The sequence below is a fragment of the Saccharolobus solfataricus genome (assembly GCF_900079115.1).
GTDB classification, from domain to species: domain Archaea; phylum Thermoproteota; class Thermoprotei_A; order Sulfolobales; family Sulfolobaceae; genus Saccharolobus; species Saccharolobus solfataricus.
Map to the genome: position 1 here is coordinate 1,989,695 of NZ_LT549890.1, position 922,746 is coordinate 2,912,440.

The window sequence follows — 922,746 nt, forward strand, 5'->3', positions numbered from 1 at the left end:
TAACTCTCTCTATTCTACTAAAATCCTTGTTTATAACCTTCTCACTACCGTCCTTACCTAAGATTACCAATTTGTCCTCATCGTTTACTCCTATCACGTCACCATTAGGCAAAACTTGAATCTGCCTATATTTTACACCTTGTTTCTTACCCAATTGAACTGAAGGACCATCCCATGGTCTCATTAAAAATACCTTGCCCCTACTTACTAATGCTATATAGTTACCATTTACAACAGCTTCGTTCATGTACTCCATTACATTAACGAATTTTGGTTGCTTCTTCTTCCTATCGGTAGGTAAGTTAATATCCAGTTTAGTTAAGCTGTCCTTTTCTGGATCGTACAAATATATGTCTCCAGCGTTTTGAAAAACAATTCTCTTACCATCACTACTGGCATTCCTACAATAATAATCAGTGAAATTAGTATGTCTCCTTAAATCCTTACCTTTTAAATCAACTGAATAAAGATTACCAACTCCCTCGTGATCAGATAAAAAGTAAACCCTTTCTCTAACTATCATAGGCCAGCTAACGTTACCATCTAAACTAACAAACTTCTCAAAGGTTTTACCACCATCGCTGGAAATCCATAATTCACCCTTAGTTCCACCCTTATACCCTTTCCAGTTTGGTAAGTCTTGATAACCCCTTGCAATTACTATTATATCATCCTTTATTACAATATTGGATAACATGCCGAAAGGCAATTTCTCTGTCTTTCCGTTATTTACATTTACCTTATACGCCTCAGTCCATTGAATAAAAGGAGTGTGAAAGTCAGTTATTACAATAATCTCGTCCTCAGAAATCCAACCAGCAACCCTACTATTCCTACTACCAAAATAGGTAACCCTCCTAGCTTGCCCGTCTTCAACAACGTAGATATCTCCACCTTGCTTACCGCTCTTAAGCCAAATAACAGAAAACGCCACTTTTCTACCACTTGGACTTATTTTAGGCCTAGTGGAAACTCCTAAACCACTTGTTATCCTAAGCGGTTTCATATCTTTTAAAGAAAGAAGCCAAACGTCATCATCTGAAGTAAATGATATTAAATCTCCCCTAATATCAGGGTACATATAGTATGCTTTCATATGATAATGTATAATTTTGAGTATATAGTGTTTTCCACAAAACTCTTTTACTCCAATTAGATCCTTATGGTTATGAAACCCTATGTAATAATATTTAGCACAGTATCGATAGATGGTAGACTCGCAACGAAAACTGGTTATAGCGAATTGAGTTGCCCTTATGATAAGCAAAGACAACATGAGATAAGAAGTGAGGTTGATGCAGTAATGGTGGGAGCTAATACGGTAAGAGTAGACAACCCATCATTAACTGTAAAGTATGGTAAAAATAGGAGAAACCCCATTAGAGTAGTGGTGACTAGAAGTTTCAATCTAGACCCTTCATACAAGATATTCACCACACCACCATCAACAGTAATCTATACTTCTAATTACGAAAGTGAAAAAGTTGAGGAGTTTATTAGAAAAGGAGTTATCGTTAGGAAATTCCTTCATTTAGATGATCTTTTAGAGGACTTATACGACAACTTCAACGTTAGAAGACTAATGGTTGAAGGAGGTGGACATTTAATATGGTGGTTTATAAAAGACAATCTTTATGACGAAATTAGGATAACAATTTCTCCTAGAATTTTTGGAAATGGAGTCAGTTTTACACAAGGAGAAGGATTTATTGGTGAGGATTCGCCTAGGCTCGAGTTAATTGATGCCAAAATTTGTGAATGTGGGAACGAAGTCCATCTTACGTACAAGAAATATATGACATAAAAAATATTTAGATCATATTATTAGCGATTATTCGAAACTTTTCTCCAATTCAGTTGCATGTTGGATACTCAATAGAACGTAAATATTTTTGCGAAAAATATTGTAAAGTCTTCATCTTAGAATTAGTATCTGTTATTCTACAAGGAATATAGGTTGTTTTTATTCAATATCAGTACTAAAAAATTTAATAGATGAGAGTAATATTCATACGTCCAAAAAATCTAAAGCTCAACGTGTATGATAATGTGATATCTAAACGGTTTTAAGGAGAGCGTCAACTAAACTGAAACTGTATTTGTTCCTAGGATATTCATATTCATCTCTGTAGTTAGGTAGATGATCTAATCTAGGAAGAATTTCAGTGCCGCGAAGGCTTGAACCCAGACAAACAGATCTCTAAAACGTTAATTTAACTCATTTGTGTTGAAGGGTTACTTGTCATTCTAAACAATTGTTTTTCTTAATTTTGTATTAATCTATAAATAACCCAATAGCTGTATTAAAATGGAGACTGGATTGTATATTATTGGGACCGCAAGAGTAGTGGGAATAATTATGAGTAACTTGCTTGAAGGGATTATTGCTATATTTAATCTGGTGAGGTACAAGCTAAGTACTCTGAATATAAAATCTTAAGATATAATATTTATTTATCTAGATTTTGTATAATAATTCTCTCTCGATCTCTTTTAACCTGTTATCTAAAGAAAGTAGCTTAAGGTTGTCGGCCTTTGCAGTGTACGGTACTCCCAAAATCATTTTACAAATGTAAATTCAATAAAGATTATCATATTATTTCCTAAAATATAAGAAAATTTATCCTATTACACCTATTATTGATTACCTAAAATTCAATTATATGTATCCAATAATATAAATAAAATGAAATTTCTTCGAATCTAATGCTATTTTTGATATATTAATATTAATTAATACTTTTTATGTTAACTATTATAAAAAGACATTGTTGTGATACTAAGATTTTCCATAAATTTTTATAGAATTGAGTAAGATAACCGTATAATGCGCTATAATTAGTTATTAACGGAAAACTATTATTTTTAATAATACGATTTTGGATCTACCGAGAAGGGGCGAGGCTTTCAACATTTTGTAAATCTTTGAGTATAAACTTATTCTTGAGAACGGTATATTTTGGGATATTTACCCATTTACCCAACATCTCCCTAAAATAGATAATGTGATTACCAAAAGGATAAAGATATTTTAAGTCTTTCAGATAGTGATTGCCCCGTCATACTCAAGATGAAAGCTGATATGAAATGGTAGAAGGGTGCATGGCTCATAAGCTCTAGAATCCTATCGTCCTTAACATTAGCGTAAGCTATTCCCAGGGCCGCAGAGATTTTATCTATATAAAATAGGCAATCGCCTTCTGCGAGAACTTCATTTATTATATTAAATAGAATATCTGGCTTGTCCGCTAACCTATGAAAGAGATCCCAATTTCAATTTTCACGTGAGAGTGTCCGGAATGTAAAAAATTGAATTTTTATTGGCAAGAATAAATTGGTTTCTAGTATTATCTTGGATTAAATTGGAGTAACACTTAAGTTATGGGAGTAGAGGGTAGTACCATGGCAAGAACATTAAGACACATACCAAACCTGATGTACTACCCTCTTCCCCCAATAGAGGATATGCCGTGGAGGGAAAAATGGTTAACGGAGATCAAGCCCGTGCTGGACGCCATGGATTTGGAGAGGGTCCTTGGCGAGGGCGCGCTGGTTTACCTGAAGTTGTTAATCGTCATGGTGCTCTATTCCTGCTCCTATAGGGACGCGGTGAAAATGGTCAACGTGAACGTGGTCGTGGCCTGGTTCGTGGGGAGGAAGGTGGGGAAGAGCACGCTGCACGACTTCGTGGGCAGGTTGTACGGGGTGAGGAAGAAGTTGTTGGAGATTTCCTTCAAGCTTGAGGAGAAGTGCCTACCCAGTTACCTCCCTGCGAGCGCGCATCTCGTGGACTTCATGGCGTGGCTAGTGGACTCCTTCCTACTGGACTTACCTCCTGGGAAGAGGAGCGTGGAGACCTTTCGGGAGAAGGCGGAGCTGGAGAGGAGGGAAGGTAACTTGGAGAGGGCCGGGAAGCTGCTCTCCCTGGGGAGAACCAAGAGGAGGTTCGAGGGAAGGTGGACCAAGAAGAGAGGGGTCTCGCACTACGGGCTCAAGGCAGTGGCCGTGATCTCCGTCTCCCTCTTCGTGAGGTCCATCACGTTGAAGCCAGCCAACTTCTCGGACAAGAGGTTCAAGTCACCGCTCAAGGGGATTAAGATCGCGGACAGGGGATTCTCTCCCTCCCCGACACAGCTCATAGCGCGGGAGAAGCCCTTCACTACCCTGAGGGCCCACGTGGAGTTCTTCGGCACCTACCTGAACGCGTTCTGGAGGCCCTACGGGACTACGACTTGGAGGAACGACGTCTTCCTTCACGTCCTGGGAGTGATCTACAACATCAAGATATTCCTCGCGATCCAACGGAGGACTCCTCCAGAACGTAGAGCCGTTCAGCTCTGAGACGCACCTCCTCGCGATCAGACAACGCTATGCGCGATAGGTAAATCCTCTCGTCTTGATATTTTTCCATTATAAAGTTTTTCTCGGTGATCCAGGTCCTATCCTTCTGGCAATATTAATATTTATCATTCTGTTTATCTATTCGTTCAGATAATTACATTCCGGACACTCTCTCGTTACCTTTTGACTTCTGAAAGGCTTCCAAAGCAATGTCTAAGTATCTTTCCTTTTTAGTGTATGCATAAGCTGTATTAGCGGAAAGTGCGTATAGCATAATATTCGTACCTTTATCTCCATGTTTAATCCTCTCTATACTATCAATTAACTTGTCAACCTCGTCAATTTCATTGAAGATGGAGTGATAGCTCACTAACGAGTGAGCGGAGAAATAGAATTCATAGTCATATTTCTTTAAGCCTTCCCTTAAACTCTCCACGAACTTCTCGCTTTCTTTAATTCTTCCTAGACCTCTTAATGCCACTGCCAAAGTATAATTATTTAGAATTTTCTCCGTTTTTTCTCTTTTATACGTTAAATAATAAGATTTTAATACATAAGGCTTTGTATAGTTTTATACACATTATTTTTTTAAATAAAAAGACAAAATAGGGTCTATTATCTTGTATTCATCATTTATCTTATCTACAAGTCCTCGATTTTTTAGTATTTTTATTACTCTATATATATTTGATACTTTGATTTCGCTTAATTTATTACCTTTTGCTAGGCCTTTCAATACCTTAATTTCGTTCTTTGTAAGCCCCTCTAGATCTTTTTTCAACTCTATCTCTACATTAGGATCTTCAAGAATGGCTTCAATGTTACATTCCCTCTCAAATATCAATCCGGCTAAATTCAACCACGCGGGGATACCTTCGGTTAATTCATAGACTTTTTCGTAATATTCTTTACATTTTCCTTTAAGCCCTTCATTTAAGAACCTTATTGACGTTTCTTTGTCAAATGATTTAAGTCTCTCTATTTTGAAATAGTTGTAAAATGGTTCTTTAGCCTCAGTTATCATTTCCTCTATTATACCTGTTTCAGATCCAGAAACTATTATTTCAACGTTTTTACTTTCTTGTAATCTTTTCCTAGTTAACTCTAAGATCTTTGGAAATGGTTGTTTAAGAACTCTAATCTTTTGAAACTCATCTATCATGATTACTACGTTCTTCCCAGTATCTTCAGCGATTCTTTGAGGTAAAAGTAACACATCATCTAAGATTTCACTGGGTTTTAATTTATTCTCTTTAAATAGAGAATAACGATCAATATATAACTCTAAATTCTGCATTCTAATGCTTAAGCTTTTGATTGAGCCAAGGAACTGATTTAATGACGCCACTAGAGATGATATCGTATTTTTAGCTCTCATTTTAAGCGACTTAGATAATGCCTCCAACACTAGCTTGCTAGTGAGCTCATCAGCAAATTCTTCTATTGATGTTATTCCTTCTAAACTTATCTTTGCTACTATATATTCATTACCTAATTTAATTTTAATATAATTTAGGAGTGAAGATTTACCCATTCTTCTGGGAGCTAATATTGCTACGGGCTGTCTTCTATTTATATAGCTAAGTAAAACGTTAACGTAATCCTCTCTATCAAAGAATTCATCTTCTTCAGTTAACTCTCTACCGAATATGAATTTGACCATACGGTACCGATATTATATCGGTACCGTAGTTTAAATTATTTACTGCGTTCAGTACACATTCTACCTAATAACTGCTTTAGCTAGGAAGTTGCCCAAGTATAGATGGAGTGTTTGGTATAATAATAAGCCTTATGAGGTGAAGTGACCCTCCCCTAATCACGCGGATTGAAAGAGTCCGCGTGGCAATAGTAGCTGATACTATGCTCAAAATTGGACCGAAAGATTTATTACTGAACGCCCTTTTGGAGAACATGAAATAACTTATAGGATAAATTACGGTGAAGATAGTATACTAAGAACTTTTAAAGTTAGGTATTTAGGAAAGGAAGGGGATAAGCATAGGGCCTTAATAAAAGAAGGCGTAACTGGTTGTGGAATAAGAACTAGAAGAATAGAGAACAAGGAGATATTAATACCAGATAAACTGTATCAGCCTTTACCCTTTACAACAAAGGAGTGAAAGTGAAGAAGATAAAGATCCAAATCCGATAGAATGCGAAATATGTAAAGCAATAGTTTCAGTATTATGTGGACTATTAGCTGAAGGAGTAGCTAAAAGTGTGGCATGTGACGAAGCTTGTGGAACAGTTTGCTTAATATTTGTTGAGGATCCCATTATTTATGATATTTGTGTGGTAATATGTATACCTTCTTGTGATGAACTACTTCAACTAATTATCTCAATAGGAGTAGCGACTGCATGTGGACTAGGTGGTGAGTATCTATGTCAAAAGGCTGGTCTGTGTTGCTAATAGATTTTTTTTAGATATGTGGTTATAAATAGCTAAGGAGGGAGGGATAGAAATGGAAAGAAAGGGGACAGAAATAGAAAGAAATAAGATATCTTTTTTAAAGTGGCTTGAGCTAACATTATTATTTGTGATTTTGCCTTCAGTAGTGGCAGTCATACTATCATTCTCAATCCCTTACTATTTATTGCATAACATAACACTAGCAAACACTCTTAGTACAATAATTCCAATAATAGTATTTGGCATCTCAGTGGCTTATTTTGGCAAGTACCGCAAAAGTCATGGCATTATAACTCCCTTTATGAAAAGAACATCTATTCCAATTTTACCAGATAGTGGACAACCAATTGACGAAAAGTATATTAAGAGTTTCGAAGCTGGGCTAAAATTTGTTAAAGGTGAAGAGTATATTAAACGTTTAGCTATGATTGGTATGATGTATTTGCAAAATGCCGTTGCTTATGATAATAAAGACCTCTATTTGAAGGCTAAGGAATACTTATCAAAGGCTGAGGAGGCTATGAAGGGAAAGGATGTGAGATTTGAGACTAGATTGTTGGTTGATAATTTGAGGAGTAAGATTGAAACGTATAAGTACCGTTTCGGAGAAAGATAAGCAATATCTGGCTAAACTGAGGAGTTATCTAAATAAAAAGAAAATTCTGAGTATAGTACACCACACGCTTTATGAGAAATTGAGAGAAGAGATCTCATTACCATCAAATATGGTTGAAAACCGTTATAGAGACGCTGTCTCAATATACAAGGTATGGCATAATAATCCTGACACAGAAAAGACAAGCCTCGCCCCTTCCAGCGATAGACCCAAAATCATCTTACAAAAATAATTCTGATTGAACAATATTAAATTTGTTAAACATAACCAAGTTTATAACAACATTAAGAATTCAAGAAATTGGAAAAAAGGTTTAAAGCGAGAAAATCGGTATTACCATAAGGGTTTACGGTATGCCAATTCCCTCATTAAACATTCAACAAATAGTGTATAAATTACTTTCCATGATTAACTTCCACGGGAGGAAGGGAGAGGAAGCTACAAAAACCTCGGTCTCAGCATCATTACACAACGATTCAGTGGAAAAACGTTTCCAAAGCTTACAACGTATCACCACAAACAGTGAGGAATTACGTTGAAGAACAAGGATTACAAGTAGTGGAAAAATACTGGAATAAGTGAAACAAATCTCACTCGAAACGCTTAAGGACGTGAAGGAGATAGATCTATCATTAGATTGGACAACTTGGTACGGAAAACTTGTAGAAGGTTTGGGAAGCTCAGAAAAGGGATACTCGTGGAACTACACAACAACGACGAAATACGAGGGAAAAATCCTCATACTCGCCTTCATACCGCAAGTTAATGACAAAGGATGAGATTGTCAAGATCTTGATTGAACAAGTGGTTGCAATGGGATTTAGGATTAAACTGATAGCACTTGATGCAGGATTTTACACGGTTGAGGTGATAAAATTCATATCCCAGTTCAACTACATTATTGGAGTTCCCGTTAGTGATGTCAAGATCTACGAGGAGTTTGATGGTGAATATGTTACGAATAGTAAGAGGCGTAGTAAGGGTGAGCAGGTTAAATTTAGGCTGATCGTGTATAGGGAGAAGATCAAGAGGAAAAAGAAGGAGGTTGTTTACTTCGCCAGGGGTACAAATCTCGATTTACCCAAGAATAAGGTCTTGGAGTAACAAGGTGAGGAATCCGATAGAAACGTCTTATAAGAGTGTTAAATCGTTCCTCCCCTTTACGTGTTCAACAAAGTTCATTTTCCGCATGTTAATCTTCTTACTTGACGTGCTCGTTTACTCCTTGTACACTATCCTCAAGGATAACGTGAAAATGAGGACTTTCAAATCACTAATTTCAAAAAATATTGAAAATATATCTGAGATAGAGATTTATTTAAGTAAATTGGAGGAAACGCTTACTAATACTACAGGTTTATTTTTAAGGAGGTGATTTTTGGGAGTACCGGTTAGGGCGGGGTAGCTCACAGATATATAAACCCTATGAAAGTCTGATCCCTATTTCGAATGCAGATATTCCTAAAATAAGTCCATAATAATATATGGCCAATAAGTGCTATTATGAAAACATCAGGTAATATGCTGCTGCCATTGATCCCAGAAAATGTATCATTACTGGTGCAAACATAGTCATGGCAACTGGAATGAAAACTACTACATAAACAATTAAACCCGTGGCTAAACCAAGTCCTAATGCCTTTAAACTGAATGTAAGATTTAATTGTCTTACATATAATACAATCACACCAAATATTACACCTATTACTATGCTGACCACAAAATGCGCAATCATGCCCACAGCTACAGCGTTACTCATTGATGCACCTAGAGCCATACCCATTACCATAGGAAAACCCTGCTGGAGGACGACCTAAGCTCATTGCCCCTATCATTAGCACTATGACCATTGCTATACCACCCAGGATTCCACCTATTATAGAGGAAATTATAATATTTTTGCTCTGAGATTTTCTTTCTTATTATCCATTTATCTTCACATACTCTAAACTTAATAATTGAACATACACAATAATTTCTTCATTGGATTATCCTAATTCATACTAGAAATTTTCACAATTAGTCGTTTTAATCGAGATGTAGCTAAGGAATTAGAACGTGAAAAAACGGCCTCTGAAAAAGGTTTATGTGAGAAGGTTATGAAATCTTTTTGTGGTAGTACTAGAATGAACCTCGTAAGCCCTTTCACATAAGCTTTTCTAAAATAATGTCTTTGTTAAAATTTCTATATCTTAAACGTTAAACGAGCGTTTTTCCATACTACTCCAATATTTTTACAAACGTTTTTTGAATTTCATGACTGTTTGAGAACACTCCCAAAAAACAAGCTTAATATATTTATGTTACATTAGTACTAACCGTGTCATACGACATTGCTGAGGAATTTTTGAGGAAGGGGTCGGACTTTCATTGAGGTTTCATGAATTTGTATTCAACCCCTCGTCCTCATACCCCTTATTTTCCTCCCCATGCCGTCTACGGGACTAACTCCCTTCAAGGACATGGGGAGTTTCATTGGGTGCCTTCCTCCCCCTCACATTGCTCACAGAGTTCATTGTGGCACCCTCTAACTTAATGTTAGCATGAAAGTTTATAAATTTTAATGCTTCTAACATTCTTATGGAGCAAATAGTTTTCAGATCAACGGTCTCAAGTTATGGTACAGATAAGTATGGGAATAAAAGATATGGCATAACAATACCTTCAAAACTAAGGGATAAGGGTGAGAAATTATACGGCAAGGAGGTGATTGTAATTGTTATCCTACCAGATGATGAGGAGTAAATTAATAGGGTCTAAGGAAGCACTTGATAACTTTCAATTCGTCACAATAAACGGTAAAGTGATTTTCAACGAGAAAGACAAGGTTGTTAGGATTGCTAGGGTTTACTCACAAGTTGTTAAGAGTGCTATTAAACCGTTGTTTGATGGGAAGAGTGTTGATGAGTTAACTAAGGAGTTTTATAATGTTTTACCTAACTATGTTTATCTTGAAACTGCTTTAAAGCAAGCTAAGACAATTGTTGAGGGTTTGTTAGAAAGGGAGGAAGAGAGGGGTGAGATAATTCATGCAAGGATTAGAAAGTTCTGGTTTGGGAGTAGGGGTAATAAAAGTGATAGGGGTAATAGGAATATGAAGTTCCGCGTTTTAGAAGACCGCGTGTTAATTAAGGTTAGAGACCCGTGGAATAAGGAGTGGATTTTTGGGAAAGCTTATTTCGGTAAGGAGTACTTACCACTGCTTAAGGAGTTGGAGGATTTAGCTCAAAGGAAGGAGGAGGGTTACGGTGCTTTAGTAAGTTTTAAGGAAAAGTCGATGATTCACCTTCAAATCCCACTCTGGTTGTACTTGAAACACTTCTCTTTACCGAAGCCTACGGGTTACGGTTTGATTGCTGGTTTTGATTTAAATAGTGACAGACTGAACGTTGTTGTGATTAACAAAGATGGTAAAGTTATTACTACTAGAACTTTTTGGTATTCAGATGTTACTAGGCCAGGTTTTCCGAAAGTGAAAGCTAGGGCTTTACGGTTAAACGCTTTATCTAACTCCCTGGAGTTCCTATCAAGGATTGGTGTTGATTACGTCGTTTTTGAGGATTTATTCCTAGTTAAGAGGAGGAAGTTTATCAAGAGTAAAAGTGGTAATAGGAAGATTAGCAAATTTGCTAAGAAGCAGTTACTAATTCACGGTGTTATTAAATCTTTAAGGTTTGGTTTTAACGTCGTGTTGGTCAATCCTAAGGGTACTACTAACTCTGGGGAGCATGATAGGGTAATGAGGGAAAAAGGGTTTGACAAGCATACGGCATCAGCTTACTTAATAGCATTAAAAGGGTTAGGAATGTTGAATGATATTAAATGACATGAACTTCACGACTTATCGGAAACTGTTGACAACGGCAAAGGATTACTTAAAAGCTTCCGAACTGTCATTTGAGCACAACCTTTATGAAGCCTCAGCATTAAACAGTGAAATTTCAGCCCAACTCTCCTTAATTTTCAAGTTAGGAATAGAGCCTCCCCGAACTCACGGGATTAGAGAGTTACTTTCATTAATATACGCGAAACTTGGAGATAAAAGGATAAGTGACTTTACGAAGGAGAATAGAGAAAAACTCATTATTCTAGAGAACGTGAGAGGAAAGTCACAGTACGGTTTACCTCCAGTGTCTAGGGACGAGGCTGAAATAGCTTTAAGTACTGCGCAGGAAATACTAAAACTTGTAGAATCATTATGGAACCTATAGAGAAGATAAAGTTATTACGAAACTGGAGGGAAGCACTTAGAAAGCTTAACCTTGAAAGATTTGAAGAAGTATATGTGTTCGGCTCTGTAGTAAGCGACAAGATAACTGGGGCAAGTGATATTGACTTAATCTTGGTTATTAAACGGGGTGAAGATAGGAATAAAGCGCTAATAGGCTTCTTCGATGAGGTCGAGAGCAAACTAGGGGAGAAAGCATCATATCTGTTTGACGTTAAAGTAATTTATGAAGATGAGAAAGAATTACCGCCATACAAGTTCTTTCTCAGAGATGCAGTGAGAGTAAAATGACTTTGTCTGTAATATATTTACGTAACTTTTAGTCATTTCTAATTAACTTCTAATCCTCTTAAAGCTATTAGGTAAGTTGATGACATATGCCTATCAAGTTACCTCACGTTCATAACCCAAAGCTTAAAATCTTTATAGTTAATTACTCAGAGAGTATCACTATGAACTCTATGAGCAGTTGAGAGGGGGAGGAAAGTACTCAATGAAACTCCTCATGTCGTGATTGGGAGGTAGGCTCCCTAACCTAGGCACGGGGAGGGAGAAGAAGTGATGAGACTGAGTAACTAGTAGTAATTAAAAATAACTATTAGTTACGATGAAAGCCGAACTCTGTTGTACTTCCTAAGATTTTAAAAGATAAGATAGTTCATCTTAATACACAGAAGATTTTTGCGTGCTTTTTTAGGGTATTATTGCCGTTGCCAACAGTTTTCGATAAACCGTAAAGTTTATATTATTTTGCATATATATTTATAAAAGTTGAAACAATCCACAAACCATCACTTTTCTCTACTTTTTAAGATATCTCCTCACTAAGATATCAGGAGGGATATTGTTAGAGAATGCTATTCGATAAATTGTTGATTAGTATATAATGAACATCTTAAACAAGATCCCACCCACTATTATTGCTAAAGTTATCATAAAGAGTATTTTGTAGTTCTTCAAAGAATCCCTACTTGTCATTATAGATAAGCCTAAAAGTAACGGGCGACGGATCTATTAAATAAGCTGCTGAAAAATTTACTAGTGCCTCAAATATAATCAAGATTCCCATAAAATCGTCATCAACCTTACATTATAGTTAATAAACTTAGGTAATATGCCAAAATAATATATCAACGTAGGTATTAGCTCGTAAATATAATAATGAAAAGTAACGGATGATGTTACAATTAAGTAAGCTGGCAAAACTAAATAGAGTAAAATATGCCCGTTAAGGTAGAATGCATAGGGGAAAATTATTGATAAGAATAACATCGCGTTCTCTAAACCCTTAGCTTCTTGCGCGTAAAGTAAAAATGAAGAAGCTAGTAATGCTATTATCGAAATAGAATAAACATTGTAGATATTCACTCCATGAGCCAAAAACCTCCAGAGATAAATAGAAAAATGAGAGAGACAATAGCTAGAAATTGAGGCAAGTATCTACTGTATTCAGTCTCCCTTCTTATCATTACTTAAGCTCAGCATTATTTCCACTAATTGCTTTCCCTTTTCATTGAGGTTATAATATTCTTCTTCTTTTAATATTAATGGCTCAAGAATTTTTAGATGATAATTTAATCATATTATTGAGCAACGTAGCATAAGGCTCCCTAATCATATGATATGTAAATCCTAAAAATCTAATAAACGTGTCGTTTTATACTGCTTAGTTGATCTGTTGAATATTTTTAAATTAAATCACCAATATCTTCCTTTCAATTAATCTCATGATGTTCAATTTCTGTTTATGAATCCTCTTAACTCTTGGCGAAAATTCAATAAATCCATAAAGCAGTTTTATACTTAAAGCGCAATCACAGTAGAACTATAGTTATAAGTTCGCTATTGCTTTGTCGAACTCTCAAACTTTCTTAAGTATAAGATTCAATTTTTCTTAAAGCCAAACGCCGAATTAGGAGTAAGTAAACGGAAGTCAGAAAGAGTTATACTTGCTTATAGTCTGAAGGACAACAACATTTCTGAAACTATACAAGACCTTTCCGTATGATAGGAATAGAGTCTTGCCCTTTAAAGTCTCAGAAAGTATAAAAGTGTGTTTTATAATGTTTATTAATAATGAGTATAAGTACTAGTGCAGAAGTATATTACGAGGAGGCTGAGGAGTTTTTATCTAAGGGTGATCTTGTTCAAGCTTGCGAGAAGTATTATAAGGCTGCTGAGGAAGCTATAAAACTTCTCGTTATAGAAAATAACCTAAAAGAAATAACAAATAACGTTAAGAACAAAGGAAGATGGAAAAGCGAAAACTTGTTTAAAGCTTCCAAATTGTTACGAAGTAATAACACTGAAATACCAATTCTATGGAAAAGTGCATGGACTCTTCATGTGGAAGGATTCCACGAGCTTAGTTTAAACGAGAAGGAAGTTAAAAAACTTAAGGAAGATGTTAGAAAACTGGTCATATTTGCAGTTAATAGTTAAGGATTTTACTCTCAATTAAAGAGACCATTGAAGTTTAATTAGCGTTCCATATAATTTATAGTAAATTAATAATATTACTATCACCATTTGAAAGATGAAGTATGAGTTTCTAAGGGCCATTCAAGTTTTCATTGCAAATTCATTATATTTCAAAAACTATGACGAATTTAATTGGGTGATAACGGTTTATAAAGGGAATACAAGCTTAATCGTGTTAATACTTTTATATTTATATTATTCATAAATTGAAATCGTAATGGATCCGTGAATCACCTCAGCATTTTGTAACATCAGATTAATACCACGTTAGTATTTTTAGTTTATCTCAAGATAAAAGAAATTCCCGTACTGAAGTGGACTAAGCTTAAACTAAGTTACAATGGAAAGGTTGGGAATTGCCTTGTTAAGAACGTCACTCGCATAATCCGTTATGTCTCTAAACACACATTATATAATGTAATTATATAAAGGATAAAGATATTTTAAGTCTGTTGGATACAGATTGACCCGCCATACTCAAGATAAACTCAAAGATGAAACGATAAAAGGGAGCATTGTTCATAAGCTCTAGAATTCTATTGTCCTTAATATTGGCGTAAGCTATTCCTAGTGAACTAGAGATTTCATCTAAATAGAATAAGTAGTTACTTTCTGCGGTAATTTCATTTATTATATTAAATAGAATATCCGGTTTGTCTACTGACTCCAAGAAAATGATCCCGACGTTAATTTTCACGTCACCTTTTAACTTCTGAAAGGCTTCCAAAGCAATGTCTAAGTATCTTTCCTTGTTAGTGTAGATATAAGCTGTATTAGCGGAAAGAGCGCGCATCATACTATTTGTGGTCTTATCTCCATGTTTAATCCTCTCTATACTATCAATTAACTTGTCAACCTCGTCAATTTCATTGAAGATGGAGTGATAGCTCACTAACGAGTGAGCGGAGAAATAGAATTCATAGTCATATTTCTTTAAGCCTTCCCTTAAACTCTCCACGAACTTCTCGCTTTCTTTAATTCTTCCTAGACCTCTTAATGCCACTGCCAAAGTATAATTATTTAGAATTTTCTCCGTTTTTTCTCTTTTTACTCTTTCATTAAGCATAAGAGCGTCTTCAACCAATTCTGACCTGGCCGGTTCCTTATCAAACCTAATTGCTATACTCCTTAGAAATTCAGAAATATTGGATTCAGTATTATAAGATGGATTATCTCTTAACAATCTCATGAAATACTCCATAGGATCATAATCCTCTAATAGGTGAGAACATTCTGCGATTACCCCCATTAAAGCTAACTTGGAATACGTAGGCTTCCTTCCACTGAGGCATTCGAGAAGAATAAGCGTATTAGAAACTAAAACCTTATCCTCAACAATTCTCTTATTTTTCTGAAGTATTATAGACATAGTATCCTTGTCTCCCATTATTAGGTAAACTTCAGCTAGTTTAACTAAGTGATCAGCAGAATGATCTCTCCTCTTTAAGATCTTATAGTACTCGTCCAGCTCATCTTTAGTTAGAATATTTTCCGAAGCTCTGTATAGATAATAATAAATCTCGGCAAATCTCCTTTCATAGGCACTTAGACCCCTTGTGAGTTCCTCAACTTCTTTGAAGTCCATTAATATTCAGTAAGTCCATTAGGAAAAATAGTTTACAGTATATTTTAGACAAATCTTAACTAATTAGATCTTGGAAAACTCTTTACAATAGTCTGAGTATTTTTCTTAATAGTCTTTTCCTTAGTAAACATGAAGTCGATTAGAAGTGGACTAAGGGTGATTCAAGCTTCCTTTGCAGATTGTAATATCTTGTCTAAATATGGCTGACTCCTTATGTGAACTACCCTGCCCTAACCGGTAGACCCAAAATCGTATTATTAAAAACAATTGCTTTCTGTTTATAACTAATGATCATGCATTATACGATTATTTTATTTAATTATATCAAAATTTATGGGAAAAATCCAGCTCTATAGTAATATTTTTTATGATTGTTTACCTAAAAAGTGTAAAATTGGTGAAATGCCCCTGGTTATTGGGTATGAACATGTATCAAAAATAACATTAGATTCAAAGAAATTTCATTTTATTTATATTGTTAGATGGGTATAATTGTATTTTAGGTTATTAATGATAAGTACAATGGGATATGTTTTCTTATATTTGAAGAAACAATATGATAATCTTAGCTGAATTTATATTTGTAAGACTATTTTGGGTCTACCGTAACGGACAAGGCTTCCTGCTTCACAACCCCACCTTGCCAGCGGTAGAGGGCGGAGCTCCACACTAAGGGTCGTTCCGACCCCGAACGAAACTCATTAACCATGACACTGTTACCGCCTTTGGGGCTACTGTCTGGAGCAGAGGCGTACCTCATTGACCCTCGCTTTAACCAAGGCGTCTCGGTGACGCTCACTCCATTGGTAACTATCATTAAGAAATTTATGATTAGATTAGTTAAAAAACTTTTATATAAGGGGCTATCCATCCCTCACAGAAGGGGACTTTCGCCCCCTTAACCCCCGTTAAGATAAAACATATTAGTCAGATCTATGCGATATAGATCTGACTGGGGTTGAGACCGTTGACTCCTTTGGGCTTAGAGCTCGAGAGAGTGTCTAAGCGCAAATAATTGAATAAATATATGTTCAGTTTTATAAATAATTATTCAGAAGAGAAGATAAAACAGTGCAAAGTGTTAAATTTTCTCTTGAAGTAAAACTAGGAAGTAATACTTAAGGGAGACCGGGACGATATAATACCGAGACACATGAAACCATGGATAAAGTACTACACCGGCCCGTCCCCTATGAAAACTTAGCTTCAAGACATAAAACTCTTGTGAAAATAAACTACCTACTAATCACGCCAACTATCCTCTTACGCCTCCCCAATCTCTACGTACTAAAAGCGTTAATAGTAATGGTAGTATGGACTTGTTCATACAGGGACGTGGGAGCTATTATCAGACAGACGTAGTAGTAAGGTGGTTTCTAGGAGAACGCAAGTCAAAGTCCGAAATTCATAGGAAGGCAAAGAAACTTAAGGGAGAGTTCCTGTTCAAGGAGTACGCAAAGGAACTGGAGAAGAAGATGAGCACACTAACTGATTACTTACCAGGTAGCGCATTGTATGGTAAGGTGGGGAAGCTGTGGACTGTTGACTCTTTACTGAATCAGGGGTTAATAAGGATAGTGTAGGGTATACCAAAAATTCTGTTTTTCTCCATACTTGAATATTTTCTATTATAATATAAAATTAATCTTTCGTTGTATTGAAAAATATAATTATATTTCTCTTCTATTATTATTATTCAATTATTTCCGTCTGAGACACCATCTTAAGTATTTTTATCTAGCTTTTTAGAAAAAATGACAATAAACCAGCTATGAGCTCAATTATAACCACTATTATGACTCCCTCAATTATAGTCGAATTATTACTAAATAATACCCCAACTGTTTCTGGAATTACTGAGACTCCAACATTTGTTATTACACTATACATGGAAGTGGCGAAACCAGCCTTTGCAGGATCATTAACGTATAGAGTTGTTGAAGCCATAGCCATTGACCAATAGGCATTTCCAAAGAACCCAAATAGGAAATACCCTATCGCTATTAGGGGGAAATTAATAGTAAAGGAAAGGGATAATACTGTTATAACCGCTGAGAGAGATGTAAGCAAACCAACCGATATCAGACCTAACCTTAACCTATTTTCCAGTAGGGATGGCAATATTATAGCACCAAGCCCAGAACCTAGGAAACTAAGCCCAGTTAAGAACCCTCCCATACTCACTGCTAATAAAGTAATTATACCATGAATTTGCAAAACTATTGATGCAATACTGCCAAGAGTTACTGAGATCGATGCAACAGCCAATCCGACGTACCAATTCTTTACCATTCCTAGATTGAAACTACCTTTAAGAGATCTTTCATAATGAGCAGGATAGCTCCTCAAAGATGGGATAATTAAAATCATAGCGATTAAAGCTAAAATCGCATTAAGCATTAATGTTCCTCTTAAGCCTATAAAGGAAAGTATTGACGGACTGATAAACGAGCCTAGAGCCATTCCAATAAATAAAATGCCAACGCTTATACCGACAACAGTATTAGCATTTCCTTTGAAAACTGATTTAGCAATACTGCCAACTGGAGCTACTGCTAAGGGATAAGCTAATGATGCGATTATGGCGAAAAGAAAGAAGGTTCCAAAGCCATTGGACACTGCCCTACCTAAAAGTCCTATAAACGATAGGAGAGATGAGAGTAATAAAACACTTCTAGTGGTGAACTTGGCTGATAGAAAACCCGCTAACAAACCTAAAATAGCCATACTATACCCGTAAGCTGATATGATAAAAAGGATTGAACTTAAGGGTACATTAAAGGTGTACTCTAGAACAGGTACCAAGGGTGCTAAAGAAAACCATCCAAAGCCTATGGTGAATATAAGTAACCAATACGGTAAAATCCTTGTTTCCATCACCTCAAATATTAGGAGTAAGTAAAAAAGCCTTACTATTATTATGTAGTGATCATATGATTTTGACGTAGTTTAAAGATTTTCATCAGTCCCACTATCCCTCCTAAACGCCTTTCAGTGGTGTTTCACCAATTTTACTCAAAATGATACAATTTCTATGGAAGAGAAAAATATCAGAGCGGAGTTAGAAAAATCGGCTTATTTCAACACAAGAAGCAAAAAATTTTCATATTTGTTGAAGAAACTAACAGAAAACGAGTTTATATATAAAGAGTAATACCATTTGTCTAGTATTATCAATAGAGGAAAGTAGGTGGAAGGACGAGATGAACAAGAAAAGGTTAAAGCGAGGGACTCCATAACTCCGTTATGCAAACCATACAAGTATCCAAAACGGAGCTGAAGTCCCTCGCTATAAATTTAGCAACAAACAATATTAACGTTATCTCTCAAGATCTAGACCCGGAAATAGTGAAAGCAGCACCATCCTTGCTAACCGGAAACAGAGGAAAATACTACTTGAAGGTAGTAAGACGAGGCGAGAAAGTAATTAGTAAAGGTCAGAGAACCTTCAAGTTCTACCCAATCTACAGAGAAGTAAAGGGAGAGATCAACGTAGTCGCTGTAGATGAGACCGGATTAACCGTGGGAGAAAAGGAACAAGAAAAAGCAGAGGGCTTTCTACTCTACAACTGGAAGAGAAAAGGAGTAAAGATGAGATCCTTGGACCTCGTATATCCCTTAAGGTTACCCCTCCTAGTGGAGGTAGCAGATTTGAGAAGCGACAGTCCATCACAGTTCCTACTCAGGAGCGTGAGGGAAGTAAGCCAATACATGGAAATAGATTACGTTGTAGCTGACGCCGGATTCTTGAACCTAGGGGTCATCAAGGAAATGCCCGTGAAGACCATTGTGAGAGGAAAGTCGAACTTGAAGGGATTCAAGGAACTATCTAACGTTCCATTAGTTGAGAAGAGATACGAGGTTAAGGACAAGGTTTACGTTGCGTATAGGGTCTTGGAATTTGAAGGGCTTTATTATTACGATGTGGTTTACGTTAAGGGAAAGCCGAGGCACTTCATGTTCGTAACGAACTTCGAGGGAGATCCCTATGAACTGGCTGAACTCTATAGGTTGAGGTGGCAGGTTGAGGAGGGTTTTAAGGTTAGGAAGGCAAGGATAAGGTATGTTAGGAAGTTGAGTAATAAGATCTTCTTGTTCCTCTATTATACGGTTCTGGATTCTGCGTGGAATCTAGTGAATCATCTTCTCTTTAACTTCAAGTCCACGTGTAAGAAGGTTTTGTCCTTCGATTCATTCGTCAAGCTTCTCTAACTTTCTCGGTGTTCAGAGGAGACTATGCACGTCGTTTTCACCACGTGAGAAAAATTCAGAATTCTCCTCTTATTATTAGAATTGTACGCTATATTTTTTGCAAATTATTTTAACATGTTATGTTTCATAATAATTTTATTGTTTTTCTCTATATCAATCTCTTTTTGAAAGTGCTAATATTATATCTTTCAAATGAAATAATTTGGTGAAACACCACTGAACGCCTTTCAACAAACCTCAATAGCTCCCTGACGTTACTTAGATTAAGGAAGACCAATAGCTATCTCACTACATTGATGAGCACGATGAAGAAGAGTAAATGACCTACTATATTATGTAGCCGTAGAACTGTGCTCTTAAAAAATTAAGTATAAGTTAAAGGGAATGGAGATCTTAACTAATTTCACTACTTAGGTTATATAGAGTGAGGGATTTTTGGACATAAAAGCACTGACAGTTTACTACTGTGTAAGTATTTGTGGTAGATATTCTGCTGAATTCACGTAAAATATTTAATGGTTTCTCGCTAATATTTAGTAATGATAGATTTTCATTTTCATGCTCCAGTTAAAGAGTTTTTAGATTTTTTGGGAGAATTTGGTGAACCTGCAATTAAATACTTTAATGCAAAGGTGGAAGTTAAAGGCTTAAAGGAGACCTTAGACTATTACGAGTCTTTTGGAATAAAAAGATTTGTCGTATTACCAATAGATTCCACAACGTTTTTAGGTAGAAGGATTCCAAACCAAGTTATTAACTTGGATGATCGTATCGTGAAATTTATTTCCGTAGACCCATCAAAACCGAACGCTGATGAGGAACTAAAGAGGTCAATAAAGGAATTTGAGCCAGTAGGTGTTAAGCTACATCCCCAATTGCAAGGTTTTCATCCATTAGATGAAAGAGCGTTAAAAATTTACGAGATAATTGATAACCACGGACTAATAGTTGTCTTTCATACCGGTACATCTGGTATTGGGGCTGGTGTAAAATCCAGTATTAGATTAGACTATGGTAGGCCAATATATTTTGATGAAATAGCAGTGAGGTTTCAAAACATGAAAATCATATTAGCTCATTTCGGGTGGCCGTGGACTGAAGAGGCAATTGCGATAGCTTTACACAAACCTAACGTTTATTTAGATCTATCAGGCTGGGCTCCAAGATATATTCCACAAGTAATTTGGAGTAATGCGAAAAGACTTAGCGATAAATTATTGTTTGGCTCAGATTTTCCTCTAATTAGGCCGGAACGTTGGTTAGAAGAGTTTAAGAGTGTAAATTTAAGTCAAGATATCAAGGATAAGATACTGAAACATAACGCCGAAAAACTTGTCAAGAAGAGTTGATTTTCATTTATCTCAAAATAAAAATTACTAAAAATGATTTGAGATAAAAAAAAGTAATAACTTAAGCTATTTCTTCTGCTCTTATGTTACTTACTGGTCTCCAGCCAGCGCCATAAGCTATTGCGGTCCCAATTAGTCCTATGGCTAAATTAATTAGAGTTGATAGTACTCCTATGTACATTGGTCCTAACGGTGTTATGAAGGATGAGGTTTTTAATGGTCCGAAGTGATTAGCCAATAACGTTAGATATATCCCGCTGAACATACCTCCCGCCCAACCTCCTACTAACGCATAACCGTTGAGTTTGCTAGTGTAAAGTCCTAGGAATACTGAAGGCAAGGTTTGTAGAATGATTATACCTCCCAATAATTGCAGCTGTATGGCGTATGTTGAGGGTGTGGCAAATACTAGAGCTAAAGCCAAAAATTTAAACGCGGTAGATATCCATTTAGCTAAGGCTGATTCAGTACTAGGAGACATATTAGGTTTAAACTCCTTTATTATGTTCCTTGTGAGTAAATTAGCTGCTCCAATTGCCATTATAGCTGCGGGGACTAATCCCCCTATGAAAATTCCTAACAATGCTATCCCAACAAACCAATCTGGCATTGAATAGCCTATTAGAGCAGGGACAGCTACTGCACCGGAGTGTGTTTTAGCAATAAAATTAACCACTTTAGAATTAGCGTAGACTAGAATTCCAAACAAGGCTATAACAGCTAATATGATAGAATAGAAGGGTTGTAATGCTAGTGATAATTTAAGGGATTTCTTAGAATCTGAACTCACGCTTGCATTAACCGCGTGGGGATATAGATAGAGGGCAAATGCGCTCCCGATAGCTAAAGAAATATAAGCAGTTCGCGCAGCTAGGGTGTTAGGTAAATAGTTGTAGAAAATTGGCTTATTAACGTTATTTAACGCTAAGTTAATCTGGGAGCTTAACGTTTGGGCATTATGAAATGCACCAGAAAATCCTCCAAAGGCCAGTGGAACGTAGATCGCAATACTTATTATTGTACCTAAAATTATGATGTCCTTATATACTGCAGTTAGCGCAGCTCCCCTTAGTCCACTTGTGAATACGAATGCAGCTAAGATTATGAAGGCTACTAAAAGACTTAAATCACTTGCCAATGTAATGTTACTAACTCCCAATCCTAGCAATAATATGAGTAATGCTACTTGCATACCTACTATTTGTAATGCTATGTAAGGCAATTCAGCTACTACCCCTGTTATAGCTACAAGCCCTGCTAGAATCCTACTGTTAAATCTATCCTTAATGAAATCCGCTGCTGTAACATACCCTCTGTTCTTAGCAATTGTCCACAGTCTAGGCATGAAGAGTAGGGCTATGAAGGGCGTGACCGCAGAGTAGAAGGCTGCAAAAAATCCAACTGGACCGCTGGCTAAGACTAGAGAAGGTACTGCAATAAATGTATATGCAGTATATAGGTCTGCAGTGAGAAGAAACCACATTAAATATGGTCCTAATCTTCTCCCCGCTAAAGCCCATTCGTGAAGTTTCGATAGATCTCCTCTTCTCCATCTGCTTCCATAAAAGCCTAAAAACACAAAAATTACAAATAAAATTATAAACAGAGCAACTGAAACGATAGAAACGTGTAAACCATCCATGTTCTCAATCCCTTATAACCATTACAATTGCTGTGAATACGAGAGCACCTATTGGCATTAGAATTATTTGATACCAGTAAAATAGTGGCAGTCCCAGTAACGTTGGATCGTTTTTTGAATAGAGTGGTAGTAGAGAGTATAATAGTATGAAGATTAAAGCAAAAATCCCAACTATTACATAAAACTTTCCTGCCATTTATGTAATAATGTTAATATCACCTTTTAAACTTTACTTTATTAAATAGTTAAAATGTTAATTTTAAACTTCTAATGTAATATCTAGAATATAGTAGATTAATTCATAACATATACGGGTAGGATTAAAACACGTCACCGATGATTTTAAAGTACTCCTTCACGGTCTCCTTTCCTTTATCAGTTATTCTCACGAAAGTCCTTACGCCATTTACTGTAAAGCCCTTTTTAGACACTGCTAAACCCTCTTCTTCTAAGATTTGCAAATGCATTGTTAAGGAGCTTTTAGGAATTCGAGAGTACTCCAATAACTCAGAGAACGTCATTTGACCGAAGGTATATAAGGCTATTAAGATAGCTAACCTAACTGAATTATTCAACGCTCTATTGTTTAGGAATTGAATTAGCTCCTTGATCCTCTCCTCTTCGTTACTCAATAGTAGACACCTCTAATAAAGAATTAATAGAAGCGTAGAACCAAGCTATTATGAAAATTAAGTAAAATACTTGCGATATAACCTCTAATGGGGCTACTAAAATAGAAAAAACCGCTATAATATCGTAGTATCTAGGATCCACAAACCTATATTTAGAATAAAGGAAACGATATAATGAATATGCGAGAAATATTGCGTATATATAAAATGATAATACAAAATATACTATACTTAGACCAAATTGTGAAACCAAAATAAACGATATGAATAACGCCAATGTAATCAGAATCCATATTACGTAATTAAATTTCGTGATGATATAACCTCTACTGCCAATAAGCCTTAAGTAGTCAGTTCTGATGTCTCTAAAGAGCTTTACTGTAAAATAGACAAAAGGTATTAATATAATAAAGGGTATAAGCCCGTATAGAAAAGCTATATTGATTTTTAAAGAATCTAAAACTGTATAGATAGAAGCTAAAATCAGACCATAAAATCCCCAAACCGCGTAATATATACCTAGTACCTTTCTAGACTTCCTCTTAATTAAGACTCTAGCAAAGTCATTAGCGTCTTTGATTAAGTCCTTGTAACTCATTTACATTACACCATAAATTCGATCTATGCTACCTAAATTGGTCAATCTAGCCCCAATTTGAGCATTTTTAACAAATGATAACGTCTTTCCTTCTTGAATCTCTATGGTAAGTATAGAGTTTTCCACATCACCCTCTACTACACTAGCTTCAATAAGGTCTGTAACCGGTATAGGACCATAAATTTTTCCATTTATCAATATATAAGAGTCCCAATCCTTAAATTCCTTTAGTAGATCTAACTCATGCGTAGTCACAAAACCTTCTTCGAAATACTCCTTTAACCATCTTGCTATGATTAGCCTTCTCGCGGGATCTAGATTTTCAAATGGCTCATCTATTAATGCAACCTTTGGATTTGTAGATAATGCTAAAGCTAGTCTCACTATCGACGATTGACCAGCTGAAAGCTTGTATAAAGGTTTGTTTATGACTTGATCGAAAAGTCTAGCCTCCTCCAGCAATCTCCTAAACATATCACCGTCTAAATTCTTTATCTCTTCAAATATATATACAATATCTTTAACCTTTCTACCTATGCTATAAACTTCTACTAGGTTAGTGGAGAGACCTAAATAATTCCTTATTTTTCTCACTTCCATTCCATTAACGTAAATGTAGCCTTTGTAAGGCATTAATCCGCATGTAGCCTTTATGATAGTAGTTTTCCCTGAACCATTGGGTCCTAATACAATTCCCTTTCTATTAATAGTCATATTAATCCCTTGGAATACTACGCTCTCAAACTTTACCGTGAAATCTCTATATTCTAGCATTATTCTATTTTTACATCTGGATATTAAAAGTCCTCAAGGTAGTTCAGAAATTGAACTATCATTTGAATTTATAGTATCTTCTTTACTAATTAGAAGTCATGAAAAGACTCTTTACATATATCGTAAAGCAAACCCTTTCAAATCCTAACTTAATAGGCTGGGGAGTTCTCTTTGTATTGTTCTGGGGTCTATTAGGAGCTTTCATAATGGCACCAGGATTCATAAAGCAAATAGAGCCTACTTATATAAAAACAATATATCCAAATTACGTTGCAGCCTGGTATTCTGATTTAGTAATACTATCGTTAAGCTCACTTGCAGTGTCTGTGTCATACGCAATTTTTTACCAGACGGGAACTTTACCATATTTATTGAGATATAGTAAATTAAGAGCGGATACCTATATAATATCTCTTTATTTGGGATTTTTAGTAGTTGGATTAGTAATAGTACTTCTAATGACCGCCGTGATCCCATTCATGTTTTCCAACAACGGGATAGGAATAATTACATATCCTTCACAAATTCACATTTTAATTCCGATTTCCGTCCTCGGAAGCCTATTCTTTATATCGCTCTCTACGCTTCTAACGCTAATTACGATTAAACTTAAAGGAATGAGAATGCAAAATCTAATTAGCTTCATACCCTTAATATTGGGCTATATATTCTATTCACTATTTACATTTTCAGAGTATCCAAGTATTTTGGATTATACATCACCTTACTTAACAATAGTGCTATTACTATATTACGGATACACTGGAAATGTACCGCCAATAAGCGTGCAAAGTCAACAAACGGTATCACTTGAAGGTGTTATTATATCTTCTGTATTATGGACTTTGATTCTAACTATAATAGACATTATTCTAATGAAGAGAATATACTACACTAACATAGAAGAGAGTAGATTTCTATAAACGCACATGTTGTTCTTTACTTTTTGATACCCAACAAGCTTACTCTATATGATGATCCTTAGTATAGGTCGGGCAGGGTAAAATCTTCAAGTAGTTAATTTTTGACAAATTTATTAGCAAATGGGTATTAAATAGCAAGAATCCTTTCATATATGCTTTATTATCACACAAAAACTATGGGTGGATTAATTCCTGATAATAACTGCATTAACATTATAAATTTCGTTAGTCTAAGGTTGGTATGTGACACTAATGTTTAATGTTTGTCCATTTGATAACATCAGTTGCACAACGTAGATGTTACCTGCAATAAATGTGAAAGATGCCTTGAAATCGATCTTGATATTATTGTAACCTACAGAAAGCTGATTAGGTACAATGTTACTTGTGGAATAGCTAGTACCTAATATTGTAGCAGTTAAAATTCCCAATTGAAATTGGGAATATATAGTAGCTTCAGCTATACCATTACTATAAAGCTTCCCAACACCAACTTGCTCTATTGGCAAAGAAGGTTGGAACATAGTAGGTAATTGTTGTTGCTGACTAGGTAAGTTACCAATTATATTACCTAATCCCGAATATATCTTATAGAAGCCGATTATTGTTATTATTAAACCTATTATGGAGATGATTATGGATAGGATAAAGCCTATTAGAGCTATCAGTCCGCCGTCTTTTATATCCTTATTATTATAAATTTCTCCAGTCTTCATGAAGGCTAGGAAAAGGAGTATATATCCTACTAGACCTAATACGCCACCGATTAAGGCGAAAGCAACAGCTCCTACGGCCGAAGAGAGAATTGTCCCAACAGCTACAGAGGGATTCAATGCTTGTGCAGAAAATAATACTGGTAAAAGAAATATGAAGGCTATGATCGTTATTGCGGTTCCAGCAACTATTAGTATGATACTTGTAATGCCTCTTCCCAAATCCCTCCCTAATGAAGTTAATATTTGAAAACCACTTTTAATATTTACATACGTTAGATACAGGAGAAGAATTTGTATTACTAATCCAAATATTCCAACACTTAAACCAATATCTAAATTATTAATTGCAAATAATGTTGCAATAACAATTATTTCAAAAATGATTCCAAAAATTTCTGATATTAGGAGGTATTTCACCCCATTTCTTACCTCTTGTAATCCTAAAATCTCCCTATTTTGTTGAGACATATGGTATACTTAATCTTTAGTCAAATAATATTTTCCCTAAGGGTCTAACATTAGCGGAAATTCCAGTCGAAAGAGAAGTCAAAACTTACGGGTTTACTATACCAAATTTTACTCCTAACATCGTTATCATCTCTCCCTATAGCCCACTTTAAGTATTGCATACCTTTAATTCCATTAGTGGGATCAACGGGAAACCATACATCACCAATCTTAACTTCAATCCATGCATGAGCTTCCTTAGTGGAAAATGGGATCAAACCAATAACGTATCTAGCTGGAATTCCTAATGCTCTAAGAATTCCTATGGCAACATGACTGTAATTTACACAAACCCCAGAACCCATAATTAAGGAACCAAAAGCTGATTTAACACTTTTATTATTTTTATCATACCTAATACTATCCCTAACCATACTAATCACTTCATCTATGAGATCATCAAATGAGAAATACCTTACGTTAATCATCTTAAACTTATCAACATTAACGTATTTGCTTGAAGAGAGAAAAACCTCTTCTTCGTTCTCAGATTTCGAGAATGAGTTCACTTCTACCTCATAACTGATAATAATTGAAAAATCATCCGAAGGGTTGCACTTAAAATCTAGATGTTCGTTTCTAAACCTATCTTGATTTATGCTAACCTTACAAAATGATGGGTGGTCGATATTAAAATGTAGGACCTTTTGAGCATTATCTCTATAAGGAAGGATGTAAAGTCTGCCCATTATTTCGCTTGGCTTAGAAAAGGAAACCTCAGCCGATAGTTTATATCTAGTCATTATGCTTTACAATAAGAAAGAAAAAAGAAAAGCTTTAACAAAATGACGACGACCCTTCCGTATAGAAACTCCGAGCTAATAAAATATTAAGAGAAGAGTAACTTTACCATAATAGATATTCTAAGATTAAGATCGATATTCACCTAATTGTCCTTTTAACTAAATTGATTGCAATAGAGCGATAGTTAGGAAATTTAAATAAGAACTGTATATTGATAGAGTCTTCGTAAGCTTGATGATACTCTTCTTAGAATGACGTGAAAAAAGGCTTTCTAGGAAGAGAAATCTGTAGAAAATAGTTTAAAGTTATTATATTCACACCTCATGAATATCTTATCTTTGATACCTTATTTAATAATAAAAATGTCCAAACTATTCCAAATCGGTCTAACGTTATCTCTCTCAATAATAGCATAGCCATTATTGCTGCAAACGATCTAAGGAATTTGGAGCTACTTTAATTTAAAAGTTACATTTTAATGAGAATGAGTTAATTTTAAATAGGAGTCACTCCAAATTAAATACTAGGTGAAAAAATGAGTGAGGAAAGAATTCCATTAATAGGAGAAAGATTCCCAGAAATGGAAGTTATAACTACGCAAGGCAGGATAAAACTACCTGATGACTATAAAGGGAGATGGTTTGTATTATTTAGCCATCCTGGAGATTTCACACCGGTGTGCACTACGGAGTTCTACTCATTTGCAAAGAAATACGAGGAGTTCAAGAAGTTGAATACTGAACTAATAGGACTTTCAGTAGATAGTAACATTTCACACATCGAATGGATAATGTGGATAGAGAAAAACCTAAAGGTTGAAATTCCGTTTCCAATAATCGCTGATCCAATGGGCAATGTTGCTAAAAGACTAGGTATGATCCATGCGCAGTCCTCTACAGCTACAGTTAGAGCAGTATTCGTAGTTGACGATAAGGGGGTAGTGAGATTAATTCTGTACTATCCGATGGAGATAGGAAGAAATATTGATGAAATTCTTAGAGCTATTAGAGCACTACAATTAGTTGACAAAGCAGGAGTAGTAACTCCAGCTAACTGGCCTAATAATGAACTAATAGGAGATAAGGTCATTAATCCAGCTCCTAGAACGATAAAAGATGCAAAGATGAGATTAGGTCAGCCCTTTGATTGGTGGTTCACTTATAAAGAAGTTAAAACAACATAACATGAATGGGTAAAATTAAATTTATTTTTTGATTCTCTCAAATACATTAGCTAATTTTAGAACCTTGTCTTCTTCAAAATGCCTTCCTATTATCATCAGACCGACTGGTAAACCATTCGAATATCCCACTGGTATATTCATAGCAGGGTGTCCAGTAACGTCAAAAGGAGCTGTATTATTTATCATTCCGAGCGCCATTATAAAATATTCATCAAAGCCTGGTTCACTCTTATACCTCATTGCTTTCATAGGAGTTGTTGGCATTATTAGAGCGTCGTATTTCCTTAACGCACTGTCGTAAGCTTCCTTTAACACAATCGATAAATTTCTTGCCTTTGCGTAGTATCTATTGTTATACATCTTTATCATTAAGTAGCCTAACATTAGTACACCTTTTACCGTGTTTGGTAAATCTCTAGCTCTGGATTTTAAGGAGTTCCCAAAGAAATCTGCAATTTGAGTCTCAAATAAGCCCTTCCTTCCCCATCCTACACCACTTCCTAATATCATGGTTGCTGTGGCACCCTCAATAGCTATTGGAGTCCATATATCCAATCCCATCCTATGAAGAGGTATGGAGGTATCCTCTACTTTTATTCCATAATCTTCTAGTTTCTTGGCAGAATCTAATACTAACTCATCAACATCCTTTTCAGAATTGGACCAATTAAATCCTTCCTTAACTATGCCAACTTTCATATCTTTTACGTCGCCATCAATAAGTTTAGAATAGGGTTTGACTGGAGGTGGAGGTAGGCTATCTGGCTGTCTTGAATCCAATTCATCCCTCCCTGCTATTACCTCTAAAAGTAATGCTACATCCTTTACCGTATTAGCCATAGGTCCTAGATGATCTAATGTAGGCTCTATGGAAAAAGCGCCGGTATATGGAACTAGTCCATGAGTTGGTTTTAGTCCGTATATGCCAACCCACGAACTGGGAATTCTAATTGAACCTCCTTGATCTCCTCCAACAGCCATATCACAATAGCCAGAAGCTACTGCTACAGCACTACCGCTTGATGATCCTCCTGCCATATACTCTGGATTTCTCGGATTTAGTACTGGCCAAGGATAAGATGTATGACTACCTCCTGAGAAGCATAGGTCCTCACACGTAGTCTTAGCTACGATTTCTCCAGCCTCATCCAGAATCCTTGAAACTACAGTAGCATCCATATGCGGGACAAAACCTTCTAACATTTTAGATCCATTAAGCATAGGTATACCCGCTATCATCACATTGTCCTTAATGCAAATCCTTTTTCCCTTTAACTTACCCTCTTCCTTACCCTTTATCGAAGTTATCCACACTAAAGCACCATAAGGATTCTCCTCTTTCATAGGTGGTCGACCTAATGTTCTCTGATACTTAACTCTTGGAGTATAATCTGGCAAGGAGTCTAACCTCTCATAGGATTCCAACTGCAGTTTTAGTAATTGCAAAAAGGATTTTAACTCCTCATCCTCTAGATCTAAATTAAATTGCTTAGAAATCTCTCTTAAATCCTCCAATGTGGGTAACTTAATTCCCATAAAATATTTTAGTAAGGCAATCTTATAAACAAAAGTTTTAAAAGAAGCATTACATGCTTCGTATCTAACAGATCTGAGTTTGTAACCGTAGGATGGAGAATAGCTTTATAACAGACGGGGGTTCAAAGGGGGCGGAAAACTTCTCTTTGAGATGAATCCCTTTGTAGAAAAGTTAAAAATAGGAAAATAACGAAATACACATCAATGCCCACCTTAGGGTTTCGCTTCCGTGCTTACGCTGACGAACAAACCCTTAGGGCGTTAAAAGCCCAGTTGAAGTTAGCGTGCAAAATCTACAACACCTTAAGGTGGGCAGACATCTATTTCTATCAGAGGGATGGGAAAGGACTAACACAAACTGAGTTAAGACAGTTGGCTCTAGATCTGAGAAAACAAGATGATGAGTATAAGCAACTCTACTCGCAAGTAGTTCAACAAATAGCTGACCGTTATTACGAAGCTAAGAAGAGGTTTTTCGAAGGTTTAGCACGTTTCCCAAAAGAAAAGAAACCTCACAAGCACTACTCCCTTGTCTATACGCAAAGCGGTTGGAAAATACTTCACGTTAGAGAAATAAGAAAAGGCAAGAAGAAACTAATAACGCTTAAACTATCAAATCTTGGTACATTCAAGGTAATTATACACAGGGACTTTCCCCTTGACAAAGTAAAGAGGGTGATAGTGAAGCTAACAAGATCTGAGAGGATATACATCACTTTCGTAGTTGATCACGAATTCCCCAAGTTACCTAACACTGGTAAGGAAGTGGCGATAGATGTTGGTGTAGAAAAGTTGTTAGTAACGTCAGATGGTGAATATTTCCCCAATCTGAGACCTCTTGAAAAGGCGTTATGGAAAGTGAAGCATCTACACAGAGAACTTTCAAGGAAGAAGTTCCTCTCTCATAATTGGTTTAAGGCTAAGGTTAAGCTTGCTAGGGCTTATGAGCATTTGAAGAATCTAAGAACGGATCTTTACATGAAGTTGGGTAAGTGGTTTGCTGAGCATTATGACGTTGTGGTGATGGAGGGTATTCACGCTAAACAACTTGTGGGTAAGTCCTTGAGGTCTCTGAGGAGGAGGCTGAGTGACGTGGGATTTGGTGAGTTGAGGGATGTGCTGAAGTATCAGCTGGAAAAATACGGAAAGAAACTCATCCTAGTTAATCCTGCATACACTTCCAAAACTTGTGCTAGGTGCGGGTATGTGAAAAATGACTTGTCTCTATCTGATCGTGTTTTCGTTTGTCCCAACTGTGGTTGGATTGCAGATCGTGACTATAATGCTTCTCTTAACATTTTGAAGAGTGCGGGGTCGGAGCGATCCTTAGTGCCTGTGGAGCTCCGCCCTCTACCAGTACTCTGGCATGGCAGAGCTGTGAAGCAGGAAGCTCCCTCATTTATGAGGGGGTAGCTCACTTCCGCACTTAATCATCCTTATAGAGGGTTACTCCTCATATACCTATGAGAATAACTTTTGTTAGCTAATATGTATCATCATCATCTTCGGCTCTACGAATAGGATTTATCGGAAAATCGTTACACTTTTACGTTACGTTAAAAATATATAATAAATCTTTCCTGATTAGATGAGAAATGTTTATTGATGAGCTATAATATTAAGAAGTACAATGAAAGATATTTATAAATACATGGATAAATATTTTGACTTTTTATGATAAGGGAATTTCCTAAAACTACTATACGAAATCTACAATATCCTATATTATTCGTCCATCTCTTGTCCTAAGTGTGGTAGTAATATGGTTGAGGTTTTATATCGTTGGTTTAAATGCTCTTGCGGTTATGAGAATGACCGCGACGTTATTGCTATAGTTAATTAGAATGGGAGGGGTCTCTGACCCTCTCGACTGCCCCTCAAATGAGAGATGTAGTTCCGAATCGATGAGGGGAACCGTCATTTATGGCTGTGTGAAAGTCAGATGACTATATTCTCGTGGCACGAAACTCTCATAAGCTTAAGGGAAGTCGTTATATAACATTGGACGTTTCTTTTCAATAATCAAACTTAAGTGATAAAAGTTTTCAAGTAAAGATTTAAGTGGCTATGATTTAATTTAAATGTATGATAGATGAGGAAGCATTGAAGGAATGGATAGAGAGGTTTAAAGAGGCCAGGGAGATTAGAAGAAAGTATGCTGACTGGGACTTCATAAAATCACAACCAGTAAAACTAAGAATTGCATTAGAATACTACATAGAAACCGGAGATCTATACAACGCCTCTAGATTAGCTGGGATGATGATGGAAGACTTTAACGAGCTAAGAATAAAGGCGAGGATACCTAGCGTATGATTGCAGTTGCTGATACTTCTTTTTTAATAGATTGGGTTAGATATTCGAAACGTGATCTAATCTTCCAACTTTTTAATCTCATCTATCTTCCTGATTCCGTATTTAATGAAGTGAGAAGCGAAAGAACTCTTTTATGGATAGCTCAAGGCTTAGAAAATAATAAGCTTGCAATATTTCCTGAGTTACCACAAATTAGGGAGGAGGCACTAAGGCTAGTTTATGAGACCAGAAGGCTTCCCGTAAGGCCAGTTGATTATCCAGAGGCTTATTGCGTAGTTGTAGGTAAGGTCGAAGGTTATACAGTGCTTACGGAAAACGGCGGTGCTGTTGCTCTCATAAATTACTATAAGGAATATAGGGACGTTAAGATAATGAGGGCATTAGAGGTGCTAATTCAACTTCATAATAGGGGTCTAATTACAGATATAAGAAATGAAATTGAGGAGTATAATAAGCAGACTGGGCATAGGTTTTCAAGTAAAGATTTAAGTGGCTATGATTTAATTTAAATGTATGATAGATGAGGAAGCATTGAAGGAATGGATAGAGAGGTTTAAAGAGGCCAGGGAGATTAGAAGAAAGTATGCTGACTGGGACTTCATAAAATCACAACCAGTAAAACTAAGAATTGCATTAGAATACTACATAGAAACCGGAGATTATAGAGGGGCTTCACAAATGGCAGGAATGGCCGTAGATGAGTTTGTGGACTTTGCTAAAGATAAGGCAAAAATACCAACAATTTATTGAACTTACAAAATGCTGAAAAAGCCTTTTACAGTATATTTAGAATCGTCCTTCAGAAATAAATCTATAGTGTTAACAAACATATTGTATTTTAATTGTATACAGTAGATCCAAGATCGTATTATTAAAAATAATGGCCTTCTGTTAGTAACTGATTATCGTACATTATATGATTATTTTACTCAATTATATCAAAATTTATGGAAAATCTTAGCAGAGAGATTCAGTTATCCATTGCGAATTCACTTTATTTCGAATATTGTTACGAAATTAACTAAATGAAGACGGCTAATTAGCAGAGATACACGATTATCAATATTAACATTTTTACAACGTATTATTTACAAATTACAATTCGCAATGGATCCATGAATCGCCCTAATAAGTTAATATTTAAGCATTATTCGTCAACTTTCCCAGTCTTTTTCAAATCTTTCCATAAAGGGATGACGAGATGTAAGAAATTTTGTAATTATTTTTAAGAATTTTCAATCATTTATCAAAAGTAAGCTTATAAAGTTAGAGATATATTCCAATTAGAGAAGTATGTATATACAACCCTTAAACCCAACTGGTAATGTAGGGTTAACTATTTTAGCATCCTTAACACCAATAATTGCACTATTAATATTGTTGGCTGGGCTAAGAATAACTGCATGGCTAGCTACGCTCATAGGTTCGATAATAACGATTTTAGTTGCAACATTTGTATGGGGAACTCCAATAATACAAGTTAGTTATGCATGGCTTATAGGAGCATTAGTAGGAACTTGGGCAATATCTTGGATAGTATTCTGGGGGTTAACAATTTATAATACGTTAGTGTTAACTGGGAAATTTGACGCATTTAGAGACTGGATAGTGAGAAATTCTACTAATGACGCTAGAGTTCAAGCTATAGTATTAGCGTGGTCTTTAGGAGCCTTATTTGAAGGACTGGTGGGATTTGGATATCCGTGGGCGTTTATCGCCCCACTCCTAATATATTTAGGTTTTGATGATCTAAAAGCTCTTCAAGTGTCCGCATTAGCTAATAACGCCCCAGTATCTTTTGGTGCATTAGGAACTCCAATAATTATTCTAGCGTCAGTTACTGGATTACCCTTATTATTCATATCATCTTCAGTTGCGAAAGTAGTGGCAATTTTGGCTCTATTACCACCTTGGATATTATTATATCTAGTTGATAAATGGAGGGGGATAAGAGAAGCATGGCCAATAGCTATACTTGGTTCACTATCCTATATTTTAGGTCAATATCCAGTAGCGAGTTTTATTGGTCCTTATTTACCGGACATTACAGGATCTTTAATATCTTTCGTCATATTACTTTTATTCTTAAGAGTGTGGAGACCTAAGAGAGTGCTGAGTCTAAGAAGCGTTCAGCCTAATGGTGGGGAGAGCAAGAAATACTCAACAAAAGACGTTATTGAGGCCTTATCAGCCTTCATAGTGTTAATTATAGTAGTAACTCTATGGACTGGTCCTTGGTCACCACTAACTAAGTTTTCATTAGTAACCTTATCTCAAACAGCATACTCCTCTCTTCTCCATAAAAATGTAGGAGTAAGTTTTGCATTCAATCCTTTCGTAGCGGGTACGTCAATTTTAGTATCATGGATAATTATTTCTCTAGTTTTAAGGGCTTCGCCAAGAATTATGGGAGAAGCTATAAAGAGGTCTTTTCATCAATACTGGGGAGGGATATTAACTGGTATTTTTGTGGTTGGGCTTGCATATGTATTTAATTTCAGCGGAATGGCTTACTCATTAGCTTGGAAAACTAGTGACCTAGGTATAGCATTTATAATAGTTTCACCCTTATTTGGTTGGATTGGATGCGCATTATCAGGGAGTAATACGTCGACCAACGCCCTTTTTGGGGCGTTTCAAGTTACAACTGCACGTTTAACTGGTTTGCCCGTAGGATTACCACCAGCGTTAAATTCTGTGGGTGCTGAGTTAGCTAAACCAGTTGCTCCACAGACTGCTAGTGCAGGAGTATCCACAACAAAATACGTTCGAAAAGAGGGTATAGTGATTAGGAAAAATCTACCTTGGGCTATAGGCATTTTGATATATCTAATACTTATAGGAGTACTATACGCATTCTTAGCTCCATCTCTATTTGTACATTAGTGTTAGATATATGAATTAACTTCCTTTTTTCTATTAAGTTAACTCCTAATGTTTTTACATCTCTAGGATTGTTTAACTTAAATTATTCTTCTCAAAGTTTCAAGTAAGAACTAAAGGTAAAATTATCATTAGCTTTTAGGATCTGCTTAAATATTATTCACAGATTTTCGGTTATGTATTGAAAATTTAGCTATTAAATATACTGATCCACTGAGCTATAAACATTAATAATAATAATTTTTTAACTTTAATTTCTAAACATAGTACTACTATCTAAGCTAAAGAATTATATTTTTAACATACCTACTTGCATTTTATGCAAGGAATTTTGATGAGCAATAGTTATATTTCTAATAAATATAGGCTAATTTTAGAAACAAAAGTTAAAACCATTTTTTACGTATAGAATGAATGATGAGTAGTAAGTGGTTTGAAAAAGGATGGTTTAGGTGGATGCTAGTAGTAGGTGCAACTATTTCTATGGCACTTGTTAGTGTGTATGAATATTCATGGACATTATATACTGTACCTCTAGGTAGAGTATTTCACGTAGCTCCAGGATCACCAGCCCTAGGACTTACATATACAATATATATTATCGTCCAAGCATTATCGATGTTCGTTGCAGGTAGGATTGCGGATAGGTATGGTCCTAGACTAATTTCCATGTTAGGTGGGATAATTACTGGCATTGGATATATTAGCTCTGCCTTTGCTAAATCCTTGCCTATACTATATCTTACCTATGGTTTCGGAAGTATAGGAGTGGGCATAATATACGGTACTGCCATAAGTACTGCTGTCAAATGGTTCCCTGATAAAAGAGGTCTAGCCACTGGAATTATAGAAATAGGTTTCGGTGGAGGATCATTCGCATTATCCCCTTTGATACAATATATTATCACCTCAATTAGTTACACAGCTGCATTCACTTACATGGGAATTGTGCAACTAATAGTTATAACTCTGCTGGCGTTCTTCTTTGCTTATCCTCCTCCCCAATGGTTACCTAAGGGCTTTAATGCTGAGGAGTACGAGAAAAAACGTAAGATGATAAAGAGAAGCAAAAATGATTATACTGTATCGCAAATGGTAAAGACATGGCAATGGTGGGTAATTTATATAGCGTTTTTCCTTATTGCTGGATCCGGCTTATCCATTATTGGACATTTAATACCATACGGTAGATCACTAGGATTTAGTATAGCTGCTGTAATTGCGGTATTTTTATTTCCCTTTGCCAATGGGTTAGGAAGATTTGTTATGGGTACTGTATCTGACTATTTAGGAAGACCTTATACTATGACGCTGTCATTTGGAATTAGTGGGATTTCCATGCTCTCAATAGCATTCATACCGAAGATTGCATCACTATACCTTGCTTTGATTTTCCTAACAGCATTCACGTGGGGACCATTATTCTCTTTGTTCCCACCACTGGTGGGTGACTATTATGGACCTAAACACTCTGGAGCTAATTATGGATTAACTTACACTGCAAAGGCGTTAGCAGGCATATTTGCCGGTTATGGTGCATCAATATTGTTTACCTCATATGGCATAAAGGAGACATTAATTATAACTGGTTCAATGGCTATAATGTCTGCTATCCTAGCCTTAACTCTAAGACCACCGAAAATACCTACTGCGCAGATTGCCGGTGCTGAAAGCCAGAAAGGTAGTATAGAGTCCAAAACTAAGTAATTTTTCTATAAAGGGTTTTTATCATAATTCCTATTATTTTTTATTTTTCCAGAAAATTTCTTAATAATCAAGTTAAACTTTCTTCCCCATATCTTGCACATTTTGCCAAAGATTCCAGAAACGATCTAATAAATTGCAAAAACTTCTATACGTAAGTTAACATAGTTACAAATCAATCTATATATAATAGATTACGAAATATTCTCATATGGGAGTAAAAGATGAAGTGAAGTATGTAGAGATAGTGTATAGAGGTATCTTCCAGAAAAGATTAGCAAAGTACATTGCAGAAGGAATCGTTTACACTGCCAGGGAAATGGGGAGACCAGCCTTGTCTTTTGGCAGATATGGGGACTCCCCAGAAAGAAACGGAGTACCAGCAAAATACTATGTTGGAATAGGAGATGGTGTAAATGAAGAAGACCTAATAGGTTACTCTACAAGAGTAGAACCAGATCTAGTGGATGTGATTATAGTACTAGACGATACCCTATTAAAGGGTGTAGAATCGTGGGCATGGCAAGGAGTTCAACCCATAAACCTCAAACTAAAGAGTAACGGGACAATGTTGGTAACTTCTACCAAGAGAATTAACGAGTTATTAAAAATGATACCTAAAAAGGACTTTAATTGGACTCTAGGAGTAATAAAAACTGAACCATCATTTTCGGGACTATGGGCATTTAAGGATGACTTAACCATGGAGAAAGTCTGGGGAGGATTAGCAAAGCTAAGACCTGATATCATAGATTTAGACCATTTACTTAAATATGTAACCAAAAAACAAGATGCTAACAAGAGAGTATCTGCAGTAAGAGAAGCATATTCCTCAGTAGATTATAGAACTGTGATGAAAGGTGAGGGAATAGATTTCGTATATAATCCACCTAGGTTACTAACATGGCAGGAAATGTTAGAGGGTACAGTAATTCCAGCAGTTCCGAGGGGAAAGAGGAATGAACTCTTTAAGAGAGGAACTACAAAATTTGAAAGACCTACAGTAGATTTCGATACTTGTATCAAATGTAAACTATGTTGGGTGTACTGTCCAGATGAATGTTTCGATGAAACTCCAGATGGATATTATGATATAGCTTACGACTACTGTGTAGGATGCGGAATATGCGCTGAAGTGTGCCCAGTTAAGGATTGCATAGTAATGGTAGACGAATCGATGTTCACGGATTACAGAAGGCCATATGAGATGTGGAAAGAGGATAAAGCAAAGTATAAGGAATGGTTAAAAACTGTAAGGCAAGCTAGGAAGGAAAGAGTTTACGTTCCGGGGTTGGGAAGATGACTGAGGTTAAGAAATTAGTAGAAAGAGAGGTATTAATGAATGGAACACAAGCAGTAGCTCATGCAGCAATGTACGCCGATGTAGACGTTGTTGCTGCATATCCAATTAGACCATATACTGAAGTTATGGATACGATTTCCAAATTAATAGCCGATGGAGAATTAGATGCGGAGTTCATAGTTGCTGAGGGAGAACATGGACAGTTTGAGACCGTGAAGCACGCATCATTAGCGGGGGCAAGGACTCTAGTGGGGAGTAGTGGAGTGGGTTGGCTTTACGCAATGGAAGCAATAGTAGTTACTGCTACAGATCGTGCTCCAGTAGTCGCAATAATAGGAAATAGAGCTTTAGATGATCCTGGAGCCTATGGAGTTGAACATAATGACGCATTAATGGTGAGAGACGTGGGTTGGCTATTGGTTTGGGTAGATACTGCTCAAGAGGCTTTCGATACTGCATTACTAGCTTATAGGATAGCTGAGGATCAAAGGGTATTACTACCATTAGGTATCTCTATGGATGGTGGATTTCTAACACACTCGGAACAGATAGTAAGATTGCCTCCTAGAGAACTAGTTAAGAACTTCTTACCACCATATAATAGAGGTAAGTACTTGGTTCACCCTGATAATCCGATTACGGTAGCTCCTCAAGTTAATGAGGATTGGGTTATGGAAATAAGAAGACAACACGAAGAGGCCATGGAGAGGGCTAGAAGTGTAATAGTTGAGGCTTATGAAGAATTTAAAAAGGTATTTGGAAGATATCCCGGCTCAACTAGCGATTTACAGATGCCAGAAAACCCATTTGTAGAACCGTATATGATTGATGACGCAGAGGTAGTGCTAATTGGAATGGGAACAGTATCTAAACCGATGAAGGTCGCAATAAAGAATATGAGACGGCAAGGCTATAAGGTGGGAATGTTAAGGATAAGATGGTTCAGGCCATTCCCAACACAAGATGTTATTAGGTATTTAGCTAATTCTAGAGTAGTGTGTGTTATTGATAGGGATTACTCAATGGGATCTCCAAATAGAGGAGGCGTGATTTACCACGAAGTTAGATCTTCGTTATACGATCTAGATCAGAGGCCTAGAGTTATGAATTTCATAGGAGGATTAGGTGGGAGGGAAATAACTATCCAAGATGTGGAAAAGATAATTAAGATAGGTTATGAACATAGAGATACTCCCATAACGAAACCCGTTTATTGGGTTGGGGTAAGAGGAGACCCTTGGTAAAAGTGGAGGTGATATGAAATGGTTGAAAAGGAATTGGAAGAAAAAGTGTATAAGTCTATAATTAAGACAATAAAAGACACACCGTTAGAGGAGTTCTATACATCTGGTCATAGGACTTGCCAAGGATGCGAGTCGGCACTAGTGATGAGATTTTTAGCTAAAGCTGCTGGACCAAGAACAATAGTTATAGGAGCTACTGGATGCATGTATGTAGCAAATACTACATATTATACTACGTCATGGATAGTTCCATGGGTTCACACACAACTGGGAGGAACAGGTGCAGCTGCATTAGGTACTGCCGCTGCACTTAGGGCATTAATGAGGAAAGGAAAAATAAAGCAAGAACCTATAAACGTGATAGCCTTCTGTGGAGACCTAGGATGCGCGGATATGGGTTTATCTGGAGTTTCAAATGCAATGACTTATGATTATAACTTACTCATAATACTTTATGATAATGAGTCCTCAGCAAATACTGATATTCAGGAGACTAGTATGACACCATTTGGAGCGCAAACATCATTTAGTAGACCCGGTAAACAAAGAAGAATAATGAAGAAAAGGTGGAAAAAGAGCGTAGTCCCAATGATAATAGCTGGACATAGGAACGTTAGATATGCAGCCACTATGACTCCTGCCTATCCACTGGACTCCATGAATAAGATCAGAAAGGCATTAACGATAGGGGGACCAACGTTCATTCATTCGTTAGACCCGTGCCCGAAGGGATGGGATTACGATCCGAAATTCTCTCACGAACTGGGAGTATTGGCAGTAGAGACAGGATTATGGCCACTATATGAATATATAGATGGAGAGATAGTGTACAATGAGCCTACCAAGAGCATAGTAGAGGGTAGAATGAAGAGAAAACCAGTAAAAGAGTACTTAGAAAAGCAAGGAAGATTTTCACATTTTACTGAAGAAGACATTGAATACGTCCAAAGAATGGTTGACGAGATGTATGAAGAATGGGAAATACCTGGGGTAATGCCAATAAAGTCAATAAATGCGAAGATAAGTGATAAATAAAGAAAAATATCTTTTCTTTTTTCCTATTTTTGGAAATTTATATTGATGTACTCATAACAGTACTGAAGGATCTATCTTATATCTCTCAATTATCCTTGAAATCGAAACAGTCTTGATTCCCTTAATATTGTACAATTTATTGGCTATAAATTGATGTGCGCTTGCATCATCTTTAAAGATCATATGTACATGTAATCTAGGCCCATTATCTAAACCGTATATCCTCACTACTTCCGGTATTTCACCTAGGTCTTGGGCTACCTTCTTTATGGAGTATGGTACTGTCTCTATTTCCATTACTAATGAGACATTCAAACCTAAATTTACTCTGTCTATTAAGGCGACATACCCTCTTATTATTTGCGCATCTTCCAATCTCTTAATCCTATACCTTACTGTACTTATTGGTATTCCGAGCTCATCGGATAGCTCCTTTAAACTCTTTTTAGCATTATAGCGCAAAATGTTAAGAATTTTCTCATCAGTATCATCAAGTCTTATTATATTTACTCCCATCATTATACATTATACATTATCAAACATAAAAGGATTATTGTAAAAATTACAAGATAATGCCTTTTTATATTGCATAAAATGAAGTTTTATATCGCTTTGTTTGATAATTTTGCAACCCTAGATAGGTAAAGAATTATTAAAGTTTTAAATATTTATCATTTTTCAGCTGATAATTAAAACCATTAGATTATATAGAATAATTTGTATAAAAGTTTGTTAATAAATTTTTAAATTTTTTTAAGGGTGATATATGACTCTGATGTTTAACGTTCGCCCATTTTACAACGTTAATCGTATAATTTAGATGTTACCGGAAACAAAGATAAAGGAGGTTCTGGAATCGATTTTGATACTATTATAACTACAGAGGGCTCATTATCTGTAATGTCATCCATGACCTTGTCTAATTTGAGCGGAATTGGAAAAATTATCATTATTTAATATCAGTACGATTATAAACTAGGTCTACTATAAAAATGAAACATGTTAATAGGGTATTACGGAAATAATTGACCACTTCTAAGATAAAATTTACAAAAGTTAAAATTAACTAAGCAAACAAGTTTCCTCTTCATCTTAATCTTATAGTTAAACCTTAGGGAAGGAAAACATTCACAGTAAATAAGCGGAATGGTTAAAAGCATTCTTGACTCTACCCAGTCATTTCAGCAATAATATTGTTAGCTACATTTATTTTTTATATATTAGTTACACAGATAGCTTATTATGCCCGGTGGCTTCATCTTAGCAATAGATGAGGGAACAACAAGTGCTAGAGCAATTATATATAATCAAGATTTAGAAGTATTAGGAATAGGTCAGTACGATTTTCCTCAACATTACCCAAGTCCAGGATATGTAGAGCACAATCCCGATGAGATATGGAATGCACAAATGTTAGCAATAAAAGAAGCTATGAAAAAGGCGAAGATAGAGTCTAGGCAAGTAGCTGGAATCGGAGTGACTAATCAGAGGGAGACTACCATATTATGGGATGCGATAAGTGGGAAACCAATTTACAATGCAATTGTTTGGCAAGATAGAAGAACTTCTAATATAACTGATTGGCTAAAGGAGAATTACTTTGGTATGATAAAGGATAAAACCGGGCTTATTCCTGACCCTTACTTTAGTGGATCTAAAATAAAGTGGATATTGGATAATCTCCCTAATGTGAGGAGTAAGGCAGAAAAGGGCGAAATAAAGTTTGGAACTATAGATACTTATCTTATATGGAAGTTAACTAATGGTAAGATTCACGTAACTGATTATTCAAACGCGTCAAGAACCATGCTATTCAACATAAATAAGCTAGAATGGGATAGAGAAATCTTGGAATTATTGAAAATTCCAGAGAGTATATTACCTGAAGTGAGACCATCTAGCGATATTTACGGGTATACTGAAGTTTTGGGATCCTCTATTCCAATCTCTGGTGATGCCGGAGATCAACAAGCTGCCTTGTTTGGTCAAGTAGCCTATGACATGGGCGAAGTAAAATCAACCTATGGGACTGGAAGTTTCATTCTGATGAATATAGGTAGCAATCCGATTTTTTCAGAAAATTTACTAACCACTATAGCTTGGGGTTTAGAGAGTAAAAGGGTTACATATGCTTTAGAAGGAAGTATATTCATAACTGGTGCGGCAGTACAGTGGTTTAGAGATGGTTTAAGAGCAATAGATGCATCGGATGACATCGAGCCATTAGCCGCAAGTGTACCGGATACTGGTGGTGTCTATTTCGTACCAGCATTTGTCGGGTTAGGTGCACCATACTGGGATCCATACGCGAGGGGATTGATAATAGGTATTACGAGGGGGACTACAAAGGCTCATATAGCTAGAGCAATACTCGAATCAATAGCATACCAAAATAGAGACGTAATAGAAATAATGGAGAAAGAGTCTGGGACTAAGATAAACATACTAAAGGTTGATGGTGGTGGGGCTAAGGACAATTTACTGATGCAATTTCAAGCAGATATTTTGGGAATTAGGGTAGTAAGGCCGAAGGTAATGGAGACTGCATCTATGGGCGTTGCAATGTTAGCAGGTTTAGCAATAAATTATTGGAATTCACTTAACGAATTGAAACAAAAATGGACTGTCGACAAAGAGTTCATTCCCTCAATCAATAAAGAAGAAAGGGAAAGACGCTATAATGCGTGGAAAGAGGCAGTGAAGAGGTCGCTGGGTTGGGAAAAATCGTTAGGTAGTAAATAACTATGGTCATTCAGTCTTTGACCAGAACCCGTTTATGACATTTTTCATATAGAGGTTCCATAGGGGAAATTTTCTGGAATTTCACTACTGAAACCATATATAGAATGAGGAGGAGACTAGAAATTACGACCTGTTCGTCTCGCCCTTTTGACAGTTCATATGTTTACAGTTTACCTTTTTCATCTTCATCACTTCATAACTAGTGGAGTTAACTAACACCGTTCCATTGACTCAGCACAAGACCAGGCTTGGGTTTTTCGCTCAATTAGCCCTCCTCGGAGTTCGTGAATATATAGATATGGTGCGGGGACACTTAACCTATACCCATCGTCTTGAGCTTTCCCCCATCCGCAGTGTTTTAAAGAATGTAACATTAAAAACTTCACACCATTATGGATGGTAATGCTTGTCGTTCTTTTGCCACTAATAATTAGATCTAGATAACCACTTATTATAAATAAAGAATTACAAGAAAAACGCATTAATTACATTTTAAAGAAATTATTTAACTCCCTCGGAGGTTACTTCTAATGGTTTTTTAGCTGTTTCTTTGCTTAAGAGTATTGAAATTATAAATGCTATTAAACATACTGAACCAAACATTATTAAGGAGTTGAAAAACCCCATCTGTTTAGTTAATATTGGAAAGTAGAATACACCAAGAACAGAGCCAACTCTGCTAATTGCAGTAGCAAACCCTTGTCCAATCGCTCTAACTGGTGTTGGATATAGTTCTGTTGGATAGAATAGGGTTACTGCACCAGCCCACTGCTCTAACGCAACAAATGACATAAAATATGGCACCAATATTCCTCCAGTAAATTTGTAAATCCCACCTAAGTACAGTAACAACGTCATAAAACCTAGTCCAACTAGTAATACTACTCTTCTTCCTAAAGAGTCGACAAGAAGCTCTGCAATAATGTACCCTAAAACAGAAGCTGCAGCTATGGCCAAAGTTCCAAGTACTACTTCGTACTTTGACGGAAATGCAAATTCCTCAAGTAAAGCTGGATAATATAATCCAATTCCGTAAGCTGCGACGTCAAATAAAAACCAGACACTAGTTACAAAAAATGTAATTTTTAGTAATTTCCCTTTAAATAAATCAACCACGCCTCTAACTCCCTTATTCTCTATTTCCCTATTTATTTCCTTAATATTGGCCTTTCCAGTAGAAACGAGCCATCTTGGAGACTCAATTAATCTAAGCCTCAGGAGAATTATTGGTACCGATATTAAGGCACCTATAAGGAATACGTACCTCCAGAAGTAACTCCCAGTAGGTAATAAAAATAGCGTCGCAATCCCTGATATTGCAACACCAACCCAATACATAGCTACTGATCCAGTCAAATATCTTCCCCTAGATCTAGAAGGTGAGAGCTCAGACATTAATGTGCTGCTTATTGGATAGTCTCCCCCTATTCCTATTCCCAATAATAACCTTGAGATGAAAAGTTCGACAAAATTTTGGGAAATTGCAGTTAAAATACCAAAAACTAAAAAGAAGAAAAGATCAAGTCCCATTATTTTACTTCTACCCATCTTATCTGATAACCATCCAAACACTATTGATCCAGGTATCATACCGATTAGTGACGCTGCTAGTAGTAAGCCGTACTTAACTGTTGTTAAGGAAAACTCCTTCAATATTATTGTGGCTGCAAATGATATTGAGTTTAGATCATAACCATCTAGTAAAAACCCCGCAGAAGTTACTATGAATGTCCTAATTCTTACTGATAGCGGTATGTTGTCGAAGTAGCTCATTAATATTATTTCGTTATTTTATAAAATAAAAGTGTTTCTATGAGAAAAAGATTTTACTTCGAGAGGTATTTCCAAGACAGTACTATACCTATTGTAGATAATATTATGGCAAATAATCCTAGATAGAGAAAGTCTATAGCAAGATTAGTACTTATTCCCAGTAACATCCCTCTCGCAACCCCATTAGAATACGTTAATGGATTAATGTAGGCTACTGGCTTTAACCAATACGGCATTGATTTTACTGGATAGAATGCGTTGCTGGTAAAGAGTAATGGTAGGTTTAGTAAATTCATTATAGCCATTTGTGATTCCCAACTAGTAGCTCTCAGAGCTAGCATTAGAAATAATGAAGATAAGCCGAAGGACATTAGGAACAATGCAGCGTAGACTCCTAGGAAGTCAAGAGGGTTAATTTCTGGTGCAAAAGTCATTCCGAGCAGTACTGCAACTACAAGGACAATTGTAGCTTGCACTAATGATCTTATTACCGCAGAAAGTACCTTACCTATTATTATGTTTCCTCTAGGAACTGGGGTAGTTAGAATTCTATCAAGTACTCCTAATCTTCTATCCCAAACTATTGACATACCACTCTGCATTGATGTAAATAACACTATGAAAGATAGCATCCCTGCAGCTAGGAAGGAGAAGTAATCAGTAGTTCCGAAGGTCTGTTTAAGTATCTCTAAACCTATTTGGTCTAATACTTGCTTTGGTATTGTTAAACCAGGTATATTAAAGGTGGTTTCTGTGAAGATACTGCCTAAATTCATTGCCTTACCGAATATTCCTATCCAGAATATTGGCTGTATTAATGAAAGGAGGAGTATTACGGGTGCCTTATACCACTTCTTCAGTTCCCTAGATGCTAAAGTCCACAAACCGTGGAAAACAGAATAGTTATTTCTTTCTTCCTCTATCATGTTCTGGCCCTCCTCATAGTTCTTCTAAACGCAAACATTTCTTGAGCACTTGCCTCTTCATCTCTTAGGCTCTTTCCAGTAAACTCCATGTACACTTCATCCATAGTGGGTTCAGTTATTGACATTCTACTGACCTTAATTCCATTCTTAACCAGAGATTCCAATATCTCGGGGGCTTTCTCCTCACCATTTCTAACCTTAATTCTAATACCATCACTAGCTTTTCTCACATCCAAGATGCCATCCTTTGATGAAGATATTATCTTAATGGCTAGTTCATCATTACTGGTTTGAAGCGAAACCACATCTCCACCAACCTTTTCCTTCAATTCCTTAGGGCTTCCTATTGCCAAGATCTTTCCTTTATCAATGATCGCAATTCTATCTCCGTACATATCCGCCTCTTCTAAATAATGTGTTGTCACGAAAATTGTCATTTTGTATTCCTCCTTGAGTTTCATTATGTATTGCCATATTGCGGCCCTTGTTTGTGCATCTAAACCTAACGTTGGTTCGTCTAAGAACAATATTCTAGGCCTACTTATTAGCGACATTGCAATTTCTAATCTCCTCCTCATTCCACCAGAGTATGTCTCCACTTTTCTCTTAGCTGCATAGGTTAACTCAACCATCTCAAGTAACTCCTTAGCTCTCTCCTCTGCTATTCTTTTCGGAATTCCATAAAGTCCTGCCATCATCATCATGTTTTCCCAACCGGTTAAGTCTTCATCTGCTGTGTATTCTTGCGGAACTACACCAATTGATTGTCTAACTAATGCAGGCTGTTTTATTACATCATATCCACTAACCGTCGCAGTACCCTCAGATGGTTTCAATACTGTAGTTAACATTTTAATTGTAGTTGACTTTCCAGCACCGTTGGGACCTAGAAAACCAAATATTTCTCCCTCATATACTTCGAAGTTAATGTGATCGACTGCGACAAATTTCCCAAATCTCTTAGTCAGATTTATAGCCTTTATTGCAACATTACGCATTTTTAACAACCTCCTCAATTTCCTTTATTGCACTAATGATCCGGTGCTTGTATTCGATTAGTTTATTCCTTTCAACTTCTTTAAAGAATTGCGCTAATCCCTCAAGTTCTTGTACAGAATCCTCAATACTATTAATCTGTTTGATAGGTAAAAATTCCTTAATCTCTTCAGATCCCTTAGCGGTAATCTTGTATTTACCATCTGAAGTTTTCTCTATGACTCCTTCTTCTTCCATTTTATTAAGGAGTGGATATATGGAACCAGGTGAAGGTTTCCAAAATCCCCACGTCATCTTATTAATATCATCAATTATTTCAATACCTCTTCTAGGGGATTGCCACAGCAACCAAAGCGTCATTAATCTTAATCTCCCTTTCTGTCTAGCTATTAACTCGCTCATACTATCAGTTTCGATAGTAATAAATTTAAATTTGCCGGATTATCAGTTTCGATAGTAATAGTTATAGACGTTTACGTTTGTCCTAACAATAATTTAAAATATATTATAAATATATTATAATTTATTATTTCTTTATTATTTTATTTTCTGATTTTAATGTCGTCTTATTCTCATACTAAATAGGAGGAAAGAAATTTCGATCTATAATGTATAGATAATTATGATTTAATTATAGAACTATCATCGTTAAAAGAGTATAAGTATTACTTTACGTAAATTTATCTCAAATCCCTTAAACCTTAAATACCAAGATAGATTCTCCTCAAGGAGATTTAAGTAATCGTAAATAGTTAGAGCGTAAATAGTATAAATACACCTTATTTTATAATTGGAAAGATTAAACATTATATATCATACATCATTTCCAAGAGACTACTATATGAGGTTAGTACTTAACTACCCCGATAATGGGGCGGACAAGGATAAATGGAGAAAAGTTCAGTGACTTCGGTGAAGCCCAAGGTCTGAGGATTAATATTAAATATTATGAAATCCCATGAAGCCAAAACCCTTTTACCACTTTAATTAGTTAAAAATAAAAACTTATCATGAGCCCAGTGACTCATCCTTGAAGTGTGCGTTCCATATACTAATTCAAAAACTTTTGTAATCGAGTTATTTCTTGAATAAAAGTATAATCTAAATCTAATAAAGATAAACTTTAATAGTATGGGTACCCATATTTCACGGGTACCCATGAAATTCATCTTCGGTAAACCAGTTGACGAACCTTTTGATAGGGAGAATGAGATAAAACAGTTAGTTGAAATGATGAATAGAAGACAACCAGTTGCAATCATTGGCGTTAGAAGGATAGGAAAGACTTCCGTAATTTTAAAAAGTTTAAAAATTATTGAGACTCCGAAAGTCTATCTCTCTGTAGAGGACTTTATAGAAGGTAAAAGTTTTGACCTAGTCTCATTTCTATCATTATATTCATCACTTCTAATAACCAATACCTTGAATTACGTGGACCCAAAAAGGAAAATATCTCAAATAGTTAAGCAGAAGGGTAAGGAATTACTTGATAAGTTAAGAGAACTAATAGGGTATGTTAAGCTCTCGTTTAATATTAATCTTGTAGAAGTAGAAGTATTTCTTAATAGCGTAAAAAGAGGGGGTGTTAAGGAGTCAATTCCACAAGTTTTAGAATTACCGGAAAGGCTTGCTGAAGAGTTTGGGTTAAATACTATCGTAGTTGCCATTGATGAGTTCCAGTACTTAAAACTAGCGTCTCAAAATTATCCTGGGATTTTCCACTTATTAAGGAGTAAGTGGCAATTTCATAATAAAGTATCATATGTGATTTCCGGTTCCTCAGTAGGTCTTTTAGAAAAAATATTCTACGATAAAAAGGAACCATTTTACCAATTTTTCTTTCCAATTTATGTAAAACAGTTTGATAAGAATACCTCGTTTAATTTCTTAAAGCAAGGCTTTAGAGACGAGGGAAAGGACTATGAGGATAACGCTCTATTACTTGCTATAGAAGAGCTGGATGGTATTCCTGCTTGGCTTAACTATTTCGGATTAAAGAGTTTGCAGTGTAATGAGGTTACATCAGAATGTGCTAAGAAAGTAATTGAAGATATAACATTTAACGACCCTATTGTAAGGGGAATAATTCAAGAGGAGTACAACAAATTAGGAAAGAATGCTAGAATCATATTGAAATACCTAGCAGAGAAAGGTGGTAAAGGTGATCTAAAGGGTTTGGAGTTAAGTAGGGCGAGTATAAATGAAGGATTGAAGAGCTTATTAGGTAGTGGTTACATCGTTAAAGAAGAAAGAGGTAAGTATGCTATTATTGATCCGGTAATTGTTAAGGTTTTAAAAAGCTCTACGCAAATTATTTAAGACAATTTGCGTTTAAATTCTACTTGTCATGGAGGACCCCATTAAAGCAATTGAAGAAATTTTTAAGAAGGCTGATCAAATTTTTAAATTTCTAGATGTAAAGGTGATTAATTTGGAAAAAGGTAGAGCAGTTGTGGAGATACCATATAAAGAAGAATTTACCAGAAGAGGCGGTGTTCTACATGGTGGTATTATTATGTCCGCAATTGATATTACTGGAGGTCTCGCTGCACTTACGGTAAATGATGCCATGGATCAAGTGACCCAGGAACTTAAGATCAACTTTTTAGAACCAATGTACAAGGGACCGTTCACAATTGAAGGTAAGGTTCTTAGAAAAGGTAGTACAGTAATAGTCGTCGAAATAGAGTTTAAGGACGCAGACGGGAAATTGGGTGCTAAGGCTATAGGTTCATGGTATATTTTGAGAACCAAGGTACAAGCAAAGTAGCACACTTTTATTGTTCCTCTAGTTTCTTAAGGAATATTAAGGCCGGAAGTAATATATCTATTGCGTCACTTACCTTATATATAGCGTGGCCGAGGTTCGGTATCACATGAAATTCGTAAGTCTTGCCGTTTCTTTGCAATTCTTGTATATATCTCATTACTGGATTTAATGGAGTTCTAGTATCGTTTTGAGAGTGAATTATGCATAGGGGTACTTTGACGTTCCTAACATAGGTGATAGGAGACCTTTCCTTCATTAAATCAATATTCTTACCATTAAATAGTATCTCCATGAACCCCCTAAACAAGGAATCAGAGAGATCATACATCTCAACCCAATCCGCTACAGCCGCACCAGCAATACCGAAATCCCACTTATCTGGTTCTTTTCCTACTGCCAATAAAGTCATATATCCACCATAACTATAACCCATTATTCCTACTTTATTTGTAATTCCAGTCTCTATTGCGTAATCCCTTACCTTTACCACGTCTCTTAAATCACCGCCTCCAGCATCTCCAATATTCATGAACATGAATTTACTCCCATATCCCGTCGATCCCCTATAGTTAGGTGCAATTACATTATATCCAGCTAATACTAGAGGTGCAATTAGTAAATTCCAGCTATTATCAACCTCAGACCAAGGGCCTCCATGAATATAAATTATTGTATTACCCGGAATTTTCCTCTTTATAACCCAAGTAGGTACTTCAACATCCGTCTTTACCTTAACATACTCTACCTCACCCACATCAACCTTCCTATTATCTACAACCACCTCAATCTTCCCATATCTACTTACCTTGTATATCTTATGTGGCGACACTAAGGAGGAATGGGAAAAGTATATTTCGTCGCCAATTCTGGTAGCGCCACTAATTGTACCTTTAGGGGTGTTAATTTCTTTACCGTTGTCAAATAGTCTGGATTCACCATCCTTCTTTGCTATTATTAACAAATCCTCAGGGTCATAATATATTTCTATTGCCTTAAATTCGAATCCAGGGATCTCAACTCTATCGTACTTCTTACTCTCTATATCATATATGTAAATCCAGTAAGATTCCCCTGGTGTTTCGTAATCGCTTATTAAGTAAACTTTATTTCCCATTAGATAGTAAGCGTTGGTTACACTTCCTTCCTTTGGTGTTAATATCTCAATATTCCCACTAAAATCTGCTATGAAGAACTCCTGTGATCTTGGATTTCCCTTCAATACCCCTGAACCTATAATATATTTTTCATTGACATCGGTAACAAATGAGAAGGGTGGTATGGTAGTCAGTTTACTTAATTTCCCATTTTCAATAACATATAATGAGGTTTCATTTTGTGAAGAGCCAGTGAATACTATTCGCTTATCATCGTAGGTCAGTGATGAAATTCTAACCCTTGGCGATTCAATCTGAAATTCCTCTCCTTTCAAATTTGCTATATGTATTGCATGAATTTCTTTCCCCTTTTCAACGTCTCTTGCAAAGGGTATAAAGTCTAGGCTTGATTTTGGTCTAGTTGAAATTGCTATTGGCGATTTTGTTAACTTTACATTCTTTCCACCTATTAGAGCATAGATGCTTATTTCTCCCTCAGATGTTGCCAAATATATTAAATTATTCTTTAACTTACCTAATATGGCATAAAATGGAATTCTTACCGTTTCCTCTAACAGCTTTATTAGTTCTGAGTACTCCATATAGTGGAATTGTATTTGCAATATATATATTAATATCTTTTTATAACACTAATGCTTTCAGAAAGTTTATAGCTTTAGGCAAAGGATATACCACTAGATCATAGTCTAAGAACTTTTCCAAAATACCAACGGTTTGTGAACTTGTTGAATTTTCCAGAAGAGTTAGAAGGATCACAAAGCTAAATTGAACATCTCAACATTAGTTGAAATAAAGGTAATGAGTTTGGACAACGATTTTGTTAATTGACGATAAACTATAAATAAAAGACTTGAAATAAAAAGAGAATTATTATTTGACAAAATGAAGACAAGTCTCGAATGAGAGTGTTTGGATCCTTTTATAAGGCCTAAAAAGTTATTTCTTCAACTTATCTTCTATATATTCTATAATTTCCGCTATATTCTGGGTTGATTCATCGTTATTGAAGGTCTTATTTAAATCACTACTCTTTATTATAATATGTCGTAATTTTTCATCGCAGTAGAAAAGTTCTATTTTTAAGTCCTTATAGATGTATTCATCTACTTTAATTATTCCCTCGTAGACATAACTCCTAACCTTAAATATGTTAGTTTTTGCCCTTAAGAAGTCTTCAACTTCTTTTAGGGTATTTTTATTTTCCATAATTACTATACTATGGAGTGAGGATTTTATATCTATTATTTTTGATAGAAACCTCATCACTATCGTACTTATTATAGACGTGGTGAGCTACCCCCTCATAAATGAGGGAGCTTCCTGCTTCACAGCTCTGCCATGCCAGTACCGAAGTGCTGGTACTGGTAGAGGGCGGAGCTCCACAGGCACTAAGGGTCGCTCCTACCCCGATCCACGTAAGATGTTAAGAGAAGCATTATAGTCACGATCTGCAATCCAACCACAGTTGGGACAAACGAAAACACGATCAGAAAGTGATAGATCTTCTTTTACGTACCCGCACTTAGCACAAGTTTTGGAAGTGTATGCTGGGTTGACCAGGATGAGTTTCTTACCGTATTTCTCCAACTGATACTTAATCAAATCTCTAAGCTCGCTGAACGCGACGTCACTCAATCTCCTCCTCAGAGACCTTAATGACTTACCTATCAACTGCTTAACATGAATACCCTCCATGACTGCAACATCGTAATGCTCAGCAAACCATTTACCCAACTTCATGTAAAGATCCCTCCTCAAGTTCTTCAAATGCTCATAAGCCCTAGCAAGCTTAACCTTAGCCTTAAACCAATTATTAGAGAGGAACTTCTTTCTTGAAAGTTCTCTGTGTAGATGCTTCACTTTCCATAACGCCTTTTCAAGAGGTCTCAGATTGGGGAAATATTCACCATCCGACGTTACGATCAGCTTCTCTATGCCAACATCTATCGCCACTTCCTTACCAGTGTTAGGTAACTTGGGGAATTCGTGATCAACTACGAAAGTGATGTAAATCCTCTCAGATCTTGTTAGCTTCACTACCATTCTCTTTACTTTGTCAAGGGGAAAGTCTCGGTGAACTATTACCTTGAACGTACCAAGATTTGATAGTTTAAGCGTTATTAGTTTCTTCTTATTCTTCTTGCTTCCTTTTTCTTATTTCTCTAACTTGAAGTATTTTCCAACCGTACTGGGGATAGACAAGGGAGTAGTATTTGTGAGGTTTCTTTTCTTTCGGGAAACGTGCTAAACCTTCGAAAAACCTCTGTCTAGCTTCGTAGTAACGGTCGGCTATTTGTTGAACTACTTGAGAATAGAGTTGCTTATACTCATCATCTTGTTTTCTCAGATCTAGAGCCAACTGTCTTAACTCAGTCTGCGTTAGTCCTTTCCCATCCCTCTGATAAAAGTATATGTCTGCCCACCTTAAGGTGTTGTAGATTTTGCACGCTAACTTCAACTGGGCTTTTAACGCCCTAAGGGTTTGTTCGTCAGCGTAAGCACGAAAGCGAAACCCTAAGGTGGGCATTGATGTGTATTTCGTTATTTTCCTATTTTAACTTTTCTACAAAGGGATCCATCTCAAAGAGAAGTTTTCCGCCCCCTTTGAACCCCCGTCTGTTATAATTAGTGTAATTGTTAATGACAGTCCTCACGGTTGTAGGAGTAGTGATACTATTAATGTCCCAAACCCCTTCCTACAGTGGTGTTTCACCAATTTTACTCAAAATGATACAATTTCTATGGAAGAGAAAAATATCAGAGCGGAGTTAGAAAAATCGGCTTATTTCAACACAAGAAGCAAAAAATTTTCATATTTGTTGAAGAAACTAACAGAAAACGAGTTTATATATAAAGAGTAATACCATTTGTCTAGTATTATCAATAGAGGAAAGTAGGTGGAAGGACGAGATGAACAAGAAAAGGTTAAAGCGAGGGACTCCATAACTCCGTTATGCAAACCATACAAGTATCCAAAACGGAGCTGAAGTCCCTCGCTATAAATTTAGCAACAAACAATATTAACGTTATCTCTCAAGATCTAGACCCGGAAATAGTGAAAGCAGCACCATCCTTGCTAACCGGAAACAGAGGAAAATACTACTTGAAGGTAGTAAGACGAGGCGAGAAAGTAATTAGTAAAGGTCAGAGAACCTTCAAGTTCTACCCAATCTACAGAGAAGTAAAGGGAGAGATCAACGTAGTCGCTGTAGATGAGACCGGATTAACCGTGGGAGAAAAGGAACAAGAAAAAGCAGAGGGCTTTCTACTCTACAACTGGAAGAGAAAAGGAGTAAAGATGAGATCCTTGGACCTCGTATATCCCTTAAGGTTACCCCTCCTAGTGGAGGTAGCAGATTTGAGAAGCGACAGTCCATCACAGTTCCTACTCAGGAGCGTGAGGGAAGTAAGCCAATACATGGAAATAGATTACGTTGTAGCTGACGCCGGATTCTTGAACCTAGGGGTCATCAAGGAAATGCCCGTGAAGACCATTGTGAGAGGAAAGTCGAACTTGAAGGGATTCAAGGAACTATCTAACGTTCCATTAGTTGAGAAGAGATACGAGGTTAAGGACAAGGTTTACGTTGCGTATAGGGTCTTGGAATTTGAAGGGCTTTATTATTACGATGTGGTTTACGTTAAGGGAAAGCCGAGGCACTTCATGTTCGTAACGAACTTCGAGGGAGATCCCTATGAACTGGCTGAACTCTATAGGTTGAGGTGGCAGGTTGAGGAGGGTTTTAAGGTTAGGAAGGCAAGGATAAGGTATGTTAGGAAGTTGAGTAATAAGATCTTCTTGTTCCTCTATTATACGGTTCTGGATTCTGCGTGGAATCTAGTGAATCATCTTCTCTTTAACTTCAAGTCCACGTGTAAGAAGGTTTTGTCCTTCGATTCATTCGTCAAGCTTCTCTAACTTTCTCGGTGTTCAGAGGAGACTATGCACGTCGTTTTCACCACGTGAGAAAAATTCAGAATTCTCCTCTTATTATTAGAATTGTACGCTATATTTTTTGCAAATTATTTTAACATGTTATGTTTCATAATAATTTTATTGTTTTTCTCTATATCAATCTCTTTTTGAAAGTGCTAATATTATATCTTTCAAATGAAATAATTTGGTGAAACACCACTGGAGGTTGCCTTCTTGCTTGAATGTGAAATTAGCAAATTATAACCTAGGGAGGCATTCTGACCTGTAAGGGATTAGGAGAATCACTCAATAAGAATATTAGCTGAAAATATAAGTAGTCTCCATGTTATTTGATGTTGTATTAGGTCACCATGAGAAGACACTATCAAGATACAGATACTGTTATAAAGAAAGATTTATATAGAACTATAATGTAGAGTGTATTAGGTATGGATATGGCTAGTAGAAGAAAGAATGCAAGAGGATTGTCAGGTGCTGTAACTGCATTAATATTAGTAATAGCATCAGTGATAATAGCTTTAGTGGTTGTAGGATTTGCTTTTGGGCTATTCGGAGCATTTACAGGGCAAGGAACAGTGACACAAGTAGGAACAGCAACATTAAGCGCTAGCACCTTGACTCTAACGGTTACTTTAAAGAATACTGGTGCATCCACACAAGTTACTGGGGTACTTATAAACGGAAACTCAGGTAGTGTATCAGGAATGACCACCATAAGTGCTGGTGTAAATACATATACAATTACAATTTCAATAGGCAGCATTAGTACTACATTAAGGGGTCTAGTTGGTTCTACTATTTCACTAACATTAATACTTTCTAATGGAGAAACAGTAACAGTAAGTGCAATAGTCACAAGCTGAAAAAGAGGAGAAAAAAGGTGAAATTTTTTTAATACAATCTTTCTAACTTTAGAGAAATTTTTAACCCTAATCCATATAAACATTATTATTTAAGCCTTTGCGAATACTAATATTTGTGGAATATCCATATTTTGACCTTGAAACCGCTAGAGAGTTATTACCATGGCTTAGAGATCGTTTAATACAATTGAGAAAGATAAAAAACGAAATTGAGCTTCTTTTGGTTAATGGTGATAAATATGCTTTACAACAATACGCAAGTGAGACTAAAAAAATTATTGACGAAATTATCTCTAAAGGTATTATACTACGAGATATCGATATAGGCTTAGTGGATTTTCCAGCTATTATAAATAATAAGCCTGCATTCTTTTGCTGGAAAATAGACGAGAATGACATAGCGTATTGGCATTACATGGACGAGGGATTTAGAGGGAGAAAGAGGTTAACTGGCTATGAGGATATTCTAAGTTTACGTTAAATTTATTTATTTAATTCTCTTAACAATTCCCTATGTACGTTGGTCAAAGAGTAAAAAGGAAAGAGGATTTAAAGTTGATTACTGGTTCTGGGAGATATATTGACGATATTGAGTACCCCGGAACTTTGTACCTTTACATCGTTAGGAGTAACGTGGCCCACGCTAAAATTAAATATATTGACGTTAGGGATGCGTTAAAAGTTAATGGTGTTGTCGGAGTTATAACTGGCTTGACAATTCCTTTTGAGAACAGACCTAATAATTGGCCGATGGCTAAGGACGAGATTTTATATGTTGGTCATCCTATTGCGGCAATTTTAGCTACTGATAAGTATGTTGCTGCTGATGCGGCTGATTTGATTCAAGTGGATTATGAAGAGTTACCTGCAGTTATTAACCCAGAGAAGGCTTTAAAGGATGATGTTAAGGCTATTGAGGGTAGGAGTAATATTGCTTATAAGAAGACTTACAGTTCAGGTGACCCAGAGAAGGCTCTTTCAAATTCGGATATTGTATTAGAGGAGAAGTTTGAAATTTCAAGAGTTTATCCTTCACCGATGGAAACTAGAGGTTTACTTTCGGTATATCAAGAGGATAGTTTGCTAGTTTACGCCTCTACGCAATCCGCTCATTACATGAGGAGGTATTTATTGTCAGCCTTTGGTAACAAGGTAAAGGATATAAGGGTTATTCAGGCTGATGTAGGAGGTGCTTTCGGAGCTAAGTTATTCCCATATTCTGAGGATTTCATAACTGTTTACGCTAGTTTGCAATATAGGAGACCAGTAAAATGGGTTGCATTAAGGAGTGAAGATATAAGGGGTATGTATCATGGTAGAGGACAGATTCATAAGGTTAAGTTTGGAGCTAAAAGGGATGGTACTTTAACTGCAATAATAGATGATGCTATTATTGACTTAGGTGCTGCTTCTCATGGAACTTACTTAGTGGATATAGCAGCTACAATGTTACCTGGACCGTATAAAGTTAGGGATCTAAGGGTTAATGCTTATGGTGTTTACACTAATAAGACTCCTTTAGACCAGTATAGGGGAGCTGGTAGACCAGAGGCTGCTTTCGTTTATGAGAGGATAATGGATATTATCGCTGATGAGTTGAAATTGGACCCAATTTACGTTAGAAAAAGGAATTTAATCACTGAATTACCTTATGTTAATCCTTTTGGGCTAAAATACGATTCCGGAAATTACCTAAAATTGTTAGAAAATGCTGAGAAGGTTTATAGGGAATTTGAGAAGAGGGCTAATGAGTTGAGGAAGCAAGGTAGGAGAGTTAGCGCTGGATTATCATTCTATTTGGAACAAAATAACTTTGGTCCTTGGGAGAGCGCTTCAGTTAGAATTAAGGCTGATGGCAAGGTTCAAGTTATAATAGGTGCTAGTCCACATGGTCAAGGTGCAGAAACTGGTATTGCTCAAATTGTTGCTGATGAGTTAGGGATAAGTGTAGACGACGTTGAAGTGATCTGGGGTGATACTGCTCTCATAGGTGAGGGTTTTGGTACTTACGGCAGTAGAAGTTTAACTTTAGCTGGTAATGCTGCGTTGTTAGCAGCTAGAAGAGTTAAGGATAAGGTTCTAAGGTTAGCTGCGCAATTCATGAAGTCCGATGTTCAAGAGTTACAGTATAAGGATGGTAAGGTAATTAATCCTAAGACTGGTAAGACAATGAGCCTAAAAGAAGTTGCCTCACGTAATATGGCTAGTCTAGGTGGTATTTGGGAATATAAGGAGGAACCTGGGTTAGAGGCCACGGGTTATTTCGGATTTGATAATTTAACTTATCCCTATGGTTCACATGTTGTTTTAGCTGAGGTTGATAATTCCGGTAAGGTTAAGATTTTAGATTATTACGCTATCGATGATATAGGTACTGTTGTTAATCCAATGCTAGCTGAGGCTCAAGTTATAGGAGGAGTGATTCAAGGCTTTGGTGAGAGTGTTTTGGAAGAAATTGTGTACGATGAAAATGGCAATTTACTAACTGGAAATCTATTCGATTACGCAATACCTACTGCTGTTGAGGCATTTAATATTAAATGGGAGTACATGGAAGAGGGGAAATCCAATGCTCCTTTACCAGCTAAGGGAATTGGGGAGGGTGCAACTATTGGTACTCCACCAGCGTTGATAAGGGCAATAGAAAAGGCAATAGGTAAGAGGTTGACCAGATTGCCGAGTAGGTTAGAGGATTTGCTATGAATTTTTTATTTATATACTCTGAAAATAAAACTCTAGATTAAACTTAGACACATCTTATTATATTTATCCTTGATCTATCTCATTACTTAACTTTGGCTTTTAAAAGGTAACAATCACAAACTAAAGCAAGATCTCACACTTATTGCTATTCCTATGAAATTTCCCTTTTTTGTAAAATAATTTAAAATTCTTTTAACAGTAGTATAGATAGAAAACTATTTAAGTAAAAATAAACACTGTTAAAGTAGCATGACTCAAGTAATAGAATCCTATTCCTCACCCTTTTATAAGAACATAATCGACTTACCTCCATCAATGGTAAGGAAATTATGGAAAAGCGGAAAGATAATGATACTCGATATTAGAACACCACAAGAATATGAGGAACATCACATACCGGGGGCAATCTTAGCACCCCTAGATTATTTAGAGCATTTAACTGAACTTTTCGAAGATAAGGAAGTCGCTGTTGTATGCGAGCACGGAAATAGGGCTAGGTACGCCACATACGGTATGCCTCATCTTTATAAGAAAAGAGCTTACTACATGATTGGTGGAATGGCATTGTGGATGTGTTTACCCGTGGCGTAACTTCTGCTTACTTTTAACCACTTCTAATTCCGCCACGGGCACCCCTCTTGAGGGCTCATACACACTCACCCTCAACTCATTGGGGCTAGTCGAGGGAAACACCACTACCCTCCCATCCGTATTTGTCGCCCCAATACCTCGTGAGCATAGCCCGTCATCAGTATGGAGTTCATCAATTTATAATGTAGAGGAAATAATATATAAACATAATCATAATAAAGATCATATTGTGAAATGATTAAAAGTATTTAAAAGTTATGCAAATGTGTTACAGTCTTTGGGTTACGAAGTTGAAAGTGGAATGGATGAAAATGAATTACTATGGCAAAAGATTCTAGAAAGGAAATTCAACTATTAACAAGCTGAGCTTCCACAGGAATGTAAATAGTGTCTTGATTGGTCACTACTACTAGGGTCAAAGTGACCGTTTGGATCCCATTAGGAAAGGTAAATCCAGTGTTAATGGTATATTTATTTAGACCTACTGATATTGTATAGGTAACTTTATGTAAAGTTGCATTGTAGATTACCCCTACTATCTTGGCGTTACTAAAGGAATTCTCCAAGGTGATGTTGAGTTCACCGTTTTGCGTTATGAGAGCTGTACCTATTTGTTTCACGTATCCATAGTTGCTTCCAAAATATCCTAGATATGTGAATAATATGGAAACTACTGTTATTGCTAAGATTACTGAGGCTAGTAACACTATCATCATTGTAACGGAATCGCTTAAACCTTTTCTCATATATATGTTTAGCATTTATCGGAAAATCCTGGCAGTTCAAGAGGCCCATAAAAACTTTTTAAAATTAGAACCTTTAATTTTGGTATGACCAAAGAATTGACGAGGGAGGAGTACTATAAGGCATTGGAAAAGGCAGTTAACGAGGTCATACTATCCATGACTGGAACGAGGAAGGACGTTGCCAAGAGGCTACTCTTGGGGGCGGTTGTGGGAAGAAATGCTACCGAGATAGCTCAAGAGGCCGAGATGGACTACGAGACCGTACTGAATAACTTGGACAAGGCAGCTCAAGCCAAACTAATCGAGGTCGTGAAGAAGTTAGTCGGGGATCATCCTGTCCTTCTCATAGTGGACGACACCCACGACCACAAGCTCTACGCTAGGGCCATGCCGGTCTCCAGAAACGGGGCGCAGATCTTCTACTGTAGGGCGCACAAGAGGTTCGAACCCGCGATCCAACTCCTTGTGATTGGCGTCAAGGATCTGGTGAACAACCAGATCTACGTGATCCACATAATTGCCTACATACCCCGAAAGGTGGAAGAGGAGCTCAAGCGTAGGGGTGAGGAGGTGAAGTTCAAGACCAAGATAGATGCCCTCTTGGAGTTTCTCTCCTCCCTCTCAGGTTTGAATGTAAAAGCTAGGGTCTTCGACTCATGGTACGTGAACTCGAGGACTCTCCAAGGGAATACTGTGGGGGAACTCAAGTCCAGCGCGCGAGTCGTCGAGGGTGGCAGATCCGTGCCCGTTAGCGAGTTCCCCCAAGGGGAGTACCTGGTAGAGTACTTGGGGACTCCCATAAAGTTACTTGTTATAGATGACTATAAGGGTTACGGGAGGAGGTATTTCTTCTCCACCGACCTTAACGACACGGCTGAAGATATCATAACGACCTGGGAGAACCGTTGGGACATAGAGGTCTTGATCAGGGAGCTCAAGGCCTTGGGACTCGAGGGTGGGTCCTTCTTGACCTGGGTTAGGAACTCAGGCTTCGTGGCCTTGAAGGCTCTCTCCCTCCTCGTTGTTCAATACTTCAAGTACTCCACGGGTCTGATGCTCGGGGCCAAAAGGTTGGCCAGATTGATAAAAAGTATTTACCGTGAGGCGGGTGGGATCAAAAAACTGTTCAAGAGGAGGAGAAAACCGTAAAGTGCTATATGTTATTCAGTCTTGGCTGAATATAAATTAGACTGTTTTATATAGATTTTTTATACTTATTTTTATATATGGTTATACGAGTATAGTAAAAAAGATTTATATAGAATAGAAACATTTGATATTCTTTTCCTATGATGAAGGAGACGAATTACCCGACCCTTTAGGATATGCCAAATACTTTTAGTAGTTTTAGGAAATTCCCTTATCATAAAAAGTCAAAATATTTATCCATGTATTTATAAATATCTTTCATTGCACTTCTTAATATTATAGCTTATCAATAAACATTTCTCATCTAACGAGGAAAGATTCGTTATATATTTTTAATGTAACGTAAAAGTGTAACGATTTTCCTATAAACGCTATACTTTTTTACCAAAACTAAGAGGTTCGTATATATGTCCTTTGAACCCCCTAAAATCCACCCTTGATAACGATATTTCGAGTTAATAGAAAACACTTTAAACCTTATTATATCATAAAAACACATGATTAAGGTTAATAGATACGAGATTTTTCTTGATTTTAGCTTTCAAACTGGAGATTATAAGGGATATGAGAAAATCGAAATGGAAAGCGATGAAGAAACAGTAGTACTGGACGCTGTAGGTTTGAAGATAGTAAAGGCCAAGGTAAACGGAAAAGAGATTGAATTCTCTCAAGATGAGAGTAGAGTCAACGTGAAGAGCGGATCCTTTTCCGGTATTTTAGAAGTGGAATTTGAGGGAAAGGTTACTGAAAGGAAGTTGGTGGGTATTTATAAGGCCTCTTATAAAGACGGATACGTTATTAGTACGCAGTTTGAGGCTACACATGCTAGGGACTTTATACCTTGTTTCGATCATCCTGCAATGAAGGCCAGGTTTAAGTTAACTGTTAGAGTTGATAAAGGACTTAAGGTAATATCCAATATGCCAGTAGTGAGAGAAAAGGAAGAGAATGGGAAAGTAGTATATGAATTTGATGAAACGCCTAAAATGTCTACCTATTTACTATACCTAGGAATTGGAAACTTTGAAGAAATTAGGGATGAAGGTAAAATCCCGACAATTATAGTAGCCACAATACCGGGCAAAGTACAAAAGGGAAGATTCTCTATGCAGATCTCAAGAAATTCTATAGAGTTCTATGAAAAGTATTTTGAAATTCCCTACCAATTGCCTAAGGTTCATTTAATCGCAATACCGGAATTCGCATATGGTGCAATGGAGAATTGGGGTGCTATTACATTTAGGGAGACTGCTTTATTGGCTGACGATTCTTCATCTGTTTATCAGAAGTTTAGAGTTGCTGAGGTTGTTGCTCATGAGTTGGCTCATCAGTGGTTTGGTAATTTGGTTACTTTGAAGTGGTGGGATGATTTATGGTTAAACGAGAGTTTCGCAACATTCATGAGCCATAAGGCTATTTCACAATTATTCCCTTCATGGAACTTCTGGGACTATTTCGTTTTGAACCAGACTTCTAGAGCCTTAGAAAAGGACTCTGTATCGACTACACACCCAATAGAGGCACACGTAAGGGACCCCAATGAAGTAGAGCAGATGTTTGACGATATTAGTTATGGTAAGGGGGCTAGTATTTTGAGGATGATTGAGGCTTATGTTGGTGAGGAGAATTTTAGGAGAGGGGTTGTTAATTACTTAAAGAAGTTCTCGTATTCAAACGCTCAAGGTTCTGATTTATGGAATTCAATTTCTGAAGTTTACGGTTCCGATATTTCTCCAATAATGGCTGATTGGATAACTAAACCTGGTTATCCAATGGTTAGAGTTAGCGTCTCTGGAAAACGCGTGAGCTTAGAACAGGAGAGATTTTCGTTGATAGGAAATGTCGAGAACCTACTTTATAAGATTCCTCTTACCATGGAGGTTAACGGCAAGGTTGTAACTCATTTATTAGACAAGGAGAGAGATACTATGGTATTTGAGGAAGATGTAAAGAGCTTAAAGGTTAATGTAAATAGGACTGGGTTTTACAGAGTATTTTATTATAATAACTCCGATCTAGTGTTTAACAGTAATTTATCAGAACTTGACAAGTGGGGTATTATAAACGATTATTGGGCTTTCCTATTGGCTGGTAAAATAGGTTTCAAGGAATATGAAAGGGTAATATCTAAATTCTTTAACGATAAGGATTTCTTACCGGTTAATGAGCTTTCTAATGAATTATTTACACTTCATGCAATAAATCCAGATAAATATCAAGGTATTGCAAAGGAATTTCATAGAATTCAGCTAAAGAATTGGAGAAATTCAAAGGATGAATTAGGAAGATTAACGTACTCAAATATTCTCTATAGACTTGCTGCAATAGATGATGAGTTCTCTTTAGGCCTTTCAGAGCTATTCAGATTCTATGGCTCTCTAGATTCTGATACTAGACAAGGAGTAGCTGTAGCATATGCTATAACCTATGAAGACAATTCCGTTGACGAGTTGTTAGAGAGGTTTAGGAAGGAAACCTTTGATGAAGAGAAGCTTAGATATTTAACTGCTATGTTATTCTTCAGGAAGCCTTACCTCGTGGGTAACACTTTAAGCTTAATACTGAGTGGTGAGATTAAGAAGCAAGATATTCCTTTAACTTTAAGCACAGCTGCTTACAATCCTTACGCTAAGAGTGCAGTACTAAACTGGATTAAGATGCATATTAACTTCATGAGAGAGGCCTATAAGGGTACTGGAATACTTGGGAGAAGACTTGCGGAGGTTATTCCGTTAATAGGAATAGGGGCGGAAAGAGAAACTGAGCAGTTCTTTAGTAATCTTAATATGCCAGAAGCGGAGAGGGGAATAGGGACAGGGTTAGAGTTACTTAAAGCGTATTCAAGGTTAAAGTAATAAAGGTTTTTTAACATCTACCTTTTAACTTTTAACGGTATTATACATTATGGATAAGTATAAACTAGCTCTATTAGGCGAAGCTGGTGCAGCCGGATTAGATAGGGGATTTTCAATTAGATATAAGATATTTCGTGAGTCCTACTCAAATGAGATGTATCACTGGAAGTATTTTCAGAAGTATAGGAGGTCTTTCCTAGAGAAACCAGTATATTATGTTTTTTCAATATTGGGTTTTATAATCTCGCTATTTGGAATAGAGGCAGTTAAGAAGGTTAATGAAATTGTGGAAAGAAACGCTATTGATTTTTACAAGAATAACTTCAATGAGGACGACGAGGATATAATGAGAATTTTAGAGGACGAGAAAAAACACTTCGCAATGTCAGTTGATGCTTAAATACGTTTTTGTATAACAAGTTTAAATTGATGGCAAAGATTTATTTAGGTCCCGCTGGGGTTCCTCATTCGGCTAAAAAGAAGAATACTGTGGAGGGTATAAGGACTGTTAAAGAGTTGGGCTTAAACGCTATGGAAGTTGAGTTTGTTCAAGGTGTAAGGATGAGTAAGGAAACCGCAGAGGAAACTGGACAAGTTGCAAGGGAATTGGGAGTTAGGTTATCGGTCCACGCTCCATATTTTATAAACCTATGTTCTGAGGAAAAGGAGAAAATTGAGGCTTCGAAGCAGAGAATTTTAGATACTGCTGATAGAGCTGAGTTAATGGGGGCTGACGCTATAGCTATTCATATTGCATTCTATGGGAAAATGACTCCAGAGGAATGTTATCAAAACGTTAAAGAAGGATTAGAAGAGGTAATAGATAAGGCTAGGGAAATGGGGATAAGGAACGTTAAGTTTGGTGTTGAAACTATGGCTAAAGAAACTGCCTTTGGGACTTTGGATGAGGTTATTTCAATATCTAAGGAATTAAAGGGTGTGATACCCTATATAGATTGGGCTCATACTTTTGCTAGGCAGGGTGGAGAAATAGATTACGGGAAGATTATAGATAGGCTAATTAAGGAGCTAGGTTTAACTCATATAAATTCCCACTTTGAATCTCTAGTTTATAGAAGAGGAAAATATGTAGATGAGCACATTCCCATAGACGCTAACGCTCCGCCATTTGAACCATTAGCGAAGGAGTTGCTTAAAAGGGATATTTCAATAACATTAATATGTGAAAGTCCAGAATTAGAAAGAGATGCGTTAAAAATGAAGGAGGTATTAGAGAGGCTTGGATATAGGCTCGAATGAAATATTAGTAGCTTCAGATTATGATAGGACGTTAGCCAGTGAAGAGAATAATTTTGTAATATCACCGATTGTTTCACAAAAAGTAAATGAATTTTCAAAAAAATATAAATTTGTAGTGGTAACTGGTAGGGAGAAGAAATTTATTGATAAATTGGCTGTTGGTTTGAAACCCACTGCATGGATACTGGAGAATGGTTCCCTAATACTTTTCAACGATAGAGAATTTGTGCTTTGTGAAAAAAGTTGGTTTGAAAGAGATAGGAAGAAGATTATTGAAATATTAGATAACCTTAAGGTTAGGTATTCCATAGGTAGGATTATATTGTATGTGGATGGCTATGGATCTAAATTAGATATGTTAAGTGAAATAGAAAAGTATGGGAGAATAGAGGTAAATAGAAACGATGCTATGATACTACCTAAAGGTGTGGATAAGGGTGTAGGAGTTTTGAAGTTTAAGGAATTAACTGGGTTTAAGGGAAAGATAATAGCCTTAGGAGACAGTGAAAATGATTATGCGTTGTTTAGAGTTGCCGACATTAAAGTAGCAGTTGCAAATGCAATACCTCAAATAAAGGAAATTGCTGACATAGTTACCGAAAATCCTAATGGTTTAGGAGTCGTGGAGATTTTAGATAAGATACTATCTGGAAATTTTGGAAAAGAAGTAGATATCTACTAAGAACTCGTGAACTCTTCTCATATGCCATGGGTAATAAGGTTTTAATCTAAACCTCTCAGACAATATTTCAGTAGAAAACCCATAGTCTTTAGCCATTGTAATAATGATTTCTCTTGATCTCTCGTTGGACTTATGTATTGAGTATACCACATCAGAGATACTAAACGCTGTTTGTAAAAACTTGATATCTATTCCTCTATTTACTACTCCAAATGGTGGATTCTGAATTACAGTATCAAATTTAGAATAAAATTGAGTTGCATCAGCATTAATTAGCTCTATATCTAAATCCAATTCACTTTTCATATTCTTTACAGTGTCTAGTGATTCCATATCAATTTCCACACAAGTACAATAAGCACCTAAAAGTGATGCCGCTAAACAGAAGACGCCAGTCCCACAGCCTAAATCAACTACCTTTTTACTACTTAGATGTCCAGATATATAAGCATGCCAAATTATTTGAGCTACTATTGGTGAAGGCGTTACGTACTGTTCTAGTTCGTATTTGGGATTTGGATGGGGTCTTGAGTACTTCTCTAGGAATTTCTCAATTTCTCTTTTACTAATTCTAGTGCCTCCAATAAATTACTCACCTTATTTTCCCTGATTTCGGGGTAAAACCCTAATCTATCTAAAAGTATTGCTTCAAGACCTGCTCTTTTCGCCCCAATTACGTCTATTTCATAAATATCACCTATATGAATCCCATCACTTTTAGCGATTTCCATTGCATAGGAAAATATCTTCGGGTGAGGTTTCATAATGTTTAAGTCACACGAAGCAACTATACCGTCAAAGTATTTCTTAATCCCCAGATCTTCAACTATTTTATAGATACTTCTAGTTGCGTTACTGACTAAGACCAATTTAAATCCAAGTCCTTTGGCTTCCTCCAAAAACGTAATAGAATCGTCATAGAGTTCGTACTCCCCAGATAATAGGTTCTTACTATTTAATCTTGTTATTAATTGCTCATCTGGATATATATTAAGCTCATAAAACAGTTCCCTAAAATCAAAAGCTGAAAGACCTCCATATTCTTGACTAGGATAATGATGTTTTCCTAGAATCTTCGCAACTGCCTTGAAGACCCTCCTTTCATCTACATTATATCCAATTTCCTTAAGAGCATAAGCAATATTTTCATGATATCTAGGCTTGAAGTGCACTAGAGTTTCTCCTAAGTCTACGAATATTGTCTTCATATATATTCGCTTTACTTGTTCCTAATTAAAAATTTTGGCATTTCAATTTTCTCAGATTTGCAAATAGGACATCTACTAGGCTTTTTTATTTTGTCAGAATTAAATACGTAACCACAGCTCTTGCACTTTGCTGGTATTATTATAAGCATATAACCTTTCCTTTTGCTTGACCTCGCCAAATGCTCTAAATGATCGTAAACTTCTTTCTCTTTCCTAACGTCCAATCTTCTCATTATCTCCCTAGCACTCAAAGGTTCATCTGAATAAAATAACAACAAGAATATTTTTTCCCTAGTTGTTAAGAAGTCTGTACTCAATTAAGCTCAATATACTCTCTTTTGCGTCGATTTTAATATTATATGCTCTTAAAAGCCAATCATCTAGCGAAAAATCCCTCTGTCGATTATCAATTTCAATAACTTCATTTCCAAAGATATCTGAAAGGTAACTACATATGTCAAAAAGAGATACTCTATTGCTCCCTACGTTTATTACTCCTCTTGCTTCCTTATCAATAAGTAATTTAATTACCTTAGCTAATGTATTTAAATCGATAATTGAGATATAAAAGTTTTTATTACACTTTAGGACTTTCCCCATTGTGGAGGCTTTAATGAATGGAAATAGAAAACCCCTATATGATAATGAAAATAATGCGCCAACTCTTAAAACTAAGTAATTACCCAAAGAGATAATACTACTCTCCCCCACTAGTTTAGTTAATCCGTAATAATTTAGTGGATGAGGAGTATTATGTTCTTTGTAAAAACCTCTCTTCCCATCGTAAATTAAAAAAGAGGAAAGAAATACATTTACGCTCCCCGCCTTAGACCCAGCTCTAGCTATGTTAATTGCGTACCACGTGTTAAATGACCAGGCTAAAGGAGGATTTGCGTTACTTTCAAAAATTGGTATTTCAAATGTATGTATTATCACATCTGGTTTTTCCCTTATAACCTTGGAGGGATTATCCACAACTATAATTTCATTGCCTTTACCACCAAGAAATTTGGCAATTGCTTTAGCAACTTCTCCTTCATCAGTAACTGCAATTTTCAATATCTATAATTCTTACTACCTAGAATTAAAAAGTTTCGATTACTATATATCATTATACGAGTACGTTAAAAAATTGCTCTAGCTCAAGATTTTGCTTATCTCAGTTGTAATAACAGTTTTCAGTCGATCAATGTTATCCCTTAATAGCTGTATGACAGCAGAGATCACTACATTCTCATCATATTCCTCTGTTACCTTACTTTTCAGTAATGAGGCAAACGGCTGTATAATCTTATCTAATTCAATTGCTGACAAAGTATTGGATATTTCTTTTATATACTCAGCCAGTATAATGGCCTTATCTATTGAAGACTCTGAAGATTTTTGCCTTATATTACCAGATAATTTAGATGCAATTATCTTACCTATATTGTCCACTACTTGAACTATAATGGGTTCAATAATCTTCTTATACTCGTCAACACCTGAAGTGGAAAATGCTGCTGTATCAGCTATTAAATTAACTTGGGAATTAAGAGAAGATAATATACTGGAAATTAGTTCTTTCCTTATATATTCCTTACTATTCTCATCTAGTTGGAAAGATGCTACTTGATATTGCACGCTTTGTATCCCTAATTTCTCTGCCAGGAATTCTATTAACGTCACGGCATTTATCCCAACACTTCTGAACTTAGCAGCAGCCAATGGACATAGTGTAACTACTTTTCCATATCTCTCTCCTATAGCTCTAGCCATTAAGTCAGCTCTCTTTCCTAAACTCTTTTCTAGGATTGCACCTGAACAACCCTCAACCTTTTTAACCCTGAATCCTTTCTCGCTTAACCTTCTAATTACCTCATCTGAATATTCCGAGGAGAAACAAGCTACATGTAAATTTACATTTTCATTACTTCCATCAATGACTATAGACTTTAGCAGTCTAAGTTCTAACGGTACTACTTCGAAAATTACCTCTGTTCCAGCCAATTTAGAGTAGTCCTTATACGCTGTGGAGAATGTTCTATAATCCTCAGGAGTAATAGTAATTATTTCTAACGCATTATTAACTGCATCTAAATTATATTTCATTTTCTCTAAGAATTTATTCCCATTTCCACTTATATAATCCAGAAATCCGCTGTCTGCTGATGTACCTATCACTTTAACCTTTAATCCCATCTTTTTAAGTATCTTTAACGCTGTGATCGCCACTGCGGGGTTACTAACTGCATTCTTCCCAACCCACAATATGAATTGGCTATTTGGATCATTAACCGAAGCTAACTCTGGATCAGAAAAGAGAGATAACTCTACTCCCGGTTCCTCTGGTAATTTCTTAGCTACTAGACTATTTAATTTGATTAATAGTGTTGAGATTGGAATTCGCGCTGGACATACACCATCACAAAGACCGCACTTATGACAACCAGAAATCTCGGCTATCACGCTATCTGGTATATCGATGGAACCGTTTAATTCATAATAAGCCACTGCACCTCTGACGAAATCAAACATACCTTTTGGGGCATAAGGCCATTGAGGAATTAGTCTATATTGAGGACACACGGTAACGCACATTGAACAGTCTATACACATGAGGCTGTAATCTGCAAAATCCTCCAAATACCTTCTTACATGCTTAAAACCCTCAACCTCACCACCTGGAGATAGCCTTTTAACAAAGCCAATCGCAAACCTAAAGTTTAAAGCTTCTTGCTGCCTTCTTGGAATTTCCAGAACAGCTTTAGCTCTAATCTTCGGATCAAAGAGCTTTCCCGGATTGAAAATTTCTTCTGGATCAGTTTCTTCCTTGTACTTCCTTATTACCTCGTATCTATCAACTCCTAACTCAGTAAATGTTTTGCCCATACTGCTTAATCTATTTTTAGCATACTTGTGAGCAAAAATACCTACTGATAATAGGGAACCATCAACTTTTACGAACTCATCCATCATTAGTGTGTTCTTAGCTAAATCATACAGTATTTTCTTATCGACAGGGCTTACTGAAATCTGAGTAAACGCGTTAACTAAAAGGACTTCCCTCCTCTCTAAAGCTATATCTACATCAAACCCACCATCTGAAGACAGCTCACCTAATTTACCTAAAGCCTTTTCTAGATTCCTTAATAAGTCTAAAAGCCTCGTATAGTGTATTAAACCGTGTTGATGTATTAATAAACCTTGTGTCCTTAATGCTGCCGCAACACCATGATTAAATGACCACCAACCAGTCCATTCTCCTTCAAAAACTTTACCACCATAAGACTGGGCAATCTTATAAATTTTTGGTTCCACTAGAGGTGACCTAGGAGAAGGGTATAGTATTACCATATTCCACTTTTGAGGTTCAAATGGCGCCTTATATTTCTCAGCCATATATGTAGAAATGTATGGACCTCTAACTTGAACGTGCCAAGCTGGAATCACTTCTCTATAGAATTCTCCTACTGCATGCATCATTTGATCTAAATTATCAAAGGAAATGACCATAGCTTCAGTTGGAGAGAAATTCCTAAGCTTTAACCCAGCTTTAGCTATTATCCCGGTAGTACCTTCCGCTCCACATACTAACGCTAAATCCTTGCCCTCTAGTCTAACTAAGTCCCCTTTTGGATTTACCATTTCAACGAAGCTTACATTGTCTGAAATAAAACCATATTCATATGAACCTATTCCTAAAGCGTCTCCAGCTATCCCTCCTCCCACAGTGGAATCGTATGAAGATGGGAAGGTCCTTAATTGCAGTCCCTTCTGCTGAGCATAGATATCAACAAGCTTCCAGGTAGCACCGGGCTCAACTATTGCCATCTTATTCGATTCATCTATAGTTACGTTGGTCATCTTTGAAAAGTCAAGTAATATTCCACCATCTGCTGGTATTGCGTTACCATATCTATTTGTACCTCTGCCATAAGGGACTATTGGTATTTTATATTTGAGTCCTAATCTAACTACGTTAATAATATCTTCCACCGACCTAGGATAAGCAACGTAGTCTGGGACAATGTTAATCTTTATTCCAGACCACACTAGTTCTGGAACGAAACCGAAATCCACTGAATGAGATAGTCTCTCTACTAATTCATCATGAAAACTATCCCCTAGTAAACTTTTCAACTCCTCTTCCAAACCCATATTACTACCCTTAAATGTTATATATTATTCTAGCATTTATATATTCTTTAAAGTTTCTATTATTGCTTTTTGTACGTACTCGTAATATTCCCTTGACTGTTCTTTTCTTGGTACGAAATCTTTCATTATATCTGGATCTTGGGACCATGTTGGAACTATATGAAAATGAGAGTGAAATACCACTTGCCCTGCACTCTTTCCAATATTGGTTAATATTCTTATACCATCAGCCTTCAAAGCTTTCTTTACTGCAATTGAAATCTTTCTTACAGCTGTACATAAATATGGTATGACGTCTTCAGAAATCTCTAAAAAATTCTCATAATGTGTTCTAGGTACTACCAAAGTATGTCCAGGTGTAATAGGAAATTTATCCAGAAATGCGACTACTCTATCGTTACTATACACGATATACCCATGATCCCTTCCTTCAACAATGTTGCAAAAGATACACATCTGTATTGACCCTCATTACTACAAAATTATAAGTTTAGTTACAAAAAATCCCTTTGCTATTCAACTGGATTTCTTCATTCATGAAGATTCCATTTTTAATATTAAGTTTTGTGTAGGGAAGTCAAATTATGAAACATCACTGCTTTTAAGCTTATTATCAAGGGTCTTCTATGCAGACTTCTTTTCCTTTCTTAAACTCTATGTGTAATATTTTTTGTAATTCTCTTCCTAAAAGCGAAATTTCCCTACCAAGAATAGGACTTTCAATAAGAGTGTCAAGTTTAATTTTACCAATCTTTATAATAGCCTTAGCAACTCTAGTTTTAACAATTCCGTTAAGCGTTGCGTAAACTCTTGGATTCTCTAGCTCAAGGGAATTTACTTTATTGTAAACAGAAGGAGGGATTAAAAGATAACCGGAAAATCCAGTGTCAATTAATGCTCTAACTTCCATGAAATCCCCATTATAAGGATCTATTACGGTAACCGGTAAAGTAGGTTTATCATTTATTCTAAAGCAATCGAAGACCATCCCCAATCTCCTATCTCTTGCTTATCGTAATTCTTACTACCTATCATACATTTCTTGTGCCCCTTCCCCTTTTCAACTGCCTCCTTTTCACTATCAAATGCACCTATATATTCTCCGTCACAAGCTAAAACATACTTTCCTTCATTATATGCATTTATTGCTTCAGGATTAGTCTTAAGTACGATGTAATTATAATCACCTATTCCTTCGGTAACGTTGAGCCACAAAGAAATAGCCTGCTGTATTGCTTCAGAGACACTTATCCCTAATAGTGCAGCTCTAGCTTTTAACATCCTATAAAGCTGCTCGTCCATATTCTTTATCAGCACCTTTGTTGCCATATGTTTAACTTGGTAAGAAATATAATAAAGTTTATCTTTAATACATGAGTCTGACAAAAAGAACGATAAGCCTCGTCCCTTCTCGATAGATTAAAACTCACTATCTATATAATAACTTGACATAAGGATAAACGGAATTATAAAAGTAAATAAGAATATATCTATATTAAGGTAATTATTCAACTCAGACTCCAAGGAGAGGGAGAACTCACTTCCACGGGGAATCAACGCGAAACTAGAGAACGAATAAAACCAAGTATTATAAGAGAAAAGGAAATAAGCAAATAAGAGAAATATTAACATAAGCCCAGGCACTCCGAGGGGATAAAACCCCATTCAAGAGGCTAGCTGTAAAACCTCTAGAAAACAAGAGAGGATCAAACACCGAGTAGGAGGTTGTACCCAAACTACTCTAGGGGCTGAACATAGTTAATATTATGCAAGAAAAACAAGGTGTTATGACCACAAGGAATATATAGGGGTACATGATTGACACCCATAGATTCTCAATTCCCCCAGCTCTGTTAGAGGTGAAGCTTGTAGGGCCTCTTGATACATCAAGTAGACTTCAAAGCGTTAAAAAAGCAAATAGATATATTTCGAATTTATCTTGAGGCTTTTTGTAAAATTAAAACTAGTCAGATACTAAACTTGGCTTTAATATAATCGCCTTTTTCAGTTATCAATTCTATTATATGATCACCCTTTATAGGGGTAAAATCGTTTATTTCTATTGTTATATTTTTAACTCCATAGGGTATGTATTCTGGATTATATCTATACGTCATCTTACCATCGATTCTAATTGCTACGATCTTACCTGAAACCTTATCAGTTTGCAACCAAACTTTCATATTTACAAACTTCCTTGCATAATGTTTAAAAGTAATAACGCTATCCTATAGAGTAATGTTAACGGCCCAAGAACTAATAGTAATATTCGTTATCTCGTTCATAACAAATGCAACTCCATTCTTTGGAGCTCCTTACACCCTGATAACTACGTCAATATTAATAAAGAGTGGAGTATCACCTTTGTCGCTAATCTTGGCTGTAGTATTAAGCGGGCTTGGTGCATCCTTATCTAAGTTAGTAATGTACGCATTGGGAATAGCCATAAGAAAACCTCTAAAAGACAATAAGAATATTCTGCTTATAGAGAAGATTAGCAAGAGTTACGGATTTTATGCAGCTCTATTCATATTGACCATATTACCATTTTTACCATTAGACGACTACATATTTCTCGCGGGAGGAGTAGCTAGGCTTTCAGTTTTTAGAATGATACTGATTTCAATAATAGGTAAGACACTAAAAAGTGGAATTGAGATAAGTATAGAACTTACTGGAATTTCTTTAATAGCCTCAATATTTAGCATAAACGAATTTGAACTTTCTATAATTTCTATTATAGTATTCATTTTACTTGGAATTCTGTTATTCAAATTAGATTGGGAAGAAATTCTGAAGAGGGGAGAAAAATTCTTAAGAGAAAAATTAAAAATTAATTTATGAAGATTTTTAGTGGTAAAAAATTTGAAGTGCACATAGATAAGGTGAAATTGCCTAACGGATATGAAAGGGAATTAGAGTTCGTGAAGCATAGGGGTTCTGTCGTAATAATACCTAAGATAAACAATGAAATTATATTGATAAGGCAATTTAGGCCTGTAATAGATAAATGGATATATGAGTTACCAGCAGGAACGATTGAGGAAGGAGAAGATCCATTAAATACTGCAAATAGAGAATTAATTGAGGAAATAGGATATGAAGCTGGGAAAATGAAAGAAATAATAAGTTTCTACGCTTCCCCTGGCATAACTACAGAGTATATGAGATTATACTTGGCTGAAGATCTTAGATACGTCGGAGCTAAACCGGAACCATATGAAATCATAGAACCCATTAGACTAAGTATAGAGGAGGCAATAAAAATGATAAGAGAAAGGAAAATAGAAGACGCAAAAACGATAATAGGAATATTTACATTAAAGGAGCTCTTAGAATAAAAAGAGAAGCGTAGAAAAATCTAAAATTGTGTAATATTACAGAATGTTATGACAAGGTTCCCAATCGATGTGAGATCTCAGTATGAATTGAACGTAAATACTGCAATTAACGTGGCAAATGGATTAAAGATGAATGAGGCAGAGGATGTGAAAATCGTATTTTTAGTCTCAAGTATAACTATACTCGATATTGAAAATAGGTTGTCGGAGATAGTTAAAAAGAGTGCCGAGCCTCTTAAGAAAAACTCAGTTAAAGTTTTCAAATGTTAAATGGCTATGGAAAAATTATAATGTGAGCAAGGATAGTCTAGTATATGTAGACGAGATAAGTAGAGGTGTGAATGTTTAGTAAGAATGGCTAACGAAGGATACGAGATACTAACATTTTAAATTAAAAATAGATCTAAGCCCCTTAGCTCTCCAACTAGTATTGGTTCTTCTTTTGTTATCCATTTTCTTGCCTTGACTTCTCTAAGAGCCTCTACCACTTCAACCCAATTCTCTATTTCTGGAATCTCATAAACTACGACGAACTCATAATCACCTACTCCAAAAGAGTAAGTAGTATATGATCTAATTCCCTTGTTCTTTGGATGAGTTCGAGCAGTTTCAATATGTTCTTTCATGATTTTTTCCCTTTCTTCAAAAGGTAGAAGATACCATTCTACGTCTTTTTTCATGGGATATGCTACAAAATACCTTAAAGGCTCTAATGAGAGGACCTTATTAATGTCAAAATTTCCTCTTGTATATGGAGACGACCTATATACGGAAAACAAGGATAGTGATTCATAACCTAAATCCCTTATTTTAGAAAGTAAAGTATATTTAAATTCTAACAATTTCGATGTATCGGAGGAAGTTACCCAATAAATAATATCACTATCATTCCTAAGAGATATGTATCTTTTTAGTGAAATTAGATTATTCCTAAACTGTGATTCTACAGATTCTATCTCATTTATTGCGCTTCTTCTTTCCTCTCTACTACTACTCCACCATCTATTTGTAAGCTTTATCGAGGAAATATAAAAGTATGCTAAACTATTTTGGCTCATTATCCTCTAAGTCTTGAATAATGTCATTATACAATATTAATACTTCTTCCAAATTTGCCAAATAAGCTATGAAGTTGTTGGATAAATTCTGTCTAACATATTCGTCAAGTAAATCTAATCCATCCGCTGTAGGACCATTTATTATTCTTTCAACATACTCTTCAAATTTTTTCTTTGAATCAGCAAGTATTATAAAAGCAATAGGTATGATACTTAATATATCCTTGGATGTGAAATTGACGTCCTTTACTACATCAGAGCTAACTCCGCTATAGTGAATAGAACTTAATCCATGTTTCTTAGTTACTTTACTTTCGACCTTATTTTTTAACTTATCTATAGATAAAGGTAGGTAAGAAATAGGAGACGGATTGCCAATAATAACATCTACTCCAATATTATTGGAAATTCTATCCAAGTACATTATTGCCCTAAGCAATCTGGCTAATTTGTGTTTTTTAACCGAGCTAGGCTTCTTTCCTACGTTAAACCCTATAAGGTATTTGAAGATACATCCCGCGTAAATAGTTTTACCATTTTGTATAGGATTTTCAGCTGGTAATAGATTATATTCTACAAACTCCCTATAAATCAAAGTATATTCCTCCTCGTTTATCAAAGACTTTAAGTAGTCTTCGAAGTTCTCTATGTTTTCTCTCCTCGATTCAACAACTTGGCCCAACTCGTTGTATTTCTTAATTATCGGAGGATTATACGACATGTCAATAAATATTTGAAGAATAGGAAAGGAATCTTCACTCCTTAATACAGTGGCTGCGTAAGCATTGTTAGGAAATCTAACAACACCCACTATTACTCTAGAATTGACATCGCTAGATAACGCTACATGTTTTGAAGAAGCTAAGGCTAATCTTTCCATATCAAACCATTCTTTACTTAATCGTAGAGTCTCTGAATTAGTATCAATATTTCCGTAATTGTAAACTATTGAATCTACCTTTAATTCCTCCGCTACTTCCTCTATTACGTCCTTAATGAGAGAATCTATTTGGGGAATTGGTGGTAAAATATAGTGCTCCTCAGTCTTATATATATGGACGCCATTATCTTGTAGTTTTATTAACATTATCTCCTTTCTATTACCCTTGTCGTCAATTAGAGAGCATAGAATCTCTGGTTTTTCAGGGTTTGAGTATACTTCTAATAGTCCCACTATCCCATCCTACTTAAATTTGTTAATACAGATACTTTTATTAGGATTATGGTAGAAAAACCTTTTCCATGTCTAATAACAATAGTTCATCCACCACCAGCTAATTCTCCTTATTCCTTAGGTAAGTTTTACTCCAAACCTCATTATAATAACGTTATCATTCGAAAACAGTTCTCCCATCATATAGAGATATGTTTAGTTCAAAACTTCTCCATACCTTAAAAGGTCTCCTGCATAAGTTCTATGTGATAGGATTAAGAGTGTCATATATATCCGTTTAAATCTAAATTTAAGGCATTAGCCAGCTATAACTTGATCTGGATTACGAATATCTAAAATAAGTGATAAATAAAGATAAATCAGTAGAGTCATTGATATAATCGATGTTAGAAGAGTCGAAGAATGCTTTAAGGGTATTTATAACTGGTAACCCCGGTGTTGGGAAAACTACAATATTACTCTTTTTAATTAATAAATTAAGTGAGAATAATTACAAAGTTGCTGGATTTTATTGCCCAGAGGTGAGAGAGAATGGAAGAAGAATAGGTTTTAGAATAGTAGATATAACTACCAATGAAGGAGACTGGTTGGCTAAAGAAAACGCGCCTGGAAGAGTGAAAATAGGGAAATATACAGTTTTAGAAGATAGTGCTAAAAGAATAACTGAGATTACATTGTCTAACATTAATAAGGCAGATGTTTTAGCAATAGACGAAATTGGGCCAATGGAGTTAAAAATACCTACAATAAAGAAATTAATTGAGACTATTCTAAATAATCAAAAACCTTTGATTGCAGTGTTACATAGGACACAAAAACCCATGGGAGGAAGAATCTACGTAATTACCGTTGAAAATAGGGATTCGATAAAGTACGAGATTTTGAATTACATATTAAGTAGCCTAGATTAACTTCTTCTATGGCCTTTTCTAAATTCTCTTCATTCAGATGGTATTATACGTTAAATATTTGCTCAACAAATATTCTCATAATGGTAATGCATGAATATATCAGAAAATCACTCACAATAGATTGTGAAGCTGTTACTAACTATATTGTGGAAAGGATAAGGGAGTATCTTGAATTTAGCAATAAGAAAGGAGGAGTAATAGGGGTAAGCGGGGGAGTGGATTCAGCGGTAACTGCAACGCTTCTTGCTAAAGCTACTGATAATTTCTTCATACTTCTCATGCCTTCCTCTTCAACGCCAAAGATAGATTTGGATGATTCATTCGAAATGATAAAATTCCTTAATGCACAAAATAAATACAAATTAATTAATATAGATGAAATTGTGAAGTCATTTTCAAATAAAATAGAAACAGAAAATAAATATATAATAGGCAACATAAAAGCTAGAGTTAGAATGATAATACTTTACGCTTATGCGCAAATGTTAGATTACTTGGTGGTAGGAACTGGAGACAAGAGTGAGCTACTATTAGGATACTTCACAAAGTATGGGGATGGAGGTGTTGATGTTTTACCAATAGGTGATTTGTACAAGACACAGGTTAGAATGCTAGGAAAATGTTTAGGGTTACCGGAAAGAATAGTCACAAAACCAAGTTCCCCAGCCTTATGGGAAGGACAAACAGCAGAAGGAGAATTAGGAATTGACTATGAAACAATAGATTCAATACTATATTTAAGATTCGATGAAATGAGAAGCGAAGACGAGATAGTGAAAATGTTGGGAATTCCTATAGATATTGTTAAAAAAGTTGATAGACTAGTTAAAATCTCTCAACACAAGAGGCTACCCCCAGAGATCTTTAGGTTAAGTGGAAGGGCAATAAACTCAGACTGGAGGTTCCCTAGAAGATGGGCATAAAAGTGGAATTAGCCCAAATAAGATCTTATCCCGGGGACGTCTATAGGAACTACAAGAAACATTTAGAAATAATAGAGAGCAGTAGCGCAGATTGTGTAATCTTTCCAGAACTGTCCTTAACTGGTTACATTATAAAGGACTTAACATATGAAATATACAAAGACGCAGAGGAGGCTACACAGAAAATAGCAGAGAAAGTTAACAAGTGTGTGGTGTTTGGAACAATAAGGCAAGTTAGGAAAGGAATATTAAGAAACTCAGCAGCAGTTATCATTAACGGGAAATTGGATTACATATATAAGTTTTATCTTCCAACATATGGATTATTTGAGGAGAGGAGATATTTCCAAAGAGGAGATCCACTGAAAGATCTGAAAATTTTTGAGTACAAAGACTTAAAATTTGGAGTAGTAATTTGTGAGGATGCTTGGCATCCGGAACCAATAGAGGCGTTATCGCTTATGGGAGCTGACGCAATTTTCATACCCTCAGCCTCACCAATGCGAAAACTAAGAGAAAACTTGGCAATAGAAGAGAGTTGGGACTCGCTTTTGAAAGCTCATTCATTAATGAATACTGTATGGACTGTTTTCACAAATGTTGTAGGTAGTCAAGAGGAGGAGTACTTTTGGGGAGGATCTAGAGTAGTTTCGCCATTAGGAGATGTAAAACTTAAACTAAAACTATTTTATGAGGATAGGGGAACTATAGAGATCACTGAAAATGAATTGCTTAGAGCTCGGTTCTTTAGTAGTTATAGGGATCATATAAGGGAGTTCCATTCAATTCTTGATAAACTATAACTTTTATAACTCTACATACGATATACATAATTGAATATGATTTCTCAAAGGTTTAATCTCAATCTCTTACTTTTACTTATAATTATAATTCTGCTCATCATAGCCATTTTCTATCCAGTGGCTCTTATTCCTGCAGCCCTAGTGGGCGCGTTTATAGACGGCTATCCTTTTGCAAGAATTTTTATACCGATACCATTATTAATATTATTTCTTTTAGGTCTTCATAACGATTTTTACCCATTTGGCACACTAGCAATGATATTATTATTACTTCTTTTATTTATTAGAAGTATTACCAAGAATGGAAACTTTAAATTTTAAATTTATAAACTACTTCTGCACTATTTTATATATGGACAATTTAATAAAGGCGCTACTGATACTAAATCTAATCTTATCACTCACCCTGTCAGAACTATTTGTAATTCCTCTCGTTCTACTCACAGCTAAATTCATTTTATCTAGTGCAAAAAGAGATTAGAACACTTGTTCTAAGGCGTAGGGTTTTATCACCTTCTACAATTTTTAATATATGCTACTAAGATTAGATGAGATCTTCCAAAATAAGGGATGGGATACGAGAAAAAAGATATTAAATGAATTGGAAGAGAAACCACAAACTGCTTATGAATTATCGAAAAAATTGGGATTAAATTACTCTACTGTAAAATACCATTTAGAAATTTTAGAGAAATTCGGATTAGTAAATATTAATAGAGATAAAAATAAATGTTTCTATACTGTGACAAAGAATTATAAAATAGTTGAAAAGTATTTAGAGGAGGAAATAAGAAAAAGATAACTGAGAAAAGTTTGAACGGCAGTTCAATATTTTTCATAGTATTATATCTAATATTTTTAATTATAGGCAAGATAAAATATGTAAAAGAAGCCGAGAGAATCGTAGACATCGTAGTTATACTTCTAATATTGACAATCTCATATTGGGCAGGAGAAGAGATCACGAGCAATCAAGTCTTTAGCCTAGTTATAAGTTCACTAATACTGAGCATATTTTCAATAATTATCACATATTTTTCTGGAGTCGCAATAAGATCTTTTAATAATAGCACAAAACTCCTAGTAAAAACTAATAAAGAAAAAGTACCTAATAGAAGCAATAGACAGACGATAATAAAGTATATGTTACCTTTCATATCAGGATGGATCTTTGGATTATTGTTTCATATAAATGATAATATTGTCATAAACTTAGTAGATTACGAATTGTATGCTTTGGCCTCAGTGCTAGGCTATACGATGGGAAAGGACGTTAATCGTAAGGTAATTCTAAATAGTAGTAAGGATTCTTTAATCTCATTATTCATAACAATTCTTGGAGATATCATACTAGCACTAGTTATTTACATGTTACACATAGCTAACCTTACCATTTCATTTGCTATTGCGTTGGCCAGTGGATGGTATAGTTACGTTGGACCGTTAGTAGCAGTAAGCTCTAATCCCTATTTGGGTACTCTAGCCTTTCTAATAAATTTCCTTAGAGAACAACTAACTTATGTTTTAGTACCTTTTCTTCTTAGAGTGAAATTTGAACCTAGATCTGCAGTAGCTGTAGGAGGTGCGACAGCAATGGATACTACACTTCCACTCTATGTAGAAGTTTTGGGAAAAGAGTATGCTCTATCCGCAATGATTACAGGTGTAATATTAACGCTTATAATACCAATTATTTTACCTCTAATAATCTAAATCTTACCTATTTTTATCAGCAAAATTACTGCAACAATTATTACAATAAGGAGAACAATCAACGGTAAATAACTATATATTGTTGGGGATGGTGATTCATTTTCAGAATTTATCTGGAATATATATATATGTACGTTTTTACTAGTACCGTTTGCTTGATAAAGTATATTGTTGTGATAAATTAGGTTTAATACTATTTCACTCCTATTTAATTTTAAAAATCCCTTATATACAGATATATTTGTGTTATTTTCCATTTTACTTAGGATAAGAGTATAATTTCCAATAAGGCTCGCATTTATAAGTAATGCTGGTGGAAATAGGGAATAGTTAGAGATTGTGAAGACCTTATTATAAATTATACTTCCATTAGAATTATAGATTGTAAAATTATAGGTTAAAGGAGATATTGATAATATAGTATAATTATATACATATAGATATAAAGTATTATTATAAATTATCTGAACGTTATAGGAAAAAGATTGGTGAGGAGAAAGAGGTATTGAAATTAATAATATAAGAAATATAAATGCTAATTGATAAACCATACATTAATAACTCTCTTTTAACTTTATAAAATCTATGAGCGACGAGTGGATTAAAATCTTTGAATCTGATTTTTACGTTCGTGAGATGATAAAAGTATGGGATGAGGGAGAAAAGTGGGCTAATTGGATAGATGAAGTTGTGAGTAAATACAAGTTAGAAAAGAAGGTTCTAGATATACCTTGTGGAATTGGTAGAGTTTCGTATTTTCTTGCAAATAGGGGTTATAAGGTTACTGGAATAGATATTTCTGAAAGAATGATATCAATGGCAAGATCCAATATTCAAAACGGAAAATTTATAGTAGGCGATATGAGAAAAATAAAGGAAATAATTGGTAATGAAAAGTACGACCTTGTGATAAATATTTACAACAGTTTAGGGTACTATTCCGAAGAAGATGATCTAAAGATCTTAGAATCCTTACGAGATAGTACAAGGAAAATAGTGGTTATTAATTTAGATAATAGAGACTATATAATATATAATAGACCTAATGAATATTATACTTATATACCGCCGTATTTAGTATACTCTAAAGTCGAATTTGAACAAGAAACTTCAAGGTTGAAAATTTATAGAAAATATTACCTAAATGATAAAGAAGTAGGAGAGATGATTTACGAGCAAAGACTATATAGCATCCACGAAATCTTAGCTCTACTCAAAAAGGCGGGACTACAACCAATAGAAGTCCTATCAGGATATTCTTGGAAGAAATTCAGCATAATGGATCCAGAAATGACGATAATAGCTACACCAGCTTAACCGCTTAGCTTCCTCGGCAAAATAACAGCACTATATTTTTAAAAACGGTTCTCATGTAATTTAACTTCCCTATGACAATTCGTAGTATATTCTGTCCTAGAATATATAATCCTATTATGATAGATTTTTAGTTATGCCTAGTTAATCTATTGAATATTTTTCCACGAAACTACTATTATCTTTATTTCGATAATTCCAAAGTGTACAATTTAGGTTTGTGATGCCGTTTTCTTTGTGGTTGAGATTAGACTCTCCTATATGCTCACTTAGTCAGCGTATCCAAATGACTTTACGTTTTCGTTTAAATTCAGTACGGAAGTTATTAATTGTTTTATATTCTCACTCATTTTTTTATATAATAGACTCTAAAATACTATAACTTATACTTTTAAAATAAGCTTATATCCCAGTAACTCTATATATTATGTGAGTAAAAATGAGGAGAACACTTAAAGCAGCTATCTTGGGATCCACAGGATTAGTTGGAATAGAATATGTCAGAATGTTAGCTAATCATCCATACATTAAAGTAGGGTATCTAGCTGGAAAAGGTTCAGTAGGTAAACCTTATGGAGAAGTCGTGAGATGGCAAACTATAGGTCAAGTTCCAACTGAAATAGCCGACATGGAAGTTAAACCGACTGATCCGAAATTAATGGATGATGTAGATATTGTATTTTCACCCTTACCTCAAGGTGCTGCAGGTCCAGTAGAGGAGGAATTCGCTAAACATGGATTCCCGGTAATCAGCAATTCTCCAGATCATAGATTTGATCCCGACGTACCCTTGCTAATTCCGGAAGTAAATCCACATACAATATCACTTATTGATAAGCAGAGAGAAAGACGTGACTGGAGGGGTTTTATAGTTACAACACCATTATGCACTGCCCAAGGGGCTGCAATTCCATTAGCACCAATATATATGAACTTTAAAATAGATAGTAGCTTGATAACAACTATTCAATCGTTATCTGGTGCCGGTTATCCTGGAATACCTTCGCTTGATGTGATAGATAATGTATTGCCTTTAGGTGACAATTACGATAATAAGACTGTTAAGGAGATTAGCAGGATTTTAAGCGAGACGAAAAGGATGGTTGATGATGATGATAATAACCTATCATTAGGTGCAACAACTCATAGGGTAGCAACTATTCATGGCCACTATGAGGTAATTTATATCACATTTAAAGAAGATGTCACTGTAGAAAAGATTGGAGAGACTTTAGATTCGTTTAGAGGAGAACCACAAAACCTAAAACTACCTACGGCACCAGACAAACCTATACTTTTGATTAATCAAGATGCGAGACCTCAAGTATATTTTGACAGATGGGCAGGGAATCCACCCGGTATGAGCGTAGTAGTTGGGAGATTAGGCCAAATAAATAGGAGAACTATTAGGTTAGTATCAGTGATCCATAACACTGTAAGAGGAGCTGCTGGAGGAGGGATATTAGCAACTGAACTGTTAATTGAGAAAGGATATATTGATAAAAGGTAACTCTTTTTTACTATCCTTTCTTATTCTACACTATGAATTTTATTACATTTGCTGAGAAGTTAGGAATTGATCGGGAAGCTGCGATAAAAGTTTATAGATTGTTTAATGGTGGTTACTTTGAAAGTTTATACTATTCTAAACCTCCTATTCTCCATAAACTTAGGGAATGGCCTAGGAAATATTTGACAAAAAAACTGATATTAATAAAAAATTTTCAATTAAATCAAGCATTTGAAGCCCTAATATGGGCAGATATCATAGCAATCTATGGAATGTCTTCAAAATTAATCGATAGGCCTCTTAAATATGGCATTTTGGAGAAAAATATAGAGTACATATATGAGGAAATCAAAAAGTATTCTCTTTCCAATAATTTTACTGACTATCCTACAACCTTAAGTCTGGATTTTATTAAGGTGGATTTTTCACCATTCATAAAGGACTTAACTAATAAAAGAATGGAGGAGATGAAAGCTAACGATTCAGAAATAATAAATGATATTGCATATGATAGCAAATTGATGGAAGAAATAAAAATTAAATATCCTTGGGCAAAGAACGTCAAAAGGGAGAACGCTGTAAGGGCTTTTCAATTATCTGAAAGAGTAAACGAATTCGTAGAGTATATTATACCATTCATTTACTATTTGGCAGCATCGAAGACCCTTCATTTTGATTACACTCTTCTAAGTAATACTATTTCAGATACAATAAAACTTGTCGAAGAAGAAGGAAGTAGAGCAATAAAAGAGCAAGAAATGAGTAGTGAATACCAAAGAAAAGTTAGAGAACTTTACCAACTTATTATTACTACTCTTAACTACTTTTAGGTTTATATACTATTTCGGCATAAAGATAACACGTGACAACAAGAGGAAAAGAACAGCAGAAAAAAAAGAAAAGATATACTGAAAGTATTGCTGCATTTAAAAAAGAATTAAAAGCACTAAGCTTTGAACCAATTTATGGGGAGTCCATAAAGGATATAATAGCGAGATTAACGGTGAAAATAGAAGATATTGCAAACCAGTACAAGTATACAGTGGAATTTCCTGAGAAAGCTGAAATTGAGGCTGAAGGAGACATTTACTATTTCATATATCCTATAACTCTGAAGACAAAGACTGGAAGAAAAAAAATCTATCTTCATGTCCAATACCTTATGTATGATCAGAACCAATGGGCCGGAATGATAACTGGAGTTAAATAAACTTCTTTCTTCTCTTTATCAAGATCAATGCAATAATAGTTATAATATCTAGTACGATTCCTATAGTCAAAATTGAACCACTGTCTAAACTCGGGTAACTAGACTTAGCATGATTATTACCAATCGTTGTGATGTAGTTTACATTATTGCCTACAGTACTATTTATTTTTATTATTTCTGAATTGACTAGACTTACATTTTGCACCTTAGAATTGATTAAGGTAACTGTACCGTTTTCAACAATCAAGTTACGTATTATACTATTAATAAAAGTAGCATTATGCCCAACTACTATAGCTTTATCTATGAACTCATTAAAGGCTATAGTGCCATTGAATACGCTCACATATACATAAGGTAAGACAACAAATTGACTAGAAGGTGATATAGGATTTATGGATAAAGTATTAACGTCAAGAGTGGCAGGGAAATTCGTAGGAATTCCATCCGCAGATATACCCTCCACATAAACATCCCAATAGCCAGATATACCATAGGTAGAATAGCCTAAGGAATTAGTAGAAGATCCGCTTGGAATTTCCAATTGACCAATCCAACTTCCGTTGATGTACGTTAAGGGAACACTGTATTGCAACTGTAAGTTATCGAACTGGCTGGAGAGATAGGAGGGAACAATAATAGCGGAAAATGAACCGTATTTAACCTCAGTGCCATTAGGATAAGTAATATTTGCTATAACGTATATTTGTTGATTTTGATACACAATACTATTATTAGGTATTATTCTAACCTTAACGTTAAGTGAGTATGGAGACACGTAAATTTGAGTTAAACCTACGCCCTCTGCAGTAAAGTTAGAAGCGTTGTAAATTGCCTTAGTAACAACATAGTAGTATCCTGGCTTCAATTTTGGCAAGGTAATTTGAGTTATATATAATAAAGTATTCTGATAAGTAATTGCATTAACGGGTATAGAGTAAACCTTATTTCCCGAGATATTATAGAAAGTTACAGTAACGTTAGGAGATCCTATTGCTAAGGCTTCAGCGAGTATTGTAACGTTTTGACCAGGGGATAGTACCACTGGGTTTGTAAAGACTGGAGGATAGACCGCATCAAGAATATATATGCCACTAACGAATTCGTCAAAGCCAAACACGTTCGGTATTTTAATAAAATAGACTCCACTTATGATATTGCTTGGCAACTGATAGACCCCGGTGAGGTAGCTAGATTCAATTTGGATACCTAAAATGGAAAGGTTTATTAATGAGGTTCTTTGCAATTGAACGCTAGAAATAATTGACATTTTATTATTCATCTGATCATATTTATATATCAAAGCTGTAAGATTTGAAGGATTCCTCACTAGAGAACCATTGGGATAAATAAGTTGAACAACTATAGGAACGGGTTCAGGCTCTGGGAATAATGCAATAGGCGGAAAAATGAATTGAGCTTGATAACCAATAGTAACGTAAGTAGAACCTTCTAAATTACCCGCTTTTACTATTACTTCCTCTATACCGCTTCCTTCTGCAACAAATTCACCAACCCAATAAGTTCCATTAAACGACAATGAGAACTGCTGAACAACAGAGCTACCATTATACACGATTCCAATTACACTTGAAGGTCTTATTCCGGTAATATTAGCGACTACTTTTACGACTTGCCCATCTAAATATGTAATATTATTAACCCCCACAGAAATACTTGAAGAGTGTATTACTTTAGGTAATAGTTGATATAAATATCCGGCATTTATTGATCCTAAACCAGTTACAGGATTCAATTCTGACGAATTAACGTAATAAGGTGTATTATATCCGAAACCTATGGGAGATAATGCACTTGTGTTTCTTAGCTCATAAAGAAAAGGATTTACAAATCCTAGCTTACCGTAGCTTTGAGTCATTAGGTCAATAATCCCACTAACTATTGGTGTAGCTAATGATGTGCCGCCCACTAAGTAAGTTTGATTGTAGTAATACAAGATAAAAGCACCAGTATATGGATTAGCGTCAGCTACAACATCTGGGACCACTCTAAAACCATTACTATCTTGATACCAAGGAGCGGGAAATAATGTACTATATCCACCGGTAGACGCTCCTAGCACGCTTTCACCGCTCCACGCTGTTTCCATAGTCTTATTCCCACCTATGTAGACAGATGAACCGCCTACTGCTAAGACGTAAGGTATAGAAGCTGGAAATATTACGGAACCTTGAGGAGCTAAGAAGTAATTGTATCCATTTCCGCCTGCGTCACCAGAAGCAGCAGCGAAACTAATCCCCTCAACCTCACCTAGCCAATATTCATACATTAGCGAATTGACATATGAAAGAGGAATTAGACCTAAATCTACATATAGTTCGGGGATACCAAAACTTTGCGATACTACGTTTACTTCATCTTGTTGAACTATATATGCTATAATTGCAGGAAGAGGGATATTTGGATTGGCTACGTATAAAACAATTCCAGCATCAGGAGCTATAACATGAGCATACTCAACATCTAAAGAGATTTCCATTGCCCAACCTGTTGAAATACCATTATTAGGATTGTAAGCTCCTATGGGGACAATTTTAAAGAATGGAGGATTTGGAATATTATACTGTTTGTCAAATTCTTGTAATTGTTGCTGTATGTAGGGATTACCGTAGAAATCCAATATGCCTATAGCGGTGCCTTTTCCAGTTATGTTATGGGCGTGTAACCAGCTAATATTATAAGCATAGAGTAATTGACTAGGCTTTAATGCATTATATGCGACAGCTTGTGTAACGTTATAGAGTGTTGTGGGCTTATTTAGAATTAGTGAAGTAATATTAGTACCTATTACGATGGCGTTAGGAATTACTGGAGAACCAAAAAATTCAAAGAACCTCTTTCCGTTGAGTTCATAAACGTAGAACTTCCCATTTAATGCTTTCTCTAGCTGTGAAACAGTTCCACTAGCCAATATTACATTCATATAACTGGTTGCGGATATATTTGATTGCCTTAACTGAGATAACGTTTTTGATATTTCCTCTGTTGGAATGAAAAGCTTTTCCACTTGAGTCTGATTTAATATTACATGTTCTTGAACATATTGTTGTAAAAGAGTTAGATTACTCGGTGGAAAAACTATAGCCACCGTTAAGTAATAGTTTGGAGATAATGTTGTGATTGACTGGTTGTTTATATTCGTAATAGTCAATGGTAATACAATGTCACTTAAAGCTAAAATCAGCAAGAATATACTCCATGTCATTAAACCAAAAATAGTTTCTGAGAGTATATAGTTTTTCCCAATATCTGAGCTTCCAATGCTATTTAACTCCCCAGTTAAATAAGGAGAGCGATCACGCGAAAATGGTTTTTAAGGAAGCTTGAAAACTTTTAATTAGAGAACATAATAATCACTAGACTTTAGTGCTAAAAAGGTTAGCAATGATTTTAAATTTATACATAGTAGAGTTAGAGTTTGATGCAAAAGATACCAGAAGATGGAGAAGTAATTAAATTTGAAAATGGGAAATGGATTGTACCAAAAAAGCCAATAATTCTGTATGTTGAAGGGGATGGAATAGGGCATGAAATAACACATGCTGCTATGAAGGTTATAAACAAAGCAGTGGAAAAAGCTTATGGATCTGATAGAGAAATTAAGTGGGTAGAAGTTCTAGCAGGAGATAAGGCAGAAAAGCTAACCGGAAATAGATTTCCTAAAGAGTCAGAGGAATTGATAGAGAAGTATAGAGTCTTATTAAAAGGTCCCCTAGAAACACCAATAGGCAAAGGCTGGAAATCCATCAATGTAGCAATTAGATTAATGTTGGATCTTTATGCAAATATAAGACCAGTAAAATACATTCCAGGTATAGAAAGTCCAATTAAGAACGCAGATAAGATTGACCTTATAATATTTAGGGAAAATACTGATGATTTGTACAGAGGAATAGAGTATCCTTATGACAGTGAACAAGCAAAGAAAATTAGAGATTTTCTAAGAAAGGAGCTAGGAGTGGAAGTGGAAGATGATACTGGAATTGGTATAAAACTTATCAGTAGATTTAAGACGCAAAGGATTGCGAGAATGGCTATAAAATACGCTATAGACCATAAACGAAAGAAAGTTACAATAATGCATAAAGGTAATGTGATGAAATATACCGAAGGAGCATTTAGAGAATGGTCATATGAAGTTGCAACAAAAGAATTTAGAGATTATATAGTTACTGAGGAAGAGGTAACAAAGAATTATAATGGAGTACCTCCTTCTGGGAAGGTCATAATAAATGATAGGATAGCTGATAACATGTTCCAACAGATAATTATCAGACCAGACGAGTACGATATAATATTAGCACCTAACGTAAATGGGGATTACATATCGGATGCTGCGGGCGCACTGGTAGGAAATATTGGTATGTTAGGCGGTGCAAATATAGGAGATACTGGAGGTATGTTCGAGGCAATACATGGTACCGCACCTAAGTATGCTGGTAAGAATGTTGCAAACCCCACTGGAATAATAAAAGGTGGTGAGTTAATGTTAAGATTTATGGGATGGGATAAGGCTGCTGAGTTAATAGATTCTGCAATCATGGAATCTATAAGACAGAAGAAGGTTACTCAGGATTTAGCTAGATTTATGGGTGTAAGAGCCTTATCAACTACTGAATATACTGACGAGCTAATTGCGATAATCGATACACTATCATAAATTTTACAGTAAATTTCCTACGTTTCTATAACACTTTCGTACCCTAATCTCTCAATACAATTGTCTCTGTGTAAATTTCCTACGTTTCATCTGAAAATCTAGCTATTAGAGCTTGGTTTAATTATACAAACTCAATATTTTTCTTTTTTCCTTCCTTTAATGTTTCAGATGAAATTAAGAGAGTGTCTCTTTAAAAACGATAATACTTTATACAAACGTACTACTTTTGGCGGTATATAGGGTATTTTTAAGGATGAAATCACAGGAAATTTACTGCATAACTGGGGAGTTAAATTTTTCCGATAATTATAATATTTCAGAAAAAAGAATTTAAAGTCCAATATTTGCTTCACTATGGTTACATTACCTTGTAATAAGGAAAAACTATTTTTAGATTCTAGACTTTTAAGTTTCTAACAATTATGAAAAGATTAATAAGTTAATTCTTGAAGGTAGGTTTGTGGCAATGGTTATTAGACGTACGTTTATAAAGTCTACCTTAGCAGTGTCCTTTTCAATATCGTATTTACTATACCTTATTGCTAGGGCATCTTTTGGATCGGGTAAACTAGCCTTTGTTATAGCATTGTTACAATTGTATCCTTACTTTCTAATTGAGTACTTGCCTACAGGGCAAGTTATTTCATTGTTCTTCCAATCTCTTTTATTGCTTCTTTTTGCGATTTTCGTTTTATTGATTACATATATCTTATTTTCATTCTATAAATTATACAAAATGATTAAAACCTCAGTTTTGAAGTAATATTGATTTAACCTGTGGTCTAGATATTACCAACAAAGTCATAGGAAACAGGTTTAACAGCAGAAACATTAGAAGTGCATGTGATAAGGGAAACATTGAAAGGTGGTAAGGGTGAAGTTATAAAAAACCCTAAGGTCTTTATCGATCCGTTATCTGTATTTAAGGAGATTCCGTTTAGAGAGGATATATTAAGGGATGCCGCAATTGCTATTAGGTATTTCGTTAAGAATGAGGTCAAGTTTTCGAACTTATTCCTTGGATTAACCGGTACCGGAAAAACTTTCGTGAGCAAATATATCTTTAATGAAATTGAGGAGGTGAAGAAAGAGGACGAGGAATATAAGGATGTAAAACAAGCTTATGTTAATTGCAGAGAGGTTGGTGGAACACCACAAGCTGTATTATCCTCTTTAGCTGGGAAACTAACTGGTTTTTCAGTACCAAAGCATGGTATTAATTTAGGTGAGTATATTGATAAGATAAAGAATGGCACAAGGAATATAAGAGCAATTATATATCTTGACGAGGTTGACACGTTAGTGAAGAGAAGAGGGGGAGATATAGTTCTTTATCAGCTGCTTAGATCAGATGCAAATATATCTGTTATAATGATTAGTAATGACATTAATGTTCGTGATTATATGGAGCCCAGAGTTTTATCATCTTTAGGGCCTTCGGTAATCTTTAAACCTTACGATGCAGAGCAACTGAAATTTATTCTTTCGAAGTATGCTGAATATGGCCTAATAAAAGGTACCTATGATGACGAAATATTGAGCTATATTGCAGCTATTTCTGCTAAAGAGCACGGTGATGCAAGGAAAGCAGTAAATTTGCTTTTCAGGGCAGCTCAGCTAGCTTCAGGTGGGGGTATTATTAGGAAGGAGCACGTAGATAAGGCCATTGTGGATTATGAACAAGAGAGGCTTATAGAGGCCGTCAAAGCTCTTCCTTTTCACTATAAATTGGCTTTAAGAAGTCTGATAGAGTCAGAAGATGTAATGTCTGCTCATAAAATGTATACAGATCTTTGTAATAAATTCAAGCAAAAACCCTTATCGTATAGGAGGTTTTCAGATATCATATCAGAATTGGACATGTTTGGGATAGTCAAGATAAGGATAATTAATAGGGGTAGAGCCGGTGGAGTTAAGAAATATGCATTGGTGGAAGATAAGGAGAAGGTATTAAGAGCGCTTAATGAGACTTTTGAAGATAGTATTAGTATTGGTGATTTTGATGATGTGGGAGAAAATTAAGAGGTTAGAAGAGAGATTGTATGAACTAAGAAAGGAAATTGAGGAAGTCGAAAAAGAGTTAGAAGGATATCCAAGTGGACATCTAGAAGTTAAGACAATTAATGGAAATGTCTACTACTACTTAAGGTATTGGGAAGATGGTAAATTAAGAAGCAAATATGTTGGCAAGTTTGCTAATGAGATCAAGGAAAAACTTTCTAAGGGTGAGCAGTTAAGGAGGAGACTAACTCAGTTAAAAGAGGAAGAAAAAAAGTTATCCATTATTATAAACAAAATAGAAAAAATTATTACCGATTACTAAACTTATCTTCATATTTACGTTTGATCATAAGATAGTCTTAAATAAACACTATTCTCTATGAATATACAGAGGATATCCGTGATAATAGTATCAGCTCAAACATCGATTTCGCAAGCCTTATCTGGGATAGCTACTAGTATTATTGATGCAATACCTTCTATAATACTATTTGTAATAATACTATTAGTAGGTTATATAATAGGTAATATCGTAGCGTATTCCATAAGGACATTTTTAGGTAGGATTTTTAGAGAGGAACACGTTAGAGCAAGTGTTGATATAATAGCAGGTACAGTGAAGGCGTTAATCATCCTAATCGCATTGTCAATTGCTCTTTCTTTTTTACAGCTAGGAGCAGCTTCTGGATATATTCAACAGATAGCTAATTATTTGCCCAAATTAGCTGGAGCAATAGTTCTTCTTACCATTGGCTTAACTCTAGTTAATATTTTAGTTGATTACATGCAGAGGCAAATAGGAGCTAGATCGCAAGATGACTTAATAACTGCGATATTCAATGTCTTAAGGTTCGGTTTATATGCAGCCATCATAACTGTTGCTGCGGCCTTAGCGATTTTTAGTGTTATACCATATGTGGATCCTTATGTATTTTATGCTGTAATATTAGGTGCGGTAATACTATATGCTGCCTATGCTTTAATTGATAAGGTGTTAGTTCCCTTTGCTAACTCTAATCCAGATCTAGCCTACGTAGCAAATTATGGTAGATTTATACTATATATAATTGTACTATTGATCGCAATTGCCATAATAGTTGAACCCTTTGGAAACGTTACATCAATAATATATGCTTTATCATGGGGTCTAGCGATAGCTTTTGCCATAGCGTTAATTCCTCTTGTTATAGCTTTAGTAAAGAAATTCTTAGCAGAAATTAAGTGATTCTTTTTAAGAAGCTATTTTTAAACTCTAGTTTCTTTTTATTTCTTATGAGTGGGATTTCCTCGAAGGAATTAGAGGAACTTAAAATTAACGGATGGATAGTATTAGAGAATGGAAAGAAGATTAAGAAGGAATTTAGATTCAAGGATTTTAAGCAATCGGTAGATTTCTTGAAAGATATACAACCTTCAGCTGACGCTTTAGATCACCACCCTGATGTGTGTGTTTATTATAATAGAGTCGTAGTAGAGTTAACAACTCATGATGTAGGAGGGTTAACAGATCTCGACTATAAATTAGCTATAAAACTTGACGAGCTTTACAAAATGAAAACTAGTTAATATATAGTGGACTTGTGTCTTAGATAATAATTTTGTTTTTGTAAATTAGCTATACTTCTCAAAGTTTCAAGAAGTTAGAAAGAACTCAATACGTTCTCTTCCACCAACCTTAATTCCTTTGTTTACTTTGATTTTCAAGAAGTTTTCTAATATACTGACTTGTCCTTTCATTTTAACGTTTAATATTTTCCCTGGGAATCTCCATATTGCCTCATAAGGATATTCCGTGATCTCCTCTTCATAGAAGTTTTCATAGACATTTAATCCTTCCTTTAATGTTCCCTTGAATGTTATTATAAACTCAATAACGGGGTGGGTTGTATCTAAAAGGAAAATATCTGTACTAACTACTTTAGCTCTTGTTACCCTATCGTTTATTATTATTTTTTCCTCATCTAAAAAACTTTGCATGTTCTCCTTAACTAATTCCATTTCTTTATCCAACATTTCCCTTGGTAAACTTACGTAGTAGTTTTCTGGATCATAATAATAGAAAAAAGTGTATTGAGTTACGTTGCCTAACTTATCCATCACGAAATTTCCCAAGCCAAAAATTGGAGTTACGTTTTCACTCATTTTTCTTCCTTTTCCTCCCTGTCTTCACTTGCAAATAGGGTTGTAATACATCTCTAAGAGTGGGACATTCATTTAACTTTCTCTTTAGCTCTGTTAGGAAACAGCACAGAGCTCCTAGCCTCTCCATACTAGTAAACTTTATCGAGTTTTGTGGTCTTTCAGTGGATATTGTTAAAAATTTGGCTTGGCCAGATAACGCTTTTAAGTATAGCCTGCTCGTTGAAGCCAATTCTGTAGTTGTCCATTTTCCCTCGGTTGATTCTGGTAATTTTATTTCGTTCCAAGATACGTTATCACATTCAATTTGGCATTCAAATTCCTCATCTGTACTAATTAGGTCTACAACTTCTGCCTCTGCAATCTGTGCTGTAGGTGACAAGAAGTTTGATGTGGTATTTTTTAATTCCTCTTTCTGATATGCACAGCATGCTAAGGTTTGCAATTCATCTAGCATTTCAAAATCTCTCAGATTTATGTTATTCGTCCCTCTTACAGTAGATATTGTGAGTAATGTAAGTGAGTTAGGAAGCATAAGAACTTCAAATTTAAAGTAGTTTGAGTCAGCTATTCTTATTATATAAGTCTTATTTTCTTCATTTGATAATTTTCTAAAGCTTTCAAATTTTTCTCGAAGAAGAGTTGAATCACAATTAGGTACGAGAAATGAGAAACCTCTTATTTCCCTTATTGACTTTGTGGAACATTTCATCGAATATATTATGCATTATCTAGGTATTTAACTTTAAGAGCTATTTAGTTCGTTAGCTTTTCGAATATCCGCATAAGCCTCCTCTTCTCTCCCCAATTTCATCAACGATTTCGCTCTTCTTACGTAAGCATTTCTATACAATGGATTGATATTGATACTTTTCGAATACATATCTACAGCTTCTTCTAACAATCCCCTACTTTCCTTTAATTCTCCTAAACTGAAGTAAACTTCTGCATAGTATGGGTTTAGATTAATTGCGATTTCTAAATCATTTTCAGCCTCCTTATAGTTTCCTAATTCTCTTTGAGCTAAAGCTCTATAGAAGTACAATTCTGCATCAGTAGGATATTTTTCAATAGCTAAACTCAAGTCAATTATAGCATCATTGTATTTACCTAATTTAAGTTCGGAAATTCCCCGTATCTTATACACTAAAGGATCTTCGTCTTCTACTACCTTGATCTCATCTAGGGCTTTCTCATAGTTTTCTAATTTTAAATAGATAAGTCCCCTTAGTTTTCTAGAATCTTTTGAATTGTCATTTAGATATATTAGCGCGTCTCTATAAAGTCCTTGAGCTATAAGTACTTTTGCCATTCCAATTTTATCTTCAGCCTTCTGAAAATTCTCATAAGCCTCTTGTAGTTTTCCTAGTTCAAAGAGTATCTTTCCTTTTAAGGAGTAGGCCTCCTTTAGATCTGGGTTCTGGGTAATTAACTCGTCTAATAATTTCAATGCATAATTTAAGTTCTTATTCTTATATTGGGTATAGGCTTCTTTTAGGCTCAAACTCTCACTTAATATATCAATTAATCTTTTTGATAAAATAAGCATTTTATATGACCTTGTACACTTTCTCGTAATTAGTCAGCTACAAAAATGCTGGTAGAAAGCCTTAGGCAAGGTTTAATACACCTTAACTTAAAACTGAATTAACTCTGGGTTACATCATAAAGAGAATAAAAAGTATTAAGAATATTTACTCTTTAGCCTTATATTATACTTAGGTAAGCGAATAATATAACAATAATAAGTATGGTTTAACTTATGGCGGTAGATCCAAAATCGTATTATTAAAAATAACAGTTATTTGTTAATAATGAATCATTGCGAACTAGGTGGCTATTTTGTTTAACTCTATGGGAAATTCTTAGAAAAATCTCTATACTATAGTATATTTTTTACAATATTTTAGTATAAAAAGTGCTAATTGAGTACGAGAATTAATAGAAATAGAATTAAATTCGAAGAAATTCCATTTTATTTATATTGTAAGATACACATAATTATATTTAAGATTATCAATAACAAGTATAATGAAAAATTTTCTTGTTATAGAGAAAAAATGATAATCTCAGTTAAATCTATATTTGTAAAAGGATTTTGGATCTACCGCTGTGGGAGATTGAGTTTGCTCAGAGAAGCAGGGAATCCTCATCCTGAAGTGAGGATGCCCCGTCGTGAGGACGTGGTAGTTTACATATCTAAATACTTCGAATAGTAGTTTTAGGAAATTCCCTTATCATAAAAAGTCAAAATATTTATCCATGTATTTATAAATATCTTTCATTGTACTTCTTAATATTATAGCTTATCAATAAACATTTTTCATCTAACTAGGAAAGATTCATTATATATTTTTAACGTAACGTAAAAGTGTAACGATTTTCCTATAAATGCTATTCGAACTATTGTTCACGGTGGAGAAGTGGTCAGAGTTAGTAGTAGTCAGAACCGAGTTCGTTCTTCATCAATCAAGATATGCCAGGTTCATCATATAAGCCAGTGCTTACGCATTCATTTCCCCATCCTCTCATTAGCCCTTCTCTAATTATTTTTACGTATTCTTCACTTGGTTTCTTCCTATTCTCTTTATAGCTCGAGACGTAGGCATATGCAAAATACTCCTTCCCATTTCTATCGTAAACTTTTACAACTTCTCTAATATACTTTATTAGATGTTGTTCAGCCTTATCTAGAGAGTTTAAAGTATGAAGGAACACCTTTTGCAAATATCCACATATTATACCACTTTCGTCCTCTATCAAGTTTGCGCAATAACCGTATTTGCAAGGTATGTTGAATATCAGTCTATAACCTTTTGTATAGGCCGGAGTTTCACTTAATATCATGTCAACCCCACGCTGATGTAAAATTCTCTCATTAGTATTTTCAGCATATGCAAAATAGTTTACAATTATGGGCATTCCGCTCCACGCTGAGTAATCACCATCTTCTATTTTCTCCATATTTTTTACTATTTCTTTGTTATATCTGTAAAAATAGACATTATCTAAGTAATATTTTCTTTTCTGATCAAAATATACCCTAGTTTTTTCCCTTACATAAAGGTCATCTGGCGATCCCTTATAATCCTCCACCTCATCAAGTAATTTAATTAGATTTTCATCTATTTCATAAACTTCTCCCCAAACTATACCATCACCTTTAATTACACCTGGATAATTGCCTAAATCGTACATCTCATAACCCTCTATATAGCCTAAGCCTACGAACCTTGACTTAGCTACTAAGTGATTTAGCTCGAAGCCATATCTTAGACTCCCATATACTAAAAGATACATAACTATTCACCTAATAATGACTCTAACCAAGGTTGAACTTCTTCCATTTTTAAAATTTTTATGGGCTTATCGTTTTCCATGAGTGTTGTAGAATCGTAATACGCTAATCCATTTATTATCTTAAACTTTATAACATAGTATCTTTGGTTTAGCATCTCTCCTTCTCCCCCTGCTTCTTCTATTGTTGGAGGGTAAAATATTGCTAACAATTCCTCTCCGTTTTCTCTAACGTCAAATCCTCTTTTAGTAAGCATATCTACCAGTTTTTCATACTCTACTGGTTTCAATATCACTCACCTTCTTTCTTACCATTAGTTTCATTCCCTCTCTTTTCACTACTACTATATCTTCGTTTTTCTTTATATCCTCTAGAGCTAAGGCTCGCCAATATTCACCCTCTACTATTACATAGCCTTCTTGTCCAGACTTTATATCATCAACTGCTTTTCCAATTTTTCCCTCATAGGAGTATAAGTTTCTTCCTCTTGTTTTTATAACAACATTAATAACCCGATATGTCAGGAAACCTAGTAGGGCCAGTGTTGGAATATCTATTATAGGGTCAGATATGTAACCAGTAATGACTAAAATTGCGATTAAAATTGCGATAATTATCAAGGTGATTGCTACTGGGTGTGCCACAGATTTTTTATTAGCTTGATTGGTATATATTTGTGATGTATAAGGTTCTGCTCATAATAATTCTATTATTGCCATTATCAATGCCCTTGAGTATACCCACTACTTCACAACCTTCAGCTTTAGCTTTTCCCTCAGGAGTGACTAGTTATCCTTTGAATACAATAATCTATACAGATTTCGTTATGGGTAGGATCAATATTTCATATTTAAATATAGGTAGCTCGTACTTACCAGGAGGAGAATATTTCACTACTGGAAACGCATCGCTTCAGTTAAACGCTATGGTATTAGGAGAGTATTGGGCACAAAATGTGATTCTATTTCATCAAATATCAAATAATACCTTTTATGCTACACTGATAGTAAATCTTTGGAATCTTTCTGGCCCCTTTAGTAATACAACAAGTAATTCGTTAGTATATCAAGGTCTAGGTGTAATTTGCTATCAAGGTCCAACGTTCAAGGTAACCTTACCCCTTTCCATTAGCCTATTTATGGAAATAGTTAATTCTACATTAAACTTTGGATATAATATAAATGGGCAGAAGGGAATCTATTTCAGATACCCTATAATAGGTTTATTCCAGTTAGGTGGTCTTTCACTATTAGGGTTGCCAAATGATCTAGAGTTAGTTTGGGGAGGACCAGGTGGTGGAAGTGTGGTATTTATGAATGTGAGTAGTATAGCCAATTTGTACTATTTCAATGGGAATACTTTAACTATTGTACCCAACGCTTACTCTATAGGATTTGATACTGCAGAATCGGCTTACGGGGTAAAGGTATACTCCACTTTTCCTAGTGTATTTTCACCTATAGTGATTGAGACAAGTGGGGTTAACGTACCTTCAGTATTATGGCCAATTCCTCCCCACGTTTTAGTTAATCAGACTAGTAATAAAATAACTGTGAAGTTGTCCATAAGTAATAAGTCCTTATCAGGGCAAGCGGTCTATTTGGAAACCGGATTTCCTCCTTCGGTCATATCTTCTGCAGTGACAAATTCCTCTGGAATTGCGGTATTTCCTAATAACAATTATTCGTTTTATGTAGTTTATTTTCCAGGCAATTTCACTCTATCTTCGACCTACTACTTCTCCTCACCAATCCTTAATTCACTTTCTAGTAAGTTTCGATCTTATTACCAAGATTTATTGAATTTTCTAAACTCGGCCCAGAATTCCTTTAAGAAAGGTATAAAGTCTGTACTATCTAAGCAAGAAACTTCCATAACTACTACCACGTTAACTTCTACTACTTCAAGTTCTTCCCAATTTGGGGTTAACTTGTATATCGTACTTTATATCTTAGCTTTTGTAATAGGTATGGTAATTTCAGCAATATTAATAAGGTTCAAATTATAGTTATATATTTGGAGGTAGTAAGATTTGGCTATAAGCATAGGAGATATAGTAGGTATAGTATTTCTTATCATTATAATAATCATCTTTATCGCCATGTCATTTAGGGTAGTTAGAGAATGGGAGAGAGCCGTTGTATTAAGATTGGGGAGATTTTTGAGAGTTAAAGGCCCTGGAATCATATTCCTTATACCCTTTGTTGATAGGCCATTAGTAGTGGATCTAAGAGTGAATACTGTTGAGGTTCCACCTCAAACTATCTTAACTAAAGATAACGTTACTGTAAGTGTAGACGCGGTTGTATACTATAAGGTTGTTGATCCACAGAAAGCAGTATTAAGTGTTTTCAATTATAATGTGGCAGTACTAAATTTAGCTCAGACCTCATTAAGGGATATTGTTGGACAAATGGAATTGGATGAGTTACTAAGTAAAAGGGAAGAAATCAATAAGAGGATACAAGAAATATTAGACGTCACAACTGAAGGATGGGGAATCAAAGTTACTGCTGTAACTATAAGAGATATTAGATTATCTCAAGATCTGTTATCTGCTATGGCAAAGCAAGCTGAGGCAGAGAGATTGAGAAGAGCAAAGGTAATACTAAGTGAAGGTGAAAGGCAAGCTGCAAGTATTTTAGCTGATGCATCAGCTTACTACAAGAATAATCCATCAGCATTACAGTTGAGATTTTTAGAAACATTATCAGACATCTCACAAAGAGGAGGTTTAATAATAGTAGTTCCTGCAGGGAATGAAATATACCCTACTCTAGGTACAAGCGCCGCATTATCAACTCTCTCAAAAAAGTTTCAAACTGAAACCAAGTAATCAGCTGGACTAGGAGTATTCATCCATCATTTACGTCTTCCTCATCATTAGCTCTGCTAGCTTATCGTTTATATCTAAATAGTTTTCTCTAGCTAAGTTAAATAATAATGCGTATTTCTTTGCATCTTGTGAATTTATCTCCGAAAGTTCATCAGCTAGTTTGTTCAATAACGTAACTTCTCTAATACTTTGCATAGCCCAAATATTCAAATATTTAATTGGTGTGAAGTCAGGTTCCCTTTCAGCCAGCACATCTATTCTAACTATTGGTGACGTTGTATTATATTGGTAATACAGAGAGTATATTGAGAGTGAGTCATTAAACACCTTTTTATATCGATTATAAGCCTTCGAGATTCCCTTAAGATCATCCAATATTATCTGATTATTTATTAACGAATCCCAACTTATCCACCCTAGATATACTGGTTTATTAAACTCAGATTTTTCGAGCCTATATTTATACATAATACTAAATATAATATAGTTCTCTCTTGCCTTCATCAGTGCGGGATAATTATTTAAAAACTCCTTGATCAATATTCTATGAGAGAAGTTCTTTACTATTCCCACGATTAATTTATTCTTACCCTTTAATCTTCTAAGTACTGTAGAACGATATAGTGCTAACTTATCCAGAGATAAGATATTTTCTATCTCAACATCCTCTTCATAATATGTTGGTGGATCCACAATAGGTCCATCGATAAATATCACGTCACACTCCTCACACTTCTCTATTAGACTCGTTTCTAAAGTAAGCATAAATAAAATGGATTTGTTGGATATCACGTTCTTATCGTAGTAATTCTCTATTATCTTGAAATCCTCAGCTATCTCAGATGGGACACTCTTTTTGTCCTTCTTTTTGCCTAAAATCTTCACAGCTCTAGCTAGGATAAGGGTTACATCACTTAACTCTATTTCATATTTGCTTCCGTCTACTGCACATGCAATGTGCTCAGAATCTATAATCTCATCAAGTATTCCTATTTTTAAATCAATGCTATTTGATATTATATCGTCAAAAATTAAGTTAACTGCCATATTTATCTTTCCTCTCTCATTAACATCTTTGCTAGCTAACTCATTTACCTTTTTAATAATCTCATTTGTATTCAAACTTTCACCTTTATAGAAATATTTTTCTCAACAAGCATTTTTATAACCTTTATAGACTCTTCTAGGTTGTCTCTACTAATCTTGATTTCACCTTTGTCTATTAGTAATATCAATATGCTAATTTCTTTCTCATTTAGATTTATTTTTCTCAATTCATCCACGATAATCCCATACAACTCATTAAGGTGTTGTTTAGCTTGTATTTCAACTTCATTTAGCTTAGAGAGTGATCTTTCCTTGGGTATACTAAAAGTTTTTGCGTCTTTCTGAATTTTAAGGAAGTGATACAGTATTTTAGCATATAATATTAGTCTATTATTTATTTCCTCAATGCTCTTGATTTTCTCTTCTATTATCTTATTTAGGTCTTGTTCTATATCTTTCTCCAGGCTATCTACTTTACTTTTTATTTTATCTATATATCTGATTATCTCTTCAGCCGAGTTGAGCTTGGTTAGTTTCTCTATATCCGCTTTAACTTCCTCCAGCTTGTCTTCATATTTATTTAATTCGTTTATCTTTTTCTCTAAGGTCCTTAATTTCTTTAGAGACTCCTTTAGACTTTGTTTAGATTTTTCTAATTCCTCTATTGTCTCGGTAATTTTTCTATCCTCTTCTCTTAGTCTTTCTACATCCAGATTCTGTTTATATTGGGTTAGTCTTTCCATAAATTCAGCTAAATCCATACTCTTCTAGAACCTCCTTTATTTCTTGAATTAATTGTGTTATTTTTTGTGTATTTCTCTCAACGTTTTCTCTCAACTTAGGTAATTCTGGACTTATCTTTTCTAGATCATTTACAATCATCTCAATATTATTTAATTGGATACCGACTTTACCTAATGATGCGATTTCCTCAATTATCGTATCTTTTAACTCATCTCCAGATATTGATACGCCATTTAGTATCTCTTTCAGCAATTTGAATAATATGAAATAAAGGTTTGAGTTATCTTCAACGTGTATAGTAGCAAGTAAGTAATCGAGATATCGTTTAAACGACTCTGTTTGTCCCCTCTCATTTATCTCTTGAATTTTCCTCACTAACTTGTCCATTTGCATTTTGAAGTTGTCTTTAAGTTCATGAATTATCTCATATACCTTCTCTATTTCCTCAATTTTCTCGTTTATCTTTACATGCCTCTTGGCTTTCTCTACAACCTCCAATTTTTTGTAGATTTCCTCAACGATCTTGTCTGTCTCAATCACTGATTCTTCGGTCTTTCTTAATAATTCCAAATATATATTCGATAAATATAGATAATCATAACATAGCCTTATGTCTTTATTTTCAGTGCAAGATTTCTCATAAGCTTCTATGACCTCTCTCATTTCCTCAAGGCTTCTTATTGCAGCTCCCCTCTTTTTAGCTGTTATGAAGTACCCATAGGTCGAGTATGGATTATCTAGTTTTTCCTTTATTTTTCTTATTTGCTCGTCTATTTTCAGATAAATTACATCTTTATTTAAATATTTAGCAATTTCGCCACTAACTATTGACGAGTAAACTAAGAAGTCTAAGGTGGGATTTTGTCCAATTTTTTTATCGGGGCTAAAAATTTGATACGCAAAGACTAAGGGATTATTTTTATTATCTTTTCTTTTGTTATCTTGTGGACTTACATAATACATTATATAATTAAATACAACCTCCTCTGCTTCTTGCTTGTATTTTTGCCTAATAAGACCCGCAAACAGCTTAGCGAATGAGGATAACGATTCTCCCGCTAGGTCTTCGAAATCTATGTAATTGGATCTAATCTTTATTATACGATTACCATAGAAGTAAGTAATAATGTCATCAACAAACGTGTTGGATGTTTCTATATCTTCTAAATGGAACTGCTTACTTCCATACATTCTAAATTTCTCATTAATTATCTCATTTACTTTCTCGAATAACTCATTAGCATTTACCATTTTTATTGATGGGTAAAATATTATCCAATTGAATGATTGTATTAATCTCTTATTTCTAGGTATGGGAAGTTGGTTCAAGTTAAGATTATCTCTTATTTTTAGCAGTAGGGAGGATATCGAATTTTTCAGATCTCCTAGTCTTAGTTCTATGGAATCAAGCCTAATTCTACTTTGTCCGTAGATTTTAGAGAATAGTAGATATAGCAACTGTCTTTTCTTTGGTGTGGTCATTTTTAGTTCGATCAACGGTATTGATAGTCCGTCTAGAGTTTTGGATAGTTCTTCCTTCCTTATTTGAGGCTCTATTAGAATAAGACCGTGAATTAGCTCGTCACTTTCGTTGATCTCTTTTATTAAGTTCTTAATTTCATCCTCGTTAGCTGGATTTGCCAAAATAATAGTAATTTTCTTATTATCCATTATAAGTTTTAAAAACCTTATGTAGTCTTTGCTTCTATTTACACTATCTACCTTTATTCCTAGTACTTCCATTAAATATTCTAATGATTCAAGTTCCTTCTCTCTATCTGTAATATACGTATTCACGAACTGTAAGGCTTTATCTCTAATTTCTCTTGACTTAAACTCTACTATTAATCCTCCTATATTAGTATTCGCTATGCTCTCAAAAAAGCTCCAGGATATTGCATATGCATCAGTTTTACCGAATAGTGATAGTTTTTTTACATTCTCCTTTATTTTACTTATATCTATGCTTTCATGGAGTATAGTTTCTATATTGTCGGATATAAATACATGAAAATCGTCTTGATAATATGTTAAAAGAAAGTCCTCAACGTATTCTTGACCTTTAGGGAACATCTCAATCCATTTTAGATATGGTATCAGTACCCCTTTTATTACATGACCTTCTAATTTCTTTATGACTAGTTTTTCGTCAGTAAATATTCTGCTCATTAAGACTTTGTATAATTTACTTAACTCTTGGGAGTCCATTTCGTTCTCTAATTTTGTTAACATATCTAGTCTAACGGTCTCTCCTTCTGAGTTTAGATTAATTCCCTTATCCGATCTAGCCAGTTCGTTGAAAATTCTATCTACGTTAGGAAGATTATCGCATACTATATCGTTGAAGAACTTTACGTATTTTCTTCTTTCTTGATCTATTACCCAGTAAGGCAAATCCATGTACTGTAGTATCTTTAAGTCATTTATGTTAGCCATATTTAGCATACACTTTAACATTAATAGAAACTCTAATTTAGATGGATTTTCTATACTAACTTTTCTTATTCTTTCTAGAAGTGAAGGGTAAGTTTCTGAAAATAAGTTATAAATTATGCCTCCAGTTCCAAATATTTTAGAATATGCGCTTGGGGTCATGGAAAGGTATATTATTGAATTTCCAGTTGAATTAGCTAATTCCTTTACCTTGCTCCAAAAGTCCTTTATCTCGTTTTGATACTCTGCGAAGTAATCTACAGAACTTTCCACTTCATCAATAAGGTACACATTATTTTTGAACGTTAACAAATCTTCGGTTCGGCTTAAAAGTTCTACAAAGGGTATCTTTATTACATTAATATTTCTATTTTTTGCATATTCCTCAATGATGTCAAGGAACGTACTTTTTCCTTGTCCCCAATCGCCGACAAGCGATATTATTTCTGGGGATTGTTTAATCTTAGATATCCTGTCTATCTCATCCTTAACTTGCTTGAAAAATCTTAATCTATTTATGTATAATGAGTTCTCTGTAATGCAAGAGAAAATTTGATAGATATAAGAGGAGTCAGATGCTGTTTCGCTTATTCTCTTAGAACAACTCACATTTTCACCCTTCGCTTAAAATTAAATCAATTCTTTCCACGTTTCCAGCGTATGATCCTAACCTAGGATCCCATGGGATTCTTACCAATGCCGGACTTTTCATTATTGACATAAGTCCACTTACTATTACGTATCCAGTATCTAATGATGTCAAATTCTTAGTTAATGATTCGGGTAAACCACCTGAAGCGGACATAACATATCTTACGTCTTCATGATATATTCTATGAAAGAAAAAGGTGTTAATCATGGATAATACGTATTTATCTATAAATGCTGGTCTTTGACTTACCAGAATTAGAGATGCCCCAAATTTTCTTCCTTGAGTAGCTAGTGTTACCAATACGTCTTTTGTCAAGTTAGCGTTTACTGGATAATCAATAGAAGGTATGTAGTTCTGTGCCTCTTCTATCACAAATCCCAAAAACCTTTGATTACCGTTGTATTTGGATCTCGTAAGATAATTAAATATTAATCTAGTTATGTAGCTTACGATGAGTTGTTTCGTAAGGACATCTACTCCTGGTGAACCATCAGCCGAGAAGTCTATTATTGCTAAACCTCTATTCCTCCAAATCACTTCTAATGTGTTCTCAGTCAAAGATGCAGAAGAGTTGACAAGTTGTAGTCTGCTAATTACTTTGTTTTTGAATATTTCTAATGCGCTAGCAATTCCCCTAGCAGTACCCGTTGTGATTCCTATATCCTTATTTTGAGCCATCGTAAGAATCTCATTCCTTAGGGTCTCAATTCCTATTGCACTACCTAAAAGGGTATTATATTCCTTGCTCTCATGGTTTGCTAAAACTTGCTCTAGGAAATTTAGTTGCAGTGTGTTATATGAAGCCTCACCGTATTTTAGAGACATAATAAATTCTGATAATTCTCTAGGCGTGAATATGGACAAATCTATTGTAAGCTTAATGTCGTTTTGCTCCTTAGGATCCTTCAATATATACCTCTTTATCCAGCCTCTTCCTTTAGATACTATGTCTAGATTTGTCGAAGCTAAATCTATGTAATCCCCATTCGCATCAATTACAATCATCGGTAAGGCCGTGATCTTGTCTCCTATTTTTATGTTAGATAAAAGCTTAATTAAGTATCTCATGTTGTAGCTTTTTCCACTTCCAGTCTCTCCAAAAACTCCCATGTGCATTGTTATTGCATTAAGGTCTAACAATAATGGTATTTCAGAACCTGCTAAGGCTCCGTACTCAATTAATCCTTTTTTGTTTTTTATTCCATAAAAGGAAAGTAGCTCTTTTTCACTCTTTATTTCTGGTAATCTTCTTACGAAAGAGCCAGGTTTAGGGGTTGTATTATGGTCATATTTTTTTATTAAGTGCAAAGTTGCTTTTATTATTGTATTCATATCGAGAATTTCATATATCGAAGGTTCTTTTAATATTGACTTAGCTATCTCCCCCTTTTCGTCAAAGAACTCATTCAGAAATTCGTAATTTTCAACCCTGACTAGTGAAAGCTTCTCGGAATCATCAACTAATAACAATTGTCCTACGCTTATTTCCTCATCAGCTCTAATTAGTCCTTGCATTTCATTTGCTTCGCTCTTCTGCAGTACTATTCCTATAATCTCTCCCCTTTCCATCACCATTTAACATTACCTAAGAACGTTTTTAAACGATTAAGCTTCTGGGATTAGATAATGAAAGGTTTCTTATTACATTGGCTATAGTTTTGAAGGCCAATCTACCATATGGGTAAATTGTTATTTTTAAATGTGAGATTTCAGCTGCACCTTTCACTATTTCATAGTGATGCCTAGGGAGTATACCTATTAATCTCTCGTGTAATTTACTAATTTTTATAAGGGGCTTCGTTAATAACTCAACGAACTCTTCTTTTTCCTCTTTGCTCATAAGCGCTGGGGGGTAATCGTAATTGTTAAAAGGATAGCATTCCTCTAACTCTCTAGGCACTAATAGCATTGGTTCGGATACTGAATATACTTGTACTTTCTCCTCTAAATTATATTTCTGTAATATGGCGTAGGCTATTTTGTGTGTTGGTGATGACGAGTAAGGTTTAACTACAGTACAAGGTAACAACAACGCAATCTCCTTATTTGAACTCCAGTTCTCTAGAAAGTAGCGATGCCATCTCATCACCACTGGGTGTCTGAACAGATCGTCAGTATTATCTCTTTTCGATATTCTAGTAAAGTCAGGCTTAAGGTATTCATATAGTTGTTCACATGCAGAGCTCATTTACCTCCTCCTCTATCTCATCTTCCGCGAAAGTATCTAGTTTTTTAGAATATCTTATCAAAGGATTGTTGCTTTCATATTCTGAATTCAAGAGCACCCAAGCGTTGATTAGACTTCTGTCTATCCAATTGTCGAATCTAATTTGAAATGGGTAGTGAGTTTTATCTAAAAATGATAATAAAATCTCTAGTTCCTCTTCGCTCGCTCTTTTAGTGCCCCACACTATTTTCCTATTTCCTACGTATCTTTCTCCTTTACCGGGTATAATAACCATACCATGTATGCCCTTAACTCTGTAGGTCGAAGTATCCACGCTGTCGGCGTTGAAGTAGACTTTTCTCATGAAAGGTGATCCTGCACCTAAGACGTGTATTTTCCCCTTCCATAATTTCCTAACTAAATAATATATTGCAACCGCAAGTTTTTTGTTACCGCTCTTGTTTAGGGTAGGAGGGACGATCCCACCAAAAGCTACTAGGTCCGTATATTGGGAGTAGAAGTCTATGGATTTCTTTATTGACTCAGGATCATAAGCGTGTATGACTGGTACTATTTTCTTATCGAAAACTGTGTATAAGTACTCGAAGTATTTGTAATTCAATTCTGATGGCTTATGGCAAGGAATTGATGGTATATCAAGGCTCATATATTGTGTGGCATCTAGTATTTTATACTTCTCAACTACTTTTTCTATTTCAACTTTTATTCCTCTAACCATTATTTGGTATCCTCCAGAGTCTACCCATGTCTCATTTTCCCAAGATGGTCTATCCCAGTTTAATTGGTTAATCATTAATGGTTGTTTAAACGTCCAAACTGGGATTTTCAGATCAGGTATGCCTAGTATTATCTTCATTTTTCCTGATATTGGTATTACTATTGGGTTAAATCTTGATTATATAATAATACTACTTGTTTTCTTACGTTCTCGCTAATGGAAAATGCAATTTCGTATATTACATCAGTGAAACAACCCTTCATCACGCTTCAGTTAAGGTTGGTTTCCTCATATATTGTAATCATTGTTTTCAGTTGCTATTATCACTTACGCTCCCCTGCCTGTTAGATATTAAGCATCTAGTTATTGTGTCCAAAGGAGCAGTAATCCTTATATTGATTACATTATTTGTATATACTCTGAATATTATTAGTAATGCGTACTTAGTTAATGTAAAGATTTTAAGTCCTTTTCCGATCACGTTAATGTTTTCTGACTCACAAGGTGTTAAACTGGTTTCTTCCAATCAAACGTTAAATGTCAGCAGCTCAAATTTAAGGATTCAAGTGTTTGTTCTATCCCCCTACTCCTACTGTATATTTATCAACGGAAATAAGACCGACGAATTTAACGTTACTTTGTCTAATTACTCTCAATTTAACCTTACGGTAACAGTTATTCCTAAGTATGCTTTTTTGAAAGTTAACGTTGTTGGTAAGGGTACAGCTTATATTGAATTAGATAATGGTAGCATAATTGCAGTAAGGAACTCTTCTGTAATTAGAGTGTATAATGGTTCCAGTGTTCTTCTTGAGGCTAACGGTGATCTTATTAATTGGTCAAATGGGGCTAATACTATGACGCTTTGGTATACAGTTGGTGGCAACTCGACAATTACGGCATTTTTTGGTAATTCTAGTATTCTTCCAAAGTCTGGTACTGTTAAACCTACAGTAAACTACACTGAAGTTGGGCTTAGTTTATTTGCGGTAGGATTTTTCATATTATATAAAATATATTCTAGAAAAGACCAAGATACTAATGTTTGATAACAACTTTTAAATGTGTACTCGTTACTAAAAATATTAGAATGAATGAGAGATTAATGAATTCTCAAAGTGGATATTTAAGGAAGGCAGTAAATCATCCAATAAATTGGTACACTTGGTCTAATGATGTATTTGAAATTGCGAAGAAGGAGAATAAGCCAATACTTATTGATGTAGGCGCTGCTTGGTGCCATTGGTGCAATGTTATGGATGAGGATACCTATTCAAATCCAGAAATAGCTAAGATAGTTAACGAGAATTTTATTCCCGTAAAGGTTGATCGTGATGAAATGCCCGATTTGGACAGGTTACTTCAAAACGCAGCTATGGCAATAACAGGTGAATCTGGATGGCCTTTAACTATATTTATGACACCAGAGGGAAAGGTCTTCTTTGGTGGCACTTACTTTCCTCCAGAGGATAGATATGGACGAATAGGCTTCAAGAGATTACTATTGGAGATTTTGAGAATATGGAGAGAAGATAGAAACCAAATACTATTATCTTCAATAGACCCCAATATGTTGATTCCTAAAAATACTGGTGGAGTTCTAAATTCAAGCGTTTTAGATGATGCGTTTTCCTTTATAACATCCTATTTTGATATCGAGTATGGTGGATTAGGGTTTGGTGCCAAATTTCCCCATCCTTTTGTCGACTTGTTATTCCTTAACTACAGTGCTACTAGAGGAGATGATTTAGGTAAGAAACTAGGTCTATTCACTTTAAGGAAAATGTACTATGGTGGTATTTTTGATCAAGTTGGTGGAGGATTTCATAGATATACCGTTGATAGAGAGTGGAAGTTACCTCATTTTGAGAAACTACTTATAGATAATGCTGAATTAATCTACGATTACTTTACTTATTATATAGCGACTAATGATATAGAAATTCTTGACGCCTTACGAAATTCAGTAGATTTCGTTTTAAGAGAATTATACATAGATGGGAAAGGCTTTGCTAATAGTTTAGATGCAGATAGTGAAGGTATGGAAGGTAAGTATTACACGTGGACTGAGGATGAGCTAAAAGATTCGTTAGGAAATGATTACGGTATCGCTATAAGGGTATTTGACTTGAAGAATACAGTGGAGGTTGAAGGTAGGAAAGTTCTATTGAGAACTATTGAACTTAGGGAGCTGTGTAAAGCAACTGGTTTACAAGTGAATGATATGATAAAGAAGATAAGTGAGATAAGAACTAAACTATTGGCATATAGAAAGCAAAATAGAAAAATGCCATATAGAGATGATAATACGTACACTTATTCTAACGCAAAGCTGGCAGAATCCATGTTGTATTCCTCATTAATTTTAAACAAGAGCATTGAGGAGGCTAAGCTTGTTCTGAGTAAGTTAGGAAAAACTGTTAGTAGAAGATTAGATGGCGGAAAGGCGGGATTACCAGAAGACTATGCTGCAGCACTTTTAGCAACTATTTCCGCATACGAGGTATTAGGCGAAGAAAGGTATTATGATTTGGCAATTGAACTCGGTAGAAATATTGGAGTCATTAAGCCTAATAATTTCACTGACATGCCTAATGAGTCTGCAAATTCAATGTACATTAGGGCGTTATTCAAGTTGTCGCTATTATCTGATGAGTTTAAAGTTGATGAGGAGAAAATAAAACCTTTAATTCCCTCTTTAACTGCAGAAAACTCTCAATTTATTGCTGGCATAGTAAATTCTATCTCTAGTTACATTAGTGGAATGGCTCATGTTGTGGTGGTTGATGAAAAGGATGGATTAGCTGAGAGGTTACATAAAGTTGCGTTACTTACCTATTATCCCTTTAAACTAGTTGAAAAGGTGGATGATAGCAGAACTGACTATGTTAGCTCAGTAATAAGGGCTATGATTAAATATAATGTGGGAAGGAGTAGAGCATATGTGTGTATAGGCAATACGTGCAGTATGCCAGTAAGTGAAGAGGAAAAGATTAAACAATTACTTAAAACTAAGCTTTGACATTTTTTATTTATGGGAAGGTTAGATAATAAGAAAGTAGCTATTATAGGTGTAAGCGAAGGTTTAGGTTATGCTGTAGCTTATTTTGCATTAAAAGAGGGTGCGCAAGTTTGTATAAATGCGAGGAATGAGAACAAGCTAAAGAAAATGAAGGAGACTCTAAGTAAGTATGGTAATATCCAGTATGTAGTTGGTGATGTCTCTAATATTGAAGGTGCTAGGAATGTATTAGATAAGTGTGCATCTTTTCTTAACGGAATAGATCATTTAGTTGTTACTGTTGGAGGATATATTGAGGACACAATAGATCATTTTAGTGGATTAGAAGAGATGTTGACTAATCACATAAAGATTCCTCTTTATGTAATCAATTCATCTCTAAGGTTTCTTAGGGAAGGTTCCAGTGTAGTTTTAGTATCATCAATGAGTGGTATTGGTAAAGCATCCCCTGACCAATTATCTTATGCAGTAGCTAAAGCGGGTCTAGCTAAGGAGGTCGAAATTATAGCCTCTGAATTATTAGGTAAGGGTATCAGAGTTAACGGTATTGCTCCAACTACTATAGGTGGAGAATTTGAACCTGAAAGAAATTGGAAGAAGCTTAGAAAATTAGGTGATGATATGGCTCCTCCAGAGGATTTCGCTAAGGTTATTATTTGGCTTTTAACTGACGAATCGGAATGGGTAGATGGAGTTGTAATACCAGTTCATGGTGGCGCAAGGCTAAAATAGGTGTCCATAGTGGGTAATGTTGAAAACTTGATCAATGGTGTAGGAGAATTATGGAATAAATACGTTAAACACGAATTCATACTTAAGATGAGGGATGGATCTCTTCCATTAGATATTTTTAGATATTACCTTATACAAGATGGAAAATATGTAGAGGATATGTTAAGAGCATTGCTAATCGCATCCAGCAAAGGTCCTATTGATAAAGTTACTAAGATACTTAATTTAGTTTTTTCTAGTCGGGATAAAGGGTTAGAGACTCATGGTAAACTTTATTCTAAATTGGATATTTCTAGAGATGTAATAGTTAAAACTGGATATAATCTAATAAATTATGCTTATACGAGACATCTATACTACTATGCTAATCTAGATTGGAATAAATTTTTAGTTGCATGGACTCCGTGTATGTTTGGATATAGTATAGTTGGGGATTACGTAATTGATTCTCCTAATGAAGTCTACAAAACGTGGGCCTCATTTTATGCCTCAACTGAATATAAGAAGAGAATTGAAGCTATTCTTTATGCCTTAGATGAGGTTAGTATTACTGAAGATCTTCTAAATATATTTATAAATTCTGTAAGGTTTGAAATAGGTTTCTGGGATGCCTCCTTAAGGAAGGATCCTACGGTGTATTGAAAATGAGCTGGATAAGAGATACTAGTTTTCTTATGGAGTGTGTTAAGAATGAGAACATAAAGATTGAAATCAATAGTTCTAATTATTTCATGTCCTTTAATCTCCTTAACGGAAAATATAATTTGTCGTTATTTTCATCGCATGATATTAGAATATCATATGATGGTAATAGGCTAATCGATATGCATAACTTGAGAGTTTTGAAGGATAATGAGGCTAGGGTACACATTTCTAATATGATTCGTAATATCAAGGTAAATATGTCAAATGAAATAAACAACCTCGCTATAATGTATAACATTCCAGTGAAAATTCTATATGAGAATCTAGAAGCTATATTCAATCTTGATTTCTCGCTATTAAGCTGTTTAGATTACGGCCTAGATTATTTTCTACTTCATTTGACCAATAACTTTGCAAAGCAATCGTCTCAATTTGAGGTAGTAAAGAAGTTGAAATTCATACTAGGAAATGAAAGGGGTTGTATTAAGGCTATTCTAAGCTTATCTAACACTTATGAATCGGATTCTTTTTTATTTTCGAGTGATTGTATAAATTTTCAGACTGACGTTAATGCATTCTCTAAATTCTTGAGAGATTATAGAACACTCAATGTGAAATATATAGAAGTTATAGATTATCTCAAACAAAGATTGCCTCATTAACTAGAGTAGTTCTTTATGTCATATCTGATAAACTCAAGACCTAATTTTTGTAATAATTCTCTAGCATGGATAGTTAAATCCGGAGCTACGAGTATTCCTCTTATCTTATCTCCTTTTATTTCTCTCATGTGTAAGTAGTATCTATACAATTGTGATATTGCGTTTAGTTGAGCTTTGCTTCTCTTTACTTCAATTATTACAAAATTACCTTTTTTATCTAATCCTATTAGATCTATTTTCCCGTATGGGGTATTATACTCTCTAGTTAATGGGACAAATCCTTCTTCGATCATACTGGGATTTTGGATAATAGTATTTACGATGTCGATCTCTCTTCCTTTAATCGTGAAATCTCCTTCCTTTACTTCAGCTGAAGTTATGTAAAATACCTCTTTCAAATCTATCTCTATTACCTCTTTTGGTCTATTTCTTTGAGCCACTATCTTTAATGGATAATCGTTCATTATTTCTATTTTAGTACCTGGTGGTTGCCAGTTTAAGGGTTCCCTTTTAACGCTTTCGTGTATTATCACTGTACCATCTGGTTTCAATATTATCAACCTAGGTGATTCTGATGCAACTGATTCGGCTCTTCCCTTATAATTAACCTTACATGTAGCAAAGATTACTATAAGTTCTCTATAAATTCGGTCGGTTAAGAAGGAATAGATTTCCGTGTTGCTAGGATTTAGTAGTACTGAATACACAGTATTACCTATTCCTAATGCTTAAATACCTTACTGTATCACTCGATACTAATGGAATATTATAATTTGATACTTTATCTCCTTGTATTTGGAGCTGATATGTTAATAATTCTGCAGACCTATAATGAAATCAAAATGTGGAAAACAGTGAAAGGAAACTTTGTAGGTAAAGTATCGATAATAGTGCCAATAAAGGGCATAGACACTAGATTAGAAAGGAACATAGAGTCTTTGCTCTCTCAAGATTATCCATACCCTTATGAGGTAATTTACGTGGTAGAAAAGGGAGACGAAGTGGAGAATATTTTAAAAAAGTACAACGTCAAGATCGTTTATTCAGATTTTAATTGTGATTCATGTAGCGGGAAAATTAGGGCCCAAATTTCGGGTCTTTTAAGAGCATCTAATGATATCATAGTTTTTGCAGATTCGGATACATGGTATCCTAGATATTGGCTTAGAAATTTAATTTCGCCGTTAGATAAATATGATACAACTACTACGTTTTCTTGGCCTTTCCCTTCTAGAATAACCTTAAGTAATCTCATAAGAGCAGGGTTTTGGACCTTAGGTTTTGAATCTCAATCACTTCAGAGCTCTAGATTTTTATGGGGAGGTTCAATGGCGCTAAGAAGGGAATTCTTTGATAACGAAGTTTTAGACGAACTTTCTAAAGAATGGTGTGATGATTGTACATTGACTAGGATAATTAAGAGAAGAGGTGGTAAGATAGGTTTCGTTATGAGTGCAATTCCCCTTAATGTTTATGACGAGAATAGTCTCATAAGCTGGTCATCTCGACAGATTATTACTATTCTAGCTTATTCGCCTAGAGGAGCAAGGGCGTATTTGGTAGCAGGTACGTTTTTCGCTTTAATTCTGATTTATTCTCTAGTTTATCTCAATATAGTTACGTTCACCCCCTATATACTATGGATAGTTAAGAATGTAATTAGAGGAGTGAAATATCCTAAACAAGCTCTGATTGCATCACTTATGACTATACTGGCAATACCCTATGCGTTATTTCTTTTGGTGTTTAACTGGAATAGGAGAGAGGTCTATTGGAGGGGTAAAAGATATATAGTAAAACCTTTAAGGGAAAAGTGAAAGATAGAAAGGTGATGCTGATGTTCTACCCCTAAAGATTGATGATTGGAGGTGTGACGCTGAGATGATGAGGTCGAGTGCTATAGATAGATGATATAAGGACCACTTCTGATAATATAATATATGCAAACTACTTCAGTGGAAATTTACCTAAACATTTATTCATTTAGACGTGAGCTAGAACACTTTACCATAGAAGAGGAAAGGGACGAATGGTTAATTGTAAAAGATAAAGCCAATGAAAAGTATATTGTAAAAGAGTTTGCTGATTACGGGATTTTAATATATCCTATTTACGATTTGAAAGATGATATATTATCTTCATTTTCCTTCCAGCTATCCTCAGTTAGCAAACTTAAAGAAGTTCTCTACACACCGGAAAAGTGGATTGATAGGCTGGATTTAAGAATAAACGATAATAGTATAGAAGTCACTTCGTTAATATTAGATTATTTAACAGGAATAGATATTATAAACTCCTTAATATCTAGCTTTGGCTTCGAATATGCTCAACTGGATGATAACTCCTTGATTATTAAAATACGCATATCTAGACCCTTGAATCACACTTTATTGGATTCCTATATTAAAGCGATTTGGCATATGCTAGAATTGTACTATAGTGTAAAAAAAGCACAAGAGGATATTGCGTCTAAGATTACTCTAAATTATATAAAAAGCATATAAAAACGTCCCCGCTTTTGGTATACTATGTTATGGCTTCTAATGACAACCGGGAAATGCAACCTTAAGTGTGATTACTGTGGAGGGTCTTTTCCAGATAATGTTGTACCTTACGGTATTAAATATGATATTAATTCAGTCAAAAAGCTCATAGAGAAAGATAAGGATTCCACAATAATATTCTACGGTGGTGAACCATTGCTTAATTATAAATTTGTAATGGCCGTTTTAGATAATGTAAGAGCGAAGAGATATGGGATACAAACTAATGGTATTGCAGTAAGGCTCCTTCCGGAAAGATATTGGAGGAAAATAAATGTAGCCTTATTATCTATAGATGGTAGAGAGGAAATTACTAACAAGCATAGGGGTAAAGGTATCTATAAGGCGGTTCTGCGATCGGCGAAATATCTTAAGGATCTAGGTGTTGAAACGATAGCTAGGATGACAGTTACGCAGGATACTGATATCTTTACCGATGTTATGCATCTAATAGATTTAGGACTATTTGATAAAGTGCATTGGCAATTAGATGTAATATGGAGTGAAGAATGGGATTTCAAAAGTTGGTCTTTTTCATACTTGAATGGGATAAAAAGACTAACTGACTACTTCCTTTCAGAACTAAGAAAGGGAAGAGTAGTAAAAATAATACCCATATTAGGTGTAATTAGCGCTCATTTCTTTGAGGGATATAAGGGTTCTCCATGCGGTGCTGGATATTCCTCAGTTACCGTTACTCCCGATGGGAGAATACTTTCTTGTCCGATAGCGGTAAGAGAAAAATGGGCTGAGTTAGGCAACGTAAATTTAGGGTATAGGCTCTTAGAAGATCCATTACCGGATGATTGTAAGAGATGCGAGTTCAAACGATACTGTGGTGGAAGATGTTTATATGCACAAAAGGAGAGATACTGGGGGGAGGAGGGGTTTAAGGCTGTGGATGAGGTTAATAAGGAATATCTTCGTACGGTACTCTCAATAATACCCGAAATTGAAAGACTTATCAGAGATGGCTACATAAGACTTAGTGATTTGTACTACAATCCAATACTTGATTCAACTGAGATCATACCTTAAAAACTCTTTGTGTACAATATATTATATGAGTGTTAAATTCGAGGAAAGTAGTAGATTATTAGAGGCTATAAAAAGTATGTTAGCCTCGGCTACTTCTTCCATTTTAATAGTTACATACGGTATTGATCAAGAAGCCGCTTCTGAAATACTGACTAAAGCTGCAAGTGGAGTTAACACAGTCCTAGTCACAGCTGATAAGGATTGGGCAAGATGGTTGAAAAACCAAGCTGAGGCTTATAAAAAAGATGAAGAGAAAAGGTTGTATAGAGAGCTGAGAAGAAATGAGACCATTTACACGCAGATAATCTATTTTACTCTAATTATTTCTATAGCAATCGCCATAATAGATATTATCCTTTATTTCATGATGGGTACTCTCGTCTATTATGATGTTCCTTTATCAATAATTGCTATTGGGTTCCTAATCTACTATGGAATAAGAAGGAGGAAGGAAGCCTTATCTCAAATAAGCATATTGAGGGAGAGTGCTCAGAACTTCGTACAAGAGGTAGGTCAAATCAGGCAGAAGATTAAAGAGAAGTTGAAAATTATAGAAATCGATAATCAAGTTTCCTTTTCAATTGTTTCTTGTGACGATAAAACTATTCTATTTAGTGCACCTCTTAAGTTTTCAATGGAGAAATCCTCAGTTCATGTGGTTATGGAAATATCTAAACAACTCGCCGATCAGTTAGTTAATCTTATACTAAAAATAAGCTAGGAAGTCTTTAGAACAGCTTAATGTCTGGCACATAATAAAGATATTGTAATAAGTAGTAGAGCATTGTTTAATAAATTCTTCTACTATTGATATTTTTTAGAAGTATATGGAGTAAAATGTAAATTCCGTCTAGGTATTTAAATTATTACTTCCTACTAGTTCACTATATAACTCGTCAATTTTTCTCACTAACGTACTATTACTAACTCCTCTGATGAAAGCCATTATCGTTGATCCTCCAGCTCCTACCCCCTCCTTAACATAGCCTTTTTCGTACGTTCTTATTCCTTCATGAATAGAAATTGAAAGATCTAACATACTCGCCAGTACCTTAACTCCTACTTGTTTTGCTAAACTTAACATGTCCGCAGATTTATCTTCCACTATCCACTTTGTGGTACCAATTATAATATCTTTTAACTTACTCTTATCGAATTCATTAACTATGGCAGCAGCAGCTGTCATTTGAGTCCCTCCAGCTAATAAAATCTTTCCTCTAAATCCTAAAGATATTCCAGCTACGCCCAATAGGACGGGATCAGAAACTTTAGCTAATCTTTGCAAAGGATCTGTTGGCAAATTCCTCAACGCTTCTTCCACAACTTTTCTTTTTAATTCCTTCGGATTATCAGGAGATGCTGAACTCACTTTATCCATAGCGTCATAACCTAATGCCAAAAGAGTAGCCATTGCAGTGGTTGTACCAGCTGGTATTGATTCTCCAATCATAATAAGTTCGTATTCATTAGATAGCTCTTCGCCTAATTTGATGCCATTTTCAATTATAATATTCACTTTTTCTATGGAGAGTGCTTGTTTTCTAATATCTTTTCCAGGCTCACCTTGAAGATCTATATATGGAATCTTAGGTGTTATTCTACTTCCTGCATTTACTACAATTTTTAAGGACTTTGTGAAAGATAGTGATGCTCTTGTTAATAAAGCAGGTGTTGGTATTCCAGTAGGACTAACTGGAATAGTATTTATGCTTTTACATTTACCTAGAATCACGTATTCAGCGTCAGCAGCAGGTGTAAAGTGAGTTAATTCTGGAGTTGCCCCAGCTATGGTTAACCCTGGAATTAGGCTGACGTCAGTAGTTCCTATTACTAATATATAGGCGAAATCTTTATTTAGGGTAAAAGTTTCAGCTCCAAAATATGCCTTAATCATTTTCGGTGCATATAAATAATTTCACGTATATAAAAATTTGTGAGTTTTTGGGAGTATTATAGAATGGTTGAAAAGGGAACTTTAGTAAGTATTGAGGAGTTCAAAAGTAATCGTAAATTAAAGGAAAGTGTTAAGAACGGGATAAAAGGTTTAGTGAAGTTACTTTTTCAAGAGGCTGATAAGATAATTAAATTTGACTCTAACGAGGATTTGATATTTCAATTGATGAAATTAGGATTAATTTCACCTACTTTGGCTCAAGAACTTCTTGACATTCTTAAAATTGCTGATAATCTAGATAATGTTGATGACGAAATCTTATACAGTATGCTCGTAAGAATTATGGAAGATGTTGAAGAGGCCATAAATAATATAGGGAAATATATGGTTAAAAATTCTAGTTGAATTTTCTTTCGAGTTCTGAGATTTTCTCAATAGTCTTTTGAACTTCCTCCTCTGTATTGTAGAAGTGCGTTGATATCCTTATCCCTTCTCCTCTTGGCGACACAACTATGTTTTCCTTTAATAGTTCCTTCGCTATCTCTTTAGGTTTTTTAACCTTTACTATGACAATTCCAGCTCTCTTATCCTCTGGAGTGATTACCTCCATGCTATGGTCCTTTGCTAATCTTATTGCAAATTGGGAAAGATTCGTCACTGAACTCTCAATTAATTCCATATTTTCGCCTATTATTTCGCAAGACTTTGCAAGTGATAAGTTTGCAGCTAAATCTACTGTACCTATTTCAAATCTTCTAGGACCCTTCTCTAATGTAAACTTATTTGGATTAAAATCCAAGTAATCAGCACTAGTTTTCCATCCATAAAACGGTGGATCTTCTATCAATCCTCTTTTAACATAGATAAATCCGGATCCTTGTGGACTCATTAACCATTTATATCCTCCAGCAATAGCGAAATCTATACCAAGTTCCTTTACATTTATTTTGACTGCACCAGCACTCTGTATGATATCTAATAGAACTAGAGTATTGTTCTCCCTTGCGGCTTTTACAATTTTTCTAACATCTACTTTCAGACCAGTATTAAAGCTAACATGGCTTATTGCAACTAATCTAGTATTTTTATCAATATGTGATATTATATCTTCCTCAAAGGTATAGGGATTAGTCTCTACTATATTTATCTTGACTCCTTTTTTCGTTAATTTCAAAAATGGGTACACTACAGTTGGGAACTCAAGGTTATCTGTTACTATATTATCATCTCCCTTCCATTCTAGCCCATGTGCAACTAAGTTTACCCCATAACTAGTATTTGGAATTAGCGAAATCTCATCTGAGTATGCTCCTACCAAATTGGATATTTTAGACCTTATGTGATACAGTTCATCCTCTTCCTCTTCATTAACAGCTATGCTTCCCCTATTTGCAACTTCATATAAATATCTGTAAGCCTCAAATAACGACGGTAAAGGTGTGGGTGACACTGATGCATGATTTAAATATACGTATTTTCTGGTAACGGGTACGTTTTCCCTAAATTCTCTCGGATCTCTTAATCTCATTTTTGATCTCCTTTAATATTTCTGGGTCTTCCAATATAGTTTCATCTATTTCTTTTCCCAATAATAAATCTCTCAAAACTCTTCTAACTATTTTACCACTTCGAGACTTCGGTAGTCTTTCAACCTTATATATTTTGTCAATGACATATATAGGCCCCAACATTTCCCTAACCTTTGTTGCTACTATTCTTTCGTCTACGTTTCCCACATAAAATACTACTAATTTTTCACCCTTTATCTCATCCGGTATTCCTACAGCAGCTGATTCAATTATTCCTTGCAAGGAATTTATTACACTTTCTACTTCTCCACTAGTTATTCTATGTCCAGCTATCTTTATCATATCGTCATCTCTACCAACTATTTTAACATAACCTTTCTCATCAATTATGGCTAGATCCCCAGTATCGTGGCTGTTGAATTTTTCAAAATAGCTTAAAAATTTGTCTTCATCTTTCCAAATTCCAATAAATTGGGTAGGAAATGGTTCTCTTGCGACTAGATGACCAATATGTCCTCTTAAACTTTTCCCATTTTCGTCTACTGTGTCTATAACTGCAGCTGGAAATGGCAATCCAGCATATCCTATTTTTGGTTCTACACCATCTAACGCATAAGGATAGCCTATTACATAACCTAACTCAGTTTGCCCATATACATCTGCAACTCTATCAGAAAACCTTAATGCGTATTTCCATGCAGTTTCATCCATTATCTCTCCTGCTGTGGCTATAAACTCCACTCTTGGAAGTTTCACATCTAACTTTTGTAAAGTTCTAAGGAGTGTAGGGGATGTAAATAATACTTTAGGCTGTAACTCGTCAATAATTTTTGGCAATCTATCCGATGGATAGTCTGGCGCTCCTTCCATAAATGCCAACGTGGAGCCATGCATTAGAGTTCCATACATTATTCTTGAGAACGTTATCCATCCCACATCTGCAGTTGTTAGAACTATATCGTCACTCTTTAATGAAAACATTAAGTCAAATACTGTATAATCTCCTACCATCCAAGCTCCATGTGGTAAGATTACACCTTTAGGTTTACCCGTTGTTCCAGAAGTATACATTATTTTCAATGGTTCATTACTTTCTATTTTCTCAAATTCTTTATATTCTCTTGTATAGTCAAATTGCGAGGAGTCCCTCGGAAATACTATATTGGCTAAGTTAGTATATAGTTTTATTTCCTTTCCCCTTCTGAATGTCTTATCTATGGAGATTACTAATTTAGGTTCCAGATTTGAAATCCTACTTACTATAGCATTTATTCCTAATCCTGCAAAAATGAGCGTATAAATTGCTCCTAGTCTAGCCGCAGCTAGTATCGTAGCTATCGTACATATTGAGTTAGGCATATAAATCGCAATTCTATCTCCTCTTCTTACCCCTTTATCTAGTAATAATCCAGCAATCATTGAACTCATATTATTTAACTCATCGAATGTAATTTCATCTCCTTTATGTTTATTCTCTTGGTAAAATATAAGGGCCTTACCACCGTGATTAAGGGCGTTATATGCAATATTTGTAGTACCGTTAATGAACCATTTAGCTATGGGTAATTGTTTATTTTTTTCTATGACTTTTTCCCATTTCTTAAAGAATGATAACCTATTAGCAAACGTTTCCCAGTAGGTTTCTGGTTTTTCTAAGGAAAGGTCGTAAAGTGTGTAGTAGTCCATATCTTTTACTTCTTATAACTTTTTAATTTGTTTTTATGATTAGAAGAAGCATTGCAATCACTCCATTATTCTTCTCTTTACTACTTTTCCACCACAATATGGGCACTCTCCATGGTCTATGTTAAATTCTCTTTTACAGTTGACGCAGACATATTTGAATTTGAAGGATTTTTCCACTTTTTTATTGATTTTGACTGACGAGAATTGTATTCCAAGTTGTTTAAGTATATTTTGTACGGACAAGTCATCAGTAAATACAATTGACGGTTGTAGATCTAGGGCAAGTGCAATCACTGATATATCTGTATTAGATAGTTTTCTCTCTTTGGTAAGATTTAATACTTTAGTTACTTTTTCTACACTTCTTGTAGAAGGCTTCATTATTATTACCTTTCCAGACGATATAGCAATTTCCAGGTTAAATCTGGAGTATTTATCCTTTATTTCATTTATGACCTCCTGCGTAGTATAGACTCTATCTAAAGAGAGTTGCAGTCCAGATAAAAACCCTGAGGTATCAAATATGATATGCATGTAATACTTCTCCTATTAAGTCTAGTTTGAAAAATCTTAAGATTTTTGCCTTGTGTTGAGAGACTCTTACCGTAATTTCTTGATTAGTTTTTATTAAGGTAACTACTTCACCATCTACCACTACTCTGGCTGTTTGAGGATACCCCTTATCTTCTAATCTTAGGATTAGAGACTTTGGTGGTATTACAACCGATCTTAGATAGTAGAAAATTGGATTAACGAATATTATCTCTATCGCGTTTAGGTCTTTATATAGCAAGGAGTTGGTTGCAGACATGCCCCAACCACTACTTCCTTGTGGTGTTGATACTAAAACTCCGTCTCCTTCCACTGAGACTCTTTCAGTATCGAAGCTTATTCCAACTTTTATAGCCTCTGGTCTATCGTATAAGATTCCTATCTCGTTAAATCCTAATTCTACCTTATCATTATGTACCATTTCCAATAGCATGTATTCTTCCTCGTTATAATCTCCCTTTTTTAGCCTCAGAAGAGCGTCCTCAATCTTATCCACAGGTACATCCATTAGTAGTCCTCTCCTTCCAGCTTTTATCGCAATCACTGGCTTACCTAGCTTAACTGCTCTTAATAACGTTCCATCTCCACCTACTGCAATGACATAATCGAAATCAATATCTACCACTTCAAAACCTAATTTATTAGAAATATTCTTAATTTTTTCTACAGTGTAATTAAGTTGTGAAGTAGGCTTACTTACAATCTTAACTCTCATTTTGTTCTCATATTCATCGGAAATACTAATATTCTTTTCCTCTTACATCTGATGCATAGGAAAATTTAATAGCGTAATTTTTGATTCATCCAATGCAACAATGAAAGGCATAAAAATCATAGTCGCGAGGGTCATCTACGCTATACATTGGTTTTATCTTGCTCCCCTAATACCTTTTCTAGCAGGTAAACTTAATTTATCGTTGCAAATCGTTGGTTTAATTCCTCTTTCTTTCTTTTTAGGCTCTGGTATTATGCAAATACCTTCTGCCTTTTTATCAACTAGAATAGGATTAAGGAACACTTTACTCCTAGGTCTTTTTATAATGAGTATATCACCACTATTGATACCGTTATCATCCAATTTTATTGAACTACTGATATTTTACCTAATGGACGGTGTTGGTGCTTCAATGTTCTTTTCCACCGGAGGTGGGATTTTAGCTTCATTGAATAGGGACTCTCCTAGTTTAGCCTTAGGTTTATATAATGCATCTTTTGCAGTTGGAGGACTTATAGGTTTAAATTGGTATATTGTGTTTGGAAACTATTTATCATTTTACATCTTATCAATTTTAACTTTTCTTTCACTTATTATTAATGTAAATAACTCAAACCTAAAACCGTGTTGGAGAATAATAAGGGATAATAGGATAGTAATTCTAGGGATTTCGATAGCTGGAATATGGGGAGTTTATTACGTTATAGGAGAATTATATCCCACATTTGCATATTATTACTTGCATCTAAACTTAATCGATTCAAGCTTGTTCACTTCACTGCTACTTGTTTCCTCAGTTATAGGTGGAAGTTTAACATTTTTAGCAGATAGAAAGATCAAGAAGTTTAACCTCCTTATAATTTCCTCGCTTCTAGGTTCAGTCCCTTCTCTTCTTCTCTATACGAAGGTCTATTTGCTAGGTATTGTAATAACTGGTATTTTTAATGAACTAGCAATATCGGTACTGTACTCGATAATAGCTAGTTTGCAAAGGGATGCAAATGCAACCATGGGGTTAGCATTGGTTAATTCACTAAATATTTTAATTGGAATGAATTTTGAGCTACTTGCTTCATATTCGGGTTATTATATGTGGATTGCGGTTAATATTATAGGACTACTATTATTTTCACTTATAGTGTTGGTTAGACAGAATATCTCAATTTGACTCGTACTTGAAATACTTTACTCTCGTTTATTAACTCTAGATTTCCGCTTTCGTTCAATAGGCGTATTTTAAAGATTTTCTGCTTCGGTCCACTATTCACTCTTATTGTTATCCAAGGGTTAACTCCATATACTAAGACAGATACTTTTCCATCTATTTTGACAGTTCTAGTACTAGAAGGCAATAACAATACCTCCTCTTCTCTATATTTCTCACCGACGTATTTTGTTCCCTCAGTTATAATGATATTATAATATTTGAACCACAAATAAGTCAGAATAGGCAAAGGTACAGCTAAAATTACTATATTAAGTTGTGTGTAATCAGTCATATATATATCTTTACGTTATTTGGTAATAAAAATTTGCACTAAGGTTTAAATAGTATAAATACTACAACCTAATAGGTGGTGTATAAGTGGATGAATACGATATAGTTGTAATTGGAGGTGGCCCAGTAGGTCTATTCGGTACTTTTTATGCAGGATTAAGAGATATGAAAACATTATTGATAGATGCTCAAGATGAGCTAGGCGGTCAACTAGTATCATTATATCCAGAGAAAATTGTATATGATGTAGGTGGTTTGGCAGGAATCCAAGCTTATGAATTAGCTCAAAGGCTTATTGAGCAAGCTAAAATGTTTGGCCCAGATATAAAAGTTAATGAATTAGCTGACATGATAGAGAAAACTAACGATAACATGTGGATAGTTAAGACTGATAAAGCCACATACAAAACTAAGACTATTTTCATTGCAGCAGGTATAGGGAAGATAGTTCCTTCAAGGTTAGGGGCTAAAGGAGAGATCGAGTACGAGAATAGAGGGGTCTATTATACCGTAAGAAGGAAGAAAGACTTTGAGGGTAAGAGGGTATTAATAGTAGGTGGTGGAGATTCAGCAGTAGATTGGGCATTAACTTTAGCTCCAGTAGCTAAATCTGTGACATTAATACATAGAAGAGATCAATTTAGAGCTCATGAGAGAAGTGTAAAGGAGCTCTTTAGGGTAGCTAACGTTTATGTTTGGCATGAATTAAAAGAAGTTAAAGGGGATGGTAATAAGGTAACCCAAGCAATAATATTCGATAATAGGACAAAGGAGGAGAAAGTGTTAGATGTAGATAGTGTAATTATAAGTATAGGATACAAAGGTGATCTTGGTAATATTCCTAAATGGGGAGTAACCATGAAAGGTAGGGATATAGTCGTTAACGGTAGGATGGAAACTAACTTACCTGGTGTTTATGCTGGAGGGGATATTGTACAGATGGAAGGTTCTCCCAAGTTAGCGCTAATAGCTGTAGGTTTTGCTCATGCTGCCATCGCTATAAGTGTAGCCAAGAAGTATGTGGAGCCTAATGCATCCTTATTTGCCGGCCACAGTTCGGAAATGGACAAATTTAAACCTAAGTAATCATTCTTTTTCTCTAAATACAATGAAGACTAAAAGGCTTAGTGAGTTTTTCCCTGGTGTAAGAAGTTATTATATCGTAGGCGAGATAGCCATAATAACTCCTAAGCGAGTTAACGTGGATTATAATTTAGTTGCAGAAAAGATAATGCAAGCTCATCCTAAGATAAAGGCTGTATATCTTAAGAAGAAGGTGAAAGGTGAATTAAGAACAAACGAGTTAGAATTTTTGTCCGGAGAAAGAATATCTAGCACAATTTATAAGGAGAATGGAGTGTTGTTTTATGTAGATATAAATAAGGTTTACGTTAATCCTTCTCTTTCTGGAGATAGATTAAAAAACTTGGAACTTGTAGAAGAAGGAAGCACTGTATTAGACGCCTTTACTGGTTATGGCGCGATTGCGCTAAATATAGCTCATAAAAAAAGGGTTTATGTCGTTGCCGGGGATATTAATATTGATGGATTGTATATGCTCAAGAAGTCTTTAAGTCTGAATAAGATAAAAGGTATGATAGATATCGTACAATACGATGCACATCATCTGCCATTTAGAGATAAGGTCTTTAAGTTATCTTTCGGTGATAATCCTACATTAATAATTGATTTCAAAGAAGAGTTGTGCAGGGTTTCTGAAAATGTTGTATTTTACATTTTATGTGAATCCGAAGATAAGGCAAATTCGAGTTTAGGTCGAACTTCTTGGATTAAGATTAACGACTATTCTAAGAATCTCTTTATCTTCAAGGGGTTGGTCAGATGCTAAAATAATAATTTCTCCTTCAATTTCAGTTTTAAGTAAATCAATTATTTCCCTATTTATGTCTCTTGCAGCTTTATCTGAATTTATCATCACTGTTGATCCTTCTATAAAAGTAGACTTCCTAAATATAATTTTATTTTGGTTTTCAAAAGTAAATTTAGATGACCCTCTACCATGAACTACGTCTAAGAACTCTTTCACTCTAATTACTCCATAAATAAAACTTTTATCATTTCTAGCAATTTTTTTTAAGTCCTCGCTTAGATCTCTGGCTCCTTTATTAGCTAATATTCCTATTATACAATCTCCCCTACTCGTTAGATAGTCATCCTTAGTTATTTCCAATGTAGTTTTGTGAAATGCTCTAACATTATGATGTCCTTTTATCTTTACTTTATCTATCGCTATCAATTTTAGCTAATATAAAAGTATATCCTCTAACCTCTATAAGTTTAGCCCCAACCATTTCTGCAACTCTTTTTGCGAATTCTTTTCGGTCATCAATTTCTTTAATCCCTATTTTTACCTTTACAACCTTATGTTCATTTAATCTTCTTTTTATTTCGTTTATCATACCTTCTGTTACACCATATTTTCCTATTCTTATATCTGCTCTTTCAGCTCTCGTTTTCTTTATCAGATCTTTTATTTCCTGAGAGTACATATCTCCTTTGCCAATTACAAATTAGGCATGTTCTAATTAAAATCTTTGACCTCATTCTCCTTCTCTCAGTTACTCCAATAATTAATGGTGTGTAGCACTTCCTACAAAACATTCGTTTGTACTTTAAAGGAATTTCGACCTTACCTTTTCTAGAATACATCTCAGCTAATTTTACATACTCTCTAGCTAACTCCAGATTACCACTCTTTGCAGTATTGTAAGCTAGCTCTATAAGCTCGATAATCCTCTTCTTAATCTGGTTTTTTCTTCTCACAATAACTAATAAATCCTCTTTATGTTAAAATATTCTATGCATTTAAACATCATCTTATTGGAAGCCAGTTTAGAACTAGTTCCTAAAGAAATAGTTAATCATCCGGCAGTTATTAAAAACGCCAAGAGGAGGAATAAAAAGCCGGAAGACACATTACTAGACATTTCCTTACACTATCATGCAATGAAGTATTTAGAAAATAGCCATAAAAGAGGTAGACCGGATATTTTACATCAAGCCTTGCTTGTAATTTTAACAGATCCAGTAATTAAAGGTGATATATTTATACATACAATACAATCTAAGATAATTAAGGTAAATCCCAATATGAGGCCACCTAAAAATTATTTGAGATTTATAGGTTTAATGGAGCAATTATTGAAATACGGTAAAATACCTATTAATGGAGATGAGACTCTAATGGAGGTTACAAATCTTACATTAGACAACATTGTGAATAGATATGATTTAATACTATTATCAGAAAAGGGAGAGAAAATTAATCCAGAAGAAATATGTAAATTAGATGAAAAATGGCTATTAGGAATAGGGGCTTTTCCTCATGGAGATTTTTCTGACAAAATTTTGAATTTGGCTAAGAAAATTTATTCTATAAGTGGATTTCCTCTGGAAACACAACAGGTTTTATGTAGAATCTTTTCTGCTTGTAATTCTATTTTAGGTTGGCCTTAGCCTTGATAGTAACTATTCCACCTGGTACCACATCCACATCTTGTATCGATAAATCGTACGCCTCTGCGATTTTTGAGAAAATTTTTCCAGCACATAAGGTAGAGATTAAACTAAATCCAGTTCCAGTTATTCTAAATTCTATCATATCTCCAGTATTTTTAATCGAGACATTTCTAATAGGTAGTGCAATCTTTATTGCATTATAAAAATCAAATAGCTCATCTAACGTTGAGGCTTTTGATCTCAAGAACGATCCTATTTGTTCTCCTACTTCTTCACACATATTTTCATATTGCTTATTGTCTTTTTCATAAGCCAATTTAGTTAAGTTCTCAAGAAACCAACTAGTTACCGGAACTATATCTAAGGCCTTTGATATTGTATAATAATCTACCAAACTTTCTAGCGTATTTGCATCCTCACCCTCCTTGAGTAGTTTCAACAAGGCTTTAAGGGCAGCGTTAGTTAAAGAATAGATAGTATAACCTCTCTTTTTCGCCTCATTTTCTAATTGCTCTATTAGGTCAGCTTCAGCTGCTATATTAACTCTTGGCATATCTGTCTATAGAGAGTTTGTAAAAAAGGCTATTTATATTTAGTCATGCTACCGCTTAAAGTTATTTTAAAAGGGTTATGAATGAGGTATGAAAGCAATTAAATCGAAAATTATGAACAGTATTAATAATACTATGAAGCCCCCTAAATACCAATTGTCATTAACAAATAATGCTCTAATTAAATCAGTCCAACTCCTTATCTCATTCTTCTTTTGACTCAAGTAAGTCCACCATATTTATATTTAGGTTTTCCCATTTATAACTTTTGCTATAATTTATATGCGAAAGTTTATTTATAAAATAAACCATATTTACTAGGGAATAAGATATAAATCCACTAATTTTATAGCAAGTCTCAGTCTACATATGTAGGCTGACAATTAACGCACTTTCATGAAGATTCAACTGAAACCCAAATCCCCTTAAATATTTACAAAATGTAATTCCGAAAAGATAAGATAATCTTTGAAGGGAAAATTTAACTAGACATGTAGCTAATTGAAGCAAATTGTTTAGCCCGATAAACTATAAATACCTACATTATCTAATAAATACTGTATAGGCTACTCTGTTCTCCTATAAGTTATGGTGTGGTGATGAGAGTTGATTTCAGGTAAAGTCCTAAGGAGAGTATCAATAATTTTTCTTTTCAGTAGTATTTCTTTAATTCCAATATTTCTGTCAGAATTAATTGCTGGAATACTATTTAAATCATATGTGTTAATGGCAGATTCTTATCATACATTAATAGACTTTTTAATGTCATTTATTTTTTATTTCACATTAATAAAGATAAATACTAGATCTAAAAGATTTCCTTGGGGACTCTATAATCTTGAAAGTCTTGTAGTCTTGACCGCGTCCATATTTATCGTATATTTATCAACAAATCTAATACTCAGTATGTTTGACAATGCTATAACTTTATCTATTTCCCCTTGGTATTCAATTATATTATTCGTAAGCAGTATTTATTCGCTAACGCTATTCTTAATAGAGAGGAGATACGTAGAGATTCAGATAGTAAAAAACGATATGATTCACTCCTTATTGGATGGTGTAACTGAAGTAGTCTCAGGTGTAACTTTAATCTTACAAAATACAGTTTTAATGGACACAGTAACACTACTAATACTTGCATTTACCTTAAGCGACGTAGTTAGGGAAATTAAGGATTCAATTGTCTCGATACTAGGTGCCTCAATTGACTCTCCGATGAAGTTTCAATTAATTAATGAACTTAGGTCAAAGAATATACCTATAATTAACCTTTATTTAAAAAAATGTGGATCTTTCTACGCAGTATATACTTATATAGGTCTACCTAAAGATATAAGTTTAGAAAAAGCGTACAAGATTAAGAGAAAAACGAAAAGGATAATTAAGAAATATGATAATATAGCTTACGTTGACGTAATACTCGTACCTCTAACTGAGATTAAGAAAAAGAAAATATTAGAGCAAGTCAATGTTCTTTACTCTAGGTAATATTCCTTTTTCCTCAGTTATCTTAAAGAAGAACTCTAGTCCTCTCCTTATCTCATCTACTGGAACATTGTACTCTTGTATATCAGCCCAGATCGTCTTTCTTACTATCTCTTCATCAAGGTCCGCCTTTTGTGCCTCTCTCATTATTTGTACATCCTTTGGTATTATTTCATCTAAATGTTTTTCCGCGTACTTTTTACTTTTCTCATAAGTCTCTTTAAATCTGAGTGCCAGGTCTTTTCCAACTTCTTTAGAAATTACTACCATACCCATGGGCATTGGCGTATTGTTGGAAATAGTTTTCCACATATCCCACATACTGCCTATTCTAACTACAGAAATTCCCATTTTCCTTAAAGCATACATCATTTTTATCTCATGAACTGCCACTAGCACATCTCCCTCTTTTCCTAAGGCTTTAATTTCATCCAATACTCTTCTAACTATAATTAGTCTTCCGTATTTTCCAATAAGTAGCCTATATAATGTAAACGCAGTAGTGTTCGGTCCGTGAACAATTAACCTACTTCTCTTTATCTCGTCTTCACTCATTTCCTTTATCGCCAAAATTGGCATACCGGTTATACCATCTACTGCAGTCGCTACAGCATTACTTAGAATGTAATAGTCATCTTGTATATATGGGTACATTGCGACAGATGGAACTGAAACATCTACTTCTTTTTTCAATACTGCTTCATTAATGTCTTGAACAGTAGGTATTACTTCAAATTCTAGGTTAAACCCTTCTGGCTTAACTTTTCCCTCCATTAATGGTATAAAAGGATAGAGATCTCCAGAATCCGCTAGTGCACCGACTCTTATTGTTACCATAGACTATATTTTAACATAACGATATATAAGTGTAATTTAACATACGTCCATAATGCTTTCCATTAATAACTTATTAAAATGCTTGCAAATATTAACTTTACGAAATGGTAACCATTGCCTTAGGTAGTAAAAACCCTGTAAAAATCAGTGCTACTAAGGAGGCATTGGAGATTTTAAGGTTGAATTGGGACTTAATAGCAACTGATATCGATAGTGGGGTAGATAAACAACCTTTTTGTGATCAAACGTATGTTGGTGCTAGAAATAGGGCATTGAACGCGATAAAGGCTACCAATGCAGATATAGGATTAGGGATAGAGGGAGGGGTTTGCAACGTCTACGGTAAGTTTATAGCAAATGCTGTTGTATATGTTATCACTAAAGAAGGTGTAGAGAACTTTGCAATTTCATCATCTTTTACCTTACCTAGTTCTATTGTTTCTTTAATACTTCAAGGAAAGGAATTGGGCGAAGCGTCAGATATTATTTTTAAAACTATTAATAGTAAGACTAAGGAAGGAGCTGTGGGACTATTAACTAATAATATAATTGATAGAAAAACACTTTATGTCCAACCTATTATTCTCGCATTATATCCAATTTATAATACAATTATCAATAATACTCTTTTTTAACTAGTTTTATAAACAATTCACCTATCTCATGCAGTTTTACGGTCTCATGTTCTGAAGGTCTTGGAATTGTTGCTAGAAATACTCCATAATCCTCGTGGTTTCCATCTTCATTATCACTCTTTGGTTCGCCATATATAGAAAATATTATAAAATCATCAACATTATTTAAAATTTTTCGTACTGCTGCATCTACTAATGAATAGATTTTACACTTTTCTGTAGCATCTTTGTGCAGAAGTCTATCTATAGCAGTTATAGAGGCCACAACTGGAGTTTCTTTCACTGACTCCAAAACTATTTGTGTTACTTTATTAATTTCCTCTTCTGCATTCACTGAAGTGTCGTATGGAAGACTAAGTTTACCATAAGTCGGATTAGTTATAGGCAAATTTATAGCTACTGCATTAGTTTCTCTAAGTAGTCTAGGTACTTCGCTATTCAAATTAACTTGTGACAGATCTTTTATATCCTTAAGCTCTAATACTGACATCCATGAAGTTTGTGGAAATTGTGGTTTTTTATTTAAAACCACTCCCCTATAAGTACTACTAAATAGTGTAAATAATGTCCTCGGGTTACATTTCATGAAACTAGTATAGCTTAACCCATCTATTCCTAGTAACAAAGGATTCATTTCTCTCACTTGTTACTCTAATAGGGACTTTAGTCTTACCTCTATTTCTTCTCTAGGTACTGCTCCTAATATTTGGTCTACAAGCTCTCCATTTTTAAAGAACATAATTGTCGGAAGACTCATTATTCCATATCTCATCGCAATATCTTGGCTCTCTTCAGTGTTTAATTTTCCAAATGCTACTTGAGGGTAGTCATTTGCAAGTTCTTCTATTACCGGAGCCAGTATTAAGCATGGCGCACACCATTCTGCCCAAAAGTCGACAACCACTATTTTGTTTTTAGTTATGAATTCATCAAAGTTTTTTGAATTGAGATGTTTTACTGGCTCTTTAACTTTCTCTTTTAAATTATTGAGTATTTGAGTTGTTTTTTTAGAGAGGATTTTTTGTAATTCTGGGTCATTTAGTTCGTCATTCATAAGAGATTATATATAGTATTCATTTAAAAAGTTTTTATCATATAAAGAGATTAGACATGACAAAACTTGTAATTGTAGGCAGTGGAATAACAGGTTTAATTACTGCATTGAAATATGGTGGAGATGTGATAATTTTAGAGAAGAACAAAATTGTTGCACATAATTCAAAAGCCAGTTTATGGTCAATTATTCCACCATTATGCGGTAACCACAGAGAAGATTGTGAAAAAGGTATAAGATTTTATGAAGAGATTTGCGAAAAATACGGTATCTATTGTAAAAAGACCCACGTTATTAGGGTCTCCAGTAAAAAGCTAGGTGGTAAGATAATAGACAGAAAGGAAATAAGAAGTATAGAACCTCAATTGGATATAGAGGAAGCAGAACTTTTTGATGCTGGTCTCTTTGTGGAGGGGGATGAGCTATTTAATACACTTGGAACTGAATTTAACGTAGAGTCGAATTCCGAGGTTACGGATATAATAGTTAGAGATAATGAAATTAAATCTCTTATAACATCTAAGGGTGAGATAAAAGGAGAGTTTTATATTTTTGCTACCGGTTACCTAACTCCTAAATTATTCTCCAAATTAGGAATAGAGGTAAATCTATTTAAAGGACATTTAGTAATTACCAAAAAAACAAGTTTAAATGGAATATTGATCGTAAATGATAGAATTGCAGTTGAGGGCAAGAACTTATACTTAAATGGCGACTCTAAGCCAAATTCCTCTTCAGCAGTAGATTATGATGAAATTTCTAAGACTATTAATGAAATCGCCAATGTACTAAAGATAGATACAAACAATCTAGAGATTAGGGTAGGATTCAGAAGTGTAAGTAAAGATGGGGAACCAATTGTAAAGAAGATTTATTCAAATGGCATATTAATTACAGGTCATAGGTTTGGTTTTGCGTTAGCTCCAATTCTTGCTGAGAAAGCTATACAGATGATCAAATATGGACATTAAGCTAGTTTATTCTACTTTGGATCCCGTAGGTGTGACGATAAAGAAATTGGGATATCGATTCGAGGAAATAAATGAGGATGTAACTGATTTTCACTATGAGAATGGAGAAGCCATAGTAATCTTTTCCAGACATGAAAGTAAAGCAGGTATTCCCTCACTTACCGTACATTATCCCGGAAATCCATCTGAAGAAATTATGGGTGGAGAACCTAAAAAGCTTGGAATAGCGTATCCTAGGCTACTTACCTCAATTTTAAGGGAAATTAAAAAGATCGATCTGAATATAGAGAAAACCATGGAAGCTACTCATCATGGCCCCACCTATCAAAATGTTCCAGTTATATTTGTGGAAGTAGGAAGTAATGAGACGTATTGGACTAACGACACAATAGTTAAAGCGCTAGTTGATTCAACTATAAGAAGTATTGATAAGGTAGATGAGATAGATTGTGAATATTATATTTCAGGTTTTGGTGGACCTCACTATTCTAGGCTTTTTACTAAGCTAGCTGACGAGAGTTGCATAGGCCATGTGATTTCTAAGCACTATATTGATAAGTTAGATGATAAAGTTATAATTCAAACTATAACCAACTCAGTGAATACCATTAATAAAGTCGTAATCGATAGCTTAAACTCTAAGCAGAAAGAACGAATTATAGCTTCACTAAAAAAATTAAATAATATTAATATCGAGTTTCGATAGTATTTGTTGAGTTAATAATGGTGAACCTATACTAATGATTCTACAACTATCAATGTTATTATCACATCTTAAAATAGTAAAACTAGCATTTGGTATTCTAATTCCCCATCCACTGATATCATCCATGTCCAATAGGTATGTTATTATCGCTCTTATAGGATCAGAATGCGATACAGCAGTTATTATTCTGTTATCTTTGTTTATAACTGATTCGAGGAAACTTTTCATTCTCTTGGTAATATCTTCCCAACTTTCTATTCCTTTAATCTCTATTTGTTTTTTGAAAACCTTTAGCTTCCAGTGGTCGTTTGGATCGAAAGAGGTATTGTTCAGTTCCCCTAGAAACCTTTCTCTTAATCTTTGATCCACTATTGGTAAAGTTCCTAAGACTTCACCTATAATTAGTGCAGTCTGATATGCTCTCAGAACTGGACTTGTGTAGATTTTTTCAACTTTCAATTTAGTGAGCTCTTTTCCAGCTTCTTTTGCCTGGTTTATACCCTCTTCTGTGAGAGGATAAGTGTTAGTATCATGACTAAGTATTTTACTAACGTTAGAGGTGCTTTGTCCGTGTCTAATGAAAATTATTATAGTCATCACATAGTTGTTATATTTCTCCACTTATTAGTTTAAACTTAAATATCATCATGAGAATAGGAGTAATGTGGTTTCATTATTCAAAAGGAACAAACATTCACTAAATTCCAGTACAAATTTAAGACTACTCTTTACCTCAGATCTTCATGCATCTTATACAGTCTTCAAAAAGTTCATAAATGCTGGAAAAATCTACAAGGTCAATGCTTTGATAATAGGGGGAGATATAGCTGGTAAGGTACTATTGCCTATTATTGATCTTGGAAATAATAGTTATAATGTTCAAGAAAAGATTGTAACATCAAGCGAATTAAATAGTCTAATAGAAAGGTTTAAAAGCGAAGGGACTTATTATGCCATATTAAGCAAAGGTGAATATGAGGAGGCCTCTCAAAATAAAAAAGCTCAAGACGAATTATTTAAGAAGGCAATTATAGAGACTCTTCATGAATGGATTAAAATTGCAGAGGAGAGATTGAAGGATTATAAAATACCCATTTTTATAAACCTTGGGAACGATGATCCAGAATATCTCTTTGATGTATTAAAGGAAAGCGAGATATTTAAAGTTGGAGAAGGTGAGGTTTTTGATCTTAATGGTTACGAAATTGTATCGTACGGTTACGTTAATCCAACACCTTGGAATACGTTTAGGGAGAAGAAGGAAGAGGATATTTATAGTGACTTAAGTAAGATAGTGTCAAAAATAAATAATTACTCAAAAGCTATTTATAACTTTCATGCTCCTCCTTACAATACTAATTTGGATAATGCTCCGCTTTTAGATGAGAACCTAAAGCCCATAATCAGAGGAGGTGAGATCGTATACACACATGTCGGTTCTAAATCAATAAGGAAAATCATTGAGGAAACTAAGCCATTATTAGGATTACACGGACATATTCATGAATCGAGAGGTTTTGATAAAATTAACAATACGATAGTTATTAATCCAGGTAGTGAGTATAGTAGTGGTCTTCTTCATGCTGCTCTAGTAGTATTAGAAGGAGAATTTATTAAGGCTCATCAATTTATCTTAGGTTAGTTCATGTAGGGGCTACTTAGTCTCTTTAATGCCTTTTCAAATTCTAACTCCATGGGTAGCCTTTATGAATTAGGAAAAGTTAGGCAATTTCGGGTCTAAGTGATGACCAATACTTTTTTTAAGGTTCGCACTTTCTTCTATTTATGATTATATTTTATGCAATTGGTGAAAGGGAAAGAGCAAAAGAATTGGTTAGAATAATAACAAAAACTAGGTGGAAGACAATATCAAAGCACGCAATAAAGATAGCTAGTTCCTCAATTGGTCCTTCTGTAGTCATATTTAAGCCAACTATGGCAGGTTTGGCTGTAGCACTATGGTTAAAACAAAGAGCGGAAGAATTGGGCATGACTTCCGCAGTTGGATGGTTCCAGCCTATAAATCAGATACCTCCACAAGTTGAAGATGCTATAAGAACAGATTTAAACAAGATACTTATGAAAAAACTGGAAATTCCATGGTCCCCATAATTTAGCTAGAGAGTTCTATTTGCTTGGGTGGCAATGTCTTTATCTCAGTGTTCTCACTGCTTCTAGTCACAATTACGTAGTCCGCAATTTCGGTTAGATATTCTAGTAGCCTGTTAAATCTTTTCTGGTCAAATGTCATTGCAGACTCGTCAATTATGAAGTATGGAGTCTTGAAATATGCTCTTAATGCGCTTAACACCAATATTAAAGCTAATGTAGTTCTCTCTGATGATGACAACTTCTTTATATCAATTATGGCTCCTTTCCTTTTTACAATTAATCTGTAATTACCGTCAATTTCAGCATCCATATCAAATTCGAATCTCTTTAGTAATTGATTAGCTATTCTGTTAAATTCTTCTCTGGCCTTTGTTAGCCTCCTTATGTATTCTACTTGTAATTCATCTACTTTCTTCTGTAATTGTTCTATATGCTCCTCTTTTTCTTTCAACTCCTCTAGGATAGAGGATGGTATTCCCAATAGTTGAAGTTCGTATTCGTACTCTTCTCTTTTCTTTCTTAGCTCCTCTATTCTCTTTAAAATACTTGCACTATCATCATTAGTGGCTATTGCACCTGACAAGGATTCAGATTTACTAAACCTCTCTTCAGTTTCTCTTCTCTGTCTCTCTAAATCGTCTATTTGGAACTTAACAGAACCTATCCTATTAATTAACTCTTCCTTTTTAGCCTTTAATTTTGCAATTTCATTCTCTAGAGTCTGTAACTCCTTTAATCTAAGGTCGATTTCTTCTTTCCTTTTCTGTAATCCTATTATATCATTACGCAAACTGTCCAAGAGCGAGGTTTTATCTCTTAATTCCCTTGATATTATTTCAGCTCTTTCTTTCCATATACTCGGATCTACTTTGCTTCCACAGACATTGCATGTATCTAAATGATGTCTATCACTTTCGTTTACTTCTTCTAATACACGTTCAAGTACTTTGAGTTCTATTTCTAATTCAGATCTATCATTAGTTTTCAGTTTAAGCTTCTCATTTATTTCTTCCATCTCTTTTTCGAGTTGAGTCTTTATGTCGGGAGATACTTTACTCTCCTTATTTTGTATCTCTTCCTCTATTTTCTTTAATGCAAATTCCAAATTCGCTAATTCATCTTTCTTAACTTTTATCTTGTTCAAGATTTCATTTATTTTATTCTGTCTAGTTAGTGTTATTGTGTATGTAGTTTTAGCTACTATATTACTACTGCTTTCCCTTTCCTTCTCTAGCTTGTCTATCTCTTCGTCTATTGCCCTTATTTTAGCTTGTATTTCTCTAATGTTATTATATTTCTTTTGTAACTCATCTCTAGCATTTATCTCAGCTGTTAAGAGTTTCTGTAATTCTTCTTTTTTAGCTTTTATTTCATTTATTTTTGATGTTGTAGATATAAACCACTCTACGTTACCATCTCCAGACAATATTTGAGTTACCAATCTATTCTCTGGAGAGAAATATGTTAGTAGTAAAGCTCTATCGTCATCCATTATTAGATTTTTCTCTTCGCCTAATCCGTTCCTTATCCTTTTTATCCTCCTATAGTATAGTTTATTATCTAATTCTGCTTCTACGTAACCACTATCTGCAAATACGTTAAGTAGATCTTCTGCCTTAATACTAGATGTTAATAGAGATATCAAAGATCTTACTAGCGATGTCTTACCATATGCGTTTGGTGCTTCGTAAGATGTTACTCCTTTCTCTAGCTCAAGACTATATTCTTGTGTTATACCACCTATATTAAATACTCTAACCTTCATCTAGTGGTATTAAAGATAAACTAGTATAAAAATTCTCTCCTACTGTCTAGTTAAGTGTGGACAACAATTTTCTTAATTTAAAATAAATTGTGTAAATTGTTTTTGCGCGTGGAATAAGTCCTTTTGTTTAGCGTAATATCTTTTTGGGTGAGCAGAGGATTTTTCTTGGTGAGCAAATCATGGACAAATGAAGTAGCCGCGCTCACTCAAGTTATTTTAACCTTAATGGAGTATATTAACCTTAAGCCTAGGTTTCACGTTAGGGAGGAGATTGCTTTAAGCTTAGCGAGTTATCTAGCTGACTTATCCTCTTGGAGGACTACGTTGTTCCACTTCACCTTACTTTATGAGAGGCTTGGTAGCCTCAGATATGCCGTATCCTTGAGTTACGCCATTGACGAGACTAAGGTTACTTGCGTTAGGGGTAATTACTACGTTTGGGTTATTAGGGAGGTTGTAGCTAAAGCTATTTCCTTCTTCATGGTAACAAGCTTGAGGAGTGGTTTTCACGTAGTTATCATGAGGGGATTGCGAGTAAGTACTTTAGAATAGGGTAGTTTACTTGCACGATGGTTTATCAGTTTACAATGCCTTTGATTGGTTTAATGTTGGGCACAAGAGGGTTACGTTAGGCGATTACACTGAAGAAGGGTCTAGGAAATTAAAGCATAGAGTCTCTTCAATGGACTTCGCTTGTAATTCCAATAAGTTAATGAGTTGGTTCTCGACCTTCTTCTTAATCTACAACCTCCTTTACATTCAAGTGTATTTAGTGGATAAGGGAGTGATGATAAATGCAAACATTTCAACTACATGAAATTGTTGTCCACACTCAGATATGATGGGCGATTCATGTTTCCTTTGCGATTTCAATTTGTTTCTCTAAAAATAGATAATAATAATTGATTCTACATTTAGGGTAATGCTAATAATTTGAAGTAACATTAGCTGGGGACGAGCTTGAGGTAATATTATGAACCAGATCACACTAAGCATGAAAGACCTCTACACCCACTCTCCGAGCGAGGATGTAGAGGAGCTCAAGAAGTGGTTTAAGCCCAGCAACCTGGCCGAGTCGTTCAACTCCCTCATCGAACGTAGGAGATTCGGCAAGTTCCACTCTCCTTGGATATTCCAGATCGTGCGGACCATAGCCAATAACTACAATCTATCAACCTATTTTCTCATAATTGCAATATTATTGCATTTTACCTTATTCTTCTCATCATAACTGAAATGTATACAATAATTTCTACATTGAATTATCTTTATACATACGAAATATTACAATTTGCAAAGGAAACTTGAATCACCCAGTTCGAGCCATAGTGTAAAAATAATTAAATCCATATAAATATTCTTTCTCAATAATTTGGCATAAATCATAAAAGTATTCGTTTATTTTCAATTAAATATGGAAATAAGCCATTATCAAAAAGAAGATGTCGGAATTTTTAACCTTTTTCCACAAAATTTTGTTATCTAATTAAAGTAATTAACGAAATGGTATTAAAGGAATTTAAACATCGCTTAAATTTGATCTGCTACCCAAATTTTCATGATTTATTAAAGTGCCAGAGGCAACTTTAGATACTTACTGTATAATTATATTGTCAAGGTGACATAGCTTTATGAGGAAAGTTATAGTGGATTCAGATACTGCCACTGATGATACTATAGCGATATTACTTGCATCCAGATTTTTTCAATTATTAGGTGTAACCATAGTTGCTGGAAATGTAAATTATAATCAAGAGGTTAAGAATGCCCTTTTTACTTTAGAGTATATTGGTAAGCAGGATGTACCAGTTTATTTAGGCTCACAAAGACCTATCTTAGGAAATTGGAGAACTGTTGAAGAGGTTCATGGAAGTAATGGAATGAGTAATTGGAACTACCCTGAACCTAATAAAAGGCCAGAGAAAGAGCATGCTATAGATGCCATACTCAGATTATCAAAAGAACATGAAGGTGAGTTGGAAATACTTGCAATTTCCCCTTTAACAAATATTGCATTAGCCTATCTTAAGGATCCATCAGTTGTTAAACGAGTGAAAAAGATTTGGATAATGGGTGGTGCATTTTCAAAGGGTAACACTACCCCCATAGCAGAGTTCAATTTTTGGGTAGATCCTGAGGCTGCTAAAATAGTTTTAGATGCAGGATTTGACATCACCATAGTTCCTTGGGAAGTTGCCGAAATAAGTGGTTCTTTGAATGAGAGAGACTGGGAATATATCTCTAAGCTTAATACTAAGCTTTCAAACTTTTTTATTAACGTTAATAAGACGCTAAAGGAATATACCACTAAGAATCAAGGCATATCTGGCAGTATCCATCCAGATTCCTTAACAGTTTCGATAGCTCATGACAACTCTATTATCTTAGATTCTTCTCTAAAGTATGTTGATGTTGAATTATGTTCAAAATCTAGAGGAGCAATGTTAATAGACTGGTACAGTTTACATAAAAACAAGCCTAATGCTGAAATTGTACTAAAGGCAGATGGTGGTAAGTTTAAAAATCTTCTATTCAACTCTCTTTCCCAGCTTTGAGCAATCAGCATATACTATAATATTAACGTTTTTTATATCTAAGCCATTTTTGGTTAGATTTTCCATAAAGTTATCCATTTCAATATCTAGATCAATTATTCTGTTAGAATCGATACAAAAAACATTAACGTGAGGCTTTCTATTAATCTCAAACCAAGTTATGCCGTTTGCCTCAAAAGAATTTAATATTCCAGATTCCTTTAATGTCTCTAACGTATTATAAACTGTGGATAAGCTAATGCTAGGTTCTGTTTTTTTAAGTTCTTCGTAAATTTGTTCCCCGCTATAATGGCCCCCTCTCATTATTAGCTTTAGTATAGCGATTCTTTGTGGTGTCACTTTTAGGTTTCTTTGCCTCAACAAGTTTGCGAGATCAACTTCCATACTGTACTCATTTCTATCTTGGAGTAATTTAAAATTTCTCCTATCTGCAACTCTCTTATACCTTAAATTTAGGTTTATAAAGTTAAGTGGGTATTATATAATAATGCAGAACTTTAGGGAGCTGTCAATTGATATTGTTCTTTCGCATAAAATACGGAACTATGACCAAGTAGTTCTTGATGGTACTAAGAAACGTGATTCATGTGCGTTTTTCATTTATGGCTATTGTAAAAAAATTTCGCCAAGAAGTAAAGTTCTTGCTAGCTGGATATCCAATGGAAAGATTATTCCACATCCCCTATTTTGTTATCTATGCCCATTTTACTCATTAAGAGATGATGACAAGACTGTAACCGTTGATCTTTTCGATATTTACTTAACATATAAGAATTTAAAGACACAAATTGAAAAAGAATTAGAATTTATAGAGAGTAGGCTCTCAGAATTTTCATTTTCCACTTCCATAGCATTGAGAAGAAGAAGAGAGGACTTGATAGCTTTTCTTGATGATATTTCAACTAAGAGTAAAATACTTTTAGAAATAATAAGGATGAGTGAGAGAACATGAGGGCAGAAGACTTATTTAATGATCCAAAAAGTTATAAGAGATGGTACGAACTCCACTCTAAGCTATACGAGAATGAGAGAAATGTAGTTAGAAGTTTTAACCTTAAAGATTGTTTAGATGTAGGATCGGGACCAGATATTTTTCATGAAGAAATTGGAGGAAGAATTGTAGCTCTGGATATATCGTTACTTATGCTAAAAGAAAGTAAAAGTGACGAGAAAGTGCTAGCTGATGCTTTACATTTACCCTTCAGAGATAACTCATTTAAATGTGTCTTCAGTTCTGTCACCGTCTGCTTTATAGAAGACGTAAAGGGATTTATAAGGGAGATGGCTAGAATAACTAAAGAAAGAGCAATTATTTGTTTTATAGCCAGGGATTCTCCGTGGGGTGAATATTATGAGAATCTAGGCAAAAGCGGCCATAAGTATTATTCGCATGCTCGCTTTATATCAAGAAGAGAGTTTTACGTAATTATAAACGATTTCATGAAAATTTCTAGAATTAGATCCACGCTAAAAAAGATGAGCGAAACAGAAATCGATGGAGTTTATAACGATGATAGTGGGTCATTTATATGTGTGGAAGCTATTCCTATGAAACCGGAGCCCCTTTCATTGAGTCTTAACAGACACTCGGGGGCTGATCCTGCTGACCCTATTTCTTAACTCTAAACCTCAAGTTTATATTTTTTCCTAACAACGTGCTTCGCGCACTTTTTTGAATTTTTACAAAGAGTTAAGAGGTATCACAAACAGAAATTGTACACTTTAAGATTAATTGAAAGGGAAATAATGGCAGTTTAGTGTAAAGATATTCAATAGATCAACTAAGCGTTAACAACATACCTTTCTTCCCACGCAAGGGGCAATATTAGTTTAGATTATAAAAACTTAATTGAAAGGTCTAACTACTGAATATTCAAGTCTTATTGACGGTTTCTCAGTCAGTTCCTTATCACTTTTTAAAACTAACTCTCGTATTATTATTGATTAATCTAGCAAGACGATCTATATTAGTTCTTAGTTCCTCCATTTCTCTTTTTAGAAAAGGTAGAGGAACACTAGAAACGCTTGAATTCTTTTTTTATCTTATATTTCTTTTTAGCGTACCTATTCTCCTTAGCGAGTTTCATTAGTGTCCGATAACGTAGAAGGGGAACACCAGCTTGTATCTAGTGATCACGTTTTCGTCGCACTTGCTCTAATCCGTTAGTACTTCTCTTTCTCAAATGTAATATTTGACGTAATTAATTACAAACTTTTGTATAAGTCTGGAGCGATCACAGCGTAACCGCTTAGGGTAAACCTTAAAAAGGCTTATTTATAATGTTTTTCCATATCTTTACTCATGTTAAGAACTTTTGTACTGATGTTTTTCACATCCCTTAGTTTTATTGTAGCTTATTATATTACCTTTAGTCCATTAATTTTAGCAGAATTCTCCCACGCTTTGATTGACTTCTTAACAATTGCATTTTCTATTATTGCTATAAAATTCATAGGGGAGAATGAAGTAGCTGAGGGGAGATTTTCTTATGGATTACATAGACTAGAAGTTGTTGTTGCTATGATTAATCTCATTATAATTATTCTGCTTTCACTTGCCGTGGCATACACTTCTGTAACATCACTGTTTAAGGAAACTACAAATGATTCTTTTACCTTAATCGTATCGTCAGCTTTGGCGTCATTTTTAACTTATTTCGCATCCCCTAAAGAAAGGAATGACTTAGGCAAGAAGGGACTATATATGCACATCTTATCAGACTTTCTAGGATATATAATGGGTTTTATCATAGGTATTCTTATCTTTATCTCGGGAATACGTGAATTAGACCCAGTAGGGGCAATTATACTAGTAATACTGAACTTTGCACTTTCTATTCCGTTATTGAAGGAAGCTTTTTTAATATTTATGGAAGGCTCATCAGTGAAAATCGACCATATTATGGAAGAACTCACTAAAATTTCCCCTAGCGTTCATCACTTGCATGTGTGGTCAATTTGCGATCACGTTAAGGTTGCGACACTTCACGTTAAAGTATCTCCAAACTTGACTATAGCCGAGGCTGATAAAATTAGGGGCTCAATTTGCGATTTTCTTAAAGAAAAATATGGTATCTCTCATGTAACAGTTCAATTTGAGACTAACGTTGACGATTAATAAAACTGGCTTGGCCACCATTCGATATCTTTGTGAAGTTTACTTCCTACTAGCTTTATTATTTTCTCTCTATCCATTGCTGAAAACCTAACATCCATGTGAGCTTTTAAGAGTGGAAATGGATAGCCCTTAATACTTACTCCACTCAGACGATCCATTATTTCCTTCACTATTTTCTCATCAACTCTCCCAACTATATCTACTCTAATGACTCTCTTGCCATTATCCAATCTAGTATAGAAAGTCGTATATTCCATTTTTCTTAATACCTCAATCTCAGGTATCTCAGAAATTTTTTCTATGTCTATATTTTTTATTATAAGTTTGGAAAATCCTCTTTTTTCAGTAAATAATTCTAAAACAGTAATGTCGGGATAATCTGTACCAAATAGATCTCTCCCTCTACTAACTTTAGATATCCACAAAACGTTGCCATCATATTCCTCTATTATTTTACTAACAAGAAATTGATTTAGTAGCATTAACAAATCTCGCATTTTTCTTTCATCTTTTATACTAATAATACCATTTAAATCGACATTCCTAATTAACTTTAACTCTTCATCAGAAAACTGTTGAATATCAACTTTATTACCAATCTTTTTGCTTAAGCTCCCATCCATAAGAATGTAATCTCCCTTACTACCATCCCTTAAAGCTAGCGATAGTTCTAATGCCTCCATTAATAGTGATATTCTTTCTTGTGCATCGTTCCCTGGCTTAAATATACCTATTTGGCCATCTTCGCTTAATGTCTTTACTCCTTTATTATCTCCAATTACAGATTCAGCTCCAACTGCGTAAACTATTCCTATTCTCATAGGTCTACCAAAAGATCCACCGTCAATAGCTACAAATTTACAAGTTTCGCTCTGTTCATGGTTTATAACGTATTCATTCCAATACTCATTTACTTTATCTTGTATCTCTTGCTTAAGATAATTGGCAATATTGTAAATCTGATTTTTTATCTCATTATGGCTTTCTACTAACTTATCATATATTTTTCTTATCAAGTCTCCTCCCTCACAAAACTTTTATTTCCTCTCTTTTCAACACGAATAACATAATCTGCTGCTTGGACTACCTCCTCGTCGTGAGTCACCACTATTATCTGAGGCACACTCTCCTTTGCAGCCCTAATTATCTCTATTAAATACGCTTTTCTTTGATCATCTAAGTGGATTGTTGGCTCGTCAAGAATGAAGAAGTTAGTATTGCTCATTAGTGCTTTTGCTATCGCTAACCTTAAAGCTATAGATAAGGCAATTCTCTCTCCGCCGCTAAGTGATACTATGGGTAAGGTATCGCCACTATTCGTATATACTAGTATATCCCCACTACTACTCCTTCCTCTGCCAGTTTTCGGCATGATCTCCATCTCAACGTTTTTAATGGATAGATCAAATTTTGATATTATATCGTTTAGATTATTTTCGATTAATTGTTTTGTTGTCATGATTATATAACTCTGTAATTTGCGTTCTCCTAATGCTGATCTAATTTTCTCTAACTTATTAATAGCATTGATTATCTTTTCTCTATCCTTTAGCTGTAATTCATAATTCGCAATTCTATTACTTATCTCCTCTATATCTTTCTCTAAACTTTCCAATTCGCCTTCGATTCTACTCTTTCTATTTTCCTTTTCCTTAAGACTAAGATTATAAGCATCTAAACTGGTTTTAAGTTCATTATATCTATTTTCATCAAATTGTATAATATTTACTTCCTCCCTTAAATTCTTAACCTCTTCTTGTAATAGTTTAACTTGACGTATATAGTCTTCTAGTATTCCTTTTTTCTTTTTCATTTCATCTAACTTTACTCTTTTGTTCTCTAAATCTAGAATTTTACTCTCTAGAGCTTTTCTGTCTAATCCTTTTAATTCGCTTTCTAGTCCTCTCATTTCTTTTTCAATCTCTTCTTTTTTCTTTTTCATTTCATCTAACTTTACTCTTTTCTTATCAAGTTCCTCCTTGGTATACTTAGATAGCCTCATGAATTCTTCATAATACAGTTTTAGTTCTTTTACCTCTTCATTTATTTTCTTAATTTCCTCGTCGATATTCTTTAAAGATTCGATCTCACTATGAAGATTTTCTATTTCCTCATTTAGCTTTTTAAGCTGTCTCATTACATTATCGTAACTTGCCTTATTATTTGAAAGTCTTCTATATTCCCTTTCTATTTTATTTAATTCGTTAGTAATCTTCTTCAGTTCTTCTTCTAGTTCATTCTTATTTAATTCTAATTGTAAAATGTAACTTTTTGCTTCTTTTATTATTTTTTGTTTGTGCTCCTCATCTAGGGGTCTTCCACATACAGGACAAGTTTCCCCCTCAACTTGGCTAATATTATTTATTATCTCATTTTTCTCAGATATTAAGCTTTCAACTTTGGCTAATTGAGCTCTAAGATTAAGTTGTTTTTTCCTAGTCTCCTCTACCTTTTGTTCTAGACTATTAACCTTGTCTATATCATTAGAAAGCTCACTTGCATCTTTCTCTAAACGTTCTTTTAAATTTAGTTTAGAATCCAAATCGGATTTCAATTTGAGGTACTGTTGATATTTTGGCTGTAATTCTTCCAGTTTCCTTTCTAATTCCTTGTATTTTAAGTATTTTGGCTCAAGTTCTTCCTTTCTTCTAATAGCTTTTTCGTATTCCTCAATTTCTTTTTCTAAATTAATTACATTGGCTGACATTTCTGTATGACTTTTCGCTAAAACTTCATATTTCTCGAATTTTAGCTTGATGTTCCTTAGATTCTCAAGTTCGTTTATCTCCTTTTCGAGTTGATCCATGTTCTCTGTTTGTTTCCTCAATTCTTCTATACTCCTATTTAACTCATTTAATTCGCCTTCTTTTATCTTTAAGGTAGTTGTCAACTTTAAGTACTGGTTTCTTTTTTTCTCATACTCATCGAATTGATCCTTTATGTCTTTTATCCGTTTTTCTAGGTTCTTTATCTCATCTTCCAGCTTTTCCTTATCTTTTTTTAACTCCAATACTCTAGCTCTTTTTTCCTCCACGGTCTTCTTAAAATTGTTATAGTCTTGTTCTATTCTATCTAGTTCCCTTAATTTATTCTCCAAGTTTTTCCTAAATTCTACTATTGGTCCTCTACTATCAATGAGTTTCTCAATTAGTTCCAATTTAAGAATTTTGCCCATAATTTCTTGGAAATTCTCCAAAATTTTATCCAGTTCTCCTTGCCTAACTATTATTGTTGATAGGGCAATATCTTTATCAATACCTAGAATTTTTTCTATTTCATTAGAGACTACTGTTGCGCTACGTGCGATTGGGAATTGATTCCTTATTAACCTATCTTCTGTAGTGCTCCTTATATCCCTTATTATTTCTATTTTATCTTTTTCATTGGAAAGGTATAAGGTAACACTACCTCTATTTGAACCTTTTCTTATTAAGTTGTCGTTATTTCCCCTACTATGGGTTCTAAACAAGCTGAATACTATACCGTCTATTATAGAGCTTTTACCTGCTCCATTTTGGCCTACTATTACATTTATTTCACCCATGAACTGGATTTCGCTGTGTTCATGACTTAAGAAATTAGTTAAAGTAATTTTATCAATTCTCATAAGTTAACACCTGTTAACTTTTTTAATATCTCATTTACTATCTCGTCAGACTCAACGTTCTTTATCATTTGTAAGATCAAATTTGCTTCATCCTCGCTAAACTTCTCATATTTAGTAAGATATTCAATTATTATCTTATCTAATCCCTTATCTCGTGGCAAGGTGTAGGATAAGTTATCTACTGTTTGAGTAGTTTCATCCTTATATATTCTATAATAAAGCGCAACATCGTTCAAAGGAAGTAACTCCTTGTAAAGTAGGTCCTTTCTCATCCTTTCACCCTCTACGATAATATGCAATATTGGTTTGTTGTTTTCACTTTTATTATGTTCAATTAGATCATCTCTTATCGTTAATATATCCTTCTTTATGTTCTTTGTATTTATAGTTACAACCTTTTGTGGCCTTACTGTAATATTTATCGTGCTAAGTATAGGTAAGTCTTTTGAAAAGTCTATTAGGTATGCTCCCTTTCCAAATTTTTCATATCCTTCTATCTCCTCTTCTCTCATTATATCCGGTGAGCCAGCTATTGCAATTACTGAACCGTCATCCTGAGTAAGTCTCCACCTAGTATGTATATGGCCTAAAGCGTAATATCCAAAACCTTTAGGTAAACTTCCTAATTCCATTTGCCATGAACCATCATATGGCAATATCTGTTTTACTCCTTGATGTAGTAGTAGTATACTCCTACTAGACTTTGGCCTTAAAGCGGATAACGCGCTAACTAAGATACTTTTTGAAACTGTTGGAATATGAGGGATTCCATACACTTCAATGCCTTTTATTATGTATGGCTTCTCATAATTCAATATCTTAATTAAATCCAATTCACTTAAAATATTATGAGGAATGAGATAACCTTTCCTCTTTGGAGTGTCGTGGTCCCCCGGTATAGATAAGAATGGTATATTGACGTCTTTCAGCCTTTTTAGTATTTTAATAGCCATAACTAATGCATTTGTAGTAGGACTCGAAACGTCAAAAAGATCTCCAGAATGTATTATAACGTCAACGTGTTCCTTTATAGCAATATCAACTAGTTGTGAGAAAATATCGTAGATATCCTTCTCTCTTTCAACTAGAGAGTACTGCCTTTTTCCTAAATGAGTATCAGAAATATGTAAAATTTGTACCATTTTTAATCACCAATTTCTGTTCCAAAGTCAGCAAAACCTTTAGCTATTTTTTCACTTTCCTCGACTTTCTTCCATTCCCCTATCATGTCAGGGTCTGATCCAAGTAATTTTCCTTCAAACATATCTATCTTTACAACAGCAGGTAATTTTACTATTTTACCTATAATTATAGCCTCACCAACGTCTAAGGAGGACAATTGCTCAGCCAAATCTTCACTTAAATTATCACTTGACTCTAAGATGTATTTTTTATCAGTTGGTTCAATTATCTTTAAAATGATCTTATTGGTCATTTGACTTAATATATTTTCGTCCAAACCTTTAGGCCTTTGGCTTACTATTGTTAATCCAACTCCAAATTTTCTGCCCTCTCTTGCTATCCTGGACGCCCAGTACTTGGTTAATGTATTCTCGTTTTTAGACAAGAAAACGTGAGCTTCTTCTATTACAGCTATTATTGGGAATTTAAGGCCACTATTTTTGCTTCTTTTAAAATCTTTCCTAGAATCAAGGATTCTTCTTAAATAATGTGAGACTACTGCATCCATTGAGTCTTCATCTAATTGTGTTAGGCTTACAACGTTTACCTTACCTCTCTTTACTTTCTCAATTATATCTGAAGATGTAAGATCAATGACGTTTGAATACCTATCCATAAATTCTTCAAACTTATTCAGTACCTCATCCTTTGCACTACTCTTTTTATCACTATTTCCTTGAGTTTCCAATTCGTCTTTCATTAGTTCGTAAAATTGGCTATTTAGAGTAGAAAATGGTATTTGCCCTTCTTTTAGCTTTTCTCTTATACCATTTGTTACCTTTATGAAAGCTCTTCTTAAAATTCTGTACTGTATAATTGCATTCTCTCTTATTTCTAGTAACGTAGAAAATTCCCTTGGGGTCATATAAAGAGGGTTAAGTTTAGGTTCAATACGATTTAGATTCTTTATATCGCTATCATAGTACTCTCCATGATAATCGAATATAAGAACAGATCCACCAAGTTCAGAAATTCTTTGAGAAAGAACTGCTACTGTATTTGACTTCCCAGAACCAGTAGCTGCTAAAATAGCTAAATGCCTTGCAAAGGAATTTATATTTAATTTAACCTCCACATTTTTACCTATTAAGCTTCCTATTCTAATTTGGCCATCTTGAGAATAAATACTTTTTAACTCCTCATCTTCAGCCTCTCTAGCTGGGGTTCCAGCGAACGGGGGTATATCGGGCATTAAAAAGTGATTATTCATATCACATAACATTTTTACTTTAGCCTTTGTATAAACGGGTATGCTATTGTTGAATTGTTTTAATCTTTGAACGATTTCTATATCATTCATATTATCATCTAGCATAGGGCTACCTCTAGTCACGTTTGTTATTAGTCCAAGGGCCTTAACGTTATCATATTCTAGAACAACATAAGTTCCTAATCTAACAGGCCTTTCAGCTAGTATTAAAGCCTCTTGTGTTGTAGCTTGACCAATTACATAACCAATTATCATGTATAGATAAAATACTGCTGGCTTCCTAAAATGGCTTACTCATCGTAGAAGAGTAATACCTAGAAATGGAAAATTAAAAAGCAAAAATAGCTTTACAAGGCTTTGGCAACAGATTTAATTGTTTCTGAGATTTTTGCTTCTTGTTCGGCGAATGCGCATAGCATTTTTTCAATGTCTTCGTGTCCTTCTTGTTTTGCTGTCATTGCAACCTTATTATACTCACTCACGTGTTGTTCTTGCTCTTCTTTAGCCATTTCATTTAAGACTTTAGAAACCTTTGCTATCGTTTCTGCAATCTTAGCCTCTTGATCCGCAAAACTGCATAGCATTTTTTCAATGTCTTCGTGTCCTTCTTGTTTTGCTGTCATTGCAACCTTATTATACTCACTCACGTGTTGTTCTTGCTCTTCTTTAGCCATCTCCCCTACTATTCCTCTTAATTCTTGGTTCTTTAATAAGGTCTCGAAGATTGCCTTAGCATGCCCTAATTCTACTAATGCCTTCTCTCTTAATGCCTTAGCTTCTTCTTTCTTTCCTAATTGCTCTAATTTCTCAGCTACTAGCATTAATGACATAAAATCTTCTGCATTTGCTTTAAATAACTCCTTTAGACCCATTTCGGTTTCCTTTCCGAGAGCCATAACAAACACCTACATTAATATACTAATCCAAGGTTTATAAACTTTAATTATACTCTAACTTAATATTGTTATCATTCCATCACACATAATAATACTGTTCCAAGTTACTAGAAAGCTTACATAAAGAAGTACTAATTAAAATTATTAGTATATTCCTCCTATTTAAGCTTAACGTGATGAATAACTCCAATCCTGATCAATGATGTAGTAACTCGCGACTGAATTGCATTTATACCCATTTTTTAATATTCAAGTATATGATTTCGGTAAAAGAAATGAGGGCTTTGGAAATAAATAGTTCTGCTTTAGGCGTATCTACATTATTACTCATGGAGAATGCAGGTAGATCCGTTAAAGACGAAATAGTAAAGAGATTTAACGTAAAGGATAAGGTAGCATATGTTTATGTAGGACATGGTGGAAAAGGTGGTGACGGGTTAGTAGCGGCAAGACATTTAGCCGATGAAGGTGCTAAGGTAACCGTAATTTTATTGGGAGAAAATAAACACGAGGATGCAATCCTTAATCTTAATGTCATAGAAGAGATGGACTATTCAATAACGTTAGTTGAGATAAAGGATATGGATGAACTAAAGCCAATCTCTGCTGATATTTTAATCGATGCCATGTTAGGTACGGGATTCTCTGGAAAGCCAAGAGAACCGTTTAGAAGTGCGATAAAAGCGTTCAACAATAGTAAAGGGTTCAAGGTCTCTATAGACGTTCCCTCCGGGATAAATGCTGATACTGGTGAAGCATATGAAGACGAGTATGTTAAACCGGATCTGGTTGTCACCTTTCACGATATCAAACCTGGCTTATTAAAGTATAATTTCAATACTGTGGTTACGAAAATAGGTATTCCAGTAGAAGCCGAAATATATGTTGGGCCAGGGGATTTAATAGTTAACGCGCGTAGTAGACCTTATTACTCTAAGAAGGGTGATAGCGGAAGAGTACTAGTAATTGGAGGAAGTTACACTTTTAGTGGTGCTCCAACTCTAGCCGCTTTGGGTGCTTTGAGAGCTGGAGCTGACCTAGTTTATGTAGCATCACCAGAGGATACGGCTAGAATTATAGCGGGATACTCTCCAGACTTAATTACAATAAAATTAAGGGGAAAGAACATTTCTCCAGACAATTTTGAAGAATTGAAATTATGGATAGATAGAGCTGATGTGGTAGTTATAGGTCCGGGAATGGGTCTAGCTGAGGAGACTATTGAGGCTTCTAAACTAATTGTGAATTATCTTAAAGAGAAGAATAAGCTAGCTGTTATTGATGCTGATGCACTTAAGGCAATAAGTGGGTTCGATTTGTATGAGAATGCTGTAATAACACCTCATGCAGGCGAATTCAAAATATTCTTTGGAGAAGAACCAGATAAGAACATAAGAGATAGAATAAGCCAAGTAATTACTTATGCTAAGAAATGTAAATGTACAGTTCTACTTAAGGGTTATGTTGATATAATAAGTGATGGTAAAAGGTTTAAATTAAATAAAACTGGTAACCCAGGTATGACTGTAGGTGGGAGCGGGGATACGTTGACTGGTATAACAGCAACATTAATGGCTCAAAAAATCGAACCATTTATAGCCGCATATTTAGGGGTTTTCATAAATAGCCTAGCTGGAACTTTAGCATATAATAGGCTCGGAGCTCATTTGACACCTACTGACATAATAAATGAAATTCCAAATGTGATAAATAATCCCTTGGATTCTTTCAAAAGAAAATTGTATAAAAGAGTTTTAAGTTGAGTTTTGTCTCTTTATTATCTCTAATGATTTGTCAGCGTGTTCCTCTGCCTTCTTCAGATTTTTCAAGATATTTACTATTTTGCCATTCTCGTCTATTATGAAAGTCACTCTTTGGGCACTAGTCCCCCTTTCGTTTAACACACTATAAAGTTTCGATATTGTTTTCTGATCATCGGCAACTATTGGGAATTTAGCTCCATATTTCTCTGCGAATTTTTTCTGAGTATCAATTTTATCTACACTAACGCCTATTACCTCAGCATTCAATTTTTTGAATTCGTCATAGAGTTCAGTAAATCTTTGTAGTTCCCTTGTACAACCACTGGTAAAGGATTTTGGGTAGAAGTATAATATTACTTTTTTTCCTCTAAAATCTGATAACTTAATTTTTCCGAGAGTGGATTCAGCCTCGAAATCTGGTGCTTCTTCTCCTACGTTCATACTAATTTAACTCTTGCGTAATTCGGATATAAGAATTTAGACAAAATATTTTTACTTCTTACTCATAGTCAGTTAGTAAAATGAGAATCATACCACGCACTATGTCAACACAACATCCCGATAATGCAAAAGTACCAGAGTGGGCAAAAAGCGAAGTTATTGAAGGAGAAGACGAAGTTAAAGAAGCCTTCCTAGCTTATAGTATGTATGGAGTTCATGAGGTAATGTGGGATGCTGAGGGAAAAGATGTAGATACTCATGTGGTAAGAAAGTTATTGTCAAATTATCCAGACTACTTTAGAGAACATATTTTAGGTAAAGATCTGTTTCTAACTTATAGGTTACCTAACCCAAAGGTGGAAGGTGCTGATAGAAAAGTTTTTGCCGAAACCATGGAGAGTATTCCAATAACTTATGATTTGGCAGAGAAATTTTACGGTAATGGGATTACGATACCAGTTTTTGAAGTAATTTTACCAATGACAACTAGTAGTTTAGAGATAATAAGTGTGGCTAGGTATTACGAAAAGGCAGTTGCAAATGAAGATGAACTAGAACTTTACGATGGTGTAAAAGTAAAGGATTTAGTTGGAGAAATATATCCTAAAGTAATAGAAGTTATACCACTAGTCGAAGATAGGGACTCTCTTCAAAATATTAACAATATAGTGGAGGGGTATTATAAGGTAATTAAACCTAAGTATATGAGAGTCTTTTTAGCCAGATCGGATCCAGCAATGAATTATGGAATGATAACAGCTGTTCTGTCAGTAAAGATTGCCTTAAGCGAGTTATACAAACTTTCAGAATCGTTAAACTTTGAAATATATCCAATAATTGGTGTTGGTTCACTTCCATTTAGAGGTCATTTATCTCCTGAAAACTATGAAAAAGTATTGGAAGAGTATAAGGGAGTTTATACATATACGATTCAATCAGCGTTTAAGTATGACTATGATTACGACAAAGTAAAAAGTGCTATTTCTTCAATAAATAACTCAAGGATTAGCCCAGCTAGAATATTGGAAAAGTATGAGGAGGATGTTCTAAGAAAGATAACGATCTTATATACTGAACGTTACCAGCCAATTATAGAAAGTCTTGCAAACGCTATAAATGACGTCTCCGTGTTACTTCCTAGAAGAAGGGCCAGAAAACTTCATATTGGTCTTTTTGGATATTCTAGAAGCGCAGGCAAGGTTAGCTTACCTAGGGCAATCTCTTTCGTGGGTTCATTATATTCAATAGGAATACCACCAGAACTAATAGGAATTTCGTCTTTAAGCAATTTAGATGAGAAAGAATGGGATATATTCAAACAGAATTACGTTAATTTTAAACATGATCTACAAACTGCTGCGAGATTCCTTAATTGGGAGTCGTTCAAATTAATTAAGGATATATGGAAAATTAGTGAGGATACTATAGCAAAGATCAAGGAAGATATCGATTACGCTGAGAGCGTGATAGGCATAAAATTAGGCGGCATAGATTACGATAGTAGAAAACACATCCTAATGTCTTCGCTATTTTTACTATCATTTAAAGAGAAAATACTTCAAGAATCTAAGAAGTATTTATATGAGATGGCATTAATTAGAAGATCCTTGGGATGAGAATACTAGTAAACGGTCTACTACCACTGGATTCGGGTAAGACAACGTTTTCATTATCCATAATTAGACTATTTAATCAAGTAGGAATCAGATTGTTTCCATTCAAGCCAATTGCCGGGCATAATGCTTGGTATAGCTTTAACACTCTCATAAGGAGTGAAGAGTTAGGAATATTGGTTGGGAATGATGCTTTAAAGTATTATGATGAAACAAAATATGATATTAGGAGAATTAATCCATTTGCTGTCCTTTTCGTTCCTATAGATTTGGAAAAGATAAGCTACAACGTATCTCTATATAATATGATAATGGAGTATGGATTTCCATATTTAATAAGGTTAAGTGACTGCATTAATGGGACAGATCAGTATTTTGTAAACAGTAGTGCAGATATATATGTGCCGAAATCAATGCTGAAATTTACTAGAAACCTAGCCCTAAAATTTAACGCAAAATTATATGATAAAATGAGAGAGATAATAGACGCTTCTCCACAACTAGTAGACAATTGTACTATAGATGTATTTAGAAACTATGAAAACGTGATAATAGAGTCCTATAATGACTCGGCTTCTCCTACTTATAATTCGACTAACGTAGATTACGTATTTACAGTCTCCCCTACAAAAGCGTTTCTCATAAAAGGTCAGGAATTTAAGAAGGCCTTATCGTTATTTTCAATCCCGCCATGGAATGTTAGAGTCTCCACTCTTATGAAGTATCTAAAAATAGGGAAAAGTTTTGAAATAGATGTAGGAGAAAGAGTTGCTAAAGACGAGATTCTAGATATATTACTTAAGTCTTAGAGTTTTTTCTCTACCTCAAAAGCTAATCCCTTGTCGGGTACGTACAATTTTCCAATGCGTTTTAGTACAGATGCAGCTACTCCCAATCCTCTTTGAATATCTGGATCCTTTAACAACTTGTAAATTTCCCAAATACTGGTTATGGGTTTTACATTTTCGGTTTTTAAGGCTTCTCCAGTTGCAGAAACCAATAAAGTATAATATTTGAAGTTAGTTAGATCTATTCTTGACAGATCATTAATGATCTCCTCCCAATGGTTAATTAGGTTTAATGTGAAATCATTTATTAGAGCATTTATTATCTTTCCTAAGCTTTCTTCATCTTCTAATAGTCCAATTATGGGGTCTAAAATTCCTTTGCTCCTAACTTTATCTATAAGATTTATTAAAAATTGTATATTGTATATATTGTCCTCATTAATAAATAACTTAGTGGTCTTTATGACTTTATCCCAATTCACTAATAATTCTAAAACATCATCACTAGTAAGTGACCCTATTATCTTTCCTATTGTGTTTTCATCTTCTAATATTCCTTTAATTACGTCAAGTATGCCAAGTCTATCAGTAGTGTTAATTACGTCTAGGATTTTGTTAAGACTGTTAAGTTTTTCATCTTTCAGTAAATTGTCTAAAGCATAGAATTCTCCATTAGTCACTTTAATTCACCAGCTCGCTAGGAACTTTTCTAACGCCATATCTCCTTTAGTCCAAATGAAATACTTATGGAATAATTCCTTCTTTATATGATTTATTGGTGAAGGAGCAGCTATTGAAGTAGTTCCTCCATACCATGTATCATCTTTTACAGCTATTCCAAATCCTTCAAAGGGATTATCCGCAACACATATTATAGTAGGATAATATTGATCAACTTTTACTTGTACTCCTAATCTCGTAGCTAAATGTTGTGCTGCAATATTTCCAGTCTTTACTGCTAAATAACCTAATTTAGGCACTGTAAGAGAATTTGCATCACCTACTGCGTAAACGTTATCATAATTTATTGAGACCATATTGAGATCTGTTGGAACAAATCCACCATCATCAATTAAGTCTGGTGTAGAGTTCTTTAAGGCTGGATTCCCAGTATACGGTGGAATTAATATGGTTAGGTCAGCTTTAATTGTCTTCCCAGCCTCATCTGCTATCTCATTCTCTCTAATTTCTTTTATCCTAAAGTTGTCAACTAGTTCAATCCCCATTTGCTTATACATTTCTCTAACTATCTTTCTTGACATTGTAGATAGATCTGACAAATATTCACCGGGTGAGAATACGACAAACTTTACCTTATTTAACATTCCTTTCTTCTTAAAGTACCCTGATAACATTAATGACATTTCGAATATTGGTCCTTCACAAGCTGCATCTGCAACTGGTACATAATTCTCTGGGACTTTAGGCTTTGGACTCTTCCCTTGATAAAATAATCCAGATCCTATTGCAATTGTTCCACCTTTGAAATCCTTTAATTTTTCTCTCAACTTCAGAGCATAATCCAGTTCACAAACGCTATAACCATACTTGTCCCATCCCTTAACGAGTTCGGTACCTAGATGAGCTCCCAGGGCTATAATTAGATAGTCATAGTCTTCTTCTGCCTTGTCCCCATCTGGTTTAGTGTAATATACAAGACCACCGCTAGCATCTATTTTCTCTACTGTACCTTGCTGAAAGTTTATTCTTTTTTCGGGTAGCGCTTTAGTTAGATCTACCATTACGTCATTCTCATTAATTACTCCAGTAGCGACATGAGGTAATGCTGGTCTGAAGTAAGAAAATCTGGTATTGTTAATGACTTTAATTTCGGCTTTGTTGCCAGCTAATCTTTTTAGAGCATATGCAGCACTTAATCCACCAAACCTAGCTCCTAAAACAAGAACTTTCGTCATACTTCTCAATCTCATTAATTTAATTTAAAGTTAATAAATGTTTGTTTCTATAAACTTTAATCTCTCCCTTTTTATAAAGTCATCATTAACTATTTCATTTTGTTAAAAATGTAAAAAAGCTTATAACTTTTTGAACCAGTAATTAGTTATGCAGCAGTTAATAGATAAGTTCATAAATGTAAAAGGACGTAAAATTCATTACATCGAGAGTGGAGACGGTTCTCTTGTTCTTTTATTTCATGGTGCGAGGTTCAACGCAAGAACGTGGGTAGAGACTAATACAGTTGACTCAATTTCGAGTATAGGGTACAAGGCAATTTCGGTGGACCTTCCGGGATTTGGATCTTCCGAAAAGATTGAAGGCATTAGTCTCTCAGAGTTCATAAATCTCTTCATGAATTCTCTAGGTATCGATAAGGCAATATTGCTGGGTGCCTCAATGGGTGGGAAGGCAGTACTAGAATTTAGTCTTAAATATACTGAATCTGTTTCTGGGCTAGTACTAGTAGGTGCTGTGGGTGTAGAGGAGTTTGAGGTTCAATTATCAAAACTAAATAAGATTCCCTTACTATTAATTTGGGGTTCTCGTGATACCGTTTCTCCTAAAAGAAATTATAAGTTAATATTAGATAAAGTCAAAAATGCGAAACTAGAAATTGTAGGTAAAAATCACGCTTGTTATTTAGATGATCCAAACACGTTTAATGAAAAAATTGTTAATTTTCTCAAGGGGATGAAATGAGTGATAGAGAGGAATTAAGCGCTAAACTTAGGATAATATTGAGGGATATAAGATATCTTACTGTTCTAAAACACTTGAAAATTGCTAATGTAGACTATGGTAAGTCGATAATGCTAAACACTAAGATTCCATTGACTGAGATAGTTGAGATATTGGATGACCTTGAAAAATTAGGTTTAATAGAGAGAGTTCACGGTGCAACCCTAAAGAATACTGAAGCCAAATTTAAGCTTAGTTCTGAGGTACACAAGCATCACACGTATTATAGACTCACCAGAGAAGGAGATCATCTATTAAGGCATTTAGATGATAGAATGTTAATCGATGTCTATATGGATATCGTCAAGAATGATAATCTAGCGTTAAATATTCTTAGACTAGCAGATGAACTTAACGCAGATCATGCCCTAACGTATGCAAAATTGACTCATAAGAGACTAGAAGAGATTACACCAAAGATTGAGGAGTTAGTTAAGATGGGATTATTAGAAGAAAAGAATTCGAAGATAATTAAATTTGCCGATAGAAAAGCTAAGCCGAAAAAGGAAACAAGGACTCACCATAAATATTACGGTCTGTCAAGGATTGGAGAATTAGTGGTTAGGGAGATGAAAAGAAGGGGGATTTTACCTAAGTAATTCTTTTACATTATGTATGACTTTTGGTATAGCTTCTGTAATATCTTCATTTATAATTGTGTTGTAATTCTTTTTAACTATTTCACTTATTATTTCATCTATTTTTCTTCTCGCTATTAACTCAACTATTTTAGCTCTTCTGTCTATTATTCTCTTTTTAAATAACTCTTTTTGTTTCAAATAATTAAGATGATCCTCTATTTTGTTCACTAATTCAATAATTCCCTCATTTTTTATTGCTACAGTCTTAACAATAAGTGGTTTCCATCCATTTCTGTAGGAAATCTCTGCACTATCAATAGCGAATTTTAGTGTATTAAATGCCAATTCAGCATCTTGTCTGTCAGCCTTATTTAAAACGTATATATCTCCAATTTCCATTATTCCAGCCTTCAACGCTTGTATATCATCTCCCGCACCGGGTATTGATACTACTAAAATTGTGTGAACACTCTGCTCTACTTCCGTATCTGTTTGTCCAGCCCCTACGGTCTCTATTATTATTTTATCATATCCTAATCCATCTAGAGCTTCAGTAAGCATTAGTGCTTCTGCTGAAATTCCACCAAGATATCCTCTAGATCCTATACTTCTCACGAAAACGTTTTTGAGCATTGTCTTATCTTGAAATCTTAACCTATTTCCCATAAAGGAACCCATAGTGTATGGACTAGATGGGTCTATTACTATCACTCCAACTCGATGCCCTCTAGATACGTATTCTTGGATTAATCCGCCTATTATGGTACTCTTCCCTGACCCGGGGATTCCGGTTATGCCAATAACATGTGCATTTCCCGATCTTTTTGAGAGAGTTCCTAATGCACTTATTCCTTCATCGGTCATGTACTCAATCTTTGTTAATAACCTAGCTATTGCTAATTCATTTCCATTTAATGCTTCTTCTATTAATTTTGATAAATTGTTATTCAACACTTATACCTCTTTTTTCCCTTGCTACCTTTTTAACCTTCTCTACTATTTCTTTAAGACTACTACCAGGCAGAAAGACTTCATCAACTCCCATTTCTTTTAACTTTTTAATATCCTCTGGCGGTATTACTCCTCCAACTATTAATCCTACATCATTTAATCCATTTTGTTTCATTATCTCTACTACTTTTGGTATCAACTCCAAATGAGCTCCGCTTAATATGCTAATTCCTATAACGTCTGCGTCTTCCTGCAATGCAGCTCTTACTATCTGTTCTGGAGTTTGTCTTAATCCAGTATACACTACCTCCATTCCCGCATCTTTTAGTGCTCTTGCAACTACTTTTGCCCCTCTATCGTGCCCATCTAAACCTAATTTTGCCACAATAACCTTAATTCTTTTTGTTGTAATCATCATTATTACTAATACTTAAAACGTTTAAACTTTTTGCTAATCGTTTTGTTTACCCTTAAGGTCGATAAATATGGGTAAAAGTTTAATAATCACGCTTATTAAACACTCATCATATGTTTAAGATGTGGTATCTTCATATCTCTATTGCAATAATTGCACTGATTCTATCTAGCTTAGTAGTGTTGGAATTCGTTAGAATGAGAAAAGAATTTAGAGGGAAGTTAACTACAGTCCTAGTATTGCTTGGTAGCTTTTTAATTGCTCAATTTGGATCCTTTCTCTTAGACTTTATCATGTGGTCAAATGATAAGAATCCTTTATATATTTATCCATCTTTGTTGACTATTTCCCTTTCATTCATTACTATACTTTTATTCTACTATTATGTTACAAAGATTTAAGTTTTTTATATTTTCTACCCACATCATAAACTGATATCATAGTAATTATGAAAATTATTATTAATGAAAATATGTCAGCTGAAAAGGGATGGCTTATAATAAGATATATTAGGATTATAAGTGAGGAGGCTAGAAAAGAAGTAAGAAACACGGATCTAGGAATAAGTGCACTTCTAAACCTTACGTAATCTTCTAATATTACTTTAGTAACTATATACCCTTCATCAACTTCCTTAACTAGCCCATCTTCGATCAGTTTCTTAATATGATAACTTACGATGGATGGAGAACTCAAATTAAGATCCTTTTGTATTTTCCTAATTCCAACTGGCCTTCTCTGCCTAAGAAGGTATAGGTATATTCTCTTAGCAGTCCCTGTCAACTCCTCTTCCATTAACTACATATAGTTTTACGTTACAAATAAGGTTTTCTATCTAAAAATCTAGTTTCCCCTAATTCCAAATATCTTCTGTTCACATAAATAAGCAAATTGGAAAATTCTCATAACTTGATAAACTCAAAAAAGATTGCTAGGGTAGGGCAGTTTCTTACAATCGTAAATAGTAGATAGCTGTAGTGAATAGATATATATACCATGTGGATATCGTAGTTAATGTGAAGCAGTACTTAATGGTTATCGCTGGCGTGTTAGTTAGCTTAGCCATTGCGTCTTTAGTAGTTTATATCTCTCATATGTTTATAATATATAATATAAAGAAGCCTAACATAGTGGAGCGACAATCTGGTTATTTTCCGGAAATGTATGAGTTAACTGTAAATATAACACCAGCAAAGGCAAGCTATGCGAATTCCTATCTTATCTGGTCCCCTCTCCAATCTTCTTTAGTAGTTAACAAAGATCCGATATTTCACGTTTATCCGAGTATAATTGATTTGAATTCATTTAATAATTCTGTTATAATAACTCTTTATTACTCGGTTCAAGATAGAGTAAATATAGCTATAACTCAGCAAATTTTTAATGTTAGCGTAGTTAATACTACTGTAATTAACGATGAGATTGTAGCTACTCAACTAAAAGTTACATTCTATAACGCGTCTCCAAATACGATATATTTAATTCCGATATGGAACCAGTATAATGTTACGTACTATGTTCTAGTCTACTATGAGTAGGTCAGTCCATCGACCTTTCTTCACTAATCAAGATGATGTTGGCATCATCATGTGCCCCGTTCGGCTGTGAGCCTTTCACTCGTTTTATAATTTCTCGTCAGGCCCAGATAGGGAACGGGGCTTTCTCAACCTTTTATATAATCTATACAAGAATATAACAATTACTATCTGACCTATATCCAACTGTAATGTAGCAGCATGGTTATAAACTATTTCAATGAGAAAAGGTAGCATTTGCATCTGCGGTCTCCATACGTACCATATGAGGTAATAATTAAGGTAATTTAGAAATACAAAACTTATAGCAGATGTGTCTATGATCATGTTGTAATAATCATTTTTAAAAGTAGAGATTAATAGAATAGATATTATAAATATAATTAGCGCTATAAATGCAGAAAATGAGACTCCTACCGGAATCGTAAGATTATATGTTACTCCACTACTTGCTCTATATACAAGCGGTTCATCTATTGGAACTAAAGGAGCCATTGAAAGTAGTATAATCGTCAATATTATTGAACCCACTAACACCCAAATATAATATTCAGAATTTTTCATAAGCGATATGGGTATATAATAAATTATAACTTTATTCCTCATCATCTGCTTTGTGGACTTATTGAATTTTCACATAGGGTTAATATTTATTGCAAACCTAAATTGTATATCTTCAGATTAATTGAAAGGGCACTAATAGTGGTTTAGTGTAAAAATATTCAACAGATTAACTAAGCATCTCAGCATTAAGTATATCTATATATAAAATCCTTTAGCAAGTTATTTCATGTTATGTCTACCACAAAAAAATTCTATGAACTTCAAGATTTAATTTTAGCCAAGGTGTCCTTAGAAAAGGTAAAGTTGCATATCGAAGAAAGGAAAGATAGAACAATTTTCAAATGGGTTAGAAAAGAGTTAACAGGGTTTTTCAGAAAATTTTCTAACGTAGAAGAATTTAGAGAATTGGTGAATAATATTAATAAAGGGCTAGAAGAGGAAAACTATGAAGTAGTTCTTGAAAATATCAAAAGATCATTGGATATTATATCAGAGGAAATCGAAAAATTCTATCAAGATTTACAGAAAATGCAATAATTCTACTACTCCTACTCTATTTATGTACATCGTATATATAGCAACTACTATAATAATTATTGCAAATAGTTTCCTTAAAGTTTGTCTTGGCATTCTTGACGCAATTGTGGATCCAGTATATCCACCAACTACTCCTCCTAATAGGTATAGTAAGCTTATCACTATATCAACATACCCATACACCGCGTATGTAATTGCTGCCGTAACACCAAACGTACCTACTGCAATTAGTGATGTACCGACAGCCCTAAGCATATCTAAACCAGTGCTGAACAATAAACCTGGAACTACCAGAAACCCTCCTCCTATTCCGAAGTATCCAGAGGCAAACCCTACTAAAAACCCTGCTGGGATTACTTTAGTTACTTTTATTCTTTCACGTAGACTCAATTTATGAGAGTTATTGTATAATACGCTTCTATTAGGATTGCATTTAGATCTCCACATTCTAATTGCTACTGCGATCATCAGAAAGCCGAAGAGAAATAGGATTAACGCCCCCGACATTAAATGGCTCAGATAAGCCCCTATTACATCCCCTATTACTCCTGGAATTGTGAATATTATTCCTTCTGGTACTCTAACATTACCTCTCCTAAAATGCATATAAGAGTTGATGTAGGAATTTAGACCGACCGCAAGTGCTGTAGTTCCTAAGGTAAGATGTGTTATATAGGTATATTCTGGTGATCCAGGTGGAATTCCATTTGCTAAACCTACAAAGTATAATAGAAGGGGAATTGCGAGAATCGAACCTCCTCCTCCAATAAGACCGAGGCTGAATCCTACCAATATTCCAGAAATGATAGAAAGCAAGTATTGTAATTGAGTTACGGTGATTTGAAATGTTGGATCTTGAAACATAATAACTAAATCTTGTTTTAACTTTAAAAAGTTTATGATTATGTAAAACTTTGTAAGTCCTTTTAAAGCTAACTTTATTAAATTTGTTAGACTTTTCTTTAATAAATGATTTTTAAGCCAAGTTATAATATCATTATGTAGAGATGAGAGTGTTGATAGTAATTTTATTAATTTAAAATAAATTGTGTAAATTGTTTTTGCGTGTGGAATAAGTCCTTTTGCTTAGCGTAATATCTTTTTGGGTGAACGTAGTTATCATGAGGGGATTGCGAGTAAGTACTTTAGAATAGGGTAGTTTACTTGCACGATGGTTTATCAGTTTACAATGCCTTTGATTGGTTTAATGTTGGGCACAAGAGGGTTACGTTAGGCGATTACACTGAAGAAGGGTTTAGGAAATTAAAGTATAGAGTCTCTTCAATGGACTTCGCTTGTAATTCCAATAAGTTAATGAGTTGGTTCTCGACCTTCTTCTTAATCTACAACCTCCTTTACATTCAAGTGTATTTAGTGGATAAGGGAGTGATGATAAATGCAAACATTTCAACTACATGAAATTGTTGTCCACACTCAGATATGATGGGCAATTCAGGTATCCATTATGAATTCACTTTATTTCAAAGAAGCTACGAAATTAACTAAATGAAGGCGACTAACTAGCAGAGATACACGATTACCAGTATTAACATTTTTATAACTGCATTATTCGCAAATTGCAATTCGCAAAGAAGAGCTGAATCGCCCGAAATGATAAATTAACGCTTTAGATCCAAGGTTTATGATTAAAAACTCTTGCATGAATTCGCCAAATTAGAGCGGTATCTCTAACCCGTGTGGACAGTAAGAAGGCTTTCCTAAGTAATTATACAATTTATCGATAATCTCCTCGGGTATAAGATAGTCAAACTGTTTGGAATATTCACAAGCTGTTTGTTTATCTATTCCAATATTAACAAGTAGTATCTCTATCACTCTATGAGCTTTTATTAGGTAATTTATACTTCTCGTTCCATTATTGGTAATCCACACGCCATCTTCTTTCTTTTTCACTAATCCTTTCTCTTCTAAATGGGATACTTCCTCAAAAACGCTTGACGGAGCTATTTTTAGATCCTTTGCAATTCTATTTATCTTTGCACCTTCCCCACTGTCATTGTATCTTTTTATGGTAAGCAGATATGAGAATTCTCTTCGTGATAAGTTAGACATCTGTGAATCAACTCTCAATAAAAATAAATAAAGTTTTGTTCTAAAACATACAATCGTGAAAGAGAATATTTCCGCTCTTGTTACACCCTATGACGATAAGGAAAATATAAATACTGAAGCGTTACAACAGCTATTGGACTTTTTAATTAAAAAAGGAATTAAGGACTTTTGGGTTCTTGGCACTAGTGGAGAGTTTAATATGCTTTCTCAAGATGAGAGAATATTAGTAGTTAGTAAAATACGTGAGATGGTTAAAGGTAAAATATATGTAGGTGTCAATGAGAACTCAACCAGAAATAGTCTAATATTAGCTAAAAAATACTATGATCTAGGTGTTGATTATATTTTTTCAGTTCCACCTATTTATCATAAACCTTCAGAAAAAGGACTAATATCGTATTTTAGCGAGTTGCGTAATGCTATAGATTTACCATTATTCATATATAATATACCCTCCTTTACAGGATATAATGTTCCTCTTCATATAATTGAGAAGCTAGCGAGAGAGTACGTATTAGATGGTATGAAGTACTCAACTACAGATTTTGTCTCTTTTCTAAAGTATTTAAAGGCACTAAAAGGAGTAAATAAGAACTTCAAAGTATTCATTGGCGAGGATAGGATGATCCTTTCCGCTCTTATTTTAGATACTGATGGTGCAGTTTCTGGTATTTCCAATTTAGTTCCTGAATTAGTCACCAATTTATTCTTGGAATTTGATAGAGGTAACATTCAGAGGGCTATAGAGATTCAGAGAATTTTGAACAAATTGGTAGACGTGGTAAGTTTAGGCGATTATCCCAGTGGTATTAAGATAGGTTTAAGGTATAGGGGAATTAATGTCGGTAGTGTTAGGAAACCTTTATTAGAGGATAGTAGAGCCGAAGGTGAAATATATAATGTACTGAAAGAATTAGGTATATAGGAATGATGAAGGTCGATGGGAATTACTGGATAATGAGGAAAATTATCCCCGGCTGAGGAATTATGGATAACTTGGATCTTATTGCAGATGAGGTAAGAAAATGCCAAAAGTGTAAGTTATGGAAATTTAGGAAAAATGCTGTACCCGGAGAGGGTAATAGCAAAGCCGAAATTATGTTTATAGGAGAAGCACCTGGAGAGAATGAGGATATTGAGGGCAAACCTTTTGTTGGGGTAGCCGGTAAACTTCTAACTAGACTTATAAATGAGATCTTAGGTCTCAGTAGAGAAGACGTGTTTATAACGAATTTAGTCAAATGCAGGCCTCCAAATAATAGGGATCCGGAAGAAGATGAAATACTTGCTTGCTCTCCATATTTAACTAGACAAATTGAATCTATAAGACCTCATATTATAATAACTTTAGGTAGGCATTCTACGTCTTATCTATTTAAGAAAATGAACATGAAAATGGAATCCATCGGGAAAGTTAGGGGAAAATTTTATACGTGGAATATATACGGATATAAGATTCTAGTATTTCCCACATATCATCCAGCTGCAGCTCTTTATAATCCCCCTATTAGAAAAGTACTAGAAGAAGACTTCAGAAAAGTTAAAGAAGCATTAAGTTCAAAACCTATTACTCTGGATAATTTCTTGTATGGATCTGGGGATAAAGGGGAAAAAGGTAATAGTAACAGCGGCAAGTAAAGGTATAGGTTTGGCCATAGCTAAGCGTTTTTTAGAGGAGGGTGCTAAAGTCATCATTTCATCTAATGACGAATCAAACTTAATGAAAGCATACAATAAACTAAAGGAGATTCATAGTGAAAATGTAAGTTACATAAAAGCAGATTTGATGAATCCACACGAAGTTAAGTCTCTAGTTCATGAGGGCTATAGAAAACTTGGAGGTTTAGATGTTTTAGCTTACGTTACTGGTAGTCCAAAACCTGGAAATTTATTTTCCTTATCAGATAAGGACTGGATGGATGCGTTCAATCTACTCTTGTTAAGTGCAGTTGTTGCAGTTAGAGAAGCTGGTCAGCTAATGCAAAGTGGTGGTAGGATAATACTATCCACGTCAACCACATTAAGGCAACCTATAGATAACCTCGATTTGTCAAATGTTGTAAGGCTTTCATTAGCAGGGCTAATAAAGGTTGCGTCGAGGGAACTAGGACCTAAGGGTATTTTAGTAAATGGAGTAATGCCTGGTTGGACAAAGACAGAAAGATTGCTTCAGATTATAAGGGATAGAGCAATAAGGGAGGGTAAGAGTGAAGATGAAGTTCTTAAGTCAATTGTCGCGGATGTGCCTCTAGGTAGAGCAGGGGAGCCTGAAGAAATTGCTAATGTTGTATTATTTTTAGCGTCAAATCTTTCTACTTATGTTACCGGTGCCCTAATACCGGTAGATGGTGGGAGTATAAAAGGAGTCTTTTAAGTGTTTTTGCAGATAATACTCCGTTTTTTCTCTATTTATAGACTAACGTGGAAAAAAGCTTGCTAACGATTATATTTTATTCTGCTAAGTATTACCGTAGAGTGATCTGTAGTGAGGATTACTGAATTTTACGTTTCCAACTTTAGGAGTCTCAGTGAGGTGAATTTAAAGGATCTGGGTGGTTTTAACATAGTCGTTGGTTATAATGGATATGGAAAGACTAATTTGCTTTCATCCATCTTCTTATTTGTCAAAAATTTATCAGCTGGAATAGAAAAAAGGTCAATAGAGGATAGAAATCAAGAGTTTATATTATTATGGCAAGGTTATGATGTTTCAAAACCTATTATGATAGGAGGAAAAGTAGAATTCTCTCCTGAAGAATCAAATAAAATTGTAGGTAAAAATCAAAAGATAACACTAGAGATAATAAATAAAATGAGGTATAATAATAAGTTTGTCGAATGGAATTTGGACACCCTTTATATAAACGGCTCTCCTCCTGGAGAAGATGATTTAAAGGTCGCGAAGAAATTAGCTGAGTATGCATCTCAAGCTATTGAATACGTACCAATTTTTGACCAGACTTATTTCGATGAAACGTTAAAGAGAATGACTGAAATGAACAAGTCACCAATTAACTTAAGAAAGTATTGGTACGATTTCGTCAATTTAGTAGCAGCTACAATACCTGAAGTTAAGGGTATGGAATTTTGGGACGGGAGAAGACTAGTACTTAATGTGTATAATTTACCAATATATATTGACTTAGCAGCAAGTGGCTTCCAGAGAGTCATACTCATGTTATTTATAATCTGGCTAAGCGGAAATAAGATACTATTAATTGAAGAACCAGAGGTGAATATGCATCCAACTCTTCAAGCTAAAATTATGAAATTAATTAAGAATTGGACAGATAATAACATATTACAGTCTTTCCTTACTACACACTCCCCATATATTGTGGAAATGGCAGCAGATAGCTATGTTGTTATGAGAAGAGTTAATGGAAATTCAACTGCGATAACAGTAAAACCTACACCAGACTTAAGGGGTACCATAAGTTTGTTAAATGCTAGTTTAAGTAATATTTTGTTTAGTAGGATCATAATACTCACAAGTGAGTTAGCAGAACCTTCAGTTATAGTGAATTGGTTGAAGAGACTTAATATAAATGTAGAAGATAATGGGATATCTATTTATAAAGTGTCCTCAGACTTAGAATTACAGCACTGGCTTAAATTGAAGAACATGTTGAACTTGGACGTAATATTCCTTGGGTTATGCGATAAGTTAGATATGAGCTTAAAGGATTACTGTGTTCCTTTAAGTCGCGAGGTAGAGAATTTCTATAGTAAACAAGCCCTATTAGAGGTCTTAAGAAGACTTGGCATATATCCAGATGAAAAAGAAATAAGAGATTTAGGCAAAGAGGAAAACTTACGATGGATTATAAATGTTTTGAGGAAAAGAGGCATAGAATACGAGAAACTTAGGATGTCAATAGGAGAACTTATAACTGATGTTGACAGTATCGAAATACCTAAAGAAATAGAGATATTAGCGAATAAAATTAAATCCCTCCAAGCTACATTATAAATTATGGAGCTTAATGTTTTATTTGATATAGGTTTTCTCCTCATATTTATAGGAATTATACTGCTTTTTGTAGGTATGATACGGGAAGCGAATAAGTCATCTGATAATGATCAAAAAGCACAAGTTGGTGGCGTAATTTTCATTGGCCCAATACCTATAGTGTTCGGCTCGTCAAAGGGTATAGCTAAATGGATGATTATAGTTGCAGTGATATTGTTCGTTCTAATTGTAATATTTTACTTCTTAGTATAGAATAGTTAGAATGAAAAAATCTTAATCTCTTTTATGCAATACTACGAGTATTGCCACGATTATTATAGTAATTACTATTGAGATTGTAAATGAAAGATTAGGAGCGATTACTTTATATGGTAATGATGTATTAGTATAGTTAAACACGTTAGGATAGGTCTCGAATGGACTTATATAAGTGTTGCCAGCAAAACTTAAGCTAAAAGATGGGAGTGTGGTGGAATTAATAATCTCAACTACTTCCTCCTTTATTAATGTTCCATTAGGCGTAAAATATAGAACTTGTTGTGCTTGGTTTTGTGAAATGTTATGAACATATTGATACGCAATGAAGGTTCCTATTGGAGTTGAAACTTTACTTTCTCCAACTAATGTGAATACATTACTGTTCCACGTAATGTTTTTTGCTCCTACATTCACTATGAAGCTAGTTGGTATGTTTTGAGGTTGATTAATGTATAATACGAAGTTTACTGGCTCTCCTAATAATGAAGCAGGTAATGCTAACTGTTTTCCTGCCCTTAACTGTATTTGGGTTATCTGTGCAGTTATAGTATTATTGCCAATAACAACTGGATAACTTATTTGTAAATAACCTTCGGGGATAAGAGAGTTTGACAATGGTGAGTAGTTATACACTGCGTACAAGTATGATCTATTTAAGAAGTTCATATATTGACTGTTTGTTACAGTGGTAAGTGGAATGGTAGAAAGATTTGAGAATGATTCTAAGATTAGCTCTAAAGATCCATTCTCTAGTTTGGATATTATGCCATTTTGGAGTATATTTACACTAATCTGTTGACCATTTACATTCCCTGAGTAATTGTAGGAAGTATAATTAACTCCATTAATCATATTAAACGTCTTACCTTTATAGACTAGCGCTATCGTCTCATTCGGAGATATTATCCCATATGAGGTATTAAAAATTATACTAGGTTCTATGAAAGGGTAATAAATTGATAAGGGTTGATACAATAAATTTACTTCGTATACTCCTTTTTTAATATAAACAGTGTTTCCAAGTTTTAAAGTACCGTTAGTGAAGTTGCCACTTATATTGACGTAAACCGTATTTTGAACAAACTTAGTTACTTGATAATATAGCGTATAATTGTAAACATGGGTTATTGTCTTATTTGCGACGGTGGTACTATTTATTAGTTTTACAGTATACGTTATGGAAGTAGGTATAGTTGTAGTATTAACGATAGTAGTATTGGCTTGAGTAATTATCAATGAACCTAAAATTCCCCATGTAATTATTAGGGCCAAGATTGATATTGTTACTGATCTCATACACAATACACCATAAATCACTTAATATTAACTTTTATCATTATTTTATGGATAGGCCTTTAGTAGCTGTAGGTTGCCTTATTGTTGAAGAAAACAAGGTTCTTCTAGTCCAAAGGAAGAACCCTCCAAATGCTGGGTTATGGGCGATACCAGGCGGTAAAGTAGAGTACGGGGAAACGTTAGAAGAGGCGTTGAAGAGAGAGATGAGGGAGGAAACTGGACTTGAAGTAGCTGTGGGTAACATTATATCTATTGTACAAGTAATAAATGAAGGTTTTCACTACGTGATTCTAGACTTTGAATGCAAACCAATAGGCGGGAATCTTCGTGCCTCCACTGATGCCGTAAAAGTAGAATATGTACCTTTTGACAAATTAAATATTATACAAACTACAAAAACTACCTACGACATGCTGAGTATGTACTTTAGAGGAGAAAAGCCACCATATTTCATCATTCAAATCTCCAAGTAGATTTATCCTTACTGTCTAATATCCTTACTCCAGCCTTTAGTAATTCTTCCCTTATCTTATCTGAAATTTCGTATAATTTCATCTGTCTCAATTGATTTCTTATATCTACAACTGCATCTATTATTTTATACATCTTATCATATGTGGGATAGAATTCTTCATCCATTACTCCAAATACTTCATTGAATTGTTTAAGGGTTTCGAAGGCTAACATAGCCCCAAGGAAATCTCTACTATATTGTAATGTGGAGAATACTAATCTTACTATCTCGTGTATATATGATAAGGCTGTAGATGTGTCGAAATCATTACTCATGGCTGTATGGAAGTTATTTAGATTATTAAGTATCTCTCTATATACTTTGATATCATCATCTTTAACATAGAACTTAGGTCCCTCAGATATTACATCTCTAATTATTGCCATTGAATCTTTTATTCTCTGTAAAGCGGATTTTGCTTGCTCTAAGGCTTCCTCAGAAAAGTCTATTGGTGATCTATAATGAGAGGTCAAATACCAATATCTCAAAACCGAGGGTCCCCATTTCTTTATAGCCTCATTTAATGGTATTATATTACCCAAGGATTTACTCATCTTTTCTTTTCTTATGGTTACAAAAGCGCTATGAACCCAGTATGTAACCCATTTCTCCCCAATTAATGCCTCAGTCTGAGCTCTTTCATTTTCATGATGCGGAAATATCAAATCAGCTCCTCCTCCATGAATATCAAATCTTTCACCTAGATACCTAGTTGACATAGTTGAACATTCGATGTGCCATCCAGGTCTTCCCTTACCCCAAGGTGATTCCCAATAAGGTTCACCCGGCTTCCACGCTTTCCATAATGCGAAGTCGTAGGAATGCTTCTTCTCCTTGACGAATTCTTCTCCTTGATTCCATTCTTCTTTTTTAGTGTTTGAAAGTTCCCCATAATTAGGATAAGTATCAACATCAAAGTACACACTACCACTAGGCGCTACATATGCATGTCCCTTATCTATCAGTCTCTGTACGAAATCAATGATTTCCCTTATATGCTGTGTTACACGTGGGTGTATATCTATTTTGACTTTAAGTTGAGACAGCATATCTAAGTAATCCTTTGTGAAATAATCAACGATTTCATTCCAATCTTTTCCAATCTCTTGTGATTTTTTAATTATTTTGTCATCAATGTCTGTAATATTCTGAACTCTAATTACGGTATAGCCTCTTAACCTTAAATATCTTGAAATGGCGTCAAATACCACGAAAGTTCTTCCATGACCTATATGAACATAGTCATAAACTGTAGGGCCGCAGACGTACATTTTCACTAGATTCGGCTCTACTGTACCAAATTCCTCTAGCTTTCTCCCAAGCGAATTGTATACCCTAATTCTAAAATCCATTATCTGTTCACACTAGTTTATTTTAAATAAATTTGAAGTTAGTTGCCTAGCTTTGGGTATGTTATACAGCTTATCTGGTTTCTCGTTAAGTTTTTTAGCCATTTCAAGTGATGTAACTCCGGCTAGTGCAAGTAGACTAGAAATGTTTTTCTCATCACTATTAAAATATGGTTTTATGACTATTGAGTTTAATACATCTTCAGTAATTTTGTCGATTTCTGAGCTTTCAACGATGACTGATACTAGAGAAGGTCCATGAACATAGCTTTCTATTTCATTATGATTTATTTCTGGTATTTCGCCATAAAACGCAGGATGCTTAGCGTTCTCATTTATCTCTTGTTTGAATCTTTTTGCGATTGCTAAGTATTTTGACGAGTAAATTACAGGTATTCTGTTTATTAGTAATTCAGCTAATCGTGTAGCATCGGCCTTTATTTGTTCTTTGGCCTCTATTACTCCTTCTTTTAATTCCATCTCGTTTATTTTGATACCTCTTCTTTTAGTAGTCATTTTTATTAAGGGTGTGAAAAGATATGGGAAAGCGTATCTAGTCTGAAAACCCGAAGGTATCTTGATAAGTTTTAAACTCTTCTCTTTAGCTAACTTTTCAAGTATTCCACCAGATGTTATTATTATAACTTCAGATCCAGCTTTTACTGCATTTTCTACATCATTTATCGTCTCTGAAGTAGTCCCAGAATAACTTACGGCTATTAGTGACTCTTTTCCCGTGAACTTTCTCTTAAAGGATAGTTCAACCCCTAAGATGTTTGCTATTTCTCCAACGATTCCACTCCCGCCAATTCCAGAGAACACTATGTTATCGTTCTTAATTTCATGAATGGGAATTCTAAATGCTTCATCAAACATTTTATCCCAATTAAGGTAAATTTCATCCACCTTTTATCACCACAGATATGGACATGGACGGAGGATTTGAGGACATATTAATAGTTATCGTATCTATACCCAGCGATTTATTGTTTTGTTTTAGTACTATGATCATTTCTGAAATCGAGAACGCTAATGAATCTATTATATTCTCTATATTTTCTGAAAGTTTACTTTTAGAGATTATGGAGAAGACAGCTGGTTGTACTAGGTAACCGAAGATTGAGTTGACTCGCTGTGATATTTGAAAAGTGTAAGAGAGCACATCGTCCCATCTCTTTTCATCGATACTTTTAGAGAAGGATTCGAACAGAGATTTGGATTTTGATAGCTGGTTTTTTAAGAATCTTAAAAGATCTAACTCATTTATTCCTAGTTCACTTTCATTTATTTTATTTAGTTCGACCATAGTATTATCTAATCTTTCAACAGCTTTCATGTGTTATATTTTGACCGTAAATATAATAAGGTTTCTGTGGATTTAATCAGTTATGGAAAGGCTTATTATTATAGGTGGTGGAGCTGCTGGAATGACAGCCGCCTCATGGGTTAGGAGGCTTAAGCCAAACATGCATGTAACAGTGTTCGAATCCACTAAGATGGTGAGTCATGCACCTTGTGGTATTCCCTATTTTACTGAAGGTCTCTTCGATGACGAAAACCTATTCATGACCTACACTCCAGAATATTTTATTGAAAAGAGAAAGATAAATGTTAAGACAAATTCTAAAGTGGAAGAGGTAGATTTAAGGTCGAGAATTGTCGTGGTAAGAGAAAATCAAGAGAAAAGGAAATACGAATTCGACTATCTATTATTTTCCACAGGTGCTAGACCTAAGAAGATAAATGCAGAGGGAGATAGAATTTTCTATGTTCATCATCCTGCAGAAGCCTCTTATATAAGGCAAAAATTATGGAGTTTTAATAGGATTGCAATAATTGGTGGGGGTATATTAGGCATAGAAATGGCTGAAGCATTAAGAGCTAGAGGAAAGAAAATAGTTTTGATTCATAGAGGGAGATATTTGCTCAATAAAATGCTAGATGAAGATATGGGTAAGATCGTAACAGATAAGGTTGAAAGCGAAATAGAGCTAAAGTTGAATGAGAGTCTCGTAAGTGTAATAGAGGAAGGAAGAGTCGTAATAACAGATAAAGGAAAATATGATGTAGACGCCACTGTAGTTGCTATTGGAGTTGAGCCAAATATTGATCTAGTTAAAGATCAATTAAAAATAGGGCAGACTGGTGCCATATGGGCTGATAACCATATGAGAACTAGTGTCGAAAATGTTTATGCAGCTGGGGATTCTACAGAATCGATAAATATCATTACTAAAAAACCCGATTGGGTTCCTTTTGCACCAGTTGCGAATAAAATGGGTTTCGTCGCTGGAAATAACATAGGTGGTAAAGACGTGACTTTCCCTGGGGTAGTAGGAACAATGATAACTAAATTTGAAGAATTTATAATTGGTAAAACTGGTGTTACTGAGAACGAGGCTAAACGATATAACATTAAAACAGTTTCAGCAATAGTTCATCATAAGACTAGGGCTAGATACTACCCTGGATCTAAAGACATTATAGTGAAGTTAATAGCTGAGGCTGACACTATGCGAATAATCGGCGCTCAGATTGTAGGAGAAGAAGAGGTTCTAGGAAGGCTAAACATGATGGCTGCTGTTATCCAAAAAGGTTTTACGGCAGAAGATCTATTCTTCGTAGAAACTGGGTATGTTCCACCCGTAAATAGGGTATGGGACGTGGTTACTTTAGCAGCGAGAAAATTATTTTCCGGTATTAGTGGAGAATAGATCTAGGTTTTATGAATGTTCTTTCAGTATTACCTCATATTTAAATATTACTATAATAAAATATGATATGAAAGATGCCTAAAAAGTTAGAGCTTCAAGTATTACTAAAGGACATAATCTCAAAGTATATTGTGAATTATTTAAGTTCCTCCAGTAATATAAGTCCTAATATCGAGAATCTAGTAGGAGAGGACGATAATAGGGGGATTTTGATTTCTCCTTTAAATGAATTTATCAGAACTGTAAGCTTCGAGAAACATAGCCAATCTTTGATTTATTCCTTAGACGGCAGTAGTAGAAGTTTTATCTCGTCTAAAGGTATTGTTAGTCTTGCATCTGTAGTAGTATCATCAACCATTTCTCCTATTTTAGGCGTCTATCCTCCCATTTCAGGTTTTCCAGAACTAGATCTGAAAAAGCCCTTTTTAGCTTTGGCCTCTTCAGCTCATCAGAGCCCCCTAATCCCTTTCTTTTATAGCTCCGAATATGTTACAACTTTATCTTTAGATGGTTCTTTCTTTACTTCAGTGAATTCTCCAGAGGAGATAGAAACTGAAATAAGAACAATACTTGAAACTGAAGCTCTTAAAAAAATACCAAATGATGGTTCTATTATATTAGATGGCCCCTTAATACCTCCGTTGATTTTCTTAAGAAGTAAGCCTAGAGATGATATATTAAGTTTACGATTACAAGCCATCAAGGGGAGAAACGTAATTGGTATTGTTAAGAGGTTAGACAAAAGCCGATTATTAATCTCTAGCCTTTATAAATTATCCTCTAAATTTATGGAAAAATTTAGGGTTGATCCTAGTAGATATTTTAGTGATGAATCGTTTATACTTGATTTGCTCAAAGCTAATTTATCTCCTCCTTATTCTCCTATATCTTTAGGTCCCATATTAAGAAATATAGGTAACACGCCAGTCTATGTTAACTATTTGATTTATCCTCTTCATCCCTACGTTTTCAAATTTGCCATATTGAGAGTAGAGAGTCTTAATAACGATTCCGGAGTAGTAGACCAGATATCTTCCTTAAAGTTTACTAAAGACGGTATTCCATTTATCCTTGCAATTGCTGATAGAACTGCAAAGGAGATAACAAATGCCATATTAAAGATTATTATGACCTCATTGGAGAGCATGGGGGTGCAAGCTAGTTTTTACAGTAAACTTGAGCAGGTGAGAATTTGAGCTCAGATGTTCCGTTATATAATGATATAAAGGATAGGATATCTAGGGCAAGAGCATTAGCCTTAACGTTGGGTGATTTGGTAGGAAAGGTTTCTAGATATATTCCTAACAAACTTGATGAGGAAAATAATGTCGTAAACGTAACTGTAGATCCGAATACTTACTATAAATATCCCTTTCTGGGTAAGATAGGTATCTTTTTGGGTGCTATAGATATAAAGACATTATATTTTGTTTTACTGAGAGTTATAGGTTATGAAAGAAATGACGCATCATCTCTCTTTATGGGAGATTCTAATGTATTAAATAATATAGGATTAAGTGATGATGAACCGGGATCATTAATAACTAATGTTACCCTAAGATGTGAAATGTTAACTAAGGTAGACTTTCTTTCCTCTTCTGAACCCGATGGTGCAGACATTATATTAGAGCCGCAATCACCGGTGATAATCCCTAAGGCGGAAGTTATAGAGAGATCTCTAGGTACTACTAGAGGATTATTAAGATTAGGTTTTTTAGATGTTGCATATAGTAAAGTTAGAGTAAGTACAAGCCTTGATGATCTGAATTTCCATATGCTAATATTAGGGACTACTGGAGCAGGTAAAACTTCATTTATAAAAGACTTAATAGCTGGTCTTAATGTAACTAATGAGGAAGGTAGTAAGATCTTTATCCTTGATGCTACCGGTGATTATTATCATATTTTCCTGCCTCCAGATAAATCCGATAAGGTAGTTATGAAAGGCGTAGAGGAATTTACTCAATTGTATGGGGCAATAGTTAAGGGCATCAATGTAGATATCATCTATCCTATCAGCAAATCCTGGGTAAAAAAGTATTTAGATGGTGCCAAATCTGCTGGGTCTATAACTAAAATGTACTTCGATATGTTTGTAAAACCAATACTTAACCATTTAAATAATAAGGGTATTTCCATTTACGCTTCCATAATAAATAATAAGATTATTATTTCCAATGCAGATTGGTCATCTCAAGTTACAGTTTATCCATTTTATTTTAGATTTAAAGATGTAAAGACAATTTTACATAAGCTTAATCCTTATTTTACTGAGCAGGCGTCACATTTTATAAAAATAATGATAAGAAAAAAGGGTAAAGATATAGCAAATCTAGACGATTTGATAGATCAATTTAATGAGAATAGTTTAGAAGGTGTCGAAATTCATAAAAGCACAAGAGAAAATATCGTTAGAGGCTTGTATTTGCTAAAGGAGACCCAACTTTTCGATGTCGGTGTAGAGAGGTTTCCATTAGGTAAGATTCTTAAAGATTCTTCTTCATCTACACTAATTTTTGATCTATACAATAGTGAGCTTGATGATTTCTCTCAGAAAATTTTAACATATTATTTCCTAGACCGCTTATTTGAATTTAGGGAGAGGCAAATGCGTAGTGGAAATGTGAAAGGAAGAAATGTGATAATTATTGATGAGGCGCATAGGTTCTTTCCATCATCTAAAGGAGGTGAAGAGGATACCAACTATATTAGAAGGGTTGCGGGTAAAATAGCTACCATGATGAGATTGGGTAGGAGGAGGAAGATTGGTTTTGTGTTTGCCACTCATAATCCTAATGACTTAAGTGATATAATTATACAGTTAGCAAATACTAAGATTATATTTAGAATTAAGTCAGAAGTTGCTGAAGCTTTAGGTCTGTCTAAGACTGAGGCTAAGATATTAAACTGGGAGAGAAATGGTGTAGCCTATTTGCTGACACCTTGGCTTAGAGAAGGTAAAATTAAGATAAAAGCTCCGGTGCCTCCTCCATTAGGTCATTACGATTTGTCTAAAACATAAATACTATTGTACTAATTTAGACTAGTGGAGTCTAACTTAGGAAATGTTATAAATACATTAAAGAGAAAGAAAGATAAGGAAGTTGTTATAGAGTTTTTGAAAACTATTAGGAAATACTTGCCACCCTCAGACGACTTTTCCATAACATTATGGAAATCGGGAATTTACGAGTATATTCTAGATAGGAATGGTATAGCAATTATGAGAATAGCTGAAGACGAGTATCTGCCATATATGACAGCATATGAGAAAAGAATGGATTACTCACAACTTCCCGATAATCTTGTAAATAACCTTGATTGGAAAGGAATTTTAAGGCAACTAAGGGATATTGCCTTGGAGTACGCAAAAAGAGATAAAAGTTTTGACAAGATAGCTGATATGGTTAATAATGTCATACTTGAAAATCTCTGATACTATTGTTGAAACATTTAGATTTATCCATTATGAACAGTCTAATTTTTTAAATAGGCTACATGGAGGTGATATGCTATTCTTCCTAGTGGAGACTGGTATGATATCTGCTTCAAAAGTTGCCATGGGTACTACGCTCTTAGCCTCGTTAGACGATGTTGTATTTAAGAAACCAGTTAGATTAGGTGATATAGTTAAAGTAAGGGCTAAGACGGTGTATATAGGTAATACATCCTTGGAAGTTGAAGTTAGAGCGTTTGTTAGAGATGAAGAAGTAGTTTCAGCTTATGCTACGTATGTTAAAGTTGATGATCTATTAAGGCCCACTCCAGTTAACGTGAAGATTATGGCAGAGAGTGAAGATGATAAGAGGAAAATAGATGAGGCAAAGAAGAGAAGAGAAAATAGATTATCTAAAATAGTAAATAGACAGAAGATGAGATTTTATGTTGATGATATTACTGATGGATTAAGATATAGGATAAGTAATGTGATTCATGTATCTCCCGAGCTGACATATGATGGAAGAATAATGTCTGCTGGTAAATTACTGAAACTTATGGATGATCTTGGAGGAATAATCTGCTTACGCTATTTAGATCATAACAGTAGTAATCTTTATGACAATTCTTTTAACGCCGTAGTTACAGTAGCAGTTAAGGGACTAGCATTTTACTCTCCAATAAGGCTTAATGATATAATCCTAATTAGAGCCGGACTGGTTTATGTAGGTAATACCTCTGCTGATATTTTAATAAACGTGGTTAGGGAAGATCTGAACGGTGCAAAGGAACATGTAGCTACTGCGTACTTTACATATGTTAGAGTGGATAAGGATGGTAAACCTATAAAAATACCAGAATATACGCCCGTTACAGAAAGAGAAAAAAGGCTTTATGAGGAGGCACTAACTCGTCGAGGTCTGCGTAAATAGAAATACAATAGGAATAACGAAAGCGCGAAAGAATAGAAGGAAATTTGGTAGCTTGACACTATATTATTGGTAGAACCTGATAAGAATCCTCCAACAACATTAGCTATATCTTCACTTACATTGAATATTCCAATAATTGTTGCCTTATTTCTTTTTAATCCCTTTATTAATAGTGAGAAGAAAGAGATATTGTATATTGGAAAAAGTGGACCGAAAACTAGGAACAACAACATCGTACCTTCATATATTTTTAATCCCATAAGAATGATGTAAACTATTGACATGACTATCAACGATCTAGCAAACGTCACTAGTAACATAAAATATTCTTCTTTTCCTTTAACTATGTTAATTCCCTTACTGTATATTAATTCTTCTATAATATAGAGAAAAGTATAACTAATAAATATTATATAAGATGGATTTAACATTAGATAGTTTAAAGGCACATATAAGGTATAGAATATTTCAGCTGCCATATTAAACCAGAAATAAGAGATAATTGGAATGAATAAAATTCTAAGTATTTTGTTTCTGTCAGCAACATCGTAATTAATCCCACCGTCATATTTAGGAATATGAATCATATTGAATGCAAGAGAAATTGAGAAGAATATGAGTATAAGGTAATCATTATGATAGAAAGCTGAAAGTAAACTACCTGTAACATTCCCAGCCAAAGATATTTGTGATAGTCTAGTATTTCCCAAAACCAACTTTTCTTGGGGAGTCGTTTCAAGTAGTATTGCTGAATATATAGGACCATCTAATGCTGAAACAAAACCGCTTAACTCGTAAGCGATTAATTTATTATAATGATATGTTAGGCCAATAATTATACCAAATAATGATAGTAATACAGCATACTCTTTTCTTAACCTTGTCTTATCAATAAGATACCCCCATATGTAAGATCCTAACGCATTTAACGCGTTATAAATCCCAGTAATTACACCTAATAAAATCAATGATTTGGTCTCGCTATAGAACTCTACGGGAAATAATAGACCTATCATTGTGAAGCTTGTTATGATAAAATACTGTCCAATATACTTTCTAATCACAATATTTCAACTAGTAAAGCAAAACGTTAATAAGAGATATGGTAGTGTCTTATCATATGAGGTTTAAAGATAAAGTTATTCTAATAACAGGAGGTACTAGAGGGATAGGAAGAGCAATCACGGAAGCATTTTTAAGGGAGGGAGGATTACCAATAGTTCTTTATAATTCTGCAGAAGATGAAGCTAAAAAACTGAGAGAGAAAGGAGTTTTTACAATAAAATGTGATGTAGGAAACAGAGAAGATGTAAAAAAATCTAAGGAAATTGTGGAGAAGGAATTTAGAAGAGTTAATGTAGTAGTCAATAACGCAGGAATAATGCTCACAATGCCATTTGAGGAATTTGATGAGGAGAAGTACAATAAGATGATAAGAATCAATTTAAACGGTACAATATATACTACCTACGAGTTCCTTCCATTATTAAAGGCATCAGAGAACGGTGCAATAGTTAATATAGCCTCCAATGCTGGTATTGGGACTGCTGCCGAAGGTACTACATTTTACGCAATAACCAAAGCAAGCATTATAATTCTCACAAAAAGATTAGCCTTTGAGTTAGGAAAATATGGAATAAGAGTTAACGCTGTAGCACCGGGCTGGGTAGAGACTGACATGACCTTATCCGGAAAAAGCAAGGAAGAAGTTGAGAGGTTGAGGGATTTATTTAGGAATAAAACAGTTCTAAAAACTACTGGAAAGCCAGAGGATATAGCAAATATCGTATTATTCTTGGCAAGTAATGAAGCGAGATATATTACTGGACAAGTCATAGTTGCGGATGGTGGTAGAATAGACAATTTAACTCATTCATTATAATCTTCTACATGTGAAGATAGTAAGTTGGAACATTAATGGTTTACGTTCAGCTTTAAAGAAGAATCTAGTAAACTTCCTAGAAAGTAATACGTTCGATATTGTAATGTTTCAAGAGACTAGAGGTGATATAGTTCCGCTTGATTTCATTATGATGGGCTATGAAGTAATTTCATTTCCAGCAAGGAGAAAAGGTTACAGCGGGGTAATGACATTAACCAAAATAAAACCCATAAAAGTGATTAAAGGTCTTCAAATCAAGGAGTTTGACGATGAAGGGAGAACAGTTAGCTTAGAACTGAAAGACTTCTACCTTATTAACGCGTATTTTCCTAGAGCTGGAGATAACTTGGAAAGATTGGATTTTAAGCTAAAATTTAATAACGGGATCGAGAACTTCCTTCTTAAATTAAGAGAAGTTAAACCAGTAATACTTTGCGGAGATTTCAATATTGCACATCAAAGCATTGATGCGGCTTTTTCTGATCCAAAAATCCCAGGGCTCACACCACAAGAGAGAGCGTGGTTTACTCATCTTCTCTCTTTAGGTTTCATAGACACTTTTAGATATTTACACCCAAATGTTAGAAAATATAGCTGGTGGAGCTATATGGGAAATGCTAGAGAGAAGAATTTAGGACTAAGATTAGATTATTGTATTGTGTCAGAAGAGTTAAAAGATAGTATAAAAATGGCTGACATTCTGACAGATGTACAAGGCTCTGATCATGCACCAATTATCTTGGAATTAACATAAGTTATATTCTATAGTAGTATAGATTGCTCTAGCGTTAGTTCTTTGTAATAACATATCATACAAAAGGTTATTTAACCATGATGGTATAGTATTTATTTTAGGTAATACAGCGTACTGCCTAGCCATTTTTAAATAATTCAGATAACTCCCTCTACCCATTTGAAAGTCTTCTATTGCCCTTTCAACTATTTCATAATACTCTTTAGGATATACATAACTATCGAATAGAAGCTTATAAGCTGTAGCGCCTAAAGCAAATATATCCATACTAGGTAATGCTCCTTTATTCTTTAGCATGGCTGCTTCTATTTGATCTATAGGGCAGTAAAATTCTGTAAATTCCCTAACATCTTCGCCAATTTTTCTAGCCGATCCTAAATCTCCTAATTTTACTGTTACTTTACCACTGGTTAAATTACTAAGAATTTCTTTCTCTTCATTGCCTGGGGATCTGTTGAAATAGATATTTTGTGGTTTTACATCTAAATGAACATAGCCAGAGGAGTGAATGACATCTAAAGCCTTTGCTACATCCCTAATTAGTACTCCTACAATTCTATACCAATTTTTACTTCTCTTAGCGTTTAAAAGTTGTAGAGCATTACCACCCTCCATTAGTTCCATTACTATATAAGGTGGTTTAGCGAGGTAGAGATAACTCTCTCCCTTCTCAATTTTTATTATATTATTAATATCTATCTCACTTATTGCAAATAATTGTACAACATTTTTAGTCTTGCTTCCGACCTCTTGTAAATTAATAAATTCCTTACTAAGATCCAGTATTATATTATTAGTACTAATCCTAGTCTGTCCTGGTGCGCTCTTATTAATCTTCGGTATCTTCATCGCATAGAACATATTTCCCTTTCGAACTTTTAGAATATAAGAGCTCCCACCTATAGCTATTAAATCAACAACTTCGTAGTCACCTATTTTATTTCCTATCCATAACTTTGGATCCCAATTATTGATATCTGGTAATCTGCTACTTTTCGTGAAGTAAATTTCTAGTAAATTACTACTTATAATCCCATAAGTCGGTTTTGGTAGATATATATTATATCCCTCTAAAACATTACCAACATAAAAGCTAGGATTTTTCTTCCGAACTTTTACTTTTACTTGAGAACTAGTGAAAGTGTAATTTTTCCCATCAATATTTATGTTCCACTTCAAGTTATCCGGTAAGCCATAGATTTTTATCCTTATCGTTCTTGAACCCGTTCTCCACGCTAATAATTGTACTATATTACCTATTTCGTAAAATCCTATTAAAATCCAAATCATTATAGATTCTTGGATTAATTCGGCTATGAAGAAATTATATGTATATAATACGACGTAAGATATTGATAATAGAACAGTTATAATCCCGTATTTCCTTACCGTCTTGCATTTGAAAGCCTTATAAAGAAATATTGAAGCCAATAAATAGGATATTGCGGAAAGTGATAATAAAGGGGGTAATAAGAAAGGCGAGTATAAAGTAAATGTATAAAGTATCCCAGCTAATGTGGAATATCCAATTGAGGAGAGTGAGCCTAAGGCTATTCCATACATTACATAACCAATAAAAGGAATTACTGTTGACACAAATACGCTATTTCTAGCAAGGGCTATCCTCACTTTATCATCTTTTATGCCTCGTCCCATTGCTATCGTATACGAATTACAATTTAAAAATTTCTATTATGAACTTTGAGTAGATTATCATTAACCATTTATTCAGTTAAAATATGCTAGTATATACTAGTACTAGCACATCGTTGTTACTATGATCGATAGGTTAGATTTATTTAACTAAGTAAAAACATGTCGGAGATCTCTCCTTTAAATTTTTGTGTCTAAGTAAATTTTATTAATCTAAAGTTTAGAGTGTCAATATGGAAAGAAAGCAAGTATTTGTTAGGGAAACTTCTGGTCTTATAAAGCACGTGTCCCTTACAGATGCAGTTATGCTCAATATAGCTAATATGTCAATAGGTATAGCACTATTTCAATCTATATCACCTTACATAACGCGAGGAGGAGTACTATGGATAGCGTCATTAATAGGACTGTTCTTAGCTTTACCTCAAGCATTAGTTTATACAATATTCAATAGAAAGATTGGTAGAACTGGTGGAGATTATGTTTGGATTTCAAGGAATTTGGATGGGGCAATTGGTACTATTTTCGCAGTAGCATATCTCTTGGAGTCCACAGCGTTTTATGCTATTATCTCATTCTTCTCAGCATCATCAGTCAATTCTGTCTTACTGACTATTGGTTATCTTAATCATCAAAATTCGTTAATTTACATTGCAGAAAATGTAATCGTCAATCCTTATGCTACTCCAACATTTCAACAAAGACTAATATTTTACGGAATCTCAGCGTTTGCTTTTGCAATAATAGTACTTATAAATATTCTACATTCTAAATGGGGATATAAGTTAGTGACAGGTTTAGGAATGTTCTCAATGCTTACCGTAATACTAGCTATGATAGTAATGGCGATCAACGCTAAGCGTTTTGATTCCTTAGTCTTGCCTTTACTGAAAGACTTTAATGTGACCGTATCTTCAAATCTACCTAAAACGATTTTACCCTATTCAATATCAATTCCAGCTACACTCTTTCTTTTACCATTATTTGCTCTTTATACGTATCCTTGGATGAATGCCGGTCCTGCTGTATCTTCAGAGTATAGGGGAGATCGCGTATCAAAACTCAATGTGTTTCTCTCACTCCTAATTACCGGAATTTTCGTAACAATAGGATTCTTAGAGATGGATCTTATTGCTGGGTATTACTTTAATCTAAACGCCTTTCCATCCGCAATTTACAACTTCTGGACAGTAGCTATGGCGTTATCCTTAAATCCGATAATAGAATGGATATTGGGGCTGGGGCTGATAATGTGGAATTACTACGTCTTATCATATGGCGTTTTAGTATTTTCAAGATACGTATTTGCCTTATCATTTGATAGAGTGTTCCCAGAGAAATTCTCACAACTGAACGCAAATGGATCGCCAGTTTACGCTCACGTTTTCGATTTGACCTTAACGTTATTATTCCTCTTAATTCCAGTATTTTCAATAGATGCGGCTGTATCATTGTATGGCGCTTCAATAGTTGGGATGCTATATTTCTTAGCAGTGGGTATTTCAGCAATCATATTCGGACGAAAAATCAGAAGCGGGCTGATGAAGATTGCGGGGATTTTAATGACAGTCTATTTCGTGTATCTGACCTATGAAGCTGCAAGAAATCCTCTATTTGGTTTTTCAACAACATCTGGCGTAAACGTTACAACTTTATCATTTGTTCTAGGTTCTTTTATTGCAGGTATAGTAATATGGAATATCACAAGGTATGTGAATTCAAAGAAAGGAATAGATCTATCTTTAACTTTTAAGGAGATCCCCCCAGAGTAAGTCGAAGATCCTTTCAGCAAATTTTATCAATTTCTCAGTGTCCTTTTCATTAAGCTCTAAGGGTATTGAATATCCTAATCTAATTTTAATGTCATCTAACAAGCTTATGATATCCCTCTCCTTAATTCTAATTTCGGCAATTCTATCATCATTTGAGTATCTTGATATTACTCTAAAAAGCCCATCAAAATCAAGGTACCAAGGTATGTCGGCCCCTATTCTTATTAATGTTGCATTCAATAGTAAGTATAGGGACTCTACGGCAGCTATTGCCGCGATTTCATAAAAACCAGAATTAAAATTGAATTTTGAGGCACGTAAAAGTTCATTAGCCCTTTGGAATAATGGTTCTAAGTTCACAATTCTAATGATAAAATTACTCTTTTTAATTTTCTTTACACTCACTAGTGCTTTCAGAAAGTTTATAGCTTTAGGCAAAGGATATACCACTAGATCATAGTCTAAGAACTTTTCCAAAATACTAACGTTGTGGGTCGGTCCAAGAGCGTTGAGGTCAAGGGTTAGGGTAATAAACGTAAGAAAATATTTATTCTCTATTACTTTATGATATAATTCTATTGAAAATTATTGAAGTGACCCACAAAGCATTACACTCAATCCCTACTTTATTGACAGCTTATCCATAATTTCCTTGGGCATCTCAGTGGATTTCCATATTTTTGGGTTAATTGCTATCTGTATTACATACCCTTCAGTAGTTAGTTCTCCATCTTTTAAAACCTTGAACTCGAACTTAATCGTCTTATTGGACAAGATTTTTGGGTTTAATAAAACTGTAAGCTTATCACCTAACTTGACTGGTCTATGGTATATAGCGTGTGACTCCGCTATGACAAACCACAAGTTCTCATTAACTATAGGATATGGAATTCCGACCTTTTCCTTAATAAATTTTTCTATAGTATTAGTGAAGAATCTATAATATGCAGCGTAGTGTGCAATGCCTTGAGCGTCAGTATCGTATATTCTAACTACATCTTCAAAAACGTACTCTATGTTCTCCATAATTTATGCGTTAGCTATCATTGATTTTATCTTTTTTCCTTTTAACGTAGATTGTTTGCCTAGAATTTAGGAAATATTACCATCATTGTGAGATCACTGAAGTCATTTTTCTCATTCATTAACGATACTAAGTTATCATAGACTCTTCTTTTTTCATCATCGTAACTAAGTTTCTCAAAGACAACTATCCTACAGTTTAAGTTATTATCATAAAGGAATTTAGCTACCTTTTGTGGCCCATCTTTATGAGGTTCTGGTATTACTATAGCCACACGGCCCATCCTCAATATGTTAAGAATATCATTCAGAAATTTCGATATATCTCCCCTTACATGTAGCGTTACAAAGCCGATAAAATTTATGTCAAGACCTAATCTAGAAAGTGCAATATTTAGGGAGGATACTCCAGAGATTATATTTACCTTAACACCTTTACTTGCAGCAATGTTCTTTATTTTTTCCACGAATTGCCAGTCGGATACTGAAGGATCCCCATGATCAAGTATTGCCACATTTTCAGTTTTCCCGATTTCAATAACCTCTTCTAGCGTTTCACTCTCATTTTTATAGGTTAATACTACTGTTCTTTTACCTTCCAATATTGGTGAAAATCTTTCTAAGACTGATTTCCATCCAGCTACTACTACACTATCCCTTATTGCCTTATATCCCTTTAATGTAAGATATTCCGGGTCTCCAGGACCTACCCCGACAATGTAAACTGTAATTTTACTCACCCTCATAAGTTGCTACTGCAATAGTAGAATTCCTACTTATAGCTATTTTTCTCAATATTAATTTTGAATTTCTTCCACCAGCTATTAATGCGGAAATTTCAGCAACCCCTTTCAAACCAACTTCGATTAGGGTTTTACTTGGAGGTGTAAGACAAGGATTCATAAAGTTGTTTATCTCTTCCTCATTTACTAATCTAAATCTAACATTAAATTCGTCAGCGATTTTCTTAACCTCTTCTCGAATAGACGCAATTATCCCAATCCTTTCTCTTTTAAGGTTGAGCCTTTCTAAAACCTTGTATATTCCATCTCTTATCTCTTCCATTTTTACATCTTTTTTAGAGCCTATCCCTATCGATATCTTCAGCGGCTTTAGCCATACTACGATCTTATCCTTATACTCTTTATCACCTCTTAACGATATAATGTAACTACATTCCTCACTATTTACCTTTATATTTTCAGGGAAATTAACGTTAACATCGATACCATCTATACAAATACTCTCATCTCTTAATAGGGCTGCATTTATCTTTACAATATTTTCAGGATTTATTATTTTAGCTATTAGGATATTGGCTATTCTCTCGATACTTAACTTGCCTTTTATCTCAGCAGCTGTAGTTATTATTGGTGTAGAGTTTAAAATTACAGATAATTCTCTTGCAATATCATTGGCACCCCAATGACCACCTAGAAGGGGTATAACGTAGTTTATCTTATCGTCTATGCATACTATTGCAGGATCCTCAGTCTTAGACTTCGCATATTTGCAAACAATCCTCGTAGCTCCTTCTAGGGCCATTACAAATACGATTGCATCATAACATTTCCATATTGTTTCAATTTCTGCATCTTTATACCTGTAATGGACTACGGGTATTTCGAAACTTTTCAACTTCTCCTTAATAGTTTCGCCTGCGCTAAAAGCGTCTTCAGAGGCAGATATTATGCAAATTCCTCGCCATAAGTTTTCTATCATTGTTAGTCTTCCTCCACTTTCCAAGGCCTATACGAGTGATTATGTTTGGGATCGTATACACTAGATCTTACCATATTCTTGATCTGTTGGGGATCTGCTGAAAGTCCTACTATTATTACTGAATCCCTATATATCTTAGCTTCTCTAACCTTACTTACGATATCAGCCAAAGTTCCTTTGATTATCTTTTGCTCCGGCCAAGTAGCACGATAGACCACTATTACTGGAGTATCGTCAGTCAATCCTCCCTCCTTTAGATCATTAACAACTCTGTCAATGATATGTATTCCAGTATATATTACCATAGTAGCTCCAATCTTTACCATTTTGGCGAAATCCTTTATGGAACCTTGCATTGGGACTCTTAGTGAAGCCCTTGTTATAATGACAGTTTGGGAAAGCTTAGGGACTGTTAACTCAATCGGTATTACAGAAGCTGCGGCAATAGCTGCAGTGATACCCGGTATAACTTCAAATGGAATCCCCGCAGCCTCCAATGCCCACATCTCTTCAAATAATGCTCCGTATATTGATGAATCTCCAGATTTGAGCCTAGCAACCAGTTTTCCTTCACTTGCCTTCTTCACCATTATTTCCACTATCTCATTTAAAGTAAGTGATGAACTATTGTATACTTCAGCGTCCTTACGAGACCACTTTAATATTTCTGGATTTACAAGGGAACCCGCATAGACTATTACGTCAGCTGTTTCTATATACTTCTTCGCTTTTATCGTAATTAGCTCTGGATCTCCTGGACCAGACCCTATGAAAACCACTTTTCCTATCATTTATAATCACCTTTTCTTTCTCAAAGCTATTATCATCGAAAAGTAATCCTTATCATTAATAATCTCCCTTTCCATATTAACTAATTTTTCATCACTCATGAAACATCTTCTAGCATAAATTAAGTCGTATTTTTTGGAAAGTATGTCAGCTATTTCCTTAATGTTCTCATTAGCCTTAAGTACTATTATAGTCTCAAACACTTCGCTAGCTTTGGCAATAGTGTCCAGTCTTGAAGCTGGTATTATACTTATAGAATCCTCAGAATTCGCTAAAGATATCATGGCTTTTGAAGCACAAGCTGTTATGGAAGAAACGCCTGGGACTATTTCCACGTCAATACTACACGGTAATTTATTCTTTATTCTGAAAAAGGTGCTATATAATGTTGGATCGCCTAATGTGACGAACGCAGAATCGCCTTCACTTTCACTACAGATCTTCTCTCCTAGCTTTTTTAACTCATTCTCACTAACGTCCTTTGCCATAGGGAAACCTAATAGGACTAGCTTTGAATTGTTGTCAGCGTATTTCTTAACTATGTTCTCCGCTAAACTTCTATTGGTTCCAGTAGAATAAGGGATGAAAATAGTTCTAACCTCCTTAAGAATTTTCGCTCCTCTTAAAGTTATTAACTCGTCATCTCCTGGTCCTAAACCAACCACGTAAAGTTTCATGGCTTTTCACCAGAAATTATAAATATCGGATTTCTCGCCATCATTGCGGTGCCCACTTTGGTTTTCATACCTTTTGCGATTATCACCTCGGTTATTTCTAAATTCACGAATCCAATTTTTTCCATCGCTGATAAGGCATTATTCACAGTTTCCAATAGTATAGCATCAATAACTATTCTTCCACCCTTATTTATTATTTCCCAAGAGGCTGATATTATTTCCTTAATTTTTTCCGATCCGCCTCCAATGAAAATCCTATCAAATTTCTCATTAATCGTGGACAATATCGCTGGTGCCTCACCCTTAATGAGCACTATATTGTTTAAAACTCCAAACTTTTCAGCATTTCTTCTTGTCAAGTTAATAGCCTTTTCCTCCTTATCTATACCGTAAACTCTACCACTGTTTCCAACCAATAATGAAGCCTCTACAGTAATGCTACCTGTACCACATCCAATATCTAATACCTTATCACCTTTTTTTATCCTTAATTTGGATAAAGCCAAAGCCCTTATCTCCTCTTTAGTCATTGGTATTTCTTCATCTCTTTCAAAGAGGTTATCTGGAATTCCAGGTATAACGTAATTCCATTCCATTTAACATCCCACCCTACTCAAAGACTCACCGTCATAATCGAAGATAATTACGCAGAAGTTTATATTGTCATTAAAACTTTTTATCCTACTCAATATTTTCTCCGCTACAATGTTCATAACTTTTCTCCTTTGTTCTTTTGTCATATACGTAAAAGCTTCCTCAACTGACAAAGCATTTGATATTTTAGTTAGAGTACCGTAAGGAAGTCCTGCTAAAACTGAGGCATGAGTTAGCGATTCCAGTCTAGCATCACCTTGTGAATAATGAGTATTAAAAATCCCCGCATACACTTTAAGAAGCTTTGCAGGCAATCCAGCCAATATTACCTTCTTAAAAAGATTACTCGCTAACTTTATTGAATCCCCTATCCTATCTCCTACTTTTATGATACAGTTACTATCAAATAGCTCTGCTGCATACTTCGCAGCAGAATTCCCAGGCGCAATTACTACATAGTCGTAAGACTGCCTAATTACGTTAAGCTCACATCTAATGTGTTCTAAGTAATCATCATCACTAACTGGTGTCTCAATACCAGTCGTACCGAGTATGGAAATCCCACCGACTATTCCGACCATTTTGTTTAATGTCTTTTCAGCAATGGTCTCTCCATTTGGCACTTCGATCGTTATTTGTATTCCCTTATCTGTAACTTCCCTTATTGCGTTGATTATCATTTCTCTTACAGTAGGACTTATTGCCATCTCACCCATAGTTGCTTTTAACCCACTTCTAGTAACTTTACCAACTCCCCTTTCTCCAATTATTACAATTTCATTATTCTCATTCAATTTAGCACAGCACCTTATTACTAATCCATCTAATATATCCGGATTATCTCCGGAAAATTTCTTAACCTCAGCGCACGATATTTCACTATCTATCTCAACTTTTTCCACGGGAATTTCCAGTCTCAATCCTATGGGTGTTGGTATTACTACTGTACTTCTTTTCTCCTTATTAAGTAGACCTATAACTGCTGCCTTTGCGGCTGCAGAGGCTGCCGCTCCAGTGGTTATTCCAAATCTCTTCAAAGAGTTTATTATCATAGCTCATATTTCCTCTCGTAACCTCTTGGTGTTATCATGTAATTTTTATATCTATATGTCAATGAGTTTCCTATTATCATTGTAGTACTCATACTTATTTCATTCATATATTCTTTCCATGACGATAAAGTCGTAATTATTATGTTCTCATTATTCCTATACGCGCTCTTGACTAGTCCCACTGGGGTATTTGGCTTTCTATGTTTTGAAATTATATCCATAACCTCTATTAGTAAATTCTCATTAATTAAATTATAAAATACTATTACAAAGTCAGCTTCAGCAGCCTTAGTTACTTTATGTAAAATCTCCTCTCGTGGGATTAGTAAATCGCTTAAGCTTATTACTACAAAGTCAAGAGAAAGGGGACTTCCTAATCTCGCAGCGGCTGCTAATGCAGCAGTTACACCTGGTACCACTTCGACGTCTAAATCTAAATTTCTCCTTGCAATCAAGTCGTAAACTAAACCCGCCATTCCGTAGACCTGGGGGTCACCACTAGATACTAAGGCTACTGTATTATTGGACTCTAAGGCCTTTTCTATTGCAGTATTTGCCCTAAATATTTCCTCTTTCATTCTAGCCCCTATTACTTCCTTTTTGCCATCTAGGACATCCGATATTAACCTTAAGTATGTATTATATCCAATTATTACATTGGACTTTTCCAGAACTTCTTGCGCCTTAATTGTCCTTTGTTCTTTTGATCCTGGTCCGATTCCAACAATATATAACCTCCCCATTTTCATCCCTCCATTGCCATTTTGATAATCTCATTAATAATCGCCACTGCTATTCCACTCCCACCATAAGTTCCAGTTAATACTACAGATGGAATTTTAGTCTCTATTAACGCCTCCTTTGACTCTTTAGCGTTAGTGAAACCAGGGGGTGTTGCTACTATAAACGGTATATCAATTCCTTCTTTAACTAATTTAATCGTTTCCATAAGTGCAGTAGGAGCGTTTCCTATAACTACTACCTTACCACCTTGTCCAATTGATAATCTCATAGCGGCTGCTGCTCTGGTTATTCCTAATTCCTTTGATAACTCCTTCGTTCTCTCATTATCTATCATACAAGTAACCTTTCTCCATCTTATACCTACAGAAACCATTTTCACATCAGCCACGATTTCACTTCCAGCTTTTATTGCCTCAATCCCTGCATCTAAATTAGTTAGCTTTAAATATCTGGCTAATTCCGGATTTCCAGACGCAAAAATGGCCTTACCAATTATTCTTTTCTCCCTTTCGTCCTTAACGTCCAGATTCGATAGAATTAAGTTCATACTACTCTCTTCGATTTCGTAAGGATCCTCAGTGTATTCAAGAGTTGGAAGTGCATTCAAGGCTCTGGCTAATCTGTAATATAATGCTAATCCAATCAAGGGAGACGAGGAGAGTGGTTCAGTAACGTACAGTTCTACCTCCTTTCCACTTATCTTACTTACAACCCAACTGTTTAATCGTTGGATTCCTAACTCTCCCATTATATCTCTAAAGACGTGATTCCCTCTTCCTAGAAATACTAAGCCTATGACTATTCTCCTATATCCCTCTCTTACGACATTGTTTAGTAATGATCTCCAATCAGGCTTAGCGAATTCATTGTAAGTTAAATATATTGGAGATGAGATCTTTTCCTTTAAGTAATTTATCATATTTTCTATATCACTATTATACGTTTCTCTCCTCGAACCATGACCTATTAATATTACTGCAGTATTGGATTGTCTATCCACATATTCTCTTTCACCATCTAGTATTTAAGGATTGTTAATGTACACCTACGTAGCTCATTTATGAGTCCTAATATAAGTTTAGCATTTATCACTGAATCTAATATAGTGGTCGACGCCACTAACTCTATCTTCAGTATGTGTCATAATAAATATGAACAACGACGGATTACCATTCAAAATAAAGCGATATACTGGACAAAGAGATTAAATCTTTTCAGAAAGACTCGATGAGGTTAGGCTTCATAAAATTTCACTATATTTAATATTAAGTCCTCTGCACTTGTCTTCACTGAAGTCACAGTAAATCCTTTCATCTTTCTAAACTCCATTAGCTTGGTAACCCCTGCTAAGATAAACTGAAATCTATAAAGCTATATTCAGAAAAATAATAAATTAGTAATGCAAGTATTGTATTAGTAATTACATTAATCAATACCAGTATTTGCTCTTATTTAATATACGAATTTAGTTAATGAATGGTTTTATTATCGCGCAAGTATATCTAAGTATCTTGATGAGGGTATATTATTCCTAATTCAGATGAAATATAGTGTCAAGAATAGTTCTGATAAAATATGAATAGTACTTCGAGGAAGCTTATCTTAGTTAGTGCATTGTTTCCATCCAAATCTCTCCTCATACTCTTTTACTTTACTCATGGAAGTAGACTGATTTTTATCTAATGGTATTAACCCAATTATCTTATCTCCGTCGTAAACATACATGAAATATTTATCGTCTACTAATATCAACTTGTAGCAGAACATTTTTTAATAATATATTATGTTCATCTTGATAATAAAAATTTGATTGGGCTAGCGTTGTAAACATAACTCGCCATGTTATCTATTATTTTCTCTTTCACCATTTTTCCATTCGACCAACTGAATAGTGAAGGCTCTAGATAACAAGCAAGAGCACATGCATTACAGCTCTCATATTTTTCCCATGGATAACTGTTCCATAATTTTACTATATCGACCTCCCATACTTTATCAGTTCCACTATATTCATTTAATACATAACAAGGAAGTACTATTCTACCCTGTGGGTCGATATTTATCGTTAACCAAGGTTTGCATCTCCATGGTATTCCATTATACCAGGATTTAATTATTGCCTCAAAGTAGTCCGATGACTCGATTATTTGATAACCCCTCTTTTTAAGCTCAATAATTAGCCTTAATGCGTCATATAGTCTCCTTTTATCTGGACTTAATTTCTCTGCAGTGGAATAGTCATACTCAACTTGTATACTAATATTAACATTAAGTTTCCGTGCAAGCTCTATTACATCCTTAACTTGATCCATGTTTTCTTTAGTTATTGTAAAACTGATTGCTACTGGTAAATATTTCCTAGCCTCCTTTATACCTTCCACAGCCCTTTCAAATGCACCCGAAATTCCTCTTATTTTATCATGAACTTCCCCTATTCCATCTATCGAGACGAATAGGTAATCTAGATAATTGCTTATACTTTTAGCCCTATCTTTGAGTAACCAACCATTTGTCACTAATGAAGTATAAAATCTCTTATAAGATTCCTCCAATATATCCTCTAAATCTCTTCTCAGCAACGGTTCTCCACCCTCAAATCCCATGAAGAGGACTCCCGCTTTTTCTAAGGACTTCAACATCAAAACCTCTTCTTCCAAAGACAGTAATTTTTCATCCTTTCTTCTCCAAAAGGGGCACATTCTACATCTTAAGTTACATGTATACAGCAACTTATGTCCCGCAATTAGAGGTAACTTTCTAACTCCAAGTCCCAGAAGTGCCCTTTTCACGTTGCCAAATATCATAGGTTTTAAAGTTGACATAATTATTTAATATACAAAAGCATGTATTAATCTTTTGCTAAAAGCTGATTTATTGATCTAGGACATTTTTACACCAAACTGCTATTATCTTCACTTCAATTAATGTATTAATACGTAACTTAAGGCTTCTAATTTTCCTTAACTCTTTGTGAAAGTTCAATAAGTCAACAAAGAAGCGAAAAGTTAAATAGTTAAATTTTTGGTAGTCAAGATATGCCAACTGTAAAACTCACAAAGAACATTACGATTATGACAGGTAGTCCAAATACGTTAATTTATGATAATAGAGTCGTAATAGATCTAGGAGGAAAGAACTCATCAGTAGATATAAATGCTGAAGTTCAATTAGCTACGCATGGTCATGCTGATCATATAGCCGGTTTACTAAAGAAGGACGCTAAAATAAGGTATCTTCCGAAGGAGGATTATTGGTCATTAACCTTGATGGGGAGAAGAGCGATGATTTATGGGTGCAGCTCAAAGGATTCCGATATCTTTACCTTTGATTACGTGAAAGAGAATATCGAATCTATTGACATTGAGGTTCGAACTTCAGAGATTGAGGTGATAAAACTACCTGGTCATACGCCAGGTCATAGCGGTTACATAGTTGACAATGTCCTTTATGCAGGTGATGCGTTTTTTGGTGAAAAAGTACTAGAAGGTTTCTCAGTTCCCTTTTACACCGATTTCTGGACTGCTTTAGAATCACTGAATAAGGTTAAAGAATTAGCAAAGAGTGTTAATAATATAGTGATAAGTCATGGTCCAGTTTACACTAATAAAAATAAGATGGTCTCGATTTTAGAGAGCAATATAATTTACGCTCAGAACTTAATAGGAAAAATCTTGGACATGCTGTCAAACAATGAGCTTACAGTGGAGGAGATTGTGGTCAAGTTAAAGCAAGATTTAACACCAAGTAATGTATTGTTAAATTCAGTAGTTGTGAGGTCAATACTATTTGGGTTAGAAAATATTGAGTATAATGTATCTCAAAAAGGTTTAGTTTTTAGAAGAAGAGTTCATTAAGAGATATTAAAAAATAAATATAGTGTTATAGTTCATATTTTTACTATCGTTAAATTCGTGTTATAACTAAAAAAGATGGAGTGTTCTCATGTAGTCATCTTATTCGATATTATATAGTAAAATTAAATCAGGCTAGAAATTTTCACAATTAGTCGTTTCGATCGAGATTTAGCTAAGGAATTAGAACGTGAAAACAGCCTCTGAAATAGCTTATGTGGGAGGGTTATGAAATCTTTTTGTGGTAGTACTAGAATGAACCTCGTAAACCCTTGCACATAAGCTTTTCTAAAATAATGGAGTCTGGGACAAATTAGTCTAATGGGTTTCTAAATTTATATAGCATTTCGGGATTTTTAATCTAACGCTTTAGACCACAGCAGATCGTGAATCGCGACCCTCGCTAAGACCTTTAAGTGGATCCTCTCTTCCTTGACCTTATTTATGATCCACCCTGTCCTCCTTTTAATGAAGATCAGAGCCTCTCACGCTTAAAATACTCCTCCAAATACTCCAGTGGGTTCTTCATGAACTTCAATATCATCTCCCTCCACCTTTTCCCTCCCTTGATCGTAGCGTTAGGGTATCAAGTAGATCTCAGAATCAGGGAAGTCATCCAGTATAGACTTGCTATAGTACTTGTCAGCCCTCAAGGAGTCAACCTTTACACCAAGATCCCTCAGGACCTCGAGGGCCATCTCATAAGCCTCCCTCTCACTCTTAAGCGAATAACCGTAAGCGACAATCAAGTTACTACCCAAGTCAAAGATGAAGAAGGAGTACACGAACTCCTTCCTTCACATCTTCCCCAGACTTCTCCCTTTTACTCCTGTAATGCTTGGTTACTACTAGGGAATAGCCTGTCCCGTCCATGACCACCTTGAGGCCACTAACGGTCTTTGAGAGTAGGTTGTAGAGGATGACGAAGACGTCAGGTGGGAGTATAGTCTCTCTACTGTCTTGTAGCTTATCTCCTTATATAAAACATATTAGTCAGATCTGCGTATTACAGATCTGACTGGGGTTGAGGCCGTTGATCTCCTTGGGCTTAGAGCTCGACGGAGAGCTTGGCCTCCTCCAATTCGGACCGGAAGTTGGGCTTGAAGCCCGAATAAAACATAAGGGTGAGTATACATGGAGGCCCCAGTCGCCGGAATAGATGTTTCAAAAGATAAATTAGTAGTGTACTTCCAAGGTAAATACTATGAATTTCAAAATAATAAGCAAGGTTTTGAAGGAGTAAAGCAAGTCTTGCCAAAGGGTTGCAAAGTTGCTATAGAAAGTACGGGAGTTTACCACATCAACTTGGCTAAGTACTTGGGTAAGGAGTACGACGTGAGGATTATTAATCCCCTCGTACTCAAGAAGTTCAAGAACATTAGGGGTAAGAAGAGTGATAAGAATGACGCTAAAAAGCTCGCTGAACTAGTTATAAGTATGGGCAGTGAGTTTACAACGAGTGAGGCTAAGGAGTTAACAAGCCAATGGGATTTTATCACAAGGAGCATTGTTAGGGTTAAGAATAGGCTAAGGAGGGATTTAATACTTCTAGGCTATAAGGACAGTTTGTCCAAGAAGAACTTGAATGAGGTATTGAGGGGGGAGGATAATATAGTATTATCTGAGGTTAGGTTCCTCTTGGACGAGTTGGAGAGGCTTGAGGTTAGGAAGAGGGAGATTGAGGAAGAGCTTGAGGATCTTGTTCCTAAGGATAGTTTGATCTTCACGATTCCGGGTATTGGTAGAACGTTGGGTTGTATAATTTTAGCAAGAGTTGGTGATGTTAAGCGTTTTGGTGACAAGAAGAGGTTTGTCGCTTACTGTGGTCTCGATCCTCTTGTTGAATCCAGTGGGAAGAGTGTTGTATCGAGAGGCATATCTAGGAGGGGTGATGCTGTTTTGAGGAGGGCTTTCTATCTTGCAGCTTTAACTGCTATCAAGGTTAATCCTATTATTAAGCGTTTTTATGAGGAGCACAAGGAGAATTTGAAGGGTAAAAAGTTGATTACTGCTTGTGCCAGGAAGCTTGCTGTTATTACTTGGGCTGTGCTGTATTATAATAAGCCCTTTGATGCTAGCGAGTAAAGCAGGTGACATCAATTGAATAAGTAGTGTGTACTATGCTCGATTTTCACGGAAAGGTTTTTATACCGGAAGCTCCTTCGTTAGGTTCAGTAGTGATGCTAGTTCTGCGGTTTCCCTGTTGGATAAGCCTAGATATTCCTTGATTATCAGTATGTATGCTTTCTCTTGTGGGGTTAGCTTGCTCTTTCTCCCTTGTTCTTTCTTGATCTTGACGAACTTTGCCTCCTCTAAGTCTTGCCTTAACTCTCGACCGAATCTTCTTAATCTGGCTAACCTCTCTTCTTCGCTCTCCTTATTGTTCTCTATCTTACTGAGCCTACTTTCCTTGTACAACTTGATCAAGTCCTCTATTGACTCCTTGAAATTGTCGAAGTCTTTCTGAGTTAACTTCTTATTCATGTGTTCATGATACAAAATAAGGGGTATCTAAAGTTTTTGTCCCAGAGTCTAAAATAATGTCTTTGTTCAAATTTCTATATCTTAAACGTTAAACGAGCGTTTTTCCATACTACTCCAATATTTTTATAAACGTTTTTTGAATTTCATGACTGTTTGAGAACACTCCCCCAAGGAGTAGATAATGCTAGTGCAATATCCTTTAGCTCGTACTTTCTCGGCTTAAGATTTAAATTTCTTAGTCTTAGGATGTTTCTTCATCAGGTATTTACCTGAAATAAGCTAACTTTCCTTATCAAATATATAACTCTCTGAATGTAATGTAGCTATTATACTTGGCACTTATTATAAAGTATAACTGGCGTAATATTCGGTATCATTAAAGTAATTTTACGTAAATATATGATATGGTTAATACCGATCCGTCAAGTTGTTTGTAATAAACCCGATGGTGATGCCAACTCCTTAAATATGTTTCCAGTTAGTATGAGAACTATATGATAGCTTATTGAGCTTAATATTATCAGTATTCCTATAAAATATAGACTAACATATAGAGATTTACCATATGCTAATGTTATCGCTATTCCATTAGCGAAGCTTAATATTAATAGTATAATTAGGAATATTCGTGATATTATGTCTATATTAACTTCGGAGAAACTAAATACTGTAGATACGTTCTGAGTTGAAAATATATTATTTAGCATACCTACTATCGATATTAGTGCAGCAGATACCCCCGCCGAGGCTGTTTGCAGTGCATATATTGACGTTTCAAAAGCTCTTCCATTTTGCTCTTTTCTAGACCTTATGTTCAAAACTGAATCACCTATCTTACTTAGAATCTCTCCAATTATCATGGCATTTCCTCCCATACTTATCGTTTCATATAATACTTTGCTTAACATACTTACCAGTATACTTCCGCTTTCATCTCCAATCAATCTAAATATCTTTTCCTTATCAATGCCGAAGTTTAATCTATTTAGCGATCTTCTGATTAAAGGCCTTACGTCTCCTAGATCCCCTCTTAATACTGCCATCAAAGATTCTTTTAAGTTGCTTACTATTGCATAATTTCTCGAAAAGTACCTAATAAAAAGTAAGAAATGTCTCTCTATTCTATTAATTTTATTTTCATACAATCTATACCTAAGACCGATTCCTAATAGAACTATACCAGTTCCCATTAAAACTATATATGAAGTGTATATTACTGAAAATATTATTGAAAGAGATATTGTGAATGTCAAAACAAATTTATCTATAACGTTGTACCTAATGTAATTTTCTGGTCTATATAAGAGATACATTACTAATGTTAAATTTCCTAGAAGTGCTAAGGATAAGATAGTAAGCTGTATTATTAGAGTAGTTCCCCCACTATAAATTAAGGATAAAATCGTAATGTCAGCTACTAGAAAGGTAAGGGAGCTATTTAATGTAGCATAGATTGTAAGGAAATTATTCATTGATTCTATTAACCTAGCAGAATAAGCATTATATTCAGATAATGTAAAATCGATTTCTCTTGACAAGAACTCTATCATATCATCACCAAAAGTTACTGCTTGTGATAATCTTATTAAGAATTCTTTCAAGAATCTAATGTTGAGGTTCTTTATACTATAGGTTATTGCAGATGAGAATTTATATCTATACCCAGAAACTAAATTTCTTATTTTTTTGAAAACTTTGGTATACGGTTCAAACGAGTCTTCCCTACTTAAATGTAATATAACGATTTCCGGTGGAACTCCAGAGGAAAATAACGCAAGCATAAAAGCTAGCATGAAAATATATTTGGAGTCTACTTCATTTTTTGCACTAAATATTCTTAGCATATCTTATCTCCTCCTCTATACCAAATTGTCTCGCCCTTAATATTTGATTCCATACTTCAAAATAATTAAAAATTTTTTTACTTAGGAGTATTTTTAGAAATTCAGCTCTTAAGTTTAATTCGTCGTAAAGAATCCCTATATTTCTACGTTCGATTCCTCTCCTGATTGCGACCTTATTTTCTATAAGGTAAGAAGATCCTCTTCCGGCAAAGATTATCTTATCTTCTGTAGGATCATATGTGAATGCTGGTATATAAACTACGTCATTAGTAACAGGATCTATATCAATTATTTCGTCAACTTCAACCACTCTTCTTATTAAATTGCCTTTTTTATCGTATAGTGCGGTCTGAAATAGTGCTATATTAAGGTTATTAATATAACTTTTAGGCACCTCTATAGGATAACCAGTAAGCCTTTGTACAAGCGTTCTTATATTTGCTGCATGAAAGGTTGCCATAACTGAATGACCAGTCTGCATTGCTTGGAATGCTACGTTCCCTTCCTTATCTCTTATCTCGCCTACTAAAATATAATTAGGTCTTTGCCTTAAAGCAGCTTTAAGTAAGTCGAATAATTTTACACTTCCCTCACCACCTGTTTCTCTAGTAACTTCTGCTACCCAATTAGAGTGCGGTACTGTAAGTTCTGGAGTATCTTCTATTGTTACTATTTTTAAATTTGGAGGGATGAAAGCAGTAATTGCGTTGAGGGTAGTTGTCTTTCCGGAGGCAGTTTCTCCGCATACGAACAAGTTCATTCCCTCGTCTAACATCATCCATATATATGCTGCAAGAAGTGGAGACAATGTACCGAAGGAGATTAACTGAGTTACACTGATTGGTATTTTACTGAATTTTCTTACAGTTAAATTAGAACCTCTTCTACTTATATCAATTCCATAAACGAAGTTAACTCTTGATCCATCTGGCAAGCTTGCATCAATTATTGGCCTGTTATGAGATACTGGTCTATATGTTTTCTCGCTTAAAGAAATTATTAGATTGTCTAGCTCCTCTTCATTCTCAATTAATAATGATGTCCTCATAGGGCCGAATACCTTGTGCACAATGTAAATGTGACCTAAGCCTGGAATCGATATATCCTCGATAAATGGATCCCTAATTAATGGCTCTAATATGCCTGAATATAATTTATCTCTTACGAAATGATAAATTGCGTATTCCTTTGGTACAGATATTCTTATCTTAGTTAGTATTTTATCTAAAACTCTCCTCATAAGTATCTCCTTTTCTTCGACAGTAGGTGGTGGCTCTGTATTACCAATGGTTTTTGCGAATTTCTCCTCTATTTCTTCTATTTCTTTAGGTTTCGGTCTCGGAGGTTCTATCACCGTATATTGGTTATAACCATCCTCTGCCTTTGTACTCTGAACATGAATGTAAATGTATTTATCTACTTTATAAATTGCATTATAATTCTTACTACCTTTCAGTTTATTCGGGTCATCAATCATTACTGGTTTTTCCGGAAATCTAGATAAGTAATCTTCAATAAAGCTCATGGTTAAGCCCTCGATAGGGATAGTGGTACGACCTTTATTCCTAAAGCTGGGTCTATATCGAATGAAATAGCATCAGCTCCTTGTATACCACCTATTGTTTTAATTCTCTCTAGGACCTTTATTCTTCTTCCTCCTATGCTTGTTGCAGAAAGTTTAAAATAAACGTCGACTATGCTTGTGATTCTACTCTTTAGTTCCTCATTAAACACATCTGGGTGGACGGTAAATAATATAAGCTTTCCTAGATCAACTAACACTCTAGCATCTTTCATGAATTGCAAAATTTGCTTTATTTCTGCGAACGTGGCAACTATTGACAAACTATCGATAATGATGAAGTCCATATTCTTCCTCCTTTTTATGAAGTCTATGATTATCTCAAGTATTTTATTTGCTAATCTTGAATTCCAATTAAATTTATTCGTGTTTAACGGAGCAATTCCTAAGACGCCTTTTAAGAAAAACGGTATTAGATCAATTTTTACATCTTTCATCTTTTTCAAATAGTCTTTACTAGTTTGTTCTGTCGTTATTATATAACCCTTTTTCCCACCTATTAGTAGTCCATAACAAAATTGTGCAGATAAAACACTTTTACCAGTTCCATGATCTCCCTCAATCATGATTAGTGCGGGAAACGGCAATCCAGATAATCTTCTATCTAAATCCTCATTTCCGGTTTTTATTATCACAGTATACCCCTCCATATTGCTTCTGGTCCATAATTAGAGGCAACTACTACAGTAGCCATAGTATTAGGGTATGGAGGATATGGTAAATCAGCTATAAATGTACCTACCATGTTTGGATTAATTAAAACGGTATTTGAGACCCATTTATATGGGCCTAAGTTTGTGGAGTAATTATAGTTAGAAATTATAAGAGTAGATATGTTACTTATATTTGCATAATATTTAATAATTATTGCGAAATCCCTAAAATCAAATAATGCAGTAGATCCATTATTGGTTATTGTTATATATAATAAGTTACCATTTATCGCTATACTCTTTATGAATATTCTAGTGTTAAGTTGATTTAGTTCCATGTTTTGCCTTAAATTCTCTGCATGCAATAAGAGTTGCTGACTTTTGATATACGCTTCTAAAGCAATTAATCCCAGCGAAATTGTAATGAAAAATATTAGCACATATGCTACTACTTGCGAGACTCCCATATCTAACTCGCCTCAAATGTATAGCTGACTGAGTATCCATTAGGGGTAACCAACTGAACTGTATAATATTGCGTAGTGGATAATGGTGAGGATAAATATATGATAATTTTAGCTACAGATCCAGGATATAATGTATTAGTATTAACAACCCAATAGGGTAATGTACTAGAGTTATATCCGGGAGTGTTCTCATGCAGTCATCTTATTCGATATCATATAGTAAAATTAAATCAGGCTAGAAATTTTCACAATTAGTCGTTTCGATCGAGATGCAGCCAATGAATTAGAACATGAAAACAGCCTCTGAAAAAGCTTATGTGCGAGGGTTGCGAGATTTTTTGTGAGGGTTACCAGGATGAACCTCGTAACCCTCGCACAATTAATACTTATGATTCTAAGAAATTTAAATCTTAAGCCGAGAAAGTACGAGCTAAAGGATATTGCATTAGCATTAGCAGCCTACTCCTTGGGAGTTCAAATCACGAAAACGGGAATCCCACCATCAACCCTATACTACTATTTGAGGAAAGTAGGGATAAGGAGGAGAAGAGAAAGCAGACCAACATGCCCATCATGTAACTCTAACAGAGTAGTGAAGAACGGCTCATCTAGAGGGAAAGCAAAATACAAGTGTAAAGCATGTGGAAAGACGTTTTACGACGTCACAAGTCATAGAATGGATAGGGAACAGAGGGAGAGAATCTTAAAGGAGTACTTGAACAGGATGAGCATGAGGGCAATATCAAGAGTTGAAGGTAAACCATTGACTACTGTTTACAGCCTAGTGAGGAGGATTGGGATAAGGGCCTTTACGAATCTAACGATCTTGAAGGGTGAGCTCAAGAATTTCACAGCTAAGTCTACGGTGTTTGACGAGTTCTGGACTTATTTCCGTGTTAGGCATGGGGTGATGAGGGAGGATTTGTGGATTTGGACTGCTCTTGCTGATGGTGTGCCTTTCTATGAGTTTGGGGATAGGAGTTATGGGACTTTTCGTTATCTCTTGGGTTGGTTACCTAGGAGTGAGGTAAACTATACTGACTACTATTGTGTTTATCAAGTTCTCGATAATCGTGTAGCGGGTAAGAAGTATACTTATCTTGTGGAGAGCCATAATTCTTGGTGTAGGTCTCATTTGGCGAGGCTGGCTAGGGATACTAAAGCTGTTACTAGGAGTGGGAGGATGACGGAGTACAGTTTGGCCTTGTTGAATGTAATGTACCCTCACGTATTCTCAAGGGAGAGAACTCCCTTAAATGAGGCATACTTGAAGGGAGTACAGTATATTAGAGAAAACTTGATATAATTTTACTATATGATATCGAATAAGATGACTGCATGAGAACACTCCCTTATATCCTATCTGCTGTAGATTTCCTTGCGGGCCAAAGTATAATACACTATTTTTTAAGTTAAAAATTATCGATTCTCCTATATTATGTAGGTATACTATTACAGTTGTAGAACTGGAATTCGTAACATAATCTATTTGAAGATCAGTAACCAATCTTTGGGATTGTAACATACTATATGATACCATATTAGTAGAAATTGACGATACTACGGAAAAAACCGAACCTGCAAGCACTCCTACCAATGTAACTGCTACGATTAGCATTATTGTCTCGCTAATCACTTCACTAGCCATTCTTCCCAACCTCCAATACCAATAGATACTTTTTCATTTCTGCAGTCACGGAGGAGTAACTTTCGGCAACACTCATTGCAATATTTGCTAAATCTTTTGCTCTTATCTTTCCATTATTAGTCCTAATATAAGATTGTATCTTGTTAACAATGAACATATCATCTGCAGAGATATAACCTAGTTCATATAAAGCTGTCAACTTAGAATCCTCATAGTCTAAGATTTCTAGCAATACACAATTTCTAATGAAAACGCTCAAATCTATATTCGATGTTCCAACAATTTCCGCTACAGCCTTTAATTCTTTACTACCTTCTGGCCTCTGTTCGCCTTTAGACTGCTCTGATATGATATTGAAAGGTGATGATGAATCAGCTTGAGCAGATTTTAGAGATAAAACGGCATCTTCAATAGAAGAATTTAATTTCTGTAAAGTCTGCTTTAAATCTTCTATAGATGTATTTAGAACATTTACTAGATCATTTTGATATTTATCCATTCTACCTATTAGGTTCTTAAGAAGTTCTTCAATCTCCTTGGTAGAATTACTCGTAACTCCTTGTTGTTGCTGATTTTGTGTAGTAGAAGCAGTTTGAGTTGTTTGTATATTTTTAGGCCTAGTTATTCTTGGCAATACTATCTTAAAAAAGGATATAAAGAATGCTGCCAAGGGTATGCTTATGCTAATCAGTAAAATAAATAGTGGAGACTCCACTAGTTGTTGCAATTCAGGTAAGTTTATGTTTATCATCCCTCACCTCACGAATGCTATAAATGGAAAAAAAGATGAAATACCTTTTTCTTACCTTTTTTAGCACTTTAATCTCACCCTATTACTGATACGCTACCCTCTGGCTGGTATATATATTCAGATATTGTGAGAGGAGATCCTATATTTGGTGTAATTTGTATTGTTATTGTCTGATATTGAAATACATGACTTCCTAGATCTGGTCCAAACAAAAGTATTACTCCTATTACTGATCCGGCGGGGGCGATAGCACTCCCTATTAACGGATCTCCTGCCACTGGATATGTAAATGCAAATGTCTGATTAACAAACACATAGTAAGTAACTAGTTTGCCGCTTATATTGAGAGTGAAAGTAAAACTATTGTCATTCTTCAACCATGATGGAAGGCTAGATAGAGATAGAATGCTACTATTAATAAATATTGGTGATGGTGTTTTTGTACTAAGATAATAATTATATAGTGTGTAATTAAGTGCTAGTAACGCATAGTAAGGATTAGGATAATATACATATGTTTGACCTGCACTTGTCTGCTGATTTACGAGATCTAAGTACTGTCCATTCGCGTATACGACATTCGCTAGTTCAGATGGGGATACTGTTAATAAGGTGTATTTATATATATTTGAGTACGTCACTCCTTCTGCAGATGCAGTAAACGAGATGGCTGTAGTAGTGGGCGACAATTCCACGCTAGAAACTCCAGAACTTGGAGATACTGTAAAGTATATCCAGTAGCTTCTAGTATTTAATGGATAGTTAACAGCATATAGGACAGAGCCGGATAGTGTTAGTGCTGTTGACGCTGTCTCCTCTCCTTTATTTATAGTGGATTTGGCTTTCTGTGTCACAAATAATCCCATATTTATAGCCACGTAAGCTAATACTGATGCAGTTATTATAAATGCTATTAATATTATTGCAGTGTCTAATCCCGCTAATCCTTTCCTTTTCACTTTTTTGTTGTATTCCTTTAACATCTTTTTGGAGTTCATTTTTTGGTCACTTGCTGAAATCCGTTTCTCAGAACACTTTTAAAAATCTCTCTCTGATTTTCGACTACAGGTCGACATAACTTTAGGCTATTTTTTAAGTAACTGTTAGCAAGTAATATTTAATGGCTCCTATCTTTCTAGAATACAAGGTTGTACATGATAATATTACATATTATATTATTTATGTTTTTATATATAATTTATCATTAAAGTTAGTAACAATGTATACAATAAATCCAAGTTCTCATACAATTCTTAACTATAATGTATCTTTAGAGCCCGAACAAATTTTTTCAAATATCACTGGAGTATCTACATATTATAGCTTAGATGGAAAAAAGATTCTTGCTTACGAAGACAACAACGGTAGTATAATCGTAGCATATAACGGGTTAATTCTGAAAAAGGCTAGCAATAACTCTGTTCGTTATCTCATAGCTGCTAACTATCCTGGAATTGATAACAGTAAATTTCCTAGTCTTTATAAGCTAGCTGAAATCTCCATTTTTGATTCTAATATAAGGGTCCTAGTTTTAGGGGTTTTACTAACTATTTTGTCATCCTTCATCCTAAAGGTTATGGTGGGACGATATGATAAGGTTAGATAAACGTAACTTCATTCCTTGGATTTCTATAGTTCTTTTATTATGTGCCTACTCCATAGGGACTGGCCTGTATATAACTATACAGCGTGTTACGTATTATCCTATATTTGAATCTAAAATTGTTTCAGTATTTCTTACAATATTCTCATCATCCTTGATTACTTTTTACAATTATAAGAAATATGTCTTTCTACTTCCGTTATCTCTATTGTCTTTCTTCTCTGTGTCGTTAACTCCCCTTATAATATCTATATTTATTTTATATGAGTTAAAGAAAGTTGACCGAACAGTTAGTATTATATTGCTAATAATAAATGCTTCCATGATATCATGGCTTATTCTACGTTTACTATTAGGCATTAATACTTACTTTTCTATTCCTCTAATGATTTTAGAAGCGGGAGCACCTACGGTAATTCCATTTATATGGTTTGTTGGAATAATATTATCTGCTTATAAAAGAAATTTAAGTAGTAAAAGCCAACTATTTATCAATCCCTTAATTCCATTCATTGTGGTACTACTTATTTCTCTAATCCCTTACCTTCCTTTTATAAATCCTTACAAGTTTCCAGAAACTGTTGATTTCAAATATTACTATTCATGGCTTTTGGCACCCACTTTCAGTGGATGGTTCTTCGACTCCAGGCCTGTGTATTTGATGCTTTTATATGCGTTGTCACTCATTTTTAAACCGTATACAGTAGCGTACTATGAATTTATATTTCTCTCACTTCTTTATACATATTCTGCATATAAACTAGCCTCAGCAATAGATAAATCTATAGCTTCCTTATCTGCCTTATTAGCTTCGGTATCTCCTATGCTAATGACCTTCCTCTATTCTGGTTTGGAAGCCAATTTATTTTCAATATCATTGATGTTTATCTCAATGTCGTATCTTTTCAAAAAAGAGAAATTAAGTTTAGCGATACTATTTTCTTTATTATCAATGTTCTCTCACATATACGCTTGGGCTCAATTATCAACTGGAATAACTCTATATTATCTTCTTAAATCAATTATACATAGATCCAGACCAGACAACTATACATTAACGTATTTGTCCTTCTCAATTCCTTTTATAGCAATTGGACTCTTTCTTATATTAAGTGGCGTTTTTCCTCTACCTATGGAATTATTAAATTATACTCAACTTATATACCAGATAGCGGTAGTGAGTTGGGGATCCAACAACGCCTTGCTTTACTTTTTGTTATCGTCTTTTGGAAATAGGTATGTTAAGGAAGGAGTTCTAAATTTCGTTTATTCAATTTCGGTATTTGGTATTATCTTTGTATCATCAGCAACCAATTTAATTATCGACTTACCTCTTTTCATTCCAGCTGCATATACCATAAGAAACGTTAATAGGCGAAGTACTTCTATACTATTGGTCTTAAGTTTAATATTGTGGGGTATCTATATGAGCATTAACAGCGTTCCTATGCTATAACTATGCTTAACATTATCTCGTTGCTTACATAAAAATTTTGTAAGACGATGCTTTGTTAGCTTGTCAAGAGTGTTCTCAGGGAGTGTTCTCATGCAGTCATCTTAATTAGATAAATGATAGTAAATTTATATTCAGATTGGAGGTGCTCATAATTAGTCATTTTGATCTATGGGTAGCCGTGGAATTAGAACTTGCAAGGCATTTCTTGAAATATGGTTTATGTTTGAGGATTACGAAATTTTTGTGAGGATATAGCTAAGATAAACCTCCTAACTTGTATAACTTATTACGACTACGTAAATAAAATTGTTGATTACATCCCATAAACTATAATAGTAAGATTTTTATTTTTCCTTAAGAAGAGATTAATTAATGATAAGAGAGATATACAAGTTACTATTAGTCGGTGTTATCTCCTTCTTAATAATTGTAACTGTAATATCTAGGCTTTACATTGTTCTCGTTCCTATTGTGTTGTTTTCGATATACTTAATTAATGAGTCTAGAATACCAGAAATAAAAGATTTAAAATCATTTCATAAATACGTGGAAAAAGTTTATGGAAGAGATTTTGCAGCCATAATTAAGAAGAGATATAACATTATTCAAGGTGATTTAACGTTAGCTTATTTCCCATCGTCAATCGAAGATAATACCGTAGTTATAGCCAATACTCATCTAATCTTGAAGATAAATTCCAGAGTATTTGTATTGAGTAAATATGAGGGTGTTGATTACCTAGTAGATATAATTAAAGGGAATGTTGCGAGCTAAGGATGTATTCTTTATATAGATAATATAGTTTGGCTAATTATAATCAATATTTAAATAGATCATATCGTAAATAATTAATAGAATGTCTTATAATGTGTTCGATGTATTAAGGGAGCTAGATTCCATTGTAGATTTTGCTAGAGCTAAATTACAGTGGGATATTTTATTTTTCATAAATTCTAGGGGGCCTTCATCCATTTCAGAAATAGCTGAAGGTACCAATAACAGCAAAAAAGCGGTAATAGATGCTATAAGGAAACTAGTAGAAAAGGAACTGATTATTAAGGTTAAGTATGACGTCTATGATTTATCCGAGAAGGGAAAGCAAGTATTAAATAAACTCAATTACTTTACATCTCATACAGTATCTACCCAAAAAAGTGTTGATGGCGATAATAATGTATTATCAAATAATGCAGATAACCCTTCACAGAATTACTATTTGTTAGAACTAATAAAGATGTCTTTGCTTAATAACGGTACCTTACCTATTGACAAAGTGAGTAGAGAATTGGGGATATCTAAACAGACAGTCAAGTACTATCTAGAATTATTCATGAGGAAGAAGATTTTTAAGAAGGTAAACAAGAAGAGCTTGTTAGGGAAGAGTGTTCAAACTGTTGTACTTACTAGTGAGGGTAGAAAAATAGCTTACAAGGTACCTAGTCTAATTAAAATAAGGAATAACTTATTTCTAAGACTACTATTAAAAATAACTTTTAGTATAAGTTATGAATCAGCTTTGATGAAGCTTATGGTTTTCTTCGCATTATCTTCACCCATAATAATATATTATGATGGCGATCCACCCGTTCGTATACTTGGCATTGTATGGTTATATATGCTGGTCTTCACCTCACTATTGAGTATATTCGCCTATTTAACAATGAGATAGGTGATGGTCACATATGGAGTTAATTAATGTCAGTCTTCTATATTTGGTAACGGGAAATTATACTCATTATCTTATGTTGATTACTATACTTAATGTAAGCAAAAATTTTGCAATTATAAACATGACTGAGATAAGTCATAACATTACATTATCATATGTGGTAGCCTATCCAATTTTCCTTCTTTACATACCAAACGTAACGCAACAAAGTATAGTCACTCAGTTCGAGGGAATCAGCACTACCATTGTTAACATACTTAACTTTACGATTTATGTTGATGTATACAATAGCATAGTTGTCCATTACATAGGAAACGGAATTAATGTAACTCTAATTGGAGCTACAATTCCCCTAGGGCCAGGAGTCTACAAACCAATCCCTTCCTATATATTAGGTCACCAAAGAACTGGTAGTACCGTAGAAGAATACGAGATATTTCTTCTTACAATTGTGCTAGTAGTTTCGTTCTACGTTATATTCGAGAGGATGAATAAAAAATGAAAATATATAATCTCGGAAGAGCTTTAGTTTTGACTGGTATAATAGAGTTAATATTGGCTTCTCTTTTTTATTCTGATAAGAAAGTTATTTTATCAGTATTATTGGGGGATTATTCGTATTTTTGTCTACTTATCGGTGTTATAGTTATAGCCGTATATGGAGCTATAACTAAGAATTAATGTTTTTGAATTATGGAAACTATTTTATTCTCCAATCTTCTACATGTTTTGGGAGTTTGTCGTAATCTTTTATGAGTGTGAGCACAAATTTCATTCATTTGAGACTTAGTTTAAGTTCCCCTAATATCACTTTTCCTCAAATGCTTTAATTGCGTAACAAAACTTTTTGAAAAAGTTAAAAATGGGAGATTCAGAGATCCATTGGGAATTCACTTTATTTTAAAGATTACTACGAAATTAACTAAATGAAGACGATTAACTAGCAGAGATGCATGACTACTAATGTTAACATCTTTACAACCGCATTATTTACAAATTACAATTCGCAAAGGAGAACTGAATCATCCTTAAAAATTGTTACATCTTCTCTTTTTCAGCATTCAAATCCTATGTTAAATTGAAAATAAACTAATACTTTATAAGGAATTATACTAAATTAACAAAATTATTGCCCACTCTCTCTTTTATCGTAGATCTGTTAAAATTACGGGTATAATTGATGATATTAATATATGTTTCTAGTTGTAGATTAGCTATATTTAATTATTATTTAATATATTCTTGAGATAGCGTTTTATAAGTAATAATGAAGACTTATAACCTATAACTAGTAATATCTATAGGGGATAATTTGTGGAAAAGATAGTGAAAGTTAATGATACCACTTATATACTAGAAAATGAACGATCGGTTGTTATAACATTCAAACTAGAAGAAAATAATTTGAGTACTGTCGATGAAATTGTGAAGAAATTAGGTTATGAGCATAGGAGCGATTTCATTAGAGATGCCATAGAGAAATATATAAGCTATCTTAAGTCAAGCAGTAATAACAGTAAAAAGGATTATTAATGAATAATTAAGTTAAATTAATATAATTTAGTTTAATGAGGTATATATTAAAGAAACATAGACAAGGGAAATTAAAAAGCTCCACATAGCTAAGGTATGATTCTGAAAATATAAGAATGGCGCTGCTTTGTGGATTGCTTCAGAATTGTACAAAAAGTTTATAGATTATTCGTTAAGTATTACCTATGGGAAAGAGTAAGTACAAGAGGGACTGGAGCAAGTACGACGAGAACGTCATAACTAGATATAAGTTGATGTTCCCCTTCTACGTATTCGAACATTGGTGGGACTTATTAGCAGAGGAGAACAGGAACGCTAGGACAAAGTATAAAGCCTAAAGGAGTTCAACGAATTCCTAGCATTCTTACACATCTTCCTACCTTGCAATAGAAGGAGTATTAAGAGCCTTAGAACAATTGAAGATCATCCCCACAAGCCTCGAACAATATGGGAGAGAGTGAGGAACATGAACATAACCTTCCCCGAGACAAGTGATGAACTTGAAGTAATTGCAGACGCTACCGGCATTAGCACAAACACGGGAGGACAATACATTGTTGCCAAGTGGGGTAAGACTAGGGATTCAAAATTCCTCAAGATCGAGATAGTAATGGACAATAACGAATTCAACGTGGTAAACGCTGAGGTCACTAGCAACGAGGTTGAAAGTGTAAAAACAGTTAAGGATCTTCAAGATAAGGGAAAGAAGTTTTATGGAGATAAGACATATGACGTCAATGAGGTTTACAAGACCGGAGTTGAGGTTGTAGTTCCTCCCAAGAAGAACGCTTCTACTAAACGCCATCTTGCTAGACGTAAGGCTGTGCGGGAGTTTAGGAAGTTGGGTTATGATCGTTGGAGGGAGGAGAAGGGTTATGGCGTTAGGTGGAGGGTCGAGTCCTTGTTCTCTGCGGTGAGGCGTACTTTTGGGGAATCGGTTAGGCAAGTTTTGCTGGGCAAGTAGTTGAGGCTAAGCTCAAGTTCTGGGCTTACGCGTGGATGGTTCACTTGGCGAATTCTGTAGTCGGTAGGACTCAAGCATTAGGGTGTAAGCTTGAGAAGAACGTTGAAATAAATATTAATTACTGAAAAAATTAGTGTTATACAATATCGTTTTAATGAGACAAATTGAACGAATCAACAAAGTAGAATAACGCATAAAATTTTTATTTTGCAATGGAGAAGAGTTTTGAGGTTTGTAAATATGGAAGTCGTTTATGTACTTGGAGTGAAAGGCGGTATAGGTAAAACAACCTTCTCTCTTTATTTTGCTAATCAGCTATCTTTAACGGGTAAAAAAGTATTGTATATCGATCATGATTATTTTTCCTTTGGATCCTTAATATTGGGGCATAATGATCTTGGACTACTTGAGGAGATCGAAAATAATTTACCAATATTTTCAAGAAGTTTGAAAAACATCAATAATCTCTACATTTTAAAACTTTTTTCAAACCCTTTAGATGCTAACAAGGATTATTCTTTATTAAGCAACAGTATTCCTCAAGTTGTAAATAGCATTGCTAAGATGGGATTGGATTATGTTATTTTAGATTCTTCAGTAGGTATACTTCCAGATAATGATATTGTGATCGGATTACTAGAAGAGTTAGATGTAGAGAAAAAAGGAGTATTCTTAAGTGATATGTTATCTGTAAATTCTACTATAAAATATGCTAAACTGTGGGAAAATGCGATAAAATATAAGATATTAGTTATAAATATGGTTCCGCCAATACCAGAGGACTTATCTGAAGCTATGAAAATTGCAAATAAAGTCTATGATGATAATAATAGCAAGTTATTCAATACTGTTGTAGTTGTTCCATTTGACGAGAAAATGTATAACTATAAACCATTAGGCAATGAATATGAAAATGAGAGACTCAATACTATATTATCATGTATTGTTAATAGATGTAATACTCTTATAATAAACTAGATATTGCTAAATTATATGTGTTAAATATCTATAGGAAAATTTTATTTATGAGAAATGGAATTTATAAGATTATATGCAAAAATATTTGTTCTTTACCACTTAAGGGCGATTCAGTTCTCCTTTGCGAATTGTAATTTGTAAATAATGCGGTTGTAAAAATGTTAACATTGGTAATCATGTGTCCTCTATTACTCGGTCATCTTCATTCAGTTAAATTCGTAGCAATCTTTAAAATAAAGTGGATATACAATGGGTAATTGAATCTCTCCCACTTAAATGTCGAGTTAGATTACGTTTAGCGATTATATAAAATTAAACTTGGTCTCCAAATATATATATAATATACTATAAACAAAAAAAAAAAAGAGAGAGATTTTTCTAGAGTAGATTTATAAGGTTGTTTACGTTAATAGAAATAGATGATAAGGATAAATGTTGTCGGTTTTAAAGGTGGTTCTGGAAAATCTACTATATCATATCATTTAGCCAGACAGCTAAGTGAGTATTATAATGTAGTACTTGTTGATAAGACATATTCTGGAACTATAAGCCGGATATATAACATAAACAATAATATCTTTTCCTTTCTGAAAGGAAGGAACGAGTTGTTCTATATTAATAAGAATAACCTTTCAGTTATAAATATGTCCTTTTTGAATGAGGATGATCTAAATGGTATTGACTTTAACGCATTCAAATACTTATATAGCAAATTAACAAAGGATAGCGATATAGTCATTGTAGATCATTCATCTATCCCTCATGATTTCGCAACTGAGATAGAATTGAAGGCATTTATGGAAAATTTTAGAAACTTCGCATATAATACAGTACTTGTTCTTAGTGGAGATGAGATTCCAATAAAAAAATATTTAAACTATACCGTACTGTTAAACGATTTTGTAAAGAATTATGCTGAGAAAATCTTAGGTATTTCTTTACCAACTGATGTAAAATTTCTAAAAATCGTAGCAGTGATTATAAACAAAATTCTTAAAGGTCAAGAAAGTAAGTTGGAGGAGTTCATAAGAGGAGATGAGATACTGCAAAGATCTGCCAGATTCATAATTCCCTATTATCTTTCTCTCACACAAAGACATTTCAAGGATATTGATCCTCCTAAAGAGATAAGTGATATTACAAGATATATATTAGACTTCTTAAGAGAGCCAACCTCAATTTTATGATACTTGTAGCATTATTCTCCCTTCTCTATTTTCGTTCATAATCTCTTTTACCGCCTCTACACCTTCATCTAACTTGTAAGTTTTGTGGACTTTTACCTTGCAATCCTTACACAGATTTATTAATTCCATTAGTTCCTTCCTAGATCCCCCCGTGGTTCCAACTACCTTTATATGCCTTCCGTATAGGGAGCTTAGATTTACCTTCACTTCACTTCCAGTTAAAGTTCCAAAGAACGCCAATTGACCATCTAAACCTAGAACCTGTAAGCTATTTTCCCACATTGAGGAGCCTAAGGAGTTTATTACTACATCGGCCATTTTCCCATTGGTTATTTCTTTAACCTTTTGCACTACATCATCATATCCTACTATGTAATCTGCACCAAACTCTTTTAACCAGTTCTTTCTTGAAACCGCTATAACTGTTGCCCCGAACTTTTTAGCTAGTTGTACTGCGAAAAGTCCGGTATTGCCACTCGCACCAAATATTACTATAATATCGTTAGGGCCTACTTCTAATTCTTTTAGAGAATGGTATGAAGTTAGAGCTGCTACGGGTAAGCTAGCGGCGACATCCCAACTCATACTTTCCGGAATTTTGAAAATGTTTTTATCTGGAACCGAAAAGTATTCTGACCATCCGCCGTTAGTTATGACACTCATTATCCCGCCGTTTCTACATAACATTTCCCTTCCAGATAGGCATAAATCACAAGTACCATCAAATACTCTATTGTACACTACTACCTTATCCCCCTTATTTAATCCTTTTACATGATCCCCCACTTTTTCAACTACTCCAGCTAGTTCTGCTCCGGGGATATGGGGCATTGGAGTAACTGGAATTGCGTTAATAACAAAGTAATCTATGGGGTTTAAACCAGATTTAACTACTCTTATCAAAACGTCATGCGGACCTAATTGTGGTTCTTGAACTTCTTTTACCTTGAGATTTTCTAAACCACTCTTGTCGAAAACTAGGGCTTTCATAAGAGTTAGTCTTATCTGCAATATAAATCGGTTACTTAACTTTAGGTAACTACTATCCTCTTATTCCTATCTTAGCCTTATTCTTAAAGCTAATATACTCATACGCTAGGCTTACGAAATCTTCATCAGCCTCTTCGCACTTCTTCTTTATTGTAATGTATCTCAAGGTCTCTAATTCTACAGATGTTAAGTTAGTTATGTATAAAAATATATTTGTTGGCTTGTGTAATAAAATGGCTTCAGCTCCTTTAAGTACAAATAGGTGGAGTTTTTCTCCATCCTCCTCTTCAATAACCTGTAGATTAATTGGAAAATTAGTTATCTTTTTTATCCATAGGTTCTCTAGCATTATTACTTCTTCATTGTCGTTTAACTTTTCAATGTTTTTAACAAATTTCTCAATCACACTCATGAGCGTTATACAATACGTTTTATATACTTTTAAGTTTGAAGCGGAAAAATTATTAAACGAGATATAGAGTATTACATAGAGAGAATTATTGATAACGAATATCATCAGACTTTTGAGTATTAAAGGAGGTGTTGGTAAAAGCTCTATAGCTTATGCGTTAGCGAGAATTATCTCTGCTTCTGGGTACAAGGTATTATTTTTAGATATGGACAACCTTCACACTATTTCAAGAGTATTGGGAGTTAAGGATTGTGAGCTAACATATACAAGAGATTTTTTCGTATTTGCATGTGATGATTTTAGTAAGATTTCGTTTAATAGCTATGAATATGTGATAATTGATACTTATTCTGGGATCTCTAGTGAAACGCTTTCAGCTATTAGCGGGGATCATGTTTACAATATTTTTATTTCAGACTTTTCTTCTATTGATAATACTTTAAATTATATAAAGGAGTGGAATGGTAAGAAAACTACTAATTTTTTAGTTGTAAATATGGTCATAAGGGAAGATAATGAGAATGATATTTTATTAAGAAGGTTTTTCGATTCTTTACTCCTTAAAATTAATGTGGCGATAAATAAGATATTTTTATTTTTCTTTGATGAAAATTATTATGGATCTTATAAAGTTGATCTAAATCATATAGAACTCTTAGCTAGTTATGTACTAGGTGAAATGAGTGAATCTGATCTAAACTTAGGATAAGTAATACCATTTTTTAGTATTACTACCAAGGAATCTTTGCCGTCTACTTTCAATTCAACATATTTTTTGACAACTATCAAGGCTTTTAAAAGAACGCAGTGATAATTAGGATATGGGTAATAAAGTTTTCACATTTGGTGATATCAGAATTAGGGAAGTTAAGGGAAAGTATTATGTTTACTTAATAGAGAAGGACTCAGAAGGTAAGAGAAGGGATAATTATGTAGGTCCTTTAGATGAAATCGTTAAAGGGTATATGCGGGGGACGGGATTTGAACCCGTGCAGGCCTTCGCCAGCGGAGCCTCAGTCCGCCCCCTTTGCCCTAGCTCGGGCACCCCCGCATATCAATACTTTATATTAACTAGGTATAAAGTTTTACCATAGAATAAGACAGAAGGACTTCAGGAAGTAGATGAATGTTTCAAACTTTAAGACTATAATTCAAGGAAGGAACGGAGTTAAGAAGCTCTTTTTTGGGTTATTCAAGTATTTGTTGATAATTCACTTTATTTCAAAGACGCTATGGATTTAACTAAATTAAAACGACTGAATAGCAGAGATACATAGTTACTAATATTAACATTTTTTATATCTACATTATTCGCAAATTATAATTCACAAAGAGACTTGAATCACCCTTCTTTTGAAGTGAGAATAACTTAGGTTAATAGGAAGAGATACTCTATGGATCTCATTTCATTTGATAACTAGGTGGATATAGAAAGATTTGTTCAAGATAGCTATTTGAGCATTAGAGAAATTCTATAAATAAAGAGTTTAAACAAATAGTTATTATTACTCATGATATTAGTATGTGATTCAATGACGTAGAGATTGATAGGGAAACTTCTATTATTCGAATTTATGGTATCTAATTATCTCTCTACTGCTGCTTAAATTTACAATTGATAGGATGCGGGAACTCCCTCATTGGAAAAAATTAATCCGAGTACGATGTAAAAAGTTTTAGCGTGGTCTCTCGCTTAGTTGTTCTTTAAAAGTAAGTTGAAGGTGTAAGGTCTTTGGTAGGCAATAAAGTAAAATCCTTTATGTTACCGATTATTTCGTATGCTGTTCCTACATTTGTGTTAGTTTATCCATCGTTCTTTGTAAGCTGGCTCAGTGAGTCTATGCATTTAGCGTATTGGGAGGTGTTCGCAATAGTTGCTTTACCATTTCTAGGCAGAATAATTGGCTCTTTCATATACCAAGTATTCAAAAATAGTGTAATTTCTTACTGCTTTCCATTTCTTGGCTTTTTGGTTATTCTTCAAAATTTTTTAGGAGCTTTAATTTTTGTGAGATTTCTAGTAGGGGTAATATTTGGTCTGTTAACGAGCTATGCTGTTGAGAGTGCAGTTAAAAGTGGTAGAAATGTGTTAGTAGGTTTTACCACCGCAGGTTGGCCTATAGGTTGGGTAATTAGTTATGTTGCATATGTTTTACTTAAAAATTGGAATGTAATTAATATAAGTGGAATTTTGATAATGTTATTAGCGCTATTTGAATTAAATGGGAAGGAGTTTGGAGAGAGAAGTAAGATTTCTGTATCCTTTCCTAGGCTTACCTCAATATTGATTTATGTATCAGCATTAACACCAGCTTTCATTTTGCAAGTCATGCCGAGCTTTTTGGAGGTGATAAAACTTACTTGGTTAATCCTTCCATCCTATTTATTATCAATTCCAACTTATGTGCTTTTACCTATAATTAGCGAAAAGGTAGGAATTAGAAAGGTTTTGGTTATTAGTTCCATTATTGTAATACTTAGTTGCGTTATTACCTTTCTTCTATTACCCATGATGGTAATTGTTTTCACTAGTATCGGTCTTGGTATTTTAGGGATAACACCGAAATATCTTGCAATTAGAGGTGAAGATCCAAAGAGGATGGGTTTGGCCTTGAACATTGGTTCAGTAATGGGTCTTATATTACCAGTAGTGTATGGGCTAATGCCATTTTCATCAGAGTTTTTATTATCCATTTTAATGGTTTTAATGATATTAATATGAAACGAGATCGGCAGATTTTTAAGGTACAAGATCTTAAAGACATAATGATTAGGGATGAGTCTTTGACGAATATGCTTTAAATAAGCAGGAATTGAAGGCACTAATTAAGGAATTGAAGAAATGGAAAGCGCCAGCCACTGTACTTCTGTCTTTATATATACCACCCGGTAGGCCTATTCCCGACGTAGTTAATCTTCTTAGACAAGAGTACTCCATAGCTCAGAACATAAAGCTCAAGAGAACTAGAGATGCTGTACTTTCCGCAATAGGTGCAGCAATAGACAGGCTTAATAAGATACCGAAGATAGATGGTAATGGTTTGGTATTGTTTTGTGGCGAAAATTTTGATACTGAGGACTTTAAGTGTTTTATGTTTTCTCCACCTGATAAAGTTCCATTATTCTTTTATAGAACAGATAAGGAATTTCATCTAGAATTTTTAGAGGATATGGTGGAGGATACTGCAGTATATGGCCTTATAATTGTGGAGAGGGATGAAGCTACTATAGGTTTGCTTAAGGGGGCTAGGATAGAAATTTTGGAGGAGATTGAAGGTTTTGTACCAGGTAAACATATGATGGGAGGGCAGTCTCAGAGAAGAATCGATAGAATAATTGACGAGATGTATCATAATTTCTTAAAGGAGGTTGGTGAGAAAGTGAATGCGTATTTTATGCCTTTTGTTCAGAATGGTAAGATGAAAGGTGTATTATTAGGAGGTCCAGGATATGCTAAGGAGGATTTCTATAAAGAAGACTATGTTGACTATAGAATAAAGAATTTAATTTTACAACCTTTAATTGACGTTTCTGACCAAGGTGAGGTTGGGTTAAGGGAAATGATAATGAAGGCTGAGGATTTGTTAAAGAATCAGCAGTACATTGAGGTAGAGAAATTACTAGAGGAATTAAAGTATCATTTGGCTAAGGATGATGGATTGATAATTTACGGGAAGGAACAGATTAAGAAAGCTATGGAAATAGGGGCTATAGAGGCTATAGTAATTCATGAGGACTCTACTGATAAAGAATTGGAGAAATTAGCACAAGATGCAGAAAATTACGGTGTTAAAGTTTTTGTTGTTGGTGATGAAGTGCCAGAGGCTGAATGGGTTAAAAAAACATTTAATGGTATAGTAGGTAAGTTAAGGTATAGGCTATATTAGTCAGACTATTTTTCTTCTTTTCATTTCTGTAAGTATTTTATCTAATGAGATGGGTGGATTCTCTATGCCATAACTCTCAACAAAATTCCTTTTAAGTTCATTTATATCGATATCTTTAGTTTTCCTTTCTATCAAGATTTTATTCACTAAGTTGATTTCGTCCTCCCAATAATTCCAAGGATACATAAACCATGCCCAGCTTACTATTTCTTCAGCATAGTAATCTGGTATTATTTTTGCAGCAGGCTTTATGTATTGTAAGGTCGCTGTTTTTACTTCTGTTGGTCTAAAATTTTCCATTACATATTTCCGGGCTAATTCTATACTATCTCCGGTATCTGTTATATCATCTATTATAAGTACGTTCTTATCTGATAGATCAACCTTAAACGGATACTTCACTTTAGCCTCTGGAGTGTGTGATGCTGTTTCTATCCAATGTTCTATCTTTATTGATAATATATCAAAAACACCTAAGACGTCAGCCACTAACCTAGCTGGAACCAAACCTCCTCTTGCTATTGCAACTATTACATTGACGTTATACTCATCAGCTTTAATTTTCTCAGCCAATTTGGTAGAGAGACTTACTATTTCATCCCATGTTACCACTTTCACTGGTATTTTTTGCAAAATTAACTCCCCAAAAAATCTCTGTTAAAACTTTATCAATTTTTTGGTTTATACTTTATAAGGTATGTTAGTGTATTTCATCTTATGATTGAGCAAAATGAAAAAGCCTCGATTGGGATTATTGGCGGATCTGGACTATACGATCCGGGTATCTTTTCGGAGAGTAAGGAGATAAAGGTGTATACACCTTATGGGCAACCGAGTGATTTTATAACTATAGGTAAAATAGGGAATAAATCTGTAGCCTTTTTACCTAGACACGGAAGGGGACATAGAATTCCTCCTCATAAAATAAACTATAGGGCCAATATTTGGGCATTAAAAGAACTTGGTGTTAGGTGGGTGATTTCAGTTTCTGCAGTAGGTAGTTTAAGAATGGATTATAAACTTGGAGATTTTGTTATACCAGATCAATTTATAGATATGACTAAGAATAGAGAATACAGCTTCTTTGATGGTCCTGTAGTAGCTCATGTCTCAATGGCTGATCCATTTTGTAATAGCTTAAGGAAATTGGCAATAGAGACCGCAAAAGAATTAAACATAAAGACGCATGAAAGTGGTACCTATATATGTATTGAGGGTCCTAGGTTTTCTACAAGGGCTGAGAGTAGAACGTGGAGAGAAGTTTATAAGGCTGATATAATTGGTATGACGCTAGTCCCAGAGGTTAATCTTGCGTGTGAGGCACAAATGTGTTATGCCACTATTGCTATGGTAACTGATTACGATGTTTTCGCTGAGATCCCTGTGACAGCAGAGGAGGTTACTAGAGTTATGGCAGAGAATACGGAAAAAGCTAAGAAACTTTTATATGCGTTAATTCAAAAACTACCGGAAAAACCAGAAGAGGGGTCGTGTTCCTGTTGCAACAGTCTGAAGACAGCACTAGTATAAAGAAATTAGTGAGGTTTTTTAACATTAATTTTCCTCAAATGGATTTAATAGTATACGGTCGTGGTTTGGAGCTTCCTGCATTTACTCTTGGAAGAGCTCTTTCTTCCTTGAAGAATAAGATGATCAACGTATTAAATATTTACGATTTTCTTTTTATCTGCAACCCCTACATTGAGGTTTCAAACGTTGTGGCATTTACGGGGGACGAAAACGAACTACGTGATCTTTTGGATGGTTTGGAAAGTCTAAGGGTAAATGGGCGTATTTATTTTTGCGGCATAACAAATATTAAACCTAGATATAACTTTGTTTCAATTACGAGTTTTGATAAAAGTTTCTGCGAGATTAATCTATCATTATCTATCTTGAAGATATTGAGTAATGATAATATAAAACGAGAAAAAATGATTTTGGATCAATTAAATGATATTTCGGACTTAGATGATTACGTGAAGAACTACGCTAATGTTTTTAGTTTGGATCAGCCTATCCTCTTGTCTCCAATCATGCTCCCGGCCAAGTCTTTCCTAGAGAGTCTCGGAGTAAATGTTTCAAGTTATTTTGACACTAAAATATTAGATAGCGTGCAGATAGTGTATACTGGTGTCGATATGCATATTATTAAGAGAGTGATTTTTTCCTTGAGATCTAAGGGGAAGAAGGTTACTGATATTTTGATAGATGCAGACCCGCTATTAGCACCCATATATTTAAGTATGATTATGTTTTACTTAAAAAAGAAATAAAGGAGGTTCAGCTAATTTGAGTATTATAGAGTTCTGGTTAGAGGCTAAAGCTACTATTGACCGTTTAATAGAGCAGTTTCTAAACTCAAATAGGGATTGGGATCTAGTTGATATAAGTAGTTATATTCTTAAAGATGGTAAACGATTTAGGGGAACTTTAAACATGTTCTTCACTGTCGCTTTAGGAGGAGACATTAAAGATTCTTATGGAGGGGCTTTAGCTATTGAAATTCTCCATTCTGCTTCCTTAGCTTTGGATGATATAGTTGATCTCGACGCGACTAGGAGAGGTGATAAGGCTGCATGGGTTGTATATGGAAATAGAAAAGTAATTTTTATAACGAATTATCTTATTCCTACAGCTCTAAGGATAATTCAGACTTCTTATGGTGACGATGCTTTAAATACTAGTATTGAGTTATGGAAAGACACCTCAGTGGGTGCTCTAAGGGATATGTATGATAATAGTGATTATATACGAACAATTGAATTAAAAACCGGTAGTTTATTTAAGCTCTCTACGGTACTATCAGCCTACGCTTCTAAACACTATAATACGAAACAACAGATGCTGGATGTAGGCAAGTATTTAGGGATAATCTATCAAGTAATAGACGATTTTGTTGACTATAAAACTAAGAAAGTAGAGGAGATAGATGGTAGTGCAAAGCAATTGTTTAAATATTATCGAGAAGGAAAGTTAGAAGAATATGTTAGGTCAGTATATTTAGAATATAAGCAAAAATATGATGAGTTAATAAGTAATATTCCCTTCCAATCTAAATATCTTAGTGAGATAAGGTCACTCCCAGAGTTCTTAGCTAACGGGCTTCTAAAGGAGGCTAACATAGATAAGATTTAAGAAATTTAAATTCAAGGTCTTTTTGGTGAATTATTATTAGACTTGCAGTAATCCATGAATCTGAGAAGGTTACTAAGGCTTCTAAGCAACTTTTACTTGAGGTAAAAAGTAGAAATCATAGTGCGTATTATATAAGAATTTCCAAACTAAATGCAGAAATAACCGAGCATGGCATAGAATTTACATATAGTGGAAGGAAGGTTGATATAGATGGAGGACTAATAAGGAACTTGGGCTTCATCTCTACTACTGAGCAGTTCATAAAGAGGTTCGATGTATTAAGGGAGCTAGAAAGAAATGGAGTAGTACTAATGAATAGGCCAGATTCGATGTTGCTAGCCAGGGATAAGTTTGCAAGTTTAATGAGAATGAGAAGGGCAGGTATTCCAGTTCCAAACACTGCACTAGTAGAAGATCCCTTCGAAGTTATGAGATTAGCAGAAAGATGGGGCGAAGTTGTGATAAAACCTGTAGTGGGAAGTCTAGGTTTAGGATCCGTTAAGGTTTCAGATCCAGATATAGCGTTTAGAGTAGCTAAGGCTATTTTATCGGTAAATCAGCCAGTTTACGTTCAAAAATATGTAAAGAAACCAGATAGAGATATTAGAGTGATTGTAATTGGGGATAAAGTTCTAGGAAGCATATATAGAATATCGAAGAGTGGATGGAAAACTAATATAGCCCAAGGCGCTACAGCACAAGTTTTAATTCCAGATGCAGAATTAGAAGAAATAAGCTTAAAGAGTGTTAGAGTCCTCGGTTTGGATTATGCTGGGATAGATATTATAGAAGATGTGGAGAACGGTGGTTATAAGATAATTGAAGTTAATGCAGCACCTTTGTGGGACGGATTTGAGGCAGCTACAAATATTAATCCAGCTAAATATATTGTCACGCATTTAATAGAAAAGATTAGGAGATGAGGAATAGAAAACCGTCTGAAATGTGATGAAGAGCTCTCGCTCCTGATTTAAAGATCGAGCTCTTTCTTGTCCTTTATTGATCTAAGTACAAGCATTGTATACGTCGAGGTGACTCCATCCATATTTCCTATCTTATCTAAAACTTTTGCTAAATCTTCTCTAGTCGGTACTCTCACTTTCAGTACCGCATAATATTCTCCAGTTACATCATAAATTTCGTAGATTTCTTTCATTTCCACTAATTGTTTTAGTATATTATCGTATTTCTTAGGATCAGCTTTTATTAATATGAAAGCTACAACACTGAGCCCTATCTTATCGAAATCTATTTCAGTATAAAAACCCTTAATCACACCATTTTCTTTTAATCTCTTTATTCTGACATATATTGTAGCCTCGCTTAAATTAAGCATCTTGGCTAGCCTTGAGAAAGGTATTCGTGAATCTTGTTGTAGTATATTAAGTATCTTTTTATCAATATCGTCAAGATAGTAAAATGAGGAATTCAAATAAGAGACCTCCCAAAGATCTTTATTAAATCAACTCTATTAAATTCGCCTATAGCAAATTTTAAAATTAGTTGAGGATCATTGTTAAGAAGAGCCTTCGAAAGTCTTGCCGTGCCTGGATCGTTCTCTTTTGTCATTTTTATAATTTTAGCGTGCCAGTTTAATGACCAATATAACTTACTCTTTTTAAATTCTTTTTTGAAATCTTTTCTATTTAATATAGAATCGGCTAAAATTTTTGAAGAAATAATTGATGGTCTTATTCCCTCCCCAGTTATTGCATATACTGTACCCAAAGCCTCACCAGTATAATTACCGTCTAATCTGTCTTCTATTACCCCGTAATCAGTAACCCTAGCCCCATGAAACGTTCTAATTCTACCCTTGAGGATTTGTTTCAATCTTTCCTTTAGCTCCGGTACCTCAGCATATCCTCCAATTCCGATTTTAGATCCCTCCCTATCTGGAAATACCCAAGCGTAACCCAAAAAGCCAGAGTAAAAATAGAATTCCACAACTTCTTTATCTATTTCGTAGTCAGTAATGTATTGAATAGCTGGTATTGACATAGACTTACTTACACTATAATGGCCTGTTGCAAATATCACTTTATCGTGATCTAGTGATTTATCGTTTATGTAGTACTTATCATCTTTTTTTACGACTTTAGAATTAAATTCAACATTTACTTCTTGTGAAAGTCTTTTCAAGAAAAGAGGCTTATCAATTATGTATCCTAACTTATTATCTGTCCTTATATCAAATACAAGTTTATTATCAAGATATATTCTAAAACCCCTTATCTCACTAATTATAGTTTCATTGGGTATTGGTATTATATTTTCTATCCCAGTTATTAAGCCCCATGCACAAGGCTTAAGTCCAGGCTCCGGCATGCTCTCGTAAACAGTTGCCTCAACTTTCCTACTTCCTTTTAAAAAGTAAGCTAAAGATAATCCTGCAGGACCAGCTCCTACTATTGCTATTCTCGTCATATGTTATTCACTTTTTTCTGAAGTAAAATAAAGCTATAATAGCCAATATTAAAAATCCAGTATATAAGGGCAAGAGTGCGTAAAAGTTTGTTATGAATACTCTGCCTATTATTGCTCCGACAATTAAAACTAATATAAATGCAAAGAAACCGTTTCCTATATCTAGTATATCTGCCTTTATTAAATTAGGTAATATCGATTTTAGGACCAGAAATAAGTTATATATGAACGGAATAGATAAGGCTAACGTAACTATTGCAAATTTATACTCATCTTGATATGCCATTGCGAAGAAAATACCCGCTACATCTGCGAATGTTGATAGTGTTGTAAAGTAGAGGGTGCTAATTGCGGTTTTTATATCGTTGGACCAAGGTTTTTCAGAAATTAAAATATACACTGCAATAACGAAGTCTATTATAGCTCCTACTAAAAATCCTATAAATGAATCTATTAACCCTGGAATTACTGGTAAAATAATCATCAATATGGAAAGGGGTAACGTGTAACTGGCTTTCATCCTATTCTTAAAGACTATTAATTAGAAAATAAAAATATCTATTCCCAATAGAAGAGTGTGAGATATAATTTACCAGTACTCGTAGTACACGGCGGGGCAGGAAGTTGGCAAATAGCTGATCAAGATAAGGCAAAATTGACAATAAGCGAAGCGTTAGAAAGAGGGTACTATGAATTTAGGAAAGGTTCTGCAATAGAAGCTGTAGTAGAGGCAATATATTATATGGAGGAGTCTGGGGTTTTCGATGCTGGAAAGGGTAGTGTGAGAAACTCAGCCGGCTATATCGAAATGGATGCTGGAATAATGGTAGGTAATACACTTCAAGTGGGAGGTATAATGGGGTTAAGAGAGGGCAGTGCGATAAAAAAGGCATTGGAAATCCTATTCCAAAATAGGCATGTATTGATGATAGGTTCTAATTATAATAGTTCGAATTCTAATAATAGTGCAATTTACGAAAGTAAGGTTTCTGGAGATACTGTAGGTGCAGTAGCATTAGATCAGCATGGTAATCTAGTTGCAGGAACTAGCACTGGAGGTATAAAAGGAAAATTACCAGGTAGAGTTGGTGATTCCCCTATTCCGGGTGCTGGCTATTACGCTACGTCTAATGTGGCAGTTTCTAGTACTGGAATTGGTGAGATAATTTTAAGGATATTACCCGCTAAAGAAGTTGATATTTTGGTCTCATTGGGTTTCACTATTGATGATGCACTAAGGGCGGTAGTAAATAAGGTGACTAAGACTTTCGGAAAAGATAATATAGGAATGATTGGATTAGATAAGTATGGAAACGCCTCAGCTTACTATAATACAAAAGGCATGGCTAGAGGTGTTATCTCCTCTGATGGAGTCAAGAAAGTATATGTCTTCGAGGGTGACATCTAAATGAAAATCTTAGTAATGAGCAACATTAGATTCCCCGAGCCTCATGTTGAAAGTACTTTATCAAGTATAATAAAGAAGGAAGAGCCTGAGGTTATTGTATTGAATGGCGATACTACCCAATGTTATTGGGATTATGAGTGCCCCAGAGTTATTGATGTACTTTATGTTATCAGAAGTATAGCACCTTGGGCTCAGATAATTTACGTTCAAGGAGATATGGATCCGCATGCGATAAAATGCATAACTGCAGAACCCAGATATAGGGAGGAGATAATTGGTACAACTATGTATATTGCAGAAGCAGCTTCTGTCAAATATCACATTATTCATGGGCATCAAGGAGAAATAGATCAGTTAAGGAAAAGTATTGGAGCAGGCCCATGGGATTGGTTAGTAATAGGTCAATATAAGAGATTAGAAATAGATAAACTAGCAAGGGTATTATATAGCGGTGGTATAACTAGAGAATTCCCACCTGAGGCAAGGGGTTACGTAGTTATAACAGACTCCAATTTTTATATTAGAAATCTTAGAACTTAACCACATATTGGGAAATACAATCTTCTGGAAAGTTCTATAATTTTCACATCATATACTTCCTCTATAGGATTTAAATCAGACCCTTCTTCCCAAATCATGTAGCCGTTTGCAAATATGCTATTCTTCTCTCCACTATAAAACAGTATTTCCTTTATAAACGGTATTTTTCTTAGAGAGTTGATTATTCCTCTTATGTTTTTATCTATTATCCTATACTTGACTACAACAATCACATATTATAATTGTCCCTATATTCTCTTAAGATAATTGATAATAATAGATGGTATTTTCATAAACCATTTAAATTTGAGTCTTACTAATAGCTTATGCAACTTGAAAATAAGCCCATTATTGTGATCTCTTCAACCAACAGCGAGGAAATACCGAATTTTGTAAGGGCGATGTTTAAGGATTGTAGATTAAACGGGAGTAAGAAGTTAGTAATAAATTTCGTTTCATCAATCTCATATCCAGAGTTTGTACAAAACGCTAGGGAAGCTCTTTTAGATAATATAGATTTGGGTGTGTACATCTATATATGGAAGCCGGAAGAGGTTGACCAAATGATGAGAAGGATTATGGAAAATCATAAGGATATGAAAGGGATGATAATATATTGCGATGACAATAATAAACATATGATCGAAAAAATACTTCCTAAGATTCCTAATTCGATAAAGGCTAATATTATAAAGGATTATTGTAAATAATTTTTTATTCTAACGAGAGGAGTAGATAGTGGTGCTAAATTGAAAAGAGCCGAATATGATGTTTTGATTATTGGTTTAGGAATAGCTGGCGCGTCACTTGCTTGGAAATTGTCCCAATCTAATCTCAAGGTCTTAGCAATAGACAGTAAACCTTGGAATAGATTTGGGGATAAACCTTGTGGAGATGCTATAAGTAAAGAACATTTTGATAACTTGGGTATGCCTTATCCTCAAGGTAAAGAGTTAGAGGAAAAAGTAGAGGGTATAAGGCTATACAGCCCCGATATGAAAACTATTTGGACTGTAAAAGGAGAAGGTTTTGAAATTGATTCTCCTAGTTACGTACAGAGATTAGCCAAGGAGGCTAGAGATAGGGGAGTTGAAATTTTGGATCTAACAACAGCAATGAAACCTATAGTAATAGGCAATAAGGTTGAAGGTGCAGTTTTATTTAACAGAAGAACTAACGAAACTATCGAGGCTAAGGCTAAAATTACCGTTGACGCCACTGGATATTCAACTAGTTTCAGAAATAAGTTGCCGTTTGAATTTCCGGTGACTGAAACATTAGATGACAAAGATGCAGATATCGCTTATAGAGAAGTACTAAATACTAAAGACGAAATTGAGGAATACCCATATTTAAGGATATTCATAACACAGAAAGCCTCACCAGGGGGATATTGGTGGTACTTCCCTAAGGGACCGAACAAGGTCAATGTTGGTCTAGGTATACAAGGAGGTATGGGTTATCCCAGTATTCATGAGTTTTACAATAAATATGTTGACTATTATGCTCCGGATATAGATAAGAATAGACTCTTAGTTAAAGGCGGGGCGTTAGTACCGACGAGAAGACCATTAGCGACTATCGTATGGGATGGTGTAGCAGTAATAGGTGACTCAGCATTTACAGTGAATCCAGTACATGGAGGAGGCAAAGGTTCTGCAATGATTTCAGCTTACTGTGTTGGTAAAGCTATACTTAATGCCTTTGAGGTTAATGATTTCTCGGCAAAAGGACTATGGGATGCTAACGAATGTTATATAGAGAGATATGGTGCTAAGCAAGCTAGCCTTGACTTGTTTAGGAGATTTTTACAAAGGTTAAGCGACGATGAGATCAATTATGGAATGAATAGAAAAGTCATAAGAGAGGAGGACTTATTAGAGGCGAGTGCAAATGGTGATCTCCAACTTTCCACAGCAGAAAAAGCGATGAGAGTTATAATGGCTCTAGGGAAACCATCACTACTTTTTAAGCTAAAGACTGTTGCTGAGTATATGAAGAAAGTTAAGGACGTTTACAAACACTTCCCAGCAGAACCTAAAGACTTAATGAAGTGGAAACATAGCGTGGACTCGATAATTTTAGAATTTAATAAAGCTTTGGAAAAGTAGTATAACTATAAGTAAAACATACGGTGTTATCAAGGGGATCCAGAACGTTTTTGAAGTGTAATTTCCTACGTCTTCCAGTGCCTTAAGCATAATAGATATTATTTTTCCGAGTATCTTTACACCTTTTATTTTAACTACTTTATATTCTACTCTATTTATTTCCTTCATATTCTCTGTAGACCTTTTAATTAGTTCAGATGCAATATTCACAAGATCTTCACAAAAAGTAGCCGGAGAATATGTGATCCCTAAACTTACTCCAGTACAAGAATGGTCATCTGGCGTGACTAAAATTACCTTGTCCACAATCTGTCTTACTGCATTAGATATAGCGTAATTAAGTTCTTTAGTTGAGTTATTAGCGTAAATGTAAACGATGGACACTCTCTTTACTCCATCATCAAATGTGAAGACACGTATACGGTTGTCGCATAATCCATCACATGCTTTACCTAACTTTCCCTCCGAATATCCTACCATAAGTCTCCTTGTGCTTTTAATCCCTCTTTGATCCGCGATGAAGTCCTTTAGACTATTTATTTCATGACTATCATATTCTCTTTCTAAGAAAGAGTTATGGCAATCAATAAGGTAATTGTTTGAAGACAACATATATTTCCACAGGGAAGATGGTAAATCGTCTATCCCAAACTCTGGTCTCTCCATAAACGATACTCTAAACTTATCGAATTCTAATGATGTAATATCAAAAGTAGAGCGTCTCTCGATTGAAATGCCATAAAAAGTCGCTTTATTCCAATCATTACGTTCTATAGTGCTTTTTGAGATAGCTTCTATTACTTTATTTACTTCTGCTGATGAGGGTAAATCTAATTCGTGACTACCTGGTCCATGGAATACTGTTACTATGTTATTTCGTAAGGCTTTTTCAATATCGTAGACAAATCTAGAACTACCAACGTTATCGAAAACTCCGAAATGTATTTGGGGTATCATAAACAAAAAATCGTCCAATTTGTACATAAATACGTTCAGAGTAGTTTTTACAGAGATAAGATTTAGAAAATTTTCCAAAGGGACCTTATTCTTTTCTGTTATAGCAGTTATGAAGGGAACAGCTACTTGCGTTGATTTTAGCCCAAGTATTTTTACGCCCTTTCGATTAACAGTATATATATAGAAATGAAATATTAACCCTATAATAAGTATATATAGTAAAAAAATAATCGAATATTTAAAGTAAAATATTATAGGAACATATGATGTAATTCCAGATAACACTATTGAAGGAATTTCTTTATAACTACCTAAGAGAATATACGCCATTAAAGGCATGAAAAATCCAAACGCGTAAAATGGAGTTATAGGTAACAGAGAAAGTAGAAGATAAGGTATCGCAGTTAGATTCATCATAAACAAGGCTATTTTTATTTTATTCTTAAAAATTATTATCAAGAGAATTGAATAGAGCACAAACGAAAATAGATAATCGAAAGTGAGTTGGAAACTCCTTAACAGTATAAGCAATGATTCTACTGAAAAAGTTGTTGCAAATATTTTTATACTAGGCAGAGTTTTAAGATAACCATAGTATTTCCTTGTCAAATTTTCAGTATCCATGTCCATGATAAGTTGATGGGGTGAAATAAAATAGTTTTGTCAATTAATAAGGAAAAACTAGGTGCAGACAAGGTAATAAAAAATTCGTTAGACTATTGCGATTTATATATCATACAAAAAGGTGATAAAGTGTTTCTTCTATACCTATTTGAGAGACGAGGATACTATTATTTCAAAATAATGCCGGAAATTGTCGGAAAATGGGAAGATTGTGAAAACGTAGTCTATACTGCATTTGGGCTTTTTGGTTTTGTAAGTAACCAAGAAGAATTAGAGCAAAAAATTAAAGAGAAGATTGAGGTGTTAATGCGAAATGTCAGTACTTAACGGCTATCAATTAATAATAAGTGATGTAGATGGGGTAATAGTAAGAGAAGGAGATCCAATATGGGAGAATATTCAAGCGCTAAGGAATATACAAAATAACGGAGTTAAGATCATATTTGTAACAAACAACTCTGGTTTTAGTAGGATCTTATTATCTAGGCAGTTATCATACTTAGGCCTTAAAGTTACCCCAGATATGATAATTACAAGTGGTTTAGCTGCAGCAATTTATATGAAAGAAAAACTCAATGTCAAATCAGTATTCGCAGTAGGCGAAGAGGGCCTTATTGAAGAATTGAAAAATCACGGTTTTTTAGTATTCTCAAGCGCAGAATCAGAGAGAATTTTACCAGACGCGGTCGTAATGGGATTAGATAGGTTAAGTACCTATGATAAACTGTCGTTAGCCATGAGGTGCATAAGCAAAGGATCGAAATTTATAGTAACAAATATGGACAGGCTTTGGCCAGCTAAGGATGGATTAAAATTGGGTGCCGGTGCGTTAGCTAGTTCTATAATTTACGCGTTAAGAAGGGATCCGGACTTCATAGCTGGGAAACCTAATACTTGGATAGTAGAAATAGCCATGCGGATTTCTAATGTTAAGAAGTTAGATAAGATTCTAGTTATAGGAGATCAAATAGAGACTGATATCCAGATGGGGTACAATATAGGTGCCGACACTGCATTAGTCTTAACTGGAATATCAAACGTAGATGATGTTGATAGGAGTAATGTTAAGCCGAAATATGTAGTAAATACTTTATTAGACCTTTTGTGAAATTGTAGAAAGAATACTTAAAAACTATTACGCAAATATAAACATGTATGGAAAAGATCGAATACGACGCTGTTGTAATTGGAGGAGGACTAGCAGGATTAATGAGTGCACATGAGATAGCCTCTGCTGGTTTTAAAGTTGCTGTTATTTCAAAGGTATTTCCCACGAGATCGCATTCTGCAGCAGCAGAAGGTGGAATAGCAGCCTATATTCCTGGGAATTCAGATCCAAATGATAACCCAGATTATATGACATACGATACAGTTAAAGGCGGAGATTATTTAGTTGATCAAGATGCAGCGGAATTACTTTCCAACAAATCTGGAGAAATAGTAATGTTACTAGAAAGATGGGGTGCACTATTCAATAGGCAACCGGATGGCAGAGTTGCAGTCAGGTATTTTGGAGGACAGACCTATCCGAGAACTAGATTTGTTGGAGACAAAACTGGAATGGCACTGTTACATACACTTTTCGAAAGGACTTCTGGTTTAAATGTAGATTTTTACAACGAGTGGTTCTCTTTAGACTTAGTTACTGATGATAAGAAGGTAGCTGGTATAGTGGCAATGCAAATGAAGACATTAACTCCATTCTTCTTTAAGACTAAGGCTGTCGTATTAGCGACTGGAGGAATGGGAATGTTATATAGACATACAACAAATAGCTACATCAATACTGGCGATGGCTTTGGCATAGCATTAAGAGCTGGAGCTGCATTAAAAGATCCAGAATTTGTACAATTTCATCCAACAGCACTCTACCCATCAGACGTTTTAATTAGTGAGGCTGCTAGAGGTGAAGGAGCTATATTGAAAAATATAAAAGGAGAAAGATTTATGACGAGATATGCTCCTAAAAAGCTAGATCTAGCACCTAGGGATATAGTTTCAAGAGCAATAATTACTGAAATAAAAGAGGGAAGAGGATTCCCTGGTGGGTATGTTGGTCTGGATTTGACTCATTTAGGTGAAGAATACATCAAAGAGAGATTAGCTTTAGCTGTGGAAGCGGCAAAAAGCTTTGCAGGTGTTGATGCGTTTACTGAACCTATTCCAGTAAGACCTGCTCAACATTATTATATGGGAGGAATAGACGTGGATATAGAGGGTAGGAACCCTGATATTGTGGGGCTATTCTCTGCAGGTGAAGCAGCTTGTGTATCAGTACATGGTGCTAATAGATTAGGTTCTAATTCACTTCTGGATACTTTAGTATTCGGTCAAGTTACGGGTAGGGCTGTGGTTCAATTTCTCAAGTCTAATTCAAGTAATCCCACATCAAATTATGAGAAAGAAGCTGAGAAAGTTGTTGATGATGCTTATAAGTTAGTAAAAAGTGAGAGTGGCGTGCATTTTGGTCAAATACTAGAAAAACTAAGAGACACGATGTGGGATTATGTGGGAATATATAGAGATGAGGGTGGACTACTTAATGCGATGTCTGAGATAAACAAATTAAGAGGTATGATTAGCAATATGTATGTGACAGATAAGAGTAAAGTCTATAACACAGAATTCTTTAACGCCCTAGAATTGAGGAATATGTTAGATTTAGCATTCGTAATAGCTAAATCAGCTTTAGAAAGAAAAGAGTCAAGAGGAGCGCATTATAGAACGGATTATCCGGATAGGGATGATAATAATTGGTTAAAACACACAATTGCGTATTTAAGGGGTAATACGGTTGAGGTTACATTCAAACCAGTTAAGATAACCAGATGGAAACCAGAACCTAGGGTGTATTAAAATGACTCAGTCTCAAGAGGAAGAAGTTATATTAAAGGTAAAAAGATTTAACCCAGAAAAGGGATATTGGTGGGCGGAATATAAGCTGAAGGTTGATAGATTTACGCAATTCACAGAGGCACTAAGGAGAATAAAAAGTGAACAAGATCCTACGTTATCCTATAGGGCATCATGTCATATGGCAGTATGTGGAAGTTGTGGGATGAAAATCAATGGTGAACCTAGATTAGCTTGTAAAACCTTAGTTTTGGATGTAGTCAAAAAATACAATAATAATGTAATAACAATTGAGCCAATGGATTATTTCAAACCAATTAAGGACTTAATAGTTGACTGGGATGAGTTTTACGAAAGGATGTTTAAGATAAAACCCAGACTATATCAAGCTAAGGAGGTATTAGAGGGTAAAGCTGAGCATAGACTTAAACCAGAGGATCAGAGAGAGTTATGGAAATTTGCTCAGTGCATATGGTGCGGGTTGTGTGTCTCAGCTTGTCCAGCGGTTGTAATAGATCAGCAATTTTTAGGTCCAGCTGCTCATGCTAAGGGTTATAGATTCTTAGCAGATCCAAGGGATACGATAACTGAAGAGAGAATGAAAATACTAATTGATAGTTCATGGCGTTGTACTTATTGTTATCAATGCTTTAATGTGTGTCCCAGAGATATAGAGCCAGTAACTGCAATAAAGAAAACGAGAAGTTTCACTAAAACATACAAAGACAAATCGGAAATAGCGGAAAGAGGTGAAAAGCATGTTGAAGCCATTCATGAATCTATATTAAAAACCGGGAAGCTCGCAGAGGCACCAGTATATTTAAAGACCTATGGGGTACTGCAATCGCTTGTCGATCTAGTGTACATGTCAAAGACAGGGAAGCTTAAATACGCATTAGTTCAAGAGAGACCTGTACAAAATATAAACGAAATCAAAAAGATTATAGGTGAGTGATAGGAATGAAAATAGCTTATTATCCTGGATGTGCAACCCATGGTCTATCTAAGGATGTAGATATAGCCACAAAAAAGGTAGCAGAAGTACTTGGGGTTGAGCTAGTTGAAGTACCAGATTGGAACTGTTGTGGTGGTGGATTTTATGATGAGTATGACGAAGTTGGTCATGTAGCCCTTAACTTAAGGAATTTATCGCAAGTAGAAAAGATGGGTCTTACGAAAATGGTAACACCATGTAGCGTGTGCCTTCATAGTCATAGATTAGCTACATATAAATATAAAGAGGATAAAGATATAAAAAGGAAGACTGATAAAAGACTAGAGGGCACTTCAGTTAAATATGAGGGAAAAGTCGATGCAGAACACATAGTTTGGGTTCTGTTAAGAGATGTAGGATTAGAAAATATTAAGAAACACGTTAAGAAACCTCTGACTGCACTTAAAGTAGGCACTTATTACGGATGCCAAATGTTAAGACCAGAGCAAATAATGGGATTTGAGAAGGCTTATAATCCCAGTAGTTTATCTGAACTAGTTGCAGTTACTGGGGCTACACCGGTTCCTTTTCCTGCCATGACCTCATGTTGTGGATTTCCACTAGTTGGAAGTAATCCTAAAGGCGCTTTGAAGTTGGCATTTAACGTTCTTAATAGCGCTAAACAGTCTGGAGCTGATTTAGTAATACATCCATGCAGCCTATGTCACCTTCAGTTGGACTCCTTACAGTTAAAGGTTAAGGCTGAATTTAACATAGGTTGGACTATGCCTGCAATATATGTGACGCAGCTATTGGGTTTATCCTTCGGTTTCAGTCCTGAGGAACTAGGAATAGGAAAGCTTGCGATTGAGGTACTACGAAGTAAGGGAGTGATATGAATGAGTGAGGAAATCAAAAAAGTTATTCAAGATATTGGGGGAAAGCCAGATGAATGGGTTAATGTTTCCGAAAGGCCAGGAAAGGAACCATTTGCGAAGGAACTCAATTATAGTCTCGAGGATTATTTCTGGGGTAAGGTTCATGTGAGGAACGAAGGGGATATTTATGTTTTAGTGATCTCAAAGGACGTATTCAATTGGAAAGAAAGGATAAAGGATTTGAAACTTAATGGAAATGTTATTGATGCGGCTGGAGGTCTGATGTGGATTCAAGAGTTTAATATCCAAGGGTTAAAAAGAGATTTCGAGTTCTTAAAGACTTTCATAGAAGATATAAGGAAGCAAAAACAACAGAAAACTTCATAATTTTTTATTATATACTTATATGGCCATACTCAGCAGACACCCGCGTGTCCCGTGGGAGAGTGAAGTTGAGGCCTCCTCTTTTTCTTTTTAACTTTCCACTACTTTCAACAAGTCTTCGTGGTCTAATTTATAGGTTATTAAATACTCATCGGATACTCTTCTAAGATCAGCATTATCTCCCCTAATCATGACACTTATTAGTTGAGAGTTGGCCTCTTTTAATGATCTTCTCACAGTAGTTTCTGCAATTTTATCTTCTCCATCTGTTAATAATATTATTTCACTTACCCCTTTAACATGACCTTCCTTTATGTCTTCGCAAGCAGATATTATTGATCTGCTTATATCTGTACCACCTCCTCCTCTAATTTTCCCTATATACTCTATCATTTTTATGACGTCTTTGCTCTTGGCATTCTTCTGAACTTTAATTAATGGATACGGAATATTGTCGAAGAATCTGAGGTAGAAATCTCTATTTTCTCTTTTTGCTCTACTGTATAATGCTAGTGCTACAGCTTTGGCCCATAATATTTTCTCTCCATCCATACTTCCCGATTTATCAAGTAATAGATATATGGGGCCTAATGTTTCTTTAATCTGTTTTTGATATAATAACAACTGGCCTTCTGCTAGTTTCAAGTAAAAGAGCATATCTGGTAGGGCCAATTCGGAGTAGACTATCCTTTCAATATCACTTCCCTCTTCATATCCGTATAATTCACCTTTCGAGAATCTAGTTGTCCTCCTCTTTGTAATACTACCTAATTTTGGAATACCACTTAAAAACTCCAAGATCTTCTTAATTTCAGTATTCCTTGCGAGTCTTAACACTTCATGAATCTCTCCTTCAAACGTTAGGACGCTTCCAGTGCCTGCTCCATTCCCTCCAACGATCTTTTGCATGTTTCTCACTGAATTGGCATCCTCTATGGCCTTAGACATTGCCTTCTCATGGGCTTGCCTGAGGACCTTTTCCATAGATTGTTGATTGGAATTCTTTTGTTCTTTCCCTTCTTTTGAAGAGCTTCCTTTCATTAAACCGTTTAGTATCTCTTCAGCCGCTTCCCTCTCCTCCATAGATTGGGAGGTCTTCTTTATTCTTTCTAACTCCTCAATAAGATTTTGGACGTAACTCACGGTTAAAGCTAAGCTCACAGCAGAGTTCACAATTGAGTATTCCCTGTTTTTTAGAACTATGTCAGAAGATAGAGTGGAATTTACTAATGAATAAGCTATCTCTTGGTTCTTTTCTATTTCACTTTTTCCTTTGGTTATTGGCAATGGTAAATAGTGCACGTAATAGGTGTCAACTAAAAACGTTTCATTTAATTGTACATCTCTTCCTAGTAATTTTTTCAAAGTATATGATATTCTTTCTCCTCTATATTTAACTAGAGGATCTCTATAGTCTATTCCTCTTAATACACCTTCCTCTTCACTCATGGATAAATCCCTAATTTTCTAGCCACTTTTTCTATTAATTTGTCTATCTCACTTAAAACTTCTTTGGAAAACTCTTCAACTTTCTCATCTCCACTTTCTTTGCCTAAAGCTACTATTCTATCTCTAGTTGCCCTTAGACTTCTAATCAATTCAATTAGTCTAGGATCAGACTCATTCGCTGCTTCGACATATTTCGCAGCTTCCTTAATGTTATTATATATCTCATTCAATTCTTTCATATATTTAATTGGTGTCTTTAACTCTTCAGATAATAATGCAGCTACTTTTTCAAAGTCATCTATTTCCCTTGGAGCTATATATTTTAAAACTATTAGATCTTCCTCAGTAGCCTTCAGTCTACTATTCAATATTGCATGCGCAGAAACCACTTTTAGAACTTTACCCTTTCTTCTATCTGATAAGTGGATTCCCTTTTCCTCAAGCATTGCATATAGTTTCAATAATTTGTTCTTAACTCCAGACAAATCAACTTGGGATAAGTATGAATATAGCTTATCTAAATGCTCTATGTTCATTATTGGTTCCTTGACAGCCCATCTATTGGTAAATTCTATTTCCCATGTCGCATCTAACAGCTGTTTCCATAGCTCCTCTCCTACTGGTCTAGCGTAATGCCTTAAAAGTAATCTATCGTATAGTGCCTCCAACTCTGGTTCATCTGGTACTCTATTGCTTGCTGATATTAGTGTCCTTAAAGGTACCTTTATCACGTTATAACCATCATAAATTACTCTCTCGTTTAACAATGATAATAAAGCGTTAAGGATTGCAGAGTTTGCATTGAATATCTCATCTAGAAATGCTATTTGGCTCTCTGGTAGTCTATCTTTTGTAATTCTTTTATATTGTCCATCTTTTAGGGCATTTATATCAAGTGCTCCAAATAATTCTGCAGGTTCAGTGTATTTCGTTAATAGGTACATGAAGAATTTAGCGTTTAACAATTCTGCAGCTCTTCTCGCTAGAGCCGATTTCGCGGTACCAGGTTCTCCTATTAGTATTACATGCTCTTTACTAAGTAAGGCTAATGTAATCACTTTTGCTTCTTCTTCCCTTCCTATAAACGGTGCCATTAAAGCTTCCATGAATTTCTTGGGTAATTCAAGTAATGTCTTTTCACTCAATTTTATCCCATTCTTAACTTCTCAATTTTAGCTTATAAACAAAAATTAAGAACGGTCTTATACGAAGAAGGGGAAGAACTCTTATCCTTTAAGGTGGAAAAACCAGATCTAACCCAATTTCTTTGACATTCCTTATGTGGCTCTAATACTTTTATTTCCTGATTTTAAGTAATATTGAGAATCCTTATTCAACTGTTAACATATAATAAATAGTATAATATAATGAAAAATATCTATTGGCTATAGTCACTCTGCACATTCCTTTAATTCAAGATTTATCTTGTACACAATTTAAAATTCTTAGGATCATATATCAACTTACTTCTCTTTCCTTTTCCCCTTCATGTTTAATACTTTTTAACATCCTTTCATTAACACATAGATTTATAAATGGATAAAATGATATTTGAAATAACAAATCTGTGAGTCGAGTCGAATGGAAGAAAAAGTAGGTAATCTAAAACCAAATATGGAAAGCGTAAATGTAACCGTAAGAGTTTTGGAAGCAAGCGAAGCAAGACAAATACAGACAAAGAACGGTGTTAGAACAATCAGTGAGGCTATTGTTGGAGATGAAACGGGAAGAGTAAAGTTAACATTATGGGGAAAACATGCAGGTAGTATAAAAGAAGGTCAAGTGGTAAAGATAGAAAACGCGTGGACCACCGCTTTTAAGGGTCAAGTACAGTTAAATGCTGGAAGCAAAACTAAGATAGCTGAAGCTTCAGAAGATGGATTTCCAGAATCATCTCAAATACCAGAAAATACACCAACAGCTCCTCAGCAAATGCGTGGAGGAGGAAGAGGATTCCGCGGTGGGGGAAGAAGGTATGGAAGAAGAGGTGGTAGAAGACAAGAAAACGAAGAAGGTGAAGAGGAGTGAATTTTGAAGATGTGAAAGATAAAAAACCAAAGAAGATAGGCGAGTTGATTGATAGGAGCGAAGAGAGTGATAATTACATAGTAAAAGTGGCTGAAGACAAAGTATACGAGCTTGCTCCTATAGCTTATTATATTTGGGCTATGTGTGATGGTAATAGAAGTGTGGATGAAATAGTTAATGAATTAAGTAAAGAGGCAAATTTAGATATATCACAAGTACGTGACCCCGTAGTAATGGTATTAGACGAGTTAGAAAAGGCGTCACTCATAACTTTTTAATCCGTATAAGATATTGTTTTTTTATATGAGAGTATTTGTTAAGGATGAATTGTTATACTCAATAGAGGAAGCGATAAGAGTCTATTTATCATCACTAAATTTCATCCCTAAAACTGTAGAAGTAGAAGTAAAGGACTCTTTTGGATACGTGTCAGCAGAAGATCTGAACTCGCCAATTGACTATCCTCCATTTTCAAGGTCTAACGTAGATGGTTATGCCTTAAAGTCCTCATGCACTCCCGGAGAACTGAAGGTGATAGATAGAATAGAAATTGGTGAATTTAAAGAAGTTCACATAAATGAGTGCGTAGCTGTTGAAGTAGATACTGGAGCAATCATCCCAATGGGTGCGGATGCCGTAATAAAAGTTGAAGATGTCAAAATAATAAGTGGTAATCTCATAAAAGTAGACAAAAAAATGACTTTTGGCCAAAATATTGGGTGGATAGGAAGTGATATTCCTAAAAATTCAATTATATTGAGAAAAGGTGAAGTGATTTCCCATGAGAAGATTGGCTTGTTAGCGTCATTAGGAATAAGTAAGGTAAAGGTATATGAAAAGTTAAAGGTATATCTAATTGCAACGGGAGATGAACTTGTTGAACCTGGTAACTCCTTGTCCCCAGGCAAAATTTATGAGTCTAATCTACATTACCTATATTCTAAGCTTAAACAAAATTATCAAATAGTTGGTCTTTCATTACTTAGAGATGATATAGAGAGCATTAAAAATGAGATAAAGAGAGCTATTTCGCTTGCTGATGTTTTGATACTAACCGGTGGCACTAGCGCTGGAGAAAAGGATTTCGTCCACAGAGCTATAAAAGAGTTAGGTAGTATAATAGTTCATGGTATAAAGATAAAGCCTGGAAAGCCGACCATTTTAGGAGTAGTAGATAACAAGCCGGTAATTGGATTGCCTGGGAATATAGTATCTTCAGTTGTAGTTTTTGATACGGTTATCTCAGAAATTCTGAGAAATCTCTATCCTTCCCGCAAAGAAATTGTTGAATTAGGCAAAATTAAAGCTAAGTTAGCACTGGGGACTAAGGCTGATAAATATAGAAATACTCTAATTCCAGTCTATTTGTTTAAAAGTGTTGATAGTTCCTATTACGCACTTCCAGTAAAGTTCGAGAGTTATATGATAGGTACTTTTTCCTTAACTGAGGGTTATATAATGCTTAATCCAAACGAAGAAATCGAAGAAGGTAAGGAAGTTGAGGTTAACGTGAAGAAGTTTGATGATTCGATATCTATTATAGGAGAAGAGGATAAGAGGATTCTAAATTCAGATACGAAAAATGTATTGCTGGGTTCCTTGCCTGCAAAAAAAGCTATAGAATACAAATTTGGAGATGTTGCAGTTATTAGTTCGTTGTATTCTTCATCAGTAGATAATTATGATAGGGTTTTCTGTAGGCAAATTTTAGTTAATGGTGAGGGAGAGGAAATAGGTTATGACGATTGGATTGGGATGTCCAAAATCGTAAAGAACCCGGTAGTGAAGTTAAGATCTCCTTCCACAATTTACTCGTTATTAGGAAAGGCTAAGGTTTATGCTCCAGAAGGCTATATTATTGGTAAAAAGGTATTCGAGGAATGTCTATACATGATAGGAATTAGTGAAAGAGGCAAGAGGTATCTAAGCACGATAAAAGTATAAATAATAATAGGCTTAATTTGGAGTAATGCTCTAAAGTATTAAATTAAAGATATAACTAGCTCTCTATCAAAGTTAGGTTATATGATCGATAGCTGTTACCGACAGTATCCGATAAACTATGAACCTTTCATCTAATATTATCCATTATTGCTATATCTCTCTTCGCTATTGGATAAGCGGATGTTATATGCCTCCACAAGATAATAAGAAATTTATAAGTACTATTATTATTTAAGTTGTGGAGTGTAAAAGGGCTAGGGCGTATTCCAGTTCGGCTAATTTAGGTTCGGGCTTCGACATATTATCAATAGCACATACTGCGTTTTTTGACACTGTGGAAATATGTGTTGAGAATAAGAATTTAAATAACATTATAGTTGAAAGTAATTCAAAAATCCCACTAGAACCAAATAAGAACTCTGCTACTTATCCAATAGTTAAGATTATGGAGGAAATAGGGATAAAGGCTAGCCTTAAAGTTAGAGTAATAAAGGGTATTCCAGAGGGTTTAGGATTAGGGAGTAGTGGAGCATCGGCTGCTGCTGCTGTCATGGCGTTCAATAATCTATTTAACCTAAACTTGTCTAAGGAGGATCTTGTCAGATATGCAATGTATGGAGAGATCGCCTCTTCTGGGTCTCCTCATCCAGATAATGTCGCCGCTAGTGTTTTTGGCGGAGTTGTGTCTGTAGTTTCCGTTAGTCCGGTTAAAGTTGTTGAAATACCTATAAATTACTCATTTGATATTTTGCTTTTCACCCCATTAAATGTGCATATTGAAGAGAAAACTAAGAAAGCTAGGGAAATGGTACCTAAAACAGTTACACTTTCTGATTATATAAATAATTCGAGATATATATCGTCATTACTTCTTGGTTTCATTAAAGGGGAGAGGGAGTTGATAAGATTAGGTTTAAACGATAAAATTGTAGAAAAGGCAAGACTTCCCTTATTCCCTTACTATCCTAAAATTAAAGAGGTTGCGATAAAATATGACGCAATAGGCGCTTGCGTAAGTGGTGCAGGTCCTTCAATCCTAGTTTTGACCGATAAGATGACCGATGAAAATAAAATTGTAGAAGAGGGAACTAAAACTTGTAATGAATTCAATGTTGAATGTAAAGTTATTAAAGCCAAGATTGCTGGAGGTGTAGGGATTGAAGGACGCGACTAGAGCAGTAAGGGAAGACATAGATGACTTAACTGGTGCTATAACTACTCCTATATATCAGACTTCTGCCTATCATTATCCCGAGGGAGAAAAATATAGATATTCTAGGGAATCAAATCCTACTGTTCTAGAGCTAGCTAAGAAAATAGTAGAACTTGAGAACGCTGAGATGGGTATTGCGTTTTCTTCTGGGATGGGAGCTATCTCCACTACTGCCCTAGCACTGCTAAAGCCTGGAAATAGTGTTTTGGTTCATCGTGACATGTTCGGGAGGTCCTATCGTTTCTTTACAGACTACCTTAAAAACTGGGGTGTTAATGTAGAGGCATCATATCCTGGGAACAATAATATTATAGAGAAAGCAAAGTCTAAGAGGTATGATGTAATATTTGTGGAGAATATCACAAATCCACTATTAAGGGTTATAGATGTCGCTGAATTATCCAAGGTAGCAAAGGAGCAAGGAAGCATATTGATTGTAGATGCGACTTTTTCTACCCCAATAAATCAAAAGCCATTGGAGTTAGGAGCTGACATAGTAGTGCACAGTGCGTCGAAGTTTTTGGCTGGACATAATGACGTAATAGCGGGATTAGCTGCTGGTTACAGTAAGTACTTAAATGTTATAGATCAAATGAGAAGGACTTTAGGAACTTCTTTAGATCCTCATGCAGCATATCTAACTTTGAGGGGTATTAAGACTCTTAAAATAAGGATGGATGTTATCAATAGGAATGCGGAGCAAATCGCTGAATTTTTAGAAGGACATCCTAAAGTCGTAAAAGTATATTATCCTGGTCTTAAGTCTCATGTGGATTACGATATAGCGAGAAAGGTTCTTAAAGGATTCGGAGGCGTTTTAAGTTTTGAAGTAAATGGAGGTCAAGAAAGTGCGTTAAAAGTAATGAAATCACTTAAGTTGATAATCCCTGCACAAACGCTTGGTGGGGTTAATTCTGTTATATCACATCCGGCCACTATGTCACATAGGACACTTAGTTTAGAAGAAAGAAAGATAGTTGGGATAACTGATAGCCTCCTCAGACTTTCCGTTGGAATAGAAGATGTAAATGACTTGATAGAGGATCTAGATAGGGCATTGAGCACTTTATACTAGATTATTGTTCTTATTTCATGTCTTAATTCTTCCTCTAACATTTCTCTTATCTCTCTTCTGTGTACTCTGCTTAAATGTAAATAAAGTCCTTTTTTTGTGAAGGGTCCTCTATTACATAATTTACAATATAATAAATTATTATTCTCATAAACTAGCCAAAAAGATACTTTATCTATAACGTTCAAAGCCAATTTCTTTGAGGAAATTCCAACCAACTTAATTATCTCATCGTCCTTGACCATCATTTTACAAGCTTTCTTAACGCTAGGATCAATCAATTTTTCTGCAATTATTGTAATTCCACTGTCCATTTTTCATCCCATACTGAAGCAATGCCTATTGAAACTGTGGCTAATGCTATTAGTCTGTTGGCTCTTTTCTCCAAGTTAGTGAAGTCAAAGAATTGTTTCACATCATTTATGTCTATTCCCAATACCCTTAGAATCCTTTCCACTTTAACTTCCAATTCTAATATTTCAGTTTCTAATGTTCCTATATCTAGTTTTCTCTTAACATCTATGATGAAATCTAATATATCCCCTAATTCATTTTCACTTATTTCATTAAAGACACTCGTTATCTTCCTTCTAACCTTTGAGCCTATAACTTCTGCCATCCCTGGAGAATAGTCGATTGGTGATAATTTAGAAATCCACAGATCAATATATTTCATTATGGTATTCCTCACTTCCTCACTCTCCCCTTCCAATTCAAGCACTATGGATGCAGCAGCCAGTATGTGAGCTAATGCCTCACCTACTCTTAGCTCCTCCTCGTAAGTAGTAAACATGTCGATTGACGAATTTTTACTATCAATTTCCGTGCTCAAGATCTATTCCCTACCTATTGTGCTTTGCGGATGAAAATATGAGAGAGAGATCAGATAATACTAAATCGCCGGATGGTATGATGTGATAGTGGTATTATTAGGATAACTTAAAGTATAAAGTAGGAAAAGATTTAAATATGAAAGCATTTGTTTTCGGGATTGGCGGTGGAGGTGACGTAGTATCTGCAATAGTTGCATATAATTACTTAAGGAAGTTAGGTTACGACGTTTTGCTTGGTTCAGTAGTTTGGGAAAGATATGTAGAGGATCCTATACCAGGACCCATATGTTTTGATAACATAAGAAACGGTGTTTTAGTAAATCAAGGTCTATACAAGGTTAATAGGGATACCTATGCGATTAGAGGCAATAGGCGAGTAGTACCTCAATTAGTAAGAGCTGTTAGAGCATTAAATTTAGGTGAGGCTTATGGAATTTGTAATAAAGATGGGGTAATAGGTCTTTATTCATCATTAAAAGAGTTTGTAAATAAGGAAAAAATTGACCTAATAGTAGGAGTAGATGCAGGAGGTGATGTACTGGCCAAGGGTTGTGAGGAAACTTTAGGTAGTCCACTCATTGACTTTATCTCTTTAGCATCGCTTGTCAAGTTAGAGGAAGATGGCTATAATGTTATGCTAGGAGTTATAGGAAGTGGCAGTGATGGAGAGTTACAATATGATTACTTTCTTAAACGGATCAGTGAAATAGCTTCGTTAAATGGTTTGCTAGATATTAAAGGTTATGATAGGGAAACAGCGAATCTAGTGGGGAGGATTTTGAATGAAGTTACTACTGAGGCATCAAAGATTCCTTTTGATGCATTCAAAGGATTATACGGAGAGATAACCATTAGAAACGGTACAAGAAAGGTTCTAGTTACTCCAATATCTGCTGTTATGTTCTTTCTTGACCCCATTAAGATAGCCGAGACTAGTCCCCTTTACAGCCTTGTTAAAGATTCTATTTCAATTGATGATGCTAAAAAGAATCTTAATGAAGTTGGTATATATACTGAATATAATTTTGAAGAGGATTTATATAACGAATTTGGTTTAAACGCTTCTCATGCTTCTGCATATGATGTGGATAGGATTAGAGTAGAAGGTAAGAGGAAATTGGGAGGCGTTAAAATAAAGTGCTAGATTTTTATTATTGCATATTTATATTGCTATGTGGATCTGATTCATGAACTAAAGTCAGAGTATGGCTTTGACGAAGATGAGATAAGTTACGCATTATCTAGGGCTAGGGGTATTATATTTGGGTTTGCCATGGAGTATAGGGCTAGGCGAATATTACAAGAAATGAATTTTGAAAACATAAGATCAGTTGATATGCCAACTCACGATATAGAAGCGGAAAAAGATGGTGTAAAGTATTATGTGGAAGTAAAAGCTAGCAAGAAATCTCCTACGAGGGAATACAGTGCCTATAAGGTAGCGATGATAGCATTATTAGATGGGGTACACTTAACCTTATCTATGATACCTAAGCCAAATCTTCTTTTAACTGAAGAAATCCTTAGTGAACCAAAAAGAATATTATATAGATTTTTCAAACTGGCCTATTTGAAACAATTGGAAGAGCTGAAAGTATTTTTAGAGAATGAAAAAAATAAAGAAGTTTTAGACTCGTATTCTAATGTGATAAGGACTATTAGTAATAGGTATCACTTATCCATTATCCTTGATCTCGCTAATCCCTTTTCTTCTTAATTTAGAAGTTTTATATATTATCAGATCCTTTTCTGCCTTATCTAGGAACTTGTAAACTGAGGAATGCTCTTTCCCATCAATCAGAAGCTCTATCGCCTTTTTAGCTATTTGAACTTGATCGTAAGGTCCCAATACTCCTATGTAGTGGCCGTAAATGGAAATATCTACTCCAGTATACTCTTGTATTATTCTCTTAGTTTTTCCATTTTCTCCTATTATTCTTCCCTTTACTCTTCTTATCGTATCTGGATTACTTCCTATAAGAGCTTTCAAATCGATTACATCTAAAGTATACTCATCGCTAAGCAATCTGAAGGCCGATTGCTCATCGAATCCTAAACCTATTGCTCTTATTACAGAGACAGCCTTAAGAGTTTCGTACTGATTCTGTCCCTTAGGTAGTATATTAAAAGTTTTTGTTCTTTCATCATATATAATTTTAGTATCAGTAAATTGTTCTAGTTTCCCAATCACTTTTTTAACTACTTCTAATTTTTCATCTTCTACCGTGATGAACAAGATTATCAATCCCCAGTAACTCCGTATTTTATCAATAACTCTTCTGTAGGCCTTATATTTATTCCTTTATTCTCAAAAAATCTATTTATGTTATCTAGGTCCCTTTTCAGTAATGTGATTGCATCTTCGTAATCTATTGGAACTGCTTGACCTACATCGATTATATAACATTTATTATCATAAACTATTACGTTATATTCACTTAAGTCTCCGTGAATCAATTTAGCTCCTTTTACCATAATTTCCACTTGTTGAATTAAGTCCTCATACAATCCTTGTGTAATCTCCTCGTCACTTAGCTCCTTCAAAAGGGGAGCTCTTATACCATTTTCCCCAATAAATTCCATCACGAGAACGTTCTCGAAAACCAGAATAGGTTTTGGTACTCTGGTTCCAGCCTCATATAGTCTACTAAGATTTTTGAATTCCTTTTTTGCCCAAGTATTAATAAGTTGTTTAGTGTTAGTTACTTTTATGTCTTCGAACCTTATATCACCAATAGTATACTTCTTAATAGCTCTTTTACTTTGAGCTGTAGATGTATAGTATATCTTTACTGCATAATACGTATCATCAAAAGTCCTAGCAGGATATATCCTAGCTTCTTTCCCAGACGATATTGCACCTAAATACTCCTTAATGTTTAATCGTCTAGCTATTTGAATCAAATTTAGATATGTCCTATAATCTATTGTAGAATCTACTACTTTAAAAAGATCTTCATCTTTGCGTCTTTTTTCATCTTTAGTTTTCTTCGGTAATTCTGTCAAATTTATCCTCTTAACTGGTCAATTACTTCTCTACTTATGATATTCTCGTTTACAAGTCTTTTTATTTCATCGTTTCCATACTTATACAATATATCACAACGATTAGGTTGAAAATCCCAAATACCTACAAGTACTACGTCTCCTTCTCTCATCCACATCTTCTTCCTTATTTTACCAGGTATTCTCGCTAATCTCTCCTTCCCATCCATACATAATACTATTAAGTGATCCCCACCTAACATCTTCTTAACTACACATATTGTCTGTCCCTCTTCGGGTCTTGGCACATCTCTACTAGGTGCTTCCTGCGCTCTATCTTTCTTAGGCAACTTATTTATTCACCTGCAATAGTCTATTCTCATATATGCATAAAAAATTACTTCATCTCTTTCAAGAGTTCGATCGCAATCGCAGTTGATCCTCCAATTCCATGACATATACTGGCTATTCCTCTTGTTCCATGCATTTTAGATAACACGTTCAAGAGAGTTACTATAATTCTAGCACCACTTGCACCTATTGGGTGACCTAACGCTATAGCCCCTCCAAATACGTTAAGTCTATCATAAGGTATTCCTAGGTATCTATTTATTAGAACATTATTTACGGCAAATGCTTCATTATTCTCAAAATAATCGAAATGGTTTATATCGGTATCTAATTTGCTTAATAATTTTTTAATAGCAAAAATTGGTGCTTCAGTAAACCTCCAACTTTCTATACCAACCCAACTATATCCTAGAATTCGGGCTATAGGTTCTATTTTAAGTTCCTTAGCAGCTTTTTCGCTCACTAGTACCAACGCTGCGGCACCATCAGATATTTGAGACGAATTTCCAGCAGTGTGTAGACCATCATCAGTAAATGCTGGAGGTAAACTAGAGAGCTTATCTAAACTGGTATCGGCTCTTATTCCCTCATCAGTATTAATTACCTTTCCATCAGCTTTAATTTCGACAATTTCTGACTTAAAGTATCCATTAACCGTAGCCTTATGAGCTCTTAGATGACTTTGATAAGCAACTTCATCCAACTCCTTCCTTGAAATGTTATGAGATTTTGCTACCATATCAGCCTCTTGTCCCATTACTTTATACTGGAAGGGATCTGTTAATCCATCGTATAACATAGTATCAATGAGCTCAATATTTCTATTCATTAGCATTTTCACACCCCATCTAATATCAGATTTTATGGCAAACATTGCTTGGCTCATATTTTCCGTTCCACCCGCAACTATTATATCAGCATCTCCAGATTTGATCATCTGTGAAGCAGTAATTACGCTTATCATCCCTGAAGAGCAAACCATATCCACAGAAAATCCGTCTATCTCAAATGGAATCCCAGCACTAATTGCGCACTGTCTGGCTATATCTTGGCCATGCCCAGCTCTTAGGACGTTCCCCATAATTGCCATATCTATCTTCCCAGGTTCCACATTAGCTCTTCTTAACGCTTCTCTAATTACTATTGAACCTAAATCTACTGGTGAGAGGTTTCTTAAAGCACCGCCAAACTTTCCAATAGGCGTTCTAACAGCCGATGCAATATATACACTTTCGGGCATACTGAATATACATTCCTCTATAGGGTTTAAATTTTTTAAGCAAGAATCCCACGCAAATCATAGAATGATGCTTCAGTTATTTTAACATCATACCATTTTCCTAATTCTACATTTTCAGATCTAATCACAACTGGGATGTAATTCATTAATCTTCCTATCACTGATCCCTTACGACCTAATTCTGTTGTAATAACTCTACTAGTACTTCCTACATAATCTAAATGAATAGATAATGCAAGATCCTCATATAGTTTATTAGCTATTTGAATTCTCTTTTTCTTTATACTATCTGGAACTTGAGGCATTGACGCACTTCTAGTATTTGGCCTTATGGAGTACATTGCTAGGTGTATTCTTTCAAATCTTAATTCCTTCATAAGCAATAACGTGTTATTAAATGCCTCTTCATCTTCTCCGGGGTGGCCTACAATTATATCCGTGGTTATGTTAACAAATGGTATTTTATGTCTTATTTCACTTATCAACTCTTTATATTCATCTACAGTATATTTTCTGTTCATTAGTTTTAATACTCTATCATCTCCACTTTGGACGGGTAAATGTATGAACTTATATACCTTTGGGTTTCTTATAGCTTCTATTAGATCATCCATTATCCTCATAGCTTGTTCTGGTGTCATCATGCCTATCCTTATCATGAAGTCTCCATCTATATCCGCTACTTTATTTACTACATCAACTAAACTTATAGATCCCCCTAAATCTAATCCATAGGCTGCAGTATCTTGACCAGTCAATTCTATTTCTCTAGCACCAGATTGTATAGCATCTCTTGCAGCGTTAACTATTTCTCTCAATGGATAGCTTCTCAACTTCCTCCGAGCTAATTTAGTTATGCAGAAGCTGCAGTTGCCCGCACATCCATCAGCTACTGGGATTATGGCAATTTTTCCATCAAAGGTCCTAGGGGTTATAAGTGCTCTATCACCCTCAATAACTATTTTACGTTCTTCTGATTTTACTATATCAACTATTCTTTCAACGGATTGGGGACCTATTAATGATGCATTTGGGGCTATGGAAAGAACTGTAGCTGGTTCTGCACTACTCATACACCCCGCTACTACTAATTTTTTAGATAACGTGTTTAACTCCTTAATTCTTTGTTTCATTCTCTCTTCAGTTTCTAGTCTTACTGCACAAGTATTCAGTATAATTATATCGGCATTCTCTGGGTTTTCTACAAAATTATAACCCTCACTTTTAAGCAAAGTCATCATTACGTAAGTATCTGCCCTATTTAGTGCACATCCATATGTCTCAACGTAAATGTTTTTCATTATTCTTCAATAGTATTTTAAACCCTATTTGCTTATAGGTTTAATGTGAGTTCAGAAAAAGAATACGTAGAAATGCTTGATAGGCTATACTCGAAATTACCAGAAAAAGGACGTAAGGAAGGTACACAATCATTGCCTAATATGATAATACTCAATATAGGAAATACTACTATAATTAGAAACTTTGCGGAGTATTGTGATAGAATTAGAAGAGAGGATAAAATATGTATGAAATACTTGCTAAAGGAACTAGCTGCACCCGGTAACGTAGACGATAAGGGCGAACTCGTAATTCAAGGAAAATTCTCCTCGCAAGTAATAAATACCTTAATGGAAAGATTTTTGAAAGCATATGTTGAATGTAGTACTTGTAAAAGCCTAGACACTATTCTAAAGAAGGAGAAGAAGAGCTGGTATATAGTTTGTCTAGCATGTGGCGCTCAAACACCAGTGAAACCACTATGAAAGTGCTTTTAAATATAATTAGAGCACAAGGCATGACACTAATAAATATATGTCAAGAGGAATTATTAGGAAAAGTATTCAGAGAAGGAGAGATAATACTTGATATTAGTGAGAAATTTTATGGGGGAGAGTCTGTGGAATTAGATTACGCTCTTTCACTAATTGATGAAGCTACAGTCATGAGTATTGTAGGGAATTATGCGGTAGAAGAGGCAATAAGGAGAGGGTTAGTACATAAGGACTCAGTGATCAATGTGGCTGGTATAAAATTTGCTCAAGTTTATAATGTGTGAAATTTATGTCAGGAAAATTCTGTGTATTATGCGGAAAGCAAAATGTTGACCTAATAGATTCGCTATGTGTAGATTGCTATGTAAAGTCTAAAAAATTGATAGAGACGCCTAAAAGGGTAACCGGAAAGTATTGTAAGATCTGCGGTGCCCAGTGGATTAGAGGTAAGTGGATAAGAACATCAGCAACATCATTAGCTTCCGTAGTGGAGGATATTATAGCAAGAGAATTAGGGAGTAAGATGAGGATTGACAAAAACGTGGATGAGTTCGCATTTGATATAAAGAGCATATGGAAGGATCCAAGTGGTAATTCTTTTGCGACTATTGAGTTTAGAGGTAAGGTAAGAGGTAAATCATTTTCCCAAGAAGCTGTAATAAGCTTAGAAATGGAAAGGGAGCTGTGTGACTCATGTTTTAGGAAGAAGACACGATATTATGAGGCTATAGTTCAACTTAGGAGTAAAGGTAAGATTGGAGTCGATGATAAAAAGAGAGCGTTCTTCGAATCCTTTTTCTCTACAAGTATTGTAGATAATATTTCCGATGTTATTGAAGGTAGAGAGGGTGTTGATTATTATTTTATGAGTAAAAGTGTTGCAAGAAAGCTTGTATCGATGATATCTTCTATTGTGGACGTTGAAGTTAATGAGAGTTATCAGAATGAAAAGATGAAAAACGGTAAAAGGGAGGCAAAACTAGTTATTTCATTGAGGATATGAGAGTAGGCATAGATGAAGCAGGTCGTGGAGCGTTAATAGGTCCAATGATAGTTGCAGGTGTAGTTATAAGTGATACGAAACTAAAGTTCCTTAAAGGTATTGGAGTAAAGGATAGTAAACAATTAACGAGAGAAAGAAGGGAGAAATTGTTCGATATCATTGCGAATACCGTAGAGGCTTTCACAGTAGTTAAAGTCTTTCCTTACGAAATAGATAATTATAACTTGAACGATCTAACATATGACGCAGTATCTAAGATAATACTATCACTTTCATCTTTCAATCCTGAGATAGTAACAGTTGATAAAGTGGGAGATGAGAAGCCCGTTATAGAACTTATCAATAAGCTGGGTTATAAGTCAAATGTAGTTCACAAGGCGGATGTCCTATTTGTTGAAGCAAGTGCAGCAAGTATTATAGCTAAAGTAATAAGGGATAACTATATTGATGAGTTGAAACAAGTTTACGGTGATTTTGGGAGTGGATACCCTGCTGACCCTAGAACAATAAAGTGGCTTAAGTCCTTTTATGAGAAGAACCCAAATCCACCCCCTATTATCAGAAGATCATGGAAAATTTTACGTTCTACTGCTCCATTATATTATATAAGTAAAGAGGGTAGAAGGTTATGGTAACGAATTTACCTGCCGAAGCTAAGGCTAAGTGGCTAAAGGTAATGGACGCAAAGACTCCAGAGGAGAAGTTCCAAGCCCTACAAGAATTTCTTAAGGAAGTTCCTAAGCACAAGGGGACTGAAAATTTAGTGTACTGGGCAAAAAGGCGAATGGCCGAGTTAAGAGAAGAAATGGAGGTAAGAAAGAGCAAGAAAAGTGGAGGTTTTTCGTTATTTGTTGAGAAAGAGGGTGCAGGCCAAGCGATTTTGATAGGAGATATGCTTCTTAGATCATTTATAATGAGAAAACTTACTAATGTAAAACAGGAATTTAATGAGTTACCAGTGCCTGGTATGGTTAAATATGAGGACGTACAGATTCAGTTAGTTAATCCACCTAAGAGCCTACCACTCTCTAAGACAATAGGTCTAATAAGAAATGCAGATGAGGTTATCATAGCTATAAATAATAAGGAGGATCTATCTCTTATAAAGAGTCTCCTAGAAGATAATAATATTCTATTAAGAAAACCTAAGGGAAGGGTTGTAATAGAGAGAACTAGATATGGAATTTCTGGTATTAGAGTAGTAAATTTAGGTAAACTGATAGGTATTGATGAGAAAGTAGTTAGGGATTATATAGAGAGTTTCGGAATTAAATCAGCAATAGTAAAGATAATAGGCGAGGTCACCTTAGATGATATAGAAAAATCAATGTTCGAAGCTGTTAGCTACAAGCCTACAGTAGTGATCTCTAAGGATAGGTTCGACACTGGCGAGTTACCAATGTTAACTATCGACCAGATAGATAAGTTGCCTAAGCATTTGTTCGATATGTTAGAAGTGATCAGAGTTTACACTAAAGAGCCTGGTGAAGAGCCAACTAAGGATCCTTTAATACTCAAAAAGGGGTCTACAGTTCTAGACGTGGCAAGGAAACTGCATTCGTCATTGGCTGAAAATTTTAGGTATGCTAGAGTCTGGGGAAAATCGGTAAAGTTTCAAGGACAGAAAGTGGGTCCGTCACATATTCTAGAAGATAGAGATATTGTTGAGATACATGTAAAATAGGATTTTCTATATAAATTTAAGTATAGGTTTATGAGAAAGTAACACTAGAATGAGTATATTTAATAGACGTAATAGCAGGCAATATGTTAACAAGCAAGGTCCATCAAAAATCGAATTACTATTTTACAATTCCAGTATAATCGATAGTTTAGCTAAAAGCATAGGCGTAAAAATGAAAAAAGCGGGCATAAATCAAGATCCACGTTTATTTGCATCTAGGCTATTTCTTACTCTTATACTTTCAATTGTAATTTCCGTAATGTTAGTAGTGTTTGCTGTAAGGTTCTTTGAGCTATATAGATTAACGTTGCTTACAAAATATTTGGCAGGGTTTTTAACTATGATGATATTTGGCATAATAATACCACCTATTGCTTATTTGATACAAATTCTCCAGTTATCACAATCAACTGAAAATAGAAGAATAGGTTTAGATAGTGAAGCTCCAGCATTCGCTGCAGTATTTAATGTTTTCTTAAGGTCTGGGTTAAGTGCAAGATATGTTTTCGATTACTTATCTAAATCTACAGCAATGCAATACGCTAGCCAAATTGCCTCATATGTTAATAAGAGAGTTAAATACCTAGGAGAAAGTGTAGAAAGTGCAATAGTTGAATCACTAAACTACTCGCCTTCGAAGATATTCAATGAATTTTTAACGACTTATGTTACTGCAGTCAGAACAGGTGCACCAGTTCTAGAAACAATGGAAGCTAAGACTAAAGATATCCTCAAGAATATAGAAACTTTAGCGTCTACTGCTGCGGAGAACTTGTCCGGCATAGCTGAAGGTTTCGTAATTTGGCTATCATCAGGTTTCATCACATTCTTTCTCGTTTTACTATTACAAGCAATATTTCCATCTCTCTTCGGTTCAGTCCCATTCCCAGTAATGGCTATTTTCGCAATGATAATGATACCATTAATAAATCTATTGTTCATATGGGTTGTTGACCAAACTCAATTTAGATTCCCTGAGAGATCCTTAAAAGCATACAAAGTATTTTATGTTACATTTCCTATAGGGTTGATTATCTCTTTTATCATACTGTATTTGATAAAGGAACCAATACCTCTTCTTTTTATACCTCCTTTTCCTAAATGCTGGTGTACAGCAAATACCATTCTCTGTATTAGCATTTACAATAGGTCTATTAATAGCTGCGATACCTCCAGCAGTAATTGCCATGAGAGAACTAAAGGAAGGAACGGGATATGATGTTTATGTTGTATCTTTTCTTAGGGCGGTTGCTGAGGGATTAAGAGCTGGACTAAATCCAGCTACAGTAGTTAAAAACCTAAAGGATTCTCCAGAAATGGGGAAGTTTAGAGACATACTAAATACTATATACGCTTATTCTCTATTAGGAGTGCCTATAAAGGATGCCTTTAAGATAGCTTCAGAGAGAATATTGGACTTTTCTAGCAAGGTTTCTTTAATTTCACTAGCAGATATGATAGAAATTGGTAGTTTAACTCCGGAAACAGTCGAATCATTAGCCGAGCAAGTTGACGCTCAAATAAGGATAAGGAGAAACTACAATGCGAAAATAAGAGTGTTATTATACGCTCCTTATATTGGTATTATTTTGGCATTGGTGGCATCTATTCTATTAGGTAACGCTATGTTTACTCTAATATCTCATCAGTCCTATTCCTTTGCTTATGGACCATTATCTAGCGCTACTGTGGTCTTACCTAAGTCCCTTTACGTAATTTCCATTTCAGCGCTCTTTAATTCATTTTTAGCTGGATTATTAGTGGGAAAGATAGGATATGGTAAAACAGCAGCAGGATTTACTCATGCGGCAGTTTTAGTAGTTATTACCGCAGTGCTGGTAATCATTTCATTACATATATCACTAATACCTTCTATATCTCCTTCCTCGACATCTTTATAACCTAGATGGGGGAGTGGTATATAATGAGTAAAATTTTCAAGTTCCCCTTACAGATCGGTAGAGGTAGCGTTAAGCAATTACCTATCACAGATCTTCCTATAACGCTTTACCCAGTTACACCTTTGCCCGAAGAGGTTACAACGATTGTCGCGGATTATGAGGTTAATATCCTAAATTTAGTCCCGGAGGATATTAAGTCAAACCTAACTCGAAATAATATTGAACTGATATTACCAAATCCTCATGTCTTCATTACTTTTGATGAGAGAAAAGGTATCTACAAATATGTTTTATTAGAACCACCGGTTAATGAAATGATCTATAATATCTACAATATATTTATAGAGGAAGTGGAGAGAGAACTGCTTTCTAAGAATCCCTCTTTAGATCTTGCAAAAATTATATTCGAACTGGATAAGAAAAGGTCAGGTCTTAAAATTATCCAAGAGAAGAGAGGAGATATCTACGTTTTGAGTACAAATGCTAGAGTTACTTTGTACTATTTATTAAGAAACATGTTCGGATACAACGTATTAACCCCACTTGTAGCTGATAAAAATATAGAAGATATTTCGGTTCCTGGTCTAAATAATCCAGTCTATGTATATCATAGAAGTTATGAATATATTCCAACTAATATTATATTTACTAAGAACATGCAAGTATCTCCACAACTTAATATAATGATAGATGGTGAGGAACTGCTAGATCAATTGGTTCTAAGAATGCTTTCTACTACAGGTAAGTCAATTTCTGTTGCTGAACCAATACAAGACGGTATGTTACCAAATGGTGATAGGGTTGCCGCAACATTTAGGCGCGAGGTATCAGCCAGTGGTTCTTCAGTAGTAATAAGAAGATTTAGCGAAAGGCCTATCACAATACTAGATTTAATTAATTCTGGTACCCTATCTCCAGAACTAGCAGCATATCTATGGTATGGAATGGATCTGAGAATGAGTGTCATGTCAATAGGAGTTACCGGGGCCGGAAAGACCACTTTACTTAATGCAGTTCTAAATCTAGTAAAAGAAAGCATGAAGATCGTCTCCATAGAAGATATTCCAGAAATTAGATTAGCCCATACTAATTGGGTTCAGCTATACGCTAGGCCAGCATATGCAGGAGTAGGTAAAGAGATTTCATTAATGGATCTGCTAAAATTATCCCTCAGATACAGGCCAGATATAATAGTTGTAGGTGAGATAAGAGGGCAAGAGGCTTACGTATTATTCCAAGCGATATCAACTGGACATGGAGGTGCTACGACATTCCACGCGTATAATACCGACTCTGCAATAAAGAGGCTCATGAATGAGCCCCTAAATATTCCACAAGAATGGATACCTATGATGAACATAATAATGACAATTAGGAGGTTACCAGTATATATAGGAGAAAAGATAGTCCTAAGAAGACGTGTTGTAGCAGTTGATGAAATAGTTAGTTGGAACGACTATAGAAGGGTCTCGAGCTGGGATCCAAAAAGTGATGCGTTTACAATTAATCTAGATGCTGCCAGAGTGTTAAAAAATAGAATAGAGGAAGCTGGTCTTAATCTAGATGACGTGAAAAGAGAAATGGAGAGAAGAGCATTATTCCTAAAGTTGTTAGCGTCTTCCAGAGAGATAATACAAAATGAGGAGAGTTATAAGCTTGTGAAGAGCTATATAATAAAATACAGCTTAAAACCCGAAGAAGCTCTAAAAGAGGCTCAAGCAATGGCTAGGACAAAAACTATAGAGTTAAAAGAATAAGTGAAAACAAAATTATTAATAAAGATGAAATTGTGTTATTGAAAAGACTATTAATATATGCCATTATCGCAAGAATAATCCCTAATATTTTTATACTCAAGATTTCTTCTTCTTTCCCAACTAGGCTTTTGGGTGTAACTTTCCATTTAAACCTGACTTTGAATATTCCTTGAATGTAGCCGATAAGAGAAGCAATTAGGGTTACAATGCCACTTTTATAATCTCCCTTAGGTTTTATCAGAGCTATGTAAATTCCATTCGAGACTAGTATTGGGATTAGTGAGGTAAAGACATAAAAGTAGTTTATATTTAATATAAACTGTATTGAGATAATAATAAGAAATAGTAGTAGGTATAGGGGGTAAATTCCCCACTGTTGTGAGTATATAAATCCCTCAATTCCCCTTATTCCTAATTTAAACAATCTCATGCTGTAAGAGATCAATTCTCCAGAACCATAAGCCCATCTTTTAATTTGGTTATATAAATCAGTATGGGTATAGGGAGCTAAGGTATAAACTGTGATGTCATCAACGTATTTTACTTTAATATTACTCAGAGCAAGTCTAATACCTAGCTCTAAGTCTTCTGCTACGCTATTTTCTTTCCATCCACCTATCTTCCTTAAAATATCTCTCTTTATTCCGAATGCTGAACCATTTGCAAATATTATTAGACCTAACTTGTCTCTAGCCTTGAATAATGCGTTCATTACAAATTCATTGGTATATGAGTATATCTTTTGAACTTGTGTATTAACATCTCTAACTTTTAATCTAAACGCAACCGCATCGTAGTCAAGTTGAGAAATTTTACGTAAAAAGTCCTTTTCGACCCTGGCTTCTGCATCCAGATACACTAACATTTCAGCATCAGAAATATTAGTGGCGAAGTTTAGTGCTCCAGCTTTTCTTCCCTTGTTTTCTGGTCTCCTTATAATTACGAAATTGTCCGGAAGTTTATCTAGTGATTCTATAATTTTTTTAAAAGTCTCCTCTGTATCATCAGATACTATAATAACTTTGTAAAATCTATAGTCCAATCCCGATAGGTTATTAATTAGTTCTTTAATCGTCTTTTCATCTTCGTCTTTTATTGCAACGATTATGTCTATTCTTTTGTTAGAATTTTTATCATTTTTAGTAGAAAATTGTATAATGTTTTGATTAGAAACTTTATAGTAGAATGCTTGAAGGAGTATCCATAAAGATGTAAAAAATGATGATATAAAAAGCAAAATTTCAAAAATTTCCCTTATCATCCTTGTTTCTTTCTCTCAATCGCTTTTTTAATTCTTTCCTTAGCCTCAGCTACGCTTCCCCATCCGCTAATCTTTACCCATTTATTTGGCTCTAGTTCTTTATAGTGCTCAAAGAAATGTACGATCTTATTTCTAATAGCCTCCGGAAGATCTTTAACATCGTTAATATTAGAAAATGACGGATCCGTCTTATTTCTTGGCACTGCTATTACCTTGGCGTCTTCACCTTCCTCATCCCTCATGTAAATCATTCCTATAGGTCTTGCTTCTATCACTGTACCTGGCATTAGTGAGTAATTTCCTAGGACTAATACGTCTAATGGATCCCCATCTTCTTCTAAAGTCTCTGGAATAAAACCATAATTAAATGGATATACCATTGATGTATATAAAACCCTATCTACTTTAATAATGTCCTCTTCTTCATCGTATTCGTATTTAATATTTGAACCCATAGGTATTTCTATGAATACATTTATTTCATCTGGGGCCTTTTTCCCAGGGCCTAATTTCATATCTTTTCACCGCCTATTATTTTGGATTCAGCTTATTTAAACTATTCATTATTCTAGTGACCAGTTCTCTTATCTGATTTAATGGCTCTATCGAAAGTAACTTATCTATTTCCTCGGCGTAGCTTGAGATTATCTCATCGACATTAAATCCAATTCTCTTGTATCTTAATCCTTGCAAGTATGTTGATAATCTATCCGATAACTTAGCTACTTTAGCTTCATTAGTATTTAGGTCCTTAAGTTCGAGGAAGAGTTCCTTTCCAATTCCTAATTCATCAAATGCCTCTACTTCTGCATCCCTTTTATTGATTCTACTGGTAGCCCACTTTGGTAAGTCTCCTAGTAAAGTCTCTCCTGCATCATGAAATAGGGCAATAAGTGCACTATGTTCAGGGTTTATCTCTATTCCTTTTCTTTTAAGCTCCGTCGCGAGTACGTAAGCCAAGATTGACGCTTCAAAACTATGAGAAGCTACTGTTTCTCCCATCGCTGAGGGAATTCCGTTTTGCATCCAACCGGTTCTAACTAAGTTTTTGGCGCCCTCTAACAATCTCTCTAGTTTCATTTCAAATTAAAATGAAGTTACAGCATTTTTAATAAATTATCTAAAGCTTCTATCATCTCTTCCATGTTTTTTGTCCAAAACCTAATCATTGCCTCCTTTCCCTTAGTTCCCTTATCATAAATTACATTCGGTATGCCACCATATTCGCTACTTACATACTCAATAATCCATTGCATTGTCTTTCCTTCTCCATGGGCAGGTTCTAGTTCCCTATTAATCTCAATTGTTTCATACCCAATTCTCTTAAAACTCTCAACTATCTTATCGTCATATCTAATATTCATTAAGCAAGTACTATCCTTTCCCTTGAGAATGAGCGACAACAGCATTCGAGCTGTATGGGTAGGGTTTCCAAACACCACTGGATGTCCAACAATTACCTTTTTATCCCATCTCCTTATTATTCTACCCCTAAATGTAGCAATATCATTTAGATCCCTAACGTATTCTGGTTTTATACTATGTGCTAGATTTGATTGTACTTCAGGGATTAAAATCCAGAATCTATCGTTATTTTCGGCAAAATCCGCAAATCTCCTCATTTCCTCAACTGCTTCATATTTCATAGACTTCTTCATAATTTCAACACTTACGTTAACTGGTCCTATACCTTTTCCTATGTTAAGTCCATATTCTATTGAGGTTTGAACGAAATCTCTAGCCTTCCTAAAGGCCAATTTTAAATCCCTTATCTTTATGTATTCTGCAGTAAGTGCAGTTGCAAATACGCTTCCAGTACCATGCGTATCCTTTGCCTGCAACCTTTTATATCCTATCTTGTATAGTCCTTCATCATTACACATATAATCGAAACTATAATCTCCTTTACTATGGCCTCCCTTGATTATCACGTAGGGAATATTATAACTATCCCTTAATTTCTTACATACAATTACTACATCGCTCTCCTTTTCTATTTTGACACCGCTAATTGCAGATGCTTCTATTATATTTGGCGTTATTACTTTAACTTTTGGCAAAATTATCTTCTTATATTCTTCAATGTCTCTAATCAGCGGAGTTCCATCTTTCGCATAAAGTACCGGATCTGCTACTAAAAAGTAATCATTTAATAATTCATTTACAACCTGAAACTGTTCTTTAGTATATATCATTCCTATCTTTACAGCTTCCACTTTGAAATCCTCGAGTAAAGTTTCTATCTGCTTTTTAAGAAACTCAGGATTAACAACAGTGATATCTTTTATGCCTTTTGTACTTTGAGCTGTTATCGCAGTGATAGCAAAAACTCCGTGGATTCCTAATACTTCAAAAACTCTTAAGTCAGTCTCTCCACCAGCCCCATTTCCAGTATCCAATCCAGCTATGCTCATACCAACAGGTTTAATCATTGTTTTTTCACTCTCGTATTCCCTGCTACTACCCAATATTCTCCGTCATCTCTTATTTCCAACTTCCAAATTCCAGTGCTATGTTTAACTAATTCCAATGTTTCTTTTACCGCGTCGATAGCGTCCTTCCTTCCCTTACCTATAGCCATTATAAGTAAGACATTCTCTCCGGGTTTCATTGAATCTATTACATGTATTATCTCGATTTCGATCAGATCATTATATTTCTTCTTTATTTCATCTTTTATTTCTAGAAATCTTTTTCTAGTGTACTCTTCGTAGGCTTCGTATTTCAGTTCAAAGACTCTATGATTGTCTACTATACCTTTAACAAAACCTACATAAACTACTAAAGAACCCGCTTCCGGGGGTGCTTTTTCTCTAAATTTTCTAATTTCCTCAAGTAAGTCAAATTTTTTCCCTATTATTAAATCTCCGCCCGAAGGTGGTGGTAACAACGCTACCTCATCTCCATCTTTAATATTCTTGGTTGAAGCTGAACCGTTAACCAAAATTGAAACCTTTATCCCATTTATTCCACTCTTCAAGAAATTTACTAATTCGCTTCCGTAAATTTTACCCAGTTGTTCAATAAAGCAGTCTACAGTTTCGCATTCTGTTTCTAATACTTCATTTGACTTATGGGTTATGTCTTTAATGAATGCAAAATAAAGAACTTTCACTTTTTTCATGGACTCACCATTATTAATTTCTTAATCCTTAGATAGTATGAGTGAAGACGAGATAATAGATTTACTATTTAATACTCAGCGTGATATAAGGCAAGGTATCACAATAAAAAAGGAAAATAATGAGGTTTTAAACAAATTAAATGAGATAGAGAAGCTTCTTCAGTATTTAATTAAGAATAAAGAGAGAGCAAGTCAACAAAACGGGAGTTTATGTGAACAAGTTCTTTCATCAACTTATGTTATTCTTGATGAAAATATGGGAGATATACCTAGAAAGTACTTTATAATTGATCTGAATAGTTCTAGAAAATTAGTTACATTTAAGGATACAATAGACCTTCTTAACCTCTACTTCTCTCAAACCATAAATGAGCAAGATTTAGACGATAAGCTTCCTAAACGGCTAGTCCCATTATTCAGATTCATGAGAAGAAATGGTTTAATATACTTCGATTACGACAAGAAAAGATATTTTATTGTAGACTATAAGTAAATAATATTGTTTATGGCATTTCCTATTAAGTTTTCGTTTATAGACCTTCTTAAGGCCTCCTTCAGTACGTTCAAGAATTCACTAGTCTTAACTAAGTCTCTTACAGAATAATCTAGTTTATTTGATTTTGCTATTTCATCCCGGAGAGTATTTATTTCATTGCTAAAGTTATAATACGAAAGATAATCCTTATATGTGGAAATTTTTTGGTTTAGTAGAGGCGTATCTTGCGATAGTTTAGATAAAAATTCCTTTACTCTGGAGTCAGAGGATAATTTTCGTATAAGCTCACTGCTTATATATTTAGAGAAAATCGGAATAGTCAGCAACAAGAAGTATTGGCTACCTCCTAAACTCCACATGACTACTTTCTCAGCGATTTCATCCTTAGAAGCTATTAAACCATCTGCAACTGCCCTTACTAACAAATCGAATATTATATTCTCGTTTATCATGACTTTTTCTTCCTCAAGATACTTTACCTCTTTCTTTTCTAGGAATAAGCTATATGCCGATATTGTTCCAAACTTCCACGTAGAAAATGGACATACAGTTAAGAAACCTTTTTTGGTAGCTCTAATTGGGCTACCTTTATAAGATGTTAAGAATAAGCCTGCACATTCATTATATTGTGAAGAATATCCAAGCTTCTTAGCCCAGCATCCTAAATGTACTTCTTTATCCTTTAGTTCATGTTTGATAACTTCGTACGCAAATATTCCCTTCTGTTCGCTAAATTTATTATAAATATACAATCCCTCAGGGCATAGGAAATAGATGCCAGCAGCATTTTGTTCAATCCTTAAGCGATTTATCTTCTCAACACTATTTCTCGCACCTTCTAGATTCCCCGCTAGATAATCATTAAAACCACAACAAATTCCAGTGACTAATCTAACTCTGGGAGATAGCTCTTGAGGTAATTTATCTCCATTGATTAGGAGGTAATTTAGAAATCCCTCTAGTCCTAATGGATCGTACTTTGCTGCGCATCCTACGAATAGTAGGAAGACTGGTCTATTCCTGTACCTACTGCCTAAATTTTTTTCCAATTCGTAGATAGTCCTTGGTACATCGATTGTTTCTAATTCTATTGTTTCCTTTTTTTCATTAAATTGTGGTAATATTTCCATTAGATTTGAAATATTTATTCCTACTGGACAAGCTTCTTGACAAGAAGCGCATCCAAAACAGAATTCAAAATTTCCTTCACCCGTTAGTAATCTGTTAAATCTACCTAAAGGTGAATAAAGGATATTATTGGTAGTGTTGTAAGCAAGGCAGCTATCTAAACATAATGAACAATTTATACACTTTGACGCCTCGACTATCGTGTTTTTATTTATTCTCTTAGATCTTATTTTTATCTCATATTTTTTAAAGTTTCTTATGATATCCTTATGAAATTCTTCATACTCTTTCAAATAGGGAAACGGTAATATATCTGGATTCTTTCTCAGAAACTCAAAGAGTTCTGGTAATCTGGTTTCCTCTAAGCTTCCAATCATAACTTTATATTTTCTCGGCGAGTTGTAATTGATTATATATCCCATTTTAAAATCGAAATTAAATTCCACGTTTTTGTCATAATTGGTCATCAGTATTATTGGCACGTAATTTCTCTTGAATATACTAGATATCTCCATATTTATACTTTTTATCAAATTATTTATAGATACTGATTTAAAATTTCCCTTAATTACTTTATTGTAGAACGAGGGTATATAATATCTTGTAGTATCCTTATATATTAGGGCTGACCAAGCAAATCTATTTTCACCTTCAGTTTCTAACAGCTCTGGATATTTTACCGCAAGAACTCTTACTACCTTATAGTCAATTAGCTCATTTATAGTCTTTTTACCTTTTGCAAATCCGAACTTATAACTACCGAATCCTGAACCATTTGATGCAGTAAATCCTCCAATAGTGCCTTTTAAATATAGTGGGAAGATAGCAGGGTAGTAATTAATCTTGGAGAGTTCATCTATCAATTTATCGAAAGTTACTCCGGCAGGTACTTCAAATATTTTATATATATTCTTTCCTTCAACTTCCCTAAATACACTTCCGTCATCAAATCTATCCGGAGCACGAATTATTTTCAAATTAGTATATTTTAATACGTCGCCATATAAACCTGTTAACCTACCAACTACTAATTCGTTTTTATCATTACTTTCGATCTTTTTTACATCATAGCCCCCTATCACAGCTCTGCTGAAAATTGATGCGTCTAAAATCACAACTACTCTTAGTAAAAATTATTAATAACAGTTTTATAGTTTTAGGCGTGGAGATAAAAGTACCAATTTCTATTTCTGGTATATGGTATCCAGTAATAGAGAAAGAGAACTTGATAAAATCAGGATCTATAGGACTTACCTTAACGTTAGAACCATATATTACAGCTGAAATCAGAAACGGTAGTGGAATAGAATTTAATGGGATAGAAATACAACTTCCTAATTACGAGATATTAAAGAAAAAATTAGGAGAATACAAGTTATCTGTATATTCTGAAGTACCATTAGGTTATGGTTACGGTCTAAGCGGAGCTATAAGCTTGGCTTACGCCCTTGGGGTTAAGGAACTAACCCCAATAAGTGAGGAAGACGCGGTGAATACAGCCCACTTAAGTGATGTGTTATCTGGAAATGGATTAGGGGATGTAATAGCGCAATATTATGGCGGAGGTTTAGTTTATAGGAAGAAGGCAGGAGGTTTAGGGTATGGTGAGGTTGAGGTGATAAATATGGATTGGTCATATTACCCAATTTTCTCTCAGCCCATTAGCCAACTTCCAACCAAGAGTATTATAAAGAGGTCGGAAATAGCACTTAAGCTTATAGACGATTTTCTCAAAAATCCGTCTCCATTGAAATTTATTGAGGTTGCACAACAATTTACAAGTAGTTTGGGTTTTAGTTCTGAATATCCTTATTCCTACAGAAAGAAGGGGATAATTGTTAAAATCTTTGAACCAGAGTATGGAGTATGGATAAAGCACAAGATAGCAAGCCGTGGAGCATACGTGATTTAATACCAGAAAATCACCCTAGAAGGGAATCCCTATTAATCAGGGAAAAGTTGATTGAAGCAATGGAGAAAAGTATTCTAGTTCCTCAAGGGTTAATAGCACATGGAAGGGGGGAATGTTTCGACTACTTAATAGGAGAGAAAACTCAAGATTTCGCTGAAAAAGCAATAGAAGCCGCAGCTGCTACCTTACTCTTAGCAAAAACGCCTACTATTTCTGTAAATGGAAATATGGCCGCATTAGTTCCAGAAGGTCTAATAAGATTGGCAGAGGAGAGTAATGCTAAGCTAGAGATTAATTTATTCTATAGGGATGAAAGAAGAGAAAAAGCAATAGCTGAAGTACTATATAAGGGAGGTGCGAAGGAAGTTTTAGGAGTTGGTGAGGACGCATCAGAGGTAATACCAGAACTATTTAGTCAGAGGAGAAGAGTAAGTCCAAAAGGTATTTACAAAGCTGATGTGGTATTGTTGGGTTTAGAAGATGGAGATAGAACAGAGGCACTTGTGAAAATGGGTAAAAAAGTAATAGCAATAGACATTAATCCACTATCGAGGACTTCAAGAACTGCTACAATAACTATTGTTGATAATATAATTAGGGCGGTTCCCAGACTGGTAGAGAAGGTGAAAGAGTTGAAGTCTAAGAGTAAAGAAGAGCTAGAACAAATAGTCTTTAACTATGATAACAAAACTATCTTAGCTGAATCACTAAAATTTATAGCTAACAGATTAACTCAACTTTCTCTTTCCTTATAATGTTGTTTTTCAGGAAACTTATTAGTTTTCACGTCAATTATATACTGATTAATAGCGCTGGAGATGATTTCTTTCAAATTAACGTATGACTTAGCGAAGTAAGGGGTAACCTCAGATAACCCTAGTAAATCGTGTATTACTAACACTTGTCCATCACAATATGGGCCTGCTCCTATACAGATTGTAGGCACGTTTAGTTTTTCCGTAATCCTTTTAGCTATATCCACGTATGTATTTTCTATAACTATTGAAAATACCCCTGCATCTTCTAGTTCTAAACTATCCTTTATTAATTGCTCCTCTTCCTGCTTAGTTTTTCCGATAGTTCTAAATCCCCCTAGCCTCAAGAACCTTTGAGGGGTTAAACCAATATGCCCCATTACGGGTATTCCAGCCTTTACGATTGCTCTAATAATGTCTTTAATTTCCTCTCCACCCTCTAGTTTTACCGCGTCACTACCAGCCTTAACTAAAAGACCTGCATTCTTCACTGCACTTTTCACGTCTATCTCATAACTTAGGAACGGCATATCTGAAACTATTAACTGAGGAGGATTAGCTCTTGCTACTGCTCTAGTATGGGAGATCATGTCTCTCATGGTTACGTTAAGCGTATTTGTATATCCTAGAACAACCATTCCTAAGGAATCTCCTACTAGTATGGAATCTAGCGTAGTATTAGATATTATTTTCGCTGTGGGGTAATCGTAAGCTGTTAACATCGTAATTTTCTCCTTCATTGATTTCTTCTTTATGAAATCCCTTATTGTCACCTTTTTCATTGTTTATTCTTGAGCTTATTCTCTTAGCTAAATTTATAATTTTTTTCAATTTTTCAGCAATCTCAAAGGTTTCCTCATGCTGGGAAGCCTTATAATACAATTTTACTATTAAAGGTAAAATCTCAAATGAAAATTTCATAAAATTTTTCTTGTCCAAGTCAAGTAGTTTAGGTTTCTTCAACAAGAATAATAATTTTTTTTCTACCTCCTTAGGGTTTAAGCTATTATATTGAATAATTATAAGCGAAATTTCAGCATCCTCCTCGCCATTCTCAATTTCTCCACTAATTGCTAGCTTAGTCTGTTCAATATCTATTAATTTCCACCAATGTTGATTAGCTGACTTGTACGTGGTTTCTATTATACCGAAATCCTTCTCTAAGGCTCTTAATATCATTCTAGGGTCGTAGTTAATTCCCCATTCCTCTAGTTTTTCAACCAATCGCTTGTAGTTAAAGTCTCCTAGTTCTCTATTTTCATTCTCTTCTGTAATTTCTATTATTGCTTTCAAGATATATTTAGCCTTATCACCATATCTCAGAATAGCCTCTAGCGTTCTGTCCTTTACTGTGCCAATCATTTTATATTATCTCGAAAGCATATAATAAGTTCCTTAGCCATAATAGCATGAGTATGACAGAAAAACAATTTGCTGTCAGTGTTACCAATTTACGAAAGAGAATCGGAAATAAGGAAATACTTAAGGGGTTATCATTTGATGTAGAGAGCGGTGAGGTTTTCGGAATAGTGGGACCTAACGGAGCTGGAAAGACGACAACTCTAAGAATATTAGCCGGTATTATCAAAAATTTTAACGGAGATGCAAAAGTCTTTGGTCTAAGACCAATTGAGGCAAAACAAAATGGATATATCTCTTATATGCCAGAAGACGCCTTTCCTTATGAAAAGCTAACTGGCTATGAAAATTTAGATTTTTATGCAGAATTATACGCTAAAGGTGACAAGGAGTTAAAGGAGAAATACCTGAAATTAGGCATTGAAATCGCTAATTTAGGTGAGAGGATTTACGATAAAACTGCTGAGTATAGTAGGGGCATGAAAAGAAGGCTTATTATAGCGAGGACCTTAATGGTAATGCCAAAACTTTCAGTTCTTGACGAACCCACTTCAGCCCTAGATGTAGAGTCCGCAGTAAGGATAAGGAATATAATTTTAGAAATGGCAAGAAGATACAATATGACAATAATACTCTCTTCACACAATATGCTAGAGGTAGAATATTTGTGTGATAGAATAACGCTAATTAACGACGGAAGAATAGTTGCGAATGGAAAGCCTAAGGAGATCATTAAAAGTACTAACTCTAAGAATTTGGAAGAAGCGTTCATAAAACTAGTATTTGGTGATCAATGATGCTAAGGACAATGATAAAGAAAGAGATATTGGATTTAAAAAGAGACAGAAAGTTATTACTCGGGACTATAGTACTTCCTTTCGTATTATTACCATTAATTGGTATAATACTTTACGCTTCCATAGCTGTATCCCCACCCGTGATCGAAATAATTAACTATAATCAATCCAACTTACCTTATATTCAAATCATTTCGAACTATATTACTCGAAATGGAGGCACAGTGATTTACAATAATACGAATACAAGCATAGTACCTGATGCTGTGATAATATTCCCTAATGACTTCAATATAAACGCCAGCAATATCTCAAGACAAACGTTTGTATATGAAAAGATTTTAATTTCCTCCAATCAAGAAGCTTCTAATTTGGTTAATAACGCAATAGGTTATCTGTCTTATACTCTAGTATATAATAGGATTGAACGGTTGATAAATTCTTCTAATTTACAGCATGTTGTTAATCCTGATGATGTCATAAATCCTTTATTAGTTAAAAACTTCGTTGTGACCATAACCGGTCGTAACGCTTCACAGTCTCAAGCTAACCTAAGTGAAATGGCCAGGATAATCACATTAGTGCTTTTCCCCAGTGCTACTCCGGTAATATTTTACGTTACAGATGGGATAGTTGGCGAAAAGGAAAGAAAAACTTTGGAGTCCTTATTGGCTTCCCCTATATCAATAAACTCCTTTATATTCTCTAAGGTAATTATAGCTGTGATCTTAGGAGTTCTCTCTTCATTAGGTGATATTCTAGGTATAGTAATATTTTCCTCATTAATGTCATTTACATTTGGTTTACCGCTATCTCTCAGTACACCATTTATCCTAATTGTTATTCTAACCTATCTGTTAGCTGTACTATTGACTGCAGCGCTAAGTGTGATTTTACTTCTAGCCTTAGGAGGATCAATGCGTAATATGCAAGTGATAAACTTTCTCATTCTATCTTTTGGTTTGATAGCGTCCTTCTCTGCACTATTTATAAATGTTGCTAATTTGCAGTCTCCCCTAAATCTAGTACTCCTAATACCGTACGAACAATTAAGTCTATCATTACTTTACTTCGTTTCCGGCTCTACTTTTGTTTCGTTATCTCTCCTCTTAGGCGTATTTGCGGTCTGTGTAATAATTTTAATAGTATCATCAAGACTATTTAATTCGGAAAGACTACTGCTAAAGTAAACCTTTAAATATTGAGTCGTAATTAATATTTTATGGCAGAAGTTGTAAGAGCCTATATTCTCGTCTCTACTACTGTTGGTAAAGAAATGGAAGTAGCAGATATGGCTAAAAAGGTCTCAGGTGTAATAAGAGCAGATCCAGTTTATGGTGAATATGACGTAGTAGTAGAAGTAGAGGCCAAGTCTTCTGACGATTTGAAGAAAGTAATATATGAGATAAGAAGGAATCCGAACATAATAAGAACCGTAACTTTAATAGTAATGTAATTTTTTCTTACCTATTAATTCTCGGCGTGTATTTCCATTCTATTAGAAATATACGTTAGGTCAGTCTTTATACTCTTTCCACATTAGCTTCAGTACGTCCCTGCTACATCACTTGATAATCGTAAAATCCGGGGGTGACCCTCCTGCGATCATCTTACCCCGGTACACGGGGATTAATGTAAAATCACGCAGGCCAATATGATTTAGCTTAACATAGGTTAAATTTTTACCTTTGATTACTATCAACGACCTCTACTTGTTCCTCTTCCTCATCTTTTTCTTCTAACATCTCCAACTTCTTTAATACCTCTACCAGTAATGCATCTAACTGTGCTACTTTTGCCTCTAAAAAGGCTATACTCTCATCATACTTAGCGTTCGTCCTTTTTTCTTCATTTTCCTCCTCTCTCTCAAAGTCTCCTTCTAGTCCCTTCTTTATAAACAGTTTGACTAAGTCAGTCATTTGAATACCTAACTCATCAGCTTTCTGCTTAAGTTCGTCATACATCCACTCTGGCAATGAAAGGTGTATAGTGGGCATCTCTGTCTGCTCCTCTAAATATTAATATTGAAGTAGAAGTATATTAATCTTTATTTTCTATTATGTATTCCTCTTCATGGAAGAATCCGGGAATACCGATCCAGAGAATACTTAAACCTTACTGATGACAAGTATATATATGATAAAAGATGAGAGTTGTAACATTTAAAGTGGAAGAGGATTTGTTAGAACTATTAGATAGATATGCTATAAAATACGGTTTAAATAGATCTGAAGCCATACGTAAAGCCATAGAAAAAATGGTAAGAGATGAGTTATCAAAGGAGAGAGTCCCAGTGGCAAGAGTGGAAAAGATAAAGCTTTAATAAGATAAAGCGTAAACCACTTTCTTGCTCTCCTCTACGTTTTCATCTATGAGATTGTTTTTCAGATCTATTCTTCTTATCTCATATTTTAGGTTGGCTAAGAACTCTTCTGGGGGATCTAAAGGCATATAGTGCCCTTTTATCCAATAGTGAATCGGGATTATTATTTTGGGTGAAATCTTATTAATTATCTCTAGGGCTTCTTTGAAATTTATGGTAATTACACCACCTATAGGTATCAATAGGACATCTGCCCCATATAACTCCTTATAAGTATTCTCTTCAAGGAGATGGCCTAGATCCCCAAGGTGTACGATTTTTTTACCATCACTCCTTTGTAGGACGTATATGCTATTTTCCCCTCTTAGTTTACCGTTATACTTATCATGATAACTCTTTATTCCCTTTATTGTATAGTTAGAATAGGTTAAGGATCCATAAAAATTAATTTTAACATCTTTGTATTCAAAGATTTGATACGCGTTATGGTCGTAATGATCATGAGTTACTAAAATTAGGTCTACCTTTTTTATATCCGGTTTAGGTAAACCAATACTTCCTCCATCGTGCGGATCAATTAATATTCTATCATCAATTAAAACACAAGAATGTCCGAAATATTTTAGTACCATACAATCGTTTAAGAATTCATTAATTTAAGTGCAATGTTTTTCGCATCCTCTACTGTTACCTTATTACCTGATTCTGCCAGTTTCTTAATCTCAGCTAGGACTATCTTTAATTTATCGTCTGATAGATATATTCCTTGTTCTTCTAATAATTTTCTTAACCCATGTATTCCGCTATGTTTACCTAGTGCTAGTCTTCTGAAATTACCTACTTCTTCTGGTGAAATTGGTTCGTATGTGAATGGGTTTTCTATTACTCCATGAACGTGTATCCCAGATTCGTGTCCAAATGCATTATCACCGACAATTGCCTTGAAATAGGGAACTGGTACGCCGGTCATTTCAGCTACAAACCTACTTACCTCATATAATTTCCACGTTTTCACATTTGTCTCATAATTTAGTAATTTCTTTATACCCATTACTACTTCCTCTAATGACGCGTTTCCTGCTCTCTCACCTATACCATTTACAGTAACATGAGCTTGTCTGGCACCTGCATACACGCCAGCTAAAGAATTTGCTGTTGCTAGTCCGAAATCATTATGGCAATGAACACTTACTATTATTCTCTCACCTACGAAGTTTACAATTTTCTTTATCATATCATAGTACTTAAAAGGATGCATTGTCCCTACAGTATCCGGTATATTGATCCTATCGGCTCCTGCTTCTATTGCAGTTCTAATTGCAGTAAATAGGAAGTCTTCTTCAGTTCTCGTTGCATCCTCTGGACTAAACTCTACTATCATACCGTGATCTTTTGCGTATTTTACACTTTCATAAATCTTATTTAATACCTCCTCCTTTGTCATCTTTAATTTATATTTCATATGCAATTCGGAAGTCGCTATGAACAAGTGTATACTCGAGATCCCAGTACTTATTGTCTTATCTATATCGTTCTTATTAGATCTAGATAATCCAATTACTTCTACTTGATCTCCTATCTCTTCAAAAATCTTTCTGGTAGCTATGAATTCTCCTTCTGAAGAAGCAGGGAAACCTGCTTCTATTACATCAACACCTAAATCGGCTAACTTTCTCGCTATCATTATCTTTTGTTCTGTTGTTAAATCTATACCGGGAGCTTGTTCGCCGTCTCTTAACGTGGTATCGAATATTCTAATTTTCTTAGACGTAGAGAATACTCATACCTCGTACGCACCATGATAACTACCGTATAATGCTATTTAAAACTTACTATTCATTATAATTTAAAACTTGTTCAATTATCATTCTGGCTATTTCTAACTTTTTTCTTTTTATCATTGATGCCGGTACGTTTCTCTGATAGTATGGTTTAGAGAATTTTCCAACAATTCCAGATTGAAAATCCATCGCGTATAATCTTATTTTACTAGCCTTCATATACTTCGCTAAAACTACAGCTCTATCTCCGTCAGTGAACCCACCATATAATCTTAAACGACCAAAAGGCATTACTTGTGAATTTGGAATTACTTTATCCATTTCCTTGACCTTATGTAGTAGATTGATATTATCACCATGAGCCAATACTACGTATATTGGATTTTTAGGAAAAGTTTGAAGCCCATCTAAGTCAGTTACTATAATGTCAGGGACAATCCCTATATCTACTAGATAATTAGCTGCACCATCTGCTGCTATTATTACGTCTTCTTTAAGCTTATTTATTTTATCTAGCTGAGGACCCGCTCCCACTATCGCAATTTCTCTCCCTTTAATTAACTCTTTCAATTCAGCCTCATCATATTCCTTAGTTATAAGATAGTTCAGTATTGATGCAGAGATATAGTCGTCTCTTTCTTTGAATCCAAACCAACTCCTTATCATTTTATAAAAATTTATCCACCATAACGTATTATAAAGTAAATTGTATCACCTTCTTGTTTAATTATGTTAATCGTATATCTATCTTTTATTATCTCGAAATATGGATTTGCTGATTTTATCTTGAAGATCACATTGTTGTTATTGAACAAATACTCTATAGCCTCTAATGGGTCACTTGAGCATGTATAAGAGTCTAGGTCAATCGTGAAATTCGTCATATATTTTCTCAACCTCCTCTAGAATTTTAGATATCTCATCAACTAACATTTCCGCCTCTTTATTCCTTATTACTACAGTTGGAGTTTTCAGAGAGGATTCGTTAATTAAAGTAATTGGAATCAACCTATATTCCAGATCTCTCAATTTCTTCTCCAACATACTTCCATCATTAAGGAATAGCGCGGTATTCCAAAATAAATCGTACTTAAATACGTCTCTCAGAGATAGTAATACCTTAGCTAAATTTTCTACAGTGTCTAAGGTCCTTATTACAGTATAATAGAGGTCTCCGTCCTCAAAGGCTATTTGCGCCTCTTTTAATGTCCTCCTAGCCCTGAGTAAATATTCGGCGGCTACTAAACTTTTATCCATTTTTCTCTTCCTCTACCGAATATATTACTCTACCGTGAGTATTAAGATATTCTAATAATGGTATTTCGTATTCTAACTCTTTAGGGGATAGTAATAATCCGTAAATTTTAGGTAAAATTCCGTAATTTAAGATAAAATCTTTTGTTGTCTCCTTATTTCTAACTTTATTGTAAAAGAACGAAAATATCTCGCCTCTTGCATAAAGTGATATTTTAGAGACCTTATCCAAGGTTATTAGAAAAATTGTCTCCTCAGTCTCATCATTTTTCTCAAAAGATTTCCCACCAACTATGATCTTTTTAACGTAATCCCCATACCATTCTATAAAAAGAGAGGATAGGTCCTCAATTACACGCAGAAGTAACTTCATGTTTAATAGTTAGTTACTCAATATAAAAAATTATGAATGGAGATGCTCAAAGTTACTTGATGGAGCGAATTAGTATTGCATTACCTATCCTGGAAATATCTGTACCTTGTAATACTACTTGTGTTATGATGACTAAGTATAAACACCTTCTATCAATAGAGAATTTCAAAGCTCAGTTAGAAATATTAGACAGTTTAATTAATCTAATTGAAGATAAAATATACACGCTAAGACATGAGATTGAAGATAAGTTCTCTCAGTATAAGGCTAACGTTAATATAGATAATTTAGTATATGCCATTTACAAGATGATTGAGGAGGGTGGAAATATGATTCTAGGCGAAAAGGTATATTTTGGGAATAAGGAAGTAGCTTACGGTGAGTATACAGTTTTAATCGGATTCCACAACCTTGTTGAAAAGATTGTGAAGAGTGATTCCAATATCAGATCATTATGTGATGAGATAAGATATTTAAGTGAATCTACATGGGAACATTTTGACAAAAACATAAGGAGGTCTTTAAATGAAAGTTAGAGTTGGTATCGAAGGAATCACGATGGATTCAGCCCACTACACCTTGTCGTCTTATGCTGATAGCCAAATCCATGGACATACGTATATTGTTAATGTGGAAGTAGAGGGTGAAGTCAATGAGAAATCTGGGTTTGTAGTGGATTTTAACTTACTCAAAAAGATAATTAAAGAGACAATACAAGAATGGGATCACAAACTCATCATACCTAAAGTTGATTTAGATAAGTCGAGGTTTGAAGGCCCATTTAGGGTAGATTATAAGGTAATAGATGCTCCATTTCCTACTGCTGAGTATATAGGTATTGAAATAGCCAAGGATATATACCTAAAACTCAATAAAAAATATAGAATACTTTTGAAGATATATGAGGGAAAGGATTCATATGCAATTATAGAGTATCCATAATATAAATAAATAAAAATGATAAATAGGATTTAGATCTTTCACCTTATGTAGAGAGGATTAGGAAACGTAGACCTATATTGTCTATCCATTTACATTCTTTAGACTCTTTTGTCGTTTTATAACAAAGTATGGAATTATCGTTAAATTTAAAACACCAATCCTTACCCTCTTCAAGTCGTTTAAATAACTGATTTACATTTTTTACAGTTTCCTCTTTACCATTGCACAAATACCCTGTAATCTCATATCTCTTTATAATCACGTCATGATTAAAAACAAATATCCCACCGAATATTGCAGGATAGCATAACTTCTTATCCCTATTTTCACACGCTATATCTATCCTAAAAGATTTAGACAATTGTAAGAGAAATTCCTTTACGTCTTCATCTGCATTCTTTAGCGTAATTATCGGCGGAATTACACTGAAGACAAACGTAAAATCGTTAACCTCTTTTCTTATCGTGCTCGGTATGGAGATTATCATTAATTATCTTTTTGAACAATGGCTTGTCTTGAATATAATTTTTATCAAGTTGATACGCAATCTCAGCCTTGGCCAACTCATATCCTATATACACGGCATGCTCTTTGCTAATATCCTTAACTCTCCTAATCAGCTCTCTGCCAATGCTTAGCCCATCTTTTCCTTTTATTGTTATCTTGTTTTTCCCAATCCATTCTACTCCAAATCCATCTTCACTCACGAAAATTTTTGCAAATCCGGTATTATCCATTTCAGGCTCTATACGCCTATTAACAATCACGTCAGCGTTAAAACTCTCCCTAAATCTTCTCTTATCCTTAAGTACTAACAAATCTATTCCTATATCTTTGGGAAGTCTATTTTCCTTCAAAGCTACACTTATCATTTTTGTAGCTTGTGATACTTCCCAACTACTCCACCTCGTTTTCCCCTTTTCCATAATTAATAAGTTAGAAATTCCCAACTCTCCAGCAATTGCGGTTAGTAGTGCATTCATTCCTATACTATCTGCATCAATGAGTTCAGTCACGTTAAGAATTCCCATTAGAATAGGTATATCTTGCAACGTCTCTCTGACGTACTTATACCCAATTATACTGCTTACTAACCCTCTTAGGGGAGGCGATAATACGGGATCTGCTATTAATTTATCGAATCCTTTTTGTTTGGCTTTTTTTACGAGATCAATAGTTATTTCTCCTCTATTTTCAGTGTTAAACGGGGCTACAACAAATGCTGCTTCTTTCCTAATTTCCTCAAGTTCCTCAAAGTTATTTTCATTTAGGTTAAATACGAATGAAGCTCCAGCTCTTACACCTTCTTTTAATTCTCTGGGCGATTCAGCATCTATTCCAACAACGTAACCGTAGTCCACTAATTGTTTAACCTTATTTTTAACCTCGTCCAAATCGTAGTGACCCACTGGAAAACCTAATACTACTACGTCAACGTTTTTTCTTATTCTATCCAATTTCTCGAATTCTTGCTTATTGTCTATTTCCAAGAAAATTCTAAATGGCGGTGGATAAGTTGTAATCTTAATTCCATTTATTTCAAACGAAATCTTAGCTTCTTCCTCCATTTTTCTTAGCTTCTCTTCAATATTATCCATTTTACCTATGATCTTATCAGCAGATTCCGTTGTGGAGAGTTGTATCCCATTTTTCAATGCCTCAATTACTCTAGGGAGATCCCATGCTTCCTCTGTCCCTTTAAAAGTTCTCACTCCCGTAACTTCCTCAACAATTTTGGCGTCGCCATAGACTAAACCTGGTAAAAGGATGTAATCTGCATCAAATTTGGTCTGCTTCAAGTTTTCTGCTATAAACTTTGTACTCATTAATGAGGCAACAGGGTAATTAAGTACCTTAATCTCAACTTTAGTATCTTTAATGTTTTTAGCAACTTCAGAAAGTATTGGTGCAGCTAAAGTTCCAGTTACTACTAATACTTTCACACATTTATTCTAGTTTTTACGGTATTTAATTTCACGTTTTTAGAATCGTTGAACAAAACTCTTAAAAATTATTTAGTAATATAGTATAGTTGTGAGTCTTCTACCAAGAACTACAAGTGTAAAACCTGGAGAGAAGTTTGATGTTATAATTGTTGGATTAGGTCCAGCTGCATATGGCGCTGCGTTATACAGTGCTAGGTATATGCTAAAGACTTTGGTTATAGGAGAAACTCCAGGTGGGCAGTTAACCGAAGCTGGTATTGTTGATGACTATCTTGGCTTAATAGAAATTCAAGCAAGTGATATGATAAAAGTGTTTAATAAGCACATAGAGAAATATGAGGTACCTGTCTTATTGGACATTGTGGAAAAAATTGAAAATAGGGGAGATGAATTTGTAGTAAAAACTAAGAGAAAGGGTGAGTTTAAAGCTGATAGCGTTATCTTAGGAATAGGAGTAAAGAGAAGAAAGTTAGGTGTACCTGGAGAACAAGAATTTGCAGGAAGAGGGATATCATACTGCTCAGTCTGTGATGCACCTCTATTTAAGAACAGAGTCGTTGCGGTTATTGGAGGAGGAGATTCTGCCTTAGAAGGAGCTGAGATATTATCTAGTTACTCTACTAAAGTCTATTTAATACATAGGAGGGACACTTTTAAAGCGCAACCAATCTATGTTGAAACTGTTAAGAAAAAACCAAATGTTGAATTTGTTCTTAATTCAGTAGTGAAGGAAATTAAGGGAGATAAGGTCGTTAAACAAGTAGTAGTAGAGAATTTGAAAACTGGTGAAATTAAGGAATTGAACGTAAATGGTGTTTTTATAGAAATAGGATTCGATCCTCCGACAGATTTCGCTAAGAGCAATGGGATAGAAACTGACACAAATGGATATATTAAAGTTGATGAGTGGATGAGAACTAGTGTACCGGGAGTGTTTGCTGCAGGAGATTGTACATCAGCGTGGCTGGGATTTAGGCAAGTCATTACTGCGGTAGCACAAGGTGCAGTAGCTGCGACTTCAGCTTATAGATACGTGACAGAGAAGAAGGGTAAGAAATGATTAATTTATTAAATAAAGTTGCTATAGATGCAACACGATATTTAAATGAAATAAAGAACGAGAAAGATCTAGATAAGGTAATTGGGTTTCACGCGGGAGATACTACACGAGTAATTGATAAGAAGTCCGAGGAATACATCTTTCAGTTATTAAATGATACTGGTCTAAAATTTAAGTTCGTATCTGAGGAATCAGGTGTTAGAGTACCATCAAACAGTTATGATTATGTTGCGTTAATCGACCCGTTAGATGGTAGCAATAATTTTGTACTCGGCGTCCCATGGTATTCTATATCAGTGGCTATTTATGGTAAAAGTTCAAATAGTTTGTTGGACTCGCTAGGAGGATTTGTATCGCATATTTCAATTGATAAGATATATTCGTATGATACTTCTTCTGCATATTTAAATGGAAATCCATTAAAGGCTGAAATTATTGGTAATTCACCTTCAAATGTGGTAATTACGTATTTTGATGAGAGAGGTATAGATAAGATATTAAAGGTTCTTTCAGCTCTAAAAGGATATAAGATTAGGAGCTTTGGTAGTGCGTCATTGGATATGATTCTAACCTGCATGGGTAAAGCGAAATTATATTTTGACATTAGAGGAAAGTTAAGAAACGTAGATATTGCCGCATCAGCCAATTTTTGCAAGAGATTGAACTCTATTCCGTCTACATTGAATGGTAAAGAAATAAGTAGTGGGATAGACGATATATATAAAATAGATGAAATTATCGTGTCTCGTGATCAGAGTTTGATGAAGAACCTTTACTCAATCTTTTCTTAACTGAGGGATGTATTTTATTAAGTGCATCTATTAAGTCTTCTCTAGTTAACGTTCTATTGCTTTCTCCCCTTAAAATACTCTTTAACACTTTCATCTTAGCCTCTCTTGCCAATGCTGCTAAGTCAGCCCCTGAATAGCCTTCCGTCTGGTCCGCTAAAATTCCACAATCTACTTTTTCACATTCCTCTTTTCCAATATATTTCATTAGTATATCTAACCTTTCTTCCCTATTTGGAAGTGGCATATGAATAATTTTATCAAATCTACCAGGTCTCAATAGGGCTGGATCTATGGCTTTTAACCTATTTGTAGTTCCTATTACAACTACTTCCTTTAGGCTTCTTATTCCATCCATCTCTGTTAACAATTGATTAACAATTTTTGAGGAATCCCCATAGCTCTTATAGCTTCTTTTAGACGCAATGGCATCTAGTTCATCTAATAAAATTATTGCAGGCTTATTTTCTCTCGCTCTATTAAATACTTCCTTAATTGCAGCTATTGCACCCTCATACCCTTTGTACATAATCTCAGCCCCGCTTAACGCGATTAACTTAACGTTAAGTGTTTTAGCCAATGCCTTAGCCATCATGGTCTTACCTACACCTGGTGGACCGTAGAGTAATATTCCTCTAATTGGCGGTACTCTTAATTGTTCCAGTAGTTTATAATGATACAATTGTAACTCTAATAATTCTTTTAATTCAGTCTTTATTTCGTTGTATCCTCCTATATCATTTAAAGTTAATTTCTCTTCTAGTTCATTTTCCTCTTCTCCTTTACGTACTCTTCTTTCGAAATCTAGTCTGAATTTCTCATAATCTTCTATCATTTGTAGCGTTATACTAGGTTTATACTTTTTGATCAACTCGATGAAATCCGCCATAGTTATTTTCCTATCTGCGCCTTTTTCTATTGCTTCAGAAGCAACTTTTCTCGCGGCTTCTTGACATAAATTAGCTAAGTCCGCTCCACTATACCTCTCCGTAATTTCGGCTAGTTTATCAAAGTCTACATCCTCAGCCAACGGTTTCCCTCTACAATGTATTTGTAAAATTTGTTTCCTAGCCTCTTTATTTGGTGGACCAATGTAAATTAATTTATCAAATCTACCAGCTCTGAGTAATGCCTTATCTAACATTTGAGGAACGTTCGTAGACCCTACTACTATTACGCCGTCCTCACTATGTAATCCATCAATTTCCGATAACATTAGAGACAACAATCTGGGTGTTACTGAGTCGCCAGTATGTGACTCTCTTTTAACGCCTATTGTGTCTATTTCATCAAAGAAAAGGATACAAGGGGCGTTCTTTCTAGCATTATTAAATAACTCTCTCAGTCTAGCCTCACTTTCTCCATACCATTTACTCATAATATCGCTTATGTTAACGTAGAGGAAATTCAACTTAGATTCATTAGCTAATGCTCTCATCATCATAGTTTTTCCGCAACCTGGAGGGCCAAATAACAACATACCTTTAGGCGGCTTTAAGCCATATTTCGTTGCTACATCCTTATTTTTCAAGGGTAATTCTATGTACTCCCTTATTTCTTTTTTAGCATCCTCATATCCCCCTATATCGTCCCATGTTATCTTTTTGTCTTCTATCTCGACTTTTTTCTTCTGTGATTTATTCTGTAATTGCAAAGCTTTATCGGAATAGGCAAACTTGGCAGTTGATTTTCCAAAAATCTTCATGAGTATGATTACTAGTACTGCTAAGCTAATAAATATGATTGCTAAGTTAAGTACGGGTTCTATCAACTTAAATCAAGAAAAATATCTGCCTTTATGATTATAAGCTTATTTCAAAACTTTTTATCTAGAAAAGCACCCAATTAGTATCTATTTGTAAATGCCTTTTCTCAAATCTTCTAGAATTTTGACGTGAGCATTATATCCTGGAGCTCCGGTAACACCGCCACCTGGATGTGTTCCAGATCCACACAAGTAAAGTCCCCTTATAGGTGTAGTATAATCACTATAACCTATTAATGGTCGGAAAAAGTATAGTTGATCTGGAGTCATATCTAAATGGAAAATATTTCCGCCGTTGATTCCAAATCTCCTCTCAATGTCCAATGGAGTTAAAACTTCATACTTAATGGGTTTGAAATTTGGTGCAAACTCCTTTATTTTCTCAAAAGTTATTTCAGCAATTTTTTCTTTCATTTCATCATTTCTCTTACTGTCGTAAACTAAGTACTGCCCAAATATGGAAAAGGAGAACTTCCCTGGTGGAGCTACTGTAGGATCGACGGAGGATTGAATGTTAATGGAAAGCCAAGGTTCCCTAGAGTACCCTAATGCTCTAGCATCATCGTACGCTTTCTCTATGTATTCCATGTTAGGCATAATCAATTCAGATGCTATATGTTCTGGTGATAAACTCTTGCCATTCCCGAAATCTGGTAGCTCCTCCAGATATCCAACTATTTTAAAAGAGACGCCAACGTTCTTCAAAGCTCTCACTCTTCTAAGGAAGTCTTCTTCTAGCTCTGCATTTCTTAAAAGTTTAAAGAACGTAGTTTTAGGATCGGCATTTGAAACGATAATTTTAGCGTTTATTGTTTTACCATTTTTCAGTTTTATACCTTCTACCCTTCCATTCTTTACTAATACCTCATCAACTTCTGCATTAGTGTAAATCTCTACCCCAAGGTGCTCAGCTGATCTCTTAAGAGCTTGAGTAACCTCTCCCATTCCTCCCTCTACGTAACCCCAAGCTCCTTTCACGCCGTTCACTTCACCTATAACATGATGAGCTAACACATATGCTGTCCCTGGAGTCGAAGGTGAGGCAAATGTTCCTACTACGGAATCTTCAGCCAATGCTGATTTAACTTCATCTGTTTCGAAATACTCATCTAATAATGATTTTGCATCTTGCATGAAAGTTCTCAAGAAGCTTAATGCCAATTCTTCATTAACGTTTCCCCTAAATATATTGATTAGATTGCTAGCTTCATCTATATGTGGTGGGGGATTTAGCATGAAAAAATCAGCCATTTCGGCGAATAGGTCCCAAAACTTAACCCATTTTTTGTAATTTTTAGCATCATTTTTTGAAAATTTCTCTATCTCTTTCTTAGTTTTCTCTAGACTTGACCAAATATATAATTTTTTGCCATTTTCAAATGGTAAAAATAATCCCGGATCTTTTAAATAAACCTTTAATCCAAACTCCCTTAGTTTTAATTCTTCTATTATTTTAGGTCTTAATAGACTGAGTACGTAAGCACCAGTTGAGACTTTAATACTAGGCCATAACTCCTCAGTAACCGATGCTCCACCTACTATTTCCCTTCTCTCAAACACAGCTACTTTTAATCCAGCCTTAGCTAGGTATGCTGCTGTAACTAGCCCATTATGGCCTCCACCAATAATTGCTACATCTATCATTTAGCTCGCCTGTTAGTTAGCCATACTAAAAATCCTATTAGAACTCCTAAAGCCCCGATTCCTATAGAGATGTATGTGAATGTCTCAATCGTTTGAACAAGTGGTGTTATAGTATTACTGGCCGTGGCCAACACTGTTATAGATAACATTGACATAAACTTAAAAATAAATACTTATAACCTTATTGCAAATATGGACCTTATATTACCAGACTATTCTGGGGAGAATATTTATACACTATCTTGTTTTGTAGCTGAGTATCTTGGAGTCAAAAGACAATGTTTGAATAAGATGAATTTGAACGTGAATAATAGATTAGTTTTAGCCTTATTTGACGGACTAGGTTGGAATGTATTTAGTCAAGCTGGTGTAAATTTGAAAGCGAAGAAGATAACAACTGTTTTCCCATCTACAACATCCACTGTATTAACAACACTATTTACCGCATTAACGCCAGCTGAGCATAGTGTTTTAGGCTATAACACTTTCTCAAAGAGGTTAGGTGGAGTAGTAAATACTCTACGCTATACTTATCCTACCGTGAGCGATAGGGACTCAATAAAGGATTCCGTACCTTTTTCCTCCTCATTTCCTCATGTTAAAAGCTATTTAAAAGAAGTCCAAGATAAGAAGACTATATCAATAGTGCCTAAAGGAATAGAAAATACTGAATTTAGTAATGCTACGCACGGAGCTTCCGGTGAATCGAAAACTTATGTTAACTTTTGGGACGCATTTTACCAACTCTCACAAGTTTTACAACAAGACACATATGACTTTATCTACTTTTACATTCCAGATGTGGATACTTTATCTCATAGGTATGGGCCTTATGCAGAACCTACTATTAAATCTGCAAGGGATATTCTAACTAGCATCTTAGAAATCTCACAAAAACATAAGAAATATAGTTTCCTAATAACCGCAGATCATGGCCATGTTCCCGTTACTGAAACTATTATCTTCAACAATGACCAAGAGCTACTTAACATGCTGGATGTTCCCCCATATGGAGATTCTAGGGCAATATTTTTAAGAACCAGATACGATGTGTCAACCTATCTTAATAGAAAGTATGTGAGTCTTAAAATATTTGGGAAAAGTGATTTTGAAAGGCTATTAGGTAAGATTAATGATATAACTGCTTTACCAGACTATATTGCAGTTCCTACCGATTATCGAGCATTCATATTCAATTTTAAGGATAAGGACGAGTATGATAAACTTAAAGGGCATCATGGGGGACTATTGCAAGAGGAATTTGAGATACCTTTGGTGATCTTGAATGGTTGAATATCATATTCCTTCATGGGATGAAATAGAAGATGCGGTTTTTTCGATAGGCGAGGCTCTAGTTAAGAGTAATTATATTCCAGACGTTTTGATTGCAGTACTAACTGGTGGAATTATACCCGCTAAACTTCTTTCCGACTTGCTAGATTTGAAAGTAATTAGGTACATAGATATAAAATTTTATCGTAGCGTTGGAAAAACTGAAAGTAAACCAGTCATTAGATCTGTATATACTGATTCCTTAGAGGGGAAGAAAGTCCTAGTAGTTGATGATGTTGCAGATACTGGTGAAACCTTAGAGGCTGTTAGTAATGTTATAACCATGTTTAACCCAGCTAAAGTGATGACTGCGGCTTTATACTTAAAACCGTGGTCTAAGAGGATCCCGGATTTTTATTATAAACAAATTGACAAGTGGATAATTTTCCCGTGGGATAAGTGGGATGTTGTTAGGGAAAATAGTAATGTTCCAGTTGACAAAAAGGAGAGATTCTTAAACTTGTATAATCAATTATTAAAGATCAGAAAATAGAAGGTTCTTTATACTCTCCCCAAATATCTCTTAAAACGCCACTGGTCTCCCCTACTGTTGCCCCTGCCCTTATGGCATCAATCATGTATGGGAATAAATTCTCATTCTCCTTCTCAGCAATTTTCCGGAGATTATTGAGACTCTCCCTAAGTTTCATCTCATCTCTCTCTTGTTTATACTTCTTTAACCTTGAAATTACCCTTTCCCTAACCTCCGGATTGACTCTAAATATTTCAGTTGTTCCAATCCATTCTGGTTCATAATACATATTAACGCCAACTTTTCCTAGGTCACCTTCCTCTATTCTTTTCTGTATCTTATAGGCGCTTTCAGCTATCTGCGCTTGGGGATACCCGTTTTCTATGGCTTTTATCATACCACCCATCTTTTCTACTTGGTCTATAATTTTCCATGCCCTCTCCTCTATTTCATCTGTTAGCCACTCTATGTAATATGAACCTCCTAATGGATCTACTACATCAGCCGCTCCACTCTCGTTCGCTATTATCTGCTGGACCCTTATAGCTATTTTAGCAGCCTTTTCAGTAGGTAATGCTAACGCTTCATCATAAGAATTAACGTGTAAACTCTGGGTTCCGCCCAATACGGCCGCTAAAGCTTGTAATGTAGTTCTTATGATGTTTATCTCTGGCTGTTGCGCGGTCAATTCAGCGCCACCTGTTTGAGTATGGAACCTTAACATCATTGACTCTGGTTTCTTAGCGTTGAATACTTCTTTCATTATTTTCGCCCACATTCTCCTAGCAGCTCTAAATTTAGCAACTTCCTCGAATATATCTGAGTAAGCTGCAAAGAAGAAGGATAAGTGTGGTGCAAATTCATCTACGTTAATTCCTCTCTCCATTGTTTTTCTGACATACTCCATACCGTCAGCTAACGTAAATGCCACTTCTAATACTGCGTCCGCTCCAGCTTCCCTTATGTGATAGCCACTTATACTTATTGGGTGCCATTTCGGTAAATACTTTGCGGAGTATTCTATAATGTCGATAGCATATCTCATCGAGGGCGAAGGAGGATATATGAAGTTCTTCCTAGCTATATACTCCTTTAAGATATCGTTCTGAACTGTCCCATCCAAAACGCTCTTGTTAATATTTCTACTTTCGGAAGTGGCAATCAGCATTGAGAGTAATTCCATAGCGGTGGCATTTATAGTCATTGAAGTGGTAACTTTATCGAGCGGTATTCCGGACATTACAATATCCATTTCCTTCCAATGGAACATCGATACTCCAACAACTCCAATCTCTGTATAAGCTAATTCATGATCTGGATCTAATCCCAATTGAGTAGGCAAATCAAAGGCCATACTTAAGCCAGTTTGCCCAGCTTCCAATAATTTCCTAAATCTAGAATTCGTCTCTTCTGCAGATCCAAATCCTGCATATTGTCTAATTGTCCAAATTCTTCCTCTATACATATTAGGATAGATTCCCCTTGTAAATGGATACTCACCTGGTAATCCTAATTTTTCCATATAATTGCCCTTGACATCCAATGGTGTATAAACTGGTTTAATATGTATTCCAGAAAACGTTTTGAATTCTTTTTTCCTCTCTCCCCTCTTCTTTACCCAACTTGAATAGACCTTTTCTTCCCATTCCTTAATTCTATCTTCAACATCCATAATATGTTTAAATCTTATAAACACTATAAAACTTTTTCTTCAGGGCAAAACTTTTAAGATTAAACAATACGATCATTTAATGCAGATAGAAAATCTAGATCATATTGGGATAGTAGTTGGGAATCTAGACGAGGCAATTAAATTTTATCAAAATACTTTTGGAATGAAATTAGTACATTACGAGTTAATTCCAGAGAGAGGTATAAAGGTAGCGTTTTTAGTTAGTAATGAAAAAAATGAAACCTCAATAGAATTGTTAGAACCAATCGATCATAACGACATGAGTAACACTGTGGCCAAGTTTCTGAAAAATAGAGGCCAAGGTTTACATCATTTGGCTATAAAAGTTAGTGATATTAATAGGGCGTTAGAAGAATTAACAGCTAAAGGCCTTCAATTAGTAGATACTTCCCCAAGAAAGGGCGCAAGAGGACACCTAGTAGCTTTCTTACATCCCAAAAGCGTTATGGGAGTACTACTTGAATTGGTACAAGCAAAGGAATTATAAATATCAAGATGCATTGGATAATGGATGTAAGAAACTTTAAAATTATATTTTCATTAATATATAACGATAGTCTATGCCCAAGAGGGAAGAAAAGGATATTTTTGATTTAATGGATGAATGGATAAGGGAGATGGAAGAAGAATTCGAGAGAATTGAAAGGGAGTTTATGAGAGGTTTTAGAGGTAAAGGAGAAGGGATTAGGCAATTTGGGCCATATGTTTATGGATTTAGAATAACTGTAGGGCCAGACGGTGTGCCGAAAATAGAGGAATTCGGTAACGTTAGGAAAATCAGAGGCAAGCCAATGATATCTGAAGAACGCGAACCATTAGCTGATGTTATTGAGAAAGGTGACGAAATTAAGGTTGTGGCTGAAGTGCCCGGAGTTAACAAAGAGGATATTAAAGTTAAAGTGACGAATGGAGGGAAGAAATTGGTAATTACAGCCAAATCAGAGGATAGGCAATATTATAAGGAGATTGATTTACCAGCAGAAGTAGACGAGAAGGCGGCTAAGGCTAACTTTAAGAATGGTGTTTTAGAGATAACCTTAAAGAAGAAAGCTTCTTCGTCAGATTCTGGTGTTGACATAAAAGTTGAGTAATTTTTTCCTAATTTAATCAGAATTAGTCAAAATAAGTGGTCTTGTTGATGCTTTTTCAGATTTTATAAAGCTTAATCCGGATTCATCTTCGATTATTAACGTAAATTTAATTTTACCTTCCATTGCAGATCTTATCCTATCTTCACATTCCTTATCACAGAAGTTTCCCACTTGATCTAATAATATTTCTAGAATTCCCTCAATTGTAGAGATATAACCTTGAGACATACCAGCAGGTTCTATTTCTATCCCTAATTCTGGGATTACTATTTTAGCAAAAGCAGACCTATATACTAATGCACTTAAATCGTCCTCATTTTCTATCTTCATCTCAACTAACTTAGGTTCTCTAGTTTCGTATGGTTTAACATCTCTAAATTTATACCCACAATTCTCACAATACCAATTGGATAAAACTAACTTTCCAGTATGTGGCGTATTATATAGGTAATCCACCGCCTTTAACGTCTTAGATTTACATACTGGACATATAAGTGTCTCTTCAAATATTACTTTAGGTTCTTCAGACACTGTCATCCCCTATTAAAATTTATTTAGTTGTTCACAAATTTAATACTTGTTAAAGTGATTTGATGTAATGAAATTACCCCGAGAGAATGATGAAGGAAAAGTAGAATATAAGCTTATTCTTTCAAGTGTAACCCCGGATCGTCTTCAAGAATTAGCTACTCAAATGAAGTATAGGTTAGAGGAAGGTGATGGTGAAGCATTTTACGTTATAGGTGTAAGTGATGAAGGCGAAATAATAGGGTTATCTAAGGGTCAGCTAGAAGAGAGCATAGCTACGCTGAATATGATCACAAGGTTAGTAAATGCTAAAATTGTATATAGAAGGGATGTCGAAGTAAGGAGGGATAAATACGTAGCTGAACTTCTAGTTAGGAGATATAAGGAGAACCTCCCAGTGGAAGTTAATGTTGCGGTAATGGGTCATGTAAATGCGGGGAAAAGTACTGTTACAGGTGCGTTGGTTCTAGGAAGACTAGATGATGGAAATGGAGGATTAAGAACAGCTATTGCAAGGCATCTTCATGAAGTCCTATCAGGGAGGACATCTTCCATTACTTTGAGAGTAATTGGATTTGATGATAGTGGTAAGATAGTAAATTGGCAATTAAAGGATCCACTTGACGAGGCAGAGACAACGATTAAGAGTACTAAGATAGTGAGGCTTATTGACCTAGGGGGTCACGAAAGATATCTCAGAACCACTCTAAAAGGGCTATTAGGTTATGAGGTGAATTACGTTATGTTAGTTGTTGGGGCTGATGATGGGTTAAGTATAATGGGCAAAGAGCATTTAGCCTTAGCTTCAGTATTAAAATTTCCTATATTTGTAGTTATTACTAAAGTAGATAAATATCCGGAAGATAGAATAAAAGGCATAGTTAATGATATTAAAAGTGTTCTAAAGATTCCCGGAATTAATAGATTGGCTCTAGAAGTTGAGGATGAGGACGATGTAGTAAATTCAATTTTGGCTATAAAGACTAGGCGTGTAGTTCCTATTTTTAAAATATCAAATGTAAGTGGAAAAGGTTTAGATTTACTTATAAAATTCCTAAACCTATTACCTCCGGAGGCTAAGAATTTAGACGATAGAGGCGCGCCCCTAGTGTATATCGATGAGATATATAATGTCACAGGGGTTGGCACGGTTGTACTAGGTTCGGTTGTAAGAGGTAAGCTTAACAACAATGAGTCCGTTTTAATTGGGCCTAATAAGTTAGGAGAGTTTAAGGAGGTTAAAATAAAAAGCATACAAGTAAATAAGGTATTTGTAGATTCCGTTTTAGCTGGGAATATAGCCACGTTTGCTATTCAAGGTATTGAAAAGGAAAGTCTCAGAAAAGGAATGGTCATGGTAAAGGGGATACCTAAGGTGGTCAGAAGATTTAAGGCAAGAGTGTTCATACTGCATCATCCAACTACTATTAGGGAAGGTTATGTTGCGACCCTCCATTCTTATACAATAAGGCAAGCGGTGAAGTTTGAGAAGATCCAGACAGGGTTTTTAAGAACTGGAGACACCAGTGAAATAGTATTGTATTTCCTATACAGACCAGAATATTTGGAGAAGGGGCAGATTTTCGTATTTAGAGAAGGTAGAACTAGAGGTGTGGGTATCGTATTGGAACCTATTGGTTAATTTTCCCTACGCTACACTCTATAATCTGCTTTGAGATTTCCTCAGCTTGTGAGCCTATATGCTTCTTTAAACTATTAGCTAATGGTCCCCCTACTTCATAATCACTGCTCCACTTGATTTTATTTCCAATAATTGTGAGTAATGTGCTTATATTTGCTATTATACCTGGTCCCTCAATAGTAATTAACGTATCTATATTATCTCCATTAATTTCGTGTTTTTTTGACAGTTCCATTAATTTCAATGGTCAAAAAGGAGAATTTTACATAAGCTTTAAAATTATTTCCATTAATTTCTTTAACGCCTGGGATACAACCTAATAAATTCTTGTAATCTGAAAAAAACTGTTTAGCCTTATTTAAATCCTTTATGGTAATTTCTCCTTCGGTTTTTGTCATTTTATCACCCTTTCCTTTATACAATTAAATAAGTCATTGATTATCTTCTCCACCGCACTTCCCATTAACCTTGCGCCTACTGAGGCTAAAACTCCAGCTACTTTCACATCTGCTGAATAGTTTATCTTACCATCTAGGGCCTCGGCTATTGCATCTATATCTACATTACTATTCATTCCTGTACCCTTAGCGATGATTTTTCTTTTATTATCATCTATCTTCTCAAATCTCACATTCGCCCTATATTCTCCTTTTATGAATCCAATCCCAGTTACTCCTACTACCTTATACTCTTCACCTTCCTTACTGAAACTCTTTATCCCCGGAAAACATTGTGCAACTTGATCTGGATTATCCAATAGTTTCAGAATTTGATCCTTAGTTGCGTTTATGCTAATTGAACCCTCATATTTCATAAGTAACAGTTAGAATAGTAGTATATATGAATATAGGAGTCATTATTTTGGCGGCAGGGGAGGGAAAGAGGTTTGGAGGAGATAAATTACTAGCAAAAATCGATAATACGCCTATAATTATGAGAACTATTAGAATTTATGGAGATTTAGAAAAGATCATTATTGTAGGTAAATATGTTAATGAAATGCTTCCCTTACTTATGGATCAAATAGTCATATATAATCCATTTTGGAATGAAGGGATAAGCACGTCACTAAAGCTTGGGTTGAGATTTTTCAAGGACTATGACGCTGTACTGGTAGCACTGGGTGATATGCCATTTGTAACTAAAGAGGATGTTAATAAGATAATTAACACGTTTAAGCCAAATTGTAAGGCAGTAATTCCAACACATAAAGGAGAAAGGGGAAACCCAGTATTAATTTCCAAAAGTTTATTTAACGAGATTGAAAAACTAAGAGGAGATGTTGGGGCTAGGGTTATATTAAATAAAATAAAGATAGAAGAATTGTGTTTCATAGAATGCAGTGAAGGTGTTTTAATAGATATAGATAAAAAAGAGGACTTAATGCGCCTTAGGGATTTCCATCCTTAATTTTTCGGATGCTAATTTCACTGCTTCAATGATGTTTTGGTATCCCGTGCATCTACACAAATTACCAGAGATTCCTTCTCTAATCTCTTCCTCTGTGGGATTCGGATTCTCTTTGAGTAGCCAATAGGCTTCCATTATCATACCCGGGGTGCAATATCCACACTGTAAACCATGTTTCTCCCAAAATGCCTCTTGAATTGGGTGTAGTTTACCATCTTTCGCTAATCCCTCTATAGTTGTTATTTCTGCTCCATCTGCCTCTACAGCCAATATTGTACACGATTTAACACTTCTTCCGTCCATAATTACAGTGCATGCCCCACAATTGCTTGTATCACAACCAATGTGAACACCAGTAAATCCTAATTCTCTAAGCACATGAACTAGTAGCCTTCTAGGCTCTGTTTCAACTTCATAATCTTGTCCATTTACCTTTAGGTGAACTTTTACTTTTTGATCTTTCTCAAACACTTTCATGTATATCACCTATTTAGAGCAGCCAAAATTGCTCTCTTAGTCATAACTTTTACCATTTTCTTTTTATATTCTGCTGATCCCCTTATATCGGAAGTAGGATTGGCGTAGTCCATCGCCTTTGTAGCAGCTTCTTCTATTAATTTTTCTGATATCTTGCCAGATAATAGTATTTTCTCAGCTTCACTTGCTCTTACTGCAGTTTTGTTTACAGCCGTTAAACCTATTCTTGCATCTTCTATTACGTCACCATTTACCTTCAGTGCAACAGCAACTCCTACAATTGCAAAGTCTCCAGCTCTCCTCTCTAATTTCTGATAGGAGAACTTATAATCCTTAAGTAGGGGAACTTCTATCTCTGTAACTAATTCACCTGGATTCAAATCTGGTGTAAACATATCCTTGGCGAATGAGGAAAAGTTCTCCACTCTTTCTCCTTTGGTACTTCTAATCCTTACCTTTGCATTCATGGCAATCAATGCAGCTGGATAATCCGCTGAAGGATCTAAATGCGATATACTACCACCTATGGTTCCCATGTTTCTGACTTGTGGATCTGCTATTTTAGATGCAGTTTCACTTAGTAATGGGATGTTAGCCTTTATTATATCGTAATGAGTAACTATAGGTCCTATTTTTACTACATTTCCTTCCATTTTAATATATTTCAACTCTGGCAATCTCCTTATCTCAACTAAATATGATGGTCTGAATATTCTCAACTTCAACATTGGTATCAAACTATGACCTCCAGCTAATGGTTTAGCGTCATCGTGAGTCTCTAGAAACTCTAGAGCCTCTTTTACATTATCTGGAATTACGTAACTAAACTTTGGTGGATACACATCCTAAATATTTGTTAGACCTTTATATACTTAGCTCTTATACTTTTAATACCTAAACAAAAACATATACCAGACTTATTAGATTTATACTATTTTTTAACATATTTTTCTGGTCTTTTTTTGAATTCTGCCATACACATGGGGCTACAGAAATAGTATACATTTCCTTTATAATTGAATGAGTAAGGCTTCCGTCTTATCTCATCTCCACACACAGTGCATTTCATCTTTATCACTTAAATTTCCATAAGTATTCCCTAAATTTAACTACTTCGCCAATTACAATAACCGCTGGAGACGTTACATTATTACTTCTGACAATGTTAACTAGGTCCTTTAACTCCCCAGTAAAAACTCTCTGGTTTTCTGTAGTTCCATTTTCAATTACAGCGACTGGTTCTCTTTCATTTCTTAATTTTATTAGAATATTAACCATATTTTCTATCTTCCTAAGACCCATAAGTATTACCAGCGTACCTTTTCTTGGTATGTAATCTTCATCTATCAATTTATCTTCTGCTTTTGTTCCAGATATTATAGTAAATCCACTTGCTGAGTAAATTCTACTGGTCACAGGGATTCCTGCATAAGCGGGAACAGCAATTGCACTAGTTATCCCGGGAATTACCTCACACTCTATACCTTTGGATATAACGTATAAACATTCCTCTTCTCCCCTACCTAAAACATATGGGTCTCCTCCTTTTAATCTAACAACTACTTTATTTTCCATCGCCTTCTTTACTAGTAACTCATTTATCTCATCTTGTATTACGTAATCCCCTATATTCTTCCCAACGTATATTTTTTCAGCCTCAATCTTACAAAAATTTAGAAGCTCTTTAGAGATTAGCCTATCGTAAACCACAACATCAGCCCTCTGTAGGATCTTTAAGCCTTTAACAGTAATTAATTCAGGGTCTCCCGGACCAGCTCCTACTAAATAAACTTTGCCACTCATTAAATCCCCCCTATCTTTCTCATAATATAAATAGCGAATACTATACCTTCTGGAAATTTTATACCATACACAAGTATTATTACTGAGTTTAGTAGCAATTGGTACGGGATGTTAAATATATCAGAGGCTAAGTATAATAATAACAAGTATATTGTATCTCCAGCGAATCCTAGACTAAATAGGAGAAGTTTTTCAGTGAATTTTAGAGATGGTATTATATAGCCTATAACAAAACCCCCTAGAAATTCGCAGAGGAAAGATATGACAAATAGCCATTGTATCTTTAATACTACTGGATATATCTGAGGCATTAACCATGGAATTATTAATACTAAGCCTAGTGTTACGAATATTATCGCTCTTTTTCTCATTAATAAGGAAACAACAGGTATTTTTTCCCCATCATTTTCTATAAATTTTTCTCTCGGTGTATTAGAGATTAATGTATACCATCCTAATAGTCCGCCAGAGAGTATTGGCCCTTGATACGAGAGTAATCTATCTACTGGGTCGACAAAAACGTAAACTATGATAGAAATTATAAGCAGTGAAAAACCTATATACTTGGCAATTTGAACTACGTCCATTATGGTAAAAATATTGTATATACTATTTTATCTTTTTCATCCTTTTTCTGTATTAGCTTAACTCCTTTCTCACTCATTACGTCTATCCACATATTTACCTGCTCTTCTTGAGTCCCCTTTAGTGCAATAACCTTTATCTCTTTATTACCTCCTACTTCTAACCAGAACCTTAATAGTCTTATACTCGCCGAGTTTGCGCCACATCCACTTTCAGCTTTTGTTAAATCTAATTCCTCCATCTCAATATATCATCTTAGAGCTTATGTTTAATATTTTTTTGTTCTCTAGAAAGTAAATCTTATCCCATTTTTCCTTCCTCATTTTATTGACTATTGATTTTATTAGTATGATAGAGTTACAGAAAGCTCCACTACAGTCGGTAGCTTGAGTATCAGTATAATCTATACTATTAATCAGTTCTTTTTCTCTCTCGTTATCACTTCTAAACAATACTATCTGTCTATTCGCTGTCATGAAAATTGGGGAGTGGCAAAATTGTTCAAATCTCTCACTATTTGTGGCATAACCAAAGATTTCAGCAAACTTCAGCATGGCGTAATACGCAATACCGTAATTTTCCTTATGTCCTACGAAAAACGGATTATTTGCCAAATTAAGTAACCTACCGGATTCTTTAATTTCATCTGCTTGCTCTCCTGCAAGTGAATATACTGCACTTAAACTCATTAAGAAAGATAAAGTACCAGGTAAGGGAATAATTGGCTTATAGGGAATAAGTATAAGATAGTCAGCTAATCTTGCCAATTGTGAATCCTCATTAGCTGTTATCACATATAGTCTAGTCTTCCCTTTAAATTTTGTTGCAAGCAATATATTCGACTTTGGCCTTCCGGAAACCGACACTATAACCAAAGGTCTATCTAAATTTTCATAGTGTAATCCTTCAAATGGATCTAAAGCCTTAAATCTACCGTTAGTTTTACCCTCTATTGTAAGGGCAACTGCATAAGAGTCTCCAGCTCCTGCAATATATGCATTATCTAACTTTAAGTCTAAATTTACTTTGTAATCTTGTGTTATCTCACGCTCAATCAGATCTGCATACATTAAATAACTTTAATTAACATTCTGCTTAATAGTGTTTTAAGAAAAATGAAGGTTTTAATAAAAACTGATTTAGTTTTAGGAGCACCTAAGACGCTCAGAGACGTATATATAGGAATTGATGAGGGTCAAATAAAGGTTATATCGAAAGAAAAGCCGGAAGATTATGATTATGCAGAATACGTGATCGGCGGGAAGAATAGGGTAGTAGCACCAGGTTTTGTAACTACGCATTCCTTTCTTTATTTATATCCGTTTAGGTATAGGGTATTTTCAGGTAAAGCGAATGCCTTTCAACTGATGTCAACACTCACACCTAATGATATTTATTACTTTTCCTTAATGGGTGCGTACCATTTATTGAAAACTGGAGTTACAACAGTAGTCACTTCAGGCCCTAATTTGGATATGATAGCTAGAGCGATTTCGGAAGTTGGATTAAGACCAGTACTAGCTGTGGGTGTAGATTGTCCAGATTCTAAAGAGGATTGGGAGAGAGAGTTTACAACGCTATATAATAGATGGTCTAGTAAGAATGAGAATAGGGTGATTTTACGCCTTTGTAGTAATGAGTACTCTAAAGAGGTCTTTGAGCTCTCGCAACAATATGACTTTCCTGTTCTCTTAGAGAGATTCGTGAGCTTGGAAAATATTAGTGGTAACCCAATTAACGTAATAGGATTAGGCGGAGGGGCTAGGAAAGATCTAGATATTATAAAACAGAAGGGATTTCATTTAGCGTCAACTCCATCATATGAGGTTTCACAATTTCCATTAAGCCAATATAAGCCATCAATATCCTTAGATCTATCTCCTACTTTTGATATTAGACATGAAGTCTCCACATCAATAACCAGGTTAATTTTAACGCCAGAAGAAGCTCTTAACGCCATGACAATTTGGGGGCTATTACAACTAAAATATAATGATAGGGGTGTTCTGGAGAACGGAAAAGTGGCAGATTTAGTTATCTTTGAAGTTAAGGAGCCACCTACTTTCCCCTTGGATTATGAAAGCCCCTATGAGTCAATAGTGTTTAATCTCTCTACTCCCGAGACAGTGCTAGTAAGTGGTGAGGCAATATTAGATGGTGGAGTTCCTTTAAATATTGGAATAAAACATATTGAGAAAGCCATAGAGAGGCTTGAAGACATTGATAAAAAGGTTACAAGACCAGCAAGATATATGGAAAAGGATTGAGATTGTAGGAGATATAGTAATAATTGGAGTCCCGTTTAATAAAAAACCAGAAGACCTTGTAGAAATAGCAAATGAGATACTTTCCACTTTCCCCTATGTTAAATCGGTATGGGGAAGACACAGAGACGTCAATGGTACATATAGGCTATCAACCTATGTACATTTAGCCGGAGAGAAAAGAAGCGAGACCGTATATAAAGAGCATAAATGTAAATATTTTCTAGATTTTACCAAGGTATTCTTTTCTGAAAAACTATCCTACGAACATCTAAGGGTAGCAACGCAGGTTAAGAGAGACGAGATTATTATAAACATGTTTTCAGGTTTTGGGCCATTTTCAATTCTTTCCGCAGTTCTTGGCAGACCAAAAATAGTATACTCAATAGATTTGAATCCTTATGCGTATTATTATATGATGGTAAACGTAGAACTGAACAAGGCTTACGAAGTTCTTCCAATATATGGGGACGCTTTCAAAAGAATATACGAATTAGAAGATGCGGATAGAATAATTGCGCCTTTGCCAGAACTTGCTGATAAGGCATATGAAGTGGCGTTACAGAAGGTAAAAAAAGGTGGTATAATTCATCTTTATACTGAGGTGGAGACGAACAAGGGTGAGGATCCCGTGAGAATTGCTATGAACAAATATAGGGGATCTTATTTTGGTAGGATCGTGAGAAGCGTTAATCCGCATAAATATCATGTGGTAGTTGATATCAAGGCTAATTAGTGGAATACTTTACCAACGATTCCTAAATCTGTTAACGAGTGTTGTTTTAGCTATCCATTGGATGGAGAAAGATCATTATGGATTTGGTGAAGCCAAAGGGCTGAGGGTTAATATTAAATACGTGAAATCCTATGATGCCCAGAACTATTTGTGTTAACATTTATTAAATTATTCTACAAATAGTTGATGAGATAAAAGTGTCTAAAGAGAATATATTTGATGCTTTAAAATCTGGAAAAATAGATTATGTGAGAGTAGAATTTGTAGATATATTAGGGAATACTAAGGGTAGGTCTCTTAGAAGGGCAGAATTCGAAAATGTAATAAATGACAATAAGGGAGTTGATTATCCAGAATCCTTAGCATTAATGGATTACAAAGATAGACCGATAAAATCAAGGTATGAGGATATTATTGCTATACCCGATCTGAACACCTTTGTTGCAATACCGTATTTAGAAAGAACTGCTAGGGTACTCTCATTTTTGGCTCAACCTGATGGTTTACCGTATCCATATTGTAGTAGATCTATACTAAATAAGGCAATAGAGAAGTTAAAAGAAGCTGGTTATACGCTACAAGTTTCATTTGAACCGACATTTTATCTCTTGAATTCTGCTCTTAATCCAGCAGACTATTCTAAAGCTTTCTCGTTAGAAGGATTATTGGAACAGCAGAACTTCCTTAAATTGCTTATAAAATATTTAGAAGAAATCGATATAAAAGTTGAAACTATTAATAAACACTATGGTCCGGGTCAATACGAGGTTAAGCTTTCGCAAAAACCCGTTTTAGAGGCTGCAGATTCCCTAATTTCCAGTAGGGAAGTGATTAGGGATACTGCCAAAATGAATAATGTGATTGCTACTTTTATGCCTAAACCATTTAAAGATTACCCAAGTAGCAGTATGGATATCACATTAAGTCTGCAAACAGTAGACGGAAAGGACATCATGTACGATCCTAATGACTCTAAGGGAATTGGGCTTAGTAAGATTGCATATAATTTCATTTCTGGAATATTAGAGCACCTTCCTTCAATATTATCTATCGCTGCACCAACTGTTAATTCATATAAGAGATTTAAGGAAGTAGTAACTCCAAACATGCCGGGAATAGGCTCTGAAAGGCACTACATAGTGAGATTACCAAGTTATTATAAGGATACTCATCAAGTAGAGTTCAGATTAGCAGATCCACTGGCGAATCCGTACATTCTGTTAGCCAGTATGATATATGCAGGTTTAGATGGTATAGAAAGAAATCTTATGGCTAATGTAAATGAGTATTATGGCACATTGCCACAAACCCTTAAGGAATCTTTAAGTAGATTGGAAAATGATACATATATGAAGTATAATTTAGGTCAAGATTTGATTTCCATCTACATTAATATTAAAAATATAGAGATAGAAGAATACGAATCACAAATAACTGAATGGGAAAGAGACTACTATCTAAAGGCAGGATGGTAAATGCTAGGTGCTATTCTGAAAAATTTCGGTGAGGAGCTAAGTCTTGAAGACGTAAGAGAACCTTCTAACGGAATTGTTCTAAAAGTTCTAGCCACTGGACTTTGTCATGGAGACTTACATGTCATAAATGGCGATTGGAGATACGAAATTAAGGTGGAATTGCCGAAGATATTAGGGCATGAGATAGTTGGTGAAGTCGTCAAAGGTAATGGTACATTTAAAGAGGGAGATAAGGTATTAGTTTATAATAGTATTGGTTGCGGAAAATGTAAGTATTGTGCATCAAAAAAGTATCAATACTGCGAAAAAGTGAAAATTATTGGGCTTAATATTAACGGTGGTTTCGCGGAATATGTAAGTGTTCCTTCTGATAATATCCTCTTAAGAGTAGATGGTGAGCCCGTTAAACTGGCACCTCTAGCAGACGCTGGAATCACAGCTTATAGTTCAGCCAAGGGTATAACCAATGAAGATAGTGTATTGATTATAGGAACTGGGGCTGTCGCATTATTAGCACTACAAATTTTGAAACTAAAAGGAGCTAGAGTTACTGTTATTGGGCATAATAAAAATAAGCTTGAAAAAGCTAAAGAACTAGGAGCTGATGAGGTGATTAATATAAAGTATGATAGTACGATAGCGAGTGAGGTTAAAGAATCCAAGTTTGATTACATTATAGATTATGTGGGCAGCGATTATACACTGTCTGATTCCATGTGGTTGCTAAATAGGGAAGGGGAGTTAAGAATTATTGGGGAATTTGGTGGTACTATAACTGTACCGGAACAATTACTAGTGTTAAAGGGGTTAAAAGTAAGGGGTATATTATACGGTAGCTTTGATGATTTGATAAGTGTTTACAAACTATATAATGAGGGAAAAATTAGACCTATAGTAAATACGTATAAATTAAGGGATATTAACAAGGCGATTAGGGATTTAAGAGATGGTAGAGTGATAGGTCGTGCAGTAATAGTACCTCCTTAAGGTTTTTGGTTTGAAAGCTGTTCTGAAAACTTCTTAAGCGTTTCCACATTTTCTTCATGAACTGACTTCCTTCTTATATCCACGAATATTCCTAGCTTCCTTGCCTTATTTATATTTAATCCAGCTTTTTCTAGTTCTCCTACACTAAATCCCCTTCCTATTCTCTTGTATTTTCTCTTGTGCGGGTATTCGAAATGATAATTAGGTCTTTTTATTACAGCTTTAGGGAACTCCATAGGAGTCCCCCCATAATCAAGTAACGTAGTTCCTTTAAAAGATTTTAGCTTTAAATCTAAATGGTCTCTTACCGCTAATCTCAATTTTAACATCTAAAAACTTTCTTATTATTTCCATATTCGTATATGCGTGGGACGTTAGTTCAGCACCGATGTACTCCCCACCAAAGAGCGATGTGAATATCATGAGCATATCGCTCATATGCACATCCACAGCAGCTTTGGTATTGAGATTGTCGATAAGTTTCCTTGCAGCCTCTTCTCCAACTATCTCAGCTCTTTTACCTCTTTCACCCAGCGAATCAGCGCCTATAATACTCTTCTCCCCTATGGCTGCCAATGCAATACCGCTACCTTTACTTACTTCACCTTGTCTTACGTCAGTTTCTATTTCTATCTGCACCCCAAGTTTAGAAAGGATCGCTTTTGCTGAGTCCTTTTGTCTTTCGGCAATATGTGAAGGTAAGGATGAGACATGTGAAATTCCCTTGATCATTATCAATTTACCTAGCTCTAGTAAACTAAAGTCGGATGGGTTTCCATTTACATTTTCAATTATCACCTCTCCTCCACCTTCTGGATAGTGACCTCTTTTTATCAAATTTACCTTCGACTCAATCCCTATTTTCCTTAAGATTTCCAGATACACTAGTCTAATGTAATCTATGGTGGGGGATTTTGGAACGTCAGTACCACCTTTTATTTTAATTCTCATATTCTTGTTAATTATGGCTGGTATCATAGTTTGCATTATTAGAGTTACACTGCCCGCTGTTCCAATGTCTATGTCTATAATAGAATTTCCCTTGATTTCATGGGGGATAAATGTTAGTTCTTTAGATCCTACTTCATCTCCTTTAGTTTCCGCATTCGATATCATTTTCATCGCCCTTACTGCCCACAGATGTTGCCTCTGTAATCCAGGATTAGGTCTATTAGCCCTTATATTAAATATTCTAAAGGGTTTACCGGTTATGACAGAGAGCGTTAGAGACGTTCTCAGAATTTGTCCTCCACCTTCGCCAAATGAACCATCTATTTCAATCATTAGGTGAATTATCTTGAAGATCAAATTAAAGTCTCTTGTAAGAGTTATTGGAGAAGAGGAGCTAGCGGTAATTCCTCTAGCAGAGAACGAGTATTATGTGGAGTGCCTAAATTTTTATGAAGACGTAGAAGGAGGAAGACAAGCTAGGTTGGTTGTGGTAGTGGATAAGTATGGAATAATAAGACAAGATCAAGTAAATTTTATAAAAGGTAAAAAGACATTTGTGGATGCTATAGGTGTAGAGGATGATTTCAGAAAAATAAATAGTGTATTGAAGCTAGATAGAGTAGCTAGAATGTTTAAGGTTCCATTATATTTTGATATCGAAATAGTTGAAAAACCCGACGTTTCTAAAAGGGGAATAAGGGGACTTTACAACTATTTATCAGTTCATAAGGAAATAGATATAGGAAAGTTGAGGGGTTTAGTAAATTTAAGTATCGAAGAACTTGTCTAATCCTATTGCTTCAATAAATTTACTGAACCTTACTCCGATTCTTCTTATCTTTCTCTCATCCTCTTCCAATATCTTCTGTAATAATTTTACTGATTCACTATATGCAGTTTCCTTACTTATTCCATGAGGGAACGTTCTTCCTCTACTTACGATATCTAAATCCTCCGTTACTGCGACTACGTGAATAGCTTTAGGAATCCTCTTATCTAACTTATAATATGATTCTTCTATTGCTCTAAATAAATACGGTTTTATTTCCTCCAGATTCCTGCTATTTCTCTTCATCGTTACAATTCTCCCAATACTCTTTCGTACTCTAGTTCTTATAGGCTCGTTATACTCGTCTCTAGCTAGAGAGATCAAATATTTAGCCTTAGCTTCGCCTATCATTCCCTTTAGTTTATCAAATTCAATGCTTAACGTATCAACTAGCTTGTTAATACCTAACTTCTTTAGTTTCTCCGCAGTTATATTACCTATTCCGGGTACATCCGCTATATCTAGCTCTCTTATTAATCTTTTAACTTCTTCATCATCAATAACTTTTATTCCATTTGGCTTTGCCATATCAGCAGCAATTTTCGCAAATACCTTATTCTTGGAAATCCCTACAGTAACTGTAATTTTCTCTTTTTCAAGTATTTTGTTCTTAATCTCCAAACCTAGATTATATGCCTCTCTATAATCTCTGACTTTGTCTGAGATATCAAGATAAGCCTCATCTATACTTGCAATCTCGATCTTCTCGGAGTATTCTCTTAGTAAGTTCATTATTCTACTGGAAACTTGCTGATATACTTCCTTTCTCATGGGTAAGTAAACTGCATTAGGTAATATTTTCTTAGCCTCAACGATTGGTATTCCAGCTTTTACTCCAAATTTTCTAGCTTCATAGTTTGCAGTAGCCACAGCACCGCTATCCTCAAATCTCCCTGAAAATACACAAACAACAACTGGTTTTCCTTTCAAAGACGGATTTAAAACTTCTTCAACTTGAGCGTAAAAGTAGTCAAAATCAACGAAAAGAACAATCATTTACATATAACATTTGGTTTCTTCTTCCTTAAATACTCTCTTACCTCTTCTAATGTTGGTGAAGAAATTCCTCCTATTCTTGAGACCTTAAGACCTGATGCAACACTAGCAACTTGTAGACTTTTCACAATATCCTTATCTTCAGAGTATGTCACATTAAATGCAGCATCAAAGGTATCTCCAGCTCCGGTAGTATCAACTATCTTCTCTACTTGTATTGGTTCAACCGAACATTCTTCAGTCTCGGTAATTATCTTTGCCCCTTTCTTGCCCATTTTAATCACTATAAATCTGGCTCTTATGTTCTTATCTTCGATCATTTCATATTCTTTTTCATTAACATATAGGATATCTACGTCAACTGACTCTATATTTTTAGCCTGCGGACCAGGATCGTAACTTACTAGTTTTGCATAAGGGTCTCTCACAACGACGTTTGGCGATACTGAGGCGAAGTGAATAACGTCAAACAGTCCAAAACGCCTTTTAACATCCTCTCTTGTTAGTAATATTGATGCACCAAGTCTTCTTACCATAGATAGCGTTCCATCATTTCTTAAGAAGATTAATGTGGCGCTAGGTTTCTCATTTAGTTCTTCTACGTACTCTAATCCTACTCCTAATTCTACTACCTTCTCCATTAAACTTCTAACTACTTCACTTTTCCCAACCTTTGCTAATAGTTTGGCCGAGTGACCTAATTTGGTCACTGCTACTGCGTAGTTTGTTGCAGCTCCTCCAGGCATGATTTCAAGAACATCGGTCATATGGCTAGAGTCTATGGGTGGAATAGAATCCAATTTTACTATGATATCAATGTTAAATCTTCCCACTGCCAGATGTATCAATTAAAATCACCCATGTCAGACAGCCGCCACTCAATCACTTTATCAGTCCCAAAGGTCTTCATCACATGTTATCTTTACATAATGTTATATTAATAAAGCTTACATTATTCTGGTGATTTAACGTGCAATCAAAACTCTTGTTCTCTCACAGACAAGTTGTGTCATAATATAAAACCTCACAGATTTAGAGTTAATCTCAAAAACTTTATTATATATTATTACTGTGAGATGTCGGAGATACGTGAGTTAAAGAAACCTATACGTGAAAAAGCGAGTATTCATAGCCATATTAAAGGTTTAGGCTTGGATAGTAATGGGAAAGCGAAATTTATTGCAGATGGGCTGGTTGGCCAAGCTGAGGCCAGAGAGGCAGCAGGGGTTGTTGTACAACTAATAAAACAAGGAAAGATGTCCGGAAAAGGGATACTATTTGTTGGCCCTCCGGGAACCGGAAAAACCGCATTAGCTGTAGCAATTGCCAGGGAATTAGGTGAGGATACTCCATTTACTGCAATTAATGCTTCTGAAATATACTCTACAGAACTTAAGAAAACTGAAATATTAACTCAATTAATAAGGAAATCAATCGGTGTGAGAATTAGAGAAAAAAGGCTAGTGTACGAAGGTGTCGTGAAAGATAGGAAGATTAAGGTTGCCAGAAGTAGACTAAATCCCTATTCTCAGGCTCCAGTTGAGGCTCAAATAACTTTGACTACTAAAGATGATGAAAGGACATTATCAGTAGGTGAGGAAATAGCTCAACAACTAGTATCCTTAGGCGTTAAGAAGGGCGATGTTATCATGATTGATGCTCAAACTGGACAGGTCATAGTTGAAGGAAAGGCTAAAGGTTTTGAGGGTGCCAAAACCTATGATATAGAGACCACGAAAGTGCTAGAGATGCCTACTGGACCTGTGCGAAAAGAAAAGGAAATAACCACTACGCTAACCTTAAACGATTTAGATTTGAATTTAGCAGCTAGAAATCTAGCTGTTACGGCTATTTTCTCGTTCTTTACTGAAAGAGAAATAAACGAGGACGTCAGAAAAGAAGTTGATAGACTAGTTAAGGATTGGATTAATCAAGGTAGGGCGGAATTGGTAGTTGGAGTCCTATTTATTGACGACGCTCATACGCTCGATTTAGAAGCGTTCTCATTCCTAACTAGGGCTCTAGAGTCTGAACTAGCTCCAATACTAATCTTAGCAACCAATAGGGGCATAACTAAAATTAGAGGTACTGATATAGAATCGCCTCATGGGATTCCTCTTGACCTATTAGACAGATTATTGATAATACCGACTAGACCTTATAATGCTGATGAAATTAAAGAGATAATTAAGATTAGAGCCGATGAATTAGAAATTGAATTAGATCCTCAAGCTTTAGAGGAATTAACTAAAATAGGTGTAGAAAATAGTCTGAGATACTCTGTTCAACTACTAGAACCATCTCTTGTAATTGCCCAAAGAAATAATAGGAGCGTTATAAAGGTTGAAGATGTATTAGAGGCTTCAAAACTATTCTCGGATGTTAAGAGGAGTGTAAAGTTTGTAAAGGAGTATGAGAATCTATTATTGAAATGATGTCTGGTGACGGCTCTGAGACGTGATGTCACCAAAAGTCTGATCAATATTTTTTAAATATCCCAAAACTTAGATTTTAGTGTGAAAGTAGGTTTAGTGTATTATGGTGGACAATACAATCACCTAATTCTTAAAAATGTAAAGTATTTAGGAGCAGAGATTGAGGTAGTTCCACCACATAAGCCAGTAGAGGAGCTAAGGAAATTTGACTGTGTTATATTTAGTGGGGGTCCATATTCTGTATCAGAGGAAATTCACAAAATGGGAAATTCTCCTCTTTATATAAGGGAACTGAAAGTTCCAATGTTAGGTATATGTTTAGGTCATCAGCTAATTGCCTATGTATTGGGTGGAATCGTAAGAAGGGCCCTAAATCCAGAATACGGGCTTACCAGAATAAATATATTTGATGAGGATACTATTCTAAAAGGTTTCTCACAGCAATTAAACGTTTGGGAAAGTCACAATGATGAGGTAGTGGAACCGCCTAGCGGATTTAGAGTACTAGCGAGTAGTGCAAATGCTAGAGTTCAAGCAATGGTGAACTCAAGCAATTCAATATTTGGTGTTCAATTTCACCCTGAAGTTAAACATACGGAAAGGGGAATAGAAGTCTTCAAGAACTTCTTAGGAGTATGTAGAAAATAGATTCACTTTAACTCTTCTTCAGCCTTCTTACCACTCTCAACTATCTGTCTCTTTACCTTTTCTGGTAGAGTGTAATCTTCTCTTCTTTCCTCTAATCTTCCCTTCAGAACTATTCCCTTACCATTAACGATATCTATTTCCCACACGTGCTTATCATGGTCAGTTTGTCTCATCTTTTCAATTAATATATACCTATGAAGTTCTCCATTCTTTACCATTCTTCTAAATCTGATAATTCCATCTGCAACATGCTCAACCCCAAATCCAAATGCTTGGGATGTGGTTATTGCGTACTGTGAAGTTGCATATATTGTGAAATTCCATTTGTTTAGGACCCTCTTAAGATAATAACTTATTTTCCTCGCCATTGCAGGTTTGTCCAAAAATAACGCACTTACGGAATCAATTACTAATCTAGACTTACCATAACCTAACTTCTGCTTAGCCTCAATTACCTTATTTATTAGCTCCTCTGGAGTTAAGTTCACTAAGGCCCACTGATCCTCTTTTTCCCTCATTAACGCATCTATTATTATCAATTTCTTCTCTATATACTCCTCAAAATCCCAATTAAACTGTTTGGCTTGCCTTATTATTGAATCTCTACTTTCCTCAGTTGTAACGTATATACAAGGGTCTCCCTCCTTTAATCCCTTAGCAATGAAGTGAAGTGAAAATATAGTCTTTCCGGTCCCTGGTTCTCCAGTTAACGCTATGAAAAATCCTTGAGGGATTCCGCCTTGTACTAACTTATCAAATTCTGGTATTCCAGTAGATAGTCGGCTTACCATAATTTTAAATATCGATTTTGAGAATTTTAAAATGATCTGTGACGCTCAGCGGATCTTCTGATATGGAAGTGATGAGTTGTGTATTGGGTTAGAAAGAGAATTATAGGGGGTTCTGGACTACCTTATATCGAGAACGAAATTTTAGAATGGAGGAAAGAAGGAGTAAAAAGAGTACTGGTCTTACCAGAGGATTGGGAAATTGAAGAGGGTTGGGGTGATAAGGAATATTATCTAACCGTTCTCAAGAAAAATGAACTCCAACCTTTGCACGTCCCGATTCCAGATGGTGGAGTTCCCTCAGATTCTCAATTTCTTACCATAATGAGATGGCTATTAAGTGTAAAAGAAGGTAATTTAGTTCATTGCGTTGGTGGGATAGGAAGAACTGGTACAATTTTAGCTAGTTATCTAATTTTAACCGAAGGCTTAGATGCAGAGTCCGCTATTAATGAAGTTAGACTGGTGAGACCTGGTGCTGTGCAAACGTATGAGCAAGAGATGTTCTTATTACGTGTAGAGGGGAGGAGAAAATATTGGTTGAAAAGCATTTTCTCGAATTCTTAGAGAAATTCCAATACCTTATATCTAAAAACGTTAAAATAACTCATTATGGCGTTGAAAATGTTAAGAAGATTTGTGCAGTAGATGTCGCATATAAGGGTAATCTAGGATTCTCAGTCGGTGTAAGTATGGATATTAGAAGTGAGGAGTATAATTATAAATCTTATGTTGGCGAAGTGAACTTTCCATATATTCCAGGTTTCCTTTTCATGAGAGAAGCTCCGTTAATGATAAAAGCAATAGAAGGATTAGAATGTCAACTTCTTTTGGTTGATGGTCACGGAATAGCTCATCCTAGGAAAAGTGGAATTGCTGCAGTTATAGGTGTTCTTCTAGATTTCCCAACAATTGGGGTAGCAAAATCTAGACTTACTGGGGAGCTAGTTAATGAGAACGAAATTACTTATGTTTATCTTAATGGGGAGAAAGTTGGGGTTAAATTTGGGAGATATTTTTATAGTCCGGGCAATGGGGTGGATTTGCAAGATTGCATAGAATTAGGTAAGAGAGGATATCCTAAAGTTCTGAAAATAGCCGACATGCTAACTAAGAAGATAAAAAAGGAATAAAAGTGTGTATATGGTAAATTTAATTATGAAAATTGAAGTACCAACTATCCCAGAACATAAAGAGATAGTATTAGATCCCACCAATACCGCATTGATAATTGTAGATATGCAAAATGATTTCGTAAGAAAAAACGGTAAACTGTCAGTCCCTACTGCGGAGGCTACTATACCATATATAAAGAGATTAATTGAAAAGGCTAGAAGTTCTAATGCTTTGGTAATATACACACAAGATTGGCATATGAAAGATGACCCAGAATTCAAAATATGGGGGGAACACGCATTAGCGGGAACCTGGGGTGCAGAAATAATTAACGAACTAGCTCCAGAAAAGGAAGATTTCATAATAAAGAAGTATAGATATGATGCATTCTTCGAATCTTCATTAGATTATATTCTTAGAGTCAAAAATATTAAAAATACAGTAATTACGGGCACTGTAGCGAATATTTGTGTATTACATACTGCGGGTAGTGCTGCTTTAAGGTGGTATAATGTAATTATGCCAAAGGATTCAATATCAGCAATAACTGAGTTTGATTATTATGCTGCATTAAGGCAAGTAGACTTTTTATACAAGGGAATAATAACTACTGCAGACGGTATTAAATTTGAGAGGTAGGTAATAAATTGGAATACTATGCCATAGTACATAACGATTTTGATGGAACAGCGTCTGCAGCCGTTTATGCTAGGGCAGTTAAGGCGTTACCTAAAAACGTGTTTTTCACAGAGCCAAACAAATTACACTCACTTCTAGCCTCATTGGAGCTTAGAGGAGTATATAATATCATGATCGCAGACTTGGGAATAAACGCTAGTACGTTCAATGAAATTGTAAAGAATTTAAAAAAACTGATCGATCAAGGTGCCAACGTAGAGTGGTTCGATCATCACGTTTGGAAGGATGAATGGAAAGAGGAATTAAGAAAAATAGGCGTTTCAGTATATCATGATACCTCGACATGCGGTGCAGGGGTTATATATAAGTATAAAAACCCTAACGACGAGTTTTCCAGAAAGTTATCTTCAGCGGATTGTTCAGTTGATATATGGCTTCACGACGATCCTATGGGGGAGAAACTCAGAAGAATAGTTGAGAATAACAAGGACTACTCATGGAAAAATGAACTGATAAAAATGTTTTATAATGGAATATTGTGGAACAACACTTTTGATAAGACGCTAGAGGATGTTGTGTCTAAGGAGTTAGAGGGATATAAAAAAGTAATGAAGAGTTACAAGTTAATACAAATTAATGGTCATAAGGTTGTCGTGGCAGTAAGGTGGAAAGGGCCTCCTGATATAAGTTATGCTTCCCAGTTTTTGATGACTAGAACTAACGCTTCTGTCTTCGCATCAGCAAATGGAAAAAGTATTTCCTTTAGAAGTAAGGAAATTGATGTTAGGCAATTTGCTGTCAAGTTAGGTGGAGGAGGGCATCCCTTAGCCGCCGGGGCACAGCTAAAAGTTCCCATAATATATAGGTTTTTAAATAGGATTGGGATAAAAGGTCCTATGCTAAATTGGGTTACTAAAGTAGTTCAGAATACTATAGCAGAAGTCGGTTTTGTGGGGTATCAAGAGAGTAAGAAGAGTAGCACTCCTTCGCCATATTAAAGAGTATGTATGGTTATAATTTTCCTATTAGCTGGTAATGCGACATTATATACCCTAACGTTTTTCACTACTGATAGTGTCCTTTTTGCGTAATGCGCATGACCATGGATCGCTATATTAGGTAAACAATCTTTTCCCTTTGTTGATAACTCCTCTAATACTCTATATCCCAAATGTGGATATACACTCTTTCTTTCACCAAATACTGTTTGAAAGGTAGTAGCGTAATGAGTTAAAAGGATTTTAATATCTGCTTTAGAGTTGCAAGTCATCTCGGTAATTTTCTCTAACCTCTTCATGTAAAAGTCCTCAGTTATTCCGTTACTCACTTGCCACACTGTTGGCTTTTCTAGAACTCCCTCACTACCAATTATTATAATTTTTTTATTGTCAATCTCAGTTTCAACCTTACTATCTTCTAACCAGATTATATCGCCATAATTTTCTCTATAATATCTCCTATTTTCTATAAAATCTTCATTACCAAAAATTGAGACTATTTGCCTCACCCTATTTTTTAAGGCGTTATATACTGGAGTAAAATGCACATATTCACCTCTCTCAACTAGATCCCCGGCTAATAGTGCTAAATCAGCTTTAATGTTCCCAAGCTCTCGTACAGCTAAGAAAAATTCGGTTAAATACCTAGGTGAGTGTATGTCAGAGGTTGATATGATAAGCACATATATACTTTCTGTTCAAAACTTATAAAATGTGGAAGTAGAGGGAATTGCGGATTTACCACTTCACACTGGACACGTTCCTCCATGGTTAGTTCCCATTATGAAAAGATTGTCTAAGGCTATAGTGGAAATTATGGTTCTTGAATTAGGCCCTCAAAAAGTGGTAGAGAGGTTTTCAAATCCCTTGTGGTTTCAAGCTTTCAATAACATAATTGGAATGGATTGGGATTCTTCTGGCTCCACCACAGTAACGCTAGGTATTTTGAAGGATATTGTAAACCCTAAGGCTCATGGCTTTGCTGTGCTGGGAGGTAAGGGTAAAAACGCTCTAAAAGTTCCGGAAGAAGTTGACGCATTAGTCTTTGATATTGATAGGAATAAGATTAAAAATATAAGTAAAATAGTAGCAAAAGTCGATTCTACCTTGGTTCAAGATGGCCATCAACTCTACCACCACTCAATGCTTGTAACTGAAGACGGAAGGTGGAGTATAATCCAGCAAGGTATGAATTTAGAAACGAAGTTCGCTAGGAGATACCATTGGAAAGAAACTGAAAATTTTATAGTAGAACCTCATTCTGCTATATCCGGTATTAAGACTGATATTGCAGTTAACGTAATAGATAAAGAAAAGGATAAGACAAGGAAGTTAATATTAGATTTGTTAAGAGAGAATCCTAACAAGATAGTCTCTTTATATACTCAAGCAATGGCTATGCTTAAGGGTCAAACAACTTTAGATTTGTGGATAAAAGGTGGATCAATAGCATTTGTATCTAAAGGGGCAAGATTAATTTATATGAAACCTGTGGATGTTAATAGAATCAAGCAAGTACTTAGGGAAATATATGAGGTTAACCCACTTACATTTGAGGAAGCACTAGTTAGCGGTTTAGGTCCCTCCACAGCCAGAGCACTGTACTTAGTAGCAGATCTAATATATAATGAGCCACCATCCTATAAAGACCCTGTGAATTATCCTTACGATCCATTTAAGTATGCATTTGCTATTGGCGGTAAAGACGGAATACCGTATCCAGTTAATAGGAAAGTAGCTTGGGAGGTGATATTTACTTTAGAAGATTTTATAACTAGGGCTAAACTTGAGGAGAGTGATAAAAGACTAGCTTTAAGGAGGTTAATGGAACTTTCTAAAGGTATTAAGAAATAGCTATGGAAGGAATATGAAACGAGCATAAGAATGTCCTTAAAGTTAAATGGGCAACTGTATAAGTAGAAAAGTACTTAAATATAGTTGCTTACAATATTCTCTTAGAATGTTTAAATTAAAGCTAAATAATAAGGAGGAAGAGATATTCGAGAGAATTACCTTTACTGCTGAACTAATTGGTGAGGCAGTCAAGATTTTGCAAAATGAAGTTGATCATGTAAGAAAGGGGGAATATGACCAAGTTCCTGCAGATTTAATTAAAATTAAATCTATTCACGAAAGGGCTGGAATGCTACGTGAGGAGATACTTTCAACTCTTTATGGAGAAGCATTTTTACCTGATTTTAAGGAATCAATGGTAATGTTGGCTCAAGCTCTTTTTAACACTTTAAGCTCTGTAAAGGATGCTGCTAGGGCTCTGGGGTCTAGGAAAGTCGATGCTAAATGTATAACAATCCTCTCAGATATGCTAATTACGTATCTAGCATTAGTAAATGAGGCCTCGTTCAAGATTCATGAATTAACTAGACATCTAGGATCAGATGTTGAAGTTTCATTGAAACTAAGTAGGGAAATACAAGCAATGGAGAGAGAAGGAGATGATATCAAAGACACTCTTCTGCAGAGACTTTATGAGATAGAGAAGCAGATAGACATTATAAGTATATTACAAATGAAAGACGTAATCATATTCATAGACGATATATTAGACTCATTAGAAGATGCTACATTAAGTGTTGAGATATTTTACGCTACCTTAAAGTCCTAATATACTCTTTATTACTCCGAAGATTGCTAATGAGAGTACTATGGCAAAAATTGGGGATGTAGACCAACTTCTGAATATTTGCATCACTTGTTTTTTAACATCTGATGTAAAGCTTCTAAAACTAAGCCCTATTATACCACCCACTATAGTTTGGGTAATTGATAGTGGTATTCCTAGAATCGTGAAAATTTCATTTATAACATTACTTCCTATTAACGCTGAGGATGCACCCAAATATCCCAATTTAGTTATACGAAATCCTACCCTTATTGCTATTCGTTGACTAGTTAAAACTCCTAACGCTGCAGCTAATCCGTAAAGGGGTATTACAAAATATGCTGGGGCTGTTACTAACGAGGCAGATACTATTATGCCTATCGCATTGGCTCCCACGATAAATGAGGTGAAGGCTGATGAGAATAGTATAAGATTTCTGTATATAGCGATCTGTTTTATAATACGAATTTCACCACTTACAACCTTATTTAGCATTAAATAAAATAGAAGGGAAAATCCAATCGCAATTATTGGTGAGATGATCCACGAGCTTACTATCACCCATAATTTTACCCAATCTAACTTTACAAACCCATGTGATATTAAGGTTAGTATAGCAATTGAAGGATAGAACGTTTGACTTAAAGAGGAAGGAATACCGGATTTATTTAAATAATAAAAGGTTATTATCGATGATGATAGTGAAGTTAAAATAGCTATTATGACGTACAAACTATTTCCATAAACTACCCCATAAACACTATGTAACATGGTTAAACTGCCTAACACTACACCCACAAAGATAGAAATCATATTCAAAATGTAAGCATATCTTTTCTTTACGGCATTAGTAGCAAACAATATACCTAGTGATGTCGCGTTATTGTTGGCTCCTATCACGTAACATGATACTAGTCCGACAATAAACAATATGTATTCAATAACGGTCTGTGTCGAAATTATTATTGTTATTGCCATTTCTTTTCAGATACCCTAAATAATAGATTATGGCATCTCTTATAAAATCGCTTCTGTTGGCATACCCTAAGTTCCTTGCAATATTATCTACTTTTCTTATAAATTCGTCCTCCAATTTAAAAGATATCGTCACGGTCCCAGTAATTTCTAGCTCAAATGTCTGTTCGTCCACCTTTTTCAAAGTCGTCATGTGAATCATAAATAATATATGATATAAGTACATAAACATTTTGTTTTGTTTTACAATACCATACTTATATAACTGCAACTGCTACACTGAAAAATTTTCAACGTATTTGTTTACGGAAAGCAGAGTGATAGTGCTTAAAAACCTTTTACTATAAATTAAATGAGCTTATGAGTTTAGAATTAGAGTGGATGCCGATAGAGGACTTAAAATTACCTAGTAATGTTATTGAGATAATAAAAAAGAGAGGTATAAAAAAGCTTAACCCCCCTCAAACTGAAGCAGTAAAAAAAGGACTATTAGAGGGTAATAGACTATTACTAACTTCACCCACCGGCTCCGGGAAGACACTAATAGCCGAGATGGGAATAATTTCGTTTCTTCTAAAAAACGGAGGAAAGGCAATATATGTGACCCCACTTAGGGCGCTCACAAATGAAAAGTATTTAACATTTAAGGATTGGGAATTAATAGGTTTCAAAGTAGCTATGACCTCGGGTGACTATGATACAGACGATGCTTGGCTGAAGAATTATGATATTATAATTACCACTTACGAGAAGTTAGATTCCCTATGGCGTCATAGGCCAGAGTGGCTTAATGAGGTTAATTATTTCGTATTGGATGAACTGCATTATCTAAATGACCCCGAAAGGGGTCCAGTGGTTGAGAGCGTAACAATAAGGGCTAAAAGGAGGAATCTATTAGCGCTAAGTGCTACAATAAGTAACTATAAGCAAATAGCCAAATGGTTAGGAGCAGAGCCAGTTGCAACGAATTGGAGACCGGTTCCACTCATAGAGGGCGTCATATATCCTGAAAGGAAGAAGAAAGAATATAACGTAATTTTCAAAGACAATACTACCAAGAAAGTTCATGGAGATGATGCCATAATAGCATATACTCTGGATAGTCTAAGCAAAAATGGCCAAGTTTTAGTTTTTAGGAATTCTAGGAAAATGGCTGAGAGTACAGCTTTGAAGATAGCGAATTACATGAACTTTGTAAGTTTAGATGAGAATGCCTTATCTGAAATTTTAAAGCAATTAGATGATATTGAGGAAGGTGGGAGTGATGAAAAAGAGCTACTAAAATCTCTAATAAGTAAAGGAGTAGCGTATCATCATGCTGGATTATCAAAGGCATTAAGGGATTTAATAGAGGAAGGATTTAGGCAGAGAAAGATAAAGGTTATTGTAGCAACTCCAACCTTGGCTGCTGGTGTAAATTTGCCAGCTAGAACAGTAATAATAGGAGATATTTACAGGTTTAATAAGAAGATAGCTGGGTATTATGACGAGATTCCAATAATGGAATACAAGCAAATGAGCGGGAGAGCTGGTAGACCCGGCTTTGATCAGATCGGAGAATCAATAGTTGTAGTGAGAGATAAAGAAGATGTAGATAGAGTATTTAAGAAATATGTACTATCTGATGTTGAACCTATCGAATCTAAATTAGGTAGCGAAAGAGCATTTTATACATTCTTACTTGGCATCCTTTCTGCTGAAGGTAATTTAAGTGAAAAACAGTTGGAGAATTTCGCATACGAATCTTTGCTTGCAAAGCAATTGGTTGACGTTTATTTTGATAGAGCTATAAGGTGGTTATTAGAGCATTCCTTTATTAAAGAGGAAGGTAATACATTTGCCTTAACTAATTTCGGAAAGAGAGTAGCTGATCTATATATAAATCCGTTTACTGCAGATATTATAAGAAAAGGTCTAGAGGGACATAAGGCTTCATGTGAATTAGCTTATCTCCATTTATTGGCATTTACTCCAGATGGCCCATTAGTATCAGTAGGTAGGAATGAGGAAGAAGAACTAATTGAATTACTAGAAGACTTAGACTGCGAATTACTAATAGAGGAACCTTATGAAGAAGATGAATACTCACTTTACATAAACGCATTAAAAGTAGCGTTAATAATGAAGGATTGGATGGATGAAGTTGACGAAGATACAATCTTGAGTAAATATAACATAGGTTCTGGCGACTTGAGAAATATGGTCGAAACAATGGACTGGTTAACTTATAGTGCGTATCATCTGTCTAGAGAGTTGAAGTTAAATGAGCACGCTGATAAACTAAGGATTTTAAACCTAAGAGTGAGAGATGGTATAAAGGAAGAGCTATTGGAATTAGTTCAAATAAGTGGTGTGGGTAGGAAGAGGGCTAGACTATTATATAATAATGGAATTAAAGAATTGGGCGATGTCGTAATGAATCCAGATAAGGTAAAGAACTTGTTAGGTCAAAAATTGGGTGAAAAAGTTGTCCAAGAAGCTGCAAGATTACTTAATAGATTTCATTAATCTGCAAAATGGGGAGACATTTATTGTGAGAGACGAATGTGAAAAATTAAAAAAGCTTAAATTAATTCTTTTAGCCTTAGGCCAAGAGGTACAACTTAAAGATTGTGAAGAGTTAATATGTACAAAAAGGGTTTGAGCTATAGAGGTATATTTCCATGTTTCTTAGGATATCTGAATTCTCTTTTATTTCTTAGTATTTCTAATCCTCTAGATATTACTTTTCTAGTGTCTTTAGGCTCAATAACATCGTCTATAAGACCCTTCTCGGCTGCCCAGTAAGGATTCGCGAATAATTTCTTGTACTCGGCTATTTTTTGTTTTAAGAATTCTTCCGGATTTTGCGCATTTTGTATTTCCCTCCTATATAATATTCTAACTGCACCTTCTGGGCCAGTTACGGCTATTTCTGCAGATGGCCAAGCATAAACTAGGTCAGCACCTAAGCTTTTAATACTCATTGCGATGTGAGCACCACCATAAGACCTTCTTACAATAACTGTTATCTTTGGTACTGTAGCCTCAGCAAACGCGTATAACATTTTAGCACCATGTCTTATTATCCCTTTATATTCTTGATCTGTTCCGGGTACATAACCAGGCGTATCTACAAGACTTATTAACGGTATGTTGAACGCATCACAGAATCTGATAAATCTGGCAGCTTTATCCGCTGCATCAATATCTATTGCTCCTCCATAGTATGCTGAATTATTAGCAATAATGCCCACAACGTTTCCATTTATCCTTCCAAACCCTACAGTAATATTTTGTGCCCATAATTTGTGAACTTCCAAGAATTCGCTATTGTCAACTATATTATATATTAGGTCTCTTATGTCGAATGGTTTTACTGAGTCAGTAGGCACTATTGACTCTGCACCTTGTACTTCTCTATCAGCGGGATCACCAGTATCAATATATGGGGGCTCTTCCATATTATTTGAAGGCAAATAGGAGAGTAACCTCTTAGCTATATTTATCGCATCTTGTTCGTTTTCAGCTACAAAATGAACTACTCCAGACTTGGTTGCGTGAACTATTGCACCACCTAGATCTTGGTAACTAACTTCTTCCCCTATTGACACTTTAGTAATCTCTGGGCCGGTTACAAACATGTAATACGCGTCTCCTTTTATCATTATTAAGAAGTCGGTTAGAGCAGGCGAGTAGACAGCCCCTCCAGCTGCCGGTCCTGCCATAATGGTAATTTGGGGAATTACTCCAGACGCCATTACGTTCATCTTAAACACTGCACCATATCCTTCTAGAGATAATGCGCCTTCTTGTATTCTGGCACCTCCGGAATCGTTTATTCCTATTACCGGAGCGCCAACCTTTAGGGCTAGCTCATAAGCTCTAACTATCTTGTTTGCATGTGTTTCTCCTAGACTTCCTCCGAGAACCGTAAAGTCTTGAGCGTAAGCGAAAACTTGTCTGCCATCTACTTTTCCCCATCCAGCTATCACTCCATCTCCGTAAAACTTATTCCTATCTAACCCGAATTCTGTTGCTCTAGTAGTGGCAAATGTTAATATTTCATTGAATGTTCCTTCGTCGAATAATAGATTTAACCTCTCCCTCGCTGTTAGTTTCCCTTTGCTATGCTGAAAGTTTACTCTCTCCTCTCCTCCGCCTTTATATGCTTTTTCCTTCAATATTTTCAGATCTTCTATTAATTTATCCATTGGAGGTTTTTCATATAGAGACATTTATCTCACCTCATAACTGTAAGGTTATTTTATAACGACTAAAATATCTCCCTTTTTTACACCTTGCCCTTCTTTGACAAGAATTTTTTGCACGATCCCACCTATTGGCGATGAGAGAACTGTTTCTGCCTTCATTGCCTCGATTGATAACAAAGGTTGACCCTTATTTACTGCATCTCCTTCTTTTACTCTTATTTTAACTACCCTTCCAAATAATGGCGATACTATTTCTCCTTCTTTTCCCCTTATAATCTCTTCAACCCTTTCTTCTCCTTTTACCGGGATTTCAGTTACCTTATCTAACCTTAAGAAATCTTGATTGTTGAATATTAAAGTGCCATCTTGTTCCATGTAGACATAGTATTTTTTACCATTAACTTCGAATAAATATTCGTTTTCCCTATTGCCGGGCCCTAGATATTTTACCTCGTAAATATTATCTCCTATTTTTATTTTATCGACATTATTACCGATTTGATCATAAGATACTAGAAACGTATCTCCTAATTCACTATAAATTCTAAATAACCTCATCACCATAACACCTTGGGAGAGGATTGGGATATAATACCATAAGTTTTCCAATTACTTTTACTAGTTAACACCTTTTGTTCAGTTTTCTTTCTCTTGATTAATCCCCTATTGAAAATGGAAATAGCCATTGCGATTTGCATCTCTTGTTCTTCTTTTAATTTGGTCGTAAAGTACTCCATTTTCTCGGATATGTAGGCAGTAGTAAAGTTACCTTCCCAAAAGTCAGGATCTTGCAAGATCAACTTATACAATGGAATCGTAGTTTTAACTCCTCCTATTTTATAATCGTTTAAAGCCCTCAATCCGACTTGAATTGCATAGTCTCTATTTTGTCCATAAACAATCAGCTTAGAAACAAGGGGATCATAATAAGGAGGAACCCATGAGCCAGATTCTATACCACTATCTACTCTCACACCAGGGCCAGTTGGTTCTCTATAATAGGTTATGTATCCAGATTGGGGTGTGAAATTGTTTAAAGGATCCTCAGCGTTAATTCTAAACTGTATTGCATGTCCCCTTATTTTCAAATCCTCTTGAGAGAAAGGTAAATATTCTCCAGATGCCAATCTTATCTGTAATTTAACTAAGTCTATTCCAGTTATGAATTCAGTGACTGTATGCTCTACTTGAACTCTTTTATTTAATTCTAAGAAATAAAATTCACGGGTAACTGGCGAGAACACAAACTCCATGGTACCTAAAGTAAAGTAGTTAATTTCTTTCCCAAATCTAATCGATGCCTCAATAATCTCTTTTCTTTCCTCTTCTTTAATGGATGGGGAAGGGGCTTCTTCAATTAACTTTTGATTTCTTCTTTGAATCGTGCACTCTCTTTCAAAAGCTACCACATAATTTCCATACTTATCTCCTATCAATTGCGTTTCAATATGTTTTGGTTTTATAGCAGCTTTTTCTATGTAGATTTCGGCCCTGCCGAAGGCTGAGTAAGCTAGTCTTTTGCTTCTTTCAAAGGCCTCAGCTAGTTCGCTAGGATTATCAACCTTTATAATACCTACCCCCGCTCCGCCTCCTGCAGCCTTTAGCATTATGGGATATCCTATCTCCTCAGCGATCTTTAACGCTTCATTCACGTTGTCGACTGGTGTCAAAGGTCCAGGCGATATGGGAACGCCAGCCTTTTTGGCTATCATCTTTCCCTCTAACTTATCCTTTATTTTATTCATTACACTAGCAGAAGGCCCTATGAACGTTATTCCAGCTTTTTCAACTGCTTCTACAAAAGACGCATTTTCAGAAAGGAATCCGTAACCTGGATGTATAGCATCTACGTGAGCTTTTTCTGCTGCATCAATTATTCTCTCGATATTCAAATAGCTTTCTAAAGCTGGTGGAGGTCCTATCCAATAGGCTTCATCTGCATATTTCACGTGTAGGGCATATTTATCAGCATCGGAGTATACACCAACTGCCTTCATTCCCATTTCCTTTACAGCTTTCATGACTCTTATAGCAATTTCCCCTCTATTGGCTACGAGCACTTTATTAAAGGGTGGCATGTTATATTAATATGGTTAGACTGGTTTAAAAGTTTTTAACATTAGGAATTTGAACTTAGTGGATTTTTTAAAAATTTTTCATTATAAAACCCTTTATACGTGTAAGAGTTAGATTTTTTAAATTAATTTTCATATGGTATGTAATTTATGCTATCTGTAAAGGAGATTTGTTCAGCAAAATTTTTAATGTAATCTCTTTTATAATTAGTGAGGATGACGAATCCGGGAACTGATCAGTGAGGACATGCGCGAACGCTGATTTAAGCTAAGTAAATTCCTTCCTCCGCTACATATTTCTCTCTTGCTAAATCCATCATCTTTCTTGTGAAGAATATTGAGTAAATTATTACGACTATTCCAAAGATTAATGAATCCCAAGCGGCGAGAGGTACATTTCCATTTGCAGTAGCAACTGCAATGTTTTTCATTATACCATGACTGACTTGCAATGTATAACCATTAACGATATTTGTCCAATACTCCCCTATTGCCAATCCTCCCCACGCGCTATTAATCGTGCTGGAAAGTCCAGCAATTATATATGGGAATGTTGAAGGTACGATTACATATCTTAGCTTCTGCCAGAAGGAGAAATTATAATTTTTCATAATCTCCCAGTATTGGTTAGGCATATTCTTTATTCCAAGCCAATAGCTATAGAAAACGTAATAGAAAGTTGATATGAAACCTAAAAGTATTACGTAAAACTCGTTTGTCCAACTTCCAAATACACTATGAATAAAACTTATAGTAGCCATAAGAAGCAATGGAAAGTAAGCTGGAGCTGGAAAAGATGCATAGGCTTGTATTATAGGTATCAACATTCCTTCTACCCTCTCATGAGTTGCGATGAAATATCCTAGAAATATTGAGAATACTAGACTAACAATTGCAATAAAAAGTACTCTTACGTAATCTATTAGAAGATTAAAAAGAACATTAGGAGTATTTGAGATTAAGTAAAGCAAAACTGATTTAGGCACAGAGGAGATTGTAGAGAAGGCACCATAGACCAATAATCCCAATAAAAATACAGAGATTCCAATACCCAAATATCTCCAAGGCAAATTCCTCCTAGTCTCTTCTTCACTGATTGTAGTTCTACTTCCAATCCTAGTTACATATTTAGATAATTTAACAAAAGGGGCTATTGTGTTTGACATTCTGGTAGTATATCTTATTCGCATTCTACCTCTTTTCGCCACTTTTATTTCAGTATCTAATCCGTATTTAGACACTGTATAGTTGGCAAATCTTCTCAATAAATATGTAAATATAGTTATAAGAATTGCAAGAACTCCTAATCCCTCTAAGGCTAGATTGTACTCTTGAGACGCAGTAAACGCTGCAATTATTGTGCCTATACCAAATACATGGTAACTAGAACTGCCTATGGAGAAAACCTCACTAACAGTAATATAGAAGAATGCGTCAGCGAAACTTGGTATAAGATTTGCAGCTATCCTAGGCCACGAATAAGGGATATATAACTTAGCCATTTTACCTAAAAAGCCTAATCTATAGTTTTCGCTTACTTCTAAAAGATCACTTGGAACAGTCTTAAAAGCTTGATATATTCCTATCCATATATTCCATACTACAGCAGTGAAGACTAGAAAATCTACAGCCAATTCTATACCAAGATATCCACCAATCCTATATACAAAGAATATTAAAACAACTGGAAAGAACGAAATTACTGGAACTGACTCGAAAACTTCTAAAACTGAAATGTAAATGTTCTCAAACGCCTTATTTTTTATCGCTATATATCCTAGAAACCACCCAGTAATTATTGATAAACCTATTGTAAGAAAAACTCTACCTAATGATGCTAGGGAAGCCAAAAGAATTATCACTATCTCATTCATTACTATTCCCTCCCTTCTTTACTGGAGTTAAGAGCGCATAGAGTATATCTAAATACTCTTGAAAGCTTTCATCCTTTGGATTCCTTGGCCTTTCCAGTTTTATTTCTACTTCTCCAATAACTGTAGCTGGTCTTCCGTTTAGAACGTAAACTCTATCAGCCAATTCAACTACTTCACTCAAATTATGGGATACTAAGACTACACTATGAAGTGTAGTAGACTCGTTGAATAGCATTGAATGTACTTCTTGCCTTAAACCTTCTGCAGTTAACTCATCCAAGTGTGAAAACGGTTCGTCCATTAAAAGCACTAATGGATTAGCAGCTAAAGCCCTAGCTATAGCTATTCTTTGTCTCATTCCTCCGCTCATTTGCTTTGGATAGAAATCCTCGAAACCCTGAAGCCCAACTACTTCTAGCATATGTTTAGCTAGTCTGTCTTCTTCTTCTTTGGGTAATTTTCTATATTTCAATCCTAGCTTAACATTCTCCAATGCTGTAAGCCAGGGAAACGTTGCTATTGATTGATGTATTAGTGCAATTTTTGGCGTTGGATTAATTATCTTTTTTCCTAATAGCCTAATTTCCCCCTTAAGTGGTTTCACAAACCCTCCCAATACTCTTAGAAGTGTTGATTTACCAATCCCAGACGGACCTACTATAGCTATAAGCTCCTTATCTTTAGTATACATGTTAATGTTTTCGAATACTAAATATCCATTTGGATAAGCATATGCTATATCAATGGCCTCTAGGATTCTTCCAACAGATTCACCGTTTTCTCTCTTCTTGTAAATTCTTAAAAGCTTTTCGATAGTTTTCCCTATTATAACCTAAGTTGGGGATTTATCCCTACGGCGAAAAATATTGAATATCCTCCTTATTTTTATAAAGGAGTTTAGTATTAATAACTCTGTTAAAAAGATCAAACAAAGATATATGATATTAAAAGGAATTGTAGTTAAAAGATGATATACTGTATATCCGTAAACGACTCTAACACTCTCCATTCCAATCTTATAATCAACGAATGTAAGCATTAGAGAGACCAAACCGATAATAATCCACTTCACATTAATAGTATTAAAAAACTAAAAAATAAACTTTTTAGTTTCGATTAACCGTCTGTATCTTCTTTAGATATTCCATTATTCCTCCAGCTTGTAGAATTTCTAGTGCCATTCCAGTTATGCCCTTCCCCTTAAGTACCTTATTACCAACTAGGATCTCGCCAGTCTCTACGTTAATTCTAACGTACTCATTTTCATTAATCTCCCTCGTTGAATTAGGTAACGTTATAACTGGTAATCCATTATTTATTGCATTTCTATAGAATATTCTAGCAAAAGACTCTGCAATTACTGCCTTAACTCCAGCAGCCTTTAGCGCTATGGCAGCTTGCTCTCTTGATGATCCCATTCCAAATACCTTACCAGCAACTATCACAACACCTTTTGATGCCTTCTTGTAAAACTCTGGATCTAAAGGTTCCATGGCATGTTGTGCTAAATATTGTGGATCAGTGTACTTTAGGTACCTAGCTGGAATTATTATATCAGTATCTATCTTATCGCCAAACTTAATTACTGGACCCTCTATTATCACTTAGACCACCCTAGGATCTGCAATTTTACCTTCCAATGCACTAATAGCTGCAACGGCTGGACCAGATAGGTAAATTTTCGCCTCGTTGCTTCCCATTCTTCCTTTGAAGTTCCTAGAGCTTGTGGATACAATATTTTCACCTGGGCCAGCTATACCGAAGTGACCACCCAAACAAGGTCCACAAGTTCCATACGTTACAATACATCCCGCATCAACTAATGTCTGTATATAACCTCTTTCTAAAGCCTCTTTAAACATTCTATAAGATGCAGGAATTGCGATACATCTACTCTTAACTTTCTTCCCCTTCATTATTTTGGCAGCTATCTCGAAATCACTTAGCCTGCCATTAGTACAAGAACCTATGTAAACTTGATCTACTGGAGTACCCTCTAATTCATTTACGACCTTAACGTTATCTACACTATGAGGAGCTGCAACTAGAGGTTCCATTTTGTCTAGTTGAATAGTGTACTCATCAACATATTTAGCTCCGTTATCTGGTGTAACTAATTCTGGTTCGTATCCTCTCATCTCTTTTATGTATCTCTTAGTTTCTTGATCTGGTACGAACATTAGGGCATCTGCATTCATTTCAATTCCCATATTTGATACTGTTGCCCTATAATCCATTGGAAAACTTAACGGATCCTTGACAAATATCTCTAACGTCATTCCATTAAAGTAATCTGCCTTGAAGTCTCCCAGTAACTTTAATGCGACATCCTTACCAGTTATCCATTTAGCGGGTTTACCTTCTAAAACTACTTTAAATGGTTGTGGTACTACTAACCAAGTTTTACCAGTTATTACAGCAGCTGCAATATCACTAGCTCCCATACCCTGAGCGAATGCTCCAACAGCACCGGAAGTAGTTGTATGACTATCCGCTGCTAAAATAACTTGTCCAGGATTCGCGTACTGCTCTATCATAACCTCATGTAAAATTCCGTAATTTATGTCATAAAAATTAGGAATACCTTCCGATTTCACGAATTTCCTTATATAGCCTTGAATTTCGGCACTCCTTACATCTGGAGGTGGAGCTAGATGGTCGAACGCTATTACTAACTTGCTTTTATCGAAAACTTTAATCATGTTAGCCTTTTCCATTACCTCAATTACATGATAACCAGTTAGGTCGTGAAATGCTACTAGGTCAACTTTAGCTTCTATAACGTCTCCCGGCGAAACGTCCTTTCCAGAAGCTCTACTTAAAATTTTCTCGGTTAACGTTTTTGCTGACATCAATAAGAAGTTAAAATTATTAATAAATAAGCATTTCTTACGAAGGAATTATATTTACATCGTAACAAATTCGAAAAAGAAACTCATTTTATTTTTGATCCTTGCATCTCTCGTAAAGTCTCTTTGCCAAATTTATCCTTATTCTCCAATCTACTATGGGATTAGGATAGTTTTTAAGAGTGTACTTATACGCATTATGTATAATCTTTGCATCATAGTCTTCCAACTCCTTTACCCACCTTTTTATATATTTAGCCTCAGGGTCATAGGTGATCTGTTGCTTCCAAGGATCGAAAACTCTAAATATATAATCAGTGCCTACTGATGCTATCCATTGCCAGTTTCCATTATTTACTGAAGGATCATAATCGATTAATTTACTTGCGAAGTACCTCTCACCAATTTTCCAATCAATTAGAAGAACCTTAACTAAGAAAAATGCTGTAAGCATCCTAACTCTATTTGGCATATCACCAGTTTGATTTAATTGTCTCATTCCAGCATCTATTATGGGATATCCAGTTTTTCCATGAACCCATGCTTGAAGTAATTTTTCATTGTTTCCCCATTCGATGCAACTATATTCCCTTCTTAACGGCTCGTAGAATACCCTCTCATTATAGTAGGCCAATAAGGTATAGAAATCCCTCCAATACAATTGCCTGATTATCGCTTGATTGTCTACTAGAGAATAATAAACTTCTCTTACGGATAAGGTTCCAAATTTCAGATGAGGTGAAAGGAAGGTCCTATTGTCCTCCGCCACGAAATCTCTCCTACTGTAATCGATTTGCTTCGCTCTATCTATTAGTTTTAAGCCCTCCTTTCTTCCTCCTCTTTCCCCTTGGCTAGGTGGTAATTCGTATTCATCTCCTAAAGAATTTTTATAGTAGTTAGTATAATTATTTTGAATGGGCTTCCTAACTTGTTTATTCTTTACTGCATTATAGAATGTTGTGAAATTCTTATAGTTCTTAAAATCATTTTTCGATGTAAGTAAGTAATCCTCAAAAGACTTCATAACTTTTCCTCTTTCTTCGCAGTATTTGCGAATCCTTTCGTCCCTCATTTTACTAAAGGGCGTATAATCCTCATTTAGATATACTGCATCAACATCTTTAAGTAAGCTCTTTATTACTTCCTCAGCTAGTCCGAAATAGACATAAAGTCTTGATCCTCTCTTTCCTAACTCGTCATTTAGCTCATTCAAGGAATTAATCATGAAATTTATGGCAAACTCTGATTTGTACTGGTTTTCATCACCGACTTGCCTGGGATCTAATATAAAAGTTGGAATAACTTTCTCGCAGTTTCCTAAAGCCTTAATTAATCCAGTATTATCATCTAATCTCAAATCCCTTCTAAATATAAATAGACAGAGCACGTTTCTTTTTAATTCTGGAGTTATTAGATTTATGTTAAAAGGAGTTAGAATAAAAGGGAATTTAACATTATGTATTATATGACTAGATATTTGATTTTGGGAAACGGTTCATTAACAGTTCTCTACGACAATAATTTTACAGTTAGAGAGATATACTGGCCATTAACAACTACAAATAATTTACATAGAGGTAGGTTTGGTGTTTTTGTTAATGGTAAGTTCTCATGGTTAGATAATTTAAATCCAAAGATCGGATATTCGGATGATACTTTAGCGGTATATTCATCTTTTTCCTTTGAGGGAATCGATTTTAATTTAGAAGATGTAATAGATATGGCTTATGATATTTGGATAAGGAAAGTTTCAGCAAAAAACGTAGAGGATAAGGATGTCAGAGTTTTTACCGCATTTGATTTTCATGTTGGAGGAACACCAGACGGTAATACTGCACTTTTTGATCCTTACTCTGAGTCCATGATACAATATAAAGGTTCTAGGTGGTTTTTGCTTTCATCTTCTATTCCCTTTTACCAGTATGCTACGGGAATTAAGGAATATAAGGGACTTTTAGGGACATGGAAAGATTGTGAAGATGGTGAACTTTCAGGTAATCCAATTGCTCAAGGTTCAGTTGATTTTGCTAGTAGTTTCAAATTGTATGGAGAGGATTTCTATATATGGCTGGTAGCCGGTAAAAATTATAACGAAGTTAGAGGATTGAACGATTACGTGAGGAAGAGAACACCCCAGATATTATTCAAAAGGGTTAAGGATTATTGGAGAGCATGGCTAAGTAAAGTAAGTGATTACGGTGAGTACAATTCGATTTTAAAGAGAAGCTTACTGATTTTGCAATCACATATACAGAACAATGGTGCCATAGTAGCTTCACTAGATACTGATATTATGAAGTTTAATAGGGATACATACAATTATGTATGGCATAGGGATGCGGTATTCTGTATTTTAGCCCTTGAACTAATGGGCTATTTTGATAGATCTAGACAATTCTTTGAATTTACTAGAAGGCTTTTCACCATAAACGGAGCTCTATTTCATAAATATACTGTTGATGGACATTTTGGTTCCACATGGCATCCTTGGACTTTAGACTATTTGCCTATTCAAGAAGATGAGACTGCATTAGTACTTTATGCCTTATGGTTTCATTTCTCAAGGTGGAAAGATGTTGATTTTATAAAGACGTACTATAGGCCTATGGTGAAGGGAATAGCTGATTTCTTAGTAAATTACAGGGAAAAGGTAACTGGTCTTCCACTTCTCTCATTCGATCTATGGGAAGAGAGGATTGGTATTCACTTTTATACTACAATAACTGTAATTGCAGGATTAAGAGCTGCAGCGAATTTTGCAAGATATTTTGGAGAAGATGATTTAGCACAGAAATATGAAAGCGTTGCAGATCAGATGCGTAGCGCGTTAGATTTATTTTGGGTTAGTGATCATTATGCAAGAACAATATACATAAGGGAAAGTCAAGTTTATAAGATAGATAAGACTGTTGACTCGAGTACGTTATTGGCGCCAATATTCAATGTAATTCCAATTGATAATTCTCGTTTTGTAAAAAATTTAGAGACTGTTGTAGAGACGTTAGGTATTAGAGGGGGATTAGCTAGATATGAGGGTGATCAATATTTGAGAGGAGGTAATAATCCAAATATTTGGTTTATATCTACATTATGGTTATCTGAAGTTTATTCGCTAATTGGCGATAAAGAAAAAGCTAAGGAGAAGATAGATTGGGTTTTGTCAAAATCTTTATCTACGGGTGTTATACCAGAGCAAATCGACGAGAATAATAATTATCCATCAGTTTCACCTTTAGCGTGGAGTCATGCCGAGCTAATAAGGGCAATTTATGCATTAAGAAATAATATATTGGATCAGAGATAAATGGCAATTTTATCTATTCTCTTTTATCATTATAAATTAAGTTTACAAGTTACCAAAAGATTTTTAAGAGTTTTATGAAATCCTCTAATTATGCAAGGTAAATCCGAAATAAGCATGCCGGATGGAAGAGTAGCTGATGTATTCAATGTAGTAAAATTCCTTTATGGGCTTAGTGATAGAGATATAGAAATTTTGAAACTACTAATTAAATCCCAGAGTTCTCTTACCATGGAAGAAATATCTAGCGAATTAAACATTACAAAATCTGTTGTAAATAAATCCATATTAAATCTTGAGAAGAAGAATATAGTGATTAAAGAAAAAGTGGAGTCTTCTAAAAAAGGGAGAAGGGCATATACATACAGAGTGGATGTAAATTATTTAACTAGAAAACTAGTTACTGATCTAGATCAATTAATAAAAGATTTGAAGGTAAAGATAGCTGATGTTATAGGGATTCAGATAGAAAAAACTGCTAGTGTATGAAGTAAAAATATTGTCTTATTGTCTTATAGATAATACGCTATTGATTTTCTCTTTTAATTGATCCATATTCTTTCTCATTTCATTAAATTTCCTTATATCTTCAAGTAGTTCCTCTCCCTTTTTAGTTAACATATATTGTTTTCCTTCTTGTCTTATGATTTCCAAATCCATTAACATTTTTATATATCTTCCAGTTAGAGCATAGCTCAGATTTGCACCATACATTATTCTGGTCTTTGGAGAACCAGATTTACATGCCTCAAGTATTGCTTGTATAATTTCTAGCTTGCTTCTTTTCTTAGCCATGGTAAACTTTCTATATATTGAAGTTTATAAACTTTTGCTTTACATCCGATGTATTACTAGTCTTTTTAGCCACTAGTTGTCTCTACTTTCTCATATCACTGGAAAGTGCTAATTTATTTAAGCTGTAATTATTAAATGATTCTTGTAATGGAAAGAATTGATATAGCTAGTGTTAAAGGTGGTGTAGGAAAATCATTTATAGCTTATTTTCTGACTAGAGAACTAGCTAAAAGTCGTAGAATATTACTGATAGATAAAGATTTGACGTCTACAATTAGTAGGGTTTACAATATAAAAGGAAACTTATTATCTTACTTGGTGGGAGGTATATTACCTTCAATGTATTTCAGAGAAGTTGAAAATGGACTTACAGTAGTTAACGTAGGCTGCAGTAGAAAGATAAAAAATGTAGAACCCAGAAAAATAGCAGAGATTTATAGTGGGTTTTCGGATTACGATTTGATGATAGTTGATAACCCATCAATACCTTCAGATGTTTGTCTGGATACTGAGCTTCAAGCTTACTATACCTTTTTAAACGAGAAGAGATTAGATTATAATTTAATCGTGGTATTACCTTCTAATCAGTTTCTATTAGACGAAAGTCTAGCATTCATGCAATTATTTGCGGATTATATTAAGAATGAGTTAAGTACGTCTCTGGGAAACGATTCAGTAAACTTTGATATAGTATCTTCAGTAATAAACATGTATAACCCTAGGGAGAAAATAGATATCACCAAGGTTGAGAATCTAACTAATAGAATAGTTAAAATTCCATTCAAAAAGGAAGCCATTTACACACCTCTTAATCAACTAAATATGCCGAAGGAGATTAATGAATTAGCGAAATACGTACTGGAATATCTAGAGAGTAAGTGAAATGAAACTCTTCTTGGTTTCTGTTTATAAAGTAAATACCATACTATAGGTACTTTGATGTTTCAAACGATATAATGAAAGAAAGAATTATATATATGAATTTCGAGGCGTTTGATAGAGGGTAAAAAATGGTAAGTGGAAAAAATATAATAGCCGGAATATTACTTATAATACCATTTATTGCATATTTCGCAATACCAACATATAATAAAGTAGAACCAGACTTAGGGGGGTTACCATTTTTCTATTGGTACCAAACATTATGGTTAGCACTATCGACTATACTTTTCTCAATAGCTGCACTTATTCTCACAAGAAGGTGAGGTAGATGCTAGGATTAGCTGGAATAATAGCCTTTATAGCACTATTTGTAGTATTTATATTCCTTGGATTTTATGGTGCCTATTGGAGAAGAGGAAATCTGGATTTACTTCACGAATGGGGATTGGCGGGAAGGAGACTGGGCACAATTCTAGTGTGGTTCTTAATGGGTGCGGATTTATATACAGCATATACATTTATTGCGGTGCCATCGAGCCTTTATGCTAAGGGTGCTATATATTTCTTCGCAGTACCCTATGTTTCTCTAACCTTTGCAATAGCCATGTTAACAATGCCTAAACTATGGATTGTCTCGAGAAATAGAGGCTACGTGACTGCTGCTGATTTTGTGAAAGATAGGTTTAACAGTAGTATTTTAGCAGCTTTGATAGCACTAACTGGGGTAGTTGCTGAATTACCTTATATAGCGTTACAGATAGTAGGTATGAAATCAGTCTTACAGATTATGTTATTAGGAATTGGTAACGCGGGCTTAGTATCTGAGATTTCCTTAATAATCTCCTTCATAATTTTAGCGGCATTTACATACACTTCAGGTCTAAGGGGTGCTGCATTAACTGGCGTTTTTAAAGATATTTTGATTTGGATAACGGTGATATCAGTAATTGTAATTGTCCCACTACAATACGGGGGTTTCATCCATGCCTTTAATTCTATAAATTTAGCAAAGCTCTCAGCTAGATATGATACACTACCGGATAATCTCCAAATGGCATATTGGAGTCTATTCTTCGGTAGTGCATTAGCTCTATACCTTTATCCACATTCAATAAATGGCTCATTAAGCGCTGATGATAAGAATAGGTTAATGTATAGTACAGCATTATTACCAATTTATGGCATTGGTCTAGCAATAATAGCAATGTTTGGCATTTTAATTTACGCGGTACCAAATGCATTAGGTATTGTATCTAAATACGGTGGTGCTCTCACGGTTCCCGCGTTAATAACATCGACCATGCCAGATTGGGCTGCTGGTATAATGCTACTTGGCATATTTGTTGGTGGTTTAGTCCCAGCTGCAATAATGGCAATAGCAGCAGCTAATTTACTGGTGAGAAATGTAATAAAAGAGGCAAAACCTAGCATTACACCAAAAGGGGAAACCACGCTAGCTAAGTGGATTTCGGCTGTTATAAAGTTCTTAGCTTTAGCTTTCGTTTTCCTAGTCCCGTCCACGTACGCAATCAACCTCCAATTATTGGGTGGAATAATTATAACACAGACATTACCGGCAGTGTTCCTAGGTTTATACACTAAATGGTTTAATCCATGGGCATTAACTGCGGGATGGGCTACTGGAATTATAAGCGGAACTTATATGTTTTTCACATTTGGGTTGCCTCGTGCAACATCTCTATATCCGACACCTTTCGGTTTAATGTATGCTGCAGTGATAGCGCTAGTGTTGAATTTGGTAGTTTCAGTGATAGGTACACTTATAGCTTCTGCCCTCGGATTTAAGACTAGAAGTAATATATCTGCGGAGGATCTAAAGGGATAAAAGTTAAAACTCAAACTCTTTTTTATTTTAAAATCTTATTTACCTTCTAGTGGTATATTCTAATTATGGAATACGAGAAAATAGCTGAAGAACTTATTTCCTCTTCTTACGCGATAGCCTTTACCGGAGCCGGAATTAGTACGGCTTCCGGCATCCCTGATTTTAGAGGTCCACAAGGATTATGGAAAAAATACTCACCGGAACTAGCTACTGTAGAATATTTTGAAAAAGATCCAAAAAAATTTTGGGAATTCTATTCATTAAGGATGAGAGGATTATTTAAAGCTCAACCGAACAAAGCACACTACTCTTTAGCTGCATTAGAAAAGATGGGACTTATAAAGGTCATAATAACGCAAAATATTGATGGCTTACATCAGAAAGCTGGATCTAAGAACGTTATTGAACTTCACGGAACTATGAGGAGATCGTATTGTGTTTCATGCTTAAAGACTTATGACTCTTTAGACGTCTTAGATATGATAGAAAAAGGTGTTCTTCCACCTAAATGTGGTTGTGGCGGTACAATAAGGCCAGATGTTGTACTTTTTGGAGAACCAGTGAAGAATATTTATGAGGCTTTAAGTATTGCTTATCAGTCTGATCTTGTAATCTCGATTGGTTCTTCGTTAACTGTATATCCAGCTAATATGATTCCACAAACCGTTAAAGAAAGAGGTGGTAAGTTAATAATTTTAAACATGGAGGAGACTCCATTGGATAGTGTTGCGGATTACGTTATCAGGGAACCCATAGAAATTTCATTGCCTAAGATAGAGGAGGCGGTGAGGCAGAAAATACTTTCATGAGTCCCAGTGGTGTTTTTAAATGACGAATAATAACATGATTGAAGAAGAAGAGGAATTGAAATTGATAAAGCAAATATTTTTAGTAATCAAGGAGAATGTTCCAGACGACTGTAGGGATCTGGTAATAAATAGATTAGTGGACAAGTTAATGAATGATATTAAGGATCTCGGTGTTAAGGAGACGATGAAAAAATGGTTAGGAGAGGAAGAGGATGAACTTATCTTAGTTCATTAGATCAGTCGCGGATTTGCTCTTCACCTTTCAGTGCTTAGCCCGTTCTTCATCTTTATTAAATCTTGAGACGCCTCTTCTATATCTTTTATTGTATCTATTGATCTCCAATATGCATCATAATACTTGACTCCTATTAATAATGATTCTTTAGCGAGTTTCGGAAAAGTAAGTTTTTCCATGTCTCCCTTTTCTGGTAAGTATTTGAATATTTCATTTTTCATTAAATACACTCCTGCATTTATCCAGTAGTTTTCTAAGATTGGCTTCTCTTTAAAATCTACAATCTTATCATCTTTGGTTTCAACTATTCCGTATGGACTCTTTAGGGGAACTAGTGACATTGCCATTATGTTTTCGCTAGGTACTCTTAACTTACTTATGTCCAAATTAGTTATTATATCACCATTGATGACAATAAATGCGTTTTCTGTACTTAATAATCTTTCGACCTTCCTAAGTGCCCCTCCAGTACCTAAAGGTTCCTCTTCTATTGAAAAATAGGTTGAAATTCCCAATCTCTTTTCATTTTCACTTAGCCACTTTATAAGAACCTCCCATTTATAGCCTGTTAGTATTACAAAAGATGTTATACCAAATTGCTTAAGCCATGAGATCTGCCATTCAATAATTGGTTTTCCAGCAACTTCAATTAATGGCTTAGGTTTATCATCTGTAAGTGGTCTTAATCTCTTACCATAACCGCCAGCTAGTATAACGGCATGCATAACATATGTATAATTTCCAATTTAATAAACATTTTCCAATATGACCACAAATCTATATGTTCTGAGAAAGATAGTTTCAATTATATGTTTTTATCTAAAAGCTTCTTCGTTAAATTTAATTTTATGTGCATAATATACTTATAGCCAGCTCGTGTTAGTGAACTACTCCGCCCTTACGGACAAGGCATCTCCACCTCGCGATTTCCTGCTTCTCGGAGAAACCTCGAATCCCTCTTCACCCACAGCGGAGGTTCCATCGAACCGTTCTGTAATGCCCTGTGTGGAAGAGAGGTTACGGGGGGTTTTCTGTTCACAGGCTTAAGTTCCCCCAGTCCCGCGACCAAGCTCTTTCAGCCAAGGTCAGATTCGTTTTTATTACTTCTTGGTAATAAACTTTTCTATAAGGGGCTATCTATCCTTACAGAAGGGGGACTTTCACCCCCTTAACTCCCATCAAGGTTAAAATCTCAATTCATCCTTTGTGAGACTGTAACACATTTGCATAACTTTTAAATACTTTTAATCATTTCACAATATGATCTTTATTATGATTATGTTTATATATTATTTCCTCTACATTATAAATTGATGAACTCCATACTGATGACGGGCTATGCTCACGAGGTATTGGGGGCGACAAATACGGATGGGAGGGTAGTGGTGTTTCCCTCGACTAGCCCCAATGAGTTGAGGGTGAGTGTGTATGAGCCCTCAAGAGGGGTGCCCGTGGCGGAATTAGAAGTGGTTAAAAGTAAGCAGAAGTTACGCCACGGGTAAACACTTTCTACCTCAATCAGGTAATTTGACTCCCTCTAATTCCAATAAAGCTCTCTTTAACTTAACTCCTCTTGAATATCCTCCAATGCCATTTTCAGCTATTACTCGGTGGCACGGTATGATAAGAAGAATTGGATTTTTGGATAATGCCATGCCGATAGCTCTTGGGGAAGTTCCGAGTGAATCTGCAATCTGTTTATACGTGTTAACTTTTCCCCAAGGAATCTTCATTACCTCTTTAAATACTGACAATCTAAAGGGATAGGTCTTTAAGCTAACTGGCTCTTTTAAGTCTACTGGCTTACCCTCGAAGTAAAGATCTAACTTATGGAAGAAGTCAGTGAAACTGGTATCATCTCTTGAATTGTATTCCACACAATCACAAAAATCCAACATAATAAATCCCTTATTGTCCTTAGCTACAGTTATATTGCCAAAAGGACTTTTATATAAACCGTATACTACCACAAGAGTTAATATACTATATTTTATTATAAAAAATTCACTATTTTAACGCTTTTGCTGTAGTTTGCTCTACATCTCTTTGCGTAATCTCGGTAATCATCAAATCTAGGAACTTTTCAAACTTAACGTTTCTCACTTCAATGTTACCTCTAGCTCTAACAGTTACTGTACCTTGACTAGCTTCCTTCTTACCTACTATCAATATGTATGGAACTCCTTGATCATATGCGTTCTTAATCCTCCTACTTAAAGTCTCACCCGCATAATCAATCTCTGCTCTTATTCTCCTCTTTCTCATATCGTTTAGCACTTTTTCAGCGTATTCATTTACTTCGTCAGTTATTGGCAAAACCTTAACTTGGACTGGGCTTAACCACGTTGGTAGCTTACCTTTAAAGTGCTCCAGTAGTATTGCAACGAATCTATCTATGGATCCGTATATTGCCCTATGGACCATTACCGGCCTCTTCTTTGTCCCATCCTTATCAATATACTCTAACTTAAACCTCTCTGGTAAGTTGAAGTCAACTTGTATTGTAGATAATTGCCACCATCTACCTAGACTATCTCTTATCTCGAAGTCAATTTTAGGCCCATAAAACGCACCTTCTTTTTCCTTAATACCGAATTTTAAGCCCGATTCTTGCAACGCGGAAATAAGCGCGTTAGTAGCTTTTTCCCACAGTTCATCAGATCCAATACTCTCATCCGGCCTGGTGCTCAGATAAGGTTTAATATCGTCATCCTTAAAGCCAAACTTATGCCAAACTTCCACTGTCTTAGAGATGAGCATCTTAATCTCTTCCTTTAGTTGATCCTCTTTAAGGAAGATGTGACCATCGTCTTGGACGAAACCTCTAACTCTCAGTAACCCATATAATTCTCCTTTCTTTTCCCACCTATATACATGACCAAATTCTGAAAATCTTATTGGAAGATCACGATAGGTTCTAGGTTTAGATTTGTAAATTAAAATGTGAGCTGGGCAGTTCATTGGTTTTACTCCGTACTCGTCACCTTCCATGTTAAAGACAATTAGTTTATCCCTATACAAGGTGTAATGACCGGATATTTTCCATATATCAGTCTTAAGAACGTGACTAGTGTAAACTTCTTGATACCCCATGCTATCATTTATCTCTCTCATAAATGTAATGAGTTCGTTTCTTAGGGTTTGCCCCTTAGGATGAAATAATACTAAACCTGATCCAGCTTCCTCGTGAAAACTAAACAAGTCTAACTTCTCTCCAATTAACCTATGGTCAGTCTCTTCAGCCTTTTCCAACCAAGTAAGGTAGTCCTTTAACTGTTCTTCAGTCTCAAAAGCCACACCTCTAATTCTAACATATTGCTCATTGGGATTTGGATGATGGGTTGAGATATTCAAAATTTCAAAATACTTAGGATTCAGATTTGTCGGAATTGAAACCTTATCCTCTACTATTGAAACCTTATTTCCTTTATACACTACTTGATTATTCTCAATGGGTACATTAGCTAGAACGTTCTTACTAATTGCCTTCTTAACCTCATCTAAGGTAATGCTAGTGTCTGATTTGATATCAATGTAGAAATCCCTTTCGCCTAGTCCAACTGCAACTGGCTTATATCCCCTCTCCATTAGGTTTATGGCTAAAATTATTGCACCCTTTAGCCACATTGGCTTATAACTTTCCATAAATATCGCTATGTCATTTAACTTAAATCTTTAGCTGTTACAAAGAGTATTGTGACAAGAATCTTAATAATAGCTAGTGGTGGTGGTCATACAGGCTTCGCCAGAGCTATTGCCCAATACATAACCGAAAAAATAGATTTCGTAATACCCACAAATGATTCTTATAGTAGGCAAATGATATCGCAATACGCAAATAAAATCTACGAGATACCTAAAGGAAGAGAACCAGACGAAAGTAGTCTAGTATTATTTAAGAGGTTATTCTCTATAATAGTAAAGAGCGCCAATATTAAGAAGTATGATTTAATCATAGCCACCGGAAGCAATCACTCTATATTTCCTTCGTTTTTCCAATACTTAAAAGGTGGGAAGGTTTACGGTATCGAAAGCCAAGATAGGCTCATCACCAAGGGAAAGGCAATAAGTATAATATCAAATTATGCCAAGGGTATATTTCTTCATTGGCAAGAGCAGAAGAAGCTTTATGAAAAAAAGGGTATTGTTGTGGGACCAATCGTTGAAAAACCTAAGTACGAGAGTAAAGATGAAGGCTATATATTAGTTACAACTGGTAGCATGGGTTTTAAGAGGTTATTTGACGTAATTGTAAAATACGTTATAGGGAAGAGGATTGTAATACAAACGGGAAAAATAGATCCGTCAATTTATCGTAATCAAAATATTACTACGTTTAGTTTTGATCCAGATTTAGAAAAGTGGATAGCCAACGCATCTTTGGTGATAACACATCAAGGCAAGACTGCAATGGAAGCAGTAGTAATGTATAGGAAACCTGTAATAATAGTTTATAATAATGATTGGAAGAGTGCAACATCGATAAGCGATACCGAGAAATATGCCGAGATATTGGGAGCTACATTTTTGAGAGATCCTATAACGTGGAATGACTATAATGTTTTACTGGATGCCATAGAAAACGTTAAGAAACCTAATGTTTTTGATATAGGAACTCCAAATCTAGTCAAGCACATACTAAGTGAGTTGTAATGTTACGTCAGCTTCTTGAAATTCTCTTAGAAATATTTGAAAACAATAAAACTATATTAAAGGAGAAAGGTTGGATAGTTTCATCTAAAACTTCTTATGAATGGTGGGATGGACTAAAAAGTGAAGAAGAGATAATCATTTCAGCAATACTGGTTCAAATGTCAAGATGGGAAATTGTGAAGAATAAAGTGGAGGAAATGAGGAATAAAGGTTTAACTGACTTTTATAAATTATACAATACGAGTGAGGAAGAATTATATAGCGTGTTGAAAGGAATTAATTTCTATAAGACCAAAGTAAAGAGATTGATTAATATATCTAAGATCGTAGTAGATCTAGGTACTATTGAGAAATTTTATGACAGAAATCTACTTTTAAGTATTGATGGTATAGGGCAAGAAACAGCTGATTCAATCTTGCTTTTCGCAGGGCACAAACCAAACTTTCCACCATCCGAGTACGGTAAGAGAGTATTATCTCGAGTATTAGGAACTAGTATAAAGAAAAAAGATGAAGTAAAAAGAATGGTAGAAGAAAATTTAGAACCAGATGTCTATAAATACAAATTACTTCATGCTGGAATAGTCACTGTAGGTAGGGCATTCTGTTTCACTAAAAAGCCTAAATGTGAGGATTGTATTTTGAAGAAAGTATGTAAATATTACGGAGAAAATTCTCTGTGATACAAAATATACCTCTTTAAATACTTTTACTAAATTTAAGTAACGAGTAGTAATGTTTAAATTTTTATTCGATAAGTATGTGGTATGAAGTTGTACGAATACGAGGGAAAGAGTCTTTTTAAACGAGTAGGAATTCCAGTGCCTAATGGTATCGTAACTACAGAACCGATAAAATGGGGAGGAAAGGCTGTAGTGAAATCTCAACTTTTGGAAGGTGCAAGAGGCAAGAGAGGACTAGTAAGAGTAACTGACGATGTTTATAATACCATTTTAGAGTTGAAAAAACTAGGAGTAGAGAAATTCTTAGTGGAGGAGTTCGTTCCTCACGAGAAGGAGTTTTACGCTTCAGTATTATTAGATAGGGAATCTGCAGAACCAATGCTGGTTTTATCCAGAGAAGGAGGTATTGATGTTGAGCAAGCTAAGGACGTTAAGAAGATGATAATACCATTAGAAAGGGGAGTTAGGAGTTATGATATTATTGAGGCTGAGAAGTATCTAGGAGTTAAGGGATTAGGGCAAATAATACAAGGTTTATATAAATTATTTGTAGAATATGACGCTGAACTAGTTGAAATAAACCCATTAGCATTGACTAGTGATGGCAGATTATTGGCATTGGACTCTAAGGTGATTTTAGAGGACAACGCGTTATTTAGACATGAGGATTTGTTAAAGGAATTAGGAAGGCAAGAAATTCATGATAGTTATGTGGAACTAGATGGAGATATAGGAATAATAGGTAATGGAGCTGGATTAACCATGGCTTCAATGGATTTAGTTAAATTAAATGGTGGGAATCCAGCTAATTTCTTGGATGTCGGTGGAGGAGCAAGTAGGGAACACGTTAAGGAAAGCGTACTCAAAGTAGGTAGTAATCCTAAAGTTAAGAAAGTTGTTATAAATATTTACGGCGGGATTACCAGATGTGATGAGGTAGCGTTAGGTATAGTTGATGCATTAAAGGAGATAAAGAAGCCAATATTTGTTAGATTGCTAGGTACAAATGAGGAGTTAGGGAAGAAAATATTAAGAGAGAACGGAGTAAACGTATATGATGATGTATTAAAAATGATAGGTGATGCAGTACGCTCATAAATAAGAACACTAGGGTAATAGTTCAAGGAATCACGGGAAGAGAAGGAAGCTTTCATACACAGCAAATGCTGAAATATGGTACAAAAATAGTTGCTGGCGTCACTCCGGGTAAAGGTGGAACTCAAGTTAACAGCGTACCCGTATATGATACGGTAAAAGATGCAATGAAAGAGCACGAGGCTGATGCCTCTATAATTTTCGTTCCAGCTAAATACGCAGTAGATGCCATATACGAAGCAGTTGATGCAGGGATAAAATTGATTGTAACAATAACAGAGCATATACCCGTTTTAGATATGGCTAAAGCTATAAAATATGCCAGAGCTAGGGGATCTAGAATAATAGGACCAAATTGTCCCGGGATAATAGCCCCAGAGGAAAGTCTAGTTGGAATACTCCCAGCTAGAGCATTTAAGAAGGGTAAAATAGGAATAGTATCTAGATCTGGTACACTAACATATGAAGTTTCAGAGCTACTTAAGAATCACGGTATGGGCCAATCTACTGTAATAGGAATAGGCGGAGATCCAATAATAGGAACAAGTATTTTAGAAGTGACAAAGATGTTTGATCAGGATCCAGAAACGGAAAAAATAGTCGTAATTGGAGAGATAGGAGGTACAATGGAGGAGAGGTTAGCAGAGGCATATAAGAGGAGAGAAATTAAAAAGCCAGTTATAGCTTACATAGCTGGAATGACTGCACCAAGAGAAAAAAGAATGGGGCATGCTGGAGCTGTAGTGTATATGGGCATGGGAACCTTTGAGAGTAAGATTAAGGCATTTAAAGAGGCTGGAATCCCTGTTGCTAATACTCCTTATGATATTCCGAAGCTACTTCTTTCTTAATCTATACGTGACTAAAGCCACAACTGCAACTAATATGATTGCAAATACGATATAAATGATGGAAGGTCCATTGCCAATCCCATTATTTTTTATATTAAAACTTCCATCAACGTAATTTGAGTAGTGATTACCAAATATAATTATTAGATTTCCCGAATACGGTATAGATATCATGTAGTAGTTTGTTCCTGGAATATAGCTTCCGATTATCGGTACAGATGTGTTGTAATAATACGCATTTCCCGTCGATGTTAATACAATGACATATGGGCTTTCATTATATATGAACTTGGATACTCCAAGTAAGTCGTTGAATGTAGTTATGGGAACTAGCAGACTTATGAACTTTGAACCGGTTATATTAAATGCCACGTGATTTGAGTAATTTAAGAGGTTAATCTCAGCACTTGAAGACGCTACAATAAAGAACAGATTTACGGTGTAGTTTTGGTATACGTAATTGAATGAAACGTTATATAAGTTGTATGGTCCAGTGTAAAAGTTTAAGTCACCTTCTGTCAACGTCGTGGTAGCGCTGTATGTTAGGTTTGAGGCCGGATTTATATTTATACTATAGTATGACTTTAGTGGTATCATGTATTGTAGGGAAATGTAAGTGTAGTTGTTGTAGTCTAGGAATTCCACAGCAGGAATTCCATTATAGTTAGTGAATTCTTTACCGGTTTCTAGAAATCCACTGGGAGTACCAGCGGCTGCAGTGTTAATCCACACACTTAGAGGATATGGATATGAACCACTTATGTTCTCTATGGTCAAATTGTTTGTATTTATTGCTGGAAATACTTTGTTTATTGATTTTCCATTTATTACAAAAGCGGTTCCATTCCAAACTAGATTCATACTTATATTAAAGGTTAAGTAGGTTCCAAGTCTAGATGATGTTTCGTAAATGTTGTAACTAATTGTATTTCCAATGTTTAGAAAACTAAATTGGTTAGAAGAGTAAGTTGTTGGTACAAATATTATACTTGACAAAACTAAAAATAATATGAGATACCTTTTCATCTCGAATAGTACTGTACTTTTTATTAATATTTATTATTTATCCGGATCCTCAAACAACTATCGATTAAATATCTCCTTTATCGAATTAATACTGTGAAAAAGAAGGCATTAGGGCTAAGCAATGATGGTTACTATGTAATCTTTTTCATTTCGGAGAGTGAGATAGGGTATAAAAGGACTCGAATTAATGAGATGTATTATATATCATTCATTATTACCTTACTAGTTTCCATTTTATATGTAGTTTTTAGATATATTTTCATTTTGGTACTCTTTATAATACCCATTTTAATATATCTACTCACGATTGCAATATCTTTACATATATACAAGCCTGAGATTTATGAAAAAATAATCAGAGTTGAGATGAAAGAGAAGATCGTTAAAATTCACACTGCTAGCAAAACGTTTATAATACGTAGGGGAAAAATCCTTGGTTTCACTGACTAGATTTAGGTTTTATCGTTATTGTCCCACTATCCTCATCAACTTGAAGCATATACTTTGTTCCAAATTTTTCTACCATCGACTTAGGCAAGTACAGATTCAATGGCAATGTGAAATATTCATACTCATATATTTTTCCTCTAACATTCTTCTTTCCAACTAATCTTTTAGCTTCTACTTCTCTTTCTTTCATAAGATAATGTCCGTACTCTCTCTTTTTAAAACTTTTCCATAATGTATTTTAACACCTTTTAGTAATATACGAGATCCCCTTACAACTCTTTAACCTTACCGAATATGTTCTTAATATAACTTCCCCCATATATAACTTACCATCTGCTTAATTTTATTTGGAAAGAGTAATTCAGAGAGCCTTTGACTTCTTAACTCTATTAAGAGAAGTGTCTATAACGCTCTTCCGTAAGTAGTTGATAATTCTTGACTCTAAAGCGAATAATATCTATAATAATTTGACCTTAATGTTGGTCTCACTACTATCTTAAGTTTCACGTTAGCGAAATTATTATATTTCGAGCTACTTCAATTGAAGATCACGCAGGTAAACTTTAACTATGGAAATTTGTAATTCCATCTAGTCAAACGAATATATCAGATTTAATAAAGGTCATTCCTCAGTTAAACTTGGGTTGATTTGGAATTCTATATTATTTTAATAATAGGGTTAATTACTATATTTGGGAAAAGATTTAAATAGGATCCCAAGGAAGAAGGCACCCATGAACTCGTCCATAATTATAGCTATCATAGTAATAGTAATAATTATAGCAGGAGTAGCTGCTTATCTAACACTAGGTCATCATCCTGCCACAACATCTTCTACAACAAGTTCGGCTACGACAACTTTCTTAACATCTTCTACCTCAAATTCAGTGCCTCCCACTTCGTCCTCAACATCTTCTACAACATCTTCATCCACAACTACTACGACACAGACGGCAACTCAGACGGTAACCCTACCCCCTGGGGCTAACGTTTTGCCTTACAACCCCAACAACAAGACTGTGTTCATTTATTTAACTGTAACAGTTACTGGTCCATCATTTAATTATAATGGTACTGCGTATGGGCAAATGAAACTTTATGTTCCTGCAGGATGGAATGTAATGATAATTTTGACTAATGATCAGTCCATTCCCCATAACGCGAATATAGTATTAAACGAGACCCCAATACCAAATAACTCCAATATTTCCGCGGATGGCAAAATTTTACTGTATGTTGGCGACTCACCATCGAACTTTATGAGTAATGGAGTTCAACCTGGCCAGACTGTAATTGGAATGTTAGATAATATTTCAGCTGGTTACTATTGGATTGCTTGTGGAATATACGGTCATGCTGAAAGCGGAATGTGGGCTGATTTAATAGTCTCAAGCTCTGTCTCAGTCCCATACTCCATAATTTCATCTTCAACCTCCTCAACTTCATCAACTCACAGCTGGGGCTAAGGGAAAATTTTTTATTTAATATTTTTCTTAAATATCAATATGTTTAAAAGACTAGCAATATCCCCTATTTTTCTGATACTCTCATTAATAGCTTATTATCTTAGTAAAACTGACATACTTCTCTACTCGACAATATCCACAATATTTTTTTGGACATTCATAATCTTAATCTTACCGACTCCTTTCTATAATTACATTAGGAGTGGTATTGCAAAATATTGGAAAAGGAAAATATTTTGGCTCATAGTAGGATTATATATGGCATATCATGTGATTCTCTATTCATTCTTCTTCTATTTGTTACTCCCTGGATCTATCAAGAATATAAGTTTTAATTTCTCATTTAATGCAGGAATAGGATATTCTATACCACCCCCAATTACCTACTTTCTTGAATGGGTATCAAATAGTCCTGCAATTTGGTTTTTCGTAGGTCCTTACGAGGGAGATATTATACCCTTCTCTACTTTTATGGGAATAGTTCTCGCATTATTGATAGGGTTAAATGTTATGGAAATATTGGAATTGTGGGGGATTTCAAATAAACTTAGTAAATCAATAGTTTTAATCCCATCTTTGGGAGTCGTATCTGGGTCATCATGCTGTGTATTCTTACCGAGTATAGTAATGTACTCTATTGCTCTTTCAATAAGCTCAATTACTGCAACAATACTTTCCATTTTGTCCTCATTTGCATATTTCATATTAGCCTATTATGCCCTACCAATAGTTTCAGCTCTTGTTCTATTTCACAATCTCGCCATGCTTAATAAACTGATCAAGAAATTATCATTTACCATGTAGAGTTTAGTAAGTTTATTAATTTATTTGCTATACATTAATACATATGTTCAAAGTAGAGTACCCTACTACACAAGTTATTTATGGACTTAACGCACTAGATTGGTTAGAAAACGTTAAGGGCAAAAGAATAGCTTTAGTTACTACTAGAAGTTTACTCAAAAGTAAAATTCTTGAACAAATATTAAGTCATATAAAAGCTGAGGTAATTGAGGGACCAAGACAACACACTCCAGTAGATGACGTAAATAATTTAACGGAGAGACTTAAGGGATATGACATTGTAATAGGCTTAGGAGGAGGAAGTATAATAGACGGTATAAAGCTTTCATTTAACGGTTACTATATAGTAATACCTACTACTTTTTCTGGAGCAGAGCATACTAGATCTGGAGGAGCAACAGTTAATGGAATAAAGAAAAGTAGAATTGGAAAAGAGGCAGATGTCGTAATATTAGATCCAAGAGCTACACTTGAAACACCTAAATGGTTACTTATAGCAAGTGGAGTGAGGGCAATAGACCACGCAGTGGAAGCATTATACTCTAAGGATTCTACGCCATTTACTGATTCCTTAGCCATAGAAGGGTATAAGAAGCTAGTTAAATGCTTGAGAAATTTAGATTCCCTTGAAGATAGGGGATTATGTCAAATAGGCACATGGTTATCATCCTTGACAATGAGATATGCCAAAATGGGGATAAGTCATAATTTCGGTTACGTTTATGGTCCTAGATTTAACATACCTCATGGTGTAACATCTTGTATATCACTACCATCAGCAATCAGGTTAAACTACAATGTTGCAAGAAATAAATTGAAGGAAATAGAGAATGAAGGAGAACCATTATATGAATTTATGGATAAATTCCTAAAGGAGATAGGAGCTAGGCGAAGATTATCTGAATTTACCACATTAAATGAGGCATTAAAATATGTAAATACTTTTGTTGAGATTGTGAATAATAGTGGAAACCCGGTTAAAATTGACGTAGAAACTGCTAGAAAGTTCGTGGAAGAGGTCTTTTAAAATGATAGCGTGGAAGGGATTTGGCAAAAGATGGGGTAAGTGTGAAGAGTGTTGGTTAGCCTATGAAAGAGGAGTCCAACACGAAAATTCTTTAAAATGTTACAAGCTGGGAATTCCGATAGATAACCTAAAAATTCCCTTAGACCAATTCTTAAGTATAACTAGAGATATGCCGGGAAAATATGCACTTTTTAGATTTCCCCTAAACCTCTTAAGTAAAGGGGTCATAATTCTTTATTTCGATACAAAAATAGAGATGGAAAACTTTATTGAAAACATAAGGGATTATATTAAGGATGAAGTATCCCTTAGGGAAAAGAAGTTTTATGATATTTTTGGGAATGTAGAATGGGTCGGAGGTATGAATTGGAGAAGAGGGTGTCCAGAATACGATAAGAAGTTTGGCGATTGGAGAGTATGGAGAAATGCGACAAGCAAGACTAATAGTACCTAGAGACAATAAATAATAAAACAAATAGTTCTGTGATTAGGGAATAATATCCATATCAACTTTTAGATAACAAATGGTAAAAAGATCGAAGATAGTTAGAATCTTTCTAACTAATCTTTATTAAGGGAAATACTTACCTAAAATAGATATGTCTATTTCAATTTTTATCCTAAGCCTAAAGGGGGGAATAGGGAAAAGCAGACTATCTTACGAGTTATCTAAATATATCTCTAAAAAGAAATTTAAGAAGGTTCTCCTTATTGATAATGATTCTCTATCTACTTTATCAAATCTACTAGGTCACTATGGTGATGGATTATTGGATGGTTTCGATTTAGGATCCTCGCTAAAGGAAATAGATGGTATCTTCATACTTAAACTGCGGAATAAAATATGGTTTTTAGAGAAATTTTATGACGAGGAAAGATTAGAACAACTTAAATTCGTCTTATCGAGAAACTGGGATTATATTATAGTAGATAATTATGTTGGGATAAATGAGCAAAATCCAATAGTCAGAACTGTTTATGATTTCTCCCCTATTAAAATAGGTATTTTCCTAACTGATGAGTTATCGCTAGATTCTACAGTAGAGTATTCCAATTGTTGGAACCATCTAGACTCTAAACACGTACTACTAATTAATAAGAGCTTTGACGTAAATAATGTTATAGATAGAACTATCATTGACAATATATTAAACCAAGATATCCCGAAGAAGAATGAACAATTTACTATAGAAAGAACTAATAAGATAAAAGTATTTTAAGTATCAACTGGAATTTTTACCGTAAGATACTGATCTAGAACTGAAAGGTACTAATTTAGAAACAGAATATGTGATATGTAAAAAGATTTTATATCTCCAATTTTAATATAATATATGCCCCTAGATCCTAGAATTAAAAAGTTACTAGAATCAGCTCTTACTATACCAATTGGTAAAGCCCCAGTAGAAGAGGTAAGAAAGATATTTAGGCAATTAGCGTCGGCAGCTCCCAAAGTCGAAGTTGGAAAAGTAGAAGATATAAAAATACCAGGCAGTGAAACCGTTATAAACGCTAGAGTGTATTTTCCGAAGAGTAGCGGTCCTTATGGTGTTCTAGTGTATCTTCATGGAGGCGGTTTTGTAATAGGCGATGTGGAATCTTATGACCCATTATGTAGAGCAATTACAAATGCGTGCAATTGCGTTGTAGTATCAGTGGACTATAGGTTAGCTCCAGAATACAAGTTTCCTTCTGCAGTTATCGATTCATTTGACGCTACTAATTGGGTTTATAACAATTTAGATAAATTTGATGGAAAGATGGGAGTTGCTATTGCGGGAGATAGTGCTGGAGGAAATTTGGCAGCGGTTGTAGCTCTTCTTTCAAAGGGTAAAATTAATTTGAAGTATCAAATACTGGTTTACCCAGCGGTAAGTTTAGATAACGTTTCAAGATCCATGATAGAGTACTCTGATGGGTTCTTCCTTACCAGAGGGGAGTGTTCTCATGCAGTCATCTTATTCGATATCATATAGTAAAATTAAATTAGGTTAGAAATTTTCATAATTAGTCGTTTCGATCTAGATGTAGCTAAGGAATTAGAACGTGAAAAACAGCCTCTGAAAAGGGTTTATGTGGGAGGGTTATGAAATCTTTTTGTGGTAGTACTAGAATGAACCTCGTAAACTCTTGCACATAAGCTTTTCTAAAATAATGTCTCTGTTCAAATTTCTATATCTTAAACGTTAAATGAGCGTTTTCCCATATTACTCCAATATTTTTACAAACATTTTTTGAATTTCATGACTGTTTGAGAACACTGCCTACCAGAGAGCATATAGAGTGGTTCGGTTCTCAATACTTACGAAGCCCTGCAGATTTGCTAGACTTTAGGTTCTCTCCAATTCTGGCGCAAGATTTCAACGGATTACCTCCAGCCTTGATAATAACAGCAGAATACGATCCACTAAGGGATCAAGGAGAAGCGTATGCAAATAAACTACTACAAGCTGGAGTCTCAGTTACTAGTGTGAGATTTAACAACGTTATACACGGATTCCTCTCATTCTTTCCGTTGATGGAGCAAGGAAGAGATGCTATAGGTCTGATAGGGTCTGTGTTAAGACGAGTATTTTATGATAAAATTTAATAATCATCATCTTTATCTTTTTTTTTTCTAAATTATTGTTTTAAGGCTTTATTAAAAACATTTAAAAAGAGTCAGTAACAAGATAGTATTATGAAAGCCGTTGTTCTCCCAGCTCATAACCAAGGTTATAGAATAGAAGAGATAGCAGATCCTAAACCTTATAAGGGAGAAGTCGTAATCAAGGTTAATAAAGCAGCCTTATGTTATAGGGACTTATTACAGATAAAAGGGTTCTATCCCAGATCTAAATACCCGCTAATTTTAGGTCATGAGGTAGTGGGAACAGTTGAGGAAGTTGGAGAAAACGTTAATGATTATAGGGAAGGAGATCGGGTAACCTCAATGCTTTTTGTGCCCGATTGGTCGTGTGAATATTGTAAGAGCGGAGAAGAAGTTTACTGTAAGAATAGGGTTCTATATGCTCAAGAACTAGATGGGTTTTTCGCAGAAAAGGCTAGGGTTAAGGCAAGCAGTTTAGTCAAAATACCTGAAAACGTTTCTGATGAAGGGGCTGTTATAGTTCCATGTGTTGCAGCAATGGTTTATAGGGGTTTGAAAAAGGCTGGAATAAAAGAAGGGGAAAATGTATTAGTTACTGGAGCGAGTGGTGGTGTAGGTATTCACGCAATTCAAGTAGCTAAGGCTCTAGGGGCTAAGGTGATAGGCGTTACTAGTAGTGAGAGTAAGGCAAGGATTGTTTCCAAATTCGCTGACTACGTAATTGTAGGTGATAAGTTCTCAGAAGAGGCTAAAAAGATAGGCGATATTTCCATCGTTATTGAAAATGTTGGTCCCTACACTTTAGAGGAAAGTATGAGGAGTCTGAGGAGTGGTGGCAAGATTATTCAGATCGGGAATCTAGATCCTTCTATAACATTTAATCTAAGGCTAGGCTATGTGATTCTTAAAGACCTAAGTTTAATTGGACATATAGGTGCGAATAAGAAAGACATAGTAGAAACTTTAAACCTAGTTAAGGAAGGTAAAATAAAGCCTGTTATTGGGAGTGAGTTTAGGTTAGAGGATTTTGGAAAAGCTCTTGATTTACTTAAGGAAAATAAAAATAGGTATGGAAAAATATTGATTTCAAACTCTTTCTAGAACTATTGCCCCACCTTGTCCTCCGCCTACACACAGTGTTGCAACACCATAATCTTTTCCTTCCATTATTAATTGTCTAGCCAATGTACCTACTAATCTAGCTCCAGTAGCTCCTAGGGGATGCCCTATGGCAATAGCACCTCCCTTCTTGTTTACTGTGTTCTCATCCAATTCCAATTGTTTTATAGCATATAATACTACAACAGCAAATGCCTCATTTATTTCCCATAAGTCTATTCTTCTAGTACTTAAATTAGCCTTTTCTAAGGCTTTCTTGGAAGCGGGTACCGGTCCCTTTCCCATCACCGCCGGAGGTACCCCTGCAAATCCAAAACTCTTTATCTTTGCCATTGGAGTTAAGCCGTACTTCTTCAACGCATTTTTTGACATTAAGAGTACATAAGAAGCTCCAGAATTCAAGGGTGCGGAATTTCCAGCAGTTATTGTACCATTGGGTTTAAAGGCTGGAGGTAATTGAGCTAATTTTTCCATACTGGTGTCTGGTCTAACTGATTGATCTAAGTTAACTACAGTTTTCTTCCCTTCGACTTCTACCTCAATGGGTAAGATCTCGTCTTTAAAATACCCCTCCTGTATAGCTTTCCATGCTAATTGATGGCTCCTCAAAGACCACCTATCCATTTCTTCTCTTGTTATTTTAGCTTCTTCAGCTAATTTCTCAGCAGTTAATCCCATAACATATCCTGTAGTTAAATCGTATTCGATATATTTGCTATCGGTTAGAAACTTAGTGTTAATTTCAATGTGAGGATTATCAAACATTGGTGTTCTGGACAGCTTTTCAACCCCACCTGCTAGTACTATATCAGCCATGCCGGTTGATATTTCCATGGCTCCTATGGAAACTGTAGTTAGTGATGAAGCGCATTGTCTATCAACAGCCATAGTTGGTATATTATAAGGCAATCTAGCAGCGAAAACTTCATGCCTACCTCCAAAAGCCCATTGTTCGCCTACTTGAAGTGCACATCCAGTGATTATTTCATCTATTTCTTCTGCCTTAATCCCATTTTTCTCTATTAATCTATTTATTACCATTCCAGCTAATTCCTCTGGTCTTATATTGTAAAACGGATCTTTTTGATAGTCCTTGCGTGAAAATCTCGTAAAAGCCGTCCTTACGTAATCGACTAGATATACATCCTCTAGCATCTTATCATCTACCCATTATATTATTTAACTTGATAGCTTATATAGGTTGTAGGAACTCGGAGATGTTAACTTTACTATTGTATAACTTACTTAATGTGAGCGCTCTCCTTAAGTGAAGGTGAATATCGAGATCATCGGTAAATCCTATTCCTCCATGAACTTGTATACCACTTAATATAACCTTAGGTATCTTTTTGTTTACTAAATCCTTAGCTACCCATGCGTACTTTATGTTTTCAGCAGCTTCCAGTACTAAAGATCTAGCTAATTCTACATCAATTGCGTCATTAACTACCCTATGCTTTATTGCTTGATACGAACCTATAGGTTTTCCGAAAGCAACTCTCTCTTTACTATATTTAATCGACATACTAACTACTTCTTCACCACTTCCGACCATCTGAGAGGCTAATGAAAGTGCAATTTCAGCGTTGTTAACTTCTATGTCTTCATGATTTCCAACGTGTTTGACTTTACTGATTTTCATGGAATTATCAAGAGAATTGAAAGTGTGAATTGTGCAATTGTCTCTCTTAATCAACTTGTTTCCTATTACTATATAATCAGCATCATCAGCTGAAGGCACAAAATTTGAATCAGACATAGCTATTTTTATTTCTCCAGAATACAGTCTATTTAAAACGTCTTTAGTCTTAATACCCCTAGATGCGACTACGCTACTTATTACAATTCCCGGCAGTAATTTTCTACCAATAACCTCATTTATTATCACGTTATCTCTTAATGATAGTGTGGAAAGATAAGGCAAGATGTCAAGCTTAATTATTTCCCTCCATAGTTCCTCGGTATATTCCTTATTTCCCTCCATAATTGACCTTAACTTCTTCGTAGACCACCTTGAGTCCAGTAATTCATTTAAACTGTTTAGAATCAGTTTAAGATCCTCACTAATTTCGAAGTTTAAATCTAGGATCATTTAAATCACCACGATTCGATCACATCTAAATCCCTTGGTAATAGTACATCTAATCTCATCTGCCTAGCTCTATTTATTGCGTCAATCCTAGTATTCAAAAGCTTTTTAGCGTAGTCTACCAGCTCCATATTGGTCAGATCAAAGGGTAGATTTGTAACTTGGGGCATCGTAGGTTCAGAGAATATTCCTATAGCATAGGGTGCAAGATAATTAATGTGATCCATAGCAACCTTATATATTCCCTCTCCATGTTCCTTCACTAGTCTCGCGATTAAGTATACTCCAAACGCTATATGTCTAGACTCATCAGTGGCTATGAGGTTTATCATCTTGGCTAAACCAGGTAAGATCTTTCTCGTATTTGTTATCCGCCTAAAAATGTTATATCCTCCTTCAGCTGCAATACCTTCAACTACTAGATTGTAAGTTACCACGGCTTTAACTTGATTTTCCGGTGAAGGATCTTTAGATAAATTCCACATAGCTTTTGGTAATTCTTCATAGAATATCTTCCTATAATTAGGGGAGAGGTCTTTAGTGTATGCGCTCAGATCTTCTATAACATTAACAGCGTCAAAAAACCTCCTAAAGGCTTCTACGTGCTTGGATTCCTCATAGACGAATTGCTCTAAATACATCACCTCTTCCACCTTTCCCTCCTTAACTAATGTAACGATTAGCGGGTGAAGATCCAATGCTACAGCTTCCTCTCCAGCGGCGAACTTTGAACCAACGTTTATTATAAACATTTTCTCTAAATCATTTAGCTTCTTCCAGTCTTCCGCATCTTTACTTAGATCTATATTAGCTGGATCCCAGAAAAGTCTTTTTCCAAGTTGATATAATTTCATTGGGAAAAGTGACCAATTTAAACCTCCATGTCTTATCGACTTAAAATACTCATGTTTATATTCTTCAAAACTCATACCCATAATTAACTATAGATGATTCGTTTATATTTAAATTTTGCCTTAGATACGATAAAATAAAGTTTTAAGCTAAACTTTCAAACAAAAAGGTTATCCTATTTTATTCCACCTTTTATACTCTCTCCAGAATCTAACACAAACACTTGCCCAGTTAGAGACTCTATTTTAAGAATTGCAGCAGTGAACTCTGCTACCTCCTCTGGATCAAGAATTCTACCCATTAACGTGAATTTTTCACTAAACTCCTTTTCACTCATTCCTAATACCTGGAACATACTTTCACCTAGCTTAGTCTTCACAAATCCTGGGGCTATTGCATTAACCCTTATTTTAGGAGCTAGTTCTAAAGCTAAGTATTTAGTTAATGCAATTACAGCAGCCTTCATTGCACCGTATATTGATAAGCCATAGGCTGGCGATACTCCAGCAACTGATGCAACATTAACAATGGCTCCTCCATCTCTCATTTCTTTTGCGAAGATTTGAGAACAATAAACTACAGATTTAAAGTCAGTCGAGATATGCTTGTCTAAAAGTTTATCATCTACGTTCAAAAAGGGAGAGAATAATCCTAAACCAGCATTATTTATCAATATATCAACTACTCTGTACCTATCTAGGGTTTCTTTAGCTAAAGTTTCGCATCCCTCCCTTGTTGAGACATCAGCTAAAACTCCACTAGCTTCTCCTCCATTCTCTTTTATAATCTTTATTGTTTCGTTCATCTCCTCAGCTCTCTTTTTCGCATTTACTACAACTAAACTACCTTCTTTAGCTAATCTCACAGCTATGGCTCTACCAATACCCCTACCAGAACCCGTTACTACAACAACCTTATCCTTTAGAGAGTACATGAATAATGTTAATTTTTTATCAATAAAAAACTTTTCTAATTCCACCTAATTATTGCTCTTATATGTAATCCTTTCTTCAAATTCTCGTAAGCATCATTTATCTTGTCTGGAGTATAAATATGTGAAACTAACTTCTTAATATCTATCTTACCAGAAGATGCTAGACTAACTAGCTCAGGTAGATCAATTCTAGGTCTATAACCTAAACTTCCTATTAAAGTTATACCTCTAGAGACAAATAGTGTTACGGGAATCTGTGCTAATGTAGAGAATCCCCCCAGTCCAGTAACAACTATAGTCCCTCCACTTTTGACAATTTCTAAAGGCAGTTTGAGATCTGGGTATGGTTTTGTCTCATATACTATATCAGCTCCATCTTCCAAAACTTCTAGAACTTTAGACCTAGCATCGTTTTCAGTAGCGTTAATAGTGTAAGTTGCACCTAATTCCTTGGCTTTCTTTAGTTTGTTCTCATCTATATCTACTGCAATAATTGGATTTAACCCCATGGCATTAGCCAACTGTATTGCAGCAGAACCTACACCACCGGAACCCACTATAACAACACTCTTCCCAGAAGTAGTATTAGCACTTTTTAATGCGTTATAAGCAGTACCGTATGCACACGCAATCGGTGAAGAGTAGTACGGATCGAGGTTTTTGGCCAAGGGAATTACTGCTATCTCTGGGACAATTATATATTCAGCGTGGCCTCCATTAATCCCAATTAGACCTACTAATCTTTTCGCATTCTCTTTACAATAATTCTCTTTACCACTTGCACAATAACTACATATACCACATGGCACAATCCAAGATACTAGAACCGGATCTCCCTCCTTTAATCCATATGGATTCCTAACATTCTTACCTATCTTCTCGACCCATCCAGCAATCTCATGGCCAATTATAAATCCGTTAGGAAGTGGCCCAACTAATTCACCACTTAACAGATGTAGATCACTATGACATATTCCGGTTGAAGCTACTTTCACTAAGATTTCCCCTTCTTTTGGAGTAGGATTAGGAACTTCTTCTATTTCTAATTGCAATCCATGTCCCTTATATATGGCTGCCTTCATAGTTTCCTTCTATTCTTTAATACAATTAATTTCTTACTTTATAATACTCGACTTTTTATTTAATACCTCTCTAATCAAATATAAACTTCTCTACTAATATGAGGAACAATTTTAATGTAAAAATACACATTGTATAAAGTGTATATAACATAAAATACAAGCATAACAGTCAACTTTTAATGGTAGTGGCAGTGGTGTTTCACCAATTTTACTCAAAATGATACAATTTCTATGGAAGAGAAAAATATCAGAGCGGAGTTAGAAAAATCGGCTTATTTCAACACAAGAAGCAAAAAATTTTCATATTTGTTGAAGAAACTAACAGAAAACGAGTTTATATATAAAGAGTAATACCATTTGTCTAGTATTATCAATAGAGGAAAGTAGGTGGAAGGACGAGATGAACAAGAAAAGGTTAAAGCGAGGGACTCCATAACTCCGTTATGCAAACCATGATATTACCCAAAACGGAGCTGAAGTCCCTCGCTATAACTTTAGCAACAAACAATATTAACGTTATCTCTCAAGATCTAGACCCGGAAATAGTGAAAGCAGCACCATCCTTGCTAACCGGAAACAGAGGAAAATACTACTTGAAGGTAGTAAGACGAGGCGAGAAAGTAATTAGTAAAGGTCAGAGAACCTTCAAGTTCTACCCAATCTACAGAGAAGTAAAGGGAGAGATCAACGTAGTCGCTGTAGATGAGACCGGATTAACCGTGGGAGAAAAGGAACAAGAAAAAGCAGAGGGCTTTCTACTCTACAACTGGAAGAGAAAAGGAGTAAAGATGAGATCCTTGGACCTCGTATATCCCTTAAGGTTACCCCTCCTAGTGGAGGTAGCAGATTTGAGAAGCGACAGTCCATCACAGTTCCTACTCAGGAGCGTGAGGGAAGTAAGCCAATACATGGAAATAGATTACGTTGTAGCTGACGCCGGATTCTTGAACCTAGGGGTCATCAAGGAAATGCCCGTGAAGACCATTGTGAGAGGAAAGTCGAACTTGAAGGGATTCAAGGAACTATCTAACGTTCCATTAGTTGAGAAGAGATATGAGGTTAAGGACAAGGTTTACGTTGCGTATAGGGTCTTGGAATTTGAAGGGCTTTATTATTACGATGTGGTTTACGTTAAGGGGAAGCCGAGGCACTTCATGTTCGTAACGAACTTCGAGGGAGATCCCTATGAACTGGCTGAACTCTATAGGTTGAGGTGGCAAGTTGAGGAGGGTTTTAAGGTTAGGAAGGCAAGGATAAGGTATGTTAGGAAGTTGAGTAATAAGATCTTCTTGTTCCTCTATTACACGGTTCTGGATTCTGCGTGGAATCTAGTGAATCATCTTCTCTTTAACTTCAAGTCCACGTGTAAGAAGGTTTTGTCCTTCGATTCATTCGTCAAGCTTCTCTAACTTTCTCGGTGTTCAGAGGAGACTATGCACGTCGTTTTCACCACGTGAGAAAAATTCAGAATTCTCCTCTTATTATTAGAATTGTACGCTATATTTTTTGCAAATTATTTTAACATGTTATGTTTCATAATAATTTTATTGTTTTTCTCTATATCAATCTCTTTTTGAAAGGACTAATATTATATCTTTCAAATGAAATAATTTGGTGAAACACCACTGTGGTAGTGGCCTCTACTATTTTCAAACAATTTAGCTAAATTGATAATAGAGTCAGAATTCAATTTTCCTTATTGAGAGAAGTAGCTTTTTAATAAAGTTTATTCAGATCTTTCTCTTAATTCTTTCCACTCTAACTTCCTCATCTAGCCTTTTCATATTTTTCTCGATCCTTCTCCTCAACGAGAACCTAATGATGGAGCCAAATCTCCCTTCATAGTCCAAAACTAACTTAAGCTCACCCTCTTTGAATAATCCAAATTCTAAAATTCCGCCTTCTCCTTTTTCTGTCCCTACACTGTAAAACTTATAGGATATCTTGTTGCTCCCTACATAAACTGTACCGTGTAGAATCACTGATGTAACTCCCATCGATATTAAGGCATCGAATTCGTTACCCTTTACTGTAACTGTTTCTGCTCCTAGTATCTTGTGTAACGTAAAAACTGGGTCAGACAGAATTTTCACTAAAGCTTGTATATCGTGCTGTGTAGGGAAAGTGAGTTCCACAGAATAATTTTCCTATTTATTCTTTTTATGTTTTTCTATTATCAAATCAAAAAGAAAGATCAGCTTAAGATCCTTTTAACTAAGCTCTCCGCTTCCTTGTAATTATAGCTTCTGAATAGTTCTATTTTGCTAGCTTCCATTGAACCTTCTGCGTGAATCATACCAGTTAACAAGTATCCAGTAAACGTGCTTGCTCCCAATTCCTTAGCTAGTTTTAATACCTTGGCTCTCTCCTCTCCATCAACTGAGCCCCTCAAGTATTTAACTATATTCTTACCCTCATTACTTTCCAAATCTTCTTGAGATGGCATAGTAGCTATTATGCCTCCAGCAATATCAATTAGATCTCTAACAACATCATGGAAATGCATATTGGAATATAATTTGCCGACATTAGTGAAAAGTGGGTTGGGCACAGCTATACCCTCCATGTTTACTGGATATACAGCTGCGGCTATTGCGCTACTTCTCATAATTTCCTTGTAAAGTATTATGTCAACAATGTCGTCTCTTACATGCTTCTCGTTTTCAATACCATTTACTTGAGATGCTACTTTAGATGCTCCCAAATACAGATTCATAGTTGCTGATCTATATGATAATGCAGTAAACCTATGGAAAGTCGCAAATAACATTGCCAAAGTTCCCGCGTAATCGTATTCTCTAAATAAAAACACCCTATCCCAAGGAACGAAAACGTCATCGAATACAGTTAATGTTTCCAACTCATAATCTTTTCTGCTAAGAACTGAGGAGGAATTACCTTCAATTTCATCAATTGGTCTAATATACATCTTCAAACCTTTAGTATTAGCCGGAATCGCGAAAGCTACCGCGTAATCTTTATCGCTGTCTCTCATTGCTCTAGTTGGTATAACAATAATCTCATCAGATACTGCAGATTGGGTAGTATGAGCCTTCGCTCCTCTGACTACTATTCCATCGCTTTTCACATCAACTATTCTAACATACATATCAGGGTCAACTTGTTCAGAGGGCCTTTTACTCCTATCTCCCTTAACGTCAGTCTGGGCAGTAGCTAGCGTTAAATCTTCTTTAGCAACCCTTTCAAAATATTTTTCAACACGTTTGGAGTAATCAGTTCCGTATTTTCTGTCAACTTGTTTTGCCGTGATCATAAGGGCAAAGATCGCATCGCTCCCTATAGCTTGCGAAATGTTAAATATACCGTTGCAGTACATCGTTAAATCGTAAATTAGTTTATGTCTATCCAATAAATCCTGAGATGTTAACGGTATTTTAAAGAACTTGCTGATCTTTCCCATCTTATTATCCTCATAAACTCTATCAGCGTAGTCATATAACTTAGCTGCATGTAATGCAGCTGTCTTTAAAATATGATGTGCTGTTATGTCTTCCACTAATTTCCCCCTATAATACAAACTTCTTCCATCCTTCAAGGAATTTAGGAAATCATCTCTCGATCTCATAAATAATATTACTCATGTTTAGTCTATTAACTTTTTCTTTGCCTAAAAGAAATCGTATTTTTTTTAAAAAAGTTTTCCTTCAGAAGTTATCCTTATTTCCTTAAGATATGCTTACTTCTCACTTTTTATAATTCCTCCTTGAGGTTGCTGTGGAGTTAGGTGGATTTCGTTTATCTCCTCTAACCTTACTCCCACAGTTCTAGGAACAGTAAACCATAAGATCACTGCAGCTATAACCACAGGGAATGCCTCAATAGCCCATGCGTTTATTGGTCCAGTAGCTACTACTAACGGGAAGAGTAATAATGGGCCTATAGCTCCTCCAATATGCCCTATTCCATCGGTAATAGCAAATCCGGTAGATCTGGCTGCAGTTGGGAACGACTCACTACTCATTAAATATCCAGCTAAGTATGACATCCCACCTCCAATAGCATTTGTAATAAGCCCTAAAGTTAATGTCATACCTAGCAAGTTAAAGTGTATAGCAAAATACGATGCAACTATCATACCTACTAACCAACCTATAGAGCCTATTTGTGTAATCATTCTTCTATCCGTTCTCTCTATAAAGGTTAATAGCAGAAATGCCATAAGAGTATCTCCCAATGCTGCAAATCCTGTAAAGAGAACATACTGATTAAACATTGCCCCAGAGTAACCTATGAACTTTCCGTAGTAATCCCATAACGTCGAAAATGTATACTGCACAAAGTATATGAAAAACCAGAACAATATGAGCCCTATTAAACGTTTTGCAAATACTCTTTTGGCTAATATTGAAAATGGGTTTGTAGTTTGATACGAATAATTAATTATTTTAGGTTCTGGTAACGACTGAACTCTAGCTCTCTTCATGGCAGTCTCTTCCATTATTCTAACGATACTCTCAGCTTCGTTTATCCTGCCCTTTTTAACTAAGAATCTTACAGTCTCTGGAGCCCTAATTCTAAATACTAATGCAGCAACAGCCATTATGGCTGCTATTCCAAAGGCTAATCTCCATCCTACAGAGGGTAAACCAGTAACAAGTAATGCGGCAATTGTTGCACCGACACCAACTGCTATCCATCCAGCTAAGTAAATCCAGTTCGCATATTTACCTCTCTTAGCACTTGGGGCAAATTCAGATACATAAACCATAGCTAAATTTAAGTCTCCGCCTATTCCAGCTCCTTCAATGAATCTGAATATTGCGAGCATGGGGAAGTTGATTGATAATGCCATTCCTAAACTGCCTATTGCAGTTAGTAAGACGGTGATTATTAGCACAGTCCTTCTGCCTATTCTATCAGCTAAATAACCTAATCCTAGTGAACCTGGAATATACCCAAAGAGACCTAGGGATGCTATTAGCGAAGCTTGAGATGCGTTGATAAAAGGTATATATGGTAGTGCTGCCCCTATATTTCCCACAGCGTCATAGAGTGTTATGAAGTAGCTAAATCCTATAGCCCATAGTAGCGCATATGATAATCCCCATGTTGGTAGTCTATCTATTCTAGCCAGATACTCATCTAACTTACTACTCATGAAGTTTCTTAGGTCAGTTAATTCATAAAAATATCTTATGAAAGTCAATTTTTTAGATTTAAATTTCGGCTATATAATAAGAGATTTTTCGAATCTATCTTATATCATGCTACATTATTTATATATCCATAAAATCGATCTATCTTATATTCATAAAAAAGAGGTAGACGCTACATTGACTGAGATTTGCTGGTTTTTATGAACAATGGCTCTTTATACATTTAAAAAGTATTATTGTAATGTCAATTTCCTTTAGAGTAAGGTTTATATAAGATGAAAATAAATTATAAATTGACTCAGTAATCAAAAAAGGTGGTCCAAATGTATAGGTACCCAAAAACTGAAAAGGGGAAGGAGTCATTAAATAAAATCATAAATGCATCGCTAGACTTAATTTCAGAAAAGGGCTTTTTGAATACTAGTATAAGTGATATAACCAATAAGGCTGGTGTTGCTTACGGTTTGTTCTATTTCTATTTCAAGAGTAAACATGACATATTAGATGAGTTAATTAGAAAATTTAACACCGATATGAGGTATTATTTAAAGGTAAATACGATGGGGATTCGAAATAGAATAGAAATGGAAAAGGAAGGTTTAGCCAAATTTTTGGAATGGATGAGCCAGAATAAGAAATACTATAAGGTATTCGTAGAAGCTCAAGTGCATAGGCCAGAAATGTATATATGGCATTTCACTAAATTGGCAGAGAGATATAAGATTGGACTAAAAGAGGCTATGGATAGGGGAGAAATAGTAAAAGTAGATCCAGAATTACTAGCTTACGTATTAATAGGAATTGGTGAAATGATAGGTAGAAGATATATCCTATGGACGAATCAAGGGTTAACCAAAAAACAATATAATGACTTGGCCATTCTTATAGAAAATATGCTGAGACCTAAGTAGTCTAAACAAGGAATTTCGTATTTATTTTATTTGAGACGTTAGCCATAACCACTGAAGCAGTAGTATATCTTGCCAGATCGAAGAGACTACCTTTCTTAAGCTTTATTGTACCAGATAATAAGGCTGAGACTACTTGCAGTTTACCGCTTATTATATCTTTCCAAGAATTATAACTTGCCTCAAGTACATATGGTGCATCGGCCTTGGTAACATCTGTGAAAAATTCAATACCTTGACATTTTCCATTATTTAGATATAGCTTCATTGCTAAGGTGTTAGTACCTTTTACTCCTAAATGCTCTAACACTTGGGTAGGAATGTCGGTTACCACGAATAAAATTGGCGATACCCATCCTTTCCCTGCATCATTATATTCCTTGCTTTCATTTAGTAATTTACACCATTCTTCTGCCCATTCCCTGCTAGGATATAAAAATTCAGCCATAATAAGAGTTAATCTGAACTTCTTAATAAGTATTATTAGAAGGAGAAATTTGATGCTTAGTCGGTTTATTGAATATTTTGAAATTAAACCATTATTGTTTTATTTCTGTTATTATTAAGGTGTAGAATCTAGGTTTGTAATGGGGAGACTCAGGTTTCCTTTGTGAATTGCAATTTGTAAATAATGCGGTCGTAAAAATGTTAGTATTGGTAATCGTGTTTCTCTGCTAACTAGTCGCTTTCATTTAGTTAATTTCATAGTAATCTTTAAAATAAAGTGAATTTGCAATGGATATCCGAATCGCCCTCTTAATTCTTTGTAAAATTCAACTACCTTACAAAACAGAAATTTGAACAAGGTTTTTTAATAGGTAGTAAATTATGATTAACGATGATTGTAGGATTTGCCGGAAAACTATATAAAAACTATGAGAAAGATGGTATAGAGTTATTGAAAGAGGTCACTGATGAGGCACTAGATATTGCTGGATTGAATTACGCTGACGTCGATGGGATAATGGCTAACATCGGAAGAGGCTCATTTCACGGTAATAGGACATATCTTAATCCTCCTGCCCAAATAAGTGAATATTTTGGAATAAAGCCGAAAATTATAGAACATGTCCAATACGGAGGACCTTCAGTATTGTCAATGATATATAGGGCTTACAAGGCAATCAAGGCGGGGGATGCGGAGACAATACTTTGCATACAAGGAGGGAAAATATCTCATTTAAGAGACAATCATTTCCAAAAAACAGATATAATTGATAGTCCCTTTGATGAGTACATTAAGATTTATGACCAGATGTCTCCAATATCTGATTACGCAATGGTTGCTTATAGACATTCTAAACTCTTCGGTACAACTGACGAACAAAGGGCACGTATTGCAGTGATCCAGAGATATAATGCAAGTTATAATCCTAAAGCTCTGTTCAGAAATCCTATTACAGTCGAAGATGTTTTGAAATCTAGGATAGTTTCTTATCCTTTACATCTTCTTGAAATAGTTTACCCTATAGACGGTTTTCACGTTTTTGTGGTAAGTAAAAGGAGTAGTAAGTCAGCCCTTAGAAATATTGACATTTTAGCGTATGGAGAGGCCCATTGGCCAAATCCACCAGCTGAATGGGATGATATAATTTATACTCCAACAACTGAAAGCGCAAAAAGGGCTTCATTTGACCTAAACCGGGTAGATGCCTTTCAACTCTACGACTCATTCACCATAACTGTGATGCTACAAATGGAGGACATAGGGTTAGTTGAGAAAGGTAAGGTTGGACAGTTCGTAGAATCTCATGATTTATCATTTAAGGGCGATGTTCCAATTAATACTGGGGGAGGTAGTTTAAATACTGGTCAGCCCGCATACATGAGTGGTGGTGTTATTTTAGAGGAGGCATTACTTCAATTAAACGATATGGCTAATGGTCATCAAGTTAAAGGTGCAAATGTTATATTTTTAAATGGAATTGGGTGGTGGAGTAGAAGGCACAGTGTAACTTTAGTATTGGGTGAGCGAAAATGAGGGAAGAAGAAATAAGAGAATTATATTTTAAGTATTTCGATGAGAATAAGTTACCGTTTATTCAGTGCAATAAATGTGGCCATAAGTTTTACTATCCAAGAGTACTTTGTCCTAAATGTGGTTCTTCAGATATTGAAGTTAGGTTTAGTAAAGGTTTAGGTAAAATATTTGCAATGACTAAAGTTTATAGAAAGGATGGTAGTTACGTTATTTATGGGATAGTTGAGCTTGAGGAAGGGTTTAGAATGTATTCCAATATAATTGAGGAAAGTCAAGCTGATATTAATAGGAAAGTTGAAGTAATATTTAAGGAGATTAACGGCAAGAAATATCCCCTGTTTAAGACTGTAACACATTTGCATAACTTTTAAATACTTTTAATCATTTCACAATATGATCTTTATTATGATTATGTTTATATATTATTTCCTCTACATTATAAATTGATGAACTCCATACTGATGACGGGCTATGCTCACGAGGTATTGGGGGCGACAAATACGGATGGGAGGGTAGTGGTGTTTCCCTCGACTAGCCCCAATGAGTTGAGGGTGAGTGTGTATGAGCCCTCAAGAGGGGTGCCCGTGGCGGAATTAGAAGTGGTTAAAAGTAAGCAGAAGTTACGCCACGGGTAAACACTCTCTAAACCTGAGTTTCATTTTTTATCCATAGAGGTAAAAAAGCTTAAATATAGAAAAGATTACATCTTACATGTGGAGATAATAAAAGGTTTTCCTTCAACTATGATGGATGACTATCAACTAAACGTCACACAAATATTAGAACATGCAGGGAAATGGATTGGGGAGCAAGAAATAATCTCTAGGAAAAAGGATGGTACAATCTTTAGATACAATTATGGGGAAGCGTTTAGAAGAGTTAAGAAACTCGCAAGTTCTCTTAAATCTTTAGGTGTTAAAGTAGGTGATAGAGTAGGAGTACTAGAATGGAACACGCATAGGTTTTACGAATTATACTTCGCAATCCCTGCTACTGGTGCTGTAATGTTAGAGTTGAATCCTAGACTTCACCCACTTCAATTGGCAAAGATAATTAACCACTCTAAAGTATCATTTCTTTTCTTAAATGAGGACTTCATTCCTCTAGTTGAGAGTATATCAAACAATATACCATTAGTTAAGAAATTCATATTGATTTCCGATATCGAGAAAACACCCCAAACTAATTATTATAATTATGAGAGTCTAGTGGAGGAGGGCAATGAGGAATATGAGATACCAATGTTTGATGAGAGGACATCGTGCTACGCAGCATATACTACTGGTACAACTGGAGACCCTAAAGGCATATACTATTCACACAGGTCAATTGTATTAAATACATTGGTAATTTCACGTAATATTACAATAGATGATACTTTTATGCAGTTAGTACCCATGTTCCACGTAAATGGTTGGTTAGGATTTATGGCTGCTACGTTAGTGGGGGCGAAGTTAGTGTTACCGGGTAGATATACTGTTGATAATCCGAAACCTTTAGTTGACTTAATGATTAATGAGAAGGTTACCGTTACGGCTGGTGTTCCAGAGGTGTTTAGCTCTATCTTAAACTATTTAAGGAGTATGGAAAACAAACCACTATTTGTGAATTCTAGAATACTTATAGGAGGAAGTGAGCCTCCTCTGAGTCTGGTAATAGGTCTAATGGAGTTTGGATTTCAAGTTGGACAAGGATATGGCGCTACAGAAACCACTCCATCAGTTGCGGGTAGTGTTGTTAAACCCAGGATAAGAGAAAAATATTCTGACAAGGACATGTTGGATTTGCTGAGAAAACAAGGTATACCAACTTTTGGAGTTGACATAAGGGTTATTGATCCCTCAACCGGTAAAGACGTACCCCATGATGGTAAAACTATAGGAGAGTTATGGATCAGAGGACCATGGATTGCTTCCGCATACTATAATGATCCCAGAACTGTGGAATCTTTTGTTGGTGATGGTGTAGATAGGTGGTGGAGAAGTGGTGATCTAGCTGTAGTAGATGAACTAGGTTATATTAAAATAGTAGATAGAATAAAGGATGTTATAAAAAGCGGAGGAGAATGGATAAGTACAGTAGATTTAGAGAATCATTTAATGGCCCATCCCGCTGTGGCAGAGGCTACAGTTATAGGCGTTCCTCATCCCAAGTGGGGGGAGAGACCATTAGCTTTTGTTGTGTTAAGGCAAGGATTTGAAAATAAGGTTAGCAAGGAGGAACTATTGGGGCATTTAGGTCAGAGGTTTGCTAGATGGCAATTACCTGACGATATAATATTCGTTAAGGAGATTCCTAAGACTAGTGTAGGGAAATTCGATAAGAAGGTTTTAAGGGAAAAATATAGAGATTTCTTTATTAGCAGTAGATAAGAAAATATTTAAAGTAATAAGGAGGTATTAAAAGTATGAGTAAAAATGAGGATGAATTAGAAGAGTACAGAATAAAGGTGAGGGAGTGGATAAGGAATAATGTACCGGAGGAGATAAGGGCTAAAGGAGACATGGCCCCTCCAGATGTCTTAAGAGAGTGGCAGAGAAGAATATATGAGGCTGGATATTTGGGGGTATCTTGGCCAAAGGAATATGGGGGGTGGGGAGAGAATCCAATTAAGGAGATAATAGTTAGGGAAGAGTTCGCTAAAGCGGGAGTGCCTTATGCCACAGTTGGTTTAGGGGTATCGGTAGTCGGTCCTGCAATTATTCTTAACGGTACTGAAGAGCAGAAGAAGAAACATATAAGGAGAATATTAACAGCTGAGGACGTGTGGTGTCAAGGTTTCTCAGAACCACAAGCTGGATCAGATTTAGCGGGAATAAAGACAAAGGCCGAAGATAAGGGGGAGTACTTTCTAGTTAATGGACAGAAAATATGGAGCAGTTATGCACATTTGGCAAACTATTGCCTTCTCCTGACTAGAACCGGCGATGTATCGGAGAGACATAAGGGGCTTACCATGCTTATAGTTGATATGAAAAGCGAGGGAATAAGGGTAAGTCCAATCAAGCAAATTACTGGGAGATCAGAATTTAACACAGTGTATTTTAATAACGTAAAGGTTCCCAAGGAGAATGTGGTGGGTAAGATCGGTGAAGGTTGGAAAGTAGCGATGTCCACATTAAATTATGAGAGGCTTAACATAGGAACAATATTGTTTACAGTAGAGAGGCTCATTAGGGAATTATCTATCAATAACGATCAACTATTCAATACTGCAGAGGAAATTGTAGCGTTAAAGTCATTTTATAAGAGGATATTGGAAAGACTCAAGAAGGGGTATATTGCGGGTCCAGAAGCTGCAGTAATAAAGTTGGTAGCTTCAGAAGCCATACAGAGAGTTTACGAAAACGCAATGGCTAATATGGGGATAGAAGGACTAGTTATGGAGCGAGAACCTGGATTTAGGCCAGAAATAGCATATGGTTTCTTAGCCTCTAGGTCCATAACAATAGCTGGCGGTACTTCAGAGATATTAAGGAATTTATTGGGAGAGGTTGTTCTAGGATTGCCAAAAGGCTAAATAAAAGGGAAAAAACTTTATTCTCCTTTAAATTGGGGTTTTCTTTTTTCTAAGAAAGCTTTCACTCCTTCTTCTACATCTTTAGTTGTGAATAAAAGCCCAAATAATGTTGACTCTAGAGTTTGTCCAGTCCAGATATTAGATTCGTATCCTAACTCTATTGCTAATTTAGCTGCCAATAGTGATATTGGTGATTTTTCAGCTATTTTCAATGCTACTCTTCTTACTTCTTCCTCAAATCTATTACTTGGAACTACTAAATCCACTAATCCCATCTTATACGCATCCTCAGCGGAAACCATATCACCGGTATATATCATTAACTTAGCCTTTCCTTTTCCAACTAGTCTGGGTAGCCTCTGCGTTCCCCCAGCTCCGGGTATTATACCTATATTGATTTCCGGTTGTCCTAGTTGTGCAACCTCAGAAGCTATCCTTATATCACAAGCCATGGCCAACTCAAGTCCACCACCTAATGCAAACCCATTTATTCCCGCAATTATCGGCTTAGTGTAGAGAGCAATTTTGTTCACAACATTTCTTAAAGTCCTCAACCTTATCACGTCTATTGGTCTTAGCGTAATGAACGAGCTAACGTCTGCCCCAGCTGAGAAAGCCCTACCGTTACCAGTAATTATGACTACCCTTACATCACTTCTACTTTCTAATTCATCTAGACTCTTGTCAAGTTCACTTACTAACTCTGGATTTAGTGCGTTCAATCGTTCTGGTCTATTTAGTATGATCCACGCTAGCGGTGGTTCAATACGTATGATAAGGGTGTTCATTTTCTTTTCCTCGACCTTCCCATACTGGTAGAATCCACTTCCCGTCTTTATTCCTAACTTATTCTCTCTTATCATTTGAGTTATCATGGGATCTGGATTGAAGGTGTTATAACCAGATAACGCTTTTAGATCTTCCAAAGCCTTAAGTACTGTATCAACTCCTAACTCATCCGCATATTGGAATATTCCCTTTGGAAGCCCTAATCCCAATCTCACACCTAAATCTATATCATCCCTACTTGCTATTCCTTCTCTCAATAGTCTAGTAGCCTCATTTACGCCTCCAGCTAAAATTAATGCTGGGTTTAATTTATCAGCTAATTCCTTAGGCAATTCCGGTTTAACATATTTGCCTGGAGCTGGATAAGTGTAGAAACCTTTACCAGTTTTCACACCTAGTTCGTTATTCTTAAACTTTTGCTCTATCAGACTGCATATCGGTATATCATCTCTTATTCCTAGTTCTTCTCTAGACTTCGAAACGTAGTACGCAACATCTACCCCTGTATAGTCTATTAATTCAAATACCCCCATTGGAAACCCTAGTTTGTATCTAGCTACTGCATCAACTTCTCTGTAGTCTGCTACTTTCTTCTCCACTAATATGCATGAGGCGATATTTATTTGACCTAATATTCTATTTACGACATAACCTGGCACATCCTTATTTATCATTATTGGTTGTTTGCCAAACTTCTTGGCTAAATCATAAGTTATTTTTGCAGTCTCATCACTAGTTTTATCTCCTTTCATTACTTCTACAAGTTGCATTAGTACTGGCGGGTTGAAGAAGTGCATTCCCACAACTTTATCTTGTCTTTTAGTAGCTTCAGCTATTTTAGATATTGGTAGACTACTCGTATTTGTAGCTAATATTGCATGGGGTGGTAATAATTCGTCAAGTTTTGAGAAAACTTGCCTTTTTATATCCATTCTTTCAGTCGAAGCCTCTATAGAGAAGTCAGCATCACTTACTGTCTTATCTAATCCCACTATAGTGGTTATTCTAGACATTATGGTATCAACACTTTCTTTTATCTGCCCTCTCTCTTGTAACTTACTTAAACTCCATCTTATTCTTTCCAAAGCATTGTTTAATATATCTTGAGATATATCACTTAAGTACACCTTATACCCAGAAATTGCAGCAATTTCAGCTATTCCGTGTCCCATTGTTCCTGCTCCTACTACGAGAATCTTTTTAATATCTTCTACTTTCATCGGATAAAGATAAGCAAAATAAGGTTAAAAAGTAATCTCAATTCAATCTTCCTACAATTTTAAATATTTACTCATTTTATATCAACTACTCATAGTATAATAAATACTACCACTAGCGTTTACCTCTCTTATAAAGCCCTCCTCGACTAGATATTTAATATGTGCCAATGTTTCCCCCATTGCTAATTGTTTATCAAAAGCGGAAAGTTCATCCCACTTCTTGTACCAAGAAATTCTGGACGCAATATTAAATCCACTAGTTTTTCCTAAAGTCCTTATAATGTTCATTATTTCCTCTAGCCGTCTTTTATGGTGCTCCTTTATTTCCTCTACCCTTTTACTCACATCTTTGAGTACTTCTCCATGTGCGGGATAAAGCAGTTCAATATCCAGTTTTTGTACCTTATCAAGGCTTTCTAAATAAGCCTTTAACGGATTATCCTCTAATCTAAGTAACGATATATTTGGCGTTATATCTTGCAATATATGATCTCCACAGAATACTACCTTTTCGTAAACTAGGCAAATGTGTCCCATAGTATGGCCTGGAGTCAATAATACCCTCATTTGTTCTTGGCCTAATTTTATCACATCTCCATCCTTAACGGTATTGAAATTTACGCCGTCAATGATTTCACTAAATCTACTTCTATTTCTAAACATTCTCTGAATAAACTCTTCTGGAAAACCATTAGCGAGAAGATATTTCCTCATTTCCTTTTCATACTCCTCACTTAGTAGATAGGTTACATATTCTAACTCCCTATCAGATATCAATATAATACTCTTATCCTTAAACAATCTAACTAAGCCCATATGATCTGGATGGTAATGAGTGATTACTACGAAGTTCGGATAACCATAAGCTTTCAAATAATTTGATAAAGTAGTCACATCTTCTTGAGTAGGTAGTCCAGTATCAATCAGTACGCTCTCTTCATTGCCTTTTACTAAATATGAGTTTATGTACTTCAAGGGGCCTTGCATTGGTAACTTTAAAGTAAATATCGTCACAAACTCATTCTCTCTTGACTAGCTTTAAAATTTATCTCCTTAATCCAATAAACTCATTTTACTCTTTTTACTATTAAAAATTAAATAAATAGCTAACTAAAAGTTAGGTCTTTATTCATAACTAAGGAAAGTAAAAATATTCAAAATTCTTTTCTAACTTCTGTATGGTATATATTATCCATAGCTAGTATCTAATTATACAATTTATGTATAAAGCTAGAAAATTGACTTTCATAAGATATTTTTATGAATTAACTGGTGTAAGCACATCTATGAGTAGTAAATTAGATGAATACCTAGCTAGGATAGATAGACTACCAACTTGGGGGCTATCATATGCAGTACTATGGGCACTAGGAATAGGTTATTTTGCCACCTTATATGACGCAGTATCGAATTTAGGTTACGCTTTGCCATTCATCCCTTTCATAAACGCAACTCAAGCTTCAATTATCGTATCTGTGGGATTAGCAGGTTACATAGCTGGTTCGATAGGTTTTGGTGTTGCTTCAGATAGGATTGGTAGGAGACCAATACTGATTACCACTTTTGCGCTTTTAGGAATTGGTAGTTTGGGTATGGGTTTAGCTACTAACTATTTCATGTTGTTTATTTTTAGATTGCTAGAAGGTATAGGTATTGGAGCGGCTCTCAATTTAGCTATGGTCTATGTCGCAGAGTTTTCACCCAGTATGAAAAGAGGAAAATACGCAAATTGGATTTTCATCTCGGGGTGGACTGCGGTGGGAGTTGGTACGGTCGCCGCAGCGTTCATCGTTACTATTAACCCTACAGTAGGCTGGAGAATAATTTTCCTTTTGCCTGCAGTTTTATCCCTTATGACTACCGTCGTTTTAACTATTTTATCTCCAGAAAGTGTTAGAATATTGGTAAAGAAAGGAAAAGTACAAGAGGTCGAGAAGATTGTGAATAAGATGGAGGAGATAAGTATGAGGAGGGCTAGAATGGAATCACTTCCACAGCCTAAGATAATTCATTACGAAGAGACTCCATCCTCTAGCCAATTGAAAATACTAAGAGAGTCGAAATATCTTAAGCGTCTAATTTCGCTCACGGTCTTCTGGTTTTTCATCTACTTCATACAATACACATCTACAGGACTTGGTCCTACGTTCGTAAAAGTAGTGATTGGGTTTTCTACAGCTCAATATGCAGAATACATTAGATTGTCAGGATTCGCAGCTATAGGAGCCACCATAGTTTCATTTATTTTATTAAGCGTAGTTGAAAAGACAGATAGAAGGTTGCTGACCCAAATTGGAGGAATAGGGTTCCTAGTTAGCTCTTTTGTGTCCACATATTTATTGCTTAACAAGGAACTGATAGTCTGGTTTATAGCCTATTTTCTTCTTGAATTCGTTGTTAACCCGCCATACTTAGCTGGGTATTTAATGAGTAGTGAAGCCTTCCCTACTGCAGCTAGATCAACAGCCTTTGCCATAACTGATGGTATAGGGCATTTAGGTGGAGTCATTGGGCCTCTACTTTTATTTCCTTTAATAAGGATAATAGGTCCGTTACCAGCATGGGTAGTTTTAGGCCTTCCAGTTCCATTTGCCGCAGCATTGTTATGGTTTACCATTCCGAAAACAGTAAAGGTTAGACTTGAGGAGGTTAATGAAGCATATAGAGAGGGTACTGCGCAAACATAGCTAAATCCCTCCTCAAATTCAGTTAATTAAGACTTTAGAGAACTAATAGTGAAAGTTTCGTAAGATTAAATAGTAAAGTATATAGTGAGTCAAAAATATAATGTAAATTAGGTGGAAAAATTCCCCTAGATCCAGAGGTAAGAAAGTTTTTAGATTATTTCTATAAGGCTAACATTTTAGATTTCACCAAATATTCATTACAAGAAGTTAGAGAAAAACTAAACAAACTCTTAGCAGAAGCTACACCAAAGGACTCTGTATATAAAATTGAGGATAGGAAGATTAAAGGGTTGGAAACTGAAATACCTATAAGAATATATTATCCAGATAATAAACGAGATCATCCTATAATTCTTCATTTTCATGGTGGCGCATGGATTTTAGGCAGTATCGAGACTGAGGATAGTGTTTCTAGAATATTGGCTAATTCTTGTAACTGTATAGTGATTTCAGTTAATTATAGACTAGCACCAGAACATAAGTTCCCTGCGGCCGTAACGGACTGCTTTGACTCTATTAAATGGACATATGAGAACGCTGAAAGTATAGGTGGTCATCCGAATCGAATCGCAGTTTTCGGAATTAGCGCTGGAGGTAACTTAGCTGCAGCTACGTCTATTCTTTCCAGAGATCAAGGGATAAAATTAAGGGCTCAAGCACTTGTGGTTCCCTTCGTATATCTAGACTTAGCCTCTACATCAATGACTGAATATAGAAAAGGCTATTTCTTGGACATTAACGTACCCATAGATTACGGAATAATGATGTACATAAGAGACGAGAAGGATCTTCTTAATCCCATGTTCGTTCCTTTAATTGCAGAAGATCTCTCCAACTTACCACAAGCCATTATTGTCACAGCCGAATATGATCCCTTAAGAGACCAAGGGGAGGCTTATGCAAAGAGACTAATGGAGGCTGGGGTTTTAACCTTAAGTTTTAGAGTTAACGGTATGGTTCACGGCTTTTTAGGTTCTCCTAATATTAGTAGGCTAGTTAGTGTAATGGTAGGTTCTGCGCTAAAGGACATCTTAATGAGGGGTTAACACTCATGTATGAAGAATGGAAAATCGTCAAAAGGGAAGCACCAATCTTGGGTAATGATCAGCTTATAGAGAACATATGGAAAATGAAGAGAGAAGATTCACCATATGATATTATATCTCTTCATAAGGTTAATTTAATAGGTGGAGGTAATGATGCTGTCCTTATCCTTCCCGGTACATGGTCCAGCGGGGAACAATTGGTAACCATAAGTTGGAATGGTGTGCACTATACAATACCAGACTATAGAAAATCTATCGTACTTTACCTAGCAAGAAACGGATTTAACGTTTATACAATTGACTATAGAACTCACTATGTTCCCCCATTTCTTAAGGATAGGCAACTTTCCTTTACGGCTAATTGGGGATGGAGTACATGGATTAGTGATATTAAAGAGGTTGTTAGTTTTATCAAACGGGATTCCGGACAAGAAAGAATATACTTAGCGGGGGAGAGCTTTGGAGGCATTGCGGCTCTAAACTACTCCTCGCTATATTGGAAGAATGATATTAAGGGGCTAATCCTGTTAGATGGTGGTCCTACTAAACACGGGATTAGACCAAAGTTTTATACTCCAGAAGTGAACAGTATTGAAGAAATGGAGGCTAAAGGTATCTACGTTATACCTAGCAGAGGCGGTCCAAATAATCCTATATGGTCCTATGCATTAGCTAATCCAGATATGCCAAGTCCAGACCCAAAATATAAGAGTATTAGCGATTTCTTAATGGATAGCTTATATGTAACCGGCTCAGCGAATCCATATGATTATCCCTACTCTAAAAAGGAAGACATGTTCCCAATTTTAGCTTCCTTTGATCCGTACTGGCCATATAGGTTAAGTTTAGAAAGAGATCTAAAATTTGATTACGAAGGGATACTTGTACCCACTATAGCATTTGTTAGTGAAAGGTTCGGTATTCAGATCTTTGATAGTAAGATATTACCTTCAAATAGCGAGATTATCTTATTGAAGGGATATGGGCATTTAGATGTGTATACTGGAGAAAACAGTGAAAAAGATGTTAATTCAGTAGTGTTAAAGTGGTTGTCGCAACAACGTTAGAAACAATCTATTTTTTCCCACCACCTTTCTTTTCTCTATATCTAATCATCTCTAAAAGTACTTTATCAATATTTTCTAACTTCGATGCTGGGGGATTTCCCTTTAACTCACTGTAAGCCCTAACTAAATTTCCAACAATCCTCTCCTTACTTATCCACTCATCGTATTTGCCTAAATTTATCTCATAGGCAGCTCTAATAGGGTCACTGATTGTCCTCATTATTTTTCTAGCCTCATCCCTAACAAATATTAAGTAGTCCCTCGATTCATATAAAGCATTTCTACCATAACTTACCTCACCATGACCCGGTATAAAGATTTCAGCATCTAAATTTGCCAGATTCTCTAGAGCATTTATATATCCTTGAATGTAGCCCATTAACGCAAATGGAGTACAAGGTGGAGAAAAAAGGAGATCTCCAGTAAATACGACTTTTTGGTCAGGAATATATACGTAGATGTCGCTAGTTGTATGTGCATAACCGACGTATGCTATTTTAATTTCCTCATCGTTATCAATAAATATTCTCATTTCATCTTTAATTACCACTTCTTGGGGCGTATATTGATAGCCGGAAAAATCTATTGCATTAAATAAATTTTCATATGGATTAATCCTTCGTTTTGCACCCTCCACTACTTTCTCCCTGCAGTTCTTATGGCAAATAGTTATTGCATTAGGGAATAAGTGATTAGTCCATAGGTGATCTTCATGTTCATGGGTATTTATCAAATACTTTATTGGTTTGTCAGTTATTTTCTTAATCTCGGAAATAAACTGCCTAGCCATTTTCTCGTTAGTTAACGAATCTACTACTACTGCGTAATTTTTACCTATTATTACACCGGCATTACTTAAGAACCAGTCACCATTAGGTTGAATGAAGGCATATACATTATCACTAATTCTTTCGAACTTATATTGAACTTCCATAATAACATATATTACCTATTGATTAAATAGTTTATAGAGATCATGAAACTAATAAGTTTCATTAGGGATAATAGGATAAGAAGTGGTGTTTTAGTTAATGACGAGTTTATAGCAGATCTAAACACCTCTTGCTACCTAATGCTAATTGAGAAAGGGGAAGAAGAACAATTTGCCGAGAGGTATTGTAATGCAATAGTACCTCCAGATATGCTAGGGGTACTTCAAGCTGGAGATAAGGGATTTGAAGTGGTTAAAGAAATTCTGGAATGGTCTAAGAAGAGAAATGATATCCTTTATAATATTAATCAAGTTAAGTTAAAGGCACCCTTAGTAAGGGCTAATATGTTGAGAGATTTCCTAGCATTTAGGGGACATGTTGAGGCAACTTATAAGAGGAGAGGACAACCTATACCCGAAGAATGGTTTAGGATTCCCATTTATTATAAGGGAGATCCGGCGATATTTTATGGACATTTAGAGGAAGTACCTTGGCCAAAGTATTCTAAGCTCGTCGACATAGAGCTAGAAATAGCTGCTATAATATATAAGAGAGGTAAGGACATTGATAAGATAAGAGCGAGGGATTACATATTAGGTTTCACTATCTTTAATGATTTTAGTGCGAGGGATATACAAATGGCTGAGATGAAAGGTTTACTAGGCCCAGCAAAGGGTAAAGATTTCGCAAATGGATTGGGACCTTGGATAGTAACAAAGGACGAGTTATCGGATATTAAGGGGTTAAGAGTCTACGCTAAGGTTAATAATGAAATCTGGTGTGATACTAAGGCAGAGGATATGCAATGGAGTTTTGAGGATATGATAGCGTATGTCTCTCAAGACGAGTACATTAGACCGGGCGATGTTTTCGGTAGTGGTACTGTAAGTGGATGTACTGGGTTAGATATAGGCAAATCGTTAAAGCCAAATAGTAGTATAGAATTATATGTGGAGAAGATAGGGATTCTGAAAAATATTATAGTAAAAAATCATCAATAGAAAACGTTAAACATTTTTCTAATTGATGATGCAATATGATGTATTGCTTCTTTTCCCGTATCTAAATACTCATAAAAACTCACGAAGCCGTGGATCATGCCGTTATATCTCAAGCTTATTGTCTTCACTCCACTTACCTTCAGTTTATGAGCGTACATTTCACCTTGATCTCTTAGGGGATCATATTCGGCGGTAATTATTAACGCGGGAGGAAGGTTATGTGATTCAGCCAATATTGGAGAGGCTAAGGGGTTGTAATAATCACTGTCTTCTTTAACATACTGCTTGTTGTACCATAAAATTCTCTCATAGGTTAGGAAGTAGCCATCCCCGTAATTATACATTGAGGGAGAGGAGTCTAACATGTTAACTACTGGGTATATCATTATTTGGTATTTCACAACGTTTTCTCCATTATCTCTATCAAGGATACTAACTACCGTGGATAAATTTCCCCCCGCACTATCTCCAGCAACTGCAATTTTTGACGTATCTATGGATAGCTTTCCTCCATTATTAGCTAACCACTTAACCACATCGTATGCGTCATAAACTTGTGTGGGGAATTTGTGTTCTGGAGCTAACCTATAATCCACTGAAACTATTATTGTATTTGACAACTTTGATATTAATCTACACACGCTATCATGAGTATCTAAATTTCCGTAAACGAAACCTCCTCCATGATAATACACTACAGCGGGAAGGTTTTCCCTTTGGTTTGGAAAATAGACCCTAACTTTTATATCACCATTCCTAACTGGGATAGTCATATCACGAATATTATATAGCCCAACCTTTTCGTTATTAAACATCTTTATAAAGAGCTCATTTCTAACCTTTCTGAACTCTTGAGGTGTTAAAGGAGTTGTAGGTAATAGCAAATTTATTTTAGTTAAGAGCTCCTTAACTTGTGGATCTAGTGGCATATTATAATAAAAGTGTTAAGTTAAAAATAAATATTTAGCTGAAGAACTTTTTCGGATTTTCCTTAAATATTGTAGCTATAACCTCTTCATTCACTCCATTTCTCTTTAAGAACGGTATCGTATCCTCAAATATTAGAGTTATACTCCATCTTGGAGCAAGCTTAGGTTTATATTCTGGTTTTGCAGTTCCCCAGTCGATTGTGCAACAATAATCGTGAGAGATCATTATCTTATCTGAATAACCATCTTTGATTAGTCTTAAGGTCGTTTCATTTCTCTTATCAACAGGTAGGAATAAATCTAAACCATATCTATCTAATCCAATAAAGGATCCCTTATCTGCTATCTTCTTTATGTAATCTATATTATCTGTATCACCTAAATGACCTATTAATATTTTCCCTGGATCAACACCTTCTTCAGTCAATATTCTTTGCTGTTCTAATCCGGTGTTATTGTGAGCGTTAGAGTGGGTAATTATTGGTACTTTAGTCTCTTTGTTTGCTATGGCAGCAGCCCTTATTACCTTCTCCACATCCTTTGTGATCCCAGGTTCATCTGCAGCTATCTTTACGAAGCCAGCTTTATTGAGAGTACCTTGTATTCCCTCTTTTATATCATGAATAAACAAGTCAGCTATCTCATCAATTGACCTATTTAAGAAATAGAAAGGTAAGTCGATATATATGTAAATCCCCGTCCCCGCAACTAAATTTATCCCGGTAGCCTTAACCACTTTTTCCATAAATCTGATGTCCCTACCCAATCCCATTACAGTGGGATCTACTATAGTCTTTACTCCAAATTGCATTGCCCTTTTAACCTCATTTACAGCGTTTCTGAACTCCTCATCTTCGTTATATAGATGGGGCCATTGTTGTCTGACCGCTTCGCTAAAAACTCTTAAATGTTCATGAATTAGCGTAAATCCTATGTCCTTAGATTCTATTGAATCTTTCCCAACTAATGGTATTCTCATATACTAGTCTATTTTATCCATAGTAGATAAGCTTTTCTGTGAATAAAGGTTTATTAGTGCATATATCTAAATTTTCCTATGAATCAAAGTATATTATATGATAGACCCTGGTTTAAATACTGGCCACCTAGATTACCAAAGACCTTAGATTACCCAAAAGTTCCCCTATTCAATATTGTTGAGGTCTCTTCACAGAGATATCCTAATAAAACTGCCATAATATATTATGGTAATAGAATAACGTATAAGGAGTTATGGGAAAGTATAATCAAGTTTTCAGCATTTCTAAGTAATAAGCTTGGAGTAAGAAAAGGAGATAGAATAGCATTATTTATGCCGAATTCGATACAGTGGATCATAGCCTATTTTGGAATCCTAAGGGCTAATGCAATATTGGTTCCAATAAATCCATTATTAGCAGAAGATGAGCTCAACTACATCCTTAAGGACTCTGGATCGGTTGGAGTGGTGACCTTATCCTCATATCTTAGCAAGGTAATGAAAGCCAAAGAGAATACTCAAGTTAAATGGGTTATTGCGGGTAGGTTTAAGGACTATCTTCCAGATAACCCAGAAATAAAGGTTCATCCACTGATGCTTAGGGAACCAGAGTTAAGTAATGACGTAATCCCTTGGAAGGAAACTTTAAGAAACAATTATACCCCTCCATCAGTTGAAGTAGATGCAGAAGATATTGCAGTGATTCCATACACTTCAGGTACAACGGGAGTTCCAAAGGGTTGTATTCACACCCATTCAACCATATGGCCTACGATTTTAGGTTCAGTTATCTGGAACACATTGGCACCTTCCGCAGTAGTCCTAACGTCCTTACCCGTATTTCATGTGACTGGTTTTATTCATAGCTTGAACGCTCCATTATATGTTGGGAGTACAATGGTTTTACTGTCTATTTGGGATAGGGAGGCAGCCTTAGATGCGATAGCGAAGTACAGAGTTACCCATTGGACTAACATATCCACAATGGTCGTAGACTTGTTAGCGACACCAGGCATAGAAAAGAGAGATCTGAGTTCCCTAATGTTAGTAGGAGGAGGAGGTGCTCCAATGCCTGAGGCTGTTGCTAGAAAGTTAAAGGAGTTAACTGGATTAGATTATATAGAGGGTTATGGATTAACCGAAACTATGTCTCAAACTCACGTTAATCCTCCACAGAGGCCTAAGTTACAGTGTCTAGGGATTCCACATTTTGGAGTTGACGCTTTAATAATAGATCCATCAACTGGCGAAGTGCTTCCACCTAATAGAGAGGGGGAAATAGTAGTTAGATGTCCCAGTTTATTTAAGGGTTATTGGAATAAGGAGGAGGAAACTAGGAAGTCGTTTATAACTATAAATGGTTTAGAGTATTTCAGAACTGGAGATCTCGGATATATGGACGATGAGGGGTATTTCTTTATCCTTGATAGGGTAAAGAGAATGATAAATAGGGCAGGTTACAAGGTATGGCCGACCAAAGTAGAAAATAAGTTATACCAGCATCCGGCAGTTTTAGAAGCGTGCGTAGTTGCAACACCAGATCCAAGGGTCAATGAGGAAGTTAAGGCATATATAGTACTAAAGCCAGAATATAAGGGAAAAATAACTGCTGATGAAATAAGGGAGTGGTGTAAACAACATATGAGTGCTTATGAATACCCCAGAATTATAGAATTCGTTGATTCATTGCCGAAAAGTGGATCTGGGAAAATATTATGGAGAGTGCTTCAAGAGAAAGAAAAAGGAGCTAATAAGTAAATGAATAAAATATTATCATTTTGTTTCTTTATTGGTATCAATACTAACTATATTAATAGGATAATTTCGAAGAAATACAATTTATTATATGATTTATGTTAGGCTCAGCTATTCTTCTAATATTCTCCTCCCCTAAAAGTCTAGATAACATCCCGAGATTTATCTTGGCAAACCAATTCACTCTAGTTATCCCTTCATCTTTCTTCAATCCCAAGATAATGTTAAATTTTATTCCCACCCCTGCTGATCTACCGTCACCGTTTATCTCTACACTATTCTCTTTTTCAATGATATTGGCATTTATGGAAGCGGTTAATGTAGTCATATGAGGTATTTTCATTTGTGACACATCTAGTTTAAAAATTGCCTTAAATACATTATTATTTGTCTCATAGCTCTGCAATCCAGTTAGGCATTCAGCGAACTGTTTTGGATTAATTAAAAATCCCTTGACGGCCTCTATAGTTCTCTTTACATCAAAAGTTCCCTTAAACTCCATTTCTACATCGTCCCTCTAGAAATTAGCGATAGGAGGATATATAGCGAACTTAAATACCTTTCTTCATCTAAGGATCCTTTACGATCCAGAATGCTCCTTACTATTACTTTAGGTAGCCTAATTTTTTCAGCGTAATTTAATAAGTTAATATCATTAGGGCTGAGCAACTTAGTAGTAGCTGTCTTGCTTGCACTCTTAATCCCTAGTTTTGAGGAAACTAAATCAGCCACTCTTTCTCCAGCTAGTCTTCCCGTAGTGAACTTACCGCCTATTACGGATACTAGTCCACTTAGTCCATTCTCCTTCTCATGATCTATTATTCTAAAGTCTCTTGAAGCCTCCCTAGCCGAGACTTCGCTCTTAATTAATGGCCTTACAGAAGCGTATGACCTAACTACCCTCATATTCTTTAATTTTGGTATTAGATATGCTCCCTCATTTACTAGCATGGCAATATCCTCATCCGATATGGTGAAATTGTCTGGATCCTCAATAATAGTAGCAGTAGTTCCTAAAATTGATGAGTCAGCGTATGGGACAATTATATCTCCATCAGAGGGTGGTCTCAGCCTATTGATTACCATATTATTAACCCTTTTATCAAACACGACTATAATTCCCGCAGTTGGCATTATAGGTATTTCCTCTAAACCAGCCATCTTTATTATATTGAATGACCAAGGTCCAGCTGTGTTAACTATGATGTCAGATTTTATCACGTTAGTATTGTTATTTATTTTATCTAAAACCTTAACTCCCTTAACGTTATTATTTTCTCTTATGATTTCAACTACCTCATTGTACGTTAAAATTTTCGCTCCATTTAACGATGCAGTAATTGCAACGCTTGCCAATAAGTCATAACCGTAAACCACCTTATCGGGAACCCATATAGCCATCTTTGTGTCCCTATTAATGAATGGCTCTTTTTGTAATACCTCCTTAACGTCTATGACTTTGCTCTCAATCCCCACTTTATTTAACGCTTTTATGAAAGTTTCAGAGAACTGTAAGTCGTCATCAGTGATGCCAAGAAATACTCCACCAGTATCTTTCACTGTATGAGGAGCTATCTTTGAAATTATTTTATTTTCTTGAATGCACTCCCTAGCCGAATCTGGATCAGTTACAGCATATCTAGCCCCACTATGAAGAAGACCGTGAAATTTCCCAGAAGTCCCATATCCTATATCACCTCTATCCACTAGCGTTACATCAATTCCTCTCAGTGCTAAGTCTAAGGCGGTAAATAAACCACTAACTCCTCCACCAATTACAGTTACCGTGGATTTAATCTCCATAATAATGTGTAGTGGATTTAACATTAAAAATGTTGACATAGTTTAACTTGCATGAGAGCAACAGTTGACAAATTTTACTACATAACTCTCTCCATTTAGGGCGTTGAGAAAGTCAGAATAAGCCATGCTGTGATATGTATCGTTAACAGCTTCCGCTTTGAGGTTCTAAATGATTCCTACCCGTCATAACCAAGAATGGGATAGCATTTATAGGAAAATCGTTACACTTTTACGTTACATTAAAAATATATAATAAATCTTTCCTGGTTAGATGAAAAATGTTTATTAATAAGCTATAATATTAAGAAGTACAATGAAAGATATTTATAAATACATGGATAAATATTTTGACTTTTTATGATAAGGGAATTTCCTAAAACTACTAATGGGATTTCTACATAGAATTGGATAACATTGGATTTCCTAGAAGTTTTAAAAATGATTAAATTAAAAAATTACAAGAACTTACCATCTTCTACAGTTAACTTACCGTTTTTAACTACTCTTCTAACTTTAGATAGATCCCTTATGTTTTCAGTTGGATCTCCATCTATTACTATGATATCGGCATCCTTCCCCACTTCTATGGCTCCAGCGTTAATTCCAATGGCAAACGCCGAATTATAGGTTGAGGCTCTTAATGAACTAATTGTAGATAAACCTCCTCTTTCTACCAAGAGCACACTTTCCATCCAATTTTTACCTATATCTATTTCCTCTAATCCAGTTTCAAAACCCAAATCCGTTCCAGTTATTATCATGACTCCATACTCCTCTGCCTTTTTAACTACATTTACAACGCTCTCTCTTACTTCGTTGATCTTTTGTAGCCCCCACTCATCAACTCCTATTTGCTTACCATATTTATATATTAATTCTTGGATTGTAAGCGTGGGTGTTAAGGTTACATTTCTCTCTCTCATAAGCTTTAATGTCTCGTCCCTAAGTAGAGTTCCATGCTCTAATGTCTTTATCCCAGCCTCAACAGCGATTCTGGCTCCTTTATCCCCATGAGCGTGAGCAGCAACATAAGTATTTATTTTTTCAGCTTCATTAACTATTGCACTAATCTCCTCGTAGCTCAGCTGTGGGTGTTCCGGCCTATCTCTTTGTGATAATACTCCTCCAGTAGCAAATATTTTAATAAAGTCAGCTCCATCTCTTAAAACTTTCCTTGATGCGCGAATACATGATTCTACTCCGTCACAAAATTCTGAAAAACTTAATGCCATCGAAAACTCTAAGGGAACATCATGACTTAGTTCGCCATGTCCGAAAGTTTGACTTATAGGCTTTCCCGCTGCAATAATTCTGGGTCCATTTATTATCCCTTCACTCACGCCTCTCTTTAGAGCTAATGATATTGTTTCGCCACAATCTCTAACAGTAGTGAACCCAGCTAACAGCAATTTCTCTAGCCACTTAGAAGCCCTTAACACTCTATACTCTGGTTTCTCAAACATTGTTTTTAACAAACTCCCTCCTTTAATACCAGTAAGGTGAATATGCGCATCTATTAGCCCGGGCATTACAAACATATCTTTGGCATCGATCTCAATTTTAGCTTGCTTATTCTCTTTAGATATCTCTACAATTTTACCATCCTTTACGTAAATATTAACCTTTCCCACAACTCCTTTACCATTAAATACGTTACCATTCTTTATTCCTAAATCCAATATTCTATCACCTTACTCTTTCCTGCCCTTCAAATATTGTCCCCTTAGTCTCCTTATATAACAAATAGGCTATTAATGTTATTACCATCCCTGCTATACCCCAATATACCGGAGCTAGCTTATAACCTGTAGCGTATATTAAATAACTTGCAATAAATGGTGTTGTACCTCCAAAAACTGCAACTCCTACATGATAGTCGAAGGATAATGCCGTATATCTAACTTTAGTTGGAAACAGTTCAGTTAAGGCAGCAGCATAAGCTGCAGTTGAAAATGAGCCTATTGTTGAGTATAAAATTTGAGCTAATAATATTAATGAGAACTGACCGGTAGAAATTAAGTAGAAGTACGGATACACAAGAATTAATAGACCGACTGCGGTAGTTATCATCATTGGTTTCCTCCCTATCTTATCAGCCAGTAGTGAAAATGCAAGTATACATATAGCTTCCACAATATATCCTATTGTTAACGCTAATGAAACAGTCTTCGCTGGTACTCCTATTACAGTTTCTAAATAAGAAGCCGCGAAAACACTAGTAGCATAAGTTAACGTAGTTCCACCTATAATAAATCCTAAACCTAATAATATTCTCTTCCAGTAGAGTCTGAATGCTTCAGCAAGGGGGAATTTTGATATCTGGCCCATTTCCCTAACGTTCTTGAAAACTGGTGATTCTGAAATTTTTAATCTAATAATTACTCCAATTACAGCAATAAATGCTCCAATTATGAAAAGTATTCTCCAACCAGTAGAGGCAAAAGCAGGAGGAGACATAATACTACTAAAAATGAATATTAATCCAGTAGCCATTAAGGGTCCTACTCCTTGAGCCATCTGAGCAATTCCTATATAAAAAGCTCTATTAGTGGGTTTAGCAAACTCGGCAGATAATGTTATACCACCACCGAATTCGCCTCCTAAAGAAAAACCTTGGAGAAGCCTTAAAACTGTTAATAACGTAGGAGCTAAGATTCCCAATACTGCATAGCTTGGCAATAAACCAGTAAACAAGGATGATAACCCCATTAACGACATAGTTACAATTAGGGTATATTTCCTTCCTATCTTGTCACCAAGGTGGCCGAATACTATAGCGCCCAACGGTCTACCTGCAAATCCCGTAGCGAAAACTGCTAATGTATCTAACAAAGATACTATCTTGTTGGTTGATGGAAAGAACAAGCTAGCCAGAATACTCGATACGAAACCAAATATTAAAAAATCATAAAACTCGAAGGCGATACCTATCATGGCAGCTATGGAAACTTTAGTTTCATCTTTCATAACTTTTCATCATCTTTAACTCTCTTAAATTTTTTTCTCATTTTAAGTTAGATGGCAACATGAGCAAAATACTTAATAAATTAAAATTTACTCACAATTATCCTAGGAACGCAATGCAAGAGATTAATCTTTATTTAATAATGTTAAATTAAACTTTACATAGCCGGAACAAGACTCAAATTACGTTTCTAGATTCATGCGACATGATGTCCAAGATCAATTACGAACACATATTGAAGAAGCTAGGAAAAGTTTCAAGGATAGATCTTCCCAAGATAGTTAGTGCTTTCAGAAAGTTTATAGCTTTAGGCAAAGGATATACCACTAGATCATAGTCTAAGAACTTTTCCAAAATACTAGTGAAGAAAGTGATATGGGGTTGCATAATACGACTCAACATAATCAACTTCTTAGACGAAAAATACTACGATTTATAAACCTGAGTCTCTGACCACTTGGCCTAATTCTTCCATTCTAGATACTTTATCACACTTTTCGTGCTCTTAATTTTCTTTAATAATTTCCAAATTTTTCATTATTTAATCTCGGCATAATCATAATAAAAAGTTTTTAAGGTGTTTAGAGTTACTGTCGCTTTTTAGAAATCCCTAATTATTTAAAAAAGACAACCCAATTTCTTTTGCTAGATCCTCTAGTCTCTTAGCTTCTTTTTTCATTTCTTTAATCAAAAGAGATTTAGGCTCCTTCCATTCTTCGGGTGTAAAAGCAAAGAATTCTACGCGTGCTCTCAAGTGCTTTCCAAGTTTTTCAAGCCTATCAATATACCTTAAGCCTTCAAAGTCTCGTGATATTATGACTAAATCTATGTCACTCGTCTCTAAGTAATCTCCTCTGGCCCTAGAACCCACTACGTACACATCTTCAATTCTAATTTCATTACTTATATCATTAATAAATTCTATTGCAACCTTTACCAATTCAACTTGACTTTTTAATGCAGATTTCGCCTTACCCATTCTATCACTTTTTCCGCTTTTTTTACTAACTCCTCAGCATCTTCCTTAGTGTACAACGAGTAAGGTATTGTATTCGCCGCATCTGGATACCTAGAGATAGTGTAATGCAAAGTAAGTTTGTTTACTTCGCTCCTTATCTCCTCTACTGGCAATCCTATCTCCTCCTTTATTACATATAATAATTGGTTTAAATCGTGTGTCCTCTCGATCTTTCCATTCTCTATCAAGAGGGCCTTTAGAGCTTTCTCAGCAGCTTGCTCTGCCCAAAAGGCTGAAGCATAATAGTGACCAGTCGTAATGGTGTCTTTAGCCGTTGCCAAATCCTCTAAGGCTTGTCTAAACCATTTTTGTGCCTCTTCTCTCATCAATTTAGATTAGCATCTAACTCTTTTAATCATAACTATTCTGACGAGAAGTGTGGAGGTAACAGTTGAATTCTGTTCCATGTTAGCAGAACTCTTTTTCTATCATTTATTGTCAGATAAAATGTGGAAAGAATACTGAGACCTAAGGAAGCTTGTCAATTACTAGGAGTTTCCTATTTATCGCTAATATTGAATCAGATATCTAATTAGGTTTTACTCTGGACCAATTTAACGTTACCTTTCTCTATTACAACGTAACCCCTATCATTGTATAAATTTTCTACATTAGACAAAGTACCCGCATTTACGCAATTAATACTCTTAAAATACCTTAATGCGTGAGAGTGACCTAATATTATCGTAGCATTGAAATTCATGAGCATAATTCTAAAAAATATACAGAAGAGAAAGGGTGGAATATTATCATTTATTTTCTTTAAGATTTTGGCTATACTATATTCATCACTTTCATTAAAGTATTGATGACCATGAAGGAGAATAAAACGTCTACCATTATTCTTAATCTTGACTAAATCAAAATCTCCTCTAAACTTATCTTCATCACCTCTAACATAGATTATATTCTTTCTGATTTTTAGGCTATTGATAAAATTTCTATAATCCTCGCTTTTAGAGACAACTATATCCCCTAAGAGAACAGTAAGGGAGGGTTTCTCAGATAGCATTATTTTATTTATCTCTTCCGTATTGCAGTAGGGGTAATGAATGTCAGATAGAATCAATATCTTACCGTCCCATTCAATGGAAATCTCTCTCAAACTTTTTATCCCTATGGTATAATTTTAATCGGTGGTAAAAAATGAAGGTGTACTTCGATGATATATACGTCTCTACAGCGAGGCAGTTTGAGTTAGTTGACATTACTGACCAAGTTGAGCAGATTGTGGAAAAGAGTGGTATAAAAAATGGGATTTGTCTAATATTCGTAGCCCACTCAACTGCGGCAATAGTTGCTAACGAACACGAAAGAGGTTTGATGGAGGACATTTTAACTAAGATAAAGGAGTTTACAGAACCTTCAAGAAGTTGGAAACATAATCTAATTGACGACAACGCACACGCCCACTTAGGGGCGACTTTTCTAGGAGCAGAAAGAGTATTCCCTGTTAGAGAAGGTAAATTAGTTAGAGGAACATGGCAGAATATATTTTTAGTGGAATTAGATGGTCCTAGAAGCGAGAGACATATCACAGTTGAGATTTTAGGAGAGTAACCAAATTTGCCACGAATACAAGTAATAGCCCATTATTGCAGTACCTTGGTTGTCACTAAACTCCATGCCAACTTGTATTGCATCTAGATAGTACGTGTTTACATTATATATATTTACCCCAGCTTTTTCTATATAAGAACCCATATTCTTTAATATATAACCTATGGGCACCCCGAATTCTGCCTTAGGTTCTTTTAAGGGTGATAGAAAGTAAACTCCCGTCCAGCCGTTAGCTGAGCCAGTTCTAGGCAAGACGTAGACTTCCCAACTCAAGTTCTCAATTTTACCATTAATAAGTGTTGGAATGCTCATGTTGCCAACATATATGAAATATGGCGTATGCGACAAGTTCTCATTCCAATACATCCAAATCATTATTTCGAAATCGCCATATTGTAAAGAAGTTATGTTTGGATTTTGTGAAAGCCAAATATCATAGGAGAAGTCGTCGATACTTCCGTTAATAAGATAAACGGAGTAATTGAGAATCGAATAGAAGTTTGGTAAGCGTAAAACAATCATTGGTAAGGATAGGAATTGAAGTTGTGTGGTTCTGTACATAAATGGCCACCATAATTCTTGACCATACATTAAACCCGGATAGCCATCAACTACATTTGATGATATCTTACTTATTTGAGATAGGTTTATGGCTACGTGTAAATAGTTGATATTTATGGTCATATTGACGTTTCCTAGAGCGTATCCTATATTCCACAAGAACGGCGAGACCATCAAAGTGGCATTTGTTGATGAATTCAGTATAGCTAAAGCATCTGCAGAATTACTAGAATAGTTACCAAGTACACTGAAAGGACGATTATGAGCGGGGAAAAGAGTGAACCTTTCGGTACTTCTTGTCAAGCTAGCATTTTGATGGAACTTTCCAAATTCTATAGACACAATTATGCCTAGTACAATTATTACCACGACAAATATAGGAATCAGCTTATTCATAAGATACTATTTACTCTAACATTATTTAAAAATTAGTTTAGACTCGGTCTAGTTTATCTATTGACTATTCTTTTTCAATAAACTACTATATTATCTTACTTTCAATTAATCTCAAAGTGTGCAGTTTAGGTTTGTAATACCTCTTAAACGTTTGTGAAAATTCAACAAAACCCCCAAGACATTAGTGCAAAAAGTTAACATACCCAAGACACTTGATCCAACTCATAAAATAACTAAACGATAATTGGAAATTCTGTATCGCTAAATATAAATTACAAAACTACGATAATTTTTTTATCTTAAATTTTGGGACTTTATCATGATTAATTTATAAGACCAACAATGCTTAAGATATCCCTTGAAATATTAGATTTATGACAAAAATCCTTTTGGAGAAGAGAAAAGACGTTTGTTGGATAACATTGAATAGACCTGAAAAGTTAAATGCGTTAGATAAGGAAAGCTGGAGTCTTTTAGCGAATCATTTAGGAGAATGTAACAATGATCAGTCAATTTCAGCGATAGTCTTAACAGGTAATGGAAGAGCTTTCTCTGCGGGAGATGACATAAACGCGATGTTAGAACTAAAAGATCAAAAGGATGCTCTAGATTTCTTCAACACATTATATAGCGCAGTGGAAAGCTTAGTGGATTTGAAAAAGCCACTAGTTTGTGCTGTTAACGGACTAGCTTATGGTGGTGGATGCGAGATACTCCTTTTCTGTGATATCGTAATTGCAGTTAAAGATGCTACTTTTTCCATTCCAGAGGGAAGGTTAGGATTAATTCCTCCAATCGCAATATCCTTGGGTTATTTAATTTTGGGTAGGTCAATTGCCAGGTTAGCATTGACTGGAGATTCTATAACTGCTGAAGAGGCTAAGATGATTGGACTGGTGGATATTGTTGTTGCAAATGAAGACCTCCTCACAGAAGTTGAGAGACAATTGGAAAAAATTAAAAGTATTGATAGGAGTTCTATTCTAACAATAAAAAATTGGTTAAGAGATGATAAGGAGAAGATAAGGAAGGCGGTTATGGAATTAGCGTTGATGGCGTTGGGTAATTCCGCAAAAGAGAAAATGAAGGAATTCATGAACAGAAAACGATCATAATAGTGGTTGCCATTGCCTTTGTCTATATAAATCTTAATATCATAATACTCTAGACAATTGTCAGTAATGCTATTACGTTATATAACATTATAATATTTAATAATACGAAAAACCTATTTATATTTTATGAAGTAGCATGAGAGCAGTTAGATTAGTAGAAATAGGAAAACCCCTTAGCTTACAAGAGATAGGTGTGCCTAAACCCAAAGGACCTCAAGTCTTAATAAAAGTAGAGGCAGCGGGAGTTTGTCATTCTGATGTGCACATGAGACAAGGAAGGTTTGGGAATTTAAGAATAGTGGAGGATTTGGGTGTAAAATTGCCCGTAACTTTAGGTCATGAGATTGCAGGAAAAATAGAGGAAGTTGGAGATGAAGTAGTTGGATATTCTAAGGGGGATCTAGTTGCAGTTAATCCTTGGCAGGGAGAAGGAAATTGCTACTATTGTAGAATAGGAGAGGAGCATCTGTGTGACTCTCCTAGATGGTTGGGGATTAATTTTGATGGAGCTTATGCAGAGTATGTAATAGTTCCTCATTATAAATATATGTATAAGCTGAGAAGACTTAACGCTGTAGAAGCAGCACCGTTAACTTGTTCTGGAATAACTACATATAGGGCAGTAAGAAAGGCATCTTTAGATCCAACTAAGACACTACTAGTAGTGGGTGCTGGAGGAGGCTTAGGCACAATGGCAGTGCAGATAGCCAAAGCTGTTAGTGGTGCAACGATAATAGGTGTGGATGTGAGGGAAGAGGCAGTGGAGGCTGCTAAGAGAGCTGGAGCTGACTACGTAATAAACGCATCAATGCAAGACCCCTTAGCGGAGATAAGAAGGATAACTGAAAGTAAGGGAGTGGATGCCGTAATAGACCTGAATAACTCTGAGAAAACGCTTTCAGTTTACCCTAAAGCTTTGGCAAAACAAGGTAAATACGTAATGGTGGGATTGTTTGGTGCAGATTTGCATTATCATGCACCTCTAATAACTTTATCAGAAATACAATTTGTAGGCAGTTTAGTTGGGAATCAATCAGACTTCTTGGGGATAATGAGATTAGCAGAGGCTGGTAAAGTCAAACCTATGATAACTAAAACTATGAAACTAGAAGAGGCAAATGAGGCTATTGATAATTTAGAGAATTTTAAGGCTATTGGAAGACAAGTACTCATACCATAAAAAGGAAAAACTTAAGTTATTTTTTTACAAAATATTTATTCTCAATAGAGTTAGAAGATATAAGATATTTCAATCTTTTTCTAATCTAAATGGCGATACTGAATCACCGTATTTATTGATGTAATCGACAATTCTCTCTTTTTGCATCTTCAACTCGTTGATTACTTCAGATGGTATATCTTCAAATTTAAGGTAAATTTCAATTATACGTTCGGTTTTCTCTAAGTATTTCCTCAATTTTATTGTGAATTGCTTTTCATACTCTTCCTTACCGTATTCCTTTCCTAAAACTCGTTTGAAAAGGGCTTTAAGATCTTCATAAAATGGGATAAGACCAATAGGTGTATAGATCGCATTAGCAGTTTCCTCCACTCTTTTTACTGCCCAGCTAACCCATACTTTCTTATCTTCCTTTGAGTTCAAGAACTTATTATCATCTTTTAGAAAATAGTTGAAACCAAATATTTTAGGACTTTTCCTTAATCTCTTGCCGAAATTCAAATAATTTCTTAAATATCTACTAAGTGAAATTGGCATGAAGTCTAAAATTGCCATTGGATTAAATTCTAGCTCATCAGACTTCCCAATTACTGCTGAAGTTCTAGCGGACTCCATTGAAGCTCCAATGGTTATAACTCCATGTGACCATGAAAAGGCCTCAACAACCGGAACAAGAGTACTATAATCTCTTACACCAAATATTATGCCATCAATGATGACGCCATTCGGATTATCCCAATTCTTGTCTAAATTACTAAATGAAGTTAAAGGAACAGTAAATCTAGCGTTCGGATGAGAGGCTGGTTTACCACTTTCCCTATCCCACCTTCCCTCATGGTTATATCCCCTTTCTGGTTTTGGTAATTCACTTCCCTCCCAGTATACATCACCATCTTCAGTCATTAATACATTAGAGAATATCACTTCTCCAGGTTTATGGAGAACTTCCCATATTATTGGGTCATCCCTAGCGTTTATGCCTTGTATAATCCCGAAAACTCCGATTTCCGGATTTACTGCCTTAGGAAGGCCTTCAAATTCCCTTATAAATGCTAAATCATCGCTTATTAGATTCCCGATCATTGACGTAGAGGTCTTCCCACTTCCAGAGGGAAATGACGCTGTAAAATAGTGTATACCTTTATCTCCATTGAATCCAACTATAGCCATATGCTCAGAAAGCCAACCTTCCTCTACAGCTTTCATTATAGTTAACCTTAAAGCTAACTTCTTCAAACCAACACTGTTACCAGCGTAAGTTGTGTTAACGCTATACACCGTATTGTTCGCTAGGTCAATCATTATCCTTCTTTTCTTTATATCTGGCTCTCCTTTTGAGTGGACGAACCTTAAAAATTTAGTGTTGTTACTGAAATCCTCAAATGCGATTCTATATAATATGTTTTCACTATGAATGACGTATGGAGAATCAGTCACTTGAACTGCTAAAATCTGGAAAGGGGAATTTCTGGGCCCTAGAGAATAAAATCCCACATACATTTCCCTCCCTCTCATTGAACCCTTAAGCAAAGTCAGCATTTCACTTAAACCCTCATTTCTAGGTTTAGTATTAACATAAGGGATCTTAGTATCACTGAGTATGAATGTATCTTCCCTAGCTCTAGCTTGATCTAAAGGATGATCGAAATGTATAGTATGCCCACTAGTCTGTAATCTTATCTCTTCCTTGCTTTCTAGAGCTTTCTTCCTAATATATTCCTTCTCCTCATCACTCCCAGTTATAAGATATACGCTATCTGGTTCGCACAACTTAACAACACTGTTTAAAAATTCAATTAAAGGATAATTATTAATGGATTCTAATTTTTTAACTGCATCTCTTTGAATGAAATTGTTTAAGAAATCTAAACTAGATTTCATGTTATATGTATAGTATTTAAGAGCATAAATGTTTTCCTTTTAACTAATAATAATACTTTACGATGGGCTCTAAACATCACTGTATTGAAAATAAATTTAATATATAAAGAATCATTTCTCTCTACTTTGATTAAATAATCTTAAATAGCCGATATGAGTGGGGACAACAATTTCATTCATTTGAAACTTAGTTTAAATTACTCTAATACCACTTTCGGTAAATGCTTTTATATTGTATAGCAAACTTTCTGAAAAAGGATTAAAAATTATAATATTTTATCCTTATTAACATCTAAATTACGCGTTGAATCGAGGATAGACTAAGGATTTATATGATTTATACTACATTAACGAAATTGTTATCTGCACTCTCCGATATATCAGAGAAAAAAGCAAAAGTCTAAAATCCTCTCTTTGCCTCATCGTTGAATATAGTTATAGAAAGTAGATAATCAAGCCAACAAGAAGATTAATATGCGGAACATTAACTTAGTCGAGTCAGTGAATAAGAAGTCAAAGTTAAAAATTATTTATTAATAATATCCATACTCTTTCATAAGTCTGTCTATAGAACAGAAAGCCGGGAACGTCTTATAAGCGTTGTAACCCACCTCGTAATACTTATTTAACGCTACTTTGATCTTATTTATAAACTCTTCATACTCCTTATTATCATCATAAACGTTAAATGGAAGTAGAATATCCCTATCTTCGCCATAGAGCCATCCGTTATAGCCATCATTAATTATCTCTGTAACAGCTCCGTCTCTAGAGGCTACTGATGGAATACCATTTATCCCTGCTTTCATAAAACTAGTACCACTAGCTTCCCAGCCGGAGTATGGAGTAAAAGTCCATATATCACTGGCCCATATTGCAAGTTTCATAAAATTAGCGTCAGCACCTCTTATGTAAATTACGTTATTTCTCTTATCGGAAATTTCCTTAAACTTTCGTTCGATTTCCACGGCGGAATAATCCTTAGGATGAGCTAATCCTCCTATTATGAAAAAAACATCATCCTTCAAATCATCGATTAGTCTTAAAATGAAATCCGGTCTCTTATATCCTGTAATTCTCCTTAGCCAAGCAATAGTAGGTTTATCAGTGTCTTTTCCTAGTTTCTTAATACTATCTCTTTTCACTTCTATTCTCTTTTTCATAAAATCATCCAAGTCTTTAACCATGTTAAGAGATGGGTTTCTCCATCTTGAAATTTCAATCCCATTGGTGACTGCTCTTATTTTATGCATGTGTTGAGGAAAAGTTCTACTTACATGTTTTAACATCTTTTTCGATACTACAATACCTTCTATTGAAGCGGAAAGACCAATATCTGTCATCACTACGTGATCAAGTGGGAACTCGAAACTAAATTCCTTTTTGAACAAATGAGATGGAAAAGTTGGATGACCCCAAGGTGCAGGAGTGTGAACTACAATTCTGTACCTAGGGAAATACCTTAAAAGTGGAAGGAAGGCTGGACAAGCCTCTTGCATATCAACGAATTTTACCTTATCCCATCCTATCCTTTCGCTAATGTAATTCTCTGCGACCTTTGCTAATAAAAGGCATTTATAAAACCTCTCATCATTGCTATTCTCCACATAAAGCTGGTCATTAAGATTAGTGTTTAATGGGTTAGCAAAGATAACTTTTGCAGTATTTAGAGTGTAAGCTAAATATTCAACCATTATTCTTTGATCTCCAACTGTAATCTCGTTTTCCCATTCCTTATTTAAATGGGATAATAACTCCCTTTGTTTTCCTTCTCCATCAGCGTAACCTCTTCTGTAGAGTAACGTAATTACCGTGTAGTTAATCCCCAATCTAGCTGCAGCGTAAAACTTATCTCCTTCAAGAATACCTAGGCCTCCAGCGAAATTTTGACCAATATCTAAACCAATCTCAGCTGTGACGCTTACTATCATGTCTGTTTGCTAAACTGATGAATCACTTAAAAAATTATTTCCAAATCATATTAGACTTACGCTTATACTTTTCTTTCCCTCCACTCTTATTTTATCTCTTCTCTTAACGCTAATAGGTCCAATAAATACTCCTAATGATACATAACCTTCCATGTACTCTCTAACCTTTTCTTCTGGCTTATATTTAGGCTCGCCATCTCCTATAAATCTATCATTTATGTAAAGCTTAAACGAACCGAAAGGAGGGTCAATCTCTGGACCTACATGTAATCTAGCCGCGAAAATATCGTCAGCGATAATGTAATGTTGAGGAAGATCCCATGTAGTAAATCTCGGAGCTGGTATTTCCAATCCTAAGAATGTCCTTTTAACCTCACCGTTTTTAACTAATGCAACTATTTCGACTTCTAATTTGTGATTCCTAAACCACAACTCTACTATATTTTCCCTGGTTATCATTGGCTTTGTCAATACTCCTTCACCGAAGGCAGATAATTTATATCCGCCTAAACCCTCGCTATTTATTAGCATTTCAACAAATTCATCCTTAACCTTCTTAGCCTCATCCTCAGCTAATGGGAAAGGTTCAATCTCTTTCCTACTCTTATATGCGTCGAATAATAACTCAGCCTTTTTCATTACTGTTTAGCAAGAAAATTAGATATTAAATATTTTCCTAGTTGTTGTTAGGTTAATACCAGCAGATGTTAGAGGCACTGTATCAAACTTCTCACTCTTTACTAGTAGTAGGAAGGGCAGTGGTGTTTCACCAAATTATTTCATTTGAAAGATATAATATTAGCACTTTCAAAAAGAGATTGATATAGAGAAAAACAATAAAATTATTATGAAACATAACATGTTAAAATAATTTGCAAAAAATATAGCGTACAATTCTAATAATAAGAGGAGAATTCTGAATTTTTCTCACGTGGTGAAAACGACGTGCATAGTCTCCTCTGAACACCGAGAAAGTTAGAGAAGCTTGACGAATGAATCGAAGGACAAAACCTTCTTACACGTGGACTTGAAGTTAAAGAGAAGATGATTCACTAGATTCCACGCAGAATCCAGAACCGTATAATAGAGGAACAAGAAGATCTTATTACTCAACTTCCTAACATACCTTATCCTTGCCTTCCTAACCTTAAAACCCTCCTCAACCTGCCACCTCAACCTATAGAGTTCAGCCAGTTCATAGGGATCTCCCTCGAAGTTCGTTACGAACATGAAGTGCCTCGGCTTTCCCTTAACGTAAACCACATCGTAATAATAAAGCCCTTCAAATTCCAAGACCCTATACGCAACGTAAACCTTGTCCTTAACCTCGTATCTCTTCTCAACTAATGGAACGTTAGATAGTTCCTTGAATCCCTTCAAGTTCGACTTTCCTCTCACAATGGTCTTCACGGGCATTTCCTTGATGACCCCTAGGTTCAAGAATCCGGCGTCAGCTACAACGTAATCTATTTCCATGTATTGGCTTACTTCCCTCACGCTCCTGAGTAGGAACTGTGATGGACTGTCGCTTCTCAAATCTGCTACCTCCACTAGGAGGGGTAACCTTAAGGGATATACGAGGTCCAAGGATCTCATCTTTACTCCTTTTCTCTTCCAGTTGTAGAGTAGAAAGCCCTCTGCTTTTTCTTGTTCCTTTTCTCCCACGGTTAATCCGGTCTCATCTACAGCGACTACGTTGATCTCTCCCTTTACTTCTCTGTAGATTGGGTAGAACTTGAAGGTTCTCTGACCTTTACTAATTACTTTCTCGCCTCGTCTTACTACCTTCAAGTAGTATTTTCCTCTGTTTCCGGTTAGCAAGGATGGCGCTGCTTTCACTATTTCCGGGTCTAGATCTTGAGAGATAACGTTAATATTGATTGTTGCTAAATTTATAGCGAGGGACTTCAGCTCCGTTTTGGATACTTGTATGGTTTGCATAACGGAGTTATGGAGTCCCTCGCTTTAACCTTTTCTTGTTCATCTCGTCCTTCCACCTACTTTCCTCTATTGATAATACTAGACAAATGGTATTACTCTTTATATATAAACTCGTTTTCTGTTAGTTTCTTCAACAAATATGAAAATTTTTTGCTTCTTGTGTTGAAATAAGCCGATTTTTCTAACTCCGCTCTGATATTTTTCTCTTCCATAGAAATTGTATCATTTTGAGTAAAATTGGTGAAACACCACTGGGCAACCTCTTTAATTTATACGCGGGCTAAATTACTTTATTACTAACCAATACTAATTTTGCCCTTGATTTATTAAGTATTTCCTTTAGAATTTCTTTAAACTCCTCTAGATGAACTTCATGTTCTTCTATAACTATGATATCATTCTCGCTTGAATTCTTAATGAAATAGACTATAGGAAATAAGCTTAATACAGTAGGGTCCGCATTATATAGTATATTATCATCACAGTACACTTCATCATCTTTAATGTAGATTTTATGTCCTAGAACCTCTTCAGAATACCCTTGTGGCAAGACCATTGAGTTTATGAAATCAGAAATTATGCCAAGCGTCTTTGGGATACCTGGAGCTCCCTCGAACTTAATGGGAAGAAATTTATAGAATGATGCTATTAATCCTGCCCTGATTGCAGGTATAATATGTGGTCTCTTCTTATTAATATCTGAAAAGTAAAAGGAGTCTATCCTAACTAAACTCCTAATCTTATCTTCTTGTTGCTTTATCTCCGGTAAAGTCTTCAACTCTACTTTAGCTTCAACCTTACCGTTTTGAATACTCCCTGTGATAGACATTTTAAGTGAGGTTATTCTAAAGTATAATTCTAATGTTAATAACTTAGCTAAAGTTAGTTCATTTGTTAAAATGTGAGTGAATTGTCTTTCAAACTCGTTTTTCCAATCTACGAGTGGATCTTTAGCTATTATTCCATAAAGTCTAGGAATAAGAAATATTGTCTTAGTTAGATAATAGTAAATTCTCCCTATCACAATCCTATCCTTTCCGTTAATTATTTCACTTTGTTTATTATCATTATTAATTCTAACACTAGCAAAAGGAGTTTTTATCTCTATTTCCATATGTGCTATTTGAATCTTAAAAATAAAAAGAGTTTTAGAAACTCCTCGTTGTACGGTAGACTAAAAAATCATTTTAGGAAAAATAATTCTAATTTTCCAATATAAGATCGCAGAGTAACGATAAAACCAATTGCAGTTAGCATTTATAGGAAAATCGTTACACTTTTACGTTACGTTAAAAATCTATAATAAATCTTTCCTGGTTAGATGAAAAATGTTTATTGATAAGCTATAATATTAAGAAGTACAATGAGAAAGATATTTATAAATACATGGATAAATATTTTGACTTTTTATGATAATGGAATTTCCTAAAACTACTATTGCAGTATATGGAAACTAATTAACTGAAAAAGATTTAAAGCGAGAAATCCTATATAGAAAGCCTCTATTAGCTACCTTGTAATCGCTGAGTGAGAAGCTAACCTTGTTGTCAAGTTGACCACTTGAATTGCGTGAAGTAACATTGTGGGATGAGAGTGAAGACCTTAAAGCTGAAGTAGCTTCTGTTCCTCTGCTTGGTGAACTCTCCCTTGAACCTCCTCCTTATCTTGTACTTCATGTAGTAGTTGATTAGTTTAGCTGCACTCTTTTGATCTCCCTTATATAAAACATATTAGTCAGATCTGCGTATTACAGATCTGACTGGGGTTGAGGCCGTTGATCTCCTTGGGCTTAGAGCTCGAGAGGGAGCTTGGCCTCCTCCAATTCCAGTATGGGAATCTCATTTTTTGCGTAAAAAACGAGATGAATGGAATACAGAAAAAGTTGAGAGGATGAGAATTTCTGGAGAAAAGTTTGTATATACGAGGGCGAACCTGAATATATGAAACATGAGAATACAACTAAACCGGCGAAGTTCAACCGGGACTTCGCCAGGTCCGCCCTCAAGATAATTTACTCGGTCCTCACTAAAATACTTTTCCCTGAGGAACTCCTCAGTGCCTTGCTTAAGGCGAGTGGGAGCTACTTGAGCAGGTTGGGGAAAGATGGGAGAAGAGCGTTGAGAAAGTTGAACGCGGTTCAAGTTGAGGACGTGAGGGATGCGTTGAGGAAGATGGGAAGGATGACGTTAAGGGGAGTCAGGGACAGGAGGGTAGCAGTGGACTTCCATGCCATACCTCAATATCACGCTGACAAGAGTTTCTTGAGTAGGATAAAGCCAACTAAGGGGACGTCGTGGGGACTGGTTCAAGCTGCGATCTTCCTCCTGGGGAGGACGAGGAGCTTCTTGGACGTGATCCCAGTGACCGTGAAGAACGTAGCTGAAGGTTTCAAGGCGGTGATGGAGGTAATCGTGAAGGAGTTGGAGGAGGACAAGCTGAGGCTCGTCATGGTCTTCGCGGACAGGGAGTTCGCGGTGAACGAAGTGATTAGGTTCCTCTTGGAGTTGGGCTTGGACTTCGTCATATCTGCCAAGGCCCAGATGTACAAGAAGTACAAGGGGATGTTGCAAGATGTGGATGTGAGTTTTGGCGGAGTTAGATATACTGGATTTCTCTGCGTGAGACATGGGAGTGGAGCTTATCTCATTATTCTGAGGAAGGAAGACGGCAAGATTATTGCCTTCCTCGTGAGGAAGGAGATGGATCTTTATGATGCCATAGTCCTTGCCGAGATGTATAGGGAGAGGTGGGGGATAGAGAACGCCTTCCGCTCTCTTGAGGAGTTCAGGATCAGGACTAGGACTTGTGACGTGAGGAAGGAATTGGTTCTCGTTCTGCTTTCCTATCTTCTCTTGAATGTCTGGTTCTTGATCCGCTCTTGGAGGAAGGTAAAGTTGTGGGAGTTCTCGGTCTCCCTCTCGAATCTCCTCGATCGGGAGGTAAGAGTGGAACAAGAACGCGCGTTCCGTGAAGTGAAGACGTCATTCCCCCAGACTCCAGCTAACCCTATGCACCTCCTTCCAGCTACGTGAAATTAATTCTATATATTTATATTCTGCTATTGAAAACTGACTTATTAACTGTCATTTTCATAAAATATATGCAGTTATATTTGAATAAAACTGGTGCGGTTCAATCTTACATATATTATCATTTATATCAGAAAAATGAGATTCCCATACTGATTCGGACCGGAAGTTGGGCTTGAAGCCCGAATAAAACATAAGGGTGAGTATACATGGAGGCCCCAGTCGCCGGAATAGATGTTTCAAAAGATAAATTAGTAGTGTACTTCCAAGGTAAATACTATGAATTTCAAAATAATAAGCAAGGTTTTGAAGGAGTAAAGCAAGTCTTGCCAAAGGGTTGTAAAGTTGCTATAGAAAGTACGGGAGTTTACCACATCAACTTGGCTAAGTACTTGGGTAAGGAGTACGACGTGAGGATTATTAATCCCCTCGTACTCAAGAAGTTCAAGAACATTAGGGGTAAGAAGAGTGATAAGAATGACGCTAAAAAGCTCGCTGAACTAGTTATAAGTATGGGCAGTGAGTTTACAACGAGTGAGGCTAAGGAGTTAACAAGCCAATGGGATTTTATCACAAGGAGCATTGTTAGGGTTAAGAATAGGCTAAGGAGAGATTTAATACTTCTAGGCTATAAGGACAGTTTGTCCAAGAAGAACTTGAATGAGGTATTGAGGGGGGAGGATAATATAGTATTGTCTGAGGTTAGGTTCCTCTTGGACGAGTTGGAGAGGCTTGAGGTTAGGAAGAGGGAGATTGAGGAAGAGCTTGAGGATCTTGTTCCTAAGGATAGTTTGATCTTCACGATTCCGGGTATTGGCAGAACGCTGGGTTGTATAATTTTAGCAAGGGTTGGTGATGTTAAGCGTTTTGGTGACAAGAAGAGGTTTGTCGCTTACTGTGGTCTCGATCCTCTTGTTGAATCCAGTGGGAAGAGTGTTGTATCGAGAGGCATATCTAGGAGGGGTGATGCTGTTTTGAGGAGGGCTTTCTATCTTGCAGCTTTAACTGCTATCAAGGTTAATCCTATTATTAAGCGGTTTTATGAGGAGCACAAGGAGAATTTGAAGGGTAAGAAGTTGATTACTGCTTGTGCCAGGAAGCTTGCTGTTATTACTTGGGCTGTGCTGTATTATAATAAGCCCTTTGATGCTAACGAGTAAAGCAGGTGATATCACTTGAATAAGTAGTGTGTACTATGCTTGATTTTCACGGAAAGGTTCTTATACCGGAAGCTTCCTTAGCTCGAGTTCTATCTTCTTCCACAAGGTTTCCTTGTTCCTCTTCCCGAATGGGACTTCAATTAGGAAAGAGTCCACAGCTCCCCGACCTTACCGTACAACGCGCTGCTTGGTAAGTAATCAGCTAGTGTAATCATCTTTTTCTCCAACTTCTTTCCGTACTCTCTGAATAGAATCTTTATCTCTTCCTTGAGCTTCTTGGCTCTCCTATGGGTTTCTGACTTGCATTGCCTAAGGAACCACCTTACTACTATGTCTAATGGTAGCTCCAAACTTCCCTATAAGAGCACGTCCATACTACCATTACTATTAACACTCTTAGCACGTAGAGGTCTGAGAAGCGCGATAGCACTGTTGACGTGATTAGTAAGTGGTTTATTTTCACAAGAGTTTTATGTCTTGAAGCTAAGTTTTCATAGGGGACGGGCCGTTGTAGTACTTTAGCCATGGTTTCATAAGAATCAATACTACATTCTGCCGGTCCCTTTAAGTATTACTTCCCTTTTAGCTTCAAGAGAAAATTCAAAATTTCTCAATAACTCATCTCATTTTCTGAATAATTATCTATAAATCGTTACATAGATTTATTCAATTATTTGCGCTTTGGACACTCTCTTGAGTAATCGAGGCTTGTGGGGATGATCTTCAATTGTTCTAAGGCTCTTAATACTCCTTCTATTGCTCTGTAAGGTAGGAAGATGTGGAGGAAGGCTAGGAAGTCGTTGAACTCCTTCGGAGCTTTATACTTTGTCCTAGCGTTCCTGTTCTCCTCTGCTAATAAGTCCCACCAATGTTCGAATACGTAGAAGGGGAACATCAACTTATATCTAGTAATGACGTTCTCGTCGTACTTGCTCCAGTCCCTCTTGTACTTACTCTTTCCCATAGGTAATACTTAAACGAATAATTTATAAACTTTTTGTACAATTCTGAAGCAATCCACAAAGCATGGTGTAAAGAAAGATTTATATAGAACTATAATGTAGAGTGTATTAGGTATGGATATGGCTAGTAGAAGAAAGAATGCAAGAGGATTGTCAGATGCTGTAACTGCATTAATATTAGTAATAGCATCAGTGATAATAGCTTTAGTGGTTGTAGGATTTGCTTTTGGGCTATTCGGAGCATTTACAGGGCAAGGAACAGTGACACAAGTAGGAACAGCAACATTAAGCGCTAGCACCTTGACTCTAACGGTTACTTTAAAGAATACTGGTGCATCCACACAAGTTACTGGGGTACTTATAAACGGAAACTCAGGTAGTGTATCAGGAATGACCACCATAAGTGCTGGTGTAAATACATATACAATTACAATTTCAATAGGCAGCATTAGTACTACATTAAGGGGTCTAGTTGGTTCTACTATTTCACTAACATTAATACTTTCTAATGGAGAAACAGTAACAGTAAGTGCAATAGTCACAAGCTGAAAAAGAGGAGAAAAAAGGTGAAATTTTTGTATTCTTCTTGTTTATTTTTCTTTTTCAATTAGCCCTTTCATTAACTTTAGTAGCGATGTCTGAATCTTCTTTAATTTCTGGTACATTTGTAATCTATAACGGTACCTCAACTTATTATCTCCAGAATGGGTCTATATTATTTCAAAAATTTTCTATAATTCAAGTTATAAACAAGACCTTTAACAACGGAACAGTTTTAGTTGGTATAAGTATAATATCATGGAACACATCAATGCAAAGTAAGTTTTTGTATTCAGTAATGAACTCTACTCTCCCATTACCATTTTATTACGTCTCACCCTATTTACTAGGAGAAGAAAACATTAGTGTGAATGAGGTAGAACTCTTTTACGTTAATCATACTAACTCTTATTACGTTTATCTTGGAAAAGGTAATATAGATGGTGTAATTATAAAAACCTATTTTTATTTTAAGCCTGATGGTCTGGCGGATAAGGTAATTAACTTACAGCTAGGTGCAAATGGTAAGATAGTAAGTGAGACTACATTAGCTTTATGGATAACGAATTTCAATAATACGAGTATTGGGATACCTCACTTTAAGGGAATTACAACTGCAAGTGCAAGTAATGAAATATCTGTTAGTCTTTTTCCGGTATATGCTAAAATCATGGAATATATTATAATGGCTGGGGCCATTCTTGTTATGATAATCCTTTTATTTAGGGGTACTAAGCGGGTAAGATAGTTATGTCTTCTCCTCTTTGGTTTCTCTTCGTGATAGTCTTATTTCCTCACGCCTTTGTAGAGTATTCGCTTCATATCCAAGTAGATTATAATAACCAAGTCTACCATTTATCAGAACTTCTTTTTGAAAACGTTACAAAAGTCTACTATAGTAATTCAACCTTTGTTTATAATCTGACTGTTTATGTTCTCAATTTCTCTCAGATTCTAACCTCTTCTGCAATTCTAGATAATTTTTCTCTACCAAAAACTTTTTTCTACATTCCTAACCCTGGCGAACCAGTAGTTGAAAGAAGTGTTATCTTATCTTTACTATCCTCAAATGATTCTAACTATATATACTATGGGAAGACTTTTATAGGTTATGTTGAGCTTGAGTATTTTTATTATGTTAATTCAACTGGAGTCCCATATAAGATCATTATCCTTCAAATAGGGGAGAGTGGGCAGTTAGTCAGCAATACTACATATATTTTAGTGAAATCAAATCTTGTAAATCCTAACGAGCAACCAATACTCCCAGAAGGCTTTAAAATTGCAAATGGTAGCGAAGTCGTTAATGTACCTATTTCTTTAGGTCTAAACTCAGCCTTAGATCAGCTGGTTGGCAAATATATAAGTTTTGTAACTCTTTTACTCGTTTTTGTATTTTTGACGGTGAGATTTTATGCATCGAGAAAGAAGACTTCAAGTAATTGAGATAGTTATTGTAATAATCCTTTCAATATTGACACCCATGATAGCCTTATGGAAGGTTTTCTTCCATGTTGGGTATATTTATCAAAGAGATTCTTACCCAGCTTTTTATTTAGACTCTAGGCAAGCTTCACTATCTTATCTTAATTTCCCCATGATCATGGATAATGTCTGGATGCCGGTAGTGGTTATACTGTATTTTAATCTTATCTCACCAGTGATAGCAGACTGGATAACGTACCTTTTATTTCCCTGTGCTATCTCAGTTCCATCTATGTATTTCTCCTCTAGATACTTTTTAAACAGATACGCAAAAGAAGCCGGAGCATGGGTTAAAATTTCAGTATCTTCTATTATTGCTTTCCTTTATGCTATAACGCCTACAGCTTACTATTACAGTCATTGGTTCAATTATGCGACATTTTACGCACTTTTACCGGCCTTGATTGCCGGTACCTTCTACTCTCTAGAGAAAGGAGGGTTTTTAGGTGCTACACTTCTTTCAATTTTCGCCTCTCTAACTACAACTGACCCTAGGGGTTTTATTTACACGTTATTTATAGTACTTTCAATTCTTCTTTTTAGGCATAAGTTAGGTGACTTGAAGGTTTTCCTCTACTCAATCCCCTTTTATATCTTACTAAATTCCAGACTGTTCTTAATTTTATTCTATGAATTCCATTCCTATTCATCAATAAGTTTTACTATTTCTAATGAACAGTTATGGTTGAATTACTGGACATTTCCACTTTTAGATTCATTAAGGGGCTTATCGTTGTTTAGACCCTTAGTGTCTTATTTATCATTCGGAAATCCGCTTTTAATATATGTAATGTCCTTCGCATTTGTTGAAACTGGAATTTTGGGTTATATCTTTCTGAGGAAAAAGGGTTCAGTGGCTAATTATCTCTTAGGGATTTACTTATTTTTAGCATTACTAGTATCTTCAAGTGTAAACGTACTAGGGTATAATATTACATTAAACTTAACTTATCCCTTGTTAGATTTCTTAGCCCAAACCTTTGTATACAATTATCTATGGATTTTCTTACCAACCTATTTAACTGAAATGATATTAGCACCGCTATTTCTTCTCGTATCTCTCGTAATGGCTAAGATGTTGTCTAAATACTACCTTATTCCATTGGTTGTTCTCATAGTGTTATCTCAATTTGCTTTTTCGTCTTCTATGGTGCTTAGTGGAAATTATTTAGGAAGTTATAATCCCGTGAGTCCTCCTCCCTTAATAGTAAATTTAGGCAGATTTTTAGAGAATCATACTATAGGTAATGTTCTCGTAGATGCTGTAGTTCCCTCGAATTGGAGTACATTTATTGGAGTATTACCTAATACAACCTCTGTTCCCTTAGTCAATACTTCTGACGTGGGGGTTATTCTGAATGAGTATGGTGTACAATATGTTGTTACTACTGTTAATGATAATTATACCTTGAGTGTAATTGATTCTCACAAAAACGTCTTCACTCTAGTTTATAATGATTCTTACTTTTTAGTATACAAAAATAATGACTTCACATACAATATTAATTCCCCAATTTTTGTGAATTTTGAATACCCAAAGGTTCCTGATACTAATAACTCTGTTAACGTGATTCCCTCATATTTGATGTTTAATATTCCTCCAAGGTACATAGGTGGTTTTGTTGGAAATGCCACATATGCTGAGCTTTTAGCATTGTCCGCATATAAACAAGGTATCTTGCCGGTTAAACTAAATGTTAAGCACTTACCATATCCTACTAATTTTACAGATACAATAAACGTAAATGTATATGATGAAGAAATTTTATCAGACTTCCTAAGCATTTCATTTATTTCTGTTAGTGATACTTCATCTCTTAATTTAGGTGTGGAACCAGGTTTTTATAAGGTTGTGATAGCTTATGTCTCTGTACCTGGAGGAGGTGTTTTTGGCGTTACCAACGGTTCTTATTCGCTTTCTGTCTCAACTTCCTCTCCAAACATTTCTATTGTGTTTTCCTATTTAGGTAATATGTTCGTCTCTAGTAGCGTAAAGTTGTTCTTTATTGGACATTCTCTATCCTATCTAATAGGTATAATGTTTATCCCCTACAACATGTCTATACAGCACGAATTTATTAGTGATAACATTTCCTCTTATCCCTATCAACAATTGGGTAGAGCTTTTGGGTATCCCTATAATGATAATGGTGTTATCTCTTTTTCAATAGTGATCAATTTAATTACTCTTTCGATTGCCGTAATTTTATTTATATCTATACAATATGGCCGAACATATTTTCGTAAGATAAATTTAAAAATATTTGGTCGGAATTAGGATTATGACTAAGCTGTTTGTTAGGGAAACTTCTGGTCTTACTAAAAACGTCTCTTTGCTAGATGTTACAATGTTAAATGTAGCTAACATGGGTGCTGGGTTAGCAATTTTTATCGGGATAAGTCCTTACATAGTCGAGGGTGCGGTATTATGGATAGCTTCGTTGTTGACTTTCCTATTTACTTTACCTCTTGTATTCCTTTATACATACTTTATTTCTAGGATTCCTAGGACAGGAGGCGACTATATTTGGCTATCTAGAAAACTTAATGGTCCTTTAGGTGCTATAATGGGTGTTGCGTTAGCGTTTAATATGCCTCCGTTCTTTGCATTGTCAGCTTTCTTTTCTGTTTCAGCAATAAACAGCGTACTGTTAACTATTGGTACTTTGAATTCCCAGCCCTATCTGGTTAATCTAGCTAATAATGTGTTTACAACTAGTAATGCCGTTCTAGCTTATGGTTTAGCAGCAGTTGCATTTCTAATAATAATTCTTATTAACATCCTCAGACCAAGATGGGGTTATACTTTAACGTCAGCACTAGGAATGTTTTCACTTTTAGGCACTTTAGTTGCAATTCTTGTATTAACACTTAATATTTCGGATTTTCATACTGTAATCCAACCTTTTATAAAGGACTTTAATTTAACTGTTCAACTCTATAAGGGACCAACATTCAGTTTATCTTCAACGTTTTATATGATTCCTTACTTTGCATCATTTGCTTATATTTGGTTATATGCAGGGCCAGCTGTTGCTTCTGAGATAAAGAATAAGAGCGGGATAAGATATAATTTAATTTTAGGTAGTTTGTTAACGCTTATCTTTATAACTGTCCCATTCTTGCTAATGGATGTTGCGGCAGGATATGGGTTTAATTACTCTTTATATCTATCAGGCACCTATAATTTCTGGACTGTCGCTATTGCCTTATCTCGTAATTATGCTTTAGAGTGGTTTATAGGGATTAGTTTGATAGCCTGGGAGTTCTTTGTTATGGCTTTCGGTGTTGTTGTTTTCGCCAGGTACGTTTTCGCCTTTTCCTTTGATAGGTTATTCCCAGAGGTATTTTCGAGGTTAAATAAGCAAGGTTCGCCTGCTTATGCCCATCTCTTAGATTTTGTGGTAACTTTAGTGTTCTTAGCAGTACCAATAATAAGTCCTAACGGATACGAGGCCTTATACAGTTATACTCCTTTAGCTATTGCCTACTTAGTTTTAGTATCAATAGCTGGTATTAGGCAGGCTTTAAGTGAGAGAAATTTGGGTATGTTAATATCAGCTTTACTTTCTATTGGGTTTTTAGGTTTTATGGGCTATGAGGCTTTTACTAATCCTTACTTCGGTGTTATATCTGATAACGGTGTACCTTACTGGCCGGGAATAGCCTATATAACTAGCTTAATAGGATTAGGCGTTATTACTTTTGTATCATCATACTATTATAGGAAGAAGAGTGGTATAGATTTAAGGTTAGTGTATAAGGAGATACCACCAGATTAATTCCTTATACTTAATTTATGCTCTCTGAAAACGTGAGTGTAAAAGTCATATGCTGACGGGAATGTTCTTCCACATACGCAATAGTATTTATCCTTAGCGTACTTTAGTAAGTATTTTTTGCTTTCACTATACAACTTGTCTAGGTAATAGTTTAATTCCCTTTTTCTCTTTAACATTATGTCTAGTTCTGGTACATTGTCCTTCACTGCCAATAGGAAGGGATAATAGGATAGTTTTAAAGTGGTTGTCCTGTTTTTCATGATTTTGTTTAGCGCTTCAGCCATTGTCATAGTTTTCACTAGCTAAAAAGTTTTTCTTATGACTTATATTTTTTTCTACAAAATGACACGTAATGTTTTTCTTATAACCTAATGTTTTAATTATAGGTAATATAAATGCTATCAATATAAAACAATAAGCAAATATATTATGTTCATGTAATGTACGTTTAACGTTATAGATAGCTCTGTTTTTATTGCGGACTAAGGTAATAACTTTAGATTACGCTAAGGATTTCCTTTAAGTTGTACTATTGTTAATAGCGTAAAGTTTATTTATGTGAAACCTTTAAGAATAGCTTGGAGATATCAATGGCAACAGTAAAGTTCAAGTACAAGGGAGAAGAGAAGGAAGTAGATATAAGTAAGATAAAGAAGGTATGGAGAGTAGGCAAAATGATAAGTTTCACCTATGATGAGGGTGGAGGAAAGACTGGTAGAGGAGCTGTAAGCGAGAAAGACGCTCCAAAAGAACTACTACAAATGTTAGAAAAGCAAAAGAAATAAACGAACAAGATTAAAATACAAAGTGAGAAGCTTTTTATTTTTTGTCTTTCTCTCAATAAAGTAATCTGTTTTTTATAAAAGAATCTTGCGATGATTTGATTTTAAAGTAATCCTTTTATACACGTGAAAGTTTATTAATTATATGGAAAGTAGAATAATACAAGTCGTAGTTATATCCACTTTTTTAGTATTATCTGTTCTGTTTCCCCTATTATCTCTAGCATATTCCACAACTTCTATAAATCCCAGCTATCCACAGTCTAACGTAATCTCAGCTTTACCCTCGAATACTAATATTATTCTTTATTTCTTTATTCCACCAAAGAATCTTAATGAACTTTATCTGATAGCACAAGAAGTAGCTAATCATCAAATTAAGCCACTAAGTAACGCTCAGCTTGTCTCAATGTTTAGTAATCAAGACAAGGTTAACGAGAGTATAAAATATCTTGAGAGTAAAGGTTTTACAATAATATATAGAAGCCCATTCGAAATTATGGCTGAAGCCCCAGTTTCCTTGGTTTCGTCAGTTTTTGAGACTAGTTTTGTATTAGCCAAATCAACTAATGGTGAGATATACTACAAGCCAGCTGGTAACGTTAAAATACCGTCTACTCTTAATAACTTGCTAATAGGTGGTTTAACAAACTTCACTAACGTATCATTGCCTTTAATACAGTTAGGTAAATTGGAAAATGGTAATTTAATACCTAATAAACAAGCTTATTCCTCATTTGTCTATACTTTCCAATTCTCAGCAACTTGGTATACTCCTAAAGTTATTGAAGGGGCATACAATATAACTCCACTACTGAACTCTACTGCCGATAAAAAGGTTACAATTGCAATAATAGATGCCTATGGCGACCCAGAGATATATCAAGATGTAAATCTGTTTGATGCCAGGTTTGGCTTACCTCCGATAAACTTGACAGTATTACCAGTTGGTCCTTATCATCCAGAAAATGGATTGTTTACTGGTTGGTTTGAAGAGGTTGCATTAGATGTTGAGGCAGCTCACGCAGCTGCTCCATATTCTAATATTTTATTAGTTGTAGCCCCATCAGCGACCTTAGAAGGATTATTTTCAGCAATTGATGTTGTTGTAAGCGAGGATCTAGCACAAGTAGTTTCCATGAGCTGGGGTCTTCCCGGGATACTATTTGGTGCTTCAGGGTTTTATGCTGTATTCAATGGAATAATATTTCCTAATTATCCCTATTATGATTACTACTTTGAGCTTGGTTCTGCTGAGGGTATTACGTTTTTAGCGTCATCTGGGGATTTAGGTGCCTATAATGATTTACCAACTGTTTATGGCTCAGCTAACTATCCTGCATCATCTCCTTTCGTTACAGCTGTAGGTGGTACTTCCCTATTTGCTAACATTACTAGCGGCTATATTTCCACTTATAATTCTACAGGCAATTTTGGTGCCGAGATTGCGTGGAGTGTTAATCCGTTGTATTTTGGTGTTATCCAAGGTGGTGTGAGTTCTGGGGGTGGGTATAGTCAATTGTTCCCAGCTCCTTGGTATCAGCGTTATGTTACTCATTCGAATTATAGGGCTATTCCAGACGTTGCAGCAGACGCTAATCCATATACTGGGTTTACAATTTATGCTTTGGGCCAAGAGGTGGTAATTGGTGGAACAAGTTTATCCGCTCCATTGTGGGCTGGAATCATTGCTGATATAGATGGAATTATTGGCCATCCGTTAGGTTTGGTAAATCCGATACTTTATGAGATTTATCAAAATACTACTTTATATCATCAAGCTTTCCATCAAATAAGTTTGGGATATAATGGTTATTATTATGCTAACTCCTCTTACAATTTGGTTACTGGCTTAGGAAGTCCTAATGCTGGAATGTTAGGAGTCATCATCAAACATTCATTATCCAAGAGTTTAGCGATATCTGTAAGTACTTTCGAGACTGGGGTTTTTCAACCTTGGTATTTCTATGGTTCTACCTTTACAATAGCCGCGTACATAACTTATCCCAACAATACTATTGTCAGCCAAGGTAGTTTTAACGCTTATATATATACTAGTGAGGGATATTTAGCCACAGTCCCCTTATCCTTTAACGGTAGTTATTGGGTTGGCAACTATACTATAACTCCTAATAATCCACCAAATCTTTGGGAAATAGTAGTTAATGGTAGTTCTGATCAGTTTACCGGAGTTGGGACTGTAGAAGTTGATGTTGGTGAATCAATCAATATTGTATCCCCAATTCCTTATCCATATAGCTTTCCAATTCCATACAACTCACCATTTGGCATTGAAGCTTGGATTTACTACCCTAATGGTACACCAGTTGTTAATCAAAGCGTTACAGCTTATTTAGTTAGTAATGATGGCAAGTTATTAGCTTCTATACCCTTAACCATGATGGCTCCAGGATTATATGAGGGTAGTTACGCTTTACTTCCTCCATTACCACAAGGTACTTATTTACTAATAGTAAATGACTCATATGGTAGTGCTTTCTCTTATGTATATTTTGGTGAGTATAATTTTGGCGCAATTTTAACCCCAATAAATGATGGTTTTCCAGCTGCGTCCCCTGGACAAAATATAACTATAATTGATGAGGTGCTAACACCAGAGCTTACCGGTTTATTTACTTCTAACGTCACTGCATATATTTATAACCAACACGGTAACCTTATAGATCAAGTTAAACTTACTCCAGCTCCAGACGAAATTCAATTCGGTGTTTACTTGCTCTTCTTCCTATATTATGCTAATTTCACAATACCTTTCGATGCTTCTCCAGGGTTCTACAATGTTGTAATACAATCTATAAGCAATACTTCTACTGGGTTAGTCAAGGCGGACTTTATCACATCATTTTACGTTTCTCCAGCTAATTTGACATTAAATGTAAAGGTGAATAATGTCGTATATGAGGGTGAACTTCTGAAAATTTTCGCTAACATAACTTATCCCAATGGTACTCCAGTTAAATATGGAATGTTTACTGCTACGATCTTGCCGACTTCTCTAAATTACGAGCAATTAATTATAGGATTTGAGGCTGGAATACCCTTACAATACAATTCTACTTTAGGAGAATGGGTAGGTATTTATAGTATTCCATCCATATTTTATGGTTCAATATTTCAAGGCTCCTCTGTGTATTCGTTAGCTGGACCTTGGAATGTTATAGTATCTGGCGTTTCTTGGAATGGTTATAATCTATATTCTACTCCAAGCTCCTTTAACTTCGTTAATGTTATGCCATATACTTTCATTAACAACATTGTAGTGAGCAGTAAATCCCTAGATTCACCCCTATTATCCAAAATTAACTCTACAACATATATGTTATCTAATGTCAAATCAAATAATATAACAATTAACGGAATGAACGTTATTTTAAGTAACGTTATAGCTAATACGGTAACCGTTAAGAACTCTAATATAATGATAACTTCATCCACAATTAACCAGTTAGTGTTAGACAATTCTTCAGTCTCAATTATAGGGTCTAAAATAGGAGGGGATAATATTGCTGTAGTCGCTAATGATTCTAATGTAACAATAGTCTCGTCAGTAATTCAAGACTCAAAGTACGCGTTTCTACAACCCAATTCAGTAATTAGTCTAAGCGGTGTTAATATGTATAACGTTACTAGTTTGTCTTCAATACCAGCACCTAGGATTACGTACCTTTCAACAACTAATGTTACCACATCTAAGGAATCAATAATTGTTAATATCACCGGTGAATACCTAAGACTTTTAGGAGTTTCAATGAACAACAAACCAGTAGGTTATAGTGTAATTTCATCTTCACCTTCATCAATAAGTTTAAGTATACCTTTTAATGCTTCTCAACTTTCTGATGGTCAATACATATTTACAGTAAGCATATCCGATGGATTGCCATACAATTTAACATTTAACCTCTTAAATAATTATCATCTCATAATTGTACAAGACCATCTTAAAGCACTACAAGGATCAGTGAATTTATTAACAGTAATCGCAATAATTTCCTTAATAATAGCAATAATAGCAGTAGCTCTACTATTCGTATTTACGAGAAGGAGGTGAAATTATGAGGAAGAATATTGCTCTTATTTTATTATTTTCAATCTTAGCTGGAATTATTGTAGTGCCTATATCTAGTTCACAGACTAGCTCTAGTATCTCGCATCCACTGATATTAGGGAACATTTCTGTCTTAAACAGTGGAAAGATACCGTATGATCCTACATATTATTCCTTCGAAGCTTATCAAATTCATCCTCCCAATGTTACTCCAGTTGTAATAAGGATAGCTACTAATGCTGTTTTTAACAACAGTGGCCTAACCCCTTATATTGTTCACGTGAATATACCAAAGGGTAATTATAGTATGGAAATTCTAAATGTTAGCATAGCTGAGTCTAATGGGGCTCAATATGATAGGCCGGTCTATATATTTGCAAATGGTGTGCCAATATTTTGGGGCTCAACACAAGAATTCTTTAATTCTACAGCAGAAACCGATGTCACAATGTTTGAAAACTTGTTAAGCGGTAATGTGACTTTTCAGTTAGTTTTAGAGAATTTCTATGACGCTAAAATTGGAATAACTGGAATATATAAGATGAATGTTACACTTTACTTATATCCTGGTAATCCGCCTAAAGGATTACCTAATTACTTTATACCGCTATTCTTAAACAATCATAATTATTCGTACATCATATTAAACCCCTTAAATGACTATATATCGCAAAATGTAACTATACCCAATGGTACCTATAGAATGACTTTACTACTATATGAAGAAGGTGGAGGGTTAGATGAATTCTGGTATGCCAATGAGCCTGCGACTAGGGAGATTCAAGTGTTTTACGATAATAGACTAGTCGGTGTTGTTAATCCTTATCAGACAATATATACTGGTGGGATAGACTTATTTTGGTGGAAGCCAGTAACGTCGATAAACACCTTGTCTTTTCACAGTCCTTACATTATAGACCTAACACCACTATTGGCAATAAGTTTACCAAATAACACCATAGCAGTTACGGTTACTAATCTAGAAACAGCTTTACAATTGACTGGCACCGCAGCTTATGACTGGGATATAGCTGGAGTATTAATGTTATGGGTTAATGAGTCAAATCCACTAGTTTCGGCTAAATTATTAACGGCTTATAATAGATTTATAGATTCTTCACCTATCTTTAATTCAGGTCTTGTAGGTGAGTATTATCAAGAAGGAGGAGCGTATTTACTTAATTACTCTGCAATTTTGCAATTTAAAGATGGAATTGAATATTCTGATGTAGTACAGCAAGGAAGATTTTACGCTTATCAGACGTTTAATGCGCTATACGAAAAGGCATATTTAGGAGAGAAATTCATGGAATACGCAAGTGAAAGGGGCTCACTATATAACGCCACGCTATATTATAACATATATTATCCTATATTTATGCAATTCTCTGTATTTGAGGCTCCTATATCTAATCCTCACGTTATACCTTTCAACTTATCTTATGCCCAGAATGGTACTTTAGATTTATGGTTATACTATAACTATACTAACATATTTGATAAACAGAATTTGACTATTAGGACTATGGAAAACGTTAGTGCAGTTGGTGGGTTTAGTGGGATCATAGAGGTTATAAATCGTTATGGTGGTGCAGTTCTCGTCTCAATAACTTCTAACAATGCTGTAACTGCTAAGAACTTAATTAATTATATACTACTTAATGGGAATGGTTACAAGGAGATATTCTCTGCTAAGGGTCTGCAGAATTCCACTTCTCATTTTGCAGGATATTATATATATTACAAAGTCCAATTTATTCCAATCACCAATGGTGATCCTCCTAATGCCCACAGTGAGTTTTTAATCGAACCCATACATTTCCTTAGAATTATAGTATAAGAATCTCTCAACCATTTCTTTAGCGTGTTTTTCATCTAATATATTTTTTTCAATCATTAGTTCTGTGGTTTTCTGAATAGCTTTTTTAGCTAACTTAGCTGCAAGCCAACTAATCTCTGGAATATGAAACGCGTCGGAGCCATGCATTACCTTATTTAGTGGTGCTACCTCAAAAATCTCATTTAATATATTATATGCCGCTAGGGGTGCAAATGGTATTACCTGTGAGGTATCTAGGTAAACTGAGGGAAAAAGATAAGACATCCAAGCTGTTTCCCTATGATAAGGATATCCAGCGTGTACGAAAATTACCTTTCCCTCATACTTCCTAACTATATTAGTTAAATATGAAGGTCTAGATAACTCCAGCTTAATATCCCTATCCCCGGCCCCAGTGTGAATTTGTACCGGAACTCTTAACTCCTTAGCTATTCTTAAGGTTTCACAAAGCAAATAATCTCTAAATCCTTTTGCAACCTTACCAAACCAATCTTTCTCGTTACTATGAAAATCCCTTCTAGCCTCCTCTATGTTACAATTTACCTTTAATCCAGTCCTATAAGCTATTATGCTCTTAAAACCAGCATAGCCCTCTTTAGTTATTTTTCGTCTTAGGGTCTCCTCAAAGTACTCTAATGCCTTATCAAATGACATTTGAAAAATGTCATCGTTAATAATGCTCTCTATTCTGAATAGTAACTTTAATTTTGCAGGTATTTCCATTTCCTTCTTTCCAAATCCAGTATCTATTACAAATCCATCTATTCCTGCATCGTCGAACAGTAAACGCATATAATTTACTGGATCATTTTTAATTAATTTGTTTCTTTCTTCTATAAAATTTACACCTAATAGTAACTTAAGTTCATTCCTTAGATATAAATAGAATGGTCTTAGACTATTCATTGTAAAAGTGTCAGTACTTATTTCGTTTTCGAGCCAAGATTCAGCTGAAGCCATTATAAATTCCTTTTCGCTCATTACCCTTGCCGAGAACCAATGTGCATGGGAATCTATTATAATCGTCTATACACCTCGTACTCCCAATCAGTTACTAAGCTTTCATATTCCTCTACTTCAGCTAACTTAACCTTTATGAATTCACCAATTATTTCTTTACCTATCCTCTCCACCAATTTAGTGTCCTTTCTCAATTCATTTAGAGCTTCTCTGAGATTTCTCGGAATATCATCAATATCTTTTCTATAGTACGCGTTTTCATTTACAGCTTCTGGGGGCTTTAATCCTCTTTCTATTCCATCCAATCCAGCTTCTATTACTGCAGTTAAGAGAAGATATGGATTTGTGGAGGGATCGGGGACTCTATATTCTATTCTCCTGTCTAACTGTGACATTCCGGGATATGGTGTCGGTATTCTTATCATGGCGGACTTGTTGTTATATCCATAGGTTATTTTAGTTGGTGCCCAAGAACCAGGAACAAGTCTTTTATAGGAGTTAATCGTTGGTGAGGCTATTGCGGTTAATGCTTTAGCGTGTTCCAACAAACCAGCTATGAAATTGTAGGCTAAGTCGCTAAGTCCATACTTATCATTATGGCTATAGAATAAATTCTGATTATCTTTCCATAAGCTGATGTTTAAATGGAGTCCAGATCCAGCCAATTTATTAAATGGTTTTGGCATAAAGTTCGCTTCTACACCATGTTTACTTGCTACTTGTCTTGCGACTTCCTTAAATATAACAACTTCATCCGCACTCCTTAGCGCGTCTTTATGCATTATATCAAACTCATACTGTCCTGGTCCATATTCCTTTATTATTCTTATTGGTTCTATGTTAATTTGCCTTAACGTTTTAGCAATTTCTGGGATTATTTGATTGTTATAAAATGCAGAAGGATCGAAACACCTAGCATCATCCAATGGTTTTTTATCCTTTGTTAAATAGAACTCTATTTCGAAAGCTGATTTGAAGTCGAAATCGTATTGTTCTTTTGCCTTTTCTATTGTTTTAATTAATATACTTCTAGGATCATAATTCCATGGATTTCCATGCTTATATAGGTTGCATATTACTATGGCTGATGGTGGAAAGACTGAGAGTGTATTAAGGTCTGGAGTAAGGAATACATCTTCATCTTGTGGTCCAAATGTGCCATAGGGACTTATGTAATCCATTGGAGTAAAGCTCATCATTGCCATTGTTAAGCCTATACCCGTTTTCAATAATTCATCTACATGGTCAATATAAGCTCCCTTTGATCTAATATACCCATCTAACCCTACCCAAGTGAATCTTAGAATTTCCACGCCCTTTTCTCTAAGTTCTTTCTCTACATTCATTAATAATAAAATAAACTTGCTAGTTTATTAACAATTATCATTGCTGAGTAAAGTTAGTATTTACTTCTTCTGGTTCTTCATACCACTTTACTTTTTCCCCAATCTTCGCCCTCATTTTCCATTTAATACTCTTGGGATGTTTCTCTATTATTTCCCTTAATTTTACTAGTTTAGGTTCTATTATTTCCCTGTTTTTATCGTTTTTCATGAATTCTAATACTCTATCATGATTTATTGTATAAGTCTTATAAAATCCCCAGTCTTCGGATAAGATTTTAGCTATATAATTATAGTTCATGGTCTTCTCGTCGTCTCTTTCCCCTAATTCCACATCGTAAAGCAGTGCAGCTATATCTTTCTTATCATTTTCAGTAAGTTGTATTATTTGCATTTTTGTCAGAAATAAATCCGAAGTTGGGATGGTATATTTCATTATTCTTAATCTATCCTTTAACACAAGTTTATGACACATTACGAATTCATCTAAAAAAACATCAACTGTTGAGTTAATTATAGGATCAAAGAACATTAATCTAATATGTCCATGCAATGCGTTAAACCTCTTATTTGGAATCAATCCTATACCTTCTAAGAATCTAGATATCTTAGTACTTTGAGATGAAAGTCCAAAATAATCTATATCCTTGTATACTCGTGGATACAATTCTGATCCCTTTTTAGCTATTAGAGCTATTGCTGCTCCTCCAATCACTCTTAGAGTTATTCCCTCATTCTCAGCCTTATCTATTACTTCTATCCCTCTATTCAGCAATTGTTCCTTAGTTAATGTCATAATAATTATTTAGAGTTACCTCAATATAAATTATGGCATTATGGATATTTTAAAACTTCTTGACAGAATGATTAAAAGGTCGTTAGAGCGATTAGGCAAAAAGTTTATAAGCATAGTTAGAAGTGTGTGACTATGGAACCTCTGATAGCCATAGATCTAAATTCCAATATGAGTATTTCTCAATTAGAGAGTTCAGTTAAGAAACTTTTTGAGACATTCGGAGCTTTGGATGTAGTTTTCATTATAGATGACGATAGTATAGTGGAACTAGATGGAAATTTGGTTTTGACATTTTATAGTGTGAAGGAGTTGGTAGAGACATATAAGGTATTGAAGAAACTCTCAGAAGTTAAATCCAATAGGTTAAGGGTTACTAGTGTGATAAGGTTAGAAAGAGATCTAAAAAGGTTCCCATTAGTTGTAATAACGGACAGGAAGATCGTTGGCTTAAATAAGAACTTAATTTTTGTGTATGACGGAGATAAAGTGAAAGCAAGATATTAAGTCTTTTATATATTTATAATAGCATAAAAATTGTCATATCTTCTTAAAGAGTTTTTACGAAAAAATTTAAGGTAGGAGGCACCCGACTAATGTTCTCTGAAAAATCACTGTGAAAAATTCAATAAAAATCTTTCTTGGAACACCGTTTATGTTTAGCTGTTTGTATTTTTAGAAGATAATTTTTTAGTATAATTTTATGAGATAGAGTCCATGAAAGCTGAAAATTGGAGTAATGTAGTTGGTGGCTACATCTCGTGAGAGTGTCCGGAATGTAAAAAATTGAATTTTTATTGGCAAGAATAAATTGGTTTCTAGTATTATCTTGGATTAAATTGGAGTAACACTTAAGTTATGGGAGTAGAGGGTAGTACCATGGCAAGAACATTAAGACACATACCAAACCTGATGTACTACCCTCTTCCCCCAATAGAGGATATGCCGTGGAGGGAAAAATGGTTAACGGAGATCAAGCCCGTGCTGGACGCCATGGATTTGGAGAGGGTCCTTGGCGAGGGCGCGCTGGTTTACCTGAAGTTGTTAATCGTCATGGTGCTCTATTCCTGCTCCTATAGGGACGCGGTGAAAATGGTCAACGTGAACGTGGTCGTGGCCTGGTTCGTGGGGAGGAAGGTGGGGAAGAGCACGCTGCACGACTTCGTGGGCAGGTTGTACGGGGTGAGGAAGAAGTTGTTGGAGATTTCCTTCAAGCTTGAGGAGAAGTGCCTACCCAGTTACCTCCCTGCGAGCGCGCATCTCGTGGACTTCATGGCGTGGCTAGTGGACTCCTTCCTACTGGACTTACCTCCTGGGAAGAGGAGCGTGGAGACCTTTCGGGAGAAGGCGGAGCTGGAGAGGAGGGAAGGTAACTTGGAGAGGGCCAGGAAGCTGCTCTCCCTGGGGAGAACCAAGAGGAGGTTCGAGGGAAGGTGGACCAAGAAGAGAGGGGTCTCGCACTACGGGCTCAAGGCAGTGGCCGTGATCTCCGTCTCCCTCTTCGTGAGGTCCATCACGTTGAAGCCAGCCAACTTCTCGGACAAGAGGTTCAAGTCACCGCTCAAGGGGATTAAGATCGCGGACAGGGGATTCTCTCCCTCCCCGACACAGCTCATAGCGCGGGAGAAGCCCTTCACTACCCTGAGGGCCCACGTGGAGTTCTTCGGCACCTACCTGAACGCGTTCTGGAGGCCCTACGGGACTACGACTTGGAGGAACGACGTCTTCCTTCACGTCCTGGGAGTGATCTACAACATCAAGATATTCCTCGCGATCCAACGGAGGACTCCTCCAGAACGTAGAGCCGTTCAGCTCTGAGACGCACCTCCTCGCGATCAGACAACGCTATGCGCGATAGGTAAATCCTCTCGTCTTGATATTTTTCCATTATAAAGTTTTTCTCGGTGATCCAGGTCCTATCCTTCTGGCAATATTAATATTTATCATTCTGTTTATCTATTCGTTCAGATAATTACATTCCGGACACTCTCTCGTGGGTAATGGATGGGTACGATTTAGGTGCTGTTGTTATTACAGCAACGATATTAGGTAAATTGTTCTATCCCGGGATAGGTTTGCTAAGTGCAGTTTTGCCCATAGTGTTTACTGTAATCTCTAGGCCATTAGGTGGATTTGTTTTTGGTTATGTTGGAGATAAATACGGCAGAAGAGTTAGCTTACTAATTTCGGTATTAGGTTACTCTTTATCTATAGGCTTAACTTCTATATTACCTACTTATGCCCAAATAGGGATTTTAGCTGCCGTTATAATTTCAATTCTAAGATTTATACAAGGTATATTTATAGGAGGAGACGTTGCGGGTAGTTTCACTATAGTAATGGAAAGCCTTAACAATTATAGAGGTCTATTTTCCGGTATAATGCAATCTGGAGTTTTGGTTGGTTTTGTTGGAGTTGACTTCTTATTTACTTATTTAGCGTCTGTTACTGGAGCACAGTTTATATCGACTTATTGGAGGTTAATTTTCGCCATTGGAGTAATACCAGCAATATTGGCTGCCTTAATTAGATTCAGGATGACAGAACCTAGTGTCTGGCTTAAGATAAAACATTCTGCAAATCCCTTAAAAGGCCTAAGAGAACTTCCGCAACCGTTTCTAGTTATGGTAGGCTTCTGGTTGGCAATTTACGCTGGACCTCAATTAGTACCTACATTGTTTGGGCAAGTGATGAAGTTGCCTCCTTCGTATTACGGTCCTTTAGTTCTCTATATGAATTTAATAGGGATACCATCCATGTTGGTTGCAGGAGTTCTCTCGGATTATATAGGGAGAAGAATGATGGGTATAATAGGTTCGATATTTGCTGCAATAGGTTCATTAACTTTTTATTACTTTATTCAAATTCACAACATTAACCTATTATATCTTATATTACTTTTCGGTTTTCTGGTAAACTTGCCCTCTTCTATAACTCCTGCATTTTTATCAGAGAGATTTAAGACGTTTACAAGAGCTTTGGGAGTTGGCACCGCGTACAATGGAGCATATATAATAGCGGGTTTCGCTCCGATTTACGTTTCCATTCTTTCGAACTTTATGAATCCATTTAATGCAGCTACAACAGTAGCAGTTATCGGCTTCATTATAGCCATAACTGGACTTATTGCGGGACCGGAAACTTATAAGACAAGTCTAGAAGAGTGATTTGTTTTTTAATGTTAAGTCAAATATTTTCTTATGAAGATAGCAGTTATAGGTTCAGGTCCAGCTGGAGTATCAGCTTCATTAGAATTAGCCAAAAACAATAAGGTAGTATTAGTGGAAAAAGAGGAAAGACTTGGAGGAACGTGCGTATTATATGGCTGTATTCCATCTAAGGCTATGCTACATCCCATACACTTGGCTTCTGAACTCGAAAAGTTAGGCAAAAATATAACTTTCGATTTGGGAGAGCTGAGAAAATTAGGACAAGATGCGTCATATAGGCTATCTAAGGGAGTCGAATATATGCTAGAAGATAATGGTGTAGAAGTTATTCATGGAATCGCATCTCTTAGATCTGGGCAATTAATAGTAAACAATGAGACTATCCAAGTGGATTACGTTGTTTTAGCTACTGGTACTTATAGAGAAGTTGTTAAGGGTATAATATATTCAGAGGATTTGCCTTATTTGAACAAGGACTTTAAGAGCGTTATAATTGTTGGCGGAGATGTAGGAGGTGTTGAATTTGGATGGATGTTAAGGAAACTTGGAAAGGAGGTAGTTCTAGTTGATAAGCAATCCTCGTTATTACCATATCTAGATAAGGAGGTTAGTAATGCTATAACTAACTACTTCTCTAAGATTGGTGTGAGATTGTATTTGAATCGTTCAGTTAAGGAGATGAAAGAAAAAGAGGTGATATTAGAGAATGGAGAGAAGTTAACTGCGGACGTCGTATATATGACTTTTGGTAGGAAGCCATCTATCCAAGGATTTGAGGAGATCAACCATAATCCTTTCGTCATCGTTGACGAATATTTAAGGACTAGTCTAAGTAATGTTTTTGCTGCAGGTGATATAATTGGTACTCACACTGCCCATGAAGCAATGTACGCTGGGAAAATAGCTGCAACTAACATTATGGGTGGTAAAAAAGTATTTAATAAACAAGGCATACCTAAGGTCGTATATACTCACCCTACAATAGCTTATGTTGGAAGTATGGAAGGAAAATGCGTTAAAATAAATTTAGTTGAGTTAGGTCGTGCGATTACGGAAAAAGAGATTGATGGATTTCTTAAGCTATGTATTAAAGATGATAAGATTGTGGGAGCTCAAGCTTTTATGAAGGATGCTGAAGAAGTGATATCACTAATTTCATTCTTAATTAGGTATAATATTAAGGTTAATGAGATTAAGGATTATGTAGCTCCTCATCCTTCCTATATCGAAGCTTTAACTGAACTTCTAAATAGACTCTGAGATAGATTCATTCAAATTTCATTGCACAGCACAGTAAATAAGCATATATAGCTGGATAGCCTATCCATAAATATGGATGTATACGAAGCAATACGAAAGAGGAGGGATATAAGAAGTTATTACAAACCCGACCCAATCCCTGATGAAGTGTTAGCTAAAATTCTTTCTGCAGCCCATATGGCTCCTTCAGTAGGTTATTCTCAGCCTTGGAATTTCATTATAATCAGAGATGATGAAATTAGGAAGAAGATTAAGCAGGTAGTAGAGGAGGAGAGAAAGAGATTTGAAAGCGTTTTAGATGAAGAACGCAAACTAATATTTTCTAAAATAAAGGTCGAAGCAATACTAGATACTCCTGTTAATATGGCGGTAACCTATGATCCTAATCGCTTTGGTCCTAATATTTTGGGCAGATCTACTATGCCTGAGACCTCATTATACAGTACCGTATTAGCAATAGGGAACTTATGGTTAGCGGCTACCGCAGAAGGTATAGGGGTTGGATTTGTGTCTTTCTTCAATAAAGAGAAAGTTAAAGAGATATTAAATATTCCCAAGGAGATAGAGTTAGTAAGTTACCTAACCTTAGGATATGTTAGAGAGTTTCCTAAAATACCGGAGTTAGAGGAGAAGGGATGGAATAGAAGGTTAATGTTATCGGATCTCGTGTTTGAAGATATTTTTGGCAAGAAAACTAATAATAATTTCAGACTGTTATTAGATAGAACATTTGAGGAAATATTTAATAATTTCTGAGGTTTTCAAATTTAGCCTTAACTCTTAAGGCTCTACCCATTTTTATTACTTCATAATTTATTTGTAAATTATTGCACGATCGTGTAATCTCTATTTGATCCTCTGATATAAACCTTATATTTGGCTTGCTACAAAGGCTTACGTCAAGATATTGGGATAGTATTTCGTCTATTTCATTCATACTATTTACTGTAAATTCTAATTCTATAGTATTTCTCATCATTCTTGCGAACGTACCGTGTCGGCTTGACATATATGCCGTTGCTATGCATGTTATGCTTCCAATTAAATTGAATACCAATACTAAATAATAAAATGGATATCCCAAAATAGTAATTCTCACTATATAAAATATATATGTTGTTAATACAGAGAGAAAAACTGAATATGCTACGGAAGACACTATTGAAAGCCTATAGTTTGTTTTGAAACGATAACTTAGTAACAACCCAGTAAAAAATGGTCCTATTATTGGAACCCACCATAATAAAAACGGAAGTAAAAATACTGCCCTACTTAAAGTGAAATTTTTCAATGCGAATTAATTTCTCACTTTATACTTTATTAAGTTTTATCTTAATGGGGGTTAAGGGGGCGGAAGACCCCATCCCCAAGGGGATGGATAGTCCCCTTATATTTTAAATATAAGAACTACAGATATACAATTAATGCCTGAAGTAGGGTTCCGCTTCCGCGCTTACACAGACGAACAAGCACTGAGGGCGTCAAAAGCCCAGTTGAGGCTAGCATGTGAGGTATATAACACCCTACGTTGGACAGATACGTATTCTACCAAAGGGATGGGAAAGGTCTTACACAGACGGAGTTAAGACAGATGGCCCTTGACTTAAGAAAGCAGGATGAGGAGTACAAACAACTTCACTCACAAGTTGTTCAACAGATAGCAGATCGTTTTTACGAGGCTAAGAAGAGGTTTATGGACGGGCTAGCACGCTTTCCAAGACAGTATGGGAATCTCTTTTTTCTCGTAAAAAACGAGATGTATGAAATACAGAAAAAGTTGAGAGGATGAGAATTTCTGGAGAAAAGTTCGTATATGCGAGGGCGAACCTGAATGTATGAAGCATGAGAATACAACTAAACCGGCGAAGTTCAACCGAGACTTCGCCAGGTCCGCCCTCAAGATAATTTACTCGGTCCTCACTAAAATACTTTTCCCTGAGGAACTCCTCAGTGCCTTGCTTAAGGCGAGTGGGAGCTACTTGAGCAGGTTGGGAAAAGATGGGAGAAGAGCGTTGAGAAAGTTGAACGTGGTTCAAGTTGAGGACGTGAGGGATGCGTTGAGGAAGATGGGGAGGATGACGTTAAGGGGAGTCAGGGACAGGAGGGTAGCAGTGGACTTCCATGTCATACCTCAATACCACGCTAACAAGAGTTTCTTGAGTAGGATAAAGCCAACTAAGGGGACGTCGTGGGGATTGGTTCAAGCTGCGATCTTCCTCCTGGGGAGGAAGAGGCGCTTCCTGGACGTGATCCCAGTGACCGTGAAGAACGTAGCTGAAGGTTTCAAGGCGGTGATGGAGGTAATCGTGAAGGAGTTAGAGGAGGATAAGCTGAGGCTCGTCATGGTCTTCGCGGACAAGGAGTTCGCGGTGAACGAAGTGATTAGGTTCCTCTTGGAGTTGGGCTTGGACTTCGTCATATCTGCCAAGGCCCAGATGTACAAGAAGTACGAGGGGATGTTGCAGAGTGTGGACGTGAGTTTCGGCGGAGTCAGATACACGGGCTTCCTCTGCGTGAGACATGGGACCGGAGCTTATCTCATTATCCTGAGGAAGGAAGACGGCAAGATTATTGCCTTCCTCGTGAGGAGGGAGATCGACCTTCACGATGCCATAGTCCTTGCCGAGATGTACAGGGAGAGGTGGGGGATAGAGAACGCCTTCCGCTCCCTTGAGGAGTTCAGGATCAGGTAGCACTTTACGGTTTTCTCCTCCTCTTGAACAGTTTTTTGATCCCACCCGCCTCACGGTAAATACTTTTTATCAATCTGGCCAACCTTTTGGCCCCGAGCATCAGACCCGTGGAGTACTTGAAGTATTGAACAACGAGGAGGGAGAGAGCCTTCAAGGCCACGAAGCCTGAGTTCCTAACCCAGGTCAAGAAGGACCCACCCTCGAGTCCCAAGGCCTTGAGCTCCCTGATCAAGACCTCTATGTCCCAACGGTTCTCCCAGGTCGTTATGATATCTTCAGCCGTGTCGTTAAGGTCGGTGGAGAAGAAATACCTCCTCCCGTAACCCTTATAGTCATCTATAACAAGTAACTTTATGGGAGTCCCCAAGTACTCTACCAGGTACTCCCCTTGGGGGAACTCGCTAACGGGCACGGATCTGCCACCCTCGACGACTCGCGCGCTGGACTTGAGTTCCCCCACAGTATTCCCTTGGAGAGTCCTCGAGTTCACGTACCACGAGTCGAAGACCTTGGATTTCACATTCAAACCTGAGAGGGAGGAGAGAAACTCCAAGAGGGCATCTATCTTGGTCTTGAACTTCACCTCCTCACCCCTACGCTTGAGCTCCTCTTCCACCTTTCGGGGTATGTAGGCAATTATGTGGATCACGTAGATCTGGTTGTTCACCAGATCCTTGACGCCAATCACAAGGAGTTGGATCGCGGGTTCGAACCTCTTGTGCGCCCTACAGTAGAAGATCTGCGCCCCGTTTCTGGAGACCGGCATGGCCCTAGCGTAGAGCTTGTGGTCGTGGGTGTCGTCCACTATGAGAAGGACAGGATGATCCCCGACTAACTTCTTCACGACCTCGATTAGTTTGGCTTGAGCTGCCTTGTCCAAGTTATTCAGTACGGTCTCGTAGTCCATCTCGGCCTCTTGAGCTATCTCGGTAGCATTTCTTCCCACAACCGCCCCCAAGAGTAGCCTCTTGGCAACGTCCTTCCTCGTTCCAGTCATGGATAGTATGACCTCGTTAACTGCCTTTTCCAATGCCTTATAGTACTCCTCCCTCGTCAATTCTTTGGTCATACCAAAATTAAAGGTTCTAATTTTAAAAAGTTTTTATGGGCCTCTTGAACTGCCAGGATTTTCCGATAAATGCTAATCAGGATTAGGACTTGTGACGTGAGAGTGTCCGGAATGTAAAAAATTGAATTTTTATTGGCAAGAATAAATTGGTTTTTAGCATTATCTTGGATTAAATTGGAGTAACACTTAAGTTATGGGAGTAGAGGGTAGTACCATGGCAAGAACATTAAGACACATACCAAACCTGATGTACTACCCTCTTCCCCCAATAGAGGATATGCCGTGGAGGGAAAAATGGTTAACGGAGATCAAGCCCGTGCTGGACGCCATGGATTTGGAGAGGGTTCTGGGCGAGGGCGCGCTGGTTTACTTGAAGTTGTTAATCGTCATGGTGCTCTACTCTTGCTCCTATAGGGACGCGGTGAAAATGGTTAACGTGAACGTGGTCGTGGCCTGGTTCGTGGGGAGGAAGGTGGGGAAGAGCACGCTGCACGACTTCGTGGGCAGGTTGTACGGGGTGAGGAAGAAGTTGTTGGAGATTTCCTTCAAGCTTGAGGAGAAGTGCCTACCCAGTTACCTCCCTGCGAGCGCGCATCTCGTGGACTTCATGGCGTGGCTAGTGGACTCCTTCCTACTGGACTTACCTCCTGGGAAGAGGAGTGTGGAGACCTTTCGGGAGAAGGCGGAGCTGGAGAGGAGGGAAGGTAACCTGGAGAGGGCCAGGAAGCTGCTCTCCCTGGGGAGAACCAAGAGGAGGTTCGAGGGAAGGTGGACCAAGAAGAGAGGGGTCTCGCACTACGGGCTCAAGGCCATAGCCGTGATCTCCGTCTCCCTCTTCGTGAGGTCCATCACGGTGAAGCCGGCCAACTTCTCGGACAAGAGGTTCAAGTCACCGCTCAAGGGGATTAAGATCGCGGACAGGGGATTCTCTCCCTCCCCGACACAGCTCATAGCGCGGGAGAAGCCCTTCACTACCCTGAGGGCCCACGTGGAGTTCTTCGGCACCTACCTGAACGCGTTCTGGAGGCCCTACGGGACCACGACCTGGAGGAACGACGTCTTCCTTCACGTCCTGGGAGTGATCTACAACATCAAGATGTTCCTCGCGATCCAACGGAGGACTCCTCCAGGACGTAGAGCCGTTCAGCTCTGAGACGCGCCTCCTCGCGATCAAGCAACGCTATGCGCGATAGGTAAATCCTCTCGTCTTGATATTTTTCCATTATAAAGTTTTTCTCGGTGATCCAGGTCCTACCCTTCTGGCAATATTAATATTTATCATTCTGTTTATCTATTCGTTCAGATAATTACATTCCGGACACTCTCACGTGAGGAAGGAACTGGTCCTCGTCCTGCTCTCCTATCTTCTCTTGAACGTCTGGTTCTTGATCCGTTCTTGGAGGAAGGTCAAGTTGTGGGAGTTCTCGGTCTCCCTCTCGAACCTCCTCGATCGGGAGGTAAGAGTGGAACAGGGACGCGCGTTCCGTGAAGTGAAGACGTCATTCCCTAAACTCCAGCTAACCCTATGCACCTCCTTCCAGCTACGTGAAATTAATTCTTAATATTTAACTTCTATGGTGTAAAACTGATTTATTAACGATTATTTTCACAAAATATATATCATGCTATTTGAATAATACCGATCAAATTCAATTTAAGTAATATCCTCATTTATCTCAGAAGAAGGAGATCTCCATACTGACGTAAAGAACTTGAGGAAAGATATTTGCATGAAGCTCGGTAAGTATTTTGCAGAGCACTACGATATCGTGGTAATGGAGGATATTAGCGTTAAGAAGCTGGTTGGTAAGTCTCTCAAGGCGAGGAGGAGGCTTCACGATGTTGGTTTTTACGAGTTTAGGACGATACTGTAGTATCAATTAACAAAAACGGTAAGAAGCTCACTCTCGTCGATCCAGCATACACGTCGATGACTTGTGCTAGATGCGGATACGTTAGGGAAGATTTAACTCTCTCCGACCGCGTGTTTGTTTGTCCTAAATGCGGTTGGATAGTAGACCGTGACTATAATGCTTCTCTCAACATCTTACGTAGATCGGGGTCGGAACGACCCTTAGTGTGGAGCTCTGCCTTCTACCGCTGGCAAGGTGAGGGTGTGAAGCAAGAAGCCCTGTCCGTTAGGGCAAGGTAGTTCACTTAAGCTCAATAACGTTTCCTTCTGTGTCCTCAAAGTACAGTATTCCATCTTCTCCAATTACTACATATCCAACCCTTCCTCTACATTTATATGGAAATGCGAGTAGCCCCTTTGTCTTTAATCCGGAAACTGCGTACACTGGCAATAAAGAGTCATCTAAGTTTAAGGCTAGGCAGTCTGGTATTAACTTAAATAGGTCGTTAAGTAGGCTATTAAGCAATTTTTCATATTCGTCTCCTAAACCTTTCAGCTTTCTCGCCTTTTCAAATATGTCCATGTTTAATATTCTCCTTTCGTAAGCTAAAAATTTCCCCTTTTATTTAGAATGAATATTATTTTGGAATTACTATAAGTTAACCTTAAATTCTACCCTATATAGAATATTATAAAGAGTGAGAAAGTTGGAGAATATTATACTTAAGAATTACGAAGAAGAACTATTTGACCATGAAGTTTACAGTAAGTTAGCAGAAGTAGAGAGAGATCCAGAGTTGAAGAAGACACTCTTTAAGTTAGCAGAAATGGAGAAAAAACATTCGGAATTTTGGAGAGAGATTGCAGAGAAGAGAGGACTTAAAGTTAAAGGAAAATTATCCACATTAAATAAAATCAAGGTGGACTTTTACAGTTTGTTACGAAAAATTTTGGGTTTAGATATTACTATTAAAGTCCTAGAGAGTAGTGAGGAAGATGATATAGAGAAGTATAGAAAATTGTCAGAAATGGAAATGTTCTCGTCTGAGGAGAAACAAAGGTTAAAGGATATCATGGTAGACGAGGCAGTACACGAAAAAGTTTTAGGGAATGTTGAAGCCAAGAGCGTAGGTGATTTTGTATATGGTATAAGTGACGGTCTAGTAGAGGTTCTGGCTGCAGTGTCGGGATTATCTGGGGCTATATCTTCACCGCTGTTTGTTGCCGTAGGAGGATTGATAGTAGGAGTATCTGGAACGCTTTCAATGGCAATAGGTGCGTACCTATCTACTAAGTCAGAAAAAGATGTAAAGATCCAAGAAAGAAAAAGATTAGAGTTAGAGAAGAATGTTGATCAGCACTCAGTTCAATTAAGGCTAGTTAATTTCTTCACAGAACTTGGAGTAAATCTAAATCTAGCTAAGAAGGTTTCGTTAAGTTTAGTAAACGTTGCTGAAGATATTCTATACCCGGAAGTTAAAGAAAATCCAGTTAAGAGCGCCTTGATTACCGGTTTGTCATATATTACTGGAGCCATAATACCCATATTGCCATATTTAATTGGTCTATCTGGGCTTACTGGTCTGATTACATCATATATAGTTGCAGGATTATCTACGTTTATAGTGGGTTCTATTATAGGAATATTAAGTGGAATAAGTCCATTTAAGAAAGGTATCCAAATGGCTTCTTTAGCACTGCTAGCAGCTTTAGGTACTCATGGTTTAGGATATTTAGCGTCAAGGTTTCTAAATGTTAGCATCTGATATGAAAGCCTTTAAATTTTATTATTTCTATTATTAGACGTGCCTAGCTTATTTGGAAAAAAAGTTAAGGTAATACACCACATAGATCAATTACATTCAACAATGAAATTAGCAATAAAGACTATATTAGATTCTTATTTGCCAGATGTTGTAAGAGGTTATGGTTTTAAGTACGCGGATCCAATATGGGGAGAACCCATTTTTATACCCTATGGATATCTAGATGGGGAATTTAAGGATACTATTGATGCATTTAAAAAAATCATGGAGGAGATTAATGAAAGAAAAGAAGATGGTTTAGCGAAATTTAAGGAATGGTATCCAGATGCAAAGTTCTTTGATATTTACAGATTTATTCAATATTCGATCCCTGGGACTGAGGAAGGTTACACTCCCGGTATTGCAGTAGACCCCTTAATGCCATATAATTATTTCAAGGATGGCTTAAATGAGGTCAAGGATGAGGTTAAAGGAGAAGTTGTTGTTGCATCTCCATCACTTTCATCCTTTACCGAGTTTAAGTTTTACGACCCAATAATAGGGAGAAGAAATGAAATAGTTGATGCATATATTTGGATTAATAAGTTATTCCATGAACAATATGATAAGGATAAGATGTATGATGAGAAATTAGGAAGACATTATATGAATACTATACTTGACTTTTTAGAAGGATATAGTAAAAAAGGAAGAGTTAATGAGATAGAGGGGGGCGATGTTTTATTGATTCCAATGTTTATATGGGGTAAGGACAAGCTTTTCAATGATAATAGTAACATAGTTTCAGCGTGGCAGAATTCTAAGTTGTTAACTAGTTCAATGTTCCACGAGATTGAAGCATTACCAGTTATACTTAATAAACAATATTTCGACTCCATAGTGAATAGATGTTCCCAGACTTTTACTAAAATCATTCTATTAAGTAATAAGAAACTCCCTCAAATTGATAAATGTAATGAATGTCCATCCTCCTTAAGACTACTAAAACTACAAAAAGAGGGTAATTTCTCAAAAGTATTTATAACGAAATGATTTTTTAGGCTAAAGCCTCGTTTATAGCGTTTGTTATTTGGCTTGAAGCATTAAGAATTTCATTGTAAGCTTGTAAGTACTGTCCAGAAGGCGTAGCTTTGTTTAGTATTATATTGTATAGTAATGTGGAATTTAACGTTGCTAATGTGGATGGACTGATTGAATTCGGATATCCCAAATCGACCCAAGTACCACCAGGTCCAGTTATTATTAATACTGTAATTATGTGGGGGTAATTACCAAAATATGCTGGGGCTACATTATTTAGTTGGGTGTATGTCTGATTTACTTCGTAATATACCACCAGATTATATGCCCAACTGGGTAATTCGCTTTTTAACTCTTTTAATCCAAAAGTTACATCATCAGTATTTATTAGCGTACCATTAGTTGTTTCATTTAAATATTGCCCATAAATGTAAATTGGGTGGAAATATACTCGAGAGTTTGGAAATGGCGTGTAGTTTAGGAATAGTAACCCTGGGATTTCCCCTCCAAAGTTACTCTCGTACACTGAAGAGTGTGGAACTACGCTTAGATTTCCATATTTAGAAAGTGCTAAATATAGGGGCCAAGATGTTGTAGCACCGTTTGGACAACCATACCAGCTTACGAAGTAGATTTCTACTGAATTGTTAGATGCGTAATTGGTATTACTGATTTTATATAAATTAAAGAGAGGAGTGTTTGCATTGGCTGTAATTAGTGAAGAGGAATGGCTAAAGTATGGAAACGCTACTAAGAATACAATTACCACAGCTAACACAACAAAAGGTATGTAAATCAACTTATTCTCATTTTGTTGTGATTTTTTCCTTTTAGCCATCATATATACAACTGAGCATTAAGTTAAATTTGTTTTGCATAGTGGAATATCTCCGACATAGACTATCTTATTTCCGATTAAGCTAAAAGTCTTTATGTAGACTTTTAATCCTTCCTTTATTGAATCCCAAAACTCAACAGAAAATTTGGGATCGGTTTTCTCATTAGGTAAGAAGCATTTAGCGTCGTTCCTCATTACTAGAATCAATAGTATTGCGTTAAATCCCTTTCTCATTAATTCTCTCAACTCTTTTAGGTGCTTTCTGCCTCTTTCGGTTGGAGCGTCTGGGAAATAAGCTATCTCGTTTTCCACCAATGTACAGCCTTTTACTTCCAAGTATGTATTATCATACTTGAAGTCAATTCTACTATTTCCTACCTTAACCTCCTTTTCGTAGATTTTTGGTATAAATTTAGAGGCTATAATGTTATGTAATCTACTATCTAATACTATAAATCTTGAGTTAGCGTAAGCTGCAGTTATTGAAAATTTTGTCTTATTACCTTTTGTTTCCCTTATTAGAACTAAGTTTCCAGGGTAAATTAATTCTTTTAATCTGCCAGGATCGTGTAAATGTACAAGGATTTCTTCCCCGTCAAGGGTTACTTTAACTAAGAATCTATTTATTCGTTCTATAACATATGCCTCAAATAATTTTTCAGTAAACTCGTATACGCTAAACCCCTCTTTAATATAAAAGGGCGAGACTCTAGTTAGATCTTGGGAGTTGCTTTCATTCATAAAATCTAATCAACAACAGTATATTGTATTTTAATAATATATAGGTTATACTGCTAATGGGGTTAATAGGGATGAACGGGGCAAAGATTCGCGACTTCGGTAAAGTCTAAGGGCTGAGTGTTGAGCACAAATTTATGAAATCCTATGAAGCCCAAACCTCTAAATTGGCAAGAAGGAAAAGCTTACATGTTGAAAGGTAGAGAATTATCACTAAAATATTACTAATAAAGAATACGCTTCTCATTTTTCCCTTAACGTATTTAAGTTTTTTAACCATTATATCTGTTAATCAACTGATGATGAATTTGCCGAGTGTTGATAATGTGAAATAAACTTAGTTTCTGACTAAGAAGGATTAACACATATTCTGGTGTTATACTCTTCTTGTATTTCATTACACTCCATTCTATCTGAACTTACGAGCAATTTTTCTAATTTCTTTAATTGTGAATCCACAAATGTTACCTTATATCCTGTAACTATGTACCAAATATTATTCTTATTTTGGATAACCACTAGTCTAGGAGAGAGTTCTAGTAACATTTTTTTGACATGTTCAGTATTGCTACCAGTTCCGCTGACTCTGAATTCCTTAACCACAACATCTCCTTGACTTCCCTCTATCTCATATCCATCTACGTAAATAGTTAATAGAGCCCCTAATCTCAGTATTGTTGAGAATTCTTTAGGTTCTAGTTCCATTTTATATTTTGAAATATATCTCAACCACCTTTCCCTTTTCCTTCCCCTAGTTTTCATTTTTATTAAGCCTTGTAAGCTCATAGAACTTAGTATATCATTTACTGTAAAAGTGATGAAGTCTGGATCCCTAAAGATTTCCATACCTTTGCATTTCATATCAGTGATGATTCCATTGCATAAGTAGGAGTATTCTTGCAATGGTGGGATAAACAAATCTTCAATACTAGTAATTTTAAGTCTCACATAACTCCTCTATACACACTATCGGATTTAAGTATTTAATATCAAAACATATCAGATAGCATTAGATCTTCTAATAACATCATATTTATAAGCGACATTGTAATAAGTAAGGGAATAATATCAACGTATTCTTCAGGTAACTTGGAAGGATCTAGTCTACCGCTCTGAAGTAATTCTTGTAATTTTATTGATTTTTCTTTTAAAGTTTCGTAAATCCTCTTCGCCTCCTCTAAACCAGCAGCGGTGAGATCATAAATAGTCTTTTTGAATATAATTCCTTTACTTCTCTTTATTACTAGACCGTCTCGTTCCAAGTATCTTAATGTCGCCTCAACTTCATATTTATCTTCCTTTAGTCCCTCTGATATCTTTTCCAGTGTGGAGTCTCTATTCTGATATAAATAAGCAAGGATCTTTTCTCTAAGGTTCATATAGATATTTTTATCTTTCCCTAGGATTTAAGTATTTTGGCCAGTCTAATTTGTCTTATTATATAGTCTTTATTATTTATTTATCTAAAAAAAGCGACATATAAAACTGATAGGTAAATTATGTAAAAAGGATTCCCGAACTAGTTAGGGATTATTTTAATTAATGATGTGGGTAATTTAAGTTCTTGGTGGAAAAATGGGTATAGATCCAAACTATAGGACGAATTTCCCAGTTTCGGGAGAGCATTCTGGGCATAAGGTATATGGCACAGTAGAACCACCAGGAAAGCTAGGCATCCATGGTACTATTGTTGGTGTGGATTTCGATCTATGTATTGCAGATGGTTCATGTATAAATGCGTGTCCAGTTAATGTCTTTCAGTGGTACGATACACCTGGTCATCCTGCATCAGAAAAGAAGGCAGATCCAGTGAATGAACAAGCTTGTATATTCTGTATGGCATGTGTTAATGTCTGTCCAGTAGCTGCAATAGATGTAAAACCGCCATAAATTTTTTATTAACATTTCCACTTCCTTTCTAGAATGAGATTTTATATAAATCCTAGGAACAAGTATATAGAGGTTTATGGAGAGGGAAGAGAGGGCATAATTATTTTTCCAACATGGGTTCCCGGTTCTTATGTTATTAGAGATACTGAGAGATATGTTGTAGAAATAGATGGGATTAGAATAGGGAAGAACAGATTCTTCGTTAAGGATAAGTTCAGATATTTAATTCAAGCTCTTAGTAAAGATCAAAGGGAAGCAATCTCAACGAGCGACTATTTATTTATAAATCCAGCATCAGTATTCCCATTTCAGACAATTGAAGAGGAGTACTGTGTTAAAATTAACGTTAGGTGGCCCATTCATACTACGCTAAAAAAAGTCGGAGATTGGTTTTGTGCTGATAATTACAATGAATTTGCGGACTCACCGATTCAAGCTTCACCTAAATTAAAGTTGATCGAAATTGATAGAAATCATAAAATTTCTACTATTGATGAGCTTGATAAACCCATAGTAGAATCTCTAGGTAAATGTACATTTGAAATAGATCAGAATATATTTTCCGATTCCTCAACAAATGAGTACATATTCTTTTTTAGAAGATCCGATACCGATTTCGGCGGAATAGAGCATGAGAGATCTTCCTCCATTGTAATCTCATGGAACTATAAAGATCTTATTCGTTTGTTTATTCATGAGTATTTCCATAGATATAATGTAAAGAAGATTAGACCAAAAGATTTAAAGATAAATTACGAAAGTGAGACTTATACTGAATTACTGTGGGTTGCAGAGGGTCTTACAGAATATATTGCAGTAATAGTCCCTTTGAGAACAAAAGTAGTAAAAGTTGACGATACCTTAAATTACATTGCTAATACACTAGCATGGCTTACCTTCCCCGGAATAAGGAGAATGAGCTTAGCAGAGTCTTCCTATACTACATGGATAAAGTATTATCGCCGTGATAATAATTTCTTAAATGTAGGTATTTCTTATTATCAGCTAGGTCTTATAGTTGGTCTTATAATGGATCTAGAGATGATTGACAGCGGTAACTCAATATATAATTTCTTTAGAGAATTATATAAGATAAGGGAATATACGTATGGAAACGTTAGAGATATAGCAGAGGGGTTAGGAGTTCAAAATATAGACGAATTGGTGTTTTCAAGAAATCCACCTATATTTAACAGATTGTCGAAATTTTTTAAACTGAGTTTCGTGGACAAAGGTTTTCCATACTGTGGTTTAATGCTAGATAATAAGAAGGTAACTTTTGTTGAAGATGACTCACCAGCAGATAAAGCAGGGATTATTCCGGGAGATGAAATAGTTGGGATAAACGGAATATCTTCTAGTAATTTAAATTTAGAATGTAAGGATAAACTGGAGTTAGTTATTAATCGAGAAGGGAGGCTTATAGAGTTTACGATTATACCAGATGGAAATCCCGGACACAATTTGGTTATAAAAGGAAATGGAGAGATCTTCAAGAAATGGTCTGGTGGTATAGAATATGGAGAAGGAAAGTCAAATATAAGAATTATCTAGTAGGTGCTTTGTGGATTGCTTCAGAATTGTACAAAAAGTTTATAGATTATTCGTTAAGTATTACCTATGGGAAAGAGTAAGTACAAGAGGGACTGGAGCAAGTACGACGAGAACGTCATAACTAGATATAAGTTGATGTTCCCTTCTACGTATTCGAACATTGGTGGGACTTATTAGCAGAGGAGAACAGGAACGCTAGGACAAAGTATAAAGCTCCGAAGGAGTTCAACGAATTCCTAGCATTCTTACACATCTTCCTACCTTGCAATAGAAGGAGTATTAAGAGCCTTAGAACAATTGAAGATCATCCCCACAAGCCTCGAACAATATGGGAGAGAGTGAGGAACATGAACATAACCTTCCCCGAGACAAGTGATGAACTTGAAGTAATTGTAGACGCTACCGGCATTAGCACAAACACGGGAGGACAATACATTGTTGCCAAGTGGGGTAAGACTATGGATTCAAAATTCCTCAAGATCGAGATAGTAATGGACAATAACGAATTCAACGTGGTAAACGCTGAGGTCACTAGCAACGAGGTTGAAAGTGCTGTAAAAACAGTTAAGGATCTTCAAGATAAGGGAAAGAAGGTCAAGAAGTTTTATGGAGATAAGGCATATGACGTCAATGAGGTTTACAAGACCGGAGTTGAGGTTGTAGTTCCTCCCAAGAAGAACGCTTCTACTAAACGCCATCCTGCTAGACGTAAGGCTGTGAGTGAGTTTAGGAAGTTGGGTTATGATCGTTGGAGGGAGGAGAAGGGTTATGGCGTTAGGTGGCGGGTCGAGTCCTTGTTCTCTGCGGTGAAGCGTACTTTTGGGGAATCGGTTAGACAAGTTTTGCTGGGCAAGTAGTTGAGGCTAAGCTCAAGTTCTGGGCTTACGCGTGGATGGTTAACTTGGCGAATTCTGTAGTCGGTAGGGCTCCGGGCATTAGGGTGTAAGCTTGAGAAGAACGTTGAAATAAATATTAATTACTGAAAAAATTAGTGTTATACAATATCGTTTTAATGAGACAAATTAAACGAATCAACAAAGTATATTGCACCAAAATCCTTATAAACTCTTTCTAAGGAAGCCTATACTACATGGAGCCATTCTATTTCAAGTCCTATAATAGAACAGTAGGAATAGCTCATGATATAAATGAATTAGAGAAGGAGATAGAGAGACTAGGAAGGGATGATCCTGGTTGTGTTGAGTGGCATCTTAGGGAGGGGCATATTGTGGTTTGGTTGAACTATATTGGTGAGAGGGGTTTGGCTGAGATGTTGAGGGGGGTTGGTAACGTGAAGGAGGCGTTGGCTAGGATTAGGGAGTTTAAGGCATTGAAGAGTAGGCAGAGGAAGAGGACAAGATACTATAGCAAATAATCCATTTTTTACGGTTAACTAAACTTCCAACTTTTTCTCAAGTTAGTATTTATAGGAAAATCGTTACACTTTTACGTTACGTTAAAAATATATAATGAATCTTTCCTGGTTAGATGAAAAATGTTTATTGATAAGCTATAATATTAAGAAGTACAATGGAAGATATTTATAAATACATGGATAAATATTTTGACTTTTTATGATAAGGGAATTTCCTAAAACTACTATCAAGTCTGGTCTATCGGACATGTGCGATTCAAGTGTCTTTTGCGAATTGTAATTTGTAAATGATGCAGTTGTAAAAATGTTAACATTTGGTAATCATGTTTCTCTACTAATTAGTCGCCTTCATTTAGTTAATTTCATAGCAATCTTTAAAATAAAGTGAATTCGCAATGGATGTCTGAATCTCCCGGTCTATCGGACATAATTAAAAATCTGAAGTCTAAATTTTAAAAATCTTGAAAATTCGTCTTTGCCTTTAAAGGCTAGACTCTCAGTAGTGAGGAATTAAGACTATGAAAAGATTATCGAGTGAAGATTATCATTAAATTCTTCTAGGATTGATTAAAAATACAAGCTATGAGATTCTCTGTTCTGATATTAAGAAGTTAAACTTTATACCTATTGAGTTAAACTATTATTTATGATGGTCACAAAGGTACACAAAAAGGGAATAGTAGTTATCCCAAAGGAAATAAGGGAAAAGTTTAACATCAAGGAGAGGGATGAAGTAATTATTTACAGTGACGAATATGGGATTCACATATTACCAAAGAAGTCGCCAGAGGAATTATTTGGAATAGATAGAGGAAAAAGTTTGGAAGAGCTGGCTAAGGAACATATTAAAGAAAGGGAAACTGAACGTGCGAAAGTACATCCTTGATGCTAATATTATATTTCAATTCTTCTCTGGTTCACCTAATGTTAAGAAGTATCTATTAAATAATGACGAGAAGTTTGTTAACGCTGTAAATCTTTCAGAATTCGCATATCATTACGCAAGGAAATTCGGCCTTAGGGCCTCGAGCGTCAAATTGAACTACCTCTTGACCTTCATAAATCTTGTGGAAATCGATAAGACACTTGCGGAAATAGCTTCGAAAATAAGATTAAAATACAATCTATCCCTAGATGATTCCTTTCTCATCGCCACAGCAGAGGTAATTGAGGGAATAGTTGTCGCATCTGATCACGAGTTAGCAGAAAGAACGGCAAAAGATTATAATGTGGAATTTATACTCTAGAATAATTTTAATAAAATGAAGATACAACTTTATCCGCATAAAAAATCTTACAGTACTGCTTCAAATTTTAAATCTTAATTTTTCCCAATCAAGGTGTTTTTCGGTGTTATACACTTTTTCTTCAAGCTTCTGAGTGGGAAACGCATCGGGCTAATCTATTATAGCCCTATTGTAATAATAGGAAGGGATGATCCTGGTTGTGTTGAGTGGCATCTTAGGGAGGGGCATATTGTGGTTTGGTTGAACTATATTGGTGAGAGGGGTTTGGCTGAGATGTTGAGGGGGGTTGGTAACGTGAAGGAGGCGTTGGCTAGGATTAGGGAGTTTAAGGCATTGAAGAGTAGGCAGAGGAAGAGGACAAGATACTATAGCAAATACACTTTTTATAAAAATTCATATTTTGTTGTTATCATTATTTCTGCGTCCTTATCGTATTCTCTCTTAAACTTTAATGCTAAGTCCCTAGCTTCATCCATACTATCAACCACATTTACAAATATTCCAGCTTTATCATCTTCTATTTCAGTGAAAGCGTACTTAGCAAAGAAATTTTTCCCGTCTTCTACTTTAGATGTAAATACTGCAAATATAGATATTTCTGCCTTATTTAAATCTATAATAGGGATCAATCGGATGAATTTCTTGCTATATAAATATCTTAGATGCCTTCTGATCGTTTTAGACGATACACCCAATTCTTCGGCAAGCTCAATTGGTTTTATTAGAGGTTTCTCTTTGAGGATACTCACTACTTTCAAGTCGAACTTAGATGGGCTATAAGGCATCTGATTTGGTATATAAATCATTCTTGGTTCTCCTAACTTCTCGCTCATTTTTCGTATTTTTTCATCAAGTTCAACTCTACTCTTTGAATCGATTTCATAAACGTTAATTTCTTCTAAACACTCAATTTTAGCTATGTAATCTCCATCCCAATCGTATAAATTGTTAAAGGCCACGTAGCCATGGTATCTGCCTAGGAAATTCGGATTTACATAAACTGTAAATCTTTTGATTATATCCCCAAATAACTTTTCCATTCTGTAGCTTACTGCTGGTGGAGATATGCCTAACATGATTGCTATTTTTCTTTGTGGTGTTCTAGCGTCCTTTAGAAGTATCTTCAAAATTCCCTTATCTATTGAGTCCATAATTACCTATCCCATTTATGTTTTATATCCTTTTCTTACAATACTGTTTTAAAAGTTTTCACAATATTTCTTCTTTTTCACTTATCTTTTTGAGACCTTCGAATAAGGAGTTTGTATTTCTTTCATTAAAGGGTAGTTTTATTATAGTATACTCTCCAGAATATATCCCATACATAAAAAGTATTACATCTCTCTCGTACAAAAAAGTGTAAATAAGTGCTTGCATTAGGTCGACCTTCTTAAGTTCAGGTTTGCTCTTTATTTCTATCACAAGATCGTCAGAGCAAATATCGGCCTGCCCAACCAACTTGATATTTCCTATTCTCTCTATCCTCTTATCACAATAGTATAATTTCCTCTCATTAACTACCTCGTAAAGAAGCTCTAGAGCTTTATTCAAATTATAGTAAAATGGTAAATATTTCTCATTAATTCTGATAATGCCATTTATTAGATATTCTTGCAAATACTCATGAAGTAATTGACCTAGCTTTCCGTTACTGGGCATTCTCAACTCTAGTATATAATATTGGGAAAGTACTTCGTACTCTATATCCTTGTAGTTAATGAAATAGCCTAATTTCTTTTTTAGACTATTTTCCACCATTCTGCTTTTCTGATCGGAGTTTAAATAGATTTTTCCAAAAAACCAAGACATATCTAGTATGAATTTAGCTTGAATATTACCATAATTATAAACGTTTTAGGATCGATAGTGATTTAAGTTCTTCCTCTTCTCCAATCTGTCTTAGGTAGTATTACGTGTTTAAATGATTCTAGTCTATTCTTATAAGGAATCAAATCCTCTATTATGTTTCTTATCTCATTCTTCAAGTTCTTTTTAGGACTGAATCCCAAGGATGGCAATATTTTAGTTTCAACGTTATAATAGTGCTCTTCTTTCTCTACTCTAGGATTATTTACATTTTGTATCTTTACCGTTAACCCCATGGACTCGCCAACTTCTTTAACCATGTTTGCAATTTGACCAACACTATAGACTTCATGAATCTGATTAACGACTCTATATTCTCCTTGGCTAGGAGGATGTTCAAGTAAAATTGTTAATGCTTGCATACTATCTTCAAGTGAGATAAATCCTCTGGTTTGTCCTCCTTTTCCATAAGGTGTTAACGGAAGACCTAATACTGCTTCCACACAATACCTATTAACAACTGTTCCCCAAACTTCATCAAAATCAAACCTTGTCCTTAACTTCTCATCTATAATTTCCTCAGTTCTAGTACCATATACAGGACCTTGCATAATATCAGTGATAGTTAAGTTCCATACTTTATTTGCCCACATTAAGTTATAGCTGTCATAAACTTTACTCCAATGATACCAACTGCTCGCCCATTTAGGAAATGGAATCTTATCCTTTTTACCATTTATCTCGACTTCTACGAATGGTGACTCCAGTATATCGTAATTTGGAGTTCCGTACTCTCCCATTGTCCCCATCTTTAAGATATGAATACTAGGATCTACTTTAATGATCGAATAGATTAGATTTATTGTACTGGTCAGATTGTTTATTAGTGTATAATTAGCGTGGTTCACATCAATCATCGAGTAAGGAGCAGATCTTTGTTCGGCAAAATGTACTATTGCTTCCGGTTTATGCCTCTGAATAATTTCATGTAATTTATCGAAATCCTTAACATCAGCCCTATAAAAAGTTATATCAACGTCAAGTAATTTTCTTGCTGCTGAAATCCTTTCCTCAGGATCTGGTAATGGAAATGCGGAATCTGATCCTACTTCCCTTACCGCATCCCTGGTATATAAGTTATCTACTCCAATGACTTCATGTCCTCTTTTAGCTAATCGTAAGGCTAGAGCCCATCCTAAGTAACCATCAGCACCTAAAATAATTACTTTCATCAATAATGTGAAGGTTGTGGAAATAAAAAAGCTTATGGTAAGGGTAAGGCTAACTAACGAGAAAAGTTAAATCCGCATCCGTTAAATCGGAAATTATTGCTTAACAGTCTGTAATAGATGATCTAAATTCTCCTTATAAACTCTATAGAAGTCCTCAACAGACTTATTTAACCTTTGCCTATCACTCTCTGGTAATACACCCTCCAAACTCGGTCCTATTTCAGCTCCTACAACTATTGGAACACTTATGTGGATTATTTCACCTTGATAAGTTCTAGGGGTTGCGATACTCATTACTCTTCCCTCATTAAAGACTACTGATCTCACGATATCCTTTATTATAGTTGCAGGTCCCCATGTTGTTCCTCCCATTACCCTTATTATTTCCCCTGGTATTGACTTGACGTAATTTTCAACTTCCTCTTTAGTTAATCCCTTAGCTACTTCCTCAAAAGGTTTTCCATTAACCTTAACTGTGCTCCATAATACCACTGCATCTTCTCCATGCTCTCCTGCTACGTATCCAGTTACTTTGTTCGCTGGGACCTTGAGTTTCTTGGCTATGTATGATCTAAGTCTCATTGTCTCCACTGCATCGCCAGTACTTATTGTAAATTGTTTAGAGAATCTCATAAATACTGATGCCATCATGTCCACGGGATTTGCAACCATTATATATAGTGCCCCTGGATTTTTAGGTGGAAGCTGTTTTGCAAGGTCTATTTGTATTTTCGCATTGTCAATAAACAAGTCCCTTCTGCTCATTCCAGGTTTCCTGGGCTTACCTGCCATAATTAGTATGATATCAGCATTGGTCACATCATCAAGAGAGTTAGTACCAATAACTTCAGTGGAAAGACCTCGCGTAGCTATTGCGTGTCTTAACTCGTGTTCAAACTTTTCTGGTAATTCCGGTACAATATCATATAGTATAGCTTCACTAGCCAAGCCGTCAAAAATTACAGAATAAGCTATTGTCTGGCCTATTTTTCCTACTCCTATAAAAGCTATTTTTACCATATTATCACGAGTATAAATATGCATTCTAAAGTATATTAAGCTTTTTTCAATGTTCATTATAGTTCGACTTTTATACTCCCTTTAATTTTACTCTATTATGGAAATAGCTGAAAAGATTGCTGAATTTGTGAGTTCAGTAAATTATCAAAATTTAAGTGAAAAGGTTATACATGAGGCAAAAAGAAGAATAATTGATGCAATAGCAGTAGCTCGTGGAGCATTAAATTCCCCACCTCATTTAGTTAACAAAAACGTGGTAACATACTTTCTGGGTTCTGTACCTCTACTTTTTGGAGGAAATGCAACTCCAGATTTCGCAGCATTTTACAATACTTTCTTAATTAGATATCTCGATTTTAATGATACTTACCTTTCAAAGGAGCCCCTACATCCTAGTGACATGATAGGGGCTTTCTTATCCTTAGGTTCCCTATTTAATTTAGAAGGGAAGGATGTAATAGAAGCTGTTGCTATAGGATATGAGGTCGGTGTAAAGTTATGCGACGCAACATCATTGAGAAAGAAAGGTTTTGATCACGTGACTTTCCTTCAAGTTGGAGCTGCAGCAGGTTTAGCTAAGATGTTAAAATTGGACGAAAAATCTACTGTTAACGCTATTTCATTAACATTAGTACCAAATATTGCACTTAGAGAGACTAGATCTGGGGAATTATCGATGTGGAAGGCTGGTGCAGCAGCAGATGCCTCAAGGAAAGCGGTTTTTGGAGCGCTATTAGCTAAATTTGGAATGACGAGCCCTTCAAAGCCTTTCTCAGGTAGATTAGGTTTTGTAAACGTTGTGGCAAAAGATTTTGACTCTACGGTGTTTAATCGCCTAGAGGACGATGGTATACTTAAAACCAGCTTAAAGAAATATCCAGTGGAGTATCATGCTGAGGCAGTGGTAGAAGCTGGGAAGAGTTTTAACGTTAACGTTGATGATATAATTAAGATAGAAGTCGAAACCTATGAAGCAGCTAAGACAATAATAGCAGATGAGGAGAAATGGAATCCTACCAATAAGGAGACAGCAGATCATAGTCTGCCCTACATCCTGGCTTATACCTTAATTAAGAAGGATTTCTGGCTTGACGCATACGATAAAGAGATGATATTTAATGAAAAAATAAGAAATTTAATGAAAAAGATTACTGTTATTGAGGATGAAAAATATACTAGTATATATCCGAAGGAGCTACCCGTTAAGGTCACAATCTATACCACTAAGGGTAAAGATACGATCGAAGTTAGGAACCCTAGAGGATATTATAATAATCCAATGACTGATGCTGAAGTTGAAGAAAAATACTTAAGGCTGAAAGGTAGAAAGGAAGAGTTAAATATTTTGTGGAATATGGAAGAATTAAAGGTGAAGGAGATTGTCTCAAGTATTAAGGGAAGCTGATTTCTTAATGGTTCCGGGAGTTTTTAATCCTTTTACTGCAATTCTGGCAAAAAAGGTAGGTTTTAAGGCTGTATACTTATCAGGTGCTGCTCTTACATCATCTTACGGCTTACCAGACATAGGTTTAATAACATTAGATGAAGTTGCTGAGATGATAAGAAGAATTAAAGAAGTTGTTGATATCCCGATAATAGTTGATTCAGATACCGGGTTTGGTGAGGCAATGAACGTTTATAGAACTGTAAGAGTCCTAGAAAAAGCAGGTGCTGATGCTATTCAAATAGAGGATCAAAGAATGCCAAAGAAATGTGGGCACTTAGAGGGTAAAGAGGTCGTGGAGCCTTTAGAAATGGTTCAAAAGATAAAGGCTGCTTTAAAGGCTAGAAGAGATGCTTTAATAATAGCAAGAGTAGATTCTCGTGGTGTAATTGGTCTTGACGATGCAATAGAGAGGGCTAAGATTTATTTAGAGGCAGGAGCTGATATAATATTTCCAGAGGCTTTAACCAGTAAGGAGGAATTCACTAAGTTCGCTAAAGAGGTAAAAGCCCCGTTATTAGCTAATATGACTGAATTTGGTAAAACCCCTTACATTAAAGCTCAAGAGTTTAAGGAGATGGGTTACAAATATGTAATATTCCCTGTTACTATATTTAGGGTAGCAGCTAAGGCGATGAAGGATGCCTTAGAGGTTTTATTAAGAGAGGGAACACAAATCAACTTATTAGATAAAATGATTAATAGGCAACAGCAATATGAGATAATTGATTACTTCTTCTACGAGAGATTAGACAAGGAATTAGGTAGTATAAAACTCGTTAGAAAGCTTTAAATTTTTATATATGAAATTTAAATTATGGCAATAACTTCTAGAAGCTTAATTAAGAGATCTCCCGTGGTTGTTAAGGTAGGTACTAAGGCTATTGATGCTTGTAAGATTATGTATCAAAATAATATAGGATCTGTGGTAATTGTTAATGAAAAAGATTATCCAGTAGGAATATTTACAGAGAGAGATGTATTACGTGCAGTAGCGTGTGGAAAAGATTTGAATGATAAAGTGGAGAACCTAGGAACTTTTGGGAAGTTAGTAACAGTTAAATCTAACTCTTCAATTGGGGAGATAGCAGAGAAGATGGTTAAAAATAACATAAGACATATAGTTGTAGTAGATGATGAAGGTAAGCTTATTGGTGTTGTGTCTATAAAAGACATAGTAAATGAGAAACACGTTCTAGATTTTTTAGTTAGGTCTGAGTTAAATTGGGAAGGAGGGACTGATTAATGAGTGTCGTAAGTAAAGGTTTGGAGAATGTTATTATAAAGGTTACAAATTTAACATTCATAGATGGGGAGAAAGGAATACTGAGGTATAGAGGATATAATATTGAAGATCTAGTTAACTATGGCAGTTACGAAGAGACTATCTACTTAATGCTTTATGGAAAATTACCTACAAAGAAAGAATTAAACGATTTAAAGGCTAAACTTAATGAGGAATACGAGGTACCTCAGGAAGTTTTAGACACAATATACCTTATGCCGAAAGAAGCAGACGCAATAGGTCTTTTAGAAGTAGGAACAGCAGCATTAGCCTCTATTGATAAGAACTTTAAATGGAAGGAAAACGATAAAGAAAAAGCAATTAGCATTATTGCTAAAATGGCTACTCTAGTAGCAAATGTATATAGAAGAAAGGAGGGTAATAAGCCAAGAATTCCAGAGCCCTCAGATAGTTTTGCAAAAAGCTTTCTTTTAGCGAGTTTCGCTAGGGAACCTACTACAGATGAGATAAACGCAATGGATAAGGCGTTAATACTTTATACTGATCATGAAGTGCCAGCATCGACAACGGCAGCACTTGTTGCAGCATCCACTTTGTCGGATATGTATTCTTCCCTTACTGCAGCCTTAGCTGCGTTAAAAGGTCCATTACATGGTGGAGCAGCTGAAGAGGCTTTTAAGCAATTCATTGAAATAGGTGATCCAAATAGAGTACAAAACTGGTTTAATGATAAGGTAGTGAATCAGAAGAATAGACTAATGGGATTTGGTCATAGAGTTTACAAGACTTATGATCCCAGGGCAAAGATATTTAAGAAACTAGCCTTAACGCTAATTGAAAGGAATGCTGATGCAAGGAGATATTTTGAGATAGCTCAAAAACTTGAGGAGTTGGGAATTAAGCAATTTTCTAGCAAGGGAATCTATCCTAACACTGATTTCTATTCTGGAATAGTCTTCTACGCTTTAGGATTTCCAGTATACATGTTTACTGCCTTATTTGCCTTATCGAGAACTTTAGGTTGGTTAGCACATATAATAGAATATGTAGAGGAACAGCACAGACTTATTAGACCAAGAGCCTTATATGTTGGACCAGAATATCAAGAGTATGTTTCTATAGATAAACGATAAGTCTTTTTTATTCTTTTCTCTAAAATATACATAGATGCCTTTAATAGTAGGTCTAATAGGTTCTGTTATAGCCTTTATAGTAGCGTGGATAGTGGTTTCAATACCCACGTGGATAGCTGGAAAAATAGTTACACCAAGAACTGCCACGTTTGGTAGAGCAATGTTGGCAACGTTAATTGGAGTAATAGTTTATGCAATTTTCACTGCATTATTCTCACTTATATCTCCAATAATTGGAGTAATAATAGGATTTATAGCATTTCTAGGAGTATACAAGGTAGTCTTTAACACTGGCTGGTTACAAGCGTTAGGTATAGCAATTTTAGCAATAATAGTTGCATTCATAATACTATTTATCCTAGGGCTAATAGGGATTGCATTGCCTCATTTAGGTCCTTTCAAGTAGAACTCAAAGTAATTTTTTCTTTTTAGTTCAAAAGGAAATCTTTTAGATACCAGGTAAATAATCCCATCATCAGCTCTTATTTCCTCTGCGTATCCTAAATCGTAAGCCATAGCAGCCATTGCACACAATGCAGCATCCACATAATCCTTAATTTCATGTAAGTCTTTCCAATTCAAACCTACAATCTTCATGGAAGATGTTGGATGAGTCTCAATTACATTATATAATTTTTCCTTCAATTGGATAGCCCTTTGCACGAGGGTTTTCATGAAGGATGGAGGCAATACCCTCAGTTTTCTTTTTATCATTTCCTTATCTACATTTCTAAAACCGTTGTGATAAGAAAGAGGAGAATCTATGGCAGTAATTTTCGCTACCTTACAACTTTCAATAATTTCCTCGTTTGTTACTAGTTCGATGATTTTTATCTCGTTGTCTATGAGTATTGCTACTGCAGTCTTTCTTCTTACTGCCAGATCGATTCCACAATACATATTTATTTCCCTTATTATCTTCTTATTGTGAAACCTCCTATTATTATAATAAACTTTAAGGCATACGAGAACTCGTTTGGTGATAAAGCAGTAAATTTAGGTAAAAAAATAGAAAAAATAAGTAAAGAGTACTCAGTTGAAATCATATTGTCAACACCAGCCACCATGATATATAGAATGTCTCAGGAAGTAGATTTACCAATTTATGCTGAACATGTAGACCCAGTACCTTTAGGAGCATTTACTGGAGCGATATTACCAGAAATGGTAAAAGATGCAGGTGCTAAGGGTACTTTAATAAATCACAGTGAGAGACGTCTAAGAGCTGATGAAATAGATGATGTGCTAAAAAGGACCAAAAAATTAGGTTTAAAGAGTATATTATGTGTTGACAGATATGAATTGGTATATCCCTTTAGTTTGCTGAAACCTGACGCAATTTTAATAGAGCCCCCAGAATTGATAGGAACTGGTGTCTCAGTTTCGAAGGCTAAACCTGAGGTAATAACTAGAGCTGTAGATGAGATAAGAAAGTCCGAGGGAATATATCTAATAGCAGGGGCTGGAATTACTACTGGTGAGGATGTTTATAAGGCGTTGAAGCTTGGAGCTCATGGAATAGGTGTAGCAAGTGCTGTTATGAAGGCTAAAGAGCCTGAAAAGGTTGTTGAGGACTTTATTACAAGTGCATTGAGGGCGATCTCTTCGTAGCTATTTTCAATAGGTATATGTAAAGTTCTGGAAAATTATTTTTACAAATGTCCTTTATTTCATTGTTCTCAAATCTAATTAACGAGAAATATACGTAAAGATATATTGCTGCAGAAAACAGAGCGCAGTCTTTTATTTCCATGCACAATCCTTCCAATCTTATTACGTTTATTAGCAAGCTCTTATCAATTAGTTTCATCAATCTACTTCCGTCAAAGTCCGAATAGTATCTAACATCCAACTCCAATTCTTTATCATAGTTTTCTTTTACAAATTGCCTAATTTTATTTAAATAATATCTCATAGAGTTTATATATTGGTGATTCTTTTCCATACTCATTTCTAATTATTTCCTCCATTCTTTTTGTTCCAACTAAGCTGTATAAGGATGACAAAAGAAGAAATGCTGACACTATTTCACTTTGACCTGAAGCCTCATTTGCTATTTCATCATACTTTAACACATTTATGATTACTTTATTATCTTTATAAGTTGCGAGTCCATCTATATTTTCCAATACTATTTCTGTAATATTTTTTCCTATACCATATCTATTAAGGAGCGCATTTAACGTATCTTTAACACAAGACGTATCTTTACAACCTATCATTATTCTTAACCAACTTGTGATATCACTCTCTATGTTTATAACTTTTCCTTTCAAACTAGACTAATGGCTCCTCATTGCCATAATTATCGCTATAATACTTAAAATAATACCTAAAATCGATAAGGAGATTGCAATATAAGATATAAGTTGAACCTTATTCACTACATAAAAATTAGGTACTTTACTTAAAAATGCTTTCCTTTAGTATTATTGTTTAGTAAAGAGGAGGGTTTAGACTTCATAGGATTTCACGATATTTAATATCAATCCTCAGCTCTTGGACTTCACTGAAGTCATGGACAAACCTATATAGAACACCGCACATCTTTAGCATTTTCAGCACTAGCTCGTCGGGGTATTTGCCCCATTGGCTAGCGCTTCACTGTGAGAAGCTATCATGAAAAGCATATAAACTTTACAGTTTGTCTGAACTGATGACAGAAGAAAGGCAAGCCTCGCCCCTTCTAGAGGCAGGGAGGGGTCAGAATGGCGTTGAGTAAGATAATGCCCTTAACTAAGGGGTTTAGTAAATTTTATATTCTTAAAATACTATTGCATTCTGTGACCTACTGGTTAGTACCAATACAAGAGGACATGTGGGACGTAATTAGAGATAAAGGAATATATGGATACAAAGAAAACCTAGAGGAGTTCATAAAAGAAGGTGACTACATTATTATATACGTTAGTAAGTACTATGCGAAACGATATGGAGGAAAGATTGTCGGTATCGTAAAAGTGCTTTCAAACTGGTATGAGGATCAGACGCCAATATATCCAGAGGAGACAGTGAGAAATAAAGGAATATACATTTATAGGGTTAAAGTTGAGCCTGTGGTAATTGGAGAGTGTGATATGAAAAAAATTTTAGATAAGATTAGATTTATTGAAGATAAGGGACAAATAGCTAAATACCTTAGAAATGCTCCAGCAAACCTCAAGAGACCTATCCCAGAAAGTGATGCTAAAATAGTAGAAGAGTGTCTTAAGGAATCACTGCTCAATATCTAACATGGTTGCTTACTTCTTCTAATAACGTCTTTATAGATTCATAAAGTCTAGATACTAAAGTGTTAACTAGTATTTTGTAGATGAAGAATATTGCGTACCTTATGTTTATAATTAAGAGCAATCTTTTAGCTAATTTCTGTTGGTATTGAATCGCTCTTCTCAATCTCTTATCTAATATATTATTCTTTATATCTCTTACGAAGTTCAATAGTTCTTTTAATCCTTCTTTTAATGTTTTTAAATTTCTAGAGTTAAGTTTAGTTATAATATTTTGATAAGTTCTTTTAATAATCTCGTATTGTAGTATGTCATTAAATGTAATATTGTTACCACTTACATCAGTCATATTTATAATATTTAGTGGTATTATCTTAAAAACTGGGAGTGATGATATTTTCGGGGATTTAGATTGATGATATACTTTCAGCGGGCTGAGAATAGAACCTCTTCAACTGCCTTTACTCCTTCACCAAACCTTATAGGTTCACCTAATTTCCTTAGGGTTCTCTCAATGACACTTATTGCAATTATCGCATCGTTGGGCGTTACCCAGCCCATATGACCTATTCTGAAATATTTAAATGCAGGATGGACTCCAGGTGCAAATTCTACCCCCTCATTAACGGTCCCCGCGAGAACCTTTTGTGGGTCCGCAACCTTTAGGATTACTCCAGTTACAGTATTACTATAAGACTCTGGTCTTCTGGCTACTATCTCTAATCCTAAAGCTTCTAAGCCAGCCCTAATTGCGCTAGCTACCATTGTGTGTCTTTTTATTCTATTTTCTATACCTTCTTTCTCTATCAGTCTAAAGGCTTCGGCTAATTGTAAAATTACATGAACTGGAGGAGTAGCAAAATAAGCAGCCTTACCTTCTTCAGCCCCTCTCATAACTGGTAGCCAATTTCTTAAATCCAGATAATACCCGGCGATTGAATTTTGGGAATCCAATATTGATAAAGCCTTAGGAGAAAGTAATAGCAAGCCTAAACCAGCTGCCGAACCCAATGCCTTTTGACTGGCTGTCAGATAAACGTCGACATTCCATTCTTCAGCCTTAACTTCCTCAGCCCCAACGCTTGAAACACCGTCTACCACTATCAGCTCTACGTATTTTCTTATTTTATTTATCACATCCTTTACTGGCTCTCTAACTCCGGTGCTAGTCTCTACGTGAGTCAAGGCAACTAACTTATACTCACTCTTCCTAACTTCTTCCTCAACCTCCCCTGGTTTAACGTAATCGCCAGGAGAAGGTCTTAATACCTTTACATTAACTGGATATCTCTTGAATATTTGCTCCCATCTATCACCAAAAACTCCATTCGAAACTACTAGTATTTTATCATTAGGTTTGAGCAATGATGTAACACTTTCCATAGCAGATGTTCCACCTCCAGGGATTATTAATGGCTGATAGTTCTTACTTGCACCCATTACATATCTTAATCCCTTTAGCGAATATGCCAGTGCTTCTACGAATTCTTTAGAAGTAAAGCCAACGTTATTTTCAAGCCCCGCAACTAAAACATCTTCCTTGATAGTAGTAGGGCCTACATGAAGTAGCAGTTTATCCATAAAAGGTAAGTTAGTTACACTCCTTTATTTTTTTCTGTAGGAAAAGGAAACCTCTCTAATCTATACGCAGAGTCCCAAAACATGTATTCATATATAGATGCAGTTCTAAAATGAATCTTCATCTTGTTAAATTCCTCTTCACTAACTTTCAAGCTATTCACAATATCTAATACTGCTCTAACTCCCTTTTCATATTCTTCTCCACCGTACGTTTCTATCCACTTTTGATAATATTTATCTTTAGATCCTTGTTTAAGCAATTCCTTTCCTACCTTCATATATATCCAATAGCAAGGCAATACTGCAGATATTACCTCATTAAAAGGTCTTGAATAAGCTACTGCAAGCAAGTAAGATGTATAGGCTAGATTAGTTGGGCTCATCTCATAATCTTCTATATCTAAATTAAATTCCTTTATGTAAAATTTATGTAACGCCTTTTCTACCTTAATGGCATCTTGTATGTGCGTCGTAAACAACAATGTTTGTTCCTCATCTTCTGCCTTTGCCGCTAATAAAGCCAATGCCTTAGAGAATTCCCTTAAATACAGATAATCCTGGATTATATAGTACTTGAATTTATCTCTGCTTAGAATTCCTTCAACCAATTCAAGAATAAATGGGTGTCTAAGGATTGAAGAATAAATATCCGAAATAAAATTCCATAACTTTTCACTGTTTTCCATCATATAAGGAAATGAAACATGCCTGTTATTTAAATTTTAAGGCTTACAAGGTATTCTCAGTTAAGTTGAGGAGTTATCAACATATTTATTAAAAATCATCTTTAAATAGTTAATAAGTATGAGTGCAAAAGACGACATATTAAGGTCCATAAAGAATTCAAAATTAGCAAATGCGTTTATAAAGGTTAATAGGGAGGATTTTTTGCCACAATTACTGAAAAAATATGCATATGATCCTAATTATGTAGACAAGCCCTTTTACATAACGCCTAATGTGACGACAACTGCATTAAGTTTAGGCATGTATATGCTCGATATTCTTAATTTGGGAGAAACTCAGAAAGTTTTAGAGATAGGTACGGGCATAGGTTATTATACTGCGTTAATGGCTGAAGTTGTTGGCGATAATAACGTTATCTCATTAGAAATTGATGATACGATATTTGAATACGCTAAAAATATTCTTCTGCCGAAATATCCGCGAATCAAATTAATTAAGACTGATGGAAGTCTAGGATATGATAAGGAGGCTCCTTATGATAGGATCATAATATGGGCAGCTGCGCCAACAGTCCCTTGTAAACTGTACGATCAACTTAGGGAGAACGGTATTATGGTAGTACCGATAGGTAGTGAAAAAGCGCAAGGTCTCTATAGAATTACTAAAATTGGATATGAACCTAAGATAGAAAGACTTGGAGATGTAATATTTATGAAAATGAGAGGATTATTTGGATTTTATGAGGATGACGATCCGAATGAGAGGAGAATAAAGAAAATAGAGGAGAAGGTTAATAGATTACTGTCAAAATTTATGAGCCAGAGCTAGCTTGCAAGGTTAGATTAAAGGTTAATAATAAGGTGGTAAATTTATATTACATAATGCTCTTGAATGTTAGAAACCTTACAGTGAGATATGGTTCTTTTATCGCAGTTAATTCATTAAACTTCTCCGTTAACTCAGAAGTTTATTGCCTTTTAGGACCTAATGGTGCTGGGAAAAGTAGCACTTTAAAGGCTATAATGGATATGGTTCCTTTTGAGGGAAACATAGAAATCTTAGGGAAAAGTAATAAGGAGAAATTTGTGAAAAATTATGTTGGTTATGTACCCGAACAGCCGGCTCTCTATGAATACATGACACCGTCTGAGATAATAAGTTTCGTCGCAAGTTTAAGAGGTATCAACGATCTAAACAGAATAAATGCGTTAGTTAAGGCATTTTCGTTAGAGATGTTTATGAATACACCTATAGCTTCCTTATCTATGGGTAATAGACAAAAGGTTTCCATACTATTGTCTTTAATTCACGAGCCCAAATTACTAATTCTTGACGAACCTTTTAACGCATTAGATGTCCTATCAGTTAAAGTTCTTAAAGAGCTAATCCAGAGTCACGTTAAGAATGGAGGTGGAGTACTGTTCTCTACCCACATAATGGAGGTTGCAGAAAAAATATGTAATAGAATAGGTATAATGAATAAAGGAATTATGGTAATGGAAACTTCCTCAGATAACATTAGAGAAGCTGGAAGATCGCTTGAAGATGTTTTCCTCTCCGTTACTGGATTAGACGAGACTATAAAGGATATACTAAAGGGATTGGAATGAGCAACGTCAAGATTCACGATGTAGTTTATAAGCAAATAATCTATTTAATGTACACAAGTAGATCTTTCGGCTTATCACCAAAGCCTGATGCAATAAGTAAAATCAGAAGGAATGCAGTTACAATTAAGATAAGTAATATTATTGCATATACTATAGCCACAATAGTTTCGGCATCTATTTCACTAATAAATAAAGATGCCCCTTTTTCCTTTATATTTCTAGATTTAATTATACTTGCCAATATTTTCACTACTGGATTAAATGTAATTTTCTTTGTTACAAACTATGATTTAAAAACTTTCTTATTATCGCTTCCTCTATCTGAAAGAGATGTGAATAGAGCCGTATTTAGGGGTATATTTGAATTTTTCTACTACGGCTTTCTAGCATCAATAGTAATCGCTCCTATTTCCACTTACATGATAACGTCATCTGTTTTACAAGCCCTCATGGCTGAACTTGAAATAATATTTTTCTTTTCACTATCATTCGCGTTAGTAATGCTATTGGGAAAGAGAATAAGATTAGGAATAACTTCTGCACTATTTAGAATAGGAACATCACTGATTTGGATAGTATTTATAATGCTACCTTATGGTCTTACCTTCAAATATGTCACCATCCCCACTTATATCCTACCAATCTTTCCCTTTGGTTTCTTGAATATTGAAGGTCTTTTGATCTCCTTACTATACACGGGTCTTTCCGTATTCTTTGCCTATAAACAATCCTTAAAATTCTTATCGTTTAGACTTAATTCTCAATATTCAACAAAATATAGTATAAAGTTACGATCTCCACTAATAACATATCTTTATAAAGATATTAGGGGTCTTCTTAGGGTTCCTCAAGCCAGCTTCCTACTAACAATACCTGTATTTGCTCTTATTTTCTCATTTTTTGCACCCGTTTATGCCATCTTTTATACAATCTTTATGATAACGACATCCTCTATAATGCTGATATTACTTGAGGCTTCTGGAATGCAACTATTACTATCTCTACCAGCAGGGTTAAGGAGTTCCTATATTTCAAAACTATTAATTATTTTGATAATCTATCTGATAGATGTGCTAATCTTCTCATTTTTTAATCGAGCCTCGTTGAGCCTAATTATGTTACCATCAACAATTACCAGTGTTGAACTAAGTCTTTTCATATCTTACAATAACGTTATTAAGGGAAAAGGAATGAGGCTTGCGGATCCCCTATCGTTTATAATAAGGGAAATAGAAATAAACTCAATCATAGGTATTGCTTCCATTCTAACATTCTTTGCTAATATATACTATTCTCTACTTTTCTCAGTTCTTTCACTAATCATGATAAATATAGTGGTATATAAAAAAATAAAGTAGCTTAAAACTTTGGTCTGGACCTTCTTATCGTTAAGAACAATATTGCTATGATTATAATTGCTATTAGTATTATGACACTCCCTACAAAACTCCCATTTATGTTCTTTACGAAAGTTTCAGTTATTGGTTGATTTACGGTTATTGCTACACCATTACTAACGTTATAGGAGCCCTCCCACTTGCCTTGTTCATATATGGGCACGGATTGGGTTAACGTTATTACGCTTCCTCTTGGTAACCATTCTGAATTTCCATCTATTGTTACTAAATATTCTATTATTGGTTTAACATTAATACTAGTTGGTTGGGTTATATTTATTAAATACGAAGAAGTATTATAGAATATTCTTTCATTATTGCTTATATTTACGTATTTAGGTATTAATAAAGTTTGCCCAGCTGGTACCCAAATTTCACTAGTATTTAGGGTCCTATTTGCTATTGTAATCAGTATTGGCTCATTCACAGTAACCAGATACTCCTTTAACGTCGTTACTTTCACAGTTAAGCTTCTATTTACTGTAAAGTTAAATGGTAATATGGATAATATTATATATCTTGTATTGTTGGAGATATAATACGTCATGTTTATGAACGAAATAGGAGTTACCGCATTATACCATCCTGGACTAAAAGTAACTAAGGTTGAATTGATTAAGGCTTTTATTGGTATGTTGGAAATTAAGTTTATATAGTATTGTAGGACATAGTGCAGTTTTAACGAGACTGGCCCATTAACTATTATAACATTATTGGAAGTTGGCTTTCCATTTAGACTGATATTGACTAAGTTTTGTCTTTCAGTTTGATTAATATACCAAATTGTATATAATTCAATTTCAGTATCATTATTATACCATCCGTTACTTAAGGTGGTGTTTTTACCGTTGAAGAGTACATAGACTGGGTAGTTACTACTAACGTTTAAGAAATATTGAGGTAGTGTAATTATAGTTATATTAATTGGTTGGAGTAATGTAAAGTTTGAATATGGTAAAACTTTTTCCATGAGAAATCTTGCAGTACTATTTATATAGTATGTGATGTTCTCTATCTGTATTCTACTTCCAGCGTTGAACCAAGAGTATTTTTGTAACGTCTCGTTAGTACCATTGACTAGTGCGTAAACTGGTATCTTGGAATAGACAATCAGAGGGTATTGCTTTACCGTTATGATTGATATTGTGATTGGATTTTCAACCGTAATGTTTCTGGAAGGTAAAATATTAGATATTACATACCTATATTCGTTATTTTGTCCATAATATGTTATGTTTTCTATATTAATATTCGTACCTATATTATACCAATTACTGGTTAATGTACTATTAGTTCCATTAATAAGTGCATAAATGGGTATCTGTGATTTTACAATAATATAATATTGTATTAACTCATTTGCAGTTATTGTATAAGACATATTTACGAGGATTTTATTTGCGGGTAAGATCTTAGTAATTACCGCTCTAGTTTCATTGCTTTGATAAAACGTTATATTATAAATTTGTATAACCGTGTTCTTATTGTACCACCCAGAGGAAATTGATGCGTTTGTCCCATTTATTGATCCGAAAAGTGGAATTAATGAGTTAACGTGCACGTAGTATTGTAAAATATAAGTTATTGTGAGGTTAGTGGGGGTAATTAATGTAAATTCATTAGTTGGGTATGAAAATACCATTATTCTTGAATCATTGGGATAATATGTAAACGGGCTAATTACCACTTTTATAGAGGCGTTATACCATCCACTACTCAGAGTTGTATAAATTCCATTGATACTTGCGTTTACTGGAATGTTTATATTAATGAAATACTGAAGTTGATAATATACTGTTATGTTTCCACTCCTGTTTGCTAAAATTGGAGTAGAATTTAAGCTAACAATCCTGCTTAACCCGTTTAAGACAATAGATGGTAAACTTATATTAGAATTAGCATTCACGAAAATCAAGGAAGGCAATCTTGCGATCTCTTTAAGACCGTCGGAAAAATATGAAACGTTTATAGGTATATTAAAGCTTCCTCCAATTACCTTATAATTTAAGAATATTGGATATAAATTACCAGTTATAAAGTAATATCCATTTGAGGCTGTAAATGCTCCTATATAGGACAAATTATAGAAGGTGTAGTTATTTGAAACCGAATATGCAATCTCGTCAGTCGCTATACCTTGTGGAGGGGAGGTTAAATATATTTCATTAATACCTAAAGTGAAGCTAGTTGTTAAATATTGTAATCTATATATAACTCCCAGTTCTCCTCCAAAATATGCCTTAAGATGATACCATTCTGTCATTAATCCAGTTATGAAACCATGTAAAAAGTTAAGATCCGTAACGATACTGGATGCACCGTTAGCGTTAACAATTGCAATTGCTTTGGCACCAGTGCTATTATCATAAGCGGAAAGTATTATATTGCCATTTGATATTTCGATTTCTAGCATCATCTCATCCCCGCTATTCACAATTCCATTGAAGTTTAGCAGAACTGGTCCTATTACCGGATCCCCGCTACTATTCCAGACCATGTAGATCATATGAAATCCTGGGTCAAATGAACCATTTGTATAAGGCCAATTATAGGCTACACCAACTTGATACCACCAGTCATTATTGGTTATTGCATTTAACAAATACGCTGGACCGTAACCAGAATCACTAGTTTGTGCAATTACTTTTACATAAATTACTAAATTTGTACTAACTGGATATGCATTTAACGCCATGAATAGCTGCTCGTCGTAGAAAGTTATCCCTGGGTCATTAGAATTTAACGTGGATAATGGTAGTGGTTTAGTATTACTATGAGATACTGGGGTTAATGGAATAAGAGATATAATTAAAAGGATTGTTATAATAATTACTTTCCACTCCATATTTTTTGTCTTTATACAAAACCTTTTAAGCATTTTTCCAACTGAACTTTCTTCAGTAGTACTATATATTAAAATCATAATATTAGTCAATCATTTCCATTATCATAAGATATATATATTCCGCTTGAGAATAAAGAATGTGGTGTTGAATGATTTCACCAATAATATTTGTTAAGATTTCCTTCTTGGTTATAGCCTTAGTTATGGCGATCTTTGGGGTTACCTATGTTGGCTTGGCTTACTTTAATCTCTTTCCACGAGTTAGAAACGATTTATATATTATTGGTTCCACATTAGTTGCGATAGCTACAGCTTTTGTAATACTCACGATAATTTTACTCTGATGCTGAGAAGGGCTCGGCTTGATCTGTGATGAACCCGAGCCATGCTAACTGAGTTTAATAGAGTTACTTAATGTAATGCTTTTTTGGAGTCGTTGAATTTTGGGGCATTTTAGAGCCATTGTAAATCTGATTGTGATCCTGATAATAATTGAAATGCAAGATAATAGTAGTTTATGCTAAAAATATCCAATAGACCAACTAAGCATTAATGTAAGTAATATTTATATCACAATCCCACTAACATATATTATGAGAAGAATTCTAAGATGGTATCTAATATACAGATTGCTCAGAGCTCTATGGAGGATAAGAAGGTGATAAGTTATGATGAATGTGATAATGAGAGAAATAGGTAAAAAATTAGATGAACTGTCTAGAGAATTTTATGAATCAGTTATTCCGCCCATAGATATGTATGAAGAAGGGGGAGAGTTAGTAGTGGTAGCAGATCTAGCGGGTTTTAATAAAGATAAGATAAGTGTAAGGTTATCTGCACAGAACGAACTGATAATTAACGCTGAAAGGGAAATACAGTATATTGGTACTAAATACGCTACTCAGAGACCTCTTAAGATACATAAGGTAATTCGTTTACCGGTAAAGGTTAAGAGGGATTCTCAAGTTACAGCGAAATATGAAAATGGTGTATTGACTATAAGGATACCAGTGGAGGGTTCAGTCTCAATCAGAATAGAATAATTTTTTTTAAGTTATGTATTTTTTCTTCCACTTAGTGATATTGAGAATGCTAGAATAACCATAAGGAGGGTAATGATAATATCTTTTGTTATAGCATAAAATATTATGGTTATAACCAATATCATTTGAGGAATATAATTAGTTATTGCACTACCTTTCCTACTGCTTTGTATGTTTATCAGCTCTTGCTGTTGTGAATATGATAATAGAAAGCTCCTAAATCTATTCCAAATTCCATTAACTAGTTCTCTTACTTGTTCTATAACAACTTTCGTTGTATACCCTTCTTCTTCTAAAAAAGTTATAGATGATTTGACAAAGTCAAAATCTTTATCTATTTCTCTACATGTCCCATCTAAAACGTTAACCATTCTAAAAGGCAGAACAAGTTTAGATGGCATTCTAAGTGGAAACTTAAAGAATACTTGATCAGCCAGTTTCATAAAATCTTCCAGCTCTAATTCACTAACTTCTATTCCTTGCATTGCTTGCATGAAAAGCCTCAATCCCTTCGCTAATACCCTCCTATCCGCGAAAGGCTGTATTGCCCCTAACTCGTCTAGTACCCTTACTAGTGAATCTGCATCCATTCTAATCATTGCCACATATGCCCTAATCAATAGATTTCTAGTCTTTTCATCTATTTTTCCAGACATTCCAAAGTCGTAGAGTACCAAATTCCCTTGCTCGTCAACCGCTATATTACCAGGGTGAGGATCTGCATGAAAATAGTCCTTATTAAGCAACATATACATGAACAATCTAAATACTCTATATGCCAATATTCTGTTATCAACTATCTTTTTTGCCTCTTCGCTTGTAACTTTATACCCTTTAATATACTCCATCACTAAAACTCTTTTAGTAGCCTTTATTATTGAAGGTATTCTTAAGGACGGATAATCTGACAATTCCTCTTTGATCTTATTTAAATAAAAGGCTTCCTTAGTATAATCCATTTCTTCAAATATTCTTCTGGAAAATTCTTCTAGGAATACTTTTATTATTTCGATGAATGATTCATCAAATACAAATCTAAGGAGTGGCAACAATTTCTTTACTACTTGAATATCTTCATTTACAGTTTCCTTTATTCCAGGTCTATTTACCTTAATAGCAACGATCTTTCCATTATATTCTCCTAGATAGACTTGACCTAAAGACGCTGAAGACAGTTCTTTTAAAATTTTTACACTATTGCCGAGTTCCTCATCGATAATTTTACTTACTTGGCTAAATGGAGCAGGTGGGACTTCATCTTGTAATCTGGCTAATTCTTTAATATACGTTTCCGGCATAATGTCAGGTCTAACTGAAAGAATTTGTCCGAACTTGATGAATGTGGGACCTAGTTCAATTAGCGTGTCAACAAATTTCTTAGCCTCTTCTGCCATCTCTTTTTCATCGATTGGAATTTCCTTTAGGATTTTATTTCTAAACTCTCTATACGCTAGTACTCTAGGGGCCAATTTGAAAAACACTTCCAGTAATCTTCTAATCACAACTATAATATAGTAAAAAGGAAGTATTTGTACCTATTCTAAGTTGTTAGAGTGCAGTAATAAAGTTCTAAATAAATTTTTCTTAATAGTATTAAAGATTAGTTAGCTGTAAATAATGTAAGAATGTTGAACTTAGAGGGGCAGATAAAATCTTATTATCGTTCATTTTTACCGTCTATTTTAGGAAGAATTTAATAGTTTTGTTAGTTATAGATATACATGAAAATACTAATAATTGCCCCCTTAACTGAGGTATCGGAAGAAGAAAATGAGATCAGACCGATAGAAGTTACAAATTGGTCAAATTCACCAGTAGGAATTAGCTCCAAGTATTCTTTTTTAGCCGAAAAGAAGTTCCTTGAAGAAGAAAGGCATGAGGTTAAAATTTTAACTCTAGTCCCGACCGAAATAAGAAAGAATCTTAACGTTAAATTCAGTAACTATAATGAGCTAGTCAGTAATATTTTGGAGGCTCTAAAGTTCGGTAATGATAATATCGCAGTTGAGGTGATACCCTTTGAGGATTCAGTAAGTTTGGGTACTTCCCTATTCTTCTCTTATTTGAAAATTTATTATGCTATAAAGACTTTCTTACCTAGTTTAATAATTTTAGATGTATCACACTCTAGTTCTTCCTTTTCCACATTAGTTTTAACAGCGTTAGATATAGCGATAACTGATTCACTTCTCACCCAACAAGTTGAAAATTATATTTACGCAAAAGTAAGTAAAAGGAACGATTCTATACAATTAATTAGTCATATGTTTAAGAATATGTATAGTATTAAATTATCTGAATATTTCTTAAGGGAGATGAAGATAATGAAATCGGAAAACCAGGCTAATTTACCTCAGTTTGTAGGAAGGGCTGAATTTAGAAGGCTTGGTTTTTGTATAGAAAATTGTTACCCTCTAGTTGTTCTTCATGTTCTGGATGGAATGGACTTAGAGAAACTGGTTAGTGAGGAAAAGATTATGGAGATAGTTGTTAACAATTTAGAGATCAAGGATGGTAAATTAATACAGAATGTCGAGTTATTAGAGGGCGCGACGTATTATGTCCTTGCTACACACTTGGTAAAGAGGTATAAGGTTAAAAAACCATTTAGTGTTGATAATGTGAGGAATATTCTAAATTTAACTTCCCCAACTTGCAGGCGAATTTCCAATCAGATCATAGACGAAATGATGATAGAGTTGAACTACCTCCTAAGACATTTAGGATTGAGAGAAGGTGAGTATAGCTTAGAGCAAATATCTAATTTATTAAAACAACCTTTAACTGAGATTATACGAAAAGAAGAGAGCATTGGTGATATATTAAGTAGATATAAGCGTGAATGTGGAAGTATTAATTTAAGCGGAATTGGTTTAGACCCTGGTGCGACTATTATAAAGATAGATAGTGACAAGATTTACGTATATTACGCTGATGAATGTGAAGATAGTGTGTTAAGTAAAGTCAAAGATCAGATGGGCGATTAGCAGAAGTCCAATTTTACGCAAATTCTATCATTATCGCAACTTTCATCTAATTCGATTATTTGAAAGTTTTCCTTAAGAGTTTCCGTTATTATGCGAAGGAATTTAATTATATTTGGGTTAGTTGAGACATTGATCATCTCAAATTTTGTTTTTCCGTCTGCAACTAGTTTTATGTTATCCCCTAGAATATACGCTAGTCCTCTAAGGACATTCTCTAAAATTGATCTCTCTTTACAATTGCTTTCAAAACTCTCTAAAAGTAGTAAGCCTGTATCTTGCGCCTCATTAGTTATTATTGATAGCAACGAATTAGCTATTTCCTTGTAAATTTTTTCATCGTGGATACTTGAGATAAGATTATAGAATAGATTAGATGCTATAAGGTATTTAATTCCAAGTACTGCATTTCTCGTACTAGGATTAGTTATATCAATATCTTCCATTATGAGTTCAGATGCGCTCTGTATTATTTTGTCTGTGCAATTGTATGATTTCTTATTGTCTAGCTTTATACAAATCTCATCCAATTTCTCCCAAATATCACTTCTAATTCTCCAAGGTCGAGATTGTAAAGTCATGTGTTTAAATATGATATATAGAGTAATTATGGGTTTTGCATATCAGTTATGAGAATATTCTCTTAGTCATTCTTATTTTAAAGTAAAAACGATTATTTTTTTCTATTTCTGGTTCATCTAAAACATGTCTTATAAAACTAGAGAGGTTTTCATCGAAATCAGTTAAACCAGAAATAATAAATTCTTGATTATTTATCTTTATCAGCTTAATTCTAGGATCAATAAGAAGGGTAAAGATGTCAAGGTTCTTATTAATTATTTCCTTATCTATCAGTCTATAATTAATGTATTCAATTCCTCTTATATAAGGGTATAAAATATGGCCTGTTTTTCTAAGTTCCAGGAATAAGGTGTAGATATCATTTAATCTATCTAAAATATTATATAGGGGTAAATTATTTTTGAATAGAGTATCATATATTGTAAGCAGTTGATACATAGACCAATCGTTTATGAGTTTATCATATTTATCATTATTTTTGAGATTGTTATGAGTGAACTTGGTTATTATTTGGTTTCTCTTACTAATTACGCTACTTTCAACTCTTACTAAATGATGGTTTCGGTTTCCAAAATCTATAAGAGATTGATATGGTGCGATTATCTCTATATTATCTTTAGAACTATTTATCTTTCCTATGCCTAATACCGTAACAATATTTTCCAAAAAATTCTGGACATAATCTCTTAATTTTTTATTTATATTATTTAAACTGATTTTATAAATTAAAGTATTTCTATTCGTAACTACCAAGGGGGTATATGGAGATGGAATTAAATACTCCAGAAGATGTTTTAGATGTATTGGATTCATGAAGTTGAAGTACTTCTTAAATAGATATCCTATAATTTCATCACCAGAATACACATCAACTTTATCCTCTATATATGAAGAATGTATAAACGAGAAATTCTCATGAATTAGAATATAGGGTATAAGAAAGCAGAGATCGATTCCCAATAAGGAGTCATCCTTTTCCATCATGTTCATCATAGTCATGAGAGCATTGGTGTAGAAGTCTTTCTCATCCTCTATTCCATACATCCTCATAATGACCTCTGCTCTTTCTCTGAGACTTTCACTAATTGGCGTTAGTCTAATGTCGGCAGATCTTGGCACTATATAAAGTAAGAATAGAGGTTTATAAGGTTTCTAAGACCTTTCATATAATATTACGATACACTCGAGGAAACGTTTAATCATTAGAGTAAAATAAGGCGTTCTGAATTATGCAGTTGTCAGCTGTCTTCGATGAACTACCCCACCCTCATGACGGGGCATCCTCACCTCATGATTCTCCGCTTCTTAGAACAATCTCGATCCCCATAGCGGAGGTTCCATCAAACCATTCTGCAATGCCCCGTATGGAAGAGGGGTTATGGAGGGTTTGCTCTACATAGGCATTAAGGGGAGTCCCACGAACCCAGCACTTCCAGCCAAGGTCGGATTCATTTTATCACCTTTTTGATAATAAACTTTTCCGGGGTTATCCATCTCCTATCTGACGGAAGGAGGACTTTCGCTCCCTCAACCACGATAAGTTAAACTGTGAAATTTGTAAACCTAATAATACGTGGATTGTATAGTATATGCATCGAATGCGGACACTTACCCATAAATAAAGTGGTACTAAAAATAAGTAGGTGATTTTTCAGCACCAACGAGTAAGTGTTAATTGGTTTTTATTCATAGACGAAGAATGAACGGGTGTTCAGTAATAAATCTTATTATATAGGGTTGCCCGTAAAATCGATGAAACTTAAGTGCTAATGATTAGATATAGATTCATGAGAATTCAATGAAGCCAAACCCCTATTAGCTACATAGACTATTGTCATTAGGTAGTCCCTGAGTTCTCTAGTTATGAGGAAATTTCTCCTTATGTGTTCTCTGGCATTAGTACCAAGTCTCCTCCTTATCTCCTCATTCCTAATTAAGTATATTATGTAATGCGATGCGCCTTGTGGGCTATTAACTAAGAATCCAGTAATTCCATTTATCACTTGTAAGGGAATTCCTCCAGTGTTTCCACCTATTACTGGTTTTCTCTTCCACATGGCCTCACTAACAGTAAGTCCAAAGCCTTCCTTTATAGACTTCTGCATAACTACCGTTGATGCTGTTTGAAATACATTTATTTCCAAATCACTATAAGGCGGTAACATTAGTAAATGTATATCCTTATCTCCTTCAGAGGCCTTAACTACTTCACTATAAACCTTCTCACCTTCTGGATCATCGGTGGCTGGGCTTCCTACATATAATAATTGTATGTCAACATGCCTTTTCGCTAACTTATAAGCCTGTATGACACCTAAAGGATCTTTAGCGTAATCAAATCTGGACACTTGAGTTATTAATGGCTTTTCAAGATTAATACCAAACTTATATAATATTCTCAATATAGTAGTCTCAGACATATCCCTATTCTTTATACTTAATGGATCTATTGATGGTGGTATTACGAATTGCGGAATTTCGATATCATCTCTCCCAAACGAGGGAACAGAGATTATCATACTATCATATTTGGAGATATACTTCCGTAAGAAGTTCCACACTGGTGGATATGGATTTGAAATGTCAATGTGACATCGCCAAATCCACTTATTACTATTACCTTTTTTGAATTTTATAAGCCCCGCCGGTTGGGGATCATGTATAAACATTATATCGTAATCTAACGGAATTTCAGACAAGTTTATCTCTTGCCATTTATCATATATTTTAAAGTATTCATCTGGTATATTTCCAGTTCCATTTTGTAATGAATTGTGAAAGGATTTGGTTACGTTAAAGAACTCATTATCTCCTTTTATAACCTTCCAATCAACATTAAGACCTAACTCTTTCATTAATGGTAGCATTCTATTTAATATCTCAGCTACTCCACCTCCAGCCTTAGTAGAGTTTACATGAAGTATTGATAAATCCTTAATTTTCTCCGCTATCTTAAAGATAGCGTCAAGCTCATGCTCTCCTATAAATTCCACGTATTTCTCAATCATCTTAACAACCACCTTTCTAGTATTCTAATTATGTCCCTCCTAAGTACTTCCTCATAAACATAGGTTTGTGGATCAATTTTGCTTAAGTTCTCAGCTAATTCTGAGAGTCCAAAATTAGATTCTAACCATTCTGAAAAATCATTTCTCTTTGAAATTCCGAGTATTCTTTTGCTTACGAAATGCCACACCAATGCCCTATCGGGTATTATCTGTATTAAATCTAAGAACTCTGCGAGTGTGTTCGCAACATAATTTGTCTTGTATACTATTGGTGTACATGAGACAAACACAAACTCTCTTATTCCTCTTCTCTCATTTATTCTAGGTTCTAAGATTTCTATCAGATCATTTCTAATATCTTCTATGGTTCTAGGTTCAGCACCAGGTATGTCCGATACCAATTCTGCTAACTCTTTATCTCCTAGACTTTCAGCTATCCAATGAGCAAAATCATTAGAATATTCTTCAGGTATTAAATGGGAGCTAAAAATTGGGTGGAAAACGTGGTAAAATAACGTATACTTATCCGCTTTCCTAATACCTTCTACTAGTTCTCTCAAAGATATGGCTTTAAGTTTAGAATAGAGCGGTGGATAGTAAGCAGCGTAAAAGATAAAAGGTATTCCTTTACCTTTAGAGTCTAGATCCATCATTAAATATAATTACGTATCAAAAGCATATTAACTTATCCACAACATAATATTGTAATTTAACTAATGACCTCAGCAGTTATTGAAGGACTTATTATTATTTGCCCATTGGCGTAAGTTATGTGAGGAAAACTTATTAGTAGGGATTGTGAAGAACCCCCTTTTAGATCCATACCATTTATTATATGTATTTTGAATACTCCGCTAGGTATTTTTGCTGAAATATTAACGTTTCCAAGTTGAACTTGTGCGAAAGATATCTCAAGAAATACCTCGTTGTATTGCCCAGAAGGTATTCTAGAAGAAGCTAGAAATGTCATATTGGAAGTTAGTAGTATAGTAATTGTCTTATTGGAAATCGTTATCCAAGAGTCATTGCTAGCATTAACTTTATGTATCATTATGGAAGATATAGTTAAGTATATTTTAACTCCTTGACTAGTTGGAGGGTCCTGAATATACACATTTACAACTCCAGTAGTTAAGTAATAGAAACCATAATATACCCCACCAGCTAGTACTAATACCACTATGACGATGCCTAATATTGCCTTATTCATGTAGTTAATGTCGTTTAAATACCTTAAAAGGATTTTTGAGTTTATTTTCGTTCCACTTAGTGGTATTTCAGAATCTACAAGAGTAATCAGGAAAGTCTACGATAAGTTCTTCTTAATTTAGATGTTTTTAATGATCTTTTTTCAATTTCACCTTAAGGTGAAAGAATATAAATAATTAGGCAGACTTAATATGTACCATGTACGAGGATTTAGTAGAAAGGGTAACTCCATCAGTAGTCACTATAATAACGAAGCAGATAGCTTTAGACCAGTTTTTTATGCCACAAGTTGCTGAAGGCATAGGATCTGGTTACTCTATAGGGAAAAATATCCTAATAACATCTTATCATGTTATATCAAATGCTGAAGAGATACTGGTAATATCTGAAGATGGATTTAGAGAAGAAGCGCAAGTAATTGCAATAAATCCCTTTCATGATTTAGCAATGTTAAGAAGTACCATAGAATTGCCTAGTCTGAAACTAGCTAAAGAGTGCAAAACCGGAGAGGTAGTTTTAGCAGTAGGAAATCCTCTAGGTCTATATAGTGTAAGTATGGGTATAATTAGCAGTGAGGAAAGGGCCATAATGACACCTAATGGTCTTCCCATTTATGTGGTCCAGACAGATGCAGCTGTTAACCCCGGTAATAGTGGAGGGCCTCTTATAAATACCAGAGGTGAGGTTGTGGGTACTGTTACTGCGATGATAAGAGAAGCTCAGAATATAGGTTTTGCAATCCCTTCTAAACTTGTTGATAGTTTCGTAAAAAACGTCATGAAGTTTGGTAGATACATAAGACCGTATGTGGGAATTGGTGTAATAAAGTTAAACAAAGCTTTAGCGACATACTTGGGAGTGAGGAAACAAAATGGCTTGCTTGTTACGAACATAGATCCAAATGGAAGCGCTTACAAGTATGGAATAAGGAGAGGTGATATCATACTAAAGGTTAATAATCAAGAAGTTAAATCTCCTATAGATTTGCTAGCTGTATTAGAAGAGATGGTTGGTTCACAGATTAATGTAAAGATGTTAAGGGATTCTAAGGAGATAGAACTTTCGATACCAGTCCCTGGTTTATCTACTTAAATTTTTTAAAAGTCCTTTAGTGTTAAGCTTTTTACCTCTCTTTGCAAAATCTTTTGTATGGTAGAAATAGGGGAAAAAGCTCCAGAAATAGAGTTAGTAGATACAGATTTGAAAAAAGTTAAAATACCATCTGATTTCAAAGGTAAGGTAGTTGTTCTAGCGTTTTACCCTGCTGCGTTCACTTCAGTTTGTACTAAAGAGATGTGCACTTTTAGGGACTCCATGGCAAAATTTAACGAAGTTAATGCAGTAGTTATAGGAATCAGTGTAGATCCACCATTCAGTAATAAAGCGTTTAAAGAGCAGAATAAAATAAATTTCACTATTGTTAGTGACTTTAATAGGGAAGCTGTAAAGGCTTATGGGGTAGCTGGAGAGTTACCAATCTTAAAGGGATATGTACTAGCTAAGAGATCAGTATTTGTAATTGATAAAAATGGCATAGTAAGATATAAATGGGTTTCTGAAGATCCGACAAAGGAACCAAACTACGATGAGATAAAGGATGTCGTAACCAAATTATCTTAAATGATGTTATGGCTAGGCACTGATAATATGATGACTTAAGGGCGGGAACTCTGAATTTTTTCAAGAAATGTTTCTGGGTTTTTTATATCGTATAAGACTGTAATTTTACCGTTTTTTAAAATAATGTAAATTGAGCCACACTTTAATTTTTTTGCTATAGGCCCTTGTGAGATAAAAGTATCCTTAAAATTTTCCGCTTTAACTACTTTTTTACCTAATAATGATTTTATTATTATCCCACTCTCAGAGATGCAGTAAGTATAACTCTTGAACCACGCAATTATAAAAAGTAATATAGCATACCATATGCCAACGAAAATAAGATAATTAATTACGCTAGTTATCTCCAAGAATAAGGAAAAAATGGTAAGTATAATAGTCCCTTCAACGAGAAGCCTTCTTCCAGTTGGTTTCGTACAACCAACAAGCGACTTTTCTCCCATTTATTTCCACCAATGGTGGTTCCTTTTCCTTACATACTGACATAGCAAAAGGACATCTGGGATTGAATCTGCATCCGCTAGGCGGATTTATTAAGCTGGGCACTTCCCCGCTTGGTGGCTTAAGCTCCTTCTTTCCCAATTCTGGTACTGAGCTAAGCAGTGATTGAGTATATGGATGCATTGGTTCCGAAATAACTTCTTTTGTATTTCCTTCTTCAACAATTTTTCCCGCATACATAATTATGACTCTATCAGATATGTATCTAGCTACCGCGATGTTGTGGGTAATGAAGAGGTATGTAAGTTTTCTTTCCTTTTGTAGGTCTACAAGTAGATTAAGAATTTGTGCTTGTACTGATGCATCTAAAGCTGAAGTCGGTTCATCTAAAATTAAAAAATCCGGCTCTTTTGCAAGCGCTCTTGCTATTGCAACTCTCTGCGTTTGCCCTCCAGACAATTCTCTAGGATACTTATCTTTTACGTAATTATAATCAAGACCAACTTCCTCTAATAACTTCTTGACTCTTTCTTCCCTTTTCTCCTTCATGGCTTCTCTAACAATATCCTTGACTTTCATTCTTGGATTTATGGATGTCATAGGATTTTGGAAAACCATATGTATATGTTTTCTAACATGATTTATATTGCGATCATTTACCTCCATTCCCATAAAGATTAAATTTCCACCAGTAGGCTTTTCCAATGTAGCTAGTACCTTGCCTAATGTGGTTTTACCAGAACCACTTTCACCCACAACACCTAAAACTTCGCCTTTCCTTATCTCCACGGATACGTTATCTAATGCTCTAACATAAATTGGGGGCTCTCTCGCTAATGATTCCAGTATTCCCCTCTTCTTTGCAAGGTAGTATTTATTTATATTAATTGCCTTGTAAAGTATACTATCACTCATATAACCAACACCTTATTTTTCTTCCATTTTTCTCAATAATGCTTGGCTCTTTCTTTCTACAAATATCGAAAACTTTACTACATCTATTACTAAACTTACATCCAGTAGGTAATGCAAAAAACGATGGTGGATTACCTGGAATAGCAGTTAACTTTTGATTTTTATCCCCAGATGGTATACTCGCTACTAACCCTTGGGTGTATGGATGCATTGGTGATTTTAAAACTTCTTCAACTTTTCCGTCCTCCATAATTCTTCCTGCGTACATTACTACTATTCTATCTGATACTACGTAAGCTAAGGAAATATCATGGGTTATAAAAAGAATGCTTGTATTTATTTCCTTATTTAATTGTTTAAACAGATTAACCACTTGCGCTTGTATTGTAACGTCCAATGCAGATGTTGGTTCATCCGCTATGAGCAATTTGGGCTTTAATAATAAAGCCATAGAAATAACTATTCTTTGAACTTGTCCACCTGAAAGTTGGTGAGGGTAACGATCAATAATGGAATAAGGATCTGGAAGTCTTAAATCTTTTAGAACTTCAATAACATCTCTCATTAAACTTTCTTCTTCAGCCTTCTTTCCTTCTCTTTGATATCTTATTTTAACAGCTTCTAAGAGCTGAGAGCCTACCTTCTTTACTGGATTTAAGCTATTTAATGGATTTTGAAATATCATGAAAACCCATGTTCCTCTATATTTCTGCAGTTCGCTATCTTTTAACTTAGCTAAATTAACTCCATCTACTATGATATCGCCTTGAATTCTCGCATTCGGAGGTAAAATTCTGGATATTGCGTGGCCTAATGTAGATTTTCCAGAACCGCTTTCTCCAACAACTCCTACTATTTCCCCTTTTTCTACATCTAGGTTTACATCACTTAATACTTTAACCCAGCTAATTAGTGTATTATAGTAAACGTTCAAATTTCTAATCTGAAGCACTACCATATTATTCACCTAATAGACTATTCTTCCAGCTACTACATCTTGTAATCTGTCACCTAATAGTACAAAACCTACGACAATAATTAGAATAGTCAACCCTGGAAATAAGGCCCACCACCAGTATTGCGGTAAACCAGTAACACCATTTGCTGCCATTTCTCCTAATTCTGGGATTGGAGGCGTTATTCCTATTCCTAGAAACGCTAAGGTCGAATAAGTTAGTATTACGTTACCAAAATCCAATGCTGCATAGGCTAATACAGGGTCTATGGCGTTTAGAAAAATATATCTGTAGAACAGTGATATTCTAGATACGTTACTTAATTTTGCGGCAGAGATGTAGTCCATGTTCTTTATCCTTAACGTTTGTGCCCTATAGAATCTAGCATAGGTTGGCCACCACACTACCGCTAAGCCTAGTATAGTGGCGAAGAAGGTAGCCTTTAATGGTACAGTTATTGCGATAACTAATATTAATGCGGGCAAGGATAGAAAGGCGTCAGTAACTCTCATTAGGATTTCATCTACAATACCGCCTAGATAACCCGCAAGTATTCCTAATATTCCTCCTATGATTATAGCTGAAAACACTACCACTATTGCTACGAATGCATCTCTAGGTAATGCGTATAAAATTCTTGAAAGAATATCTTCCCCTTCTGCATTAGTACCTAAAAGGAAAGTAGATGAAGGAGGATGAAAAGCCAACTGTAAATTATATTGGAAGGGATTATGTGGAAGGAGTATATAACCTAAATATTGTTTTCTAAGATAACTTGACAATATCTCTAATATTCCTTGTATGAGAGACCATATTAGGAAAAGGCTTACTATAATTAATCCCAATAATCCAGCCTTATCTCTAATTAGCGCCTTTAACATAAATCTAATTCCGGAACTTTCACTCAACTATCCTCACCCTTGGATCTAGAACCCCGTAAAGTATATCTGCTATAAGATTCGCTATTATTATTGCAATTCCAACAATTATTGTTGTCCCCAAAATTGATGTGTAATCTAGACTTTCTATTGCTTGAGTAATGAAATACCCCATTCCATGATATTGGAATATATCCTCAATCACGACTGCCCCAGCTACTGAGTATCCGAAAAGCAAAGCAATCAATGTTACTAATGGTATCGATGCATTTCTTAAAACCACACCATATACAACTCTTCTTCTACTAAGCCCCTTCATGAGACTAAGTTTAGCGAAGTCAGATTCCATATAATCCAGCATTGAAGCTCTGGCTATTCTAGTCACTATTCCAAAACTGACCAACGCAATCGCTATAACAGGCAAGACCATATGGTGGACTAAACTAGAAAAATAAGGCCAATCCCCTGCTAACATCGCGTTAAGCAAAGGAAAAGGTGTTATAGACTTTGGCGGAGTAAGAACTGGGTTGACAGTACCGGTAGGGGGTAATAATCTGAGATAGTATGCTATAACTAGCTGTAATATAACAGCAATTAAAAATGGCGGAGATGCCCAAGTAACTAAGTAAACGCCACGGACCAGATAATCCAGCGGTTTATTTCTGTTTGATGCAGCTATGGCGCCAGTAAACAAACCAATAACTACGGAAAGTATTGTTGCTGGTATTACCAACTCTAGGGTTCTTGGTAAATATTTTCCAATCAGCGTAATCACCGGTACCTTATATGTTGGATCTATACCGAAATTTCCATGTAGTACATTAATTATGTAGTTAATTATTTGGATGTAAAGGGGTTGGTCAAGTCCATATTGTTTGGCTACCTGTTCTAACTCTGTGTAGGTCGCATGTGGCCCAGTGTATAGCCTTGCTAAGGCTAAGGGATTTGGTGCTATTATATGTATCATAATAAAAACCAATATAATTAGTAATATTAGGGTAATGAAAGCATTAATGATTCTTCTTATGATAAAGAAAACTATATTTATGGACATACCATGTCCATTTAAATAAAGTTTGAGGGTACTAATATATTTATTCTCACAAAGTAAACGAGGAAAGAAAAAGAAAAATAAAGATGACTTTAGAACCCTGGACCTCCTCTACCTCTTCCTCTTAAGAGGACTACTGCTACTACTATTATAATTATCACGATGACTATTCCTATTACTGCATAAATTAGTGTAGATGAGGAAGATGAAGTAGTTGTCGTCATACTGGTTACTGACGTAGTAATATTCGTAGCACCACCAAATACAATACTTGTTGTCGTAGTTTGAAGCGTAGTAGTTGTTGTAGAGGAGGTCGTGCTGGTTGAAGTTGATATAGTTATAGTGTATGGTTGATAATACATTAGGTTATAGTAATAGCCTATGAATGGGTTATATACAAATCCTTTCACATAGGGCTGGACAAAGTAATATACTACAGGGTTTGGTAACCAAGCGTATGGTGCTTGTTGATACAATATCTGATATACTTTAGCCACCTCTAAAGTTTGTTGTGTTTGATTTGTTAAGAAGGGTAAATTCTCGTATATTTGCTGTAATGTTGAAATATTAACCCACGCTAAATCTCCAGATATTCCACCGTATAATACATCAGTTTGTGCCATTAATTCTTGGAAAATCGGATCTGGCCAATCAGGGAACCAGCCTAAATCTATCAGAGCAGGTGTGCCACTTGGTGTTATCCAGTTGTCGGTTACGGAAGGTAGGACATACTGTATTGATGTTGAAATCCCTATCTTTTGTAAGCTTTCTTGAATTATTGTTAGTTGTTCTTGCTCTAACTCATTCACAGGTGCTAAAGCGTATATAGTTAATGTGCCTAATTGCTTACCATTAGTATCACCTATCGTAGTTCCGTTAGGCAATACAACATAGAAGTGCCCTTCATATCCAGCTTCATTCAAGTAGTGTAAGGCTAAGGATAGGTTGTAGGTGTAGGGGTGTAACTTATCTAATTGCATAACTTCGTTATAGAGTGGGAATACCGGAGATATTGGACCTAAATACTCTATTGCTAGCGTTTGATTTTGGAATTTGAATATATCTAATTCTGCGGTATAGTTTATAGCGTGAACTATTGCTTGCCTAAATGCAGTAATGTTAGTAGGGAAGATTTGCGTATTCATTGCAATGTAGAATACTGCTGCCTCATAACCTAAATTTGCAAATATTTGGTTAAAACTTACATATTTATTATACTGATATGCAGAGTACATTTGCTGTAAGAATGGTAAGCTAACGTATGAAATTTGTGCTTGATTCGTAGCAAAATCCTCAACTCTATTATTGTGGCTTAATCCGTATTTTATGTCAATAACTGGTATATGTCCCGGTTGAGCTACAAGTGGTATGTTAGATAAATTGGCAGCCCAATAATGTGGATTCTTCACTAATACGATCTCAGATAAACTAGGTCCCACACTCTTAATCACATAAGGACCAGTTCCTTCCATACCATTGTCATTAATATATGAGTTAGGAGTATTTGGCTGAACTCCACCATGTTCATCAATAAAGACTGGATTAACTATTGCTCCCCACCAGCTAGCTATATCTAATAGGAAGTACCTATAGGGTTCAAGTGTATTTATCTCGACCTCATAAGGACCCTTAACTACTACCGCTTGGTATGGGTATTCCATGATTTTCTGTATTGTAGTATTCGCAGCGTTGAAATGAGATAGTATTGATGCAAGTACATTCGCAGCTAGTGTTGCGTTCTTAGTAGTCGGTAATCCAGTAACGTTTTGTATTGCTGCTGCTACACCCCACGGTAAGGCATATCCAGTCTGTCCATATTGAGTTGAATTGAATAGTAGTTCAATATAGTTAGCTACACCAGGGCCTTGTCCCATTAGTATGGTCCTATAGAACGAGAACCAAACAGTACTAGCGTTTACTTGTACTCCATCTGGGAAGTATACTCCATGTCTTATGAAGAATGTCCAGTTCTCATAGTTTGTGGTTGACCAGTTCTGGGCTATAACTGGAACAACTTGTAAATAATTCGAACCGTTAAATTCCACTAGTTCTTGAAATATTGCTTGATATAACGGTCCATCTTGAACGTAAAATCCAGTAGCTGGGTCAAGTGCATCAGGAGGTGCTGTTTGGGAAACGTCAATAAGTATAGATGAGTTTGGCGGAGATATTGTTAGTGATGTTTGTGCTGAAGTTTGCAATAAAAATAGTGATGGTAGAATTATGCCTATTAACATTATTGATAAAAGCGCTAAACCCTTGAGGCTAGACATTTATAATCCCGAAAATGCTTATCACTTTACGTTTAAAAAATTTATGGAAATATACATCGATCATATGTAGACTTTTTTAAAATAGTAATGGCAAAATTTTACAAATTAAAATTTAGCCTATCTTCTAATGGAGAAATATCTGGACTATATCTTAACACTTTTATGTACTCCATCATCCATTAAGGCTACACAGTAACTTGCTATTCTAGCCAATTCCCTTGCCAGTTCTCTGCATTCTATCTTGCTTCCATACACTATCTTGTTTATTTCTTTCATACTTTCCCTTATACTCCTTACGTGATCTATATTTTCGTCGAAAAATACTTCTCGAGATTTCTCAAACATATTTACAATGATTTTAATTATGGAATTCAGTTCTTTATCGTTGGATGTGTTTCCACATTCTGTTATGGCTAGGGATGCGGTTTTTATATGAGATAGCATTCTTCCCATGTCACGCATTGCTATTGCATAGAGTATTAGATCTCTAGTTGGCAAGCCTTTTACTACAAATTCCTCCTCTTTCTGTGAGACTAGTGCTATTTCCCTTATTACTGAATTGTATAATTTGTTTAACTCTTCAGCACGGTTTTTCAAATCTATAGCCATCTCCTTACTAGGATTTTCAATTATCTTTTCCAGATCCTTTAGTAGTACTAGTAATTTACTAGAGAAAGTTTTCATTCTTTCGACCACGTTAGTATTAACATCATCTTGAACTTTGAACGTAATATAGTTAAAGCTTTCACTCTCAATTGTTAAACCTGGTAAATATAATTGCAAATTTTTTAGCTCATCCTTTATAGGTGCTGATATTACGGACTTCGATTTTATCTCTATTTCTGAAATCCCTTGCATATAGTATACCGTTATCAAGTATTTGGTAGTTTCTAGATCAATAAGATCAAGGTCAATTATCTTTCTAGTAATATAATCCCTTATAGGTTTTATTAATAGCTCTCCATTCTTTTCTATAACAAAAACCTCACTTTTAGCATCTAAGTTATTTCTCCTAACCCATTCTGGAGGTAATGTTATTATGTAACTGCCACCTTTAATTTTCTGAATTCTTCTCCTTAGATTCTTCTCCATTAATATATAAAAATTAAAGACCTAATAAAAAGGTTTGTGAATTCAGAATATTGAAGCTACTAAATCATCTTCCTTTAGTTCTATATCTTCATCCCCATTTATCCCAATCTCCGGCATTGAGGGAACCTTAACGTTAAATCTCTTAACATTACTAGCCACTCTGGCAACAGCTTCTCTCCAAATCCTCTCTCTTTCCTCAATCGTTGGCAATCCTAAACCAGCGTCAATTGCTAGCTCCTCCATTTTCTCGTGTACCTCTTTGTACCATGGAGGCAATTTCCAGAACTCCTTAGGGGGTTTATAGGTTATTAAAGATAGGAAGACAAAACCAGCTCTTATCTGTTTAGTTACAAACATCTTCTTCTCTTCATTCATTTTATTTAAGTTATCAGTTAATATTAAGTGTGTAAAAGCATAATGTCTAGTCTCATCTACAGTTAAATTTCTAAACGCGTCCTTAAATGTGGGTATTTTAGTCTTATCCTTCATTCCACTAAATACTGTTGTAGCCGCAGCTTCACCCATCATAAAAGATGTAAATAGAATATCCAGAGTGTATTTATTATAAGCTTCAATATAACCTTTCCAATACCTAGAACCGTTCCACCAAACCCACTCAACGTTTAGCTTAGCCTTCCTTTCCAAATCATCTTGTGGTTTAAAATTAAAGGGAAATCCTTTCATTGCCTTATCTATTGCAAATCCACACAGCACATTATGTCTATTCTCATCAAATGTTATCGTCGTTAGGAGGGCTTTTATGGTTACTGGTAATCTTTTTTCACTAGCTTTTACTAATGCGTAAGCGAAAACCGGTGTCGCGTTATCGAAGTTAGATAACAGAGCCCACCAATAGGCCAACGCTAATCTCTGTTTTCTATCAAGGCCAGATATTATTTCCTCGTATTTTTTCCAGTCTAAATCTTCCTCATCCCATTGCTCCTTTTTGGCCCTCCTATAAAGTCTCATAGCTTTCTCGTTATCAAACTCCCATGCGGGTGGATAGACATTATCCTCAGGATATATTGGATCATCATTATAATTTATATCCATGTATCCACCATATATATGTTATTGATTCAAATATATAAGCTTTTCCAGACACTTAAAAAAAATGAAGATTAAGTAAACTATAAGATAAGAATAGAAATTAGGTTCTCCTCTAATTATCCAGATGGTATACTAAAGCAGTAACGTAAGCCACGAGCTTTCCATCTTCATTTTTTACAATTATCCTATAAAGGGAAGTAGTTTTTCCGCTGCTTTCCTCAAATGCTTCTGCTATTACTTTCTCTCCTTCTTTTACCGGCCTTCTAAAATCGATATCCATATGTAAGGCTACTGAATCACGAGAGAAGTTACTAATGTATTCGAAAGCTGCATCAGCGATGGCGAAAATAAAAGAACCATGGGCGGTGTTATGTAAGTTTAAGAAATCTTTAGCCACAACTCCAGAAACCCTAGCGTAACCTTCCCTTATCTCCTCCAATTCTATGTTAAGAAATTTAAGAAAAGGACTCTCTTTCATTATTTAAACTCCCTTAAATTTAGGCTCTCTTTTCTCTTTGAATGATGATATACCTTCCTTAAAGTCCTCAGTTTTTCCTAAATAACCTTGTATGGCGGATTCGTACTCTAAAAACCTTTCTAGATCATTATACAATACTAAATTAGCCATTCTCTTTCCAGCAATATAAGACTGGAATGGACCATTTAGGATTTTATTAGCCATTTCCTCAGCGTCGTAAAGTGGATTTTCCGATATCTTCAACAATCCCCATCTCTCGGCATCCTCTGCAGTAAATTCCCCTCCTAGGACAGCAATCTCATAGGCTCTTTGATCTCTAGTCAGCTTCAAAAGGAAGTACGCTACTCCAGTGTCTGAAGCTAATCCAAGTCTTTGAAATGCAGTAACGAATTTGACTTCACGCTTAGCGAATTTGAAATCTGTAGATAAGCTTATCCCTATACAAGCTCCAGCTGTAACACCATTTATTGCAGCTATGTAAATTTTATCTGAAAAACGTATCTCCCTAATTATTGGATAAAACGTCTCCCGTAAGTCTATCGTAAAATCTGGGGCGAACTCATTTACGTCAGCCCCTACGCAGAATGCCCTTCCTTCACCAGTCAGTATTACAGTTCTAATTTTCGGATTAGCGTTAATTTCTTTAAGTTTTGATATCAGTTCATTTCTCATTTCCAAGTTCAACGCGTTTAATTTATCAGCTCTACTTATTGTAACTACTACGTACCCATCTTTATTATCTACTTTTATCATTCTCCCACCTAGGTTTTCTCTTCTCTAAAAACGCTCTCATACCTTCTTTAGCCTCTTTTGTATTTAAAGCCAAATAGAAATTCCTTCTTTCGAAGTCTAATCCTTGCTGTAGTAAAGTATCCCAGGCTCTAGCAACTGCCTCTTTAGCTAAAATTATAGATATTATTGGCTTTTCAGCTATTTCCCTCGCTAGTCTAATTGCCTCATCAATTAGTGAGTTATCTGGTACTACCTTATTTACTAGTCCATATCTTTCAGCTTCTTTAGAGTCTATTAATTTCCCAGTAAGCACTAGTTCCATTGCCTTATACTTTCCTAATACTCTAGTTAATCTCTGAGTACCTCCTGCTCCTGGCATAATACCTAAATTTATTTCTGGTTGACCCAGTTTTGCGGATTCTGAGGCAATTATAATATCACATGCCATTGCTAATTCTAGCCCTCCTCCGGCTGTGATACCGTTTAACGCAGCTATAACTGGTTTTTTAAACGTTCTCAACTTTTCCCATAAAGGCATATGACCCTTTTTCATTATTTCCTCAAGGGGCGTTTCTAGCATCTCTTTAACGTCTGCCCCTGCCGAAAACGCTTTTCCATTCCCAGTTATTATTACGACTTTAATCTTGTCATCATTATCTAACTTGTTCAAGACATCAACTAATTCATCAACCATTTGGAAGTTGATTGCATTTAACTTATCTGGTCTGTTAAGTTTTATAATTCCTATATTATCTATAACTTCTATTTGTATTGTACTATACATATATATGTAATTCACCTGCATATAGTACTATTCGCAAAAGTTTATATAGTTTAGTATTGTAAGAAATCATGGTTAATCCAATATGACAAGAAGGGTAGCTGTAATAGGAGTAGGTAATTCGAAGTTCGGGAGAAGAGATGACGTTTCTATTCAAGAGTTAGCCTGGGAATCTATTAAAGAAGCGTTGAATGATAGTGGTGTATCTCAAAGTGATATAGGACTAGTGGTTATAGGTAGCACTGCCTATAGAGGTATTGAATTATACCCTGCTCCAATCGTTGCTGAGTATTCTGGACTAACAGGCAAAGTTCCTCTACGCGTTGAGGCAATGTGCGCTACAGGATTAGCTGCAGCCTTATCCGCATATACTGCAGTAGCTTCAGGTTTAGTTGATATTGCTATGGCAGTAGGAGTTGATAAGATGACTGAAGTTGACACCTCAACATCGTTAGCAATAGGCGGAAGAGGGGGTAATTATCAGTGGGAATATCATTTCTATGGGACCACATTCCCAACTTATTACGCACTTTATGCAACAAGACATATGGCAGTTTTTGGCACAACTGAGGAGCAAATGGCTCTAGTTTCGGTAAAGGCGCATAAGTATGGTTCAATGAACCCTAAAGCTCACTTTCAAAAACCGGTTACCGTAGAAGAAGTTCTCAAGTCCAGAGTAATCTCTTGGCCAATAAAGTTACTTGACTCTTGTCCAATAAGTGATGGTTCCGCCACTGCAGTATTTGCATCGGAGGAGAAAGTGAAGGAGTTGAAGATTGATTCTCCAGTTTGGATAACTGGAATTGGTTATGCGAATGATTACGCTTATGTTGCAAGAAGAGGAGAATGGGTGGGATTTAAGGCAACTCAGTTAGCTGCAAGGCAAGCTTATGAGATGGCTAAGGTAACTCCTAATGATATAGAAGTAGCTACGGTACATGACGCGTTTACAATAGCTGAGATAATGGGATATGAGGATTTAGGTTTTACCGAAAAGGGAAAAGGAGGCAAGTTTATAGAAGAGGGGCAAAGCGAGAAAGGTGGAAAAGTAGGAGTAAATCTATTTGGTGGTCTAAAAGCTAAGGGGCATCCATTAGGAGCTACTGGACTTTCTATGATTTATGAGATAACTAAACAATTGAGAGATGAAGCTGACAAATTACAACAACCCCTTAAGAAGTATATTGGGCTTGTTCACAATGTAGGTGGCACAGGTCACTTTGCATATGTTATGATTCTAAGAAGGTGACCTTAGATGCAAATAGATGCAATACCGTTATCAATAAAATATAAGATCAAATACCCGGACGAATTTATTGAAGCAGTTAAGAGGGGAGAAATTGTAGCTACCAAATGTAAAAATTGTGGTTCCGTTTACTTTCCCCCTCAAAAGGATTGTTATAACTGTGGTAAGAATGAGATGGAGTGGATTAAAGTATCTAATGAGGGTGAAATAATGACTTATAGTGTAGTATCTCAGAAACCTCAAGGTTTCGAAAATTATGAAGACTACGTTATAGGGATAGTCAAGACAAAGGATGGGATAAATATAATGGCATGGATTAAAGGCCAACCTAAGGTCGGTAATAAAGTAAGACTGACTACAGATGGTATGAGGATAATTGGCGAGGTGATAAGATGAGCGTTAAGTTAACTTATAATGAGATAGATCCCAAGGCATTAACTAAGGAAGAGATTAAAGAGATCCAGCGATTTAGACTTAGGGGTTTAATTAAAAGAGTTTATGAGAGCTCACCCTACTATCATAAGGTGTTTAAAGAAAGGGGATTAACGCCAGATGATATAAGAACTCTAGAGGATTTAGTTAAACTTCCTTTCACCACTAAGGAAGATTTAAGGAGATACGCTTATCCACATGGTGGCGATTTCTTAGCAGTTCCCTTTGGAAATTTAGTAGGATGGCATATGACATCAGGAACGACAGGAGTTCCCACAGTAAACGCTTATACTTGGAGCGATATTGAAATATGGACAAGCCTCGTAGCAAGAAGTCTAGTCACTGCTGGAGTTACAAAGAATGATATTGTTATGAACATTTATGGGTACGGGTTATTCACTGGTGGGATTGGCTTACATCAAGGTATCCAGAGAATAGGGGCTAAGGTGATACCGTGGAGTACTGGCAGAACTGAAGCTTTAGCTCGGGCACTAAAGGACTTTAAAGCTACTGTAATAACTGGTACTCCATCTTACGAATTGCTAATAGCTGAAACTTTACGCAAACTAAACATAGATGCTGAGAAGGAATTGCAACTTAGATTAGCAATCCCCGGTGCTGAAGCAATGTCAAAAGAGATGTTGGAGAGAATTGAGCACGAATTAGGACTAAAGGCTAGAGAAGGAAGGGCATTAGAAATTTATGGTTTAACCGAGGCTTTAGGGCCAGGAGTTGCACAAGAGTGTCCAGACGATAATCACGAATGGCTACATATATGGACTGATCATTATTTGGTTGAGATTATTGATCCAGAGACCGGTGAGAGAATTTCTGAAGATGAAGAAGGGGAAATGGTTATAACTACTCTCAGTAAGGAAGGGATGCCGTTAATTAGATATAGAACGAGAGATATTACTAGACTTATTGAAAGTGATGATGAAATACCGTTTCCTAAAATAGGAATGTTAAAAGGGAGAGTAGATGATGTGATATTCTATAAAGGTGTGAAAGTATTCCCAACTGCTATATCGAATGTTTTAATGTCTTGCGAGGAGGTAAAAGAGTTTCAAATAGTAGTAGATAAGACTAATAGGGAGCATAGATTAATAGTTAGAGTAGAAACTGAAAAACCGTCAGAAAAATTAGCTGAAAAACTGATAGAAGAAATTAGAACAGTAGCATTTGTAACGCCTGAGGTGGAGTTTGTGAGTTTAGGCACACTGCCTAGATTTGAGGGTAAGTCTAAGAGGGTAGTTATTAAAGAGTAAATTTATAGTAAACAAGAATAGTTAATTTTTAAAACTAGTTAAGAGAAATAAGAAACATGGCTAAGCTTCTTTTCGTGATAATGGACGATCCAAACAATTTGTCTGAATCCATAAGAGCTGCTCACGCCTTACACTACGCAGTAGAGCTTAAGAAGGAAGGGCACGAGGTTTACGTTTATTTTGACGGGCTAGGTACCAAAATACCAATATCCGAAAGTCCTTATAAGGGATTACGACCAGCCTATGAGAGAGCATTAAAAGAGGAAATCATATTAGGTGCATGTGGTTATTGTGCATCTCCACCTCATTTGAATATTAGAGATAAACTAATTAATTCAATAAAACTAATTGGAGATGAGGAGCATCATTACGCTTTTATTGATTTAATTAACGGAGGTTTCCAGATTATAATTTCATGATGTAGTTTTGTGTATAATTATATACAGTATAGACATACTTTAATTTTAAAACATTTGTAATTTTAGGTATAACTAAATTAAGTAATAACATTCTTGAAAAAATATATTGTTGAAATAAACGTAATATTTATAAAGTATGAATGTAACATAGAATATAGGTGAGTAAAAAGTGAGTAGTCTTAAGATATATAAGGAATTGGATTTGACTAGTTCTTCGTGTGCTGGGCCTATTGGTGAGTTGTCCAGTGTTATTGATGAGTTGAGGGATGGCGAGGCTGTTAAGGTCATTTTGGGTGATGAGGCCACTAAGAAGGACATTACTTTGTGGAGTAAGAAGAAGGGCTTGAAAATAGTACAAGAGTCGCAAGAGGGAAGCAAGTACGTATTATTAATAAGCAAATAGGAGATGAGGTAAATGGCTAAAAGGGTTATAATAGCAGGAGGAAATATTGCGGGCACAATTGTAGCAAACAGGTTAGTTCAAAAGTTAGAACATGAGGTTAATAAAGGAGATGTTGAAATAGTAGCATTAAATAAGTCAGATGAACACATCTATCTACCGGGGCAGTTATTAGTTGGTTTTGGTCTTGAAACTCCAGGAGAATTAGTGAGGAAAGAAAGCGAACTGCTGGATCCTAGAATCAAATTCCTACATGGGCAGAAGGGTACGATTAGCAAAATAGATGTTGCTAATCACTCAGTTCAAACCGCGGATGGAGTTTCACATAGTTATGACTATCTAGTAATAACTACGGGTGTAGATTACACATGGGACGAAATACCCGGCTATAGGTCTGCTGCACATACAGTATACGAGTATGATGATGCTATTAAAATGAGGGAAGCTTTAGAGAAATTTGATGGCGGTACAATTGTCGTTAATACGGCTAAATTGCCTCATAGATGTCCAGTTGCTCCATTAGAAGTTACATTAATTCTAGACGATTATTTAAGAAAGAGAGGGATTAGGGATAAGACTAAGATAATTTACACCTATCCCGTTCAAGGAGTATTTGGAAGACCAATAACCAATAAGTTCATGCTGAGATTATTTGAACAAAGAGGAATAGAAGTTCACTCTCCATTTACGGTAACTAGTGTTGATCCCAACAATAAGGTTATAGAATCGCAAGAAGGTGAAAAGTTAAAGTTCGATATGTTAATTGGCATACCACCTAATATGGGCGCTAAGGTTATTGAGGATTCTGGAATAGGAGATAGAAGGAGATGGGTTCCAACAGACAAATTTACACTTAGAATGAAGGATCACTCTAATGTTTACGTAATGGGTGATGCTACTGACTTACCAGTCTCTAAGGCGGGCTCAACAGCTGATTTCGAATCTTATACTGTTGCCCACAATATCGCAAATGACATAAAGGGAAATCTTGGAGTTAAACATTATGGAGGAGACGTTCTATGCTATATAGCTACTGGTACTGATCAAGCTACTTATATAAGATTTAGCTATACTATGAACGAGAGTCCACCACCACCTTCATATGTACACTGGTGGGGCAAGATAATGTATAACAAGATGTACTGGACTGTTACAGCCAAAGCTGTGGTTTAACATGAAAACAGGGATTATAGTGGGTTCAAATGAGCGTTCAAGATTAACATATGCTGCGATGACTTCCGTTATAATATCATCTATGGGCGATGAAGTTTACGTTTTTTTGACAATGGACGCAGTTAAGGGATTTACTAAAAATCCAGAGGTAAAGAGTGAAGATATCTCCTCTAAAATTATGGTTGAGAAGAAGGAAGAAGATTATATGAGTTTATTCAGAAAAGCTAAAAAGAGTGGGAAGGTTAAGATATATGCTTGCTCTTATGCCAGTAAGTTATTTGGCTATGCCAAGGATGACTATAATGACATAGTTGATGAAATAGCTGGGATAACTACATTTAGTATGGATGTTGAAGGTGGGCAAATAATTTCGGTGTGGTAAACATGCAGACTATTAATCTTGAGAAGCTAGCTTCAAAAATCGATGAGAAGAAGATAGATGAATTAGCAGAATTAATGGACTTAACTCCAGCTCTTAATGAGGCTTTGAAAAAGGTTAATGAGCTTAAGGAATCAGGCGCATTAGATGCCATAGTGAATTCTGCTTATGTTGTTAAGACTTTTCGTGATATGTTGAACGATGAGGCCATACAAAGCCTAGGGAACATAGTTTCCTCACTTTTAGAGTTTGGCAAGGCTATCTCTAAGCCAAAAATCTTTGAAAATACTATGGCGATTATGGACAACTCAGATGTGTTGGCGGACTTCGTTAATAAACTGAAGATGTTAAAAGAAGATGGTACCTTAGACGTTTTAATTAACATGGCATATACAGCAAGAACGCTTCGTGATATGTTAAACGATGAGGCTATCCAGAACCTTGCCTCTACAGTTTCTTCTTCATTGGAGGTAATGAAACTTATAACCCAAAAGGCTGAGCCAGTAAAAGCGTTATTAGATAAATCAAGCGTTATTAACGATCTTTTAGTTAGATTGGAAGATATGAAAAACGATGGTACTTTAGATATTTTAATGAATTCTGCTTATGTTGTTAAGACTTTTCGTGATATGTTGAACGATGAGGCCATACAAAGCCTAGGTAGGTATATATCCAATTCTTTAGAGATAATGAGGGAAATTGATGATGAGACTTTAAAATCCATAAAGTCAACTATGAAGAAAATGAGGCTTATAGAAAACGTCTTAACTAAAGTAGAGGAACTAGATAAAAATGGTGCACTGGATGTAGCCTTTGATATGGCCTATGTAGCAAAGACCTTACGCGATATGTTGAACGATGAGGCCATTACTCATCTATCGAGTTATGTATCGCAGTTTTTGGAGGTTTATCCAAAGGCATTGGATTTCTTTGAAATAGCATTTAGTAATGTACCATATAGAATGATGAGAGCTATTGCTTCTGAAGAAGTAAAGAAGACTTTAGAATCACCACCAAAAGTCTCATTGGGAGGTATTGTTAGGCTATTATCTGATCCAGAAATTCAGAGAGGCCTAGGAGTTATCTTTACTGTGATTAGAGCTATAGGAAAGGAATTTAGTACTAAGTAGGTTTTTTTCCTAATTTTTCTAACTCTATTGATCACAAAATATTTAAGAAATGTTTTGAAATAGAGGCTTATGAGAATAGCTTTAACATATGATAAGTCCCAAGAATTAAAACCTTTAGATCAAGCGGAAATTATAGGGATAATTGATGAGGAGAAAAGGGAAGTTGAACAATATGAGAACCCTGGAATAGGTAGTAAGGAAGCTACGATGTCAGTAATTCTGGATTTAAATGCAGATGCAATAGTGGTAGGTCCAAAGTTCTTGTGTCCAGGTTCTTATATGATGTCATATGGTAGACTAAGATACATTCCTACAAAGTATGGGAATCTCAAGGATGTATTAGAGCATTTAGAGGAGATAAAGAAGAACATGAAGGAAGAATTGGAAGAAGAAATGTATGCAGAAGAAATGGAAGAGTTTTAATCGTTAAATAATTTGTAGCATTCGTCTATCTCATATACGGAGTATATTCTTTCTCGTGCATCATCTAAACAAGGTAATGTTTTTATTAGACCTTTTTCCCTAAGTATTCTTAGCGCGTATCTTAACGTGCGTGTTGGTAATTTAGTTTGATCTTGTAATTCTTTGAATCTAATCACCTTCTTTTCCAATATAACCTTCAATACAAGTTTTGCTGAGGGCGGGAGTTTTTCCACATTTTATCTTTTTACTCATATTTCTTAAGACTTTCGCTATGTGCAAATAAGTAGTTTTATCCCAAATTTTTGGTTAGTAACTTATACCACAATGTACCATTATCATCCATTCCTTTTTCAATTTCATAACCCATTATCATCCATAATTCTATTCCACCTAACATATTGTAGACTTTTACTTCTTTAAATAAAGAAGGTTCAGTATAAACAAGCCATGTGGATCTATTGGCGTGTTCGCATATAATTGCTACACCATTTTTAACTAAATTATTTTTGCTTAATACCAACGGAAATAACTCTTTAAAGTAGTCTAAAGGTAGTAATATTGACCCTGGTATATGATGGTCTTCGTATTCCCAAGGTTGCCTGACATCAATTAGCGTAATTGCCTTATTCTTGACTAGTTTCCTAATTACTGATGGTGGTACGTTTTGTATGTTTGGATAAAAAGGAGACCTTCTCTCGGTTATTAACATCATAATCTAAACCTTTTATTGAGAATTTAAATTTGTTGAAATTTTAGATCTTCAAAACTACTTTTATTTAAAATGAAATTTACAAAAAATGCATAAACATTATGATAGCTAACTTTTTATTTTCTTAGGAGAATATGCTAACTTGATGGCTATTGATAAGCTGATTGATAAATTTAGAGTTAATTTAGATAAGTACAAAAAAATGGGATTGAATCCGCTATCGCTTGCTACAGGATGTGCAGTAAAAGTAGATTTAATAGACACAGTTTACCCAGCTATACGGAAGATAAGAGACGAATTGGTGAAAAGAAATATAGAAATATTACCTAGAGAAGATGCTGACATTTTCGTAAGTAGAGAGAAGATTTACATAAAGAGAGTGATTAACGGCGGAGAGTTTGACGCAGATAGAGCCGTTAGCCTTATTCAGGTTAACCAAGAGACATCAGGGAATCCTGATAAGTTTGCTGAGTTCCTATTGAAAGTTTACACTTCGATAAAAACTACTAGAAAGCTCACAATAGGTAAAGGTCATTCAATAGTTACCTCAAATCCTAAGGGTGAAGTGGCAGTATTAGATCTATTCAGACTAGAAGGAGGAAAGGAGAGATCTTACACTGTTGCAAATAACGACACTATTCAAATAGTAGATCCTTTGGATGACCCTGGATCTCAGATGCAAGTTGATGTGGCTATTTCCAATTCTTTAAATGACCTTTTTACTAAGGGTGTTTTTCAAGATTTAAGGATGATTCCGGTCGTTGATGCTCCAATGGATGATCTAAAGGAACAATTGCTGAAAAACGCTGAAAATTATTCTAGGGAATATTCAATTGAATTATTAAGCGATGTTCAACCTAATTCCAAAACATTAATGATAGGAGCTACTGTAATAGGTAAGTCCGATCATGAATTACCAACATATTACAATAGGGTTAATGAAAACATGGAAATCCTAGTGACCAGACCAGTTGGTGAATTAACGCCAATAAATGTGTTTATGTGGATGCTGACTGTTCCCGAGTTAATAGAAGATATGGAAGCTAGGGGAATTACTATACAGAGAGTAGAAGAAGCTAAGAGAAAAGCCCTAATGTACATGAGGAAACCTAATAATGAAGTAGCTAAAATTATATACGATCATCTACCACCCTTTGGAGGCTCATTTGACGAAAATTCTCATATAGCCATGACTACTGATGTTACCGGTCCAGGATTATTTGTAATAAAGGAATTTGCTGAAAAGGCACAAGTAGATGTGGAGTTGTTTGATATCCCAGTAATAGATCCGGATATACATGAGTTCGCCACCGAGAATTTTATCATACCAAATTCTACTGCAGGGACAAACGGAGCCATAGTTATTTTCGCTCATAAGAGAGTTATAGATGAAATTTTCGATGAATTGAAAAGGAAGTCGCAAGAACCTTATATCATAGGTAAGGTTACTGGGAAAGGAAATGGTACCGTTATAGTCCCACCAACTATTACAAAGTACATTCATAGAAATAATGTGTTAAGACAGTTCAAAATAAGGTGAAATATTTCCTTATAAAAATATTTCATAGTAGCAGTATTTCGCCTTTTTATCTATGTTAATGTAAAATGTTCAATTATTAGTTTTTATATTAGAACTCTCCTCGTGATTTGAATGTAGAGAAATAATTAAACATTTTATTACCTAATATTCCTAGCTAAACATTTTTTACGTGATAAAATAAATAGCTAAGAGTGCAATATAATATGTGTATCCGCCAGATTTTACATATGTTAGGGTTAGTAGCTCTGAGGAAGCTACAAAATTTCTAGAATCCCACGACGATGCAAGGCCTCTAGCTGGAGGACAAAGTTTAATTCCAATGCTTAAACTTCGTGTAATATCGCCCAATTATATAGTTGACCTAAATCCTATAACGTCACTAAGTTATGTAAGAAGTTCCTTTAATTCAACTAAAATTGGTGCTCTAACTCGATATAATGAAATACTAAAGAATGATCTAGTAAGGGTAAACGTTCCATTACTTCATCAAGCAGTTAGGGTAGTAGGAGATATGCAAGTTAGAAACTTAGGTACTATTGGTGGTAGCGCTGCAAACGCTGATCCATCAGCTGATATCCCCACTGTACTTACTGCGTTAAACGCCGAAATTATTCTATCCTCAGCATCCGGCAATAGATCAGTTAATGCTCTAGATTTCTTTAAAGGCGCATTCGCCACAGATTTAAGAAAAGGTGAAATTATCTCTGAAATTGTTTTACCTAACTTGGAGGGATATAGAACAATTTACAAAAAGGTCGTAAGAAGAGCTGGAGATTTTGCACTTGTATCTCTAGCATTAGCGATAAAATTGAGGCAAAATGAGATAGAGGATATTAGATTAGCTTATGGTGGAGTTGGGGAGAGACCATTCAGAGCGTTAGAAGTTGAGAAAAGTGTAATGGGTAAAAGGCTAAATGATGAGTTAGTAGAGGAAATTGTAAGTAAGGTTTCAAGTCAAGTAAATCCCCCTTCCGATACTAGGGGGAGTTCTTGGTATAGGAGGGAGGTTATGAAGGTTATAACTAGAAAAGCCTTAAAGGAGGTGTCGGGTTAAATGTTAATGGTTAATCAAGGAGAGAAAATTAAAATAAAAGTTAAGGTAAATGGAGTATTGTATGAGAGATATGTAAGTCCAAGGATACTATTAGTTGACTTTTTAAGGGAAGAGTTAGGCTTAACGGGAACGAAAATTGGATGTGATACTACAACTTGTGGCGCATGCACAGTTCTATTAAATGGTAAATCAGTAAAATCTTGTACATTGTTTGCAGTGCAAGCTGATGGTGCAGAAATAACTACAATTGAGGGTCTCTCAGTAGATTCTAAGCTTCATCCAATTCAAGAGGCGTTTAAGGAAAATTTCGCCCTTCAGTGTGGTTTCTGTACGCCGGGAATGATAATGCAGGCATATTTCTTGCTGAAAGAAAATCCAAATCCTTCTGAAGAGGAGGTTAGAGATGGACTTCACGGTAACATTTGTAGGTGTACTGGATATCAAAATATTGTTAAGGCAGTTTTAGATGCTTCAAGGAGGTTGAGAGCATGAGCTACGTTGGCAAGCCAGTAAAAAGAATTTATGACGATAAATTCGTAACAGGTAGAAGCACTTATGTTGACGATATAAGGATACCAGCTCTATATGCCGGTTTTGTTAGAAGTACTTATCCCCATGCAATTATTAAGAGAATTGATGTTAGTGATGCGTTAAAGGTTAATGGTATAGTTGCAGTATTTACTGCAAAGGAAATTAACCCCTTATTAAAAGGTGGAATTAGACCTTGGCCTACGTATATAGATATACGATCATTTAGGTACAGTGAGAGGAAGGCATTTCCAGAAAATAAGGTCAAATATGTAGGTGAACCAGTAGCAATTGTGCTTGGCCAAGACAAGTATAGCGTTAGAGACGCCATAGATAAGGTAGTAGTTGAGTATGAACCCTTAAAACCAGTTATTAGAATGGAAGAAGCAGAAAAAGATCAAGTAATAATCCATGAGGAGTTAAAAACTAACATATCCTATAAGATTCCATTTAAAGCAGGAGAAGTTGACAAGGCATTCAGTGAATCTGATAAGGTAGTTAGAGTTGAGGCCATAAATGAAAGATTAATTCCAAATCCCATGGAACCTAGAGGAATTGTATCTAGGTTTGAAGCAGGAACACTATCAATATGGTACTCTACTCAAGTTCCTCATTATATGCGTTCAGAATTTGCCAGGATACTTGGTATACCCGAAAGTAAGATAAAAGTCAGTATGCCGGATGTGGGAGGTGCCTTTGGGGCTAAAGTTCATTTAATGCCAGAAGAGTTAGCAGTAGTAGCATCGTCAATCATTTTAGGGAGGCCAGTAAGATGGACAGCTACTAGAAGTGAGGAGATGTTAGCCAGTGAAGCGAGGCATAACGTTTTCACTGGTGAGGTAGCAGTTAAAAGAGATGGTACTATTCTAGGTATAAAGGGTAAACTATTGCTAGATCTAGGAGCCTATATAACAGTAACTGCCGGTATCCAACCATTAATAATACCAATGATGATACCCGGCCCCTACAAAATACGTAATCTGGATATCGAAAGCGTTGCAGTCTACACTAATACCCCACCAATTACTATGTACAGAGGAGCCAGTAGACCAGAGGCAACATATATAATTGAAAGGATAATGAGTACAGTGGCTGACGAGTTAGGGTTAGATGATGTAAGTATTAGGGAAAAGAATCTAGTCACTGAATTACCATATACAAATCCGTTTGGTTTAAGGTATGATAGTGGAGACTATGTTGGATTATTAAGAGAAGGCGTGAAGAGGTTAGGTTATTACGAACTTAAGAAGTGGGCTGAAGAGGAGAGAAAGAAGGGGCATAGGGTTGGAGTAGGGTTAGCGTATTATCTGGAAATATGTAGTTTTGGTCCATGGGAATACGCTGAAGTTAGAGTGGATGAGAGGGGTGATGTATTAGTCGTTACTGGTACAACACCTCATGGACAAGGTACAGAAACTGCAATAGCTCAAATAGTTGCAGACGCCTTACAAATAGATATAAGTAGAGTTAGGGTAATATGGGGAGATACTGATACTGTTGCAGCCAGTATGGGAACTTATGGTTCAAGATCTGTAACAATAGGTGGCTCTGCAGCAATTAAAGTTGCAGAAAAAATCTTAGATAAGATGAAGAGAATTGCAGCATCTACTTGGAATGTCGATGTTCAAGAAGTTCAATATGAGAAAGGAGAGTTTAAGTTAAAGAATGATCCAAGTAAGAAGATGAGTTGGGACGACGTTGCTAGCATAGCGTATAGAAGTCATGATCCTGGGCTAGTAGAGAAGATAATCTACGAGAACGATGTGACTTTCCCCTATGGAGTCCATATAGCGACAGTGGAGGTAGATGATACTGGAGTTGCTAGAGTTTTAGAATATAGGGCATACGATGATATTGGGAAGGTTGTAAATCCAGCATTAGCAGAAGCGCAGATTCATGGTGGAGGTGTCCAGGCTGTTGGACAAGCACTATATGAGCAAGCTTTACTCAATGAGAATGGACAGTTAATCGTAACTTATGCAGATTATTATGTCCCAACTGCTGTTGAGGCGCCTAAGTTTACGTCAGTCTTTGCTGATCAATATCATCCATCTAACTATCCAACTGGTAGTAAGGGTGTTGGAGAGGCAGCATTAATCGTAGGTCCTGCAGTGATAATTAGAGCATTGGAGGACGCTATTGGCACTAGATTCACTAAAACTCCAACTACTCCAGAGGAAATTTTAAGGGCTATCGCTAGTAAAAGATGATAGCATTTTTCTTAACTACTTTTTATAAATATAATTTATAAATAACTTTTAGATTTAGTGCAAAAAGTTATTATTTTGAAGGTAAAGTTTATTTATGGAAAATATCATATTTATATAATGAGATGATAGAAATGTTAGATAAAGTACCGGGTATAATTGCCGTATTTAGATTTCGTGAGGGTAAACTTGCAAAAATATACGGTCAAGATATCTCAATGGACCTAGATAAATTAAGTAACATTTTAGTAGAGAATATGAGAATTGGCGAAACTGAAGCTAAAGAGTTAAAGTTTCTTGAGCCGTTCAGAGGATTTGCTATGATATTAGATGATACGGGAGTTGTATTCGTAGATGACTATTTAGTAATAACTGATGCTAAGAAAACCAATTGGGACTTATTGGTTAAGTCTATTTTAAAAGGAGAGGTGATAAGAAGTGGGTAGTGTAAAGAAGTTGAAAGGATATGAGGGGCATGTGAAAATTGACGAGAATGGTGAAATTGAAGAAAGTTCAAATATAGAAAATCTCTCTAAACTAGTTGAATTAATAAAATTTAATTTAAAAAAGGGTAATGAAGAGGCGAAACAACTAGGTTTTAACAAGCTGAATGGTTTTGCAATGTTTGGTAGCAATAAGTCCTTAACCTTTATGAAAGGTTTAGCTATAGTTGTAGATAATGATAAAGCTGATTGGCAAGACTTATTCACATATTATACCTATAATAAGACATTTATAATAACTGGAGGGGTATTGGTTTTACTTTCAATACTATTATTCTATTATGGGCTGCTTACTCCTATGTTTAACTTTATGGCTCCAGAGCCTCGCATTTATATACCAACAATCCTATTATTAATAGGAGTAATATTTCTGATACTTTCCAAGTCTACCTTCTCTTACAGATTAGAATGACTCTTTTTTAAAATAAACTTGTAGATAGTAATGATAGAAACTTTTAAAAACTAGCAGTAATAAAGTAATATAACGTGAGAGAATGAAAGAGCTAAAAGGAACCAAAACTGCTGAAAACTTGAGGCATGCATTCTGCGGAGAAGCAATGGCTAACCGAAGGTATCTATATTTCGCTAAAAGAGCTGATGAGGAAGGATACCCTGAAATTGCTGGATTGTTAAGAAGCATAGCAGAAGGTGAAACTGCCCACGCATTTGGTCACTTAGATTTCATAAGGCAAGGAGGAATTGGCGATCCAGCTACTGATAAACCAATAGGAACATTAGAGCAAATGTTAGAATCAGCAGTAGCAGGAGAAACTTACGAATGGACGCAAATGTACCCAGGCTATGCTAAGGTAGCTAGAGAAGAAGGGTTTAATGAAATTGCAGAATGGTTTGAAACCTTGGCAAGAGCTGAGAAAAGCCATGCTGAGAAATTCACTGGAGTGCTTAACCAACTAAAGGGAGGCAAGTAATGTATTCTTTAAATCCAAGTAATTCTACTTTTTTTGACTCTAATAAATTATTATCAGAATTTATAAGGCAAGCGAGCGTTTGTCACGGTTGCAGATTATGTTTCAACTATTGCGATTCTTTTCCCCTTATGTTTACTTATACTGATAAGAAAGGCCCCAAAAACTTAACCTTAGATGACTTGTTTAATGTAGCCTCTAAGTGCTTTCACTGTAAGATGTGCTACGTCAATTGTCCCTATGTTCCTCCTCACGAATTTAACATGGACTTTCCAAGCCTAATGGAATGGGCGTGGCTATACTATAAGAAAAATCGAGGATTAACTGTAAGGGATTTTATCTTTGAAATGCTAGATGGTGTGAAGTTTGCAAGGCCCTTAGCTAAAGTAATTATGGAAAAGAACAAGGAGTTATTAGGTATTCACAAAGAAGCCCCCACGTTACCAGTAGCGGAGAAAGGTTTAAGGGAAAGAGTTAAGCCCAAACGTATCGATAGTCCCAAAGCAAGGGTTGCACTATTTCCCACTTGTTTAATTGAGAATTTCTTCCCAGAAATTGGCGAGGATTTAGTAGAAATATACAACGAATTAGGGATAGAAGTAATTATTCCTAATTTCGTTTGTTGTGGAGCTCCAATGTTGGATTCTGGTGACGTTGATAGGCTTAAGAAGAATGCTGAGTATAATATCAAAATAATTGAGGATTTAATAAAGGAAGGTTATGATGTAGTTTCGCCTATACCTACTTGTACGTTAATGATTAAGGAGTACAAGAAGGTTCTTGATAGAGAAGTACCTAAGGTTTATGATGCAATGGAGTATCTTTTAAAATTAAAGAATGAGGGCAAGATAGAGCTAAAGGGTAAGATTGAGAAGAGTGTGTATTATCATCCTCCATGCCACCTTAAGTTCTTACAATTAGGATTACCTGGGGTTAGATTATTAAGGTCAATGGGAGCGAAAGTCGATATTTCCAATAATGGTTGTTCCGGTATAGATGGGGGTTGGGGATTAAGAAATTATGACACTGCTAAAAGAGTAGGAAGTAAAATGATGGAAGCTTTTAAACAGAGTAAAGCTGATCTTTTTTCAACTGAATGCCCTCTGGCTGGGCTTCAGATAGAAAAATCTTCTGGTAGAAGGCCATTACATCCAATTCAATTGTTAAAGGAGGCGATGAAAAATGGTTAAAATAACCCTACAAGATATCTTACCTTGGAGAACATATGAAAAAGTTCGAATGGATAGAATAAGGAGGATTATTGAGGTAAAGAATAAGAGAAGAATAGAGCTAGGTGATAGATTAACATTATTGTTTGAAAATAGGGATACTGTTCTTCAGCAAATTCAAGAGATGGTTTACCTCGATAAAAAAGAGAAAAACGAAGACATACTAGAAGAAATAAAGATATACTCAACATTGCTTCCATGTGACGGTAAGATAAAAGCCTCTCTATATATACATTCCTATGACTTTAAGGATCTGGATTGGGTCTATGATAATTTGAAAGGCATATATAACTCAGTATTCTTAAGAGTAGGAAACAAACTAATTCAAGGAATTCCAGAGGGAGGAAGAGATCAAGGAAGAGAGTTCTCTACGGTCCAGTATTTGACATTTGATCTTGAGGGAGAGAAAAGTACCGATATGGAAGTTCATGTAATTCACGAGAAGTATAGATATTCAACTAAGATTGACAAAAGCTTAGCGGAGGATTTAATTAGAGAAGCGTATGATATTTGTGAATGATTTTTAAAACTTTTTATTGCAAAAATATTGTTATCATTAAGTTAAATAGTGTATTACGTTATAATGTTTGTATAGACTATACCAAGTGCAAAATGCATATAAACTTTAAAAACTCCAAGGCAGAGCTTAATATTAAAGTGGTAATTATGTTAGCTAATTCTGCCGATATTGATAACCTTGAAGATTTTATAATGACCGTAGCGAGAAGTAGAGATATCTTTAATCTTAAGAGCTATAGTTTAAAGATAATTTCTGATTATTCGAAATTCTTTAACATAATATTGCCTAAAGATGTAAGTGATATTTTAATCGTGTTGCCAATTAGTAGAGACGATTTAGGTAATACCATTAAAAATGAATTAACTAAGATAAGGACTAGTTGTTCAATATTAGTATTATATAGTTCTAAATTACAGAAAGATAGAATGGCTGTAGGATTTCGTGCTATTGTTAATAAGACGATTAGTGGTGAAGCCAATATGAATAAAAATAAAGTAATTAGTAAGCGCCTAGAGCCTCTAGGGTTAAAAACTCATCTAAATCTATACTCTCTCGGTATAACATTTTAACTCACGAGTAATCTTTCTTCTCAGAGCTTTTAAGGTATTGCAATACTGGTCAATAGTCATTTGTCTATTAGTATTCTCCTAGAGTACCTTTTTCTCTAGCTTTTTTGAATGCGTGATTATACGAAAATACACCTAGTGGTAATAGAACTATGTCAAATATAGTTAATATTATAATAAACGGAGCAATATCGGTTATTGGGGCCCCATTTAGAAAAGCCTCTCTTAACCCCTCTAGTGCCCACGTTAACGGGATTCCATAACTTATATATCTAACGTATAGTGGGAGTACTGTAACGGGAAATACGGTCCCTCCAAGTAGGTTTGTAAAGGTGTTGAAGAAGAATGAAATTGGATTTCCTTGTTTTGTTACCATTGTAACAGCACCAGCTATCATACCTATACCTAAAGTCGATAATATCAACAATACGATAATGACTATTGCACTGACTATATTGACATTGTAGTGTATATTTAATGCAAATCCTACGGCTAAAATTATAATCGCATTTATTGTATTTAGGGTAAGACCCCAAAGTGCAGAATATAGCAAAAATCCAAACGTTCCAGTCCTTGAGATAACATAATACTCTATGGTTCCGTAAAGTTGTTCATTACGTAATCTTTGACTTATGGTTGAAATTACTGAAGATACATACCCTTGAAAAGCTAATCCTATGGTGAAAAACGCTGTATAATTACTTACTCCAACTTCGTTCACTAATCTATTTCCTAATGCAGTCCCAGTGAAATAATATGTGAAAACTGGAAGAACCCAACCTAATACTGTTAGTACTGTTTGGGTTCTGTATGATACCCATACCTTAAATCCCCTTAAATATAAGAAAGAGTAAAGTTTTCCGCTTATCCCCATCTTCCTCCCCATCCTCCTCTCCTTACAGCTTCCAACCTTGCAGAATCCTCTACATCTCCTATTAAATATATATATACGTCTTCCAATGACGGCTCTTCTTCCTTAATTACTCTATAATCCTTTAGTTCATCAAGTTCCTTTTCTGGTATTCTCAAAATATAGTAGTTCGTGGAAGTCTGCACTACATATTTACCTAATGTTAATGGGTATTCATTGACCTCTACTTCTATAACTTTGCCCAAATAATTCTTTAAATTATCTTTGTTTCCCTCGGCTATTGCTTTACCCTTCTTTAATAGTATTATCTTCTCTGCCAACTCCTCAATATCTTTCATATAATGGGAGGTAAGGAGAATAGTTTTGTCTCTGCCAATTCTTCTAACTAAATCTCTAAACATTCTAGCTGATAGTGGATCTAAACCTAAGGTAGGTTCATCTAATAGCAGAACTGGTGGATCTGTTATTAACGCCCTAGCTAATGCCAATTTTCTCTGCATCCCAGTACTAAACTTCATGTAGGGTATGTTCCCCCACTCAGACAACCCCACAATTTCTAATACTTCCTTTGCTCTTTTCCTAGCATCAGATAGGGATAAGTTTTGCAAGCTGGCGAAGAATATTAAGTTTTCTAGGGCAGTTAGTCTATAATAAAATAACCTTTCACTTACGGTGACTAAACCTATTGATTCTCTAACCTTCTTTTCCTCTTTAGTTATGCTATAACCATTAACTAACGCATCACCAGAACTAGGTATAATGAGAGTCGAAAGCATTTTAATTATTGTAGTTTTTCCTGCTCCATTTGGCCCTACTAAAGCTCCAGTAGAATTTCTCTCTATTTCAAAGGACACGTCATCTACAGCCTTTATTTCCTTATTCTTTATTTTAAAAGTCTTCGAGATGTCAATTGTTTTGATCATTAGTTAAACTATTGACAATAATACTAAAAACTTTTTGGAGAAAGCTTAAGGATTTTTCTCTCTTAGCTAACTCTCTTTAATACTAAATTAGTATTGTTGATAAGATTAATAGGGTATAAATATTAGATACTTATAATAGAAAGGTTTAAAAACTATTAGGAGAATATATCATGTATGACTAATGAGAGTATAAAATATATAGCCATAAAGATGCTGGCTGATAAAGCATATGTAGTTGATGCCATATATAGTTATCTAGTAGAGGGAGAAAGGCCAAGTGTACTAGCGTATAAATATGGGATAACAAAGCACACAATTAGAGGAAACATAATGAGATTCGTAGAGAAGGCGGGTGGAGAGGGGAGGGCGAGAAAGTTAATAGCGCTAGTAAAGCAATCAAATGCCAAAGTAAGTCCTATAGTGTATAAATCAGACGGAATGTACACGTGCCTCCTTTGCAATGAGAAACTTGATGAAGGTAAATTAGAAAAGCACATTACAACTAAGCATAAGGCCGAGTTACAAAGAGCAATAAATTATATTATGTCTAAGGTTGAAGGTAAGAAGAAACAAGAAGAGGCTAATAAGAAAGAAGTTGTTGTCAACGCTTAATAAAAGAGAATATTTTTAATTGATAAATATAGTTAATATATGTCACGATTTTTAAGTTATACTCCAACTTCTTTTATGAATGCTAAATTGGGACTAGGGACCATAAACTCACTATCACACTACTAAATCCCATCGCAAGTGCAGCATATTCCGGTGGTAACGTTATGAATGGGTAAAATACTCCTGCTGCAATAGGTATTATTGCTGTATTATAGCCAAAGGCCCATGCCAAATTCTCCTTAATTTTTCTAACTGCCAATTCAGTTTGCTCAAATAACCCTATTATGTCATCTAATGAATTAACCACAACTTTACCAGCACTCTTAGCCAAATCAGTACCGCTAGAAATAGCTATACCTATGTCAGCTTCTCTCATAGCGATGGAATCATTTATTCCGTCACCTATAAACATTACTTTATTGCCATTTTCCCTTAATTCCTTCACCAACTCCGCTTTATCATCTGGAGTTAACTCCTTACGAACTTCAACACCTAACTCCTTCCCTATTTCATCAGCATAATTACTACTATCTCCAGTTGCTATTATTATCCTAATTCCCCTTCCTTTCAGATAGCTTATTACCTTTTTGGCATCATCCCTGAGCTTATCCCTTATGTTAACTATCCCTCCAGCATTTCCATTAATGCAAATAAAAATATCTCCTTCATCTTCGACATTCCAGTTACAATTGTCCCTCACGAAATCTTTACTCCCCACAATTACATCGTTACCATTTACTCTAGCATATATTCCTCTTCCAGGAAACTCCTCAAACTGCTCAATCTCTCCCGCTCTTACGTTCATTTTATGGAATGCTTTAGCGATAGGATGTATACTTCTACTTTCTGCAATTGCAGCCAAATTTAACGCTCCTTCAATGAACTCCTTCTTACTAACAATTACATATTCACCCTCAGTTACAGTACCAGTTTTGTCCAAGATTGCAACGTTGATATTTCTCATTTCCTCAAAAATACTACCATCCCTAATTATAATACCTCTTTTTAATGCTCTCCGAACACTAACTAACATTGCCATAGGCGATGCTAACCCTAGTGCACAAGGACACGCTGCAGCTAATACTGCTACACTGAAAAGTAGAGAAGAATAGAGGTTATAGTCCAAGACAAATTTCCAAACTAGGAACGTAAGTGCTGAGATGCTAATAACTATAGGCACAAATATTGAGGAAACTTTGTCCACTAGATTTTGGATGGAAACTCTTGTATTATAAGCCCCTCTTACACTCTCTGTTACTTGTACAATATAACTTCTATCCCAGTTTCTAGTAACGTATACTTCTAAGTAACCATTTACTAAAATACCACCAGCTAGGACGTTATCTCCTTTTTTCTTCAGTACTGGCTTCTGCTCTCCAGTAAGTATAGCCTCGTTTACTTCTCCTTCTCCATTCTCAATTATTCCATCAGCTGGTATTCTCTCTCCCGCCCTAACAATTACTACATCGCCTACTTTTAGTTCATTAGAGTTAACTACTCTTCCGTCTTTCAGAGTGGCTTTATAAGGTTCTATACGTATCTCTGCACTCATCTTAGCTTTAATATACGCTTCTAGTGTTTTACCCACAAGTATGAAGGTTATTAATAATGAAGCGTCGGCGTAAAATGTGTTGTGAAGGAAAATACTAGAGAGCCACAATATGTTTGATGCTAAGGAGACTAGTACATCCATATTAGTAGTTTTATTCTTTAATGCCCTATACGCACCTTTATGAAATCTTAATCCTGAGTAAAACTGTACTGCTATGGATACCAATATGCCAAAAAAGAATGGAAGTAGATATGTTAAAGGTGTAAATATTATACCTACTGCCAATCTCCTTAATAAGTCATGGAAATCCTTATAGAGTATACTCTTTTCACTACGTTGTTCATTTACTATTTCCCCCTTAACTCCAGCTTCCTTTAATATCTCCTCTGGAGTAGTGGTCTCTGGATTGTACTCTACGCTCACTATTCCTAAACCTGGATTGGACTTTACATCAACTACCCCCTTAACGTTTTCGAATTTCCTCTCTATTTTAGGCATTTCCTCTGGGTTAACATTCAATTTTATAGTAAACTTCTCTGTTGCAACATCATATCCAGCTTTTCTCACGGCCTTTACTAATTCCTTTAATCTTACATTACCACTTAGGATTACTTTTGCGCTCCCAGTTGCTAGATTTACTTCGGCATCTTTTACACCACTAACTGACTTCAAAGATTTAGAGACAGTTGTTACGCATGTTGCACAATGCATCCCAACTATTCTTAGTTGTTCCTCATTATCTGTAATTCTTAGCTCTTCTTTCTTCTCAGTGGCCATGTGGCATTCCCTTAGGTCCATTCCTTAAATACTCTTCCGGATTTCTCTGAAACTCCCTTAGACAATGAGATGAGCAGAAATAGTAGATTTTTCCCTTATACATTGTCTTATATTGACTTTTCTCATCTACTTCCATTCCACAAACCGGATCGATTATCATAATACTAATTATTGCTTTTATTATAAAGAACCTTTTCTTCTGTAAATTTGTATCTATATATTGTTGATTACAGTCAAAATGACTCTAAAACTAATGTAAGTGCAAGCCATTGTTGCGTGCAAATTTTTCCTTTAATCCAGACAAGCAAGAATTGCAACAAGCATAATACGTTTTCCTTCCTACCTTATAGGTCAAGGGATTATCATATATTTCCTTACCGCAGTAATCACATTTAACTACAAAACTGCTCTTGCCTATGAAAACTAAATCCTTTTCTTTTACATTTTTTAACTTATTTTCTAAATCTTCTAAAGTGTTAGCTCTTATCATGTTAATAAATCTACCATCCAACAGTTTGTAACACTCGTCACTTTGACAAGATTCAGAAATGGCGAAGGCAATAAATGGCTCATTCTGAAATTTAATAGTGAATTTAACCCCTCTTCTTTTAAGGTTCCTCAAAAGTCTTGTGGCAGTGCTCCTACTGATATTAAGCCTTTTTGATAGTTCAGTGACACTTATCCTAGAATCTTCTCTTAAAATCTCCAGCGCTCTAAACTCTAAATCTGTCAACTTTTCCATAGAGTTCTTCTTTACTTAGGCCGTTTTAAATTTGTTTTTCTCATATTGCCAAGTATAAGGTTAACTACTCTATTATAAATTGTTGTAATTAACTTTTCTAGATTCGTCGCAGTTAAGGCTATTGCTATTCCTAATATCCATCCAACTAGTACATCTAAAGGCCAATGAACTCCTACATAAACTCTAGAGTAACTGGTAAGTAGAGCCTCTATAAATAATGGTATCGATATGTAATACGGTAACGTTAAGAGCACTATCACTGCACCCACAGCCACTATCAGAGCGTGTCCTGAAGGATAGGAATAATCAGTAGGTTCTGGAACTAGTAAATTTATATTATGCAGTATTAGAAATGGTCTTGGCTGAGCCATTACATATTTTGATACCTCTCCTAGAATTATAGCTATTATAAATCCGCCAACTAGTAGTAATGAACTTCTCCTAAACTTCCCACCCATAATGAATAAAATTGCAGTTACTGGTATCCAAATATACTCTCTGCCGTATTTGCTAAAAAATATCATGATAGGATTTAGTGCTGGAAGTTGTGAGTGATTGATTAAATAAAAGAAATATACGTTTCCAAGAAAATTAACTTCTCCTATAATTTTAACTACTATAGATATAATAATATATAATGCATAAATTATCGCTATATACTTCCATTTCATACCTAACAGTCAATCATAGAATTATTTAGTATATATAGTTAATCCAAAAGCGCGTTTTCAATGTTGTATATTTTTATATATTTCTGTTAAATCTATTTAACAAATATTCGGAAGTTATTTAACAATAACGACAGATGCGCCGCAATACAGATTATAATCTTTTACTTTAACTTCGATTACAAGCAAAAAGAAAATTTTAAAAATTTATAAACCTTTCATATCTTGTTTATCCCTTTAAAGAGTATTACGAATATAACGCTCGCTAAGATCATGTATAATGTTGCCATTATTACACTTGTAGGGTCAACTCCTATGTTTCGTGCTGAAATAAAGTTAAGAGGTAGGGAAAGTACTATAAAAAATAAAGCCATCATTCCAGCTATAATTCCAGCCATAGTATATCTTTTCATTTACCTCACCAGCATGGCAATGATTTTAACAGAGTCCCATAGCAAATTATATGCCATAAACCCAGCCATGAACGCTGTAGCTCCGAATATTAGAGCCAAAATTGCAATACCTAACTTATTCATTTATCCCACCCCACTATTTAACATAAATTTCATAATGATAAAGTTGAACTGCTATCCCCCATAGCATTAAGATTACGCCTAGGTCCATTCCAGCATACGTTGACTGCGGTCCTATACTCGGTAAGGTCCACATTAGGCCCAATAATAATAAGGAAACAATGAAAATTATTATAATTCCATAAAATGCGGCTTTCTTGCTCCAACTGGTCGCTATATTGTTACCTATAGCGGCTACTGGTTTTCTCCCAAGTATAAAAGCGGCGACTCTTCTTAACATGTATATTGTAAGTAATATAACTGGTATTAAAATGATTCCATTCACGACAGTAGGAAATTCTAAGAAGTTTACAAATGTTCCTGCCAAGGATAAGGAGGATACACTAGCTAACAGTATTTCCATAGGAGTAATGTTCATTTTAATTACTTTAGTCTCAGATTTTGAAACTGGGGTATTACCTTGTTTTACTGGCCATAAGTATACAATTATCCCTATAATAACTAACGGTAAACCTAAGTATTCTATCTCTTGTGAGAATGGAACTGGAACACCAGGTTCCAAGTATCCCCATACTGATAGTTCTATGAGATATATCGCCAAAGTAGAAACTATCCAAGTCCAGAACTTTCTTTTAGTAACACGTAAATCGTCACTGGGATCCAAGAAGGGAAGGAATATTAGAATTAGAAGACCTATAATGAGAACTGCTAAAACCAATATTGGAGTTATTGGCATTCCATTAGGTAGAAGGAAGTCAACAAACTTGTAGAGGAATAAGAAGAACCATGGGGGATATGGTTGTACACTGGTAGACTCTGGTGATCCCGCTTGTGGGGCCGGGTAAGGATTTATAACTATTGGTAATCCATTGATATTTGCTAGTAAGTTAGGAACAAATAGTATTATACCCCATGTTAATAATACGATTGATAACATATAAACAAAGTTTCTAGGCCACCATTCATTAAATCTCTGCTGTTCTTCTTTCGTGTAGTATGCGGGGACTTTAGGTTTATCCCTAGCTGAGGGTGTCATTCCATATCTCTCCGCTAACATGAAGTGAAATAGGAATAGAACTCCCAGTAGAAATACCAACAATATATGCCATCCTAACAATCTATCAAATAATTCGGATCTCACTAATGGATCTGATGATAATGCAGCACTTCCTCCAGGACCAAATAACCAACCTACTATGGTTGTTGCGCCAGGTATACCAGTACCAACTAATAACTGATCTCCAATATCTATCGCATTGACTCCAAGAACATCACTGACTAAGCTATATCCGAAGAATGATGCCCCTAGTGTTAACAATAATAGAATCACTCCAGTTATCCATTGTAATTCTCTTGGTTTTTTATAAGCCCCCTTATAGAAGTTTCTGAACATGTGTATATATGCCAAGATAATCATAATGTATGCTCCATATAAGTGACTAAATAATAAGACTGGGCCATACGGAACGCTGGAAATTATACTTTGTGTTGACTGGTACGCGTAGGCTGGTTGATAATACATTAAGAGGAATAGACCAGTTATAACAGTATATATGAAAGCCGCAGCTACCATTGCACCTAGCCAATAGGATATATTATACATGTAATCCGGTGTCTTAAATAATGGCGCTTCAGTTACACCTACTCTATCAATTATCGTATCTATAATACCTTTTTTTTCCTCACCCATTGTTTTTCACCCCATCTTTAGCCATTACGGGTAAATTAGAGGGAGAAGTTGAGGGAGAAGGAGATGAAAAAATACCTTGTTTAGAAGCATAAGCCAATGCATCGACAATTGCCACAAAGATTGTGACTAATAGTCCCGGAATCCCTATTTCAGCTAGCATTGATTCCAATAGGTTATAGGGTTGAAATACTGATGGATACGCTATCATTCTTCTCAGCATTCCTAGATAACCAATTACTGACATCGTATATCCTACACCTAAAAATGGTGCAGTCCACCATATCATCCCAATTCTCATCCATTTAGAGGCTTGCTCGCTAAAGTTGAACCCACCAAATGTGCTTTTTAGCATATCCAAAAATACTGTAGTGAAGCCCATTACTATTAAAGTCCATATCATTAAGTGGAAATGTCCTACTACATAATAGGTATTGTGGAATAGTGGATTTATTGAATTCTCTGGTAAAACGAGTGCTTGAACACCAGCTAATATGAATCCTACTAATGCAATTAGTCCTCCCATTCCTACTGGATCTTTCCAATTATATTTTTGAGAAAGAAGTATTGTGAGTCCCAAATTCAATACGGTAAGACCAGATCCCGAGGCTAAAATTAATGTGGATAAGTTTACCCATATTCTCAAGTCTATTGGTAATGGCCATGTTTGTAGGTGGTGAACCCATATAAGCATTGAGCCTATTGATAGCAAGTATATATTCCATCTAGCCCACTTTTCACTGAAGAGAGATCTTCCAGCATATTTCGGAATATAGTAGTATAATGCACCAAATAACGGGAATGGAACGTAATATACTACTGGATGCCCATAGAACCAAAATAGCAATGCCCACAGTAATGGGTTCACTGGAACTCCTGCAAAGAAATACAGTGTGTACCAAAGCGTTGATGCAGCAAGAGCGGGAAGCGTTATTGCAATAACTATTGCAAAGGCTACTCCATAAGCTCCAAAAATGTTTAGTCTTTCATTTTTTGGCTTTGTTGCATATGCATCTGCAATAAGTATTATGAACATTGCAGTCTGTAGTATGAAAGCTAAGGTTAAGGATAGATATGCCATCCCCATTAGAGCTGGTGTAGTATAGAATAGAAAAGCGTGGAAGTTACTACCAGACTCTATCGCCAATGGAGGGTACATATACCAACCCATATCTGGTGATCCAGCTAGTCCAATCGCTAAGAAGATATTAGACAACCAGAAGAAAATTGCCATTAACTTAGTGTGAACTATAGATAAGTTACTCTTATACATTGCAAATGCTATAACAGCAGCTGCAGCTAAAGGTACAAATCCGAACATACCAGCCCAGCCGTGAATGGTTAATGCACTGTAGTATAGTTCTCCCACGTTGGGGGAATTACTATTATATGTCAAGTACGTTCTCAGATTCATGGCTGCTATTCCCAGAACTCCTAGCCAGAATATAGAACCTATAGTGTAAAGCCAAACTACGTTTAACGTATTTTTAGGGATAACAGTATCCTTTATCTGATTTAAAAGTTGGCTCATGATACCACCTCCAAAGTTCCAGTCATGTATGATGAAGAGTAGCCATCATATTCCGCATTATACCATGTGTAATTCCCTGGCTGATTGGGAGTTACGAAATAAACGTAACTTGTAATTCCAGGCACATTATTAACGTTAATTAATCCATTTGGAAGTCTTAGGTAGAATCCAGTATCTACTTGAGGGGAATTTATTATTAATACTACTGGTTCACTTACATTAGCTATGATAACGTTGGGAATCCATCTGTATTGCACTGCAGTGAGATTTACTACTAGTGTACCGTTTATAACTTCAGAGTACTCACCAGAAGGTGGTGGGTGAGCTTCGAAATACTTTACTATTTCTTGAGCTTGTGGAGGTAATCCTGAAAACTCTGGTAAACCGTATCTTAAACTAAAGCTCTTTCCAGTCAAAATGTAATAGACATTCCAACTGAAGAATGTTGCAACCAAGATCAACATAATTATAAACCACACTTCTTCAGCGTGTTCCTTAATATCCATACTTTACACCTAATTCTTTTTTAGAGTATTGAGGCTTATAAATCTTTATTTGAAATCTTTCGAAGATTTAATAACTTAAACTCTGTTAAAGTTGAGTTAATTAAAACTAGAATTACATAACATAATATACTATAAGAAAAATTGTAGGTATTCGCATTCACTATTAATCGGAAACTGGTTTACTAACTCAATATTTTTACCTAAATATAAATATATATGTTATTTACTTTATCATATAATTTCTAACACGTAAAGGTTAGTGCTTATTTTTACTTATTTATTTAGTTAATTTCATTGCATAATAAATTACCTCGTAAAAGAGGGAGTGTTCTCATGTAGTCATCTTATTCGATAATTAGTAGTAAAATTCTATCAAGTTTTCTCTAATATACTGTACTCCCTTCAAGTATGCCTCGTTTAAGGGAGTTCTCCCCCTTGAGAAGATATGAGGATATATTACATTCAACAAGGCCAAACTGTATTCCGTCATCCTCATACTCCTAGTAACAGCTTTAGTATCCCTAGCCAGCCTCGCCAAATGAGACCTACACCAAGAATTATGACTCTCCACAAGATAAGTATACTTCTTACCCACTACACGATTATCGAGAACTTGATAAACACAGTAATAATCAGTATAGTTGACCTTACTCCTTGTGAATCTTGATATTATATGGAAACGAAGATAATAACAATTCAATTTGTAAATATTCAATATGCTAACAAAGCAGTTTGCAATGTAAAATTTTAATATAAAAATTTTTAAGGTATAGCTCACATTCTAAACTAGGTAATTAGTATGGCTAGGGGAATACCAATTATCAAGCGTGATGACCTTATATTTGCTATTAAACTCTTAAGAAGGATGAGAGATCCAAAAACTAGGTTTGATGAGAAAGAATTTATGAAAAGTGGAAGAGATTATTTGTACAACTACGCTGAGAAAAATGTAGGTCCCCTTGATCCTAGCAGAAGAGCTTTCCTAAAAGGTATACTCATAGGTATAGGAGCCGCAGCAGTATTAAGTGCAATTCCAGTCATTTCATATCTCAATCAACCAGAAATAAGTTTGAAACAATTTCCTTGGGTAATTATAGTCGACTCCAGTGGCAATCCAATTAAAGCTTCACAAATTCCCGTGAATGACCCAGAGATATTATTGTTCGAATATCCAATGCAAGGCGATATAACCTTCATCTTAAACTTAGGTGATGAGAACGATAATCCTATAAAAGTTCCTCCGACTACTGTTGTTATTCCGGAAAATGGTAAGACTTATACTTTTCCTGGTGGGGTTGGACCCAATAACTCAATAGTAGCTTTTTCAGCAATTTGCCAACATTTAGGTTGTACTCCACCTGAAATACACTTCTATCCTCCTAAGTATATGAAAGTTGGTTTGCCTACTCCCAATTTTTTACCACAAGTTGCACTTCAAGCAGCCCAACAAGCCAATGCCCCTGGAGTTATACACTGTGACTGTCACGGATCTACTTATGATCCTTATCATGGTGCCTCAGTCCTTACTGGACCCACAGTTAGACCGTTACCGTACGTACAGTTGTATTGGGATTCTAATACTGATTACTTGTACGCAATAGGTATGAACTTAAATGCTCCCACGATATTAGGACGTACTAACGATCTTTCAGGGTATGCGTATCTATCTTCATATGATGAATCAACTGGCTGTCCAAAAATGCTATTACAATCTGGTCAAACACCTAGTAATTGCTACACTGAGCTTGAGAGCGCTGGAAACACCTACCAATGAGGTGACAAGTTTGGGAGCTATAGAAATGATGTATGAGAAATATATCCAGATGAGCAAGATGATGTCTAGAATGAACTATATGCCGGCTATCGCTGCTGGTGAGATAACAATATTACTAATCCTTTACGCTGGGGGTATGCTACTTGCTGTGTATAATCTTTCTCTTCAAGGAGTGCCTTTAATAATGCACTTATACGGTGCAATTCTCGTTGCGATATTAAGTGTAGGTTTACTTGCTTCGGCAGTAAGTTATAAGGATAAGGGCGCAATTATGCTCTCATTTTTAAATGTTCTCTCGGTTCTTTTAGCAGCCTTTGCTGGGTCGTTTTATTTTGGAGGTGTAATAGACGTGAGCTATTTGCTCGAAATGGGAATGGGTTTTGTATTTGCACTTATAACCGCTTCTGGCTGTTTAGTATATAGTATTAGAAGAGGTGAGTAGATTGGCAGTTTCACAATCTAGAATAAGACCAAGTAGGTTGATGTTATATATATCACTAACTGAAACTATACTTTTAGCTGGATTATTTTATGCAGGATTAGCCACACTATTTTACGATAAATTCCCACTAAATGCCTACTCGGAAGCTTTGATATTATCAAGTCATATAACACTTGCCATGCTTGTAGGGTTTTTTGGGTCTGCTATGCTTGCTCAGTCTGTTAGAGAAGGTATAAGATCAGTATATCTATTTTCTTTACTAAATTTATTGTTTATAGGCATAGCAGCTGCCGGTGGATTAGCTTTTTATGGCTTGTTAATTCCAGACTATGCATACTTAATGGCACTAGGGTTCTTCGGCTCCCTATTTTGTACATCGTCGGTTTTATTTTACGCAATTTAAATTTTTTTGACATTATCAATTTTTAAAATATTTGGCAGAAGCTCTTCGATATTCGGTAACAAATCCTACGGTAGAATTTTAAGTATCAGCTACCATTGCCTATATAGCTCATCCTATTATTCCTTTTATATATCTAGCTATGACATATCCTAGAAATACGTTCATCGCTATGAACATAGCTACTCCAGCAATTGGGAGAGTTGATGGAGAATATGGAGAGAACTTATATACAATATTTGAATATAGGGGGCTCGACACTATAAATATAATTGCGAGTGCACTATCCCCTAACATCCAAAGTGCAAATAATGTAACTTTTAGGTAAAACTTCACGTATCTGATGGAGGAACCGACAAGGATTCCACCAGTAAGAAGCGTTATTTCTAGAATTGCTCTATATGTTATGAAAGCAGCTCCTATTGCAAAAAAATATGGTAAGTGCCAAAGGATAGGTGGTATTAACCCAAGGATTAGGGAAATTATATCCCCCTTAAAGTACTTATAACCAACAAATATTCCAGAGAAGTAAACGAGATAATGAGATATCATATAAATTGCCGGAGAATAAAATTCAAGACCTTCTGTGAAAGGATTAACAGCAATTGCAAGAAGGACTATTGGAAGAACTAATGGTCTAAATGTGATTTTTTCGTCCTTGACTAAACTTAATATCATATTATAAAATATCGTAATCGGTTTAAGAACTTTTATGAGATCGTGTAAGTTTTAACTTAGTTGTGTTAAATACTATTAAAAACTTTTAAAACTAGTTGTGAATTCAAATAATTGTTTTCGCCCATATTAAAGAAGTGCAATAATTATACCTGATATTGTAGGCATATATTAGGTCCTTGAAATTGTGAAATAAATTATCCATTTACTTATAGATAAGTACTCATAGCTATTGAAAACTATATAATAGCATAAAATATCTAAAAATTTATTTATTTAGGTTTAAGATAATTCATGTATGATAAAGCTAGATCTGAGCGGAAAAGTCTGCCTCATAACTGGTGGGACTTCTGGCATAGGTCTAAAGACTGCAGAACTCTTTAGCAAATTGGGCGCAAATGTCTACGTTATAGGTAGGAGAGAAGCTAACTTTCTATCTAAAAACATATATTTTAAAAAAGTTGATTTAACACGGAGAGAAGATGTTCTCTCATTTATTGAATGGTATGAGAAAAACGTGGGGACAATCCATGTATTGATAAATAACGCGTCTCAAAATTCAAGATATTCAGTGCTTGATATCCCAATAAAGGAGTGGGATGAGATGATAAGTCTGAACTTAACTGCACCTTTTCTCTTATCAAGAATGGCTGCAAAGTTGATGATTAAAAGAGGTATTAAGGGAAAAATAATTAATATCTCAGCAATCCAATCGAAGTTTCCATTAGAGAGATCCTTCGCCTATGTTACTACTAAAGGAGGATTAATATCTATGGGAAGGAGTCTTGCGGTGGATTTAGGAAAATACGGGATACAAGTAATTACTGTATTACCTGGGCCAATTTATTCAAAAGATGACGAACCTCCAGCAAGTTTAGATAAGAGAGCAGCTACTCTGTTGGGAAGAATGGGAAGGATGATCGAAATATCCCATTTATTAGCCTTTTTAGCTTCAGATTTGAATAGCTTCATCACCGGAACGGAAATTATAATTGATGGAGGTAGAATAATAAGCAGAAAACCGGATCCAGAAGAAATTACCAAGGGCGAGATATAACTAATAGTCTCTCCAAGTTCCTTTAACTACCCACACTGGTTCTTCTGGATTAAAGTACTCCTCACCTTTAACCTTTAAACTATCTAACATTTTCTCATTTACTTCAACTCCTAAACCCGGTCTTTCCGGTATTATAGCGTATCCGTTATCTATTGGAGTACCATTATATATTAGCTCCCTCTTCCAACTCGGGAACCAATCATAGAAAGACTCTTGTATTAAGAAGTTTGGTATAAATGCGTCAAACTGTAGTGTTACGGCGTTTAGTATTGGACCTTGAGCATTGTGAAAAGCCATCTGTACGTCAAAGGTCTCAGCAATCCCTACTACCTTCTTGGTCTCAGTAACTCCACCAATTCTGTATAGATCAGCTTGTAAGAAATCCACTAATCCCTCTTTCATAAAGTATAAGGCTTGCTGTTTATTAATTATCCTTTCACCTAACGCAATCCTTAAGCTCGTATTGTTCCTATATTTTCTAAGTCCTTCCACATCCTCAGGATGAATTGGTTCTTCCATGAACAATGGATTATACTTCTCTAGTCTTTTCGCTATCATAATAGCCGAATTCGCATTAAACCTACCGTGATGCTCTATTAAAATATCCACGTTGTCTCCAACTGCCTCTCTAACAGCCTTTACTCTCTCCTCAGCTATATCTAGTCCTTTCTTTGAAATATCGTTAAAGTACGGACCAAATGGGTCAAATTTCAAAGCCTTATATCCCATTTTTACGATCTCCTTAGCTTTTTCCGCAAAGTCCTCTGGCTTCACGCAGTTTTGATACCAACCATTAGCGTAGACAAGTACTTTATCTCTTGTTTTTCCTCCAAGCAGCTTATATAATGGAGCACCTAACTCTTTTCCGATTATGTCCCAAGAAGCTATATCTACTGCACTATAGGCTGTTGTAGACTCTAAGGAGATAGTCATATTGAAATCATGTTTATACCATTCTAGCCTGTTCTTTTCAACGTTAAACACGTCATTTCCTTTTAATACAGTATTTATCTTTTTTACAAAATTTGCCACAGCTTCTGCCCTTAAGGCACTTACAGTTTCTCCCCAGCCTACTCTACCATCGTTTGTGGTTACCCTTACCAGTACCATTAATGAAGCCCATTGAGCGCTTGTTACTTCCTTACCTAAAATGTACGCTTCGATTTCTGAAATCTTTGTCATGTATGTAAGTAAAGGTTTGGAAAAATAAAGTTTTTATCGGCTACACAATAGGGTATATACTGTATGAGAAGGAGGACAATTTTAGCAATCTCAATTACAATACTAGCTATAGGCTTGATAGACGTACTTTTCACTTACCTTTACTCATCTCTAGTGGTATATAGTCTTAGAGATAATTTTTCCTTAGCTGAAGAAGGAGCACAAAGTTTTCCAATTTTGGTTAAACAAAATGATAAAATAATAATCGAAGGGAATTCTTCGAAACCTATTGATATTTATATTATAGGGATCGTACCCCAAAAGGTTGCAAATAACGTGAGTTCGTTTAGTATATCATATGTTTCCCCAAATACTGGTGAGCTTTATATTCAATTTAGATCTCTTCCGTATTCTAACTTAACTACCATTTCATTTACTATAAAAGTTTTCAACTCTTGGTTCTCGGGTATTGGCTATTTATCTTCAGCAATTATACTATTTGTTGGACTTATACTTCTTGGTTACGCGGTTCAGTTAAAAGAGAGGCGAAGGAAATGAAACTGCTTCCATTTTATATGATTGGTAACAACATCTTTATAGACGCACATTTTCTTAGTAGTATATCGAAGCCTTATATTAGAATTTTATTAGTAAGGTCTAATCTTAAACTTGAACAAGAAGGAGAGAAATTAGAACCAATTCCACTGGATCATGTCATCAAGTTACTAGAAGATGGCTATGTGGACCTAAAAAGTCTGAGCGAGAAGAAAGAAAGACTTGATTCTTTAGATTATTTATTATCTAGCTTATATAATCCAGGGTGGTATTTCAGAAAAAGGGAGGCGGAGATTACCTCATCTTCTCTTCTGAGAATATACGATTTAGCATACAAACTAGTGTTAAAAAAATTGCGTGATTTAAGTCGTGTTGACGTTGTATTTGTTTCAATATCATTCTCTAATGATTCCATTTTGATCAATGGTAAAGAAGATAGAATATACACTACACTCTTTAAATCCGATTCCAACTTTAAGAAAGCTATTTTAAATTCTTTATCTGGATAATCGCATATACTATCATAAAGACTGATAGTATTAGTACAACTATCTGCGAAAATAAGGTGGTAGGACTCCTATAAATTAACAGTGAAAAAATGTCAAGGAGCAATAGCGTATAACCTATACTCATTAGGGTTCTATATGCTTCCATTATTCTTCACCTACTTTAGCTCTGGGATCTAGGAATGAATATGTTAGGTCTGCAATTAAATTACCCACAATTACTGCTACTATTATTATGATAAATACTCCCATTTCAGTGGGATAATCATTAGAGGTTATGGAGTTAATTAACAAGTTTCCTACTCCGGGATAGGAGAAGGTTTGCTCTACGAAAACCGATCCACTGAATGAGAACCCTATTGATATGATTAAGCTAGTATATAGGGGTAGTATCGCATTCTTTCCGATATACTTCTTTTCTATTATATCTTTTTTAACTCCAGAGATTTCAGCAAAGTTGACGAAGTCTTCACCCAGTACATATATTGTATTTGCTCTCATCTGTAAGATCCACCCAACTAAATTAACTATTGTTAATGTAAGTATTGGTAAAAATGCATGGTATAATACGCTAGCTATGAAAGGAAGATTAAATCCCGGTGTTACATGAATACTATAGGCTCCACCTGTGGGGAATATATGATATATAAATGCAAGTATATAAATTAGTAATACGGCGTAAATGTAAATCGGTACTGATCTCAGTATTGATAAAGAAACAGTAGCTACGGAATCCGTCTTTGTTCCCCTTAGGTATCCTAGTTTTTGACCAAGTCTTATACCAAGGAAGAAACTTATTAGAATGGATGTTACTACAATGAATAATGTCCACGGTAAGGCAACTGCAATTAGCTCAGCTACTGGTACATTGCTTATTATAGAGAAGCCAAGATTTCCATGTAATGTATTCCATATATAATTTACTGCATTGATCAAAGGGTTTCCATGCGGCCTAAGAGTGTTCAGATAATCTATGAGTGAAGCGTACAGTTCAGGTTTTTGAGCGAAATCTTGTGGATTTATGAATTGCATTATATAATTTGCAGGTGAATAAGGAGAAAATTCCAACAAGGCCCAGCTTATGACTATTGTAACAAATATTGCAATAATCACTGAAGCTAATCTTCTAATTAACCACTTATAGTTCATGCATTACTATTACTTTTTAATAAGATATAAGTGTTTCTGAGCTGTATCATTAGAGTTTTAACAAAGTTTATAAGCTAGACAATACAAAATAATATTTATGAGGAAGGAATTAGTATTAGAAGTAGGTGTAATATTCTCGATATCTGTAATGCTCTTTTCAATCAGTGGTATAATGATAGCCAACTCAGCATCTTCACCATTTCCGTCAACCCTTTACTTAGGATGGTATAATTCTAACGTCGAAGCTTATTCTTCATTTGCTACTTATAATCCCAATATATTTGCAGGAGGTTTAGGTGGATCTTTTTACGGATTGCTCTATGCATACTCTGCAATAATTAATGTTAGTAATTCTCAAGCGATTCCCGTGATAATAACTTCATGGAACTTCTCTCCAGCAAACTGGCAGCAGATTTGGCAGACAAAACCGGTTAATGTGACGCTGATTATACGCAATGATTCTGGTTGGAGTAATGGGCAACCTCTCACTGCTTACGATCTTATGGCCACATGCCTAATTTTAGATATGTTTGGTGCTCCGCCATTTCCTAATTATACTGTTATTAATAATTACACGCTAGTTGAGACTTGGCCTCCAGATACGTTATCACCGATATTGTTTACAGACACGCTAATTAATACGGTAGGCTTAGGGGAAGTTGCAATTATAATACCATACCAAGTTTGGAAGCCTATAATTAGTCAGATAATGGGCAATTGGACAACAATACAAAATACAAGCAATATGAAACTTGCGCAGCAGATTATTAAGAATATTAGGTCAGAAATCCTTCACTTTAGACCAAACCCTGCCACATATCCTTATAGTGGTCCGTTCTACCTATCACAGTTATCATCGAATGAAATAGTACTAAATAAGAATCCATATTATTATGACGCTAAATATATACCATTCAATCAAGTAATAATATATCAATACGGTCAGGCTGACTTAGCAGCAGCTGCAATAACGGGTGGTCAAGTTTCTATGGACTGGTCCGGTTTGACAGGATTATCACCAACGCAGCTAGAAAGTTTGCCGACCACACTTGAGGTAATTAATATACCTCAACCATTTGGCTGGGGTATAGCATTCAATCTGAAGAATCCATGGTTAAGAGAGTATCAAGTAAGGGCGGCAATTGCATATATTCTAAATAGGACTGCCATAGCTTCAGTGGGAGGTCCTTTAACAGCACCGGTTACTATTCCTAATGCAATACCCAATTTATCGTACTATTCATTCATGACATCTTCGCAATACTACTCATCTTTAAATCCGTATAATGTTAATTTAACAAAGGCAGCACAGCTGCTTAAGAGTGTAGGGTTTTACCAGAAGTCTGGAGTTTGGTATACTCCAAATGGTACACCGTTTACTTTAACAATAGGTGCTGGAAGTCCACCAACGCAAGCACTAGCAATGATGGAAGAAGTACAAAAAGAATTACAGCAATTTGGAATTAACGTACAATTACACATATATACTGTAGTTAGTCAGTGGCATCAAGCATGGCAAAATGGTACCGGCTATGATTTATGGTTTGAGAATTGGGGTAGTTCATACTCGCCGGGGACTGCACCATGGAGTTTGGTACTTTCTTATTTTGGAGGATATCCATGGAATGTTACACAGTGGAATGAGAATCTTACTTTACCTAATGGTACTATAATTGACTTCCATAAATTACTTGAGGAAACCGAGTCTCCTAATACCACACAACAGTTAATACAAGCTAATCAAGAGTTATCATATTATATGAACCAATACTTACTTCCAATCTTACCTCTAGTTGAGATCGAGAATTACGTCATTGTAAATCCCTCGCTACTTATTGCAGCTCCACCTGCTAATTCGTGGATATGGGAAGAGGCACAATACGGTATAGGTGGTACTGCTATGGTACAAGCTCTAATAGATTATTGGTACGCCCCATTATATGAGAGCACTATAATTACTACAACTACGACTTCTATTTCTACTACTATAACTACAACAACCACTTCCGCAACAACAGCTACCACGTCTGTAACTACGACTACGTCTGTAACTACGACTTCTATTTCTACTACTACAGTTACTGTGACTTCTACTTCAACTATTCCAATTATAATAGCAATAGTTATAGTTATTATTGTTATAATTGCTGCTGTGGCAATATTAATGAGAAGGAGATAAAAGGGTGTAAGTATTTTTAATGGGAAAAGGTAGTATAGTCTTTTTTAAAAATTTTTCTTCTTTTTTCCCTTTAATATCTTCTTATTCTTGGATTACTTATCTCATCAATTCCATAACTTAATAGTATTAGACCACTCATAAAACCAGCAACTACTATTGTGGGGAAGGCTAGATAATATATTGCCTTACCACCTGCTGCGGCACCATATGAAAGAGCTTGTTGGATCATTGCTCCCCAATTGTTAGGATTATAGGGTAATACTCCTAAGTAGTATAATCCTACCTCTGCATATACCGCAGCTTCCACATTAAATATATAGTGTATCGCAATGTATGAACCTAGGGTTGGTACCACCTCCCTAAATATTATATATTTTCTAGACAGTCCTAATACCCTTAACACTTCCACGGCAGGAGAGTTTCTAATTACTAGAACTTGAGATCTTACTGCTCTAGCTAATCCAGCCCAACTAGTTATACTTAATATCAAGGAGAGGAAAATTGGATTACTAGTTTTAAACGCGCTAACTATTATTATAATTAGTATCAAGCTAGGTAGAGTTAGGATAATATCAGTTATTCCCATGAGAATATTATCGATTATTCCACCCAGATATCCCGCAATTATACCTACAACTATTCCGATTAACGTTGCGAATAGTCCAGCCAAAAAACTTATTTCAATTACTGACTTGGCGCCTTGAATAATCTGTACTAATATGCTTTCTGCAAATGGACCAGTTCCAAAGATAAGGTAAAAGTTTGATAGTTGAGGAGGCATAAATATTGTAGTAGGGCTAGGAGGTAAAGAGTATGTCTTAGGGAATATAATTTGCCCAAATATTGCAATTAAGATGTAAAATACGGTTATTATTAATCCTACTCTAGACTTTTTGTTATCCCATAATAGTCTCAGATACTCGAAAAACTTGCCTTGCACCATAAATATAAATTCACTTCACACTCTTTTATTTTCTCGGGAGGAAAAATCTATAAGCAATGGATATGAGTATAAATGTGTAATGATTTTAGAAGTGCATAATCTGAATGTGATTTATGATGAGGGAAACAGTAGAATTATTAAAGCAGTTAATGATGTTAGTTTTGGAGTAGAAAAAGGTGAAATTCTTGGAATTATAGGTGAAAGCGGCTCTGGTAAAACTACACTCATAAGCGCTATACTAAGAGCCATAAGACCTCCCGGCAAAATAATCTCTGGAAAAGTAATTTTTAACGGAATGGACATATTTTCTATGACTATTGACGAGTTTAGAAAATTATTATGGAAAGATATTTCCTATGTTCCTCAAGCTAGCCAAAACGCCTTAAATCCGGTCTTGCCAATTAGTGAGATCTTCTATCATGAGGCAATTAGTCATGGAGAGGCCGATAAGAAAAGAGTAATTGAGAGAGCAAGTGAATTGTTAAAGTTAGTGGGTTTAGATCCAGCTCGCGTTCTTAAAATGTATCCTTTCCAATTATCTGGTGGTATGAAACAGAGGGTAATGATAGCACTAAGCCTCCTCTTAAATCCTAAATTAATATTAATGGATGAACCTACAAGTGCTTTAGATATGCTTAATCAAGAATTATTGCTTAAGTTAATAAAAAATATAAATCAAGAAATGGGAGTTACAATAGTTTATGTAACACATGATATACTTAATATAGCGCAAATAGCTAACAGATTATTGGTTATGTACAAAGGTTATGTCATGGAAGAGGGAAAAACTGAGGAAATAATTAAGAGTCCATTAAATCCATATACATCATTATTAGTATCCTCGATTCCTTCTTTAAAAGGAGAAGTAAAGGTAATTAATGTTCCTCTAGACGAGCCTTTAGTATCAAAAGAAAAAGGTTGTCCGTTTCTGGCTAGATGTTCTAAAGCTTTCGGTAGGTGCAAAGAGGAATTACCGGAGATTCGTTTAGTGTACGATAGAAAGGTAAGGTGTCACTTATATGGGTCTAATGGAGCTTAAGGGAGTTTCCGTAATTTTCGAGGATAAAGTTGGACTGTTTAAAAAGCGTAAATTCTATGCTTTAAAGGACGTTTCTTTAAGCATGAATCAAGGGGATCTACTTATAGTATTAGGTGAAAGCGGAGCCGGTAAGACCACTTTAGGGCGAGTAATTGTAGGTTTACAAAAGCCGACGTCTGGGGAGGTAGTTTACGATGGGTATAACATCTGGAAAAATAAAAGAAAAATATTTAAAAAATATAGAAAGGATGTACAATTAATTCCTCAAGATCCTTACTCTACACTTCCCTTTAACAAGACTGTGGAAGAGATCTTAGTGGCTCCTATATTACGTTGGGAAAAAATTAACAAAGATGAGTTAAGAAAGCGTCTGATTAACCTACTTGAATTGGTAAAATTGACACCAGCAGAGGAATTTTTAGGTAAATATCCCCATCAGCTCTCGGGAGGACAGAAGCAAAGGCTTAGCATAGCTAGAAGTCTTTCAGTAAATCCTAGGATAATAGTTGCTGATGAGCCTGTGACAATGGTGGACGCCTCGCTGAGGATTGGAATATTAAATACATTAGCTGAAATAAAGAATAGACTCAATCTTACGATGGTATTCATAACTCACGATATTCCAATAGCCAGATACTTTTATCATCTATTTGACAAGGGTAATACAATAGTTATGTTTGCGGGTAGGATAGTGGAGAGAGCCGATTTAGAGGAAATATTAAAGGATCCATTACATCCATATACTAATGATTTAATAAAGCTCACACCATCTATTGATAATCTATATAAAGAGATTAACGTTAAGATAAATTACGAGAGAGTAGAAAAGGGATGCCCATATAGGCTAAGATGTCCTTTTGCAATGGATATATGCAAAAATGAAGAGCCCAAATTATTTAAATACTCGCATGAAGTTGCGTGTTTCTTATACGGTAAGGTGGGTGAAAGTGAGTAAGTGTATCAGAGGACTAGAGATAATAACCCCATTAGAAAGTTTTAGGGATGACATAGTAATATCTGATGGTGAAATAAGGAAAATTGGAAGTGGAATCTGCAATGAGGAAATAAAAGTAGATAGAGGTAAATATGTAATACCTGGAATGATTGATATTCATACTCACGGTATAGGGGGAATTCTTGTAAATGACATTAGAAGTATTAATGACTATGAGAAAATGGTATCCTATTATTATTCACATGGTGTAACCACTTTCATTCCATCAACAATTTCTGAAAATGTTGAAAAATTAGTGAGTATAGCAAGGGTTTTAAATGAAGTTAAAAGTATTGGGATACACCTTGAGGGACCGTTAATAAATCCGAATAGAGCTGGTGCACATAAATTCTTTACTAGATTCGACGAACGAATTTTAGAAATTTCTAAACTCTTTAAAATAAAGAGAATTACTATAGCACCAGAGATTTTGAGTGATAAAGAATTAGAGAATTTAGCGGATAACTTTCAAGTTTCTTTAGGTCATACGGACGCTAATTCAGATGATACCAGAAGAGCTATAGGTTTTGGAGCATCATCAGTTACACATTTGTTCAATGCTATGAGGCCATTCCATCATAGAGATCCCGGAATAATTGGTGTTTCGTTAACTTCTCCGATATACGCTGAAGTAATATCAGATTTGGTACACATTAATGAGATTACACTAAGTATTGTAAGTAAGTTAAAGGGGGATAAGACAATTCTAGTGACTGATTCCTTACAAGCTGCGGGATTAGGCGAAGGAGAATTTTTACTATATGGAGAAAAAATTACTTGCGATAAGGCTTGTTTCGAGGCTAATAAAAGGCTTGTAGGTAGTAACATAACTTTGGATGAAGGCGTGAGACGTGTTAGTAAAATAATTGGATTAAGAGAAGCGATAAAATATGTAACGTATTCTCCAGCATCTCTACTTAACTTAGAAAAAATAGGACAGATATCTAGGGGTTATGTTGCAGATTTAGTTATATTGGATGAAAACCTCAATGTGCTCACAACGTTAAAAAGTGGTAGTATAGTCTTCTCCATCTTTAAAAATTCATCATAAAAACAAGGATAATTCATTACTCATATACAAATTCATAATAATATTCATGATATTCTTATTAAATAATTTTTAACGTATTTTGTCTAACGCTAATTTCAATAGCCAAACCGAAGTGCTTCCTATGTACGACATTAGCCCCACGTACTTTCCATCTATTGCATCTATTCTAGAGGATTGATCGAATGGGTTAAGCTCCTTTATCGTCTCCCATTCCCTTTTAGCTACTTCAATTCCCTCCTTAACCATTCCCCTTAATATCATATGTGCAGCTACTGCAAAGGAAACTCTAGGCCAACATGACCTAAGTTGGGCTGTTGAAGAATCCACACTGCCATCTTCCCTTACTGCATTAGTTAAACAGTATTTAGAAGCTTTGAAGTTTAGTTCATAAATACTTCTTAAGGCCGTATTTATTTTATCATGATCAGTTATAGGTGGTAATCCTAAAATATCACACCAGAATTGGCCTAACAATTGTGAGTTTAGACAAGACGTATTTTCCTCGTCATTTTTCTTCCATAAAATGAAATATTTGCCGTTCCATAATGAATTAAATGTCTTCTTTCCACACTCTAAAAATCTGTAATACTTATCATCAATCTTAACATCCAAGATTTCAGACATTTTGATAAATGCGGTCAATGCTGAAAGGAACATCGATGCTATATAGGATGAGGCTCCGTACATGTGAGTTCCGTCATAGGAGTTATCGTAACCACCCTTTGAGTCCGGTATACAATCGTTATCCATATCTTTTCTTATGAGCCAATCAATTATCTCCTTTATTTTATTATAGTTCTTCTCCAAAATTTCCCTATTAGAGGTAAACACGTAGTCTCTGTATAACATTAGGACTAAAGTAGGTCCCAAATCTGTCCACCAATATGGATATGACGCACCGTAAATTGGATCTTCAATACTTTCCTCTCCAACATCATGTGGCGTTTCCCCATAATTTACATAGTTCATAAAGTAATTATCAGCTGATATTACTAAATCTCTGTAAAGTTCTAAGAGAGTAAATCCGAGACCATCAAAGGTCATAGAACCAATCGTATTCATTAATTTAGTAACGAATGGATCTTCATATACAGCGAATCTTCCATCTTTAGTTAACCAAGTATTTGATGTTAGTATGTACAAGCTATTTACTAACGCATCTTTTAACCACTCCACTTTCTCTTCTATTCCTAAATCTGGTTCTAATTTGAGAGCGTATTCTGCAACATCTATAGAATCTTTAAAGAAATTTTCGTAGTAATGTCCATATGGATAGTGATAAGGTCTTCCGTTAAAATACCATGAAAGGATAAACGTTTCTTCTTCATCCACATCTTTATATACAATACCCCCTATTTCTTCTCTGGCATATGGTTTTATTACATATGTTTCATCATATTCTTCTAAATTATAAAAATATGTGATATCTTCAGTCATTCCGACCTTAGCTGGTTTATAGTAAGCGTAATTGGTTATAACCTTACAGCCAATACATCCAAGGAAAATTTCTCCATAAGCTGGATCAGAATTTAAGGCCTTCTCGTTTTTCATCACTACACCATTTAACTTTCCCTTATAGCTCTCATTTGCTCTACCAGCTCTCTTACTTCCAACTATATTCGGAAAAGAAATTGCAAATCTTCCTTTACCTTTTATTCTAAACTTTATTACTGGGAGGGATGAATTCTTAACGTCATTTTTCCGTAGGATTGAATACACTTCTATTTCAGCTAGAGGTGTCGAATATCTGATAACAGGGAACTCAACAAATGTCTCAATGTCTTTTACGTAAGTATATTGAGGAGGTGTTTCAACATTCTTGCCAGGATTAGTTTGAAGAAATATAGGTTTCTTATCTAGAAACGTTAATAGGTGGAAACCCCTTACTTTTCTAAGTGGATTTGACCAGTTGTTTAGAATAGTTATCTCGCCAATTGTGAGATCTGGGTAGAAGTTTATCTTTCCAGTACCTATTCCTCCTAAAGGTATACCAAAATTCTTCTCTATCTTCATCATTAATTTTTTATTTACACCCGAATTTATATAGGCATGCCTAACATCGAGAAATACGAAATTTTTCTGGATTTTAATGGGAATGAATATGAGGGTGTAGAGAAAATATACCTTAACTCAGAAGAAGAAAAATTAGAGCTTGATAGTGTGAATCTCGAAATAAGAAGTGTGAAATCTGATGGTAAGGATACAAAATTTGAATTGAAAGGTGAGAAATTAGTAATCTACGGAAAGATTGAAAGAGAACTTGAGATAAAGTTTAAAGGAAAAGCCTCTCGGGATTCAATTTTAGGGATTTACGTTGCTCCTTATGATGGTAAAGGAATGATTACAACGCAATTTGAGGCAGTATACGCTAGGAGATTTATCCCATGTTTTGATCATCCTGCAATGAAAGCTAGATTTAAACTAAGCGTTAGGGTACAAAAGGGACTAAAGGTAATATCTAATATGCCAGTTGAGAGAATAGAAGAGGATGTGGACGGTAAGGTAATTTATCGTTTTCAAGAAACTCCTAAAATGTCTACGTATCTATTATACTTGGGAATAGATGAATTTGAGGAGATTTCTGATAACTCTAAACAACCTACAGTAATATTAGCCACAGTACCCGGAAAATCAAAAAGAGGACTATTCGCAATTAACGTCGCCAGAAAGGTCATTGAGTTTTATGAAAAATACTTTGAAATACCTTATCAGTTACCAAAAGTTCATTTAATACAAGTTCCCGAGTTTGCTGCTGGCGCTATGGAGAATTGGGGTGCTATTACCTTTAGGGAGACTGCTTTGCTGGCTGATGATTCTTCTTCAATTTCTCAAAAGTTTAGAGTTGCTGAGGTTGTTGCTCATGAGTTGGCTCATCAGTGGTTTGGTAATTTGGTTACTTTGAAGTGGTGGGATGATTTGTGGTTAAACGAGAGCTTCGCAACATTCATGAGCTATAAGAGTATAAAGCATTTATTTCCCCAATGGGATAGTGAAGGTCATCTTATTTATGACGAATCTATAGGTGCTTTAGAGGATGACTCTCTTTCTACTACACATCCAATAGAGGCACATGTAAAAGATCCCCATGAAATTGAACAAATGTTTGATAATATTAGTTATGGTAAGGGGGCTAGTATTTTAAAGATGATTGAGGCTTATGTTGGTGAGGAGAATTTCAGAAGGGGGGTTGTCAATTACTTAAATTCTTTCAAATTCGGAAATGCAGAGGGTAAGGATTTGTGGAATTCTATTTCTAACGCAGCTGGGCAGAGTATTGGAGAAATTATGGCTGATTGGATTACAAAGCCTGGTTACCCTGTAATTTTTGTCAACGCATACGGTAATTCTATCAGGTTTTCTCAAAAAAGATTTACACTTCTTGATAGCGGTTTAAATGAGGTTTACAAGGTTCCAATTACATATGAGATTAATGATAAATTTGGCACTCTTCTTCTGGACAAGGAATCAGCTGAAATAAGGTTAGATGAAGGTTTGAAGAGTATTAAGGTTAATATAAATAGGACTGGATTTTATAGGGTCCTTTATGATTCTCTTAATCTAGCTTTCTCATCAAAGCTTAATGCTTATGAAGAGTTGGGATTGGTTAACGACTATTGGAATTTCCTATTGGCTGATCTAATAGATGCGAAGACGTACTTTGGCGTAATTGGTAGGTTTGTATATACTTCTAACTCTTTTGTATCAAGAGAGATAACCTCTCAACTCTTAACATTATATTATCTATTTAAGAAAAATTACGGGAAAGATTTCCTAGTTAATCAAGTTAAGATATTTAGAAAGGCTAATGACGACCTAGGCAAATTAGCGTATTCAACTGTTATCAGTGCCTTAGCTAGAATGGATGAAGAGTTTGCATTAGGATTATCAACTTTATTTGATCAATATGAAAATATAGACAGTAATATTAAAGAAGCTGTTGCAATAGCTTACGCAGTAACTAATAACGACTTCAATACTCTTCTAGAAAAGTACAAGAGGTATACAATAGATGAGGAGAAGAATAGAATATTAAGTGCAATTTCATCACTTCGTGATCCATCAATTGTAGTCAAGGTTTTCTCACTAATATTTGAAAGGAATATAAAGGCTCAAGATACTAGATTCGTTATATCTTCACTGCTACACAATCCTCATATAAGGGAGGAAGTATGTAGTTATCTTATGAACAATTTTGAGGAAGTTAAGAAATTCGTAAATACAGTTTATGGAGGTCCTTGGGGTTTAGGCTCTATAGTTAGGAGTATGTCATTCTGCGGTGTAGATAAGCCTAAAGACATTATTGACTTTCTTGAAAAGGTGAAGTTCAAGGAGATCGAAAGACCTATTAAAGAGTCTGAAGAGAGGATAAAAGTATATTCTCGATTAAAACAAAACCTACCATAAGAAATTAGGACTTTTGTATTATTTCGTCCAATTTTTTCATAAGTTCTGATTCAACATGCTCATTCCATAGCATTTCCGGCACATCAACTACTAAGAACAATTCTGATAGAAACAGTGTCTCTAATGCTGTTATTGCTAAATTCTTTTTCCAACTACCTATACCAGCAGTCACCTTAAGGCCTTGTGTTGTATTCTCAAAAGTAAATGTTAGGGCTCTATCTGCAGCAATTATGTCCCTTAGTATTCCACCTTTTTGGGCCTGAACTATTGCCTTATTTCCCTCAACTTTCTGTTGTACTTTCCATTTCTGAATATTTAGGTAAGACACAAACTCATTTACTACCTTGTTTAAATCTACTTGTTTAGGATATGTCTTTTCTTTTTTAAAAGGGTTCATACTATAAATGTAGTTACGTTGTATAAAAGGTTTTTGACAAGTCACATATAATTTTTTATTTTCAATATAAAGTAAGTGGAATATGCAAGATGAGTTAGTCATCTTATCCTCAATAGCATCAATAATGGTTGCAATAATAGTATTAATACTTTTCTACATAGAGAAGATAAGAACTTATGTAGGAGTTTTCTTCGTTTATTTTTCCCTCACAATGATGATAGCTATGTTCGTTGGGGCATCAATTTATTTACTCTATCCATCAAGAGTATCTTTGGCAATAGCCTTTGGAATAAACACTTTTATTATGATACCTCTAATCGCGTACTTTTTGCTGAAAATAGCGAAGTTAGCAAATACACCGTTTAGAGGAGAAAGGACTCATGTTGTTATTTTCTCGATTCTACTAGTACTAAATGAAATATTAATGGGAACGACTTTTGGTATTGCTCAATTTGGTTTTTCTAGATTTTCAAACCTATACTATAGTCTTTATTTTTCCATAAATAGCTATTGGTTTTTTTATCCCATGATGGCTGAGATGCTAGCACTCTATTTACTACATTATTTAAAGGGTTCAATAAATAGAGAACTTTTTCCTTTGATTGGGTTAGCGACTTTTCCGCCCACAGCGTTTGATTATCAAGAGTGGTTTTATTCAGCTCTAATATTTTCATTAGCATTTTCAATTCTAGGAAGTATTCTCTCAAAGCGTCTTTGGCGATATGTCTATCTAATGTTAATCTTATCTGAGCTAATTCTCCTTATAAATGCTATTCCATATGATATCGCAATAGCTATATCTATGATTCTATACTACTATCAAAGCCTTTTACCATTAAGGAGGTAAGTTTTCTCCTACTATTTTTCCATTAACTATAATAATAAAGTACGGTATGACTATTGGTTGTGCGTATCCATTAATGTTTAATATACTTTCATTTATTGGAATACTTATGTTCAGTTTGTAAGTGTAAAAAGTGTAATTAGGTAAATCTTGTGTTCCATTTAGCATAACTGTAAGAGATACGTTAGTTAAGGAGAAGTTCAGTAAGAATGGAGGAGAATAAGATGTTATATTATATGTTATATTCATTATGATAGGGAGATTCATTAGCTGTTGAGAGTTGTTATAGAGTATTTGGAATGAGGAAATATCCTTATTTAGTGAATTGCCCATTATATACACCGTAATGTTAATTGGTAAATAACCTAAGTAAATCGAAGAACCTCCAACTCTTATCGGATTAATATTATTACTATTTAAATAATTGAATGTAAAATTATAATACTCATAATACGAATAACTATATCCACTATAAGTAATATAGACCGGACTATTGTTATCCAATGGTTTAATCCACAATTGACTGTAGCTTCCCACAGTATAGAAACCTGAGTTTGAATTTGTAAGATTATATGTGTATACTATCATGCAAAGTGGTACGTAGCCAGAAAGACTAGTTACGTGGAAAGTGATTATGTAATCCTGAGCAAAGTTAATTGATCCGTATTTGTAGTAAATATACGAGGTATTGTAGGATATGTTAAAACTACCAACTGTTTTATTATAATGGTTGCCAATCGCGTAAACTTTTCCACTCCAGTAACCATAACCAGGATATATAATATATGAATTGTTATCCTTTAAATCCAGAGCTTTTATGAAAGTAACATTTTCGAAATAGGCTATACGAACTTGGTAATAATTAGCTTGGACTTTGCTAGGGCTATTAACCATTGGCTGAAGTGTGTAATTATATAGTGGTGGCGTGGAGTTGAATATCAGTTCAACACTTGTTATGTTTTGAGGTCCTATTAAATGATTATTTGTTGTCCTTATTGACAGAATGTTCTCATTCCCTAGACTAATAACAGTATAATTTTGGCTTGACTTATTTGGTAATAACGTTCTATCTGAAGGTGGAAGTAAAGCCAACGAGAACGCATTTCCAGTGTTGGTTACGAAACTTAATTGTCCGCTAGTTATATTCGGTCTTATAATTATTACATTCCCCGGACTCAAAATTACTCCATTCCTATTCAATGAACCATTGGTAAAGATTAGCAAATCTTTAACTGGAAATGTGTAAATTTCGCCGTTAAAAGTTGTTTCAACTACGCTTTGAATGTTATATACACCCTCGGTGTCTAGTATATATACATGAGGTATGAAGGAAATTGTTTTATTTTTTAATTCCTCTACGATCCAATAATAACCTACTTTAGCTTTACTTAATATTTCGCCATTTATATTACTCTGAATGTTGTAGAGTTGTGTAAAATTCTCATGATTTAAGATTATTATTCCAATTAAAATAGAAAATAGCAAAACGATCACTAGAGTTATTGCAAGTAATCCTAAACTATCTTGCATTAGTAAAAAATAGGAAAAGAGAAAATATAAACGTTTATATCGAGAAGAATTTCAAGATTATCGGTTCTATTACGCTGAAGAAGTGTATTGAGAGCACTGCTAGGGTTAATCCAATTGCTGGCATTATCATGTATTGTACAGTGCCATATAGTGCTTTAGTTACCAGTAATCCTATGGCAAAAGTTGACATTAAAATGAATATGAACATTTCAGCAAGTATCACCGGAGATAAAATAAATTGACTAATGATGTTTGGGAATTGTGGTAAACCTACGGTATTTGTCGGTAAAGTTACTATTGTGAATGAGTCAATAATCACAATAGCTATAAGTATTGTAGCTATTAGAAGGAGTGGTGTTAGAATTCCTAAAACTTGATAAGCTCTCATTCTTGAGAATGCCTCCTTCTTTGATTGTATAAAATTAAGTGTAAATTCAGTTAAATACTCCAGTAGATCTGGTCTTACAGCACCGCTTTCTATTAGTATCTGGACAGTGGTAAGAGAGAACTTACCCAACCAGCTTCTAGTATTTATCTTAGCTCTAGTTATTGGAATCCCCATGGAATCTTGTTTTGTTATTTCATTTAGTACCCTATTAAACTCCCTTCTATATCTCTTTTCCTCGGCCAATGTCTTAATAGCCCTACTTAGATCGTAACCTATCTTTCTGAACTCTGTAATATCTCTTAGAAATTGCGGTAACGAGTTTTCAACATCGTTAATTTCTCTTATTTGGTTATACATGAATATTGTTGATGCTAGAGAGAACGATAAGAGCCCTAAACCAATTGCGTAATATATTTCATCAAGAAATATTTCGATTACCCCTGCTGTTAATAATGCAGCGATAAATCCTATTAGTAACTGTAACTTGGTGAGACCTATACTATCCATATATCTAGGTCTATTATTAGCTGTAATTGTATATAATATTGTACCAAATAATATAGGTATTATGAGCAAAAATGATATAACTGCACCACTTGTGAAGAAGGCTAATGCAATTAAGAACATGGGGAAAATAAGGAATAAGATCACTATTAACTCTCCTAGGAACGAAGTCCTTTCAGAGTAAAACCTCCAACGGAATTGGAGCCAATTGAGAAACTCTCTAGCCTTTTGGAACAAATATGCTTCAATATCGCCACCACTTCTTATGATCGAAGAATAGCCAGCTAAAAACCAAGAGTAATCTCTATTTAGTGTTAATCGAGATCTATGCTCCAGAGCATCTAGCGGGGATTTTCCAAAGAATTCTATATCCCTTATAATGAGTAATGCCTCCTTTTTCATAGCTTTAAATATTGGAAATTGTAAAATTTTTCTCATTCCCTCATATATGGTTGTACCACTTGCATTAATGATAGTGATTAGAGTCACAAAGAAAGGTATCTCATCTTGAATATCGTCTCTTATTTCTCTAGCCCTACTCTTGTATTTCTGTTCTGGATAAAAGATAAAAGTTAACGGAAAAAATATTAATAGAAATGGTAGAGGAGAGAGTAATGCTATACTAAGTGCTAATGATACCGGTATTACGACAAGTAATGAGACTAAAAAATATGCAACGTATCTAACGCCAACCTCAGTAGGACTTTCCAAATCAGCACTCGCGTTAATATATCTCTTACTACGCTCACTTATCCAATTTGCTATGATACCTAATCTACTACTTGTAATTATCCTAGACCTTAGAATGGTTGATAATGGAACGCCCTCTTCATATTCACTCCTTATTCGCGTCAAATTTATTGTAAAGCTTATACTTAAAATAACTATTCCTCCAATAAATAGGCCTAGAAGTAATGCTTGAAGAACGAATATAAAACCCAACGCATCCCCAAGTGCTACCGAAGGGTTACTCACGATATATTGGAAAAAACTAGAAAGCACATATAGGAGACGTTCTCTAAATATTGTAATAATTAAGTTTAGTAAGCCTGATAGTAAAACTAGAAATAAGAAATCGTATGAGATTATACTAGCTAATTTAACTCTTCTCTCAGTCACTCTTATCACCATTTGTATAATACTTGACTAACTCTCTTGCTAATGTGTCATAGTCATAAACTCCCTTTTCGGCAAGCCCTCTTATTAGTAGTAATCTGTTTTCAATCTCCCTATACAACTTATCCCTACTCCAGCCTAATAGTTCTCTAGATCTTTCTAGCTGTATACTAGTAATTTCTTTTAAATTATCTGGAACAAAGTTCTTTCTTTCATAGTCATATCTAAATACTTCCCTAAATCCATTTCCATCATTTTCGACGATAGATATCATTTTCCTATTCATCTTTCTATCCTCAGTTTCAATTCTTTTTATGATTGCGATTACTGAAATTAGTTGTTTGAATTGTAATGAGAGCTCTGGACCTAATAATCCGCTAATTCTTGTTATTAGGTCAGTATGATTAGATCCGTGAAAGGTTGTAAGTCCACCATGACCACTGGCGACAGCTTGAACTAACCATTCTATTTCCTTACCTCTAACTTCCCCCACTATAATGTAATCTGGTCTGTATCTTAAGGAAAGTCTGACTAGCTCATAATAACTGATATCCTTACTTCCTTCATAGTTTGATGGCCTAGTATAGAATTGTATCCAATATTTATGTGGCAATTTTAGTTCTGGTGTATCCTCAATAGTTAAATATTTCGCTAACGGATTAAGTAGCATCAATAATGCGTTCAATGCCGTAGTCTTTCCACTACCAGTAGGGCCTACGAGAAATGTAAATAACTTAGCTTCTGCAATTATCCACAAGTAAACTGCCATTAAATCGCTTAATGTCCCATACTTATATATCAAATCAATTATCGTTAGAGGTTTTTCAGGGAATTTTCTTATATTAAATGTCGTTCCCCTACTTATTTCTTCACCGTAACTCACAGCGACCCTATGTCCCTCCGGTAACATGAAATCTTGTAGTGGTGTAGCTGTACTTACACTTCTCCCACCTAGCGATGCCAGCCTCTCTACTAATCTCCTTACCTTTAATTCGCTCCCTAAAACGATGTTAGTCTCCAATCTAGGCCATTCACTATGTCTACTATGTACTACTGAAATTGGTGTAGTCGGAGATACTAGTTCTATCTCTTCGACGAAAGGATCACTCATTGGTGCTTGTAATATCGAATATTTTATTTCTCTAGTGATATAGTACATATACTTCTTTAAGTTTCTCTTCACGTCGCCTATTACTCCTAATTTGGCTGAAATTTTTAATACATCTTCTTGTAGCTTTTCTAAGTCAATTTGTTTGTTCGATACGGCGGTTGATGCGGAGTATATCAAGCCATCGAGTATTGCTAATAAGATTTTGTTTTCTCTCTGATCAAGTTGTGGTTCATTTACTAAGTAGAAGCCAATTCCATCCTTTTCGGCAATGTAAATTTCAACGTCAAAGCTATTTAGTGTATAATGCTCTACGATATTTCGGTTATCTAGGCTAGCTTTAAGGGATATTATTCCAGATTCATCAAGTGATTGAAGATAATAGGATAATTCTTCAAATTTATTGTGTGATTTCTTTTTACCAATAAGTACCATATACCTATTTAAAAAAATAAAAATAAAATACTTTATTGTTACTTATTGGTCGATAACTTCCACTGATGTAGCATAGGTTTGCCCATTATCGTACTTAACAAGCACAGTAATAACATAATTATTGCCTTCTATTGCTTTAGGTACAGCTAGTGTAAAGGCATAAGAGTGACCGGGTGGTATATTTAAACTGGAATTGGTAAAGTTTGATATAACCGTAGCGTTATTTTGAGGACGCACTTGAATTGTTATGCTGGTTATATTACTAGCTCCTTGATTAATCAAATCCCCAGTTAAAATTCCTCCGACCATCTGGACATTACTTATACTTAATCCAGTAGTGATCATACTATGCCTAAGCACGCCGAAGAAGTAATAACTGATTAGGCTAACTGCTGCAATTGCTACTAATATTAGTAATACGGTAACTAAAGCATTCTCTAAACCCTTTCTATATTTTTGCATACAGATATTTCTCTTATTTCTCCTTTTTTACTTTTTCCCAGAAGATGGCGCAATATAGAAACTATTTCCATACGATGTTACAATAACGTATCCGTTAGCAGTCTTAACGTGTATTATAACGTTGGAATTGGGTGGTATTACAATGTTTTCCGGTACAATTGTCACATTGGTCTTATTTATTAATAATATAGCAACAATTGTAGTCACTACTGATCCAGCGTTATATATTGACAAGGAACTATTTACATATCCTATTAGTAAATTCTCTTTAGCCTTATTTGCAAGTATTTGGGAAACTTGTATATATTCCTTCTGTAAGTTTTCATACGAGACGCTGATATATAGTATTAAGCCTATTGTTGCAATTATCAAGAAGAAGATTACTACCATTGCAATTACTGAAGCTTGTCCCTTCATTTTCTAAGCCTCCAACTGTATCAAGTTATTATTGGAAGTTTGTATTATTATATTGGTAGTGTTATCGTAGACTTCAATCACGTAAACTACTTTCGGATACAATATCTTAATTTGGGTATTCGTATTATTATATATTATAAATTTTACAATAGTATGATTAACGTAAATATTAGTGATATTTATCGGTAAATTTCCAATATTTTCAACATAAAAATACGAATGATTATTTATTTGATGGTAATATACTACACTCAAAATTTGGCCACTATCAATATAGTAATTTTTAAGTTCTTGATACAAACCATATTGATTTGCGTTAACTATGTGTAGATAGTAGATAGTAACGATTGCAATTGCAATTAATGTAACTAAAATAAGAAATACTACAGTTATAGCCTCAGAAATACCTCTCATTAACAGTCACTTATAATAAAGTAATGATTTACCTTATTTATAACGATTTCTCAAGGTATTAATAAAATTAAAATTTTTACTTTCCACAAATTAGCTGATGTCTCTTACCATTAAATAGGTTAAAATTGAAGTATAAGGTATGGCGAATATATTTACTATTGGTATTAAGCTAAGTAACGATCCGATTAGTATAACTACTGCCCCGCCAGCATCTACACCAAACGCCCTTGAATACCAGTTTATTGTTTCAGACAAGCTCATTGGTCTATTTAAGATTGTTGCAGCTGAAACTATATATAGTAAGACTCCAACGAGTCCCATTATTATCCAGCCTAACCCTAGGGATCTGCTTAACCCTAATAGTATTCCTAATACTATTAGAATAGCAATTATAGGATATAATCTACTTAAGGTGTTCCTAGCATTTGTAAAAGCGTTATTCAAATTGAGTTGAGCTCCCATAACTGCATCTCTAGCCATGTAAGTGGTTGTATGAACTGTTATGCTGAAAATAATCGCATCTACAATCCCTATAATTATACTAAATATTAGAGCTGTAACTGTAAAGGCTACTGGTGAAATCAAACTTATTCCAGCAGTTATTGCACCGAAAAGCGCTAATAATATAACCTCTATTATTAACATTATTATCGGCGGAAATATAATTGAGAGGTTCTTTGTAAGGATATTGAACGAAGTAGATAGCCTATCTGGCTGTAAGGGATTAGGAGACGTAGGTGAAGGTGTTGAGGGAGGGTTCGTAGATATTATCGGCTGGTATTGAAGAGGATACCCACATTTACTGCAATAATTCGCGTCATCTGGATTAATATACCCGCACTTCGGACATTGTTTTGGCATTTGTAAGATAATTCTCTTCCCAGTTTATATCAGTTATGCGCCCGGCCATTCACCAATCATAATGGCGAAAAATCGCCATTCTCTTCATCCTATAAAAACTAAAAACTTCTTCCTTATATATAATCTTGTGAAAATTAAGGATGCGATAAATAGGGTTAGATGGAAATATAAGGAGAAGATTGACGATTACGTCATTGTGATAAAGGATAAGTTAACTGAGACTGGACTAAAAGAGATCCCCTTTACGGATATTTATACTGTAGATAACAATTATTTGTATCTTAAAGGAGAAGATACTATAATTCCACTCCATAGGGTACTTATGATTAGGAGAAAAAGTGATGATGCGTTGATTTGGAAACGTGGAGATTAAGCTTTTTAACGTCTAATTATTGAATAAAGTTTTTATTGATCTTTTCATAAACATATATTTATGAGCAGTAGGAAAATTATACCCACTAAGCTACCAGTAATTGGTAATGAAGACATTCTTCCGCTTTTACCTCGAGTTTCGTTATCAGAATACGACGAGGTCATGTTAAGATGTAAAGCGTGTAATCAAATATTACCAATTTCTAAAGCTCTAAATCACCAATTAATGCATAAAGAGAAGGGAGAGGATGCTTGCTTCATAGTTGAGATGAGTAAACCTAAGCACATATGGTACTCTAATGAGATAATTTAACTTGACCTTTCTCCTCTGCTAGAACATCACAAGATAAGATAGATTGGCTGTATTTTTTGACATGATTTATGGATAGTTTTATTAGTTCAATTATTTCCGGTGTTGATATTGAATAGTACGAAAACTTACCATCCTTTCTAACCTTAACTATTCCGCAATTTCTCAGACAAGCCATATGATGAGATATTAAAGATTGCGATTTCCCCAGCGATTTGCTTATTTCATCTACAGTAGCTTGTCCCTTGTCTAATAGAAAGAGCACTATTCTCAATCTCGTCCCATCTGCTAGGGCAGAGAATAGTGATTCCAATTCATTTGTAAGAGGCTCCACACTTTTATAATGTCAATAGGTGAAAATAAGTCTTTCTATGAACATATGTTCATATGAAAGATTTTTATATTAGTTGATAAGAATCATAAATAGGTGAACTAGATGGTTAATCTAAGGTTAAATTTGAAACAAGACGAGTTAAAATGCGAGAACTGCGGCGTTAAACTATCCGAAGATGAAATATATGTAAGGGAAATCAATGGTAAAGAACATTACTTCTGTTGCTCTCATTGTGCCGATAAATATGAGGCAAGATTTAAGGAAGGAGTATCATCGTGTTGCTAGAGAGGGATAGATAGTGGAAGATCTGGTGATCATAGGATACGGCGCAGCTGGATTTGCGGCGTTAATTAGGGCAAATGAACTCGGAATAAAGCCAGTGGTTGTAGGTTATGGAGAAATAGGCGGAACTTGCGTTAATGTAGGATGTGTTCCATCGAAGAGAATGTTGAGAATAGGTGAATTGTACAATTACTCTTCAAAAGTAATAGGAAAAAAGTTGTTTCCAGAATTTTTCCAAGCCTTTCAAGACAAGGCTGAAATCGTAAATTCCCTGCGAAAGGAAAAATACGAGGATGTGATAAATTCATATGATATCAAATTAAAAATTGGTAAAGCATATTTTACTTCACCTAATGCAGTTAAAGTAAATGGTGAGATAATAGAGGCTAAAAAGTTTATAATAGCCACAGGCTCTTCTCCCAATATACCTAACATAAAGGGTTTAACTGAAGTTGGATTTTGGACTAATGTGGAAGCCTTATCACCAGACAAGACAATATCATCCTTGGCTATTATAGGCGGAAGGGCATTGGCGTTAGAGTTCGCACAAATGTATAAGAGACTAGGAGTTGATACTACAATTCTTCAAAGGAGCGGAAGAATATTACCGGATTGGGAGCCTGAAATTTCCCTTTCCGTTAAAAACTATTTAGAGGAGAATGATAGTATTCCAATTTTTACAAATGTGAGAGTTAAGGAGGTTAGAAAAGGAAACGGGGGAAAGATAATAGTTACTGATAAGGGTGAAGTTGAGGCTGATGAAATTCTGTTAGCTACCGGAAGAAAGCCCAATGTAGATTTAAATTTAGATGCAGCAGGAATCGAATTAAACGATAAGGGAGGCATAAAAGTTAATGAAGAACTAAGAACCTCAAATCCTAATGTATTTGCCGCAGGAGATGTAATTGGCGGTCCTATGTTGGAAGCTCTAGCTGGCAGACAAGGTTCAATTGCGGCAGAGAACGCAATAATGAATGTGCATAGAAAGATTGATATGTTAAGTGTACCTCAAGTTGTGTTTATAGAGCCGAATGTAGCTAAAGTTGGTCTCACTGCACTTGAAGCAGTAAAAGAAGGCTATGATATAGACCAAAGGGTAGTAAAAATGGATAATATAGCTAAAGCGAGGATATTAAGGGAAAATTACGGATTAATAAAAATGGTTATAGATAAGAAGTTTAGGAACATTTTAGGTGTCCAGATGTTTGGTAAATACGCAGCTGAAGTGATAAATGAGGCAGCATTAGCACTTAGATTTAGGGCTACAATAGATGACTTGATCGATACAATACATGTCTTTCCCACAATGGGAGAAAGTTTAAGAATAGCAGCGTTAGCTTTTACCGGTGACGTTAGTAAAATGAGTTGTTGTGTATAGCTCGATTTCATTTCTTTTTATATAATTAGTTGTTCTATTGGTTAAGCGATAAAGAAAAATTCTCTGTATAGTAACGCGCTTATTTCTATGAAAGTTATGAAGGTAAAAGTTTAAATACTATAAACAGTATAAATACCACTATGCAAGAAGTTAAGAGATTATATGAAGATGAGGAAGTCGAGGAGATAGCACTCCGTATAACTGATGAAGAGATAGAAGTTGTTGACCGCAGAGGAGTTATTAAGGGGAAAATTTCATCTAAACAACTGGCTAAGAAAGCTTTAGAGAAGAAAACTTTAAAGTTTAGAATTACAGAGGCTATTGACACAAAAATTACAAAAGAAGATGAGAAAGCTTTACCAAATTTAATTGAGTTATACTTCGACCCTCATCTGCTAATATATGGAAAAAAGGCTGAAGAAGTAAAAGGTTCCGGTTACATATGCCCAATATGTGGAATTGAAATAGACGAATATGGCTATTGCGGCTGTGGTACTGGATCAAGTTAATCTATATATTTTTTTCTTATACAAAATGATCTATTTCTTTATATATGTCTTTTAAGTTTTCTTGTTATAAAGCACAATTGTTAAACATTGTTAATGATAAATAAAGTTTAAGTTGTAGAGAGAGAAAAATAATCTATGAAACTTAAAGATGTTTTCAATAATACTAGACCTATAAGAATTGCCCGACATACTAGTCTTTCCGAAGCATTAGAACGTATGGATAAACAAGGAGTCAAGTTTGCGCTTATAGTTGACGATAGTAAAGGAGAGGAGATCATAGGCATAGTAACTAGAAGTATAATTTTAAGTTCACTTGGGAAGGGGATCTCACAAAATGAGCCGGTATCAAAGGTTATGATAAAAAACGTTATTACTATAAATGGAGAGGAGGATTTGATAGATACTTTTATGTTTATGATGAAGAATAACATCACTCACTTATTAGCAATTAATGAAAACGGGAAAATAATAGGTGTAGTTACCTTGAGAGATGTTCTTTCAGCCATAAATAAGGAATGTGAAAGAGATATTGATTAGAGTAAATATTTACTAAACCATTCTAATTTAGTCTTCAATCTATCTATCATATTCTTAGGCTTCCCTCTTCTAGCGTGTTCATGACTATCACCTTGGTATCTTACCAACGTTGTAGGGACTCCTTGCATCTTCAATGCAACATAAAATTGTTCAGCTTGTTCAATTGGGCATCTATAATCTTCCTCTCCGTGAATTAACATGGTAGGTGTTTTAACGTTTTTCACATAATAAATTGGCGACATTTTCATTAGTTTCTCAATGCCTTCAGTACTCCATGGATCTGCAATCCCGGATTCAATCGCATTAAACCAAAAACCTATATCACTAGTACCACACATACTAACTAGATTCGATATACTCCTTTCGCTAATTGCAGCCGAAAACATACTAGTCTTCGTTACTATCCAATTGGTCATAAAGCCTCCATAAGAACCACCAGTAATACCGAATTTACCTTTTAAACTATACCTTTCCTTAACGGTATTCACGAAGTTCATTAGATCTTCGAAATCCTTTCCACCCCAATCCCCCACACAAGCCTTGGCGAATTCCTCCCCATATCCTTGACTGCCTCTAGGATTTGCATATATTACGTTAAACCCATTATCTACGAAGAACTGGAATTCTATGAAATAACCATAACCATACGCCATATGCGGTCCCCCATGGATGAATAATATTGTTGGTGCGTTAGGATCTTTAATTATACTCCATCCCTCCACTTCTACTCCGTTAGAGTTTACTGTTATTCTCTCTGGAGTGTATCCTTTGATGTTAGGGTTCGGATCATATTCTATATCTCTATATTTTAATATTACAGGCTTTTCTGGAGTGGAATAGAAGTAAGCTAGTTCACTATTACTATAATCAAATCCTCTTACCATTATATTTCCACTAGTTACCTTATCTACCTTATTATCAGAGATTTGATAAATATGTGACGTACCTCCCTCTTGACCTAAGGAGAGTATTAGATCTTTTTCGAATACGATCCTATCCTTTACGCCATCAAATAAATCAGTTAACACTTTATTTCCGCAAGTCTTTCCACACATGTAACTCTTTCCTTCTTCTGGTAGCATTATTTCGAGAGAAGCCCATGGGGTTAGCCCTTTCCTATGCCCTAAAAACGCTATTTTCCCCTCGCTATTCATAGCTATTGCTTGTACAGTCCCATCCTCCTTCGTTATTCTGTTTAACTCCCCAGTTTCTATATTTACCTCATACAAATTTCCTAATCCATAATCATCTCCGTCCTTAGTTGCTGAAATTACGACCCTATTACCGTTTGTAGCTAAATCTGTAACGTCAAAGTTCCCTGTAACGAGCCTTCTCAGATCCTTACCATCAAATAGGTAAAGTGATTGCCTAGCTCTCAATAAACCTCTGCTATCAAACCTATACTTTATCTTCTCGGCTCTAAAAGGTAATGTCTTATCTGTGTTTTCCTCTGCTATCACTAATATTCCCTTATTATGGAACTCATATTTGGATATTTTGCCAGAAAATGTAAATATTACTTTAGGCTCGCCATAGAGTTGTGCTTCAAGTAAGGATGATTTAGCCTCTTCGTTTCTTATAAAGTAAAGCTTATCATTATTGAACTTAGGTGATGATTCATTTCCTTGAAAAGTTATCCTCTTGAGGTTCAAATAAATTGATGATTTGTATTTATCCTCTTCTATCCATGTCTCTACGTGAAATAGTTTTCCATTCTCTATTGTTATTTCTGGTACTAATTTAATCGAATAGTAGTAGTCTTCTGGTTTCATAATATTAGTATATTGCTCTAAGTAATAACTTTGATTATCTTATCGTTTTATAAACTTTTAGAGCGAGTAATATGTGTGCACTCTATAACCACGTATTGGTGGAAATATTATCTAGCATCCTTCTTCTCTATTTTAGTAATTGGTATAGTAATATCGTCCTTAAATATAAATATACCCTATTTCTTTCTAATCCAAATAGGGCTAGTATTTAGTCTCTGGTACCTCATTTCTCCAATTATAATGATCCTTGTATTTAAGATGAGAAGAGCTCCTCAAGATGTTACCTTTATGGTAGAAGATCTTTCAAAGAAATATAACGTTAAACTGTCCAAAGTTTACATTATAAATGATAATTTCCTTAACGCTTTTGCCTTTGGCAATATAATTTTTAGAGGAATAGCAGTTACTTCACCACTGTATGAAAGTCTAGTCCAAGAGGAGTTAGCGGCAGTTCTCTCTCATGAAATTGCCCATATAAAGAATTACGATCCAGAAGTTATGTTACTTACAATATTTTCCATTAATTCCATTTATGCAGCGCTTATTTATTATCTGCCTTTAGTTTCCCTATTTTTCCTAATAATATACTTTGTCATCTTATTGCCATCAGTCTTTTACGTGCATAGGAAAATAGAAAAGAGGGCTGATTTAACTGCAGTAAAGGTGAATCCTGATATAACTTATTGGTTGGAGAGTTCCCTAATAAAAATTGGATATTTAAGTAGAAGTATTCCGACTAACATGTTAAGATATGTCCCCCCAATACAGATATTCTTGGCTAAGGAGTTCATTGTAAATCACATTGTTGATGAAAAAAGCGTTCTCTCATTTAGAACGCATCCATCCCTAAAGGAAAGATTGTTATACTTATCTCAGTATGAGAAACAAAAAATGTATTATATTTGAGAATTACTTCCTTTCATGCGGATGGCCAATAGGTGGTGTGGTTTTAATAGCCCTTATCGCTTCATCAACAGAAATCGCTAAATAGGTCTTTGTCCTTACAGTGCCTCTACTATTCAATTCTATTAAGGCTTTAAGGAACGTTTCAACATTATCCACTTCTACTATGTTAATGAAATCTATATCACCAAATACTACATATTGCTCCTTTACTTTCGCCCCTATTTTAGCCAATTCCTCATTCACCTCTTTTATTCTTTCTGGCTTATCTGCTATAGTCTCAGCCCCCTTATCGGTAAGGTTAGAAAGAACTATGAATATTGCCATTATCATTATACTCTTTCTTAAAAAATATAAACATTTCTTATTAACAAGTACTATTGTTGTTTTTGCTCTAGAAATGAAGTTTATGTTCTCTTTATTGGAAGTTCAATTTTATATTTTAAATGTGGAATCTCACATGAATGGTTGCAATTATTGACGCAAGCATAACCCGATTCGGAAAGAGAAAGGAGAGCTTATTAGAGCTTGCTGGAGAGGTTGCATTACCATTAATAGGGAAATACGAAATTGATTTTGTAGTAGTTTCTAACAGCTATTCTGGGGAGTTTAACTCCTTATCTGGGATAAATAATTTAATTACAACTTATTTATCAGTAGATAAAGTACCATCAATTAGGGTCGATAATACTAGTGGAAGTGGGGGTTCTGCAATATTGGTAGCTAAATCACTACTTGATTCTAAAATTACTAAAACTGTATTAGTCTTAGGAGTCGAGAAGATGTCTGAGAAGAATACCAAACAAGTTACATCTGTCATAGCCTCATTATTATCACCGGAGGAAAAAATTGTCGGACTAACTCTACCTTCACTAGCAGGATTAATGACTAAGGAGTATATGAGGAGATATAACGCGTCCAGAGAAGCCTTTGCCTTAGTAGCAGTCAAAAATCACTATAACGGATCTTTAAATCCCTTTGCTCACATACAGAAGGTGGTGTCATTAGAGGAAGTTTTGAATTCCCCTATCATAGCAGATCCCTTAACCCTTTACGAATTTACCCCAATTAGTGATGGGGCTTCAGCAATAGTTATGGTAAGGGATGAGGACGCTTATAGTTTTACCAAGAAGCCTGTATTTATAAAAGGTATGGGTGCTTCTTCAGATACGTCATATTTATCTGAACGTGAGGATATATTAACAATGAATGCGGTGAGAATTGCTGGATTGACCGCTAGGAAAATGGCAAAGGTTGATAAGGTTGATTTCGCTGAGCTTCACGATATGGCCACAGTTCTGGAAATAGTTGAGGCTGAAGAGTTAGGCTTATTAAAGAAAGGAGAAGGATGGAAAGCATATTACGACGACTACACCAAAATTAATGGCGAAATGCCAATAAACACTAGTGGAGGGTTAAATTCTAAAGGTCATCCAATAGGGGCAAGTGGTATAGCCCAAGCAGTTGAGGCATTTTTACAAATTAGGAATCAAGCGGGAAGTAGGCAAGTTAGAAATGCTAGAGTTGGGCTATCCCTAAGTATGGCTGGTTTCGGAAATTCCGCAACTGTAATAATTTACGGTGATGAGCCTTGATCTATGTATGTAAAAATTGCGGTTATTCGTTTTGGGTTAAGAGGGCCAGATGTCCAAGGTGTTATTCAACTGAATTTAACATTAAGGATAATATAAGAGAGGGGGAACTACTAACATCGTGGAAATTGTCTGCTACTCCAGAGGGATTTGAAGATAAGTATTGGCTTTGTCTAGTCAAAGTCGATAATGTGAAAGTATTCTGTAGATCCTTAAGTGAGCCTAAAAATAAAATGGTGTTAAAAGAAAATGGCTTATGTGAACCATTAGCCTAACTCTTTAAAAGTCTCTATTCCAGCCTCATCGTTAAACTTAACGTAAAATTTATACTCCTTATTTCCACTTTTAGCTGAGCATGTCCTTCCTGTATAATAATTCCCATTGATTATTAATTCATCAATTTTACTCCAGTTTGTTCTTTTCTTGACCTCATTCACCATATTTACGAATTCTAACGCACATATATCGCAACAGAAGAACAACTTCTCTCCATCGATCTCCTCATAATAATCTCCCCAAGTTCCTCCGCATAGAGCACAACCTTTCTCCTTTGTACCAGCCTCCTTTCCATTAACAATAATCTTCATTTAATCACCCTCTTTAGTAAACTTGGTTCTATTTCGAATCCTCTCTCTAATCTGGCTAATAAATACTTTGAAAAAGCGTCAAACGACTTAAGAACAGTAATTTGCACTTGTTCCTTCATTTCCATTTCCTCTGTGTACTTCTCAACCATTTCTAGAGCTTCTCCCGCATGTGAAACATCAGCCTCATATCCTTCTCTTAGAAAGTCTTTAACAGCTTGGGGATACTCATCAGAAGAAAGTATTTCTGGATTAAAATAGGGTAATTTAGCTCCATATTTAACTAAACTTCTATCAGCCACTAATTCGAGACTATGCATTGATGCCATGGTCTCTAACCAAGTTTTACTTTCAGCAATTTTCCTCCATGTCTTTATAGCAGATTGTGTAGAGGGCAATGGTTGTGTTGATAATATTTTCTCTCTCGGCATTCCTAAGGCTTCTCCCATTCTTAATAATAACTCGTAGTGAGCTGGCCTACCATTATATCCTATAAACTCAACTGAGATATTCTCCAGTTCATATTGCAGAACGTCATCCTTATCAGTTTTGAATACTATTGATGATAATACCTTAACCCAATTCTTCAAAAAATGTTGATGTTCAATTACATAACCTAATAACACTCCTTTAGTAGGATTTTGCATTGCTACAATAAACGGATGAGGGTTGTCTCCATAAAATCTCTCTATAAATCTAGTCCTAATCCACATCGATAAGCTATTTGGTGTTGAGAAGAACCTTTCCAAGGCGTTTGCTAGTTCATTGACCTCCATTCTCTTCATAGATATATTCCTATTTAGCCACATTACATGAGATTTGTCACTATTGGTATTTGCAATTAAATCCATGTGCTTGGCTAGATCCTCCCACGAGTTAAATTTCATTTCACATGATGGGCATAATGGCATAAGTTAATACTCAATGTTTTCCTTATTAAGTTTAATTTAGCTAGAGACAGAAGATAAAACGAAAAATAGTTAAACTACTAAATTCTCTTGTAATATAGGTGATTTTTTGCAAGACGATTACGGCTATACTTTTCTTTTACTGTCAAGAATTTTAAGAAGCATTGGTATAATTTACATAACTCTCTCCTCTTCACTATATTTATCCGCAATTGGCGTGAAACCAGAAATTATAGGAATAATATTTCTAGGTGCAATAGGATTCTCATCAACTCTCAATTTAGCCCTAGGTATCATAGGTGATAGAATCGGTTACAAAAAAGTCTTGATCTTTGTGGAAATATTGGCCGCAATCGCGTCAATGCTACTTGCGCTTTCGATAAACCAAACGCTAATCTTTGCAGCTCTTATAATAGGGGGAGTTGGAGGAGCTGCGGGAGGTATAAGAGGGGTATTTTCACCGGGTTTAACTGCACTGGTAGCTAGTAATTGGAGTGAAGAAAAGGAAAGAGTGAGAAGATTAAGTTTCCTAATGTCAGCTTCATCCTTAGCTGGAATAGGAGGGAGTGTTCTCCTTTCAATAAGGTCCTATATAAGTAATTCCGTTGAGGGATATAGATTACTATATTTCCTATCATTTGCATTACTCTTAGCTTCGGCAATATCATTACTCCTTGTTAAAGAGGTTAAAAGGCCTAAAAAGACTTCAAAAGTTATGAAAAAATCTAGTATGAAATACATTTCAAAAGTCATAGTTTCAAACTCAATAACTGGATTCGGACTAGGTATAGCTATTCCGCTACTTCCATTATGGTATAAGTTAGCTTTTCACGCTAATTCCTTTGAAATAGGATTAATCTTTACGATATCTTATTTAACAACTGCGATAGGTTCACTGCTTTCAAATAAAATAATGTTTGACCCATTAAAAGTCGCTTCGATAACTAGGATACTGAATGGAGTGTTCCTAATCGCAATGGCCTTTTCGCCTTGGTTAGCTTTAGCGGCTGGATTATACATTGCAAGGGGATTGAACGCTGGGATTGGAGCACCAAATAGAAGTGCAGTTAATGTTAGAGGGGTATCTGCTGAAGATTTCGGTACTGCCTCAAGCTTCCAAGGTTTGGCGACAAGGCTATCCCAGATGAGCTCTGGTATTAGTGGTTACTTATTAGATATTTCATACTCATTACCATTGGAAATAGGGGGTTTGTTGCAAGCTGTGGGAGGTTATCTCTATATGAAACTATTGGCAATATCTACTGATAGAAAAGTCGATTCTTGAGTAGCGGAATTACGCCTATTATAATAATTATGATAATTTGTTCCAGAAGTAAGTAATAGGATGACAATTGCAATGAACTATAGAGACCATACGCAATTAATCCTAAACTTATGAAGCCTAGTAGTTTCAGTTCATTTCTAATTGAAAAGGTCATCGAGATAAAGAAGATTATTAGCGATATATAAAGTGCCGTCAAAGATGGGACAATCGTATAAATATAATACATATAGGGATTTATTAGGCTAGTAAGTGTAAATCCTAAGAATCCTAAAACGAGATATTTTCTACTCTTAATGCTGAATTTCGATAGAACGCTCTTCAATGAATAAAATTCTACTACAATTAACGAGAATGTACTAAATGATGAAATAAGATATATTATTTTAGGAATGTTAAAAAATGAGTCTAAAAACAGTATGGCTCCAGTTATTAAATACGCTAGAATTACACTATTAATTCCCTCTTTGCTACCATTTCCTATAAACGGTGTAAGTGTTATGCAGATGTATAAGAGAGAGGTAGAGAGAATGTTAGTAAAGCTTAGCTCATAAGGGTTCATGAATTTAAGATGCCAATTTATAGGGAGTATAAATAACATTTGTATGATTGCTGAGACAAATAGGAATTCTAACTCCCTATCTAGAAGTGTTATCATTGCGATAGATCCCGCTATTCCAATTGTAAGCAGTATAGCTGTAAATCCGTCCAGATTTAGTATATAATATACTATATAATCTACAGTATAACTTAAATAAAGGAAATATGAGAAAAACCAGAAGTATAGGAAGTAACTGGAGAGTTTTGGAGTAAATTTGACTACATAATCGTAAAGTCCACCTTTATCCCATACTTTATTCATAGAATAGTATACAAGAAAAGTTATGGGTGAAAATATGAGAACAGATAAGACTACTTCAAATGGGTTTACGTTTTCTAAGAATTGTCCAACTAATGCTAAAGGTCCACCTATGGAAGAAAAAGAAAAACCAAAAACAAGTAGCTTTCTGTTCAACCCCATACTGCTCCACTAGAACTTGATGTAGTAGTTGTAGTAGAAGATGATGTGCTAGGTGAAGTTGTAGATGTGTAGGTTGTCATATGGCTTGTTGAAGTCGCTGGTTGATGTGATGTGGCAGCCATTCCAAAAAATGCTCCACCGATTATCAGAATTAGTATAGAAATTCCTACTATTATAAGTCCTATTTTGCTGATTTTCATTGTTTCGCCAATATCCTCCTCTTTTCATATTAATTTAAATCTTTTCCCAAATAGTATTTTCAATCTAATTAAAGATTTGGGCAAAATCTTATTATTTATTGAATTACACAATGTCATATGCCTAGAGTTTCGATTTCCTTATTAGCCTTAGGAGTAGTTGCAGGGATAGCTAGTTTTGCATGGACTGCTGATCATTTGCCGTTATATAGTATAAGATTTCTACCATATAGTATTAGGGCATTCTTCCTTTTTGACTCAATCCTAGCTATTATTGCTGGCATACTATTCATACTTTCATTTAGACTCTTTACCTTGAAAATTATCTATCTCTTAGAAGTAATATACTGGTGGATAAATTATCTACTCCTTACTTTAACTAGAGTATTCCCAGCACCGCTTATAGGTAGACCATTACCGGTAACTACTGGGCCAGCTTTAATAGCTTTTGTTCTAGACATAATACTCATAATACTATCTACAACCATATACATTTTTCTAACTAGCAAACGGTAGGTAAATCATTATAAATTTATGATTTTTTAAAAAAGTATGATCGTTATTGGGCAAAAGTTTTAATAAATTAAAGTTAAGTCTTTAACTATATGGTTCAGTACAAGTGGATTGCATTGTCCAATACAAGTCTCGGTGCATTCATGGGATTTATGAACGCTAATGTAGTATTAATAGCATTACCAGCAATATTTAGAGGAATTAATATTAATCCGTTTAACTCTTTCCAATACTTATTATGGATCTTATTTGGTTATAGTATAGTATCAGCAATCTTAGTAGTGAATGTAGGTAGGATCTCAGATATCTTCGGAAGGGTGAGAATGTACAATTTAGGATTCCTAATTTTTACAATTGCATCTATACTATTATATTTAACCCCTGGCAAAGGAGATATAGCCGCAATTCAATTAATAATTTACAGGATACTTCAAGGTATAGGAGGATCATTCTTAATGGCTAATAGCGCTGCAATTTTATCTGAGGCATTTCCACCAAATGAGAGGGGATTTGCATTAGGATTAAATGGCGTAATAGGAATATTCGGTGGAGTAGCTGGAATAATCATCGGTGGAATTCTTGCTTCAATATACTGGCGTGACGTATTTTTAGTGAGCGTTCCTATAGGTATTTTAGGAACTATTTGGTCATATAAATCCTTAAGGCAATTAAATAAGCCTAATAGAAATCAAAGTATCGATATAGTTGGAAATATCCTTTATGCCGTTTCCCTTATATCAATACTGCTTGGGATAACGTATGGTATTTTACCATATGGTAATCAAGTTACTGGTTGGACAAATCCATTTGTGATATCGGGTATTGTAGCAGGTGTAGGAATGTTCATCGGATTCTTGTTCGTTGAGAGTAGAGTTAAAGACCCCATGTTTAGAATAGAACTATTTAAAATAAGGGCATTTACATCTTCAGCAGTATCAATAATCTTAGCACAGCTAGCATTTGGAGGTCTTCAATTGATGCTAGTATTATTACTTCAAGCCATATGGCTACCTTTACACGGTTATAGTTATGAAGTAACACCTTTCTGGGCCGGAGTATATCTTCTTCCACTATTAGCTGGATTTGGAATAATGGGGTCAATAGCGGGTAGACTAGCAGATCGTTATGGAGCGCGAAGCTTAGCCACTATTGGACTTTTAATCATGGGAATAGGAGTTTTGACACTAACAACATTGCCATATAATTTCAACTATATAGAATTTGCTGTGATAATATTTTTCATAGGTGTTGGAAATGGACTATTTGTATCGCCTAATATGACAGCCTTAATGAATGCCTCACCACCACAGCATAGAGGATCTGCTTCTGGAATAAGAGCTATGTTAACTAATACCGGTAGTACATTAAGTATTGGGATATTCTTTACTATAGTAATTGACACCTTATACATTTCATTACCTCCAGTATTAACTAATGCATTAACTGCTGCTGGAGCTCCTCAACTAGCCCCAATATTAAGTAAAATACCTCCAACTGCTGCGATATTTGCGAGTTTTCTAGGCTATAATCCTGTTTCGACGATACTTTCGCAACTACCGACCTCATTAGTTAACGCAATTCCTGCCTCTACAATAGCTACCATAACCGGTACATATTGGTTCCCTAACGTGATAGCATCACCCTTCATGGAAGCTCTAAGAATTGCATTTTACGTTTCAGCATCAATGGCATTTTTAGCTACTATAGCTTCAGCTTTAAGAGGAAAAACGGTGATTTATGAAAGAGATTTAATGAGACCTATGGCTGTAAACTCCTCAGATGATAAAAAGGATTAAAAGCTAATTATACTAAAATACTAAGGCATGGAGCCGAATTTAATTACCTTAAGTAATTACAAGGCGACTTTAGGAGAGGGCCCCGTTTACGATAAGGAGTTGAATAAACTTTTTTGGGTTGATATTGAGGGAAAGAGGATAATAGTTAACGATCTGAATACTGGTACTGAAGTATTCTATGAGATGCCTGATCTCATATCATCCTTATGTGTTATTGATGATAAGAGAGTGATTGCTACCATTAGACATGGATTTTATATAGTAAATTTAGACAGAGGAGAAATTCAGAAGATTGCTGAAGTGGAAACTGATATGGAATCTAATAGATTTAACGATGGGAAGTGTGATAAACTTGGGCGATATTGGGCGGGAACTATGAATATGAATGAAAGAAAACCAACTGGAAGTTTCTATAAACTTGATACTGGTAAGATAACTAAGATTTTAGAAGGTCTCACAGTATCAAATGGCTTAGGTTGGGATCCAGATAATACTCAAATGTTCCTCATTGATAGTCCAGTTAGAAAGGTCTTCGTATTTGATTTCGATCTGAATAAAGGGGAGATCTATAATAGAAGAGTTGCAGTAGATTTCGGAAATGAGCCGGGAAATCCTGACGGGATGGCAGTTGATGAGGAAGGATATATTTGGGTAGCTCATTGGGGTGGAGGAAAGGTTAGTAGATGGAATCCTAAAACCGGGAAGAAATTGTTTGAAATAAAAGTGCCCGCAACCTATGTAACCTCAGTAACTTTCGGTACTCAAGAACTAGACCAATTATTCATTACCACTGCTGGAAAAAGCCAAGACCCATTAGCTGGAAAAACGTTTACAACTAAAGCTAATGTAAGAGGATTGCAAAATTTTAGGTTTAAAATCTCGTAAGTTTTATATCCTTAAACGTTATTTTTCATTATGAATCCAGTTCACATTTTGGCTAAAAAGGGGGAAGTTGCAGAAAGAGTTCTAGTAGTCGGAGACCCAGGCAGAGCAAGACTATTATCGACATTATTGCAAAATCCTAAGTTAACCAATGAAAATAGGGGATTCCTTGTATATACAGGTAAATATAATGGTGAAACCGTAAGTATAGCGACTCATGGAATAGGAGGTCCTTCAATAGCTATAGTTCTAGAGGAATTGGCAATGTTAGGTGCAAATGTTTTCATTAGATATGGTACAACTGGAGCATTAGTGCCTTACATTAACTTAGGTGAGTATATAATAGTAACTGGTGCATCTTATAATCAAGGAGGCCTATTTTACCAATATCTAAGGGATAATGCATGTGTGGCTTCTACACCCGATTTTGAGCTAACTAACAAATTAGTAACGTCTTTCTCTAAAAGAAATCTGAAATATTACGTAGGAAATGTCTTTAGTAGCGATGCATTCTATGCTGAGGATGAGGAATTTGTAAAGAAGTGGAGTAGTAGGGGTAATATAGCAGTTGAGATGGAATGTGCAACTCTATTTACGTTAAGCAAGGTCAAGGGATGGAAGAGTGCAACAGTTCTAGTTGTTAGTGATAATTTAGCTAAAGGTGGTATCTGGATAACAAAGGAAGAATTAGAGAAAAGTGTTATGGATGGGGCAAAGGCTGTTCTAGACACCTTAACTAGCTAGATTCGAAATTTTTTAATGTATGTAAAAATTGGCTTCCTAGCAAATATTACTGAAGAGTAAATACTTGAAACGCTATTAAAAACTCTATTCGTATCTTGCAGATATAGAATTGCAATCTTACTACTTTCTATTATTCATTATAACTAGAAGTATAATTTACAGACCAAGTACAGAGATTTCATGTTGTAATTTACATCAATTATGAAATAACTTTAAAGATATGTTTCCAGAAGGGAAGTAAAAAAACAAATTAAATTTGTGGACCCGGTAATATGGCTAAATCGCCTGGACCTAATAGCAGTAATATTATTGCGCCAGCTAGGAATAGTATATCTAGATCCATTCCTGGATTCATTCCAGTGGCTAGTGGCTTTTTCATTCTATGACTTACCACTATAGTACCCAAGAAGAACAGGATCAATACCGCTGAAACTATTAGTGATATAGCCCCTATCATTACTAAAAGTCCACCTAAGATTTCAACTAACATGGAGAGATCTACAAATATTGGCGGTACTCCTAACTGTCTCATATAACCTTTAAATTGGGAATTGAGATTTTTATTTGCCTTAGCCGTACCATGTGGTATTAGGGCGATTCCATATAGTATTCTGAATATTAGTAGACCTATTGAGGCTATGGTCAGATCCATATTTGGTTCCTCCGAGGAAACTACTTTACTTAGCTAAGTTCATATAATTAACTTAACTTGCATTAAGCTAGTTACCATATGTAAAGTTAGAATTATATAAGGGTTATATACTTTTTTAAATATATTTTTATTTTTATTACCTTTTATCCAGCAACTACTTATGGAAAGCATTTGGTTACTTAACCTTTTAAATTTCCCAAGTATTTTATCACTTAATGCATTTAGGAAAGATAAATGAGGATGTATTTAACAAGGTAATCTATCCTCACCTTGGAGAGAGACGAAAGGAAGTAGTTGTCGGTCCTCAGCATGGAGTTGATACTGGAGCAATAGATCTTCAAGATGGTAGAGTCTTGGTAGTAAAGACTGATCCAGTATTCATCGTTCCTCAATTTGGGTTTAAAAAAGCTGCGTGGTTCGCAGTTCACATTTTAGCTAGCGATGTTATGACCTCTGGAATTCCACCCGAGTATGCTGTAATAGATCTAAATTTACCGCCCAGAATCAAAGATGAGGAATTTGAAGAGATGTGGATTGGGATTCACGAGGCGTTAAAGGAGATTGGAGTAATGGTAGTTGGAGGTCATACAGGTGTCTATGAGGGTACTGACTATCCAATGGTAGGAGGATTCACGATGTTCGGTATAGGAGAGAAGGAAAGGTTAGGAATGCCATCTAAGGTTAAGGTTGGAGATAGTGTGATAATGACTAAGGGTCCAGCGATAGAAGCTACCGGCCTTTTAACTAACCTTTACCCTGAGTATTTTAAGCAAAGATTGAGTAATGAGATTTTTAACGAAGCCTATAACATGTATTGGAAAATGAGTTGTTGGAAAGATGGTTTAATAGCGTCCAGAATTGGCATTCACATGATGCATGATGCTACTGAAGGTGGGGTATTTGGAGCATTAACAGAGGTAGCGAGAGCGAGTAGTAAAGGAATGCGGATATATGAGGAAAGGTTTTTCATCAATAGGGCTGTTAGGGAGGTGACTAAGTTAGTTAATATAGATCCATGGATATCCATAAGTGAAGGTACTATGATCATAGTTACTGATAAGGGAGAAGAAGTGAGGAACACGTTGATAAGGGAAGGAATTGAAGCTGAAATAATTGGGGAAATAGTAGACCAAAGCGGAGAGGTAACTATGGTAAAGAAAGACGGAAGTAGAGTTAAGATTGAACATCCTTTAGAGGATCCTTTCTGGAGAGCGTTTTTCGATTTAGCTAGCAAAACTTAGTAATTACTTTCTCGATAACTTCTTTAGTTTTTTCCTTAAATTTTCCCTCTCTGATCTCTTCGCAAACAATTTCTCTGAATTCCTCCATCTCTTCTAAATATTCTGTTAAAACTTTTATGGCTTCTTTCTCATTAGTTTCAGTTAGGATCTCTACTTCAGTTAGTTTAATGTAAGGATTATCTGGATCAATTTCTAAAGCTCTCTTTATTGTATTATAAGCCTCGTTTGTCCTTCCCATAAAAAGTAATGTCTCAGCTTTACCTTGATAGTAATATGGATCTTCAGGGTTTGCACTAATAGCCTTATTGAAATACTCAAGAGCTTGATCATATTTTCCCATTGTGAAATATGTGTAAGCTATTGCGTAGAGGTTTTTGTCATCGTTCAAGTTAGTCTTATATTCCTCAATCGCCTCATTGTATTTCTTCAATTGAAATAAAATATCACCTCTTAACTTATGAACTTCCGAAGAGTCGTCAATTTCTAAAGCTTTATTAACTTTTTCCAAAGCCTTTTCGTAGTCCTCCAGTTCATATAAGATGTTAGCCATATAGTAATAATATTTCTTTTCCTTATTTGGTAAATCCTTATCCATCTCCAATGAAAGTTGAAGTTCCTTTAATGCCCTCCTTATTAGTTTTTCATCACTAATATTATATCCTTCCATATATAGCGAATAGCCTAAAAGACAGTGATATTTTGCCTCATCCTTCTTAAGCCTTATTGCTTTTCTTAAGTTGTCTATTGCCCTTCTATATTTTCCAATCTTAAAATACACTAACCCCATTAGATAGTATAATTCAGGGTCATCTTTCTTTTGCTCTATTTCTTCTTTTATCCTCTTTAAGGCTTCATTATACTTTCCTCTATTTATTAGCTCTAATATTTCACTCATCTCCTCTTCATTAACTTCCCTTATTTAATAACGTTTTCTTTTGTTCACTAGTTTTATGTCTTCAATTTCTATATTAATATTAAGATAACCATTTATTTTTCAAATTCCACCCTACATGTATGGAAATTAACGTTGATCAGATTAATCTAATGACGAAGAAGGGTTTAAGAGGTGATTTGAAAAACTTTGAGAGTGTATTAGACTTTCTGGAGAAATACGGAAATGCAACCATAGTAAAATATGGTATGTATTCTTTAGTATTTCAAATTGCAATGAATAAGTTCATAGATATTTCGAAAGAATGTGAGGAGTGTGGAGGGAAGTGTTGTCAAATTGGTTATCCCGTACCCGTCTATGGATTTGATTATGAGGAGTTAAGAAATAAACTAAGTATGGAGGATTTGAAAAAATTGGAAAAAGTAGATAGTAACTTATTTTTGTTAAGAAGACCTTGTAAATTTCAAAAAGGATGGTATTGTAGTATTCATAAATTTAAACCATATGCGTGTCTCTCATATCCATTTGCGACGGAAGATGAGCAGAGGGACGCAATTAATTCATACGATGGAAAGGGTATTCCAGATTTTAAAGTACCTGAATATTGTAAAGCAGGGATGCGAGTAAAGCATATTATGAACCAAATTATTACTGATTTAACTAACAAATTGGGCAGACCACCTACTCCGAGAGAGCTATATAATGAGTTAAAATCAAGATATTATAAAAATGAGGAAACCACCAGTAAATGAACTGATGATTAAACCTTCAGTGGGCTGATTTTAACTAGGATATTTTTAAAAGTAGAAATTCACTATATTTAGTAGATATGAAAGCCCTTTCAACTCTTGCAATGGCTGTAATAATAATAGTTGTAATAGCTGTAGTGGCTGCTGCAGCATATCTGATTACCTCAAGTAGTCATCATCCCTCTATTTCAACGACAACTACACCGATTATAGCTACCAACACAACCGCACCAATTACATTAACAGTAGTCACATTTAGTGGGCAGTCTGCAAACTTTATCCAATACGCTGGTAACTTATTCCATCAACTACACCCAAATGTTCAAGTTGAAGTTATCCAATATCCATTTAGCGAGTACATTCAGAAAGAACTTACGGCACTTGAAGCTCATTCCTCCCAATATGATATTATAGGCTTCACTTCAACTTCTGCTCTAGATGTCGCATCATATTTGTTGCCTATAAACGAGTCAGTTTTCAATTTCTCCGACATAATATACCCTCAAGAAGATTTTGGAGGATTGTATTATAACGTATCCACTAATAAAACTGAAGTGATAGGTATCGCATATGAAACTGCAGTTTACTTAATGGCATATAATGCTACAATATTTAATAATCAAACCTTGGCACAAGAATTTGAACAAGAGTATCATATGAATTTTTCACCAATTACATATAAGAACTGGAGTGTAGTTTTAGATGTTGATCAATTCCTAACTTCACACCATATCACAAAATACGGTTTCCTAATAGACGATCATGTCGCACACGGAATTATTGACGCATTTCCTGCAGTATTTGGCTGGTATTATTTTAGAAATAATTCATTAAATATGGGTAATCCAGCAGGTTTACCTAACTATAACATAATGTTTGAGGGTAGAATATTACCAGGTTTTAATTATCCTCTACCATCGTTTAATTCTTCCTCTGGCGTGCAAGCTCTAATTACCTATAGGGAATTAGTAAGTTATGAGCCCAGTCCTTCACAGATTCAAATATCGTATGATAACCTACCAGCATTCTTCTCTCAAGGAGCTGGCGCATTTCTATTCACATCTCAATTAAGTTATATAAATAACTCTAAAGATGTACTACTCGCACCATTACCTGGGGGATATGCGGAAACCGGAACTGACTTTTTAGGAATTAGTAAGTACTCATCACATCCTCAATTAGCTCTAGAATTCTTGCAATTTTTAGTATCCCCTAAGGTGCAAGAGATTGCATTCCTAAAATATGGTAAATTCCCGATCTCTAAACAAGCGTTTCTTTCACTAATAAGCAACTCGTCACTTCCTTCTTATAAAAGGGAATGGCTGCAAGAGACTTATTACGCAGCGTTAAATGCCACAGCAAATCCACCAAATATTCCACAAACATATCCTGCATTAATTCCAAGCTTTAATAATGAGGCATTTCAGTTCTTAACTTCACCTCAATATAATGAGACATATGCTATGAACGTATTACAACAAGCTGCAAATGCATGGATTAAGGCACTTTCTTCATAGTAAAAGCTAATATTTTTTATTTTTATATCTTATTGATAGTTCGTGATTACGCTAAAGGAAGTTACGAAGTTTTTTGGGAGTTTTAAGGTTATAGACAGCATTAGCCTTAATGTGGAGAAAGGAGAATTTTTCGTAATTTTAGGTAAATCCGGTTCTGGCAAAACTACCTTGTTAAGACTAATTGCGGGTTTAGAAAAAGTTAGTAGTGGGAAAATACTTATTAGTAACGAAGACGTCACTGATTTACCACCCTCCAAGAGAGATATTGGGATGGTTTTTCAGAGTTATGCGTTATATCCAAATAAAAAAGTCTTTGAGAACTTGATGATTGCATTGGAAAATTCGGAAATTAACAAGAAGGATAAGGAGGAGAGAATTATAGAAATCTCGAAGCAACTCGAAATATATCATTTAATGGATAAATATCCAGCTCAACTCTCTGGAGGACAACAACAGAGAGTCGCTATAGCTAAAGCACTAGTGAAGAGACCAAAAGTATTATTGATGGACGAACCCTTATCTAACCTCGACGTACAGCTAAGGTATTCAGCGAGGAAATTAATCAAGAAAGTTCAAAAGGAGTTTAATATCACAACAATATATGTTACGCATGATTCAAATGAAGCCTTAGCAATTGCAGATAGAATTGGTGTAATTGATAAAGGTAGACTATTGCAAGTGGGAATACCTGAAGATATCTATAATAATCCATTAAGTAAAGAGGTAGCGTCTTTAGTTGGTAATCCTCCAATGAGTTTCGTTAAAATTGATGGGAAGATAATTGGCGTTAGACCAGATAACATCATTATAAAGGATAATGGAACGTATGAGGGAATTGTGAGTAATTGTGAATTTTGGGGTTCATACTATTTAATTTACATAGATTTCATCGATAATGAAGTTAAAGCTATAAGTAAGGAAAGGATTAAGGAGGGTTCTAAGGTTAAATTCGACTTCATTAGTTATAAGGTGTTTAGTAATGATTAAGTATTCTGTCCCTTATTTGGTATATATTGCAGTTTTTGGTATAATACCATTAATTCTAACCTTTGTTATCGTAGGCATTAATTTCTCAGGTGCAATAAAGTCTTCCTTTAGTGTTGCTCCTCCACCGGAAATAATATATAATACGTTTTTCTTCTCGTTATTCACAGCGGTGGTATCAACATTATTAGGATATATTCTAGCCATCACAGTTGATATATACCCTAAAAAATTACTAATTCTTTTAATATTACTACCATTTACAATACCATTTACGGCATCAGCATTGATATGGGTTATAAGTTTTTACGGAGGTTATGGATGGTTCACATACTTTTTGGGTATAAATTATGATCCATTATACTTTTCCAAAAGTGCATTATTTGCGGTAAGTCTAGTAAGTGCGTGGAGTTCTGTCCCCTTAGCCTTCCTTTTAATTTTGGCATCATTAAAGAGTATTCCAAAGGAGATCAAAGAGTCTTCTCAGATAGACGGTTTAACATTATCTCAGTATTATTTTAAAGTAGCATTTCCGTACTCATTAAAGGGGATCCTATTAGCCTTTTTGATAACCTTTGTCCTATCCATGGGTAACTTTGATTTACCTTATGTTATGACTCAAGGAGGTCCTGGGTTCTCTACAACAACATTACCTCTAATTGTATATTTTATGATGTTTCAGTACGATAACTTTTCCGGTGGAGCACTTTTCGCGTCTATTTTAGCGTTAATAGCTTCGATACCGGCAATCGGTGTAGCGTTATTAGTGAAAAGCAAGGGCTTCAGATTTTCTCTTCCAGCAATAAAAATTCCGGATAAAATATTTAAAATAATAGCGTTACTGATTTCTTTAATTATTATAATATTCTTAGACTTTCCTGTATATTGGATGGTATTAGTAGCTACCAGACCAAATACCTTAGATTTCTTAAAACCTCCAGTTTTAATTCCCAAGGAGTTTACTCTTTCATACCTAGTTTCGTCCTTAGAATCATCTGTTCCATACATTATATCTTCCATTATTGTATCATTAATCGTAGGTGTCCTTACAATACTTCTATCTAGTCTAGGAGCTTATGAGGGAGCAAGAAAGTTCTGGTTCTGGTTATTATTGTTATCAATTTACCTCTATGCCTTACCATCGACCTCTTACATTATTCCAGTATATTTAATGACGTCTGATTTACATTTAATAAACACTTGGATAGGACTGGCATTACCTTCGGCAATATTCACCGCCTCATTTGCCTTTTGGACGATGTTTAACTTTTACATAGATTTTCCAAAAGTGTACGAGGAAGCCGCTGAAATTGACGGCATGAAGAACAAAATACTAAAATTAATATTGCCGCTCTCAAGACCATTTCTAATTGCGACGTTTGTAATATCATTTACATTTGCATGGCACCTTCTATTCTATCCTTTAGTTCTGAGTGAGACTCCCTATCAAATGAACTTTCCACCAACTGGGAGTGAGACTGCAACAATTTTCGCTCTAAATGCCATAAGTCAAGGGTCAGTTAATTGGGCCTTATTAGCCTCATCAGCTCTAGTAGCATCATTACCTGTCGTAATAGTATCATATGTGGCGCAAGATTACATGTTAAGGGGCTTATACTCTGGTGGTGTTAAGGGAGCATGATAATTGATCAACTCGTTAACAATTACCGGGTTTACCGTTTATTAAGCAAACTTTTTAAGGTCTAATGTACCAGTTTTAGACACGATGAATACTAACTCTATCCTGATTGTATTAACTCTAGGATCTCTAATGGCTGCAGTGGATACTACAATAGTATTATTAGCACTTCCTACTATTACATCGAGCTTACATACCGACTTATTGTCGTCAATATGGGTGCTTTTAGCTTACATGATAGTTATTTCAGTTTTATCAACACAAGCTGGCAGAATAGGGGATTTATTTGGAAAAGGAAAGATCTATAATTTAGGATTTGTAATATTTACAGCAGCGTCAGCCTTATGTGGTATTTCAAGTAATATAGATATGCTGATTGTATTTAGAATTATACAAGCTATTGGTGGGTCAATGTTGGTGGCTAACAGTTCATCCATAGTGGCTGATGTTTTTCCACCTAATAGAAGAGGTAAGGCTTATGGAATAACTAGTTTAGGTTGGAACATAGGGGCGTTAGTGGGTATTGTTTTAGGTGGAGTTTTGACTACTTTCTTTGGCTGGCAATACATATTTTACATTAATGTACCGATTGGAATAGTCGCAGTCCTTTTAGGAGTAATGAACATTAAGGATATCAATAAGGTTAATACGAAACTGGATATGCTTGGAGCAATCCTTTTGGGCATTTCATTAGCATTAATATCGTTATCATTAATGTTTATTGCGGCATCTGGAATTTCTACTGATAATATTATAGAGTTAGCTTTAGGTGTAGCGTTAATACCATTTTTCCTATTAAATGAAACTAGGAGTAAATATCCTATATTAAATTTGAAAATATTTAAAATAAGGCTTTTAACGTATTCAATCTTAGCTAATTTCCTCCAAGGGATTGGAGGGCTTTCCTTGAGTTTCTTACTTATAATGTATCTTCAAGGCGTTAGAGGACTTAGCCCTTTAGATAGTTCCTTATTATTGACACCAGGTTATGTTATTGCTAGCATTTTAGCTCCATTTATGGGAAGAGTAGCGGATAGGGGAAAGCCGGGTATTGTAGCTGGTATAGGTTTGATGTTCATTTTCATTACCATGATTCTGTACTTCTTCTTACTAACACCGACTACTGACTATTATTTAATTGTAGGAATTAGTGCAATTACTGGTATAGGCTCTGCGATGTTTTGGCCGTCCAACTCAACTGCTATAATGTTTCATGCACCTAAAGAATATTACGGTTCGGTCTCGGGTTTATCCAGAACGTTAGGGAATATAGGTACTATTCTAAGTTACGTTTTAAGTATAGTAGTTGCAACTTTAAGTATACCCAGAAGTGTTGCCTTTGAGATATTCATAGGAACTACCACGTTGAATGGGGACGTCAGTGTAACGTTTGTTAATGGATTACATTTTGCTTTTCTCATATCTTCGATTATAATAGTAGTAGCTATGATATTCTCTTTTATGAGTGGGAAAACTCAAGAAAGTGCCATCAAATAGAATCCATTTTTATTAGTACTTTTATGTTAGGTAGTTCTATTACATATTTTCTGAACCACTCGTTAATATTGTCTATATAACCTACCTTATCCACTATTTTGTTAAATTTTTCTTGATTTTCACTAACTATCTTTATGGAATTTAAAAAATCATCTTTACTATATATTATTGAACCTCTAATTATTACTTCATTTCTAACTATAATATCTCTATTTAAACTGATCTGTTCATTATCTAATCCGGTAATTATTAACTCAGATCTAGCTATAGAATTTTTGAGAATTGACTGGGCTAGTACCATACTCTCTTGATTATTTATAGTATCTATCACTGCAACTCTGTCATCAAATTTTAATTCCTTAGTTGTTCTAAAGCCCTTCTCCTTAAGGATTTCTTCCTTTCTACTATCCTTCTCTATAACGAAAGTTTCTAATCCATTTATTTCAGCTACTATTGAAACCAGAGTTCCAGTGCTACCGCCTCCTATTATTATTACCTTCTCTATCTCTTTGTCTATCTTATTTAACGCAGCAACAGCAACTGCCGTAGGTTCTACTAAAGCTCCTAATTTCAAATCTAAGGTGTAGGGTATTCTAAACACGAAATCTTTAGGTACGTTGATATATTCCGCCATTCCGCCATCAGCATTAACTCCAATTGATATTTTATTTTTACAACTGTTATAAAATCCTCTTCTACAATTATTACAGTAACCGCACCAATAATTTGGGAAAATAGCTACCTTCTCCCCTTTTTCAGTTATCCCGGATATTTCATGTCCTAAGACAAGTGGTTCCTTAACTGGCTTTTTACCTAAATAAATATTCTTATCAGTACCACATATTCCTATGTATTTAGGAAAAACCTTTACTTCATTCGGTTTAGGAAGCTCATCTCTAACATTTTCTTTAACGAAATTTCCATTAATAAAAAATACCTTCCACAATCTTAGCTCACCTTTATTTGCCTATAGTTAGTTATTATTACTGTTCCGATGAAGTATATAAGACCTATCCCAATTAAGATTTCCATTCCTAAGAGATATGCTTTGGTGACTTCCACAGTAGCACCAAATACTATTGGTACTATTATACCCCATAGAGTTTCCCAAAAGCCAATATGACCACCAAATTGACCAGCTAATTCAGTAGAAACTAGAAAGGATGGTGCTGCCCATTGTATCCCCGACCATCTTAGGAAGAAGAAAGTTACCATTAGTATTTCAACTGCTTCTATCGGTGAAGAAATGAGAGTAGCAGCTGCAAGACCTATAGTTACTGCCAAAGAGCTAACCGCAAATCCTACTTTGAAACCTAAATTGGGATTTCTCTTAATTAATTTGTCAACGACATAACCTCCTACTAACTCTCCTATGAAGCCAAAGCTCCAAATCAATGCAGTGTATTCTAATGTAAACGATAGAGAAAGATGTCTAGCGTAAAAAAGATATAAAGGCAACCAAGTAAATAGACCGAAGAATATCCCAGCTTGCGCACCCAAACCTTGCATATAACCCCAGTAATTTTTACTTCTTAACCAATATGACAATGGAAGCTTAGTTTTCACGCCAACCTTTTCTCTGCCTGACAAAATGTAGTCTAATTCTTCCTTAGAAATCTTCGGATGCTGTTCTGGTAAATCATACAAAAGGCGACCTAATATGATAGCTAGAATTATAGCCAAAAGACCACTAACTAAAAATCCCAACCTCCACGCTAATTCTTGGTTAGGAATTATTGCAAACAATCCCAACATAAATAAGGAACCGAAAACTATCCCTAAATTCACCCCAGAATCTGAAATGGTACCACCTCTAGCCTTTTCGTCTTTTCTAAGCCAATTTGCGACTATCTTTGTAACTCCTGGGAAACCTACTGCTTCTCCAATTCCCAATAATACTCTAGTTACTATAAAGTAAAAAGTTGAGAAAGCAAATACATTAATAGCTTGTACAGCCCCCCAAAGGATTGCAAATCTACTAAAAACCCTTTTAGGTCCGTACTTGTCCAAAAAATAACCAACTAAAGGGTTCATTATAAGATATCCAAAAGTGAAACCATCTCCAATTATTCCAGCTTCAAAAGAACTTATGTGGAATTCACTTTTTAGTACTGGTAGTGCAGTATTGATTAGCCCCCTATCTATGTAGTCTACTATAATTAATGCAAATATAATCAGAACGATCTTCCATCTTAGATTTCCTTTCATTAGTGAAGAATATAATTAGATATATATAAGTTATTACGTTTACAAGTTTATTAAAAAGACTGAATGATAGTAAATAGTTTAAATTTACGATATATACTTAACTTGAAAAGTTATTTTCGAATTCTTATGACTTAATACCTCATCACATTTAATCCTATCTAAACCGTTTAACCAGTCGATAAACCTCTTCACATTTTTAAGAAATAGGATTCCATTTAACTATGGCTCTAATCACACTAATTATCTTGAGACCCTAGAGAGGAAGGGATTAGTTATCTTAAAGAAATAAGGTTTTACCGATCTCCTTAAATAGCATCGTTAAGGATTTTTAACCTATAGCTAATATATTATTTAATGAATCCAGAAAGGTTTTTGACAACTTTCCATTCGTTAACTAATATAGGTTGGACTGAGGACGGAGTACTGAGGCTTGCTTTAAATGAATATGATATAAAAGTAAGAGAGGAACTAATAAAAATTCTATCGAGTATAGGTGTTCACATAATGGTCGATGATGCCGGAAATATAATTGGAGAATTAGGTGGTAAACTAAGTGATGCTATTGCGATTGGATCACATATGGATTCCGTGCCTTATGGAGGAAAATACGACGGTTTTTATGGCGTTATGGCGGGACTTGAAGTATTACGAAGTATTAAAGAGAGAGGCATATCTAATCATTCTATTAAACTTATAGATTTTACGAATGAAGAGGGTTCTAGATTTCAACCCTCACTTCTAGGCTCGGGATTAACCACAGGTATCTTCGATAAAAACTACGTCTACTCAAGGAGAGATAAGGATAATATAAGTTTTGAGGAAGCGTTAAGGGTTTCCGGATTTATGGGAGATGAAAGCAATAGACTAATGCATATGAAGCCTAACTACTATCTAGAGCTTCACATAGAACAAGGTCCAATTTTAGAGGAAGAGGGGTATCAAATTGGAATACCTTTAGGAATTGCTGGTTTAAGCGTATATGAATTCACATTTAAGGGTCAGTCTAGTCAAACCGGACCTACACCAATGGATAGGAGAAGGGATGCCCTAGTAGGCGCATCTAAATTCGTAGTTAGCGTTAGGGATCACGCAAAGAAGCAGGAAAACTTAAGGGCCACTGTTGGTATACTTAATGTTAAACCAAATGTATACAACGCTATACCTAGGGAAGTCAGACTCACTGTTGACGTTAGGAGTATTGAGAGGAATAGAATAGATCACACTATAAATGAATTTGTTAATATTGCAAAAAGTATTGCCGACGACGAGAAACTAGAAGTTGAATATAGGCATCTGTGGACAGCTAATCCTGTGAGTTTTTCCGACGAAGTCATTAGTGTTATAGAAAGAGCGTGTAAAGAGTTAAGCATGAGATATAAGTTTATGTATAGTTGGGCAGGGCATGATGCACAGTATATGACGAAGATTTCTAAAGTCGGCATGATATTTATTCCATCTCATTTAGGCATTAGTCACGCAAAGGAAGAATACTCCTCAGATGAGGATATGTTAAACGGGCTAAGAGTACTAGAGAAAGCTGTAGAACTTTTAAACAGTTGATGATTATATTCAATTTTTGTACTAATTTTAATCATCTGTGTAAAAAGCTTATAACCCTTGCTTATAAAAATAAGATAGAATATGGGAGAAATAGAAGATAAGAAAATTATTAGGGATCATACTTTCAAAACGTGGAGTAAACAAAAGGGATGGGATCCCATAATCGTATCAAGTGCAAAGGGAGTCTACTTTTATGATGTGGAGGGAAAGAAATATTTAGACTTTTCATCGCAATTCGTTAATGTAAATTTGGGATATGGAAATGAAAGGGTTATAAACAGTATAAAGGAACAGCTTGATAGGTTACAGTATATTAATCCCTCATTCGGTGCGGATATTAGAGTTAAGGCTACAAAAGCTTTACTTAAGGTTATGCCTAGGAATATTAGTAAGTTTTTTTACTCTACCTCTGGCACTGAGGCTAATGAAGCTGCAATTAAGATATCTAGGTTTTACAAGAAGCCGAGATATAAGATTCTGGCTAGATATAGGTCATACCATGGATCCACTGAGGGATCCATATCTTTAACTGGGGATTATAGAAGGTGGTTTGTTGAACCCAACACTATGAATGGAGTAGTGCGAATACCAGAACCTTACTGCTTTAGGTGTCCACTTAAGCTAAAATACCCTGATTGTGGAATAGCATGTGCGACCTATGTTGATTACGTTATTAGGCAAGAAAAGAACGTCGCTGCTATGATTATTGAACCAATAACCGGTACCAATGGTGTTATAGTACCTCCTAAAGAATATATGCCTTTAATAAGGAAGATAGCTAAGGAAAATGACGTTTTGTTTATAGCGGATGAAGTTATGACTGGCTGGGGAAGAGTAGGGGAGTGGTTCGCTGTAAACTTATGGGATATTCACCCTGACATTTTAACTACTGCCAAGGGTGCTTCTGCATCTTACGTCCCAATTGGAATAACTGGAGTAAGTAAAGAGATAGGAGAGTTTTTTGAAGACGAGGTTTTTGCGCATGGACATACTTTTGAGGCTCATCCAGTTTCACTGTCAGCTATCCCAGCGGTAATAGAAGAGTATGAAAGATTGAACATTCTTTCTCATGTGAAAGTAATGGGGGATTATTTGGGTAAGAGGCTTCAAGAGTTAAAGGAGAGGCACAGAAGTATCGGCGATGTGAGAGGAGTTGGGTTATTCTGGGCAATTGAGTTGGTAAAGGATAAAAATAATACTCCATTTGGTGGGTATGATGATAAATATGAGGGTTATACTACATTTGTTGACGTTTTAGCTAGGAGACTCCTAATAGAGAAAAATACTTATGTCTATAACGGTCCCTCATGGTTTATAATCTCACCTCCTTTAATAATAAATAAAGAGGAAATAGACGAGGGCGTAGATGCTATAGATGATATACTAAAGGAGGCTGATAAAGAATTTAATAATTAGTAATAATAGAACTACTATAGTTAATATGAAAGCAGTTCCTCAAATTAATAATTTTTTATCTTAATGGGGGTTAAGGGGGCAGAAGACTAATCCGTAACGGTAGACCAAAAATCATTTTACAAAAATAATTCTGGTTGAGTAATATCAGATTCTGGAAAAATAATAGAAATTATAGCTTTGTCAAGAATTCAACAACTGAAGAAAGGTTTAAGGTGAGGAAGCCGGCATTATCACGTGGTGAATTTAAGGTGGTAACACCGGGTCTTCCCCACTAAAATAATCTTCAACAAATAGCACATAAATTACTTTCCATGTTGAACTTCAAGGGAAAGAAGGCAGAGGAAGTAGCGAGAGTTCTGGTCTCCGCGTGCTTGTGGAACGACTCTGTAGAGGGCAGATCCAAAGGGTACAACGTATCACCACAAACCGTGAGGAACTACGTTAGTATTTTGGAAAAGTTCTTAGACTATGATCTAGTGGTATATCCTTTGTCTAAAGCTATAAACTTTCTGAAAGCACTAGTGAAAGAGCAGGGAAATGGGGTAATCGAGAAACTCCTGGAGTCCATGAGAAGAATTTCCATGGAGATGCTCAAGGGAGTGAAGGAAGTAGACATCTCCATAGACTGGACAACCAAGACGTGGTACGGTAAGCCGGTGAAGGGACTAGGTAGTTCGGCCAAGGGGAACTCGTATAACTACGCCACTGCCACCACGAAGTACAAGGGAATGGTGCTCTTCCTGGTCTTCGTTCCCCAAGTTAACGGGATGACCAAGGACGAGATCGTGAAGTTCCTCATGGAGTAAATTACGGGAATGGGCTTCAAGGTGAGGCTCGTAACCCTGGACACGGGCTTCTACACTGTAGAAGTCCTCAAGTTTATATCGCAGTTCAAGTACGTGATCGGAGTTCCCGTGGAGGACGTGAAGGCGTTCAGTAATAAATCTTTCGGTCGAATTTTGAGCATAGTATCAGCTACTATTGCCACGCGGACTCTTTCAATCCGCGTGATAGGGGAGGGTCACGTCACCTCATAAGGTTTATTATTATACCAAACACTCCACACAATCCTAGCCAACTTCCTAGCTAAGGCAGTGTACAGTTTCCTACCCTTCAGTTTATCCTTGTGAGCTTCGTGGAACTTAAGGAGAGTAGGGTTACGCGAATATTGAGTCTCGGCAAGGAAATAAAACAAGCTACCCAAATACTTGTTACCCCTCTTGGAGATACCCTTTCTAACCTCAATCCTACCACTCCTCTCAACCACCGGGTCTAAACCGCAATAAGCAACGAAGGATTCAGGTCTTGGGAAGCGCTTAATATCACCCACAATCCCAATTATAATCCCAGCTGCCAGTTTCCCTATTCCGGGAATCGTGAGTAACACGTGGTCTTGAGGCACATTACCCTCTATCATTTTCCTCACCTCCTTCAACTCTTCTCGTGTTTGAAGTAGTGTCCTCGCTAGGACTTGAATCTCACGTAGTACTGTACCAGTGTATTCCAGTTGATACAGTTTTACGTCAGAGAAGTCTCCCTTAGAGAACTTCTCCAATCTCTCCTCGCTCAACTTCTCCTCGTCGCTCACGAGGAAGAGAGCTCTCCTTAACCTGTTCTCTTGTTTCGTTTGCACATCATTCATGAAGAGGTAGAGTGATACTAACTCTTTCAAGGGGTTGTTAACGTATTCTCTAGCCTTATTTACCATGTTTTCAAGTTTTTCTGCGTCGTAAAAATCTGTTTTCTTTCCCCTTACGTCCTTTTCTTTCCATAGCAAGGCTGACTAGTAGGACTTTCACTCCTCTTTCTTTGAAGTATTGGCAAGGTCTCGTTGAGTATACTCCGGTGGGTTCTATTACGATGATGTTTGGCTTCATGGTTAGTATTTCTTCGTAGCCCTTCTCGTTGTTTGTGAACTTTCTCACCCTCCCCTTACTTGTTACCAAGTGTTCTTTTGATACGTCTATTCCAATTACCCCTACCCTTGTGTCACACCTATATTCGTGAATATTTTCACAATGTTCAGTCCGACTGTAGGGGCTCGTCACGCCTTCACCCGAAGACTTGGCTTCAGTTACGAGGTCGACCATTTTTCCCCAGCTGAGGAGAATATTACTCTCCCCAGCTAATTAACCTATATATAAGTCTACGAGGAGTTCGACGGAGAGTACACTACCAACAGCAAGAGACATAAGAAGGAAGAGCAGGTTAATTTCAGACTTCTGGTATATGGTAAGGAAATCGTTAAGAAGAAGAGGAAGGCCGTGATGTATTTCGCAAGAGCAACCAACCTCGACTTGACCAAGAGGGAAGTGCTGGAGCTTTACAACAAGGTTAGGGGTCCCATTGAGACGTCTTACAAGAATATCAAGACCTTCCTTCCCTTCACGAGCTCCACCAAGTTCGTCTTTCGCGAGTTGATCTTCGTACTGGCCATGGTCTTCTACTCGCTTTACACCGTGTTCAAGGACGTCATGAGAAGAGAGGAGTTTAGATTGCTTTCATCCTCTGTTTTCTAGATGATCTATCGGATCTTGAGGATTTTCTAGTTAAACTTGAGAAGACACTTAATAACAAGATAGATTTATTTTTACGGAGGTGATTTTGGGTCTACCGGTTACGGTAGACCCAAAATCATTTTACAAAAAATAATTTTGGTTGGGTAATATCAGATTCTGAAAAATAATAGAATTTATAGCTTTGACAAGAACGCAATTAATTGAAGAAAGATTTAAGGTGAGGAAGCCGGTATTATCACGTGGTGAAGACAAGGTGATAACACCTGGTCTTCCTCACCAAAATAATCTACAACAAGTAGGGTATAAATTACTTTCCATGTTGAGCTTCAAGGGAAGAAAGGCGGAGGAGGTATCGAGAGTTCTGGTCTCCGCGTGCTTGTGGAACGACTCCGTGGAAAGCAAGTCCAAAGGGTATAACGTGTCACCACAGACCGTGAGGAACTACGTGGAGGAGCAGGGAACTGAGGTGATCGAGAAGCTATTAGAGTCCATGAGGAGGATTTCCATGGAGATACTCAAGGGAGTGAAGGAAGTCGACATCTCCATAGACTGGACAACCAAGACGTGGTATGGTAAGCCGGTGGAGGGACTGGGTAGTTCAGCCAAGGGGAACTCGTGGAACTACGCTACCGCGACCACGAAGTATCAGAATATGGTGCTCCTCCTAGCTTTCGTTCCCCAAGTTAACGGGATGAGCAAGGATGAGATCGTGAAGCTTCTCATGGAGCAAATTGTGGGAATGGGCTTCAAGGTGGGGCTCGTAACCTTGGACGCGGGATTCTACACCGTGGAAGTCCTCAAGTTCATATCGCAGTTCAAGTTCGTGATAGGAGTCCCTGTGGGGGACGTGAAGATCTACGAGGAGTTCGACGGAGAGTACACGACAAACAGTAAGAGGCATAAGAAGGAAGAGCAGGTCAAGTTCAGACTCCTGGTGTATGGTAAGGAAATCGTTAAGAAGAGGAAGAAGACCGTGGTGTACTTCGCGAGGGCGACCAACCTCGACCTACCCAAGAGGGAAGTGCTGAAGTTGTACAACAAGGTTAGGAGTCCCATTGAGACGTCTTACAGGAACATCAAGGCCTTCCTTCCCTTCACGAGCTCCACCAAGTTCATCTTCCGCGAGTTGATCTTCGTGCTGGCCATGATCTTCTACTCGCTTTACACCGTGTTTAAGAACGTCATGACAAGAGAGGAGTTTAGATTGCTGCTCATCCTCTGCTTTCTAGACGATTTATCTGATCTAAAGGATTTTATATTTAATCTTGAGGAAACACTTATTAATACTATAGATTTATTTTTATGGAGGTGATTTTGGGTCTACCGGTTAGGGCAGGGTAGTTCACTTGATGTGCAAAAGGAATTATCCTATAACAAACTGATGTGTTTTTACCTTATTGTCTTCTAAGATTATATAGGCCGCATGGAGCATTCCCAAATTGTATTCACTACCAGGGTTAATAATGATAGTCTTATTTATCTTATCGAAAGCTCTTGACTCATGAATATGTCCGTGAATACCTAATAATGGTTGAAACTCCTCTTCTAACTTTCTTATTGACATTGAACCTACGTGAGTCATTACTATTTCGCCGTTTTTCACTACTGGTTTTAATGTTTTATCCAATAGAGGAGCGTTATCTAAATTTGTACCATATGGGGGAGCGTGTAAGTTGAAAATTGTCTTAGCGGGATTCCCGACTTTCTCTATTATCCGCTTTAGGTTAGAGTATATTTGATCTTCTGTCATTTCCCTTGGAGTGTTCCATGGTGTTGGATTAACATAACCGAAAGTGATCATTTCGTATCCGTTTATATTGACAATTTCTCCCTCACACTTTACCATTCTTTCACTTTTGGTTATAACATCAAACATGTATAATGGATCATCATTGCCTAAATTAGTGTAAATTTTTAGGTTTGTTCCTTTCAGCTTCTCTTCAGCTATTCTATCCCATTCTTGTAATCTTTCTAATATTACTCTCTTAAACTCTTCATCTAATGATTTCCGATTCTCATTTAGTTCTGTAAGACCTTTTTGGTCGACTATCGTATAGTAAACCCCAGAAGATTTATATTTCTTGATAATTTCATCTACACCCTCTTTTCCCACAATTTTATCTTCTATCTTAAACTTGCTATTTCCTATATCTATTATTGGGACTAATGATTTACCTGCTAGATCTCCTCCTATAATTAACGTATCGGCTTTCGTCATTAAAGCAGCATTAAGGAATTTTCTGAAAGCGGTTTCAGAACCGTGAAGGTCACTTGTAAACAATATCTTAAGGCCTCCTATCTTGTTTGAATCTGGATTATTCCTTTTAAATAGTCCCACAAGTGTTAGACTCTGATTAACTTGTATTTAAAATTAAATATCAAAAAAGAAGATGAAAAAGATAAAGAAAAGAGTTAACTTATTCCGGCGGTATTTCCTCAAAAATTAAGTTCATATGTATCCCTCTTTTCTTATTAATGATGTAAGAGATAGCGTAAATCATAATTCCGCTTGTATATATTATTACTAATGAAAGTATTGTGGGGAAGTTTATTGGTAGCAATACAGGGTTTCCCCAAGTTTGATATAACGCAAAAAGAAGGAATCCAAACTCAGGAAATCCTATCAGAGATACTAGGGGGATTCCACTTATATTTTTGATATGCACGACCTTGTTGAAGAAGTTCTTCTTCACGAAAGGTGATAATGCAGTAGTTAGGGCGAAGATTCCATAGCTTATTTCGAATATTACTGTTACATCTACAATTGATATTACTGTTACATATGCGTAAAGTAGTACTCCTATTAAACCAACAATTACAGTAATTATGGTTGAAATTAGTGGTATATGGAACTTTTCATTTACATCAGCTAACCTCTCTGGCATTATCCTATCAAACGCCCATGCAAACAGATATCTGGTTAAGGAGATAACTAAGGGTGGATTGCTGTAGAAATTAGGTAACCAGAAGGCTATCCACATTACAATGTATAATAATATACTATGGTTTACTAATAAGGCGAAAAAAGGGGTGAATGTACCCATACTACTTAGATCATTATAAACTGTGCTATTTAACGAATTTGTGGAAATGTATGACCAAGACGTTAAGAATCTCTCACCAAAGGCATGAAGATTAAGGGAGGTAAATAGAATATAATAGACTCCTATGAATAGTACTGCAATGATTATACCTAGTAGTGAATTATACTTTACTTTCTTCATCTCTCCGCTCCAAGATGCTGGTAAATTATACCATACGTAATAATACCATACTACTGGAATTGCTAGTAATGCTCCATAAAATGGAGATACAAAATTTAAGCCGTTTGAAGTAGCAGTGGATATCACTTCGTTATACGCATTACTTACCCCAGTAAAAGATGATAACGCATCAGAGAATTGTGAAGGAGTTATTAACGCTAAAGCCACGAATGTTACTATTGTTGAGAGTATTGATACAATACCAGTTATAAATACAAAACTCCAACCATATTTTCCTATTGAGGCTATAATTGCTCCAATAATCAATATTATTATGCCTATTATTACACTTCCTAGAGTTGTGGTAAAAAATGAGCCTAAGTTTATTAATGTTTGGTTATTGTAAAAGACCCCTAAACCACTAAATAAATAAGCAAACCATTGTGCTCCTAAATAACTATATAGCCCTAAGGATAGTGCAAAGGCCACCCATAAGGCCCAATAATTGACAAACGCCACCAATGGATGTGACGATCTAGCTTGAAATACGTAATCCCCACCTGACCTAGGGGTGGAGACAGACGCTAAGTAAAAAAGAAATGCCATTCCTAAGGTCGGTAATAGTGATATTAAATATGATAAGGTCCAATTTGCACCCGGCGCAAGATATAACCATGAAACTATTAATATAGGTATTCCACCCGTTACTAGTCCAAATGTAGCGAAAAAGGACGCCCAAGGACTAACTTCCCTTACTAAACCAGAAGATTGTCTTATGAAAACAGATTGGCTCTTATCTGGCATTTTAAGTAATGTGGTATATAAAAGTGCTTAAAAATCTTACTACTATCAAATTTTTAGAATATTTAAATTCACGAGCACTTGGTTATCTTTTTTCAATGAGGATACATAACTTAGCAAATGGAAAACTTAAATTACTATCTTCAGTTTTTATTTAATATTCTTCACGATTACTATATTTTCACTAATAACGATTGTACTAGTTTAAACTGTATCTGTTTTAGAAATTATTACAACTTTATAGATTCTTGTCAAGAAGAGCGCTTAGACTGTAACACATTTGCATAACTTTTAAATACTTTTAATCATTTCACAATATGATCTTTATTATGATTATGTTTATATATTATTTCCTCTACATTATAAATTGATGAACTCCATACTGATGACGGGCTATGCTCACGAGGTATTGGGGGCGACAAATACGGATGGGAGGGTAGTGGTGTTTCCCTCGACTAGCCCCAATGAGTTGAGGGTGAGTGTGTATGAGCCCTCAAGAGGGGTGCCCGTGGCGGAATTAGAAGTGGTTAAAAGTAAGCAGAAGTTACGCCACGGGTAAACACTAAATATCGGTAGCTGATCATTTTTAAACAGTGCTAGATAAGTTAGTATATGGAAGAAAATTTAGACAGTAGTGTATTGGAAGCTCCAATAATTAACGTAACTCCACCAGGTTCTAAATCACTTAAGTTGTTAAAAGACCAAGAAGAGTATGAAACTTCAGCTATAAACTACCCTAAGTACTTTAAGATAGCAATAGATAAGGCTCAAGGTTCAACAGTAACTGATGTTGATGGTAATGTGTATATAGATCTGGTTACCGGTATATCTGTTGTCAATCTAGGTCATAATAATCCCTTTGTGAGGAAGAGAGTTCAAGAACAGTTAGAAAAGGTTTGGCACACATTAGAGGTACCTACGGAAATTAGGGTTAACTTTAGTAAAAAATTATTATCAACTCTAGGAATGAGAGCTAAATTATTATTTACTACAACTGGGGCAGATGCGGTGGAAGCTGCAGTAAAGATAGCTAGATTCATAACTGGAAAGAAGACTATAATTGCATTTGAGGGGTCTTATCATGGAATAACTGCCGGTACTTTGGGTCTCACCGGTGCTAATAGATTTAAGGAATTTCAGCCATTTTTTGATGATAGAGTAGTAAAGTTTCCATATCCATATCCTTATAGGTGCCCATTCAAAGACTGTCTGAACGAGACATTAAGCTTACTAGACTATGCAATGTCAAATCCGGGTTATTTAGGAGGAGATGTAGCTGGTATATTAGTGGAGCCAATACAAGGAGAAGGTGGCTATGTAGTTCCACCTAAGGGTTTCCTTAAAGGCCTAAAAGAACTAGCTGAAAAGTATTCAGTACCACTAATAGTAGATGAAGTACAGACTGGTGTGGGAAGGACTGGAAAAATGTGGGCTTATCAGTGGGAAAATATTGAACCGGATATAGTGACAATTTCCAAAGCAATAGGTGAGGGAATACCAGTTTCAATGGTAGCATATAGGGAAGACTTTGATAAACTACCAACTGGGTTTCACCTCGGTACCTACAGAGGAAATCCCTTAGGACTTGCAGCCGGGTTAGCTTCTTTAGAATTCATAGAGAGTCATAACATCCTTTCCAGAGTTGAGAGATTGGGTAGGAAAGCCTTAGAATTATTGAAAGAAGTTCAAAATCCACATGTAGGCGATATAAGGGGTTTGGGCTTTATGATAGGAATAGAGTTAGTTAAGGACAGTAAGGAACCATGGAGCGAAGGAACAAAGGTAGTTATAGAACGAGCGTTAAAGAGAGGGTTGTTGGTTTATAAGGCAGGTAGATGGGACAACGTAATAAGGTTAATGCCACCATTAACTATCCCAGAGTCATTACTTGATAGGGCAATAGAAATTTTAAAGATAATACTTAACACACTTTAGCATTTTTTTAAAAAATGTATAATTGTTTGTGTGTTAAAGCTTATTATTCTTATTTAACTCTAGATACATGGATGCTTGATGGAGAAGTCTAAAAAGGGAGCATTCTTAAGGGAATCATCTGGATTAGTAAGAGAATTTGGTATCCTAGACGCCCTATGGTTTAATATAGCTTTACTTGGTTTGCTATTTTCAACATATTACGTTGCCTCCACTGGACCTCTAGTTGGTGGAAATCCTTTATTAGGTTTACTACTACCTATAGTTGGATTTTTCCTAGTGGGAATTATATTTTCATACGTTGGCTCTAAGGTTCCTAGAGTTGCAGCTGATTATGTTTATGTGAGTAGAAATTTGCATCCCGCACTAGGTTTCGTAGGTAACGCTGGATACTTTTTGGCTACTGTACCCTTATTTATGGGAATAACTGGAATAACACTACAAACATTTGGTCTAATACCCTTACTAACAATCTTAGGCTACTATACTCATAATCCTTCTCTGATAGTAGTAGGCTCGCAAATAGATAGTAATCCATATTTGATAATGGTGATAGGTGCAGTTGAGATAGTTATCATGTCCTTAATTCCGATCTTTGGAAATAAAGTATATAGAGCTTTCCAATGGATAGCAATACCTTTAGCTTTAATAGCTGCTATAGGAATGATAATAGTAGAGGCATCAGTTCCGCACTCTTTAGCAATAGCTAGATTAAACAACTTTGCGTCGGTTTATGCAAATGTATCAAACCTATATGCAAATGTAACGTCATCTAATGCTCCAGTTCCCGCTTATTATAATATCTATAACATTATTTCATTAAATCCAGTTTACGTAGTAGGATTCTCCTATATAATTAACACTATCTATGTAGCAGGTGAAGTAAGGAATCCAAAAAGAAGTATGCCAATAAGTATCTTAGGAACACTGATTATAACTGGGTTCATATTTACGGCTGCGTTAGCCCTTGAATATAACCAGTTTGGATACGACTTTACCACTAAAATGATGTATCTAAGTATAGTTCAAGGTACTCTGCCAATACCGACTCCATATCTAGATTTACTGGAGGGCATAGCAAGTGGGAACATCGTATTGGGTGTACTCTTTGCCTTAGCTAGTATAGTACAACTACTAATGTACTTATCTGCAGCGTCTTTCGTAGGAAGTAGATTACTATTCTCTTACGCTATGGATAGAATTATGCCAGATTTTGTAGGCGATGTTAGCGAAAAAAGGCATGTTCCCATTAAGGCAATAATCCTTTCAATGATAGCTGGACTCATTGGGTTAACAGTGTTTACATTACCTGTCACCTCAGCGGGAGCGTTTTTACTCTCTAGTGTTGCCGTTGCAATACTAATGCTATTTCCGATGGCAATATTATCAATAGCAGTACTGAAGACGGAGAAGAATGAAAACAAGATAAGAATTATTGCTGCGTTATCTATAATTTATCTAATTTACACATTTTATCAGTATCTAACCGTCCCCGCTATAGGTGCAGATTCCATAGTAGGCTATGGCATACTCGCTGGTTCAATAGTAATATTGTTTATAATATTCTATGTGGCTAAATTTATAAGAGCTCGTCAAGGAATTGATTTCAACCTAATTTTCAAGGAGATTCCTCCTGAGTGAACTAGTATGGCTAAAGATATTAAATTAATGTTTGTTACTGACATTCACGGTTCTGATATTGTTTTTAGAAAAGCCATAAACGCAGCACATATGTTTAAAGTTAATTATCTTGTTTTTGGAGGTGATCTAGTAGGTAAAGGAGTTGTCTTATTAAATAAAAAGGTAGATGAGTATCTCACCCTTGACAATAAATTAATAACTAAGGAAGAGGTAGAAGAAATAAAGAGAAATGGTTATTATATATACATATTGGAAAATAGAAAAGGAATGGAAGATTTTAATGAGGTCACTATAAACAGAATTTACGTTGATTTAGTAAGTCAACAACTAAATAGCTGGTTTAAGATAGTTAGAGAAAGATTAGAAGAAACCAAGGTCATTTGGAATTTGGGGAACGATGACCCTTTTTTCGTTGATGATATTTTTAAAAATAACGATATCGAAATTAAGGAGATAATTGAGATTGATACTTCAAGTTCTCCCTTATTTATGCTTAATTACGCACACACTAATGAAACACCATATAAATCCTACAGAGTAGCACCAGAATACATCATATATAATAAGGGACACGAAATGTTAAAAAAGATTAACGAAACAAAAAATGTAATATTTAATTTTCATGCTCCGCCATATAATACAAGATTGGATAACGCATATGTTAATGGTCAGTGGATTCATGTAGGCTCTAGATCGGTTAGGGAATTAGAAGAGAAATTCCAACCATTATTGGGATTACATGGGCACATACACGAGTCCTCAGCCATTGATAAAATTGGTAAAACACTGGTAATAAACCCTGGAAGTATGTATAGTGAAGGAGTGCTCAAATACGCGATAATTACGATAAGCAAGGAAGTTAAAGGAATATCCGTAGGATATAGGATAAAAGGTTACGTTTTATCTCAAGGTTGACTCACCAAGTATTTTATTAGAATTGGATCAACTATTCTATAAATTCCCCTTCCTTCCTTTTCAACTAAGCCATAATTCATTAATTGTTTTAGACCCCTAGTTACAGTCAATAAATCCAGACCTAAGTCTTTAGGACTTCCAGCTCCTCCTAAGCTGGCCAAATTCTTTAAGACAGCTCTTGCCGTTGGGGATAATCTCTTCAAGTCATTCTCTAACGCTGTTACTAAGTTTATGTCTTTGACTAACGAATTTATGACTTCATTAGCACTTCTTTTTTCAGTTACAATTTTTATTCCAACCAAGTTGAGCCATGCAGGAAATCCATCCACTTGATCTACAATTAGCTCTATTTCCTCGCTCTTTACGTCCAAATTATTCACCTCAAATCCTTTTCTTAAGAATTCTATTGATGTCTTCCTATCAAATGGGTTTACTTTCATTAAGTAGAAGAATTGATAGAAAGGTTGATTTCTTGAGCTTAATAATTCCATCATCATTCCAATAAGAGAACCAGAAATTACGTATGTTACATTTTTATGGAACTGCCATTTACTTCGCATTATGTGGAATATCCCAGGTATTGATTGTTTGGCTAAGCGTAAATATTGAAATTCATCAATTGCAATAACGACTCTTTGCAAACCAAATTTCTCTGAAAGTATTTGAGGTAGATCTAGCGCGTCACGGAATTCTTTTTCTAAATACTTTTTCTTCTCTGCCTTATCTAAAGTCAACTCTATTGTAGAATAGAGTTCTGGTATGTTGAAAGTTACCTTTACTTGTCCCAGTAAATCCCTTAACTGCTTCAGATAGCTTTTTCCTTTTTCCAATATTATCTTATAATTAGCTTTAGAGTAAATCGTACTCGTAACACTAGTGATATAAGCTGAAAGAAATTCCGCAAAGTCAAATCCCTTTTCTCCTCTAACGAATTCCTCTGCCGAAATCAAGGAATATGGAAATGACGAGTGTTCAAGGGATGCCAAAAGAAGTGAAGTTTTACCTATTCTTCTTGGTCCTATTAAACCTACGGGTTGGCCTAATTTATACAATCCTAATAAAGATTCTATTTCCTTTTCTCTACCGAATGGATTATTTGTTGGTCTCCCGTAAATGAACCACAATTTACTGGTACCAGTAATTTACTGGTACCAGTAATTTAAAGATTTAATGAAAGTACGCTCATTCCTTCATAGATGATATTTGCGGCCAACATTGCTGTAATTTCGCTCATATCATATGGTGGCGCAACCTCTACAACATCAAATCCAACTAGCTTATCAAATCTTAACTTTCTAACTATTTCAATAATTTCAAAACTGGTGAGGCCTCCAACTTCAGGTGTACCAGTCCCGGGAGCAAATGCCGGATCTACAACATCTATATCAATTGAGACGTGTGTTGGACCAGATAGGGAATTTATCTCTCTAATTACAGTGTCTAAATTATACTTTAAATCTCTAATTGTAAAGCTCCTAATTCCCAATCTTTCCTTATCCCTCAGATCTTCCTTTGAGAAAGTTGAGGCTCTAATCCCTCCTTGTACCGCTTCTTTAATTAGGCCTTCCTCGATTGCTCTCCTCAACCACGTGCCATGTGTATATTTCTTTCCCCAATAGGAATCCCAGAAATCGTAATGAGAATCAAAGTGTACGATATTTATTTTCCCAAACTTTTTATATAAGGTCCTTAAAATGGGTAACGTAATCGAATGATCTCCACCAGCAATAAAAGGTACTAGATTTTTCGATGATATTATTTCGTAGAGGCTAGTTTGTATTGCGTTCATTGTGTCTTCAATATACCCTGGAATAACATTTATATCTCCCATATCACAAGCGTTAAGCTTATCAAAAGGATAAGTATCTAAGAATTGATTATAGGGTCTTAACAATCTAGATCCTTGCCTTATTCCCATAGGTCCAAATCTGGCTCCAGGTCTGTAAGTTACAGCGTCATCAAAAGGTATTCCTAAAAATGCAGCCTTTATCTCCTCATTTTTTTCACAAATTGGTAACCTACCAAAGGTAGAAATTTGTGTGAAACGTGGAGATTTTAACGCGTCTAATTGTCTCATGATTACTATATTTTATTCTGCTCATACTTGAAGTTAACGTTGAAAGATGGACTAACTCACGCTTTGTGGTCTTATTGGATTTTCACAAAGACTTAAGAGGTATTGCAAAGCTAATGGGCATGGGTTACAATTCTGTTATTTTAGTATAAATCGTATAAAGTATTCGTTTATTTCCAAATTCAACATATGATTTAGATTTTGAAAAAAAGAAGATGCCGCAATTCCTTAGTCTTTTCCCAAAAATTTGGTTACGCAATTGAAACATTTGACGAAAGTGAATTAGAGGAATTTAAACTGAGTTTCGAATGAATGAAATTATGCTTATATTCAGCTAAATTGAAATAAAAACTATAATATAATAGTTTAGTGTAAAGTTACTTAATAGACCAATTAAGTAGTTTGTTTATCTAATTTTAAGAAGTGTGCGGAGGGAAAAATTTTATCTTAACGGGGGTTAAGGGATCTTCCGCCCCCTTCCTCAAGGGGATGGATAGCCCCCTTATATAAAAGTTTTTTAACTAATCTAAATCATATATTTCTTACATGATAGTTACCAATGGAGTAAGCGTCACCGAGACGCCTTGGTTAAAGCGAGGGTCAATGAGGTACGCCTCTGCTCCAGACAGTAGCCCCAAAGGCGGTAACAGTGTCATGGTTAATGAGTTTCGTTCGGGGTCGGAACGACCCTTAGTGTGGAGCTCTGCCCTCTACCGCTGGCAAGGTGGGGGTATGAGGCAGGAAGCCTTGTAGGGCAGGGTAGTTCACTCGTATGTCTTGCCCTTAATAACGGTAATTTTCACCTCACATGGTATGTCTTTCGTAATTTGTGTATTGTCAGTACCTCTTGGTAGATAGCTTAATCTCGTTGAAGCTCGTATCTGACTTCCTACGATGTTGGAATTCATATCTGCTATAGAAGTTTTCTACTAAACTGTAGTATTATATGTCCAAATATTTTTCCATATAGAAGATTATCCAGATTAATCTATTAGAATTTGATTAATTTTACACTATTATTATTTACACTATTATTAGGTAATTTTTACTTCTTGGTGTTAACTAACATCTTAGCAGTATTGAATATTTCAATCAGCATATTTATAGTTAATCTGCCGGTCTTCATGTTCCTCGGACTTGGATGATAACTTCCTACTAACCATATTATTGACATATCTGGTTTTACAACCTTCACTAAAGCACCGTGATAAAATCTAACGTTAGGAACATTATAGCCAATTTTCTTAAAAACGTAAATGAGGGAATCCCACGCAATTTTACCCAATGCTATATAGACCTTTGTGTTTTTTAGTATTCTTACCTCCTCTTCCAAGAATACTGAACAGTTAATTATCTCGTCCTTATTGGGTTTATTTTGTGGAGGTGCACATTTCACTGCAGAGGTTATATAAACGTTAAACAGTTTCAAGCCATCATCTTTGGATACTGAAAATGGTTGATTTGAAAGTCCAACTGCATATAATGCGTTGGCTAGATTGTTTGAACTTTCATCCCCGGTAAACATTCTTCCAGTCCTATTTCCTCCGTTTCCTGCAGGAGCTAAACCTACAATTACTATTTCTGCATCAATTTGACCGTTTGGTGGAACAGGCTTTTTCCAATAGTTGTCGGGAAAGGATTTTCTATACTGTGTGAGTCTAGGGCATTTGTCACACGCAATTAGTCTAGATATGAAGTTTTCCACTAGTGTCTTTTATAATAAAAGGATTTTAAGCTTATATTTATAATTTAGACGTAACATACTTGATTATTGTTTTCTTTATAAAATTAACAATTATTAGAGAATTACTATTATCGTCAACTACCTCGCATTCACCATTATCCTTATTACATGTTACCCAATAGTTGTCAATCCTTATACCATTTTGTTTGACGTCATTTATAACAGTATTAAATCCGTTATCCTTTCTAATAGTTTCTACTTTGAATCCGAAAATCTCAGGTCTCTCTACGATATACTTTATGTCAGATATTGAAACTCCCATTAATAAATAGAAACTACATAGGAAAATATAAGCTCTATTCAATCTGATAAAAGAGATTCATTAACGTTATATGCATAAATACTATCACTAACTTTTATCACTTTTATGTTATTATCGCTTATAGGTATTTCATAGGTTACACTATTATTATTTCCTTTTTCACCAAATATTATTGAGTTTTCATTAACCTCTCCGCAGTAGACCTTTGTTTGGGTGTCGCAAATTGCCACAAATACGAATTTTCCATTGTTACAAATGCTTAGAAAGGATTGGCACTCTCTTTTATCTTTAGTTAAGGTGCCTAGTATTGCAGAATAATCCATAAATTAGTATTTTTAATAAGATTTAAAAAGCATTATCACTAATAATACCAGTAACAAACAATAAGTATAGATTGCTCTTATAGGACATAGTTAGTTTAATCTTGTGTATTACCGTTTAAATGTTTAATAGATATTTTCTTAATAAACGTTTAAATTTATTAATGTCTATATTTACTGTGATGAGGTTAGTTGTTTCTTGCATGGATAGGAGATTAAATTCCTATATCAAGAAAAAATACCAGGATGCAATAGTTCTTAGAAATGCTGGGGCTAACGTTAATTCACTCTTAATGTCACTAGAAAAGTTCAACAATAAAGTTGATGAAGTCATTCTCTTGCCCCATACTGATTGTGGGGCAATGAAAGTCGTTTATTCCTCCTTAAAAGAAGGAAAGAAGATAACGTCGCTTGTCGAGGAGAAGTTAGTAAGTCAATTTAGCTCAAAGAAATTTAGTTCCCTTTCAGAATTAGAAAGATTAAATATGGAGATTCAAGAGGAAAATCTGAAAAGAATATTTGGAGATAAAGTAAGAGCTGAGTTAGTAGATGTGAACAAGATAGAAATACCTCCTTCTAATGATCCTTACATGGTTTATGTGACTGTTCCTTCTCAGTTAGTAAGGCTGAGTTCAAATATTTATCATATTTCAGCTGAGGATAAAGAAATCTGGGATAGTTTAGATATAGCGGTTTATGCTATGAATATAACTAAAATTATAAGCCAGAACGACAAATTGGCTGAAAAGATAAGAAACATGTATCCTTCAGTTACCGTCTCTACTGCTTCTTTCTAATGTAGTTAAAAGATTCTATTACTACTGAAGCAGGATCCTCAAACGCCGATAACGATAAGTGAAAATCATCTACAAGTGAAGCGGAGTAAAGAATTGATTCAATTACTGCCTCTTTGGGTATATTAAGCTCCTCAGCCACTTGTGAAATTTCCTTTCCCTCATAAAGCTTATTTAGAACATCCACTACTTTCGTGCTAGAATTTTTTATTTTAGGATCATATTTACTACTATTATTGTCATCATCCTTATCTATGAAAGTGTAGTTTGTAGGTCCTAATTTTCTCTTTAATCGTCTAGGAACTTTTGGCTTAACTTTCTTATAATATTTTAATATTTTCATTACGTCGATGGCGTATTTTATGCACTCCCTAATTTGTTTAAAGTTTATTTGATTGTAAAACGCCTTTGAAACTTCATCAAATGTTTTATCTTTTGCAAGTTCATATAGTACGTTCTCTGGTCTAATTAACGTTCCCGCTATAAAAGGTCTCCCAAAATGGATATCCTTATATACTATGATATAATCATAACCTGGAAGCTCCACATGAAATCTTTTGCTTTCTCGTTTATTAAGATTTATATTATAGTATTGGGTATAATTTTAGAAATTCCTCGGTATGTTTTATAGCTTTATAATAGTCATCTATCTTAATGTTTTCATTGGGTGCATGAGCATTTGAGTAATATCCTCCAGCACCTATTGCGCTAACTGCATCCCTTATCCCTAGCTTATACACAAACAACCCCATGGGTTGAGTGCCGGCTGAATTAGGAATTACTTGTGGTTCAGTACCATATACTTTTTTAGCGGATTCTATCATTGCTTTGACTACTGTAGAGTTAACCGAAGTTCTAACAGGATATTCAAAGCCATGTGCTAATATCTCCCCATTGAAACCAGCCTTTTGAAGGTGTTTTTTCAGTAACTCGAAAACTTTATATGGATCTTGATTAGGTACTAGCCTAAAATCTAATTTTGCAAATGCTCTATGTGGTACGATAGTTTTGCTACCCTTTCCAGTATACCCGCATTCGAACCCATCAACATTACATGTTGGGTAAGTTAGTAATGCCTCAGCAATCTTTTCCTTTTCATTATACTTTAATTCCTTAAACCCTAACGCCTTCTTTAATTCCTCTACATCGATATCGTATTTCTTTATTAGCTCTCTTTCCTCTTCTGTTAATTCTCTCACGTCATCATAAAACCCTTCAATTAACACTCTTCCTCCCATGTCTACCAATGTAGATATTATCTTAGCTAGATCTATGCATGGATTTCTGACTAATGGTGCATTAGAAGAGTGTAGATCTTTAGTTCCATAGTCAAGAACTAGTTCAACGTATAATAATCCTTTTACCCCTAGTACTATTTGTGGCCTTCCTTTGGGGTCTAAGCCAGCTCCCTCCATTATGACTGAGTCTGCCTTCAGTTTATTTGTATTCTTTTCGATATAGTCCTCCAAATTCACACTACCTATTTCCTCTTCTCCCTCGTAAAGTAACTTCACGTTAACATTTAATTCGTTCTTATCTAGTAAGTGTTTAATAGCAAATAGTCTTGCCATTAATGTTCCTTTATTGTCAGAGGCTCCCCTAGCGTAAATTCTATCATTTTCAATTGTTGCTGAAAAGGGCGCTCTTTTCCACTCACTTATTGGATCCACCGGTTGGACATCATAATGGTTGTAAATAAGTAGTGTCTTTTTGGCATTAACGTTAATTTCAGCGTATACTACGGGATGACCTTTAGTCTTCTCAAGATTCGCCTTTACACCTAATAACTTCTCAACAGTTTCCTTAAGATAGTTTGCTGTTTCATCTATTCCCTCTCCAGTTGCAGATATGGAGGGTTTCTTTAGAAATTCAATTAAAGTATAAAGTTCCTCGTCCACTATAAACTAATATATTCTGCCTTTTTAAGTGTGTTGGTTAGAATTTTGAAATGGTTAGTCATAAAGTTTTTATAATTATATTTATTGGCATATATATAACTTTATAAACCAGCTCTGCTACTATATAATATGGTTCTAAGAACTGGGGAAGAGTACGTTAATGCAATTAGGCATAGAAATAAGGTTGAAATTTACGTTATGGGGAAGGAAGTAAAGGATGTAACAGAGCATCCTTTCTTAAAGCCTTCAGTACTTGCATTTAAAGCAACTTATGATGCAGCCCATGAAGAGGATAGTGAATCTTTAGCTAGAGCATGGAGTTCCTTCATTAATGAAGAGGTAAATAGATTCACCCATATCCATAGATCTCCAGAGGATTTGGCAGCTAAGGTTAAACTTCTGAGAAAGATCAGTCATAAAACGGGAGCGTGTTTCCAAAGGTGTGTAGGGTGGGACGCTCTAAATGCAATATACGTTACCTCTAGACTAATGGCGGAAAGGGGTAAAAAGGAGTATTATGAGAGATTTGTGGAATATTTGAAATATGTACAAAAGAATGATGTAGCGTTAGCTGGAGCCATGACCGATGTTAAAGGTATAAGAACGTTGAGACCTCATGAGCAACCTCATGCTTATTTAAGAGTAACCCAGGTTACTAAAGACGGTATTTACGTTTCTGGTGCTAAGGCGAATATAACTGGAATAGGAGCTGCTGAAGAAATTGTGGTTATGCCAACTAGAGCGATGAGTGAGAAAGATATGGATTTTGCGGTAGCTTTTTCTATACCATTAGATACTGAGGGTATTAAAGTTATAATAGGAAGGCAAGTTAATGATGGGAGAAGGTTAGAAGAAGGGGAGATAGATGGATTACCCTACCGTACCAATCATGAGGGCTTGGTAATATTTGATAACGTCTTCGTTCCAATGGAAAGAGTGTTTATGTTAGGGGATTGGCAGATGAGCGGAATCCTAGTTGAAATTTTCAGCTCTTATCATAGGCAAGGTTATGGAGGTTGTAAGTCGGGATTGGGGGATGTGATAATTGGTGCAGCATATAATTTAGCTAAGCAAATTGGAGTCGAAAAAGCTCCACATATTCAGAATAAGCTAAATGAAATGGTTTTATTGAATGAGAACATGTATGGAAGTGGCATTGCTGCCAGTCTAGATGCAGTTAAGTTATGTGAAGATGGCTGCTGGTGGGTTAATCCCATGTTTGCAAACGTTACTAAGCAATTAGTCACGAGATTTCCTTATGAAATTACTAAGTTTTCAACTGATATTGCAGGAGGTATAATAGGTACTGCTCCAAGTGAGTGGGATTTGAAAAACCCTAAACTTAAACCATATATTGAGAAGTACCTACAAGGTATGATGGACTATAGTACGGAAGATAGGCTAAGAATGGTAAGATTATTAGAAAATGTAGGCTTTAGTGTGGCGTTTCTAATTGAATCGGTTCATGGAGCAGGTAGCCCAGAAGCTCAGAGAATTGCCATAAATAGGGTCTACGACTATGAATATGCTGAGAAGATTGCTAAATACTTGTCGCAAATAGAGAAGAGAATTGACTTTAAAGAAAATGCAGAGCCTTGGAGGAAGACAGACACGGAGAAGATAGCTAGTAGTGGCTGAATCCTTTTTCATGTTAATAGAGATCTTTTTATTTCCATTTTTCTTATTATTTTTTAGTGATTCCAATCCAATAGAGGCGATGCACGAAGGGTTGGTTGATGTTAAGCAGAGATCTGAGTCCAGTGCAGTTAGGTTTGAAAGAGTCTCATGACTCACCTTTAGGGCTAAGTCCCTATACTCGATTGAACATAAAATGATTGGAATGAAAGTGAAGGGACAAACTGATCAAAAATAAATAAGTAAAAACGTTTTTATGCTATATTTATGTACGCATACATAAGGTCTCTTTCAGTAACTATTCCTACCAATTTTTGATTTTCCATAACTAGTAGTGTACCTATTCTCTTTTCTATCATTAATTTAGCCGCATTCAGTATACTATAATATCTGTTTATAGTTATTGGATTTTTAGTTCCAGCATCTAGAACTTTTCCTATATTTTTATTTTTAGCTAGATATTTGACTATATCAGCTGCAGTAATTATACCAACGAGCCTGTTATCTTTGCTAAACACTGGCAGTCTCCTCACGTTATTCATCACCATTAGTTTGGCAGCATCCATTATTGTGTTCTCCTCACCTATGGATATTATGTTACTTGACATTACGGAATCTACTAATCCAGAGAACATTGAGGACGCTATCAGTTTCAAAATCTCTCTTTCGGTAAAAATACCCACGATAACGTTATTATCAACTACTGGAATTCCTCCAATATTGTTCATTAACATTATCCTAACTACATGATTGACATCATCATTAGGCGAGACAATAACTAAATCTTTACTCATTATATCCTTTACCTTTAAATCATATATATTAGTCCCATATTCGCTGAAAGAAGCAACAACATCCCTAGTAGAAACAATTCCAATAGGCTTTTCCTCCTTTAAAACAACAATTCTACCAGATGGATTATTGGAAAGTATATCGATAGCCTCCTTTAAGGAGGATTCTGGGAAAATAGTTATTACAATAGGGTTAGCTATATCAATCACTTTCATATGTAATATATTGTCATGATAGTTAAAAAACTTTCAAATAACAACTCTTGTGCTTTTCCCTACCTTCTCCACATTTCTCAATAATTCCCTATAATCGCTTACAAAGGTAAAATTGTGCAATTTCATGTTTATCTCATAATAACCCTCTCTATCCTTAGCCTTGATCATCAGCCTATCGTTCCTATAACTTACACTATAGTAGAGTGAGCTTGAGGACAACGTTACTTCACTATCCCCATATTTTGAAATTGGGTTTTCTACTAAAATAATAGATCTTATTTCAAAAAGTGTTTTCGATAATATTAGTTCCACAAAGCCTTCGATGTCCTCCTTTTCAGAAACGAATATTGCTATGGAACTAGTAGCTGAGAGAAACGGATCATTTCTCAACGCGTAATCCAAATTCTCGAATAAGTGAATGCTATTTAAGCCGTCTAATGGGAAGTTCCACAACTCCTCATAACTAGCCATATAAGGTCTTCCATTAACTATAGCCCTTATTTTGAAATTATATGATGAGCATACAACATTAGCTGGTATCCTTTTCCTATCGTCAAGACAGTACATCTTTAATCATAATATTTCTTATCTACTTATATCTTAAATAATGATTATAGTCTAGTTGCCTTATTTAGATAATGACTTATATAGCTGTTTAACCTTTCTTGTTAGTTATGAAAACACTTGGATTCATCTCAAATCAGATAACATCAGCCCTAATTGATTTATCTTCAATTGTTTGGTTTCCAGTTCCTAAGTTCGACTCCCCGTCAGTGTTCACTAGGTTGTTAGATGAAGATGGAGGAGAGTTTTCTATATTACCAGAAGGACAAGAAATAATAGCTGTTAAACAAGAATATGTTTATCCATTAGTATTAATGACTGCCATACGTACTAAACAAGGCGAAATAAGTATTACTGATCTCATACCATTGGGTGAAACAGTAATTATAAGAAAGGTTGAATCGGAAATTCCTTTTAAGGTCGTGTTTAAACCTAGATTCTATTATTCTCTATACAAGCCCATAATCGATGGTAATAGATTTGTAAATCCAAGAGGAAGGGATTGTATGGCGTTTCTTTACGACTTTTCGGGCGAGGTCAAAAGATCTGGAAATTATGTTTGGAATTTTAGTAATGGGAAAGGATATTTAATAGCCAACTATGCCTCTGACGTTAAACATGGGGTTTTCAGTGAAAGGGGTTCAACGTTAAATGCCATATATGAAAGATCGTTTGAAAATACGATAAACTATTGGAAAAGTATTGATGTGAAAGACGCTAAATCATTTAATGACCTTTATAAGGCATCCATATATACAATGCTAGGCTCTATTTATGCGCCTTCTGGAGGAGTAATTGCAGCTCCTACAACTTCTTTACCAGAAGTTGAAGGTGGAAAGAGAAATTGGGATTATAGATTTGCATGGGTAAGAGATTCTTCGATCATAGCTGAAGCCTTGTTAGAAGCTGGATCCATTGTAGAAGCTAGAAGAATAATAAACTTCTTACTTTCGCTCATAAATTTCTCGTCAAAGCCATTTTACTATCCCCTATATACGATAGAGGGCACAATTCCTCCCCCTGAGAGGGAATTACGATGGCTATCTGGATACAAGAACTCTAAACCAGTAAGAATAGGAAACGGAGCTTCTTCTCAGATTCAATTAGATATTGAAGGATTTTTCATTTCGGCTCTTTATAAATATGTAAAGATGACTAATGATCAAGTGTTTCTGAAAGACGTTTTTAGTAAAGTGAAGTACATTGGGGATTGGATATCAGAGAATTGGAGCTTAAAAGATTCTGGTATTTGGGAGGATAGGGGGAGTCCTCAACACTATACTCACTCTAAAATTATGATGTGGATAGCACTAGATAAAATAGGGAAACTAGCAAACTTAATCGGATATGCGGACATTTGGGCTAAAGAGAGGGAAAAGCTTAGAAACTGGATATTCACTAACTGTGTAAAGAACAATTATTTTATCAGATATTGTGGGAATACTGATGACGTAGATTCATCATTATTATCAGCACCATTGTATGGGTTCATTGAAGTTAGTGATAGTACATTTATTAATACACTAACGAAAATCGAAAACGATCTAAAAACCGACGTATTTGTGAAAAGATACAAAACTGATTTCATGGGAGAAGCTAAACACCCATTTTTGTTGACTACAGTGTGGCTTGCTAGAGTTTATATGAGATTAGGAAAAATAGATAGTGCTATAGAAATCTTGAATAAGATCAATAAGGTTTCAAGAGAACTACATTTAGTAGGTGAACACGTTGATGTGGAAAAAGGGGAGTTTACGGGTAACTTTCCTCAGATTTTTGTTCATGCGCAATTGGTAATTGCAATAAAAGAGCTTAACGACACGTTAACTGATAAAAATATTATATAGATAAGAGAGTAAGATTAAATTAGTGATAAGGCCAGAGTTATGCATAAGATGTAGAGGGGCAAAGTATCTTTGCGGTCTTTCATACTGTCCAATCATAGTTAATACTAAAACGGTAAGAGTAAATTTCAAGGAGGTATATGGTTCTTCCCCACCATCCGTCTTTGTAGGTAGATTTAGTTATCCCAAAATTACAGTTTATCCCTCTGCCCCACCAATTTTAGGGGATACGAGTAAGTTTGAAGATTCCAAATATTGGCTCAATGCTGACTTAAGTGAGTTCTTATCAATGAGGCTTTCCTTAGTGAGAGGTGGTGTCAAATATCACAAAGATGATGCAAGACTACCAGATAGGTTTTTACTAGATATTCAGAGTATAACAATATCATCGAGACCAGTTGAATTGGATTTAAGGCTGAAGAGAATACCTTCTGGAGGTATTTTAGATGAAAGTCTGCCACCTCTAGGTCCTTCAGCACCATTGGAAAAGCTTGAGATAGCCACATTGCCTCCTCCCTTAGCAGTAGTAGAGAAGGTTTATGTTGATAACGATATGAGGGCAAAAGATGGTATAATGAAATTATATAATGCAGGGATTGACGTAGAAAAAATATCCAGGATATTAAGTATTGGTGGAATTGGAAAGGAAAGAAAATTAGTACCTACTAGATGGAGTATAACAGCAGTGGATAAGGCTATTTCCGATACTCTAATTGAGAATATAAAGAATTATGACACGATAGACAAGGTTGAAGTTTATTTCAGAAAATATAATAAGAATCTTTTCATCGCAATTCTTCTTCCTAGAGATTGGAGCTTTGAATGGGGAGAAGCCTGGTATCCTGGAAGTACCTGGAATAAGTTTGGCAACTATGTTGATATAGAAGTGGATAACGAAAGGTATCATGGTAGATCTGATTATCCAGAAATAGGCGGTTGTTATTATGCTTCTAGATTAGGTGTGACGGAATTCTTGGCAAGCAGAAAGAGACAAGCCACTGCAATATTATGGAGGGAGATATATGAAGGATTTAACTTGCCAGTAGGTGTTTGGTTTGTTAGGGAAAACGTTAAGGAAATGTTTAAAGGTAAGCCAGTAGTATTTGACGACATAAGTACTGCCTTAAATTTCGTTAAAAGATTATTAAGATCTGATTTAAAGCAGTGGTTAAGTAAGTCATTACTCTCCTTTAATACCATTGATAAGTGGTTAAAATGATTGTAAAGTCCATTAGGGTGAAATCTGCTTTAAGTAAATCTGGATTGAAAGAGTTAAACTATAGTCTAAATCCTTATTTAGGTTGTGTATTTTCTTGCCCCTATTGTTATGCCCCCAATTTCACTCCAGATAGGGAGGCTTCAGAAAATTGGGGGAAAGTTGTAGCCGTTAAGGAGAACTTGCTTGAGGTTTTAGAGAGAGAAGTGAAAATCTATAAGAGGGGAGTAGTTGGGATATCTACAATAACTGATGCTTATCAACCGATAGAGGCTTTAAGAAAGCTTACTAGGGAAAGCCTAAAGATATTATTAAAGAATGGTTTCAGAGTTTCAATTCAGACTAAGTCACCCTTAGTTTTAAGGGATATTGACGTACTCTTAGAATACAAGGATAGAGTTGATGTTGGATTTACAGTTACTAGTTTAAATAATAAGTTAGAACCTAACGCACCTCCAGCTAAAGGTAGATTAAGAGCCTTAGAGGAACTCAGTAATGAAGGGCTGGAAACTTGGATTTTCCTAGGACCTATTATTCAAGGTGTAAATGATACTGAGGTAGAGAATATAATTCGTGAAATTTCAAATATCAAAGCAAGGGTAATTTTCGATAGTTTTCATTACTATAGGGGGTTAAAATTTAAGGAGGGTTCTATACATTGGTGGGTTAATTTGAAGAATAAAATATTAGAGAATTGTAAGAGGTACAGTATAGAGTGCCATGAACAAAGTGAGGACTGGATTTATGAAAAAAAGAGATATTATAAAACCTTTTAGCCTTATATTCCGGCTACTTCTCTTAATGTTTTGAATATTTGATTGAAATCTGCCTCAGCAAGTTTAACAAACACTCCATAATTTCCCATTACGCATACTGCATACTCTCCTGCAGCTACAGCCCACCCTAAAAACGGAGTCCATCTCATTCCAGAAATTTTCGTGAAAGACTCTGCTTCCACAGTTCCCATTAAAGTGTTAGCTGCCACCATCTTTGCTACCATCTCAGCAATCTCTTTAGACATCGGTCCCTTATACTCTACAAGTTTCCCATCCGGTGTATATTGTCCAGCTGCTATTGCTCCTTTTAATTGCATTAGTTTATCGAGCTTTTCACTCATTTTTTATACCTCTACTAAATATTAGATAAATCATTTTAATAAATTTTATGATTAAACATTATAAAAAATCATAATATATCAAGTTTTATCTTATTTATTTTCTCTAGGGTTTAACTAAATAGCATATGAAGTCGTCCTAAAAGTCACATCGATAAAATATCATAAAGTTTAAATATTAGTTTATTTTTACTAAAAATTAAGATAAAATCATCCTTCCTCTAGATATCTAAATATCCACGAAGCAAATAAGAGTATTATCCCCGCTGTTATAAAATCTATACCGTAGCTGATATAGTGCGTGATATAACCTGACAAAAGCGATCCTAGAAATAACGATATCCCTACTACAGTACTGTAAACTCCGAGCCCAGTTCCTTGTCTCCTCTCCCCAACAATTTTGAATATTAAGGTAGTAGATGAGGAGTAGAAAATTGCATAGGCAATTCCAGCTGCCAACGGATAAAATATTAACCCAGATATAAATATTGGTATACCTAAAAATAATTGAGCAAATATACCAAGTACAACATAAGATACTCCTCTTAGGATAAGTGAAATGTGTGCTAATCCTTTTTCATCTTTACTTTCAAGTAGCATTGAGGATATTCTAAATCCTAAAATTTGAAATACCATACCGACGCTTATTACAGCCAACACCTCAGATTTATTTAACCCTTTCACGTACAAGCCAGCTGGATAAACTGTATTGAATATTCCACTACTTATGTAAAATAACACTATTCCTAGATACAGTAAAGGAACGTAATTAATGGGTTTCCTAAATAATCTAGTCATGGAGAACATTTTGAAGTGATGAATATTAGGTAAATGAAGGAACATCATTGGCAAGTGTCTCATTCTAGTTAAAAATGACTCTTTATGGTGTATGATAGCAGTCCTTTCAAAAGTAATTATAGGTTTAGGTAGTATCTTTATGCTTGCTATTAACGTAGCTAATACTGAAAATCCCAATATTTCCTCTATTTGGTCAATTCTTAAGAGAATTACCAGAAAAGTCGAAATAACTAATCCCAGCAAGACACCTATGGAGGAGAATAAGGAGAACCTTGAGAAAAGAGAACCCCAGTGTTTTTTCTCAACGGACTCCATTATTAATAAATTGAACGGTGTAGCTGACGCAGTACTCATAAATGTGATTAAAGCGTAGTTTAAGGTGACTAGTGAGATACTGTTCATGAATGGCATAAAGACAAGTGGGATTGAAACCCCAGCTAGGCTTAACAATATTTGTTTCTTTCTATCCATCCTGTCAGCCATAAATCCCCATAATATTGAAGCTGGAATTAGAACAGCGTTACTTAGGGATATGGCGTATGCTACGTTAATCGCATTTCCTCCAAGCGAGAGAATCTGTAACGTTACTAATGTTGACAATGGTCCCGTTGAAGCGTTATAGGGTATTATTAGATACATCCATCTGGTATCCTTATACTTAATCATTACTTGTTTTAGCCACAATGTAATGTTTAAAAATTTTATTGTAAAGTTTAACGAGCAATATATCCTTGGTTAAGTTTAAATTTTTTAAATATAGGAAACAAGAGAATGCTCAGAGACAGAAAATAAATTTAATCCCAGTCCGAATGTGAAAGTGTATGAAAATAAAAAAGGGAGATACTGAAGCTGAAATTTTAACAAAAGGTGCCTATCTTTATTCGTTTAAAATTGGAAATAGGGACATGATATTAAGAGGAGATTTGGAGAGACCTACAAGGGGTGGTATGGCAATCCTAATACCATTTGCAAATAGAGTGAAAAATGCCGAATATGTATTTGAAGGAGTAAAATACACTTTACCTCAAAATAGAGAGGGAAACGCAATACATGGATTAGTCATGGACAAGGAGTTCAACGTTATAGGAAAAAGTGAGGATAGTATCAGCTTGCAATATATTCTAGAACATGAAGGATATCCTTCCAAGCTCGATTGTGTTATAACCTACAAGGTTTTCAAATACGGACTTAGGATAAAGATAGTTGTAAGAAACGTAGGAAATAAAAGAGCACCATTAACGGTTGGTGCACATCCATACTTTATTACGGCAGATGATTGGAGAATAGTAGTGGAAAAGGAGGAAAGTATAAAGAAGTGCATAAGTTTCAATAAAATTCCTACTGGGGAATTGGTAAAGACTAAACTTGAACACACTGATTACGATGACTGTTTCTTGATAAGTGGAGGTATTCAGCTACATTCATCCTATTCAAAAGTGAGAATTACAAGAAGAAACATGCCATTTGTACAAATATATACTGGCGTAAGAGGCTCAATTGCGATAGAACCCATGAGCGGTGCCCCAGATGCATATCATAATGGTTTAGGACTTAAAATATTAGAACCAAATGAGAGCTCATATTTTGCGTTTGCGTTTCGTTTCCATTGAATATATTTATACATCGGTAATCTTCTATATAAATCAATAAGGTTTATATTTTAAAATTATATAGTAGATTTATGCCCTATGCAGAAGAAATGGAAGTGAAAGCTAGTAGATCTCAATTACTGTCATTCTTTATAGACCCAGTGAGATTTGCTGGAATATTAGGTCACCTGATGATTGTGAATATATTTGATAAGGCCGAAAGTAAATTCGTAACAATGGGTAGTCTAAAAAAGCCTGAAAATAAGTTCAAAGTTCTTTATTTAATCGGAGATCCAGAATCACGATTAATAACGTTTTCAGGTATAATGGAGGGACCTACACTTACGTTTAATACCATTACATATAAGGGAGAAGGAGATAATGGGAAATTAACGTGGAGGATAGATCTTATCTTAACAGAATTAGGTAAACTAACAAGAATGAAAGTTGCTGCAGATGTTAAGCAAAGCTATGGTTTTCTAGATAGAGTCAGAATAGGAGATTTTGATTTTGCAACGCATTTAGTAAAAGAGCATGTAATACCATTTGTTAAATTTTATTTTAAGCCCTCTATCTTGGAAGAAACTCCAGTCCTCAATGAGGTATTTAGATTTAGAGGGAGTGTTGAAGAGGTTATATTGAAATTAAGAGAGGTTATAGTAAATATTAAACAAGGAGGTATAATTATTCTTGGAGATGATTATAATATAATAACATCCATAGTCAATGGAGAAGTCTCTCATGCTCAGATAAATAATATGGATGTACCTGGAAGTGAGGTTTTTGCATATCTACTTAAGGCGAGCGGAAATGTAGAATTAATAGCCTATGATATTTCCTTAGATGACTTGATATTTAAGAACTTAAAAAGAAGATTGGAGGAAGTGAAAGCTAAATCATGATGTTTTTTGCGTAATTACGCAAGAAGCAGCGCTACTAATTAATCTAGGTGCAATTTGCTCAGTGATCAAATATACCTCATAGTCCTTTTCTTTGGACAAGTACTCGACGTTAAGGTCAGAGAACACTAATATGTCAAATCCCTGCTTACTGATGACGTAAATTTCATCATTACTAACTATGTCCGTAGGTACTACATTCCCTATTTCCTTTATCATTTCAATTTCGTAGGTGCCACTTCTATCAACCACCCTGAAGGTTTTAGAGTAGTTTAAGCTAGACATTAGTATGTAAACGTCTTTACCGAATCCTTCTCGAGTTAAATTTTCATACGCTCTTAGAACATCGAGTAGTATATTTCCAGCGACATTCCAGTCAGAACCTGTAATTTTCAAGCCGATTTTTAGAGGAGATAACGGATGATTTTTTAATAATAAATAATTCTCCATCTTAGCAAAAGATTTTCCAGCTAATACGGCTGTTCTTCTCGAATCGCTCTTCTGACCCAAATAAAATTTTACTTGAGAATTAATTAACGGAACTTCATAGAGTGATGCACTTTTGCTTTGAATTATATCTCCGGAATCCTCTTTTATTTCTGATAAAGGTATGGTGGTAAACTCATATTTTATTGTATTTCCTATATTCCTCATTATTCTACTCGACACAATTCCCTCAGTTATCCAGCTCACTATATGGTCTTTGGAAATCTCCTTACTACTAGTTGGAATTAAAGGAAAATCCTTGGTTTCACCAATCAGTTTTGAAGCTTCTTCCCATCCCTTTTTAAAATAACTGAAATCCTCTGGAGAAACTTGATATAGTAGTCTTAGGAATTCTCCAAAATGAGTCATTTCCTCTTTAGTTATGTCTTCATGTACTTTTCTTAATTTCTCGTCATCAATATATTTATTTTGTTGTAGATAAAAATTTATAGCATCTATTTCTGCAGCTATTGCATTTCTTATAGCTCTGACTGATTCCTCTTTATCAAATTTTTCTTTTCTAGTTAAAGTTGAGGGATCATTAGAGAACAAAACTTAGCACCCATTACTCTATAAGCGTTTACGTATAAAAGTTATAAAGTCTCTTTGGCTTTATCTACAATTGCACTCATTAGCTAGTTTGTAGATTTTTATCAGATATTTAAGAATCATTACTAACTTAAATTGTACACTTTAACATTGACCGAAATGGAGATAATATAGTGATCTAGTGTAAAAATATTCAATAGGTAAATCAAGCAAATACTCACTCTCTTTTCCCTTATATTAAAGGGCGAGGTTTTCTGTCTCATTCCTTGTAGGTGTTTGATATTGATCGAAAAGGATCTTTAATCTCTCTTCTAATAGGAAGACGTCACCATTCAATATTTTCACAACTTCTAGCGTAGGGATATTTAGTGTGTAAATGTTATTAATATTAGTAGCGGTGTTTGTTATTACGAATCTTCCCCTAACCTTATATACTTTCTTATCATGTTCCACTTCCTCAATTTTGCTTAACAATTTCAATTCCTCATAGTTATATAAGCTTCCGTCATTTGAAAATACTACATCTCCCAAGTATACTTGATCATCCACAATGAAGAATAAGCCTACTACAATAGACTTTCCGTCAACTTCAATTCTCTTTCCTCTTGGATGAACATAGCTTATTCCAAACTCTTTACTAATATTGGATAGTAACTCTCTAACCTTCTTTTCAAATTCCTTAGCGTCAACTTCTGGATTCCTTAGACTTGTATATTTTCTCAATTCACTTCTAATACAATCTATGTTATTTTTCTCACAAACTTTTTCTACCTTATCCATCTCATTTCGTATGAACTGTAATATTGAACTGACATTAGTTATCTCTTTACTATTCCATAGTGTTATAATTATTGGTAGAATGTCCTCTGTTAGATCTTTACAATAGGCTTCTACAATTTCCTTTATGTCCTCACTTGTTAACGCGTCATCTAGAGGAATTCTGCTCTCCTCTATTCTCCTTCTTATTGCTAAATCAGAAACCTTGCTGTAAACCTCAGTAGGCATTGCCATAATTATCGGTATATCAAGTCCTGCGTTAATTAGCCTGTGTATTAGACTTAAGTGATAATCCCTTATTTCATCAATTAAAAGTACTAGCTTACTCAAATTCTTCATATCTCTTAACGCATTAATCATTCCGTCGAAGTTTCTTTCATAGCTCAAACAATAAACCCTTAGAAAGGGATTATTATATTTATTGCAAATTTTTAGCAACCAATCCTCAAATTTAACTCCCATCAATCTTTTCCAAAAAGAATATCCAAGCTTACCCTTTATCTTCTGCAGTTCAAGTAAAGCCTTTTCCCTCAATTCGAATTGAGTAGTCTTAGTCCAGAATTCCTCATCTATACTTTGTTTATTAGCTAAGTCTAAGTAAATTGATAAGTTATCAGTTTTTGTTATTTCCTCTATTTTCTTAAGTAACGTAGTCTTTCCCATACCAGGTTGTCCAACAACTGATGCCACTTCGTTATTTCTTACTATTTCTAGTGTCTTTTCTAAATATTTTCTATATGTTGGACCTACCAGTATAATGCTTCTAGATGACCATGTAGTTACAGTTACTCTTGGTATCTCACAAACCATATTTATCTCCTCCTCTTAACTATTCCGTAAGTAACGCCTCTTCTCGTAAATCCCTCATCACCTCCAGCTATTAAATCGTAATTTTCCTCTACATATTTTCTAAATTTTGAGTAAAACTCTTCCTTAGAAAGTCCTAGTTCTATCCTTATTCTCTCCAATGGCGCATATCCTAAAGAATCCCTTATCCTATCATAAGCCTCATCAAAATCCTTAGATGAAAAACTCTTTGATTCAACGAATTTCTGTAATAGGTCAAGCATTTTATGAATCTCATCCCTTAGTATTTTCAACTCGTCTTCTATGTTTATACTATCTAGCGGTTCAAAAGTGATTTTACTCCCATTTTCAACTCTTCTTATTTTTCCCTCCTTCTCTAACTCCTCGAGTACATGTATGAGGTTTCTATCCTTAAACTTCCTCTTAATCTTAGATAATGAGACCGGTTTCTGTGAATCCTTATATTCACTCAATATAAGAGCAAAGACGTCATCCTTGCCAATCATGTTAAAGGTTTTGGTTCTAAAATGTTCATAAGGCTTACAGCCCTTAATACTGACTTTAGGAGTTTAAAAGAAGTCACGCAATTAGAACGTATTCATAATTATTTTATTTGATTCATAAGACTTCCTAGTTACTTTTTGTAACTTATCTAATGATTGGCTATGAAGAATATATGTATATATGAAGAGAGAATCTACATAATATATCTATATTAGTATTAAAAATGAAACAAGATTTTCTTAATAAACTAAAGCCTTAATTGTGGCACCAATTTCTGTTGACGAACTTAATCTAATCCAAGTTGTAGGCTTATCGATAATATTTATTCCACGCTTTAATACCACGCTATCGCTAACTTCATCATTAATATCAGCCTTTAATTGTAATTCAGCTTCTCCGTTAACTGATACGATTAGTCTATTGGCATTAGGAACATAATACCACTTACTCTCCCTTCCCTTGAATTTCCCTCTTAGCTCACCATAACTCCTAGGATCAAAGATAAAAGTATCAACGTATTCTACCCAAATTTCATGTGTATAGCCCTCTTTCCCAGTATCGATCCTAGTGGTATAGGTATCTCTGAAGGATACAAAAAACAATTTTGGTTTTCCGTCTGGTTCGGTAGTGTAATGAGGATGTCCAACTTGAACGAATGAGTCATCTAAACCTAGAAGTGGCATTAGTGAACCTTGAAGAAAACTAACTTTGTTAACATCTTCTGTCACATAAAGCTCATCTAAATTAGGTCCAATGAACGATTGTAACATCCATTTTGAAACAGTATTCATTTCAATGAAGATTTGAAACCTAGGGATAAGTGTGAAGTCTAATACATCATTACTCCTAGCCCAAGCTCCAATATCCCCTAAATCCTCAACTCTCACCTTTTCCAAATCGTCGACGCTTCTTACCATATATAACTTAACACCAGAAGAATCAGCATTAGGAGCTACTGCAAATGCGTCATGCATATTTCTATATGCTCCGGTTGGTCTTATAGGAAAGCCAGAGTCCTTCTTTAAGTCCTTAATTAAAAGTTTATATCCCTTTAGTTTCCACTCTTGATCGAATGCAAAGAAATAGACATCATTTCCATGTGTAGAAGTGATGTAGAACTCGTCTCTAGCCTCATTGTAAAATCCCCTTATTCCATTGTTACTATAGTCAACTTGCATTGGGAAATCAGATGGTAAAATCTTCTTAATACCACTAAAGTCAACGTTTAGACTCCTATCTATTGGCGCTACGAATCCTTCACGTTTTAACCCTTTTAGATCACTCCAACCAGTGAAGAGGAACCAGTGCTTGTCTCTTTTACTATCATAGATTACGTATGGGGTTCCTACTCCACCTTTAATATCGCTAAAGGGAGATTTTGGGGGAAGAATTATTGGTCTGATCATACTGAAAAATAACCTTTAAAGAATAAAATTTTTTTATTATATATGTTATAACTCTTCTATTTATCATTGCCCAAAAGATGTCTTCTTACAAATATTCTAATATCCTTAACCTTTTTGAGAGATTTCAAATTCGTTACAATACTATCAACTTTTGCATTATCCTTTTCTCTAATATTTATACTCTCAGCCTCACTTCTCCCTAACTGATTTAAATAATACAATCTTTCTTTTTTTAGAATTAGACTCTTTTTTGATAAGGTATGTAAACGAGAATCTATTCTTGGACTATATACAAAATATCTTTTATTCCACTTAATTGAAAAAATCGGGTTTTGTATATTGTAATATCTGGATAAATAGTCGTAAAGTAAAAATGAGAGTACGAAAAGTCTAGTCTTGTCAATCCCTCCCCCATACTTATATATTGTAAACAACGTTAGGGAGTCAACGGTCATGTGATAAGCTACTTCTTGTTCTTTACATAACTTTTCTACGTTACTTTCTGCTAATAACTTAAGAATATAATAGAGAGAAACCCAAGACCCATATATTTCGATTTCGTCCAAAGCCTCCTTTAAGAGTTGTTGTAATCTATTCATTAAACTAACCTCTCTTCTAGTTCCACTATTGCCACTATTAATCCTGCATGGGGAAATGCTTGAGGAAAGTTACCCCTAGGTTCGCAAGTGTTCTGATCTAAGTGTTCAGCGAGTAATAATGATGATGTAGAACAGTTAATTAGCTTCTCAATTACTTTTTTCGCTCTGTCTACTTCTCCTAATCTAATATAAACCCGGCTTAACCATGTCGAGACTAGGGCAAAAGGATGTTTTACATTTCCCATAAAGTCATCCTTATATCTTAGTAATAAACCATCTGAAATCATTAAATCCCTCTCGATCTTCTCAAATGTCCTCAAAAATCTAGGATCTTTAGCATCTATAAAGCCGTATAGCGGTAAGGTAAGTAAAGCAGAATCTACTGAATTACTCCCGTAATATCTCGTAAAATAACCTAACTTTTCTGAATATCCGTTATCAAAAACGTCCTTTTTAATTTCTTCAGCAACATTAATCCATTCCTCAGCTTCATTTTTATATCCCAATTCATTTGCAAGTTTGCTAGCCCTATCGAGAGCTACCCAATCCATAACCTTAGTGTGCGTGAAATGCTCCTCTACTCCTCTTTGTTCCCATAAATCAGTACTCTTCCATTTCCAACTCTTCTTAGTCCATTCCGCTATTGCCTCTATGGCCCACCATATTTCACTAATATATTCTGAATCTTTACTTGCATTATAATATTCGTATAGTGCATTCATATAAGCACCTTCAACATCCATTTGTATTTGCATATACGCTGCATTTCCAACTCTTACCGGAAACGATTTTTTATGACCTTTTAGCCAATCTAGGATTTCCTCTGCTGGTGGCGCTGTTCCATCTATTGTATAAAGTGGATGATCAAAACTTTTAGACGAAGGATCTATCATAGCAGTTAGGAATCCTATTATATCCCTGGCCTTTACCAATAATCCTGCTTTTATTAACGCTTCTGCAGAGTACGAAGCATCTCTAACCCATACATATCTATAATCCCAATTTCTCGACCCGCCGATTATCTCTGGAAGAGAAGTAGTTGGAGCTGCTATAATTCCTCCTGATGGTTCATAAATTAAGCCAAGAAGTACTAACAAAGATCTATAATATGCATCTACATACATGTTAACCTTTTTAGCGTTCTCTAACCTTCTTCTCCAATATCTTATAGCCTTATTTAAGGCTTCATACGGTTCAGAATAAACAAAGCCCTTATTACTGAACAGACCATATCTCAAATCCTTCGAGTAAAGCAAGTATATATAACCTTTACCCTTTTTCAAAACGAATTCAGTATCATCAATAGGTATGTATTCCCCACCTATTAGTATTTCCACGCCCTCTTTGGATTTAGGATTTCTAAATATCAAGCCTCTTCTAGCTTTAATTATAGCTGGTGTTATAAGGCCGTATTCAAAGAATGGCTTTATCTCTACTTTCAGATCTATTTCACTTTCATAAATTCGTATAATCCCTGCTAACGATAAAGGTAAGAAGTCCGTTACTTCAGCTTTACCCTCCTCGCTTTTGAAGATAGTTCTTAGAATCAATGTATTTTCAATATAATCTTCATGAATTACCTCATATTTTTCATCTACCGGACTTATACTGAAATACCCTCCTCTTTCTTCATCCAGAATTTTTGTGAAAATTGATGAAGAATCAAATCTAGGTAATGGTAACCATTCAACACTGCCATTTTTTATTAAAGCTGAGGTGATACCGTTCGAAAGAAATTCGTAATATCTTGTCACGTGAGTAGTAAGGAATTTACCCTAAAAAATTTAGTCTTAATTGTTGAAAGTTAAATTAATCTGGAGAAGCCCATGACTAAACTAGTGTTTGCTATATAGATGAGAGGAAGTTTTCAGAAAATAACCTATGGAGGAGAGTTAATATAAGCTAGTATATTTGCACTAGTGTGGTTTTTGAGAGAATTACTACTATATTGCAATTGTGGAGTTTATACGTCAATTTCTTTCCACTGCTTATCAAATGAGAGTTGGAGAATCAATGACGAGAGAAGGATGAATTGATTTAGAATAGAACCTCATTGGTAGGTGAGGAGATACGTTTTTCAAGATAAATATATTATGAATAAACGCGAAATGAAATAGTATGATTAGCGTTGCTATTAATACCCAAACACCACCAATAAGATTTTCATTAACCTATAGAGATTTACTGGAAAAATATGGCTACTTAGAGCCTCCAATAGATCTTAACCTACTAAGTAATGATGATTATCACATTTCAGTTGGTGGAGTAGCTAAGATGATGCTAAGTCTCATAAAAACTAGAGCCTTCTCGAAATCCAGATGGGTCTCATTGGGACCAGGTTATCCTCCATCAGTGAAAATGGAAGAAGCAGAAGTTTATTTTGTTGACCTAGATGCTAAATCATTGGCAAACTATACCAGATTTAAAGAGGGACTTTATAACGAAAGCCATGGATTAAGTAAGTACAATCTTGTTGGAGAAGAATATATAGCCTATGCAAATTATAACTGGCTTTCAGCTCAAAAATTGCTGGAATTTTATAACGATACGGATATTTATTTTATAAATGATTTCCAGCAACTGTTGGTAGGAGGGATAATAGGACCTTCAGCCCCAGCAGTTCTATGGTATCATATACCCTTTGTACCAGAAAACCTAAGTAGAAAATTAAAGGAATTTCTAATTAAAGCATTTGAGAGCTTCGATTTGGTAATCTTAAGTACTAAAAGGGACTTGGAGGGTCTTGTAAGAACTGGAGCTAAGGTTAAAGTTAAACAAATTTACCCGTTCATTGACCCCTCCAGCTATAAGACAGTGGGAAGAAAAGAAATTCAATACATCGAGGATAAGTATCAACTGAAAAGCGATGATAAGGTAATTTTAGTTGTAGCAAGAATGGATCCAATGAAAAGCCAAGACTTAGCGATTTCAGCCATAAAAAATGTTGATGCCAAATTGGTACTGGCAGGAGATGGTAGTTTTACTAGTAAGACGCTAGGACACGATAAGGGAAGTATGTGGGTTAGTAGGCTAAAGGAGTTAGCTAGGAGCTTAGGAGTAGAAAATAAGGTAGTATTCACTGGATATGTACCAGATGAAGAATTATTCGCGCTTTATCAGAGGGCTAACGTAGTTCTTTTACCCTCCAGAATAGAAGGATTCGGACTAGCAGTATGTGAGGGTTGGGTTTATGGGAAGCCTGCTGTTGTAAGTAGTGGTGCCGGTATAAGTGAGCTTATTATAGAGGGAGGTAACGGCTTTGTATTCAAGTCCGGAAACATTGATGAATTAGCTGAAAAACTTAAGTTAGCGCTGAAAGATGAAAAGGTAGGTTCATTGGGAAAAGAGACCGTTAAGAAGTGTTCAGTAAGTAATGCTTTAAATGAACTGAAGGAAGGGTTTGAGATAGCATCAGAAGAATATAAGAAATAGTTTTTAGGGATTATTGAGCATGGATTTTAGCTTTTCCCACAAGTTGTCTATATATTGTTCTAAAATTTTTATTTGCTCATCAGTTAATTTCTTAAATCTTCCTTGTATGCTTAGAAAGTCTCTTATAGGTCTTCTAGTCCTCCTATCAAGACAATGTAAACTTTCTGAACTAATGTTTAACTTTCCATTATAATACTCAAATAGAGGCCAGTAGCAAGTTTGCACTGCTAATTTTGCAACCTCAACGGTCTTTGAAGGATCAAATAGCCAACCATAAGGGTCTGGAGTTAAAACATGAACGTATCTAAAACCTTCGACTTGCCTAGCCTTTTTTAACTTCTCTATATAATCATGCGGATATCCTACAGATGCAGTAGCCACATAGGGTACATTATGCGCTATCATCAATAGTGGTAGATTTTTCTTATTTTCCTTTTTTCCCTCTGGAGTTGTTGTGGTTATTGCACCAAACGGAGTTGATCCACTTCTCTGCCCTCCACTATTCATATATGCCTCGTTGTCCACAGTAAGGTAGAGTATATTGTCATTTCTCTCAGCAGCACCACTTAGTGAGGCGAATCCTATATCAGCACTTCCTCCATCTCCAGCCCAAACCACTATAGTGACGTTTTTACCTTTTTGTTTATACGCCCTAGCCAAACCAGCTGCTGTAGCTGGACCAGCTGCAAAAGCAACGTTAACTGTAGGGAAGTTGTAAGCATTATAAGGCGCATTTCCTTGTATTACCGAGGAACATCCAGCAACTACTACTAGAACTACATCTTTACCTAATCCCATTCCTAGCATTCTCATTGCCATATTTTCTGGACAACCAGGACAAGCAGAAGTTCCTGATAAGATACCGTTATGCTTATTCAATATCTCTCGGAGTCCTAAGCTCAATTTTCCCTACCTCCTTTGGATAATACCAAATTACGTCATCCTTTAGGCCTTCTACAAACTTGTTAAATATATATACGAGATCGTTTTTGTTAACTGTAACACCACCCAATCCACTTACTACACCTTTTATTTGTGGTACAACATTCGAGATTGTAGACTTTATTTCAACATAAAGCGGACCTCCACCTCTGCCAAAGCTCGTACTCCTATCTAACACTAGGACCGCCTTTTTATCCTTTAATGTATTTCTTATCTCTTTCTCACTCCAAGGTCTAAGATACCTTATTCTTAACATACCTATTTTTATTCCCTTCTCCCTTAATGTGTCCACAGCCTCCATTGCATCTCCTGCCCATGCTCCCATTAAAACTACTGCGTAATCAGCATCTTCTAGTTTATACGATACGTTTAGAGTGGAATAATCTCCCAGTGGATTAATCTTCTTATTGTATTCTCTTCCTATTTCCTTTATTACATCCTCTGAGTTTCTCAGCGCTAGATCTATTGATTCCCTTAATCTCATATAGCCCTCAGGAGGAAATATATTACCCATACCTACCGGATCTTCTGGATCTATCACATACGGTTGCCTTCTTGGAGGTAAGAAGTCATCAACTTGATCCTGATCGGGTATTAGCACATTAGTCTTAGTATGTGAAAGGATAAATCCATCCATACCGATCATCATTGGTAGGAACACTCTTTCGTCTTCTGAGATCCTAAATGCTTGTAAAGTCAGATCTAATGCTTCTTGTGGATTACTCGCAAATGCCATTATCCATCCACTATCTCTCTCGCTCGTAAAGTCCGTGTGCTCATTCCATATGTTCCATGGAGCTCCTACGGCTCTAGTACCTACAACCATCACTACTGGTACTCTACTCCCAGCAACCCACCACACCATTTCGTGCATGTAAAGTAGACCCTGGGATGCGGTAGCAGTAAAGGCCCTAACACCGCCTAAGGCAGCACCAAACGTTGCAGCCATTGCAGAATGTTCACTCTCGACTCTCACTATTTCGGTTTCAATTTCACCTTTAGCTCTCATCTCTGCCAATTTCTCAATTATTGTGGTTTGTGGTGTTATTGGGTATATTCCAGTAACTCCTACTCTCGCTAGTTTTACGCCTAAGGCTACAGCCTCATTTCCGGAAATAATTTTTCTAATCATTGTTCACTCACCATACTTATAGCCTTCACTGGACATACATTCGCACAAACTCCACAACCTTTACAATACTCGTAATCAACTCTTACTTTACCGTTGCTTGGCACTATTGTAGATTCTGGGCAGAACATAAAACACGCTTTACAGCCTATGCATTTACTATAGTCAACTACAGGCTTTACTATCCTCCATGCTCCGGTTCTTCCTCCAGCACCCTTATTAGGTCTAGTTATTGGAAAGTACTGATATTCAAGCAGTGACATACTCGACACCAACTTGTCCATAGGCTAATCTTGCACCTTTTATGTTGAGTTGAGCTACTTTACCATCAAATTCCTCTTCTATTGCTTTCTCAAGTGAAGACAGTTTAGGCATTCCCATTACCCTTATTAGGGCTCCCAAGATAATTACGTTCACCATGGGCCATCCTGATTTCACCAAACCTAAATCTGTCGCAATTTTGGTTGCATTAACGTAAAAAGTTCTCCACCTAAGATCTGGTTTAGAAGGTGAATTTAATAATATTGTGGAAGTATCTTTTAGTCCTCTGAATAAACTCCTTGATATTTGGATAAGGGAATTGTCTATTACTACTAAGTAATCTGGTTCTTCAACTGGAGAAGTTACCCTAATAGGCGTATCGGATATTCTACAATAAGCCTCTATCTCTGCGCCTCTCCTTTCTGCTCCATAAATGGGAAAAGAAGAAGTATAAAGATTTTCATACCCTGCAGCTTCAGCTAATAGCTGGGAAGCCGTTACAACACCTTGTCCACCCCTACCGTGGAATCTTATTTCGAGCAATAAATGACCACCTATTAGAACTGTATACTCTTCATCATTTAAAAAACTTACTATAAAAAATGTTTAAACTTTAGGTAAGCCGTAATATACAACTTTTTCATAAAACTCTCTCCTATGCGTTACTTCAGAAACAATATTTATAATTTCAGTTATGATGATAATTTCGGGGAAAACAATAGAAATTAGTGATATAACTATTGAAGCGACATTAAGGCTCATTCTAACGTTTGACCTTCTATTATTAGAAATTATTTCTATTACAAGAGTTATTATTAATGGAATAATAGTTGTTAAATTGTGACTGAAAAAGTACACAATTGGGAGAGACATCGTAAAGATACTCCCTATGAACGAAACTGGAGTATCAACATTATACCATGATGGTCTACTTTTCAACATATAGATCATAATACTGGAAATTACTCCAACAGTCAGAAATAATATGGCAGGGTAATAAAATAGAGGTTCGGCAATACTCAAAATATAGAATAATATTGCTATCGATGAAAATAATACCTCTCTGCTTAACCAAGAGGTTTTCAAGTTATAAATAACTCTATAAAACCTATCAGTTTTCCTAGCGTGATTTACAGATAAAAGCAATGAGGCTACTAGTAAGATAACACTCACAATACTCCAGAGAGGTAATTTAAAAAGGGAATAACCTAACGCGAATTCACTTCCAATCGTAAAGGCTAATAGTCCTAAATAATTCTCCTCTTTCTTAGTATGCAACACACTTGCATTGAGAGTTTCCTTTGATTCTGGTTGTTTTATAACAATTCTAGGTTTAGTTATTTCCGAGGGTGGAAGATAATTTACTTCTGCTTCTCCTTTTTCTATCCAACCGAATGCTAACGCACCAGTAGGACATGCCTCAACACAGTATGGTATTCCCTTTCCCTCCGCTAAACGGTCATAACAAAAGTGACATTTGCTCATGACTCCCTCATTATTGAATTTTAACGCTTCATATGGGCACGCCCATGTACAAAATCCACACCCTATACATTTATCATCCCTTATTCTGACTATCCCCATTTCGTTCTTCTCAATCGCATTGGCGGGGCATACTTGCATACATGTCGGATTATCGCAATGATTGCAAGCAATAGAAAGTGCTGTTTTACTCTCACCATGGGTCATTACTATTAGACTTCTCCAGTTAAGGTCCCCGTAAGCTTTATTACAAGCATCTACACAAGCGTTACAAATTATGCACTTATTGTGATCAAATATAAATCCCAGTTTCCTTTCCATATGATAATATCTCGTAAGATAGGTTAATAACATTAGCTTTATATCGATATAAATTGATCAAATTTTATGGAAACACCATTTTACAAATACGCACTAATGAGGAATTTCATAAGAGAGGCAATTGAACACGAACCTATAGAGAATTTTGTAAAGGAAAAATTAGCTAGCGACTTGGAAATGAAAAGTAGATTTTGTAATGAAGATGATAATACTTTAAAACAATTAATAAGTGAAGTTATCGAATATGTCACTTTAGGTAAGGGGAAGGGAAAAGAGGATGAAATACTTAACGCAATAATTAGCTCATGTCATTAATTAGCTGCAATACATACTCAGGGGTTATTGGTATTTCAACCCTATTGATAGGTTTCTTCACTATATCCTCTAAGGCATTAATAATTGCAGCTGGAGGTACAGTTGCTCCTCCTTCAGCAACGCCTTTGGTCCCTAGTGGTGTGAAAGGTGAGGGGTTTATCATATGCTGTATCTCGAAATTAGGTACCTCTTCTGCTGAAGGAATCCAATAATCTGCAAAAGAGGTTTGCTTTGGAATTCCGTTTTCATCGTATTCCACTTTTTCTAAGAGTGATGCTCCTATCCCCATGGTAGTACCTCCCATTAATTGCCCATCGACTATCATGGGGTTTATCATAGTTCCGCAATCACTTAATATCACGTACTTGAGGATTTTTATAAACCCTGTATCCTTATCGACCCTAATTACTATACCGTGCGCATTGACACCATAGGTTGTAGAGAAATTCACTCTTCTCTTCTCGTCTGCAATATTCACGTTATATGAATTGATAGTGACCGAAACATCTAATCCGATCTCATCTCCTATCAAATACGATCTGTTATATATCATATTAACGGCTTCCTTAACATTAATTGATCTGTTACCTATTTTTACTGTTCCATTATCTATTTTTACATCATCCTTTTCTACGTTAAACATCTTGGCTAAATACTCTCTCATTTTTTCCTTTAATTTTAGGGAAGCAATGTAAACAGCTGAAATACCTACTACAGAGAACCTACTACCGTAAAATCCAGTACCTGGCGGACCGGCAGTATCACCTAAGATGACCTTTACATCCTCAATTGGTATACCTAGAACATCAGCAACCACTTGGGATATTGCAGTCTCATGTCCAGTACCCATAGTATTAGTTGAAAGAAACACCGTAACATCACCTCCGCTATCTATCCTCATGTAAACTCCTTCATAATAGGGTGTTCTAGGCTTGTTAACTACTAGTGTTTGGAATGCTAATGAAGATCCAGGTTCTAAGGCGAATGCTATTCCAACTCCCGTGTACTTATCCTTATCCTTAACTTCTAGTTGGCTTATGAGTTTCTTTAATGCCTCTCTGTAATTCCCACTGTCGTATATTGCACCGGTTATGTGTTCATAAGGAAGTTTATCGATGAAATTCTTCGTTCTTAATTCTATCTCATCAATGCCATTTACTTTGGAAATACTTTTCACAAGGTTTTCTAAAACTAGCACTGCCGGTGGGATTCCCAATCCCCTATATGCCCCAGTCGGAGGTTTATTCGTAACTACTCCAGATACTCTAAACTTGAGGTATTTCATCTTATACGGTCCTACTAGTTGGTATATTTGTCTGAGAATCGGTAAGGGTTGGTAGGTATGTAAATACGCTCCAAAGTCTTCCACTAGGTCAACTATTGCTCCCAATATTTCATCCCCCTTAAATAGAATCTTGGCAGTGTAATGTCTATCTGGCCCGTGGATTGCAGAAATTACATGCTCATATCTAGTCTCTATATACTTTACTGGTCTTCCAGTTAATATCGAAGCTAGGGCGGTCATAGCTAGAGGTTTCAGGAAAATTTTTCCACCAAATCCCCCTCCAGAATCTGGGACGATAATTCTGACTTTAGATCTAGGAATATTGAAGATAATGCTTAGGGCTGTCTTAAAGACTTGCGGAACTTGCGTATTTGCATATATTGTCAAGTTTCCGCTAACCTTATCGAAGTCAGCTATAACCCCATTGGTTTCAAGAGGCGCCGGCAAAATCCTATTATATCTAAACGTCTTTTCTACGTAGTGGTAATCCTTTGGTTCCTCTCCATATTCGAAAATATCACTATACACAATGTTAGAGCCAAGTTCCTTATGAAGAATAAGTGAATTAGGTTCTATCGCCTTGAATGGATCAGTTATTGGTTCTATAGGTTCATAATCCACATCAACCAGTTCTAAGGCATCGTAAACCTCATATCTATCCCTACCTAGCACTAACGCTATTGGTTCGCCAAAATACTTAGCCTCTTCCTTGGCTAAAATATATTCCTTAGGTGCTCTCTTAGGATCAGGTATGAAAAAATTAGGTAATGGCGAAAATTCCTTCGTATCTTCAAATGTTATTACGTTAAATCCTCTTTCCTCGGCTCTTTTGGGATCAAGCTTAAATTTAGCCCAAGCGTAATTCGACCTTAATACTGCCATGTATTGCATATTTGGTAAGTAAATGTCGTCTATGTATCTACCTTTTCCAGTTAAAAATCGTAAATCTTCAACTCTCTTAACTGAACTACCAATATACACGGTCACACCTTATATCCAATGAATTTATTATAGAGGAACCTTGCCGCGCTTATTCTTTGAATATCGTTTGTCCCTTCATATGTTTTCATAATTTGTAAATCTCTTAACATTCTCTCCAGTCCGGTAGATGTAGTAACACCGTAACCCCCATATACACTCATAGCCCTTAATATAATCCTCTCAGCAGATTCCGTGGATATAAATTTAGCCAATGAAGCAGCAACAGTGTATTCGTTTTCTTTCCCATTTCTAAACAGCGTCCCAGCCCAATATGTTATTAGCCTAGCTACCTCCAAATCTGCTAATGATTCAGAAACTTTAGTCTGTACTAATTGAAATTCTGCTAGTTTCTTTTCGAATGCAGATCTTTGAAGTGAATAATTAATCATTTTCTCCAAAGCGGCTTGTCCAATCCCTAATGCTTGTGAAGCAACTATGGTTCTAGCAAAATCAAAAGAACTTACTGCATATTTAAATCCATTACCTTCCTCTCCAAGTAGATTTTCAGTCTGTACTTTTACATCTTCCAATAAAATCTCGGCAGTATGCGAAGATCTTAGCCCAGTAGTTTCAATTCTACTCACTGGTTTTACAGCATCCTTCTCTACAACAAACATCGAAATTCCTTTCCATCTAGCCTTAGGATCTGGAGGTGAAGTTCTAGCGGCTATTAAGTAATAATCCGCAATATCGCCATTGGTTATGAAAATCTTCCTGCCATTTATTACATATTCGCCATCTAATTTCTTTGCAGTTGTCTTTATACCAGCTACATCTGAACCAGCTACTGGTTCAGTAACAGCAAATGCTGCTACTTTATCTCCATTGGCAACTGGTATTACATATTTTTTCTTTAGTTCTTCATTTCCAAATCTGGATAACGCATAAATAAACATCCAATTTATTAATAGAAATGTGCTGAAAGAGGGCCAAATTCTAGCTATTTCCTCTGTTGCTGTAAGTAAGGACAAATAGTCCGCACCTTGTCCCCCTAAATCTTGGCTTGCAAATAATCCATATAGACCTATTTCCTTAGCCTTTTGCTTAGCCTCTAAGGGGATATCTAATTCTTTTTCACCTCTTTCCACATACTTCGCCAATACATTTTCAGCAAAATCCCTAACTGCACTTCTTAATAATTCATGATCTTGGGTTATTTCTACTTTAAAATCCTCCAAGGACTTAAAAGGAAATACCATTAAAATAAAATCGTTTTTATCATTATTATTTTTTCCCTAGCTTACTCAACATAGCTTTACAGAAATCAATCGCGTTGCCTACAACCAAGTAATCTGCATTTTCAAGTATTGGGGCGTTTTTATCAATATTAACAGCAACTATAATTTTCGAATCCCTTATACCAGCTATATGCTGAGGCTGACCAGATATTCCCAAGGCTATATACAATTTTGGCCTAATTCTTAAACCGGATAAACCTATTTGTCTATCTTCTGAAACCCAATTGAGCTCGGCAGCCACTGGTCTGCTTCCACCAACTGCTCCACCTAATGCCTTTGCCAATTCTTCAGCATATTTTACGTTTTCCTTAGATCCAATTCCTCTTCCCACACCAACTACAATATCTGCAGTAGCTAAATTAACTCCAGAGGAAGTTGATTTCCTACCGACAATTTTAACCCTACCCTCTTTCAATTGAACCTTCTCTACACTGGGCTGAAGTTCCTTAGGTTGTAATTGCGTATTTGCAATAGTTATGACAATTGGTAACTCGCTCTCTAGAGTAACTAACCCCATTCCACTATAGGCTACTCTATTTAACGTGACCTTTTTATCTTCAACCTTTAGTGAGACTACATCAGTAGCAATAGGTAACTTTAACCTCCCCGCTACTCTTCCAGCTATTGCCCTATCCCTTCTCACATTTCCAGTTAGTATTACATCTGGAGATAGTGAAGATATTAAATCCACAATACCATCTTCATCTATTTTATCAATAATGTATAGTTTATTTACGAACTTAACATTCTCATTGTCGGATATTCCTATTACTTCTCCCCCGAAGCTTTGAGCTACAGCTGCCGCCATTCTCAAGAATACCGGACTTTCCGAGAACACTACAGTTTTCATATTAGATCACCCCATCAGACTTTAAATATTCAATTAATTTATCAACAGCTTTATTAATATCGCTCTCTTCAATAACTATTCTCTTTCTATTCACAATCATTGGTTTAATTTCCCTTATTCTAACCTTAGATTGTGCGTCGAATTTAACTTCTTTAACTGGTTTCTTAGACGATTCCATGATTTGCTTAACGCTGGGAATTCTGGGAGTATTTATTTCGCCACCAACACTAACAATTATAGGCAAACTTGATTCTACAGTCTCAAGATAGCTTACCATTCCCCTATCTGCCACAACCTTGTTTCCCTCGATTTTTAGTGATTTTACGTTAGAAATATAAGGTAGGCCAAGGAGTTCGGAAACATAAGCTGGTAAGGCCGAAGTTCCGCTATCAGTTGTCATTTCTGAAAACAATATTATATCTGGATTTAGGGTCTTCACATTTTCAGCTATCGCCATAGCGGTAACGTAAACGTCCGGATCTTTAACTAATATTGCTATTACTTCATCAACTCCCATAGCTAAAGCTTCCCTAATGCTCTTTCTATCGTTATTGCCTACTGTAATACCAGTAACCTTACCTCCGAACTTTTCCTTTAACCGTATAGCCTCTTCAATAGCGTTCTTATCATAAGTGCTTACCTTCAATGGAGCGTCAGTATTTAGTTTATCTCCCACAACCTTAATCATTTGATCGTCCGGAACTATCTTAAAACCAACAATAATGTTCATATTTTAATTTCAGATTGACTATTTATAAAACTAGTCACAATTTCTGATATTTTAAGCAAAACTTTTTAGCGTTAAAAAGAAATATAATGTGAGATTATGACCTTGCTTCCAATAATAATTACAATTACTATGCTTCTGGCAATGTTTTACGTAATTTACGAAGTGGAAAAGTGGATATCAATAAGGAGAGTGCTATTAGCGCTGTACGTTGAAGGAATGATGTTAATAATGAATATAGGCGCTTACCTTTATCTACTCAGTAATAATCCCTTCTACTTTTTGATAACCAATTCCGCATATATGATTTTCGGACTATATCCATTACTTAACATAAAAGAAGTGAAAAAGAGACAGTTTATATATGGTATATTTGCATTATTTATGGTAATTTCTGAAATAACAATGGGAGCATTAATATATACTTTAGAAACCTCAACCCCAGCTAATATAGATACGTCGATTGAGAATATATATTTCGTGAGTGTAATGGTAGTTGAAATGGTGTTTACGCTAATTCTATCCTTTAGAAATATTAACAAGACATTAAGGAACTATTTAATAGGTTTATTACTTTTAATGCCCTGGTTTCCTCAAATATTTCCATCAGTAAATTTACCAATATGGCTTTCCGCTATTATAATGATAGGAGATACAATATTAATTTACGATTCTCTTTATAGTCAGAGATTAAGGGCATCCCAAGAGACGTTTACAACAATTGAACTAATAATTATTTTCACTTTAATGATGATAGGGGAGTTCTTCTTCTTCCTCTATAATACCTTACTAGTTTTCGATATATCAATGATAATAGGAATGATATGGTTCATTTATAGAGCTCTGGCTGGACCAAACTCAAGAAAAGGGAATTACACTAAGAATCCTATATTGGCGTTTACAATAATCTTCCTTACATTCGTTATGGAATTCTTCATGGGCGGGGTATTAGATTTTGTTGAGGGAATCTTTTCACCTGGAGTTTCTGGATTTATAAATAGTCTAACACTGCCATGGGAACCCTTAACAAATCCGATAAACACATTATGGAATTTCATAAACATAGTTGGATCTGTTCTAGGTTCGATGTGGTTTTTGATAATGATGGGAATAGAAATGGGATTCCTAGCGTTTAAAAAGATGTTAGAAATGAGGGTTAGGGAAGTAAGGATTAGGATGAGTTTAATGATCCTAGCATACGCGTTATATACGATTTACATACCAATGTTTAGCCCAATTTCAGATCACTTACCCTATTTACCTTATATGTGGTCAATGGGGATTGGAACTTTAGGAGGAGTTTCAAATTCCGTACTCTTAGGACTTATAGGAACTTATGTAGTTTACGCACTTCTCTCTTTCTTATTTGGATCTAGAAATTTATGTGCCATAAGTTGTACTGCACCCTTAATGTATCAAGGTACCTTTTATGACTCACTTAAGGTTTATAATAGGACGTCGAAGCTAGGAAGAAAAATGATGACGTCAAGACTATCAAACTGGTTCAAAATTGTAACGCTCAGCATTTCAATATTGGTATTAGTGGCTTCCATTATATCTTATCTTAATTCGTTAGGCATAATTAATTTTACAATATTCGGCGCTGATATTACAGTTCTAATATATTTCATTTGGTTTGATATAATCTGGTATCTCCTATTCATTTCTATACCATTCTTAGGTACATTTGCGTGCATTAATACTGGATATTGTTATTGGGGCGTGTTTAATCAAGCCGTTAGTAGTATAGGTTTATTTAGACTAAAGGTTAAGGATCCAATGATATGCGTTAATTGTAAAACAGTAGATTGTGCATCTGCTTGTCCAGTTGGGATTACAGATATGAGAGGATGGTTTATAAAGAAGGGAGAGTTTAAGTCGTTTAAGTGTGTTGGATTAGGGGAATGCGTGAACGCCTGTCCATATGACAACATTTTCTTTTACGATGTGAGGCACTGGATAAAGGAGCGGTTTAAACACTAAGTAGATTTTTTATTCATACTTAACTTTTTTACAGACTATCAAAAGATAACTTTTTATTATATAAAGTATAAAAGAGATATAGTATGCCGTTAAAGACATATGATACAATAATAGTTGGGGCAGGGATTGCTGGATTAAGTGCGGCATTATATTCTTCAAGACAAAAACTATCAACGTTAGTACTTTCAAAAGATCTTGGTGGACAATTAACGTTAACTGATTTAATAGAAAATTATCCAGGGATAGAGTCAACCGGAGGGTTAACTCTAGCGCAAAAGATTGAGAAACAAGCTAAGAAGTTCGGAGCGGAATTCATTTATGGAGAGGAAGTTAAAGAGATCGCACAAGAGTCGGATTTATTCATAATAAAGGGTATTAAAGGTGAATATGCTGGAAGGGCTCTAATTTTAGCGTTTGGTAAAACTCCAAGGGAAATTAATGTACCAGGTGAGCAAGAGTTTAAAGGGAAAGGGGTATCATACTGTGCAATATGTGATGCAGCATTCTTCAAGGGTAAGCCAGCGGCTGTAATAGGCGAAGGTGAACCTGGAATAGAAGCTATAGAATTGTTATCAAATTACGCAAACCCAGCATATTATATTACCTCATCTTCTTATCTAGCAGGTGAGGAGGAGATTGTAAAAAATGTAGTGAATAAACCCACAGTTAAAATATTAACATCTTCAAGAGTCTTAGAAATAAGAGGGAATAGTAAGGTTGAAGAGTTAGTGATAAAGAGAGGGGATGAAATATTACAATTGAAAGTAGATGGTGTGATAATAGAGATGGGCTATACTCTTAAAACGGAGTTTCTAAAAGGATTTGTTGAGTTAAATGAGAAAGGCGAGATAATTGTGGATGAGTTAGGAAGAACGAGTAGGGAGGGAGTATTTGCAGCTGGTGATGTTACTCAAACACCGTATAAGCAAGCAGTTGTAGCTGCTGCTGAGGGAGTTAAGGCTGCATTGTCAGCCTATAACTATATTAGAAGTAAAAGAGGTCTTCCGCCAGTTACCGTAGACTGGAAAGCAGAAAAGAAGAAGGTTAGCTTTAGACTCTAACTTTTTATCTTTATCTTTTAAATATTATTGATGCAAACGTACTTTGTTCCTTTAGCTGTTGATCAGAATTATAATGAGATAAATTTTCATAAACAAATTGCAATCTCCTTGTTGAATTTAGACCTTGAGAAGAAGGAGAAAGTAGTAAGGGCATCAATTATAGGATGGCCTCTGTTAATAAAAAAGACTGAACAAGGATTTCTAGTCTTAGATCAAACTTTGAGAGTTTCCTCAAGAATATTAAAGTATATCTACCCACCATTCAACGATGTTGCTTCAGAATTTTCCTCGATGAATGATTACACAACATTCGTTTCTAATTTGAAGAAGATAAATTTGAAGCGTGTAAGCTCCAATGAAATAACATTAATTGGTTTGCTAAATATCGAAATTGACAAATTACTTAAAGTCGCAAAGAATAGTGTAAACGCAAATTATCAATTATTTATGTTAGATTCCAAACTTAGCGACCATGATGTAAAGGTGATTAAGGATACCTTGATTAGCTTAAAGGCTGAAGCTATATTTACAATAACGTCGTTAGAAAGCCTGGTGAAGGAAGTGGATGATGTTAGGGTAAGGATAAAAAAGGGCTATGCCAGTAAGTTAGAGGCGACTACGAAAAAATATAATGAGTTAATTGAAAATAAGAAAAAGGAGATTGATAACGAGGTTCAGAAAGCCAATAGTGAGATATACAATGAAACAAACAGTGAGATTAGCTCTAGAATCTCAAGACTTACTGATATTACAACAAGGCATATTGTTGTGAGTTTGAAGTATGAAGGGGGAATTGTAGGGAGAGATGAATTCGAGAATTCCAAGAACGAGTTTGAAAATCTTTTGAATGAATTTAGGCAAATAAAAGATTCAGTTGCTGGGAAATATTTGGAGAAGATTAAAAATTTAAGAAAAGAACTTGATTCCTTGTATTCCGAAAGGAATTCAGAGATAGAGAATATAAATAAATTAATGAAAGATCTGGACAACGTGACAAATGATTTTAAGAATGATGCGAATAAGGTTAAAGAGAACATTGAGAATTTCATAAAGTATATAGAGTCTTTCTATAATACTAAGTTAGATATGGCTGAGGACAGTACTTTAGTCATACCATTCCTAATAGCTAAAACAAATACTGGAAATACTTTGGTTGTGCAACCTCAAGTTTATAAGGGAAAGACTAGGGGCATTTTAGGCAAGGTTTTCAAGAAGTCTGATTTATCGGAGCCGTTATTAAACCTTCAAGTATTTACCGAGTATTTAAAGACTATCGATATAATTGATAATGTTAAGATACATTCTATACAAATAAATAATGCATTAAAGGAAATTAATGATGAAGGTTGGAGGAGCCTTGATTCCCTCGAGGAGATTTACGCATGAGCTGCTCTTGGCGATAAGATTAAAATGCGTCTAATTACTAATAAGTAGTAAAATATTATCAACAATGCTACATATATGGCAAGATCAATATAGAAAGGTAAGGGAATAAGATAAACTAGTATCAATAACAATGGAATAAAATAGAATAACCCCCTATATTTTGAAACCCTAGAAGTTCTGTACTTGGGATATGATATTACATTGATGAAATTTGAGAGTACTACCAAATATATTAAGATAATGTATGGATCATAGGCGTCATTAAGATATCCCTCTAAACCATCTTGAACTCTCTTTATTTCGCCGACTTCAGTGTTACTATTAGTAAAGATTTTTACGATATTTTCATATCCTCTCTTGAAAGCGACTAGTTGTGGTCTGCTTACAACAAAATTAAATATACTATACTGAAGATTAAAATTTTTAATCTCGCCTATCTTAGAATTGTACTGATAGATCTCATAAGAATCTAACCCTTCACGTTTCAGCAGAAAGTTATAGTTACCCTCAACTCTTATCTGATTTCTTTCAACTTTAACAGTACACAGTGTTAAACCTTCTGAACTTATTGTGCCATTAGAGTATTTAAATATCATTAAAAATCTACTAACTGTGCTAGAATATTAGCTTTCTCCTCTTCCTTGCGTAATTTAGGACATATTTTCTAGACAATAAGAACTTCTTACTCTTAAAATAAAAATAATACGCCTTGTAGACTTTTGGTAACCTAACATGGTAAAGACGAGATTTATAACCCATGTAATAAAATAGCATTCTAGGATAATAAGGATTAGTTAGCATTGTGAGGATGACTATTTTTCCTATTTTAGACTGCTTTGTTGTTAAATTGAATACTTTTATATTAAATACTAATATATTTATTTCGATAGATGATCAGATATTTAATTTAGATCTGTAATAATCCTTAAATCCTTATAAAAATTCGATAAATCTACAAAGTAACTTTAAACATAAACAATATAAACGATTATCCAAAAGGTAATACTATGGCTTTAAACGAAAGAAGAGTAATAGCACTCATCTTAACTGTAGTATTAGCTGGAATAGCACTCGGCGGTGGTGTTTTCGTACTATCCAGCGTATTTAAGATAATACCTGCTGATTATCTACTCTATATTTACGCTGCAATTTGGTTTATAGTTGCGGTTATTGTTTCGTACTTTATAGGCTCTCTTATTAGGAATAGATTAGGAGATGTAATAGGTTACGATAACGCTAGCAGTATTTCATTTGTAGTTAGACTAATTGGATATATCATAGCATTCGTAGGATTCTTTGTACTAATTAGGGTAAGTTTGGGTACTGCGTTAGCTGCTGGTGGTTTCGCGGGATTAGTGTTAGGTTTAGCTGCCCAAGACGTTCTTGCCAACATATTCGGCGGGATAATGATAGTGATTTCTAGGCCATATAAGGTAGGAGACAGAGTGACGGTATCAACGTGGCAATATGGTTTATTAGCTCCAACCTATCCTCCAAAGTTCTTCTCTAATGATTTTTTGATCCCAGGTTACACCGGTACAGTAACAGACATTTCATTACTTTATACTACAATATTTACAGACGACCAGATTCCAGTAAAGATACCTAATAGTATAATGATTCAAGCTGCAATTTTCATTCATAATGGGGAGGAGAAAAGGAAGGTCAGAACTAAGTATGAAGTCTCCAAGGATATAGATCCAGATGTTTTAATTAACGTTCTTAAGGAAAAAATAAAGAAACTGGATTTCGTAATCGAAGAACCTTCAATTAAAGTGCTTGAAACTACATTAAACACATACATTTTAGGAATAGATACGATCTGTAAAACTATATATGAAGAACCTCCAAGAAGCGAAATACAAAAAATAGTTATGAGGACAGTAAGAGAACTTCAAACTAAGACCGCAGCTGCCAGTGACTATAATAGATAAAAGGGCTCTACTTAATATTTTACCAAATGTTTACGATAAGAAATGCAAAACTGCTAGATGGAAGGATTGTAGATGTTGGAATAGAAGGCGAGAAGATAGTTTGTCTAGGGGAATGTGAAGATAATGACGAATTAATAGATGCTGAAAATAAATTAGTAATCCCACCATACTTTAACATGCACTTCCATTTAGATAGTGCTTTTACTAAAGCTGTAAATAAAAGCGGTACATTATGGGAAGGAATAAGGATATGGCAAGATATAAGGAATAAGATAAGCGAGGATGAGGTAGTTAGAAACGCGCTAACTGCGGTAAAACTATTCGTGGCATACGGTACTCTTTGGATAAGGTCACACGTTGACATTACTGAGAGATCCTTCAAACTATTAAGAGCTATAAATAGGGTTAAGGATGAGAGTAGGGATATAGCTGATATACAAATTACCGCATTCCCCCAAGACGGGATATTTACCGAAAAGGGGAATGACGAACTTCTTAGAAAGGCTTTAGAAAATGGCGCAGACAATGTTGGGTTAATTCCTCACAATGAAATTACTAGAGAGGATGGTTTCAAGTCAATTAAATATGCATTTGAGCTAGCCAAGGAATATAATAAGGACGTTGATGGACATATCGATGAAACCGATGATCCCAATTCAAGATATTTAGAAGTGTTGGCAAAGGAAACAATAAATAATGAATGGTACGGAAGAGTTACCGCTGGTCATGTTACTGCGATGCATAGTTGGGATTCAGCATATAGGTTCAGAATTTTACCGTACGTTGCGAGGGCTGGAATAACTGTAGTGCCAAATCCTTTGATAAACGTTGTTCTCCAAGGGAGATTTGATGGGTATCCTAAAAGGAGAGGAATGGCTCCCATAAAGGAAATGCTATATGCAAACGTTAACGTTACATTAGGTCATGATTGTATTATGGACCCTTGGTATCCCTTAGGAATAGGAAATATGTTACAAGTTCTCTTTATGGCTATCCATTTGGATCAAATGATGGGTATTAACGAGTTGGTTTCCTCAATCAACTTGATAACTTTTAATGGAGCTAAAGCTTGGAGAGTAAAGAACTATGGGATTGAAGTTGGTAATGAGGCGAATTTGCTAGTAACTGATGCTGATGACGTTATAGATTTGATTCGTTTCATGTGGCCTCCTAGATTTGTGATAAGGAAGGGAAAGGTGATAGCTAAGGAAGGTAAGTACGTCCTATTCAAAGGCAAATGGGAGAGGATAAAAGGTTGAGTTATAGTTTTATTAACTTACTTTCATAATTCGGATTATGGATGTGAGTGTATTCCTTGCCGCATTAGGAATATCCCTTCTTGAACTAACTGAAGCTGGTGCAATAGCTGCAATATATCATAATATTTACAAGAACAATTTACCATTTATTTACGCCGTATTGGGTGTTGCTATCGTTCTCATACCAACGTTTACTTTAGGTAAGTTAATTTATTTGGTTCCCTTAAATTACGTACTTTTAGCATCAGCGGTGATTCTATTCTATTTTGGTTATAGACTGATAAGGAGTGCAAGGAGATCTTTTAAAGGGATTAAGAAGAAGGGAGGAGAAGAAAAGGAAGAGGGATTATCTGTGGTATTTACAGTTTCTGCGATTGAAGGACTGGAAGCATCATTAGTCATTTTAGCCCTTATACCTCAAAGTTATTCATCAGCAGTAATGGGTGCAATACTAGCTTCAGTTTTAGTGGTTATCTTAACGGCAATACTAAAATCGCAAGTGGCTAGAATTAGATTACCTCATTTGAAATTCGTTCTCTCTGCGTTACTCTTTAGCTTAGGTACCTTATGGATAAGTGAAGTTGTCTTTGACATACCAGATCTTATACTACCATTATTCTTCCTAGCCTATTTGGGAATAAATTACGTTATAATAAAGATTTAATAATTTTATTCTTCTTTTACTAAATAATTCCTTAACACTCCTATCTTGCTTATCTCCGCCTCAATTGTATCGCCCGGTTTCAAGAATTTTCCAGTAGCTAATCCAACTCCAGGCGGAGTTCCAGTAGATATTATATCTCCAGGTTTTAATGTTATACCATTTGACAAATACTCGATTATCTCATCAATCTTAAATATCATGTCCTCAGCGTAAGCGTCTTGCCTAACTTCCCCGTTAACTCTTAAAGTCAACCTCAATTCATAAGGGTTTGGAATTTCATCCTTGGTAACTATCCACGGTCCCATTGGTGCTCCAGTGTCCATACCCTTACCGTGAACCCACCTCATACCATAGGGCATTTCTGATGGAAATTGTCTATCCCTATAACTAATATCGTTGAACACTGTATAACCAAATACGTAATCAAACGCTCTTTCTCTCTTTACATACTTCCCTTGTTTCCCAATTATAACTCCTAGCTCAATTTCGTAATCAACCTTATTTGATGCTTTCGGATACAGTATAGGTTGATTATGACCGATTAACGCGTTTGAGAACTTAGTAAAAATGTAAGGTTCCTTTGGAGGTTCATTATTAGTCTCCTTGCCGTGAGCCTTGTAATTAACAGCCAAGAGGAAAATCTTCTCTGGATTAGTAATAGGTGGATAATAGAAAATCTTCTCTGGATCATAAGACACTTTGTCCTCCTTACCCCTTAAACTATCCAAAACACTCTTTATCAGTAAGATTGAGCCATTTCCACCTTCAATTAAATCCTTAGTATCGTAAAACCAATTTGGGGGCTTAGCGTCATATAATAGTTCATAAGCCTTTACTAGGTCAATGACCCTACCGTTCTCATAAACACCAACTCTCTTAAATTCGTTAGGATTTGGAGAGAATAATAGGATTTTAACCATAGGTAAAACTCCTTATTTTTAATATAAATAACTATCTTTTCATTAACAATCTAGAAGGTATACTATTAGGGCTAACGTGAACTCTTAGAACTGTTGGACTCTTGAGAGATAATCCAACGGCCTCTTCTACACTTTTCTTAAGGTCTTTCCTATCCTTAACCTCAATTACGTTAACCCCAATCCCTTCCACAACCTTAGTGTAATCTATTTGAAATACATCAGTTGTAAAAGTATTTCCATATCTCATTTTCTGATTTAACCTTAGGAAGTGCTGTACACCATCCTCTACTAAAACTGTTAAGAAGTTGATCTTATACTGTGCTGCAGTAATTAGTTCATTAAAACATCCTTGAAATCCTAGATCTCCTATAATACTCACTATTTGCCTCTCTGGAGATGCAATTTTACCCCCTATGCTAGCTGGAATAGCAGATCCCATTGCGTTAAAGATAAGCGAATTAAAGTATGAGTTCGGTTTATACACTTTTATATCCATTGCCATAACTTGATTTGTCCCTGCATCAGAGATGATAACCCTATCTTCACTTAACGTCTCATCTAAAACTTTAGCTAAGTAATCATGAGTTATTTCACTTGTGTTATCAACTATATCGCTGTTCTTTTCCTCCACTTTATAACTCCATTTAGGCAAATTAACCTTCTCAACGATCTCCTCTAGAAAAGCTTCGGCACTTGCTTTTATAGTAACTTCTGCATTTATTGAGGTGTTAAATACGTTAACGTCCGGATCCACGTGAAGTATCCTATCCGGCAATTTAATGCTCCATCTACTAGTTTCGAGATCGTTAAATGATGTCCCTAGTGCTATGAGGCAATCCCCTGGTATCTCCTTGAGGTTAAATATTGTTCCAGCATATAAGGGATGATTCTCCGGAATGCTTCCCTTACCCCTTATTGTGGTGAATACGGGAATCCCTAATTTTTCAATGTAGTTCAAGATGTTCGATCTAGACGCACCATAACCTAATAGTAGAATTGGTTTAGAACACTCACTCAAGAAATTTAACGCTTCCCTTACTTCCTCTTTCGTAGGATAAATTAATGTTCTATTAACCTTCTTAATCTTATAATTCTCAAAATCACCTTTCTCTTCCAATACATCGACCGGAACCTCAATGTAAACCGGTCCCATCTTATCTTCGAGAGCTATTTTAAAAGCCCTTTCCATTATAATTGGCACATCTTCTGGAGAGTAAATTCTAAATGATGCCTTAGTTGCTTGTCTGGCCATTTCTAACTGTAAGTCGTAATAGCCAGAATCGTGAAGTTGTCTCCTATGTCTATATTTAAATTCCTTATTGAGGGAGATAAGGACAAGAGGAGAACCTTCAGAATAAGCGCCGACCAGAGCAGTTAAAGAATTAGTAAAGCCAGGACCATTTACTGATAAGAAAACTCCCACATTTCCCTTTAATCTAGCATAATAGTCTGCCATTATTGCCCCTCCGTATTCTAATCTAGGCATATAGTATCTAATTTCCCCTCTACTTACCCTTTTTCTGAGCTCCTCGTATAATGATAAACCATGGGTTCCAGGTATCCCGAATACGTCGGTAACTTGAGAAGAAATCGTATCAATTAGAAGCTCGGACGTAGTTTTGCCCATAAATTATTTTTATAATCCCTATAAATTAATCTAATGCTTTTCGAATCAAGTAATTATAATATTTCTCAGAACTCTTGTCCCAATCATAATTTAAAGACTCTTCATAACTACTTTTCCATAGTTCCTTAATCCTTTTCTCATCCTCTATTAACTCATTTATGATCTTACTCATCGCTTCAATATCCTTATAATTTACTATATACCCATTTACACCATTCTTTATGATTTCCGGCAAAGATCCCTTATTATAGGCAATTACCGGGGTTCCACATGCATTAGCCTCGACTGTAACCATACTCCAACCCTCTATGAATGAGGTTACTATTACAATCCACGCTGACTGATATAGTCTTATCTTATCCTCCTCACTAACCCTCCCAAGATATTCACCATTAATAGTCTTGATTTTCTGCACTACTTCATTTTCTAGATCTCCTCCCCCAGCCATAACCAGTTTAGCCTTGACTCTCTTAGCAACGTCGATTGCATCTAATGGGTTCTTATATTTCTTTAATCTTCCTATCCAAAGTATAGTTGGCTCGCTTGCTTTCTTGCCCGGTCTGTAAATGTTATGATCAATTCCATTATGAATAACCTCTATCCTATCCTCTTTAGCCTTCAGCCTCTCCACCAAATCCCTTTTAGTGGTGTTAGAAACTGCAATAATACTCTTATAATTGCTTACACTCCGCTCAGAAAAAGCTACAGCCCTAGCCATGATTGGGTTTAACTCGTATTTTACTACATCTTGATGGACGTGATGGACTAATGCAATTGCATTCTTATTTACTAGATATGAATAGAACGGTACAGCATGGGCAACACTGTCAATTACAATCTCATGTCTCCTTGCTTCTATTGGTGCATAAAGATGTAAGGTAATTGAATTTCCTCTCCTTATTATTCTGATATTTTCAATTTCCTCCTCCTTAGGTAATCCCTTTATCTCTTCAGAAAGCCACGTCACGCTAACTCCTTTCTTAACCAATCTCCTAGATATCTCGTAAATTACTTGTTCAGCTCCTCCAGCCTTCCTGTGCCTTAGATCTCTGTGATTAGTTATTAATAAATCCACATTTGAAAATCAAAAACCTATCCATATTTATAGCTTATACCTCCTTCTGGGAAATGAAACTTTATTGCACCATATGGGCAAGCTACTAATGCCGCACCGCATTCTAAGCATCTCTCATAGTGTACCACAATTCTTCCATCGGGAGAAGGCTCATACGTTCCAGCAGGGCAAACTTTAGTGCAAGGCTTATCTTTGCAAGTTAAACATATATCAGTATTTACCTCTATATGGGTGGTCTTATCTACATTATACTTATTTAAAGACAACCTTTTCAGAAGATCCATCATATAAATAACCTCATGATATCAGTTAGCATTTTCGTAGTATTTACGTTTTCGCTTTTACTTTCTTTAATTAAGACGTTTATAGGCCTCTCCTTTCCATCACTTGTTACTGTAAACAATTGGCCCAGCACATTACAAATGACCTTAGGATATTTAGTGAAAATCTCCTCCTCATTTAATACGCTAAAAGACCTTAAGGCGGTCTTCATATCCTTTAGTACGAAAGATTCTTTGAGCATCTCGTAATAGATATCAGTTCTACTATAATCGTTAAGCTCCTTAATCTTCTTAGCTGACTTTCCAGCAATAATTCCAGAGCCCATTGCTAAATCCATTCCTCTAATGTTGAATCCGTCGTTTATTAGAAATCCAGCTGCATCGCCTACTAAAATTAAATTCTTATCGTAGATTTTACCTATCTTATCATAACCGTAATATGGAATCAAGTGTGCAGAGTATTCTAGGATACTCCCGCTTAAGCCCAACGACTCTCTAAATCTCTCTACAATTTCATGCGAAGGTATATTAGAATTATATAACGACTCAACTTTTATCGTAACGCCTACGGATAATGTATCTTTATTAGTGTAAACGAAACCTCCTCCTTTCAAATTTCCTATCAATCCCACTATGGTTCTAGCCTCACCCTCATCATCATCCATATCGGGTTTAATGTCTAATACCTCTTTAACTCCTAACATTAACGTCTTGGGCTCTAATTTTTTAACTCCTAAGAATCTGGAGACTGGAGCTGTAATTCCACCAGCATCTATAACTAAAGGTGCCTTAAGTTCACCTCTATTAGTCTCTATTACCACATAATCGTTTTCCCGCCTAGCATTAGTAACCAGTGTTGAATAAGATATTAAAACTCCCTCATTTTCAGCCTCTTTAGCTAGCCATTGGTCAAATTTAGCCCTCAATACAGTATAGCTATTTCTAGTTTTATGCCGGAACGAAAAAGTAATCTTTTTTTCTTCTTCACAATAGATCTCGTAAGTTTCATTAGTTACCGGTCTCTCTAATGGTGCTCTCTCCAGTGCATCGGGAAATAATTGTAATAATGCGTGAGTGTACATTCTTCCTCCAGAAACGTTCTTACTTCCAGAATATTCTCCTCTTTCTAATACAATAGTTGATAATCCCTCTCTGTTTGCAGTAATAGCAGCGGAAAGCCCAGCTAGTCCTCCACCTACTATTATAACATCAGCGTCGAAGCTCACAATATTATATTTTGAAAGGTCATATATATGTGTTTGGCTTTCCTATATTTACTTTTTTTATCATGTTTAATAATATTTCATTTCCGTTACTAATTATGTATAGGGTATGGAGTATTAACGCTTTTAATTTGTTTTCCCTACATATTCTCATTTCTTCCATACTTCTCTTAACCATGTCCATAAATGGCGAATCGTCTCTGTGTAAAAAATCGTTACTACTTTTAAATTCCTTTATTTCTTTCTCTATTTCAGCTAACAAGTCTATTATCTTATCTTGGTCCTCATAGTCCTTTGCTATTAATAATAACTCATTACCAGCTTCAATCACATTACCTTCATTAAGTTTATCAATAACCGCTACCAGCTTTCCAAACATAAAAAATAACTCGAATTCGTTCCTTATTTACTTAACTACTACTACGGGAACCTTAGACTCCTGGACAATTTTATTCGATACACTACCTAGGAATATGCGTTGAACCTTTGATAACCCTCTACTCCCAATTACTATTACGTCAATTTGGTTATCTGTAGCAAACTGTAAAATGGAATTTGCAGGATCTCCTTCTACCGTTATACCTTCAGCGTTGACGCCTTTACTTTTAGCTTTTTCTATCGCTCTTTTAACGTCCTTTTTAGCCCTTTCCTCCAAGCTCTTAGTAGCTTCCAATGGTGGTAGTATCCCAGTGTTATAAAATAATGTAAGGTCTATCACTTCTACTACAAAAAGCCTAGCGGAAAACTTGCTAGCTAATTCTATCGCAAAATCTAAAGCCCTTTCTGCGTTTTCCGAACCATCATAACCTACTAAGATTCTCTTCATAGATACTTATTTGATTATATAATTTTAAAATTAACTAAGACCAAGGTCTCATCGATTTCAAAGACGATACAAACTTATCTAGAAAATAACTCTTCTCTCTAAAATGCTCATCTATTGCCCTCCAATCCTCTTCTGACAATCTCCAACCCATTGCACCAGCATTTTCCTCTATATGGGGTATTTTAGAGGCTTTCACTATTGGTATCAAACTGTTTTTACCAGTAATATACCAATTTAAGGCTACTTGAGTTGCAGTCTTATTGTACTTCTTACCTATATTAGCTAAGAACTCATTCCTAGCTAATATTCCATTTTCCAATGGTGTATACGCCATATACATCAGTCCATTTTTCTCCGCGTAAGCTAAAGCCCTCCTCTCATCACTTCTACTTAGCAAACTATAGTGATTTTGAATTGCGACAATTTCATACTTACTGACACACTCTCTGGCGCTCTCTATTTGGTCCACATCGAAGTTACTGAGCCCAAAAAACCTTATTACACCATCATCTACCAGTTTCTCAAATGCCCTTATAGTCTTGCAAATCGGTACTCTTGATGGAGCGTGAAGTAAATAAAGATCTATGTATGTGCCTAGTCTTCTTGAACTATTTTTAGCTGACTTTATTACATTATCATAGTCAGCATGACTAGGCCAAACCTTAGACACTATAAACAATTCTTCTCTGCTAAATTCCTTGATCGCTTCACCTACCAATTCCTCAGCGTGACCATTACCGTACATTTCAGCAGTGTCGATAACTCTTAGTCCTAGTTCTATTGCCCTACGAATCGCACCTACCCATTCATTGTCTCTGTCATGAGAGGAGTACCAATAACCTCCCCCAATCCTCCAGGTTCCAAAAGCTAGAGGTGATACTGTAAAGTATTTAAATTTCTTAACGTCTTCCATAAATATACCTTAAATTCGTTCCTTTTAAAAATTGTCTTCTAATGCATATCTTGTCTATACTTTCTGAGACTTTAAAGGACAAACTCTCTTCCTAATATACGGAAAGGTCTTTATGTAATTTTGGAAACGTTGTTGCCCTTTAGACTATAAGCAAATATAATATTTGAAGAAAGGGGGATAAAAACAAGCAATTTAACTTAGCTAAATATTATTATAAAACCTAAACCTTTAACTGACTATCAAGTGGTGATGAAGAGGAAGTGATTCAAGTCTCCTTTGCGAATTGCAATTTGTAAATAATACTGTTGTAAAAATGTTAATATTGGTAGTCATGCATCTCCGCCAGTTAGTCGTCTTCAATTAGTTAATTTCGTAGTAATCTTTAAAATAAACTGAATTCACAATGGCTAACTGAATCTCCCTAAAAAGCTTCTAATGTAGTGTTATCGGGAGGCTATAGATAAAAATCCGAAAAATAATAATTACGCACTAATTTTAAAATTTTCCAGTACAGTATTATAGTAGGAAAATGGAAATTTCTAATTAAGTAGGTTTCCCTATATTATGATATTCCACTGGTGTGAGCAAGCTGTTAATAGAAGTAGAAGGATGATGGACTACTGTTTAGACTGTAACACATTTGCATAACTTTTAAATACTTTTAATCATTTCACAATATGATCTTTATTATGATTATGTTTATATATTATTTCCTCTACATTATAAATTGATGAACCCCATACTGATGACGGGCTATGCTCACGAGGTATTGGGGGCGACAAATACGGATGGGAGGGTAGTGGTGTTTCCCTCGACTAGCCCCAATGAGTTGAGGGTGAGTGTGTATGAGCCCTCAAGAGGGGTGCCCGTGGCGGAATTAGAAGTAGTTAAAAGTAAGCAGAAGTTACGCCACGGGTAAACACTCGCTAAATGTAATGTATCTTTACTTCAAGAAAGGAAACACATTTGTATAGTAGCTTCTGATTTTTTAAGAAGATTTTACTTATTCCTTTTCTCTTCATATAACTTCTTTGCATATTCCAATATTTCCTCAGCAATTTTAATTGATTGTTGACCATCATAAGCTGAATAGAGTAGTTCAGGAGGAGTATTAGTTTCTTCATCACCATACATTGATAGTTCCCTTTCTTTCCTTAGGGATCTCGAGTATGAGGCAAAAATATCTATCTTTTCTTTAAACCATTGTGGAAATTTGTCTGTATTATTTTTTAATATTGGACCTACATCATGAAATTTGGGTGGTTCTATATTAACCAATCTAAGACATGCTTTAAGAGAGAGCTCTACAGCTTCTTGACAAAGTCTTACTACAATGTTATATTTCTTTCTTTCATATTCTGTTTTAGCTAAATCTAATCTTTCTTCAGCTTGTGTAATATATGAAAATGCTAAGGAATCAAAGTTCAACCGTTTCACCAAACCCTGAATCCTTTTTAAGTATCCAATACCATCTCTTACCCATCCTTACTCTCTCAGCACCTAATTCCATAAGCCTCCCCTTTAATTTTTGCAATATCTTAGTGAAGAATTGGTCCTTATCGTAGAGAATTACAGCGTCATATACCATATCTAGATAAAGAGGTGAAATCTTTCCCGCTTCCTCGGGAGTTTTAAGAATGGGAGAAAGTGATATGTAATAACCCTTACTCCAATACTCATCTAAATTTAACTTATCCTCGACCTTGGTCTCAAACAATCTAATTCTTTTAAGTATACCGTCCATAGGTAAATTATCTATAACTATCAATAAATCTACATCACTATCGTTTCTATTATCTCCCCTAGCAACGCTCCCATAAAGTACTACCGATATCAGATCATCTTTAAATTCCTCTCTCATTATTTTGACCATGTCATTGAGCAACTTAGCATAAGGCTCCTTAATCATATGATATATAAATCCTAAAAATCTAATAAACATGTCGTTTTATACTTAAAACGAAATCATAGTGGGATTATATTTATGGTTATTCAGTTAGCCATTGTGAATTCAGTTTATTTTAAAGATTACTACGAAATTAACTAATTGAAGACGACTAACTGGCGGAGATGCATGACTACCAATATTAACATTTTTACAACAGTATTATTTACAAATTGCAATTCGCAAAGGAGACTTGAATTGTCCTATAGTTATAAATTCACTTTTCCTTTTTATTTCGCCTAACCCTTAAATTTTTCTCGATATTAATCTATATGATTTATCTCAAATTCAAAATTATCTGTGGGCGATTCATGTTTCCATTGCGAATTGTAATATTCTCTATGAATTAGGCTAATTCTAAAATAGATAATAGTAGTTTTCTGAAAATGATCCCTAATAAATGATGTTAAAAGTTTGTTCCATTTAGGATATATAATATTTAGACTATACCCTTTTAATATTTATAATTATTAGAATCTTCTTGAAGAGAATCTACGTAAACATTTAAGGCAAAAGGCATTCAAGATAACTTTACCTAAAAATACTATAGATTAAGAAACACTCCTCAATAGCTGATAAGTCAGAAATACTTTTATAATCCTTGTTTTCTTTATGTTTATGATGCCGCGGTAGCTCAGCCTGGCCAGAGCGCTGCCCTGGTAAGGCAGAGGTCCCGGGTTCAAATCCCGGCCGCGGCTCTTGTTACTAAAGAAAGGATAGCCACAAAATTTATCTCTACTAGTTTTTGGGTGGCGAATAATCTCACTGGTAAGAGATAAATAGCTAGTTATAAAAGAATTTTTACATATCAGTGGGAGATTTCATTTATAACAGACGGGGGTTCAAAGGGGGCGGAAAACTTCTCTTTGAGATGAATCCCTTTGTAGAAAAGTTAAAAATAGGAAAATAACGAAATACACATCAATACCCACCTTAGGGTTTCGCTTCCGTGCATACACTGACGAACAAACCCTTAGGGCGTTAAAGGCCCAGTTGAAGTTAGCGTGCGAAATCTACAACACCTTAAGGTGGGCAGACATATACTTTTACCAAAGGGATGGGAAAGGACTAACACAAACTGAGTTAAGACAGTTGGCTCTAGATCTGAGAAAACAAGATGATGAGTATAAGCAAGTCTACTCGCAAGTAGTTCAACAAATAGCTGACCGTTACTACGAAGCTAGACAGAGGTTTTTCGAAGGTTTAGCACGTTTCCCGAAAGAAAAGAAACCTCACAAATACTACTCCCTAGTCTATCCCCAGTATGGTTGGAAAATACTTCAAGTTAGAGAAATAAGAAAAGGCAAGAAGAAAACTAATAACGCTTAAACTATCAAATCTTGGTACGTTCAAGGTAATAGTTCACCGAGACTTTCCCCTTGACAAAGTAAAGAGGGTAGTAGTGAAGCTAACAAGATCTGAGAGGATTTACATCACTTTCGTAGTAGAAGGTTACGAATTCCCCAAGTTACCTAACACTGGTAAGGTAGTGGCGATAGATGTTGGTGTAGAAAAGTTGTTAGTAACGCCGGATGGTGAATATTTTCCTAATTTGAGACCTCTTGAAAAGGCGTTATGGAAAGTGAAGCATCTACACAGAGAACTTTCAAGGAAGAAGTTCCTCTCTAATAATTGGTTTAAGGCTAAGGTTAAGCTTGCTAGGGCTTATGAGCATTTGAAGAACCTGAGGAGTGATCTTTACATGAAGTTGGGTAAGTGGTTTGCTGAGCATTATGACGTTGTGGTGATGGAGGGTATTCACGCTAAACAACTTGTGGGTAAGTCCTTGAGGTCTCTGAGGAGGAGGCTGAGTGATGTGGGATTTGGTGAGTTGAGGGATGTGCTGAAGTATCAGCTGGAAAAATACGGAAAGAAACTCATCCTAGTTAATCCTGCATACACTTCCAAAACTTGTGCTAGGTGCGGGTATGTGAAAAATGACTTGTCTCTATCTGATCGTGTTTTCGTTTGTCCCAACTGTGGTTGGATTGCAGATCGTGACTATAATGCTTCTCTTAACATTTTGAAGGGTGCGGGGTCGGAGCGATCCTTAGTGCCTGTGGAACTCCGCCCTCTACCAGTACCAGCACTTCGGTACTGGCATGGCAGAGCTGTGAAGCAGGAAGCTCCCTCATTTATGAGGGGGTAGCTCACCAGTAGGAATAACTACTACGTTAGGCTTTTTAATAGCGCTATTTGCGGCTAATGTGAGTCTGCTATTTATATTAAGAAAAAATAATAGCTTAAGCTTGTGGAATATTCTTCTTACTTTAGCAATAAACCTAATATTAATATTTGTGATATTCGCAAACATTATAACGACATCAGTTAACACTCCCGTTTTAATAGGAGTCTTATCATTTGTGGTATGGATGATAGTTGGTGCAATTTATAAAATATTGACAATAAATGAGAAATTAAGTAAAACTTAAGACTTTGTAACGTTTAAACTTTAGTTGATATTTCTACAAAGAATTGAAAGGCTTTTGGTGTCTGTGATTGTATGAATATTAGATAATTATCATTATTATTTATTCCTACGAAGTAGTAAACACTACCATACTGGCTAATGAAGCTCAAATTAAAGTACTTCATGCCATTTATGCTTGATACTGTGACATTCTGTCCAGTGCTTTTCAACAAATAAGTAAATAGTGAAGATATGTTTGAGGAATTTGCTATATCTATTGAGATATATGAGTTATTATACATTATTGTTTCAAAATAAATGGTATAGTTTTTAGTTATAGCGTTACCAAACTCCAACAGCGAAACACTTTGATTAGCCGGAAATAATAGTGGATTGAGTGTAGGCATTAGACCATTTCCGCTCTTTAAAGTCTCTATTTCTAGGTTTACTATGTTACTCAAGTCGAATTTACTCGAGTTTCCGGTTATATTTGCGGAAACCAGATACTTTCCAAGCTTAATTCCTTTTAATGTAGTACTTGTGGAATTTAATTGGATTACATTGAGCGTGATAGTTTGATTTGCCCTTTGAATATACTCCTGGTATAATGCTGAGCCTCCGGGGTATTGCTGATTAACTGCGCTACTGTAATTCTCTTCAAATAAACCAGTTATGTTCCACCCATTTCCTAAAATTGAGGAAATCTGGGCTTGGGTTGGAAATACTACCTTTGTCACATTAATTTGCTGTTGTGAAGTATTATGAACTAGAATAACAATACCGGATATTACTAATATAACGGCTACGACTATGATTAAAATTTGATACCACTTCATGCTAATTAATCTATGTTGAATATAATAAAGTTACTTTTATAAGAGATTTAGAAACCGTAGTTAGCAGTTCCTGTTATATCAAGAAATTAATAACAGTTGTAATAAGGTATATGACTTACAGCCAACAGAGGAGATATCTTGCATAATTGACGTAACATGGTAGGTCTTTAAACGTGGGAAATCCGTATTAGGTATCAGCACAGAGTGGCCTAACGAGGTCAATCAACCCCTTATATTAAATGTTAAAGATCTGATAAAAAATTATGAAAGTTCACTGAAGTTCAGAATCCCTTATGGGGCGGAGAAAGTTGCTAGGTTAACGTTCAATTCTCTTTCTGTTAATCTCATTTCTCCATAAACTTCATCCTCGTAAAACCTCATTTTAAAGCCGAGTTTCCTACCAATTTTTATCATTGGAGTATTTTCTGGTAAGGTGTAAAATTTTACTGTGCTTAAACCAGATTTTTTAGCCTCTTCAATAAGAGTTTTAACTAGTAAAGTCCCTATCCCTAGTGTTCTGTAATTTCTATGTACAACTAATGAGAACTCCCCATCCTTATGTAGCGATGCTTCTCCAACTACTTTTCCATCTACTTCTGCCAAAAACGTAACGTGGTCCTCGTTAGACGCTATTTTCTTTGCGTCTTCTTCAGTTATTCTATAAAGGTGGAAGAATCTTAAATATAGATCCTCATCGCTCAAAGAATTATATAGCTGATAAATTTTCTCCCAATCCTCTTTAGTAGCCTTCCTTATCTTTATCTGGTCATTCATTCTATTTATACTTTAGAGCACTGGTTTAAATAGCTTACTGTAATGTTTAAGCATTATAACAAAAGCATATATCTTTGAAATATTTTATTAATAATAAAGATGGAAATGAACACTTTTTATCATCTATGTAAATCTGCACGTCTTGCAATATGGAAATACGCGGTTTAATACTTTAACTAAACATTCTTCTTTAGTAATATTGTTACACTCAAACAGTTTATAGTTCATCTTAACTGCTTCAATAATTTTGCTTCGGTCGGTCTGTTTAACTATAAGGATGTCAATTTTCTTGGGAATAGTGTTCCTCTTAACTATTAACCCATCATCACTTATCAAATAGAAAGCATTCTCTTCATCTTCGAATTTTACAGCTACCTCTCTGTTCATTATGAATAATATGTAGAAATAGCTTAATAAAGATAGCACAGAAAAACTACGTTAATTTTTTTTTAGTTCATTAAATTCATGTCACTTTTAAAATTATAGATTATTTTAAAAACTACGTTATTGCTTTCACAGAAACTATAATTATCCATGTTATTTAGGTGTATAACTCACGTAGGTAATTTAGATTTTTCTCACCCACTTAGATCGTATGTTGAAAAGTTTATTTATGAAGAGTGTGTGTATAAATTCTTAAATTATTATCAGATTTATATAATATAATAAATTCCCTCACTAGTCTTTTTAAACATTAGGAACTAAGTTCATATTTTTAGTAGGGATACTCTTATTTACCATTATATCTATAATTATATACTGATAACTCATGCGAATAAGCTGGATGATAGGTGGAGCCCAAGGTTCTGGTGTCGATACTTCCGCTAACATATTTGGCAATGCCGTGGCCGCTAGCGGTTATTACATATATGGAAATAGAGAGTATTATTCCAATATAAAGGGGAGACATTCTTATTTTAATCTAACTATTAGCGATAAACCACCAAGAAGCATAGCCCAACAAATCGAGATATTAACTAGCTTTGATGCGGAAACTATATTTCAACACTTCAATGAAGTAAAAGACGTATTAATATATAGTACGGAAGTTGAGAATACCAAGGCTGAACAAGTCCAGAGCATGGAACCGGAAATCACTGAACACGTAGTTAAATTCTTGAAGGAAAAAGGTTATGGGACTACAGTAAAGGACGTAATAAATTATTTGAAGAAAGAGAAAGGAGTTAAAGTAATACCAATCGATTACATGGAGATTTTAAAGAAGGTTGCAGACCAGGCTAAAGTACAGTTAAGTGTAGCTGATAGGGCAAGGAATACCATAGCTATAGCAGCCTCTTACAAATTACTAGGATTAAAGGAACAATATCTGATAAACTCTATTACCAGAACATTTAGACAAGAAGTTTTCGCTAAGATAAATACCATAGCTGCACAGTTAGCAATGCAACAAATTCAACCGATGTATAATTTACCAGAATTACCCAACAACGAAGAGAAAATCAATCTAGATGGTAATACTGCAGCGGCAATAGGCAAGATTTATGGTGGATTAAGGTTCCAGTCGTACTATCCAATAACTCCAGCAAGCGATGAAAGTGTCTTCATAGAGGCACATCAAACTGTATTTACTGTAGATCCTAAAACTGGAGAGAAGAGAAAATCTACAATTGTAGTTGTTCAAGCAGAGGATGAGTTAGCGGCAATAAATATGGCTTCTGGTGCCGCCTTAACTGGGGTGAGAGCAGCTACAGCTACATCTGGCCCAGGTTTCTCCTTAATGGTTGAGGGAATGGGATGGGCTGGAATGAATGAGGTACCTGTTGTAATTACCTACTATATCAGAGGAGGACCCTCAACTGGCCAGCCAACTAGAACGTCTCAAGCCGATCTAATGTTCGCTCTAAATGCAGGACATGGTGAATTCCCCAGAATAGTTATAGCCTCAGGTGATCACGTTGAGGCTTTTCACGATGGTACTTGGGCACTTAACCTAGCTCAAAAATATCAAACCCCAGTAATACATTTGGTAGATAAGGCACTAGCTAACTCCTATTCAATTATTCCTAAGAAAACGTTAGGAATGGAGAATATAAGGATAGAAAAAGGTAAGATTGTAATTAATACAAATACGCCAGAATTGAAGAGATTTGAGATAACTGAAGATGGTATATCCCCATTTGCTCCATTGGGCACAGCTAGGGTTCATTATACTGGAGACGAGCACGATGAGTATGGTTTCATAGCAGAAGCTAGTGAGAATAGGGAGAAAATGTATGAAAAGAGGATAAAGAAGTTAATGACGGCAGACAAGGAAATACCCGAGGAAAGTAGGGTCAACGTTTACGGAAATACTGATTCAAAAGTTGCCATAATAACATGGGGATCTCCTAAGGGAGCCATATTGGATGCAATGGAAGAGTTAGAGAATGAAGGAATTAAGCCGATGTTAATTCAGATACGAATGTTTAGCCCATTCCCCAAGAATCTAATGAGGAAGCTGTTAAATGGGAAAGAATTTATAATTGATGTAGAGAGTAATTACTTTGGGCAAGCTGGAGAAGTGTTAAAATTGAATACCGGAATTGAGCCTACACATTACATACTAAAGTGGAACGGTAGACCAATGATGAGAGATGAAGTAAAGGAAGGTATAAAGGCAGTTGTTCAAAAAGGAGAAAGGAGGGTGGTTTTACATGGCGGGGCTTAAGGTAGAGTGGAACGATTGGTGCCCTGGTTGTGGCAACTTCGGAATATTAAGTGCTGAGCAACAAGCAATTCAAGAACTTGGTTTAGATCCAAAGAAGGTAGTGCTGGTTAGTGGTATAGGTTGCTCTGGGAAAATCCCTCACTTTATTAGGTTACCAGCTAGTGGAGTGCATACATTGCACGGCAGAGCATTAACTTTCGCCATTGGAATAAAACTTGCTAATCCCTCTTTAGAGGTTATTGTGAATGGTGGGGATGGAGATCAATTAGGTATTGGTGTTGGACATTTCGTAAGTGCTGGAAGGAGGAATGTAGATTTAACTGTAATAGTTCATAATAATGGTGTTTATGGATTAACTAAGGGTCAAGCTTCACCTACGTTAAAATTAGGTGTTAAGACTAAGAGTTTACCAAAACCCAATATTAATTCAGATATTAATCCGATAGCTCTTGCAATTAGTTCTGGATACACTTTCGTAGCTAGGGGTTATGCTTATGACGTGAAACATTTGAAGGAGATAATAAAGAAGGCTATTAAGCATAAGGGACTAGCAATGATTGATGTATTACAACCTTGTCCAACTTATAACGATATTCACACCAAAGAGTATTATGATAAGAGGGTTTACAAGTTAGATGAAGATCCAAGTTGGGATCCTATAGTTAAGAAGCCAGAGGAAATGGATGATAAGATGAGTAAGGCTATACTGAAGAGTATGGAATGGGGAGATAGAATACCAATTGGCATATTCTATCAAAATGAATTAGTATCAACTTACGAGCAAAGAATTGCTGAAAGATCCCCATCATATTTGGATAACCCACCGGCTCATGATGTAATAGAATTCGAAGGGAAACCAACTACTGATGTTGAAGATATTTTGAAGGAAAGAAGAGTAACATAAGATATAATATCACTTTTTTCTTTTTTATCTCTTTCACAATTTTTATCTTGGTTTAATAAACCCTTTCAACAAAGGGACTAGTTTATACTTTCTACTTAAGGACTTTAAATTACATCCTTTTTTGTGAAATCTTAAAAACTATCAAGAACATTCATTATAGAGGTAGAATTGCCGGAACTCAAAGTTGTTGTTTCAATAAAGCAAGTTCCAGATGTGGATGAATTAAGGATTGACCCGGTAACTAATAATTTGGTAAGGGAAGGAGTACCAGCTGTTATTAATCCTCCAGATTTACATGCAATAGAAGAAGCTGTTAGATTAAAGGAGAGATATGGAGCTAAAACTATAGTTATAACAATGGGTCCACCACAAGCTGATTCAGCACTTAGGGAGGCCCTAGCTATGGGAATTGATGAAGCTTATCTCATAAGTGATAGGGCTATGGCTGGAGCAGATACTTGGGCAACTTCCTATACGATATCTAAGGCGGTTCAAAAATTGGGTGGGGCGGATCTAATACTCTTTGGAAGAAGAGCTGTTGATGGAGAGACTGAGCAAGTCGGACCTCAAACTGGAAAATGGCTTGGACTTCCAGTTATAGGCTATGTCAGTGAGATAAAGAGCTTAGAGAAGGATAAAATAGTGGTAACTAGAACTACTGAATTTGATGAAGAGGTTATTGAGGCTCCCGTTCCCGTAGTATTAACTATATTGGAAGTTGCGAATAAGCCGAGACAACCTGATATACTAAGCCTAATTAAAGCTAAAACGGCTAAAGTTACGGTTTGGAATAAGGATGACATTAAGGCTGAGCCAAACAAAATTGGCTTAGCTGGATCACCTACTAAGGTAATAAAAGTTCAACCTCCACCTAAAACTAGAAAGGCTGAAATAATAGATGGTAAAAAGGATGTTGAAAAGGCCGCAAAATGGTTCTTAGATAAGATTTTTGAGTCGTTAAAGGAAGATGAGAGTACGTTAAAGGAGTACGTGAAGCCTAAACCAAAGGTTAAAGTAAATGGTGAAATCTGGGTATATATAGATCATATAGGAGAAAAACCAAACAGAGCGTCTTTTGAGATTATGGGAGAAGCGAGAAGGATTGCCGACCTAATGGATACAAGTCTTTCTGCAGTAATGGTTGGGGGAGAGGCTACGAAATCCTTAATAGAAGAGACTTTTGAATATGGGGCAGATAAAGTATATTTTGTGGAAACTAAGGGATTCGATAGATACGATAACGAAGTGTACACTAGAGCATTAGCCAAGGTAATAAAGAAATATAAGCCAGAAGCAGTCTTCTTCCCAGGGACTAAAAATGCCAGAGAACTTGCATCAACGACTGCAATTGAAGTAGATACTGGATTAATAGCTGATTGTACTAACTTTGACGTGGACGATAAAGGAGTTTTACTTTCAACAAGACCTGACTTTGGAGGTAAAGAAATGTCCACCATAATATGTCCTAGACATAGACCAGTAATGGTTACAGTTAGAGCTGGTGTATTCATGCCGTTACCCAGAGTCCCTGGGAGAAAGGGTGAATTAGCAAGAGAGGAAATTGATGACCTATTCACTAGACTTAAAGTATTAGACTATAGAGTTATAGAAAAGAGAAATATCTTAGCGGAGGCAGATATAGTGATAGGTGTAGGTAGGGGTATTAGAAGCCCAGAAAATATAAAGATGGCTGAGGAATTAGCCTCATTATTAGGCGGAGTAGTTGGCGTTTCTAAACCATTGGCAGATATGGGTTGGTATCCTAAGGATAGACAAGTCGGTCAAACTGGTACAACAATAAGGCCTAAGGTTTACATAGCATTAGGGATTTCTGGTGCAGTACAACACTTAGTTGGTATACTATCTTCCAGAAAGATAGGGGCCATAAACTTGGATCCAAGTGCACCAATCTTTGAGAATTGCGATTTCGGAGTAGTCGGTGATATCTTCGAGATATTACCTAAAATGATGGAATTGCTTAAGAAAAAGGAGGTAAGCTAGGAATGAAATTCGATATTGTTGTAGTTGGAGCTGGACCCGCTGGTTCATCTGCAGCTATAACTGCAGCTAGAGGGGGAGCTAAAGTCCTATTATTAGAAAGGGGTCCAGAGCCAGGTTCCAAGAACGTTTCTGGAGCAATGATAAGGTTAGAGGATTTCTCTTCAGTTTATGACATAGCTTCTATTCCAATAGAGAGAAAAGTAAAGAATGTTGATTTGATCTTACTAAGTGACTCAAATAGAACAAGAATAAGTGTAAATGTTGAATCAAATTTAGCAACTGTCGCAAGGTTGAAACTAGATAAATGGATGGCTCAACAAGCGGAAAAAGCTGGAGCACTACTGATAACAAAAACAACTGTATTAGGAGTTGAAAGGGAAGGAAACGAATATAAAATATCAACTGATAGGGGTGAAATAACTGCTGATAGAGTAGTATTAGCTGAGGGTGTGAATGCCTTAGTTTCAATGAAGGCTAATATAAGGCCAGATTTAACTCCGGATCATGCAGCGCAAACAGTTAAAGAGGTTTATAGTTTAAATAAGGATGAGATCAATAAGAGATTTGGATTTAAGGCTGACGACGAAGGCATAAGTTGGAGAATATTAGGGACAGACCCAGTTCCCTATGCTGGTTTCCTTTACGTATATAAGGATGCCGTGGCAATAGGTGCCGGAATTCCCATGAAGATACTTATAAAGAGAAAAATAACTCCTTATACTGTATTAGACGAGGTCAAGGAGAGACTGAACTTTAACGAGTTAGTTAAGGGAGCGTCACTAAGAGAATATTCGGCAAAGGTTATACCAGAATATGGTTTTCCTTCATGGAAAGCTTGTTCAGGTAAGGTTTATTTAGCTGGAGATGCAATAGGTCTTGTGGATCCATTGACATTTAATGGGATTGGTCCTGCAGTGGCTTCCGGAGTGGTTGCAGGAAAGGCTGCTTTAGAATCTTATGAATGTAACAAATATGAATACGAATTAATGAAAAATAAGGAAGTTAGAAGAGTTGTGAATGCCAGACCACTAGTAAAGGAGTTAATAGAAGAAGAAAACTTCAAATATTATGTGAAAACTATTAATGATCTCCTACACGGTTGGGTTTACAGTGACTTTTCTAAAGTTAAGTTAGACACGTCTAAACTACTTAAACACTTATTATTAGGTATGGGGGTGTTAAAGTCATGAGAATAGAGGAAAAACTTTACACTCTAAGATATAAGAAGGACGAACAACCCCATCTAGCCATTATTGATCCAAACAAATGTCTCAGATGTGAACAAGTTAATGGGGTTCCACAACCATGCATTGCAGTCTGCCCTGCAAATGTTTATTCATGGATCGATCAAAGAATTGTGATATCTTATGAGAATTGTGTTGAGTGTGGCGCTTGTAGAATTGCTTGTCCCTATTCTAACATCTTATGGAAGTATCCAAGATATGGGTTAGGCATAGCATTAAGGTATGGTTAAAATTCGGGATACAATCGCCTTATTCCTCTAACTTCCAATAAGTACACTTTTTTGTCCTCTATTGCCCACTCAATGTTTATATTTCTCTTGAAAATACTTTCTATGGCTATAGCCATGTTTGCAATTCTTATAGCATCATTATCACTTAAGCTCTCAGCCAATGCTTCTTCCTTACTTAGTTCAATGCTCTTTATCTTTTTCTCGGCGAAATCATAAGTTAATTTCATGACTTTTTCAGAAATTCTTTTACTTACTAATGATCTTGTAGCCTTACTTACTACGTATTGATCTGGAGTAACCATACCTTTAGTTACGCTTTCTCCAAGACCAAAAGATGACTCTATGACTACGTAATCTGGTTCTTCGGTTATGGGGTGTATTGAGAATGCTGTACCTGCACTAACTGGGTTTATCATTGTTTGGACAAGAATTGCCATCCCTGCTTCATTATGAGTTAAGATCCTATAAGCTATCGCTCTGGGATTAAAATACGACGCGATAACTCTCTTAATACTTGGAATGAGATTTTCCTGAGTAACAAATAAGTCTGTTTCGTATTCACCAGCAAAACTAGCACCACTTAAGGGGGATGTAGCTGTTGCCCTTACAGCAACGTATTTTGAACCTAATTGAGAGAACCTTTCATATATTTCTTTTTCCATTTCGTTTGGTAATTTCGATGCTATAATCATGCTTTTTATCATTTCGCTTCTCTTTTCCAGATCCGTCGTATCGTTTAAATTTACGGAGGATAGTATTCCTCTTATTTCGTCATCAAGATCTTTAATCGCTTCATTTACTCCTCTTGATGATATTATGAACCCTTTAGGGATGTTAAATCCCATCTTATATAATTCGCCTAGATAAGCGCTTTTTCTACCCACAATCGAGACCATTGACAAACTAACTTCGTCTAGTAAGTATGTATAGTTCATAAATTACATTTTGTTAAATAGGCTTAAAATACTACCTATTATTTATGTTGTAAAAGTTAATCTAATATATCCTTTCACTATGAGTGTAAATGTTTAAACTTTTTCCTCGGAGAAAACCTATAAGAGTTAATCCAGCTTCTTCGGCAATTTCAATAGCTAGACTAGTGGGGGCTGAAATTCCACAGATTATCGGTATTCCCGCTTTTATCCCTTTGCTAACGATCTCATATCCTAATCTACCGCTAACTTGCATAATATAATTACTTGCTGGGATCTTATCCTCCAGCAATAATCTACCAACTACCTTATCAACAGCGTTATGTCTCCCCACGTCCTCATATATAAATAATAATTCTCCTTGAGGGTTAAATAATGCAGTTGCATGAAGACCTCCGCTAATGTTGAAGACACTTTGTTTTTCCCTTAATTTTTCTGGAAATGAAAAAATGACCTCTCTTTTGACTTTTAAATCAGATTTAAGTATATTTAATGTGTAGAGGAAAGCCCTACCGCAAACTCCACAGCTTGAATTTACAATTAACTCTCTTATTCTTATTCCAATAGGTTTATTTAATTTAACCTCTATAACGTTATTCTCTACTTGCTTAATATCCTCAACGTCATGAATAGAGTTTATAACACCTTCTGAGTATAAAAAACCTAGCGAAAGTTCTTTATCATCTCCCGGTGTTCTCATTATTATCGCGAAGTCTTCACACTTCTCAAAACAAGTCCTTATATTTAATGGTTCTTCTACTGCAACAAAATCACTATCCTTATATGCCTCACTATCCTTAACCCTTACTAAGTCAAACCTCTTTACTCGCACTCCCAATCGCCTTAAGTATCTTTAGTAACAAATATAATCCTCTCTTCACATCTGGGTCGTTAAGCTGTTTAGTTAATTCAGTTAAACTGATATCCTTAGCTTCTTCTTTACCACTTAGTATACTATATATTATATTAATATTCCTTATCAAAACTGCGTTTTGTTCAGCTAGAAAGGCTAAATTTTGATCGAAAGTATTCATCATTCCTACTAACAAAGGCAAGATCCCAGTCTTTTGTAGAGTGTTGATTAGTTTCAAAAAGTTCTCTAGAGCCTCTCTACTCTCAATTAGCTGTTCAATTAACCCGTCAATGGCTTGAACTCCTCCCTCTTCCATTTTTTCTCCACCTCTATACCTATTTGTCTCCTCCTTTCATTGACATGAAATCTCCAGTTATCTAAAGGTAAAGGACTCTCACCTTTACCCTCCTCTATTTTCTCAATAACAACTGGAGTATCCTTATACCCTGGGGTACCACTAGCCTTATCTATTACTAACCCTGTTAAGTTATTTACACCCTTGGAAGGATCTGATGCATATAGTGGTATAAAGATCTCTTCACCTTCTACTCTATCACTAACTATAGCCCTTGCTTTAATCTCTCCACCAAATTTAGACTTAACAAGCACAAGATCACCGTTTTTGATTGAGTATTTAGAGGCTAACTCTTTAGAAACCTCTACAAATGTTTCTGGAACCTTTCTCCTTAACCCCTCAACTCTCCTAGTCATATTACCTACATGGAAATGCTCTAAGACCCTTCCAGTATTTACAGTTACTTTGTGAACTTCATCCTTAAGTTCTGGTGGTTTCCAGCTTAATGGGTAAAGTATTGCCTTGCCATCTTTAGTAGCAAATGCGTTTGTATAGAGCAATGGCGTATCACTCCCATCTTCATTAACTGGCCACAGTAGGCTATTAAATCCTTCTAATCTCGAATAATTGACGCCAGCAAATATTGGGCCTAGTTTAGCAATCTCGTTCATTATTTCTGCCGGATGATTATAACTCCAATTCGCTCCTAGTGCGTTTGCAACCATTTGTATTATTTCCCAGTCAGGTTTAGAATCACCAATTGGTTCCATAGCCTTGTAGAACCTTTGTATCCTCCTTTCAGTATTCACAAAAGTACCATCTTTCTCTAGGCTAGCAGCAGCTGGTAATATTACGTCAGCTAACTTCGCAGTCTCAGTTATAAACATGTCTTGTACCACTAGGAAGTCGACTTTCTCTAATGCTTGTCTAGTTAAAGGAGTCCCACAATCAACCATCACAGTATCTTCACCGACTATATATAATGCGTGGATTTTCCCTTCCAATACACCTTCTATCATTTGGGGTATCTGTAGTCCAGGATTTCTATTTAATTTCACACCCCAAGCTTCTTCGAATTTCGCTATTACATTTTCATCCTCTAGTTTTTGATACCCTGGTAAATAATTGGGTAAGCAACCGAAATCGCTAACTCCTTGGACGTTATTATGACCTCTCATTGGGAAAGCTCCACTACCGGGTTTCCCATAATTCCCAGTTATAAGCAATAGGTCTGAAATTATCGTTGAAGTATCAGCTCCACCCAAATGTTGAGTTACTCCCATTCCCCATAATACCGCCACACTATTAGCATTATGGATCATTTCAGCAAGTTTAATTATTTGATCTCTAGGGACACCAGTTATATCTTCAACGTAATCTAATGTAAATCCCTTTATAGATTCCTTAAACTCTTCAAAACCATTAACCCTCTTATCAATGAACTCTTTATCAATCCACCCCTGGTCAATAAGGTATTTAGCAACACCAGCTAAAACTGCTGCATCAGTTCCAGGCTTAGGTTTGATAAACAGGTCAGCCTTTTCAGCAATCTCATGTTTTCTAACGTCAATTACCACGATCTTTGAACCGTTTATCTTTTTAGCTCTCTTTACCTTGCTTCCTATTACTGGATGACTCTCAGTTGTGTTGTGACCAACAATTACAATCAAATTAGCGTTTTCGATATCCCTAATTGTTCCTGAATCTGCACCTATACCGACAGTTCTCCATAACCCAACAGTTGCTGGAGATTGGCAATACCTTGCTGAATTATCTACATTATTAGTACCTATTATAGCTCTTGCTAGTTTCTGTAGTAAGTACGCCTCTTCATTGCTCATCTTATCTGAGGCTATGAAACCTATGGAATCTGGACCATATCTCTCCTTGATCTCCTTCAATCTTTTAGCTATGTACGAGATTGCCTCATCCCAACTAGCTTCCCTAAACTTATCACCCTCCCTTATTAAGGGCTTAGTAATTCTTTCCGAGCTATTTACAAAATCCCAGCCGAATTTACCCTTTACGCAAGTTAGAATACCATTGGCTGGTGACTCAGGTTTTGGCTCAATTTTTAATATTTTCCTACCCTTAGTCCAAATCTCAAATGAACAACCAACACCACAGTATATACAGACTGTTTTAGTTTTCTTTATTTGTGATTCCCTAGCCTTAGCCTCTATCTCGCTAAAGGTCATTAATAAGCTAAAGTTATCCTCAGCTTTCCCTATAGCCTCTATTGCTTTTTTCTTTAAATCCTTATTAATCCAAGTGAGATAGCCAGCCTCTCCCAACATTGATTTTTCCATTAATGCGTTGACTGGACAAACAGTAACGCACGTACCACAATTTACGCATGAGGAGTTGCCTATGGGATTTCCGTTATCCCAAACTACTCTTGGAGGATTGAGATCCCAATTAATCCATATTACCTCATTTACTGCAAAATCTTGGCAAGCCTCAACACATCTACCGCATAGGATACATTGTGATGGATCATATATGTAAAAGGGACCACTTTCATCCGTTTGATAAGGCTTTTCTACGTACTTTTGAGAATTAATATTCAATTTTATTACAGCCTCGTGAAGTACGCAATCCCCATTATTATTCTCACAAATACTACAGTACAATTTGTGATATCTTAGTATTCTGGAGATTGCGGTCTTTCTTGCTTCCATAGCTCTTTTAGAGTTAACTGAGATACTCATTCCATCTTCGACTCTTGTTGAACAAGCTCTAACTAGTTTCCCATTAACCTCAACTAGGCATGAATCACAGCTCTCTATGGGAACTAATCCTTCATTGTAACATATGTGTGGAATGTAAATACCATTCCTCTTTAGTGTTGATAGAATTGTCTCTCCTTCATTAGCTAATACCTCTTTATTATCGATAACTAGTTTTATTGACACAAGACTCATCTCTTGTTGGAATCTTAAAAAGTTTGTTAACTAAAATTTTCAAAAGTTAAAAATAAGGGGCTTGATAAATTACTTACATAGGTGCACGCTATTAGAGTACATTTCTCTTCACTTTCGCACTCAAATATTCCATAACCTGAATGACAAATTAATGTCTTACGTATTGTATAGTACTTCCCCTTTTTAGGATACATAATCTAACTTTCTTAATACACATATATAAAGCTTTATTGGTAATTTTGGAATTTTTTCCTATTAAAAATCGTAACTTAGGTCACAAAAAGTAGTATAGATCAAGATAAACTACTACGAGATACATCATTATCCAAACTATAGGGATAATATATTTGAACAAGATAGGATTTTTAATGCCCTTCGAAAGAATTAACGACCCAACTCCAGAGACTGTGTGTAAAATGAAGAATAGCGCTAATGGAATTATCAAAACCAGATGTAGTTCTAAAGAATTTCCTCTATTTAACAAATTAAAAGTTAGTGTGCTAATTATACCTGAAGTCTGTGGACCAGCACCAAATCCCGTAATACCCTCTAAGATTGACAGTACTAGTAGGTAAATTGACGTGTTTTTTCTAAAATTAGGGCTGTAAATCGAATCCTTAAAATTTGGATCAAATAACTTGGTGGAAGCTATGGAAGTTATAATTAGCCCTAATAACCAAATTGGTTGATATACTATCGTGAAGGCTGGAATTATTGCTGAAGTAATCATTCCAATGTTACTTTTTCGCATAGTCAGGATACCCCAGAGATTCCCAATAGCCTAGAATGTTTTTAGATGTGAAGTGAAGTCTAACTAACCATTTAACGTAAGTATATCCCCACCATCCCGGTACTACAAGCCTAACTGGATATCCATGGACTTGAGGCAATGGTTTATCATCAGCCATATAAGCTATTAAAACATTTGGCTCTTTAGCCTTTTCTATCGGCAAATCTGCAGTGTAACCGTCAGCACCATATCCTACAACTTTTATCACATTAGACTTTGGCTTAACCATGTCAATTACATAGCTTAATGGTATCCCTTTCCAGAGGACATTCGCTCTGAGGAAATAGGGGTCTGAAACACATTGTATTGTATCCTTAACCTCAATTGAAGGCATGTTAAGTAAATCTTGGTAAGTCAATTTCAATGGATTCTCGATCTCGCCGTCTACAGTCAAGACGTAGTTATTCAGCATTATATCTGGTACTATTTGACTATATTGAACCACATACCAAGAACCAAATGGGGTTAAACCATTTTGTGCGTGCTGCATTTCACTAATTGACAATCTACCCAAGACCAATAACGATGAGGATATTAATAGTAGTTTTAAGAAATCTCTCCTATTTGTTAGCCTCATAAGTGAAATGGGAAATGATAAAATATTAAGGATTTTCCCAAATCTTAGCGACTGTTTAAAAAAGTGTGGGCAACAATTTCGTTCATTTGAAACTTAGTTTAAATTCCTCCAATACCAGTTCCGCCAGCAAGTGTTCTCATGTAGCCATCTTATTTGATATTATACAGTAAAATTAAATTAGGCTAGAAATTTCCACAATTAATCGTTTCGATCGAGATGCAGCCAATGAATTAGAACGTGAAAACAGCCTCTGAAAAAGGTTTATGTGCGAGGGTTACTAGATCCGTCTTGCTAACCCTCACAAAAACCTCACACATGAGTTTTTCTGTCAGTCCTTTCAATTTCTAATCCCGTAACTATCTTCAGATTAAAGGGCAATTCAAGTGTTTTTTGCGAACTCATTTTATTGCGAATATTTCTACGAAATTAACTAAATGAAGACGACTAATTAGCAGAGATACATGATTACCTACGTTAACATTTTTATAATAGTATTCTTTAGAAAATACAATTCGAAATGGACTCTTGAATCGCTCGCTAAATCCCGAAGATCAATTAACAGCCCTAGGAAATCCGTCAATTTCTCAAAAGATTAGTGAGGTACTGGTGTTGTTGGTTAAAATAAGTTTTTCCATAATTTACGTCGAAGTTACCGATAACTTATTGTAAAAAATTTTTATCATTATAATTTCCGTTAGACTTCAGTATCGTGTTCTAAATCTTGACATATGGCTATAATATTTTCACTGTTATTAAATTTTCCGACAATGTTTATAAACTTCAACTTATATATTATAGTATGCAACTTGAACGGCGTAAAAGAGGAACAATGGAAATAATGTTTGATATATTGAGGAATTGTGAGCCAAAATGCGGAATAACGAGAGTAATATACGGTGCTGGTATAAATTATGTAGTAGCTCAAAAATATTTGGATCAATTGGTAAAAGTAGGTGCTTTAAACATTAAAACTGAAAATGATAGAAAGATTTATGAGATAACTGAAAAGGGTAAGTTACTAAGGACTCATATCGAAGAATTCATAAAGATAAGAGAGAATTTGTATTCGGCTAAAGAGAAAGTTAGTGAACTTTTAAGAACAGACAGTGAGTAAACAAGGTGTAGCTAGAGTTTTCTCTTTATTCTTTCTAGTCGAATTTTCTCTTCAAATGTTTTCTCCAATTGATTTAGTCTATTCGATATATGGACTCTTAGTGGCAAATATATAATGTATAAGTTCTGGAGTAGTATGGTAATAACTATTTTATTTTCGATAGCTTGAATGTTTATTTTCCCAGAGACATTAGGTGGTCTTTCAAACTCAATAATGTGGGTAATATTATAAGATCCTACATATTCTCTACCTTGGAAAACAACCGGTAATTTCCCAATATCGCCTTCACATCTATAGAGTCTACTATCAGAGTTTAGGAGAAATTTTGTAACTGGAAGAACTAAAGGGATGAAAAATTCTGGATCGCTTAATATTTTAATTACAGCATCAATATCATGGTTAGTCATTATTATCTTTCGCCATTCCATTATATATTAATAAAATCCAGTGTATAATAAAGTTTAAACTCACTATACAATATAAGCTTATCATACATTTCTATTTTATACAAGTTTAGTTATTTAACCCTTTTTCTTAAGCTCCCAGTAAGCCTTATCAAATGCCCCATTAATTAAGTTCAATATACCATTAAGCTGTTTTATATCGTTAAAGTGCAAAATTACTGTAAAAGCATTAGTCCCTCCATTCTTCCCAGTAAAGTAGATTTCAGGTAACTGAATTTTTTCCTTAGAGAAAAAGTCATTAATATATGCCTTAGCTAAATTAAGTAAATCGTTGGCTGGTACATCTGCATTAACCAATAATTGGTAAGGATATACTAAGGAGTGCTCCGATTCTAATTTTTGAAATACAGTATTCCCTAGAAAAGCTGAATTTGGTATCTTAATAACGTTTCCATTAATTGTCTTAACTTCTGTGAAGAGTAGTGATATCTTACTGATTTCTCCAATTATCGGGTTTCCCCATATCCATGATATTAGTGAAACTGCATCGTTAAGTCTTATAGTTCTACTAGAAGTCACTAATATTCCCGATAATATATTCTGCGCAATTGTCTGGACTGCCAAACCAATCACAATACCACCTACAGCCCCACCAACTAGTACTCCAGTTAAGTTTACCTTTAACGCAGCGAGTATTACGAGAACGAGAATAGTATAAAATATAATATCAAGGGCGACTTTTATGCTAGACGCTGTGCTTTTCTCTAATCTAGTCAGTAATTGACTGTAAATCAAACCTTGTAAAATTCTTATAATATAAAAACCACCTATGGCTATTATAATAACTGTTATTGCAGTAAATGTATCAGATGTGTAAGTGGATATTTGGGGGAAGTAAAACGTAAGTGTCTTTAAAATTACGCTGGCTAAATAGTCTACAAGTGCCAAGATTACTAGAGCTAAAAGAACTTTAATGAGGGGTTTATAGTTCATACATTAGTACTTTCAATCATGGGTAATAAGAGTTATTGGTAAATTTTTATAGGAATATCGTATATAAAACAATATATATTTTAATAAAATAAGAAGATGCTAGGTAAACATAAAAATAGTGTAACACCATACTTATATAGAATCCCATGAAGGTTGAGAATGAAGGTCGTGTCAGCGACCGACTATGAGAGTCTTCATGGGTGTTTTTTCCAAGATCAATAAGATAAAAGGTAAGATAAGAAAGAATAAACTTACAAAGAACAGTTCATGTACTAAACTAGTGAGGGAGTTCTGGGAAATATTAGTTGTGAGCTCAAGAAAACCGTTGTAATTCTCAGCACTAGTCCAATATTCAGAATACGGTAATGAGACTACAAAAGGCGGATTACCATCATAAATTCTAATCTCCATATCGGAAATGCTATAATTGCTAACTGGGCTTCCATTTAAGTAATGTACCAGCCCGGTGAAATTCTCATTATAGTACACTAGAACTGGACCAAACGTCTTCACTAGTCTTAACCCGGTATAATTCATCTGCGATGTTGAAATAAGGTATTTCATTCCGTAGAATGGATTTGTAAGATTATGAATGAAGCTAGTGTCATAAATGAAACCACTAAATCCTGGTAAATATTGCAAATACTGGTATTGTGTCGCTAAAGAGTAAACATTATTTGGATTGTTTTGAGATAAGTAGTCATAAAGCTCATAATACCAACTGGGCATCGGTTGTGGTTTAAAAGAGAAGATTGAATAAGTTGTGGCTTGTAGACCTCCAGTATTGACAAGAAGTACTATCAATAGTAAAGAAAGTAAAGGTATTATGAATTCCCTAGTCCTCTTTAAGTAAAACAAACTTAGGTCTAAAAGACCAAAACTTAGTAAGTATACCTTAGTTTGAAAGGTTGTTATCGCAGCCAGTAACGCAGAAATGACTGGAATATCAAATCGAAAGTTCTGTAAGATGGCGTAAATTACAAGTAGAATTCCTACTGACGTGAGTGTAGCCAACGCGTACTTATTCCTATAAATAAATGCAGTTGTTATTACAATGGCAAATAAAAGTGCTGATACTATTGTGGAATAATACGCTAGTCCTAATCTTACTAGAGTATTCGATGGTGAAACCAGTACACTAGGAACAACGCCTATATATAGATAAACTTCCCATGAGAGTTCTGATAGAAATCCCAGTAGATCTGCTAGAATAGGATAGACTAAAAACAGATATTTTCTCTCCTTTATAGATAATAGAATAAAAGGTAACTGGAAAAATAAAGAGAAGAGGAACATTTGAAAGAAGAAGATCTGGCCAACTACTTCTACAATACTCAAATAAATGAGATATTTCAATCTATTCTTTACTTCATATAACATCTTGTACGTAAGGTAATACACCAGTGGTTGCAATGAGTAAACTAAAAGTATACCTTCACCATTACCATCATAAAATATTGAAATGGAAATAGGGTTTAATGTGAAAATTAAAGGTAAAATAAGCCTTTTAAAAAAATCACCTTTCCTTCCTAACGTAAAGTAGATCGAAATTGGTGCTATTATAAAGGCAAGAAAGTTTAACGTTTTTATTAAATTATTTTCTCCAATTAAGAGGGATAAATAATATTGTATTGTGGCTGATGGTGTGTATAATCCCGGATTAGTTGAGGGAAGTATTGTAGTATCTCCTAGAGTGTAAGGCGGAGATATCATGTAATTCCTTAGCGCTATTAAAAATACTACTATAAATATTGATAAATAAATTATATCATCTCTTTTTATTAGTCCTTTTGGGTGCATTAAAATCACCTAGATAAAGCGCTAATAGTAAAGCCAAGAGATATAGGAGGGATGAATAAAAGAGGAAAGGATATGAGACCAATCTAATACTATATAGAAGCATAGCCTCCAGTAGGAGTAAAAATAGAGAGATACCAATTAATCCTTTGATCCAGTTTTGCACGCTATTATCTTAATTGTTCTGGGATTAAATTTTTTCCCAAGCCTTATCTTCTTTCAAATCCGAATTTCTCGTACATAATCAACGTTTGTCTATCTAAGCTCGCCTTTACTCTTTTCAATACATCCATGAAATCCTCTAGTTTTACTTCAGTCCTCAAATTACCACTAATTGACGCCTCCTTTAATAGATTCCTCTTTACTTCCTCCACAACTAGTTTTAAATCTGCTGGAGTGTAATTCTCAGTAAGCTCAGCGACTTTCGAAATAATATTTCTATTAATAATTAAATCCTTAATAAGAACTTGTAATATTTTCTCTCTCCCATCCTTATCTGGTGGAGGGACGTAAATTATCTTGTCAAATCTCCCAGCCCTTAATATTGCGGGGTCTAAGTCCCAAGGCCTGTTAGTTGCACCAACAACTATTACATTATGAATTTCCCTTAAACCATCCATTTGCCTTAATAATTCCGTCAACGCATTTCTCCACTCATTAGTCATTCTATTCCTCGCTATCATATCTATCTCATCAATGAATATTATTGCCGGGGCATTATCTAGGGCAATATAGAATTTCTCAGCTATAATCTTTGGGGCATCCAGAGGACCAGCACCACTGACCTCTTCTCCAGATAGTTCTATGAAGTTGAACCTCAAATCGTTAGCTAGAGCCTTAGCAATGCTAGTTTTCCCTGTCCCCGGTGGACCATATAACAGTATACCTTTAACCGGATATATTCCCAGTTTCTCTGCAAACTCCTTGTTGGTTATGGGTAATACTATGGACTCCCTAATTATCCTCTTAACCTCTTCTAAATCCCCTAAATCGTTCCAAGAAATGTTGGGAATACCATACGTCTTTATTATTAATTTACTCCTCTCATACTTTCTAGCGATATTTTCAAATTTAATTATGGTTGAAAGTTGAATGGAGGGTTTGTAATTCTCAATCTCTCGTAGAAAGTCCTCAGTTTTTAAACTATTATTCTTACTTATTACCTTATCAGCAACGTTCTTAATATCCGCAGGAGAAAATCTCTCACTTTTCTTTGCCAATAAGGAATAATCGATGTCCTCTCTCTTTATGTAACCTTTCCATATCTCCTCTCTACTTTTCTCATCTGGTAAAGCAACGTAAATTACCTCATCAAATCTCCCTGGTCGCAAGAACGCTTCGTCAATCTCCTGAGGTACATTTGTTGCTCCGATTATTATCACCCTTAAGTTCTTATCGTGCAAATCTTGAAGTCTCATTAACATTATATTTACTAACCTATGAGTAACCTCATGTAAATCGCTTTGCCTACTCATTGCTAAGCTATCTAATTCATCTATGAATACAACAGCTGGAGTGTTAATTTCTACTTGATCGAAGAAGCTATCTAATAGGAGTTCACTTTCACCGTACCACTTACTCAATATTTTACTTGGCCTTAACTCAAAGTAAGCCCAGCCCAATTTATTCGCTAAAGCCTTAGCGATTGTTGTCTTTCCTGTCCCAGGTGGACCAAAGAGTATAACTCCATATGCTCTTCCCTCTTGTACAATTTTAGCTATTTCCTCTAATCTCATTTTGACATCTTTCAAATCATATACCTCATCCCATCTAATATTAGGAATATGAATCTTAGGTTTTCTACTTTTAGTCGTATTACCTATCATCATCCTCCTAGAGAAGTAAATCCAGAAAATTAATGGAACTAGAAAGAATAGTATTGTGAGAATTACCTCAATGATTAGCTGTAAAGTATTACTGCTTAATCCTAATCCTATAGTAGAGTTATTAGAAGTTACTGTTGCCATACATTTTAATCTTTCCTCTTAAACCTTTTATCTTTATATGATCCGAGACTCTCCAAATTCACCATATGAAGATTGCAGAAAGCTTCTCAAAAGGAATGATACCCTATGTTGTTAGGGCGATTCTGGGATCTATTCTGAATTGTAATTTATGAGTAGTATAAATATAAAAGTGTTAACACAATTAAGTATTTATTCTCCTTATAAACCGTTTTCACTCAGTTAAATTCGTCATGATTTTTGAAATATAGTGAATTTGCAATGAAAACTTGAATCGCTATGTTGTTAAGAGAAAGATCTATTGTCAGATCATGATATACTTATTTTTGGTAAAATATTTTTCTTTTAATATGGAACTTTTACCCAATGAAACTAGTAGAAATAACAAGGGAGGAGATAAGAGGAGATCTAGTAGGATTAGTACCAGTTGGAAGTATTGAGCAACACGGTCCTCATTTGCCAATGGGTACTGATGGCATTATTTCAGAATATATTGCCTCTAAAGCAGAGGAGAAATTAAAGGATATTACACTGCTTTTCCCAACGATATATTATGGTGTATCTTTAGAGCACAAGGGTTTTCCCTTTGTATCATTATCATTTCAAACTGCAATCTCATTCTTCACTGATTTACTTGAAAGTGTTTTCAACGATTTAGGATTAAGAAGAATAATTATAGTTAATGGACATGGTGGAAATTCGTATTTTCTTCCATTAGTTCAAAGGGAATTTAATATGAAACATAGCGACGCTAAAGTAATAGTTTTTAACACATTTGGCGAAGAGGAGAAAATTTTATTTAACGTAAATGATCTTCACGCTGGCACCATAGAAACGTCAAAAATTTGGGCAATAGGTAAGAGCTTGGTGAGGGTGAATAAAATAGATGAGATAAAAAATTATGAAGTTAGAGATGGTGTATTTATTTATTATTCCTCCAGAGAGGCCAATCAATTCGGAGTACTGAATGATGGTAAACCAATTCGAGTTAATGAAGAATACGGTAAAAAGATTTTAAGGGATTTGGTGGACAAGTTAATATGGACGATATTAAACTTTAAGGTATGATAAAGTATGTTAGGTCTCAAGACGGTGAAGAGTTGTTAAGAGATATTGTTATTACTCTAGGGTTAGACTACATTAATTTAGATCGGGTAAAAGTTGTGTACTCCTATGGGTCTAAGACTGAGGCCATAGCCAGAATTTGGGCTGTTCCTAAGATCGTACTGGAAACCTTTCAACTAGAACCGCTTTATGTCATAGAACTAATTTCAGAAAGGTTCAATCGATTATCTAATGATGATAAAATTAAAATAATGATTCATGAAATACTTCATATTCCGTTTAAGTTTAGTGGCGGATTAAGAGCGCATGGGAGTAAGGTGAATAGCAGAGAGGTCAATAAATTATATAAAAAATATATTAAATTAAAAGAAAGGAGGAGCTAATTTATCTTACCTTGCTGGAATAGTTTCAATTATCCTCTGTTTTTTGGCCTTCCTCTGTTGTATCATAGCTTTCTCATATTTTTCGTAACACATAAATATTATGTTTAGCTTGCTATCTTATAAATTTTCATTATTAACAAAATAAGCTTGGTTATATACCTTACGTTTTTTGCTTATACTAAATAAATGCTTTGTGGGATAGTTAAATGGGCGACAGTGGTGTTTCACCAATTTTACTCAAAATGATACAATTTCTATGGAAGAGAAAAATATCAGAGCGGAGTTAGAAAAATCGGCTTATTTCAACACAAGAAGCAAAAAATTTTCATATTTGTTGAAGAAACTAACAGAAAACGAGTTTATATATAAAGAGTAATACCATTTGTCTAGTATTATCAATAGAGGAAAGTAGGTGGAAGGACGAGATGAACAAGAAAAGGTTAAAGCGAGGGACTCCATAACTCCGTTATGCAAACCATACAAGTATCCAAAACGGAGCTGAAGTCCCTCGCTATAACTTTAGCAACAAACAATATTAACGTTATCTCTCAAGATCTAGACCCGGAAATAGTGAAAGCAGCACCATCCTTGCTAACCGGAAACAGAGGAAAATACTACTTGAAGGTAGTAAGACGAGGCGAGAAAGTAATTAGTAAAGGTCAGAGAACCTTCAAGTTCTACCCAATCTACAGAGAAGTAAAGGGAGAGATCAACGTAGTCGCTGTAGATGAGACCGGATTAACCGTGGGAGAAAAGGAACAAGAAAAAGCAGAGGGCTTTCTACTCTACAACTGGAAGAGAAAAGGAGTAAAGATGAGATCCTTGGACCTCGTATATCCCTTAAGGTTACCCCTCCTAGTGGAGGTAGCAGATTTGAGAAGCGACAGTCCATCACAGTTCCTACTCAGGAGCGTGAGGGAAGTAAGCCAATACATGGAAATAGATTACGTTGTAGCTGACGCCGGATTCTTGAACCTAGGGGTCATCAAGGAAATGCCCGTGAAGACCATTGTGAGAGGGAAGTCGAACTTGAAGGGATTCAAGGAACTATCTAACGTTCCATTAGTTGAGAAGAGATACGAGGTTAAGGACAAGGTTTACGTTGCGTATAGGGTCTTGAAATTTGAAGGGCTTTATTATTACGATGTGGTTTACGTTAAGGGAAAGCCGAGGCACTTTATGTTCGTGACGAACTTCGAGGGAGATCCCTATGAACTGGCTGAACTCTATAGGTTGAGGTGGCAGGTTGAGGAGGGTTTCAAGGTTAGGAAGGCAAGGATAAGGTATGTTAGGAAGTTGAGTAATAAGATCTTCTTGTTCCTCTATTACACGGTTCTGGATTCTGCGTGGAATCTAGTGAATCATCTTCTCTTTAACTTCAAGTCCACGTGTAAGAAGGTTTTGTCCTTCGATTCATTCGTCAAGCTTCTCTAACTTTCTCGGTGTTCAGAGGAGACTATGCACGTCGTTTTCACCACGTGAGAAAAATTCAGAATTCTCCTCTTATTATTAGAATTGTACGCTATATTTTTTGCAAATTACCTTAACATGTTATGTTTCATAATAATTTTATTGTTTTTCTCTATATCAATCTCTTTTTGAAAGGACTAATATTATATCTTTCAAATGAAATAATTTGGTGAAACACCACTGAATGGGCGATTCATGTTTCCATTGCGAATTGTAATATTCACTATGAATTAAGATAATTCGATGAAGAAATTATTGTGAATATTTCTGATAAAGCGAGAAGAATAGGTACAATGTAATATTATTACAATAATGAGAAAATAGGTTAATAGGTTATAGTTATTAGCTATGGTTCGAGCGATCTGGAGCATCCTCCAAGGGGAGTGAAACTTACCGAATCTCCTTTCCAAGAGGGAGTTGAAGGACTCGATTAAGTTATTAGATTCACTTCCAAAGTTCCTTGGAAGCTGAGAGCTTCCGGTATAAAACCTTTCCGTGAAAAAATCGAGCATAGTACACACTACTTATTCAAGTGATATCACCTGCTTTACTCGTTAGCATCAAAGGGCTTATTATAATACAGCACAGCCCAAGTAATAACAGCAAGCTTCCTGGCACAAGCAGTAATCAACTTCTTACCCCTAAGCCTACCCTTATGCTCCTCGTAAAAACGCTTGATAATAGGATTAACCTTGATAGCAATCAAAGCTGCAAGGTAGAACTCCTCAAAACAGCATCACCTAGATATGCCTCTCGATACAACACCGGACTCAACAAGAGGATCGAGACCACAATAAGCAACAAACCTCTTCTTGTCACCAAAACGCTTAACATCACCAACCCTTGCTAAAATTATACAACCCAGCGTTCTGCCAATACCCAGAAATCGTGAAGATCAAACTATCCTTAGGAACTGCATTTTTAAACCTTTCCTCAATCTCCCAGCCTCAAGCCTCTCCAACTCACCCAGAAGGAAACCTCAGATAACACTATATTATCCTCCCCTCTCAATACTTCATTCAAGTTCTTCCCGGACAAACTGTCCTTATAGCCTAGAAGTATTAAATCCCTCCTTAACCTGTTCTTAACCCTAGCAATACTCCTTGTGATAAAATCCCATTGGCTTGTTAACTCCTTAGCCTCACTCGTTGTAAGCTTACTGCCCATACTTACAACTAGCTCAGCGAGCTTTTTATCATTCTTGTCACTCTTCTTATCCCCAAAGTCCTTGAACTTCTTGAGTATGAGGGGATTAATAATCCTCACGTCGTACTCTTTACCCAAGTACTTAGCCAAGTTAATGTGGTAAACTCCCGTACTTTCTATAGCCACTTTACAGCCCTTAGGCAAGACTTGCTTTACTCCTTCAGCTTATTATTAGTGAACTCGTAGTATTTACCTTGGAAATAGACTACTAATTTATCTCTTGATACATCTATTCCGGCAACTGGGGCCTCCATGTATACTCACCCTTATTCGGGCTTCAAGCTCAACTTCCGGTCCGAATTGGAGGAGGCCAAGCTACTGTCCGAGCTTCACTCCCAGGGGTTTGTAAGGCCTCAACCCCAGTAAGATCTCTATTGCATAGATCTGAATAATATGTTTTATATATAAGGTAACTCAAGAGCCTCGGGCAGGTCTCGGGCTTAATTTCACCGCTCTCTGCAGAGGAGATGATGTTTAACGCCTCTCTCCTCCTCGGTCGCGTTGCGCTTGAGGTGAACTAGGCATCCTAGCCTTCTTACTTGAAGTTCAGCCAGAGAGATCTTATCCAACGCCTTAGTTCCATCAACTACCATCAAGACGAACTATACTTCTTCCAAACCCTAACCAAGAGCCTCCAATAACCCATGGCGTTCTTCTCTACACTTAAGGTTATGTCCAGAACGGCCCTCTTGCCTTCCTCTGTCACACCAATCGCAGAGAAGGACCCCCTTCCTCCCTTGAGCTTCACGTACTTCCCATCAACTATTACATACTTGAAATCACCACTCACTTGGATCTCGAGCATCCACAGCTTGGCGTTCAACTTACCTCCTAGCACAGAATAGACGGTCATCAGAGCCTTGAACACCTTCTCCTCCCTTAATAACCTTTCCTCCACTTGAGTCTTCACCCTTCCCTTATCACTGTACAGTACGGGTAGTTCCACTGAGATTCGCTCTAGCTTGTAAATGTCTTCTCTCCCTTTTAACATGATCTTGAATCCCTTGAGGAATCTGTACTTTGCGTAACCTTTCCTTCTTATCTTCTTACCCCTCACGTGTTTTGGGCTAGTCTTATCAGCCTCTTCTAAGGCTATTTTCTCAATCTCCTTGACCGATTTGTTTAATAGGGCGTCTTCAGATAGTATATTGGGGACGAGCATGAGTTTCCGTTGAGATGTTTAAGCTCTTCTATGACCTCACTTCACTGAGTGAGGTTGTAGAGGGCTTTCTCTTCAATTGTTATGGTTTCCATGATATTACCTCACGCTCGTCTCTTATTAGTATTATCGAAAATGTAGAATCAATTATTCTTATCTGTTTTTAGAGAAACAAATTGAAATCGCAAAGGAGCTCTGAATCGCTCTTTAGAATAGAAGACATTGCTTTTATCTTTCCTTTAGAATTAAAAGTCTCTATTTTTAAGGCCCGAGTCAGTTTCGTACCTGGTTAGTTTGGTTGTCCTCGGATGTTCTACTTTATAGAAATTCAGCTCCGCATTTTATTAGTGGTATCAGATAACTTATAACAAGAAAAATTTCTTTAACTAGTTAGGTTTTCTGGTCCTTAGCTTTCGGTTTTACTAATGGTTTGGCTTTTTCAACTACGATACCTTGAGGTCGTAATATAAGGATTATTGTTAGTACAAGTCCAAATAGCATATACTGTAGCCATACTGCATCGAAATGCAGATAATATCCTATTGTCTGCTTATACAAATCGATAACGTGATATAAGGTGGAATATATCAGGGCACCTAGCAATGCACCTATTGAAGTCCCTGCGCCTCCCAATATTAGCATTAAATACGGGTTAAATGACCACGTTAAATTATCGAATGCACCTGCAAATACTGAACCTATGTAAAAAGCGTAAAGTGATCCTGCTACACCGGCAAGAAATCCTCCCAACGCCATTGCCTTACCTCTGATTACACCTATATCTCTACCTAAAACTTCTACTAAATCCTCATTTTCTCTAACAGCTCTAAATGCTCTTCCCATTGGAGAGTTTGATATTAAATTGAATAGAAGTAGCATAATTAGTGAGAATACTAGCAACAATATTGATATCTTGTAATATAAACTAGCTCCTTGACCTAGAAGTGCATTAAAAACAGCGGGAACTTGAACGCCTACTGTACCTCCTACTATTGGTGGATAAGTAATCCCTACTACTACTAGTGAAGTCCCAGCTACTAATAGTAATATTCCCAGATAATCTTCTCTTAATCTTAAGGCTGGATAGGAGGAAATATAACCTAAGGTTGCTCCGACTATCCCAGCTAGAGCTAAGGTAAGAATTAAAATGGCGAGAGCCATTAATGGTTGTTCAAGCAATTTATCGTTTATTTCTGCTATTATAGAGGGATTATTAAGAATATAATCACCGTGAAGTCCATATATTATTTGCAAAATCCTCCCAGGTACTGCTCCAGCTATGAAGGCTCCTCCAGCATATGCTAGGACTCTACCGAAATTTGGAACTCCAGTTAATCCTATTTCTACATTTAACGATATTACTACCATTAAATATACTGAAAAGTCTAGGAGTATGGCTAAAATGAGGGAGGAAATATCTACTACCATTATTTCACCCTCACTCCCATAATTCCGTTTGGAGCTATCAGGAGAACTGCTGCTACTACTATAAGAGGAACCAGTGTTGAATACTGGTTAATAACGAAAGGACTCACTCCTATTAGTGGAGACAGATAGATTGATAATTCAGTCATGATGTATTTTTCTATGAATCCCTCAATGAATCCACCAATGAATCCACCGAATAGGCTCATTAGACCTCCTAGTACACTTGCTGCGAATATACTTAGTAATATCGAGTACGCTAATGTAGGTGAAAATACAAATTGTAGAGGATATAAGGAGCCGGCAGTACTTGCTATACCTCCAGCTAAAAACCAAGAAATCGCCTTAACTAGTTTCGTGTTTATACCCATGCTTTCAGCTAGTGACGAGTTCTCAACTGTAGCCCTAATGGATATTCCTAATCTAGTCTTATTCAAGAAGATATAAAGTGAGAGTATGAATGCTATTGCTAAGATGATGGAAATTAGGAAAACAGCTCTAATCCCTCCTATTTCGTAATCTAAGAATCCTAGCGTTACATCTCTAGATTGCACATTATACACATAGCCAAGATAACTTGCATATGCGTTTAATCCTCCATACAGTAAAATGGAAAAGGCTAGAGTAGCAACCATTTGTGATACTAAACCGCCACCTCTCATACTTAACGGCAGTAACACACCATAGTATTGGAGTAATGCAATTGCCCCACCTAATAAGAATGCGATAGGTAGCGAAATGTACGGATTCTGTTTTAAGACTTCGGCTATGGTAAAGGTCATATAGGAACCAAACAACAGAAAGATACCGTGAGCGAAATTAGGTACTTTAGTTGTTAAGTAAGTTAAAGTTAGGGAGAGACTTGATAAACCAAGAATCGAACCGTAAACTATTGTATTTATAATCAGAGGATCTATCATTTTGACTTACACCCCTAAACCTAAGAAGATTTTTCCTAAGTCAGGATTTGATAAAAGTTCTACTGGTTTACCTTTAAAGAGAACCCTTCCACTTGTGAACAAATACGCGTTATCAGCTATCTCTAGAGCTTTCTTCGCATTTTGTTCCACCAATATTATTCCCACCTCAGTTAAATCCCTTATCTCAACAATCTTTTTAAAGACCTCATTAGCTATTTTAGGAGCTAACTGAGCTGTAGGTTCGTCAAGAAGTAATATCTTAGGTTTTCTTAATAATGCTAGCGATATGGCTACCATCTGTCTCTGCCCCCCACTTAACTGATATACTTTTCTCTTTAAGATGTCTCTAATCTGACTAAATAACGTAAATATAATTTCCATCCTCTCGTTATATTCATTTTCACTTAGATTATACGAGGATAGTTTGAAATTCTCTTCGACAGTTAATGATCTAAACACATTATCAATTTGAGCAACGTAAACTAATCCTTTTCTAGATCTCTTATAGGGAGGAAATCTAGTTATATCATCTCCCTCAAATATTATTTTCCCAGATATTACGTTAGTTAAACCTACTAGGGTCTTAAGGAATGTGGACTTCCCACTTCCATTAGGTCCTACAATAGTTATGATTTGCTTCTTACTTGCAATAAAATCCACATCGAATAGGATCTGTAATTTGCCATAACCCGCATTAAGTTTAACCGTCTCTAACATCTGCCATCACCCTAGATACGCATCTACTACGGTGGGGTTATTAAGCACATCATTTACTGAACCTTTAGCTATTACCTTTCCCATGAACATTGCATACACGTAATCAGCATAATTAGCAACTATATCTAATCTATGTTCCACAACAAAGATCCCTATGTCCCTCTTGAGATCTGTAAGGATATTCAATATTTCTTTTGCTAATTGCGGATTGACTCCAGCCAATGGTTCATCCATAACCAAAAGCCTAGGTCTAGTCATTAGTGATCTCGCAATTTCCAGTAACTTTAATTGTCCTCCACTTAATTCTCTTGCCGGTCTATCCCACAACCTATCCAACTTCACTATTTTTAAAATATTATATGCCTTTTCTGCTAACTCTTCTTCCTCCCTAAGCCAAATGGGCTTAAACAACGATCTAAGTATTGATTCACCCTTAATTGGCGATATGCCTAAAATTACGTTATCCAATACTGATAAATTAGGAAAAATCTGTGGGTTTTGAAAAGTTCTAACTATTCCTAGTTTATACAACTCGTGGGGTTTCTTTCCAGTTATGTTTCTATCTTCAAGAAAAATACTTCCAGAGTCTGGTTTATAAATGCCAGTTACAACGTTGATTAAAGTCGACTTCCCGCTTCCATTAGGTCCTATAAGTAAAGTGAATTTGGAATTCTCAATCTCTAATGTTACACTATCTAATGCCTTAATACCACCGAAATACTTAGAAACGGAATCCAATTTAAGAAGAGACAAAAAACAACACCCCTTTAATATTAACTTATACTACTTAACTTAGACATAGCTTGGGGATCATCTGGATAAAGATAGCCTTGTGGGGGTTGAGCAGCTGGAGGGAATCCTATGGTTAATGTATGCGTGGTAACATCATAGACACCATAGATAGTCCATTCGTAACCGGAGGCTGTCTTATTTACTATCTGCAATTGATAAATACCAGAAACTCTATCACCATATTTGTCAAACAAGTGATATCCTGATGCACCATAGAACTTAGCAGCTACTTTTGGTAAAATTGATTTAATAGCAGTTACATTATCACTTCCCACTTTTAATACACTGTAAAAGTATATCCAGAATATGTCATATGTTATATAGGAATAAGCTTGAAGGGTTTTATTGAAGTGTTGGGTTAATTGATCATAGAATACTGTATGGGCAGGTGCTGCAATAGGATTTAGGAATAGTGTTTCAACTGCAACTTGTGCAGCTACTGGATTCTGTACTATTGATCCAACACCAGCAGTACCATCTGAACCGTACCATTTAACCTCCGTTAATTGGGGATATTGACTGGCCAATTGAAGTATACTAGCTCCTTCCTCAAAAGAAACGTCATAAACAGCTACGTGATCTTTACCATACTGGTTAATTAACTGACTAATAGTATTTGCTAGAGTACTTACATAGCTGGAAAAATCTGTGGTAGAAGGATCATATCTAGCCACAAGCATTACCTTTCCACCTAACGCAGTAAATGTCTTATTTACTACGCTTACTAATCCATCACCATAAGTATCTCCTCTCCATATTACTGCTATTGCCCTAATACCTTGCTGATACATTATGTTTGCTATTACAGCCCCTTGATAGGTATCATTAGGCACATCTCTAAATATAGTTCCGTTAATCCTATCGGGTGTTGCTAACGCAGGAGAAGTTGATGATGGGGAGAAGAGCATTATGCCATTACTTTCAGCATAAGACATTATTTGCCTCAATTCACCACTTGAAAATGGCCCAATTACTAGCTTAACTCCTTGGGAGTATAAAGTCTGCAAATCGGAAAGAGCAGTCTGTGGATTAGTTGCTGTATCCTCTATTACTACTTGCACTTGCATATTTACACCAGTGGTGTTTCACCAAATTATTTCATTTGAAAGATATAATATTAGCACTTTCAAAAAGAGATTGATATAGAGAAAAACAATAAAATTATTATGAAACATAACATGTTAAAATAATTTGCAAAAAATATAGCGTACAATTCTAATAATAAGAGGAGAATTCTGAATTTTTCTCACGTGGTGAAAACGACGTGCATAGTCTCCTCTGAACACCGAGAAAGTTAGAGAAGCTTGACGAATGAATCGAAGGACAAAACCTTCTTACACGTGGACTTGAAGTTAAAGAGAAGATGATTCACTAGATTCCACGCAGAATCCAGAACCGTATAATAGAGGAACAAGAAGATCTTATTACTCAACTTCCTAACATACCTTATCCTTGCCTTCCTAACCTTAAAACCCTCCTCAACCTGCCACCTCAACCTATAGAGTTCAGCCAGTTCATAGGGATCTCCCTCGAAGTTCGTTACGAACATGAAGTGCCTCGGCTTTCCCTTAACGTAAACCACATCGTAATAATAAAGCCCTTCAAATTCCAAGACCCTATACGCAACGTAAACCTTGTCCTTAACCTCGTATCTCTTCTCAACTAATGGAACGTTAGATAGTTCCTTGAATCCCTTCAAGTTCGACTTTCCTCTCACAATGGTCTTCACGGGCATTTCCTTGATGACCCCTAGGTTCAAGAATCCGGCGTCAGCTACAACGTAATCTATTTCCATGTATTGGCTTACTTCCCTCACGCTCCTGAGTAGGAACTGTGATGGACTGTCGCTTCTCAAATCTGCTACCTCCACTAGGAGGGGTAACCTTAAGGGATATACGAGGTCCAAGGATCTCATCTTTATTCCTTTTCTCTTCCAGTTGTAGAGTAGAAAGCCCTCTGCTTTTTCTTGTTCCTTTTCTCCCACGGTTAATCCGGTCTCATCTACAGCGACTACGTTGGTCTCTCCCTTTACTTCTCTGTAGATTGGGTAGAACTTGAAGGTTCTCTGACCTTTACTAATTACTTTCTCGCCTTGTCTTACTACCTTCAAGTAGTATTTTCCTCTGTTTCCGGTTAGCAAGGATGGCGCTGCTTTCACTATTTCCGGGTCTAGATCTTGAGAGATAACGTTAATATTGATTGTTGCTAAATTTATAGCGAGGGACTTCAGCTCCGTTTTGGATACTTGTATGGTTTGCATAACGGAGTTATGGAGTCCCTCGCTTTAACCTTTTCTTGTTCATCTCGTCCTTCCACCTACTTTCCTCTATTGATAATACTAGACAAATGGTATTACTCTTTATATATAAACTCGTTTTCTGTTAGTTTCTTCAACAAATATGAAAATTTTTTGCTTCTTGTGTTGAAATAAGCCGATTTTTCTAACTCCGCTCTGATATTTTTCTCTTCCATAGAAATTGTATCATTTTGAGTAAAATTGGTGAAACACCACTGTATTTACACCTAATTGTTTAAGTAGAGCGTTAGCTTGATCTTGAGCGTACATCAAAACTTGTTGCGCTTCAGCTCCAACAGAAGACAACTGTCCAGTAAGTGGCAATAGAGCCCCAATCTTAATAACTTGTTGTGTGGTAGTTTGAGATTGAGAAGTGGAGATTACAGAGGATTGGCTAGTCATAGAAGAGCTTGATGTAGGAGCATGGCTTCCCATCTGTTGGAAATATGCTACTACTCCTACTACTATTAATATTATTACTACTACCGCTATTATTATTGCAGTAGATGTTGATATTGCTCTTTTATATTTGCCTTCCATACTATTTAAAGGTAGCGTTAGAACGGTATAAAAATTTTACTATATTAACTATCTAACTATAAACTGATTAATCTAAACCGTATGAAGTATTAAAACAAAGATATCAAATAGCCTCTAAAGATAAAAATGGCTAGTTTGAGGCGGTAATGTCTGTTTAAACTTAAACTCAAAAGTTTATATCAGAGAACAATTGTATTAAACAAATTTGAATTAGATATGCTAACTTAAATAATAAAAAAAGAGAAAAGGAATTATATTACTTCAAGAGATAGTATTTATTGTCTATGCTGGCTATTGCAAGGGGTAACGCTAAGAATGGGAGTAAGAAGAGCATTACGCTATTACTTGTCTTTTGTGTATTATTGGTTAGTCCATATGCTGATGGATTTGTAACCCATGGTGGGTAGTATCCAGCAAAAGGATGGCCGGGGAATCCTAAGTATCCTAATCCTAATTTAGCTGCGGCTAACCATTCATTTTGTTCTTGTTGCATTGAAGATACTAACGTAGAGTTCCAAGCAGATAATCCAACCTTGCCAACTTGCTGTAAAGTTAGTAATCCTGAATCTATTTGAGCGAAAACGTCATCAAACACTCCACCATCTGATAGTTGATAAACGAAGTTTTGCTCTGACGTATTTATTAATTGCTGATAATCATACCATTGTGCTGGTTGAGCATACCAATCCGTACCATTTTTATAATAGGTTACTGCCTTGTATTTTGTCCAGACTTCCTGCCCTTGGTATGAAGACCAGAAATGGGCTAGTTGTAAAGCTTGTTGTTCTTGAGGACCTACTGGTATACCAATTGTATCTATCACTAAAGCATAGTAGTGCTGTGTGCCTGGGAATGGAGTTTCCACTACAGAAACACTTGAGTTGCTTATGTATTGAGGTAACGGAGGATAAACTGTAACGTTTATATAACTTGCGTAATTAGTTACCCAGTTCCCATTGGCTTGAAATGCGACTTTACCTTGAGCTATTAGTGCAAATGCTTGTTCCCATGACATAGATTGCCAACCAGGGTAGTTATAGCTTGTGAAGTTCAAGAACCAATAGTTGGTTTCATTTATTAGTTTCTGAACCGTTGGATTGCTGAAGTTCAGTGTACCATATATTAGTTCATTGTAGAGTTGTGGCCCAGCTAAATATAAGAATATATCCTCCCATACGTTAAATTGATCCCATCCACCGTCTCCACCAGGTATAATCCATGGACTCACACCGTGATTAGCTAGTTGTACAGTATCATAAACGAGAGTACTAAAGTTGTAGGGGAATGGTAAATTATATTCCCTTAACAATTGAGTGTTGACATAAAGAACTGCTCCCCTATGTACGTTAATTGGTACTGATAATAATGTACCATTATAAGCTCCAGCTTGTAATACTGCATAAACCGCGTTATTAAGTAGTCCCCATTGGATTAAATAAGGAGTCATATTGACAAAAGTATGTATACCATTGGGCGCAGCCTCAACATAACTTATCATTTCTGGTCCATAGTGTACCTGAAATGCAGCTGGAGGTTTACCAGCTTGTATAAGCGCTAAAATAGCATATTTTGCATTTGTACCTCCAGCTCCTGGAATAGAATATGTTTGCATTTGTAAGCCCGCATATTGCTTAACTGCAGGGATTATCTGGCTTAGTGCTTCCCCTCCATCACCTCCACCCCACCATGTATAGAAGACTACTGTATTGCTAGGGGTTGACGTGGTTGTGCTGGGTATTGTAGTAGTTGTAGTAAACGTGCTTGTTACTGTAGTAGTTACAGCAGTTGTAGAGGGCCCCTTGGTTAAAACGAAACCTGCTACTACTCCTATTATTATCACTATTACGATTACTGCTACTATTACTGCTATTTGGGTAGATGTTAATCCCTTAGCTAGACTATACGGGTACTTCCTTTTCATGACAATTTATGGTAACCACTGATGGTTTATAAAGTTTTTTATTGTACTTACTATTAAACTTATATATATTATTATATATAGTTACCCCTATTTATAAAGTTTCTCTGCATAGATATTAAGATAATTTTTATATAAACATCATAGATTCTACATGATCATTAATTTATATACCCTCCTATATATAGTTAATCTTGATGAAGAAGGGTACAATAATCTTGGTTGCTCCCACAGCTATTTTTTCCGCAATACTATTGTACCTAGTAATATGGAATGCAGTAATGTCATTCATGAATTGGTCCTTGCTGAACTCTAAACCGACTTTTGTCGGGCTTGAAACTTACAGCATCGTAATAAGAACCTTTCAGTTCACAAACTCTTTATTACACTCCATAGAGTTGTCAGTAATTCTAGTAGTTATTGGGAATATTCTGGGCATATTTATTGCAGCTTTACTATACTTTTTAAATTCCAACAAGGCCAGGTCTACTTTTCTCTCAATAGTAATATACCCTTTATCTATTTCCATGGCTGTTAATGGACTCATTTGGCTTTGGTTATTTAATATTCATATTGGAGTAGACTGGCTTTTAGTGAGGATTGGTTTACCTCAATTTCCGTGGCTTTCGTCAACCTCTACAATGTTTCCTAGCTTAGTTTTGGTCTCAGTTTGGGCATATACTGGAATTGCGGCTCTGTTTTATTTAGCAGGGTTTATGAACATAGATAAGACTATAGTAGAAGCAGCTAGATTGGATGGAACTAGTGCTTTCAAAATACTATACAAGATACTGATTCCAAATTCGTTAAACTCTTTTATTATAGCCACGGCCCTTCTATTCTTGTTCTCATTTAGAATATTTGATCTGCCTTATGTGTTGTCTGGTGGCACTACGAATATTTTTCTTCAAACGAGTGAGTTATACATGTATTACCTCTTCACTGTGGAGTATTTCTCTCAAGCTACAGCAGTTGCTACGATGATAACATTAATTGCTACGATAATCATTATTCCGTATGCCTTAACTGTCATTAGGAGGTGGATAAGAAGATGAGACCAGTGATAAAGGCAAGTTTGCATTATCTAGCATTAGCGATTGTGAGCGTTATATGGCTTATACCAGTTTATGCAATGCTCATAAATGGGTTTAAGAGTAATTTCGAAGTTCTATCTACTCCAGTTTTAGTACCACCTACAAAAATTACGTTTGAAGCGTATGTGTCAGTCCTTCTATCACTAGCTAAACCTCTAATCAATAGCTTAATAATTGTTATTCCTACTTCGTTTATTTCAGCATTCCTAGGTGCTATGGGTGCATATTTCTTTTATACATTATCTTATTCGTTTAGTAGAGCTTCTTCTGCCATAAGTGATGTTTTATTCTCTCTAATATCACTAGCTACATTTATTCCCCAAGAAGCTACACTATTACCGTTAACTAGGCTAATAGTAAGTATGGGATTATTAGATTCTTATATAGGTATAATATTTGCGTTATTGATATTTTATATACCTACTGGAGCTTTATTAATGTCCATGTTTATTTCAGTTATACCAAGAAGTCTAATTGAGGCGGCAAAGATGGACGGAACTGGAGATTTAAAGATATTCATGAAAATAGTATTCCCACTTTCTATGCCAGGCTTCATTTCAACGTTAATATTTATTATAATACAAGCATGGAATAACTTCTTTATCCCGTTAGTACTAGTGACAACTCCTGGAATGAAACTAACATCTATAGCTGTATTATCCTATAGTGGAGCATATGGTACTTTATATAATGATACATTCGCTGCTGGAATGGTTGCAAGTATAATACCACTAGCAATATTTGTATTTCTTGGGAGATACTTTATAAGAGGATTAATGGCACTAGGTGGTGGAGGTAAGGGGGTGTAAAAGATGGTTAGGATTATTGTAAAAAACGTCTCTAAGGTTTTTAAGAAAGGTAAAGTAGTAGCATTAGATAACGTTAATATAAATATTGAAAATGGAGAGAGATTTGGCATATTAGGTCCCAGTGGTGCTGGTAAGACAACTTTCATGAGGATCATTGCAGGCTTAGATGTACCTTCTACTGGGGAACTGTATTTCGACGATAGACTAGTTGCTTCAAATGGTAAACTAATAGTACCTCCGGAAGACAGAAAAATCGGCATGGTGTTCCAAACTTGGGCCCTATACCCTAATTTAACGGCGTTCGAGAATATTGCGTTTCCTTTAACTAATATGAAGATGAGCAAGGAAGAGATAAGAAAAAGAGTTGAGGAAGTAGCCAAGATTTTAGATATTCATCATGTCTTAAATCACTTTCCTAGGGAATTGTCTGGAGGACAGCAACAAAGAGTTGCATTAGCTAGAGCTCTGGTTAAAGATCCGTCTTTACTATTACTAGATGAACCATTTAGCAATTTAGATGCTAGGATGAGAGATAGTGCAAGAGCTTTAGTTAAAGAAGTCCAAAGTAGATTAGGTGTGACCTTACTTGTTGTTAGCCATGATCCCGCTGATATTTTCGCCATTGCTGATAGGGTCGGAGTGTTAGTTAAAGGCAAATTGGTTCAAGTGGGTAAACCCGAGGACTTATATGATAATCCAGTGTCTATTCAAGTTGCTAGTCTCATAGGTGAAATTAATGAACTGGAGGGAAAGGTAACAAATGAGGGTGTAGTTATAGGCAGTCTCAGATTTCCAGTAAGTGTCTCTAGTGATAGAGCAATAATAGGTATTAGACCAGAAGATGTGAAGCTGTCAAAAGATGTCATTAAGGATGATTCTTGGATTTTAGTAGGCAAGGGAAAGGTCAAAGTTATAGGCTATCAAGGAGGTCTATTTAGGATAACTATAACTCCCTTAGACTCGGAGGAAGAGATATTCACCTATTCTGATCATCCGATACACTCTGGTGAGGAAGTATTAGTGTATGTGAGAAAAGATAAGATAAAAGTCTTTGAAAAAAATTAGAATCCCTAAAAAAAGAGCTTTCCCTTTTTATTTTTATTCTACGTAGTTTTTTGTGGTTCTTCAGCTAATCTAGTTCCTAGTGTTTCTGGCCCGAAGTATTGTGCAATACCAACTATTAAAGCTCCAATCATTAATAATACAGCAGTAGAGAACCATACGTTATTTGGTGTATCTAATGATTTAAACAAGTAGTTATGCATCAGAGGTACGTATATACTGAACCAACCTCCAAGGAAAATTCCAGAGGAGTAACCGAAACCCACTCCAGAAGCCCTCATTGATGCTTTAAATCTCTCAGATAAATAGATAGGTATTATACCCCATGGTCCTTGCGTTATTATACCAATAATTATTGAGAATAACATAGCAGTTATAGCGTTACCAGCAATAGCCGCAGTAATCAACCCATAATAAATTGGTATTGCAATGACAAAGGTAATTATACTCCATATTATTGTTAACCTCCTTCTTCCAACATATTGGGATAGAGTGCCGAATATCAACGCGCCTGCGAATGCAGCGTAAGTACCGATACTATATATGTAGTTTGCTTCTCCAAGACTAAATGTGGAAGGACTATGTTCCAAAATAGTAGGCACAAATGCAAATAGAGCATAGGCGAAGAAGAACATGCCTGTCATATATGCCATGACTTGTAAGAAGTCCCTTCTATAAGGTGCTTTAAACAAGTCCGCCAGTGGTGTCCTTCTAATCAGATTCTTCTTTTTAACGTCTTCAAAAACTGGTGTTTCCTTCATGGCGAGTCTTACTGCTAGGGCTATGAAAGCCGGTATTACGGCAGTTAAAAAGACATATCTCCACGCAAACTCCTCAACACCGGATACGCCATAAATTCCTATGAAGATACCTTCTATAACAGCAGCTAATGCTGCGCCAAATGAGAAACCACCTTGGACTAGTCCACTAATGAAACCTCTCCATTTATATGGTGTCCACTCCATGGCAAATGGATGACCTGCTGAGTACTCTCCACCAGCGAAGATTCCTACAGCAACTCTTATTAAAACGAATAGAACGAATGAAAGAATTCCAGCTTGTGCATATGTTGGTAATGCTGAAGTTAATGCACTAGTAATTCCTAAACCCAATACCGTAATTATTAAGTCAGCTCTCCTACCTATCTTATCTCCTAAATTTCCAAATATTGCTGAGCCTAAGGGTCTGAATATTATTGTTAAGGAGTAGGAAAGAATGATATTAAAGGTCGCTATGAGTGGACTTGCGGGTGGTAAAATTACCTTAGCTAGAACTGGAGCTATGCTTAAAATCATAGTTAAATCATAGGAGTCTAGAAGGAATCCTATAAACTGGGATATTATTGCCTTCCCGCTATCCCATGTAAACTTTTCTGGCTCCATTGAAGCCTTTTTAAACTTATTGTATTAAAAATTAACTTCTTAGATGCCTTGTGGACTTGTTGAATTTTCACAAAGAGCTAAGAACCATTGCACACCTAAATTGTATGTTTTGAGATAAATTGAAATGAAGATAATATAGTAGTTTATTTGGAAAAATTTAATATTTCAGAAAAGTGCTTTCTAGAGAATAATTTGAGTTATTTAAATAGCATACAGTGCTCAACGTTTTATACCTCGCATAAAGTTAGAGTGAGATATGGAAGAGATAAATAGAATAGCGATTATAGGAGGAGTAAGGTCTTTTAGTGGTTCCGTAATTTGGCCATTTATCGGATTTGCGTTATATAAAGTTTATGGGTTCTCTCTAGATACCGTCTCGATATTTTACCTAATTCAAGCACTGATAAACGTTGTTGCGTCAGTTAGTGGGGGAATAGTAGTTGACTATTTGGGGAGGAGAAACGCCATGATGCTCTCAATGATTGTTTCCTCATTTGCTCTATTTACGGCATATCTAGTCAATCTCCCTATACCTATAGCAGGATTGATTCTATTACAAACGTTCTTTAACAATATATACAATGTATCTTCTACTGCAATAGTTGGGGATATTTATAAAAGGGCTGATTTAGTTAAGGCGTTTAGTAGGCAAAGGGTTGGAATTAATGCGGGATGGGCTTTAGGGCCATTGATTGGTGGCTATATTTTCACATTCTACGGATTCAGAACGCTATTATTAGTATCAAGCTTGATTGCGATCATACCGATATTTCTAGTGAGATTATTACCTGAATTCAAGGGTGGGGGGAATATCTTAAATTTCAATGTCAACAAGCAATTTATTCTTTTCCTAATTTCTACCTTTCTTACTTTCGTGTTAGTGGGCCAATTGGGATTCGGTTTACTAACGTATTATAATGCCCAACTTCACTTCACAGAATTTCAAGTTAGCATATTATCAGTTGTGTTTCACCAAATTATCTCACTTGAAAGATATTGTGTTAGTTCTTTCAAAAGGGAATTGATATAGAGAAAGATAGTGATATTATAGTGAAATATAGCATATTAACATTATTTGCAATAAACATAACGTGTAGATTCAGATTAAAGGGAGATAATCTGAATTTTTATCACGTGGTTAGAACGGTGTGCAGAGTGTCCTCTGCACGCCGAGGAAGTTAGAGAAGCCTGACGAAGGAGTCGAAGGAGAGAGGCTTCCTTTTCGTGGACTTGAAGTTGAAGAGGAGGTAATTCACGAGGTTCCACACTGAATCTAGGACAGTGTAATAGAGGTAGAGGAAGATCTTGTTGGTTAACTTCCTCACTAGTATTTTGGAAAAGTTCTTAGACTATGATCTAGTGGTATATCCTTTGCCTAAAGCTATAAACTTTCTGAAAGCACTAACGTACCTTATCCTGGCCTTCCTGACCTTGAAGCCCTCTTCGCTCTGCCATCTCAACCTGTAGAGCTCAGCTAGCTTGTAGGGATCTCCATTGAAGTTGGTAACGAAGATGAAGTGCCTGGGTTTCTCCTTGACGTATATCACTTCATAGTAGTAAAGGTCATTGTACTTCAGGACCCTATACGCAACGTAAACCCTGTCATTTACCTCGCATTTCTTCTCGGTTAGAGAGACGTTGGAGAGTTCCTTGAAGCCCTTCAGGTTGGTCTTACCTCCTACCACGGTCTTCACAGGCATCTCCTTGATTACCTTCAAGTTCAGGAAACCCGCGTCAGCAACAACGTAGTCTATCTTGAGGTGCTGAGCAACTTCGCTCACGGCCCTCATCAGGAACTGGGAGGGAGTATCGCTTCTCAAGTCAGCTATCTCCTCGAGGAGGGACAGCCTCAAGGGGAACACCAAGTCCACGGACCTCAACTTAACTCCCTTCCTCTTCCCGTTGTAGAGTTGAAATCCTTCCACCTTCCTCGACTCCTTCTCTCCCACGGTTATCGCGGTCTCGTCCACTGCAACGATTGTAGTCTCTCCCTCAACTTTCACGTGAGGGTAGAACTTGAAGCTCCTCTCCCCTTGACTCATCACCTTCTCTCCTTCCCTAACGACCTTCAAGTACTCCTTTCCCCTGTTCCCTGTCAACAGGAACGGAGCTGCGTCCGCGATCCTCGTGTCCAACTCTTGGGAGATAACGTTAAGATTATTGACGATGAAATAACTAGCGAGGGACTTCAACTCCGTTTTGAATCCCGTTTCATAAACTTGCATAACGGAGTCATGGAGTCCCTCGCTTTAACCCTTCCCTGTTCGCCTCCTCCCTAGACCTCCCCTCCCCGCTTGATAATACTAAACAGATGATATTACCCTCTATATACAAACTCCTTTTTAACCATGCTTCTCGTTTAATCTAAAAATTTTTTGATAATCATGTTGAAATAAGCCGATTTTCACAACCATAACTCGATATTTTCCCCTACCATAGAAATTACATCATTTCTAGTAAAATTGGTGAAACACAACTGGCATATTATTTGCCATAAACGGACTTATGATTGTAGCATTCCAAGATCTGGTTGGCAGACTTATAAGTAAGAGGATGTGGTTAATCGTAATCGGGACGCTAATTTATACCTCTGGATATTTCGGAGTCGCATTTATCAGTAACTTTCTAGTCGCATCCATTGACATTGCGATTATAACTATCGCTGAAATGATAGTGACACCACTGTCACAAGCCATTGCCAATTCTTTAACAAATCAGAGTTCTAGGGGGAGACAAATTGGATTATATAGTATGGTTACTGGAATTGGTAGGGTATCCGGTTCGTCATTAATAAGTGAGCTTATGAACTATTATTTATACACTCCCGTCATTTTATGGGGAATAATGTCTTCCTTTGGTCTTGTTTCTGCAGCTATTTATTTGTACCAAATAAAAATAAAAAGGATAAAAATTTAATATTAACTCATTCCAGCTTTAGATTTTTGCTTAATCAATTTGTACATTGCCGCTAAAATCACCACTCCAATCAAGTCATCTATCGGTATACCAAAATGCACTGGATAAAACCAGGCCCATGAAAACGGTAGCTTAAGATCAACTATCCAATACATAATATCCTCAACTATTGACCCGTAAATTAAGTACCATACAGTCTCAACGGATAGTAGTTTACCCGATGCAAGATATGAAGGAAATCCAAAAATTAAAATATAAATTACTCTGTAGAAATAAAGTGATACTGTTGGAGTGAATACGCTTTTCATCCACGCTGGTGAGCTTAAAACCTTGGAAGGATCCCATTGTATTCCTAGTTCGAGGATAGCGTAAATAAACGAGAAAACAGTCATAATTGTTAATCCTCTTCTATTAATCATAATCTTAAAACTTACCTAGACTACTATATATCTATGTTGGATAAAGTGAGGGAGATTGTAAGGAAAATTGACCCAAATGCAGAAATACAAATTAGCAGGAACAAAAAATTTACGAAAATAAGGGTGAAAAGCAATAGATACTGTGATAGAGCTAAGATTTGGATTTCTTTATATGAGTTATTTAAAGATCATGAAGGCATCATAATAGAGGTAGAATGATGACAATACCTAATAATAATACCGTAATTAAGTAGAAATAATCAAAATTATATTCAGTCAATTTTAAGAGAATTTTATTATTTTTCACAGATAAACAATACGTAGTTTCCCTTACAATTATTACTGTAATAGGTAAAAGGATAAGACTTGGTTTTGAGAGAATTGAGAGGGTGAGAAGTATTATAAAATTCATCTGAATTATCGAATTTATGGCCGACCATTGAATAACGTTTAATATTTTAGGTCTCATATTGCTGGGATAGTGGAGAACTTTACCTATTACGAGTTTTATTAGCACGTGTACCAATAAAAGAGAAAACATTATTCCTCTAGTTAATATATTATCGCTAATGTTGAGCCATTCTACTATCAAAATACCTACTATATAGTATGTAATAGTTGATACGATAGGGACTACGTATGATTCCTTCACCTTTCTAAATGAGTAAAAATAATAAGAAAAAAGTAATCCCTTATAGGGATCTAGCCCCTCTACTATCCCTAGGCTAAGGATAGCAATAAGAGTCAGAGGAAGCATCTCCTCCCCTTAACCTAACTTGATGCGACCTAGCCTCTCCAAAATCCACGAAGAACTCCTTATCCACATCTAGACCTCCATCTGGATTAGCATTTAGTTTAACCATCCATCCCTTTAAGCCCTCTGGATAGAATTGATTATCCCAAGTACTATATAGGGAATTGGTAACGTAAACTCTTTTTCCGTCCCTACTGATTTCAATCATCTGAGGAGCTCCAGTAAGTTTATGATCTGAGGGATGGTCAGCCCTATGAAATATACCTCCCAATTTTACCTTTCCAGTAAGTACTGGTTTAAATGGATTACTCACGTCGTACTGCCTAATCTCTCCTATACCCCATAAGCTAACGTAAAGGAACTTATCATCAAGGCTTAAGTCTATATCAGTAACTAATGGTGGTACAGCCTTAAATGGTTTCAATATCTCAGGCAGTCCTCCCTCAGTAGGTTCCGCAGGGATTTCAATAACCTTTTCCCCATTCCATTTACCATCTTCGTAGTACCATAACCAGATTGAACTGCTCAGATCCTTTAGGCTTACTACCATATTTATGAATCCCATGAGTTTAGTTGGGTCATGTAGGGGTCTAAGCTCTAACGCCATCCTATTCTCTTCACCAAGGGTTACGCTTGATACCTTCTTTCTTCTCCTCAAGTCCCAGAAGTGTATCCTATTTCCATATCTATCTTTAAGATGTTCCAATCGAAGCCCGTTCTCAATAGTGTTTGGCACTGCCCACTCACTAGTTACCATTACTTCATTTGGTAAATTCCACCAGAAATCGTAAGCCAAATATTGGTCACTCCTATCTATCTCCCACTTGCCTAAAGGTTCAAAACTGTAATGGTCTAACATTAAAATTCCTCCTGGACCCTCACCGTTTTCATTGCCAAAAGCACTTATGTAGATACCATCTGGCCCACAATGTACTGTATGTAGCCTACTGTAGCCCGTTACTTTCTTAACCTCCTCTGGTTCTATAGTTTTAACTATATTAGGCTGTCTAGGGTTTAATTTTGTATCTACTATATAAATCCTTGAGGAACGTAAACCGGGTACAACTAAGAATCTTCTCTCAAAATTTGGTCTTCCATTAGGGCATAAGGCGGAACTACAAGCATTCCAACCAAAATGGTGCAGCTCATCATTGACATATGATAATTCAACCTTATGGATTACCTTAGAATAAGTTTCCGATTCAGGCTTTACATCAACTACTGCTATGAAATCTGGCCTATTTATTCCAGTTCCAGTGTATAAGCAAGCAACATAAGCTAAGTCCTCTGGAGGTGATTTCATGGCCATCTTTGGAGATGGATAAAACGTTGGATCTCTCTTAAAGGGAGCAAAAACTGACGGTAATTCCATTAAAGTTATTTTGTATCTAAACCTTATAAAGTTTTATTATTTGTGCAAATTATTGAGGTTGAACATTCATGTTAATTTTCTTATCCCTTATTATGTACCACGTTCCCAATCCAATCGCCCCAAGACTTCCCTCAACGTCTTTAAAAGTAATCTCCACTGTAACTGCAGTTCTACCTTTTCTTATTACATTTGCTTCAACAGTAAACGGCCCCCTATACATTGGCTCTAGGAAATTTACCTTTAGTTCTTGTGTTACCTGATCCATTCCATCGTTTATTGATAGAACTGCCAATCCACCTGTGTAGTCTATGGACGCAACTATCATTCCACCATTTAGAATATTTCCCCTTCTTGTCAGCTCCTTCTTGAACGGTATTTGTGTTTTAGCATATCCCTCCTTTATCTCTAAAATTTTCACACCTAAATAATGAAATACATAATCGCTATCGTATCTCTGTAAAATTTTTTCAATATCATAGTTTTGAGAATCCATTGATATAATAATGTATAAGCATTCTTAAAAATCTACCTACATAGAATTATAAAAAAATATTAATTTCTTGTATCTTATTTGTTGATCTTTTCAAACTCTGCCTTAAACTCCTCTAAAGCTTTTTTAATCTCCTCTACAGAAGCCTCATCCTCTAATGTAGTTATATCTCCCACTTCTGCCCTAGTTGCAACAGCCCTTACAACTCTTCTCATTATCTTTCCACTTCTCGTTTTAGGCAACTTACCCACGAAGAATATCTTATCTATAGTAGCTATAGGTCCCACCTTATCTCTTACCGTCTTCAGTATCTCTTGTGAAAGCTGCGTATTAGGTGTATAACCTTGCCTCAAAATTACAAACGCATAAGGCACCTCTCCCTTAACTGGGTCTGGGACTCCAATTACCGCTGCTTCCGCAACTGCAGGATGCTCAATTAAAGCTGATTCTAACTCATATGTACCTAGCCTATGCCCAGCTACCTTGATAACTTCATCAGCCCTCCCTAATATCCAGAAGTATCCATCCTTGTCCTTAACAGCGTAATCACCAACATAGAACATTCCAGGGAATCTACTCCAATACACCTTCACGTATCTTTCAGGATCCTTGTAAATTGTTAATGGCATTCCAGGCCACGGATTCTTTATAACAAGATATCCTCTTTCCTCAAGGTTAACTTGTTTCCCATCTTCATTAACTACATCTGGCTCAATTCCCAATATTGGTGGGCCATTTGTCCCAGGTTTCATTGGCACAAGATACAATCCTGGTAAATGAGATATTAGAATACCTCCAGTCTCAGTCATCCACCAAGTGCTTCCAAATGGTACCTCCTCTCTACCGACTAATTTCCATAGCCACTCCCAAGCTTCCGGATTTATTGGTTCACCTACAGAATGCATTAGCCTAACAGTGGAGGTAATGTGAGCCTTAACCCAATTATCACCATATTTCATGAAGCTTCTAATTGCAGTGGGTGAGGTATAAAGGATTGTGATCCCATACCTTTCAATTATCGATACCCACCTATCCGGTTGTGGATAATCCAAGGCTCCTTCATACATTATTTCAGTTGCTCCTTCCATTAATGGTCCAAACACAATGTAAGAGTGTCCAGTAACCCATCCTATATCTGCGGTACACCAGTAAATGTCGTCATCCCTTATATCGAATACCCACTTCATTGTAGCGTGTAATAATGTCATATACCCTCCAATATCGTGGACTATACCCTTAGGTTTTCCAGTGGTTCCAGAGGTGTAGAGTATATATAACGGGTCTTCAGATTTCATCCTTTCTGGTTCAACGTAAACATTTTGTGGAATGTCCTTGATTACTTCATCAAAGTACTTATCCCTACCTTCAACCATGTTGACCTTATTACCTATCCTTCTAACTACTATTACATCCTTTATTGTTGGGGTCTTCTCCAAAGCCTTATCTACAATTCCCTTTAAGTCAACAACTTTACCCCTTCTCCATCCACCATCTGCGGTAATTAGTAACTTGGCTTCGGCGTCATTAATCCTACTTGCCAATGCGTCAGCGCTAAATCCTGAGAACACCACCGTAAAGACTACTCCGATCCTAGCAGCAGCTAACATGAATATTGGTAATTCCGGTATCATTGGAAGGTAAATCGCTATTGCATCACCTTTCTTTAACCCGTATTTCTCCTTCAAGAGATAGGCTACTCTATTAACTTCCCTATATAGATCGTAATATGTTAACTTCCTAACCTCCTTTGGGTTTCCCTTCTCGTCCACTGGTTCTCCTTCCCATATTATGGCAACCTTATTCTTCCTCCAGCTCTTAACGTGCCTATCTACAGTTAGATAAGAGGCGTTAAGCTCTCCACCTACGAACCACTTATAGAATGGAGGATTACTATCGTCTAGTGTTTTCTCCCATGGTTTGAACCAGTCAATTTCCGAGGCTACAGATGCCCAAAATTGTTTGTAATCTTTTACCGTTTGGCTGTGAATCTCTTTATACGTAGTTATACTTACTAGCCTATTTAAATTCAGTTTTGGGTTTATCTTTTGATCAAAAGGTAGAGCCCACGTTACTGACATATGTTATATAATGGAATTCTAGGTAATAAATGTTAAGTAGAATACTGTAAGGTAATAAACTTTATAAGTATATTATTGCTATATAAAGATGTCATGACAGAACAAAAAAGGGCAAATCCAGCCCCCTTAGGACTTTCTGGTTTCGCACTAACTACACTCGTGTTATCTACCTTCAATGCAGGGTTAATAACACAAGGGGCATCTGTTGTGTTGGGACTAGCAGCGTTTTATGGAGGATTGGCTCAACTACTAGCCGGAATATTGGAATGGAGGGCAGGGAACACTTTTGGCTATACTGCCTTCTTTACTTATGGTGCATTTTGGGAGTGGTATTTCCTAACTGCGGGAGGATTTTTTGGAGGAGTCACACCTCAAGCTATAGGCTTGGTATTAATTGCGTTTGGAATCTTTACGCTAGCAATGTGGTTTGGCACGTTTAAGGCAAATCTAGGATTATTCATGACATTTCTATTACTGTGGATAACGTTCTTCCTACTTGGAGTAGGAGCTATGATTGGAAATGTTGGATTATCCCATGCCGGTGGATATGTAGGAATATTAACGGCAATTGCAGCCTGGTATACTGGACTCGCTATTGTAGTAGCTGAGAGCTTAGGCAAGAGTCCTCCAGTAGGAAGACCAATAATGAAATAAAAAATTATTTACATTTTTTAGCTTGAATCTTATTGTAGTAATTTTTTCATTAATTCATAAAAGTTTTCATAAGGATGAATTGCGGTTACTTCTATTGTTAGTGAATGACCGAGCTCTTTAACTATTGGTAGGGTCTCTAAAATCCCATCTAATTCCTCATGAGAGTTAACATCTATTATTGCTACAACCTCTCTTCTTCCAGTTACCTTATACAAACCCTTTATCTTCCCAGCCTTAACTGCTGGCATTGCTGCCTCAGCTTCTCTTTTCCATATTTCCATTAACTGCTTTTGCGTTATATTAGTTGGTTGTTTTATCTTAAACCATAGAAGGAATAGCATCAAATAATATTAAGTTTAGTTACTTATAAATTGATTTGTTTGTTTGTAAGTGAATTATATCTACTTATATTTTTGTCCTCTCTCAAATCCATAAAGTACTGAAAAATTAGATACGATTCCAATTGCCAAAAGGAGATGAATTATGGAGATTATTGGAGAAGCGTTTATGGTATATAGATACCCTAATGCGCCAGTAATCACTATCAATCCAATATTTCCTGCAAGGATTCTCTTTTCCATTTGTAGTTTTACCCTAAAATAACCATAGATCGCTAGTGCTAAAAGTATAATTGCAACAAAGACGTGAAGTAGCAATAGATAAGGAGAGTTGTAAAAAACGATTATATTTCCTAAAAGTGTTTGTAAAATAGCTATTCCAGCACTAACTAGCCATATGTTCAAAACGTTATTACCTCATATCCTTGATTGACGTAATAGGATACTCTCTCACCGGCTGGCATCAATGACACTCCTAAATTCTCTAGATGTGGCTTTATGTTCATTGCCTGCGCAACTCCTATGCAAGCAGAGTCTACTATTTTATTTTGAAGGAGCTCTTGGAACATGTTTTTCATATCGCCATCCAATTGTGTTAATTTCTTCTGACTTGGTCCGAAATATATCACTTTAACGTCTTCATATCTCTTATTTTTCACTGAGTTATAAGCCATTCTCATTGCTAGATCGAACTTCTCGTCTCCAGACATTATTAAGAAGAGGACTTTTGCCATATTTTCATCTTTTAAAATCACATTAAAAAGTTTAACTTAATAATGTTCTTGATCTAGAGATTAAAATTCCCAAAAACATCAAGAAAATGCCGAATAACTGTATAGGAAAAGGTAAAACGTGGTACAGTAGGAACTCTACTAGAGTAGTTAGAATAGGCACAGAGAAGCTGAGAACTGTTACCTTAGGTATCTTCTCAGCCTTAACCATCATGTTCCAAAGGAAGAAGGAAATGGCCCCACCTAAAGTTGAAGTATACGCGATTCCTATATAAAATTCTGGGTTTGGATCAATGTTATGGTGTATTGGGAGTAGTAATGCTAGGATTATGCTACCTATCGAGAATTGACTTGCATTTACTGTTATAGGATCGTAACCCTTTAATTTTCTGTAGAAAACTGTAAATAACCCCCAAAATAGGGCATTGACGATAGTTATAATTGAACCAAATAGTGTAAGACCATGAACCAATGGTAAACCGTATAAAATTACGCCTGAGAAACCTATTACTACTCCAACAATCTCAAGTACCGCGGGTCTTTCCAATAAGATGATAAAGGAAATGGGTATTGAAAACAAGGGCATTGTATAGCTTAGCACAGCTGACTCAGCTGGGCTTACATAAAGTAAACCATACGCCCATAATAATGATGATACTGTAGTGTAAACTGCCAATTGTATTACGTCTCTGTTAAAGAGAATCTTTCCCCTACTAATTGATAAAAATATAATAGAAGAGATAACATACCTAATGAGATTGAAAAAGATAGGTGATGAAAACGTTATAGCATCCTTTGCGAAGTAGTAGTTAAATGACGTTATTGTTACATAAGGTAGCAGGTATTTTAATATTTTCACGTGCTAAATGTTTGGGAGTAAACTTTAAAGTTACCTAACAAAAGTCAGCGTATTCATTTATAAATTTGTTTTATGATATATTTTTTCATGGTTGATGCTGTAGAACTGTCAAGGAAATACGAGGGAAAAATTGAGATATATCCGAAAGTTCCTATCACCTCTTATAACGATTTCGCTCTCATATACACCCCAGGTGTTGCTGAGGTATCTAAGGCGATTTATAAGGATCCGGATAAGAGCTTTGAGTTAACAAGTAGGTGGAACACGATAGCAGTAGTAACAGACGGAACTAGGGTTTTGGGATTAGGAAATATTGGCCCAACTGCAGCAATGCCAGTGATGGAAGGGAAATCTCTATTGTTCAAATACTTAGGAGGAGTTGACGCAATACCTTTGCCAATTAACGTAAAGAGTGCAGATGAGTTCACAAATGTTGTAAAAGCTCTGGAAACGTCCTTTGGCGGGATTAATCTTGAAGATATTGAGTCACCAAAGTGTTTCTATATTCTGGAAAAATTGCAATCCATGTTGAATATTCCAGTATGGCATGATGATCAACAAGGTACTGCGGCAGCTATCCTAGCAGGGTTGATTAATGCGATGATATTAACCAATAAAGACCCTAAGGAAAGTAAAGTCGTATTTTACGGAGCTGGAGCATCAAATATTGCAGCAGCTAGAATTTTAGCTAAATATGGATTCAAATACGAAAATATTGTAATGATTGATAGCAAAGGTCCATTGTATGCTGATAGAGAGGACGTAGATCACTTAATGTTACATCATAAGTGGAAGTACGAATTGGCTATAAAGACGAATAAATGGGAAGCTAAGGAGATAAAGGACGCGTTTAGTGGCGCAGATGCAGTAGTTGCGGCATCTACTCCAGGTCCCAATGTAATAAAGAAGGAATGGATAAGTCTGATGAATAAGGAGGCAATAGTCTTTGCCTTAGCCAATCCAGTTCCAGAGATATGGCCGCAAGACGCTAAGGAGGCAGGAGCGAAGATTGTTGCAACGGGTAGAAGTGATTTCCCTAACCAAGTTAATAACTCCCTAATTTTCCCGGCAATATTTAGGGGAGTTTTGGATAGTAGAGCAAAGGCGATAACAGATGAGATGACGATTGCAGCCTCTGAGGCTCTAGCTAAATACGCTAGGGATAGGGGGATAAATGAGAACTACATAATACCTAGAATGGATGAATGGGAGGCGTTTTATGAGGAAGCAGCAGCAGTTGCTAGTAAGGCAGTAGAATTAGGGTTAGCTAGAGTTAAAAAGAGTAGAGAAGAGTTCAGGGAAATCGCTAAGGAGAGAATAATAAGGGCTAGGAAGATAATGAATTTGGTGATATCCACATGGTCACCATAAGGAGGGCTACTAAAGAGGACGTCAAAACGTTAATAGATTTTTTCAGTAGGATGTATAGGTTAAACAGCGAATTCGATCCACTACTATTGACTCCAGAGAATTTGGAGGAAAGGATTAACAAAGTGGTAGAGAAGAGTCTTGAAGATCAAAATGAGATGATAGTAGTAGCGGAAGATCAAGGTAGGATAGTTGGCGCTGCCAGGGTTTTAATAATAGATAGGATATTTTATACACCGGAAAAGGAAGCATTAATTAGGGAGTTTTACGTACATCCTTCATACAGAAGGCAGGGAGTAGGTAATGAGATAGTAAATTTCATAATAAGCGAGTTGAAAGAGAGGGGAATAGAGATACTAGGAGCTGAATTCCCTTCTAGAAATTTAATAGCAATTTCGTTCTATAGAAAAATGGGCTTCAGAGAAATATATTGTGAATTCGTTAAGAAAATTTAACCATTTTTTATTCCGGTAAATACTCTTCCATACCAGAAATTCTTCTCAAGTCTTCTAAGGTCTTAGTTACACTCTCTCTTCCAAACTCCCTTTCGTAATCGAAAATGCCTTTAGGAAAGCTTAATCCTAATCTGACACCTAGGTCAATATCTTCCTTGCTTGCAATTCCGTTTTTAACCATCCAATTTGCCTCACTTATCGCAGGAGCTATAATGTATAACGGATTTATTTTTTCAGCTAGTTGTGGAGGTAAATTAGGCTTAATATACTTATTTGATGGATAAGTATAGAACCCTTTTCCGCTCTTTACGCCGAGATCTCCCTTTTTTGTCATCTCCTCTAGTGTCTTACACGGATAGGCCTTAAATCCCCTTTCCATCATTGCAGAGCTTACGTAATAGTTAACATCCACACCAGTGTAATCCACAAGTTCAAAAATTCCCATTGGAAATCCCAATTTATATCTAGCTACTGCGTCTATCGCAGTATATTCACAAATCCCCTTTTCAACAAGCATGCAAGCTGTGGTGATAATCCTCAATAATATTCTGTTAACCACAAATCCCGGTACGTCCTTATTAACCATTATTGGTATCTTTCTAAGGGATTTAATGAATTCATAAGTCTGTTTAACAGTGTCGTCTGAAGTTTTACTTCCCCTTATTATCTCCACTAACTGCATTAACACTGGGGGATTAAAGAAGTGAGTTCCTATAACCCTTTCTTGCCTTTTTACAGCAGAAGCAATTTCCGTAATTGGTAAGCTACTAGTATTAGTAGCCAATATCGCATTATTGGGTAATAGTTCCTCAAGCTTAGAAAATAGTTGTCTCTTTAAATCCAATTTCTCTGGTATTGCTTCTATTGATATATCAATTTCCCTTAACTCATTCGATAACCCTTCTATGGTTTTAATTCTTCCCAAAACGTCCTCAACACTTTCCTTTAAGTTACCTTTTTCATACAATTTCTCCAAACTCCACTTGACCTTCTGTATTGCGTTATTCAATATATCTTTAGATACATCACTCAGATAAACGTTATACCCAGCTATGGCTGAAACTTCGGCAATTCCGTGGCCCATTGTCCCTGCTCCAACTACCAATACATTTCTTATCATGAAATTTCAACCTACTGGAACCAGTTCATAAGTTAGATATCCTTCTGGTTTCCTCTCAATAACCTCAAGTTTAACCTTCATCCCGACTCTAACTTCCTTAGCCCTTACCCAGCCTAGAACATTTACTCCATTACTCATCCTAGCTATACCCACTATATAATCTTGATAGTGAGAGAATGAGGGAGGTTTGACGTTAACTACGGTATATGCCACAATTTCACCTTCCTTAGGCATTTCAATCCATTCTAAATTTGATATTTTGCATTTTGGACAATCATCTTGAGGCGGAAAATATATTGAGCCACACTTTGGACATTTCGTGGCTAGAATTTTACCCTCCCTTAATCCCTCAAAGAATTTGAATATCCTTTTAACTGGAATTTGATACCTTAGGTCAATCTCCCTTACGTCAATCCAAAGGGGGTTATTAGTCTTTTGTTCATTCACTATTGGTAATTTAGTTGTCTTTATCGCGTTATCAAGCATCAACAGTGATTGGGAAATTTCCTTTTGCATCTTATCCCTTATTTCATTTAGACTCATGTAGATGGCCTCCTAGTTGAGTATATTGTTACGTATGCGTAATGTCCAGTTCCTCCAACGTTGTGCGTTATTCCCATCCCGTTCCTAACTTCCACTTGTGTTCCCTTATGTGCTCTGTATAATAACTGTCTTGTTATTGATACTGCCATGCTTACCCCAGTTGCCCCTATTGGGTGTCCCTTTGCTTTCAACCCTCCATCAACGTTTACTGGTATTTTCCCTCCTATGTATGTTTGTTCTTCTCTTGCCAATAGGTATCCCTCACCTCTTTTTGCGAATCCTAAATCTTCATATGCCATTATTTCCGCTATTGTGAAACAATCATGCACATCTGCTACGTCGAAGTTCTTCCATGCGTTATCGAATTCTATTCTAGCTCTCTTATACGCTTGCTGTGCTGCAATGTGAGCTGCTTCTATATGTGTGAAGTCAGTTCTCCTACTCAAGTTTGCAGTGCCACTAGCAACTCCTTGTGATACTATCCATACTGGAGAATCAGTTATCTTTTTAGCAACTTCCTCAGATGCTAAGACTATTGCAGCAGCACCGTCAGTAATTGGAGAGGAGTCCAGAAGCTTCAGGGGATAAGCAACTGGTTTGGACTTCAAATATTCCTCCATAGTTATTTCCTTTTGAAATTGTGCATAAGGGTTCTTAGCCCCATAATAATGATTCTTAATGGCGATCTTTCCTAAGTCTTCCTCTTTCATACCATATTTAGCCATATATGCGGAGGCGTGAAGTGCGTAATATCCTGGGAAGGTAAGCCCAAAGTTCTCAAACTCCCAGAAATAACCCCCAGCCCTGCCAATTAGTTCAACTACTTGGGGATTAGGTGCTTGATGCATTTGTTCTACTCCTACGACTAGTGCTATATCTGCTTCACCAGATTTAATTGCTAGATAGGCATCTCTTATTGCTGCGCTTCCAGTGGAACATGCTGCCTCAACTCTCATAGTCCCCTTTGGTGTTAGGTTACAATACTCCCCTACTATTACTGCTGGTAATTCCTCGGAACTCCAATTCCCTACATTACCAACAACGAAGTATTGTATTTCATTTTGATCTATGTTTGCTTCTTCAAGAGCTTGTTTAACAGCTTCCCATGCTAGTTCTTGCAAATTAACATCTGTCCTTACCCCGAATTTGGTGTGTCCAGTTCCGATAATTGCTACATTTCTCATACTTTAATCTACCACTTGATAGTTTATTTAGTTTGTGTCATGTCTCTAAGTACCTTTTTATCTATCTTATTGGTTGAAGTTAGTGGCATGGAACTTATGAATATAAATCTATCTGGAATCCACCACTTTTGAATTTTACCCTCGTCCGCAAGTTTCAATAGGAATTGCCTTATTTCCTCCTCAGACACTTGCTCTTTCGGAACTATGAATGCAGCTGGTCTTTCTCCCCATTTCTCGTCCTTAATTCCAACTACTGCAACTTGAGACACCTTAGGGTGTAATGATATGGCGTTCTCTAAGAGTAATGAAGGAATGAATTCTCCACCGCTCTTTATTGCATCTTTCTCCCTATCAACTATATGTATATATCCGTACTGATCCATATAGGCTAAGTCACCAGTATGTAGCCATCCTCCTTTCCATAAGGCCTTAGTTTTTTCCGGATCTTTATAGTACTCTTGAGTTAACCATGGTGCTCTAACTACTATTTCCCCTATCTTACCAGTTTCCTTTTCTTTTCCAGTTGCTGGATCAACAATTTTAATTTGAACTAAAGGAATCGGTGCCCCAGCAGTTATTTGCGCCATGAATTTAGTGTTATCATCTAATCTTTCAATTGCTGAGTTATAATAACCGACTGACAATACTGGACAAGTTTCAGATAGGCCATATCCTCCTATTACAGTAATACCTAATTCTTTAGCTTTTTTAGCTAACCCTTCTGGAAGCGCAGAACCTCCTATTGTAACTTTCCATCTCTTAAATACGTGGAGATATCTGGGAGCATCGGGATTCGTTAGTAATAGGTAAAGTATAGTTGGTACCATTGCTGAATACGTTACACCCTCCTTATCCATTAGGCTTAGTATGAAACTGTAATCGTATTTCCCTGGTAAGACATATTTAACTCCAGCCATTAGCGCCACATAAGGATATCCCCAGGCATGTACGTGAAACATTGGTACTAGGATCATATATACGTCATTTGAGGTCAGACTTAATGGAGGTCTAGCTCCAACCAAGCTTACACTTATGGCATGCAATACTATCTTTCTGTGATTAAACCATACACCCTTTGGTTCTCCTGTAGTACCTGATGTATAAAATATTGTAGCCATATCGTTTTCATTAACGTTAGTCTCCTCTTCCAACGGTTCATTTGATTCTATCAGTTCCCAGAAATCTATTGTATCTAATGAGCTTCTTACCTTTTCCTTAGAATCGCTATAGGATATTACTTTCATCCCTACTGGCATTATTCCCTTCGCTTTTTCTATGAGTGGCATGAACTCATCTCTTACTATTAAATACTTATCCTCTGCGTGCAATATTGTCTTTGCAATTAATTCCAAGGGATATCTGATATTTACTGTGTGCAACACAGAACCTATCATAGGTATTGCGTAATAGTTGTGCATATAGACATCAGTATCCCAATCTATAACTCCTATCTTTTCTCCTCTCTTAACTCCTATCTTTCTTAATCCATTTGCTAACCTTTTTACAGAATTTGCGAAAGATCTAAAGGTATATCTTCTAATATCTCTGTATACTATTTCTCTATCTGGAAAACTTCTAGAACCAGAATCTAATATCTTATCTATTGTTAATTGGTATTCGTAATATTCGCTATTCATGTTATAATACTTTGAAAAACAACTATAAAAAATTTTACATCTTAATTCCGAGAAGTCTTCTCGCAGTTTCCCTTAATATAACAAGTTTTTGAATATCATTAGCACCTTCGTATATTCTCATTACCTCAACATCTCTTAACAATCTCTCTACACCAGTAGAAGTAGCTACACCGTATCCACCATGAACAGTTATTGCCCTAATCGCAACCTTCTCTGCAATATCTGTTGCGTACAATTTAGCCATTGAGGCAGCTACTATAGCTTCATTCTCAAGACCACGGTCAAATAAATTAGCTGCCCAGTACGTGAGTAATCTTGCAGTATTTACTTCAGTAAGTGATTCGGCTATCTTCTCTTGAACCATTTGAAATCCTATTAATGGACTCTGGAAAGCAAACCTCTGAGTTGAATATGTGACCATTCTCTCTAACGCAGCCTGGGCAACACCAACTCCTTGGGCTGCAACACCAACCCTTGTCCTATCGAAAGTGGCCATTGCGTACTTGAATCCATTCCCTTCTTCTCCCAAAAGGTTTTCTGCAGGGACCTCTACGTCTTCAAAGGCTAACTCTGCAGTATTTGAAGCCCTTAATCCCATAGTCTCAATTCTATTCAATACCTTAACTCCCTTCCATTCCCTTTCTACTATGAACATCGATATCCCCTTCCATCTAGCATTGGGCTCTGGGGGTGATGTCCTAGCTGTAACCACGTAATAGTCAGCTATCCCACCATTAGTGATAAAGATTTTCCTACCATTAATAACGTATTTACCATTTATCTTTTTAGCCACCGTCTGTATTCCAGCAACGTCTGATCCCGCTACTGGTTCAGTATTAGCAAAAGCTGCAACTTTATCTCCCCTAGCTACTGGAGTAACGTACTTTTTCTTCTGTTCTTCATTACCGAAAAGCAATATTGGAGTCATGAATAACCCTCCAACAGATATTCTCGTAGAAAGTGAGGCCCAGACTCTAGATATCTCTTCTTGAGCTATGGCAGTCATTAGCGTATCTCCACCTTGACCACCGTATTGTTCTGGTACTGCAACACCATATAGACCAATTTCCTTAGCTTTTTCCAATACTTCCTTTGGTACTGTACCTTCTTTTTCACCCTTTTCCACATAAGGCGCAACGTCTCTCTCCATGAATTCCCTTACAGCTCTCCTAAATAGTTCATGTTTCTCGGAAATGTTTATAGAAAATGCTTCCACACTACTGAAAGGTAAGACCATATAATTTACTGAACCAATAGACTAATTATAACTCTTTCTATCATTAGATGCAATTTCAGCCTTTAATTTAGCACATATTGGTACCGAAAAGTAATATATTAATCATAAGTGAATAAAGAAAAAACTATGTGAAAAGATAATATTTAGGTGATCACCTTATAAGAACAACATGTAGAAAGAAGGTCAGATTACCTTTAAAATAGCTCTTCCTAAGACCTTTCTCTCCAACATTTTCCTATATGCCTCATTTATTCTCTCTAATTCATAAATTTCGTATATAGCTTTGATTTTCCCATACCCTACCAATTTAATGGCTTCCTCGTATTCTGCTTGAGTATAAGATGCAGAACCTACTATTTTATGCTGTCTCATTATGCTCATTGCTGGCCTTGATAGCGTTATCGGCTCCCCTTCAGTATTTCCGATCAAAACTAGAATACCTTCCTTCTTTAATGCCCTTAACGAATCGTTTATGGTTTTAGAACCCACTAGTTCAAATATTGCATCAAACTTTTCACCTCTTATATCACTCACTGGCGTTACCCCCAATTCTTTAAGCTTTTCTCCTTTAGATGATAACCCATAAACGTTTGATATACCTAAATATTTCAAGTATTGTACAAGATGGATACCTACTCCTCCACCTGCCCCAGTTACCAAAACTTTACTATCCTTCTTTAAATCTGCAAGTTTAGATGCGTGAATTGCAGTGGCAACTGGGTCCATTGTAGCTGCGTATTTTTCGAGTTTATCGTCTGGCAAGGGTATGAGATTTCTTTCTGGGACAATGACCTGCTCTGCATATCCTCCAGTTATCTCTCCCTCTCCTAAAATTCTAGCGTTATCACATAAATTCTCCTTCCCGCTTTTACAATAGTCACAGCTTCCGCAATATAGATTTGGGTAAACAGCTACTGGTCTTCCATTATAGTAACCTACTATTTCATGCCCTAGGATTAAGGGTAGCTTGAGATTTTTAAATCCACCCTTCCATATAACTAGATCCCTTCCACATATTCCAGTATACGCTACGTTTATTCTAACTCCTACTCCATGAGGCTCTGCGTTACCTATTATAAAGGGTGAGTTAAACTGTGTTAAAATAGCCGCTTTCATATATTAAAAAAGGAATTGATTGTTAATATATTCATTGTTGACTTAAAGATTTAGGTACAAACATACACTTATCTTCAATCTTTCCAGCCAACGCGTCGTCTAGGAGCAGATAGGGGTTCTTAACTTCTTGTAAGCGCTTTCCCGTACCTCCTCTAAGGTCTAATACTACCTCAGACAATATGCTCAAGGCTATCTCCTCTGCGGTCTTCGAACCAATATCTAAACCTAGTGGGGAATGCAATCTTCTCTTTATTTCCTCTAGCGGGATATCTCTCTTAACTAATAATGAAATCATTAGAGCTGCTCTCTTTTGACTGGCCAATAACCCAACAAATCTTGCCCTCTTTTTCATTGCGATATATAACGCGTCTATATCATATGGTTTACCTCCCTCATTTGCTACAATTACAATTGAATCCTCACTTACCATTTGCTCTAGTAGATTTAGATCATTTGAAATAGCGTAAACTCCGCTAAAGTCCTCTTCCTTAACATCGCCAGAACCCACTACAGCGACGTAATACCCCATATCTATAGCTAGTTTAGCTAAGAACCTAGCAATAATACCAGATCCTACTACTATTATGGCTGGCCTTGGTTCAATTGGTTCGATCACTAATTTACCATCTTCTAAATCTTTTTGAATTACCTTTCCCTTTTCCAACGCTTCCAACGCAATTTCAATTATATTTCTGTCCAAACTTCCAAGAAGGACTCTTCCGTCTGATACTATGGTTCTCTCTAGTCTGTTTCCCTTGTAAATGGAGACTATTGCAAAACGCTTCCCTTCAGCACTTAATTTTGAAATTAATGGAAAGATCTCACACGAACTCATAAACTAATATTAAATTAGCTAATTAAATACCTTTTTCTCTAACTAGTTTTAATTCTTTAAGCACATACGTAAACTATTTTCTTATACTCTTTATCTTAATAAACGAGTTTATAAAATTTACAATATAATTTCTTATTATAATGGATAGCCTGAAAATTGTATAACAGAAAAGTTTTTTATATAGAAAAATTAACTAATTTATGCCACAACAAAATACTGAGATATTGGGCTTAGAAAAGATCAAAAAAGGCGTTACCTATTTCCTCTTCTACTCCATACTAGACATCATTGTATCAGTGGGAGTCTTCATAACACTAGTGTCAGTGTTCCATTTACCTTTAACTGTCAACAGCATGCTAGCCCATTATGGAATTTACGCTGAGATTGTTCTAGTAATTGAAGCGGTCTTATTGCCCATATTTATACTCTCCTTTTGGAGAATAAGGGAAGGATTTAAAATATTGGCAACTTCTAGAAAGGAGTTAAATAAAGGAACACTAGGAGGCACTATAGGAGTAATAGGTTACGTGTTAGTTCTAGCTGGATCAATAGCTCTGATCCCAGTTCAACTGCAACAAACCGTTATGCCCATAGCCGGTAGGATAGTGATTGGAGGATATTTACTTTCACTTATAGGAGTACTTTTAATAGGATTAGCTTACATGAAGGCTAGTAACATTTACAATAACAGAACCATAAAGGAGGGAGGGACATTAATTTTAGCGTGGGTTCTAATAGCATTTATAATCGGTATTGCACACAGTGAACCAATTGCAATCTTTTCAGAGATATTTATTAGTTCTATAGGATTACTTAGTGCTTATCTCTTATCTTCAGGCTTAGGGCAAGTTTTGAGATCAAAGCAAATCTAGAGAAAAAGTCTCTATTAGAAATATAAAAAAATAAGCTATTTTTTGTAAGTCCTTTAGCTCGGTGGTAAAGAAGAAGAGAACGCTAATCTTAACAGTTGAAATAGTGACCAAACAACACCGTAGGTAGTATTTAGATTTAGCTCCCTATACTCTAAGGCTGATTTCCCTTTAGTCTCCTTTAGCCTTTCAAAATACCACTCTATAGTTTTAAATACTTTATCGATCATGTACGTTACAATCGATCTTATGAAAGGATTCTTACTAGTGTAGGCTATTGTATTTCCCAGTCTTCTAGTAATCTTCAGATCATATTTCCATGAAAGATATAATAAGTCCCAATATCTAGACGGCAATCTCTCTAATGCAGGTAACGGATTATCCCTAATTTTAGATAAACCCATCGGTATAACTGGCAATGGAAATATCCACGCAATTGGTTCATGATCTATAATGTATTCAACTAATTTTATTGAATCCTCAACGTCCTTATCAGTCTCTTCTGGATACCCTATGGTCATAGTATAGCAAGGGAAGATATAGCTTTCATTCATTATCGCTGTGGACTCCACTATTAAATCCTTCCAATTGGTATAGTTCCAAGGAAAAGCTTTCATCTTCATATATTTATTGAATATTTTTTCGCTTCCAGTCTCAAGCCCTACCACTGGAGAAACAGCCTTCTCCTCATTCCATTCAGCTATCTCAGCCATAGCCTTAACAGTCTTAGGACTTAACTTGACTGGTGCTGCGGAAATATGAGCGAAGTTTATATAATCCACTCCTGCTCTCTTCAACTCAGCGTACAATCTTACTATCGCATCGTGGTTCACTTCATTAAGCCTTTTAGCCCCATATAGTAACATATCATCAGTTATCAAACTGACGTCTTTAATTCCAGCCTTCATATTCACTTCCACTTCTCTCATAATATAATCTAATGGGAAGGAAATGAACGTGTCCGGAGTTACTGAACAGAACCAACATCCTCTAGGGCAACCTCTAGTAATCTGAACCTCACCTCCCCTAGACGGGTTAATAATTGGTGGAATTTCATCTAATTTTCTAGGATATCTTCCCCTTACTACTCTAGGCACTTCTTCTCCTTGCTCCAACTTCTTGACTACTTCTGGGAAATCAACCTCAGCATGGCCTAAGAATATTACATCTGCCCATCTCGGAGGATCCTTTTCCAATTGCCATGCCCCAGCCCCTCCTACTACGACTTTAAGATGGAATTTTTCCTTCAGCTTACTCACTTTTTCACCCAATTCGTCAAAAAATTTTGCAGTCCACGTCTCTCCTCCTCCAAAAATCATGCTTAATTTAGCACTAACCGGTTCAATTCCTCTTGGATCATGAACGTTGATACCAATTACTTTAGTCCCTTTACTAGTTACTACCTTCTCCAGCTTTTCTGGTGTGGTAACTACTACGTTAAATCCACTTTTCGCCAATACAGCTTCAACTTTCCTAAGGGGGTAAGGCGCTACTATAGCCTTACCTTCTTTATCTGTGGACATAGGAGGTGCGAATATTCTATCCATGAAAAATCTCGGAACCAATCTATAAGGTAAACAAGAAACATAGCCTAATGGTGCAATTCCACCATAATCTGTGAATGTACCTCTATCAGAAGTTAAAACTACATCATACGTCTTTTAACTCACCTCCAGATTTAACATGTCACTTTCTTAAAATAAAAACTTTCATATTATAAAAAGTTAGAAGGATAACTTTTAACTTGCACTTAGACAAGAAAGAAAACTGTCACTTTATTCAGAAGCAGATTGCGCCTCGTCGTACTCCTTATCGCTAACCTTTTCAAGCCACTCTACCGATTTACCGTTTAGCTTTTCTTGAATAGCTATATGGGTCATTGCAGTCGTTGACGTAGCACCATGCCAGTGTTTCACGCTAGGAGGAGTCCATATAACATCTCCAGCCTTTATCTTTCTAGGAGGGTTTCTCCAGGTTTGAATTAACCCTGTTCCGTAAGTGACTATTAATAGCTGCCCTAATCGGTAGACCCAAAATCATTTTACAAAAAATAATTTTGGTTGGGTAATATCAGATTCTGAAAAATAATAGAATTTATAGCTTTAACAAGAACGCAACTAATTGAAGAAAGATTTAAGGTGAGGAAGCCGGTATTATCACGTGGTGAAGACAAGGTGATAACACCTGGTCTTCCCCACCAAAATAATATACAACAAGTAGGGTATAAATTACTTTCCATGTTGAGCTTCAAGGGAAGAAAGGCTGAGGAGGTATCGAGAGTTCTGGTCTCCGCGTGCTTGTGGAACGACTCCGTGGAAAGCAAGTCCAAAGGGTATAACGTGAGAGTGTCCGGAATGTAAAAAATTGAATTTTTATTGGCAAGAATAAATTGGTTTCTAGTATTATCTTGGATTAAATTGGAGTAACACTTAAGTTATGGGAGTAGAGGGTAGTACCATGGCAAGAACATTAAGACACATACCAAACCTGATGTACTACCCTCTTCCCCCAATAGAGGATATGCCGTGGAGGGAAAAATGGTTAACGGAGATCAAGCCCGTGCTGGACACCATGGATTTGGAGAGGGTTCTGGGCGAGGGTGCGCTGGTTTACCTGAAGTTGTTAATCGTCATGGTGCTCTACTCTTGCTCCTATAGGGACGCGGTGAAAATGGTCAACGTGAACGTGGTCGTGGCCTGGTTCGTGGGGAGGAAGGTGGGGAAGAGCACGCTGCACGACTTCGTGGGCAGGTTGTACGGGGTGAGGAAGAAGTTGTTGGAGATTTCCTTCAAGCTTGAGGAGAAGTGCCTACCCAGTTACCTCCCTGCGAGCGCGCATCTCGTGGACTTCATGGCGTGGCTAGTGGACTCCTTCCTACTGGACTTACCTCCTGGGAAGAGGAGCGTGGAGACCTTTCGGGAGAAGGCGGAGCTGGAGAGGAGGGAAGGTAACTTGGAGAGGGCCAGGAAGCTGCTCTCCCTGGGGAGAACCAAGAGGAGGTTCGAGGGAAGGTGGACCAAGAAGAGAGGGGTCTCGCACTACGGGCTCAAGGCAGTGGCCGTGATCTCCGTCTCCCTCTTCGTGAGGTCCATCACGGTGAAGCCAGCCAACTTCTCGGACAAGAGGTTCAAGTCACCGCTCAAGGGGATTAAGATCGCGGACAGGGGATTCTCTCCCTCCCCGACACAGCTCATAGCGCGGGAGAAGCCCTTCACTACCCTGAGGGCCCACGTGGAGTTCTTCGGCACCTACCTGAACGCGTTCTGGAGGCCCTACGGGACCACGACCTGGAGGAACGACGTCTTCCTTCACGTCCTGGGAGTGATCTACAACATCAAGATGTTCCTCGCGATCCAACGGAGGACTCCTCCAGGACGTAGAGCCGTTCAGCTCTGAGACGCGCCTCCTCGCGTAGCATTTATCGGAAAATCCTGGCAGTTCAAGAGGCCCATAAAAACTTTTTAAAATTAGAACCTTTAATTTTGGTATGACCAAAGAATTGACGAGGGAGGAGTACTATAAGGCATTGGAAAAGGCAGTTAACGAGGTCATACTATCCATGACTGGAACGAGGAAGGACGTTGCCAAGAGGCTACTCTTGGGGGCGGTTGTGGGAAGAAATGCTACCGAGATAGCTCAAGAGGCCGAGATGGACTACGAGACCGTACTGAATAACTTGGACAAGGCAGCTCAAGCCAAACTAATCGAGGTCGTGAAGAAGTTAGTCGGGGATCATCCTGTCCTTCTCATAGTGGACGACACCCACGACCACAAGCTCTACGCTAGGGCCATGCCGGTCTCCAGAAACGGGGCGCAGATCTTCTACTGTAGGGCGCACAAGAGGTTCGAACCCGCGATCCAACTCCTTGTGATTGGCGTCAAGGATCTGGTGAACAACCAGATCTACGTGATCCACATAATTGCCTACATACCCCGAAAGGTGGAAGAGGAGCTCAAGCGTAGGGGTGAGGAGGTGAAGTTCAAGACCAAGATAGATGCCCTCTTGGAGTTTCTCTCCTCCCTCTCAGGTTTGAATGTAAAAGCTAGGGTCTTCGACTCATGGTACGTGAACTCGAGGACTCTCCAAGGGAATACTGTGGGGGAACTCAAGTCCAGCGCGCGAGTCGTCGAGGGTGGCAGATCCGTGCCCGTTAGCGAGTTCCCCCAAGGGGAGTACCTGGTAGAGTACTTGGGGACTCCCATAAAGTTACTTGTTATAGATGACTATAAGGGTTACGGGAGGAGGTATTTCTTCTCCACCGACCTTAACGACACGGCTGAAGATATCATAACGACCTGGGAGAACCGTTGGGACATAGAGGTCTTGATCAGGGAGCTCAAGGCCTTGGGACTCGAGGGTGGGTCCTTCTTGACCTGGGTTAGGAACTCAGGCTTCGTGGCCTTGAAGGCTCTCTCCCTCCTCGTTGTTCAATACTTCAAGTACTCCACGGGTCTGATGCTCGGGGCCAAAAGGTTGGCCAGATTGATAAAAAGTATTTACCGTGAGGCGGGTGGGATCAAAAAACTGTTCAAGAGGAGGAGAAAACCGTAAAGTGCTACTCGCGATCAGGCAACGCTATGCGCGATAGGTAAATCCTCTCGTCTTGATATTTTTCCATTATAAAGTTTTTCTCGGTTATCCGGGTTTCACCCTTCTGGCAATATTAATATTTATCATTCTGTTTATCTATTCGTTCAGATAATTACATTCCGGACACTCTCACGTGTCACCACAGACCGTGAGGAACTACGTGGAGGAGCAGGGAACTGAGGTGATCGAGAAGCTATTAGAGTCCATGAGGAGGATTTCCATGGAGATACTCAAGGGAGTGAAGGAAGTCGACATCTCCATAGACTGGACAACCAAGACGTGGTATGGTAAGCCGGTGGAGGGACTGGGTAGTTCAGCCAAGGGGAACTCGTGGAACTACGCTACCGCGACCACGAAGTATCAGAATATGGTGCTCCTCCTAGCTTTCGTTCCCCAAGTTAACGGGATGAGCAAGGATGAGATCGTGAAGCTCCTCATGGAGCAAATTGTGGGAATGGGCCTCAAGGTGGGGCTCGTAACCTTGGACGCGGGATTCTACACCGTGGAAGTCCTCAAGTTCATATCGCAGTTCAAGTTCGTGATAGGAGTCCCTGTGGGGGACGTGAAGATCTACGAGGAGTTCGACGGAGAGTACACGACAAACAGTAAGAGGCATAAGAAGGAAGAGCAGGTCAAGTTCAGACTCCTGGTGTATGGTAAGGAAATCGTTAAGAAGAGGAAGAAGACCGTGGTGTACTTCGCGAGGGCGACCAACCTCGACCTACCCAAGAGGGAAGTGCTGAAGTTGTACAACAAGGTTAGGAGTCCCATTGAGACGTCTTACAGGAACATCAAGGCCTTCCTTCCCTTCACGAGCTCCACCAAGTTCATCTTCCGCGAGTTGATCTTCGTGCTGGCCATGATCTTCTACTCGCTTTACACCGTGTTTAAGAACGTCATGACAAGAGAGGAGTTTAGATTGCTGCTCATCCTCTGCTTTCTAGACGATTTATCTGATCTAAAGGATTTTATATTTAATCTTGAGGAAACACTTATTAATACTATAGATTTATTTTTATGGAGGTGATTTTGGGTCTACCGTAATGGGTGGTAGTGCCAATTGGTTCTCGCCCCTGGCTCAAATGTTACAATACTTGCTGCAACTCTAGACGGTTCTTCAGAATCGTGTACTTGTTCAATAATTACGTTACCAGTGAAAAATCTCGGGTCGCCCCTAGTAAAAGGGATAGTACCGTTTTTTCTAACGATAAGATCCATACCAGCTTACCACCGTCTTTTTCTTAGTTGTATATCTTTAGGTTTTTAACCTTTCTCCTCCTCTTTAAGTTCCTTAATGGCTTCTTGTGCTATTCTAAAACTGTCCATAGCCGCTGGTAATCCACAATAGGCTCCCACTTGCAATAATACCTCCTTTATCTCCTCTTCAGTACAACCGTTCCTTATGGCACCCTTAACATGTAATTTAAGTTCATTTTGTCTGTTCAAACAGCTTAATATTCCAATATTTATTAAACTCCTTATCTTCTTTGGAATAACATCATCTCTGGTCCATATTAACCCCCATGCGAAAATTGTCACCATTTCTTGGAGTTCTCTATTGAAGTCCGTAGTTTGACTTAATGACTTTTCCACGTATTCTCTTCCCATCACTTTTTTCCTAACTTCAAGTCCTTTCTCATAGAGCTTCTTTAATTCCGGGTCTTTGTCGAACAGACTACCCATATAATATTTGATTAATATTAAGATAAAAAAGCGATCTGGTAAAGAAGAGGGACTCGGATTACCTTGCGAAATAATCTATCGTGACTTTTTTTACTGCTTCATCTAATCTCCTTAAGTCGCTATCCCTAAGCGACCATCCTAGACTTCCTAAATTCTCCTTGAGGTGATCCTCTTTAGTAGTGTTGAAGATAGCAAATACATTATCCTTACTGACCAACCAATTTAGAACTACTTGTGCTGGAGTTTTACCTAGTTCCTTAGCAATTGAAGATATTTCCTCTATGAGCGGTTCTAAGTTTTTAATGTAAGTCTCCCTAGCAAGGACATACCATCTGTACTCGTTTCTGACCTCCTTTCTCCCTATTAGATAACCTAATCCTAAAGCATCGTATGCTAGCAAGGGGATATTTTCCCTTAACATATAAGGAAGAACCTCCTTCTCTACGTCTCTAAATAGAACGTTATAATGCAATTCATTAGCCGCAACGTCAGTCTTAGATAAATGTTCTCTAAATTCCCTCATCAAGGGAAGGGAAAAGTTACTTAGGCCAACATATCTAATTTTTCCCTCGTTGAATAACCTCTCCATCGCCTTAGCAGTTTCCCTTATGGGCACATAGTGATTAGGCCAGTGAACTAGGTATAAGTCTATATATGATGTGTTAAGTCTTTTTAAACTTCCCTCAGAAGCCTTCAAAACGTCATCATATCTTAAGTGGTCAATTGATACTTTAGTTATTATGAACAAATCTTCTCTCTTGAATTTACTTATGGCTCTTCCAATAATTGTTTCTGAAAGACCATTTCCATAGGATTCGGCAGTGTCTATTGCGTTTATTCCAAGCTCTATTGCCCTTTGAATAGCTTTTATTGCATTATTCTCGTCGATTATTGAAGGTGTACCAAATTCCCAAGAACCTAAGATTAAGGGGGATATTTTCTCATTCGTCCATCCTAATGGCTTCTTTTCCATGAATAAGTAAGATATTGTTAAGTATTTAAATGTTTATTAATTGAGTTTAGCCTAGACCAATTTTCTTTTAATTTTGACTAACATACTAATTCTTATGGAGAGGGAGATAATTAAGATCTTATCCGTAGTTGAATTCCATCCTTTAATATTGGCTTTTCATCTTGGTTTGATGCTAGCAGGAGTTTCCCTACTCAGTTACTCCTTGTTCTTAATACTTGTCAAAAAGGTAGATATTATGCTCCCACTAGTTATCAGTTTCATGGCTTATCTTACATCGTTAATACTCCTTATACTAATTTTACTTCTAGAAACTTATCGTTTTCTGATCTTTGATGGGAGAATTTTGGTAAAAAACAGTCTCTTAACGAGAAATGAATTCAAGTTTAGCCTAAGGGATAAAAATCTAATAATTGGCTTTTATGACAAGGCTTCATTAGGAAAGTTTGCAATAATATATGGCGATAGATTGCTTTTTAAATTTTTAACCCAGCAAAAAAATATAAGACTGATAAAAAACTTTGTGGTCAAGTCAGGTTACAGATTAGGTGGAACTTATAAAATTTGCAGAGTTTGTGGAAGCATAAATGAAGAAAACGCAGAGTACTGTGATTTCTGTGGCTCAAGAGAAGTTTCACCTTACGATCTCTACTGGATAGATTAGGTAATCTACTCTGCCCTAACCGGTAGATCCAAAATCTCTCCCTTAAAAATAAATCTGTAGTATTATTAAGCGTTTTTTATTTTAATAGAATTATCTTCCACTATTAATGTTATGGATAAAATAATGGGTGAAAGTCTTCCCTCTCCACATCCTTGAATATTGTGAAGAGGCACTACATGCCTCGCCTCTAACAAACCTACTGGGACAGCGAGTCCAGCGCGTCGCCTACGTCAATGTCCTTGAGGTCGACATTCTTGCCCTTGGGGATCCGGAGACGCTTCTTCGCGGGGCCCTTGTAGACTGTAACACATTTGCATAACTTTTAAATACTTTTAATCATTTCACAATATGATCTTTATTATGATTATGTTTATATATTATTTCCTCTACATTATAAATTGATGAACTCCATACTGATGACGGGCTATGCTCACGAGGTATTGGGGGCGACAAATACGGATGGGAAGGTAGTGGTGTTTCCCTCGACTAGCCCCAATGAGTTGAGGGTGAGTGTGTATGAGCCCTCAAGAGGGGTGCCCCGTGGCGGAATTAGAAGTGGTTAAAAGTAAGCAGAAGTTACGCCACGGGTAAACACTCCGTAGCCTTCTCTTTCATCTCAGATATTTTCTCTTCTACAGATTTCTTAGGTTTTAAAATTGCGTAAACAAATACGTTATAATCTATAAATCTTACGCTTGAGCTCATGCCAGTCATCCGGCAATTCATCAACTTCTACACTATCTATTAGTTTTGATACATTAGAGACCTTAGGATAAATTTCGATTCTATCATCCTTTAAAACCATAATAAGGTCTTCCGTATCGAATCCGGCTCTCCACTCTTTTGGTATAACAATTCTTCTCTGATCATCAACTTTCTTTATTACCACTTTTTCCATTTTCTTGCTAATTAATTATCGAATTATCATCATATAAGCTTTACGCCAAATATAAGGGAAGAGCGAATTACGTTAGTATTTTCGAAAAGTTCTAAGACTAGGATTTAACAGCGAATCCTTGGAAGCTATAAACTTTCTGAAGGCATTAGTGAAGGAAGATTATTATAATAGACGGGGGTTCAAAGGGGGCGGAAAACTTCGCCTCTTTGAGACGGAGATGGATAGCCCCCTTTGTAGAAATATTTAAAAACACTGACTATGAAATATTTTTGATGACAGTTACTGATGGGGCAAGCGTCACCGAGACACCTTGGTTAAAGCGAGGGTCTATGAGGTACGCCTCTGCTCCAGACAGTGATGGCACAGACGTTAAGTACCATGCGGGGTGGGAGCCACCCTTAGTGCCTGTGGAGCTCTGCCCTCTACCAGTACTTCGGTACTGGCATGGTAGAGCTGTGAAGCAGGAAGCTCCCTCCTTTACGGTAGACCCAAAATCATTTTACAAAAAATAATTTTGGTTGGGTAATATCAGATTCTGAAAAATAATAGAATTTATAGCTTTGACAAGAACGCAACTAATTGAAGATAGATTTAAGGTGAGGAACCCGGTATTATCACGTGGTGAAGACAAGGTGATAACACCTGGTCTTCCCCACCAAAATAATATACAACAAGTAGGGTATAAATTACTTTCCATGTTGAGCTTCAAGGGAAGAAAGGCTGAGGAGGTATCGAGAGTTCTGGTCTCCGCGTGCTTGTGGAACGACTCCGTGGAAAGCAAGTCCAAAGGGTATAACGTGTCACCACAGACCGTGAGGAACTACGTGGAGGAGCAGGGAACTGAGGTGATCGAGAAGCTATTAGAGTCCATGAGGAGGATTTCCATGGAGATACTCAAGGGAGTGAAGGAAGTCGACATCTCCATAGACTGGACAACCAAGACGTGGTATGGTAAGCCGGTGGAGGGACTGGGTAGTTCAGCCAAGGGGAACTCGTGGAACTACGCTACCGCGACCACGAAGTATCAGAATATGGTGCTCCTCCTAGCTTTCGTTCCCCAAGTTAACGGGATGAGCAAGGATGAGATCGTGAAGCTCCTCATGGAGCAAATTGTGGGAATGGGCCTCAAGGTGGGGCTCGTAACCTTGGACGCGGGATTCTACACCGTGGAAGTCCTCAAGTTCATATCGCAGTTCAAGTTCGTGATAGGAGTCCCTGTGGGGGACGTGAAGATCTACGAGGAGTTCGACGGAGAGTACACGACAAACAGTAAGAGGCATAAGAAGGAAGAGCAGGTCAAGTTCAGACTCCTGGTGTATGGTAAGGAAATCGTTAAGAAGAGGAAGAAGACCGTGGTGTACTTCGCGAGGGCGACCAACCTCGACCTACCCAAGAGGGAAGTGCTGAAGTTGTACAACAAGGTTAGGAGTCCCATTGAGACGTCTTACAGGAACATCAAGGCCTTCCTTCCCTTCACGAGCTCCACCAAGTTCATCTTCCGCGAGTTGATCTTCGTGCTGGCCATGATCTTCTACTCGCTTTACACCGTGTTTAAGAACGTCATGACAAGAGAGGAGTTTAGATTGCTGCTCATCCTCTGCTTTCTAGACGATTTATCTGATCTAAAGGATTTTATATTTAATCTTGAGGAAACACTTATTAATACTATAGATTTATTTTTATGGAGGTGATTTTGGGTCTACCGTTTACGGTAGACCCAAAATCATTTTACAAAAAATAATTTTGGTTGGGTAATATCAGATTCTGAAAAATAATAGAATTTATAGCTTTAACAAGAACGCAACTAATTGAAGAAAGATTTAAGGTGAGGAAGCCGGTATTATCACGTGGTGAAGACAAGGTGATAACACCTGGTCTTCCCCACCAAAATAATATACAACAAGTAGGGTATAAATTACTTTCCATGTTGAGCTTCAAGGGAAGAAAGGCTGAGGAGGTATCGAGAGTTCTGGTCTCCGCGTGCTTGTGGAACGACTCCGTGGAAAGCAAGTCCAAAGGGTATAACGTGTCACCACAGACCGTGAGGAACTACGTGGAGGAGCAGGGAACTGAGGTGATCGAGAAGCTATTAGAGTCCATGAGGAGGATTTCCATGGAGATACTCAAGGGAGTGAAGGAAGTCGACATCTCCATAGACTGGACAACCAAGACGTGGTATGGTAAGCCGGTGGAGGGACTGGGTAGTTCAGCCAAGGGGAACTCGTGGAACTACGCTACCGCGACCACGAAGTATCAGAATATGGTGCTCCTCCTAGCTTTCGTTCCCCAAGTTAACGGGATGAGCAAGGATGAGATCGTGAAGCTTCTCATGGAGCAAATTGTGGGAATGGGCCTCAAGGTGGGGCTCGTAACCTTGGACGCGGGATTCTACACCGTGGAAGTCCTCAAGTTCATATCGCAGTTCAAGTTCGTGATAGGAGTCCCTGTGGGGGACGTGAAGATCTACGAGGAGTTCGACGGAGAGTACACGACAAACAGTAAGAGGTATAAGAAGGAAGAGCAGGTCAAGTTCAGACTCCTGGTGTATGGTAAGGAAATCGTTAAGAAGAGGAAGAAGACCGTGGTGTACTTCGCGAGGGCGACCAACCTCGACCTACCCAAGAGGGAAGTGCTGAAGTTGTACAACAAGGTTAGGAGTCCCATTGAGACGTCTTACAGGAACATCAAGGCCTTCCTTCCCTTCACGAGCTCCACCAAGTTCATCTTCCGCGAGTTGATCTTCGTGCTGGCCATGATCTTCTACTCGCTTTACACCGTGTTTAAGAACGTCATGACAAGAGAGGAGTTTAGATTGCTGCTCATCCTCTGCTTTCTAGACGATTTATCTGATCTAAAGGATTTTATATTTAATCTTGAGGAAACACTTATTAATACTATAGATTTATTTTTATGGAGGTGATTTTGGGTCTACCGTTTAGGAGGGGGTAGCTCACATTATATACATGAAGGTTAAAGAAGATTAAGTATTAACTTTACTTACAAGTCGCCCAACAGATAGCTAAACACTTCTATGAAGTTGAAGAGAAGGATTTTTTGATAGATTAGTACTTTTCCCAATTTAAGGGCTCAATAATGTTATAAACTTACTTAACAGAATGTAACTATGCCTTGTAGAGGTTTACACGCAATACCAGCTGGTCCTCCAGAGTTTCCCGAACTAGCAACAATTTACGTAGTTTGCGGAGATAAACTTAACGTAATGATAGACGCTGGTGTTACAAACTCAATTATGGACTCTTCTTTTTTAGAAAAACTTGATCTCGTAATATTGACACACATTCATATAGACCATATTGGGCTATTACCAGAAATTTTAGATAGGTATAAGAATGCTAAAGTCATGATAAAAAATGGATTTAAAAAGTTTCTGACAACTGAAGATGGAGTAAGGAGATTGAATGAGAGCTCGGAGAAAGTATTAGGCGATCTTTATTATATTTACGGTGAGTTTACAAAAATAGATCCAGACAAAGTGGTTGAGGTTGAGGGTGGAGAGATGATTGATATCGGGGATGGAAAGACTTTGAAGATAATTTACACCCCAGGGCATGCAAAACATCACATTTCCGTAGTTAGTGATGATATTTTATTCACTGGTGATAGTGGAGGAGCTTACTTTAACGGTGCCGTTATACCAACAACTCCTCCACCACTAGATTACGATAATTACGTTAATAGTTTAAGGTTACAAATTTCATTAAAACCTAAGGTTGTTGGCTTAGCTCATGGTGGACTTGTAAGTCCTAATATACTAGAACAACACTTGGATCAGATGCTGGGTAAAGAAAGTTTCGATATTGGCGAAATTGATATTGGAGGTATAGGCGGGGAAATCCTTAGGAAGCAAGTAGAGGTCAACTTAAGAGGCTTAAATGAGGCTTTAGGAAGAAATAAAAAGACATTATAATCTTATTGCTTATTTTTATTTATAACGATGATCTAAACTTTATCAAACTAAAGAATATAAGATATACTTGTATATTAGACTTATGGTTTGGAAAAGAACCATATCCGCAAAAGCATTAGAAAAAGCGAAAAGCGCAGCGGTTAAGGTAGAGGATAAAGTTGTTTTTATAGCTAATATAAAGGGAACGCTATACGCTATGGATGCAGTGTGTTCACACGCAAGGTGTATTTTAGATCAACTAGATGAAGAGAAACTTACTGTAAAGTGTTATTGTCATCAAGCATTGTTTGATTTAAGGAGTGGTAAAATGCTAGAACCACCGTATGTTGCTCCAGATGCCCCAAAGGAAAAATTGGGATTAAAAACATATCAGATAAGAGATAATGGTGGTTGGATAGAGGTGGACGTTTAACTTTTCCTAATGGATTCAACTAAAGGCTTTAGGATAAAGTCCACTCCACCGCTTAAACTGGCCCAATATAACCTAGTGAAAGCTTTTTTCATATAACGATAGATTGATGTAGGCCCTAAGGCCTTGCTCTTCTCATAGTTTAACCAAACTAACATACCTTCATTTGGTCCAGAGTAAACTGCGCATATAGCGGTACCGTCATAACTCTCTTTACTCCTATTTCCCTCTATTTCAGCTAGTATATTGTTTGCAACAACCTCAGCTTGAAAGTGGGCAGCTGCACCGGTTTTAGGTGTTGGGGTACTATTGGCATCGCCAATTACGAAGACTCCATCCTTGTAAGCCAAAGTGCTCTTATCGACTGGTATTAATCCAGACTTATCAGCCAACTCACTAAAGCCCGTGGAGATTGGTGTATCTATAATCAAGTGGTCAAAAGCAATCTTCTCTCCTTCAGTCGATACTGCATACCTTTCGTTGTAGTTAACCTCTTGTATTACAAACCCTTTGTAAACTTTTATACCTAACTCGTTAGCCTTCTTATTAAACATGTTTGACATTGGGACTTGTAAAGGGGGTGGTTGCTTAGCAGGGACTATTACACTAACGTTGGCATCGGGATATTTTCTCTTTATTAGAAATGATAATTCCCACGGTGCAGCTGGACACTTTATTATTCCCGGAAGAGACCCAATAACGAAACTCTTTCCCCTTGGATTCATAACTTCATTTTTAATCATCTTAGCGTCTTCGATTGTATGATAGCCCCTCAGACTATGAACGGGTATATTTTGTCCTCCAGTTGCTATTACTATATAATCGCCCTCAAATTTTTCTCCACTCTCTGATATTATTGTCCTATTTTCTGGCATTATTTTGGTAGCTTTAGACCTTACCCATTTTACTGATGGTTTCAATAATGAGCTAGTAGGCATCTTTATTTTATTCTCATCTACTTCCCCAGTAATGTAATCCACTAATCCAGGTTGATATGTGTGATATTCATTTGGTTCTATTACCGTAACTTCTAATTTATCCGCTAACAAGTTTGCTATCAATGTTCCTGCATTTCCTCCCCCAACTACGACTAATCTTTTCATAGATAAATACTGTTAATGGTATAATTTAAACTTTCTGTAGAATAAAGTTTATATAAAAATTATTAAACTAATGCATAATCCTTTAGGTTTGAACTACTCAGTCCTTATAGATAGCACAACCTCACCTCACGATAGTTTTCACTTCTTCCAAGAAACTTACCATATATCTCTTAGAATATATGACATACATTTTCCTTTTGAAAGCGAAAGATTGCCTAGTATTCTAAGACCTATTTTCAATACTTTCGTATTAGATGTTTTACTCTTTCATGCTATGAAAAAATAGTGGAGTGTTCTCATGTAGTCATGTCATTTAATAAAATTATTAGTAAATTTATATCAAGCTTTCTCTATTAGTATACTGTACTTCCTTTAAGTAGGCCTTGTTCAAGAGCTTCCGGTATAAAAACCTTTCCGTGAAAATCGAGCATAGTACACACTACTTATTCAAGTGATGTCACCTGCTTTACTCGCTAGCATCAAAGGGCTTATTATAATACAGCACAGCCCAAGTAATAACAGCAAGCTTCCTGGCACAAGCAGTAATCAACTTCTTACCCTTCAAATTCTCCTTGTGCTCCTCATAAAACCGCTTAATAATAGGATTAACCTTGATAGCAGTTAAAGCTGCAAGATAGAAAGCCCTCCTCAAAACAGCATCACCTAGATATGCCTCTCGATACAACACTCTTCCCACTGGATTCAACAAGAGGATCGAGACCACAGTAAGCGACAAACCTCTTCTTGTCACCAAAACGCTTAACATCACCAACCCTTGCTAAAATTATACAACCCAACGTTCTGCCAATACCCGGAATCGTGAAGATCAAACTATCCTTAGGAACAAGATCCTCAAGCTCTTCCTCAATCTCCCTCTTCCTAACCTCAAGCCTCTCCAACTCGTCCAAGAGGAACCTAACCTCAGATAATACTATATTATCCTCCCCCCTCAATACCTCATTCAAGTTCTTCTTGGACAAACTGTCCTTATAGCCTAGAAGTATTAAATCTCTCCTTAGCCTATTCTTAACCCTAACAATGCTCCTTGTAATAAAATCCCATTGGCTTGTTAACTCCTTAGCCTCACTCGTTGTAAACTCACTGCCCATACTTACAACTAGCTCAGCGAGCTTTTTATCATTCTTGTCGCTCTTCTTACCCCTAATGTCCTTGAACTTCTTGAGTATGAGGGGATTAATAATCCTCACGTCGTACTCTTTACCCAAGTACTTAGCCAAGTTGATGTGGTAAACTCCCGTACTTTCTATAGCAACTTTACAACCCTTTGGCAAGACTTGCTTTACTCCTTCAAAACCTTGCTTATTATTTTGAAATTCGTAGTATTTACCTTGGAAATAGACTACTAATTTATCTTTTGATACATCTATTCCGGCAACTGGGGCCTCCATGTATACTCACCCTTATTCGGGCTTCAAGCCCAATTTCCGGTCCGAATTGGAGGAGGCCAAACTACTGTCCGAGCTTCACTCCCAGGGGTTTGTACGGCCTCCACCCCAGTCAGATCTGTAATACGCAGATCTGACTAATATGTTTTATATAAGGGATCTATCACGCCCTCACCCGAATCTTTGCTTCAGTTCTCTTCTCGATTATGCTTCCCAGATGAGGAGAATATTACTCTCCCCAGCTAATTAACCTATATAGCCTTATCCGTGACTTTGGTGAAGCCCAAGGGCCGAGGGCTGATATTAAATATCATGAAATTCTATAAAGCCCAAACTCCCACATAGGAATTCTCTCTTGAAAACACGTGAGGAAACATAACGTTCAACAAGGCTAAGTTGTAGTCCATTATTCTCTAATTTCTTTTTCCCTAATCAAATCCTATTATGTTAACAAATACTCTAGAATTAATAAATATTGAAAACAAACTTAATATCATTATAATCATTGCAAACTTCATGGTCAATATCCCAAATATCGCTAATGGTATACCAATCCCATTATATGTTAATGCTAGTATTACATTAGATGGAATAGCATTACTTAATCTTTTCCTGTTTTTGATTAACCCTAATAAAGTTCCAATATCGTTACTAACTAGGATAATATCTGCTACATTCTTTGAAATATCTACACCATTACCCATTGCAACAGAAACATCTGCTAAAGCTAATGCTGCTGCATCATTAACACCATCACCTATCATTAAAACTTTATTTCCATTTTGCTTTAACTTTTCAATTATTCTCACTTTATCTTCTGGTGATAAATTCGAATAATACTCTTGAATATTTAATTCTTTAGAAAGTTCTTTTACTTTATCCTCTTTATCACCACTTAAAATTATGATTTTTAATCCCTCATTTTTCAGTTTTTCTAAGTAATCTTTTAGGTTAGGCCTTGGAACATCGGAGATATTAAAACTTGCTATTGGTTCTCCATTTATGTAAACTGCTATATCATTATTATTCTCAGCCTTTTTTACTTCTATGATTTTATCACTTATTTTTCCTCTAACACCAATCCCTGAAATTTCTTTAAAATCTTTAACTTCTAATATCTTTACTCCTTGCTCTTTAGCATATTTAACTATAGCCTTAGCTATAGGGTGAGATGATAATGCCTCAACAGATGCTGCATAAGCTAAACTAAGAGAGTCACCAATAAACTGTGTAACAATCGGAGTGCCATAAGTGAGAGTACCAGTTTTATCGAAAATGATAGTATCTATCTCCTTGATTTTTTCGTATACGTTTGAATTCTTAATTATCATCCCTTTATGTAACATTTTTTCGTATAATGAAAGAGCCATAGAAGGACTTGAAAAACCTATAGCACATGGATAAGCTATAGTCGATACAAGTAGACCATTAATAATACCATATAACCATAAATCTTTACCTATTAAAATACCATATAGCCCCCATGCTATTACGGTAATTATTGATATAGCTAAAGCTAATGGCACCCATATTTTATCAATTACTTTATCAAAGAAAGTTAATATAGCGGATTTTTTCTGTTTTGAATAATTTACTAAACCAATTATTTTCGATAAATAACTATTGTTATAATCTTCTGTGATTTTTACCTTTAGATATCCACTACCGTTAGTTGATCCCCCAATAACAAAATCACCTTTTCCCTTTGAAACTGGTTCAGATTCGCCAGTTATTATTGCTTCACTAACTTCACTTTCCCCATCAACTACTACTCCATCTAAAGGTATTTTCTCCCCTGGCTTAACTATAACTATATCCCCTTTCTTTAGTTTAGTTACTGGCACGTCCTCGCCATTAATCAAATGAGCATAAGGAGGTCTTAATTCGATGACTTTATGTAATGCCTTTTCAACTTTATTATTTAATATTGCTCCCATCCATCCAGCCGATAAGTGCAATGATGTAAGTAAAGATGATATGAATAGGAAACCAAATAAATTTTTATTAAATTCCAAAAATCCCACAATCCCCAAAATATAGGAGGATATTCCAGCAACACCGTATAAAACATGTTCATTTAATATTCCTTTTCCTATTGCATGTGAAGCTCCCTTGTAAATTGGCAATGCTATATAAAATAAATTTGTAGTCACTAATAATATTATAGTAACACGAAATATTATATTATAATATTCAAAGAAATACAGTAAGCCTAAAAGTGTAGTTAAACTCCAACTAATTATAGATCTTCTCCTTGAATCTTTTAATAGTTCATCCGAGAAAAGACTCCTATCAGACACATAATATCCCAGCTTTTCTATCTCCTTTTTAATAATTTCTGAGCTAACCAATGAGTTATCATACTTTACAAACACCTCACTCGATTCCAGGACGACTTTTACTTCATTAACCCCTTCTATTTTCTTTAAACCCTTCTCTATAGTTGAAGCACAAAATGCGCAAGCCATACCACCTACGTAAAATTTAGTTATATTATTTTGTTCTTGTGACATCAAGTATTGAATAGTTACGTAAGTTTATAAACTATAAAGTTTATAGTAAGTAATATGGTAAAGAGAAATAAAGTTATTAAACAGCAGAGTTGCCCATTATACTTCGTCAGACTTTAAAGAGCAAGATTTATATTTCATGAGTAATACTAAATTGTTATGCCGAAATCCAGAATGCACGGTATAAGGCTCAACAAGAAACAAGAGGAAGAGAGGAGGATTAACGCTGTAAAAGATGTGAGGAACGGGATGAGTATAAAGGACGTTGCCAAGAAGTATGACGTCTCCATCTTTACCGTGTACAAGTGGTTGAGGAAAGGTGACCTGAGCGCTAAGCCGAGGAAGGGACCCACGAAACTGAAGGACGAGGAAAAGCTCGTCCGAATCTTAGAAAAGAGCCCAAGAGATTTCGGCTTGAACTACGATTTCTGGACCTTGAAGCTCATAGCGTATATACTTGACAAGGAATTTGGGATAAAGTACAACCCGAGGAGTTTAAGCCCAGTCCTCAAGAAATTAGGCTTCAAGTACAAGAAAGGAAAGAGAACTTACGTTAGAGACGATAACGCTGTAGAAAGGTGGGTGAAGGAACAAGGGGAGAAGCTTTTAAAAAAATAAGAGAAGGGTACAAGGTACACATCTTCGATGAGTCGTACGTGTCCTACATAAACAAGGGTAAAGGCTGGATGAAGGTCGGAGGAGGGATAAAGGTCAACCCTAAGAGGAAGAGGTTTGCAGTAGTAGGCGGGATAACGATTAGTAAAGAGGGAATAACTTTCTCCTATTCGACATACAAGAAGCCCTCGCTGAACTCAAAAGATATTATACTCTACTTGAGGAAGGTAATAAAGGACGAGAAGACCGTGATAGTGATGGATAATGCTAGAATACACGGTAATGAAGTGAGGGAATTCCTTGAGGAAAATGGGGTGGAGTTTGTTTATCTGCCGCCTTACTCTCCGGATAAGAGTCCGGCGGAGGGGCCGTGGGCAGTCCTCAAGAAAAGGCTCTACTCGAAGATTTACACGGACTTCGAGACCTTAATGTGGGATGCAACGAGGTTCCTACGCTCCATATCCAAGAGAGTAAATGACCTTACGTATAGTGTGAAGAGGTGCGGTGAACCTTGGACGTCAATACTGAGTGAAGTTTTCTTGCCCTTTAAAGTCTGACGAAGTATAATAGATACTATAAACGTGATTTCTAGGAAATGGCTACTCCTTGTCCTAAATACTATAGGCAATGAAGGTAAATTAGGATTTAATTCTATTCTAAATAGTATCGACGATATTAGTCCAAAGGCATTATCAGACGTATTAAAAACAATGGAAGAGATGGGCTTAGTCAAAAAAGTTATAGTAAAATCTTCACCTCCTAGAGTAGAGTATTCACTTACTTATGAAGGAAAGAAGCTAAGAAAAGCGGTAATCCCTTTATTCAAATGGGCTGCAGAACATACTGGACACTATGAATGCCCAATACTACAATCCAATAAACTAAATAAAGAAGAGTATAGCTAGAGAATAAATATGTAAAATACCCATTTTAAAGATAGGAGGTGGCGAAGATAAGGAAATTAGAAGTTGAAGTAAGAAACATGTGCTGCGGTCACTGTGCTACTAATGTAAGTAAAAGTGTAAAGGAGATAAGTGGTGTAAGAGAAGTGGATGTAGATTTAAGAGAAGGGCTAGCATTTATTAGCATAGATGAAAAGGCTGATATGAACAGAGTAATAAATAATATAAGAGAAAAAATTACTGACCTCGGATACATGGTAGGTGAAATAAAGATAATAGGAGGTGTATAAGTTGAAGGCCATCGCACCTCTACTAATATCACTACCAATGTTGCTATCCCTATTTTTCATTATAGGCTTAATATCACCCCATGGATTAATACAAGTAAGCAATACAGTCACACACACGTTACAACAAGGTATTAATTATTGTGAACAATATATGCAGAACTGTGGATGTTAGAAGATGCTAGTATCTATTGTAATATTTGAATGTTAAGTTATTAATTTTTCCAGCCATAAATTGTATTTTCAAATATAATAATATTTTATTGATAATTAATTAAAGATCTTAATAGTTATTATTTCTTGATTTGATTATGTATAAATATTACAATAATGAACAAATCAATTAGGCTAAAGTTTTAGATACTAGAAGAAATCTGAAAAGCGCACAACTGCGAAATCGTGATACTGAACGAGGAGAAATCAGAAGAAGAATTAATTAAAGGCCTAACCTTAATCTTGGTGTCTTTCAGAGGTAGACCTTACGGAGTAAGAAGTCACATATATGCGCTTTGCTAACTTGTTGAATTTTCCCGGACTTTTAAGGAGAGTGGACAACAATTTCATGTAGTTGAAATGTTTGCATTTATCATCACTCCCTTATCCACTAAATACACTTGAATGTAAAGGAGGTTGTAGATTAAGAAGAAGGTCGAGAACCAACTCATTAACTTATTGGAATTACAAGCGAAGTCCATTGAAGAGACTCTATACTTTAATTTCCTAAACCCTTCTTCAGTGTAATCGCCTAACGTAACCCTCTTGTGCCCAACATTAAACCAATCAAAGGCATTGTAAACTGATAAACCATCGTGCAAGTAAACTACCCTATTCTAAAGTACTTACTCGCAATCCCCTCATGATAACTACGTGAAAACCACTCCTCAAGCTTGTTACCATGAAGAAGGAAATAGCTTTAGCTACAACCTCCCTAATAACCCAAACGTAGTAATTACCCCTAACGCAAGTAACCTTAGTCTCGTCAATGGCGTAACTCAAGGATACGGCATATCTGAGGCTACCAAGCCTCTCATAAAGTAAGGTGAAGTGGAACAACGTAGTCCTCCAAGAGGATAAGTCAGCTAGATAACTCGCTAAGCTTAAAGCAATCTCCTCCCTAACGTGAAACCTAGGCTTAAGGTTAATATACTCCATTAAGGTTAAAATAACTTGAGTGAGCGCGGCTACTTCATTTGTCCATGATTTGCTCACCAAGAAAAATCCTCTGCTCACCCAAAAAGATATTACGCTAAACAAAAGGACTTATTCCACGCGCAAAAACAATTTGCACAATTTATTTTAAATTAAGAAAATTGTTGTCCACACTCTAGTTTAGTGGAAAAATATTCAATAGATTAACAAAGCGTCATTTGAAACACTTAGTTTAAATTCCTCCCATACTTGTTTCACTGAATGCTTCAATTGCGCTAAAAAATTTTTGACAAAAGATTAAAAACTGTGATATATTTTCTTTTTCCAACTTCCAAATCATATGTTGAGTTGAAGATAAACTAATACTTTATATGATTTATACTAAATTAACAAAATCATAATCCACACTCAATATTGCTAACGCTAAAATTTCTGATAACTTCTTAGCCATATCGCATATATATTTAAGGATAGATAATCATTGGAGCTACTAGCATGCTTTGTGGATCTCTTCAATTTTTATCTGAGTTAACGTGGAGCTTACTTTTAAATCAAGGATTGATTTCGAATTTAAGAAAAGTTGATGAGCTTAACATCTTAGAAAATTGAAGTATTCAACAAGGCACTACTAGCAATATTCCTTATATAGAATAATCGGGACTTTAAGCTGTACAGTATCTATGCCTCGGTTTATATAAAATTGAAAACATAATCAGTATTGAGAGTTAGTTTTTCAAAATCGAGTTGAATATACTTTTAAAAACGTCATATGCATCTTTAGTGTAAAGACATATCATAACTTTCCTTAGGGTTTTAGGTTTATAACCCTTTAGAACATTAGCCATAATTCTAGCACATATTTCAAATGGATAACCATAAATTCCAGTGGAAATAGCTGGCATAGCTATTGAGCTTAGGGATAATTCGTCAGCCTTTAACAATGATTTGAAAATTGCCGATTCTAGCTTATCTTCTCCCTCTATTCCATACCTTGGACCTACTGCGTGAATAACATACTTAGCTTTTAACTTCCCTGCACTAGTAACGGCAACTTCCCCCACCGGAACTGGGCCGAATTTCTTAACGTATTCGTCACTTTCCTTCTGAATTATATAACCTCCCTTTCTAACAATTGCGTAAGCTACACCTCCACCATGTTGTAGGTAGGAATTAGCAGCGTTAACTATGGCATCAGCTTCGATTTCCGTTATATCCCCTTTAATAAGGTAAATTTCAAGGCCATATGGATTCTTGTACATAAGTGGATTTCCTCTCTCGGTATTTTATACCTTAATCATTTTATTAGTAGTGTTATGCGGACCTATTCAATTTTCTTAAGCTTCTAATGGTATTCCTAAACACAAGTTATACATCTTGATCATTAATTGAAATGAAGATAGTATAGTAGTTAAGCGAGAAATATTCTATAGACCAACAAAGCATCAATACAATAAACGTTAAAGATAGCCTATACTTAACAATTTAAAGTCTAATCGTTAATCACTAAATAATGGATATTTTAGCAGTAGTTGACTTTGGGCTTAACGAAAAGACAGGTGGTTATAAGAGGAACTTTGAGATCATGAAAAGGTTACCAAAGAGGGTTAATATAGACATAGTCCCTTCTATACGAAACGTCAGACTTTACTCATTTAGGAAAGATTTAATCTCCTTATTAAAAGGGTTAAACTCCACTCCGGATTACGTTATTGAACTATTAGAAAAGGGTAGTAACGTTGAGGAGTTTTTGAATGGACTTAAAAAGAAGAAGTATGATGTTGCAGTCGTTTATAGTAACTCCTCAGAGAACGTTGAGTTAGCTAGAAGAATAACTTCTGCCCCAATCGGAGTTCAACTACAACTGGAACCATTCTATCGGGATTTAACAACACTTTTTAAAATAAAATTTAGGGGAGTAACTGGTAAAGCCGTAAGGAAGTTTAAGGAAGCAATGGAAGAGTCAAAGAAGGAGGAATTAAAGTGGAAGGGATTGATAGAGAGAGGTAACTTGAACTTTGCAATCTCTGTAAGCAAGGTCCCCTTAATTAACTCAGGTTTGGATAGACTCTTATCGTATAGGGTTACAAAGCCTGGTAACGCTTTTGATGAGAATATGCTAAAGTTTAGGGGAGATAAAGAGGATTACGCGGTTTATTTTACAAGGCTTATGCCTGAAAAAGGGCTTTTTGAAATTCCATTGATCTGGAAAAAATTGAGAAGAGACATTAGGCTTTACGTTATGGGTCAATTCGTAGATGAGAGCGATAAAGACGATTTCCTTTCCTTAGTCAAGAGACTTAACGTTAACGTAGAATATATTGGTTTAAAGGAAGAGGAAGAACTTTACAGTATCGTAGCAAAGGCTTTGTTCACTGTATATCCTTCACATTACGATAGTTTCTCCCTTGTAGTTCTCGAGTCCTTAGCATTAGGAACTCCAGTTTACGCTTATGATACTTTAGCCCTAAGGGAAATATTTGGCAACGTCAAGGGAGTCCATTTAGTAAGGGAAGGCGACGTAAAGGGCTTAGCAGACTTAATATCAAGTTTCAAGGGTGAAGAAGTGCCAATCCCAGAGGATTATTCCTCTTGGGACAGAGTCGCTGAAGCTGAGTTAGAAGATATAAAAGCCTTTGCAAAAAAGTAGTTGTATGAGGAGAGTTTTAATCGTTGCACCCCACCCAGATGATGAGACACTATGCTGTGGCGGGACTATTCAAATTTTCAAGGAGAAGGGTTACAAGATAAGTGTAATCATAGTAACTGACGGAAGATATGGTTCTCCAGACGATAAGTTAAAGGGAAGTTCAGAGTTAATTGAGATTAGGAGACAAGAAGCATTAAGGGCTACTAAGATCTTGGGTATAGACGAGGTTAAGTTCTTAAACTTTGAGGATTCTAAAGTTAGTGAAGAAGATGCTGAAAATGCCTTAGCGGAGTTCTTGCGTGAAAACGATGTCGTCTTCTCACCAATACCCTTCGATAATCATCCAGATCACGCAAACATAGGTAAAGCAGTGGAGAAGTTGTATCCAAATGCTTATTTTTACTTAATATGGGGTAATACACAAGTCAATTGGAGGGAAGTCAAGTTCGATATTAGAAAGTATAAGGAGAGTAAGCTTAGGGCAATAAACCAATATATAAGCCAAATTGGCGGTTTACCTTTGGAGAGATTCACCGGAGATTACGAGGTTTTTTGGACTAAAGGTTAAAAGATCATAAATCTAGAGGTTGTGTATATACATACATAGGGGAGATAATATATAATATGCGAGACATCAGTGGAGATTTTGAACAAGTTTAAAGACAAAGATTTAACTATTCGTTCAGCCAATCTTTAATCGCTACTTTTCAATTCCAGTATGCCCGTTCTTATTAAGTAGTTAAAGTAGATCTCATTTACAAAGGTCTTTGCGAACCTCAGTTTTCCAAATCCTAATGAGGCTCCCCTCATTTCCTTAACCTTAATATTACTTATGTAATATTTGGAGGTAATCGAAAGCAGTAGATCCTCATGGGAATTAATGAAAGTTTCGTCCATTACTTTTTCCTTAGGCCTCACTATTGCGAAACTACCCGAGTTAACGAATTCGCCTACAACTTCTCCAGCAAAATTTAGCATAAAACCAACCATGGATTTTATCATTGTTATAATCTCAACTTCAAGCTTCTGTAGCATTTATAGGAAAATCGTTACACTTTTACGTTACGTTAAAAATATATAACGAATCTTTCCTGGTTAGATGAAAAATGTTTATTGATAAGCTATAATATTAAGAAGTACAATGAAAGATATTTATAAATACATGGATAAATATTTTGACTTTTTATGATAAGGGAATTTCCTAAAACTACTACTTCTGCTTGTGACTCAATATTTCACCGTAGACCTCTGCTGGCGAAAAATTTAACACTTTACCGAAAATTTTCATTCCCCTAATAAAGTACTCATTTGGCTTTACTAACACTACGGGATAAGTGTGATAATTTGATCTTGATGCCATAACTAGATTCACGTTTCTAGAGACTATACTCAACTCGTCTTTAATATTCCCACTAACGCTTAATACGTCGTCATTTGATATAATAACCCATCTTGGCTTTAACCTCAAGGAACTCTTTAATCCAAAGTTTACACTTCTGGCGTAGTTAAACAGAGATCCGAAGCTCTCTATAAATATTATGTGAAACCCCTTATACACTTCCCTTACATTCCTAGCTAGTTTTCCGTTAACATCAGCGGTGGGAATTACTACTACAATCTCGCTGTCTCCCTCAACTTCATATGTTCTCATCTCTGCCGTTTTACGATTCTTCATCCATCTTATTATATCCTCTGAATTAGCGTGGGAGTAAAGGTAATAGAGATCATCTAGTTTACCATTATATAATTTCTCTATTTCTGTTTCATCCATAAACTGTTACCCCTAATGTAAAATACTGTATAAAATGTGATCATCGAGAAGGAGTAAATAAAATCCTCAATTGGAATTGTAATAAATCTAATCCCTACAATACTGTGTGACCCATATATCACTACTGGATCTGAGGTTAGGAAATAGTCAAATACTAGAAAGGGAATGTAACTTAATCCCATGAAAATCCAGAAATTTCTAGATGCTAATAAATTTCTTCCTATAAGCAGAGAAACTATAAGGCTCATAATCAGGTAAACTAGGTCTATGAAGGTATACGAATAGTTGTAAACGAACGGAAGGGTAAGTAACAACAATGGAATTGCTACACATACAACTTTTGGGACCCATTTTACTTCTTTATCCCTTACTTTACCCATGACAAAGTCAAATATTAAAAGAGTAGCAAAAGGAGTTACGAGGAAAAACATTACCTCTTCTATGGGCAAATCTATTACGTAAATTCCCGCTACGTACTTAGGATTAAAAGTCCATGAGTTTCTCCATGTAGCGAGAAAGTCCCAAAATAGATAAATTGGGGAAACGATTCCAATCGACTTCAAAAGCTTTACGTAATTTCTCTTAATTAAAAACGAAAGAATCAGAGTTGGAAAGAAAATCATTGAGTCTATCATCAAATAATCGGGTTTAAAGATCTCCATAGATAGACGCCAGCGAAATTCTTTATTACAGTTATCACTATTTTCGTCCTTCTAGGCTTTACCTTTTTTGATAATACGATACACGGAGACTTCTTTATCCTCAACGCAGACCACTTATACATTTCTGAAGCAGTCTTTATGGGAACTAAGTATCTAGCTGGTATGAACTTAAACCCCTTTTCTGCCTCCCTTTCAAATTCAAAGTAACGGCTAATTTCGTATCTTATGAATTCTATAAAACCTTCATTACACTCCATCTTGTCAATTCCAAATTTCTCCATATCTTCAACGGGTAAGTATTGTCTGCCTAAATACAGGTCCTCTTGGACGTCTCTGATGAAATTTAAAAACTGCATTGCTCTTCCAAGCATTCTGGCATAGTACATTGAGTCATTATGTAAATCTAGAATCTTCATCATGAATAGACCAACTACTTCAGCAGAACCATACATGTACTTCAAAAGTTCCTCAATACTGTAATACACTTTCTTATATATGTCACTTTCCATTGCATCTAGAAAAGCATCTATCCAACTGTCCTCAAATCCTTTTCTCCTAGCTAGCTCAACGAAATTTTGCAATACAATATTTCCAGTATTATAACCACTCTTCTCTAATTGATAGAGCTTTCGCAAGTTATAATATTCCTCTATTTTCTGTGGAACAGAATCGACAAGATCGTCAAATACCCTTACAAAGGCGTAAAGTTTAGTTACATCTTCCCTAATCTTTTTTGGAAAGAAATAAGAGCTATTATAATATGTAACGCTTCCCTTCTTAAAGATCTCTTCAAGTTTTTCAATCATTTACTCTCAAGCTTAAAACCCGTTAAAGTAGCTAAATCTTTGTATTAGACAAGTCTTAATATGACTATTTATTAGAATGTAAAAAACACTCTTACATATATTTATATCCCAAAGGATTAAGTAAGCTAACATGATGCTCATATACTATGTGGGGATGGCGGTACTAACGTTTGTAGGCATGGAATTCGTAGCCAGATTAATGCATAAATACGTTATGCATGGTTTACTCTGGTTTATCCATGAGGATCATCATAAGGAAAAACAAGCTGAGCTCGAAAAAAATGACCTATTTGGTTTAGTGTTTGCCAGTGTGTCGGTTTACCTTTTCTTTTTAGGCATACAAGGAAGTTATGTAGCTTTAAGCATAGCTATTGGTATGAGTAGTTATGGAATAGCTTATTTCTTCATTCATGATATGGTGATCCACGATAGACATTTACATTTAAGATCTTGGGGTTTAAAGCATAGACCTTTCAAGGATTTGATACTGGTTCACGACATTCATCACAAGGAAGGAAAGGGCAATTGGGGATTTTTGTTCGTTATAAAGGGTTTAGATAAGGTTCCGATTTTGAAGGATGAATAGTGATGAAGGCAGTAGTAGTAGGTGCTGGGTTAGGAGGAATTTCAACAGCTATATTGCTAAAGAAGTTTTTTGATGAAGTTGTAGTACTGGAAAAGAATACAACTCCAGGCGGGAGAGCTAGGTATTTTTCAGTAGGTGAATTTAGATTTGATATGGGTCCTTCATGGTATTTAATGCCAGAAATTTTTGAGGAATTTTTCTCTGAGGCAGGAGAAAATCCTCATCCAATAATTAGAGTTAACCCTCCAGTTAAGGTAATGGAAAGCAAGTTTCTCAAAAAAGAATATAGGGAATTCACTGGAGATAACGTAGATGATAGGTACTTAAATAAGACAAGGTTATTTTATGATTTTTCTAAGAAGTTCATAAAAAAGGAGATGGTTTTCTCAGATTTTCTTGATAAGGAAGTATTAGTTAACATATCGGCATTATTTGACACTCTAGATAATTTCAATGCCAGATATTTTAGGGACAGTTTGATGAGAAAAGCTATGGGTTTTTCATCAGTATTTATAGGTGGTTCCCCATTCAGGGTACCAGCAGTTTATGCTATGATAAACTACGCTATTTACGGTCAAGGAGTTTTCTATCCTTATAAGGGTTTTGAAGGCTACGTAAAGAGATTATATGAAATAGCTAGAAAAAAGGGAGTAGAATTCAAGTTCGATTTCCCAGTTAATAAGGTTAAAATAGATGAAGGTAAAGTGGTAGAAGTATCGTCAAATATTAAGAGAGAGATGGGAGATGTATTCGTCTTCAACATGGATTACTTTTACGCCGATAGTTTACTACCAGAGGAATATAAGGTTATAAGTGGTAGGAGGTACAAGTTATCTCCATCAGCTATTTTAGCCTATATTGGATTAGAGGATACTCTGGATTTACCTCACCATACTGTAATAATTAATGGTGACTGGAGGGAGCACTTCACATCCATAGATAGGAATTCATTGCCTAGTGTAGAAAATACTTCTTATTACGTGAGTTACAGAGGAGCGACCAATAAAGAGACAAGGGATCTAGTTATACTAATACCCGTAGGTACAGGTACTGAAATTAGTAAAGAGCTTATAGACGGGGTAATTAGGGATTTAGAAGTTAAGATAGGATGTAAGATTAAGGCTAGTTATATTAGAATTTATGGGCCTGATGATTTTAAAAGAGATTATAATGCATATGAGGGAACGGCATTTGGCTTAGCTCATACTCTAGATCAGACTGGGCCCTTTAGGCTTCCAATGAAGAATACTAGATTAAAGAACCTATATTATGTTGGGCAATACACTCAGCCTGGAATAGGAGTACCAATGGTAACGCTTTCATCCATGATAGTCAGTAAGAAAATATCGAAGGAATTTTTATGATCCTACACTCTTCCCTAAATCATTTCCATATGTAAATCCTTCTACGGCTTTCGAATGACTTCCCTATGGGAAACATGTATATAACGCCCAGCATTCTAGATATATACCTAAATTAGACGAATCGTCTAATTAGGTTACTTGTAACGAGTTACTTTACAGTATTTAAACCGTTGATTACAAAAAGCCTAACAAATATACATATAATAATATAGTAATGAATTATACCATTTACAAGGTACATGTAGTTAAAATAAGTACCCTATGTGTAATATTCATATATTTTCCCCAATTAAATCCAAATGTTCTCATTGTATTCCAAATAAATGCATTATCTAAATTTCCATAGAATTTCTCTCAATCTCACAACGTTTCCTAAAACCAACAAAGAAGGAGTAGCTAAATTATTACCAACTTCAGCTAGTTTCTCCAATTTGTTGACGTGTACCTTCTGATCCAGATAAGTCCCTCTTTCTATAACTGCTACGTCTTCTGAAGGATCTCTCTTAGCCATCAACCATTTACTCACCTCCTCTAATCTCCTGCCTCCCATTAAAACTACTAGAGTACCATAATCTGGAATTTTTTGAAAGTTAAAGAGCTTCCCACCTTGTGAAACTGCACTTACGATTGTTACCATATCGGAGACTCCGTTGAAAGTGAGTGGTATCCCAGCATACGCAGGGACTGAGTTAACTGACGAAACTCCGGGTATTACCTCACACTCTATACCGTCTTTAATTAACTCTTGACAAATTTTCCCTCCCCTTCCAAATATGTAGGGATCTCCGTTTTTTAGCCTAATCACAAGCTTATCTTCCAAAGCGTACTTTCTCAATAAATCAACTTCAATATCATCATTACTGAGGAATATTACAAAACTCGACGGCTTAGCGTAATTAATGAGTTCTCTGGACACTAACTTATCGTAGACTATTACATCAGCCATTTGTAAATATTTAATACCCTTTAACGTTATTAGTTCAGGATCACCAGGACCAGCACCTACTAAAACTACCTTACCCATATCTACTCACCTCCTCTAAACGTTTTCTTAGCAGATCGTGATACTCCCTATAGCCCTCAATCTTTCTATCAAACTTGTGAGGTTTCATGAGGTCTTTAGTCTTTTCGTGACCCTTCAACCACTCAATTATCTTCTTATTACCCAGCAACCTAAATACTAGACTAGGATCTTCACTTATATCCTTATTCTTTTCGTATAGTTCAAATAACGCTTCAGTTACATCAGCTAGTCTATTGGACGGAACTTGATATAGGTAAATAGAATTCTCGTCCCAGTCAATTAGTGGTTCTCCTAAACTTCCATTTCCTCCACCTATCTTTAACATGTAAAGCTCATATCCACTACCTACCCAACTAATGGGATGAAGGGCTGGTCTTGAACACTGAGCTACACAACCTGACAGTCCTATTGAAACTGGAATGTCTTTCCACCCTCTTCTCTCTAACTCGTCAATTAGACTTGGAAGGAATCTTTCAGAATCAGTGAAGGACAATTTACATGTTGGAAATCCTACGCACGCCGTTGAGTTAATCCTTAAACTGGAATATGGCTTTCCGTCTCTGAATCCGTAGTTGAACTCCCTAAGTATCCCATCGATTTTCTCCTTCTGCGGCTGGTCTATTTCAGTAATTAATAGATGTTGATTTGGAGTTATGTAAAACATTAAATTATCGAAATTATCTGCAATATATCTGATCATACTTTTTGTCCTACCGTTTTTGCCGTCTATTAGCCTACCGTTTTCAACGAAAATACCATAAGCCCACTTATTATCGCCTAAATTTATCCAACCCAAATGTAAGTCCTTGTGGGTGAGATCTACTTTAACTATTTTGCCTAATTGTATCCCAGAGTGTTCCCTTACTTTTTCCCTTAACCACTCCAATCCCATCTTATATACAACGTACTTGAATCTAGCCCAATGCCTGTTCTTCCTATCTCCCCACTCCTCTTGTATTGTCACAATAGCATCTAACACCTTTATTAATTCGCTATCGTTTACTACAGTACCAATCGGAAGTCCAAGAGCCGAAAAAGTTGGATAAGAATTGTTCTCACCCATTGATCCACCAACGTATATTTGATAACCTATTACCTTTTCATCCTCTATTAAAGGGACTATGCCTATATCGTTGGATTGAACTTCAACGCAATTATCAATTATATACTTTCCGTTAATTGTTCTCAATACCCCCGCTATGGCGATCTTAAACTTTCTCGGTAAAAGATTTTCACCATATTTGAAAGATTCTCTATCAAATTGTCTATTTTCTATCAGAGGTATTTCAAAGACTTGAAGATATAAATCCAAAGGTAATCTAAAGTAGTTAGCAATTTTTCTAGCTAATGAATTCGCGTCGAAAACCCAATACTTGGAAAGTGGGCAAGCTATCGTATTCCTTACATTATCTCCACAACCGTTTACAGTGAGAAAACCAGATTCAGCGACCTCTCTTATAAGGTTAGGTAAATCCCTTTTCTTTACGTGGTGAAATTGAATAGCTTGTCTCGTAGTCAGTTTTAGAGATGGTGAGGGATATCCAGTATAAGCATCCGATATCGTATATTTGTTGGAAATATCGTCTAAAATTCTCCATTGTTTAGAGCTTATTGGACCTCCTCCGGGAATCGGTAGCCTTACCATGTATATCCAATCTTTGACTCCATTTAATTTCATCTTATCTCTATTGAATTCAATGTATATCCCGAAACTTTTAGCTATCAAGGACACTTCCTTCTCGAGATCTTCTCTAGATAAGTCGTGGAATGACGAATATATTCCTATTGTATCCTCAGTTAATCCTTTAGTTTTCAGCTTTGCTCTCTCTTCCTCACTGTAATCTTTAGGATCTGTTCTAAAATTGGGCTCTATGGGAATCTTCACTTCACCTCTCTATAATGAAGCCCACATTCCTTGTCACTATTCTGCTCCCACCACCATCTACCAGCTCTTGGATGCTCCCAAGGTTTAACTGGTCTAGTACATGGTACACATCCTATACTCTTATACCCTTTATCGTAGAGCTTATTATAAGGAACATTATTTTTATTTATATATTCCCATACCTGTTCCCATGTCCAGTCAGCCAACGGATTTAACTTAATAATCCCTCCATTGACTTCGTCTATTTCTATTTTCCTTATCCTCCCTCTAGTGAAATTTTGTTCTCTCCTTAGCCCAGTTATCCAAGCTTCCATTCCATCCAACGCTCTCTTTAGGGGTCTAACTTTCCTCACTTCACAGCACGCCTTTCTAAGTTCAACACTTTTGTAAAATAAGTTGATTCCATACTTATTAACTAGATCTTCTACCTCTTTATAGTCTGGAAAATATATCCTTAAGTCTATGTTATACTTTTTCACTATTTCCTCTATTAAGTCATAACTTTCTTGGTGGAGTCTACCAGTATCTATTATAAAGACTCTTGGTTTTTCAGTAACCTTACTTAACATATCTAGTATTACCAAATCTTCAGCCTGAAGACTACAAGCTAAGGCGATTTTAGGGTAAAATTTCTCTATTCCCCATTTCAGCACTTCTAGGGGTTCCTTATCTTCGAACAATTTATTTAGGGAGTCTAACTCATCTTTGCTAAGCATCAGAATAATTGAGTAAGGATTAATACTTTAGTGTTTCGATATGTGCAAAATTTGCACAAATAGCTAAATATATAAGCTTACCCTTGACAAGATTAAGACTGTGAATCTCATAGGACATGGCAAGGTTGAGATAGTTGAGAGAATAAAAACGATTTCAGACTTTAAAGAGTTACATAGAATTGAAGTCAAGAGACAGTTAGCACATGAGATAGTGAGCATAGCTTACGGTTTCTTATCTCCATTAAAGGGTTTCATGAACTATGAGGAAGTTGACGGTGTGGTGGAAAACATGAGATTGCCAAATGGCGTGTTATGGCCAATACCATTAGTGTTCGATTATAGTCAAAATGAAAAGGTCAAGGAGGGAGATACTATAGGAATAACTTATTTAGGAAAGCCGTTGGCAATTATGAAGGTAAAGGAAATCTTCAAATACGATAAGCTGAAAATAGCAGAGAAGGTCTACAAGACTAAAGATATTAAGCACCCTGGAGTGAAAAGAACGTTGAGCTATGCAGATGCTTTCTTAGCAGGGGATGTTTGGCTAGTTAGGGAACCACAGTTTAATAAACCATATTCGGAATTCTGGTTAACTCCCAGAATGCACAGAACCGTCTTTGAGAAAAAGGGTTGGAAAAGAGTGGTTGCATTTCAAACTAGGAATGTTCCACATACTGGTCACGAATACTTAATGAAGTTCGCTTGGTTTGCAGCAAATGAGAACCAAAAGGTAGATGAACCTAGAACAGGTATTCTAGTTAACGTTGTCATTGGGGAGAAGAGAGTAGGTGATTATATAGATGAGGCAATTCTTTTGACTCATGATGCGTTATCTAAATACGGTTACATAAGTCCGAAAGTACACTTACTTTCATTTACTTTATGGGATATGAGGTATGCTGGACCTAGAGAGGCTCTGCTTCACGCTATAATTAGGAGCAATTTAGGATGTACTCACCACGTTTTTGGTAGGGACCATGCGGGGGTTGGGAATTACTATTCACCCTATGAGGCGCATGAAATATTTGACAGCATTAATGAAGAGGACTTACTGATAAAGCCGATATTTTTAAGGGAAAACTACTATTGCCCCAGATGTGGCAGTATAGAAAACGAAATACTCTGTGACCACAAAGATGAGAAGCAAGAGTTCAGTGGTAGCTTGATAAGGAGTATAATATTAGATGAGGTAAAGCCAACTAAAATGGTAATGAGACCAGAAGTATATGATGTTTTAATGAAGGCAGCCGAGCAATATGGGTTTGGGAGTCCCTTTGTGACCGAGGAATACTTGGAGAAGAGGCAGAGTATATTGGGGTGAATGGAAGTGAAAATCTACATTTGGCTAAATGAGGAGTTGAGTAGAAAGTTCGAGGAGTTAGGATTAAAGCACGCTAAGGAAGTATTGGGAGGAATGAAACGTATAGAAATAGATGTTGAACAAGAAATGGTGGAGGAGATAATTAAGCTGTTTCCCAACGCTAAAGTTGACTCATCAACTACAAAATCCATTGAACTTTTGCCGAAGAGTTTCAAGAACGAAATATTAAAGATAATTATTGAGAAGAAATTGGAACCAAGGGAAGCCTTAAGGGAGGCAATAAAAAAGTTTAAAGGGGATATTTGATGTTAGATTTAATTTATCTGTCAGTAATTATCTTCATTGCTTCTATACCTACTGGTGCATTTGCATACGGATTTTCATCCACAGCAACACCGTTACTTCTCATAAGGTATACTAACAAGCAGATCTCCCCAATATTGAACTTTATAGAGATGTTTCAAAATTTAACGAATGTTATTTTAAATTTTAAAAATTACAGTATAAGATCTTTGGTATTCACAATTTTCGGGACTCCCGGTGTACTTATAGGTTCTATAGTAGGGGCATATATCCTAAAAATTTCGGCAAATGAAACCCTCTTTAAGGTTATAGTTTACAGTATATTAATACCACTAATCTTATTGCAAGCTGCTGGTTTTAGAAAAGAGATAGGTTTGGAGAAGTGGAAAAAAATAGGATATTTAGTAACCTTTCCAGTAGGTGTCTTGTATGGCGTAACAACAATAAGTGGACCACCTTTAGCACTCATAATAAATAATCAAGGGTTAACAAAACAAGAATTTAAGTTCGCTATAGCGGTACTTAGAACAGTAGAAAGCGTTTCAACTTTTGGCGCCTACCTTACTTTAGGAATCTTTAACCCACAAGTAATCTATTACGCTACCGTCACCTCACCTGCTGTAATAGCTGGCATGCTAATAGGAATATTCATGGGCAATGTAATAAAACATAAGGAGGATTTCAGAAGGCTTGTCATGAGTTTTGATAGTTGGATTAGTGGATATGGACTTTCGTTCAACTTAGCTAAGGTTGTGGATTATGGAGTATGGTATTGGCCCATGACTGCAATAATTGCAATTGACTTGTATCTTTTGTTAAGGTATATTAAGGGTAGGAGAAGGCTGTTAAAATAGGCTGGTTAATAATTTGATTTTATAAACCCTAAAACTAAATTAAAAGATATGGAAAAACCGGATTTTGAGGAATTATTGTACATAGTCTCGGGAGTTATCTTTTTAGCCTCCCTAGGCATTGGATTAGAGGTGATAGGAGATTACATAATAGGGGATATAATGCTATTTCTATCAATTCTATGGGCACTAAGCATATTTCTCTTCATGAGATATGTGGAAAGAAAAGATAGTCAAGAATAGAAAATTAGCTTGTAATTGAAAAGACTGCAATAGAGAGAAATAGTAGAAACAGAGAAAGTGCTGAAAACAGTACAGATATTGAAATCTCGTATAAGATGGGTAAAGCGATAAAGCGTACCCTTACGATATTGAGCGTAGCGGTTGAGAGAACCGCTTGAGGAAATATTACTGACCATAGAGATGGATGAAATTGTCTAATTGAAATCTCAATAGAAATTAATTTGATTAGACTAGCTAGTATTACCAGAGGTAAGAATATCAGAGCTAAATACCAAAAAACTAAACTCACTACTTTAGAAAAAGGGCTAATAGCAAAAGATATCAAAGCGGGTAATCCCATTTGAATCCATATGGAACCATCTATGAGCTTGATTACGTTCTTCTCCTTCAATATCCTCTTCAATAGGAGGGAAGTTACCATGAGGTACATTACAATACCGATGCACACGAATATAAAAGATAAGATAGGCAAGTAACTACGTAATTCGATTGAGAGAAGTGTGATTGCAACTCCAAGTAAGTGGTACTTAAACGAAACTTGTTTTAGAGATCTGAGGACCCTATATGCTATTATTAGGTAAAAGATCGATAGTATTACCAAGGGGATAAAATAAAAGAGGGAAGAATAGAGCAATCTCAACCTTGCGATAAATAAGGTAAGTCCAGAGATAACAGCCATAATGTCAACCATTTCGTATTTCATTCGGTTTAAATTGAGAATTGAAAAGAAGGTTAAGAGAGATAGTAACGCTATTGATATTCCAAAGGATGATAACGATAGAGAAGTTAATCTATCATAATATGACGCTATTGATATTCCAGCGATCCCCATAAGCATTGTAAAGGAAATTGGTTGTCCAAAAATATCATCTAGCGACATATTATTAGATAATAAAAGCTTTATCTTATACTTTGCTTTGTGGATTGCTTCAGAATTGTACAAAAAGTTTATAGATTATTCGTTAAGTATTACCTATGGGAAAGAGTAAGTACAAGAGGGACTGGAGCAAGTACGACGAGAACGTCATAACTAGATATAAGTTGATGTTCCCCTTCTACGTATTCGAACATTGGTGGGACTTATTAGCAGAGGAGAACAGGAACGCTAGGACAAAGTATAAAGCTCCGAAGGAGTTCAACGAATTCCTAGCATTCTTACACATCTTCCTACCTTACAGAGCAATAGAAGGAGTATTAAGAGCCTTAGAACAATTGAAGATCATCCCCACAAGCCTCGACTACTCAACAATATGGGAGAGAGTGAGGAACATGAACATAACCTTCCCCGAGGCAAATGACGAACTTGAAGTAATTACAGACGCTACCGGCATTAGCACAAACACGGGACGTTGTCCGATTTGAGCAAAATTAAAAATCATTATAATTACAGCATTTCAGATTATACTATTCTTCATTATATTCAAGTATAAAAAATAATATAATATGTATTAATAAGGGAAAATACAGATAATTGTACAGTTTTGCAATAAAATTTACCATAACAACAAGTAAACACGTAAACGAACCTCGTTTAATTAACGAGTACCTTCGTCCTAATCCTCGTCGAAAGAATTTCGAGATCACGATAGAAGTTAAGGAAGAATACCTCTATAACCACTCCCCTTAAAGTTGTAGACGAAGCCTTACCTTCCCTAATCTCAACACCACTACCCTCAACAGGAAGCCTAGCACTACCAACACCCTTAACTAAGACGTCCTCCCTAAAAATCCAAGCCCTATCAGCCATTAACTTAACGTTATCAAATGAAAAGGCTAGATCACTCAAATTGGCCAATCCAACCTTGAAGTCCCTAACGAAATTAGTCCTCCTTTCCACAAGATTACAGACCTTAAACCCGAAGTAGGACTTACCGTGCTTCCTACCCCAACTACCCTTATACTTCCTAAAGGCCGTGAAGTTCTTGAGCTTGGAAGTAGTATAACCCATGAGGAGAAAAACGTCATTGAACCCCATCTCCTTAAGGTCAAGTGAGATCTTCTCAAGACCGTTTTGAAGACTCCTCTTTCCGGGGTAGGCCTCACGGAAGAATGTGTCAATTATGTGGTAGTCCTCGAACCTATCGTTTTTTCTCTCCCAACTTCAAGTTCAAAGCCCTTTTCCCTATACTCGCTGATCGCCTTGTCCAAAGCCTTGTTTAACTCATCCATCAGTGTTGTTCTCATCGTCTCGCCCTCTTGAATAACTGTTTGTTGGAGTTTCTTGTAGAAGAAGAATACTGTGCTCTTTGGTGGAACTTTCCCGCCCAAGAAGTCCATAAAACTCTTACTGTCCCTAATTTCTCCCTCCAAGTTATTCCAAGAGATGTCGAAAACGAACTTGATTAGGAGGACTTTGAGGAGTGAGATGACGTCCCACTTGGGCTTCTTGGAGTAAAGGGACTTAAGCTTACTCCTAAACGTTTCCCAAGGGAAGGATTTATCCACCTTGAGTAAGAGGTCCTTTTCAGTTGAAATTGCCTTTACCGTAATATTATCTCATCCTAATTTCTTATTAATATTACTCATGAATTGCCATTTTAATCAACTTGGATAACGTCACGGGAGGACAATATATTGTTGCCAAGTGGGGTAAGACTAGGGATTCAAAATTCCTCAAGATCGAGATAGTAATGGACAATAACGAATTCAACGTGGTAAACGCTGAGGTCACTAGCAACGAGGTTGAAAGTGTAAAAACAGTTAAGGATCTTCAAGATAAGGGAAAGAAGGTCAAGAAGTTTTATGGAGATAAGGCATATGACGCCAATGAGGTTTACAAGACCGGAGTTGAGGTTGTAGTTCCTCCCAAGAAGAACGCTTCTACTAAACGCCATCTTGCTAGACGTAAGGCTGTGCGTGAGTTTAGGAAGTTGGGTTATGATCGTTGGAGGGAGGAGAAGGGTTATGGTGTTAGGTGGCGGGTCGAGTCCTTGTTCTCTGCGGTGAAGCGTACTTTTGGGGAATCGGTTAGACAAGTTTTGCTGGAGTTGAGGCTAAGCTCAAGTTCTGGGCTTACGCGTGGATGGTTAACTTGGCGAATTCTGTAGTCGGTAGGGCTCTGGGTATTAGGGTGTAAGCTTGAGAAGAACGTTGAAATAAATATTAATTACTGAAAAATTAGTGTTATACAATATCGTTTTAATGAGACAAATTGAACGAATCAACAAAGTACTATATATAGAAAAATTAATAATCCATTATTAAAATTAATTATCTATGCAGTCTACTAACCTTCTAGATGTTGCGACTAACGTTGCCACTCTAATGTTTAGAGCTAACCCTAATGCTAACTTCGTTAGATATCAGTCTCCATCTTTCCAAACTAGTATTTATAGTATTTATTTAATGATGAAATTAGGCGATTTCAAATCAAATTTCATCAGTTTTTTCTCTAAATATTTTAGCCAAAATATTATTCTTACTATATGGAACTTAGTTAATAATTATGCATTGGATGATATAATTAGAATAATATTATATTCTATATTTATTTATACTAATTTACAAAATATTCCCAATACCTATATTCAGAAAATCAATAATTTCAGTAGTTTTCTATACTTTGCTCCAAAGTCTACAATTAGTGTAACTGAATTCCATGGCGGACTATCAAAATCTAGTAATTATTATTTTCTAATTGATGGTAATAATTTACAACATCTTATGGCTTTTGCTGTACCAGGATCAGTACAAAAAATAGGTTTTAAGAATCCTGAGGTACTCTATAATGTGAGAGTGTCCGGAATGTAAAAAATTGAATTTTTATTGGCAAGAATAAATTGGTTTTTAGCATTATCTTGGATTAAATTGGAGTAACACTTAAGTTATGGGAGTAGAGGGTAGTACCATGGCAAGAACATTAAGACACATACCAAACCTGATGTACTACCCTCTTCCCCCAATAGAGGATATGCCGTGGAGGGAAAAATGGTTAACGGAGATCAAGCCCGTGCTGGACGCCATGGATTTGGAGAGGGTTCTGGGCGAGGGCGCGCTGGTTTACTTGAAGTTGTTAATCGTCATGGTGCTCTACTCTTGCTCCTATAGGGACGCGGTGAAAATGGTTAACGTGAACGTGGTCGTGGCCTGGTTCGTGGGGAGGAAGGTGGGGAAGAGCACGCTGCACGACTTCGTGGGCAGGTTGTACGGGGTGAGGAAGAAGTTGTTGGAGATTTCCTTCAAGCTTGAGGAGAAGTGCCTACCCAGTTACCTCCCTGCGAGCGCGCATCTCGTGGACTTCATGGCGTGGCTAGTGGACTCCTTCCTACTGGACTTACCTCCTGGGAAGAGGAGCGTGGAGACCTTTCGGGAGAAGGCGGAGCTGGAGAGGAGGGAAGGTAACCTGGAGAGGGCCAGGAAGCTGCTCTCCCTGGGGAGAACCAAGAGGAGGTTCGAGGGAAGGTGGACCAAGAAGAGAGGGGTCTCGCACTACGGGCTCAAGGCCATAGCCGTGATCTCCGTCTCCCTCTTCGTGAGGTCCATCACGGTGAAGCCGGCCAACTTCTCGGACAAGAGGTTCAAGTCACCGCTCAAGGGGATTAAGATCGCGGACAGGGGATTCTCTCCCTCCCCGACACAGCTCATAGCGCGGGAGAAGCCCTTCACTACCCTGAGGGCCCACGTGGAGTTCTTCGGCACCTACCTGAACGCGTTCTGGAGGCCCTACGGGACCACGACCTGGAGGAACGACGTCTTCCTTCACGTCCTGGGAGTGATCTACAACATCAAGATGTTCCTCGCGATCCAACGGAGGACTCCTCCAGGACGTAGAGCCGTTCAGCTCTGAGACGCGCCTCCTCGCGATCAAGCAACGCTATGCGCGATAGGTAAATCCTCTCGTCTTGATATTTTTCCATTATAAAGTTTTTCTCGGTGATCCAGGTCCTACCCTTCTGGCAATATTAATATTTATCATTCTGTTTATCTATTCGTTCAGATAATTACATTCCGGACACTCTCATGTCTATATCAATGATATTTACGATAAATGTGTAGTCGAGTTCTCTTCATCTAATTCTGGTCCGTTTTCTAATATTGAAGTGTTTCCTGCAATAGATTTAGTACTTCCTTTCGATTTAAGAAGAGCCTCACGTAAACCTATAACTTATCTTAATAATTTCAATTTTAAATGGATAACTACGAACGAAATGAGTTTCTTGAGAAAACAGTGGACTCAAGTTTACATGCAAATGATAAATTCAATCAAATCAATCAGTTCTACTCTCAGCTCGTTATTAAAGTATCCTCCAATTTTTCCTAGCCTTTTAAATATACAGATGGCAGGAATAAATTTCCCGTTATCATTTCTTATTCCTTACAATATTAACGCAAGACAGAAATCGTTAGAAGGATTAATGAAGGAGATTCATCAAATTTGGATTATGTTACAGATAATAACTTACCTTAAAAATCAAGCTAGATTAAAACTATTGAATCTTGATTTTTCCCAGAGCTCCAGCAATCCAATAGCAATCTTTAGCTGTAATGGTCAAGATTGTTCGTTATGGTATGAGTTCGATATGAATCCACATACTATGTGTAGAGGGCTGCTGTGGAATTTAAATAGTGGTCCTTCTTGGTTGGAAAACTTTTATCAAAGAGTAACTAAATGTATTAATAGTAGTACAGTAACTTCTATCCCATTAAGGCCAGACATAGTAATATTGAGAGGAGCTAAGAACTGTCAAGATATATTATCAAATGGGCTAAGCGTAGAGATAGTAATAGAATGCAAAAATCAACAATATAAGTTCTGGAGTAATAATATAAAAACTCAGATTTTGCCATATAAATGTATTTTCAACCCTAATAAAATGATCCTAGCTTCAATGGAACAGATTCCAAACATAATCAAAACACAATTAAGTAATAATGGTGTAATAGCAATAGATTTAGTTGAACCAAATAATAATGGAATAACACAATTGTTAAAATATATTTAGCTATACTTTAAATTTTTGATTATTTTATACTATTAAGACGTAAAATTCCTATTCTCTTTTTAACCAAATATTTATATTAAATCTCATATATCAGATTTTAACTAGAATATATTAGTATTTTCTACAAAATCCTTATCACTTAATGAATGAAAAGAATCAGTTGTGTTTCACCAATTTTACTAGAAATGATGTAATTTCTATGGTAGGGGAAAATATCGAGTTATGGTTGTGAAAATCGGCTTATTTCAACATGATTATCAAAAAATTTTTAGATTAAACGAGAAGCATGGTTAAAAAGGAGTTTGTATATAGAGGGTAATATCATCTGTTTAGTATTATCAAGCGGGGAGGGGAGGTCTAGGGAGGAGGTGAACAGGAAAGGGTTAAAGCGAGGGACTCCATGACTCCGTTATGCAAGTTTATGAAACGGGATTCAAAACGGAGTTGAAGTCCCTCGCTAGTTATTTCATCGTCAATAATCTTAACGTTATCTCCCAAGAGTTGGACACGAGGATCGCGGACGCAGCTCCGTTCCTGTTGACAGGGAACAGGGGAAAGGAGTACTTGAAGGTCGTTAGGGAAGGAGAGAAGGTGATGAGTCAAGGGGAGAGGAGCTTCAAGTTCTACCCTCACGTGAAAGTTGAGGGAGAGACTACAATCGTTGCAGTGGACGAGACCGCGATAACCGTGGGGGAGAAGGAGTCGAGGAAGGTGGAAGGATTTCAACTCTATAACGGGAAGAGGAAGGGAGTTAAGTTGAGGTCCGTGGACTTGGTGTTCCCCTTGAGGTTGTCCCTCCTCGAGGAGATAGCTGACTTGAGAAGCGATACTCCCTCCCAGTTCCTGATGAGGGCCGTGAGCGAAGTTGCTCAGCACCTCAAGATAGACTACGTTGTTGCTGACGCGGGTTTCCTGAACTTGAAGGTAATCAAGGAGATGCCCGTGAAGACCGTGGTAGGAGGTAAGACCAACCTGAAGGGCTTCAAGGAACTCTCCAACGTCCCTCTAACCGAGAAGAAATGCGAGGTAAATGACAGGGTTTACGTTGCGTATAGGGTCCTGAAGTACAATGACCTTTACTACTATGAAGTGATATACGTCAAGGAGAAACCCAGGCACTTCATCTTCGTTACCAACTTCAATGGAGATCCCTACAAGCTAGCTGAGCTCTACAGGTTGAGATGGCAGAGCGAAGAGGGCTTCAAGGTCAGGAAGGCCAGGATAAGGTACGTGAGGAAGTTAACCAACAAGATCTTCCTCTACCTCTATTACACTGTCCTAGATTCAGTGTGGAACCTCGTGAATTACCTCCTCTTCAACTTCAAGTCCACGAAAAGGAAGCCTCTCTCCTTCAACTCCTTCGTCAGGCTTCTCTAACTTCCTCGGCGTGCAGAGGACACTCTGCACGCCGTTCTAACCACGTGATAAAAATTCAGATTATCTCCCTTTAATCTGAATCTACACGTTATGTTTATTGCAAATAATGTTAATATGCTATATTTCACTATAATATCACTATCTTTCTCTATATCAATTCCCTTTTGAAAGAATTAACACAATATCTTTCAAGTGAGATAATTTGGTGAAACACAACTGGAAAAGAATATACTAAAACTTCTCAAAATTAGTAGAGTAACTTAACTTCTCCCAATAAAAATAAAGAGATCAAAATATGATTAAATGTAGTAAAGTACTAAAACACATTAAAAATTTTACTAGAATCTTTCTTACCACAAGATGGTTATAGTTAGTTCTTTATGGGTATATTTTATTAATTAATCTACTACAAGGCTTCTATTTGCACTTCGTCATGTAAGATACATTTTATAGAGAAATTATAATTTAAACTGTATAATTAGATTTTTAATATTAAAGAGAAACATTTTTAAGTTTTCTAGATTATGTATTAAAATATGGGATTGTTGAATTTAGTAGTTAATGTAGCCCTTGGAGTTACAGAAGTTGTAAGTGACGGAGACCTTAATAAGGCAATCTCTTTTGTGCACCTTATATACTCAACTGCAAGTGCATCATACTAGGTGTCGTAAGGTAAAGCGGTAGATACTTTAGTAAGTTCGGCTGGTGTTGTCAGCTCATAATATCATTTACTTAAGTGATTGAATTGGATTTAGTTAACACATTACCTTTAGTAAATCCAGACGACACTTATGTTATACTTTCAGAGACTTTAAAGGACAAGACTTTCTCCCTAACATACGGAAAGGCCTTTGTGTAACTTTAGAAATGTTGTTGCCCTTTAGACTATAAACAAGATAACTCTTTTAGCATTTATAGGAAAATCCTGACAGCTCAAGAGGCCCATAAAAACTTTTTAAAATTAGAGCCTTTAATTTTGGTATGACCAAAGAGTCTGCGAGGAGGAGTACTATAAGGCATTGGAAAAGGCAGTTAACGAGGTCATACTATCCATGACTGGAACGAGGAAGGACGTTGCCAAGAGGCTCGTCTTGGGAGTGGTTGTGGGAAGAAATGCTACCGAGATAGCTCAGGAGGCCGAGATGGACTACGAGACCGTGCTGAATAACTTGGACAAGGCAGCTCAAGCCAAACTAATCGAGGTCGTGAAGAAGTTAGTCGGGGATCATCCTGTCCTTCTCATAATAGACGACACCCACGACCACAAGCTCTACGCTAGAGCCATGCCGGTCTCCAGAAACGGGGCACAGATCTTCTACTGCAGGGCGCACAAGAGGTTCGAACCCGCGATCCAACTCCTTGTGATTGGCGTCAAGGATCTGGTGAACAACCAGATCTACGTCAGTATGGGAATCTCATTTTTTGCGTAAAAAACGAGATGAATGAAATACAGAAAAAGTTGAGAGGATGAGAATTTCTGTAGAAAAGTTTGTATATACGAGGGCGAACCTGAATGTATGAAGCATGAGAATACAACTAAACCGGCGAAGTTCAACCGGGACTTCGCCAGGTCTGCCCTCAAGATAATTTACTCGGTCCTCACTAAAATACTTTTCCCTGAGGAACTCCTCAGTGCCTTGCTTAAGGCGAGTGGGAGCTACTTGAGCAGGTTGGGAAAAGATGGGAGAAGAGCGTTGAGAAAGTTGAACGTTAGTATTTCCGGAAGGTTCTTAGACTTCAATTTTATCTAATCCTAGGTATGTTATTGCATTAAGATTAAATCTATACTTATTTTCTTCAAAGAACTGTTTAATACAGTTTTTAACGTCTTCTATCGTATAGAATATTTTATTGCTCATGTAGTTCTTGAGGGACTTGAAGACCGCCTCAGCCATATTAAGCTCAGGCGAGTAAGGAGGAGTAAACACGGGATGAATACCCTTCCTGCGACAAACCTCAAGCGTACCCTTAGTCTTGTGAGGAGAGTAATTATCCATGACCATGTAAACCCTACCACTACCCACACGCCTCTTAAAGTACCTCAAGAAATACTTAACGGATTCAGAGTTAGGCCTTTTAGCAAGAGAAACCACTACTTCGCCGGTCCAAGCGTTTATAGCTAGAATAACATAGATTGAGGAAAAACCTATATTGACGCGCATTACGGGCTTACTGCCAACCTTAGCTAGAACCTTCTTAATTGACGTGCTAATTACTGTCCTACACTCGTCTAGAAAGAACAGTGCCTTTCTTTCCAATTTCTTTATTTTTTTAAAATCTTCCCACTTGTCCTTTTCTGCTTGGATGTTGGTAGGTCTGGGTTTTACTAGGTTGTATCCTAGTTCGTGGACTAGTTCGTATAGTCTGGATTTCTTGTATTCTATTCCTTGTTCTTGTAGTGCTATCTTGAGTGTTTTCATTGTCCAATATTCTTGTTGTATTCCGTATTTTTGGGGCTTATCTTCCAGAATTTGTTTTATCTTTTCCTCTTCTACTTTTCTGGGTCTTCCTGATCTGGGCTTGTCCTTTAGTCCATCAAGACCTTCTTTCTTGTACTTGCCAATCCATAATTTTATCGTGGAATAGCCCTTGTTAAGCATTTTCGAAACTTCTTTCTCCGATTTACCGTCAACTACGTGCAGCTTCACTGCAAGAATCCTCTCCTTAATTCTCGCGTTCTTCTCTTCCTTATAAGCTTGAACCAAATCTTGCATAGTTCAATCTGGTAATACTAATCTATAAACTTTTCGGAAACACTAGTGGTTCAAGTTAAGGACGTGAGGGATGCGTTGAGGAAGATGGGGAGGATGACGTTAAGGGGAGTTAGGGACAGGAGGGTAGCAGTGGACTTCCATGCCATACCTCAATACCACGCTAACAAGAGTTTCTTGAGTAGGATAAAGCCAACTAAGGGGATGTCGTGGGGACTGGTTCAAGCCGCGATCTTCCTCCTGGGGAGGACGAGGAGCTTCCTGGACGTGAGAGTGTCCGGAATGTAAAAAATTGAATTTTTATTGACAAGAATAAATTTGTTTTTAGCATTATCTTGGATTAAATTGGAGTAACACTTAAGTTATGGGAGTAGAGGGTAGTACCATGGCAAGAACATTAAGACACATACCAAACCTGATGTACTACCCTCTTCCCCCAATAGAGGATATGCCGTGGAGGGAAAAATGGTTAACGGAGATCAAGCCCGTGCTGGACGCCATGGATTTGGAGAGGGTTCTTGGCGAGGGCGCGCTGGTTTACCTGAAGTTGTTAATCGTCATGGTGCTCTACTCCTGCTCCTATAGGGACGCGGTGAAAATGGTCAACGTTAGTGCTTTCAGAAAGTTTATAGCTTTAGGCAAAGGATATACCACTAGATCATAGTCTAAGAACTTTTCCAAAATACTAGTGAACGTGGTCGTGGCCTGGTTCGTGGGGAGGAAGGTGGGGAAGAGCACGCTGCACGACTTCGTGGGCAGGTTGTACGGGGTGAGGAAGAAGTTGTTGGAGATTTCCTTCAAGCTTGAGGAGAAGTGCCTACCCAGTTACCTCCCTGCGAGCGCGCATCTCGTGGACTTCATGGCGTGGCTAGTGGACTCCTTCCTACTGGACTTACCTCCTGGGAAGAGGAGCGTGGAGACCTTTCGGGAGAAGGCGGAGCTGGAGAGGAGGGAAGGTAACCTGGAGAGGGCCAGGAAGCTGCTCTCCCTGGGGAGAACCAAGAGGAGGTTCGAGGGAAGGTGGACCAAGAAGAGAGGGGTCTCGCACTACGGGCTTAAGGCCGTGGCCGTGATCTCCGTCTCCCTCTTCGTGAGGTCCATCACGTTGAAGCCGGCCAACTTCTCGGACAAGAGGTTCAAGTCACCGCTCAAGGGGATTAAGATCGCGGACAGGGGATTCTCTCCCTCCCCGACACAGCTCATAGCGCGAGAGAAGCCCTTCATTACCCTGAGAGCCCACGTGGAGTTCTTCGGCACCTACCTGAACGCTAGTGTTTCCGAAAAGTTTATAGATTAGTATTACCAGATTGAACTATGCAAGATTTGGTTCAAGCTTATAAGGAAGAGAAGAACGCGAGAATTAAGGAGAGGATTCTTGCGGTGAAGCTGCACGTAGTTGATGGTAAATCGGAGAAAGAAGTTTCGAAAATGCTTAACAAGGGCTATTCCACGATAAAATTGTGGATTGGCAAGTACAAGAAAGAAGGTCTTGATGGACTAAAGGACAAGCCCAGATCAGGAAGACCCAGAAAAGTAGAAGAGGAAAAGATAAAACAAATTCTGGAAGATAAGCCCCAAAAATACGGAATACAACAAGAGTACTGGACAATGAAAACACTCAAGATAGCACTACAAGAACAAGGAATAGAATACAAGAAATCCAGACTATACGAACTAGTCCACGAACTAGGATACAACCTAGTAAAACCCAGACCTACCAACATCCAAGCAGAAAAGGACAAGTGGGAAGATTTTAAAAAAAATAAAGAAATTGGAAAGAAAGGCACTATTCTTTCTAGACGAGTGTAGGACAGTAATTAGCACGTCAATTAAGAAGGTTCTAGCTAAGGTTGGCAGTAAGCCCGTAATGCGCGTCAATATAGGTTTTTCCTCAATCTATGTTATTCTAGCTATAAACGCTTGGACCGGCGAAGTAGTGGTTTCTCTTGCTAAAAGGCCTAACTCTGAATCCGTTAAGTATTTCTTGAGGTACTTTAAGAGGCGTGTGGGTAGTGGTAGGGTTTACATGGTCATGGATAATTACTCTCCTCACAAGACTAAGGGTACGCTTGAGGTTTGTCGCAGGAAGGGTATTCATCCCGTGTTTACTCCTCCTTACTCGCCTGAGCTTAATATGGCTGAGGCGGTCTTCAAGTCCCTCAAGAACTACATGAGCAATAAAATATTCTATACGATAGAAGACGTTAAAAACTGTATTAAACAGTTCTTTGAAGAAAATAAGTATAGATTTAATCTTAATGCAATAACATACCTAGGATTAGATAAAATTGAAGTCTAAGAACTTTCCGGAAATACTAGCGTTCTGGAGGCCCTACGGGACCACGACCTGGAGGAACGACGTCTTCCTTCACGTCCTGGGAGTGATCTACAACATCAAGATGTTCCTCGCGATCCAACGGAGGACTCCTCCAGGACGTAGAGCCGTTCAGCTCTGAGACGCGCCTCCTCGCGATCAGACAACGCTATGCGCGATAGGTAAATCCTCTCGTCTTGATATTTTTCCATTATAAAGTTTTTCTCGGTGATCCAGGTCCTATCCTTCTGGCAATATTAATATTTATCATTCTGTTTATCTATTCGTTCAGATAATTACATTCCGGACACTCTCACGTAAGTTCTCTTTCCTTTCTTGTACTTGAAGCCTAACTTCTTGAGGACTGGGCTTAAACTCCTCGGGTTGTACTTTATCCCAAATTCCTTGTCAAGTATATACGCTATGAGCTTCAAGGTCCAGAAATCGTAGTTCAAGCCGAAATCTCTTGGGCTCTTTTCTAAGATTCGGACGAGCTTTTCCTCGTCCTTCAGTTTCGTGGGTCCCTTCCTCGGCTTAGCGCTCAGGTCACCTTTCCTCAACCACTTGTACACGGTAAAGATGGAGACGTCATACTTCTTGGCAACGTCCTTTATACTCATCCCGTTCCTCACATCTTTTACAGCGTTAATCCTCCTCTCTTCCTCTTGTTTCTTGTTGAGCCTTATACCGTGCATTCTGGATTTCGGCATAACAATTTAGTATTACTCATGAAATATAAATCTTGCTCTTTAAAGTCTGACGAAGTATAAGCACATTATCATTGGATCTTTATACGGGAAATTAGAATTTTTTACTCATTAGGTGTGTAATATCCTCCACCGCCCGGAGTTTCTATGATTATCTCATCACCTTTATTTAAAATCGTTGAGAACTTACTGGGCATCTCCTCCTTCCTACCATCAGCCCTTATTATCGTAACCTTTGCAGGCTTACCGTTTCCACCACCTTTCAAACCCCAAGGTGCAACCCTAAACCTCTCCGCTATGATTGATAACCTAGTCTTTTCCAGAACCCTAAATGCCCTAATTATACCATCACCTCCCTTGTACTTACCAACTCCGCCACTATTCTCCCTTATTCTATATATGGTGAACATTATTGGATAATACCTCTCAGCAATCTCAATTGGAGTATTTAAAGTATTAGTCATATTAACTTGAACAGCTGAGACGCCATCCTTATTTGGCCTTGCCCCAGTGCCTCCGCCTATAGTCTCATAATAGGCCCAATACTTACCCTTATACATACCACCCATCATTACGTTCATCATAGTACCCGAACCAGCGGCTGGAACGCTGATGAGGTGAGATAAGGCCTTGAAGGTAACATCGGCAATCCTCTGTGAAGTCTCTACATTCCCACCTCCAACTGCAGCCGGCTTATTGGGATTAACTATAGTACCCTTAGGTGCATCAACCTTAATTAGACTATAAAAGCCCTCATTTGTAGGTATATCCTTCCCTATTAATGACCTTATGACAAAGCTAACAGCTGAGAACGTAACTCCATATACTGCGTTTAAAGGTCCCTCCATCTGGGTATCAGTTCCAGCGAAATTAGCGTAAACGCCATTCTCATCAACCTTTACCTTTAGCCTTATTTTCTTTAATTCATCACCTATTTCTAAATAATCCTCATCTTCACCAATACCATTACCCCATTTTGAAATTTCGGATAACGCCAACTTCTTTCCGTACTCCATAGAGGTCTTCCACGCGTTAAGGACGTTATCGTAACCGTACTTATCAAACATCTGCTTAATCCTAGCTATACCATTAAGGTTTGCTGAAATCTGTGCATTCAAATCACCTATTGATACTTCGGGTACCTTGAAGTTATGCTTAATTATATTAATAATCTCATTGTTTATTTCTCCTTTCCTCATCAACCTCACTGGGGGTATTACGAAGCCCTCTTCGTAGATTGTAGTTGCATATGGATTTAGACTACCTGGCATCGGCCCACCCACATCAACCTGATGTGCCTTATTTACAACATATCCCATTAGATTGCCATTATAGTAAACCGGGGCTAGAACCATTACGTCATTTAGGTGAGTACCGGATGTGTAAGGATCATTTAAAACAATCATGTCCCCCTCTTCTAGTTCTTCTATCTGGTTCAGCGTGTTTTTAACCCCAATGCTAAAAGAACCTAGGTGAACAGGTATGTGTTCAGCTTGGGCTATAATATTACCCTCAGCGTCTGTTATTGCACAGCTATGATCCATCCTCTCCCTAATATTCGGTGACATAGCTGACCTCTTTAGCATGACGCCCATTTCCTCTGCAATGAACTCAGAGGCTTTGTAAATTATTTCCCAACTTGTCATTCTCTCACCAATACTATTGAATCATCTATAATTGCATTCCAACCATCCTTTATAACTGTAGTCGAACTATATTCCTCAATTATTGCTGGCCCCCCTATTCTAAAACCTTTAGGCAACTTCTCCCTAACATAGACATCTACATTTACCCAATCGTCGTCAATTACTACCTTTCTAACTTCTCTTGGCTTATCATAATTTCCAAAAGCTACCTTTATTTTAGGTAGTGGTCTCTTCTTGATAGCGAAAACTCTTATTGTAACAACCTCTATCTCCCTATCTTTCATCACGAAACCATAAGTGGCTAGGTGTTTCTCCTCAAATACTTTCCTAATCTCATTAACGTTATTTACCGGAATTGTTAACTCCCATCCTTGCCCCTCATACCTCACATCTGCAAGTCTCAAGAAGTAATCGACGTTTCCCTTTAACTTCTCGTATAGCTCCTTTTCCAATTGTTCAAATTCACTCCCTAAGTCTTTAGGATATGATTTCCTAACTTCAAAACGCCAATCAGCAAGTAATAGTCCTAATGCACTGAATAAGCCTGGATGAGGTGGTATTATAACCTTACCTATTCCTACCTCCTCAGCCAAGTATACTGCGTGTTGTGGACCAGCACCTCCAAAGGCTATTAAGGAGAAGTTCGATGGATCTAATCCCCTCTCCACCGTGACTAATCTTATTGCCCTAGCCATCTCCAGATTTACCAATCCTAAGGCGTTCTTACTTACCTCATATGGATCACCCAACTTACTCATCCCCCTTATTGCGCTCTCTTTATCTAACTTTAGATTACCACCAATAAGCTCTGTCCCCAATCTTCCTAAAATCAAGTTTGCATCAGCTATGGTAGGCCTATTTCCTCCCTTTCCGTAGGAAATCGGCCCGGGATCTGCACCGGCACTTATAGGCCCGACTTTTAAGGCATTAGCCTCGTCCCTCCATATTATTGTACCTCCACCAGCAGACACCTCTGCTAAATCAACAAATGGGAACCTTACTGGATACCCACTACCCTTAACTATCCTTCCGTAATGTACTTCTCCTCCAACTTCATACTCAGTGGTCATTTCAAAATTACCATTAATTATAACACCTGCCTTAGCGGTGGTACCTCCCATATCGAAGCTTATTAAACTCTCATTAGGCAAAAAGCTAGCTGAAGCTATTACACCAGCTGCTGGCCCGGATTCAATTAACTGTACCGGCTTCTCAGATGCTTCTTTAATATCTACCAATCCTCCAGAACTTGACATAATGTAGAAGTTCTCGGTTGGTAAAGAGACTTGTAACCTCTCAAGGTACGCAGATACTATTGGCATTAGCACTGCGTTAACTACTGCAGTGGAAGTCCTTTCGTATTCTCTAGGTTCTGGTGCTATTTTTGAGGAGATTGAGATGTATTTGAAATACTTCTTTAACACGTTTTCAGTAATTAGTTCATTTTTTGGATTCAAGTAAGAGTGCAGATAACTTACAGCAATTGATATTACATTTTCGTCTAAAAGCTTTTTAGCAACCCTCTCTATCTCATCTTGATCTACCTCCTTTATCATATTTCCTTCAGCGTTGATCCTCTCGTCAATCTCAAATCTCAAACTTCTAAGTACCAGCTGTCTTGGCTTTTCAAAATATAAATCATAAAGTCTAGGCCTATTCTGCCTACCTATTTCGATAATATCCCTAAATCCCTTCGTAACGAGTAAGGCTGTTTTTGGAATTGTTAAGTTCTCCTGCCCTAACAACGTATTCGTCGCTAGGGTCGTGGCGTGAGCTATCTCACTTACGTTGCAGTTTAAAGTGCTTATTACATCCTTAATGACTTGTCCAGGGTCCTTAGGGTTAGTTAGGATTTTTATTGTCTTAATTTCCCCATCGCTGGCTAGGACTATGAAATCAGTGAACGTCCCGCCTATATCTATTGCCACTTTACACTCCATATTCATCAACCCTTTGTTCTGGGTACAAATGGTTTATCCTCAAAAACTACTTCCCCGTTTATTAATCTAGCTCTTATTAGTTTGCAATTAGGTGTACGAGGTGTTTTGGATTTCGGTGGTTCTATAAGTTCACCCGTTATGAGTGAGAAGACTGCATTATAGAATGGACAAACTATATTATCCAAGTTAATTTTATATCCTTCAGCGGTTATTGGTCTTTGCTTATGTGGGCACCCAGCGAGGTAAGTGTACTCTTTTCCATCTTTTTCGTAAATCATTATTGGATAGCCATTGATTTCGATTACCTTTAACATGATATAAAAAAATATATACGTTTTCATTTAAAAGATCAGCACTTAAAGGACTCGTCACAGCTCAGCTTGGGGAGTTCTCTTCACTAAACGATATTATTAGACTGACTTTTAAGAGTTAACCGTAAAAATGGTTGGTGGACTTGTTGAATTTTAATAAAGAGTTAAGAGGTATCAATGACATAAATTGAACATCTTTACATTAATTGAAAGGAAGATAATATAGTAGTTTAGTGTAAAATTCATTCAACAGATAGCTAAGCACTGTAAAAAAGAATTATCAAATGTACCTTATTGCAGAAAAATATGAATAAATGATTAACTTGATAATGCTTATAGTAATATAATAAAAAAGATATATTTACTTATGCCTTAATATTCCTGCTTCAGTATTTCTTCTCCTTCATAAATTCTTCCTTTAGTCTCTTTAAGAAGTAATGCAAGTATCAGAACTACTATACCAGTGAGTATTGTAAAGTAAACCGGAGAGAATATGTTACTAGTTGCACTAACTAAATAGGTCAAGATAAATGGTGTAAGACCTCCTATAAATCCAACTCCTACCTGATACGAAAATGATATCGCTGTATATCTAACCATCGGTGGAAACGATTCAACAAGAAATGCAGGCGTTATTGCACCTGCAAAGTAGTATATTAATAGTCCACCAAGAAATATAGCACCGATTACTGCTGATTCATTACCTTGAAGTAATAGATAATAGTAAGGATACGCCAGTCCTATTCCCATTATGGAATTTATTATTATTTGCGTCCTTCTTCCTATAATGTCGGACAGATATCCAAAAAATATTGAGGCAAAGATGCCTATTGCCGATACTAAAAATATAGCAAAGTCTATTGTTTGAAGAGAGACATGAGGCATATTAAAGCGTTGGGCAATAGTTGTAGCGTAACCTACAGAATATGCGAAATTTGTATAATACCAAGCCCCATTAATGATTCCCACTATAAATAAGTTTGCGAGTATTAACTTCCAGTATTTTCTAAACGCTTCAGAGATTGGATTTTTCAATATTTTTCGATCTTCCCTCAACTTCCTAAATACTGGTGAATCTTCTATTCTTAGCCTTATTAGTAATCCCACTATTGCAATGAGTAGTCCAGAATAGAACAATATTCTCCATCCAAAGTTATCGAAGCCAGTTTGCCCCATTATTATAATTATAACAAATATTATACCAGTCGCTAGCAAGTTGGCAATAGATACTGTAGCTTGAAGAATACCTGAATATAACCCCCTCCGACCTGGATTTACGTATTCAGATGTTAATGAAAACGCACCACCCCACTCTCCGCCTAAGGCCACACCAGTAAGGAACCTTAGTATGGCGAGCAAGATTGGCGCTAATAGACCTATTTGATAATATGTTGGTAAGAGTCCAACAAAAAATACGCTAAGTCCAGTAAGTAAAATCGTAAAGACTAATGAATACTTTCTTCCTACTTTGTCTCCTAAATATCCAAATACTATACCACCTAATGGTCTACCTAAAAACCCTATAAAGAAGGTTAAATAGAAGGCTAACAGTGAAGCTATTGGATTAGATGACGGAAAGAATAATTTTGAAACAACAGTCGCCACGAATGTATAAATAAAGAAATCATACCATTCTAGTGCCATTCCGAAACTTGAGGCGATTATAGCCTTAGTTTTCTCTGAGACCATTTTACCACAATTATAAGTAGCACCTCAATATATATATATTTAAAAGGGATAGAGTACATATCTAGCACAACATACTTATGTGAACTACTCCGCTCTCACCGGTAGACGCAAAGTCACTCCTTAAAAATAAATCTATAGTATTACCAAGCGTTTTTGTCTACTTCAATTAAATAATCCTCTATGCTGGATACATTATTAGATAGCATTTATAGGAAAATCGTTACACTTTTACGTTACGTTAAAAATATATAATAAATCTTTCCTGGTTAGATGAAAAATGTTTATTGATAAGCTATAATATTAAGAAGTACAATGAAAGATATTTATAAATACATGGATAAATATTTTGACTTTTTATGATAAGGGAATTTCCTAAAACTACTAATCAGAAATCAAAGAATAAAAAAGTCTGAAATCCTCTCCCTTCGCGTTTGAACAAAGGGAAAAGGGAATAGTGAAACATTACCAACAAGAAGACTAACGTGCTAAACGGAAACTTAGTTGAACCAGCGAACAAGAGAAAGGACTTAGCATTCCTATAGGAAGTCTCTATAGGATTCCTTACCTTATCGTAAAGCCTAATCCTTGGGTAGATCGGGGTTTATAGCCTTAGTGATGTACTCAACTTTCGTCATCTTCTCCTTACCTTGAACGATAAATTTGAACTTGCTTATTCATGCTGCGCTTCTTGCAATTAGTAATGTATTTTCCGTCAAATTTCTCGTAGATTTTAACATCACCAACTGGTACTGAAAACGTATTTGAACACTGATGTTCTGTACCACTTGGTTGTGGTCCAGTCTATTGGTTTCTTTCACTCCCATTAGTGTTTCCAGTGCTATTTGTTTCACATGTTCCAAGAGTTTTTCTATAACTTCCCCTTTCTATAGGTAGTTTCTCTCTGTTCGTGGCGATATACGTTACTGTTTCCAGAAATTTGTTATACTTTATAATTCATTAATAAGTTTCTTATAAATAGTGATAACAAGGAATCAATTAATCAAGTTGATAAGCTTTATGTATTCATTAAGGCCAATACAATGGAATTATTTTCAATAATATTTTATAAAATAATACTAGACTATAGACTTACTGGAAGTAGTAGTTTTTGTCTTGTTTTCTATTGGTCAATAAGGTTGAGACGAGCACTTTGGCTACTTTTTCTTTGTAGTTTATCATAGAAGCTAATTTATGTCCTATTTGATAAATGCTGTTTTGATGAGGAAAACTTTGTATTATCATCTCGGTTTCACACGCAGTAATATGGTTTTCCTCACCTTAAATCTTTTTTCAATTTATCAACTTCATCGCAGTGTAATTAGTTCCGTTATCTTCTAAAATCTAATATTAAATGAGTAATGTTATTTTTGTAAGGTGTTTTGAATCCACCGTCACAGAGGGGGACTTTCACTCCTTAAGCCCCATGAAGTTAACTATTATTAATCTTCAATTTCTTATCCTTATATACCCCCTTTATCTGTTGAGTATCATTGCGACTTAATTTTCCTTTTAAGTTTTTTAAGTTATTTCGAATAAGTGTCCTAGCTCTCTTACTTTAATATTAAGGTTTATTTTATATAGCGTTTCCCATAATGTAGCACTATTGCTACTTATTACTGGCTTCTTAGTTTCCTTTTCTAATCTAGAGAGAATCTCGAATGTTCTAAGGTTTGTGCAAGAGATAAAGACACCGTCATAGTCCCCTTTAACGTTTCTTAATACGTTAACTGCGAAATTATATACTTCTTCAGGTGTTACTTGACCTATTTTAATATTTTCACGTATTCCCATCCCTGCGCTCTTAACTATTTCAAAACCGTTCTTAGAGAAGAACTCTATCTCCTTTTTGTTAACCTCTTCTATGTAAGGCGTAAGTAGAACTAATCTTTTAATGTCTAGTCTCCTCAATGCATTTATTACAGATCCAGAGGTGGCTGTAGCAGGGACTTTCGCAATTTTCTCGATTCTTTGAATTATTTCCTCATGATGTTTAGGTCCTTTAAATAAGCTACCAGTGGTACATGCATAAGAAATAATTTGGGGCAAGATCGTTGATAATTCACTAGCAGCCCTTTCCGTTTCCCTTTCCATTTCTGCTAAATCCTCTATCGTAACATTTCTCAACTTTATCCTTGAAAAATGTGGGGTAATTCTATACTCCTTAATTTGATTAAATACATTACTAAATTCATATTCTACAGTAGTATTAGAAGAAGGAATTATTACTCCTACTTTTATCCATTCCATATTAGTCTCTAAATTTGGTGTAATATAAACTTTTTACCTCGGGACTAATAATTTTCGTATGAATTGGAAGATCTTAGTTAATGGAGTGCCAATCTATACTAGTTTGGGTTTCGTAGGCTTTTGTAATATCGTATTGATGGACATTGACGATAAATATTTGATTTATGACCCGGGGCACTTTGGAAATAGGGAAGTCTTGTTAAAAGCATTAAAGGACAGTGGATTATCCCCATTAGACATTGATGGGGTTATACTATCACATATGCACTATGATCATTCTCTTAACTCACTATTATTTCCGAACGCCAAAGTTTACACTACTAGGGAGGAGGTTGAATACACAAAAAACACTCCAGATAATTATTCAGTTACTTACCTACCAGATCTTTTAAGGGAGAGAATAGTTCTAGTAAAGAATAATGAACAACTAGATGGTCTGAAGTTTATTCTATTGCCTGGTCATACAGGTGGAAGTTTGGGTGTAATGTATAAGGACACCATTTTCGTTGGAGATGCCATTAAATACATTATTGACGCAAAAAATGGTGAAACGTCATTTGCGTATTACGATATTACAGAAGCTAATAAGAGCATTAGAAAAGTATTAAAACTTGCCAATAAAGTAGTACCTGGTCATGATGCTCCATTTACTATAGTAAGAGATTCCAATAAGATAGAGATCATTCCAGATTCGGATCTGATTAACAAGGAATTTACCGTATACACCAGAAGTGACGAACCTAAAATACTCATTAGAAGAGTCTAATTCAGTTAAAACTTTTACAGCAAAATCGAGTAGTAGTTTTAGGAAATTCCCTTATCATAAAAAGTCAAAATATTTATCCATGTATTTATAAATATCTTTCATTGTACTTCTTAATATTATAGCTTATCAATAAGCATTTCTCATCTAACCAGGAAAGATTTATTATATATTTTTAATGTAACGTAAAAGTGTAACGATTTTCCTATAAATGCTAATCGAGTTATAGAAGTTCATGAATAATATTTATTGTTAAGGAGCGATTCGGGTTTGCTTTACGATTTCAATTTATTTCTATAGAATCCTTTAGAATAATTGATTCTACATTTCAAAGACTAATAAGGGACAAGCGTGAAGGAATATCGTGTTAATAGTACCAATAGAACAAACCATTATGCTCTCCCTAATATACTTCTTAAAGACGCATTATAAAACATATGTACACAATAATTTCTTCATTTAATTACCCTTAATCAGATGAGATATTACCATTTGTAAAGGAAACTTGAATATTCTTTAAAATATAAACACACTAACTTGATTTGTAAATCTTTATTGGATTTTCTAATCTACCTATCTTCTCGACTTCAGCTACCATTAGTGCGCTTTCAATTGGCTTTAGGTTAAACTCAGAAGCGTCAGAAACGTTAGTATAACCAATGCTTCCAGTAGATATTACACTAAACGGGGGAATTGTAACTATTTTTGATAGCTCTGATAGTATTTCCTCTATAGAGAATATAAATTCACTTGAATACCCATCTTGTACTAATTCACCATTGTAATAACTTCTCATCCTTAAGGAGTTAACATCGCCTATCTCTTCCTCGGTGACAATATAAGGTCCTATTGGAGCAAAGGTATCCCTAACCTTATTCCTAAAATGAGTACCCCTCATTAATAGCTTCTTAACATTACCATCTGTAGGATCTCTTCGCATAGCGTAATACGAGTCTTCCTTTAGACCGGGAGGATAAGTTATATCATTAAATACCGTATATCCTAGGATATATTTCTTAACATCGCTTCTGCTCACGTCTTTCATTTTGAATCTGGTTATAACTCCAATTTCCACCTCGGGTCTTATGGCATCCGGGGGAGATATAATAGGCTGTCTATGAGCTATTGCCACAGTGGGGAGTTTTATGAAAAATTTCGGACTTTTCACCATTTCCTTAGCTTCATTTTTGTCATTAACCCCGACCATTTTAGGCGAATTCACTAATGTGCATATTATTGCTGACGGCTGTATCGGAATATCCACATTTATTTCGTCTAATCTATAGGAATTTCCTCTTTCCTCCTCCTTACCAATTTCAGAAATCTCATATACATAGTTTCCTTCAACTACGCCTATCTTCCTAAGGTTACCAACGTAAAATGAAACATATCTAACCATAGTATAGTCTAATTCTAGTAGAGGTAGATATGTGTTTAATCAAACTAGTTTTATCGCACTAGTTTTAGGAAAAACTATTAAGCAGTAAACCATAATTTTCTACCAATGATAAGAGAAGATCTTCCGAAAATAACTGGAAAAGGAACGTACATTGATGATATTGACCCTAGGAACACGGTTTATCTAGGCATAATTAGGTCACCCATAGCTAGAGGTATTATAAAGAGCATATCAAGACCAGAAAAAGCTCTGCTTACTCTAACGTGGGAAGACGTTAAGATTTACATGCCAGTAAGAGTAGATCCAGAGACACTAAAGCAATCTAACATAGTGAAAATGCCTATTCTAGCTGATGGTAAAGTAAATTTCGTTGGACAACCAGTCTTAGCTTATGTCGTAGAGGACAGATACGCGATTGAGGACATTGCGGACGAGATGTCAATAGAGTACGAGGAACTTAAGCCAATTATTGACGTGGAAAAAGCTATGAACAGTGACGATGAGATACATTCCGGGGCTAAAAGAAATATCTCAGTGAATAAACTACTAGAAGGGGGAGAGCTATCTGCTAAGAAAAGAGCAGAAGTTGTAGTAAGCAGGAAGATAAATCAAGCTAGAATAATTTCAAATCCTATGGAGCCTAAGGGGATTATAGCACATTGGGATGGAGAGTATTTAAATATATATGGCTCTTTTCAATCCTCTTTTAGAATAAAGAACGATTTAAGGGAGACCTTAAACCTATCCCCGGAGAAAATTAGGGTGTATTCTCCCCAAAACGTTGGAGGGGGATTTGGAAATAAGGTACCAGCTCACCCCGAGTATGTGATAGCTTCTATTGCGTCAATGAAATTAGGTAGACCAGTAAAATGGATAGAGACTAGATATGAGCACTTAAAAAATCCCACAGTTGGGAGAGGAGTTCTATCTGATGTGAAAATGTATGCCACTAAGCAAGGTGAAATACTAGGAATAGAGGGTTATGTGGCTGTAGATTTAGGCGCATATAATTACACATTAAATCCTACAACCCCAGCATTCATAGCTCAACTGCTTACTGGACCTTATAAAATGAGGTTTGCGTCAATCAGAGCCTATGGAATATTCACAAACTTGCCTCCCACTGGCCCTTATAGGGGTGCTGGTAGACCAGAGGCTGCTTTAATTCATGAGACTTTGGTTGAGGATTTGGCTGAGGAGTTGGGTGTGGATTCTGTTGAGATTAGGAGGAGGAATTTGATTAGTGATAATGGTTACGTTACTCCTTTGGGTGTTAGGATTGATCCTGCTGGTTATAATGAGGTGTTGAATGAGGCTGAGAAGTATTATAGGAAGGCTAAGGAGGTTTATAAGGACAAGGGAGTTTCAATAGTGGTATTTACAGATATTATAAGGCTATCTCCAGGGGAAGGAGCGAGAGTAAGAATAGAGAACGGGAAAATTAAGATCTTTGTGGGAACAGGACCTCATGGTCAAGCTCATGGTGATACGTTTTCGAAGCTAGCTTCAGAGACATTGGGAATTCCTCAAGATTTAATCGAAGTAGTTGCCAACACAACTGATGGAGTAAAAGAAGGAATAGGGAGTTTCGGTTCTAGAAGTGCAACTGTAGGAGGTTCAGCAGTTATCGAAGCTTGTAGGCAGTTATTAAGCAAAGTTAATATGCCTATAGATAAAGCGCTGAAGGAGATGAATGGTATGGAGGCGGAAATATTCTATAAATCAGATGATATATTTTCACCTGGTTCTCATGTTGCAGTTGTTGACGTAGATAGAGATACTGGATTCGTTAAGGTTCTTGAGTACTATGCCGTAGATGACGTGGGCAGAATCCTAATAAAGGAAGAAGTAGAAGGTCAAATTATTGGTGGAGTATTACAAGGTGTTTCGCAAGTATTATGGGAACATGCACCCTATGATGAAAATGGAAATCCGCTATTCTCGTCAATTGCAGACTGTGGAGTTCCGACTGCTGTTGAAGCGAGTTATAAGGTTTATGTTAGTGAGGTTGAATATCCATCTGCAACTTCAGCTAAAAGCAGAGGAGTAGGAGAAGCGGGAACAACTGGTGGATTACCTGCCGTATTCTTGGCCCTAGAGAAAATTACACATAGAAAGTTTAATAAAACTCCAATATATCCTTGGGATATTACAAGATAGCGAAATGTTGATTTTTTGTCTTATTAAATTTTATATTTTCGGATCAAGGATTAGACTACTTCCCTATTGAGAGTTGGTTTCCTTAAAAATACCTATGTTAGGAAAAATTGAAAAAGGAGGGAGTTTTATTATCATTACTATTAATTCATTATATCATCAGATAATACCATTTATTTGATTCTCTTATGAATGCACTTAAAAGTGCTTGACACCTTTCCGGCCTTTAGGCAGTTCATAGGTTTATGGTTTACCGCCGTTGCCAACAGTTTCCGATAAACCGTAAAGTTTATATTATTTTGACACAAACTCTTATACAATGCTAAGACCTAAGGAAGCATGCCAAAGACTAGGAATATCCTATGCAACACTTAGAGAATACGTTAAGAAAGGATACATAAAACCAGTTATACTACAGAGCGGAAAATGGAGATTCAGAGAAGAAGACATAGAGAGGCTAATGGGAATTATTAGAAAAAGAAAAGTAATACTTTACGCTAGAGTATCATCAAACACACAAAAAGACGATCTAGCAAACCAAGTAAAATATCTAGAGGAACAGGTCAAGGAGTACGACCTCGTAATTACTGACATTGGTTCCGGGTTAAACATGAAGAGAAAGGGGTTCTTGAAGTTGTTGAGAATGATACTGAACAACGAAGTATCACGCGTAATAACAGCTTACCCAGACAGACTTGTTAGATTCGGTTTCGAAATCCTAGAGGAAGTGTGCAAAGCACACAACTGTGAAATAGTAGTACTAAACCAAGAGGACAAGACACCAGAAGAAGAATTGGTCGAAGACTTAGCCACAATACTAGTCTCATTCAGTGGAAAACTACACGGAATGAGGAGTCAAAAATACGAAAAGGTGAAGAAATGTGCTGAAGAACTTAAGAATTAGAAAATTTGAACCGGAAGAGGAATACGTGTACTTCACGTACTCCATCAAGAACGACAAGAGGGAGAAGAGCAAAGAGCTAATTAGGGAATACACAACACTACTACAGAAAGCAATCGACTACTTGTGGAATTTAACGAAAATACAAGTAAGAAAAAAGAACGGTAATTACAAGATAACACTACCGAAGAAGAGGGAGGTGTATAAACCACTTAGGGAAGAGTTGGAGAAGATCAACCACCTTGCATCACACTACGTCGATAAGGCAATTAATGACGCATTCTCGATCTTGAAGTCGTGGAGGAAAAGGGCCATAAAGGGGAGAGCTTCGATTGAAAAACCAAGGGTGAAGAAGGCTTACGTTAGGATAAAGACGACTCTGAGGAAGGTTGTTGGGGAAAGCGTTAGAATAACGGTAAGACCTCATGAGTACATCACCTTCTCGTGGAGTAAGTCATGGTTCTCAAGAAGGGTTAGGGAGTTGGAACTTGGTGAACCTATAATTAAGGAGGAGAAAGTGTATTTGCCATTTCGTTACAAGTTACCCTGGGCAACACCAGTGGATTTCTTGGCCATTGACTCCAACCTTTATACTCTAGATGCTTATGATGGTGAGAAATTCGTTACAATCTCACTAAAGCAGTTGTACTCCCTTAAGTACTCTATGGAGGTGAAGAGGGCTAAGGTGCAATCATTTGCATCAAAGCACACGAAGAGGGGGAGAGAGTTGATGAGGAAGTATTCGCATAGGGAGAGGAATCGCGTTCTAGATTTTGTTCACAAGTTTGTTAACACTTTGTTGGACTTGTACCCCATGACGTTTTTCGCTGTGGAAAAGCTTAACAAAGAGAGTATGTTTAAGGATGCTAATGACTCTCTTTCGAGGAAGATTTCTAGGACTGTTTGGGGGAGTATACACAGAGTGTTGAAGTACAAGGCTCCGCTTTACGGTTCTTTCGTTAAGGAAGTGAACCCACGCTTTACATCTAGGTCTTGCCCCAGATGTGGGTTTGTATCCCGAAAGGTTGGTAAGACCTTTGAGTGTGAGAGGTGTGGGTTCAAGTTGGATAGGCAATTGAATGCTTCACTGAATATTTATCTCAAGATGTGCGGATTCCCTCACATCCGTGAAATAGCGCGGGTGTGGGTTGGGGTTATTCCGCTAATGGGGCGGAGAGGGATGAACGGGTTTCCCCGTGACTTTGGTGAAGCCCAAGGGCTGAGGATTGATATTGAATATCATGAAATCCCATGAAGCCCAAACCCCTTCACCCTCATAACCTAACAGCTAGTGGGTGTTCTCATCCACCCCGCTCCATTCATCCAGTAGTAGACCGCGGGTTGGTCTTCAGCGGGTGATTCAAGTCTCCTTTGCGAATTGTAATTTGTAAATAATGTGGTTGTAAAAATGTTAACATTGATAATTATGTACCTCTACTAGTTAGTCGTCTTCATCTAGTTAAATTCGTAGTAATCTTTAAAATAAAGTGGATTCACACTAGATAACTGAATCGCCCGGAAACTTGAATCGCCCAAGTCTCTTAAGTCAGATTTAAATTATTATAAGAGCAATTTAACATGTGAGCTTAGAAGAAGAAATTAAAAAAGTACTACTTAATAATCCATCGATATTAGTGGATGTCCTAACTGCTAAACCAGAGATAGTTTATCAAGTTTTGGCTAGGCTAACACCATGGCAAAGCCTGGCTACAAAGCAAGATGTCGAAAGACTAGACAAAGAAATAGAAGAGGTCAAGAAAACAATGGCTACAAAGCAAGATGTCGAAAGACTAGACAAAGAAATAGAAGAGGTCAAGAAAACAATGGCTACAAAGCAAGATGTCGAAAGACTAGACAAAGAAATAGAAGAGGTCAAGAAAACAATGGCTACAAAAGAGGACTTAAAGAGGTTAGAAACTATTATTACTGGTCTTGGGGCTAGATGGGGAATTTTGAATGAGGATTCATTTAGGCAAGGGATTAGTGAGATTTTGAGTAATAGTGGTTGGAAAATCTCTAGAGAGGTCCTTTATGATAGGGATGGATATGTTTATGATGAACCATCTGATGTTGAATATGATATTGTAGTTAAAGACAGTAGTGTCATACTGGTTGAGATCACTTCCTCTATAAGGAGAGGGGATTTACCAACAATAAAGAAGAAGAAGGAGTTCTACGAAAAAGTCAAGAATATTAAGGTTAACTTAGTTTACGTTATAACACCCTTTATTCATGACAGATACCCAGAAAGAATCAAGGCAATGGCTAAGGATATGGGGATAGAAATAATATACCCCTCAAGTTGATTACTGACTTCCTTATATAAAACATATATTAGTCAGATCTGCGTAATACAGATCTGACCGGAGTGGAGGCCGTTTACTTCCTTGGGCTTAGAGTTCGAGAGAGTGTTCCAGACTCAAATAACTGAATAGCGATAATAGGAGAGAAATGCAATATTATAGAAAGTAAGAAGTGAAATACAATTAAATCTTTCAATACAACGAAAGATTAATTTTATATTATAGTAGAAAATATTCAAATGTAGAGAAAAACAGAATTTCCAACAGGGAGTGTTCTCATGCAGTCATCTTATTCGATATCATATAGTAAAATTAAATCAGGCTAGAAATTTTCACAATTAATCGTTTCGATCGAGATGCAGCCAATGAATTAAAACGTGAAAACAGCCTCTGAAAAAGCTTATGTGCGAGGGCGTTCAGTAATAAATCTTTCGGTCAAATTTTGAGCATAGTATCAGCTACTATTGCCACGCGGACTCTTTCAATCCACGTTAGTATTTCCGGAAAGTTCTTAGACTTCAATTTTATCTAATCCTAGGTATGTTATTGCATTAAGATTAAATCTATACTTATTTTCTTCAAAGAACTGTTTAATACAGTTTTTAACGTCTTCTATCGTATAGAATATTTTATTGCTCATGTAGTTCTTGAGGGACTTGAAGACCGCCTCAGCCATATTAAGCTCAGGCGAGTAAGGAGGAGTAAACACGGGATGAATACCCTTCCTGCGACAAACCTCAAGCGTACCCTTAGTCTTGTGAGGAGAGTAATTATCCATGACCATGTAAACCCTACCACTACCCACACGCCTCTTAAAGTACCTCAAGAAATACTTAACGGATTCAGAGTTAGGCCTTTTAGCAAGAGAAACCACTACTTCGCCGGTCCAAGCGTTTATAGCTAGAATAACATAGATTGAGGAAAAACCTATATTGACGCGCATTACGGGCTTACTGCCAACCTTAGCTAGAACCTTCTTAATTGACGTGCTAATTACTGTCCTACACTCGTCTAGAAAGAACAGTGCCTTTCTTTCCAATTTCTTTATTTTTTTTTAAAATCTTCCCACTTGTCCTTTTCTGCTTGGATGTTGGTGGGTCTGGGTTTTACTAGGTTGTATCCTAGTTCGTGGACTAGTTCGTATAGTCTGGATTTCTTGTATTCTATTCCTTGTTCTTGTAGTGCTATCTTGAGTGTTTTCATTGTCCAATATTCTTGTTGTATTCCGTATTTTTGGGGCTTATCTTCCAGAATTTGTTTTATCTTTTCCTCTTCTACTTTTCTGGGTCTTCCTGATCTGGGCTTGTCCTTTAGTCCATCAAGACCTTCTTTCTTGTACTTGCCAATCCACAATTTTATCGTGGAATAGCCCTTGTTAAGCATTTTCGAAACTTCTTTCTCCGATTTACCATCAACTACGTGCAGCTTCACTGCAAGAATCCTCTCCTTAATTCTCGCGTTCTTCTCTTCCTTATAAGCTTGAACCAAATCTTGCATAGTTCAATCTGGTAATACTAATCTATAAACTTTTCGGAAACACTAGTGATAGGGGAGGGTCACTTCACCTCATAAGGTTTATTATTATACCAAACACTCCACACTATCCTAGCCAACTTCCCAGCTAAGGCAGTGTACAGTTTCCTACCCTTCAGTTTATCCTTGTGGGTTTCGTAGAACTTAAGGAGAGTTGGGTTACGCGAATATTGAGTCTCGGCAAGGAAATAAAACAAGCTACGCAAATACTTGTTACCCCTCTTGGAGATACCCTTTCTAACCTCAATCCTACCACTCCTCTCAACCACCGGGTCTAAACCGCAATAAGCAACGAAGGATTCAGGTCTTGGGAAGCGCTTAATATCACCCACAATCCCAATTATAATCCCAGCTGCCAGTTTCCCTATTCCGGGAATCGTGAGTAACACGTGGTCTTGAGGCACATTACCCTCTATCATTTTCCTCACCTCCTTCAACTCTTCTCGCGTTTGAAGTAGTGTTCTCGCTAGGACTTGAATCTCACGTAGTACTGTACCAGTGTATTCCAGTTGATACAGTTTTACGTCAGAGAAGTCTCCCTTAGAGAACTTCTCCAATCTCTCCTCGCTCAACTTCTCCTCGTCGCTCACGAGGAAGAGAGCTCTCCTTAACCTGTTCTCTTGTTTCGTTTGCACATCCTTCATGAAGAGGTAGAGTGATACTAACTCTTTTAAGGGGTTGTTAACGTATTCTCTAGCCTTATTTACCATGTTTTCAAGTTTTTCTGCGTCGTAAAAATCTGTTTTCTTTCCCCTTACGTCCTTTTCTTTCCATAGCAAGGTAGGACTGACTAGTAGGACTTTCACTCCTCTTTCTTTGAAGTATTGGCAAGGTCTTGTTGAGTATACTCCTGTGGGTTCTATTACGATGATGTTTGGCTTCATGGTTAGTATTTCTTCGTAGCCCTTCTCGTTGTTTGTGAATTTCCTCACCCTCCCCTTACTTGTTACCAAGTGTTCTTTTGATACGTCTATTCCAATTACCCCTACCCTTGTGTCACACCTATATTCGTGAATATTTTCACAATGTTCAGTCCGACTGTAGGGGCTCGTCACGCCCTCGCCCGAAGACTTTGCTTCAATTCCCATCTCGACCATATTTCCCCAGCTGAGGAGTATTACTCTCCCCAGCTAATTAACCTATATATAGGTTACGAGATTTTTGTGAGGGTTACCAATATGGACCTTGTAACCCTCGCACAATTAATACTTATGATTCTAAGAAATTTAAATCTTAAGCCGAGAAAGTACGAGCTAAAGGATATTGCATTAGCAGCCTACTCCTTGGGAGTTCAAATCACGAAAACAGGAATCCCACCATCAACCCTATACTACTACTTGAGGAAAGTAGGGATAAGGAGAAGAAGAGAAAGCAGACCAACATGCCCATCATGTAACTCTAACAGAGTAGTGAAGAACGGCTCATCTAGAGGGAAAGCAAAATACAAGTGTAAGGCGTGTGGAAGGACGTTTTACGACGCGTTAAAGCACAGAATGGATAGGGAACAGAGGGAGAGAATCTTAAAGGAGTACTTGAACAGGATGAGCATGAGGGCAATATCAAGAGTTGAAGGTAAACCATTGACTACTGTTTACAGCCTAGTGAGGAGGGTTGGGATAAGGGCCTTTACGAATCTAACGATCTTGAAGGGTGAGCTCAAGAATTTCACAGCTAAGTTTACAGTGTTTGACGAGTTCTGGACTTATTTCCGTGTTAGGCATGGGGTGATGAGGGAGGATTTGTGGATTTGGACTGCTCTTGCTGATGGTGTGCCTTTCTATGAGTTTGGGGATAGGAGTTATGGGACTTTTCGTTTGGGTTGGTTACCTAGGAGTGAGGTAAACTATACTGACTACTATTGTGTTTATCAAGTTCTCGATAATCGTGTAGCGGGTAAGAAGTATACTTATCTTGTGGAGAGTCATAATTCTTGGTGTAGGTTAGTGAGGCTGGCTAGGGATACTAAAGCTGTTACTAGGAGTGGGAGGATGGCGGAGTACAGTTTGGCCTTGTTGAATGTAATGTATCCTCACGTATTCTCAAGGGAGAGAACTCCCTTAAATGAGGCTTACTTGAAGGGAGTACAGTATATTAGAGAAAACTTGATATAATTTTACTATATGATATCGAATAAGATGACTGCATGAGAACACTCCCCTTTGTCCACATCGTTTCTTCCTCAAAAACGGTTTTCCGAAGCTTCTTATAGAAGAACTCTTGAGAGGAACCTTTCCGCCAAGGAACTTCATGAACTTCTCACTGTCCCTTATCTCTCAAGTTGTTCCAAGTCGTAGACGAGCTTGATTAGGAGGGTTTTGAAGGGAAGGATAACATCCCACTTAGGTCAAGTAGAGGGACTCCAACTTGTTTCTAAATTCCTCCCAAGGGAAGACCTTATCGGCTTTGAGTAACAAATCTTTTTCAGTTGAAATTGCCTTTACCATAATATTATCTCGTCCCAATTTCTTATTAATATACAATTTAGGTAAGTAATACCTCCTAGCTTCTTGTGAAAAACTCAGCAAGACCACAAAGTATCTATACTGTCAACGTTTAGTAGCATATTATAACATAAGATTTTTAGTCTAATAATAAAGAATAGCATGTGCTAAAGCTTTCCGATTATTACGAGAAGTTAAGGAAGTTTAACTGGGCTTCATACGACGTTTACTATGCAATATTATTTGGTTCGTTGGCTAAAAAGGGAGAGGGAAATGATTTGGATATTGCTGTTGAATTTAAGAGGAAGAGTTTAGAGGCATATTCTAAATTATATTCGGACTTAGTTGACTACCTAGGAATTGAAGAAGTTGACTTAGCCATTATTACTGATGAAACTGATTGCTTCTTTATCCACGAAGTTTTCAATAATTCTCTGATCCTGCATTTAGAGGATTATATAAGGATGCATAGAAGAGTCATAATATGTGAAGACTTTTTAATTGACGTAAAGAAGTTGAATACTATTGAAAACTCAGCAAGAGCGTTGTTGAGAAAATGGAACTTATAAATAAATTTCTATTTGTTATTGAAGATATTACAAGAAAATTAGATGAGTTCGTTAATGAAGGATACAATCTTAACTCCTTAAGAGATCAAATGACTTCACTTGTTGCAAATCCAGATACAATCTTTCCTCGACTTCTGCCAAGTCATTCTTTCGATGTTAGGGATTTCTTGTAAAGGATATAAGGACTGTGTGAGAAGGCTTAAGGAAAATGAGCTCATTGGTGAAGATGAGGAGAAATTCCTTATTGCTGTTGTTGGATTTAGGAATATAATTGTTCATGAGTATAGTGATATAGATCTTAGCATAGTTGAAGAAATTTTGAAGGAGAGAAAATATAGAAAAATACTACAAATTTCTCTTAAAATAAAACAGAAGATTTCCGAAGTACACTAAAAATTATCTATAATATAGTAAGTTTAATATTAATTATATGTAATTGAATTCTAAGTAAAAGAGAACGATTTATTAAAAAGCTATAGGTTAGGATACTCTTTAATAGTTTTTAACATAATGTGGTAGGAGAGAATTTCACGTCATTTTTTTGAGCAAGATTAGAATTATGAAGAAAGAAGCCTATCAAGAAACAGAATTACTTCCACCTTACTGACGACATTATAACAACAAATATGTAATTTTAACGTAGTTTAAATATTTTTATCAATTTCACTACCTTTTCTAAACATCTTTCAACGAACCTCAATAGTCCCTCAACGGTGTTGAAGTTAAGGGACTCCAATATTCCTTAACCGAGTTAGCAAACGAAGAGAAGAGCACTATATCTAAACACATTAGATTTTTAATTACATATGGGCATTCATTATATGAGAGAATGTTAGTATACGTTTTTTGGCATCAGAGGGCTAAAGAATTTCCAGCTAAGGAATATGAGGGTTCGCTGTTGAACTTTCATGACTACTTTAATAAAAAAGCTAAGGTTGAGGGTTATCTAGGATCCCTTGTAGTAAAGGTAGATCATGTACCTTGGATTGAAGGAGAAGTTTATGAAGATTGGTATTTCATGGAGTCCTCCAAAACATTGGACTTACTTAATAATATAATAATAGAATCAAATGATATAAAAACAGTTCATGATTCTATTGCAAAGATGGCTAGAAATGGTAAGGGTGGATTATATAGACTCCTAAACGGCGAGCCGTCATCTCCGTCTTATAGATATGGTTATTGGATATCTAAACCAATCGGTATGAGGTATGAGGACTTCTATACTGAGATTAAACCTTTTTCGCAAAATTTATGGAGAAGGCAATTAGCCATGGGTCCCCTTAGCGAATTCTGTATATTTTCAAATGAATATTTTAAAGTTTCAGCAAAATATTCTCCAATTTATCAGCAAAGAATTTTATTATACTCTAATGACAAAGAAAAAACAAACCTCGCCCCTTCTCGCTAGATCTAAAATCATATTATTAAAAATAATAGTTTTCCGTTAGTAACTAATTATCGCATATTATATGGTTATTTTACTTAATTATATCAAAATTTATAGAAAATCTCAATGTTATAGTAATATTTTTTATAATTATTATCATAAAAAGTCTAAAATTTGTGAAACACCACTGGTTATTGGGTATGACATATATTAAAAATAACATTAAATTCAGAGAAAGCTCATTTTATTTATATTATTAGATACATAAAATTGTATTTTGTGTTATCCATGATAAGTGTAATGGAATAAATTCTCGTATATTTAAAAATATAATATAATAATCTCAGCTGACTTAATATTTTTAGAAAGATTTTAAGTCAACCGAATGGGGCGGAGAAGGATGAACGGAGCAGTCCGTGACTTTGGTGAAGCCCAAGGGCTGAGGATTGATATTAAATATCATGAAATCCTATGAAGCTTAAACCCCTAAACTAAATTGGTATACCTCCCTGATACTTGCCACTATAGATTCTTTCAGTTCTCTGATCTAATTCTAAAAATATTAAATGATGAGTGCTAATTCCCTTAGCTAAAGAAGAATTATAGACAGAAGTTATAGCTAAGTAAATCTTTCCCTTATATCCGGCATCAATAACAGTAGGAGGAGCCAGAAAACCATTCCTAGCCATAGTACTTTTTAAGGTTATTAACACCGCTAAGTTCTCTGGCATGTTAAACTCCTCACATGATTCGAATAGGTAAGTCTTAAGGGGCGATAGATCAGCTACCTCTTTAAAGGGTATTTCCCTAATTTTAGCCTTTATAGCAGGTAATTGTGCACCTTCCTCAACTACATAATATTTATCTCCACATATTCTCAAATCATACCCATTTTCTCTGACGTTTTCCTCAACGTAGTTTATTATCACTTTACCTAATAATTTTTTAATTGACTGATGAGAGAGAATCATTTCAGAGAATAGGTTTGACATGAAACTTATAAGGAAATTGCCTCCAAAAATTCCGTGGAATACCCATATTTTTACATTATAGTTTTATATCCTTAAGCTTTGGATGTAGTAACCAAGAAATCAAAACGAGGGACATTCCAACAATACCAACTATTATATAATATACTACGTTAATAGTTATTAGATATTGACCGAGAAGTATTAAGAATATCTCAACTGAACTCGTAACTAAAACATCTAATCCCAATACACTCCCCAAGAACTCATCACCAACGCTTTGTTTTATTGTAGCCATTACGTAATTCTCAACAATTCCGCTTCCAAATCCATAAAGCAATACAGATATTAGTAAAACATATGGCGACGGATATAATAATACTAAATAGAATAAGAAACCACTTAGTATATAAGTGGAGACTATCTTAATGGGATCTTTGATTCTGGTCATTACAAAACTGGCAATTACTAATATGCCATATAATACTGTTTGGCTTAAACTATATATTTCCTCAGTGCCGTGATACACTATAATTAGTAGCGGTAATAGGTAGTTTATGGAGTAAGTCAGACCATCAGTAACTGAATATAATAATATTATCCCTCTAATTCTTTCGTCCTTCCTAAAGAAGTCTATTGCAGTACTTAATTTAACTCTCTTGCTACCACCGCCTATATTAAACCCTTTTAATAGTGCCAACCCAATAAGTCCTAATATACCAGCAAGGAATAGGTCATAGGCGCTAATCAATTGATATATTAAATACCAAACAGCGCCAGATGCTACTCTGGAAGCCATTGAGATAATTCTTATGTAAAATATTGCCTTAGCCCTTACTTGTTCTGGAACCACAGCGTAATAGGCAACGTAGCCAACATTATTTGATAACTCCACAATTATTGTCCTAATGTAGTAAATTCCAAATATCAATGGTATAGAGTGATAGATGAAAGCAAAAGTTAAAGGAAAAAGTAATATTCCGGAAATTCCCCTAGTTATGTAAAATAGTTTAGCCCTATCATATTTATCGGATATGTAACCCATAAGGTACGATACGAAGACTCTCACTAACGGTCTGGCTATCACTCCTAATCCAAATAGAGTTATCTCTTGCCGAAATAGGAGAATGAAGAACCAATACGTAGTTAATTCGTTTTGTATAAAGGAAAATCCCGCAAAGACACTAAAAATAGTAAACTTTGTAAACTGTTTGTAGTGAAAAGGGGATGACACAAGAACATACATAAAAATATATTAATAAATATTAGTAAGATAAAGAAGCATAATTAGCAAGTTAGTTTATCTTGTTCTGACCTCCTTTATATAAAACATATTAGTCAGATCTGCGTAATACAGATCTGACTGGGGGTTGAGGCCGTTGACTCCTTTGGGCTTAGAGCTCGACGGTGAGCTTGACCTCCTCCAATTCAGACCGAAAGTTGGGCTTGAAGCCCGAATAAGGGTGAGTACACATGACGTTGTCCGATTTGAGCAAAATTAAAAACCATTATAATTACAGCATTTCATATTATACTATTCTTCATTATATTTAAGTATAAAGAATAATATAATATGTATTAATAAGGGAAAATACAGATAATTGTACAGTTTTGCAATAAAATTTACCATAACAACAAGTAAACACGTAAACGAACCTCGTTAATTAACGAGTACCTTCGTCCTAATCCTCGTCGAAAGAATTTCGAGATCACGATAGAAGTTAAGGAAGAATACCTCCATAACCACTCCCCTTAAGGTTGTAGACGAAGCCTTACCTTCCCTAATCTTAACACCACTACCCTCAACCGGAAGTCTAGCACTACCAACATCCTTAACTAAGACGTCCTCCCTAAAAATCCAAGCCCTATCGGCCATTAACTTAACGTTATCAAATGAAAAGGCTAGATCACTCAAATTGGCCAATCCAACCTTGAAGTCCCTAACGAAATTAGTCCTCCTTTCCACAAGATTACAGACCTTAAACCCGAAGTAGGACTTACCGTGCTTCCTACCCCAACTACCCTTATACTTCCTAAAGGCTGTGAAGTTCTTGAGCCTGGAAGTAGTATAACCCATGAGGAGAAAAACGTCATTGAACCCCATCTCCTTAAGGTCAAGTGAGATCTTCTCAAGACCGTTTTGAAGACTCCTCTTTCCGGGGTAGGCTTCACGGAAGAATATGTCAATTATGTGGTAGTACTCGAACCTATCGTTTTTTTCTCTCCCAACTTCAAGTTCAAAGCCCTTTTCCCTATACTCGCTGATCACCTTGTCCAAAGCCTTGTTTAACTCATCCATTAGTGTTGTTCTCATTGTCTCGCCCTCTTGAATAACTGTTTGTTGAAGTTTCTTGTAGAAGAAGAATACTGTGCTCTTTGGTGGAACTTTCCCGCCCAAGAAGTCCATAAACCTCTTACTGTCCCTAATTTCTCCCTCCAAGTTATTCCAAGAGATGTCGAAAACGAACTTGATTAGGAGGACTTTGAGGAGTGAGATGACGTTCCACTTGGGCTTCTTGGAGTAAAGAGACTTAAGCTTACTCCTAAACGTTTCCCAAGGGAAGGATTTATCCACCTTGAGTAAGAGGTCCTTTTCAGTTGAAATTGCCTTTACCATAATATTATCTCATTCTAATTTCTTATTAATATTACTCATGAATTGCCATTTTAATCAACTTGGATAACGTCACGTAGTTATCATGAGGGGATTGCGAGTAAGTACTTTAGAATAGGGTAGTTTACTTGCATGATGGTTTATCAGTTTGCAATGCCTTTGATTGGTTTAATGTTGGGCACAAGAGGGTCACGTTAGGCGATTACACTGAACAAGGGTTTAGGAAATTAAAGCATAGAGTCTCTTCAATGGACTTCGCTTGTAATTCCAATAAGTTAATGAGTTGGCTCTCGACCTTCTTCTTAATCTACAACCTCCTTTACATTCAAGTGTATTTAGTGGATAAGGGAGTGATGATAAATGCAAACATTTCAACTACATGAAATTGTTGTCCACACTCAGAAATGATGGGCGATTCATGTTTCCTTTACGAATTCAATTTGTTTCTCTAAAAATAGATAAGAATAATTGATTCTACATTTAGGGTAATGCTAATAATTTGAAGTATAGTCTTTTTCATATTAGGCACCACATGCTCCGCCTCTAACAAAGTGACCGTAGCAGATCGGGATTCTCTGCCACCGTAGGAGTTGCAAAGGGGACTAGAAGGGATTATCAAACTTAGTGAGGAGATGCTGGGTTGAACGAGTAGCGTCCTAAGCACATCCATTTTCCAGCATCTCCCCAAAACATATTAGACAAAAAAAGAATTATTAAAGATAAATGGGTGTGCTTAGGACACTAAAAAGGAGGATCAGAAAGCTGATCGAAAAGAAGCCCAAGAACCTAAACGAAACCAAATCAAGAGGAATATTACTATACTTGGAAGGAATGAACACTAGAAAAATAGCCAAGATACTACAAGTACACTTGAGCACAGTTTACAGACGGATCAACCAATTCGAGAAAGAAGGAGAGAAATGCCTATTCTACAAGGAGAGAAAAGGAAGAAACAAGAAGATGGACGAAAAGGAGATAAAAGTAGAAGAACTTCAAGAAACCATATGGGAAGCAAAGGCTTATATAGAGGAGAAGTTTCACGTTAAATTAAGCTACGTAACAGCTTGGAGAATAGCTAGGAAAAGATTGAAAATCCCCTACATATAACAAGAAGAGGCCCTTTAACGCAGATAACATCTTGAGGGAGAGGTTAAAGGGTGTTATTAAGAAGGGTGTTAAGGTGTTTTTCACGGATGAGTCAGGTATTCATCACGATCCTTCCAAGGTTAGGAGATTGGGGTTGTATAATGTTCCCGTTGATTATCCCAGTAGGAAGCTTAATGTTCTCGCTTCTATTCCCTTGTTTGACGGTGTTCCTTGTTTCATGTCCACCTATTCCAATGTTAATTTCAAGATCTTTGCTGAGTTTCTTCGCTTGTTTAGGAATTCCGGTCCTATCGTGTTGATCCTTGATAGTGCTAAGTTTCACAAGAATGCTTATGTTTTCTCCGTTGCTTCTCAGCTCGGCATTACCTTGCTTTTCTTACCTCCGTATTCTCCGGATTTGAATCCGATTGAGTTTGGAGGGACTTGGTTCGTGGGTTAATACTTATTATAATCTTGAATACACTCTTGATTCGATGGAGGAGGAGTTCTATTATTTGTTTTTGACGCATGATTATACAAGCTATTGGGTTAATAAGTTTCGTGACGTGCTCGAGAAACTGGAGGAAGAGGTTAGTATGAAACAATTTTTATCGATTCTCCTTTATTATTTATTCTCAAATTCTATCAAGTTTAATTCATTAACTATTCAGACTTATTCGAGTGTTCTTCTATATTTTGTATTGGGAAATATTAATTTCTCCTTCGCATCTCCTACGGTGGCAGAGAATCCCGATCTGCTACGGTCACTTTGTTAGAGGCGGAGCATGTAGTGCCTATTAAGAAAAAGACTATATTTAGATTTTTGACTACCTAAGAAGTAAGATGAAAAGTATTATATGTATTCAAATTTTTAAATTTTTATTATAAAAATTTACTTTATTTATCGTGTAATAGACTTTAGCAAGGGCTATGCGTTTTAAAAGTTTGGCGAAATTTCCTCTAACTGGTAATCCCATAAACACTCCCATAAAGTTGTTATCGATATCTACTATATCTCCTAAAGGCATTGGCTTAAATTTTTCATCTCTACCTTCAATTGCATTTAGTATTGCGTGGACACCAGATTGCATGGAAATTTCTGCGTTCGAAGGGTAAAATGTGGACGCACATACACCAGCTCCATAAACGTCCTTGTAATCCACAGAAGATAGATCCTCGTTAACGTTAATCTTTCCATCTTTTAAACTGAGTTTAAGATTTGTTAAAAAATTCGAGCCCTTGATTCCACCTGCATAAAATATGTGGTCTCCAGAAAACTCTCCTTTACTTGTTATAACAGTTTTACCTCTTATTTCTTCTACGGATGCGTCTAGAATTACTTCAACCCCTAATTCGGCTAGAATGTTTTCGGCCTTTAAGGAGATCTGGGGAGGCATATGAGGTAATATCCTAGCTCCTCTATTTATCAATATGACTCTTTCTTTCCCTTTTCTTTTAATTTTGCTCACCAATTCTATCGTACTTCCTACAACTTCGACTCCCAGATCTCCTCCTCCTATTACTATTAAAGTCCTAGCTTTTTCAATTTCATTATGCATTTTAATTGCGTCTTCAAAGCTCTCTAGTTTCATAACATGCTCGTTCGCACCTTTTATTTTAGATAGGTCTTGGGAATATCCTAGGGAAATAATTAATTTATCATAACTAATTTCTCCTTTATTTGTAATTATCTTCTTTTCATTAAATTTTATATTTACAACTTCTGCTACTATGTCAGGTTTTCTATAAACTAGAGCGCTTTCTCCATCTGCTAAGGTATGTACAATTTTTGGTGTCATTAAAAAATATTCGCTTCTATCTATTAAAATTGCATTAGGATATTTACTTTTAGCTGCGATACCAGCAAATCCTCCGCCAACTATTACAACTCTCACTACTTATCACTCTTCACTGGGCTCCAATTTTTCCCTAAATACAGATAATATGTAATTTTTAGCTTGAGTAAAAGTAAGTTTAGGTGGCATTGGTCTTTCATTAGGATCAACAACCGTATTAAGAACAAAGGGTTCTTCGCTTTCCTTCATCTCCTTAATAGCTGATGAGAGTTCATTTGGATCCTCGACGGTTACACTTCTTACTCCGATGGATTCAGCCAATCTAGAAAAATCTGGATTGTATAATTCTACACCCCACTCTGGATATCCCATAACCTCTTGTTCAAACTTAATCATACCTAATTTAGAATTGTTAAATATTACTACCTTTATTGGCCTTGAGTATTTCTTTGCAGTTATAAGCTCCATCATCGTCATAGCAAAGCCTCCATCACCTACTAACGCTAAAACCTCATCAGATACAAATGAGGCACCTACTGCACCGGGTATTCCTATACCCATTGATCCTAACCATGCTGAAAACACAAATTTTTGCTTGCCAGATGCTCTAAAATTCCTAGCCCCCCACATGGTCACATTTCCAGTATCCACTACGACTACTCCTTCGGTGAAAACTTTTGATAATTCAAAAGCCACTCTTTGAGGCTTCATTGGCTTAGAGCTATCATTTTCTGCCTTACTTAGCTCCTTAAACCATTTTTCCTTTGAATCTTTCATTTTTAGATAAAACTTGTCATCCTTTTCTTTAATTTTCGGCGTTATTTTTAATAGGAATTCTCCTACATCACTGACAATAGGTAAAGATACTTTTATTCTTTTGCCTATATTTGCTGGATTATTATCAACTTGAATAACATCCACATCCTTAGGTAAGAAATTCACGTAAGGAAAAGACGTTCCTAAAAGTATAAGTAAGTCAGTCTTATTTAATGCGTCTACTGATGGTTTTGTCCCTAGTAAACCTATCCCACCCATAACTTTATCATCGTAATCAGATAAAATTCCCTTACCGTTAAGAGCGTAAATTATAGGCGCCCCAATCTTCTCACTAAAATCGTTTACTATCTTTGACTTATCTCTTGCACCTCCACCAATCATTATCACTGGAGATTTGCTTTTATCTATGAGCTCTATAGCCTTGTCTAAGTCTGGATAATCATAGCTTATTTTAGGATAATAGAATTCGCCTTCGTATTCCTCCCCTTCCATTCTTAAAATATCCACGGGTAGGTTAAGATGAGCTACACCCTTCTTACTTTTAGCCTCATATACCGCTCTCCAAATTAAATAGCCGGCATTTTTCGGATTTATTATTATTTGATTAAATACCGCAACGTCATCAAATAGTTTTATCATATTTACTTCTTGAAAGTAGTCATGACCAATCATATCGCTTTCAATCTGCCCAGTAAGAGCTACTACCGATGCGTGGTCCATTTTAGCGTCATATAACCCATTTAATAGGTGGATTGAGCCAGGACCAGACGTACCCATACAAGCAGTAACGTTAGATGTGAGTTTAGATTCGACTGATGCAGCAAATGCTGCTCCCTCTTCATGCCTAACTTGTATATATTTAATTTCTTTATTTCTTCTTATGGCGTCCATCAATGGATCAATTGAATCTCCAGGTATTCCGTATATTCTTTTAATGCCAGCCTTAACTAATGCCTCAACTATTATATCTGCTACTGTTTTTGCCATACCTTATCTTATTATAATATAGCTAAAAATCTTATATTTATAACCTAGAAAATGAGAATGATAATCAATAAACTAAATTTTTCATAATATAAAGTAAATTTATAGGAAAATATTATAAATTAGAATTTTCCTTTATGTTATAGCTATTTTATACCATTTTTCCTACTTTAGGGAAACTTATTAATTGATTATAGGTACAATCTTGGATCTGAATAACGTTGATTACATAGAATTTATATACGTTCTCAAGATAGAAGGAAAAAGTGCATAATGACGTTGTCGCATTATATAACTTAAAGAAAAAGAAAAGGGGTTATGATAGGAGCCTCCATACCGTTGGGCTCGAAGGTTAATAAAAGGCGGCAGTTTTATATGAGATTTTAACGCATTTTAAAGATTTCCATAAGGCCCACTATTTCTACTAAACATTTTTCAATGAATCTTAACATTTACTCTACACTGATAGTTTTAAGGGATAAATATATTTCCATAACCGCATTAACTAACTAAAAGGAGAGCCTAACCTTAAAGTTATGAACACTACATTAGCCCTGTTTACCAGCTGAGTTGTCTGTACTTTCATATCTTTTCATTGGGGGGTCTAGAGAATTTAAATATTTTCTCCATGATAACGGTTTTCTAGTATTACCAAGGGAAAATATGATAACTGTTGTAAAAACTTCACTAAAATAGTAGTTTCCGTGCCCTTGATAAAGAGACAATCTATTTCCTCTACTAGCGGATTACAACAGTATTCTCTGCTTTGTTTACCTTAGTAATTACGTAAGGCATAAATAATTAAATCTAACCTCATTTACTCCAAACAAAGAACGAAAATCCGTTCTCCTCTCCATACCAATCTAATTTGAATTTATCTCCTAAATCCTTCTTTATTTTACCCCTAAATACTAAAGTATCGATAACTACAAACTTGCCTTTCTCTTTTAACACTCTATGAACCTCATCACTTATCTTAGTCCTACCGTCTTTACCAATATTTGATAAAAACATTACACTATACACAAAATCAAAATAAGTATCTTGGTATGATAAAGTGAATTGATCCGTAAACTCCCCTAACGCTATCTTAGCTTTATCAATCTCAATATTCTTAATTAAATCATCTCTAGAGACCTTTTTCCAGTCGTCTACTGCATGAAATTCTGCTTCACTTATTAACTTTGATAAGATTACAGTAATAAGACCATTTCCACAACCTAAATCTAAAATCCTTTTTCCATCTCTTATTAATGGATATAATCTCCTTGCAAGGTAAATCATTTCGTCAATGGATATCCCCATCCTCATTAGTGGCTTATATCTACTGTCAACGTTCTCTATTCTAATTCCAATCCTCGTGAGTTCTGGATGGGTATTCTCAAACATGCTCATTAGATAACTTCTCTCTGCATATAAAATAAAGATGACTACTAATGATTTAGGAAAAATTTTTTAGACACACGTTAGTATTATCATTAATGAATAGAAGAAACTTAATTACAGCAATAATAGGAATTATTGTAATAGCTACTGGGATCATTGTATACGCTACTCATTTTATAGCTTCTGCTCAACCAATTCCTGCTGGAAAGTTCGTAAAGATAAGCAATATCGACTTAGCCCCAAAGGGTAAAGTGATAATAGTAGAGCAATCCTGGTATGGCTGTCCAGTAGGTGCTGCGGCTTCTTGGGCAATATATGACGTTTTGCAACATTATGGTAATTTAAGCTACGAATTACATTACTCTGACCCGGATCACAATCCCGCTAACATTCCGGGACTAATATTCACCGGTTTCAATAGCACTTCAGTAGTTGAATTTTACGTAGCGTATGTCTATAACGAATATCTAAACGCTTCATATAACGGTACATTAATTCCTCAAAACGAGTTAATATCGGTTGGCGAACAAATTTTAGAGGAGGAAATTGCAAAAATGGGTTTATCACCACAAGTAGCTCAGTATATTATCCAGTATGAGACGGAAGTGGCAATACAACAATATGGAGAGCCTTCAGCACTTTATGTTAAACCTCCTCACCTAAATTTTGCAATACTAATCTCTGGTCCAAATGGTACTTATATTGTGACTACGCCAATAGTTAATCCCACAATTCTTGAAGGATATACACCAAGTTATGTTCTGAATAATTTAGATCAGTTTCCACAAATAGTTCAAGCAGCTCAAATGATACAAAACACCATACTGGAAGCTGCGGGACCATTGGCTGGAGAATGTCCAACAATTTAAAAAAGAACTTTTTTAATATTTAAATAAGAAACTTGATTTAGTAACTATTTTTCCCCTTAAATTTCCTTTCTAAGCGTAAGTATACTATTTAATATTCTTCTAGCCTCTGTTTGCTCTTCAATCGGCATTTTATCTATGTTTTCAATTACGTAATCTATTAATTCTTCTACTCTATCACAAGCTTCACAATCTACACATTTTTTACATTCCTCCGAAAGGGATAAGATTTGAGAATATATTTTCTTCAACTCAACAACTTTCATCAAATATAAAATATTCTCTTGGTAGTAAATAAACTTTTAATTTCTCTTAAGGAGTTTGTTGTTTGATGGATTATGCATTGTTGAGCTTAATGTTACTTTTCACCTTACTACTTGCGTTCATCTTAACTAGGCTAAAGGTCTCGCCAGTTATTGCTTATCTTTTAGGTGGGTTAATAGCTTTCAATTATTTTCATTTTGACTTTAACTCTTCATATTTTGAAATATTAAACTTTCTAGCCCTAAACTTGTTGGCATTCGAGATTGGTACCTCTTTCGATATTTCTAGAGCTAAGGAGTTGTTTAGGAGGGCAATGGGAATTGCGTTGACTGAGTTAATACTTATAGTGTTAATTTCTTACTTCATTGGACTCTATTTACTACACCTAGACCTATTTGCTTCATTATTCCTTGTAATGGCATCTATAGATACTAGCACTTCCATTTTGTACAAGATAATTGGGAATAAAGTGGATAAGAACGATAGGGACTTATTAGTGGCAGTAGCTTCAGTTGAAGATATTGAAGTTTTCTTCTTATATTCTATTGCCATAGCGCTTAACGGTTCCTTTAACGTTTTTAGAATATCGTTTGTAATCCTAGAAGTTTTCATAGCTTCACTGATAATTTACGCTTTTGCGAAGTATTTTCTCACCGGATTGTCAATATTCAAGTTTACGAGTTTTGAAGATGAGAGTATATTGATATTAGTACCAATAGTTTTAGTATTTGTATTTGAATATATTTCACAAGTTACTCAAGTCCCAGCTACTTTGACAATGATTTTAGCTGGTATAGCTTTTTCATCAATAAGTGGTAGTGAGAAAGTATTAAGGTATACTGGACCCATAAGGGAATTTTCCTTGATATTCTTTTTCCTTTCAGTAGGGAGTTATTTAAAAATAACTGCGGGTATATCTACATTTGTTTTAATATCCTTCATAATTCTTGCAATAAAGTACTTTTCATTCAGCACTGCATCTTGGGTTTCCGGGACTACTTTAGTCAAGGCGTTTACTAATGGCTTATACATGTTGCCTTTAAGTGAATTTGGAATAATAGTTTCATTGCAAGCACTACAACAAGGCATAGACATTGCCATAGTCTATTACATTTCAGTAGTGGTTGTATTGGTATCGTCAATAATAGCCTCAATTTTAGCAGTTAGGGTGAACGTTCTTCAAAGAGTTATTGGAATAGTTTACTCCCGTTCATACTTTTTAAGACAACTAGATTCCACAATAATATGGCTCAATAAGACACTTAGTACAAATCTTTCTCCAATATTAAGGTCTGTATTGTTTAGGGGATTTGTAAAGATGTTCTTATATTTAATCCTGCCTTATGTATTATTTCCTATCATAAACAGTATTGTTAAGAGTATAATTGATCCCATCAACAATTTAATTTTACAGTATTTGCTTTACTCTGGAGAGATAGTTATTGCCCTCTTTCTCTTATATTTATTCCTATTAGAAGGATCTCGACTATATTCTATTATCAATAATGAAATATTAGTTAGGATAGTCAGAGTAAGAAGCAGGCTATTTAAAGAGTTTTGGTTTGGACTAACCTCATTCTCTTCAACATTTTATACCATAATACTCACTATTATCTATATTATTTTTGAGATAATTCCTCTATTATACAACTTTCCAATAAGACTAGTTTTCGTCCCTCTCTTAATAAGCTTATATTTCATTTACAGATATAGAGCCCCTCCCATAACGTATACGCGTATAGATAATAAGGAGGCAGATAAAATAGTAAAGCTAAGTGTGAAAGTTATCAAGAAAATGAGAAAAAGGAGGAGCAAGAGGAGTATAATATCAACAACAAAAACAGTAAGGAGAGAATGGTCTTAGAATTCTCATGATATTTTCACAACTATTATATGATAATGAGTAATTAATGTTGAAGATTATCGCCGTGCAAATTAGCCTCTATTTAGTCACTTTTCGCAATGTATTAAATTCTACTAAACCACTATGCAATCTATGTAGCGAACTTGATAAATGCTTTAAGAATATTACCGTAAGAATTGGAAGAGATACATAAGCTATAAATACTGCCTGCCACCCCACAGTTGTCAAGAATATGAGATTGCTTACTTCTACAGATTCAGCTAATAAGACTGGTATTGACACACAACAAGATGCTCCAGCTATTATACCAATTAATGGAATGAAGACTAAATATTTCAATTTTTTATTTAAAGAGATAATTGTGATTAAACTAGAGGTTACTAAGATAGCAATATAGAGACCCATCGATATACTATATAGAGAAAGATCAATAACAATATTGGGTGGGATAAAGGCAGTTATAGTCGGGTTAAAAATTAAGGATAAACCCAAATTCGTTATACTGGGTGAAATACCAAAGGGTGTATTAAATAAGGAGACGAATGCAGTTTGAGGATTGGATATCGTAGGTTTATAAATATAAGTTAATAGTTCAACTATGGCTACACTATAAACTAAGTAATGGGTTATTAAATAAGAGAAGAAAATCCCCCATTTGGTACCTTTTCTTTTATATGATCCCATAACCTGAAGTTCTGCTCTGAATACGGTATTGAAGAGTAGATATGTTAAAAATATCCAAAAGGTGACAATTGGGATTAACTCATTTAATGGAAACATGTAAGCCAATGCTAAGCTCATGACAATTGGGATTGTGGAAAGAAAATATAACTTCATAAATAAAAATAACTACGAAGGGATTAAAATTATTTTATCAAACTCAACAATTGACTTATGGACGGCATTGAGGTGGAAGTTGTTGCTACGTAGCTGATATAATATACCTTTCCTCCATTAAGGATATAAAGGGATTCTGAAAGTCCATGAGAGTAATATGATATTAAATAGTTCTCATATTGCTCCACTTGCCCTAATGAGTTTGCGTAAAAGAAGCTCTGCGCTTGCGTAACGGAAGGGAAGGAGTACTGGGTTATAACTAGGACATTACCTTGAGAATCTATTAGTATTTCGGTTACTGTGTTATTCCCAGAGTAATAATTTTGAACGCTCCAACTTCCCCCAAGTTCCCTACTTACTGCACTGGTTGATATAAAGGGATTCACTACTGTAAGGACTCCAGATGATAATACCACCAATGCAGCAATTACCATTACTACTATTGGTACTACAATTTTACCTTTTTTCATAACTCTCTCCTTATAGTATACTATCTAAAAACTATTTAATAAGCTTTTCTTCTTACTCATAAAAATTAGTATAACTTCCATAATTATTAATATTTACTGATTTTGATATAGCATAAATGGAGTGGACCTAACTTGATAATTCATATTTATTAAAATAATTATATTAAATAGAAATAAAAAAGAGATTAACTTTAGTTTACTCTTGATAGTATAATTTATAAACAAGGTAGATAATTGACGCGAAAAGTAACAAATCCGCAGAGGCCAGTGTTGCGGTTATAAATTGATAGGTTGACATCATAAACATCTCATAGGTTACTATAATTGCGAATAATAAATCCAAAATTAGTGCCATATAGTAATAGTTTATTACGTTTACTTTCCTTCTAATAGTTTGAACTTCCGATGGAGCTCTAAATTTAACTGATAAGAACACTATACTCCCCATGAATACTGCAAAAACTCCGCCAGCTGCTATGTAGGTTACGCTCCATAATGTTTCCACGTATGTTGTTATTGGACTTTGTGTAAGATATGATAGATTTCCGAAATCCCCTACCCATAGAAAGAAAAAGAAGAATGCTAATATGGTAACTATCCACAGAGCGTAGTCCTTAGAAGTCATCCTCCTATTAGTAGCCATACTAACTCACCACTACTAAGGTTCCTTTCATTAAGTAATGACCAGGACCACAAAATTCGGCACACCATATATCATATACTCCAGGCTTGTTAACCACTATGTAGAAATCGTATACATACCCTGGTATTGCTTCGAACTTGAACCCTAACTGTGGTATATAGAATGCGTGAATTACATCCTTAGATGTGATTTCAAGTAAATAGGTCTGATTAGCCTTTAATACCAGTTGATCAGTAGTGGTAGTACCATTGGGGTATATGAATTCCCAAGCGTATTGCATAGCTACTACCTTAATTGGAATAGCGTCTTGTCTTTGAGTAGTCGATAGATAGGCTCCGGTGTTTATTGAGTTTAGATAAATATCTGAAAAAACTCCTAAAACCGTTAAGATGACAATTGCAAATACGATGGTTGATAGTTCAAATATTCTTGCTTTTTCCAATTCCCATCACCACATTTATAAAAATTGAAATTGAGAACAAAACTAATGAAAAACCTAAATATTGACCTATTAAAAACTGGTTAATTATAGGATTGTTTGAGAGTATAAATACCTCGTATAGAGAGTATATTAGCCCACTTAATACCAATCCATTAATTAATAGTACTAATAGCCCACTTAATATCCTCCTCTCCTTATACTCAATTACAACTCCACCATCAGTTAACGGAGAACTTTGCCACTTAGCTAAAACTCTAGGCTGAGCAACATACCTTAATAACGGCCAAATTACTGCGAAACATACTAGAAATATTACACCATCTACCTCCGTACCTATCGGTCCAATATCCCTTCCCGGTGTTAAAGCCGCCCAAACACTATTAACTATAAAGCTTACTATGAAACCAGTTCCTATTGCAATTGATGCTGGCCTTAATGCTGGATGCGGAGCCTTATGCCTAAATACATATTCCTCTATAAATGGGAATAATACAGTAACTACAACCCAGCCTAAGAATATGAGAGAGGCATTAGTTGGACTTACGGATTTATAGAAGAAGTAAATGAAAAGGAAGTACCAGTCAGGGACTGGTGGAGTTTGCGCTGCTTCCACAGGGTTAAATGCAGGCATTATATATTTAGGAGTACCGCCAATAATAACAATATTAAATGGTATTGCTCCAGCTATTAGAAATATTGCACCAAAAGTTAGTAGAAAGATCATTATTACCATTCCTATGGACCTCATTAAGGGTTGCAACTCCCATTTGGGATCGGACTTCAACTTATCTTGATACTCATCTATTAACTCCGGATCTCCAGGTTTAACTTGAGATACTGGTGGAGTTATACCGTGTTTTTCGAAAATATACAGATGTAATCCTATAAGTGCTAGTATTAACCCACCAACTATCCAGTGAAATACGAAAAATCTCTGTACTAATGGATCCACACCAGACATTATACCAGGCTGATCGGGATTTACTACAGTGAATAGTGAGATTAGATAACCTAAGTTAAACGGCATGTATGAGAATAAATTTAGTCCAGTAGTTGTTGCAACCCATGAAATCAAGTTGTAAGGTAACGAATATCCTAAATAGGCTTCAGTTAACGTTAATCCTGCTAAACCAGCTCCGACTATCCACATTATTTCTCTTGGTTGTCTATACGCTCCTACAAAGAAGTTTCTGGTCATATGAACTAGGAGTAAAAATACCATAGCGTAGGCTCCCCAACTATGAAGGCTAAACAGAAAGGCCCCATATGGAACTTTGCTTATTAGATAAGTAGTTGAAGTGTAGGGGTCGCTTGGCGTATAATAAAGCGCAACTAGGGCACCAGTTATTACTTCAAGTATGAACGCAGATAATACCAGCCCTCCAAGCCAATAATCTATGGAGTAAGCATATCTAGGTGCTGGTCTTAGAGTATGGCCATAAATCCCTAATCTATCATCTAACCATTTCATAAACCTATCGAACAAACCATTACTTTGCTCATCTGCCACGCTAACCACCCTTACTACAAGACGGATTTGAGGGTACACTGTAACTATATCTAGGATCGTAAAGCAGGTTATCAGCTGGAGTAGTTCTGGGTATTGATGCACTGAAATATGGAGCATTAGTACCTATTGCGTATATGTCTCCAGTATTTTGGTCATATTCTAAGAAAATTATAGGAAGAGGTCTTGGGGCAGGTCCCCCAACTACTACGCCACCCTTCATTAAGGAGTAAAGAGAGCCATGGCATGGGCAATGAAGGACTGAATTTGTCACATCTAAACCCGGATTATTCTCAGAGGTCACTAAAACTTGTGCAGGGAGTTGGCAACCTAGATGTACGCAAACGTCAGAGAATGCGTATATAGAGTTATTTGGACCTACACCTTGTATGGTTTTAATTTGCCCTATTGGGCCTGCATATTGTCCGTAATATGGATTTGGTATTTCTGGAACCGGTTGACCCAATAGTGCTTGTAAGTCCACTAGGAAACAAGGTTCATTAGTTAGTGGATAAGCGAAAAAGTAGACTGGACACCCTGAACTTTGCGCTTGTTGCTGGATATCCTTAATATTAGCTATCCTATATTTAGGAAACCCAGATAATCCATCAGTGTTATTTGCGACTAAATACTGCTTTGACATGGTGCCTATTTCATTGTAGAAGTACCCTACGTAATCTGCTAATGGTTTTATTAAGGGTGCTATTGCAACTGCAGCTCCTACCACTAAATATAGTCTCAAAAATGTCCTTCTGTTCATCATTCTACTATATCTTAATAAGATATTTAAGTTTTATCTTATAACATTATTAACTTATGTTTACATTCTTTAATATAGAAGATGATTATGATACTCTACATAAGGTTATAAATTTATAAATCAAAGTTGCATTAATTTAGCATATGAAAGCACAGTCCTCTCTTCTGCCCGTAATCGTTGGAGTACTAGTTGCAATAGTAGCGGTGGGAGTTTCAGTTTACGCTTACTATGAATATCAAGTACTCTCAGCACCCACTTCTACAGCTACCAGTACTTCCACTTCCACCTCAAGTCAAATACCATTAAAATATGATTCCACGAATAAGACAGTATTTTTAATAATTTCTGTTCTAACTACCGGACCAACTTTTAATTTTAATGGTACTAGCAATGGGCAATTGAAAATTTATATTCCTGCGGGATGGTCAGTTTACGTGAAATTTGTGAATGAACAATCACTACCCCACAACTTAATTCTTTTACAAAACACTACTGCGACTCCAAGTAATCCTGATGTTGGACAGTTTGGTAAAATACTATATATAGTTGGCGCTACCACTAGCAATTATCAAACTAGTGGAATTTCAAGCGGTCAATCAGATAGTGGACTATGGGGACCGTTAAGCGCTGGAACTTACATGTTAGTTTGTGGTATCTTAGGACATGCACAAAGCGGAATGTGGGCAGTAGTAATTGTTTCATCGAACGTGACTACTCCTTATACCACAACTAGTTAAGCAGATTAAAGATAAGAACCATATATTTTTTATTTAATCATTTAAGTAACCCTAAATTCATTAGGTTTACTGGCTTTTAATAGAAAGATTTAAAAAATAAAATTTTAACACTTAATATGATGAACATAAAAAGAGTTTTAAAAGTAGCGTTATTCACAACAAGTGCAAGCGATATTGGACAAATGTATATAACGCTAGGTATAATTGCACTATTGGCTGGGGCAGTAAATGCAGCGCTAATAAGATATCAGCTAACTTACCAAAGTTTAAGTGCGGTAGACTATTATAATGCAGTATCATTGCATGGCATCTTCATGATATTCTTCATGGTAATGCCCATTTCGGTAGGTTTCGCAAACTATCTAATACCTAGGATGATAGGAGCTCATGATTTATATTGGCCTAGAATTAATTCCTTTTCCTTTTGGATTTTAGTTCCATCTGTCTTCCTAGGACTTATAGCTCCTTGGTTTGGACCCGTTAATACTGGTTGGTACATGTACGCACCACTATCTGTAGAGACTTCAGTAAATTATGGACTTGGTACCACATTGGTTGAAATAGCTCTTATACTGTCTGGTATTTCATCTACATTAACTGGAGTAAACTTCCTAATGACTATAATAAAATTAAAGAAAATACCATACTTTAAAATGTCCCTATTTACATGGTCTTTCTTCGCCACATCAATCTTACTAGTGGTCGCAATGCCACCATTAACTGCGGGACTAGTTTTCGCTTATTTAGAAAGATTATGGAATTTGCCATTCTTTGATGCGTCGTTAGGTGGATCTCCAGTACTATGGCAAAACCTGTTCTGGTTCTTTGGACATCCAGAAGTCTACATATTAATTTTACCCGCAATGGGTCTAGTTGGTGAAATTCTACCCCGAATGGTGGGTAGGCAGATTTACGGTTACAAGGCATTAGCATTATCGTCAATGGCCATAGCATTTCTAAGTGTACTAGGAGTATGGATGCATCACATGTTCACAGCTATTGACAATACGGTAGCCCAAATAGTATCATCGGCTACCACGATGGCAATTGCAGTGCCCTCTGGAGTGAAGGTATTTAACTGGACTGCGACCTTATATGGAGGTGAGATAAGATATAAGGCACCCACGATTTTAGTAATATCCTTTATAGCCATATTCTTGGTTGGAGGAATTACTGGAGTATTCTTTCCGTTAGTACCGCTAGATTACGCATTCAATGGTACCTATTTAGTGGTAGGACATTTCCATTACATGGTGTTTGCAATACTCTTTGCGTTATTAGCTGGTTTGATTTATTACTTCCCGTACTTTACTGGTAAGTGGTATCACGATGATATAGTGAAAAGCGGAACTATAATGATAGTGGCTGGTGCATTTCTAATAGCTACTGGCATGATTATTGATGGAGTCCTAGGAATGCCCAGAAGATATGCTTCAGTTCCTTCACCAATTTACATACCATTCCAAGATATGATTGATGTCGGAGGAGTGTTAATGGGAATAGGCCTACTAATGGCTTTTGGTGATTTGTTGTACTCATGGATAAAGGGAAAGGCTGTAGAAACTGTAGATCCCTGGAACGCTATACAGATAGGTCAACCAGATTTCTATATAAAACCGGTTAAACTACCGTTAAGTTTTGGTAAATCATTGGATGGTAGTTTTGATGAAGAATATCATGGAGTGAGCTTTCCATATTACAGCATACTTGGAATAATGCTTTCATTTGTGCCCCTAGGTTTCATGTTTGGGTTCATTAACTTAATGCCAGTAGGTATATTATTCCTACTAGCGTTTATGGGTGTTGGCGTGTATTGGGCATATGATCAGTGGTTTAAACAAATACCTCCACCAATGCAACTTGATGGAGGTTCACCAGTTTCCGCTGGTAGTGTAAATAATGGATTAGCATTAACACCGTCACTAGGAACTATTATAATGAGAGATGCGAGGTCGGCGGTTTTATGGTTCATATTAGCTGAGATATGTCTTTTCGGATCCTTTATAGGAGGGTATATGTTTGTAGCTAGCCCTATTACTAATCCCATAGCATATGCTAATGTACCACCATTAAAAGTTGAATATTTCCCACTACCGGTAATAATGACAATTATATTACTTTCAAGCTCGATACCAGCACATTTAGCATATGAGGAGTTCAAGAAAGGGAATATGAAAATGTTCAAGGCATTAGGTATACTAACTGCGGTTATGGGATTCACATTCCTAATGGGACAAGTTTACGAGTTTACGCATGTCATACAATTTACTCCACAACAATCAGCATTTACTGCGTTCTTCTTTAGTACGGTAAGTCTACACGGATTTCACGTGATTATGGGACTGGTAGTGTGGGCGTTCGTACTATTAAGGGCTTATAAGGGAGTGACACCTTATGGAGGTTCAGTTGCTGCAACGTATTATTGGCACTTCGTAGACGCCATATGGGTTGTAGTTTTCAGTACGTTCTATCTCCATCTCTTCGTATAAGGTGAAAAAGTGAATAATTATTTTTTTATAACTATTCTAATGTTCTGTATCTTTCTTATTGCGATATCCGTTAATCCATTTACGGAAGAGTACATGTTCGTTAATCCAATACCTTATATGTTAGCCCATTATTCACTTTTTGGAGCGGGTATTCTTATCTCATATTATCTCGTTAAGAGAAAAATTGTAGACAAACATATAGGATTTCCAGTCGGAGCTTCAATTGCTTTCCTATGGCACTACCCATTTTTCTTTAATTTAGGTGCTGAAATCCTATCAGTAAGATTGATAGAGGAGATTACTTTATTGGTTGGGGGTCTAATTATAGGTTCCTCTCTTAAGGAACTTAATAGAAGCTTTAAGGTACTTCTTTTAGCTTTATGGATGATAGGCGATAGTTTACTTTCTTTAATATTAATGATAAGCCCATCGCTTTATACTACTCTATATGCCCCTAAGGAATTAGAGTATCTAGGTATAATCATGTTCCTTATGATGAACTTAATTGCAGTCTACATACTGCTAAACTACATAAATAATTTGTTAAGAGATGAGGAGAATGTTGTTAATAAAGACTATGAAAGAAATTCCTATCCCAAGAATGATCACTAAATCTAGTTTAGTATACTTATAGAGAAGATAGATTAGACCTAATATTCCTATTTTAATGAGAAGAAATATTGCAATAAAGACTGGAAATGGTAATGAGGAGTATAATGCGTTTATTAATGGGTTGCTCTCTACAAGACCCCTAGATAATCCCAGTGCTGTAGTTATAACGTCAAGCATCAAAAGAGTTGTTAACGGAACTAAAAGTGTTTTCATAAGATAATATTTTAACTTTTACTTAAAAAGACGATATATAAATTTATATGCACTTGTGTGCAATTGTGTGCAATCGTATTTTGAGAAATTATTTTTAATAAGGGGGAGTATGATATTATATTATGAGCTTAGAGGATCAAGTGCTAAAGTTCCTTACTGACATCTCGAGAAAGGAGGAGGAAATCGAATACTTAATAGTTAATATGTTTAAACCCCAACTTGAGAGTAAAGGAGTTAACCTAGCTAGTATAAAGAGGGAGTTTTTAGTAGATGATAAAGGTATTTTAAGAATAGGGTACGTATTACCCATTATGTATTATGATCAAGGGGAAGAGATTTATTTGTTTTTGGCTAAAAATTACGCAGACTACTCCACTTTAGAACAACTGTTAATTAGAGAAAAGATTCTAGAAAATAAATTCTCTAAGAAAGTAAGAAGTTTTCTGATAGCGTTCGCAATCCCCAAAAAGTATTACGATATGGCCTTAAAATTGGGTATAGAGGTGATAAGTGAAAAAATTTTAGGTTAGATAGAATTCAAATATCTTGCTAACTGAGATAAATATTCCTTAAATATTTGAAAGTCATTTATCCTGTTTTCAATCCTAATTTTGAATGCCTCGTTATAGATATCATATAGTTGAGGATTCCCAACCCTATATGCTACAGATCTTATTACGTTATCTTGATCTTCTTTGGATAGAGTAGGCATTCCCAATTTGTTACCAACTGCTGTAATCAAGTAAAAGATGGCTTCCCAATAATATCTCATAGCCTCAGATAAGTTGCCCTGAGTTTCATAATAACTTGCTGTATTCCAGCTCTGATTGTACCTAGCTAAATAGTCAGCATAAGTTTGCAGTTGAACTATGTTTTGCTGTTTAGGAGCTACCGGGGCTCTCACTTTAATGTAATTTTCAGCTCTCCTTTGTAAGAATTCGTAAAGGAAGTATAGGAATACAAACGCGGGTATCGAATATAGCCATAATATGTAAGGGTTACTTACGTAAAACTCCCCAGATTCCACTAAAGCTGCCAAAAATAGTTCTATTGGAACCATTATAAGGGTTAACAATCCTCTTATCCACTCCCTAGGTCTAATTATGATGTATAACCCACTAGAGGCAGCTATGGCATAGGAGGGTAGTTCAAGCCACGAGTGTGGTAAGGTCATTAAACCTAACGCAGATAAAATTCCAGGGACGTTAAGACTTGCTGAGAACGCACTCAAAACAGCTCCCGTAGAATATATACTTATTGCCAATATGATCATTCCCACAGCAGGTATGAAGTCTAGTAACCCAACTCTCACGTTATTAGCAAATATCATTAATACCTTACCAAAATAAGACTGATTCAACACTTGATTTTCCGTACTATTGAATTGTGAAACTAGAATTGGATTATTCTGAGGTATGGCAGAAGCTATTAGAAATAATACTACCTCAAATACGAAAACTATCAAGATAAGCTTTGTTAAAACTCTCATTAAGGTTAATTATGATCTTGATATTTAAATTACTTTTCCTAAGAGTTATCTTTCTACAATTCTTTTAATATTCTCATGAAATGGCGGATATATTATTCCCTTTTCAGTTATTATCCCAGCAATATATTTAGGTGGAGTAACATCAAATACAGGATTATATACATTTACGTTTTCTGGAGCTATTGGTATTCCCCTAATTGTCCTAACTTCATTAGGATCCCTCTCCTCGATCTTAATTTCGTTAACGTTGCTCTTTAAATCGAAACTTGAAGTCGGGGCTAATGCGTAAAACGGTATCCCTAATTCGTGAGCTATGACAGCTTCCTTATATGTTCCTATTTTATTGAAAACATGCCCATCTCTTAATATCCTATCAGCCCCAACCATGACGCTATTAACCATTCCTCGATACATTACCAAACCAACTGCAGTGTCGGTAATCAATGTGACTTTTATTCCTTCCTCCATTAATTCGTAAACGGTTAACCTACTACCTTGTAACCAAGGTCTAGTCTCTGGAGCGATAACTGAGACGTTCATCCCTAAGGCTTTAGCCAATTTCACTGGAGACAATGCAGTCCCCAACCCAGTACCAGTCGCCAAACCACCAGCATTACACTGCGTCAGTACTGTATCACTGTCGTTTAATTTCTCTAAACCGTAAAGTCCCATTTGTATTTCAGCGTCATATTCCTCATCAAAAATCCTCTTAGCCTCAACTTTCATAAGGTCTATTAGCTCATTTATGGTCTTAGCGTTACCGTTTTCCACTGCATTTTTAGCTAAAGTTAACATTCTTGAAGTCGCCCAAACCAAATTAACAGCTGTAGGTCTAGCTGAATCCAATATGGCTTTAGCCCTAGTCAATTCTCTAATAGCCTCATCTAATGTCTTTACATTCTTGTTACTAGTTAACGCCAATACCATTCCGTACCCGGCAGTAATTCCTATTGCTGGAGCACCTCTAACTTGCATGTTCTTTATGGCTAATGCTGTACTATCAACGTCCTTTAAATCTACGTAGACCTTTTGGAATGGTAATAACGATTGATCCAGGATTGTCAAAGTATTATTTTCGTCCTTCCAAATTATAGGTAGTAACTTTGGTTTATAAACCTCTTTAACTTCCTTAACTGTTAGCTTCATATGATATAATGAAAAAAGGAAGATTTAAAGCTTAGGGAAGGAAGATGGGTACATGAACTTAACTATTATTGAATTTGAGAGTAACGTTTTGAGAGATAATCCCTTAAATGATCCGTATAAGAGAAGAGTGGGAATAATTTACCCTAAAGACTATGAGGGGAGACCAATATTGATTTACCTTAGCGGTTACCTCTCTTCTTCACTAACCCAAATTAATTATAACCCATTGGGAGAGGACATGGTGAGTAAGGTTGAGAGATTGAGTAACGAGGGGAAAATGAAAGGTTCAGTAATAGTTCTTCCAGATATGTTCACTAAGGTTGGTGGAAATCAGTACATAAATTCCTCAGCAGTTGGAATGTATGAGGACTTTCTGGTAAAGGAATTAATACCATTCTTAAAGGATAAGTTCAAGAGCGATAAGATAGGAATATTTGGACACTCCTCAGGAGGATATGGTGCACTTATATTAGGAATGAAATACCCTAATACTATTAAGGCCATAGCTGACCACGCTGGTGACGCATATTTCGAGTACGTCTACTTACCTACATTTCCTAGGGCAATTGAGCAGTTAAGGAGATTTAAGACTCCAGAGGAATGGTTAGAAAATTATTGGAAGAAGGAAAATAAACAGCATAGGGAAGATTTAAATACGTTGAACGTGGTCGGCATGTCAGCATTTTATTCTCCAAATAATGAAAAAATTGAGTTGCCCTTCGATCTGGAAACTGGGGAAATATTGGAAGATGTTTGGAAGAAATGGTTAGAGAAAGACCCAGTGAGAATGGTTGACAAATACGCTGATAATTTGAAAATGCTTAAGTTCATATTTATAGATGTAGGCAAAAAGGACGAGTTCAATATACAGTATGGGAGTAGGACTTTACACAAGAAATTGCAAAAATATGGGATAAATCACTATTACGAGGAGTTTAATGATGGCCATCTCCACACTAACTATAGATATGATATATCATTAAGCCTTCTTGAAAAGAAACTAACGTCGGAATAGCCTTTCTTTAATCGCCAAAAAGCTAGAATATGTAACTTCCCACTTGCTTACTGAATGAAAACTATATGTATATATACTATCACCGATATTTCCTACTAACATTCTAACATTAGCTTTCTTTAAAATGGAATAAGATGGATAGCAGAGAGATCCATGAGCAGCGATTACCATTTCGGCTCTTAACCTTACACATTCTTTAGCTACTAACGGTCTTTTAGTGGAAGAGTTTAACGCTGGATTCTCCTCCTTATATAGAATCTCCTTATTTTTATCGGTAAATAATACTATGAATTTCCCTCTAGAGAATAAGTCTAATCTGTTTGAATCATCTACAACAGTACATATTATCATAAGAATTTTAATAACTTGTATAATAAAAAGTTTAATCCTAACCATGCTTAGTTGATCTGTTGAATATTTTCCACTAAGTCACTATTATCTATCTTTCAACTAACCTCAAGATGTACAACTTATGTTTATGATGTTTTTTAACTTTTTGTGAAAATTCAACGAGTCCACAAAGCTTCCTAATCGTTCATATAATCTTGTAATATTTTGCCATTTCCTTAAACGTCTCAATCCTTACATCCTCTGGAATGTAATTTAATTCCCTTTCGGCCTTCTTGTAGGAATATACTAACTCCCGTGAAAGGACATCATAGGCCATTTTTAGCATCTCGTGTGAAGATTTGAAAGGCTCTATGAGCTTTACGCTAAATGGGAGCCATGACCTTATTTCCCTATTTATGGCTTTTACTGCATCAGAGAAAAGACTTGTCAAGTTAGCGGGTTCCTTATCAGTAATGTAAAAATAATCGCTCCTCTTATATTTGCAAGCTAATTCTATTGCCTTGGAAGTATTTCTGGTTGAGACTACGCTAAACATATTATCATTTTTTAGACCAATACCATGAGAAACTAACCACATGAAAGCCCTCCACATAAGGATTCTACTATAGGGGCCATAAACTATTGGAAACCTAAGTATTACATAATTGGGGAATTTAGATATGTTCCTTTCCCCTTCAAGCTTCGTAATTCCATGAAGCGTATTTGGCTTTAAACCTTCCCCATGAGGACTCTCTTCAGCTATAGGTCTCTCTTTACTTTCGATATTTTCAGACACTCCTATACTGCTTATATATACGAACTTACCGGAATTAACTTGAAAGAACTTCCTTCCTATTTCAGTAGGGAATTGTACTTGTAAGTATTCAAATTCTCTAGGATCCTTAGTCCACATTGCGCCTATGAAGTAAACTAAACAATCAATGTCTTTCAAATAATTATCATAAGAGAAAACTATATTTGCACCAATGTTTTGTAAGGCTTTTGTGTAATCGTTCATGCTCCTAGCGTAAACTAGTACATCATGTCCCTTACTTATGGCATATCTTACGAAATTGCTACCAACGAATCCCGTACCGCCAAATGTTAAGATTTTCATATTAACATTTTTGCAAAAAAGTATAAAAAGATGTCATTTAGCACTTTTGCTTAAAAAGTATCCTAATAAACTAACATGTTGTGAACTATTCAAAATTTTGGGCAAGGTTTAAGGAATGGGCTTTGACCACAAACGATGAAGTTATCTTACCTCATAAGCTGAGAAAGATAGTTGAAATAATCAAACGAAATCCCGATATAACCTTAGTTAGACTTGCGGGATATTTAGATACTGATGCTCTATACTTAGCTAGATATTTACGTAACAGCTATAAGAATATCGTAGAAACCTAATCTATAAGCTTAACATTTTTTTATTCTGTTATCGATTTCAACTATATGAAGGAGATAAAAGAGATAGAACCTTGGGGAGTTAATATTCCCTTTATATTCTTGGCAATGATATACTGGGCTTTGGGTTCACTATCACTACCCCTTAACTTGCCATTTCATCCCTATTTTATGCTGTTGGGAGCTTACGCATTATACTTTGGCATGATACAGAGACTGTTCTTTCCAGCAAAAAATTACTTAGCGTTACATATAGCATCTTTAATTCTCTTGGCTATTCCAATACAGTATTTTCAAATTATTGCATCAGTTGTCCTAACTATTACTGAAGTCTGGGCACTAAAAGATCTGAAAATGTATGGTTATAATACTAAAAAGTTACCTATCAATGCTCTAGTACTATCGTCACCATTCTCGTCCATAATTGCGTGGGTATTTTACCCAAACTACTGGCTTCTTATCACTCCTTTACTTTTGTATATATTAGGAGTAAACGTGGGAGTATTTTCCGTTAACTTGAGAACCAAACCAGTATTCGGACTGCATCAGTTACCCATATTCCTAATTATAATATTGTCGTACTTTTTCCCCATACTATTTCCCTTTATCGGAGTAGTTTACTTCCTTACAATATATAGAAAGACGTTTACTTTTAAGAGCATTACTGGGATTTCATCTTTACTGTCTCTAATAGTAATTCCCTTGTTGTCGCTCTATTTTGGAGATTTCGTTCACGCTTTTACCTTAGGTATAATGTCGAACTTATTCTTCTCCTGCATTACCTACTCTACAAGTAGATATAATTACAATAAGGTTGTAATTTCTATACTACTCTCAGATTTAGCTTATATACTGCGATTCTTTTACTTCGAAATTTCAGGGATTTTTTGGATTGTTGCAGTAATTTATTTCCTCTATTTAATTAAAGATAATTTCTATTTGACTTCCATAAAACTAGGACTATCAATGAGATTTATAAGAATGCAGAAAGAAAATCGTGGGTCTCCTTAGCTACGTTTGCCCATGAGGAGTGCAATTCTAAAAACTTCTTCACCTTCTCATCTTCATGCTCACTCTCGTATTCTTCATCTTTCATCCTTAGTATACTGTTTGCAGTACTTGCCATTTCCTTTATATCATACTCTCTCACTGTTCTAACTGGTTTTAAACTGGAAAACACAAATCTTATTGCAGGTATATCATATGCTACAACCGAAGTACCTAAAGCTAAGGTATCTAAAACCACTAGAGAAAAACCATCTTGATGGGAAGGATAAATTAAAACTTTAGCCTTGGCCACTGTATTGTATACCTCTTCTATTGGCCTATAACCTTTATATTCAATTTTAGGATGCGACATTAGAATCGACCTATCGTTCTCATTAAAAATTTTTCCAAATACAACTATTTTACTATCTAATAAATCAGCGATCTTAGGCAATTCCTTAATCCCCTTCTGTGGGACTAATCTAGCGAAGAAAACCGCATAGTCTTCTTTACCTCTAGTCCTCCTATACTTATAAATAATATCCTTATTGAAAGCATTACCAACCTCATAAACCTTTAATCTCACACTATGTGCAATCTCTTCAATTCCAGATAGATAAAACGGTGCCTTAGATACACCAGCTATTCCCCTTAATATTCCATCATTTATTGAACGTAAAAATGCCCTTTTATCGAATTTGTAGAACATCCACATTAAGGTGTCATATGCTAATCCTTTGATTCCTAGAAATTTCCTATACCCCCTTCCGAAAGAATTTCTGAATGGCTCAAGATGTAAAAGTTTAACTAATGGTTTATTCAATCTTTTTGCAATATGGTATGATAATCTTAAGGTAATTGAGTCTTCGTGCATGTCGTAAATGACGTCCGGTTTAATATCCTTTAGTTCATCAATATATTTTCTATCCTCCCCCAAATTATTCCATCTTAAGTAAACGGTATGAGATCTTATGAAATAAGGTAATGTACCAACTTCTTCAGCTTCTTTAGTTTCATACACAGAATGATGAACACTAATATGTGCATTCTCTAAATCCTTTAACACTTCATAGTTCCTTCTCACAAGAAATGACGGAACGTATAAGAATACCTCGTCCCCCATCTTTACTAACTCTTTTAAAACATTTATTATATGAACCGATACTCCAGATGGGTTAAAAACGTTACCAATTGCCAGTACTCTCATCTTTCTCACTTTAGTTTAACACTATGACTATTCTTAGTTTAAAGTGAGAAATTAATGATTTTCTTAACTATTAACTTCCTTCTTGCCCTTATAAGCTTTCTGCTTATATCTTGTGGTCATATTATAATGAATTTCATACCGTATTCTGTCGCGAGTAGCAATAAGTTATATTATTAAAGTTATTAAAGGAGTAAACGTGGATCCATTTATCCTATCGTTATTACTAGGTCTTTCGCATGGAATTGAACCTGATCATGTAGCGACTGCAAGACTTTTAAAGAGCCGATGGAAGATTGTACAATTTGCCCTATCTCATTCAGCTGGGTTCGTTATAATAGCAATACCACTTGTAATTCTAATAGGTGATAATAAATTCTTAGAGATAATCTCAAATATAATAGGTATTATATTTTCAATTCTACTTCTAATTCAAGCAATATTTGATAAGGAAATTGATATAGGGGCAAACAAGGCTGGGTTATTACAAGGAGCTTTCGTCATAACTCCAACCAAGGTGTTGGTTATAGTTATCGCTTCCACTGCTTATAGTATACTCTACTCTATAGAGGTAATTTCAGTATTTATAATAGCATCTGCAGTTTCAATTATATCTCTCTCACTATTAAATTTCGTACCGAAGAGAGTATATAAAATAGTAGATGTAGGAATAGCTCTATTAACTATGACTTACTTAATCTTTCTTCTCATTAATTGATAGTTCTTTCCTAACTTCATAAATTATATTAGCTAATTCTAATTCCATCTTTCTCATATTTCTAAGCTGTTCAAGAATTTTTCTTCCTTTTTCTGTTAACTTATACTCGCCATTGTCGTCTTGAATAAGCCCCTCTTCTGCAAGCATTGATATATATTTTTTTGCTAGCGAGGCGCTAAGATTAACATTTTTCATAATACTAGATATCCTATTAATTTTACTATCTATCGCCTCCAAGATATCACTTATTATATCATCCCTAGTCCTTCTCATACATATACTATAACTGTTCGATCATATATATTTTTTATCGTTTGGTATCCCATTATACTTCGTCAGACTTTAAAGAGCAAGATTTATATTTCATGAGTAATACTAAATTGTTATGCCGAAATCCAGAATGCACGGTATAAGGCTCAACAAGAAACAAGAGGAAGAGAGGAGGATTAACGCTGTAAAAGATGTGAGGAACGGGATGAGTATAAAGGACGTTGCCAAGAAGTATGACGTCTCCATCTTTACCGTGTACAAGTGGTTGAGGAAAGGTGACCTGAGCGCTAAGCCGAGGAAGGGACCCACGAAACTGAAGGACGAGGAAAAGCTCGTCCGAATCTTAGAAAAGAGCCCAAGAGATTTCGGCTTGAACTACGATTTCTGGACCTTGAAGCTCATAGCGTATATACTTGACAAGGAATTTGGGATAAAGTACAACCCGAGGAGTTTAAGCCCAGTCCTCAAGAAGTTAGGCTTCAAGTACAAGAAAGGAAAGAGAACTTACGTTAGAGACGATAACGCTGTAGAAAGGTGGGTGAAGGAACAAGGGGAGAAGCTTTTTAAAAAAATAAGAGAAGGGTACAAGGTACACATCTTCGATGAGTCGTACGTGTCCTACATAAACAAGGGTAAAGGCTGGATGAAGGTCGGAGGAGGGATAAAGGTCAACCCTAAGAGGAAGAGGTTTGCAGTAGTAGGCGGGATAACGATTAGTAAAGAGGGAATAACTTTCTCCTATTCGACATACAAGAAGCCCTCGCTGAACTCAAAAGATATTATACTCTACTTGAGGAAGGTAATAAAGGACGAGAAGACCGTGATAGTGATGGATAATGCTAGAATACACGGTAATGAAGTGAGGGAATTCCTTGAGGAAAATGGGGTGGAGTTTGTTTATCTGCCGCCTTACTCTCCGGATAAGAGTCCGGCGGAGGGGCCGTGGGCAGTCCTCAAGAAAAGGCTCTACTCGAAGATTTACACGGACTTCGAGACCTTAATGTGGGATGCAACGAGGTTCCTACGCTCCATATCCAAGAGAGTAAATGACCTTACGTATAGTGTGAAGAGGTGCGGTGAACCTTGGACGTCAATACTGAGTGAAGTTTTCTTGCCCTTTAAAGTCTGACGAAGTATAATAAACGATGAGAAACTATGTCGTAAGAACTAGCTGAATAGCTGAAACTTTTTCAAATGTAACGTAAAGTTCACACGCGTTCACTGATAATTTTCTGAGGAAGGTTTCGGATCTAATAGGATTTTTAAACGATATATAATATTAATCCTTTGTTTCTTAGACTTAATAGAAGCCATTTACCTTCACATAATCCTCAACCCATTCATAAATATTGGAGAAATGGAACTTCTTATGTTTCGTAGTATTAACTATTCGAGATATTCGCCCGCTCTGTAACATACGGAGTGTATAACTCTATGTTATTACTACTAGGCTTGCAAATCACACAGTTAAATAGAACTTATCAACTAAGAGTTCTTGAACTTTTCTCAAACTTAATTTTGGATTATGAGGGAAACTTATAAGGTTTATGGAAAACATTTCTACTAACTTTGACTCTCCGCTCCTCCCTTTATTTTCTGTAACGTACTTTTAATCTCTTCAGCCTCTTTTTCTCCCCTATATTTACTCACTAACGAAATGAACGCATTTATTTCATCCTCAGTCATGGATTCTTGCATAAGCGGGCTTAGCTTAGATAAAAACTCCCTGTACAAATTTTCCAAGACTTCCGTATATTCAGGTAATGTTAAAGCTGGCATGTCATCTAGTAATGATATTATCGAAGATGAAATGGAGGAAAGTAGATCCTTTAGGACACCCTTAAAGGCTACAGCTTGTTGTTGTTTCTCCATCTTACTAATATCCTCTACTTTCTTCTTCAACTCGCTCAAATTTTTAGCTAATCTATACTTGTGAAATTCCAAATTAATAATAGCGTTTCTTACGCTCTTTGACGCTATGTATCTTATCTCATCCCCGTCTTTTAGAACGTTAATGTAACCTTTTAAGTAAAGGTTCTCAATTGTTTCTTGGATAGTGTTTCTAGATAAGATATAACCTAATGCTGATAGTTGTGAATAAGTGGTCCCACTAGGTCCTGCTTGGGCTATTGCAACTAATACTAACCTTTCCCTCTTGCTTAGAAATTCCATTTGGAAATGAATAGTAGTTAAAGATTAAAAAGCTAATAAGGAATATGGAATGTGATAAAGGTTAGCGCACCTGGCAAAATACTTTGGATAGGAAGTTACAGCGTAGTTTTTGGAGGCATATCACATGTAATAGCAGTTAATAAGAGAGTGAGTTGTAGTTTGAGAGAAATTAAAGAGAAGGATAGTTTAATTTTCCATACTAGTTATGGGCACTTCAAAAATTCTGGTAATGAGTTAATTAATTCAGTCCTAGATACTTTTAGAGAAAGGCTTTCACAACTTCCTCAAGGTTATGAAATAGATCTATATAACGATAAGGAGTTTATAATAGATGGTAAAAAAACGGGACTAGGTAGTTCTTCGGCTGCTACAGTTTCCCTTACCGCTTGTCTGTATTACGCTATCCACGGCAAACTGGATTTGTTTGAGATACATAAATTGGCACAAATTGCCAACTATAAGAGACAAAAGGGAATTGGTAGTGGGTTTGACATAGCTTCAGCTGTTTTTGGTAGCATAGTTTACAAGAGATTTACTGATTTAGATAAGATGGACTTCTATTTCGAAAAACTCAATTTGGGAAATTACGATATGATGCTTGGATTTACGGGAAAGAGTTCTGAAACCGTGGGTTTGGTTAGGAAATTTGTAGAGAAGAGTAATTTGGATGATTTTAAGGAAATAATGAGGCTTATAGATGAGGAGAATTATATGGCAATCAAACTCATAAAATTGAATAAGCTTGACGAGGCTGTGGAGCACATAAAGTTAGGAAGGAAGTATTTGAATTATATAGCTGAGCGTATTGTTGGTGTTAAACTGGTAAGTAAAATGGAGGAGGAGTTGATAAAAATAGCAGAAGAGGAAGGTGCGTTAGTAGCCTTATCTCCTGGGGCAGGTGGGGGAGATTCAATTTTTGCATTAGGCAATGATTTAAATAGGGTAAGGGAGGCGTGGAGTAAAAGAGGTATTTTCATAATTGATGTGAAAGAAGACGAGGGATTAAGGCTCGAATCTAACTAAATTTTCATTCTCTACTTAATACTTTTGGTCCATCTCCTACTTTAGATACTATTATTCTCTTTATTTCTAGAGATTTTAAGAATTCTAAAATATCTCCTATATTTCTTTCTGTAGTAAAAATGTGAGGATTTGGTCCAGCATCAAATGTATAACCAGCCTTCCCATAATCATGTATCCATTCCATAATCCTTATGGAAGTATCGTTTAAGTAAAAGAAGGATGGCCAACTATCCAATATTACTGCGTGCATACTATTACTATGTCTCATCATAAGATAGTAGAATTTCTTCTCATCCCTATTCCTTATAGCCTCAATAACTTCATTAAATGTCTTCTCAATGTATTTAAGCCTACATTCCATTAGTTCTGAAGTTTCAGCTGATCTTATCATACCCTTTCTAGAAGAGATTTTCTTTTCTTTCTCACTTAATATAGGAATAATATCCACTAATTCACTCCAATAGTCATGCCGGAAGATTTGATAACAATAAGAATCCTCTCCATCTTCTCTCTCCCCCTTATTCCATACTACAAATCCTCCAAACATACTTCTACATGCACTTCCAGATCCCAGTCTAGCTATTTTGGAAAGCTCTTCGGATTTGAGGTTTAACTCCAGTAACTCATTTAGACTAAAGGCTAACGCTGCAATCCCTGCTGCAGAAGACGCTAATCCCGCATTAATAGGAAATTTTGACTTTGACTCAACTTTAACGTGAAATTCCTTGCCAACGATTTTCTTAAAGGTATCCAAGACCCTTCCAGCATACTCTTTCATTTCATCTTCTGATAAGATCCTATCGTTAACTATTACAATATTCTTATCGTTTAAGGTTACTTTGGTAATCACTGATAACTGATCATCTAAAGTAATCGATAATGAGTTGTTGAGCGGTAAATTTAGTCTTTCATCTCCCCTTTTTCCCCAGTACTTTACAACGGCTATATTTGACGGTGCAGAAACTGTTACAGACTTTAACACGATTGTAAGAATACTCCATTACTTATTAACTTTAACTAGCTCATATAATTCCTTTTTAGACACTTCATTACCCTTTTTAAATATTCCCTTCTTGCTGATTGAAATATTATCTATTATTATCTCGTTATCGTTCTCAATTCTTAAACCCAGATCAATTAGTTTCTCGATTAAGTCTAAATCCCTTATTCCATAATATTTAAGGAGAAGCAAAGCTCTCATGTCTTTAACCTTTCTAATTCTGCCTAAATTGAACGGCTCTAAATTAACCTTTTCGAGAATTAGACTTAAATAATACGTTGCCTCTAAACTCTTTCCATCTATAAATGTGAATCCATTAATTGTCCATATTCTAACGTAATCCTTAAATACGTCAACCTTAGAGTAAGGAAGTTTAGTAGCTTCTAGCTTATCTAAAATTTCCCTCTTAGAGGGTATATTATGGAATTCTATGCCAAATCTAGTAGTATATAATTCCTCTGATTCTTCTAGAATATCTTCCATATCTTTTATGTATAGATTCGATAAATTTAAAATAATATTCCTTCTTATGGCTCTAATACTAACCTTGTTATGAAGAAACTCAACCTTGTAATTATATGCCTTTATATTGTATTTTCTTAGTATCTTGACTAAATCGTTTAGTACGTTATCATCGCTACAATCTGTACGTATAATGTATTTGTCAATAATTACCTTTTCCACAACTGTTCTTAGATAAATTAACCTATATATTAATTATAACAATTCCTCAAGAATGGCGAACGGTAAAAAATATTCAAATATGCTCCATACATAATATATGATATTTAGGGCGCGCACTTTTTAAAGTTTATAATTACTATAATCTCCTCCAAGAGAATTTCCATAAATATTTAAGATCTAAGGTGAATAAAGTAAATTTGTGCAAATGCTATTGATTATTTTGTATATATAGTCGTAGCATACTTATTCTGATAGTTCCTTAAAACAAACATTTATTTACTCTATAGGTTATGATACTATAGTAATGAAATAACAAGTGAAGAATTATGTCTCTTAACATACTGTTTTTAGAGTTTATACTTGCATCATCTTTCCTATTAATTATTTCGACTGTATTGCAGTTTTACCTTGAATCTAAACTCCCTGGTTTAACTAAGGATTTAGATAAAGTAGTCTTTTTAGCTAAACTGGGTGCTTTACTATCTCTCATTAAGCTTCTATCTTCGGATAAGATTTCGGATATTCTTGAGGGCACGATGATTGCCGGTCCACTTAACATTAAAATTGAAGAATTGAAAAACTATATCTCAGCGAATTGGGATAGCCTCAAGGGTTATATCAGTATATTGAACGAGAAGATTAAGGACGTAGACAGGATAATCTTCTTATCTAAAGAAGTAAGCGTAACAATGTCGCATATAGTCAATGAGAACAAAATCTCTTTAGTTCTACTTTTTTGCTCTTCTTTATTTTTATTGTTAAATTTCGTGGGCATTGCCTTCTTATTTTCCGGATTAGCCTTTGGAATTCTAGCCATAGCAATTGCGTCTAGTTTAAATTGCGTGAAATACGTTGATGAGCTAAAAGACTTTTTCTCTAAATACGCTTGATATCGTTAAGAATTAGTATTTTAATATCTGATTTAACTTTACTTTAAATGTGGTATATAGACAGTGTATAAGATGGAAAAAGGGGCTAGTGAATACGCAGTGTGAGATAGAGGTTCAAATTAGTGATGATGATGAAGTTTACGTTATAAAAAATGGGATAGTTAAAAGAGTTAAAGGAGAAAACGATATCATACCCTATATAAACACCATTTCCCCTGCATTTAGAGCATTAGTGTTAAGTAAATTGCCCAATAATATGTCAGAAAACCTTTACAGATTGGTGTACAAAACACAACCATTTGGTGAGATAAGGAAAGTCTCAGATAGGACCTATTCCATATGGGGTGGACATTATCCAAGTTTCGTTACTTTCCTAAACTTACCTTCAGAAGTAATAAAATATCTACCACCTTCTAGAATGATTGAGATAGACCCGCAATACTATGCCCACATAGAACCTTTATATAAATCAATGGAAAAACACTCAGAATGGGCTAACGATACAGCCTATTTCTATGGAAATCAAGTTTGCATAGCATTAAGGGGGTGTACTTCCTTTGGAGATGAAGCATATAGTGTAAAAGACATTGATCAGAATTTGAACGTTATAAAACTATGGCTATTTCACATTATACTAGGTTCTGGGACAATTGTGATTAATGGTGGTGTAAAAAGTCTGGAAAAGTTCTTAATGCTAAGATATGACAAAGGATTTGAATTTTTGGAAAGTAAGGAAGAAGCTGGAAAATTGGAAATAGAGATTAATGATAGGAAAATAAAAATAACGTTAAACGATGATGAGCTATTAAGTTTAGACTATACCTCCTCTCGTTATATTAAGTTTTCATACCCATTAAGCTGGAAGAGTAGATATTCAATTTCAGATTTTGTATCCTCTTTAAAAATGTGGAAGGGAAGTTAAATTACAGCAAGTATTCCACCAATGAGTATCATTGCAACTGTAATCCAATAAACGAGCATTCTAGTTCTCCCGTACGCATAGTTCATCATCAAATTCTTGTCCTTTACTAGCATTCCAATCAACACACATGGAATTACAACTATAAACGGGGCTATCGACATTAAAGTTAGGGCAAAGTTAACAACATTATCGTAATTATTCGTGAAAAGTAATGTGATTACAAGTGCAGGAATTGACTCAGAAATGTATAGTAGTATAAAGTTGTTAAAACTATTTTTACCTAAGGCTTCTAAAGTCCCCCATGCACTTCCTAGAGACTCTACTATTAACGCCAGAAAAGCTGCACAAATTAATCCAATTCCAAATATATAGGGAGAGAAGGGTCCAGAAACTAATGACAGAGCATATGAGATTTCCTTATAGTTTAAAGGGTCCACTGATGGCGAAATTCCAGTAGTAGCCATTTCTATTGCTACCATTATTAATTCTGATACTATTGCTCCAATAAGTGTCTCTATGGAGGACCACTTTATCTTAGTCTCTATTGAGGACTCTACGTTTTGGTACTTATAAGAGGTGGCTGAAGTTTGGTAAAATATCATAAACGGCATTATTACGGCACCAATATTTGCGGCAACTAAAAACGTAAAGGATTTAGAAGGAGAGAAGTAAAGTACGTTTTCGCCATTTACAATACCCCTTAACATTGCTTGAAGTACAAAGGCAACAGCTAAAAGTAAAGATATTGGAAGTAAGAATTTCTCTATTTTCTCGTACTTCCTAGTTGATATTATAACCAGATGGAATACAAAGAAAATTGGAAGAGTTATATATGGTGGGATCCCTAATACTAACCCTCCAACCGCTATTCCAACATATTCGACTATGTAAGTAAACACGTCGACTACAAACATTGAGAGAGATGCAAGCAACGCTATTTTACCAGAATATCTCTCCCTAATTATCTCGCCAAGACCTTTACCGTTATTTACAGCACCTAATCTTCCAGCAGCCTCTTGAATAATATATAAGGGAATGGATAAAAGTAGCAATAACCAGATCAGTCTGTATCCGTATTCTTGACCATTTGCTACTCCAGTTAATACACTGGCAGCATCAACATCTGCCATCATTACAATCCATGCCGGACCGAAAAGTCTGATTACCTCTTTAATGCTCACATTATAATCTCGTTATACTCAGTATATATATTCTTTACGCCTAATCGTAAATGTATATGTTTGTTTATGATGAAACAAAGCTTCACTTTAAATTCTTAAAATCATAATATATCTCTCATGAGTATAAAAAAGATAGGTGTAGTTGGAGCAGGAACAATGGGTCACGGAATTGCGGAAGTTTCAGCACTAGCTAACTATAATGTGAGTGTAGTAGATATATCTTGGGATTTTTTAAATAGGGCAAAGGAGAGGATAATGGAATCATTAAACAAGTTTTACGAAAAGGGACAAATAAAGGAAAAACCAGAAGATATAATGAAAAGAATTGAATTTTCAACTTCTTATGATGTAATGCGAGATGCGGATTTTGTTATAGAGGCGGTACCTGAAATTATAGAGCTCAAAAGAAAGGTATTTGAGACGTTAGATAGTATAACCCCTTCACATACATTTTTAGCCTCAAACACTTCATCAATCCCTATATCAACTATAGCTGAAGTAACCAAGAGGAAGGAGAAAATAATCGGAATGCACTTCTTTAATCCCCCACCAATTATGAAGTTAGTAGAGATAGTTCCTAGTAAGTACACTTCTGACGAGACCATTGAAGTCACCATAGATTTAGCTAAAAAGATGAACAAAATACCAGTTAAGCTCAAGGTTGAAGTACCAGGTTTTGTTAGCAATAGAATATTTCTGAGATTAATGCAAGAGGCTTGCAGGGAGGTTGAAGATGGTGAAGCAACCATTGAGGAAGTTGATAGTGCAGCTAGGAATGGGCTCAAGTTACCCATGGGCATCTTTGAACTATCAGACTATGTGGGAATAGATGTTGCGGTGGATTTATGGAACGTGATAGTTAGTAGCGGTACTGCTCAAGATGTAAAGTGTGAAATGTATAAGAGGAAGTTTGAGGCTAAAGAATTAGGTGTTAAGACTGGGAAGGGATTCTATAATTATCCAGCTCCCGGGAAATATAGGAAAGTTGAATTACAAGTAACAAGTAAAGTTGACCCAGCTAGACTAATATCTTTAGCAGTAAATGAGGGAGCTTGGCTAATACAAAATGGTATAGTGAATGCTAAAGATATAGACACTGTAATGATCTATGGCTTCAATTTCCCTAAGGGTTTAATGGAAATCGCTGATGAATTAGGTATAAGGAATATTTACAACCATCTAGTTGATATTTATTCAAAGGGATATGTAGCGTATAGGCCTAATAGTTTGATTGAGGAGTTAATAAATACAAGTAAAGGTTTCTATATGTGAGTTTTTTCCTATCATAACTTCCAGTGAGTTAAAGGAGGAGAAAATCTCATTTCTTTGGTATGTTCATAACTCATAAGTTGGCCAATATTTTCTCATTACCTCATCGTCTAGATCTATGCCCAATCCAGGGTCATCGGTAAGCTTAATCACACCATCTTCTATAATCTTTCTCTTCGGCTTAACGATCTCATTCCAAAATGGTACATCGTGACCATGAAATTCCACAAAACCGAATGTGTTTGCAATTGACCCTACATGGGCATGAGCCATAGTACCTATTGGTGATGCTATATTATGAGGAGAGTATTCTATATCATACATGGCAGCTAATTCAGCTATTCTCCTTCCCTCGGTTATTCCACCAGCTTTAACTATATCCGGAGCCCACACTCTAACTCCAGTATTGAGCAAATCCTTGAACTGATATACTGTATAGAGGTTCTCGCCAGTCTCTATCGGAACTGAACACTGAGAGGTCAACAACTTTAACTCGTCGTAATTGGAAACAGCCATTATTGCCGGCATTGGATCCTCTAGCCATCTTAGTCTATATGGTTCTAGTGCCTTACAAATCCTAATTGCAGTATTTAAATTATATCTCCAATGCAAATCGAACATTATTTCGACCTCATCGCCAACGGACTCTCTAACTGCCTTTACTATATCTACCATGTAGTCGATATCTTTAAGAGATAAATCTCCATTTCTTACTCTCCTTAAATCTATATAAGGTGTAGGTATGTCTAGATCAAATTTCATGGCTTTATAACCCTCGTTCTTCATCTTTAGAGCTCTCTTAGCGTATGCCTCAGGTGAATAATCTTCATTCCACTTTTCCATTGATAACCTACCATGAACTGGATTATTGGTTGTGATCAACCTATTTGTCTCCACCTCAGCCTCCTTGATCCAAGGTAAATTAACTGGTAAGTGTAAAGCATTAATTGCTTCTAACCCTTTCCCTCCATGAGCGTCGACATAGACTGGTATTTCCGTCTTATCCCCACCTAGTAATTTGTATATTGGTACATTTAGGTATTTCCCAATAAGATCGTACAGTGCAATATTAATGGCTGAGATCAAGTGATATACAGTAGTTCCAGAGTATAGTGTAGCGTACCTGAGTTTCTCAGCTATCCTATTAACTTTGAATGCGTCTTCTCCAATTAGTAATTGTATAAACTCGCTTTCCATTCCCTTTAAACCTGGCGCAGGACCTGCCTCACCAGTACCATATAAGTCTTTGGAGTAGATTCTCACAAAAGCCCATTCGAAATTGGCCTGAGCTACGAAAACTTTGAAATCAGTAATTTTTAGTTCCATAAAGTAATAAAGAAAACCTAAATAAAATAATCATATCTTAACCTTTTAACCTAAGTATGGGTTTGGCTGTTGTGGCTGAGGTTGTTGCTTTGCAGGAGCTGCAGCTATCATATCATCAATCTTTAAAATTGCAGTAGCTGCTTCTGTAGCACTCTTCAAAACTTGTTCCTTAACCTTTAGAGAGTCAATCACTCTAAGTTCAAGCATATTATCGTAAATCCTTGCCTTAGTAACGTCTATTCCAGCATTCTTTAACCCAGTTGCGTGTTTGTGTCTTATTTCGGTTAACGCGCTTATCGGATCCATACCAGCAGTTTCTGATAGTATTGAAACGTACTCTTCTAATGCATCTGCAAATGCATTAAATGCCAATTGCTCCTTTCCTATAACCTTTCTTGCGTCATCTCTTAATCTCTTAGCTAACTCTTCTTCTACTGCTCCACCACCCGCTACTATATATGGTTCCAATAGTAAGTTTCTTATGGAGTTGAAGGCGTCATTTAAACTTCTCTCTGCTTCATCAGTTATCATGTTATTTGAGCCCTTTATTATTACAGTCACTGCTTTAGCTTTATCGGATTGGATGAAGAGATACTTGTTCTTTCCTAAATTTCTAACCTCTACTAATTTAGCTTCCCCTAAGTCACTTTCGTTAGCATCTTTCATACTACTTGCAATTTTGGCACCAGTAGCCCTACTCAATAATTCTATGTCGCTTCTCTTTACGTTCTTTAATGCCATTATTCCATTTTTGCCCATTAAATATGAAGCAATTTCATCAATATCCTTTTGGGTAATAAATAATTTGACGCCCATTGCCTTTATCTTATCCACCATTTGCTTAACATAAGCCGTTTGTTCATCTAAGTATCCCTTTATCTGAGTGGGATCGCTTATTCCCAACTTCATACTGATTTCTGTTTTTTCAAGTTTTAGTGGAAAGTCAGCTAACATCACTTTAACGTTTTCCACTCTTTTCGGCATATTCTCATTGGTTGGCTCTTTATCTACAACGATTCCGTTTATTAGCTCACTATCATCGAATTCCCCGCCATTGACCTTTACAATCTTAATGTTCTTAATATCTAGATCATAACTTCCATCCCTTTTATCCAATACCGCTAACGAAGCGTCAATAACCAAGTTTATTATCTTCTCGAGAGTGTGCTCTGTGGAGAAGAACTTACTAGAAAGAGTAGTATATACTAAATCGTGAACTATCTTCCTATCCTCTGGACTAATCTTATCAGCTATATTTTTTAGCAATTCTAATGATGAATTTAGTGCTTTCCTATAACCTTCAATTATTACCGTTGGATGAATCTTTTGATTTAATAAGTCTTCAGCCTTTTCTAACAGTAATCCAGCGAGGACAACTACTGAGGTTGTTCCATCCCCTACCTCGGTGTCAACAGTTTTTGCGGTTTCAATAAGTAATTTAGCAGTAGGATGCTGTACTTCCATGTTTTTCACTATTGTAGCACCGTCATTAGTTATTGTAACGTCTTGCCCTTCAACCAACATTTTGTCCAAGCCCTTAGGACCTAGACTTGACTTTAGCATTTCTAGTAATATTTTCGCTACTGCTATGTTGTTTAGTATTACCTCATTTCCAGTAGATCTTTGTGTTCCTTCTCTTAATAAATAGGCCATGTTTTCTTTCACTCCGACTCTACTATGTTTAGAAAAGTATAAAGTTTGTGTTTTATCGGAGTATCTGGATGGTGAAATAAAAATAGTGGAGAGTTTGAATTTCAGTTACGTCCAGACCACTTCTTTTGTCTCCATATGGTCATAAGGGCGAATATATCTGCTAAGAACATTAACGGAAATGCCAATAGACCTAAAGCAAATCCCCTTATTTTCCTCGTATATAATAGGATGGAAATAATCATTACTATGCTAACTATGGCTGATACTTCGCCCACAAGTGTATGGAAAACATAGAAATAATGGAATAGTATCATTTTTGCACTCAGTTTATTGTCGTAAATTAACATAATAGGATTAAAGTGATGTGGAAGAAAATGGTGAAATTTATTAGCAATAGGCGTGGGATCTATATTGAATAACCTATCAATTCTAGATATTATGACGTTTTCTGTGAACCTAGCTGGGTCTGTCGTAATTGCCCTAACAATGAAATTCCAATGTTTAATTGCGTGTGACAAAATTATTTCAGTATATAAGCTATAGCTCAGTAATGTAAGTAAAGGTAACGCATACCAGTATAGTACTGTAAACATGTAAAAGAAACCCTTTTTAATGATTGTACCATCACCTATCTCTTTGATTAGGAAGAAGTTATTAGATCTATACCATCTCACCATTTGTTTTAACAAATCCCTAATTGTATCCGGTGCCTTAGTCTTGACTACTACATCATTGGTAACCGTTGCCTTATATCCCTTTGAATAGATGTAATTGGTTATTTGTCTATCATCACCTAGAATTGTAGAGAACCTCCATAATTTAACACTATTAAATTCCTCAGACTCAACTAGCGATTTTATTACATCAGTTTTAGCTAGTATGCATTGACCATTAAGTGATACTATACTACCAAATCTAGCCAATGCCCTATAACTTATTTCCCTTAATCTTTGCATCATCTCTGAAATGTGGAAAGTTACCTTATTTCTGCCTGGCAATATCGAAATCTCTGGGCTAACAGCAACTATATCCCCAGCTAATTTAGAGGATAGTATATCAATAGAGTTATCCGGGAGTATTGTGTCACTATCTAAAAGTAAGACATACGGGGTTTTAACGTATTTGAATCCTTCTCTTATTGCCCTCCTTTTACCCATGTTCTTATCCAACTTAACGAACAAACCTCCTTTTGATATGGTTATACTTTTATATGGTTCATCACACCCATCTCCAACAACAACAAAATTCAGATCTTGTTTTTTAACGGAATTTATAACTTCCTTAAACACATCAACATCCTCTTTATAAACTGGAATTAATACAGTAATTTCGCTCCTTTTTATATTAGTTTGGGAGGACTTTGGTTTATATGTAAATGCAAGGGGTAAGGTAAATGAGATATATAGAATAGTAAAAATGGAAATGAGCGAAGAGATGAGCAAATAAAGTGTAAAGTCAAGTCTCATATAAGTCCGAGTATTAACTATAAACGCATTAATATAAAAGATTTTCACTAATTTTTCTTTTCTGCTCGATATAGTAGTCCCTTATACTACATTTGTTTGAATATTTTTATTGAATATTTCTCGAACACATAAATACATAATCTATATACATATTCACGTAAAAATATATCATTGTTACAAGCATAATTAGAACCTCCTTACACCAGAAAAAGATAGCACAAAAAACCGAAATTTTTATTGAATTATTCCCATAATATTCTTATCTTGATTTCTCCATGTTCCTTTTCCCTAAGCACTTTAAGTAACTCTTTTTCATCATTTATACTGACAGTCTTAGTAATTAGCATCTTAGCAGCCTTAGGATATAAAGTCTTCCAAGAGGCTAAATGAACTACGGCTTGCTGGAAGTGGGGCTTTTGACCATTCACTAGACCTATTATCGTCTTATTTGTGTGTACTATTTCTTGTAATGTCTTGTAGTCCAATGGAACTGAACCAGAAGTTGAAAATCCAAAGAGACCTAAAACTCCGTTCCTTCCTAACAATGGAATAACATTACCTAATATATTTACATCTGCTCCCGTTGCGTCTATTATTACATCGAACTTACCTACTGAGTCTTTCAATTTGTCGTACCCATTGGATGAATTATAATAGTTAGTTTTGGTTTCCTCTATAACGGTCTGTTCTACCTCAGTGGGTTCTCTTCTGTTTGCCATCCAAACCTCTAGTCCATAAGTTCTAAAAAGCAAAGTAAATAAGACTCCAATTGGTCCGGTGCCAACAACGAGAACTTTCCTACAATTTAGAGTTCCATCATCACAAGTCCACACTGGAACCCTTTTCTGAACTTCCAATATTTCCTCAATGGACTTCTCAATGTCTGCTAACGGTTGTGCTAAAATTCCAATATCTTCAATTGACTTAGGAATTTTAACCAAATACTTAGGGTCGTCGTACCACCATTCCCTCATAAACCCATCCATTTTGTGTATTCCAGCTTCTCCGAATTCCCCTGTTTCACAAAAGTCTGGTCTCCCAACTAAACAATTTCTACAAATACCGCATCCTCTCCTATTAACTGGCATTACCAGATCTCCTTGAGAAAAACCATGATAAGACTCTTCCACAACACCTATTGCCTCATGACCCAATACCAAGAAATCCTTTCCCTTAGGTAAAGTCGACAATGTTAACTTACCATTAACTATCTCTCTATCAGTACCACAAATACCGTTGTAGATTGTTCTTATCTTTATTTTCCCGTAGCTGTCCAATTTCTTTTCATCAACATCCTTTACCTGCACTCCCGCGTTTGGGGGTTTCACTATTATAGCTTTCATTAAAACCTATGTTAAGATGGGACAGATATAAATTTTATGCTCAATACAACTTAAAAATTTTAAATCTACGTAAAATTCCAGGCTAGTATACTATGAAATTATTAACTTTTCCAGTTAAATATGGGATCCTCTTACGGTATTGCATTTGTAAAAAGTAAAGAGACTCAGAGAACCTATCACTTATGATATGCTTTTGAAGGGTTAAAGAATCATATACGCCAAAGACGTTTAACCCCCATTATATGATGAGCATTGTTTATAATGACCTTAAGAGCTCATCCAATTTACTTTTTATATTTTCCTTATTATCTGCTTTTTTAATTTTTTCAATTAATTTTCTAATCTGATATGAGACCTCTACATCATTAAATAGCATTGTTAAGGAATCTTGAATAACATTCTCGTCAATATATATCATTTTAACTGTCATACCTCCATCAATTGTGAAATTCACGCCACTAATCCACGAAGCATCGTCAGAAACTAAAAATGTAACTAATGAAGCTACATCCTCAGGCTTTCCAACCCTTCTGGTCAGATGTTGCCCATGATCCAAACCAGATAAAGTTGACTCTCTAGGAGGGACTTGCCACCTACTCGTATCAATCCACCCTGGACTTATGGAAACCACCCTTATATTATACTTGCTTAAACTAACGGCTAAGGAATGTGTTAATGCAATTATGCCACCCTTAGAAGCAGAGTAAGGTTCAGTATTTGGCTCAGATTGAAAAGCCCTAGTTGATGCTATGTTAACAATCACACCACCATTATTCTTCATATATTTCACTGCATACTTGGAACAAAGCCAGACTCCGGTCAAATTTGTCTCAATCACTCTCCTCCACTCATCTAAAGTTTGCTCTTCTATACTCTTTCCACTAAATCCTATACCAGCGTTATTAACAAGAACATCAATCCTTCCATATCTACCATAAACCTTTTCAACCATGTTTGAGACGTCCATCTCTGAAGAAACATCAGTCTTAATGAAAAAAGAATCTATTCCCTCACCCCTAAAATGATTCTCCCTATATTTCCCAGCTTCTTCATCTACATCAGCTATAACTACGGCATATCCTTGCTTACCTAATCTATAACCTATTGCTGCTCCTATTCCCTTAGCTCCCCCTGTAATAATACTAACCTTTTTCATCTAACCCCTCACACTTATTGTGAGGATATCCCTATTCTTATACTTTACCTTAATCCTATTTCCCTCAATTACTATATCCCTTGGAACCTCATTCAACTCTAACAAGTCAAGACTTCTTGCCTCAGTTACATTGAAAGGCACTTCAACATAAGCCTCTCCCCTAGTATTCTCATATTCGTAAAGCCTTAACACTACGCTATTGTTATCATCCTCAGCTACCTTAACTGCTTCTAAAATCAACTTACTATCATTAATCCTAATGAAACTCTTACGTTTAACCTCACTAACTCCCTTAACTACTCTCAATGGTACGTTTAACTCATAAGCTCTCTTAATAACCTCAGCCCTCTTCCAATCACCAATATGAGGATATAATGAGTAAATGAAAGTGACCTCTTCAAGGTCGGTAGATGGATCTGGATATATCGGAGTTTTAGTCAAACTTAAACCAACTGAAGAACCTCTTAACGTTGCCCCATACTTGCCGTTATTAAGTAATGCGGCACCATACTCACTTTCAGAGAAATCAACAAACTTTTGAATTGGAACCTCAAACCTAGCCTTATCCCAACTGGTATTACTCCAAGTGAACCTTTCCACAACTCCAAAGGGAATATCGGAAACTGCCCTTTCCACGTTTAAGTCAAAATTAAACCAGCTCTTCACCAACAGTTCTCTATCCCTCATCCTTAGCGTAGTGATGAAATCTATCCTTCTACTATCAGCATAAACACGGACAATTTGAATAATTTCTGATCTCCTAAATTTATAAGTAAATTTAATTGAAGCCACAATCCCGTCATTATTGACTATTTCAGATGAGGAGGCCCTAATTTCGAAACTTCTATCCTCAAATCCCTTCTCGATATCCCACGCGTCAGCCCAACCTGGTATATTCTCGTAAGCTATTAATAGGTTGCTCTTATCCCTTAATACTTCCCTATTTGCCTCTTTATCAAATAGTGAGAGAACTTGCCCACTTTTACTTATTCTTACTCTAAAATATTTATTCTCCACAAGGTATTCAGCGTTATTTTCATTAATGACGGCTTTATCTCTAACCTCCACTGGTTCCAACAAGGAGAATCCCACTGATGGGACTCTAACCTTAACCAACTTACCGTCAGCCTCAATGTATTCCTCCCTATCCCATGACAGTGAATTAAACACAAACGTCTTATCTCCGCTACCACCAACTAACTTCTGCATCGCTTCACTCGCAACATTATTAGCCTTATTTATCACTTCTTCTAACTCTTGATAAGCCACCTTATAAACGTCTTTTATCGCCGATCCAGGTAAGACGTCATGGAACTGATCCTTTAATACAACTTTCCATAGTTTTGTAAAAACTTCTTTATCATAAGTCCTAGCTAAAGTGCTCCATAGCTCGGCTTCTCTTAACGCAATCTCTGCACTTCTATTAAGCAATTTCATCTTTGAATGAGAGGTCAATACACCCCTATGAGTTTCTAAATATAGTTCTCCTCTCCACTCTTCTACTGGAACTATCCTTTGTATATAGCTATTTACACCACTTAGTTCAACCTTGGGTAATATTGGTAAAAGGTTTACTGCTTCAGCTCTAATCAACATATCCTCATTTGGTCCTCCACCGCCATCACCGTATCCGTAAGAGTATAGCATTGGTTGATCCTTTTGAGCCCAATTATTATATTGCTCTAAAACACTAGAGGCCGAGAAGTCTGAGTTATAACCACCCTTTCCATGCCCAAAAGCTATTGCTGGTAAGTAATCGCCGTTTGGTCCTACCCACTTAAAAACGTTGTATGGGAATTTATTAGTGTCGTTCCAGAAAACCTTATGAGTTGCGAATGCCTTAACTCCGCCCAATTTAGCTATCTGAGGTAATGATGCTGAAAACCCAAATGTGTCGGGTAACCATAAAATATTAGCAAGCTTCCCAAAATTTTCCAGATAGAACCTCTGAGAGTATAAGAACTGTCTAGCAAGCGACTCACCAGATACCATATTCGCATCTGATTCAACATATAGGGCTGCTAATTCCCATTTGCCTTCTTTAACCTTTTCCTTAATTCTTACAAATAATTCCGGAGAATCAGCCTTTACCCACTCGTAATATATGGCAGCACTCTGAATAAAGTGAAAGTCGTATTTGTCTAAGAGTGTCAAAATTGTTGAGAATGTCCTTAGAACTTTCCTCCTCGTCTCATCAAATGGCCAAAGCCAAGCGGTATCAATATGAGCGTGACCAGTTCCTACCAATACCCCTCTTTTACCGTACTTATTTACTAGTTTTGACAATTCACTCCTCAAAGTGTTCAAAGCCCCTTCGAATTTACTTCTATTCTCATCTTCCTTGTATACATCTAGAGGTTCCTCGATCTCTTGAACCATTCTACTTACATCCAATGTCGTTCTTATTAACTTAGACAGAATAAACAACTGTTCTTTAGATATTGTCTCGAAGTAAGCCTCATGTAAAGCTTTACTTAAGGCACTAATTAAATCATCCTTAACTTCATTGTCATTTATACTTCTTACTAGGTCTAGGATCTGAGATCCGTAAACGTATAACTTATAAGCGTTAGAGTCTATCTCAGTATAAAACGGTATTCCAGCTGAAATATCAACCTTTTCACCAAAGTCCATATAGTGGGAAAGCTCTAAACTAATCTTATGGTTACCAAAGGGAATTGGTATCAAAGTGTGATATCTATCTAGCTCGAAATAGGGTTTGTCATCCAATCTGATGAGCCCACTCCCCTTGTGGTCAACGATTAACAAATAGGAATTTCCCTTCCCTTCAATCTCCAAGTAGGCTTTATTATGATTTTCAAGATTCCATCTTAATTGTCGTAAGTTTCTAAAAGAATTACCTAACGTTAGTATTAATCTCGCCTCAAGCTCGTTTATGTTTCTCATAAGAATAGTTCTTGCATAGAAGTATATAAATATGAAATTATGACTCTAAAGTATGAAAACGTTTTTCTTAGGCTTCAACTATTGGCCTAGAATATCTAATATAAAAATGTGGAGTAGATTTGAAATTGAAGAGATAAGGAGAGATTTCGAATTGATGAGCGGACTAGGCACAAATACTATAAGAGCGTTCATATTAGATGAAGATTGTGCAGATCAGCAAGGTAATCTAAGGCAAGAATGCAAAAGTAAAATCGAGATATTTTTGGAGGAGGCAAATAGACATTCCATAAAGGTTCTATTAACCTTAATAGTAGGTCATATGAGCGGAAAGAACTGGAGTATCCCATGGGATAGTGAAAATACAATTTATGACAAGGTCGACCAAACGAAGAGATTTATAGAAGATGTTGTTAAAAGCTTTAAGCAAAACAATGCGATACTGGGATGGATACTAACAAATGAAATATCGTTAGTGAGAATACCCCAAAATGACAATATATTCTTGAGATGGCTTAGGGAATTATACAATTACATTAAAAGGATTGATGATCAACATTTGATCTCAGTCGGGGACAACGTTTCTCCATTCTCCCATAATTTCTTAAGACCGGAAAACGTTAAGGGAATTGTAGATTATGCCTCACCGCATATCTATCAGTACGATCAAGACCCAATTAGACATTCGATTAGATACTTCATGATACTTGAATATGATAGGAGCGCGGGATTGCCAGTAATTCTGGAAGAATTTGGATTTCCAACCGCGGTTTACTCTGAAGAGAGTCACGCTAGATTTATAGGGTTAATTCTAAGGGGGGCACTAGTTTATGGAGCTGATGGAGCACTAATCTGGTGTTTTTCTGACTTCCCTAGAGAGGATGATGAGCCTTATCTATGGGAACCTCATGAACTAACCTTTGGAATAATAAGACAAGATGGAAGTGAGAAGATGGCAGCTAAAGTAATAAAGGAGTTCAGTCAAAAGACTAAGGATATAGATCTGTCATCCTATAAGGTACCTAGAAGGGATTCAGCAATACTAGTTCCCTCTTGGTTTTATAGGAATTTTCAATTTGTCCCAGAGCAAGATAGAAGATGGGATTTCGCTAGAGTGTTAAATCAAGCATTTGCATTCGCTAGATTATCTAATATTCAAGTTACATTTGTAAGAGAAGATGATCAAAATTTGTCGGATTATAAGTTGTTAATAATACCCTCTGTTACTAGACTACTTACAACAACGTGGAGGAAATTACTAAAGATTGTTGAAAATGGTACTAGTGTCTACTTCTCAACTTACACCTTAACACACATGTCTGCGACACACCTATGGGAGGAACTTTTTGGCGTAATGCCTAATAATCCAGCAGGAAGTAGGGGAGTTAAGATACCAGAGAGAGTTAGATTATTAGAGAACAATCTTGTACTCGATTTAGGACAAACAAATATGTATACATATTCGTTTAAAGAGAAGGACGCTAAAGTGATAGGGATAGATGAAAACAGTAATATTGGCGTAGCTTTTTTGGCTAAAAGAGGGAAGGGTAATGTTATTCTCTCCACAGTACCTCTAGAGTTGATTTCCTCAAATTACGAGACAATGAAGGAAAATCGCATATCATTTTACAATTATCTTGCAAAAATAGCTAATATCGAACAGAGATTTCCAATGCAAAACTATGGTGTTGAAATACAGTATCTTGAAGGAAAGGGAGATAGCTTACTAGCAGTTTTAAATCACACATGGGAAGATAAAGAATATGGACTTAACGTAGGCGTGAAAGAGGATATGGATGCTTGCCAAGGAGTGGTTAGGGCTAAATCTGGTTGCTTAATAAGAGTCTAACCGATACCAATCTTTTTTAATTATTATTATAAACTTATTTTATGACTCTAGGTATTGCATTCGTAGGAAGTGGGTTTTCGGCTAAGTTTCATTTAAGGGGATTAGTGGGAGTTAGAAATGTAGAAGTCAAGGGAGTATATTCAAGAAATCTAAACTCATCTAAAGAATTCGCTATGTTATCTGAGCAATTAGGATTAGGGAAACCTAAAGTGTATAGTGATATAAGTAAAATGCTCTCTGATAAGGAGATTAATGCAGTATGGTTAACCGTTCCCAATGACGTACATTTAGAATACACAAAGTTAATTGCTGAAGAGGTTTCTCAAGGAAGGTCCAATATACACGGAATAACGATAGAGAAACCACTGGCAAGAAACGTGAAGGAAGCTAAGGAGATGATTAGATTAGTAGAGAAGGCTGGGCTATTGCATGGATATTTGGAGAATCAAATCTTTATGCCATCTGTAGTGAGGGCTAGAGAAGCTATTTGGGAGATTGGATCGAGGAATTCTGGAAGGCCATATTTAGCAAGAGCAGCTGAAGAGCACTCTGGTCCTCATAATAGCTGGTTTTGGAGACCGACTATTTCCGGTGGAGGGGCATTAATAGATATGACTTGCCATAGTTTAGAGGCAACTAGATTTTTACTTACTGACCCAGCAAAGACTAAATCCTCACTTAAGCCGAAAACTGTATATGCGGAGACAAAAACGTTGAAGTGGAATAAGAAAGAGTACGCTCAATATTTAAAGGAAAAGTATAACGTGGACTTCTTAAAGGAACCGGCTGAGGATTATGCACTAACCATAGTAACTTATGAGGACGATTTAGGTAATTCTGTATTGGCGGAGACTAGAACTTCGTGGAACTATGTTGGGCCTGGGCTTAGGTTATCAGTAGAAGTGTTAGGACCAGAATACAGTGTTAATATCAATACTCTACAATCTGAACTTTCAGTGTTCTTTAGCAGGAACATTAAACTTCCCCAGTCTGAAGCTTTCGTCGAGAAACAAAATGCTGATCAAGGACTTATGCCGATTATACTTGATGAGGCAGTGGTTTACGGATATCAAGGAGAGGATAGGCATATGGTTGAGTCTTTTATATCCCGTAAGATGCCTTTTGAGAATTGGTATGATGGATTATTAATAGTCCAACTTATGATGCATGCCTACCTTTCAGCTGAAAATGGGAGGAAGATTAGTTTTGATCCGCAAAAAGTAGAGGACTTCATACCTAAAGTAGCTAGAGGATTATATTCTGCCTTTTAAAAAAATACATTTAATAGCATAACTGATAAGTTTGGAGTTTCTATACTGTAATTACAGAAAATGTACTTTTTACTTAGTATGATGAAAGTAAAGTTTTTAAGCATAGATTTTCAATATGTATTTATGGGATAGGGCCAGGACAAATGGGGTAGTAAAGGGGGTTATGGGGATTTAACGGGGAGTTGTCCTGGCCTCCCTTTCAAGAGATAAGGTTTGAACTCTTTTAAATGGGTTAATATAGTTATCCTTTACTTGTTAAGTTTACCAAGAACTGTATTACGAAAAGACTATCGTAATAAAGTTTTTATAAATAAAGAGCATATCTTAACTCATGGCAAGAGAAATAGGAAGACCCGTTAAGAGGATAATAGAAGATCCCTCTTTAATTACCGGAAAAGGCAGATTTGTATACGATATTGACTTTAAGGGTACGCTTTACGCAGTATTTATAAGAAGCCAGTATTCACATGCAAAGATAAAGAGTATAAGATGCCCAGAAGGTGCGTTGTGCTACACCGCTAAGGATTTACCAGAGCTCATCGGATTAGCTAAAGAAGAGGCAATTTACCAAGGGCAACCATTAGCAGTTGTTTTAGCTGAAGATGAATACAAGGCTAGGGATTTAGCTGAACAAGTGGAAGTGGAATACGAACCATTACCTTCAGTTATTAATGTTGAGGAAGCTTTGAAAGATGTTAAAAAGGCTAAAAGTGATTTAAGCTCAAATATTGTATTACAAGATAATGTAGAGATAGGAGATGTAAATTCCGCATTTAAAAAAGCTTATAAGGTAGTTGAAGCCGAGATCATAAACCAAAGAGTAATTCCATCAGCAATGGAACCTAGGGGCGCTGTAGCGTACTTTGATGGAAGAAGACTAACGGTATGGAGCAGTACACAGAATGTATTTGGATTAAAGGACACTCTTTTACAATTCTTATCTAAGTATGGAGTAAATGATGTGAGGGTAGTCCAGCCTTTTGTCGGAGGAGCATTTGGTAGCAAAATCTACATTTATCCCGAAGAGGTTATAATATCCTATTTGGCAGTTCTTACTGGGAAGCCTATAAAGTGGTTTAATACTAGGACTGAAGAGTTTATGTCGACAAATCACGGAAGGGACATGAGATTAAAGTTTAAGGCTGCCTTTGATAAGGAGGGTAAGTTATTGGGGATAGAAGGAACTTTGATCATGGATTTAGGTGCTCCAATAATGGAGATTTATGAGGATTCCTTCGGAATGGCTACTACGGCAGCTAGATTATTGGTCGGCAGATATAAGGTTAATGCCATAAAGGTTAAGGTATTAGGTATTGCCACTAATAAGACATTTATAGGTCCCTATAGGGGTGCTGGTAGACCTGAGGCTACTTACTTCATAGAGAGAATTCTTAACCTTGGAGCTAGAGCTTTAGGTGTTGATCAATTTGAGATTAGAGAAGTTAATATAATTGATGAGGTAAGTCACTATAATACTCCAACTGGAATGTATTATGATAGCGGAAAATACAGGGAGGCATTAAAAATCGCTAAACCGTCTTATCATGAGCTATTAAGAAAACGTGACGAGTTAAGGGCTAAGGGTAAGTTAGCTGGAGTGGGAGTAGCTATTGTATCAGAGATAGCGTCCTTCGGGACAGGTACTGCTAGGGTTCAACTTACACCAAACGGTAGGATTCAAGTAGTGAGTGGGTTTACTCCGCATGGGCAAGGAGACGCTACTGCATTTGCACAAATAGCAGCTGAGGTATTCGACGTTGATGTAGGTAAAGTTGATGTGTTATGGGGAGATACGGATTTAATATCTCATGGAGGTTTAACTGGCGGCAGTACAACTTTAACAGTTGGAGGTTCTGCAGTATACGAAGCCTCAATAAGATTAAAAGAGAAGTTGCTTAGAGTTGTAGGTGAAAAGTTAGGTGTAAGGCCTGAGGAAATAGAGTATAAGAATGGGAAGTTCTACCATAAAAAGGGCGAAATGAGTTTAGCTGATACCGCTAGGGAAGCATTACGTATGGGAGTATATCCAGAGGAGCAATATTCTTACACAATTAGACCTTATACCTCTCCCTATGGAATACATATGGCACTGGTGGAGGTAGATAGGGAGACTGGATTTGTAAAAGTATTGGAGTACAAGGCGTTTGACGATGTGGGAGTTGTTGTAAATCCACTTTTAGCTGAGGGACAAGTTCATGGAGGTGCTCTTCAAGGTATTTCCCAAGCACTATATGAGGAAACTGTTTACTCACCAGAGGGTTCATTAATAACTTCTAACTTCTCCGATTACGTTATTCCCACTGCTATGGAAGCTGTTAAAGTGGAGTGGAAGTCTCTAGCACTGGCTAAATCAGACACCCCATTAGGGTCTAAGGGAATAGGAGAACTGCCAACCATTGCATCAACTCCAACAATTCTTCACGCTGTAGAAGACGCCATAGGTAAAAACATCTATACAATGCCAACTAAACCAGAATTAATTTTAAAACTTTTAAATAGCTAATCATTATATGTTTTTTCCAAAAATTTTAAAGGGAATAACTTTAAAAGATTAAACTATTAATTCCCATTATGACCTCTGTTGAAGACACTGAGACTCTACTCACTGCTTAACAATTTGGCTATTAGTCTCGTAAATCCCTTCATATCATTCTTTACTGCATCCAATGGAATAACGGGTGCATTATTGGCAATAGCATCCTCTGCTAATACTGCGTTTCCAGGGATAATCCAATATGCGTTAGCAAATCTGTACATAAAAGCAAAAAAGTTAATTACAATTGGAAGTTTGTTTGGGGGTTTACTGTGGATATTAATAGGGGTTTACATGATATACAATGAATATTTCGTGTTGGTTTACTCTATTATAACTGCTGTTCTTGGTGCAGCGAACTTCGGTTGGTTACTCATTTTGGATAAAATAAGTACAACTCATAGGGGAAGAACGTTAGCGTACTATAACTTTTACGCCTCAATAGGTGGTTTAATAGCTACCTTAATAACTGGATTTATCGTAGGTAATAATTTAGACTTAATGCGGTACTTCTTTATCATCGCTGGTTTAATATACGTTTTTAACGCTTACGTAATTTACAATTCCGATGTTGACGCGGAATTTGCAAGGGGTAATGGTATAAGATTGTTTTCATCAAATCTTGAAGTGAGAAAATTCATCTTGACTAACTTCATCTTCACGTTTGTATGGTCAATGGCGTGGCCAATTTTTCCGTTAGCTCAAGTATATAAGTTCCATATGAACGAATTTCAGGTTGCTATAATTAACGTTACAGGTGGAACTTCCACCCTAGCATTACAGAGGCTCGTGGGTAGATTAGTTGACAGACATAGAAAATACGTTATGTTCTTTGGTAGATTTGCCTTAGCAACTTTCCCACTTGCATATGCATTTTCCACCACACCTTACGAGATATATATTGCTAATCTAGTTTCTGGATTTACTAACTCTGCCTCAATCTCTTACACTGCGTTCCTATTTGACCACTCTAGCTATTACGAAAAGAGAATCAACATAGCTTTATACAATATGTTTAATGGAATCGCCGCGCTTTTAGGTTCAACAATTTCAAGTGTGATGTTCAATGTTATTTCAGATTGGTTCAGTCTAGTAGTTGCCATAAATATCATGTTAATTGGGATAGGGGTAATGAGAATATTAATGTCACTACTCTATTTGAAAATAAAAGAGGTTTCTTAAACATCTACTTTGTGGACTTATTGAACTTTCCGGAGTATTCAAGGATCAATACGAATCCAAGTTGTGTACCTATACATTAATTGAAACAAGTATGATTGTAGCTTAATAAAAAATATCCAATAGATCAACAAAGCATCTCTTCAAATAAAGTTTTTAAATCCAATAATTAAGTGTTAGCTATGAAATTAGGAATTGTAGGACTGGGAGGATGGGTAACTGGTGCTCATATTCCAGCACTAACTGACCTAGGAATAAAAGTGGATTATTGTGCAGATATAGATGAAAAAAGAGTGAAAGATCTCTCTCAAAAAACGGGGTGTAAAGGTTATTTAGATTATAAAGAAATGTTAAGGAATGAAAATCCAGACCTTGTTTTAGTAGCAGTACCCCATAGCCTTCACGCAATTATAGCATTAGATGCCATAAATAATGATGCTAATGTTTACGTGGAAAAACCAATGGCTACTTCATTTCAAGAGGCTTTAACACTAGTAGAAGCTTCGAGGAAAAGAAATAAGATATTAGTTGTAGGTCATGAAAATAGGTTTAACCCAGCAATGTTAATTGCTAAGAAATTGATAAGAGGTGGTGAAGTAGGTAAAATATACCACATGAGAGGATTTTATATAAGACAGAGAGGAATACCTACATCACCAACCTTCATTAAAAAGGATTTAGCAAAAGGTGGGGCAGTATTTGATATAGGTACACACATCATAGATTTATTACTTTTCCTCTCAGATTTCCCAACGCCTAAAAGTGTTACAGGTAAGACATATAATGCTTTCTCTGAGGACAAAACTAAGTTCTCTGCTTATCCCTCGCCTAACTTGCCTAACTTTAAGGTTGAGGTTGAAGATTTTGGCTCAGCCTTTTTAAAATTAGGAGACGAGATATCAGCATACGTGGAGGTGAGCTGGGCTTCATATATAAAAGAAAACAAAATGGAAGTAGTGATTTTGGGCGATAATGGTGGAATACATATAGATAATGGAGTGTTAAATTTCATGCGGAATATAGAGGATGAACTCTTCATCAGTAGCCCTTTAACTCAACAAAAAGGAAGCGTATATAGAGAGGTGTGGAGAACTGTAATGGAATCCATTTCAAAAGGATTTCCAGAATACCCATTGTGTTCAGCAGAACAAGGTGCAATAGGAGTAGCAATACTGGAAAGTATATATAAATCAGCTTTAGAAGGTAGAGAAGTAAAAATAGATATTCCACAATGGTTCCTTAAACAGTTTCAACCAAGAGCTTAAAGCTCTTCTTATCTATTTTATCCAGATCAATTTCGTAAAGATTATCATTTTTATCAATCAAAACCACCTTAGACTCTAAGACAACTACGTTTCTCCTTCCAATCGTGTAGACCTTTATTAAACCTCTATTAGTTTCTACGTCCCATTCCAATTGATCACCCTTTATATTAATTCCATTTATTTTCTTAACTAGGAATATTAAATTATTATAAGCTAATGCATTCTCTAATACTTTACGAGAGTTTTCTTCTAGTTTAGTGTAATCCTCTATCAAGAATATCTCCTTACCGCTCTCGTCATAAAGACCTATAAACGTCGGTTTAGTTATTGGAAATAACATTTTTGGCACTAAAGCCTTGTAGACCTTCCCTTTATAAATAACATCTACGGTACTTCTCCTAATTGATTGATTTATCTTCACATTGCTAGTATCAATAAGATTTGTAATAATTTTTTCTTCTTCGCTATTGCGTTTCATTCTGGAAAAGATATTTTCCTCATTAATTTGTTCCTTAAACATTTTATAAAATTCCCCTTTCTTATTTAACAACTCAATTGGTTTTCCTTCCTCCACCACTTTACCATTACTTAAGACTATAACCTTATCTGAATTCATAACCTCATGCACGTTATGCGTTATCATTATCACCGTCTTACCCTTAGAGACATCTATCATTGTTTCATAAACTTCTCTCTCACTTGTAACGTCCAAATTAGAAGTTGCCTCATCGAATATTAACACGTCAGGATTCTTTATAATTGCCCTCGCAATACTTAACCTCTGTCTCTGCCCTCCTGATAGGTACGTTCCCCTTTCCCCTAAAATTGTATCATAAGCGAATGGTAACTTAACTATCTCATCATGGATTTTGGCAATTTTACACGCTCTAATTATGTCAATCTCGCTTACATTATCTGTTCCATATGCAACATTATATCCTACCGTGGTATCGAATAATACTACGTCTTGAGGTACGTAGGCTACTTTCCTTCTTAAATAATTTAAATCTATTTCTCTAATATCTATACCATCAATTAGAATTCTACCCTCATTAACGTCATAGAACCTCAGAAGTAGTTTAGCTATTGTGCTCTTTCCAGAACCGCTTTTACCAACAATTGCGACTTTCTCCCCTGGCTTTATGCCAATATTGATATCCTTAATTACAGGGAAGTGTGGATCATAACCGAAGTAAACATGTTCAAAACGTATCTCAGCAGGCATATTAGGTCTCTTAGGGTTTTCCGGATTTGTTATTTGAGGTTTGGCTTCTAATACTTCCCTAATCCTCTCTGCAGAAGTTAATGATTGTTGTATGAATGGTAAGACGTTACTTAGATTATTGATTGGTCCATAAAACTGAGAAACGTAAGCTATAAACGCTGTTATTACGCCTATTTCTATAATGCCAGAGATTACCTCATGTCCTCCTACCCACCATATTAATACAGTTGAGAGATTAACTATGAATCCCATTAAAGGCCAGTATACGGAGTTCATCTTATTAATTGCAACACTGGATTCGTAAAGCTTATTCAGCATTTCCCTTAGCCTTTTGGACTCATATTCCTCTTTGGAAAAAGATCTAACAACGAGGAAGTTGGGTATGGTATCATTTATTCTAGAGGTAATATCAGCACTTCTTCTCCAATTTCTATGATAGAGCCTATGTGACTTTCTTCTATATGAGATTATCAGATATATAATTGCGGGTACTGGGATTAATATGAAAGCTGCTAACGTAGGATTTAATGTAAATAAAATAACTCCTATTCCAATTATTGTAAATAAGTTCGTAACAAGTGTGGGTAACCCCCAAACCAATAGCCAGTTTGTATTCCCAGCGTCAGTTGTAAGTCTAGAGAGTATCCTACTAGGAGATATTCTCTCTATAAATGAATAATCGTGATTAATCGCATGTTTGTAAAGTATTTCCCTTAAATCGTTTATTATTCTAGAACCGAGATTGTTTAGTATTCTATTCTGAATAGATGACAGTAAGGCTAGTGCCGAATACGATACTATTAAATATATTATAATGTTAATGAAGAGAGTAGAAGGATGAGATGGCGATAACAATACGCTATCTATTAATATTTTAAGTAAGTATGGAGGAACCAAATTAAGACCAGTAGTAATTAAGGAGAGAGTAGCGCCAACTATCATGGTCTTTCTATATCTAGAAGCAATGGTCCAAAGCCACCTTAGTGTACTTACACCAACTTTTGTAGTCTCTTCTCTCTCCTCATCCTTTACTTCTATCTGCTCACCTTTATTAAACGCGTCAATGACCTTCTTGAATAATTCCTCTTTTCTCTTGGTAAAATAAGCAATCTCAATTTCCTTACCGTCAGAAGTATAGCCTATTAACTTATCAACACTTATACCGGTCTCTAATGAGAGTTTTATCACATTCTCTATACGAAATATTTCTTTATCGCCGTCGAAAACCAATATCTTATTGCCGTCAATTTGGACCAACTCTTCTTTCAAATTCAAATCTTTATCCAAATCGGTCTTAACTTCTGCCTTGAACTTCGAAGTCACTATAGATGCTTTCTTCACAAATAGCCCTATTTTTTGATTTAACTTAAAAAGATTTCTATTACCGCACGATAAAAGGTAATGTTTAAATATTTAAAAAACAAGAGAATAGGACTATGAAAATTGCTGTAGTTGGATGTGACGGCTTCGGAAAAGTACATTTAAGGGCTATGAGAAATATAAGTGGAATAGAGTATTATGTTTTCAGTAGGAACGAGGAAAAGGCAAGAGAATGTATGAAAGAGTTTAACGCTGAAGGTTATTTTACAAGGTACGAGGACGTTATAAAATCGAATGTTGATATTGTTGACTTACTAGTGAGCCATGATCAGCATTACCCCATGGGAGTAATGGCAATGAAGGCTGGAAAGCACTTAATGTTAGAAAAACCAATAGCGAGAACAATAGAAGAGGCTATGGGATTGATAAACACTTCAAAAGACACCAAAAGAAAATTCATGGTTTTGGAGCAGTTCTACTTTGAATCATCAGTTAGAAAGGCTAAAGAACTTTTACCTAGATTAGGTAATTTATCCCTAATAATTGTGAGATCAATTCACTTGTATCAACCAAAGGGGTGGAGGAGAGAAAAGGAGAAAATGGGAGGAGGAGCGCTTATAGATGGTGGAGTTCATTTCATAGATACATTGCTGAACTTAGGTGGGGAATACGAAAGTGTAAGGGGAGTTTGTGGAAAGTACTTCTCGGGAATAGAGGGAGAAGATCTAACCTTGGCTACCCTTAGGTTCAGGAAAGGACATCTAGGTTTATTAATGTATAGCTGGACAACTCCAAATCCTCCCAAAGTACCAGCATTTGAGATTTATGGCGAAAATGGGAGTATTATAGAAGATCCTAATACGAGAGTTATGGGGAAGGCTTATGGGGATCTAATATTGAACGTTGACGGTAAGGAGGAGAGAATAGAAGTCGAAAAGGTGAATCCAATAGAGGAGGAAATAAGGGGATTTGTAAAGGCAGTCAAAAATAATACCGAAGTACCTATGCCTCCTGAAATTGCCTTAAGGGATTTAAAGGCAGTCCTTGATATTTATAAGTCATGCGGATATTCCTAAAAAATCTGTTCTATTCTTTTCATGTAATCATCTCTTAAATTGATATTTAGGGCTGATAGGTTATCTTCCAAGTGTTCTATTTTACTCGCTCCTATAAGTGGAATAACTGTAATTCCAAGTTGTTCTCCCCTCTTTAGGAGCCAAGAAATTGCCAATTGAGAAAGAGTTATTCCTAGTTCTGATGCAACATCCTTGAGGCCTAACAATATCCTTAAGTTAGCTTCAGTAAAATATCTTTTCTTTAAATCTTCAGTTATGGAAGCTCTACTTAACTCCTCAATCTTCCAACCATTCTTGTCCACGTATTTCCCAGTGAGAAACCCTTGAGCCAATGGTGAATATGCCATTATCGCTAAACCAAATCTCTTTGCAATAATTGCCTTATCTTTCTCTATATCTCTCTCTAACATATTGTACTTTTCTTGCATTACAATGAATTTCTCAAGGTTATGCCTTTCGCTCAATTGTAGGAATTCCATCACGTCTACTGCAGAATGATTACTAACACCTAGATAGTAAACTAAACCGTTGTTTACTAAACTATTCAATGTCCTCAGAGTTTCTAGCTTTGGAGTATCTGGGTCTGGCCAATGTATGAAATATACGTCAATATATGATGTGCCTAGCCTTTTTAAACTCTCCTTAATTTGCCACAGTATATGTTTCCTAGATAAACCCTCTCCGTTAACGAAGTCACCCATCTTGCCTCTGACCTTAGTTGAAATCACAACAGATTCCCTATCCACAGTTTTTAGAAATTCTCCAACAATACGTTCAGCATTACCAACATGAGGAAGATCAACTGGTGCCATAGCTCCATGATATCTATTAGCTGTATCTATGAAGTTCACTCCCTCATCATATGCTCTTTTTAGGATCTTTAATGTAGTTTCTTTGTCTACTTTATATATACCCAGCTCATCCTTCTCTTGCAATCTAGGAAGAAACCATGTTCCTATGGCAACTTGAGATACCTTAACTCCGGATTCACCTAAATTAACATACTTCATATGTATAAAACGAGAACACAACTATTTATAGTTTCAAAAAACACTATAACCTTTTACCTTTTGCAGATATTTCCAATCATTTGGATACTCAAGTCTTAAGTATTCTTCTGGTAATTTATCGATTGATATTATCTCTTCTCCTCTATTATCTTCTTTCTTTGGTTGCTCTTCTTTCCTCCTCAACTGTAGTAAAGCCATTTTTCTTTCACTAATGTATAAGTATATATTGAAGTTTTTAAAGCTTCCGCCCCTTAGACTTATATTAACTTACAAATATATAATCCAATCTTCCTAATCTCGGAAGATAACTAATTATTAGAGACATTCTATATAAATCCCATAAAATAAGTATATTTTTTAATAAGGACATGGATTTTTTATAAGGTTCTCAATCTCTAACGGGATATCTCTTCCATCTTTTTAACCACTATTAAATTTTAGTACATGATAGTTTAAAACCTTTTGAAGGATATTATACCTAATGAAAATCAGATACGGTATCATAGGAGTAGGTGGTCATGGAAAAAATAGACATTTAATCCCATTGATTAAATTAAAAAATAAAGTAGAAATTGTAGCAGTAGCTGACGTAAAAAAGGAAAGATGCGAAGAGGTATCCTCCCAATTCAATATTAAATGTTACTTAGACTATATGGAGATGGTTGAAAAGGAATCGCTTAACGCTGTAAGTATTGTCACACCAACGGGATTACATTCTAGGATAGCCATAAATGTGCTAAATAAGGGAGTCAATGTGTTAGTAGATAAACCGCTAGGGTCCAATTTAGAAGAAGTTAAAGAGGTAGTTAATACGGCTAGAAATAAGGGATTAAAGCTAATGGTAGGATACTGGAGTAGATTTTCTCCAGCATTACAATACGGTAAGGAAATTATTCACAATGGTCTATTGGGAGAGCCTTATGTAGCCTATGGATATTTAGTAAGGAGGAGAGGCATACCAGGTATTCCGACATTCATTGATAAGACGCTTTCTGGAGGAAGAGGCGCGTTATTAGACATAGGATGCTATTTAATAGATAATTTGCTTAGCTTGTTAAAATTTAGAAAGCCAATAAGCGTAATGGGTAAGGTATATACGAAATTCGGAAACGTTAAGGAGGAGGTAAAGTTTAATTGGGGTTCTTGGGATCCGGAGAATTTCAGCTTAGACGACTACGCTGTTGGATTAGTAAAACTTGAAGGTGATGTAAGTTTAATACTAGAAGTTGGCTGGTCAGCAAACGTATCTCACGTGGAGGAGAAAAGTTACGTAAGAATATTAGGGGATAAGGGTGGAATCGAGGGAAGCGGACATGAGGCAATCGTGGATATATCTTTCCACAGTAGAACTGAGAACTTCCTTACTGATACTAAACCAGTCTTAAGGAAAGTTGACCCATACTTCGAAATGATAAATGCTTTTGTAGATAGCATTTTAACAGATAGGGAACCTCCAATAACTGGTGAGGAGAGCGTAACTCTTCATTCTATTATTGATGGTATATATAAGTCGTCAACGGAGGATAAGGAAGTAAAAATCTCACTCTAAGGGCTTATATAAGGCTTTGGGATTGTTACTACCCATATCGAGCTTAGCTTTTTCACTTATGTTTAAGGAGAGAAACTCCCTTAAGTTATACGAGATACTCTTTATACCTGGCCCACCGTAATCACTACCATAAATTGTCTTATAGCTTATCTCCTCAAGTCTAGGCAAATACTCCAATAGTTTCTTGGGAGGAATGGAAGAGATTTCACCGTAAAGGTTTCTCCTTATTCTAACTAGTTGGAAAGCAGTAGGTACATAATTTGGTCTTCCCATGTGAGCTAATACAATCTTAAGCTGTGGAAAATCGACGGCTACATCATCAACGAATATTGGGTCAGCGTACTTATTCCTAGCTTTTAAAAACACACTAGTACCGGTGTGAATGACGACTGGTAAGTTATGATCTTGAGCAAATTCGTATAATAGCTCGAGCTGCTTTAGACCACCCTCCTCTTCCCTATACGCGTTTGGCTTTACGTGGGAGTGGACTGGGTGTAATTTAAAACCAGAAACCCCAGCCTCATATTGCCTTTCTAGCCAGTCCTTAGCCTCGTTGAGGCTTATCCTATTCGGCTCAATTCCCCCCACTATCGAAAACCTATTTCCGTATTCCTTTAAAAATTTTATCATGGCAATTGGAAAATCCTCTTTAGTACGCCATATTTCTCTACTGGGATAAGCTATTATAACTATGTAGTCAATATTAACACTGTCCATTTCCTTTATAATTTCTTGAACGCTAGGTGGAGTATACTCATATCCAGAATCGTTAGAAAAGAAGTCCTTTGGTAAGGTCTCTTTAAACCAGACGTGAGTGTGAGCGTCTACATACCCCATATAATATGATTTCAATTTGATCCCTTTTAAATCAATCCATCTTTATACGCAAAAATTAACTTGATTGTGAAAAGAAATCGTGGAAGCTAATCCATTTCTTTTAAAGTTTTCTACCCTAAATAACCTTATCGTATTACGCCTACATTTAGAATTTTAGATCTCTTTCCCTATCACTATTGTAAGTTAACTTTTAATTTACTAATGGGAAAGTACTACTGAACATAGTTGAAATATCTAAAAATTTTTGCAATCTTATCTAATCTTGCAAACAACTTGGTAAGTCCGTTCATATCATTCGTCTCAGCGTACTTTGGAATGAATTCAGAGGAACTTGCATTAGTTACCTCAGCCACTAACGCAGTTCCTAATATATCTCAATATTTCCTAAACTTTATTAAATCTAAAGCTAAATTCTTAATATTTATAGGCACATTAGTTAATGGTCTACTATGGGTCATAAGCGCGTTTATACCTTTTAACTGGATATTCTTAACTGTTTATTTTATTATAACAATGAGTATTGGCATAGCCAATTTTGGGTGGAACTTAATAATGGATAGGGTGAGTAGGAATAGTAGGGGTTCCACATTATCACTTTACCTTGTTTACGGAACGATAGGCGCATTAGCTGCTACTTTAGTAACAGGTTTTATTACGGAAAGCAACACAGAGTTGATAAGGGAGTTCTTCCTAATTTCCGGAATAATACTAGTTGGTTCTGCTAACCTTTCTAGAAAAATAGAGGTGGATACGAAACTTGAAGAAAATCGAGTTAAAAGTGCTTCATTCCAAATGAAAAGATTTTTAACTACTATATTCCTCTTCAATCTGGTATTATCATTAGCATGGCCGATTTTCCCGTTAGCGCAAGTGTACAAATTCCACATGAATGATGAAAATATAGCAATCTTAAGCGTAGAAACTGGAGTTACAACAATCTTGTTTCAAAGGATTGTTGCTAAATTGACAGATACTAAGAGAAAATTAACGCTTTTCCTTGGAAGCGCTCTTTATACTATCTATCCTTTATCTTACGCCCTATCTGATTCCATTTATATGATATATATCGTAAATCTAGCCAGTGGATTTACCAATGCTGTTGGATCGGTAACTTACATTGCCTATATATTCGATAACTCAGACGACAATACTATAAGGAGAAACTTGGCAGTTTATAACTTGACAGTAGGTTGTGGAGTGATGACTGGATCAATACTAGGAGGAGTAGCATATAATTACGTTACACAATTTTATAACCCAATATATTCAATAGACCTTATGCTTATCCTATCCTCTATTCTAAGATTCTCGGTATCTCCCCTATTCTTGACCATAAAAGATACTCGCTCAAAGCTTAAATAATATTAATCATAAATAAAGTCATGTACTCATTTCCAAATAGCTTTAGGTTTGGTTGGTCCCAGGCCGGATTTCAATCAGAAATGGGAACACCAGGGTCAGAAGATCCAAATACTGACTGGTATAAATGGGTTCATGATCCAGAAAACATGGCAGCGGGATTAGTAAGTGGAGATCTACCAGAAAATGGGCCAGGCTACTGGGGAAACTATAAGACATTTCACGATAATGCACAAAAAATGGGATTAAAAATAGCTAGACTAAATGTGGAATGGTCTAGGATATTTCCTAATCCATTACCAAGGCCACAAAACTTTGATGAATCAAAACAAGATGTGACAGAGGTTGAGATAAACGAAAACGAGTTAAAGAGACTTGACGAGTACGCTAATAAAGACGCATTAAACCATTACAGGGAAATATTCAAGGATCTTAAAAGTAGAGGACTTTACTTTATACTAAACATGTATCATTGGCCATTACCTCTATGGTTACACGACCCAATAAGAGTAAGAAGAGGAGATTTTACTGGACCAAGTGGTTGGCTAAGTACTAGAACAGTTTACGAATTCGCTAGATTCTCAGCTTATATAGCTTGGAAATTCGATGATCTAGTGGATGAGTACTCAACAATGAATGAACCTAACGTTGTTGGAGGTTTAGGATACGTTGGTGTTAAGTCCGGTTTTCCCCCAGGATACCTAAGCTTTGAACTTTCCCGTAGGGCAATGTATAACATCATTCAAGCTCACGCAAGAGCGTATGATGGGATAAAGAGTGTTTCTAAAAAACCAGTTGGAATTATTTACGCTAATAGCTCATTCCAGCCGTTAACGGATAAAGATATGGAAGCGGTAGAGATGGCTGAAAATGATAATAGATGGTGGTTCTTTGATGCTATAATAAGAGGTGAGATCACCAGAGGAAACGAGAAGATTGTAAGAGATGACCTAAAGGGTAGATTGGATTGGATTGGAGTTAATTATTACACTAGGACTGTTGTGAAGAGGACTGAAAAGGGATACGTTAGCTTAGGAGGTTACGGTCACGGATGTGAGAGGAATTCTGTAAGTTTAGCGGGATTACCAACCAGCGACTTCGGCTGGGAGTTCTTCCCAGAAGGTTTATATGACGTTTTGACGAAATACTGGAATAGATATCATCTCTATATGTACGTTACTGAAAATGGTATTGCGGATGATGCCGATTATCAAAGGCCCTATTATTTAGTATCTCACGTTTATCAAGTTCATAGAGCAATAAATAGTGGTGCAGATGTTAGAGGGTATTTACATTGGTCTCTAGCTGATAATTACGAATGGGCTTCAGGATTCTCTATGAGGTTTGGTCTGTTAAAGGTCGATTACAACACTAAGAGACTATACTGGAGACCCTCAGCACTAGTATATAGGGAAATCGCCACAAATGGCGCAATAACTGATGAAATAGAGCACTTAAATAGCGTACCTCCAGTAAAGCCATTAAGGCACTAAACTTTCTCAAGTCTCACTATACCAAATGAGTTTTCTTTTAATCTTATTCTAATCTCATTTTCATTAGATTGCAATACTTTCATACCTTCTATATTATTTATTTTGTACCTTTTGGGATCTACACTTAATGTTAGCCTAATTGGAAAGTCATTTAGATTTAATACTGTTACCAGTCCATCCCTTTTAATTATTAATGAAAATAAGAAGGGATAAGTAGCGATAGCCCTTATTCCGATATGGTCTCCAACAATATCCCTTATTATCTGCCTTGCAACACTAGGGTAGAACTCTGAAATCAGATATGGTAGGTAAGTTGTAAGTGATAGGACGTAAACTTTAGAGTTAGAGTAAGTGTTCTGAAAGACTACTGGGTGCAATTCGACACCGTTATAGGCGTAAAGGATTGGCGTAGCTCCGTTTAATGAAAATATAGGTCCTACAGGGAAATTGGCTTGCCTCTTGTAATATGACCAATAGAACGTTTTCCCATCCCTGGTTAACGCATTGACACTAACACTATCGTAAATCAAGTTACCGACACCAAGAATTTTCAGTGCAGTATCCCCCAAGACTTCAATAAGCTTTTTAGCTGCACTTGCTGTAAACATTAAGTTAACTCCCCTATTAAGTAAATCCACAATATCTAGATGGTAAATATCTGACTCAGTTATGAGCAATATATCACTTGGATTTACAACATTAGAAACCTCTAGCGGTATTCCAATTATTCCTAGATGGTCCTCTACGTATTTATCAAACCTTTGAGTCATGAAATGCTGTAATGGTATTCTCTTCAAACCTATAGAGGCGTATTCCCTAATGTCTTCCCTCCACCTCTGTACCTTTTCCTTATTTTCCATAATACTTTCAAACAAACTCCTTCTCTCTGGGTCTAAAATATCTCCAGCCTCGAAAAGTGTAATTTCCTCTGTGAGACCAAATGCGCTCAAGATAAATTGCTGTAAATATGTTTTAAAACTACCGTAATCTCCACCTTCTCCACCTATGAAAGTATCAAACCATACACCCTTTAATTTATCACCGACTAGACCTTTAACGTAATCAACTATGTACAATGAACCATATCTTGCCGTATATTCCCTAGCCTCAGTTCCAACATAAATGTTATCGAAGATTTCAGCTAACTTATCTAATTTAAGTCCTCTATGATAGAAGTCTTCCCTCCACTCAGCGACCTTTAGAGTTATCTTGACTTTTTCGTTTACATTTTTTGCTGGTTTTACAACATAATCCCTTGAAGCGTTATAAACTAGAGAGGAAGAGTACTCACACCATAAGCGCGATATAACTGGATCTCTCAACATTTTAAGTAATGTACCTTTAGTGAAATTAACCCCATACATTGAGTTAAACAGTTTTACATCCTTTTCAGAATGGCACCAATTAGCCCAAAAGTCATCAATAATTATCTCGTCAAATACCTTTGCTTGCTCTTCAACTACGTTTTTTACCATCTCCCTATTTCTTTCATCTGCAATACAAGCTACTTTAAAACCATAATTCTCCATTTCACCCCAACCCTCACCCCATGTACCAATTGCCATCCCTCCAGCAACTTCAAACTCCCTCTCAAAAACCTCTTTAAACTTAATCATTGTGTTAACATCTAGCATTATTCCATCTCTATAATTTTCTAGATAGATTTTAACTACTCCTAATTCTTTAAATTTTTCAATAAGCTTCTTGATCCTTTCCTCGTTAAGACCCCTCAAAGTTGGAGCCGTAACGTAAACCGCTAATTTAAACTCCTTCATACTTATCACACAACGATTAGAAAATTAAAATACTAACCCCTCTTAACTGTAATAGTTTCCTTACCGTTATATTCTATTTCGACATCTGGCTTCGTGTGCTCAATACCCTTACCCTTTTCAACCCAGATAATCTTAATTATTTTCTTACTCATCTCTAACTCTCCTCTTTTCTTTCCTATAGTGAGCTCTTGCTTATCTTCATCCCAAGTAATTGGTATTATATAATATTTTCCTTTTTCATACTCATACGTAATCCCATCATCGTCATATAACTCGAAATAACCGTTCTTACCTGGATAAACCCTTAAGTCAATTACATCCCAATACTCTTCAGCGTTATTTACATTTTTTCCCAATAATGGTAAGACAGCACCACTTCTTACGAATAAGGGTATGGTATCTAACGTTACCTTTACGTCCATCATCCTCCCGCCTTCTAACTTCTCACCAGTCCAGAAATCATACCAATATTCTTTAGAGGGTAAGTAAACCTCTTTCTCTATAATACTCGGCAAGGTCACTGGGGATATCAATATGTAAGGACCAAACATGTATTGCTCATCAAAATCGTAAACGTTCTGATCATCCCTAAAATCCATAACTAGTGGCCTCATAATCGTATATCCGATACTATATGTCATCCAAGCTAATGAGTAAATATAAGGCAGTAATTTGTATCTCAACCTTATATATTTAAGGATAACTTCCTGGTACTCTCTTGGAAATCTCCAAGGTTCTTTTGGAAATATTGTACCGTGAACTCTGAGTATGGGACAAAACGTGCTCCATTGGAACCACCTAACGAAAATCTCTGCATATGCCTTAGTTTCTGGGTTTCCAGAGAAGAAGCCACCGGTGTCAGTAGTCCAGTAAGGTATACCAGAAATTGAAAAATTGAGCCCAGCGGGGATTTGAGCTCTTAACGTAGCCCAATCACCCAGTACATCACCAGACCAACTAATTGCAGAATGCCTCTGTTGACCGGCGAAGGCAGATCTGGTCAATATTACAACCCTTTTATTGCTAATTCTCCTCTGTCCTTCATACACAGCCTTAGTTTCCATTAAGGGATATGCGTTCAAATATTCATACCCTTTTCCAATTTCTAAATCCACATCGTGAATTGGGGAAAAGAAGACTAAACCAAGCCCAGTTTCTGGCTCTGAGGCATCTAGCCAATAAGCGTCTATCCCTAAATCGTAAAACCCCTTAACGTAACTCCAAAAGAGCTCTCTGCATTCATCCTTAAAGGGATTAAACGCTGTAGTCCCCAGAATTATACACCCTTTACTTTCCATATCCTTAAACACTTCAGTCTCCTTCCCAAAAGTAGGCCATATTGATATTGCCAACTTAGCTCCCATTTTATGGATCTCCTCAACCATATCTTTAGGTCTTGGGAAATCTGTCTCATCAAATTTGAAAGCGTTCCACCCGTACTTCCCCCAATATCTCCAGTCGAGTACTATTACGTCTAAGGGTATTTTCCTCTCTCTAAACTCCTTAACCACACTTGTTATTTCATCTTGTGATTTATATCTCTCTTTACTCTGCCAATACCCATAAGCCCATTTAGGTAAAAGAGGAGCGTCTCCAGTTAACTTCCTATAACCTTTTATTACATCATCTATGGAATCACCGTAAATTACGTAATAGTCTATCTTTTTACCAGCTTCAAACCAAACCTTTAATTTATTCCTCCTAAGACTTATCGATCCTAGGGAATAGTTATCCCACAATATTCCATAGCCCTTGCTTGAAACTATGAATGGAATACCGATATCAGTATTTCTCTGAGATAATGTAGTCGAAAGACCGCTATAGTCTAACTTGTAGGCTGAGGATTGACCTAAACCATTTCCACCTGCATGTTGTCCCAGGCCATATACTCTCTCACCCTCACTCAACTCAAACTCTTGTTCAACGTTGTAAGTTGATAACTCCTCGTTAAATTTCAAATCCCTTCTTTTCTCCTTAACGACAATTCCCCCCTTGTTGTCCTTCATTATTAACTCTCCGTTAGAAGTGTTTATATCTACACTGAGAGATTCGCTGGAGAAAGAGATTATAGATGGACCCGTACTTTCCCCTTTAATGCTTAGCTTCTCTAGGTTTGGTAACACAACTAGACTATTATCTACTATGGCTTCCCTTCCATAATAGTATAAAACTCTAACAATATTATCTGCGATAAATTCTATTTCCACATTTAAATTCCCTATTCTCATTATAAAGCTTCTTCATGATCTATTATATAAGCTTTGTGTTATTTACTGCTTTGTGGATTGCTTCAGAATTGTACAAAAAGTTTATAAATTATTCGTTTAAGTATTACCTATGGAAAAGAGTAAGTACAAGAGGGACTGGAGCAAGTACGACGAGAACGTCATAACTAGATATAAGTTGATGTTCCCCTTCTACGTATTCGAACATTGGTGGGACTTATTAGCAGAGGAGAACAGGAACGCTAGGACAAAGTATAAAGCTCCGAAGGAGTTCAACGACTTCCTAGCCTTCCTCCACATCTTCCTACCTTACAGAGCAATAGAAGGAGTATTAAGAGCCTTAGAACAATTGAAAATCATCCCCACAAGCCAACAATATGGGAGAGAGTGAGGAACATGAAAATAACCTTCCCCGAGGCAAGTGACGAACTTGAAGTAATTGCAGACGCTACCGGCATTAGCACAAACACGGGAGGACAATACATTGTTGCCAAGTGGGGTAAGACTAGGGATTCAAAATTCCTCAAGATCGAGATAGTAATGGACAATAACGAATTCAACGTGGTAAACGCTGAGGTCACTAGCAACGAGGTTGAAAGCGCTGTAAAAACAGTTAAGGATCTTCAAGATAAGGGAAAGAAGGTCAAGAAGTTTTATGGAGATAAGACATATGACGCCAATGAGGTTTACAAGACCGGAGTTGAGGTTGTAGTTCCTCCCAAGAAGAACGCTTCTACTAAAAGGGGCCATCTTGCTAGACGTAAGGCTGTGCGGGAGTTTAGGAAGTTGGGTTATGATCGTTGGAGGGAGGAGAAGGGTTATGGCGTTAGGTGGAGGGTCGAGTCCTTGTTCTCTGCGGTGAAGCGTACTTTTGGGGAATCGGTTAGGGCAACAAGTTTTGCTGGACAAGTAGTTGAGGCTAAGCTCAAGTTCTGGGCTTACGCGTGGATGGTTCACTTGGCGAATTCTGTAGTCGGTAGGGCTCCGGGCATTAGGGTGTAAGCTTGAGAGGAACGTTGAAATAAATATTAATTACTGAAAAATTAGTGTTATACAATATCGTTTTAATGAGACAAATTGAACAAATCAACAAAGTAGTTATTTACGACTCTGGGACAAAAACTTTAGATACCCCTTATTTTGTATCATGAACACATGAATAAGAAGTTAACTCAGAAAGACTTCGACAATTTCAAGGAGTCAATAGAGGACTTGATCAAGTTGCACAAGGAAAGTAGGCTCAGTAAGATAGAGAACAATAAGGAGAACGAAGAAGAGAGGTCAGCCAGATTAAGAAGATTCGGTCGAGAGTTAAGACTTAGAGGAGGCAAAGTTCGTCAAGATCAAGAAAGAACAAGGGAGAAAAAGCAAACTAACCCCACAAGAGAAGGCATACATACTGATAATCAAGGAATATCTAGGCTTATCCAACAAGGAAACCGCAGAACTAGCATCACTACTGAACCTAACGAAGAAGGAGATAAGCCACAAGACAGTAGAGAGACTATACTCCCACCCCACATCTTCGTCATCCTCTACAACCTACTCTCAAAGACCGTTGGTGGCCTCAAGGTGGTCATGGACGGGACAGGCTATTCCCTAGTAGTAACCAAGCATTAAAGGAGTGAAAGGGAGAAGTCTGGGGAAGATGTGAAGGAAGGGAAGGAGTTCGCGTACTCCTTCTTCATCTTTGACTTGGGTAGTAACCTGATTGTCGCTTACGGTTATTCGCTTAAGAGTGAGAGGGAGGCTTATGAGATGGTTCTCGAGGTCCTGAGGGATCTTGGTGTAAAGGTTGACTCCTTGAGGGCTGACAAGTACTATAGCAAGTCTATACTGGATGACTTCCCTGATTCTGAGATCTACTTGATACCCTAACGCTACGATCAAGGGAGGGAAAAGGTGGAGGGAGATGATATTGAAGTTCATGAAGAACCCACTGGAGTATTTGGAGGAGTATTTTAAGCGTGAGAGGCTCTGATCTCCTCCATTACGGTAGACCCAAAATCACCTCCATAAAAATAAATCTATAGTATTAATAAGTGTTTCCTCAAGATTAAATATAAAATCCTTTAGATCAGATAAATCGTCTAGAAAGCAGAGGATGAGCAGCAATCTAAACTCCTCTCTTGTCATGACGTTCTTAAACACGGTGTAAAGCGAGTAGAAGATCATGGCCAGCACGAAGATCAACTCGCGGAAGATGAACTTGGTGGAGCTCGTGAAGGGAAGGAAGGCCTTGATGTTCCTGTAAGACGTCTCAATGGGACTCCTAACCTTGTTGTACAACTTCAGCACTTCCCTCTTGGGTAGGTCGAGGTTGGTCGCCCTCGCGAAGTACACCACGGTCTTCTTCCTCTTCTTAACGATTTCCTTACCATACACCAGGAGTCTGAACTTGACCTGCTCTTCCTTCTTATGCCTCTTACTGTTTGTCGTGTACTCTCCGTCGAACTCCTCGTAGATCTTCACGTCCCCCACAGGGACTCCTATCACGAACTTGAACTGCGATATGAACTTGAGGACTTCCACGGTGTAGAATCCCGCGTCCAAGGTTACGAGCCCCACCTTGAAGCCCATTCCCACAATTTGCTCCATGAGAAGCTTCACGATCTCATCCTTGCTCATCCCGTTAACTTGGGGAACGAAAGCTAGGAGGAGCACCATATTCTGATACTTCGTGGTCGCGGTAGCGTAGTTCCACGAGTTCCCCTTGGCTGAACTACCCAGTCCCTCCACCGGCTTACCATACCACGTCTTGGTTGTCCAGTCTATGGAGATGTCGACTTCCTTCACTCCCTTGAGTATCTCCATGGAAATCCTCCTCATGGACTCTAATAGCTTCTCGATCACCTCAGTTCCCTGCTCCTCCACGTAGTTCCTCACGGTCTGTGGTGACACGTTATACCCTTTGGACTTGCTTTCCACGGAGTCGTTCCACAAGCACGCGGAGACCAGAACTCTCGATACCTCCTCCGCCTTTCTTCCCTTGAAGCTCAACATGGAAAGTAATTTATACCCTACTTGTTGTAGATTATTTTGGTGAGGAAGACCAGGTGTTATCACCTTGTCTTCACCACGTGATAATACCGGCTTCCTCACCTTAAATCTTTCTTCAATTAATTGCGTTCTTGTCAAAGCTATAAATTCTATTATTTTTCAGAATCTGATATTACCCAACCAAAATTATTTTTTGTAAAATGATTTTGGGTCTACCGATTAAAAGGAGGACAGGGTGGATCATAAAATAAGGTCAGGGAAGAGAGGATCCACTTGACGGTCTTAGCGAGGGTCACGATTCACGATCTACTGTGGTCTAAAGCGTTAGATTAAAAATCCCGAAATGCTATATAAATTTAGAAACCCATTAGACTAATTTGTCCCAGACTCGGAGTTGCTCTTTGATTAAATATTATTTCTAGTTCTTATGGGTTGATTATTGTCATATTGGCAACATAAATTTGCTAGATACCCTAGTTGTGGATATGCTTGGTCTAATGCTATTGTGTACCATACTGCTGTTGCGTTGAATGGCGTACCGTCCGTAAAATACACATCATGTCTCAAGTATAATATTAACGCTAGTGTCTGTACTTTACCGTTAGGAGTGTTAACGTAACCAGTAGTCCACGTCCAATTAGTCGCTAACCAAGGAATAATTTGGCCATTGTCATAATTTACTAATGCTAATGGTTCATAGATAAACCACTCCCCGTCATCAACAAGATTAGGACTGCTCTACGGATTATAATTATCTTGCCACGTACCGATTGGCGAAGCTACAATTACAATGCTCCCTTCGGGTTGTACAGATGTAGACTGCGATATCGTCGGTATTATGAAAACTCCTATACTTATTAGCATTAAAACAGAAATTATTCCAGAAATTATCTTTCTCGCCATTTCTGCTTACCTTATTTTATGATTATTCGCATCGATTTATTTAATATTTATACGTAACATGTTAAATATATTTGGCCATAATAGTGGGACGAGAACTTGAATTTTAACCATTATTTTGTGTGATAGATTAGTTAGCATCCTAGCTAGTCTATATTGTATAAACGACTCCTATTTTGCGTATCTTAACAATTACTGCTTTGTTGATATATTGAATATTTTTTATTATATTATTATATCATCTTTATTTTAATTAATTTAAAGATATTCAATTTAGGTTTGTAATGGCACTTAAGTCGTTGTGAAAATTCAACAAGTTCACTAAGCAAATAATTACTAAAAAAATTTAAACTCGGAAATAGCGACATATCATATGGATTGGAAATTAGGAATTATCTCAGATGAGATCTCTCAAGATTTCGAGCATGCAGTAAAGGTAATAAAAGAGTTAGGTGCAAGCTATGTTGAAGTAAGAAATTTATGGAATAAGAATGTAACGCAACTATTGGATTCTGAATTTTCAGAAATGAAAAGGGTTGTTGAAAAGTATGGGCTTATCATATCCAATCTAGATTCTCCTAGCTTTAAGATATATATAGATGACGAAAAAGGTTATAAAGAACATTTACAAATTTTAAGGAAAGTAATAGAGTTAAGTAAAAAATTGGATATAGCGTACACGAGAATATTCACTTTTTGGTATCAAGGAGAATTAAGATATTATATTGATAAGTTAGCTGAAAGATTCAATAGTGCTATAGATATAGCTCAAAGTGAAGGGGTAATATTAGTCATAGAAAATGAGTACAGTTGTTTTGTAGGCACAGGGAAAGAGCTTAGAACATTCTTAGATAAAATAAGGACGAAATGGGTTAAGGTATTATGGGACCCTGGAAATGCCTTCTTCGCTAGGGAGACGCCGTATCCAGACGGATATGAATTAATAAAAGGTGACATTATGCACTTACACATTAAGGATGCAATGGTTAAAGATGGTCACTTTATTTGGATGCCAGTAGGGAAGGGAATGATAAACTATAAGGAACAATTTAGAGCGTTAAGGGGTAGTGCTCATGTCATATCTTTAGAAACTCACTATAGAAATAGCGCAAATGACCCAGAGGCTAGTACGAGAGAGTCCTTTAATGGTATAATTAAAATATTGAAAGAGCTAAGTTAATTTGATTGTTTTTAAAAAAAGATTTTTATCTTAATGCTTTAGTTCATTCGTAGAATATTTTTCCATTAAATTACTACTATCTTCATTTCAAGTAGTGATCAGATTCATAATTCCTTCTTGTAACACCTCTTAACTCATTGCTAAAATTTAACAAGTCCAAAAAGCGTTATTTTAATAATCTCGTCATTAACCACTGCGTTACTTCTCTGTACAATCTCTGTCTGATTTCGTATAGCATTTATAGGAAAATCGTTACACTTTTACGTTACGTTAAAAATATATAATGAATCTTTCCTGGTTAGATGAAAAATGTTTATTGATAAGCTATAATATTAAGAAGTACAATGAAAGATATTTATAAATACATGGATAAATATTTTGACTTTTTATGATAAGGGAATTTCCTAAAACTACTAATGGTATACTTCCAATGATCCATTCGTGACGTTGTCCGATTTGAGCAAAATTAAAAACCATTATAATTACAGCATTTCAGATTACACTATTCTTCATTATATTCAAGTATAAAAAATAATATAATATGTATTAATAAGGGAAAATACAGATAATTGTACAATCTTGCAATAAAATTTGCCATAACAACAAGTAAACACGTCAGTATGGGAATCTCATTTTTCTGATATAAATGATAATATATGTAAGATTGAACCGCACCAGTTTTATTCAAATATAACTGCATATATTTTATGAAAATGACAGTTAATAAGTCAGTTTTCAATAGCAGAATATAAATATATAGAATTAATTTCACGTAGCTGGAAGGAGGTGCATAGGGTTAGCTGGAGTCTGGGGGAATGACGTCTTCACTTCACGGAACGCGCGTTCTTGTTCCACTCTTACCTCCCGATCGAGGAGATTCGAGAGGGAGACCGAGAACTCCCACAACTTTACCTTCCTCCAAGAGCGGATCAAGAACCAGACATTCAAGAGAAGATAGGAAAGCAGAACGAGAACCAATTCCTTCCTCACGTCACAAGTCCTAGTCCTGATCCTGAACTCCTCAAGAGAGCGGAAGGCGTTCTCTATCCCCCACCTCTCCCTATACATCTCGGCAAGGACTATGGCATCATAAAGATCCATCTCCTTCCTCACGAGGAAGGCAATAATCTTGCCGTCTTCCTTCCTCAGAATAATGAGATAAGCTCCACTCCCATGTCTCACGCAGAGAAATCCAGTATATCTAACTCCGCCAAAACTCACATCCACATCTTGCAACATCCCCTTGTACTTCTTGTACATCTGGGCCTTGGCAGATATGACGAAGTCCAAGCCCAACTCCAAGAGGAACCTAATCACTTCGTTCACCGCGAACTCCCTGTCCGCGAAGACCATGACGAGCCTCAGCTTGTCCTCCTCCAACTCCTTCACGATTACCTCCATCACCGCCTTGAAACCTTCAGCTACGTTCTTCACGGTCACTGGGATCACGTCCAAGAAGCTCCTCGTCCTCCCCAGGAGGAAGATCGCAGCTTGAACCAGTCCCCACGACGTCCCCTTAGTTGGCTTTATCCTACTCAAGAAACTCTTGTCAGCGTGATATTGAGGTATGGCATGGAAGTCCACTGCTACCCTCCTGTCCCTGACTCCCCTTAACGTCATCCTTCCCATCTTCCTCAACGCATCCCTCACGTCCTCAACTTGAACCGCGTTCAACTTTCTCAACGCTCTTCTCCCATCTTTCCCCAACCTGCTCAAGTAGCTCCCACTCGCCTTAAGCAAGGCACTGAGGAGTTCCTCAGGGAAAAGTATTTTAGTGAGGACCGAGTAAATTATCTTGAGGGCGGACCTGGCGAAGTCCCGGTTGAACTTCGCCGGTTTAGTTGTATTCTCATGTTTCATATATTCAGGTTCGCCCTCGTATATACAAACTTTTCTCCAGAAATTCTCATCCTCTCAACTTTTTCTGTATTCCATTCATCTCGTTTTTTACGCAAAAAATGAGATTCCCATACTGACGTAAACGAACCTCGTTAATTAACGAGTACCTTCGTCCTAATCCTCGTCGAAAGAATTTCGAGATCACGATAGAAGTTAAGGAAGAATACCTCCATAACCACTCCCCTTAAGGTTGTAGACGAAGCCTTACCTTCCCTAATCTTAACACCACTACCCTCAACCGGAAGTCCAGCACTACCAACACCCTTAACTAAGACGTCCTTCCTGGAAATCCAAGCCCTATCAGCCATTAACTTAACGTTATCAAATGAAAAGGCTAGATCACTCAACAATCCAACCTTGAAGTCCCTAACGAAATTAGTCCTCCTTTCCACAAGACCTTAAACCCGAAGTAGGACTTACCGTGCTTCCTACCCCAACTACCCTTATACTTCCTAAAGGCTGTGAAGTTCTTGAGCCTGGAAGTAGTATAACCCATGAGGAGAAAAACGTCATTGAACCCCATCTCCTTAAGGTCAAGTGAGATCTTCTCAAGACCGTTTTGAAGACTCCTCTTTCCGGGGTAGGCCTCACGGAAGAATGTGTCAATTATGTAGTAGTCCTCGAACCTATCGTTTTTTCTCTCCCAACTTCAAGTTCAAATTCCCTATACTCGCTGATCACCTTGTTCAAAGCCTTGTTTAACTCATCCATTAGTGTTGTTCTCATTGTCTCGCCCTCTTGAATAACTGTTTGTTGGAGTTTCTTGTAGAAGAAGAATACTGTGCTCTTTGGTGGAACTTTCCCGCCCAAGAAGTCCATAAAACTCTTACTGTCCCTAATTTCTCCCTCCAAGTTATTCCAAGAGATGTCGAAAACGAACTTGATTAGGAGGACTTTGAGGAGTAAGATGACGTCCCACTTGGGCTTCTTGGAGTAAAGGGACTTAAGCTTACTCCTAAACGTTTCCCAAGGGAAGGATTTATCTATCTTGAGCAAGAGGTCCTTTTCAGTTGAAATTGCCTTTACCATAATATTATCTCATCCTAATTTCTTATTAATATTACTCATGAATTGCCATTTAATCAACTTGGATAACGTCTCGTGTATCAAACTACCACAACTACTACCACAACTAGCACGTCCACCACCACAAGTACTGTTACTACCACAAGTGTTTCAACTACTACAAGTGTCTCCACGTCTGTAAGTACTACTACAGCTACTGTTACTACTACTGTCAGTTCATCCAACACTACACTATACGCCATAATAGCTGTTGTAATAATAGTCGTAATAATAGTGGGAGTGATACTAGGCCTTAGAAGAAGATAAAATAAAAAGAAAGGGAAAAATAAAGATAAGTTTTTCTTTTTATTTACTCTATTTGTACATTTGATAGAAATATTCTTCTTTCCATAATGGGTTTCGTCTCCTTTATTCTGAATGTATCCTTAAGAATTATGTTTTCAGACGAATTTCCTATTAATATCTGATACTCGCCTTTCTCTACTACTAGTCGCATAAAGTTATCGTAAAACGCTAACGCTTCCATGGGTAGTGCGAATTTGACTCTTCTCTTTTCACCAGGTTTAAGATGAACTTTAGCAAATCCTTTTAATTCCTTAACTGGGTCTAGCAACGCTAGAAAAGCTTTTTGAAAATATATAGTTGGACTACCTCATCGCCTTCCATATTTCCCACATTTTTAACGTCAAGTAAAATGGTGATATAACTTAAAGGTCCAACCTCTTTTGGGGTAACTTCAAGGTTAGAATATTCGAATTGTGTGTAACTTAAACCATATCCAAACGTAAATAGTGGAGATGAATGGAGCATAACATATGGTCTAAAGGAAGACGGTTTCCTACTATAATATAATGGTATTGCCCAGTATCCATTGGGAACGTTATAGGTAATCGTCCACTTGGATTGTAGTCTCCAAATATTATATCTGCTATGGCATTTCCTCCTTCTTCTCCAGGGAACCATGCTTCAATTATCGCTTTGACGTAATTAATTATTGGTGAAAGGACCAAGGGCCTACCATTAATTAAAACTAAAATTATTGGTTTTCCGGTCTTATATAGTTCTTTAAGTAATTCCTCTTGAACTCCAAGTAATCTAAGACTAGCCCTATCGTTACCCTCCCCAGTGACCGCTTGATATTTCTTAAACTCTTCTTCAGAAGGAATATCTGTCCAGGATAGTGGTAACCCTGATTTCTCACCCATGACTGCTATTATTACATCAGCTTGCTTGGCTATTTCTATTGCCTCGGAGAACCCTTCTTTCGATTCACCTGCAATATCACACCCCTTTGCGTAAAGTACTTTGCCTTCTCCAACTTTTTTCGCTATTCCTTGGAGTACCGTTACTATCTCTATCCCGCTATCTATATTTAGGTGTCCGGTATAAGTATAGTCTCCTAACATGTTTCTTGGATCATTGGCATTTGGCCCTATCACTGCAATTTTATTAATATTCTTACTTAAAGGTAACATATTGTTCTCGTTTTTGAGGAGGACTATCGACTCTCTGGCAGCCTTTAACGCTAATTCTCTAGATTTTCGATCATCCAACCTTTCTGGAACTGCGCTTTCGTCGACAAATGGATTATCTAAAAGTCCAAGTCTTTCTTTAATTCGCAAAACTCTCTCCACTGCTCTATCTATTATAGCCTCTGAGACTAGACCCTCCTTTATAGCAGTAACTAAAGGTTCACCGTAACAATCTATGGTCGGAAACTCAATGTCCACTCCAGATTCGAGAGCCAAAATAGCTGCCTCCATCTTATTTGACGCAACCTTGTGTATTGCCTCTAATTGTCTAATACCATCGTAATCTGATACCACTATTCCGTCAAATCCCCATTCTTGTCTTAGAATATTAGTTAGTAATTGGGGATTACCATGACATGGGACTCCATCAATTTCATGATATGCTGGCATAATTGACATTACTTTTCCTATCTTTACTGCCACCTCAAATGGGAATAAGAACGTTTCCCTTAATTCTCTATTTCCCACATGTACTTGTGCAATATTTCTTCCACCTCTGGAAAACCATGGGCTGCGAAGTGCTTTGCAGTTGCCACTAATTGGGTCTCACCTTGTAATCCAGTAATATATGCTAATCCATTGAAGCTACTAGATATGGGTCTTCCCCGTAAGTCTCTTCACACCTCCCCCATCTTGGGTCTCTGCAAACATCTAATACTGGAGAAAGACATTGGTTAACCCAATTAGCCTTCCTTGAGATCTTATGGTTGATGCTACATTTGTAAGTAATTCTGGATTCCAAGTACTGGCTAGCCCAATAGCTTGGGGAAACGCTGTAGAAGAATATCCCATTAAGCCAGATAGACATTCCTCATGTATTATAGCTGGAATTTTGAGCCTGGTATTTTCCACCAGAAACTTTTGAACTTTATTCACCAGTTTTACGACTTCTTTTGGTTTTAGACCTAATCTGCTACCAGCTACTCTGGTGATCTGCCCTATTCCTAATTTTAGATATTTCCTCGCTTTTTCCTCAGAGAATTCCTTTCCCTCCATAAGAGCGTCTATTGGTATAGCTTGGAGTTGAGCTATTTTTTCCTCTATGCTCATCTGATTTAGGAGACTCTTTATAGCTGTCACGATATTAGAGTATCTGTATCTAGATTTAAGAGTTCTGGCTTACATGTTATATCTCGACTGATTTAAATACTCTACTACTTAATGACCTAACAATTCCCTTAAATAAGAGAGATATTTTGGTAACATGAAATCACCGTTTTCCAGTTCAGGATACCACATTTTCTCCCACTCGACTGATATGTAATATTTATACCCAAATCCCTTTAGATCCATAACTATTTTCTTTAGGGGAATAATCCCTTTACCCGGTTCAACGAATACTCTTTTATTATTCTTTATCACAAAATCCTTCACATGAACTTGAAATATTCTTTCAGATATTAAAGGGAAAACTTCCTCATGGGAATTGTTTGCGTAAATTACATTAGCTGGGTCATATACGAATCCTATGTCCTCCTCGAGCTCTTGCAATAACTTAACTATGTTATCCTTTTTAGCTAAACTGTCATGAGTTTCTATAAGAATTTTAACTGAATAATCTTCAGCTATTCTATTCATCCTATTTAATGACTCGGCTATTCTATGAATTGCACTTTTTTCAGAGAATTCTCCTCCATATACTCTTACTCCAAGAGCATTCAAGCTATTAGCCATTTTTATTAACGTTTCCAATGCTTTCTCGTTCCTTTTTCTCTCAGATTCATCAGAAAAATGGAACCTAGTATATCCTGCCAGATCAGATATTTTGATTGATGAGAGAATTTCTAACGCTTTTCTATTTATCGGGAACTCCGGTTTCAAATGTTTACCATCGTCTGCTACTCTCAACTCTAGTCCATCGAACCCAAACCTACTTACCCTCTCTACAACATCTTCTAAACTTAACTCTGGATAAGCCAAACTAGTGAACACGATTTCCATTGAAATAGATTAGCAATATGTTTTATAAGTTTTCTACGAAGATAGAGATATGGATGGAGTTTTCCTAACCAACGTAACACCTTTCACCAAAACATTGGAGCTAGACTTAGAAGGGCTAAAAAGAATCGTGGAGTTCGCACAGAACTCCGGGTATAAGTATATTGTGCCTTTAGGTACTGCTGGTGAATTCTCCTCTTTAACCGTTGAAGAGAAAGTTAGAGTTGTTGATCATGTGAGAAGAGCATTAAGTAAGGGCGAAATTATAGCTGGTGCCTCATCTACCTCATTTTTAGAAACTGGTGAGCTTTGCAAGAAATATAAGGAGATAGGTGTCGATAAAATTATGGTCTTACCTCCTTATTACTTAAAGGGTAATGAAAAGGGACTGATGGAGTATTTCTTTAAGGTGGCTGAACTATGTGATTCAACCATGGTATTATATAACAATCCATCATCAACGGGAGTGGATCTCTCTCCTCAACTAATAAAGAGATTAAATGATATGATACCTAGTTTTAGGGTGCTAAAGGAGGCTAGGTATAATGTTGTAGAATTTAAGGAAGTGGTAAGACTAGTAGGGGATAAGATAGATGTAATAGATGGTTTAGAAGAGAGAGCGCTATTGGGTCTTGTTTTAGGGGCTAAAGGATTTACAACTTCAATGGGCTCCTTTTCCTCTTTACCCCTTATGATTTATGAGAGTTATGAGAAAAAGAGGAATATTGATACTGCCATAAGACTATATGATCTGCTCTTAGAGTATAGGTCATTTATAAAACTCCCCTTGACAATGTCCCATTTAGCTAAGCTAGGGGCGTGGCTACGTGGTTTAATCTCAAGCTATGCTACACGACCACCGCTACCAAATTTGGACGATGTGGTAAGTGAGGATGTTAAGAGAAAGATGATAGAGAAAATAAATCAAATAATAAGCTTTGAGAAAAATACTATAGAGTAAGGCAGATTGTATAATGAACTATTGCACTAATATGAAGGGACTTCCCTTAGCCCCCAACAGGTTAAGACATATGCCATCATTATTACAAAGGTAAAACCATAATATACTCTTGCTATCACTTTAAGAACGCAATTTATTTTTGAATAATTCCTCTACTACTTTAGCTGCCAACTTTGGCTGTCTATCTCTAGTAAATATTCCTTTCCTATTAAGTATTGTTCTGCTTGGATTTTGAGGGGTCCTAAAGTCGGCGAAGTTCCATATGTGAAAGCCTACAATATAATCTTTCTCCCTCAATGCTTCTATATACTTTCTTATCATTTCACTCTGATATTCCTCTGACCACATTTGGGGAGGATCGCTATGAAGACCGTATATGGCATCAGCACCAAATTCAGTAATGATTATTGGCTTCTCTGGAAATTTCTTATGGATTTCCTCCAACTCTATTGCGACAACCTTTACACCACTATCAATATCCCCCCACTCAGTATACCATCCATGGTAATAATTTAAGGAAATTACGTCAACGTATTCCAATGCTAGGTCTCGTACTGATCTATGAGAAGCAAAAGTTACTGGTCTGGAAGAGTCCAAACTCTTAAAGAGTTCTACTTCCCTCCTTATGAATTCTGCAACCTCACGTATATCGCTTGGAGGTTCATTCATTACACTATACATTATCACAGAAGGCCTATTTTTATGTTGTCTAATCATTTCCTTTATCGTATCCCTTACTTTTTCGAAGTACTTCACATCGCCGAACATCTTAGCAATCTCCTCTTGGCTCATTACTCTACTGATATTGGAATAACATAAAGGTGGTTCCAGTATGACCAAAAATCCCATTTCATCAGCTAAATCTAAGTGTTCGTTTGAATAAGGGTAGTGGGAAGTTCTGAAGGAGTTTGCTCCAATTTTTCTCATAAGGTAAAAATCCCTAACTAATACTGCCCCATAGGTAAATTTGCCTAGTATTGGAAAATCCTCATGCCTTCCAAAGCCCTTCAAGAATATGGGTTTTCCGTTTAAGTATATTTTGCCATCCTTCACCTCTACATCTCTAAAGCCTATACGTTCATAAACCGAATCCTTCAGATTACCACCAACGTACATTTCCACTATGAGAGTGTATAAGTAGGGATTATCTGGAGACCAAGGTATAACATTATTTACATCCTTTTCGAATACTTCGTTACTACTCTCCTCATTCAATATTACCCTTCCCTCTTTATCAACTAATTTAAACCTTAAGCTGAACCTTTGATTACATTCTGACAAAATTTCTACCTTTAGGTGCCCATAGGATTTAGTATATACCGTTATGTCTTCTACGTGACACTCATCTACAAACTCTATGTAAACCGGCCTATGGATTCCCCCATAGTTAAAGAAATCAAATGCTGCATTGTTTAGATCTCTGGCTGGGGGTAAGTTATAGGGGGATGGCGTGTTATCTATCTTCACTACTATTTTATTAAATTCATTAACTTTAAGTTTAATAGGAAATTTAAACTGGGTAAATGATCCCTCATGAGTCCCCCCATATTCTCCGTTAATCCAAAGTTTTGTGATGTATCCAGCCCCCTCAAATACCATCCAAGCCTTCCTATTTCCATTATCGTTGCTAACGAACAAGTCCTTTTGGTACCACGCTATCCCAGAAAACTGATCCCACTTTGGGTTTTGCTCATTCCAAGAAGCTGGTACGTAAATAATATCTTCAGATTCTAAGCCTTTATACCACCCATTCTCTTCCCCAGTATTCTCGTTATCTATCTTGAATTTCCAGAAGCCTTGAAGGTCTATTTTAGGTCTATAAAACGATCTCATATAATATCTACAGACAAGAGAATCTAATTAAAGCTTTGTTAATATATATTACAAACTCGTAAATAGTAACGCTAAAGGATTAAATAGGTAGTCTCATACTTCTATTCGGGGTAAATATTGGATAAACCAAAGTTAGTATTGAAAGAGTTTGTTCAACACAATGAAGTAGCGCTAGGTCATCATCAGTTTAGATCCCTATATATAGGCTTTCATCCGATTTCTAGAAACATGATAGTTCATGATGGTCATGCAGCTAAAGTATATTCCAATGGAGAAGTAATATATAGATATGAAAAGTTAGGCAGAGCGCCCAGAGTTGCAGGTGACACTCACGCAGCATTAACTTGGTCTAAGGATTTATTATTCATAGGAGGATGGCTTAAGGCACCTCCGGGAATGATAGAAGTATCGCAATATGAGAGGATCTTAAAATATCAAGATATGAGAATGAAGTATAGCCATATACATATGATTTATGATAATGATAAAGTGGAAGTTCTGTGGAGTAGGAAGTGGGATGATAAGATTCCTCCAAACGGGAGTGTTCTCATGCAGTCATCTTATTCGAAAAGTATTAGTAAAATTAAATCAGACTAGAAATTTTCACAATTAGTCGTTTCGATCGAGATGCAGCCAATGAATTAGAACATGAAAACAGCCTCTGAAAAAGCTTATGTGGGAGGATTACGAAATCTTTTTGTAATAGTACTAGAATGAACCTCGTAAACCCTTGCACATAAGCTTTTCTAAAATAATGTCTTTGTTCAAATTTCTATATCTTAAACGTTAAATGAGCATTTTTCCATACTACTCCAATATTTTTACAAATGTTTTTTGAATTTCATGACTGTTTGAGAACACTCCCCTCCAAACAATTGGTACGGCGAGGTAACTGATCTACTTTACGATGATCACGAAGATGCAGTGTACTTCAGTAGAGCTGATGGACATGCAGAATTAGGACTATGGAAAGTAGGTGTATCCACTAGAGATGCAGAATTTCTGGTGAAGAATCGTACTGTGTATAAGATGGAAATGAAAGACGATAAAATCTACGCCACGATATTTAATCCCATACACACTGACGTTTCCTCAATAATGGTATATAATACGCTCAACGGTGAACACAAATTCGTAGAATCCTTCGATTTTCCATTAGAGAACAATAAGAAGATACACATTAGGCGTGTAGGAGGACAAATAGTGCAAATCCAAAACAAACTAATCGCATTCTATGGTGGGGCACTTATACATATTGACCCACAAAAGGACGTATATAGGTTATATCCATTTCTAGATGTTCGTAACCCAGAATCGGAAAGGCCTACTTACATTCCAGGCTTCAGAGCACAAAAAGTTTACATAATGGGTATACCTATTATATCAGCAAATCCTGCAGAGGACTTACGGGATATATCATCTAAGACAACATTCGGCTTGCTCCTCAGAATCGACCCAGTAGTACCTCAGATAATCACAGAAAGTGGAGCGATCTTCGGCATGGCACATGATGGCGAACATTTATATATCGGCGCGTCTTACGCTAATCACACGGGAGTATACACTTATAGGGCAGGTGATGGCGGAATATTCGCAATACCAGTAAGTGAACTTTTTAGGAAACCGTGGAATCCAATAAGGATATGGATTCACGATGGTTCGTATTCACCTACTTCAGGGATAGATGGCTGGTTTGGTGGTATTCCATTAAAAGGATTTACTGAAAAGAAGTTAAGAGTGTACACTGGAAAATCAACAAAGATGAGAATTGCCGAGTACTCATTGTTCTCCAAGGTTAGAGATGATACTGTTTCGCTAAACACTGGATGGAATATAATAATTTAAGCAATTATTACGATATAGTAGCGTTTAAACTGGACGAGAATATAGATCAAATCCAAGCCGAAATAATTTTGGAATAAAATTTTTAAAATTCAATCTCTTCATTTTCCCTTAAAGCAACGTCAATTCCATTTATTTTACCTTTAAACTTTCCATGATAAATCCTCATCCTTATCTTTCCATTGTTAATAGTTAGTAAACCCCATGCTGTAGGAAGGAGTAATATCCATTTCAAATTCTTCCGTTTGTCTATATTAACGTCATTATTCAGCAAGTTAACCCTTATACCCTCAATTGCGTGAACGATATTTATAGCAACTAATGGTCTCATATATCTTGCACCCCATTCGAGATGATTCCAGAAATTACCGGCTAATTCATACCTTTCATAAACATTCCTCAAAATCTTCTTAGCATATTCGTCGAAACCATTATAGAACATATGTGAAGCTAGGTAATATTCTATTCCACTCCAAGGTGTCTTAGACTGTACTGAGAGTTTAACTCCCAATGGTGTAATCTCTTTATTTGAGGACCCATTCTTAACGCCCTCTTCTTCAGTATAATTATACTTAATTATTGAGGAGAATATGGATTTCCGCTTCTCATGGTCTAAAAATTCCGGAAGACCCAACAACTGAACATACCAGTCGCCAGTCATTTGAGAAGCATTTAAGGAATCATCTCTTAGATTCGAAATAGGATCATACCAGTTTATATAATACTCCCCATTCCATAAGTATTTATTAACCTTTTCTGTTAACTCTTTAACCTCGTAGTTATGAAGGTTATTAAGTAGTTTTGATGCCTCATTTAGTGCTTCCAGCGCAGCTATCCATAAAAAGGATACGTAAGGAGAAAAGCCTAACCATGACCAATCATCTAGTGTTTGCATTGATAAGGCTAAAGTGTGATAGCCCAAAATCTTGTGAGCGTCGCTAACTTTTAACATGTTGTTCACATGTCTCATCCACTCTATTCCAGATGGTAATGTAAGGTAAGGCAAACCATCTAAGGTCTGTGTTCTCATAATGCTTTCAATTGCGTTCCTAGCAACCTCATAAACACTCGTTAGAAACTCCCTATCACCGGTGTATTTAGCTATTAAATAATAGAGTAACACAAATTCCGGGTTGATATCTACCCTCTCATAAGTGTCTACTGTTAATGAGTGGCGAATATAATGAGGCATTCTACCCTTAGGATCCTTGCCTGTTTCCTTTATAATTTTCTTTATTGTATCATATAATTTTTTCAGATCAGTACTTATAGTTGGATCCTTCTTAACCTCTTCCTTGTACTTCATTAAATTCTCTGGGAATGCTAGTGAAAATAAAACGTATTCTGGGGTATCCTCCTTTAATGCCCTATTGGAAAGATCCCTTACGATATTCTTAGCCAATTCAGGAAATAGTAACATTACTCCCGGCAGTGCATATAACAGTACGTCTATAGTGTTTAATGCAGTATTTTCTGGACCTCCTGTATAAGGATATTTTCCAACTTTCCTATAATCTGAGGTATCGAAATATCCTTCCCATATTCCAAAGAATCCATCTTTAGTTAGCCAAGTACTTTTAACAAGGGTAGCTATTTGTGCTCCAATTAAATCAACAATCCACGATTCTATACCTTCTGCATTATAAAATAAATCGTGGAACTGCGTAGTCTTCTCCTCTAGGTAGTTTAGATTGTTCACAACGTAATCCATTACTTCTTCACAACTGTTAAAGAAGTTCTCGTAATAATGCCCAACTTTTCTGCCATCTTTAAGTACAAAATTAGGGAAGAACCAAGTGATTATGAAAGTTAAATCGTTTCCCTTACCACTTACGATTCCTAGATTATCTCCTTTTTTCTTCACTAAACTATTAGACCTATAATCATCCCAGAAGTCGAAAATTTGATTATAAGCGATAGCTGATACGTCTTCTCCTATTACCTTTATGCATAGATTCCCTTGATATCTAGGATCATCAGATGTCGTTTCTCCTTTGAAGATTACCATGTCCTCCTTAATCTCTATCTGACCTTTCTCAAATGGATTGTTAACTCCGAAGAAGAATCTTGTATTCTTCTCACTGTTGAATTTAAATATTGCTACAGGTAAGGAAGAGTTCCTTACGTCTAATGGTATTAACGGTGAGAATGCCTTTAGCTTCACTTTATTATCGTAATTTAGGTAAGCCATTGGTGGTTCTCCTATAAACTCAATTTCCCTTATCGGCCTTATCCAAGGTCTTGTATAGGGGTTCGCACCAAAGTAATAATCGTATGCTTGGAGAATTCTAACCGTTTTTTGCTCTTCATATGCGAAGAAGGAGTCGAATTCAGTCAAAAAATATCTATACCTATCCTCATTTCTCTCCGCAATTCCTCCGTTGTTAAATATAGTCCATGAGTAAAGTCTGCCATCGGCTCTTATTTCCATGGATCCAGTACCAATTCCACCAAGAGGAACTCCAGAATCCAAGACATAAGAGTATTTGTATTTCATGCAATCTTCTATGTAGCATAGTAAATAAGCTTTTATGGGTTTATCAGTGATTTTTTAACGGAATAGCGAGTGTAGGGAGTTAAGATGGAAATAGAGTTAAAAACTTTAGGAAATTACAAAGCAATATTAGGGGAGAGCCCAGTTTACGATAGAGAAGGAAACAGACTATTCTGGGTTGATATTGATGGAAAGAAGGTAATAGTGAATAATCTCGATACCAATGAAGAGAAATATTACGACACTCCAGACTTAGTCACATCCCTCTGCCTTATTGATTATAAGAGAATAATAGTAACTTTACGTCATGGATTTCATACTCTAAACTTAACTACTGGGGAGATCACACCATATTTGGAACTAGAGAATAATGGAGAGAATAGGTTCAATGACGGGAAATGTGACATAAGGGATAGGTACTGGGCTGGGACTATGAATTTACACATAGAAAATCCGAAACCTACTGCTAGTCTATACAAATTAGAAGGACAGAGATTAACTAAAGTTTTAGATAAACTTTACAGATCTAATGGACTTGGCTGGGATCCAGACAATAAGTTATTTTACCTAATAGATACTCCGCTTAGGAAAGTTTTTCAATTTGATTTCGATAAAGATAAGGGAGACATCTATAACAAAAGGATCGTCATGGATTTTAAGTATGAACCAGGCAGACCAGATGGGATGACAATAGACGAGGAAGGTTATTTGTGGATAGCACATTCCGCGGGAGGCAAGGTTAGTAGATGGAACCCTAAGAATGGAGAAAAAGTATCAGAAATAAAACTTCCAGTACTTTACGTCTCATCAGTTACTTTTGGTAGTCCAGAAATGAATCAAATATTTATAACTACGATGAGTAAAGGAGGTGAACCTCTAGCTGGAAGACTATTCACTGCCAAGATGAATATTAAGGGATTACAGAGTTACAAATTCCTTACTTGAACACTTTATCCATAAAGGTTATATACTTACGAAAAGAGGGAAACTACGATATGAAGGCAATAGTTGTAAAACCTCCAAATCCTGGAGTTGAAATTAAAGATGTGAAAGATGATGAGAATAAATTGAGTAATATCGGACTAGTTAAGGTGAAAATTCTGGAAAACGGTATTTGCGGTACTGATAGGGAGATAGTAAGCGGTAAAAGAACCAGTGTAAAGCCCCCTATTGGTAAAGATGAGCTTATCTTAGGACATGAAGCTATTGGCATAGTAGAAGTAGGTGGCTATGGTTTTAAAGAGGGCGAACTAGTAATGCCTATAAATAAGAGAGGATGTGGGAAATGTCTCAACTGTTTAATTGGTAGACCAGATTTCTGCGAGACTGGAGAAGGTCTAGTGGCTGGCACTAAGGGATTAGATGGATTTATGAGGGAATATCTCTATGATGATCCTAAATATCTAGTTAAAATCCCTCCTGCAATTAAGGATATTGCCATTTTGGCACAACCCTTAGCTGACATAGAGAAATCCGTTGAGTCAATTCTCACATCACAAAAGAGAATCCCAATATGGACTTGCGATGATGGAACCTTAAACTGTAGAAAAGCGTTAGTAGTAGGCACTGGACCTACGGGAATCCTATTTTCGCTAGTTCTGAGAACGTATGGATTTCAAGTATGGATAGCTAATCGAAGAGAGCTGTTAGATAACGAGAAAGAAATACTAGATGAACCCAGAATTCTCTTTTATAATTCGGCCAAGGGATACGAGAGTTTAGTCAAAGATGTGGATAAATTCGATTTAATAATCGATACTACAGGCGCTTCAGCATCAATAATACAAGAGTTAGTTCCCCTATTGCAAATCAATGGAGTACTAGGTCTTTTTGGCTTTCCGAGATATGACAACTTTTCTCTAGACTATAAAATCGTACAAGATTTTGTAATAAACAATAGGATTATAATAGGCTTAGATAATGGTCAAAAACCACACTTTCAACAAGCTCTTATTCACCTAGCGTCATGGAAATCTTTATGGCCGAAAACTGCTAGCAAGATGATAACGAAAATTATTAGTATAAATGACGAAAGGGAAGTTATAAGTAGTCTTAGGGAAAAGCTTCCGGGGGAAATAAAAGTCAAAATAGTATGGGAATAAAAAGGCAAAAAAGAAAAATTTCTTCTTTTCATTATTATTTTATTTTATCTCCTTCTTAATCCTAGTATTACTCCTATTATTACTATGATTATAACTACTACTGCTATTATGGCATATAGTGTAGTATTGGATGATGAAGTTACAGTAGTAGTAACAGTAGCTGTGGTGGTACTTACGGATGTGGATACACTTGTGGTAGTTGAAACACTTGTGGTAGTAACAGTACTTGTGGTAGTGCTAGTTGTAGTAGTTGATGTAGTTGTGGTAGTGCTAGTTGTAGTAGTTGTGGTTGTTTGATACACGAATGGGTCATTGGAAGTATACCAACTTGAAGGAACTTGTGAAGTATAATACCACCAAGGCTCAGGAACAGACTGATTAACCAAATGTAAGGCTAAAACAACAGGTAAAGGAGTTGAGGGAAGACTGGTCCATGGGGGAGCCGGCCAATAATAGTTTTGCTGAGTTGGCCAACCAGTAACAGTATTGTTAACATACTCATACCACTCTGCGCCGTATACTAGAGCAATGGAAGGCATATATTTTATCCATAGAGCAGCTAGCTTATTTACTATACTATAATAGGCATTATCGTTTATGCTGAAGTTACCATTTGCCCAGTTCACAAGTTGTTCGAACGTTGGATGGATAATTGATAAATTAAACCTTTCTATGTTATAATATGTGCTATTTCCTATCGGTGTTATGTTGCCGGGGGAATTCCAATAACCATACAAATACCCAGAAAGTGGTTGTATAGGAGTAGGACCGCTAATTAAATCCCACATTAGTCCCATCCAGTAATTGCCAGTTTCCATGTAATTATACCATGTTGTAAACGGTGGTGTTTGTACTTCCACAGTTATGCCTATTTGCTTCAAATCTTGTGCAATTAAAGTTAAATCGGCGTCCCAATCAGTCCATCCGGCTACCGTAATGATGGTCATTGCTGGTACTGCAGTACCATTTGGTGTAATTAGTTGGCCATTAACTAATTTATAGCCGTGGGATTCAAGCAACTGTAATGCAGCAGTAACATTACCTTGAGGTGGAGCGAATTGCTCAGCAAGTTGCAACACCGACGAATTTATATATTGTAGCTGTTGTGGAGGTAATGGAAGAGGCGTAGTTGCTGGCGGTTCGTATCCATATTCGCCCAAATAGTATATTGCTGTTCTATTGATCGCAAGGCTTATTGCTTGTCTTAAAACTGGATCGGATAAAGGCCATTTTAGGTTATTGAGTGTCAACATTGTTGGAAATCCAGGAGCAAAATAGTAATGATAGTGTAGAGGATCTTTTGCCACAAATTGCTGTTGTATATTTGGTTCGAATAGTCCAGCCCAAGTTATTTGCCCATTATTTAATGCAGTATCTGCTTGAACATTACTAGGATATGATGGATAGAGTAAGTATTTTATTCTGGGTTCTCCCGGCATCCAATAGTGTGGGTTGGCCACTAGTACTATTTCTTGCGGGCTGAAACTATATAGCATATAAGGTCCAGTACCTATTGGATTTGTATTAGGGTATGTGAATGGATTTCCAGTCTTGTTTAGTCCTACATATGTTCCATTTGGTAATTGCTCTACTGGGAATATTTTACCCCATTGTGCTGGGTCCACAGGCCATTGCTCCAAAATAGTATACAATACCATTGGCGTTACTCCAGGTTTAAATACTATTTCTAGCTCATATGGGTTTATTATTGTCATGTTAGCTATTTGATTAGCTGAATATCCCAATTGTGGGTATGCTTGTTCTAACGCTAATGTGTACCATACTGCTGTAGCGTTAAATGGTGTGCCGTCAGTGAAGTATACGTCATGCCTTAAGTATAATATTAATGCCAATGTTTGTACCTTAGTACCATTTGGCAAGTTAACATAACCGGTAGTAAATGTCCAATTGGTGGCTAACCATGGAATAATTTGACCACTTAGCGAATTAACTAGGGCTAATGGTTCGTAAATAAGCCAAATTAGACCTCCGGGTAAGGCTGGAGCGTTCCATGGATTAAAGTTATCTTGCCATACTATACCCGGACTAGGCATAATTACCATGCTTCCTTCTGGTTGTACTGATGTTGACTGTGATAGTATTGGCATTGCAAATATCCCTATGCTTATTACCATTAATACTGTAATTATTGTAGAAATTATCTTATACCTTTTCATACCTATACACCATTAATCTGTTTATAATGGTATATTAGGCTATATTTAAACTTTTCTCAGTAATTAAAATCACAATTTTCTTGCAACCTAATTAGTGATACAATCTCTTAATAGATTTTCAAGCAAATATCAATAGAAATTAAGAATATAAAAAATGTTATTCAATTCTTTTATATGGATCTGGTACTGCTTCTATTAATAGTCTGGTATACTCGTGTTTTGGATGTGAAATAATAGTTCCCACATCACCCTCCTCCACTATCCTACCATTCTTCACCACATATACCCTATCAGCCACATATCCGATTGTAGCAATATCGTGAGTAATGTACATAATCGATATCCCTTTCTCATCTCTTAACCTCTTAAATAAGTCTAATAGTGATGCCCTTATTGAGGCATCAACGTTTGATACTGGCTCATCAGCTATTAGCACCTTAGGATTTAGTGCCAACACTCTAGCCAAGTAGACTCTCTGTCTTTGTCCTCCAGAAAGTTGGAACGGATACTTATTGAGAAAGTCTTCTGGAGGAGTTAATGCAACTTCTCTTAGTAACTCTTTTATTCTCTCTTCAATATCACCCCTATATTTGTATATCTTTAGTGGCCTTTCTATATGCCATTTAACTGTATGAGCTGGGTCTAGTGAGGAATAGGGGTCTTGGAAAACTAATTGAACATCAGCTCTATACTGTTTTAGTTGTTTCTTATTCGCTTTGGTAACATCTAAACCCATGGGAGTATAAATTATTGAACCTTTGGTCGGTTTCAATAACCCTACTATCATCCAAGCTATTACTGTCTTACCTCCGCCGCTTCCTCCCACCATACCTACAATCTCATTCTTCCTTATATCCATATTCACATCCCATATCCCCGGTCTATGCTCTTTTCCAAAAACACCTTTTCTAACTATGAAGTCTTTATATACATGTATTAACTCAATGAGCTTGTCACTCATAAGCTTTCTTCACCTCATTTCTCCATTCCGGATACCTAATGCACTTATAAAATCCAAACTTATCATACGCTACGATTTGAGGTGGGACTTCCTTACATGTGCTCGTAACAAAGGGACATCTTGAAGAAAAGACACAGCCTTTAGGATATCTTATAAAACCCTCAAAGTCACCAGGAATTCTAGGTAGTTTTTTCCCTCTAGATCTAACGGTAGGTACACTACTAAGCAGAAGATAGGTGTAGGGATGATAAGCTTCCTCCAATAACGTATTATACTTACCATACTCTACTATTTGCCCACCGTACATTACAGCTATGTAATCTGATATCTGGAAAAGCATTGCTATATCATGACTTATAACTACCAGTGTTAGATCCTTTTCCTTCTGTATTTTCTTTAATAATTTGAGTATTTCATATTGCACCACTACGTCTAATCCAGTAGTTGGTTCGTCCATTATGAGTATTTTTGGATTTAATAGGAGTGAGATTGCAATTACAACCCTCTGTTTCATGCCTCCAGACAATTGGAAAGGGTACATATCTAATACTTGCCTATCAGTTAACCCTACCTCTTCCAATGTGTTATACACAACGTCAATGTTGGCATAATAATCCATTCCTTTAGCCTTTAAGATATCTGTAAAGGTCTCCTTAACCTTTCTGATTGGGTTTAGGGAGTTTTGCGCAGCTTGAGGAACGTAAGATATTACGCTTCCCCTTATTTTATTTAGCTCATCTCTTGACATCGAGAGAATATCGTATTTGCTATCTACAATTATACTACCCCTCTCCACGTATAATGGGGGATTTACAAATCCCATTATCGTTGTTGCAAGAGTAGACTTTCCAGAACCTGACTCCCCTGCAACACCTATTATTTTACTTTCCGGGATGTCAATACTGACATTTCTTAGGACTTTTATTATACCGTAGTCCGATAAGTAACCTACGTTTAAGTTTTTTACCGATATTGAAATTTCGCTCATCTAGTCATCACTTCCTCCTTCTCTTTTGTTTTTTCTATTTTCTTCATATATTTCTTTACGTCCCATATCCTTAGCCTTGGATTCGCAACTCTATCAATCCCTATGTTTATTAAAGCGAACGAAAACGCTACTAAACCAATCATAAGCCCAGGAGGAATGTACCACCACCATAATCCTCTTAGATAAGCCTCCCCTCCTAAGGACCAATAAAGCATAGTTCCCCAATTTACTTGTGTTAGACTACCCAATCCAAAATAATAAATGAATGTAAAGCCAGCTATTCCATAAATTGCAGTAAAGAAGAAGTTTGACGCTATGAACGGTAGATTATTAGGTATAATTTGATTGAAAATTACACTTAATTTAGATTCTCCAATAAGATCAGAAGATAATATATACTCCCTTCTCCTTAACGATAATACTAAAGATCTCAAAACCCTAGCACCCCATGCCCAACCAGTTAATGAAAGAGTAAGCAAAATTGTTATATACCCTAGTTTAAACTGTAATGCCCCTAGATATGCTCCTATTAATTCGATAATCAAAATACCGGGTATTATTAAGAAAATCTGAGTTATTGCACTTAATATTCTATCAATTATCGTCTCTGCATATAATCCTGCGGTTACTCCTATGAGGATAGCTATTAGCGTACCTATTAAACCTACAGCAAAACCTACTCCAATTACTGGAAATCCACCTACTAAAAGTTGAGAAAAAATATCATGACCATAGTCATCTGTGCCTAATAGGTGTTGAGGTGAGGGTGGTAGATCCCTAGGAAAGTTAGTCGCGCTTGGATTGTATGGAGTATAAAATACTCCTATTAAGGAAAATACTATTATCCCTAGTAGTATATAGAACCCAACTCTTGATACTCTTTGTTCCCACACACCTCTTATTAGATTATAAACCGGACCGTACTTATCTATTTTTAAATTAAAAGTATTTAACTTTCTGCTGGCCATCTTATACACCCTCCGTCTCCTCTTGACTTGTCCTAGGATCTATTATTGTGTAAATTATGTCTGCGACGAAATTACTTAATACCATCGCAGTAACTAACATGAAAAATATTCCGCTTAGTAACGGGTAATCCAAACCGGTAATGGCTTGATTAAAGAAGTAGCCTAAACCTGCATAGTTAAATAAATACTCTATCGCAACAGCACCCAATACAGAGTATCCTAAGGAAATGGAGAAACTGGTAAAGTTAGGTAATAATGCTAACCTATAGGCCTTACTTGCAACCATTTTTTCTGATACTCCCATTAACCTATAATAATTCATATAATCCTCTTGTAAAATGGGTATCATATTATTTCTCATTCCCATTATCCATCCTGCTAGGGAAAAGAGAATTAGTGTTAATGTGGGTAATATTGCATGATATATTACGGACCAAATAAAGGGCAAACTCATAGTAGGTTTGAGAAATTGAAAGGTATTATATTGCCCACCCGTAGGGAATATGTGAAGATCAATTGCTAGTACTTCTATTAAAATCTCCCCAGTAACAAAAACAGGAAACGTATATAAAAACATCATGAGTCCCAATATGGCGTAGTCACTTATTTTACCTCTTGACAAAGCAGCCACTCTGCCAAGCAAATTACCTATGAAGAAAGAGGCTACAATAGCTGGTATTACTATACCAAAAGTCCAAGGAGCAGCTTCAGTTATTATTGTGCTTACAGATACTGGAAATTCGGTAAGAGAAACACCGAAATTCAGTGTAACTATTTCTTTTAAGTAATTAAAATACTGAATATAAAGAGGTTGTTGATACTGAGCTAAACCTAATTGCTGAACAAGAATTTGAATCTCTTGTTGAACATTTTGCCCATAATTGGATCCAGCTCCACCAATTCTACTATAAATTATGCTTGCCAATGCACTACCAGGTATTAGCCTAGGAAGGATAAAATCTATTGTAATTCCAACAAACCAAACTATGATGTAATATATACCCCTTTTGATCAAGAAATCTCGTCTCACTAGAGACCCACTATTAGAATCTTTGAAATAGAGATATATAAATTATGAGTATCAACAACAATTTTGTTAATTTAGAATAAATCATATAAAGTATTCATTTATTTTCAATTCTACATATGATTTGACTGTTGACGAAGAGAAGATGTCGCAATTTCTAAATCCTTTCTCAAAAAATTTTGTTGCACAATTAAAGGATTTAACAAAATTGGTATTAGAGAAATTTAAACTAAGTTTCAAATAAATGAAATTGTTATCCACACTTCATAAATATTATATGTAAAAAACTTAAACTACTAAAACAGTTCTAGATCTTTAAATGAGTATCTGCACAAGGGTTGTGATAAAAGAAGTGTTAAATCGTATTAAAAATTGAAAATAGTCTTTAGACTTAATGAAGTTCTATCTCTTTTTTCTCAGCATACCAAAAAAATAGCAACTTTTACTCGATAAGACTAATCTCCTCGTTATGTATCCCTCTTAAGTTTGTTGATTTTCGTTACTAGTTAGATCATTTTTACTGCATGAAGCAGTTCCTTCCTAAGCGTGAAGACTATATTATTTTTTATTTTAATATTTAACTCTCAATACATGTCAAAGAGAATTGGTGTAGCGGTTGTAGGTCTAGGCTCAATTGGTAAAACTCACGTAAAAGCATTAAAGGACTTAGAAAAGGAAACAGAATTCGTAAAACTAGTTGCGGTAGTGGATCAGATTAAGGCAATAGCAGAAAAAATAGGAAGTGAATACGGTACACCCTATTATACCACTATAGATGAAGTATTAAGAAACTCAGAGGTCGATGTCATAAGCATAGCAACCCCTTCCTATTTGCACGCACCCCAGGCTATTTTAGCAATTGAATATGGAAAACACGTAATAGTCGAAAAGCCAATGGCTACCACTCTAGCTGGAGCTAGAGAGATGGTAAGTAGGGCTGAGAGAAATGAGGTTAAACTAGGAGTAATATTCCAAGAGAGATATGCCCCTGACATAAGGAGGTTAAAGAACGATATCTTGAAAGAGCTTGGTAGAATATATTTGATAGAGTCAGAATTGAAATGGTACCGTGATATGAAGGGATATTATAAGAGGGATGAGATAGCTAGGAGTTGGAGGGGCATGTGGAACACAGAAGGAGGTGGAGTTATGACAAATCAAGGTATACATACTATTGATTTAATGATATGGCTTAATGGTGAAGTGGAAGAGGTGTCTGGATTTGTTGACAATTTAACTCATGATGGAATCGAAGTCGAGGACACAGCAGTCGCGATTATGAGATACAAGAACGGAGCATTAGGTACTATTTCTCAAACAGTCTCAATGAAGCCCACTACTTACCAATACAGGAAGATTAGGGTAAATGGAAGTAATGGGTTTGTGGAAATTACTGACGGTAGTCTTAGTACAGTCGCAATTGAGGGTAAAATAGAGGAGTCAAAATCCAGTGTTGAATATAAGAAAGAAACGATAGCTCAGCCAGGTAATTTGCATAAGGAGTTGCTCAGAGATTTCTTAAGGGCTCTATCAGAGGATAATGATTTTCCGATAAATGGAAAAGAGGGTATGAAAAGCTTAGAGGTGATAAAAGCCGTTTACCTTTCCTCAGTTAATAGACAAGTAGTGAAGTTACCTTTAGATGTTAGGATTGTAGTGTAACCATTTTATTATTCATACTTCCTAGCTGATTACGATTAAGAACTTTTTTTCGCATCTTTCCTTATTTTTTAAAAACTATTCTAGATCTCAAAAAAGTTGAACAGTGCTTACTACTCTTTAATAATTTTTTTGGTTAACTAGTTAAAGCTAAATTTAAATATCAAATACGTGTTCCTCTCATCTATGAAACTCGGAATACAAAGTTATTCGCTTAGGAAATTAACTTATGAGAATGCTTTAAAGGTAATGTCTGAGTTAGGAATATCCTACGTTGAAGCGTTCCCAAGACACTTGCCTCCTTCTTCTAATAGTGTTAAGGATATAATCAATTTACATAAAGAAAACGGAGTCAAAGTTATCGCCCATGGGGTTAACCATCTTAAGAGCGATAAGAAAGAGTTGAGAAGTATCTTCGACTTCGCAAACAAGGTTGAAATTGAGGTAATAACTGCGGATCCAGATGAGGATTGCCTTAACTTGATGAGTGACCTAGTAAAGGAATACGACATTAAAGTTGCCATACATAATCATGGTCCCTATCATAGATGGGGGTCTTATAAGAAGATTTACGAGTTCACGAAAAACTTAGATTATAGAGTTGGAATGTGTCTTGATCTAGCCCACTTATTTAGATATGGCGAGAATCCAATTGAGGCAGTAAATACACTAAGGGATAGAATTCACGACATTCATGTAAAAGATGTAAATAATAAGGGAGAGGACGTAATAGTGGGTAGTGGAATTTTAGATGTGAAGGGAGTTATAGGCAAGGTAAAGGAGTTGAATCTAGACATACCGCTAATGATAGAATATGAGCCAGAACCAGAAAACCCTCTTCCGGGAATAGTTAAGTCCTTGGAGTACGTGAAAAAACTACTCTAGGTTAATCTTTCCCCTAATTTTTTGATTAATCTTAGCAACGTAAGTGTTTTGCATTGTCTTCTCTACTTGAATTTCCTTACTATCGTCAACTATTATCTTGCTCACTGGTTTCTCTGATGTGATAGTTAGCTTAGATACATAAATCTCCCTTGAAAACTTAATTTCATTACTTGAGGAGGTAATTTCAGCATTATCGTAACGCTTGAACGAGGTCTCACCGTAAACTATTAACTCGTCACCCTCCAACGGGATTATTGATCCTTCTCTCAAGTAAATTGGCAACTCATGAGTAGACTTAACAACACTCTTACCGTTTATTATCTCGCCATTCCAGTAATTGTACCACTTACCTCTAGGTAATGTTACTAACCTACTCTCCTCTTTACTTACAATTGGAGCGTAAAGCAAATACTTACCAACCATATACTCGTCTTCTATTCTATACATGTCGTCATCATCCTGGAATTCGTAAAATAGAGGTCTAATTACCGGATGTCCCTTCTCACTAGCCTCTAAAGCTAAGGAATAAATATAGGGTAAGAACTTATACCTCAACTCCACGATTTCCTTTACTTTCTCCTTATAGTAATCTGGCAGGAAAACTGGTTCCGTATCTATACCATCAGTTGCCTTGTGTGACCTATAGAAGGGGAAGAACAAGGCTAAAGCATAATATTTGACTAATAAATCCATAGAGTTGTCAATTTCCGCGAAGTTCCTGCCTTGAAATCCACCTATATCACAACCTACAAATGGTACACCAGAAATCGATAAGCCGAGAACCAATTGTAGTTGAAGCTTCAAATCATCCCATGAAGGGGTATTATCACCAGTCCAGATGAATGCGTATCTTTGTATTCCGGCATAACCGGCTCTACTCAAGATAAATATTTCATTCCTATGGCTTGTCCTAAACCCCTTAAACGTTGCCATAGCCTCATATAAAGGATAAGCATTTCTAACTTTTTCGTGTTTAACCCTCTTTCCCCTCAAGTAGTGAACTACGTTATCTGGAAAAGTGGTAACAAGTCTATCATCTCTGAACTGTACGGGTAACGAAGATAAAACGTCTCTGATCTCAATAGCCCTAGAGAAGTCAGTTGGTTCATTCATGTCTAGCCAAATACCATCAACTCCTTGTGAAAGCCATTCGGAGATTAACCCAGCCCACCATTCTCTAGTATCCTCCCTGAAGAAGTCTGGATAGACAGTAGTACCAGGCCACATTTTACCTACGAATAGTTCACCACTTTCAATCTCACAGAATTTTCCCATTCCGGAAAGAAATGGTGAATAATTCTGATCAACCCTTATTCCGTGGTCAACTATTGTAATTAGCTTAACGTTTCTCTTGTGTAATTCGTCAATTAGCTTTTTAGGTTCTGGGAACCTATAAGGATGCCATGTAAATAACTTATAGGAGTCCATGTAGTGTATATCTAAGAATACTCCAGCTACTCTAAAACCCTCCTTTTGCATTATATCTACTAACTCAACAACCTTATCCTGGGGGTAGTAAGAGTAGCGTGATATCATGTAACCGAAAGCCCACATGGGAGGTAGGAAAGGTTTTCCGGTAAGCTCCGTGTATTTCTCTAGAACGTCCTCAATTCTTGGCCCTTCAATCACGTAAAACTCTACTGAGTCCTCTGGAATTGTAACAATTACTTTATCGTATTCCTCAAGTCCCACGTCGAAGATCACTTTAGAAGCTGAGTTGAAGAAGTAACCAGTTGCAACGCCGTCTTTCACTGATATAAATAAGGGTATACTAACGTAAAGTGGATCTTGATATTTCTTATAAGCCCCAGCGTCAACGTTATACATCACATACCTTTTCCTCTTTCTATCCAACTCAAACGCCTTCTCTCCCAATCCTATAATGTGCTCTTTCAAATCCAATGATTTCTCGACAATAACCTTGTTACCTTGTTGAACTATTGTTAAACCCAACTCTGATAAAGATTTATTCGATGATATCTTTTGCTCAAGTGGGAATTCTATGGGGGGAAATGGTTCTCCTATAACTACTTTGTAAACGCCTTTGTTCTCGTATATTTTTATTGTCTGCATCCCTTATCACCGTATACAATTCTCTTCAAAATATAAAGCTTTCTTTATCTAGTTTATCTAACAACTAGATTGTTATCCTTTTTTCGGATTATGACAATAACTAACTACATAACGTTAAGTTTAAACCAATTAGTATTTATTGGAAAAGCGTTGAATTCGATAATTCCTATGAATACCTACCTTAATATTTGCTATTACTTAAAGATAAATAATAGATACTAACAATTTTAATATAAAAACATTATTAGCTCAAACATAATTCTTTTAAAAACTATATAACCCTAGGATTTTACGTAAAATGCTAACCAATAACATGCATTCGAGACACACTTTTAACTAACTATGCTAATCCTTAATTAAAGAAGGTTTAACAAAATAGATTTATATACTAACCCTATATCATATCATAAATGATCTGTCTTGCGGTTAAGTAATGGAGACGTTATAGTGTTTGCTGGAGATAGTATAACCGATCGTGAGAAGTCAAACAACGCTCCTTTAGGGTATGGGTATGTCAATCTTTTTTATAATCTTATGTTGGCTAAACATCCAGAGACGAAAATTACTGTTATAAATTCTGGTATAAGTGGAAATACTGTAATCGACCTCATAGATAGATGGGACGATGATGTGCTAAGTTATAAACCTAATTGGATATCGATTTTAATTGGTATAAATGACCTCCATAAGTTTCTAGGTGGCTTAACGACATTTAACCCTGAAAACTACTATGAAAACTTGAGACGTCTACTAAAATATACTAGAAAAGTGCTTAACAACGTGAATTTTATTTTAATGACCCCATTTTATATCAGTAGGAATAAACTTGAGGGTGGATTTAGGGCTAAGGTGCTGGAACTATTACCTCAATATATAGAGAAAGTTAGATTACTATCTAACGAGTTCTCTGCAACTTATATTGACCTTCACGACACTTTTAAAAAACTAGTTAATATAAGGGAACCTAACGTCTACGCACCAGAACCAGTTCATCCAAATTTCACAGGGCACATGGTAATTGCCTTAAAGCTGCTTGAGGCATTGGAAATATGATTCATTTATAATACGAATTATATGAGATAAATTATTTTAAATCTCTTCAGTTATATTTGGAAGTTTCATTATAATGAGTTAACTATTAATACTGGCTCTTAAAATAATTTATTAAAAAGATTCTTTGCAATTCCTACACTAGTTTCCTTGTATTTATATAAATGCAAAAAATAAAATACCTTATATAATAGAGTTTATTATCTTCTTCTTACCACTACATAAGCTACTACTGCTATAATTACAATTATAACAACAATTATACCAGCAATAACACCAGTAGATAACCCACTAGATGTTGACACAGTACTAGTTACCGAAGTAGTACTCATAGAGGTTGTAGTAGTGACAGATGTTGACGCACTCGTTGTAGTAACAGTTGAAGTACTTGTGGAAGTCTGAGTTACTGTTGATGTGGAAGGCTGCAACATAGCTAATAATGATGGTGGTGTTGCAGTATTGGCCTTGCCGTATATGAATGCAAGTAAATCTTGCCAAGCAGCTTGAGTATAAGCAACCTCTTGTGCGTTAGACATACCAGGAGGTCTAGGAGCAAGATTCATTAACATTAATAGATTTCCTCCTATCCAAGGTTCCACATTCCATGTATAGAAGTATTGTGGAGTCGAAAATCCAATATAGTATTGGTCCTCATATTCGTATCTTGGATATGCGTCAAAGACCACTGGGATTGCGGGTAAATCCTTTATTAGAATAGCTGCCATTTTATTATATATCTGTTTTAGTAATGTTACATTTGTTGTATCTCCAGCCTGTATCCAAAGGTCTATAAATTCCTTAGGAGGGATCCATCTACCAAAATCAGAATATACATATACCCCAATAGTTTCTAGAGCAGTTACGTTTGGCTGATCAGTACCAGGTATAAGTGGAGGTATGAACGCAGATTCCCACACATAATAAGGACTGTAAGCATTAGTGATCCAGTATATTAAATCATACTGACCCCCATCAAGAGCCGGGCCGAACATTTGTGAAGGAGTTTCTGACACAACATTAATCTGTAGTCCTATCTGTGCTAGATCCTCTGCAATTAGTTGAGTAGTGGCATAGGTATCAGAGAAACCTTGATAATTTATCATTGTATAAGTTGGTAGTGGTGTACCATTAGGGAAACTTAATTTTCCATTAATTATTTTTAGACCGTGCGATTCCAAAATCTGTATAGCTTCAGTGAGATTATACTGATCTACTTGATGGGCTTCCTGTATAATTGTTGAATTTAACCAGATTTCTTCCATTGGAGATGGTAAGAAGTCAGCAGGTGTTGGAGGAGCTCCGGTAGGTATCCCATATTGCGAACCTAAAGAAATTTGTGTTCTATTTAAGGCTAATGACAACGCGTATCTAAACCAGGTCTCGTTCCAAGGCCAATAGTTAAGCCTAGCAAAGTTTATCCACAAGAACGAGGGTTGACCTCCAGATCCATTCCCTATACTTGCCATACCATGATAATATTGAGGATTAGCATATGTAAATAACTTACTGAAAGGAGTTGATCCAGTACTTCCAGTTCCACCCCACTGCGCGATTCCTTTAGCTAGAAGGCCATATGCTTGAGCATTACTAATCCCAACATAGTATGTGAACGTTGATATAAATGGCCTACCTGGGATCCAGTAGTATGGATTTCTATAGAATGTAGCTTGGGTTTCTGTGGCCTTAGCTAAATAATATGGACCTGTTCCCACAGGTATGGGTATTACTGCTGCAGCTGGATTCGTTAAATTAGCGTATTGTTCCCAAGGGACAATAAATTGCTCTAATAAGTCATACAACGCGTACTGGACGTTTGGTTTACCAAAATGGAAAATAACCTCGTATGGATTAACTTCGGTTACTGTAACATTAAATGGATTTCCATAGACCTTAAAATAGTCTTGATAAGTTGCAACCACATCCTTAGCTGAAAATGGCCATAATATTTGTCCTTGCGTACCATTAGGTAATGTTCCATTATAGTAGAAATAAACTCCATGTCTTAGATATACAATGAAATTTGTATTATTATCTGTGAATGTCCAGTTTGTCGCCAACCATGGATAAACCTGACCTGTCATGAAATCTGCAATTCCTAATGTCTCGAATATAAACTCATAAGGAATATCATCGGATCTCTCTCCTACTCCAAACACGTTCCAATTATTAGGTACAATAGGTCCACTTCCGGTTGTTACTCCAAAAGTTGGATATGACGATGCCCATGGAAAACTATAGCTTGCTGCCGGATTTAATTGAGGTGATTGTGAATTGACTACTCTGCTACTGATAATAAATGGCATAAAGGCTGAAAGTGCCATTAATATTAATGCAGTAAGCCCTATTACATTTTTTATCTTTTTGTTCATAACTTCACTTACGTTTCATTCGATATTATGATATATAAAGTTTTATGTTAACTAGTTAAGTTGAATAGGGGACAGAATTTATATCGTCAAGGGATTTATAAAGAATTAAAATTTAATAAAATATTAAGTAAGAAAAATGGCGAAACTTTTATATTTATGGTATCAAACATACAAAATGTGTAATAAGATGGAGTATATGAAATTTGGTAATAGTGGTTTAAAAGTGTCGAAGTTTTGTCTAGGTACATGGCATTTACCTCCGTCTAAGGAAAGGGATAGCTACGGGGTTTATAAGGTAGATGAGGAAGAGAGTAAAAAGACAATTGTAAAGGCAATAGATCTTGGCGTAAATTTCTTTGATACTGCTAATGTCTATCATGGTGTGATGCAGGGACCAGACGTTTTCCATGTAGGTAATGCTGAAAGGATATTAGGGGAGGCAATTAAGGGATACGATAGAGAATCGTTAGTTTTAGCTACAAAGGTTCGCGGGAAGATGGCTGAACATGCTAATGGTGAAGGACTTTCAAGGAAGCACATTATGTGGCAAGTAAGAGAATCGTTGAAGAGATTGAATACTGATTATATCGATATATATTTAATGCATAGACCAGATCCAGATACACCAATAGAAGAGACTATGGAAACATTTCACGATTTGGTAAGACAAGGTAAAATACACTACATTGGTGAGAGTTATTTTGATCCGACAGACATACCCTATTTAGTTAAGATTGCAAAAGACCTACATGTTCCTTTCATAGCCATGCAAGAACCCTATAATTTTTTAGAGAGAGACATAGAAAAAGATAAATTTATACTGGCAAAAACGTATGGATTAGGAATAATGGCATATATACCCTTAGCACAAGGAGTTCTTACAGGTAAATACCTTAATACTACTCCAGATATGAGTAGAGCTACATACGTACCCGAAATATCTAATAGGTATTTTACTAAAGAGAATTTCGAGGTTTTAAGGGAATTTCATGAAATTGCTAAGGAACTAGGAGTCACAGATACCCAATTAGCCTTAGCGTGGATTTTCAAGATTCAAGAAATCAATCAAATTACCATAGTCCCTATAATAGGGGTTACAAAAATTAATCAGCTAGAGGAAAACATTGAGAGCCTAAATGTGAAGATATCGAATGATACATATAAGAAGTTAGACGAAATTTCAAAACGCGTTAAGGTAAATTGGGAAATTAAATATAATAAGATTATAAAAAGATTTGAATAACTTTTGAGTACTTTGCCAATATAATTTTAAATTACAAAAAATCTATAGTTAAGTCATTTATATTCAACATTTGGAAATTATTAGATAGTTTTATATGGATCCGGCACTGCCTCTATTAAACGTTTAGTATACTCATGAGATGGATTGGATATAACTTCATAAGTGTTTCCCTTTTCTACTATCCTTCCCTTATAAATAACCATAATCTCGTCAGCAATATAATTTACAGTTGCAATGTCGTGGGTTATGTATAATATGCTGATACCATTCTTTTTAAACTTCTTAATTAGATTTAATATGCCTGCCCTCAACGAGGCATCTAACATGGAAACTGGTTCATCAGCAACTAACACTTTAGGTTCTACAGCAGTTGCTCTAGCTATTGCCACCCTTTGCCTTTCTCCACCAGATAGCTCATGAGGATATTTATATAGATATTTCTCGGGTGGCTTTAATCCTACATTTTTAAGAACCTCAATTATTTTCGGTAATAATTGATCTTTATTTGAAACCTTTTTATGTATGAGTAAAGGTCTCTCTACGTGCCACCTAACAGTATGACGAGGATCAAGCGAAGAGTAAGGATCTTGGAATATCATCTGAACGTTCTCCTTATACCACATAGAGTTCCTCACGCCGTATTCACTCACATCTTTTCCTAATAGAATTATCTTACCAGAAGTCTGTTGAATCATACCAGCTAGTATTTTAGCGATAGTAGACTTACCATGTCCACTTCCGCCTACCAATGCTGTTATAGTGCCCTTCTTTAACTCAAAGGATACATCATTAACAGCATTGATGGGTTCACTTAAAATAAGGTTTTTTCTAATATAATAAATTTTACTTAAATTCAGTATCTTCATTACAACCTCATGTTGATTGCTCTCTGATAAATCAGTTTCTGCCTTCTCCTCAGCATAATATTCTAACGGTATGGGAAGAGTAGATAAGTCAACATATCCCCCTTTTTGTAGGAAACACCTAGCCTTATGACCATCCATTATATCTCCTAAAGCTGGGTTAAGAGTGCTACATTTTTCCATCTTGAATGGACATCTATCATAAAACCTACATGAATTAGGTACTTTCGATAGCATAAGTGGTGGATTCCCTGGTATTGATAATAATTTCTCTCGTCTCTTTACCAAAGACGGGAGGCTACTTATAAGAAGGTATGTATATGGATGAGACGGCCTTTTTATAATTTCCTCCTTTGATCCAATCTCTACTATCTCACCAGCATACATTATGCCTACTCTATCCGATATCATCAACAACATTGATATATCATGAGATATAATTACTAAAGAAACACCTAACTGTCTTTGTATTCTCTTTAGATCCTTAAGTATTTCATATTGGACAATAACGTCCAGTCCTGTTGTAGGCTCATCGAGTATTATTAAAGAGGGGTTTAAGAGAATAGACGTAGCTATTACAACTCTTTGCCTCATACCGCCTGATAACTCATGCGGATACATATTAACTACATTATAAGGAAGATCCACTAACTCCAGTTTCTCTTTTATTAACTTACGTGCCTCTTCCACATTTACTCCATGACTTACCGCAGCTCGCATCATTTGATCACCTATTTTAGCTACTGGATCTAACGCATCCATAGCAAACTGAGGTACATACACGAACTCTTTCATTCTAAGCTTTCTGAGTTCTTCCTGAGTAATTGATAAGATATCTTTGTCTTTCAAATAAACGTGGCCCCTAAGGACTACTCCAGGGTACTTAAGTAAGCCGTAAATTGCCATTGCTAACGTAGACTTCCCACATCCAGATTCGCCCGCTATAGCGAAAATCTCATTTGGATATACCTCAAAATTAACGTTAGTAACACCAATTACAAATCCATCTTGATTAAAATAACCTGCTGTTAATTCATTTACCTTGAGTAAACTATCCATAATCTCCTCCACCTTAACAAAAAATATAGTAACTCTAAAATAAAAACTTTTTGCGATATATTGTTATTCTGTATTTTCGTACAGAAAGACGATCGAATCGATTTAGTTTAATCTTAGTATCAGAATGATGCTTTGTGGATTGCTTCAGAATTGTACAAAAAGTTTATAAATTATTCGTTTAAGTATTACCTATGGAAAAGAGTAAGTACAAGAGGGACTGGAGCAAGTACGACGAGAACGTCATTACTAGATATAAGTTGATGTTCCCCTTCTACGTATTCGAACATTGGTGGGACTTATTAGCAGAGGAGAACAGGAACGCTAGGACAAAGTATAAAGCTCCGAAGGAGTTCGACGAATTCCTAGCCTTCCTCCACATCTTCCTACCTTACAGAGCAATAGAAGGAGTATTAAGAGCCTTAGAACAATTGAAGATCATCCCCACAAGCCTCGATTACTCAACAATATGGAAGAGAGTGAGGAACATGAAAATAACCTTCCCCGAGGCAAGTGACGAACTTGAAGTAATTGCAGACGCTACAGGCATTAGCACAAACACGGGAGGACAATACATTGTTGCCAAGTGGGGTAAGACTAGGGATTCAAAATTCCTCAAGATCGAGATAGTAATGGACAATAACGAATTCAACGTGATAAACGCTGAGGTCACTAGCAACGAGGTTGAAAGCGCTGTAAAAACAGTTAAGGATCTTCAAGATAAGGGAAAGAAGGTCAAGAAGTTTTATGGAGATAAGACATATGACGCCAATGAGGTTTACAAGACCGGAGTTGAGGTTGTAGTTCCTCCCAAGAAGAACGCTTCTACTAAAAGGGGCCATCTTGCTAGACGTAAGGCTGTGCGGGAGTTTAGGAAGTTGGGTTATGATCGTTGGAGGGAGGAGAAGGGTTATGGCGTTAGGTGGAGGGTCGAGTCCTTGTTCTCTGCGGTGAAGCGTACTTTTGGGGAATCGGTTAGGGCAACAAGTTTTGCTGGACAAGTAGTTGAGGCTAAGCTCAAGTTCTGGGCTTACGCGTGGATGGTTCACTTGGCGAATTCTGTAGTCGGTAGGGCTCCGGGCATTAGGGTGTAAGCTTGAGAGGAACGTTGAAATAAATATTAATTACTGAAAAATTAGTGTTATACAATATCGTTTTAATGAGACAAATTGAACAAATCAACAAAGTATCAGAATGACAAAAGTTTATATACAATGGTAAAACATAATTATATTTGGTGATACCTGACGAAAGTAACTTATATTCTCTACAAACTTGCAATTTATGTGGCCACATTTTTTGTGGTCATAACAGTAAACTTCATATTACCAAGATTAATGCCAGGAAGCGCTCTTGCTGTAGTAATATCCTTAATTGAAGGACAGAATGGTGTCGCTGCTACAGCTGGAAGTAGCGCGATAGCCCTTGAAGTAAGCCAGCTTGAAGCTGCATTTGGTTTAACTCCTGCACCATGGTATGTACAGTATGCGCATTACATACAAGGAATATTTACGCTAAACCTAGGAGCCAGCATAACATATTACCCAACTCCTGTACTCTCCATAATTTTAAGCGGACTACCTTGGACATTATTTCTAGTCGTAGTTGGAGCAATCATAGCCTTCTTCCTTGGAAGTTATCTTGGAAGTATAGCCGGTTTTAACAGAAGAAGTAGAAAAGATTTAGTAATATTAATAATTACATCAATCTTGGCTGCTTTGCCTTCATTCGTTATTTTAATGTATTTAGAAATGTGGTTATCCGTGCAACATGGAATATTTCTTATAAGCTTCCCAAGCAAGATTAATACTAGTCCCAATTCAATTATGGCCCTTTCAAGATTTTATACACTCCCAATAATAGCGTTAATGTTTACATCATTATCGGGATTTGTGCTGGGAATGAGAAATAATATGCTACATACGATTAGAGATAATTATGTAACTTACGCAGAGATTCTTGGATTAGATCATAATCGAATTAGAAAGATGGTTTACAAAAACTCATTGTTACCAAATATAACCGCCTTTGCAATAATATTGGGTCTCGCAATAAGCCAGTCACTGACTGTAGAAGGTCTATTAACGACACCAGGTGTGGGATTCTTCTTCGGGTTAGCATTAACTTCAAAGGATTTACCCCTTCTCCAAGGGATTTTCTTATTTATCGCAATAATGTTAATACTTTCAATAGCTATAGTAGAAGCAATCTACACTATTCTAGATCCTAGAGCAAGGGTGAGTGAAAGTGAGTAAATATTACAATAGAATTAGAAAAGCATTATTTAATAATAAATTTATATTAGCTGGAATTGTAATAATCTTAGTAGACTTTGCGATAGGGATAGTGGGAGCTTTTTGGACACCGTATCCAGTTTCAGAAACCTTCGGAATTTCTCTTCCTCCTAGTTCCGCTCATATCTTAGGGACTGATGAATTTGGTCATGATGTTCTCTCAGTGATGATGGCATCTACGCTAACCTCTCTAATTGTAGGAATTTCAGTTGGAGCATTAATTGCAATTATTAGTACGCTAATTGGATTGTTTGGAGGCTACTACGGTGGTAAGATAAGTGGTGTAATAATTGATATATTAACTATTACCGCTTTAACTATACCAGGTGTCATCTTATTAGTAATAATAGAAGCGTACTTTAGAGCTGCTAGTTCGACTATAAATATAACCTTGAGTTACATAATAGTTGTTATAGGACTTGCGATAACTAGTTGGGCTTTCGGTGCCAAGCAAATAAGAGCTCAGGTCCTTTCTATATCAAAAAGGGATTATATTATAGCTTCAAGATTAATTGGAGAGAAATCTTGGAGAATAATATTTAATCAAATATTACCATCGATACTTCCATTAACAGTTGCACAGTTTCTTTTTGGAGTACTATATGGAATCTTATCACTAATTACTGCAGAATTTTGGGGTGTATTGCCAACTAACATAAACAATTTAGGAACTATGCTATTCTTTATCTCATCCAACGGAGCTTACCTAAGTAATCAGTGGTGGTGGATATTAGGTGCGATAATACCAATTATGGTATTAGGCGCTGGTCTAGGGATATTGAATATAGGAATAGACGAGTTTATTGATCCTAGACTAAAAGAGGTTAAACCTAAGGTAATTCCGGAAAAGATTGTTATACTTGAGGAACAGGAGATAATAGAAGTACCAATGTTAGGAAATTATAAGAATAGAAAATGATTCTAATGTATTAAGAAGATATATTCAGATTTTTACTATTTTAAAAACTTTTACTAACTTCCTATACATTAAATCAAGTTAGGGATTAGATATATTTAATACTAGCAATTAAGAACATAGATAAAAGAAATCACACAAAGATATGTGATACTCATAATTCATTGTACTAAGTAGTATATAATTAAAAGGGAAACTTATCCATATGAAATAACTGAATTTTAACTTAAATTAAATTTACCTAGATAAAGAACTCTGTCATATTTAAATTTTACTAGATACTTATATAGGTTAGTACCGCTATTTAAACCCGAAAAATCACATAAATAAATATTTTAACTTCAGATCCGTAACTATTAACAATAATGTATTTTCACGTGACGATATGCTAATTCTTTTTCATAAGGAAGCGGTATTGTAGACAATTTTACAAGCATTATTCAACTTTTATACGAATTCTCTTAACACAATACAATTTGAATACATCCTTTTGAAGTTCCCGTTATAGTATGCACTAGGTATCTGGGCAAAGAGATTTGAAGCCTATTGAATACTAAGCAATAGTAAATTGTAACCCAATAATATACTACTAAGTAGAGCTAACTATCTATAATCTAGGATAACCCTTATAACAAGAGGAGCCCTTATAACTTCCTCTATTTTTATCTTTAAACCTTCATCACTTAAACTCCACTCTAACTTACCTTTCCCATCTAATCTGCTTACATCTACTATTACAGCTTCTTCTATTAGCTTTAGATTTTTCATAAACGACCTTAACGTAATTTCCTTAGGCTTTCCGAAGAGAATAGCGTAAATATGCCTTTGTCGCGGATAATAGTCTTTCACAGTGTATCTCACATCTTGATAGCCTAAAGTAATTTTTCTCTCTGTAAAGAATCCCCCTTCATTAATTCCAGAAGGACCTTCTCCGTAAACTCTCCACGGTTTTGATCCGAAAATCGCTTCGCCATTTACATTTAGCCAATCCCCAACATCAAGTAGAATTCTCTTAGCCTCTTCTGGTATCGTACCGTCAGCTTTAGGTCCTATATTCAAGAGAAAAACTCCATTTTTACTAACAACATCACCTAAATGGGATAATATAACACTAGGTAGCTTGTATTCAGCATCTTTGATGTAACCCCAGGATTTGTAGTCTATAGAAGTGTCAGCTAACCATGTGGAGGGATATACGTTCTTTATTGTTCCCCTTTCAGCTAAATCCGGTATGGCTGTACCTTCCCCAAATGCCCCTTGCTTGTAAATTATTACGGGTTCTATTCCCCATTTATATGACCTATTATAGTAATAGGACGCAAAGGCCTTCAAATATGGTTGGAAAGAGGGATTGGCAATCCACCAGTCGAAATAGACTAGCCATGGCCTATACTTTTCAACAGCCTCAACAATTCTAAGCAACCAATCCATTAGAAACTCATCATTTGGCTGTACATTATCCAGTGAAGGTGGATCTCTAGGATTTAGGGAAGCAGACTGAGCTGGGCCATATAAATCAAGATATCTGGGGTCCTTTACATCAGACTCTATTTTCATCCCTTGATCGAAAAACCACCAGTGCTCAGCCCTATGATACGAAATGCCAAATATTAGCCCTTGACCTTCAACAGCTTCCTTAAGTTCTCTAACAATGTCCCTTTTAGGTCCAATCTTGGTTGCACACCACCTAGTGTAATTTGATTCCCATAGTGCAAATCCATCGTGATGTTCTGCAACTAGGACTACGAATTTAGCTCCACTTTTCTTAAAGACCTTAGCCCACTCATATGGATCCCAATTCTCTCCAGTGAACATCGGTATGAAATCCTTATATCCGAAATCGGTTACTGGGCCGAATTTTTTAGGTGATATTGGTGTTCTGGTCTATCTGGCATGTACATGTATCTAGGGTACCATTCATTACCAAATGCTGGTACTGAGTATACTCCCCAATGGATAAAAATACCGAATTTAGAGGTGGTAAACCACGATGGGACTATATACTTTTTTAATGAACTCCAAGTAGGTTTGAAAGGACCATTAGATGGTACTGGAAGTGATTTCAAGATTTTGTAAGAATTTTGTGACATTTAACTGACCTACCTATTGATTAAAGGAAGTACACTTAAACTTTTCTTAAGTTGATTAACATTTAGCTGATAATGTCTTTCAGGGTAAAGCAGTTTTGGGAAAATGCTTTCATTAACGTATAATTGGAAAGCTTTTAAACTTTTAAAAAAGTATGAACTTGTGAGCCATAAGTACATTAACGTGATGGTTTCGCATCATGGCTGTTGGTCAGAGCTCACGAGTGTAAATTATATTGATACGTTAATTAACATTGAGTACTCTAGTTTTGAGATACTTAAGGCAAGTAGGATTGCTATGATTAGAGGGAGTAAAGAAAATATTAAAGGGCAGATTAAGAACATTATAACTAAAGATAGGAGTATTATAGACTTTGATATATCAGAGATTGTTAGTGATAATAATAAGTACTCAATCTATTTAATATCAATGTTACAAGAGGCTGAGAATACGATGATAAGTAAACTGAGAGCTAAGGGTACTTCTATCATTGGGACTACCATACGAGATGGTAAGGAGATCTACGACGTTATAGTACCAAGAGACGTTAAGACTTTAGTTGTAGACGCCATAATGAAGGATGACAGGGTAAAAATTATCAACTTCGTGGAGAAGGACGTTAATGAGGAATTAATATTCAAAGTAATAAGTAGGAACTCGTTCGAAATGCTTCTAACTGAAAAGGAGAGAATGCTATTGAGAAAGGCAAGGGAGTTAGGTTATTTTAATGTGCCTAGAGATAGGAACTCTCAAGAACTAGCTAAACAATTAGGAGTTAGTAAGATGAATATCTCTTTCTCTTTAAGGAAGATACTTAAAAAAATCTCTGACTTGATAGATTAACTCAATCTGAACTTAAAGTTTTTAGTAAGATTTGGACAAATTTCTCATAATCGATGTCATATACGACTTCGGCGTTAGGTTTATTGTTACCAATAATATGTCCAGGGTCCACGTAATCTATTATAGTGACACCTCTAGTCAACCCCTCATTAGTTTCAACATCTACGTGCTCTTTATGAGATTTTTTAATAATTTTTGGGTTAATGGCTATAGCTGCTGTAATAACGTCTGGATGTGGATTTCCCCTCATTCTTTGTATCTGCATTGAAAATGTTCTATAATGTGAATAAATCTTAACGTAAAAATTAGAAAGTTTGGTATTAAGGGATTTTATGAAATTTCATATATTAGGATCAATAGCATTAGCCACTGCAACCTCCCAAGGAACTAATGTTACGTTGGTGAAACCAGCGTGTAATGCTATCTTTACTGCATCTGGTCTACCCAAAAATTATATTCTGCTATGGGTGTAATGTTGCCTCTTCCATAGATTGTACCACCCATAATGTATAGGTGATGTATACATTCAGTTAATCTAGGATACTTTAGATATGCTAAGGCTAAATTAGTTAACGGAGAGATAGCTAAAAACTCTAATACCTTAAAATACGTTTCACATAACTCTGTTATAGCATCAAAAGCATGCTTACTTTGTGCCTTAAGTCTTATTGGTTTCACAATCTCATTTCCTACTCCTCCCTTTCCATGAACATCTTCTACGGTTTTAAAAGACTTAACTAGTGGTCTTTTTGAATTGGATATACTGGAATATCGATATTTAGAAACTCTAAAGCCCATAACATAGTGTCTACTTGCTGATTAAAGTTTACATTACCTTCAACAATAGTAATCCCGACAACTTGTATATTGTTTTTAATCAGCATTATCAAACTCATTATATCATCTTCTGCAGTGTCACAGTCTATTATGAAGTATCTCATCTATTTCACTTTTTCCATTTAATATAAGTAATATAACAATGCCTCTATGAGTGAGCCGATGCTCTAGCCACAGCCCAAAATATGAATATTTTTGAAGGAGACATATAACCGAAATTCTTGGGTATAGGTCTTACTCCTATTGCCTTAAATCCTTGTACCTTTCATATATACTTCTTCAGACTTATTTTCTCGCTCACTCATCTGACTTTCTCACCGCCCTGGAAGGGCGATGGTTCCCCTTCCAGAGGGATCATCGTTCCCACCATCAATTCGGGTTTACATCTCTCATCTGGTAGGCAGACGAGAGGGCCAGAGACCCCCTCCCGTTTAAATTCATAACTGCAATAACATCACGATCATTCTCATAACCGCATGAACACCTAAACCAACAATATCCCCTTTCTTCCATCCTTCTACCACACCTAGGGTTAGGAGTATGGTCGGTAGTATTTCTGAAGCTAAGTCTTCGGTTTCCGGCGTGACCGACCCCTACTGTCGGACTGAACATTGTGAGAAAATCCACCCATATAGGTGTGACAAGGAGGTAGGGGTCCTAGGAATAGACGTGTCAAAAGATAATTTAATCACGAGCAGGGGAGGAAAATACGAGAACAACCTAAAAGGCTATGAGAAAATCCTCGATATGAAGCCTTGCACGATAGTCCTAGAGCCCACCGGAGTATACTCAATAAAGCCTTCCCAATACTTCAAGGAAAAAGGAATAAGAGTACTACAAGTAAGCCCAAACGTGCTATCAAGGGAAAAGGACTTCAGGGAAAAGAAAACAGATTTTTACGACGCAGAAAAATTAGAAAACATGGTCGACAAGGCAAAGGAGTACGAGTATAACGTCCTTAGAGAACTCGTAACTCTATACCTGTTCTTAAAGGACATGGAAGTAAAACAAAAGAACAGACTAAAGAGAGCACTATTCCTAGTAAGCGACAACGACAAGATAAATAAGGAGAGATTGGAAAGACTAGCAAGCGGAGACTTCGCACAAGAAGTACTCTACCAACTAGAATACACGCCAATAGTACTTGAAGAAGTCAAAATACTGGCTAAGGCCCTCTTTGAGACGCAAGAGAAGTTAAAAGAGGTCAAGGAGATGATAGAGAGCCAAGTACCGGAAGACCACGTCCTACTGACGATTCCGGGAGTTGGGAAGCTTGCTGCAGGGATAATCATTGGCGTTGTAGGTGATATTAGGCGCTTCCCTAAGCCTGAGTCTTTCGTAGCTTATTGCGGTCTAGATCCGGTAGTGGAGAGGAGCGGTAAGGCGGTGGTAAGTAAGGGAATCTCAAGGAGGGGTAACAAGTATTTGCGCAGCCTTTTCTACTTTCTTGCGCAGATGAACTGTTCAAAGAACCCGACCTTATTGAGGTTTTACGAGTCTCATAGGAATAGACTTCACGGTAGGAAGTTATACACTGCCTTGGCGAGAAAGTTGGCTAAGGTTGTGTGGAGCGTTTGGTATAATAATAAGCCTTATGAGCCCAAGTGACCCAAAATCGCCACGTGAATCCTTTCAATTCACGTGGCAATCTTAGTTGACACTATGCTTGAAGTTCAACCGAAATATTTATTACTGAACGCCCCCAACTTTGTAAAATACTTATCTAGATTCTTTATTTTAGCATCTTTACTAGTAAAGACGCAATAATGCTTAGCTTCATTTAAAACCTCTAATTATATTAGAGATGTAAAGGGTTAAGCACTTAATAAGAAAACGTTTAATTATTAATTATGAAGATAAAGGGAAAAGAAGAGTTTTGGGAACCTAAAACTCAAATTGATACAATTAATGAAAGTGTAAAGTTATTCAAGGATAGGATTGCACTAGACTATTTCGGAAACAAAATTACTTTTGAAGAGCTTCGTCATATGGCAAACTCTATTGCTAGCCAGCTATCAGAGTACGTTAAAAAAGGAAATGTTGTAATTATATCTACACAAAACATTCCCCAATTTATTATAGCAGAATATGCAATATGGAAATTGGGAGGAGTTGTATTACCAGTTAATCCTTCCTATACTGAATATGAATTAAAATACTTAATACAAGATGCTAATCCAAAAATAGCTATTGCCTCATGTGAATCTAACGTTAGGAAATTAAGTCACATAATAAAAATAATCACAACTAATCCCAATACTTTCCATGAATTACCATATGAGTATAAGGAAAAATGGAGAGTCGAAGATTATTGTGAGGAAGAATTGAACCTCAAAAGTAATAAATTTAGAATGGATAACGTAAAGGTAAACGTTGATGATTTAGCCTTATTAGTATACACTTCGGGTACTACGGGAAAACCTAAAGGCGTTCCAATAACTCACTCTAATATTTACGCCTCCTCGTGGATTTATAAAAATTGGTTCAAGTATACTGAAAATGACAAGATACTAGGCATAGCTCCATTTTTCCACATAACTGGCCAAATATTTCACATAACAACTTCAATCCTAGCCGGCTCATCAATTTATACTTCATTTAGATTTGATCCAGAACTTTCCCTTAGAATTATTGAAGAGAACAAAACTACATTAACAATGGCCGTAGCAACCGTATATAGGGCTATGCTGAACGTATTAGATAAGCAAGATTTGACAAGCATGAGACTTTGGTCCTCTGGAGGGATGCCCATGCCCAGGGTAATAGAGGAAGAATGGAGGAAGAGAGTAGGGGATTGGGTTTACATGGCGTGGGGATTAACTGAAACTACTTCGCCTGCAACTTTATGGCCATATCCCTATAACGGTAATTTGCCGGTTGAGCCAGAATACGGTATTGTGAGTTCTGGAATTCCAGTATACAATACTGAAATAATGATAGGGGAGGATGGGGAAATATTCGTTAGGGGACCTCAAGTTGTTAAGGGGTATTGGGGGATGGGTGAGTTTAAGGATGGTTGGTTGCCAACTGGAGACATAGGAAAAATAATAAACAATTGGGTTTACATTATCGATAGAAAGAAGGATATAATAAACGCCTCTGGTTTTAAGGTAATGCCTAGAGAGGTTGAGGAAGTAATATATCAACATTATGCCGTAGATGAGGCTGTAGTTGTTGGAGTGCCAGATGAGTATAGGGGAGAAAATATTGTGGCTTACGTAAAGCTGAAAAAGGGATATTCGCTTTCAGATGACTTGGCTGCCGATATAATAAATTATTGTAGAATGCATTTAGCTCCATATAAGGTTCCCAGGCAAGTTAGATTCGTGAATGATATCCCTAAAACCCCATCTGGAAAAATAATGAGGAGAGTATTTAGAGATGAAGCTTAGAAGATCTTAGATAATCTGAGTTTGATCTTTTATGTGCATTGTGGTCATGTTGAATTTTCACGATCATTTAAGGACTCCCATAAACATAAATTATGTATCAAAACATTAATTGAAATATAGATAATAGTTATATTATAGTTATTTTTAGAAAAACATCCAATATGTTAACAAAACGTCTTTTACGGAAATATATAAATGTTAAACAAGTTAGGTATACTATTTATAAAATAGTTAGGTCATAAAAGTACCCGAGAATATGTCTAGGCGTAGATTATACAAGGCGATATCTAGAACAGCAATAATAATAATTGTAGTAGTAATCATAATTGCAGCAATTGCTGGAGGTCTTGCAGCATATTATAGCTCTAGCAAACCACCCGCTACCAGTACGAGTTTAACCAGTACGAGTAGCAGTTTATCCGTGACGACTTCTTCTACAACTTCTACCTTATCTTCTATTACGACAACGACGTCAACTGCTTCATCATATGTAGTAGACTTTATAAATCCGTGGGGTGCTGAAGACCCTGTAGGACTAAAATGGATTGGAGGAAATTTCTCAATTTACTACCCTGGCTATTCAGTGCAATTCACATCATTACCAGGAGCTAGTGGTGTAGAGGAGAGGTATGTTGTAATTAACGATATTGAGGCTGGTAAGCTACAGGGTATCTTTTGGGCTCATGGAGGCCCAGAAGTACTTTCCTATGTGGAACTATTACCTAGCCCCCACGATTTATACAATATGACCCCACTGTTAGCCCAAGAGGGATTATTCCAGAAGGGTGTCACGGAAGCACTTATGGCTATATCTTATAATGGTACAATATTCGGCTCTCCAACAAACGTGCACAGAGCAGAGGAGTTATACTTCAATCCTCAAATCCTTAAGAAATACAATTTACCAATTCCTACCAATTTAAGTTTACTAATCTATGATACTCAACAATTAGAAGCACATGGAATAAATCCGTGGGCAATGTCTGGCGCTGAAGGTGGATATGAACAATTACATTTGTGGTTCGCAATATTCCTATCTGTAGCTGCGCAATACTATGGAGCTGCAGGAGCTGCTAAATTATCAAATGAGTTAATGTATGGAGTGCTTAACTTAAATAACGCAACAGTTCAAAAGATTATTAACGAAACTGATAACGTATTCTTGCAGTTTGTAGGTCAGAACGCTGTAATTCCAAGCTGGCAAAGTCAATCTATATGGTCCGCTTTAGCATTGGTAATAAAGGGACAAACTGTATTCGAAGCTGGTGGCAATTGGCTTGCTGAATATGCAGCAATATGGTACAATACTACTACTTATCCTGCGACACAGCCATATCTAAGCTGGTCCAATGTCACATTAATGGCAATGCCATTCCCTGGTACACAAGGTATTTACGTTATAGATATGGACTCTGTTGCAATACCTACTGTTAATAATCCGCAAGAACAAGCAGCTATAAACTTCGCAAAATTCTGGACTTCGTATGAAGGGCAGAAAATATGGACGTATTACAAGGGTGTGTCAGTATGGGCTAATTCAACAGATTACTATGCTACTCCAATGCAGTGGTATGATTATCAATCTTTACTAAATACTCCGCCTCAGAACTTCACATGGGCGTTCGCTGATGGTACACTATTTGATGATGTGTTCTACTTCCTCATAGCACAAGAACTGAACTTGCAGGAGCAAGGTTCATCATATATTCCCACATTTAACGCAGCTCTATTCAAAGCTGAAAATATGACATTCCATGAATGGCAAATAGCTGCGAAAGATGGTTTCGGCTTCGTAGGACAAAGAGGAAATCCATTTGGTGATTATCTACCACCATGGGTTAATCCAAGTACTTACACATATAATTCAAGCTATACACCATCATTCTTACTAACACCACCTCATTACTTATTACCATACTTAAAGAAACTTGGACAACAGCAAGATGCTAATAAGGTTAATGGTATAAATTACTATATTATCAATAGTGTCAATTTGCTACCATATCCATTGCTAATTGTACTAATGGTATATTTGGATCAAACTAGATATAAATATATTATAAATACGTTCGTAAATAAGATAAACTTTTTTTCGAATGTATTTTTATCTAAATTTTTAATCTCAAATTCTACTTTATACTTAGGTGTTTAACTTATGAGGAAGGGAGCTATCCTAATGTCTATACCGGGATTCATATTTGCAGCTTTTTTGATATACTTATTGGTTCTAAATGTTTACTTTTCACTTTTGAATTGGTCATTATTTAATTTACACCCAACTTTTGCGGGTTTAGGCACGTATCAGACTTTATTTTCAGAATACTTTTTTAGTTTGGCGGTTACTCATACAGTTGTTTATACAATAGCCGCTGTTGCAATAGGTAATATACTGGGAATCCTGGGAGCTGGAATTTTATATTTTTTAAAGAGCAATGTGAGAAGAGCCATTTACCTATCTGTATTTTTGTATCCATTAGCTGTACCTTCTTCTACTTACGCGATAACTTGGCAGTGGTTATTTAATCCGCAAACTGGTATTAACTTAGTCTTGAGAATATTCCACTTCCCAAATATAATTTGGCTAACCACACAACCCACTATTTATGCAGGGATGATAATTATAGAAACATGGGCATATACTGGGTTAGCGGTGCTATTCTTCCTTGCTTCGTTTATGAGTGTTGATAAATCCATTATTGAGGCAGCTAAAATAGATGGTGCAAACAATTTTTATCTATTATTTAGAATCATATTACCAAACTCAATGAATGGTTTAATAGTATCTACAGCTCTTCTATTTCTATTCTCATTCAGAATATTTACTGTACCATTTACTATAGGAGGACCTACAAATCCAAATATGATGAGTCTAGTAGAATACATTTACATTTTGTTTAGTACTGAATACTTCTCCCTATCTTCAGCGTTGTCGTCTTTAGTGGCATTAATAGCGGCAATAGTAATTATTCCTTACGCTATACTCGGTTTAAAAAGGTGGGTATTTAGGAGGTGAGATAAAATGGAAAGATCTGTAAGTAAAGGCAGTTATATAGCAAGTTCGATTAAGTACGCGTTATTAGAAATAGTAGCTGCAATACTCGTTATCATGTGGTTGGTTCCACTTTACGCCATGATTTTAGGGGGATTGAAATCCAATTTAGAAGCAGCCAGTACTCCAATACTTCTTCCTCCATCTAAACCATCACTAGACGCATATGCCTTTGCTTGGTTTGGATATGCAACTATTCCCGGACTGGAACCTACATTGTTAAGATATCTCCTTGTAGTTATACCATCCGTCCTATTATCGGTAGTGATAGGGACAATGACCGCTTATTTCTTCTTCGTACTTAGTGAGAAACATGGAGTTATGAGCAATGCCTTATTTTCCATAATGGCCCTAGCAACCTTCCTTCCCATAGAAACAGTGACGTTTCCATTGATTGAGTTAGAGACTTCGCTAAACGTTTACAATACTTATATAGGGTTGATATTTGCTATGCTAGTATTCTATGTGCCTACTTCTGCATTATTAATGTCAATATTTCTTCCCGTGGTTCCTAAGTACTTAATAGAATCAGCTAGAATGGATGGGGCTGGAGACTGGACTATATTATGGAGAGTGGTTTTTCCATTAATATTCCCTGGATTTCTATCAACTTTAATATTCGTTTTCTTACAGATTTGGAACGAGTTCTTCATACCATTAATACTTACAAATACGCCAAACATGTTAATGTTACCAGTAGCAGCTAGATTCTACACTGCTGCCTATGCGTTAATTTACAATAGGTCATTTGCAGCTGGAGTTATTTCTTCCTTAATACCGTTGATAATATTTATATTTCTTGGAAGATATTTTATACGTGGGTTAGCAGCACTGGGTGGAGGAGCTAAAGGGGTGTAAAGGAAATGACCACAATTAGAGTAGAAAATTTATCCAAAATATTCAAAAAAGGTAAAACGGAAGTAAAAGCAGTTGATAATGTCTCAATAACAATAGGCTCAGGGATGGCTTTTGGTGTTTTGGGACCGAGCGGTCATGGAAAGACCACATTTTTAAGGTTGATAGCGGGATTAGAAGAACCTACCAGTGGATATATATATTTCGATAATGAGGTAGTATCATCACCACGTAGGGTTGTAATGAGTCCGGAGAAGAGAGGTATTGCGATGGTGTTTCAGAATTGGGCTTTATATCCCAACATGACTGTTTTCGATAATATCGCCTTTCCATTAAAGCTAGCCAAGGTACCTAAAGATAAGATAGAAAAGAAGGTTAGGGAAGTTTCTGAAGAATTAGGCTTATCAGGTGTTTTAAATAGATACCCTAAGGAACTTTCTGGAGGTCAAATGCAAAGAACAGCAATAGCTAGAGCGTTAGTAAAGGACCCTAAGGTTCTTCTATTAGACGAGCCATTCAGTAATCTGGATGCACAGATTAGGGAAAGTGCTAGAGCTCTAGTAAGGAAGATACAAAGAGAGAGAAAGTTAACTACACTAATAGTATCCCATGATCCAGCAGACATATTTGCAATAGCAAATAAGGCTGGAGTTATTGTTCATGGAAAATTCGCTCAAATAGGTAGTCCGACTGAAATATATGAGTATCCTGCAACAGATCTAATAGCTAGACTAACCGGTGAAATAAACTTGCTACAAGCAAAGGTGATGGAAAATAATGCGACGTTAGGTAACCTAAAAATACCTCTAAATAATGTGGAACTAAAAGGAATGAACAATATAATTATAGGAATAAGGCCAGATGATTTAACACTTTCTGACACTTCACTAGATAAATATATAGACGCGGGTATTGTAAAAGTAAAGTTAGTAAGCTATGGTGCTGGTATATTTAAGATAGTAGTATCTCCAATTACTGACGAAAATATAGATATAATAGTGGATGCAGAAGAACCATTAGAGACTGGAATTGAAACTCATCTATTAATTAAATCAGGTAAAGTAAAGATATTCGATATAAATGGGAGTAATTTGCTTACGGGTAAAACGCAAATCATAAAGTAGCTAGGGTATTTTTCCACGTATTAAAATATTATACTTATTTCTACTATTATTTTACCCTATAGTTATGTTAACAGATTAGCGAAAACGTTATTATAATGGTAGTAGCTTATTCTTCACTATGATTAAGGAGTTATTCGATCAAATGTCAAAGGGTAACTTATTATTAATAGATATGAGTTACGAAATGTTTAATGGGATGCAGACCTATATTGGAGATCCACCATTTAAACATGAATACTTTAGGAAAGGTAATAAGTACGGCGAAGTCACACTTTCAACATTGTACATGGGACTACATTCTGGTACCCATATAGACCTTCCTTTACATTTCGTACCTAATGGGGAAAGTGTTGAGAAATTTAACATAATGCAATTTATAGGTTATGGAAACGTTTTAGACTTAAGCTATAAGAAGTTAGGAGAACCAATATCTAGCAACGATCTAAAGAAGTTTGATGACAGGATAAAAGAGAATTACGTTGTAATGCTCTACACTGGTTTCTCAGCAATGAGGGGTAAAGAAGATTTCTTGTACAATTGGCCTTACCTTGATTCTAATGGTGCTGATTATTTAGTGAGTAAGAAGATAAGGGCAGTGGGGATAGAAAGCATGAGTATTGCCGGTTGGGCAGGAAAGGAGTATCCTCCTAGAACAAACTGGGATGAGGTAGTATACGTACATCATAAGTTACTTAGTAACGGCATAATAGTATTGGAAAGTGTGAACAATATGAGGAAAGTGTTAGAAGAGTGTAAAAATGGTGAGGCATTGTTCTTCTATGCACCTCTAAAAATTGTTGGCGCTGAGGGAGGGCCAATTAGGTTATTTGCTATTTGTGAGAAAAAGTGAAAGATCTTTAATTCTCTCCCGTATCTTATTTTCTTCTTCGCATATTGTTAAAGGTGGCCTTACTACATTTTTTATAGGCATGTTTAATACCTTTAACAGTAGTTTTATTGACGCGGTGTATGAGTTACAGTAGTCGTAAATGTCAGTTATATTTAACACGTCAACCCAGTATTTGTTAGCGTCCGAAAGATTACCGTTTTTCCAACTTTCGTATACCTTCAAATGGAGCTTCGGTATAGCGTTGGCTAGTCCCATTACCCCACCGTTACCACCCATGTATAGAAGTGGTAATAGGTACTCGTCAAATCCCGTAAGTATGGAAAAATCCTTTCTAATTTCCCTTATTTCGCTAATCAACTGCTTGAAGAAAATTAGGCTGTCTAAGGTTACTTTAGTTCCAATTATGTTAGAGTATTGAGATACTAATGTCTTGTAAACGAAGATTGGTATATTAATTCCAGTGAAGAGGGGTATATTATATATTATAAGGGGAATGTCTACTTTCTCAGCGATCATGGAAAAGTGGTTTAATAACTCTTTTTCTCTTACTTTAAAGAAATATGGGGCCATAACTACTATAGCGTCAACTCCCATATCCTTAAAATCCTTAGCTAACTTTATGGTTTCCTCTGTGAAGTTGGTAGAAGCTCCAGCGAAAATTAGCGTATTATCGCTTCTTCTAGAATCTAAGGCTATCTTCGCCACGAGTTTCATTTCATCTAAAGTTAAGCTAGCGAACTCACCCACACTTGAATTTACAAATATTCCATTAACCCCATTTTCACTTAAGTAGGATACTAGCCATTTAAGACCTTCTTTATCTATTGAGTAGTCCTCTAAAAATGGTGTAATTAATGGAACTACTACACCTTCTAATCTCATAAATAAATAAACACTACATGGTTTTTTAATATTTTGATTAGAAAGTCGTTCCTCCTAATATATCCAGCAAGACTTCAAGTCCGTAAGTAGTAGCTATGCCAATAAATAGCCAAGTCCAGAACCTGGCCTTAAATCCACCTAGTAATGATGCGGCATTTATGTTAATTCTTATCATAACGAATACTAGGGAAGCTGAAGCAACTACGTTAAGAAATGCTAGGAATATCTCGTTTGAAATTCCAAGATAATATATTGAAGCCCCAAGGGTAGTAGGTAGACCAGCTAGTAGGGATAATGGTATCAGAAACTTTAATCCCATGGTTCTTTTGGACATCATTGCTGGTGACGATATGGCAAATCCCTCTGTCGCGTTATGGACTGCAAAGCCTATTGTAAAAGCCCAAGCTAAAGGAACTGATCCAGACAATAATGCAGCGGCTATAGCAAATCCCTCCCCTATATTATGAAATCCTAGAGCGCTCGCCACAACAACTGGTAACCCTTCCCCACTTGGGCTTTTTTCGAGGAGACTTAAAAGTAACCATGTCCCTAATAGCCCTATTGAAGTTAAGATAAGGGCAATGGTGAAATCTGGGTAATCTTTAGCTGATAAGAAATTTGTAACTATTTCTTCAGCTCCCGAACCAGTATCTAATGCTAAATACGAGAGTATTCCTCCAGTAAATGCTCCCAGATATCCAATTGTTGTTTTGCTGAATTTCCCTTTGGATATTATTATTGCACCTATAGCTACCGTACCTCCCGCTATTAGACCTAAAAGGATCGGGAAGTAATTCATTTCTTTTCGCCATGTCGTAATTGTATAAAGAAACTTATAAGCTTATCTATTATATCAATTATACAGGTTAAAATAGAGGTGAACTCACCCCGCCCTTAGGACGGGGCATCTCCACCTCGCGGTGAAGATTTCCTGCTTCTCAGATTAACCTCGATCCCCATAGCGGAGGTTCCAACGAACTGTTCTGTAATGCCCCGTGTGGAAGAGAGGTTACGGAGGGTTTTCTCTCCACAGGCTTAAGATCCCCCAGTCCCGATGGTACCGACCCAGCTCTTTCAGCCGAGGTCTAAGAAAATTTTGACATATAACTTTAAAAAACGTTTCTATAAGGGGGCTATCCATCCCTCACAGAAGGGGACTTTCGCCCCCTTAACCCCCGTTAGAGTTAAAGAATTTCGTAAAAACTTGTGAGGTAATATATCAACTATTTACTACCTTTATTGCTAATTTGAAATACTTTATTAGTTTAAGGCTATAGATATGAGCACCATACATCATGCATTATTTTTAAGAAAAATTACTAAGTATAAACTCACTACTCTATTATCTTCTTAAACCTTATAGATGCTAAGATATACATCGTTATATTAAATATTAAAATGGCTAAAACATCACCTACTATACTATCCATGTTACCGGTTATCATTAACCGTCTGCAAATATCTATAATATAAGTTAATGGATTACCTAAGGCGATGTATTGGAGTACTTTTGGCATTAGTTCTATGGGATATAGCCCGCTACTTGCAAAGAATAAGGGCATGGTAATTGCTTGTCCTATTCCCATAAACCTCTCTCTGGTTTTCATGAAAGAGGCTATTACGACTGATAGTGAGGCAAAGCCACTAGACATGAAAAATATAATCAAAGAGGCAATAAGAAAGTAAAATACATTGTAGAATTTAACGCCGAGTAGGAGCGCTATTGTTGTTATAATTATTATTTGAAATAGGCTTCTTATTCCAGACGCTAAAGATCTACCTACGACTATAGAATACCTAGGCAATGGAGTAGTTATTAACTTTTTCAATATTCCAGATTCCCTCTCCCAAACCAAGGTTAAACCGTAAAATATCGAGATGAATGTCGAGGATTGAATAATTATTGCAGGAGTTATGTAATCAATATAGGGTATACCACCCGTTGGTATTGCTCTAATTCTACCTATCACTGTACCGTAAAGTACTAACCACAATATTGGTTGTATTGCTCTAGTATATAGCTCAGTTCGATCGTTCTTTATTTTCCTTAATTCCAGCTCAAGCATTGTAGTTATATACTCTAGTACGTTAACCAATTTTTATCCACCTCCAATCCTACTTCTTACTTGTCTCACCTCACTAGTTCTTCCCCTTACTTCTATGCTACTCCCCACGTACTTTATGAATACGTCATCCAGAGTTATTTCTCTTACCTCTATCCTTCTATACTTTACACCATTGCCCCTAATGAAATCTATGAGATTTGGTAAAACAGTGTCAATATCCTTAACTACAACACTAACTTGGTTATTTTTAATTATAACATCTTCAACGTCAGATATGGACTTTATTTTGTTTAAAATTTCTAAATTTACTCCTTCAACTTCGAAAGAGATTATCACATTACCAATACTCCTCTTAAGCTCCTCAGAAGTTCCGGTCTTAACTACTTTGCCGTTATCAATCAGTGCTATCCTATCAGAGTATATATCAGCCTCATCCATATAATGTGTGGTAAAAAATATAGTCATTTCATGTTCCTCCTTAAACTTTCTCAACTCTTCCCATACGGTTTTCCTAGCAACAGGATCTAATCCTATCGTCGGCTCGTCTAAAAATAAGATCTTGGGCATAGTTAAAAGAGCACAAGCTATTTCTAATCTCCTTATCATCCCTCCAGAAAAGGTCTTTACTAAATCTTTTCTGACCTCATATAAGCCTAACCTATCTAGGATGTATTCTATTTTCTCTTTCCTTTCAGAAGATGGTATACCGTAAATTTTACTGTAGATTAGCAAATTGTCATATGCTGTGAGGTCAGTCCAAACACTTATCTCTTGAGGGACATATCCTATTATTTTTCTAACCTTGTCTGCCTCATCAGTTACACTATAGCCCCCGACATAAGCTGAACCGCCACTGGATGGTATTTGAGTTGTTAATATTCTAATTAAGGTAGTCTTTCCGGCTCCATTAGGACCTAGAAGGGCAAAGGCACTACCCCACTCAACTTCTAAGTCAATACCATTAAGGGCCTTTACTTTATCATTATATATTTTAACTAGACCTTTTACGTAAATGGCTAGGTTGTTAAAAAACACAAGATATCGTAACCGAAATAAATTTTAAAGTTAACTGAAAGACTAAAGAAAATTCGCCCCTTTAGATAAGCGAGTTAACTTACTGATAATATTTATAAAAGATCGAAAGCCTAGCTCTTTGCGGTAGATCCAAAATCATCCGTTGAAAATAACTCTACAGCATTATTAAGCGTTTCCCCCATTTCAATAGGATTATCTTCCGCTATGGACGATTCAGTTCTCCTTTGCGGATTATAATTTGTAAATAATGTGGTTGTAAAAATATCAACATTGGTAATCATATGTCCTCTATTAGTCGGTCATCTTCATTCAGTTAATTTCGTAGCAATTTTTGAAATAAAGTGAATTCATAATGGATAACTGAATCCCTCGAAGAGGGCAGATGAAATAGTTTATCGTCTGAATGCAAAATATATAGAAATCAAGGTTATTGTTCCTCCTACGATTTCTTGTATATCTGGTATTTGGTGAAATATAAGTATTGCTAATATTGTAGCGACAACTGGTTCAATCAATTCAGCAGAAGTAACTAAACTGATCGGTAACTTATTTGCAGTATATATGACTGAACCATGACCAATAAGAGTAGGAACTAGCACTAAACCTAGCACAGCTAATATTGATGTTAGGTTAATGTCACCTAAACCATAAAATGGAAGGACTGGGATCATGAAAATAGAGGATATTAAATAAATAATAGGTATGGTTGAAAGAAAATCATAATTTAGTCTAGAAAGAAGATATGTATAGATGGCAAAGGAAATTGCGGATAGTATAGCAAGTATATTGCCAAAAATGTATCCGAATGAGGTATTAAAATTCATTACAAATATCCCTAAGATTGCCATAATTATGAAGGGATCAATTTTCTTCTTGAATAACATTGCAAATATCGGGCTAGTAGAAACTAAAATAGTCGAAGAAGCTATTGTAGTTAGAAATACACTAGAAACAAAGAATAACATGTGAAGAGAAAGAAACAGAGATGGTAAGATAAATCGTTTTAAGAAGATTTTCCTTCTTCTCTTTAACACGAATGGAAGAAGAAGAATCCCTGCTATTAAAAATCTTAGAAAAGTTATAAAGGGAGGAGTTATACTACAAAATTTTACAAAGATTGCAGCTGTTCCAAAGGCTATACCTCCTAAAAATAAAATTATTTTATCTCTCATATTGTGAAAATAATCGGTAGGATATTTAAGTATGCCTTTTCCATCATATTACCTCACGCTCGTCCCCTATTAGTCTTTGAAATGCAGAATCAATTATTCTAAACACTTCTACGGAAATGAATTAAAATTATTATGAATATATGAATTAATCTCAAAAAACCTTATCATAATTATATAAATCAAAATATCATGAAATTAAATGAAAAAGAAAATTTTAGATTTTATTAATCATAATCCAGTCAGAAGAGTAAGTTTTCCTTTTTGTGTAAGAAGGTTTTAATATAAGTCTGACTAAGGTATATTCATGAAGACTAAAGTACGTGTTGGCAAAAAATTAACAATTCATATCCCTAAAGGTATTGCAGAGGAACTTAACATAAGAGAAGGGGATATATTGGGAGTGTTCTCATGCAGTCATCTTATTCGATATCATATAGTAAAATTAAATTAGGTTAGAAATTTTCATAATTAGTCGTTTCGATCTAGATGTAGCTAAGGAATTAGAACGTGAAAAACAGCCTCTGAAAAGGGTTTATGTGGGAGGGTTATGAAATCTTTTTGTGGTAGTACTAGAATGAACCTCGTAAACTCTTGCACATAAGCTTTTCTAAAATAATGTCTCTGTTCAAATTTCTATATCTTAAACGTTAAATGAGCGTTTTCCCATATTACTCCAATATTTTTACAAACATTTTTTGAATTTCATGACTGTTTGAGAACACTGCCAATTATAGTACTGCTTCTTAAGTAATACATAAATATTGAAGTATTTAGTAAGATTTTTACTTTAAATTTTAGCTAGTTGTCAGATAGTTATAAACTTTAATTGCTCAATTTTTATGATATTTCGAAGTGGATTATTTCTGGAAATAGATTTTGGGTCTATCGTTCAGGGCGGGGAGAAGTCAGAATATAAGTTGGCGAATTGCTTTTCTTTATGGAGTTTTGATAAAGATTGATAATACGTGGGGAGTGTTCTCATGCAGTCATCTTATTCGATATCATATAGTAAAATTAAATCAGGCTAGAAATTTTCACAATTAGTCGTTTCGATCGAGATGCAGCCAATGAATTAGAACATGAAAACAGCCTCTGAAAAAGCTTATGTGCGAGGGTTGCGAGATTTTTTGTGAGGGTTACCAGGATGAACCTCGTAACCCTCGCACAATTAATACTTATGATTCTAAGAAATTTAAATCTTAAGCCGAGAAAGTACGAGCTAAAGGATATTGCATTAGCATTAGCAGCCTACTCCTTGGGAGTTCAAATCACGAAAACGGGAATCCCACCATCAACCCTATACTACTATTTGAGGAAAGTAGGGATAAGGAGGAGAAGAGAAAGCAGACCAACATGCCCATCATGTAACTCTAACAGAGTAGTGAAGAACGGCTCATCTAGAGGGAAAGCAAAATACAAGTGTAAAGCATGTGGAAAGACGTTTTACGACGTCACAAGTCATAGAATGGATAGGGAACAGAGGGAGAGAATCTTAAAGGAGTACTTGAACAGGATGAGCATGAGGGCAATATCAAGAGTTGAAGGTAAACCATTGACTACTGTTTACAGCCTAGTGAGGAGGATTGGGATAAGGGCCTTTACGAATCTAACGATCTTGAAGGGTGAGCTCAAGAATTTCACAGCTAAGTCTACGGTGTTTGACGAGTTCTGGACTTATTTCCGTGTTAGGCATGGGGTGATGAGGGAGGATTTGTGGATTTGGACTGCTCTTGCTGATGGTGTGCCTTTCTATGAGTTTGGGGATAGGAGTTATGGGACTTTTCGTTATCTCTTGGGTTGGTTACCTAGGAGTGAGGTAAACTATACTGACTACTATTGTGTTTATCAAGTTCTCGATAATCGTGTAGCGGGTAAGAAGTATACTTATCTTGTGGAGAGCCATAATTCTTGGTGTAGGTCTCATTTGGCGAGGCTGGCTAGGGATACTAAAGCTGTTACTAGGAGTGGGAGGATGACGGAGTACAGTTTGGCCTTGTTGAATGTAATGTACCCTCACGTATTCTCAAGGGAGAGAACTCCCTTAAATGAGGCATACTTGAAGGGAGTACAGTATATTAGAGAAAACTTGATATAATTTTACTATATGATATCGAATAAGATGACTGCATGAGAACACTCCCAATACGTGAGAGTGTCCGGAATGTAAAAAATTGAATTTTTATTGGCAAGAATAAATTGGTTTCTAGTATTATCTTGGATTAAATTGGAGTAACACTTAAGTTATGGGAGTAGAGGGTAGTACCATGGCAAGAACATTAAGACACATACCAAACCTGATGTACTACCCTCTTCCCCCAATAGAGGATATGCCGTGGAGGGAAAAATGGTTAACGGAGATCAAGCCCGTGCTGGACACCATGGATTTGGAGAGGGTTCTGGGCGAGGGTGCGCTGGTTTACCTGAAGTTGTTAATCGTCATGGTGCTCTACTCTTGCTCCTATAGGGACGCGGTGAAAATGGTCAACGTGAACGTGGTCGTGGCCTGGTTCGTGGGGAGGAAGGTGGGGAAGAGCACGCTGCACGACTTCGTGGGCAGGTTGTACGGGGTGAGGAAGAAGTTGTTGGAGATTTCCTTCAAGCTTGAGGAGAAGTGCCTACCCAGTTACCTCCCTGCGAGCGCGCATCTCGTGGACTTCATGGCGTGGCTAGTGGACTCCTTCCTACTGGACTTACCTCCTGGGAAGAGGAGCGTGGAGACCTTTCGGGAGAAGGCGGAGCTGGAGAGGAGGGAAGGTAACCTGGAGAGGGCCAGGAAGCTGCTCTCCCTGGGGAGAACCAAGAGGAGGTTCGAGGGAAGGTGGACCAAGAAGAGAGGGGTCTCGCACTACGGGCTCAAGGCAGTGGCCGTGATCTCCGTCTCCCTCTTCGTGAGGTCCATCACGGTGAAGCCAGCCAACTTCTCGGACAAGAGGTTCAAGTCACCGCTCAAGGGGATTAAGATCGCGGACAGGGGATTCTCTCCCTCCCCGACACAGCTCATAGCGCGGGAGAAGCCCTTCACTACCCTGAGGGCCCACGTGGAGTTCTTCGGCACCTACCTGAACGCGTTCTGGAGGCCCTACGGGACCACGACCTGGAGGAACGACGTCTTCCTTCACGTCCTGGGAGTGATCTACAACATCAAGATGTTCCTCGCGATCCAACGGAGGACTCCTCCAGGACGTAGAGCCGTTCAGCTCTGAGACGCGCCTCCTCGCGATCAGGCAACGCTATGCGCGATAGGTAAATCCTCTCGTCTTGATATTTTTCCATTATAAAGTTTTTCTCGGTTATCCGGGTTTCACCCTTCTGGCAATATTAATATTTATCATTCTGTTTATCTATTCGTTCAGATAATTACATTCCGGACACTCTCACGTAACAGAAGTTCATAATTAACCTCAATTAATCTCTCGTCATCAAGTTTGATTATCAACGTATCCCTAGGATCAATTCCTTGAGAAATCAGTTTCCTCAGGACTTGGAAAGCTATGGTAGATTTACCGCTTCTCCTTATTCCAGATATTGCAATAACGTTAACTCCCTTAAGCAGAGAGAGAATACGATTTACATAGTCTTCTCTCTATCCATGTTTTATTAAACCTTCCCCAGTAGTTCCAGTCTGTCATGATTTCAAGGAGTTCCTCTTCCACTAACATTAATATATAGTTGGAAAATTGGTAATTAAATCTTGTCTTGTATGACAAACGTAACTTTCTAGACTCTTTTGTCGTAGCCAAACCCTTTATCTTTATCGGGGGTTCAAAGGGGGCGGAAGACCCTTTCCGTGAGGGATGGATAGCCCCTTTGTATAAGAAATATCTGTTTTCATCAAATATGTTGATGACAGTCATCGACGGGGCAAGCGTCACCGAGACACCTTGGTTAAAGCGAGGGTCAATGAGGTACGCCTCTGTCCTAACCAGTAACGCTAATGGCGTCATGTTTAATGCGGGGTGGGAGCCACCCTTAGTGCTTGTGGAACTCCGCCTCTACCAGTACTGATGTACTGGCAAGGTGGGGTTATGAAGCAGGAAGCCATGTCCGTTAGGGTAGGATAGCTCACATAACGATTGCTAGATCCAATACGTCGTATAGTTGATTACAATACTTTAGAGATGGTTATTCAATCTCATTACCATCAATTATTAGTTTTAAATAGGTTAATGATATCGATGCTAGTTCTCTATCGGTGATAATATATGTTATTGGGGTTTGGACTTCGTAGGATTTCATGAATTTGTGGCTAATCCATGAAGTTTTAAAATTACTATATTTTAATTGGTGTAGTACGTTGATTGGAAGCAGAAGCTTGCTTCTTATCTTTTTACTTTTTCCTTGCTTTATGTCTTCTTTTTAAATACATAAATGGCAAAATTCTGAAATAAATAGAAAGGGAAAAACATTTAACTACAGATTTAGAAGAATATCATGTGATAAAAAGTTATAGTGTACTATTATCCCATGAAGACTGGAGTTTACTAACCGACAAGTTTAATGAGGAAGAGTTAAGAGTGCTGATGAAAGTTCGTACGCCATCATTAGAAAAGATGGAGGAGAATATAATAGCTGAAGCTTATGTAAGAGATCCTTTGATACTTAATGAACTAATTAACATAATTAAGTCCAATAATAGGGTGATCAGAGTTAAAATTATTGAAAACGTTAGGACTAAGAATGAGTTAAGGGCTTTAATATTGTTGTCGGCTAAGCTAAGGGGAGGAATTAGTGAACTCTTGATGAATAAGGGGGCCTACTATATCTCTGAACGGATTTCAAATGGGTTAGAAAAATGGTCTTTAGTAATAGAGGATAAGGTATTTAGAGAAATAATATTACCCACCTTGAGGGAGAATACTTACAGTTTAAAGATTATTGAGAGAAATGATGGGAATTTGCTTTCTGTAAAGAATTTGCTCACAAGTAAGGAGTATGAAATCATGTATAAGGCGTATAAGATGGGATATTTCGATTGGCCTAAAAAAGTGGATTTGAAGGAATTATCAGAGGAACTAGGGATAAGTAAGGCAGCTACGTTACAGGCTTTAAGAAGGGCAATGGGCAAATTAATTAGGAATTATGTAGATAATTTGACTTAAAACTGATTGTTTTTTCTCTTCTTGAATCTAATTATCTCTAGTACAATCCCTACTATTATAAGGGAGATTCCTACTGCAAGATAGTATTGATTGTAAAAAATCTTGTACCCCTCTAACAAGATAGTAGCGTTACCAACTCCATATAATACTGAGGACGGTTTAATGGTAATACTTCCCCTTACTAGCAATATATACGTATAGTTATGATATACTATGAGAAAACTTCCACTACTTACACTAACTTTTGCCCTTTCATACCACGGAGGGATTATATACATACTACTATTGTTCACGTGTAATGTAGTGTTTAGGGGAAACGTTATTTCTCCTAACACTAATATTAAAATACCTATTGACAACAAATATATGCCTACTCTCATTATATCTGCACCTTTCTAAAGGCGTAATATGCTAGATAACCCAAAACTAGATCTAGAGGTAAAAGGTAATTAAATATAAACATATACCCTATTATTTCTATTCCGAGAACGAGGAAGATTAGGCTTATGCTCATGAAGAAGCTTCTAAAGGGTCTTTTAGTCAATATTGCAATTATGTAAGATGAGTTGCAGAGGAATAAGTATTCAGATAAGAAAATATTTATCCATGTAAATGATGAATTAAATGAGGATAGGAGAAATATCAATTCTGAAATTAAAACAAATAGTCCACCTATTAATAAAACGTCAATGAAGTATGATAGGAGAAATATTGTCTTCCTGCCCCTCATTTGCAAAAACGATATTATCGTTCCATCATATAGATCTTGTCCCATTCCTAGACTTATATTCTTTATAACCAGTATGGATAATATTATACCTATTGTAAACGTAATTATATCGAACAAGAGTTGGTCGACACTTGCATTTCTAGTCTGGGGATGAAAGAAATTAAATGAAGCTACTACACTAACGCTTAAAGCTACTTCTAAGTCAATATACGAGAGTAATCCATATTCCCCATATCGATGCTTTATTAGGAAAGTGATTACTCCCAACCAGTCTCCCCTTTGATACTTTTATCTATTATAGAATTTCTCACGTAAAATATTCTTACACCAGCGTTTGATAAGAGTTTCGAAATTTCAGCCAGGTTACCCGAAACCCTTATCTGATTGCCTATGACTTCTATCTTCCTATCCTTTAATGTCTCTAAAGCTTTACCTATGTTATCAACCACTATGTAAAACTCTTCTAGAAAATTATTTCTTAGTAGCTTTTCTACTTTACCGAAGAATTTCATAATACCATTGTTTATTGCCAGGACGTGAGTTGAAAATGCTAAAATTTCTGCCGGTATATGGGATGAGATTAGTACAGTTAAGCCCATCTTTTCCCTTAACACTGCAAAAGTATTGTAGACTTCATATCGTGATGTTATATCCAGGTTGGCTGTAGGCTCATCTGCTATAATTATTTCTGGATTTTTCATTAAAGAAAAAACTACCTGTAATTTCTGTTTAGTACCAGCTGAAAGTTCTCTAACTTTATTTTTCATAAAGTGTAACAAATTAAAGTCCTCTAATAACCTTTTGGCATCGCTAAGAGGATAATTAAATTCACTGGAGACTTCCTTTACTATGTCAATTACAGTGAGGTATTGTGGTAAAAATGGCTTATCCAAAATTATACCAACTTTTCTCGCTATTTTATTACTATTCCAAGGATCCTCTCCTAAAACACTTATATAGCCAGAGGTCCTATTTATTAGCCCACCAATTATCTTAAGTAGTGTCGACTTACCAGCACCATTAGGACCCATCACCAAGGTTATACTCCTATCCTCTATGGAGAATGTAAGGCCATGGAGTACCTCAATATCACCATACCTCTTTGTTAGATTGTCTGCTTCAATCACGCCCATATCACGAAATACGTTATTAACACTAAAAAACTTTTTAAAAGACTAATGTGGCTTTAGCCTCGGAACTCCTTAATGCGAATTCAGAAACACCGCTTACCTTAACCTTATCCAACAGCCTTTCATGATCAACGTTCTTAACTTTCATTCCAAATTCACATGCTGTAAGTTCTATGTCATCTCCTCCTAATTCTATCAGATTTTCATAGTAATATGATAATGGCTTTACGTTAGGTAGCTGTATTTTCTCTATTTCCTTTGTTACTCCCCTTAATCCATCCATAGTGAAGAACATATATACTTTATTTCCAGAAGAGGCGTAACCTATTGCAGTTATATAGGCCATATAGAGTTTCTCGGCTTCTCCAGATATTACCATTATTGCATATAAATCGCTCATTCCTTATTCGCCTCCTCCAATTCTCTAACCGTCTTAACTAGATTATACCAGAAGAATATGAGTCCCAAATAAACTACTATGTAACAAATGTATCTAGTTACCTCTATATATCCTTGCAATTGGGATGGGAACACATAAGCTGAAAATACACCGTTTTCTAACGCTACATTATTATTAGGGACTATATATTGCACAGAGAATTCATACCAACCTATTGCAAATAAACTTACTATTAAGGGTGACAATAGTCTCCTAATAATTGGCAAGAAAATCATCATAACCACCTTTCTTGGACTTTAACCGCTAAATAAACTCCTAACAACATTCCGAATAGGAATATGATACCGTCATAACCTAATTGAGCGAAATTGGTCCACATCAATCCTACATTGCATCCGAGAGCCATCCTAACACCTATACCAACTAACATTCCTCCTCCAAACCCTATCAGCAATCTACTCTTATTCCTAGGTATTCGTATTTTGAAGTCGCCACTTAAATACGATGCCGAGAAAGCTCCAATACACAACATTATTACCATTAGCGTACTGGGGTCTATGATTGGTAGCGAATCGTTAAACCATGGTGTGTTTAGAAATAACTTGACATTTCCTAACATTAACAAGTACTCGAAGAACCTACCGCCGTCAGATGAGGTTATCACAAGGTAATTGAAGGTATATCCAGCACCAACTATGAAAACTAAAAGCAAATCTAATGCTAATATTATCGTAGTTAAATTAGTTCCATATGGTTTTCTTAAAAGTATCAAATCTTTAATTTCCTTGGTTAACGATACCTTTTCTTCTCCAGATGTGCTTAGGTTTTGATTATAATACGCTCTCGCAGTAGGTAAATTAATGCTTAGACCAGATGAGATTGCCCATTTTCTCTTAGTGTACTGTTGTAAGTATATTCCAATGAATATTAGCGGTAGACTAACTACTAGCGTGGTTATATAGATTGACATATTTGAAATGGAGTGAAATATAAGATAAGGTAAGTATTCTACATATCCTCCGTTAATAGTAGATAAAATTCCATTCGTCATTGTGTATAGCTGGAAAGGCCATATGCCTATGGCAAATACGTAAGTTCCTATCATCATTCCGAATAGCTCTATCCAATTTTGAACGTAGCCACTAGCAGCCCTATACAACATTGACAAATTACAACCTCCGGCTAATGCTGCACCAAAGCCGAATATTATAGAGCCAACAAGAATGTACCATCCTGCAAAATAGTTATAATAATACTGATCAACAGCTGGAATAAACCCAAATGCAACCAGCAATCCACATCCCAAAGCAGATAATCCGAATAGTATTAAAAGGGCTCCAAATCTCTCATAGCTTTTAGCTGTAAATATTGATGTCATGGCGTTTACAAAACAATAATTGCCTCTTTGGGCTGCCCAACCTAAAATAAATCCGGAAAGAGCAAACAATCCATAAACTAATGCCCAATTCTCTTGAAGTACTGGCTGTAGTACCATACTTGGCATTGATTATTTCACCTTCAGGATTCTCACCTTATAAATTCCGTTATCTTTTATCACTACAAACGGGTATCCTAAGGATTTGCATAAAGAAGGTAAAGTAACATGTACTGCGGGCTCGTGATCTGTTAATACTTCTAGCATTTGTCCAACTTTCATTTTCTTCAATTTTTTGCTTGCGCTCATTTCTGGAACAGGACATTCTTCTCCTCTAACATCAAGAACCTCGTCTGGCTGTCTTAAAGTTAGATCTTCCACTTTGACTCCCTCAAAATATTACGTATTTTTAGGTAATTATAAAAGTTGTGATATTATAAACCCTTATTAAAGTTGGTATAATTAAATTGTAATTATCATATCTACAATATCTAATATTTTTGCATAAAAATTATAAAACACCTTATCTAGCAAAGCTAACTAACCCAAAAGATTTTTACTTCACATTTTTATGATTGTTTAATGATAAGAATAGACTTTTTATTCTTAAAATTAAATTCAGTTATCCATTAAATGGCTAAAGATAAGTTTTTAAATAGAATTAGCATCATTTTAAACAATGATAGAGGAAACTACACTGATTTACGCTGAAGATTTCAAGCCGTTATTAGACTTGGAAAACTCGTATAAATTATATAAATTATCAAATATAAAAAAGCTAGATTTTGGTTATATTTGTTACCTTACCATGTTCAAACTAAAAGTAGAATGTATTTGCAAACCAAGAAAAGATGGCTTGGACATAATAGAAAAGAATGGAAGGTTCATAATAGATATAACATTCCAGAAGGAAAGTGAAGAGAGAATAAATGTAAAAATAAGTTACAGAGGAATTCTCGAAAAACTCCTAAGTAGCATAGCAAACTCCATAAGGAAAAATTTGGAAGAGTATTCGAGGTACTTGTTGAGGAAACAAAAAGTTGAAAATAATTTTAGAATTTCTACTCTTAAGCCAGATAAGGTAGTAGATCTTAGAGGGGAAGAATGCCCAGTTCCAGAAATAACGTTAAAGAGAGAATTGATGAAGGCTAATAGGGGAGAAATAGTAGAAGTTTTGACTGATAATCCTGCCGCAGTAGCTCACACTATTCCAGAAATAATTAAGTTATTTAACTGTAGATATGAGGTCTTGAAATACGAAGACTACGTATCTTTTAGGATTTTAGTTTTAAGTAATATAATTAACACTGATGAATACGTTAAGGCTATTAAGGAATTTAATGAGATTAGAATTAAAGAACTAATTAGGGATAAGAAATTTATGTCATTTTTATATACATATTTTATGAAACTCCATAAAACTGAAAAAGTTAATGATTTTAGGAATTATATATTTAACTGTGAAAAAGATATTTGTCTAGTCTCCTCTGCACCTCTAGGTAGAGGTTGGCTATTTACTGGACTGGTTAAGAATAACAAAATAGTATGTGCTAGGATTGACACTAAAGACGGAACCTTATTAGATTACGAAGCCTTAGAATATTTAAAGAAGTTATCCAGTGGTGTTTCACCAATTTTACTCAAAATGATACAATTTCTATGGAAGAGAAAAATATCAGAGCGGAGTTAGAAAAATCGGCTTATTTCAACACAAGAAGCAAAAAATTTTCATATTTGTTGAAGAAACTAACAGAAAACGAGTTTATATATAAAGAGTAATACCATTTGTCTAGTATTATCAATAGAGGAAAGTAGGTGGAAGGACGAGATGAACAAGAAAAGGTTAAAGCGAGGGACTCCATAACTCCGTTATGCAAACCATACAAGTATCCAAAACGGAGCTGAAGTCCCTCGCTATAAATTTAGCAACAAACAATATTAACGTTATCTCTCAAGATCTAGACCCGGAAATAGTGAAAGCAGCACCATCCTTGCTAACCGGAAACAGAGGAAAATACTACTTGAAGGTAGTAAGACGAGGCGAGAAAGTAATTAGTAAAGGTCAGAGAACCTTCAAGTTCTACCCAATCTACAGAGAAGTAAAGGGAGAGATCAACGTAGTCGCTGTAGATGAGACCGGATTAACCGTGGGAGAAAAGGAACAAGAAAAAGCAGAGGGCTTTCTACTCTACAACTGGAAGAGAAAAGGAGTAAAGATGAGATCCTTGGACCTCGTATATCCCTTAAGGTTACCCCTCCTAGTGGAGGTAGCAGATTTGAGAAGCGACAGTCCATCACAGTTCCTACTCAGGAGCGTGAGGGAAGTAAGCCAATACATGGAAATAGATTACGTTGTAGCTGACGCCGGATTCTTGAACCTAGGGGTCATCAAGGAAATGCCCGTGAAGACCATTGTGAGAGGAAAGTCGAACTTGAAGGGATTCAAGGAACTATCTAACGTTCCATTAGTTGAGAAGAGATACGAGGTTAAGGACAAGGTTTACGTTGCGTATAGGGTCTTGAAATTTGAAGGGCTTTATTATTACGATGTGGTTTACGTTAAGGGAAAGCCGAGGCACTTTATGTTCGTGACGAACTTCGAGGGAGATCCCTATGAACTGGCTGAACTCTATAGGTTGAGGTGGCAGGTTGAGGAGGGTTTTAAGGTTAGGAAGGCAAGGATAAGGTATGTTAGGAAGTTGAGTAACAAGATCTTCTTGTTCCTCTATTACACGGTTCTGGATTCTGCGTGGAATCTAGTGAATCATCTTCTCTTTAACTTCAAGTCCACGTGTAAGAAGGTTTTGTCCTTCGATTCATTCGTCAAGCTTCTCTAACTTTCTCGGTGTTCAGAGGAGACTATGCACGTCGTTTTCACCACGTGAGAAAAATTCAGAATTCTCCTCTTATTATTAGAATTGTACGCTATATTTTTTGCAAATTACCTTAACATGTTATGTTTCATAATAATTTTATTGTTTTTCTCTATATCAATCTCTTTTTGAAAGGACTAATATTATATCTTTCAAATGAAATAATTTGGTGAAACACCACTGGAAGTTATCTGGAGAAACAAACGTTATGTATTTATCGTTAGATTAACTATTTTAAAAAAATTTATTTAGACTAAGTGCGTATTGCCAATTATGGAGCTTAAGGATGAATGTGGCTGTATAATCAATAGAAGATACGCTTCAGATTTTCTAATGAAAAGGTTATTTAGTTATAGGAAGAAGGTAAATGCGGAAAAATTAGGCTATTTTAGAATAGATAATTCTAGATGGTTCGCACTCTATAGGGCTAGAGATGGAAAAATATATTATGAAAGTTCTGAATGTCCACTACTTATAATAACCTTAGAAGCACTCTGTGAGGGATATATGGAAAATAATGGAAAAATAGATAGATATACCTTCATGGGAAAATTAAGTAAAATTAAGGGATTTACAATCAATCAGATAGTGAATGAAGTTATTGACAAATTTATAAATGGTGTTAATGGTGGTTAAGAGAATTGCTTACATAGTCGAATCCAATTTGGGTTCTTACATTTTAGGACAGATGATAATACCACAGTTAGAGGAAAACAGACACAACGCGGAAGTTATTGGAATGTTCTTTATACACGATAATGTATATATTTTAATGAAAGATAACCCTTTAGCCGAAAGATTAAGCAAGCTTAGTAGAGAAAGGGGCATATATTTGCAAGCTTGTGATCAATGTGTATACATGAGAAACTTAGCTGATAAATTAATAGAGGAAGCAAAGATCGGTTGTTTCCCAGACTTTTATGCAAAAATATTAGATATTGTAGATATGATAATTACAATTTAATTATACCAACTTTAATAAGGGTTTATAATATCACAACTTTTATAATTACCTAAAAATACGTAATATTTTGGGGAAATCGAGTGAATAAAAAGCAGTTAATCAAAGCGTTATCCAGTTATCAATTATGGTTAATAGTAGGACTTATAGTAATTATATTGATAGGAGTAGGAGCTGCATACATTATGTTAAAGCAATCTCCATCATCGTCAACACCTAGTTCAACCCAAACCACCAGTAGTCCAGTTTCTACTACATTACCTCAATACAGCTTCCTAGTATTCACACAGAAAGGAATTGCAGAAATAATAAACCCATCATCCACTACTCCTTTCCAAGGATATATCCATTCTATTAACATCTCTACGAACTTACCCCAACAAGTATATTGGTGGGTTGAATATCCACTCGAAAGTGTGGCACAATCTCGATACTACTTCATACCAGTAAATAATGGCACAGTCTACGTAATCGATCCTAATAGTTTAAAGATCATAAAGGAATTCAATTTTGGAAATAGTATAGGGTTTATAGGAGTTTCGTACTCGCCAAACCAACAATTAGTTGCAGTTGCAGATGGACCAAGCGGTATCTTAGCCCTAATTAACGTTTCATCGCTTAACGTAATATGGGAACAACACTTCGTATCTTCAGTTAACGGCAGAACGTATTATCCCTGCGACGTTAGATGGAGCCCAGATGGAAGCTACTTAATAGTTCCAATGAGATTTAACAATAGTGTTGACCTTATAGCGTTAAACGGTAGTGTAATTAAGGTTTTACCTGCAGTTGCTGGTTCGCAACCCTATATGGTAAGCCCTAATATACAAGGGACAATGGTAGCGGTAGAGTACGTTGGGAATAACTCAGTTGGATTTTACTCTCTACCATCATTGAAATTGTTAGGCATATTACAAATGCCAAATGGTACAATACCTCAGAGGGGCGTATTCACACCAAATGGAGAGTACTATCTAGAGGCACCTTCAAACGCAAATCAAGTGTTTGTAATATCTACATCAACTTTTCAGATAGCCAAAACTATAGACTTGCCAACATTTAGCGTTAAAGGCTTGGCGGATATAGAACTTATGCCTGGAGGACAATATGCATACGTTGTGATTCACGGTAATATACAATCAGGCGGTATAATAGCTCTAATATCCCTAAGTAGTTTAACAGTGAGTAGCTATGTACCCTTGTCTACTGCTCCAGCAGTGATAATTCCAGTTCAAAACCAAGTGGCAACTTACCTAGTCGATAACGTCTTACTGCCTCCAGTTAGCGGACTTCACTGTTAAGGGGATAAGGATGAAAGTCATACACCCATATTTCTATACTTTTTTGTTTTTTAATTTTACTATATTTCTCCCAATTTTAATAAATGGGGTTAGGATAGTTAGTTTGTGGTATTCTCCCTTATCCGATACTGGACAACAAACGTTTATATTTCCCTTTTTAATATTCACTGTTATATATCTCGCTTGCTCCAGTATAGTTGGGTACTTCCTTTACAAGTACAAGGAGAATAAATTCATATTAGTGAAAGGAGACTTCAACGTACTAAATATTATAAAGAGTCTTCTCAGAGATAAAACGTTTAGAAAAATGCTAACTTTTTATTCAATTGTCTATTTTTTATCTTTCTTAATAGTTGGAGGAGTTATCCTTATACCAAACATTAACATTAGCCCATATTTTATAAAGCTAACAATAATAACATACAACGCATATGGAATTCAAACCTACTTCAATTTCTTCGTGCTTAATATACCAATGATCGTCTTTGGTTTATTAAACACGTTAATATTATCATTTGCGTTTATGCTAAGCTACTATACCATATCACTAATGTATGTGTCATACAATTTAATGAAATGGAAAGTACCTAGAACCTTTAGGATAGCTACAACAAACATGGTAGGAGGATTCTTGACAGCCTCAGTCCCATCAATTGGAACTATTGCGGGAATTTGTTGTTTAACCCCTACTGCAATAAATTCATTATTGTATCTCGCTTCTTCCTCATTCCCATTAATAAGTAAAAACCTAGTGTGGAAGTACACAATCTATATGGGAATGCCTCTACTCTCTACTATCTCCCAATTAATATTACTATCCTCCCCCGTATTTGCAGGAATAGCAATTCTCTCTTTATCATTATATTCTCTCATGCAAATTAGCAAGAAATTAAGGGAGGGATTGCTATGGCAAAGACAATGATCTCCAATAATTTTACACTAATTTTAAGAATATCAATAGCCTCCATATGGCTTTATGCCGGTATTTTACAGAAACTTCTCAATCCAGCATTTCTGAATCCATCTTCCGAACAATATGTAGGTTTCACTATACAATACTTATCCCAAGGGTCTATTATAAGGCAGTTTTTATACATAGTCGCAATGCCACATCCGGTTCTAGTGGGAACATTAGTCATGATAGGAGAGATTAGCTTTGGGATTCTAACTCTTATAGGATTAATGAGCAGACTATGTAGCGTAGTAGCATTTTATACCAACTTAATTTACTTCTTATCTGCTAGCTGGACTGGAGCTGAGGAATATGGATTAAATCTTTTAATGATGATAATAAATGCGTACATAATAGCTTATGGTCCTGGTATTTACTCAATAGACTCTCTGGTTTCTCGAAAAGTTAACGTTGTAAATAACAAGATAATATGGATAATAGTAGGTAGTGCAATATATGTTGCGATCATTGTGTATCTAATACTTGTCTAGGATAGTCTCATTTTTACATACCCAACAATTAGGAGAATAGTTGCTAAGAGAGAATCTAAGTATCTATCATATATTATTAAATTTATGATATAAAATCCTAGTATTACAGAATAATATATCATGTTCTTACTTCCGAATGGTGCAAGACCGTAAACACCTAAAGAGAAAGAGATTGACGCTATTATATAGGGTAAAATCAGTACGATGTTATTACCTATCAAAATAAATTCAAACAAATAAAATGGCAGACTGGATAACATAATTATCAAAGGTATCTCAGCTAGTAATTTTCCTATGTATACCTTACTTATTCCTACTAACCTTATAATTTGCCTTAATTCGCCTCTAGGAAAAGAGGATAATAAATAGTAACTCATCAAATCGATAAAGGAAAAAACAAATATCAAAAGGATAATTAGAGGTATCTTTAGCGTGTTTGAAAAATTATTGTAGGTGAAATTGACATTTAGAGGAAGATTAACGTTATCTGAATCGATCTCAGAAATTGTATAGTTTAGATTTTCTTGTTCAGGATCCACTGCGATGAAAGTCTTACCCTTAACACTTATGATTGAAAGATTTTGACTGGAATAATATTTTAAGAAAAGACTTGAAAAGGCGAAAGTAGTTGAAGAATTTGGTATATATACTGTTAAATTTACGCTCTTTTGAAGCGAATTTTTTATTATTATTAAGTTAATCCTAGTACTATTGTGAACATATGCTACTGGAAGATACAAGTAAAATGACCCATTATTCGTCTTAACACTCTCTGTGAAATTGTAGTATGACAACTTTATTTCTGAACTCACACCGTTTCCTTGAAAGTCAAAGACGTAACCTGATACTTTTATCCCATAAGAAGAACCTTGAATGATACCTACAACGCTTATTGACATGGAAAGAATTTGCCCTACTATTAGCGATAAACTCAAGGCTATGAGAATTAGGAAGACAAACGCAACTGATCTTTTAAATTCCTGCATAAAAATATAGGAAAGCTTCATCGGGTGTCACTCTAATAACCTCATACTTAATTCCACGTTTATCTAAATCAATCTCGACACTATTATCGTTTTCCCTTTCCCATATCTCATCGTTCTCGAATTTTATAACTTTGTACAATAATCCACTTTTAGAGCCATCAAAAACAATCTTACCCTTAGAAATAATTATAACCCTATTGATTAAATCCCATATATCCTTAAGATTATGATGAGCAATTATTACACTTCCTTTAAAGTTCCTTATTAAATCTCTCGTTAATGAAGAAGTTTGGGACATGTCATCAACTATGAGATATTTCGGGGAAAAAGGTAATGAAAGAGCTAAGGATAACCTCTTTTTCTCGTCTAATGCCAGATCCCTAATCTTCTTATCCCTATCTAAACCAACAAGATCTATATAGTGATACTCCTTCGTAACATAACTCATTACGTCCTTTACCCTTATAGTGGATATGAATTTGGGTACTTGAGGTATATAAGCGATCTTCCTCTTGTCATCTAAATACACTTTACCTCTACTCGGTTTAGTCTCACCAGCTAGTATCTCAACTAATACAGTCTTCCCTGAGTTATGAACACCAACAACTCCTATCTTTTCGTTCTCATAAATATCTAGATTAACGTTAACCACTGCAAAGCTTCCGTGAAAAACTTTACTTACATTTATTGCTCTTATCACGTTAGAACTTAATCATTTAAAAAATTAATATATCTTATCATGATTCAACAAACGGAAACTCACTTAATATTCATTCCTCAAAATTTTATATACAAATATACCAAAAGAAATGTCTAAGTATGAGTGAAAAGTCAAGATCAAAGGTATTAACAATTATATTACTCGTATTAATTTTATCAGAATTTTTCAATAGCATATTGGTTAAAACGAGCAGTGTAACAAGTACGTTCATCAGTCTGATCGTCTTAGATGGAAAGCCAATAATTGTGATTCAGACCTTTAGAGGCGATTTTCTGAATATAATTTTGGAAAACGTTAACGGACAGAAAATAACTTTACCTAGTATCTCTCTCAATGTATCTAATATTTTGGCGTATACCTATGATGAATATCTAGTTATTGAAATACAAAACCAAGGAAATTTGACAGTATATGTTATAGACTCTTCATTAGCCCTAATTAACAGTTTAAAGCTAACGTACAATTATTCTATACAACATCCAGTCTTAAGCGGAAACTATTTAGTTCTAATTAACCAGAAGTTAACGGGAATAATAAGCAGAAATATTAGGCTTAATAGTTCTCTCTTAGAAGAAAATATTCCGATCTATAACATTTCCCTATCAGCCTTTAATATAATTAGTAACCATAACGAGAATATCAGTATAGACGATGTTACAGGGTTCCCCTTAAATTTTACACTGATCAAAGGTCGTTATATAATTGGATCTTTCTTCCCATTAAATGGAGTATTACCAATTTTCACGTATAAGAACTGGATTTACATAATTTATCCCATATATTCTAATTCTACCATAAGCAAATATGAAGTAAAAACCGTGGATTTGAATACGAGCTCAGTAAATTCTACCGAGATTAAATTTAGGGGATATATGAGTGGATATATGCCCTCTAATTTAGATGGTTTGCGAGTCCTAGTATTTTACAATGAAAGTAACATATCCATTTACTCTGTTAATGGAACTTATATGGAAAGCTTATACATAAACAGCTACACTAGACAACTGGAGAAGCCTTATGCAGTGTATACGCAATTCTTTCCACTTGTAGTGTTCTCAAGTAGCTTAGCCCTTGTCAACCCAATTGTAGTACCAACGTCCATTGAAATAGGACCTATTATAAGTGTAACCAATTACTCTATTAACATTATACCACCAATTACGACTCGCATTTCAGATTACTATTTATTAGCAAACTTTAATCCTTTTCTGCATTTAGTCCTATTTAATACTACTTATGGAATAACCATTCCGCAAGTAGCAAATTTCTATATTTATAATGAATCTATCCTATTAATACTTTTTTATAATTCGTCTATATCTTACTATGAAATTGGTAAGAACGGTTTAAATAGACTTCCCTCGGGTACAATAATTTCGACTGGGCTTATTGTGGAGAACAACTCTATACAGTATTACCATAATCCCATATTCCTATATCAAAACATTCCACCAATTCAAGGTTCTCCCATAATATTGAAAAAATACGATAATGGTACATACGAATTAGTTGTAGGATTACCAAACTCCACCATTTATATACCTAGAGGATATTTTGTCGTAGGAGTTTACAACAATACTATAGTGTTATACCATAAGGGTAAACTTTACTTATCGCTGGGAGATAAACTTCATGAGGTAAATCTCAATATTCCTCAAAGTAATAATGAATTTCAGAATTATATTGTCATAAGTGTTAGTATATTATTGATATCGACTGCAATATATATTATAATTCGTGAAAAAGATAGAATTTCATAGGAAGACGTAACATCTAACCCTTTTAAATTCAAATCTTAGTATATTCTATAATGATAAAAAGTTATACCGTAATACTCTCGCACGACGATTGGAGTCGTTATACTGAGAAATTTGATGAAGAGGAATTATATGTAAAAGTAGTTAGAAGAATTCCATCCTTAGATGGACTCACTGAAAACGTTATGGGTGTAATTTACGCCAAGGACAAGGACTCTTATAAGCAAATAGTTAAAATGCTTAGTAGAAATGCGACAACAATTGACTTTAAAATAATAGATTTGTATAAAAACAAATCTGGAATCAGAGCAATATACGCATCTGTAGAGAGTCTTAGAGGGAGAATAGCTGAAAGGTTACTACGAGATTGTAGGATTTTCAGTATGAACGAAACTATATATGAAGGAATGGAAAGATGGAGTATAATTGCTGACTCTGAAAACTTCATCAAGATCATACCAGAGGTGAAAGAGTTAACTTACGAGTTTAAAATTATTGAGGAATCTTCAAATCCATTCCTTTCAGTAAAGGAAGAGCTAACACCTAAGGAATTAGCCATTCTGAAACTGGCCTTTGATAGGGGATACTTTGAAACACCTAAAAGGATAGGATTAGAGGATTTGGCAAATGAGTTAGGGATTTCTAAACCAGCCATAATGCAGGTTTTAAGAAAAGCTATAGCGAAGTTAGCTGAAAAAACTATAAGAGATATTTAACTTGTTAGGGAGCTTAAAATTCCTAATCCTATCATAAAAATTCCTAAGAACAATAATGATAATCTACCTGCTCTGACCAAAATTTGGAAATCACCTCTTAAACCCTTAACTAAACCAGAATGTATTAGTGATACTATTATTGATTGTGAAATCCATGAACCTACTCCAAGTGAGCTACCCCCTCCTAAAGGAGGGAGCTTCCTGCTTCACAGCTCTACCATGCCAGTACCGAAGTACTGGTAGAGGGCAGAGCTCCACAGGCACTAAGGGTGGCTCCCACCCCGCATGGTACTTAACCGCATGGTACTTAACGTCTGTGCCATCACTGTCTGGAGCAGAGGCGTACCTCATAGACCCTCGCTTTAACCAAGGTGTCTCGGTGACGCTTGCCCATCAGTAACTGTCATCAAAAATATTTCACAGTCAGTGTTTTTAAATATTTCTACAAAGGGGGCTCCATCTCCGTCTCAAAGAGGCGAAGTTTTCCGCCCCCTTTGAACCCCCGTCTATTATAATAACCCAATGAGGAAGGTAATATGAATGTTAATAATTGAGCTAATTGCCATAGTTAACAATAACACCACTATGAAGTCACCTCCGAAGGCAGCTGCAAGTCCGTGAATCCAAATTAATCTGTAATCTGGGTTCTCTTCTTTACTTTTAACTTCACTTTTATGTCTTAGTATAAAGACTGATGCAACACTAATCATTGTTAGTCCTACTATAATATCAATAACTGGATCTAGACTATATCTTTGAAAAAATGAAAATAATTGCCCAACTAGTGCGCTTAAACTGGACCATACTATAGTTAAAGCACCAGCAAACACACTAGTTGAAATAAACGCACCTCTAAGATTCTTTTGCATTAGCCCATAAGATACGGTAATAGGCCATGTGTGTTCATCAGGCTTAAGTCCATGGACTATACCTACTATGAAAATGGCTAAAGGCCAATATACTCCCATAACTGATAGTATTTTATGTGCTATAGGCTCTAGTATATCTGGTGACGACAATATGGCAATCGCAATTCCAAGGGATATTGAAAGGGCAATAATGACTTCTTTTCTCCTCATACGTTATTAGGGTAACCCTAAAGCATATAAATTTTTCTATCTATAAAAAAGGATGAGGAAATAAAAACACTTTACTTTCTTCTAACTAACACCACTACTACTATAATTATTAGGAGAACTACACCAATTACTATATATATAGTAGTATTTGAAGATGTGGTTGAGGTAGTGGATGTTAAAGGAGCTGTCGTAGCTGAAGATGTGGCAGTTGATATTTGAGATGTTGATATAGTAGATGTGGCAGTTGAAGAGCTTGTCAATGTTGAAGATGAAGATGGTTGTGCTGAATAAACTACATAATATGTTGAAGATGGATCATCAAATACTTCTAATTTTCCGTTCAGCATAAAGTAATTGGAAGAGTTTAATTCAACTAATGTGCCATTCTCCACCTTATAGACACCAATTATTGAGCTATTACTAAATACTGTAACGTTAAATATAATGTATTGCGAAGTTGTATTAATTTCAACACTCTGTGCTATGTGTACCTTACCGTTTAAATTAAGGTTGGTAATGTTTACAATTACTGGGCGAACTGTACTGACATTATGAGTAATGTTATCTTCCGTTAAGACTACAAATCTTGATGTAGAATTTACCGTTATTTCTACTAATATACTTTTATGGTTGTGCACTGATACTAAATGGGAAATGTTAACTATTGCGGTTGAAGTCACATTACCGTCGTTACTATTTCCTATAATTACTGGAACTCCATTAACGTAAGTGTAACCCATGAAGTTCGCATGTACTTGCTTTACTCCACTAACCGTAACTATCTTAAGTTCCGTGAATGCGATGTTGTAATTAAGTCCAATCTTAACTGGCATTATCTCTAGATTTCCAACAATACTCGAAATGTGTACATATCCTAGAATTGTACCATTTACCCCATAAAATTCTATCGTCTCAAAATCTGCACGTATGTTTCCCTTACCTGACATTACTGGAACTATGCCTTCTCCTTTCCAAACTAAGGCAGGAGTCAGTGTGCCATCGAAGTATGCTGTAGTAACCTTATATCCATTAACCGTTGCATTGCTTTCTGTCCCATTATAGTTAATACTGACCAGTAATGGAGAATATCTCCTTGGTATTTGCGCTGTCGCGGTTAGCTCTTCACTAACTGATACTTTAGCCTCTACAGATGTTACCGGGAATAAGTATAGGCTTATTTTATTGCTTATACTTGCATTTTCTTTATTAATTGTCAATGTTGCATTAGCTATTGTGGAACCGTTTGCGAATTGAAGCACAACTTTACCTGTTCCATTAATATACGCATAAGCGTTAATATCAGTGGCATTAAAACCAGCCCATATCAATTCCGTCTCATTTACACTAATTATTACTATTCTTATTAAATTAGGTAAATCAGTTTTTATCGTAATGGTGTTATTAGTATAAGCTGATACGTTAACATATCCCTCAAATTTCTCTGGAGAAGAAGCAAATAATAGAGTGTAAACTGTTCTGTTGTACGTTACCTTAAACGCTTTGCCGTCACTTAGGGTTGTATTATATGTAGCTGAACTTACAGTATAAGTTACTGTACTTGCACTTAATGGACCATTAATACCGGAGGCTCTGTATACACTATCATATCTTTGATAATACACGTGTATTGTAGGACTTGAACTAGCTGAAATTGGAATTGTTGCGAAAACCGTTAAGAGAAGAGGTAGGAGGACTAGCCATTTCATGTGGGATAGTAGGACGTTTCCCCTATATAAGGGTTAAGTTGTTCCGCTTCATGAAACGGGTTGAATTTCAAAAAATTGTCTAACAAAATTTATATCGCGAACCAATATAAACTCATCTGAGGTTTCATTACTACTACTGTTGGTAGACTTTCCTATAAATTTAAAGTAAAGACCTATATCGTTAAGTATTTGTTGTGGCGTCAAATTCTCATAACTCTTACCATAAATATAAGCAGTTACCTTAACATCATCCTCCTTTATAGTTACATTTGCATAGGTTTGGTTAAGATTTAACATTACGACTTGACCATCTTCAAAATAGAGAATAACATATAATTGAGAAAACGTTATATTAGGTTTGATACCGACAATGTACATTCCATGTTCTTTAACGTGTATCTTAAATTTAGCCTTAAGTGAAAATGAATAGGTTTGAGGCTGTTTAGTAGTAGTTGAAGATCCAGAATTAGTAGTAGAGGACTGAGTTGTAGTGATAGTTGAGGTTGCTCCAGATGTTGTGTTAGTTGTGGTTGAACTAGATGGAGAGATAATTTGCACTGTGGAGACATTTATTGGAATCCCGCCTACTGGCTGAGTAGGTCTATTGTGTAGTGTATAATAAAGTTCTATACCTAAAATTACATTTACAATTAAGGTAATTATTACCAAACCTACCAAGAGTGTTTGTCTATCCACGATTTGTAATTGGTTGAATATTCCATATAAACCTTGGTTCCATGAAACTGTGAAACAATGCATTTTAGAATGACGTATTTACGTCAAAGTATAATACCTCAGGTAACTTACACGAGCTACATGAGTTACATAATATTATAAAACTTTTCATAAAATTCGGATCTAATGATTAAAAGATGAAAACAAAAAGTTTCAGAAGTAAAATAATATTCTAATGAAGGCTATCAGTGTTACTCAAAATGTAGAATCAATTATTCTTATCTGTTTTTAGAGAAACAAATTGAAATCACAATGGATTCGTGAATCACCCTATTGAGATAGCTATCAAAATTAAAGATTACGATGCACAAACTAAACATTTGAAAATGGTTCTAGAAAAACTCAGAGAAACTAAAAAGTTTGGTGTAGAGGGCTATAAAGGTATCTATCGAAAAAGTATATTAATCTAAAATGGAACGGTGATCTTTTTAAAATGTTAATGTAGTTTTTCGTTAAAATGTAATAGTAGGTTAATATAATTGATACTATGAAAATGCTAATATAAGTATATTAAGGTCAGTAGACATATTATGAGTTAATGCATGTTTATAAAGTCAAGCTTGACCTTAAACACGATTCGTGCTGGACATATAAAACGTCTGATTTCAAAGTAAATGCGGAGGTAAAATATCTCTTTCCTCTAATAACTAAGAATTCAATTTTTGAAATAGCCGAGATTTACTCTGATGATAAAAATGAACTTTCAGATTTTATATCAGCAATTAATAGAAGGTATGGTAATAATATAAAAGTTGCTAACATAGATAGGCAGAGGTCTAGTAAAGTGGCTTTATTATACTATTTTAAAAATTTCGACAACTCTGTTACAAGAGTTATGATTGAGAACAATGCAGTAATAACAAACTTATCCATAAGTAATGGAATAGAGGAGTGGTACGCATATTTCTTTGGAGAGGAAGAGGAGATTCTCTCAAATATATCGCATGGTCTAAAAAGGATAGACGTTAAGGTAGAGAACATAGATCTGGAAAAAACTAAATTAAACGAAATAAAAAACGATCTAGTCATAATTAACTCCCTAACTCCTACTGAGAGGGAAATTCTTACGACTGCAATCAAGTTAGGGTTCTTTGAGTATCCTAAAAGAGTCAGATTAGAGGAGTTAGCTGAGATGTTCGGAGTTACTAAGGTAACTTTAGATAGGCATATAAGAAATGGGTTAAGGAAGATTTTAAGTCAATTATTTATAAACTCCTAGTGATTTATACTGAAATTTAAGGATCATATCTGTTACTTTTTGATAAGATATAATCCTCCAGACTTTTCTAGTAACATTTAATTCTATCTACTAAGGTATAAACATAACCTAGCCTCTATATTAATTTTTCCGAAATGAAGCTAGTACGTTACGTTAAAACTGGAAAATTATGAAGAGAGAAAGCAGACAAATAGCAATTAAATTTTAACCCATTATTACGTATTTGGATATTAACCAAAATGCCTAGTTGGTCTTTGAATACTTTTCCACTGAACGACTATTAGCCTCCAATTTATGATTAGATGCACAACTTCTGTTGGTGAAACCTCTTAACTCTTAGCGAAAATTTAACAAATCTACAAAGCATAACCAAAAGAAACACGTTATCATTTCCAGTAAGTCTATAGTCTAGTATTATTTTATAAAATATTATTAAAAATAATTCCATTGTATTGGCCTTAATGAATACATAAAACTTATCAACTTGATTAATTGATTCCTTGTTATCACTATTTATAAGAAACTTATTAATGAATTATAAAGTGTAACAAATTTCTGGAAACAGTAGTGTATAGTTTCTAAATTTTTGATAAAGACCTAAGTGAATTTTACTTGTACGTGTAATAGAAGTCATCTCTTTCTATCTAAAAAGGTTTGCAAAATTGTATTTTGAGCTGATTATTGTCCTTCTTGCTTTAAGGTAGTATTCCGTATTATCTGTAAAGTCTAATGTTTTAATACCTTTCTTACGTTTCTTCTTATATGCGTAAATTCTGTGACTTAAGTGGAAAAATAGCCGTTGTAACTGGAGGTGCAAGTGGTATAGGAAGAGCTATAGCGTTTAAATTTGCTAGTCTAGGGGCTACAGTGGTTTTAGGTGATGTGAAAATGGAAGAACTTAATACTGTCGCAAACGAAATCGCTCAGCAGACTAGCTCTAAAGTAATTCCACTTTATGTAAATGTGGCTGATTTCAATTCAGCTAAAGAGTTCTATATTAAAGCCACTGAGACTTTGGGAGTAGACTACGTGGATATTTTAGTAAACAACGCTGGGATAAATAGGGACGCCTTATTCGTTAAAATGACCTATGAGCAATGGGATGAGGTGATAAAAGTTGACCTATATAGTATGTTTAACATGACTAAGCAAGTTGTTGATGGGATGATAAAGAGAAATTATGGAAGAATTATCAACATGTCTTCGATGAGTTGGTTGGGAAACATCGGTCAAGCGAACTATTCAGCAGCTAAAGCTGGGGTCATAGGCTTCACGAAAACTCTAGCGAGGGAATTGGCTAAATATAACATAACTGTTAATGCCATAACTCCAGGTTTCATAGATACTCCAATGACTAGGGCGGTTCCTGAAAAGGTTAGACAAAAGATCATAGAGAGAATACCAATGGGTAGAATTGGTAACCCGGAAGAAGTAGCTAACCTAATAGCTTTCCTATCATCTGAAGAAGCGTCTTATATAACGGGAGAGGTAATAGGAGTTACCGGGGGCCTGATATTATGATAACTGGGTTCGCTAGCAGTCTCTACAAAAAATATGAAGGGTCAACCTTCGAATTATTAGCTGATACGGTATTTTCGGCATTAGAAATTGCGGGTTTAGATAAGACCAATGTGGATGGAATATATCTTACATATCTGCCTGGTACTTTTGATAGTTACGCTTATTCCCATTTTTTCACAAACCAAGTAGCCCAATATCTTGGAATAAGACCTAAATTCGCTCAAATTTTTGATTATGGAGGAGCCTCTGCCTTAAGTATGATATATAGAGCATATAAGGCAATTAAGTCTGGAGAAGGTGAAACGATTTTATGTATTGTAGGTGGAAAGGCTTCAGAGTTGAGAAATAAAGGAGTTACTGTAGATGCAATAGATAAGGCATACCCTGATGTTTCTCTAACACCTTTTGATAGGCTTTTCAGAGGACTTAATGACCTAAATCCAGTATCAGATTACGCACTAGTTGCTAATAGGCATATGTATCTCTTCGGTAGTACGGATGAGCAAAGAGCCCTAATAGCGGTTAGGCAAAGATTTAACGCATCACAAAACAGTAAGGCAATGTTCAGAGATTTACTCAGTGTAGAACAAGTGTTAAAATCTCCTTTAGTTTCCTATCCTTTACATCTTCTTGAAATAGTTTACCCTATAGACGGTTTTCACGTTTTTGTAGTAAGTAAAAGAAGTAGCAAATCAGCTCTTAGAGATATAGATATCTTAGGGTATGGAGAAGCTCATTGGCCTCTAATGCCTGCAGAGCTAGATGAAATAGTATATACCCCAGCCGTCGAAAGTTCAAAGGGACTATTAAGCGAAAAGATAGATGCCTTCGAGCTTTATGACTCGTTTACCGTAACCGTTATGTTAGAAGTTGAAGATATCGGTTTAGCGGAGAAAGGTAAGGGAGGCGTGTTTTTTGAGAATCATGATACTACTTACAAGGGAGATGTTCCTATAAATACTGGGGGAGGTAGCTTGAATACTGGTCAACCAGCTTTCATGAGTGGTGGTGTCATTTTAGAGGAAGCATTACTTCAATTGAATGATATGGCATATGGCCATCAAGTTAAGGGTGTGAATAAGGTCTTCCTAAATGGGGTGGGTGGGTGGAATAGATCTCATTCAGTTTCTTTAGTATTAGGTGAGGGTAGATGAGGTTAGAGGAAATATACTCATACTACGATAAAATAATACGAAGCGGATCCTTGCCGTATATTAGATGTAGGAATTGTACGTATACGTTCTTTTACGTAAGGCATGTATGTCCCAGATGTAGTTCGAGAGATTTAGAAATTCTAAGAAGTAATGGAATCGGTAAGGTCTTTTCGTGGACTAAGATATTTAGGAAAAACGAAAGTTTCATATATGGTATTGTGGAGTTAGAGGAGGGATTTAAGATATATTGTAATTTAGCAAGCGACGTTGAGATAGGTGATAAAGTTAAGGTCGATATTATCCCGTTAGAAGATGGGAAGTATAGGGTATTAGCAAACAAGCTTTAATTAAATATATTTAAATATATTCAAGTTTTATTATCATTTTATCTTTAAAATTAATTATATATAGGTCTCCTTCTTCTGTTACTACGTCGCATTCTAATCTTTCCTTAATGCACTTGATCCACATACCTTCAAAGTTTGTACCCTCCTTTACCGTCGTTTTCGATATTGATTGGAACGTATTGCTCTCGGAAAAATTTACAGCTTTTCTCACACTGACCCTAAATCCCTTGATTGAAGGGTTTTGTAATATGTTTTTTATATCCTCAAACTTGAAACTCATTTCAATTCTACATTTCTTACAATAGAATATAAAGCTTATCTTGCTAACAATTTTTACTTTAAAATGGTTAATAGTCCACTAAATGATAATTATATTTTTTATTATAACTACGACTGGCGTGTCAAATATGTTCCAAAACTAATTCCCCATATTATTTCCGGATAAACTATTATCCTCTCCATACCTCCTGGTCCTAGGGGACCGTAATCCTTAAGGATATATAAGACTAATGAAGCTAAAGTTATTAGACCTAATATGGTCCAGAAGTAATTCCTCCTTATTGAGGTAAATATTGCACCTATTCCTCCAAAAAGAAAAGTTATTAAAGCTGCAATCAAATGAGGGAATCCAGTATTCTCGGGAAATATACCAACTAGTGCAGCACCTAACCCTACTAAAAAGACTAATGGTGAGTAGTTTACTCTTAATAGTAGTGACGATATTATTACTAATATGCCCATAATCACAATTGACGTATTGAATATTATTGCAGTTCCTCCAACTCCTAGGTCACTGATGTAATTATATTTAACCGAGTAATTTGGATATAAAATTTCCGATACTGTAAAAAACAATAAAAATTGTGACACACCTACTAATATAAGATAGCCTGATATCTTATCCCTATTTAACATCATCAACATTTTTGTTTATTATTATACTTAAATATTTATCTATTTTCAACTCTTAATAATAATCCCAATACCACCAGCTTCATTCGTTAATTCATGCAACTTTACCCCTTTCTGCTTAGCGAAGTAATACGGCGCTTCAGTGAAATCTAGGTTATCTATGAGTAATACTCCACCATTCCTCAAGTAATCCCATGCAATATTCAGTTCAAAACTCACGTTCTCAAAAGTATGTTCACTGTCATGAAGGAAAACGTCAACCTTACCCAACTTCTTTAATAGGTTTGGTAACACATCTCTACTCTTTCCTATATATAACTTCCATTTATTTTTTAACTGTTCTGTGACTAAGAACCCTACCCTTTTTCCATCCTCCAAAGTTTCCCTCGTATCAATTGAGAATAACGTACCTCTCTCCAAGGCAGAGAGGATTATTGTAGTTGATACGCCTGGTCCAACACCTGTTTCAATTACAATATCTGGATTGTAGTATTTTATTATTGAATACAGAATATACCTTTTAGCCTCACTCAGTGCATAGGGGAAACTATGTCCTAAAGTCCTTTTAATCCTATTATTTATTTCTTCTACCTCATTCCAGTATTTGCTCAGATCCGCATTAAATATCTCCTTAAGTGTTTTGGATATCGATTCCGATTCCTCCATACTAATAAGTATACTTTTGAAAGTTATTAAAGATAACTATTGTAACCTAAGGTTTCCTTTTTCGCTTAGTTATCAAGAATGAAATTCCCATTCCTAAAAAGTATAAGCTTGATAAGGATAATCCTATAATTGTTTCCATCACTCCTCCAGTTGTACCTGGCGAAATTATCCACGCAATGATAAAGGAGACTAGGACTCCCCATCTCCAATAATTCCTCCATGTACTAGCCTTAACTATTCCCAAGTAAGTCAAACCTATCATTATTAATGGCATTTCAAATGCTAATCCTAGTGATCCCATTAATAGGAAAGTTGTTGATATGAAAGAACTTAAACTTATTGTAGGTTCTACTGCTGGACCTAAAGACTCAGTATAAAACGATATCATCTTGAACATTAATGGTATTAGAATGAAAAACGCAAATAGAGAACCAGAGAAAAAAAGCAAAAAGGCAGGAGCTATGGTCAGCTTAAAGATTTTCTTTTCATGTTCATATAACCCTGGACTTAAAAATGACCAAGTTTCTCTGATTATGATGGGAAGCGATGTTAATAGTGCAAGGTATAGGGAAACGTAAAGTGACGCATATAACGGGTCGAACAAGTTTATTATTATTATCTTAGTATTTATGGGCAGTTCATGATAAATAAAGAATTTAGTTACTTTTACCGCTATACTATCATAAAATGACGGATAAGGAATTGGAATTTTTGAGATATTTATCCCAAGGAGTGGTATTTGTAATGGATCTATATTTATCCATTCGTAACCCATCATGAAGTAAAAGAAGAATGAAATAGCTAATGCTATAATAATTCTCCTTAGTCTTATCGCTAATTCTCTTAGGTGATCTAACAATGGTTTCTCTTCAAAAAAACTCTTCTCTTCTTTTCCCCTCTCCTTTGCTTTCTCTTTCACATGGAATACCTCAAGCTTTCTTGCTTTGTTTTAGTGCTTCCAATTGCTTTTTTAACTCTGCTATTTTCTTCTCAAGTTCATCTACGCTTTCACTATTCCCCCTTTTTTCAACTACGCTACTAGACATCATTTGCCGCATCTCCATTTCTGCTTCTAGTTGTCCCTTCTTGAACTCCCCCATTGATCTTCCTAAAGCTCTGAAAAGCTCCGGTATTTTAGACGATCCAAAGAAGAGCACAGCAATAACCACTAATATGATTATTATATCATTAGGGCTATCTAGCATATTTTCCCTCCCACCCACCCTTATGTTTATACTTAATCATTATATATTAATAAATTTTCTTACAAACAACTCCGAAACGGCTATATCTGATTTCCTCCTCTTTCTGAGATTTTGGTTGGAAAAAATGGGGTGAAATGGATCTGTCGGGAAGCGAGACATGTTGAAACCATCATCATTAAACCTAACTTGTAAACATGATTGCTTATTAGTTTTAAATTCGGATTCCTTTATATGCCAATAAAACTAAATAGTCCCTCAAGATATCATGGGATATATAACGCTCCACACAGGGCATTTCTAAGATCTGTGGGTTTAACTGATGAAGAGATAGGTAAACCATTAGTTGCCATAGCTACAGCATGGAGTGAGGCAGGACCATGCAACTTTCACACATTAGCGTTAGCGAGAGTAGCAAAGGAGGGGGCGAAAGAAGCTGGTTTATCTCCATTGGCATTTCCAACAATGGTAGTTAACGATAACATTGGAATGGGATCTGAGGGAATGAGGTATAGCCTAGTTAGCAGGGACTTAATAGCAGATATGGTAGAGGCGCAATTTAATGCTCACGCATTTGATGGATTAGTAGGTATAGGAGGGTGCGATAAGACAACACCCGGTATATTAATGGCAATGGCTAGGTTGAATGTTCCCTCAATTTACATTTATGGTGGATCAGCAGAGCCAGGGTACTTTATGGGTAAAAGACTAACAATAGAGGACGTGCATGAGGCAATAGGCGCTTACTTAGCAAAGAGAATTTCTGAAGATGAGTTATACGAGATAGAAAAAAGGGCACACCCCACATTAGGTACTTGCTCTGGATTATTTACGGCAAACACCATGGGCTCATTATCCGAAGCGTTAGGAATGGCACTACCTGGGAGTGCATCTCCAACCGCTACCTCGTCCAGAAGAGTGATGTATGTAAGGGAAACAGGAAAAGCCTTAGGTAGTTTAATTGAGAGTGGAATCAAGACAAGGGATATACTAACTTTTGAAGCTTTTGAGAATGCAATAACAACCCTAATGGCGATGGGTGGTTCAACGAATGCGGTACTGCACTTATTGGCGATAGCCTATGAAGCTGGAGTGAAATTAACTTTAGATGACTTCAATAGGATATCTAAAAGGACACCCTATATTACCAGCATGAAACCTGGTGGAGATTACGTAATGGCTGATTTGGATGAAGTTGGAGGTGTTCCAGTAGTTCTAAAGAAGTTATTAGAGGCTGGGCTATTGCATGGTGACGTTTTAACAGTTACTGGGAAAACTATGAAGCAAAACCTTGAAGAATATAAATATCCTAACGTGCCTCACAATCACATTGTCAAGGATGTTAAGAATCCCATTAAACCTAGAGGAGGAATAATTATATTAAAGGGATCATTAGCTCCAGAAGGTGCGGTAATCAAGGTAGCTGCAACCAGTCTTGTTAAATTTGAAGGAAAGGCTAAGGTATATAATTCTGAGGAGGATGCTTTTAAGGGAGTTCAAAGCGGGGAAGTTAAGGAGGGTGAAGTGGTAATTATAAGGTATGAAGGTCCTAAGGGAGCTCCGGGTATGCCAGAAATGTTGAGGGTTACAGCCGCAATCATGGGAGCTGGTCTTAATAACGTTGCCTTGGTTACTGATGGGAGATTTTCAGGAGCTACCAGAGGGCCAATGGTAGGTCATGTAGCTCCAGAAGCGATGGTAGGGGGACCTATAGCGGTAGTCGAAGATGGTGATACTATACTAATTGATGTTGAAAACGAAAGACTTGACTTAAAGTTACCCGAAGAGGAGATAAAGAATAGACTGAAGAGATGGTCTCCTCGACCTCCAAGGTATAAGTCTGGACTATTGGCTAAATATGCTTCTCTGGTCTCGCAAGCTTCCATGGGTGCTGTAACTAAGCCAGTATAATTTTTTATCTGAATTCCCCTTTTCTATTTTATGTATGAAGATATTTGGGCAATTGAGCACGCAATAAGCTTACTGGACTGGGACATTCAAACTTACATGCCCCAATCTGGAATTAAAGCTAGAGGAGAAGCAATTGCAAGGTTAAACAATCTAAGAAGGAAGTTATTATTAGGTATTAGAAGGGATATAGAAAAACTAGAGCCAAAAAATGATGTTGATAGAGGTTTAAAAAGAGTATTAGAAAGAGAATATAAATACTATGACGCTGTGCCAGAAGAATTAGAAATGAAACTTCATAGAATAACATCAGAAGCTACAGTAGTTTGGAGAAATGCTAAAGCCAAGGCTGATTTTAACGTCTTTAAACCTTATTTAGAGCAAATAGTCGAGATTGAGAGGGAAATAGCGAATAGATTGGGCTATAAAGATCATCCATATAGTGCACTCTTGGATAGGTATGAGGAAGGATTTACTGTTTCCGATGCTGACAGTGTATTTAATCAACTATTACCCAGCTTGTCAAAGATTCTTGAAAACGTTGAAGACAAGTTCACTAGGAAATACCGCTTCGAGGATGAAAAATATGACGTTTTTCAGATGAGTAAAACTATAGAGTACATAGCTTATGAGATACTAAAGATGCCAAAGGATAGATTTAGAATTGATGTTTCTCCTCATCCCTTCACTACCTCAATGAATAGGAACGATGTTAGAATAACGGTAAGGTACGAGGGGTATGATTTTAAGAGAGTCCTCTATTCTCTGATACATGAGAGTGGACACGCAATATATGAGTTGCAAATAGACCCAGGTCTAGAATACTCTCCTTTAGCCAGTGCTCCTTCTATGGGTCTTCACGAATCTCAATCAAGATTTTGGGAGAATATTGTAGGAAGAAGCTATGAGTTTGTTAAGACCATTTACCCCCTACTTAATATTAAAGATAGTGTTGATGGTGTATATTACTATGTTAATGGTGTAAAGAGGCAACCGATAAGAGTCGATGCGGATGAAGTTACCTATAATTTTCATATAGCAATCAGATACGAGATAGAGAAGAGGGCAATAGAGGGTAGTTTAGAGGTTAGTGAATTCTCCTCGCTATTTAACGATTTGATGGATAAATATCTAAATATAAGACCTAAAAATGATGGAGAAGGAGTTTTACAAGACGTTCATTGGAGTCAAGGTTCTTTTGGTTATTTTCCAACTTACACATTAGGGAATGTTATAGCTGGAATGGTATACTATCACATGAAGAGGGATATTGGTTTTGACGTTATTAATATAGAGAAGATGAAGGAGTGGCTAAGGGAGAAAATTCATAAATATGGAGCTATATATTCAGTAAAGGAACTGCAAATGAGGTCATTTGGTGAGACGTATAACCCATCTAGACTATTAGATTATTTGAAAGAAAAATATAATGCGTGATGTGAAATCTCTCCCTGAATGGTGAAGAACTGGGTCCTTACTGAAAAATCCTTAACTTGGATATCTTTCTCTTTTTAGTTTAGTTTATTTCCTTTTTTAGTCCTCTTGCTCATTATCATCATTATCATGATGATGTTTCTTTCCATGTTCCGTAGCTTGGGTCTGTCCTTCTTGTTGTTCTCCTCCATATTTCACTATTAAGAATGGAATATTACTGACTGACTTTGCCTCGGGGTTTTGCGATACTACATAAGATATTTTAATATTTACGGTGTAAGTACCCTTGTTAAGGTATAATGTGTAGTGCTCCGTTCCGTGAAGTGATAATGTAAAGGTGTAATTGGTAATGTGAATTGTAACGTTAAATTGGGAGAAAACGTCTTCTAGTACATCCTCTTTTAATTTTATGGTATAAGTACCATTTACTGAAACAGTAAGAGTAGCATTCTCAGCTAATGTACCTTTTTGTCCAGCAGTTAAATTTCCTAAATTGAAGGAGGCTAAGGTAGTTTGTATAGTTGGTGACGTCACGTTATAGCTAATAGTCCCTAAACTTCCGCTTATCTCCTCTCCAATTACTACCCCACCTACTAGTATTGTGCTTAGTAGTACACCGAGTAGGAGTAGTTTATTCATCTTTTCACCTATATGTTAACTTCTTATTTCATCCTTTTAAGGAAAACGTACCGGAACAGTGAAACAGTTATTTCTTATCGGTTTTCACCACGTATCTAACCTTACCTTCCTCTCTTATTTCCTCTACATATCCTAACTTAACTAACTTCTTAACTCTTCTATATGCAGTAGATTTAGGTAAGCCTGTTTGTTTCACAATGTCAGATAAGGTATTTGTGCCCTTTTTAATTGCCTCTAATACAATAGTATCCCTTTCATCTAAAACTTCGGGAGCTAAGTCTACACTTTCCTCTTCCTCTTCTTTCACAACCCTAACATTTCCTCTCCTTACCAGGAATATGATCAGTGAAACTAGTACTGCATCGCTACCTATTAAACCACCTATTATTATAGGAATCTCCAATTCATTTTGTGCTGTAGTAACATGGGAAGAAAGCGCATATAGCAATATGACGCTATTTACGTTTGCAAAAGTAACATTATAATAATTGCTCATTACATTAAAGCTGTAGGGCTGTGGAGAAATATAATTAATAGAGGAGTTAAGAGGTAGATAAATATTGATTGTCGCGTTATACGGCTCATTAATTTGGATAACTCCTCTAGGTAGCATGGCATTGTAGTAAATGAAAACAGTAGTATTACTGGGAGTGAGATATAATGCATTTCCGGACAAGTTATATTTGGCTCCAATGACCTTAAGGTTCGTTATATTATGCCCTATCAAGATGAATTGATTAACTTTACCAGTAAGTTCAGCCTCTACAGTACCGTTATAATAAATATTTAAGATTGATGAGTGTGAAATAATGACTGGAACTGTTATCAATGGTAAGAGCAATAATAGCAAAATCTTCATCAAATTTAACTAAATATTAACCAGTTTATTAGCTTAGCGATTTCTAAATATTATGTTATCTAACTTCTCCTTATAATTAAGAGTTCGGCCTTTACATTATCTTCTATATCTATCGAAGTATAGGTTCAAAAACCTCCCTTAGAATTCAATTATGATAAAAATCTTTAGTTACCATTATTATTTCTAGCAAGATATTAAACGAAAATAAAAAGATTTTTAAATGTGTTTTCTTTTATTTTATTGTGGTTTGTGAGGAGTGGATTGCAAGGTTTATGTTCAATAAGATAATAAACAGTTTAGAAGAATTAGCGGAATATTTGCTAGATGAATTTGAAAGCGATAAATTGGTTATGCTTATTCTGGAATAAGGTATTACTAATATTTGATAGTCCTTTTAAATACGCCAGAGAGAAGCTGGGAAAGGATAAGTACGGAAATCCCATGTTCTATAGAAGTTACGGGGGATATAAGGATACTTTATAGTGTTGATTCAAAAACTGTATCGTGTTTATTTGGAAGATGGGATCTCATAAGAGGGTTTACGGTCCTTAGCCTTTTTCTTAACAATTTCCTTAAGCTTAATTATTTCCTCCTTGTCCAATTCAACATAATAGTATTCCCCATCTTTTCCGGTCTTCATAATTATATGTTTGTCATTAGGCATTAAAAAGGATATGCTAATTTCTCTCATCGAATTTTAAAAATATATTATAGTAGTATAGGTGCATATATTGGAATCCAAGCTTCTCTTTATGTTAGAAAAATTTTAAAAATACAGTTTACTTTATAAAAATTCCTTCTTCTTTTATTTTATGGAATATTTCAATATTAGCTGATAAGGTACAATAAACACAAGTAAGAAGTGAGATAATACAACATACATACGTAATGTACTGATAAACATACAATACTATATGTATTTGAATTGAATCAAATATTCCTATAACTAAGTAAACTCTTACAACAAAAGAATGCGTTAATATCGCAGCTACGGTTGTCAAAACACTCAAAATAATAAATGATATAAGAAGAATTTTCTTGTTTACATTTTATTTATCTAAAAAGCCTTAAAAATACTCTTCCTTTTCCCATATCACCACATGAGAACTGATCTCGAAATGAGAAATTCAAATCCCTTGATATTTAGATGAATGAGTTGAGCTACATTAACGGTAACCTCATAGTGTTTTCTAACAGTAGTCAGTATAGGAACTACCATTCTACTGATCAGCCACTTTATGGTCCTTTATAGTCTTAATACTTAAAATTTAGGTTTCGGATTTTTGAAATGGAAGATAACCGACTTTATCTTCCTTATCCCTCTAAAGCTATATAATAAAACCTTTACTGTAACGTTTCAATTAAGATTGATGAGAAAAAGGGATCAATTACCAACCTTCATACACGGTCTTCTCCTTAAGATAAAACTCCAGAGCCTCTTCTCCCATCTCTTTCCATGTGGTTGCTCCAGAATTCTTAAATCCTCCAAATGGTGCTTGTAATTCCAATCCAACTGTGGGCTTATTAACCTTTATAACTCCTGCTTCTACTTTACTGACAAACTCATTAATTGCCTTAATATCGCTTGCCACTATTCCAGCTGTATGTCCGTAATCTACAGCATTAACTAGCCTTATGGCCTCGTCTAAATCTTTAGCTTCAGTTACACTTAAAACTGGACCGAATATCTCCTCCTTAAATAGTCTCATGTCGGGTGTGACTCCTTCGAATATTGTAGGTTCTAAGAAATATCCCTTTCCGGATAGTGTATTTCCGCCATAGACTAATTTAGCACCTGCACTCTTACCGTACTCTATGTACTCTAAGTCTTTCTTAAATTGGCCCTCATCTACAACTGGACCCATGTCAACGTCTTCAGTACCTGGTCCTACTTTCCACTTTTTAACTCTTTCCAGTAGTCTTTGTCTAAATTGACTATATACGTCTTTATGAACTATTAACCTACTTGTTGCAGTGCATGACTGGCCAGTTAGTCCAAATCCTCCCCTTACTGCTAATTCAGCAGCTAACGTTAAATCAGCACTCTTATCTACGTATAGTGCATTTTTACCTCCTAGTTCCAATTGAATTCTGGTCATTCTATTTTTATTTCCTACAAGTTTATAAATTCTCTTACCTACCTCAGTTGATCCAGTAAAGGATACCGCTGCTATGTTTTCATCAGTTACTATTGTATCTCCCACCTCACTTCCTTTACCGACAATTAAATTCACAACTCCATCCGGTAGCCCGGCTTTAGATAATACATCTACTAATTTAGCAACCATTAATGGTGTTTTCGACGCTGGTTTTATTATTGCAGTGTTACCAGCTGCTAGAGCCGGGGCTAATTTCCACACCGGTATTGATAATGGGAAATTCCATGGAGTAATTAAGGCTACTACGCCTAAGGGTTCCTTTACTGTAAATATCCTAGTATTAGGATCTGCTGAAGGGAGCGTTTTTCCAGATATTTTAAATGCTAATGCCCCATAAAACTTAAGCAAATTATAACTCCTAACTACCTCAAACATGCTATCCTTTAGGGTCTTACCCTCTTCCAATGTCATCAATAACGCAAATTCTTGAGCTTCTTGTTCCATTAATTCCCCAGCCTTGAGTAATATTGCACCTCTTTTGGGTGCCGGAGTCTTTGACCATTCGTCGAATTTAGCTACAGCCTTGTTTATGGCCTCCTTGACATCGTCTTTTGTATGTGTTCTAATTTTAGCTAATATGTGATCCCTATCGGCTGGGTTAATGTCAATGTATTCCTCTCCACTGCCCTTAATCCACTTGTCAGCTAATTCTTGATACGATTTCATATTAACTAAATCACCTTAATGGTTTTTATTTTGCTATGCTAACATGTTTACTACCAACTTTATTAAACGCTGAACGCATTTTATCATGATGAAATTATTTAGAGTTGTAAAGAGAGGATATTATATAAGTTACGCAATATTAGATAATAGTACAATAATAAGGTTAGATGAAGACCCGATTAAGACTTTAATGAGGTATGCGGAAAATAAGGAAGTCTTAGGAGATAGAGTTACTGGAATAGATTATCAGTCATTGCTTAAGAACTTTCAAATTAACGATATTAGAATAACAAAACCAATGGATCCTCCAGAAGTCTGGGGATCTGGAATATCATATGAAATGGCTAGGGAGAGGTATTCTGAAGAGAACGTAGCTAAAATATTAGGCAAGACAATTTACGAAACAGTTTACGATGCAGTTAGACCAGAGATATTCTTCAAGGCTACTCCAAATAGATGTGTGGGACATGGCGAGGCAATAGCGGTAAGAAGCGATTCCGAGTGGACACTTCCAGAGCCGGAATTGGCAGTAGTATTAGACTCCAATGGTAAAATCTTAGGCTATACCATAATGGATGATGTTTCCGCCAGAGATTTGGAGACTGAAAATCCTCTCTACTTACCGCAATCTAAGATATACGCTGGTTGTTGTGCCTTTGGACCAGTGATAGTTACCCCAGATGAGATTAAGAATCCATATGGACTTGATATCACTTTAAGGATTATGAGAGATGGTAAAGTGTTTTTTGAAGGATCAGTGAATACAAACAAAATGAGAAGGAAAATAGAAGAACAAATAGAATACTTAATTAGGGATAACCCTATACCAGATGGGACAATTCTAACTACAGGTACTGCCATTGTTCCAGGTAGAGATAAGGGACTTAAAGATGGAGATATCGTGGAAATAAGTATAAGTAATATTGGGACACTCATAACTCCAGTTATAAAAAGAAGAAAAAAATTGTTATAATGTATTTTTTAAAAAAATCAACTAGACTGTTGGGTACTCTCTTCCAATTCTTCCACATCTGCTAATTTGTATGTCCTTGTATCATAACCTATTATTAAACCCACTATCCCCGTTAATATACCATAAACTGCTAAACCTAACGTTAAGGAAACTGGATTGTATGTAATACCTAGAATCCCTATTAAAAGTCCTATAACTGCAGCTAGTTTCACCCAAAAATATC

General features: G+C 35.8%; 901 protein-coding genes, 2 tRNA genes and 71 pseudogenes (2 of these 974 only partly in view). 481 read left to right on the forward strand and 493 right to left on the reverse strand.

Annotation, left to right across the window (positions count from 1 at the left end; translation table 11 throughout):
- Nucleotides 1-1,096, reverse strand: the 5' end (the start) of a protein-coding gene (locus SSOP1_RS10615; protein WP_009989776.1) for a S41 family peptidase. 1,931 nt of this gene lie to the left of the window's left edge; the window shows 1,096 of its 3,027 coding nt (coding positions 1-1,096); its start codon is at nucleotides 1,094-1,096; its stop codon lies off the left edge, out of view.
- A gap of 66 nt (nucleotides 1,097-1,162) precedes the next feature.
- Between SSOP1_RS10615 and SSOP1_RS10620 the strand changes: the two genes are divergently transcribed.
- Both SSOP1_RS10620 and SSOP1_RS10625 read left to right on the forward strand, forming a co-directional pair.
- Nucleotides 1,163-1,804: a 2,5-diamino-6-(ribosylamino)-4(3H)-pyrimidinone 5'-phosphate reductase gene (locus tag SSOP1_RS10620; protein WP_010923770.1), complete on the forward strand. Its 642-nt coding sequence runs from the start codon at nucleotides 1,163-1,165 to the stop codon at nucleotides 1,802-1,804.
- A 1,577-nt stretch (nucleotides 1,805-3,381) separates the two neighbouring features.
- Nucleotides 3,382-4,341, forward strand: coding sequence for an IS5-like element ISC1234 family transposase (locus SSOP1_RS10625; protein ID WP_010923771.1), 960 nt, complete (start codon nucleotides 3,382-3,384; stop codon nucleotides 4,339-4,341).
- Between the two features lie 154 nt (nucleotides 4,342-4,495).
- On the opposite strand, the gene SSOP1_RS10630 is transcribed toward SSOP1_RS10625, so the two are convergent.
- Complete coding sequence (locus SSOP1_RS10630; protein WP_010923772.1) at nucleotides 4,496-4,828, reverse strand: hypothetical protein; 333 nt, start codon at nucleotides 4,826-4,828, stop codon at nucleotides 4,496-4,498.
- Between the two features lie 93 nt (nucleotides 4,829-4,921).
- Nucleotides 4,922-6,004 carry an AAA family ATPase gene (locus SSOP1_RS10635; RefSeq protein WP_009988663.1) on the reverse strand — a complete coding sequence of 361 codons (1,083 nt, stop codon included), beginning with the start codon at nucleotides 6,002-6,004 and terminating at the stop codon, nucleotides 4,922-4,924.
- 512 nt (nucleotides 6,005-6,516) lie between these two features.
- Between SSOP1_RS10635 and SSOP1_RS17150 the strand changes: the two genes are divergently transcribed.
- From SSOP1_RS17150 to SSOP1_RS10645, 3 genes and pseudogenes are all read left to right on the forward strand, one after another.
- Complete coding sequence (locus SSOP1_RS17150; protein WP_231918334.1) at nucleotides 6,517-6,756, forward strand: hypothetical protein; 240 nt, start codon at nucleotides 6,517-6,519, stop codon at nucleotides 6,754-6,756.
- 52 nt (nucleotides 6,757-6,808) lie between these two features.
- Nucleotides 6,809-7,372, forward strand: coding sequence for a hypothetical protein (locus tag SSOP1_RS10640; RefSeq protein WP_009988667.1), 564 nt, complete (start codon nucleotides 6,809-6,811; stop codon nucleotides 7,370-7,372).
- Nucleotides 7,373-7,725: 353 nt separating this feature from the next.
- A pseudogene (locus tag SSOP1_RS10645) lies at nucleotides 7,726-8,747 on the forward strand (DUF4322 domain-containing protein).
- Between the two features lie 126 nt (nucleotides 8,748-8,873).
- Here SSOP1_RS10645 and SSOP1_RS10650 read toward each other — a convergent pair.
- On the reverse strand, nucleotides 8,874-9,131 hold the full coding sequence (locus SSOP1_RS10650; protein WP_231918271.1) for a hypothetical protein: 258 nt from the start codon (nucleotides 9,129-9,131) through the stop codon (nucleotides 8,874-8,876).
- Between the two features lie 821 nt (nucleotides 9,132-9,952).
- Here SSOP1_RS10650 and SSOP1_RS17430 point away from each other — a divergent pair.
- From SSOP1_RS17430 to SSOP1_RS10665, 4 genes are read left to right on the forward strand one after another with little or no spacing between them, the layout of a single operon-like run.
- Complete coding sequence (locus SSOP1_RS17430; protein WP_009990129.1) at nucleotides 9,953-10,117, forward strand: hypothetical protein; 165 nt, start codon at nucleotides 9,953-9,955, stop codon at nucleotides 10,115-10,117.
- Nucleotides 10,104-11,198: a hypothetical protein gene (locus SSOP1_RS10655; RefSeq protein WP_009990130.1), complete on the forward strand. Its 1,095-nt coding sequence runs from the start codon at nucleotides 10,104-10,106 to the stop codon at nucleotides 11,196-11,198. Before SSOP1_RS17430 ends, SSOP1_RS10655 begins: the two co-directional genes overlap by 14 nt.
- A complete protein-coding gene (locus SSOP1_RS10660) occupies nucleotides 11,185-11,583 on the forward strand; it encodes a HEPN domain-containing protein (protein ID WP_009990131.1) in 399 nt (132 codons plus the stop codon). Before SSOP1_RS10655 ends, SSOP1_RS10660 begins: the two co-directional genes overlap by 14 nt.
- Nucleotides 11,571-11,891, forward strand: coding sequence for a nucleotidyltransferase domain-containing protein (locus tag SSOP1_RS10665; RefSeq protein ID WP_009990134.1), 321 nt, complete (start codon nucleotides 11,571-11,573; stop codon nucleotides 11,889-11,891). Before SSOP1_RS10660 ends, SSOP1_RS10665 begins: the two co-directional genes overlap by 13 nt.
- A 765-nt stretch (nucleotides 11,892-12,656) precedes the next feature.
- Here the strand turns inward: SSOP1_RS10665 and SSOP1_RS10670 are convergent.
- Nucleotides 12,657-12,968: a hypothetical protein gene (locus SSOP1_RS10670; protein WP_014511741.1), complete on the reverse strand. Its 312-nt coding sequence runs from the start codon at nucleotides 12,966-12,968 to the stop codon at nucleotides 12,657-12,659.
- A 708-nt stretch (nucleotides 12,969-13,676) separates the two neighbouring features.
- Between SSOP1_RS10670 and SSOP1_RS10675 the strand changes: the two genes are divergently transcribed.
- The gene (locus tag SSOP1_RS10675; RefSeq protein WP_009990136.1) at nucleotides 13,677-14,042 is read left to right on the forward strand and encodes a PaREP1 family protein; all 366 of its coding nucleotides are present in this window, start codon (nucleotides 13,677-13,679) and stop codon (nucleotides 14,040-14,042) included.
- 460 nt (nucleotides 14,043-14,502) lie between these two features.
- Here SSOP1_RS10675 and SSOP1_RS10680 read toward each other — a convergent pair whose 3' ends face one another.
- Nucleotides 14,503-15,666 (reverse strand): hypothetical protein, encoded by a 1,164-nt coding sequence (locus tag SSOP1_RS10680; RefSeq protein WP_009990137.1) that lies wholly within the window; start codon nucleotides 15,664-15,666, stop codon nucleotides 14,503-14,505.
- A 1,153-nt stretch (nucleotides 15,667-16,819) separates the two neighbouring features.
- Here SSOP1_RS10680 and SSOP1_RS10690 point away from each other — a divergent pair.
- Nucleotides 16,820-17,222 (forward strand): annotated as a pseudogene (locus SSOP1_RS10690) (IS5/IS1182 family transposase); the annotation flags it as partial.
- A 181-nt stretch (nucleotides 17,223-17,403) separates the two neighbouring features.
- Here the strand turns inward: SSOP1_RS10690 and SSOP1_RS10695 are convergent.
- Nucleotides 17,404-18,543 (reverse strand): MFS transporter, encoded by a 1,140-nt coding sequence (locus SSOP1_RS10695; protein ID WP_009990140.1) that lies wholly within the window; start codon nucleotides 18,541-18,543, stop codon nucleotides 17,404-17,406.
- A gap of 369 nt (nucleotides 18,544-18,912) precedes the next feature.
- On the opposite strand from SSOP1_RS10695, the gene SSOP1_RS10700 reads away from it, so the two are divergent.
- Together SSOP1_RS10700 and SSOP1_RS10705 are read left to right on the forward strand one after the other, a co-directional pair.
- Nucleotides 18,913-19,878 (forward strand): ISH3-like element ISC1439A family transposase, encoded by a 966-nt coding sequence (locus SSOP1_RS10700; RefSeq protein WP_010923788.1) that lies wholly within the window; start codon nucleotides 18,913-18,915, stop codon nucleotides 19,876-19,878.
- 539 nt (nucleotides 19,879-20,417) lie between these two features.
- Nucleotides 20,418-21,227, forward strand: a complete 810-nt coding sequence (locus SSOP1_RS10705) for an amidohydrolase family protein (RefSeq protein WP_009990142.1) — start codon at nucleotides 20,418-20,420, stop codon at nucleotides 21,225-21,227.
- A 61-nt stretch (nucleotides 21,228-21,288) separates the two neighbouring features.
- On the opposite strand, the gene SSOP1_RS10710 is transcribed toward SSOP1_RS10705, so the two are convergent.
- The 5 genes from SSOP1_RS10710 to SSOP1_RS10730 all read right to left on the reverse strand — a co-directional run bounded on the left by SSOP1_RS10710 (nucleotide 21,289) and on the right by SSOP1_RS10730 (nucleotide 24,873).
- On the reverse strand, nucleotides 21,289-22,869 hold the full coding sequence (locus SSOP1_RS10710) for a sodium:solute symporter family protein (RefSeq protein WP_009990144.1): 1,581 nt from the start codon (nucleotides 22,867-22,869) through the stop codon (nucleotides 21,289-21,291).
- A 4-nt stretch (nucleotides 22,870-22,873) separates the two neighbouring features.
- Nucleotides 22,874-23,065, reverse strand: coding sequence for a DUF3311 domain-containing protein (locus SSOP1_RS10715; protein ID WP_009990145.1), 192 nt, complete (start codon nucleotides 23,063-23,065; stop codon nucleotides 22,874-22,876).
- 124 nt (nucleotides 23,066-23,189) lie between these two features.
- Nucleotides 23,190-23,501, reverse strand: a complete 312-nt coding sequence (locus SSOP1_RS10720; protein WP_009990146.1) for a winged helix-turn-helix domain-containing protein — start codon at nucleotides 23,499-23,501, stop codon at nucleotides 23,190-23,192.
- Entirely contained in the window at nucleotides 23,494-24,099 is a 606-nt protein-coding gene (locus SSOP1_RS10725; protein ID WP_009990147.1) for a hypothetical protein, read from the reverse strand. The genes SSOP1_RS10720 and SSOP1_RS10725 overlap by 8 nt, the downstream gene beginning before the upstream one ends.
- Nucleotides 24,100-24,873 (reverse strand): ATP-binding cassette domain-containing protein, encoded by a 774-nt coding sequence (locus tag SSOP1_RS10730; RefSeq protein ID WP_009990148.1) that lies wholly within the window; start codon nucleotides 24,871-24,873, stop codon nucleotides 24,100-24,102.
- Between the two features lie 98 nt (nucleotides 24,874-24,971).
- Between SSOP1_RS10730 and SSOP1_RS10735 the strand changes: the two genes are divergently transcribed.
- Complete coding sequence (locus SSOP1_RS10735) at nucleotides 24,972-25,796, forward strand: hypothetical protein (RefSeq protein ID WP_009990150.1); 825 nt, start codon at nucleotides 24,972-24,974, stop codon at nucleotides 25,794-25,796.
- A gap of 230 nt (nucleotides 25,797-26,026) precedes the next feature.
- On the opposite strand, the gene SSOP1_RS10740 is transcribed toward SSOP1_RS10735, so the two are convergent.
- Both SSOP1_RS10740 and SSOP1_RS10745 read right to left on the reverse strand, forming a co-directional pair.
- Complete coding sequence (locus SSOP1_RS10740) at nucleotides 26,027-26,980, reverse strand: DUF973 family protein (protein ID WP_009990151.1); 954 nt, start codon at nucleotides 26,978-26,980, stop codon at nucleotides 26,027-26,029.
- 50 nt (nucleotides 26,981-27,030) lie between these two features.
- Nucleotides 27,031-27,762 (reverse strand): transglutaminase-like domain-containing protein, encoded by a 732-nt coding sequence (locus SSOP1_RS10745; RefSeq protein WP_009990152.1) that lies wholly within the window; start codon nucleotides 27,760-27,762, stop codon nucleotides 27,031-27,033.
- Between the two features lie 536 nt (nucleotides 27,763-28,298).
- Between SSOP1_RS10745 and SSOP1_RS10750 the strand changes: the two genes are divergently transcribed.
- Nucleotides 28,299-28,946, forward strand: coding sequence for a peroxiredoxin (locus SSOP1_RS10750; protein WP_009990153.1), 648 nt, complete (start codon nucleotides 28,299-28,301; stop codon nucleotides 28,944-28,946).
- A 21-nt stretch (nucleotides 28,947-28,967) separates the two neighbouring features.
- Here SSOP1_RS10750 and SSOP1_RS10755 read toward each other — a convergent pair whose 3' ends face one another.
- On the reverse strand, nucleotides 28,968-30,482 hold the full coding sequence (locus tag SSOP1_RS10755) for an amidase (RefSeq protein WP_009990155.1): 1,515 nt from the start codon (nucleotides 30,480-30,482) through the stop codon (nucleotides 28,968-28,970).
- Between the two features lie 204 nt (nucleotides 30,483-30,686).
- Here SSOP1_RS10755 and SSOP1_RS10760 point away from each other — a divergent pair, with 204 nt between their 5' ends.
- The 10 genes and pseudogenes from SSOP1_RS10760 to SSOP1_RS10800 all read left to right on the forward strand — a co-directional run bounded on the left by SSOP1_RS10760 (nucleotide 30,687) and on the right by SSOP1_RS10800 (nucleotide 40,967).
- A complete protein-coding gene (locus SSOP1_RS10760) occupies nucleotides 30,687-31,895 on the forward strand; it encodes an RNA-guided endonuclease InsQ/TnpB family protein (protein WP_014511745.1) in 1,209 nt (402 codons plus the stop codon).
- Nucleotides 31,896-32,208: 313 nt separating this feature from the next.
- Nucleotides 32,209-32,390 (forward strand): annotated as a pseudogene (locus SSOP1_RS16580) (zinc ribbon domain-containing protein); the annotation flags it as partial.
- Nucleotides 32,391-32,567: 177 nt separating this feature from the next.
- Nucleotides 32,568-32,798: a hypothetical protein gene (locus tag SSOP1_RS10765; protein ID WP_009991909.1), complete on the forward strand. Its 231-nt coding sequence runs from the start codon at nucleotides 32,568-32,570 to the stop codon at nucleotides 32,796-32,798.
- Complete coding sequence (locus tag SSOP1_RS10770; protein ID WP_009991907.1) at nucleotides 32,795-33,307, forward strand: PIN domain-containing protein; 513 nt, start codon at nucleotides 32,795-32,797, stop codon at nucleotides 33,305-33,307. Before SSOP1_RS10765 ends, SSOP1_RS10770 begins: the two co-directional genes overlap by 4 nt.
- 4 nt (nucleotides 33,308-33,311) lie before the next feature.
- Entirely contained in the window at nucleotides 33,312-33,548 is a 237-nt protein-coding gene (locus tag SSOP1_RS10775) for a hypothetical protein (protein ID WP_009991906.1), read from the forward strand.
- A 543-nt stretch (nucleotides 33,549-34,091) separates the two neighbouring features.
- Nucleotides 34,092-35,684: an L-lactate permease gene (locus SSOP1_RS10780; RefSeq protein ID WP_009991904.1), complete on the forward strand. Its 1,593-nt coding sequence runs from the start codon at nucleotides 34,092-34,094 to the stop codon at nucleotides 35,682-35,684.
- Nucleotides 35,685-36,095: 411 nt separating this feature from the next.
- Entirely contained in the window at nucleotides 36,096-37,388 is a 1,293-nt protein-coding gene (locus tag SSOP1_RS10785; protein WP_010923780.1) for an L-lactate MFS transporter, read from the forward strand.
- Nucleotides 37,389-37,596: 208 nt separating this feature from the next.
- Entirely contained in the window at nucleotides 37,597-38,688 is a 1,092-nt protein-coding gene (locus SSOP1_RS10790) for a 4Fe-4S dicluster-binding protein (RefSeq protein ID WP_009988319.1), read from the forward strand.
- Complete coding sequence (locus tag SSOP1_RS10795) at nucleotides 38,685-39,932, forward strand: pyruvate ferredoxin oxidoreductase (RefSeq protein WP_009988321.1); 1,248 nt, start codon at nucleotides 38,685-38,687, stop codon at nucleotides 39,930-39,932. Before SSOP1_RS10790 ends, SSOP1_RS10795 begins: the two co-directional genes overlap by 4 nt.
- A gap of 18 nt (nucleotides 39,933-39,950) precedes the next feature.
- Nucleotides 39,951-40,967, forward strand: coding sequence for a thiamine pyrophosphate-dependent enzyme (locus SSOP1_RS10800; protein WP_009988324.1), 1,017 nt, complete (start codon nucleotides 39,951-39,953; stop codon nucleotides 40,965-40,967).
- A 51-nt stretch (nucleotides 40,968-41,018) separates the two neighbouring features.
- On the opposite strand, the gene SSOP1_RS10805 is transcribed toward SSOP1_RS10800, so the two are convergent.
- Both SSOP1_RS10805 and SSOP1_RS17155 read right to left on the reverse strand, forming a co-directional pair.
- Nucleotides 41,019-41,483 carry an Lrp/AsnC family transcriptional regulator gene (locus SSOP1_RS10805; protein WP_009988326.1) on the reverse strand — a complete coding sequence of 155 codons (465 nt, stop codon included), beginning with the start codon at nucleotides 41,481-41,483 and terminating at the stop codon, nucleotides 41,019-41,021.
- 287 nt (nucleotides 41,484-41,770) lie between these two features.
- A complete protein-coding gene (locus tag SSOP1_RS17155; protein ID WP_014511746.1) occupies nucleotides 41,771-41,917 on the reverse strand; it encodes a hypothetical protein in 147 nt (48 codons plus the stop codon).
- A 292-nt stretch (nucleotides 41,918-42,209) separates the two neighbouring features.
- Between SSOP1_RS17155 and glpK the strand changes: the two genes are divergently transcribed.
- The gene (glpK, locus tag SSOP1_RS10810) at nucleotides 42,210-43,709 is read left to right on the forward strand and encodes a glycerol kinase GlpK (RefSeq protein ID WP_009988327.1); all 1,500 of its coding nucleotides are present in this window, start codon (nucleotides 42,210-42,212) and stop codon (nucleotides 43,707-43,709) included.
- 501 nt (nucleotides 43,710-44,210) lie between these two features.
- Here the strand turns inward: glpK and SSOP1_RS10820 are convergent.
- The 4 genes from SSOP1_RS10820 to SSOP1_RS10835 are packed head-to-tail and all read right to left on the reverse strand — an operon-like array spanning nucleotide 44,211 to nucleotide 47,806.
- Nucleotides 44,211-45,482 (reverse strand): MFS transporter, encoded by a 1,272-nt coding sequence (locus SSOP1_RS10820; RefSeq protein ID WP_009988328.1) that lies wholly within the window; start codon nucleotides 45,480-45,482, stop codon nucleotides 44,211-44,213.
- A 53-nt stretch (nucleotides 45,483-45,535) separates the two neighbouring features.
- Nucleotides 45,536-46,408 (reverse strand): ABC transporter permease, encoded by an 873-nt coding sequence (locus SSOP1_RS10825; protein ID WP_009988330.1) that lies wholly within the window; start codon nucleotides 46,406-46,408, stop codon nucleotides 45,536-45,538.
- Entirely contained in the window at nucleotides 46,405-47,406 is a 1,002-nt protein-coding gene (locus SSOP1_RS10830; protein WP_009988331.1) for an ATP-binding cassette domain-containing protein, read from the reverse strand. Before SSOP1_RS10830 ends, SSOP1_RS10825 begins: the two co-directional genes overlap by 4 nt.
- Nucleotides 47,399-47,806, reverse strand: coding sequence for a PadR family transcriptional regulator (locus tag SSOP1_RS10835; protein WP_009988333.1), 408 nt, complete (start codon nucleotides 47,804-47,806; stop codon nucleotides 47,399-47,401). Before SSOP1_RS10835 ends, SSOP1_RS10830 begins: the two co-directional genes overlap by 8 nt.
- Before the next feature lie 756 nt (nucleotides 47,807-48,562).
- Between SSOP1_RS10835 and SSOP1_RS10840 the strand changes: the two genes are divergently transcribed.
- Both SSOP1_RS10840 and SSOP1_RS10845 read left to right on the forward strand, forming a co-directional pair.
- Entirely contained in the window at nucleotides 48,563-49,723 is a 1,161-nt protein-coding gene (locus SSOP1_RS10840) for an AAA family ATPase (protein WP_009988335.1), read from the forward strand.
- 28 nt (nucleotides 49,724-49,751) lie between these two features.
- A complete protein-coding gene (locus SSOP1_RS10845) occupies nucleotides 49,752-50,174 on the forward strand; it encodes a PaaI family thioesterase (protein WP_009988336.1) in 423 nt (140 codons plus the stop codon).
- Between the two features lie 7 nt (nucleotides 50,175-50,181).
- Here SSOP1_RS10845 and SSOP1_RS10850 read toward each other — a convergent pair whose 3' ends face one another.
- The 3 genes and pseudogenes from SSOP1_RS10850 to SSOP1_RS10860 all read right to left on the reverse strand — a co-directional run bounded on the left by SSOP1_RS10850 (nucleotide 50,182) and on the right by SSOP1_RS10860 (nucleotide 53,816).
- A complete protein-coding gene (locus SSOP1_RS10850; RefSeq protein ID WP_009988338.1) occupies nucleotides 50,182-51,870 on the reverse strand; it encodes a S9 family peptidase in 1,689 nt (562 codons plus the stop codon).
- 355 nt (nucleotides 51,871-52,225) lie between these two features.
- On the reverse strand, nucleotides 52,226-52,495 hold the full coding sequence (locus tag SSOP1_RS10855; RefSeq protein ID WP_124405880.1) for a hypothetical protein: 270 nt from the start codon (nucleotides 52,493-52,495) through the stop codon (nucleotides 52,226-52,228).
- 87 nt (nucleotides 52,496-52,582) lie between these two features.
- Nucleotides 52,583-53,816, reverse strand: a pseudogene (locus tag SSOP1_RS10860) (RNA-guided endonuclease InsQ/TnpB family protein).
- Between the two features lie 426 nt (nucleotides 53,817-54,242).
- On the opposite strand from SSOP1_RS10860, the gene SSOP1_RS10865 reads away from it, so the two are divergent.
- The 5 genes from SSOP1_RS10865 (at nucleotide 54,243) to SSOP1_RS10885 (ending at nucleotide 59,383) form a co-directional block, all read left to right on the forward strand.
- Complete coding sequence (locus SSOP1_RS10865; RefSeq protein WP_010923788.1) at nucleotides 54,243-55,208, forward strand: ISH3-like element ISC1439A family transposase; 966 nt, start codon at nucleotides 54,243-54,245, stop codon at nucleotides 55,206-55,208.
- A gap of 446 nt (nucleotides 55,209-55,654) precedes the next feature.
- Complete coding sequence (locus SSOP1_RS10870) at nucleotides 55,655-56,089, forward strand: hypothetical protein (protein ID WP_063492827.1); 435 nt, start codon at nucleotides 55,655-55,657, stop codon at nucleotides 56,087-56,089.
- A gap of 115 nt (nucleotides 56,090-56,204) precedes the next feature.
- Nucleotides 56,205-56,570, forward strand: a complete 366-nt coding sequence (locus SSOP1_RS10875) for a DUF2203 domain-containing protein (RefSeq protein ID WP_009989160.1) — start codon at nucleotides 56,205-56,207, stop codon at nucleotides 56,568-56,570.
- A 32-nt stretch (nucleotides 56,571-56,602) separates the two neighbouring features.
- Entirely contained in the window at nucleotides 56,603-58,792 is a 2,190-nt protein-coding gene (gene cutA / locus SSOP1_RS10880) for a glyceraldehyde dehydrogenase subunit alpha (protein ID WP_009989159.1), read from the forward strand.
- 249 nt (nucleotides 58,793-59,041) lie between these two features.
- On the forward strand, nucleotides 59,042-59,383 hold the full coding sequence (locus SSOP1_RS10885) for a rhodanese-like domain-containing protein (protein ID WP_010923791.1): 342 nt from the start codon (nucleotides 59,042-59,044) through the stop codon (nucleotides 59,381-59,383).
- Here the strand turns inward: SSOP1_RS10885 and SSOP1_RS17940 are convergent.
- Nucleotides 59,369-59,560 (reverse strand): hypothetical protein, encoded by a 192-nt coding sequence (locus tag SSOP1_RS17940; protein ID WP_080514960.1) that lies wholly within the window; start codon nucleotides 59,558-59,560, stop codon nucleotides 59,369-59,371. The genes SSOP1_RS10885 and SSOP1_RS17940 overlap by 15 nt on opposite strands.
- Nucleotides 59,561-59,730: 170 nt before the next feature.
- Entirely contained in the window at nucleotides 59,731-60,129 is a 399-nt protein-coding gene (locus SSOP1_RS10890) for a hypothetical protein (protein ID WP_009989919.1), read from the reverse strand.
- 84 nt (nucleotides 60,130-60,213) lie between these two features.
- Here SSOP1_RS10890 and SSOP1_RS10895 point away from each other — a divergent pair, with 84 nt between their 5' ends.
- From SSOP1_RS10895 to SSOP1_RS10915, 5 genes are all read left to right on the forward strand, one after another.
- Complete coding sequence (locus SSOP1_RS10895) at nucleotides 60,214-61,278, forward strand: ISNCY-like element ISC1217 family transposase (protein WP_010923767.1); 1,065 nt, start codon at nucleotides 60,214-60,216, stop codon at nucleotides 61,276-61,278.
- A 497-nt stretch (nucleotides 61,279-61,775) separates the two neighbouring features.
- The gene (locus tag SSOP1_RS10900) at nucleotides 61,776-64,133 is read left to right on the forward strand and encodes a M1 family metallopeptidase (protein WP_009992163.1); all 2,358 of its coding nucleotides are present in this window, start codon (nucleotides 61,776-61,778) and stop codon (nucleotides 64,131-64,133) included.
- A 49-nt stretch (nucleotides 64,134-64,182) separates the two neighbouring features.
- On the forward strand, nucleotides 64,183-64,533 hold the full coding sequence (locus SSOP1_RS10905; RefSeq protein ID WP_009992162.1) for a hypothetical protein: 351 nt from the start codon (nucleotides 64,183-64,185) through the stop codon (nucleotides 64,531-64,533).
- Nucleotides 64,534-64,562: 29 nt separating this feature from the next.
- The gene (locus SSOP1_RS10910) at nucleotides 64,563-65,393 is read left to right on the forward strand and encodes a deoxyribonuclease IV (RefSeq protein WP_009992159.1); all 831 of its coding nucleotides are present in this window, start codon (nucleotides 64,563-64,565) and stop codon (nucleotides 65,391-65,393) included.
- The gene (locus SSOP1_RS10915; RefSeq protein WP_009992158.1) at nucleotides 65,374-66,075 is read left to right on the forward strand and encodes a phosphoglycolate phosphatase; all 702 of its coding nucleotides are present in this window, start codon (nucleotides 65,374-65,376) and stop codon (nucleotides 66,073-66,075) included. The genes SSOP1_RS10910 and SSOP1_RS10915 overlap by 20 nt, the downstream gene beginning before the upstream one ends.
- Here SSOP1_RS10915 and SSOP1_RS10920 read toward each other — a convergent pair.
- The 9 genes from SSOP1_RS10920 to SSOP1_RS10965 all read right to left on the reverse strand — a co-directional run bounded on the left by SSOP1_RS10920 (nucleotide 66,037) and on the right by SSOP1_RS10965 (nucleotide 73,606).
- Entirely contained in the window at nucleotides 66,037-66,519 is a 483-nt protein-coding gene (locus SSOP1_RS10920) for a methyltransferase (RefSeq protein ID WP_080514974.1), read from the reverse strand. The two genes, SSOP1_RS10915 and SSOP1_RS10920, sit on opposite strands and share 39 nt — an antisense overlap.
- Before the next feature lie 95 nt (nucleotides 66,520-66,614).
- Complete coding sequence (locus SSOP1_RS10925; RefSeq protein WP_009992154.1) at nucleotides 66,615-67,283, reverse strand: HAD family hydrolase; 669 nt, start codon at nucleotides 67,281-67,283, stop codon at nucleotides 66,615-66,617.
- Nucleotides 67,284-67,294: 11 nt separating this feature from the next.
- Complete coding sequence (locus SSOP1_RS10930) at nucleotides 67,295-67,600, reverse strand: transcriptional regulator (RefSeq protein ID WP_009992153.1); 306 nt, start codon at nucleotides 67,598-67,600, stop codon at nucleotides 67,295-67,297.
- Nucleotides 67,575-68,342: a sugar nucleotide-binding protein gene (locus SSOP1_RS10935; protein ID WP_009992152.1), complete on the reverse strand. Its 768-nt coding sequence runs from the start codon at nucleotides 68,340-68,342 to the stop codon at nucleotides 67,575-67,577. Before SSOP1_RS10935 ends, SSOP1_RS10930 begins: the two co-directional genes overlap by 26 nt.
- 78 nt (nucleotides 68,343-68,420) lie before the next feature.
- Nucleotides 68,421-71,423 carry an FAD-binding and (Fe-S)-binding domain-containing protein gene (locus SSOP1_RS10940; protein WP_010923795.1) on the reverse strand — a complete coding sequence of 1,001 codons (3,003 nt, stop codon included), beginning with the start codon at nucleotides 71,421-71,423 and terminating at the stop codon, nucleotides 68,421-68,423.
- Between the two features lie 36 nt (nucleotides 71,424-71,459).
- Nucleotides 71,460-71,879, reverse strand: a complete 420-nt coding sequence (locus SSOP1_RS10945) for an HIT family protein (RefSeq protein ID WP_009992148.1) — start codon at nucleotides 71,877-71,879, stop codon at nucleotides 71,460-71,462.
- A gap of 157 nt (nucleotides 71,880-72,036) precedes the next feature.
- Entirely contained in the window at nucleotides 72,037-72,411 is a 375-nt protein-coding gene (locus tag SSOP1_RS10950; RefSeq protein ID WP_009992147.1) for a clan AA aspartic protease, read from the reverse strand.
- On the reverse strand, nucleotides 72,387-72,752 hold the full coding sequence (locus SSOP1_RS10955) for a ribbon-helix-helix domain-containing protein (protein WP_012712682.1): 366 nt from the start codon (nucleotides 72,750-72,752) through the stop codon (nucleotides 72,387-72,389). The genes SSOP1_RS10950 and SSOP1_RS10955 overlap by 25 nt, the downstream gene beginning before the upstream one ends.
- 638 nt (nucleotides 72,753-73,390) lie before the next feature.
- Nucleotides 73,391-73,606, reverse strand: a complete 216-nt coding sequence (locus SSOP1_RS10965; protein ID WP_009992143.1) for a hypothetical protein — start codon at nucleotides 73,604-73,606, stop codon at nucleotides 73,391-73,393.
- A 55-nt stretch (nucleotides 73,607-73,661) separates the two neighbouring features.
- Between SSOP1_RS10965 and SSOP1_RS10970 the strand changes: the two genes are divergently transcribed.
- The 3 genes from SSOP1_RS10970 to SSOP1_RS10980 are packed head-to-tail and all read left to right on the forward strand — an operon-like array spanning nucleotide 73,662 to nucleotide 75,034.
- A complete protein-coding gene (locus tag SSOP1_RS10970) occupies nucleotides 73,662-74,267 on the forward strand; it encodes an SNARE-associated domain-containing protein (protein WP_009992141.1) in 606 nt (201 codons plus the stop codon).
- Complete coding sequence (locus tag SSOP1_RS10975; protein ID WP_009992139.1) at nucleotides 74,264-74,764, forward strand: NUDIX hydrolase; 501 nt, start codon at nucleotides 74,264-74,266, stop codon at nucleotides 74,762-74,764. The genes SSOP1_RS10970 and SSOP1_RS10975 overlap by 4 nt, the downstream gene beginning before the upstream one ends.
- 48 nt (nucleotides 74,765-74,812) lie before the next feature.
- Nucleotides 74,813-75,034 (forward strand): hypothetical protein, encoded by a 222-nt coding sequence (locus SSOP1_RS10980; protein ID WP_009992138.1) that lies wholly within the window; start codon nucleotides 74,813-74,815, stop codon nucleotides 75,032-75,034.
- Between the two features lie 116 nt (nucleotides 75,035-75,150).
- On the opposite strand, the gene SSOP1_RS10985 is transcribed toward SSOP1_RS10980, so the two are convergent.
- Entirely contained in the window at nucleotides 75,151-75,822 is a 672-nt protein-coding gene (locus tag SSOP1_RS10985; RefSeq protein WP_009992137.1) for a chlorite dismutase family protein, read from the reverse strand.
- Entirely contained in the window at nucleotides 75,809-76,996 is a 1,188-nt protein-coding gene (locus tag SSOP1_RS10990; protein ID WP_009992136.1) for a hypothetical protein, read from the reverse strand. The genes SSOP1_RS10985 and SSOP1_RS10990 overlap by 14 nt, the downstream gene beginning before the upstream one ends.
- A gap of 383 nt (nucleotides 76,997-77,379) precedes the next feature.
- Between SSOP1_RS10990 and SSOP1_RS10995 the strand changes: the two genes are divergently transcribed.
- The 6 genes from SSOP1_RS10995 to SSOP1_RS11025 all read left to right on the forward strand — a co-directional run bounded on the left by SSOP1_RS10995 (nucleotide 77,380) and on the right by SSOP1_RS11025 (nucleotide 81,346).
- Nucleotides 77,380-77,907 carry an NTPase gene (locus tag SSOP1_RS10995; protein ID WP_009992133.1) on the forward strand — a complete coding sequence of 176 codons (528 nt, stop codon included), beginning with the start codon at nucleotides 77,380-77,382 and terminating at the stop codon, nucleotides 77,905-77,907.
- An 8-nt stretch (nucleotides 77,908-77,915) separates the two neighbouring features.
- Nucleotides 77,916-78,830, forward strand: coding sequence for an NAD+ synthase (locus SSOP1_RS11000; protein ID WP_009992131.1), 915 nt, complete (start codon nucleotides 77,916-77,918; stop codon nucleotides 78,828-78,830).
- A complete protein-coding gene (locus SSOP1_RS11005; protein ID WP_009992130.1) occupies nucleotides 78,821-79,633 on the forward strand; it encodes a nitrilase-related carbon-nitrogen hydrolase in 813 nt (270 codons plus the stop codon). The genes SSOP1_RS11000 and SSOP1_RS11005 overlap by 10 nt, the downstream gene beginning before the upstream one ends.
- 30 nt (nucleotides 79,634-79,663) lie before the next feature.
- Entirely contained in the window at nucleotides 79,664-79,954 is a 291-nt protein-coding gene (locus SSOP1_RS11010; RefSeq protein ID WP_029552602.1) for a hypothetical protein, read from the forward strand.
- 211 nt (nucleotides 79,955-80,165) lie between these two features.
- On the forward strand, nucleotides 80,166-80,435 hold the full coding sequence (locus SSOP1_RS11020; RefSeq protein ID WP_009992127.1) for an ArsR/SmtB family transcription factor: 270 nt from the start codon (nucleotides 80,166-80,168) through the stop codon (nucleotides 80,433-80,435).
- Between the two features lie 11 nt (nucleotides 80,436-80,446).
- The gene (locus SSOP1_RS11025; RefSeq protein ID WP_009992126.1) at nucleotides 80,447-81,346 is read left to right on the forward strand and encodes a LysO family transporter; all 900 of its coding nucleotides are present in this window, start codon (nucleotides 80,447-80,449) and stop codon (nucleotides 81,344-81,346) included.
- Here the strand turns inward: SSOP1_RS11025 and SSOP1_RS11030 are convergent.
- On the reverse strand, nucleotides 81,343-81,897 hold the full coding sequence (locus SSOP1_RS11030; protein WP_009992125.1) for a hypothetical protein: 555 nt from the start codon (nucleotides 81,895-81,897) through the stop codon (nucleotides 81,343-81,345). The two genes, SSOP1_RS11025 and SSOP1_RS11030, sit on opposite strands and share 4 nt — an antisense overlap.
- A 34-nt stretch (nucleotides 81,898-81,931) precedes the next feature.
- On the opposite strand from SSOP1_RS11030, the gene SSOP1_RS11035 reads away from it, so the two are divergent.
- From SSOP1_RS11035 to SSOP1_RS11050, 4 genes are all read left to right on the forward strand, one after another.
- Nucleotides 81,932-82,663, forward strand: a complete 732-nt coding sequence (locus tag SSOP1_RS11035) for a class I SAM-dependent methyltransferase (RefSeq protein WP_009992124.1) — start codon at nucleotides 81,932-81,934, stop codon at nucleotides 82,661-82,663.
- Between the two features lie 436 nt (nucleotides 82,664-83,099).
- Nucleotides 83,100-84,170, forward strand: a complete 1,071-nt coding sequence (gene asd, locus SSOP1_RS11040) for an aspartate-semialdehyde dehydrogenase (RefSeq protein ID WP_009992122.1) — start codon at nucleotides 83,100-83,102, stop codon at nucleotides 84,168-84,170.
- Between the two features lie 32 nt (nucleotides 84,171-84,202).
- Nucleotides 84,203-85,000, forward strand: coding sequence for a hypothetical protein (locus SSOP1_RS11045; RefSeq protein ID WP_009992120.1), 798 nt, complete (start codon nucleotides 84,203-84,205; stop codon nucleotides 84,998-85,000).
- Nucleotides 85,001-85,032: 32 nt separating this feature from the next.
- Entirely contained in the window at nucleotides 85,033-85,380 is a 348-nt protein-coding gene (locus tag SSOP1_RS11050; protein WP_009992119.1) for a hypothetical protein, read from the forward strand.
- Here SSOP1_RS11050 and SSOP1_RS11055 read toward each other — a convergent pair.
- Nucleotides 85,373-88,606 (reverse strand): S53 family peptidase, encoded by a 3,234-nt coding sequence (locus SSOP1_RS11055; RefSeq protein WP_009992117.1) that lies wholly within the window; start codon nucleotides 88,604-88,606, stop codon nucleotides 85,373-85,375. The genes SSOP1_RS11050 and SSOP1_RS11055 overlap by 8 nt on opposite strands.
- A 216-nt stretch (nucleotides 88,607-88,822) precedes the next feature.
- Here SSOP1_RS11055 and SSOP1_RS11060 point away from each other — a divergent pair, with 216 nt between their 5' ends.
- The 6 genes from SSOP1_RS11060 to SSOP1_RS11080 all read left to right on the forward strand — a co-directional run bounded on the left by SSOP1_RS11060 (nucleotide 88,823) and on the right by SSOP1_RS11080 (nucleotide 93,628).
- Nucleotides 88,823-90,061, forward strand: coding sequence for an NADP-dependent isocitrate dehydrogenase (locus tag SSOP1_RS11060; protein ID WP_009992116.1), 1,239 nt, complete (start codon nucleotides 88,823-88,825; stop codon nucleotides 90,059-90,061).
- A 466-nt stretch (nucleotides 90,062-90,527) separates the two neighbouring features.
- Nucleotides 90,528-90,824 (forward strand): hypothetical protein, encoded by a 297-nt coding sequence (locus SSOP1_RS16590; RefSeq protein WP_014511383.1) that lies wholly within the window; start codon nucleotides 90,528-90,530, stop codon nucleotides 90,822-90,824.
- Between the two features lie 74 nt (nucleotides 90,825-90,898).
- Entirely contained in the window at nucleotides 90,899-92,083 is a 1,185-nt protein-coding gene (locus tag SSOP1_RS11065) for a Cdc6/Cdc18 family protein (RefSeq protein WP_009992115.1), read from the forward strand.
- A complete protein-coding gene (locus SSOP1_RS11070; protein WP_029552600.1) occupies nucleotides 92,064-92,384 on the forward strand; it encodes a DUF6788 family protein in 321 nt (106 codons plus the stop codon). Before SSOP1_RS11065 ends, SSOP1_RS11070 begins: the two co-directional genes overlap by 20 nt.
- Before the next feature lie 57 nt (nucleotides 92,385-92,441).
- Nucleotides 92,442-93,287: a mechanosensitive ion channel family protein gene (locus SSOP1_RS11075; RefSeq protein ID WP_010923799.1), complete on the forward strand. Its 846-nt coding sequence runs from the start codon at nucleotides 92,442-92,444 to the stop codon at nucleotides 93,285-93,287.
- Between the two features lie 47 nt (nucleotides 93,288-93,334).
- Nucleotides 93,335-93,628 (forward strand): 4a-hydroxytetrahydrobiopterin dehydratase, encoded by a 294-nt coding sequence (locus tag SSOP1_RS11080; RefSeq protein WP_009992110.1) that lies wholly within the window; start codon nucleotides 93,335-93,337, stop codon nucleotides 93,626-93,628.
- Nucleotides 93,629-93,694: 66 nt separating this feature from the next.
- Here the strand turns inward: SSOP1_RS11080 and SSOP1_RS11085 are convergent, their stop codons facing one another.
- The 6 genes from SSOP1_RS11085 to SSOP1_RS11110 form a co-directional block, all read right to left on the reverse strand.
- Nucleotides 93,695-94,204, reverse strand: coding sequence for a hypothetical protein (locus SSOP1_RS11085; RefSeq protein WP_009992109.1), 510 nt, complete (start codon nucleotides 94,202-94,204; stop codon nucleotides 93,695-93,697).
- A complete protein-coding gene (locus SSOP1_RS11090) occupies nucleotides 94,197-94,913 on the reverse strand; it encodes a hypothetical protein (protein ID WP_009992108.1) in 717 nt (238 codons plus the stop codon). The genes SSOP1_RS11085 and SSOP1_RS11090 overlap by 8 nt, the downstream gene beginning before the upstream one ends.
- 33 nt (nucleotides 94,914-94,946) lie before the next feature.
- On the reverse strand, nucleotides 94,947-95,750 hold the full coding sequence (locus SSOP1_RS11095) for a tetratricopeptide repeat protein (RefSeq protein WP_009992106.1): 804 nt from the start codon (nucleotides 95,748-95,750) through the stop codon (nucleotides 94,947-94,949).
- 920 nt (nucleotides 95,751-96,670) lie between these two features.
- The gene (locus SSOP1_RS11100) at nucleotides 96,671-97,501 is read right to left on the reverse strand and encodes a gamma-glutamylcyclotransferase family protein (protein WP_009992104.1); all 831 of its coding nucleotides are present in this window, start codon (nucleotides 97,499-97,501) and stop codon (nucleotides 96,671-96,673) included.
- A gap of 2 nt (nucleotides 97,502-97,503) precedes the next feature.
- Nucleotides 97,504-97,755, reverse strand: coding sequence for a hypothetical protein (locus tag SSOP1_RS11105; protein WP_173645082.1), 252 nt, complete (start codon nucleotides 97,753-97,755; stop codon nucleotides 97,504-97,506).
- A 13-nt stretch (nucleotides 97,756-97,768) separates the two neighbouring features.
- Nucleotides 97,769-98,143 carry an NfeD family protein gene (locus SSOP1_RS11110; RefSeq protein WP_009992101.1) on the reverse strand — a complete coding sequence of 125 codons (375 nt, stop codon included), beginning with the start codon at nucleotides 98,141-98,143 and terminating at the stop codon, nucleotides 97,769-97,771.
- Between the two features lie 35 nt (nucleotides 98,144-98,178).
- On the opposite strand from SSOP1_RS11110, the gene SSOP1_RS11115 reads away from it, so the two are divergent.
- On the forward strand, nucleotides 98,179-99,507 hold the full coding sequence (locus tag SSOP1_RS11115) for a thermopsin family protease (RefSeq protein ID WP_009992099.1): 1,329 nt from the start codon (nucleotides 98,179-98,181) through the stop codon (nucleotides 99,505-99,507).
- Between the two features lie 24 nt (nucleotides 99,508-99,531).
- Nucleotides 99,532-100,335, forward strand: coding sequence for a slipin family protein (locus tag SSOP1_RS11120; RefSeq protein ID WP_009992097.1), 804 nt, complete (start codon nucleotides 99,532-99,534; stop codon nucleotides 100,333-100,335).
- A 30-nt stretch (nucleotides 100,336-100,365) separates the two neighbouring features.
- Here the strand turns inward: SSOP1_RS11120 and SSOP1_RS11125 are convergent, their stop codons facing one another.
- From SSOP1_RS11125 to SSOP1_RS11150, 6 genes are read right to left on the reverse strand one after another with little or no spacing between them, the layout of a single operon-like run.
- Complete coding sequence (locus SSOP1_RS11125) at nucleotides 100,366-101,457, reverse strand: DNA double-strand break repair nuclease NurA (protein WP_009992096.1); 1,092 nt, start codon at nucleotides 101,455-101,457, stop codon at nucleotides 100,366-100,368.
- Nucleotides 101,454-102,143 carry a hypothetical protein gene (locus tag SSOP1_RS11130; protein WP_009992095.1) on the reverse strand — a complete coding sequence of 230 codons (690 nt, stop codon included), beginning with the start codon at nucleotides 102,141-102,143 and terminating at the stop codon, nucleotides 101,454-101,456. The genes SSOP1_RS11125 and SSOP1_RS11130 overlap by 4 nt, the downstream gene beginning before the upstream one ends.
- Nucleotides 102,130-105,168 carry a P-loop NTPase fold protein gene (locus SSOP1_RS11135; RefSeq protein WP_009992094.1) on the reverse strand — a complete coding sequence of 1,013 codons (3,039 nt, stop codon included), beginning with the start codon at nucleotides 105,166-105,168 and terminating at the stop codon, nucleotides 102,130-102,132. Before SSOP1_RS11135 ends, SSOP1_RS11130 begins: the two co-directional genes overlap by 14 nt.
- Before the next feature lie 4 nt (nucleotides 105,169-105,172).
- Nucleotides 105,173-106,786, reverse strand: coding sequence for an ATP-binding protein (locus SSOP1_RS11140; protein ID WP_009992093.1), 1,614 nt, complete (start codon nucleotides 106,784-106,786; stop codon nucleotides 105,173-105,175).
- Nucleotides 106,787-106,808: 22 nt separating this feature from the next.
- Nucleotides 106,809-107,399, reverse strand: a complete 591-nt coding sequence (locus SSOP1_RS11145) for a DUF5591 domain-containing protein (protein ID WP_009992091.1) — start codon at nucleotides 107,397-107,399, stop codon at nucleotides 106,809-106,811.
- Nucleotides 107,383-108,255, reverse strand: a complete 873-nt coding sequence (locus SSOP1_RS11150) for a tRNA guanosine transglycosylase family protein (RefSeq protein ID WP_009992090.1) — start codon at nucleotides 108,253-108,255, stop codon at nucleotides 107,383-107,385. Before SSOP1_RS11150 ends, SSOP1_RS11145 begins: the two co-directional genes overlap by 17 nt.
- A 230-nt stretch (nucleotides 108,256-108,485) precedes the next feature.
- On the opposite strand from SSOP1_RS11150, the gene SSOP1_RS11155 reads away from it, so the two are divergent.
- Genes SSOP1_RS11155 through SSOP1_RS11175 form a run of 5 tightly spaced genes read left to right on the forward strand, consistent with a single transcriptional unit; the run spans nucleotide 108,486 to nucleotide 113,178 of the window.
- Nucleotides 108,486-109,166, forward strand: coding sequence for a hypothetical protein (locus tag SSOP1_RS11155; protein ID WP_009992085.1), 681 nt, complete (start codon nucleotides 108,486-108,488; stop codon nucleotides 109,164-109,166).
- A 41-nt stretch (nucleotides 109,167-109,207) separates the two neighbouring features.
- The gene (locus SSOP1_RS11160; protein WP_009992083.1) at nucleotides 109,208-111,139 is read left to right on the forward strand and encodes a thioredoxin domain-containing protein; all 1,932 of its coding nucleotides are present in this window, start codon (nucleotides 109,208-109,210) and stop codon (nucleotides 111,137-111,139) included.
- A gap of 12 nt (nucleotides 111,140-111,151) precedes the next feature.
- Nucleotides 111,152-111,871: an SDR family NAD(P)-dependent oxidoreductase gene (locus SSOP1_RS11165; RefSeq protein WP_009992081.1), complete on the forward strand. Its 720-nt coding sequence runs from the start codon at nucleotides 111,152-111,154 to the stop codon at nucleotides 111,869-111,871.
- Nucleotides 111,872-112,513, forward strand: a complete 642-nt coding sequence (locus tag SSOP1_RS11170; protein WP_009992080.1) for a TenA family protein — start codon at nucleotides 111,872-111,874, stop codon at nucleotides 112,511-112,513. It begins immediately after the preceding gene.
- 2 nt (nucleotides 112,514-112,515) lie between these two features.
- The gene (locus SSOP1_RS11175; protein WP_009992079.1) at nucleotides 112,516-113,178 is read left to right on the forward strand and encodes a hypothetical protein; all 663 of its coding nucleotides are present in this window, start codon (nucleotides 112,516-112,518) and stop codon (nucleotides 113,176-113,178) included.
- Here SSOP1_RS11175 and nucS read toward each other — a convergent pair.
- Nucleotides 113,175-113,885, reverse strand: a complete 711-nt coding sequence (gene nucS, locus SSOP1_RS11180) for an endonuclease NucS (protein ID WP_009992078.1) — start codon at nucleotides 113,883-113,885, stop codon at nucleotides 113,175-113,177. The two genes, SSOP1_RS11175 and nucS, sit on opposite strands and share 4 nt — an antisense overlap.
- Nucleotides 113,886-113,936: 51 nt before the next feature.
- Between nucS and SSOP1_RS11185 the strand changes: the two genes are divergently transcribed.
- The 4 genes from SSOP1_RS11185 (at nucleotide 113,937) to SSOP1_RS11200 (ending at nucleotide 117,480) form a co-directional block, all read left to right on the forward strand.
- Entirely contained in the window at nucleotides 113,937-114,995 is a 1,059-nt protein-coding gene (locus SSOP1_RS11185; RefSeq protein ID WP_009992076.1) for a glycosyltransferase family 2 protein, read from the forward strand.
- Between the two features lie 123 nt (nucleotides 114,996-115,118).
- Nucleotides 115,119-115,682: a hypothetical protein gene (locus SSOP1_RS11190; protein ID WP_009992074.1), complete on the forward strand. Its 564-nt coding sequence runs from the start codon at nucleotides 115,119-115,121 to the stop codon at nucleotides 115,680-115,682.
- A 24-nt stretch (nucleotides 115,683-115,706) separates the two neighbouring features.
- Nucleotides 115,707-116,759, forward strand: coding sequence for a radical SAM/SPASM domain-containing protein (locus SSOP1_RS11195; protein WP_009992072.1), 1,053 nt, complete (start codon nucleotides 115,707-115,709; stop codon nucleotides 116,757-116,759).
- 25 nt (nucleotides 116,760-116,784) lie between these two features.
- The gene (locus SSOP1_RS11200) at nucleotides 116,785-117,480 is read left to right on the forward strand and encodes a hypothetical protein (protein WP_009992071.1); all 696 of its coding nucleotides are present in this window, start codon (nucleotides 116,785-116,787) and stop codon (nucleotides 117,478-117,480) included.
- Nucleotides 117,481-117,609: 129 nt separating this feature from the next.
- Here SSOP1_RS11200 and cobT read toward each other — a convergent pair whose 3' ends face one another.
- Nucleotides 117,610-118,653, reverse strand: coding sequence for a nicotinate mononucleotide-dependent phosphoribosyltransferase CobT (gene cobT / locus SSOP1_RS11205; protein ID WP_009992069.1), 1,044 nt, complete (start codon nucleotides 118,651-118,653; stop codon nucleotides 117,610-117,612).
- 63 nt (nucleotides 118,654-118,716) lie between these two features.
- Between cobT and SSOP1_RS11210 the strand changes: the two genes are divergently transcribed.
- The gene (locus tag SSOP1_RS11210; protein ID WP_009992068.1) at nucleotides 118,717-119,058 is read left to right on the forward strand and encodes a hypothetical protein; all 342 of its coding nucleotides are present in this window, start codon (nucleotides 118,717-118,719) and stop codon (nucleotides 119,056-119,058) included.
- On the opposite strand, the gene SSOP1_RS11215 is transcribed toward SSOP1_RS11210, so the two are convergent.
- The 4 genes from SSOP1_RS11215 to SSOP1_RS11230 are packed head-to-tail and all read right to left on the reverse strand — an operon-like array spanning nucleotide 119,051 to nucleotide 123,135.
- Nucleotides 119,051-120,181 carry an aminotransferase class V-fold PLP-dependent enzyme gene (locus SSOP1_RS11215; RefSeq protein ID WP_009992067.1) on the reverse strand — a complete coding sequence of 377 codons (1,131 nt, stop codon included), beginning with the start codon at nucleotides 120,179-120,181 and terminating at the stop codon, nucleotides 119,051-119,053. The genes SSOP1_RS11210 and SSOP1_RS11215 overlap by 8 nt on opposite strands.
- Complete coding sequence (locus SSOP1_RS11220) at nucleotides 120,153-121,868, reverse strand: AMP-binding protein (RefSeq protein ID WP_009992066.1); 1,716 nt, start codon at nucleotides 121,866-121,868, stop codon at nucleotides 120,153-120,155. The genes SSOP1_RS11215 and SSOP1_RS11220 overlap by 29 nt, the downstream gene beginning before the upstream one ends.
- Nucleotides 121,869-121,925: 57 nt before the next feature.
- Nucleotides 121,926-122,402 carry an NOB1 family endonuclease gene (locus SSOP1_RS11225; protein WP_009992064.1) on the reverse strand — a complete coding sequence of 159 codons (477 nt, stop codon included), beginning with the start codon at nucleotides 122,400-122,402 and terminating at the stop codon, nucleotides 121,926-121,928.
- Nucleotides 122,386-123,135, reverse strand: a complete 750-nt coding sequence (locus SSOP1_RS11230) for an NAD(+)/NADH kinase (RefSeq protein WP_009992063.1) — start codon at nucleotides 123,133-123,135, stop codon at nucleotides 122,386-122,388. The genes SSOP1_RS11225 and SSOP1_RS11230 overlap by 17 nt, the downstream gene beginning before the upstream one ends.
- A gap of 100 nt (nucleotides 123,136-123,235) precedes the next feature.
- On the opposite strand from SSOP1_RS11230, the gene SSOP1_RS11235 reads away from it, so the two are divergent.
- On the forward strand, nucleotides 123,236-124,303 hold the full coding sequence (locus SSOP1_RS11235; protein ID WP_009992062.1) for an MFS transporter: 1,068 nt from the start codon (nucleotides 123,236-123,238) through the stop codon (nucleotides 124,301-124,303).
- Here SSOP1_RS11235 and SSOP1_RS11240 read toward each other — a convergent pair.
- Nucleotides 124,281-124,634 (reverse strand): hypothetical protein, encoded by a 354-nt coding sequence (locus SSOP1_RS11240; RefSeq protein WP_009992060.1) that lies wholly within the window; start codon nucleotides 124,632-124,634, stop codon nucleotides 124,281-124,283. The two genes, SSOP1_RS11235 and SSOP1_RS11240, sit on opposite strands and share 23 nt — an antisense overlap.
- A gap of 86 nt (nucleotides 124,635-124,720) precedes the next feature.
- Here SSOP1_RS11240 and SSOP1_RS11245 point away from each other — a divergent pair, with 86 nt between their 5' ends.
- Together SSOP1_RS11245 and SSOP1_RS11250 are read left to right on the forward strand one after the other, a co-directional pair.
- Nucleotides 124,721-125,719 (forward strand): NAD(P)/FAD-dependent oxidoreductase, encoded by a 999-nt coding sequence (locus tag SSOP1_RS11245; protein WP_009992058.1) that lies wholly within the window; start codon nucleotides 124,721-124,723, stop codon nucleotides 125,717-125,719.
- Between the two features lie 22 nt (nucleotides 125,720-125,741).
- Nucleotides 125,742-126,482: a class I SAM-dependent methyltransferase gene (locus tag SSOP1_RS11250; protein WP_009992057.1), complete on the forward strand. Its 741-nt coding sequence runs from the start codon at nucleotides 125,742-125,744 to the stop codon at nucleotides 126,480-126,482.
- On the opposite strand, the gene SSOP1_RS11255 is transcribed toward SSOP1_RS11250, so the two are convergent.
- The 3 genes from SSOP1_RS11255 to SSOP1_RS11265 are packed head-to-tail and all read right to left on the reverse strand — an operon-like array spanning nucleotide 126,405 to nucleotide 127,417.
- A complete protein-coding gene (locus SSOP1_RS11255) occupies nucleotides 126,405-126,890 on the reverse strand; it encodes a DUF371 domain-containing protein (RefSeq protein ID WP_009992056.1) in 486 nt (161 codons plus the stop codon). The genes SSOP1_RS11250 and SSOP1_RS11255 overlap by 78 nt on opposite strands.
- The gene (locus SSOP1_RS11260; protein ID WP_009992055.1) at nucleotides 126,874-127,143 is read right to left on the reverse strand and encodes a YhbY family RNA-binding protein; all 270 of its coding nucleotides are present in this window, start codon (nucleotides 127,141-127,143) and stop codon (nucleotides 126,874-126,876) included. The genes SSOP1_RS11255 and SSOP1_RS11260 overlap by 17 nt, the downstream gene beginning before the upstream one ends.
- Entirely contained in the window at nucleotides 127,097-127,417 is a 321-nt protein-coding gene (locus SSOP1_RS11265; RefSeq protein WP_009992052.1) for a ribonuclease P protein component 4, read from the reverse strand. The genes SSOP1_RS11260 and SSOP1_RS11265 overlap by 47 nt, the downstream gene beginning before the upstream one ends.
- 21 nt (nucleotides 127,418-127,438) lie before the next feature.
- Between SSOP1_RS11265 and SSOP1_RS11270 the strand changes: the two genes are divergently transcribed.
- Nucleotides 127,439-128,110 (forward strand): 16S rRNA methyltransferase, encoded by a 672-nt coding sequence (locus SSOP1_RS11270; RefSeq protein WP_009992051.1) that lies wholly within the window; start codon nucleotides 127,439-127,441, stop codon nucleotides 128,108-128,110.
- On the opposite strand, the gene SSOP1_RS11275 is transcribed toward SSOP1_RS11270, so the two are convergent.
- Nucleotides 128,091-128,666, reverse strand: a complete 576-nt coding sequence (locus SSOP1_RS11275; protein ID WP_010923808.1) for a hypothetical protein — start codon at nucleotides 128,664-128,666, stop codon at nucleotides 128,091-128,093. The two genes, SSOP1_RS11270 and SSOP1_RS11275, sit on opposite strands and share 20 nt — an antisense overlap.
- A gap of 75 nt (nucleotides 128,667-128,741) precedes the next feature.
- Nucleotides 128,742-128,888 (reverse strand): hypothetical protein, encoded by a 147-nt coding sequence (locus SSOP1_RS17435; protein WP_009992047.1) that lies wholly within the window; start codon nucleotides 128,886-128,888, stop codon nucleotides 128,742-128,744.
- A gap of 382 nt (nucleotides 128,889-129,270) precedes the next feature.
- Here SSOP1_RS17435 and SSOP1_RS11280 point away from each other — a divergent pair, with 382 nt between their 5' ends.
- Complete coding sequence (locus tag SSOP1_RS11280; protein WP_009992046.1) at nucleotides 129,271-130,155, forward strand: cation transporter; 885 nt, start codon at nucleotides 129,271-129,273, stop codon at nucleotides 130,153-130,155.
- On the opposite strand, the gene SSOP1_RS11285 is transcribed toward SSOP1_RS11280, so the two are convergent.
- Entirely contained in the window at nucleotides 130,123-130,989 is an 867-nt protein-coding gene (locus SSOP1_RS11285) for an MqnA/MqnD/SBP family protein (RefSeq protein ID WP_009992044.1), read from the reverse strand. The two genes, SSOP1_RS11280 and SSOP1_RS11285, sit on opposite strands and share 33 nt — an antisense overlap.
- A 104-nt stretch (nucleotides 130,990-131,093) precedes the next feature.
- On the opposite strand from SSOP1_RS11285, the gene SSOP1_RS11290 reads away from it, so the two are divergent.
- A complete protein-coding gene (locus tag SSOP1_RS11290; RefSeq protein WP_009992042.1) occupies nucleotides 131,094-131,624 on the forward strand; it encodes a DUF84 family protein in 531 nt (176 codons plus the stop codon).
- Here SSOP1_RS11290 and SSOP1_RS11295 read toward each other — a convergent pair.
- Nucleotides 131,605-132,258, reverse strand: coding sequence for a hypothetical protein (locus tag SSOP1_RS11295; protein WP_009992041.1), 654 nt, complete (start codon nucleotides 132,256-132,258; stop codon nucleotides 131,605-131,607). The genes SSOP1_RS11290 and SSOP1_RS11295 overlap by 20 nt on opposite strands.
- A 12-nt stretch (nucleotides 132,259-132,270) precedes the next feature.
- Nucleotides 132,271-132,678: a thioredoxin gene (gene trxA, locus SSOP1_RS11300; RefSeq protein WP_009992040.1), complete on the reverse strand. Its 408-nt coding sequence runs from the start codon at nucleotides 132,676-132,678 to the stop codon at nucleotides 132,271-132,273.
- A gap of 56 nt (nucleotides 132,679-132,734) precedes the next feature.
- Between trxA and SSOP1_RS11305 the strand changes: the two genes are divergently transcribed.
- Together SSOP1_RS11305 and SSOP1_RS11310 are read left to right on the forward strand one after the other, a co-directional pair.
- Nucleotides 132,735-133,649: an NAD(P)/FAD-dependent oxidoreductase gene (locus SSOP1_RS11305; protein WP_009992039.1), complete on the forward strand. Its 915-nt coding sequence runs from the start codon at nucleotides 132,735-132,737 to the stop codon at nucleotides 133,647-133,649.
- Nucleotides 133,639-134,355, forward strand: a complete 717-nt coding sequence (locus SSOP1_RS11310; protein WP_009992037.1) for a D-aminoacyl-tRNA deacylase — start codon at nucleotides 133,639-133,641, stop codon at nucleotides 134,353-134,355. The genes SSOP1_RS11305 and SSOP1_RS11310 overlap by 11 nt, the downstream gene beginning before the upstream one ends.
- Here SSOP1_RS11310 and SSOP1_RS11315 read toward each other — a convergent pair.
- Complete coding sequence (locus SSOP1_RS11315; protein WP_009992036.1) at nucleotides 134,326-134,952, reverse strand: 2,3-diphosphoglycerate-dependent phosphoglycerate mutase; 627 nt, start codon at nucleotides 134,950-134,952, stop codon at nucleotides 134,326-134,328. The two genes, SSOP1_RS11310 and SSOP1_RS11315, sit on opposite strands and share 30 nt — an antisense overlap.
- A gap of 67 nt (nucleotides 134,953-135,019) precedes the next feature.
- Here SSOP1_RS11315 and SSOP1_RS11320 point away from each other — a divergent pair, with 67 nt between their 5' ends.
- Together SSOP1_RS11320 and SSOP1_RS11325 are read left to right on the forward strand one after the other, a co-directional pair.
- Entirely contained in the window at nucleotides 135,020-135,997 is a 978-nt protein-coding gene (locus SSOP1_RS11320) for a metallophosphoesterase family protein (protein WP_010923811.1), read from the forward strand.
- Nucleotides 135,998-136,140: 143 nt separating this feature from the next.
- A complete protein-coding gene (locus tag SSOP1_RS11325; RefSeq protein WP_009992032.1) occupies nucleotides 136,141-136,467 on the forward strand; it encodes a hypothetical protein in 327 nt (108 codons plus the stop codon).
- A gap of 1 nt (nucleotide 136,468) precedes the next feature.
- On the opposite strand, the gene clsN is transcribed toward SSOP1_RS11325, so the two are convergent.
- Entirely contained in the window at nucleotides 136,469-138,232 is a 1,764-nt protein-coding gene (clsN, locus tag SSOP1_RS11330; RefSeq protein ID WP_009992029.1) for an SMC-like protein coalescin, read from the reverse strand.
- Between the two features lie 123 nt (nucleotides 138,233-138,355).
- Between clsN and SSOP1_RS16595 the strand changes: the two are divergent.
- The 3 genes and pseudogenes from SSOP1_RS16595 (at nucleotide 138,356) to SSOP1_RS11345 (ending at nucleotide 140,787) form a co-directional block, all read left to right on the forward strand.
- Nucleotides 138,356-139,049, forward strand: a pseudogene (locus SSOP1_RS16595) (IS6-like element ISC774 family transposase).
- Between the two features lie 216 nt (nucleotides 139,050-139,265).
- Nucleotides 139,266-139,463 (forward strand): annotated as a pseudogene (locus SSOP1_RS17170) (IS256 family transposase); the annotation flags it as partial.
- Between the two features lie 400 nt (nucleotides 139,464-139,863).
- Entirely contained in the window at nucleotides 139,864-140,787 is a 924-nt protein-coding gene (locus tag SSOP1_RS11345) for a nucleoside hydrolase (RefSeq protein ID WP_009991551.1), read from the forward strand.
- On the opposite strand, the gene SSOP1_RS11350 is transcribed toward SSOP1_RS11345, so the two are convergent.
- Nucleotides 140,761-141,171 carry a Fur family transcriptional regulator gene (locus SSOP1_RS11350; protein WP_009991550.1) on the reverse strand — a complete coding sequence of 137 codons (411 nt, stop codon included), beginning with the start codon at nucleotides 141,169-141,171 and terminating at the stop codon, nucleotides 140,761-140,763. The genes SSOP1_RS11345 and SSOP1_RS11350 overlap by 27 nt on opposite strands.
- A 103-nt stretch (nucleotides 141,172-141,274) precedes the next feature.
- Here SSOP1_RS11350 and SSOP1_RS11355 point away from each other — a divergent pair, with 103 nt between their 5' ends.
- Nucleotides 141,275-141,739, forward strand: coding sequence for a hypothetical protein (locus tag SSOP1_RS11355; protein WP_009991548.1), 465 nt, complete (start codon nucleotides 141,275-141,277; stop codon nucleotides 141,737-141,739).
- Nucleotides 141,736-142,407 (forward strand): class I SAM-dependent methyltransferase, encoded by a 672-nt coding sequence (locus SSOP1_RS11360; RefSeq protein WP_009991547.1) that lies wholly within the window; start codon nucleotides 141,736-141,738, stop codon nucleotides 142,405-142,407. The genes SSOP1_RS11355 and SSOP1_RS11360 overlap by 4 nt, the downstream gene beginning before the upstream one ends.
- A 378-nt stretch (nucleotides 142,408-142,785) precedes the next feature.
- Here the strand turns inward: SSOP1_RS11360 and SSOP1_RS17735 are convergent.
- Nucleotides 142,786-142,924 (reverse strand): annotated as a pseudogene (locus tag SSOP1_RS17735) (IS5/IS1182 family transposase); the annotation flags it as partial.
- 165 nt (nucleotides 142,925-143,089) lie between these two features.
- Here SSOP1_RS17735 and SSOP1_RS11365 point away from each other — a divergent pair.
- Complete coding sequence (locus tag SSOP1_RS11365; RefSeq protein WP_010923814.1) at nucleotides 143,090-143,905, forward strand: cation diffusion facilitator family transporter; 816 nt, start codon at nucleotides 143,090-143,092, stop codon at nucleotides 143,903-143,905.
- Here the strand turns inward: SSOP1_RS11365 and nurA are convergent.
- The 5 genes from nurA to SSOP1_RS11390 form a co-directional block, all read right to left on the reverse strand.
- On the reverse strand, nucleotides 143,902-144,921 hold the full coding sequence (nurA, locus tag SSOP1_RS11370; protein ID WP_009991544.1) for a DNA double-strand break repair nuclease NurA: 1,020 nt from the start codon (nucleotides 144,919-144,921) through the stop codon (nucleotides 143,902-143,904). The two genes, SSOP1_RS11365 and nurA, sit on opposite strands and share 4 nt — an antisense overlap.
- On the reverse strand, nucleotides 144,918-147,512 hold the full coding sequence (locus SSOP1_RS11375; RefSeq protein ID WP_009991542.1) for an AAA family ATPase: 2,595 nt from the start codon (nucleotides 147,510-147,512) through the stop codon (nucleotides 144,918-144,920). The genes nurA and SSOP1_RS11375 overlap by 4 nt, the downstream gene beginning before the upstream one ends.
- The gene (mre11, locus tag SSOP1_RS11380; RefSeq protein WP_009991541.1) at nucleotides 147,509-148,654 is read right to left on the reverse strand and encodes a DNA double-strand break repair protein Mre11; all 1,146 of its coding nucleotides are present in this window, start codon (nucleotides 148,652-148,654) and stop codon (nucleotides 147,509-147,511) included. The genes SSOP1_RS11375 and mre11 overlap by 4 nt, the downstream gene beginning before the upstream one ends.
- A gap of 2 nt (nucleotides 148,655-148,656) precedes the next feature.
- Entirely contained in the window at nucleotides 148,657-150,159 is a 1,503-nt protein-coding gene (gene herA, locus SSOP1_RS11385; protein WP_009991539.1) for a DNA double-strand break repair helicase HerA, read from the reverse strand.
- A 92-nt stretch (nucleotides 150,160-150,251) separates the two neighbouring features.
- On the reverse strand, nucleotides 150,252-150,800 hold the full coding sequence (locus SSOP1_RS11390; RefSeq protein ID WP_009991537.1) for a hypothetical protein: 549 nt from the start codon (nucleotides 150,798-150,800) through the stop codon (nucleotides 150,252-150,254).
- A gap of 257 nt (nucleotides 150,801-151,057) precedes the next feature.
- Between SSOP1_RS11390 and SSOP1_RS11395 the strand changes: the two genes are divergently transcribed.
- Nucleotides 151,058-152,563: a bifunctional ADP-dependent NAD(P)H-hydrate dehydratase/NAD(P)H-hydrate epimerase gene (locus SSOP1_RS11395; protein ID WP_009991536.1), complete on the forward strand. Its 1,506-nt coding sequence runs from the start codon at nucleotides 151,058-151,060 to the stop codon at nucleotides 152,561-152,563.
- Here SSOP1_RS11395 and SSOP1_RS11400 read toward each other — a convergent pair.
- Nucleotides 152,555-153,004 (reverse strand): peroxiredoxin, encoded by a 450-nt coding sequence (locus SSOP1_RS11400; RefSeq protein WP_009991535.1) that lies wholly within the window; start codon nucleotides 153,002-153,004, stop codon nucleotides 152,555-152,557. The genes SSOP1_RS11395 and SSOP1_RS11400 overlap by 9 nt on opposite strands.
- Nucleotides 153,005-153,084: 80 nt before the next feature.
- Here SSOP1_RS11400 and ppcA point away from each other — a divergent pair, with 80 nt between their 5' ends.
- Both ppcA and SSOP1_RS11410 read left to right on the forward strand, forming a co-directional pair.
- Nucleotides 153,085-154,620, forward strand: coding sequence for a phosphoenolpyruvate carboxylase (ppcA, locus tag SSOP1_RS11405; protein WP_009991534.1), 1,536 nt, complete (start codon nucleotides 153,085-153,087; stop codon nucleotides 154,618-154,620).
- Entirely contained in the window at nucleotides 154,617-155,426 is an 810-nt protein-coding gene (locus SSOP1_RS11410; protein ID WP_009991531.1) for an ATPase, read from the forward strand. Before ppcA ends, SSOP1_RS11410 begins: the two co-directional genes overlap by 4 nt.
- Here SSOP1_RS11410 and SSOP1_RS11415 read toward each other — a convergent pair.
- Both SSOP1_RS11415 and SSOP1_RS11420 read right to left on the reverse strand, forming a co-directional pair.
- Nucleotides 155,416-156,085: pseudogene (locus SSOP1_RS11415) on the reverse strand (helical membrane plugin domain-containing protein). The gene SSOP1_RS11410 and the pseudogene SSOP1_RS11415 overlap by 11 nt on opposite strands.
- A gap of 6 nt (nucleotides 156,086-156,091) precedes the next feature.
- A complete protein-coding gene (locus SSOP1_RS11420; protein WP_009991528.1) occupies nucleotides 156,092-157,336 on the reverse strand; it encodes an NAD(P)/FAD-dependent oxidoreductase in 1,245 nt (414 codons plus the stop codon).
- Between the two features lie 133 nt (nucleotides 157,337-157,469).
- Between SSOP1_RS11420 and SSOP1_RS11425 the strand changes: the two genes are divergently transcribed.
- Both SSOP1_RS11425 and SSOP1_RS11430 read left to right on the forward strand, forming a co-directional pair.
- Nucleotides 157,470-158,063: an alpha/beta fold hydrolase gene (locus SSOP1_RS11425; RefSeq protein ID WP_009991527.1), complete on the forward strand. Its 594-nt coding sequence runs from the start codon at nucleotides 157,470-157,472 to the stop codon at nucleotides 158,061-158,063.
- Complete coding sequence (locus tag SSOP1_RS11430) at nucleotides 158,060-158,701, forward strand: DUF2250 domain-containing protein (protein WP_009991526.1); 642 nt, start codon at nucleotides 158,060-158,062, stop codon at nucleotides 158,699-158,701. The genes SSOP1_RS11425 and SSOP1_RS11430 overlap by 4 nt, the downstream gene beginning before the upstream one ends.
- Here SSOP1_RS11430 and meaB read toward each other — a convergent pair.
- Together meaB and SSOP1_RS11440 are read right to left on the reverse strand one after the other, a co-directional pair.
- Nucleotides 158,690-159,637, reverse strand: a complete 948-nt coding sequence (gene meaB, locus SSOP1_RS11435) for a methylmalonyl Co-A mutase-associated GTPase MeaB (RefSeq protein ID WP_009991525.1) — start codon at nucleotides 159,635-159,637, stop codon at nucleotides 158,690-158,692. The genes SSOP1_RS11430 and meaB overlap by 12 nt on opposite strands.
- On the reverse strand, nucleotides 159,627-160,052 hold the full coding sequence (locus SSOP1_RS11440) for a cobalamin B12-binding domain-containing protein (RefSeq protein WP_009991522.1): 426 nt from the start codon (nucleotides 160,050-160,052) through the stop codon (nucleotides 159,627-159,629). The genes meaB and SSOP1_RS11440 overlap by 11 nt, the downstream gene beginning before the upstream one ends.
- A gap of 110 nt (nucleotides 160,053-160,162) precedes the next feature.
- On the opposite strand from SSOP1_RS11440, the gene SSOP1_RS11445 reads away from it, so the two are divergent.
- A complete protein-coding gene (locus SSOP1_RS11445) occupies nucleotides 160,163-160,450 on the forward strand; it encodes a hypothetical protein (protein WP_009991521.1) in 288 nt (95 codons plus the stop codon).
- On the opposite strand, the gene SSOP1_RS11450 is transcribed toward SSOP1_RS11445, so the two are convergent.
- Nucleotides 160,437-160,844 (reverse strand): ArsR family transcriptional regulator, encoded by a 408-nt coding sequence (locus SSOP1_RS11450; RefSeq protein WP_009991520.1) that lies wholly within the window; start codon nucleotides 160,842-160,844, stop codon nucleotides 160,437-160,439. The genes SSOP1_RS11445 and SSOP1_RS11450 overlap by 14 nt on opposite strands.
- A 203-nt stretch (nucleotides 160,845-161,047) precedes the next feature.
- On the opposite strand from SSOP1_RS11450, the gene SSOP1_RS11455 reads away from it, so the two are divergent.
- Nucleotides 161,048-161,587 (forward strand): hypothetical protein, encoded by a 540-nt coding sequence (locus SSOP1_RS11455; RefSeq protein WP_009991519.1) that lies wholly within the window; start codon nucleotides 161,048-161,050, stop codon nucleotides 161,585-161,587.
- Nucleotides 161,588-161,671: 84 nt separating this feature from the next.
- On the opposite strand, the gene SSOP1_RS11460 is transcribed toward SSOP1_RS11455, so the two are convergent.
- Nucleotides 161,672-162,148 (reverse strand): hypothetical protein, encoded by a 477-nt coding sequence (locus tag SSOP1_RS11460; protein WP_009991517.1) that lies wholly within the window; start codon nucleotides 162,146-162,148, stop codon nucleotides 161,672-161,674.
- Nucleotides 162,149-162,379: 231 nt separating this feature from the next.
- On the opposite strand from SSOP1_RS11460, the gene SSOP1_RS11465 reads away from it, so the two are divergent.
- Nucleotides 162,380-162,685 (forward strand): hypothetical protein, encoded by a 306-nt coding sequence (locus SSOP1_RS11465; RefSeq protein ID WP_009991515.1) that lies wholly within the window; start codon nucleotides 162,380-162,382, stop codon nucleotides 162,683-162,685.
- Here SSOP1_RS11465 and SSOP1_RS11470 read toward each other — a convergent pair.
- A complete protein-coding gene (locus SSOP1_RS11470) occupies nucleotides 162,668-163,549 on the reverse strand; it encodes a sulfite exporter TauE/SafE family protein (protein ID WP_009991513.1) in 882 nt (293 codons plus the stop codon). The two genes, SSOP1_RS11465 and SSOP1_RS11470, sit on opposite strands and share 18 nt — an antisense overlap.
- Nucleotides 163,550-163,794: 245 nt before the next feature.
- Here SSOP1_RS11470 and SSOP1_RS11475 point away from each other — a divergent pair.
- Nucleotides 163,795-164,104 (forward strand): annotated as a pseudogene (locus SSOP1_RS11475) (IS6 family transposase); the annotation flags it as partial.
- Nucleotides 164,105-164,359: 255 nt separating this feature from the next.
- Here the strand turns inward: SSOP1_RS11475 and SSOP1_RS11480 are convergent.
- Nucleotides 164,360-164,758 (reverse strand): metal-dependent transcriptional regulator, encoded by a 399-nt coding sequence (locus SSOP1_RS11480; protein ID WP_009991848.1) that lies wholly within the window; start codon nucleotides 164,756-164,758, stop codon nucleotides 164,360-164,362.
- A gap of 55 nt (nucleotides 164,759-164,813) precedes the next feature.
- On the opposite strand from SSOP1_RS11480, the gene SSOP1_RS11485 reads away from it, so the two are divergent.
- The 5 genes from SSOP1_RS11485 to SSOP1_RS11505 all read left to right on the forward strand — a co-directional run bounded on the left by SSOP1_RS11485 (nucleotide 164,814) and on the right by SSOP1_RS11505 (nucleotide 168,983).
- Complete coding sequence (locus SSOP1_RS11485) at nucleotides 164,814-165,683, forward strand: dihydrodipicolinate synthase family protein (protein WP_009991846.1); 870 nt, start codon at nucleotides 164,814-164,816, stop codon at nucleotides 165,681-165,683.
- A gap of 62 nt (nucleotides 165,684-165,745) precedes the next feature.
- Nucleotides 165,746-166,396 carry a type-4 uracil-DNA glycosylase gene (gene udg / locus SSOP1_RS11490; RefSeq protein ID WP_009991844.1) on the forward strand — a complete coding sequence of 217 codons (651 nt, stop codon included), beginning with the start codon at nucleotides 165,746-165,748 and terminating at the stop codon, nucleotides 166,394-166,396.
- Nucleotides 166,347-167,132 (forward strand): SDR family oxidoreductase, encoded by a 786-nt coding sequence (locus SSOP1_RS11495; RefSeq protein WP_009991843.1) that lies wholly within the window; start codon nucleotides 166,347-166,349, stop codon nucleotides 167,130-167,132. Before udg ends, SSOP1_RS11495 begins: the two co-directional genes overlap by 50 nt.
- A 111-nt stretch (nucleotides 167,133-167,243) precedes the next feature.
- Nucleotides 167,244-168,731 (forward strand): ATP-dependent nuclease, encoded by a 1,488-nt coding sequence (locus SSOP1_RS11500; protein ID WP_009991842.1) that lies wholly within the window; start codon nucleotides 167,244-167,246, stop codon nucleotides 168,729-168,731.
- A 3-nt stretch (nucleotides 168,732-168,734) separates the two neighbouring features.
- Nucleotides 168,735-168,983: a TIGR00304 family membrane protein gene (locus tag SSOP1_RS11505; protein WP_009991841.1), complete on the forward strand. Its 249-nt coding sequence runs from the start codon at nucleotides 168,735-168,737 to the stop codon at nucleotides 168,981-168,983.
- A gap of 21 nt (nucleotides 168,984-169,004) precedes the next feature.
- Here SSOP1_RS11505 and SSOP1_RS11510 read toward each other — a convergent pair whose 3' ends face one another.
- On the reverse strand, nucleotides 169,005-170,285 hold the full coding sequence (locus SSOP1_RS11510) for a hypothetical protein (RefSeq protein WP_009991840.1): 1,281 nt from the start codon (nucleotides 170,283-170,285) through the stop codon (nucleotides 169,005-169,007).
- A 47-nt stretch (nucleotides 170,286-170,332) separates the two neighbouring features.
- Here SSOP1_RS11510 and SSOP1_RS11515 point away from each other — a divergent pair, with 47 nt between their 5' ends.
- Nucleotides 170,333-170,758 carry an NUDIX hydrolase gene (locus tag SSOP1_RS11515; protein ID WP_009991838.1) on the forward strand — a complete coding sequence of 142 codons (426 nt, stop codon included), beginning with the start codon at nucleotides 170,333-170,335 and terminating at the stop codon, nucleotides 170,756-170,758.
- Here the strand turns inward: SSOP1_RS11515 and cysS are convergent.
- Genes cysS through SSOP1_RS11530 form a run of 3 tightly spaced genes read right to left on the reverse strand, consistent with a single transcriptional unit; the run spans nucleotide 170,739 to nucleotide 173,484 of the window.
- Complete coding sequence (gene cysS, locus SSOP1_RS11520; protein ID WP_009991836.1) at nucleotides 170,739-172,151, reverse strand: cysteine--tRNA ligase; 1,413 nt, start codon at nucleotides 172,149-172,151, stop codon at nucleotides 170,739-170,741. The genes SSOP1_RS11515 and cysS overlap by 20 nt on opposite strands.
- A gap of 12 nt (nucleotides 172,152-172,163) precedes the next feature.
- The gene (locus SSOP1_RS11525) at nucleotides 172,164-173,054 is read right to left on the reverse strand and encodes a bifunctional phosphoglucose/phosphomannose isomerase (RefSeq protein ID WP_009991835.1); all 891 of its coding nucleotides are present in this window, start codon (nucleotides 173,052-173,054) and stop codon (nucleotides 172,164-172,166) included.
- Entirely contained in the window at nucleotides 173,047-173,484 is a 438-nt protein-coding gene (locus tag SSOP1_RS11530) for a hypothetical protein (RefSeq protein WP_009991834.1), read from the reverse strand. The genes SSOP1_RS11525 and SSOP1_RS11530 overlap by 8 nt, the downstream gene beginning before the upstream one ends.
- A 52-nt stretch (nucleotides 173,485-173,536) precedes the next feature.
- Here SSOP1_RS11530 and cdr point away from each other — a divergent pair, with 52 nt between their 5' ends.
- From cdr to SSOP1_RS11555, 5 genes are all read left to right on the forward strand, one after another.
- On the forward strand, nucleotides 173,537-174,862 hold the full coding sequence (gene cdr, locus SSOP1_RS11535) for a CoA-disulfide reductase (RefSeq protein WP_009991832.1): 1,326 nt from the start codon (nucleotides 173,537-173,539) through the stop codon (nucleotides 174,860-174,862).
- Nucleotides 174,863-174,936: 74 nt separating this feature from the next.
- Entirely contained in the window at nucleotides 174,937-176,058 is a 1,122-nt protein-coding gene (locus SSOP1_RS11540) for a DNA double-strand break repair nuclease NurA (RefSeq protein ID WP_009991831.1), read from the forward strand.
- Nucleotides 176,055-177,884: an ATP-binding protein gene (locus tag SSOP1_RS11545; protein WP_009991830.1), complete on the forward strand. Its 1,830-nt coding sequence runs from the start codon at nucleotides 176,055-176,057 to the stop codon at nucleotides 177,882-177,884. The genes SSOP1_RS11540 and SSOP1_RS11545 overlap by 4 nt, the downstream gene beginning before the upstream one ends.
- Before the next feature lie 24 nt (nucleotides 177,885-177,908).
- The gene (locus SSOP1_RS11550; protein ID WP_009991829.1) at nucleotides 177,909-178,298 is read left to right on the forward strand and encodes a hypothetical protein; all 390 of its coding nucleotides are present in this window, start codon (nucleotides 177,909-177,911) and stop codon (nucleotides 178,296-178,298) included.
- Nucleotides 178,276-179,232: an acyl-CoA thioesterase gene (locus tag SSOP1_RS11555; RefSeq protein ID WP_009991827.1), complete on the forward strand. Its 957-nt coding sequence runs from the start codon at nucleotides 178,276-178,278 to the stop codon at nucleotides 179,230-179,232. The genes SSOP1_RS11550 and SSOP1_RS11555 overlap by 23 nt, the downstream gene beginning before the upstream one ends.
- Here SSOP1_RS11555 and SSOP1_RS11560 read toward each other — a convergent pair.
- The gene (locus SSOP1_RS11560; RefSeq protein ID WP_029552590.1) at nucleotides 179,193-180,281 is read right to left on the reverse strand and encodes an MFS transporter; all 1,089 of its coding nucleotides are present in this window, start codon (nucleotides 180,279-180,281) and stop codon (nucleotides 179,193-179,195) included. The two genes, SSOP1_RS11555 and SSOP1_RS11560, sit on opposite strands and share 40 nt — an antisense overlap.
- Before the next feature lie 53 nt (nucleotides 180,282-180,334).
- Between SSOP1_RS11560 and SSOP1_RS11565 the strand changes: the two genes are divergently transcribed.
- On the forward strand, nucleotides 180,335-181,114 hold the full coding sequence (locus SSOP1_RS11565; RefSeq protein WP_010923822.1) for an SDR family oxidoreductase: 780 nt from the start codon (nucleotides 180,335-180,337) through the stop codon (nucleotides 181,112-181,114).
- A gap of 10 nt (nucleotides 181,115-181,124) precedes the next feature.
- On the forward strand, nucleotides 181,125-181,868 hold the full coding sequence (locus SSOP1_RS11570; RefSeq protein ID WP_009991823.1) for an exodeoxyribonuclease III: 744 nt from the start codon (nucleotides 181,125-181,127) through the stop codon (nucleotides 181,866-181,868).
- Here the strand turns inward: SSOP1_RS11570 and SSOP1_RS11575 are convergent.
- Nucleotides 181,860-183,524, reverse strand: a complete 1,665-nt coding sequence (locus SSOP1_RS11575; protein ID WP_009991821.1) for a protein kinase domain-containing protein — start codon at nucleotides 183,522-183,524, stop codon at nucleotides 181,860-181,862. The two genes, SSOP1_RS11570 and SSOP1_RS11575, sit on opposite strands and share 9 nt — an antisense overlap.
- Before the next feature lie 230 nt (nucleotides 183,525-183,754).
- Here SSOP1_RS11575 and SSOP1_RS11580 point away from each other — a divergent pair, with 230 nt between their 5' ends.
- A complete protein-coding gene (locus SSOP1_RS11580; RefSeq protein WP_009991818.1) occupies nucleotides 183,755-185,293 on the forward strand; it encodes an APC family permease in 1,539 nt (512 codons plus the stop codon).
- Here the strand turns inward: SSOP1_RS11580 and SSOP1_RS11585 are convergent.
- The 12 genes from SSOP1_RS11585 to SSOP1_RS11635 form a co-directional block, all read right to left on the reverse strand.
- Nucleotides 185,264-185,653 (reverse strand): HEPN domain-containing protein, encoded by a 390-nt coding sequence (locus tag SSOP1_RS11585; RefSeq protein ID WP_009991817.1) that lies wholly within the window; start codon nucleotides 185,651-185,653, stop codon nucleotides 185,264-185,266. The genes SSOP1_RS11580 and SSOP1_RS11585 overlap by 30 nt on opposite strands.
- 261 nt (nucleotides 185,654-185,914) lie before the next feature.
- Entirely contained in the window at nucleotides 185,915-186,319 is a 405-nt protein-coding gene (locus SSOP1_RS11590) for an acyl-CoA thioesterase (protein WP_009991816.1), read from the reverse strand.
- Between the two features lie 59 nt (nucleotides 186,320-186,378).
- Entirely contained in the window at nucleotides 186,379-187,062 is a 684-nt protein-coding gene (locus SSOP1_RS11595; RefSeq protein ID WP_009991815.1) for a cobalt-precorrin-7 (C(5))-methyltransferase, read from the reverse strand.
- Entirely contained in the window at nucleotides 187,049-188,038 is a 990-nt protein-coding gene (gene cbiG / locus SSOP1_RS11600; protein ID WP_009991813.1) for a cobalt-precorrin 5A hydrolase, read from the reverse strand. Before cbiG ends, SSOP1_RS11595 begins: the two co-directional genes overlap by 14 nt.
- A 2-nt stretch (nucleotides 188,039-188,040) precedes the next feature.
- Complete coding sequence (gene cobM, locus SSOP1_RS11605; RefSeq protein ID WP_009991811.1) at nucleotides 188,041-188,829, reverse strand: precorrin-4 C(11)-methyltransferase; 789 nt, start codon at nucleotides 188,827-188,829, stop codon at nucleotides 188,041-188,043.
- 6 nt (nucleotides 188,830-188,835) lie between these two features.
- Nucleotides 188,836-189,504, reverse strand: coding sequence for a cobalt-factor II C(20)-methyltransferase (locus SSOP1_RS11610; RefSeq protein ID WP_009991809.1), 669 nt, complete (start codon nucleotides 189,502-189,504; stop codon nucleotides 188,836-188,838).
- Nucleotides 189,501-190,100 (reverse strand): precorrin-6Y C5,15-methyltransferase (decarboxylating) subunit CbiT, encoded by a 600-nt coding sequence (cbiT, locus tag SSOP1_RS11615; protein ID WP_009991808.1) that lies wholly within the window; start codon nucleotides 190,098-190,100, stop codon nucleotides 189,501-189,503. Before cbiT ends, SSOP1_RS11610 begins: the two co-directional genes overlap by 4 nt.
- Nucleotides 190,101-191,150, reverse strand: coding sequence for a cobalt-precorrin-5B (C(1))-methyltransferase CbiD (gene cbiD, locus SSOP1_RS11620; protein ID WP_009991807.1), 1,050 nt, complete (start codon nucleotides 191,148-191,150; stop codon nucleotides 190,101-190,103). It abuts the gene before it with no gap.
- The gene (locus SSOP1_RS11625) at nucleotides 191,147-191,899 is read right to left on the reverse strand and encodes a precorrin-3B C(17)-methyltransferase (protein ID WP_010923825.1); all 753 of its coding nucleotides are present in this window, start codon (nucleotides 191,897-191,899) and stop codon (nucleotides 191,147-191,149) included. The genes cbiD and SSOP1_RS11625 overlap by 4 nt, the downstream gene beginning before the upstream one ends.
- Nucleotides 191,896-192,894, reverse strand: coding sequence for a precorrin-8X methylmutase (locus tag SSOP1_RS11630; protein WP_009991805.1), 999 nt, complete (start codon nucleotides 192,892-192,894; stop codon nucleotides 191,896-191,898). Before SSOP1_RS11630 ends, SSOP1_RS11625 begins: the two co-directional genes overlap by 4 nt.
- Nucleotides 192,895-193,496: 602 nt before the next feature.
- Nucleotides 193,497-193,646, reverse strand: coding sequence for a hypothetical protein (locus tag SSOP1_RS17315; RefSeq protein WP_162009863.1), 150 nt, complete (start codon nucleotides 193,644-193,646; stop codon nucleotides 193,497-193,499).
- A gap of 35 nt (nucleotides 193,647-193,681) precedes the next feature.
- Complete coding sequence (locus tag SSOP1_RS11635) at nucleotides 193,682-194,716, reverse strand: PTO1314 family radical SAM protein (protein ID WP_009991800.1); 1,035 nt, start codon at nucleotides 194,714-194,716, stop codon at nucleotides 193,682-193,684.
- A 213-nt stretch (nucleotides 194,717-194,929) separates the two neighbouring features.
- On the opposite strand from SSOP1_RS11635, the gene SSOP1_RS11640 reads away from it, so the two are divergent.
- Nucleotides 194,930-195,748 (forward strand): MBL fold metallo-hydrolase, encoded by an 819-nt coding sequence (locus SSOP1_RS11640; protein ID WP_010923826.1) that lies wholly within the window; start codon nucleotides 194,930-194,932, stop codon nucleotides 195,746-195,748.
- Between the two features lie 575 nt (nucleotides 195,749-196,323).
- Here SSOP1_RS11640 and SSOP1_RS17175 read toward each other — a convergent pair.
- On the reverse strand, nucleotides 196,324-196,530 hold the full coding sequence (locus SSOP1_RS17175; RefSeq protein WP_124365222.1) for a hypothetical protein: 207 nt from the start codon (nucleotides 196,528-196,530) through the stop codon (nucleotides 196,324-196,326).
- A 349-nt stretch (nucleotides 196,531-196,879) separates the two neighbouring features.
- Here SSOP1_RS17175 and SSOP1_RS11655 point away from each other — a divergent pair, with 349 nt between their 5' ends.
- Complete coding sequence (locus tag SSOP1_RS11655) at nucleotides 196,880-197,830, forward strand: IS110-like element ISC1190 family transposase (protein ID WP_010923828.1); 951 nt, start codon at nucleotides 196,880-196,882, stop codon at nucleotides 197,828-197,830.
- Nucleotides 197,831-197,890: 60 nt separating this feature from the next.
- Here SSOP1_RS11655 and SSOP1_RS11660 read toward each other — a convergent pair whose 3' ends face one another.
- The 6 genes and pseudogenes from SSOP1_RS11660 to SSOP1_RS16600 form a co-directional block, all read right to left on the reverse strand.
- Nucleotides 197,891-198,229 carry a hypothetical protein gene (locus SSOP1_RS11660; protein ID WP_010923427.1) on the reverse strand — a complete coding sequence of 113 codons (339 nt, stop codon included), beginning with the start codon at nucleotides 198,227-198,229 and terminating at the stop codon, nucleotides 197,891-197,893.
- 422 nt (nucleotides 198,230-198,651) lie between these two features.
- Complete coding sequence (gene arlJ / locus SSOP1_RS11665) at nucleotides 198,652-200,073, reverse strand: archaellar assembly protein ArlJ/FlaJ (RefSeq protein WP_009992490.1); 1,422 nt, start codon at nucleotides 200,071-200,073, stop codon at nucleotides 198,652-198,654.
- Nucleotides 200,057-201,598, reverse strand: a complete 1,542-nt coding sequence (gene flaI / locus SSOP1_RS11670; RefSeq protein ID WP_010923830.1) for an archaellum flagellar ATPase motor FlaI — start codon at nucleotides 201,596-201,598, stop codon at nucleotides 200,057-200,059. Before flaI ends, arlJ begins: the two co-directional genes overlap by 17 nt.
- A gap of 2 nt (nucleotides 201,599-201,600) precedes the next feature.
- Nucleotides 201,601-202,305 carry an archaellum flagellar ATP-binding protein FlaH gene (gene flaH / locus SSOP1_RS11675; protein ID WP_009992492.1) on the reverse strand — a complete coding sequence of 235 codons (705 nt, stop codon included), beginning with the start codon at nucleotides 202,303-202,305 and terminating at the stop codon, nucleotides 201,601-201,603.
- Complete coding sequence (locus SSOP1_RS11680; protein WP_009992493.1) at nucleotides 202,287-202,775, reverse strand: hypothetical protein; 489 nt, start codon at nucleotides 202,773-202,775, stop codon at nucleotides 202,287-202,289. Before SSOP1_RS11680 ends, flaH begins: the two co-directional genes overlap by 19 nt.
- Nucleotides 202,776-202,777: 2 nt before the next feature.
- Nucleotides 202,778-202,954, reverse strand: a pseudogene (locus tag SSOP1_RS16600) (flagellar biosynthesis protein FlaG); the annotation flags it as partial.
- A 176-nt stretch (nucleotides 202,955-203,130) separates the two neighbouring features.
- On the opposite strand from SSOP1_RS16600, the gene SSOP1_RS11685 reads away from it, so the two are divergent.
- Entirely contained in the window at nucleotides 203,131-204,081 is a 951-nt protein-coding gene (locus SSOP1_RS11685; RefSeq protein WP_048054255.1) for an IS1-like element ISC1173a family transposase, read from the forward strand.
- On the opposite strand, the pseudogene SSOP1_RS16605 reads toward SSOP1_RS11685, so the two are convergent.
- The 3 genes and pseudogenes from SSOP1_RS16605 to SSOP1_RS11695 all read right to left on the reverse strand — a co-directional run.
- Nucleotides 204,031-204,423, reverse strand: a pseudogene (locus SSOP1_RS16605) (flagellar biosynthesis protein FlaG); the annotation flags it as partial. The gene SSOP1_RS11685 and the pseudogene SSOP1_RS16605 overlap by 51 nt on opposite strands.
- Nucleotides 204,416-205,174, reverse strand: a complete 759-nt coding sequence (gene flaX / locus SSOP1_RS11690) for an archaellum flagellar motor scaffold protein FlaX (protein WP_009992495.1) — start codon at nucleotides 205,172-205,174, stop codon at nucleotides 204,416-204,418. The pseudogene SSOP1_RS16605 and the gene flaX, both read right to left, overlap by 8 nt.
- Nucleotides 205,175-205,248: 74 nt before the next feature.
- Nucleotides 205,249-206,157, reverse strand: coding sequence for a flagellin (locus SSOP1_RS11695; protein WP_272898410.1), 909 nt, complete (start codon nucleotides 206,155-206,157; stop codon nucleotides 205,249-205,251).
- Between the two features lie 137 nt (nucleotides 206,158-206,294).
- Between SSOP1_RS11695 and SSOP1_RS11700 the strand changes: the two genes are divergently transcribed.
- The 10 genes and pseudogenes from SSOP1_RS11700 (at nucleotide 206,295) to SSOP1_RS11745 (ending at nucleotide 214,564) form a co-directional block, all read left to right on the forward strand.
- Nucleotides 206,295-206,780 carry a hypothetical protein gene (locus SSOP1_RS11700; RefSeq protein ID WP_009992498.1) on the forward strand — a complete coding sequence of 162 codons (486 nt, stop codon included), beginning with the start codon at nucleotides 206,295-206,297 and terminating at the stop codon, nucleotides 206,778-206,780.
- The gene (locus tag SSOP1_RS11705; protein ID WP_009992499.1) at nucleotides 206,764-208,233 is read left to right on the forward strand and encodes a hypothetical protein; all 1,470 of its coding nucleotides are present in this window, start codon (nucleotides 206,764-206,766) and stop codon (nucleotides 208,231-208,233) included. Before SSOP1_RS11700 ends, SSOP1_RS11705 begins: the two co-directional genes overlap by 17 nt.
- A gap of 372 nt (nucleotides 208,234-208,605) precedes the next feature.
- A complete protein-coding gene (locus SSOP1_RS11710) occupies nucleotides 208,606-209,007 on the forward strand; it encodes a hypothetical protein (protein WP_009992500.1) in 402 nt (133 codons plus the stop codon).
- Nucleotides 209,008-209,089: 82 nt separating this feature from the next.
- Nucleotides 209,090-209,902, forward strand: a complete 813-nt coding sequence (gene arnR / locus SSOP1_RS11715; RefSeq protein ID WP_010923833.1) for an HTH-type transcriptional activator ArnR — start codon at nucleotides 209,090-209,092, stop codon at nucleotides 209,900-209,902.
- 13 nt (nucleotides 209,903-209,915) lie between these two features.
- Entirely contained in the window at nucleotides 209,916-210,404 is a 489-nt protein-coding gene (locus tag SSOP1_RS11720) for a hypothetical protein (protein ID WP_009992899.1), read from the forward strand.
- Nucleotides 210,401-210,583, forward strand: coding sequence for a hypothetical protein (locus SSOP1_RS11725; protein WP_009992901.1), 183 nt, complete (start codon nucleotides 210,401-210,403; stop codon nucleotides 210,581-210,583). Before SSOP1_RS11720 ends, SSOP1_RS11725 begins: the two co-directional genes overlap by 4 nt.
- 633 nt (nucleotides 210,584-211,216) lie before the next feature.
- A complete protein-coding gene (locus SSOP1_RS11730) occupies nucleotides 211,217-211,435 on the forward strand; it encodes a ribbon-helix-helix domain-containing protein (RefSeq protein ID WP_009992903.1) in 219 nt (72 codons plus the stop codon).
- 185 nt (nucleotides 211,436-211,620) lie between these two features.
- Nucleotides 211,621-212,524: pseudogene (locus SSOP1_RS11735) on the forward strand (transposase).
- Nucleotides 212,525-212,639: 115 nt separating this feature from the next.
- Nucleotides 212,640-213,377 (forward strand): nucleotide-binding protein, encoded by a 738-nt coding sequence (locus SSOP1_RS11740; RefSeq protein WP_048054256.1) that lies wholly within the window; start codon nucleotides 212,640-212,642, stop codon nucleotides 213,375-213,377.
- 419 nt (nucleotides 213,378-213,796) lie between these two features.
- Complete coding sequence (locus SSOP1_RS11745; protein ID WP_009989525.1) at nucleotides 213,797-214,564, forward strand: ParA family protein; 768 nt, start codon at nucleotides 213,797-213,799, stop codon at nucleotides 214,562-214,564.
- On the opposite strand, the gene SSOP1_RS11750 is transcribed toward SSOP1_RS11745, so the two are convergent.
- The gene (locus tag SSOP1_RS11750; RefSeq protein WP_009989523.1) at nucleotides 214,559-215,554 is read right to left on the reverse strand and encodes an alcohol dehydrogenase catalytic domain-containing protein; all 996 of its coding nucleotides are present in this window, start codon (nucleotides 215,552-215,554) and stop codon (nucleotides 214,559-214,561) included. The two genes, SSOP1_RS11745 and SSOP1_RS11750, sit on opposite strands and share 6 nt — an antisense overlap.
- A 52-nt stretch (nucleotides 215,555-215,606) precedes the next feature.
- Nucleotides 215,607-215,966 (reverse strand): hypothetical protein, encoded by a 360-nt coding sequence (locus tag SSOP1_RS11755; RefSeq protein ID WP_009989522.1) that lies wholly within the window; start codon nucleotides 215,964-215,966, stop codon nucleotides 215,607-215,609.
- An 88-nt stretch (nucleotides 215,967-216,054) separates the two neighbouring features.
- On the opposite strand from SSOP1_RS11755, the gene SSOP1_RS11760 reads away from it, so the two are divergent.
- Together SSOP1_RS11760 and SSOP1_RS11765 are read left to right on the forward strand one after the other, a co-directional pair.
- Entirely contained in the window at nucleotides 216,055-216,675 is a 621-nt protein-coding gene (locus SSOP1_RS11760) for a ParA family protein (RefSeq protein ID WP_009989521.1), read from the forward strand.
- Between the two features lie 112 nt (nucleotides 216,676-216,787).
- A pseudogene (locus SSOP1_RS11765) lies at nucleotides 216,788-216,895 on the forward strand (putative integrase); the annotation flags it as partial.
- A gap of 37 nt (nucleotides 216,896-216,932) precedes the next feature.
- Here SSOP1_RS11765 and SSOP1_RS11770 read toward each other — a convergent pair.
- A tRNA-Leu gene (locus SSOP1_RS11770) sits at nucleotides 216,933-217,017 on the reverse strand.
- A gap of 681 nt (nucleotides 217,018-217,698) precedes the next feature.
- Between SSOP1_RS11770 and SSOP1_RS11775 the strand changes: the two genes are divergently transcribed.
- Nucleotides 217,699-218,688, forward strand: a complete 990-nt coding sequence (locus SSOP1_RS11775) for an MFS transporter (RefSeq protein ID WP_010923840.1) — start codon at nucleotides 217,699-217,701, stop codon at nucleotides 218,686-218,688.
- A 91-nt stretch (nucleotides 218,689-218,779) separates the two neighbouring features.
- The gene (prf1, locus tag SSOP1_RS11780; protein WP_009989519.1) at nucleotides 218,780-219,853 is read left to right on the forward strand and encodes a peptide chain release factor aRF-1; all 1,074 of its coding nucleotides are present in this window, start codon (nucleotides 218,780-218,782) and stop codon (nucleotides 219,851-219,853) included.
- Here prf1 and SSOP1_RS11785 read toward each other — a convergent pair whose 3' ends face one another.
- A complete protein-coding gene (locus SSOP1_RS11785) occupies nucleotides 219,854-220,486 on the reverse strand; it encodes a phosphoribosyltransferase (protein WP_009989517.1) in 633 nt (210 codons plus the stop codon).
- Nucleotides 220,487-220,570: 84 nt separating this feature from the next.
- Between SSOP1_RS11785 and SSOP1_RS11790 the strand changes: the two genes are divergently transcribed.
- Genes SSOP1_RS11790 through SSOP1_RS11805 form a run of 4 tightly spaced genes read left to right on the forward strand, consistent with a single transcriptional unit; the run spans nucleotide 220,571 to nucleotide 223,914 of the window.
- On the forward strand, nucleotides 220,571-221,383 hold the full coding sequence (locus SSOP1_RS11790; RefSeq protein ID WP_009989516.1) for an S-methyl-5'-thioadenosine phosphorylase: 813 nt from the start codon (nucleotides 220,571-220,573) through the stop codon (nucleotides 221,381-221,383).
- The gene (locus SSOP1_RS11795) at nucleotides 221,344-222,129 is read left to right on the forward strand and encodes a hypothetical protein (protein WP_009989515.1); all 786 of its coding nucleotides are present in this window, start codon (nucleotides 221,344-221,346) and stop codon (nucleotides 222,127-222,129) included. Before SSOP1_RS11790 ends, SSOP1_RS11795 begins: the two co-directional genes overlap by 40 nt.
- Nucleotides 222,130-222,145: 16 nt before the next feature.
- The gene (gene gdS-2, locus SSOP1_RS11800) at nucleotides 222,146-222,991 is read left to right on the forward strand and encodes a hexaprenyl pyrophosphate synthase (protein WP_009989514.1); all 846 of its coding nucleotides are present in this window, start codon (nucleotides 222,146-222,148) and stop codon (nucleotides 222,989-222,991) included.
- Between the two features lie 50 nt (nucleotides 222,992-223,041).
- On the forward strand, nucleotides 223,042-223,914 hold the full coding sequence (locus SSOP1_RS11805; RefSeq protein WP_080514938.1) for an ATP-grasp domain-containing protein: 873 nt from the start codon (nucleotides 223,042-223,044) through the stop codon (nucleotides 223,912-223,914).
- Between the two features lie 47 nt (nucleotides 223,915-223,961).
- On the opposite strand, the gene SSOP1_RS11810 is transcribed toward SSOP1_RS11805, so the two are convergent.
- The 3 genes from SSOP1_RS11810 to SSOP1_RS11820 are packed head-to-tail and all read right to left on the reverse strand — an operon-like array spanning nucleotide 223,962 to nucleotide 225,938.
- Nucleotides 223,962-224,423, reverse strand: coding sequence for an Lrp/AsnC family transcriptional regulator (locus SSOP1_RS11810; protein WP_009989511.1), 462 nt, complete (start codon nucleotides 224,421-224,423; stop codon nucleotides 223,962-223,964).
- Complete coding sequence (locus SSOP1_RS11815; protein WP_009989508.1) at nucleotides 224,420-225,418, reverse strand: NAD(P)/FAD-dependent oxidoreductase; 999 nt, start codon at nucleotides 225,416-225,418, stop codon at nucleotides 224,420-224,422. The genes SSOP1_RS11810 and SSOP1_RS11815 overlap by 4 nt, the downstream gene beginning before the upstream one ends.
- A 7-nt stretch (nucleotides 225,419-225,425) precedes the next feature.
- On the reverse strand, nucleotides 225,426-225,938 hold the full coding sequence (locus SSOP1_RS11820) for a hypothetical protein (RefSeq protein ID WP_009989507.1): 513 nt from the start codon (nucleotides 225,936-225,938) through the stop codon (nucleotides 225,426-225,428).
- A 57-nt stretch (nucleotides 225,939-225,995) separates the two neighbouring features.
- Between SSOP1_RS11820 and SSOP1_RS11825 the strand changes: the two genes are divergently transcribed.
- Together SSOP1_RS11825 and SSOP1_RS11830 are read left to right on the forward strand one after the other, a co-directional pair.
- The gene (locus SSOP1_RS11825; RefSeq protein ID WP_009989505.1) at nucleotides 225,996-226,826 is read left to right on the forward strand and encodes an isoaspartyl peptidase/L-asparaginase; all 831 of its coding nucleotides are present in this window, start codon (nucleotides 225,996-225,998) and stop codon (nucleotides 226,824-226,826) included.
- Nucleotides 226,827-227,366 carry a metallophosphoesterase family protein gene (locus tag SSOP1_RS11830; protein ID WP_009989504.1) on the forward strand — a complete coding sequence of 180 codons (540 nt, stop codon included), beginning with the start codon at nucleotides 226,827-226,829 and terminating at the stop codon, nucleotides 227,364-227,366.
- On the opposite strand, the gene SSOP1_RS11835 is transcribed toward SSOP1_RS11830, so the two are convergent.
- Complete coding sequence (locus tag SSOP1_RS11835; RefSeq protein ID WP_009989503.1) at nucleotides 227,363-227,599, reverse strand: hypothetical protein; 237 nt, start codon at nucleotides 227,597-227,599, stop codon at nucleotides 227,363-227,365. The two genes, SSOP1_RS11830 and SSOP1_RS11835, sit on opposite strands and share 4 nt — an antisense overlap.
- Before the next feature lie 93 nt (nucleotides 227,600-227,692).
- Between SSOP1_RS11835 and SSOP1_RS11840 the strand changes: the two genes are divergently transcribed.
- Nucleotides 227,693-228,076: a DUF5751 family protein gene (locus SSOP1_RS11840; protein ID WP_009989501.1), complete on the forward strand. Its 384-nt coding sequence runs from the start codon at nucleotides 227,693-227,695 to the stop codon at nucleotides 228,074-228,076.
- A 39-nt stretch (nucleotides 228,077-228,115) separates the two neighbouring features.
- Nucleotides 228,116-229,477 (forward strand): digeranylgeranylglycerophospholipid reductase, encoded by a 1,362-nt coding sequence (locus SSOP1_RS11845; RefSeq protein WP_009989500.1) that lies wholly within the window; start codon nucleotides 228,116-228,118, stop codon nucleotides 229,475-229,477.
- On the opposite strand, the gene SSOP1_RS11850 is transcribed toward SSOP1_RS11845, so the two are convergent.
- Complete coding sequence (locus SSOP1_RS11850) at nucleotides 229,448-231,064, reverse strand: DUF2070 family protein (protein ID WP_009989499.1); 1,617 nt, start codon at nucleotides 231,062-231,064, stop codon at nucleotides 229,448-229,450. The genes SSOP1_RS11845 and SSOP1_RS11850 overlap by 30 nt on opposite strands.
- Before the next feature lie 30 nt (nucleotides 231,065-231,094).
- On the opposite strand from SSOP1_RS11850, the gene SSOP1_RS11855 reads away from it, so the two are divergent.
- From SSOP1_RS11855 to SSOP1_RS11880, 6 genes are read left to right on the forward strand one after another with little or no spacing between them, the layout of a single operon-like run.
- Complete coding sequence (locus SSOP1_RS11855; protein WP_009989498.1) at nucleotides 231,095-231,385, forward strand: hypothetical protein; 291 nt, start codon at nucleotides 231,095-231,097, stop codon at nucleotides 231,383-231,385.
- Complete coding sequence (locus SSOP1_RS11860) at nucleotides 231,372-232,166, forward strand: HAD-IIA family hydrolase (RefSeq protein WP_009989497.1); 795 nt, start codon at nucleotides 231,372-231,374, stop codon at nucleotides 232,164-232,166. Before SSOP1_RS11855 ends, SSOP1_RS11860 begins: the two co-directional genes overlap by 14 nt.
- A 47-nt stretch (nucleotides 232,167-232,213) precedes the next feature.
- Entirely contained in the window at nucleotides 232,214-233,914 is a 1,701-nt protein-coding gene (locus tag SSOP1_RS11865; RefSeq protein WP_009989496.1) for a succinate dehydrogenase flavoprotein subunit, read from the forward strand.
- A 1-nt stretch (nucleotide 233,915) separates the two neighbouring features.
- Nucleotides 233,916-234,866: a succinate dehydrogenase/fumarate reductase iron-sulfur subunit gene (locus SSOP1_RS11870; protein ID WP_009989494.1), complete on the forward strand. Its 951-nt coding sequence runs from the start codon at nucleotides 233,916-233,918 to the stop codon at nucleotides 234,864-234,866.
- Between the two features lie 5 nt (nucleotides 234,867-234,871).
- On the forward strand, nucleotides 234,872-235,744 hold the full coding sequence (locus SSOP1_RS11875) for a CoB--CoM heterodisulfide reductase iron-sulfur subunit B family protein (protein ID WP_009989491.1): 873 nt from the start codon (nucleotides 234,872-234,874) through the stop codon (nucleotides 235,742-235,744).
- A complete protein-coding gene (locus SSOP1_RS11880; RefSeq protein ID WP_009989490.1) occupies nucleotides 235,745-236,110 on the forward strand; it encodes a hypothetical protein in 366 nt (121 codons plus the stop codon). It abuts the gene before it with no gap.
- A gap of 87 nt (nucleotides 236,111-236,197) precedes the next feature.
- On the opposite strand, the gene SSOP1_RS11885 is transcribed toward SSOP1_RS11880, so the two are convergent.
- Both SSOP1_RS11885 and SSOP1_RS11890 read right to left on the reverse strand, forming a co-directional pair.
- On the reverse strand, nucleotides 236,198-237,556 hold the full coding sequence (locus SSOP1_RS11885; protein ID WP_009989488.1) for a vWA domain-containing protein: 1,359 nt from the start codon (nucleotides 237,554-237,556) through the stop codon (nucleotides 236,198-236,200).
- The gene (locus SSOP1_RS11890) at nucleotides 237,553-238,701 is read right to left on the reverse strand and encodes an AAA family ATPase (RefSeq protein ID WP_009989486.1); all 1,149 of its coding nucleotides are present in this window, start codon (nucleotides 238,699-238,701) and stop codon (nucleotides 237,553-237,555) included. The genes SSOP1_RS11885 and SSOP1_RS11890 overlap by 4 nt, the downstream gene beginning before the upstream one ends.
- Before the next feature lie 436 nt (nucleotides 238,702-239,137).
- Between SSOP1_RS11890 and ssb the strand changes: the two genes are divergently transcribed.
- From ssb to SSOP1_RS11915, 5 genes are all read left to right on the forward strand, one after another.
- Nucleotides 239,138-239,584 carry a single-stranded DNA binding protein gene (gene ssb, locus SSOP1_RS11895; RefSeq protein ID WP_009989484.1) on the forward strand — a complete coding sequence of 149 codons (447 nt, stop codon included), beginning with the start codon at nucleotides 239,138-239,140 and terminating at the stop codon, nucleotides 239,582-239,584.
- Entirely contained in the window at nucleotides 239,581-239,862 is a 282-nt protein-coding gene (locus SSOP1_RS11900; protein WP_009989482.1) for a PqqD family protein, read from the forward strand. The genes ssb and SSOP1_RS11900 overlap by 4 nt, the downstream gene beginning before the upstream one ends.
- Nucleotides 239,863-239,887: 25 nt before the next feature.
- On the forward strand, nucleotides 239,888-241,528 hold the full coding sequence (locus tag SSOP1_RS11905; protein WP_009989479.1) for a molybdopterin molybdotransferase MoeA: 1,641 nt from the start codon (nucleotides 239,888-239,890) through the stop codon (nucleotides 241,526-241,528).
- Nucleotides 241,529-241,766: 238 nt separating this feature from the next.
- The gene (locus SSOP1_RS11910; protein ID WP_009989478.1) at nucleotides 241,767-242,702 is read left to right on the forward strand and encodes a homoserine kinase; all 936 of its coding nucleotides are present in this window, start codon (nucleotides 241,767-241,769) and stop codon (nucleotides 242,700-242,702) included.
- Entirely contained in the window at nucleotides 242,686-243,816 is a 1,131-nt protein-coding gene (locus SSOP1_RS11915) for an aminotransferase class I/II-fold pyridoxal phosphate-dependent enzyme (protein WP_009989477.1), read from the forward strand. The genes SSOP1_RS11910 and SSOP1_RS11915 overlap by 17 nt, the downstream gene beginning before the upstream one ends.
- On the opposite strand, the gene SSOP1_RS11920 is transcribed toward SSOP1_RS11915, so the two are convergent.
- Nucleotides 243,813-244,127 carry a hypothetical protein gene (locus tag SSOP1_RS11920; protein ID WP_009989474.1) on the reverse strand — a complete coding sequence of 105 codons (315 nt, stop codon included), beginning with the start codon at nucleotides 244,125-244,127 and terminating at the stop codon, nucleotides 243,813-243,815. The genes SSOP1_RS11915 and SSOP1_RS11920 overlap by 4 nt on opposite strands.
- On the reverse strand, nucleotides 244,106-244,645 hold the full coding sequence (locus SSOP1_RS11925; protein WP_009989472.1) for a hypothetical protein: 540 nt from the start codon (nucleotides 244,643-244,645) through the stop codon (nucleotides 244,106-244,108). The genes SSOP1_RS11920 and SSOP1_RS11925 overlap by 22 nt, the downstream gene beginning before the upstream one ends.
- A gap of 137 nt (nucleotides 244,646-244,782) precedes the next feature.
- Here SSOP1_RS11925 and SSOP1_RS11930 point away from each other — a divergent pair, with 137 nt between their 5' ends.
- On the forward strand, nucleotides 244,783-245,790 hold the full coding sequence (locus SSOP1_RS11930) for a DUF1152 domain-containing protein (RefSeq protein WP_009989470.1): 1,008 nt from the start codon (nucleotides 244,783-244,785) through the stop codon (nucleotides 245,788-245,790).
- 30 nt (nucleotides 245,791-245,820) lie between these two features.
- Entirely contained in the window at nucleotides 245,821-246,363 is a 543-nt protein-coding gene (locus tag SSOP1_RS11935) for a hypothetical protein (protein WP_009989469.1), read from the forward strand.
- Here the strand turns inward: SSOP1_RS11935 and SSOP1_RS11940 are convergent.
- The 5 genes from SSOP1_RS11940 to SSOP1_RS11960 are packed head-to-tail and all read right to left on the reverse strand — an operon-like array spanning nucleotide 246,322 to nucleotide 250,523.
- The gene (locus tag SSOP1_RS11940) at nucleotides 246,322-246,882 is read right to left on the reverse strand and encodes a KH domain-containing protein (RefSeq protein WP_409333409.1); all 561 of its coding nucleotides are present in this window, start codon (nucleotides 246,880-246,882) and stop codon (nucleotides 246,322-246,324) included. The two genes, SSOP1_RS11935 and SSOP1_RS11940, sit on opposite strands and share 42 nt — an antisense overlap.
- A 5-nt stretch (nucleotides 246,883-246,887) precedes the next feature.
- Nucleotides 246,888-247,652, reverse strand: a complete 765-nt coding sequence (locus SSOP1_RS11945) for a serine protein kinase RIO (protein WP_009989466.1) — start codon at nucleotides 247,650-247,652, stop codon at nucleotides 246,888-246,890.
- 2 nt (nucleotides 247,653-247,654) lie between these two features.
- On the reverse strand, nucleotides 247,655-247,981 hold the full coding sequence (locus tag SSOP1_RS11950) for a translation initiation factor aIF-1A (protein ID WP_009989464.1): 327 nt from the start codon (nucleotides 247,979-247,981) through the stop codon (nucleotides 247,655-247,657).
- Between the two features lie 47 nt (nucleotides 247,982-248,028).
- A complete protein-coding gene (locus SSOP1_RS11955; protein ID WP_029552515.1) occupies nucleotides 248,029-249,243 on the reverse strand; it encodes a thiolase family protein in 1,215 nt (404 codons plus the stop codon).
- Between the two features lie 14 nt (nucleotides 249,244-249,257).
- A complete protein-coding gene (locus tag SSOP1_RS11960; protein WP_009989462.1) occupies nucleotides 249,258-250,523 on the reverse strand; it encodes a tRNA (N(6)-L-threonylcarbamoyladenosine(37)-C(2))-methylthiotransferase in 1,266 nt (421 codons plus the stop codon).
- 72 nt (nucleotides 250,524-250,595) lie between these two features.
- Here SSOP1_RS11960 and SSOP1_RS11965 point away from each other — a divergent pair, with 72 nt between their 5' ends.
- The 7 genes and pseudogenes from SSOP1_RS11965 to SSOP1_RS11995 all read left to right on the forward strand — a co-directional run bounded on the left by SSOP1_RS11965 (nucleotide 250,596) and on the right by SSOP1_RS11995 (nucleotide 257,342).
- The gene (locus SSOP1_RS11965; protein ID WP_231918336.1) at nucleotides 250,596-250,988 is read left to right on the forward strand and encodes a translation initiation factor IF-2 subunit beta; all 393 of its coding nucleotides are present in this window, start codon (nucleotides 250,596-250,598) and stop codon (nucleotides 250,986-250,988) included.
- Nucleotides 250,985-251,281 carry a DUF424 domain-containing protein gene (locus SSOP1_RS11970; RefSeq protein WP_009989459.1) on the forward strand — a complete coding sequence of 99 codons (297 nt, stop codon included), beginning with the start codon at nucleotides 250,985-250,987 and terminating at the stop codon, nucleotides 251,279-251,281. The genes SSOP1_RS11965 and SSOP1_RS11970 overlap by 4 nt, the downstream gene beginning before the upstream one ends.
- A 5-nt stretch (nucleotides 251,282-251,286) precedes the next feature.
- Complete coding sequence (locus tag SSOP1_RS11975) at nucleotides 251,287-252,000, forward strand: 60S ribosomal export protein NMD3 (RefSeq protein WP_009989458.1); 714 nt, start codon at nucleotides 251,287-251,289, stop codon at nucleotides 251,998-252,000.
- Nucleotides 251,997-252,635, forward strand: coding sequence for a ribonuclease HII (rnhB, locus tag SSOP1_RS11980; RefSeq protein WP_063492828.1), 639 nt, complete (start codon nucleotides 251,997-251,999; stop codon nucleotides 252,633-252,635). The genes SSOP1_RS11975 and rnhB overlap by 4 nt, the downstream gene beginning before the upstream one ends.
- A complete protein-coding gene (locus SSOP1_RS11985; protein WP_009989456.1) occupies nucleotides 252,629-253,684 on the forward strand; it encodes a TGS domain-containing protein in 1,056 nt (351 codons plus the stop codon). The genes rnhB and SSOP1_RS11985 overlap by 7 nt, the downstream gene beginning before the upstream one ends.
- 49 nt (nucleotides 253,685-253,733) lie before the next feature.
- Nucleotides 253,734-255,585 (forward strand): annotated as a pseudogene (locus tag SSOP1_RS11990) (type II secretion system F family protein).
- A gap of 23 nt (nucleotides 255,586-255,608) precedes the next feature.
- Complete coding sequence (locus SSOP1_RS11995) at nucleotides 255,609-257,342, forward strand: type II/IV secretion system ATPase subunit (protein ID WP_063492901.1); 1,734 nt, start codon at nucleotides 255,609-255,611, stop codon at nucleotides 257,340-257,342.
- Here SSOP1_RS11995 and SSOP1_RS12000 read toward each other — a convergent pair.
- The 5 genes from SSOP1_RS12000 to SSOP1_RS12020 are packed head-to-tail and all read right to left on the reverse strand — an operon-like array spanning nucleotide 257,323 to nucleotide 261,727.
- Entirely contained in the window at nucleotides 257,323-258,603 is a 1,281-nt protein-coding gene (locus tag SSOP1_RS12000; RefSeq protein ID WP_009989452.1) for a glycosyltransferase family 2 protein, read from the reverse strand. The genes SSOP1_RS11995 and SSOP1_RS12000 overlap by 20 nt on opposite strands.
- On the reverse strand, nucleotides 258,600-259,118 hold the full coding sequence (gene ppa, locus SSOP1_RS12005; protein ID WP_009989450.1) for an inorganic diphosphatase: 519 nt from the start codon (nucleotides 259,116-259,118) through the stop codon (nucleotides 258,600-258,602). The genes SSOP1_RS12000 and ppa overlap by 4 nt, the downstream gene beginning before the upstream one ends.
- Before the next feature lie 16 nt (nucleotides 259,119-259,134).
- On the reverse strand, nucleotides 259,135-259,683 hold the full coding sequence (locus SSOP1_RS12010; protein ID WP_009989449.1) for an HD domain-containing protein: 549 nt from the start codon (nucleotides 259,681-259,683) through the stop codon (nucleotides 259,135-259,137).
- Between the two features lie 17 nt (nucleotides 259,684-259,700).
- Nucleotides 259,701-261,035 carry a bifunctional hydroxymethylpyrimidine kinase/phosphomethylpyrimidine kinase gene (gene thiD / locus SSOP1_RS12015; protein WP_014511398.1) on the reverse strand — a complete coding sequence of 445 codons (1,335 nt, stop codon included), beginning with the start codon at nucleotides 261,033-261,035 and terminating at the stop codon, nucleotides 259,701-259,703.
- Nucleotides 261,032-261,727, reverse strand: coding sequence for a MoaD family protein (locus SSOP1_RS12020; protein ID WP_009989446.1), 696 nt, complete (start codon nucleotides 261,725-261,727; stop codon nucleotides 261,032-261,034). Before SSOP1_RS12020 ends, thiD begins: the two co-directional genes overlap by 4 nt.
- A 37-nt stretch (nucleotides 261,728-261,764) precedes the next feature.
- Between SSOP1_RS12020 and SSOP1_RS12025 the strand changes: the two genes are divergently transcribed.
- On the forward strand, nucleotides 261,765-262,220 hold the full coding sequence (locus SSOP1_RS12025) for a hypothetical protein (protein WP_009989443.1): 456 nt from the start codon (nucleotides 261,765-261,767) through the stop codon (nucleotides 262,218-262,220).
- Here SSOP1_RS12025 and SSOP1_RS12030 read toward each other — a convergent pair.
- The gene (locus SSOP1_RS12030) at nucleotides 262,211-264,466 is read right to left on the reverse strand and encodes a 4Fe-4S dicluster domain-containing protein (RefSeq protein WP_009989442.1); all 2,256 of its coding nucleotides are present in this window, start codon (nucleotides 264,464-264,466) and stop codon (nucleotides 262,211-262,213) included. The genes SSOP1_RS12025 and SSOP1_RS12030 overlap by 10 nt on opposite strands.
- Before the next feature lie 47 nt (nucleotides 264,467-264,513).
- On the opposite strand from SSOP1_RS12030, the gene SSOP1_RS12035 reads away from it, so the two are divergent.
- Nucleotides 264,514-265,263 carry a pantoate kinase gene (locus tag SSOP1_RS12035; protein ID WP_029552514.1) on the forward strand — a complete coding sequence of 250 codons (750 nt, stop codon included), beginning with the start codon at nucleotides 264,514-264,516 and terminating at the stop codon, nucleotides 265,261-265,263.
- Complete coding sequence (locus tag SSOP1_RS12040; RefSeq protein ID WP_009989440.1) at nucleotides 265,218-266,018, forward strand: 4-phosphopantoate--beta-alanine ligase; 801 nt, start codon at nucleotides 265,218-265,220, stop codon at nucleotides 266,016-266,018. The genes SSOP1_RS12035 and SSOP1_RS12040 overlap by 46 nt, the downstream gene beginning before the upstream one ends.
- Here SSOP1_RS12040 and panB read toward each other — a convergent pair.
- Complete coding sequence (gene panB, locus SSOP1_RS12045) at nucleotides 265,997-266,800, reverse strand: 3-methyl-2-oxobutanoate hydroxymethyltransferase (protein WP_009989439.1); 804 nt, start codon at nucleotides 266,798-266,800, stop codon at nucleotides 265,997-265,999. The two genes, SSOP1_RS12040 and panB, sit on opposite strands and share 22 nt — an antisense overlap.
- On the reverse strand, nucleotides 266,697-267,380 hold the full coding sequence (locus SSOP1_RS12050) for a hypothetical protein (RefSeq protein ID WP_009989435.1): 684 nt from the start codon (nucleotides 267,378-267,380) through the stop codon (nucleotides 266,697-266,699). Before SSOP1_RS12050 ends, panB begins: the two co-directional genes overlap by 104 nt.
- Before the next feature lie 53 nt (nucleotides 267,381-267,433).
- Between SSOP1_RS12050 and SSOP1_RS12055 the strand changes: the two genes are divergently transcribed.
- Genes SSOP1_RS12055 through SSOP1_RS12065 form a run of 3 tightly spaced genes read left to right on the forward strand, consistent with a single transcriptional unit; the run spans nucleotide 267,434 to nucleotide 269,630 of the window.
- On the forward strand, nucleotides 267,434-268,174 hold the full coding sequence (locus SSOP1_RS12055) for an ABC transporter ATP-binding protein (protein ID WP_009989434.1): 741 nt from the start codon (nucleotides 267,434-267,436) through the stop codon (nucleotides 268,172-268,174).
- A complete protein-coding gene (locus SSOP1_RS12060; protein WP_009989432.1) occupies nucleotides 268,174-269,364 on the forward strand; it encodes an ABC transporter permease in 1,191 nt (396 codons plus the stop codon). The genes SSOP1_RS12055 and SSOP1_RS12060 overlap by 1 nt, the downstream gene beginning before the upstream one ends.
- Nucleotides 269,365-269,396: 32 nt before the next feature.
- Nucleotides 269,397-269,630: an Lrp/AsnC ligand binding domain-containing protein gene (locus SSOP1_RS12065; protein ID WP_009989431.1), complete on the forward strand. Its 234-nt coding sequence runs from the start codon at nucleotides 269,397-269,399 to the stop codon at nucleotides 269,628-269,630.
- 226 nt (nucleotides 269,631-269,856) lie between these two features.
- On the opposite strand, the gene SSOP1_RS12070 is transcribed toward SSOP1_RS12065, so the two are convergent.
- Nucleotides 269,857-270,171, reverse strand: a complete 315-nt coding sequence (locus tag SSOP1_RS12070) for a hypothetical protein (protein WP_009989430.1) — start codon at nucleotides 270,169-270,171, stop codon at nucleotides 269,857-269,859.
- 149 nt (nucleotides 270,172-270,320) lie between these two features.
- Between SSOP1_RS12070 and ccr1 the strand changes: the two genes are divergently transcribed.
- Nucleotides 270,321-270,497: an aCcr1 family cell cycle regulator gene (ccr1, locus tag SSOP1_RS12075; protein WP_009989429.1), complete on the forward strand. Its 177-nt coding sequence runs from the start codon at nucleotides 270,321-270,323 to the stop codon at nucleotides 270,495-270,497.
- Here the strand turns inward: ccr1 and SSOP1_RS12080 are convergent.
- The 6 genes from SSOP1_RS12080 to SSOP1_RS12105 all read right to left on the reverse strand — a co-directional run bounded on the left by SSOP1_RS12080 (nucleotide 270,494) and on the right by SSOP1_RS12105 (nucleotide 273,905).
- On the reverse strand, nucleotides 270,494-271,129 hold the full coding sequence (locus tag SSOP1_RS12080; RefSeq protein WP_009989427.1) for an MBL fold metallo-hydrolase: 636 nt from the start codon (nucleotides 271,127-271,129) through the stop codon (nucleotides 270,494-270,496). The two genes, ccr1 and SSOP1_RS12080, sit on opposite strands and share 4 nt — an antisense overlap.
- A gap of 8 nt (nucleotides 271,130-271,137) precedes the next feature.
- Nucleotides 271,138-272,256: an isopropylmalate synthase gene (locus SSOP1_RS12085; protein WP_080514939.1), complete on the reverse strand. Its 1,119-nt coding sequence runs from the start codon at nucleotides 272,254-272,256 to the stop codon at nucleotides 271,138-271,140.
- A 73-nt stretch (nucleotides 272,257-272,329) separates the two neighbouring features.
- On the reverse strand, nucleotides 272,330-272,959 hold the full coding sequence (locus SSOP1_RS12090; protein WP_029552513.1) for a 6-hydroxymethylpterin diphosphokinase MptE-like protein: 630 nt from the start codon (nucleotides 272,957-272,959) through the stop codon (nucleotides 272,330-272,332).
- Nucleotides 272,956-273,162, reverse strand: coding sequence for a hypothetical protein (locus SSOP1_RS12095; RefSeq protein ID WP_009989422.1), 207 nt, complete (start codon nucleotides 273,160-273,162; stop codon nucleotides 272,956-272,958). Before SSOP1_RS12095 ends, SSOP1_RS12090 begins: the two co-directional genes overlap by 4 nt.
- On the reverse strand, nucleotides 273,143-273,535 hold the full coding sequence (locus SSOP1_RS12100; RefSeq protein ID WP_009989421.1) for a hypothetical protein: 393 nt from the start codon (nucleotides 273,533-273,535) through the stop codon (nucleotides 273,143-273,145). The genes SSOP1_RS12095 and SSOP1_RS12100 overlap by 20 nt, the downstream gene beginning before the upstream one ends.
- Nucleotides 273,528-273,905 (reverse strand): hypothetical protein, encoded by a 378-nt coding sequence (locus SSOP1_RS12105; RefSeq protein ID WP_009989420.1) that lies wholly within the window; start codon nucleotides 273,903-273,905, stop codon nucleotides 273,528-273,530. The genes SSOP1_RS12100 and SSOP1_RS12105 overlap by 8 nt, the downstream gene beginning before the upstream one ends.
- 32 nt (nucleotides 273,906-273,937) lie before the next feature.
- Here SSOP1_RS12105 and SSOP1_RS12110 point away from each other — a divergent pair, with 32 nt between their 5' ends.
- A complete protein-coding gene (locus SSOP1_RS12110; RefSeq protein WP_009989419.1) occupies nucleotides 273,938-274,441 on the forward strand; it encodes a hypothetical protein in 504 nt (167 codons plus the stop codon).
- The gene (locus tag SSOP1_RS12115; RefSeq protein WP_009989418.1) at nucleotides 274,431-274,847 is read left to right on the forward strand and encodes a 6-pyruvoyl trahydropterin synthase family protein; all 417 of its coding nucleotides are present in this window, start codon (nucleotides 274,431-274,433) and stop codon (nucleotides 274,845-274,847) included. Before SSOP1_RS12110 ends, SSOP1_RS12115 begins: the two co-directional genes overlap by 11 nt.
- A gap of 43 nt (nucleotides 274,848-274,890) precedes the next feature.
- On the opposite strand, the gene SSOP1_RS12120 is transcribed toward SSOP1_RS12115, so the two are convergent.
- Nucleotides 274,891-275,334 (reverse strand): hypothetical protein, encoded by a 444-nt coding sequence (locus tag SSOP1_RS12120; protein WP_009989414.1) that lies wholly within the window; start codon nucleotides 275,332-275,334, stop codon nucleotides 274,891-274,893.
- A complete protein-coding gene (locus SSOP1_RS12125) occupies nucleotides 275,294-276,790 on the reverse strand; it encodes a dihydropteroate synthase-like protein (RefSeq protein ID WP_009989412.1) in 1,497 nt (498 codons plus the stop codon). Before SSOP1_RS12125 ends, SSOP1_RS12120 begins: the two co-directional genes overlap by 41 nt.
- A 91-nt stretch (nucleotides 276,791-276,881) precedes the next feature.
- On the opposite strand from SSOP1_RS12125, the gene trxB reads away from it, so the two are divergent.
- Nucleotides 276,882-277,853 carry a thioredoxin-disulfide reductase gene (gene trxB, locus SSOP1_RS12130; protein ID WP_009989411.1) on the forward strand — a complete coding sequence of 324 codons (972 nt, stop codon included), beginning with the start codon at nucleotides 276,882-276,884 and terminating at the stop codon, nucleotides 277,851-277,853.
- Nucleotides 277,850-278,644, forward strand: coding sequence for an inositol monophosphatase family protein (locus tag SSOP1_RS12135; RefSeq protein ID WP_009989410.1), 795 nt, complete (start codon nucleotides 277,850-277,852; stop codon nucleotides 278,642-278,644). Before trxB ends, SSOP1_RS12135 begins: the two co-directional genes overlap by 4 nt.
- On the opposite strand, the gene SSOP1_RS12140 is transcribed toward SSOP1_RS12135, so the two are convergent.
- Nucleotides 278,589-280,412 (reverse strand): AAA family ATPase, encoded by a 1,824-nt coding sequence (locus tag SSOP1_RS12140; protein ID WP_009989409.1) that lies wholly within the window; start codon nucleotides 280,410-280,412, stop codon nucleotides 278,589-278,591. The two genes, SSOP1_RS12135 and SSOP1_RS12140, sit on opposite strands and share 56 nt — an antisense overlap.
- Before the next feature lie 81 nt (nucleotides 280,413-280,493).
- The gene (locus SSOP1_RS12145; protein ID WP_009989407.1) at nucleotides 280,494-282,050 is read right to left on the reverse strand and encodes a phytoene desaturase family protein; all 1,557 of its coding nucleotides are present in this window, start codon (nucleotides 282,048-282,050) and stop codon (nucleotides 280,494-280,496) included.
- Between the two features lie 138 nt (nucleotides 282,051-282,188).
- Between SSOP1_RS12145 and SSOP1_RS12150 the strand changes: the two genes are divergently transcribed.
- Nucleotides 282,189-283,343, forward strand: a complete 1,155-nt coding sequence (locus SSOP1_RS12150; RefSeq protein ID WP_029552512.1) for an alkaline phosphatase family protein — start codon at nucleotides 282,189-282,191, stop codon at nucleotides 283,341-283,343.
- On the forward strand, nucleotides 283,336-283,875 hold the full coding sequence (locus tag SSOP1_RS12155; RefSeq protein ID WP_009989401.1) for a phosphoribosyltransferase: 540 nt from the start codon (nucleotides 283,336-283,338) through the stop codon (nucleotides 283,873-283,875). The genes SSOP1_RS12150 and SSOP1_RS12155 overlap by 8 nt, the downstream gene beginning before the upstream one ends.
- Here SSOP1_RS12155 and SSOP1_RS12160 read toward each other — a convergent pair.
- Nucleotides 283,865-285,526 (reverse strand): methylmalonyl-CoA mutase family protein, encoded by a 1,662-nt coding sequence (locus SSOP1_RS12160; protein WP_009989400.1) that lies wholly within the window; start codon nucleotides 285,524-285,526, stop codon nucleotides 283,865-283,867. The genes SSOP1_RS12155 and SSOP1_RS12160 overlap by 11 nt on opposite strands.
- Nucleotides 285,527-285,605: 79 nt before the next feature.
- On the opposite strand from SSOP1_RS12160, the gene mce reads away from it, so the two are divergent.
- Together mce and hsp20 are read left to right on the forward strand one after the other, a co-directional pair.
- On the forward strand, nucleotides 285,606-286,034 hold the full coding sequence (gene mce, locus SSOP1_RS12165) for a methylmalonyl-CoA epimerase (RefSeq protein WP_009989399.1): 429 nt from the start codon (nucleotides 285,606-285,608) through the stop codon (nucleotides 286,032-286,034).
- Between the two features lie 73 nt (nucleotides 286,035-286,107).
- Nucleotides 286,108-286,638, forward strand: a complete 531-nt coding sequence (gene hsp20 / locus SSOP1_RS12170) for an archaeal heat shock protein Hsp20 (protein ID WP_009989398.1) — start codon at nucleotides 286,108-286,110, stop codon at nucleotides 286,636-286,638.
- A gap of 12 nt (nucleotides 286,639-286,650) precedes the next feature.
- On the opposite strand, the gene SSOP1_RS12175 is transcribed toward hsp20, so the two are convergent.
- A complete protein-coding gene (locus SSOP1_RS12175) occupies nucleotides 286,651-287,169 on the reverse strand; it encodes a ZPR1 zinc finger domain-containing protein (RefSeq protein ID WP_009989397.1) in 519 nt (172 codons plus the stop codon).
- A 67-nt stretch (nucleotides 287,170-287,236) separates the two neighbouring features.
- On the opposite strand from SSOP1_RS12175, the gene SSOP1_RS12180 reads away from it, so the two are divergent.
- Nucleotides 287,237-288,808: a GTPBP1 family GTP-binding protein gene (locus SSOP1_RS12180; protein ID WP_009989396.1), complete on the forward strand. Its 1,572-nt coding sequence runs from the start codon at nucleotides 287,237-287,239 to the stop codon at nucleotides 288,806-288,808.
- Here SSOP1_RS12180 and SSOP1_RS12185 read toward each other — a convergent pair.
- Nucleotides 288,798-289,206, reverse strand: a pseudogene (locus tag SSOP1_RS12185) (SRPBCC domain-containing protein). The gene SSOP1_RS12180 and the pseudogene SSOP1_RS12185 overlap by 11 nt on opposite strands.
- Nucleotides 289,203-289,622 (reverse strand): CoxG family protein, encoded by a 420-nt coding sequence (locus SSOP1_RS12190; protein WP_009989392.1) that lies wholly within the window; start codon nucleotides 289,620-289,622, stop codon nucleotides 289,203-289,205. Before SSOP1_RS12190 ends, SSOP1_RS12185 begins: the two are co-directional and overlap by 4 nt.
- Nucleotides 289,623-289,648: 26 nt before the next feature.
- Between SSOP1_RS12190 and SSOP1_RS12195 the strand changes: the two genes are divergently transcribed.
- Nucleotides 289,649-290,218: a nucleotidyltransferase family protein gene (locus SSOP1_RS12195; RefSeq protein WP_009989391.1), complete on the forward strand. Its 570-nt coding sequence runs from the start codon at nucleotides 289,649-289,651 to the stop codon at nucleotides 290,216-290,218.
- Here SSOP1_RS12195 and cutC (SSOP1_RS12200) read toward each other — a convergent pair.
- The 7 genes from cutC (SSOP1_RS12200) to SSOP1_RS12225 form a co-directional block, all read right to left on the reverse strand.
- Nucleotides 290,189-290,695: a glyceraldehyde dehydrogenase subunit gamma gene (cutC, locus tag SSOP1_RS12200; RefSeq protein WP_009989390.1), complete on the reverse strand. Its 507-nt coding sequence runs from the start codon at nucleotides 290,693-290,695 to the stop codon at nucleotides 290,189-290,191. The two genes, SSOP1_RS12195 and cutC (SSOP1_RS12200), sit on opposite strands and share 30 nt — an antisense overlap.
- Nucleotides 290,696-290,700: 5 nt before the next feature.
- A complete protein-coding gene (gene cutB / locus SSOP1_RS12205) occupies nucleotides 290,701-291,537 on the reverse strand; it encodes a glyceraldehyde dehydrogenase subunit beta (RefSeq protein WP_009989389.1) in 837 nt (278 codons plus the stop codon).
- Nucleotides 291,538-291,626: 89 nt separating this feature from the next.
- A complete protein-coding gene (locus SSOP1_RS16610; RefSeq protein ID WP_014511401.1) occupies nucleotides 291,627-291,764 on the reverse strand; it encodes a YHS domain-containing protein in 138 nt (45 codons plus the stop codon).
- 5 nt (nucleotides 291,765-291,769) lie between these two features.
- Nucleotides 291,770-292,498: a uroporphyrinogen-III C-methyltransferase gene (cobA, locus tag SSOP1_RS12210; RefSeq protein ID WP_009989387.1), complete on the reverse strand. Its 729-nt coding sequence runs from the start codon at nucleotides 292,496-292,498 to the stop codon at nucleotides 291,770-291,772.
- Nucleotides 292,498-293,085: a DUF1404 family protein gene (locus SSOP1_RS12215; RefSeq protein ID WP_009989385.1), complete on the reverse strand. Its 588-nt coding sequence runs from the start codon at nucleotides 293,083-293,085 to the stop codon at nucleotides 292,498-292,500. The genes cobA (SSOP1_RS12210) and SSOP1_RS12215 overlap by 1 nt, the downstream gene beginning before the upstream one ends.
- Nucleotides 293,085-293,324 carry a hypothetical protein gene (locus tag SSOP1_RS12220; RefSeq protein ID WP_009989383.1) on the reverse strand — a complete coding sequence of 80 codons (240 nt, stop codon included), beginning with the start codon at nucleotides 293,322-293,324 and terminating at the stop codon, nucleotides 293,085-293,087. Before SSOP1_RS12220 ends, SSOP1_RS12215 begins: the two co-directional genes overlap by 1 nt.
- Before the next feature lies 1 nt (nucleotide 293,325).
- The gene (locus tag SSOP1_RS12225; protein ID WP_010923854.1) at nucleotides 293,326-294,153 is read right to left on the reverse strand and encodes an SIS domain-containing protein; all 828 of its coding nucleotides are present in this window, start codon (nucleotides 294,151-294,153) and stop codon (nucleotides 293,326-293,328) included.
- Nucleotides 294,154-294,198: 45 nt separating this feature from the next.
- Between SSOP1_RS12225 and SSOP1_RS12230 the strand changes: the two genes are divergently transcribed.
- The 4 genes from SSOP1_RS12230 to SSOP1_RS12245 all read left to right on the forward strand — a co-directional run bounded on the left by SSOP1_RS12230 (nucleotide 294,199) and on the right by SSOP1_RS12245 (nucleotide 298,545).
- On the forward strand, nucleotides 294,199-295,350 hold the full coding sequence (locus tag SSOP1_RS12230) for an amidohydrolase family protein (protein ID WP_009993123.1): 1,152 nt from the start codon (nucleotides 294,199-294,201) through the stop codon (nucleotides 295,348-295,350).
- Entirely contained in the window at nucleotides 295,304-296,083 is a 780-nt protein-coding gene (taw21, locus tag SSOP1_RS12235; RefSeq protein WP_009993125.1) for a tRNA 4-demethylwyosine(37)-methyltransferase Taw21, read from the forward strand. Before SSOP1_RS12230 ends, taw21 begins: the two co-directional genes overlap by 47 nt.
- Nucleotides 296,084-296,280: 197 nt before the next feature.
- Complete coding sequence (locus SSOP1_RS12240) at nucleotides 296,281-297,558, forward strand: glutamine synthetase family protein (protein WP_009993127.1); 1,278 nt, start codon at nucleotides 296,281-296,283, stop codon at nucleotides 297,556-297,558.
- Nucleotides 297,559-298,545: an alcohol dehydrogenase catalytic domain-containing protein gene (locus SSOP1_RS12245; protein ID WP_009993129.1), complete on the forward strand. Its 987-nt coding sequence runs from the start codon at nucleotides 297,559-297,561 to the stop codon at nucleotides 298,543-298,545.
- Here SSOP1_RS12245 and SSOP1_RS12250 read toward each other — a convergent pair.
- Both SSOP1_RS12250 and rtcA read right to left on the reverse strand, forming a co-directional pair.
- Complete coding sequence (locus tag SSOP1_RS12250; protein ID WP_009993130.1) at nucleotides 298,542-298,781, reverse strand: 50S ribosomal protein L13e; 240 nt, start codon at nucleotides 298,779-298,781, stop codon at nucleotides 298,542-298,544. The two genes, SSOP1_RS12245 and SSOP1_RS12250, sit on opposite strands and share 4 nt — an antisense overlap.
- Before the next feature lie 34 nt (nucleotides 298,782-298,815).
- Entirely contained in the window at nucleotides 298,816-299,829 is a 1,014-nt protein-coding gene (gene rtcA / locus SSOP1_RS12255; RefSeq protein WP_009993131.1) for an RNA 3'-terminal phosphate cyclase, read from the reverse strand.
- A 13-nt stretch (nucleotides 299,830-299,842) separates the two neighbouring features.
- On the opposite strand from rtcA, the gene SSOP1_RS12260 reads away from it, so the two are divergent.
- Nucleotides 299,843-300,286: a hypothetical protein gene (locus SSOP1_RS12260; RefSeq protein WP_009993134.1), complete on the forward strand. Its 444-nt coding sequence runs from the start codon at nucleotides 299,843-299,845 to the stop codon at nucleotides 300,284-300,286.
- Here the strand turns inward: SSOP1_RS12260 and SSOP1_RS12265 are convergent.
- Nucleotides 300,263-301,321, reverse strand: coding sequence for a DNA polymerase IV (locus SSOP1_RS12265; protein ID WP_009993137.1), 1,059 nt, complete (start codon nucleotides 301,319-301,321; stop codon nucleotides 300,263-300,265). The genes SSOP1_RS12260 and SSOP1_RS12265 overlap by 24 nt on opposite strands.
- Complete coding sequence (locus SSOP1_RS12270) at nucleotides 301,318-302,169, reverse strand: carbohydrate kinase family protein (RefSeq protein WP_009993139.1); 852 nt, start codon at nucleotides 302,167-302,169, stop codon at nucleotides 301,318-301,320. Before SSOP1_RS12270 ends, SSOP1_RS12265 begins: the two co-directional genes overlap by 4 nt.
- 228 nt (nucleotides 302,170-302,397) lie before the next feature.
- On the opposite strand from SSOP1_RS12270, the gene SSOP1_RS12275 reads away from it, so the two are divergent.
- Both SSOP1_RS12275 and SSOP1_RS12280 read left to right on the forward strand, forming a co-directional pair.
- Nucleotides 302,398-303,756, forward strand: a complete 1,359-nt coding sequence (locus SSOP1_RS12275) for a RuvB-like helicase (protein ID WP_009993141.1) — start codon at nucleotides 302,398-302,400, stop codon at nucleotides 303,754-303,756.
- Between the two features lie 81 nt (nucleotides 303,757-303,837).
- A complete protein-coding gene (locus tag SSOP1_RS12280; RefSeq protein WP_009993142.1) occupies nucleotides 303,838-304,404 on the forward strand; it encodes a GMP synthase subunit A in 567 nt (188 codons plus the stop codon).
- A gap of 2 nt (nucleotides 304,405-304,406) precedes the next feature.
- Here SSOP1_RS12280 and SSOP1_RS12285 read toward each other — a convergent pair whose 3' ends face one another.
- Entirely contained in the window at nucleotides 304,407-305,228 is an 822-nt protein-coding gene (locus SSOP1_RS12285) for a KaiC domain-containing protein (protein WP_269454403.1), read from the reverse strand.
- 45 nt (nucleotides 305,229-305,273) lie between these two features.
- Between SSOP1_RS12285 and SSOP1_RS12290 the strand changes: the two genes are divergently transcribed.
- From SSOP1_RS12290 to SSOP1_RS12305, 4 genes are read left to right on the forward strand one after another with little or no spacing between them, the layout of a single operon-like run.
- Nucleotides 305,274-305,759, forward strand: a complete 486-nt coding sequence (locus tag SSOP1_RS12290) for a phosphatase domain-containing protein (protein WP_009993145.1) — start codon at nucleotides 305,274-305,276, stop codon at nucleotides 305,757-305,759.
- A complete protein-coding gene (locus tag SSOP1_RS12295; RefSeq protein ID WP_009993146.1) occupies nucleotides 305,729-306,325 on the forward strand; it encodes an endonuclease V in 597 nt (198 codons plus the stop codon). Before SSOP1_RS12290 ends, SSOP1_RS12295 begins: the two co-directional genes overlap by 31 nt.
- A 4-nt stretch (nucleotides 306,326-306,329) precedes the next feature.
- Nucleotides 306,330-306,947, forward strand: coding sequence for a cysteine hydrolase family protein (locus SSOP1_RS12300; RefSeq protein ID WP_173645068.1), 618 nt, complete (start codon nucleotides 306,330-306,332; stop codon nucleotides 306,945-306,947).
- An 8-nt stretch (nucleotides 306,948-306,955) separates the two neighbouring features.
- A complete protein-coding gene (locus tag SSOP1_RS12305) occupies nucleotides 306,956-307,945 on the forward strand; it encodes a DHH family phosphoesterase (RefSeq protein ID WP_009993149.1) in 990 nt (329 codons plus the stop codon).
- Here the strand turns inward: SSOP1_RS12305 and SSOP1_RS12310 are convergent.
- Nucleotides 307,942-308,628, reverse strand: a complete 687-nt coding sequence (locus SSOP1_RS12310) for a metallophosphoesterase family protein (protein ID WP_009993150.1) — start codon at nucleotides 308,626-308,628, stop codon at nucleotides 307,942-307,944. The two genes, SSOP1_RS12305 and SSOP1_RS12310, sit on opposite strands and share 4 nt — an antisense overlap.
- 31 nt (nucleotides 308,629-308,659) lie before the next feature.
- Here SSOP1_RS12310 and SSOP1_RS12315 point away from each other — a divergent pair, with 31 nt between their 5' ends.
- On the forward strand, nucleotides 308,660-309,799 hold the full coding sequence (locus tag SSOP1_RS12315) for a DUF763 domain-containing protein (protein WP_009993151.1): 1,140 nt from the start codon (nucleotides 308,660-308,662) through the stop codon (nucleotides 309,797-309,799).
- Nucleotides 309,800-309,905: 106 nt separating this feature from the next.
- Nucleotides 309,906-310,568 (forward strand): DUF47 domain-containing protein, encoded by a 663-nt coding sequence (locus SSOP1_RS12320; RefSeq protein WP_009993153.1) that lies wholly within the window; start codon nucleotides 309,906-309,908, stop codon nucleotides 310,566-310,568.
- On the opposite strand, the gene SSOP1_RS12325 is transcribed toward SSOP1_RS12320, so the two are convergent.
- Together SSOP1_RS12325 and SSOP1_RS12330 are read right to left on the reverse strand one after the other, a co-directional pair.
- Complete coding sequence (locus tag SSOP1_RS12325; protein WP_009993154.1) at nucleotides 310,557-311,543, reverse strand: inorganic phosphate transporter; 987 nt, start codon at nucleotides 311,541-311,543, stop codon at nucleotides 310,557-310,559. The genes SSOP1_RS12320 and SSOP1_RS12325 overlap by 12 nt on opposite strands.
- On the reverse strand, nucleotides 311,503-311,772 hold the full coding sequence (locus SSOP1_RS12330) for a ribbon-helix-helix domain-containing protein (RefSeq protein ID WP_014511405.1): 270 nt from the start codon (nucleotides 311,770-311,772) through the stop codon (nucleotides 311,503-311,505). Before SSOP1_RS12330 ends, SSOP1_RS12325 begins: the two co-directional genes overlap by 41 nt.
- Before the next feature lie 128 nt (nucleotides 311,773-311,900).
- On the opposite strand from SSOP1_RS12330, the gene hel308 reads away from it, so the two are divergent.
- Nucleotides 311,901-314,048: an ATP-dependent DNA helicase Hel308 gene (gene hel308, locus SSOP1_RS12335; protein ID WP_009988512.1), complete on the forward strand. Its 2,148-nt coding sequence runs from the start codon at nucleotides 311,901-311,903 to the stop codon at nucleotides 314,046-314,048.
- Nucleotides 314,049-314,185: 137 nt separating this feature from the next.
- Here the strand turns inward: hel308 and SSOP1_RS12340 are convergent, their stop codons facing one another.
- The 9 genes from SSOP1_RS12340 to SSOP1_RS12375 form a co-directional block, all read right to left on the reverse strand.
- On the reverse strand, nucleotides 314,186-315,757 hold the full coding sequence (locus SSOP1_RS12340; protein WP_009988510.1) for an acyl-CoA carboxylase subunit beta: 1,572 nt from the start codon (nucleotides 315,755-315,757) through the stop codon (nucleotides 314,186-314,188).
- A gap of 24 nt (nucleotides 315,758-315,781) precedes the next feature.
- Complete coding sequence (locus tag SSOP1_RS12345; RefSeq protein ID WP_009988509.1) at nucleotides 315,782-316,291, reverse strand: acyl-CoA carboxylase biotin carboxyl carrier protein subunit; 510 nt, start codon at nucleotides 316,289-316,291, stop codon at nucleotides 315,782-315,784.
- Complete coding sequence (locus tag SSOP1_RS12350; RefSeq protein WP_009988507.1) at nucleotides 316,291-317,811, reverse strand: acetyl-CoA carboxylase biotin carboxylase subunit; 1,521 nt, start codon at nucleotides 317,809-317,811, stop codon at nucleotides 316,291-316,293. The genes SSOP1_RS12345 and SSOP1_RS12350 overlap by 1 nt, the downstream gene beginning before the upstream one ends.
- Before the next feature lie 260 nt (nucleotides 317,812-318,071).
- Complete coding sequence (locus SSOP1_RS12355; RefSeq protein ID WP_009988506.1) at nucleotides 318,072-319,682, reverse strand: ABC transporter permease subunit; 1,611 nt, start codon at nucleotides 319,680-319,682, stop codon at nucleotides 318,072-318,074.
- Nucleotides 319,675-320,373, reverse strand: a complete 699-nt coding sequence (locus SSOP1_RS12360; RefSeq protein ID WP_009988503.1) for an ABC transporter ATP-binding protein — start codon at nucleotides 320,371-320,373, stop codon at nucleotides 319,675-319,677. Before SSOP1_RS12360 ends, SSOP1_RS12355 begins: the two co-directional genes overlap by 8 nt.
- 141 nt (nucleotides 320,374-320,514) lie before the next feature.
- Entirely contained in the window at nucleotides 320,515-320,754 is a 240-nt protein-coding gene (locus SSOP1_RS18065) for a hypothetical protein (RefSeq protein ID WP_080514940.1), read from the reverse strand.
- A gap of 34 nt (nucleotides 320,755-320,788) precedes the next feature.
- Entirely contained in the window at nucleotides 320,789-321,286 is a 498-nt protein-coding gene (locus SSOP1_RS12365; RefSeq protein WP_009988501.1) for a 3-isopropylmalate dehydratase small subunit, read from the reverse strand.
- Nucleotides 321,287-322,534: a 3-isopropylmalate dehydratase large subunit gene (locus SSOP1_RS12370; protein ID WP_014511409.1), complete on the reverse strand. Its 1,248-nt coding sequence runs from the start codon at nucleotides 322,532-322,534 to the stop codon at nucleotides 321,287-321,289.
- A gap of 88 nt (nucleotides 322,535-322,622) precedes the next feature.
- Nucleotides 322,623-323,918, reverse strand: a complete 1,296-nt coding sequence (locus tag SSOP1_RS12375; protein ID WP_009988498.1) for a cryptochrome/photolyase family protein — start codon at nucleotides 323,916-323,918, stop codon at nucleotides 322,623-322,625.
- A gap of 78 nt (nucleotides 323,919-323,996) precedes the next feature.
- Between SSOP1_RS12375 and SSOP1_RS12380 the strand changes: the two genes are divergently transcribed.
- Both SSOP1_RS12380 and sta1 read left to right on the forward strand, forming a co-directional pair.
- Nucleotides 323,997-325,835 carry a glycoside hydrolase family 15 protein gene (locus SSOP1_RS12380; protein WP_009988496.1) on the forward strand — a complete coding sequence of 613 codons (1,839 nt, stop codon included), beginning with the start codon at nucleotides 323,997-323,999 and terminating at the stop codon, nucleotides 325,833-325,835.
- Nucleotides 325,836-325,925: 90 nt separating this feature from the next.
- Entirely contained in the window at nucleotides 325,926-326,321 is a 396-nt protein-coding gene (gene sta1, locus SSOP1_RS12385) for a Sta1 family transcriptional regulator (RefSeq protein WP_009988495.1), read from the forward strand.
- 15 nt (nucleotides 326,322-326,336) lie between these two features.
- On the opposite strand, the gene sso10a1 is transcribed toward sta1, so the two are convergent.
- A complete protein-coding gene (gene sso10a1, locus SSOP1_RS12390) occupies nucleotides 326,337-326,627 on the reverse strand; it encodes a chromatin protein Sso10a1 (protein WP_009988494.1) in 291 nt (96 codons plus the stop codon).
- Nucleotides 326,628-326,774: 147 nt separating this feature from the next.
- Here sso10a1 and SSOP1_RS12395 point away from each other — a divergent pair, with 147 nt between their 5' ends.
- From SSOP1_RS12395 to SSOP1_RS12415, 5 genes are all read left to right on the forward strand, one after another.
- On the forward strand, nucleotides 326,775-327,509 hold the full coding sequence (locus tag SSOP1_RS12395) for a ParA family protein (RefSeq protein WP_063492902.1): 735 nt from the start codon (nucleotides 326,775-326,777) through the stop codon (nucleotides 327,507-327,509).
- A 128-nt stretch (nucleotides 327,510-327,637) separates the two neighbouring features.
- Nucleotides 327,638-327,832, forward strand: a complete 195-nt coding sequence (locus tag SSOP1_RS12400; RefSeq protein WP_009992261.1) for a DUF3311 domain-containing protein — start codon at nucleotides 327,638-327,640, stop codon at nucleotides 327,830-327,832.
- A gap of 5 nt (nucleotides 327,833-327,837) precedes the next feature.
- Nucleotides 327,838-329,355, forward strand: coding sequence for a sodium:solute symporter family protein (locus SSOP1_RS12405; RefSeq protein WP_063492829.1), 1,518 nt, complete (start codon nucleotides 327,838-327,840; stop codon nucleotides 329,353-329,355).
- 65 nt (nucleotides 329,356-329,420) lie between these two features.
- Nucleotides 329,421-330,164 (forward strand): NAD-dependent protein deacetylase, encoded by a 744-nt coding sequence (gene cobB, locus SSOP1_RS12410; protein ID WP_009992208.1) that lies wholly within the window; start codon nucleotides 329,421-329,423, stop codon nucleotides 330,162-330,164.
- A gap of 34 nt (nucleotides 330,165-330,198) precedes the next feature.
- Complete coding sequence (locus SSOP1_RS12415) at nucleotides 330,199-330,399, forward strand: hypothetical protein (protein WP_009992207.1); 201 nt, start codon at nucleotides 330,199-330,201, stop codon at nucleotides 330,397-330,399.
- Nucleotides 330,400-330,419: 20 nt separating this feature from the next.
- Here SSOP1_RS12415 and SSOP1_RS12420 read toward each other — a convergent pair whose 3' ends face one another.
- Nucleotides 330,420-331,124 (reverse strand): nucleotidyltransferase family protein, encoded by a 705-nt coding sequence (locus tag SSOP1_RS12420; protein WP_009992206.1) that lies wholly within the window; start codon nucleotides 331,122-331,124, stop codon nucleotides 330,420-330,422.
- 582 nt (nucleotides 331,125-331,706) lie between these two features.
- Between SSOP1_RS12420 and SSOP1_RS17950 the strand changes: the two are divergent.
- Nucleotides 331,707-331,901: pseudogene (locus SSOP1_RS17950) on the forward strand (hypothetical protein); the annotation flags it as partial.
- A 12-nt stretch (nucleotides 331,902-331,913) separates the two neighbouring features.
- Here SSOP1_RS17950 and SSOP1_RS12430 read toward each other — a convergent pair.
- Nucleotides 331,914-332,369 (reverse strand): methylated-DNA--[protein]-cysteine S-methyltransferase, encoded by a 456-nt coding sequence (locus tag SSOP1_RS12430; RefSeq protein WP_009989286.1) that lies wholly within the window; start codon nucleotides 332,367-332,369, stop codon nucleotides 331,914-331,916.
- A 37-nt stretch (nucleotides 332,370-332,406) separates the two neighbouring features.
- On the reverse strand, nucleotides 332,407-334,044 hold the full coding sequence (gene thrS, locus SSOP1_RS12435; RefSeq protein WP_009989285.1) for a threonine--tRNA ligase: 1,638 nt from the start codon (nucleotides 334,042-334,044) through the stop codon (nucleotides 332,407-332,409).
- 51 nt (nucleotides 334,045-334,095) lie between these two features.
- Between thrS and SSOP1_RS12440 the strand changes: the two genes are divergently transcribed.
- The 4 genes from SSOP1_RS12440 to sucD all read left to right on the forward strand — a co-directional run bounded on the left by SSOP1_RS12440 (nucleotide 334,096) and on the right by sucD (nucleotide 337,681).
- The gene (locus SSOP1_RS12440) at nucleotides 334,096-335,052 is read left to right on the forward strand and encodes a UDP-N-acetylglucosamine--N-acetylmuramyl-(pentapeptide) pyrophosphoryl-undecaprenol N-acetylglucosamine transferase (protein ID WP_009989284.1); all 957 of its coding nucleotides are present in this window, start codon (nucleotides 334,096-334,098) and stop codon (nucleotides 335,050-335,052) included.
- Complete coding sequence (locus tag SSOP1_RS12445) at nucleotides 335,052-335,735, forward strand: endonuclease III domain-containing protein (RefSeq protein WP_009989283.1); 684 nt, start codon at nucleotides 335,052-335,054, stop codon at nucleotides 335,733-335,735. The genes SSOP1_RS12440 and SSOP1_RS12445 overlap by 1 nt, the downstream gene beginning before the upstream one ends.
- An 84-nt stretch (nucleotides 335,736-335,819) precedes the next feature.
- Complete coding sequence (locus SSOP1_RS12450; RefSeq protein ID WP_009989282.1) at nucleotides 335,820-336,833, forward strand: succinate--CoA ligase subunit beta; 1,014 nt, start codon at nucleotides 335,820-335,822, stop codon at nucleotides 336,831-336,833.
- Complete coding sequence (gene sucD, locus SSOP1_RS12455; protein ID WP_080514941.1) at nucleotides 336,830-337,681, forward strand: succinate--CoA ligase subunit alpha; 852 nt, start codon at nucleotides 336,830-336,832, stop codon at nucleotides 337,679-337,681. Before SSOP1_RS12450 ends, sucD begins: the two co-directional genes overlap by 4 nt.
- Here the strand turns inward: sucD and SSOP1_RS12460 are convergent.
- Entirely contained in the window at nucleotides 337,667-338,707 is a 1,041-nt protein-coding gene (locus SSOP1_RS12460) for a hypothetical protein (protein WP_009989278.1), read from the reverse strand. The genes sucD and SSOP1_RS12460 overlap by 15 nt on opposite strands.
- Before the next feature lie 93 nt (nucleotides 338,708-338,800).
- On the opposite strand from SSOP1_RS12460, the gene SSOP1_RS12465 reads away from it, so the two are divergent.
- Nucleotides 338,801-339,157: a hypothetical protein gene (locus tag SSOP1_RS12465; protein WP_009989276.1), complete on the forward strand. Its 357-nt coding sequence runs from the start codon at nucleotides 338,801-338,803 to the stop codon at nucleotides 339,155-339,157.
- On the opposite strand, the gene SSOP1_RS12470 is transcribed toward SSOP1_RS12465, so the two are convergent.
- The gene (locus SSOP1_RS12470) at nucleotides 339,147-339,347 is read right to left on the reverse strand and encodes a hypothetical protein (RefSeq protein ID WP_009989275.1); all 201 of its coding nucleotides are present in this window, start codon (nucleotides 339,345-339,347) and stop codon (nucleotides 339,147-339,149) included. The two genes, SSOP1_RS12465 and SSOP1_RS12470, sit on opposite strands and share 11 nt — an antisense overlap.
- Before the next feature lie 544 nt (nucleotides 339,348-339,891).
- Here SSOP1_RS12470 and SSOP1_RS12475 point away from each other — a divergent pair.
- From SSOP1_RS12475 to SSOP1_RS12510, 8 genes and pseudogenes are all read left to right on the forward strand, one after another.
- Entirely contained in the window at nucleotides 339,892-340,623 is a 732-nt protein-coding gene (locus tag SSOP1_RS12475) for a sulfocyanin (protein WP_014511414.1), read from the forward strand.
- Between the two features lie 39 nt (nucleotides 340,624-340,662).
- Complete coding sequence (locus SSOP1_RS12480; RefSeq protein WP_009989271.1) at nucleotides 340,663-341,427, forward strand: hypothetical protein; 765 nt, start codon at nucleotides 340,663-340,665, stop codon at nucleotides 341,425-341,427.
- A gap of 43 nt (nucleotides 341,428-341,470) precedes the next feature.
- The gene (locus SSOP1_RS12485; RefSeq protein ID WP_063492830.1) at nucleotides 341,471-342,454 is read left to right on the forward strand and encodes an iron-containing alcohol dehydrogenase; all 984 of its coding nucleotides are present in this window, start codon (nucleotides 341,471-341,473) and stop codon (nucleotides 342,452-342,454) included.
- A gap of 1 nt (nucleotide 342,455) precedes the next feature.
- Nucleotides 342,456-342,908: a hypothetical protein gene (locus SSOP1_RS12490; RefSeq protein WP_009992880.1), complete on the forward strand. Its 453-nt coding sequence runs from the start codon at nucleotides 342,456-342,458 to the stop codon at nucleotides 342,906-342,908.
- A gap of 145 nt (nucleotides 342,909-343,053) precedes the next feature.
- Nucleotides 343,054-343,674 carry a nucleotide-binding protein gene (locus SSOP1_RS12495; protein WP_009992882.1) on the forward strand — a complete coding sequence of 207 codons (621 nt, stop codon included), beginning with the start codon at nucleotides 343,054-343,056 and terminating at the stop codon, nucleotides 343,672-343,674.
- 114 nt (nucleotides 343,675-343,788) lie between these two features.
- Nucleotides 343,789-344,388, forward strand: a pseudogene (locus SSOP1_RS12500) (alpha/beta hydrolase); the annotation flags it as partial.
- A 317-nt stretch (nucleotides 344,389-344,705) separates the two neighbouring features.
- Complete coding sequence (locus SSOP1_RS12505; protein ID WP_048056679.1) at nucleotides 344,706-345,044, forward strand: alpha/beta hydrolase fold domain-containing protein; 339 nt, start codon at nucleotides 344,706-344,708, stop codon at nucleotides 345,042-345,044.
- A gap of 90 nt (nucleotides 345,045-345,134) precedes the next feature.
- A complete protein-coding gene (locus SSOP1_RS12510) occupies nucleotides 345,135-346,145 on the forward strand; it encodes an acryloyl-CoA reductase (RefSeq protein WP_014511415.1) in 1,011 nt (336 codons plus the stop codon).
- Here the strand turns inward: SSOP1_RS12510 and SSOP1_RS12515 are convergent.
- From SSOP1_RS12515 to SSOP1_RS12535, 5 genes are all read right to left on the reverse strand, one after another.
- On the reverse strand, nucleotides 346,131-347,318 hold the full coding sequence (locus SSOP1_RS12515) for an acetyl-CoA C-acetyltransferase (protein ID WP_009989913.1): 1,188 nt from the start codon (nucleotides 347,316-347,318) through the stop codon (nucleotides 346,131-346,133). The two genes, SSOP1_RS12510 and SSOP1_RS12515, sit on opposite strands and share 15 nt — an antisense overlap.
- 37 nt (nucleotides 347,319-347,355) lie before the next feature.
- Entirely contained in the window at nucleotides 347,356-348,255 is a 900-nt protein-coding gene (locus tag SSOP1_RS12520; RefSeq protein ID WP_009989912.1) for an acyl-CoA dehydrogenase family protein, read from the reverse strand.
- 5 nt (nucleotides 348,256-348,260) lie between these two features.
- Entirely contained in the window at nucleotides 348,261-349,187 is a 927-nt protein-coding gene (locus tag SSOP1_RS12525; RefSeq protein WP_009989911.1) for a R2-like ligand-binding oxidase, read from the reverse strand.
- A gap of 92 nt (nucleotides 349,188-349,279) precedes the next feature.
- A complete protein-coding gene (locus SSOP1_RS12530) occupies nucleotides 349,280-350,038 on the reverse strand; it encodes an SDR family oxidoreductase (protein WP_009989910.1) in 759 nt (252 codons plus the stop codon).
- 35 nt (nucleotides 350,039-350,073) lie between these two features.
- Nucleotides 350,074-351,120, reverse strand: coding sequence for an alcohol dehydrogenase catalytic domain-containing protein (locus SSOP1_RS12535; protein WP_009989909.1), 1,047 nt, complete (start codon nucleotides 351,118-351,120; stop codon nucleotides 350,074-350,076).
- A 443-nt stretch (nucleotides 351,121-351,563) separates the two neighbouring features.
- Here SSOP1_RS12535 and SSOP1_RS12540 point away from each other — a divergent pair, with 443 nt between their 5' ends.
- Nucleotides 351,564-352,529, forward strand: coding sequence for an ISH3-like element ISC1439A family transposase (locus tag SSOP1_RS12540; RefSeq protein WP_010923283.1), 966 nt, complete (start codon nucleotides 351,564-351,566; stop codon nucleotides 352,527-352,529).
- Between the two features lie 321 nt (nucleotides 352,530-352,850).
- Here the strand turns inward: SSOP1_RS12540 and SSOP1_RS12545 are convergent, their stop codons facing one another.
- From SSOP1_RS12545 to SSOP1_RS12555, 3 genes are all read right to left on the reverse strand, one after another.
- Complete coding sequence (locus SSOP1_RS12545; RefSeq protein ID WP_009989907.1) at nucleotides 352,851-353,255, reverse strand: DUF3211 domain-containing protein; 405 nt, start codon at nucleotides 353,253-353,255, stop codon at nucleotides 352,851-352,853.
- A 59-nt stretch (nucleotides 353,256-353,314) separates the two neighbouring features.
- Nucleotides 353,315-354,706: a 4-hydroxyphenylacetate 3-hydroxylase family protein gene (locus SSOP1_RS12550; protein WP_009989905.1), complete on the reverse strand. Its 1,392-nt coding sequence runs from the start codon at nucleotides 354,704-354,706 to the stop codon at nucleotides 353,315-353,317.
- A gap of 111 nt (nucleotides 354,707-354,817) precedes the next feature.
- Nucleotides 354,818-356,239, reverse strand: a complete 1,422-nt coding sequence (locus SSOP1_RS12555) for an MFS transporter (protein ID WP_009989903.1) — start codon at nucleotides 356,237-356,239, stop codon at nucleotides 354,818-354,820.
- Nucleotides 356,240-356,560: 321 nt separating this feature from the next.
- Here SSOP1_RS12555 and SSOP1_RS12560 point away from each other — a divergent pair, with 321 nt between their 5' ends.
- On the forward strand, nucleotides 356,561-357,148 hold the full coding sequence (locus SSOP1_RS12560) for a TetR/AcrR family transcriptional regulator (RefSeq protein ID WP_009989902.1): 588 nt from the start codon (nucleotides 356,561-356,563) through the stop codon (nucleotides 357,146-357,148).
- Between the two features lies 1 nt (nucleotide 357,149).
- On the opposite strand, the gene SSOP1_RS12565 is transcribed toward SSOP1_RS12560, so the two are convergent.
- Nucleotides 357,150-357,593, reverse strand: a complete 444-nt coding sequence (locus SSOP1_RS12565) for an SCP2 sterol-binding domain-containing protein (protein WP_009989901.1) — start codon at nucleotides 357,591-357,593, stop codon at nucleotides 357,150-357,152.
- A gap of 390 nt (nucleotides 357,594-357,983) precedes the next feature.
- Between SSOP1_RS12565 and SSOP1_RS12570 the strand changes: the two genes are divergently transcribed.
- From SSOP1_RS12570 to SSOP1_RS12590, 5 genes and pseudogenes are all read left to right on the forward strand, one after another.
- On the forward strand, nucleotides 357,984-359,126 hold the full coding sequence (locus SSOP1_RS12570) for a thiolase family protein (protein ID WP_009989900.1): 1,143 nt from the start codon (nucleotides 357,984-357,986) through the stop codon (nucleotides 359,124-359,126).
- Nucleotides 359,123-359,497, forward strand: a complete 375-nt coding sequence (gene trf / locus SSOP1_RS12575) for a translation recovery factor Trf (protein ID WP_010923908.1) — start codon at nucleotides 359,123-359,125, stop codon at nucleotides 359,495-359,497. Before SSOP1_RS12570 ends, trf begins: the two co-directional genes overlap by 4 nt.
- Before the next feature lie 69 nt (nucleotides 359,498-359,566).
- Nucleotides 359,567-359,761, forward strand: a pseudogene (locus tag SSOP1_RS17955) (hypothetical protein); the annotation flags it as partial.
- Between the two features lie 78 nt (nucleotides 359,762-359,839).
- The gene (locus SSOP1_RS12585) at nucleotides 359,840-361,498 is read left to right on the forward strand and encodes a long-chain-fatty-acid--CoA ligase (protein WP_009988492.1); all 1,659 of its coding nucleotides are present in this window, start codon (nucleotides 359,840-359,842) and stop codon (nucleotides 361,496-361,498) included.
- Between the two features lie 35 nt (nucleotides 361,499-361,533).
- Complete coding sequence (locus SSOP1_RS12590; RefSeq protein ID WP_009988491.1) at nucleotides 361,534-362,646, forward strand: acyl-CoA dehydrogenase family protein; 1,113 nt, start codon at nucleotides 361,534-361,536, stop codon at nucleotides 362,644-362,646.
- Nucleotides 362,647-362,663: 17 nt separating this feature from the next.
- On the opposite strand, the gene SSOP1_RS12595 is transcribed toward SSOP1_RS12590, so the two are convergent.
- On the reverse strand, nucleotides 362,664-364,655 hold the full coding sequence (locus tag SSOP1_RS12595; RefSeq protein ID WP_009988490.1) for a 3-hydroxyacyl-CoA dehydrogenase/enoyl-CoA hydratase family protein: 1,992 nt from the start codon (nucleotides 364,653-364,655) through the stop codon (nucleotides 362,664-362,666).
- A gap of 81 nt (nucleotides 364,656-364,736) precedes the next feature.
- Nucleotides 364,737-365,669, reverse strand: a complete 933-nt coding sequence (locus tag SSOP1_RS12600; RefSeq protein ID WP_009988488.1) for an MBL fold metallo-hydrolase — start codon at nucleotides 365,667-365,669, stop codon at nucleotides 364,737-364,739.
- Nucleotides 365,670-365,875: 206 nt separating this feature from the next.
- Between SSOP1_RS12600 and SSOP1_RS12605 the strand changes: the two genes are divergently transcribed.
- The 3 genes from SSOP1_RS12605 (at nucleotide 365,876) to SSOP1_RS12615 (ending at nucleotide 369,455) form a co-directional block, all read left to right on the forward strand.
- Nucleotides 365,876-367,342: an MFS transporter gene (locus tag SSOP1_RS12605; RefSeq protein WP_009988487.1), complete on the forward strand. Its 1,467-nt coding sequence runs from the start codon at nucleotides 365,876-365,878 to the stop codon at nucleotides 367,340-367,342.
- A 290-nt stretch (nucleotides 367,343-367,632) separates the two neighbouring features.
- The gene (locus SSOP1_RS12610; protein WP_009988484.1) at nucleotides 367,633-368,388 is read left to right on the forward strand and encodes an alpha/beta hydrolase; all 756 of its coding nucleotides are present in this window, start codon (nucleotides 367,633-367,635) and stop codon (nucleotides 368,386-368,388) included.
- 5 nt (nucleotides 368,389-368,393) lie between these two features.
- Nucleotides 368,394-369,455 (forward strand): alpha/beta hydrolase, encoded by a 1,062-nt coding sequence (locus SSOP1_RS12615; RefSeq protein ID WP_009988483.1) that lies wholly within the window; start codon nucleotides 368,394-368,396, stop codon nucleotides 369,453-369,455.
- A gap of 7 nt (nucleotides 369,456-369,462) precedes the next feature.
- Here the strand turns inward: SSOP1_RS12615 and SSOP1_RS12620 are convergent, their stop codons facing one another.
- Complete coding sequence (locus tag SSOP1_RS12620; protein ID WP_009988480.1) at nucleotides 369,463-370,389, reverse strand: MBL fold metallo-hydrolase; 927 nt, start codon at nucleotides 370,387-370,389, stop codon at nucleotides 369,463-369,465.
- 42 nt (nucleotides 370,390-370,431) lie between these two features.
- On the opposite strand from SSOP1_RS12620, the gene SSOP1_RS12625 reads away from it, so the two are divergent.
- Nucleotides 370,432-371,388 carry a fumarylacetoacetate hydrolase family protein gene (locus SSOP1_RS12625; protein ID WP_009988479.1) on the forward strand — a complete coding sequence of 319 codons (957 nt, stop codon included), beginning with the start codon at nucleotides 370,432-370,434 and terminating at the stop codon, nucleotides 371,386-371,388.
- Here SSOP1_RS12625 and SSOP1_RS12630 read toward each other — a convergent pair.
- Together SSOP1_RS12630 and php are read right to left on the reverse strand one after the other, a co-directional pair.
- On the reverse strand, nucleotides 371,382-372,317 hold the full coding sequence (locus SSOP1_RS12630; RefSeq protein WP_009988478.1) for an alpha/beta hydrolase: 936 nt from the start codon (nucleotides 372,315-372,317) through the stop codon (nucleotides 371,382-371,384). The two genes, SSOP1_RS12625 and SSOP1_RS12630, sit on opposite strands and share 7 nt — an antisense overlap.
- 34 nt (nucleotides 372,318-372,351) lie before the next feature.
- A complete protein-coding gene (php, locus tag SSOP1_RS12635; protein WP_009988477.1) occupies nucleotides 372,352-373,296 on the reverse strand; it encodes an aryldialkylphosphatase in 945 nt (314 codons plus the stop codon).
- Nucleotides 373,297-373,374: 78 nt separating this feature from the next.
- Between php and SSOP1_RS12640 the strand changes: the two genes are divergently transcribed.
- Complete coding sequence (locus SSOP1_RS12640; RefSeq protein ID WP_009988474.1) at nucleotides 373,375-375,054, forward strand: long-chain fatty acid--CoA ligase; 1,680 nt, start codon at nucleotides 373,375-373,377, stop codon at nucleotides 375,052-375,054.
- A gap of 52 nt (nucleotides 375,055-375,106) precedes the next feature.
- Here SSOP1_RS12640 and SSOP1_RS12645 read toward each other — a convergent pair whose 3' ends face one another.
- The 4 genes from SSOP1_RS12645 to SSOP1_RS12660 form a co-directional block, all read right to left on the reverse strand.
- On the reverse strand, nucleotides 375,107-375,553 hold the full coding sequence (locus SSOP1_RS12645) for a CoxG family protein (protein ID WP_009988473.1): 447 nt from the start codon (nucleotides 375,551-375,553) through the stop codon (nucleotides 375,107-375,109).
- A gap of 2 nt (nucleotides 375,554-375,555) precedes the next feature.
- Nucleotides 375,556-376,854 carry an FAD-dependent oxidoreductase gene (locus SSOP1_RS12650; protein ID WP_029552488.1) on the reverse strand — a complete coding sequence of 433 codons (1,299 nt, stop codon included), beginning with the start codon at nucleotides 376,852-376,854 and terminating at the stop codon, nucleotides 375,556-375,558.
- Between the two features lie 455 nt (nucleotides 376,855-377,309).
- Nucleotides 377,310-378,533, reverse strand: a complete 1,224-nt coding sequence (locus SSOP1_RS12655; RefSeq protein WP_009990971.1) for a metal-dependent hydrolase family protein — start codon at nucleotides 378,531-378,533, stop codon at nucleotides 377,310-377,312.
- 7 nt (nucleotides 378,534-378,540) lie between these two features.
- Nucleotides 378,541-379,821, reverse strand: a complete 1,281-nt coding sequence (locus tag SSOP1_RS12660) for an MFS transporter (protein ID WP_009990972.1) — start codon at nucleotides 379,819-379,821, stop codon at nucleotides 378,541-378,543.
- Nucleotides 379,822-380,024: 203 nt separating this feature from the next.
- On the opposite strand from SSOP1_RS12660, the gene SSOP1_RS17855 reads away from it, so the two are divergent.
- Complete coding sequence (locus SSOP1_RS17855) at nucleotides 380,025-380,156, forward strand: hypothetical protein (protein ID WP_014511418.1); 132 nt, start codon at nucleotides 380,025-380,027, stop codon at nucleotides 380,154-380,156.
- Between the two features lie 273 nt (nucleotides 380,157-380,429).
- Here SSOP1_RS17855 and SSOP1_RS12665 read toward each other — a convergent pair whose 3' ends face one another.
- From SSOP1_RS12665 to SSOP1_RS12675, 3 genes are all read right to left on the reverse strand, one after another.
- Entirely contained in the window at nucleotides 380,430-380,798 is a 369-nt protein-coding gene (locus tag SSOP1_RS12665; protein ID WP_009990974.1) for a nucleotidyltransferase domain-containing protein, read from the reverse strand.
- Nucleotides 380,774-381,163 carry a HEPN domain-containing protein gene (locus SSOP1_RS12670; RefSeq protein ID WP_009990975.1) on the reverse strand — a complete coding sequence of 130 codons (390 nt, stop codon included), beginning with the start codon at nucleotides 381,161-381,163 and terminating at the stop codon, nucleotides 380,774-380,776. Before SSOP1_RS12670 ends, SSOP1_RS12665 begins: the two co-directional genes overlap by 25 nt.
- Nucleotides 381,164-381,369: 206 nt before the next feature.
- Nucleotides 381,370-381,942 carry a metallophosphoesterase family protein gene (locus SSOP1_RS12675; protein ID WP_009990977.1) on the reverse strand — a complete coding sequence of 191 codons (573 nt, stop codon included), beginning with the start codon at nucleotides 381,940-381,942 and terminating at the stop codon, nucleotides 381,370-381,372.
- A gap of 41 nt (nucleotides 381,943-381,983) precedes the next feature.
- Here SSOP1_RS12675 and SSOP1_RS12680 point away from each other — a divergent pair, with 41 nt between their 5' ends.
- Nucleotides 381,984-382,397, forward strand: a complete 414-nt coding sequence (locus SSOP1_RS12680) for a secondary thiamine-phosphate synthase enzyme YjbQ (RefSeq protein ID WP_009990979.1) — start codon at nucleotides 381,984-381,986, stop codon at nucleotides 382,395-382,397.
- On the opposite strand, the gene SSOP1_RS12685 is transcribed toward SSOP1_RS12680, so the two are convergent.
- Nucleotides 382,386-383,354, reverse strand: coding sequence for a GH12 family glycosyl hydrolase domain-containing protein (locus SSOP1_RS12685; RefSeq protein WP_009990980.1), 969 nt, complete (start codon nucleotides 383,352-383,354; stop codon nucleotides 382,386-382,388). The two genes, SSOP1_RS12680 and SSOP1_RS12685, sit on opposite strands and share 12 nt — an antisense overlap.
- A 374-nt stretch (nucleotides 383,355-383,728) precedes the next feature.
- Here SSOP1_RS12685 and SSOP1_RS12690 point away from each other — a divergent pair, with 374 nt between their 5' ends.
- Together SSOP1_RS12690 and SSOP1_RS12695 are read left to right on the forward strand one after the other, a co-directional pair.
- On the forward strand, nucleotides 383,729-384,469 hold the full coding sequence (locus SSOP1_RS12690; protein ID WP_009990982.1) for an enoyl-CoA hydratase/isomerase family protein: 741 nt from the start codon (nucleotides 383,729-383,731) through the stop codon (nucleotides 384,467-384,469).
- Nucleotides 384,470-384,605: 136 nt separating this feature from the next.
- Nucleotides 384,606-385,649, forward strand: coding sequence for an NAD(P)-dependent alcohol dehydrogenase (locus tag SSOP1_RS12695; protein ID WP_009990984.1), 1,044 nt, complete (start codon nucleotides 384,606-384,608; stop codon nucleotides 385,647-385,649).
- Between the two features lie 69 nt (nucleotides 385,650-385,718).
- Here SSOP1_RS12695 and SSOP1_RS12700 read toward each other — a convergent pair whose 3' ends face one another.
- From SSOP1_RS12700 to SSOP1_RS17745, 6 genes and pseudogenes are all read right to left on the reverse strand, one after another.
- Nucleotides 385,719-387,530, reverse strand: coding sequence for a phosphoenolpyruvate carboxykinase (GTP) (locus SSOP1_RS12700; RefSeq protein ID WP_009990986.1), 1,812 nt, complete (start codon nucleotides 387,528-387,530; stop codon nucleotides 385,719-385,721).
- 533 nt (nucleotides 387,531-388,063) lie between these two features.
- The gene (locus tag SSOP1_RS12705; RefSeq protein WP_009990987.1) at nucleotides 388,064-389,461 is read right to left on the reverse strand and encodes a glycosyltransferase; all 1,398 of its coding nucleotides are present in this window, start codon (nucleotides 389,459-389,461) and stop codon (nucleotides 388,064-388,066) included.
- Between the two features lie 45 nt (nucleotides 389,462-389,506).
- On the reverse strand, nucleotides 389,507-390,100 hold the full coding sequence (locus SSOP1_RS12710; protein WP_009990988.1) for a hypothetical protein: 594 nt from the start codon (nucleotides 390,098-390,100) through the stop codon (nucleotides 389,507-389,509).
- A gap of 336 nt (nucleotides 390,101-390,436) precedes the next feature.
- Nucleotides 390,437-391,402, reverse strand: coding sequence for an ISH3-like element ISC1439A family transposase (locus SSOP1_RS12715; protein WP_010923911.1), 966 nt, complete (start codon nucleotides 391,400-391,402; stop codon nucleotides 390,437-390,439).
- A 280-nt stretch (nucleotides 391,403-391,682) separates the two neighbouring features.
- Nucleotides 391,683-392,516: a hypothetical protein gene (locus tag SSOP1_RS12720; protein ID WP_009991643.1), complete on the reverse strand. Its 834-nt coding sequence runs from the start codon at nucleotides 392,514-392,516 to the stop codon at nucleotides 391,683-391,685.
- A gap of 366 nt (nucleotides 392,517-392,882) precedes the next feature.
- Nucleotides 392,883-393,108 (reverse strand): annotated as a pseudogene (locus SSOP1_RS17745) (IS5/IS1182 family transposase); the annotation flags it as partial.
- A 234-nt stretch (nucleotides 393,109-393,342) separates the two neighbouring features.
- On the opposite strand from SSOP1_RS17745, the gene SSOP1_RS12725 reads away from it, so the two are divergent.
- A complete protein-coding gene (locus SSOP1_RS12725; protein ID WP_010923018.1) occupies nucleotides 393,343-394,434 on the forward strand; it encodes an ISH3-like element ISC1359 family transposase in 1,092 nt (363 codons plus the stop codon).
- Nucleotides 394,435-394,640: 206 nt separating this feature from the next.
- Complete coding sequence (locus SSOP1_RS12730) at nucleotides 394,641-395,591, forward strand: IS110-like element ISC1190 family transposase (protein ID WP_010923912.1); 951 nt, start codon at nucleotides 394,641-394,643, stop codon at nucleotides 395,589-395,591.
- Between the two features lie 72 nt (nucleotides 395,592-395,663).
- Here the strand turns inward: SSOP1_RS12730 and SSOP1_RS12735 are convergent.
- A pseudogene (locus tag SSOP1_RS12735) lies at nucleotides 395,664-396,125 on the reverse strand (IS5/IS1182 family transposase); the annotation flags it as partial.
- A gap of 160 nt (nucleotides 396,126-396,285) precedes the next feature.
- Nucleotides 396,286-396,555, reverse strand: a pseudogene (locus SSOP1_RS16625) (IS5/IS1182 family transposase); the annotation flags it as partial.
- 112 nt (nucleotides 396,556-396,667) lie between these two features.
- Here SSOP1_RS16625 and SSOP1_RS12745 point away from each other — a divergent pair.
- From SSOP1_RS12745 to SSOP1_RS12765, 5 genes are all read left to right on the forward strand, one after another.
- On the forward strand, nucleotides 396,668-397,102 hold the full coding sequence (locus tag SSOP1_RS12745; RefSeq protein WP_048054262.1) for a hypothetical protein: 435 nt from the start codon (nucleotides 396,668-396,670) through the stop codon (nucleotides 397,100-397,102).
- Nucleotides 397,103-397,364: 262 nt separating this feature from the next.
- The gene (locus SSOP1_RS12750; protein ID WP_231918282.1) at nucleotides 397,365-397,841 is read left to right on the forward strand and encodes a hypothetical protein; all 477 of its coding nucleotides are present in this window, start codon (nucleotides 397,365-397,367) and stop codon (nucleotides 397,839-397,841) included.
- 2 nt (nucleotides 397,842-397,843) lie between these two features.
- On the forward strand, nucleotides 397,844-398,539 hold the full coding sequence (locus SSOP1_RS12755; RefSeq protein ID WP_009989876.1) for a hypothetical protein: 696 nt from the start codon (nucleotides 397,844-397,846) through the stop codon (nucleotides 398,537-398,539).
- On the forward strand, nucleotides 398,508-400,856 hold the full coding sequence (locus tag SSOP1_RS12760) for a hypothetical protein (protein ID WP_010923916.1): 2,349 nt from the start codon (nucleotides 398,508-398,510) through the stop codon (nucleotides 400,854-400,856). Before SSOP1_RS12755 ends, SSOP1_RS12760 begins: the two co-directional genes overlap by 32 nt.
- Before the next feature lie 4 nt (nucleotides 400,857-400,860).
- Nucleotides 400,861-402,360 (forward strand): APC family permease, encoded by a 1,500-nt coding sequence (locus tag SSOP1_RS12765; RefSeq protein WP_009990115.1) that lies wholly within the window; start codon nucleotides 400,861-400,863, stop codon nucleotides 402,358-402,360.
- Here the strand turns inward: SSOP1_RS12765 and SSOP1_RS12770 are convergent.
- Complete coding sequence (locus SSOP1_RS12770) at nucleotides 402,357-402,659, reverse strand: hypothetical protein (protein ID WP_010923918.1); 303 nt, start codon at nucleotides 402,657-402,659, stop codon at nucleotides 402,357-402,359. The genes SSOP1_RS12765 and SSOP1_RS12770 overlap by 4 nt on opposite strands.
- 291 nt (nucleotides 402,660-402,950) lie before the next feature.
- Between SSOP1_RS12770 and sso7d the strand changes: the two genes are divergently transcribed.
- The 3 genes from sso7d to SSOP1_RS12785 all read left to right on the forward strand — a co-directional run bounded on the left by sso7d (nucleotide 402,951) and on the right by SSOP1_RS12785 (nucleotide 409,051).
- On the forward strand, nucleotides 402,951-403,145 hold the full coding sequence (gene sso7d, locus SSOP1_RS12775; protein WP_009990119.1) for a chromatin protein Sso7d: 195 nt from the start codon (nucleotides 402,951-402,953) through the stop codon (nucleotides 403,143-403,145).
- Between the two features lie 142 nt (nucleotides 403,146-403,287).
- A complete protein-coding gene (locus SSOP1_RS12780; RefSeq protein WP_009990123.1) occupies nucleotides 403,288-407,214 on the forward strand; it encodes a S53 family peptidase in 3,927 nt (1,308 codons plus the stop codon).
- Nucleotides 407,215-407,218: 4 nt separating this feature from the next.
- Nucleotides 407,219-409,051 (forward strand): peptide-N4-asparagine amidase, encoded by a 1,833-nt coding sequence (locus tag SSOP1_RS12785; protein WP_009990124.1) that lies wholly within the window; start codon nucleotides 407,219-407,221, stop codon nucleotides 409,049-409,051.
- On the opposite strand, the gene SSOP1_RS12790 is transcribed toward SSOP1_RS12785, so the two are convergent.
- Genes SSOP1_RS12790 through SSOP1_RS12800 form a run of 3 tightly spaced genes read right to left on the reverse strand, consistent with a single transcriptional unit; the run spans nucleotide 409,013 to nucleotide 412,150 of the window.
- Nucleotides 409,013-410,032 carry an amidohydrolase family protein gene (locus SSOP1_RS12790; RefSeq protein WP_009990125.1) on the reverse strand — a complete coding sequence of 340 codons (1,020 nt, stop codon included), beginning with the start codon at nucleotides 410,030-410,032 and terminating at the stop codon, nucleotides 409,013-409,015. The two genes, SSOP1_RS12785 and SSOP1_RS12790, sit on opposite strands and share 39 nt — an antisense overlap.
- Nucleotides 410,033-410,067: 35 nt before the next feature.
- Entirely contained in the window at nucleotides 410,068-411,357 is a 1,290-nt protein-coding gene (locus SSOP1_RS12795) for a glutamine synthetase family protein (RefSeq protein WP_010923920.1), read from the reverse strand.
- Between the two features lie 37 nt (nucleotides 411,358-411,394).
- Complete coding sequence (locus tag SSOP1_RS12800) at nucleotides 411,395-412,150, reverse strand: hypothetical protein (protein ID WP_009992728.1); 756 nt, start codon at nucleotides 412,148-412,150, stop codon at nucleotides 411,395-411,397.
- 132 nt (nucleotides 412,151-412,282) lie between these two features.
- Between SSOP1_RS12800 and SSOP1_RS12805 the strand changes: the two genes are divergently transcribed.
- From SSOP1_RS12805 to bluB, 5 genes are all read left to right on the forward strand, one after another.
- Entirely contained in the window at nucleotides 412,283-412,654 is a 372-nt protein-coding gene (locus SSOP1_RS12805) for a hypothetical protein (protein ID WP_009992729.1), read from the forward strand.
- Between the two features lie 351 nt (nucleotides 412,655-413,005).
- Complete coding sequence (locus SSOP1_RS12810) at nucleotides 413,006-413,965, forward strand: IS5-like element ISC1234 family transposase (protein WP_010923922.1); 960 nt, start codon at nucleotides 413,006-413,008, stop codon at nucleotides 413,963-413,965.
- A gap of 182 nt (nucleotides 413,966-414,147) precedes the next feature.
- Nucleotides 414,148-415,314 (forward strand): MFS transporter, encoded by a 1,167-nt coding sequence (locus tag SSOP1_RS12815; protein WP_010923923.1) that lies wholly within the window; start codon nucleotides 414,148-414,150, stop codon nucleotides 415,312-415,314.
- 33 nt (nucleotides 415,315-415,347) lie between these two features.
- Nucleotides 415,348-416,577 carry a dihydrolipoyl dehydrogenase family protein gene (locus tag SSOP1_RS12820; protein WP_009992731.1) on the forward strand — a complete coding sequence of 410 codons (1,230 nt, stop codon included), beginning with the start codon at nucleotides 415,348-415,350 and terminating at the stop codon, nucleotides 416,575-416,577.
- A gap of 72 nt (nucleotides 416,578-416,649) precedes the next feature.
- Nucleotides 416,650-417,333 (forward strand): 5,6-dimethylbenzimidazole synthase, encoded by a 684-nt coding sequence (bluB, locus tag SSOP1_RS12825; RefSeq protein ID WP_009992733.1) that lies wholly within the window; start codon nucleotides 416,650-416,652, stop codon nucleotides 417,331-417,333.
- Here bluB and SSOP1_RS12830 read toward each other — a convergent pair.
- The gene (locus SSOP1_RS12830) at nucleotides 417,320-417,868 is read right to left on the reverse strand and encodes a hypothetical protein (protein WP_009992735.1); all 549 of its coding nucleotides are present in this window, start codon (nucleotides 417,866-417,868) and stop codon (nucleotides 417,320-417,322) included. The genes bluB and SSOP1_RS12830 overlap by 14 nt on opposite strands.
- A 133-nt stretch (nucleotides 417,869-418,001) precedes the next feature.
- Here SSOP1_RS12830 and SSOP1_RS12835 point away from each other — a divergent pair.
- Together SSOP1_RS12835 and SSOP1_RS12840 are read left to right on the forward strand one after the other, a co-directional pair.
- Nucleotides 418,002-418,300 (forward strand): annotated as a pseudogene (locus tag SSOP1_RS12835) (transposase); the annotation flags it as partial.
- 112 nt (nucleotides 418,301-418,412) lie between these two features.
- A pseudogene (locus tag SSOP1_RS12840) lies at nucleotides 418,413-419,267 on the forward strand (transposase); the annotation flags it as partial.
- 7 nt (nucleotides 419,268-419,274) lie between these two features.
- Here the strand turns inward: SSOP1_RS12840 and SSOP1_RS12845 are convergent.
- The gene (locus SSOP1_RS12845) at nucleotides 419,275-420,339 is read right to left on the reverse strand and encodes an ISNCY-like element ISC1217 family transposase (RefSeq protein WP_010923925.1); all 1,065 of its coding nucleotides are present in this window, start codon (nucleotides 420,337-420,339) and stop codon (nucleotides 419,275-419,277) included.
- Between the two features lie 193 nt (nucleotides 420,340-420,532).
- Between SSOP1_RS12845 and SSOP1_RS12850 the strand changes: the two genes are divergently transcribed.
- The 3 genes and pseudogenes from SSOP1_RS12850 to SSOP1_RS17440 form a co-directional block, all read left to right on the forward strand.
- On the forward strand, nucleotides 420,533-421,492 hold the full coding sequence (locus SSOP1_RS12850; protein ID WP_010923364.1) for an IS5-like element ISC1234 family transposase: 960 nt from the start codon (nucleotides 420,533-420,535) through the stop codon (nucleotides 421,490-421,492).
- 175 nt (nucleotides 421,493-421,667) lie between these two features.
- Nucleotides 421,668-421,888, forward strand: a pseudogene (locus SSOP1_RS17190) (ISH3 family transposase); the annotation flags it as partial.
- A 154-nt stretch (nucleotides 421,889-422,042) separates the two neighbouring features.
- Nucleotides 422,043-422,491, forward strand: a pseudogene (locus SSOP1_RS17440) (RNA-guided endonuclease InsQ/TnpB family protein); the annotation flags it as partial.
- Nucleotide 422,492: 1 nt separating this feature from the next.
- Here the strand turns inward: SSOP1_RS17440 and SSOP1_RS12860 are convergent.
- On the reverse strand, nucleotides 422,493-422,774 hold the full coding sequence (locus SSOP1_RS12860; RefSeq protein ID WP_009991796.1) for a hypothetical protein: 282 nt from the start codon (nucleotides 422,772-422,774) through the stop codon (nucleotides 422,493-422,495).
- Nucleotides 422,775-422,889: 115 nt separating this feature from the next.
- Here SSOP1_RS12860 and SSOP1_RS12865 point away from each other — a divergent pair, with 115 nt between their 5' ends.
- A complete protein-coding gene (locus SSOP1_RS12865) occupies nucleotides 422,890-423,957 on the forward strand; it encodes a VIT1/CCC1 transporter family protein (protein WP_009991795.1) in 1,068 nt (355 codons plus the stop codon).
- 39 nt (nucleotides 423,958-423,996) lie between these two features.
- Entirely contained in the window at nucleotides 423,997-424,989 is a 993-nt protein-coding gene (locus SSOP1_RS12870; protein ID WP_009991794.1) for a hypothetical protein, read from the forward strand.
- Between the two features lie 4 nt (nucleotides 424,990-424,993).
- On the opposite strand, the gene SSOP1_RS12875 is transcribed toward SSOP1_RS12870, so the two are convergent.
- From SSOP1_RS12875 to SSOP1_RS12890, 4 genes are all read right to left on the reverse strand, one after another.
- Nucleotides 424,994-425,818 carry a DUF929 domain-containing protein gene (locus tag SSOP1_RS12875; protein WP_009991793.1) on the reverse strand — a complete coding sequence of 275 codons (825 nt, stop codon included), beginning with the start codon at nucleotides 425,816-425,818 and terminating at the stop codon, nucleotides 424,994-424,996.
- Nucleotides 425,819-425,833: 15 nt separating this feature from the next.
- The gene (gene sfsA, locus SSOP1_RS12880) at nucleotides 425,834-426,556 is read right to left on the reverse strand and encodes a DNA/RNA nuclease SfsA (protein ID WP_009991792.1); all 723 of its coding nucleotides are present in this window, start codon (nucleotides 426,554-426,556) and stop codon (nucleotides 425,834-425,836) included.
- Nucleotides 426,557-426,901: 345 nt separating this feature from the next.
- A complete protein-coding gene (locus tag SSOP1_RS12885; RefSeq protein WP_009991789.1) occupies nucleotides 426,902-427,501 on the reverse strand; it encodes a hypothetical protein in 600 nt (199 codons plus the stop codon).
- Between the two features lie 41 nt (nucleotides 427,502-427,542).
- The gene (locus SSOP1_RS12890) at nucleotides 427,543-427,932 is read right to left on the reverse strand and encodes a hypothetical protein (RefSeq protein WP_009991788.1); all 390 of its coding nucleotides are present in this window, start codon (nucleotides 427,930-427,932) and stop codon (nucleotides 427,543-427,545) included.
- Nucleotides 427,933-428,128: 196 nt separating this feature from the next.
- On the opposite strand from SSOP1_RS12890, the gene zfx1 reads away from it, so the two are divergent.
- The 7 genes and pseudogenes from zfx1 to SSOP1_RS16635 form a co-directional block, all read left to right on the forward strand.
- Complete coding sequence (zfx1, locus tag SSOP1_RS12895) at nucleotides 428,129-428,443, forward strand: zinc-containing ferredoxin Zfx1 (RefSeq protein ID WP_009991787.1); 315 nt, start codon at nucleotides 428,129-428,131, stop codon at nucleotides 428,441-428,443.
- 33 nt (nucleotides 428,444-428,476) lie between these two features.
- Nucleotides 428,477-429,997 carry a M61 family metallopeptidase gene (locus tag SSOP1_RS12900; RefSeq protein ID WP_009991786.1) on the forward strand — a complete coding sequence of 507 codons (1,521 nt, stop codon included), beginning with the start codon at nucleotides 428,477-428,479 and terminating at the stop codon, nucleotides 429,995-429,997.
- A gap of 66 nt (nucleotides 429,998-430,063) precedes the next feature.
- Nucleotides 430,064-430,943: pseudogene (locus SSOP1_RS12905) on the forward strand (transposase).
- Between the two features lie 144 nt (nucleotides 430,944-431,087).
- Nucleotides 431,088-431,372 (forward strand): hypothetical protein, encoded by a 285-nt coding sequence (locus SSOP1_RS12910; protein ID WP_010923928.1) that lies wholly within the window; start codon nucleotides 431,088-431,090, stop codon nucleotides 431,370-431,372.
- A gap of 646 nt (nucleotides 431,373-432,018) precedes the next feature.
- Nucleotides 432,019-432,258 (forward strand): AbrB/MazE/SpoVT family DNA-binding domain-containing protein, encoded by a 240-nt coding sequence (locus tag SSOP1_RS12915; protein ID WP_009992195.1) that lies wholly within the window; start codon nucleotides 432,019-432,021, stop codon nucleotides 432,256-432,258.
- Nucleotides 432,239-432,619, forward strand: a complete 381-nt coding sequence (locus tag SSOP1_RS12920; protein ID WP_009992194.1) for a type II toxin-antitoxin system VapC family toxin — start codon at nucleotides 432,239-432,241, stop codon at nucleotides 432,617-432,619. The genes SSOP1_RS12915 and SSOP1_RS12920 overlap by 20 nt, the downstream gene beginning before the upstream one ends.
- 177 nt (nucleotides 432,620-432,796) lie before the next feature.
- Nucleotides 432,797-432,994: pseudogene (locus SSOP1_RS16635) on the forward strand (hypothetical protein); the annotation flags it as partial.
- An 8-nt stretch (nucleotides 432,995-433,002) separates the two neighbouring features.
- On the opposite strand, the gene SSOP1_RS12925 reads toward SSOP1_RS16635, so the two are convergent.
- The 4 genes from SSOP1_RS12925 to SSOP1_RS12940 all read right to left on the reverse strand — a co-directional run bounded on the left by SSOP1_RS12925 (nucleotide 433,003) and on the right by SSOP1_RS12940 (nucleotide 436,734).
- On the reverse strand, nucleotides 433,003-433,770 hold the full coding sequence (locus tag SSOP1_RS12925; RefSeq protein WP_009989290.1) for an Lrp/AsnC family transcriptional regulator: 768 nt from the start codon (nucleotides 433,768-433,770) through the stop codon (nucleotides 433,003-433,005).
- A gap of 58 nt (nucleotides 433,771-433,828) precedes the next feature.
- Nucleotides 433,829-434,377, reverse strand: coding sequence for a hypothetical protein (locus SSOP1_RS12930; RefSeq protein WP_009989291.1), 549 nt, complete (start codon nucleotides 434,375-434,377; stop codon nucleotides 433,829-433,831).
- A gap of 113 nt (nucleotides 434,378-434,490) precedes the next feature.
- Nucleotides 434,491-435,657, reverse strand: coding sequence for a UDP-sulfoquinovose synthase (gene agl3, locus SSOP1_RS12935; protein ID WP_009989292.1), 1,167 nt, complete (start codon nucleotides 435,655-435,657; stop codon nucleotides 434,491-434,493).
- Between the two features lie 93 nt (nucleotides 435,658-435,750).
- Nucleotides 435,751-436,734: a lactate/malate dehydrogenase family protein gene (locus SSOP1_RS12940; RefSeq protein ID WP_009989293.1), complete on the reverse strand. Its 984-nt coding sequence runs from the start codon at nucleotides 436,732-436,734 to the stop codon at nucleotides 435,751-435,753.
- Nucleotides 436,735-436,774: 40 nt separating this feature from the next.
- Between SSOP1_RS12940 and SSOP1_RS12945 the strand changes: the two genes are divergently transcribed.
- From SSOP1_RS12945 to SSOP1_RS12965, 5 genes are read left to right on the forward strand one after another with little or no spacing between them, the layout of a single operon-like run.
- Nucleotides 436,775-438,082, forward strand: coding sequence for an MmgE/PrpD family protein (locus SSOP1_RS12945; protein ID WP_009989294.1), 1,308 nt, complete (start codon nucleotides 436,775-436,777; stop codon nucleotides 438,080-438,082).
- A complete protein-coding gene (gene prpB, locus SSOP1_RS12950) occupies nucleotides 438,057-438,914 on the forward strand; it encodes a methylisocitrate lyase (RefSeq protein WP_009989295.1) in 858 nt (285 codons plus the stop codon). Before SSOP1_RS12945 ends, prpB begins: the two co-directional genes overlap by 26 nt.
- A 24-nt stretch (nucleotides 438,915-438,938) precedes the next feature.
- The gene (locus tag SSOP1_RS12955) at nucleotides 438,939-439,367 is read left to right on the forward strand and encodes a CBS domain-containing protein (protein ID WP_009989296.1); all 429 of its coding nucleotides are present in this window, start codon (nucleotides 438,939-438,941) and stop codon (nucleotides 439,365-439,367) included.
- Nucleotides 439,367-440,500, forward strand: a complete 1,134-nt coding sequence (gene gltA, locus SSOP1_RS12960; RefSeq protein ID WP_009989299.1) for a citrate synthase — start codon at nucleotides 439,367-439,369, stop codon at nucleotides 440,498-440,500. The genes SSOP1_RS12955 and gltA overlap by 1 nt, the downstream gene beginning before the upstream one ends.
- Before the next feature lie 34 nt (nucleotides 440,501-440,534).
- Nucleotides 440,535-440,906, forward strand: a complete 372-nt coding sequence (locus tag SSOP1_RS12965) for a hypothetical protein (RefSeq protein ID WP_009989300.1) — start codon at nucleotides 440,535-440,537, stop codon at nucleotides 440,904-440,906.
- Here SSOP1_RS12965 and SSOP1_RS12970 read toward each other — a convergent pair.
- Nucleotides 440,885-441,400 (reverse strand): DUF429 domain-containing protein, encoded by a 516-nt coding sequence (locus SSOP1_RS12970; protein WP_009989301.1) that lies wholly within the window; start codon nucleotides 441,398-441,400, stop codon nucleotides 440,885-440,887. The genes SSOP1_RS12965 and SSOP1_RS12970 overlap by 22 nt on opposite strands.
- Nucleotides 441,401-441,427: 27 nt before the next feature.
- On the opposite strand from SSOP1_RS12970, the gene tpiA reads away from it, so the two are divergent.
- Complete coding sequence (tpiA, locus tag SSOP1_RS12975) at nucleotides 441,428-442,111, forward strand: triose-phosphate isomerase (protein ID WP_009989304.1); 684 nt, start codon at nucleotides 441,428-441,430, stop codon at nucleotides 442,109-442,111.
- Here tpiA and SSOP1_RS12980 read toward each other — a convergent pair.
- Together SSOP1_RS12980 and SSOP1_RS12985 are read right to left on the reverse strand one after the other, a co-directional pair.
- The gene (locus SSOP1_RS12980) at nucleotides 442,080-442,415 is read right to left on the reverse strand and encodes a hypothetical protein (protein WP_009989305.1); all 336 of its coding nucleotides are present in this window, start codon (nucleotides 442,413-442,415) and stop codon (nucleotides 442,080-442,082) included. The genes tpiA and SSOP1_RS12980 overlap by 32 nt on opposite strands.
- Nucleotides 442,396-442,722 (reverse strand): hypothetical protein, encoded by a 327-nt coding sequence (locus tag SSOP1_RS12985; protein ID WP_009989306.1) that lies wholly within the window; start codon nucleotides 442,720-442,722, stop codon nucleotides 442,396-442,398. Before SSOP1_RS12985 ends, SSOP1_RS12980 begins: the two co-directional genes overlap by 20 nt.
- A 486-nt stretch (nucleotides 442,723-443,208) precedes the next feature.
- Here SSOP1_RS12985 and SSOP1_RS12990 point away from each other — a divergent pair, with 486 nt between their 5' ends.
- On the forward strand, nucleotides 443,209-443,733 hold the full coding sequence (locus SSOP1_RS12990) for an EVE domain-containing protein (protein WP_009989307.1): 525 nt from the start codon (nucleotides 443,209-443,211) through the stop codon (nucleotides 443,731-443,733).
- On the opposite strand, the gene SSOP1_RS12995 is transcribed toward SSOP1_RS12990, so the two are convergent.
- The 3 genes from SSOP1_RS12995 to tenA all read right to left on the reverse strand — a co-directional run bounded on the left by SSOP1_RS12995 (nucleotide 443,723) and on the right by tenA (nucleotide 446,000).
- Nucleotides 443,723-444,079, reverse strand: a complete 357-nt coding sequence (locus SSOP1_RS12995) for a hypothetical protein (RefSeq protein ID WP_009989309.1) — start codon at nucleotides 444,077-444,079, stop codon at nucleotides 443,723-443,725. The two genes, SSOP1_RS12990 and SSOP1_RS12995, sit on opposite strands and share 11 nt — an antisense overlap.
- A gap of 77 nt (nucleotides 444,080-444,156) precedes the next feature.
- Nucleotides 444,157-445,311 (reverse strand): pyridoxal-phosphate-dependent aminotransferase family protein, encoded by a 1,155-nt coding sequence (locus SSOP1_RS13000; protein WP_009989311.1) that lies wholly within the window; start codon nucleotides 445,309-445,311, stop codon nucleotides 444,157-444,159.
- Nucleotides 445,312-445,325: 14 nt separating this feature from the next.
- Nucleotides 445,326-446,000 carry a thiaminase II gene (tenA, locus tag SSOP1_RS13005; protein ID WP_009989312.1) on the reverse strand — a complete coding sequence of 225 codons (675 nt, stop codon included), beginning with the start codon at nucleotides 445,998-446,000 and terminating at the stop codon, nucleotides 445,326-445,328.
- Between the two features lie 115 nt (nucleotides 446,001-446,115).
- Between tenA and SSOP1_RS13010 the strand changes: the two genes are divergently transcribed.
- The 3 genes from SSOP1_RS13010 to SSOP1_RS13020 are packed head-to-tail and all read left to right on the forward strand — an operon-like array spanning nucleotide 446,116 to nucleotide 448,966.
- Entirely contained in the window at nucleotides 446,116-446,826 is a 711-nt protein-coding gene (locus tag SSOP1_RS13010; protein WP_009989313.1) for a protein-L-isoaspartate O-methyltransferase family protein, read from the forward strand.
- Between the two features lie 53 nt (nucleotides 446,827-446,879).
- Nucleotides 446,880-447,608: an ABC transporter ATP-binding protein gene (locus SSOP1_RS13015; protein ID WP_009989315.1), complete on the forward strand. Its 729-nt coding sequence runs from the start codon at nucleotides 446,880-446,882 to the stop codon at nucleotides 447,606-447,608.
- Nucleotides 447,605-448,966 (forward strand): hypothetical protein, encoded by a 1,362-nt coding sequence (locus SSOP1_RS13020; RefSeq protein WP_009989316.1) that lies wholly within the window; start codon nucleotides 447,605-447,607, stop codon nucleotides 448,964-448,966. Before SSOP1_RS13015 ends, SSOP1_RS13020 begins: the two co-directional genes overlap by 4 nt.
- A gap of 1 nt (nucleotide 448,967) precedes the next feature.
- Here SSOP1_RS13020 and SSOP1_RS13025 read toward each other — a convergent pair whose 3' ends face one another.
- Nucleotides 448,968-451,928: a hypothetical protein gene (locus SSOP1_RS13025; protein WP_009989317.1), complete on the reverse strand. Its 2,961-nt coding sequence runs from the start codon at nucleotides 451,926-451,928 to the stop codon at nucleotides 448,968-448,970.
- A gap of 71 nt (nucleotides 451,929-451,999) precedes the next feature.
- Between SSOP1_RS13025 and SSOP1_RS13030 the strand changes: the two genes are divergently transcribed.
- Nucleotides 452,000-452,194, forward strand: a complete 195-nt coding sequence (locus tag SSOP1_RS13030; protein ID WP_009989318.1) for a hypothetical protein — start codon at nucleotides 452,000-452,002, stop codon at nucleotides 452,192-452,194.
- Nucleotides 452,195-452,518: 324 nt separating this feature from the next.
- On the forward strand, nucleotides 452,519-452,893 hold the full coding sequence (hsp14, locus tag SSOP1_RS13035) for an archaeal heat shock protein Hsp14 (protein ID WP_009989320.1): 375 nt from the start codon (nucleotides 452,519-452,521) through the stop codon (nucleotides 452,891-452,893).
- An 11-nt stretch (nucleotides 452,894-452,904) separates the two neighbouring features.
- Here hsp14 and SSOP1_RS13040 read toward each other — a convergent pair whose 3' ends face one another.
- Nucleotides 452,905-454,395, reverse strand: a complete 1,491-nt coding sequence (locus tag SSOP1_RS13040) for an ABC1 kinase family protein (RefSeq protein ID WP_009989321.1) — start codon at nucleotides 454,393-454,395, stop codon at nucleotides 452,905-452,907.
- Between the two features lie 219 nt (nucleotides 454,396-454,614).
- Between SSOP1_RS13040 and SSOP1_RS13045 the strand changes: the two genes are divergently transcribed.
- Nucleotides 454,615-455,880 (forward strand): hypothetical protein, encoded by a 1,266-nt coding sequence (locus tag SSOP1_RS13045; RefSeq protein ID WP_009989325.1) that lies wholly within the window; start codon nucleotides 454,615-454,617, stop codon nucleotides 455,878-455,880.
- Here the strand turns inward: SSOP1_RS13045 and SSOP1_RS13050 are convergent.
- The 5 genes from SSOP1_RS13050 to SSOP1_RS13070 form a co-directional block, all read right to left on the reverse strand.
- The gene (locus SSOP1_RS13050; RefSeq protein ID WP_009989326.1) at nucleotides 455,877-456,458 is read right to left on the reverse strand and encodes a hypothetical protein; all 582 of its coding nucleotides are present in this window, start codon (nucleotides 456,456-456,458) and stop codon (nucleotides 455,877-455,879) included. The two genes, SSOP1_RS13045 and SSOP1_RS13050, sit on opposite strands and share 4 nt — an antisense overlap.
- A 46-nt stretch (nucleotides 456,459-456,504) precedes the next feature.
- A complete protein-coding gene (locus tag SSOP1_RS13055) occupies nucleotides 456,505-457,578 on the reverse strand; it encodes a hypothetical protein (RefSeq protein WP_009989327.1) in 1,074 nt (357 codons plus the stop codon).
- A 647-nt stretch (nucleotides 457,579-458,225) separates the two neighbouring features.
- The gene (locus tag SSOP1_RS13060; protein ID WP_009989328.1) at nucleotides 458,226-459,467 is read right to left on the reverse strand and encodes a glycosyltransferase; all 1,242 of its coding nucleotides are present in this window, start codon (nucleotides 459,465-459,467) and stop codon (nucleotides 458,226-458,228) included.
- The gene (locus SSOP1_RS13065; RefSeq protein WP_009989329.1) at nucleotides 459,464-460,120 is read right to left on the reverse strand and encodes a DUF5752 family protein; all 657 of its coding nucleotides are present in this window, start codon (nucleotides 460,118-460,120) and stop codon (nucleotides 459,464-459,466) included. The genes SSOP1_RS13060 and SSOP1_RS13065 overlap by 4 nt, the downstream gene beginning before the upstream one ends.
- 56 nt (nucleotides 460,121-460,176) lie before the next feature.
- Nucleotides 460,177-460,677 carry a DUF4382 domain-containing protein gene (locus SSOP1_RS13070; RefSeq protein WP_009989331.1) on the reverse strand — a complete coding sequence of 167 codons (501 nt, stop codon included), beginning with the start codon at nucleotides 460,675-460,677 and terminating at the stop codon, nucleotides 460,177-460,179.
- 197 nt (nucleotides 460,678-460,874) lie between these two features.
- Between SSOP1_RS13070 and SSOP1_RS13075 the strand changes: the two genes are divergently transcribed.
- Entirely contained in the window at nucleotides 460,875-461,768 is an 894-nt protein-coding gene (locus SSOP1_RS13075; protein ID WP_009989333.1) for a S1C family serine protease, read from the forward strand.
- Between the two features lie 57 nt (nucleotides 461,769-461,825).
- Nucleotides 461,826-462,296: a peroxiredoxin gene (locus SSOP1_RS13080; RefSeq protein WP_009989334.1), complete on the forward strand. Its 471-nt coding sequence runs from the start codon at nucleotides 461,826-461,828 to the stop codon at nucleotides 462,294-462,296.
- Nucleotides 462,297-462,331: 35 nt separating this feature from the next.
- Here SSOP1_RS13080 and SSOP1_RS13085 read toward each other — a convergent pair whose 3' ends face one another.
- The 11 genes from SSOP1_RS13085 to SSOP1_RS13135 all read right to left on the reverse strand — a co-directional run bounded on the left by SSOP1_RS13085 (nucleotide 462,332) and on the right by SSOP1_RS13135 (nucleotide 472,967).
- Entirely contained in the window at nucleotides 462,332-462,739 is a 408-nt protein-coding gene (locus tag SSOP1_RS13085; RefSeq protein ID WP_009989335.1) for a PH domain-containing protein, read from the reverse strand.
- Nucleotides 462,681-463,652 (reverse strand): ABC transporter ATP-binding protein, encoded by a 972-nt coding sequence (locus SSOP1_RS13090; RefSeq protein ID WP_009989337.1) that lies wholly within the window; start codon nucleotides 463,650-463,652, stop codon nucleotides 462,681-462,683. The genes SSOP1_RS13085 and SSOP1_RS13090 overlap by 59 nt, the downstream gene beginning before the upstream one ends.
- On the reverse strand, nucleotides 463,645-464,610 hold the full coding sequence (locus SSOP1_RS13095) for an ABC transporter ATP-binding protein (protein ID WP_009989339.1): 966 nt from the start codon (nucleotides 464,608-464,610) through the stop codon (nucleotides 463,645-463,647). Before SSOP1_RS13095 ends, SSOP1_RS13090 begins: the two co-directional genes overlap by 8 nt.
- 9 nt (nucleotides 464,611-464,619) lie before the next feature.
- Nucleotides 464,620-465,516 carry an ABC transporter permease gene (locus SSOP1_RS13100; protein ID WP_009989341.1) on the reverse strand — a complete coding sequence of 299 codons (897 nt, stop codon included), beginning with the start codon at nucleotides 465,514-465,516 and terminating at the stop codon, nucleotides 464,620-464,622.
- Nucleotides 465,509-466,540, reverse strand: coding sequence for an ABC transporter permease (locus SSOP1_RS13105; RefSeq protein WP_009989342.1), 1,032 nt, complete (start codon nucleotides 466,538-466,540; stop codon nucleotides 465,509-465,511). The genes SSOP1_RS13100 and SSOP1_RS13105 overlap by 8 nt, the downstream gene beginning before the upstream one ends.
- An 89-nt stretch (nucleotides 466,541-466,629) precedes the next feature.
- Entirely contained in the window at nucleotides 466,630-468,810 is a 2,181-nt protein-coding gene (locus SSOP1_RS13110; RefSeq protein WP_009989343.1) for an ABC transporter substrate-binding protein, read from the reverse strand.
- A gap of 144 nt (nucleotides 468,811-468,954) precedes the next feature.
- Nucleotides 468,955-469,902 carry an AbrB/MazE/SpoVT family DNA-binding domain-containing protein gene (locus tag SSOP1_RS13115; protein WP_009989344.1) on the reverse strand — a complete coding sequence of 316 codons (948 nt, stop codon included), beginning with the start codon at nucleotides 469,900-469,902 and terminating at the stop codon, nucleotides 468,955-468,957.
- Between the two features lie 42 nt (nucleotides 469,903-469,944).
- Nucleotides 469,945-470,955: a hypothetical protein gene (locus SSOP1_RS13120; protein ID WP_009989345.1), complete on the reverse strand. Its 1,011-nt coding sequence runs from the start codon at nucleotides 470,953-470,955 to the stop codon at nucleotides 469,945-469,947.
- Nucleotides 470,956-471,064: 109 nt separating this feature from the next.
- Nucleotides 471,065-471,433, reverse strand: a complete 369-nt coding sequence (locus tag SSOP1_RS17205; RefSeq protein WP_029552511.1) for a hotdog fold thioesterase — start codon at nucleotides 471,431-471,433, stop codon at nucleotides 471,065-471,067.
- Nucleotides 471,434-472,183 carry an enoyl-CoA hydratase-related protein gene (locus SSOP1_RS13130; protein ID WP_009989349.1) on the reverse strand — a complete coding sequence of 250 codons (750 nt, stop codon included), beginning with the start codon at nucleotides 472,181-472,183 and terminating at the stop codon, nucleotides 471,434-471,436.
- A complete protein-coding gene (locus SSOP1_RS13135; RefSeq protein ID WP_009989350.1) occupies nucleotides 472,167-472,967 on the reverse strand; it encodes an enoyl-CoA hydratase/isomerase family protein in 801 nt (266 codons plus the stop codon). Before SSOP1_RS13135 ends, SSOP1_RS13130 begins: the two co-directional genes overlap by 17 nt.
- Nucleotides 472,968-473,028: 61 nt before the next feature.
- Between SSOP1_RS13135 and SSOP1_RS13140 the strand changes: the two genes are divergently transcribed.
- The 9 genes from SSOP1_RS13140 (at nucleotide 473,029) to SSOP1_RS13180 (ending at nucleotide 479,813) form a co-directional block, all read left to right on the forward strand.
- Nucleotides 473,029-474,192, forward strand: coding sequence for a thiolase domain-containing protein (locus SSOP1_RS13140; RefSeq protein ID WP_009989351.1), 1,164 nt, complete (start codon nucleotides 473,029-473,031; stop codon nucleotides 474,190-474,192).
- A gap of 6 nt (nucleotides 474,193-474,198) precedes the next feature.
- A complete protein-coding gene (locus SSOP1_RS13145) occupies nucleotides 474,199-474,585 on the forward strand; it encodes a Zn-ribbon domain-containing OB-fold protein (protein WP_009989352.1) in 387 nt (128 codons plus the stop codon).
- Nucleotides 474,582-475,889 carry a phenylacetate--CoA ligase family protein gene (locus tag SSOP1_RS13150; protein WP_009989353.1) on the forward strand — a complete coding sequence of 436 codons (1,308 nt, stop codon included), beginning with the start codon at nucleotides 474,582-474,584 and terminating at the stop codon, nucleotides 475,887-475,889. The genes SSOP1_RS13145 and SSOP1_RS13150 overlap by 4 nt, the downstream gene beginning before the upstream one ends.
- A 56-nt stretch (nucleotides 475,890-475,945) precedes the next feature.
- Nucleotides 475,946-476,308, forward strand: a complete 363-nt coding sequence (locus SSOP1_RS13155; protein ID WP_009989355.1) for a hypothetical protein — start codon at nucleotides 475,946-475,948, stop codon at nucleotides 476,306-476,308.
- 169 nt (nucleotides 476,309-476,477) lie between these two features.
- Complete coding sequence (locus tag SSOP1_RS13160; RefSeq protein WP_009992171.1) at nucleotides 476,478-476,711, forward strand: sulfurtransferase TusA family protein; 234 nt, start codon at nucleotides 476,478-476,480, stop codon at nucleotides 476,709-476,711.
- A 12-nt stretch (nucleotides 476,712-476,723) separates the two neighbouring features.
- Nucleotides 476,724-477,881 carry an NAD(P)/FAD-dependent oxidoreductase gene (locus SSOP1_RS13165; protein ID WP_009988532.1) on the forward strand — a complete coding sequence of 386 codons (1,158 nt, stop codon included), beginning with the start codon at nucleotides 476,724-476,726 and terminating at the stop codon, nucleotides 477,879-477,881.
- A 1-nt stretch (nucleotide 477,882) separates the two neighbouring features.
- Nucleotides 477,883-478,263 carry a DsrE family protein gene (locus SSOP1_RS13170; RefSeq protein ID WP_009988533.1) on the forward strand — a complete coding sequence of 127 codons (381 nt, stop codon included), beginning with the start codon at nucleotides 477,883-477,885 and terminating at the stop codon, nucleotides 478,261-478,263.
- 2 nt (nucleotides 478,264-478,265) lie between these two features.
- On the forward strand, nucleotides 478,266-479,390 hold the full coding sequence (locus tag SSOP1_RS13175) for a helical membrane plugin domain-containing protein (protein WP_009988535.1): 1,125 nt from the start codon (nucleotides 478,266-478,268) through the stop codon (nucleotides 479,388-479,390).
- Nucleotides 479,391-479,459: 69 nt separating this feature from the next.
- Nucleotides 479,460-479,813, forward strand: a complete 354-nt coding sequence (locus SSOP1_RS13180) for a hypothetical protein (protein ID WP_009988537.1) — start codon at nucleotides 479,460-479,462, stop codon at nucleotides 479,811-479,813.
- Here the strand turns inward: SSOP1_RS13180 and SSOP1_RS13185 are convergent.
- Nucleotides 479,810-480,046: a transcriptional regulator gene (locus SSOP1_RS13185; RefSeq protein WP_009988538.1), complete on the reverse strand. Its 237-nt coding sequence runs from the start codon at nucleotides 480,044-480,046 to the stop codon at nucleotides 479,810-479,812. The two genes, SSOP1_RS13180 and SSOP1_RS13185, sit on opposite strands and share 4 nt — an antisense overlap.
- Nucleotides 480,047-480,102: 56 nt before the next feature.
- Entirely contained in the window at nucleotides 480,103-480,525 is a 423-nt protein-coding gene (locus SSOP1_RS13190; RefSeq protein WP_009988539.1) for a rhodanese-like domain-containing protein, read from the reverse strand.
- 142 nt (nucleotides 480,526-480,667) lie between these two features.
- On the opposite strand from SSOP1_RS13190, the gene SSOP1_RS13195 reads away from it, so the two are divergent.
- The 10 genes from SSOP1_RS13195 (at nucleotide 480,668) to SSOP1_RS13240 (ending at nucleotide 489,598) form a co-directional block, all read left to right on the forward strand.
- Nucleotides 480,668-482,062, forward strand: a complete 1,395-nt coding sequence (locus tag SSOP1_RS13195; RefSeq protein WP_009988540.1) for a SelD-related putative sulfur metabolism protein — start codon at nucleotides 480,668-480,670, stop codon at nucleotides 482,060-482,062.
- A gap of 205 nt (nucleotides 482,063-482,267) precedes the next feature.
- A complete protein-coding gene (gene cutB / locus SSOP1_RS13200) occupies nucleotides 482,268-483,116 on the forward strand; it encodes a glyceraldehyde dehydrogenase subunit beta (protein ID WP_009988542.1) in 849 nt (282 codons plus the stop codon).
- Nucleotides 483,117-483,608 carry a glyceraldehyde dehydrogenase subunit gamma gene (cutC, locus tag SSOP1_RS13205; protein ID WP_009988545.1) on the forward strand — a complete coding sequence of 164 codons (492 nt, stop codon included), beginning with the start codon at nucleotides 483,117-483,119 and terminating at the stop codon, nucleotides 483,606-483,608.
- Nucleotides 483,605-485,854 (forward strand): glyceraldehyde dehydrogenase subunit alpha, encoded by a 2,250-nt coding sequence (gene cutA / locus SSOP1_RS13210; RefSeq protein WP_009988546.1) that lies wholly within the window; start codon nucleotides 483,605-483,607, stop codon nucleotides 485,852-485,854. The genes cutC (SSOP1_RS13205) and cutA (SSOP1_RS13210) overlap by 4 nt, the downstream gene beginning before the upstream one ends.
- A 131-nt stretch (nucleotides 485,855-485,985) precedes the next feature.
- Nucleotides 485,986-486,297, forward strand: coding sequence for a DUF2173 family protein (locus SSOP1_RS13215; RefSeq protein ID WP_009988547.1), 312 nt, complete (start codon nucleotides 485,986-485,988; stop codon nucleotides 486,295-486,297).
- The gene (locus tag SSOP1_RS13220; RefSeq protein WP_009988548.1) at nucleotides 486,290-486,766 is read left to right on the forward strand and encodes a hypothetical protein; all 477 of its coding nucleotides are present in this window, start codon (nucleotides 486,290-486,292) and stop codon (nucleotides 486,764-486,766) included. Before SSOP1_RS13215 ends, SSOP1_RS13220 begins: the two co-directional genes overlap by 8 nt.
- 82 nt (nucleotides 486,767-486,848) lie before the next feature.
- Complete coding sequence (locus tag SSOP1_RS13225; protein WP_009988550.1) at nucleotides 486,849-487,283, forward strand: rubrerythrin family protein; 435 nt, start codon at nucleotides 486,849-486,851, stop codon at nucleotides 487,281-487,283.
- The gene (locus SSOP1_RS13230; protein WP_009988551.1) at nucleotides 487,283-488,470 is read left to right on the forward strand and encodes a heterodisulfide reductase-related iron-sulfur binding cluster; all 1,188 of its coding nucleotides are present in this window, start codon (nucleotides 487,283-487,285) and stop codon (nucleotides 488,468-488,470) included. Before SSOP1_RS13225 ends, SSOP1_RS13230 begins: the two co-directional genes overlap by 1 nt.
- Nucleotides 488,463-489,029, forward strand: a complete 567-nt coding sequence (locus SSOP1_RS13235) for a DUF3501 family protein (protein WP_009988552.1) — start codon at nucleotides 488,463-488,465, stop codon at nucleotides 489,027-489,029. Before SSOP1_RS13230 ends, SSOP1_RS13235 begins: the two co-directional genes overlap by 8 nt.
- 146 nt (nucleotides 489,030-489,175) lie before the next feature.
- Entirely contained in the window at nucleotides 489,176-489,598 is a 423-nt protein-coding gene (locus SSOP1_RS13240) for a DUF4898 domain-containing protein (protein ID WP_009988553.1), read from the forward strand.
- A gap of 67 nt (nucleotides 489,599-489,665) precedes the next feature.
- On the opposite strand, the gene SSOP1_RS13245 is transcribed toward SSOP1_RS13240, so the two are convergent.
- Both SSOP1_RS13245 and SSOP1_RS13250 read right to left on the reverse strand, forming a co-directional pair.
- Nucleotides 489,666-490,469: an ABC transporter permease gene (locus tag SSOP1_RS13245; RefSeq protein ID WP_009988555.1), complete on the reverse strand. Its 804-nt coding sequence runs from the start codon at nucleotides 490,467-490,469 to the stop codon at nucleotides 489,666-489,668.
- Nucleotides 490,460-491,389: an ABC transporter ATP-binding protein gene (locus tag SSOP1_RS13250; RefSeq protein ID WP_009988557.1), complete on the reverse strand. Its 930-nt coding sequence runs from the start codon at nucleotides 491,387-491,389 to the stop codon at nucleotides 490,460-490,462. The genes SSOP1_RS13245 and SSOP1_RS13250 overlap by 10 nt, the downstream gene beginning before the upstream one ends.
- A gap of 174 nt (nucleotides 491,390-491,563) precedes the next feature.
- Between SSOP1_RS13250 and SSOP1_RS13255 the strand changes: the two genes are divergently transcribed.
- Nucleotides 491,564-492,001: a hypothetical protein gene (locus tag SSOP1_RS13255; protein WP_009988558.1), complete on the forward strand. Its 438-nt coding sequence runs from the start codon at nucleotides 491,564-491,566 to the stop codon at nucleotides 491,999-492,001.
- A gap of 82 nt (nucleotides 492,002-492,083) precedes the next feature.
- Here SSOP1_RS13255 and SSOP1_RS13260 read toward each other — a convergent pair whose 3' ends face one another.
- The 10 genes and pseudogenes from SSOP1_RS13260 to SSOP1_RS13295 all read right to left on the reverse strand — a co-directional run.
- Complete coding sequence (locus SSOP1_RS13260; protein WP_009988559.1) at nucleotides 492,084-494,330, reverse strand: heavy metal translocating P-type ATPase; 2,247 nt, start codon at nucleotides 494,328-494,330, stop codon at nucleotides 492,084-492,086.
- Nucleotides 494,320-494,490 (reverse strand): YHS domain-containing protein, encoded by a 171-nt coding sequence (locus tag SSOP1_RS16640; protein ID WP_009988562.1) that lies wholly within the window; start codon nucleotides 494,488-494,490, stop codon nucleotides 494,320-494,322. Before SSOP1_RS16640 ends, SSOP1_RS13260 begins: the two co-directional genes overlap by 11 nt.
- Nucleotides 494,491-494,580: 90 nt before the next feature.
- A complete protein-coding gene (locus tag SSOP1_RS13265) occupies nucleotides 494,581-495,072 on the reverse strand; it encodes a TRASH domain-containing protein (RefSeq protein ID WP_009988563.1) in 492 nt (163 codons plus the stop codon).
- A gap of 11 nt (nucleotides 495,073-495,083) precedes the next feature.
- Entirely contained in the window at nucleotides 495,084-495,743 is a 660-nt protein-coding gene (sepP, locus tag SSOP1_RS13270; RefSeq protein ID WP_009988564.1) for an undecaprenyl-diphosphatase SepP, read from the reverse strand.
- Between the two features lie 215 nt (nucleotides 495,744-495,958).
- Entirely contained in the window at nucleotides 495,959-496,153 is a 195-nt protein-coding gene (locus SSOP1_RS13275; protein WP_009988565.1) for a hypothetical protein, read from the reverse strand.
- On the reverse strand, nucleotides 496,154-496,276 hold the full coding sequence (locus SSOP1_RS17860) for a hypothetical protein (RefSeq protein ID WP_009988566.1): 123 nt from the start codon (nucleotides 496,274-496,276) through the stop codon (nucleotides 496,154-496,156). It lies immediately after the preceding gene.
- Nucleotides 496,277-496,289: 13 nt separating this feature from the next.
- The gene (soxC, locus tag SSOP1_RS13280; RefSeq protein WP_009988568.1) at nucleotides 496,290-497,963 is read right to left on the reverse strand and encodes a proton pump complex cytochrome B SoxC; all 1,674 of its coding nucleotides are present in this window, start codon (nucleotides 497,961-497,963) and stop codon (nucleotides 496,290-496,292) included.
- Nucleotides 497,956-499,491: a proton pump complex quinol oxidase subunit SoxB gene (gene soxB / locus SSOP1_RS13285; protein WP_009988569.1), complete on the reverse strand. Its 1,536-nt coding sequence runs from the start codon at nucleotides 499,489-499,491 to the stop codon at nucleotides 497,956-497,958. Before soxB ends, soxC begins: the two co-directional genes overlap by 8 nt.
- Nucleotides 499,488-499,997 (reverse strand): proton pump complex quinol oxidase subunit SoxA, encoded by a 510-nt coding sequence (soxA, locus tag SSOP1_RS13290; RefSeq protein WP_009988570.1) that lies wholly within the window; start codon nucleotides 499,995-499,997, stop codon nucleotides 499,488-499,490. The genes soxB and soxA overlap by 4 nt, the downstream gene beginning before the upstream one ends.
- Before the next feature lie 355 nt (nucleotides 499,998-500,352).
- A pseudogene (locus tag SSOP1_RS13295) lies at nucleotides 500,353-500,652 on the reverse strand (IS1 family transposase); the annotation flags it as partial.
- Nucleotides 500,653-500,796: 144 nt separating this feature from the next.
- Between SSOP1_RS13295 and SSOP1_RS13300 the strand changes: the two are divergent.
- From SSOP1_RS13300 to SSOP1_RS13310, 3 genes are read left to right on the forward strand one after another with little or no spacing between them, the layout of a single operon-like run.
- Nucleotides 500,797-501,771, forward strand: a complete 975-nt coding sequence (locus SSOP1_RS13300) for a Rieske 2Fe-2S domain-containing protein (RefSeq protein WP_009988572.1) — start codon at nucleotides 500,797-500,799, stop codon at nucleotides 501,769-501,771.
- A 25-nt stretch (nucleotides 501,772-501,796) separates the two neighbouring features.
- Nucleotides 501,797-502,213, forward strand: coding sequence for a hypothetical protein (locus SSOP1_RS13305; RefSeq protein ID WP_048054366.1), 417 nt, complete (start codon nucleotides 501,797-501,799; stop codon nucleotides 502,211-502,213).
- Nucleotides 502,206-502,616, forward strand: a complete 411-nt coding sequence (locus SSOP1_RS13310) for a hypothetical protein (RefSeq protein ID WP_010923947.1) — start codon at nucleotides 502,206-502,208, stop codon at nucleotides 502,614-502,616. The genes SSOP1_RS13305 and SSOP1_RS13310 overlap by 8 nt, the downstream gene beginning before the upstream one ends.
- A 108-nt stretch (nucleotides 502,617-502,724) precedes the next feature.
- Here SSOP1_RS13310 and SSOP1_RS13315 read toward each other — a convergent pair whose 3' ends face one another.
- Entirely contained in the window at nucleotides 502,725-503,291 is a 567-nt protein-coding gene (locus tag SSOP1_RS13315; RefSeq protein WP_009988577.1) for a DUF1404 domain-containing protein, read from the reverse strand.
- 295 nt (nucleotides 503,292-503,586) lie between these two features.
- Here SSOP1_RS13315 and SSOP1_RS13320 point away from each other — a divergent pair, with 295 nt between their 5' ends.
- Entirely contained in the window at nucleotides 503,587-504,345 is a 759-nt protein-coding gene (locus tag SSOP1_RS13320) for an SDR family NAD(P)-dependent oxidoreductase (RefSeq protein WP_009988581.1), read from the forward strand.
- Here the strand turns inward: SSOP1_RS13320 and SSOP1_RS13325 are convergent, their stop codons facing one another.
- A complete protein-coding gene (locus SSOP1_RS13325; protein WP_009988582.1) occupies nucleotides 504,346-505,527 on the reverse strand; it encodes a mandelate racemase/muconate lactonizing enzyme family protein in 1,182 nt (393 codons plus the stop codon).
- Nucleotides 505,528-505,590: 63 nt separating this feature from the next.
- Between SSOP1_RS13325 and SSOP1_RS13330 the strand changes: the two genes are divergently transcribed.
- Nucleotides 505,591-506,064, forward strand: coding sequence for a hypothetical protein (locus tag SSOP1_RS13330; protein ID WP_009988583.1), 474 nt, complete (start codon nucleotides 505,591-505,593; stop codon nucleotides 506,062-506,064).
- Nucleotides 506,061-506,570: a hypothetical protein gene (locus SSOP1_RS13335; protein WP_009988584.1), complete on the forward strand. Its 510-nt coding sequence runs from the start codon at nucleotides 506,061-506,063 to the stop codon at nucleotides 506,568-506,570. The genes SSOP1_RS13330 and SSOP1_RS13335 overlap by 4 nt, the downstream gene beginning before the upstream one ends.
- Nucleotides 506,571-506,714: 144 nt before the next feature.
- Here SSOP1_RS13335 and SSOP1_RS13340 read toward each other — a convergent pair whose 3' ends face one another.
- Nucleotides 506,715-507,716 carry an ABC transporter permease gene (locus tag SSOP1_RS13340; protein ID WP_009988586.1) on the reverse strand — a complete coding sequence of 334 codons (1,002 nt, stop codon included), beginning with the start codon at nucleotides 507,714-507,716 and terminating at the stop codon, nucleotides 506,715-506,717.
- A gap of 97 nt (nucleotides 507,717-507,813) precedes the next feature.
- Between SSOP1_RS13340 and SSOP1_RS13345 the strand changes: the two genes are divergently transcribed.
- Nucleotides 507,814-509,895 (forward strand): ABC transporter substrate-binding protein, encoded by a 2,082-nt coding sequence (locus SSOP1_RS13345; RefSeq protein ID WP_010923949.1) that lies wholly within the window; start codon nucleotides 507,814-507,816, stop codon nucleotides 509,893-509,895.
- A 70-nt stretch (nucleotides 509,896-509,965) separates the two neighbouring features.
- On the opposite strand, the gene SSOP1_RS13350 is transcribed toward SSOP1_RS13345, so the two are convergent.
- Entirely contained in the window at nucleotides 509,966-510,838 is an 873-nt protein-coding gene (locus SSOP1_RS13350) for an ABC transporter permease (RefSeq protein ID WP_009988588.1), read from the reverse strand.
- A 79-nt stretch (nucleotides 510,839-510,917) separates the two neighbouring features.
- On the opposite strand from SSOP1_RS13350, the gene SSOP1_RS13355 reads away from it, so the two are divergent.
- Genes SSOP1_RS13355 through nagA form a run of 3 tightly spaced genes read left to right on the forward strand, consistent with a single transcriptional unit; the run spans nucleotide 510,918 to nucleotide 513,922 of the window.
- On the forward strand, nucleotides 510,918-511,877 hold the full coding sequence (locus tag SSOP1_RS13355; protein WP_009988589.1) for an ABC transporter ATP-binding protein: 960 nt from the start codon (nucleotides 510,918-510,920) through the stop codon (nucleotides 511,875-511,877).
- Entirely contained in the window at nucleotides 511,858-512,832 is a 975-nt protein-coding gene (locus SSOP1_RS13360) for an ABC transporter ATP-binding protein (RefSeq protein ID WP_009988590.1), read from the forward strand. The genes SSOP1_RS13355 and SSOP1_RS13360 overlap by 20 nt, the downstream gene beginning before the upstream one ends.
- A complete protein-coding gene (gene nagA, locus SSOP1_RS13365) occupies nucleotides 512,825-513,922 on the forward strand; it encodes an N-acetylglucosamine-6-phosphate deacetylase (protein ID WP_009988591.1) in 1,098 nt (365 codons plus the stop codon). The genes SSOP1_RS13360 and nagA overlap by 8 nt, the downstream gene beginning before the upstream one ends.
- 69 nt (nucleotides 513,923-513,991) lie before the next feature.
- On the opposite strand, the gene SSOP1_RS13370 is transcribed toward nagA, so the two are convergent.
- On the reverse strand, nucleotides 513,992-515,938 hold the full coding sequence (locus SSOP1_RS13370; RefSeq protein ID WP_010923952.1) for a glycoside hydrolase family 116 protein: 1,947 nt from the start codon (nucleotides 515,936-515,938) through the stop codon (nucleotides 513,992-513,994).
- 33 nt (nucleotides 515,939-515,971) lie between these two features.
- On the opposite strand from SSOP1_RS13370, the gene SSOP1_RS13375 reads away from it, so the two are divergent.
- Nucleotides 515,972-518,326: a M1 family metallopeptidase gene (locus SSOP1_RS13375; protein ID WP_009988593.1), complete on the forward strand. Its 2,355-nt coding sequence runs from the start codon at nucleotides 515,972-515,974 to the stop codon at nucleotides 518,324-518,326.
- 4 nt (nucleotides 518,327-518,330) lie between these two features.
- Here the strand turns inward: SSOP1_RS13375 and SSOP1_RS13380 are convergent, their stop codons facing one another.
- On the reverse strand, nucleotides 518,331-518,723 hold the full coding sequence (locus tag SSOP1_RS13380) for a hypothetical protein (protein ID WP_009988594.1): 393 nt from the start codon (nucleotides 518,721-518,723) through the stop codon (nucleotides 518,331-518,333).
- 82 nt (nucleotides 518,724-518,805) lie between these two features.
- Between SSOP1_RS13380 and SSOP1_RS13385 the strand changes: the two genes are divergently transcribed.
- Nucleotides 518,806-519,570, forward strand: coding sequence for a hypothetical protein (locus tag SSOP1_RS13385; protein ID WP_009988596.1), 765 nt, complete (start codon nucleotides 518,806-518,808; stop codon nucleotides 519,568-519,570).
- Here SSOP1_RS13385 and SSOP1_RS13390 read toward each other — a convergent pair.
- From SSOP1_RS13390 to SSOP1_RS13420, 7 genes are all read right to left on the reverse strand, one after another.
- Entirely contained in the window at nucleotides 519,559-521,097 is a 1,539-nt protein-coding gene (locus SSOP1_RS13390) for a hypothetical protein (RefSeq protein WP_009988598.1), read from the reverse strand. The two genes, SSOP1_RS13385 and SSOP1_RS13390, sit on opposite strands and share 12 nt — an antisense overlap.
- 34 nt (nucleotides 521,098-521,131) lie before the next feature.
- Nucleotides 521,132-523,108, reverse strand: a complete 1,977-nt coding sequence (gene basF, locus SSOP1_RS13395) for a bindosome assembly system membrane anchoring protein BasF (RefSeq protein ID WP_009988599.1) — start codon at nucleotides 523,106-523,108, stop codon at nucleotides 521,132-521,134.
- Entirely contained in the window at nucleotides 523,101-524,648 is a 1,548-nt protein-coding gene (gene basE / locus SSOP1_RS13400) for a bindosome assembly system ATPase subunit (RefSeq protein ID WP_010923955.1), read from the reverse strand. Before basE ends, basF begins: the two co-directional genes overlap by 8 nt.
- Before the next feature lie 42 nt (nucleotides 524,649-524,690).
- Nucleotides 524,691-525,110: a bindosome assembly system protein BasC gene (gene basC, locus SSOP1_RS13405; RefSeq protein WP_009988601.1), complete on the reverse strand. Its 420-nt coding sequence runs from the start codon at nucleotides 525,108-525,110 to the stop codon at nucleotides 524,691-524,693.
- 27 nt (nucleotides 525,111-525,137) lie between these two features.
- Nucleotides 525,138-525,527, reverse strand: coding sequence for a bindosome assembly system protein BasB (gene basB, locus SSOP1_RS13410; RefSeq protein WP_009988602.1), 390 nt, complete (start codon nucleotides 525,525-525,527; stop codon nucleotides 525,138-525,140).
- Between the two features lie 3 nt (nucleotides 525,528-525,530).
- Complete coding sequence (gene basA / locus SSOP1_RS13415) at nucleotides 525,531-525,947, reverse strand: bindosome assembly system protein BasA (RefSeq protein ID WP_029552492.1); 417 nt, start codon at nucleotides 525,945-525,947, stop codon at nucleotides 525,531-525,533.
- Nucleotides 525,948-526,031: 84 nt separating this feature from the next.
- Complete coding sequence (locus tag SSOP1_RS13420) at nucleotides 526,032-526,802, reverse strand: zinc ribbon domain-containing protein (protein WP_010923956.1); 771 nt, start codon at nucleotides 526,800-526,802, stop codon at nucleotides 526,032-526,034.
- Between the two features lie 127 nt (nucleotides 526,803-526,929).
- On the opposite strand from SSOP1_RS13420, the gene SSOP1_RS13425 reads away from it, so the two are divergent.
- Together SSOP1_RS13425 and SSOP1_RS13430 are read left to right on the forward strand one after the other, a co-directional pair.
- The gene (locus SSOP1_RS13425; RefSeq protein WP_009988607.1) at nucleotides 526,930-527,175 is read left to right on the forward strand and encodes a DUF504 domain-containing protein; all 246 of its coding nucleotides are present in this window, start codon (nucleotides 526,930-526,932) and stop codon (nucleotides 527,173-527,175) included.
- 60 nt (nucleotides 527,176-527,235) lie between these two features.
- Nucleotides 527,236-527,487: a hypothetical protein gene (locus SSOP1_RS13430; RefSeq protein ID WP_009988608.1), complete on the forward strand. Its 252-nt coding sequence runs from the start codon at nucleotides 527,236-527,238 to the stop codon at nucleotides 527,485-527,487.
- Here the strand turns inward: SSOP1_RS13430 and SSOP1_RS13435 are convergent.
- On the reverse strand, nucleotides 527,471-527,818 hold the full coding sequence (locus SSOP1_RS13435; RefSeq protein WP_009988609.1) for an ArsR/SmtB family transcription factor: 348 nt from the start codon (nucleotides 527,816-527,818) through the stop codon (nucleotides 527,471-527,473). The two genes, SSOP1_RS13430 and SSOP1_RS13435, sit on opposite strands and share 17 nt — an antisense overlap.
- A gap of 102 nt (nucleotides 527,819-527,920) precedes the next feature.
- Here SSOP1_RS13435 and SSOP1_RS16645 point away from each other — a divergent pair, with 102 nt between their 5' ends.
- The 4 genes from SSOP1_RS16645 (at nucleotide 527,921) to SSOP1_RS13450 (ending at nucleotide 530,524) form a co-directional block, all read left to right on the forward strand.
- Nucleotides 527,921-528,103: an eL24 family ribosomal protein gene (locus tag SSOP1_RS16645; protein ID WP_014511429.1), complete on the forward strand. Its 183-nt coding sequence runs from the start codon at nucleotides 527,921-527,923 to the stop codon at nucleotides 528,101-528,103.
- A gap of 13 nt (nucleotides 528,104-528,116) precedes the next feature.
- Nucleotides 528,117-529,478, forward strand: a complete 1,362-nt coding sequence (merA, locus tag SSOP1_RS13440; RefSeq protein ID WP_009988613.1) for a mercury(II) reductase — start codon at nucleotides 528,117-528,119, stop codon at nucleotides 529,476-529,478.
- Between the two features lie 140 nt (nucleotides 529,479-529,618).
- Complete coding sequence (locus SSOP1_RS13445) at nucleotides 529,619-529,987, forward strand: hypothetical protein (protein WP_009988614.1); 369 nt, start codon at nucleotides 529,619-529,621, stop codon at nucleotides 529,985-529,987.
- 135 nt (nucleotides 529,988-530,122) lie between these two features.
- On the forward strand, nucleotides 530,123-530,524 hold the full coding sequence (locus tag SSOP1_RS13450) for a CBS domain-containing protein (RefSeq protein WP_009988615.1): 402 nt from the start codon (nucleotides 530,123-530,125) through the stop codon (nucleotides 530,522-530,524).
- Here SSOP1_RS13450 and SSOP1_RS13455 read toward each other — a convergent pair.
- On the reverse strand, nucleotides 530,521-532,296 hold the full coding sequence (locus SSOP1_RS13455) for a S9 family peptidase (RefSeq protein WP_009988616.1): 1,776 nt from the start codon (nucleotides 532,294-532,296) through the stop codon (nucleotides 530,521-530,523). The two genes, SSOP1_RS13450 and SSOP1_RS13455, sit on opposite strands and share 4 nt — an antisense overlap.
- Before the next feature lie 75 nt (nucleotides 532,297-532,371).
- Here SSOP1_RS13455 and SSOP1_RS13460 point away from each other — a divergent pair, with 75 nt between their 5' ends.
- Nucleotides 532,372-533,202 (forward strand): M48 family metallopeptidase, encoded by an 831-nt coding sequence (locus tag SSOP1_RS13460; RefSeq protein ID WP_009988617.1) that lies wholly within the window; start codon nucleotides 532,372-532,374, stop codon nucleotides 533,200-533,202.
- 3 nt (nucleotides 533,203-533,205) lie between these two features.
- Here SSOP1_RS13460 and SSOP1_RS13465 read toward each other — a convergent pair whose 3' ends face one another.
- Nucleotides 533,206-533,526 (reverse strand): GYD domain-containing protein, encoded by a 321-nt coding sequence (locus tag SSOP1_RS13465; protein ID WP_029552493.1) that lies wholly within the window; start codon nucleotides 533,524-533,526, stop codon nucleotides 533,206-533,208.
- 137 nt (nucleotides 533,527-533,663) lie between these two features.
- On the opposite strand from SSOP1_RS13465, the gene SSOP1_RS13470 reads away from it, so the two are divergent.
- Complete coding sequence (locus SSOP1_RS13470) at nucleotides 533,664-534,794, forward strand: thiolase family protein (protein ID WP_009988620.1); 1,131 nt, start codon at nucleotides 533,664-533,666, stop codon at nucleotides 534,792-534,794.
- Complete coding sequence (locus tag SSOP1_RS13475) at nucleotides 534,791-535,066, forward strand: zinc ribbon domain-containing protein (RefSeq protein WP_009988621.1); 276 nt, start codon at nucleotides 534,791-534,793, stop codon at nucleotides 535,064-535,066. The genes SSOP1_RS13470 and SSOP1_RS13475 overlap by 4 nt, the downstream gene beginning before the upstream one ends.
- Here the strand turns inward: SSOP1_RS13475 and SSOP1_RS13480 are convergent.
- A complete protein-coding gene (locus SSOP1_RS13480) occupies nucleotides 535,058-535,378 on the reverse strand; it encodes a TA0938 family protein (RefSeq protein ID WP_009988622.1) in 321 nt (106 codons plus the stop codon). The genes SSOP1_RS13475 and SSOP1_RS13480 overlap by 9 nt on opposite strands.
- Nucleotides 535,375-536,286, reverse strand: a complete 912-nt coding sequence (locus SSOP1_RS13485) for a thiaminase II/PqqC family protein (RefSeq protein WP_009988625.1) — start codon at nucleotides 536,284-536,286, stop codon at nucleotides 535,375-535,377. The genes SSOP1_RS13480 and SSOP1_RS13485 overlap by 4 nt, the downstream gene beginning before the upstream one ends.
- Before the next feature lie 106 nt (nucleotides 536,287-536,392).
- On the opposite strand from SSOP1_RS13485, the gene SSOP1_RS13490 reads away from it, so the two are divergent.
- Complete coding sequence (locus SSOP1_RS13490; RefSeq protein ID WP_009988626.1) at nucleotides 536,393-537,568, forward strand: MFS transporter; 1,176 nt, start codon at nucleotides 536,393-536,395, stop codon at nucleotides 537,566-537,568.
- On the opposite strand, the gene SSOP1_RS13495 is transcribed toward SSOP1_RS13490, so the two are convergent.
- Together SSOP1_RS13495 and SSOP1_RS13500 are read right to left on the reverse strand one after the other, a co-directional pair.
- Entirely contained in the window at nucleotides 537,543-538,586 is a 1,044-nt protein-coding gene (locus SSOP1_RS13495; RefSeq protein ID WP_009988627.1) for a hypothetical protein, read from the reverse strand. The two genes, SSOP1_RS13490 and SSOP1_RS13495, sit on opposite strands and share 26 nt — an antisense overlap.
- Nucleotides 538,577-538,786 carry a hypothetical protein gene (locus tag SSOP1_RS13500; protein WP_009988629.1) on the reverse strand — a complete coding sequence of 70 codons (210 nt, stop codon included), beginning with the start codon at nucleotides 538,784-538,786 and terminating at the stop codon, nucleotides 538,577-538,579. Before SSOP1_RS13500 ends, SSOP1_RS13495 begins: the two co-directional genes overlap by 10 nt.
- 117 nt (nucleotides 538,787-538,903) lie before the next feature.
- On the opposite strand from SSOP1_RS13500, the gene SSOP1_RS13505 reads away from it, so the two are divergent.
- From SSOP1_RS13505 to SSOP1_RS13520, 4 genes are all read left to right on the forward strand, one after another.
- Nucleotides 538,904-539,299, forward strand: coding sequence for a hypothetical protein (locus SSOP1_RS13505; RefSeq protein WP_009988630.1), 396 nt, complete (start codon nucleotides 538,904-538,906; stop codon nucleotides 539,297-539,299).
- A gap of 89 nt (nucleotides 539,300-539,388) precedes the next feature.
- Complete coding sequence (locus SSOP1_RS13510) at nucleotides 539,389-541,092, forward strand: MFS transporter (protein WP_009988631.1); 1,704 nt, start codon at nucleotides 539,389-539,391, stop codon at nucleotides 541,090-541,092.
- Nucleotides 541,093-541,119: 27 nt separating this feature from the next.
- Complete coding sequence (locus SSOP1_RS13515; protein ID WP_009988632.1) at nucleotides 541,120-541,977, forward strand: SMP-30/gluconolactonase/LRE family protein; 858 nt, start codon at nucleotides 541,120-541,122, stop codon at nucleotides 541,975-541,977.
- 30 nt (nucleotides 541,978-542,007) lie between these two features.
- A complete protein-coding gene (locus SSOP1_RS13520) occupies nucleotides 542,008-542,718 on the forward strand; it encodes a purine-nucleoside phosphorylase (protein ID WP_009988635.1) in 711 nt (236 codons plus the stop codon).
- A 250-nt stretch (nucleotides 542,719-542,968) separates the two neighbouring features.
- On the opposite strand, the gene SSOP1_RS13525 is transcribed toward SSOP1_RS13520, so the two are convergent.
- On the reverse strand, nucleotides 542,969-543,370 hold the full coding sequence (locus SSOP1_RS13525; RefSeq protein WP_009988636.1) for a DoxX family protein: 402 nt from the start codon (nucleotides 543,368-543,370) through the stop codon (nucleotides 542,969-542,971).
- Between the two features lie 215 nt (nucleotides 543,371-543,585).
- Here SSOP1_RS13525 and SSOP1_RS13530 point away from each other — a divergent pair, with 215 nt between their 5' ends.
- Entirely contained in the window at nucleotides 543,586-544,611 is a 1,026-nt protein-coding gene (locus SSOP1_RS13530) for an AIR synthase family protein (protein ID WP_009988637.1), read from the forward strand.
- On the opposite strand, the gene SSOP1_RS13535 is transcribed toward SSOP1_RS13530, so the two are convergent.
- The gene (locus SSOP1_RS13535) at nucleotides 544,598-545,506 is read right to left on the reverse strand and encodes a tetratricopeptide repeat protein (protein ID WP_009988638.1); all 909 of its coding nucleotides are present in this window, start codon (nucleotides 545,504-545,506) and stop codon (nucleotides 544,598-544,600) included. The genes SSOP1_RS13530 and SSOP1_RS13535 overlap by 14 nt on opposite strands.
- Nucleotides 545,507-545,625: 119 nt before the next feature.
- Between SSOP1_RS13535 and SSOP1_RS13540 the strand changes: the two genes are divergently transcribed.
- The 5 genes from SSOP1_RS13540 to SSOP1_RS13560 all read left to right on the forward strand — a co-directional run bounded on the left by SSOP1_RS13540 (nucleotide 545,626) and on the right by SSOP1_RS13560 (nucleotide 551,889).
- On the forward strand, nucleotides 545,626-546,255 hold the full coding sequence (locus SSOP1_RS13540) for a YkgJ family cysteine cluster protein (protein WP_009988640.1): 630 nt from the start codon (nucleotides 545,626-545,628) through the stop codon (nucleotides 546,253-546,255).
- Nucleotides 546,256-546,332: 77 nt separating this feature from the next.
- The gene (locus SSOP1_RS13545; protein WP_009988641.1) at nucleotides 546,333-547,769 is read left to right on the forward strand and encodes an ABC transporter substrate-binding protein; all 1,437 of its coding nucleotides are present in this window, start codon (nucleotides 546,333-546,335) and stop codon (nucleotides 547,767-547,769) included.
- A 42-nt stretch (nucleotides 547,770-547,811) separates the two neighbouring features.
- Entirely contained in the window at nucleotides 547,812-548,756 is a 945-nt protein-coding gene (locus SSOP1_RS13550; RefSeq protein ID WP_009988642.1) for an ABC transporter ATP-binding protein, read from the forward strand.
- Nucleotides 548,749-550,395 (forward strand): ABC transporter permease, encoded by a 1,647-nt coding sequence (locus SSOP1_RS13555; protein ID WP_009988643.1) that lies wholly within the window; start codon nucleotides 548,749-548,751, stop codon nucleotides 550,393-550,395. Before SSOP1_RS13550 ends, SSOP1_RS13555 begins: the two co-directional genes overlap by 8 nt.
- Before the next feature lie 84 nt (nucleotides 550,396-550,479).
- On the forward strand, nucleotides 550,480-551,889 hold the full coding sequence (locus SSOP1_RS13560) for an MFS transporter (RefSeq protein WP_009988645.1): 1,410 nt from the start codon (nucleotides 550,480-550,482) through the stop codon (nucleotides 551,887-551,889).
- Here the strand turns inward: SSOP1_RS13560 and SSOP1_RS13565 are convergent.
- Both SSOP1_RS13565 and SSOP1_RS13570 read right to left on the reverse strand, forming a co-directional pair.
- Nucleotides 551,882-552,835 (reverse strand): zinc-dependent alcohol dehydrogenase, encoded by a 954-nt coding sequence (locus SSOP1_RS13565; RefSeq protein ID WP_009988647.1) that lies wholly within the window; start codon nucleotides 552,833-552,835, stop codon nucleotides 551,882-551,884. The genes SSOP1_RS13560 and SSOP1_RS13565 overlap by 8 nt on opposite strands.
- Nucleotides 552,836-552,837: 2 nt before the next feature.
- On the reverse strand, nucleotides 552,838-554,097 hold the full coding sequence (locus SSOP1_RS13570) for an MFS transporter (protein ID WP_009988649.1): 1,260 nt from the start codon (nucleotides 554,095-554,097) through the stop codon (nucleotides 552,838-552,840).
- Between the two features lie 354 nt (nucleotides 554,098-554,451).
- On the opposite strand from SSOP1_RS13570, the gene SSOP1_RS13575 reads away from it, so the two are divergent.
- From SSOP1_RS13575 to SSOP1_RS13585, 3 genes and pseudogenes are all read left to right on the forward strand, one after another.
- Nucleotides 554,452-555,657 (forward strand): Zn-dependent hydrolase, encoded by a 1,206-nt coding sequence (locus SSOP1_RS13575; RefSeq protein WP_009988650.1) that lies wholly within the window; start codon nucleotides 554,452-554,454, stop codon nucleotides 555,655-555,657.
- A gap of 81 nt (nucleotides 555,658-555,738) precedes the next feature.
- Nucleotides 555,739-557,073 carry an aminotransferase family protein gene (locus SSOP1_RS13580; RefSeq protein ID WP_009988652.1) on the forward strand — a complete coding sequence of 445 codons (1,335 nt, stop codon included), beginning with the start codon at nucleotides 555,739-555,741 and terminating at the stop codon, nucleotides 557,071-557,073.
- Between the two features lie 248 nt (nucleotides 557,074-557,321).
- A pseudogene (locus SSOP1_RS13585) lies at nucleotides 557,322-558,008 on the forward strand (DUF4322 domain-containing protein); the annotation flags it as partial.
- Nucleotides 558,009-558,094: 86 nt separating this feature from the next.
- On the opposite strand, the pseudogene SSOP1_RS13590 reads toward SSOP1_RS13585, so the two are convergent.
- Nucleotides 558,095-559,163, reverse strand: a pseudogene (locus SSOP1_RS13590) (IS110 family RNA-guided transposase).
- Nucleotides 559,164-559,217: 54 nt separating this feature from the next.
- Here SSOP1_RS13590 and SSOP1_RS13595 point away from each other — a divergent pair.
- Nucleotides 559,218-559,675 (forward strand): annotated as a pseudogene (locus SSOP1_RS13595) (ISH3-like element ISC1225 family transposase); the annotation flags it as partial.
- A 170-nt stretch (nucleotides 559,676-559,845) separates the two neighbouring features.
- On the forward strand, nucleotides 559,846-560,904 hold the full coding sequence (locus SSOP1_RS13600; RefSeq protein ID WP_164497324.1) for an ISH3 family transposase: 1,059 nt from the start codon (nucleotides 559,846-559,848) through the stop codon (nucleotides 560,902-560,904).
- A gap of 51 nt (nucleotides 560,905-560,955) precedes the next feature.
- Here the strand turns inward: SSOP1_RS13600 and SSOP1_RS13605 are convergent, their stop codons facing one another.
- Nucleotides 560,956-561,930, reverse strand: coding sequence for a metallophosphoesterase family protein (locus SSOP1_RS13605; RefSeq protein ID WP_009990361.1), 975 nt, complete (start codon nucleotides 561,928-561,930; stop codon nucleotides 560,956-560,958).
- 79 nt (nucleotides 561,931-562,009) lie between these two features.
- Nucleotides 562,010-563,599, reverse strand: a complete 1,590-nt coding sequence (locus tag SSOP1_RS13610) for an APC family permease (protein ID WP_010924066.1) — start codon at nucleotides 563,597-563,599, stop codon at nucleotides 562,010-562,012.
- A gap of 361 nt (nucleotides 563,600-563,960) precedes the next feature.
- Here SSOP1_RS13610 and SSOP1_RS17960 point away from each other — a divergent pair.
- The 4 genes and pseudogenes from SSOP1_RS17960 to SSOP1_RS13630 all read left to right on the forward strand — a co-directional run.
- Nucleotides 563,961-564,155: pseudogene (locus SSOP1_RS17960) on the forward strand (hypothetical protein); the annotation flags it as partial.
- 53 nt (nucleotides 564,156-564,208) lie between these two features.
- Nucleotides 564,209-565,531 (forward strand): aspartate aminotransferase family protein, encoded by a 1,323-nt coding sequence (locus SSOP1_RS13620; RefSeq protein ID WP_009991724.1) that lies wholly within the window; start codon nucleotides 564,209-564,211, stop codon nucleotides 565,529-565,531.
- Nucleotides 565,532-565,609: 78 nt separating this feature from the next.
- Entirely contained in the window at nucleotides 565,610-567,169 is a 1,560-nt protein-coding gene (locus tag SSOP1_RS13625) for an amino acid permease (protein ID WP_009991725.1), read from the forward strand.
- Nucleotides 567,170-567,175: 6 nt separating this feature from the next.
- Nucleotides 567,176-568,084: a metallophosphoesterase family protein gene (locus tag SSOP1_RS13630; RefSeq protein WP_009991726.1), complete on the forward strand. Its 909-nt coding sequence runs from the start codon at nucleotides 567,176-567,178 to the stop codon at nucleotides 568,082-568,084.
- Here the strand turns inward: SSOP1_RS13630 and SSOP1_RS13635 are convergent.
- The 5 genes from SSOP1_RS13635 to SSOP1_RS13660 form a co-directional block, all read right to left on the reverse strand.
- Nucleotides 568,075-569,208, reverse strand: a complete 1,134-nt coding sequence (locus tag SSOP1_RS13635) for an AAA family ATPase (protein WP_009991728.1) — start codon at nucleotides 569,206-569,208, stop codon at nucleotides 568,075-568,077. The genes SSOP1_RS13630 and SSOP1_RS13635 overlap by 10 nt on opposite strands.
- A gap of 35 nt (nucleotides 569,209-569,243) precedes the next feature.
- A complete protein-coding gene (speB, locus tag SSOP1_RS13640; RefSeq protein WP_009991730.1) occupies nucleotides 569,244-570,161 on the reverse strand; it encodes an agmatinase in 918 nt (305 codons plus the stop codon).
- 1,042 nt (nucleotides 570,162-571,203) lie between these two features.
- Nucleotides 571,204-571,863, reverse strand: coding sequence for a uracil-DNA glycosylase (locus tag SSOP1_RS13650; protein WP_009990286.1), 660 nt, complete (start codon nucleotides 571,861-571,863; stop codon nucleotides 571,204-571,206).
- 37 nt (nucleotides 571,864-571,900) lie between these two features.
- Nucleotides 571,901-572,164 (reverse strand): hypothetical protein, encoded by a 264-nt coding sequence (locus SSOP1_RS13655; RefSeq protein ID WP_009990283.1) that lies wholly within the window; start codon nucleotides 572,162-572,164, stop codon nucleotides 571,901-571,903.
- Nucleotides 572,165-572,202: 38 nt separating this feature from the next.
- A complete protein-coding gene (locus SSOP1_RS13660) occupies nucleotides 572,203-572,487 on the reverse strand; it encodes a hypothetical protein (protein WP_009990282.1) in 285 nt (94 codons plus the stop codon).
- A 161-nt stretch (nucleotides 572,488-572,648) separates the two neighbouring features.
- On the opposite strand from SSOP1_RS13660, the gene SSOP1_RS13665 reads away from it, so the two are divergent.
- Complete coding sequence (locus SSOP1_RS13665; RefSeq protein ID WP_009990281.1) at nucleotides 572,649-573,281, forward strand: carbonic anhydrase; 633 nt, start codon at nucleotides 572,649-572,651, stop codon at nucleotides 573,279-573,281.
- Here SSOP1_RS13665 and SSOP1_RS13670 read toward each other — a convergent pair.
- The gene (locus SSOP1_RS13670; RefSeq protein ID WP_009990280.1) at nucleotides 573,265-573,825 is read right to left on the reverse strand and encodes a DUF433 domain-containing protein; all 561 of its coding nucleotides are present in this window, start codon (nucleotides 573,823-573,825) and stop codon (nucleotides 573,265-573,267) included. The two genes, SSOP1_RS13665 and SSOP1_RS13670, sit on opposite strands and share 17 nt — an antisense overlap.
- Before the next feature lie 37 nt (nucleotides 573,826-573,862).
- Nucleotides 573,863-575,176 (reverse strand): M20/M25/M40 family metallo-hydrolase, encoded by a 1,314-nt coding sequence (locus tag SSOP1_RS13675; protein ID WP_009990278.1) that lies wholly within the window; start codon nucleotides 575,174-575,176, stop codon nucleotides 573,863-573,865.
- A gap of 129 nt (nucleotides 575,177-575,305) precedes the next feature.
- On the opposite strand from SSOP1_RS13675, the gene SSOP1_RS13680 reads away from it, so the two are divergent.
- Nucleotides 575,306-576,814, forward strand: a complete 1,509-nt coding sequence (locus tag SSOP1_RS13680) for a 4-hydroxyphenylacetate 3-hydroxylase family protein (RefSeq protein ID WP_009990277.1) — start codon at nucleotides 575,306-575,308, stop codon at nucleotides 576,812-576,814.
- A 251-nt stretch (nucleotides 576,815-577,065) separates the two neighbouring features.
- Here the strand turns inward: SSOP1_RS13680 and SSOP1_RS13685 are convergent, their stop codons facing one another.
- Both SSOP1_RS13685 and SSOP1_RS13690 read right to left on the reverse strand, forming a co-directional pair.
- Nucleotides 577,066-577,818 carry a CBS domain-containing protein gene (locus tag SSOP1_RS13685; protein WP_009990275.1) on the reverse strand — a complete coding sequence of 251 codons (753 nt, stop codon included), beginning with the start codon at nucleotides 577,816-577,818 and terminating at the stop codon, nucleotides 577,066-577,068.
- A 33-nt stretch (nucleotides 577,819-577,851) separates the two neighbouring features.
- Nucleotides 577,852-578,385 (reverse strand): hypothetical protein, encoded by a 534-nt coding sequence (locus tag SSOP1_RS13690; protein ID WP_009990274.1) that lies wholly within the window; start codon nucleotides 578,383-578,385, stop codon nucleotides 577,852-577,854.
- A gap of 107 nt (nucleotides 578,386-578,492) precedes the next feature.
- On the opposite strand from SSOP1_RS13690, the gene treH1 reads away from it, so the two are divergent.
- Genes treH1 through SSOP1_RS13705 form a run of 3 tightly spaced genes read left to right on the forward strand, consistent with a single transcriptional unit; the run spans nucleotide 578,493 to nucleotide 582,218 of the window.
- Complete coding sequence (gene treH1 / locus SSOP1_RS13695; protein WP_009990273.1) at nucleotides 578,493-580,229, forward strand: alpha,alpha-trehalase TreH1; 1,737 nt, start codon at nucleotides 578,493-578,495, stop codon at nucleotides 580,227-580,229.
- A 22-nt stretch (nucleotides 580,230-580,251) separates the two neighbouring features.
- Nucleotides 580,252-581,445, forward strand: coding sequence for an Nre family DNA repair protein (locus tag SSOP1_RS13700; RefSeq protein WP_009990272.1), 1,194 nt, complete (start codon nucleotides 580,252-580,254; stop codon nucleotides 581,443-581,445).
- On the forward strand, nucleotides 581,442-582,218 hold the full coding sequence (locus SSOP1_RS13705; RefSeq protein WP_009990271.1) for an SPL family radical SAM protein: 777 nt from the start codon (nucleotides 581,442-581,444) through the stop codon (nucleotides 582,216-582,218). Before SSOP1_RS13700 ends, SSOP1_RS13705 begins: the two co-directional genes overlap by 4 nt.
- A gap of 2 nt (nucleotides 582,219-582,220) precedes the next feature.
- Here the strand turns inward: SSOP1_RS13705 and SSOP1_RS13710 are convergent, their stop codons facing one another.
- Together SSOP1_RS13710 and SSOP1_RS13715 are read right to left on the reverse strand one after the other, a co-directional pair.
- Nucleotides 582,221-582,559: a DUF2173 family protein gene (locus tag SSOP1_RS13710; RefSeq protein ID WP_009990269.1), complete on the reverse strand. Its 339-nt coding sequence runs from the start codon at nucleotides 582,557-582,559 to the stop codon at nucleotides 582,221-582,223.
- Between the two features lie 207 nt (nucleotides 582,560-582,766).
- Nucleotides 582,767-584,020, reverse strand: coding sequence for an MFS transporter (locus tag SSOP1_RS13715; protein WP_009990267.1), 1,254 nt, complete (start codon nucleotides 584,018-584,020; stop codon nucleotides 582,767-582,769).
- A 155-nt stretch (nucleotides 584,021-584,175) separates the two neighbouring features.
- Between SSOP1_RS13715 and SSOP1_RS13720 the strand changes: the two genes are divergently transcribed.
- Together SSOP1_RS13720 and SSOP1_RS13725 are read left to right on the forward strand one after the other, a co-directional pair.
- Nucleotides 584,176-584,964 (forward strand): aldose 1-epimerase, encoded by a 789-nt coding sequence (locus tag SSOP1_RS13720; RefSeq protein WP_009990266.1) that lies wholly within the window; start codon nucleotides 584,176-584,178, stop codon nucleotides 584,962-584,964.
- A 71-nt stretch (nucleotides 584,965-585,035) separates the two neighbouring features.
- The gene (locus SSOP1_RS13725; protein WP_009990265.1) at nucleotides 585,036-585,845 is read left to right on the forward strand and encodes a hypothetical protein; all 810 of its coding nucleotides are present in this window, start codon (nucleotides 585,036-585,038) and stop codon (nucleotides 585,843-585,845) included.
- Here SSOP1_RS13725 and SSOP1_RS13730 read toward each other — a convergent pair.
- The 6 genes from SSOP1_RS13730 to treH2 all read right to left on the reverse strand — a co-directional run bounded on the left by SSOP1_RS13730 (nucleotide 585,840) and on the right by treH2 (nucleotide 592,724).
- Complete coding sequence (locus SSOP1_RS13730) at nucleotides 585,840-586,880, reverse strand: encapsulin (RefSeq protein ID WP_009990264.1); 1,041 nt, start codon at nucleotides 586,878-586,880, stop codon at nucleotides 585,840-585,842. The two genes, SSOP1_RS13725 and SSOP1_RS13730, sit on opposite strands and share 6 nt — an antisense overlap.
- Nucleotides 586,881-587,114: 234 nt before the next feature.
- A complete protein-coding gene (locus SSOP1_RS13735; protein WP_009990261.1) occupies nucleotides 587,115-588,464 on the reverse strand; it encodes an ATP-binding protein in 1,350 nt (449 codons plus the stop codon).
- 2 nt (nucleotides 588,465-588,466) lie between these two features.
- Nucleotides 588,467-588,967, reverse strand: a complete 501-nt coding sequence (locus SSOP1_RS13740; RefSeq protein WP_009990260.1) for a hypothetical protein — start codon at nucleotides 588,965-588,967, stop codon at nucleotides 588,467-588,469.
- 237 nt (nucleotides 588,968-589,204) lie between these two features.
- On the reverse strand, nucleotides 589,205-590,371 hold the full coding sequence (locus tag SSOP1_RS13745; protein WP_009990259.1) for a hypothetical protein: 1,167 nt from the start codon (nucleotides 590,369-590,371) through the stop codon (nucleotides 589,205-589,207).
- Nucleotides 590,372-590,427: 56 nt separating this feature from the next.
- Complete coding sequence (locus tag SSOP1_RS13750; protein ID WP_009990258.1) at nucleotides 590,428-590,970, reverse strand: hypothetical protein; 543 nt, start codon at nucleotides 590,968-590,970, stop codon at nucleotides 590,428-590,430.
- Nucleotides 590,970-592,724, reverse strand: a complete 1,755-nt coding sequence (gene treH2, locus SSOP1_RS13755; RefSeq protein ID WP_009990257.1) for an alpha,alpha-trehalase TreH2 — start codon at nucleotides 592,722-592,724, stop codon at nucleotides 590,970-590,972. Before treH2 ends, SSOP1_RS13750 begins: the two co-directional genes overlap by 1 nt.
- Nucleotides 592,725-593,088: 364 nt before the next feature.
- Between treH2 and SSOP1_RS13760 the strand changes: the two genes are divergently transcribed.
- Nucleotides 593,089-594,402 carry a glycosyltransferase family 4 protein gene (locus SSOP1_RS13760; RefSeq protein WP_009990256.1) on the forward strand — a complete coding sequence of 438 codons (1,314 nt, stop codon included), beginning with the start codon at nucleotides 593,089-593,091 and terminating at the stop codon, nucleotides 594,400-594,402.
- Between the two features lie 3 nt (nucleotides 594,403-594,405).
- Here SSOP1_RS13760 and porB read toward each other — a convergent pair whose 3' ends face one another.
- The 5 genes from porB to SSOP1_RS13785 all read right to left on the reverse strand — a co-directional run bounded on the left by porB (nucleotide 594,406) and on the right by SSOP1_RS13785 (nucleotide 598,537).
- Nucleotides 594,406-595,305, reverse strand: coding sequence for a pyruvate synthase subunit PorB (gene porB, locus SSOP1_RS13765; protein ID WP_009990254.1), 900 nt, complete (start codon nucleotides 595,303-595,305; stop codon nucleotides 594,406-594,408).
- Nucleotides 595,274-596,476, reverse strand: coding sequence for a transketolase C-terminal domain-containing protein (locus SSOP1_RS13770; RefSeq protein ID WP_009990252.1), 1,203 nt, complete (start codon nucleotides 596,474-596,476; stop codon nucleotides 595,274-595,276). The genes porB and SSOP1_RS13770 overlap by 32 nt, the downstream gene beginning before the upstream one ends.
- Nucleotides 596,473-596,736, reverse strand: a complete 264-nt coding sequence (locus SSOP1_RS13775) for a 4Fe-4S binding protein (protein WP_014511432.1) — start codon at nucleotides 596,734-596,736, stop codon at nucleotides 596,473-596,475. The genes SSOP1_RS13770 and SSOP1_RS13775 overlap by 4 nt, the downstream gene beginning before the upstream one ends.
- Nucleotides 596,723-597,277 carry a 2-oxoacid:acceptor oxidoreductase subunit gamma family protein gene (locus tag SSOP1_RS13780; RefSeq protein WP_009990249.1) on the reverse strand — a complete coding sequence of 185 codons (555 nt, stop codon included), beginning with the start codon at nucleotides 597,275-597,277 and terminating at the stop codon, nucleotides 596,723-596,725. The genes SSOP1_RS13775 and SSOP1_RS13780 overlap by 14 nt, the downstream gene beginning before the upstream one ends.
- Nucleotides 597,278-597,340: 63 nt before the next feature.
- Nucleotides 597,341-598,537: a 4Fe-4S dicluster domain-containing protein gene (locus tag SSOP1_RS13785; RefSeq protein ID WP_014511433.1), complete on the reverse strand. Its 1,197-nt coding sequence runs from the start codon at nucleotides 598,535-598,537 to the stop codon at nucleotides 597,341-597,343.
- A gap of 66 nt (nucleotides 598,538-598,603) precedes the next feature.
- On the opposite strand from SSOP1_RS13785, the gene SSOP1_RS13790 reads away from it, so the two are divergent.
- Nucleotides 598,604-598,852 (forward strand): hypothetical protein, encoded by a 249-nt coding sequence (locus tag SSOP1_RS13790; RefSeq protein WP_009990247.1) that lies wholly within the window; start codon nucleotides 598,604-598,606, stop codon nucleotides 598,850-598,852.
- On the opposite strand, the gene SSOP1_RS13795 is transcribed toward SSOP1_RS13790, so the two are convergent.
- Genes SSOP1_RS13795 through SSOP1_RS13810 form a run of 4 tightly spaced genes read right to left on the reverse strand, consistent with a single transcriptional unit; the run spans nucleotide 598,836 to nucleotide 603,936 of the window.
- Nucleotides 598,836-601,124 (reverse strand): xanthine dehydrogenase family protein molybdopterin-binding subunit, encoded by a 2,289-nt coding sequence (locus SSOP1_RS13795; RefSeq protein WP_009990245.1) that lies wholly within the window; start codon nucleotides 601,122-601,124, stop codon nucleotides 598,836-598,838. The genes SSOP1_RS13790 and SSOP1_RS13795 overlap by 17 nt on opposite strands.
- Entirely contained in the window at nucleotides 601,121-602,317 is a 1,197-nt protein-coding gene (locus SSOP1_RS13800; protein ID WP_009990244.1) for an acyl-CoA dehydrogenase family protein, read from the reverse strand. Before SSOP1_RS13800 ends, SSOP1_RS13795 begins: the two co-directional genes overlap by 4 nt.
- Before the next feature lie 25 nt (nucleotides 602,318-602,342).
- Nucleotides 602,343-603,206, reverse strand: coding sequence for an electron transfer flavoprotein subunit alpha/FixB family protein (locus SSOP1_RS13805; protein ID WP_009990243.1), 864 nt, complete (start codon nucleotides 603,204-603,206; stop codon nucleotides 602,343-602,345).
- Between the two features lies 1 nt (nucleotide 603,207).
- The gene (locus tag SSOP1_RS13810; protein ID WP_009990241.1) at nucleotides 603,208-603,936 is read right to left on the reverse strand and encodes an electron transfer flavoprotein subunit beta/FixA family protein; all 729 of its coding nucleotides are present in this window, start codon (nucleotides 603,934-603,936) and stop codon (nucleotides 603,208-603,210) included.
- A gap of 96 nt (nucleotides 603,937-604,032) precedes the next feature.
- Between SSOP1_RS13810 and SSOP1_RS13815 the strand changes: the two genes are divergently transcribed.
- The 3 genes from SSOP1_RS13815 to SSOP1_RS13825 all read left to right on the forward strand — a co-directional run bounded on the left by SSOP1_RS13815 (nucleotide 604,033) and on the right by SSOP1_RS13825 (nucleotide 608,363).
- Nucleotides 604,033-605,916 (forward strand): 4Fe-4S binding protein, encoded by a 1,884-nt coding sequence (locus tag SSOP1_RS13815; RefSeq protein WP_009990239.1) that lies wholly within the window; start codon nucleotides 604,033-604,035, stop codon nucleotides 605,914-605,916.
- A gap of 83 nt (nucleotides 605,917-605,999) precedes the next feature.
- Nucleotides 606,000-606,977: an NAD(P)/FAD-dependent oxidoreductase gene (locus SSOP1_RS13820; RefSeq protein ID WP_010923960.1), complete on the forward strand. Its 978-nt coding sequence runs from the start codon at nucleotides 606,000-606,002 to the stop codon at nucleotides 606,975-606,977.
- Between the two features lie 30 nt (nucleotides 606,978-607,007).
- A complete protein-coding gene (locus SSOP1_RS13825; RefSeq protein ID WP_009990236.1) occupies nucleotides 607,008-608,363 on the forward strand; it encodes a BAR domain-containing protein in 1,356 nt (451 codons plus the stop codon).
- On the opposite strand, the gene SSOP1_RS13830 is transcribed toward SSOP1_RS13825, so the two are convergent.
- Complete coding sequence (locus SSOP1_RS13830) at nucleotides 608,354-608,959, reverse strand: hypothetical protein (protein ID WP_009990235.1); 606 nt, start codon at nucleotides 608,957-608,959, stop codon at nucleotides 608,354-608,356. The genes SSOP1_RS13825 and SSOP1_RS13830 overlap by 10 nt on opposite strands.
- Nucleotides 608,960-608,978: 19 nt before the next feature.
- Nucleotides 608,979-609,164 carry a hypothetical protein gene (locus SSOP1_RS17750; RefSeq protein ID WP_009990234.1) on the reverse strand — a complete coding sequence of 62 codons (186 nt, stop codon included), beginning with the start codon at nucleotides 609,162-609,164 and terminating at the stop codon, nucleotides 608,979-608,981.
- 206 nt (nucleotides 609,165-609,370) lie between these two features.
- On the opposite strand from SSOP1_RS17750, the gene SSOP1_RS13840 reads away from it, so the two are divergent.
- The 3 genes from SSOP1_RS13840 to SSOP1_RS13850 are packed head-to-tail and all read left to right on the forward strand — an operon-like array spanning nucleotide 609,371 to nucleotide 612,220.
- Entirely contained in the window at nucleotides 609,371-610,297 is a 927-nt protein-coding gene (locus SSOP1_RS13840) for a mechanosensitive ion channel family protein (protein ID WP_063492831.1), read from the forward strand.
- Between the two features lie 26 nt (nucleotides 610,298-610,323).
- Nucleotides 610,324-611,556, forward strand: coding sequence for an amidohydrolase family protein (locus tag SSOP1_RS13845; protein WP_009990231.1), 1,233 nt, complete (start codon nucleotides 610,324-610,326; stop codon nucleotides 611,554-611,556).
- Nucleotides 611,557-611,593: 37 nt separating this feature from the next.
- On the forward strand, nucleotides 611,594-612,220 hold the full coding sequence (locus SSOP1_RS13850; RefSeq protein WP_009990228.1) for a membrane protein: 627 nt from the start codon (nucleotides 611,594-611,596) through the stop codon (nucleotides 612,218-612,220).
- A 5-nt stretch (nucleotides 612,221-612,225) separates the two neighbouring features.
- Here the strand turns inward: SSOP1_RS13850 and SSOP1_RS13855 are convergent, their stop codons facing one another.
- Genes SSOP1_RS13855 through SSOP1_RS13890 form a run of 8 tightly spaced genes read right to left on the reverse strand, consistent with a single transcriptional unit; the run spans nucleotide 612,226 to nucleotide 619,085 of the window.
- On the reverse strand, nucleotides 612,226-613,140 hold the full coding sequence (locus SSOP1_RS13855; protein ID WP_009990227.1) for a fumarylacetoacetate hydrolase family protein: 915 nt from the start codon (nucleotides 613,138-613,140) through the stop codon (nucleotides 612,226-612,228).
- A 31-nt stretch (nucleotides 613,141-613,171) separates the two neighbouring features.
- Complete coding sequence (locus SSOP1_RS13860) at nucleotides 613,172-614,767, reverse strand: thiamine pyrophosphate-binding protein (RefSeq protein WP_009990225.1); 1,596 nt, start codon at nucleotides 614,765-614,767, stop codon at nucleotides 613,172-613,174.
- Between the two features lie 25 nt (nucleotides 614,768-614,792).
- Nucleotides 614,793-615,842, reverse strand: a complete 1,050-nt coding sequence (locus SSOP1_RS13865) for a glycosyltransferase family 4 protein (RefSeq protein ID WP_009990224.1) — start codon at nucleotides 615,840-615,842, stop codon at nucleotides 614,793-614,795.
- A gap of 17 nt (nucleotides 615,843-615,859) precedes the next feature.
- Nucleotides 615,860-616,129, reverse strand: coding sequence for a ferredoxin family protein (locus tag SSOP1_RS13870; protein ID WP_009990222.1), 270 nt, complete (start codon nucleotides 616,127-616,129; stop codon nucleotides 615,860-615,862).
- A complete protein-coding gene (locus tag SSOP1_RS13875; protein ID WP_009990220.1) occupies nucleotides 616,126-617,349 on the reverse strand; it encodes an NAD(P)/FAD-dependent oxidoreductase in 1,224 nt (407 codons plus the stop codon). Before SSOP1_RS13875 ends, SSOP1_RS13870 begins: the two co-directional genes overlap by 4 nt.
- Nucleotides 617,350-617,368: 19 nt before the next feature.
- Nucleotides 617,369-617,725, reverse strand: coding sequence for a hypothetical protein (locus tag SSOP1_RS13880; RefSeq protein ID WP_009990219.1), 357 nt, complete (start codon nucleotides 617,723-617,725; stop codon nucleotides 617,369-617,371).
- A 27-nt stretch (nucleotides 617,726-617,752) separates the two neighbouring features.
- Nucleotides 617,753-618,172 (reverse strand): universal stress protein, encoded by a 420-nt coding sequence (locus tag SSOP1_RS13885; RefSeq protein WP_009990218.1) that lies wholly within the window; start codon nucleotides 618,170-618,172, stop codon nucleotides 617,753-617,755.
- A gap of 34 nt (nucleotides 618,173-618,206) precedes the next feature.
- Entirely contained in the window at nucleotides 618,207-619,085 is an 879-nt protein-coding gene (locus SSOP1_RS13890; protein ID WP_009990217.1) for an aldo/keto reductase, read from the reverse strand.
- Between the two features lie 726 nt (nucleotides 619,086-619,811).
- On the opposite strand from SSOP1_RS13890, the pseudogene SSOP1_RS17965 reads away from it, so the two are divergent.
- A pseudogene (locus tag SSOP1_RS17965) lies at nucleotides 619,812-620,004 on the forward strand (hypothetical protein).
- Between the two features lie 80 nt (nucleotides 620,005-620,084).
- Here SSOP1_RS17965 and SSOP1_RS13900 read toward each other — a convergent pair.
- Nucleotides 620,085-620,513, reverse strand: a complete 429-nt coding sequence (locus tag SSOP1_RS13900) for a HEPN domain-containing protein (RefSeq protein ID WP_009990000.1) — start codon at nucleotides 620,511-620,513, stop codon at nucleotides 620,085-620,087.
- Nucleotides 620,503-620,994 (reverse strand): nucleotidyltransferase domain-containing protein, encoded by a 492-nt coding sequence (locus tag SSOP1_RS13905; protein ID WP_009990001.1) that lies wholly within the window; start codon nucleotides 620,992-620,994, stop codon nucleotides 620,503-620,505. Before SSOP1_RS13905 ends, SSOP1_RS13900 begins: the two co-directional genes overlap by 11 nt.
- 659 nt (nucleotides 620,995-621,653) lie before the next feature.
- On the opposite strand from SSOP1_RS13905, the gene SSOP1_RS13910 reads away from it, so the two are divergent.
- The 3 genes and pseudogenes from SSOP1_RS13910 to SSOP1_RS13920 all read left to right on the forward strand — a co-directional run bounded on the left by SSOP1_RS13910 (nucleotide 621,654) and on the right by SSOP1_RS13920 (nucleotide 623,462).
- Nucleotides 621,654-621,728 (forward strand) — tRNA-Thr (locus SSOP1_RS13910).
- Nucleotides 621,729-621,954: 226 nt separating this feature from the next.
- Nucleotides 621,955-623,179: pseudogene (locus SSOP1_RS13915) on the forward strand (RNA-guided endonuclease InsQ/TnpB family protein).
- A 58-nt stretch (nucleotides 623,180-623,237) separates the two neighbouring features.
- Nucleotides 623,238-623,462, forward strand: a complete 225-nt coding sequence (locus tag SSOP1_RS13920) for a hypothetical protein (protein WP_048054267.1) — start codon at nucleotides 623,238-623,240, stop codon at nucleotides 623,460-623,462.
- A gap of 13 nt (nucleotides 623,463-623,475) precedes the next feature.
- On the opposite strand, the gene SSOP1_RS13925 is transcribed toward SSOP1_RS13920, so the two are convergent.
- From SSOP1_RS13925 to SSOP1_RS13935, 3 genes are all read right to left on the reverse strand, one after another.
- Nucleotides 623,476-624,276 carry a hypothetical protein gene (locus tag SSOP1_RS13925; protein ID WP_009989036.1) on the reverse strand — a complete coding sequence of 267 codons (801 nt, stop codon included), beginning with the start codon at nucleotides 624,274-624,276 and terminating at the stop codon, nucleotides 623,476-623,478.
- A 291-nt stretch (nucleotides 624,277-624,567) separates the two neighbouring features.
- Nucleotides 624,568-625,050 carry an N-acetyltransferase Pat gene (gene pat / locus SSOP1_RS13930; protein WP_009989035.1) on the reverse strand — a complete coding sequence of 161 codons (483 nt, stop codon included), beginning with the start codon at nucleotides 625,048-625,050 and terminating at the stop codon, nucleotides 624,568-624,570.
- A 123-nt stretch (nucleotides 625,051-625,173) separates the two neighbouring features.
- Nucleotides 625,174-625,476 carry a hypothetical protein gene (locus SSOP1_RS13935; protein ID WP_009989034.1) on the reverse strand — a complete coding sequence of 101 codons (303 nt, stop codon included), beginning with the start codon at nucleotides 625,474-625,476 and terminating at the stop codon, nucleotides 625,174-625,176.
- A gap of 343 nt (nucleotides 625,477-625,819) precedes the next feature.
- Here SSOP1_RS13935 and SSOP1_RS13940 point away from each other — a divergent pair, with 343 nt between their 5' ends.
- The 5 genes from SSOP1_RS13940 (at nucleotide 625,820) to SSOP1_RS13960 (ending at nucleotide 632,097) form a co-directional block, all read left to right on the forward strand.
- Complete coding sequence (locus tag SSOP1_RS13940; RefSeq protein WP_009989033.1) at nucleotides 625,820-627,718, forward strand: 2-oxoacid:ferredoxin oxidoreductase subunit alpha; 1,899 nt, start codon at nucleotides 625,820-625,822, stop codon at nucleotides 627,716-627,718.
- Complete coding sequence (locus tag SSOP1_RS13945) at nucleotides 627,705-628,622, forward strand: 2-oxoacid:ferredoxin oxidoreductase subunit beta (RefSeq protein WP_009989031.1); 918 nt, start codon at nucleotides 627,705-627,707, stop codon at nucleotides 628,620-628,622. The genes SSOP1_RS13940 and SSOP1_RS13945 overlap by 14 nt, the downstream gene beginning before the upstream one ends.
- A 168-nt stretch (nucleotides 628,623-628,790) precedes the next feature.
- Entirely contained in the window at nucleotides 628,791-630,623 is a 1,833-nt protein-coding gene (locus SSOP1_RS13950) for an FAD-binding protein (RefSeq protein ID WP_009989028.1), read from the forward strand.
- Nucleotides 630,624-630,625: 2 nt separating this feature from the next.
- Entirely contained in the window at nucleotides 630,626-631,813 is a 1,188-nt protein-coding gene (locus SSOP1_RS13955; RefSeq protein ID WP_009989025.1) for an NAD(P)/FAD-dependent oxidoreductase, read from the forward strand.
- Nucleotides 631,810-632,097 (forward strand): ferredoxin family protein, encoded by a 288-nt coding sequence (locus SSOP1_RS13960; RefSeq protein WP_009989024.1) that lies wholly within the window; start codon nucleotides 631,810-631,812, stop codon nucleotides 632,095-632,097. Before SSOP1_RS13955 ends, SSOP1_RS13960 begins: the two co-directional genes overlap by 4 nt.
- Here the strand turns inward: SSOP1_RS13960 and SSOP1_RS13965 are convergent.
- From SSOP1_RS13965 to SSOP1_RS13990, 6 genes are all read right to left on the reverse strand, one after another.
- Nucleotides 632,094-633,032, reverse strand: a complete 939-nt coding sequence (locus SSOP1_RS13965) for a PEP/pyruvate-binding domain-containing protein (RefSeq protein ID WP_009989023.1) — start codon at nucleotides 633,030-633,032, stop codon at nucleotides 632,094-632,096. The genes SSOP1_RS13960 and SSOP1_RS13965 overlap by 4 nt on opposite strands.
- Nucleotides 633,033-633,093: 61 nt before the next feature.
- A complete protein-coding gene (gene fdhD / locus SSOP1_RS13970) occupies nucleotides 633,094-633,861 on the reverse strand; it encodes a formate dehydrogenase accessory sulfurtransferase FdhD (RefSeq protein ID WP_009989022.1) in 768 nt (255 codons plus the stop codon).
- Complete coding sequence (locus SSOP1_RS13975) at nucleotides 633,842-634,198, reverse strand: helical membrane plugin domain-containing protein (RefSeq protein WP_009989020.1); 357 nt, start codon at nucleotides 634,196-634,198, stop codon at nucleotides 633,842-633,844. Before SSOP1_RS13975 ends, fdhD begins: the two co-directional genes overlap by 20 nt.
- Entirely contained in the window at nucleotides 634,162-637,101 is a 2,940-nt protein-coding gene (gene fdhF / locus SSOP1_RS13980) for a formate dehydrogenase subunit alpha (RefSeq protein WP_009989018.1), read from the reverse strand. Before fdhF ends, SSOP1_RS13975 begins: the two co-directional genes overlap by 37 nt.
- A gap of 274 nt (nucleotides 637,102-637,375) precedes the next feature.
- Nucleotides 637,376-637,852 (reverse strand): hypothetical protein, encoded by a 477-nt coding sequence (locus SSOP1_RS13985; RefSeq protein WP_009989016.1) that lies wholly within the window; start codon nucleotides 637,850-637,852, stop codon nucleotides 637,376-637,378.
- A complete protein-coding gene (locus SSOP1_RS13990) occupies nucleotides 637,839-638,468 on the reverse strand; it encodes a molybdopterin-dependent oxidoreductase (protein ID WP_009989015.1) in 630 nt (209 codons plus the stop codon). Before SSOP1_RS13990 ends, SSOP1_RS13985 begins: the two co-directional genes overlap by 14 nt.
- 799 nt (nucleotides 638,469-639,267) lie before the next feature.
- Here SSOP1_RS13990 and sso10a2 point away from each other — a divergent pair.
- Nucleotides 639,268-639,582, forward strand: coding sequence for a chromatin protein Sso10a2 (sso10a2, locus tag SSOP1_RS13995; RefSeq protein ID WP_029552563.1), 315 nt, complete (start codon nucleotides 639,268-639,270; stop codon nucleotides 639,580-639,582).
- Nucleotides 639,583-639,593: 11 nt separating this feature from the next.
- Here sso10a2 and SSOP1_RS14000 read toward each other — a convergent pair whose 3' ends face one another.
- The 4 genes from SSOP1_RS14000 to SSOP1_RS14015 form a co-directional block, all read right to left on the reverse strand.
- The gene (locus tag SSOP1_RS14000; protein WP_010923986.1) at nucleotides 639,594-640,010 is read right to left on the reverse strand and encodes a DUF3211 domain-containing protein; all 417 of its coding nucleotides are present in this window, start codon (nucleotides 640,008-640,010) and stop codon (nucleotides 639,594-639,596) included.
- A 93-nt stretch (nucleotides 640,011-640,103) separates the two neighbouring features.
- Entirely contained in the window at nucleotides 640,104-640,979 is an 876-nt protein-coding gene (locus SSOP1_RS14005; protein ID WP_009990890.1) for a mechanosensitive ion channel domain-containing protein, read from the reverse strand.
- Nucleotides 640,980-641,150: 171 nt separating this feature from the next.
- Entirely contained in the window at nucleotides 641,151-642,779 is a 1,629-nt protein-coding gene (locus SSOP1_RS14010; RefSeq protein ID WP_009990889.1) for a hypothetical protein, read from the reverse strand.
- Between the two features lie 206 nt (nucleotides 642,780-642,985).
- On the reverse strand, nucleotides 642,986-644,743 hold the full coding sequence (locus tag SSOP1_RS14015) for an AAA family ATPase (protein WP_009990888.1): 1,758 nt from the start codon (nucleotides 644,741-644,743) through the stop codon (nucleotides 642,986-642,988).
- 363 nt (nucleotides 644,744-645,106) lie between these two features.
- Here SSOP1_RS14015 and SSOP1_RS14020 point away from each other — a divergent pair, with 363 nt between their 5' ends.
- The 3 genes from SSOP1_RS14020 (at nucleotide 645,107) to SSOP1_RS14030 (ending at nucleotide 647,622) form a co-directional block, all read left to right on the forward strand.
- Complete coding sequence (locus tag SSOP1_RS14020; protein WP_009990887.1) at nucleotides 645,107-645,808, forward strand: creatininase family protein; 702 nt, start codon at nucleotides 645,107-645,109, stop codon at nucleotides 645,806-645,808.
- A complete protein-coding gene (locus tag SSOP1_RS14025; RefSeq protein WP_009990886.1) occupies nucleotides 645,805-646,188 on the forward strand; it encodes a putative metallopeptidase in 384 nt (127 codons plus the stop codon). Before SSOP1_RS14020 ends, SSOP1_RS14025 begins: the two co-directional genes overlap by 4 nt.
- 468 nt (nucleotides 646,189-646,656) lie before the next feature.
- Nucleotides 646,657-647,622: an ISH3-like element ISC1439A family transposase gene (locus SSOP1_RS14030; RefSeq protein WP_010923358.1), complete on the forward strand. Its 966-nt coding sequence runs from the start codon at nucleotides 646,657-646,659 to the stop codon at nucleotides 647,620-647,622.
- A 288-nt stretch (nucleotides 647,623-647,910) separates the two neighbouring features.
- Here SSOP1_RS14030 and SSOP1_RS17210 read toward each other — a convergent pair.
- The 11 genes and pseudogenes from SSOP1_RS17210 to glcS (SSOP1_RS14090) all read right to left on the reverse strand — a co-directional run.
- A pseudogene (locus tag SSOP1_RS17210) lies at nucleotides 647,911-648,104 on the reverse strand (IS256 family transposase); the annotation flags it as partial.
- A 101-nt stretch (nucleotides 648,105-648,205) separates the two neighbouring features.
- Nucleotides 648,206-649,118: pseudogene (locus SSOP1_RS16650) on the reverse strand (transposase).
- A 152-nt stretch (nucleotides 649,119-649,270) separates the two neighbouring features.
- Nucleotides 649,271-650,058: pseudogene (locus tag SSOP1_RS14050) on the reverse strand (transposase); the annotation flags it as partial.
- Nucleotides 650,059-650,413: 355 nt separating this feature from the next.
- On the reverse strand, nucleotides 650,414-651,451 hold the full coding sequence (locus SSOP1_RS14055) for a branched-chain amino acid ABC transporter permease (RefSeq protein ID WP_010923993.1): 1,038 nt from the start codon (nucleotides 651,449-651,451) through the stop codon (nucleotides 650,414-650,416).
- Complete coding sequence (locus SSOP1_RS14060) at nucleotides 651,451-652,368, reverse strand: branched-chain amino acid ABC transporter permease (protein WP_010923992.1); 918 nt, start codon at nucleotides 652,366-652,368, stop codon at nucleotides 651,451-651,453. The genes SSOP1_RS14055 and SSOP1_RS14060 overlap by 1 nt, the downstream gene beginning before the upstream one ends.
- A 6-nt stretch (nucleotides 652,369-652,374) precedes the next feature.
- Nucleotides 652,375-653,085, reverse strand: coding sequence for a branched-chain amino acid ABC transporter ATP-binding protein (locus SSOP1_RS14065; protein ID WP_010923991.1), 711 nt, complete (start codon nucleotides 653,083-653,085; stop codon nucleotides 652,375-652,377).
- 6 nt (nucleotides 653,086-653,091) lie between these two features.
- Nucleotides 653,092-653,838 carry an ABC transporter ATP-binding protein gene (locus SSOP1_RS14070; protein WP_010923990.1) on the reverse strand — a complete coding sequence of 249 codons (747 nt, stop codon included), beginning with the start codon at nucleotides 653,836-653,838 and terminating at the stop codon, nucleotides 653,092-653,094.
- A gap of 20 nt (nucleotides 653,839-653,858) precedes the next feature.
- On the reverse strand, nucleotides 653,859-654,944 hold the full coding sequence (locus SSOP1_RS14075; protein WP_010923989.1) for an ABC transporter substrate-binding protein: 1,086 nt from the start codon (nucleotides 654,942-654,944) through the stop codon (nucleotides 653,859-653,861).
- Between the two features lie 227 nt (nucleotides 654,945-655,171).
- Nucleotides 655,172-656,137, reverse strand: a complete 966-nt coding sequence (locus SSOP1_RS14080) for an ISH3-like element ISC1439A family transposase (RefSeq protein WP_010923476.1) — start codon at nucleotides 656,135-656,137, stop codon at nucleotides 655,172-655,174.
- Between the two features lie 222 nt (nucleotides 656,138-656,359).
- On the reverse strand, nucleotides 656,360-656,713 hold the full coding sequence (locus SSOP1_RS14085) for a hypothetical protein (RefSeq protein ID WP_010923997.1): 354 nt from the start codon (nucleotides 656,711-656,713) through the stop codon (nucleotides 656,360-656,362).
- A 256-nt stretch (nucleotides 656,714-656,969) separates the two neighbouring features.
- The gene (gene glcS, locus SSOP1_RS14090; RefSeq protein ID WP_010923998.1) at nucleotides 656,970-658,634 is read right to left on the reverse strand and encodes a glucose ABC transporter substrate-binding protein GlcS; all 1,665 of its coding nucleotides are present in this window, start codon (nucleotides 658,632-658,634) and stop codon (nucleotides 656,970-656,972) included.
- 191 nt (nucleotides 658,635-658,825) lie between these two features.
- Between glcS (SSOP1_RS14090) and glcT (SSOP1_RS14095) the strand changes: the two genes are divergently transcribed.
- Genes glcT (SSOP1_RS14095) through glcV (SSOP1_RS14105) form a run of 3 tightly spaced genes read left to right on the forward strand, consistent with a single transcriptional unit; the run spans nucleotide 658,826 to nucleotide 661,599 of the window.
- Complete coding sequence (gene glcT / locus SSOP1_RS14095; protein WP_010923999.1) at nucleotides 658,826-659,686, forward strand: glucose ABC transporter permease GlcT; 861 nt, start codon at nucleotides 658,826-658,828, stop codon at nucleotides 659,684-659,686.
- Nucleotides 659,683-660,534, forward strand: coding sequence for a glucose ABC transporter permease GlcU (gene glcU, locus SSOP1_RS14100; RefSeq protein WP_048054368.1), 852 nt, complete (start codon nucleotides 659,683-659,685; stop codon nucleotides 660,532-660,534). The genes glcT (SSOP1_RS14095) and glcU (SSOP1_RS14100) overlap by 4 nt, the downstream gene beginning before the upstream one ends.
- Nucleotides 660,535-660,537: 3 nt before the next feature.
- Nucleotides 660,538-661,599, forward strand: coding sequence for a glucose ABC transporter ATP-binding protein GlcV (gene glcV / locus SSOP1_RS14105; protein WP_010924001.1), 1,062 nt, complete (start codon nucleotides 660,538-660,540; stop codon nucleotides 661,597-661,599).
- A gap of 38 nt (nucleotides 661,600-661,637) precedes the next feature.
- On the opposite strand, the gene SSOP1_RS14110 is transcribed toward glcV (SSOP1_RS14105), so the two are convergent.
- Complete coding sequence (locus SSOP1_RS14110; RefSeq protein ID WP_010924002.1) at nucleotides 661,638-662,978, reverse strand: MFS transporter; 1,341 nt, start codon at nucleotides 662,976-662,978, stop codon at nucleotides 661,638-661,640.
- A gap of 256 nt (nucleotides 662,979-663,234) precedes the next feature.
- On the opposite strand from SSOP1_RS14110, the pseudogene SSOP1_RS14115 reads away from it, so the two are divergent.
- Nucleotides 663,235-663,945: pseudogene (locus SSOP1_RS14115) on the forward strand (MFS transporter); the annotation flags it as partial.
- A gap of 211 nt (nucleotides 663,946-664,156) precedes the next feature.
- Here SSOP1_RS14115 and SSOP1_RS14120 read toward each other — a convergent pair.
- Nucleotides 664,157-665,203: pseudogene (locus SSOP1_RS14120) on the reverse strand (transposase).
- Between the two features lie 256 nt (nucleotides 665,204-665,459).
- Here SSOP1_RS14120 and SSOP1_RS14125 point away from each other — a divergent pair.
- A pseudogene (locus tag SSOP1_RS14125) lies at nucleotides 665,460-665,894 on the forward strand (MFS transporter); the annotation flags it as partial.
- A 2-nt stretch (nucleotides 665,895-665,896) separates the two neighbouring features.
- On the opposite strand, the gene SSOP1_RS14130 reads toward SSOP1_RS14125, so the two are convergent.
- Nucleotides 665,897-666,313 (reverse strand): hypothetical protein, encoded by a 417-nt coding sequence (locus tag SSOP1_RS14130; protein WP_009989847.1) that lies wholly within the window; start codon nucleotides 666,311-666,313, stop codon nucleotides 665,897-665,899.
- 33 nt (nucleotides 666,314-666,346) lie between these two features.
- Here SSOP1_RS14130 and SSOP1_RS14135 point away from each other — a divergent pair, with 33 nt between their 5' ends.
- Nucleotides 666,347-666,532, forward strand: a complete 186-nt coding sequence (locus tag SSOP1_RS14135; RefSeq protein ID WP_009989846.1) for a hypothetical protein — start codon at nucleotides 666,347-666,349, stop codon at nucleotides 666,530-666,532.
- Here SSOP1_RS14135 and SSOP1_RS14140 read toward each other — a convergent pair.
- The 4 genes from SSOP1_RS14140 to acs all read right to left on the reverse strand — a co-directional run bounded on the left by SSOP1_RS14140 (nucleotide 666,513) and on the right by acs (nucleotide 671,007).
- A complete protein-coding gene (locus SSOP1_RS14140; RefSeq protein WP_009989844.1) occupies nucleotides 666,513-667,070 on the reverse strand; it encodes a hypothetical protein in 558 nt (185 codons plus the stop codon). The genes SSOP1_RS14135 and SSOP1_RS14140 overlap by 20 nt on opposite strands.
- On the reverse strand, nucleotides 667,039-668,439 hold the full coding sequence (locus SSOP1_RS14145) for a selenium-binding family protein (RefSeq protein WP_009989842.1): 1,401 nt from the start codon (nucleotides 668,437-668,439) through the stop codon (nucleotides 667,039-667,041). The genes SSOP1_RS14140 and SSOP1_RS14145 overlap by 32 nt, the downstream gene beginning before the upstream one ends.
- Before the next feature lie 49 nt (nucleotides 668,440-668,488).
- Nucleotides 668,489-668,932 (reverse strand): PaaI family thioesterase, encoded by a 444-nt coding sequence (locus SSOP1_RS14150; protein WP_009989840.1) that lies wholly within the window; start codon nucleotides 668,930-668,932, stop codon nucleotides 668,489-668,491.
- A gap of 74 nt (nucleotides 668,933-669,006) precedes the next feature.
- Nucleotides 669,007-671,007, reverse strand: coding sequence for an acetate--CoA ligase (gene acs, locus SSOP1_RS14155; RefSeq protein WP_009989839.1), 2,001 nt, complete (start codon nucleotides 671,005-671,007; stop codon nucleotides 669,007-669,009).
- A gap of 93 nt (nucleotides 671,008-671,100) precedes the next feature.
- Here acs and SSOP1_RS14160 point away from each other — a divergent pair, with 93 nt between their 5' ends.
- Nucleotides 671,101-671,661: an acetate uptake transporter gene (locus SSOP1_RS14160; RefSeq protein WP_009989838.1), complete on the forward strand. Its 561-nt coding sequence runs from the start codon at nucleotides 671,101-671,103 to the stop codon at nucleotides 671,659-671,661.
- 29 nt (nucleotides 671,662-671,690) lie between these two features.
- Here SSOP1_RS14160 and SSOP1_RS14165 read toward each other — a convergent pair whose 3' ends face one another.
- The 4 genes from SSOP1_RS14165 to SSOP1_RS14180 are packed head-to-tail and all read right to left on the reverse strand — an operon-like array spanning nucleotide 671,691 to nucleotide 673,589.
- Nucleotides 671,691-672,002 carry a muconolactone Delta-isomerase gene (locus SSOP1_RS14165; protein ID WP_009989836.1) on the reverse strand — a complete coding sequence of 104 codons (312 nt, stop codon included), beginning with the start codon at nucleotides 672,000-672,002 and terminating at the stop codon, nucleotides 671,691-671,693.
- Nucleotides 672,003-672,062: 60 nt separating this feature from the next.
- Nucleotides 672,063-672,404, reverse strand: a complete 342-nt coding sequence (locus SSOP1_RS14170; protein WP_009989835.1) for a hypothetical protein — start codon at nucleotides 672,402-672,404, stop codon at nucleotides 672,063-672,065.
- The gene (locus SSOP1_RS14175; RefSeq protein ID WP_009989834.1) at nucleotides 672,401-672,733 is read right to left on the reverse strand and encodes a DsrE family protein; all 333 of its coding nucleotides are present in this window, start codon (nucleotides 672,731-672,733) and stop codon (nucleotides 672,401-672,403) included. The genes SSOP1_RS14170 and SSOP1_RS14175 overlap by 4 nt, the downstream gene beginning before the upstream one ends.
- A gap of 31 nt (nucleotides 672,734-672,764) precedes the next feature.
- Nucleotides 672,765-673,589, reverse strand: coding sequence for a DMT family transporter (locus SSOP1_RS14180; protein WP_009989833.1), 825 nt, complete (start codon nucleotides 673,587-673,589; stop codon nucleotides 672,765-672,767).
- Nucleotides 673,590-673,676: 87 nt separating this feature from the next.
- Between SSOP1_RS14180 and SSOP1_RS14185 the strand changes: the two genes are divergently transcribed.
- Complete coding sequence (locus SSOP1_RS14185; protein ID WP_029552528.1) at nucleotides 673,677-674,960, forward strand: NAD(P)-dependent malic enzyme; 1,284 nt, start codon at nucleotides 673,677-673,679, stop codon at nucleotides 674,958-674,960.
- Nucleotides 674,948-675,412, forward strand: coding sequence for a GNAT family N-acetyltransferase (locus SSOP1_RS14190; protein ID WP_009989830.1), 465 nt, complete (start codon nucleotides 674,948-674,950; stop codon nucleotides 675,410-675,412). Before SSOP1_RS14185 ends, SSOP1_RS14190 begins: the two co-directional genes overlap by 13 nt.
- A gap of 7 nt (nucleotides 675,413-675,419) precedes the next feature.
- On the opposite strand, the gene SSOP1_RS14195 is transcribed toward SSOP1_RS14190, so the two are convergent.
- From SSOP1_RS14195 to SSOP1_RS14225, 7 genes are all read right to left on the reverse strand, one after another.
- Nucleotides 675,420-676,532, reverse strand: a complete 1,113-nt coding sequence (locus SSOP1_RS14195; protein WP_009989828.1) for a 3-hydroxyacyl-CoA dehydrogenase — start codon at nucleotides 676,530-676,532, stop codon at nucleotides 675,420-675,422.
- Nucleotides 676,533-676,538: 6 nt separating this feature from the next.
- Entirely contained in the window at nucleotides 676,539-677,075 is a 537-nt protein-coding gene (locus SSOP1_RS14200; RefSeq protein WP_009989827.1) for a Zn-ribbon domain-containing OB-fold protein, read from the reverse strand.
- Nucleotides 677,072-678,259 (reverse strand): thiolase family protein, encoded by a 1,188-nt coding sequence (locus tag SSOP1_RS14205; RefSeq protein WP_009989826.1) that lies wholly within the window; start codon nucleotides 678,257-678,259, stop codon nucleotides 677,072-677,074. Before SSOP1_RS14205 ends, SSOP1_RS14200 begins: the two co-directional genes overlap by 4 nt.
- Nucleotides 678,260-678,282: 23 nt before the next feature.
- Nucleotides 678,283-679,896, reverse strand: a complete 1,614-nt coding sequence (locus SSOP1_RS14210; RefSeq protein ID WP_009989824.1) for a long-chain fatty acid--CoA ligase — start codon at nucleotides 679,894-679,896, stop codon at nucleotides 678,283-678,285.
- 34 nt (nucleotides 679,897-679,930) lie between these two features.
- Nucleotides 679,931-681,133 (reverse strand): acyl-CoA dehydrogenase family protein, encoded by a 1,203-nt coding sequence (locus SSOP1_RS14215; protein ID WP_009989823.1) that lies wholly within the window; start codon nucleotides 681,131-681,133, stop codon nucleotides 679,931-679,933.
- Nucleotides 681,134-681,316: 183 nt separating this feature from the next.
- Nucleotides 681,317-682,249 (reverse strand): alcohol dehydrogenase catalytic domain-containing protein, encoded by a 933-nt coding sequence (locus SSOP1_RS14220; protein WP_009989821.1) that lies wholly within the window; start codon nucleotides 682,247-682,249, stop codon nucleotides 681,317-681,319.
- Between the two features lie 31 nt (nucleotides 682,250-682,280).
- A complete protein-coding gene (locus SSOP1_RS14225; RefSeq protein WP_009989820.1) occupies nucleotides 682,281-683,084 on the reverse strand; it encodes an XdhC family protein in 804 nt (267 codons plus the stop codon).
- Between the two features lie 200 nt (nucleotides 683,085-683,284).
- Between SSOP1_RS14225 and SSOP1_RS14230 the strand changes: the two genes are divergently transcribed.
- A complete protein-coding gene (locus SSOP1_RS14230) occupies nucleotides 683,285-683,956 on the forward strand; it encodes a DUF973 family protein (RefSeq protein ID WP_009989819.1) in 672 nt (223 codons plus the stop codon).
- Between the two features lie 53 nt (nucleotides 683,957-684,009).
- Here the strand turns inward: SSOP1_RS14230 and SSOP1_RS14235 are convergent, their stop codons facing one another.
- Complete coding sequence (locus SSOP1_RS14235) at nucleotides 684,010-685,500, reverse strand: B12-binding domain-containing radical SAM protein (protein WP_009989818.1); 1,491 nt, start codon at nucleotides 685,498-685,500, stop codon at nucleotides 684,010-684,012.
- Between the two features lie 228 nt (nucleotides 685,501-685,728).
- On the reverse strand, nucleotides 685,729-685,869 hold the full coding sequence (locus SSOP1_RS17215) for a cupin domain-containing protein (RefSeq protein ID WP_157861866.1): 141 nt from the start codon (nucleotides 685,867-685,869) through the stop codon (nucleotides 685,729-685,731).
- Between the two features lie 258 nt (nucleotides 685,870-686,127).
- On the opposite strand from SSOP1_RS17215, the pseudogene SSOP1_RS14240 reads away from it, so the two are divergent.
- The 4 genes and pseudogenes from SSOP1_RS14240 to SSOP1_RS14255 all read left to right on the forward strand — a co-directional run.
- A pseudogene (locus SSOP1_RS14240) lies at nucleotides 686,128-686,295 on the forward strand (DUF4322 domain-containing protein); the annotation flags it as partial.
- Nucleotides 686,296-686,389: 94 nt separating this feature from the next.
- Nucleotides 686,390-687,349 carry an IS5-like element ISC1234 family transposase gene (locus tag SSOP1_RS14245; protein ID WP_010924011.1) on the forward strand — a complete coding sequence of 320 codons (960 nt, stop codon included), beginning with the start codon at nucleotides 686,390-686,392 and terminating at the stop codon, nucleotides 687,347-687,349.
- 91 nt (nucleotides 687,350-687,440) lie between these two features.
- The gene (locus SSOP1_RS14250; RefSeq protein ID WP_010923767.1) at nucleotides 687,441-688,505 is read left to right on the forward strand and encodes an ISNCY-like element ISC1217 family transposase; all 1,065 of its coding nucleotides are present in this window, start codon (nucleotides 687,441-687,443) and stop codon (nucleotides 688,503-688,505) included.
- Nucleotides 688,506-688,674: 169 nt separating this feature from the next.
- Nucleotides 688,675-689,571, forward strand: a pseudogene (locus SSOP1_RS14255) (ISH3-like element ISC1225 family transposase); the annotation flags it as partial.
- A gap of 8 nt (nucleotides 689,572-689,579) precedes the next feature.
- Here the strand turns inward: SSOP1_RS14255 and SSOP1_RS17220 are convergent.
- The 3 genes from SSOP1_RS17220 to SSOP1_RS14265 are packed head-to-tail and all read right to left on the reverse strand — an operon-like array spanning nucleotide 689,580 to nucleotide 691,200.
- Nucleotides 689,580-689,762, reverse strand: a complete 183-nt coding sequence (locus tag SSOP1_RS17220) for a cupin domain-containing protein (protein ID WP_052265488.1) — start codon at nucleotides 689,760-689,762, stop codon at nucleotides 689,580-689,582.
- Nucleotides 689,763-689,807: 45 nt separating this feature from the next.
- The gene (locus tag SSOP1_RS14260; RefSeq protein ID WP_010924013.1) at nucleotides 689,808-690,227 is read right to left on the reverse strand and encodes a carboxymuconolactone decarboxylase family protein; all 420 of its coding nucleotides are present in this window, start codon (nucleotides 690,225-690,227) and stop codon (nucleotides 689,808-689,810) included.
- A 58-nt stretch (nucleotides 690,228-690,285) separates the two neighbouring features.
- Nucleotides 690,286-691,200, reverse strand: a complete 915-nt coding sequence (locus tag SSOP1_RS14265) for an aldo/keto reductase (protein ID WP_010924014.1) — start codon at nucleotides 691,198-691,200, stop codon at nucleotides 690,286-690,288.
- A gap of 94 nt (nucleotides 691,201-691,294) precedes the next feature.
- Here SSOP1_RS14265 and SSOP1_RS14270 point away from each other — a divergent pair, with 94 nt between their 5' ends.
- On the forward strand, nucleotides 691,295-691,861 hold the full coding sequence (locus tag SSOP1_RS14270; protein ID WP_048054270.1) for a zinc ribbon domain-containing protein: 567 nt from the start codon (nucleotides 691,295-691,297) through the stop codon (nucleotides 691,859-691,861).
- A gap of 397 nt (nucleotides 691,862-692,258) precedes the next feature.
- A pseudogene (locus SSOP1_RS17970) lies at nucleotides 692,259-692,452 on the forward strand (hypothetical protein).
- An 82-nt stretch (nucleotides 692,453-692,534) separates the two neighbouring features.
- Here SSOP1_RS17970 and SSOP1_RS14280 read toward each other — a convergent pair.
- Nucleotides 692,535-692,759 carry an AbrB/MazE/SpoVT family DNA-binding domain-containing protein gene (locus SSOP1_RS14280; RefSeq protein WP_010924016.1) on the reverse strand — a complete coding sequence of 75 codons (225 nt, stop codon included), beginning with the start codon at nucleotides 692,757-692,759 and terminating at the stop codon, nucleotides 692,535-692,537.
- Nucleotides 692,760-693,391: 632 nt separating this feature from the next.
- Here SSOP1_RS14280 and SSOP1_RS14290 point away from each other — a divergent pair.
- The 4 genes from SSOP1_RS14290 to sdx all read left to right on the forward strand — a co-directional run bounded on the left by SSOP1_RS14290 (nucleotide 693,392) and on the right by sdx (nucleotide 697,099).
- Nucleotides 693,392-694,450, forward strand: coding sequence for an ISH3 family transposase (locus tag SSOP1_RS14290; RefSeq protein ID WP_164497321.1), 1,059 nt, complete (start codon nucleotides 693,392-693,394; stop codon nucleotides 694,448-694,450).
- Between the two features lie 170 nt (nucleotides 694,451-694,620).
- Entirely contained in the window at nucleotides 694,621-695,679 is a 1,059-nt protein-coding gene (locus SSOP1_RS14295; protein WP_164497327.1) for an ISH3 family transposase, read from the forward strand.
- A gap of 204 nt (nucleotides 695,680-695,883) precedes the next feature.
- A complete protein-coding gene (locus SSOP1_RS14300) occupies nucleotides 695,884-696,687 on the forward strand; it encodes an MBL fold metallo-hydrolase (protein WP_009990806.1) in 804 nt (267 codons plus the stop codon).
- Nucleotides 696,688-696,769: 82 nt separating this feature from the next.
- On the forward strand, nucleotides 696,770-697,099 hold the full coding sequence (gene sdx / locus SSOP1_RS14305; protein WP_009990804.1) for a sulredoxin: 330 nt from the start codon (nucleotides 696,770-696,772) through the stop codon (nucleotides 697,097-697,099).
- Here the strand turns inward: sdx and SSOP1_RS14310 are convergent.
- From SSOP1_RS14310 to SSOP1_RS14320, 3 genes and pseudogenes are all read right to left on the reverse strand, one after another.
- Nucleotides 697,096-698,199: an NAD(P)/FAD-dependent oxidoreductase gene (locus SSOP1_RS14310; RefSeq protein ID WP_009990803.1), complete on the reverse strand. Its 1,104-nt coding sequence runs from the start codon at nucleotides 698,197-698,199 to the stop codon at nucleotides 697,096-697,098. The genes sdx and SSOP1_RS14310 overlap by 4 nt on opposite strands.
- A 466-nt stretch (nucleotides 698,200-698,665) precedes the next feature.
- Nucleotides 698,666-699,608 (reverse strand): annotated as a pseudogene (locus SSOP1_RS14315) (IS110-like element ISC1190 family transposase).
- 425 nt (nucleotides 699,609-700,033) lie between these two features.
- The gene (locus SSOP1_RS14320) at nucleotides 700,034-702,118 is read right to left on the reverse strand and encodes a heavy metal translocating P-type ATPase (protein ID WP_009990688.1); all 2,085 of its coding nucleotides are present in this window, start codon (nucleotides 702,116-702,118) and stop codon (nucleotides 700,034-700,036) included.
- Between the two features lie 156 nt (nucleotides 702,119-702,274).
- Here SSOP1_RS14320 and SSOP1_RS16665 point away from each other — a divergent pair.
- The 5 genes and pseudogenes from SSOP1_RS16665 to SSOP1_RS18070 form a co-directional block, all read left to right on the forward strand.
- Nucleotides 702,275-703,287: pseudogene (locus SSOP1_RS16665) on the forward strand (IS630-like element ISC1078 family transposase).
- Nucleotides 703,288-703,311: 24 nt separating this feature from the next.
- The gene (locus SSOP1_RS14335; RefSeq protein WP_231918286.1) at nucleotides 703,312-703,635 is read left to right on the forward strand and encodes a winged helix-turn-helix transcriptional regulator; all 324 of its coding nucleotides are present in this window, start codon (nucleotides 703,312-703,314) and stop codon (nucleotides 703,633-703,635) included.
- 38 nt (nucleotides 703,636-703,673) lie between these two features.
- A complete protein-coding gene (locus tag SSOP1_RS14340; RefSeq protein WP_009990685.1) occupies nucleotides 703,674-703,922 on the forward strand; it encodes a heavy-metal-associated domain-containing protein in 249 nt (82 codons plus the stop codon).
- 1 nt (nucleotide 703,923) lies between these two features.
- On the forward strand, nucleotides 703,924-704,094 hold the full coding sequence (locus SSOP1_RS17225; protein WP_157861867.1) for a hypothetical protein: 171 nt from the start codon (nucleotides 703,924-703,926) through the stop codon (nucleotides 704,092-704,094).
- A gap of 203 nt (nucleotides 704,095-704,297) precedes the next feature.
- Nucleotides 704,298-704,435 (forward strand): annotated as a pseudogene (locus tag SSOP1_RS18070) (IS607 family transposase); the annotation flags it as partial.
- A 44-nt stretch (nucleotides 704,436-704,479) separates the two neighbouring features.
- On the opposite strand, the pseudogene SSOP1_RS16670 reads toward SSOP1_RS18070, so the two are convergent.
- A pseudogene (locus SSOP1_RS16670) lies at nucleotides 704,480-705,173 on the reverse strand (IS6-like element ISC774 family transposase).
- Between the two features lie 620 nt (nucleotides 705,174-705,793).
- The gene (locus SSOP1_RS14355) at nucleotides 705,794-706,327 is read right to left on the reverse strand and encodes an ADP-ribose-binding protein (RefSeq protein WP_009993055.1); all 534 of its coding nucleotides are present in this window, start codon (nucleotides 706,325-706,327) and stop codon (nucleotides 705,794-705,796) included.
- A 251-nt stretch (nucleotides 706,328-706,578) separates the two neighbouring features.
- Between SSOP1_RS14355 and SSOP1_RS14360 the strand changes: the two genes are divergently transcribed.
- Complete coding sequence (locus SSOP1_RS14360; RefSeq protein ID WP_009993054.1) at nucleotides 706,579-707,715, forward strand: glycosyltransferase; 1,137 nt, start codon at nucleotides 706,579-706,581, stop codon at nucleotides 707,713-707,715.
- Between the two features lie 4 nt (nucleotides 707,716-707,719).
- On the forward strand, nucleotides 707,720-708,283 hold the full coding sequence (locus tag SSOP1_RS14365) for a PIG-L deacetylase family protein (RefSeq protein WP_009993052.1): 564 nt from the start codon (nucleotides 707,720-707,722) through the stop codon (nucleotides 708,281-708,283).
- Between the two features lie 125 nt (nucleotides 708,284-708,408).
- Here SSOP1_RS14365 and SSOP1_RS14370 read toward each other — a convergent pair whose 3' ends face one another.
- The 4 genes from SSOP1_RS14370 to SSOP1_RS14385 all read right to left on the reverse strand — a co-directional run bounded on the left by SSOP1_RS14370 (nucleotide 708,409) and on the right by SSOP1_RS14385 (nucleotide 710,954).
- Nucleotides 708,409-708,750, reverse strand: a complete 342-nt coding sequence (locus SSOP1_RS14370; RefSeq protein ID WP_010924026.1) for a hypothetical protein — start codon at nucleotides 708,748-708,750, stop codon at nucleotides 708,409-708,411.
- Nucleotides 708,751-708,925: 175 nt separating this feature from the next.
- Nucleotides 708,926-709,486 carry a hypothetical protein gene (locus SSOP1_RS14375; protein ID WP_010924027.1) on the reverse strand — a complete coding sequence of 187 codons (561 nt, stop codon included), beginning with the start codon at nucleotides 709,484-709,486 and terminating at the stop codon, nucleotides 708,926-708,928.
- A complete protein-coding gene (locus SSOP1_RS14380; RefSeq protein ID WP_010924028.1) occupies nucleotides 709,468-710,148 on the reverse strand; it encodes a lycopene cyclase domain-containing protein in 681 nt (226 codons plus the stop codon). The genes SSOP1_RS14375 and SSOP1_RS14380 overlap by 19 nt, the downstream gene beginning before the upstream one ends.
- Nucleotides 710,121-710,954 carry a phytoene/squalene synthase family protein gene (locus tag SSOP1_RS14385; protein ID WP_009993322.1) on the reverse strand — a complete coding sequence of 278 codons (834 nt, stop codon included), beginning with the start codon at nucleotides 710,952-710,954 and terminating at the stop codon, nucleotides 710,121-710,123. The genes SSOP1_RS14380 and SSOP1_RS14385 overlap by 28 nt, the downstream gene beginning before the upstream one ends.
- Before the next feature lie 130 nt (nucleotides 710,955-711,084).
- Between SSOP1_RS14385 and SSOP1_RS14390 the strand changes: the two genes are divergently transcribed.
- Together SSOP1_RS14390 and SSOP1_RS14395 are read left to right on the forward strand one after the other, a co-directional pair.
- The gene (locus SSOP1_RS14390) at nucleotides 711,085-711,540 is read left to right on the forward strand and encodes a sterol desaturase family protein (protein WP_009993320.1); all 456 of its coding nucleotides are present in this window, start codon (nucleotides 711,085-711,087) and stop codon (nucleotides 711,538-711,540) included.
- A gap of 2 nt (nucleotides 711,541-711,542) precedes the next feature.
- Nucleotides 711,543-712,904 carry a phytoene desaturase family protein gene (locus tag SSOP1_RS14395; protein WP_014511443.1) on the forward strand — a complete coding sequence of 454 codons (1,362 nt, stop codon included), beginning with the start codon at nucleotides 711,543-711,545 and terminating at the stop codon, nucleotides 712,902-712,904.
- A 328-nt stretch (nucleotides 712,905-713,232) separates the two neighbouring features.
- Here the strand turns inward: SSOP1_RS14395 and cobA (SSOP1_RS14400) are convergent, their stop codons facing one another.
- Genes cobA (SSOP1_RS14400) through SSOP1_RS14410 form a run of 3 tightly spaced genes read right to left on the reverse strand, consistent with a single transcriptional unit; the run spans nucleotide 713,233 to nucleotide 716,529 of the window.
- Nucleotides 713,233-713,928, reverse strand: a complete 696-nt coding sequence (gene cobA, locus SSOP1_RS14400; protein WP_009993315.1) for a uroporphyrinogen-III C-methyltransferase — start codon at nucleotides 713,926-713,928, stop codon at nucleotides 713,233-713,235.
- Complete coding sequence (locus SSOP1_RS14405; protein WP_009993314.1) at nucleotides 713,921-715,813, reverse strand: nitrite/sulfite reductase; 1,893 nt, start codon at nucleotides 715,811-715,813, stop codon at nucleotides 713,921-713,923. The genes cobA (SSOP1_RS14400) and SSOP1_RS14405 overlap by 8 nt, the downstream gene beginning before the upstream one ends.
- Nucleotides 715,810-716,529, reverse strand: a complete 720-nt coding sequence (locus tag SSOP1_RS14410; RefSeq protein ID WP_009993313.1) for a phosphoadenylyl-sulfate reductase — start codon at nucleotides 716,527-716,529, stop codon at nucleotides 715,810-715,812. The genes SSOP1_RS14405 and SSOP1_RS14410 overlap by 4 nt, the downstream gene beginning before the upstream one ends.
- 100 nt (nucleotides 716,530-716,629) lie before the next feature.
- Between SSOP1_RS14410 and sat the strand changes: the two genes are divergently transcribed.
- Genes sat through SSOP1_RS14430 form a run of 4 tightly spaced genes read left to right on the forward strand, consistent with a single transcriptional unit; the run spans nucleotide 716,630 to nucleotide 719,247 of the window.
- Nucleotides 716,630-717,850: a sulfate adenylyltransferase gene (sat, locus tag SSOP1_RS14415; RefSeq protein WP_009993310.1), complete on the forward strand. Its 1,221-nt coding sequence runs from the start codon at nucleotides 716,630-716,632 to the stop codon at nucleotides 717,848-717,850.
- Entirely contained in the window at nucleotides 717,851-718,156 is a 306-nt protein-coding gene (locus tag SSOP1_RS14420; protein ID WP_010924029.1) for a DUF6955 family protein, read from the forward strand.
- 17 nt (nucleotides 718,157-718,173) lie between these two features.
- The gene (locus tag SSOP1_RS14425; protein WP_029552637.1) at nucleotides 718,174-719,007 is read left to right on the forward strand and encodes a TSUP family transporter; all 834 of its coding nucleotides are present in this window, start codon (nucleotides 718,174-718,176) and stop codon (nucleotides 719,005-719,007) included.
- A gap of 48 nt (nucleotides 719,008-719,055) precedes the next feature.
- Nucleotides 719,056-719,247: a hypothetical protein gene (locus SSOP1_RS14430; protein WP_009993305.1), complete on the forward strand. Its 192-nt coding sequence runs from the start codon at nucleotides 719,056-719,058 to the stop codon at nucleotides 719,245-719,247.
- Between the two features lie 4 nt (nucleotides 719,248-719,251).
- Here SSOP1_RS14430 and SSOP1_RS14435 read toward each other — a convergent pair whose 3' ends face one another.
- Nucleotides 719,252-720,127 (reverse strand): SLAC1 family transporter, encoded by an 876-nt coding sequence (locus SSOP1_RS14435; protein WP_100067404.1) that lies wholly within the window; start codon nucleotides 720,125-720,127, stop codon nucleotides 719,252-719,254.
- A 95-nt stretch (nucleotides 720,128-720,222) separates the two neighbouring features.
- Between SSOP1_RS14435 and SSOP1_RS14440 the strand changes: the two are divergent.
- Nucleotides 720,223-720,594: pseudogene (locus tag SSOP1_RS14440) on the forward strand (transposase); the annotation flags it as partial.
- Between the two features lie 184 nt (nucleotides 720,595-720,778).
- Here the strand turns inward: SSOP1_RS14440 and SSOP1_RS14445 are convergent.
- Together SSOP1_RS14445 and SSOP1_RS14450 are read right to left on the reverse strand one after the other, a co-directional pair.
- The gene (locus SSOP1_RS14445) at nucleotides 720,779-721,222 is read right to left on the reverse strand and encodes a hypothetical protein (RefSeq protein WP_010924033.1); all 444 of its coding nucleotides are present in this window, start codon (nucleotides 721,220-721,222) and stop codon (nucleotides 720,779-720,781) included.
- Between the two features lie 83 nt (nucleotides 721,223-721,305).
- Nucleotides 721,306-721,737, reverse strand: coding sequence for a transposase (locus tag SSOP1_RS14450; protein WP_048054271.1), 432 nt, complete (start codon nucleotides 721,735-721,737; stop codon nucleotides 721,306-721,308).
- Between the two features lie 68 nt (nucleotides 721,738-721,805).
- Between SSOP1_RS14450 and SSOP1_RS14455 the strand changes: the two are divergent.
- The 8 genes and pseudogenes from SSOP1_RS14455 to SSOP1_RS14485 all read left to right on the forward strand — a co-directional run.
- A pseudogene (locus SSOP1_RS14455) lies at nucleotides 721,806-722,323 on the forward strand (transposase); the annotation flags it as partial.
- Nucleotides 722,324-722,463: 140 nt separating this feature from the next.
- Nucleotides 722,464-722,997, forward strand: coding sequence for a hypothetical protein (locus tag SSOP1_RS14460; protein ID WP_063492835.1), 534 nt, complete (start codon nucleotides 722,464-722,466; stop codon nucleotides 722,995-722,997).
- A 76-nt stretch (nucleotides 722,998-723,073) separates the two neighbouring features.
- Entirely contained in the window at nucleotides 723,074-724,033 is a 960-nt protein-coding gene (locus SSOP1_RS14465; RefSeq protein ID WP_010923364.1) for an IS5-like element ISC1234 family transposase, read from the forward strand.
- Nucleotides 724,034-724,628: 595 nt separating this feature from the next.
- Nucleotides 724,629-725,189, forward strand: coding sequence for a hypothetical protein (locus SSOP1_RS14470; protein ID WP_162268493.1), 561 nt, complete (start codon nucleotides 724,629-724,631; stop codon nucleotides 725,187-725,189).
- Nucleotides 725,190-725,600: 411 nt separating this feature from the next.
- Nucleotides 725,601-726,566, forward strand: coding sequence for an ISH3-like element ISC1439B family transposase (locus SSOP1_RS14475; protein WP_010924134.1), 966 nt, complete (start codon nucleotides 725,601-725,603; stop codon nucleotides 726,564-726,566).
- A 536-nt stretch (nucleotides 726,567-727,102) separates the two neighbouring features.
- Nucleotides 727,103-727,228 (forward strand): hypothetical protein, encoded by a 126-nt coding sequence (locus SSOP1_RS17865; RefSeq protein ID WP_009993268.1) that lies wholly within the window; start codon nucleotides 727,103-727,105, stop codon nucleotides 727,226-727,228.
- Between the two features lie 357 nt (nucleotides 727,229-727,585).
- Nucleotides 727,586-727,969, forward strand: a pseudogene (locus SSOP1_RS14480) (ISNCY family transposase); the annotation flags it as partial.
- A 114-nt stretch (nucleotides 727,970-728,083) separates the two neighbouring features.
- Nucleotides 728,084-728,275 (forward strand): annotated as a pseudogene (locus tag SSOP1_RS14485) (ISH3 family transposase); the annotation flags it as partial.
- A 21-nt stretch (nucleotides 728,276-728,296) separates the two neighbouring features.
- On the opposite strand, the gene SSOP1_RS14490 reads toward SSOP1_RS14485, so the two are convergent.
- Nucleotides 728,297-729,280 carry an IS630-like element ISC1048 family transposase gene (locus SSOP1_RS14490; RefSeq protein ID WP_010923242.1) on the reverse strand — a complete coding sequence of 328 codons (984 nt, stop codon included), beginning with the start codon at nucleotides 729,278-729,280 and terminating at the stop codon, nucleotides 728,297-728,299.
- Nucleotides 729,281-729,328: 48 nt separating this feature from the next.
- Between SSOP1_RS14490 and SSOP1_RS14495 the strand changes: the two are divergent.
- The 4 pseudogenes from SSOP1_RS14495 to SSOP1_RS17230 form a co-directional block, all read left to right on the forward strand.
- Nucleotides 729,329-729,547: pseudogene (locus SSOP1_RS14495) on the forward strand (ISH3 family transposase); the annotation flags it as partial.
- Nucleotides 729,548-729,641: 94 nt separating this feature from the next.
- Nucleotides 729,642-730,547: pseudogene (locus SSOP1_RS16675) on the forward strand (IS5/IS1182 family transposase); the annotation flags it as partial.
- Between the two features lie 44 nt (nucleotides 730,548-730,591).
- A pseudogene (locus SSOP1_RS16680) lies at nucleotides 730,592-731,576 on the forward strand (IS630-like element ISC1048 family transposase).
- A 19-nt stretch (nucleotides 731,577-731,595) separates the two neighbouring features.
- Nucleotides 731,596-731,733 (forward strand): annotated as a pseudogene (locus tag SSOP1_RS17230) (IS5/IS1182 family transposase); the annotation flags it as partial.
- Between the two features lie 169 nt (nucleotides 731,734-731,902).
- On the opposite strand, the pseudogene SSOP1_RS14520 reads toward SSOP1_RS17230, so the two are convergent.
- The 8 genes and pseudogenes from SSOP1_RS14520 to SSOP1_RS14545 all read right to left on the reverse strand — a co-directional run.
- A pseudogene (locus tag SSOP1_RS14520) lies at nucleotides 731,903-732,301 on the reverse strand (winged helix-turn-helix domain-containing protein); the annotation flags it as partial.
- 101 nt (nucleotides 732,302-732,402) lie between these two features.
- Nucleotides 732,403-733,944: a hydantoinase B/oxoprolinase family protein gene (locus SSOP1_RS14525; RefSeq protein ID WP_009991613.1), complete on the reverse strand. Its 1,542-nt coding sequence runs from the start codon at nucleotides 733,942-733,944 to the stop codon at nucleotides 732,403-732,405.
- Entirely contained in the window at nucleotides 733,941-735,884 is a 1,944-nt protein-coding gene (locus SSOP1_RS14530) for a hydantoinase/oxoprolinase family protein (RefSeq protein ID WP_009991612.1), read from the reverse strand. The genes SSOP1_RS14525 and SSOP1_RS14530 overlap by 4 nt, the downstream gene beginning before the upstream one ends.
- A 5-nt stretch (nucleotides 735,885-735,889) precedes the next feature.
- Nucleotides 735,890-736,198: a Rieske (2Fe-2S) protein gene (locus SSOP1_RS14535; protein WP_014511449.1), complete on the reverse strand. Its 309-nt coding sequence runs from the start codon at nucleotides 736,196-736,198 to the stop codon at nucleotides 735,890-735,892.
- A gap of 369 nt (nucleotides 736,199-736,567) precedes the next feature.
- Nucleotides 736,568-737,884, reverse strand: a complete 1,317-nt coding sequence (locus tag SSOP1_RS14540) for an MFS transporter (RefSeq protein WP_009991608.1) — start codon at nucleotides 737,882-737,884, stop codon at nucleotides 736,568-736,570.
- Nucleotides 737,885-738,314: 430 nt separating this feature from the next.
- Nucleotides 738,315-738,634: pseudogene (locus SSOP1_RS18075) on the reverse strand (hypothetical protein); the annotation flags it as partial.
- 339 nt (nucleotides 738,635-738,973) lie between these two features.
- Nucleotides 738,974-739,126, reverse strand: coding sequence for a DUF4322 domain-containing protein (locus SSOP1_RS18080; RefSeq protein WP_014511450.1), 153 nt, complete (start codon nucleotides 739,124-739,126; stop codon nucleotides 738,974-738,976).
- A 276-nt stretch (nucleotides 739,127-739,402) separates the two neighbouring features.
- A complete protein-coding gene (locus tag SSOP1_RS14545; protein WP_009989870.1) occupies nucleotides 739,403-740,131 on the reverse strand; it encodes a maleate cis-trans isomerase family protein in 729 nt (242 codons plus the stop codon).
- A 58-nt stretch (nucleotides 740,132-740,189) separates the two neighbouring features.
- Here SSOP1_RS14545 and SSOP1_RS14550 point away from each other — a divergent pair, with 58 nt between their 5' ends.
- The gene (locus tag SSOP1_RS14550) at nucleotides 740,190-740,897 is read left to right on the forward strand and encodes an MBL fold metallo-hydrolase (RefSeq protein ID WP_009989869.1); all 708 of its coding nucleotides are present in this window, start codon (nucleotides 740,190-740,192) and stop codon (nucleotides 740,895-740,897) included.
- A gap of 529 nt (nucleotides 740,898-741,426) precedes the next feature.
- Here the strand turns inward: SSOP1_RS14550 and SSOP1_RS14555 are convergent.
- Nucleotides 741,427-742,293, reverse strand: a complete 867-nt coding sequence (locus tag SSOP1_RS14555; protein ID WP_009992607.1) for a fumarylacetoacetate hydrolase family protein — start codon at nucleotides 742,291-742,293, stop codon at nucleotides 741,427-741,429.
- A gap of 105 nt (nucleotides 742,294-742,398) precedes the next feature.
- On the opposite strand from SSOP1_RS14555, the gene SSOP1_RS14560 reads away from it, so the two are divergent.
- The 4 genes from SSOP1_RS14560 (at nucleotide 742,399) to SSOP1_RS14575 (ending at nucleotide 747,657) form a co-directional block, all read left to right on the forward strand.
- A complete protein-coding gene (locus SSOP1_RS14560; protein ID WP_010924045.1) occupies nucleotides 742,399-744,453 on the forward strand; it encodes a xanthine dehydrogenase family protein molybdopterin-binding subunit in 2,055 nt (684 codons plus the stop codon).
- 316 nt (nucleotides 744,454-744,769) lie between these two features.
- Nucleotides 744,770-745,354 carry an IS607 family transposase gene (locus SSOP1_RS14565; RefSeq protein WP_010924046.1) on the forward strand — a complete coding sequence of 195 codons (585 nt, stop codon included), beginning with the start codon at nucleotides 744,770-744,772 and terminating at the stop codon, nucleotides 745,352-745,354.
- On the forward strand, nucleotides 745,332-746,606 hold the full coding sequence (locus SSOP1_RS14570; protein ID WP_010924047.1) for an RNA-guided endonuclease InsQ/TnpB family protein: 1,275 nt from the start codon (nucleotides 745,332-745,334) through the stop codon (nucleotides 746,604-746,606). The genes SSOP1_RS14565 and SSOP1_RS14570 overlap by 23 nt, the downstream gene beginning before the upstream one ends.
- Before the next feature lie 325 nt (nucleotides 746,607-746,931).
- The gene (locus tag SSOP1_RS14575) at nucleotides 746,932-747,657 is read left to right on the forward strand and encodes a PD-(D/E)XK nuclease family protein (RefSeq protein WP_010924048.1); all 726 of its coding nucleotides are present in this window, start codon (nucleotides 746,932-746,934) and stop codon (nucleotides 747,655-747,657) included.
- 508 nt (nucleotides 747,658-748,165) lie between these two features.
- On the opposite strand, the pseudogene SSOP1_RS16690 reads toward SSOP1_RS14575, so the two are convergent.
- Together SSOP1_RS16690 and SSOP1_RS14590 are read right to left on the reverse strand one after the other, a co-directional pair.
- Nucleotides 748,166-749,151, reverse strand: a pseudogene (locus tag SSOP1_RS16690) (IS630-like element ISC1048 family transposase).
- A gap of 59 nt (nucleotides 749,152-749,210) precedes the next feature.
- Nucleotides 749,211-750,284, reverse strand: coding sequence for an IS110-like element ISC1228 family transposase (locus SSOP1_RS14590; protein WP_010924049.1), 1,074 nt, complete (start codon nucleotides 750,282-750,284; stop codon nucleotides 749,211-749,213).
- An 81-nt stretch (nucleotides 750,285-750,365) separates the two neighbouring features.
- On the opposite strand from SSOP1_RS14590, the gene SSOP1_RS14595 reads away from it, so the two are divergent.
- Nucleotides 750,366-751,298 carry an IS1/IS1595 family N-terminal zinc-binding domain-containing protein gene (locus SSOP1_RS14595; RefSeq protein WP_048054276.1) on the forward strand — a complete coding sequence of 311 codons (933 nt, stop codon included), beginning with the start codon at nucleotides 750,366-750,368 and terminating at the stop codon, nucleotides 751,296-751,298.
- A 228-nt stretch (nucleotides 751,299-751,526) separates the two neighbouring features.
- On the opposite strand, the gene SSOP1_RS17320 is transcribed toward SSOP1_RS14595, so the two are convergent.
- Nucleotides 751,527-751,718, reverse strand: coding sequence for a hypothetical protein (locus SSOP1_RS17320; RefSeq protein WP_052265489.1), 192 nt, complete (start codon nucleotides 751,716-751,718; stop codon nucleotides 751,527-751,529).
- 74 nt (nucleotides 751,719-751,792) lie between these two features.
- Here SSOP1_RS17320 and SSOP1_RS14600 point away from each other — a divergent pair, with 74 nt between their 5' ends.
- The 3 genes from SSOP1_RS14600 to SSOP1_RS14610 all read left to right on the forward strand — a co-directional run bounded on the left by SSOP1_RS14600 (nucleotide 751,793) and on the right by SSOP1_RS14610 (nucleotide 753,608).
- Entirely contained in the window at nucleotides 751,793-752,197 is a 405-nt protein-coding gene (locus tag SSOP1_RS14600; protein WP_010924051.1) for a nucleotidyltransferase family protein, read from the forward strand.
- A 153-nt stretch (nucleotides 752,198-752,350) separates the two neighbouring features.
- On the forward strand, nucleotides 752,351-752,590 hold the full coding sequence (locus tag SSOP1_RS14605; protein ID WP_231918339.1) for a DUF86 domain-containing protein: 240 nt from the start codon (nucleotides 752,351-752,353) through the stop codon (nucleotides 752,588-752,590).
- 436 nt (nucleotides 752,591-753,026) lie between these two features.
- Complete coding sequence (locus tag SSOP1_RS14610; protein WP_010924052.1) at nucleotides 753,027-753,608, forward strand: hypothetical protein; 582 nt, start codon at nucleotides 753,027-753,029, stop codon at nucleotides 753,606-753,608.
- Between the two features lie 470 nt (nucleotides 753,609-754,078).
- Here the strand turns inward: SSOP1_RS14610 and SSOP1_RS14615 are convergent, their stop codons facing one another.
- The 4 genes and pseudogenes from SSOP1_RS14615 to SSOP1_RS17980 form a co-directional block, all read right to left on the reverse strand.
- Nucleotides 754,079-754,558 (reverse strand): dCTP deaminase, encoded by a 480-nt coding sequence (locus SSOP1_RS14615; RefSeq protein ID WP_048054375.1) that lies wholly within the window; start codon nucleotides 754,556-754,558, stop codon nucleotides 754,079-754,081.
- 76 nt (nucleotides 754,559-754,634) lie between these two features.
- Entirely contained in the window at nucleotides 754,635-755,789 is a 1,155-nt protein-coding gene (locus SSOP1_RS14620; RefSeq protein ID WP_048054376.1) for an MFS transporter, read from the reverse strand.
- Nucleotides 755,790-756,215: 426 nt separating this feature from the next.
- On the reverse strand, nucleotides 756,216-756,659 hold the full coding sequence (locus SSOP1_RS17975) for a hypothetical protein (RefSeq protein ID WP_063492837.1): 444 nt from the start codon (nucleotides 756,657-756,659) through the stop codon (nucleotides 756,216-756,218).
- A 306-nt stretch (nucleotides 756,660-756,965) separates the two neighbouring features.
- Nucleotides 756,966-757,172: pseudogene (locus tag SSOP1_RS17980) on the reverse strand (transposase); the annotation flags it as partial.
- Nucleotides 757,173-757,242: 70 nt separating this feature from the next.
- On the opposite strand from SSOP1_RS17980, the pseudogene SSOP1_RS14635 reads away from it, so the two are divergent.
- Together SSOP1_RS14635 and SSOP1_RS14640 are read left to right on the forward strand one after the other, a co-directional pair.
- A pseudogene (locus SSOP1_RS14635) lies at nucleotides 757,243-757,552 on the forward strand (IS6 family transposase); the annotation flags it as partial.
- Nucleotides 757,553-757,892: 340 nt separating this feature from the next.
- Nucleotides 757,893-758,780 (forward strand): annotated as a pseudogene (locus tag SSOP1_RS14640) (IS630 family transposase).
- Between the two features lie 338 nt (nucleotides 758,781-759,118).
- Here the strand turns inward: SSOP1_RS14640 and SSOP1_RS14645 are convergent.
- From SSOP1_RS14645 to SSOP1_RS14655, 3 genes are all read right to left on the reverse strand, one after another.
- Complete coding sequence (locus SSOP1_RS14645) at nucleotides 759,119-760,150, reverse strand: NAD(P)/FAD-dependent oxidoreductase (RefSeq protein ID WP_010924061.1); 1,032 nt, start codon at nucleotides 760,148-760,150, stop codon at nucleotides 759,119-759,121.
- 6 nt (nucleotides 760,151-760,156) lie between these two features.
- The gene (locus tag SSOP1_RS14650; RefSeq protein ID WP_010924062.1) at nucleotides 760,157-761,815 is read right to left on the reverse strand and encodes a pyruvate oxidase; all 1,659 of its coding nucleotides are present in this window, start codon (nucleotides 761,813-761,815) and stop codon (nucleotides 760,157-760,159) included.
- An 810-nt stretch (nucleotides 761,816-762,625) separates the two neighbouring features.
- On the reverse strand, nucleotides 762,626-763,207 hold the full coding sequence (locus tag SSOP1_RS14655) for a class I SAM-dependent methyltransferase (protein WP_010924073.1): 582 nt from the start codon (nucleotides 763,205-763,207) through the stop codon (nucleotides 762,626-762,628).
- A gap of 86 nt (nucleotides 763,208-763,293) precedes the next feature.
- On the opposite strand from SSOP1_RS14655, the gene SSOP1_RS14660 reads away from it, so the two are divergent.
- Nucleotides 763,294-764,067 (forward strand): DUF929 domain-containing protein, encoded by a 774-nt coding sequence (locus SSOP1_RS14660; RefSeq protein ID WP_063492838.1) that lies wholly within the window; start codon nucleotides 763,294-763,296, stop codon nucleotides 764,065-764,067.
- A 56-nt stretch (nucleotides 764,068-764,123) separates the two neighbouring features.
- On the opposite strand, the gene SSOP1_RS14665 is transcribed toward SSOP1_RS14660, so the two are convergent.
- Nucleotides 764,124-764,330, reverse strand: coding sequence for a hypothetical protein (locus SSOP1_RS14665; RefSeq protein WP_048054278.1), 207 nt, complete (start codon nucleotides 764,328-764,330; stop codon nucleotides 764,124-764,126).
- A gap of 65 nt (nucleotides 764,331-764,395) precedes the next feature.
- Between SSOP1_RS14665 and SSOP1_RS14670 the strand changes: the two genes are divergently transcribed.
- The gene (locus SSOP1_RS14670) at nucleotides 764,396-766,192 is read left to right on the forward strand and encodes a cation:proton antiporter (RefSeq protein WP_063492839.1); all 1,797 of its coding nucleotides are present in this window, start codon (nucleotides 764,396-764,398) and stop codon (nucleotides 766,190-766,192) included.
- Between the two features lie 78 nt (nucleotides 766,193-766,270).
- Here the strand turns inward: SSOP1_RS14670 and SSOP1_RS14675 are convergent, their stop codons facing one another.
- The 6 genes from SSOP1_RS14675 to SSOP1_RS14700 all read right to left on the reverse strand — a co-directional run bounded on the left by SSOP1_RS14675 (nucleotide 766,271) and on the right by SSOP1_RS14700 (nucleotide 770,854).
- A complete protein-coding gene (locus SSOP1_RS14675) occupies nucleotides 766,271-767,029 on the reverse strand; it encodes a hypothetical protein (protein WP_010924077.1) in 759 nt (252 codons plus the stop codon).
- A gap of 29 nt (nucleotides 767,030-767,058) precedes the next feature.
- Entirely contained in the window at nucleotides 767,059-767,499 is a 441-nt protein-coding gene (locus tag SSOP1_RS14680; RefSeq protein WP_010924078.1) for a hypothetical protein, read from the reverse strand.
- 196 nt (nucleotides 767,500-767,695) lie between these two features.
- Nucleotides 767,696-768,142, reverse strand: coding sequence for a hypothetical protein (locus SSOP1_RS14685; RefSeq protein ID WP_010924079.1), 447 nt, complete (start codon nucleotides 768,140-768,142; stop codon nucleotides 767,696-767,698).
- A gap of 1 nt (nucleotide 768,143) precedes the next feature.
- Entirely contained in the window at nucleotides 768,144-768,584 is a 441-nt protein-coding gene (locus SSOP1_RS14690; protein ID WP_010924080.1) for a cytochrome c oxidase subunit II, read from the reverse strand.
- Nucleotides 768,562-770,094 (reverse strand): cytochrome b, encoded by a 1,533-nt coding sequence (locus tag SSOP1_RS14695; protein WP_173645069.1) that lies wholly within the window; start codon nucleotides 770,092-770,094, stop codon nucleotides 768,562-768,564. The genes SSOP1_RS14690 and SSOP1_RS14695 overlap by 23 nt, the downstream gene beginning before the upstream one ends.
- Before the next feature lies 1 nt (nucleotide 770,095).
- On the reverse strand, nucleotides 770,096-770,854 hold the full coding sequence (locus SSOP1_RS14700) for a Rieske 2Fe-2S domain-containing protein (protein WP_009992566.1): 759 nt from the start codon (nucleotides 770,852-770,854) through the stop codon (nucleotides 770,096-770,098).
- 140 nt (nucleotides 770,855-770,994) lie between these two features.
- Between SSOP1_RS14700 and SSOP1_RS14705 the strand changes: the two genes are divergently transcribed.
- The 3 genes from SSOP1_RS14705 (at nucleotide 770,995) to SSOP1_RS14715 (ending at nucleotide 774,689) form a co-directional block, all read left to right on the forward strand.
- A complete protein-coding gene (locus tag SSOP1_RS14705) occupies nucleotides 770,995-771,588 on the forward strand; it encodes a sulfocyanin (RefSeq protein ID WP_009992568.1) in 594 nt (197 codons plus the stop codon).
- Between the two features lie 119 nt (nucleotides 771,589-771,707).
- Nucleotides 771,708-774,077: a cbb3-type cytochrome c oxidase subunit I gene (locus SSOP1_RS14710; RefSeq protein ID WP_173645070.1), complete on the forward strand. Its 2,370-nt coding sequence runs from the start codon at nucleotides 771,708-771,710 to the stop codon at nucleotides 774,075-774,077.
- A 9-nt stretch (nucleotides 774,078-774,086) separates the two neighbouring features.
- Nucleotides 774,087-774,689, forward strand: a complete 603-nt coding sequence (locus SSOP1_RS14715; RefSeq protein WP_010924082.1) for a DUF1404 domain-containing protein — start codon at nucleotides 774,087-774,089, stop codon at nucleotides 774,687-774,689.
- On the opposite strand, the gene SSOP1_RS17760 is transcribed toward SSOP1_RS14715, so the two are convergent.
- Nucleotides 774,621-774,902 carry a DUF5658 family protein gene (locus SSOP1_RS17760; RefSeq protein WP_014511454.1) on the reverse strand — a complete coding sequence of 94 codons (282 nt, stop codon included), beginning with the start codon at nucleotides 774,900-774,902 and terminating at the stop codon, nucleotides 774,621-774,623. The two genes, SSOP1_RS14715 and SSOP1_RS17760, sit on opposite strands and share 69 nt — an antisense overlap.
- Nucleotides 774,903-775,024: 122 nt before the next feature.
- Between SSOP1_RS17760 and SSOP1_RS14720 the strand changes: the two genes are divergently transcribed.
- On the forward strand, nucleotides 775,025-775,432 hold the full coding sequence (locus SSOP1_RS14720; protein WP_009992572.1) for a hypothetical protein: 408 nt from the start codon (nucleotides 775,025-775,027) through the stop codon (nucleotides 775,430-775,432).
- Here SSOP1_RS14720 and SSOP1_RS14725 read toward each other — a convergent pair.
- Together SSOP1_RS14725 and SSOP1_RS14730 are read right to left on the reverse strand one after the other, a co-directional pair.
- Nucleotides 775,429-776,391: a stage II sporulation protein M gene (locus SSOP1_RS14725; protein ID WP_009992574.1), complete on the reverse strand. Its 963-nt coding sequence runs from the start codon at nucleotides 776,389-776,391 to the stop codon at nucleotides 775,429-775,431. The two genes, SSOP1_RS14720 and SSOP1_RS14725, sit on opposite strands and share 4 nt — an antisense overlap.
- Before the next feature lie 45 nt (nucleotides 776,392-776,436).
- The gene (locus SSOP1_RS14730) at nucleotides 776,437-777,537 is read right to left on the reverse strand and encodes an S-methyl-5-thioribose-1-phosphate isomerase (RefSeq protein WP_009992577.1); all 1,101 of its coding nucleotides are present in this window, start codon (nucleotides 777,535-777,537) and stop codon (nucleotides 776,437-776,439) included.
- 52 nt (nucleotides 777,538-777,589) lie between these two features.
- Between SSOP1_RS14730 and SSOP1_RS14735 the strand changes: the two genes are divergently transcribed.
- Nucleotides 777,590-778,552 carry an alpha/beta hydrolase gene (locus SSOP1_RS14735; RefSeq protein ID WP_009992578.1) on the forward strand — a complete coding sequence of 321 codons (963 nt, stop codon included), beginning with the start codon at nucleotides 777,590-777,592 and terminating at the stop codon, nucleotides 778,550-778,552.
- On the opposite strand, the gene SSOP1_RS14740 is transcribed toward SSOP1_RS14735, so the two are convergent.
- Nucleotides 778,538-778,924, reverse strand: a complete 387-nt coding sequence (locus SSOP1_RS14740) for a NifB/NifX family molybdenum-iron cluster-binding protein (protein ID WP_029552613.1) — start codon at nucleotides 778,922-778,924, stop codon at nucleotides 778,538-778,540. The genes SSOP1_RS14735 and SSOP1_RS14740 overlap by 15 nt on opposite strands.
- Before the next feature lie 163 nt (nucleotides 778,925-779,087).
- The gene (locus tag SSOP1_RS14745) at nucleotides 779,088-780,023 is read right to left on the reverse strand and encodes an NAD-dependent epimerase/dehydratase family protein (protein ID WP_029552614.1); all 936 of its coding nucleotides are present in this window, start codon (nucleotides 780,021-780,023) and stop codon (nucleotides 779,088-779,090) included.
- 56 nt (nucleotides 780,024-780,079) lie between these two features.
- Between SSOP1_RS14745 and SSOP1_RS14750 the strand changes: the two genes are divergently transcribed.
- Both SSOP1_RS14750 and SSOP1_RS14755 read left to right on the forward strand, forming a co-directional pair.
- A complete protein-coding gene (locus SSOP1_RS14750; protein ID WP_009992581.1) occupies nucleotides 780,080-780,292 on the forward strand; it encodes a hypothetical protein in 213 nt (70 codons plus the stop codon).
- A gap of 45 nt (nucleotides 780,293-780,337) precedes the next feature.
- Nucleotides 780,338-781,300: a hypothetical protein gene (locus SSOP1_RS14755; RefSeq protein ID WP_009992582.1), complete on the forward strand. Its 963-nt coding sequence runs from the start codon at nucleotides 780,338-780,340 to the stop codon at nucleotides 781,298-781,300.
- Here the strand turns inward: SSOP1_RS14755 and SSOP1_RS14760 are convergent.
- Nucleotides 781,263-782,483, reverse strand: coding sequence for a glycosyltransferase family 4 protein (locus SSOP1_RS14760; protein WP_063492904.1), 1,221 nt, complete (start codon nucleotides 782,481-782,483; stop codon nucleotides 781,263-781,265). The genes SSOP1_RS14755 and SSOP1_RS14760 overlap by 38 nt on opposite strands.
- Nucleotides 782,484-782,679: 196 nt before the next feature.
- On the opposite strand from SSOP1_RS14760, the gene SSOP1_RS14765 reads away from it, so the two are divergent.
- Nucleotides 782,680-783,198 carry a hypothetical protein gene (locus tag SSOP1_RS14765; protein ID WP_009992584.1) on the forward strand — a complete coding sequence of 173 codons (519 nt, stop codon included), beginning with the start codon at nucleotides 782,680-782,682 and terminating at the stop codon, nucleotides 783,196-783,198.
- Here the strand turns inward: SSOP1_RS14765 and SSOP1_RS14770 are convergent.
- Complete coding sequence (locus SSOP1_RS14770) at nucleotides 783,175-783,471, reverse strand: winged helix-turn-helix domain-containing protein (RefSeq protein WP_063492840.1); 297 nt, start codon at nucleotides 783,469-783,471, stop codon at nucleotides 783,175-783,177. The two genes, SSOP1_RS14765 and SSOP1_RS14770, sit on opposite strands and share 24 nt — an antisense overlap.
- Before the next feature lie 112 nt (nucleotides 783,472-783,583).
- Here SSOP1_RS14770 and SSOP1_RS16705 point away from each other — a divergent pair, with 112 nt between their 5' ends.
- A complete protein-coding gene (locus SSOP1_RS16705; RefSeq protein ID WP_010923639.1) occupies nucleotides 783,584-784,597 on the forward strand; it encodes an IS630-like element ISC1078 family transposase in 1,014 nt (337 codons plus the stop codon).
- A gap of 434 nt (nucleotides 784,598-785,031) precedes the next feature.
- Here SSOP1_RS16705 and SSOP1_RS14785 read toward each other — a convergent pair whose 3' ends face one another.
- Nucleotides 785,032-785,640, reverse strand: a complete 609-nt coding sequence (locus SSOP1_RS14785) for a hypothetical protein (RefSeq protein ID WP_009992638.1) — start codon at nucleotides 785,638-785,640, stop codon at nucleotides 785,032-785,034.
- Between the two features lie 51 nt (nucleotides 785,641-785,691).
- Here SSOP1_RS14785 and SSOP1_RS14790 point away from each other — a divergent pair, with 51 nt between their 5' ends.
- Complete coding sequence (locus SSOP1_RS14790; protein WP_009992639.1) at nucleotides 785,692-786,663, forward strand: phosphomevalonate kinase; 972 nt, start codon at nucleotides 785,692-785,694, stop codon at nucleotides 786,661-786,663.
- A 4-nt stretch (nucleotides 786,664-786,667) separates the two neighbouring features.
- Here SSOP1_RS14790 and mvaD read toward each other — a convergent pair whose 3' ends face one another.
- Together mvaD and SSOP1_RS14800 are read right to left on the reverse strand one after the other, a co-directional pair.
- Nucleotides 786,668-787,645 (reverse strand): diphosphomevalonate decarboxylase, encoded by a 978-nt coding sequence (gene mvaD, locus SSOP1_RS14795; RefSeq protein ID WP_009992640.1) that lies wholly within the window; start codon nucleotides 787,643-787,645, stop codon nucleotides 786,668-786,670.
- 18 nt (nucleotides 787,646-787,663) lie between these two features.
- Nucleotides 787,664-788,347, reverse strand: coding sequence for a hypothetical protein (locus tag SSOP1_RS14800; RefSeq protein ID WP_009992642.1), 684 nt, complete (start codon nucleotides 788,345-788,347; stop codon nucleotides 787,664-787,666).
- Between the two features lie 326 nt (nucleotides 788,348-788,673).
- Between SSOP1_RS14800 and SSOP1_RS14805 the strand changes: the two genes are divergently transcribed.
- Both SSOP1_RS14805 and SSOP1_RS14810 read left to right on the forward strand, forming a co-directional pair.
- Nucleotides 788,674-789,237 carry a hypothetical protein gene (locus tag SSOP1_RS14805; RefSeq protein ID WP_009992644.1) on the forward strand — a complete coding sequence of 188 codons (564 nt, stop codon included), beginning with the start codon at nucleotides 788,674-788,676 and terminating at the stop codon, nucleotides 789,235-789,237.
- Nucleotides 789,238-789,286: 49 nt separating this feature from the next.
- The gene (locus tag SSOP1_RS14810) at nucleotides 789,287-790,159 is read left to right on the forward strand and encodes a hypothetical protein (protein WP_009992645.1); all 873 of its coding nucleotides are present in this window, start codon (nucleotides 789,287-789,289) and stop codon (nucleotides 790,157-790,159) included.
- On the opposite strand, the gene SSOP1_RS14815 is transcribed toward SSOP1_RS14810, so the two are convergent.
- The gene (locus SSOP1_RS14815; RefSeq protein ID WP_009992646.1) at nucleotides 790,156-791,340 is read right to left on the reverse strand and encodes an NRAMP family divalent metal transporter; all 1,185 of its coding nucleotides are present in this window, start codon (nucleotides 791,338-791,340) and stop codon (nucleotides 790,156-790,158) included. The genes SSOP1_RS14810 and SSOP1_RS14815 overlap by 4 nt on opposite strands.
- Before the next feature lie 117 nt (nucleotides 791,341-791,457).
- On the opposite strand from SSOP1_RS14815, the gene SSOP1_RS14820 reads away from it, so the two are divergent.
- Entirely contained in the window at nucleotides 791,458-792,612 is a 1,155-nt protein-coding gene (locus tag SSOP1_RS14820; protein ID WP_009992648.1) for a 3-hydroxyacyl-CoA dehydrogenase, read from the forward strand.
- 63 nt (nucleotides 792,613-792,675) lie between these two features.
- Here SSOP1_RS14820 and SSOP1_RS14825 read toward each other — a convergent pair whose 3' ends face one another.
- The 6 genes from SSOP1_RS14825 to SSOP1_RS14850 form a co-directional block, all read right to left on the reverse strand.
- Entirely contained in the window at nucleotides 792,676-793,935 is a 1,260-nt protein-coding gene (locus SSOP1_RS14825) for a mandelate racemase/muconate lactonizing enzyme family protein (RefSeq protein ID WP_063492841.1), read from the reverse strand.
- 45 nt (nucleotides 793,936-793,980) lie between these two features.
- Nucleotides 793,981-795,588 carry a thermosome subunit alpha gene (gene thsA / locus SSOP1_RS14830; protein WP_009992650.1) on the reverse strand — a complete coding sequence of 536 codons (1,608 nt, stop codon included), beginning with the start codon at nucleotides 795,586-795,588 and terminating at the stop codon, nucleotides 793,981-793,983.
- A gap of 101 nt (nucleotides 795,589-795,689) precedes the next feature.
- Nucleotides 795,690-797,054 carry a glycosyltransferase family 2 protein gene (locus SSOP1_RS14835; RefSeq protein ID WP_063492842.1) on the reverse strand — a complete coding sequence of 455 codons (1,365 nt, stop codon included), beginning with the start codon at nucleotides 797,052-797,054 and terminating at the stop codon, nucleotides 795,690-795,692.
- Between the two features lie 242 nt (nucleotides 797,055-797,296).
- The gene (locus tag SSOP1_RS14840; RefSeq protein WP_009992653.1) at nucleotides 797,297-798,397 is read right to left on the reverse strand and encodes a glucose 1-dehydrogenase; all 1,101 of its coding nucleotides are present in this window, start codon (nucleotides 798,395-798,397) and stop codon (nucleotides 797,297-797,299) included.
- A 256-nt stretch (nucleotides 798,398-798,653) separates the two neighbouring features.
- The gene (locus SSOP1_RS14845) at nucleotides 798,654-799,553 is read right to left on the reverse strand and encodes an SDR family oxidoreductase (protein ID WP_009992654.1); all 900 of its coding nucleotides are present in this window, start codon (nucleotides 799,551-799,553) and stop codon (nucleotides 798,654-798,656) included.
- Entirely contained in the window at nucleotides 799,554-802,460 is a 2,907-nt protein-coding gene (locus SSOP1_RS14850; protein ID WP_009992657.1) for an alpha-mannosidase, read from the reverse strand. It abuts the gene before it with no gap.
- A gap of 52 nt (nucleotides 802,461-802,512) precedes the next feature.
- Here SSOP1_RS14850 and SSOP1_RS14855 point away from each other — a divergent pair, with 52 nt between their 5' ends.
- The 5 genes from SSOP1_RS14855 (at nucleotide 802,513) to SSOP1_RS14875 (ending at nucleotide 810,554) form a co-directional block, all read left to right on the forward strand.
- The gene (locus SSOP1_RS14855; RefSeq protein ID WP_009992659.1) at nucleotides 802,513-804,306 is read left to right on the forward strand and encodes a glycoside hydrolase 5 family protein; all 1,794 of its coding nucleotides are present in this window, start codon (nucleotides 802,513-802,515) and stop codon (nucleotides 804,304-804,306) included.
- 41 nt (nucleotides 804,307-804,347) lie between these two features.
- Nucleotides 804,348-805,577 (forward strand): Gfo/Idh/MocA family protein, encoded by a 1,230-nt coding sequence (locus SSOP1_RS14860; protein ID WP_009992660.1) that lies wholly within the window; start codon nucleotides 804,348-804,350, stop codon nucleotides 805,575-805,577.
- A 331-nt stretch (nucleotides 805,578-805,908) separates the two neighbouring features.
- Nucleotides 805,909-808,080: a xanthine dehydrogenase family protein molybdopterin-binding subunit gene (locus SSOP1_RS14865; protein WP_009992661.1), complete on the forward strand. Its 2,172-nt coding sequence runs from the start codon at nucleotides 805,909-805,911 to the stop codon at nucleotides 808,078-808,080.
- 78 nt (nucleotides 808,081-808,158) lie between these two features.
- The gene (locus tag SSOP1_RS14870; protein ID WP_009992664.1) at nucleotides 808,159-809,292 is read left to right on the forward strand and encodes an MFS transporter; all 1,134 of its coding nucleotides are present in this window, start codon (nucleotides 808,159-808,161) and stop codon (nucleotides 809,290-809,292) included.
- A gap of 170 nt (nucleotides 809,293-809,462) precedes the next feature.
- Nucleotides 809,463-810,554, forward strand: coding sequence for a Gfo/Idh/MocA family protein (locus tag SSOP1_RS14875; protein WP_009992665.1), 1,092 nt, complete (start codon nucleotides 809,463-809,465; stop codon nucleotides 810,552-810,554).
- Here the strand turns inward: SSOP1_RS14875 and SSOP1_RS14880 are convergent.
- Nucleotides 810,529-813,120 (reverse strand): ABC transporter transmembrane domain-containing protein, encoded by a 2,592-nt coding sequence (locus SSOP1_RS14880; protein WP_009992666.1) that lies wholly within the window; start codon nucleotides 813,118-813,120, stop codon nucleotides 810,529-810,531. The genes SSOP1_RS14875 and SSOP1_RS14880 overlap by 26 nt on opposite strands.
- A gap of 95 nt (nucleotides 813,121-813,215) precedes the next feature.
- Here SSOP1_RS14880 and SSOP1_RS14885 point away from each other — a divergent pair, with 95 nt between their 5' ends.
- Nucleotides 813,216-814,175, forward strand: a complete 960-nt coding sequence (locus tag SSOP1_RS14885; RefSeq protein ID WP_009992668.1) for a Gfo/Idh/MocA family protein — start codon at nucleotides 813,216-813,218, stop codon at nucleotides 814,173-814,175.
- On the opposite strand, the gene SSOP1_RS14890 is transcribed toward SSOP1_RS14885, so the two are convergent.
- Both SSOP1_RS14890 and SSOP1_RS17450 read right to left on the reverse strand, forming a co-directional pair.
- The gene (locus SSOP1_RS14890; protein ID WP_009992669.1) at nucleotides 814,172-815,185 is read right to left on the reverse strand and encodes an aldo/keto reductase; all 1,014 of its coding nucleotides are present in this window, start codon (nucleotides 815,183-815,185) and stop codon (nucleotides 814,172-814,174) included. The two genes, SSOP1_RS14885 and SSOP1_RS14890, sit on opposite strands and share 4 nt — an antisense overlap.
- 33 nt (nucleotides 815,186-815,218) lie before the next feature.
- Entirely contained in the window at nucleotides 815,219-815,383 is a 165-nt protein-coding gene (locus tag SSOP1_RS17450) for a hypothetical protein (protein ID WP_009992670.1), read from the reverse strand.
- A gap of 283 nt (nucleotides 815,384-815,666) precedes the next feature.
- Here SSOP1_RS17450 and SSOP1_RS14895 point away from each other — a divergent pair, with 283 nt between their 5' ends.
- Nucleotides 815,667-816,734 (forward strand): Gfo/Idh/MocA family protein, encoded by a 1,068-nt coding sequence (locus tag SSOP1_RS14895; protein ID WP_009992671.1) that lies wholly within the window; start codon nucleotides 815,667-815,669, stop codon nucleotides 816,732-816,734.
- Here the strand turns inward: SSOP1_RS14895 and SSOP1_RS14900 are convergent.
- The gene (locus SSOP1_RS14900; RefSeq protein ID WP_009992672.1) at nucleotides 816,726-817,571 is read right to left on the reverse strand and encodes an amidohydrolase family protein; all 846 of its coding nucleotides are present in this window, start codon (nucleotides 817,569-817,571) and stop codon (nucleotides 816,726-816,728) included. The two genes, SSOP1_RS14895 and SSOP1_RS14900, sit on opposite strands and share 9 nt — an antisense overlap.
- Before the next feature lie 225 nt (nucleotides 817,572-817,796).
- Here SSOP1_RS14900 and SSOP1_RS14905 point away from each other — a divergent pair, with 225 nt between their 5' ends.
- The gene (locus SSOP1_RS14905; protein ID WP_009992673.1) at nucleotides 817,797-818,933 is read left to right on the forward strand and encodes an MFS transporter; all 1,137 of its coding nucleotides are present in this window, start codon (nucleotides 817,797-817,799) and stop codon (nucleotides 818,931-818,933) included.
- 20 nt (nucleotides 818,934-818,953) lie between these two features.
- Nucleotides 818,954-820,423, forward strand: a complete 1,470-nt coding sequence (gene bgaS / locus SSOP1_RS14910; RefSeq protein ID WP_009992676.1) for a beta-galactosidase BgaS — start codon at nucleotides 818,954-818,956, stop codon at nucleotides 820,421-820,423.
- On the opposite strand, the gene SSOP1_RS14915 is transcribed toward bgaS, so the two are convergent.
- Both SSOP1_RS14915 and xylS read right to left on the reverse strand, forming a co-directional pair.
- Entirely contained in the window at nucleotides 820,420-822,198 is a 1,779-nt protein-coding gene (locus tag SSOP1_RS14915; protein WP_009992678.1) for a hypothetical protein, read from the reverse strand. The genes bgaS and SSOP1_RS14915 overlap by 4 nt on opposite strands.
- A 32-nt stretch (nucleotides 822,199-822,230) precedes the next feature.
- Entirely contained in the window at nucleotides 822,231-824,426 is a 2,196-nt protein-coding gene (gene xylS / locus SSOP1_RS14920) for an apha-xylosidase (protein ID WP_009992679.1), read from the reverse strand.
- A gap of 109 nt (nucleotides 824,427-824,535) precedes the next feature.
- Between xylS and SSOP1_RS14925 the strand changes: the two are divergent.
- The 3 genes and pseudogenes from SSOP1_RS14925 (at nucleotide 824,536) to SSOP1_RS17480 (ending at nucleotide 826,301) form a co-directional block, all read left to right on the forward strand.
- A pseudogene (locus SSOP1_RS14925) lies at nucleotides 824,536-825,425 on the forward strand (IS5 family transposase).
- 153 nt (nucleotides 825,426-825,578) lie between these two features.
- Entirely contained in the window at nucleotides 825,579-826,043 is a 465-nt protein-coding gene (locus SSOP1_RS17235) for a hypothetical protein (RefSeq protein ID WP_231918291.1), read from the forward strand.
- Between the two features lie 30 nt (nucleotides 826,044-826,073).
- A complete protein-coding gene (locus tag SSOP1_RS17480) occupies nucleotides 826,074-826,301 on the forward strand; it encodes a hypothetical protein (protein ID WP_009992219.1) in 228 nt (75 codons plus the stop codon).
- 129 nt (nucleotides 826,302-826,430) lie between these two features.
- On the opposite strand, the gene SSOP1_RS14945 is transcribed toward SSOP1_RS17480, so the two are convergent.
- Nucleotides 826,431-827,489 carry an ISH3 family transposase gene (locus SSOP1_RS14945; RefSeq protein WP_164497324.1) on the reverse strand — a complete coding sequence of 353 codons (1,059 nt, stop codon included), beginning with the start codon at nucleotides 827,487-827,489 and terminating at the stop codon, nucleotides 826,431-826,433.
- Between the two features lie 362 nt (nucleotides 827,490-827,851).
- Nucleotides 827,852-828,326: pseudogene (locus SSOP1_RS17245) on the reverse strand (ABC transporter substrate-binding protein); the annotation flags it as partial.
- 370 nt (nucleotides 828,327-828,696) lie between these two features.
- Here SSOP1_RS17245 and SSOP1_RS14950 point away from each other — a divergent pair.
- Nucleotides 828,697-829,503, forward strand: coding sequence for a sugar phosphate isomerase/epimerase family protein (locus tag SSOP1_RS14950; RefSeq protein WP_009993108.1), 807 nt, complete (start codon nucleotides 828,697-828,699; stop codon nucleotides 829,501-829,503).
- 768 nt (nucleotides 829,504-830,271) lie between these two features.
- On the opposite strand, the gene SSOP1_RS14955 is transcribed toward SSOP1_RS14950, so the two are convergent.
- The 3 genes and pseudogenes from SSOP1_RS14955 to SSOP1_RS14965 form a co-directional block, all read right to left on the reverse strand.
- Complete coding sequence (locus SSOP1_RS14955) at nucleotides 830,272-831,363, reverse strand: ISH3-like element ISC1359 family transposase (RefSeq protein WP_010923018.1); 1,092 nt, start codon at nucleotides 831,361-831,363, stop codon at nucleotides 830,272-830,274.
- A 131-nt stretch (nucleotides 831,364-831,494) separates the two neighbouring features.
- Nucleotides 831,495-831,925 (reverse strand): annotated as a pseudogene (locus SSOP1_RS17250) (hypothetical protein).
- 83 nt (nucleotides 831,926-832,008) lie between these two features.
- Nucleotides 832,009-832,431, reverse strand: coding sequence for a transposase (locus SSOP1_RS14965; protein ID WP_010924100.1), 423 nt, complete (start codon nucleotides 832,429-832,431; stop codon nucleotides 832,009-832,011).
- A gap of 72 nt (nucleotides 832,432-832,503) precedes the next feature.
- On the opposite strand from SSOP1_RS14965, the gene SSOP1_RS16715 reads away from it, so the two are divergent.
- Nucleotides 832,504-832,734, forward strand: a complete 231-nt coding sequence (locus SSOP1_RS16715; RefSeq protein WP_269454394.1) for a hypothetical protein — start codon at nucleotides 832,504-832,506, stop codon at nucleotides 832,732-832,734.
- A 43-nt stretch (nucleotides 832,735-832,777) separates the two neighbouring features.
- Here the strand turns inward: SSOP1_RS16715 and SSOP1_RS17985 are convergent.
- Nucleotides 832,778-835,040 (reverse strand): annotated as a pseudogene (locus SSOP1_RS17985) (glycoside hydrolase family 3 N-terminal domain-containing protein).
- Nucleotides 835,041-835,118: 78 nt separating this feature from the next.
- A complete protein-coding gene (locus tag SSOP1_RS16720) occupies nucleotides 835,119-835,901 on the reverse strand; it encodes a sugar phosphate isomerase/epimerase family protein (RefSeq protein WP_049770880.1) in 783 nt (260 codons plus the stop codon).
- A gap of 49 nt (nucleotides 835,902-835,950) precedes the next feature.
- Here SSOP1_RS16720 and SSOP1_RS14985 point away from each other — a divergent pair, with 49 nt between their 5' ends.
- Complete coding sequence (locus tag SSOP1_RS14985; RefSeq protein WP_009990702.1) at nucleotides 835,951-836,859, forward strand: dihydrodipicolinate synthase family protein; 909 nt, start codon at nucleotides 835,951-835,953, stop codon at nucleotides 836,857-836,859.
- 120 nt (nucleotides 836,860-836,979) lie between these two features.
- Here the strand turns inward: SSOP1_RS14985 and SSOP1_RS14990 are convergent, their stop codons facing one another.
- Nucleotides 836,980-838,692, reverse strand: coding sequence for a glycoside hydrolase family 2 TIM barrel-domain containing protein (locus SSOP1_RS14990; protein ID WP_009990700.1), 1,713 nt, complete (start codon nucleotides 838,690-838,692; stop codon nucleotides 836,980-836,982).
- A 117-nt stretch (nucleotides 838,693-838,809) separates the two neighbouring features.
- Between SSOP1_RS14990 and SSOP1_RS17255 the strand changes: the two genes are divergently transcribed.
- A complete protein-coding gene (locus SSOP1_RS17255; RefSeq protein ID WP_010924103.1) occupies nucleotides 838,810-839,289 on the forward strand; it encodes a DUF2139 domain-containing protein in 480 nt (159 codons plus the stop codon).
- Between the two features lie 327 nt (nucleotides 839,290-839,616).
- Nucleotides 839,617-840,537, forward strand: a complete 921-nt coding sequence (locus SSOP1_RS15000) for a DUF2139 domain-containing protein (protein ID WP_010924104.1) — start codon at nucleotides 839,617-839,619, stop codon at nucleotides 840,535-840,537.
- Between the two features lie 82 nt (nucleotides 840,538-840,619).
- Here SSOP1_RS15000 and SSOP1_RS15005 read toward each other — a convergent pair whose 3' ends face one another.
- The gene (locus tag SSOP1_RS15005) at nucleotides 840,620-843,031 is read right to left on the reverse strand and encodes a GH116 family glycosyl hydrolase (RefSeq protein WP_009990698.1); all 2,412 of its coding nucleotides are present in this window, start codon (nucleotides 843,029-843,031) and stop codon (nucleotides 840,620-840,622) included.
- Between the two features lie 84 nt (nucleotides 843,032-843,115).
- Here SSOP1_RS15005 and SSOP1_RS15010 point away from each other — a divergent pair, with 84 nt between their 5' ends.
- Together SSOP1_RS15010 and SSOP1_RS15015 are read left to right on the forward strand one after the other, a co-directional pair.
- A complete protein-coding gene (locus SSOP1_RS15010; RefSeq protein ID WP_009990697.1) occupies nucleotides 843,116-843,973 on the forward strand; it encodes an SMP-30/gluconolactonase/LRE family protein in 858 nt (285 codons plus the stop codon).
- 50 nt (nucleotides 843,974-844,023) lie between these two features.
- Nucleotides 844,024-845,130: a glucose 1-dehydrogenase gene (locus SSOP1_RS15015; RefSeq protein ID WP_009990696.1), complete on the forward strand. Its 1,107-nt coding sequence runs from the start codon at nucleotides 844,024-844,026 to the stop codon at nucleotides 845,128-845,130.
- Between the two features lie 44 nt (nucleotides 845,131-845,174).
- Here the strand turns inward: SSOP1_RS15015 and SSOP1_RS15020 are convergent, their stop codons facing one another.
- From SSOP1_RS15020 to SSOP1_RS15040, 5 genes and pseudogenes are all read right to left on the reverse strand, one after another.
- Complete coding sequence (locus tag SSOP1_RS15020) at nucleotides 845,175-847,307, reverse strand: ABC transporter substrate-binding protein (protein ID WP_010924107.1); 2,133 nt, start codon at nucleotides 847,305-847,307, stop codon at nucleotides 845,175-845,177.
- A 157-nt stretch (nucleotides 847,308-847,464) separates the two neighbouring features.
- Nucleotides 847,465-848,268, reverse strand: coding sequence for an ABC transporter ATP-binding protein (locus SSOP1_RS15025; protein ID WP_010924108.1), 804 nt, complete (start codon nucleotides 848,266-848,268; stop codon nucleotides 847,465-847,467).
- On the reverse strand, nucleotides 848,261-849,256 hold the full coding sequence (locus SSOP1_RS15030) for an ABC transporter ATP-binding protein (RefSeq protein ID WP_010924109.1): 996 nt from the start codon (nucleotides 849,254-849,256) through the stop codon (nucleotides 848,261-848,263). The genes SSOP1_RS15025 and SSOP1_RS15030 overlap by 8 nt, the downstream gene beginning before the upstream one ends.
- Nucleotides 849,253-850,224 (reverse strand): ABC transporter permease, encoded by a 972-nt coding sequence (locus SSOP1_RS15035; RefSeq protein ID WP_048054281.1) that lies wholly within the window; start codon nucleotides 850,222-850,224, stop codon nucleotides 849,253-849,255. The genes SSOP1_RS15030 and SSOP1_RS15035 overlap by 4 nt, the downstream gene beginning before the upstream one ends.
- A gap of 1 nt (nucleotide 850,225) precedes the next feature.
- Nucleotides 850,226-851,339, reverse strand: a pseudogene (locus SSOP1_RS15040) (ABC transporter permease).
- 458 nt (nucleotides 851,340-851,797) lie between these two features.
- Here SSOP1_RS15040 and SSOP1_RS15045 point away from each other — a divergent pair.
- A complete protein-coding gene (locus SSOP1_RS15045) occupies nucleotides 851,798-852,913 on the forward strand; it encodes a Gfo/Idh/MocA family protein (RefSeq protein WP_010924112.1) in 1,116 nt (371 codons plus the stop codon).
- Nucleotides 852,914-853,096: 183 nt separating this feature from the next.
- On the forward strand, nucleotides 853,097-853,795 hold the full coding sequence (locus SSOP1_RS15050; RefSeq protein ID WP_009988433.1) for a sugar phosphate isomerase/epimerase family protein: 699 nt from the start codon (nucleotides 853,097-853,099) through the stop codon (nucleotides 853,793-853,795).
- On the opposite strand, the gene malA is transcribed toward SSOP1_RS15050, so the two are convergent.
- Entirely contained in the window at nucleotides 853,787-855,868 is a 2,082-nt protein-coding gene (gene malA / locus SSOP1_RS15055; protein WP_009988431.1) for an alpha-glucosidase MalA, read from the reverse strand. The genes SSOP1_RS15050 and malA overlap by 9 nt on opposite strands.
- A 447-nt stretch (nucleotides 855,869-856,315) precedes the next feature.
- On the opposite strand from malA, the gene SSOP1_RS15060 reads away from it, so the two are divergent.
- Nucleotides 856,316-856,921: an SGNH/GDSL hydrolase family protein gene (locus SSOP1_RS15060; RefSeq protein WP_009988429.1), complete on the forward strand. Its 606-nt coding sequence runs from the start codon at nucleotides 856,316-856,318 to the stop codon at nucleotides 856,919-856,921.
- A gap of 197 nt (nucleotides 856,922-857,118) precedes the next feature.
- Here the strand turns inward: SSOP1_RS15060 and SSOP1_RS15065 are convergent, their stop codons facing one another.
- On the reverse strand, nucleotides 857,119-859,287 hold the full coding sequence (locus tag SSOP1_RS15065) for an ABC transporter substrate-binding protein (RefSeq protein WP_063492843.1): 2,169 nt from the start codon (nucleotides 859,285-859,287) through the stop codon (nucleotides 857,119-857,121).
- A gap of 136 nt (nucleotides 859,288-859,423) precedes the next feature.
- Between SSOP1_RS15065 and SSOP1_RS15070 the strand changes: the two genes are divergently transcribed.
- Nucleotides 859,424-860,530, forward strand: coding sequence for an aldo/keto reductase (locus SSOP1_RS15070; RefSeq protein WP_009988426.1), 1,107 nt, complete (start codon nucleotides 859,424-859,426; stop codon nucleotides 860,528-860,530).
- A gap of 80 nt (nucleotides 860,531-860,610) precedes the next feature.
- Here the strand turns inward: SSOP1_RS15070 and SSOP1_RS15075 are convergent, their stop codons facing one another.
- Nucleotides 860,611-862,452 carry an ABC transporter ATP-binding protein gene (locus SSOP1_RS15075; RefSeq protein ID WP_009988424.1) on the reverse strand — a complete coding sequence of 614 codons (1,842 nt, stop codon included), beginning with the start codon at nucleotides 862,450-862,452 and terminating at the stop codon, nucleotides 860,611-860,613.
- Between the two features lie 191 nt (nucleotides 862,453-862,643).
- On the opposite strand from SSOP1_RS15075, the gene SSOP1_RS15080 reads away from it, so the two are divergent.
- From SSOP1_RS15080 to SSOP1_RS15090, 3 genes are all read left to right on the forward strand, one after another.
- Nucleotides 862,644-863,543 carry an IS5-like element ISC1058 family transposase gene (locus SSOP1_RS15080; protein WP_010923244.1) on the forward strand — a complete coding sequence of 300 codons (900 nt, stop codon included), beginning with the start codon at nucleotides 862,644-862,646 and terminating at the stop codon, nucleotides 863,541-863,543.
- A gap of 192 nt (nucleotides 863,544-863,735) precedes the next feature.
- A complete protein-coding gene (locus tag SSOP1_RS15085) occupies nucleotides 863,736-864,704 on the forward strand; it encodes an ABC transporter permease (protein ID WP_010924117.1) in 969 nt (322 codons plus the stop codon).
- Complete coding sequence (locus tag SSOP1_RS15090; RefSeq protein WP_014511458.1) at nucleotides 864,697-865,662, forward strand: ABC transporter permease; 966 nt, start codon at nucleotides 864,697-864,699, stop codon at nucleotides 865,660-865,662. The genes SSOP1_RS15085 and SSOP1_RS15090 overlap by 8 nt, the downstream gene beginning before the upstream one ends.
- Nucleotides 865,663-866,262: 600 nt before the next feature.
- On the opposite strand, the pseudogene SSOP1_RS15095 reads toward SSOP1_RS15090, so the two are convergent.
- Nucleotides 866,263-867,749, reverse strand: a pseudogene (locus SSOP1_RS15095) (alpha-L-fucosidase).
- Nucleotides 867,750-867,852: 103 nt separating this feature from the next.
- On the opposite strand from SSOP1_RS15095, the gene SSOP1_RS15105 reads away from it, so the two are divergent.
- A complete protein-coding gene (locus tag SSOP1_RS15105) occupies nucleotides 867,853-868,590 on the forward strand; it encodes a helix-turn-helix domain-containing protein (RefSeq protein ID WP_009988416.1) in 738 nt (245 codons plus the stop codon).
- Nucleotide 868,591: 1 nt separating this feature from the next.
- Here SSOP1_RS15105 and SSOP1_RS15110 read toward each other — a convergent pair.
- Nucleotides 868,592-869,531 (reverse strand): annotated as a pseudogene (locus tag SSOP1_RS15110) (nucleoside hydrolase).
- A 265-nt stretch (nucleotides 869,532-869,796) separates the two neighbouring features.
- Nucleotides 869,797-869,958 (reverse strand): annotated as a pseudogene (locus tag SSOP1_RS16730) (RNA-guided endonuclease TnpB family protein); the annotation flags it as partial.
- A gap of 9 nt (nucleotides 869,959-869,967) precedes the next feature.
- Here SSOP1_RS16730 and SSOP1_RS15115 point away from each other — a divergent pair.
- The 7 genes from SSOP1_RS15115 to SSOP1_RS15145 all read left to right on the forward strand — a co-directional run bounded on the left by SSOP1_RS15115 (nucleotide 869,968) and on the right by SSOP1_RS15145 (nucleotide 878,697).
- Nucleotides 869,968-871,035, forward strand: a complete 1,068-nt coding sequence (locus SSOP1_RS15115; protein WP_010924120.1) for an IS110 family RNA-guided transposase — start codon at nucleotides 869,968-869,970, stop codon at nucleotides 871,033-871,035.
- A gap of 242 nt (nucleotides 871,036-871,277) precedes the next feature.
- Nucleotides 871,278-872,819: an AMP-binding protein gene (locus SSOP1_RS15120; RefSeq protein WP_009990879.1), complete on the forward strand. Its 1,542-nt coding sequence runs from the start codon at nucleotides 871,278-871,280 to the stop codon at nucleotides 872,817-872,819.
- A 256-nt stretch (nucleotides 872,820-873,075) separates the two neighbouring features.
- On the forward strand, nucleotides 873,076-874,971 hold the full coding sequence (gene glcS / locus SSOP1_RS15125) for a glucose ABC transporter substrate-binding protein GlcS (protein ID WP_063492844.1): 1,896 nt from the start codon (nucleotides 873,076-873,078) through the stop codon (nucleotides 874,969-874,971).
- 3 nt (nucleotides 874,972-874,974) lie between these two features.
- Complete coding sequence (gene glcT / locus SSOP1_RS15130; RefSeq protein ID WP_063492845.1) at nucleotides 874,975-875,832, forward strand: glucose ABC transporter permease GlcT; 858 nt, start codon at nucleotides 874,975-874,977, stop codon at nucleotides 875,830-875,832.
- Between the two features lie 6 nt (nucleotides 875,833-875,838).
- Nucleotides 875,839-876,726, forward strand: coding sequence for a glucose ABC transporter permease GlcU (gene glcU / locus SSOP1_RS15135; protein ID WP_063492846.1), 888 nt, complete (start codon nucleotides 875,839-875,841; stop codon nucleotides 876,724-876,726).
- Between the two features lie 5 nt (nucleotides 876,727-876,731).
- Entirely contained in the window at nucleotides 876,732-877,847 is a 1,116-nt protein-coding gene (glcV, locus tag SSOP1_RS15140; protein WP_063492847.1) for a glucose ABC transporter ATP-binding protein GlcV, read from the forward strand.
- Nucleotides 877,848-877,965: 118 nt separating this feature from the next.
- A complete protein-coding gene (locus tag SSOP1_RS15145; RefSeq protein ID WP_063492848.1) occupies nucleotides 877,966-878,697 on the forward strand; it encodes a cyclase family protein in 732 nt (243 codons plus the stop codon).
- Here the strand turns inward: SSOP1_RS15145 and SSOP1_RS15150 are convergent.
- The 6 genes from SSOP1_RS15150 to SSOP1_RS15170 form a co-directional block, all read right to left on the reverse strand.
- A complete protein-coding gene (locus tag SSOP1_RS15150; protein ID WP_063492849.1) occupies nucleotides 878,671-879,579 on the reverse strand; it encodes a dihydrodipicolinate synthase family protein in 909 nt (302 codons plus the stop codon). The genes SSOP1_RS15145 and SSOP1_RS15150 overlap by 27 nt on opposite strands.
- Nucleotides 879,580-879,616: 37 nt before the next feature.
- A complete protein-coding gene (locus SSOP1_RS15155) occupies nucleotides 879,617-880,378 on the reverse strand; it encodes a ZIP family metal transporter (protein WP_063492850.1) in 762 nt (253 codons plus the stop codon).
- 535 nt (nucleotides 880,379-880,913) lie between these two features.
- Nucleotides 880,914-881,675 (reverse strand): ABC transporter permease, encoded by a 762-nt coding sequence (locus SSOP1_RS15160; protein ID WP_197653738.1) that lies wholly within the window; start codon nucleotides 881,673-881,675, stop codon nucleotides 880,914-880,916.
- Nucleotides 881,676-881,678: 3 nt separating this feature from the next.
- The gene (locus SSOP1_RS15165) at nucleotides 881,679-882,680 is read right to left on the reverse strand and encodes an ATP-binding cassette domain-containing protein (RefSeq protein ID WP_063492851.1); all 1,002 of its coding nucleotides are present in this window, start codon (nucleotides 882,678-882,680) and stop codon (nucleotides 881,679-881,681) included.
- A 110-nt stretch (nucleotides 882,681-882,790) separates the two neighbouring features.
- Nucleotides 882,791-882,961, reverse strand: coding sequence for a hypothetical protein (locus SSOP1_RS17260; RefSeq protein ID WP_158011707.1), 171 nt, complete (start codon nucleotides 882,959-882,961; stop codon nucleotides 882,791-882,793).
- A gap of 111 nt (nucleotides 882,962-883,072) precedes the next feature.
- The gene (locus SSOP1_RS15170) at nucleotides 883,073-883,852 is read right to left on the reverse strand and encodes a DMT family transporter (protein WP_063492852.1); all 780 of its coding nucleotides are present in this window, start codon (nucleotides 883,850-883,852) and stop codon (nucleotides 883,073-883,075) included.
- Between the two features lie 304 nt (nucleotides 883,853-884,156).
- Between SSOP1_RS15170 and SSOP1_RS15175 the strand changes: the two genes are divergently transcribed.
- From SSOP1_RS15175 to SSOP1_RS15185, 3 genes are all read left to right on the forward strand, one after another.
- Nucleotides 884,157-884,303 (forward strand): AbrB/MazE/SpoVT family DNA-binding domain-containing protein, encoded by a 147-nt coding sequence (locus SSOP1_RS15175; RefSeq protein WP_081225725.1) that lies wholly within the window; start codon nucleotides 884,157-884,159, stop codon nucleotides 884,301-884,303.
- Between the two features lie 693 nt (nucleotides 884,304-884,996).
- The gene (locus SSOP1_RS15180) at nucleotides 884,997-885,947 is read left to right on the forward strand and encodes an IS1-like element ISC1173a family transposase (RefSeq protein ID WP_048054255.1); all 951 of its coding nucleotides are present in this window, start codon (nucleotides 884,997-884,999) and stop codon (nucleotides 885,945-885,947) included.
- A 148-nt stretch (nucleotides 885,948-886,095) separates the two neighbouring features.
- Nucleotides 886,096-887,055 carry an IS5-like element ISC1234 family transposase gene (locus SSOP1_RS15185; RefSeq protein WP_010924011.1) on the forward strand — a complete coding sequence of 320 codons (960 nt, stop codon included), beginning with the start codon at nucleotides 886,096-886,098 and terminating at the stop codon, nucleotides 887,053-887,055.
- Nucleotides 887,056-887,201: 146 nt separating this feature from the next.
- On the opposite strand, the gene SSOP1_RS18085 is transcribed toward SSOP1_RS15185, so the two are convergent.
- A complete protein-coding gene (locus SSOP1_RS18085) occupies nucleotides 887,202-887,414 on the reverse strand; it encodes an AAA family ATPase (RefSeq protein WP_081225726.1) in 213 nt (70 codons plus the stop codon).
- Nucleotides 887,415-888,285: 871 nt separating this feature from the next.
- On the opposite strand from SSOP1_RS18085, the gene SSOP1_RS15195 reads away from it, so the two are divergent.
- Nucleotides 888,286-888,951, forward strand: coding sequence for a helix-turn-helix domain-containing protein (locus tag SSOP1_RS15195; RefSeq protein ID WP_063492853.1), 666 nt, complete (start codon nucleotides 888,286-888,288; stop codon nucleotides 888,949-888,951).
- On the opposite strand, the gene SSOP1_RS15200 is transcribed toward SSOP1_RS15195, so the two are convergent.
- Genes SSOP1_RS15200 through SSOP1_RS15230 form a run of 7 tightly spaced genes read right to left on the reverse strand, consistent with a single transcriptional unit; the run spans nucleotide 888,948 to nucleotide 892,967 of the window.
- Entirely contained in the window at nucleotides 888,948-889,334 is a 387-nt protein-coding gene (locus SSOP1_RS15200; protein WP_063492854.1) for a hypothetical protein, read from the reverse strand. The genes SSOP1_RS15195 and SSOP1_RS15200 overlap by 4 nt on opposite strands.
- Entirely contained in the window at nucleotides 889,331-889,948 is a 618-nt protein-coding gene (locus SSOP1_RS15205; RefSeq protein ID WP_063492855.1) for a hypothetical protein, read from the reverse strand. Before SSOP1_RS15205 ends, SSOP1_RS15200 begins: the two co-directional genes overlap by 4 nt.
- Nucleotides 889,939-890,814 (reverse strand): ABC transporter ATP-binding protein, encoded by an 876-nt coding sequence (locus tag SSOP1_RS15210; protein ID WP_063492856.1) that lies wholly within the window; start codon nucleotides 890,812-890,814, stop codon nucleotides 889,939-889,941. The genes SSOP1_RS15205 and SSOP1_RS15210 overlap by 10 nt, the downstream gene beginning before the upstream one ends.
- A 34-nt stretch (nucleotides 890,815-890,848) precedes the next feature.
- Nucleotides 890,849-891,211: a DsrE family protein gene (locus tag SSOP1_RS15215; RefSeq protein ID WP_063492857.1), complete on the reverse strand. Its 363-nt coding sequence runs from the start codon at nucleotides 891,209-891,211 to the stop codon at nucleotides 890,849-890,851.
- Nucleotides 891,208-891,486 carry a hypothetical protein gene (locus SSOP1_RS15220; RefSeq protein ID WP_063492906.1) on the reverse strand — a complete coding sequence of 93 codons (279 nt, stop codon included), beginning with the start codon at nucleotides 891,484-891,486 and terminating at the stop codon, nucleotides 891,208-891,210. Before SSOP1_RS15220 ends, SSOP1_RS15215 begins: the two co-directional genes overlap by 4 nt.
- Entirely contained in the window at nucleotides 891,486-892,715 is a 1,230-nt protein-coding gene (locus tag SSOP1_RS15225) for a YeeE/YedE family protein (protein WP_063492858.1), read from the reverse strand. The genes SSOP1_RS15220 and SSOP1_RS15225 overlap by 1 nt, the downstream gene beginning before the upstream one ends.
- A gap of 3 nt (nucleotides 892,716-892,718) precedes the next feature.
- Nucleotides 892,719-892,967, reverse strand: a complete 249-nt coding sequence (locus SSOP1_RS15230; RefSeq protein WP_063492859.1) for a sulfurtransferase TusA family protein — start codon at nucleotides 892,965-892,967, stop codon at nucleotides 892,719-892,721.
- 298 nt (nucleotides 892,968-893,265) lie between these two features.
- Between SSOP1_RS15230 and SSOP1_RS15235 the strand changes: the two genes are divergently transcribed.
- From SSOP1_RS15235 to SSOP1_RS15265, 7 genes are all read left to right on the forward strand, one after another.
- The gene (locus SSOP1_RS15235; protein WP_063492860.1) at nucleotides 893,266-894,276 is read left to right on the forward strand and encodes a sulfurtransferase TusA family protein; all 1,011 of its coding nucleotides are present in this window, start codon (nucleotides 893,266-893,268) and stop codon (nucleotides 894,274-894,276) included.
- Nucleotides 894,277-894,457: 181 nt separating this feature from the next.
- Nucleotides 894,458-895,423 (forward strand): ISH3-like element ISC1439A family transposase, encoded by a 966-nt coding sequence (locus SSOP1_RS15240; protein WP_010923080.1) that lies wholly within the window; start codon nucleotides 894,458-894,460, stop codon nucleotides 895,421-895,423.
- 309 nt (nucleotides 895,424-895,732) lie between these two features.
- The gene (locus tag SSOP1_RS15245; protein WP_063492861.1) at nucleotides 895,733-896,095 is read left to right on the forward strand and encodes a hypothetical protein; all 363 of its coding nucleotides are present in this window, start codon (nucleotides 895,733-895,735) and stop codon (nucleotides 896,093-896,095) included.
- Nucleotides 896,085-896,423 (forward strand): DsrE family protein, encoded by a 339-nt coding sequence (locus SSOP1_RS15250; protein ID WP_269454395.1) that lies wholly within the window; start codon nucleotides 896,085-896,087, stop codon nucleotides 896,421-896,423. The genes SSOP1_RS15245 and SSOP1_RS15250 overlap by 11 nt, the downstream gene beginning before the upstream one ends.
- A gap of 80 nt (nucleotides 896,424-896,503) precedes the next feature.
- Complete coding sequence (locus SSOP1_RS15255; protein WP_063492863.1) at nucleotides 896,504-897,721, forward strand: YncE family protein; 1,218 nt, start codon at nucleotides 896,504-896,506, stop codon at nucleotides 897,719-897,721.
- Between the two features lie 10 nt (nucleotides 897,722-897,731).
- Nucleotides 897,732-898,643, forward strand: coding sequence for a hypothetical protein (locus tag SSOP1_RS15260; RefSeq protein ID WP_063492864.1), 912 nt, complete (start codon nucleotides 897,732-897,734; stop codon nucleotides 898,641-898,643).
- Nucleotides 898,628-899,164: a TQO small subunit DoxD gene (locus SSOP1_RS15265; protein WP_063492865.1), complete on the forward strand. Its 537-nt coding sequence runs from the start codon at nucleotides 898,628-898,630 to the stop codon at nucleotides 899,162-899,164. The genes SSOP1_RS15260 and SSOP1_RS15265 overlap by 16 nt, the downstream gene beginning before the upstream one ends.
- On the opposite strand, the gene SSOP1_RS15270 is transcribed toward SSOP1_RS15265, so the two are convergent.
- On the reverse strand, nucleotides 899,161-900,171 hold the full coding sequence (locus SSOP1_RS15270; protein WP_063492866.1) for a hypothetical protein: 1,011 nt from the start codon (nucleotides 900,169-900,171) through the stop codon (nucleotides 899,161-899,163). The genes SSOP1_RS15265 and SSOP1_RS15270 overlap by 4 nt on opposite strands.
- A complete protein-coding gene (locus tag SSOP1_RS15275; RefSeq protein ID WP_063492867.1) occupies nucleotides 900,137-900,850 on the reverse strand; it encodes an ATP-binding cassette domain-containing protein in 714 nt (237 codons plus the stop codon). Before SSOP1_RS15275 ends, SSOP1_RS15270 begins: the two co-directional genes overlap by 35 nt.
- A gap of 119 nt (nucleotides 900,851-900,969) precedes the next feature.
- On the opposite strand from SSOP1_RS15275, the gene SSOP1_RS15280 reads away from it, so the two are divergent.
- On the forward strand, nucleotides 900,970-902,631 hold the full coding sequence (locus SSOP1_RS15280; protein WP_063492868.1) for a hypothetical protein: 1,662 nt from the start codon (nucleotides 900,970-900,972) through the stop codon (nucleotides 902,629-902,631).
- Between the two features lie 50 nt (nucleotides 902,632-902,681).
- Nucleotides 902,682-903,344: a helix-turn-helix domain-containing protein gene (locus SSOP1_RS15285; RefSeq protein WP_063492869.1), complete on the forward strand. Its 663-nt coding sequence runs from the start codon at nucleotides 902,682-902,684 to the stop codon at nucleotides 903,342-903,344.
- Between the two features lie 512 nt (nucleotides 903,345-903,856).
- Here the strand turns inward: SSOP1_RS15285 and SSOP1_RS15295 are convergent.
- From SSOP1_RS15295 to SSOP1_RS15305, 3 genes and pseudogenes are all read right to left on the reverse strand, one after another.
- Nucleotides 903,857-904,423 (reverse strand): annotated as a pseudogene (locus tag SSOP1_RS15295) (hypothetical protein); the annotation flags it as partial.
- 71 nt (nucleotides 904,424-904,494) lie between these two features.
- Nucleotides 904,495-906,129, reverse strand: coding sequence for a hypothetical protein (locus SSOP1_RS15300; RefSeq protein WP_063492870.1), 1,635 nt, complete (start codon nucleotides 906,127-906,129; stop codon nucleotides 904,495-904,497).
- 48 nt (nucleotides 906,130-906,177) lie between these two features.
- Nucleotides 906,178-906,903, reverse strand: coding sequence for a hypothetical protein (locus SSOP1_RS15305; protein ID WP_063492871.1), 726 nt, complete (start codon nucleotides 906,901-906,903; stop codon nucleotides 906,178-906,180).
- A 499-nt stretch (nucleotides 906,904-907,402) separates the two neighbouring features.
- On the opposite strand from SSOP1_RS15305, the gene SSOP1_RS15310 reads away from it, so the two are divergent.
- From SSOP1_RS15310 to SSOP1_RS15325, 4 genes are all read left to right on the forward strand, one after another.
- Complete coding sequence (locus SSOP1_RS15310; protein WP_063492872.1) at nucleotides 907,403-908,083, forward strand: helix-turn-helix domain-containing protein; 681 nt, start codon at nucleotides 907,403-907,405, stop codon at nucleotides 908,081-908,083.
- Between the two features lie 762 nt (nucleotides 908,084-908,845).
- Nucleotides 908,846-909,604, forward strand: a complete 759-nt coding sequence (fabG, locus tag SSOP1_RS15315; RefSeq protein WP_063492873.1) for a 3-oxoacyl-ACP reductase FabG — start codon at nucleotides 908,846-908,848, stop codon at nucleotides 909,602-909,604.
- Complete coding sequence (locus SSOP1_RS15320; protein ID WP_063492874.1) at nucleotides 909,601-910,758, forward strand: thiolase family protein; 1,158 nt, start codon at nucleotides 909,601-909,603, stop codon at nucleotides 910,756-910,758. The genes fabG and SSOP1_RS15320 overlap by 4 nt, the downstream gene beginning before the upstream one ends.
- The gene (locus tag SSOP1_RS15325) at nucleotides 910,755-911,105 is read left to right on the forward strand and encodes a Zn-ribbon domain-containing OB-fold protein (RefSeq protein WP_063492875.1); all 351 of its coding nucleotides are present in this window, start codon (nucleotides 910,755-910,757) and stop codon (nucleotides 911,103-911,105) included. Before SSOP1_RS15320 ends, SSOP1_RS15325 begins: the two co-directional genes overlap by 4 nt.
- 10 nt (nucleotides 911,106-911,115) lie before the next feature.
- On the opposite strand, the gene SSOP1_RS15330 is transcribed toward SSOP1_RS15325, so the two are convergent.
- From SSOP1_RS15330 to tatA, 5 genes are all read right to left on the reverse strand, one after another.
- Nucleotides 911,116-911,385, reverse strand: coding sequence for a hypothetical protein (locus tag SSOP1_RS15330; RefSeq protein WP_063492876.1), 270 nt, complete (start codon nucleotides 911,383-911,385; stop codon nucleotides 911,116-911,118).
- Nucleotides 911,386-911,492: 107 nt separating this feature from the next.
- A complete protein-coding gene (locus tag SSOP1_RS15335) occupies nucleotides 911,493-912,023 on the reverse strand; it encodes a DUF998 domain-containing protein (RefSeq protein ID WP_063492907.1) in 531 nt (176 codons plus the stop codon).
- A gap of 42 nt (nucleotides 912,024-912,065) precedes the next feature.
- The gene (locus SSOP1_RS15340; protein WP_063492877.1) at nucleotides 912,066-912,683 is read right to left on the reverse strand and encodes a class I SAM-dependent methyltransferase; all 618 of its coding nucleotides are present in this window, start codon (nucleotides 912,681-912,683) and stop codon (nucleotides 912,066-912,068) included.
- A 46-nt stretch (nucleotides 912,684-912,729) separates the two neighbouring features.
- Nucleotides 912,730-913,602 (reverse strand): twin-arginine translocase subunit TatC, encoded by an 873-nt coding sequence (gene tatC, locus SSOP1_RS15345; protein WP_063492878.1) that lies wholly within the window; start codon nucleotides 913,600-913,602, stop codon nucleotides 912,730-912,732.
- Between the two features lie 10 nt (nucleotides 913,603-913,612).
- A complete protein-coding gene (gene tatA, locus SSOP1_RS15350; protein WP_063492908.1) occupies nucleotides 913,613-913,888 on the reverse strand; it encodes a twin-arginine translocase TatA/TatE family subunit in 276 nt (91 codons plus the stop codon).
- Between the two features lie 231 nt (nucleotides 913,889-914,119).
- On the opposite strand from tatA, the gene ilvD reads away from it, so the two are divergent.
- Together ilvD and SSOP1_RS15360 are read left to right on the forward strand one after the other, a co-directional pair.
- Nucleotides 914,120-915,796 carry a dihydroxy-acid dehydratase gene (gene ilvD / locus SSOP1_RS15355; RefSeq protein WP_063492879.1) on the forward strand — a complete coding sequence of 559 codons (1,677 nt, stop codon included), beginning with the start codon at nucleotides 914,120-914,122 and terminating at the stop codon, nucleotides 915,794-915,796.
- Between the two features lie 30 nt (nucleotides 915,797-915,826).
- The gene (locus SSOP1_RS15360; RefSeq protein ID WP_063492880.1) at nucleotides 915,827-917,230 is read left to right on the forward strand and encodes a carboxypeptidase M32; all 1,404 of its coding nucleotides are present in this window, start codon (nucleotides 915,827-915,829) and stop codon (nucleotides 917,228-917,230) included.
- Between the two features lie 96 nt (nucleotides 917,231-917,326).
- On the opposite strand, the gene SSOP1_RS15365 is transcribed toward SSOP1_RS15360, so the two are convergent.
- Nucleotides 917,327-917,866 (reverse strand): hypothetical protein, encoded by a 540-nt coding sequence (locus tag SSOP1_RS15365; protein ID WP_063492881.1) that lies wholly within the window; start codon nucleotides 917,864-917,866, stop codon nucleotides 917,327-917,329.
- Between the two features lie 67 nt (nucleotides 917,867-917,933).
- Complete coding sequence (locus SSOP1_RS15370; RefSeq protein WP_063492882.1) at nucleotides 917,934-918,725, reverse strand: helix-turn-helix transcriptional regulator; 792 nt, start codon at nucleotides 918,723-918,725, stop codon at nucleotides 917,934-917,936.
- 242 nt (nucleotides 918,726-918,967) lie between these two features.
- Here SSOP1_RS15370 and SSOP1_RS15375 point away from each other — a divergent pair.
- A pseudogene (locus SSOP1_RS15375) lies at nucleotides 918,968-919,277 on the forward strand (type II toxin-antitoxin system RelE family toxin).
- On the opposite strand, the gene SSOP1_RS17870 reads toward SSOP1_RS15375, so the two are convergent.
- Together SSOP1_RS17870 and SSOP1_RS15385 are read right to left on the reverse strand one after the other, a co-directional pair.
- Nucleotides 919,234-919,365: a hypothetical protein gene (locus tag SSOP1_RS17870; RefSeq protein WP_269454404.1), complete on the reverse strand. Its 132-nt coding sequence runs from the start codon at nucleotides 919,363-919,365 to the stop codon at nucleotides 919,234-919,236. The pseudogene SSOP1_RS15375 and the gene SSOP1_RS17870 sit on opposite strands and share 44 nt — an antisense overlap.
- A gap of 748 nt (nucleotides 919,366-920,113) precedes the next feature.
- On the reverse strand, nucleotides 920,114-921,550 hold the full coding sequence (locus tag SSOP1_RS15385; protein WP_063492884.1) for an aldehyde dehydrogenase family protein: 1,437 nt from the start codon (nucleotides 921,548-921,550) through the stop codon (nucleotides 920,114-920,116).
- Nucleotides 921,551-921,635: 85 nt separating this feature from the next.
- Here SSOP1_RS15385 and SSOP1_RS15390 point away from each other — a divergent pair, with 85 nt between their 5' ends.
- Nucleotides 921,636-922,523: a fumarylacetoacetate hydrolase family protein gene (locus SSOP1_RS15390; protein WP_063492885.1), complete on the forward strand. Its 888-nt coding sequence runs from the start codon at nucleotides 921,636-921,638 to the stop codon at nucleotides 922,521-922,523.
- A 17-nt stretch (nucleotides 922,524-922,540) separates the two neighbouring features.
- Here SSOP1_RS15390 and SSOP1_RS15395 read toward each other — a convergent pair whose 3' ends face one another.
- Nucleotides 922,541-922,746: the 3' portion of an MFS transporter gene (locus tag SSOP1_RS15395; protein WP_063492886.1), read on the reverse strand. Its footprint extends 1,216 nt past the window's final position; 206 of the gene's 1,422 nt are visible here — the last part of the coding sequence; its start codon lies off the right edge, out of view; the stop codon is at nucleotides 922,541-922,543.

Coding starts and splice junctions, on each gene's coding strand:
- glcT (WP_063492845.1), top strand. CDS start 874,975: ATGAGGAAGGGAGCTATCCTAATGTCTATACCGGGATTCATATTTGCA.
- SSOP1_RS11250 (WP_009992057.1), top strand. CDS start 125,742: ATGAAGACTAAAAGGCTTAGTGAGTTTTTCCCTGGTGTAAGAAGTTAT.
- SSOP1_RS12145 (WP_009989407.1), bottom strand. CDS start 282,050: ATGATAGATGTAGCAATTATTGGTGGAGGCCATAATGGGCTAGTTACA.
- SSOP1_RS11625 (WP_010923825.1), bottom strand. CDS start 191,899: ATGAAAATGGGGAGGTTATATATTGTTGGAATCGGACCAGGATCAAAA.
- SSOP1_RS18080 (WP_014511450.1), bottom strand. CDS start 739,126: ATGATAATACAAAGTTTTCCTCATCAAAACAGCATTTATCAAATAGGA.
- SSOP1_RS13105 (WP_009989342.1), bottom strand. CDS start 466,540: ATGTCCATAAATATAGTTTTCTTTATCATAAGAAGAATCATTAATGCT.
- cobT (WP_009992069.1), bottom strand. CDS start 118,653: ATGATTAAGGCATATTTTGGAGCTGAAACTTTTACCCTAAATAAAGAT.
- SSOP1_RS12480 (WP_009989271.1), top strand. CDS start 340,663: ATGTTTAAAAGACTAGCAATATCCCCTATTTTTCTGATACTCTCATTA.
- SSOP1_RS14655 (WP_010924073.1), bottom strand. CDS start 763,207: ATGAGCATGTTTGAGAATACCCATCCAGAACTCACGAGGATTGGAATT.
- SSOP1_RS12000 (WP_009989452.1), bottom strand. CDS start 258,603: ATGATAAGGGAAATTTTTGAAATTTTGCTTTTTATATCATCATTTTTT.
- fabG (WP_063492873.1), top strand. CDS start 908,846: ATGCGTAAATTCTGTGACTTAAGTGGAAAAATAGCCGTTGTAACTGGA.
- glcS (WP_010923998.1), bottom strand. CDS start 658,634: ATGAAAAGGAAGTACCCGTATAGTCTAGCTAAGGGATTAACATCTACC.
- SSOP1_RS13390 (WP_009988598.1), bottom strand. CDS start 521,097: ATGCAAGATAGTTTAGGATTACTTGCAATAACTCTAGTGATCGTTTTG.
- SSOP1_RS14200 (WP_009989827.1), bottom strand. CDS start 677,075: ATGAGTCTAAATGAAATAAGGGATAAGATGCAAAAGGAAATTTCCCAA.
- SSOP1_RS10715 (WP_009990145.1), bottom strand. CDS start 23,065: ATGGCAGGAAAGTTTTATGTAATAGTTGGGATTTTTGCTTTAATCTTC.
- SSOP1_RS13680 (WP_009990277.1), top strand. CDS start 575,306: ATGGTTCTAAGAACTGGGGAAGAGTACGTTAATGCAATTAGGCATAGA.
- SSOP1_RS13010 (WP_009989313.1), top strand. CDS start 446,116: ATGAGTGCAAAAGACGACATATTAAGGTCCATAAAGAATTCAAAATTA.
- SSOP1_RS11985 (WP_009989456.1), top strand. CDS start 252,629: ATGGTAACGAATTTACCTGCCGAAGCTAAGGCTAAGTGGCTAAAGGTA.
- SSOP1_RS12195 (WP_009989391.1), top strand. CDS start 289,649: ATGAATATAGGAGTCATTATTTTGGCGGCAGGGGAGGGAAAGAGGTTT.
- SSOP1_RS10780 (WP_009991904.1), top strand. CDS start 34,092: ATGTATATACAACCCTTAAACCCAACTGGTAATGTAGGGTTAACTATT.
- php (WP_009988477.1), bottom strand. CDS start 373,296: ATGAGAATACCATTAGTTGGGAAAGATTCAATAGAATCTAAGGACATA.
- SSOP1_RS14840 (WP_009992653.1), bottom strand. CDS start 798,397: ATGAAAGCTATAATAGTGAAACCCCCAAACGCGGGAGTGCAGGTAAAG.
- SSOP1_RS12380 (WP_009988496.1), top strand. CDS start 323,997: ATGACTAGATATTTGATTTTGGGAAACGGTTCATTAACAGTTCTCTAC.
- SSOP1_RS12490 (WP_009992880.1), top strand. CDS start 342,456: ATGATAGCGTGGAAGGGATTTGGCAAAAGATGGGGTAAGTGTGAAGAG.
- SSOP1_RS12980 (WP_009989305.1), bottom strand. CDS start 442,415: ATGAGATATTATTTAAATAAAATTAGGCAATTTGTAAAAGAAAACTAT.
- SSOP1_RS14950 (WP_009993108.1), top strand. CDS start 828,697: ATGGATTGGAAATTAGGAATTATCTCAGATGAGATCTCTCAAGATTTC.
- SSOP1_RS13120 (WP_009989345.1), bottom strand. CDS start 470,955: ATGGATATAAATTATAATGATGATCCAATATATCCTGAGGATAATGTC.
- SSOP1_RS11400 (WP_009991535.1), bottom strand. CDS start 153,004: ATGAACGTAGGAGAAGAAGCACCAGATTTCGAGGCTGAATCCACTCTC.
- SSOP1_RS16645 (WP_014511429.1), top strand. CDS start 527,921: ATGGTTAATCTAAGGTTAAATTTGAAACAAGACGAGTTAAAATGCGAG.
- SSOP1_RS11640 (WP_010923826.1), top strand. CDS start 194,930: ATGCCAACTGTAAAACTCACAAAGAACATTACGATTATGACAGGTAGT.
- SSOP1_RS17855 (WP_014511418.1), top strand. CDS start 380,025: ATGATGTCCAAGATCAATTACGAACACATATTGAAGAAGCTAGGAAAA.
- SSOP1_RS14860 (WP_009992660.1), top strand. CDS start 804,348: ATGACTCTAGGTATTGCATTCGTAGGAAGTGGGTTTTCGGCTAAGTTT.
- SSOP1_RS10890 (WP_009989919.1), bottom strand. CDS start 60,129: ATGAGAAAAGGTTTAAGCGATTCCGTTACAATGATGATAGTGTTACTA.
- SSOP1_RS12605 (WP_009988487.1), top strand. CDS start 365,876: ATGTATAAAGCTAGAAAATTGACTTTCATAAGATATTTTTATGAATTA.
- SSOP1_RS13555 (WP_009988643.1), top strand. CDS start 548,749: ATGATTAAGTATTCTGTCCCTTATTTGGTATATATTGCAGTTTTTGGT.
- trxA (WP_009992040.1), bottom strand. CDS start 132,678: ATGAATGACGAACTAAATGACCCAGAATTACAAAAAATCCTCTCTAAA.
- SSOP1_RS12535 (WP_009989909.1), bottom strand. CDS start 351,120: ATGAAGGCAGCCATATATAAGGGACATGGATTGCAATTAGAAATAGAA.
- SSOP1_RS10940 (WP_010923795.1), bottom strand. CDS start 71,423: ATGGGTTTGGAAGAGGAGTTGAAAAGTTTACTAGGGGATAGTTTTCAT.
- SSOP1_RS10640 (WP_009988667.1), top strand. CDS start 6,809: ATGGAAAGAAAGGGGACAGAAATAGAAAGAAATAAGATATCTTTTTTA.
- SSOP1_RS11510 (WP_009991840.1), bottom strand. CDS start 170,285: ATGAGATCAGTAACAATATCAATCTTGGCCCTAATAATTACATGGGGA.
- thiD (WP_014511398.1), bottom strand. CDS start 261,035: ATGATTAAACCTGTTGGTATGAGCATAGCTGGATTGGATACTGGAAAT.
- SSOP1_RS13625 (WP_009991725.1), top strand. CDS start 565,610: ATGGAGAAGTCTAAAAAGGGAGCATTCTTAAGGGAATCATCTGGATTA.
- SSOP1_RS12595 (WP_009988490.1), bottom strand. CDS start 364,655: ATGAAAGTAGAAGATATTAAAAAGATTCTCGTAGTAGGAGCAGGAACA.
- SSOP1_RS11310 (WP_009992037.1), top strand. CDS start 133,639: ATGGACATTAAGCTAGTTTATTCTACTTTGGATCCCGTAGGTGTGACG.
- SSOP1_RS13385 (WP_009988596.1), top strand. CDS start 518,806: ATGCAAGATGAGTTAGTCATCTTATCCTCAATAGCATCAATAATGGTT.
- SSOP1_RS13985 (WP_009989016.1), bottom strand. CDS start 637,852: ATGCGAAAAAGTAACATTGGAATGATTACTTCAGCAATAATTCCAGCC.
- zfx1 (WP_009991787.1), top strand. CDS start 428,129: ATGGGTATAGATCCAAACTATAGGACGAATTTCCCAGTTTCGGGAGAG.
- SSOP1_RS15150 (WP_063492849.1), bottom strand. CDS start 879,579: ATGAGATTAGAAGGTGTAGTAGTTCCATTAATTACACCATTTTTAGAG.
- SSOP1_RS12135 (WP_009989410.1), top strand. CDS start 277,850: ATGATTAATTTATTAAATAAAGTTGCTATAGATGCAACACGATATTTA.
- SSOP1_RS11870 (WP_009989494.1), top strand. CDS start 233,916: ATGACTCAGTCTCAAGAGGAAGAAGTTATATTAAAGGTAAAAAGATTT.
- glcV (WP_063492847.1), top strand. CDS start 876,732: ATGACCACAATTAGAGTAGAAAATTTATCCAAAATATTCAAAAAAGGT.
- SSOP1_RS11745 (WP_009989525.1), top strand. CDS start 213,797: ATGATAAGGATAAATGTTGTCGGTTTTAAAGGTGGTTCTGGAAAATCT.
- SSOP1_RS13380 (WP_009988594.1), bottom strand. CDS start 518,723: ATGAACCCTTTTAAAAAAGAAAAGACATATCCTAAACAAGTAGATTTA.
- SSOP1_RS10765 (WP_009991909.1), top strand. CDS start 32,568: ATGATAGATGAGGAAGCATTGAAGGAATGGATAGAGAGGTTTAAAGAG.
- SSOP1_RS15325 (WP_063492875.1), top strand. CDS start 910,755: ATGAGGTTAGAGGAAATATACTCATACTACGATAAAATAATACGAAGC.
- SSOP1_RS13145 (WP_009989352.1), top strand. CDS start 474,199: ATGCAAATAGATGCAATACCGTTATCAATAAAATATAAGATCAAATAC.
- SSOP1_RS11080 (WP_009992110.1), top strand. CDS start 93,335: ATGAGTGGGATTTCCTCGAAGGAATTAGAGGAACTTAAAATTAACGGA.
- SSOP1_RS11965 (WP_231918336.1), top strand. CDS start 250,596: ATGCTTGATAGGCTATACTCGAAATTACCAGAAAAAGGACGTAAGGAA.
- SSOP1_RS13450 (WP_009988615.1), top strand. CDS start 530,123: ATGAAACTTAAAGATGTTTTCAATAATACTAGACCTATAAGAATTGCC.
- sso10a1 (WP_009988494.1), bottom strand. CDS start 326,627: ATGGCTAAGAAAAGAAGCAAGCTAGAAATTATACAAGCAATACTTGAG.
- SSOP1_RS13335 (WP_009988584.1), top strand. CDS start 506,061: ATGAAACTGCTTCCATTTTATATGATTGGTAACAACATCTTTATAGAC.
- SSOP1_RS14220 (WP_009989821.1), bottom strand. CDS start 682,249: ATGAAAGCGGCTATTTTAACACAGTTTAACTCACCCTTTATAATAGGT.
- cobA (WP_009993315.1), bottom strand. CDS start 713,928: ATGGGTAAGGTAGTTTTAGTAGGTGCTGGTCCTGGTGATCCTGAACTA.
- malA (WP_009988431.1), bottom strand. CDS start 855,868: ATGCAGACAATAAAAATATACGAGAACAAAGGCGTTTACAAAGTAGTT.
- SSOP1_RS11875 (WP_009989491.1), top strand. CDS start 234,872: ATGAAAATAGCTTATTATCCTGGATGTGCAACCCATGGTCTATCTAAG.
- SSOP1_RS11865 (WP_009989496.1), top strand. CDS start 232,214: ATGGAAAAGATCGAATACGACGCTGTTGTAATTGGAGGAGGACTAGCA.
- SSOP1_RS13155 (WP_009989355.1), top strand. CDS start 475,946: ATGGCTAAGCTTCTTTTCGTGATAATGGACGATCCAAACAATTTGTCT.
- SSOP1_RS14705 (WP_009992568.1), top strand. CDS start 770,995: ATGAAAGCACAGTCCTCTCTTCTGCCCGTAATCGTTGGAGTACTAGTT.
- SSOP1_RS10665 (WP_009990134.1), top strand. CDS start 11,571: ATGGAACCTATAGAGAAGATAAAGTTATTACGAAACTGGAGGGAAGCA.
- SSOP1_RS10845 (WP_009988336.1), top strand. CDS start 49,752: ATGGAGGACCCCATTAAAGCAATTGAAGAAATTTTTAAGAAGGCTGAT.
- SSOP1_RS13430 (WP_009988608.1), top strand. CDS start 527,236: ATGAGCAGTAGGAAAATTATACCCACTAAGCTACCAGTAATTGGTAAT.
- SSOP1_RS12070 (WP_009989430.1), bottom strand. CDS start 270,171: ATGCCCACTATACACCTTTCATTGCCAGAGTGGATGTATGACGAACTT.
- SSOP1_RS12395 (WP_063492902.1), top strand. CDS start 326,775: ATGGAAAGAATTGATATAGCTAGTGTTAAAGGTGGTGTAGGAAAATCA.
- SSOP1_RS17975 (WP_063492837.1), bottom strand. CDS start 756,659: ATGGGGTTCAATGACGTTTTTCTCCTCATGGGTTATACTACTTCCAGG.
- SSOP1_RS14320 (WP_009990688.1), bottom strand. CDS start 702,118: ATGTCACAAGAACAAAATAATATAACTAAATTTTACGTAGGTGGTATG.
- SSOP1_RS10925 (WP_009992154.1), bottom strand. CDS start 67,283: ATGAAGACAATATTCGTAGACTTAGGAGAAACTCTAGTGCACTTCAAG.
- SSOP1_RS11270 (WP_009992051.1), top strand. CDS start 127,439: ATGTTAAAATATTCTATGCATTTAAACATCATCTTATTGGAAGCCAGT.
- SSOP1_RS16610 (WP_014511401.1), bottom strand. CDS start 291,764: ATGAAATGCACTGTGTGTGGAGATGAGATAAGACGGAAGCCTTACTCA.
- SSOP1_RS15170 (WP_063492852.1), bottom strand. CDS start 883,852: ATGAGAGATAAAATAATTTTATTTTTAGGAGGTATAGCCTTTGGAACA.
- SSOP1_RS13570 (WP_009988649.1), bottom strand. CDS start 554,097: ATGAAAGGAAATCTAAGATGGAAGATCGTTCTGATTATATTTGCATTA.
- SSOP1_RS11515 (WP_009991838.1), top strand. CDS start 170,333: ATGGATAGGCCTTTAGTAGCTGTAGGTTGCCTTATTGTTGAAGAAAAC.
- SSOP1_RS14150 (WP_009989840.1), bottom strand. CDS start 668,932: ATGGATTCTCAAAACTATGATATTGAAAAAATTTTACAGAGATACGAT.
- SSOP1_RS11885 (WP_009989488.1), bottom strand. CDS start 237,556: ATGAGTGAAGAGGAAGGTGTATTAAGAGGAATAGACTATAGAGATCCT.
- SSOP1_RS11030 (WP_009992125.1), bottom strand. CDS start 81,897: ATGGTTTATCAATTAGCATTTATATTTCTTATATTATTAATTTCAATA.
- SSOP1_RS12550 (WP_009989905.1), bottom strand. CDS start 354,706: ATGAGATCGAGAGATGATTTCCTAAATTCCTTGAAGGATGGAAGAAGT.
- cysS (WP_009991836.1), bottom strand. CDS start 172,151: ATGGATTTTAGAATTAGGGTATACAATTCGCTTGGGAGAAAGCTAGAG.
- SSOP1_RS10855 (WP_124405880.1), bottom strand. CDS start 52,495: ATGGAAAATAAAAATACCCTAAAAGAAGTTGAAGACTTCTTAAGGGCA.
- SSOP1_RS14195 (WP_009989828.1), bottom strand. CDS start 676,532: ATGATAAGAAATGTATTGGTAGTTGGAGCAGGGACAATGGGCCACGGA.
- SSOP1_RS12275 (WP_009993141.1), top strand. CDS start 302,398: ATGTCGGAGATACGTGAGTTAAAGAAACCTATACGTGAAAAAGCGAGT.
- SSOP1_RS13845 (WP_009990231.1), top strand. CDS start 610,324: ATGTTTACGATAAGAAATGCAAAACTGCTAGATGGAAGGATTGTAGAT.
- SSOP1_RS15115 (WP_010924120.1), top strand. CDS start 869,968: ATGGTCGGTAGTATTTCTGAAGCTAAGTCTTCGGTTTCCGGCGTGACC.
- SSOP1_RS14900 (WP_009992672.1), bottom strand. CDS start 817,571: ATGGGGTATGTAGACGCTCACACTCACGTCTGGTTTAAAGAGACCTTA.
- SSOP1_RS13745 (WP_009990259.1), bottom strand. CDS start 590,371: ATGATCAGACCAATAATTCTTCCCCCAAAATCTCCCTTTAGCGATATT.
- SSOP1_RS13045 (WP_009989325.1), top strand. CDS start 454,615: ATGAAAATACTAATAATTGCCCCCTTAACTGAGGTATCGGAAGAAGAA.
- SSOP1_RS12415 (WP_009992207.1), top strand. CDS start 330,199: ATGATTGAAGAAGAAGAGGAATTGAAATTGATAAAGCAAATATTTTTA.
- SSOP1_RS13080 (WP_009989334.1), top strand. CDS start 461,826: ATGGTAGAAATAGGGGAAAAAGCTCCAGAAATAGAGTTAGTAGATACA.
- SSOP1_RS13840 (WP_063492831.1), top strand. CDS start 609,371: ATGGCTTTAAACGAAAGAAGAGTAATAGCACTCATCTTAACTGTAGTA.
- SSOP1_RS12040 (WP_009989440.1), top strand. CDS start 265,218: ATGGATAAAGCACAAGATAGCAAGCCGTGGAGCATACGTGATTTAATA.
- ppcA (WP_009991534.1), top strand. CDS start 153,085: ATGAGAATCATACCACGCACTATGTCAACACAACATCCCGATAATGCA.
- SSOP1_RS12320 (WP_009993153.1), top strand. CDS start 309,906: ATGTTTAAATTAAAGCTAAATAATAAGGAGGAAGAGATATTCGAGAGA.
- SSOP1_RS11410 (WP_009991531.1), top strand. CDS start 154,617: ATGAGAATACTAGTAAACGGTCTACTACCACTGGATTCGGGTAAGACA.
- SSOP1_RS10870 (WP_063492827.1), top strand. CDS start 55,655: ATGGATATGGCTAGTAGAAGAAAGAATGCAAGAGGATTGTCAGGTGCT.
- SSOP1_RS13340 (WP_009988586.1), bottom strand. CDS start 507,716: ATGAACTATAAGTGGTTAATTAGAAGATTAGCTTCAGTGATTATTGCA.
- SSOP1_RS13015 (WP_009989315.1), top strand. CDS start 446,880: ATGCTCTTGAATGTTAGAAACCTTACAGTGAGATATGGTTCTTTTATC.
- SSOP1_RS12120 (WP_009989414.1), bottom strand. CDS start 275,334: ATGATAATCTCCATACCGAGCACGATAAGAAAAGAGGTTAACGATTTT.
- SSOP1_RS11105 (WP_173645082.1), bottom strand. CDS start 97,755: ATGCTTACTAAAAGAGGATTTGACGTTAGAGAAAACGGAGAGGAATTG.
- SSOP1_RS13770 (WP_009990252.1), bottom strand. CDS start 596,476: ATGATTAGAAAAATTATTTCCGGAAATGAGGCTGTAGCCTTAGGCGTA.
- SSOP1_RS14085 (WP_010923997.1), bottom strand. CDS start 656,713: ATGGAAGGCAAATATAAAAGAGCAATATCAACATCTACTGCAATAATA.
- SSOP1_RS12760 (WP_010923916.1), top strand. CDS start 398,508: ATGCATCGAGAAAGAAGACTTCAAGTAATTGAGATAGTTATTGTAATA.
- SSOP1_RS14720 (WP_009992572.1), top strand. CDS start 775,025: ATGAGCTTAGAGGATCAAGTGCTAAAGTTCCTTACTGACATCTCGAGA.
- SSOP1_RS13870 (WP_009990222.1), bottom strand. CDS start 616,129: ATGATGGATCTTCTGAAAAGGTTGTCTTTAAATAAGTATAATGTAGAT.
- SSOP1_RS12790 (WP_009990125.1), bottom strand. CDS start 410,032: ATGAGCGAAAAGGAATTTATAATGGCTTCAGCTGAATCTTGGCTCGAA.
- SSOP1_RS11635 (WP_009991800.1), bottom strand. CDS start 194,716: ATGTCAACTTTAAAACCTATGATATTTGGCAACGTGAAAAGGGCACTT.
- SSOP1_RS11705 (WP_009992499.1), top strand. CDS start 206,764: ATGATAAGGTTAGATAAACGTAACTTCATTCCTTGGATTTCTATAGTT.
- SSOP1_RS13975 (WP_009989020.1), bottom strand. CDS start 634,198: ATGGAAGAGGGAGGAGTTCAAGCCATTGACGGGTTAATTGAACAGCTA.
- SSOP1_RS14490 (WP_010923242.1), bottom strand. CDS start 729,280: ATGCAAGATTTGGTTCAAGCTTATAAGGAAGAGAAGAACGCGAGAATT.
- SSOP1_RS13710 (WP_009990269.1), bottom strand. CDS start 582,559: ATGAGTGAAAAGCTCGATAAACTAATGCAATTAAAAGGAGCAATAGCA.
- SSOP1_RS11685 (WP_048054255.1), top strand. CDS start 203,131: ATGAACCTCGTAACCCTCGCACAATTAATACTTATGATTCTAAGAAAT.
- SSOP1_RS13790 (WP_009990247.1), top strand. CDS start 598,604: ATGGAAACACCATTTTACAAATACGCACTAATGAGGAATTTCATAAGA.
- SSOP1_RS15220 (WP_063492906.1), bottom strand. CDS start 891,486: ATGATTTTCTTGCCAATTATTAGGAGACTATTGTCACCCTTAATAGTA.
- SSOP1_RS13705 (WP_009990271.1), top strand. CDS start 581,442: ATGATTGTAAAGTCCATTAGGGTGAAATCTGCTTTAAGTAAATCTGGA.
- SSOP1_RS15280 (WP_063492868.1), top strand. CDS start 900,970: ATGAGTGAAAAGTCAAGATCAAAGGTATTAACAATTATATTACTCGTA.
- SSOP1_RS10975 (WP_009992139.1), top strand. CDS start 74,264: ATGAAGATTTTTAGTGGTAAAAAATTTGAAGTGCACATAGATAAGGTG.
- SSOP1_RS11830 (WP_009989504.1), top strand. CDS start 226,827: ATGAAAATCTTAGTAATGAGCAACATTAGATTCCCCGAGCCTCATGTT.
- SSOP1_RS12475 (WP_014511414.1), top strand. CDS start 339,892: ATGAACTCGTCCATAATTATAGCTATCATAGTAATAGTAATAATTATA.
- SSOP1_RS14590 (WP_010924049.1), bottom strand. CDS start 750,284: ATGGTCGAGATGGGAATTGAAGCAAAGTCTTCGGGCGAGGGCGTGACG.
- SSOP1_RS14365 (WP_009993052.1), top strand. CDS start 707,720: ATGAGGAGAGTTTTAATCGTTGCACCCCACCCAGATGATGAGACACTA.
- SSOP1_RS17750 (WP_009990234.1), bottom strand. CDS start 609,164: ATGCTAACTAATCCTTATTATCCTAGAATGCTATTTTATTACATGGGT.
- sfsA (WP_009991792.1), bottom strand. CDS start 426,556: ATGAATGAAAGCAACTCCCAAGATCTAACTAGAGTCTCGCCCTTTTAT.
- cobB (WP_009992208.1), top strand. CDS start 329,421: ATGGAATACGAGAAAATAGCTGAAGAACTTATTTCCTCTTCTTACGCG.
- SSOP1_RS12720 (WP_009991643.1), bottom strand. CDS start 392,516: ATGGAAATAGAGATAAAAACTCCTTTTGCTAGTGTTAGAATTAATAAT.
- SSOP1_RS13375 (WP_009988593.1), top strand. CDS start 515,972: ATGCCTAACATCGAGAAATACGAAATTTTTCTGGATTTTAATGGGAAT.
- SSOP1_RS13545 (WP_009988641.1), top strand. CDS start 546,333: ATGAAAGCCCTTTCAACTCTTGCAATGGCTGTAATAATAATAGTTGTA.
- SSOP1_RS12350 (WP_009988507.1), bottom strand. CDS start 317,811: ATGCCACCCTTTAATAAAGTGCTCGTAGCCAATAGAGGGGAAATTGCT.
- SSOP1_RS12095 (WP_009989422.1), bottom strand. CDS start 273,162: ATGACGAATTTCACGATTGACCTAGACTCTTATACATGCTCAAGTGAC.
- sta1 (WP_009988495.1), top strand. CDS start 325,926: ATGCAAGGTAAATCCGAAATAAGCATGCCGGATGGAAGAGTAGCTGAT.
- udg (WP_009991844.1), top strand. CDS start 165,746: ATGGATAACTTGGATCTTATTGCAGATGAGGTAAGAAAATGCCAAAAG.
- SSOP1_RS14895 (WP_009992671.1), top strand. CDS start 815,667: ATGAAAATCAGATACGGTATCATAGGAGTAGGTGGTCATGGAAAAAAT.
- hsp20 (WP_009989398.1), top strand. CDS start 286,108: ATGCCCAAGAGGGAAGAAAAGGATATTTTTGATTTAATGGATGAATGG.
- SSOP1_RS13575 (WP_009988650.1), top strand. CDS start 554,452: ATGAATCCAGAAAGGTTTTTGACAACTTTCCATTCGTTAACTAATATA.
- SSOP1_RS14185 (WP_029552528.1), top strand. CDS start 673,677: ATGGTTGATGCTGTAGAACTGTCAAGGAAATACGAGGGAAAAATTGAG.
- SSOP1_RS13480 (WP_009988622.1), bottom strand. CDS start 535,378: ATGAAGATTATTGTTAATGGAAAGGAGGCTGGTACAAAGGAGAAAGGT.
- SSOP1_RS13115 (WP_009989344.1), bottom strand. CDS start 469,902: ATGGAGAAGAATCTAAGGAGAAGAATTCAGAAAATTAAAGGTGGCAGT.
- SSOP1_RS12730 (WP_010923912.1), top strand. CDS start 394,641: ATGGAGGCCCCAGTCGCCGGAATAGATGTTTCAAAAGATAAATTAGTA.
- SSOP1_RS15070 (WP_009988426.1), top strand. CDS start 859,424: ATGGCGAAACTTTTATATTTATGGTATCAAACATACAAAATGTGTAAT.
- SSOP1_RS13215 (WP_009988547.1), top strand. CDS start 485,986: ATGTTAGATAAAGTACCGGGTATAATTGCCGTATTTAGATTTCGTGAG.
- SSOP1_RS12570 (WP_009989900.1), top strand. CDS start 357,984: ATGATTGTAGGATTTGCCGGAAAACTATATAAAAACTATGAGAAAGAT.
- SSOP1_RS14020 (WP_009990887.1), top strand. CDS start 645,107: ATGAAACTAGTAGAAATAACAAGGGAGGAGATAAGAGGAGATCTAGTA.
- SSOP1_RS12660 (WP_009990972.1), bottom strand. CDS start 379,821: ATGAAAGATGAAACTAAAGTTTCCATAGCTGCCATGATAGGTATCGCC.
- SSOP1_RS12225 (WP_010923854.1), bottom strand. CDS start 294,153: ATGTATGCAGATCTGATTGAGCGTGAGATAACACAAGATTACAAAGTA.
- SSOP1_RS10840 (WP_009988335.1), top strand. CDS start 48,563: ATGAAATTCATCTTCGGTAAACCAGTTGACGAACCTTTTGATAGGGAG.
- arnR (WP_010923833.1), top strand. CDS start 209,090: ATGTCTTATAATGTGTTCGATGTATTAAGGGAGCTAGATTCCATTGTA.
- SSOP1_RS11085 (WP_009992109.1), bottom strand. CDS start 94,204: ATGAGTGAAAACGTAACTCCAATTTTTGGCTTGGGAAATTTCGTGATG.
- SSOP1_RS14165 (WP_009989836.1), bottom strand. CDS start 672,002: ATGCTATTCCTTCTATGGTTTAAGATAAAACAACCAACTAATATAACG.
- SSOP1_RS13070 (WP_009989331.1), bottom strand. CDS start 460,677: ATGAATAAGGCAATATTAGGCATCGTCATAGTGGTATTAGTACTAGCT.
- soxA (WP_009988570.1), bottom strand. CDS start 499,997: ATGGATATTAAGGAACACGCTGAAGAAGTGTGGTTTATAATTATGTTG.
- SSOP1_RS11140 (WP_009992093.1), bottom strand. CDS start 106,786: ATGGTGATGGAAAGGGGAGAGATTATAGGAATAGTACTGCAGAAGAGC.
- SSOP1_RS13240 (WP_009988553.1), top strand. CDS start 489,176: ATGTTAGCTAATTCTGCCGATATTGATAACCTTGAAGATTTTATAATG.
- SSOP1_RS15390 (WP_063492885.1), top strand. CDS start 921,636: ATGATGAAATTATTTAGAGTTGTAAAGAGAGGATATTATATAAGTTAC.
- SSOP1_RS13260 (WP_009988559.1), bottom strand. CDS start 494,330: ATGGCCACTGAGAAGAAAGAAGAGCTAAGAATTACAGATAATGAGGAA.
- SSOP1_RS14420 (WP_010924029.1), top strand. CDS start 717,851: ATGGAAGTGAAAATCTACATTTGGCTAAATGAGGAGTTGAGTAGAAAG.
- SSOP1_RS11565 (WP_010923822.1), top strand. CDS start 180,335: ATGGTAGTGTCTTATCATATGAGGTTTAAAGATAAAGTTATTCTAATA.
- SSOP1_RS12400 (WP_009992261.1), top strand. CDS start 327,638: ATGGTAAGTGGAAAAAATATAATAGCCGGAATATTACTTATAATACCA.
- SSOP1_RS10705 (WP_009990142.1), top strand. CDS start 20,418: ATGATAGATTTTCATTTTCATGCTCCAGTTAAAGAGTTTTTAGATTTT.
- SSOP1_RS14250 (WP_010923767.1), top strand. CDS start 687,441: ATGACCAAAGAATTGACGAGGGAGGAGTACTATAAGGCATTGGAAAAG.
- cutA (WP_009989159.1), top strand. CDS start 56,603: ATGTACGTTGGTCAAAGAGTAAAAAGGAAAGAGGATTTAAAGTTGATT.
- herA (WP_009991539.1), bottom strand. CDS start 150,159: ATGATAATTGGTTATGTAATTGGTCAAGCTACAACACAAGAGGCTTTA.
- SSOP1_RS11020 (WP_009992127.1), top strand. CDS start 80,166: ATGCTACTAAGATTAGATGAGATCTTCCAAAATAAGGGATGGGATACG.
- SSOP1_RS14650 (WP_010924062.1), bottom strand. CDS start 761,815: ATGGCAAAAACAGTAGCAGATATAATAGTTGAGGCATTAGTTAAGGCT.
- SSOP1_RS13020 (WP_009989316.1), top strand. CDS start 447,605: ATGAGCAACGTCAAGATTCACGATGTAGTTTATAAGCAAATAATCTAT.
- SSOP1_RS11815 (WP_009989508.1), bottom strand. CDS start 225,418: ATGACGAGAATAGCAATAGTAGGAGCTGGTCCTGCAGGATTATCTTTA.
- SSOP1_RS11005 (WP_009992130.1), top strand. CDS start 78,821: ATGGGCATAAAAGTGGAATTAGCCCAAATAAGATCTTATCCCGGGGAC.
- SSOP1_RS13540 (WP_009988640.1), top strand. CDS start 545,626: ATGGAAATTAACGTTGATCAGATTAATCTAATGACGAAGAAGGGTTTA.
- SSOP1_RS11055 (WP_009992117.1), bottom strand. CDS start 88,606: ATGACATGGAGTATATTCTTGCTGATTTTAGCTTTAAGTGACATTGTA.
- SSOP1_RS12650 (WP_029552488.1), bottom strand. CDS start 376,854: ATGGAGATTAAATCCACGGTAACTGTAATTGGTGGAGGAGTTAGTGGT.
- SSOP1_RS13740 (WP_009990260.1), bottom strand. CDS start 588,967: ATGATTGGCAAGGATGACGTCTTTGCTCTTATATTGAGTGAATATAAG.
- SSOP1_RS11430 (WP_009991526.1), top strand. CDS start 158,060: ATGAGTGATAGAGAGGAATTAAGCGCTAAACTTAGGATAATATTGAGG.
- SSOP1_RS13190 (WP_009988539.1), bottom strand. CDS start 480,525: ATGATGTTAATAACCGAGAGAAGGTCTCCTTTTTATCCAAACATACAA.
- SSOP1_RS14665 (WP_048054278.1), bottom strand. CDS start 764,330: ATGAAAGTTGTTGAGTTGAAGAAAATATATTCTCAAATCTTATCCCTT.
- SSOP1_RS14210 (WP_009989824.1), bottom strand. CDS start 679,896: ATGAATAGCGAATATTACGAATACCAATTAACAATAGATAAGATATTA.
- SSOP1_RS12665 (WP_009990974.1), bottom strand. CDS start 380,798: ATGGGTAAGGCGAAATCTGCATTAAAAAGTCAAGTTGAATTGGTAAAG.
- SSOP1_RS14005 (WP_009990890.1), bottom strand. CDS start 640,979: ATGAACTATAAACCCCTCATTAAAGTTCTTTTAGCTCTAGTAATCTTG.
- SSOP1_RS13360 (WP_009988590.1), top strand. CDS start 511,858: ATGGGTCTAATGGAGCTTAAGGGAGTTTCCGTAATTTTCGAGGATAAA.
- SSOP1_RS11200 (WP_009992071.1), top strand. CDS start 116,785: ATGAGTGTTAAATTCGAGGAAAGTAGTAGATTATTAGAGGCTATAAAA.
- SSOP1_RS12765 (WP_009990115.1), top strand. CDS start 400,861: ATGACTAAGCTGTTTGTTAGGGAAACTTCTGGTCTTACTAAAAACGTC.
- SSOP1_RS17260 (WP_158011707.1), bottom strand. CDS start 882,961: ATGATTACCAATGTTGATATTTTTACAACCACATTATTTACAAATTAT.
- clsN (WP_009992029.1), bottom strand. CDS start 138,232: ATGAAGGTTAGAGTATTTAATATAGGTGGTATAACACAAGAATATAGT.
- cutA (WP_009988546.1), top strand. CDS start 483,605: ATGAGCTACGTTGGCAAGCCAGTAAAAAGAATTTATGACGATAAATTC.
- SSOP1_RS14535 (WP_014511449.1), bottom strand. CDS start 736,198: ATGTTAAAGGTAATCGAAATCAATGGCTATCCAATAATGATTTACGAA.
- SSOP1_RS11350 (WP_009991550.1), bottom strand. CDS start 141,171: ATGGAAGTTGATCTCGCAAACTTGTTGAGGCAAAGAAACCTAAAAGTG.
- SSOP1_RS11090 (WP_009992108.1), bottom strand. CDS start 94,913: ATGAAATGTTCCACAAAGTCAATAAGGGAAATAAGAGGTTTCTCATTT.
- SSOP1_RS14235 (WP_009989818.1), bottom strand. CDS start 685,500: ATGGATAGAATATTCGCACCTCCTATGTCCACAGATAAAGAAGGTAAG.
- SSOP1_RS11045 (WP_009992120.1), top strand. CDS start 84,203: ATGAATTTTATTACATTTGCTGAGAAGTTAGGAATTGATCGGGAAGCT.
- SSOP1_RS14865 (WP_009992661.1), top strand. CDS start 805,909: ATGGCAAGAGAAATAGGAAGACCCGTTAAGAGGATAATAGAAGATCCC.
- SSOP1_RS11920 (WP_009989474.1), bottom strand. CDS start 244,127: ATGGACAGTGGAATTACAATAATTGCAGAAAAATTGATTGATCCTAGC.
- SSOP1_RS12860 (WP_009991796.1), bottom strand. CDS start 422,774: ATGGACATATTTGAAAAGGCGAGAAAGCTGAAAGGTTTAGGAGACGAA.
- SSOP1_RS11145 (WP_009992091.1), bottom strand. CDS start 107,399: ATGAGCTCTGCATGTGAACAACTATATGAATACCTTAAGCCTGACTTT.
- SSOP1_RS11860 (WP_009989497.1), top strand. CDS start 231,372: ATGTCAGTACTTAACGGCTATCAATTAATAATAAGTGATGTAGATGGG.
- SSOP1_RS13775 (WP_014511432.1), bottom strand. CDS start 596,736: ATGTCACTGCTTGAATATCAGTACTTTCCAATAACTAGACCTAATAAG.
- SSOP1_RS10900 (WP_009992163.1), top strand. CDS start 61,776: ATGATTAAGGTTAATAGATACGAGATTTTTCTTGATTTTAGCTTTCAA.
- SSOP1_RS10730 (WP_009990148.1), bottom strand. CDS start 24,873: ATGCTAGAATATAGAGATTTCACGGTAAAGTTTGAGAGCGTAGTATTC.
- SSOP1_RS10885 (WP_010923791.1), top strand. CDS start 59,042: ATGACTCAAGTAATAGAATCCTATTCCTCACCCTTTTATAAGAACATA.
- SSOP1_RS12970 (WP_009989301.1), bottom strand. CDS start 441,400: ATGTATTGTGGAATCGATCTGGCAGTAAGAAGAAAGACTGCAGTAGCA.
- SSOP1_RS12800 (WP_009992728.1), bottom strand. CDS start 412,150: ATGACATTAACTAAGGAACAATTGCTGAATAGAGGGATAGAAGTAATA.
- SSOP1_RS13735 (WP_009990261.1), bottom strand. CDS start 588,464: ATGGTTTGTGAGATACCAAGAGTAACTGTAACTACATGGTCATCTAGA.
- SSOP1_RS12890 (WP_009991788.1), bottom strand. CDS start 427,932: ATGAACCTTAGAGAAAAGATCCTTGCTTATTTATATCAGAATAGAGAC.
- SSOP1_RS12985 (WP_009989306.1), bottom strand. CDS start 442,722: ATGATAGGTTGTAAAGATACGTCTTGTGTTAAAGATACGTTAAATGCG.
- SSOP1_RS14615 (WP_048054375.1), bottom strand. CDS start 754,558: ATGATTCTCTCTCATCAGTCAATTAAAAAATTATTAGGTAAAGTGATA.
- SSOP1_RS12485 (WP_063492830.1), top strand. CDS start 341,471: ATGTTCAAAGTAGAGTACCCTACTACACAAGTTATTTATGGACTTAAC.
- SSOP1_RS15335 (WP_063492907.1), bottom strand. CDS start 912,023: ATGATGTTAAATAGGGATAAGATATCAGGCTATCTTATATTAGTAGGT.
- SSOP1_RS15300 (WP_063492870.1), bottom strand. CDS start 906,129: ATGAAATGGCTAGTCCTCCTACCTCTTCTCTTAACGGTTTTCGCAACA.
- SSOP1_RS12355 (WP_009988506.1), bottom strand. CDS start 319,682: ATGAATGAGATAGTGATAATTCTTTTGGCTTCCCTAGCATCATTAGGT.
- SSOP1_RS10865 (WP_010923788.1), top strand. CDS start 54,243: ATGCAAACCATACAAGTATCCAAAACGGAGCTGAAGTCCCTCGCTATA.
- SSOP1_RS11290 (WP_009992042.1), top strand. CDS start 131,094: ATGGTAACCATTGCCTTAGGTAGTAAAAACCCTGTAAAAATCAGTGCT.
- speB (WP_009991730.1), bottom strand. CDS start 570,161: ATGAGACAATTAGACGCGTTAAAATCTCCACGTTTCACACAAATTTCT.
- SSOP1_RS14660 (WP_063492838.1), top strand. CDS start 763,294: ATGAATAGAAGAAACTTAATTACAGCAATAATAGGAATTATTGTAATA.
- SSOP1_RS12850 (WP_010923364.1), top strand. CDS start 420,533: ATGGGAGTAGAGGGTAGTACCATGGCAAGAACATTAAGACACATACCA.
- SSOP1_RS11160 (WP_009992083.1), top strand. CDS start 109,208: ATGAATGAGAGATTAATGAATTCTCAAAGTGGATATTTAAGGAAGGCA.
- SSOP1_RS10790 (WP_009988319.1), top strand. CDS start 37,597: ATGGGAGTAAAAGATGAAGTGAAGTATGTAGAGATAGTGTATAGAGGT.
- SSOP1_RS17235 (WP_231918291.1), top strand. CDS start 825,579: ATGAATAAGAAGTTAACTCAGAAAGACTTCGACAATTTCAAGGAGTCA.
- SSOP1_RS15010 (WP_009990697.1), top strand. CDS start 843,116: ATGGAAATAGAGTTAAAAACTTTAGGAAATTACAAAGCAATATTAGGG.
- SSOP1_RS11215 (WP_009992067.1), bottom strand. CDS start 120,181: ATGAGATTAAGAGATCCGAGAGAATTTAGGGAAAACGTACCCGTTACC.
- SSOP1_RS12250 (WP_009993130.1), bottom strand. CDS start 298,781: ATGGAGTTCCCTAAAGCTGTAATAAAAAGACCTAATTATCATTTCGAA.
- SSOP1_RS10660 (WP_009990131.1), top strand. CDS start 11,185: ATGATATTAAATGACATGAACTTCACGACTTATCGGAAACTGTTGACA.
- SSOP1_RS13805 (WP_009990243.1), bottom strand. CDS start 603,206: ATGAAAACTGTAGTGTTCTCGGAAAGTCCGGTATTCTTGAGAATGGCG.
- SSOP1_RS13470 (WP_009988620.1), top strand. CDS start 533,664: ATGGTTGCAATTATTGACGCAAGCATAACCCGATTCGGAAAGAGAAAG.
- SSOP1_RS14380 (WP_010924028.1), bottom strand. CDS start 710,148: ATGGAGATCTTTAAACCCGATTATTTGATGATAGACTCAATGATTTTC.
- glcS (WP_063492844.1), top strand. CDS start 873,076: ATGTCTAGGCGTAGATTATACAAGGCGATATCTAGAACAGCAATAATA.
- SSOP1_RS15020 (WP_010924107.1), bottom strand. CDS start 847,307: ATGAAAAGGTATAAGATAATTTCTACAATAATTACAGTATTAATGGTA.
- SSOP1_RS11905 (WP_009989479.1), top strand. CDS start 239,888: ATGAGAGTATTTGTTAAGGATGAATTGTTATACTCAATAGAGGAAGCG.
- hel308 (WP_009988512.1), top strand. CDS start 311,901: ATGAGTTTAGAATTAGAGTGGATGCCGATAGAGGACTTAAAATTACCT.
- tatA (WP_063492908.1), bottom strand. CDS start 913,888: ATGCTAGATAGCCCTAATGATATAATAATCATATTAGTGGTTATTGCT.
- SSOP1_RS13855 (WP_009990227.1), bottom strand. CDS start 613,140: ATGGTTAAAATCCTATTATTCTCTCCAAATCCTAACGAATTTAAGAGA.
- SSOP1_RS12010 (WP_009989449.1), bottom strand. CDS start 259,683: ATGAAACTAGAGAGATTGTTAGAGGGCGCCAAAAACTTAGTTAGAACC.
- tenA (WP_009989312.1), bottom strand. CDS start 446,000: ATGATGGAAAACAGTGAAAAGTTATGGAATTTTATTTCGGATATTTAT.
- cdr (WP_009991832.1), top strand. CDS start 173,537: ATGGAAAGGCTTATTATTATAGGTGGTGGAGCTGCTGGAATGACAGCC.
- flaI (WP_010923830.1), bottom strand. CDS start 201,598: ATGAGCTTTATTGAAGATTACTTATCTAGATTTCCGGAAAAACCAGTA.
- SSOP1_RS10755 (WP_009990155.1), bottom strand. CDS start 30,482: ATGGGAATTAAGTTACCCACATTGGAGGATTTAAGAGAGATTTCTAAG.
- SSOP1_RS13620 (WP_009991724.1), top strand. CDS start 564,209: ATGGAAGAAAATTTAGACAGTAGTGTATTGGAAGCTCCAATAATTAAC.
- SSOP1_RS15185 (WP_010924011.1), top strand. CDS start 886,096: ATGGGAGTAGAGGGTAGTACCATGGCAAGAACATTAAGACACATACCA.
- SSOP1_RS17155 (WP_014511746.1), bottom strand. CDS start 41,917: ATGATAATTTTTCCAATTCCGCTCAAATTAGACAAGGTCATGGATGAC.
- SSOP1_RS15025 (WP_010924108.1), bottom strand. CDS start 848,268: ATGAGTGACAAGCTCATTGAGTTAATACATGTATATAAAGACTTCATA.
- SSOP1_RS11495 (WP_009991843.1), top strand. CDS start 166,347: ATGGATCTGGGGATAAAGGGGAAAAAGGTAATAGTAACAGCGGCAAGT.
- SSOP1_RS12540 (WP_010923283.1), top strand. CDS start 351,564: ATGCAAACCATGATATTACCCAAAACGGAGCTGAAGTCCCTCGCTATA.
- SSOP1_RS17865 (WP_009993268.1), top strand. CDS start 727,103: ATGGGATTGTTGAATTTAGTAGTTAATGTAGCCCTTGGAGTTACAGAA.
- SSOP1_RS13355 (WP_009988589.1), top strand. CDS start 510,918: ATGATTTTAGAAGTGCATAATCTGAATGTGATTTATGATGAGGGAAAC.
- SSOP1_RS11445 (WP_009991521.1), top strand. CDS start 160,163: ATGTTTAAGATGTGGTATCTTCATATCTCTATTGCAATAATTGCACTG.
- SSOP1_RS14360 (WP_009993054.1), top strand. CDS start 706,579: ATGGATATTTTAGCAGTAGTTGACTTTGGGCTTAACGAAAAGACAGGT.
- SSOP1_RS13610 (WP_010924066.1), bottom strand. CDS start 563,599: ATGCCAGATAAGAGCCAATCTGTTTTCATAAGACAATCTTCTGGTTTA.
- SSOP1_RS13990 (WP_009989015.1), bottom strand. CDS start 638,468: ATGAGGCTAACAAATAGGAGAGATTTCTTAAAACTACTATTAATATCC.
- SSOP1_RS12930 (WP_009989291.1), bottom strand. CDS start 434,377: ATGGTGGAAAATAGTCTAAAAAAGAAATTAGGCTATTTCATTAACTAC.
- SSOP1_RS11315 (WP_009992036.1), bottom strand. CDS start 134,952: ATGACTATAATAATTTTCATTAGACACGGACAAAGCACCTCTAACGTT.
- SSOP1_RS10825 (WP_009988330.1), bottom strand. CDS start 46,408: ATGATAGAGGAAGAAAGAAATAACTATTCTGTTTTCCACGGTTTGTGG.
- SSOP1_RS12050 (WP_009989435.1), bottom strand. CDS start 267,380: ATGATTGGCACAGTAAAGGACAGAACGCTAGAGGCTATTCTGAGATAT.
- SSOP1_RS12680 (WP_009990979.1), top strand. CDS start 381,984: ATGAAGGTGTACTTCGATGATATATACGTCTCTACAGCGAGGCAGTTT.
- SSOP1_RS11440 (WP_009991522.1), bottom strand. CDS start 160,052: ATGATGATTACAACAAAAAGAATTAAGGTTATTGTGGCAAAATTAGGT.
- SSOP1_RS12875 (WP_009991793.1), bottom strand. CDS start 425,818: ATGATGGCTAAAAGGAAAAAATCACAACAAAATGAGAATAAGTTGATT.
- SSOP1_RS14465 (WP_010923364.1), top strand. CDS start 723,074: ATGGGAGTAGAGGGTAGTACCATGGCAAGAACATTAAGACACATACCA.
- SSOP1_RS11755 (WP_009989522.1), bottom strand. CDS start 215,966: ATGAGTGTGATTGAGAAATTTGTTAAAAACATTGAAAAGTTAAACGAC.
- SSOP1_RS14755 (WP_009992582.1), top strand. CDS start 780,338: ATGAAGGAGATAAAAGAGATAGAACCTTGGGGAGTTAATATTCCCTTT.
- SSOP1_RS11480 (WP_009991848.1), bottom strand. CDS start 164,758: ATGTCTAACTTATCACGAAGAGAATTCTCATATCTGCTTACCATAAAA.
- SSOP1_RS11150 (WP_009992090.1), bottom strand. CDS start 108,255: ATGAAGATAATACTAGGCATACCTGATCTGAAAATCCCAGTTTGGACG.
- SSOP1_RS11505 (WP_009991841.1), top strand. CDS start 168,735: ATGGAGCTTAATGTTTTATTTGATATAGGTTTTCTCCTCATATTTATA.
- sdx (WP_009990804.1), top strand. CDS start 696,770: ATGGTTTGGAAAAGAACCATATCCGCAAAAGCATTAGAAAAAGCGAAA.
- hsp14 (WP_009989320.1), top strand. CDS start 452,519: ATGATGAATGTGATAATGAGAGAAATAGGTAAAAAATTAGATGAACTG.
- SSOP1_RS11195 (WP_009992072.1), top strand. CDS start 115,707: ATGTTATGGCTTCTAATGACAACCGGGAAATGCAACCTTAAGTGTGAT.
- SSOP1_RS13150 (WP_009989353.1), top strand. CDS start 474,582: ATGAGCGTTAAGTTAACTTATAATGAGATAGATCCCAAGGCATTAACT.
- SSOP1_RS14395 (WP_014511443.1), top strand. CDS start 711,543: ATGAAGGCAGTAGTAGTAGGTGCTGGGTTAGGAGGAATTTCAACAGCT.
- SSOP1_RS11165 (WP_009992081.1), top strand. CDS start 111,152: ATGGGAAGGTTAGATAATAAGAAAGTAGCTATTATAGGTGTAAGCGAA.
- SSOP1_RS14190 (WP_009989830.1), top strand. CDS start 674,948: ATGGTCACCATAAGGAGGGCTACTAAAGAGGACGTCAAAACGTTAATA.
- SSOP1_RS13965 (WP_009989023.1), bottom strand. CDS start 633,032: ATGAACTATACATACTTACTAGACGAAGTTAGTTTGTCAATGGTCTCG.
- SSOP1_RS13245 (WP_009988555.1), bottom strand. CDS start 490,469: ATGGGGATAAGCGGAAAACTTTACTCTTTCTTATATTTAAGGGGATTT.
- SSOP1_RS12160 (WP_009989400.1), bottom strand. CDS start 285,526: ATGGATGTTGAAGATAGAATTAAGGAATGGGAAGAAAAGGTCTATTCA.
- SSOP1_RS14390 (WP_009993320.1), top strand. CDS start 711,085: ATGATGCTCATATACTATGTGGGGATGGCGGTACTAACGTTTGTAGGC.
- SSOP1_RS13880 (WP_009990219.1), bottom strand. CDS start 617,725: ATGTTTGGAAAGCTGGTAGCGGTTATTGATAAACTTAATGAAGGTAAT.
- SSOP1_RS15080 (WP_010923244.1), top strand. CDS start 862,644: ATGGAAAAGAGTAAGTACAAGAGGGACTGGAGCAAGTACGACGAGAAC.
- SSOP1_RS15385 (WP_063492884.1), bottom strand. CDS start 921,550: ATGAAATCGTATCAAGAATTAGCTGACAAGTGGATTAAGGGCAGTGGA.
- SSOP1_RS16590 (WP_014511383.1), top strand. CDS start 90,528: ATGGTTATTAGACGTACGTTTATAAAGTCTACCTTAGCAGTGTCCTTT.
- SSOP1_RS14685 (WP_010924079.1), bottom strand. CDS start 768,142: ATGGCTACTAATAGGAGGATGACTTCTAAGGACTACGCTCTGTGGATA.
- SSOP1_RS14025 (WP_009990886.1), top strand. CDS start 645,805: ATGATAAAGTATGTTAGGTCTCAAGACGGTGAAGAGTTGTTAAGAGAT.
- SSOP1_RS15310 (WP_063492872.1), top strand. CDS start 907,403: ATGCATGTTTATAAAGTCAAGCTTGACCTTAAACACGATTCGTGCTGG.
- SSOP1_RS12715 (WP_010923911.1), bottom strand. CDS start 391,402: ATGCAAACCATACAAGTATCCAAAACGGAGCTGAAGTCCCTCGCTATA.
- SSOP1_RS12100 (WP_009989421.1), bottom strand. CDS start 273,535: ATGGATAAAAGTTTAGTAGCCGCCGAATATTTACTCAGGGCTAGGAGG.
- SSOP1_RS13945 (WP_009989031.1), top strand. CDS start 627,705: ATGGCGGGGCTTAAGGTAGAGTGGAACGATTGGTGCCCTGGTTGTGGC.
- SSOP1_RS17450 (WP_009992670.1), bottom strand. CDS start 815,383: ATGGCTTTACTACAGTTGAGGAGGAAAGAAGAGCAACCAAAGAAAGAA.
- pat (WP_009989035.1), bottom strand. CDS start 625,050: ATGAATGACCAGATAAAGATAAGGAAGGCTACTAAAGAGGATTGGGAG.
- SSOP1_RS14605 (WP_231918339.1), top strand. CDS start 752,351: ATGTTAGGGATTTCTTGTAAAGGATATAAGGACTGTGTGAGAAGGCTT.
- SSOP1_RS15285 (WP_063492869.1), top strand. CDS start 902,682: ATGATAAAAAGTTATACCGTAATACTCTCGCACGACGATTGGAGTCGT.
- SSOP1_RS11295 (WP_009992041.1), bottom strand. CDS start 132,258: ATGAATCCTTTGTTACTAGGAATAGATGGGTTAAGCTATACTAGTTTC.
- SSOP1_RS11655 (WP_010923828.1), top strand. CDS start 196,880: ATGGAGGCCCCAGTCGCCGGAATAGATGTTTCAAAAGATAAATTAGTA.
- SSOP1_RS13630 (WP_009991726.1), top strand. CDS start 567,176: ATGGCTAAAGATATTAAATTAATGTTTGTTACTGACATTCACGGTTCT.
- SSOP1_RS11450 (WP_009991520.1), bottom strand. CDS start 160,844: ATGGAAGAGGAGTTGACAGGGACTGCTAAGAGAATATACCTATACCTT.
- SSOP1_RS14030 (WP_010923358.1), top strand. CDS start 646,657: ATGCAAACCATACAAGTATCCAAAACGGAGCTGAAGTCCCTCGCTATA.
- SSOP1_RS15075 (WP_009988424.1), bottom strand. CDS start 862,452: ATGGATAGTTTACTCAAGGTAAATGAATTAACAGCAGGTTATTTTAAT.
- SSOP1_RS17220 (WP_052265488.1), bottom strand. CDS start 689,762: ATGGATCTTATCGTTAGAAAAAACGGTACTATCCCTTTTACTAGGGGC.
- SSOP1_RS11555 (WP_009991827.1), top strand. CDS start 178,276: ATGTCATACTTGAAAATCTCTGATACTATTGTTGAAACATTTAGATTT.
- SSOP1_RS11175 (WP_009992079.1), top strand. CDS start 112,516: ATGAGCTGGATAAGAGATACTAGTTTTCTTATGGAGTGTGTTAAGAAT.
- SSOP1_RS12810 (WP_010923922.1), top strand. CDS start 413,006: ATGGGAGTAGAGGGTAGTACCATGGCAAGAACATTAAGACACATACCA.
- SSOP1_RS10775 (WP_009991906.1), top strand. CDS start 33,312: ATGATAGATGAGGAAGCATTGAAGGAATGGATAGAGAGGTTTAAAGAG.
- SSOP1_RS14130 (WP_009989847.1), bottom strand. CDS start 666,313: ATGATTAATAGAAGAGGATTAACAATTATGACTGTTTTCTCGTTTATT.
- SSOP1_RS11375 (WP_009991542.1), bottom strand. CDS start 147,512: ATGAGAATTGATAAAATTACTTTAACTAATTTCTTAAGTCATGAACAC.
- SSOP1_RS13715 (WP_009990267.1), bottom strand. CDS start 584,020: ATGATTAAGTATAAGGATACCAGATGGATGTATCTAATAATACCCTAT.
- SSOP1_RS12710 (WP_009990988.1), bottom strand. CDS start 390,100: ATGAAAAAGGCTGAGTTATTATTCGACGCATATAAGAGTAGGAAAGAG.
- SSOP1_RS17430 (WP_009990129.1), top strand. CDS start 9,953: ATGGAGCAAATAGTTTTCAGATCAACGGTCTCAAGTTATGGTACAGAT.
- SSOP1_RS11820 (WP_009989507.1), bottom strand. CDS start 225,938: ATGAAAGCCAGTTACACGTTACCCCTTTCCATATTGATGATTATTTTA.
- SSOP1_RS11230 (WP_009992063.1), bottom strand. CDS start 123,135: ATGAGAGTTAAGATTGTAAGTAAGCCTACTTCACAACTTAATTACACT.
- SSOP1_RS11220 (WP_009992066.1), bottom strand. CDS start 121,868: ATGGACTACTACACACTTTACGACCTTTCCTTAGAAAAACCAGAAACC.
- SSOP1_RS13960 (WP_009989024.1), top strand. CDS start 631,810: ATGAGAATAGAGGAAAAACTTTACACTCTAAGATATAAGAAGGACGAA.
- SSOP1_RS17870 (WP_269454404.1), bottom strand. CDS start 919,365: ATGAAGACCGGAAAAGATGGGGAATACTATTATGTTGAATTGGACAAG.
- glcV (WP_010924001.1), top strand. CDS start 660,538: ATGGTTAGGATTATTGTAAAAAACGTCTCTAAGGTTTTTAAGAAAGGT.
- SSOP1_RS11660 (WP_010923427.1), bottom strand. CDS start 198,229: ATGAATAAGAAGTTAACTCAGAAAGACTTCGACAATTTCAAGGAGTCA.
- SSOP1_RS10735 (WP_009990150.1), top strand. CDS start 24,972: ATGAAAAGACTCTTTACATATATCGTAAAGCAAACCCTTTCAAATCCT.
- SSOP1_RS13065 (WP_009989329.1), bottom strand. CDS start 460,120: ATGATGGATCTAGACTCTAAAGGTAAAGGAATACCTTTTATCTTTTAC.
- SSOP1_RS12990 (WP_009989307.1), top strand. CDS start 443,209: ATGGCGTTGAGTAAGATAATGCCCTTAACTAAGGGGTTTAGTAAATTT.
- SSOP1_RS14760 (WP_063492904.1), bottom strand. CDS start 782,483: ATGAGAGTACTGGCAATTGGTAACGTTTTTAACCCATCTGGAGTATCG.
- fdhF (WP_009989018.1), bottom strand. CDS start 637,101: ATGAGTCTTGTGTCAATAAAACTAGTTATCGATAATAAAGAGGTATTA.
- SSOP1_RS13165 (WP_009988532.1), top strand. CDS start 476,724: ATGGCTAAAAGGGTTATAATAGCAGGAGGAAATATTGCGGGCACAATT.
- cbiG (WP_009991813.1), bottom strand. CDS start 188,038: ATGATAGAAAACTTATGGCGAGGAATTTGCATAATATCTGCCTCTGAA.
- SSOP1_RS12115 (WP_009989418.1), top strand. CDS start 274,431: ATGAAAGTTAGAGTTGGTATCGAAGGAATCACGATGGATTCAGCCCAC.
- SSOP1_RS14820 (WP_009992648.1), top strand. CDS start 791,458: ATGAGTATAAAAAAGATAGGTGTAGTTGGAGCAGGAACAATGGGTCAC.
- SSOP1_RS14010 (WP_009990889.1), bottom strand. CDS start 642,779: ATGCACCCAAAAGGACTAATAAAAAGAGATGATATAATTTATTTATCA.
- SSOP1_RS13885 (WP_009990218.1), bottom strand. CDS start 618,172: ATGAAGAGAATCTTAGTAGGTTATGATGGTTCGGAAAACGCAGAAAGG.
- basC (WP_009988601.1), bottom strand. CDS start 525,110: ATGCAAAAATATAGAAAGGGTTTAGAGAATGCTTTAGTTACCGTATTA.
- SSOP1_RS10965 (WP_009992143.1), bottom strand. CDS start 73,606: ATGAAAGTTTGGTTGCAAACTGATAAGGTTTCAGGTAAGATCGTAGCA.
- cobM (WP_009991811.1), bottom strand. CDS start 188,829: ATGATAGGAAAAGTGGTTTTCATAGGGTCTGGTCCAGGAGATCCAGAG.
- SSOP1_RS12695 (WP_009990984.1), top strand. CDS start 384,606: ATGAGAGCAGTTAGATTAGTAGAAATAGGAAAACCCCTTAGCTTACAA.
- SSOP1_RS17760 (WP_014511454.1), bottom strand. CDS start 774,902: ATGAAAACACTTTTAGTTCCGTTAACAACTCTTTTGATGCTTGACGTT.
- SSOP1_RS13235 (WP_009988552.1), top strand. CDS start 488,463: ATGGTTAAAATAACCCTACAAGATATCTTACCTTGGAGAACATATGAA.
- SSOP1_RS14225 (WP_009989820.1), bottom strand. CDS start 683,084: ATGAGTTCGTGTGAGATCTTTCCATTAATTTCAAAATTAAGTGCTGAA.
- SSOP1_RS13455 (WP_009988616.1), bottom strand. CDS start 532,296: ATGAAACCAGAAGACTACTACTATTCGATTAAATTAGTACCAGAAATA.
- SSOP1_RS12725 (WP_010923018.1), top strand. CDS start 393,343: ATGAAACATGAGAATACAACTAAACCGGCGAAGTTCAACCGGGACTTC.
- basE (WP_010923955.1), bottom strand. CDS start 524,648: ATGGTACTTATTGGTAAAAAGAAATCACACAATAAATTTGAAGAATTA.
- SSOP1_RS10820 (WP_009988328.1), bottom strand. CDS start 45,482: ATGAGCTACTTCGACAACATACCGCTATCAGTAAGAATTAGGACATTC.
- glcU (WP_048054368.1), top strand. CDS start 659,683: ATGAGACCAGTGATAAAGGCAAGTTTGCATTATCTAGCATTAGCGATT.
- SSOP1_RS13050 (WP_009989326.1), bottom strand. CDS start 456,458: ATGACTTTACAATCTCGACCTTGGAGAATTAGAAGTGATATTTGGGAG.
- SSOP1_RS12795 (WP_010923920.1), bottom strand. CDS start 411,357: ATGAATGTAGAGAAAGAACTTAGAGAAAAGGGCGTGGAAATTCTAAGA.
- SSOP1_RS15120 (WP_009990879.1), top strand. CDS start 871,278: ATGAAGATAAAGGGAAAAGAAGAGTTTTGGGAACCTAAAACTCAAATT.
- SSOP1_RS10985 (WP_009992137.1), bottom strand. CDS start 75,822: ATGAGCCAAAATAGTTTAGCATACTTTTATATTTCCTCGATAAAGCTT.
- SSOP1_RS13925 (WP_009989036.1), bottom strand. CDS start 624,276: ATGAAGTGGTATCAAATTTTAATCATAGTCGTAGCCGTTATATTAGTA.
- SSOP1_RS11590 (WP_009991816.1), bottom strand. CDS start 186,319: ATGGAGAACATAGAGTACGTTTTTGAAGATGTAGTTAGAATATACGAT.
- SSOP1_RS11750 (WP_009989523.1), bottom strand. CDS start 215,554: ATGAAAGCCCTAGTTTTCGACAAGAGTGGTTTAGAAAATCTCAAGGTA.
- SSOP1_RS15225 (WP_063492858.1), bottom strand. CDS start 892,715: ATGCCAAGTATGGTACTACAGCCAGTACTTCAAGAGAATTGGGCATTA.
- SSOP1_RS12820 (WP_009992731.1), top strand. CDS start 415,348: ATGAAGATAGCAGTTATAGGTTCAGGTCCAGCTGGAGTATCAGCTTCA.
- SSOP1_RS14270 (WP_048054270.1), top strand. CDS start 691,295: ATGGAGAGGGAGATAATTAAGATCTTATCCGTAGTTGAATTCCATCCT.
- SSOP1_RS13725 (WP_009990265.1), top strand. CDS start 585,036: ATGCCCTATGCAGAAGAAATGGAAGTGAAAGCTAGTAGATCTCAATTA.
- SSOP1_RS14525 (WP_009991613.1), bottom strand. CDS start 733,944: ATGACAAGTTGGGAAATAATTTACAAAGCCTCTGAGTTCATTGCAGAG.
- flaX (WP_009992495.1), bottom strand. CDS start 205,174: ATGATAAACATAAACTTACCTGAATTGCAACAACTAGTGGAGTCTCCA.
- SSOP1_RS10850 (WP_009988338.1), bottom strand. CDS start 51,870: ATGGAGTACTCAGAACTAATAAAGCTGTTAGAGGAAACGGTAAGAATT.
- SSOP1_RS13495 (WP_009988627.1), bottom strand. CDS start 538,586: ATGGGGTTGAACAGAAAGCTACTTGTTTTTGGTTTTTCTTTTTCTTCC.
- SSOP1_RS13170 (WP_009988533.1), top strand. CDS start 477,883: ATGAAAACAGGGATTATAGTGGGTTCAAATGAGCGTTCAAGATTAACA.
- SSOP1_RS10795 (WP_009988321.1), top strand. CDS start 38,685: ATGACTGAGGTTAAGAAATTAGTAGAAAGAGAGGTATTAATGAATGGA.
- SSOP1_RS13345 (WP_010923949.1), top strand. CDS start 507,814: ATGAGGAAGGAATTAGTATTAGAAGTAGGTGTAATATTCTCGATATCT.
- SSOP1_RS13655 (WP_009990283.1), bottom strand. CDS start 572,164: ATGGGAGTTTCAATATCTGACATAAAGTATATCGTAGAGAGACCTGAG.
- SSOP1_RS12620 (WP_009988480.1), bottom strand. CDS start 370,389: ATGGAAGTTCAATATAAGTTCGAAAGAATTAGTGATAATGTATATGCC.
- SSOP1_RS13720 (WP_009990266.1), top strand. CDS start 584,176: ATGAAAATAAAAAAGGGAGATACTGAAGCTGAAATTTTAACAAAAGGT.
- SSOP1_RS14145 (WP_009989842.1), bottom strand. CDS start 668,439: ATGGAATTACCGTCAGTTTTTGCTCCCTTTAAGAGAGATCCAACGTTT.
- SSOP1_RS11235 (WP_009992062.1), top strand. CDS start 123,236: ATGAAAGGCATAAAAATCATAGTCGCGAGGGTCATCTACGCTATACAT.
- SSOP1_RS12420 (WP_009992206.1), bottom strand. CDS start 331,124: ATGCATGCCGTTATACTAGCTGGCGGTTATGGTAAGAGATTAAGACCA.
- SSOP1_RS14725 (WP_009992574.1), bottom strand. CDS start 776,391: ATGAGAGTTTTAACAAAGCTTATCTTGATAGTTTTCGTATTTGAGGTA.
- SSOP1_RS15265 (WP_063492865.1), top strand. CDS start 898,628: ATGGCAAAGACAATGATCTCCAATAATTTTACACTAATTTTAAGAATA.
- SSOP1_RS17860 (WP_009988566.1), bottom strand. CDS start 496,276: ATGAATAAGTTAGGTATTGCAATTTTGGCTCTAATATTCGGAGCTACA.
- SSOP1_RS14260 (WP_010924013.1), bottom strand. CDS start 690,227: ATGGGTAGTCTGTTCGACAAAGACCCGGAATTAAAGAAGCTCTATGAG.
- SSOP1_RS10620 (WP_010923770.1), top strand. CDS start 1,163: ATGGTTATGAAACCCTATGTAATAATATTTAGCACAGTATCGATAGAT.
- SSOP1_RS10650 (WP_231918271.1), bottom strand. CDS start 9,131: ATGAGTAACGCTGTAGCTGTGGGCATGATTGCGCATTTTGTGGTCAGC.
- SSOP1_RS12755 (WP_009989876.1), top strand. CDS start 397,844: ATGTCTTCTCCTCTTTGGTTTCTCTTCGTGATAGTCTTATTTCCTCAC.
- basB (WP_009988602.1), bottom strand. CDS start 525,527: ATGAAGGGACAAGCTTCAGTAATTGCAATGGTAGTAATCTTCTTCTTG.
- trf (WP_010923908.1), top strand. CDS start 359,123: ATGAGGGAAGAAGAAATAAGAGAATTATATTTTAAGTATTTCGATGAG.
- SSOP1_RS12110 (WP_009989419.1), top strand. CDS start 273,938: ATGAATGGAGATGCTCAAAGTTACTTGATGGAGCGAATTAGTATTGCA.
- SSOP1_RS12955 (WP_009989296.1), top strand. CDS start 438,939: ATGGCAATAACTTCTAGAAGCTTAATTAAGAGATCTCCCGTGGTTGTT.
- SSOP1_RS12495 (WP_009992882.1), top strand. CDS start 343,054: ATGTCTATTTCAATTTTTATCCTAAGCCTAAAGGGGGGAATAGGGAAA.
- gltA (WP_009989299.1), top strand. CDS start 439,367: ATGAGTGTCGTAAGTAAAGGTTTGGAGAATGTTATTATAAAGGTTACA.
- SSOP1_RS14065 (WP_010923991.1), bottom strand. CDS start 653,085: ATGTTAGAGACGGTTAAACTTAATGCGGGTTATGGCAAATTACAGATC.
- SSOP1_RS12910 (WP_010923928.1), top strand. CDS start 431,088: ATGGAGCCATTCTATTTCAAGTCCTATAATAGAACAGTAGGAATAGCT.
- SSOP1_RS13510 (WP_009988631.1), top strand. CDS start 539,389: ATGGTTCAGTACAAGTGGATTGCATTGTCCAATACAAGTCTCGGTGCA.
- SSOP1_RS10945 (WP_009992148.1), bottom strand. CDS start 71,879: ATGTGTATCTTTTGCAACATTGTTGAAGGAAGGGATCATGGGTATATC.
- SSOP1_RS10655 (WP_009990130.1), top strand. CDS start 10,104: ATGATGAGGAGTAAATTAATAGGGTCTAAGGAAGCACTTGATAACTTT.
- SSOP1_RS12805 (WP_009992729.1), top strand. CDS start 412,283: ATGGAACCTCTGATAGCCATAGATCTAAATTCCAATATGAGTATTTCT.
- SSOP1_RS13505 (WP_009988630.1), top strand. CDS start 538,904: ATGCCTAGAGTTTCGATTTCCTTATTAGCCTTAGGAGTAGTTGCAGGG.
- SSOP1_RS12900 (WP_009991786.1), top strand. CDS start 428,477: ATGAGATTTTATATAAATCCTAGGAACAAGTATATAGAGGTTTATGGA.
- thrS (WP_009989285.1), bottom strand. CDS start 334,044: ATGGAAAGTTATAAGCCAATGTGGCTAAAGGGTGCAATAATTTTAGCC.
- cbiT (WP_009991808.1), bottom strand. CDS start 190,100: ATGGAATGGAATTACGTTATACCTGGAATTCCAGATAACCTCTTTGAA.
- SSOP1_RS14670 (WP_063492839.1), top strand. CDS start 764,396: ATGGATTATGCATTGTTGAGCTTAATGTTACTTTTCACCTTACTACTT.
- SSOP1_RS11540 (WP_009991831.1), top strand. CDS start 174,937: ATGCCTAAAAAGTTAGAGCTTCAAGTATTACTAAAGGACATAATCTCA.
- SSOP1_RS12625 (WP_009988479.1), top strand. CDS start 370,432: ATGAAACTAATAAGTTTCATTAGGGATAATAGGATAAGAAGTGGTGTT.
- SSOP1_RS11960 (WP_009989462.1), bottom strand. CDS start 250,523: ATGAAAAACATTTACGTTGAGACATATGGATGTGCACTAAATAGGGCA.
- SSOP1_RS13860 (WP_009990225.1), bottom strand. CDS start 614,767: ATGGGCAAAACTACGTCCGAGCTTCTAATTGATACGATTTCTTCTCAA.
- SSOP1_RS10740 (WP_009990151.1), bottom strand. CDS start 26,980: ATGTCTCAACAAAATAGGGAGATTTTAGGATTACAAGAGGTAAGAAAT.
- SSOP1_RS11210 (WP_009992068.1), top strand. CDS start 118,717: ATGGTTGAAAAGGGAACTTTAGTAAGTATTGAGGAGTTCAAAAGTAAT.
- SSOP1_RS11355 (WP_009991548.1), top strand. CDS start 141,275: ATGCAGAACTTTAGGGAGCTGTCAATTGATATTGTTCTTTCGCATAAA.
- SSOP1_RS13300 (WP_009988572.1), top strand. CDS start 500,797: ATGGCTAGGGGAATACCAATTATCAAGCGTGATGACCTTATATTTGCT.
- SSOP1_RS11470 (WP_009991513.1), bottom strand. CDS start 163,549: ATGTTTCAAGATCCAACATTTCAAATCACCGTAACTCAATTACAATAC.
- SSOP1_RS11720 (WP_009992899.1), top strand. CDS start 209,916: ATGGAGTTAATTAATGTCAGTCTTCTATATTTGGTAACGGGAAATTAT.
- SSOP1_RS12470 (WP_009989275.1), bottom strand. CDS start 339,347: ATGAAAGAAAGAGAAGTAGAAGCTAAAAGATTAGTTGGAAAGAAGAAT.
- SSOP1_RS15015 (WP_009990696.1), top strand. CDS start 844,024: ATGAAGGCAATAGTTGTAAAACCTCCAAATCCTGGAGTTGAAATTAAA.
- SSOP1_RS13000 (WP_009989311.1), bottom strand. CDS start 445,311: ATGGATAAACTGCTACTTCATGTAGGCCCTACTACTATCAAGGAAGAT.
- SSOP1_RS13175 (WP_009988535.1), top strand. CDS start 478,266: ATGCAGACTATTAATCTTGAGAAGCTAGCTTCAAAAATCGATGAGAAG.
- SSOP1_RS12230 (WP_009993123.1), top strand. CDS start 294,199: ATGAAGGTTTTAATAAAAACTGATTTAGTTTTAGGAGCACCTAAGACG.
- SSOP1_RS15210 (WP_063492856.1), bottom strand. CDS start 890,814: ATGGGCGTGATTGAAGCAGACAATCTAACAAAGAGGTATGGTGATATT.
- SSOP1_RS13940 (WP_009989033.1), top strand. CDS start 625,820: ATGCGAATAAGCTGGATGATAGGTGGAGCCCAAGGTTCTGGTGTCGAT.
- SSOP1_RS12530 (WP_009989910.1), bottom strand. CDS start 350,038: ATGTACTCTCTAAAGGATAAGGTTGTTGTAGTAACGGGTTCTGGTAGG.
- SSOP1_RS12965 (WP_009989300.1), top strand. CDS start 440,535: ATGCCTTTAATAGTAGGTCTAATAGGTTCTGTTATAGCCTTTATAGTA.
- SSOP1_RS11240 (WP_009992060.1), bottom strand. CDS start 124,634: ATGACTGATTACACACAACTTAATATAGTAATTTTAGCTGTACCTTTG.
- SSOP1_RS14265 (WP_010924014.1), bottom strand. CDS start 691,200: ATGGAAAAGAAGCCATTAGGATGGACGAATGAGAAAATATCCCCCTTA.
- SSOP1_RS13090 (WP_009989337.1), bottom strand. CDS start 463,652: ATGAGTGATAGTATACTTTACAAGGCAATTAATATAAATAAATACTAC.
- SSOP1_RS11710 (WP_009992500.1), top strand. CDS start 208,606: ATGATAAGAGAGATATACAAGTTACTATTAGTCGGTGTTATCTCCTTC.
- SSOP1_RS14680 (WP_010924078.1), bottom strand. CDS start 767,499: ATGAAAAAAGGTAAAATTGTAGTACCAATAGTAGTAATGGTAATTGCT.
- SSOP1_RS11285 (WP_009992044.1), bottom strand. CDS start 130,989: ATGGTAACAATAAGAGTCGGTGCACTAGCGGATTCTGGAGATCTCTAT.
- SSOP1_RS14885 (WP_009992668.1), top strand. CDS start 813,216: ATGAAAATTGCTGTAGTTGGATGTGACGGCTTCGGAAAAGTACATTTA.
- SSOP1_RS14675 (WP_010924077.1), bottom strand. CDS start 767,029: ATGAAGTTATATTTTCTTTCCACAATCCCAATTGTCATGAGCTTAGCA.
- SSOP1_RS11790 (WP_009989516.1), top strand. CDS start 220,571: ATGATTGAGCAAAATGAAAAAGCCTCGATTGGGATTATTGGCGGATCT.
- SSOP1_RS13890 (WP_009990217.1), bottom strand. CDS start 619,085: ATGGAAGACGTTAAGAAATTTAAATACTTTACAGTATCACCTCTAGCT.
- SSOP1_RS11530 (WP_009991834.1), bottom strand. CDS start 173,484: ATGAAAGCTGTTGAAAGATTAGATAATACTATGGTCGAACTAAATAAA.
- SSOP1_RS13265 (WP_009988563.1), bottom strand. CDS start 495,072: ATGGAAAAGTTGACAGATTTAGAGTTTAGAGCGCTGGAGATTTTAAGA.
- SSOP1_RS14785 (WP_009992638.1), bottom strand. CDS start 785,640: ATGGAATTTCTAAGCAAGAGGGAAAGGTTAGTATTAGTTGCAATAGCC.
- SSOP1_RS10675 (WP_009990136.1), top strand. CDS start 13,677: ATGAGTATAAGTACTAGTGCAGAAGTATATTACGAGGAGGCTGAGGAG.
- SSOP1_RS10905 (WP_009992162.1), top strand. CDS start 64,183: ATGGATAAGTATAAACTAGCTCTATTAGGCGAAGCTGGTGCAGCCGGA.
- arlJ (WP_009992490.1), bottom strand. CDS start 200,073: ATGCTAAGAATATTTAGTGCAAAAAATGAAGTAGACTCCAAATATATT.
- SSOP1_RS14175 (WP_009989834.1), bottom strand. CDS start 672,733: ATGGCAAAAGTCCTCTTCTTAATAATGTCTGGAGACGAGAAGTTCGAT.
- SSOP1_RS12590 (WP_009988491.1), top strand. CDS start 361,534: ATGAGTAAAAATGAGGATGAATTAGAAGAGTACAGAATAAAGGTGAGG.
- SSOP1_RS12460 (WP_009989278.1), bottom strand. CDS start 338,707: ATGAAAAGGTATCTCATATTATTTTTAGTTTTGTCAAGTATAATATTT.
- SSOP1_RS13500 (WP_009988629.1), bottom strand. CDS start 538,786: ATGAAAATCAGCAAAATAGGACTTATAATAGTAGGAATTTCTATACTA.
- SSOP1_RS14460 (WP_063492835.1), top strand. CDS start 722,464: ATGCAGTCTACTAACCTTCTAGATGTTGCGACTAACGTTGCCACTCTA.
- SSOP1_RS14965 (WP_010924100.1), bottom strand. CDS start 832,431: ATGGTAAAGGCAATTTCAACTGAAAAGGACCTCTTGCTCAAGATAGAT.
- SSOP1_RS13075 (WP_009989333.1), top strand. CDS start 460,875: ATGTACGAGGATTTAGTAGAAAGGGTAACTCCATCAGTAGTCACTATA.
- SSOP1_RS15215 (WP_063492857.1), bottom strand. CDS start 891,211: ATGAGCGATTTATATGCAATAATGGTAATATCTGGAGAAGCCGAGAAA.
- SSOP1_RS14825 (WP_063492841.1), bottom strand. CDS start 793,935: ATGGAACTAAAAATTACTGATTTCAAAGTTTTCGTAGCTCAGGCCAAT.
- SSOP1_RS12945 (WP_009989294.1), top strand. CDS start 436,775: ATGGAAATAGCTGAAAAGATTGCTGAATTTGTGAGTTCAGTAAATTAT.
- SSOP1_RS10805 (WP_009988326.1), bottom strand. CDS start 41,483: ATGGGAGTAAATATAATAAGACTTGATGATACTGATGAGAAAATTCTT.
- SSOP1_RS15370 (WP_063492882.1), bottom strand. CDS start 918,725: ATGAAGATTTTGCTATTATTGCTCTTACCATTGATAACAGTTCCAGTC.
- SSOP1_RS13085 (WP_009989335.1), bottom strand. CDS start 462,739: ATGGGAGAAAAGTCGCTTGTTGGTTGTACGAAACCAACTGGAAGAAGG.
- treH1 (WP_009990273.1), top strand. CDS start 578,493: ATGAAAACACTTGGATTCATCTCAAATCAGATAACATCAGCCCTAATT.
- SSOP1_RS11595 (WP_009991815.1), bottom strand. CDS start 187,062: ATGAGGGTGAGTAAAATTACAGTTTACATTGTCGGGGTAGGTCCTGGA.
- SSOP1_RS11390 (WP_009991537.1), bottom strand. CDS start 150,800: ATGGCTCTCGGAAAGGAAACCGAAATGGGTCTAAAGGAGTTATTTAAA.
- SSOP1_RS12180 (WP_009989396.1), top strand. CDS start 287,237: ATGAAATTACCCCGAGAGAATGATGAAGGAAAAGTAGAATATAAGCTT.
- SSOP1_RS13785 (WP_014511433.1), bottom strand. CDS start 598,537: ATGGAAAGGAAACTGGGATTTATATTTGATCACAATAAGTGCATAATT.
- SSOP1_RS15235 (WP_063492860.1), top strand. CDS start 893,266: ATGATAGAGGAAACTACACTGATTTACGCTGAAGATTTCAAGCCGTTA.
- SSOP1_RS13955 (WP_009989025.1), top strand. CDS start 630,626: ATGAAATTCGATATTGTTGTAGTTGGAGCTGGACCCGCTGGTTCATCT.
- SSOP1_RS12690 (WP_009990982.1), top strand. CDS start 383,729: ATGACAAAAATCCTTTTGGAGAAGAGAAAAGACGTTTGTTGGATAACA.
- SSOP1_RS15320 (WP_063492874.1), top strand. CDS start 909,601: ATGATAACTGGGTTCGCTAGCAGTCTCTACAAAAAATATGAAGGGTCA.
- SSOP1_RS14730 (WP_009992577.1), bottom strand. CDS start 777,537: ATGAAGCTAACAGTTAAGGAAGTTAAAGAGGTTTATAAACCAAAGTTA.
- SSOP1_RS14610 (WP_010924052.1), top strand. CDS start 753,027: ATGTTAGTATACGTTTTTTGGCATCAGAGGGCTAAAGAATTTCCAGCT.
- SSOP1_RS11425 (WP_009991527.1), top strand. CDS start 157,470: ATGCAGCAGTTAATAGATAAGTTCATAAATGTAAAAGGACGTAAAATT.
- SSOP1_RS12080 (WP_009989427.1), bottom strand. CDS start 271,129: ATGGTACTAAAATATTTCGGACATTCTTGTGTTTTAATTGATGATAGA.
- SSOP1_RS14595 (WP_048054276.1), top strand. CDS start 750,366: ATGGACCTTGTAACCCTCGCACAATTAATACTTATGATTCTAAGAAAT.
- asd (WP_009992122.1), top strand. CDS start 83,100: ATGAGGAGAACACTTAAAGCAGCTATCTTGGGATCCACAGGATTAGTT.
- SSOP1_RS11700 (WP_009992498.1), top strand. CDS start 206,295: ATGGCTCCTATCTTTCTAGAATACAAGGTTGTACATGATAATATTACA.
- SSOP1_RS13330 (WP_009988583.1), top strand. CDS start 505,591: ATGAGAAGGAGGACAATTTTAGCAATCTCAATTACAATACTAGCTATA.
- SSOP1_RS14475 (WP_010924134.1), top strand. CDS start 725,601: ATGCAAGTTTATGAAACGGGATTCAAAACGGAGTTGAAGTCCCTCGCT.
- SSOP1_RS13685 (WP_009990275.1), bottom strand. CDS start 577,818: ATGAAAGTGATTGATATAGCTAACCCTATTGTAATAACTATTTTCCCA.
- SSOP1_RS11305 (WP_009992039.1), top strand. CDS start 132,735: ATGACAAAACTTGTAATTGTAGGCAGTGGAATAACAGGTTTAATTACT.
- SSOP1_RS12345 (WP_009988509.1), bottom strand. CDS start 316,291: ATGAGGTTATTTAGAATTTATAGTGAATTAGGAGATACGTTTCTAGTA.
- SSOP1_RS13825 (WP_009990236.1), top strand. CDS start 607,008: ATGCAAACGTACTTTGTTCCTTTAGCTGTTGATCAGAATTATAATGAG.
- SSOP1_RS14230 (WP_009989819.1), top strand. CDS start 683,285: ATGCCACAACAAAATACTGAGATATTGGGCTTAGAAAAGATCAAAAAA.
- SSOP1_RS15180 (WP_048054255.1), top strand. CDS start 884,997: ATGAACCTCGTAACCCTCGCACAATTAATACTTATGATTCTAAGAAAT.
- SSOP1_RS12510 (WP_014511415.1), top strand. CDS start 345,135: ATGAAAGCCGTTGTTCTCCCAGCTCATAACCAAGGTTATAGAATAGAA.
- SSOP1_RS12780 (WP_009990123.1), top strand. CDS start 403,288: ATGGAAAGTAGAATAATACAAGTCGTAGTTATATCCACTTTTTTAGTA.
- SSOP1_RS12750 (WP_231918282.1), top strand. CDS start 397,365: ATGCAAAGTAAGTTTTTGTATTCAGTAATGAACTCTACTCTCCCATTA.
- SSOP1_RS12685 (WP_009990980.1), bottom strand. CDS start 383,354: ATGAATAAGCTGATTCCTATATTTGTCGTGGTAATAATTGTACTAGGC.
- SSOP1_RS11420 (WP_009991528.1), bottom strand. CDS start 157,336: ATGAGATTGAGAAGTATGACGAAAGTTCTTGTTTTAGGAGCTAGGTTT.
- SSOP1_RS15240 (WP_010923080.1), top strand. CDS start 894,458: ATGCAAACCATACAAGTATCCAAAACGGAGCTGAAGTCCCTCGCTATA.
- SSOP1_RS10750 (WP_009990153.1), top strand. CDS start 28,299: ATGAGTGAGGAAAGAATTCCATTAATAGGAGAAAGATTCCCAGAAATG.
- SSOP1_RS13030 (WP_009989318.1), top strand. CDS start 452,000: ATGATTTCACCAATAATATTTGTTAAGATTTCCTTCTTGGTTATAGCC.
- SSOP1_RS10970 (WP_009992141.1), top strand. CDS start 73,662: ATGTTAACGGCCCAAGAACTAATAGTAATATTCGTTATCTCGTTCATA.
- SSOP1_RS14565 (WP_010924046.1), top strand. CDS start 744,770: ATGCTAAGACCTAAGGAAGCATGCCAAAGACTAGGAATATCCTATGCA.
- SSOP1_RS15330 (WP_063492876.1), bottom strand. CDS start 911,385: ATGAGTTTCAAGTTTGAGGATATAAAAAACATATTACAAAACCCTTCA.
- SSOP1_RS11185 (WP_009992076.1), top strand. CDS start 113,937: ATGGAATATTATAATTTGATACTTTATCTCCTTGTATTTGGAGCTGAT.
- SSOP1_RS13665 (WP_009990281.1), top strand. CDS start 572,649: ATGTCTATATTTACTGTGATGAGGTTAGTTGTTTCTTGCATGGATAGG.
- SSOP1_RS13275 (WP_009988565.1), bottom strand. CDS start 496,153: ATGAAAAGATATACTATGGCTGGAATTATAGCTGGAATGATGGCTTTA.
- cutC (WP_009989390.1), bottom strand. CDS start 290,695: ATGAAAGTGTTTGAGAAAGATCAAAAAGTAAAAGTTCACCTAAAGGTA.
- SSOP1_RS14205 (WP_009989826.1), bottom strand. CDS start 678,259: ATGAGAAATGTAGCAATTATCGGAACTGGACACACCAAATTCGGGGTA.
- SSOP1_RS14060 (WP_010923992.1), bottom strand. CDS start 652,368: ATGATAGATCCTCTGATTATAAATACAATAGTTTACGGTTCGATTCTT.
- SSOP1_RS12450 (WP_009989282.1), top strand. CDS start 335,820: ATGAAGTTGTACGAATACGAGGGAAAGAGTCTTTTTAAACGAGTAGGA.
- SSOP1_RS11725 (WP_009992901.1), top strand. CDS start 210,401: ATGAAAATATATAATCTCGGAAGAGCTTTAGTTTTGACTGGTATAATA.
- SSOP1_RS11115 (WP_009992099.1), top strand. CDS start 98,179: ATGTATAAGGTTCTGCTCATAATAATTCTATTATTGCCATTATCAATG.
- flaH (WP_009992492.1), bottom strand. CDS start 202,305: ATGGAGGGGTATACTGTGATAATAAAAACCGGAAATGAGGATTTAGAT.
- SSOP1_RS14770 (WP_063492840.1), bottom strand. CDS start 783,471: ATGAGAAGGACTAGGGATGATATAATAAGTGATATCTTGGAGGCGATA.
- SSOP1_RS14835 (WP_063492842.1), bottom strand. CDS start 797,054: ATGAGACTTGACTTTACACTTTATTTGCTCATCTCTTCGCTCATTTCC.
- SSOP1_RS14710 (WP_173645070.1), top strand. CDS start 771,708: ATGAACATAAAAAGAGTTTTAAAAGTAGCGTTATTCACAACAAGTGCA.
- SSOP1_RS11850 (WP_009989499.1), bottom strand. CDS start 231,064: ATGGACATGGATACTGAAAATTTGACAAGGAAATACTATGGTTATCTT.
- SSOP1_RS12560 (WP_009989902.1), top strand. CDS start 356,561: ATGTATAGGTACCCAAAAACTGAAAAGGGGAAGGAGTCATTAAATAAA.
- SSOP1_RS14445 (WP_010924033.1), bottom strand. CDS start 721,222: ATGGGGTTCAATGACGTTTTTCTCCTCATGGGTTATACTACTTCCAAG.
- SSOP1_RS13140 (WP_009989351.1), top strand. CDS start 473,029: ATGACAAGAAGGGTAGCTGTAATAGGAGTAGGTAATTCGAAGTTCGGG.
- SSOP1_RS10830 (WP_009988331.1), bottom strand. CDS start 47,406: ATGCGTAATGTTGCAATAAAGGCTATAAATCTGACTAAGAGATTTGGG.
- SSOP1_RS12405 (WP_063492829.1), top strand. CDS start 327,838: ATGCTAGGATTAGCTGGAATAATAGCCTTTATAGCACTATTTGTAGTA.
- SSOP1_RS13905 (WP_009990001.1), bottom strand. CDS start 620,994: ATGATTAAGGAGCCTTATGCTAAGTTGCTCAATGACATGGTCAAAATA.
- bgaS (WP_009992676.1), top strand. CDS start 818,954: ATGTACTCATTTCCAAATAGCTTTAGGTTTGGTTGGTCCCAGGCCGGA.
- cobA (WP_009989387.1), bottom strand. CDS start 292,498: ATGAGTGGCAAAGTTTATTTAGTAGGAGCTGGTCCGGGAGACCCTGAA.
- SSOP1_RS13025 (WP_009989317.1), bottom strand. CDS start 451,928: ATGATTTTAATATATAGTACTACTGAAGAAAGTTCAGTTGGAAAAATG.
- SSOP1_RS13690 (WP_009990274.1), bottom strand. CDS start 578,385: ATGTACTGTCTTGACGATAGGAAAAGGATACCAGCTAATGTTGTATGC.
- glpK (WP_009988327.1), top strand. CDS start 42,210: ATGCCCGGTGGCTTCATCTTAGCAATAGATGAGGGAACAACAAGTGCT.
- SSOP1_RS13250 (WP_009988557.1), bottom strand. CDS start 491,389: ATGATCAAAACAATTGACATCTCGAAGACTTTTAAAATAAAGAATAAG.
- xylS (WP_009992679.1), bottom strand. CDS start 824,426: ATGAGAATAGGGAATTTAAATGTGGAAATAGAATTTATCGCAGATAAT.
- bluB (WP_009992733.1), top strand. CDS start 416,650: ATGGATGTATACGAAGCAATACGAAAGAGGAGGGATATAAGAAGTTAT.
- SSOP1_RS12565 (WP_009989901.1), bottom strand. CDS start 357,593: ATGGCTGAATTTTTATATCCTAGCAGGGAATGGGCAGAAGAATGGTGT.
- SSOP1_RS11610 (WP_009991809.1), bottom strand. CDS start 189,504: ATGAAACTTTACGTGGTTGGTTTAGGACCAGGAGATGACGAGTTAATA.
- SSOP1_RS10955 (WP_012712682.1), bottom strand. CDS start 72,752: ATGGCAACAAAGGTGCTGATAAAGAATATGGACGAGCAGCTTTATAGG.
- SSOP1_RS12370 (WP_014511409.1), bottom strand. CDS start 322,534: ATGTCAGCAAAAACGTTAACCGAGAAAATTTTAAGTAGAGCTTCTGGA.
- SSOP1_RS14370 (WP_010924026.1), bottom strand. CDS start 708,750: ATGCTACAGAAGCTTGAAGTTGAGATTATAACAATGATAAAATCCATG.
- SSOP1_RS10635 (WP_009988663.1), bottom strand. CDS start 6,004: ATGGTCAAATTCATATTCGGTAGAGAGTTAACTGAAGAAGATGAATTC.
- SSOP1_RS13445 (WP_009988614.1), top strand. CDS start 529,619: ATGCAAGAAGTTAAGAGATTATATGAAGATGAGGAAGTCGAGGAGATA.
- SSOP1_RS14310 (WP_009990803.1), bottom strand. CDS start 698,199: ATGAAAAGATTAGTCGTAGTTGGGGGAGGAAATGCAGGAACATTGATA.
- SSOP1_RS11580 (WP_009991818.1), top strand. CDS start 183,755: ATGGAAAGAAAGCAAGTATTTGTTAGGGAAACTTCTGGTCTTATAAAG.
- SSOP1_RS12630 (WP_009988478.1), bottom strand. CDS start 372,317: ATGCCACTAGATCCACAAGTTAAGGAGCTCTTAACTAAAATAAATTTG.
- SSOP1_RS13520 (WP_009988635.1), top strand. CDS start 542,008: ATGAATCCAGTTCACATTTTGGCTAAAAAGGGGGAAGTTGCAGAAAGA.
- SSOP1_RS11995 (WP_063492901.1), top strand. CDS start 255,609: ATGAGTAAAATTTTCAAGTTCCCCTTACAGATCGGTAGAGGTAGCGTT.
- SSOP1_RS13180 (WP_009988537.1), top strand. CDS start 479,460: ATGAGAATAGCTTTAACATATGATAAGTCCCAAGAATTAAAACCTTTA.
- SSOP1_RS10700 (WP_010923788.1), top strand. CDS start 18,913: ATGCAAACCATACAAGTATCCAAAACGGAGCTGAAGTCCCTCGCTATA.
- SSOP1_RS12215 (WP_009989385.1), bottom strand. CDS start 293,085: ATGGACGTAGTTCAAATTGCCAAGTATATAGGTTTTTCACTGCTTATA.
- SSOP1_RS14435 (WP_100067404.1), bottom strand. CDS start 720,127: ATGTCGCTAGATGATATTTTTGGACAACCAATTTCCTTTACAATGCTT.
- SSOP1_RS15105 (WP_009988416.1), top strand. CDS start 867,853: ATGCTTTCATTAACGTATAATTGGAAAGCTTTTAAACTTTTAAAAAAG.
- SSOP1_RS15260 (WP_063492864.1), top strand. CDS start 897,732: ATGAAAGTCATACACCCATATTTCTATACTTTTTTGTTTTTTAATTTT.
- SSOP1_RS12520 (WP_009989912.1), bottom strand. CDS start 348,255: ATGATCCTAGATTTAAACTTCGAAATTAGTGAGGATCTTAAACTGATT.
- SSOP1_RS12705 (WP_009990987.1), bottom strand. CDS start 389,461: ATGATAGTAAGCGTCACAGCTGAGATTGGTTTAGATATTGGTCAAAAT.
- SSOP1_RS13530 (WP_009988637.1), top strand. CDS start 543,586: ATGCATTTAGGAAAGATAAATGAGGATGTATTTAACAAGGTAATCTAT.
- SSOP1_RS13815 (WP_009990239.1), top strand. CDS start 604,033: ATGACCTTGCTTCCAATAATAATTACAATTACTATGCTTCTGGCAATG.
- SSOP1_RS13810 (WP_009990241.1), bottom strand. CDS start 603,936: ATGAACATTATTGTTGGTTTTAAGATAGTTCCGGACGATCAAATGATT.
- SSOP1_RS16705 (WP_010923639.1), top strand. CDS start 783,584: ATGCCGAAATCCAGAATGCACGGTATAAGGCTCAACAAGAAACAAGAG.
- SSOP1_RS14075 (WP_010923989.1), bottom strand. CDS start 654,944: ATGCAAGTGCAAGTAGTAATAGAGGATACAGCAACTAATCCACAGACT.
- SSOP1_RS12645 (WP_009988473.1), bottom strand. CDS start 375,553: ATGGAGTTTAAGGGAACTTTTGATGTAAAGAGAACTATAGAGGCCGTC.
- SSOP1_RS11460 (WP_009991517.1), bottom strand. CDS start 162,148: ATGAAAAATTCTGAATATTATATTTGGGTGTTAGTGGGTTCAATAATA.
- SSOP1_RS14850 (WP_009992657.1), bottom strand. CDS start 802,460: ATGAGAAACATAAACGAGCTTGAGGCGAGATTAATACTAACGTTAGGT.
- SSOP1_RS12025 (WP_009989443.1), top strand. CDS start 261,765: ATGAGTGAAGACGAGATAATAGATTTACTATTTAATACTCAGCGTGAT.
- SSOP1_RS12325 (WP_009993154.1), bottom strand. CDS start 311,543: ATGGCAATAACAATAATAATTTCGACACAGACCGTTATTGAATACATA.
- SSOP1_RS15270 (WP_063492866.1), bottom strand. CDS start 900,171: ATGAAGCTTTCCTATATTTTTATGCAGGAATTTAAAAGATCAGTTGCG.
- SSOP1_RS12515 (WP_009989913.1), bottom strand. CDS start 347,318: ATGCTAGAGGATGTATATCTAGTCGATTACGTAAGGACGGCTTTTACG.
- SSOP1_RS11975 (WP_009989458.1), top strand. CDS start 251,287: ATGTCAGGAAAATTCTGTGTATTATGCGGAAAGCAAAATGTTGACCTA.
- SSOP1_RS10995 (WP_009992133.1), top strand. CDS start 77,380: ATGTTAGAAGAGTCGAAGAATGCTTTAAGGGTATTTATAACTGGTAAC.
- SSOP1_RS12190 (WP_009989392.1), bottom strand. CDS start 289,622: ATGAAATATGAGGGTTCAATTAGCATAAACGCAACTAAGGATCAAATT.
- SSOP1_RS13580 (WP_009988652.1), top strand. CDS start 555,739: ATGGGAGAAATAGAAGATAAGAAAATTATTAGGGATCATACTTTCAAA.
- SSOP1_RS14735 (WP_009992578.1), top strand. CDS start 777,590: ATGAACTTAACTATTATTGAATTTGAGAGTAACGTTTTGAGAGATAAT.
- SSOP1_RS13820 (WP_010923960.1), top strand. CDS start 606,000: ATGCCGTTAAAGACATATGATACAATAATAGTTGGGGCAGGGATTGCT.
- ppa (WP_009989450.1), bottom strand. CDS start 259,118: ATGAAATTAGGCCCTGGGAAAAAGGCCCCAGATGAAATAAATGTATTC.
- agl3 (WP_009989292.1), bottom strand. CDS start 435,657: ATGAAAGTAATTATTTTAGGTGCTGATGGTTACTTAGGATGGGCTCTA.
- SSOP1_RS13195 (WP_009988540.1), top strand. CDS start 480,668: ATGGCTATTGATAAGCTGATTGATAAATTTAGAGTTAATTTAGATAAG.
- SSOP1_RS15245 (WP_063492861.1), top strand. CDS start 895,733: ATGGAGCTTAAGGATGAATGTGGCTGTATAATCAATAGAAGATACGCT.
- SSOP1_RS11130 (WP_009992095.1), bottom strand. CDS start 102,143: ATGGATTTAGCTGAATTTATGGAAAGACTAACCCAATATAAACAGAAT.
- SSOP1_RS11225 (WP_009992064.1), bottom strand. CDS start 122,402: ATGCATATCATATTTGATACCTCAGGGTTTTTATCTGGACTGCAACTC.
- SSOP1_RS13255 (WP_009988558.1), top strand. CDS start 491,564: ATGACTAATGAGAGTATAAAATATATAGCCATAAAGATGCTGGCTGAT.
- SSOP1_RS14410 (WP_009993313.1), bottom strand. CDS start 716,529: ATGCTTAGCAAAGATGAGTTAGACTCCCTAAATAAATTGTTCGAAGAT.
- SSOP1_RS13320 (WP_009988581.1), top strand. CDS start 503,587: ATGATAAAGCTAGATCTGAGCGGAAAAGTCTGCCTCATAACTGGTGGG.
- SSOP1_RS10950 (WP_009992147.1), bottom strand. CDS start 72,411: ATGGTCTTCGATTGCTTTAGAATAAATGATAAACCTACTTTACCGGTT.
- SSOP1_RS14135 (WP_009989846.1), top strand. CDS start 666,347: ATGTTGGATAAAGTGAGGGAGATTGTAAGGAAAATTGACCCAAATGCA.
- SSOP1_RS12220 (WP_009989383.1), bottom strand. CDS start 293,324: ATGGAGGAATTAGATTTAACAAAAGCTGAAAGTGGATGTGGCGCAAAC.
- SSOP1_RS12525 (WP_009989911.1), bottom strand. CDS start 349,187: ATGGGTATGAGTTTTGAAGAATATAAACATGAGTATTTTAAGTCGATA.
- SSOP1_RS14245 (WP_010924011.1), top strand. CDS start 686,390: ATGGGAGTAGAGGGTAGTACCATGGCAAGAACATTAAGACACATACCA.
- SSOP1_RS14700 (WP_009992566.1), bottom strand. CDS start 770,854: ATGATGAACAGAAGGACATTTTTGAGACTATATTTAGTGGTAGGAGCT.
- SSOP1_RS13660 (WP_009990282.1), bottom strand. CDS start 572,487: ATGGATTATTCTGCAATACTAGGCACCTTAACTAAAGATAAAAGAGAG.
- SSOP1_RS15365 (WP_063492881.1), bottom strand. CDS start 917,866: ATGAATAAACTACTCCTACTCGGTGTACTACTAAGCACAATACTAGTA.
- SSOP1_RS11260 (WP_009992055.1), bottom strand. CDS start 127,143: ATGTACTCTCAGGAAATAAAAGATCTGATAAAGAAAACGAGAGCTGAA.
- SSOP1_RS13560 (WP_009988645.1), top strand. CDS start 550,480: ATGAATACTAACTCTATCCTGATTGTATTAACTCTAGGATCTCTAATG.
- SSOP1_RS12360 (WP_009988503.1), bottom strand. CDS start 320,373: ATGTATACTAAAGATAAGGAGCTTATAGCTATAGTAGGTCCGTCTGGG.
- SSOP1_RS12995 (WP_009989309.1), bottom strand. CDS start 444,079: ATGACTGATGTAAGTGGTAACAATATTACATTTAATGACATACTACAA.
- SSOP1_RS15005 (WP_009990698.1), bottom strand. CDS start 843,031: ATGAAATACAAATACTCTTATGTCTTGGATTCTGGAGTTCCTCTTGGT.
- SSOP1_RS14545 (WP_009989870.1), bottom strand. CDS start 740,131: ATGGAATGGATAAAAGTAGGAGTAATAATTCCTTCTTCTAATACTACT.
- SSOP1_RS14110 (WP_010924002.1), bottom strand. CDS start 662,978: ATGGAGCCAGAAAAGTTTACATGGGATAGCGGGAAGGCAATAATATCC.
- SSOP1_RS14560 (WP_010924045.1), top strand. CDS start 742,399: ATGATAAGAGAAGATCTTCCGAAAATAACTGGAAAAGGAACGTACATT.
- SSOP1_RS14845 (WP_009992654.1), bottom strand. CDS start 799,553: ATGAAAAAGGTTAGTATTATTACAGGGGGAGCTAAGGGAATAGGAGCA.
- SSOP1_RS12060 (WP_009989432.1), top strand. CDS start 268,174: ATGCTAAGGACAATGATAAAGAAAGAGATATTGGATTTAAAAAGAGAC.
- SSOP1_RS15175 (WP_081225725.1), top strand. CDS start 884,157: ATGAAGACTAAAGTACGTGTTGGCAAAAAATTAACAATTCATATCCCT.
- SSOP1_RS16640 (WP_009988562.1), bottom strand. CDS start 494,490: ATGATAATCGATCCGGTTTGTGGAATGGAAGTAGATGAGAAAAGTCAA.
- SSOP1_RS16720 (WP_049770880.1), bottom strand. CDS start 835,901: ATGGAAATCGTGTTCACTAGTTTGGCTTATCCAGAGTTAAGTTTAGAA.
- SSOP1_RS11345 (WP_009991551.1), top strand. CDS start 139,864: ATGAGGAAAGTTATAGTGGATTCAGATACTGCCACTGATGATACTATA.
- SSOP1_RS13060 (WP_009989328.1), bottom strand. CDS start 459,467: ATGATTGAGAAATACGTGGAATTTATAGGAGAGCATGAGCTTGACGCT.
- SSOP1_RS14015 (WP_009990888.1), bottom strand. CDS start 644,743: ATGGCAACAGTAACTTCTAATAACTCTACTATAGGATTAGGATTAAGC.
- SSOP1_RS13465 (WP_029552493.1), bottom strand. CDS start 533,526: ATGGCAATATTCATAGTTCTTTCTAACCTTACCGATAAGGGGGCTGAG.
- SSOP1_RS14955 (WP_010923018.1), bottom strand. CDS start 831,363: ATGAAACATGAGAATACAACTAAACCGGCGAAGTTCAACCGGGACTTC.
- SSOP1_RS11000 (WP_009992131.1), top strand. CDS start 77,916: ATGGCCTTTTCTAAATTCTCTTCATTCAGATGGTATTATACGTTAAAT.
- SSOP1_RS11695 (WP_272898410.1), bottom strand. CDS start 206,157: ATGTTAAAGGAATACAACAAAAAAGTGAAAAGGAAAGGATTAGCGGGA.
- SSOP1_RS14000 (WP_010923986.1), bottom strand. CDS start 640,010: ATGGAATGGCGAAAGATAATAATGACTAACCATGATATTGATGCTGTA.
- SSOP1_RS13800 (WP_009990244.1), bottom strand. CDS start 602,317: ATGGTATTTCCTTTTAAGTCCTTGGAGGATTTTAAAGTAGAAATAACC.
- SSOP1_RS13420 (WP_010923956.1), bottom strand. CDS start 526,802: ATGCCAAAACAATGTCCGAAGTGCGGGTATATTAATCCAGATGACGCG.
- SSOP1_RS11360 (WP_009991547.1), top strand. CDS start 141,736: ATGAGGGCAGAAGACTTATTTAATGATCCAAAAAGTTATAAGAGATGG.
- SSOP1_RS12940 (WP_009989293.1), bottom strand. CDS start 436,734: ATGAACATTGAAAAAAGCTTAATATACTTTAGAATGCATATTTATACT.
- SSOP1_RS11095 (WP_009992106.1), bottom strand. CDS start 95,750: ATGCTTATTTTATCAAAAAGATTAATTGATATATTAAGTGAGAGTTTG.
- acs (WP_009989839.1), bottom strand. CDS start 671,007: ATGTCAGTAACGTGGGCTCTACCTTTTGATCAAAAGATAAACCCAAAA.
- SSOP1_RS11060 (WP_009992116.1), top strand. CDS start 88,823: ATGCAAAAGATACCAGAAGATGGAGAAGTAATTAAATTTGAAAATGGG.
- SSOP1_RS10680 (WP_009990137.1), bottom strand. CDS start 15,666: ATGGACTTCAAAGAAGTTGAGGAACTCACAAGGGGTCTAAGTGCCTAT.
- SSOP1_RS10710 (WP_009990144.1), bottom strand. CDS start 22,869: ATGGATGGTTTACACGTTTCTATCGTTTCAGTTGCTCTGTTTATAATT.
- SSOP1_RS13830 (WP_009990235.1), bottom strand. CDS start 608,959: ATGATATTTAAATACTCTAATGGCACAATAAGTTCAGAAGGTTTAACA.
- SSOP1_RS11840 (WP_009989501.1), top strand. CDS start 227,693: ATGCAACTTGAAAATAAGCCCATTATTGTGATCTCTTCAACCAACAGC.
- SSOP1_RS11275 (WP_010923808.1), bottom strand. CDS start 128,666: ATGCCAAGAGTTAATATAGCAGCTGAAGCTGACCTAATAGAGCAATTA.
- SSOP1_RS12105 (WP_009989420.1), bottom strand. CDS start 273,905: ATGAAGTTACTTCTGCGTGTAATTGAGGACCTATCCTCTCTTTTTATA.
- SSOP1_RS14470 (WP_162268493.1), top strand. CDS start 724,629: ATGTTACAGATAATAACTTACCTTAAAAATCAAGCTAGATTAAAACTA.
- SSOP1_RS10625 (WP_010923771.1), top strand. CDS start 3,382: ATGGGAGTAGAGGGTAGTACCATGGCAAGAACATTAAGACACATACCA.
- ccr1 (WP_009989429.1), top strand. CDS start 270,321: ATGAGAGTTGTAACATTTAAAGTGGAAGAGGATTTGTTAGAACTATTA.
- SSOP1_RS10695 (WP_009990140.1), bottom strand. CDS start 18,543: ATGGAAACAAGGATTTTACCGTATTGGTTACTTATATTCACCATAGGC.
- SSOP1_RS13850 (WP_009990228.1), top strand. CDS start 611,594: ATGGATGTGAGTGTATTCCTTGCCGCATTAGGAATATCCCTTCTTGAA.
- SSOP1_RS13135 (WP_009989350.1), bottom strand. CDS start 472,967: ATGCAGGTGAATTACATATATATGTATAGTACAATACAAATAGAAGTT.
- SSOP1_RS12615 (WP_009988483.1), top strand. CDS start 368,394: ATGTATGAAGAATGGAAAATCGTCAAAAGGGAAGCACCAATCTTGGGT.
- SSOP1_RS13750 (WP_009990258.1), bottom strand. CDS start 590,970: ATGAATAGATTACAACAACTCTTAAAGGAGGCTTTGGACGAAATCGAA.
- SSOP1_RS11930 (WP_009989470.1), top strand. CDS start 244,783: ATGAAAGCATTTGTTTTCGGGATTGGCGGTGGAGGTGACGTAGTATCT.
- SSOP1_RS13130 (WP_009989349.1), bottom strand. CDS start 472,183: ATGATAAAAGTAGATAATAAAGATGGGTACGTAGTAGTTACAATAAGT.
- SSOP1_RS13515 (WP_009988632.1), top strand. CDS start 541,120: ATGGAGCCGAATTTAATTACCTTAAGTAATTACAAGGCGACTTTAGGA.
- SSOP1_RS13325 (WP_009988582.1), bottom strand. CDS start 505,527: ATGACAAAGATTTCAGAAATCGAAGCGTACATTTTAGGTAAGGAAGTA.
- SSOP1_RS15155 (WP_063492850.1), bottom strand. CDS start 880,378: ATGAATTACTTCCCGATCCTTTTAGGTCTAATAGCGGGAGGTACGGTA.
- mce (WP_009989399.1), top strand. CDS start 285,606: ATGCAGATAGAAAATCTAGATCATATTGGGATAGTAGTTGGGAATCTA.
- SSOP1_RS12915 (WP_009992195.1), top strand. CDS start 432,019: ATGATGGTCACAAAGGTACACAAAAAGGGAATAGTAGTTATCCCAAAG.
- ssb (WP_009989484.1), top strand. CDS start 239,138: ATGGAAGAAAAAGTAGGTAATCTAAAACCAAATATGGAAAGCGTAAAT.
- SSOP1_RS12670 (WP_009990975.1), bottom strand. CDS start 381,163: ATGAGAGAAGAGGCACAAAAATGGTTTAGACAAGCCTTAGAGGATTTG.
- SSOP1_RS12265 (WP_009993137.1), bottom strand. CDS start 301,321: ATGATTGTTCTTTTCGTTGATTTTGACTACTTTTACGCTCAAGTTGAA.
- sso7d (WP_009990119.1), top strand. CDS start 402,951: ATGGCAACAGTAAAGTTCAAGTACAAGGGAGAAGAGAAGGAAGTAGAT.
- SSOP1_RS10770 (WP_009991907.1), top strand. CDS start 32,795: ATGATTGCAGTTGCTGATACTTCTTTTTTAATAGATTGGGTTAGATAT.
- SSOP1_RS15250 (WP_269454395.1), top strand. CDS start 896,085: ATGGTGGTTAAGAGAATTGCTTACATAGTCGAATCCAATTTGGGTTCT.
- ilvD (WP_063492879.1), top strand. CDS start 914,120: ATGCCAATAAAACTAAATAGTCCCTCAAGATATCATGGGATATATAAC.
- SSOP1_RS11070 (WP_029552600.1), top strand. CDS start 92,064: ATGATGTGGGAGAAAATTAAGAGGTTAGAAGAGAGATTGTATGAACTA.
- SSOP1_RS12055 (WP_009989434.1), top strand. CDS start 267,434: ATGACAGAAAAACAATTTGCTGTCAGTGTTACCAATTTACGAAAGAGA.
- SSOP1_RS12245 (WP_009993129.1), top strand. CDS start 297,559: ATGCTAGGTGCTATTCTGAAAAATTTCGGTGAGGAGCTAAGTCTTGAA.
- SSOP1_RS12785 (WP_009990124.1), top strand. CDS start 407,219: ATGAGGAAGAATATTGCTCTTATTTTATTATTTTCAATCTTAGCTGGA.
- SSOP1_RS15340 (WP_063492877.1), bottom strand. CDS start 912,683: ATGGAGGAATCGGAATCGATATCCAAAACACTTAAGGAGATATTTAAT.
- SSOP1_RS12020 (WP_009989446.1), bottom strand. CDS start 261,727: ATGAAAAAAGTGAAAGTTCTTTATTTTGCATTCATTAAAGACATAACC.
- SSOP1_RS15145 (WP_063492848.1), top strand. CDS start 877,966: ATGATTAAGGAGTTATTCGATCAAATGTCAAAGGGTAACTTATTATTA.
- SSOP1_RS13760 (WP_009990256.1), top strand. CDS start 593,089: ATGATTAGCGTTGCTATTAATACCCAAACACCACCAATAAGATTTTCA.
- SSOP1_RS10785 (WP_010923780.1), top strand. CDS start 36,096: ATGATGAGTAGTAAGTGGTTTGAAAAAGGATGGTTTAGGTGGATGCTA.
- SSOP1_RS14355 (WP_009993055.1), bottom strand. CDS start 706,327: ATGTACAAGAATCCATATGGCCTTGAAATTTACCTTATTAAAGGGGAT.
- rtcA (WP_009993131.1), bottom strand. CDS start 299,829: ATGATTGAAATAGATGGTTCATTTGGCGAAGGTGGAGGACAAATTCTG.
- SSOP1_RS12445 (WP_009989283.1), top strand. CDS start 335,052: ATGTTACGTCAGCTTCTTGAAATTCTCTTAGAAATATTTGAAAACAAT.
- SSOP1_RS13535 (WP_009988638.1), bottom strand. CDS start 545,506: ATGAGTGAAATATTAGAGCTAATAAATAGAGGAAAGTATAATGAAGCC.
- mre11 (WP_009991541.1), bottom strand. CDS start 148,654: ATGGTACAAATTTTACATATTTCTGATACTCATTTAGGAAAAAGGCAG.
- SSOP1_RS13225 (WP_009988550.1), top strand. CDS start 486,849: ATGAAAGAGCTAAAAGGAACCAAAACTGCTGAAAACTTGAGGCATGCA.
- SSOP1_RS13230 (WP_009988551.1), top strand. CDS start 487,283: ATGTATTCTTTAAATCCAAGTAATTCTACTTTTTTTGACTCTAATAAA.
- sso10a2 (WP_029552563.1), top strand. CDS start 639,268: ATGCAACTTGAACGGCGTAAAAGAGGAACAATGGAAATAATGTTTGAT.
- SSOP1_RS10910 (WP_009992159.1), top strand. CDS start 64,563: ATGGCAAAGATTTATTTAGGTCCCGCTGGGGTTCCTCATTCGGCTAAA.
- SSOP1_RS12925 (WP_009989290.1), bottom strand. CDS start 433,770: ATGGACTCAATAGATAAGGGAATTTTGAAGATACTTCTAAAGGACGCT.
- SSOP1_RS14160 (WP_009989838.1), top strand. CDS start 671,101: ATGACAGAACAAAAAAGGGCAAATCCAGCCCCCTTAGGACTTTCTGGT.
- SSOP1_RS11365 (WP_010923814.1), top strand. CDS start 143,090: ATGTTAAGAACTTTTGTACTGATGTTTTTCACATCCCTTAGTTTTATT.
- SSOP1_RS12330 (WP_014511405.1), bottom strand. CDS start 311,772: ATGTTTATGTACTTATATCATATATTATTTATGATTCACATGACGACT.
- SSOP1_RS11465 (WP_009991515.1), top strand. CDS start 162,380: ATGTCTACCACAAAAAAATTCTATGAACTTCAAGATTTAATTTTAGCC.
- SSOP1_RS13315 (WP_009988577.1), bottom strand. CDS start 503,291: ATGATATTAAGTTTAGTCAAGGACGAAAAAATCACATTTAGACCATTA.
- SSOP1_RS12555 (WP_009989903.1), bottom strand. CDS start 356,239: ATGAGTAGTAAGTTAGATGAGTATCTGGCTAGAATAGATAGACTACCA.
- SSOP1_RS15050 (WP_009988433.1), top strand. CDS start 853,097: ATGAAACTCGGAATACAAAGTTATTCGCTTAGGAAATTAACTTATGAG.
- SSOP1_RS11395 (WP_009991536.1), top strand. CDS start 151,058: ATGATTTCGGTAAAAGAAATGAGGGCTTTGGAAATAAATAGTTCTGCT.
- SSOP1_RS14550 (WP_009989869.1), top strand. CDS start 740,190: ATGAATTGGAAGATCTTAGTTAATGGAGTGCCAATCTATACTAGTTTG.
- SSOP1_RS13095 (WP_009989339.1), bottom strand. CDS start 464,610: ATGGTAGTGCTTCAGATTAGAAATTTGAACGTTTACTATAATACACTA.
- SSOP1_RS10835 (WP_009988333.1), bottom strand. CDS start 47,806: ATGAGCGAGTTAATAGCTAGACAGAAAGGGAGATTAAGATTAATGACG.
- SSOP1_RS13525 (WP_009988636.1), bottom strand. CDS start 543,370: ATGGATCTGACCATAGCCTCAATAGGTCTACTAATATTCAGAATACTA.
- SSOP1_RS14985 (WP_009990702.1), top strand. CDS start 835,951: ATGGATGGAGTTTTCCTAACCAACGTAACACCTTTCACCAAAACATTG.
- SSOP1_RS13350 (WP_009988588.1), bottom strand. CDS start 510,838: ATGGTGCAAGGCAAGTTTTTCGAGTATCTGAGACTATTATGGGATAAC.
- SSOP1_RS13370 (WP_010923952.1), bottom strand. CDS start 515,938: ATGATGAAGATAGAGAAGAATTTTGGTATACCTTTAGGAGGAATAGGT.
- SSOP1_RS11190 (WP_009992074.1), top strand. CDS start 115,119: ATGCAAACTACTTCAGTGGAAATTTACCTAAACATTTATTCATTTAGA.
- SSOP1_RS13305 (WP_048054366.1), top strand. CDS start 501,797: ATGATGTATGAGAAATATATCCAGATGAGCAAGATGATGTCTAGAATG.
- SSOP1_RS10800 (WP_009988324.1), top strand. CDS start 39,951: ATGGTTGAAAAGGAATTGGAAGAAAAAGTGTATAAGTCTATAATTAAG.
- SSOP1_RS12745 (WP_048054262.1), top strand. CDS start 396,668: ATGGATATGGCTAGTAGAAGAAAGAATGCAAGAGGATTGTCAGATGCT.
- SSOP1_RS14855 (WP_009992659.1), top strand. CDS start 802,513: ATGAAAACGTTTTTCTTAGGCTTCAACTATTGGCCTAGAATATCTAAT.
- rnhB (WP_063492828.1), top strand. CDS start 251,997: ATGAGAGTAGGCATAGATGAAGCAGGTCGTGGAGCGTTAATAGGTCCA.
- panB (WP_009989439.1), bottom strand. CDS start 266,800: ATGAAAAAGGTGACAATAAGGGATTTCATAAAGAAGAAATCAATGAAG.
- SSOP1_RS10745 (WP_009990152.1), bottom strand. CDS start 27,762: ATGACTAGATATAAACTATCGGCTGAGGTTTCCTTTTCTAAGCCAAGC.
- soxC (WP_009988568.1), bottom strand. CDS start 497,963: ATGGGTGAGGAAAAAAAAGGTATTATAGATACGATAATTGATAGAGTA.
- SSOP1_RS11740 (WP_048054256.1), top strand. CDS start 212,640: ATGGAAGTCGTTTATGTACTTGGAGTGAAAGGCGGTATAGGTAAAACA.
- SSOP1_RS11035 (WP_009992124.1), top strand. CDS start 81,932: ATGAGCGACGAGTGGATTAAAATCTTTGAATCTGATTTTTACGTTCGT.
- SSOP1_RS12065 (WP_009989431.1), top strand. CDS start 269,397: ATGGCAGAAGTTGTAAGAGCCTATATTCTCGTCTCTACTACTGTTGGT.
- SSOP1_RS10895 (WP_010923767.1), top strand. CDS start 60,214: ATGACCAAAGAATTGACGAGGGAGGAGTACTATAAGGCATTGGAAAAG.
- thsA (WP_009992650.1), bottom strand. CDS start 795,588: ATGGCCTATTTATTAAGAGAAGGAACACAAAGATCTACTGGAAATGAG.
- SSOP1_RS14990 (WP_009990700.1), bottom strand. CDS start 838,692: ATGAGATCGTTTTATAGACCTAAAATAGACCTTCAAGGCTTCTGGAAA.
- SSOP1_RS12340 (WP_009988510.1), bottom strand. CDS start 315,757: ATGTCTCTATATGAAAAACCTCCAATGGATAAATTAATAGAAGATCTG.
- SSOP1_RS11680 (WP_009992493.1), bottom strand. CDS start 202,775: ATGGGAGTCTCGCAAGTAGTAGCATATGTGCTAATATTTTTCATTACA.
- SSOP1_RS11100 (WP_009992104.1), bottom strand. CDS start 97,501: ATGTATCTTTTAGTATATGGGAGTCTAAGATATGGCTTCGAGCTAAAT.
- SSOP1_RS14430 (WP_009993305.1), top strand. CDS start 719,056: ATGGAAAAACCGGATTTTGAGGAATTATTGTACATAGTCTCGGGAGTT.
- SSOP1_RS10760 (WP_014511745.1), top strand. CDS start 30,687: ATGCCCACCTTAGGGTTTCGCTTCCGTGCTTACGCTGACGAACAAACC.
- SSOP1_RS11325 (WP_009992032.1), top strand. CDS start 136,141: ATGATTATATTTTATGCAATTGGTGAAAGGGAAAGAGCAAAAGAATTG.
- SSOP1_RS14805 (WP_009992644.1), top strand. CDS start 788,674: ATGTCTCTTAACATACTGTTTTTAGAGTTTATACTTGCATCATCTTTC.
- SSOP1_RS10980 (WP_009992138.1), top strand. CDS start 74,813: ATGACAAGGTTCCCAATCGATGTGAGATCTCAGTATGAATTGAACGTA.
- SSOP1_RS12640 (WP_009988474.1), top strand. CDS start 373,375: ATGAATCAAAGTATATTATATGATAGACCCTGGTTTAAATACTGGCCA.
- SSOP1_RS15030 (WP_010924109.1), bottom strand. CDS start 849,256: ATGAGCGAAATTTCAATATCGGTAAAAAACTTAAACGTAGGTTACTTA.
- SSOP1_RS14540 (WP_009991608.1), bottom strand. CDS start 737,884: ATGGTCTCAGAGAAAACTAAGGCTATAATCGCCTCAAGTTTCGGAATG.
- SSOP1_RS11575 (WP_009991821.1), bottom strand. CDS start 183,524: ATGGGACGAGGCATAAAAGATGATAAAGTGAGGATAGCCCTTGCTAGA.
- SSOP1_RS14890 (WP_009992669.1), bottom strand. CDS start 815,185: ATGAAGTATGTTAATTTAGGTGAATCCGGAGTTAAGGTATCTCAAGTT.
- SSOP1_RS10725 (WP_009990147.1), bottom strand. CDS start 24,099: ATGAGTTACAAGGACTTAATCAAAGACGCTAATGACTTTGCTAGAGTC.
- SSOP1_RS15360 (WP_063492880.1), top strand. CDS start 915,827: ATGTATGAAGATATTTGGGCAATTGAGCACGCAATAAGCTTACTGGAC.
- SSOP1_RS14375 (WP_010924027.1), bottom strand. CDS start 709,486: ATGGATGAAACAGAAATAGAGAAATTATATAATGGTAAACTAGATGAT.
- SSOP1_RS14300 (WP_009990806.1), top strand. CDS start 695,884: ATGCCTTGTAGAGGTTTACACGCAATACCAGCTGGTCCTCCAGAGTTT.
- SSOP1_RS14385 (WP_009993322.1), bottom strand. CDS start 710,954: ATGATTGAAAAACTTGAAGAGATCTTTAAGAAGGGAAGCGTTACATAT.
- SSOP1_RS11075 (WP_010923799.1), top strand. CDS start 92,442: ATGAATATACAGAGGATATCCGTGATAATAGTATCAGCTCAAACATCG.
- SSOP1_RS13110 (WP_009989343.1), bottom strand. CDS start 468,810: ATGTCTAGCCTCAAGGGTTTAGCGCTTTTATCAATAATGTTAATAGGC.
- soxB (WP_009988569.1), bottom strand. CDS start 499,491: ATGAGCCAACTTTTAAATCAGATAAAGGATACTGTTATCCCTAAAAAT.
- SSOP1_RS12845 (WP_010923925.1), bottom strand. CDS start 420,339: ATGACCAAAGAATTGACGAGGGAGGAGTACTATAAGGCATTGGAAAAG.
- SSOP1_RS15065 (WP_063492843.1), bottom strand. CDS start 859,287: ATGAACAAAAAGATAAAAAATGTAATAGGGCTTACTGCATTAATATTA.
- SSOP1_RS14915 (WP_009992678.1), bottom strand. CDS start 822,198: ATGAAGGAGTTTAAATTAGCGGTTTACGTTACGGCTCCAACTTTGAGG.
- SSOP1_RS12155 (WP_009989401.1), top strand. CDS start 283,336: ATGGTTGAATATCATATTCCTTCATGGGATGAAATAGAAGATGCGGTT.
- SSOP1_RS15035 (WP_048054281.1), bottom strand. CDS start 850,224: ATGGCCAGCAGAAAGTTAAATACTTTTAATTTAAAAATAGATAAGTAC.
- SSOP1_RS14280 (WP_010924016.1), bottom strand. CDS start 692,759: ATGGAAAAAGTGGTAATAAAGAAAGTTGATGATCAGAGAAGAATTGTT.
- SSOP1_RS14530 (WP_009991612.1), bottom strand. CDS start 735,884: ATGGAGTGTAAAGTGGCAATAGATATAGGCGGGACGTTCACTGATTTC.
- SSOP1_RS13485 (WP_009988625.1), bottom strand. CDS start 536,286: ATGCCATTATGCCCATCATGTGAAATGAAATTTAACTCGTGGGAGGAT.
- SSOP1_RS14140 (WP_009989844.1), bottom strand. CDS start 667,070: ATGCTTCCTCTGACTCTTATTGCTATCCTTAGCCTAGGGATAGTAGAG.
- SSOP1_RS14555 (WP_009992607.1), bottom strand. CDS start 742,293: ATGGTTAGATATGTTTCATTTTACGTTGGTAACCTTAGGAAGATAGGC.
- sepP (WP_009988564.1), bottom strand. CDS start 495,743: ATGAAATGGAAGTATATAGCGATAATTTATGCATTATATATTATTATA.
- SSOP1_RS14215 (WP_009989823.1), bottom strand. CDS start 681,133: ATGGTCTTACCTTTCAGTAGTGTGGAAGCATTTTCTATAAACATTTCC.
- SSOP1_RS14080 (WP_010923476.1), bottom strand. CDS start 656,137: ATGCAAACCATACAAGTATCCAAAACGGAGCTGAAGTCCCTCGCTATA.
- SSOP1_RS11880 (WP_009989490.1), top strand. CDS start 235,745: ATGAGTGAGGAAATCAAAAAAGTTATTCAAGATATTGGGGGAAAGCCA.
- glcU (WP_063492846.1), top strand. CDS start 875,839: ATGGAAAGATCTGTAAGTAAAGGCAGTTATATAGCAAGTTCGATTAAG.
- SSOP1_RS12815 (WP_010923923.1), top strand. CDS start 414,148: ATGGATGGGTACGATTTAGGTGCTGTTGTTATTACAGCAACGATATTA.
- cbiD (WP_009991807.1), bottom strand. CDS start 191,150: ATGATAATAAACTCTTTGAAGAGATTTGGAATAACCACTGGAGCGGCA.
- SSOP1_RS11970 (WP_009989459.1), top strand. CDS start 250,985: ATGAAAGTGCTTTTAAATATAATTAGAGCACAAGGCATGACACTAATA.
- cutC (WP_009988545.1), top strand. CDS start 483,117: ATGTTAATGGTTAATCAAGGAGAGAAAATTAAAATAAAAGTTAAGGTA.
- SSOP1_RS14055 (WP_010923993.1), bottom strand. CDS start 651,451: ATGGTAGTAGATATTTCCTCCCTCATTTTAGCCATACTCCTAGACTTT.
- SSOP1_RS12700 (WP_009990986.1), bottom strand. CDS start 387,530: ATGAAATCTAGTTTAGATTTCTTAAACAATTTCATTCAAAGAGATGCA.